The sequence below is a fragment of the Citrobacter sp. BDA59-3 genome (assembly GCF_015167655.1).
GTDB classification, from domain to species: Bacteria; Pseudomonadota; Gammaproteobacteria; order Enterobacterales; family Enterobacteriaceae; genus Phytobacter; species Phytobacter diazotrophicus.
This window is the reverse complement of record NZ_CP063427.1, coordinates 690,753-1,613,498: the sequence shown is the minus strand read 5'-3', so window position 1 is coordinate 1,613,498 and position 922,746 is coordinate 690,753. Positions and strand designations below refer to the sequence as shown.

The window sequence follows — 922,746 nt, the reverse complement described above, 5'->3', positions numbered from 1 at the left end:
TGCATCGCCCGCTGACTGGCGAACAAAACCAGCATCCCCCGGTGAGCGTTGCTCTCAACCTGTTCGCGAAAATAAGCCGCCATCTCGGCAAGATGTTCCGCCTCGTTCTCTACCAGCGGGGCATAGCGCATTTGTGGAATGACGATTTTGCCCTGCTCAACATGATTGAACGGCGAATCCAGACTCACGAAGCGATCACCTGCTTTCTCTTTCAGCCCGCTCATCTCCTGCAGCCGCGAAAAACTGTTCAACGAGCGCAGGGTCGCAGAGGTCACAACAATATGCGGCACGCTGCGCCAGAGCAGTTTTTCCAGCTGATCGCTGACGCGAATGCCAACACAATGGAAGTACATATGCAGTTGCCCGTCGCGCACTTCACGGGTTGCCCATTTCGTGACCGGCGCGCCAGAGGCCTGCGCCATTGCCGCCAGCCGCCATAACTTGCTTTGCGCCTCAAACATTCCCAGCGCCCGGTTCATCTGCAACAGAACCCGGTGCAGACGCACAATGTCGTGGCTGCCGGTTTTCTCGCTCAGGTCGTTGAGAAACAGTTCAGCCAGCCCGCGCAGCATATCGGTGAGTTTGGCCAGCCGCTGACAAATAGCCATCACTTCGTCGGGCAACTCCCCCATCGCAAACCGGTGTTCGGCCTCCTGGGCGGCGGGCATATATAAATTGAGGATGTTGTTAAGCGAAGCAATCAGTTCGTAGAGTTCTTCGCAGTGGGCATTCAGGCGCTCGGGCGTCGCCAGCGGCGGCGTGGTTTTCGGGCGAAATTGCTCAAGGCAGGTCGCCACCAGCTTGCAGAAAAGGTCAAGTTGCAGACGAAACCAGGGGGCAGTGATCTCGGCACTCATCTCCAGCGCATCACGCGCTACATCCGGCAGATGATGGCCTTCATCCAGCACCAGCAGCAGGTTTTTCGGCTCCGGCAGCACCGCCTCGCTTTCCATCGCCGCCATCACCAGCGCATGGTTAGCCACCACCACTTCGGCTTCCTGGATCTCACGCCGGGCGACAAAAAACGGGCATTCACGGTAGTAGTGACAATTACGATTGAGACAACTGGCTTTGTCGGTGCTGAGCCGCCGCCAGAGATCGTCTTCGATAGCCTGATCCGTATGATCGCGTAAGCCGTCCCACTTGTAGCTGTCGAGATCGGCTTTCAACTTCGCGCAACGCTTCTGCTCTTCCTGATTATTAGGGGTTAATTCGTCATCCAGAAAGGCCAGCAGATCTTGCGGCGAAGGCTCGGTGCTCGCCAGCGCGGTCAGGTTACGCGGGCAGACGTAGCGCCCACGCCCAAAGGCAGCGGTAAAGCGTAAATCGGGGATAATTTTACGCAGCAGCGGCAAATCTTTGCTGTAGATCTGATCCTGCAAGGCGACGTTGGCGGTACTGACCACCAGCGTTTTTTGTTCTTCACGGGCGATGGCAATGCCGGGAATGAGGTACGACAGGGTCTTACCGACGCCTGTCGGCGCTTCAATGGCCAGATGCCGCCCCTCTTCCCCGGCGAGCGTTTTCGCCACATCGGCGATCATCTGCCGCTGCGGTGCACGAGGAATAAAGTCCGGAATCTGTTGTTGCAACGCCTTATACCAGGCGGCAATTTGCGCTTTTAGCGCGGCGGTGAGGGCCATCGATAAACCTGAAACACTGTATAAACAGCCACTATTGTGGCATTTTTCACGTTTCAGGGGTAACGCTTTTTCGTATTACGGAAAGCCGCTCGCAAAAATGACTCTCGGCAAACCGCCACCCGACATCGTGAGGAATCCCCACAAAAATGCGAGTACGAACGGTCCCCTCTCCTCTGGGGAGAGGGCCTGGGTGAGGGGGAAAATGCGGCTCTGATGGTCATTCCGTTCACCTTATGTTCCTTGCTTTTCTGTCGCGACAGAACCCGTGAACGTGCCAGGGTGGCTCACCGCCCCCCCCTGGCGACCCGGGCTCCCGGCCTTCCCCGGATAAAACCGTTCTTCGCAATCACCTGGTTAAGCCGGCTAAGGGTTCCGGGTTGCGAACTGACAGACATTTTCCGTCGCCGCGCCCGTTTTCGCAGACCGGATCACAATTTGGCATACGAATTTACGCAACGCCTTTTGTCACATTGAATATTTTTTTTCGCGGTGCTAGGTTTTAACTGCATTACGCTTGTTACCGACTATCGGGCAAAACCTAAATGCAGACTGAGGGGCCAATCCGCCCATATCTGTATTTATGTCTTGCCCGTTTTTGTTTTCAGGAGTTGGCGATGCTGGTCAAACAAATATTAAATAATAATGTTGTCAGCGCAGTGGATGAGGATGGTCTGGAGGTTATTTTAACCGGCCGGGGGCTGGGGTTTAATACCCACAACGGTGCCAGCATCGACCGTGACGCCATCGATAAAATATTCCGTCTGGAAGATTCGCAAATTTCTGCTCGTTTTAAAGACCTGGTCAGCGAAGTGCCGGTGGATATTTTGCAGTTAACCGCCGATATCATCACTCACGCCCGCAGCGTACTGACGCACAAGCTCAGCGATGGGCTCTATGTGAGCCTCGCAGACCACCTGCATTTTGCGCTGCAACGCCAACAAAACAATGAAGTTTTACCTAATCCGCTGGAGTGGGAAGTTCGCCATTTCTACACCGCGGAATACGCCATTGGCCGCCAGGCGCTGGGGATGGTTGTCGCCCGCACCGGAACATTATTACCCGACAGCGAGGCGTGTAGTATCGCTCTGCATATTGTGAATGCCGGGCTCAATGACACCATGGGAAAAACCGCACAAATTACACGGCTTATTTATCAGTTACAAAACATTGTGAAGTATTTTTTTAATATCCCGCTTGATGAGCATAGTCTGAATTACCAGCGATTTATTACTCATCTAAAGTTCTTTGCCCAACGGGTGATTGATGGGGTGGTGTTAAATAATGACGACGAAGAGTTCTTCGAACTGGTCCAGCGCCGTTATCAAACTACGCTGAAATGTGTCGAAGCAATGAATGAGTTCGTCAGCAAGAATTATCACCACCCCATGAGCAACTCGGAAAAGCTCTACCTTGCGGTGCATATTGAGAATATTGTGCAGCGGACGGTGCCCGACGCAGGGAAAATTTAACGCGTCAGGAAGTCTGAAACATATCGTTATTCCATCCAGGCTTGTTACTGTTCATCCCCTAAATAGACGGGTAGTTCAGGCAAACCCCAGAGGAAACAAGGTCCCGGCAAACGCCGGTCATTGTGGATGAAGTCGGCTTTTGACTTCAGTCTGGAGGAATTTTTATGAATTATCAGGACACGGCTTGCCAAATCATCGACAGGATTGGCGGCAAAGAGAACGTACTCTCACTGTTTCACTGCATTACCCGCCTGCGTTTTCTGCTTAAGGATAACGACAAGGCTGACCGCGCCGCCCTCGAAGCTCTTGATGGCGTCATGGGTGTGAATATTTCCGGCGACCAGTTCCAGCTTATTATTGGTAACGACGTCGAACCCTTATGCAAAGCCCTACTCGCGAAGCTCCCCGATCTCGACAATGCCGCTCGCCCCACCAAACGGCGTAACCCGGTTTCGGTGGTACTGGAAGGCCTGTCGAGTATTTTTTCGCCGATTATTCCGGCCATTGCCGGGGCCGGTATTCTGAAAGGTATGCTGGCGTTGATGGTGGCCATGCAATGGGTGGAAACCACTAACCAGACCTATCAAATCCTGCTGGCGATCAGTGACGGCGTTTTTTACTTCATGCCGTTAGCGCTCTCCTTTAGCGCAGCGAAGAAATTCGGTGCTAACCCTTACGTTGCGGTCGCACTTGCCGCCGTTCTCTTTCATCCGGCTATCCAGACATTGTTTAAAGCCGGCGCGCCGGTGAATTTTATCGGCTTACCGGTTCCCACCGTGAATTACGCCTCAACGGTGATCCCGATTCTGCTTGCCGTGTGGTTGCTCAGTCGTGTTGAGCGCCTCATTGACCGCTTTATGCCCGGCCCGCTGAAAACCATGTTTGTGCCACTGCTGTGCCTGCTGATTGTCACGCCCATTACCCTTATCGCCATCGGCCCGGTGGGGATTTATACCGGCAATGCCCTCTCTGGCGGCATTATCTGGCTGGTGGAGAATATGGGGATCGTGGCAGGCGTCGTGGTCGGCGGCACGCTGTCGCTTATCATCATTACCGGCATGCACTATGTGATCGTGCCGATCATGATCAATAACATCAGCACCATGGGCTTCGACCCTATCAAGATCCTTTTTTACATTGCCAACCTCGGGCAGGCCGGTGCCGCCTTCGGCGTCTTCTTGCGTGCTCGCGATAAAAAGCTCAAATCACTGGCGTTGACCACCAGCTTTAGCGCCATGATGGGGATTACCGAACCGGCGATGTACGGGGTCAACATCCGCTACAAACGGCCTTTTGCCGCAGCGTTAGCAGGCGGAGCCTGTGGCGGTGCCTTCGCCATGGCGATGGGAGTGAAAACCTACGCCTTCGCTTTAAGCGGCCTGCCTGGTCTTCCGGCGCTGGTGGGCCCAACCTTTTTGTGGGCGCTGGTCAGTATCGCCATCTCCTTTGTCTGTGCCGCCACTCTCACAGTGATTCTGGGGTTTGAAGAGGCAGCACAGCCGGTGGTCGCAGGCGTAAGCCCGATGCCCATCGCCCGCTCAGAAGAGAAGCTGTTTGCGCCAGTAAGCGGTGAGCTGAAAGCGCTTAACACCCTGAGCGACCCGGTCTTTGCCGACGAGATTTTCGGCAAAGGACTGGCAATTTATCCCACCACCGGTGAGTTACGTTCCCCTGTTAACGGCAAGGTGGCATCGGTCTTTGAAACTCACCACGCGCTGGCGCTGCAAAGCGATACCGGGGCGGAAATCCTCATTCATATCGGTATCGACACCGTCAAACTCGGCGGCAGGCACTTCACCAGCCATATCGAGGCCGGACAGTTTATCGAAGTGGGCGACCTGCTGGTCACCTTTGATCTTGACGCCTTACGGGCCGAAGGCATTGATCCGAGCGTCATCCTGGTGGTGACCAACAGTGAATGCTATGGCGATATCAGCCCGGTTAAAGCGAACGGCAATGTTGCCAGCCGCGACGAATTTCTGACACTGACCGCATCAGCGGCATGAGGAGCAAGCGCATGACATTTTCTAAATCATTTCCGGAAGGGTTTTTATGGGGTGGCGCGACGGCGGCAAACCAGCTCGAAGGGGCGTGGAACGTCGACGGCAAGGGGCTGTCCGTGTCCGATGTCTATACCTTTGACATCAATACGCCCAAAGAGCGCTGGCTCGATCAATGGCTGGGAATGACCCACGCGCAGGTGCGTGAAGCGCAGGATCCGAACAGCACCAAATATTACCCGAAGCGCAAGGGCAATGACTTTTACCACCACTTCAAAGAGGATATCGCTCTCTTCGCCGGGATGGGCTTTAAATGCTTCCGCATGTCGATCGCCTGGACGCGTCTCTTCCCGCGTGGTGACGAAAGCGAGCCTAACGAAGCCGGGCTTAAGTTCTACGACGAGGTGTTTGACACCCTGCACTCTCACGGTATCGAACCGATTGTTTCCCTCTCCCATTACGAAATGCCGCTGGCGCTGGTGACCGATTACGGCGGCTGGCCGAACCGTCAGTTAGTGGATTTCTATGTGCGTTTCGCCACGACCTGCTTTACCCGGTATCGCAAAAAAGTGAAGTACTGGATGACCTTCAACGAGATTAACTGCGTGAAGCACCACCCGTACGTCAGCGTCGGGGTGATTGAAGAGGATAACCCGCACCTGGAGCAGGATAAATACCAGGGGGCGCATCACCAGTTCGTCGCCAGCGCCCTGGCGACTAAAGCCTGCCATGCGATCATTCCCGACTCGAAAGTCGGCTGCATGATCAGCTACCAGATGCTCTACCCCCACACCTGTCACCCGGACGATTTGCAGGCCTGTGAAGAGATGCAGCGCGTGTCGCTGTTCTTTAGCGATGTGCAGGCGCACGGCTACTACCCGGCTTATACCGACCGTATGTTGGCAGAGAAAGGCGTCACGCTGCAAAAAGTGGTGGGTGACGATGAGATCCTGCGTCAGCACCCGGTGGATTTCGTCTCGTTCAGTTATTACATGTCCAGCACCGTCAGCGCCCACCCGGAAAAACTGGAAGGGGCCGAGGGCAACCTGATCACCGGCGGTGTTCGTAACCCGCATCTGCCCACCAGCCAGTGGGGCTGGCAGATTGATCCAAAAGGGCTGCGCCTGGCGCTAAATCAGTTATATGACCGCTATCAGAAGCCGCTGTTTATTGCCGAAAACGGCCTTGGCGCAGTGGACACGGTGAATCCGGATGGCTCTATCGACGACGATTACCGCATTGAGTATCTGCGTCTGCATATCGAACAGATGCGCGAGGCGCTGGCCGACGGCGTGGATCTGTTTGGTTACACCTGGTGGGGGCCAATCGACGTGGTGAGCGCGGGCACCGCGCAAATTTCCAAACGCTACGGGTTTATCTATGTCGATCAGGATGACATGGGTAACGGCACCCAGAAGCGTTCCCTGAAAAAGAGCTACCACTGGTACAAAAAAGTGATCGCCTCCAATGGCGAAGATTTGGCGGATTAAGGAGTGGATATGTCTGTTTTCCCGAACGATTTTTTATGGGGCGGCGCCATTGCCGCCAACCAGGCAGAAGGGGCATGGAATGTGGACGGCAAAGGGCCGTCTATCTCCGATGTGGTACGCGGCGGTATCGCCTCCGGCAAACATGATGCGGTTATCGACCCGCATAAATATTACGCCAGCCATGAAGCCATCGACTTCTATCACCATTACAAAGAAGACGTGGCGCTGTTCGCTGAGATGGGCTTTACCTGTTTTCGCACCTCTATCGCCTGGACGCGCATCTTCCCGCGCGGCGATGAAACCTCGCCTAACGAGGCCGGGCTGAAATTTTATGATGACCTGTTTGATGAGCTGCTGAAATACGGTATTCAGCCGGTGATTACGCTCTCCCACTACGAAACACCGCTGGCGCTGTATCAGGAGTATGGCGGCTGGAAGAACCGCAAACTGGTGAATTTCTTCACCCGCTACTGTGAGGTGGTGTTCAGGCGTTATCGCGAGAAGGTCAAATACTGGATGACCTTTAACGAACTGAACAATATGAACCGGATGCCCTTTGCGACAGGCGCGGTTGACCCCAACTCCACGGCGCAGGAGCTATATCAGGCAAACCATCATCAGTTTGTCGCCAACGCGCTGGCCAACAAGCTATGTCATGAGATTATCCCGGACGCGAAGATAGGTTGCATGCTGTCGCTGAGCACCGTCTACCCGGCCACCTGCAACCCGGAAGATATTTTCTCGACCATGCAGTTGCGCCGCCGTTCACTCTTCTACTCTGATGTGATGATGCTGGGTGAATATCCGGCCTGGACACCACGCCTGTTTCGCGAGCAAAACATTGAGCTGGTCATGGAGGATGGCGATCTCGAGCTTATCGCCCGTTACCCGTCCGATTACCTGGGCTTTAGTTATTATCGCAGCGTGCTGCATCAGGCAGGCGGTGAGTTTCGCGTCGACACCGGCGGTACCGTCGGTCAGGACAATCCGTATCTCGAAAAAACCGCCTGGGGCTGGCCGATTGACGCCAAAGGTTTCCGTATCGTCTGCAATGAACTGGCGGACCGCTATCGTAAGCCGCTGTTTGTCGTCGAAAACGGCTACGGCGGGGTGGATGAGCCAGATGAAAACGGTGTCATCAACGATACCGCGCGTATTGATTATGGCCGCCAGCATATCCGTGAGATGGGCGAGGCCATTGCCGATGGCTGCGACATCATGGGTTACACCTGGTGGGGACCGATTGATATCGTCAGCGCCGGGACCGGCGAGATGAAAAAACGCTACGGTTTTATCTATGTCGATAAGGACAACGACGGCAACGGTACGCTAAAACGCAGCAAAAAGCGCAGCTTTGACTGGTATAAGCAGGTTATCGCCAGCAACGGCGAAACACTGTAAGGTAATGACGGAGCGGGAGATTTCCCGCTCTGCAAATATTACCGAGACAGACAAGGCTACATGATGAACACATGGAATTTGGTCGATCCTGAATTACGCCCGGCACTGGCGGATAGCCGCCCCCTCTCCCTGACACAAGACGCTCTCGTTGCCCTTCGCCAACAACGCCAGCAGGCAGCGCTGGCTAACGTGCAATGTTTCCGGGACACCGGGTTATCGGTGGAAGAACATCTTATCTCCTCACCCGCACATCCTGCCGTCAGAGTCTGTGTTATTACCCCCGCAACGCCGGGGCAGAACCGAATGGGTATTTTGCATATTCACGGCGGCGGTCATCTTTTCGGTAGCCCGGAACAGTCACTGTCGCTGACCAGCGCCACCGCATTGCAACACGACTGCGTGATCGTCTCTGTCGATTATCGTCTGGCACCCGAAACGGTCTTTCCGGGATCGCTGGAGGATTGTTACGCCGCGCTGGTGTGGATGAGCGAGCAGGCCACCGCACTCGGTATCCATTCTGACCATATTGGGCTGATGGGCGACAGCGCAGGGGCCGGACTTGCGGCCTCGCTGGCGCTGCTGGCCCGCGATCGCAATGGCCCACGTATTGCCTTTCAGAACCTGATGTTTCCGATGCTCGATGATCGTACGGTAACGGAAGAAAACCCGAATCCGGTGACCGGTGAGTTTGTCTGGACGCGTGAATATAACCGTTTTGGCTGGCGATCGCTGTTGGGCTGCGAGCCAGGCTCGGAGGGGGTGTCGGCTTATGCTGCGCCGGGACGAGCAACGGACCTGACTAATTTGCCACCCACCTGGCTCGGCGTGGGTACGCTGGATCTGTTTCTTGATGAAAATCTTCGCTTTGCGCAGGCGTTAATCCGTGCGGGCGTGGCGGTGGAAATGAATGTGTGGCCTGGGGCGTATCACGGCTTTAACTCTGATCCGCAGGCGCGCGTGGCCCAGCGGGCGCGGGAACAACGTCAGGCATGGATTGCACAATTCAGGCCGACAGCGGTATAAGCTTTTCCCCTTCACCCCGCCCCTCTCCCACGGGGCTGAGGCATCCCCAGCAATCTTACGTTTTACAGCGATAACGCCGCTTAAAAAGAATAAAACAGTGACAGCGATGACAGGGTCCGGCTGAAAATCGATGAGGCGTTGGCGGCTGACCGGGGCCGCCCGCAGGGAAGCGGGCGGAGGGGATAGCCTGCAAGGACGCAGGCTGGTCCCCGACCCGAAAGTCAGCCGACATAAGCGTCATGGACCGCGCCAGCGGCGATTTTCCTGGCCGGGAGCCCGGGTCGCCAGGGTGGTGGCGGTGAGCCACCCTGGCACGTTCACGGGTTCTGTCGCGACAGAAAAGCAAGGAACATAAGGTGAACGGAATGACCATCAGAGCCGCATTTTCCCCCTCACCCCCAAAAACAAAAAGCCCTGCACGCTGGCAGGGCTTCTTAATCACATCAGGCGTCAGGCGCTCGCCGCGGGTTTACGCGGGCGACGACGGCGCGGTTTCTCACCCGCCGGTTTACTTCCTTCCTGGGTACGTGGCGCTTTCGCTTTCGGCGCGCCACCGTCGTTACGGCGTGGCTGCTGTTGTCCGCGACCACCGCCACCGCCCTGACCACGACCACCACGGCCCTGGCTCTGACGACCATTCACAATCGGCTCGGCCTTGATAGACGGATCGGGCTCGTAACCCGGCAGAGCGATACGTGGGATCTCTTTTTTCAGCAGGCGTTCGATGTCACGCAGCAGTTTATGTTCATCGACGCAGACCAGCGACAGCGCTTCACCGGTTGCCGCAGCACGACCGGTGCGGCCAATACGGTGTACATAATCTTCCGGCACGTTCGGCAACTCGTAGTTCACTACGTGCGGCAGCTCTTCGATATCCAGACCACGGGCCGCAATGTCGGTTGCGACCAGTACGCGGATATCACCCGATTTAAAGTCTGCCAGCGCACGGGTACGCGCGCCCTGACTTTTGTTACCGTGGATAGCCGCGCTGCGAATACCGTCTTTATTCAGTTGTTCAGCCAGATGGTTGGCACCGTGTTTGGTGCGGGTGAAGACCAGCACCTGCTGCCAGTTGCCTTCGCCAATCATCTGGGAGAGCAGCTCGCGCTTACGTTTTTTGTCGACCATGTGAACGTGCTGCGTTACCTGCTCAGAGGCGGTATTGCGGCGCGCCACTTCGATTTCCAGCGGGTTGCGCAGCAGCTTTTCGGCCAGGCCTTTGATGTCATCCGAGAAGGTCGCGGAAAACAGCAGATTCTGACGACGCGCAGGCAGTTTAGCCAGCACGCGGCGGATATCGTGGATAAAGCCCATGTCCAGCATGCGGTCTGCTTCGTCCAGCACCAGGATCTCCACGCTGTCCAGTTTGACGGCGTTCTGGTGTTCCAGATCCAGCAGACGACCCGGTGTGGCGACGAGGATATCGACACCGCTACGCAGCTTCATCATTTGCGGGTTAATGCTCACGCCGCCGAAAACCACCAGCGAGCGCAGGTTCAGATATTTGCTGTAATCACGTACGTTTTCGCCGATTTGCGCGGCAAGTTCGCGCGTTGGCGTCAGGATCAGCGCACGCACCGGGCGACGGCCTTTCGCGTGCGGCTCTTTTTGTACCAGACGTTGCAGCAGCGGCAGCGTAAAGCCCGCGGTTTTGCCAGTACCCGTCTGGGCGCTCGCCATCAGGTCGCGGCCTTCCAGCACCGCTGGGATCGCCTGTTGCTGAATAGGGGTTGGCTCACGGTAGCCCTGCTCGTCAACAGCACGCAGAATTTCCGGGTTCAGGCCAAGGGAATCAAAAGACATAACAACTCCGCACCGCCCCGACCATAACAGGTGTAGTTTTCGAGGAGATAATAATATGACAGATGACAAAAACCACAATGTCATGAAGGGGCGGAGTGTAACAGCTTTTGTGACACAGCGCATAAAATATCGCTCTGCTAATCATTGAAGAAATATTTCTCCGATTTTCCCAACCCGTATGGCCCGGGGCCTGGGGAACGGCACGCTATTTTTAGCGGTAAGAGAGTGATAACACCCGACTGGACACGGTGAAAAAATAGCCATAAAGTTAATCAATCGATTGATTAACTTTATTCCACCGATGAATATGAACTCGACGACCAGTAAAGGTGAGCAGGCCAGAAACCAGTTGATTGCCGCTGCCCTCGCGCAGTTTGGCGAATACGGATTGCATGCCACCACGCGCGATATCGCTGCGCTGGCCGGGCAGAATATTGCCGCGATCCCCTACTACTTCGGTTCAAAAGAGGATCTGTATCTCGCCTGCGCCCAGTGGATCGCCGATTTTATTGGCGCAAATTTTCGCCCCCACGCCGAAGCCGCCGAAATCCTGTTTACCCAGGCGGAACCCGATAAAGAGGCGATACGTGAACTGATTCATCGGGCCTGCAAGAACATGATTATGCTGCTCACCCACGATGACACGCTGAATCTGAGTAAATTTATCTCGCGCGAACAGCTCTCCCCTACCCGCGCCTACCAGTTAGTTCATGACCAGGTGATCGCCCCGTTGCACAGCCATCTTACCCGGCTGATTGCGGCTTACACCGGCAGAGAAGCCAATGATACGCAAACCATTTTGCACACCCATGCGCTGATCGGCGAGATCCTCGCCTTCCGCCTCGGTCGGGAAACCATTTTGCTGCGCACCGGATGGGCGCAATTCGACGATGAGAAAGCCGACCTGATTTGCCAGGTCATCACGTGCCATATCGATCTTATCCTTCAGGGATTAACAAGGAGTTCCGGGTTATGAAAAAGCCTGTCGTCATCGTGTTGATTGTCGTTATCGTACTCGCCGCGCTTGGCGGGGGCTGGATGTGGTATCAAAGCCGACAGGCAGCCACCCTCACGCTCTACGGGAATGTGGATATTCGCACCGTGAACCTCAGTTTCCGGGTCGGCGGACGTCTCGCTTCACTTGCGGTGGATGAAGGGGATGCGATAACCGCCGGGCAGAAGCTTGGCGAAATCGACAAAGCCCCTTACGAGAATGCCCTTATGCAGGCACAAGCCAATGTCTCGACGGCGAAGGCAAAATACGATCTGGTCACCGCGGGCTATCGCGATGAAGAGATTGCCCAGGCGGCGGCGGCGGTCAATCAGGCGCAGGCGGCCTATGATTACGCGCAAAACTTTTATCAGCGCCAGCAGGGGCTGTGGAAAAGCCGGACCATTTCCGCCAACGACCTGGAAAATGCGCGTTCCTCTCGCGACCAGGCGCAAGCCACACTGAAATCGGCGAAGGATAAACTCAGCCAGTACCGTACCGGTAATCGCCCGCAGGAGATAGCCCAGGCCAAAGCCAGCCTTGAGCAGGCACAGGCGCAACTGGCGCAATCACAACTGGATTTGCAGGATACCCAACTGGTGTCGCCTTCTAATGGCACTCTGCTCACCCGCGCCGTGGAGCCGGGTAGCATGTTAAATGCCGGGAGTACCGTTCTGACGCTCTCCCTGACCCGCCCGGTTTGGGTTCGCGCCTACATCAGCGAAGTCAATTTGCATCAGGCCCAGCCCGGTCAGACGGTATTGTTGTACGTTGATGGACGCCCCAATAAGCCTTACCACGGCAAAATTGGCTTTGTTTCACCGACGGCTGAATTCACCCCAAAAACCGTGGAAACGCCGGACTTGCGTACCGATTTAGTCTATCGGCTGCGCATTATCGTCACCGACGCCGATGACGCTCTGCGCCAGGGGATGCCGGTTACCGTGAGCTTCGATAATGGAGCACGGAATGAGTGAGGCAACCATCCGTCTGAACGGCCTGGTCAAGCGCTTCGCCGGGATGGAGAAACCCGCCGTCGCCCGTCTGGACTGCACCGTGAAAGCCGGATACGTCACGGGGCTGGTTGGCCCGGATGGCGCGGGGAAAACCACGCTGATGCGCATGCTCGCCGGACTGATGAAACCCGATGAAGGCAGCGCGGAGGTTATTGGCCTGGATCCCATCGCCAACAACAGCGAACTGCATGCCTCGCTCGGTTACATGCCGCAAAAATTTGGCCTGTATGAAGATCTCACGGTGATAGAAAACCTCAACCTGTACGCCGATCTGCGCAGCGTCACCGGGGAACAGCGGCAGGAGACCTTTGCCCGACTGCTTGAATTCACCGCCCTCGCCCCCTTTACCGGACGGCTGGCGGGCAAGTTGTCCGGCGGCATGAAACAGAAACTGGGGCTTGCCTGCACCCTGGTCGGGCAACCGAAAGTGCTGTTGCTGGACGAACCCGGTGTCGGCGTGGACCCGATATCACGCCGTGAACTGTGGCAGATGGTGCACACCCTCGCCGGGGACGGCATGCTGATTTTATGGAGCACCTCTTATCTGGACGAGGCCGAGCAGTGCCGCGATGTGCTGCTGATGAACGAAGGTGAATTGCTTTATCAGGGCGAACCGCGCGCGCTGACGCAAACCATGGCCGGGCGCAGTTTTCTCGCCAGCAGCCCGCAGGAAAACAACCGCCAGCTATTGCAACGCCTGCTGAAACTGCCGCAGGTCAGCGACGGGATGATTCAGGGACGTTCGGTGCGGGTGATTCTGGCGAAAGAATCAACGGTGGACGCCCTGCGCAGCGCATCGTCACTGACCCGGTTAGACATCGAAGAGACCGCGCCGCGCTTTGAAGACGCGTTTATCGACCTGCTGGGCGGTGCCGCGTTCACCCAGTCGCCGCTGGGGGCCATTCTGCATACCGTGGAAGGCACCCCGGATGAGACAGTGATCGAAGCCCGGCAACTGACGAAAAAATTTGGCGATTTCGCCGCCACCGACCACGTCGATTTTGCCGTCAAGCGCGGCGAGATTTTCGGCCTGCTCGGGCCAAATGGCGCGGGGAAATCCACCACCTTCAAGATGATGTGCGGGTTACTGGTCCCCACCTCCGGCAAAGCGCTGGTGCTGAATATGGATTTAAAAACCAGCTCCGGCCAGGCACGCCAGCATCTTGGCTATATGGCGCAAAAATTCTCCCTTTACGGCAACCTGACGGTGGCGCAAAACCTGCGCTTTTTTTCCGGCGTCTACGGCCTGCGGGGGCGGGCGCAGCAGGATAAAATCACACGGATGGTGGACGCGTTTGGCCTTAAGGCGATAGCCAATCAGGCAACCGACGCCCTGCCTCTGGGCTTTAAGCAACGCCTGGCGCTGGCCTGCGCGCTGATGCATGAGCCGGACATTCTGTTCCTCGATGAGCCGACATCCGGCGTCGACCCGCTGACCCGCCGCGAGTTCTGGCTGCACATTAACAGCATGGTGGAGAAAGGGGTAACGGTCATGGTCACTACCCACTTTATGGACGAAGCCGAATATTGTGACCGTATCGGGCTGGTCTATCGCGGTAAACTTATCGCCAGCGGCACGCCGGATGCCCTGAAAGCGCAAACGGCCGATGCGGAGCACACCGACCCGACGATGGAGCATGCCTTTATCACGCTGATCCATAACTGGGATAAGGAGCATCACGATGCATAGCCCTCTCTCCCTGCGCCGCGTGCGCGCACTCTGCGTCAAAGAGACGCGCCAGATTGTGCGCGATCCCAGTAGCTGGCTGATTGCAGTGGTGATCCCGTTAATGCTGCTGTTTATTTTCGGCTACGGCATAAACCTGGACTCCAGCAAGCTGCGCGTGGGCATTTTACTGGAGCAGCACAGCGAAGAGGCGCTGGACTTCGCCCATACGATGACCGGCTCTCCGTGGTTTGACGCGACGGTCAGCGATAATCGCCAGCAACTCATTCAGATGATGCAGGCCGGGCGCATTCGCGGGCTGGTGGTCATTCCGGTGAATTTTGCCGAACAGATGGCGCGCCCCGGTGAAGATGCCCCGCTACAAGTGATCACCGATGGCAGCGAACCCAATACCGCCAACTTCGTTCAGGGCTATGTACAGGGGATCTGGCAGGTCTGGCAACAGCAGCGGGCCGACGATCGCGGCGAAAGTTTCGAACCGCTGATTGACGTACAGATGCGCTACTGGTTTAACCCCGCCGCCATCAGCCAGCATTTTATTATCCCCGGCGCGGTCACCATCATCATGACAGTGATCGGCGCGATCCTCACCTCGCTGGTGGTGGCGCGCGAATGGGAGCGCGGCACCATGGAGGCGCTGCTCTCTACCGAAGTTACCCGTACCGAACTCCTGCTCTGCAAGCTTATCCCCTACTACTTCCTCGGAATGCTGGCGATGTTGCTGTGTATGCTGGTGTCGGTATTTATTCTCGGGGTGCCGTATCGCGGTTCGCTGGTGATCCTGTTTTTCATCACCAGCCTGTTTCTGCTCAGCACTTTGGGGATGGGGTTACTGATTTCGACCATTACGCGCAATCAGTTCAATGCCGCGCAGGTGGCGCTTAACGCCGCCTTTTTGCCGTCGATCATGTTGTCCGGGTTTATCTTCCAGATTGACAGTATGCCTGCGGTGATCCGGGCGGTAACCTACATTATTCCGGCGCGCTACTTCGTTAGTACCCTGCAAAGCCTGTTTCTGGCAGGCAATATCCCGGTGGTACTGGTCATCAACGTGCTGTTTCTGTTGGCTTCGGCAATCATGTTTATTGGCCTGACGTGGGTGAAAACCAAACGGCGGCTGGATTAGGGAGGCGCCATGTTTCATCGCTTATGGACACTGATTCGCAAAGAGTTGCAGTCGCTGCTGCGCGAACCGCAGACCCGCGCCATTTTGATTCTGCCGGTTGTCATCCAGGTGTTGCTGTTCCCGTTTGCCGCGACGCTGGAGGTCACTAACGCCACCATTGCCGTCTATAACGAAGATAACGGCAAACATGCGGTAGAGCTGACCCAGCGCTTTGCCAGGGCAAAAGCCTTCACCCATGTGCTGATGCTGAAAAGCCCGCAGGAGATTCGCCCGACAATCGACGAGCAAAAAGCGCTGCTACTGGTGCGTTTTCCGGCTGACTTTTCCCGCAAGCTGGATACCTTCACCCAGGCACCGCTACAGCTTATTCTCGACGGACGAAACTCTAACAGCGCGCAGATTGCCGCCAATTACCTGCAAGAGATCGTCAAAGAGTATCAGCAGGAGCTGATAGAGGGGAAAACGAAGCCGAACAACAGCGAACTGGTGATCCGCAACTGGTACAACCCAAACCTCGATTATAAATGGTTCGTGGTGCCATCGCTTATCGCCATGATCACTACGATTGGCGTGATGATCGTCACCTCACTCTCGGTTGCCCGTGAACGGGAGCAGGGCACGCTGGATCAACTGCTGGTCTCACCGCTGGCGACCTGGCAAATTTTTGTCGGCAAAGCGGTACCTGCGCTGGTGGTGGCGACGTTCCAGGCCACCATTGTGCTGCTCGCCGGGATCCTTGCCTATAACATCCCCTTTGCCGGATCGCTACTGCTGTTCTATTTCACGATGCTGATTTACGGCTTGTCGTTGGTAGGGTTTGGCCTGCTGATCTCGTCCCTGTGCTCAACACAGCAGCAGGCGTTTATTGGGGTGTTTGTCTTTATGATGCCCGCTATTCTGCTTTCGGGATATGTGTCGCCGGTCGAGAATATGCCGGTCTGGCTGCAGGATCTGACATGGATTAACCCTATCCGCCATTTTACGGACATTACCAAGCAGATCTATTTGAAGGATGCGAGCTTCGCGATTGTCTGGCAAAGCGTGTGGCCGCTACTGGTGATAACGGCCACCACGGGTTCAGCGGCCTATGCGATGTTCCGCCGTAAGGTGATGTAACCTTACGCCTCTCGCATCTTAAACTTTGAAGGATTTGGACGGGATACGCTTCTCTTTTGCCAGCAGGGAGACCACCGCCGGGCCTGCGAGGATAACCAGCCCGGCCAAGGCCAGCAGCAGGTTGTTTTGCATGACGCGTGACAGCAGCCACAGCACGATCATTGCGACCCCGAAATACCAGGTGGTGGTCAACTCTTCCAGAACATCGCCAATGCCGCGCCAGCGCTCTTCGTGGTGGCGCTGCAAAAACAGCATCAACAGCACCGTTACGCTATAAAGGACGCACAGACCCAGGCCGACCCGCACCAGCGCGCCGCTCATCCAGGCTGTTACTAACACCGCCACAACCAGCATATGCAACATAATCTGCCAGCAACTCAGACCGGTTGCGACACGAACACGTTGTTGCCACTTCATGGCATCTCTCCTGACGAATTTTTCTCTTAACAAAGAGTACTGATATTTACAGAAAATTCCGTAACCCCGCATCTTTTTGTGACAGAGACTACAATTTATTTTCATCAGGATAGTGAGGCTGGCAGGAGAATTATGACCCAACAAACTCGTCAATTTTCATTGAAAGTACTCACCATAAATACCCATAAAGGCTTTACTGCCTTTAACCGGCGTTTCATTTTGCCGGAACTTCGCGACGCGGTGCGCACCGTCAGCGCCGATATTGTTTGCCTGCAAGAAGTGATGGGCGCGCATGAGGTTCATCCGCTGCATGTGGAGAACTGGCCGGATACCACCCACTACGAATTTCTTGCTGACGCTATGTGGAGCGATTACGCCTACGGGCGTAATGCTGTCTACCCTGAAGGCCACCACGGTAACGCCGTGCTTTCCCGTTTTCCTATCGAACACTATGAGAACCGCGACGTGTCCGTGGACGGCAGTGAAAAACGCGGCCTGCTCTATTGTCGTATCGTGCCGCCTGATATTGAGCGGCCGGTGCATGTGATTTGTGTGCATCTGGGCTTACGTGAAGCCCATCGCCAGGCACAGCTCACGATGCTGGCGGAATGGGTAAATTCGCTGCCGGAAAATGAACCGGTGGTGGTGGCTGGCGACTTTAACGACTGGCGGCAGCGGGCGAACCATCCGTTAAAAGTCCAGGCCGGGCTGGAAGAGATCTTTACCCGCGCCCATGGCCGCCCTGCCCGCACCTTTCCGGTCAGCCTGCCGCTGTTACGTCTGGACCGTATCTATGTCAAAAATGCTGGTGTCAGCTCGCCCACAGCACTGCCGCTGCGCAACTGGCGTCATTTATCCGACCATGCCCCTCTGAGTGCGGAGATCCACCTATGAAATGCACATGGAAAGAGGGTAATCGTATTGAGCTTCTCGAAAATGGCGAAAACTTTTATCCGGCGGTGTATGCCGCTATTGAGCAGGCACAGCAGAAAGTTATCCTCGAAACCTTTATCTGGTTTGAAGATGAAGTAGGACGTGAGTTGCATGCTGTTTTACTCAAAGCGGCCCGTCGCGGCGTGAATATCGAAGTGTTGCTCGACGGCTATGGCTCCCCCGACCTCAGCGATGAGTTCGTCAATACGCTCACCTCTGCTGGTGTCGTCTTCCGCTACTACGATCCCCGTCCACGTCTGTTCGGTTTGCGGACCAACGTCTTTCGCCGCATGCACCGTAAAATCGTGGTGATCGATAACACGGTGGCATTTGTCGGCGGCATTAATTATTCCGCTGAACATGTCACCAGCTACGGCCCCGAAGCCAAGCAGGACTATGCCGTGCGGGTTGAAGGCCCGGTGGTGGCTGACATTTTGCAATTTGAAGTGGAAAATCTGCCTGAAAACGCGCCGGTCAGACGCTGGTGGCAACGACGTCGCCACCAGGCGGAGGATAACCGCACGCCCGGTGAAGCTCAGGCGCTGTTTGTCTGGCGCGACAATGACGATCACCGTGATGACATTGAACGCCACTACCTGAAAATGCTCGCCAATGCGAAGCGCGAAGTGATTATCGCCAATGCCTATTTCTTTCCCGGCTACCGCCTGCTGCATGCAATGAAAAACGCGGCCCGCCGGGGCGTACGAGTGAAGCTCATCGTACAAGGCGAGCCGGATATGCCAATCGTCAAAGTCGGCGCCGAGCTGCTCTATAACTATCTTTTGAAAGGGGGCGTTCAGGTCTACGAATATCGCCGTCGCCCACTGCATGGCAAGGTGGCGTTAATGGACGATCACTGGGCAACCGTCGGGTCGAGCAACCTTGACCCGTTAAGTCTGTCGCTAAATCTTGAAGCCAATCTGATCATTCACGATCGGGAATTCAACCAGACGCTGCGCGACAACCTCAACGCGATTATCGCCAAAGACTGCCTACGAGTGGACGAATCGATGGCACCTAAGCGGACCTGGTGGAATCTCGCCAAGAGCGTGGTGGTGTTCCACTTCCTGCGCCATTTTCCTGCACTCGTTGGCTGGCTGCCCGCACATACGCCAAGGCTGGCCCAGGTGAAGCCCCCCATCCAGCCGGAAATAGAGACTCAGGATCGCGTCGCTTCTGAAAATTCCGGGGGGAAATCCTGATGGCGAAATCACATCCACGCTGGCGGCTGGCAAAAAAAGTTCTCACCTGGCTCTTTTTTATCGCCGTTGCCGTCCTGTTAGTGCTGTATGCCCAGAAGGTCAACTGGGATGATGTCTGGAAGGTTATTCATGACTATAACCGCATCGTGCTGTTGGGTGCCGCCGCGCTGGTCGTGGTCAGTTATTTGATTTATGGCTGCTACGACCTGCTGGGTCGTGCCTATTGCGGACATAAACTGGCTAAACGTCAGGTAATGCTGGTATCGTTTATCTGTTATGCCTTTAACCTGACGCTCAGCACCTGGGTGGGCGGGATCGGCATGCGTTATCGTCTCTATTCCCGCCTGGGATTACCCAGCAGCACCATCACGCGGATTTTCTCGCTCAGCATCACCACCAACTGGCTGGGTTATATTTTACTCGGCGGCATCATCTTCACCTTCGGCGTGGTGGATATCCCGGCGCACTGGTACATCTCCGACACGACACTGCGCGTTATTGGCGTGGTGTTGCTGCTCTTTATCGCCTTCTATCTGTGGGCCTGCGGTTTTGCGAAACGTCGCCATTTCACGATTAGAGGACAGAAGTTAGTGATTCCCTCGTGGAAATTTGCCCTTGCCCAGATGGCCATTTCCAGCGCCAACTGGATAGCTATGGGGGTGATTATCTGGCTGCTGATGGGGCACCAGGCCAACTTCTTCTTTGTGCTGGGCGTGTTGCTGGTCAGCAGTATCGCCGGCGTGATTGTCCATATCCCGGCGGGGATTGGCGTGCTGGAAGCCGTCTTTCTGGCACTGCTGGCCGGGGAACATATGTCACAAGGGGTTATCATCGCGGCCCTGCTGGCCTACCGCGTACTCTATTATTTTATCCCGCTACTGCTGGCGCTGATTGCCTATCTGATACTGGAAAGTCGGGCGAAGAAACTGCGTGCGAAAAATGAAAAGGCGATGGCAAAAGGTTGATTAGCGGGAGCGTATGCCATCAATCACATAGCTTGCCAGACGTAGCAGTTCAAACACGAGACTGGCAATATTCAGCCAGATCCGCAATGCGCCATGGATGGCGCAGGCCTGTACCGTGGTAAATTGTTTCATATAGAGTTCGCGGGCGGATATCTGAATCCGTGAACTGCTGCCCGCCGTCGTTAATCCAAACAGCAATACCATCACCAGGCAGCCAATCCATTCCAATGGGCCATTGTGCAGCCCGATATTAACCAGCGCCGTCAGGCTAAGTCCCACCAGCAACATCAACAAATAATAGCCACCGCCGCTGATATTGCTGCCCGCATAATGGGCGATAACCGCGCTGATGGCGAACATCGCGCCAGTTACGCCCAGCGCTAAGGCGATTCCCGCCCAGGAGAAGATGCAGGCGAAAAGTAGCCCGGTCAGCAGGTTCATCAAGATGAGCCAGAACAGCGCCAGCGGCGTACTAAAGCGCTCAAAGAGGCAGTAAAGGAGAAGACCGCTGATAAATAAGGCGGCAATCATCACAAGGATGGCAGGGCCGGGAATAAACCACGCCCGAATAACGGGAAGATGCAGCGCAAGCCAGGCAACACCGATACCCAGCACCATGCCCGCAGCCAGCCACAGGCAGATATTAACGATAAGTTCCGTAGGCTTAATATGCGGCGGCGAAAGCCAACCAAAAGGTTTCATCTCTTCTCCCTGAGGTGAACAAGCCGCACCCGGTTATGTCCGGGTGCGCTTATGCTTTTCACTGGCTATCTGACGTACCCCGGCCGGGATAACATTAACGACGGTTGCCGAAGATACGCAACAGCATCAGGAACAGGTTGATAAAGTCGAGATAGAGCGTTAGCGCCCCTAAAATCGAATATTTCCGCAGATGCGCTTTATCATTCACATCAAGCTGCGTGCCGATGTCTTTGAGTTTCTGAGTGTCATACGCGGTCAACCCGACAAAAATAACCACCCCGATATAGGTCACCGCCCACATCAGCGTTTCACTTTTCAGCCAGAAGTTAACGAGGGAAGCCAGAAGGATACCGATTAGCCCCATAAACAGCATACTGCCAAGACCGCTCAGGTCGCGTTTGGTGGTATAGCCGTAGAGGCTCATCGCGCCGAACATCCCGGCGGTAACGACAAAGGTCGCCGCAATAGACTCCGCGGTGTAGGCATACAGGATGCCCGAAAGCGTCAGCCCGGTCAGGGCGGAATAGAGCATAAACAGCGTGGTCGCCATGCCCGCGCTGAGTTTGTGGATCAGGCCGGAGAGCACAAAAACCAGCGCCAGTTGCGCAATAATCAGCCCGAAGAAGACCACCCGGCTGGAGTAGATAGCCATTAATACGGCTTCATTAAATACCGTATACCAGGCGATAAAAGCCGTCAGCAGTAGCCCACAGGTCATCCAACCATAGACCTGCGCCATATAGGTTTGCAAACCGGCACGGGCGGGTGAAACGATAGAATCGGAACGCGGGAATCTGTCCATAATGACTCCTCAAAAAGTGGATACCCACCTTCAAGATTAACACAATCCCGCCAAAGCGTTACCAGCGTTGCGCCGCCTGTTTATCGCTATCGCGCGCCTCTACCCAGCGCTCGCCCTGCGCCGTGGCTTCGCGCTTCCAGAACGGCGCACGCGTCTTAAGGTAATCCATAATGAACTGCCCTGCCTCAAAGGCGCTGCTGCGGTGTGCGCTGGTCACGCCGACGAAGACGATGTCGTCGCCAGGCCAGAGTTCGCCCACGCGATGAATCACCGTGACGTTACCAAGTGGCCAGCGCTCACGCGCATCATCAACAATCCCGGCCAGCGTCTTTTCAGTCATCCCCGGATAGTGTTCAAGCGTCAGAGCGCTGACATTATCGCCAAGGTTATGGTTACGCACTTTGCCGGTAAAGGTCACGACCGCGCCGTCTTCATCCCGCTCATTCAGCCATTGATACTCTTCGCCGACGTTAAACGGCGCGTGGCCAACCACGATACGTGTCTGCGCCATCTCAGCCTCCGGTCACCGGCGGAAAAAACGCCACTTCGTCGCCATCGGTAAGGGGAGTGTCAAAGCTCACCAACGTCTGGTTTACCGCCGCCAGCAGTTTGCCCTCTTCCAGCGCCAGCGCCCAACGATCGTTACGCGCGGCAAGGTGTTGGCGTAACGCTTCCACAGACGGAAACATCTCGTCCAGCGTCAGCCGGTCACACCCGATCAGTTCACGCACCTGCGCGAAAAAAAGTACATTAATCATTTGCTTCTACCTTGAAATCACCGGACTTACCGCCGCTTTTCGCCAGCAGACGTACCGGGCCAATGACCATATCCTTCTGCACGGCTTTGCACATATCGTAAATCGTCAATGCGGCTACCGACGCCGCCGTCAGCGCTTCCATTTCCACGCCCGTTTTGCCCGTCAGACGGCATAGCGACTCAATGCGAACCCGGTTATGTTCCGGCTGTGCCTGTAATTGCACTTCCACTTTGCTAAGCAACAGCGGGTGACACAGCGGAATCAAATCCCAGGTGCGTTTTGCCGCCTGGATGCCCGCAATGCGCGCCGTGGCAAAGACATCACCTTTGTGATGGCTGCCATCAATAATCATCGCCAGCGTTTGTGGCTGCATGGTGACAAACGCTTCGGCGCGCGCTTCCCGCACGGTTTCTGCTTTGGCGGAGACATCCACCATATGCGCTTCGCCGTCGGCGTTAATATGGGTCAGTTGTGACATAAATTAAGGCTTAATATGGGAGTGAAAATTACACGGACGCGTGCGCGCATCGAGTTGCGGCGCGATGATATTGTCCCATGCGGTGCGACAGGCTTTGGTGGAACCCGGCATCGCGAAAATCAGCGTTTTGTTGGCGATACCCGCCAGCGCGCGTGATTGCAGCGTAGAGGTGCCGATCTCTTCGAAAGAGAGCATCCGGAACAGCTCACCAAACCCTTCTACTTCACGGTCAAACAGCGGCAATAAGGCCTCCGGCGCCTGGTCGCCCTCGGTAAAACCGGTGCCGCCATTAATCAGCACCACCTGGACGTCATCACTGGCAATCCACACTGAAACCTGCGCCCGAATGGCATAGCGATTCTCTTTGACAATGGCTTTCGCCACCACTTTATGTCCCGCCTCCAGCGCTGAGTCGCGCAGGAAATGGCCTGAGGTGTCGTCCTCTTCGCCACGACGGCTGGAAACCGTAAGAATCGCGATACGGGTAGGGATAAATTCAGTACTAACCTGACTCATTGCTTTTTCTCCTTGCGGCCGTTATCCGCCAATGTAAGACAGATTTTGCGTAATGCCGGTGTTGCCCTGATGCAGAAAATGGGTCTGTTTTTTATGCGCAAGGGACGTGGCAATGCGCGCTTCCAGCGCGGCCTGCTGATGGTCATCCTGCAGCAGATCGCGCAGGTCTACGCCCCCGTCGCCAAACAGGCATAAATGCAGCTTGCCGACGGAAGAGACCCGCAGCCGGTTACAACTGGCGCAAAAGTCTTTTTCATAGGGCATGATGAGACCAATCTCTCCGGCATAGTCCGGGTGGCAGAAAACCTGTGCCGGACCGTCACTGCGGCTGCGCAGCTTCTGGATCCAGCCGCGTTTAAGAAGCTCGACGCGCAGCACATCGCCGGAGATATGGTGTTTTCGAAAGAGATCGCTGCCTTCGCCGGTTTCCATGAGTTCAATAAAACGCAGTTGAATGGGGCGAGGTTTGATCCAGGAAAGAAAGGTATCGAGCTGGTAGTGATTGACGTCGCGCATCAGCACGGTATTGACTTTGACTTTCTCAAAGCCTGCCGCAAAAGCAGCATCAATGCCGTCCATCACCTGCTTAAACTTATCCTGACCGGTAATCGCGAAAAACTGGCGCGCGTCGAGACTGTCGACGCTGACGTTGATCGCCGTCAGCCCGGCATCACGCCAGTGCGCCACATCGCGCGCCAGCCGATAGCCGTTCGTGGTGACGGCAACCTGGCTGATGGCGTGGTTTTCCCGCACGGCAGCAATAATGTCGGTAAAGTCGCGACGCAGCGAAGGTTCGCCACCGGTCAGACGGACTTTCTCTGTCCCCATAGCAGAAAACGCACGCGTAACGCGACGAATTTCCTCGAGGCTGAGAAAACCTTTATTTGTGACACCACCTGGCTTGTAGCCGTTAGGCAGGCAGTAAGTGCAACGGAAGTTGCATACATCAGTGATCGACAAACGCAAGTAAAAGAACTTACGCGCGAACGTGTCAGTCAGTTGTGTGGCCATGTACACCTTTCCAAATACGGGAGATGCAGTCATTTCTTCCTGCACCCTGGCGGCTGATACCGGTGGTATCGCCACGGCCAAAGCACCATATCGTCAGACGTAGGTACAGAGGCTAGAGTGTATGTTGTGCGTAACGAGATAAATTCGTTATGGCGATAGTAGCGCGAAGCGTTTTGTTTCGCCAACATCATTATCGCTATATAAATATGTATATAGCGACATGATCGCACATTTTCATAACAGAGTACGTGAAAATCCCTTTTTTGCTTTGATATACGTCATTTTCCACCCTGCGCGGCATCGTCATTAGGTGGTATTTAGGTTAACGTAGCGCGGTAATCATTTATAAGGAAGGTTTATGCGTAATCGCACTCTTGCGGATCTGGATCGCGTCGTTGCGCTTGGCGGTGGGCACGGTCTGGGCCGCGTGATGTCAGCTTTATCATCGTTAGGTTCACGACTCACCGGTATTGTGACGACCACCGATAACGGCGGTTCTACCGGGCGGATTCGCCGCTCTGAGGGAGGGATCGCCTGGGGCGATATGCGCAACTGTTTAAACCAGCTTATTACCGAACCCAGCGTCGCTTCGGCGATGTTTGAGTACCGTTTTAGCGGTAATGGCGAACTTTCCGGCCATAACCTCGGAAACTTGATGTTAAAGGCGTTAGATCACCTCAGCGTGCGGCCTCTGGAGGCGATCAATCTCATTCGCAACCTGCTCAAGGTCGATGCGTTTCTTATTCCGATGTCTGAACAACCCGTTGATTTAATGGCAACAGACAACGAAGGCCATATGGTCTATGGCGAAGTGAATATCGACCTGCTGGAATCCCCGGTACAGGAATTGATGCTGTTTCCCAAAGTACACGCCACGCGGGAAGCCGTTCAGGCGATTGCCGAGGCGGATCTGATTTTAATTGGTCCGGGGAGTTTTTATACCAGCCTGCTGCCTTTACTGCTGCTGGAAGACCTTTCTCAGGCGTTGCGCCGCACCCCCGCGCCCGTGGTCTATATCGGTAATCTCGGCAGAGAATTGAGCGTGGCCGCCGCCAACCTGACGCTTAAAGATAAGCTGACGATCATGGAGCAGTATGTGGGTAAACCGATCATAGATGCCGTTATCGTTGGTCCGAAAGTGGATGTCTCTGCGGTTTCCGACCGGGTTGTTATTCAGGGGGTTCTGGAGGCCAGCGATATCCCCTATCGTCATGACAGGCATTTGTTGCGTGAAGCGCTGGAAAAAGCGGTTCAGGCGCTGGGTTAATCGCGCAGCGAGCACGATTTGTGCTCGCGCCATCACGTTTCCTTAATTTCTTAAGGTTGTCTTAAAGATCTTTGTCCAGAATAGTCATCCTGTCTTTGTCAGGATCGTTGTCATGCCTACTTTTCGTCTTCGCCGGCCTAGCTTAAGCCGCCTGAGCTTTCTGATTTTGTTCGCGCTTTATATTGCACTGATTTTAAACATCGCGTTTTATCGCCAGGCATTTAGATTATTGCCGGTAGACTCATTGCATAACGCTCTGGTATTTGCCTCCATGCCCGTCGTGGCCTTTAGTGTTATCAATATTGCGCTCACTCTGACTTCATTTTTACGCCTGGACCGTCTGACGATCAGCCTCTTTATCCTGGTCAGCGCGGCGGCGCAATATTTCATCATGAGCTTTGGCATTATTATCGACCGCTCAATGGTGACCAATATTCTCGATACCACCCCGGCAGAGAGTTTCGCCCTGCTATCGCCACGTATGGTTGTGGTGTTGCTGTTCTCAGGCGCGTTAATGGTGCTTATCGCCTGGTGGATTAAAATCAAAACCCCGGTCCCGGCCTGGCGCAGTATTATCAGTCGTCTCGTGAGCATTGCGGTTTCTGCATTACTGATCGTTTTCGTCGCGCTGCTGTTCTATAAAGATTACGCCTCACTGTTTCGCAATAATAAAGAACTGGTTAAATCCCTCAGCCCGTCAAACAGCATCACCGCCGGTTTATCCTGGTATAGCCATCATCGCATGGATAATTTACCGCTGGTGCGTATCGGCGAAGATGCACAACAACGTGCGCAGATGCAAAACGGCCCGCGTAAGAATCTGACCATCTTGATCGTGGGTGAAACCTCGCGTGCCGCCAACTTTTCCCTGGGTGGATATGCTCATGATACCAACCCGCGTTTAAAACAGGATAATGTGGTCTATTTCCCGAACACCACCTCCTGCGGGACGGCAACGGCCATTTCCGTGCCCTGCATGTTCTCTAATATGCCGCGTCAGAGTTACGACGAAGAACTGGCCCATCATCAGGAAGGATTGCTGGATATTATTCAGCGCGCGGGTATTCAGGTGTTGTGGAATGAAAACGACGGCGGTTGCAAAGGTGCCTGCGATCGCGTTCCTCATCAGGATGTGACTGCGCTGAATCTGCCGGGGTTATGTATTGACGGTGAATGTCAGGATGAAGCGTTATTTCATCAGCTCGAAGACTATATCAATAATCTGCAACATGACGGTGTCATTGTATTGCACACCATTGGTAGCCACGGGCCAACCTACTATAACCGCTACCCGGCGGCATTTCGTAAATTTACCCCGACCTGCGATACCAGCCAGATTCAGACCTGCACGCAGGAACAACTGGTGAACACTTACGACAACACCATTTTGTACATTGATTATATTGTCGACAAAGCCATTAAATTACTGCAATCGAAACAGGATAAATTCACCACCAGCCTGGTTTACCTTTCCGACCATGGTGAATCGCTGGGTGAAGACGGTGTCTATTTACACGGTTTGCCTTATTCCATCGCCCCGGAAACGCAAAAACATATTCCGATGCTTATTTGGCTGTCTGAGGATTATCAAAAGCGTTACGGCGTAGATAATCAGTGCCTGCAAAAAGAGGCACAGCAAAAGAACTTTTCGCAGGATAATCTCTTCTCGACCATGTTGGGTATGGCAGGGGTCAGTACGAAGGAATACCGTGCGCAAGATGATATTTTGACGGCCTGTCGTGGAGAGCCGAAATGAAAATTCTGGTTGTTGAAGATGATGCGCTGTTATTACAGGGATTGATTCTGGCCATGCAAAGTGAAGGATACGCCTGCGATGGCGTATCCACCGCGCATGAAGCGGGCCTGAGTCTGGCAACCGGACACTACAGTCTGATGGTGCTTGACCTTGGTCTTCCTGACGAAGATGGCCTCCATTTCCTGGAGCGTGTTCGCCGCGAGAAATTCACGCTGCCGGTATTAATTTTGACCGCCAGGGACACACTCTCCGATCGTATTTCCGGGCTGGACACCGGTGCGGATGATTATCTGGTTAAGCCTTTCGCACTCGAAGAGCTTAACGCACGTATTCGTGCCCTGCTGCGTCGTCACAATAATCAGGCGGACAGCGAATTAACAAACGGTAATTTGCGGCTGAATTTGACCCGCCGTCAGGTATGGCTCAGCGAAGAGTTGCTGGAGCTTACGCCAAAAGAGTATGCGTTGCTGTCACGCCTGCTGATGAAAGTGGGTACGCCGGTACACCGTGAAATTCTCTATAACGACATTTACAACTGGGACAACGAACCGGCGACTAATACGCTGGAAGTGCATATCCATAACCTGCGCGATAAAATCGGCAAATCGCGTATTCGTACCGTGCGCGGCTATGGGTATATGTTGATCCACGCCGATAAACAGGAATAAGCATGGCGATCTTTCAGTTCAGGAACTGGTCAATGCGAAGCCGTTTGCTGCTCACCATCGGGGCCATTCTGGTGGTGTGTCAACTGGTCAGCGTGTTCTGGCTATGGCATGAGAGCAAAGAGCAAGTCCAGCTATTGGTGGAAAGCGCGATTCACAGCCATAACAACCACAAACAGGTGGAGCATGAAGTGCACGAGGCAGTCGCCAGTCTGCTGGTGCCAAGCCTGCTGATCATTGGTCTCGCCCTGCTGCTCTGCTTTAAAGCGTTGAAAACCATTACCCGCCCTCTTTCAGCATTACAGCGCGAGCTGGATGCGCGTGCGCCGGGCAACCTTGAACCCATCGTTCTGGAAAACCCGGTCCGTGAAGTGGAAGCCGTTGCCTCTGCCATCAATCAACTGGTTTCACGCCTTACCGTCACACTGGATCGCGAACGTCTGTTTACCGCCGACGTAGCCCATGAGTTACGTACGCCGCTGGCAGGTCTGCGTCTGCACCTGGAGTTGATGGCCAAAAGCCATGCTCTGGATGTCGCCCCCCTGCTCCAGCGGCTGGACCAGATGACCGAAAATATTGCCCAGTTGCTACAACTCGCCCGCGTCGGGCAATCTTTTTCCGCTGGCAGCTATCAGCAGGTGATGTTGATGGAAGATGTGGTCATGCCGGTCCACAGTGAGCTGGAGAGAATGCTGAACACCCGTCAGCAGCACTTACAGTTGCCGGAAATGACAGAAGATATCGCCGTGGCAGGCGATGCCACACTCCTGCAAGTGCTGCTGCGAAATTTGGTGGAAAACGCCCACCGGTACAGCCCGCCCGGCACCACCATTACCATGAGCCTTATCGGTGGCTCAACGCCGGTTCTGTCGGTGGAAGATGAGGGGTCAGGCGTCGATGAATCCCGCAGCGGAGAGTTAAGCAAAGCTTTTGTGCGAATGGATAGTCGCTACGGTGGTTCAGGGCTTGGATTGAGTATCGTTTCACGTATCGCGCAGCTCCATGACGCGCAATTCTTCTTACACAACCGTCAGCCAGGCCCTGGTGTTCGCGCATGGGTGAAACTCAACCCCATTGCACGTTAAGGGGAGTTCAGTAAGTCAGCACCCAGAGATGGGTAAAGCCGATGATAATGGCGAGGGACAGGGCAACGGCCAGATACTGAGCCAGATTTTCTTTGCGCATAGATACTCTCCTGATTTTTCACAGGAGAGTAATCGGCTTTCATTAAGTAAACATTAAGATGCACAGGTCAATTTCGTGAGCGGCATCATGTTACGAGGCGGCAATAAACAATTCCCGCAATTGATGCAGTTGATCGCGGCATTTCGCCGCCTCTTCGAATTCGAGATTCTGCGCATGCTGCATCATCTGCCCTTCCAGCTCGTGAATTTTCTGCTGCAGCGCTTTCGGGGTTAACGCCAGTTCGGCAGCTTCCACCTGAGCCGGCGTGCGCGATTTACCGCGACCTTTGCCTTTGGTCTTCGCCAGGCTTTCGCCGAGGCTCAGAATATCCACCACTTTTTTGTTCAACCCCTGCGGCGTGATGCCGTGTTCTTCGTTGTACTGCTGCTGTTTCTCGCGACGACGCCCGGTTTCCCCCATCGCCTTCGCCATGGATGGGGTAATCTTGTCGCCATAGAGAATAGCCTTCCCGTTGACGTTACGCGCCGCACGACCTATGGTCTGAATCAGCGAACGCTCCGAACGCAGGAACCCTTCTTTATCCGCATCCAGAATCGCCACCAGCGACACTTCCGGCATATCCAGCCCCTCACGCAACAAGTTAATGCCCACCAGCACATCAAACTCGCCAAGGCGTAAATCGCGGATAATCTCCATACGTTCGACCGTATCGATGTCGGAGTGCAGGTAACGCACCCGCTCACCATGTTCTTCCAGATATTCGGTCAGATCTTCCGCCATGCGTTTGGTCAGTGTCGTGACCAGCACGCGCTCGTTAATGGCGGCGCGTATGCGGATCTCAGAGAGCAGATCGTCCACCTGGGTTGCCACCGGTCGCACTTCGATAATCGGATCGAGCAACCCGGTCGGGCGCACAACCTGGTCAATCACATCGCCACCGGATTTTTCCAGCTCATAGTTGCCCGGCGTCGCCGATACATAAATGGTTTGCGGTGCCAGCGCTTCGAACTCTTCGAATTTCAGTGGGCGGTTATCCAGCGCTGACGGCAGACGGAAACCGTACTCCACCAGCGTCTCTTTACGCGCGCGGTCGCCGCGGAACATACCGCCAATTTGCGGAATGGTGACGTGGGATTCATCAATCACCAGCAGGCCATCCGCCGGAAGGTAATCAAACAGCGTCGGCGGCGGCTCGCCCGGGCCGCGCCCGGAAAGGTAGCGCGAATAGTTTTCGATGCCGGAGCAATAGCCCAACTCATTCATCATTTCCAGATCAAACTGGGTGCGCTGGGTCAGCCGCTGTTCTTCCAGCAGCTTATTATTCTCCAGCAGCACTTTGCGCCGGTCGGCCAGCTCGACCTTGATCTCTTCCATCGCCTGAACGATGCGCTCACGCGGTGTGACGTAGTGAGTTTTGGGATAAACCGTAAAACGCTGGATGGTCGACTCAACGTGCCCGGTCAGCGGATCAAACAGCGAAAGACGCTCAACTTCTTCATCAAACAGCTCAACGCGCAGGGCAATATCGTCCGATTCCGCCGGGAAGATATCGATCACCTCGCCGCGCACGCGAAAGGTGCCGCGCTGAAACGCCTGATCATTGCGGGTGTACTGCAGCTCCGCCAGCCGACGCAGTATGGAGCGCTGATCGATGATCATCCCTTTTGTCAGGTGCAGCATCATCTTCAGGTACAGGTCCGGATCGCCCAGACCGTAAATCGCGGAGACCGATGCCACCACAATGACATCCCGACGTTCAAGCAGCGCTTTAGTGGCCGACAGACGCATCTGCTCAATGTGTTCGTTCACCGAGGCATCTTTCTCAATAAACGTGTCCGAACTCGGCACATAGGCTTCCGGCTGATAGTAGTCGTAGTAAGAGACGAAATATTCCACCGCGTTATCCGGGAAGAACTCTTTCATTTCGCCATACAACTGTGCCGCAAGGGTCTTGTTCGGTGCCAGCACCATCGTCGGACGCTGTAAATCGGCAATGACATTCGCCACGGTGAACGTTTTCCCTGAACCGGTCACGCCCAGCAAAGTCTGATGAGCCAGACCGTCTTCGAGCCCTTCTTCCAGGCGACGAATAGCTTCTGGCTGATCGCCGGAGGGACGAAAAGCGGAATTCAGTTTGAATGGTTTACTCATGGACGGCTACCTGATGAAGGAATGAGCGGGCAGGAAAGTAATTTTACTCACCACAGCGAGATTTGCCAATAAAAAATACTGGATGTAAAAACAGTGGCATAATCAGGAATCTCTTCTACTCACTGGCCCGGCACGATGAGCGCACCTCGAAAATCACGCTGGACGGTACAAAACACCAGCAAAAGCGGGTTATCCCCAGAACATTTCCTTTTTTAACACTTGTCAAGACAGGTAATGAAAGTTTTGTGGCAGTGGGTGACAGATTTCTTACAAGGATTGCTTTTATTTAACTAATTAAAAAATAAAGGAATATCTCAAAAGACGCCTTTCGCAGCAATTCAGGCGCAAGCCGCGTATTTACTCGCTTCTCGCACTTTTTCTAACTCTAATGCACAAGGTTATCCACAGGAATAGTGGATAACTGCTTCCAGCCCATATGCCTCGCCTGTCGCCAAAAACCACCTGGCAGCCTCTTTGAGGTCAATAAAAAAATTTTCTCGCTTATTTTCGCAGAATATCTGCTAACGAATCGGTGAATTATCATGCGATCCTGCTCACATTTCACCAATTGACTGCACCATTTCCCACCATCCCTGGCACTGTCAAAGAGCATATATTTTCGCCTGCCAGCCGCAAAAAGCACTTTTACTCTCTTATTCATCAGCGGGTTCCGAAAAAAATCTCGTATTTAGGTTCTGGCAAGGCTTTTGCACAGACTTTTACAACATCTTCTCTGTCACCCGATCAGAGATAAGGAGCGAACCGTGTTGAGCTTACGTGCAGTCAATCAGTATTACGGCAATCAACATACGCTGTGGAATGTCGACCTCGACCTCTCCCCCGGCGTATGCACCTCTGTCATTGGCCTCCCTGGGATGGGCAAGACGACGCTTATCAATTGCATTACCGGTTATCTGCCCGTGGAGAGCGGTAGCATGGTCTGGCAAGAAGCGGGGGCGCCGCCCAGGGATTTACTCAACCTGCAGGCGGAGCATCGCAGCGCAATGGGCATAGGCTATGTTCCTCAGGACAGGCGGATATTTTCACAAATGACCGTTGAGGAGAACCTGCATATCGCTATGCTGGCCGCTGGTGAACCGCGCAGTACCGTCAATCGTGAGATCTATGACCTGTTTCCCGAACTCTACGGGTTACGTCAGGTGAAAGGCGCAGGGCTGTCTGAGGATAATCAGCACCAACTGGCGATGGCGCGCGCGCTCGTCAATCGCCCGCGGCTGTTGATTCTGGACGAACCCACACGCGGGCTTGGACAGGCGTTTATCCATAAACTCGGCAATTTACTTGTCCGGCTCAACCAGGATTTCGGTATGACTATCCTGCTGGCCGAACAACATCTGTCGTTTATACGCCGGGTTGCTGACCGTTTCTGCCTGTTACATCGTGGTCGCAACGTCGCCGAAGGGGATGTCAGACAGCTTGACGATCAGCTTCTGTCGCACTGGATGTCGCCTGATTCAGCACGTTGAGATCGAGATAATGACCGTTTTGTGTAGCGAACGGCGCGTGGGCAAGCCAGGGAATTTCTCCCATAAAAGGTGCCTTTAACACGCGCCGTAGCGTCGCAAGATACTCGGCATGCCGTTTACCTGGCGGCAGAACATCATTGGCAATCCAGCCTGCAAAGCGCAATCCCGCCTGCTCTATCGCCTGTGCGGTCAACATTGCATGATTAATACACCCAAGCTTAACGCCCACCACCAGAATCACCGGCAATCGCTCGGCCACCACCCAATCGGCAAAAGTGAATGTCTCTGAAAGCGGCGTAAACCACCCACCAGCCCCTTCTGTCAGTATCCAGTCGGCCTTCGCTTCCAGTGCCCGCAGCCCGGCAGACATCCCCTCAAGCGTAATGGGCGTATCGGACTCTGCGCTGACAATGTGCGGCGATGTCGGCTCAGCAAAAGTCCAGGGGTTTACCTGGTCGTAATCGAGCATCACGCTGCTGCTGTGCTGCAAAGCCAGCGCGTCACTGTTGCGCAGCCCCTGTACGGTCATGTCGCTGCCCGAGGCCACCGGTTTGTAACCTGCACTTCGCAGCCCCCGAAGATTTGCCGCTTGCAAAAGCGCGCAGCTCGCCACCGTTTTTCCGACCTCGGTGTCCGTGCCGGTGACAAAATAGCGTTCAGTCACGCGTGATAACTCCCCAGAAAAGTTGATAGGTTAGCGGGAATGCTCCCTGCTGTTGCGGCCAGGCCAGTTGCAAGCGTTGTAGCCCCCCTCGCGTAAGCCCTTGCCTGCGTCCGGCATGCAGATGGGTCGCCCCAACCCCTTTAAGCGATCGCATGGCCTCCAGTGCCCCCGCAAAATAGAGCGTGATGGGCTCAATGCCCGCCTGATAGCGCCAGCCGGATAGCGCATCGTGGAGTTGCGTAGCGGCCAGAAAGCGATTGGCATGAGGCTGGTCATCAATCGCGCGCCATGCCTCATTCAATTCAGGTAACGAGCCGCTCACAAGGGTGGTAAACGCAATATGTCCACCGGGGCGCACCACGCGGTATAATTCCGCCAGCGCCTGACGCACATCCTCACACCACTGCACCGCCAGGTTACTCCAGGCAAGACAAAATTCAGCGTGGGCAAAAGGCATGGCTTCGATATCCGCCAGCACATAGCGTTCTGCCGCCTGCCTGCGCCGGGCCTCCTCCAGCATGGACGCAGAGATATCCAGCGCCGTCACCCGCGCCCCCTGCTCTCGCCAGTAGCGACTCAGCAACCCCGGCCCGCAGCCGGCATCCAGCACCTGTTCAACAGGGGCAGAAGGGAGACGGGAAAGCAGTAATTCTGCGCTTTGTTGCTGCAATGCGTTGTGTTGGTCGTAGCGGTGGGCGGCGCGACCGAAGGTATCGGCAATGGCTTGTTTATCAACGCGCGTCATGCAATATCTCCAGCAACTGCGTAATGTCTTCCGGCTCATGGGCGGCAGTGAGCGTTAAGCGCAACCGGGCGGTACCTGGCGGGACGGTTGGCGGGCGAATCGCGGTTACCCAAAAACCGTTCGCCCGTAACTGCGCGGCCAGGTGCAGCGCACGGCTGTTTTCGCCCACAATCAGCGGCTGAATGGCACTGTCAGATGCTGTTACCTGGAGTTTCTGCGCCTGTGCGCCCGCACGGAATTGCGCAATCAGCGCATTCAGTTTATGGCGGCGTTGTGTGCCTTCTTCGGATCGAACAACAGCAAGTGAGGCGCTGATTGCCGCGGCCTGGGCGGGCGGCATACTGGTGCTGTAAATCAGATGGCGGGCGAACTGTGTCAGATAATCGGCCAGCGATTCGCTGCACAGCACCGCCGCACCGCTCACGCCAACCCCTTTGCCGAACGTGACAATCAGGATATCCGGCGTGACCTGGCGGGCGTGGCAGCTACCGCGCCCCTCGTCACCGCATACGCCTATGCCGTGCGCATCGTCGACCATCAGCCAGCAATTTGCCTGTCGGGTCGCCAGGGCGATGTCAGCCAGCGGCGCGCTGTCACCGTCCATACTGAACACCCCTTCGGTAACAACCAGTTGTTCGCCACCGATCGGTTTTGCCAACAGAGCCGCAAGATGCGTGGCGTCGTTATGGGCAAAGCGGCGTAGTTCTGCCGGGCTGAGGCTGGCCGCTTCCAGCAACGAGGCGTGGCTTAGCCTGTCGGCAACAATACGGTCTTCTTTCTTACCCAGCGCGGCAATCACCGCCTGATTAGCAGCGAATCCCGAGATAAACAGTAGCGCGCACGGATACCCCAGCCAGTCGGCAAGACTGGCCTCAAGCTGTTGATGTGCCAGGGTGTAGCCGCTCACGTGACCAGAACCGCCGCTGCCAACCCCGTATTTATCTGCCCCCTGCTGCCAGGCGCGAACAACCGCCGGATGCTGGCTTAAGCCCAGATAATCGTTACTGGAGAAGTTGCGATAGCGCTGCCCGTCGCGAACCAGCCAGCGCCCGGCCCCCTGCGCCACGCACTGGCGCGTTCGCAAGGTATCGGCCTGCCGACGGTCCGCTAACGCCTCATCGATGCGCTGTTGCCAGCTCATAGCGCAGCCGCGTTGTAATACTGATCGGTATCCGCATGCACGAGCTGCTGTTCCAGTTGTTCCTGCTGCGCTCTGTCGCCGTTGAGCACCCCGGTCTGCTGCGGATTCAGCCCCAGCTTACGGAACAGTTGCAGGTCTTTGTCCTCTTCCGGGTTGGGGGTGGTCAGCAACTTACAGCCGTAGAAAATGGAGTTTGCCCCGGCCATAAAGCACATGGCCTGAGTCTGTTCGTTCATCTGCTCGCGACCTGCGGACAGACGCACATACGAGGTGGGCATCATGATACGGGCAACGGCGATGGTACGGATAAAATCAAAAGCGTCGACATCCTCATTTTCCGCCAGCGGCGTGCCTTTCACTTTCACCAGCATGTTGATGGGTACGCTTTCCGGCGGTGTGGGCAAGTTTGCCAGTTGCAGCAGTAACCCGGCGCGATCGGTGACCGTTTCGCCCAGCCCCACAATGCCGCCAGAGCAGACTTTGATTCCCGCATCACGCACTTTATCCAGCGTATCCAGGCGCTCCTGATAGGTTCGGGTGGTGATGATGTTGCCGTAGAATTCCGGCGAGGTGTCCAGGTTGTGGTTGTAGTAATCCAGCCCGGCATGCGCCAGACGCTGCGCCTGACTGTCAGTGAGTGTACCAAGCGTCATGCAGGCTTCCAGGCCCATTGCCTTAACCCCTTCGACCATCTGTTCCAGATATGGCATATCGCGATCGTTCGGGTTCTTCCAGGCCGCGCCCATACAAAAGCGCGTTGAACCGGCGTTTTTCGCCTTACGGGCCGAGTCCAGTACCTGCTCCACCTCCATCAACCTTTCAGCATCCAGCCCGGTTTTATAACGGGCGCTTTGCGGACAATATTTGCAATCTTCCGGGCAGGCCCCGGTCTTGATCGAAAGTAGCGTGCTGACCTGCACCTGGCGGGGATCAAAATGCTGGCGGTGAACCTGTTGCGCTTCAAACAGCAGTTCCAGCAGCGGTTTTTCAAACAGGGAGGTGACTTGCGACATTGTCCAGCGTGTCTGGTGAGCCATTGGGCTTCTCCAAAGGGTGTTGTTAAATCTCGATTCGGGCTATACTTGTAAACCTAAATGTTTTTAATTTGGTTTACAAGTCGATTATGACAACGGACGATCTTGCCTTTGACCAGCGCCATATCTGGCACCCGTACACTTCCATGACCTCTCCGCTGCCGGTTTATCCGGTGCAATCCGCACAAGGATGCGAACTGACGCTGGCCGGCGGCGAGCGACTGGTAGACGGGATGTCTTCCTGGTGGGCCGCCATTCACGGCTACAATCACCCGGTACTGAACGCGGCGATGAAAGCGCAAATTGATGCCATGTCGCACGTGATGTTTGGCGGCATCACCCACCAACCCGCCATCGCCCTGTGCCGTAAGCTGGTGGCGATGACACCGGACAACCTGGAGTGTGTTTTCCTCGCTGATTCTGGCTCGGTGGCCGTGGAAGTGGCGATGAAAATGGCCCTGCAATACTGGCAGGCGAAAGGCGAGCCCCGGCAGCGGTTTCTCACCTTCCGTAACGGCTACCACGGCGACACCTTTGGCGCGATGTCGGTGTGCGACCCGGACAACTCCATGCACAGCCTGTGGCAGGGCTACCTGCCGGAAAACCTCTTCGCCCCCGCGCCGCAAAGCCGTTTCGACGGTGGATGGGACGAGCGCGATATGGTGGGTTTTGCCCGCCTGATGGCGGCGCATCGCCATGAAATTGCCGCGGTGATCCTTGAGCCCATCGTGCAAGGCGCCGGAGGGATGCGCATGTACCACCCTGAGTGGCTTAAGCGGATCCGTAAAATGTGCGACCGGGAAGGGATATTGCTGATTGCCGATGAGATAGCCACCGGCTTTGGTCGCACCGGCAAGCTGTTTGCCTGCGAACACGCCGGAGTTGCTCCGGATATTCTCTGTCTTGGCAAGGCTTTAACCGGCGGCACAATGACGCTTTCCGCCACGCTTACGACGCGCCATGTGGCCGAGACTATTAGCAACGGCGAAGCGGGCTGCTTTATGCACGGCCCGACGTTTATGGGCAATCCGCTGGCCTGCGCGGCGGCAACGGCCAGTCTCGGCCTGCTGGAAAGCGGTGAATGGCAATCCCAGGTGGCCGCGATTGAACGCCAGTTACGCGACGAGCTCGCAGCGGCGAGCGATAGCGCCAACGTGGCTGACGTTCGCATACTGGGGGCAATCGGCGTGGTGGAGACCAGGCGCCCTGTGAACATGGCGGCGCTACAACGTTTCTTTGTCGGGCAAGGCGTGTGGATCCGCCCGTTTGGCCGCCTCATTTACCTGATGCCGCCTTATGCGATAAGCCGCGAACAGTTGACGCGCTTAACCCAGGCCGTGAATGCCGCCGTCGCCATGGACGAGATGTTCATTGTCTGATTTAACGCCCGCCGGATAACGGGATGCTACACTCTGGAGGGTTAACTCATCCCGGAATCAGGAGGAATAATGGCGATTTTAATGATACTGACCTCGCATGACACCCTCGGCGACACCGGGCAAAAGACCGGTTTCTGGCTGGAAGAATTTGCCGCACCGTATTATGTTTTTCGCGATGCAGGGCTGGAGGTTGCGCTTGCCACACCCAAAGGCGGACAGCCGCCACTGGATCCGAAAAGTGATGCGCCCGATGCTCAAACCCAGGACACCGAGCGCTTTCGCAAAGACAAAGCCGCACAGATCGCCCTGGCAAACACCCACAAACTGAGTGATATCGCTGCAGGGGATTATGAAGCTGTGTTTTACCCCGGCGGGCACGGTCCGCTGTGGGATCTGGCAGAACATCCTGTATCTATCGCGCTTATCGAAAAATATTGGGCCGAAGGCAAGCCGGTAGGAACCGTGTGCCACGCGCCGGGCGTGCTACGCCATGCCCATAAGCCAGATGGCAGCCCACTGGTCCAGGGCAAACGCGTGACGGGTTTTAGCAATAGCGAAGAAGAAGCCGTCGGCCTGACACAGGTTGTGCCATTCCTGGTTGAAGAGGCGTTAAAACAGGCCGGAGGCTTGTACGAGCGCGGTGAAGACTGGGGCGTGTATGCAATCACCGACGGTCACCTGGTTACCGGGCAGAACCCGGCGTCATCGGCCGCTGCCGCACAGGAAATCGTCAAATTATTGCATCGCTGACAGGAGGTGAAATGAAACTGATCAGTCATGATTTACAGGACGGGGGCAAACTGCCCCACCGCCACGTTTTCAATGGCATGGGCTACGACGGCGACAATATTTCGCCGCATCTGGCCTGGGATGATGTTCCCGCCACAACCAAAAGTTTTGTGGTTACCTGCTACGACCCGGATGCCCCCACGGGGTCCGGCTGGTGGCACTGGGTCGTCGCGAACTTGCCCGCCGATACCCGCGTATTGCAACAAGGAGCCGGTTCAGGGATAAGCGCGCTGCCGGATGGCGCTATCCAGACACGAACCGACTTTGGCAAAGCCGGTTATGGCGGCGCGGCGCCGCCGAAAGGTGAAACCCACCGCTATATTTTCACGGTCTATGCGTTGGATGTTCCGGCTATAGAGGTCGATGCCGAGGCCAGCGGTGCGATGGTCGGCTTTAATGTGCATTTCCATTCTCTCGCCAGCGCCTCCATCACCGCCCTTTTTAGCTAAAAAACCATTCATTTGAGGCCGATTTGCACAATCGGCTTCCCGTTTCGCTCAACTTAGTATAAAAAAGCAGGCTTCTGACGAAATCATTTAAACTTGCACAGCCTGGAGTACCCCTTGAACACATTCTCGGTTTCTCGTCTGACGCTGGCACTGGCTTTTGGCGTGACACTGACCGCCTGTAGCTCAACGCCGCCGGATCAACAGCCTTCTCAACAAACTGCGCCGGGCACGGCATCGCGCCCTGTTCTGACGGCGGGCGAAGCGAAAAACTTCGTTGCGGATAACTACTTCGCCTCCCTGACGCCGAACGCAGCCGCGTGGAAGCCTTACGCTATCCGTCTGCCTGCACAGGCAAACTTCGTGGTTGGTCCCGCGGGCACGCCTGGCGTAACGCACAACACCATTCAGGCAGCGGTTGACGCAGCCATCAACAAACACTCCAGCGATCGTCAGTATATTGCCGTGATGCCGGGTGATTACGAAGGCACGGTGTATGTTCCTGCGGCGTCTGGCAGCGTGACCATTTACGGTACCGGCGAAAAACCGCTGGACGTGAAAATCGGGCTGGCTATTGACTCTGAAATGGACAGCACGACCTGGCGTAAACTGGTCAATCCATCAGGCAAATACATGCCGGGTAAACCCGCCTGGTATATGTTTGATAAATGCCAGAGCAACCGTAACGCCACCGTTGGCGTGATGTGCTCCGCTGTTTTCTGGTCACAGAACAATGGTCTGCAACTGCAGAACCTCACCATCCAGAATAGCCTTGGCGACAGCGTTGACGCCGGTAACCATCAGGCGGTTGCGTTCCGCAGCGACGGCGACAAAGTTCAGTTGAATAACGTCAATATCCTGGGTCGCCAGAACACCTTCTTCGTGACCAATAGCGGTGTCGATAACACCCTGCGTAACGATCGCCAGACCCGTACGCTGGTCACCAACAGCTATGTAGAAGGGGATGTGGATATCGTTGCAGGCCGCGGCGCGGTTGTGTTTGATAACACCGATTTCCGCGTTGTGAACTCCCGTACCCAACAAGAAGGCTACGTGTTCGCACCGGCAACCCTGTCCAGCGTTAATTTCGGTTTCCTGGCGACCAACAGCCGCTTTACCGCGACCGGTAATGGCGTAGCGCAACTGGGCCGCTCACTGGACGTGGATGCCAATACCAACGGTCAGGTTGTGATTCGCGATAGCGTGATCAACGAAGGCTTCAACGTGGCGAAACCGTGGGCAGCCGCTGCGGCTTCAGGTCGCGCGTTTGCCGGTAATACGGGCGCGGTGGATGATAAAGGTAATATCCAGCGTCAGTTGAACGATGCGCGCTTCAACCGCATGTGGGAATTCAACAACCGTGGCGTAGGCAGCCAGGTTGTTGCTGAACCGAAAAAGTAAGCATTCTGAAACGAAAAAACCTCGCCGCGGCGAGGTTTTTTTATGCCTGAAAATCAGTACGCGTTAACCACGACCCACATCGGCCCCTGGCCCACCGCATAACGGGATTTCTCGGTCAGCAGCCCCTGCTCGCCGGTAATTTCATACAACGCGATATGGTGGGATTTCTGCCCTGCCGCAATCAGGAATTTACCGCTGTGATCGACATTAAAGCCACGCGGCTGCGTTTCTGTCGGCTGGAAGCCCTCGATAGCCAGTACGCTGCCATCTTCTGACACGCTGAACACAGTGATCAGGCTGGCGGTACGGTCACAGGCATACAGGTGACGGCCATCCGGCGTAATATGAATATCCGCCGCCCAGCGGGTATCGGAGAAGTCAGCCGGCATCATATCCAGCGTCTGCACGCATTCAATTTTGCCGTGCGCATCATTGAGTTGCCATACATCGACAGAGCTGTTCAGCTCATTCACACAGTAGGCAAAGCGTTTGTTCGGATGGAAGGCAATATGGCGCGGGCCAGCCCCTTCAACGGTGGTCACTTCCGCCGGGTCCTGCGGTTGCAGATTGCCATCTTCGGACAGCGTAAACAGACAAATACGATCTTGTTTCAGCGCCGGAACCCACAGGGTGCGATTGTCAGGCGAAATATTGGCAGAATGACAACCTTCCAGCCCTTCTACCACGTCCAGGGTCTCGGTCGGGACGCCATCGTCGAGACGGGTTACGCTGACACAACCCGCGTTATAGGAACCGCTGAACAGGAAACGACCACTGTGATCGGTTGAGATGTGCGTCGGGCTACCTGGCAGCGACGCTTCTGCGGTATAGGTCAGCGCACCATCGTCTGGCGCAATACGGTAAGCAATAACGCGGAATTCCGGGCGTACGCCCACGTAGAGGTAACGTTTATCAGGGCTTATGACCATCGGCTGAACCTGGCCGGGAACATCCACCACCTGCACAAGCGTCAGGGTGCCTTCGGGATTCAAACGCCAGACATGAATCTGCTGACTTTCCGGGCTGGCGGTATAAACGGTTTGTTTCATGAATACTCCTTTCCTTGATACTGCGTTAATTTACCAGGATAGCCTTTTTTCGTGGTTAATGCTGAATTTCACGCGCAAATTTTGCCCATGGCGCGACTCGGTGTACCATCCCGAAAAAGCCAAATTCAACATTGACCACGGAAAACGACATGACCTCGCGTGTATTAGCACTGGATTTAGACGGTACCTTACTGACGCCTAAAAAAACGCTGCTCCCCTCTTCTATCGAGGCGCTTGCCCGGGCAAAAGCAGCCGGCTATCAGTTAATTATTGTTACCGGGCGGCATCACGTTGCCATCCATCCTTTTTATCAGGCACTGGCGCTTGATACACCTGCAATTTGCTGTAATGGCACTTATTTGTATGATTATCAGGCAAAAAAAGTGTTAACAGCCGATCCTCTGCCAGTTTCGCAAGCCGTTAAACTGATTGAAATGCTCGAATCCCACGATGTCCACGGTCTGATGTATGTCGATAATGCCATGCTCTATGAAAAGCCAACCGGTCATGTCATTCGCACCAATAACTGGGCACAAACTCTGCCGCCGGAACAGCGCCCGGTCTTCACCCAGGTGGACTCGCTGCGCGCTGCCGCCAGTGACGTTGACGCTATCTGGAAATTCGCCCTGACCGACGAAGACACCAATAAACTTAAGCAGTTTGCCCACACGGTTGAGCAAACATTGGGACTGGAGTGCGAGTGGTCATGGCATGATCAGGTTGATATCGCGCGCAAGGGCAATAGCAAAGGCAAACGCCTGACCGAGTGGGTCACCTCACAGGGCTTGTCGATGAAAGAGGTGGTGGCGTTTGGTGACAACTACAACGACATCAGCATGCTGGAGGCGGCGGGCCTTGGGGTCGCGATGGGAAATGCCGATGACGCGGTCAAAGCCCGCGCCAACGTTGTGATTGGCGATAATACCACCGACAGCATTGCCAGCTTTATCTATAGCCATCTGCTCTGATCAGGCGGTGATCGATACACTCTTAATTTGTGCATAGAGCCACAGGCCAGGTTTGATATTGAGCTCATCCCTGGCCCACGGGCTAATTCGCGCCCACAGCGTCCTTCCGCTTACATCCAACTGAACTTCTACCTGCCCGTCCAGATCGTAGTTTTGCACCACTTTCGCCCGCAGAGTATTACGAATACTGGTATTGCCGGAAGGTTGCAGCACCAGCGACACATCCGTTGCCTGAATTCGAATACGCACAGCAGCCTGAAGCGGCTTATCCAGTCTGTTCACCCAAATATGCTGGTCGCCCAGCGCCAGCGCCGTCATGGCGTAATGCGGATGCTGCTCCAGCACGCTGACTTTCAGAATACTGCTTTGCTGCTCCTGGGGTAGCCAAGGATTCATCACGCTGCTCCCCCAGACATCTTCGAGGTTACCAAAGGCTTTCACCGCCCCCGCTTCCAGCACCATCACTTTATCGGCAAGGTGCAGGATCTCATCCAGCGAGTGGCTGACATACAGCACAGGAATATTGATTTCCCGCGCCAGGCGTTGCAGATACGGCAACAGCTCACGTTTACGCGGAATATCCAGCGATGCCAGCGGCTCATCCAGCAACAACAGTTCCGGCGCGGTTAACAGGGCGCGACCAATCGCCACGCGTTGTTTTTCCCCACCCGACAGCCCGCCTGGCAGGCGCTCTAAAAGCTGTTCGATCCCCAGAAGCGCCACCAGTTTGTCAAACTGCCCGACCATGGATTTCGCCATGCCGTAGCGCAAATTGCCCAACACGTTGTAATGCGGGAACAGGCGCGCATCCTGGAAGACATAACCGACCCGGCGCTTTTCCGGCGGCAGGCAGATTTTTTTCTCAGCGTCATACAGCACGCGATCATTGAGCACGATACGCCCCTGCTCCGGGCGCGTTAAGCCGCTAATCGCATTGATAAGAGAGGTTTTCCCCGCTCCCGATACGCCAAATACCGCCGTGATACCGCTGGCTGGCAGGTTTTCGGCAACCTGCAGACGGTGCGTTCCCAGCGTCTGACTAAAATTCAGCTCCAGCATCGTTATCTCCCGGTCCGTTCACGGCTAACGCGCGCCAGCCATTCCGAAATGAGCAGCGAGACAAGCGCCAGAATAATGGAGATCACACACAAACGGGCCGCCGCCATTTCGCCGCCGGGCGTCTGAATAAGGGTGTACATTGCCGAAGGAATGGTGCGCGTTTCGCCAGGGATGTTTGAGACAAAGGTGATGGTCGCCCCAAACTCACCCAGCGAACGGGCAAAGGCCAGCACGGTGCCGACAATAATTCCCGGCAATGTTAAGGGCAGCGTAATCGTCATAAACACGCGCCAGCGCCCGGCACCTAAGGTACGGGCTGCCTGTTCGAGTTTGGTGTCAACGCCTTCCAGTGCCAGACGAATGGCACGCACCATCAGCGGAAAGGACATCACCGCCGCCGCAAGCACCGCGCCTCGCCAGCTAAAAGCGAAGGTTATCCCGAACCAGTCAAAGAGCCACTGGCCGATAAATCCACGTCTTCCCATGGCAATAAGTAGTAAATACCCCACGACAACCGGAGGCAGAACCAGGGGAAGATGCAGGAGGCTGTCAAGTAGGGCTTTGCCTGGAAAGGTACAGCGCACCAGTAACCAGGCAAAGAAAATCCCAAAGGGCAAGCTAATAACAACTGCGAGGGATGAAACTTTCAGGCTAAGTATCACTGCCTGCCATTCGGGATCCGTTAATATCATTCGTGTGTCGTAAATCCGTAACGTTTAAACACGGCGGAAGCTTCCGGGGTTTTCAGGTAGTCATAGAACGCGCTAACCGTTGCGTTTTTATGACCTTCGGTAATCGCCATCGGATATTCCACCTTCTGGTGAGAGTTTTCCGGGAAAGTCCCGACCACTTTCACGCCCTTACTGGCCACGGCGTCAGAACCATAGACGATACCCAGCGGGGCTTCGCTACGTTCAACCAGTGCCAGAGCGCCACGTACATCTTCTGCTGGCGCCAGGCTCGGAGACAATTTATCCCACGCCCCCAGCTTTTGCAGCGCTTCTTTCGCATAGATGCCTGCCGGGACATGCTCCGGATCGCCAACCGCCAGGCGGCCGCCTTTCAACAAGCTTGCCCAGTCAGTGGCCGCGTCAACGGTAATGTCGCCCTGCGCACTGCTCTTCGGCGCCACAACAACCAGGCTATTACCCAGCAAGGTTACGCGCGTGCCGGTATCGATACTCTTTTTATCAACCGCGTAATCCATCCATTTCTGGTCAGCAGAAATGAACAGGTCCGCAGGCGCGCCCGCTTCGATTTGACGTGCCAGCGTGGAAGACGAAGCAAACGACGAGACCACCTCGACGTTTTTCTCTTTCTTATACGCAGCGGCAATGTCCTGCATTGCATTGGTCAGCGACGCTGCCGCAAAAACGGTAATTTTCCCTTCATCAGCCAGCGCATGTCCGGCAACGGAAAGCGATAAAGTCGCCCCGGCAAAAAGGCGTAACCATGTACGTGTCATCTGTAACTCCTGTGAGTTTCGTTATATAACTGGAAACATAACGATACTACCAGAGATTCACCGGGTGAGGTCATACTCATCAAGAATTACTGAGATTTATGAGATATCGGCAAGCTTATGCCGAACTTGAATAGCAAAACGCCCGCGATTGCGGGCGTTTTTTAAATTCAGCGGCGTTGCGCGGGGCGGTCGCGATGACCAACATTTGAAAAAAGGTTGAATACCTCACCCAGGCCATAAATCAACCCCAGGATGATAGCCATCACCACAGGGACCATGATTACGGCAAAAACTAAGCTTTTCAATAACTCAAACATGGTCAACTCCATTTAGTGTTAAGGGGGCATTCTAACCGCATCTGGCAGAAAAACACTCGCCTTTTGTGCCATCGTCGGCCACCTTTTACAAGGGTTGACGACTCAGTACAAACGTATCCGCGCTGCGGATATTCCATGGCCGGGCAATATTCGAATGTTGAATGCTATCGACTCGTATTTTATCAAATGGAATGCATTTAACTTCTTTGCTTGAATCCCAGGTGGCCAGCCCCTCGTCCGTCACTTTCGAAATGACTGTCCAGTGGCTATATTCCTGCTCACCATCATTATAATCGTAAGCCTGAATAATCACGCGTCCTTCTTTATGGTTCGCCAGACTTAACGTATCGAGGATATCCCGGCGATCGCGGGGTTTATCGTTATGCCAGTAGGGCATGCTGAAGGTGAACTGCCATTGTTCGCGGTTTTTTGGGTCGTAAAATTCATACTCAGCGTTCAACAGCGCCATTGTCCGACTCAGGGTATTTTTAAGCGAACCGCGAGCAATGCCGTTAACAAATCCCATCGGATCGCCATCAAAAACGTATTGCTGCAAAATAATCGGGAAGATTTCCGGGAGCGCCAGTTCAGGCTCCAGTAAATGTATGCCGTTCGCGATGGCGTAAAAACCACAGGCTCCGTCCAATTCGCCTTGCAGGGCCGGGCGTTTTTTAACTGCCATATTCTGTTCCTTCAGTGGAGTGTCTCTTTCCCCTATCGACAATTGTGACATTATCTTTAGAAAAACAATGCGTGCAGGTGAAGACTAGGCTCCAGGTCGATTTTCCTTCACACTATTCTTTTTACATCAGGACACTACGCTATGCAGGCTGAAATTCTTCTTACCCTTAAGCTCCAGGAACGGCTGTTCGCTGACCCGCGCCGGATTAATTTACTCAAACAAATAGAACAGACGGGTTCCATAAGCCAGGGGGCGAAGAATGCAAACATCAGCTATAAAAGTGCCTGGGATGCCATTAATGAAATGAATCAGCTCAGCGAACAGACGCTGGTGGAACGCGCGACCGGGGGAAAAGGCGGCGGCGGCGCGGTTATCACCCGCTACGGTCAGCGTCTTATTCAACTCTATGATTTACTGGGTCAGATTCAGCAAAAAGCGTTTGATGTGTTAAGCGACGACGATGCCCTGCCGCTGAAGAGCCTGCTGGCGGCCATTTCCCGTTTTTCGCTGCAAACCAGCGCCCGTAATCAGTGGTTTGGTACCATTACCGCCCTCGACCACCAGCAGGTACAGCAACATGTCGATGTGCTTCTGGCGGATGGTACGACATCACTCAAAGTCGCCATTACTGCGCAAAGCGCGCTGCGCCTGGATTTGACGCAAGGCAAAGAGGTGCTGGTGCTGCTGAAAGCACCGTGGGTAGGCATTACAACCGACCGTGCCACTGCGCAGCAGGCTGATAATCAGCTCCGTGGGCGAATCAGCCATATTGAGCGTGGCGAACTGCAGTACGAAGTTCTGATGGCGCTACCCGACGGCCAGCAGTTATGTGCGACCGTGCCCGCACAGCAGGCGCAAGATCTAAAGGAAGCGGCTGAGGTCACAGCATATTTTAATGCTGACAAGGTCATTCTCGCCACGTTGTGCTAAGTAGATTGACAAGTTGCCTGCCAGCACGTATCCCTGTCTGTATCGCTGCAAAAAATGGGATAAATAATGTCATCATTGCAAATTTCGCAAGGCACGTTTCGTCCTGGCGACACCCGGACGCTGTCGATTGATCACTTAACGCTGCAGTCGGGTGAAAGCTGGGCGTTTGTCGGTGCAAACGGTAGCGGGAAATCGGCGCTGGCTAAAGCACTGGCTGGCGAATTGACGCTCCTTAAAGGGGATCGCCAGAGTAGCTTCTCACGCATTGCCCGTCTGTCATTCGAACAGTTGCAAAAACTGGTCAGTGAGGAGTGGCAACGTAATAACACCGATATGCTAAGCCCCGGTGAAGATGACACCGGACGCACCACCGCAGAAATCATCCAGGATGAGGTCAAAGACGCCGCGCGCTGCCAGCAGTTGGCCGAACGTTTTGGTATCACTTCCCTGCTCTCACGCCGCTTTAAATACCTTTCCACAGGAGAGACGCGCAAAACACTTCTCTGCCAGGCGCTGATGTCGCAACCTGATTTACTGATTCTGGACGAGCCTTTTGACGGGCTGGACGTTCATTCACGGCAAAATCTCGCTCTCCTCCTCGCCGAGCTTAATGCAGAAGGTTACACCCTGGTGCTGGTCCTGAACCGCTTCGATGAGATCCCGGATTTTGTGCACAATGCGGGCGTACTGGCTGACTGCGCGCTAACGGAAATCGGCGAAAAATCGGCATTGTTACAGCAGGCGCTCATCGCACAACTGGCGCATAGCGAGAATCTGGCGGGAATGGCGCTGCCGGAGCCAGATGCGACGCCAGCGCGCGATCAACTGACCGCCGGAGAGCCGCTGATTGTGCTGAAAGAGGGTGTCGTCTCCTATAACGATCGTCCGATTATCAATCATCTCAACTGGACCGTTCGACCGGGGGAACACTGGCAAATTAGCGGGCCGAATGGCGCGGGAAAGTCGACGCTGCTCAGCCTGGTAACGGGCGATCATGCGCAAGGCTACAGCAACGATTTAACCCTTTTTGGTCGCCGTCGCGGCAGCGGCGAAACCATCTGGGATATTAAGAAGCACATCGGTTACGTCAGCAGCAGCCTGCATCTGGACTATCGCGTCAGCACGACCGTGCGCAATGTCATTCTTTCCGGCTATTTTGACTCTATTGGTATTTATCAGGCTGTTTCGGATAAACAGCGTAAACTGGCGCAACAGTGGCTGGACATCGCCGGGTTTAATGCGAAAACCGCCGATGCGCCGTTCCATAGCCTGTCATGGGGTCAACAGCGTCTGGCGCTGATTGTCCGTGCGCTGGTCAAACATCCGACCTTACTGATCCTCGATGAGCCACTGCAAGGGCTGGATCCGCTGAATCGTCAGTTGATTCGCCGCTTTGTTGATGTGCTGATTGGCGAAGGCGAAACGCAATTATTGTTTGTCTCCCACCATGCCAGTGATGCCCCTTCTTGTATCACGCATCGTTTACAGTTTGTCCCGGACGGCGACAACTGGCGCTACCAGTTTGAGTGAGTTTTCACAGGCGGGGCATACCCCCGCCTCTGTTTCAGAACATTTTCAGAATTTATGCATCATTGCATCATTATTTATCTGATTTATAATAGATTGGACAGGCAGATAATACATAACACATCGCAGTGTAAACGATTCCACTAATTAATCACATATCACAGTTTTGCCATCTCTGTTATGCTAACGTTAATTCATAACATACGCTTGATGGAGTGATATATGAAAGTTCTGGTTACGGGTGGTAGCGGTTACATTGGAAGTCATACCTGTGTGCAACTGCTGCAAAATGGCCACGACGTCATCATCCTCGACAACCTGTGTAACAGCAAACGCAGTGTCGTGCCGGTGCTTGAACGCCTGGGGGGCAAATCCGCCCTGTTTATCCAGGGTGACATTCGTGATGAAGCACTGCTGGCTGAAATCCTGCATGATCATGCAATCGAAGCGGTTATCCACTTCGCGGGATTAAAAGCCGTTGGCGAGTCAGTAGCCAAACCGCTGGAGTACTACGACAACAACGTCAATGGCACGCTTCGCCTGGTGAATGCCATGCGTGCGGCCAATGTCAAAAACCTCATTTTTAGCTCCTCCGCAACGGTCTATGGCGATCAGCCGCAAATCCCTTATGTCGAAAGTTTCCCGACGGGCACCCCGCAAAGCCCCTACGGCAAAAGCAAGCTGATGGTCGAGCAGATCCTGACCGACCTGCAAAAAGCCCAGCCGGACTGGAGCATTGCGCTGCTGCGTTATTTCAACCCGGTGGGCGCCCATCCGTCAGGTGATATGGGTGAAGACCCGCAGGGTATCCCGAACAACCTGATGCCTTACATTGCCCAGGTGGCCGTGGGTCGTCGCGACTCTCTGGCGGTATTTGGTAATGACTACCCGACGCCTGATGGCACCGGCGTGCGCGATTACATCCATGTGATGGATTTAGCCGACGGGCACGTTGTGGCGATGGAAAAACTGGCGGGCAAGCAAGGGGTCCATATTTATAACCTCGGCGCAGGCGTTGGCAGCAGTGTGCTGGACGTGGTTAACGCATTCAGTAAAGCGTGCGGTAAGCCGGTGGCGTACCACTTTGCTCCCCGCCGCGATGGCGATCTGCCTGCCTACTGGGCAGATGCAAGCAAAGCGGATAATGAACTGGGCTGGCGTGTGACCCGTACGCTCGATGAAATGGCACAAGATACCTGGCGCTGGCAGTCCCGCCACCCGCAGGGTTACAGTGATTAAGGGAAGGGTCATGACGCAGCAATTTAATCCGGTCGATCATCCGCATCGCCGTTACAACCCGCTGGCCGATCAGTGGGTTCTGGTGTCGCCGCACCGCGCCAAACGCCCCTGGCAGGGGGCTCAGGAAACCCCGGCGAAACAGACCCTGCCGGCCCACGATCCCGACTGCTTTCTGTGTCCGGGGAACACGCGCGTCACCGGCGATAAAAACCCCGATTACCCCGGCACCTATGTCTTCACCAATGACTTTGCGGCACTGATGACCGACACGCCGGATGCGCCGCAAAGCAGCGATCCGCTGATGCGCAGCCAGAGCGCGCGCGGCACCAGCCGCGTTATCTGCTTCTCGCCGGATCACAGCAAAACGCTGCCGGAACTGAGCCTGAGCGCGCTGGAAGCGGTGGTGAAAACCTGGCAGGAACAGACCGCCGATCTGGGCCGCACTTACCCGTGGGTTCAGGTTTTTGAGAACAAAGGCGCGGCCATGGGCTGCTCGAACCCGCACCCGCATGGCCAGGTGTGGGCCAACAGCTTTCTGCCCAATGAAGCCGAACGCGAAGACCGTCTGCAGAACGCCTATTTCCGCCAGTACGGCTCCCCCATGCTGGTGGATTACGCTGAACGCGAGCGCCAGGACGGCAGCCGCACCGTCGTTGAGACCGAACACTGGCTGGCCGTGGTGCCCTACTGGGCGGCCTGGCCGTTTGAAACGCTGCTGTTACCCAAAGCGCATATCCTGCGGATCACCGACTTAACCGACGCGCAGCGTGGCGACCTGGCGCTGGCCCTTAAGCAACTGACCAGCCGCTACGATAACCTGTTTCAGTGCTCCTTCCCCTACTCGATGGGCTGGCACGGGGCCCCCTTCACCCAGCAGGATCAGAGCCACTGGCAGTTGCATGCGCATTTTTACCCGCCGTTATTACGCTCCGCCACGGTACGTAAGTTTATGGTCGGTTATGAAATGCTGGCTGAGACGCAGCGTGACCTGACGGCAGAACAGGCGGCCGAACGTCTGCGCGCGGTCAGCGATATTCATTTCCGCGAATCCGGAGTTTAACCATGAGTCTGAAAGAAAAAACACAGTCCCTGTTTGCTGAAAAATTTGGCTACCCTGCCACCCATACCATCCAGGCGCCGGGACGCGTAAACCTGATCGGCGAACATACCGATTATAACGACGGGTTTGTGCTGCCCTGTGCCATCGATTACCAGACCGTGATCAGTTGTTCACCGCGTCAGGATCGTACCGTGCGCGTTATCGCCGCCGATTACGACGACCAGCAGGATGAATTCTCACTCGACGCCCCCATTGTGACCCACCCTTCACAGCAGTGGTCAGACTATGTGCGTGGCGTGGTGAAACATCTGCAAAAGCGTGACAACAGCTTTGGCGGCGCGGATCTGGTGATCAGCGGTAACGTGCCGCAGGGCGCGGGCCTGAGCTCGTCCGCCTCGCTGGAAGTGGCGGTCGGCACCGTGTTCCAGCAGTTGTACCACCTGCCGCTGGACGGCACGCAAATCGCCCTGAACGGCCAGGAAGCGGAAAACCAGTTTGTCGGCTGTAACTGCGGCATTATGGACCAGCTTATCTCGGCGCTGGGTAAAAAAGGCAGCGCGCTGCTGATCGACTGCCGCTCGCTGGGCAGCAGGGCGGTCTCCATGCCGGAGGGCGTCTCCATCGTCATCATTAACAGTAATTTTAAACGCACCCTGGTGGGCAGCGAGTACAACACCCGTCGCGAGCAGTGCGAAACGGGCGCGCGTTTCTTCCAGCAAAAAGCGCTGCGTGACGTGAATATCGATCAGTTCAACGCCGTCGCGCATGAACTGGACCCGGTGGTTGCCCGCCGCGTCCGCCATGTGCTGACCGAGAATGCGCGTACCGTGGAAGCCGCCAGCGCGCTGGAAAAAGGCGACCTGCAGCGTATGGGCGTCCTGATGGCGGAATCCCATGCCTCCATGCGTGATGATTTCGAAATCACCGTACCGCACATCGACACTCTGGTGGAGATCGTGAAAAACACCATCGGCGATAAAGGCGGCGTGCGCATGACCGGCGGCGGATTTGGCGGCTGCGTGGTCGCGCTGGTGCCGGAAGCGCTGGTGCCTGCGGTGAAAGAGGCCGTTGCGGCACAGTACGAAGCTAAAACCGGCATTAAAGAAACCTTTTACGTATGCAAACCTTCACAGGGAGCGGGACAGTGCTAAATGAATCTTCCGGGGCAGCGCCAGATGGACTGCCCTTCCGTCTGATTACCCTGCGCAACAGCGCAGGGATGGTGGTCACCGTCATGGACTGGGGCGCAACGTTGCTGTCAGCACGGGTCCCGCTTTCCGATGGTTCAGTGCGTGAAGCGCTGCTCGGTTGTGCCACCCCTGAACACTATATCCACCAGAACGCCTTTCTGGGCGCCTCGGTGGGGCGTTACGCGAACCGTATCGCCAAAAGCCAGTTTGTCCTCGACGGGGAAACTTACACGCTCGTGCCAAGCCAGGGTGAAAACCAGCTGCACGGCGGCCCGGAAGGGTTTGATAAGCGCCGCTGGCGGATTGAGCGACAAAACGACAGTGAAGCGCTGCTCTCATTAACCTCGCCTGATGGCGATCAGGGTTTTCCTGGTAAAGTGAACGCCAGCGTGCTTTATCGCCTTGGTGAAGATAACCGCCTCGCTATCGAGTATCGCGCGACCACGGATAAGCCTTGCCCGGTGAATCTGACCAACCACGCCTACTTCAACCTCAACGGCGATCAGAGCGACGTGCGCAACCACAGGCTGCAATTGCTGGCGGATGCTTATCTGCCGGTCGACAGCATGGGCATCCCGGTGGGCGACCTGAAAAACGTGGCGCAGACCAGCTTTGATTTCCGTCAGCCGAAAACGCTGGCACAGGATTTTTTAAGCGATGACGATCAGCGCGTGGTAAAAGGTTACGATCATGCGTTTTTGCTGCAGGCCAAAGGCGATGCCAGCCAGCCTGCCGCACACGTCTGGTCGGCGGACAATAAGCTGCAAATGTCTGTTTATACCTCAGCCCCGGCGCTCCAGTTTTACTCCGGGAATTTCCTTGAAGGGACACCCGCACGCGGCAATACGGCCTACAGTGCGTGGCAGGGTCTGGCGCTGGAAAGCGAGTTTTTACCCGACAGCCCGAACCGCCCGGACTATCCTCACGATAGCTGCATTCTGCAACCCGGCGATGAATATGTCAGCCTGACGGAATATCACTTTATTCCCGCCTGATAACCAACCCTCCACGCGGAGGGTTTTTTTTGCCCATTTCGCTGAAATATCGGCCAATCATCGACAAAATGGTAACCACTAATTCACAAGCACCTTACACTGGGCCACTATTTTCGCTATGGTTAAGGGTAATCGTTGCTGCTGGTCATTACAGGGCAATATAATGAGAATTGTTATCATTCAATCAGGCTTATGAAGGAGTAAGTGTATGGCTGTTACTAAACTGGTTCTGGTTCGTCACGGCGAAAGCCAGTGGAACAATGAAAACCGCTTCACCGGTTGGTACGACGTTGATCTGTCCGAGAAAGGCGTTAGCGAAGCCAAAGCAGCAGGTAAACTGCTAAAGGATGAAGGCTTCAGCTTCGACTTTGCGTATACCTCTGTGCTGAAACGTGCCATCCACACCCTGTGGAATGTGCTGGACGAACTGGATCAGGCCTGGCTGCCGGTAGAGAAATCCTGGAAACTGAATGAGCGTCACTATGGTGCGCTGCAGGGTCTGAACAAAGCAGAAACCGCTGAGAAATACGGTGACGAGCAGGTGAAACAGTGGCGCCGCGGCTTTGCTGTTACGCCACCGGAGCTGACGAAAGATGACGAGCGTTTCCCAGGCCACGATCCGCGTTATGCAAAACTGACCGAGAAAGAGCTGCCGACCACCGAGAGCCTGGCGCTGACTATCGAACGCGTTGTGCCTTACTGGAACGAAACCATTCTGCCGCGCCTGAAAAGCGGTGAGCGCGTCATCATCGCCGCACACGGCAACTCCCTGCGCGCACTGGTGAAATACCTGGATAACATGGGTGAAGACGAAATCCTCGAACTGAACATCCCGACTGGCGTGCCGCTGGTTTACGAGTTCGACGAAAACTTCAAGCCTATCAAACACTATTACCTGGGGAACGCCGACGAGATCGCTGCAAAAGCGGCTGCCGTAGCCAACCAGGGTAAAGCGAAATAATTTTCGCAAAGCGTAAAAAAAGCGTGGAGCAATCCACGCTTTTTTCTTTGTGGCGCCAATACACAAAATCATTGGAGGCTATGTCGGGGCGGCAAAGAAAGAAATCCCCGAGAGCATAGATAACTCTGTGACCGGGGTTTCTGAGTGCAGCCAATAAAGAGACAGGCCAAAAGATGAAGTGTAGTTACTGGCGACGCGCTTTTACTGCTGCCGCTAGTTGACGCAGGACCGTGTCGGTATCTTCCCAGCCAATGCAGGCATCGGTCACGCTCTTGCCATAGACCAGCGGCTCGCCGCTTTCGAGACTCTGATTGCCTTCCACCAGGTGGCTTTCAATCATCACGCCGATAATTGCTTTCTCACCGCCAGCAATCTGCTGACAGACATCTGCCCCCACTTCCATCTGCTTTTTGAACTGCTTGCTGGAGTTCGCATGGCTGAAATCAATCATCACCTGTGCAGGCAGACCGGCTTTTTCCAGCCCCACTTTCACTTCTGCTACATGTTTTGCACTGTAGTTCGGCTCTTTACCACCGCGCAGAATGATATGGCAGTCGCCATTCCCGCTGGTGTTAACAATTGCAGAGTGACCCCATTTGGTCACGGAGAGGAAGCAGTGTGGCGCTCCCGCCGCATTGATCGCGTCAATGGCGACTTTGATGGTGCCGTCAGTGCCGTTTTTGAATCCCACCGGGCAAGAAAGACCAGAGGCCAGCTCACGGTGAACCTGGGATTCAGTGGTACGTGCGCCAATAGCGCCCCAGCTCATCAGGTCGGCAACGTACTGCGGGGTGATCATGTCAAGGAATTCACCGGCAGCCGGTAATCCGCTGTCATTGATATCCAGCAATAACTTACGCGCTATGCGCAGACCATCGTTGATTTGGAAGCTGTTATCCATGTGCGGATCGTTGATGAGCCCTTTCCAGCCGACGGTGGTGCGCGGTTTTTCAAAGTAAACGCGCATCACAATCTCCAGCTCACCCTGGAGCTCTTCACGCAGCGTCAGCAGACGCGCTGCGTACTCCTTGGCCGCAGCCGGATCGTGAATAGAGCACGGGCCAATCACCACCAGCAGGCGATCGTCATTGCCTTTCAAAATTTTGTGAATCGCTTTGCGAGCATGAGAGACCGTTTTGGCCGCAGTTTCGGTAGCAGGAAACTTCTCAAGAAGCGCGACAGGAGGTAATAACTCGTTGATCTCTTTAATGCGTAAATCGTCGTTCTGATAATTCATGATCGTTCCAGCGTTGCCATACTTATTTTAATGAATGCAATCTCTCCAATCTAACTTGTCAGTCAGGTAGTGTAAACGCGAATTTACAGTACGGGCAGAAAATTCCTGGAATTCCCCTAAAAACCGTCAGAAAGTAGCGAATAGCGATAACGACGCTACACTTTTTAAGTGTTAATACTTAGTTTGATTTATTTTTCAAGATTATATTCTGCCTTAGTCGGCGATATATAACATGTTTCACTACTGAGCGTGATAGTTCGTTCGCGCATGTCAGGCCGATGATTCGTATCGGTAAACAATGACCAGAACAGGAGCATCATGATGAAAATGAATAAATTAGCGACACTTTTCTTGACGACAACTCTGACCCTGGCAAGCGGTGCGGCATTCGCTGCGGATTCTACCTCTCAAAACAATAATGGTCAGGCAAACGCCGCCGCCAGTGCGGGACAGACAGCGCCGGATGCGAAAGAGAACCTTGCGCCAAATACCTCGACAAATGGCTCTGATTCTTCAGGCATGAAACTGAACACTGAGAAACACACCAACTCTCATGTCGGTACTAAGCACATGACAAAAGATGAGATCCATAAAAACTCTCAGTGTAAAGACGGTAAGTGTCCGGATATGAATAAGAAAGTTCAGACCGGTAACGGTATTAACAATGACACAGATACCAAAACCGACGGCACAACGCAGTAAAAATAGTCTGCGGCCAAAATGGGGAGAGCTTCGGCTCTCCTCAATTTTTTCTGCTGATTAGCAAAAGATCTGCAATGATGTAAGACGCTGCTAACGCCAATTACACGGGACGGCTCATTATGGCGCATTCACACTCTCACTCTCATCTCCCTGCTGACGCTAATGCGCGGCGATTACTTCTGGCCTTTAGCGTCACAGCATTGTTCATGTTGGTCGAGGTGGTGGGGGGACTGGTTTCAGGCTCACTGGCGTTACTGGCTGATGCCGGGCATATGCTGACGGATGCTGCTGCACTCTTTTTTGCCCTGCTGGCAGTGCATTTTGCCCACCGCCCCTCAGGACCCCGACGCACTTTTGGCTGGCTTCGTCTGACCACGCTGGCTGCCTTTGTTAATGCAATTGCGCTTGTATTTATTACTTTTTTTATCGTCTGGGAAGCCATTCAGCGCTTCTACCATCCTCAACCCGTGGCAGGCATGACAATGATGGTGATTGCCGTCATGGGATTGCTGGCGAATATCCTGGCATTCTGGCTGCTGCATCGTGGTAATGAAGAGAGGAATTTGAATGTCCGGGCGGCAGCCCTGCATGTTCTTGGCGATCTGCTGGGCTCAGTGGGCGCCATTGCCGCTGCGCTGATAATTATGTTTACCGGCTGGACACCCGCCGACCCGATACTTTCCATACTGGTCTCGGTGCTGGTATTACGCAGCGCGTGGGCTCTATTGCGTGAAAGCGTCAATGAATTGCTGGAGGGAGCGCCCACTTCACTGGATATCAACGCCCTGAAACGGCATCTGCGGCGGGCCATTAGCGAAGTGCGCGATGTACATCATGTACATGTCTGGCTGGTGGGAGAGAAAGCGCTGATGACGTTACATGTCCAGGTTATTCCACCACACGATCACGACGGACTACTGCGGCAAATTGAACATTTTCTGATGCATCACTATCAGATTGAGCATGTCACCATTCAGATGGAGTACCAGCCCTGTAGCGGGCCTGACTGCCATCTCAGCGAGACGCAGCCAGACCACAGCCATTCACACCATCATTAGCTCGAGAACGCGTGAGAGCCGCGCTCACGGGCGCTATTAATCCACATCCGGCTACCGTTGAGTGCGATAAAGGTCAGAATCATATATTCCAGCGACATGGCCCAGACGCCTTGCAGGGCAAAAATCACCACGCTGATTACATTGATAATGACCCACAGCAGCCAGTTCTCGACATATTTCCGCGTCATCAAAACCATGGCGACGATGGAAAGTACCATCATGCAGGAATCCCAGAACGGAAACGCGTCTGGCTGCAGTTCAGGCATCGCCACATTCAGCCCCACCATCTGCATCATCAAGACCGCCACGCGAGTGAGCACCGCAAAGACCGGATCGATAAAGAAGGTCATAAGACCGATAGCAAGCGCGCAGACGACCAGCCAGGCTAAAGCCTTGGGTAAAGGCAACCAGCGGATTTGCAGAACTGCCTCATTAGCGGTTGTTTGCCGCGACCAGGCGTACCAGCCGTAGATATTGGCGGCAAAGAAAAACAGCTGTAGCAACAGGCTGGCATAGAGCTGGATCTGGAAGAAGATAATGGCAAACAGCGTTACGTTGATTAAGCCAAATACGTAATTACTGATTTTTTCCAGGCTGGCGAGCCAGATGCATAACAGACCCGCCACCGTCCCTACTGCTTCAATCCATGAAAGATCGTAGCCTCCGGCGCCGATCGGGATATGTACCAAAATATTCTGTGTGCTAAAAAAATCCATCTTTTCCCCAGAGCGTATTCCTACGCATTTTTCCTCATTAAGAACGTAGTGTAGCCGCAAAATCCAACATACGGTTCAGTGGCAACAACGCGCCTTCACGCAGCGCGGCGTCGACATGAATCTCGTGCTCCGCTCCACCGTTCTCCAGCCCTTCGGCAATGGCTTTCAGACCATTCATTGCCATCCACGGGCAGTGAGCACAGCTACGGCAGGTTGCTCCCTCCCCGGCGGTCGGCGCCTCAAGTAACTCTTTCTCTGGCACCGCCTGCTGCATTTTATAAAAGATACCGCGGTCAGTGGCGACAATCAGTTGCTTATGTGGAAGTGTTTTTGCGGCATTGATCAACTGGCTGGTGGAACCGACCGCGTCGGCCAGTTTGACCACAGAGTCCGGAGATTCCGGGTGCACCAGGATGGCGGCATCCGGATAAAGCGCCTTCATGCGAATCAGCGCCTGTGTTTTAAATTCGTCATGTACGATGCAGGCCCCTTGCCAGCACAGTACATCCGCACCCGTTTGTTTCTGTACGTAGCTGCCGAGATGGCGGTCAGGCGCCCAGATGACCTTCTCGCCGAGGCTATCCAGATGTTCAATCAACTCAACGGCAATACTGGATGTCACGACCCAGTCAGCACGGGCTTTCACTGCCGCCGAGGTGTTGGCGTACACCACAACGGTACGGTCCGGATGCGCATCGCAAAAAGCGCTAAACTCCTCAATCGGACAGCCCAAATCCAGCGAACACTCGGCGTTAAGTGTCGGCATAAGGATGGTTTTTTCGGGACTGAGGATTTTGGCGGTTTCACCCATAAAGCGCACGCCAGCTACCAGCAGCGTTGAGGCCGGATGTTTGGCTCCAAAGCGCGCCATCTCAAGTGAGTCAGAAATACAGCCGCCCGTCTCTTCCGCCAGTTGCTGAATTTCCGGGTCCGTGTAGTAGTGCGCAACCATCACGGCATCACGCTCTTTTAACAGGCGTTTGATTTTTTCCCGATAAAATTCTTTTTCATCACGGTTCAGCGGGAGAGGCTTAGGGGGAAAAGGATAGATTGCGGCTTGCGGATCGAACATTACGCTCATCATGCTTACTCGTTTTACTGGCTTAACAAAATGCCTTTCTTTTACGCCAGCGCGGCAAAGGTAAGGCGAATGTGTTTTATATACTAAACAAGATAGCGGATTAAGGGGAAAAAGTCACAAGAAATGAACGGATGGGTGATCGAATGCAAGGGAAAGCGATGAATGGGCGAATTGCAGATAGTAAAGCAGATAGCAAAAAAGCGCCGCCAGCGCCATTTTTACATTGGTGGGTCGTGCAGGATGACTCGGCTTCGCCTCGCCCTCCGGGTCGTCGCCGCAAGCGGCTCCGTTGTCTCACTTCGTTCGACTCGAACCTGCTGCAGGTTCGAATCTTTTATATTGTAGATAGCAAAAAAGCGCCTTTAGGGCGCTTTTTTACATTGGTGGGTCGTGCAGGATTCGAACCTGCGACCAATTGATTAAAAGTCAACTGCTCTACCAACTGAGCTAACGACCCCTTGCGGGATTTTACTGCTTTAATCATTCAGAGTGGTGGGCCGTACAGGATGACTCGGCTTCGCCTCGCCCTACGGGCCGTTGCTGACGCAACGTTATCCTTCACGTTCTCTACCAGTGACCACCTTGGAATTGGTGGGTCGTGCAGGATTCGAACCTGCGACCAATTGATTAAAAGTCAACTGCTCTACCAACTGAGCTAACGACCCATACGGGTGTCATCTGAAAGATTTTTACTCGAAACCACATAAAGCTGTGGATCGTGCAGGATGACTCGGCTTCGCATCGCCATTCAGGCCGTTGCTAACACAACGATATCCTTCACGTTTAACACTGGAGTAAAGCGTTAAATTGGTGGGTCGTGCAGGATTCGAACCTGCGACCAATTGATTAAAAGTCAACTGCTCTACCAACTGAGCTAACGACCCGAGTGGTGGGTGATGACGGGATCGAACCGCCGACCCCCTCCTTGTAAGGGAGGTGCTCTCCCAGCTGAGCTAATCACCCGATACTACGCTGGATACTGACTTAGTGGTGGGTCGTGCAGGATGACTCGGCTTTGCCTTGCCCTACGGGCCGTTGCTGACGCAACGTTATCCTTCGCGTTTAACTACCGCTTTCCACCAGAAAGATTGGTGGGTCGTGCAGGATTCGAACCTGCGACCAATTGATTAAAAGTCAACTGCTCTACCAACTGAGCTAACGACCCACTTTTGCGTTGCTTTTGGTTTGTTTGATATCCCGTGGCAACGGCGGCATATATTACTGATTTAAGAACGCAGCGCAACAAGAATTTCGAGGAAGATCACCTGACTGCTTATGATTCATGCGACAAGACCAGAAAAAAAGCGATTTCTGGTCATGTGCTATTCATCACATAGAACCGAGACGTTTCTGTGCCTGTTTTGCACCTTCGGTACCCGGATACTTCGCGACCACCTGCTGGTAAACGGCTTTCGCCTTCGCCGTGTCACCTTTGTCTTGCATGATCACGCCGACTTTAAACATCGCATCTGGCGCTTTCGGTGATTTTGGGTAATTTTTCACCACGGAGGCAAAATAGAACGCCGCATCATCCTTTTTACCCTTGTTGTAATTCAACTGCCCAAGCCAATAGTTGGCATTTGGAACATAGGTTGAATCCGGGTATTTTTTAACAAAGTTCTGGAATGCGGCAATTGCGTCATCCTGGCGAGATTTATCCTGTACCAGGGCAATCGCTGCATTGTAATCGGTATTGGCATCACCGCTTTGTACCGGTGCGCCAGAGGTTGCCGCTTCGTCAGGCGCTGCCTGTGCCGCTGCCCCACCCTGATCGCCCGAAGCCTGCTGCGTTTGGCCTGCCGCACCGCCATTACTCAGGCTACCGATCTGCTGCTGAATTTGCTGCTGACGTTCAACAACCTGATTAAGCTGGTACTGACTTTCCTGAATTTGGCCACGCAGGGTGTCAATATCCGCCTGGTTATCAGCGAGTTGTTGCTGGAGTTGAGTTAAAAGCTGGCTGTGAGCATTAGAAATACGCTCGAGTTGAGTGACACGGTCTTCGACCGAGCCTGAGCCGACACTACTGATTGGCGCTTGAGCATTAGCGGCCCAGGGGGCCGCTATGCCAACCAGTAACGACAGACTCAATAGATGATGTCTGAGGTTACTGCTCATGCAATTCTCTTAGTAAACCAGTACGGCACGACGGTTTTTAGCGTAAGCCGCTTCGTCATGACCCAGTACTGCAGGTTTTTCTTTACCGTAAGAAACGATGGAGATCTGGTCAGCGGTAACACCTTTACCCTGCAGGTACATTTTAACGGCGTTAGCACGACGTTCGCCCAGGGAGATGTTGTATTCCGGAGTACCACGTTCGTCGGCGTGACCTTCTACGGTGACTTTGTAAGACGGGTTGCTACGCAGGAAGTTAGCGTGCGCGTCCAGCATCGCAGCGAAATCAGAACGGATGTCATACTTGTCCAGATCGAAGTAGACGATGTTGTTCTGCTGCAGCTGCTGCATCTGCAGACGAGCTTGCTCTTCAGAAGACATGTTACCGTTGCCGTTCATACCAGTGCCCGCACCCAGCATACCTTCGCCATTCTGGTCGTTGGTTGCTTTTTTAGAAGAACAGGCCGCGATTGCCATGATCGGCAGAACCAGCATCAGGCCTTTCAGCACTTTGTTCAGTTGCATTTCGTTAATTCCTTTAATTACCAATTATTATTTAGACAGATACGGCGACCAGGCAGGGGATTTTACCTGTCCATCAGACGCCGGAATACGCGCTTTGAAACGCCCATCTGTAGAAACCAGATTCAGCACGGATCCCATCCCCTGAGAAGAGCTGTAGATTACCATCGTGCCGTTAGGTGCCAGACTCGGCGATTCATCCAGGAACGTTGACGATAAAACCTGCACGCCACCCGCTACCAGATCCTGCTTGGCAATGTGTTGCTGACCACCATCGGAGCTCACCATTACCATAAACTTACCGTCAGAACTTACGTCAGCATCCTGGTTTTGTGAACCCTGCCAGGTGATACGCTGCGCAGCGCCGCCGTTAACGTTAATTTTATAAACCTGAGGACGACCTGCCTGGTCGGAAGTAAACGCCAGATTCTGGCTATCCGGGAACCAGGTAGGTTCAGTATTGTTGCTGCGACCATCGGTGACCTGACGGATTTGACCAGACCCCAGATCCATCACATAAATGTTCAGGCTACCGGTTTTTGACAGCGCAAAGGCAATCTTAGAACCATCCGGAGAGAATGCCGGCGCACCGTTGTGACGCGGGAAAGACGCAACCTGACGAATCGCAGTGCTGGACAGATCCTGAATCACCAGCGCAGAACGACCACTTTCGAAGGTCACATACGCCAGTTTAGAGGCATCTGGCGACCACGCCGGAGACATCAGCGGCTGCGAAGAGCGGTGAACGACGGCAGTGTTGAAACCATCGTAGTCAGAGACGCGCAGTTCGTACGGGAACTGGCCGCCATTGCTTTGCACGACATACGCGATGCGGGTGCGGAATGCACCTTTAATGCCGGTCAGTTTCTGGAATACATCGTCACTGGCAGTATGCGCGCCATAGCGCAGCCACTGTTTACTGACGTTGAAGGAGTTCTGTGCCAGTACGGTACCCGGCGCACCACCGGTATCGACCAACTGGTAAGCCACTTTATAGGTGCCATCTGGGTTCGGGCTGACCTGGCCCACAACGACAGCATCAATACCCAGCGCAGACCATGCTGCGGGCTGAACTTCCTGGGCCGTCGCAGGCTGCTGAGGCAGACGAGAACGATCCAGAGGATTGAATTTACCGCTGTTACGCAGATCCGACGCCACAATATTGCCGATATCCTCTGGCGCGCCGCCAGGGCCTGCCCACTGGAAGGGCACAACACCGATTGGGCGTGCCGAGTCCACCCCCTGGGTGATCTCGATACGTACTTCTGCGTGCAGCACCGCTGCCCACAGCATCAGAAAACCAAACGCTACACGTAATGCCTGCTTCATCTCATCTCCCTTATCCGGGCGGAAAACCCGCGATAATTTAGCAGAATGTTAACAAACTCAAATAGACAAAACTACTTCACACACTGGTACAACTTAGCTCGTATTTTCTCTTTTACATGAGAAAAACGTTACTAAGGTTTAAAGTCCAGTGGCGCATTTTTAAACACTTCGTAAACCGCCTGGCTTGGTGGCTTAGGAATTTTTGCCTGGCGTGCCGCTACCAGTGCAGCCTGACAAAGTGCAGGATCCCCACCTTCAGACTGAATGTCTTTCAGTGTACCATCCGGGCCAAGTTTTATACGTAACGTACAAACCTTGCCAGTAAAGGACGGATCCATATAAAACTTGCTCTCAATGGCCGATTTGATCATACCCGCATAGTTGCTGATATCAGCCCCGGACGCACCATTATTTTTCGTGTTACCACTACCGGCGGCGGCGGCATTAGCCCCTTTTGCACCACCACCAGTTTTCGGCGCATTCTTACCGGAACTCAGGTCGCCCAGCAGATCGTCAACGCCTGACGCGGCAGCCGCTTTCTCTGCAGCCGCTTTCTTGGCTGCAGCAGCTTTCTCGGCAGCGGCTTTCTTGTCGGCAGCCGCCTTCTCAGCAGCGGCTTTCTTATCTGCAGCGGCCTTCTCAGCAGCAGCGGCTTTTTCAGCGGCGGCTTTCTCTGCCGCTGCCTTCTCGGCAGCCGCGGCTTTTTCAGCGGCGGCCTTCTCTGCTGCGGCTTTTTTCGCAGCGTCCGCAGCCGCTTTCTTCTCAGCATCCTGCTGAGCTTTCTTCGCGGCTTCGGCTTCGGCTTTCTTCTGAGCATCGGCTGCAGCTTTGGCCGCTTCAGCTTCGGCTTTTTTCTTCGCATCAGCCGCCGCTTTAGCTGCATCAGCTTCTGCTTTTTTCTGTGCATCTGCCGCCGCTTTCTTCGCGGCTTCCGCGGCTTCTTTTGCCTGTGCATCCGCTTTCGCTTTTGCATCAGCAGCGGCTTTTGCCGCAGCTTCTTCCGCCTGTTTCTGCGCTTCCTGCGCTTTCTTCGCGGCGTCTTCTGCTTTTTTCTGTTCAGCGGCCTGCTCACGAGCAGCTTCTTGCGCCTGCAAACGTTCCTGCTCAAGCTGTTTTAAGCGCTCCTGCTCGGCAGCCTGTTTTTCACGCAGTTCTTCTGCCTGCTGCTGGGCCTGCTTGTCACGTTGCTCTTGCGCACGCTTTGCGCTGGCCTGTTGCTGCTGCTGACGGTTGTAATTCTGGACAACGGCACCGGGATCGACCATTACCGCATCAATAGAAGAACCGCCGCCGCCACCCGCAGAAGCATCAATATTTTCATCAAACGAACTCCAGATCAGCAGTGCAACCAGAATCACATGCAACACCGCCGAAATGATTATCGCTCGTTTAAGTTTGTCGTTTTGTTCGGTTGCCTTTGACACTCTCGGTTCCCAAAAACTGCCGCCTGTTAAGCCGGTGATCAGATAGGCTGCGTCATCAAGCCAACCGATTTAACACCCGCGCTGTGTAACAGGTTTAGCGCTTTAATGATTTCATCGTAAGGCACTTCTTTTGCGCCACCGATCAAGAAAACGGTTTTCGGATTTGATTGCAGGCGACGCTGCGCTTCTGCAATCACTTGCTCTGGCGGTAGCTGATCCATGCGATCTTTTTCCACCACCACGCTGTATTGTCCGACACCGGAAACCTCAATAATGACCGGAGGATCGTCATTGGTGCTGACGGTTTTCGACTCTGTCGCATCCGGCAGGTCAACCTCCACGCTCTGGGTGATGATCGGTGCGGTTGCCATAAAGATCAGCAACAGCACCAGCAGCACGTCCAGCAGCGGAACAATATTGATTTCGGATTTGAGGCCACGACTGTTACGGCTGCCCCGTCCACGCGTTCTGGCCATGGTTTACCCCTTGTTGCTCTCGGTGCTGGTAAACGCCTGACGATGCAGAATAGCCGTGAACTCTTCCATAAAGTTGTCGTAGTTCAGCTCCAGTTTGTTCACGCGCTGGTTCAGGCGGTTGTAGGCCATTACCGCCGGAATCGCTGCGAACAGGCCGATTGCGGTGGCGATCAACGCTTCGGCGATACCTGGCGCAACCATCTGTAAGGTTGCCTGCTTCACCGCACCCAGTGCGATAAAGGCGTGCATGATCCCCCACACCGTACCAAACAGACCAATATACGGGCTGATGGAGCCGACGGTACCGAGGAAAGGAATATGCGTTTCCAGGTTTTCCAGCTCGCGGTTCATCGAAATGCGCATCGCCCTGGATGCCCCTTCGACAATCGCTTCCGGCGCATGGCTGTTGGCACGGTGTAAACGCGCAAACTCTTTGAACCCGCTGTAGAAGATTTGTTCCGAACCCGTCAGGTTATCACGACGCCCCTGGCTTTCCTGGTACAGACGCGACAGTTCAATGCCCGACCAGAACTTGTCTTCAAAGGCTTCCGCTTCACGACCGGCTGCGTTGAGAATGCGCGTTCGCTGGATAATGATGGCCCAGGATGCGATTGAAAAACCAATCAAAATCAACATGATAAGTTTGACCAGAAGGCTAGCCTTCAGGAACAAATCAAGGATGTTCATGTCAGTCACTGCTTAAACTCCGCGACAATAGACTTGGGAAGCGCACGAGGCTTCATTAAGAGTGGATCAACACAGACAATCAGTACCTCAGCTTCGTTCAGAACTGTGTTCTCTGCGTTGACGATCCGCTGCGTGAAGACCAGAGAGGTCCCGCGCATTGATGTAATTTCCGTTTGGACTTCGAGCATATCGTCGAGTCTGGCGGGCGCAAAATACTCCAGCGTGAGCTTGCGTACCACGAATGCGACACGCTCGGCCAGCAAGACTTGCTGGCTAAAGTGATGGTGGCGCAGCATCTCAGTGCGTGCTCGTTCATAAAAAGCCACGTAGCTGGCGTGGTAAACCACACCACCGGCGTCGGTATCTTCGTAATAGACACGAACCGGCCATCGAAACAGCGTTGTATTCACTTTACATCCCGGTAATGCAATTAAATTGTGTCCTGTCATGGTTCGCGAATGGCGCTGATGAACAATGGCAGGACTCAACCTCAAGTTAGAGCTTTTAAACTTCGCTACTATACGCGCGGGGAAGATGGTTTGGAATGGGTAGAAGTAAACGGAGAGTAAAAATATATGGGCTTTTGCAAGCCCATATCATAAGCGGAGATTTCTTATTCAAAAGAAGAAGAAAATCAAACCTGCCAGCATTACGAGGTCTGCGATCAGCGGGCAAAAAATGCCTTGCCAGTGTATCGCGCGGGGACGGAATCCTACCCCATGAATCACACCAGCGCAGACGGCCCACATCAGCAGAAAGCCATGCCAGATTTCCAGGTCGCTGGTCTTTGCCGCGAAGCGCGAGGGATCCCAAAAGATACAGCCTGCCAGCACTAATGCCATAATTAAGGAAAGCGCCCTTAACGGGCGCTTATCCATTACCGCATAAAGTTTCGCGATAATCTCGTTCATCAATGCTCTTCTTGCTTACCGGCTTTCAGCGCTTCCACGTGTTCAAATGCCAGCGCCGTAATCACTCCAAAAGCACAGGCAAGAAGCGTTCCTAAAATCCATGCGAAATACCACATTATCAGCTCCTTACTTAGTACAGAGAGTGGGTGTTGCTTTCGATGTCTTCTTTCGTAATACGACCGAACATTTTCCAGTAACACCAGGCGGTGTAAATCAGGATGATCGGTACGAAGACCAGCGCCACAAAGGTCATCAGGTTCAGGGTCATCTGACTGGAGGTAGCATCCCACATGGTCAGACTAGCGTTCATCATAATGCTTGACGGCATGATGAACGGGAACATCGCGATACCCGCAGTCAGGATAATGCAGGCCAGCGTCAGTGAAGAGAACACGAACGCAAGTGCGCCTTTTTCCGCACGCGAAGTCAGCACCGTCAGCAGCGGCAACACCACACCAAGTGCAGGAATCGCCCACAATGATGGGATGTTATTGAAGTTTGCCAACCAGGCACCGGCCTGACGCGCCACTTCTTTATTCAGCGGGTTGGAAGCAGCATGGTGATCCATGGCGGAAGTCACAACATAACCATCAATACCGTAGACCACCCACACCCCTGCCAGCACGAAGCAGATCGTAGTAACCAGTGCAGCAACCTGCGAAGTAGTACGTGCACGCAGATGCAGTTCACCCACCGTACGCATTTGCAGATAGGTTGCGCCCTGGGTGATGATCATCGCCACGCTTACCACACCGGCCAGCAGACCAAACGGATTGAGCAACTGGAAGAAGTTCCCGGTGTAGGTCAGACGCAGATATTCATCGACGCTGAACGGTACGCCCTGCAGCAGGTTGCCAAAGGCAACACCAATGACCAGCGGCGGCACAAAGCTACCGATGAAAATGCCCCAGTCCCACATGTTGCGCCAGCGGCTCTCTTCGATCTTAGAGCGATAGTCAAAACCTACCGGACGGAAGAACAGAGAGGCCAGCACAAGGATCATCGCCACATAGAAACCGGAGAACGCGGCGGCATAGACCATTGGCCAGGCAGCGAACAATGCACCACCCGCGGTGATCAGCCATACCTGGTTACCGTCCCAGTGTGGTGCGATGGAGTTGATCATCACACGGCGTTCGGTATCGCTACGACCCAGGAAACGGGTGAGCATGCCCACCCCCATGTCGAAGCCGTCGGTGACGGCGAAACCGATCAGCAGAATGCCAACCAGCAGCCACCAGATAAAACGTAATACTTCATAATCGATCATTTGACGACTCCTGTCTTAGCGTGCCGGCTGAGAAGCCACAGTGGACTGCTCGTAATGATAGCGGCCAGTTTTCAGGCTGCTTGGGCCCAGGCGTGCGAACTTGAACATCAAGAACATTTCAGCCACCAGGAACAGGGTATACAGACCGCAAATCAGGATCATCGAGAACAGCAGGTCGCCTGCGGTCAGGGTCGAGTTCGCCACAGCGGTCGGCAGCATTTCACCGATAGCCCACGGTTGACGACCGTACTCCGCCACAAACCAGCCGGATTCGATAGCAATCCACGGCAGCGGGATGCCATACAGCGCAGCACGCAGCAGCCATTTTTTCTCGCCGATGCGGTTACGGCAAACGGTCCAGAACGACACGGCGATGATGAACAGCATCAGCACGCCACACGCCACCATAATACGGAAGGCGAAGTACAGCGGCGCCACACGTGGAATGGAGTCCTGCGTTGCCTGTTTAATCTGCGCTTCGGTCGCATCCGCCACATTCGGCGTATAGCGTTTGAGCAGCAAGCCGTAACCCAGGTCTTTCTTCACGTTGTTGAACTCATCGCGTACGGACGGGTCTTTCGAACCGGAACGCAGTTGCTCAAGCAGGTGATACGCTTTCATACCGTTACGGATACGCTCTTCATGCTGCACCATCAGGTCTTTCAGGCCGATAACCGGCGTGTCGACAGAACGGGTAGCGATGATGCCCAGCGCGTAAGGGATCTGGATGGACATATGGTTTTTCTGCGCATCCTGGTCCGGAATACCAAACAGGGTAAACGCAGCCGGTGCAGGTTGGGTTTCCCACTCTGCTTCGATGGCCGCCAGTTTGGTTTTCTGCACGTCACCCATTTCGTAACCAGATTCATCACCCAGTACGATAACGGACAGTACAGCAGCCATACCGAAGCTCGCCGCGATAGCAAAGGAGCGTTTCGCGAACGCGATGTCACGACCGCGCAGCAGATAGTAAGAGCTGATACCGAGGATGAAGATAGCACCACAGGTATAGCCAGAGGCCACGGTATGGACAAATTTCACCTGAGCAACCGGGTTGAGTACCAGTTCGGCGAAGCTGACCATTTCCATACGCATGGTTTCGAAGTTGAAATCTGCAGCAACCGGGTTTTGCATCCAGCCGTTTGCCACAAGGATCCACAACGCGGACAAGTTGGAGCCCAGCGCGACCAGCCAGGTCACTGCCATATGCTGTACTTTGCCCAGACGATCCCAACCGAAGAAAAACAGACCTACAAAAGTGGACTCGAGGAAGAAGGCCATCAAACCTTCAATGGCCAGTGGCGCACCGAAGATGTCCCCAACGTAGTGAGAATAGTAGGACCAGTTAGTCCCGAACTGGAACTCCATGGTCAAACCAGTGGCCACGCCCAGTGCAAAGTTGATACCAAACAACTTGCCCCAGAACTTGGTCATATCTTTATAAATCTGTTTGCCGGAGAGGACGTAGACCGTTTCCATAATGGCCAGTAAGAACGCCATACCGAGCGTCAGTGGCACAAAAAGGAAGTGGTACATCGCGGTCAAGGCAAACTGCAAACGTGACAGTTCGACTATATCTAACATCATGACTCCTTGCTCATCGCATGAAGACTCCGAGAGTAAACCTCGTCAGCGAAGGTTTACGCGCATGCCCCAATACAAAAGTTGTTGCACTTTTAAATCATCATCAGCAATAACGTTGATGCTGATTCAAAAAAGTTACAACTACGTTAATAAAAAACCCAAATTGATCTCTCGAATATATTACTCCGCAAACCCCTTACAATAAAAAGGTTTTTATTGTGTTTGTTTTACGTTTTTCGACAGTGATCAATTTATACTGAATTTAGCAGTTTTAAGCCAATTTGATCGGCGACAATTTAACTATTTTTGATGCCTTTTCCAAGCTTTTAAATATTGATTTAAATCAATTTCATCAGTTTCTGTTAATTTTGTAGACACGACATCCTTTTAGTAAAAAAGGTGTTAACAATATGTATATCTTAACGCAAATAACCGTTATCAAACGGTCGCGAAAGAGAAATAATTACCCGCTTATTTAACGTTTAATCCTGGGTGTGCATTGCGGCTTGCAAAAAGGTCCGATCGCTCAGGTAAAAAGAGGCGATTTTATTCCCCTCATTTATTTCACAATAATTTCACTTTCAGGAAAAAATATTTAACACCACAAGGTTACTATTCAATAAAAAAGGCCGCGCAGTGTTACGCAGCCTTAAGTAAAAATCTAACAGGAACGGCTTATTAACATTCCTCAAGGTTATGATTGTTGGCTTTCCGCGTTAATTTGTCTCAACAATTCCAGAAGCGCATCCACATCCTGCCGCTGTGTGCGCCAGGATGAAACACTGATACGTAGCGCTGGTCTTCCCTGCCAGCGGGTAGTGCCAAACCAGGTTTTACCCGAGGCTTGTGCCGCAACCAGTACGGCCTCCGTTTGCGCGTCACTTCCACAACGAAACAGCACCTGATTAATCACCACACGGTTTAGCACCTCAAACCCAAGCTGTTTCACCCCCTCGCTGATGACACGCGCCAGCATACAGTGTCTGTCGACCATCTCGCGTACCCCCTCACGACCCAGCACGCGCAGCGCCGCCCAGACCGGGATTCCTCGTGGGCGACGAGAAAACTCCAGCGTCAGATTCTTCTGCGCATCGGCACTGGCGCTCATGTAGACCGCATCGCTGTTCATCGCCCCGGCCAGAACCTGAGGATCGCGACAAATGACCATCGCGCAATCATAAGGCGTGTTGAGCCACTTATGGGCATCGGTGGTCCAACTGTCAGCCAGTTCAATGCCCTGTGTCAGCGCCGCCTGTGATGACGCGCGAGCCCAGAGGCCAAAGGCGCCGTCAACATGGACCCATGCCCCTGCCGCGTGGGCCCGTGGGATAATCTGCGCGAAAGGATCAAACTCACCTGTATTCACCTCCCCTGCCTGCAGGCAAAGTATAGTGCGGGCATCAAGCGGCGGCAGTTGCTGCACGTCAACCCGCCCGAAAGCGTCTACTGGCGCAATAATCAATCGCGACATACCGAATCCCAGAATACGCAGCGCCTTTTTCACCGTGATGTGAACCAGTTCGGAGACCACCACTTTGATTTCCGGCGCGCCGGACAACCCGTCGTTGTCGATATCCCAGCCTTCACGTGCCAGCAACTCACGGCGCGCTGCCGCCAGAGCGGCTAAGGTACATGCCGTTGCGCTGGTGCCAAAACCAACGGCGCTTTCACGCGGCAAGTCCAGCGCTTCCAGCACCCAGCGGCCCGCAACACGTTCCACCGTGTCGGCAACCGGTGAGTTCAGAAACGACGACGCGCACTGATCCCAGGCGACCATTAACCGCTCAGCCGCTGAGGCGGAAGGCAATGTCGCCCCCACCACGAAACCAAAATAACCCGGCCCGTTCGATGCTGTAGTCGCAGGTGAACCGATATCATCCAGCAGAGCCAGCGTCTGCTCAGCCGATTCCCCTGCCTGCGGTAGCGGTTCATCAAACGCGCTTAGCGCGGCGATAGCATCAGCATCAGGAAAAACGCGTCGCGTGCTGTTCCCCTCCAGATAACGTAAGCCGCGCGCATCAGCCTCAGCCAGTAGTTCCCGTTCGTTCATCTCATTACCCCTGTTGTCTTAATTCTCATCTGGCATCAGATGCCGCGTTAACGCCCATATCATCAGCGCCAGTAGACTTACCGTCGCCCCTAATAAACAGACCCCCTGCCAGCCATAGTGAGCAAATACCGCAGTGGTCGCGATAGCCCCTACCCCACTTCCTGTGGCGTAGAACAGCATATAGAGGGCAATCAGCCGCCCGTGTGCCGCTGACGTGCGCAAAATCATGCTCTGATTGGTAACATGCAGCGCCTGCCCACCCAAATCCAGCAGCACAATCCCTGCCAATAACAGTGCCAGGGAATGCTCAAGCTGTGACAAGGGCCACCATGCCAGCAATAGCAGCACCAGCGCATAAAAACTGGTGCGCTGCCCATGACCGCGATCGGCATCGCGCCCGGCTCGGGTCGCGGCAAGGGCTCCCGCCACACCGGCAAGCGCAAACAGCCCAATCACTGTATGTGAAAAACCATAGGGAGGCGCACTTAGCGGGAGCACCATCGCACTCCAGAAAATCGTAAAGGCGGCAAACATTAACAACGCCAGCACGCCGCGAATTTGCAATACGCGATCGGTACAGAGTAATGTCAGCATCGAGAACAGAAGTTGTCTCGCACTGACGGATTCGGGATGCACACCAAAGCGCGGCAGTTGTCGCCAGAGCAGCGGCAGCAGTACCAGCATCATTAACGCAGAAGCGCCATATACTGCGCGCCATCCCGCCAGATCGCTCACCACGCCGGCAAAGACACGCGCCAGCAGCAAACCGATAAAAACACCGCTCTGGGCCGCGCCGACCACCCGCCCACGCTCCTGAACATCGGCAGCACTGGCCGCACAGGCGATAAGCCCCTGCGTCATCGCCGTACCGAGCAACCCCGTCGCCAGCATGCCCACCAGCAAAACCCAGGCAGATTGCGCCATCACAACGATACCAAGCGCAGCAATCAGCGCCAGCAGTTGCAACAACATCAGGCGCCGTCGCTCCACAATATCCCCCAACGGCACCAGCAGCAGTAATGCCAGCGCACAGCCCACCTGCGTTGCGGTAACCACACCGCCCACCGCAGCCTGACTGATGGCGAAGTCCCCTGCCAGCATGTCGAGCAGCGGTTGCGCGTAATAAACATTTGCCACACTCAGCCCACTGGCGATGGCAAACAGCAACACCAGGCTACGCGGCATCGCTGTCGGTTTCATGGTTTCACTGCATAGGGGTGCAGCAGGCATACTGCATATCTTTTCTTTCATAGCTCAGCCTGGTTGCAAAAGAAAACTAGTTGAAGCGTAAATAAACCAGTTTTAAAATGCAACTTGAAAGTTTTTCACGAGGCCAGGCTATGACATCTGAACGCTCCCCCGCTTACCAGCCCTGCCCGGTCGCCCGGTCAGTCGATATCATTGGCGATCGCTGGGCGCTGCTTATCGTGCGCGACGCGTTCGACGGCGTGCGGCGTTTTGGCGATTTTCAGCGTGGCCTGGGGATGGCGCGCAATATTCTCACCGACCGTCTGCGTAAGCTGGTCGAGGCGGGGATTTTCGCCACCCAGCCTGCGTCTGACGGCACGGCGTATCAGGAGTATGTGCTGACGCCAAGAGGGCAATCGCTCTTTCCGGTTATCGTCGCATTACGCCAGTGGGGCGAAGGCAATCTGTTTGCCCCGGGCGAACCGCATTCGTTACTGGTGGATACACGCACCGGTGAGGCCATCCCTGCGATGGCCCCGGTCGCGCCTGACGGCCAAACATTGACCGGTGAAAACACCCGCGTGCGTAAAATCGGCGCATAAAAAAAGGCCGCTCTTTTCGGAGCGGCCAACCATGTCGAACATATTACAGCCCCTTTCAACGAGGGGCATTGAGTCTTATTTGATAATCGCTTTCAGCGCTTCGCCGATATCGGCCAGGCTGCGGACTGTTTTCACGCCAGCGGCTTCCAGAGCGGCGAATTTCTCATCAGCAGTACCTTTACCGCCAGCGATGATGGCGCCCGCATGGCCCATACGCTTGCCTTTCGGCGCGGTCACGCCCGCGATGTAGCCGACAACCGGCTTGGTCACGTGCTCTTTGATGTAGGCAGCCGCTTCTTCTTCCGCGCTGCCGCCGATCTCACCGATCATGACGATCGCTTCGGTCTGCGGGTCTTCCTGGAACAGCTTCAGGATATCGATGAAGTTAGAGCCCGGGATCGGGTCGCCGCCGATACCGACACAGGTAGACTGGCCGAAGCCGTAGTCGGTGGTCTGCTTAACCGCTTCATAGGTCAGGGTACCGGAACGGGAAACGATGCCCACTTTACCCGGTTTGTGAATGTGACCCGGCATGATGCCGATTTTGCATTCGCCCGGGGTGATCACGCCTGGGCAGTTCGGGCCGATCATGCGCACGCCCGCTTCGTCCAGTTTCACTTTCACAGTCAGCATATCCAGGGTCGGGATACCTTCGGTGATGGTGATGATAAGCTTAATGCCCGCGTCAATCGCTTCCAGAATGGAATCTTTGCAGAACGGCGCCGGAACGTAGATCACGGTCGCGGTAGCGCCGGTCGCTTCAACGGCTTCGCGCACGGTGTTGAACACCGGCAGGCCCAGGTGCGTGGTGCCGCCTTTGCCTGGCGTCACGCCGCCAACCATTTGCGTACCGTAAGCAATCGCTTGTTCGGAGTGGAAAGTACCCTGGCTTCCGGTGAAACCCTGGCAGATAACTTTGGTGTTTTTATCAATTAAAACGGACATTATTTCCCCTCCACTGCGGCAACGACCTGCTGCGCTGCATCCGTCAGACTTTTCGCTGCAATAATATTCAGGCCGCTGTCAGCCAGACGCTTCGCACCCAGCTCCGCGTTGTTACCTTCCAGACGAACGACAACCGGTACGTTAACACCCACTTCTTCTACCGCGCCGATGATACCGTCGGCAATCAGGTCACAGCGAACGATACCGCCGAAGATATTAACCAGAACGGCTTTCACGTTTTCGTCAGAGAGGATGATTTTGAACGCTTCGGTGACGCGCTCTTTGGTGGCGCCGCCGCCCACGTCGAGGAAGTTAGCCGGTTCGCCGCCGTGCAGTTTAACGATGTCCATGGTACCCATCGCCAGGCCCGCGCCGTTAACCATGCAACCAATGTTGCCGTCCAGCGCGACGTAGTTCAGTTCCCACTGCGCCGCCTGCGCTTCACGCGGATCTTCCTGAGACTGGTCGCGCATTTCGCGCAGATCCGGCTGGCGGAACAGTGCGTTGCCGTCAGCGCCCAGTTTGCCGTCCAGGCAGATCAGGTCGCCCTGCTTGGTGATCACCAGCGGGTTAATTTCGATCAGCGCGAGGTCGCGCTCCAGGAAAATGGTCGCCAGGCCCATGAAAATCTTAGTGAACTGCTGAACCTGCTTACCTTCCAGGCCCAGTTTGAACGCCAGCTCGCGCCCCTGGTACGGCATTGGGCCGGCCAGCGGGTCAAGGGCGACTTTGTGGATAAGGTGCGGAGTTTCTTCCGCCACTTTTTCGATTTCTACGCCGCCTTCGGTAGACGCCATGAACACAACGCGACGGGAGCTACGATCAACAACAGCGCCCAGATAAAGCTCTTTGCCGATGTCAGTGGCTGCTTCAACCAGAATCTGGTTGACCGGCTGGCCATTGGCGTCTGTTTGATAGGTCACCAGACGTTTGCCAAGCCAGTTTTCCGCGAACGCGCGAATATCTTCTTTGCTGTTAACAACTTTTACACCGCCCGCTTTACCACGGCCACCTGCGTGTACCTGGCACTTCACTACCCACGGACCCGCGCCGATTTTGGACGCAGCCTCTTCCGCTTCACGCGGCGTCGTGCACGCATAGCCTACAGGAGCAGGCAAACCGTAACGGGCAAAAAGCTGTTTTGCCTGATATTCATGTAAGTTCATGTGTTCTATCCATCCTTCATTAGACTTGTTACGCCGGACGGCGCTGCGCGTATCCGGCTTACAATGCAGGTGTTCGTTTTTGTAACCCGGCAGCATTACGCCGCCGGGCAAAGGACACTACACGTCCAGCAGCAGACGTGTCGGATCTTCCAGCAGCTCTTTAATCGCCACCAGGAAGCCAACGGATTCGCGACCGTCAATCAGGCGGTGATCATAAGAGAGCGCCAGATACATCATGGGCAGAATTTCAACTTTGCCATCCACTGCCATTGGGCGGTCTTTAATGGCATGCATACCCAGAATTGCGCTCTGCGGTGGGTTGATGATTGGCGTAGACATCAGCGAACCAAACACACCGCCATTGGTAATGGTGAAGTTACCACCGGTCAGGTCTTCAACAGTCAGCTTGCCGTCGCGCCCTTTCACCGCCAGATCTTTAATGCGTTTTTCAATGTCGGCCATGCCCAGGGTATCCACATCGCGCAGAACCGGGGTCACCAGGCCACGCGGCGTAGAGACCGCCATGCTGACATCGAAATAGTTGTGGTACACCACATCGTCACCGTCGATAGAGGCGTTCACTTCCGGGTAGCGCTTCAGCGCTTCCACCACCGCTTTTACGTAGAAGGACATAAAGCCAAGGCGGATGCCATGACGTTTTTCAAAGGCATCGCCGTACTGCTTACGCAGATCCATAATCGGCTTCATGTTCACTTCGTTAAAAGTCGTGAGCATGGCGGTGGAGTTCTTCGCTTCCAGCAGACGCTCTGCCACACGTTTACGCAGACGGGTCATCGGCACGCGTTTTTCAGAGCGGCCCGCCAGTTGCGGTGCAGCAGGTGCTGCAGCCGGCGCGGCAGGTTTACTTTCTTCTTTTTTCGCCGGTGCTTTCGCCAGATGTTTTTCAATATCTTCGCGAGTCAGACGGCCACCGACGCCGGTGCCTTTAATGGCGCTGGCTTCAAGATTATGCTCGGCCAGCAGGCGACGGATAGCCGGGCTGAGCGCGTCGTTGTTTTGCTCTTCGAGAGACGCCTGCTGGCGCTGAGCCGGGGTAGACTCTTTGGCGTCAGATTTTGCGCTGCTCTCTTTGCCTGCGCTGTTACCTTCGCGCAGGCGGCCCAGAATCTGGCGTGACGTTACGGTAGTGCCTTCATCTTCCAGCACTGCGTCCAGAATGCCGTCTGTCGATGCCGGTACTTCCAGTACCACTTTGTCAGTTTCGATTTCTACCAACACTTCATCGCGTTGGACGGTATCGCCCGGTTTTTTGTGCCAGGTCGCAACGGTCGCGTCAGCAACGGACTCAGGCAGGTCGGGTACAAGAATATCTACGCTACTCATTATTTATCCTTTAATTAATCGACGTTCAGCGCGTCATTGACCAGAGCTTGTTGCTGTTTCTGGTGAACGGACAGATATCCTACCGCTGGCGAAGCGGAGGCCGGGCGACCTGCATATTGCAGGGCTGCCCCAAACGGAATCACTTCTCGCAGATGATGCTGGCTGCAGTACCATGCGCCCTGGTTGAGCGGCTCTTCCTGGCACCAGACAAAATCCTGTACATGCGCATACGGTTTCAGCGCTTCCTGCACCGACTGGTGCGGGAACGGATACAACTGCTCAATCCTGACAATGGCGACGTCTTTCTGATCATTCTTACGACGCTGTTCAAGCAGGTCATAATAAACCTTACCAGAACACAGAACGACGCGCTTAACCCCTTTCGGATCAAGGGCGTCTATCTCACCGATCGCGGGCATAAAGGTGCCATTCGCCAGTTCATCGAGACTGGAGACCGCCAGCGGGTGGCGCAGCAGCGATTTCGGCGACATGACAACCAGCGGACGGCGCATACCGCGCAGCGCCTGACGACGCAGCATGTGGTAAACCTGTGCCGGGGTTGACGGTACACAGACCTGCATGTTTTGTTCAGCGCACAACTGCAGATAACGCTCCAGACGCGCGGAGGAGTGCTCCGGCCCCTGGCCTTCGTAACCGTGCGGCAGCAGCATCACCAGACCACACATACGGCCCCATTTCTGCTCGCCGGAACTGATGAACTGGTCGATAACCACCTGAGCGCCGTTGGCAAAGTCACCGAACTGCGCTTCCCAAATGGTCAGGGTACGCGGCTCTGCGGTGGCGTAACCGTACTCAAACGCCAGAACCGCTTCCTCAGAGAGAACGGAGTCCCAGACTTTGAACGGCCCCTGGCTATTGTGGACGTGATGCAGCGGCGTATAGGTTGAACCGTTGGCCTGGTTATGGATGACCGCGTGACGATGGAAGAACGTGCCGCGACCAGAATCTTCACCGGACAGACGGACGGAGATACCTTCGTCAACCAGTGTCGCATAGGCCAGGTTTTCCGCGCCGCCCCAGTCGAACAGTTTCTCGCCCGACGCCATCGCCTGACGGTCGTTGTAAATTTTTGCAACGCGGGCCTGCATTTCGATGGATTCCGGCACCGTACTGATGCGTTTGGCCAGTTCCTGCAGGCGCTTCATTTCGACCTTGTTCGGGTAGCTCTCATCCCATTCGTGGTTGAGGTACGGCGACCAGGTAAAAGAGTGCATATTCATCGGACGCCACTCTTTCACGACACACTCACCGGCATCCAGTGCGTCACGGTAGAGGTTCACCAGTTCGGTCGCGTCTTCCAGCGTCGCAACACCGTCATGCTCCAGCTTGTCAGCATAAATTTTGCGCGGGGTCGGATGCTTTTTGATTTTCTGGTACATCAGCGGCTGAGTTGCGCTCGGCTCGTCGGCTTCGTTATGGCCATGACGGCGATAGCAGACCAGGTCGATGAACACATCGCGTTTGAAGGTATTGCGGAAGTCCAGCGCCACACGGGTAACGAAAGCGACGGCTTCCGGGTCATCCGCGTTAACGTGGAAAATCGGTGCCTGCACCATTTTACCGATATCGGTACAATATGGCGTGGAGCGCGCATCAAGCGGGTTAGAGGTGGTGAAGCCCACCTGGTTGTTGATGACGATACGCACGGTACCGCCCACTTCATAACCGCGCGCTTTGGACATGTTCAGGGTTTCCTGAACCACGCCCTGACCTGTAACGGCCGCATCACCGTGAATCGTGATTGGCAGAACTTTGTTGCTGCTCGGCTCATCCAGGCGGTCAAGACGTGCACGCACGGACCCCATTACTACCGGGCTGACGATTTCAAGGTGCGACGGGTTAAACGCCAGCGCCAGGTGCACAAGCCCACCCTCGGTTTCAATATCGGATGAGAAACCCATATGGTATTTCACGTCACCCGTACCGAGGTGCTCTTTATGTTTACCCGCAAATTCGTCAAACAGATCCTGCGGTTTTTTACCCAGCACGTTAATGAGCACGTTCAGACGACCGCGGTGCGCCATACCCAGCACCACTTCGCGCGTGCCGCTTTTACCGGCATGGCGAATCATCTCTTTGAGCATCGGCACCAGCGCATCGCCGCCTTCCAGCGAAAAGCGTTTCGCGCCGGGGAATTTCGCGCCCAGATAACGCTCCATCCCTTCTGCCGCCGTCAGTTCGCTGAGGAAGCGTTTTTTCTCATCAGCGGTAAAGGAGGCTTTGCCAGCAACGGATTCGATACGCTGTTGGATCCAGCGTTTTTCTTCGGTGCTGGTAATGTGCATATATTCAGCACCGATGGAGCCGCAGTAGGTTTGTTTCAGGGCTGCGATCAAATCGCCAAGCTGCATCGTGTCTTTGCCGATGGCAAAAGAACCTACGTTGAACGTCTCCTGGAAGTCTGCCTCGGTCAGGTCATGGAATGACGGGTCGAGGTCTGCAACGCGCTCTTGTTGCCACAGTCCCAGCGGATCGAGATTGGCCTGCTGGTGACCGCGGAAACGATAGGCGTTAATGAGCTGCAGGACTTTTACCTGCTTCGCATTGGTGTCAGGGTCAGAAATGGAGGAAGAGTAACGTGAGGCATCCTTCGCCAGACGACGAAAATAATCACGTGTTTTGGAATGGAATTGATCCGGTTTCACTCCGGTGCCCGGTAACTCTTCAAACATGGAACGCCATGTCGCATCTACCGAGTCAGGATCGGTTAAGAAGTCTTCATAGAGCTGTTCTATCCAGCTCTGGTTCGAACCAGAGAGGTAAGAAGAGTCCAGCCAGGCTTTCAAAGCGCTGTTCTGCATCGTGATCCCTTAAGCATTGTTATGCTTACTTCGCCGTGGATAACTACAACGCGCGCGGCAGGGCGCACACGTCCCGGGGTTCACTTGCGAGCTCTTCTCTTTGTTGGCCCGCGAAGGAACCTTTAAAAACTGTCTGAATATTTTCCCTCACCCCTGCCCTCTCCCGGAGGGAGAGGGGGAAGAACGTGCGGCAGTTTTTAAAGGTCTCCTGCAATCTATTCCCTCTCCCCTTGGGGGAGAGGGTTAGGGTGAGGGGAAAAGCGCCCCTCTGACTTATGCGCTACGTTGCAACAACATCGACTTGATATGGCCGATGGCGCGCGTCGGGTTCAGTCCCTTCGGACAGACACTGACGCAGTTCATAATGCTATGGCAGCGGAATACGCTGAAAGCATCACTCAGCCCTTCCAGGCGGTTATCGGTCTCGGTATCACGACTGTCAATCAGGAAGCGATACGCGGCCAGCAGACCGGCTGGACCGATAAACTTATCCGGATTCCACCAGAACGACGGACAGGACGTGGAGCAGCATGCACAAAGGATACATTCGTACAGCCCATCGAGTTTTTCACGCTGTTCGGGCATCTGCAGATGCTCACGCGCAGGTGGATTTTGCCCATTATTCAATAAGTAAGGCTTAATCTTCTCATATTGGGCATAGAATTGCCCCATGTCCACAACCAAATCACGGATTACCGGCAGCCCCGGCAGTGGGCGAATCACAATCTTCTGCTTACCGTTGCCCAGCGCCGACAGCGGCGTAATACACGCCAGACCGTTTTTCCCGTTCATGTTGAGGCCGTCTGAACCGCATACCCCTTCGCGACAGGAGCGACGGAAAGAGAGACTCGGGTCTTTTTCTTTTAGCTGCATCAACGCATCGAGCAGCATCATGTCACGCCCTTCTTCCCCTTCCAGGGTGTAATCCTGCATGCGCGGAGCGTCGTCAACATCCGGGTTATAGCGATAAATTGAAAACTCGAATTTCATATTCCTGTCTCCGCATTAGTAAGTACGAATCTTCGGCGGGAAAGCCGGACGCAGTTTCGGTTCCATGTTGACGCTACGGCGCGTCATGGATTCCGTCTCTGGCAGATACAGGGAATGGCACAGCCAGTTTTCATCATCACGTTCCGGGAAGTCGAAGCGGCTATGCGCGCCACGGCTCTCGGTACGGAAGTTGGCAGATACCGCCGTTGCGTACGCGGTTTCCATCAGGTTATCCAGCTCCAGACATTCAACACGCTGGGTGTTAAATTCACTCGAGGTGTCATCCAGACGGGCATTTTTCAGGCGTTCGCGAATGACTTTCAGTTGCTCAAGACCTTTCGCCATCGCGTCGCCTTCACGGAAGACCGAGAAGTTATGCTGCATACATTCCTGCAACGCTTTACGAATGGTCACCGGATCTTCACCTGAACGGTTGTTGTTCCAACGGTTGAGACGCTCCAGCGAACCTTCAATGTCAGATTCACTCGCATCGCGCAGTACGCCCTGCTCAGCGATAGACTCTTGCAGATGCAGACCTGCCGCACGACCAAAGACCACAAGGTCAAGCAGGGAGTTGCCTCCCAGACGGTTGGCACCGTGCACCGATACGCAGGCAATTTCGCCCACTGCGAACAGGCCTGGGATCACCACATCTTCGCCCTGCGCGTTCACCGTCAGCGCCTGACCGGTCACTTTGGTCGGGATCCCGCCCATCATATAGTGGCAGGTCGGGATCACCGGGATCGGCTCTTTTACAGGATCGACGTGCGCAAAAGTACGGGACAGCTCCAGAATGCCAGGCAAACGCGACTCCAGCACCTCTTTACCGAGGTGGTCGAGTTTCAGTTTGGCGTGTGGCCCCCACGGACCGTCACAGCCACGACCTTCACGGATTTCAATCATGATGGAACGTGCCACCACATCACGACCCGCCAGGTCTTTTGCGTTCGGCGCATAGCGCTCCATGAAACGCTCACCATGTTTGTTTAAGAGATAGCCGCCTTCACCGCGGCAACCTTCGGTGACCAGCACCCCCGCCCCGGCGATACCGGTCGGGTGGAACTGCCACATTTCCATATCCTGCACCGGCACACCGGCACGCAGCGCCATACCAACGCCGTCGCCGGTATTGATGTGCGCGTTGGTGGTGGACTGGTAAATACGACCTGCGCCGCCCGTTGCCAGTACGGTCGCACGGGCTTTGAAGTAAACCACTTCACCGGTTTCAATGCACAGCGCGGTACAACCGACGACTGCACCATCCTGGTTTTTCACCAGATCCAGCGCGTACCACTCGGAAAAAATAGTAGTGTGGTTTTTAAGGTTTTGCTGATAAAGCGTATGCAATAACGCGTGACCGGTACGGTCAGCCGCCGCTGCGGTACGTGCAGCCTGCTCGCCACCGAAATTTTTCGACTGGCCGCCGAACGGACGCTGGTAGATGCGACCGTCATCGAGACGCGAAAATGGCAGGCCCATATGTTCCAGTTCCAGAATGGCTTCCGGACCGGTTTTACACATATATTCAATGGCATCCTGGTCGCCGATGTAATCGGAACCTTTTACCGTATCGTACATGTGCCATTCCCAGTTATCTTCGTGGGTATTGCCCAGCGCTACCGTAATGCCGCCCTGAGCGGATACAGTGTGAGAACGGGTTGGAAAAACTTTAGAAAGCAGCGCACAGGTCTGGCCGCTTTGGGAAATTTGTAACGCCGCGCGCATACCTGCGCCGCCTGCGCCAATAACGACAGCATCAAATTCTCTGACTGGCAGTTTCATCACACACCCCACACCACAACGAATCCATAAATAACGTAAGCCGCGAGTGCAACGACAATAGCCAGTTGCAGAATCAGACGCACAGCCAGCGGTTTAACGTAGTCGGTCAACACCTGCCACATGCCAATCCAGGCATGAATCAAAATGGAGAACAGTGCCAGCAGGGTGAAGACTTTCGTGAAGGCGGATGAGAAGAAGCCTGTCCAGACTTGCCAGGTAATATCGCCAGTGATAGCGAAAAAACCGACCATATAGATGATATAGAGCGTCAGGACGATTGCGGTAGCACGGACCAGAATGAAGTCATGTACGCCGTTGCGTCCTAATGCGGAGGCGTTGCTTACCATACGAGGACTCCTGCGAGAAGTGAAAGCACGACAGTAATTGCAAATGACACGTTGGCGGAACGTTTTCCTGCCTCAAAAGTTTCTTCCAGCCAGCCAAAATCCATCAGCATGTGGCGAATACCGCCAACCGCATGGTAAGCCAGTGCAGTCAGAATGCCCCACAAAATGAATTTAACAAAAAAACCACTCATAATAGCGGAGGCAGACTGGAAGCCTTCTTCGGATGACAGCGACAGGCCCAGTAACCACAGCAGGATACCGACCGCCACAAAGGTGATGACGCCGGAAACGCGGTGAAGAATGGACGCTATTGCCGTAACAGGAAACCGGATCGTTGCGAGATCCAGATTAACAGGTCTTTGTTTTTTCACATTTTTTATCATGAATAACGCCCACATGCTGTTCTTATAGTTTCCTTCCTCCGGTCTGCTTGCGGGTCAGACAGCGTCCTTTTCTATAACTGCGCGTAATGCAAAATTTCAGCTTCCAGATGCGAAACGACAGGTTACAACGCTGGGTGGCTCGGGATTGCAGGGTATTCCGGAGACCTGGCGGCAGTATAGGTCGTTCACAAAATCATTACAATTATCCTACATATAGTTTGTCGGGTTTTATGCTGAACAGTGATCAGGGTCACGATAACAACATTATTTTAAAATTTAATCATCTGATTTGACAAAAGTTAAACATTCTTGTTACAAACTTCATCAGAAGAGAGATATAATTCGCAAAAGTTATGGGGTCTATCTTTCACCTGCAAATAAGTTATGCAACAGTGTGATGAAGTTGACCGAATTAATCAGGACAGTTATTAGTGATAGCAGGTTTGACAAAATCCGACTGCTAAGAACCTGATTTGTTGCTGTTTTGACTGTACTTTCAATGTGTACCTGCTAGCGCCCATCGCTCTGTACCCTGGTTTTTCCTCTCATCAGAGCAGCGAGCCAAATAATAATCTGGTAGCGTTAAAAGGCAGTTTGAATGCAAATCCGGTAACAGGTAGTCTTAAGCAATAAGGCGCTAAGGAGACCGTAAATGGCTGATAAAAAAGCAAACATCACCTATAATGGTGACGCTGCTATTGAACTGGATGTGCTAAAGGGCACGCTCGGTCAGGATGTTATTGATATCCGTAGTCTCGGTTCAAAAGGTGTATTCACTTTTGACCCAGGTTTCACCTCTACCGCATCATGCGAATCCAAAATCACCTTCATTGATGGCGACGAAGGTATCCTGTTGCATCGTGGTTTCCCGATTGACCAACTGGCCACCGATTCCAACTATCTCGAAGTCTGCTATATCCTGCTGTACGGCGAAAAACCGACGCAGGAGCAATACGATGAGTTCAAACTCACCGTCACTCGCCACACAATGATTCACGAGCAGATTACCCGTCTGTTCCATGGCTTCCGTCGTGACTCTCATCCGATGGCGGTTCTGTGCGGCGTCACCGGCGCGCTGGCGGCGTTCTACCATGACTCTCTGGATGTGAACAATCCGCGTCACCGTGAGATTGCAGCCTTCCGCCTGCTGTCTAAAATGCCGACCGTGGCAGCGATGTGTTACAAATATTCTATCGGTCAACCTTTCGTTTATCCGCGTAACGACCTCTCCTACGCCGGTAACTTCCTGCATATGATGTTCGCCACTCCGTGCGAAAGCTACGAAGTGAACCCGGTGCTGGAACGCGCAATGGACCGTATTCTGATCCTGCACGCTGACCATGAGCAGAACGCCTCGACTTCCACCGTCCGTACCGCAGGCTCCTCTGGCGCCAACCCGTTTGCCTGTATCGCTGCGGGTATTGCCTCCCTGTGGGGACCGGCGCACGGCGGCGCGAACGAAGCCGCACTGAAAATGCTCGAAGAGATCAGCACCGTTAAACACATTCCGGAATTCCTGCGTCGCGCCAAAGACAAGAACGATTCGTTCCGTCTGATGGGCTTCGGTCACCGTGTCTACAAGAACTATGACCCGCGCGCGACCGTTATGCGTGAAACCTGCCACGAAGTATTGCGTGAGCTGGGTACCAAAGACGATCTGCTGGAAGTGGCAATGGAACTTGAGCATATCGCGCTCAACGACCCGTACTTCATCGAGCGTAAGCTGTACCCGAACGTGGACTTCTACTCCGGTATCATCCTTAAAGCGATGGGCATTCCGTCTTCCATGTTTACCGTTATCTTCGCGATGGCGCGTACCGTGGGCTGGATTGCGCACTGGAACGAAATGCACGACGACGGCATTAAAATTGCCCGTCCGCGTCAGTTGTACACCGGTTATGAAAAACGCGATTTCAAAACCGATCTCGAAAAGCACTAAGCTGCTGTTAGTAAAAAACCCGCTGCGGCGGGTTTTTTATTGGCTGCCGTCTGGCGGCAAGAATTCACGCCAAAACCAGTGGCCCGGCTAAGCAGAATTACTTCTGACACCCCGGACACCCATAAAACGGACGCGAAGAGAGCGTCGATTTTTCGATTATCCCCCCGCAGCGCTCGCAGACCTGCCCGGCCCGGTGAAAAACGTTAAAGCGAAATAGCGCCCCGTGATGGTGGTTTTCATCCACCCTGCCGCGCGTCTGGTAGGAAAGGCGCGGAATGTCGAGCAGCGCCTGGGCCAGCGTGTCGAGCTGGGCCTCATTAAGATCAATCGCTTTATGCTGCGGCGCAAGGGCGGCATGCCACAGGATTTCCACGCGCAAGTAGTTCCCCAGTCCGGCGAGAAACGCCTGATCAAGCAGCAAACCGGAAAACTGGCGACGACAAAACCGGGGAGATAATAACCGCGATTTGACCTGTTCGACGGTCAGTGACATATCCAGCACATCCGGTCCTACGCGCTGTAAGAAAGGGTGAACGGCCAGCTCGTCGGCGGTCAGTATCTCAATATCAGAGGCGCTATAGAGCAAAATGGCTTTGTCTTTCGCCGCCAGCCGTACACGCAGCACACGGTTGGTTTCTGTCACCTCTCCCGCTTCAACCACCCGCCAGACGCCATACAACTGGTTGTGGCTGTACATCGTCATGCCATTGGAAAAGTGGGTCAGCAACGCTTTACCCCGGGTTTCAATGCGTTCAACGCACTCACCAACCAGCGTCGGCGCGAAAGAGTGAAGATGGGGAAAGGCAAACCAGACATCCGTGAGCGGTTTACCTTTGATGGCCGCTTCAAGACTATCTGCAGCACGGCGAATTTCAGGACCTTCTGGCATCACAACATCCTTTTAATTTTCTGCACTCACAACAACATCATACTGCTCGAAAGCTTCACGCAGGCGATGGGCAAATGCCAGCGCATGTTCACCGTCGCCATGCAGGCAGACGGTTTGCGCACGCAGCTCAACATCACGCCCGTTGATGCTTTTTACCTTGCCGGATAAGACCATCCCCAGCGTTTGCGTCAGCGCGGTCTCGTCATCGGTAATCAGTGCCCCCGGCTGTGAACGTGGCACCAGCGTGCCATCGTCCTGATAACCGCGATCGGCAAACACTTCCTCGCGCGTGGTAAGTTGAAGGTGTTTTGCGGCGCGAATAAGCTCACTACCCGCAAGACCGACCAGAATCAACGCCGGGTCACAGTCGCGCACCGCGCGGGCGATAGCTTCCGCCAGCATGGGATCGACGGCGGCCTGGTTATACAGCATGCCGTGCGGTTTGACATGAACCATGCGTCCCCCTTCGGCACGCACAATCGCCGCCAGCGCGCCGCACTGGTAAAGCGTCTGCGCGTAGACGGTCTGTGGGGGTAACTGCATCGCCGTGCGGCCAAAATTCTCCCGGTCAGGAAAGCTCGGGTGTGCCCCCACCGCCACGCCATTTTTCAACGCCTCCTGCACACATTCGCGCATGGTTTGCGCATCGCCCGCATGAAAGCCACAGGCGATATTCGCTGAGGAGACCAGTTTCAGGAGCGCGGCATCATTGCCGCCCCCTTCCCCCAGATCGGCGTTTAAATCAATTTTCATTACGCAGCCGCCACGACAGTTGTTCCAGGTAACGTTGCTGATCCTGGCGCGCCGCCAGCGCCTCTTCCAGCGTACAAGGGATAAAATGGATAGGATGCCCAAGAGGGATCTGCGCCAGATGGTACATGTCGGCCTCGATAATGCAGGCGATCCGCGGGTAACCGCCCGTTGTCTGAGCATCATTCATTAACACGATGGGTTGCCCATTCGGCGGCACCTGTACCACGCCAGGTAAAAGCCCGTGCGACACCAGCTCGCGATCGGTGGCACGTATTAACTTATGGCCCTGCAAACGGTATCCCATACGGTTACTTTGCGGATCGAGATGCCATGGCACGCGCCAGAAGGCCTCCTGCGAGTGCTGATCAAACTCCCGATACTCCGGCCCTGGCAGTGCGCGAATGCGGTTACCCCAAAGCAACTGCTTCACCCCTTGTGGCCCCTTAAAGTTCTGCGTAACAGCCCGCAACGGGATTTCGTCGCCATCACGCAGCAAGCGGCCTTCCAGCCCACCTAGCCCGGTTTTTAAATCCGTACTGCAGGAGCCCAGGACTTCCGGCACGTTCAGTCCACCGGCCACGGCCAGATAACTGCGCATGCCGTGCTGCGGCCGTTTCAGTACCAGCTTTTGCCCAGCCAGGACCGGGTAGCGCCAGCCCGTCCAGACAGCTTTGCCGTCAAGTTTGGCTTCACACCCCGCGCCCGTCAGCGCAAACCACGTCGCTTCGTTAAACTGCACTTCACACTGACCGAGCGTTATCTCAAGGCCTGGGGCATCGCCGTCGTTACCGACCAGCGCGTTGGCGATGTGCAGCGCCGGGCCATCCAGCGCGCCACAATAGCTGACGCCGGATTGCCGCAGCCCCACGCGTTTACCTGCCTGGATTGTGGTGTAGATACCCGCACGAAGAATTTTCAGCATATGCCCTCCTTACGCGGGATAAACCGCAGCGTGTCACCGGGGCGAAGCAATACAGGTTCTGAAAGCGACGGATTAAACAGCGGCAGTTCGGTGCGGCCAATCAGGTTCCAGCCCCCCGGCGTTTCGAGCGGATAGATCCCCGTTTGCGCCCCGCCAATGGCAACAGAACCGGCAGGCACACGCACGCGAGGTTCGGCGCGACGCGGCGTGGCGAGGTTTTCCGGCAGACCGCCCAGATACGGGAAGCCCGGCTGGAATCCTAAAAACCACACCACATAATCAATGGAAGAGTGCAACTCAACGACCTGTTTCTGCGTCAGCCCGGTATGGCGCGCCACATCAGGCAGATCCGGCCCGGCTTCGCCGCCATAAATGACCGGGATATCGATTGTGCGCGATTCAGGCTCCAGCGCTTCGCTCTCTTCCCACCAGCGCTGTAAACGCTCAATGGCATCCAGCGCCAGGGTTTGCGGATCGCGCAATACCACGGTGATGTTATTCATTCCAGGAATAGCTTCAACCACATCGGGCACATCCGCCAGACGCTGCGTTAAGCGCCAGATACGTTTTTGCGTCGCCAATGTGACGGGAGGCTCCAGCTCCAGCACCACCGCCGTTTCACCTAACAGATAACAACGTGCTCTCTGCACTGTCCCGCTCCTTATGCCGGATTCGGAATATCAATAAATGTCACGTCCAGATCGGTATTCTCCGTCAGCCATTCGCTCAGTGCACGAATACCGCCGCGCTCGGTGGCATGATGACCTGCCGCGTAAAAATGCAGGTTCTGCTCACGCGCCGAGTGAATGGTTTGCTCAGAGACTTCTCCGGTAATAAACGCGTCAACGCCAAAACGGGCAGCGTTATCGATAAAGCCTTGACCACCGCCGGTGCACCAGGCGACGCGCTTAATCAGCTCGGGCCCGGTATCACCGCTCCACAGTGGCCTGCGCCCAAGACGCGCTTCAATCCAGGATGCCAGTTCCAGCCCCGGTACCGGCATTGCCAGTTCGCCCCACGGCAGCAGCGCATCACCGTCAACGGTGCCCATCACCGTGATCCCCAGCAGCGAGGCCAACTGGACGTTATTGCCCAGCTCCGGGTGCGCATCCAGCGGCAGATGCCAGCCGTAGAGGTTGATATCATTCGCCAGCAGCGTTTTCAGGCGATTGCGCTTCATGCCACGAATGATCGCCGGTTCGTTTTTCCAGAAATAACCATGGTGCACAATCACCGCGTCGGCTTCCTGGCGTACCGCTTCATCAAGCAATGCCTGGCTTGCCGTCACACCGGTGATGATTTTTTTGACGGTTTCGCGTCCCTCAACCTGTAGGCCATTCGGACCGTAATCGCTGAACGCCGCACTGTTGAGTTTTTCGTTGATCAGTTTTTCCAGTTCGGTATTTTTCATCGTCACTCTCTTTACGGTTTACGGGCGGCTTCATAGGCCGCAAGCGTCGCAGCCCGTGCCTGTTTGTGTTCCACTATCGGGCGCGGATAATTCAGAGAAATGCCTCTTTTATCCGCCCATGTCCAGGGGTCGTGAATAGCCTTACCCGGGACAGCAGCCAGTTCAGGGATCCACCGCCGAATAAATTCGCCATCGCTATCAAACCGTTCCCCCTGAGTCGTAGGGTTAAAAATACGGAAATAGGGTGCGGCATCGGTTCCCGTCGACGCCGCCCATTGCCAGCCGCCGTTATTCGCAGCCAGGTCGCCATCGACAAGTTGCGTCATAAAATAACGCTCGCCCAAACGCCAGTCGAGCAAGAGATCTTTGACCAGAAAGCTGGCAACGATCATCCGCAAGCGGTTATGCATCCAGCCAGTGCTCTTCAACTGGCGCATGGCCGCATCCACAATCGGATAACCCGTTCTCCCCTCCTCCCAGGCGCGAAGCTGCTCCGGATGGTCTTTCCATTGCACCTTATCCGTCCACGAAATGAAAGGACGATGCTTACATAAATCAGGATGATAAGTCATCAAATGGCGATAAAACTCCCGCCAGATCAGCTCGTTTAACCATACGGATCCAGCGCCGCCGTTCAAGGCATCGGGCTGCTCGGCCAGCAGACGATGCAAACATTGTCGCGGCGAAAGAACCCCTAACGCCAGGCAGGCAGAAAGGCGGCTGGTGCCTTCAATTGCAGGAAAATCCCGCTGTTGCTCGTAAGCGGCGGCGTGCTGCTGGCAAAAAGCGCGCAGGCGTTGAATTGCCGTTTTTTCATCCACCGCAAACAGGGTTGAATCAAATTCTTCTTGCGGATAATCGAACGTCAATGTCGCAAGCGGCCCGTCTAATGCGCCCCCCGTCCGAATATCTGGTGCGCCAACGCATGCGGGTAGCTCATCTTTCAGTCGCCGCAAAAAGGCGTTTTTATAGGGTGTAAAGACTTTGTACATTTCATGATTGCCGGTCACAACGCTGCCTGGCGCCAGCATTACGCTGTCATCAAATCCCTGGCAGGCGACATCGACAAGCGCCTTTTCCACCGCCGCGTCACGCTGGCGTTCGTTCACTTCGTACTGGTAGTTATAGAAAAGATGGCTGACCTTTTCTTCAGCGCACACCGCCGTCACGGTATCAACGCTGGCGGCAAAATCGTCTACTTCCCGGTAAATTAACGGAATGCCTCTCTCCGCCAGTGCCTGCTGGAGTGCGTTGAGGTGAGTGGCGAGAAATGCAGCCTGCCGTGGGGCCATCGCATGTTTTTTCCACTGTCCCGGCGTGGCAATAAACAGGGCTTTGACACTGGCGTCGCGATCATTGCAGGCGGCAGCGAGGGCATAATTATCATGTACGCGCAAATCCGCGCGAAACCAGACCAGATGGGTGGTCATAACTCTCCAGGTAACAGATATCCGTCAGAAAATGTCGATAGTGTGTTAAAGGAAGGTTGCGAGTGCAAGCAGAGCTTACGCCTCAAAACAACAGCGTGGGTTAAGTGTAGCGGGTGAATGTAACGCGCCGCAGGATGACGCACATAATCTGACGAATGAACATGCATCGCCCTGCACAGGATTCGCGACTTTCACCGATGAGTTGCGGCTCCTGAAAGGTAAAAAAAACCGCTACGTCAAAAACGTAGCGGTTTTTTTATTGCTGAGTGTAATCAATTGATCAATAAAAATCGCAGGTCACTTTTTCGGCCTGAGCCATCCAAACCGGTTTATCGCTGGTTTTAGCCCAGACGCGATGCAGATAGCTGTAAAAACGTGCGCGGTCTTTCCAGAACATCATTACCGGCAATGCCAGTACGCCAGCCAGCACGGCGAAAATGCGACGCATCAGGACGATATGAACTGGAAATGTTTTATATACGGTCATAATTCTCTCCCCTTTGTTGGCCGGTAACATTCACCGGAAAAATGTTCCCCCATGACAGAGATCATTGATGGATCCTGTGGGGCGCATCTGAATCTGGTTAAAATAGTACCGTTTTGTTTGTAATTTTACTACTCATCCGACCACTTTTTTTTGCCATTTCTGGCGTTATTTACATTCACGCCGTAATTAAGTTACATAAAAGTTAAATTAATACTAACCATTAGTTAAAATGTGGTTTTATTCATTTTTATATTTTTTTTACACCCGCCCGGCTGATTTTTGCGAAATATTTGCACGCAAAATCCTACCCTCACTGCAATCCCTAAAACACCTGGAGGTGGATTGTGAGTGCAGGCGTCGTAACCGGCATCGTGCTGGTTTTCCTGTTGTTGGGCTATCTGGTCTATGCCCTGATTAACGCGGAGGCTTTCTGATGGCAGCCCAGGCGTTTTTACTGATTGCCAGCTTTTTACTGGTCCTGTTTATTCTTGCTCGCCCGCTCGGGACGTTACTGGCGAAGATGATCGTCGGCGCTTCCCTTCCTGGCGTATCCACTCTGGAAACCGGGCTATGGCGGATGATGGGGATTGATTCCCGCGAAATGGGCTGGTTCCAGTATCTGATGGCGATATTGTGGCTCAATATTTTCGGGCTGGTACTGCTGTTCGTCATGCTGATGTTGCAGGGCATCCTGCCTTTTAACCCGCAACAGTTCCCTGGCTTGTCATGGCATCTGGCGCTGAACACCGCCGTGAGTTTCGTGACGAACACCAACTGGCAATCCTATTCGGGTGAAACCACTCTGAGCTATTTTAGCCAGATGGTAGGACTCACGGTACAAAACTTCCTCTCCGCCGCTACCGGTATTGCGGTCATTTTCGCCCTGATCCGCGCATTTTCTCGCCATAGTGTGACGACGCTCGGAAATGCCTGGGTCGATTTAACCCGCATTACCCTGTGGGTGCTGCTGCCACTGTCGCTGATCCTTGCGCTGATCTTTATTCAACAAGGCGCTTTGCAAAACGTCCTGCCCTATCAGCCTTTTACCTCCATTGAAGGGGCAAAACAGCTATTACCGATGGGGCCGGTTGCCTCGCAGGAAGCCATTAAAATGCTGGGAACCAACGGCGGCGGCTTCTTTAATGCCAACTCCTCGCACCCGTTTGAAAACCCTACGGCGTTAACCAACTTCCTGCAGATGCTGGCAATCTTTTTAATCCCGGCGGCGCTGTGCTTCGCCTTTGGTGATGCTGTCAGCGATCGCCGTCAGGGACACGCCATTTTGTGGGCGATGTCGATAATCTTCGTCATTTGCGTTGCCGTGGTCATGTGGGCCGAATGGCAGGGTAATCCGCACTTCCTGACATTAGGCGGTGACAGCGCCATCAATATGGAAGGAAAAGAGAGCCGCTTCGGCATTCTTGCCAGTAGCCTTTTTGCGGTCATCACCACATCAGCTTCCTGCGGTGCCGTTAACGCCATGCATGACTCCTTTACCGCGCTGGGCGGGATGGTGCCCATGTGGCTGATGCAAATCGGCGAGGTGGTATTTGGCGGCGTGGGCTCCGGCTTATACGGCATGTTGCTGTTTGTATTGCTGGCGGTGTTTATTGCCGGGCTGATGATTGGCCGTACCCCGGAATACCTCGGCAAAAAGATCGATGTGCGCGAAATGAAAATGACCGCGCTGGCGATCCTCGTCACCCCTGCCCTTGTGTTGATTGGCACCGCGCTGGCAATGATGACCGAGGCGGGACGCAGCGGCATGCTCAACCCGGGTATCCACGGTTTTAGCGAAGTGCTGTATGCCGTCTCCTCTGCTGCGAATAACAACGGCAGCGCCTTTGCTGGCCTGAGCGCGAATACGCCGTTCTGGAACTGTCTGCTGGCGTTCTGCATGTTCATTGGTCGCTTCGGCATCATTGTGCCGGTCATGGCGATTGCCGGGTCGCTGGTCAACAAGAAAATCCAGCCCGCCAGTACCGGGACGCTTCCGACGCACGGCGCGCTGTTTATCGGCCTGCTGATCGGTACCGTACTGCTGGTTGGTGCCCTGACCTTTATTCCTGCACTGGCCCTGGGTCCGGTGGCGGAATACCTCTCTTTACGCTGATTTGCGGAGTATTTGTCATGAGTCGCAAACAAATGGCCCTGCTCGAACCGACGCTGGTGCGTCAGGCGCTGATTGATTCCATTACCAAACTGAGTCCGCATATCCAGTGGCGCAATCCGGTTATGTTTATCGTCTGGATTGGCAGCGTGCTGACTACGCTGCTGGCGATTGCGATGGCGAGCGGGTATCTCGACGGCAGCGCCTGGTTTACCGGCGCGGTCAGTCTGTGGCTGTGGTTTACCGTACTGTTCGCCAACTTCGCAGAAGCGCTGGCGGAAGGTCGCAGTAAAGCGCAGGCCAACAGCCTGAAAGGAGTGAAGAAAACGGCCTTCGCCCGCAAATTACGCGCACCGCAGCATGATGCACAAATCGACCACATTCCCGCTGCTGATTTGCGTAAAGGTGACGTGGTGCTGGTGGAAGCGGGCGACATTATTCCCTGCGACGGGGAAGTCATTGAGGGCGGCGCGTCGGTGGATGAAAGCGCCATTACCGGCGAGTCCGCGCCGGTTATCCGCGAGTCCGGCGGCGATTTCGCCTCCGTGACCGGCGGTACGCGCATTCTCTCCGACTGGCTGGTGATTCAGTGTAGCGTGAACCCTGGCGAAACCTTCCTTGACCGGATGATTGCCATGGTGGAAGGTGCCCAGCGCCGTAAGACGCCCAATGAGATCGCGCTGACCATTCTGCTGGTGGCACTGACCATTGTCTTCCTGCTGGCAACCGCCACCCTGTGGCCATTCTCGGTCTACGGCGGCACGCCGGTCAGCGTCACCGTTCTTGTGGCCCTGCTGGTCTGCCTGATCCCGACCACCATCGGCGGTTTGCTGTCGGCCATCGGCGTCGCCGGGATGAGCCGTATGCTCGGCGCCAATGTGATTGCCACCAGCGGGCGCGCCGTAGAAGCCGCAGGTGATGTCGACGTACTGCTGCTGGATAAAACCGGCACCATCACACTCGGTAACCGCCAGGCCTCCGAGTTCCTGCCTGCAAACGGCGTAGATGAAAAAACCCTGGCCGACGCTGCACAACTCTCTTCGCTGGCGGATGAAACGCCGGAAGGCCGCAGCATTGTGATACTGGCAAAGCAGCGCTTTAACCTGCGTGAGAGGGATGTACAAAGTCTGCAGGCGACGTTTGTCCCCTTTACCGCGCAGACCCGTATGAGTGGTATTAACGTGCAAGGGCGCATGATCCGCAAAGGCTCAGTGGATGCCATTCGTCGTCATATTGAGGCTAACAACGGTCAGTTCCCGGCCGATGTCGAGCAGCGTGTGGAACAGGTGGCGCGTCTCGGGGCCACACCACTGGTGGTGGCGGAAGGGGCTCGTGTCCTGGGGGTGATTTCACTCAAAGATATCGTCAAAGGCGGCATCAAAGAGCGTTTCGCCCAACTGCGGAAAATGGGCATCAAGACGGTCATGATCACCGGGGATAACCGTCTTACTGCCGCCGCTATCGCCGCCGAAGCCGGGGTGGATGATTTCCTGGCCGAAGCAACCCCGGAAGCAAAACTGGCGCTGATTCGCCAGTATCAGTCAGAAGGCCGTCTGGTGGCGATGACCGGGGATGGCACTAACGACGCCCCGGCACTGGCGCAGGCGGATGTTGCGGTTGCCATGAATTCCGGGACCCAGGCCGCAAAAGAGGCTGGCAACATGGTGGATCTGGACTCTAACCCCACCAAGCTGATTGAGGTGGTGCATATTGGCAAGCAGATGCTGATGACCCGTGGTTCGTTGACCACATTCAGTATCGCCAACGACGTGGCGAAATATTTTGCCATCATCCCCGCAGCCTTTGCCGCCACCTACCCGCAGCTCAATGCGCTGAATGTGATGCATCTGCACTCCCCGGCATCGGCCATTCTGAGTGCGGTTATTTTCAATGCCCTGATCATTGTCTTTTTGATCCCGCTGGCGTTGAAAGGGGTGAGCTACAAACCGTTGACCGCCTCCGCCATGCTGCGCCGCAACCTGTGGGTTTATGGATTGGGCGGACTGGTGGTGCCATTTATCGGCATCAAAATTATTGACCTGTTGCTGACCCTGTTCGGCCTGGTGTAAGAGGGATAAAAAAATGGCTTTGATTCGTCCGGCATTTGTACTCTTAATTGTACTGACGTTGATTACCGGCGGGCTTTACCCGCTGGTTACTACGGCGCTGGGGCAGTGGTTATTTCAGACACAGGCCAACGGTTCGCTTATTCGTGAGGGAGACGATGTGGTTCGCGGCTCCCGCCTGATTGGGCAGAATTTCACCGCAGCGGGATATTTTCATGGCCGCCCTTCCGCCACCGCCGATGCGCCTTATAATCCGATGGCGTCCGGTGGGAGTAATCTGGCAGCCAGTAACCCGGAGCTGGATAAAGAAGTGGCTGCGCGCGTTGCCCAGTTGCGTCAGGAAAACCCCCAGGCTGATACCCGTGTGCCGGTGGAACTGATAACAACATCGGCCAGCGGTCTGGACAACAATCTGACGCCACAGGCTGTGGAATGGCAAATCCCGCGTGTTGCTCAGGCTCGCAATCTGCCCGCACAGACCGTTGCCCGGTTAGTAGAACAAAACACCACTCACCCGCTTTTCGATTTTATTGGCCAGCCGGTGGTGAATATCGTTGAACTGAATCTGGCGCTGGATGCGCTCAAGGATAAATAAGTCATGACAGACGAGCCTTTGCGCCCGGACCCCGACAGACTGCTGGAACATGCGGCGACGGATCATCGTGGCAAACTGAAAATCTTCTTCGGTGCCTGTGCTGGCGTAGGGAAGACGTTTGCCATGTTGCAGGAAGCACAGCGGCTACGGGCGCAGGGGCTGGATATTCTGGTGGGCGTGGTGGAAACCCACGGGCGCAAGGAGACCGCCGCCCTGCTCAATGGGCTGGCGGTGCTGCCGCCAAGGCGTATTGCCCATCGCGCTCGCCTGATTCAGGAGTTTGACCTTGACGCCGCCCTTGCGCGGCGTCCGGCATTGATACTGATGGACGAGCTGGCGCACAGCAACGCGCCTGGCTCCCGTCATCCGAAACGCTGGCAGGATGTGGAAGAGCTGCTGGAAGCGGGCATTGATGTGCTGACCACCGTGAATGTGCAACATCTGGAAAGTCTGAATGATGTGGTCAGTGGCGTCACCGGCGTACAGGTGCGCGAAACGGTACCCGACCCCTTCTTTGACGCTGCGGACGAAATTGTGCTGGTCGACCTTCCGCCAGACGATTTACGCCAGCGCCTGCACGAAGGCAAAGTCTATATTGGCGGTCAGGCCGAACGCGCTATCGAGCATTTCTTTCGCAAAGGCAACCTCATCGCCTTGCGTGAACTGGCCCTGCGCCGTACAGCCGACCGTGTTGACGACCAGATGCGCGCCTGGCGCGACCGTCTTGGGGATGAAAAAGTCTGGCACACGCGCGACGCGATCCTGCTCTGCGTCGGTCACGGTTCTGGTAATGAGAAACTGATCCGCACCGCTGCCCGTCTGGCGGCAAAACTGGGCAGCGTCTGGCACGCGGTGTATGTGGAAACCCCGGCCCTGCACCGTTTGCCCGAACAACAGCGTCGGGCGATCCTCGCCTCATTGCACCTGGCGCAGGAGCTGGGCGCGGAGACCGCAACCCTCTCCGATCCGGCAGAAGATAAAGCCATATTGCGCTACGCCCGTGAGCATAACCTCGGCAAAATCCTTATCGGCAGACGTAATAAACGACGCTGGTTTGGCGCGGAATCTTTTGCTGACCGGCTGGCGCGCCGCGCGCCGGATCTCGATCTGGTGATCATTGCGCCAGATGACGCCCCCGTAGCGCTGCCGTCCCGCCCCGGCGACAGCCGTCCATTTATGGAAAAATGGCGCGTCCAGTTAAAAGGGTGTCTGGTGGCCGTTGCTCTGTGCGCTGCTATTACACTGATTGCGATGCAGTGGCTAATAGCCTTTGACGCCGCCAACCTCGTGATGGTCTATCTGCTTGGCGTGGTGGTGGTCGCGCTGCTGTATGGCCGCTGGCCGTCAGCATTTGCCACAGTGATCAATGTCGTCAGCTTTGATCTCTTTTTTATTGCGCCGCGCGGTACGCTGGCCGTTTCTGATGTGCAATATCTGCTGACGTTTGGCGTGATGCTGACGGTTGGCCTGGTGATTGGCAACCTTACCGCCGGTGTGCGCTATCAGGCGCGCGTCGCCCGCTACCGTGAACAGCGTACGCGCCACCTGTATGAGATGTCGAAAGCGCTGGCCACCGGGCGCAGTGAAGCCGATATCGCCACAACCAGCGAGGCGTTTATTCGCTCAACATTTGATGCCCGCAGCCAGGTCTTGCTGCCCGATCATTCGGGAAAACTGGTCGCCGTTACCCAGACACAGGGCATCAGCCCGTGGGATGATGCTATCGCTCGCTGGAGTTTTGATAAGGGACAGCCAGCGGGTGCCGGTACCGACACCCTCCCCGGCGTGCCCTATCAGATTTTGCCATTAAAAAGCGCACAGAAAACACACGGTTTACTGATTGTGGAACCGGCAAACTTGCGCCTGCTGATGATCCCCGAACAGCAGCGCCTGCTGGAAACCTTTACCTTGCTGGTCGCCAGCGCGCTGGAGCGCCAGGCGCTCGCCACCAGCGAAGAGCAGGCACGCCTTGCCAGTGAACGGGAAAGCATACGTAACTCCTTGCTGGCGGCACTCTCTCATGATCTGCGCACGCCGCTTACCGTGCTGTTTGGCCAGGCTGAAATCCTGACCCTGGACCTTGCCAGCGAAGGGTCAAAACACGCGCCTCAGGCCAGCGAAATTCGTCAGCATGTGCTCAATACCACCCGGCTTGTGAACAATCTGCTGGATATGGCGCGCATTCAGTCCGGCGGTTTTAATCTTAAAAAAGAGTGGCTGACGCTGGAAGAAGTGGTGGGAAGCGCGCTGAAAACCCTCGAACCCGGTCTTGGCGAGCGCCATATTGCGCTGAACCTCCCCGACCCGCTGATGCTGGTACACGTCGATGGGCCGTTGTTTGAACGCGTACTGATTAATTTGCTGGAAAATGCCGTTAAATACGCCGGGCATAATGCGAATATCGGTATCGATGCCCGACATGATGATTCGCGGCTGACACTTGAAGTGTGGGATAACGGGCCGGGTATTCCCGCCGGGCAGGAAGAGGCGATTTTTGCTAAATTTGCACGCGGCAGCAAAGAGTCGGCTATTCCCGGCGTAGGCTTAGGGCTGGCCATCTGCGAGGCGATTGTCGAGGTGCATGGCGGCACGATTTCTGCCGCCAACCGCCCGGAAGGCGGCGCCAGTTTTTATGTTACACTGCCGCTGGAACCGCCACCGCAACTGGATGAATTAGCCGAGGATTTGTGATTAACGTTCTCATCGTTGAAGATGAACAGGCCATACGTCGTTTTCTGCGTGCTGCGCTGGAAGCCGAGGGGTTGCGCGCCTGGGAAGCCGAAACACTGCAGCGTGGCCTTATCGAAGCCGCAACGCGCAAACCGGACCTTGTGATCCTCGATTTAGGCCTGCCGGACGGTGATGGCATTGATTTCATCCGCGATCTGCGTCAGTGGAGCCAGATTCCGGTTATCGTGCTATCCGCGCGAACCGAAGAGAGCGACAAGATTGCCGCGCTGGATGCCGGGGCTGACGATTATCTGAGTAAACCCTTTGGTATCGGGGAATTGCAGGCGCGCCTGCGCGTAGCGCTTCGCCGCAATGCAGGTATGCAACAAAGCGATCCCCTGGTGAGCTTTTCAGATATTCAGGTTGATCTCGCCAACCGCCGTATTATGCGGGCGGGTGAAGAGCTGCATCTTACCCCTATCGAGTTTCGTCTGCTGGCCGTGTTACTCAATAACCACGGTAAGGTGTTGACCCAACGCCAGTTGTTAAGCCAGGTCTGGGGACCAAACGCCGTTGAGCATAGTCACTATTTACGCATCTATATGGGCCATCTTCGTCAGAAGCTGGAAGCCGATCCTGCACGTCCCCGCCATTTATTGACAGAAACCGGCATTGGCTATCGATTTATGCTGTAGAAAAGAATCAGGCCCTGAACAGGGCCTGATGAGGATTACGCGTTTTTCAGCACTTCACTGACAATTTCTACCGCTTCTTTCTCAATCAGCTTACGGTGTTCTTCACCGAGGAAGCTTTCGCAGTAAATTTTGTAGGCGTCTTCTGTACCTGACGGACGGGCAGCGAACCAGCCGTTGTCGGTCATCACTTTCAAACCACCGATAGACGCGCCGTTACCCGGAGCGGCCGTCAGACGTGCGGTGATGGGATCCCCCGCCAGCGTGCTGGCACTGACCATTTCCGGAGAAAGTTTGGACAATGCCGCTTTCTGTGCGGAGGTTGCGCTGGCACCCAGACGGTTGTAGCTCGGCGCGCCGAAACGTGCGGCCAGCTCATCGTAATGTTGCTGCGGGTTTTTACCCGTAACCGCAGTGATTTCCGCCGCCAGCAGGCACATGATGATACCGTCTTTATCGGTAGACCACGGCGTGCCGTCGAAACGCAGGAAGGAGGCCCCTGCGCTCTCTTCGCCGCCGAAGCCGAAACTGCCGTCAAACAGACCGTCAACAAACCATTTAAAGCCGACCGGCACTTCCACCAGCTTACGACCCAGGTCATTCACCACGCGGTCAATCATGGCAGAAGAGACCAGGGTTTTACCCACGGCGACATCTTTGCCCCACTGCGGACGATGCTGGAACAGGTAGTTAATCGCGACCGCCAGGTAGTGGTTCGGATTCATCAGCCCGGCTGGCGTCACGATACCGTGACGGTCATAGTCAGGGTCGTTGGCAAAGGCCAGGTCGAACTTGTCACGCAGCGCCAGCAAACCGGCCATAGCACACTCAGAGGAGCAGTCCATGCGGATCACGCCGTCTTTATCGAGGTGCATAAAGCGGAAGGTTTGATCAACCTGATCGTTAACGATAGTCAGGTCAAGCTTGTAGAACGCCGCAATACGTTTCCAGTATTCGATACCGGAACCGCCCAGCGGATCAACGCCCAGTTTCAGGCCCGCTTTTTGGATAGCCGCCATATCGACGATATCGGCCAGCCCTTCGATAAACGGCTGTACCAGATCCTGCTCTTTCACGTGGCCGGACGCCAGTGCGGCATCCAGCGTAATGCGTTTCACACCTTTCAGGCCATCAGCCAGCAGCGCGTTCGCGCGATCTTCAACCACTTTGGTCACGTTGGTATCAGCCGGGCCACCGTTTGGCGGATTGTATTTGATACCGCCATCTTCCGGTGGGTTATGTGACGGGGTAATGACGATACCGTCAGCCTGCGCGCCACCTTTTTTATTGTGCACCAGAATAGCGTTGGACACCGCAGGGGTCGGCGTGAAGCCATTATTTTCCTGCACGATCACATCAACGCCGTTCGCCGCCAGCACTTCCAGCACAGAGATAAAGGCAGGTTCAGACAGGGCGTGCGTGTCTTTACCGACATAGCACGGACCGGTGATATCGTTTTTGGCGCGCTCTTCGGCGATAGCCTGAGCAATTGCCAGAATGTGTTGTTCGTTAAAACTGTGACGCCCCGCGCTGCCGCGGTGACCTGACGTACCAAATTTTACCGCGTGCTCAGCATTGCCGATTTCTGGTTTCAGCACATAGTACTGCGCAGTAAGCTGGGCGACGTTAATCAAATCGCTCTGTTGCGCAGGTTGCCCCGCACGTTCGTGGTTAGCCATTGCCTGGTCCTTTTTATGCAAGGATTAAATTGTGCCGCAAACCTTTTCAATCAATTCCGCCGGGAATTGCATTGATTGCATGATGTGCTCCACCATGCTGCATTTACGACCCGTATTCGTGTTAGTGATAACCCAGTACGGGGTATCAGGCACCTGTTTTGGCTTCGTCTGATTGCCGTTTTGCAACAGGGTATGTTCATCCGCCGCGAAGTATACGCGGGTGCGCCCATGCAGAGACTCAGTGGATTCTGCAAAAGCTTTTTTATCTAATGAGTAAAGTGTAGACAGCACCAGCATAAAGCGATTAACGGCCTTTTTCTGCTCTGCATACTCGTCAGAGAGCAGCAGTTCACGCACCGCGCGGACTTTATCTTTTGCCGTATTAGTCGGTTTCGCTTCTTCAACCGTAACAGGCGCAGGGGTTTCTTTCGCGAGTTGAACAGCGGCAGCTGGCTGCGAAGCGGCGGAAAACTTCAACATGCGCCGTAAAATGTCGGATGCGCTCTCGCCAATGTGCTTTGTATGGCTGGCAATATAACTGTAGAGCTCATCATCAACTTCGATCGTTTTCATCTTAATCCAGTGCAGTGTCTATTCTGAATACAAGTTATTGAGATTATAAAGTCAAATCCCAACAGCGGATAGCGTCAAACCAGGATGGCGGCAAAGTCAGAGTGTGTCAAAACCTTGCAGCCGGACGGCAGAATGTTCAACATAATACCTTAATCCGAAAGAGCGAAAAAAAGAACTTTGCCATGAAATTGAATACCCGAGCGCAATCTGCACAACAATCGCACAACAATTCCCCCATAGTGCTGGTTCACGGTTTATTTGGTAGCCTGGACAACCTTGGCGTGCTTGCCCGCGACCTCGTCAATGACCATGATATTATTCAGGTTGATATGCGCAATCATGGCCTTTCCGAACGCTCACCGGAGATGAATTATCCGGCGATGGCACAGGACTTACTGGATACCCTTGATGCTCACGGTATTGGGCGCGCGACTTTCGTTGGTCACTCCATGGGGGGGAAAGCGGTGATGGCCTTTACCGCACTGGCGCCTGAACGCATCGACAAGCTCATCGCTATCGATATTGCCCCGGTCAATTACCATGTACGCCGTCACGATGAGATCTTTGCCGCCATCAATGCGGTGACCGATGCCGGCGTCACGACGCGCCAGCAGGCCGCCGCCGTCATGCGTGAGCATATAAATGAAGAAGGGGTGATACAGTTTCTGCTCAAGTCGTTTGTCGATGGCAAGTGGCGCTTCAATGTGCCCGCGTTGTGGGATCAGTACCCCCATATAGTGGGCTGGGAAACTGTGCCTGCCTGGAACCACCCTGCTCTCTTTATCCCTGGCGGCAACTCGCCCTATGTTACCGAACAGTATCGTGACGAACTGCTGCAACAGTTCCCGCAGGCACGTGCGCATGTCATTGCCGGTGCCGGGCACTGGGTACATGCAGAAAAGCCAGAAGCGGTTCTGCGCGCCATCCGCCGTTATCTCGCTGAAAAGACAAACTGATTAAAAACCCGGCGACCGGTTGCCTGAAAGCGCCCGGCCGTTGGCGTGTCCGCATCGCTGATGTATGATGGCGCGCTAATCAGCCCGGGCAATGACCCGATTGCTTGTACTTCCCGTAGTATTCTTAAATCATGGCTAAAGAACAAACGGACCGCACGACATTAGATCTGTTCGCGAATGAACGTCGCCCGGGACGTCCTAAAACCAATCCGCTCTCTCGCGACGAGCAATTGCGCATCAATAAGCGCAATCAGCTTAAACGCGACAAGGTTCGTGGGCTTAAACGCGTCGAATTAAAACTCAACGCCGAGGCTGTCGACGCGCTAAACGCGCTGGCGGATGCGCGGGAAATGAGCCGGAGCGAATTGATTGAAGAGATGTTACTGGCTCAGCTTAACGCGCTGAACGACCAGGAAATCCTCTGAATTATCGCAAAAATTCACTTTCATGTTGCACAGAGTGCAGTCTTGCATGATTGCAGTTTCCGCGTGCTTCTCTGATCTGCTATGATTGCCCTTATCCGTGGGCCAATCGCCACCACCATATCATTAAGTTTCAAGAGGTTATTTTACTCATGGCAATCACAGGCATTTTTTTCGGCAGCGATACCGGTAATACCGAAAACATCGCAAAGATGATCCAGGCTCAACTTGGTAAAGATGTTGCCGATGTGCATGACATTGCTAAAAGTAGCAAAGAGGATCTGGAAGGTTACGACATCCTGCTGCTTGGCATTCCGACCTGGTATTATGGTGAAGCACAGTGTGACTGGGATGACTTTTTCCCGACGCTGGAAGAAATCGATTTTAACGGCAAACTGGTTGCCCTGTTTGGCTGTGGCGATCAGGAAGACTATGCAGAGTACTTCTGTGACGCGCTGGGCACCATTCGCGACATCATTGAACCGCGTGGCGCCACTATTGTAGGCCACTGGCCGACCGAAGGTTACCATTTTGAAGCGTCAAAAGGTCTGGTAGACGACAACCATTTCGTTGGCCTTGCCATTGACGAAGACCGTCAGCCTGAACTGACCGCTGGCCGCGTCGACAAATGGGTCAAACAAATTTCTGAAGAACTTCATCTGAACGACATTCTCAATGCCTGATGATGTTTGGCGCAACCTGCTGGTTGCGCCAGATTAATAGATAAAAGCGATGGAAATAATTGCTACAATTTTTTAACTTTTTTCTCCAGCGCTGTACAATGGCCCCTGATTAAAACGGGTAGCCCAAAGGACTTTGTAGACGTTACCACGTTTTATAAGCTTACTTTACTTGAGGACTTGCAGTTTTCATTCAGGCATGGCAGTTCTATAATGAGACGCATTATCCCAGGTGCATTCCTTGTAGCTTCCCAACGGGAAGTGAATCGTTTAGCAACAGGACAGATTCCGCATGACTGACAACAATACCGCATTAAAGAAGGCCGGCCTGAAAGTCACGCTTCCTCGGTTAAAAATCCTGGAAGTGCTTCAGGAGCCGGAGAACCATCATGTCAGTGCGGAAGATCTATATAAGCGCCTGATCGACATGGGCGAAGAGATTGGGCTGGCCACGGTGTACCGTGTACTTAACCAGTTCGACGATGCCGGGATTGTGACCCGCCATAATTTTGAAGGCGGTAAATCCGTCTTTGAACTGACGCAGCAGCATCACCACGACCACTTAATTTGCCTGGATTGCGGCAAAGTGATCGAGTTCAGCGATGACTCTATTGAAGCGCGTCAGCGTGAAATCGCATCTAAGCATGGTATTCGTCTGACGAACCACAGCCTCTACCTGTATGGCCACTGCGCTGAAGGTGACTGCCGTACTGACGAAAACGCGCACGAAGCGGCTGATAAATAATTACCCGCATCGTTATAAAGCCAACCTCCGGGTTGGCTTTTTTATTTTCTGCTTTCACCACACGACAAAGCCCGCCGAAGCGGGCCCTTTCAGACGGTTAATTTACCGTGTTATGGTGGCGTATCTCCTGCCAGATCTGGTCACAGCGGGATTTTACCACCTGCCCGTTTCCGGTATGCGTCGCTTCAAGGCACTGCTGATAATCCAGGGTGCGCACGCTCTCCTCCTGCGCAAATTGCTGGTGCGCTTTCTCTTTGCGCAGGACATCCAGCACACTTCTGCACGCCGCCGTTTTCTCCGGAGAACCTTCTGCCGTAGTAATACAGGCGCTATAAGCCTCTTTTAATCGTGCATCTTCCTTTGGTGCCTGCGGCTGTTGCACACAGGCGGCAAGCCCCAGCGTCATCAGGGCAAGCAATATCGGTTTCGTCATCATGGCATTCCCTCGCATTAGAAAATATTCAGGGGCGCAATGACGATAAACTTCACGTCACGTTCGTCCTGGAAGATGTTGTTATATCCACCACCCCAACTCGGGATATTGGAATGGTTATCATATTGGGTGAAATGCAGCTTGAATAAGGTGCCTTTTGCCATCCCTTCTTGCACCGTGTAAAGCAGATCAAGGCTGTACGCCGACTCTTTGATGGAATTTCCCGCGTCGTAATATTTGTCGCCGGAGGAGACATTAGACGGTTTGGCATCCCAGCCATATACATACGATGCACCGACCGCCCAGCCCGGCAGATTCCAGCCTTTCAGGTCATACATAGCGCCAGCAAAGACGGATTTCTCATTATGGGCGTTAAAGTCGGAGCGGTTATCCCACCAGATATCCAGGCGACCGTTGGAAGATCCATACCGCGGCGTCATACGTGAGTTGAAATAGCCCTGGCGGCCATCCGCTTTGACCCAGGTCCCTTCCAGGCGCAAATCCACCGGGCCGACCGTATAGCCAAAAGTGAGCGCCTGTAGCCACGCGGTGCCGTCATAAATATCATTAATCGTGTTGTTATCGGCCTTGTCGCGTGAGCCATAGAACTGATAACTGGTGGAAAGCGGGTTACCCGCGACGTCAAACTTATAGCTGGCTTTGGCAAAATATTGATCAACATAACCCTGTGCCTGGCCAAACGCGGCTTCGAGGATCAGAGCGTTTTTAAAGTCGTACGATGCGCCCAGAGAGTGGACATAATCAATTTTGCTCACGCCATCGTTCTGGTAAAAGTTATCCGTTTCGTTATACCACGGTGCTTTGTATTCATTGGCCCACATGTATGAGAAGCTCAGCGCGCCGCGATCATCGAAATCCAGTTTTGCACCGGCTTCTGCACCCTGATAGGTGCCCGGCATAAAGCTCCAGTTTGAGGCCAGCAGCGTTTGCCCCGTCGGCTGGATGTACCCTGCCCTCGCCCACACCGGGCCATATTTAAATTTCGCGGCAGCTTTATAGAGGCTTGCGCCGCTGCGATCGCCAGACCAGTCTTCGTCATACACCTTGTGGCTATTGGAAAATGCGATTTCATTCGGGTGTCCGCTTTCCGAGGATTCAGCCATCTCAATCGCCGCAAAGACCGCGACATCAATACCGAACATATCGGCAGCGTAACCTGACTGGAAATCGAGATTGGTATTCCAGGTGGAGTGCGACAGGTTAGTTTTGTATTTATCGCCATCGGTGACATCTTTACGGTCACGCTGGCGCTGCCAGTAGTAAATCCCGCCGGTGAGCGTGGCATCATCAACAAAACCAGTGGCGCTGGCGGAAGGAGCGAAAGTTAATCCAGGTAATGCGGTGGCGCAGGCAATAGCCAACGCTAACGCCTTACGTTTAGCGTTAAACGCGTTCATGAGTGTTCCTCTTTGACGAAAAATAAAAAGTGCTGCGCAAAGGCAAACAGCAACAAAGTAAAAAAATGAAATATTACTGACAGTTATAGAAAATGTTTCTATCTCTGTCGTTTGTAAGCATATTTTTCGCGACGCGAATTATCAAGTATTTACAGGAAGGGAATACGGGGATTATGACGCACCACACAGATTTGTTGCTTATCGGCTGACAGCTTGCACAGCAAGGCTTTCAGGGCGACAGAGTCTTCGTTATCAATGAATAACTGAAAAGAGGATCGGATAAAATTAAAACAATATTTTAGAAAAAAAGAAGGAGTACCGTAACTTATTTTCAGATGAGAAATAAAAAACGCTGCACGAGGCAGCGTTTTTAGCATCCTGGCAAGACGGGATTACTCGCCGATTTTCGCCCAGGTATCGCGAAGACCCACAGTGCGATTGAAGACCAGTTTGTCCGCCGTAGCATGGCGACTGTCGAGGCAGAAGTAACCTTCGCGCTCAAACTGATACGCTTTCGCAACCTCAGCGGCCTTAAGGCTCGGCTCAGCAAAGCCCTGCTTAATGACCAGCGACTCCGGGTTAATGACTGTCAGGAAGTCTTCCGCTGCACCCGGATTTGGCACGCTGAACAGGCGGTCATACAGACGAATTTCAACCGGCAGTGCGTGTGCCGCACTAACCCAGTGAATAACGCCCTTCACTTTACGACCATCTGCCGGATCTTTGCTCAGCGTATCGGCATCAAAGGTACAGAAAATCGTGGTGATATTGCCTTCCGCGTCTTTCTCAACACGCTCCGCTTTGATTACATACGCGTTACGCAGGCGCACTTCTTTGCCCAGCACTAGTCGTTTGTACTGCTTGTTGGCTTCCTCACGGAAATCGGCACGATCGATCCAGATTTCACCGCTGAATGGGACATCACGGCTGCCCATTTCCGGTTTGTTCGGATGGTTCGGCATCGAAACCATTTCACTGGCACCCTGCGGATAGTTCTCGATAACCAGCTTAACCGGATCGATAACAGCCATCGCGCGCGGTGCGTTTTCATTGAGATCTTCACGGATGCAGGACTCCAGTGACGCCATCTCAATGGTGTTGTCCTGTTTGGTGATACCAATACGTTTACAGAACTCACGGATGGAGGCGGATGTGTAACCACGACGACGGAGACCAGAGATGGTCGGCATACGCGGGTCGTCCCAGCCTTCAACATGCTTGTCAGTCACCAGCAGGTTCAGCTTACGCTTGGACATGACGGTGTATTCCAGGTTCAGTCGGGAGAACTCGTACTGACGCGGGTGAACCGGAATAGTGATGTTGTCCAGCACCCAGTCATACAGACGACGGTTATCCTGGAACTCCAGCGTACACAGAGAGTGAGTGATCCCCTCCAGCGCATCACTGATGCAGTGGGTAAAGTCATACATCGGGTAGATGCACCACTTGTTGCCCGTCTGATGGTGTTCAGCAAATTTAATACGGTACAGCACCGGATCGCGCATCACGATGAATGGCGACGCCATATCAATCTTCGCACGCAGGCACGCCTTACCTTCTTCGAAACCACCCGCGCGCATTTTTTCAAACAGAGCGAGGTTCTCTTCAACCGTACGATCGCGATACGGGCTATTTTTACCCGGCGCTGTCAGCGTGCCGCGATATTCACGGATTTCGTCAGCGGACAGTTCGTCAACATAGGCCAGACCTTTGCTGATTAACTCTACGGCATAGTTGTGCAGTTGATCGAAATAATCAGAGGAATAGCGCACATCGCCTGACCAGTGGAAACCTAACCACTGCACGTCATTCTTGATGGACTCAACGTACTCGATATCTTCTTTTACCGGGTTGGTGTCATCAAAACGCAGGTTGCATTGCCCTTGATAATCTTGCGCGATACCAAAGTTCAGGCAGATGGATTTCGCATGACCGATATGCAGATAGCCATTCGGCTCAGGCGGAAAACGGGTGCAAATAGTAGAGTGCTTTCCAGTAGCCAGATCTTCATCAATGATCTGACGAATAAAGTTAGTCGGGCGGGCTTCAGCCTCACTCATCATAGATTCCTCAAGGCGTAAACAACATATAACGGCACATGATCTTATAAGCCGCCGTCTGAGACAACCTTTAGTTACGGAAAATAGATACAAAACGGAATACTTTAATTCACGCAAAAAAAAGCGGCAGAGGAAGATCCCCTGCCGCTTATGGCTATTTCTGGTTCAGATTACATCATTAGCCTTTGATGTCGTACAGCGGCGTTTGCCCTGCCACAACAGAACCTTGTGCTTTGATAACCAGACCAGAGAAATCATCAATATTGCTACATACCACCGGGCTAACCATAGAACGGGCATTGGCGTTCAGATATTCCAGATCCATTTCCAGGATTGGCTGACCCGCCGTAACGGTTGCCCCCTCTTCAACCAGACGCGTGAAGCCCTGGCCACCCAGCGCAACAGTGTCGATGCCCATATGAACAACGATTTCCGCGCCTTTTTCAGTTTCCAGGCAGAACGCGTGGTTGGTATTGAAGATTTTCACGATGGTACCCGCTGCCGGTGCAACAACCGTTTTCTCTGTCGGTTTTACCGCTACGCCATCGCCAACGGCTTTGCTGGCAAACGCTTCATCCGGCACTTCATCCAGAGAAACGACCTGCCCGGTCACCGGAGAGACCAGTTCCGCAATCACCGCCGCGCTAACGTTCGGCACTGCCTGCGGTTTAGGCGCGCTGGCGGTTGCCGGGGCAGGAGCCGCTGCGCCTGCCGCCGGAACGTCGCCCGCCGTTTTCATCGCATTAGCAATTTTTTCGGCCGCAAAACCCACAATCACCTGTACGCCGGTTTTATTCAAACGAATAACTCCGCTCGCACCCAGACGTTTAGCCAGCGCTTCGTTAACCAGGGAAGAGTCTTTCACGCTCAGACGCAGACGTGTGATGCAGGCATCGATACCGGTCAGGTTCGCGGAACCCCCGACAGCGGCAATATACTGACGCGCCAGACCGGTCACATCCTGCTCGGAAGCCGTGCTAACATTCACATCCTGGCCATCCGCTTCGTCACCGGCAACCGCCAGTTCACGACCCGGGGTCAACAGGTTGAATTTCAGGATAGTGAAACGGAACACCACGTAGTAGATAACAAAGAACACCAGGCCTTGCAGAATCAGCATGTACCAGTGTACGGCCAGCGGGTTACGGGACGAGAGCACCATATCCACCAGACCGGCACTAAAGCCGAAGCCGGCAATCCACTGCATAGTCGCGGCGATAAAGACAGAAATCCCGGTCAGCACAGCGTGAATGAAGTACAGCACCGGTGCCACGAACATGAAGGAGAATTCCAGCGGTTCAGTGATACCTGTAAAGAAGGCAGCAAAGGCGCCTGCCATCATAATACCAAGGACTTTGGCTTTATTTTCCGGACGCGCGCAGTGGTAAATCGCCAGCGCGGCACCTGGCAGACCAAACATCATGATCGGGAAGAAGCCCGCCTGGTAACGACCCGTAACCCCAACAACCGCTTTGCCCGCTTCAATAGACTGCGCGCCGCCCAGGAAGTTAGGAATATCGTTAATACCGGCAACGTCAAACCAGAATACGGAGTTCAGCGCATGGTGCAGCCCTACCGGAATCAACAGACGGTTGAAGAAGGCGTAGACGCCCGCACCGACAGAGCCCAGTTTCTGAATGTGCTCACCGAAGCCAACCAGACCACTGAAGACTACCGGCCAGATAAACATCATGATGAACGCGACAGCGATCATGACAAAAGAGGTCAGGATCGGCACCAGACGACGGCCGCTAAAGAAGGAGAGCGCCTTCGGCAGCTCGACGCTGCTAAAGCGGTTATACAGTTCCGCAGCAATGATACCGACCATGATCCCAACGAACTGGTTTTTGATCTTGCCAAACGCGGCAGGAACTTGATCGGCTGGGATTTTCTGGATCATAGCGACAGCGGCTGGCGAGCACAGCGTCGTCAATACAAGGAAACCCACAAAGCCGGCCAGTGCAGCAGCACCGTCTTTGTCTTTGGACATACCATAAGCAACACCCACGGCGAACAGCACGCCCATGTTATCGATAATGGCAGAACCAGATTGAATGAAGAACGCCGCCAGCGCGTTAGATCCACCCCAGCCTACCGGGTCGATCCAGTAACCGACCCCCATCAGAATCGCTGCGGCAGGCAGCGTGGCGACCGGCACCATGAGCGCGCGGCCAACCTTTTGCAAGTAACCTAAAAGATTCACGTTATTCCCCCTTTGAACCCCACCGGAGCCCTTAGAAACAGTCTTTTTATTGTCTGACTAACCCTGAAAACACGGCCATTTTTCATTACATTGAGAGTGTGTTGAAAATTAATTCGTCTCGCAAATTAAAAGCACCTTTTTTGTGATTTTAATCACCAAATATCGTTATTTGACCTCCTCTTTGCTGGCTAACCAGCAAAACTTATTTTATCATTCAAAAAATCAAGGCGGATTGCCCCCATAGGGAGCGAAACTGAGTTACGCTTTACACTGCACTGGAACGCAATCCGCTAACTTTAATCAACTTAGAGGTGAACAATGAGACTGATTCCTCTGGCAACAGCTGAACAAGTCGGTAAATGGGCGGCCCGCCATATCGTCAATCGCATCAATGCATTTAAACCTACAGCGGATCGTCCGTTCCTGCTTGGCCTGCCAACCGGTGGCACGCCTCTTACCGCCTACAAAGCATTAGTTGAAATGCACAAAGCGGGCCAGGTTAGTTTTAAACATGTTGTCACGTTCAATATGGACGAATATGTCGGCCTGCCGAAGGAGCACCCGGAAAGCTATCACAGCTTTATGCACCGTAACTTTTTCGATCACGTTGATATTCCGGCGGAAAATATTAACCTCCTGGATGGCAATGCGCCGGATATTGACGCAGAATGCCGCCAATACGAAGAAAAAATCCGTTCCTATGGCAAAATTCACCTGTTTATGGGCGGCGTTGGCAACGATGGTCACATCGCCTTCAACGAGCCCGCATCTTCGCTGGCTTCTCGTACCCGTATTAAAACGCTGACCCATGACACCCGCGTGGCCAATTCCCGTTTCTTCGACGGCGACGTTAATCAGGTGCCGAAATACGCACTGACCGTGGGCGTAGGTACGCTGCTTGATGCAGAAGAAGTGATGATTCTGGTATTGGGAAGCCAGAAAGCGCAGGCTTTGCAGGCGGCCGTAGAAGGTAACGTGAACCATATGTGGACCATTAGCTGTCTGCAACTGCACCCGAAAGCCGTGATGGTGTGCGACGAGCCGTCTACGATGGAACTGAAAGTTAAAACATTGAAATATTTCAATGAATTAGAAGCGGAAAATATTAAAGGTCTGTAATTGTGTTTCGTTCCGCAAATCCAGCGGGACGACACCCATTTGTTAACCGGGGGTCGTTATGTATGCTTTAACCCATTGCCGGATTTTCACCGGACATGAAATTTTGGATGACCACGCGCTGATTGTCGCCGATGGCCTGATTGATCGTCTCTGCCCTGTGGCTGAGCTGCCGCCCACTATCGAGCAGCGTGATCTCAATGGCGCAACGCTGGCCCCCGGTTTTCTTGACGTACAACTGAATGGTTGCGGTGGCGTGCAGTTCAACGACACCCCCGAAGCCGTAAGCATTGAAACGCTGGAAATCATGCAGCGCGCCAATCAAAAATCAGGCTGCACAAGTTTTCTGCCGACGCTTATCACCACCAGCGATGACCTGATGAAACAAGGCATTCAGGTGATGCGTGATTATCTGGCGAAACATGCACATCAGGCGCTTGGTTTGCACCTCGAAGGGCCGTGGCTCAATATCGTAAAAAAAGGCACCCATAACCCGAAATTTGTCCGCAAACCGGATGCCGAACTGGTGGATTATCTCTGCGCCAATGCTGACGTCATAACTAAAGTGACGCTGGCGCCGGAAATGGCCGGTACTGAGGTTATCAGTAAGCTGGCTGCGGCCGGTATTGTGGTGTCAGCAGGCCACTCGAACGCGACATTAAAAGAAGCGAAAGCGGGTTTCCGTGCAGGCATCACGTTTGCGACGCATTTATACAATGCGATGCCGTACATCACCGGACGTGAACCGGGTCTGGCGGGCGCGGTACTGGATGATGCCGATGTTTATTGCGGGATCATTGCAGATGGGCTGCATGTCGATTACGTTAATGTCCGTAATGCGAAACGCCTGAAAGGCGACAAACTCTGTTTAGTTACAGATGCAACGGCGCCTGCAGGGGCAGATATTGACCAGTTCATTTTTGCTGGTAAAACAATATACTACCGTAATGGACTGTGTGTGGATGAAAACGGTACGCTGAGCGGCTCCTCCCTGACAATGATTGAAGGGGTTCGGAACCTGGTCGAGCATGTGGGTATTGCGCTGGATGAAGTACTGCGCATGGCAACCTTGTACCCGGCTCGCGCGATAGGCGTCGACGGGCAGCTCGGCAGCATTGCCCCGGGTAAGGTTGCGAACCTGACCGCCTTCACACACGATTATAAAATAATCAAGACTATCGTTAATGGTAACGAGGTCGTCATCGAGTAAATAAAAGGTATGACAGCAGGCGGACAAGCTCAGATTGGTAACGTTGATCTCGTTAAACAACTTAACAGTGCGGCGGTTTACCGCCTGATTGATCAACTAGGCCCTATTTCGCGTATTCAAATTGCCGAGCAGAGCCAGCTTGCGCCCGCCAGTGTGACAAAAATCACGCGTCAGCTTATTGAACGCGGCCTGATCAAAGAAGTTGATCAGCAGGCCTCCACCGGGGGCCGCCGCGCTATCTCTATCATTACCGAAACCCGCAATTTTCAGGCTATTGGTGTGCGTCTTGGACGTTCCGATACCACCCTCACCCTTTATGATCTGAGCAGCAAAGTGCTGGCGGAAGAGCATTATCCTCTGCCAGAGCGGACGCAGGAAACGCTGGAGCACGCGTTGCTGAACACCATCAGCGCCTTTATCGAAAGCAATCAGCGTAAGATCCGCGAACTGATCGCCATCTCGGTCATTTTACCAGGCCTTGTCGACCCGGAAAGCGGCGTCATTCGCTATATGCCGCATATTCAGGTTGAGAACTGGGGACTGGTGGACGCACTGGAAAAACGTTTCAAATTAACCTGTTTCGTCGGTCACGATATCCGCAGTCTGGCCCTTGCAGAGCACTATTTTGGGGCAAGTCAGGACTGTGAAGATTCCATTCTGGTGCGTGTTCATCGCGGAACCGGGGCAGGAATCATCTCTAACGGGCGCATTTTTATCGGTCGCAACGGTAATGTGGGTGAAATTGGTCACATCCAGGTGGAGCCTCTCGGCGAGCGATGTCATTGCGGTAACTTTGGCTGTCTGGAAACCATCGCCGCCAATGCCGCCATTGAACAACGCGTAAGGCATCTGCTGGAACAGGGCTACCAAAGCCGCGTAACGCTGGATGACTGCACGATAAAAAATATCTGTAAAGCCGCAAATAAAGGCGACGCGCTGGCGTGTGAAGTGATTGAGTACGTTGGTCGCCATCTGGGTAAAACAATCGCCATTGCCATTAACCTCTTCAATCCGCAAAAAGTGGTCATCGCCGGGGAGATTGTTGAAGCGGAGAAAGTGTTGCTGCCTGCTATTGAAGGCTGCATTAACACACAGTCGCTCAAAGCATTCCGTAAAAATCTTCCCGTGGTGCGATCCACCCTTGACCATCGCTCGGCGATAGGCGCTTTCGCTCTGGTGAAACGCGCCATGCTGAACGGCATGCTGCTGCAACGCTTGCTGGAAAACTGACAGGGTTTAGAGACCCTAAATAATTCGAGCTGCATAAAGGCGGTAAGCGCATAAATGCTCAGGAGCTTACTGAGATAAGTGACCGGGCCGCGCAAACATCACCAACGCATAGGCAAGTTGAAGTATGACGGTTATAGTTATTGCTTCTCTTTTTTTACCGGGTAGTCCATGACCATTCAGAACGTAATCTGTGATATTGACGGCGTCTTGATGCACGATAATGTCGCCGTGCCGGGCGCAGCGGAGTTTATTCATCGAATCCTGGAAAAAGGGATGCCGCTGGTGCTGCTCACCAACTACCCTTCCCAGACGGGGCAGGATTTGGCTAACCGCTTTGCCTCTGCTGGCATAGATGCACCAGCCAGCGTCTTTTACACCTCTGCGATGGCGACAGCTGACTTCCTTAAGCGTCAGGAAGGGAAAAAAGCTTACGTAGTCGGTGAAGGCGCATTGATTCACGAACTCTATAAAGCCGGGTTTACCATTACGGATATCAACCCGGATTTCGTTATCGTGGGCGAAACGCGTTCCTACAACTGGGAAATGATGCATAAGGCGGCCTTTTTCGTCGCCAACGGTGCGCGCTTTATTGCCACCAACCCGGACACCCACGGACGTGGCTACTATCCTGGCTGCGGCGCGCTGTGCGCCGGTATTGAAAAAATCTCCGGCCGCGAGCCTTTCTACGTCGGCAAGCCGAGTCCGTGGATTATCCGCGCCGCACTCAATACTATGCAGGCGCATTCAGAGCAGACGGTGATTGTCGGTGATAATTTGCGTACCGATATTCTTGCGGGCTTCCAGGCGGGTCTGGAGACTATCCTGGTGCTCTCTGGCGTATCAACGCTGGATGATATCGACAGCATGCCGTTCCGTCCTTCATGGATTTACCCTTCGGTTGCTGAAATCGACATTTTTTAAACGAAACCACGTCTCCGGACGTGGTTTTTCATTTTCAGCACCAATAAAAAAAGACCGTTTAATAAAATGCGCTGAAAACTGATAATTCATCAATAGCTCAGCTCAATTCATGTTCTTTTTTCAGCATTCAGCAATCGTCATTGCGCTTTTTACTTTCAAGGCTGTAAAACGCTTGCGCACGTCACACCTTTGCGGCATTTTCTTAAACAAGCAATAAGACAACGCGATGACGCGGCGTCTGCACTCACACAACACTGCATTGCCTTAAAGTAACGGAGAAGTCTATGTGTTCTATTTTTGGCGTACTGGATATTAAAACCGACGCGGTTGAGCTGCGTAAAAAAGCGCTCGAATTATCCCGCCTGATGCGCCATCGCGGCCCGGACTGGTCTGGCGTTTATGCCAGCGATAAAGCGATTCTTGCCCATGAGCGTCTGTCTATTGTCGACGTCAATGCGGGTGCCCAGCCGCTGTACAACGAGAAAAAAACACATGCGCTGGCCGTTAACGGTGAAATCTACAACCATCAGGCTCTGCGTGCGGAATATGGCGATCGCTATCAGTTCCAGACCGGTTCTGACTGTGAAGTTATCCTCGCGCTGTATCAGGAAAAAGGCCCTGAGTTTCTGGACGATCTGCAAGGTATGTTCGCTTTCGCCCTGTATGACAGCGAAAAAGACGCTTATCTGATTGGTCGTGACCACATCGGCATTATCCCGCTGTATATGGGCCATGATGAGCACGGTAACTTTTATGTTGCTTCCGAAATGAAAGCGCTGGTCCCTGTGTGCCGTACCATCAAAGAGTTCCCGGCGGGCAGCTACCTGTGGAGCAAAGACGGTGAAATCCGTTCTTACTATCAGCGTGACTGGTTCGACTATGAGGCAGTGAAAGATAACGTCACTGACAAAAACGAACTGCGTCAGGCGCTTGAAGAGTCTGTGAAAAGTCACCTGATGTCAGATGTGCCGTATGGCGTTCTGCTCTCGGGCGGTCTGGACTCTTCTGTCATTTCCGCTATTACCAAAAAATTCGCCGCGCGCCGTGTGGAAGATCAGGAACGCTCTGAGGCCTGGTGGCCGCAGTTGCACTCCTTTGCTGTGGGCCTGAAAGGGGCTCCGGATCTGAAAGCTGCGCAGGAAGTGGCAAACCATCTGGGTACGGTTCACCACGAAATCCACTTTACCGTACAGGAAGGTCTGGACGCGATTCGCGACGTGATTTATCACATCGAAACCTACGATGTAACCACCATTCGCGCCTCTACGCCGATGTATCTGATGTCCCGTAAAATCAAAGCAATGGGCATCAAAATGGTACTGTCTGGCGAAGGTTCTGACGAAGTGTTCGGCGGTTACCTCTATTTCCATAAAGCGCCGAATGCCAAAGAGCTGCATGAAGAGACCGTACGTAAGCTGCAGGCGCTGCACATGTTCGACTGCGCGCGTGCTAACAAAGCGATGTCCGCCTGGGGCGTAGAAGCGCGTGTGCCGTTCCTGGATAAAAAATTCCTCGATGTAGCGATGCGCATCAACCCGCAGGATAAAATGTGCGGCAACGGCAAAATGGAAAAACACGTCCTGCGCGAATGTTTCGAATCCTATCTGCCGGCGAGCGTTGCATGGCGTCAGAAAGAGCAGTTCTCTGACGGCGTAGGTTACAGTTGGATCGATACACTCAAAGAAGTAGCGGCACAGCAGGTTAGCGATCAGCAACTGGCGACAGCCAGCTACCGTTTCCCGTACAACACGCCGGGCTCGAAAGAAGCGTATCTGTACCGTGAAATCTTTGAAGAGCTGTTCCCGGTACCCAGCGCTGCTGAATGTGTGCCTGGCGGCCCGTCTGTGGCGTGCTCATCTGCAAAAGCAATCGAGTGGGATGAGTCATTCAAATCCATGAACGATCCATCAGGTCGTGCGGTTGGCGTACATCAGTCCGCTTACAAATAAGCGATTGTTATCGTTAAAGGCCCTGCGGGGCCTTTTTTTATTTCTGCATATGTTTTGCTATACAAAATCGATAAATAACCAATAATTGCCGAATTATGCGTCACGCTGTTCGCAACCTAACCAAACAGTCACATTCCGGCAATTTTCGATGAAAAAGGTATTGACGCTGTCAGGCCCAATACGCATAATGCGCCCCGCAACGCCGATAAGGTAACGCGAAAAAAAGATGGCTACTTAGCTCAGCTGGTTAGAGCACAGCACTCATAATGCTGGGGTCACAGGTTCGATTCCCGTAGTAGCCACCATCTTTTTTTGCGGGAGTGGCGAAATTGGTAGACGCACCAGATTTAGGTTCTGGCGCCGCAAGGTGTGCGAGTTCAAGTCTCGCCTCCCGCACCATTCACCAATAAGCGTTGCACGGATGGGGTATCGCCAAGCGGTAAGGCACCGGTTTTTGATACCGGCATTCCCTGGTTCGAATCCAGGTACCCCAGCCATATTTTTGATGTTTGCGGTTCACCGCGACGGTATTGGGGTATCGCCAAGCGGTAAGGCACCGGTTTTTGATACCGGCATTCCCTGGTTCGAATCCAGGTACCCCAGCCAGTCGGTGACTGGTTTGCAGTAAAATTTGGCTACTTAGCTCAGCTGGTTAGAGCACAGCACTCATAATGCTGGGGTCACAGGTTCGATTCCCGTAGTAGCCACCATATTCAAAGGCTGATGTTCATAAAAACATTAACCTGAGTAAAAAATTGTTGGGGTATCGCCAAGCGGTAAGGCAGTGGATTCTGATTCCACCATTCCGAGGTTCGAATCCTCGTACCCCAGCCAATTTCAAAAAGTCGTTTGCTTTCGGGTAGACGCAAAGGTTGAAGTTTTATCGTTAACGCGTAAAATTTCACGCCTATTGGGGTATCGCCAAGCGGTAAGGCAGCGGATTCTGATTCCGCCATCCGAGGTTCGAATCCTTGTACCCCAGCCACATAAAAAGCAAAAAGCTCGCTTCGGCGGGCTTTTTGCTTTTCCGGCTACTGCTGAAATAGAAAACGGCGGTTTCCCGCCGTCCTTTTACAGTCCTAACGCATATTTCAGCGCCTGCCGTTTGAGTACACCAGCCCGTTCCGCCGCCATCAAACCGATATTACGCAGCACGCGTACCGGGCCCAGATCGTTACTGAACCCGGCATGGAACAAGTCCATGCCACTTTGCATAATAAAATTATCCGCCATACGGCGTGTCTGATAGCGTTTGAGCACCGAAAGGCTTGCCCAGTCTTCCCCGTGGCTGCACGCCCTTGTCAGCACGTCTAACAGGCAGTCTACATCGCGATAGCCGAGGTTTACTCCCTGCCCCGCCAGCGGATGGATGGTATGCGCTGCATCCCCCACCAGCGCGAGCCCTGGACGAACATATTGCAGTGCGTGGCGGCGCGCGAGCGGGAACGCTCCAGCAGCGACGGGCATAACATGTCCCAGTCGGGATGGAAAATGTGCCGCGATCTCTTTCTGTAATTGCACCATGTTTAACGATTGCAACTGACGAATACGGGCAGGTGTGTCGTACCAGACCAGCGATGCCCAGTAGTCAAATAACGGCAGGAAAGCATGCGGACCGTTGGGGGTAAAGTGCTGCCAGGTACTCTCCCCGGGCGCGCGCTCACACTCTACGGTGATCAGCATGCAGGATTGCTGATATTGCCAGGCGTGAATGCCAATACCGGCACACTGGCGCACCCGGGAATTCCCCCCATCAGCGCCAATCACCAGCTTCGCCGAAAGCGTTTCGCCATCTTCAAATGTCAGTTCGTGATACTCATCGTTCTGTCGCATCGTACTGAGCGCCGCAGGTACGCGCAGCGTTACCAGTGGGTGGCGCTCCAGCGCTTCCCACAGCGCGCGCTGTAAGACATTGTTTTCGACCATATAGCCAAGCAACGGCAGTTTTAACTCACGCGCGTCGAAGACGACATGCGCGTTTTCCCACTCCCAGGTCTCCAGCCGCTCCCATGGATGGCAACGCATCGCCTGAACCGCATCCCAAACGCCCAGCGTCTGGAGCAGCGTTACGGAGGAGGCGCTTATCGCCGAAATACGCACATCCGGTTGTGCCGTCGCGTCAAAGGCAGGCGGCGCATGTTGTTCAATGACCGTGACACTAAAACCCTGCTGCGCTAAACCCAACGCCAGCGCCCCGCCGACCATTCCGCCGCCGACAACCGCGACCTCAGTAGATTGATTTATCATGGTCCATTATCCTTAAACGAGAATCTCCTAAGTTTACCGGATTTTTTACATCTTGAGTCTGACAAGCGTCATACTGGTCAGCACGCGACCAAAGCATTACAATACGCGCCCTGCATTGGGCCATTAAACAAAGCATGAGCAAGTCGATGACAAAAAAACTCCACATCAAAACCTGGGGCTGTCAGATGAACGAGTACGATTCATCGAAGATGGCCGATCTGCTGGATGCCACTCACGGGTATCAACTCACCGAAGTGGCCGAAGAAGCAGATGTGCTGCTGCTTAATACCTGCTCAATCCGCGAGAAGGCGCAAGAGAAAGTCTTCCACCAGTTGGGGCGCTGGAAATTATTAAAGGAAAAAAATCCAGACCTGATCATTGGTGTCGGCGGTTGCGTCGCATCTCAGGAAGGCGACCATATTCGCCAGCGTGCCCACTATGTTGACATTATTTTTGGACCGCAAACGCTGCACCGTCTGCCAGAAATGATCAACTCCGTGCGCGGCAATCGCAGCCCGGTGGTCGATATCAGCTTCCCGGAAATCGAAAAGTTCGACCGCCTGCCGGAACCGAAAGCCGAAGGTCCGACCGCCTTTGTCTCCATCATGGAAGGCTGCAATAAGTACTGCACTTACTGTGTCGTGCCCTACACCCGTGGCGAAGAGGTGAGCCGTCCGTGTGACGATATCCTTTTTGAAATCGCGCAACTGGCGGCACAAGGCGTACGTGAAGTTAACCTGCTGGGCCAAAACGTCAACGCCTGGCGCGGTGAGAATTACGACGGAAGCACCGGCTCCTTCGCCGATCTGCTGCGTCTGGTGGCGGCGATTGACGGTATTGACCGTATTCGTTTTACCACCAGCCACCCGATCGAATTCACCGACGATATTATTGATGTCTACCGCGATACGCCGGAGCTGGTAAGTTTCCTGCATCTGCCGGTTCAAAGTGGTTCTGACCGCGTACTGAACCTGATGGGCCGTACCCATACCGCGCTGGAATACAAAGCGATCATCCGCAAACTGCGTGCCGCACGTCCGGACATTCAAATCAGCTCTGACTTTATCGTTGGCTTCCCTGGCGAAACGACCCAGGACTTCGAGCAGACCATGAAGCTGATTGCCGATGTGAATTTCGATATGAGTTACAGCTTTATTTTCTCCGCCCGTCCGGGAACGCCTGCGGCCGATATGGTTGATGACGTACCGGAAGAGGATAAAAAGCAGCGCCTGTATATTCTGCAGGAACGTATCAACCAGCAGGCAATGGCCTGGAGCCGCCGGATGATCGGCACGACTCAGCGCATCCTGGTGGAAGGGACGTCCCGTAAGAGCATCATGGAGCTGTCAGGCCGTACCGAAAATAACCGCGTGGTGAACTTCGAAGGCAGACCGGAGATGATCGGGAAATTCGTTGACGTGGAAATCACCGACGTCTGGACAAACTCCCTGCGCGGTAAAGTGGTGCGTACCGAAGACGAAATGGGCCTGCGCATAGCGCAGTCGCCAGAATCGGTCATCGCCCGTACCCGTAAAGAGAATGATATCGGCGTTGGTCTCTACCAGCCTTAATCTTCACGGTTCTGGCTGCTCAACGTTGCAGAAAGACAGCAGGCAAGTGCCCGGTCGCAGAGATGATGATGCGACCGGAGCGCGTGCAAAACCACGAATCTGCGGCTGAGTGTGACTGAGCAGCCCTTGCATTTCCCCTTCCCGCCCTTATATCCATCGCAATGCTTGCGCCTTTATTCCATGGCGTGAATAATTCTCTATAAGGCTGACGGCCTCAGGCTGTGTTAGCCAGGCTCCATTCGGCACTATCTGAATAAGAGGAACAGTTTGAACATAGATACCCGTGAAATTACCCTGACACCCGCTGACAATGCTCGCCTGCTGAGCCTGTGCGGACCGTTTGATGATAATATCAAACAGTTGGAACGGCGACTGGGCATCGAGATTAACCGTCGCGATAATCACTTCAAACTCACCGGACGTACCCTTTGCGTGAACGCTGCTGCAGATATTTTGCTCAGCCTCTATGTCGATACGGCCCCCATGCGTGGGCAAACTCAGGATATCGAACCGGAACAGATCCATCTGGCTATCAAAGAAGCCCGCGTGCTTGAACAGAGCGCGGAGAGCGTGCCGGAGTATGGAAAAGCGGTCAATATCAAAACTAAACGCGGCGTGATTAAACCCCGTACGCCAAATCAGGCGCAGTACATCGCCAATATTCTTGATCATGACATCACTTTTGGCGTGGGGCCGGCGGGTACAGGTAAAACGTATCTGGCGGTTGCCGCGGCGGTGGATGCGCTGGAACGTCAGGACGTTCGCCGTATTCTGCTGACCCGTCCAGCCGTGGAAGCCGGGGAAAAACTGGGCTTCCTGCCGGGTGATTTAAGCCAGAAAGTGGACCCCTACCTGCGACCGCTCTACGACGCGCTGTTCGAGATGCTCGGCTTTGAGAAAGTTGAGAAGCTGATTGAGCGTAATGTCATTGAAGTTGCGCCGCTGGCCTATATGCGTGGTCGCACGCTGAATGACGCTTTTATCATTCTTGATGAAAGCCAGAACACCACCATCGAGCAGATGAAGATGTTCCTGACCCGTATTGGCTTTAACTCCAAAGCGGTCATCACTGGTGATGTGACGCAGATTGACCTGCCACGCAATGTTAAATCCGGCTTGCGCCACGCCATTGAAGTACTGGCGGAAGTCGAAGAAATCAGTTTTAACTTTTTCCATAGCGAAGACGTTGTCCGTCATCCTGTTGTCGCACGCATCGTGAATGCTTACGAAGCCTGGGAAGAGGCGGATCAAAAACGCCGGGCGGAACAGGCAGCCGAGCGCAAACGCGAAGCCCAGGAGCAGGAGCAAAAATGAGTCAGGTGATCCTCGATTTACAACTGGCATGTGAAGAGGCCGGCGGTTTGCCGGAAGAAGCACAGTTTCAGCGGTGGCTGGACGCGGTCATTCCGCAATTCCAGGAAGAAGCGGAAGTAACCATCCGTCTGGTGGATGAGGCGGAAAGTCATGAGTTAAACCTGACTTACCGTGGGAAAGACAAGCCGACAAATGTGCTCTCTTTCCCGTTTGAAGCGCCGCCGGGCATCGAAATGCCGCTGCTGGGCGATCTGATCATTTGCCGCCAGGTGGTTGAGCAGGAAGCCAAAGAACAGGATAAACCGCTTGATGCGCACTGGGCGCATATGGTGATTCACGGTAGCCTGCATCTGCTGGGCTACGACCATATTGAAGATGACGAAGCCGAAGAGATGGAAGGACTCGAAACAGAGATAATGCTTGCTCTGGGATATGAGGATCCGTACATTTCCGAGAAGGAGTAGTCTGTGCGGCAACCCATTGCCGTGCTGACAGAAAATGCTGCCAGGCGCTGAGTTTGCGCGTCCTGGCGACAGAACCACTAACATGAGAACCCAAACGACGCCATGAGCGACGACAATTCACACAGTAGCGACATTAACAACAAGAAGGGATTCTTCTCCCTTTTACTCAGCCAACTGTTTCACGGCGAACCCAAAAACCGTGATGAGTTACTGGAGCTGATCCGTGATTCCGGGCAGAACGAGCTTATCGATCAGGATACGCGCGAAATGCTCGAAGGGGTAATGGACATCGCCGACCAGCGCGTTCGCGACATCATGATCCCCCGCTCGCAAATGATTACCCTGAAACGCAACCAAAGCCTTGATGAATGTCTCGACGTTATCATTGAGTCTGCACACTCGCGTTTTCCGGTGATCAGCGAAGATAAGGATCACATTGAAGGGATTTTGATGGCCAAAGACTTGCTGCCGTTTATGCGCAGCGATGCCGAAGCCTTCAGCATGGAAAAAGTGTTACGTCAGGCCGTGGTGGTGCCGGAAAGCAAACGGGTTGACCGGATGCTCAAAGAGTTTCGCTCCCAGCGTTACCACATGGCTATTGTGATTGACGAGTTCGGCGGCGTCTCGGGCCTTGTCACTATCGAAGATATTCTCGAACTTATCGTCGGCGAAATCGAAGACGAATATGACGACGAAGAAGATATCGATTTCCGCCAGCTCAGCCGCCATACCTGGACCGTGCGCGCCCTTGCGTCTATCGAAGATTTCAACGAAACCTTCGGCACCCACTTTAGCGATGACGAAGTCGATACTATTGGTGGTCTGGTTATGCAGGCCTTCGGGCATCTGCCTGCGCGTGGGGAATCCATTGATATTGATGGTTACCAATTTAAAGTCGCCATGGCGGACAGTCGACGTATTATTCAGGTTCATGTAAGAATGCCGGACGATTCCCCCGTTCCGAAATTGGATGAGTAATGTAAATGGCATTTGCCCCACTGTTTGAACGCCAGCGCGTACGTTTGCTGCTGGCGCTACTCTTCGGAGCCAGCGGAACGCTGGCTTTTTCTCCTTATGATATCTGGCCTGCCGCAATTGTTTCCCTTATAGGGTTGCAAGCGCTCACGCTTAACCGGCGTCCGGCGCAAGCCGCCTGGGTAGGTTATTTCTGGGGACTCGGTCTGTTTGGCTCCGGTATTCACTGGGTTTATGTCAGCATCGCACAATTCGGTGGGATGCCCGGGCCGGTGAACGTCTTTCTGGTGGTTCTGCTTGCCGCCTACCTTTCGCTCTATACCGGGCTGTTCGCAGGCGTGCTTTCCCGGTTGTGGCCCAAAACAACCTGGCTGCGCGTCGCGGTAGCGGCGCCGGTCATCTGGCAACTGAGTGAGTTTTTACGCGGCTGGGTGCTGACGGGCTTTCCCTGGCTGCAGTTTGGCTACAGCCAGATTGACGGGCCACTGAAAGGGCTGGCGCCGATATTAGGCGTTGATGCCATTACCTTCCTGTTGATGTCGGTAAGCGGTTTACTGGTCCTCGCGGCGGCGACACGCTGCTGGCGTCCTTTCATCGTGGCGCTGGTGCTCTTTGCTTTGCCCTTCCCGCTGCGCTATATCCAGTGGTATCAGTTGCTGCCGGAAAGAACGACGCAGGTATCGCTGGTACAAGGCAATATCCCGCAGGCGCTCAAGTGGGATGAAGGTCAGTTGCTGGATACGCTGAAAATCTACCTCAATGCCAGCCAGCCGGAATTGGGCAAATCACAGCTCATCATCTGGCCGGAATCTGCCATTTCTGATCTCGAAATCAACCAACAGCGCTTCCTGGGCATGATGGATGATTTGATGCGCAAGAATGACAGTTCGCTTATCACCGGAATTGTGGACGCGCGTCTTAATCAGCAGAACCGTTACGACACCTACAACACCGTCATCACTCTTGGAAAAGACAGCGCCTATAGCTACAGCTCTACCGACCGCTATAACAAAAATCACCTGGTGCCTTTTGGTGAGTTTGTCCCGCTGGAATCTATCCTGCGCCCGTTGGCTCCGTTTTTTGATCTACCCATGTCATCATTCAGTCGCGGGCCATACATTCAGCCTCCGCTGTCTGCCCACGGTTATAAGCTGACGCCGGCCATCTGCTACGAAATTATCCTCGGTGAGCAGGTGCGAGATAATTTCCGCCCGGATACTGATTTCCTGCTGACCATCTCGAATGATGCCTGGTTTGGTAAATCGATCGGCCCGTGGCAACACTTCCAGATGGCGCGGATGCGCTCGCTGGAACTGGCGCGTCCGTTGCTGCGCAGCACGAATAACGGCATTACGGCAGTGATTGGGCCAACCGGTGAGATCCAGGCGATGCTCCCGCAGTTCACCCGGCAGGTCCTGACCACCAAAGTCACTCCGACATCCGGCCTGACCCCTTATGCCCGCATGGGTAACTGGCCTCTGTGGGTCCTGACTGCGCTCCTCGGTTTTGGCGCGCTGATCATGAGCCTGCGGCAACGCCGCAAGTAATTACCCCTTCCGCGCCCTCTTTCTGACCAGAGAGGGCGCTTTCACCCTCTTTTCTTCAAATGCCATTTCTGGCACATCAATTGCAAAATAAATCCATGTAACGGCGATTTTCCCCGATGTGCGGACAGCACGCACTATGACGGATCGCATACAGCACTAAAGTGGTGCAACGGGAGATTTTTGCCTTCAAACGGTGCGGTACACTTCGCAAAAACAAACAATACCGCAGCAAAATCTTTACATTAAGCCAAACTAAATGCTAACAAACGCATACAACACTGCACGCTTTTGCAGCAGGATATAACAAACACAACACTCACAATGGGTATCAATGCGTCTCTGGCGCGACGATAAAGGAGTTGGATATGCAATTACGTAAACTGGCCACAGCAATGCTGGTTATGGGAATGTCTGCGGGTCTGGCGCATGCCGCCGATGAGGCGAAACCTGCAGACGCAGCAGCCGCCCCGGCTGAGGCGCAACAGCCCACGCTGGAAAAAATTGCCAAAAACGGCGTGATCGTGGTCGGACACCGTGAATCTTCCGTACCGTTCTCCTATTACGACAACGAACAAAAAGTTGTGGGTTACTCTCAGGACTACTCCAACGCTATCGTTGAAGCAGTGAAGAAAAAGCTCAACAAGCCTGACCTGCAAGTTAAATTGATTCCAATTACCTCACAAAACCGTATTCCGCTGCTGCAAAACGGCACCTTCGATTTCGAATGCGGTTCGACCACCAACAACCTGGAACGTCAGAAGCAGGCCGCATTCTCTGACACTATCTTTGTGGTCGGTACTCGTCTTCTGGTCAAAAAAGGCGGCGACATTAAAGACTTCCCGGATCTGAAAGGCAAAGCGGTGGTTGTGACCTCCGGTACAACGTCTGAGATCCTGCTGCACAAGCTGAATGACGAACAGAAAATGGACATGCGCATTATCAGCGCCAAAGACCATGGTGACTCTTTCCGTACTCTGGAAAGCGGTCGTGCAGTGGCCTTTATGATGGATGACGCCCTGCTGGCGGGTGAACGTGCGAAAGCGAAGAAAGCGGATAACTGGGATATCGTGGGCAAACCGCAATCACAGGAAGCTTACGGCTGCATGCTGCGTAAAGGCGATACTGAGTTCAAAAAGCTGATGGATGACACCATCGCTAAGGCGCAAACCTCCGGTGAAGCGGAAAAATGGTTTGATAAATGGTTCAAAAACCCGATTCCGCCAAAAAACCTGAACCTCAATTTCGCACTCTCTGACGAGATGAAAGCACTGTTCAAAGAACCGAATGATAAGGCTCTGAACTAATTAACAAAAAGAATACACACATTTGCTGATGCTGTATCCGGGCTGCGATTGAACGGATCCCCAAAGGCCCCCAAATAGCATGGTCGGGGTAGGTCAAAGCAGCCCGTACAAAGCGGCATCGTGGATGAAGTGTAGTCAGGGGCGGGATAACCAGCCCTCTCGATTGTTGAAGTAGCACGGACAGACTATACGTTGAATGGTCGTTCCCCATTCGACGCGAACACAAGCTCTTCGCACAATCTTCGAGGGTAGCGCTGCTACCCTTTTTTTTCTGGAGTAGATTTATGTCCATAGACTGGAACTGGGGAATTTTCCTGCAACAAGCCCCGTTCGGCAACACAACCTATCTCGGCTGGCTGTGGAGCGGTTTTCAGGTCACGATCGCGCTGTCGATCACTGCCTGGATCATCGCGTTCCTGGTGGGCTCTCTGTTTGGTATTCTGCGAACCGTTCCCAATCGTATCCTGTCCGGTATCGGGACTTGCTATGTGGAGCTGTTCCGTAACGTCCCGCTGATCGTGCAATTCTTTACCTGGTATCTGGTGGTACCGGAACTGCTGCCTGAAAACATTGGCATGTGGTTCAAATCCGAACTGGATCCCAACATTCAGTTCTTTGTCTCTTCGATGGTCTGCCTTGGCTTGTTCACCGCTGCACGCGTCTGCGAGCAGGTCCGTGCGGCGATTCAGTCGTTACCACGCGGGCAAAAAAACGCGGGTCTCGCCATGGGGCTGACGCTGCCGCAAACGTACCGCTATGTCCTGCTGCCGAATGCCTATCGCGTCATCGTCCCACCGATGACCTCGGAGATGATGAACCTCGTAAAAAACTCGGCCATCGCATCCACTATCGGGCTGGTGGATATGGCGGCACAGGCCGGTAAGCTGCTGGATTATTCCGCACACGCCTGGGAGTCTTTCACCGCGATTACCGTCGCGTATGTATTAATTAACGCCTTCATTATGTTGGTGATGAATCTGGTAGAACGCAAAATTCGCCTGCCGGGCAATATGGGGGGCAAATAATGTACGAATTTGACTGGAGTTCAATCATCCCGTCCATCCCTTATCTGCTGGCGGGACTGGTGATTACCTTAAAAATTACCGTGACGGCCATTATCGTCGGGATTGTCTGGGGGACTCTGCTGGCGGTAATGCGCCTGTCCAGTTTTGCCCCCATCGCCTGGTTTGCGAAGGCCTATGTGAATGTCTTCCGCTCCATTCCACTGGTTATGGTGCTGCTGTGGTTCTATCTGATTGTGCCGGGACTGCTGCAAAACGTGCTGGGTCTGTCGCCAAAATCGGATATCCGCCTGATATCAGCAATGGTGGCATTCTCCATGTTCGAGGCCGCCTACTATTCTGAGATCATTCGTGCCGGTATTCAGAGTATCTCTCGCGGGCAGTCAAGTGCAGCGCTGGCGCTGGGCATGACCCACTGGCAGTCGATGAAATTGATCATCCTGCCGCAGGCATTCCGGGCGATGGTCCCACTGCTTCTGACCCAGGGGATTGTCCTGTTCCAGGATACCTCGCTGGTCTACATATTGAGCCTCGCGGACTTCTTCCGTACCGCGTCCACCATTGGCGAACGCGACGGGACACAAGTTGAAATGATCCTGTTCGCCGGTGCCGTCTATTTTGCTATTAGCTTGAGTGCATCGTTGTTGGTCAGCTATTTGAAGAAAAGGACAGTTTAATGATTACCCTGAAAAATGTTTCTAAATGGTATGGTCACTTTCAGGTGCTGACCGACTGCTCGACGGAAGTGAAAAAAGGCGAAGTGGTGGTCGTTTGCGGTCCATCCGGTTCGGGCAAATCGACTTTGATCAAAACGGTGAACGGCCTTGAGCCCGTGCAGAAAGGGGAAATTATCGTCAACGGCACCACCGTGAACGATAAAAAAACCAACCTGGCCAAACTACGTTCTCATGTCGGAATGGTGTTCCAGCATTTCGAGCTGTTCCCGCATCTGTCGATCATTGAGAACCTGACGCTGGCACAGGTCAAAGTGCTTAAACGCGATAAAACCGCTGCGCGCGAGAAAGGACTGAAACTGTTAGAGCGCGTTGGCTTGTCTGCCCATGCCAACAAATTTCCGGCGCAGCTTTCCGGTGGTCAGCAGCAGCGCGTGGCGATTGCCCGCGCGCTGTGTATGGATCCGGTCGCGATGCTGTTTGATGAACCTACATCTGCCCTTGACCCGGAAATGATCAACGAGGTGCTGGACGTTATGGTTGAGCTGGCCAATGAGGGGATGACCATGATGGTGGTCACTCACGAAATGGGTTTTGCCCGCAAGGTGGCGCACCGGGTTATCTTTATGGATGAAGGGAAAATCGTTGAAGATTCGGCGAAAGAAGAGTTCTTCGCCAATCCGAAATCTGAACGCGCGAAAGACTTCCTCGCCAAAATCCTGCATTAATCGTTCCGACGCGCATTCATCAGAATGCGCGTCTCATCACGCTTTACTGTTTCACTTCTCGTCTGATTTACAGCAACGTTTTAACCTTGTCGCACACTAATGCTAACAAGGAGTTGCTATGGTTCAGCCCATCATTCTTGATTGCGATCCTGGTCATGATGACGCAATCGCAATTGTTATTGCTCTCGCCTCACCCGAACTCGACGTAAAAGCCATCACCTCCTCTGCGGGAAACCAGACACCGGAGAAGACTCTGCGTAATGTGCTGCGCATGCTCACCCTGCTCAATCGTAGCGATATCCCGGTGGCGGGTGGCGCCATTAAGCCCCTGATGCGTGAACTTATTATCGCGGACAACGTGCATGGCGAAAGCGGTCTGGATGGCCCGGCCCTGCCGGAGCCCTCTTTTGCACCCCAGTCGTGTACCGCCGTAGAACTGATGGCAACCGTACTACGTGACAGCCCTGTTCCGGTCACTATTGTCTCCACCGGCCCACAAACCAACGTAGCCCTGCTGCTAAACAGTCATCCGGAACTGCACAGCAAAATCAATCGTATTGTGATCATGGGTGGCGCGATGTCGCCTGGGAACTGGACCCCTGCGGCGGAATTTAATATCTATGTCGACCCGGAAGCCGCCGAAATTGTCTTCCAGTCGGGCATTCCGGTGGTGATGGCAGGTCTTGATGTCACGCATCGGGCGCAAATCCACGCGGATGACATTGCGCATTTCCGTGCCATCGGCAACCCTATCTCTACCATTGTGGCCGAATTGCTCGACTTTTTTATGGAGTACCACAAACAGGAAAAATGGGGATTTGTTGGCGCGCCATTGCATGATCCCTGTACTATCGCCTGGCTGCTGAAACCGGACCTCTTCACCACTGTGGAACGCTGGGTGGGGGTAGAAACGCAGGGCAAATATACCCAGGGGATGACGGTAGTGGATTACTATTTCCTGACGGGAAATAAACCGAATGCCACCGTGATGGTCGATGTCGACCGCGAAGGGTTTGTGGATTTACTGGCAGAACGTCTGACATTCTACAGTGCGGCCTGATGCCCTCCCCCCAACCCTCTCCGACCGGGAGAGGGTGCAAACATTAAAACGTTGTGCATTTACTTAGGGCTCAAAGGGTCTTCTCTGGAACTGGTCATGTCCGCATTTCGGACACAGTGGCAGCACATCCGGCGTATAAATAGCCAGATGGAAGTGACATTTCTCGCACACCAGATTGCCAAGCCCCACGACTTCGCCGCTGTGGTAAACCCCATGATGATTAAGGTCCTGGAAAACTTCACGCCACTCCAGTTGCGTTTTATCGGTGATATCCGCCAGTTCCTGCCATAAGCTCTCTTTGATAACCCGCATAAACACGCTATCGGTGACATCGTCGTGGCTTTCCTCATAACTGCGAGCGAACTCTTCCAGGTCGCGGCGCACCGCGCGCGTTAACTCTTCGATTTCAGTACGCGTTAGCTCCCCGGTCTGGCTTACTCGTTGACGCGCCTGGGCTACCAGCGCATCAACATCCCTTTCGCCATTGCGTAGCCGCTCGGTCAATGATGCAACCAGTTCGCGATAATATTGAGCAACCTTGTTCATTGTTTTCCTCTCCCGGGCAGTTAACCTGTTCTAATAATAGACGTTATTTACCGTTGGCTTTGTCAATTACCCCACAGAGTGCGTAAATTCTCGTCGAGGGCTTTTCGCAGGCTAAATGTGCGAAAGGCTGTTGTGACGAAGTCGTTTGGGCTATGCTATGCGGATCTGAAAAACCACGTAAAACGCTACATTTGTAGCTGTATCGCAAATACAGGACCACTGGCTGCCATGCAAGAGCAATACCGCCCGGAAGAGATAGAATCCAAAGTCCAGCTTCACTGGGAAGAGAAGCGTACCTTCGAAGTAACTGAAGACGAGAGCAAAGAAAAATATTACTGCCTGTCGATGCTTCCCTATCCTTCTGGCCGACTACACATGGGCCACGTGCGTAACTACACCATCGGTGATGTGATTTCCCGCTATCAGCGCATGCTGGGCAAGAACGTGCTGCAGCCGATTGGCTGGGATGCGTTCGGTCTGCCTGCCGAAGGCGCGGCGGTGAAAAACAACACGGCCCCGGCACCGTGGACGTACGACAATATCGCGTACATGAAAAACCAGCTCAAAATGCTGGGCTTCGGCTATGACTGGAGCCGCGAGCTGGCCACCTGTACCCCGGAATACTATCGCTGGGAACAGAAGTTCTTCACTGAACTGTATAAAAAAGGCCTGGTGTATAAGAAAACGTCCGCAGTGAACTGGTGCCCGAATGACCAGACCGTGCTGGCGAACGAACAGGTTATCGACGGCTGCTGCTGGCGCTGCGACACCAAAGTTGAGCGTAAAGAGATCCCGCAGTGGTTTATCAAAATCACTGCCTATGCCGAAGAACTGCTCAACGACCTGGATCATATGGATCAGTGGCCTGACACGGTGAAAACCATGCAGCGCAACTGGATTGGCCGTTCCGAAGGTGTGGAAATCACCTTTAACGTTAACGGCTATGACAAAACGCTGACCGTTTACACAACCCGCCCGGACACCTTTATGGGCGCCACTTATCTGGCGGTGGCTGCGGGTCACCCGCTGGCGCAGAAAGCGGCGGCAACCAATGCTCAACTGGCAGCCTTTATCGACGAATGCCGTACTACCAAAGTGGCCGAAGCAGATATGGCGACCATGGAGAAAAAAGGCGTCGATACCGGCTTTAAAGCCGTTCATCCATTAACCGGCGAAGAGATTCCGGTTTGGGCGGCAAACTTCGTGCTGATGGAGTACGGTACTGGTGCCGTGATGGCCGTTCCGGGTCATGACCAGCGCGACTATGAATTTGCCAGCAAATACAATCTGCCGATCAAAGCGGTCATTCTGGCAGCTGACGGTTCTGAACCCGATCTGTCTGAACAAGCGCTGACCGAAAAAGGCACTCTCTTCAACTCCGGCGAATTCAGCGGCCTGAGCTTTGAAGAAGGTTTCAATGCCATTGCCGACAAACTGGCGGCCAAAGGCGTTGGCGAGCGCAAAATCAACTATCGTCTGCGTGACTGGGGCGTTTCCCGTCAGCGTTACTGGGGCGCACCGATTCCGATGGTGACGCTGGAAGACGGTACGGTGATCCCAACGCCAGAAGATCAGATCCCGGTGATTCTGCCAGAAGATGTGGTCATGGACGGCATCACCAGCCCGATCAAAGCCGATCCTGAGTGGGCGAAAACCACCGTCAACGGCCAGCCCGCGCTGCGTGAAACCGATACTTTCGACACCTTTATGGAGTCCTCCTGGTACTACGCGCGTTACACCTGCCCGCAGTACAAAGAAGGTATGCTGGACCCGAAAGCGGCTAACTACTGGCTGCCGGTTGATATCTACATTGGCGGTATCGAACACGCCATTATGCACCTGCTCTACTTCCGCTTTTTCCATAAGCTGATGCGCGACGCAGGTATGGTGAACTCTGACGAGCCTGCAAAACAGTTGCTGTGTCAGGGCATGGTGCTGGCAGACGCGTTCTACTACGTTGGCGAAAACGGCGAGCGTAACTGGGTTTCACCGAAAGAAGCCATCGTTGAGCGCGACGAAAAAGGCCGTATTATTAAGGCGAAAGACGCGGCGGGCCATGAACTGGTGTATACCGGTATGAGCAAGATGTCCAAGTCGAAAAATAACGGTATCGACCCGCAGGAAATGGTTGAGCGCTATGGCGCGGACACCGTGCGTCTGTTTATGATGTTCGCCTCTCCGGCAGATATGACGCTGGAATGGCAGGAGTCCGGTGTGGAAGGGGCAAACCGCTTCCTGAAACGCGTCTGGAAACTGGCTTATGAACATAAAGCGCTCGGCCCGGTTGTGGCGCTGGATGCCAGCGCGCTGAACGAAGACCAGCAGGCGCTGCGCCGCGACGTTCACAAAACTATCGCTAAAGTCACGGATGATATTGGTCGTCGTCAGACCTTCAACACCGCGATTGCGGCGATTATGGAGCTGATGAACAAACTGGCGAAAGCATCGACCGAAGGCGCGCAAGATCGTGCTCTGCTGCAGGAAGCGCTGCTGGCGGTTGTCCGTATGCTTAACCCGTTCACGCCACATGCAAGCTTTACCCTGTGGAAAGAACTGGGCGGCGAAGGCGATATCGACAACGCGCCGTGGCCGGTTGCAGACGACGCGGCGATGGTTGAAAACACCACGCTGGTTGTCGTGCAGGTTAACGGTAAAGTGCGCGGTAAAATCACCGTTGCCGTTGACGCGACCGAAGAACAGGTCCGTGAACGTGCAGGTCAGGAACCGCTGGTCGCAAAATATCTTGATGGCGTTACCGTACGTAAAGTGATTTACGTACCGGGTAAACTGCTTAATCTGGTCGTTGGCTAAGCGCGGGAGGAAGCGTGCGATATCTGGCAACATGGTTGTTATCTCTGGCGGTGCTTCTCACCGCCGGATGCGGCTGGCACTTGCGTAATACGACGCAGGTGCCGGGCAATATGAACACGATAATCTTTGATTCAGCAGATCCGAATGGTCCTCTTAGCCGTGCTGTACGTAATCAGTTGCGGCTGAATGGCGTGGAACTGGTGGAGAAAGGTTCATTGCGTAAAGATGTACCTTCCCTTCGCCTTGGTGTCATGTCTCTCGCACGTGATACCGCGTCTATTTTCCAGGACGGACGCACTGCGGAGTATCAGTTGGTGATGACAGTTGACGCCAGCGTGCTGATTCCGGGCCATGATATCTACCCGATCAACACCAAAGTGTATCGTTCGTTCTTTGATAACCCACAGACTGCGCTGGCGAAAGATGCTGAACAGGACATCATCCTTCAGGAAATGTACGACAAGGCGGCAGAACAGCTGATTCGTAAGCTGGCTAGCGTACAAGCGGCAGATAACGAGAAAAACCCGTCGTCCGCGCGTCCTGCGGCGAAACCGGGTAGCTAATGCTTAAGTTGTATCCGGAACAACTCCGCGCGCAGCTCAATGAAGGGCTGCGCGCGGCGTATTTACTGCTCGGTAATGACCCTCTTTTATTGCAGGAAAGCCATGACGCTGTACGTCAGGCGGCCTTCGCCCAAGGCTTCACCGAACATCACGCCTTCACCATTGATGCCAGCACAGACTGGGATGCTATCTATGCGATCTGCCAGGCACTCAGCCTGTTTTCCAGCCGTCAGATACTCTCATTACAGTTGCCGGAAAATGGCCCTAACGCCGCGCTTAATGAACGCCTCGCCATGCTGGTGGGCCTGCTTCATGATGATCTGATATTGATTGTGCGTGGCAATAAGCTGACGAAGGCCCAGGAAAATGCCGCCTGGTATACTGCTCTGGCCAATCGCAGCGTTTCGGTCAGTTGTCAGACCCCAGAGCAGACCAATCTCCCCCGTTGGGTTGCCGCACGTGCGAAGCAGAACAACCTGCAACTGGACGATGCCGCGAATCAACTGCTTTGCTATTGCTACGAAGGTAATCTATTGGCCGCAGCGCAGGCGCTGGAAAGGCTGGCGCTGCTCTTCCCGGACGGTAAGCTGACGCTACCGCGCGTGGAACAGGCCGTTAACGATGCCGCTCACTTTACGCCATTTCACTGGGTAGACGCCCTGCTGGCAGGGAAAAGTAAACGCGCGCTTCATATACTGCATCAGCTTAAACTCGAAGCCAGCGAACCGGTTATCCTGCTGCGTACTATCCAGCGTGAGCTGACGTTACTGGTGACGCTAAAACGGCAGTCTGCCCATACGCCGCTGCGTTCGCTGTTTGATAAACACCGGGTCTGGCAAAATCGGCGCGGCCTTATCGGTGAAGCGCTACAACGTCTGAGCAATGCGCAACTGCGCCAGGCTGTGCATCTGCTTACGCGTATTGAATTGATGGTGAAACAGGATTTTGGTCAGTCGGTGTGGGCAGAGCTGGAAGGACTTTCTCTGCTACTCTGTCATAAGGCACTGGCAGACGTTTTTATTGATGGTTGATATGAATCAGTTGCAGGCACTTTTTGGCGGTACATTTGATCCTATTCACTACGGGCATCTGAAACCAGTCGAAGCACTGGCAAACCAGATTGGGCTGTCACGCGTCATTATCATGCCCAATAACGTCCCTCCCCATCGCCCGCAGCCTGAGGCGACAAGCGTACAGCGTAAAGCAATGGTGGAACTGGCTATCAGCGACAAACCGCTTTTTGCCCTTGATGAGCGCGAACTACGGCGTGATAGCCCTTCGTACACGGCGCAAACCGTGCAGGCGTGGCGAGAAGAACAAGGGCCGAAGCGCTCACTGGCCTTCATTGTTGGTCAGGACTCGCTGCTAACGTTTCCGACATGGCATCACTATGAAACTATTCTGAACAACAGCCATTTGATTGTCTGCCGCCGCCCTGCCTATCCATTAGCCATGGAGAATGCGGCCGATCAGCAGTGGCTGGAAGACCATCTGACACAAAACGCGGATGATTTGCATACCCTGCCTGCCGGGAAAATCTATTTAGCGGAAACACCGTGGTTCAACATTTCCGCCACGCTCATCCGTGAAAGGCTGGAAAGAGGCGAGAATTGCGACGACCTGCTTCCCGCCACGGTACTCGATTATATCAATCAGCACGGCCTCTATCGCTGAGGACGCTATCCAGCACCTCAATCAACCGATCGTTTTCTGACGCGCTGCGTACCGCAACACGGTAGTAACGCGCGTCGAGCCCCGGATAATTGGCGCAACTGCGAATCAAAATGTGCTGGAGTAGCAACGCCTGCTGTAGGTCAATGCCTGCATCACAGCGCAAGAAGAGATAATTCGCCACGCCCGGCCAAACGAATAACCCAGGCAAATTTTCCAGCGCCTGACGCAAGCGCGGTCGTTCCGTGTTGAGCCATTGCCATGTTTCTTTTTGATACGCGCTATCGTTTAAAACCACTTCTCCCGCCATCGCCGCAAACGCGTTAATAGACCAGGGCATCTGCTGCTGGCGCATACGGGCGACAAGATGTGTATTACTGCTGAGCAAATACCCCAGGCGTAGCCCCGGCATAGCGTAAAACTTGGTCAGGGAACGCAGCACCCAAATATGCGGATTTTCCGTCAGATGGGGAATAAATCCGTCGCGATCGCTAAGGAAATCCATAAAGGCTTCATCCAGCACCAGTGTAATACCGAGCTGCTTACAGCGTGCGGCAATATCATGCATCAGTGAAGCATCTGGCAACAGGCCGGTGGGATTATTGGGAGTGCAGAGGAACAGGCAGTCAACGCCACCGGTGAGTGCGTCAAGAATCGCCCCGGTAATCTGCCAGCCATCCTCTTCGCGCAACGCATAATCGACGATATCACACCCGGAAAATTGCAAGGCGCGGCGATATTCGGCAAACCCCGGCGTGACGAGCATCACCCGACGCGGGAGAAGGCCTTTCACCAACGTAAATATTGATTCGGTTTCACCGTTGCCCGCGAGGATCCAGTCGGCGGGAACCTGATGATGTGCGGCAAGCGCCTGATGTAATTGCTGATACTCGGGATCCGGGTAGCGCTCAGCCACGGCAAAATTATTCAGTAAAGCGTGTTTCAATGACGCGGGCATTCCTGCCGGATTGATATTCGCACTGAAATCCAATAAATCCTCGGCTGAAACACCCACCATAGCAGCGGCCTCGCGGATATTTCCGCCGTGCGCGCTGTGAAATAAAGCCATCTTCTGCTCCGGGCAAAAGCGTTATTTTAAACGAAAAGCCACCAGGAATAAGGGTGTAATGATAAACTTCGTGCAGAAAACCGCACGGGAGAAAACAATGCGACTCTGGTTGATTCGACATGGCGAAACCGAAGCAAACGTTGCAGGACTCTACAGTGGCCACTCACCTACCCCGCTAACCGCAAAGGGGATTTCACAGGCGCAAACGCTACATCACCTGCTGCGCGAAGTACCTTTTGACCGGGTGATTTGCAGCGAACTCGAACGTGCGCAGCACACGGCAAGGCTGGTCCTGAACGATCGCAATATCGTTCAACACTCAACGCCGTTGCTCAATGAGATGTTTTTTGGCGACTGGGAGATGCGCCACCACCGGGACCTTATCCGGGAAGATCCGCAGAGCTATGCCGCGTGGTGCGCCGACTGGCAGAACGCCATTCCGACCAACGGAGAGGGTTTTCAGGCGTTCTCCGCACGTGTACAAGATTTTATCAGCCAGCTCCCCAACTGGGGCCCGGCGGAAAATCTGCTGATCGTCAGCCATCAGGGCGTATTGAGTCTGCTCATCGCCAGTTTACTTAAGATGCCAGCGGCGTCGTTATGGCATTTTCGCGTAGACCAGGGCACCTGGAGCGCAATGGACATCCATGATGATTTCTCCATGTTACGCGTTCTCAACAGCCGCGCGGTGTGGCAAGCGGAGGATTAACGGCCGTTTTTTCACCCGGCGCGCCTCTCCCGCGAGTCAGGTCATTGACACACACGGACAGGCTGCTATCCTCCGCACCGCTATCTGCGGCCTTACAGAAATTGTTTTACAAAAATGGCGATGCAATCTCACTCATGGGGTGGGATGATAGCCCACTTTTTAAAAGCCAGGGTCGGACATTTGTCCCGACAATAGTCGCAGTTCAGGTATAATGTCAGGCCATTTATTTACACCGTTTTCATGTACACCCCAGGGGGAACACTTGCAGGGTAAAGCACTCCAGGATTTTGTAATCGACAAAATTGATGACCTGAAAGGTCAGGACATCGTCGCACTCGACGTTCACGGCAAATCCAGTATCACCGACTGTATGATTATCTGCACCGGCACTTCCACACGCCACGTCATGTCCATCGCGGATCATGTGGTTCAGGAATCTCGTGCTGCGGGTATGCTTCCTCTGGGAGTGGAAGGTGAAAATGTCGCTGACTGGATCGTCGTAGACCTGGGTGATGTCATCGTCCATGTGATGCAGGAAGAGAGTCGTCGCCTGTATGAGCTGGAAAAACTCTGGGGTTAATGCGTGAAGCTGCAACTGGTAGCCGTCGGCACAAAAATGCCGGACTGGGTACAAACCGGGTTTACTGAATATTTGCGTCGTTTTCCGAAAGATATGCCTTTTGAGCTGGTGGAAATCCCGGCGGGCAAGCGCGGCAAAAACGCAGATATCAAGCGTATTCTCGACAAAGAGGGTGAACTGATGCTTGCTGCGACAGGTAAAAATCGGATCGTCACCCTCGATATCCCCGGTAAACCCTGGGATACGCCGCAACTGGCAAATGAACTGGAACGCTGGAAACAGGATGGACGTGACGTCAGCCTGCTTATCGGCGGGCCGGAAGGGTTATCCCCCGCCTGTAAAGCTGCGGCAGAACAAAGCTGGTCACTCTCTGCGCTGACGCTTCCTCACCCGCTGGTGCGTGTGCTGGTGGCGGAAAGCTTGTATCGCGCATGGAGCATCACGACCAACCATCCTTATCATCGTGAGTAATGACCACCAGGTAAACTAAGCAGCGGATGAAATTACAGAATTCTTTTCGCGACTATTCGGCTGAGTCTGCGCTGTTTGTGCGCCGGGCCCTTGTCGCTTTTGCAGGGATTTTGCTGCTCACCGGCGTGCTTATCGCCAACCTTTATAATCTGCAAATTGTCCGTCATGCTGACTACCAGACGCGTTCTAACGAGAACCGTATCAAACTGGTTCCTATTCCGCCAAGTCGCGGCATTATCTACGATCGCAACGGCACGCCGCTGGCGCTGAACCGCACGATCTATCAGATTGAGATGATGCCGGAAAAGGTCGACAACGTTGAGCAAACACTCAATGCGTTGCGTGACGTGGTGGACCTGACCGATGAGGACATTGCTAACTTCAAAAAGGAGCGCTCCCGCTCCCATCGCTTTACCTCGATTCCGGTCAAAGCCAACCTCAACGAAGTTCAGGTGGCGCGCTTCGCGGTCAATCAATATCGATTCCCTGGCGTGGAAGTAAAAGGCTATAAACGCCGTTACTATCCGTTCGGCTCAGCGCTGACGCACGTGATTGGCTACGTATCCAAAATAAACGATAAAGACGTCGAACGGTTGGATAAAGAAGGCAAGCTGGCGAACTACGCCGCCACGCATGACATAGGCAAGCTCGGCATCGAACGTTATTACGAAGATGTGCTGCACGGACAGACCGGTTACGAAGAGGTCGAAGTTAACAACCGCGGGCGCGTGATTCGCCAGTTAAAAGAAGTGCCACCGCAAGCCGGGCATGACATCTACCTGACGCTGGATTTAAAACTGCAGCAATATATCGAAACCCTGTTGCAGGGTAGCCGTGCGGCGGTCGTGGTGACCGACCCGCGCAATGGTGCCATTCTCGCGCTGGTATCTACACCGAGCTATGATCCGAACCTGTTTGTCGATGGCATCTCCAGCAAGGATTACACCGCGCTGCTCAACGATCCGAACACACCGTTGGTGAACCGCGCCACGCAAGGGGTTTACCCGCCTGCATCGACGGTGAAACCCTATGTTGCCGTCTCTGCCCTGAGCGCCGGGGTGATTACTCGTAACACCACCCTTTTCGATCCGGGCTGGTGGCAACTGCCCGGCTCTGAAAAACGCTATCGTGACTGGAAAAAGTGGGGGCATGGCCGCCTGAATGTCACCAAATCACTGGAAGAGTCAGCGGACACCTTCTTCTATCAGGTCGCCTACGACATGGGCATCGACCGCCTTGCCGAGTGGCTGACCAAGTTTGGTTACGGTCAATATACCGGTATCGATCTGGCCGAAGAGCGCTCGGGTAATATGCCAACGCGCGAATGGAAGCTTAAACGCTTTAAGAAACCCTGGTACCAGGGGGACACGATCCCCGTCGGGATTGGCCAGGGTTACTGGACCGCAACGCCAGTACAAATGAACAAAGCGATGATGACGCTGATTAACGACGGCATTGTCAAAGTACCGCACTTGTTAATGAGTACGACGGAAGACGGTAAACAGGTTCCATGGCAACAGCCGCCGCAAAAACAGGTTGGCGATGTGCACTCCGGCTTCTGGGAAATCGCCAAAGATGGAATGTACGGCGTGGCAAACCGCCCGAACGGTACCGGGCATAAATATTTTGCCGGTTCACCGTACAAAGTCGCGGCGAAATCCGGTACAGCCCAGGTCTTCGGGCTGAAAGCTAACGAAACCTATAACGCACACCGCATCGCCGAACGTCTGCGTGACCATAAGCTGATGACGGCGTTCGCGCCCTATGATAATCCCCAGGTTGCGGTTGCAATGATCCTGGAAAACGGCGGCGCCGGCCCTGCGGTCGGTACGATTATGCGCCAAATCCTTGACCATATAATGCTTGGCGACAACAACACTGAATTGCCGTCGGAAAACCCGGCATCAACAGCGGCAGAGGACCAATAATCATGACGGATAATCCGAACAAAAAATCGTTCTGGGATAAAATCCATATCGATCCCGCCTTCTTGCTGATTGTGCTGGCTCTGCTGTTCTATAGCGCGATGGTTATCTGGAGCGCCAGCGGGCAGGATATCGGCATGACGGAGCGTAAAGTCGGCCAGATAGCCATGGGCCTTATCGCGATGGTTGTACTGGCGCAGGTCCCACCACGCGTCTATGAAGGCTGGGCACCCTATCTGTATGTTTTTTGCGTCATCCTGCTGGTCGCCGTTGATGCTTTCGGGGCGATATCCAAAGGCGCTCAGCGCTGGCTTGATTTAGGCATCGTGCGTTTCCAGCCCTCGGAAATTGCGAAAATTGCCGTACCGCTCATGGTGGCGCGTTTTATTAACCGCGATGTCTGTCCGCCATCGTTGAAAAACACCGCGATTGCGCTGGTGCTGATATTTATGCCAACGCTGCTGGTGGCCGCCCAGCCCGACCTCGGTACCGCCATTCTTATCGCTATGTCCGGTCTTTTCGTGCTTTTTTTATCCGGCCTGAGCTGGCGCCTCATCCTGGTGGCCGTTCTGCTGATAGCGGCATTTATACCCATATTGTGGTTCTTCCTGATGCACGATTATCAACGCCAGCGCGTGATGATGTTGCTCGATCCGGAAACCGATCCGCTCGGCGCAGGCTATCATATTATTCAGTCGAAAATCGCCATCGGCTCCGGTGGGTTGCAGGGGAAAGGCTGGCTGCACGGTACGCAGTCGCAGCTGGAGTTTTTACCTGAACGCCACACCGACTTTATCTTTGCCGTCCTTGCAGAGGAACTGGGGCTAATTGGTATTTTGATCCTGCTCGGGCTTTATGTACTGCTGATCATGCGTGGATTATGGATTGCCGCGCGCGCGCAAACCACCTTTGGCCGGGTCATGGCGGGCGGTTTGATGTTGATTTTATTCGTTTATGTATTCGTAAATATTGGTATGGTGAGTGGTATCTTGCCGGTGGTGGGCGTACCGTTGCCGCTGGTAAGTTACGGGGGCTCGGCCCTGATTGTACTGATGGCGGGGTTTGGTATCGTGATGTCGATTCATACCCACAGGAAGATGTTATCAAAAAGCGTATAAGGGGTGCGCAATGCGTAAGCAATGGCCAGGTGTCTGTATAGCAGCAGTATTGCTGGCGTCATGTTCAAGTGATGATGGTCAGCAAAAGACGATGGTCGCGCCGCCTACTCCGGTGTGCAGCGGTCCGGTCGTTGAAATCAGCGGCGCGGAGCCTCGTTTTGAGACGCCGAATCCTTCGGCAAACCAGGATTACGAGCGCGACGGCAAAAGCTACAAAATTGTGCAGAACCCTTCTCAGTTCAGCCAGGCCGGGTTCGCCGCTATCTACGATGCGGAGCCAGGCAGCAATTTAACCGCGACGGGAGAAGCGTTCGATCCGTTACAACTGACCGCCGCGCATCCGACGCTGCCCGTTCCGAGTTATGCCCGTATTACCAACCTGGCCAATGGCCGCATGGTGGTGGTACGTATCAACGATCGCGGCCCTTATGGTAACGATCGCGTGATCTCATTGTCACGTGCGGCAGCGGATCGCCTGAATACGTCGAACAATACCAAAGTGCGCATCGACCCGATCATTGTGGCGCAGGACGGTTCCATGTCCGGTCCGGGTACGGTTTGTACCACTATCGCGAAGCAAACCTATGCCCTGCCGGCACTTCCGGATTTAAGCGGTAATGGCGCGTCACAACCGCAGCCTGCTCCTGACAATGTGCGTATGATCAGCAATTCAACGCTGAAAGGGGACGAAAACACAAAGCCTGTAAGTAGCGGCGGTTTCCTGGGTGCGCCGACGCCGCTACATGCTGGCGTGCTTGAGGGCAGCGAACCCGCAGCGCCTGCGGTGACGACGCAGACCACGCCCCCCGTTGCCGCTGCGCCAGGGGTAGCGGCACCGGTAACACGCACCGCACCTGTGACGGCGCCGGTCACCGCGCCAGGTTCAGTACAGGGCCACGTTGCGACATCAGCCGCGCCGGTTGCGGCCAGCGGAAGCTATATGGTGCAGGTTGGCGCAGTCAGCGATCAAACTCGCGCGCAGCAGTACCAGCAGCGCCTGGCCCAACAATTTTCTGTGCCGGGGCGAGTGGTACAAAACGGTGCTGTGTGGCGTATTCAGCTTGGTCCATTTACCAATAAGTCGGACGCCAGTGCATTACAACAGCGTCTGCAAAATGAAGCGCAGTTACAGTCTTTTGTGACCAACGCGCAATAACAGATTTGGCATCTGACTTTGTCAGCCAGTGTAAACAGCATTAACAAAGTCATGCGGAAAGTCGGATGCCTGTCAGAATAGCTTTTGCTATAGTAGGGCACTTTTTTTAACTCCATCACGGATGTCGTTGTTCAGACCATGAAGACCACTCTCTCCGTTCGTTTCGTACAGCGCCTGGCGCTCACCACGGCACTTACTGCCGCAACCCTCGGCGCAGCCCATGCCGATGATCTCAACATCAAGACCATGATTCCTGGCGCCCCACAGATTGATGCCGAATCCTGGATCCTCATCGATTACAACTCCGGCAAGGTGTTGACCGAACAGAACGCCGATTCACGCCGCGATCCGGCCAGCCTGACGAAAATGATGACCAGCTACGTCATCGGCCAGGCAATGAAAGCGGGTAAATTTAAAGACAGCGATCTGGTCACTATCGGCAATGACGCATGGGCGACCGGCAACCCGGTGTTCCGTGGCTCTTCTCTGATGTTCCTGAAACCGGGTATGCAAGTTCCGGTTTCCCAGCTCATCCGTGGTATCAACCTGCAGTCTGGTAACGACGCCTGTGTGGCGATGGCCGATTATGTTGCCGGTAGCCAGGACGCCTTTGTCGGTCTGATGAATAACTACGTTAAAGCGCTTGGCCTGCAGAACTCCCATTTCCAGACGGTTCATGGTCTGGATGCTGAGGGGCAATACAGCTCAGCGCGTGACATGGCTCTGATTGGCCAGGCATTGATTCGTGATGTGCCAAACGAATACTCCATCTACAAAGAGAAAGAGTTCACCTTTAACGGTATCCGCCAGACCAACCGTAACGGCCTGCTGTGGGATAACAGCCTGAATGTCGACGGTATTAAAACGGGTCACACAGACAAAGCGGGTTACAACCTGGTGGCTTCTGCAACCGAAGGCCAGATGCGTCTGATCTCCGCAGTCATGGGTGGCAGAACATTCAAAGGGCGTGAGGCCGAAAGTAAAAAACTGCTGACATGGGGTTTCCGTTTCTTCGAAACCGTAAGCCCGCTGAAAGCAGGCAAAGAGTTCGCCTCTGAGCCAGCCTGGTTCGGTGATAACGATCGCGCTTCGTTGGGTGTTGATAAAGACGTATACCTGACAATCCCACGTGGTCGCATGAAAGACCTGAAAGCAAGTTATGTTTTAAGCACCAGCGAACTGCACGCACCGTTGCAGAAAAATCAGGTGGTTGGCACGATTAACTTCCAGTTGGACGGCAAAACCATCGAACAACGCCCTCTGGTCGTGCTGCAGGAAATTCAGGAAGGGAATTTCTTCGGCAAAATCATCGACTATATCAAGCTGATGTTCCACCACTGGTTCGGCTAAAAAACGAACACTTGAAAGTGTGATTTCCGTCCCCATATACTAAGCATCTCAATAAACTCCTGCCCTTTCGGCAGGAGTTATTATTTTTACGCCGGAGCTGACATGAAAACCAATCTCAAAGAACTGCTTGAATTCCCGACTCCCTTTACATACAAAGTGATGGGACTGGCGAAACCAGAGCTGGTTGATCTGGTGGTTGAAGTGGTACAGCGCCATGCGCCCGGTGATTACTCTCCGCAGGTAAAACCGAGCAGCAAAGGCAATTACCACTCGGTATCCATCACCATCACCGCCACCCATATTGAGCAAGTTGAGACACTGTACGAAGAACTGGGCAATATTGAAATTGTTCGTATGGTGCTGTAATGAAGCCAGGTGTTACCGGGCCGCTGGTCGGGTAACACCCTCTCTGTGATATACTCCCCTCACCTTTTCTTCTCCCGGAGATGCTGTTTTGTCTCAGGATACAATCCTAATCCGTAACCTTGGCCTGCAGCCCTACGACCCTGTGTCGGAGGCAATGCATGAATTCACGGAAACCCGCACCGAGAGCACACCTGACGAAATCTGGCTGGTTGAACACAACCCGGTATTCACCCAGGGCCAGGCAGGTAAAGCTGAGCATGTGCTCTCTCCGGGTGATATTCCGGTAATACAAAGCGATCGTGGAGGTCAGGTTACTTATCATGGTCCCGGTCAGCAGGTCATGTACATATTAATAAACCTCAAGCGTCGCAAACTTGGCGTCCGCGAACTCGTCACCGTGATGGAACAAACTGTCATCGATACGCTGGCGGAATTGGGTATTGAGGCGCGTGCGCGCGCCGATGCTCCGGGTGTTTATGTGCAGGATAAAAAGATCTGTTCGCTGGGGTTGCGCATCCGTAAAGGTTGCTCATTTCATGGCCTGGCGTTAAATATTGCAATGGATCTAACCCCTTTTTTACGCATCAATCCTTGTGGGTATGCGGGAATGGAAATGACACAGGTAAAACATTTCGCGCCTGATGCCAATATGGACAAAATAAGACCTGTGCTTATTAGCCATCTTTTAGCACAGCTAAACAATCCGCCACATATATATACCAGTACTTAATATATGATGTATAGCGGCTTGCTTTTTAAGCAAGTCGTTATATATTTCCCCCAGTTATACTTTACAACCGCAGCGCTCTTCTCTATTTTCAAAATACCTGCCTGATCAGGTTAATTCGCAACGCGTGGCACATTTGCTGCTACGTCGAATTGCGCGTAGCCGGATTAAATTTAAGCTTAATGTCCTGCATCATGCTGAAAACCATCCATAATGATGATATGTGAAGAAAAAAACAGCTTAAATTACACATCACCATAAATAATAAATTCAACTATCATTCATATTGTGAATGATTACGGAGCACAAGCGTGGATTATAATAACTTGCCGGAACAGAGAATAGCCGAGCGACCCGAAGATGATAAACCGCAAATCTTCCGAACGTTACGCAATATAGACCTCAATTTATTGACCATCTTTGAGGCAGTATATGTACACAAAGGGATTGTGAATGCCGCGCGAGTGCTTAACCTGACGCCGTCCGCAATTAGTCAATCCATTCAAAAATTACGAACAATATTTCCCGATCCGCTTTTTATTCGTAAAGGCCAGGGCGTGACGCCAACAGCCTATGCGTCGCATTTACATGAGTATATCAGCCAGGGTCTGGAATCGATTCTCGGTGCGCTGGATCTCACCGGGAGTTATGATAAACAGCGAACCATCACCATAGGCACGCCGCCTTCGCTGGGCGCGATTGTGATTCCCGTCATCTGGCAGGCGATCAAAGAGAGCGCACCACATCTGGTAATGCGCAATATCCCTATCCATGATGCCGAAAATCAGCTCAGTCAGTTCCAGACCGATCTCATCATCGATACCAATATCCCGTCAGCACGCACTCTCAGCCATCATGCGCTCTATACAGACAGGCTGATGCTGGTGTGCCGCGAAGGGCATCCATGCCTGCGCTCGACGATCAACGAAGATGTCCTGCAACACTATGAACATACCTTATTGATGCTAGAGGGACAAAACCTGAGTGCGTTGCGTCAGCGTGTTCAGGATCTGTTCCCTGAACGTCACGTCAGCTTTAGCAGTTACAATATGTTCACTATCGCAGCACTGATTGGCAACAGCGATATGTTGGGGCTGATGCCGACTCGTCTGTTCAAGCTTTTTAGCGCGTGCTGGCCTCTGGTGGAAATTGATTTTCCGCCAGTCAGTAACGAAAGACTGGATGTTTCTTTGTATTACAATAAGTTAAGCCTTCGTGATCCCGTGCTTGAAAACGTTATCAACGTTATTCGCCGCGCATTCTGAAGTCCATATCAGCCTGGCAAAAAGGACAATGACCATCGGGCAAAGGGTACAAAACAACAACTATTTTACATTTTGCCGAGTTGCCAGGCTGCTTTCTGTCCTCTATCAGTGCTATACTGCACGTCATTAATTCAAAAATAGTTGATAAATACAACATTCCCTTGAATTGAAACACTTACTTCGTTATCCGCAACTGGAACACGCACGCTATGAGTAAACCCATTGTGATGGAACGCGGTGTTAAGTACCGCGATGCCGATAAAATGGCCCTTATCCCGGTTAAAAACGTGGCAACAGAGCGCGAAGCCCTGTTAAGAAAACCGGAATGGATGAAAATCAAACTTCCGGCTGACTCGTCCCGTATTCAGGGCATCAAGGCGGCCATGCGTAAGAATGGGCTGCACTCGGTTTGCGAAGAAGCGTCCTGCCCGAACCTGGCAGAGTGTTTCAATCACGGCACGGCAACCTTTATGATCCTCGGCGCTATCTGTACGCGTCGTTGTCCGTTCTGCGATGTGGCGCACGGTCGCCCTGTTGCGCCGGATGCCAATGAGCCGAAAAAACTGGCACAAACTATCTCTGATATGGCGTTGCGTTACGTCGTGATTACCTCCGTAGACCGTGACGATCTGCGCGATGGTGGTGCCCAGCATTTCGCTGACTGTATCAGTGCGATTCGCGAGAAAAACCCCGCAATCAAGATTGAGACACTGGTTCCAGACTTCCGTGGTCGTATGGACCGTGCACTGGATATTTTGACGGCGACCCCTCCGGATGTGTTTAACCACAATCTGGAGAACGTACCGCGCGTTTACCGCCAGGTCCGTCCGGGTGCAGACTATAACTGGTCGCTGAAACTGCTGGAACGCTTTAAAGAAGCGCATCCGGAGATCCCAACCAAGTCTGGTCTGATGGTGGGACTTGGCGAAACCAATGCGGAAATCGTCGAGGTTATGCGTGATCTGCGCCGTCACGGCGTCACCATGCTGACGTTGGGCCAGTATCTGCAGCCAAGCCGTCACCACCTGCCTGTACAGCGTTATGTAAGCCCGGAAGAGTTTGACGAAATGAAAGCGGAAGCGTTGGCGATGGGCTTCACCCATGCCGCATGCGGTCCATTCGTGCGTTCGTCCTACCACGCTGACCTACAAGCTAAAGGTATTGAAGTCAAATAATGCGGTAATATCTGATTACACTTGCCATAAAAAAACCGGCCATTGCGCCGGTTTTTTTATGCTGCACGAACAGGCTTACTCTTTATGAGAAAGCTTTTCGACAGGAACGTCGTCTTCCGCAGTTTTCTTCGCCGTGGTGTCATCGTCGTTCATGGCTTTTTTAAAGCCCTTGATCGCTGTGCCCAGATCACCGCCCAGCGTACGAAGTTTTTTGGTACCAAACAGCAGAATGACCAGTGCGGCCACGACCAGCAATTTGGTAATACTAATCTCACCCATAGATACCTTCTTTCATAAATCGGACTGCGTAAAGCACCATTATAACCTGATGTCATTAACGGTCATTCGACGCGCGCACACAATAGCAATCTGTAACGAGATGAATCAAGCGTTGTTTAAAAAAACATCACATCAGTTGCGGTGGAGCGAAACGGCGGTTTCGCAGTACCGGTAGTTTTTCCCGCGTCTGCGATAAGCGCTGCTGCGTAATCTCCGCCATGATGAGCTGCGGGGCTTCCCCCGCTGCGGCAATAACCACCCCTTGAGGGTCGACCACCTGACTCAGGCCAATATTCTTATTGCCACATTCACCTGACGCAACGATATAACAGGTCGTGTCCAGTGCTCGTGCAGCCAGCAACGTCGCCCAGTGACGCTCTTTGAGCGGGCCCCGAACCCAGGCAGCAGGAAGCGCCAGAATGTCTGCCCCCTGTAGCGCCAACGACAATGCCAGCTCGGGGAAGCGCAGATCATAGCAGGTCATTAACCCAACCTTCATCCCGTCTACGTCAATTAATGGTGCGATTTCATGCCCCGCATCCACGCGAGCTGACTCTTGCATGTTAAATGCATCGTACAGATGAAGCTTTCCATAATGGGCAATGATGTGCCCTTCGCGCAGCGCCACCAGCGTATTGACCGCCCTGCCTGGCGTAGAAGGCACATGGAGGGTCAGTATGGTTGTCAGCTTATTGCGATGGCTCTCTTCCAGCAACAGGCTTAAAAAACCGCCATCCAGCGTCTGAGCCGATTTCACAGACATATGGGGGTCATTGTCATCTCGCGCCAGTAACGCCTCTGGAAGTACCAACAGCGACGCCTGCTGGCGTGCCGCTTGCGCCATCAAGGTTACACACGTCCGGGCATTCGTTTGCCAGTCCGGGGTAACCACAAATTGCCCTGCTGCAACAATCATCGTTTTCTCCTGATTCTGTCGCCATAGCCAGCCTTGCGCTTCGGCGCTACACTCACCACTCTAACAAATCAAATAGCAGGATTTTCCCGTGTTACAACTTCTTTTAGCTGTCTTTATTGGTGGTGGTACTGGCAGCGTGGCGCGTTGGGCGCTCAGCATGAAATTTAACCCCGCCCATCACGCTATTCCGCTGGGGACTCTGACCGCGAACTTAGCCGGCGCGTTTATCATTGGCATGGGGCTGGCCTGGTTTAACCGCATGACCCATATCGACCCGATGTGGAAGGTGTTGCTGACCACTGGTTTTTGCGGCGGTCTGACGACCTTTTCAACATTTTCGGCCGAAGTGGTGTTTTTACTGCAGGAAGGACGCTTTAGCTGGGCTTTGCTCAACGTGGCCGTTAATCTGCTCGGATCATTTGCGATGACGGCGCTCGCGTTCTGGTTGTTTTCCAGCGTGAATGCAAATTAAGGGTAAAAAAAACCCGCCTTAGAGGCGGGTTTTGAAATTCTGTCTTATTGCTAACTTAGATAGCCATTACGTTAGCAGCAGAAGGACCTTTGGCACCGTTAGTGATTTCGAACTCTACACGCTGACCTTCAGCCAGAGTTTTGAAACCATTGCTCTGGATTGCAGAGAAGTGTACGAACACGTCTTTGCTGCCATCTTCCGGAGTAATGAAACCGAATCCTTTGGATTCATTAAACCACTTAACGTTACCTTTAATCTTAGACATCAATATTACCTTTACATGAAAAACGACACAAATGCTGTGTCGAGTTACAGTACAACAATTGTGAAGACTTTTGTCCAGTCGTTATTCATCAAAAAGTGATAAATGTCGCTAAGTTTTTTCAAAGCTACCGTTTATTTGGGATCCGCATCAATGGTTAAGAATTAACCACCCCAAAAATGCTACGTCCCGGAAACGAGACGCGGCATTGTAACGCTGAATTAGCGACGACGATGAAGCAATTGATACACCGCCGGGATCACAAACATCGACAATAACGGCGCGGTGACCATGCCGCCGATCATGGGCGCGGCAATACGACTCATCACCTCTGAACCGCTTCCCCCGCCCCACATTATCGGCAACAGGCCTGCCATAATGGTGGCAACAGTCATGACTTTTGGCCGCACGCGCAGCACCGCCCCTTCATGAATGGCCCGCCTTAACATCGACTGACCGCCATCCGGATCGCGTTGGCGATATTTCTCCAGCGCATGATTGAGGTACAGCACCATTATCACGCCGAATTCTGCCGCCACTCCCGCCAGCGCAATAAAGCCGACAGCGCCCGCAACGGACAAATTGTATCCCAATAGCCACAACAACCAGACGCCGCCAATCAGCGAAAACGGCAACGTTCCCATGATTAATAACGCGTCGGAAATGCGCTTAAAGGTGATAAACAGCAGGACAAAAATAATCATCAGCGTGACGGGTAAAACGACTTTTAATTTCGCCGTCGCCCGCTCCAGATACTCAAACTGACCGGACCAGGAGAGCGTAACCCCCTGCGGCAATGTCACCTGTTCAGCAACCCGTTGCTGCATATCGTCCACGGCTGATTTAAGGTCGCGACCACGTAAATCGACATAGATCCAGTTCGACAGGCGCGCATTCTCACTTTTCAGCATCGGTGGACCCTCTTTCACCACAATATCCGCCAGTTCGCCCAGCGCGATCTGACTGCCGTTTTCAGTGATCACTGGCAGCGCACGAAGATCGTCGACGTTGTCGCGGATTTCACGCGGATAGCGAATATTGATCGGGAAACGCTCACGCCCCTGCAAAACCTCGCCGACGTTTTCCCCGCCCACCAGAGTTGAGACCAGCGATTGCAACTCTTTGACCGAAACGCCGTAGCGTGCGGCCTGTTGACGGTTGATATTGATATCCACATAGCGCCCGCCCGCCAGCCGCTCTGCCAGCGCCGACGTCACGCCAGGCACGGTTTTCACGACCTGCTCGATGTGTTGAGCCACTCGCTCGATATCGGCAATGTTATTACCGTTCACCTTTATCCCCACGGGGCTTTTGATCCCGGTCGCCAGCATATCCAGTCGGTTACGAATCGGCGGCACCCAGACATTGGCAATCCCCGGCAGGTTAACCGTTTTATCGAGTTCCTCGACCAGTTTTTCCGGCGTCATGCCTGGACGCCACTGTTCGCGAGGTTTAAAGCGAATGGTGCTCTCAATCATGGTTAAGGGTGCCGGGTCCGTTGCGCTCTCTGCCCGGCCCGCTTTACCGAAGACGCTTTCCACTTCCGGGACCGTTTTGATCAGTCTGTCCGTCTGCTGTAACAGTCTCGCCGCTTCCCGAGCGGAAATCCCCGGCAGTGTCGACGGCATATAGAGCAGATCCCCCTCATTCAACGGTGGCATAAATTCGCTACCCAGGCGACTGAGCGGCCAGAGCGTGGCAAGCAGTAACAGCAAAGCAACACCAATGGTCGCTTTCGGCCAGTTCAGTACCCTATCCAGCAGCGGCTCATAGAGACGAATAAGAAAACGGTTGATGGGGTTCGCTTTTTCATCCGGGATTTTCCCACGAATGAAGAGAGCCATCAGCACCGGCACCAGAGTGATACCCAGGCCAGCCGCCACGGCCATTGACCAGGTTTTTGTAAACGCCAGCGGCGAGAACATTCGCCCTTCCTGCGCCTCCAGCGAAAACACCGGAATAAACGACAGGGTGATGATAAGCAGGCTGCAAAATAGCGCGGGACCGACTTCCACCGCAGACTGTTCCGACAAACGCCAGTAATCCGCCGCCACCAGTTTGCGTCCGGGGTTATCGTGCCGCCACTGCTCCATCACTTTGTGCATGTTTTCAATCATGACTATCGCGGCATCCACCATCGCGCCAATGGCGATGGCAATCCCGCCCAGTGACATGATATTGGCGTTAATGCCTTGATAATGCATAACAATAAACGCGCCAAGGATGCCAAGCGGCAAGGATACAATCGCCACCAGCGCCGAGCGGAAATGAAACAGGAAGAGCGTACAAACCAGCGCCACCACAATAAACTCTTCAATAAGTTTATGGGTCAGGGTCTCTACCGCATGCTCAATCAGGGTAGAGCGATCATATACAGGAACGATTTCCACCCCGGCAGGCAGGATCTTCTGCACCGCCTGTAACTTTGCTTTTACCGCATGAATGGTTTCCAGCGCATTTTTGCCATAGCGCATCACAATGATGCCGCCCGCCACCTCCCCTTCACCGTTATACTCCGCAACCCCACGGCGCAGCTCCGGTCCAAGCCGCACGCTGGCTACATCTGAGAGCATAACCGGCACGCCCTCGCGGCTGGTAATGACGATATGGCGGAAATCCTCCAGCGTCTGCAGATAACCGGTGGTGCGCACCATAAATTCGGCCTCGCCCATCTCCAGCAGCGCACCGCTACTCTCCTGGTTCGCCGACTGAACGGCGGTGATTAACTGCGCATGGGTGATATTCAACGCCCGCATACGAGCCGGATCCGGTACGATTTGGTACTGGCGAACCATCCCGCCGACGCTGGCCACCTCCGCCACGTTGGGTACGGTTTTCAGCTCAAATTTCAGCGTCCAGTCCTGCAATGCGCGCAGATCGGCAAGGTTATGTTTCCCTGTGCGATCAACCAGCGCGTACTCGTAGATCCACCCCACCCCGGTGGCATCCGGTCCCAGCGCCACGTTAACCCCGGCAGGCAGTGACGTCTGGATCTGGCTTAAATTCTCCAGCACCCGCGAACGTGCCCAGTACAGATCGGTATCATCATCAAACAGTACGTAAACGTAGGCGTCGCCAAACATCGAGTAACCGCGTACCGTTTTGGCACCCGGCACGGATAGCATTGCCGTTGTGAGCGGCCAGGTAACCTGGTTTTCGATGATCTGTGGTGCTTTGCCCGGATAGCTGGCACGAATAATCACCTGCACATCCGATAGATCCGGTAAGGCATCAAGCGGCGCACGCTGCACCGACCATATGCCCCACCCCATCAATACCAGCGCGGCAAGCAGGATCAGCAGTCGGTTACGCAAAGAGGCGCGAATAATGGCGGCTATCATTTCATCGCCTCCGTCGCAGGCATCAGGTGGGTGATCACCGCGCCGTTTTCATCATCAAGGGTAAAACTGAACATCACGCGGTCGCCGGGTTTGAGGGTGGAAACCGGCGTTTTGAGTGTGAAATCCATCGTCATCGCCCCCCAGTTCAGCGCTGGAATGGGTTGATGCGCCAGCGTGATGCTGCCCGCATCAATGGCTTTGATCACCCCGGTGGTTTCGTACTCTTGCGCCTGTTTCTGGTCGGGAACCGCACTCTGCGCCGTGTCTCCCGGTAAGGCGCTGCGTAAGCTGGCTTCGGAGTCAATCAGGAACTGCCCGGAAGTGACCACGCTGTCCCCCTCTTTAAGACCGGAGAGTACCTCCGTCCAGCCTTGCGATGTTCTGCCTGTCGTCACCTTCACCGCCTGGAAGTGCCCCTCGCCAGAGGCGAGCAAGACCCTGGTTGCCACCCCGGTTTCAATCAACGCCTCTTCCGGGATCGCCAGTACCGCAGGCTGCTGCGACGTTTCCGGCTGCGTCACCGTCAGGAACATGCCGGGTTTCAGTTTTTGCTGTGGGTTATCCAGCACGATGCGCGCTTTTAATGTGCGCGTGGTGGTTTCCAGTTGTGGCAGTAGCTCGCTCACCCGGCCATGAAATTGCTCACCCGGCCAGCTTGAGGAGCGCGCGATGATCTCGCTGCCTGCACTCAGGGTTTGTGCCTGACTTTGTGGGTAATCCACCACCAGCCAGACGGGGTCGAGGCTGGCAAGTTCAAATAGCGTTTGTGCCTGAGCAACCTGCGCCCCTTCCCGTGAATCCAGTTTCACGACATAACCCGCGCGATCGGCGCGCAGCGTCAGGCGAGTTTGCGGTTTGCCGCTGCGCTCTACCGCCAGAATTGTCGCTTCTGGCATAAACTGCAACGCCAGTCGGTCACGCGCCGCACGTGTCAACGCACCGTCACCTAGCTGACGTACTGCCAGATACTCCTGCTGCGCCGTCGTCCATTGCGGGATCCATAATTGCGCCAGCGGCTCGCCTTTTTTCACCCACTGCTGAGGCGCACGAACAAACAGTTTTTCTACTACGCCATTGGCGGGAGCAGAGATCGTCTGGATGCTGCGCTCATCGGTTGTCACCGTCGCAAAAGCAGAAAAAGCGGGAGCCAGTACGCGCTTCTCAACACCCGCAGTGGTCATCCCAAGGTTTTGCTGCTGACGCGCACTCACGCTGACACCATTGTCGGTCGGCCCTTCATCCGCATAACGCGGCACCAGCGGCATATCCATAAAAGGCGATTTCCCCGGTTTATCGAAGCGCTGCCCCGGCACCATGGGGTCGTACCAGTAGAGGACTTTTCGTTCCGCGTTAGCGCTGGCGTGATCGTGGTTGTCTGCTGTCAGCGCGACCTGTTGTCGGCCTGCGACATAGCCCGCCGCCGCTGCCACGCAGGCGGCAATCAGAATCGCTAAAACTGTTTTTTTCATTGCGCCAGCTCCTGAGGAATCAACCAATGGATGGCGGCCCATGTCCGTGCCATCTCTTTTTCCGCCTGATAAACCGCCAGTTCGCTGTCAAGAACCGTGCGGCGCGCATCCAGCAATTCAGGCAACTGTGTCTGCCCGGCGCGGTACTGCGCCGCCATCAGCGAGGCGCGTTTGCGTACCAGCGGTAAGACATCGTCGCGCTGACGCATCCACAGCGCCTGGGCGGCGTTGTACTCAGCAATCAAGGTGCGAACCTGCGCCACATGTTCGCGTTCGGTCTGTGCCAGTTGATCGTTGGCCTGCATTGAGCGGGAGATATCCGCCGCATGGTCTTTGTCCTGACGCTGTGATTTGAAAAGGGGAAGGTCGACGGTAAACATCACCCCGGCCATGTCTTCATACCCTTCGGCGCGACGGCCATACCAGACTTCCACTTCCACATCCGGGATGGCGGCAACAGCGGACTCGGCAGAGCGCGCCTTCGCACTGTTAGCTTCGCTGGCGGCGGCAATCATTTCCGGATGCAGTGCGACGCCCTGTTCCAGTGTTTGCTCGTCGGCAGGCAGGCGTTCATAGCGAGGTAAGTCACCAGCGATAGTGGTAACGGGCTGTCCGGTTAGTTGGGTCAGGCGAGTCCGGGCCACCTGCACGTCACGTTCCGCAAGGGTGACTTTGTCGCGCATCGCACTCAGGCCAATCTGGAAAGCAAGCACGCTATCAGGTGCCGCGTTACCCGCACTGACGCTGGCTTTTTGCGCCCCCTGCTGTGCGGTCGTTTCCGCCAGCAATTTGCGCGCGGTTTGCAGAGCACGCGTGGAGAGCGCGAGATCCAGCCACGCCTGCGCCGCATCGCGTTGCAAATTCGCACGCGCCACCGAGGATTTCGCGTTCACGCTTTGCGCCTGTGCCAGCAGCGTGTCAGCTTTGCGATCGCGTTTTTCAGCACTGACGTATTGCTGCATCACGCCGATGCGCTGCATGGTCATGCCTTCACGGGTAAAACGGCGTGCGTTACTGCCCTGTACAGGCAGGTTATCAATACCGAATTTCAGCTTCGGGTCGGGAAGTTGACGGGCCGAATCTGCCATTGCATCCAGCGCCCGCGCTTCATTGCGATTAGCGGATAATTCGGCAGAGTAGCGTTCTGCAGCGGCGAGGGTCTGCGTGAGCGTCAGTGGCTCCGCCGAAGCGGCGGAGCACACCAGGCCCAGCAACACCCCGCCGAGCACCAGGCTCAGGGAGTATCGTTTCATCCTGCCCCCGTTATTCTTGCGGCGTCAGAGAAACGATCTGGTAACCGTTCGCGTTCTGCACAAACGCGAAGTCAACCTTTTCGCCCACAGCCAACTGCGATGGCGCAGCTTCCGACAGATCAAACTGCATGGTCATCGGCGGCCAGTTGAGATCTGGGATGGCTTTATGAGCGATAGAAACGGACTGCGGCGTGATTTTTTTGATAACGCCCTGGGCGTGGTAAACATGCGCCTGCATGGCGGTGTGCTGCGCCATGTCGTGATTCATGTCGTGGTTCATGGCGTGCGCTTGCACGGCGGAAAAAGAGAGTACAGCCAGCACACCTGTCAGCGCGCGAAAAATAGAAGAACGCATCGTAAAACTCCTGTTAATCGAAAATTAATTAAAATTCAACGAATTAACAGTTTTCTACTCGCGAAACCGGCAAAAACGGATGGTTGCCGGCGGCCCTGCTGCGGGAGGTGTGAGCGACCAGCCCTCACGGACGGTATCAACACAAAGGGGTTTGGCGACGACCAGTGTCATGCTGACAGGTAGCGCGACTGGCGTCTGATGACCGCTGTCTTTTTGCGCCACATCCGGTACGCAATGCTTGTCGCACAGAGGCGCTTTCATTTGATGGGCAGGCGGCTGCATCGCATTATCGGTCATCATATGATCGTAATGCTGTGTCATTACCGTTTCGCCCTGCACATCCAGGTCGCAATCATGCGAGGCTATGGCCACCTGACTCTGGATCAATAGCCAGCCGAACGCGATCAGCAGCATCGTCAGATGCCGCCTCATTACGCGTAAACGACTAATCCAGCCAGTGTACATAATAACCTTTCAATCAATACGGGAACCGGGAGCGAGTATAGGCGCCGATATTTTTCTTTTTAAAGCTTTTTTTGATTAATTTACGTGGCTTATTTATTCGCAACCAAAAAAACTAATTCCATTAACTTTTTATTTTCTTTTTAGATCCCATTACGCCCATTGTTTTTTGCGAACTTCCGCAACGGTATTTTTGTCATTTTGCGGAAAATAAGCAAAAATGCGCGATAATATACGCAAAACGAATCTTCCTTGATTTTAATCATCTACTCATTAGCGGTTATTCGGCACATTGCGTTTCTTCCTTTTCCGGTAGTCATTTTTCATGTTCTTTACGCTGGGATCCAGAACATTATGTTAACGTTTATTGAACTTCTGATTGGCGTCGTGGTAATCGTGGGTGTGGCACGCTATATCATCAAAGGTTATTCTGCCACCGGCGTGCTGTTTGTCGGCGGGCTGGCGTTATTAATCGTCAGTGCGCTGATGGGGCATAAAGTCCTGCCGGGCAGTGCTACCAGCACGGGTTACACCGCAACAGACATCGTTGAATACATCAAAATCTTGCTGATGAGCCGCGGTGGCGACCTGGGCATGATGATCATGATGCTGTGTGGGTTTGCCGCCTATATGACCCATATCGGTGCCAACGATATGGTCGTGAAGCTCGCCTCCCGCCCACTGCGTTTTATTAACTCGCCTTATTTATTAATGATTGCCGCCTATTTCGTCGCTTGCCTGATGTCCCTGGCGGTCTCCTCGGCCACTGGCCTTGGCGTGTTATTAATGGCAACGCTTTTCCCCGTGATGGTGAACGTGGGGATAAGCCGCGGGGCTGCCGCTGCTATTTGTGCCTCTCCGGCCGCGATTATTTTATCTCCAACCTCCGGGGATGTCGTTTTAGCCGCGAAAGCCGCTGAAATGCCGCTCATCGACTTCGCGTTTAAAACGACGCTGCCGATCTCCATCGCTGCCATTATCTTTATGGCCATCGCCCACTATTTCTGGCAGCGCTATCTGGATAAAAAAGAGAACATCACCGCAGAGATGCTGGATGTGAAAGACATCACCACCACCGCCCCATCTTTCTATGCCATTCTGCCGTTTACGCCGATCATCGGCGTGCTGATTTTCGACGGTAAATGGGGGCCGGAACTGCATATCATCACTATCCTGGTGATCTGCATGCTGCTCGCCGCAGTGCTGGAATTTTTCCGCGGTTTCAATACACAAAACGTCTTTTCCGGTCTGGAAGTAGCCTATCGCGGCATGGCAGATGCGTTTGCTGGCGTGGTAATGCTGTTAGTTGCCGCCGGTGTTTTCGCGCAGGGTCTCAGCACGATTGGCTTTATCCAGAGTCTTATCTCCATTGCCACCTCGTTTGGTTCCGCAAGTATCATTCTGATGCTGGTACTGGTCATTCTCACCATGCTGGCGGCGATGACGACGGGCTCTGGTAACGCGCCGTTCTACGCGTTTGTCGAGATGATCCCGAAACTGGCACATGAGTCAGGCATCAACCCGGCGTACCTTTCTATTCCGATGCTGCAGGCCTCTAACCTTGGCCGCACCATTTCACCAGTATCCGGCGTGGTGGTTGCTGTAGCAGGTATGGCCAATATCTCTCCGTTTGAAGTGGTTAAACGGACATCCGTACCGGTCATTGTGGGTCTGATTGTGGTGATCGTGGCAACAGAGATCCTGGTTCCCGGCGCTGCCGTGCACTAACGGTCTGTCCTGCCATAACGCAAAAAGCGCCCCTCCGGCGCTTTTTGTGCTTTAATAACCTACGGAAATTATTTAAACACAATCATCAGGATCAGAAATGTTCAGAAAGGGACTCGTCGCCAGTCTGGGTGTCGCCATGGCGATGCTGTCGCTCGCCCCCGCTCACGCTGCCCCACTCGAGCCCAAACAGTACGGTGACTTTGACCGCTACGTGCTGGCACTTTCGTGGCAAACCGGTTTTTGCCAGAGTCAGCATGACCGTGGAGGGCGCGAGCCGCAGGAATGCCGACTGCAAAAAGAGCTACCGCAAAAAATCGATTTTCTAACCGTTCACGGCCTGTGGCCCGGCCTGCCGAAATCTATTGCCGCCCGCGGCGTGGATGAAAAGCGCTGGATGCGATATGGCTGCGCCACGCGACCTGTTCCCAATATGCCAGAGGCGAAAATCAGCCAGAAATGTTCTGCTGCCGAAACCGGGATGTCACTTGAAATGGCCAATAAGCTCAACACGGTAATGCCCGGCGCAGGCGGCGCATCTTGTCTCGAACGTTACGAATACGCTAAACACGGCGTTTGTTTCGGCTTCGACCCGGACGCTTTATTCGGGACGATGGTACGTCTGAATCAGGAAGTGAAACGCAGTGCTTTGGGGCTTTTCCTGGCGAACAATTACGGTAAACACGTCAGCCGTAGCGATTTTGACGCCGCCGTTGCTAAGGCATGGGGCGATAACAGTGTTAAAGCGGTAAAACTGACCTGTAACGGTAATCCGGCGTATCTTACCGAAATGCAAATCGCCATTGATGCGCAGGGGATCAACGAGCCACTTTCCGCGAAATCCCTGCTGGCGCAACCGCATCCGGGTAACTGCGGGAACGACTTTATTATCGACAGCGTCGGTTATTAATCCTCCCCCTTCGGGTTAAACACATAAACCCGGCAAATGTGAGCTAAGTCACTTCAAAGTTGCGTGCAGTCTCAGTATCATCCGAAGAGTTAAACCCTCGCTGCCAGACGGCGAGGGTTTTTCTTTGGATTAATCTGGCGGGATTTCGCCTCATGACATGGAGTAATAGATGTCCAGACCTGCAATTATCATCAATGAACTTGACGCTGAGCGCATTGACCGTCTGCTGGAGCAACCCGCTCATGCCAGTCTGCCGGTCGCGAAGGTGCTGAATGACGAACTGGATCGCGCGCAGATGTGCGCCCCCGAAGCGATGCCAGCCAACGTGGTCACCATGAATAGCACGGTAAAATTCCGTGAGCTTAAAAGTGGCGATATCCGTACACGTACTCTTGTATATCCGGCGCAAATGATCGATAGCGCGACGCAACTGTCCGTGATGGCTCCGGTCGGTGCGGCATTACTGGGCTTACGCGTCGGCGATAGTATCCACTGGGAACTGCCCGGCGGTGCGACGACCGATCTTGAAGTGCTGGAGTTAATCTACCAGCCGGAAGCTGCTGGCGAATATCTGCGCTAAGCACGCCACACGCTGTTAAGAGGATGCATGCTGCATCCTCTTTCCCTTCCCCGCTCACCCGAATGTCGCATTTCGTTGTCCCGCTCAGGCTTCTATTGTGGTAAGAGATTCTTGCCCTGGGTTCGCATATGAGCGAAACATGGATTATCGCCCTTATCTTTTTGATCGTGGCGGCGATTATCGTCGCGGCCGTGCTTTATCTCGAACGACACTGGTAACGCCCGGTTTACCGGAAAATCCTCATTTCTACAAAAACTCCAGCTCGAATAAATAATTGCCAGCGACGTACCAGAATCATTCTGTCATTCCTGCTGAAATACCAGTGACATAATCTACAGGGAGACACGCTTATGTATCAGACAATCATTATGCCGGTAGATGTTTTCGAAATGGAGTTAAGCGACAAAGCCGTGCGCCACGCCGAGTTCCTTGCTCAGGACTCGGGCGTCATCCATTTACTGCACGTTCTGCCTGCTTCTTCCAGCCTCAGCCTGCACCGATTCGCTGCCGATATTCGCCGTTTTGAAGAACACTTGCAGCATGAAGCGCAAACCCGCCTGAACACGATGATAGGCCACTTTTCAATCAGCCCTGAACGTATCCACACCCACGTTCGTCTGGGAAGCGTACGCGATGTGGTTAATGAAATGGCCGAAGAGTTACATGCGGATATGGTGGTGATTGGTTCACGTAACCCCTCTATCACTACCCATTTGCTGGGGTCGAACGCCTCAAGCGTAGTACGTCATGCACATATTCCGGTGCTGGTAGTACGGTAAAAAAAAGAGGCCGCCTCAGGCAGCCTCTTGATTATTGCAGGTATTGTCCCTTCGTTCTTCGGGTTGCCTGCGCGTTAGCGTTATGCAACTCGAATGCGTTGGGATGTCTTACTTTCTTCTTATGCACGCTTAGTGCGGATCAGGTAGTCGAATGCGCTCAGAGAGGCTTTCGCACCTTCGCCTGTGGCGATAATAATTTGCTTGTACGGCACCGTGGTGCAGTCACCCGCCGCGAACACACCTTTGACGCTGGTTTCACATTTCGCATCAATGATAATTTCGCCCATACGGTTGCGCTCAATGGCACCTTCCAGCCAGGTAGTATTCGGCAGTAAACCAATCTGCACGAAGATACCGGCGAGCGCGATATGATGCACATCGCCGCTCACGCGATCGCGGTACTCCAGCCCCGTCAGTTTGCTGCCATCGCCTTTCACTTCGGTAGTTTGCGCATTCAAAATGATGTCGACATTACCGAGGCTACGCACTTTATCCTGCAGCACCTGGTCAGCTTTCATTTCGGGCGCAAACTCCAGCAGGGTGACATGTTCTACAATGCCCGCCAGATCGATGGCGGCTTCCACACCTGAGTTACCGCCGCCGATGACCGCCACACGTTTACCTTTAAACAGCGGACCATCACAGTGCGGGCAGTAGGTGACACCTTTAGTACGATACTGTTCTTCGCCCGGCACGTTCATGTTGCGCCATTTTGCCCCGGTCGCAATGATGATACTGCGTGCTTTCAGTACGGCACCGGATGCGGTTTCAATCTGATGCAAACCACCTTCCACGGCAGCCGGGGTCAGTTTGGTCGCACTTTGCGAATCAATCACATCAACGTCGTATTCCGACACGTGGGCTTTCAGCGCACCCGCCAGTTTTTGACCTTCGGTCTTCGGCACGGAGATGTAGTTTTCGATGTCCACGGTGTCCAGCACCTGACCACCAAAACGCTCACCCATCAGCCCGGTACGGATACCCTTACGTGCGGAGTAAACTGCTGCCGCCGCACCAGACGGGCCGGAACCGACAATCAGCACATCATACGCGTCACGCTTGTTCAGCTCTTCTGCGGCACGTTTTTCCGCGCCGGTATCAATTTTGGCCACGATTTCAGCAAGCGTCATACGCCCCTGACCAAACTCTTTACCATTGACGAAGACAGCCGGAACGCCCATCACATTACGGTCAGTGATTTCATTCTGGTAGGTGCCGCCATCAATCGCCGTATGTTTAATGCGCGGGTTCAGCACTGCCATCAGGTTAAGCGCCTGTACGACATCCGGGCAGTTATGGCAGGTCAGTGAGTAATAGGTTTCAAATTCAAAATCACCGTCGATATCGCGAATCTGTTCGAGCAGAGACTGCGCTTCTTTCGACGGGTGACCACCGGTCCACAACAGTGCCAGAACCAGTGAGGTAAATTCGTGACCCAGCGGCGAGCCTGCAAAGCGCGGCCCCTGGTTTGAACCTGGGTTGGTAATAAGGAACGACGGTTTGCGCACTGCCAGCGTGTTGTCTTCTTTGAAAGAAACTTTATCTGACAGTTCAGCAATTTCAGCCAACAGTTCCTTGATCTCTGCCGATCTGGCGCTGTCATCCAGCGTGGCAATCAGCTCAACAGGTTTAGTCAGTTTCTCAAGGTAAGCCTTGAGCTGCGTTTTCATGTTTGTGTCGAGCATTTTTAATCTCCTGGGCTTAAAACATCATCATGCAAGCTGCCTTATTACAACGGCGCCAATGCAACTTGAATCATGATGCGCGGGATAAAAATCGGGTGCAAAACTGCACCCGATTTCAGACGTAAATTTCCGAACATTTCGCGTCAGAGCAAGGCGACTAGCCTGCGAGTCCCCGGGAGCTTACAAAAGTAAGTGACCGGGGCGAGCAGGTGACGCCAACGCCGCTATGGCGCGAAAGACGACGGAAATCTCAATTCACAAGGCTTTCGTGTTACAGAAAGGCGGCAAGCTTATGAATCCCCGGGAGCTTACAAAAGTAAGTGACCGGGGTGATTAAGCGCAGCCAACGCATCTGTAGTGCGAAAGACGCCGTGAATTTTAGATTTTACCAACCAGATCCAGGGAAGGAGCCAGCGTCGCGTCACCTTCTTTCCACTTAGCCGGGCATACTTCGCCTGGGTGGGAAGCAACATACTGTGCTGCTTTGATTTTACGCAGCAGGTCAGATGCGTCGCGGCCGATACCTTCAGCGGTAACTTCGATAGCCTGGATGATACCCTGCGGGTCAACGATGAAGGTACCACGGTCAGCCAGACCTTCGTCTTCACGCATGATTTCAAAGTTACGGGTCAGGGCGCCAGTCGGGTCGCCGATCATCGCATATTTGATTTTAGCGATGGTGTCAGAGCTGCTGTGCCATGCTTTGTGCGTGAAGTGGGTGTCGGTAGAAACAGAGTAAACGTCTACGCCCAGTTTCTGCAGTTCTTCATAATGGTCAGCAACGTCACCCAGTTCCGTCGGGCATACGAAAGTGAAGTCAGCCGGGTAGAAGAAGAAGACGCTCCAGCGGCCTTCGGTATCTTTCTCAGTAACTTCTACGAACTCACCGTTTTTGAACGCCTGGTTTTTAAAAGGTTTGATTTTGGTGTTAATTAAAGACATCTATACTTCCTCCGTGTTTTCGTTGAGGTGTAAGTTAACGATTTTTTTCCGATTCGGCTAATGCGTTTGCATTATCAAATCAATAAGCGTTAGCTAACAACCCGCACAAAACTGCTTAATGTACCGAACATGAACGTGCATAAGGTCGACGGGGATCCCATCGGTAAAAACAAAAAAGCCACCTCACGGGTGGCTTTAGACCTGAAATACCCGTGGGTGCTTCAGCGCCAGTCATACTGGCATCGCGTTGCGCGACAAGATAAAAGTTATCGCACAGACAGTGGGGATTACAACACTCTCGCTGTCACATAACAATGCACGGGCTCCAGATACTACCTATGGTTGTAATAGGTTTTACCGTCGTCAAATTCATCTCATTGTTACTTAAGGTTTTTATGCTTAAACGTCTACTCGCCCTTTCTCTTTTGCCTTTCTATGTTCAGGCAGAAGAGCTGCCTGCGCCCGTACAAGCCATTGAAAAACAAGGTATCACTATCATTAAATCCTTCGATGCGCCGGGCGGTATGAAAGGCTATCTGGGGAAATATCAGGATATGGGCGTCACCATTTATGTTACGCCAGACGGCAAACAGGCGATTTCTGGCTATATGTATGACACCGCTGGCACCAATCTGAGTGAAAAAATGATTCAGGATGAGATCTACTCGCCGGCAGGTCGGGCGCTTTGGCAGCAGATGGAAAAATCAACCTGGATCCTTGATGGCAAAAAGGACGCACCGCGTGTGATCTACGTTTTTGCCGATCCTTTCTGCCCATACTGCAGCCGCTTCTGGCAACAGTCACGCCCCTGGGTTAAGGCCGGTAAAGTACAAATCCGCACATTATTGGTTGGGGTCATCAAACCCGAAAGTCCGGCGGCGGCGGCAGCCATTTTGGGCGATAGCGACCCGGCCAAAAAATGGCATGACTATGAGCAATCTCTCGGGAAAATGACGCTGGATTTACCCAAAACCATTCCCCCGACAATCATGAATGTACTAAAAAGTAATCAAACATTAATGGACGAATTGGGGGCAAATGCCACCCCGGCCATTTACTACATGAATAAAGAGAATGTGCTGCAGCAGGAAGTTGGACTCCCTGATGAAGAAAAATTGAAGCTGATTTTTGGCGAGTAAGAGCAAAAAAAACAGAATAATGGCAAAATGTGAGCCGGAGAAAAATATCAGCGAAAGTTATGATTATTTCTCCGGAGCTCTTTTTTTGTTACCAATAATAAACACCTGTAGCAAAACAGCGAACAAATAAACAAAATCACAAACGTAATGAATATAAATACCTCAAAACATTTAAAACAATTATATCATTGAAATCTATAGAAAATTAAAGATTAACTCTTTGTTTAATTTCATTATCATTCCCAGCCTAAGTAGGTAATCGCCTGGGATTAATTGACGGTGAAAATTGACAAACAAATTCTGGAACAGGATGTTCTGGACGCCAGCATGGAAAGAATTAAATGGACACTGAAAAACTTTCAGAGAGTATGTGTCTCTTTTTCGGGTGGAAAAGATTCCAGTATCATGCTCAATCTGACGGCGCAACTGGCACGTCAGCTAAAAAAGAAAATCAACATCTTATTTATCGACTGGGAGGCTCAGTTTAGCTATACCATCGAGTATGTTGAGCGTATGCGTGCTGAATACAGCGATATTACAGAGCGCTTCTTCTGGATTGCCTTGCCACTGACTACACAAAATGGCTTATCGCAATTTTCCCCCACCTGGCAATGCTGGCAACCCGGCGTTGAATGGGTACGGCAACCTCCTGAACATGCGATAACGGATCCTGCCGAGCTGCCTTTTTATCAACACGGCATGACCTTTGAATCGTTTGTCAGTGAGTTTGCCGACTGGTTTGCCAATCATCGCCCGGCAGCCATGATGATTGGTATTCGCGCTGACGAATCTTACAACCGCTTTATGGCTATCGCGTCGGCACGCAAAATGCGTTTCGCCGATGATAAGCCCTGGACTACCGCTGCCCCACGCGGGCATGCCTGGTACATTTACCCAATTTATGACTGGAAAATAGCCGATATCTGGACCTGGTTTGGTAAGACCCAAACGCCTTATAACCCATTATATGATTTGATGTATCAGGCAGGCGTGCCCACGCGCTATATGCGTATTTGTGAACCTTTCGGCCCTGAGCAACGCCAGGGACTGTGGCTCTATCACGTTATTGAACCTGAGCGCTGGGCACTCATGTGCGAACGGGTCAGCGGCGTCAGCAGCGGCGGGATTTATGCCGGTCAGGACAATCTTTTCTATGGTCACCGAAAACTCACTAAGCCTGCGCATTTGAGCTGGCGGGAATATGTCCTTTTCTTGCTCGACAGCATGCCGGAGCAATCTGCGGAGCATTATCGCAACAAAATTGCCGTTTATTTGCGTTGGTTTGAAAAACAGGGCCTGACACACATTCCCGATAGCCAGCCCGGGGATGTTGGCGCAAAAGATATACCTTCCTGGCGCCGCATCTGCAAAGTGCTGCTCAATAACGATTACTGGTGCAGGGCACTCTCTTTTAGCCCCACCAAAACAAGCAATTACAAGCGGTATCACGAACGAATCAAAAACAAACGCAAGGAGTGGGGAATTTTATGCAACAGCGATTAATCAGCGAGATTGAGGCATTTCTCGGCGCATTACCTGAGGAAGAACGGATTGAAGCTATCAATGATTTTCGTCGTACTCTCCATGCGTTAAGCCCGTTTCGCGACCAGCCTGTCGATTGTGTTTTATGGGTGAAGAACGACCACATTTCCCCAAATGACTACAACCCTAACAATGTTGCACCGCCGGAGAAACGGTTGTTACTGAAATCGCTGGAGGCCGATGGTTTCACCCAGCCCATTGTGGTGCAGGAAGACAAACCTCATCACTTTGAAATTGTCGATGGTTTTCACCGCCACGAACTGGGCAAAAGTCGGGCGGCGCTAAAAAGTAAACTTAAAGGCTATCTCCCGATTACTTGCCTGAACAGCGACAGAGCCAGCAAGTCCGATCGTATGGCGGCCACCATCCGGCATAACCGGGCACGTGGCCGCCATCAAATCAATGAGATGGCGGAAATTGTTCGTGAACTCTCACGGATAGGCTGGACAGAAGAGCAGATTGGCCAGGAGCTGGGAATGGACAGCGATGAAGTGCTGCGCCTGAAACAGATTAACGGCCTGACAGAACTCTTTGCAGGCCGTCGATTCTCGCGCGCGTGGACGGTTAAATAGCGTCGGTTATAGCTTGCATAACCGTTCAGCGGCTGCCAGCAGCGTCGATTCCTGCTTTGCAAAACACAGGCGAATCAGCTTATGGGGGAAGGGGTCGGCGCAGAAAACCGACAGCGGAATAGCCGCCACCCCAACTTCTTTTGTCAGCCACTGGCAAAAATTCACATCATCAAGATCGGAAATGGCGCTGTAATCGGCAAGCAAAAAGTAAGTGCCTTCGCACGGCAGGATCTCCAGCCGACTGCTGCTGAGCGCATTGACCAGCACATCGCGACGAGCCTGATAAAACGCAGGCAACTGGCGATAATGTTCCGGCTCGCTTCGCAGCATATCCGCCAGTGCCAGTTGCGCAGGCGTATTGACCGAGAAGGTCAGGTATTGATGCACCTTACGCAGCTCGGCGCTAATGGCAGCCGGCGCCACACAGTATCCCACCTTCCAGCCGGTCATATGGAAGGTTTTACCAAACGAAGAAACGGCAATCGCCCGCTGACGCAGTTGCGGGTGCGCCAGCACGCTGGCATGTCCCGCTTCGGCAAAACAGATGTGCTCGTAAACTTCATCGCTCAGCACATAGATTTCTTTCTCGCCAATCGCCTGCCATAATGCCGCGAAATCCTCTTTGCGCCACACCGTCGCAGACGGGTTATGCGGCGTATTAAGGATAACCAAACGGGTTTTATCGCTCAGCAGTGCAGCGAATGCCTGCCAGTCCACGCGAAAATGCGGCGGTTGCAGGGCAATACGTTTTAGCACACCACCAGACAACTCCACCGCCGGGGCGTAGCTGTCATAACTGGGATCAAAGCAGATGACTTCATCACCTTTACGTACCAGCGCGGTGATCGCTGCATACAGGGCCTCGGTCGCCCCCGCCGTTACTGTGATATCGCTGCCCGCGTCCGGTTTGTAGCCATACAGTTCTTCGGTTTTATCGGCAATGGCCTCGCGCAACGCCTGCACCCCGGTCATTGGCGCATACTGATTCGCCCCTTGTGCCACGTGGTAAGCCAGCCGCTCTTGCAAGTAGCGTGGACCATCAAAATCCGGGAATCCCTGGGACAGGTTGATGGCCTTATACTGCTGCGCCAGCGCACTCATTTGCGTGAAAATAGTGGTGCCTAAAGCGGGAAGTTTACTTTGGGGAATCAGTGCGTTATCGCTCATGGTTGCGTGCCTGCTTGTAATACTGATGTTGCTGCCACTATAACACGATGTTAGTATTTGGCAATCAAGACGCTTAGACGTCTAAACCATAAGATTATTCCTGCCGACGCGCAACCCAGGAAGACTATGACAAACAACCTGCAACTCCATGAGCTCGTTAACGCCTGTCACTGGATAGGCCAGAAAGGCTGGTCCCCTGCCACCGGTGGCAATATGTCGGTGCGTGAAGATGCACAATGGTGCTGGCTGAGCGAATCCGGCAAAGACAAAGGCAGCCTGACGACAGCGGACTTCCTGCAAGTGTCGATCGCCGATAACCATGCGCCGTCGGGGCGTAAGCCGTCAGCGGAAACGGGCCTGCACACGCTGATTTACCGTCTGTTCCCGGATGCGAATGCGGTGCTACATGTCCATACGGTGAATGCCACCGTACTGTCACGCGTTGAGCGTGCCCCTGAATTGCTCATCAGCGGCTTCGAAATGCAAAAATCTCTGCGCGGGCAAACCACCCATCTTGATACCGTGCCGATTGCAATTTTCGATAACGCCCAGGATATTGATGCCCTCGCCCGCCATATTGAACATTACGCGCAAGAACGCCCCTTGAACTATGGCTTTTTGCTGCGTGGTCACGGTCTGACCTGCTGGGGGCGCGATGTGGCTGAAGCGCGTCGCCATCTGGAAGGGCTGGAATTTTTATTTGAATGCGAAATGCAGCGCCGTCTGCTGGAGAAATAATGATCCGCGCGATAGTTACCGACATAGAAGGTACCACCAGCGATATTCGCTTTGTGCACAACGTATTATTTCCCTATGCCCGCGAACGTCTGCCGGCTTTTCTGAACGCGCAGCAGTATATCGAGCCGGTAAAAACCATCCTCGATAACCTGCGTGAAGAGATAGCCCAGCCGGAGGCAACCACCGCCGATCTGCTTGATACGCTTGTGCAGTTTATGGATGAGGACCGTAAATCCACGCCACTGAAAGCGCTACAGGGCATTATCTGGCGTGATGGCTACGTCAATGGCGACTTCACCGGTCATCTTTACCCGGACGTGTTGCCCGCGCTGGAAAAATGGAAAGCCAAAGGTATTGATCTATATGTTTATTCCTCTGGCTCAGTGGCAGCGCAAAAACTGTTATTTGGCTACAGCGACGAAGGTGATATTACTCATCTGTTCAGCGGCTACTTCGACACCCTGGTAGGGGCGAAGCGCGAGGTTCAGTCCTATCGCAATATCGCTGAACAACTGGGCGTGCCGCCGGGGCAGATCCTGTTCCTCTCTGATATCCATCAGGAGCTGGACGCCGCAGCGCAGGCCGGTTTACGAACCATACAACTGATTCGCGGCGACCATGACGCGGCGAGCCAACATCACCAGGTTCCCTCTTTCGACCACATTAAGCCGGAGCAGATCCCCTCATGAGCGCACTGACGATTTATTCTGACAAAGACGCCAGCAAGCCTGTCTGGCAAAGTACCGACGCCGCCGGGATTCAGCAGAAGCTGAACGCCAAAGGCGTCCGTTTTGAACGTTGGGAAGCCGACCGTGACCTGGGCGCAGATCCATCACCGGAGACGGTGATCGTCGCCTACCAGCACGCGATCGACAAACTCGTTGCCGAGAAGGGCTACCAGAGCTGGGATGTGATCAGCCTGCGTGCCGATAATCCGCAAAAAGAGGCGCTACGCGCCAAATTCCTCAACGAACACACCCACGGCGAAGACGAAGTGCGTTTTTTCGTGGAAGGTGCCGGGCTGTTCTGCCTGCATATTGATGACGAGGTGTACCAGGTATTGTGCGAGAAGAACGACCTGATCTCCGTGCCCGCCGGTACCCCGCACTGGTTTGATATGGGTTCCGAGCCGAACTTCACCGCCATTCGCATCTTCGACAACCCGGAAGGCTGGATCGCACAGTTCACCGGCGATGCGATTGCGGAAAACTATCCGCGGCTGGCGTGAGTTCCCGCCCCCTTGTTGTGGCCCTGCATTCACGCGGGGCTTTTTTTGGCCCCTACCCATTCCTGTAGCCTGTCTTTTCTCCTGCTAAACCCGGCCTATACTTGCTCTTTTTGCGAATGCGATTCACAGGGAAGGAAGAATGAAGAAAATCATACTGATGCTCCTGGCGATGGTGCTGAGCGGTTGCGCAACCACAGTGCCAATGCCGAAAGAGGACACTCTCGACTACCTGCGGGTGACGGAAAATAATATTACGGTCATGTCAGACAAGTACGGCTATGTCTTTAAACGTGATAAGACCCGTGATGTTTATAACGACTACAAAGCCTTTTATGACGAGTTCGGGGATAAAAGCCCCGGTGTGGCGGTCTACTTTGTGGTGAAAGATAAAGATGTCACGGCGGAATATCGCGCGATTGTCGATGCGACTCAGTTAACACCCGCCCAGAAGGACAGGCTCAAATATCATTATAACGCGCATGTGATGGAGTCCGGGAAAACGATGGTCGCCGTGTTTAAAGCCAAAGGCACTTATGATGGGAGCCTGCATTACTCTACCGCTGACGCGACCAGACTGGATCCCCCTGTGACGGTGGCGATCACCGACAAAACCGAACAGAATGTGAGTTATATGGCGCCGTTGATGATCCCCATTTTCCCGCTGGTGATGATGTACGGTTGCGCGAAGGGACCCTGTGTTTAAGGGATGCAGCGATACCTGCCCCCGGATGGCGGCGTAACCGCCCTATCCGGGCCACCGCTCGCTGAATCGGGGTTGCTCGTAGCCCGGCTAAGCGCAGCGCCAGCCGGGAAACGCCAGGCGCATCATTTCCGCGCCAGGATCCTCGCTCTCGCCTGGGTAAAGAACACAGGCACCAGCACTTCAAGCATAAACAATACCAGGCTTATCTTTTGGTTATCCTCACCCGGACGCCAGTTCCCGAGGATGGCAGAGAGCACAAAAAATACCACGCCCGCTGTCAGCATCGCGATGCCATACAGACGATTGGCCCGATACCACAGCTCGTCATCATTGCGCGTTCGCGCGGTTCTTATCCCATACCAGCGGTTCGGTTTCACCTTCTGCAAAAGCAGCGGAATGGCAATAGCCATTAATATCAGACTGGTGATACTCAGCCAGATAAAATTCATATCCATCAGCGACTCTCCCTTTAAACGCCTGTATCCCCGAAAAAGGGATATTCACTGTCATGATGGATGGTAGAGGAAAATTAACGGACGAATAAGAGTAACGTCATATTTTGATTAACTTTAGAGGGAGATGTAACAGCTTGCTGCTGGTCATGCCACGGCCCGACACCGTAGGATTCCGCTCCTGACCTTACGGCCTCGAGAATGGATGCGTGAAATATCCCCTGTTTTTATTATTACTGACCTTACCGGCACTGGCGGCACGTGCGGATGACGCCGTCAAACTTAACTGCCCGCCCCGTGGGGCCATCACCGTCTCCTTTTTTGATTACTATCTCATCACCATGAAATGGGGCGATCACTTTCAGGTCGCCTCAGGCAAATTGCAAAGCCACACCAAAGCCGGAGTGCCCTTCTGGACCACCACCTTTGGCAATGGCGACGATCTGGCCTATTTCCCCAACTCCCATCAGTACTATCTGTTTTATGCGGGTTCGCGCGATCCTGTGCGATGTTCGGAACAGGAAAGCTACGTCTATCCGGTCATCACTCCGCCGCGTTATGAAAACAATATCGTTAGCAGCAAAAAAAATGCGCCGCAGACGCCAAACAGTGAAATTGATAATTCTCAGGTGATTTTGCCGGGATCTGGCGCACAGGGATAACCCCTCTCCGGACAGAGAGGGGCAGCTTGCTGATTAACGGAGTTGTTTTTGCGTGTGCCACAGCGCGGCAACGCTCAGGAACACGGTAACCATCAGGTAGAAGCCCGGTGCGAAGTGGCTGCCGGTTGCGCTGATAAGCAGCGTACAGATGAATGGCGCAAACCCACCGAATACCGTGACGGCGATGTTGTAACTGATGGACATCCCACTGGCCCGGGTCGATACCGGGAAAATATCCGCCATCACCGACGGAATGGTCGAGAAGTAGATGGATTTCAACAACGCCATCCATCCCACCAGCAGTGAAAGCGACAGGGGCGTGACGTTCAGGCTCATCAGCCAGAACGCGGGCAGCAGCGTAAACGCCAGCAGGCCCAACGCGGTCCACAACAGACGCTCACGCCCGACACGCTCCGCCAACAGTCCACCTATCGGCGTCACCACGGTAAGAATCACCCCGGCCAGCAACGTCGCGCTGTAGGCGGATGACGCGGGCAGGCCAAGGCTTTTGGTCGCCCAGGTCGGCACATAGTTCAGCATGTAGTTAATTGCCGTGGAGACCACCATCAGACCAATCGCCAGCGCCAACAGGCGTTTTTGCGAACCCAACAGTTGCTTCACCGGATGACGCGGCTTCTCGATCTCAACATACGCCTCAGGCTCGTGCACATGGCGACGGATCCACAGCCCAACCGGGCCAATCAGCAGACCAAAGGCGAACGGCACGCGCCATCCCCAGTCCAGCAACTGCTCCGGCGTCAGCCAGTGTGCCAGCCCCAGACCAAAGGCGGATGCCATCAGCGTACTGGCCCCCTGAGTGGCAAACTGCCAACTGGCGATAAATGTTTTACGCTCCGGGAAGTGTTCCACCAGAAACGCCGTCGAACTACCAAACTCACCGCCTGCGGAGAAGCCCTGAATCAGGCGCGCCAGCAAAATCAGCAGTGGCGCGGCCAAACCGAGGGTGGCATAACCGGGCATAAAGGTGATCATCGCCCCGCCCAGCATCATCAGGTTGATAGAGAGCAGCAGCGAGGCCTTACGACCGTGTTTATCGGCATAAGCGCCAAGCACCACCGCCCCCAGCGGGCGAATCAAAAAGGCGATACCAAAGCTACCGAAAGCGAGCAGCAGAGAGACCGTTGGATTAGTCGTCGGGAAAAAGACCTGGGCAATATAGCTGGCAAAGAAGCCGTACACCGCAATATCAAACCACTCCAGGGCATTACCAATACAGGTGGCAAAAAGCGTTTTCGCCAGGTTCGGGCGCACGCTGCCCTGCTCTGTCTCACGGGCGAGAGTTGTCATTTTGCACCTCCATTCTGATGCGCCTGATGGCTGGCAAGCAGTGCCGCTCCCCGCTCGCCCAAATCCCAGAACAGGCGGGTCATGATCGCCAGCCCCTCGCGGGCAATGGCAATCGGCAGGTGCTCGTCCGGCGCATGCTGGCCGCAGGCCGGGTACGAATGCGGCACCCACAGCGTTGGCAGGCCCAAAATCCCGGCAAACACATCATTAGGCAGCGAGCCGCCGAGGTTCGGCAACAGGGCCGGTTTCTTGCCGGTCGTCTCCGCCATCGCCTCAAGCGTCCAGTTCACCAGCGGATCGGTCGGGTCAAAGCGCGTTGCAGGGGTGCCGCGCACTTCGCTGATGGTCACCATAGAAAAGCCGTGCGCATCCAGATGCGCACGAACCGCCTGCTCCAGATGTTCCCAGTCGGTCCCCACCACAAAGCGCAACTGGCAGACCGCTGTCGCCTGCCCCGGGATCGCGTTCATGGGCTGTGCCGGATTCCCTGTCAGGAAAGAGAGCACTTCCAGGGTATTCCAGCCAAACAGTTTTTCTGCCGCCGACAATCCGGGCTCGCCCCAGTTCGGGTCGGTGATGGGATCGTTTCCGCCACGTGCCGGGGTGATATCTGCCAGAATGGCTTTCAGTTCAGGCGTTAAGGCAGGCGGCTTCAGCGCCGCAATCTGGATTTCGCCTTTACCATCCACCAGGCTCGCGATGGCGTTTGCCAGTTGCGTACCGGGGTTGCTCAGCAGCCCGCCCCAGTTGCCAGAGTGATAATCTTTGGCGCGCGCATTGATGGTCAGACGGAAGTTGGCGCAGCCACGTGAACCGAGGAATAGCGTCGGGCGCTCTGCACTCAGGCGCGGTCCATCAGAGGCGATAAACAGGTCTGCATTGATGCGTGCTTTAAGTTGTTCGCAGATGGCGGCCAGCCCTGGCGAACTCACCTCTTCGCCCATTTCACACAGCCAGACGCAGTTAAACCCCAGCCGACCGTTACGCGCGTGATAAACCTGCTCCAGTGCGGCGAGGTTAACCGAATGTTGACCTTTGTTGTCAGCCGTACCGCGTCCGTACCAGTTGCCATCACGCTCGACCAGCGTCCACGGCGAAAGCCCTTCGGCCCAGCGCGCATCGTCACCGAAGACCACATCGCCATGTCCGTAGCACATCACGGTGGGCAGCGTCGGGTCTTCTTCGCGGCTGGCGAGTAAAAATGGTCGGGCGGCATTGACCGGGTTAGCAATCACCTCGGTCGTAAAGCCCAATTCCTGAAACGCGGGAATGAATACGTCGTTGTAATAGCGTGTGAGCGCGCCATCCCTGTCATTACGCTGGCTTTCGCTGGGGATTGCCACCCGGCTGGCAAGGATGCTTTTAAAATGGCCGCTGTCGAACCACGCCAGCGCCTGGTCGACGATCTGTTGTGTTGTCATGTTGTTTGCCCTGTCTGTCCCGTCAAATGTCGAGCCGCAGTTGCGTGGCTGCAACGCGAATTTTTCAGGGTTCATTTGCTGCCGATGGCGCAATGAGATGTTGTTGTCTTTTTGTTCTAAACCAGAACAGAGCATTGCCACAATAATAATAATTGTAATTTGGCGTTGCTTTTTTGATAAGGGTACACTGCACAATCTCAGGGCATCGCAGAGGATTCATCTATGTTGAGCAATGAACTACGCTACTTTTTTGCGGTGGCCACCACCGGCTCTCTCAGCACCGCCAGCGAGCAGCTTTACGTGGCGGGTTCCGCCATCAGCCGACAAATCCACAAGCTGGAGACCCGGCTGGGCGTCACGCTCTTTGAACGGCATTCGCGCGGTATGGTTTTAACCGATGCCGGGCAGATTCTGGCTAACCATGTGCGCAAAAACATGCGCGATATGGAATTTGCGATGGCCGAAATTCAGGGGCTGAAAGCGGTGCGCAAAGCCCTGGTACGTATTGCCTGTACCGAGGGCATGGCGTTTGACTTGTTGCCAGGGGTACTGGCGCGTTTTCGTCAGCAACACCCTGCGGTGAGTTTTGATTTGCAGGTCGGCACGGCGATGCAGGTGGCGGAGTGGGTCCGGCGCAATGATTGTGATGTCGCGTTTCAGTTCAGCCTCGCGCCTGAACGGGACGTGGAAATTATTGCCGCCTGGCCCGCGCCGGTACTGTTGCTGTTGGCGGATGAACATCCATTGGTCTCGCAGCCGGGTGTGGCGATGGAAGATTTGCACCACTATCCGCTGGTTCTCCCGGAGGCTGGCACCACGCTGCGCCAGCTTTTTGATCTCTCCTGTCGCATGGCGGGCACCTTTCTGGAACCAGCGTTCAGCAGCAATAATTTTGCCGCCCTGTACGGTTTTACCCGTCATACACCGGATGCCCTGACCGTGTGCAGCCATTTCAGCGTATTGTGGCGCGCAAAGCAGGATGGCATGACGCTTAAAGCAATCAATAACTCGTCGCTAAGCCAGCGCACTTTGCAGATTCAGGTGCCGGGAAGCAAACACCGACCGACTGCGGTCAATGCTTTCCTCGAACTCACCGCCCGGGAGCTGGACAGAGAACATAAGCAGTGGATGGCGGAACTGACCCAGGCTTAAGCGGCGAGATGCTGCTTAATCGCATCGAGAAACAGGCCGAGCGCCGCATGCTGATGATCGCGGGATTGATATAACCCATAAATGCCCAGCGGCTGCGGCTCCAGTTGCGGCAGTACGCTGACCAGTCGACCGCTCTGAATCCCCATGCGCGCCTCAATTTCCGGCACCAGCGCCAGCCCTACATCCGCCATCGCCATATCGCACAGCAAAGACGATATCCCGGCGCTGAAATTACCATTAACCGCAACAGCGACAGTGCCCTTTTCCGGATCGTGAAATGTCCATGATTGTCCTGAAAAGCGGCTGTAATGCAGACAATTGTGCTGAGCGAGATCGTCAAGGGTTTCAGGCTGCCCGGCTCTCGCAAGGTAGGCCGGGGAGGCACACAATACCGAACGGCATTCCCCGAGCGTGCGGGCAATCACCCCAGGTTCCGGGGAATTGGTTATCCGTATCGCAAGGTCGATGCGCTCACCCACCAGGCTGACCGGCTGATTATTGATATCCACTTCGATGCGCAGCGCCGGGTAGCGCGCCAGAAACGCCGGGATCACCGGCCCCAGCAGGTGGGTCGCCGTAAAGTGGGCGCAGGCAATACGCAGCGTGCCCGAAGGCGTCAGACGCGTGGCATCACCTTCAATGTCTTGCGACAGAGAAGCCAGTTGCCGCGTTTTCTCAAGGATTTTCTCACCGGCGGGGGTTAACGTTAGCCGCCGCGTCGAGCGATGAATCAAGCGCGCCCCGGCCCATTTTTCCATTTCATCCAGATAGCGGCTCACCATCGGGCGTGAGATGCCCAGCGAACGTGCCGCCGCGCTCAGGCTGCCCAGTTCGCAAATCCGGTTGTAGGTCATTGCCGCCATGATCCTGTCCATTGCTACTCCATTTGATCGTTTTACGAAACACAGCATGAATTGTTTCAGGAATAGTAGCAGAAGCTGCAATCCGTAGAATGGCGATCACTGACTCTCTGGAGAACTGCATGATGGGATTTCAACCCGGCCTTTACTGGATAATCGATCCGCTTTGCGGCTGGAGCTATGGCGCATTGCCCTTGCTCAACCGTGTGGCGCAGGATTTTACGCAACAGCATATTTTACCGGGGGGATTATTCATCGGCACCCGGCGCAGAAAGCTCGACGCCGGGTGGCTCTCGCATGTTCATGAACATGATGCGCGTATCGCTGCTTTAACCGGCATGACTTTCGGCAGCGATTACCGCACGCAGTTGCTGGCGAACAGCGAGATTGTGCTGGATTCCCTCCCCGCCAGCCGTGGGCTTCTGGCTGCACAACGCTTTGCGACTCCCGGTAGCGACATTCAGTTTCTGAATACTGTACAGCGCGCCTGGTACGAACAGGGGCAGGACATTACCCGCTCCGATGTGGTCAATGAAGTACTGAGTCGATCCGTTGGGCCAGACATCATGCTGGGGCAAATTCCGGAAAATGAAGCGCTGGATGCCATTCAATATGGACGAATGCTGATGGCACAAACGGGCGGCCAGGGCTTCCCCACCGCGGTATTCATCAATAAAGACGGGCAGTACACGCTCTTACCTGTCTCGCGTTATTACGGGCAGCCAGAGGCATTTTTCACACTGGTTAATCCCCTTCTCTCTTCACTTAGCGATTAAGGAATGTCATGAACGCAAAATCCGCCACCCTGTTACTGTCGCTGGCCGCCGCACCGGTGTTTGCCGCTCCGCTGCAACTGGATGTGTATAACCCGCAGGAAAAAGGCATTTTCCCGGTCTCTTCAACGCTGGTCTCCGGGCCGAAAGAAGCCGTGCTGTTTGATGCGCAGTTCAGCGTTAAAGATGGCGAGGAACTGGTGAAGCTCATCAAAGCGCGTGGCAAAACGCTAAAAGAGATTGTGATCACCTCTGGCGACCCGGATTTTTATTTTGGTCTCGAACCGCTGGTAAAAGCCTTCCCACAGGCAAAAGTGGTGGCGTCCAAAGCGGTGGTTGACCATATCAAGGCAACGAAAGAGGCCAAATTGGCCTTCTGGGGGCCGCAGATGAAAGATGGCGCGCCAACGACACTTATCGTTCCACAGGCAACCACCGCCACGCGTTTTACCGTCGACGGGGAAACGCTGGAGCTAAAACACGCAGGTGATTATGCCGCCTATGTCTGGATCCCGGCGAACAAGGCCATTTTAGGCGGCACCGGTATTGCGTCAGGAATTCATGTCTGGACGGCAGATACCCAGACCCCGGCCATTCGCCATGGATGGATGAACGTATTACGCGAAATGCAGGCACTGAAACCCCAACAGGTTATTCCGGGTCACTACCTGGGTGAACGCCCGGCAGGCGATGGGGCGATTACTTTCACCCATGATTATTTGAAAACATTCGAACAGACACTGAACCATCAGAAGGGCTCAGTAGCCGTGATCGAGGCGATGAAAGCCGCGTATCCTGGGCTTGCGGATGAGAGCTCGCTGGAGTTGAGCGCAAAGGTGAACACCGGCGAGATGAAGTGGTAACGGCAAACATCCCGGCTGGCGCTGCGCTTAGCCGGGCTACGTTTTCGGGCGGTAGCCCGGATCAGGCATTTACGCCACCATCCGGGAGAAAACGGATGAGGGTCAAAGACCGCCTCAGCGGGCAAAAAAACCGCCACTCACCTGCTCAGGTGTGACCACGCCGCTGTCGAGCACCCAGCCGCTGATAAGTGCGGCGGGCGTGACGTCAAAAGCCGGGTTATAGACCTGCGCATTTTCCGGCGCCCACTGCACGGCGCCAAAGCTCCCGGCAACACCCGTCACTTCACTCGCGGCGCGCTGCTCGATAGGAATCGCCTCCCCGTTCGGGCAGTTCGGATCCAGCGTGGTTTGCGGTGCGGCAACATAAAACGGAATGCCGTGGAATTTCGCTAATACCGCCAGGGAGTAGGTGCCGATTTTGTTGGCGACATCGCCGTTAGCGGCAATCCTGTCTGCCCCCACCCAAATCGCATCCACCTGTCCTTTGCCCATCAGGCTGGCGGCCATCGAGTCGGTAATTAACTGATAGGGCACCCCAAGTTCGCCTAACTCCCAGGCCGTTAAACGCCCGCCCTGCAACAACGGACGCGTCTCATCCACCCAGACATTCGCCACCTTGCCCTGCTGATGGGCCAGCGCAATAACACCCAGCGCCGTACCGACGCCAGCGGTCGCCAGCCCCCCGGTGTTGCAATGCGTTAACAAGCGGCTGCCCGGTTTCACAAGCTCGCTGCCTGCCTGCGCGATGCTGTCGCACAGGGCTTTATCTTCTGCAATCAAGCGCAGCGCCTCTGCCACCAGCGCCGGAACGAAATCTTCGTTTGCCAGCGCCTGTTTCATTCGGTCGAGATTGTTCATCAGGTTGACCGCCGTCGGGCGCGAAGCTCGCAGGGTCTCCAGCGACTGGGCCAGCACGTCACGGTTCGCCCCGTTTTCCGCCAATAGCGCCAACAGCAGACTGGCGGAGAGGCCAATCAACGGCGCGCCGCGCACGCGTAACGCATGAATATGTTCCACCAGCAAAGCCACCGAATCCGCTGGCAGCCAGCGTTTTTCCTGCGGCAGCGCCTGCTGGTCAAGAATAAAGAGTTGGTTATCAACAACCCGCAGGCTGGTGGTCTGTAATGTCTGCATAGCGTTAAATCCCTGTTGCGTTGTTGTATCGTATTGTGCCAGGATGAAATCCAGATGTATAGACGTCTGAATGGCTTTATTAGCATAAGAACATGAGGAACTGGCAATGTCGCAATACCGTACCTTCAACGCCCAGGATGCTGTGGCGTATGCACAACAATTTGGTGGTCTGGACACGCCGTCCGAACTGGTTGAAGCGCAGGAGGTCGGCGACGGTAACCTGAACCTGGTATTTAAGATTTTTGATAGTCAGGGCGTAAGCCGCATTATCGTTAAACAGGCGCTGCCCTATGTGCGCTGCGTTGGCGAGTCCTGGCCGCTAACCCTTGATCGCGCACGTCTGGAAGCGCAAACGCTGGTCGAGCACTATAAACACGCCCCGCAGCACACGGTCAATATTCTGCATTACGACCCGGAGCTGGCGGTGATGGTTATGGAAGATCTCTCTGACCATCGCATCTGGCGCAGCGAGCTGATTAAAAACGTTTACTACCCGCAGGCTGCACGCCAGTTAGGTGAATATCTGGCGCAAACGCTGTTCCATACCAGCGATTTTTACCTGCATCCGCATGTGAAAAAAGCCCAGGTCGCGCAGTTTATTAATCCGGAAATGTGCGAGATCACCGAAGACCTGTTCTTTAACGATCCCTATCAGGTCCATGAACGTAATAACTACCCGGCAGCCCTGGAGGCCGACGTCGATGCCCTGCGTCAGGACACACAGCTAAAGCTGGCGGTCGCCTCCCTCAAGCACAGCTTCTTCTCGCATGCCGAAGCGCTGTTGCACGGCGATATTCACAGCGGCTCCATTTTCGTTGCCGAAGGCAGCCTGAAAGCCATTGACGCCGAGTTCGGCTATTTTGGTCCAATCGGCTTTGATATCGGTACGGCAATCGGGAATTTGCTGCTTAACTACTGCGGCCTGCCGGGCCACCTGGGCATTCGGGATGCGGCAGCGGCGCGTGAGCAGCGTCTGAAAGATATTCAGGAACTCTGGTCAACATTCGCCGAGCGTTTCCAGGCGCTGGCACGCGAGAAAACGCAAGATGCCGCCCTGAGCGTACCGGGCTATGCGTCTGAGTTTCTCAAAAAAGTGTGGACGGACGCGGTCGGCTTCTGCGGCACCGAGCTGATTCGCCGCAGCGTGGGCCTCTCGCATGTTGCGGATATCGACACCATCGCCGATGAAGAGATGCGCCACGAATGCCTGCGCCATGCTATTGCGCTCGGGAAGGTGCTGATTGTGATCGCCCCGCGCATTGACAGCGTGGATGAACTGATTGCCCGGGTGCGTCAGTATAGCTAAATGCGCGCTGGTGCCCTCACCCCGGCCCTCTCCCACGGGGAGAGGGAGAAAAGCGGGTGCAGAGCGATCCCCTCTCCCTCAGGGCTGAGGAATCCCCACAAAAATGCGAGCACGAACGGTCCCCTCTCCTCTTTGGTGAGAGGGCCTGGGTGAGGGGGAAAATGCGGCTCTGATGGTCATTCCGTTCACCTTATGTTCGTTGCTTTTCTGTCGCGACAGAACCCGTGAACGTGCCAGGGGGGCTCACCGCCACCCCCCTGGCGACCCGGGCTCCCGGCCAGGAAAATCGCCGCTGGCGCGGTCCATGATGCTTATGTCGGCTGACTTTCGGGGCGGGGACCAGCCTGCGTCCTTGCAGGCTATCCCCTCCGCCCGCTTCCCTGCGGGCGGCCCCGGTCAGCCGCCAACGCCTCATCGATTTTCAGCCGGACCCTGTCATCGCGGTCACTGTTTTATTCTTATTACGCGGCGTTATCGCTGTAAAACGTAAGATGACTGGGGATTCCTCTCCCACAGGGAGAGGGAGAAAAACGAGTGCAGAGCGATCCCCTCTCCCACAGGGAGAGGGAGAAAAGCGAGTGCAGAGCGATCCCCTCTCCCTCAGGGCGAGGGTTAGGGTGAGGGTTGTGTCACCCCAGATACTCAATCACCGACAAACCGCCGTTGTAATCCGTGCTGTAAATCACCCCCTGCGCATCCACAAACACATCACAGGACTGAATCACCTGCGGGCGGCCTGGACGCGTATCCATCATTTTCGCCGGAGCGGCAGGCACCAGCGCACCGGTTTCCACCGGACGATAGGGATTGGAAATATCATAGGCACGCACACCGGCGTTCTGATAAGTGGCAAAAATCAGCGTTGAGCTGATAAAGCTCCCCGGACGGTTTTCGTGCAGGTTATGCGGCCCGAAGTGCGCCCCTTTCGCCACGTAGTCAATCTCATCCGGCTGCGGGAAAGTGGAGATACTGACCGGGTTTGACGGTTCGCGAATATCAAACAGCCAGATCAGCTTCTCACCGTCTTCCTGGTTATCCAACACTGCTTCATCGAGCACCACCAGCAGGTCACGATCCGGCAATGGCAGCGCGGTATGGGTGCCACCGCCAAACGGCGGGCTCCAGTTGCGGTGACTAATGAGCGTCGGTTGAGTGCGGTCTTTCACATCCAGCAGCGTCAGGCCGCCGTCGCGCCAGCTCCCGTAGGCGGTATCGCCCGCGATAATCGCATGGTGCAGCGCATAGCGTTTCCCCGCCTCCCAGTCCGGCGTTTCGCCAGCCGCCTGGTTCATCCCCGGCAGCCACCAGCGCCCCGCCACTTCAGGTTTACGCGGATCGGCCAGATCGATAGTCAGGAAAATATAATCGGTAAAGCCATTAATCAGCGCAGAGACATAGGCCCAGCGTCCGCCTACGTACCAGATGCGGTGAATACCGATGCCACTAAGTGACAGGAAGCTGATTTCACGCGGTTTATCCGGCGTGGAGATATCAAATATGCGCAGCCCGGCGCTCCAGCCTTTGTCCTGTACGTCACTAACCGTCTCACCCACCGGGCGGGTGTAATAGACTTTTTCATCGGCAAAGCGGGCGTCAGCAAAGAGGTCGCGGGCGTTGATCACCAGCAGAAGATCGTCATGCGCCTGCAAGTGCACGTTCCAGGTGCCGGGAGGGGCCGGAACATAGCCTGCAGGTTTGGGATTTTTGGGGTCGCGCACGTCGACAATAGAAAAGCCCTGCGAAACCATGTGGCCGATGTAGGCATAGCCGCGATGCACCATCAGTTGTACGCCGTCCGGGCGTCCGCCCTGGTCGCTATGACCAATCAGCCGCATATTACGGCTGTATTCCGGGCGTGGGAGTTCAGTTGCCATTGTTGTTCCTTTTAAGCCGGGGTGCGACCTGTCGCCCTCACCCCAACCCTCTCCCACGGGAGAGGGAGAAAAGCAAACTGCCTTCCCCCTGAGGACAGGAAGAAGATCAGGCCGCCCTCCCGGTGAGGGAGGGGGAAAGCATCCGTTACTTCGCTTTTGCTTCCAGGGTAGCGAACCACGGCGCGATAAAGTCTTCGGTCTGGCCCCAGCCTGGGATGATTTTCGCCAGTGATGCTACGTTCACCGCACCCGGCTGCGCCGCCAGCAGCGCCTGTGGAATGGCGGCGGCTTTAAAGTCGTAGGTCGCAGGGGTCTGTTCGCCGGCAATCTTGTTGGCAACCAGACGTACGTTGGTCGCGCCAATCAGCTTTGGATCCACCGCCACGCTCACTTTCCACGGGCTGTTGGACTCGCGCATCAGTTGCAGATCCTGGTTAGACACGTCGATACTGTAGAGTTTGATCTCGGTACGGCCATTCTCTTTCAGCGCTTTATAGGCCCCCTGGCTAAAGGCGTCCCAGGTACCCCAGATAGCATCAATCTGCCCTTTCGGGTATTTCGCCAGCACCGCGCCCACTTTGTTGGCGGTATCGCCCTGCACGTCGGAAGAGACCGCGCCAATAGATTCCAGCTCTTTAATGCCCGGATACTCTTTCAGCAATTCAGCATAGGCGGCCTGACGGCGCTCCATTGGCGGGAAACCGGCGACCCACAGCTTGATGATGTTGGCTTTGCCGTTGAAGTCTTTAGCCAGCGCGCCGAAGGAGAGTTTGGTCAGGGAGGCGTCATCCTGCTGGGTAACGGTCACGCCAGGGATTTCACCGTTCACTGCGGTATCGAAGACAGAGACTTTGATCCCGGCATCGACCGCTTTTTTAATCAGCGCAGTGGAGTACGGATCACGGCCCTGCGAGAGGATAATGCCATCATATTTCTGGGTAATGGCCTGGTTCACAAAGTCCTGGAACTTAGCATCATCGCCGTTGCTCAGGAAGGTGCTGATTTTAAACCCAAGTTTTTTGCCTTCCTGCAGCGCGCCGGACACAAACTGGGTGGTGTTGTCATCGGAACCGAGGTTACGGATCAGCGCAATGCGAATCGGGCCGCTATGGTTAGCAATGGCGTCCGGAACCGGGGCAGGCGTCGCCGCATAACCCGGCAGCGCGCTCAGTAATCCCAGCGTCAGTAAAGAGAGTGCTATCTTTTTCATCTGTTATCCCCTGAATAATTAACGACGCTGGAAGTAAGTCAACGCAAGGGCACCGGCCAGCACCAGCCCCTTAATAATGTCCATGGCGTAATACGGAACGGAGAGCATCACCAGTCCGTTAGAGAGCACGCCGAGAATCACTGCCCCCACCAGCGTGCCGAGCGCATTCGGCTTGCCGGAACCGGCCAGCGAAAAGCCAATCCACGCCGCCGCAACCGCATCCATCAGGTAGCCGCCACCGGCGTTCACCTGAGAAGAACCAATGCGCGAAGCCAGCAGAATGCCGCCTAAGCCCGCCAGCAGTGAGGCAATCACATAGGCCGCCACTTTGTAACGGGTGGTGCGAATACCGGATAAACGCGCCGCTTCCGGGTTACCGCCAATGGCATACATACGGCGCCCGTGGGTGGTCAGCGACAGGCCAAGCTGCGCCACAATGGTCACCGCCAGCATGATGATGACAATGGTCGGCACCTGACCGAGCAAACTAAATGCCGCCGGGATCGCCCCTTCTGCCATGTCGCCGCTCGGTAGCACCATGTTTTCGGTGATCGAACCGCCATAGCTGTAGGTCATCGCCACGCCCTGAATCACAAACAGGCTGCCGAGCGTCGCCAGCATGTCGGGAATACGCAGCACCACAATTAAAAACGCGTTAAACAGGCCTACCAGCGTACAGAGCGCCAGCGTCACCAGAATCGCTTCGGTGGTACCAAAGCCATGCCAGACGAAGAGTGAAATCACCAGCGCGTTTGCCAGTGAAGCAGTTGAACCGACGGACAGGTCGAAACCGCCGATAGTCAGCGAAATGGAGACCCCCACCCCAATTACCGTGACGATGGCGATGGAGCGTAAGATGTTGATGATGTTGAACGGGTCGAGGAAGTTATCCGATGCCAGACCGAAGATGACGACCAGCGCGACCACCGTCAGCAGCATGCCCCATTTATAAAGAAAATCGAAAAACTGCTGACGGGATGACACCGCAGCCTTAACTGAAAGGGCTTTGCTCACGCTGCCGTTCCTCCGGTGGAAAAATAAAGTAAGGTCTCTTCGCGGGCCTCCTCGCCCTTCACTTCTGCGACAATGCGCCCATCCCAGAGCACACAAATGCGGTCGCACAGGCCCACCAGTTCGGAAAACTCCCCGGAGGCATAAATCACGCCTTTTCCTTCCCGCGCCAGTCCGTCAATCAACTGGAACAGGTCGGTTTTGGCTTTCACATCGACCCCTTTGGTCGGCTCGTCAAAAATCACCACGTTGGCGTTGCCGCGCAGCCATTTGCCAATCGCCACTTTTTGCTGGTTACCGCCGGACAGGCGACGCAAGGTCTGCCCCGGCCCGGTAGTGCGCACGCCGACGCGGGCTATCACTTCTTGCGCCCAACGCCAGGACTTACGATGGCCGAACAGGCTCCAGCGGGAAAAAGAGTTGTCCGCGCTCACCGAAAGGTTCATGGCAATAGGCTCTTCAATGAAGATGCCCTCTTTGCGCCGCTCTTCCGGCACCAGCGCCATACCGCGTAATACGGAATCCGCCGGGTCGCGTGGTCGCCACGGCTGACTATTAAGCTCGCCACGCGTGACTTTACTTTTGCTCGCACCAAACAGCGCCTTGCACAGCTCGGTTTTACCCGCGCCAGCCAGCCCGGCAATGCCCAGAATCTCCCCTTTGCGCAGGCGCAAAGAGATGTCTTTTAGCAGTTTCTCGTCATGCAGGCCGTCAATACTCAAGAGCACTTCATCGCTGTGCGGCGGGCGCTTGGGCGGGTAGATATCACTCAGTTCATGGCCGAGCATCTTCTCAACGATTTGCTCGCCGCTCAGTTCCGCCATCGGGCCAGACTCAATCAGCTTGCCGTCACGCAGCACGGTCAGGGTGTCGCAAATCGCTTTCAGTTCATGGATGCGGTGGGAGATAAACACCACGCCGATGCCCTGCTGTTGCAGACGTCGCACCACAGTGAACAGGCGCTCGCTCTCGTGTTGATCGAGAGGCGCGGTAGGTTCATCCAGAATCAAAAAGCGGCAACGATGAGACAACGCGCGCGCCAGCAGGATTTGCTGCTTCTCCGCCAGGGTGCAGGTATCGATAGAGCGACGCACATCCAGCGACACATCCAGTTGTGCCAGGGCAACCTGTGCGAGTTTACGCACTTCGCCCCAGTGCCAGGCGTGCCCCGGTTCCGCCAGTCTGTCGAGCATGATGTTTTCAGCAATCGACAGGCCGGGGATGAGCGCCACGTCCACTTCCTGCTGCACCAGATGAATACCTAGCTGTTTCGCGTCACGCGGGGTGCGAATAGAAACCGGCTGGTTATTGATGGCGATCTCGCCCTCGTAGTGGTCATGCGTGCCACACAGCACCGCCATCAGGGTCGATTTTCCTGCACCGTTCGCGCCCGTGAGTGCATGAACGGAACCGCCTCGCAGGGTGAAATCGACATGCGACAATGCGCTGAACCCGCCAAACGCGAGGCTGATAGTGCGCATTTCGAGGTGGTTAGTGCTCATCCGACGCGAGTTCCTGATAAATAAGTTTATTTGACGAATTTTTCATAGGCCGCCTTGACTGGCAACGACAGAAAAGGCATAAGATAAAGCAAAATAATATTAGCCATCCGGATGTCCAGACATAACATCAGGTTAGCGATAGTACACAAGGACACAACAAATGAGCAACACCAATATTCGCGTCGTCACCGGCCCGGCTAACTATTTCTCACACGCGGGAAGTCTTGCGCATCTCCATGATTTTTATACGGCTGAGCAACTTTCCCGTGCGGTATGGATTTACGGCGAGCGCGCCATTGAAGGGGCGCGTCCGTTCCTGCCGGAGGGCTTTAACGCACCGGGCGCGAAGCATCTGTTGTTCAAAGGTCATTGCAGCGAGCATGACGTGGCGGAGCTGGCGCAGTTGTCCGGTAACGATCGCGCGGTCGTGATAGGCGTAGGAGGCGGCGCCCTGCTGGATACAGCCAAAGCGGTGGCGCGTCGTTTAGGTTTGCCCGTGGTGGCAATTCCGACCATTGCGGCAACCTGCGCAGCCTGGACGCCGCTCTCCGTCTGGTACAACGACGCTGGTCAGGCGCTACAGTTCGAGATTTTCGATGACGCCAATTTCCTGGTGCTGGTCGAACCGCAGATCATCCTTAATGCCCCTGCGGAATATCTGCTGGCGGGGATCGGCGATACACTCGCGAAATGGTATGAAGCGGTGGTGCTGGCACCTGCGCCGGAAAAGCTGCCGCTGACGGTACGTCTGGGAATTAATAACGCGCTGGCGATTCGCGATGTGCTACTCGCCAGTAGCGAAGAAGCGCTGGCGGATCAGGCGCGTGGCGACGTGACGCAGGCGTTTCGTGACGTGGTGGATGCGATTATCGCCGGTGGCGGTATGGTGGGCGGGCTCGGCGAGCGCTATACCCGTGTTGCCGCGGCGCACGCCGTTCACAACGGTCTGACAGTATTGCCCCAAACAGAGAAATTCCTGCACGGCACCAAAGTAGCCTACGGTATTCTGGTGCAAAGCGCCCTGCTCGGTCAGGATGATGTGCTGGCGCAGCTCGTGAACGCCTATAAGCGTTTTAACCTGCCCACCACGCTGGCGGACCTGGAGGTGGACATCAACAATCATGACGAGCTGGATCGGGTGATTGCCCATACCCTGCGCCCGGTCGAATCCATTCACTATCTGCCGGGCGAGCTTACTCCCGCCGCGCTGCGCGCAGCGTTTGAAAAAGTCGAACATTTTACCCGCTGATTCAGGCAGGCCATAAGGCCATGGCGGAGCGGGCAATGCTCAGCAAGATTTCACGGCTCGCGCCATCGCGCGCCTGAATCGACATCCCCTGCTGAATACTGACATAGAGGCGCGTCAGCGCCTCGACATCAACCGAACCGGGCAAATCACCCTGTTTTTGCGCCTGCTCCAGCCGCGTTTTTAACAGGGAAAACCCCGCAGCACGCATGCGACGCACCAGGTCGCCCAGCCTGTCATTACCTTCGCTGCCTACCGCCGAGAGTGTGACCATACAACCGTGCGGCATATCGGTCTGCGTCAGCATGTCGGCAGAACGCTCCAGCCACAGCCACACCGCCTGACGCGGCGACGGTTCGCTGGTCATATGCCCCCAGATAACCGGCGCAACGGACTGCTCGTAGTGCAGCAATACCTCTTCGTATAAATCCTCTTTACTGCCAAACGCCGCATACAGACTGGGAGATTTAATACCCATCGCCTCGTATAAATCGTTCATGGACGTGGCGGTATAGCCCTTCTGCCAGAAGATTTTCATCGCCTGGTTCAGCGCTTCTGTACGGTCAAACTCGCGTGGTCTTCCACGGCTCATGGTGGCCTCCAAAATTTTGTGCTGATCGATATATTAATACCATTGACGGCCACAGGGAAGTGCGTTTACTGTAATTATGTATCGATCAACACATAATTAATTCAGGAGTCACCATGTCATCTTCACTTTCCGGTAAACGCGCGCTGGTTACAGGCGCAAGTCGTGGTTTAGGTAAAGCCATCGCCCTGTCATTAGCCCGCGCAGGGGCAGATGTGGCGATAACGTTTGAAAAGTCAGTCGAAAAAGCACAGGCCGTGGCCGATGACATTCGCGCGCTCGGGCGCAATGGTGTCGCCATTCAGGCCGACAGCGCAAATCCGCAGGCCATTCGTGCAGCGGTCGCTCAGTCGGTTGAGAAACTGGGCGGGCTGGATATTCTGGTGAATAACGCGGGGATAGCGCGCGGCGGGCCGCTGGAAGCGATGTCCGATGAGGATATCGATGCGTTAATCAATGTGAATATTCGCGGCGTGGTCATTGCTACCCAGGCGGCGATTGCTCATCTGCCGGACGGCGGGCGCATTATCAACATCGGCAGTTGCCTCGCCAACCACGTCCCGCTGCAAGGAATTGCCGTTTACTCGATGACCAAATCCGCTCTCAACTCGTTAACCCGTGGGCTGGCGCGCGATCTGGGCCCGCGTGGCATTACCGTCAATCTGGTGCACCCTGGCCCCACTGACAGCGACATGAACCCGGCGGATGGCGAAGGCGCTGAAACCCAGCGTCAGCTGATTGCGCTTGGACATTACGGTAAAGCAGAAGATATCGCCGATGCGGTAACTTTCCTGGCAAGCCCGGCGGCAAAACACATCACCGGAACCGGGATTGATGTGGATGGCGGCCTCAACGCCTGAGGATCAGGCCGACCTCTGCCACCCGGCAGAGGTAATGCAATATCAAAAGCGGCCCGTGAAGAACGGGCCGGCGTTTATGACAGTAAGCAGGAACAGGGGGAGGGTTAACAGCACTTCGCCCCGCCTTTGCCGCCGTAACGTGCCTCTTGCCGCTCGCGGAAAAACTCTTCATAGGTCATTGGCGTCTGATCAGGATGGGTGATACGCATATGCTCAACGTAGTTGTCATAGTCCGGGACGCCTATCATCATTTTGGCGGCCTGGCCTAAGTATTTGCCTGCTTTAGAAAGGGTGTCGAACATATTTCATCTCTCGTTACCCCTCACCCTAACCCTCTCCCACAGGGAGAGGGAACGTTGACACCCTCTCCTTGTGGGAGAGGGCCGGGGTGAGGGCAAAGGTTAATGTGCGCTTTTTGCCTGAGTCACAATCTCATCAAGATTTTCCGGCATGGGCTCATATGGACGCTCTTGTGACGTTGGCTTGTCGATTTTCAGCGACGCCAGCGCCGTTTTCACCGAGTAGAACGCCAGCACCACAACCACCACCATAAAGAAAATGGTCAGCCCGGCATCCAGACGGTTGTTAAACACCAACTGGGAAAGTTGTGACTGGGTGTACTGTGCCGGAATAGTACCACTGTCGATCATCGCCTGGAACTTATTAGCAATCGCCAGGAAGCCGACTTTATTGTCCGGGCTGAACGCTTTCTGCCAGCCGGCGGTGAGGGTACAAATCAGCAGCCAGGCCGTGGGCAACAGGGCCACCCATGCGTAACGCTGACGTTTCATCTTGAACAGTACAACCGCGCAGAGCATCAACGCCATGCCCGCCAGCATCTGGTTAGCAATACCGAACAGCGGCCAGAGTGTGTTGATGCCGCCCAACGGATCGACCACCCCCTGATGGAGGAAATAACCCCATGCCAGTACGCAGAGCGCGGTTGCAATCAGGTTTGCCGGTAACGAGTCGGTGCGTTTCAGGTTCGGTGAAATCACTCCCAGCAAGTCCTGTAGCATAAAGCGTGCGGCACGGGTACCGGCATCCACCGCCGTCAGAATAAACAGCGCTTCAAACAGAATCGCGAAGTGATACCAGAACGACACATCCATCATGCCGCCCAGCGCGCCGTGCAGGATATAGGCCATCCCCACCGCCAGCGTTGGCGCACCGCCCGCACGGGAGATAATCGACTGCTCGCCCACCTCCGTGGCAATCTGTTTCAGCGTGTCCGGGGTAATGCTAAAGCCCCAGCCGCTGACCACCTGTGCGGCAGAGGCCACCACATCGGTCGTCCCGGCAGGTGCCAGTACCGCCATCGGGCTGTTCATCGCAAAGTAGACACCCGGGTCGATGATACAGGCCGACACCAGCGCCATAATGGCCACGAACGACTCCATCAGCATGCCGCCGTAACCGATAAAGCAGGCCTGCCCTTCGTTCGCCAACATTTTCGGCGTGGTGCCAGAGGAGATCAGCGCATGGAAGCCCGACACCGCGCCGCACGCGATGGTGATAAACAGGAACGGGAACAGGTTGCCGGTCCAGACCGGGCCGGTGCCATCAACGAATTTCGTCAGTGCAGGCATGGTCAGGGTCGGGCGCATGATCAGAATGCCGATCGCCAGGCCGATGATGGTGCCAATTTTCAGGAAGGTGGAAAGGTAGTCACGCGGCGCCAGCAGCAGCCAGACCGGCAGTACGGCGGCCACAAAGCCGTAGCCCACCAGCATCCAGGTCAACTGTACCCCGGTGAAATCAAAGAACGGGGCCCAGGTCGGGCTTTCCGCCACCCATCCACCGGAGATAATCGCGAAAATCAGGAAAAACAGGCCAATGACGGAGACTTCACCAATGCGTCCAGGGCGCAGGTAGCGGATGTAGATCCCCATGAAAATCGCCAGTGGAATGGTAAAGGCAACGGTGTAGGTCCCCCACGGACTGTGGGTCAGTGCTTTCACCACGATCATCGCCAGCACCGCCAGGATGATTACCATGATCATAAAGGTCGCCACCAGTGCGATAACCCCAGCCGTTGGCCCCATCTCCTCTTTGACCAACTCACCCAATGAACGTCCATCACGGCGAGTCGAGACGAACAGCACCATAAAGTCCTGTACCGCCCCGGCAAGCACCACCCCGGCCAGGATCCAGATCATCCCGGGCAGATAGCCCATCTGGGCTGCCAGCACCGGACCCACCAGCGGCCCTGCCCCGGCGATTGCCGCAAAGTGGTGACCAAACAGCACTTTTTTATCCGTCGGGACGTAATCGAGCCCGTCGTTGTATTTCACGGCGGGCGTTATGCGACCCGGATCGACGGCCAGCACGTTTTTGGCGATATATAAACCATAAAAACGGTAGGCAATCAGATAGATACAAACTGCGGCAACGACTATCCACAAGGCGTTGATCTGCTCACCGCGATTAAGCGCGATGTAGCCAAGAGCAAACGCCCCGACAACGGAGAGCAATGCCCAAATAAGGTATTTCCCTGAGTTATTCATAGCGATTATCCGTTTGCGAAAGAGGAGAATGTTACATTTTGTTTCTAGATCAAAATGCGAAATTTAACAACTTTGAAACGTTGGAAATTCGTTATGAAACCGGGCATTTACATAACAGTGCTACGGGGATCACTTAAGCAGGAAATATGAAAGAAAAAGGGGATGCAGAATGAGATGGCAGAGGGTTGTGACAGGGAGCCGTTCGGTGCTTCCCGGGTGGCGGCATAAACGCCTTACCCGGGCTACACGGTGGGAAAAGACTTACCCCATCACCGCCGTACTCAACCGGCAGGTGCAGCAGCGCCGTCCCTGCTCGTCAAACACCACAATCTCCCAGCTTTGATTTTGACGGCCCAGATGCAGCGGCTGGCAGACGGCACGTACTTTACCCTGCGACACCGCCCGGTGATGGGTGGCATTAAGCTCCGTCCCCACCACACACTGACCATCGACAGTCATCATATAGCCGGCCATCGACCCCAGCGTTTCCGCCAGCGCGGCGGAAGCCCCACCGTGCAGCAAACCAAAAGGTTGATATGTGCGGGCATCCACGGGCATTTCGGCTTCCAGCACATCATCGCCCACACGGGTATAGACAATCCCTAAATGGCCGACCAGCGTACGGACACTTGTGGCATTGAGTTCATCAAGCGTTAAACGGCGCTTCCAGATCATTTATGCCCCCAGCGTCGAGCCGCCATCCACCACGATATCCTGTAGCGTGATGTGGCTGGCATAGTCAGACGCCAGAAACAGAATGGTACTGGCGACTTCTTCCGGGCGGGCAATCTTCCCCAGCGGGATACCCAGCTTGAACTGTTCGCCAAAGCCGGCGATACGCTTTTGTTCCGCATCGTTGCTGGTCCATAAAGTGCGCTGCATATCGGTATCGGTAGAGCCAGGTGAGACCAGATTCGCCCGCACGCCGCTGGCGGCCAGCTCCAGCCCCACCGTCAGCGCCAGACTTTTCAGCGCCGCTTTCGATGCGCCGTAAGCGCTCATGCCAATGCGCGGTGTGTGCGCTGCATCGGAGGCCACGGTGACAATCGCCCCGCCCCGCTGCTGGCGAAACTGCGCCATGGTCGCCTGAAACAGGTTAAACGCCCCGCCAACGTTGACGGCAAAAGTCTGCTGCCACGCCTCCTGCGAAAGCGCATCCGTTGCCCCCATACGCAAAATGCCCGCCGCGTTGACCAGCACATCCAGCCGCGCATTCCTCGCCAGCACACGAGAGCAGACCCGCGAGACCTGTTCTGCATCGGCAATGTCCAGTATCTCGGTGGTAAAAGGGTAGTGCTCACCGTCAAAAGCCCGGTCAAACCCCGTTACCTGCGCGCCCGCGTCAGTAAACGCCAGCGCCGTGGCATAACCGATGCCTTTTCCGGCCCCGGTCACCCAGACGGTTTTTCCTGAAAAGTCCATCAGTTGACCTCGCGGGAGAGCAGCGCCCACCAGGCATCGATGGTCGGGTTTTTCGCCAGCATCACAAAATCGATATCGCCATGCACTTTGCGCCAGCGCGCCGCCAGCGCCATCATGCGTACGGAATCCAGCCCATAATCAATCAGATTTTCATCATCGTAAGGCTCGTCAGATTCATCCAGCAGCGGCAGGATCAGTGCGCGCAGCGCCGCTTTGCTGGCGGGCACCGGAAGTAACGCCTCGGTCATCACCACGCGCCCGGAGCGGCCCGCCACGTATTTCAGCGACATCATATGCTCCTCGCGGCTGAAATCCGCCAGCGCATCGGCCACCATAAAGGGCTTGATATCGCGCATAAAGGCATCAGTGGCAGTCGTCATGCAACCGATATGGGCATACACGCCCGTTATGATGAGCTGATTGCGCCCGGTCTCTTTCAGCATCTGCTCCAGCGGCGAACGGTGAAAGGCGCTGTAACGCCACTTCACCAGCACCGTATCGGCTTCGTCAGGGGCAAGCGCCGCCACAATCCGTTGCTGCTCTGGCGAGCGGGTCAACCCCGGCCCCCACATATCGTTGAGCAGCGCGCGATCGTCATCACTCTGCTCTTTTGGCTGAGCGGTGTAATAAACCGGGATATTGTGCTGCTTACAGAACTGGCGTAGCGCGGCGATATTGGCAACCACCTTTTCCATCATCGGGCAATTATCGCCCCAGAAATTGAGGAAATACTCCTGCATATCATGAATCAGCAAGGCGGCGCGGTCAGGTTCAAAGGCCCACTGCACTTTGTTATCCGGGATATCATTCGCGGTTGGCAGTGCGTAACCGGTCAGTTTGGGAATGGCCATCTTTTCTCCTCGTTACGCCTGGGCGCGTTCTGCCAGCGTCTGGCGTAATTGTTTCTTATCCACTTTGCCTACCGGGGTCAGCGGCAGCGCCGCCAGGCATTCAACGCGGTCCGGTAGTTTAAAATCCGCCACACCCTGTTCACGCAGGAAACGACGGATCTCCACCGCCCGTACCGGATGTTTGACCACCAGATATGCGCAGCTTTTTTCCCCCAGCAGGCTGTCTTCCATGCTGACCAGCGCGGCGTGGATCACCGCCTCGTGGCGCAGCAGTAAATTCTCAATCTCTTCGGCGGCAATCTTCTCGCCACCCCGGTTGATCTGATCTTTCTCGCGCCCCTGCACAGTGATGTAACCCGCGTCATCAATAGAAATCAGGTCGCCGGAGCAGTAGAAGCCATTGGCATCAAAGGCGCTGGCATTATGTTCCGGGCTATTGAAGTAGCCCCGAAAGGTATACGGCCCGCGCGTCATCAGGCGCCCCACTTCACCACGCGGCAGTGGATGACCGTTTTCATCGGCCACCCAGACTTCATCGTCCGGGCACATCGGGCGGCCCTGGGTGTTAAAAATGCGTTCCGGGGTGTCGTCCAGCGCGGTGTAATTCACCAACCCTTCCGCCATGCCGAAGACCTGCTGTAACTGGCAGCCCATCTCCTCGGGAATGCGTGCCGCCAGCGTGGCAGACAGACGCGCGCCCCCCACCTGTAGCAGCCTGAGCGAAGCCAGTTGCCCCTTGTCGGCCCCGTCGGCAATCGCCTGTAACCACAGGCTGACCGCAGGCGGTACCAGCGACGTAACGTTGACGCGGTGTTTTTCGATGAGCGGGAAGCAGAGCGTGGCGCTGGGATCATTCGCCAGTACTACGCAGCCGCCCGCCAACAGCACCCCCAGCGAGCCTGGGGAGCTCAGCGCATAGTTGTGGGCGGCGGGCAGTGCGTTGAGGTAACGGGTATCTGCGGTAATCCCGCAGATTTCATTGCTACGGCGGATGCTGTAGTAATAGTCATTATGGGTACGAGGGATCAGCTTCGGCGTGCCGGTACTGCCGCCAGAAAGCTGGAAGAAGGCCACTTCATCGGCCGGCGTCGGCGTGGCGATAAAGGTCTCTGCCGGGCACTTAATCGCCGCCGTCAGCGACTTCTCACCGCTGTCATTAAGAAATAACGACACGCGCACCGACGCATGTTCAGCGGTGAAATCCTGCCAGAACTGATCGGTCGCAAAGAGCGCATGCGCACGGTCGGCAATCAGCAATGCTGGTTTGATCTGCACGGCATAGGCGTTAAGCTCCGTGCGTTGGTGGCTGAACAGCGCATTCACCGGGGCAACGCCGATTTTGAGCAGCGCAAAGAAGGTGATGTAAAACTCAGCCACATTGCCAAGCTGTACCAGCGCCGTTTCGCCGCGCTGAATACCCTGCGCCTGCAACATGCTTGCCAGATTGTCAGAAGCCTGATGAAGCTGCCGGTAGTTAAAACTGCGCTCACCCTCTATCACGGCCACCGCGTCACTTTGCGCATGGCGGGTCAGTATGTCGGTCATCGGCACATCCAGCCAGTAACCTTTTTCACGGTAGCGCGTGGCGAATTCATCCGGCCAGGGAGTAAAGGGAATGGTCATCATCGCTCCTTAATGCAGGCCAAAAACGTTCAGCATGGTGGACAACTTGACGCCGGTTTCGCGCCACTCCGCCGCCGGTGACGACGCGGGGACAATGCCCGCACCGGCAAATAACCGAACGCGGTTTTCGTGAATGCGCGCGCAGCGGATAGTCACGACCCACTCGCCGTTACCTTCGGCGTCGCACCAGCCGACAATGCCGCCAAACAGTTCGCGCTCAAAGGGTTCTAACCCGGCAATCAGCGTTTTCGCCACCTGATGCGGAAAACCGCTCAGTGCAGGCGTGGGATGTAACAAACAGGCGAGCGTCAGGGCGTTTTCACCCGGTAGCGCGGTTCCCTCAATCGGCGTCGCCAGATGCCATAGCGTCGGGGTGGTAACCAGTTGCGGGGAATCCGGCAGACTCAAGGCGCGGCTGCGCGGCGCCAGCAAGGCTTTCATCGCCTGAGTGACCAGTTCATGTTCATGACGGTCTTTTTCCGAGGCCAGTAGTCTGTTGCCCGCTTCGCGATCCAGCATGTCATCCGGTTGACGCCGCGCCGACCCGGCCAGCGGCAGAGAGCTAAATTGGTCACCCTCTTTACGCAGCAACAGTTCCGGGCTTGCGCCCAGTAACACATCTCCTTGCGCCAGCGGAACATGGAAGTTAAAGCTCGCCGGGTTTTGGGCTATCAGGCGCTCCAGCAGGATGCCGCTGTCGAGGTGCGCATCGGTGGCAATATCAATCAGCCGCGAGAGGACTATTTTGTCCACCTCCGGTGTGGCGGTCAGCGCGGCCCCACGGGCAACCATATCCATAAAGACATCCTGCGGCGGAATTTCCGTACGTCTGGTGACGTCAGGCATGTCGTGCCCGGAGAAATAGCGGGAGGAGCGCTGCTTAAACGGGCGCGAAAAGGTCTGCCAGGAAGCGGGAATAAACAGTTCAGACGGCTGGGTAGTATCAAAAGGGATGGCCCCCACAACCACCGGATTGGCAATGCCCCGCGTTTTAGCATCGGCAAAAGCCTGCGCCAGTTTCCGTTGAAACGCGCTGTCCGGGCTATCCCCTTCCACCGCCGGTTCACTGATACGGGCAAAACAACCCGATGTCATAAAACTGCGAAACGGCGACATAAAAAAGAACTGGTCCGACGCCAGGGTTTTCGCAGCCTGTTGTACATCCTCAGCCAATGACGTATCCATATCATCCTCCAAAAATGATAAATATATTACGAATGATTATCATTTGAATTTTGGTTCGGTAAGCTAAAGGTAATAACCCGACATGTCAACTGGTGCGCCCAACTCCCTTGCGACTAACGCTTGCATCCATCACGCGCAATGATGAAAATGAGAAGCATTAACTTCAACAAAAACAGGATGTGACTTCGTGAGATTCCCTTTCTTTTGCCGCAAGGCCCTTATCATGTTGGGTATTTTTGTTTTCGGACTTTCCGCAGCGATCGCCGCCGACTGGCCGCGTCAGGTGACGGATAGCAAAGGCAGCCATACACTCGATCACAAACCTCTGCGTATTGTCTCCACCAGCGTCACGCTAACGGGTTCTCTGCTGGCTATCGATGCCCCGGTTATCGCCAGCGGCGCTACAGCACCGAATAACAGATTCGCCGACGATCAGGGCTTTTTACGCCAGTGGGGCGAAGTGGCGAAATCGCGTAACGTCGCGCGTATTTATATTGGCGAACCGAATGCCGAAGCCGTTGCCGCACAGATGCCGGATCTGATTCTGATCAGCGCCACCGGCGGCGACTCTGCGTTATCGCTTTACGATCAGCTCTCGACCATTGCGCCGACCCTGGTCATCAATTACGACGATAAAAGCTGGCAGGCCCTGCTTAGCCAACTGGGTGAAATCACCGGCCAGGAAAAACAGGCCGCTGCCCGTATTGCTGAGTTCGATAAGCAAATGGCCGACGTTAAAGCGCGCATAAAATTGCCGCCGCAGCCGGTTAATGCGCTGGTTTATACGCCGGCGGCGCACAGCGCGAATCTGTGGACCACGGAGTCCGCCCAGGGCAAGCTTCTGCAACAACTGGGTTTTGCGCTCGCACCGCTGCCGGAAGGATTGCAGACGCTGCAAAGCCAGGGTAAACGCCATGACATCGTGCAACTGGGCGGTGAAAATCTGGCGGCCGGTCTGAACGGCGAAGCGCTGTTCCTGTTCGCCAGCGATCAAAAAGATGCTGACGCGCTGAATGCCAACCCGCTGCTTGCCCATCTGAACGCGGTTCAGAACAAGCGTGTTTATGCGCTGGGCGCCGAAACGTTCCGTCTCGATTACTACAGTGCAACGCGGGTATTAGCGCGGCTGTCCGCGCTGTTTGGCTAATACGCCCTCCCGGCTGGCGCTTCGCTTAGCCGGGCTACGTTCACGGCAGAATCGTTTTCCAGGCGCGTAGCCCGGATCAGGTGCCTGCGCCGCCATCGGGGGAAGCCAGCGGAATCTGGCGAAACCGACGCAATTCGCACAACGTCAGCACCAGCATCACACCCACCATCGCCAGCACAAAACCACTGCTACTCGCCGAGGCCGCTGGCGTCATCACAACCCCAAGCCCGCCCAGGACTGCCGCGCCAATCGCATCGCCCGTGACGTTTTGCGCCGTCCACAGACCGTTGATACGCCCCAGCATCGCTTCCGGCGTTTGCGTTTGAATCAACGTGTATTGCAACAGTGAACTGATCGCACTCAGCCAGCCAAACAGGGCCAGAAACGCCGCGCCCAGCACCCAGTAAGGCATCAGGCTGAATAACCCAATAGCAACAAACGCCCCCACGCTACTGCCCAACATCAACAGGCCCGGACGCGGATGTTGCGCCAGCCGCCCACTGGTTAACGCGCCTGTCGCCGCGCCAAGCGGGATTGCCGCATACAGCACGCCAATTTGCGCCGCCGGGATGCGCCACTCAACGGCCAGTGCGGGATACAGCACGCGCACGGCGCTGGCCATGGTCAACAAACCCCCCAGCATCGCGATACCGCCAATCAGCGGGCTGTTGAACAAAAAACGAATACCCGCCACCAGCGAAGACAGCGGGTGTTCACGCGGCTGTGGCGGAGGCGGCAACACAGGCAAATTCAGTAATGGCAACAGGGTGATAAAGGTCCCTGCCGCCGCCAGCCCGTAATTCCAGGCCACCCCACCCGTTGCCAGCAACAGGCCGCCGCACATCGGGGAAATCACCGAGCCCAGGCGCACCGTCAGCATGGTGATCGCCCCGGCCTGCATTAAATTCTCACGCCCGACCAGCGCCGGGGTTGCCGCCAGCAGCGCGGTCACGCCGAGGGATGCGAAAAAACCGTCCCATAAACCGAGCAAATAAATCGCCAGCAGGGACGGTTCCGGCAACTGCGTGTTAAGCCACAGGCCGATAAAACCCATGCCGCAGGTGCCTCGCGCCAGCAGAATCAATTTTTTGCGTTCATAACGGTCGGCCAGAACGCCGCCCGTCATCAATCCAACGAACATCGCGCCGCCGGTCAGGGTAACGGACAGGCCCACCTGCCAGCTTGAACCGGTCATCGCCTGAATCTGTACCGGGACGGCAACGCCCAACAAACCCAGCGATAAGATTGAGATGAAACGGGCAAGAAACACGGCACGAAAGGCCGGATGCGTCTTCAAAAGGCTTACATTCAGCAGCCGGGATTGTTGGTTCATTACAACGCCTTAAGGCAATCTTTTTTTATCCATTCCAGGGCGTGCATGGTAACATAAGCAAACAAGATCGATAACGATAATTACTATCATTATCAAGTCAGGAATGTTTTATGTCGCTTCCTCGTTCCTCGAGGCGTGCTCTCACGCTTTTCGGGCTATTGATACTGCTTATTATGGCAATGGCGCTCAGTATGCTGGTCGGTGCTAAAACGGTGCCCACCAGCGTGATTGTTGATGCGCTGACAGGTACCTGCCAGAGCGCAGACTGCATCATTATTCGCGACGCACGCTTGCCACGCACCCTGGCCGGCTTACTCGCGGGCGGCGCACTGGGCCTGGCGGGCGCGCTGATGCAAACCCTCACCCGCAACCCACTGGCCGATCCGGGCCTGCTGGGCGTAAATGCCGGGGCCAGTTTCGCCATTGTCCTGGGTGCGGCCTTGTTTGGCGCCGCCTCCCCCGTTGAACAACTGGCGCTGGCCTTTGGTGGCGCACTGGTGGCTTCACTGATCGTAGCCTTTACTGGCAGCCAGGGCGGAGGGCAACTGAGCCCGGTGCGCCTGACGCTGGCGGGTGTGGCGCTGGCCGCCGTGCTCGAAGGGCTTTCCAGCGGCATTTCGCTACTCAACGCCGATGTCTACGATCAATTACGCTTCTGGCAGGCCGGGTCACTGGATATTCGCACCCTGCAAACAGTAAAAATTGTGCTTCTGCCAGTGCTATTGGCTGCAAGTATTGCGCTCATGTCCAGCCGGGCGCTGAACAGTCTCAATCTGGGCAGCGATACCGCGACTGCGCTCGGCAGCAAAGTGGCGCGCACGCAGCTTTCCGGTCTGCTGGCCATCACCGTACTTTGCGGTAGCGCGACCGCAGTAGTCGGCCCCATCGCCTTTATCGGGCTGATGATGCCGCACCTTTCGCGCTGGCTGGTGGGGGCCGATCACCGCTGGTCGCTGCCGGTGACCCTCATCGCCACCCCTGCCCTGTTGCTGTTTGCCGATATTATTGGCCGTCTGCTGGTGCCGGGTGAGCTGCGCGTGTCAATTGTTAGCGCTTTTATTGGCGCACCGGTTCTGATTATCCTGGTTCGCCGCGCGCGCGGAGGTGGCCTGTGACCGCCCCGTCCCGTCGTCTGATCATCAGTTGTCTGCTGATGCTGCTGGCAAGCCTGGCCTTTGCCCTCTGGGGTCTGCGCAGCGGTGCGGTGATGCTCGATAGCAGCCAGGTCATTAATGCGCTCACCGGGAGCGCGCCGCGCGCCATGCAGCTTGTGGTCATCGAATGGCGGCTGCCCCGCGTTCTGATGGCGCTGCTGATCGGTGCCGCGCTGGGTGTCAGCGGCGCTATCTTTCAGTCGCTGATGCGAAACCCGTTAGGCAGCCCGGATGTGATGGGCTTTAACACCGGGGCATGGAGTGGCGTGCTGGTGGCAATGGTGTTTTTTGGTCAGCATCTGACGGCGATTACGCTCGCCGCTATGGCGGGCGGCATTCTGACCTCGTTCATCGTCTGGTCGCTGGCGTGGCGCAACGGCATTGAAACCTTCCGCCTGATTATTGTCGGCATCGGCGTACGGGCGATGTTGATGGCTTTTAACACCTGGCTGATTTTACAGGCCTCGCTGGAAACCTCGCTTACTGCCGGGCTGTGGAATGCGGGGTCGCTTAATGGTTTGACCTGGGCCAAAACTTTCCCCTCTGTGCCGTTTATTCTGCTGATGTTTATCGGCGCAGCGTTGCTTTCCCGCCGTATGCGACTGCTGGAGATGGGGGATGACAGCGCCTGCGCCCTTGGCGTGAGCGTGGAGCGTTCGCGCCTGCTGCTGATGCTGGTGGCCGTTGTGCTGACCGCCTCCGCCACGGCACTTGCCGGGCCTATCTCATTTATCGCGCTCGTCGCGCCGCATATTGCCCGGCGTATCAGCGCCACCACACGCTGGGGCCTTGCACAGTCGGCCCTCTGTGGCGCCCTTCTGCTGCTGGCCGCGGACATTTGCGCACAACGGCTGTTTATCCCTTATCAGTTGCCGGTGGGCGTCGTCACCGTCAGCATTGGCGGTATCTACCTTATCGCCTTGTTAATTCAGGAGTCCCGCAAGAAATGATCGATACTCAGGCCCGTTTGCATGGCGAACAGCTAACCCTGGGCTACGGTAAAAAAGTTGTCGCAAGAGACCTGAGCGTCTCGATTCCCGATGGTCACTTCACGGCGATTATTGGGCCGAACGGCTGCGGGAAATCGACGCTGCTGCGCACCCTGAGCCGCCTGATGACGCCAGAGAAAGGCCATGTTTATCTGGACGGCGAGCAGATCCAGCGTTTTGCCAGCAAAGAGGTGGCGCGACGTGTCGGGCTGCTGGCGCAAAATGCCACTACGCCTGGTGATATCACCGTTCAGGAGCTGGTCGCCCGTGGCCGTTATCCGCACCAGCCGCTGTTTACCCGCTGGCGTCAGGAGGATGAGCAGGCGGTCACCCGCGCCATGCGCGCCACCGGGGTGGACACGCTGGCGTTGCAGAGTGTGGACACGCTCTCCGGCGGACAGCGACAGCGCGCGTGGATAGCAATGGTACTGGCACAAGAGACCTCGATCATGCTGCTTGATGAGCCGACCACCTGGCTTGATATCAGCTATCAGATCGATCTGCTGGAGTTGCTCAGTGAGTTAAACCGCGAGCAGGGGTACACGCTGGCGGCGGTGCTGCATGATTTGAATCAGGCCTGTCGCTACGCTACCCATTTGATTGCCCTGCGAGACGGCAAGATTGTGGCGCAAGGCGCGCCGAAAGAGATTGTGACCGCAGAACTTATCGAAGCGGTGTACGGTTTGCGCTGTATGATTATTGAAGATCCGATCGCCGGTACGCCGCTGGTGGTGCCGCTGGGACGACGTTCGCTCTGATGCAGTCCCGGATGGCGGCTTCGCCTTATCCGGGCGACCATCGTAGCCCCGGTAAGCGTCGGCGCCACCGGGGACATTTCCCTTATAACTACCCCAACAACTCCCGCACAACCGGGCCAATCGCTTCAAACGCCTGCGGGGAAATGATATCCACATGGGCGCAATCCTGACGATAAACCTCCAGTTCACTCACCCACGGCGACCAGGCCTTTTGTGGATCCATCCCCGGTGTCAGCGTGCGTTCGGCGACAAAGAGCGTCGCTTTACCGTCAAATTTCGCGCTGTGGGCCGTGGTCAACAGACGTACCGCATCGCCATAGTTACCTTCAATCGCGGCAAACAGTTCCGTCGAGGCCTGCCCTTTTTGCGCCGCCAGAAACGCCTGTCGCTCGCGCTCGATTTCCGCCAGCACGGCAGGATCCAGCCCGTTGGCCTCTTTCTCCGCCCAGTTCTGCGTCTCCGGCGGCCAGGTATCCAGCAGCCCTAAAAATGCGACCGTTTCCCCGCGCGCCCGCAGCCGGGCGGCAATCCCCTGCGCCAGGGTACCGCCCAGCGAATAACCAAACAGGTGATAAGGCCCATGTGGCTGCTGCGCAAGCAGTGTCGCAAGATGGTGTTCGCACACCTCATCCAGTGTGGCGGCCTGCTGCATCGGCCCATCAGGACGCGGAGACTGGATGCCCATAATCGCCCAGCGCGGCGAGAGATAGCGCGTCAGCACGCTGAACTGCCAGGCAAAACCAGAAGCCGGATGGAAACAGAACAACACCGGCCCGTCGCCATCGCGCAAGGGCAGAAGGGTTTGCAAACCAAGCTGGCTATCGACCTGCGTCTGCGTCAGCAAGACCGCCAGTTTCTCGACCGTTGAGGCCACCATAACCTGCCCCGGCGTCACCGGGCGCGCAAACGTCTGGCTCAGTTGTGCAGCCAGGCGCATCGCCAGCAAAGAGTGGCCGCCGAGGGCAAAGAAATCGGCCTGCGCGTGCTGAACCTCGCAGCCGAGCAGCGCGGAAAAAGCCTGTGCGATCTGCGTTTCCACGCCCGGATTCAGCACCCGACCGACCTGCTCACGCGCGGGTTCAGGCAGAGGCAGCGCTTTTCTGTCGAGCTTGCCATTGGCACTCAGCGGAAGCTCGCTGAGTTGCAGCAGCACCACCGGCACCATATGCGGCGGTAGCTGCGTACTTAATTGCTCGCGCAGCGCGGTGAGATCCAGCGGCAGCCCGCTCTCTGAGACCACATAGCCCACCAACTGGCGCGCATCGCCATTGCCTGCCGCCGCCTGGTTCAATACGCAGGCATGGGCGACGCCCTGCGCGACATCTCTGAGTGTCTGTATCGCCTTGTCTATCTCGCCCAGCTCAATACGCTGGCCGCGAATTTTTAGCTGGTCATCGCTGCGGCCCAGATATTCCACCGCGCCATTCTCCAGCCATTGCGCCACATCACCGGTGCGATACATACGCTCGCCAGGCGCAAAGGGGTCAGCGATAAAGCGGCTGGCGGTAAGATCCGGCCGCCCCAGATAGCCTTGCGCCAGTTGAATACCGGTCAGGTACAAATCTCCCGCCACACCCGGCGGCACCGGCTGCATCATGCTGTCCAGAATACGCAGCCCCGTATTCCACACCGGGTAGCCAATCGGTACGCTGTTGCCCTTCACCGCCGCCAGCGCATCGCCAAACGCCGGATACCAGCTCACATCAACGGCGGCCTCTGTAGGCCCGTAAAGATTATGCAAAGGCACGCCAGTCAGTTGTTGCCACTCGCGGCACAGGGCCGCCGGAAGCGCTTCGCCGCTGCAAAATACCTTGTTCAATGTGCGGCAATTTGCGTGCGCCGTTTCTGGCGTCAGCGATGTAACAAACGCAGCCAGCATGGACGGGACGAAGTGCGTGGTGGTCACGCCAAAACGGGCGAAGAAGCGTTGCAACGCCTGTGGATCGCGGTGTGCCTCCGGTTCCGCCATCACCAGTTGCGCGCCGGCAATAAACGGCCACCAGAACTCCCACACGGAGACATCAAAGCTGCACGGCGTCTTTTGCGCCACGACGTCCTGCGCGTTCAGCGGATAGTGGTTTTGCATCCACAACAGACGGTTGACGATAGCGGTCTGCCCAACCATCACCCCCTTCGGTCGCCCGGTAGACCCCGAGGTAAAGATAATATAGGCGGTGTGTTGCGGGCGGGACAGCACCAGGGGTTCGCCGCCCGTCACCGCCAGCGGTGCGCTGTAGCAAAGGTGAGTCAGGCCAGGCAGACCACGAAAACGTGAAAGCTGGTCATCAGAGGTGATAAGCAGACGCGGTCTGGCATCTTCCAGCATCATGTGCAGTCGTTCATCCGGGTAACCCGTATCGAGCGGCAGCCAGGCAGCCCCGGCTTCGACAATGCCGTGCAGCGCCAGCGTCAAAAACACAGAGCGCGGTAACGCGACGGCAACGCTGTCGCCGGGTTTAACGCCACGCTCACGCAGAAGTTGCGCCAGCGCCACCACCTGCTCACGCATCTCCCGATAGGTTAATTGCCAGCACGCATCGGCCAGCGCCGGAGCATCCGGCGTTCTTGCCGCCTGTTCGGCCACCAGTTGGCTCAGCGTTGTGGCTGGCAACATCATGCCGGTATCGTTAATTTTTTCGATGCTCTGCCACTCATCAATGGAGATCAACTGCGCCTCACCGCAGCGCAGCGCCGGGTTCGCGGCAAACTGGTTCAACAGGCTGTGCAAGCGGGACACGTGGTGATTGAGCACGCGTTCATCGTAGCGGCTGCGGTTAGCCAGCACGTCCAGCGTCATGCCGCCCTCTTCGTCCGGAAAGAGCGCAATCTCCAGATCGTTGACCGGGCCTGTCGCCAGTGTATGGGTTTGCCCGGCAATCCCGTCAATATCCAGCAGGTAATCGAACATTTTGACGTTAAACACCGGGCCAAAGAGCGGCTCATCCCCGGCAGCGCGTCCGGCATCACGCTGGATTTGCTCGGCATCGTAACGCTGATGGCGGCGCATCTTTTTCAGTTGCCCGGCAAGGGCACTGGCCAGTTCCGCCAGGGTTTGCGTCTCGTCAATGTGTACGCCCAGCGGCAGTACATTGAGCACTGGCCCGGTTGCGGTCAGCGCCGCCGAACCCATCCGGCGCATAAAAATAAACCCGGCGGCATAATCCAGCCGCCCACAGAGCCGGCCTAACCACAACGCCACCAGCGCTAACGCCAGATCGGCTGACTGGCACTGGTTCGCCGTCTGGGCCAGGCGACGGAATGCGGCGGTATCCAGGCGACATGACAAACGCAGAATATCGGTCGTCGCCGCACGGCCCGGCAGTGGCGCAGCTGACAGGGAAACCGGTGCGGGTAAGGTGCGTTTTTGTTCCGCCCAGAAAGCTTTGTCACGCTGCCAGGCGTCGCTTTCCCGGTAGCGTTGATATTCATCCACCACTTCGGCAAAGGGGGTAAAGGGTGTCGGGGGAATGGCGTTACCCGCACGCAACGCACGGTAAATGGCGGCAATCTGACGGGTAATGGCGGGGAAACTAAAGCCATCTACCAGCAAATGGTGATAACGCTGATACCAGAACCAGCGGTGGTTATCGACCTGAATAAGCACATGGCAAAAAAGCGGTTTACCGCTGTCAACGCGAAGCTCCTGCGCGAGATCGGTCTGCATTAATGCCAGCGCCGCCGCATGCGGGTCGGCATGATGGCGAACATCAATAATCTGCGGCAAGGCAAACACGCAATCATCGTCCAGTTGCTGCCAGACCTCGCCGTTGTCTTCTGTAAAGCGCATCCGCAAAGTATCGACCTGGGCCAGGCCTTCTGTGATGGCCTTCGCCAGCAGCGGTGCGTCCAGTTCGCCATCCAGATCGACATAGTGGGCCACGCTCCAGGCATTGGGCAGCGTGGAGAGTTTTTCTGCCATCCAGATCCCAGGCTGCGCGGCCACGAGGGGTAAACGTGTGGTCATTCGCGTCTCCTTAGCAGGCGTGATGCGCCGGGGTTAAACTCTGCCAGTTAGCGTTGAGCCAGGCGTTACACACCTCCTGCGAGGCGGGCTGGCATACCACGCGCCATCCTTGCGGAAGCGCGCACTGCTGTGGCCACAGGCTGAACTGCTGCTGCGCGTTTTGCAGAATAAAAAATTGCCCCTGCTGATTATCGAAGGGGTTACTGAATTCCATACCAGGCTCCTGTCGTAATTGCGCTTATTGCGCCGCGCGTGTCAGAGGTTGCCAGAGGGTCATCAGCCCTGCGGTCAGCCCGCCGCGCCAGCAAAGCGCATCATGTCCGCCGTCAACCTGACGCCAGAAAACCGTCTGTTGTGTGTGCTGTAATTGGGCATAAAGGGCCTGATTGGCCCGGAAAATAATCGGTTCGCGCACCCCGGCTTCCAGCACAATACGCAGCCCCTGCGCGGATACCTCGCCGCGTTTGAGTTGTTCGATAAGCAGGCCATCCTGCTGGCTGTCGCGCGTTGGCCACCAAAAGGAGCCCGACTGACTCAGCACGCAGCCAAAACGCTGCGGCCAGTACAAGGCGGCATAGAGCGCTGACAAACCGCCAAAACTCTGCCCGGCCACCACCGTGCGGCCAGCGTCATCGCTAAAGGGAGTTATCGCCTGCACTTGCGGTAATAACTCCTGCTGAATCGCCAGCCAGAAATTGGGATTACAGGGCAACTCCTGGCTGCGGTGGGTGGTATCGATCACATCGATAAGCAGATAGACGGCAGGCGGCAGTAACCCCTGTTCGGTAAGGGCTGCCAGCGCGGGCCAGACAGGCATGCTTTCGGCCCAGAACTGACCGTCGAGCAGTATCGCCAGCGGGCGCTCTGCGCTCGGGTCATCACCAGTGGCGTAGACCCACACGCGGCGATGGTTATTCAGGCGTTGGCTATGCCAGCTCATCACCGTCGCCGGGGTGTATACGGCATCGGGCCGATCCCAGCCCGGCTGATGCGGGGCGCCGGGCATCGCCAACGGCGATACGGGATGGCCTCGCCCGCCACGCCAGCAATGCGGGTTAAGCGGATCGGCAATCGCGCGTGGCAGCAGTTTGCGCCAGCCTTCGCGCAGTGCCATACGATCCGGCGGCAATTGGGCAAACACCTGCGGCGAGAAGTCGTCAGCGCCATCGGAGGGGATCAGGCAATAACTTCCGCGCCACCCTGCTTCCAGTTGCGTTTGCCAGCACCAGACATCCGTTCCGGGAATGCGCGCCAGCGATTGCGGCGTCGCCTGCTGATGGTGGTCAGTGACGCCAGTGATATAGATCCAGACATGGGTAGTGCTGGAGGTGGTTTCGGTACCCGCCGGGTCACGCCACCAGAAGGTAACCTGATAATTTCCATCACTTTCCAGACACCACTCCGGCCCCGTTTTCGCCTTCCACCAGGCCTCGCTTCCCGCTATCAATGCCAACGCCATAACCTCACACTCACTGTGGAAATTTTTGCTTGCAGATTAACAATTATTGATAATATTATTGATAACTATTTTCATTTGCAATAGCGTATTGTCGCGCTTTGGCGAGCGCGTCTTTCATAATCACAATGCCGTCTTTTGCGGATTTTCTCAGGATGAGCCCCCTTCGCATTTGAATGGCAATGGCGTGCCGTGTTTCTTACCCGTCTGGGGATGGATCGCGCGGGAATACGGCAAGAAAAGCAGGAAAAACAATGAAAAACAAAATGCGTTCCCTGACCTTGTTGGTCAATCTGGGAATTTACGGCGTGGCTTTACCCGCATTCGCGGCAGAGACGACGACCAACGACACAGCCAGTAATGATGACACCATTGTGGTTACCGCCGCGCAGCAAAATCTGCAGGCGCCAGGGGTATCCACCATCACCGCTGATGAGATCCGCAAAAACCCACCCGCACGTGACGTTTCCGAAATCATCCGCACCATGCCCGGCGTTAACCTGACGGGTAACTCTACCAGCGGTCAACGTGGTAACAACCGCCAGATTGATATCCGTGGGATGGGGCCGGAAAACACCCTTATCCTGGTCGACGGAAAACCGGTCACCAGCCGTAACTCTGTTCGTCAGGGCTGGCGCGGCGAGCGTGATACCCGTGGCGATACCAGTTGGGTACCGGCCGATATGATTGAACGTATTGAGGTTCTTCGTGGCCCGGCCGCTGCGCGTTATGGTAACGGCGCCGCGGGGGGTGTGGTGAATATCATCACCAAAAAATCCACCGATCAGGCATGGCATGGTTCGTGGAACAGTTACTTCAACGCGCCTGAGCACAAAGATGAAGGCGCGACTAAACGTACCGACTTTAGTCTGAGCGGCCCGCTGGGCGGCGATTTCAGCTTCCGTCTGTACGGTAACCTGAATAAAACGCAGGCCGATGCCTGGGACATTAACCAGGATCACCAGTCTGAACGTACCGGTATCTACTCCAACACTATGGCCGCAGGGCGTGAAGGGGTGGAGAACAAAGATATTAACGGCGTCGTGCGTTGGGATTTCGCGCCGCGACAAGCACTGGAGTTCCAGGCAGGTTACAGCCGCCAGGGGAACCTCTACGCGGGCGACACCCAGAACACCAACAACGACAGCAGCACCAACAACTACGTGAAGGAAAACTACGGCAAGGAGACCAACCGCCTCTATCGCCAGAACTATTCCATCAACTGGACGGGCGGCTGGGATAACGGTGTGACCACCAATAACTGGGCACAGTATGAGCACACCCGCAACTCACGTCTCGGCGAAGGGCTGGCGGGCGGGCTGGAAGGTCTGTTCAACAGCAACCATTTCTCAGATATCGATCTGGCAGACGTGATGCTGCACAGCGAAGTGAGTGTGCCGTTTGACCTGCTGATCAACCAGAACCTGACCGTCGGTACCGAATGGAACCAGCAGCGGATGAAGGATATGGCGTCCAACACCCAAGCGCTGCAGGGCGGCCCGATTTCCGGTTTCGCCAGCACGGGCCGCAGCCCTTACTCCAGCGCGGAAATCTTCTCTGTCTTCGCCGAAGATAATATGGAAGTGACCGACACCACCATGCTGACGCCAGGCCTGCGTTTCGATCACCATACAGTGGTCGGCAACAACTGGAGCCCGTCGCTGAACCTGTCTCAAGGTCTGGGTGATGACTTTACCCTGAAAATGGGGATCGCCCGCGCGTATAAAGCGCCGAGCCTGTACCAGACCAACCCGAACTACATCCTGTACAGTAAGGGTCAGGGCTGTTATGCCAGCGGCACCGGCGTGGGCTGCTACATGATGGGTAACGACGACCTGAAAGCGGAAACCAGTATCAACAAAGAGATTGGTCTGGAGTTCAAACATGAAGGCTGGCTGGCGGGCGTGACCTGGTTCCGCAACGACTACCGCAACAAGATTGAAGCGGGCTATTCACCGTTAAGCCAGACCAAAGTCGGCAGCACCAAAACCGATATCTATCAGTGGGAAAACGTACCTAAGGCGGTCGTTGAAGGCCTGGAAGGGACGCTGAACATTCCGGTCACCGACGCGGTAACCCTGAGCAACAACGTCACTTACATGCTGCAAAGTAAGAACAAAACCACCGGTGAACGTCTGTCGATCATCCCTGAATATACCCTCAACTCAACGCTGAGCTGGCAGGTTGTGCAGGATGTTTCCGTGCAGTCCACCTTCACCTGGTACGGCAAACAACAGCCGAAGAAATATGACTACCAGGGTAACCCGGTGACCGGTTCTGCTAAGGACGAAGTCAGCCCGTACAGCATCGTTGGTCTGAGCGGTACCTGGGATGTGAACAAATACGTGAGCCTGACCGCTGGTGTCGACAACGTCTTTGATAAACGTCACTGGCGTATGGGTAACGCGCAGAGCACCGGCGGCACTACCGGCTGGATGTACGGCGCAGGTGCCAATACCTACAACGAGTCCGGTCGCACCTGGTATATGGGTATCAATACCCACTTTTAAGCACTAACCTTCCCTCTCCCTGCGGGGAGAGGGCGGGCGTAAGGCGAAATATGGATATCCTTCACTCCACGCTTACCCTTCATTCCCACCCGGTCCATTTCATCACCTTCGACCCCGCAACCTTTGCAGAGCGCGACCTGTTGTGGCTGCCCCACTATGACCGCCTGGCAAACGCCGGACGCAAGCGTAAAAGCGAACATCTGGCCGGGCGGATTGCCGCCGTGCATGCCCTGCGAAATTATGGTCATCAGGCCGTGCCGGGTATCGGTGCTGGCGGCGAACCGCTCTGGCCCGCCGGACTTTACGGTAGCATCAGCCATGCCGGGCAGACCGCTGTCGCCGTTGTCTCACCTGCCTGTGTCGGCGTGGATATTGAGAGCGTATTCTCTCCTCAGCTGAGTAAAGAGATCGCCGAAAGCATCGTGAATGCCGAAGAAAACGCGTTATTACAGCGTGCCTCGCTTCCCTTTGAACAGGGGTTATCGCTTGCTTTTTCCGCAAAAGAGAGTCTTTTCAAAGCCTTTTCCACCCTTGCCTTTCCCTTTCCCGGCTTCCATAGCGCGCAGCTCATTGCCCTGAATGACGAGTCACTCACCCTGCGCACCAATGCGCAATTCAGCCGCCATCACGCAGGGATGTGCGTCGATATTGCATGGATTTCTCATGCAGAACAGATCCTGACTCTGGTGAGCGGTATTCCTACAGGATCGTGATCGTTTTCTCCTTTTAAGAAATTTGCTGCACAAACCATAGACAGTTCAGCATTGCCGTTTTATCGTTAACTTGAATAATAAATCATTATTGAATAAATATTCAATGTGGAGAAAAAGATGAAAACGACCCTACTGAAATCTGCTGTACTGGCTTCCCTGATCGCCGCTTCCGGCTCGCTGTTTGCCGCGGATAACGGACTGATCGCCATTATCACCCCCTCACACGACAACCCATTCTTTAAAGCGGAAGCAGACGGCGCGGCGGCAAAAGCCAAAGAACTGGGCTACACCACCCTCGTGGCTTCCCATGATGATGACGTGAACAAACAAAACCAACTGATCGAAACGGCGATTGCCCGTAAAGCGAAAGCGATCATCCTTGATAACGCCGGCGCAGACGCCACCGTCGGCCCGCTGGAAAAAGCCAAAGCTGCTGGCGTACCGGCCTTCCTGATTGACCGTGAAATCAACAAAACCGGCGTTGCTGTCGCGCAAATCGTCTCTAACAACTATCAGGGCGCACAGTTGGGCGCACAAAAATTCGCCAAATTGCTGGACGGTAAAGGCAAATATGTCGAACTGTTAGGGCGTCAGTCTGATACCAACGCCAGCGTCCGTTCGCAGGGCTACCACGATGTGCTGGATGATTTTCCGGATATGAAAATGGTGGCGCAACAGACCGCGAACTGGAGCCAGACCGAAGCCTTCACCCGTATGGAAGCTATCTTGCAAACCAACCCGGACATCGTGGGTGTTATCTCCGGTAACGACACCATGGCGCTCGGCGCAGAAGCGGCGCTGAAAGCCGCCGGGAAAACCAACGTCATTGTGGTTGGCTTTGACGGCAGCGATTACGTCCGTGACTCCATCGTCAACAAAGGCAACATCAAAGCCACCGTTCTGCAACCAGGCTGGCAACAGGCGCAAATGGCAGTCGAACAGGCCGATTACTTCCTGAAAAACGGCAAAGCCCAGAAAGAAGAGAAACAGCTTATGGACTGCATGCTGATCGACGAAAGCAACGCCAGCAAACTGAAAATGTTCAACCTGAGCAAGTAAGAGCGGAGATGTTATGTCGTTAAAACAATGGGGTGCTGCATTCGTAGGGTGCACCACCCTGTTGCTGACGGCCTGCACAGTGGTGGATCTGGATGCAAACGGCAAGCCGATAATGCCTGCCGATCCGAATGCGAAAGCCAGCTTCGATAACATGACCCCACAGCAGATCGCGCAACAAACATGGCAAGAACGCGTCATCGACGCCGCCCACAAGCATGCGTTGGACGCCACCGCACTCACCACACAACTGAAGGCGACAAGCGACAAACCACAAAGCGTGTTTGTTCACCTGACAAGCAAAGTCGAACGCGTCGATGTCAGTAATGAACGTGAACAAAAGCTGATCATTACGTTCAACGGCCAGCCGCTGGAAGTGCAGACCGGGCCGGTTATCCAGGGCAACGCCATTCGCGATGCCACAGGCTTTAAATTTGAAGACTTTACCAACCAGGTTCAATTTGCGCAGTTATCACGGGCTTACAACCGCGAAACCATCAAGCACTTACCCAAAGTGGATGAGAGTTGGGTGGGTAAACAGGCGACTGTGCTGATGGCCATCACGATTAAGAGCGGTAAGGCAACAGATGCCGCGGCACTGGAGTTGAAACAGGAGACACAGTAATGAGCGATGTACCTGTGGATGACATTATTCTGCGCACGCGCGGTATCTCGATGCTCTTTCCCGGCACCATCGCGCTGGACAACGTGGACTACAACGTCTGGCGCGGCAAGGTGAATGTGATCATCGGCGAGAATGGCGCAGGGAAATCCACCCTGATGAAAATCCTCGCGGGTGTACAGCAACCGAGCCTGGGTGAAATCGAACTCAACGGCAAACCGGTGCAGATTTCCAGTACCCGCGCCGCTGCCGCACTGGGTATCGGCATGGTGCACCAGGAGCTGAACCTGTTTGAAAACCTCAACGTCGCCGAGAACATTTTTCTGGGACGCGAGTTGCAAAAAGGGATTGCGCCTATCAACGAAGCGGAACAGGAAAAACGGACCGCCGAGCTGTTAAAACGTCTCGACCAGCCTATTTCACCGAAAGAGCTGGTGGGCAACCTGAAAGTAGGCCAGCAGCAGTTAGTGGAAATCGCCAGGGCGCTGGCGGAAGACGCGGACATCCTGATCCTCGACGAACCCACGTCGGCGCTGAGTAAAACGGAAGTGGAGATCCTCTTTCGCGTGATCCGTGAGCTGACCCGCCAGGGGGTGTCGATTATCTATATTTCGCACCGTCTGGAAGAGTTAATGGCCATTGGCGATGTCATCACCATTCTGCGCGACGGCAAGTTTCAGGCCGAAGCGAAAGTGTGCGACATCGACGTCCCGTGGATCGTTCGCGAAATGCTGGGCAGCGATCCGGTGAGCAACTTCCTGGCACCGGGCCGTACCTTTGGCGCGCCGGTGCTGGAAGCGGAGCACATCACCTGCGTTAACAGCGCGGGCAATGCGGTGGTGGACGATGTGACCTTTAAGGTTCACAGCGGGGAAATTGTCGGTATTTACGGCCTGATGGGCGCGGGGCGCACAGAGCTGTTTGAATGCATGCTCGGTACCGAACGCAACTACCTGGGCAAACTGTGGCTCGACAGCAAACCTGTGCCGCAGCGGCTGGCAACGGCGGATCGTATCCGCATGGGGATGAGCCTGGTACCGGAAGACCGCAAACGTACCGGTATCTTCCCGATATCGTCGGTGGCAACCAATTTGACCATCGCCAGCCTGTGGCGGCGGTTGCAGCGCGGGATCACCATTTCGCAAAAAGATGAGCAGGCGGTGGTGGCCAGCACGATTGGCAATCTGTCGATTAAGGTCTCAACGCCGGATGTGGAGATCCAGGCGCTGAGCGGCGGTAATCAGCAAAAAGTGGTCATTGGTCGCTCGCTGTTAACCAACCCGAAAGTTCTGTTTCTGGACGAACCGACGCGCGGGATTGACGTAGGGGCGAAAGCCGACGTCTTCCGCATGATGGTGCAGCTCTCCGAACAGGGGATCGCAGTGGTCTTTTCCACCTCCGATCTGAAAGAAATCATGGCGGTATCTGACCGCATTCTGGTGATGTCCGGCGGCAAACTTACTGCCGATATCGTGCGCGATCGGGCCGAAGAATCGGCGCTGGTAACGGCAAGTGCTCAGGGGTTCTGATATGAAAACAACACAGTCTGTGGCAGTGGCACCGCGCGCAAGCGCATCGCTGTCACGCGAAAGCATTCTGCTTCTCTTGTTAAAGCTGCGTACCTTTATCGCGCTGTTCCTGATTGTTGGCTTCTTTACCGCCACGGTGCCCGGCTTCCTCTCAACGGGCAGCCTGGTCATCATGATTAAACATATCGCTATTAACGCCTTCCTGGCGCTGGGCATTACGTTTGTCATCATCACCGCCGGGATCGATTTGTCCATCGGCGCAACGCTGGGCCTGTGCGGGATGATCGCCGGCTGGATGATCACTAAAGGCATCGTTCTGCCGATGTTTGGCATCGCCATCTTCCCCAGCGTCTGGGTGATTGTGCCGCTGGTGTTGCTGATTGGCGGCTTAATTGGCGCTGTGAATGGCTGGATAATCACCCGCTATAATGTCGCGCCGTTTATCTGCACGCTCGGTACGATGTATGTCCTGCGTGGTGCCGCGATGCTCACCTCCGACGGGCAAACCTTCCCGGGGCTTTCCGGCAATCCTTTGCTGGGCAATACCGGCTTTGATGAGATTGGCGCCGGTACGCTGTTTGGCATTCCGTGGGCTATCTGGCTGATGATCGTGCTGGCGGTGGTGATTGCCTATGTCGCGCGTCGCCTGCCCTTTGGCCGCCACGTTTATGCCATCGGCGATAACGAGCGTGCGGCAGAGCTTTCCGGCGTGAAAGTGAAGCAGGTAAAAATCTGGGTCTATACCATTTCCGGGTTCTGCGCGGCGCTGGCCGGGATTGTGGTCTCAGCACAGTTGCTGGCGAGCCACCCGGCGAACGGTACAGCCTTTGAAATGAACGCCATCGCTGCGGTGGTGCTTGGCGGAACCTCGCTGGCAGGCGGGCGCGGCACCGTGCTGGGGACACTGATCGGTGCCTTCGTTATCGGCTTCCTTGCCGATGGGCTGGTGATGATGGGCGTGAGTGAATTCTGGCAGATGGTGATTAAAGGTATCGTGATTATCGTTGCGGTCATCATCGATCAGATGCAGAACCGTATGCAGCAAAAAGCGGCGGTGATTGCGCAAAAAGCAGTGATAGAAAGTAAGTAGTTTTGTCGGTTTGGCCTGGGTTTCTCAGGCCTCAGATACCGACAAAAGGTCGCCCGGGTGGTGGCGGTGAACCCTCCTGGCACGTTCGCGTGTTCTGTCGCGACAGAAAAGCAAGGAACATAAGATGAACGTAACCCACCTCCCGTGCCGCATTTTCCCCCTCACCCCGGCCCTCTCCCTCAAGGGAGAGGGGACCGTTCGTGCTCGCATTTTTGTGGGGATGCCTCACCCCCGGGGGCGACGTACCCCAGGTCAGCCGTGGCTTACCAGACTACGCGCGGTGGCGTAATCCGTGATCAGGACATCAATATAATTTCCCTGCAACGCGCCGCGAATGGCATTGTGCTTTTCCGGCCCGCCCGCAAGCGCGATAACCTGCTGGCAGGCGCGTATTTGCTCCAGCTCCATGCCAATGACCGGGTCCTCCTCCTGGGTAAGGACGGGTTTGCCCGACGCATCGTAGTAATGCAGGCAGATATCCCCTACCGCGCCACGTTCGGAGAGCAAATGCAGCATATCTTCGTTGTAGTAGTTGCCGGAATTTTTCAACAATTGTGACGGCTCCAGCTCTCCAATCCCGACAATCGCCACATCGACCTCGGCAAATTTCGCCACCACCGCCGCCACATCCGGGCTATTTACCAGCCGTGCGCGCTCTTCAACCGAGTGCTCAATACTTTGCGAAGGCAGCAGCCAGGCCGGGCAGCCTAAATGTTCCGCCAGTTGTTGAGTCAGAATGGTCGCCTGCACGTTGCCGTTCGGCCCCACCCCGCCAAGAAGCTGAATAACCCCCTGGGCGCGGATATTTTGCGGGTGCATTTCATCGACCATGCAGCGAATGGTACTACTCCAGGCAGAGATCCCCACCAGGTCTTCCGGGCGGACGCGCGTTTCCACATAATGTGCCGCCGCGCTGCCGATGGCATGTTTTATCTGCGCATTGCTGGCATTTTCCCCCACATCCACCACAATTGCCTGACGGATGCCATACTGTTGCTCAATGGCCTTTTCCAGCGACACAAAAATATTGGTGGGCTGCACCACGGTAATTTTCACCAGCCCTTCTTTTTGACAGCGCGTCAGTGCGCGTGAGACAAATGACTGCGACAAGTTCAACAGCGAGGCAATCTCTGACTGCTTTTTGTTCTCGTTGTAATAAAGCGTGGCGATCTTCACCAGCAAACGCTGCTCATCCTGCTTTGACATTGGTTTCCCCTTCAATTCTCTCCTGTCATTTTTATTCATACCCGAATAGATAACAAGCTGCGCAATACCGGGCGTGAGGATCCAAATGTGATCCTATTCTCCTTTCTTCCAAATTTGCTTTCACAAGGCGTAGACAAACCTCCGGACAAAGCATATCTTTATTCATGAATAATAAATCAGTAGTGAATATATATTCAAAGCAATCACAACCTGACGTTTAATCTTGTGGGATCGACCGCAAAAGGGTGCGCAGGTGTGCTTTTTCACCCTGATTGAATATTTATTCAAGTTAGATTATAAATTCAAGAGGTGGACTATGAATCCGTTTTCGCTCTCTGTTGAGGAGCTTGAAAAAAAAGCACGCGCCGTGCGCCGTCGCATCATCGTGCTGAATGCCGAAAGTCCGGCAGGTGGGCACACGGGCGCAGACCTATCCCAGGTTGAGCTGCTGACAGCGCTTTACTTCCGCATTCTGAACTGTTCGCCAGAACTGAAAGAGAGCGATGAACGCGACATTTACATCCAGTCAAAAGGTCATGCGGTGGGCGGTTATTACTGCATTCTGGCGGAAGCCGGATTTATCCCTGTCGACTGGCTGGCAACCTATCAGCATCCCGATTCGCATCTGCCGGGCCATCCGGTAAAACATAAAACACCGGGCATCGAACTCAATACCGGCGCACTGGGCCACGGCCTGCCCGTTGCGGTCGGTATCGCGCTGGCGGCCAAGCGCAGCAACAGCAAACGCCGGGTGTTTGTCGTCACTGGTGATGGTGAACTGGCTGAGGGCAGTAACTGGGAAGCCGCGCTGGTCGCCGCCCATTACCAGCTCGATAACCTGATCATTATTAACGATAAAAACAGCCTTCAACTGGCCGGCCCAACCAAAGAGATCATGAACACCGATCCGCTGGATGAAAAATGGCGCGCCTTTGGCATGCAGGTTACCGAGTGTAAAGGTAACGATATGGCCGACGTGGTGGCGACGCTGGAAGGATTGCAGCCTGCGGGGAAACCGCACGTCGTGATTGCTTACACCACCAAAGGCGCTGGCATCTCCTTTATTCAGGGACGCCCGGAATGGCACCACCGGGTGCCGAAAGGTGAAGAAGTTGAACTGGCGCTGGAGGAACTGAAAGATGAGTAATAGCGAACATCTCGCAACGGTGATGGTGAATGCGTTTATCGACGCGGTTGACCGCGGGATAGACCTGGTGCCGGTGGTGGCAGACTCCACCTCCACGGCCAAGATCTCACCGTTTATGAAGAAATTCCCAGGCCGCCTGGTGAATGTCGGTATCGCCGAGCAAACGCTGGTGGGAGCCGCCGCAGGGCTTGCCATTGGCGGCAAAGTTGCGGTGACCTGTAATGCCGCGCCATTTTTGATCTCGCGTGCTAACGAACAGATCAAAGTAGATATTTGCTACAACAACACCAACGTGAAGCTGTTTGGCCTGAATGCCGGTGCCAGCTATGGCCCGCTGGCCAGTACGCACCATAGCATCGATGATATTTCCGTGTTGCGTGGTTTTGGCAATATCGAAATTTACGCCCCTTCCTGCCCTGTTGAATGCCGTCAAATAATTGACTATGCACTGGACCACGTCGGCCCGGTCTATATCCGCCTCGACGGTAAAGCGTTGCCGGAGCTGCATGATGAAGGTTATCAGTTCAAACCGGGTGATATTGATGTGCTGCGCGAAGGGAAAGACATTGCGCTGGTGGCGATGGGATCGACGGTCCACGAAATTGTCGCCGCCGCCACACAACTGGCAGAAGGCGGTATTGAGGCCTGTGTTATCAGTGTACCGTCTATTCGTCCGTGTAATACCTCGCAATTACTGGCCGCACTGAAAACCTGTAAAGCGGTCGTCAGCGTTGAAGAGCACAACGTCAACGGCGGCGTGGGCAGCCTGGTCGCCGAAGTACTGGCAGAAGCCGGACACGGCATCCCGCTGCGCCGCCTCGGTATCCCTGATGGTCAATATGCGATCGCCGCCGATCGGGCCTCCACCCGCGCACGCCATGAGATTGATGCCGCAGGTGTGGTGAAAAACGCCCATGAACTGCTGACACAGCAATAAGAATAATAAAGAACAACTTACTGGAGAGAGAGCAATGTCCCGAATTCCTCAACAACTGACTATGGCGGTGATTATTGGTAACCGCGGATTTTTCCCAAGCTACCTGGTGGCAGAAGCCCGTGAACAGGCGGTCGCCCTGTTTGGCCGTCTTGGCATTAAAACCATTATGCTTGATGAGACCCAGACCGAGCTCGGCGGTGTTGAAACTCGCCAGGATGCCAAAATCTGTGCCGAACTGTTCCGCGCCCACCGTGATGAAATTCACGGCGTGGTTGTGCTTCTGCCAAACTTCGGCGATGAAAAAGCGGTGGCGGAAACCCTGCGCCTGTCCGGTTTAAACGTCCCTGTTCTGGTACAGGCGGAAGAGGACAATCTGGATAAGATGGGGCTGGCGACGCGCCGCGATAGCTTCTGCGGCAAGATCTCCCTGTGCAACAACCTGCGCCAGTACGGCATCCCGTTCACCCTGACAACACAGCACGTTTGCGCCCTGAGCGGCGAGGTTTTCGAGCAGGATCTGAAACGTTTTGAACAAATTTGCCGCGTGGTGAGCAGCATGCGTGGCGTTCGCGTGGGGGCCATCGGCGCACGTCCGGCCGGTTTCAACACCGTACGTTACAGCGAAAAACTGCTCGAACGCCTGGGCATTGCAGTGGAAACCCTGGATCTGTCCGAAGTTTTTACCCGCATCAAATTGCTGCGTGATGATGATATCCGCGTTGATGAGAAGCGCCGTCTGCTGATGGATAACGCCGATGCCAGCGGTATCGCCGCGGACAAACTGGTCACCATGGCGAAGCTGTTTGTGGTGATCAGCGAATGGGTTATCGCCAACGATATCGACACCACGGCCATTCAGTGCTGGACCTCGTTGCAGGAAAACCTGGGCATTAACGTCTGCTCCATCATGAGCGTGATGTCCGGTCAACTGATGCCGTCAGCCTGTGAAGTCGACGTGATGGGCGCGCTTTCTATGTACGCACTGGCAAGCGCCAATATGAGCCCGGCCTCGATTGCCGACTGGAACAACAACTTTGGCGACGATCGCGACAAATGCGTGCTGTTTCACTGCGGTAACTTCGCCGCCGCCAGCCTGGAAACCCCGCATATGGGCACCGCGGACATCATCGGTACGACCGTGGGTAAAGAGAACACCTGTGGCGCGGTGCATGGCCGCCTGAAATCCGGCCCCCTCACCTATTTCCGTCTAAGTACTGACGATTTAACCGGTGAAATCAAAGCCTACGTGGGCGAAGGCAAATCCGTTGACGATCCGCTGGATACTGTCGGTTGTCGCGCAGTCATTCAGGTTCCGCATCTGGAAGAGTTACTCACCTATATTTGCCGTAACGGTTTTGAGCACCACGTGGCGATGAACCATGCGGCCAGTGGCGCCATCCTGCATGAAGCCTTTACGCGCTATCTCGGCGTTGATACTTACCTGCACCAGTAATGCAGTGCGCATGGGCCTGATGGAGAAATACCATGTCGAAAGATATTGTCATCGCGCTTGATGAGGGGACAACGAACGCCAAAGCCGTCGCGCTGGATGCTCAGGGCAATGTGGTGGCGAAAAGCGCGCGCCCGTTGACCATCCAGACACCCCGCGAGGGCTGGGTAGAGCAGTCTGGGGAAGCGCTATTGCAGGCGTCACTGGCGGTAATAAGCGAGGTGATTGCGCAGGTTGGCCCCGAGCGAGTAGCGGCGCTGGCGATCAGCAATCAGCGGGAAACGGCCATTGGTTGGTATCGCGCAAGCGGGTTGCCGTTAGGTCCGGCCATAACCTGGCAATGTTCACGTACGGCAGATTTTTGCCATGCTCTGCGCGAGCAAGGTCAGGACGCTAAAATTAAAGCGGTAACAGGGCTGCCCGTTGCCCCATTGTTTTCCGCATCCAAAATGCGCTGGCTGTTAAATTCGCTGCCCAATGGTCGGGGGCTGGCGGAACAAGGTGAAATTTGTCTTGGCACAATAGATAGCTGGCTGCTCTGGCACCTGACGGCGGGCGAGTCATTTTGCTGCGACTACTCGAATGCCTCGCGCACACAGTTACTGAATCTTAATACCGCCGACTGGGACGCGGAGATGCTCACACTCTTCCAGATCCCCCGTCAGGCGCTACCGGAAATTCGCCCCTCCAGTGGATTGTTTGGCTACACCAAAGGGCTGGACGCCATCCCGGAGGGTATCCCGGTGCTGGCGATGATCGGCGATTCGCACGCCGCGTTGTTCGCCCACGGCCTTGGCGCCGCCGGGTGTGTGAAAGCGACCTACGGCACGGGGTCATCGGTGATGGCTCCGGTGGTCTCCGCGCAGTGTGACGTGAAATCACTGGCGACCACCGTAGCGTGGCATGATGGCGAACGGCTGGTGTACGGGCTGGAAGGCAACATTCCTCATACCGGCGATGCAGTGGCATGGATGGCGGAAAGCACAGGATTAAGCGAGCTGCCGGAAGCGGAACTGGCGCAAGCGCTGAATACGCTACCGGCCTCAGTGGAATCAACACTCGGCGTCTATTTTGTTCCGGCGCTGACGGGCCTTGGCGCCCCCTGGTGGGACGAAGATGCGCGTGGTCTGATTCATGGCCTGAGCCGTGGCGTCAAGCGCGCGCATCTGGTTCGCGCAGCGCTGGAGTCGATCACCTACCAGATTGCCGACGTGGTGGTTACCATGCGCCAGCACGGCGATTTCGCCTTAAAAGCGCTGATGGTCGATGGCGGTCCTACCAGGAACGACTGGCTGATGCAATATCAGGCCGACCTGCTGGGTTGCCCGGTGATGCGCAGCGACGTCCCGGAGCTATCAGCTATGGGAGCGGCACTGCTGGCACGAAAGGCGCTGTTGCAGGTCGATACCGAACAGCTTAGCCAGTATCTTCCCGAACATGCGACGTTCACACCGGATGAACAGCGTCACGACAGATTGCAAAAACGCTGGCATGACTGGCAAAGCGCAGTACAGCTTGCCCGCATACAAAAAACACAGCCAGGCTAAAGAGTTTGGGTGCGTGAGGATCCCACCTGACAAGATGATTTGCGGGGATTGCTCCCCGCAATTCAGGTTAGCTACTTCTTCGGTTCGTAAGCGAGAACAGCTTTAAACTCAATACCACGTTGCCTGTAGCTCATCTCGCAAAGCGAGTCGCGTACTAACAGCGTGAAACCCAGTGCAGTCATACACAGCACCACGATCGCCACCAGGGCGTACTTCGTTAGCATGTCGTTGCCTCCGTGCAAAAAAGAGACTAACATCCAACTTGTCGAGGGTTGGATGATAAGCCTCAGGTTGATAACACTATCTCCTGGGGCTTTCACCTTTCTGAACCCTGCAAATGCCTGACTCAGAAAGCCTCAGGCACCCACGAGAATGCTACCCGCTTACTTCCCTCTGTACGAATAAAACTGTATTTATATCCAGTTAAACTCAATTTTTCAGAAAACATAAAAACGCTAAAAATCCCACCGCTTTTTCATCTTTGTTTGGCTCCATTTTCATAGCCAAATAATCTGGCTTATGCCTTAAGCGCATAAATAAAGACGAATTTAAACTTTAAGAAAAATCGGAAGCAGCCTACTTTAGCGATACAAAATAATGACACTAAATTAACTTTACAGGGATCTCATATGACCAAAAAACTGCTGCCTCTCGTCATCATGACGCTGCTCTCTGCCACCAGCTATGCGGCAACGCCGCCAGATACCCTGGTTGTTGCACAAGGTCTGGACGATATTGTCAGCCTGGATCCGGCAGAGGCCAATGAGCTTTCCAGTATCCAGACCGTTCCAAGCCTTTACGAGCGCCTGGTCCAGCCGGATCGTGAGAACCCTGAAAAGATTAACCCGGTGTTGGCAGAAAGCTGGCAGCCCGATGCGGCCGCCAAAACCCTGACCATAAAACTGAAAAGTGACGCGAAGTTTGCCTCCGGTAACCCGCTGCGCCCTGAGGATGTGATTTTCTCCTATACCCGCGCGGTCACCATGAACAAATCCCCGGCCTTTATTCTTAACGTCCTGGGCTGGGAACCGGACAATATCGCCAGCCAGTTAAAGAAAATCGACGATCATACGATCCAGTTGCACTGGACGGCGGATGTCAGCCCGGCAGTGGCACTGAATATTCTCTCCACGCCTATCGCCTCAATCATAGATGAGAAACTGGTCAGCGCGAACGTCAAAGACAATGATTTTGGTAACGCCTGGCTAAAACTGCACTCTGCGGGCAGCGGCGCGTACAAAATGCGCGTTTATCAACCGCATCAGGCTATCGTACTGGACGCCAATCCCACTTCACCTGGCGGCGCGCCCAAACTAAAAAATATCATTATTAAAAACGTGCCGGACCCGGCTTCCCGTCGTCTGTTAATTCAACAGGGCGATGCAGATGTGGCGCGCGATCTTGGTGCCGATCAGATTAGCGCGCTGACAGATAAGAAAGGCATTAAGGTGCTGAGTATTCCGTCTGCTGAGCAGAACTATCTGGTGTTTAACGCCGGTAACAGCGCGAACCCGTTGCTGAACAATCCCGCATTCTGGGAGGCGGCACGCTGGCTGGTCGATTACGACGGCATCACCAAAGATCTGCTGAAAGGGCAATATTTTGTCCACCAGAGTTTCCTGCCAGTCGGCCTGCCAGGCGCGCTGGAAGATAACCCGTTTAAATTCGACCCGGCAAAAGCAAAAGAGATCCTCGCCAAAGCGGGCATTAAGGATGCGCACTTCACCCTGGACGTCGAAAACAAACCGCCGTTCATTACCATCGCCCAGTCTATGCAAGCCAGTTTTGCTCAGGGCGGCGTGAAGGTAGATCTGTTACCCGCTGCGGGTAGCCAGGTCTATGCCCGCGTGCGTGCCAAACAGCATCAGGCGGCGATTCGTCTGTGGATCCCCGATTATTTTGACGCCCACTCCAACGCCAGCGCCTTCGCCTATAATGACGGGAAATCCAGTACGGTTGCCGGATTGAATGGCTGGCAGATCCCTGAATTAAGCAAAGCCACGCTCGCGGCCGTTGCCGAGCCGGATGCCGCCAAACGTCTGGAGCTCTACAAAAAAATGCAGCAAGAGTTGCAGCATAAATCCCCTTATATCTTTGTTGATCAAGGGAAAACGCAAATCGTGGTGCGTGATAATGTGAAAGGCTACCAGCAAGGGTTAAATGCCGATATGGTGTGGTATGACCGCGTAACCAAGTAAGTTAGCGATTGCGCCGTTGACCCTTTCTCATTACGTGAAAGGGTCATCATTAAAGAACGATGCCATTAAGAGTTAGTCATGTCCCACATCTCACCCAGGCTGTTACGGGTTATCCAGACCCTGATAACCCTCGCCCTGACGTTATTTGGTCTGTTACTGGTTACCTTTTCACTCTCAGCACTCTCGCCCGTTGACCGTGTGCTGCAAATCGTCGGTGACCATGCCAGCCAGTCGACCTATGACCAGGTCCGCCACCAACTCGGGCTGGATCAACCGCTGCCCGTGCAGTTCTGGCACTATTTACTCAATCTGTCTCACGGTGATTTAGGCACCGCCAGCGCCACCGGACAGCCCGTCTTGCAGGATCTGCTCTCCGCCTTTCCTGCCACGCTGGAGCTGGCTACCCTGGCATTGGTTATCGGTACCGCGTTGGGTATTCTCGCGGGCGTATTATGTGCCCGTTTTGCCGGTTCCCCGCTGGATCTGGCCGTGCGCACTTTTACCCTGCTCGGTAACTCTGTCCCTATCTTCTGGCTCGGTCTGTTAATGCTGGCGCTGTTCTACGCGAACCTGCAATGGAGCGCAGGCCCCGGCAGGCTGGATGATATTTATCAGTACACTGTCACCCCGCAGACCGGCTTTGTGCTTATCGATACCTGGCTTTCCGGTGACAGTCAGGCATTCAGAAATGCCCTTAGCCATATGGTACTTCCGGTCACCCTGCTTGCTTACTATTCTCTGGCCAGCATTACGCGACTAACCCGCTCGGCCTGCCTTGGCGAAATGAATAAAGAGTATATCTTGCTGGCACGCGCAAAGGGGGCTGGCGAGATGACAATCATGCTGCGCCATGTCCTGCCAAATATTCGCGGCACGCTCCTGACCGTGATTGCGCTGTCCTATACCAGCATGCTGGAAGGCGCAGTGCTGACAGAGACCGTCTTTTCCTGGCCGGGTATTGGCCGCTATCTCACGACCGCGCTGTTTGCCGGTGACACCACGGCGATTATGGGCGGCACACTGGTTATCGGTGTCTGCTTTGTCCTGATAAATAACCTCGCCGATATGCTGGTACGGCTCACTGACCCGAGGATTCGCTAATGCCGACGACTCTCTTTTTACGCCGTCTGCGCCATTCGCCTGCGGGTTTTAGCGGATTGATTATTGTGGTGTTACTCCTGCTGGTTGCCATCCTGGCGCCGTGGCTGGCACCGCAAGACCCCAACTGGCAGGATGCCGCATCGCGCTTACAGCCGCCCTCGGCTGCACACTGGTTGGGAACCGACAGCTATGGCCGTGATTTGCTGTCACGGCTCATTTATGGCACGCGTCCGGCGCTGGGGCTGGTGGCCCTGGTCACCCTCATTACGCTGCCTGCCGGTCTGCTGGTCGGTATTTTGTCTGGCTATTACGGTGGCTGGCTGGAACGCGTTCTGATGCGCTTTACCGATGTGGTCATGTCCATGCCGCGTCTCATCCTCGCGTTTGCGTTTGTCGCCATGCTTGGCCCGGGCCTCGTCAATGGCGCACTCGCCCTCGCGCTGACTACCTGGCCTGCCTATGCGCGTCAGGCACGTAGCGAGATCCAGCGACTTCGTCACAGCGATTACCTGGCTGCGGCTGAGATGATGGGAATTCGCGGCTGGCGGCTGTTACTGGGGCATATTCTGCCACTCTGCCTGCCATCCGCGATTGTGCGTCTGGCTCTGGAACTGGCGGGCATTATCCTTGCCGCCGCCGGACTGGGTTTTCTGGGCCTGGGGGCTCGCCCACCGATGGCGGAATGGGGCGCCATGATCGCCGATGGTATGCAAGTTATCTTCGATCAATGGTGGATTGCCGCAGCCCCTGGCGCGGTCATCTTACTGGCGAGTCTTGCGTTTAACCTGCTGGGCGATGGCCTGCGTGATGTACTGGAGCTACAACATGACTGAAAAACGAATTATCGTATCGGGTCTTAATGTTGATTATCCCGGCGCCCGCGTGGTCAATAACCTGAGTTTCACCTTGGGCAATGAACGCCTTGCGCTGGTGGGGGAATCTGGTTCCGGTAAATCAATGACCGCCCGTGCCCTGATGGGGCTGGTACGTAAACCTGGCAAGGTCAGCGCCAGTGAGCTGAGCGTATCCGGGCATGATTTACTGACCATGGAGAATAAAGCGTGGCGCGCCCTGCGTGGCAATGGCATTGCGATGGTACTGCAAGACCCGCGCTATGCGCTTAATCCAGTCCAAACTGTGCATGCACAACTGGACGAAGCCCTGACGCTTCATCAGCGCCTGAACCGCAAACAGCGGCTGGAAAAAATAAACGAGGCATTGCGCGCCGTGGAACTGGAACCTGCGGTGTTGCAACGCTACCCCGGAGAGCTTTCCGGTGGTATGGGCCAGCGCGTGATGATCGCCATCGCGCTGGTTAACGACCCGCAGGTGCTAATAGCGGATGAACCGACCTCAGCGCTAGACGCGCGCCTGCGCAATCAAATCCTTGAACTGCTGGTGGAGCAGTGTGAGCAGCGGCAAATGGCCATGCTGCTTATCAGTCACGATTTACCGCTGGTCGCGCAGCACTGTCATCGCGTGCTGGTGATGTATCAGGGGCAAAAGGTGGATGAAATGACCGCCAGCGAACTTCCCAATGCCACGCATCCTTACACGCGCACGCTGTGGACCTGTCGACCACAGGCGCAGACCTATGGACAAATGCTCCCGACACTTGATCGCAGCCAAATCTTTACGGAGTCAGACCATGGTCATCGCTGAAATTCGCCATCTGGAAGTAAGCTTCGGGGAAAAAACCGTCGTCCGTGATGCCAGTTTTAGCCTCGAACAGGGTGAGACATTTAGCCTGATTGGCGCATCAGGCTGCGGTAAATCCACCCTGATGCGCGTACTGGCAGGGCTGCAGCGTGACTGGCGTGGTGAAATCTCACTCTTCGGCTCAGAGATAAAAGCGGGCACGCGTTACCTGGGGGCATTGCGACGCAACGTACAAATGGTCTTTCAGGATCCGTACGCTTCACTGCATCCCAACCATACGCTGTATCGTACTCTCGCAGAACCGCTACAGATTCACCGTGAGAAAGCGGTAGACCAGCGCGTCAGCACGGCGCTGGAAGAGGTGGGGCTGCCTGCGGATGCCGCCAGACGCTATCCACATCAACTCTCAGGTGGTCAGCGTCAGCGTGTGGCGATCGCCCGGGCATTGCTCTTGCGACCACAGATTCTTCTGCTTGATGAGCCAACCTCAGCGCTGGATATGTCGATCCAGGCAGAAATCCTCAACTTACTGAACCGTCTGAAAGACCAGCACAATATGAGTTATCTGTTGGTTAGCCACGATGCCGATGTCATTGCGCATATGTCAGACCGGGCCGCCTTTATGGCGAACGGTAAAATCGAGCGCTTTTTTGACCGGGATGCGCTGGCACGTGGCGAACACCGTATGGGGTAAGTGAAAAGGGTTTGGGTGCGTGAGGATCCCACCTGACAAGATGATTTGCGGGGATGGCTCCCCGCAATTCAGCTACTTCTTCGATTGTTCGCGAGACTCGCCTTAAATCAAAACATCAGGCTATCTTCTTTGCCAGTTTTGACCAGGGCAGTGCTCACAATCCTCACGTACTTCGTGTACGCTCCGGTTGTTGCGCGCTGTCCGTGTCAAAACTGGCTGCAGCGAAAACGCCTGATGTTCCGATTTCGAACTTTCAAAAAATGGTCAGAGTCCCTCTACAAGAGGCACCGCACCACGATCGCCACCAGGGCGTACTTCATTAGCATGTCGTTGCCTCCGTGCAAAAAAGAGACTAACATCCAACTTGTTGAGGGTTGGGATGTAAGCCTCAGGTGGATAACACTATCTCCTGGGGCTTTCACCTTTCTGAACCCTGCAAATGCCTGGCTCAGAAAGCCTCAGGCACCCGCGAGCATCCTAACCTTTTCATTCCCTTCGCACGAAAGAAAAGCTGTATTTATATCCAGTTAAATTCACTTTTCAGAATATGTTCAGACGTGACGCTATGACTTCGCCAGGCTGCCAAACTGCCCAAGCACGGCATCAAAAATCGCTAACCCTTTTTGCACTTCGGCGGCACTCATAGTGCAAGGCGGCACCACGTGAATGCGGTTTTCAGCGACAAAAGGCAAAATCCCGGCGTTGAGCAACGCGCCTTTGATCGCCGCCATATCGGCTGCGGCTACTGGCGTTTTCGCCACGCGGTCGGTGACCAGCTCCAGCGCCTGGAACATACCACGACCACGCACATCACCGATCAACGCATGTTTTTGCGCCAGCGACGTCAGGCCAGCGCGCAACACGCCGTCCCCCACCGTTGCCGCGTTTTCTACCACTTTTTCATCTTTCATCGCATCGAGCGTGGCGACAATGGCCGACATCGCCAGCGGATGGCCGGAATAGGTCAGGCCGCCTGCAAAGAAGTGGTCGTCAAAGTAATGTGAGATTTTTTCGGAAATAATGACGCCGCCCGCCGGTACGTAACCCGCATTAACACCTTTTGCGAAGGTGATGAGATCGGGAACAATGCCATCCTGCTCGAACGCAAACCAGCTACCTGTGCGACCGAAACCGGCCATCACTTCATCGACAATCAGCACAATGCCGAACTCATCTGCCAGTGCGCGCACCCCCTGCATATAGCCTTTTGGCGGCACCAGAATCCCGGCTGTACCCGGTACGGATTCCAGCAAAATAGCGGCAACAGAATTCGGCCCTTCACACTCAATCATCCGGCGCAGATGCGCCAGCGCGCGCTGACACTCTTCTTCTTCGGTCGTGGCGTTAAACTCGCTGCGATACAGGTACGGGTTAAAGAAGTGAACGTGTCCACGGGCATATTCATTCGGAATACGGCGGGGATCGCCCGTGGCCACTATGGCGCTACCGGTATTCCCGTGGTAAGAACGGTAGGCAGAAAAAATCTTGTCACGCCCGGTATACATACGCGCCATACGCATGGCGTTTTCGTTGGCGTCGGCCCCGGCGTTCGTAAAGAACACTTTGCTAAAGCCTTCGGGCGCCAGATCAACAATCCGTTTTGCCGCTTCGCCGCGTGCGAGGTTTGCCGTCGCCGGCGCAATAGTGGTCAATGATTCCAGTTGTGCCTTCATCGCCGCCAGAACACGCGGATGCTGATAACCGATATTGACGTTTACCAGTTGGCTACTGAAATCCAGATACGTATTGCCATCGTAATCCCACAATTCGCACCCTTGTGCACCGGCGATCACCAGCGGATTGAGGTTGCCTTGCATCGACCATGAATGGAACACATACGAACGGTCCAGCTGACGTACATCATCGTTGGTTATCGCCATCTCGCTCTGAAGTGCCAGTTTCATACCCTGCTCCTTTCATACCGTTGTTGTTGATTCCATCATGCGGCGCACCTGGCGCAGTCAGGTAGAGCCAGTCTTGTTAGCGGCATGTGACACACGTGTCACATATTTACTCACCAACTGGCTCTGTCTCTCCTGCGCGCGCGTTTTTTATAGTGGCGGAAGAAACCAGCACAGGAGAGAGAGATGACAACAGCAAAGAAAGTGGTCTTTATTACCGGCGCGACATCCGGGTTCGGCGAAGCCGCCGCGCGGGTCTTTGCCAAAGCAGGTTGGTCGCTGGTACTGAGTGGACGCCGTCTGTCACGCCTTGAGGCGTTGCAGGATTCGCTGGCGGCAGAAGTACCCGTTCACATTATTGAGCTGGATGTACGCGATAAAGATGCCGTGAAGCAGGCCGTTGCCGCGCTCCCACCCGCGTTCGCCGATATCACCACGCTTATCAATAACGCCGGGCTGGCGCTTTCACCGCAACCCGCACAAAACGTTGATCTGGAAGACTGGCAGACCATGATTGATACCAACGTCACCGGGCTGGTCAATGTGACTCACGCGCTGCTGCCCACGTTGATTCAGCATGGCGCAGGGGCGAGTATCATCAATATTGGTTCGATTGCCGGACAATGGCCCTATCCGGGTAGCCACGTTTATGGCGCAACCAAAGCGTTTGTGAAACAGTTTAGCTATAACCTGCGCTGCGATTTGCTGGGTACAGGTGTGCGGGTGACCGATCTGGCGCCGGGTATTGCGGAAACCGAATTCACGCTGGTTCGCACCAAAGGCGATCAGGCGGCATCCGATAACTTATACCGTGGCACCACGCCGCTCAGCGCACAGGATATCGCCGAACAGATGTTCTACATCGCCACGCTGCCAGACCATATGAATATTAACCGGGTGGAAGTCATGCCGGTGCGTCAGGCCTGGCAGCCGTTTGCCATTGACCGGGATTAATATGTCTGCGGTAGCCCGGATAAGGCGCTTGCGCCGCATCCGGGATATTCCCCGGTGGCGCTGACGCTAACCCTGGCCCGGGTTAGCGAAGCGACATCCGGGATTTGTGTTCCCCGGTAACTCGATGATTACCGGGTCTACCCTTGAGAAGGGACATTAGCGGCTGGACTGCAAAAACTTACGTACCCGGTCCGAATCCGGATTGGTAAAGAACTTCTCTGGCGATGCCTTCTCGATCAGCAACCCTTTCTCCAAAAACACCACCTCGTCCGACACCTGACGGGCAAAATCCATCTCGTGCGTTACCACCACCATCGTGTATCCTTCGGCGGCGAGGTTTTTCATCACCCCCAACACCTCATTAACCAGTTCAGGATCCAGCGCCGATGTCGGTTCATCGAACAAGATCACCTCTGGCGACATCGCCAACGAACGGGCAATCGCCACACGCTGTTTCTGTCCGCCGGAAAGGGTAATCGGATACACATCCGTTTTATGGCTCATCCCAACCTTATCTAACTGACGACGACCAATCTCGTCAGCCGCGTCCCGCTTCATGCCCTTCACGTGGATCAGCGCTTCGGTGACGTTTTGTAACACCGTCAGATGCGGCCACAAATTAAAGCTCTGGAATACCATTCCCACGCGTTCGCGGATTTTGGACAACGCTTTATGTGACATGGCCTTGCCTGAGGCGTCATCAATACCCAGCCGCTGACCGCTAATGCGCACTTCGCCGCGATCCGGCTGCTCCAGCCAGTTCATACAGCGCAACAATGTCGATTTTCCGGAACCGGAAGAACCGAGGATACTCACCACCGTGCCCTTCTCCACCGTCAGGTTGATATCACGCAATACTTCAACGTTATCAAACTGCTTGGACAGATTCTTAACGCTAACCGCACTTTGTTCAGGCATGGGTCATTCCTCGCTTGTTTCCATATTGGCTTAGTCGTTTAATCAGCAATTCAAGTAAAATGCTGATGCCCCAGTACAGCGCAATGGCGACGATAAAGGCGTTAAACGGAATAAAATACGTCGACTGCACGCTATTCGCGGCGGCGGTGATCTCCTGTACGGTAATAATGCACAGGAAAGCCGTGTCTTTCAGACAGATAATTAACTGGTTACCCATCAGCGGCAGCGCAGAAGAGAAAATATTAGGCAGGACGATACGCTGAAAGATTTTATAGCGAGAAAACCCCTGCGACACAGCGGCTTCAATATAACCCGAGGAAAATATACGACGCTGGCTGCGTAATATCTCGAAGAAATAGGCACCATGATAAATCACCAGCGCCAACAGACCGGCAGTCCAGGCTTCCATACTAATACCCAACTGCGGCAGACCGTAATAAAGCAAATAGGCCAGAATCAAAAAGGGAACAGCACGCATCAGGCTGACGAAAGCAATTATTACTCTGTCAATAACGCGATTTTGGTATTCCATAATGTAGCACAGCAAAATGCCGATAAATAAACCGACAACGGCTGCAATAATAAACAGCTCAAGCGTTGAAAGCAGGCCATTAAAAAAACTCTCGCGTGCTGACCAGACAATACTCCACTGACTCATATACCCTCCTGCTTTTATCGCGCCAGGCGCTTCGCTTTACGTTCCGCCATGCCCTGCAATTTCAGCAACAAGCCGATAATGATGACGTAGAGCAATCCCGCCGCCAGAATGGGCGACAGAGGTTCATAGGTCACCGAAGAGATGCGATTGGTGACGCGGGTCAGGTCTACCACGCCGATTATCGCTATCGCCGGGCTGCCTTTAATCAGGAAAGACATCTCATTGACCAGCGCAGGCAGGCTTTCAATCCACATCTGCGGCAGCATGATGTAACGGAAATAGGTCCAGCGCCGCATACCGACAGATTCGGCAGCTTCCCGCTGTTCGCGAGGGAAGTTACGAAATGCGTTACGCCAGATTTCGGCATTAAAGGCGGACGTATTCAACGTCAGCGCCACAATCGCCGCCGCCGTTTTATCCAGGTTTATCCCAAGCGTCGGCAGTGATAAGAACAGAAACAGAACCAGCGTCACCAGCGGTGTGGCGCGCGCCAGACTGATATAGACCACCAGCACCTGGTCGACGACCGGGATTTTCATCATTCGAATAAAGGCGATCACCAGACCGATGACCACCCCGAACGCGATAGCCACACCCGAAATCCAGAGGGTCGTCCATGCGCCTTCAATTAATAACTGCCATGCCATTGAATCCATGGTGCCCCCTTTTCTAACTGGCGGCGGTTACCCGCCGCATTGAACTTATAAACCCGCTAACTTATGAAACTGATCGGCGCTGGTGATCGGCTCTTTCGGCAGATCGTAGGTTTCGCCAAACCATTTTTTCTGCAACTCAGCCAGCTTGCCGGTTTCGGTCATGTGATTCATAAATTTGGTCATGAACGCCAGTAATTCCGGGGAGCTTTTAGAGATTGGCCATGCCATGTAGCCTGGGCCAGAGACCGGCAGCCCTTTGGCAAACACTTTCGGCTTCGCTTTCACCAGGTCGTTGACGGAGATAACCACGTTAATCACGTAATCGACGCGTTTATTGGCAAGATCGGCATAGGCTTCCGGGTAAGATTGATATTCCACAACCGGGCCCAGTTTACCGCCCACTTTCTCCAGCATCGCTTTCAGTTCCGGCAGACGCGCCAGTAATGCGCTACCCGCCTGGACGCCCACTTTTTTACCGCTCAAATCGGCGATGGTATTTAATGTTTTATCATCTGCGCGTTTCACAAAATAATGCTGGGCAGATGCCCATGGCGGGGTGAAATTAAATACATTGAGACGTTCATCAGTAATCACTGCACCGGTTAACGCCATATCGTATTGTCCGGTAGAGACGGCGGCGAGCAGCCCCGTCCAGGGTAAAATACTTTGGTTGATATTGAATTTTGCGTATTTACGCAACTCGTCGAGCATATCCTTGTTAAACCCTTCCGATTTACCATCCTTCATAAAGTTAAAGGGCGCATAGTCATCTTCGGTCGCCACTTTCAACGTGCCAGATTTTTCGATTTCGGGTAAATCTGCTGCGACTGCGTGTAAAGAAAAAGCCAAAGTGAACATGGCTGCAAGACAATATTTGCCGAATACTTTTTTCATTTCTCTACCCTTAATTAAATATGCCAGAAAGGTTCATCCCAGACATGCTGGAACTATTGCAATAAATATGCCGACTGCGTTTCTTGACCGCGCTTTTGTGACTGCGTTTTTACAATAGGGAGCCTTTTTGCTTTCTGAATAGAGCCAGTTTCGGCAAATGAATGTGTCAGTTAACGGGAAGCTGGTATGGAATTTGCTCAAATATATCCATGTCTTTTCCAGCGGAGTGCGTCATGATTCGTCACCTTTTGCATGTCAATTTTGATGGTCAGCGTGGGTTACAGGAACAGGTGCGTGAATCACTGATAAACGCCATCCTGAGCGGCATTTTTCCGGCCGATACGCCGCTTCCCTCATGTCGCCAACTGGCTGGTCAGCTTAATGTTTCTCGCAATACCACGGCGCTGGTGTTTGAAAGCCTGGTCAACGAAGGGTATCTGGTCAGCCGCCCACGCAGCGGGTATTACCTGCACCCGGATTACTACCACGCCGGCCAAAACGTGTCGCAAACTGCACCTGAATGCGAAAGCGCTGCACCACGATGGGGCAACCGCCTGCAAATCACGCCCAGCCAGCAGGAATCTATCCTTAAACCGGCTGGCTGGATGCACTATCGCTACCCGTTTATTTACGGCCAGCCGGACACACAACAGTTCCCCCTCGCCTTCTGGCGCGCTGCGGCAAACTGGCTGCACGGCGGCGTGCGAGACCCCTCCTGGGTTATCGATCATATCGATCAGGATGTGCCCATGCTGGTTGAGCAGATCCGCACCCGGGTGCTGCCAAAGCGCGGTATCGTGGCCGCTCCGGACGAAATCCTCATCACGCTGGGGTCACAGAACGCCCTCTATTTGTTGACCCGCCTGTTGATGTCCCGGCAGACGCGTGTGGCGGTCGAAAATCCGGGATTTCGTGAAGCGATCAACACCTTTCTGCTTAACGATACCCATATCGTTCCGCATCCGGTTGATGAAGAAGGCATTGTGCTGGGCGAAACGCCCTGTGATTACTACTACGTGACGCCGGGACATCAGGTGCCGACGGGCATCACCATGAGTAAAGCGCGCCGGGTCCAGTTGCTCGAATACGCTACCCGGCATGACGCGGTGATCATTGAAGATGACTACGACTCGGAAAGTAACTTTACGCAAAATCCGTTACCGGCGCTGAAAGCCAGTGACCGCAGCGGCCGCGTTATCTATGTCAGCAGTCTGTCAAAAGCCCTTTCGCCAGGTCTGCGGCTCGGTTTTATGGTGGCTGCCCCGGAAATCATCGACGAAGCCCGTGCGTTGCGCCGCCTGGTGTATCGCCATCCACCAACCAACATTCAATATCAGATGGCCCATTTTCTGGCTCAGGGCCATTACGAGACGCACCTGCGCCGCTACCACGAAGACTCCGCGCGCCGTTGGGATACCTTACATAACGCGCTGCAAACTTTTTTGCCCGAATGCAAAACCTTCGGCGGCAGCGAACATGCTAACGCCTTCTGGCTGAGTACGCCAAAGCATATCAGTACCCAACAACTCACCTGGCGCGCAGCCCATGCGGGGGTATTAATTGAACCGGGGGCGCGGCATTTTCTTGACGACGCCCCCCCGGATAACTATTTCCGGATGGGGTTTCACGCCATCAATCCGGATGCCATCGTGCCCGGCGTGGAAGTGCTGCGTGGGCAACTGGAGCAAATCGGATAGTTCGCATAAAGGCGGGTTTAGAGGGCATGCCTATACTTAATCCCAACCTCACAAGGAAAGGATAAGAAAATATGCCTCTACCCGACTTTCACGTTTCCACTCCTTTTACCCTGGGCATTGAACTTGAGTTGCAGGTCGTTAACCCACCGGGATACGACCTTAGTCAGGACTCCTCGCGGCTGATCGATGCGGTAAAAGCGCAGGTCAAAGCCGGTGAGGTCAAGCACGACATCACGGAAAGTATGTTGGAAATTGCGACAGGGGTCTGTCGCGACATCAACCAGGCGGCACATCAGTTTTCTGCTATGCAGCAGATTATTTTGCAGGCGGCAAACGAGCATCACGTACAGATTTGCGGCGGCGGCACGCACCCGTTTCAAAAATGGCAGCGTCAGGAGATCAGCAACGATGAACGCTATCACCGGACGCTGGAAATGTTTGGCTACCTGATGCAGCAGGCGACCGTTTTCGGCCAGCATGTGCATGTGGGTTGTCAGAGTGGCGATGACGCCATCTATCTTCTTCATGGCTTATCACGTTTTGTGCCGCATTTTATCGCGCTTGGCGCCGCTTCCCCATACGTGCAGCGCACCGATACCCGTTTCGCCTCATCGCGACTGAATATTTTTTCCTCTTTTCCGGATAATGGCCCCATGCCCTGGGTCAGTAACTGGCAAGAGTTTGAAGGGTTATTTCGTCGCCTGAGCTACACCAGCATGATTGAAAGCATTAAAGATTTGCACTGGGATATTCGTCCGAGCCCCCATTTTGGCACCGTCGAGGTGCGGGTAATGGATACGCCATTGACCCTATCGCATGCCATTAATGTCACTGGATTTATTCAGGCTATCGCCCATTGGCTGCTGGCAGAGCGTCCGTTCAAACATCAGGAGCGCGATTACCTGCTCTACAAATTCAACCGTTTTCAGGCCTGCCGTTTTGGTCTGGAGGGGATCATTACCGATGTCCACACTGGCGAGCAGCGTAAAATAGCCGACGATATCGAACGAATGCTGGAAAAAGTTGCGCCATGGGCAGATAAGCTCAACGCAGGCAGCGCTATCTCCGAGCTGATGAATTTCGTCAAACGAGGGAAGAGCGAATCGCAAATGATGCGCGATTTTGTCGCCGACGGCGGCTCGCTGATCGGCCTGGTGCAAAAACACACCGAGATTTGGGCGGCGGGCTAGAACGGTGCAGGGAGATTGCACCCTTACGCACTTTCCCGGACAATGTCGTTTTTAACAAGCGATTAACTGTCATGAAGCACCCACTGGAAACATTAACCACCGCAGCAGGTATTCTGCTGATGGCTTTCATCTCGGTATTGCTGCTACCCGCCCCTTCTCTGGGGCTGGTACTGGCGCAAAAACTAATGGATACCTTCCATTTTCAGGACCTGAATCAGCTCTATACCGTGTTGTTTTGCCTGTGGTTTCTACTATTGGGTGCGATAGAGTTCTACGTAGTGCGCTTTATCTGGCGCCGTTGGTTTTCGCTGGCATAAGGGTTCGTAGCCCGAATCAGGCGCTTGCGCCGCCATCCGGGATGTTTTTCCCCTTACCCCAAAGAGAGAAGCGGCACACCGGGCGGTGTCATCCAGGCCAAAAAAAACCCGGTTGACCTTAGGCCACCGGGCTTATGCGTCAATGCGCGCGCGGATGGTTCTCTTTGCGCCAGGCGCCCGGCGGCTGATTGAACGTGCGGGTAAAGATCCGCGTAAAGGTCTGCTGCGAATCAAAGCCATATTTCAGGCAAATATCGTAGACCTTATCATTGGTATTGAGTAAATCCCGCGCCGCCAGTGACAGTTTACGTTCGCGAATATAGCGCCCAAGACTCTCACCTTTGTAATGCAAAAACAGCCGTTGCAGATGCCACTTTGAATACCCGGCGTGGCGCGCAATATCATCAATACGCAATGGTTGGTGTAAATTGTCGTCGATCCACTCGACGATAGTGTCGATAACCTGAGCGGAAATAGTCATACAGCGCTCCCCCTCTCTGCTCTTCGAAATAAACCGTTATTCCCACCAGGCGCGGAATTGCTGGGCGTTATCGGCCGCATGCACCGCTTCGCCGAGGGTGGGCGTTAACAATCGATACCCTTTGCCGAGGCTTGCCGCCGCCAGACGTTTATAAGGATCGTCCCAGGTATGTTTTGCCAGCACGAATCGTCCGGCGTGGCCCGGCAGTACCGCCCGCGCATTTAACTCCTCCGCTGCTTGCGCCGTTTCCTCCGGCATCATGTGGATGTACTTCCAGTCCTGGTCGTACTGACCGTTTTCAAGAATCGCCAGATCCACCGAACCAAATTGTTCGCCGATGGCTTTAAAGTGCGGCCCGTAACCGGTATCGCCGCTGTAATAGAGCTTGCGATCCGGGGTGACGAACATAAAGCTCGCCCACAACGTCTGATTACGTTTCAGACCGCGCCCTGAAAAGTGCCGTGCAGGCAGCACATGCACCTCCAGATCATTGCTAAACGTGATTTTTTGTTGCCAGTCCGCTTCCTGGATGATGTCCGGGTTCATACCCCAGTAACGCAGGTGTGATCCCACACCCAGCGGGACTATCACCCGTTTGATTTTTGGCATCAGCGCCCTGATGGTGGCGTAATCCAGGTGGTCATAATGGTCATGGGATATGATCAGCAGGTCGATCTCCGGCATGGCCTCTGCCGTCCACGGATAGTCACCGTCGAAGGCTTTATTCAGAAACGAGAACGGCGCGGCGTAATTGCTCAGCACCGGATCGATAAGAATGCGTTTCCCGGCCAGTTGCAGATACCAGGATGAATGGCCCAGCCATACGACCGTATCCTGCTCCAGCGGCAGGCTTGCCAGATCGGTCTTCACCATCGGCAATGGCCGCTGCGGGCGCGCATTTTCCCGACGGGTGGTTAAAAACTCCCACATTGCCGCCACCATGCTTTTTTGCCCCGTGTAGCTGGGCGTAGACAACTGGTTATGAAATTCACCGTCCCGGTAGTGCGGGGACTGCTCAACTCTGGTCAGTTGCTCACCCTGCGGGCGCTGACCAAATCCGGCGTTCAAAACAAAAGGCAAACTGGCGGCAGATACAACGAGCATAATAAGAACCACGCTAAGTAAGAGACGATGCATACCCTGATCCGAGAAAATGTCCCTTCCGCTGGCACATTGAAATAGACTGGACTTGATTATGAGTGAGTAAGCACTCATTATAGAAATGAATAGAAAGTCGTCAAGATGATTTTCAATCTTTGATGTTCAGCGTTGCAGCGTCACAGTGGGCATGGTTCAATCGTGGTTTTTCAAAATGTATGAGGAAAAGTGTAGTGGCTCGTCCGAAGAGTGAAGATAAGAAATTAGCATTACTGGATGCGGCGGCTGTCGCTATCGCGCAAACCGGTATTGCCGCCTCGACCGCGGTGATTGCCCGTAACGCGGGCGTGGCTGAAGGCACCCTGTTTCGTTATTTTGCCACCAAAGACGATCTGCTCAATGCGCTTTACCTGCATTTAAAATCTGACCTTTGCCAGACCATGATCGACAGCCTCGACAGGTCGCACAGCAATTCCAAAATACATACCCAATCCATCTGGAACAGCTATATCGACTGGGGCATCCGTCACCCGTCGGCACATAACGCGATTCGCCAGATTTCGGTGAGCGAAAAAATCACCCCGGAAACGCGCCAGCAGGTTATCGATATGTTCCCTGAGCTACATGAAATCTGCCACCGCTCGGTGAGGCCTGAATTTCTTTCCGAAGCGCTCTCACCTTTTGGCGACGCCATTTTTCTGACGCTGGCAGAAACCACGATGGATTTCGCCAATCGCGACCCGCAAAAAGCAAAAGAGACCAAACGGCTGGGCTTTGAAGCCATGTGGCGCGCGCTCACCGTGGATAACTGCGATGGACAGTAAAACCCTGCAAGAGACAGCACGTCACATTGCGCTGGAACTACCGTTCACTGAACCGTGCTGGCCATTTGGCCCGGAACACGACATTTTCAAAGTCGGCGGCAAGATTTTCATGATGATCACCACCGCTCATGGTCGGCCTATGGTGACCATGAAATCAGATCCGCAAAAATCCCTGCTCAATCAACAGGTTTATCGCAGCATTGAGCCGTGATATCACATGAATAAAAAGCACTGGATCTCCATCTTTGCTGGCGATGATATCACCGACGATCTGCTCGTCGATCTAATCAACGACTCACGGGATCTCGTGGTCGACACGCTGGCGAAAAAAGATCAGCAACGTCTGCGTCCGCGCTAACTATTCGGAAAAGCGAAAACGCGTTACCGTAGCGTTTTGTTTTCCGACAGGAGCACGCGCAGTGGAACTTGAGATTTACCAGGTTGATGCTTTCAGCACACGCCCTTTTTCCGGCAATCCGGCGGGCGTATGCATCACGCCCCAGGCGCTTGAAACGGCCACCATGCAGCAGATCGCGGCAGAGATGGCCGTCTCTGAGACCGCATTTCTGGCACGCGATGATTACCGTTTGCGCTGGTTTACTCCTCAGGCTGAGGTCGATTTATGCGGCCACGGCACGCTCGCCACGGCCCATATTTTGCGCCAGACCGGGCAGTTTGCTGTTGGAGAAAGCGTTGTCTTCACCACCCTTTCCGGCCCGCTTAAAGCCACCGCCCGCCCTGACACTATCGAACTGGATTTCCCGCTCTTAGTACCGGATATGCATTATGCGCCGGATAACGCTTTACTGGACGCCCTGGGTCTCAACGCCAGTGACGTCTCTGCCAGCGGGACATTTGGCCCGAAAGCGATGATTGTGGTAGAAGACGCGCAGATCATTGAGCAGCTCAAACCCAACTTCCAGGCACTTGGCGCACTGCCCGGACGCGGCGTGGCCATTACGGCACCCGGTAATGGCAAATATGATTTTATCTCTCGCTACTTCGCGCCGTGGGTGGGGGTAAATGAAGATCCGGTGACCGGTTCCGCGCACTGCGCGCTGGCGGCCTACTGGGGTTCGCGTCTGGATAAGCGCACCCTCAGTGCCTGGCAGGCCTCACCGCGCGGCGGCGAATTGCAGATTGCGCTCACCGCAGAAGGCCGGGTAGCGCTGGCAGGCCAGTCGCATACGGTCCTGGCCGGAAAACTCTATCTTTGAGAAGCGGCTAAGCATGCTCTGCCAGCCATGCCAGCGCCTGCTCGCCCCGCTCATCTATCGGTAAATAGACCAGCAGCCGCGAGCCGTTACGCGGCGCTGAAAACCAGTACATTTGTTGCAAAGAAAATTCGCCTAATTCAGGGTGGGTAAAGGTTTTCAGTTGATTTTCAACGCCTCGCACGTCGTAGCGCTTATGCCACAGCGAGGCAAACTCTTCCGATACTGCGCAAAAGCGCGCCAGCTTCGCTTCCCACTGCGGGTCGCCCCGGTGTTCCGCCATCGCCGCCCGGAAATAGGCAACAAAGGTCGGCAGCACACTCTCCTTACGCCCAATACGGCTACGCCAGGTCGGGTTGGTCAGATAGAGATAAATACAATTGCGCTCATCTTCTGGTATTTGGTGAAAATCAACGCCCATCATCCGCGAAAAAGCGTCATTCCACGCCACAATATCAAAATTGGATTTTTGGATGCTGGCCGGTTGGGGTAACAGGCTATCGAGCATTTTACGCGTCCCGATGCTGATGCCTTCACACTGCGGCACCACAGGCGTTTCCGCAGGCGTCAGCCCCGCCAGTAAAAACAGATGGCGGGTTTCAGTTGCCGAACACTCCAGCGCATTGGCGATTGCCTGCATCACGCTGGCCGACGGGTTCACATCCCTGCCCTGCTCAAGCCAGGTATACCAGGTCACGCCAACGTCTGCGAGCAAGGCCACCTCTTCACGCCTTAAGCCTGGCGTACGCCGCCGTCCACTGCGCGGCAGACCGAGACGCTGCGGGTCAAGGCTTTCCCGGCGGGAGCGTAAAAACGCGCCGAGCTGTTTGCGGTTCTCATCCTGGACGCTCAACAGAGGGGATCGTTCCGACATCAGGCTCATAAAACCTCCAGCATGGTATTGCCAGTACCAGTATAAGCAAGAACTGGTACCCGTTTTTCGTATCAGCGATGCTACGTCTATCCGATGAATGACGCAATGGAGTTACCATGAATACGTCTGCTGTTTCACCCGGTCGTGCGGGCTTGTTATTACTGTTGACCGGACAAATGCTGCCGCTGATCGATACTTCGATCACCAACGTCGCTCTTGATTCCATCACGCTGTCGCTGCACACCAATACCACGCAACTCTCTCTGATTGTTGCGCTGTACGGCGTCGCGTTTGCCGTCTGCCTGGCGATGGGGAGTAAACTGGGTGATAACTTTGGCCGCCGCAAAATGTTCTTATGGGGCGTGGCGCTGTTCGGGATCGCCTCGCTGCTGTGCGGTATCGCCAACTCCATCACCGCCCTGCTCGCGGCGCGTACCCTGCAAGGGATGAGCGCGGCGCTGATCATGCCGCAAATTCTCGCAACGCTGCACGTGACCCTCAAAGGTACGGCCCATGCCCGCGCTATCAGCCTGTATGGGGGGATTGGCGGCGTGGCGTTTATCATCGGGCAGATGGGTGGCGGCTGGCTGGTGTCGGCAGATATCGCCGGGCTCGGCTGGCGAAACGCCTTTTTTATTAACGTGCCGATAAGCCTGTTGGTGCTGGCATTGAGCCATCGCTATATCCCGGAAACCCGCAATGAAACCCCAACGCGCATTGACTGGCAGGGCACCTTCGCGCTGGCGCTGATCTTATGCTGCCTGCTCTTCCCGCTCTCCCTCAGCCCGGATTTAGGCTGGCCATGGCAAAGCCAGGCGGCATTACTGGCGATAATTCCGCTAACACTGTGGATGCGTGCCGGCGCGCTGCGTCAGGAACAGCAAGGGCTGCATCCGCTGATGCCGCCACGTTTACTCAAATTACCCAGCATCCGTTTCGGCCTGTTAATTGCGTTGCTGTTTTTCAGCGCCTGGTCCGGCTTTATGTTCTGTATGGCGCTGACATTACAGGCAGGCGTAGGCATGGCGCCGTGGCAGTCCGGTAACAGTTTTGTTGTGCTTGGGGTGACCTATTTTGCCTCGGCGTGGTATGCGCCGAAACTGATTGCCCGCCACAACGTACGTACCATTCTGCTGAGTGGCATCGCGATTCAAGTAAGCGGCCTGTTGGCGCTGTTCGCCACGCTCTGGTTGACCCATGGGCACCTCAACGCCCTAAATCTTGCGCCCTCTACCGCGCTGATTGGCTACGGCCAGGCGCTGATTGTGAACAGTTTTTACCGTATCGGGATGCGTGACATTGCCACTCAGGACGCAGGGTCGGGCAGCGCCATTCTCAGTACGCTGCAACAGGCCACGCTGGGCCTGGGCCCGGCAGTGCTTGGCGGATTGTTTTTGCATCTGCTCAACCTCACCCAGGGCAACTATAACGAAGCGCTGGACGGATTTTTAGTGGCAGAGATCGTGATGATGCTGATGCTTGCCGTCGCCGCGATTGGCGCGCGCCAGCAGCTCGCCCCCCGCTGCCCGGCAAACTGAGGGGATTAGATCTTAGACGGCAGGCGTGCCACCAGCCGCCAGCGAAACCAGATCTGTGCAACCAGAATCAGCACGCCGCCGATAATTTTTTGCAGCGGCAGACGCTCGCTGTACCAGAGGGCGGCAACGATCACCGTCAGCAACGGTTCGAGCACCATGATGATGGCAGCGCTGGCGACAGCGGCATATTTCTGCCCCTGCAATTGCAGGCCAAAGCGCAGACTGGTGGCAATCAGAATACTGGCGACCAGCCACAGTGCAGTGGTGCCCGTAAACGGCTGCGTCCAGTGTTCAAATAAAAGTGAGATCAACACGCCCGCAACCCCCGTCACCGCCAGTTGCACCGTGGTGAGCGGGAGTAGCGGGACATCACGGGCAATGCGGCTGGTGTAGCAAAACGAAATGGATTGCACAAAAGCGGTCAACAAAAACCAGCCCTGGCTGGGATGAAAGACAATCGGCGTATGCAGGCTTAACAGCGCCAGGCCAATAAAGGCGAGCGGCAGGCATTCCCAGTAGGCGCGGGCCGGACGCACGCCCATCATGGCCCAGGCCACCAGCGGCACAAACAGCATAGAGAGGCTCATGATAAATGCCCCCTCGCCCAGCGACGGCGTGGTCGACACCGACCAAATCCACAGGCACAACGTGAGTGCCATCCACAACGCGCTGATAAAGACCTGGCGCAATTTTGCCAGCGCAACACGCTGCCCGCGACAAAATGGCAGCAATACCAGCGCCGCGCCTAAAAAGCGCAGCCCCAGAAAGGCAAATACGGGCATCCCGGAGATGGCCTCGCGGGAAAAGATCCAGCCGCAGGCGGCAATGATGGTGGTGATGACCAGAAACAGTTCTGCTTGTCGTTGCCGGTTCATGGCAAAGCTCCCAGGGTATAAAAAAGCCAGCGAAAGGCTGGCAAAAAAATCACATCAATATTATCAGGCGCTGGCGCGGGAAATATACTGCCAGTCCATCATGATCCTCTCCGCCGGGGCCTCGGGGTTATCGATTTTATTGAGCAGCAGCCCCACGGCTTTGCGACCAATCTCTTTTGACGGTTGATAAACGGTCGTCAGCGGCGGTGTCACCATTTCCGCCAGTTCTGTGCCATCAAACCCAACCACCGCAATATCCTGCGGCATTTTCAGGCCAGCTTCGTGAATGGCCAGCACGGCCCCCGCCGCAAGGGTATCCGACACCGCAAAGACCGCATCGGGGCGTTCAGTGTGGCGTAGCAGCGCCTGCATGGCCGCTTTCCCGGCGCTAAAACTCAGGTCGCTGGCATACTCAACAAACGCATATTCGCACTGGTGCGCCTTAAGTCCGCTGTGGTAGCCCTCTTCCCGCGAGCGGGCATATTTATAGCTGAGATCGTGGTTAATCAGCGCGATACGCTGACAGCCGCGCGCCAGTAATCGATCAATCACGCATTGCGCGGCGCCAACATCATTGATGCCCACGCAGGAGACATCGCCGTCATCGGCATATTCCGCGCACTGCACCCAGGGGGCGTTACCGATAAGCGTCGCCAGTTCCGGCAAGCGCGAGGAGGCGTCCATGGTGATAATGCCGTCGACAATTTTCCCGGAAAGCAGGTTCAGCGCCGAGCGGGAGCGCGCCATGTCCGAACTGGTATTGCACAGCAGGATACGAAAGCCGTTTTTTTCCGCTTCCTCTTCAATCCCTTTTACCACCTCGGCGCAAAACGGGTTGGCGATATTGGAAACCAGCACCAGAATCATTGAGCTGCGGGCGGTACGAAGCTGGCGCGCCAGCAGGTTCGGCTGATAGTTGCTTTCGGCAATGGCTTTGAGCACGCGCTCGCGGTTTTTTTCTTTAACAGACTCGCTGTTATTGAGCACGCGCGAAACGGTCGCGACGGAAACGCCAGCCAGCCTGGCGATTTTCTGAATGGACATAACGTCGATATTTCCTGCGGTTAGCGTCTGGCTAGCAGGCTACCACAACGTCGGATGGCATGCACGATGCACACCTGGTGCCGCATCCGGATAGCATGGCAGGCGTAAGCGCCGCCAGGGTTGTCCCGGATGCGGCCAGGCCTTATCCGGGACAACCCACCCAGGGCGACCGACCTCAACAGGCCACTGTCACCCACTTTTGCTGCTGGTGACTTTGCAGGATGGCATCGATAATAAACATCACGCTGGCCCCATCGTAGAACGAGGCAAACCGCGCCTCATCGCGGGCTGGCATTTTCCCGTCCTGCACCGCGCGATAGAAATTCAGCATCATATTCTTAAACGCATCCGGCCAGCCTTCGATATGCCCGCCGGGGAAATGGGCGCTGGCGGCGACATCCGGCGACATCAGCCCTGGGTCATCGGTCAGTATCTGGTTAGGCTGCTGGCGGTGGCCAATCCAAAGCTGTTGTGGCACTTCCTGGTCCCAACCCAGTGAGCACTCACTACCGTTTACTTCGAAACTGAGGCGATTTTTCCGCCCCGCACTCACCTGCGACACGCTAAAACAGCCCTTACTGCCATCATCAAAACGGACCAGCACCGACCCGGCATCCTCGGTAGTCACGGTTTTGTCCTCCACCTCTGCGGCCTGCTGCGTAGAAGTGAAGGTTGCGGCCCCGCGACTGGCTTTGCGTGTAGGCCAGACAATAGAGAGATCCGCCATCACCTGGGTTATGCGCCGTCCGGTGACAAACTGCAATGTATCGCACCAGTGCGAACCGATATCGGCCACCGCCCGCGATGGCCCGCCGGTTGCCGCGTCGACGCGCCAGTTATAGTCCGTTTCCAGCAGCATCCAGTCTTGCAGATAACTGCCGTAGACGGAAAACAGCCTGCCCAGCCGCCTGGAGCGACGCAAACTCGCCGCCTGCTGAACCATCGCAAACTGGCGATAGACAAAACTGACGCCATGCACCACCCTTGCCTGTTCGGCAAGCGCCACCAGTTCACGCGCCTCTTCGGCGGTCATGCACAGCGGTTTTTCCGAAAACAGATGCTTTCCGGCCCGCAGGACCTGGCGGTTAATTTCTGCATGCAGATGATTCGGCGTACAGTTATGAACCACCTGTAACCCCGGATGCGCCAGCAGTGCCTCCACGCTGGCATACGCATGCGGCACGCCAAGCTGCCGCGCTTTTTGCTGCGCGTCCGCCAGATTCGCATCGCACAGCGCCACCACCTCAACAAAGCCCAGCCGCCGGATAGCTTCAATATGCGCCGGGCCAATAAACCCGGTGCCGATAATCCCGACCTGAATCATTCCATACTCCCCAGTCCTAACATGTTGCGCACACTACCCCGGTCTTCTTGCCCGGCGGCAAAATCATCAAACGCGTATGCCGACACAGGGATGATGTGACGGCGAATAAACTCGCTCCCTTCCCGCGCGCCGCTATCCCCCGCTTTCAGGCAACATTCCCACTCCAGCACCGCCCAGCCGTCATAGCCGTACTGGGTGAGCTTGCTGAACACCGCGCCAAAATCGATTTGCCCATCGCCCGGCGAACGAAAACGGCCGGGCCTGTCGACCCAGTTCTGATAGCCGCCATACACGCCACTGCGGCCCTCCTTCCGGTACTCCGCGTCCTTCACATGAAAAGCTTTGATGCGTTCATGATAGATATCGATAAACGCCAGATAATCAAGCTGTTGCAGGTGAAGATGGCTCGGGTCGTACAGGATATTGCAGCGCGGGTGGTTGCCTACGCCGTCAAGAAAACGCTCAAAGGTGACGCCGTCATGCAGGTCTTCACCGGGGTGAATTTCATAGCACAGGTCCACCCCCTGTTCATCAAAGCGGTCCAGCACCGGTCGCCAGCGGCGGGCTAATTCAGCAAATGCTTCTTTAAATAACAGGGCGTTATGGGGCGGCCACGGGTAGAGATAAGGCCAGGCCAGCGCGCCGGAGAAGGTCGCATGGGCGCGTAACCCAAGGTTGTTTGAGGCACGCGCTGCCTGAAACAGTTTTTCTATAGCCCAGGCCTGACGCGCCGCCGGGTTTCCCCGCAGCGCCGCGGGTGCAAAGCCGTCAAACGCCGCGTCATAAGCCGGGTGTACCGCAATCAGTTGCCCTTCAAGGTGGGTGGAAAGCTCGCTAATCACCAGACCGCGTTCCGCCAGCACGCCGCGCACATCATCACAATAACTCTGGCTTTGCGCCGCCTGTTCGACATCAAAAATCGCCGGATGGTTACAGGGGATTTGCAGCGCCTTGTACCCCAACCCTGCCGCCCAACCGGCCAGCCCTTCAAGCGTATTAAACGGCGGTTTCTCACCAATGAATTGAGCCAGAAAAATCCCCGGCCCCTGAATGGTTTTCATAGCACCTCCCACAGCTTATGCGTGCTCTTGGTCGTTGTATTTAAAAGAAAGAAGGAAAATCAGCGCGATAACGGCCGCGGCAATTGCCGGGATCCACCAAAAGGTCACCCACGCCTGCGGCAGTGTCTGCCCGGCGACAAGGCGGTTGTACAGCGCGCCGGAAATTTGTGAGCCCAGCAGCATGCCAATGCCATAGGTAAACATCACAATCATGCTTTGCGCCTGGCCTTTTACCTTTTCGCCCGCCACGCGGTCGGTGTAGATAAAGCCGACGACGAAGAAAAAGTCGTAACAGACACCGTGCAGCAAAATGCCGAGATAGAGCAGGAAGCGCCCTTCCTCACTGACGCCGAGGGCAAAAAAGGCGTAACGCACAAACCAGGCGCACATGCCGATAAGCAGCATGTACTTCACGCCAAGACGGCGAAACAGCAGCGGGATCACCAGCATAAAGAAGATTTCAGACATCTGGCCGAATGACATGGCGGTACTCACATCCGCCACACCGGCATCCGCCAGATACGAGGCGGTATAGGCGTAATAGGTGCCGAGTGGGACGGAAATCAGCGTCGCGCAGAGCGAGAAAACAAAGAAGTGACGGGTTTTGAGTAAGGCAAATGCATCGGCACAGAACAGATCGCGCATAGCGACAGGTAGCCCTTTAGCGGGTGCCGGCGTATGCGGCAACGTCAGGCTATAAAGCGCCAGCGCTACGGAGCAGATTGCCGCCACCTGGAAAATGGTCACGCTGGAGGAAATGCCCGTTACGCCGATAAAGATCCCCGCCACAATCCAGCCAATGGTGCCGAACACGCGTACCACCGGGAAAGTTTTATCGATATTGCTCAGGCTGTGGAAGGCAATATTGTTCGTCAGCGCAAGTGTAGGCATATAGCACAGCGTATAGCCAAACAGCAGCGCAATCAGCATGGCGCCGTTTTCCGCCACCAGGGCCTGCGGCACAAACATCAAAATCGCGGCCCCCGCCAGGTGCATCACCGCCATCACTTTCTGCGAGGCGAAGAACCGGTCCACCAGCATGCCGAGCACGAACGGCGACAGAATAGACGCAATCGGCCCGGCGGAAAATGCGTCGCCAATCAGCAGCGACATGTTGTGCTGCGTCATCACCAGACCGAGCGTGACAGACCAGCTCCCCCAGATAAAAAACTGTAAAAACATCATCAGCGACAGCCGTGGTACCAGCAGTCGATGCTGGACCAGATTTCCACTACTTTCGGTTGTTGACACCATTTTTTTGCCTCACCTTTAAAAAGTAATCGATTACAAAACGCATCAACAAGAAAAGTAATCGATTACAATTTATTTATCCTGCGCGCTGACGCAATTGTGGGAGATCAATCACGATAAATTTACCAGGGAGAAAATGCCCCGCCGGATCCGGCGAGGCAGCGATCATTACGCGCGTTTTGCAGAACGGCGTGACAGGCGGAAAGCAGCAAACAGGAAGAGGATCCACACCGGCAGCAGAATAGCAGACAGGCGCATGCCGTCCATGGTGCACATCAGGATGAGGATCATCAGCATAAAGGCGATGCACAGATAATTGCCGAAGGGATAGAGCAGCGCCTTAAACTGGGGATCGCGCCCTTTGCGGCGCATCGCGGCGCGGAATTTCAGGTGCGCCAGCGAAATCATGATCCAGTTCAATAGCAGCGTCGCCACCACCAGCGCCATCAACAGTCCAAACGCCTCTTTTGGCAGGATATAGTTAACCAGCACCACCAGCGACGTGATCGCCCCGGAGAGGAACAGTGAGTTCACCGGTACGCCGCGACGGCTGACGCGGGTCAGGAACGCCGGCGCATTTCCCTGTACCGACAAACCAAACAGCATACGGCTGTTAGAATACACACCGCTGTTATAGACCGACAGTGAGGCCACCAGGATGACAAAATTCAGCGCCGATGCCACGAGGTTGCTGTTCAGGTTATGGAAGATCATCACAAACGGGCTGCTATCCGCTTTAATATCAACCCACGGATAAAGCGCCAGCAGAACCACCAGGGAACCGATATAAAAGAGCAGGATGCGATAGACCACCTGGTTGACCGCTTTCGGGATAGTGGTATGCGGCTCGCTGGCTTCTGCCGCCGTGATCCCAATCAGTTCCAGGCCGCCAAAAGAGAACATAATTACCGCAAGGGAGAGGATCAGGCCGTTCCAGCCGGTAGCGAAGAAGCCGCCGTGAGACCAAAGATTGTCAAAGCTGGCTTTTTCTCCGCCGTGGCCGCCGAATAGCATCCACAGGCCAAAGCCGATCATGCCAATGATCGCCAGCACTTTGATCAGGGCAAACCAGAACTCGGTTTCGCCATACAGACGCACGTTAACCAGGTTGACCGCATTAATAATGATGAAAAAGGCGGCAGCCCAGATCCAGGTGGGGACATCGGGAAACCAGTACTGCATATAGATGCCGGCGGCGGTCAGTTCCGCCATGCCTACCAGCACAAACATCGCCCAGTAGTTCCAGCCGGATAAGAAGCCTGCAAAAGGTCCCCAGTATTTAAAGGCAAAATGGGCAAATGAACCTGATACCGGCTCCTCAACCACCATCTCACCAAGCTGGCGCATAATTAAGAAAGCAATGATGCCCGCGACGCCATAGCCCAGCAGCACGGCAGGCCCCGCCATCTGAATTGCCGGACCGATACCCAGAAACAGCCCGGTACCGATAGCGCCCCCCAGGGCGATTAATTGAATATGGCGGTTTTTTAGTCCTCGTTGCAGCGTCGGCCCCGATTCCGATGCGGTATCTGCTGAATGCTCAGATACCCTTGACGCGTTTTTCACGTCTTTCCCCTTTTCGTGTTTTCGTAAAGCCGCACCTTTTAACATTTACGGCACGGCGTAGCAAGAAAGTCAGGGCCGCCAAAAAGGCGTCGTGAGCAGGCACGCAATATCGCCTGCCATGGAGACGCGCGGGATAATAACCCGGTCTGCGTAGATGGCCTGAGAAGCCCCGGCAAAAACCGTGTATTTGCGGCAGAAGAAAACCGAGAAAAACGCATCACGCGTTATGCTTGAATATCGGGACATCAGAGAGCAAAGTGGGTCGGCAAGCGCCGTGTCATGCCGCTGTCAGGTTACTGTCGGGTGCATGTCGTGTCGCTATTTTCGTTTTTGGGCGACGCTGTCATCCTGCTTACCACGGAGACATTCTGATGAGTACCAATCGAGTGAAAGAGTTTCGCCTTGCCCGTGCCTGGTCACAGGAACAACTGGCGGAAATGGCTGCATTAAGCGTGCGCACCATACAGCGCATTGAAAACCAGGAGCAACCAAGCCTGGAAACACTCAGCGCCCTGGCTGCCGTTTTTGAAGTGAGCGTTAGCGAACTGTCCGGCAGCACACAAAACGAAGGCGATGAAGCGCTGGATCAGCGTATTACGGAAGCCAGAAAGCAACTGGAAGAAGAGAGCCGCCTGTACCGCTCGATATTAACCGCGGTGGTGGTCTGCGTTTTACTCTATATTCTCAATCGCACCACCTCGCCAGAGAGCGTCTGGTCGCTCTGGGTCGCTGCCATCTGGGGCGCGTTACTGGTGGTGCGTGGGCTGCGTGTTTTTGTCTTTGGCAATCTGATTAGCGGATGGCAGAAAAAACGGCTGCAAAAGCTGCTGCGCAAGTAATGAGATAAGCGCGCTACTGCCAGTGCGTAGCGCCTTGCCCGGACCCTACAGGCGCTTGATAAAACAGATCGCCTCAGCCCTGCCGATATAGACACCGTAATTGTCGGTAGCGGTGTAGCCATGCTTTTCATAAAACGCCACGGCCTTATGGTTGACACGCCGCGTTTCGAGGGTGATTTCGCGATAGCCAAGCGTCCTTGCCGCCTCTTCCAGGAAGCGCAGTATTGCGCTACCCACCCCCGCTTCGCTCCCCGTGGAATACATCCTTTTCAGTTCCGCCGTTTCCTGGGTTAACGGGCGAATAGCGCCACAGCCTATCGCAACACCCTGCGCGTTTCGGGCCAGCGCCCATAATGAACGCGCGGATTGCAGGTCATCAATGTTAAAAGATCGCTTGCCGCTGCTGCCGGTGATGCGCGCAAGCACGGCAGAGAGTTTTTCGATAAGCGCCTGCGAGTCTGCCGATAGCGGATCGGCTCTTTCTACCTGGATCATTCTTCCCTCTTACGGCTGATACAGAGCGCGCGATCGGCCCCTCGCCCTGTAGAGAAGAAGAGAAAACGCTAACGCTGCATTCCCCAGCGCTTAATCGTCACCTTCTCCAGAGTGGCAAATACCACCCCCTCCACCAGCAGGCCAATCGCAATCACCGTCACCAGCCCGGCGAATACCCTGTCAGTAAACAATTCATTGCGGTTCTGGAAGATATACCACCCCAGCCCGCCCTGGCCGCTTGAGGCGCCAAACACCAGCTCAGCGGCGATCAGTGTACGCCAGGCAAACGCCCAGCCGATCTTTAACCCGGCGAGGATCGACGGTAGCGATGCCGGGATCAAAATGGTTAAAACATAACGTGGCCCACTCAGCCCATAATTGCGCCCGGCCATGCGCAGCGTTTCCGGCACGCCACTGAACCCTGACCAGGTATTAAGCGCAATCGGCCACATCACCGAATGTACCAGCACAAACACCAGGCTGACATTCCCCAGCCCGAACCACAACAGCGCCAGCGGCAGCAGCGCAATAGCGGGTAATGGGTTAAGCATCGCCGTTAGCGTGCTCAGCAGGTCACGGCCAAACTGCGTGGTCACTGCCAGCGCGCTCGCCAACAGGGCCAGCACGCTGCCAATCAAATAGCCCTTTAGTAATGTGCTAAACGAGTTGACGATCTTCTCCGGCAACTCGCCGTTACGCATATCCTCTGCCAGAGCATGCATTGTCTGCACCACGCCTGGCAACATCAAATCGTTTTGCGCCACCCGCGCGGCCAGCTCCCATAACGCCAGTACCAAAAACAGAATCAACGATTTACGCAGCCATGTCTGATTCCATAAGCGCTGACCCAACGGTAGCGGCGTCTCAACCGGGAGATCGCGCAGCGGCGCAAGCTCACGCTCAAACTCAGGACGAATGTAAGGTGGCTGCGACATAGGCACGCTCCTGTTTCTGTTCGGGCCGCGGGTCGTTCGCCGTGGTCGGGAATAACAAATCGTGAATATGACGGGCGGCATGTTGAAACGCTTCGCTACCGAAGTCATTCAGGGAATATTGATGGCAATTGAGTTCAGCACGTACCCGGCCAGGGTGCGGCGACAGCACCAGAATTCGGCTTCCCACCACCAGCGCTTCCTCAATAGAGTGCGTCACAAACAGCAACGTAAAGCGTTCTTCCTCCCACAGGGCGAGCAACTCCTCTTGCATCGTGCGACGCGTCAGGGCATCCAGTGCGGCAAAGGGTTCATCCATCAGCAGAATACGCGGTTTCATTGCCAGCGCCCGGGCAATCGCCACCCGCTGCTTCATGCCCCCCGAGAGCATATGCGGCATCACATCAGCAAAGTCCGCCAGCCCCACCTTGCTCAGGAAATGCAGCGCCGTGTCACGGGCTTCCGGGCGAGTAGCCTTGCGACTTGCCAGCAACGGAAACATCACGTTCTCCAGCACCGTCTTCCAGGGCGGCAACTGGTCAAACTCCTGGAAAACCATCATCTGCTCCGGACCAGGGGCGCGAATACGTTCTCCTTCCAGCAACATTTCCCCGCCGCGCGGCGCAAGAAAACCCCCTGCCACTTTTAGCAGGCTGGATTTTCCGCACCCGGATGGTCCGAGCAAAATAAAGCGATCGCCTGGCCAGACATCAAAGCTGACATCATGGGTAGCCCGCACCTGGCGTTCACGGGTGCGGTATTCAATATCCACATTTCTGACCTGCAGCAGTGGTCCGTCGGATGTTGTCTGTGCCATCGTTGCCTCCGCCATGCGGCTTAACTGCCTGGGTTTTCCCACGCTTCGTTGAAGAAATAGTCTTTCCAGGAGTCGGCTTTGTTTTTCAACACGCCCAGCTCATGAAGTTTTTCGGCGTATACACCCGTACGTTCAGGCGAGACGGTAAAGCTGATTTCCGGGTCATTAACAATTTTTTGTACCAGCGCCAGCGGCAGGCGAGATTTCTCTACCCGAATATAGGTTTCTGCGGCTGCATTTTTATCGGCATTAATAATTTTTGCCGCTTCGACCAGCGCACGATAAAACGCTTTATAGGTTTTTGGATTCTCATCATGGAATTTTTGCGTGGTGTACAACACGTTAAATGTCGCCTGTCCGCCAAGCACATCATAAGAGCTGAGAATTTTATGTACGTTGCTGTGTTCCAGCGCCTGATACTGGAATGGCGGGCTGGAGAAATGAGTTGTAATTTCCGAGCCACCGGCAATTAATGCGGCACTGGCATCCGGGTGTGGCAAGCTGACGCTTATATTATCGAAACGTTTGAAATCGGCGTTGCCATATAATTTGGCGGTTTCAATTTGCAAGGTTCGCGACTGGAATCCCACCCCTGCTGCGGGTACTGCGATACGGTCTTTATCGCTAAGATCTTTTATCGTTTTCACCGCCGGATTATTGCTGAGCAGGTAGTTAGGCATCGATCCTAATGAGGCAATCGCCTTCACATTTTGTTTGTCTTTGGTGCGATCCCACAGGGTCAGAAGCGGTGGAACCCCGGCAGATGCCACATCCAGCGCGCCGGAAAGTAGCGCTTCATTCATGCCTGTCGCCCCGGAAATGGTGCGCCAGTCAACCTCAATATCGAGCCCCTCTTTTTTCCCCTCTTTTTCGATAAGCTCTTGGTCACGCACCACATCAAGAATCAAATAACCAATACCAAACTGCTGTGCAATGCTGATTTTTCCTTCTGCCAGCGCCGATGCGCTAATACCGCTCAGCGCGACGGTCAACATTGCGCTGGCGATCATTTTCATTTTATTCATGTCCTTTCCCCGGAGGTTTCATAAGTCATATCCGGAAAATGATTGGCTGGCGGGGCATTAAAAAGGAAATGATTTTATTCGCAATGCTTAGCTAAAAATTCACAATAGAGATTTGCGGTGATTTATGGAGATGAATAGTTAAAAAGTGGCAAAGCTAAGTTATTTTTGATGGTTATGTAAAAAAAGCATCCTCGCTATAGTCAAAATACACTCAATAACCCTGCTTGCGGTAAGATTAATTATGCCCGTATTAACCCACCAGCAATTGCGCACACTGCTGGAACAGCATCTCGTGCGTGTAAATACCCCACCAGACATTGCCCGCCAGGTCGCTGACAACCTCGTCGACGCTTCGCTAAAAGGTCACGATTCACACGGCGTTACCCTGCTTCCACGCTATATCAGCGCCATTCTGGCGGGGGATTTGCAACCGTCGGCGCAGTTGCGGCTGATTAGCGATGCTGGCCCCCTTCTCTCTTTTCATGGCGGCTACGGTTTTGGCCAGGTTCTCGGCAGGCAGGCAATGACGGCGGGCATTGAACGCGCGCAGCAATATGGCGTCGCGCTGGTAAGCCTTGCGGATTCACACCATCTGGGGCGTATCGGCGCCTGGGCCGAACAGGTCGCCGCGGAGGGGCTGGTGTCGATCCATTTTGCGAATGTCGCCGCGCCGTCTGCGGTATTACCGTTTGAGGGACGCAACCCGCGCCTTGGCACCAATCCCTTCTGCGTGGGCGTGCCGGTCAGCGGGCGAGCGCCGGTGATTCTGGACTTCGCCACCAGCGCCATCGCCGGGAATAAAGCACGCATTGCCTGGAATGAGGGGCGCGCCATTCCGCCAGGCTGTGCGGTGGATGCAGACGGTAATCCCACCACCGATCCGCGCTGGCTAATGGAGGAGCCATATGGCGCGCTTCTGGCCTTCGGCGGGCATAAAGGCGCAGGGTTGTCGCTGATTTGCAGCCTGTTGGGGGCCGCGCTAACCGGCGGCGAGACCGAGAGCCATCAGATCCCGCCGCGCAAGGGCATCATCAATAATATGCTTTCTATTATTTTCGATCCTGCCCGGCTGGGCGCGGGTGAGAATTATGTTAAGGAGGTGATGGCTCAACTGGACTGGATGAAGCACGACCAGCAGGGGCACGATGTTCTGCTTCCCGGCGAACCGGAAGCCCGCGCCAGGCAACAGCGGCTGGAGAACGGAATCTACGTTGACGAGGTGAGCTGGAAACAGTTTGAGGCGCTGGGGCTGTAGATTTTCCCGCAAAGTGACCTTTTCCCCTCACCCTAACCCTCTCCCCAGGTGCGAGGAAACCGCTTTTACCCCTCTCCCTTGAGGGCTGAGAGATCCCCAGTAATTTTACGTCTTACAGCGATAACGCCGCTTAATAAGAATAAAACAGTGACAGCGATGACAGGGTCCGGCTGAAAATCGATGAGGCGTTGGCGGCTGACCGGGGCCGCCCGCAGGGAAGCGGGCGGAGGGGATAGCCTGCAAGGACGCAGGCTGGTCCCCGACCCGAAAGTCAGCCGACATAAGCATCATGGACCGCGCCAGCGGCGATTTTCCTGGCCGGGAGCCCGGGTCGCCAGGGTGGTGGCGGTGAGCCACCCTGGCACGTTCACGGGTTCTGTCGCGACAGAAAAGCAAGGAACATAAGGTGAACGGAATGACCATCAGAGCCGCATTTCCCCCTCACCCTAACCCTCTCCCCAAAGAGGAGAGGGAACCGATCGTGCTCGCATTTTTTGTGGGGATTCCTCACCCCTTGAGGGAGAGGGAACAGCCGCACAACCCTCCCCGCCACTTTTTTGAAAGTTGCACAAAATTTGGGGTTGATAACCAAGATGATAAAGATTATCTTTCTCATCACCGAGTAGTTGAGTAAATCACTCAGGTATTCGGTACGACATTGCTCACATTGCTTCCAGTATTATTTGCCCGCGCGTCACGTGCGGGCTTTTTTTTGCCTCTGGCAAAGTGGCTGTGATTTGCCTTTAGGAACAATAATCTACCGTAATAATCATCTGTAATCCGCTGCAATGAAACCGTCACAATCAGGCTTTATCCTCAGATTATTCTTATCAAGGAAAACAGCAGGATCATGGATATACCTCTTTCATCGCGGCAGCTTACTGCGGGCGTGTTACGTATTGCCGTTCCGCACGTAACCCCCGAAGCAAATAATGTGCAGGTTATGTCGATGTTCTCCGAACATAAGTCACTGATTGGCTTACCCGTTCTTGAACAGAATCGCCCTATTGGCATGATTAACCGCCACATTTTTCTTTCGCAGATGAGCCGTCCGTTTTTCCATGAACTGTATGACCAGAAAAGCTGCATCGCGTTTATGGATAAAACGCCGCTCATTGTCGAGGCTGACGCAGGCCTGGATTACCTGGCCGAGCGCGTCATCGAAACGGGTGATAAAGCGATTACCGAGGGGTTTATCCTGACCGAAGATAACCAATACATCGGTATTGGCCTCGGTCTTGATCTGATTCGCACGGTATCGGATTTGCAGGCGAAACAGCATAGGCAAATCATGCAAAGCATTGAATATGCGCGCATCATTCAGGAGTCCATGCTCAGCCGCTCACGGCAAAACATTGAGCAAACGCTCAATGACTGGTGTCTGTACTGGCACCCGCGTGATTGTGTCGGCGGCGATATTTACGCCTTTCAGCGCTGCGAAAACGGCTGGCTTCTGGTGCTGGCCGACTGTACCGGGCACGGCGTTCCCGGTGCGTTTATGACCTTTATTTTTTCGTCTGCGCTCGAAAAAGCGCTGACTCAGGCGCAGGCCCACGAGCCAGATCGCCTGCTCGCGTCAATCAACCATTATATAAAACAGACGTTGAGCCAGAGTCATCCCACCGCAGATATGGGCCAGTCCAACGACGGTTGTGACGCCATCGCCGTGTTTGTCGATACGCAAAATGAGCAACTCATTTGGTCTAACGCGCGTATGCATGCCTTTATGCTCGGCGCGGACGACGAAGAGGTCGTCAATCTTGACGGCGACCGCAAAGGTATCGGCTATTCAGATACGGCCACAGATTATCAGTGGCGTCGTCATCAGCGTCCGTTACGTCGCGGCGATCAGTTGTTGATCGTAACCGATGGCGTAACCGACCAGATTGGCGGTCCGCGGGAAATAATGTTTGGTAAAAAGCGTATTCAGTCATTGTTATTGCAGCAACGTGCGCTGCCGATGTCATCCATTTCCGAGGCGCTACTCCTGGCGCTGACGAGCTGGCAGGGCAAGCAATCCGCGCGTGATGACATGACCTGGTTTGGTTTCCGTTGGTGATAAATTAAATGAAAATAAGCGACCTGCAGGTCAAAGAAGCGGTTTTGCTCCCCCTTTTCACTCTTCAGCGGCAAAGCGCTGTCGAGCTTTTTTACACGGGCTATTTTTCCCAACAGCACATTGTGTCGATGGGTGACGTGATGCGCACGTGGCTGGATAAACATGAAGCCTCCTCAGCGACGCGTCGCAAATTATTCTCCGTCTTTATCGAGATGGGGCAAAACATCGTTCGCTATTCATCGGATGAACGCTTTCTGTGCACGGGCCAGGATGAATTGCGCTATGGTTCACTGTGTTTTCACACCGACCAGGCAAATTATTACCTCGAAACCGCAAATCTGGTTGGCCCGGAAGAATCCTCTTTGCTAAAAACAAACCTCGAAGTCCTGCGCACAATGACCCAGGCGGAAATCCGCAATGCCTGGAAACAGGGATTACGCAGTGAAGCGCCTGCCACAAGCAAGGGCGCGAACATTGGTTTGTTGACCATGGCGCGGGATACCAGTGAGCCACTGGAGTATCGCATTCATCCACTGGCGGCCAGTCCGTTGTCCGCCTTTCACCTAAAGGCAACGTTTTGCCATGACTGATATGACATTAACCTCTTCCATTGAGCAGCCCGCAACCCAGGCCACACCGGAAGTGAATTTTGATTTTTCAGCACATCGTCTGGTGCTTAAAGGTGAAGCCTATCCTGAAAATGCCGCGGCGTTCTTTCGCCCGCTTTTGCAGGCCATTGAGAACTGGCTGCAAGACAAACCGGCCACCGATGAACCGGTTCGTCTGCATGTCGCGCTGAGCTATTTCAATAGCTCCAGCACCAAGCTGTTATTTGAACTGTTCGAGTGTCTGAACGGCTTTGCGAAAAGCGGTATCGCCTGCGAGCTGCACTGGTACTATGACGAAGAAGACGATATTTCCGAAGAGTTCGGTCAGGAGTTACGTATCGACTTCCCTTCCCTGGCGGTCTTTCTTATCCCGGATCTTGACGCATGCTAGATATTAATGAGCTTTTCAAGGAGGAATATTCCGTACTCGAAGAGGCTCGCCTGGCAGCGGCAGACGCCACGCTGCCCGCAGACGCCTGTCGTGAAAAACTGTGGAGCGTGGCGAAGCATTATCAACGCCTGATCCGCGAATCCTACCGCGTGATCAGCCGCAGCGACCGTGCGGAACGTGAACTGAACCGTATGAATGAGCAACTGCAAAAACTGGCGGCGCAGCTTGAGTATGAGGCCACGCACGACCCGCTCACCGCCGTCTTTAACCGCAGCGCCATCATCAACCACATCAATAAATCCCTGACGCAGGCAAACGTCGCCCTGATCCTGCTGGATATTGATCACTTCAAACGCATCAATGATGAATATGGTCACCCCACGGGTGACAGGGTGATTTGCGCGCTGGTATCGCGCATTCGCCGCGCGCTGCCGGAAAGTGCGTCCATTGGTCGCGTCGGCGGTGAAGAGTTTACGATTTTACTGCCGGAAGCCCGCATTGAAGATGCGATGATCATTGCCAGTTACATTCACTCTTCCCTGAATGCATCACCGCTGGATGTCTTACCGCAACAACTGGTGACCGCCAGTTTCGGTGTCAGCCTTGGCATGAAAAACAGTGATTTTGAAAACCTGTACAGCGCCGCCGACGCCGCGCTTTATACGGCGAAAAAGCGCGGGCGTAACCAGGTTGCGCTGCATGAGGATTTTTTTCGCCAGGCCCCCCCGGTCCAGGCGAACATCGCACTCGTCCGTTAGGGTAGCAGGGCATCCTGATATGCCGGTCGTCAGTCGCGTTATTCGATGACGACCAGCGGCTCGTCAAACTCAACCGGCTGACCACTTTCCGTCAGAATCGCCTTCACTACTCCTGCTTTGTCCGCTTCGATCTGGTTCATCATTTTCATTGCTTCAACGATACACAGGGTATCGCCCACATTCACTTTCTGGCCGACTTCACAGAACGCTTTGGCATCCGGGCTCGGCGTGCGATAGAAGGTCCCGACCATCGGAGAACGCACGATGTGACCACTGATTTGTGCGGCAGCAGACTCTGCCGCCACTGTGGTTACGACTGGCGCAACCGCGTTTGACTGTGCTGGCTGCGACATAACGGGGAGGGTATACGTATGCTGTGTCGCAGGGGTAGCGACCGCGCGACTGATACGCACCGACCCTTCGCCTTCGGAAATTTCCAGTTCGGAGATGCCTGACGCTTCGACCAGTTTGATCAGTTGCTTGATTTTCTCAATATCCATAGGGGTTCTCAGTGGTTCAGTGCCGGATGTCGCGCAAGTGTAACGACGTGAATATGCAGTGTATAGAAGAGGTTATTGCAAAGCGCAACGATAAACAGAATTTCCGGCGATCGAAGGGGAATAACGGAATGCGCAGGGTGAAGAAAAACAGCGGCGCTAAAAACGATTAAGCCCTGGCAGATGCCAGGGCCTGGTGTTTTAAATCGAGCAAATACTTCAAGTTTATTTACCCTCCCGGCGCTTATCTCCGGCACTCACTATCTATTGTGGCGTTAGCTCTGTCTGGGGGTGAAGCCATAGTAGTCTATCGGAAAATTCCTGGCAATAAGCAGATCATACCAGCTTTTCAGAATTATGACGGCGATCATAATTTCCTAAAGGTTCCAAAAAACCCACTAAATGGCCTAAAAAAAAGCCAGCTCTCACGAGCTGGCCGCAACATGTCCAAAACCTTTTATCCAACAATGTCTTTCAATAGAGAAGACCATCATTACATACACAGAGAGCTTTGCATTCCTAATGCGCTTTAAGCGTAGACCGCAAATTTAGCCCCGCCATAAAACAAGAAAATTCCTGGTAACGCGATTAAAGCCATTCCTCTAAAAGCAATCCCTGCGCGCCAAAAACCGGGTCGCTATGAGGAAATGTCGCACTGGCAATCGCGGCTAACCTTCGCGCATCGGCTGCATCACGGCAGAGATCGAAATCCTGCCCTGGCGGATACGCGCCAACGACGGAAAAATCCGCGCTACTGCCGAGATTACAGTGCCCCGTCCCGGCAGGTAATACCACCACATCGCCCGCCCGCACGGTCAATTCTTTACCGCCCGGGCCGCCCAACATCAATCTGGCTTCACCGCCGACAAAACCCAGCACCTCATGCGCCGTGCTGTGGTAGTGGTGGTAATCAAACACCCCGTCCACCCATTGCGGCGGCCAGCCATTTTTCGCAAACAACTGCTGCGCGTCCTGGGCTGTTGCCCGCCCCGGAATCACCTGACGATACAGCAACACGGGCAACACAGGATTATTGGGTACCCACTCTTTTGGCGAAAGCAAGAACGCCCCGGTAACGGGAGCCGAAGCTGCCGCGGACTGCCCCTTTTCAGCCGCCTCAAGCAACCAGGGGGTCGTCAGCGCAGCGCCAGAGAGCATCTTCATAAAACAGCGACGATTCATATCAGCCATAGCACCTCCTGCATGTTGGTCCATCTCCTTAGCGTAGATGAAATCCCACCATCCCTTCGCCCTCTTGCGATATCTGTCGCTGCGGATCCCGGCGGCGATCATTTTTCTGCCAATGAAATTCCTGTAATTTCATCATGATTACAAATAGGTTATCGATCGCCAGGGATCCGGCCATTAAAGGTAGGTCGTTGTGCAAGAAAATAAGAAGATGTCCGCGTCGCCTGACGCGAAACCCACATTGGGGCAGCTCTGGCTGGCCTGTTTTATGTTAGGAGTGACCGGGTTTGGCGGGGTGTTGCCGCTTATGCACCGGGCGCTGGTGGAAAAAAAGCGCTGGCTATCAGAACAACGCTTTGCCGAACTGCTGGGGCTGTGTCAGTTTCTGCCTGGCGGAAATGCCGTGAATTTGTGCGTCGCCACCGGGGTGGAATTCCATGGCATAAAAGGGGGGTTTATCGCGCTGGTGGGGTTACTGACCGCACCGCTGCTGGTTATCGTCTGTCTTGGCAATATCTGGCTGCTCTGGCATGACAACCCGCTGGTCGCCTCGGTCTTTGCCGGTATATCCGCCGCTGCCGCGGGGCTTATCATTGCTACTGGCCTGAAAATCCTGCGCTCAATGCCGCGTGCGCTGACATCGTGGCTTATTCTTGGCGGGATCATTGTTGCGATTGCCCTTTTCCGCCTGCCGCTGCTGCCAGTCTTACTGGTCGCCGTGCCGCTGAGTATTATGCTGAGCTACCGGAAACACACATCATGACAACGCTGTTTTCCCTCGCCTTCATTTTTTTACAGCTCTCGTTTTTAGCCCTGGGCGGCGGTAATGCCATTATCCCTGAGTTGCAACGCCAGGTGGTCGACGTGCACCACTGGATGACCTCACGGGAGTTCAGCGAACTGTTCGCTCTCGCCCAGGCCGCGCCTGGCCCCAATATGATGATTACCTCACTGGTCGGCTGGCGTGTTGCGGGCATCGCCGGACTGATGGTGTCGACCGTTTGCCAGTTCGTCCCCTCCTCACTGATCGTGGTGGCGTGCGTAACCTTATGGAATAAGAACACCGACGAGAAAATGAAACGCGTATTAAACCATGCGTTAATCCCGCTGACGGTCGGGCTGGTTATCTCCGGCGGGGCGCTGGTCGCCGGAGCGGTGATCCATAATTATCTGCAACTCGCCACGATTGCGGTCTGTATTGTCCTGTTTTTGAAAACCCGCCTTTCGCCGCTGATTTTACTGGCCGCAGGCGGAATAGTCGGACTGATAGCCGCCTTATACGGGCTATAACCTCATCTGCCACACCGCCACATCCAGACTGTCACTCCCCCTTTGCGAAGGGGGCGTGTAACCTGCACACTACCGCTTCTTTTTTCACCGAATTCGCCCTGACTTCCCCACACCGCCTTGCCCCACGACCACGCACCATTGTCGACATTTGCACCAATTTAGCCATCAAAAAACCTTATCTTGCCGCCAAAAAGCGCGAAAAACCGCCTTTTAACGCCTGGCACAAAAATGGCATAGAGAAACAAACTTAACCAGTTAGTCAAAAAACAGGGGAGGCCTGGAATGAGCCAGTTGATTTATGCAGAGGAATCTGCGGTCGTACCGTTAAAACCGGCAACCGCCACCGCACGGCCTGCCATCAGGGTAAACCAGGCCAACGTGATTTATCCGGCAGCCGACCAGCCGGTACATGCGCTCAAAGACATTAACCTGACCATTCGCCAGGGGGAGTTTGTCTCGTTTATCGGCCCTTCCGGCTGTGGCAAAACCACGTTATTGCGTGCCATTGCAGACCTCGAACCCATCACCTCCGGCGAAGTGCTGGTTAACGATATGTCGCCTTCGGAGGCACGCCAGGCGGGGGCCTACGGCTATGTCTTCCAGGCCCCGGTCCTCTTGCCATGGCGCACCGTGCTGGCCAACGTCAAACTGCCGCTGCAAATCCAGGGCGTGCCGCCGGAGCGCTGCGACGAAATCGCCCGCGAGCAGTTGGCACGCGTCGGGCTAAAAGGCTTTGAGAAAAAATATCCGTGGCAGCTTTCCGGCGGCATGCAACAGCGCGTCTCCATTGCCCGTGCGTTAGGTTTTGAACCCAAAATTCTGATGATGGACGAGCCTTTTGGCGCGCTGGATGAACTGACGCGCGACAACCTCAACCAGCAGTTACAACAACTGTGGTTTAACGAACAGCGCACGATGGTCTTTGTGACCCACTCCATTTCCGAGGCCGTCTACCTGTCGACCAAAATTGTGGTGATGTCGCCGCGTCCGGGCAGGATTGTGAAGGTAATTGACTCCCCGCTTCCCGCCGGGCGCTCCCTTGCCATTCGCGATACCCCGGCGTTTTTACAGCTCGCCGCCGACGTGCGCGAAGCACTGGTGGAGGGGCATCATGACCATTAGTCAGCGTCTGCATCTGCACGTTCTGCCCGTCGGCAGCGTATTGCTGGTGGCGTTGATCCTCTGGTACGTGCTGGCCTTCGCCCTGAATGCTTCAGGGGTGATCGACCGTGTGCTGACCCCGCGCGGCCCCTGGACAAGCACAGACCTGATTGCCGCCTCCCTTAATGCCACCCGTCCGCTGCTGCCTGCGCCGCATCAGTTGGTTATTGATATCTGGAACAGCATCACCCAGTGGCCGCTCACTTCGCCGCGCAACCTATTACTGCATACCTGGGTGACCGCCAGCGCCGCGCTGACCGGTTTCGCCATGGGCGTGGTGTTAGGCGTACTGCTGGCGGTGTGCATTGTCCATTCACGGACGCTCGATAAAGCGCTGATGCCGTGGATTGTCGCCTCGCAAACCATTCCGGTACTGGCGATTGCCCCCATCGTGCTGATTATTCTCGGCAGTCTGGGGGTTACGGGTATGCTCCCCAAAGCAACCATCGCCATGTACCTGTGCTTTTTCCCGGTCACCATCGCCACCGTGCAGGGGCTGCGTTCGCCGCAAAAAATGGAGATGGAACTGGTGCATACCTATGCCGCCAGACGTGTCGATATCTTCTGGATGGTGCGTCTGCCCTCCTCTTTGCCCTATCTCTTTCCGGCTTTTCGCGTCGCCATTGCCAGTGGTCTGGTCGGCACGATGGTGGCGGAGCTGCCCACCGGCGCACAGGCCGGGCTGGGGGCAAGGCTGCTCACCGGCTCCTATTACGGCAACACCATTCAGATCTGGTCTGCGTTGGTGATGGCCTCCCTGCTGGGCCTGGCATTAACCGGGCTGGTAACCCTGACCGAACGGCTGGTGATGCGCCAGCGTAAGGGGGCATGATGAAAAAAAATACAACGCCAGGCACCCTGCTGTTAGTCAGCGCCTTCATTGTTGCCATTCTGTCGCTGATTCAGTTAAGCGGAGACAGCGATGCCGCTTATGGGCTTCGTTTCCATGCGCTGCTGCTTGTTGTCTGTTCGCTGCTGGCCTGTTCACAGACGGCTTTGCGTAGCGTGCTGTTCGCCGCGGCGCTCGCAGGCAGCGCACTTTGGCTTGCGCTGTTGCCGTTTAATGGCCTGAGCACCCTCGCCCTGGCGCTGCTTGCCGCCGTCAGCGTACAGCGACTGGCGAGCGCCCCGGTCCCGCCAGCCGCCGTCGCCGCGCTGCTCGGCATCTGGCTGCTGTGGTTCTGGCAGATTCTGGTCACCGGCTTTGCCGTTCCGCAGGTCATCCTGCCTGCGCCACTGGATATTCTCACGGCGTTAGTCGACGGCGTCTCGCTACTGGCGGGTGACCTGGTACAAACGGTCCTCAAATCGGTGCTGGTGGGATATCTGCTGGGTTGTGGTTTAGGCATTGGCGTGGCGCTGCTTATCGACCGATTACCCTTCCTGCAACGCGGGCTGCTGCCGGTCGCCAGCCTGACCAGCACCGTACCGCTGGTTGGCGTCGCGCCTATCGCGGTGATGTGGTTTGGTTTCGACTGGCCGTCAAAAGCTGCCGTGGTCATTCTGGTGACCTTTTTCCCGGCGCTGGTCAGCACGCTTGCCGGGCTGAAAGCGAGCGGCAAGCTTGAGCAAGAGCTGATGTATTGCTACGCCGCGACGCCCCACCAGCAGTTGCGCATGCTGCGCCTGCCCGCCGCACTGCCTTTTATTTTTAGCGCTCTGAAAGTGAACGCCACCCTGGCGCTGATTACCGCCATCGTCGCCGAATATTTTGGCTCACCGACCGCCGGGCTTGGCTTTCGTATCTCCACAGAATCGGCACGCATGCATATGCCCATTGTGTGGTCAGCGATTGTGGTGTCATCGCTGGCCGGTTCGCTGATTTACACCTTGCTGGTCCGGCTCGATCGCCGCGTAAATTTCTGGCATCCCTCGATTCGCGGGATGGCAACGGAAAAGTAAAACAACATAAAAACATGATGATGCACACTAACCCGAGGAGTTATCCCATGATGAAACGTTCCGCTTTTCGCCGGGGGTTGTTGCTGGCGGCAATGTCTGTGGCTTTTACCTTTTCAGCACACGCGGCAGAGAAAATCACGCTGCAGTTGAAATGGGTACCGCAGGCGCAATTCGCTGGCTACTACGTGGCGCAGGAAAAAGGGTTCTATAAAGAGGAAGGACTGGATGTCACGATCAAACCCGGCGGTACGGATATCTCCCCGGTTCAGGTAATTGCTGGCAAATCGGCGGATGTCATCGTCAACTGGCTGCCGGATGCGCTGGCCTCACGCGAGGCGGGCGTGCCGCTGGTGAACATTGCCCAGGTTTACGATCGTTCCGGGATGATGCTGACCTGTAAAAAATCGAGCGGTATTAAAACGCCTGCCGACTTCAAAGGTAAAACGCTGGGCGTCTGGTACGGCGGCAATGAGTACCCCTTCTTCAACTGGATGAGCAAACTGAACCTGAAACCGGGCAAAGACATTACCATCCTCAAACAGGGCTTTAACGTCGATCCACTGTTGCAGGATCAGGCAGCCTGTATCTCCACCATGAATTACAACGAATACTGGCAGTTGATCGACGCAGGATTGAAAGAAGCGGATCTGATCACCTTCCCGTATGAGGATCAGGGCGTTTCCACTCTCGAAGATGGCCTGTATGTGCTGGATTCCAGCCTGAAAGATCCGGCGTTCGTCGCCAAAATGGCGAAGTTCCTCAAAGCCTCGTTCAAAGGCTGGGATTATGCGGTGAAACACCCGCAAGAGGCGGCGAAAATCGTAGTTGCTGAAGATGCGTCCGGCGCCGCCACCGAAGAGGTACAGACTCGCCAGATGGAGAACGTGGCGAAGCTCATCACTAACGCCAACACACCGAAAATCGGCTATCTCGACCCGGCGGCATACCGTCGCACCATTGATGTTTTACTGCACAGCGGTGGCGATACCCCGGTAATCAAAAAAGATCCGGGTGACAGCGCGATGACCCATACCGTCTGGGATGCCGCGGCGAAGCTGAAATAACCCCTCCCCCGCCAGGGAGGGCGGATTTCACTGGAGCCTGTCATGAACGAAAGCCTGCTGAGCGGCATTGCGGTCTCGCTGGAGAAAGGGCGTATTCGCCAGGATAACGAGGCGATCATTATGCCCGCAGCCGAACGGGTCTTCGCCCGTTATGGATTTCGCGGCACCACTATGCAACAGATTGCCGATGCCGCCGACCTGCCCAAAGCCAATCTGCACTACTATTTTGGCAATAAACAAACCCTTTATTTGCGCGTGCTGGAGTGCATTCTGCACGACTGGCTGGCGCCGCTGGAGGGGATCTCTGCCAGCGCCGATCCCAAAACCGCGCTGGAAGAGTATGTCCGTAAAAAGATCGGCTTTAGTTTTGCCCGCCCGGAAGCCTCCCGCCTGTTCGCCAATGAGATCCTGCAAGGCGCGCAGGTGGTTCACCCACTGCTAAAAACTCAACTTCGACAACTGGTAGCGGAAAAGGCCCGCATCCTGGATGGCTGGATTGCGCTCGGCAAGCTCTCTGCGATGGACACCACCCATTTCTTTTTTACCGTCTGGTCGATGACCCAAACCTATGCGGATTTTGATATCCAGATTGCCGCCGTGCTGGGAGAGGACTCACACAGCAAGACGGCACAGCAACGGGCGACAGAACATGTTTTGCGTTGCGTCTGGCGGATCTGCGGCCTTGAATGAATCTTGCAGCAAAATGCAGCAAACAGCGTCAAATAAGGTGCGAGATGCACCAAAAAACAGCAATAAAAGTCCGGTTATTTTATTCATGTTTCTCTGGGTCCCTGAATTTACGCGTCATGCAGCAAATTTGTCGCAAATGGCACGTAATTAGCATGGTTATTACGCGAAAACTTAACCATATGGTCAGGATTTTAACGCGGGGAGAGATAACCCCACTGACAATTCAGGAGAAGCATGATGAGCAACGATTCAGGTAGCCACGCCCAGGGGATCCAGGCCGCACGGCTTGCTCCCGACGCGTATACCCGCGAGTTTGCGGACTGCGCGCCCCCGTTAACGGCCACCCAGGCGGTGATTGAAGCAGAACGCTGTTACTACTGCTTTGACGCCCCCTGCTCCCGGGCCTGCCCGGCGGATATTGATGTGCCGAGCTTTATCCAGCGCATCGCCCAGAGCAACGATCGCGGTGCGGCAGAGGTCATTTTACGCGCCAATGTGTTAGGCGGGATCTGCAGCCGCGTCTGCCCTACCGAAACCTTGTGTGAACAGGCCTGCGTACGTAACGCTCAGGATGGTCGCCCACTTAATATCGGCCTGCTTCAGCGCCACGCCACCGATCATTTTTTTGCTAACCCCGGTAAACCGCTGTTCGTTCGCGGGCCTGAAACTGGCAGGCGTATTGCCGTGGTCGGCGCCGGTCCTGCCGGGCTTACCGTCGCTCATCATCTGGCGATAGCAGGCCACAGCGTGGATCTCTTTGATGCCCGCAGCAAAGCAGGCGGCCTGAATGAATACGGCCTTGCCAGCTACAAAGTGACCGACGATTTCGCCGCTCGCGAAGTGGCCTGGTTGCTCTCCATCGGCGGTATTACGCTGCACACGGGTCAAACGCTGGGCGAAGATTTCAGCCTCGCGCAGTTACGGGCCAGCCACGACGCGGTATTTCTCGGCCTTGGGTTGGCGGGTGTTAACCAACTGGAAACCGACGACGCAGAACCTGAAGGCGTTTGTGAAGCGGTAGATTTTATTGCCAGGTTGCGCCAGTGCGCGGATCTCAGCGAGCTCCCCGTTGGCCGCAAAGTGGTGGTGATTGGTGGCGGAATGACCGCCGTCGATGCCGCCGTTCAGGCGAAAAAGCTTGGTGCTCAGGAGGTCACGCTGGTCTATCGCCGTGGCGAAGCACAGATGAAAGCTTCAGAAAAAGAGCGCCAGTGGGCACAGCTTAATGGTGTAACGATACGCCTTTGGGCCGCCCCTCTGCGCTTCGAGCAGCACAATCACCAACTGACCGGCGTGACGTTCAGCGTAGTGCGGCAAGGGGAAGTCAGCGATGAGACCTTCACGCTGGAAGCCGACATGGTGCTTAAAGCCATAGGTCAGACCTTCGACAGCGCCCCTGTCGGACAAGCCATCCAACTTAAACACGGGCGTATTGCCACCGACGAGTGCGGTCGCACCTCGCTGGCGGATGTCTGGGCCGGAGGTGACTGCTGTGCGGGCGGCCTTGACCTGACGGTCGATGCCGTACGCCAGGGCAAACTCGCCGCCCGCTCTATCGCGCTGGCCCTCACTATCTCCGACGCCGCTAACGCCATCTCATTTCAGGAGCACTCGCATGGCTAGTCTGCATACCGATTTTCTGGGCATCAAAAGTCCCAATCCGTTCTGGCTGGCGTCTGCGCCGCCCACCGACAAAGAGTACAACGTGGAACGCGCCTTTCAGGCGGGCTGGGGCGGCGTGGTGTGGAAAACGCTGGGGCTGGATCCGCATGTGGTGAATGTCAGTGGGCCGCGCTACGGCACGCTACTCGGGACCGATCGGCGCGTTCTGGGGCTGAATAATATCGAGCTCATCACTGACCGTACGCTGGCCATCAACCTTGAAGAGATTACCCGCGTCAAAAAACGCTGGCCCGACCGGGCGGTAGTGGTGTCGATCATGGTGCCCTGCGAAGAAGAAGCGTGGAAAACCATTCTGCCGCAGGTAGAAGCCACGGGGGCAGACGGTATCGAGCTTAACTTCGGTTGCCCGCATGGCATGAGCGAGCGCGGGATGGGCGCGGCGGTCGGCCAGGTACCGGAATATATAGAAATGGTCACCCGCTGGTGCAAACAATATTGCAGCCTGCCGGTGATCGTCAAACTGACGCCGAATATCACCGACATTCGTTACCCGGCGAGAGCCGCGAAAGCGGGCGGCGCGGATGCCGTGTCGCTTATCAACACCATTAATTCAGTGATTGGCGTCGATCTCGATCAGATGTTGATGTCGCCGCATACCGGCAGCCAGGGTTCACACGGCGGCTATTGTGGCCCGGCGGTGAAGCCGATTGCGCTGAATATGGTCTCGGAAATTGGCCGCGACGCGCAAACCCGTGGTCTGCCGATTTCCGGCATTGGCGGCATCTCCACCTGGCGCGATGCGGCGGAGTTTATCGCGCTGGGGTGCGCAACGGTGCAGGTCTGTACCGCCGCGATGGTTCATGGCTTCCAGATTGTGCGCGACATGATAAGCGGCCTTGAGAACTACATGGATCAGAAAGGATTCCAGACCCTCGAAGACTTTCGCGGCATGGCGCTGCCAAGCGTTACCGACTGGCGCTATCTCAATCTCAATCACGTAGATAAAGCGGTGATCGACCAGGCGTCGTGCATTAAGTGCGGGCGCTGCCATCTGGTGTGTGAGGACACGTCGCACCAGGCGATTTCCGCCACTACCGGTGACGAACGGCGTTTCGAAGTGCGCGAAGAGGATTGTGTCGGCTGCAACCTGTGTGCCTCGATTTGCCCGGTGGAGAACTGCATTTCACTGCGCAGTCTGCAACCCGGCGAAGTGGATAAGCGTACCGGCAAGGTGGTGACGGACCAGTATGCCAACTGGACGACGCACCCGAATAACCCGATGGCGCAATCAGCGTAGTTGAGGGGGTGCGGCCTGCTCCCCCTCACCCCAGCCCTCTCCCTCAAGGGAGAGGGGAAAAGGCCAGCCCCGGCGCGATCGTCCCCTCGTCCCCTTCGGGGAGAGGGTCAGTGTGAGGGGAAAAGAACATCACTAACCAAAGCACTACAGGAGAAAACGAATGCGTAACCTGTTGATCAAAGGCGGAACCGTCGTCAACGCCGACCATCAGCGTCGTGCCGATGTGCTCTGTGTCGACGGCGTCATTGCGACCGTCGGCGATGCATCCCAATGGGACATCCCCGCCGGAACCGAAACCGTAGACGCGGGCGGGCTGTATGTCATGCCCGGCGGCATCGACCCGCACACTCATATGAATTTCCCGTTTATGGGCACCACCACGGTCGATGACTTCTACAGCGGCACAGCTGCCGCACTGGCGGGCGGCACAACCACTATCATCGATTTCGTCATCCCTAACCCACAACAACCGCTGATGGACGCTTATCAACAATGGCGCGGCTGGGCGGAAAAAGCGGCGTCCGATTACAGCTTCCACGTCGCCATAACCTGGTGGGACGAAAGCGTACGCCAGGACATGGGCACACTGGTCCAACAGGAAGGCGTCAACAGCTTCAAACACTTTATGGCCTACAAAAACGCCATCATGTGCGATGACGAAACCCTGATGAACAGCTTCCGCCGCTGCCTTGAACTGGGGGCGATGCCGACAGTGCACGCGGAAAACGGCGAGATGGTTTACCTGCTGCAACAAGAGATGCTCAAGCAAGGCATCACCGGGCCGGAAGCCCACCCCCTCTCCCGCCCGCCAGAAGTTGAAGGCGAAGCCGCCAACCGCGCCATCACGGTCGCCAGCATTATGGGGGTGCCAATTTACGTGGTACATGTCTCCTGCCGCGAATCCGCTGAAGCCATCGCGCGCGCGCGCGGTCGCGGGCAGCGCGTCTATGGCGAAGTTCTCGCCGGGCATTTAGTCATTGACGACAGCGTCTACCGCCATCCGGACTTTGGCTTTGCCGCCGCTCACGTCATGAGCCCGCCGTTTCGCGATAAATCCCACCAGTCAGCGCTGTGGCACGGCCTGCAATCCGGTCAGCTCCACACCACCGCCACCGACCACTGCACGTTTTGCGCCAGTCAGAAAGCGGCGGGCCGCGATAATTTCACAAAAATTCCCAACGGCTGCGGCGGCGTGGAAGAACGCATGGCGGTCATCTGGGATGCGGGAGTCAACAGCGGACGCCTGACACCGAGCGAGTTTGTGGCGATTACCTCCGCCAATACCGCGCGCCTCTTCAATATTTATCCGCGTAAAGGCTGTGTGGCGCAGGGCGCCGATGCAGACCTGGTGCTCTGGGACCCGGCGGGTAGCAAAACGCTCTCCGCCAGCACTCATCATTCGCGCAACGATTTTAATATTTTCGAAGGCCGTACGGTAACCGGCGTACCGGCCTTCACCATCAGCCAGGGCCAGTTGGTATGGGCTGATGGCGACCTGCGCGCCCGCGAAGGCGCGGGGCGCTATATCAAACGTCCGGCGTTCGGCCCGGATTTCAGCGCAGCGGCTGCATGGGAGCGCCAGCGCGCCCCACAGGCCGTCGCCCGCTAATCACCCGACATTGAGGAAAGAATCATGAGCAGTGAAGTCATTTCACCAGATACGAACAGCATCGATATCAGTGACCTGCGGGTTGATGGCGAGCGTCTGTGGCAATCGTTAATGGACCTCGCGCAAATTGGCGCCACACCCAAAGGCGGAGTCTGCCGCTTAACGCTGACCGACCTTGACCGTCAGGGCCGAGATTTGGTCGTCAGCTGGGGCAAAGCGGCCGGGTTGACGGTCGAAATAGATCAGATCGGCAATGTCTTCATGCGCCGCCCAGGCCGCAACAATGCTCTAAAACCGATTGTCGCCGGTAGCCATATCGACACCCAGCCAACCGGAGGCAAGTTCGATGGCAACTTTGGCGTGCTCTCGGCGCTGGAGGTTATTCGAACCCTGAACGATCGCGGTATTGAAACCGAAGCGCCGGTAGAGATGGTTTTCTGGACTAACGAAGAAGGCTCACGCTTTGTGCCGGTCATGATGGGCTCCGGCGTCTTCGCGGGCATCTTCCCGCTGGAGACAGCCTATGCCGCAACCGACACCGAAGGAAAATCGGTGAAAGATGAGCTGTTCAAAATTGGTTATACGGGCGACGTTGTACCGGGCGACCACCCTATCGGCGCCTATTTTGAAGCCCATATCGAGCAAGGCCCCATCCTTGAAGATCAGGACATCATCATCGGCGTGGTGCAGGCAGTGCTCGGTATTCGCTGGTATGACTGTACCGTCACGGGGATGGAGTCCCACGCCGGACCAACGCCCATGGCGATGCGCAAAGACGCCCTGCAAGTTGCCACATATATCATGCAGGAAGTAGTCAATATTGCCGGGCAATTTGCGCCTCACGGACGCGGGACCGTAGGTATGGTGCAGGTGCATCCCAACAGCCGCAACGTGGTGCCAGGCAGTGTGAAATTCTCCATCGACTTTCGCAATATGACCGACGCCGAGGTGGACAAAATGGATGCGGCGCTGAAGGCGTACATTGCGCAGACCGTTGAAAAAACCGGGCTGAGCATAACGCTGCAACAGGTTTCACATTATCCTGCCGCGCCATTCCATCCGGAATGTAAAGAGGCGGTACGGCATGCAGCGCAAAAACTAGGCTACTCTTCTATGGATATCGTTTCAGGCGCCGGACATGACGCAGTTTATATGAGCATGCTCGCACCTACCGGAATGATTTTTATTCCCTGCAAAGATGGCATCAGTCACAATGAGATAGAATATTCAGCACCAGAACAGGTCACGGCCGGGGCAAATGTCTTGTTACACGCTATGCTGGAAAAAGCCGGAGTTGTCTCCCGGTCATAACCGGGTTCCCCTCATTAAAAACCCGGTTGCAGGCAATCGGGTTATTTTTTTAGCGAACTGAACATTTTTTCAGAAAACCGGCTTAATAATGCCCTGTAAACGTAGATGGGATTTGACTTAAGTCCCTAAGAAGTTTACAAAAGATACTGCCTTCTGTAAGACCCACATGCGTCTTTGCCATTTTCGTCCAGGCTTCCCTTTCATCGGTAAGAGAAAATGCTGGGGGATTAACCGGTTACATACCTGTTTAACCGGGTTTTGATATCTACAGGCATCTGTATGGAGTATCCAATGTTTTCTTTTGTCGCCCGCCAGGCGATTTTTGACGAAAATATGAACACAGTCGGTTATGAGCTGTTGTTCAGAGACAGCATGACGAACCGGTTTCCCGATGTTACTCCGGAATATGCCACTGCCCAAATTATCGTAGAACAATTTCTTGGTGCGCCGCTGGGTCGCCTCAAGGAATACAGCGCGATCTTCGTTAACTTCCCCTATGAACTGTTAATACAGGGCATGGCGGAGACCTTGCCCAAAGATCGTGTGATTGTGGAAATACTCGAAACGGCTGAACCCACGCCACGTCTGCTTAAGACCGTAAAACAGCTTTATCAGCACGGTTTTCGTATCGCCCTGGACGATTTTGAACTCGGCGATACATGGAACGATTTTCTACCCTATGTCAGCATCATCAAATTTGATGTGCGCATGAGCACGCCGGAAGAGATCAAAGAGTACATAGAAAGCAAAGCTGAGCTGCTCAAGGGCACAGTCTTTCTGGCCGAAAAGGTTGAAACGCAGGAAGAGTATGAGTGCTACCGCAACCTCGGCTGCACTCTCTTTCAAGGGCACTTTTTCAGCAAGCCAGTCATTCACGCTAACAACAAGCTTATCCAGAATCAGTCCGTAACCTTAAAGCTGATGAAGGAAGTGAACACTGACTCACCGGACTTCGCCAGAATCGAAGCGCTGCTAAAACAGGACCTTGCGCTCTCTTTCAAGCTGATGCGTTATGCGCAGAACATCGTCTTCAACGCGCGCGGCATTAAAAACTTTCGCAGTCAGTCGCTCAAAGACATCATCTTTTATCTTGGCGCCAATGAGCTACGCCGGTTCGTGCTGGTGGCTTGCCTGACGTCGGTGAATGTCGGCAAGACCGATGAAATCTACCACCGCTGCCTGATTCGCGGAAAGTTCTGCGAGCTGGCTGCCGCCCGTTCCATCAGCCGTCATTCATCGGACGATGCCTTTATTGTGGGCCTGTTCTCGCAACTGGACGATATTTTCGAAATGCCGATGGCGGATTTGATTGGCCAGATTGACGTCTCAAGCAATGTAATGATGGCGCTTAAAGAGAAACGTGGCCCGCTCTATCCTTATCTGCACCTGGCGCAACTGTATGAAAACCATAAATGGGAAGATGTCAGCGCGCTGGGTCATCGGCTCGGCTTTAACCGCAGCGTGGTTGCTGAATTGATTACCACGGCGACACAGTGGGCAGATGATATCCCTACTGGCATTACCAGCTAAATCCTGCCGGGTTTGTAAATGGCGCGCATTAAGACACGTTCTACAAACCCGCCTCTTCTCTCACAAGGCGCGCATTTATTTTACTTAGGAATAAATCTACTTGTACCATTCACGAAGATGGTTGAAAAATACTATTCGCTCCGTTTTCACTTCCTAATTATTACGGAAATCGCTAATCTTTCCTGACCACTGAAATATATTTAGCGCGTAAATGCATTTTATTAATGCCATAACCAAGACTTATTTTTACCATATAATCCTTAACACAAAAAACACAATCGAGATTAAAAACCATTAATTAGACAAAAAACAGGATAAATATTTTAGTATAAAAAGATGAAGATTTTGTGAGCCAGGACTTAATTCAAACCAGCTTAACCATGTAAAGACTCACCAGTTACAAAATAAATAAAATTTTACACTAACAATAATCGATAGCTTAGCATTTTGCTTTGATTCTATGGTTTAATGAAATAAAGTTGATTAACGAACAAAAAAATCAATAATATCCCCCCCATCAGCAACACAGTGAAGAATTATGATTAAGCAGGCAGGATCGCCAGTCAGTCTTAATTACCCCTTCCAGGAAGAGAAGGAAGACTAGGGACAATGGTCAAATTAACAGTATATGGATATCGTCTTGGCGAACACAACGAAGTTGAGTTCCTGCCGTTCAAAAGATGCCTCCTGCTTCCCGAAACACCGGGAAAAGCGGTTGAATACCTCAGGCCGACCATGGCAAACCTGCTGGAATACCTGTTGGCGCATGCTGTTGGTGAAATTGTCCCGGATAAAATGCTGCAAATACAGGTATGGGAAAAAAACGGACTGAGTTGCTCCAGCCAGCGTTTGTGGCAGGTAATGCATAATCTAAAAAACAAACTGGCGCTAGTCGGCTTGCCCGACAACTTTATTATGCGTATTACTGGCAAAGGTTACATGATTGCTAATGAGATGGTTATGGAGTTGTATTGTAAACGCAAACAATTTTCTGAAAATGGCGCGGAGTATCCACTGCAGCGCACAAAAACATTTAAATCATCCATCAACGTGATGCTTGAATAAAAAATATCAGCAACACGAATAATATTCACCCCATGACAGGTGAGAACAAAATAATTCTAACAAACAATATTTCTGGGACTGAATATCACTGACCACAGCATTCAGGAAAGCAGTAACCATAAGAGGGTTACAATTGGGAAAATAAACCCCTGAATATCCATAAGGAAACAGGAAATCATTAGCGCTTGTGGAACAGGTTGCTAATTATCAACAACGACGTTGTTTAGTTCATATCAAAGGGAATACTTATGAAAAAAGTACTTTTAGCAGCATCTATTGCATCTGCGCTGTCATTGTTTAACGTGGCTCAGGCTGCAAGCTCCGGCACCATCGATTTTAATGGTGAAATTACTGACGCCACCTGTGATGTCGTCCTGAATGGCGGCACCAGTGCCAGCGGTACAGTAACATTGCCGACTATCTCTAAAAGTTTGCTTTCTGCAGCAGCTGGTACAACCAAAACCGCGGGTCAAACCAGGTTTACGCTTGATGCAAAAAACTGTGTCTTAGGCACCTCGGGTAAAACGAAAGTTCAGGCTTTCTTTAAGTCCTCGGCTGCGAATGTAGATACCACTAGCGGCTATCTGCTTAACAAAACAGGTACAGCAAAAGATGTTCAATTGCGTTTAAGTTACTTCACTACGGGTAACATTATTGACGTAAACAGCAACGCGTTGGCATCAGGTAGCGCAGAGTTTGTCACGATTACAAGCGGCAATACTGCAACCATGCCATTTAGCGTTGAATATATCACCAATAACAATGGCACAGGTGCTAATGCACTGACCTCTGGTACCGTTAAAGGTCAGGTTGAGTACGAACTGCAATACGATTAATCACTGCATTCGGGGAGCGATTTTCGCTCCCTCCTTTTTCTTAAGGAACTGGGTATGTCTTATTACGCCAAAACAGTAATGGTTGCCATAGGGGCAATAATTTTCTCCGGATTCAGTACCATTGCCTGGGGAAGCGTGGTCGTTAACAGTACTCGCGTAATTTACCAGGCCAATAAAAAAGAAGTTACCGTTACTTTAACTAACCAGAACACAACCCCGGTATTAATTCAGAACTGGATTGAAACAGACAGTGAGAATAGAGAGTCAGCAACTAAAAATGTACCATTTGTCTTAACACCACCAATCAACCGAGTGGATGCAGGCAAAGGACAAACATTACGCATTAGCTATCTTGGCAGTCCAGCCTTACCGCAGGACCGGGAATCTGTATTCTGGTTAAATATTCTGGAAGTCCCAGCTAAAGCTAAAGACGTTAATGAAGAACAAAGCAAACTGAATATTGCCTTTCGTACACGAATAAAATTATTTTATCGGCCAAATGGTCTCCCTGGCACAGCAACACAGGCAATGGAGAATCTACATTGGGCCATTAAAGGCAATGGTGTCAATGTAACGAACCCTTCAAAATATTATGTTTCGCTTTTTGACGTCACTTATAAATCTGGTGGTAAAAAATTCGATACCAAAGGGTTTATGCTTGCCCCAGGTGCAACGGGATTTTATCAGTTCAAAGGTATTAGCGTAACCAATATAAATGACCTGAGTTATACTGCCGTTAATGATTATGGTGCCAACGTGCAATATAAAGCCAAACCTTAAGGCTAAATAACCCCATTAAATAATAAAAGCCATTCATACGACAACAATTACGGCTTTTGCTTTTCAGGGAAAGATACCGCTTTTCAGGAGTTATTATGGAAAGATCGACAACTCATCATCAATTTGTGGGGCCTAAAAGCCGATTATCGCCACTCGCGTTGATGGTGATGATGGCATTTCCAGTCATAGCCGCGGAAGAAACTGACGATAAATCGCGTGCATACGCACGAAATGTTGTGGAATTTGAATCTGACTTATTACGTCTGGATAATGGTAGTAAAGTTGACCTTAGCCGGTTCAGCTACGGCTCCAGCGCCTCTCCAGGTATCTACCGGGTCAATATCTCTGTCAACGGCGAAGAAGTTGCCCAGGAAGAGGTGGAATTCAAGGCGGGTGACAATCGCCAGGTTTACCCGTGCCTAACGCCACGTCTGATTCAATTAATCAACTTCAACGAGGATAAACTCCCTTCCGAGGTGAAACAGGCATTAAGCTCGCCCGCCACCTGTAGCAACCTGGTGTCGGTTATTCCGGAAGCCAAATTCGAGTTCGACAGCGGTGACCAGCAGCTCAATATCGAAGTACCGCAAATCTATGTGCACCGTACCGCGCGTGGTGCGGTAAACCCGGAACTGTGGGACAGTGGAGTACCGGCATTAATGCTTGGTTATTACGTTAATGGTTATGACTCACAGTACAGCAGCGGAGGGGATTCTCGCTCACTGTATGCGTCATTGAATGCCGGGCTCAATATCGGTGCCTGGTATTTCCGTCATAACGGCTCCTATAACTGGCAAAAAGATATTGGTGGGGAATACAACACCACCAACACCTATGTACAGCGTGATATTGCCCCCATTCTGGGGCGGATAATCCTCGGTGAATACAATACATCGGGGCAGATGTTTAACTCGGTACCGTTTATCGGGGCGCAGGTTTCCAGCGACGATCGCATGTTGCCCGAATCACAACGTGGCTATGCGCCAGACATTCGCGGCATTGCAAAAACAAACGCTAAAGTGACGGTCAAACAGCTTGGCAACATCATTTATGAAACCACGGTTCCGCCTGGCGCTTTTCTGATTAACGATCTCTACCCCGCAGGATATGGGGGCGATCTGGAGGTCACTATTCAGGAGGCAGATGGGACAACACAGCAATATACCATCGCTTATGCATCCGTTGCCCAGTTACTGCGTCCGGGTACTCAGCGCTATAGCATGACCGCAGGCAAGATACGTAATACCGGCATTTCCGATGAGCCGATGATTTATGAAGCCACTTATATGCGCGGTATAAGTAATATTTTTACCGGCTACGGCGGCGTGCAGGTTAGCGAAAATTACCAGGCCTACCAGTTAGGTCTCGCGACCGGTAGCAGGCTTGGTGCGATTGCCATTGATGCAACCCAGTCGACAAGCAAGCTGGGTAACAAAGCTGGCGGGACCAAATCCGGCCAGAGTTACCGTATCACTTACAGTAAACTTATTGATGAAACCAACAGTAACATTACCCTCGCGGCGTACCGCTATTCGACTGCGGGTTATATGGATCTGTTGACCGCATTACAAACCCGAGATGCCGCTCAAAACGGCTATGATCCCAACAATATCTGGCGTTCGAAAAATCGCTTTACCGTTAGCGTCAACCAGGGATTACCAGAACCCTGGGGGAATATTTACCTCAGTGCCACACTGGAAAATTACTGGAACAGCGGACAGGGCTATAACAAGCAATATCAGATGGGCTACTCCAATAACTGGAAGCGAGTGAATTACAGTGTCAACGTTAGTCGCAGCCAGTCCTCGAATGGCAATGAACAAACTAACTGGTACCTGAACTTATCATTTCCGTTATGGGACGCATGGGAATCTCATACACCTTATATGAGTCTGCGCTATAACCAGGATAATAACGGCGGGAAAAGTGAGCAGGCAATGATCTCCGGAACACTGGGCGATCAAAACCAGTATAACTATAACCTGAGCGGTAGCCACGATTCCCAAAGTGGTACCTCTGCGAATATCGGTGGGGGCTGGACCAGTAGCATCGCGACAATCAATGGCGGCTATAGCACAGGTAAAAATTACCATAGCACGTCGTTGGGTTTAAGCGGAGCGCTGGTTGCCCACTCCGGTGGCGTCACGCTCACCCCTTATAACAGCGATACCTACGCGCTGATTGAGGCAAAAGACGCCAAAGGAGCAAAAATTTCTGGCTATGCGGGAACATCTGTCGACCGCTTTGGTTATGCACTTTTCCCATCGTTGTCACCTTATCAGATGAACAGTGTATCCATTGATCCGGAAGGGTCTTCATTGGACGTGGAGTTTGAAAACACCGCTCAGAAAATTGCACCGCGTTCCGGCGCGATTGTAAAAGTGAAGTTCAATACTAACAAAGGCTCACCGGTACTGATTGCCTCTTCATTTGCGGGAGAAAATCTGCCGTTTGGCGCCGATGTTCTGGATGAAAGCAACGCATCAGTGGGCATTGTCAACCAGGCCGGGGCCATTTACGCCCGCGTGAGAGAAGACAAAGGAACGTTGCTGGTTAAATGGGGTAATGACATCGGTTCCAGCTGTAAAGTGAGCTATATGCTGGCCCCAACGACGGGTGATAGCCAGGCCAGCCACATCCAGCAATTTACAAGCCCATGTACGCCAGTTCAGGGACCAGTCAGCAGTGGTCCACGCACCGAAATGGCCAGTACGCACTAACTGAAAACCTGAATCTGCTTTTTGAAATGCATCCACCACGTTGAGTGATGGATGCATTTTTTATTTATAAACAACGAGTTATTTATGACCTTAACGTTACTTCAATTTATATAACCTTAAGCTATATAAACAGGTAAAATTTTACTGCAATTTTTATAGCAATCTCATTTGTAAAGACGGCCTTCCCTGTCTAATTTTATCTGGCAAAACAAAACACTCCCCGACACTCTCGGGAAGTAATCAGCCTCTTTTTCACAGGTCATTTGTTGATGAGCGTTCATGAAATGGATATCGATACCGAATCTCCCGCAGTCCCCCATCTGGACGCTAAAACCAGCGAGCAGCAGGTTATCGCCGGGATCCGCACAACGCTGTCGGCCCGTAAATCCATGGTAACGAATAAGGACATCATTCTGGAGTTGCTGGTAAAACTGGAAACTGAAAAGGACATTGCAAAACTGGACATGTACAGAAGTGCACTTGAACGTGTAGTTCATGCCACGCCGGATGATATCTAATCTCTGCGTCTCGTTTCCTCCGCTTACGGGTGGAGGTTTTTTCTCCTTGCCGTCTTCGCCACTCCCTTTTAGCCCACCTGAGATAAAAAACCTCAATATTTATAAGCTTTTTCTCCTCTCATTCACTATCCATGAAAAATATTTATATATATGGCTTTTATAATCACGCTATTTATTTTTAAAAGGCTTTTGTAACGAATGGCCATATGGTCTCCCCTTCTGAAGCCAAGGATTTATCTTCAGAAGGGGTATTTTTTGAACCGTCGGTCAGTATCGACTCACCCGGCATGTGTGTCCGCAGCAACAACCCGATTACGTCCCTGCTTTTTCGCCGCATACAGCGCAGTATCGGCTTTACCGATCAGCGCGCTGGCAATCATATGTTGCGGCTTGTCCTCAGAAAAGATGCTCTCACAATCGAGCGTTGCCACACCAATGCTGATCGTTAAGAAACCCATCGGGCTTGCGGCATGCGGCAATTTCAGCGCGTTGATTTGCTTACGCAGACGCTCGGCAATGGATAATGCAGCCGATTTATTGGTATCCGGTAATATCACCAGAAACTCTTCGCCACCATAGCGGCTGACATTAGCATCCGGATGAACCAGAGAAGTGACCAGCGCCTTCGCGACGATTTGCAGGCACTCATCTCCCGCCTGATGTCCCTGGCTGTCGTTATAGAGTTTAAAAAAGTCGATATCCACCAGACAGATCGAGAGCGGAAAGTGGCCGTGATAAGAACGTGTGACTTCCGTCAGCAGGCACTCATCCATATACCGGCGATTAAACAAGCCGGTCAGGTGATCGTGCTGAGCATGCCGCTGTAACACCAGATTCGCGCCCGCCAATTTTTGTTCAGCCTGACGACGCGCGGTGATATCCACCCAGGTAATCGACAGCCCCACAACATTACTGCTCGCATCTGTCACAGCAATAGACTGCGCATCGTAGCAGCGGTCATGCCAGATCATTTCGCGACGGGGAATGACCTCGCCCATGTCTGCCAGCGCAAAATCTTCCTCAAAAAGATGCCAGAACTCGGGCATATGCTCGGAAAGATAGCTCTCCGCAAGCTCATGCCCGTCATTGTGCAGCAGATGATTCATCGCTTTATTCGACATCACCAGGCGACCATGACGGTCTATCATGCACAGCGCCACGGGGGTGGTATCGTAGATAGTTTCCAGTTGCAACACGCGCTCGCCCAGGGTCGAGATATTACGATCCACACCCCGATAGCCGCGTAATTCACCGTTTTCATCAAAAAGGGGAACGCCGCTGGTTTCCAGCACCACAATGCGCCCATCGGCACGCTGGTTACGATTCACCAGGCCTGAAAAAGCTCTTTTCTCTTGCACGATCTCCATAAAAGCGCGTCCGACGCGTTCGGCCTCGCCGGGGGGCATAAAATCGAACGGGGTCTTACCAATAACTTCACTCGGCGGATAGCCGAGCAAGCTGGTGACCACATCGGAGGCCCAGGTATAACGTCCTTGCGCATCCACTTCCCATACCCAATCCGAATTTTGATTCAATAAATCATACAGATGCTGTACGTCCACATCCTGGAGAGGCGACGGCTTTTTTTTATCGTTCATGAATGTTATCCGCATGTCCAAAAACCGCCCGGACAGCAAGGGCAAAGTGGTGTTGACGCCAGACTACACGTTTCAGCGAAGCGCTAAACTCACTATCATTGATACAGTAAATGTTAACGTTTTACTAATTCACTGTAACGATAACAACGCAGAAAAAGCTGAAACGGGCCCGGTTGCCAGCGAGACCTGTGAAGCACGCGGTAAAGATTTTTCACTCACGATCAATGGATGCGCCTGCGAGGGGCTGCTCTCTCCTTTCTTTATTTCTTCGGTTTCTGCGAAACATTTCGCCCCGCCCCGGCTTCAAGGCGTGTCATGTCATACAGCCCAACCGCCGTGATAAGCGCTATCATCACAAACCCCAGCTTAAAGGCCATCCCCTGAATATCGCCATACCCCATATTGTCGCTGATGATCGCGCCTGCGCGAATACTCAGCGCCCCCAGCGTTACCCCCAGGCCGTTAGCCAGTTGCAGCGAGGTACTAAAAAGGGTGTTAGCGGAGCTCATCTCTGCCGCCGGTACCTCGGCAAATGCCAGCGAACTGATGCCGGTAAACTGCATTGAGCGGCTCAGCCCACCGATAAACAACAGCGCGAGAGTAAGCATTTGCGGTGAGTCCGGTGCTAAAAAAGCGCAGAAAAACAGCGACAACACGCAGACAACCCCGTTGCCAATCAAAAGCTTTTTAAAACCGAAACGACGAATCAGCGGCGTCGTGGCAGGCTTCATCGCCAGGTTACCGGCAAAGACCGCCAGCACCAGCGACCCGGCCTCAAACGCGCTCATCCCGAAGCCCACCTGAAACATCAGGGGCAACATAAAGGGCGCGGAACTGATAGTGGCGCGGAGAATAAACCCGCCGCGCATCGTAACGCGAAAAGAGTGTACCGACAGCGAACTCAGGCCAATCAGCGGCGCAGGCGCGCGACGCAAGTGATGAATACTCCACACCAGCGCCAGCAGACCAACGGCGAGCGTAGCCCCGGCGCTAACCATACTCACATGCTGCTGGCTCAACATCTCAAGCCCCGCCACCAGGCACAGCATGGTCAGCCCTGTGGCGATAAAACCCACCACATCGAACGGACGTTTTTCATCAGCCGACAGTCCCGGCATCATTTTCAAGGCCAGAACGATAGCCACCAGCCCCAGCGGCACATTGAGGAAAAAGATCCAGTGCCAGCTCGCATAGGTAGTAATAAAGCCCCCCAGCGGCGGACCAATAATCGGCGCGACCAGCGCAGGCCAGGTCAAAGTGGCGATGGCTTTAATCAACTGCTCTTTCGGCGTGGTACGCAAAACAACGAGACGCCCTACCGGCACCATCATTGCGCCCCCCACCCCTTGCAGGATGCGCATCAGCACAAAGCCGGTGACGTTATTTGTCAGGCCGCAAAGCAAAGACGCCACGGTAAAAATCAGCAGCGCCAGACTAAAAACCGTCCGTGCGCCAAAGCGTTCCGCCACCCAGCCGCTGGCCGGAATCAGCATCGCCAGCGTCAACAAATAGGCACTAATACCGATATTCAAATCGATAGCGGAAACACCAAAGGCTTTCGCCATGTCCGGCAGGGCAGTCGCAATCACCGTGCCATCAAGAAACTCCATAAAAAACGCGCTGGCGACCAGCAATGCCACCCCGGAAATCCGCCCGGAACGGGTCACTTTTTCCCGTGGCGTTTGCGTCTGGGTTGTCTCAGACGAGGCCATAACGTGTCCTCAACATGGATAACCTCTACTACCTGGCAGAGGTCTGACAAGAATAGAAAGTTGTTATACCAAAAATGCAAGCCGCCCGATAACCCAATTTCTTGTTGAGTGTCCGCAGATTGATATTTTGCAATTTATCGATCTCCGTCTTCGTCGATTTCCTCTGGCGCAAGCTGACACAAATGTCAGTAAAATGTCAGCCAGGTGTTGGCAATAACGCGATAAAATCCCCTGTATCATCACATTTGTCCTTTGCGACAAAGGAAGAGCACAATGCGACTTTTGCTGGTCGAAGACGAGGAAAAAACCTCGTCCTATATTTATCGTGCGCTCAGCGAACTGGGTTTTACCGTTGACGTCGCCGCCAGCGGTACAGAAGGTTTGCACCTGGCGGTTGAATTTGACTATGAGGCCATCATTCTCGACGTCATGCTGCCAGGTCTTGACGGTTACAGCGTGTTAAAAGGGCTACGTGCCAGTAAAAACACACCGGTGCTGATGCTTTCTGCCCGCGGCTCCGTCGATGAACGGGTTAAAGGGCTGCGTCAGGGGGCAGACGATTATCTTCCCAAACCGTTTTCCCTGATTGAACTTGTCGCCCGTATTCAGGCCTTGTTGCGCCGCCGATCCAGTGATGGTGCTGACACCACGCAGTTGCAGATCCATGATTTACATCTCGACCTGCTCGCCCGTCGCGTCTCACGCGCCGGAGACCGTCTTGAGTTGACAGCCAAAGAGTTTGCCCTGTTGAGCCTGCTCGCCCGCCATAAAGGTGAAATCCTCTCCAAAATGATGATTGCGGAACAGGTATGGGATATGAATTTTGACAGCGATGCCAACGTTGTGGAGGTGGCGATTAAACGCCTGCGGGCCAAAGTGGACGCCCCCTACCCCGTAAAACTGCTGCATACCGTCCGGGGCATGGGATATGTCCTTGAAACACGGCCCGAGAGCCCCGCTAAATAGAGTCTGTCTATGCTCAAACGTTCGATTTCAGGACGCCTTGCATTAATGTTTGCCCTCGCCTCCGTGCTTATCGTCTCGGCGATCGGTTTTCTGCTGCGCAGCACCCTGCATGAATCCTTACAAAAACAGATGCACAACGAGCTGCTTTTCAGGGAATCGCTAATGGAGCCGTGGCTGCTATCGCGCACCACGCTGCACAGTTGGCAAATGCTCGCCACTAAGCTCGCCGATATGACCACGGCGGAAGGCGGACGCGTACAGTACTGGGTTCTCAGCGATGATCCCCGCTTTCAGGTGGGCGGCGAGCCACCGCAAGGGGTCAACTGGACGACACTCGCCGACGGATTTAGCGAAGCGCCGGGGGCCACGAAAGAGTCCTGTTCGCTCTTTATTCTGGTCAAATTAATTCCGGCGCGGGGTGAACGCCCGGCGATCCGCTATGTGATAGCTATCGATTCCACGCCTTATATGGGCACGCTGGAAGAGTTTACCCGCACGCTGCTGCTGATCACCGCCCTCGGGGTGATACTGGTTGCCGTGTTAGGTTTTATGATTGCACGATTTGGCATGCGCCCGGTGAATACAATGAGCGAGCAGGCGCACAAACTTGCCCCCGGCGATCACGGACAGCGCCTCGACACCACAACCCTGCCGGATGAACTGCAAACGCTGGCGGAAGCATTCAACGGTGTGCTGGAACGCCAGGAAGTGGCCTGGCGGCAACTGGAAAGTTTCAACGCTGACGTCGCCCACGAGCTGCGCACACCGCTGACTAACCTGATAGGCCAGACACAACTGGGATTATCCCGCGAACGTTCCGTCAGTGAACTGGAAGATTTACTGGAATCCAATCTGGAAGAACTGGCGCGAATGACCTCGATTGTCAATGACATGCTCTTTCTCTCACATGCCCAGGCCGGGGAACATGCCACGCAACTTACCGAGGTATCGCTGCGCGAGGAGGCATGGAAGACGGCGGAATATGTCGAACCCTCCTTCGCTGAGAAGAACCTCACTATCAACGTGGAAGGCGATATCATTGCCTGTATCGACCGTCGGCTGTTCCATCGTTCGCTGGCAAACCTGCTGGAAAATGGGGCTCGCCATGCAAAACCGAATACCACGGTGACCGTTTCCATTCGCCAGCGGCATGAGCATGCGATCATAGCTGTCGCCAACGTGGGCGAGCCGATCGCCGCAGAACACCTGGAGCGTCTGTTTGAGCGTTTTTATCGTATCGACTCGTCCCGCACGCGCAGCGATACGCATCATGGTCTGGGATTATCCATTGTTCGTGCGGTCGCACTGATGCACCGTGGCGATGTGTTTGTTCGTAGTGAAAACGGCATCAATACTTTTGGTCTGTCACTGGCAATCGGTAAAACAGATACTGTTGCGCCAGGTGACAAACCGGCGCTTGATGAGCAGACACAGCTTAAAAACGCCTGAACAGAAAAGCAAACAGGAGGCTAAGCCTCCTGTTTTTCGACTTATTTGTAGATAACCGCCACGCCGTGCATCTGGTTTTCGCCCCCGGCCGCCACGATGCGATACGAACCTGCTCCCGCCGCTTCGGCTTTTTGTGCCAGCTCCTCATGCAAACCAGACAGCGTTGTCGCGCCCGATGCCGACACCGAACCCATTTTTTGCAGACCGCTACCAGACTCTACAGGGACCGCCGCCAGCGCACCGGCGGAAAACAGGCCAACTATCATTGCGCTCATAATGCCTTTCGTCATCTTCATGTTTCCACCTCGCAAAGAGAATAGTCAGGAATATCCGCTGACATGAATGATTTTAGAAAGGCTGGCTGTCAGTTCACTGACGCCAAAATAACAGATACGTCAGATAACAAAAATATACATTTATTTTAATTTATCCTTTAAATATTCTTATTATCAGAATTTGTTTGCTCCTCTGAAATACGACAAATATAAAAATAACTCGCCAGTATTTTCAGCATTTATTCATCGATCACCCGCCAGGGCTTGCCACCCGCCGCGTTGTTCACAAACCTGACAGGAATGTCATTTTCACGTCACGCTAACGACAGCCACGCTGATTTAAACTCAGCTTCCTGGGTAATACGTCGGGCAATTATGTTGCGCTTTTTCTTGCTGTTAAAAGAGACGACGCGCATTCATATTTAGCAAAGAGGGCATATATTATGGCCATGCAAAAATCGGTTATCCTCGATATTCAGACATGGATTGATAATAATATTGACAAACCTTTACGGATTAATGATGTTGCCCACCGGGCAGGTTATTCCAAATGGCATTTACAGCGCCTCTTTCATCAGATTATTGATATTCCGTTAGGTGTGTATATTCGCAACAAAAAGCTGGAAGGCGCCGCCCACGACCTGAGCGTGACAAAGGAGTCGATCATCACCATCTCCACCCGCTACGGCTTCGACTCCCAGCAAACTTTTACCCGGGTTTTTACCCGCAAATACAGTATGCCGCCGGGCGCATGGCGTCGCTATCATCAATCGGGTGAGGAGTAGGTCCCTCACCCGCTATCGCGCCCGGATAAGGCGTTTATGCCACTATCCGGGACAACCCCCGTATGGCCGAAGCTACACGGCTACGGTACGGAACACGCTCATCAGCGTGACCAGATGCTGCGCCTGATCGCGCAGATCTTCCGCCGCCGTATTTGACGCCCCCACCAGCGCCGCGTTTTGCTGCGTCACTTTATCCAGTTGGGTAATCGCTTCATTCACCTGTCCGACACCTGATTCCTGCTCACGCGTCGTCACGCCAATCTCGTCGATCATCCCCGCCACATGGTGCGACTGCCGCACCAGTTCGCCAATGGTCGCGCCCGCGTGATTCACCAGCGCCGTGCCATTATCCACACGCTCGATGCTATCCATAATCAGGGCCTTTATCTCTTTTGCCGCAGACGCCGACCGCTGGGCCAGCGAACGCACCTCGCCCGCCACCACCGCGAAACCCCGGCCCTGTTCCCCAGCCCGCGCCGCCTCTACCGCGGCGTTCAGGGCGAGGATATTGGTCTGGAAGGTAATGCTGTCAATTACCGAAATGATCTCACTGATTTTGCGGGAACTTTGGCTGATCTCATCCATCGTACGCACGATATTCTCAATCGCCTCGCCCCCTTTTGCGGCAATTTCGCTGGCCGTTGCCGCCTGCTGATTGGTGGCCCGCACCGTATCGGCATTCTGGCGAATCGCCTGGCCGATTTGTTCCATGGATGCGGCCGTCTGCTGCAAACTGGCCGCCTGCTGTTCGGTACGCTGGCTCAGGTCAGTACTGCCCTCCGCCACACCATTTGCCCCCGCCGAGATCGACTCACTGCTTTCCCGCACCTGGTTGACGATACCGCTCAGGCTTTGTCGCATCTCATCCATCCCTGCCAGCAAACTGGTGCTGTCATCCGGGGCAAGCGTAATCCGGGTGGCCAGATTTCCCTGCGCAATTTCATGGACGACCTGCAGTGCATAAGCGGGTTCTCCCCCCAGTTGTCGCTTGATGTAGCGCGTGGAAAGCCAGGCAATGGCGATCCCCAGTAACGCCGCCACCACAGCAATCATCAGCAGGGCGTCGCCAGCGGATCGGGCGCTTGCGGTGGAGGCAGCCGCCGCTGAAGTCGTGCTGGCCTGCTGGGTCTGGATCATGGCGGAAATCTCTTCAAACAGGCGAATCTGTAACGGCTGCATCTTCTCGACCGCCAGCGACTGGGCATCCAGCATCTGGCCATTCTTCGCCAGCCCCACGGTCTGGCGCACAACATTCACGTACTCCACCTGTGTGGCTTTAAAATTGTTCAGCATGTTCTGTGCGTCAGTATCCTGCACATTCGCCTGCAACTGCGCCACCAGTTCGTCGTTGCGTTTAATCGACAGTTCGGTCAGCTTTTCCTCTTCCATCTGGCTCTTTTCATCATCCTGAAACACCATGATGAATGTCGCCTTAGTGGCATTATTGAGGTTGTCCTTTAATGCCTGCATCGACAGCAGATTGGTCAAATGGTACTTCTCGTAGAATTCAATATGTTTACTGGTGTTATTCAATTCAGCCCGACCAAAAATCGCCACCAACAAACCGATCGCAATAATCGCGGCAAAACCGGTGCCCAGCAGCGCCCCCAGAGAGAAATGTCTTTTTACTCGCATATATCCCTCGATAAATGAATTCCGAAACCCCTTAACGGCGAAAACACACGCGTATCAGCCCCGCAGAAGGCAACTGCAAGCGCACGAATGCGTAATAGCGAACAGGGTTAATATACGTAGCGTAAAAAACCGGGGAAAATATGAAATAGCGATGGTTTGACCAGGTGGACAGGTTGCGCCACAACAGACATGGTGGCACATTGTCCTGAGCAAAAAAGGGGGAACAGTCAGTATATTAAAAACTTATTTTTCATAAAGTTACAAAAATTCAACTAAACGGTAACATCAGCAAACTAATAACGCCATTGCTCGCTCATCCCTGAGCCCTTTTGCACGGCCTGTTTGGAGATTTCTCAATAACCCATTAATCAACCAACTCCTCCATACGATCGATGGCAAATTTTAATATTTTCTCTGCGTCAATGGCGGCGTACGGATAGCCAGCAATAACCTCAATATGCTGGCCTTCTTTAATCGCTTTTTTCAGTTCTTCTTTTTTATATTGAATATGCGGTGCCACCAGAAAACAATCAAAGGCAGGCGCCACACTGGCAAATGCCTCAGCCCCTATTCCGCTAATTTGAATCTGATACCGATTTGCATCTGCAACATCCTGCATTTTTTTGGCCAGCGTTACCGCCGTGTTACCAAACAGGCAACATATTAATAACCTTTTCATGGTAGTGCCCTCCTGGAAGTTACCGATACGCTATGCCTGCCCTGGCTTAAAAAATGCGCCCTACATCATGTTTACGAATATATTTGATTAATATTTAATCAACCTGAGCAAATTCTCCGCATAAACACCTCTCCTCCTCCAGGTCGATCAGCGGTAACATCTGAGATGAGAATAAGATACACTTCCGATTTATAAACCGTATGATGGCCGTTTTTATACGCGCGTAGCGTCATCCCGGGGTCAGGCGGGGGAAGCCCGCAGCATAGAATGTGGGCAAGGCTCTCGCCGTAGCAGCGAAATAATGCATCTGGTTAGCAGCCGTCGCCAGATGGATATTCATCATTACCTGCGGGCTGCACAGAACAATAAGGAGATTGACATGCTGGAGAAATTGCGTACCCGTGAGGGTAAAAAATTCCTTATCGCCGTCGCGATTGTTTTTATGGTCGCCGTGTCGGTTATCTCAGAAGCCGCCTTCCAGGGCGTGGTGGATCAGTACGATTTGCCGATGGACGAGTGGTCGGTGTCGATGTTTGTGATTCAGGGCGCGTGGGTGTTTATTTACAGCCTGATGTTTACCATCATCGGTTCGCTGCCCTTCGCGTTTTGGTTCCTTGGACCAAAGGATGATCGCGGTTAGGTTCGGTGCTGGTTTCCCCGGATGGCGGCGTAAACGCCTTATCCGGGCTACCAAGCGTTCAGGCCGCACGAAACAGCCCCTCTCCCCTGGGGCTGAGGAATCCCCACAAAAATGCGAGCACGATCGGTTCCCTCTCCCTGAGGGAGAGGGCCGGGGTGAGGGCATCAGACCGCACAACAACCCGCCCTACCTCACTTCACCCGCCGATATCCACCCCGCTCAACGCACAGAGCAGCGCATCCACCTTTGGCAATAGCTGCTTACGGCGCGGCCATACCAGCGTCAACGCCAGCCCGTCGGGCTGAACATGCGGCAAAATTATCTCCAGTTCCCCGCGCGCAAGGGCATCGCGAATTAGCCATGTCGGCATCTGGGCAACGCCTAACCCGCTACGCACCGCCTGTAACTGGGCATCCACATCCCCCAGCGCCATATGGTAGGGCACGGTACGCCAGTCCGGATACCCATCCTCGGTGATAAGCTGCCACGGCTTACTGCTGCCATCGACGCGCTCGTACAAAATGGCCCTATGCTGCAACAGCGCCTCGACGCTTTCCGGGTGCCCCTCGCGCGCCAGATACGCGGGTGAAGCGCAAAACACCATCTTCTCTCGCCCCAGTTGCCGATATCCCAGCGACGCAGGCATCTCCGCCGTTTTGCCAATCCGCACCGCAACATCAATCCCTTCATCAAACAGATCCACGAAACGGTCAGAAAACGTCATGCTGATATCAATCTCCGGATGCTGCTGGCAAAACGTAATCAATAACGGCATTACGCACAGCCTGCCATAGGTATTCGGCACGGCCAGCCGCAGCCGCCCGGACGGAATACTGCGTTGCGCCGCCAGTACCGATTCCGCCTCCGCCAGCTCTTCCATAATGCGAATACAGGTCTGGTAATACGCGTGCCCGGCGTCGGTCAATTTCAGGCGTCGGGTTGTCCGCTCCAGCAACGTTGAGCCCAGCCGCGCCTCCAGCCGACTCACGCTTTTACTGATGGCAGAGCCGGTCACATGCAAGCGCTCCGCCGCCGCGGCAAAGCTCCCCCCTTCTATACTGGCAACAAAGGGGACAATGTCCTTCAGTCGTTGATCGTGCATCGATTCGTGAACTCAGGTTAGGAATGATGTGAATTAATGCCAGAAATAAGAACAAAATTCTCGATTAGTCTACTCATAACGTTTACGCATGAGGAGAGTGAAATGCAAAAAGAGGCACTGATTGTCGGCATCAGCGGGGTGATTGGCCGCGCGCTGGCGCAAAAGCTGATGCAGGAAGGCTGGAAGGTCTCTGGTCTGTCACGCGGGCGCGGCGCGGTGCCGGAAGGCTGCACCCGTCTGACCGCCGATTTGACGGACCCGCAAGCAGTGAATACGGCGCTGGCGGGTATAAAGCCCGACGCACTGTTTTTCAGCGTCTGGTCGCGTCAGGCAAATGAAAAAGAGAACATCCGCGTCAACGGCGCGATGGTCAAAAACGTGATTGAGGCACTGGGTGACCGCCTGAACGGCGCGCATGTCGCACTGGTTACCGGGCTAAAACACTACCTTGGTCCGTTCGAGGCCTATGGCAAAGGCGCCGTACCGGTTACGCCTTTCCGTGAAGAACAGGGGCGCCAGCCCGTGGATAATTTCTATTATGCTCAGGAAGATGAAATCTTTGCCGGCGCGGAAAAATACGGTTATCGCTGGAGTGTGCACCGTCCGCACACCATCATCGGTTATGCGGTTGGTAACGCAATGAACATGGGTCTGACTCTGGCAGTCTACGCCACCCTGTGCCGGGAAAAAGGCTGGCCGTTTATTTTCCCGGGCTCGCCGGAACAATGGCATGGCGTCTCCGACGTCACAGATGCAAACCTGCTGGCCGAGCAGCTCGCCTGGGCGGCACAAAGCCCGGATGCGGCAAACGAAGATTTTAATGCGGTTAACGGCGACGTGTTCCGCTGGAACTGGCTGTGGCCGCGCCTGGCCGCCTATTTTGGCATCGAGTCTGGCGGAAATCCGCAGACCATGATGCCGCTGGAAGGACGGATGCAGGAAGCTGCCGCCGCATGGCGCGAGATTGCCGCCCGCTACTCGCTTGTCGAGCACGATATCAGCCGCCTGGCCTCCTGGTGGCACACTGATGCGGACCTCGGTCGCCCAATGGAAGCCTTCACCGACATGAGCAAAAGCCGCAAGGCCGGGTTTACCGGCTACCGGGCCACACTGGATTCGTTTACCCACCTGTTTGATACGTTGAAGGCGGAAAAAATTATTCCGGATCGCTAATTTCTTGATGATGAGGCCAGGGGCGAATATCTTCGTCCCTGATTTTTATAATCTGTCGGTCGTGTTGCGCCGTGTGTTGAAAAGTGTTTCTCTCACGATAACAGCCTTTCCCCCCACCATATTGCCTTCTTGAAAATGATAATCGAAAGCATGAATCACAATGTACATATTTTCACTGTGGGTTTACCAAATTTGTTTTTAAATTATCTTAACGTCTTCTTAAACAAGACAATACCACCCTCATTTTTGCACATTCAACATGAAAGGCACGAAGAAGATAAACTCATCTCTTACTAATTGAGGCTAACCGTTTGCAATTCAACATTATTATTTGATGGCACCAAAGCAGTCTCATCATGAAAACATCAAAGCAATAAAAACAATAAAATCAAAAAGTTAAAAACACCAAAAAATAACCACCACCAACCGATGCATTAAATTCCTTAACCTTAAGGTTATCTTAATATTAAAAACGACATTTCTATTCTTCCTGCCAAAAAAAATGATGTGCATCACAAAGTTAACCGTCTCTACCGATATACGGATTTTTACTTAAAGTTTAATTATCTGGTGCCGTTAATACAGATGACTATAAAAACATATTTTGCTTATTAAAACGCTTAGAAAAGGTGAAGTATGAACATTTTCGACGACCAGTACGCGCCGGCTCCTGCTCCTGATACGCATCGCATCATGAAGCAGACGGTGACGCTGGTACTGATGCTTATGGGCTTCATTTTTCTAACGACAATATTTGCGCTCATTCAGACAGAAAATGATCTGGCGCGTAACACCCGCCACCAAACCCGACAACTGCTAATGAAAGCGCTCGACAATCGTCAGGAAAACCTTCGTTTGCATCTTGCCGATAACGCCGCGTGGAACGAGGCCTGGGATAATCTCCATCGCAAGATAGACATAAACTGGGCGTGGGACGAACAAAACCTGGGTAAATCACTGTATTCGAAATTCGGTTACGAAGGCGTGTTTGTTCTCTCCCCTAAAGAAGAAACACGCTACAGCGTCATTGATGGCACTCTTAACCTGGTCCCTTTTGAGGATTGGCTGGGGAAAAACCTTAATACAGAATTAAGCACTGCACTAAAAGTGAACAACGGTACAGCCGTTTCGCGCGTCGTTTTTGCCAATAATGAGTTAATCCTGATTTCAGCAGCCTGGATTACCACTGAGGATAGGGCTGTTCTTGCAAAAGCGCCTGCGGATCATTCTATGATGATCTTTGTTGATAAACTGACGCCTAAAAAACTCGCCGCTATGGGTGAGGAATATGCCATTAAGGATTTGCATCTCCTTGCGTCAAAACCCATACGCCGTCCAGCACATACTGCGGGTTTGTTATGGCCAGTAACAGGGGGTGAAATCTATTTTGAATGGAACAATAAAAATCCCAGTGACACGCTGCTCACATGGGTACTCCCTCTTCTTGTTCTGCTGATGCTCACATCGGTCCTTCTGGCGCTCTCTCTTGTGCGCAAAGGGCTTCTAAAAGCACGACTGAATGACGAAAAAACATTCCTGCTGGAACAAAGCCGCCGGGCGTTCGCCATTAGCGAGCGCCGTTTTCGTGACGTGGTGGAAACAACGACAGACTGGATCTGGGAAGCCGATGAGCTCTTACAACTCACCTGGATATCTGTGCGCTTTCCGGTCATTACCGGTCACCGTATTGATGACTGGATAGGCCGTTCACTGCGGGCATTTCTATCACAAGACAACCCGGCCCTGACCAAATGGCTGGATCTTCCTTATGCAGGTAACTTCCTCACCCTTAACCATTGCAGCTATTTTTCCGCCCAGGGAAACCAACGCTACTGTAATTTGACCCTCAAACGCGTCACCCTGATTGATGGCTCATTGGGGTTTCGTGGTACCGCAACAGATGTCACTCTGGAAGTGGAGGCCAGCGAACGCATTCAGTATTTGTCACACCATGACGAATTAACCGGCCTGCCTAATCGCGTCAGAATGAAAGAGTTCCTTGAAGGCAGACTGCAATCAAAAAATGAATCGAAAAATGCGCTGGCAATGATCAGTGTCGATCTGAACGATTTTAAAACCATTAATGACGTCTACGGTCATACGGTGGGCGATAAGGTACTCAGTGAAGCCTCTAACCGCCTGCGCCACTGCATGCGCAGCATTGATTTAGTTACACGCCAGGGCGGGGACGAATTTATTATTATTGCCGCCGATCTAAACCAGCATGAAGATATTGAACGTTTTTGCTCGCGGATTGTGGAGGAACTGAATCATCCCTTTAATATCTGTGGAAATGAGATTGTCATTGGCGTCAGTATGGGCATTGCCCTGGCCCCACAAGATGCACTCACCGCAAGCGATCTTCTGCGCTATTCTGATATCGCCCTCTACAAAGCGAAAAATGATCCTAATGCGCATTGGGTTTTTTATGAACCTGATATGGCGGAACAAATTGTTCAACGCCGAGAACTGGAGCAAGAACTCCGTGAGGCAATAAAACAGGATCAGTTATTTCTTTTATATCAGCCTCGCTACGATATAAGTCAGCAGAAGATAACGTCACTTGAAGCACTTGTACGCTGGCGGCATCCTACGCATGGGCTTTTTATGCCTGACCAATTTATTCCTCTGGCTGAGGAGACCGGAATAATTATCGCGCTAACAGATTGGGTTCTGACAACAGCGTGTCGCGAGGTGAGAGCTAAATCGGCAGATCTCTCCCTGTCAGTGAATATATCGCCAGTGGAATTTAAGGCCAGCGACATTGTTCTTCGCGTCAAAGCAATACTGGCTAAAACGGGTTTTGACGCTTCGCGTCTCGAACTTGAAGTTACTGAAAACGCTACCCTGAGCAAGCCAGAAAATGCTTTAAAAATCATGCAACAATTAAAAAGTCTCGGTGTCAGACTCTTGATGGATGACTTTGGCACTGGCTATGCTTCACTTAATTATCTACGGAGTTTTCCTTTTGATGGCATCAAACTCGATAAGTCTTTTATTATGGCGATGGGCGACTCTGAGAGTGCAAAAAATATTGTCGAGAAGATTATCGGACTGGGTAAAGATTTTAACCTTGAGGTCACTGCCGAGGGGGTAGAGACATCCTCTCAGTTACAGCAACTTGAAGAGTTCGAATGCGATATTGCACAGGGGTATTTTATTAGCCGCCCAACGACTCTTGATAAAATTGAACTTAACCAAAATTTTAAAAAGAAAAAACCAGCCATAACCGAAGAGGAATTTTAAATCATAGATTTGTGATCGCACGCCAGGATGCAATAACGACTTTAGCGTATATAAATTTTATGTTACCATCATTAACCTTACCAAAACATTATTTACAAGCACAAAACAGAATCTCATCAATGATGTTTTACGCGTGTCGTAAACATCCGTTCGAAGGATAACAATTAGTCTGCGAAATTTAATTTTATGCCTTATTGCATAAAAACTTTAACACCAGGCCTGTTCGATTGGGCTGCTCGTCTGAAAATATATTTTATATTCGGTTACCGGGGGTAGCTATGCAAATCTTACGCGATATTACCATCAGGAAAATGATATTACTGATACTGGTTGTTTTCAGTATTATTTGGGGAATGGCTACCCTGCTTACTTTTTATAATTTTTCCACTATTGATCAGTTACTCACACAAAACGCATCACAGAAGAATGCCTATGCCATGCTGGTTAAAGGCAATGACCAATATTTTCGCACCATGACGCGTATGTTACGGGCAATGGATTATCGTCAGACTGGCGATGAAGAAAACTCAACAAAAACAATGGAATCGGCCGGAAAAGCGCTGGCAATCAGCCAGAATATGCTTGCACAATTTCGCGATGCGCAGCATCCTGGCGTGAGCGATGACGTCATAAAAGCGATGATAAATGACTGGGACGCGTTGCTGACTAACGCCATTGTGCCCATGTACGATGCGGCAAAAAATAATCAGCCGGATAAATTCCGCGAGTTATTTCGTAAAACCTACCCGCCATTAAGCGTGCAGTTTGGTGCAACCGCTGAAAAATATACTCAGGCGATTCAATCTGATGCCATTCTGGTGAAAACCAAAGACCAGATGTCCTATAACAAAATAGTGCTCATCTGCGCATTACTGGCAGGTCTGGTGACGCTCTTATTGACCGATCGCTATTTAGTAAATTACCTGGTTAAACCGCTTGGGATGTTAAAAAATCATCTTGAGTTGCTGACCGCAGGAAAATTAAGTAGCCAGCTTGAGACGTTTGGCCGTAACTGCGCCGGACAGTTGATTCCCTATGTACAAAAAATGCAGGAAAGCCTGCATACAACGGTAAAAACCATCCAGGATAGTTCCGCCAGCATTTTTGCCAACACCAGTGAAATCCGCGGTGGTAATGAAGAATTGTCGAGCCGTACTGAGCAGCAGGCCGCCGCCCTGCAACAAACGGCCGCCAGTATGGAAGAGTTAACCTCTACCGTTAAAAACAACGCCCAGAATGTGCGTGAAGCTCTCAAACTGACTGAGGAAGCACAAAGAACGGCGAAAAGAGGCGGTGACATCACCTCAACGGTGGTGCAAACCATGCACGGGATCACCGACAGTTCGCAAAAAATTTCCGATATCACCAGTGTGATCAACAGTATTTCATTCCAGACCAACCTGCTGGCGCTGAACGCCGCTGTGGAAGCGGCTCGCGCTGGCGAGCAAGGGCGTGGCTTTGCGGTGGTCGCCAGCGAAGTACGCCTGCTGGCGCAGCGTAGTGCGCAGGCGGCAAAAGAGATCGAAGCGTTGATCAGCGAATCAGTCAACCGAGTCAAAACCGGTGCTGAGCAGGTACAGGAGGCTGGCGACGCCATGTCCGTGATCATCCAGTCTGTCGCCCAGGTAAACAGCCTGATGGGTGAAATCTCCGTTGCCTCGGATGAACAAAGCCGTGGTATTGAACAAATCGGGCTGGCGATGACCGAGATGGATGGCGTGACACAACAAAACGCCACGCTGGTACAGGAAGCCACCGCCAATGCGGTCTCTCTTGAGTCCGAAGCGGAAAGATTGAACAAGACCGTCGATCGCTTTGATCTGGGCAACGGTGTGGTTTCCGCCACACGCAGTGCGAAGAAAACCAGCGTGAAGACACATCGCGTACCTTTATCCACCCCAAGTAACGATAACTGGCAGACCTTCTAAGCACGGGTCACTTTCAGAGAAAATGGCCGGGTACACACACCGGCCATTTTTATTTTAAGCTCCTCTCCCCTTCTTCTTTTCCCATCATTCTGCGTTTGCTTGTCATTTCGTATAACTTTGATCGGCTAAAATAACTCTTACAGGCGCGCGTAACCGATACCTGCACAGGCACGCACGCCATTGCCACAACTCCATGCACTCCTGAGGTTTTTGCTATGCAAAATGAAGAACAACGGCTTATTGAGGGGCTTTTCCAGCGTCTGAAACAGGCGGAACAGCAAAGCGGCGCACGGGATAGCCAGGCCGATCATATGATCGCTGAGTTTGTGCGCCAGCAGCCCTCTGCGCCTTACTATATGGCCCAGTCGATGCTGATTCAGGAAGCTGCGCTGAAACGCCTTCATGCACAGATTCAGGATCTCCAGAATGAAGTGGCCTCCCTGAAAAACAGCCAGCAAAGCGGCGGCGGCAGTTTCCTGAGTAGCCTGTTTGGCGGTGGAAAAAGCCAGCCACAGCAGCCAGCCAACAACTGGAACAGCGCGCCGCAACAACAGCCGCCCCAGCAACAGGCGGCGCCCACATATGCGCAACCGGCAGCCCGCTCCGGTGGTTTTATGGCCGGTGCGCTGCAAACCGCAGCTGGGGTGGCCGGTGGGGTCGTGCTGGCCGATATGCTGACCAGTATGTTCCACCACTCCCAGCCACAAGAGATCGTGAACATTATTGAGCAGCCTGTCGAACAGGTCTCAGATGTCGCCGATGATCGGAATTTCACTAACGATTTTCAGGATCAGGACAGCTTCACCAATGCCTCCGACCGCAGCTTCTTTGACCAGGGCAACGACGACAATAGCCGTTTCCTCGATCAGGATGATGACTACGATTTCGGCGGCAATAACGACGACGACAGCTTTATTTGATTAATCGCAATGATGATAATCCCCGCCACATCAGCCCGGTGCGGCGGGGATTTTTTGTCGGTATTTGACTAGGGCAGCATGATGTCGTGATAGAGCGCGGAAAGTCGCTCTCGCAGATAGCGTACCGCTTTGTGCTTACGCGACAGCAAGGTCTGTACGGGCAGCCCCGTCTCAGCGGAAAGGGCTTTGAAGCTGTAATTTTCCAGTTCGGTTTTTTCGAATACCTCGCGTTGGGCCGCAGGAAGCGCCGCCAGCGCGCTTTCCAGTTCATCCCAGAAAATCTCTCTTAAGCGTGCCTCTTCGGGTGTCTGCACATCGCCAAAAAGCACATCATAGAGTTGATCATCAGCCTCCTCGTCGTCCGAAAATAACCACTCCCGCTTTTTGCGTCCGCGGTCGATCATTTCATTGCGCGCCGCGCGAAACAGCCAGGCGGAGACGTTCTCAACCGGTTGTTCGACGTTGATCAATTGCAGCGTCACATCCTGCAAAATATCGTCCACGTCTTCTCGTTGCGGAATACGGCGGCGGATAAAGGCTCTCAGCGTTGTCCGGCACGCTGAGAGCGCATCAAGGAGCCGCACAGTTCGGGCGTTGTCGGCCTTATCCATTATGCTCACGCATTGTCCGACGGCTTCGGTGATTCATTCTCTGTTGGCATGTCAGGGCCACAACGCCAGCCATCGCGTCCCCCCCAACGGTGGCGTTTCTGGAAAAAGGCCTGTCTCTCTTCTTCGCTCATGTTCATCCACCGTTCATGCAATTGACGATGATCGCGCGCCATTCGGAACATCATCGGCCCCATGCCCATGCCGCCAAACAGTACCCGGCATAGCACCAGCAGTCCAAGCGCGGTCCAGAAGCCGATGGTTTTCAGACCAAACAGACCCGGAATAATGGCGTTCCACAGAGTCATCACCACCAGCGTCATCACGACGGCAAAAACAATAAACATCACACCAAACTTACCGGGATGGCGTCGGTGGCTGCCAAATCTTCTCATGTTGTCTCTCCTTCATAGTGTTGTAATCGGGTAGACGAATGAGTGAGAAAAATATTGCTAAAAACTTATGATTTTTTTCAGGCGTCGGGAAAATGGAAACCAATAACCATTGTAATTAAATGATTTGAAATGATTTTTTGTTGAAATGTTAGTTGTTAGATCGTAACCGCGCAAAAACAGCTATTTTTGTGATCCACATCACCTTAATGACGATTTGTTACAGCACTAAAAGCCAAATCTGACTATTCTCGTTTTTAAAGTAGCTCCATGTTTTCATTATTAACGCTCCCTAAATTTAGTGACAGCATAATGACAAAAGGATGACTATAAATATAAATTAAACAAAATTGAGATAGCGACAAAAAAATCTTTACGGTTGCTCAAGCCGCCGTTAAGTTATTTTACCCCTCTCGTGCCAAAATAAACATAAGGCCATGATAAACATAATAAAAATAACAAAAACATCGCCTGCTAATATTTATTTCCTCAACGCCAGTTAAACAGAAACGATCTTAAGTGAACGTTAATGACAATATGCAATCTCTTAAGGTTGAGTTAATAAATACGCCTTAGCCTAGGCAAGTACTATGTACTCTCAACGAAATGAGTCTGCTGCTTCCCTGGTTACAGTGCGAATTCATTGCCAGCAACGGTAAGGAAAAGTAATGCGTGAATTTTTACCCTTCTCACGTCCTTCTATGGGCGACGAAGAATTAACGGCGATTCAGGGCGTTCTGAAGTCGGGTTGGATTACGACAGGTCCCAAAAACCAACAGTTGGAAGAAGCATTTTGCCAGTTGACGGGCAACCAGCATGCCATTGCCCTGAGTTCGGCAACAGCCGGTATGCATGTCACGTTAATGGCGATGGGCATTGGTGCCGGTGATGAGGTGATTACCCCCTCCATGACCTGGGTCTCCACCCTCAATATGATTGTGCTGCTCGGCGCAACCCCGGTCATGATCGACGTTGACCGTGACACGCTGATGGTGACCCCGCAGAGCATTGAGGCCGCGATTACATCAAAAACAAAGGCCATTATTCCCGTTCATTACGCTGGCGCGCCTGCTGATATCGATGCAATTCGCGCGTTGGGCGAAAAGTACAATATTCCCGTGATTGAAGATGCCGCGCATGCCGCCGGAACCTATTACAAAGGTCACCATGTCGGCTGTCGCGGTACGGCGATTTTCTCCTTCCATGCCATTAAAAATATGACCTGTGCCGAAGGCGGTCTGGTGGTGACGGATGATGAGCAACTGGCCCAGCGTATTCGCAGCCTGAAATTCCACGGTCTTGGCGTCGATGCCTACGATCGCCAGACACACGGTCGCGCACCGCAGGCGGAAGTGATCTCTCCTGGCTACAAATACAACCTGGCGGATATCAATGCCGCGCTGGCACTGGTGCAGCTCGGCAAGCTTCACGAAGCTAACCAGCGTCGTACCGAGATAGCCCAGCGCTATTTACGCGAGCTGGCTGATACGCCATTCCAGCCACTGACGGTTCCGGCCTGGCCGCACGTTCACGCCTGGCATCTGTTTATTATTCGCGTTGATGAAACACGCTGCGGCCTGACCCGTGACGCGCTGATGGAAGCCCTGAAAGCACAGGGCATCGGTACGGGCCTGCACTTCCGCGCCGCCCATACGCAGAAATACTACCGCGAGAATTTCCCTGACGTTTCATTACCCAATACGGAGTGGAATAGCGCGCGTATCTGCTCGCTGCCGCTGTTCCCGGATATGATCGATGACGACACCAGCCGTGTTATCGCCGCACTTCATCAGTTGGCAGGGCAATAACGATGTTTGAAACCAGCCCCATTAATAAAGTATCCGTTGTGATCCCTGTGTTTAACGAACAGGACAGCCTGCCAGAACTGATTCGTCGTACGACCGCCGCCTGCGATCTGCTGGGTAAGGATTACGAAGTTCTGCTGGTTGATGACGGCAGTAGCGATGACTCCGCAAAAATGCTGATCGAGGCCGCACAGGCCGACGGCAGCCATATCGTGGCCGTGCTGCTTAACCGCAACTATGGGCAGCACTCCGCAATCATGGCCGGTTTTAGCCATGTTACCGGCGATCTGATCATCACTCTGGATGCGGATTTACAGAACCCACCCGAAGAGATCCCTCGCCTGGTGGCAACCGCAGAACAAGGTTATGACGTGGTGGGTACGGTTCGTCAGAACCGTCAGGACAGCCTGTTTCGCAAAACGGCATCACGCATGATCAACCACCTGATTCAGCGCACCACCGGTAAAGCGATGGGCGATTACGGCTGCATGTTGCGCGCCTATCGTCGTCATATTGTCGATGCGATGTTGCACTGCCACGAGCGCAGCACCTTTATTCCCATCCTCGCCAATATGTTCGCCCGCCGGGCCACAGAAATTCCCGTGCATCACGCGGAGCGCGAGTACGGTGATTCGAAATACAGCTTTATGCGTTTGATTAACCTGATGTATGACCTGGTGACCTGCCTGACCACCACGCCGCTGCGCATGCTGAGCGTGTTTGGCAGCGTTATCGCGCTGGTGGGTTTTGCGCTCTCCGTCGTTTTAGTCGTCATGCGTCTTGCGCTTGGGCCGCAGTGGGCTGCCGAAGGTGTGTTCACCCTTTTCGCCGTCCTGTTCACCTTTATCGGCGCGCAGTTCGTTGGCATGGGCTTACTCGGCGAGTACGTTGGCCGCATCTATAACGATGTCCGTGCCCGCCCCCGTTACTTTATTCAGAGTGTTATCCGTCAGGAAACCCCAAATTCTATTGAGGAAATTGAGTCATGAAAACCGTCGTCTTTGCGTATCACGATATGGGGTGCACGGGCATACAGGCACTGCTGGAAGCAGGCTTTGAGATTGCCGCCATTTTTACTCACGCCGACAATGCGGGCGAAAACCACTTTTTTAAATCCGTGGCGCGCCTCGCGGCTGAGCAGGAAATTCCGGTATATGCCCCGGATGATGTAAACCACCCTCTGTGGGTTGATCGCATTCGCGCGCTCGCGCCAGAAGTCATTTTCTCCTTCTACTACCGCAACCTGCTGTGCAACGACATTCTGAGCCTGCCGACGAAAGGCGCATTCAACCTGCACGGTTCGCTGCTGCCGAAATACCGTGGACGCGCGCCGCTGAACTGGGTGCTGGTCAACGGTGAGAAAGAGACCGGCGTCACCCTGCACCGCATGACCCAACGCGCCGATGCAGGCGATATTGTGGCGCAACAGAGTGTGGCGATTAGCGACACTGACGTGGCGCTCTCCCTGCATCAAAAACTGTGTGCAGCCTCACAAAGCCTGCTGGGTGACGTACTGCCGAAAATCCGCAGCGGCCAGACTCAGGAACGCGCGCAGGATGAGTCTCAGGCCACCTACGTTGGCCGTCGTACCCCGGAAGATGGTCGTTTGACCTGGGAAAAACCAGCGCAGGAGTTGCATAACCTGGTACGCGCGGTCAGCGATCCGTGGCCTGGCGCGTTTGGCTATGTGGGCACCAACAAATTTATCGTCTGGAAATCCCGTGTGCGCACCGATCTCGCAGCAGCGAAACCGGGCACCGTACTGTCCGTCGCTCCGCTGGTGGTAGCCTGTGGCGAAGGCGCGCTGGAAATCGTTACCGGTCAGAGCGCAAACGGCGTTTACATGCAGGGTACCCAGCTTGCGCCCGCGATGGGTCTGGTGCCAGGAGCCCTTCTCACCAGCCGTCCGTTTGTCGCCGTGAAACGCCGTACTCGCGTGCTTATTCTGGGGGTAAACGGTTTTATCGGTAATCATCTGACCGAACGTCTATTGCAGGATGATAATTACGAGATTTACGGTCTGGATATTGGTTCCGATGCGATCAGCCGTTTCCTTGACTGCCCGCGTTTCCACTTTGTGGAGGGCGACATCAGCATTCACTCCGAATGGATCGAATACCACATTAAGAAATGTGATGTCGTACTGCCGCTGGTGGCCATTGCGACCCCAATCGAGTACACCCGTAACCCGCTGCGCGTGTTCGAGCTGGACTTCGAAGAGAACCTGAAAATCATTCGTGACTGTGTGAAGTACAACAAACGCATCATCTTCCCGTCCACGTCAGAAGTGTACGGCATGTGCACCGACGCGAACTTTGACGAAGACACCTCCAATCTGGTGGTGGGTCCGATTAATAAGCAACGCTGGATCTACTCGGTATCCAAACAGTTGCTGGACCGCGTGATTTGGGCCTACGGCGACAAAACCGGCCTCAAATTCACCCTCTTCCGTCCGTTTAACTGGATGGGGCCGCGTCTGGATAACCTGAACGCCGCACGTATCGGCAGCTCCCGCGCCATCACCCAATTGATCCTCAACCTGGTCGAAGGTTCGCCGATTAAGCTGATCGAAGGCGGTAAACAGAAACGCTGCTTTACCGATATCAGCGATGGTATTGAAGCCCTGTTCCGCATCATCGAAAATAAAGATGGCCGCTGTGACGGGCAGATCATCAACATCGGTAACCCGGACAACGAAGCGAGCATCAAAGAGCTGGCGGAAATGCTGCTCGACTGCTTCGAACGTCATCCGCTGCGCGACCGTTTCCCGCCGTTTGCTGGCTTCCGCGAAGTAGAAAGCAGCGACTACTACGGCAAAGGTTACCAGGACGTTGAGCACCGTAAGCCAAGCATTCGCAACGCTAAACGCTGCCTTGACTGGCAGCCGACGGTAGAAATGCACCAGACCGTTGAAGAGACGCTGGACTTCTTTTTACGCACCGTTGAGGTCACGGAACAGAAGCCATGAGAAAAGTCGGCCTGCGCATAGACGTCGATACCTTCCGCGGCACCCGTAAGGGGGTGCCGTCGCTGCTGGACATGCTCAATCGCTACGGCGTTCGCGCAAGCTTCTTCTTTAGTGTGGGGCCGGACAATATGGGACGGCATCTTTGGCGGCTGGTTAAGCCGAAGTTTTTACTAAAGATGCTGCGCTCAAAAGCGGCCTCGCTGTATGGCTGGGATATTTTACTGGCGGGCACCGCGTGGCCCGGCAGGAACATCGGGCGCGCCAACGCGGATATTATCCGCAGCGCCGCCGCCAGCCACGAAGTGGGGCTGCATGCGTGGGATCATCACGCCTGGCAGACCTGGTGCGGCGTATGGGACAGCGATGAGTTGCTCCACCAAATCGCACTGGGTAAAGAAGAGCTGGAATCGATAATCGGCACGGATATTACCTGTTCAGCAGTGGCTGGCTGGCGTGCCGATCAACGGGTGATTAAGGCGAAAGAAGCCTTTGATTTTCGCTATAACAGCGACTGTCGTGGCAGCGCGCCCTTTTTACCGATAACGGGTGTCGGCCAGACGGGCACGGTGCAAATTCCGGTGACGCTGCCGACCTGGGATGAGGTTGTCGGGGGTGAGGTAAGCGCCAGCGGGTTCAACGATTTTATCCTGACCCGCATGCTCGATGATCCCGGCGTACCCGTTTATACCATTCACGCCGAGGTCGAAGGGATCGCCCATCGCCTTGAGTTTGAAGATTTACTCCAGCGCGCCGCCGAGGCGAATATTCAGTTCTGCCCGCTGGGTGAACTGTTACCTGCCAATTTACGCACCTTGCCTACGGGCAAAGTGGTTCGAGGTGAAATTGCCGGCCGGGAAGGATGGCTGGGTTGTCAGCAAATGGAGAGAACGGAATGACGAAGTCGTCACGCTACGGTCTGGTTGTACTTGCCCTGTTTGTCCTCTATTACCTGATTCCTGTCGAATGGCGTTTACTCTGGCAGCCTGACGAAACGCGTTACGCAGAGATCAGCCGTGAAATGCTCAGCAGCGGAAACTGGACCGTGCCGCATTTTCTCGGCCTGCGTTATTTTGAAAAACCGATCGCCGGTTACTGGGTGAACTCCATATTCCAGTGGCTGTTCGGCGAAACCAACTTTGCCGTTCGCGCCGGGGTTATCTTTTCAACCGCGCTGGTTGCCGGGATGGTGTCATGGTTTGCCTGGCAGCTTTGGCGCGATAAACGCGTGGCGATGATGGCCGCCATCATTTTCATCACCATGCTGGAAGTTTACGGCATCGGCACCTATGCGGTGCTCGACCCGATGATTGCCCTGTGGCTGGTTGCCGGGATGTGCACGTTCTGGATTGCCGTTCAGGCCAAAACCACCTCCGTGAAAGCAGGGGGCTATGTGCTGCTGGGCCTGACCTGCGGCATGGGCGTCATGACCAAAGGATTCCTGGCGCTGGCCGTGCCGGTTCTGAGCGTTTTACCCTGGGCAATAGCGCAGAAAAAATGGAAAGAGGTGCTGATTTGGGGCTGGCTCTCCATCGCCAGTTGCGTGCTGGTTGTCCTGCCGTGGGGGCTGGCGATTGCCCAACACGAGCCGGATTTCTGGCACTACTTCTTCTGGGTGGAACATATTCAGCGTTTTGCCATGGCGGATGCGCAGCACAAAGCCCCGTTCTGGTACTACCTGCCATTTGTCTTACTGGGAAGCCTGCCCTGGCTGGGGCTGCTGCCCGGTTCCCTTCGTCTGGCATGGTTCACTCGTGAGAATAACCGCGCGACGCTCTACCTGCTGTGCTGGGTAGTGATGCCATTTCTGTTTTTCAGTGTCGCGAAAGGCAAACTGGTGACCTATATCCTGCCCTGCTTCGCACCGCTGGCGATTTTGATGGCTGGTTATTCGGTGCAGGCCGCAGAGAGAGGCTACCGTGCTTTGCGCGTTAATGCCTGGCTCAACATTGGCTTTGGTCTGTTTGGCCTGGTTGCCGCATTTATTGCCTCCCCCTGGGGACCACTGAAAAACCCGGTATGGACGACACTCGAAAGCTATAAAGTGTTTTGTGCCGCCATGGCCTTTTTTGTCTGGGCACTGGTGGGCTGGTACACTCTGCGCAATACCGAAAAAAGCTGGATGCTCTCGGCATTGTGTCCGGTCGGGCTTGCGTTGCTGGTTGGTTTCGCCATCCCTAACCGGGTGATGGAATCAAAACAGCCGCAATTCGCGATCGGCATGGCAAAAGAGTCACTGGCATCCAGCCGCTATATACTCAGTGATAATGTCGGCATCGCCGCAGGCCTGGCGTGGGAACTCAAACGCAGCGATATTATTATGTTTGGCCAGACCGGTGAGCTGCAATATGGCCTCAGCTACCCGGATGCAAAAGACAGATTTATTGCTGAGAAAGATTTCAACGACTGGCTGGAACAACATCGTCAGGATGGCAAAGTCACGCTGGTGGTGCTGCTTTCACGTGGTGAAAGTGTGAATAGCCTGCCGATTCCTCCCCCGTCAAATGTGTTTGTTCAGGGGCGAATCGCACTTATTGAATATGCGCCACAACCATGATCTGGTTTCTGCTTATGCTGGCAAGCCTGCTGAGCTTTGCCGGACAGTTGTGCCAAAAGCAAGCGACGCGGCCTGCCCTCAGGGTGGGCCGCCGTCGTCATATCTTAACCTGGCTCGGGATGGCGCTGGCCTGCCTCGGCCTGGGCATGATTTTTTGGCTGCTGGTCTTACAGAGCGTCCCCGTTGGCATCGCCTATCCGATGTTAAGCCTCAATTTTGTGTGGGTGACGCTGGCTGCCTGGGGGATCTGGCGTGAACCGGTTAACCTGCGCCACTGGCTTGGCGTGGGGTTAATTATTGTGGGCATTGTGGTTCTGGGTGGTGCAGCATGAAAGGTATTGTTCTGGCACTGGTCAGCGTGTTGTTAACCAGTGCGGCGCAGCTTGCAATGGGCTATGCCATGGCAGCCCTTCCGCCGGTATCGCAGTTTTATGCCTTTATCGGCGCGCTGTGGCCCGTTCATCTGGAAACGACGCTGCTGCTGGCCGGGCTTGCGGGTTATCTTGCCTCGATGTTTTTCTGGTATCTGGCTTTGCACCATCTGGCATTGAGCAAAGCCTATGCCCTGCTGAGTCTCAGCTATATTATGGTGTGGTCGGCGTCCCTTATTTTGCCCGGTATGCGTGGCATTTTTTCCGTTCAGTCGCTAACGGGCGTGCTGATTATTATTGCGGGCGTCCTGGTTATTTTTCTGCCCGCACATAAAAAGCCCGGCTGATTATCGCCGCAGCGCCAGTAGTAATACGCCTGCGGTAATCAGCAGCAGTCCCCCCGCTTCACGCAGCCCTGGCCGTTCGCCGAGAAAAATAAAAGCGAAAATCGCCACCATCACCACGCTCATTTTATCGACCGGGACAACTTTAAACGCTTCGCCGATCTTTAACGCCCGGAAATAACACACCCATGATGCTCCCGTCGCCAGACCCGATAAGATCAGAAAAAGCCAGGTGCGTTTGCCAATCAGCAAGGGGTTCTGCCACTTACCGGTAAAGTAAATAAAAGCCGCCAGAATAACGATAATAATCCCGGTGCGGATTAAGGTCGCAAAATCGGAATCTACATTTTGAATCCCGACTTTAGCGAAAATGGCGGTCAGCGCGGCAAAAAAGGCGGACAGCAGCGCCCAGATAAACCAGTTGCTGAGTGAAAACATGCTCTCTCCCATTCATTATTACCATCAATATAGGCTCCTGCGGATAAAAGAGATTATGCCGCAAATCGGCGGGCTATTTTATGCCGCAAACACCCGCGCATGGCCTGTAATTTTGAGCGCAACCGTAGTGCCTGGCAATAATAATTGTGGGGTGACGGTATTAAGGGTGAGCGTTTGCGCACGATCCGGAAATCCCAGCGTCAGCGTCGAAAGATAACCGCCAAAATCGATATCCAGCACCGTCGCCTGCAACGCAGTTTCACCCGCTGACGCCGGGGTAATCATCAGTTGCTCCGGGCGCAGCATGATGCGCCGCACCCCCTGCGCCCTGTTATCATCCACCGGCACATCGCCGACCAGACATCTGGCTTTGCCGTTGGCGACCTCCGCCGTCAGGATTAACGCATCCCCTAAAAAGAGCGCCGTCTCTTCATCGACCGGCTGCGAATAGACCGCCTGCGGCGTCCCCACCTGGGCAAACCGCCCGTGGCGAATGACGGCAATCTGCTCGGCAAAAGAGAGCGCTTCGTTCTGGTCGTGGGTGACCAGCACGGCAGCAACGCCCGCCTCAGAGAGAAGATCGGCGGTCGCTTTACGGGTTGTGGCGCGCAGCCCGGTGTCCAGCGCCGAGAATGGTTCGTCCAGCAACATCAGCGCCGGTTGCTGCGCCAGCGCACGCGCCAGTGCCACGCGCTGCTGCTGGCCACCGGAGATTTCATGCGGCCAGTGGCGCGCCAGTTGCCTGTCCAGTGAGACGCGGTCCATCAGGGCTTCAACCTGCTTACGCCGTTCCTGGCGCGAGGCGCGGATCCCCCAGCCAATGTTTTCTTCAACCGTCAGATGCGGAAAAAGCGCCCCTTCCTGCGGGACAAAACCAATTTTTCGCTGATGCGCCGGAACCGATACTGTCGGGCTAAACAGCGGCGTGCCGCGCATCGTTATCTGGCCGCTATCGGGCATCTCAAAGCCGGCAATCAGGCGTAATAGGGTAGTTTTACCAGAGCCTGACGGCCCCACTATCGCGGTGCGGCTGCCGGGTGACAGTGAAAGCGTGATGTTATCCAGCACCTGAGTGTGGCCAAATTTTTTCGACACATTAATAAGCTCGAACATCTTAACGACCCGATAGTTTTTGTGATTGCTTGTAAAGCAGGCCCGTCAGGGGAAGAGAAATCAGGATCATGCACAGGGCATACGGGGCCGCAGCAACGTAGTCAATCTCACTGGTCAGCGCCCAGAAACCGGTGGCAAGCGTGCGTGTTCCCAGCGGAGAGAGCAGCAGTGTCGCTGTCAGTTCGTTGCTCACCCCCAGAAAGACCAGTGCCGCGGCAGCCGCCGCACCGGGCGCCGCCAGGCGCATTGTCACGCGACACAGCGCCCATCCTGGCGACACGCCGAGACTCTGCGCGACATGTTCAAGTTCGACAGGCGCCTGAGCGATACCGGCGCGTAAGTTGATCAGCGCCCGGGGGATAAACATCAGCATATACGCCAGAAAGAGCGTCACTTCGGTCTGATAAATCGGCCGCGCGTAATGAATGGTGACCGTCACCAGCGCCAGCGCCGTCACGATCCCCGGCAGTGAACTGGCCACATAATTCATGCTTTCCAGCAGCCGGAACAGGCGACGCGGATGGCGAACCGCCAGCCACGCGCACGGAATAGCAAAGCCAGTGGTAATAAGTGCCCCGGCCGATGCCAGGACTACCGTTTGATGCAGGGATAACCACAAGTCACCGTTCTGCCAGACCGCCAGGCCGCCCGCCCACAGCCAGCGCCCCAGCACCGCGATGGGCGTTCCCAGCGCCAGCACGACCACGCAGGCCAGAAGGAGTTGTCCCAGCAGATGACCTGCCATTGCGGATGCATGGATATTCTGACGGCGAGCGGAACCTCCCCCCACGCGGGCATAGCGAGCTTTGCCGCGGGTTGTCCCTTCCAGCAGCAAAAGCGCCAGGCAGCACAGCGCGAGCACCCCTGCCAGCATATTGGCCGCCGGGCCGCTAAAGGTGGACTGGAACTGATCGTAAATAGCGGTAGTGAAGGTATCGAAGCGGATCATCACGTACAGGCCATACTCTGCCAGCAGGTGCAGGCCCACCAGCAGCGCGCCGCCCCAGATAGCCAGTTTCAGTTGCGGCAATACCACACGAAAGAAAACCTGCCACGGAGCAATGCCTAAGGATGCGGCAACGTCTTCAAGGTTCGGATCCAGTCGCCGCAGAACGGCGGCAACCGGCATATAAATAAACGGGTAATAAGCCAGCACGGAGATAAACACGGCGGCCACCAGCCCATGTAAAGACGGGATAACGCTCACCCACGCGTAGCTCTGCACAAAAGCCGGGATCGCCAGCGGCGCAACCACCAACAACGACCAGACGCGACGCCCCCGCAGTGCGGTTCTCTCCGTCAGCCAGGCCAGCGCTACGCCAAGACAAACACAAATAGGGAGTGAAAAAAGTATCAGCAGCAGCGTGTTCGCCAGTAACTCCGCGACACGCGGGCGAAAAACGAGCGCCTTAACGCTCTCCCATCCCGTATCAATACCTGTCGCAATCACAAACCCAACGGGCAGTAACGCCAACAGGGAAACCAGCATGGCTAATATCACCAACATTCGCGCGGGGCGATGCTGATGCGTTTGGCGTTGCTGTTTTCCAGCCAACGGAATGCTCAAACCAGACATAAGGCGCTCACTGTTATTATTTTAAAGAATACCCGCCTGGGTCATCAGCTCGGTGACTTTTTTACTGTTGAGGGTAGACGGTTCAACTTTCGGCGCTTCAAGTTTATTCAGCGGTACCAGTTTTTCGTTTGAGGCAGCGTTCACGCCCACCGCATATTCAAATGCGTTGTTGGTGCGCAGAATATCCTGCCCGGTTTTGCCGGTGATCCATTTAATAAAGGCCTGGGCCTGCGCTTTATGTTTGCTGGACGCTAACACACCGCCACCGGAAATACTGACAAAGGCACCCGGATCCTGATGTTTGAAATAGTGAAGTTGCGTGTTTTTGCTGTTCTCACCGGTTTTCGCCTGATCGACAAAATAGTAGTAATGGTAAATAACGCCACTATCAATCTGCCCGGCGTTCACCGCTTTTAAGACAGTACTGTTACCTTTATAAGCAACAAAATTGGTTTTCATCGCTTTCAGCCAGTCGAGGGTCGCCGGTTCGCCTTTTAACGCCAGCATAGCGCTGACAATCGCCTGGAAATCGGCACCCGACGGAGAGGCCGCCCAGCGCCCTTTCCATTCCGGCTTCGCTAAATCCATGAGAGATGTCGGCACCTGGGCCGGGCTGATTTTGCTCGGGTTATAAACGAACACGGTGCTACGCGCGGCAATCCCAATCCAGCGGCCATGGGCCGGACGATAAGCGGCAGGCACCTGTTTTAGAGTATCGGCATCCAGCGGAGTGAACAGGTTTGCGTTGTCGACCAGGGTCATGGCCGGAGAGTTTTCAGTCAGGAAAACATCGGCAGGCGAAACACTTCCTTCCTGGACAAGCTGATTACCCAGCTCGGTATCGCCGCCATTACGCAGGGTCACTTTAATCCCGGTCTCTTTCGTGAAACCATCAACCCACGACTGAACCAGATTTTCATGCTGGGCATTATAAATGACAATGCCGTCATCATTGTCGGCCGCAAAAGCAGAAGAACCCGCGAAAACAGAAGAGATGACCAAAGCTATCGAACACATGGCAGAAAAGCGATTTCTCATATTTATTCCTTATAAAAGGTGTGTCTAAACGAAGCGTTTGCAAGCTGGCTGGAGTTTAAACGCACAGATATCGGAATGAGAATCGAAATAATTCTCAACATTTGAGTTCGCTATTTAATACTGCCGAATTTTAAATATTTTAATAAACATATCGTTTTGAATTTCGAGAACATCCAAAGATTAAGAAAACCTTAACCTGTCTGAAATTTATCAACTTTTTCCAGCTTCCATTTTTTGGTAACGTCCTTTCTTTTCCGGGTTTATAAAATTAATATCATTCTATCCCTGATGCCAGCAGGGACACTATAATTAATAATAAAAGGCACGCTGACACATCATGAACGGTAAAAAAATAGATACCATCGCAAAAATTGCCATGCGCAGTCGTGGCATTACGGTAAAGGAAAAAAGAGTTCGCTTTCAGGGCGTCACTGTTCTTTTTCGCTACAATGAAGGCCGTTATGATGTCTTCTCTGATAACGAAAAGGTCGACTCTATCGAAACCAATAACATTAATCAGGCTATTGCTGAATACAAGAAGAAAAAGCAAAGCTAACGCCTCCTGCCCCGTTCTTCCCCTGACAACTCAACCGCGTTAGACGCCAGACGGCTACACTCATCACATCCTCTTTTGTCGCTATGGAGATTGTTATGTCAGAAAAGCTTCACGCGCAGTGCCACTGCGGTGCCGTCGCATTTACCGTTGAACTCACTGATGGGTTCAATACTATCCGCCGCTGTAATTGCACCTTCTGCCGAATGCGCGGTGCGGTAGCCGTCTCTGCCCAGCTATCCGGGTTGGAAGTGACGCGGGGCAAGGAGAAACTCACCGAGTACCGTTTTAATACTCAGGCAGCGGCTCACTATTTTTGCTCCGTCTGCGGGATTTATACCTTTCACCAGCGCCGCTCCAACCCGGAGCAATTTGGCGTCAACGTCGCCTGCATTGAAGGGGTTTCCCCTTTCGATTTTCCGGTCGTTCCGGTCATGGATGGCGTGCATCATCCCAAAGATGGCCCAAGCGATGGCATCATGGGCTATCTGACATTCAACCTGAAATAATCACTGCCATGGCTGACTTCATGCCAGGGGTTCTCTACATTTACCTCGTCATTTTGCGCATTTGCCCCTTTTACTCACCATTGAAAGATACTAGTATGGTAGTCACAGAAACATGACTGAATAAAAGGACAACTGTGATGCAAATGACAATGCGCTGGTTTGGGCCAGACGAGGATAAAATTCCGCTTGAGCATATCCGCCAGGTACCGGGGGTTGAAGGTGTGGTCGGCGCGCTTTACGACGTCGCTGTCGGTGACGTCTGGCCTGTCGATAAAATTAAACACCTGGTTGGTCTCGCCCATCAGGCAGGCCTCAAGATGGAAGTTATTGAGAGCGTTAACATCCATGACGACATTAAGATTGGCCTGCCCAGCCGCGATCGGTACATTGAAAATTACCAGCAGACCATCCGTAACCTCGCCCGTTTTGGCGTGAAAGTGATCTGCTATAACTTCATGCCGGTATTCGACTGGATGAAGACCGAGATGAATTACGTCCTGCCGGATGGCTCGCTGACCATGGCCTTTGAGAAAAAAGGAATCGACAAGAGCCTTGAGCAAGTGGTGCGCGAGGTGCTGGATAATTCTAACGGCTTCGCCCTGCCCGGCTGGGAACCTGAACGTCTGGCCGGCGTGCAGGAACTGTTCGCGAAATACAAAGACGTGGACGATAAGACGCTGCGTACCAATCTGGTCTACTTCCTTGAGCGTGTCATTCCGGTGTGTGAAGAGGTTGGCGTGAAAATGGCTATTCACCCGGACGATCCGCCGTATTCGATCTTCGGCCTGCCGCGCGTGGTAAAAAACCGCGACGACCTTGACTGGATCTGTAACGCCGTCGACTCCCCGGCTAATGGCATTACGCTGTGCACAGGCTCCATCGGTGAAGACCCGGAAAACAATGTCTACGACATCCTGGCGGAGTTCACACGTCGTAAACGCATCCATTTTGCGCATGTACGCAATATTAAGCTCATCAAAGACAAAGATTTCTACGAGTGCGCTCATCCCTCTCCGTACGGTTCGCTGGACATGTACAAGGTGATGCAGGCGCTGCATGACAATGGCTTCGAGGGTTACATCCGCCCGGACCATGGCCGCTTTATCTGGGGGGAAACCGGTCGTCCGGGCTACGGCTTATATGACCGTGCTCTGGGTGTGACCTATCTTGTCGGCCTCTGGGAAGCGCTGCAGAAGAAGCAGCATTAACCTGTTTACCGCCTGCGCATAGTTGGGCAGGCGGTTATCCCATATTTCACTTCTTCCTCTCCTCGCCATCACCGCACCGGGTAATTCCCCTCTTGTCATTCAATAAATCCCCCCTGGATTTTTGCATTTTTTAGCGTTTCGATTACGCTTATGGATCAACTTGCCTGCCGCATGGCGTTCGCCAAATCTTTGGCTAAAGATCGTGACTGAATGAGGTCGTCGTGAAGGGTATCCGTGACAGCGATAATGGTGCCATTAAGTGCTCTTTAACACAGATGCGCTCGTGTGAAGAGAGGTTGGGCGCGCTTTTGATAGAGATGTTGCACGCTAAGCAAACCATCAGCAAACGCACCATCTGCCTTAAAATTGCTGCCCGCATCGCGACTGAGACGGACGCGGCAACCGAAGCGCAACTTAACGCCTTAATGGCGCTGATCTTTACCAAAGGTCAGAAGTGAAAGCGCGGCCATCTTTTAAATAAGATCAGCAAAAAGAGGCAGGTTTGGCCTGAGTGTGCATAATATTTTGGGCTTGTGTAAAACAGTGTCGTAAATTTTGAGAGGCGAAATGAGTAAAAATGATAAGGACAAACTTGTAGATACTGTCATGGGAGAAGCGATTCTTACGCTTCTGGAATCAGCGGATGATATTTCTTTCGATGCCTTAATTGTGCAATTGCAGGAAAACCTAAGTAGTGAAACCGACAGTGAAAGGCAGGAAGCCTGGCGAAGCGCAATCAGTGGTGTGCACCATTTCCGTACGCAGCCCGAGCACAGCAAGAAAAGCGCCTGGTCTTTGCAAACGACCCAGCGCAAAAGTCGACTCCGTGACGACACTCTGTTAAGTATCAGCAAAGCAATCAAACACTAAGCATACACGCCCTGTTTAACCTGTATGGTTAACAGGTTTGCGATTCCACCTGTACCCTTCTAATCAGACTTGCGTCAGCATGTTCCGACATAATGCTCATTGTGAATTTGATCTGGCCTCACGGCTTTAGAAGACGTTCATCATCTCAGCAACGGGAAAGTAATTGAACGAAAATGAGCAAGTTCAACCAGAGGAAATCCATGAGGCGATTGGCCTGGCCGCCACTTATCTTATGAATTCGCGCCTGCCCATAAAGGCAGATAACCTCGTCATGGTGCTTCGCGCGCAGGAAGTCATGGCAACATGTTCCCGCCAGAGAAGCGTTCTGGAAGCCACCCGACACTATCTGATGCAGCGGCGCAAAAAGCCGCTGTAATGGCTACCCGGCATTATCCTGGCGTGACGGAGACAAATACGATTGATGGCTGCCTTCGATTTCATCGCGAAGGCAGCATATTTTCAGGCAGGGAATCAGAAAATTTGAATTAAACGTCGTCGGGGGTTTTCTGAACAACCATTTCAAGCGCGTTGCGATAGATATCCAGTTTGATGACATCTTTTTCAATTTCAAGCAGTTGAATGAGCGCAAAGATAAGGTCTTTATTGCTTACATCAGCCTTGTGAGCATGGAGGCTCTGCGTGATTTCTGCGATAAGCTGTTCTTCCGCCTCGAAAGCATGAGGATCGCGACCAAAAAAGGCGTTTAGTTGTTCCTCAGTTGTCGTGCTCTGCATATTCATTCCTGTAAAAAAGTAAACCACGGCTCTCTGCAAGGTGTCAGAAGAACCAAACCAAGAATAAAATTAGACAGCAATCTCATTACCCGCAATGTCACTGATGAAATTTTTTGACCGTCTGGTCCAGACGCGCTTTGCCGCTTGCCTGACATCAATCATTCCGGCTTTTTGTACAGTAAAATACTGGCGTATGACCATAGACAAAATAGTAACTTGCCGCATTCGCTCGCACGATATCGATACTGATACCACGATCGCGAAGATGGTAAAAATCAGGCATCTGGTCCAGCAAAGGTTCCGTCCGTTTTGGCAGTTCATTGGTGTCGTTCGATACCATAATCATTTTCCCATTCTCATACCAATAATTAAAAGAGACGTTATTACTGGTAGACAGCGCCGGCTGAGTCCCTTTTATATATTTCCCCGATGATTCATAACTGCCACTACCGCCATCGAATGAATAATTGGTAATGATATCCATTATGGCATCCTCATCGACAATAATGGCATGTGCATCACAGGTAAAATGGTTACGCTGATAGCTGAGATACCCGGCGCAAAGTAGCGGCGTCACAATGGCGATTAAGATAGCTCCCCAGAGCAGAAAAAGTTTATTGGTTTTCATGATATTTCTGCCGATAAAAAAGGGTCCTGCAATGTGCATTAGCACTATCAGGTGTTTTATCACATATGAAGATTGATATTCCCTGTTGCAGGCGATTGACAGTCATATAGGCACTGTCCCCTGGCTTACAGATGATCGGATAACGCGCCGATAACGCATTAAACTGACTGCGACTGTGCTCCACATCGTACCAGGAAGAAAAAACCTCACAGTTGCCGATTTTTCCAACCTGCTGATAATCCGCAAACACGGCTTTATCATCATTAAGTGAGCCGTAGAGCACAGCACATGAGAGGCAAAACAGCAGGCCTGCCATAAAAAAGGCAACAGGTGAATGTAATAGCGCATCCCATCTTGAGTCTTGCTTGTTGATGATTATATTGTCATTCGCAACGGGCATATGCCCGGCCTCAACAGGCTCAGGGATAACCGTTCTCTGTGGCAGAAAATCGGCCACTTCCCCCGCGTAAATTTGCGCGACAGATTTAAACCCTGCCTTGGGAATTGTTTTAATCACATCATCGGCCAGTCCTGCAGACTTCAACGCTTTTCTGACTGACGCAATAGCCTGATATAAAGCGTTGGTTGTAACAACAGCCCCCTGCTTTCCCCATACCGCATCAAATAAAAAACGCTGCGAAAGCACCTCTCCGTTATGTAAAAGAAGCTGCAACAAGCATTCGTTTACCGGGCCGTGGAGGATAATGCATTGGGCAGGGTAGTTTTGTATCGCGCAAAGACGTCGCTCATCGGGTTCAAACAGGACAACATCGTTAATCAACCATGCAGTCTTCATAGCGTGATCATCAGAGATATACGCACACTGACTCCCCTTGAAACCACCGTGCGCACAAAAATCTGATTCAGATTTTTATTGTTAATTTTCAGCATGTTATTATCATTTTCTCAAACACTAAACCTACGTATTCCTGCCTGCGGATCGCTTTCCATTCAGTATAAATCATATAACGTCACTCCACTTTTTTTCCACGTTCCCTAGAGTAGCTGACATCCGGCACGTTGATTGAGCCAAAAGTAGGTTCTCCGTCAGACAGGGCTCCGTCTGGCTTAGAGGCCAAAATGTGGAACTGATATCAGCATGTATAACTAGTTTTACGCAAAAAAACGGATGCAAATCTTGATGATTGAGTGAAGCATCTTTTACAGCAAAAAAAGGAAGAACACTGTTATTTATCCAGGATAAAAAACTTAAAATTTATTTTATAAAGGATTTAATGATTAAGGCATAAATTAACATCCGCCCCCAAATAGCGCAGCGGATCGGAGATTGGAAAGCCTCAGTATCAACCATATAATCACACTATAAATGTATGGTTTATCGAGAAGCACTCTGTGTCGCGGCATCAGGCCGATCTATTTTAATGCGAGCATGACAGAATGGGCTATCGCTTATATGGATTTATGATTGGTAAAGAAATACATTTCGACATTAACAGTCGCCGATTGTACAGGTTACCAACCAGCCAATCTGATAACAATTTGATATTCGCCTCTGTCGTTTTTAACGATACGATGATGAATCTTTTTCTTTATTTATTGAAATATGGTCGACATAACAACATCAGTAAAGAAGAATTATTTCATAACATTTGGGAAGTGAGCAACTTAAGTCCTTCCTCGCAACGGCTATGGCAGGTTTTAAATAACTTAAGTAAAAAGCTTACTCTTATCGGTCTGCCCCGTGACTTTATCATTAATAAGAAAGGCCGGGGCTATACCGTAAATTATGAGGATGTTACCCCAATTTATTATCGAGTGAGTGAACTCCCGACTCACTCTATTAAAAAAGAGGAGAAGCCAGATACCCTGAGAGAGTGATGTCAGCCAGGGATTTGCCCTGCGCACCCCCGTGCAAAGGGCTTTTTTTTCTATTGTAATCCGATCGCGGGACGTAATCTGCCCCCTTTAATACTGATGCAATGAAACCGTCCAATGACGGTAATGCCGATACTGGAAGAATAAATGAATCTGATACAACCTTTTTTAAACCTGAAAGTTGGCAGAAAATTACTGTTAGGTTTCTCGATCGTATTGTTTGTTACAATCGCGGTTCTGACCTCCGGTATTTTTGGCTTAAACAATATTCAGGATAAAGTTACCAAAAATGAGCTTACAACCGACCTATTTAATTCACTATCAAGTGTAAGGCTTGGCCGAACGAATTTTCAGTACACGCTTGATCAAAAATATTTAGACCAAACAAATACCTCCGTACGTCGTATGCAGGATATTATCAACCAGCTTAATACATTTAGTTGGTCGGTTGAGGGTAAAAGCGCCCTGGACAAAACGGCAAGTGCCGTTAACGACTATGTCGAAACGCTAAATCTGTTCACCAAAGCGCTGAACGCGAAGAAGCTGAGCGAGAAAAAACTGGATACGCAGGAACTCAACGACGACTCCGCGCTGGCAGATAAAACCAGTAAAAACAGTTCACTCACTCAAAGCCAGGCACTTCTGGCCGAGCAAGTGGCTTTCCTGATGAGTGATATTGACTCACAGGTCACGGTCTATAAAAGCCACCCGACGGAACAGTTGCAAAAGGAGATTGTTGTTCGCCTGACCGCCTGTAAAACAGCAACGGAACAGCTTCTTCTGCAATTGCCGGATGACCAGAAAACCTGGCTTGCCGATGATGTGCCTTATTTCCAGAATATTGCTGCGGAACTCGAGCACTATCGCAATGTGTGGACGGAACAGTCCACCCTGTCATCTCAGCTAACAGACCGGGCCGTGATATTAACTAATGCCATTCAGGCGCTGTTTGACCTCCAGCAGCAAATTGTCGCCACGGTCGTCAGCAATGTGCAATGGCAAATGAGTACGGTAGCGCTGATTGGTATCCTGGCCGGTATCGCTTTAGCGTTCTGGATCACCCGCGCCATTACCCGCCCGCTTAATGAAACCCTGTATGTGGCGGAACAAATTGCGAAAGGCGATCTGACCAGTACGCTGACCAGCAACCGTAGTGATGAGCCGGGCCTGTTAATGCAGGCAGTTGCCACCATGAATGAGAATTTGAAAAACATCATTTATGACGTGCGTAATGGTGTAGAGAGTGTGGCGCGGTCATCCTCGGAAATTGCCGCAGGCAATATGGACTTATCATCTCGTACTGAACAGCAGTCCGCCGCCGTCGTGGAAACAGCCGCCAGTATGGAGCAGCTAACCTCCACCGTGGCACTCAATGCCGAAAATGCCAGCCATGCCCGTCTGCTTTCAGAAGAGGCATCGCAAAATGCCAGCCAGGGTAGCCAGATCTCGCAGCAGGTTATCGACACCATGAAGAACGTGCGTAGCAGCTCGCATCGCATTTCGGAAATTACCACGGTTATCAATAGCATTGCCTTCCAGACCAATATCCTGGCGCTCAATGCGGCGGTTGAAGCCGCGCGTGCTGGCGATCAGGGGAAAGGCTTTGCGGTGGTCGCTGCCGAAGTTCGTAACCTCGCCCAGCGCAGCGCGCAATCGGCAAAAGAGATTGAAAACCTGATTCAGGAGTCCGTGGTGTATGTCGACAGTGGCTTCACGCTGGTCGAAAGCGCGGGTGAAGCCATGTCCAAAATCGAGACGTCGGTAGCCCAGGTACGCGACATCATGGGCGAGATTGCCGCGGCAACCGATGAACAAAGCCGGGGTATTTCGCAAATTGCCCAGGCGATGGCAGAGATGGACACCACCACGCAGCAAAATGCCGCGCTGGTTGAAGAGTCCTCTGCCGCTGCCAGCTCGCTGGAAGATCAGGCGGTACAGCTCGAAAAAGTGGTTTCTATTTTCCGGGTCGCCAAAGAGACCGCCATTCAGAGTGAAAAACGGATGCTGTCGCGCAGTAATCTGCCAGTACTACCGACGAAAAAAGCCAGCAACCATGACAATGGCGACTGGGTTAAGTTCTGAGTGTCCGTTTTCTAAATCTCGTCAGGCAATCGTAATTGCTGATTGCCTGACGACACAACCACCGATTGCCACCCTTTTGACTCTGTTTTATGACAACGACACCGGACTATGCCAAACCTGATTAAAGCAGCAACGCTGTTTTCACAACTGCAACAGAAAACCTATTTTGGTTTCGTCGTGATGACAGGCACGGTGAAATTAATAGCCGCTGTATTTTTATCACTGGTCTTGCTGGCATCAGGGCTTAGTTTGATAGCGATGCATCAGCTACATTCAGAACGGGAAAATGCCCGCGTCGCGGCACAAAGCATCCTCACCTATACCGAGGAGTTGCTGGGCGAAGCCAGCGATGCCGCTAAAAGTAGCCTGCAGGCGCAACAGGTCATATGCAGTGGCAGCCTCTCTCGTGAACAGGCGTTTTTGCTGAACCACTTCCCCCATATTCAGGCAATAAGTTTTGTGCAAGGGGATACGATTGGTTGCTCCTCATTAACCGCGGCCCAAAGGAAAATAATTCCACAACGGCTGTTTTCACATATCGGCACAACAGAAGCTCCCGTTGAAACATTATTGTTTGATATGCCAACCCTTTATTATCTGGCCAATATTCAAAACAATACGTTACTGGTCAATATCAGCGCCTCTTTTATTAACAATGCCTTTAACCTTGATGGTGTACAGGGAAATATGTATCTGCAAATTGGCGGCGCACAGGTCTGGAGTGACGGCAGTATTATTTATGCCTCCGGAGACAACGACCACTTTATGCATCTGAGGTCGGCGACCTTCCCGGTTTCGGTCGCCTGGCAATACCCCGTGGCGATACCCTTGTATCGTTTTATTGCGGAAAACACGTCGATACTCGCGTTTGCCCTGCTGGTTTCAACAATGTGCGGCTATCTCTTCTGGCGACTGATGGGCTATTTCACATCGCCTTTCCAGACGTTACAGCAGGCGATTACGCAACGGCAGATTCATCCGTTTTATCAGCCATTCTTTAAAGGTGATACGGGTAAGATCGCCGGGTTTGAGGTACTCGCCAGATGGAAACACCCCACGTATGGCTATGTTTCACCTGATATATTTATTCCGCTGGCCGAACAGCATCATCTGATTGGCCCATTAACCCGGCTGCTGATGCAGCAAATCACCGCCGATTTTCAGAAGGCTATCCATCATTTTCCCGATGGACTCTATATTTGCATTAATGTCAGTGCGCAAAATTGCCTTGATCCCCATTTTGAAATTGATATCAGCGACATGATGCACAACCTGGAGGCGAAAAAACGCCATATCGTGGTTGAAGTGACCGAACGACATCCGCTGCATGTCACGCCACAACTGAACGAATGGCTTGCCACCCTGCGTCGCGCCAACATATCCGTGGCGCTCGATGATTTCGGCACCGGTTATTCAAACCTCGCCTATATTTGCGCACTGCAGCCTGAATTTCTCAAAATCGACAAAATGTTTGTCAGCCAGATAGACCACAATACCGATACTCGCCTGGTGGAAAGCGTCATTGACCTGGCGAAAAAAATGCGGCTCAAGGTGATTGCCGAAGGGGTAGAAACCCAGGCGCAGGTAGATTACCTGCGCGCAAAAAATGTCGATTTCATGCAAGGTTACTATTTCTGCCGTCCACTGCCTGCAGAAGACTTTATTAAGCGGATGAGGCTTGAGGTTAGCGCTGCGTCGTCGCCAGCTTAAGGGCTGGCCCTAAAAAAACCACCCCGGGCAGGAAAGCAAAAACCGTGTCAATGGGCACAGTGGAAGCCTTCAGCACCGTAAGGAATAAAACGAGGTTAACACTGAATGTGCAGGCGTAAAACGCCCTGTATTGTCCGGGAGGCTATAACTGCGTTACACCCAGCGCCGCCGACTCATCGCGCCAGGCGAGCAGCGGGGAATAAGCCTCGCGCGCAACCGGGCTAAACCCCGTTATCAACAATGCGTCGCAGACCGCCTGGTAACGCGCATCGTTGACCAGCTCAAATAGTGCCTCCTGCAGGAGTAAAAGGCTCTGTGCCGATGTCTGTTTTGCGGTGATAAGTGGAAGCCCGGGCGCCAGCGGGCTTGAGCCAATCACCACCAGTCCGGCCAGCAGTTCAGGTTCATGACGCGCTAATAACGCCCAGCTCACGCAGTCAATGGCCGCGATATCCGCCCTTCGCTGCCCAATCGCCACCAGTGATTGTCGGTGGCTACCGCTCAATACCACGGATGAGAAAAACGCCCCGCCCTCTGCCAGCGGTGCCACCATTTTGCGTAATGCGTTGTAGCCCGACTGGGAGTCCATACTATTGCAGGCCGCCACGCGGCCACGGAAATCCGCCAGCGTTGGCCGGGTGTTTTCCTCGCGCGTCACCAGCAGACTGCGGTAGTAAAAGCCGTCACAGCCGGGGGCAGAATAATGAAAGCAGCCGACCGTTTGCACGTCGGGCAACTGCGTGACCAGCGGAAAACCACAGGTCTGGCTGAGTAACAGGGCGTCACTTCGCCAGTGGGAAAGCAGCGCCTCTTGCGGCCAGACCGCGTTGACGGTAATCCCCTTCGCCGCCAGCCGTTCACTCACGGCGTGAATCAGCGCCAGGGTGTCCGGGCGGTGCAGATCGTACATCGGAAAAGCAATTTCATGGCGCATGATTGTTATTGCTCGCGGTAAACCCCGGATGCGCGTTCACATCGACAGCGCGGAACAGAAAACGCCGCAGCCATACGCCATACCCACGCACCACAAATCCCCCGTTGCGTGCCTGATAACCGGCGCGATCGTATAAGTAGACCGTGCGCAATCCGTACCAGGGCACGCCCGGTAAGTCATGATGCACAGAATGATAGTTCAGGTTAAGGAATAACACGCGCCAGGGCCACGCGGCTTCGTTAATCACCGAGCGGGCCAGCGGGTCCTCCTCTGCCCGGTGCTCCAGGAACGAGCGCACTTTGGTGAGCGCCAGCGCCGGATAACTGACCGCCAACAGAAACCAGATGAGTGAAAAGCCGCAGTGGGCAATCCACGCAAAGGTCACAACCAGTAACAGCCCGTGAACCAGCCACATCGCGATAGCATCACGCTGGCGGGTGCGAAATGCCGTGATCATCCCCGCAACCATTTGCACGATGTCGAATAGCGGGCCCAGCAGCAAACGCCCCGGAAAGGTATTACGTAACTGGATAATGCGGCGCTGCCAGCGGGGTAAACGCTGCCAGCGATGCGCGGAAAAGTAGTAGGATTCCGGATCGTCATCCGGCAACGTCAGCAGGTGGGCGCGGTGGTGCGCAAGGTGAGAATCGCGGTACAACCCATATGGATACCAGACGGCCAGCGGCATCAGCCCCAGCAGTTGATTAACCCACGGGTAGCGCGTGGGGTGGCCATGAATAAGCTCATGCTGCAATGACATATACCAGGCGGAAAACCAGATAAGCAATAACGTGGCGGGCAATAAACCCAGCGTTTCATGGAAGGCCAGCGTAGCAAACCAGCCACCATAAATAACGACTATCAATGCCCATGTCGGAAATTCACTGCGCCACAGCCAGGAACCGGACAGCCGCCGGATAAGCGCGCGCTGCTGCTCGTGTAGGTAAACCGCCTTACTTTTTGCCATCCACTCAATGCCCTTTTTCAGCCTTTCTCTGTGCCGACGATGGGAGAAAAAGCCGGAAATAACAAAGTATTTAAATGGATGAGCTATTGCGAAAAAGCGCTATACGCAGCTATCAAATAAACAGACGAATGGCGCTGTAAAGAAGCAGACAGGCCAGCAATGCATTCACCGCGCGAGCATGGCGACGCAGTAACGCCTGAAACAAGTGCCCTGCTACCGCCCAGCAAAAATTTCCCGCCGCGCCGATAAGGGCAAGGCTTACACTCATCACCGCAACAACGGCGATATTATGGGTATAGGGCAAAACAAAAGCAGAGAGCGCCGTAATGCCATAAAGGATGATTTTGACGTTGGCAAACTGCAGTGCAAAGCTGGTCCAGAAGCTCAGTAACAATGACGTTCCCTGCGCTGTCGCCGGATCGCTGCGTACAATTTTCAGTGCCAGCCACACAATATAGAGTGCGCCAGGAATGTTGAGCCAACCAGTGACGGCGGGCAATACATGGGTGAGCGTAATGGTGAAAACTGCACATAACAGCATAATCACCAGAAAACCACAGGTCATTCCCGCCAGCACGCGCACGCTGCGCCTGAGCCCATGAGCACTCACCGAACTGAGCGCCAGGATATTATTAGGGCCGGGGGTGATGGCAGAGATAACCGTATAGGTCAGAAAAGCAGTGATAACGGCAGTATTCACAAGGATCCCTCAGATAATTTTTGTTTAAACTACCCTGCGCAAATACTTAAAAAAATCGAAATATTTGTTATTCTGACTTCGACATTTTCGATGAATTTAAGAGGGAAGGAATGGATCTGCGTCGTCTGATGACACTGAAAACCGTGGTCGAAGAGGGATCTTTTGCCCGAGCAGCCAATAAACTCTGCTGCACACAGTCCACCATCACTTTTCAGATCCAGCAACTGGAACAAGAACTGTCGCTCCGGCTGTTTGAAAAAATCGGTCGTCGGATGATCCTGACCGAGTCCGGACGTAATATTTTGCCGCATGTCTATGAACTGATGCGGGTGATGGACGGGCTACGCCAGGCCGCGCTGGACAAAGACGAGCCAGCGGGCGAACTGCGTATCGCCGCCGGGGAAACGCTGCTATCGTATAAAATTCCCGCTGTACTCCAGAAGTTTAAGCAACGCGCGCCTGGCGTTCGCCTCTCATTGCAGTCACTCAACTGCTACGCTATCCGTGATGCACTGCTGGCAGATAAGGTGGACCTTGGCATCTTTTACCGTGTGGGCAACGATTCAGCCCTGACCATGCAAAGCTATGGCAAACAGCCCTTAGTTCTGGTCGCCTCACCACAACTTAACGGCGTCGATTTCACCCGCTCAGGCCAGCATATCCCCGCCAGCTTTATCATCAACGAACCGCAATGCATCTTTCGCCAAATTTTTGAAAGCACTTTGCGTCAGCGCCAGATCACTCTCGATAACACCATCGAGTTATGGAGTATTGAGAGTATTAAACAATGTGTTGCAGGTAATCTTGGGATCTCATTTTTACCGCGCTTTACCGTTGAAAATGAACTGGCAAGCGGGTCGCTGGTTGAACTGCCCTTTTCGCTCCCGGCACTTACGATCGAGGCATTGTGCGCGTACCATGCGGGGAAATTTGTCAGCCCGGCGATGCGGGTGTTTATGGAATGTATGCAGGAAACACTGACGGCACCTCAGGCCAACACCGCACTAATCGGATAAATAGTGGCGCGGCATCCAGGCATTAATCTTTAACCCGCCAGCGCACATCCCGCTGTTTTTCTGAGCGCTTTGCCGTCAACGATACTCCCTCGACCGAGGTCAGGGTGACGGTAATCGACGCCATTCCATCAAGCGGGAGCATCATTAAACGAGAGTCCATCATCAATACCGTTTCCAGCGTCTCCTCACCGAGAAGCGCTGAAACGGCATTTAACTGGTTAAAACGTTCATTCTTGTTCATCAGCAGACCTTACTTGAGATAACCCACCAGCGTTGTACCGTGTTTGTAATACGCTTTTTGTTGAGGAAAATAGTGAATCACCGTCTTATCGCCTGACTGGTAAACCGTTGCCCCGGGTTCGCGTTCGATAATGTCGGCGCGTTGGCCGTCAATAAACGCCAATATAATCACACTAGAAATCTTACGCACCTTACTGATATTCCTTTCTTTTAATATTGCATACCCGGTTTTGAATGTGTTTTGTAAGTCGTTTAGATTCATGGGGTCTGAACATGATTCGGTTGTAATGCCAGCCAGAAGAGTCGCGATAAACAGGATTGGCACAGACGTCTATTTCAGCGGCGAATATCCTGTTTGAAGTGCCCGCTTCCGGGCGCTGGAGACTGTTTTCGCATGGCGTGGGGGCGACGTGTTGTACGCTTTCGTCTTCCTCAAACCACCCGCTATAGTCCACGACCTCGTCGCTCTCCGTTGCAAACATCAGCGCATGCTTAAAGGCCTGCATACTATTTAAAAACAGCGAGTGCGAATCACTCGCCTCCCAGCCCGAATCGCTTAAATTATCTGAGACGAAAAACAACTGATAAGCCTGCGTCACGCAGAGCGCCAGGAGGGCGCCCGTCACGATGTTCATGCGTGTTGGTAACTTCATTAAACGTCTCTCTCCATTTACGCGTTACCCTAACGCTTATCGTGACTGCGCCCGTCTTACTCAGCATCGGCGTGGGGTGATTACCAGGAGCCCGATAAACCGACAGAGCCGCCTGTCGCATTACCGTCGTACGAGACCTGCACGCTTACCGAGGTCTTCGCCGTCAGACCAAAGTTCAGGCCGCCTGCAACGGCAGTTTCATTGTCATATTCACCCACCGCCACCGCATACCCGGACTGGTGGCCGGCATAATGCAGGTTACTGGTCGCTTGCGACATCGCTCCCACCTGGTTGATCGTTTTACGGTTTTCATGGATATCTTTGCTGTTCTGATCGATACGCTGTTTGTTGGCAGCAATCGCGGAACGGTTCGCAGAGATAGCGCTACGGTTCTGGTAAATGTTGGTGGTGTTGTTGTAAATGGCGGTATTGTTGCGGCTAATCCGGGTTCGCGCTGCCGTATCGACCGTCCAGGCATTGACCGTTAAGGTCGTCGCACTGTTCTTACTGTTCTTACTGTTCTTACCATTCGTACCATTCGTACCATTCGTACCATTCGTACCATTCGTACCGTTGGTGCCATTTTTACCCGGCTGCCCCACAACATTAATCACCTGAATATTCCCGGCAGATTGCGGCGTCCCGGAAGGTTGACTATTGATGGTGGTCACTTTCGTCCCGGTGATAACAGTCTGTACAGGCATTGTCGTTACAGTGGTCTGCGGATAGGTTTTCAGCGGTACTGTCACTGATGCATGTGGAATCTGTGCTGAAACAGTGTTCGGCTGCGGCGTCTGCTGCTGTACGGTCGGTACTGCCTGCGCTGTCAGGGTCGGCGCTTTCATCGGCTGCGGCGTCTGTTGCTGTACGGTCGGAATCGCCTGCGCTGTCAGCGTCGGCGCTTTCATCGGCTGCGGGATCTGCTGCTGCACCGTCGGAACCGCCTGCGCTGTCAGGGTCGGCGCTTTCATCGGCTGCGGGATCTGCTGCTGCACGGTCGGAACCGCCTGCGCTGTCAGGGTCGGCGCTTTCATCGACTGCGGGATCTGCTGCTGCACGGTCGGAATCGCCTGCGCTGTCAGGGTCGGCGCTTTCATCGGCTGCGGGGTTTGCTGCTGCACGGTCGGAATCGCCTGCGCTGTCAGGGTCGGCGCTTTCATCGGCTGCGGCGTCTGCTGCTGCACCGTCGGAATCGCCTGCGCTGTCAGGGTCGGCGCTTTCATCGGCTGCGGGGTTTGCTGCTGCACCGTCGGAACCGCCTGCGCTGTCAGGGTCGGCGCTTTCATCGGCTGCGGGATCTGCTGCTGCACGGTCGGAATCGCCTGCGCTGTCAGAGTCGGCGCTTTCATCGGCTGTGGTGTCTGCTGCTGCACCGTCGGAATCGCCTGCGCTGTCAGGGTCGGCGCTTTCATCGGCTGCGGGGTTTGCTGCTGCATGGTCGGAACCACCTGCGGCACCAGAGCAGGCGTAAACCCTGTGACCGCCTGCAAGTCAGCCATATGTCTGGACGCGATATTCATCGTCTGCCCTGCGTTAGACCACTCTTTGATCTCCGCGTCTGTCAGCATCGCTATCTGATTATGGGTGTTTTTATATCTGCGATTCACATCTGCAGCCTGGTTGAGGTCATGCCGTGTGGCCTGAATATCGGCAACGTATTGTTCAATAGTGCCAGGGTAGATCGTTGCGTTCACAGAACAAATCGAACCCACCAGCACGGCAAGGGTCGTCAGTCTGACAACCGTATTACGTTTCATTATGCGCTTACCATCATTCGTTAAATTGAAAATGAGGCACAGACAATGTCGCTAGCCCCAGAGTTAATCAAGACTTCAATGTCACGAAGATTACAGACATGAAAGAGACTTATCAAACGTTTCTTTATTAGATACGCATGGATTTTTTAGATGACTTTGAAAAGACTAATGTTTTTGTCTTAAAATATTTAATAGCTTTAAAAAGCTTTAGAAAAGTCATCAAATAGTCACGTGAGTGATAAATAACAGGCCAGAAAAATAACTGATAACTCTTTTCAACAAGATGGTAAAAAACAAGATAACCCCATTAAAAACAATAAATAAAAGATAAAAACCAGCATAAGAAGATAACAAAACTGCACAAAGATAAGCGTTAATCTGTAAAACGACTGGTTTTCGGCAGTATTGGGAAAAAGGTAAGATGGAAGAGTGTCAGAAAGAGCGAAAAGACAAAAAAGACGTAGTTTCACATCACCAAAGACCAGGCACGAATCAACTAAGTAAAAAAAAATACATAACAAAGACTACAAAAAGCCATTAAAAGAAAATGACACTCATCCCCAAACCTGAGGAATTCCCAGTAATCTTACGTTTTACAGCGACAACGCCGCTTAATACGAATAAAACAGTGACAGCGATGACAGGGTCCGGCTGAAAATCGATGAGGCGTTGGCGGCTGACCGGGGCCGCCCGCAGGGAAGCGGGCGGAGGGGATAGCCTGCAAGGACGCAGGCTGGTCCCCGACCCGAAAGTCAGCCGACATAAGCATCATGGACCGCGCCAGCGGCGATTTTCCTGGCCGGGAGCCCGGGTCGCCAGGGTGGTGGCGGTGAGCCACCCTGGCACGTTCACGGGTTCTGTCGCGACAGAAAAGCAAGGAACATAAGGTGAACGGAATGACCATCAGAGCCGCATTTCCCCCTCACCCTAACCCTCTCCCCAAAGAGGAGAGGGGACCGATCGTGCTCGCATTTTTGTGGGGGATTCCTCAGCCCCCAAACCGTACTCAACGCGCACGGCTGTGGCTCTATTTCACTTGATGACGCTTTTTACTTTGCTGGAGGGAAGATCCGCACGCTAAGAAAATCGATCAGTACACGTAACTTTGGCGAGGGATGTTTACTGGCAGGCCACAGAAGATGTACCACGCCGGTGTGGCTGGCGTAATCGGACAGGACTTCCCGCAGCGCCCCCTCTTCCAACGCTTCACGAATGGCGAAGTCAGGTAACCAGGCAATACCCAGCCCACGTAGCGCGAAGCAGACACGGGTTTCAATGTTATTACACACCATGGTCGCCGGAAGCGCGAGTTCGTTTTCCGCCTCGTTGCCACGCATCACCCAGCGCTCCAGTTTGCCGCTTGAGGGAAAGCGGTATTGCAGGCAGGCATGGCGTGTAAGATCCGCAGGGGTTTGCGGTTCACCACAGCGGGCCAGATACTCCGGCGATGCCACGACCACGGTACGAAAGTGGCCCAACTTGCGGGCAGAAAGGCGCGAATCCGCTGGCGGCCCGATGCGCAGCACGGCGTCATAGCCTTCGGCAATCACATCCACCATGCGGTCGGTAAATTCCAGATCCAACTGGATCTGCGGGTACTGGCGCATAAAATCACCCAGTACGGGTAGTACCAGCGAGCCCACCAGCGGCAAGCTGAGTCGCAAACGTCCGACCGGGTGCTCCGCCGCCTGGGTGAGTTCCTGCTGTGCGGCCTCAATTTCTGCGAGGATGCGTCGGCTGCGTTCCAGCAGTAAATGCCCTTCTGCCGTCAGCGTGATACTGCGCGTGCTGCGGTGAAACAGACGAACACCGAGCTTATCTTCCAGACGGGCGATGCTCTTGCCGACCGCCGAGGCCGACACGCCAAGGTTACGCCCGGCGGCCACAAAGCTGCGCATCTCCGCCACCTGCACAAACACCACAAATCCGTTAAGACTTTCCATACGCCCCCGCTATTGCGGACATTTATCTCCGCAGTGTCATGAAATATACCCCTCTTTTTCCGCAATCGCGAAGCTTCTACTGTGGAAACGTTGAACACTGAGGAGAGAACATATGCACGATTTCATTCAACGCGTTGTCCGTCAGGCTCTGCATGAGCGCCGCCTGGTGGGCGTGGAAGTCATGGTCGCCCACCATGGGCAAACACGTTATCACCAGGCGGCAGGCTACGCCGACCGGGAAACGCAGCGCCCGATGACGCTGAATACCCGTTTCCGCCTTGCATCGGTCAGTAAACCTATCGTGACCACCGCCGCGATGGTGCTGGTGCAGCAGGGGAAATTGCATCTTGATGAGGCCATCACCCGCTACCTGCCTGACTTTACCCCGCGCTTGCCGAATGGCGGCCAGGCTACCATCACGCTGCGCCAGTTAATGAGCCACAGCGCCGGTCTGGGTTACCGCTTCCTTGAAAAGGATGCGAACGGCCCCTACGCCCGCGCAGGGGTTTCTGATGGGATGGATGCTTCCGGGGTAACGCTTAACGAAAACGTCCGTCGTATCGCCACGGTCCCTCTGCTATATGCGCCGGGAACCGCGTGGTGTTATTCGCTGGCCATCGATGTGCTGGGAGCGGTGATTGAGCAGGTACAGGGACAACCGTTGGATGTGGCGATAAAAACGCTGGTTACCGGGCCGCTGGCCATGCACAACACCGCCTTCGCGCTCGCCCCACAACAAGAGGTCGCTACCGCCTATGTGAATGACCAGCCGGAGCCGCACCGCCTGCAAGAGGGGGAGTTTGCAGCCCCTTTTGAGAACACTGTGGGTATCTGCTACAGCCCGTCACGGGTCTACAGCAGCCAGGCGTACCCGTCGGGCGGGGCGGGAATGGTCGGCACCGTGGGCGATATGATGCGCCTGCTTGAAACGTTGCGCAGCGGTGGCGGTTCCCTGCTGGCCCCCGAATGGGTGGCGGAAATGGGCCGCGATCAGATTGCGCCACATGAACTCCCGGACGCCCCCGGCGTGGGCTTTGGACTGGGCTTTTCCGTTCTTCGCGATCCACAACTCGCCGCCTCGCCGGAATCCCCCGGCACCTGGCGCTGGGGTGGCGCCTACGGCCACGCCTGGTTTGTCGACCAGAAGCAGGCACTCAGCGTAGTGGCCTTTAGCAATACGCTGTATGAAGGCATGTCGGGACAGTTTGTAAATGATCTGCGCGATGCGGTCTACCACGGCCTGCGGGAGGCATCATGACAGGTGCGAAACGACTGCCCATTTTGCCGCTGCTGGCGCTGGGGATGGCGGCATTTGTCACTATTGTCACCGAAACGCTGCCTGCCGGGTTGCTGACGCTCATGGCAGACGATCTCTCCATCACGCCCGCGGCGGCCGGGCAAAGCGTGACGGTCTATGCCATCGGCTCGTTTATCGCCGCCATCCCGCTGATGTCGTTACTGCAGGGGTGGCGACGCCGCCGCCTGCTGTTGCTGACGCTCGCCGGGTTCACACTGGCAAATACCGTCACCGCGTTTGCCACCGATTATTGGCTGCTGCTCGCTGCGCGCGGTATCGCTGGCATCGCAGCCGGTATTCTGTGGGCGCTGCTGGCGGGGTTCGCCGCCTCGATGGCCCCCGTCCATAAAAGGGGAAAAGCAATCGCCATTGCCATGGCAGGCACACCGCTGGCGCTCTCCATTGGCGTGCCCATCGGCACTTTCGTGGGTAACCTGATTGGCTGGCGACTCTGTTTTGCGATGCTTAGCGTAATGTCGTTGCTGTTGATCATCGTTCTGCGTCTGAGCGCCCCGGATCATGGCGCGGCAGCGGTACAACAGCGCTTATCGCTACGCCGCGTCGCACAACTGCCCGGCGTGGGCGGCGTCCTGCTGCTGGTGCTCTGTTTCGTGCTGGCGCATAACCTGCTCTACACCTATATTTCGCCGTTTCTGGCCCCCGCAGGGTTAACGGCAAGAACGGATGCTGTCCTGTTACTGTTTGGTCTGTGTTCACTGGCGAGTATCGCGGTAACGGGGGTGTTGATTGACCGCTACCTGCACCGACTCACCGTGCTGAGCGTTGGTCTGTTTATGCTGGCCGCCCTGCTTCTGCAACTGAATGCGAGCAGTGCCTCCACGGTCTGGGTCGCGGTGACGCTGTGGGGGCTGGCCTTTGGTGGGGCCGCCACGCTGTTTCAGACCGCGATGGTGATCCGCGCCAAAGCGGCGACAGATATCGCGCAGTCGATGCTGGTAACGGTGTGGAACCTGGCGATTGCTGGCGGCGGCGTGCTGGGTGGCATGGTGTTACAACACACTGGAACAGGCGGTTTTACCCCGCTGTTGCTCTTACTGCTGGCCGTGGCGATGGGGGTGGCATGGGTAACAGGCCAAAAAACCTGCGCGGGTGAGCAACAGTCATTCATCGAACAGTAAGGCAACGAGCACATCGGCACGCAGCGTGATATGTTGTGCGTATTGTGAATAATTTTGCGAAATGCGCAAAGATGATAACGCCCAATTTTGCCGAGTATCTCTCTGTCTTCGCCGATGTCGTGCGCAGCGGCAGCTTTTCCGCTGCTGCGCGTAAGCGTGCACAAACCCCGTCTGCCGTGGTGCGGCAAATTGATGCGCTGGAACATGAGCTGGGTGTCGCGTTGTTTATTCGCTCAACGCGATCACTGACCCTGACAGATTCGGGGCAGAAGCTGTACCAGCGTGCGCTGCGTCTGCTTGATGAGCTGGCTGATGTTCACGCGGAGGTCTCAGCATTTGATATTTCCGTGTCCGGCACCCTGCGCATCGCGTGCCTGCCCTCTTTCGGCAAGCGGTACGTTCTGCCGGTCATCGCTGCGCTGGAAGCGGAACACCCGGCGCTGCGCGTTGAACTCGATCTCACCGAGAGGCTTTATAATCCGGTCACAGAGCGGCTGGACGTGATGATTCGCATGGGCGACCTGCCGGACAGCACGCTTATCGCCATGACGCTCGCGCCGCTGACACGCCTGCTGGTGGCAAGCCCCGCTTACCTTGCGCGTGCAGGCCAGCCGGTCAATGCCAGCGAACTGGTCACGCACCGCCTGCTCGATAAACTGCACGGCACCGATCTGCTGGGATGGAAGGAGATCCCCGGTTTTTCGCACAGCGAAGCGCAACGTGCCGGGGTGTTCTTTCGCTGCGATGATTTTGAAGCCTTACGCAGCGCGGCACTGGCGGGCATGGGCATCGCCTTTCTGCCCACCTGGATTGTCGGCCAGGATGTAAAAGCGGGCGCACTCACGCGTCTTTCGCTCGACGGCGAGCCCTGGAATGCCGCCCCGTCGCGCATTCATCTGCTGCGCGCGCTGCCACAGCCCGGAGCCAAAGTCCGCGCCTTTAATGCGGCACTTTGCCAGGCCATCGGCACACCGCCTGTCTGGGAACCCTGAACTGCATCTTTGCATAATGCGCAAAGATGTTGCGTCTGAAACGGCGTTATCATCCTGCATCGTGCCGTATAGAGTGGTGGCAACTCTTGATACGGGATTGATGCCACCATGGTTACCTCTTCTTCGTCGTCAGCGCCGCTCTCAGCCACCACCGTTTTTCTGATGGCTCTGGCCTGCGCCTTTGCAGTTTCAACGCTTTATTACAACCAGCCGCTACTCGACAGCATGGGGGCAACCTTCGGGCGCTCCGATGCGCAGGCGGGCCAGATTGCGATGCTGACGCAACTTGGTTACGCCAGCGGCCTGTTTCTGCTGGTTCCACTCGGCGATCGGGTCGATCGTAAACGACTCATCATCGCACTGCTGGCATGCAATATGGTCAGCCTGCTGGCGGTGGGCGTCGCACCCAATTTTAACCTGTTAAAGCTTGCCAGCTTCGCCGTCGGCGCCAGTGCCGTGAGCGCACAAATTATTATCCCCACCATGTCGGGTCTGGTCGATCCGACCCTACGTGGACGGGTTGTAGGCACGCTGTTGAGCGGCCTCTCGGCAGGTTTACTGTTTGCCCGCACCTTAAGTGGTTTTGTCGGTGCCAGTGAGGGCTGGCGTATGATGTTTTTGCTGGCCGTCGCCATCGATGTACTGGTGATGGTGGTGATTATCCTCCGCTTCCCGTCAACCGCGCAGGCTACATCACTCCCCTATACCGCCTTGCTGTCATCACTGTGGGCACTGTTTAAAGATGAACCCACCGTTCGCGCCGCCTGCGCTACGGGATTTCTGATGTTTGCCGCCTTCTCCGCATTATGGTCTACGCTCGCTATGTTGATGGCGCGCCCGCCGTATGAATTTGGCCCGGACGCCGTGGGGGCATTTGGTTTCGTCGGAATCGCCGGTCTGCTGGCTTCCCCGGCGATTGGCCGCGCGGTCGACCGCGTGGGTTCCGGCAAGATGCTTTTCGCTGGCGCACTGCTGTTGGTGGCGGCTTTTGCGCTGGTAGGCGTCGGCGCTTCACATCTGTGGTTACTCATCGTGGCAATGGCGATGATTGATATCGGTAACCGTGCGGGCCTGGTGGCGAATCAAAGTCGTATTACCGCGCTTTCGGCCACCGCGCGTAGCCGTCTTAATACCCTGTTTATGACCAGCTATTTTCTTGGCGGCGCAACGGGAACGGCGGTTGCGGCCACCACATCAGCTTCACTCGGCTGGCACGGGCTGGCGCTGACCGGGGCACTCTTTGCCGTTACAGCGCTGTGCGCCCATCTTTTAATCAGTACATCAACGCCGTCGCATCGCTAAAAGGCACGGACTGAGGAGATAATATGTCTGAACAAACGAACGTGATCCCCGACACTATGACTGCCATCGAAATTACAAAGCCCGGTGGTCCGGAGGTGCTGAAACCAACAACGCGCCCGGTACCGCGCCCTAAAGAGAATGAAGTGCTGATTCAGATTGCCGCGGCGGGCGTCAACGGTCCTGACGTGATGCAACGCAAAGGGCAATATGCGCCACCGCCTGGCGCATCAGATATCCCCGGTCTGGAGGTTTCCGGTGTGGTCGTGGCCATCGGTAGCAAAGTACACCGTGTTAAGCCGGGCGATCATGTGGCCGCGCTGATCCCAGGCGGTGGCTATGCGCAATACTGCGTGGCGGATGAAATCAATATCCTGCCCTTACCGCCTGAACTTAGCCTGACCGAAGCTGCCGCGTTACCCGAAACGTTTATGACGGTCTGGCTCAATATGTTCCAGCGCGGCCAGTTTAAAGCTGGCGATATTATCCTGATTCATGGCGGCGCATCCGGTATTGGTACGACGGCAACCATGCTGGCAAAAGCCTTTTGCGCCGGGAAAATCATCACCACGGTCGGCTCAGAAGCGCATCGCCAGGCCAGCCTGAAACTGGGGGCGGATACCGCCATCCTCTATAAAGAGGAAGATTTCGTGGATACCGTTCATCGTGAGACCGACGGGCATGGCGCGGATATTATTCTCGACATTGTGGCCGGGGATTACGTTGCCCGTAATTATGCCGCCGCTGCGATGAACGGTCGCATTGTGCAGATTGGCGTGATTGGCGGCGTGGCTAAAGAGGTTGATTTGTTCCCGATGCTCAGCAAACGGCTCACGCATCTGGGCTCCACACTGCGTTCACGTACCCCAGCGGAAAAAGCTGAGCTGATAGATGCCCTCACCGAAAACGTGTTGCCGTTAATTGAAACCGGGTCGGTGAAGCCGCAAGTTTTTAAAACCTTTCCACTGACCCACGCATGCGAAGCACACCGGATGCTGGATGCCAGTGCGCATATCGGGAAAGTGGTGTTGGTGACAGAGCAGTAAACGCACCGGCGATGTCTGGCCCAGGACAGGCATCGCCAGCAGAGAAGCGAGAGGAGGCCGATCGCCTCCGTCACCACAGTAACGCCTATCGTTGAGCAAGGAATAAACGATTAAAGTTTGGGCGTTTTGCATATTCCTATAAAAAACAACGGTCATTTTGCACCACGGTTATCGGATGCAAAATGTATATAGTTTCTTATCAAAATTATTTCTCTCTCCCCTGTATTTATTTATCAGCACTCCTGTTAGACTTCATTTAAATCGCGCACTATCAAATACCGAGCGATTTACATTGCGTGCCGTTTACGCTTTATGCCACCTCTCTAAAACAGAGCGCGACTATGAACTCATTAAAAAACTTCACCATCCGCCGCGTTGTCCTGTGCATCCTGCTCACGGCATTTGCACTTATCGCCGCCACAGGCGGTTATGCCGCTTACACAGCTCACAACATGAATAAATACGCCGACCAGAGCGCGGCGCAGACACAACAGGCCCTTTTCCTCGCCCACGCCACGCTGGTTTTACAACATGGCACAGACGCTGAAAAACTGGCGCTTAAGAATGAAATCCCGGCGGGCCCGGAATGGGCGACGCTGTCCCAGGCGTTATCGGACACCTCCGCTAACTGGCAAACAGAAGCCACGGCGCGTATTAAAGACCTGACACAGCATGCCGTTTTCGACAGTGCGCTGAATTCATCTGACGGTAAGCGACTGAATATGGTGTTGCTCATCGCGCTGTTTGCGCTCGGCGGGCTGGTTCTGTTCTGCGACTGTTATCTGGTCATCCATCTGGTCAAACCGGTTGGCGATATTCGTTCATACTTCCAGGTTATTGCGCAGGGTGACCTTACCCGTGAGCCGAAAGATATTGGACGTAACTGCGTCGGCCAGATGATCCCCCTGGTGCGGGAAATGCAGCACAGCCTCCTTAAGACGGTCACCGCGATAAGCGAAAACAGTGACGCGCTTCATCGCGAAGCAAGTGAAATCGCGGCGGGCAATAGCGACCTGGCAAACCGCACCACGCGGCAGGCGGCCTCTCTGGAACAGGCGGCGACGAGTATGGAAGAGTTAACCTCAACGGTAAGCCATAACGCGGATAACGCCCGCCAGGTTCGCGATCTGTCAGTGACGACCGCAGAAACGACGGAAAAAGCCAGCGAACTGGTTGAGAATCTTGCCAGCACAATGAATCGTATCGCGGACGGCTCTGAGCAGATACGCCAGTTCACCTCAACCATCAATAGCATTGCTTTCCAGACCAATATCCTTGCGCTCAACGCAGCAGTAGAAGCGGCGCGAGCCGGTGAGCAGGGGCGCGGTTTTGCTGTGGTGGCGACGGAAGTGCGTTCCCTTGCCCAGCGTAGCGCAACGGCCGCACGGGAAATCGAGTCCCTGATAAAATCAGCCATCGTTTCGGTGCATGAGGGCAAAGAGATTACGGATGCTGCGGGCGCGGCAATGACAGAGGTGAAAGGAAACGTCGCCAGCGTGAATACGCTTATCGGCGAGATTGCACTGGCCTCCGATGAACAAAGTAAGGGGATTTCACAGCTCAACCATGCGGTTGCGGAGCTGGACAGAGTGACACAGCAAAATGCCGGACTTGTCCAACAGGTTACGACGTCTGCCAATAATCTCAACGCCAGAACCGAAATCCTTAATGAGGTGGTCAGTCACTTCACGCTTCCTGGCACCACGGTCCGGCGAGAAAACACCCGCGCAGATTTTGCCAGGAAGCTTATCCCCGCCAGAGCACAGTGAGTCAGACCGGGCATAAGAACGACCATCTATAACGTCACGGACACCGCAGTGTTTTACAACATGAAGGTGTCCGTGACGCGTAAAAGCAGCACCGCATCGCTGCTCTTCGCAAACCCCCGTTTCTGACACTCCCATGCCCGGCAGCCGCTCCCCTTGCGCTTAATGACTGAATTTACCAATCCAGGGGCTGGTTTTATCCTGCGACCATAACTTCATCAACATCTCGCGAAATTTCTCGGCCGCCGGGCTCAATGAATCCCCTCTTCTTAACACTAAGCCAAGCGTTCTTCGGATAACGGGTTCGATAAGAGGACGGCTAACCAGCACATGATGCTCATCGGTAGGCATTGCCAGGCTGGGGACAACCGCAACCCCCAGCCCCGCTTCCACCATCCCGAGAGATGTAGAGAGATGCCTGACTTCATAAAACCAGTTCGGCTGCCAGTCGAACCCTTCGAGCGCCTGGTCGATCAGGAGCCGGTTGCCGCTCGATTTGCGGACTCCGATAAGCCGGAGCCCGGCAAGATCTTCCCACATCACCAGCGATTTTTTGGCGAGTTCATGATCGCGTTTACAGGCCAGAACAAAGGGTTCATTCACCAGAGGGGTGAACTCTATATTGGGATGTGTGATGTTTATCATATTTATGCCGAAATCTGCGTCGCCATTAAGCACGGCTTCGAGGCAGTCACTGGCACTATGCTCAAGAATGCGGATGCGAATATTCGGGTAATGTTCATTGTAATCACGAATAACGGAGGGCAAGAAATAGAACGCGGCGGTAGGTAAACAGGAGAGCGTAATAACCCCCGTTTGATGCGTTGCCATCTCTTTAATGCTGAGAATAGAGCTTTCATAAAAATCGATGAGATTCTTTGCCTTAGGCAGAAAATCTCGCCCGACGGCGGTCAGTTTTACTCGTCTGGTCGACCGTTCAAATAACGTTGTGCCCAAACTCTCCTCAAGCTTTTTTATTCGCCTTGTTAAGGCAGGCTGGGAGATGTGTAAAAATTGTGACGCCCTTGTGAAACAGCCAATTTCCGCAATCTTAACAAACGCTTGAATGCCCTGTAATTCATGCTGCATGTTTATCCCCCCACGTTTACCCCGCTATTAAACCATCGTAACCGACAGCTTATTAATGTGTAAAACGCATTAATCCTTCGTTTTTTGACATTAGAGTTATTTATTCGCATATGGGACGCTTACTGCATCATTTAATGTGTGGAAAGAGAAAACCTATGTTCAACATACCTTGCGTACTGATGCGCGGCGGTACTTCTAAGGGACCCGTTATTCTGGCAAGCGATTTGCCCACCGATGTTCAGGAACGTGATGCGGTTCTGCTGGCGCTGATGGGTGCCGGCCATGAGCTGGAAATTGATGGCATCGGTGGCGGCAGCCCGCAAACCAGTAAAGTGGCGATTGTGAGCCGTTCAGAAAGCCCGGATGCGGATATTGACTATCTGTTTGCCCAGGTCATGGTGAAAGAGCGCCGCGTTGATACCACGCCCAACTGCGGAAATATGTTATGTGCGGTTGGCCCTTTTGCGATTGAAAAAGGGCTGGTTGCGGCAAAAAACCCTGTCACCACGGTTCGCATCCGCAATCTCAACACCGGAACATTTGTTGACGCCGAAGTGCAAACCCCTGACTTCAAGGTGTGCTATGAAGGCGACACGCAAATTGATGGCGTGCCTGGCGCCGCAGCGCCGGTCGGTTTAACGTTCCTCAATTCCGCAGGCTGTAAAACCGGTAAATTACTCCCGACCGGTAACACAACGGATGTTTTTGACGGAGTGGAAGTCACCTGCATTGATATGGCGATGCCGATGATCTTAATCGATGCACAGCAGATGGATAAAACCGGTGGTGAATCACCTGCGGAACTGGAAGCCGATCTGGCGTTTATGCAACGGCTTGAAAAAATCCGTCGCAAAGCTGGCGAGGCCATGGGTTTTGGTGATGTCAGCGACAAAGTGATTCCCAAACCTGTGCTTCTGAGCAAACCTACGGCGGGCGGCACGATTAAGGTTCGCTATTTCATGCCGCATAATTGCCATAAATCGCTGGCCATTACCGGCTCTATTGGTATTTCAACAGCAACCATTATTGATGGCTCTGTTGCCCAGAAAATCATTAGTGACCAACCGAAAGATGCATTTACCAATATTGTTAATATTGAACACCCAAGCGGAAAAATTACAGTCTCATTATTAAAAGACGGAAATAAAATCGAAAACACCCGTGCTGCTGTAATCAGAACGACCCGTAAATTGTTTGAGGGTAGTGTTTATGTTCCGGAAATCGCTTTAGCGGAAGTTATCTGAACATCAGCCAGCCTTTTAGAAGTTTTACCGATTAATACCTTTAGCCTGTAACGGCTAAGAAGCTCTGTACCAGAAAAATAATGTCGAGGATATTATGGCTATAACGAACGTTAAAAATATTTCAGGTGGTTCCGGCGATGTAACAGCGAGTCAATACATCCGTGTCATCTTCGCTTTAGCCCTGTCAGGTTTGGCTGAATTAGCGTCTTTGTTTTTCATTCAACCGTTGTTACCTGTTCTCGCGGTTGAATATGATGTCCCGGTCAGTCAGGTCAGTATCATTCTTTCCGCAGAAACCGCCCTGCTTGCCATTGGTCTGTTGTTCACGGGTACACTTTCCGATCATTATGGCCGTAAACGCCTGATTATTGTCTCCTTGTTACTGGGTGGGTTACTCACCATTCTGTGCCCGCTGGTCCAGTCATGGGCGATGCTGGTGGCGTTACGTGCCGTTATTGGCCTGGCGCTGAGCGGCATTGCCGCTGCGGCAACGGCTTATATTAGCGAAGAAGTGGCCCCGGTCGTTGCGGGCGTAGTCACCGGTTACTTTGTGTTTGGCAACTCAATGGGTGGAATGTCGGGCCGTATCGTGGCCAGCCAGTTGATTGAACACATTTCCATAAACACGATTTTCTACGGTTTTGCGGCAAGCCTGATTGTTGTTGCGCTACTGGTTTACTTTATTCTGCCCGCCTCCAAAAACTTCAAACCGACGGAAACCCTGAATGTATTCCGTGTCGTGAAGGGCGCCGCGTCGCATTTCCAAAATAAAAAACTCGCTCTGGCATTTGTTATTAGCTTTATCATTTTTGGTACCTTCACCTCTCTCTACAACTATCTGGCCTTCTTCCTTAAGGGCGAGCCGTTCCATATTTCCCCTGCCAACGCCGGGCTGCTCTCTTTCAGTTTTGCGTTAAGCTTTTTCACGGCGCCACAGGCCGGGCGGTTCTCTGCGAAATATGGCAGCATGAATGTGCTTCGCGTGTTGTTCGCCATCATGTCTTTGGGGATGTTGCTGACGCTAACCTCTAACGTCATCACCTTTATCATGGGTGCCGTCATCTTCACGGCATGCTTCTTCGGTTGCCATTCCATCGGTCTGAGCTGGGTAAGTAAGAACGCCACTCATGCTCGCGGGCAGGCCGTCGCCCTCTATTTATTCTTCTACTACATGGGTGGCTCTGTTATTGGTTTCCTGAACGGTTTCGTCTTCCACTCAACCGGCTGGGCAGGCATGACCGCATTTATTATTGCTCTGCTGGTGCTGGGTATGATTGTCGCGACACATCTTGCCTCCGGCGCGAAAGCGAATCTGGTGCCTGCAGAAACGTCAAAATAACCGCAATCGATATACCACTCACGCCATCAACTGGCGTGAGTAAATAAAGTTTAAAAGCCAGAATTAGGTGTCATTATGAAACTTGCAAGTTACATTCATCACGGTCATAAAAGCTACGGTATTTATACCGAAGCAGGTATTATCGACCTTGGTCAAAAAATTGGTCAGCAATATCCAACATTAAAAGATCTCCTGCAATGGGATGCTCTCGATGTCGCACAGCAATATGTTGACTACCCGGCGGATATTACAGATAAAGATATTACGTTCTTACCGGTTATTGAGGAGCCTGGAAAAATTTTTTGCGTGGGAATGAACTATGCAGAAAAAAGAAAGGAGTTCTCCGAAACCAACAACGCGCCAACATTATTTATCCGCTTCCCGGATTCGCAGACGGGCCACGCACGGCCGGTCATCAAACCGAATCTTACTGAGGAATTTGATTACGAAGGCGAACTGGCCGTCATCATCGGAAAAGCGGGCGAGAATATTAATCGTAGCGATGCGTTAAGCCATGTGGCGGGCTATAGCTGTTATATGGACGGTTCGGTTCGCGACTGGCAGCACGCATGGTTTACTGCCGGTAAAAACTGGCGTCAGACTGGCGCATTCGGGCCCTACATGACAACCGTTGATGAAATCCCCGATCCGCACGCATTATCCATTCAGACGTATTTGAATGGCATGCTGGTGCAGAATGATTCAACAGCCAGCATGATCCACAAAGTCGCCGATCTCATTGCTTATATCAGCACCTTCACGATGCTCAGCCCTGGCGATGTCATTATTACGGGGTCACCGGGTGGTGTTGGTAAAAAACGCAATCCGCCTTTATTCATGCATGAAGGTGATTGTGTCGAAGTCGCTATCGAGAAATTAGGCCGGCTGACCAATACCATTGTCGAGTCGACGTCGCCATCCAATGCATTTGCCCTTTAATTCGCTCGTCATAACACATGCGTCATTCAGTATCGATGAACACCAGGTCAGGAGAAATTTAGATGTATGCCGAAAAAACGCTAGAATTCGATACGGTTGAAACTAGCAACGGTGTTCTCAAAGACGAGATTATCGCATTTCTGAAAAGTAATGGATTAGGAATAGATGATGATGTCGGGCAATTCGTCATTGCGCGCGCTGGCAAAGAATTAATTGCCTGTGCGGGCCTGGCGGGCAATACATTAAAATGTATCGCTGTGCATATTGAATGGCGCGGAACATCGCTGGGATTACAGTTGATTCGCGAAGCGGAAAATCTGGCAAACCAGAACGGCGATCATCATCTGTTCCTTTTAACCTGCCCTGATAACGTTAAATCTTTCCGTGGTTGCGGCTTCTTTCCTTTAGCCACTCTTGATGGCAAGGCCGCGTTAATGGAAAACACCCCGGTTGGCATTCACCGTTACTGTAAGAAACTGCGCGCAGAATTTTTCGTCCCGGCGGCCAATATTGGCGGTATCGTTATGAATGCGAACCCCTTCACGTTAGGGCACCAGTTCCTTATCGAGCAGGCCGCCCGTGCGTGCGACTGGCTGCATGTGTTTGTTGTGGAAGAAAACTTATCTCAGTTCTCCTTTACTGAACGCATTGCAATGGTACGTGACGGGGTAAAACATCTCACTAACGTAACGGTACATCCCGGTTCCAGATACATTATTTCTCGCGGCACTTTCCCCAGCTATTTTTTAAAAGAAAAACAGGTGGTGAATGATGTCTATTCCGCGATCGATTTAATTATGTTCCGACGTTATATTGCGCCCGCACTGGGTATTACACATCGTTTCGTTGGCACTGAGCCATATTGTAAAGTTACAGCCCAGTATAACCAGGCTATGCACCACTGGCTTGAAGACGAATTGGTCATTCCCTCCACCGCCATTAAAGTGCATGAAATCGACAGAAAAACCGATGAAAATAATTATCCAATCTCAGCATCGGCTGTTCGCGCTCTCTTGAATAAGAACAAACTGTCAGTCGCAAGAAATATGGTGCCCGAAAGCACCATGCCTTACTTATATAACTGGCTAAAAGCAAATCACCCTGACTTGCCGGAACAACATCTGGCAGGGAATCTTATGAGCATTAGCGTAGGACTCTAACATGAAAATTATACAGGCAGCTCTGGCAGGCACGCTGGAATCGAGCGACCTCATGGTTAAAGTTAGCCCTTCTGACAGCGGGCTGGATATAGTTATTAATAGCGAAGTGATGAAGCAATTTGGCGAACAAATCACTCAGGTCGTCAAAGAAACGCTGGCTGCATTCAATGTCACCCACGGGCAAATCATTGTTGATGACAAAGGCGCACTGGATTGTGTTATTCGCTCCCGGATGCAAGTCGCCATCATGCGAGGAACCTGTAGCGATGAAATTAACTGGGAGAAATTACAATGAAAAAATTACGCCGCAGTATGCTTTTCTTACCGGGCTCAAGCGCTTCCATGTTATCGACCGCATTTATTTATAAACCAGATTCAATCATGTTTGACCTTGAAGATGCGGTTTCGTTAAGGGAGAAAGACAGCGCTCGTATATTGGTTTTTAACGCCCTCCAGCATCCCATGTATAAAGATATTGAAACGGTGGTGCGCATTAATCCATTAAACACCCCATTCGGTTTAAAAGATCTTGAGGCGGCTGTCCGCGCCGGGGTCGATGTTATTCGCTTGCCGAAAACAGATACGCCAGAAGATATTCATGAGCTTGAACGTGAAATTGTGCGCATTGAAGAAAGCTGTGGCCGTGAGGTTGGCTCCACACAGGTGATGGCGGCTATCGAATCTGCAATTGGCGTTATCAATGCTGTTGCCATTGCCCGCTCCTCAGAGCGACTGATGGGCATTGCGTTAGCCGCATTTGATTATGTGATGGATATGCAGACAGAACGCGGAGACGGTACTGAACTGTTTTATGCGCGTTGTGCGGTTCTCCATGCGGCGCGTGCCGCGGGTATCGATGCGTTTGACGTTGTTTATGGCGATGTGAACGACGAAGAAGGCTTCTTAAAAGAAGTGGATTTAATTCGTCGCATGGGCTTCAACGGTAAATCTTTAATTAATCCACGGCAGATTGAGTTGCTGCATAACGCCTATGCGCCAACCCAGGAAGAGGTTGATTATGCAGAACGCGTCATCGCTGCCGCCGAAGAAGGTGAACGTAGCGGGCTGGGTGTCATTTCTCTGAATGGCAAAATGATCGATGCGCCAATCATCAATCACGCCAGGGTCGTTCTTGAGAGAAGAAAAGCATCAGGCATTCGCCACTAATCGACGGGATAATAAAGATGAAATTAATCGAAGCTTTACAAGAACAGGTCGGGCAATCAAAAAAATATGTGGCATTTACCCATGCCAACGCGACCACACCTTATCTGGCAGATGTCGGGCAAAAGCACCAGCGTAAACTTTGTGACAGTCTGGACGAGATGATAGACCGCTGCGAATTACGTGATGGGATGACAATTTCATTTCATCATGCCTTTCGTGAAGGCGATAAAGTTATCAATCTTGTCGTCGATAAACTCGCTGCATTGGGTCTGAAAAATATTACCCTGGCATCCAGTTCATTAATGACCTGTAATGCCCCCTTAATTCAGCATATTCGTAACGGTGTTATTTCTAAAATTTACACCTCCGGCATGCGCGGGGAATTAGCCGATGCGATTTCGCATGGCCTGATGGCGCAACCGGTAGAGATTCACTCGCACGGCGGTCGCGTTAATCTCATCCAGAAAGGTGAAATTAATATTGATGTCGCCTTCCTCGCTGTCTCATGTGCTGATGAATATGGCAATGCGAGTGGGAGCGGCGGTAAATCACGCTGTGGCTCGCTCGGCTATGCGATGGTCGATGCACAGTACGCTAAACGCGTAGTACTGCTGACCGAATCCATCGAGCCCTTCCCTTATATGCCCGCAAGCATTGTTCAGGACCAGGTCGATTACATCGTAAAAATTGACAGCGTTGGCGACCCGGCAAAAATCAGCGTCGGTGCGGCCCGCGTAACCAGCAATCCTCGTGAGCTGATGATTGCGCGCTCGGCGGCGGATGTGGTCGAGCACTCCGGTTATTTCGAACAGGGTTTCTCCATTCAGACCGGTTCTGGCGCGGCATCAACGGCCTGTACGCGCTTTTTAGAATCGCGCATGAAAAATAAAAACATCACGGCGAGTTTTGCCTTAGGCGGTATCACCGGCAGCATTGTGGATCTTCATGAAAAGGGGCTGATCGCCAAATTGCTGGATACCCAGAGTTTTGACGGCGCCGCCGCCGCTTCTTTAGCCAGAAACCCAAACCATGTTGAAATTTCCACCAACGTTTACGCGAATCCGTCATCCAAAGCGGCATGCTGCGACCAGGTCGACATCGTGATTTTAAGCGCCCTTGAAATTGATACTGATTTCAACGTTAACGTGCTGACGGGCTCTGATGGCGTGATGCGCGGTGCCTCCGGCGGTCACTGTGATGTGGCTGCCGCCGCAAACCTGACGGTGGTGGTTGCTCCGCTTATCCGTAGCCGAATTCCAACGGTGGTGAAGCAGGTAACCACCTGCGTGACGCCGGGCGAAAGCATTGATGTTTTGGTTACCGATCATGGTATTGCCGTAAACCCTTCACGTCCTGAAATTCATCAGCGGTTAGTGGCTGCAGGCTTGCCCGTACTGAGTATTGAGGCGTTGCATCAGCGCGCTCTGGAAATCTGCGGTCACCCAAAAGCCATCGAGTTTACCGACAAAATCGTGGGCATTGTTCGTTACCGTGATGGAAGCGTCATTGATGTCGTCCGGCAGGTAAAAGAGTAATGAACGCGATGGCAGACGCAGCGTGCTTACCTGTCTCATTAGCGCAGCTATTAGCCTCCAGAGACGCCCGCGCAGAGCAACAGCAGCGCTGGTTAACGCAGTGGGGACAGACGCTCATTTCGACGACCCTGGTCTGGCCGGGCGAGGTCAAAGACACGCCGGTCTCCAGGGCTGTAATGGCGGTGGCGAATGAGGCTCTTTCGGGGCTTATTCTCGCTAATGGCTGGGAGATCGTCCGGCACGACGCTCGCCTGCTTATCACCGGACCGGAGTCATTCTGGTCCGTTAATGCACCCGCATCGCAGGTCAAAAAGGTCACCATTCTTCTTGAGGAGAGCCATCCTCTGGGCAGGTTGTGGGATATCGATGTGTTTTGCCCGGAGAACGGCTTATTGAGCCGTAAATCCGTAGGTGAAAACAAAAGACGTTGCTTCATCTGTGATGAACCCGCACATGTCTGTTCACGCATGCGGCGCCATTCGCTTCATTCCCTGCAAACTGTCATGGAGGCCAGGATCAATGACTATTTCTGCCATCAGAAGTGAACCGTTGGTTGAGGGGTTTAACGTTGCTGAGCTCGCCGCAGAGGCGATGTACCGCGAAGTGATTTTGACCCCCAAACCGGGGCTGGTAGACCGCCATAACAATGGTTCGCATACGGATATGAATATTAAGCTCTTTATGTCCAGTATCGCGGCCATTGCCCCGTGGTTTGCGTTGTTTGTCTCCAAAGGGATGCAGACGGCCAGACAGGAGCCCGGCCAGACACTTCGGGCTATCCGCCCTATCGGGCTTGCCTGTGAGCAGGCCATGTTTCGCGCGACGGGGGGCATCAACACCCATAAAGGGGGGATCTTTTCGCTTGGTCTGCTTTGTTCTGCCGCCGGGCGTCTGCAAGGCAAAGGCGAAGCGATCGATCGCAGCGCGCTCTGCCGCGAAATGAGTCTGATCTGCGCCGGTATGGTGAGCCGAGAGTTGAAACAACATGGCGATGCGAAGACCAAAGGTGAGCAACTGTTTCGGGATCATGGCTTCACGGGCGCCCGTGGTGAAGCGGAAAGCGGATTTGTGACGGTCAGGCACTACGGCTTACCCGCATGGGAAAAAGCCATAACGTCGGGTTATTCACCAGAGGAGTCTTTGCTGCGGGTTTTGCTTTCCTTAATTGCCCATAATCCTGACACCAATATCCTCTCGCGAGGCGGCGTTGATGGATTGCGCTATGCCAGGCGGTATGCGGCCCGACTTCTGCGTATTAAACATCTTACCGGCAACAGGTTCAGGCAGGCTCTTTTTAATATGGACAAGGCGTTTATCGCCCGAAATTTAAGTCCGGGAGGAAGCGCCGATCTGCTGGCCGTAACCTGGCTCCTTTCCCGTTTTCCAGCCTGAGGGCGAAAACGAAAGATTGACGGAATTTACCATGACAATATCGCGCCTGTTAGCACTGGATGATGTTTTTACCACTATTCTGGTTCCGGGATTGAGGGATAGCGACGAGTACCACTGGCAAACCTGTTGGGCACGCCAGTTACCTCGCTGGAAAAGAATAAGCCAACGAAACTGGATCCAACCGGATATTGAAAACTGGTGTGCCGCGATCCGCAGGGAATTAACCACGTGCAAATTACCCGTTATTTTAATTGGGCATAGCTTTGGTGCCCTTGCCTCCTGGTATCAGGCTCAGCGTCAGGCGTCAAATATTGCCGGAATTGTCATGGTCGCACCGGCGGAACCTTCCTGGTTCGAACTTGAAGAGATCGTCACCGCGTCAAAGCTGAACGTGCCGGGCCTTGTTTTTGCCAGTCGTAATGACCCGCTGATGTCCTTCAACCGCGCGCTATTCTGGTCCGACTACTGGGGATGTGAGCTTATCGACATGGGTGACGCTGGTCATATTAATTCGGAATCAGGTTTTGGTGAGTGGAAATATGGCCTTGAAAGAATATCTGAATTTGGAGAAGGGCTATTAAAAATAGCAACATGATTATTTGATGTAAAAACACCATAGCACATTTTTTAATTTCCTTATGATAAGGTCAGGATATTTTATGTTTGAAGAATATAAGAAGCATGTCGCTGAGCGCGCAGAAAATGGAATACCCGCTAAACCCTTAACCGCGCAACAGGTCAGAGAATTAATTGCCCTCCTCGAAAATAAACGGTGCGAGGATCGAGAGGCGTTAATTAGCCTGTTAATTAACCAGGTTTCTCCCGGCGTTGATGCTGCTGCAAAAGTGAAAGCAGAATTTCTTGATAAAATTATCAAAGCAAAAACAAGTGAATTCGGTATCACGCCACAGGATGCTATTACTATTCTTGGAACCATGCAGGGGGGCTACAACATTCAGCCGCTCATTGATTCGCTGGACGATAGTGAACTGGCTCAGTTAGCGGCGAATAAACTCAGCCATACTATTCTTATCTTTGAAAAATTTAACGATATTGAGCAAAAAGCCCGTAACGGGAATGTGCATGCTAAAGCGGTTATTACATCATGGGCGAATGCCGAGTGGTTTAACGAACGCACGAAGCTTGAGGAAAAAGTCACGCTGACAGTCTTTAAAGTGCCCGGCGAAACCAATACCGATGACCTTTCGCCAGCCCCTGAGGCGTGGTCACGTCCGGACATTCCCCTGCATGCGCTCTCCATGCTGAGTTCCCCCCGTGAAGGTGTGAACCCGGACCAACCGGGGCAATACGGGCCAATCGCCCAGATCCGGGAACTAAAAGCCCGGCAGTATCCTCTTGCTTACGTTGGCGATGTGGTAGGCACCGGCTCTTCACGAAAATCCGCAACAAACTCCATCCTCTGGCATATCGGGAAGGATATTCCCTTTGTCCCCAATAAACGCAGCGGGGGCGTTGTCTTAGGCGGAAAAATTGCGCCGATCTTTTTCAATACCCTGGAGGACTCCGGCGCATTACCCATTGAAGTGGATGTCTCCGGTTTATCGACAGGTATGGTGATTGATCTTTATCCGTACAAGGGCGAGATTCGCCACCATCACGATCAGACGCTTATTGCCTCATTTAGCCTGAAAACAGACGTCTTGCTGGATGAAGTCCAGGCGGGCGGTCGCATCCCGTTGATCATTGGCCGCAGCTTAACGGCAAGAGCCAGGGCCTCTTTAGGCCTGCCGGCAACGTCCATTTTTAGGAAAGCCAAAGCGCCTGCGCCATCCTCAGCCGGGTTTACGCTGGCGCAGAAGATGGTGGGCAGAGCGTGCGGCGTGGAAGGTATTCGTCCTGGGCAATATTGTGAACCTAAAATCACCACCGTGGGATCGCAGGATACCACCGGCGGGATGACACGTGATGAACTGACGGACCTTGCATGCTTAGGGTTTTCTGCCGATCTGGTGATGCAGTCTTTTTGCCATACGTCAGCCTATCCCAAACCCGTCGATGTTAATTTGCATGAGACGCTGCCGCAGTTCATTACCAGCAGAAAAGGCGTTGCGCTGAAACCCGGCGATGGGATTATCCACTCATGGCTGAACCGTATGCTGATCCCGGACACCGTCGGTACGGGCGCGGATTCACATACGCGCTTTCCCTTAGGGATCTCGTTTCCGGGCGGTTCCGGGCTGGTTGCTTTTGCCGCCGCCACCGGAATTATGCCGCTCGATATGCCGGAATCTGTGCTGGTCCGCTTTAAGGGTGAAATGCAAAAAGGGATCACCCTGCGCGATTTGGTTCACGCGATCCCTTACTACGCCATTAAACAAGGGTTGCTGACCACTGAGAAGAAAAACAAACGCAATATATTTTCCGGTCGTATTCTGGAAATCGAAGGTTTACACATGTTGAAGGCTGAGCAGGCCTTTGAACTGGCGGACGCCTCCGCTGAGCGCTCAGCGGCTGCCTGTGTGCTACGCCTGGAAGAAGAGAACGTTGCCGAATATTTGCGTTCCAATGCCACATTACTGCGCTGGATGATTAGCCAGGGTTATCAGCACGCGCCGACCCTTGAAAAGCGTATTGCAGAGATCGAAGCATGGCTGGCCAATCCGTCATTACTCAGCGCTGATGAAAATGCCGAGTACGCCGCAATTATTGACATCGACCTGACTGAAATTACGGAGCCGATCGTTTGTGCGCCCAATGACCCGGATGACGCCCGTTTACTGTCTGAGGTTGCGCGCACACCGGTACAAGAAGTGTTTATTGGCTCCTGCATGACAAACATTGGTCACTTCCGGGCCGCCGGGAAGCTGCTGGCGGATGCAAAAGAGATCCCTGGCCGCCTGTGGATTGCCCCGCCAACCAAAATGGATGCCCAACAGCTTTCAAGCGAGGGTTATTTTAATAAGTTCATCCGTTCCGGCGCACGCATCGAACCAGCGGGTTGTTCTCTCTGCATGGGTAACCAGGCCAGGGTCAAGGAAGGGAGCAGCGTTGTTTCAACATCTACCCGCAACTTCCCGCACCGCCTTGGTACCGATGCAAATGTTTTCCTGGCGTCGGCTGAGCTCAGTGCTATCGCGGCCATGCTTGGAAAAATGCCGACGGTTGAGCAGTATCACTGGCATATGGACAAAATCAATGACACCCGTGAAGAGACCTATCGTTACTTAAATTTCCATACGCTGGCAGAGTATCAAGTAGCGGAAAAGCAGCGAATTGACGTGGTAACTATGTAATCGTCTCAAAAACATGCCCGGTAATATTCCCGGGCATGTTTTTCGCCTTCTCATTACCTGTTTTTTTGAATCGGCAGAGGTCTCATTTTTAAATGCGACCTCTGATATTGTCAAAGGAATGGATTAATTAAAGTGAGCGCTAAATTATTATTCCTCGCTTTCATTATCAGCCTTTCATTAATGACATCGGCGCCTGACGGTCTTTCAAAAGAGGCATGGGTACTGGCCAGTATTTAGCTTGCGGCTATCATTGGTCTGGTGAGCAAACCCTATCCTGAAAATTCGTTATTTATTTGCATCCGGTGGCTGCATTACCCATTATGGCGGCGCGTCAGGGCCCATTATTTTTGTGGCTGGCTATAACGATATAAAATCCTGGTGGATAACGGGTACGGTTGTCGCATAATTAACGTTTGTTATTCATATTACCGTCGGGTTCCCGTGGTGGGCGTATTTGAAAGCGAGTGGCTTACTCTAATGATAAGAGCGTGCTGGCCTTGCTTTCGTCGTGTTGATGTTTTATCGCTCAGACGCGTCGGATGACGCAGGGTGTTCTCTGTCGCCGCCCTGTACCTGTGAAATAGTACAGAACAGATACGCCCGCTCCTCTCCCGGAGCGGGCAATAGTGTGTATCGCCTCAATCAAAATCGCATCGCCGACGGCTGCAGTTAAGTATAACTGCGCTTTTATCGTTGTTGATTACCACTCGCAGTAACAAGGGAAATGTCAGTCACGGCAAGCCCTTATCTTCATGGATGCAGCGCTTATTATTAACACGCTAACGCTGTACATACCGTTACACAGCAATGCTCATCTTTTCAGATGTACCTGGTATAGAATGTCAAAGAAGATAGATTGGAATAAAGTCCAAATACCCATTGTCCCAATTGTTGTCTATTTGTTGTAACGCTAAGAAACAACAAATTTTAAACAAGTTAATGTCATGTAGTCTTACTTTTTTATAATGATAATGAAAATCAAAAATACTCTCTGCCTACATATCCTGATGGCTCTCCTCGCCATCCTGGTTCTGAGCGTTCACCCGGTGGTGACGAGCTTTGATCCGCCGCTTAAATTCCAGCCGATGATTAAATCGATGGAAGGCACACCAAAAGAGCAAGCAGAAAAAATAGCCACCATTTCCCATGCATTACAAGGGAATGCGATTTTTTTTATCGGGGCATCAGAAGTTTCTACTTCCGAAAATGAACATTACGCTGCCTATAATTACTTCAATAAGCAATTGCACAGACCTTTAGTGGCATATGGCGATAGTTATGTCGACGACGTCACACAATTTTTACTGTTCTCCCGTTTTAAAGACAGCCTTAACGCAAACAGTAAAGTGGTGTTGCTCCTGGCACCGGATAGCTTTTATTCAAATGGGCTTCCTCCGGCGATCTTTGCGGATAATTTCCCGGGTTCGATTTTCGATCCATTAATGAAAGACAAGCAGGCTCGTCCTTTGCTGGTCAATTACTTAAAACATATTGAAGCGGACGATATCAGCCATTTGAGTTTTGGTGAAATGGCCATTTATGGCTGGCATCCGGACCTGATCTGGGAAGAGGTGAGCTATCAGTTTGCCAACTTCTGCACCATGATAAAAAACGACTGGCTGGACCTGCTCAATATTGAGCCACAGCCTGCCGCGCAACCCTGGCCCGCACAGCCTGGCAACATAACGATGCCCGACTGGGATCAAGAGCTGGCGAATGCCCGTGAACTCAACAAAGTACGCAAGCAAAGTGCAGCCACAATGTGGATGGACAAGGCGGTTTATGAGGCCGGGGATACCCCTGAGCAGTGGGATGACACGCCTGTCGTGCCGAAGCAAATCGAGGTTTTCCGCGCCACCATCAAGCTCCTGAAAGAGCGCCATGTACAGGTGATTGCGATTGTCGACCCGATTAACCCATGGGCGCTGACCAATACCAATACGTTCCAGCCGGTTGATAAACAAATTCAGGCAATCCTGACGGAAAACCAGGTGCCTTATTTAGATATGTATGCGATGCCGTATCAAAACGGCTGGAACTGGGATCGTCTGCACCCATCGGAAACGGCATGGGTTCCTATGGTTCGCTTTATCGCGGAGAACTTTAAATGATGAAAACCGCCATTCGCCTGTTTTTACTTTATCTCCTGCTGGCGATAACCATTGTCGCGTGGACCTCCGTGGATGACAGCATGAGTTTGCAATTGCATTTTGAATATCAAAAGTTCTGAGGACGAATAATGTACAGCTCAGGCATGTTTTTCTTCTATTTGTTCTCATCAGCGCTGGTGTTTGCGCTGGTTAACCGCGTATTGCGTCACCGACTGACATATATATCCGCTTTTTCCGTGCTGGCGGCTTTAGGCTGGGGGTATATCTTCGAAGGCGACTATATTGTCCCGGTGGCAGTATTTTTCAGTTTTTATATTCTTGTCACATTAAAAGAGAAAGGTTGGTTAAAAACCTGGCAGGCGGTCACATTAACGCTGCTGCCGCTGTTTCTGGTGAAATTACATCTGAACAACCACTGGGGCATGATCGGGCTCTCTTTTATGACTTTCCGCGCCATCGATGTGCTGCTGTACCGCAGTAAAAAGGATGGCCAGAATTTTCTGCACTATTTCTGCTACCTGTTTATGCCGTTTATTATCCTGGCCGGCCCGATGTATCGCTGGCGGACCTGGATGACGGATATCAATAAACCGGTTTTCACGCTGACTCGTGAGCAGTTTTTAGTGGCTTTAGAGCAAATTATTACCGGGATTATCCAGAAATTCTTGTTCGCCATGCTGGTCGATACTCTGGTCGTTCAGCCGTGGAGCCATGAAGCGTTTACCCTGAAAGTGGGCGTGGTGATGTCGATTGCCTACAGCGCCTATCTCTACTTTGATTTTGCGGGTTACAGCAACATGGCTATCGGGGCGGGCCGCTTATTTGGCCTGAACATTCCGGCAAACTTCAATATGCCGATTCTGGCGAAAACCCCGCAGGATTTCTGGCGCCGCTTCCATATCAGCCTCTCTGAATGGCTGAGGGACGTGGTCTTTATGCCGATTTATATGAATCTGATGAAGCACAACTTTTTCCGCCAGAACAAAACGCTGGCGCAAAATATTGGCATCTTCTGCACCCTGTTTTGTATGGGGGCATGGAATGGACTCGAACGACACTACGTCATTAGCGGCGCGCTGTTTGGCGCCATTTCCGTTGTTCACAACATGCTGCAATGGTTTGCCAAACGCCATCCGGCTTTGAGCAACGGACTTCAACATCCGGTTTCTGTGTTTGTGGGACGAATTTTGACGCTGGGAAGCGCCGCGGCCTCCCTTTACATCTTTAGTGGAATGTCTCCCTTATGAAAAATGACTCCGAACTTCTGGAACTACAAGACTTCTTGCGTGCGGCATTACGCGATCCCGCGTCCCCTCAGCAACTGGCGATCAGCGGTAGCGATGAAGCCATCACCTGGCAACAGCTCTCCGTCGCGGTTACTGACTGGGCGCAACGTTACCAACAATGCAACCAACCTGCCGGTACGCCGGTGGTGTTGTACGGGCATCAGCAGGCGGAATTTGCCGTCGCGCTCTATAGCTGCCTGTTACACAATATTCCGTACATTCCGGTGGACTGCATCTATCCGCAGGAGCGTCTCAAAGAGATTTGCCAGCTCGCCAATGCCCCCTTCTATTATGATGTGACCACGAAAAAATTTATCGCGACCGGCATAACCGGCCAGGTACTGGCCGAGCCAGATCTCGCCTACATCATGTTCACCTCCGGCAGCACCGGAAAACCGAAAGGGGTGCAGATCGGACGTGAAAGCGTATGGCATTTCATGAAGTGGGTAAGTCAGGACTTTTCCTTGCCGGAAAAACCGGTGCTGATGAACCACGCGGTGTTCAGCTTCGATCTCTCGCTGATCCCCCTGCTGGCGAATCTGGCCACTGGTGGGCACATTGTGCTGAACGCGAAAGAAGATATCACGGCGGAAAACTGGCTGGATCGCCTGAAAGCGAACGATGTTTCCGTCTGGGTTTCCACCCCCTCTTTTGCCTATCAGCGCCTGCTGTCGCCCCAGTTTAATAGCGACTATCTGCCTGAACTGAATGTCTTTATTTTCATTGGCGAAGTATTAAATAAAGCGCTGGTAAAACAGTTACGCCGCCGTTTCCCGCAGGCCAAAATCCTTAACTCCTACGGCCCAACGGAAGCGACTATCGCCACCACGGTGGTTGAAATCACCGATGAAATTCTCAATAACGACAACCCGCTGCTGCCCGTTGGCGTGATGATGCCGGATACCCACATGGAAATTACCGCCGATGGCGAGTTGATCATCTGGGGTAAAAATGTGATGCGCGGTTATCTCGGCCTGCCGCAAGAGAACGCGGCAAAATTGCTGCGACGCGAAAGTGAAGAATATCGCGGTTACAGAACCGGCGATCTGGGTTACGAAGACGGTCTTATCTACTGCCAGGGTCGCAACGATAGCCAGATCAAACTGAACGGCTACCGTATTGAAATCAACGAGATTGAAAATCGCCTGCTGGCGATGTCCGGCATCAGTGAAGCGGTTGTGCTGCCGCTGATGAAATCATGCGGAAGCGTTCTGCGAATTGCGGCATTCTGCGTGACGGATCTGGCACCGGAGGTGATCAAAACATCCCTTTCGAAAGTGATCCCCCATTACATGGTGCCGTCACAAATTATTATTAAAGATGCATTGCCGCTTAATCCGAACGGCAAAATCGATCGTAAATTGCTGGACACCCATGCCCGCACCAATTAATTAGCCAGGAAACTATTATGGAACAAGAAATTCTCGCCCTGTTTGAAAAAGTGTTATCCCGCAAAGTGGGCTTTCATGATGAACTGATTGAGTCTGACATTCTCGACTCAATTCTGGCGGTCGATCTGGTGCTGGAAGTGCAGGACGTTTACGGCTGCATGATCCCGCCGACCGAAGTCGCCACCGTGCTGAAAACCCCTGCGGATTTGGCGCGCTACATTGAAGAAAACCGTTAATCGTTTGTGAGGTTAATGGCTTTTGTGAAAACCCTGAATGATTTGATTCGGGGTTTTTTTATACCATTTCATCTCCCCTGACATCCCCTATTTCGCTTGTTATTAAATAACTTTAATCCCACTAAAAATATTAGTGTGATCGCCCTCATATTTATCTTCATGACATAAAAATCGTCAACCGCGTTACTAATATTAACTCTTTATTTACCAAGCAGTTAATTTCTTTATAACAAAAAAGGAACATATTGAATATTTATATCGATTTTATCGATTAATTTCTTTTCTTTAATTCCCGATAAAAGATATAGCGCGGTCTGATACCAGGGTTGCCGACGCTAAACCAACCATATAAAACAACAACAGGTTAGCATGCTATGAAATTATCCTTTGCCCAGAAACTGTGGATCCCACTCATCGTCGCGCTGTTATGTCTTGCCGGAACGTTATTTTTCGGCTCTGTAAAAATTAAAGAGAACCAGCTCACATTGCGAGAACGGGAGTTAATGCATGTATCGCAGTTAGCCCTTAACGTTGTAAAAACGCAGGCTGCACTTGCCGACAAAGGATTGATTTCACAAGAGGAGGCACAGCAACGGGCCCTTCAGACTATTAAAGATTTGCGTTATGGTGAAACCGGTTATTTTACCATTCTGAATAATCAGGCGCAGGTCATCATGCACCCGATAAATGCCGCGCTCATTGGCAAAGGACCGGATATTTCCGATGCAAATGGGGTTTATATTTTTCGGGATATGGTGGCGGTAACCAAAAACGATAACGCCGGTTTCACGCAGTATATTTTCCCGCGCCCCGGCGAAACAGAGCCACAACCTAAAGTTGCCTACAGTATTCCGTGGACACCCTGGGGCTGGATAATCACTACCGGGTTGTATGTCGATGATATTCAGCAAGCGTTTATGAGTTCGCTTTACCAGAATATGATTGAATTCGTTGTCATCAGCCTTGTACTTTCGATTCTTGTCTATTCCATTAATCGCAGCACGCTGAAAACGCTCGGTGGTGAACCGCGTTATGCCGCAGAAGTCGTCTCGCGGATCGCCTCCGGGGACCTGTCGCAGGCGGTGAACAAGAAAGCCAACGATAACGAAAGTCTGGTACATGAAATGGGAGTCATGCGTGAGCAGTTGACCTCGGTTATCGCGGAGATCAGGGGCGTCGCGGAAGTCATTAACACTAGCACCCATGAGATCGTCGCCGGAAACCAGGAGATCGCTGAACATTCCGAACAGCAGGCCGTGTCGCTGGAAAAAACGTCGTCCAGCATGGAAGAGATTACCGCTGCCGTAAAACAAAATGCGGAAAATGCCGGACAGGCGCGCGAACTGGCGCGAGGCGCGGTGGATATCGCTTCGCGTAGCGGTGTGATGATGCAGAATGTGAATAGCACCATGAGTGGCATTTCTGAAAGCGCCGGTAAAATCGCCAACATTATTGAGGTGGTCAATAGCATTGCCTTTCAGACCAACATTCTTGCGCTGAACGCAGCCGTTGAGGCAGCGCGCGCCGGTGAGCAAGGGAAAGGATTTGCTGTGGTGGCCAGTGAAGTGCGAAATCTGTCCCTGCGCAGCTCTCAAGCCGCACAGGAGATCAAAGTGCTGGTCGAAGAGTCGGTAGCGCGAGTCAACAGCGGTTCTACCCAGATCAAAACCGCCGGAAGCCATATCGACGAGATGATTGAAGCCGTGCAGCGCGTTTCAGACATCATGTCGCAAATCTCGGTGGCGACCGATGAACAGAGTATCGGGATAAGTCAGGTGAATGAATCGATCGTACAAATCGACTCGGTGACGCATCAGAACTCCCAACTGGTTCAGCATGCCGTTGCCGCCGCCAGCGCCCTGGAAGCACAGACCCGGCGGCTGACCCAAACCGTGGCCTTCTTTAATACGGGCCGCTAATCGATCCGTAACACACCGGGAACCCGTGCACGAGGGTTCCCGGTAATTAACATCGTCATTCCAGGCCCCCTTCGCCCAGAAAGCCATTCCCTGTCAGATAAAGCGCAAGGCAGATTACAGTAACAGAATTATCTGCTATTCCGACGGATATCGCCTCTCAGTATTATGACTACCCGTGACGTTATCCTTTAAATTTCTGCACCAGAATTTGTATGAGCAATAATGATTTTTCTGACTGTAAACCCATGGAATCTTCCCCGACCTGGGGGCTTGATAGATGTATTTATCTGGAAAGTCGTTTCCGATAAGTTTGCGGAGGTATCGGATATATTCAGAGATTTAAAGATGCCTGGGTCATTCATAATAAAAACGCCATCAGAACCGTAGCTGAGCGTTATCATTTACCGGTGGAATTGCTGGCCGGTGTATGCTGGATCGAGGTGGGCGGCGATCCGAATTTCATTGACAAAGTCGCGTTTGAAGTCAGGGCATTTGACTGGAGCGGCCCCGCTTTTGTCGATCGTAATTTCACTATCACTAATCCGCCGGAAAAAACGTCTTTTGGCTTTGTCAGCATGCAGTTACGCACAGCGGCCAGGACACCGGGCCTGGATGTGTCAAAGATGGATATGAACCAGTTGCGAACGCTGGCAAATTGCCTGGAAAAAGATGTCTATAACATCAACCTGGTTGCTCAGCACCTGAGGCAACTGGCCGATTATGACAAACTGCCCGCAACGTTAAGCATGGAGGATGTCCGGATTATCGGCGCACGTTACAACAGGGGGCTTATCCCGACGCTGGAAGAAATTAAGAGAAATACGTCGTATGGCGATTTTATCGTCAATCACTGGCAGCGATTCAGCAAACTGATTTGGGGATAACATGAATAACATAGTAAGGATTGTTTTACTGTTAACGTACTGCCTGGGTCTTATACTTTTATGCCTGATCTCCGTCGATAAATATTCATGGATGAGTGAAATGGATCCCGCACTATCTGCGGGTTCAATCATCGCAGATACCAGCAACAGCAACCTGACCTCGCTTTTAATCTTTATCGGCATCATCGTTATCCAGCTTATTGCCGTCATTTTCGAGAAAACGCGTAAAATGAAAGGCCTTGCAGTTGTCCTGGCTCTTATCGCCGCCGCCGTTTTTGTCGCCAGAACACACTATTTCTAAGCGGCGGAGACTTGTCTCCCCCCGTTTTTGCCGATCGCGCGCCGCTTACTGGCTGGCCGACCACTGTGTTAACAGAGCATGCAGCGTTGCAGGTTCCAGCGGCTTGCGCAGCACCAGATACCCCTCCTCTTCTGCGTCGCGCAGTACCGGAGAGTTGAACTCGCCGCTGACCATCGCCCCGCTGACCTTTGGCAGGCGTTCAAGCAGCGCCTTGAGGATTTCAAAACCGCTTTCACCCGAGCGCAATCGCTGATCGCACAGCACGACGCTTGGGGTAAATCCCCCGTCGACAATAGCAAAAGCCTCTTCGGCGGAGGCGGCGCAGCGCACAACGATCCCCCAACTGCTCATCAAACTTTCCCAGGCGGAGGTGACCAGCGGATCGTCATCAACCACAAGACAGCTTCCCCGTAGCGATGCGCGGCGGGTAACCGGTACGACGGCGTCGATGGCAGGGGTGGGATCGAGCGCTTTACTCTCTCCCTGATGCTGCTGAAAGCGCATCCAGAAGCGGGAACCTTTCTCCTCAATAGACTGCATACCGTAAGTGACGTTCATCAGTTTCGCACAGCGCGCCACCACGGCAAGCCCGAGACCGTGCCCGGCACTGTCGATTTTCCACGCCAGTTCGGGGCGGTAATATGGAGAGAAGATTTTGTTTTTTTCGTCATCGGCAATGCCCACCCCGGTGTCCCACACTTCAAGGAGACACGCTTCACCGCGCGGGCGAATCGCCACCAGCACGCCCCCTCGCGGCGTGTAGCGCAGGGCATTCTGGATCAGATTGATCAGCGACTGGCGCACCAGCAGCGGGTCGCCCATCACGTAGATGCGCCGACCGGGCCGCCAGGTACGGAGCTTCAGTCCCCGGCTTTTCGCCTCCTCGCGAAACAGCGTGATAACTGAATCCAGCAGCGCACCGATGTCCACATGGGTTGTGGTGGTCATCATATTGCCCGATTCAATCTTGCTCAGATCAAGTAACGAATTGAACATCAACTGAACGGAGCGCACGCTTTGCTGCAAGTCCAGCAACTGCGGCATCAGCGCGTCATTGCTGTTTTTATGAATAATCGCCTCAATAAGAAAACCCATGGCGTGCACGGGCTGGCGCAGATCGTGGCTGGCGGTGGTCAGAAACTGATTTTTATCGCGCAGCGCCTGCTCAGCCTCCTCTTTTGCCTGGCGAAATTGTTCTGCCAGACGCGCACTCTCCTCTTCCAGCCTGGCCTGCTGAATAAAAAAGGCATGCGACGTTAACGCGTGACGGTAGATCGCAAAACCGTACAGCAGGTTCAACATCAGAACGATCAACATCACGTCGTCCATACGCCAGATGATGCCGAGATTTAAGAATCCCCAGGAAGAGAAAAAAAACCGTTTAAAGGTACTGATGACCGGTGTTAAATGCGTCGCGTTGGCGGCGACAATCGCAGCGATACTGATATTCAGCAGCAGGAAAAAATCAAAGCTTTGGTTCTGCGGGGTAATCAGGTAAAGAGAAGAAATACCCATGCCGTGAGCGAAGGCGACCTTATTAAGATTCGGCAGCCAGCGGCGCAGAACATCATCTGCATTATTTTCTTTGATTTCCCGCAGATAGCGTCGGTGCCATATTCTGATTAACCCTGCGCAGAGCAGGTAAATAACAATCCAGACAAGGGTTGGCCCGGTGTTTCCCCCCAACCAATATATCCAGATTGCAAATGGAATGCCGACAAAAGGCACAGCGGTAAAGCTGAACACCAGGCGGATAAAGGTATTATTGAGCAGGCGGATCTGCGCACGCGATGAAATGGCACTATTATCCACATCGGCTATCCATTTCATGATGATTCATCCCGCTGGCCGTGAAGAAGTGTAATGACTTCCACACGGGTATTAACGCCCAGTTTTTTTAAAATATTGCTGATATGCTCTTTAACCGTAGGCTCTGATATTGAAAGTTGCGAAGCGATCCTTTTATTGGGCAATCCACGCATCATCATCTGTAAAACCTCTCCCTGACGTGGCGTTAAGTTAAATTTTTGCAATATAGCACTGTCTTTTCCATTTATCTCAGCATGAGGCTCCGGAAACCATGTCTGATTATTCATAAGCGCTTGAACTGCCTCACCAAATAATTCCGGCGCCTCGTTTTTCAGCACAAAACCATGCCCCCCGGCATTCTGCACTTTCATCCGGATATCATTATTTTCGTCGCCGCTTACCACTAGCAAACGCACTTTAGGAAAGTTGTTCTTAATTTCTTTTAGTAATTTCAGTGCGGTAGAAGATGAAAGCCAGAAATCAATGATCAGCAGGTCTGGCGGGCCATTGTCGCGGATATGTCGATAACAACTCTCCTCATCCGCCACCACCATGACTGATCTGAACCCTAAATGGGACGCCAGAAAATTAGCAATTCCGCTGCCGACCAAAGGGTGGTCATCAATAACCAACGCATAATATTTTCCCAAAGGTATCTCCTTTTGGTGAGTGGAAAGGGCGATATTCTGCCAATTTCCACATCAACAACACTCCCTACTTTAGGAGGGTTTTGTATTCCAGAAAAGAGAAATATCTTATTTCAGTTCTTAAAAAAGAGAAATGTTTTGCCATAGCGCAATCGATACGGACTGATTACAAGGATAATTTATGAAAAAGCCACTCATCGCACTCGCCGTTACAATTATGGTCGCGGGTTGTTCAACGTTGAAAACCGATCAGGCTATTCCGCTCCTTCAGGCGGAAACAGCAAAAATGCTGGGGCTGGGATCATCCGATGAAATTACCGTTAGCCAGGTGAATGGTGCTCAGCCTGATGCGCTGGGCGGGCAAAAACTTACCTATCGCGCGACCACAGAAAAAGGCCGTATTTTTGATTGCTCATCCATGATGATGCCGGGAATTTTAGGTTCTGCGCCGACCCTGAGCGCACCAACCTGTACGCCGGTTGTTACCCATAAATAATCTGTCGCAGAGAACGTTATTGCCGTTCTCTATATTCACCCGCCGCAGCGTAATAACCAGGGAGTTATAGGTTTTCGCTTCGCCGGATAATTTACCTGCACGCCTGAATTCGCGAAATAAAGCGTCATACAAGTCAGTGAATTTAATCTCTATAAAACAATGACCTTCGCGACATCACGTTAATCAATCTGGAGATAGCACGTGAATGACAATTTCTCGCACCAATTAAAAGTGAAAACTTCACTTTCTAAACTTTACCTCGCTCTGTTCTCTGCCCCACTGATGTTATTGATGCCCGAGGATACCCGGGCTGCCGATGTGATTTTTGATGGCGATACCCAGGTCACGCAGTCGTTAGTCTATACCGATGATGTCTATGTGGGCCGCACGCAGAGCGGCAACTTGCTCATCAATAACGGGAAAATAACGGCTTACAACGTCAATATCGGCAGGCTCTATAACGGTCAGATTTTCAACAGCGCGGTGACGGTCAGCGGACCGGATGCTGAGTTGAACGCCCTGAACGATCAGTTCGTTCTGCACGGCAGTATGGACCTTGGCCTCGGCACGCTACGGGTCGAAAATGGTGCGCTGGCCAGCGCGAAAGAGATTGTGGTGGGCACCACCCGGGGCTATGACAGCCACCTTATCGCCACTGGCGCGAACTCCCGCGTCACCAGCAACTATCTGAGCGTTGGCACCACCGCGGGTTCACGCTCTACCGTTTCAATCGAGGATGGTGCGCTCCTTACCACCAACCTCCAGGCACGCATCGGCGATGGCTACGATCCGGATGAAACGGACAAGCTGAACCCGAAAGCCACAGTGACGGGTGAAAACTCCCGTTGGAACGTCACCCAGTTACTGACACTTAACGGCGATCTCGACGTGCTCAACGGCGGCGCAGTTAACGTCGGCAGCATTGAGGTCGAGGGTGTTTCCGGTACGCGTAAAACCGCCGAGTTGTACGTCGCGGGCAATAATTCCCGCTTCATCAGCGGTGGCAATATCCTCGTGGGCGATTACGGTAACGGCGTCGTGTCAGCGGTGGATGGGGCGGTGATCTCCGCAGGCAGTAACGCGATCGTACTGGGCGATACCGGATCGGGTTCCAACCGCGGAGCGCTGGTTATCGGTAGCCGCGGCAATATAGATACCGGTACCGGCCTTACTGAGCCAACGTTAGGCGCAGCAGGTGGCGCGGGCACCATTGATGCCCGGACGGCAGTTGTCTTGCGCGGTGGGCTGTTCGGCAGCTACGTCTACTTCAATCACACCGATGATAATTATCTGTTCGCCAACACCATGAGTGGCGAAGGTGATGTCATCAACGCCTCGGGGCAGACGACACTCAACGGCGACCTGACCGGACTCAAAGCGAATGTCCTCGCCCGTGGCGGCAAAATCATTATTGCCAGTGATATCAACACGCTGCCTGAAACCAATATTTTTGATATCCAGACCCTGAGCGCGGAAAACGGCGGGACGTTAATCCTCAACGCCACCGCCGGGAGTGACGTCAGCAACGGCCCTGGCTACAGTAGCGCCGCGTCGATTAAAGCGGGCGGTACCCTTGGCGGCAACGGCACCCTCGGGCAAACGGAGATCCTCTCCGGCGGTCATATTTCTCCGGGTGATGGCGGCATCGGCACCCTGACGCTGAAACGCTACCTGAACTTTATCGGCGAGTCGTTCTATGACGTCGATATTACCGGTGACGGGCGCAGCGATCTGCTGAATGTGGAAGGTAAAACCACCATCAGCAATCAGGCTACCGTGCAGGTCACCGCACTCGATCCGCAGACCAGCTACCAGAGCGGCCAGGTCTATCGCATTCTCAACTCGGCAGGCGGTATTGATGGTCAGTTCGCCTCTGCGGTCTCTAAATCTGCCTTCCTGGATGTGGCATTGAATCAGAGCGCAAATGCCGTAGACCTGAGCATCACGCAGAAAGAGAACGGTGAGAATCCGGGCAATCCGGGTGGCGAGAATCCGGGTAATCCCGGCGGCGAGAATCCGGGCAATCCGGGCGGTGAGAATCCGGGTAATCCCGGCGGCGAGAATCCGGGTAATCCGGGTGCGGGCAACCCCGGCAGCGGCAAACCGGGCATCTTCCAGACTGTGGCACAAACGAGCAACCAGTGGAATACCGCAGGCGCACTCTCGACCCTCACACAAAGCGGCCCATCGCTGGCACTCTATAACTCGCTGCTGATGTTAAGCGCACCGGAAGCTCGCGACGCGTTCAACCAGCTCTCGGGCGAGGCTTACCCTTCCGTTCAGTCCACGCTTATTGCGGGCAGCACTCAGTTGTTTAACGTGTTGAATCAGCGCATGGCGAGTTCATTCGACAATGACACGTTGCCGATCCCGCCGCTGGCCATGTCATTTGCTCAGTCCGCCCCTGTGCAGAACAACGGTGTGTGGGGACAGACATTCGGCTCCTGGGTGAAAACCGACGGCGACGGTAATACCGGTAAGCTGGACGGTAACACCGCAGGCTTCCTGCTGGGTGCCGATCGTAAGCTGGACAGTCATAACGTAAGAGTGGGTGGCTTCTTCGGTTACAGCCGTGGAAATTACGATGTCGACAGCCGTCGCTCCTCAATGGATATCGATAATTACCATCTCGGCCTGTATGCAGCGGCGCGTCAGGACGCGTTCTCCCTGCGTGGCTCACTGGGTTACACCTGGCATAAAATTGACGCCGAACGTAAGGTTGATTTCAGCGGCTACTCGGATCGCCTGAGTGCCAATTACGATGCCAACTCACTGCAGGCCTTCACCGAAGCAGGCTACCGCTTCGGCCAGCCGGAGCAAAATATCGAGCCATTCGTTAACCTGAGCTATATCCGTCTGAACACGGATGACTTCAAAGAGGACGGCGGTGCTGCAGCCCTGAGCGTGCATAACGACACGTTAGACACCTTCTTCTCGACGCTCGGCGCACGCGCGGTGACTGAACTGCCGAAAAACGTCAGCCTTTACGGCTCGTTAGGCTGGCAGCACGCCTACGGTGACCGAAAAGCCTCCTCGCGTATGGCATTTGCTGGCAGCGACGGCTTCACGAGCGAAGGTAACCCGGTTGACAAGGATATGCTGGTAGGCGACGTGGGCGTCAGCTTTACACTGCCGCACTCGGCGACGCTGAATGTCGGTTATAAAGGACAAATCGGTTCCGACACCCGTGTCAACGCCGTGAACGCCAATTTCCGCTGGTCATTCTAAGTGATATAGCGTGTTACCAGGCCGCCCCGATGGGCGGCTTTTTCGTTAACAGGGCGAAAGGATAGTCAAGAGTTTTACTCGTCAGTAACCGCGCTACGAAAAGAAAATAGGTAAATGACATAACTCGCGCCCACACAGATTTTAATTCTGGCTGCTTCCCTCAGTTTAATGGTTCCATAATCTGGCAATCTGGCTCCCCACCCGGCCATATAAAAATCATATAACTCTATAAATACATTAAGTTAACCACCAAAAGCGTCCATGGCCCCCCCTGAGAAAATCGAACCTCCTGGTAACCTTGCGCATGAAGGTGTAATAGTCAGAAAAGTGGATTCCCTTATCGTTGAGGTGGTTTTATGCGAGCAACAGAACAGAGTAAAGAGGAGATGGCGAAAGCTATCGGTTACGCTGTGATGGAGTTAGAAAATACAGGATGTGCTATCACGGCAGAAGCCATCAACGCGCGGCTGGAATTACGCAAGGGCTCCGAAAAGGCGTATGCACAAAGAGCAGCGGAACAGCCATACCAAATCAGGTTTAACGAATCGTTGTGTGGATGAAAAATGTCCCTACAGGATTCGAACCGGTGAGCTACGGCTTAGCCGTTCCTGGAACTACTTAAGTTAACAGTAAGTTACCGCGTCATTTCTGCGTTCACATGTACCATAATGCGAATACATGCAAAGACTTGCAAAGCTTGCGTGTCTCAAATCTGCTCATATTAGCTACGTCTATCTTCCAGATAAATCAGTGGTTGCGAAACGCTCACTCGCTACACCAGTGGATCTGGCAAGCTACCAACCATGTTTATGTCATGGTAGAATCGCGCCACCGCTGATATCAAAAGAAAGCTGTCATGAAGATTGGTAAAATAATTAAAAATATATCCTTTACTTTTTCAAAAACATTTTCTGTTCTTGCGCCATCTGCAATTGATAATCACATGAAACAGAAAAATGGAAAAAAAAGAAGGATAAAAATTAATATTTTATTTCAGACACTGAAAAACGTGATGATAATTATAACACCCCCCCAAAATCTGGCAACATACCGTCCTGCCACAAAATGGAAATGTAATAATGGAGAGGAATTTTTAAGATGAAAATCAAATCATTTTTTGTTTTTGGATTAAGTTGCCTATTCATATCAGGGCCAGGTTATTCACAAGATGATAAAGGTAACGAAAAATTAAATGAGGTTACTGTAAGGGGAAACCACCCAAGAGCAAATGGTATTTGGACACAATACGAAGGACTTAACACAGCCCTCCGTGGTCATGAAATCATAACGGATGTCATTGAGCCTAATTCCCAGTTCTATAACTGGAAGGGTGAGCCAGTAAAAGCTCATGATTTAACAAATCAAGATACTGATAATTATGATAGCCTTAACAATCGCTATCAAAATTTCCTGAGTGAAGTATGGAACTTTAAGCCTAACACTAATGCCGTTTCTATTTGGGGCGATTCCGCTGCAATAGCTAAAGATTCACAAGCATGGGGTGCATTGTTTAGTGCAAGGTCTGACTTTAAAGCCTTTGCAAAAGACGGTAAGTATCATGATCTGGCACCTGCTGGCTCTGATTTCACGTTCAACCCGGACGATTATGACAACCAACTTGTTGGTGTTGAAATTGACGTGCTTAACGGCGGAAAGCCAGGCGTATTTCCTAACAAATCAAAAGTTGGTTTGCAGGTAGTTGGCTTCGGTAATCCTAATTCTATGGCTATGGAAGTACGCAGTGAAGATACCGATAAGGACGTTCCTGCCGAAAAGAGACGCGGTGTATGGGAAAGTGGAATTTATTTCAAAAACTCCATAGCTGACTACGGAAGACTTATCGTTGCTGACTTTGATAAAGCCAAAATGGGCTTTGATTTCAGGAAATCTCTGTTCAGAGAAGGTATCATGCAGGCCCGCTCAGAAGGTGTTGGCACTGGTATCATCCTGAACGAAGGTAAATCAGGCGAAATTTATGGTGGCCTGAGATGGAACGAATCAGATGATAAGAGAAACTGGATTTCCATAAGAAATGGACAGGGTGGCACTCGCATAGTTTCGAATGATAACACTAAAGAAATATTTGCTGTTGATAATGACGGCGGCGTTTACATTAATGGCGATATTTATATAAATGGCAAAAAAATAAACGACCTGCTAGCTCTTGATGAGAGAGTTTCAAAATTAGAAAAACAATTGAGCGAAATGAAGAAATAAAACACTGGGGTGATGTATATCACCCCTTAAATTTATTTACTTTACAATCCCCCAATGCTTGAAATTGCATCTTGTAGTGCCTATATAATTGGAGAAATGAACTAGTCATATCGCAATCCAAGAGAGTCAACTTCGCCTTCGAATTAATCACCAAAATAACCAGTTTCAAGCATGTCTGGCGATGCTTTAACTTTCTGTGCTATACATCCATAATGAGTACGCTTACTTTCAACAGACCTTACAAAGTATTTTTCTTTGGAACTTTGACAGTTTCCATTTTTGGAACCTTGCTTTCTCAAGGAAATTACCGTTTTCATCAAATACACTTATTGACCCAAATATCGGATTATCAACTTCATCCTAAACTTATTTACGAACAATTTTGACTGAACCGCCAACCAACGCTCGTTCGTTTATTTCTTCTTTTTTTAACAAATTATATCCTTAGGCTTAAGCTGAATGGTGTCACGAAACGCGACAAAACATCGTTTCTGCAGGGCTTAGCCACCGACCGAAATCCTGTTTATAAAAACAGTATTCTTGAATACCATTTTTAGTCAGCTGCTACGGTGGAGATTTTCGAATCTATGGCGAAGAGGATGCAATCGTGAGATGGCAAGGCACCAATCAGTTCTCTGAGCATCCTCTCAGCACGGTATGGCATATTAGCTAGATAAATCAACAATCTTAAGTTGATTTAAAAAACTTAACTCCAAAGCAACAGTTGTTGAACTATCATAATCTTTCTATTTCCTTCAAATCAATAACACCAAAGAGACATATGGATGAGCAGCACAATTTTTAGCCCTTCAGAAGTCGAAGAAACTGGAAAAAAGAGCGCCAGCTTAACAACGGATAAATCACGTCATAATTATTTGGATTTTTCAAAAGGTCTGGCCATCTTCCTTGTTATAGAGACCCACGCAAGAGAAATGGCAGGAACTAACTTTTATGGGTTTATTTTAAAAACCGCATTCTACTCAATAGACCGAAATGGCGTGCTGTTATTTTTTCTTTGCTCAGGAGCATTGCTCTTATCAAAGGACACATTTGATACAGCCAAACTTTTTAAGAGATGCCTCAGGTTAACAATCATCCTGTCAATATATTCCATAGCGACAAATAGCGTATTCTACATAGCTGATGGTAAGAATGCGCTGCTTGAAATAAAAGACGCATTATTGTTTAATAACATGTTAACATCATTTAATTATGACAAGGCAATACACTTATGGTTTTTGTGCGCTTACATACCTTTACTGTTAGCATCACCATTAATTGGACTTGCTGTTAGATCAATGTCTAGCAAGGCTCTTACGTTTTTTATTTCATTATTGATTTTATGTGGCCCACTGTCAAAGGTAATGACAACTATAGATGCTCAGGGTTTTGAATTATTTGATGCAGGTGACAAAGCAACATTTCTGATGTACATGGTTATTGGTTACGCTATTCATAACGACAGACTAAAAATTTGCAAAACCAAGCCTTATTTAGCACTATTAGCAGCCGTCATTAGCGCCATTACTAGCGTCATTTGTCAAAATTTTATGTTCACTTCTGATTTTTTTAATGAGAATGACTGGCGGGTGCTTAGCAACTACTCTTCATCTATATTCCTACTCCCATCTGCAGTTTTTTTATTTATATTCCTGAGAAACACAAAAATAAAATCAAACATTATAGAAAGAATTGGAAAATGTTCATTTGGAATTTACTTGACTCATTATATGATTATGAAATGTATGTTCATGGCAATTCCTATATTCTCCTCGTTGCTCGAGAAATATGTGATGTCTATGATAATGACGCTGGTTGCGTTGTCCCTTAGCATGATTGCCTCAGAGCTATTGACGCGATTAAGACTTTCTTACTTAGTAAGATAGTCTAGAGTTGCTTCTCTTCTGGCGCAAAAAAGGCATAGCCATCTGCGCCAGAAAAGCCTGCCTTGAGGGAAGTCCCCCGGTAACACTACGGCGCAACAAATGGTTAAAATCATGGCCGAGGCTGGTGGGAGACAGAAAATTATTGATTATCTGCACAACGACTGACCTGCCCTTTATATCAGATACAACGGCAGGTTAATAATATCGGCTTGTTTACTGACTTGCCCTTTGTTGATTAGTACCTTACTACGTTACAAAATCTCTTTCTGCTGCAGAACTAAAGTAAACGTCCGCTATTCGCTCATAGCGGACTTTCAGCTCTGTTTGCTAGTCCGCCTCGTGCCAGGAGCAGACATTACTATCGATAATATGTAATTTTCACCGATGAGCAGAACATATCCCGTTGACACCATGCAATGAATGATCTGATACATAGGCGAAAAAATGATAAGGTATTTTCAGTAAAAGTAACAAATCCTGTTTCTGCTTTGGAAAGTTGAAACGATAATGATTAAAAAGATATTGATAGCATAAAACCTCACGGCATCCGGGTTCCTGTGAGCGACCTACATTCACAAAGGCTAATATGAAACAAATTACGTTCAGTGATCTACAAGAACAAAGCGAACAGGCTGAAAATTCCCCTCGCTTACGTGCTCATCGTAATCTCCACTCTGAATTGAGCGATCCTGTTCAGCGCCTGGCTATCGCTATGGAACCGGGTACCTATGTTCGCCCTCACCGCCACCCGCACACGTTTGAGCTGCTGACATCCCTCATCGGACGCTTTTTGGTATTGAATTTTGATGACGAAGGCAACGTAACCCACCGCGTTGTGTTAGGTGAAGACTGCAAGCTGCTGGAAATGGATGCTGGGACCTGGCATGCAGTGTTGTCGATGGATAAAGGAGGCGTTATTTTTGAGGTAAAACACGGAGGTTACCAGCCAGTAGCTGAGCAAGATATGGCCCCATGGGCACCCGCCGAAAACGAGCCAGGAACAGCTGAGTTGATGAAATGGTATGCACAGGCGCAAGTGGGTGATGGTGGTTTTACCCTGTAATTTCTGCTTTGAGCGGGGTGCTTTTACATGACTTTTTCAAAGAACACCACTGTGTGGCCGAAAATACAGAGGCACTGGTGATCTTCAGACGCTGATTCTCATTTTTATTTATCAGATACATGGCATCACTGACGGGGTAAAGAATATCGCCTGGCTGTATGAGGAATTTGGAGGTGACCTCAGACATCATTTTTAATGTTCCGGCATGAAGAATGAGCATATAGCGACTCGCTTTACCCAGATAAATATGCAACGCCGGGTTGCGTGGACAAATCCTGAGGACAGCAAATCAAACAGGGCTATTGGCGTAGCGCTGAATGATACAGCATGCCGTGTACTCAGGGAGCAGATAGGTAAGCACCATAAATGGGTGTTCGTTCACACTAAAGCCTGGCATCGACCAGATGGAACGTTAACGCCACAAGTCAGGAAGATGCGCGTCGATGACAGCAGGGCATGGAATGCAGCATGTCGCCGAGCGGGGATAACTGATTTCCGGTTTCACGACCTGAGACACACATGGGCAAGCTGGTTAATACAATCAGGCGTCCCATTATCCGTTTTACAGGAGATGGGCGGATGGGAGTCAATAGAAACGGTGCGTCGGTATGCCCACCTTGCACCTAACCATTTTACTGAACATGCACGCCAGATTGATGCGATTTTTAACGATGATGTCCCAAATATGTCCCACCATGAAAATATGGAGGTGAAGATAAACTGGTAACTCATTGATTTGAAATGGTACGCCCTACAGGGTTCGAACCTGTGACCTACGGCTTAGAAGGCCGTTGCTCTATCCAGCTGAGCTAAGGGCGCACTGATATCCCTTACGGGAGAGTTGCGGATCGGGATTATACGGTCAACACCTGTCGAGTCAATGACTTTGCTCTCAGATGCTCGCGAAGTGAGCACCATTGCGCACTTTCTCCGCCCTGCCTTTACGCACGAAACATAAACGGTAACTGACAGCGCCGCCCACTTCTGACAAAATATACACATCCCCACTTCTTTTTAGTTACAGATGGAATCTTCTCTCTGATGGCAGCAAAGATTATAGATGGTAAAACGATTGCGCAGCAGGTGCGCTCTGAGGTTGCTGAAAAGGTGAAAGCCCGCCTGGCAGCCGGAAAACGCGCCCCTGGTCTGGCCGTTATCCTCGTCGGTAGCAACCCTGCGTCGCAGATTTATGTCGGCAGCAAACGCAAAGCGTGTGAAGAGGTGGGTTTCATCTCCCGCTCCTACGATTTGCCGGAAACCACCACCGAAGCCGAACTGCTGACGCTTATCGACAAGCTCAATGCCGATAACGAAATCGACGGTATTCTGGTTCAGTTACCGCTGCCTGCCGGTATCGATTATGTCAAAGTGCTGGAACATATTTCGCCGGATAAAGACGTCGACGGTTTCCACCCGTATAACGTTGGCCGCCTGTGCCAGCGTGCGCCGCGTCTGCGCCCGTGCACCCCGCGCGGTATCGTGACGCTGCTTGAGCGTTACAACATTGATACCTACGGCCTGAACGCCGTGGTCATCGGCGCATCTAACATCGTCGGTCGCCCGATGAGCATGGAGCTGCTGCTGGCCGGTTGCACCACCACCGTGACCCACCGCTTCACCAAAAACCTGCGCCACCACGTGGAGAACGCCGATCTTCTGGTCGTTGCGGTCGGCAAACCGGGCTTTATTCCGGGTGAGTGGATCAAAGAAGGCGCCATCGTGATTGATGTTGGCATCAACCGTCTGGAAAGCGGCAAAGTGGTTGGCGATGTGGTTTACGAAGACGCCGCGGCGCGCGCCTCATACATCACACCGGTGCCGGGCGGTGTAGGCCCGATGACCGTCGCAACCCTGATTCAGAACACACTACAGGCGTGCGAAGAGTACCACGACGTGGAGAAAGCATAAGATGGCAACATTCTCACTGGGCAAGCATCCGCACGTTGAACTGTGCGATCTGCTGAAACTGGAAGGCTGGAGCGAAAGCGGCGCGCAGGCGAAGATCGCTATTGATGACGGTCTGGTCAAGGTCGACGGCAAGGTCGAAACCCGTAAGCGTTGCAAGATCGTTGCCGGGCAAACCGTTGTATTTCAGGGACAAAGCGTCACCGTAGTCGCCTGATATCCCTTCTACAGGCCCGTTCACCGGGCCTGTTTCCCTCTCCATTTCCCTTACTATCAGCACGGTCAATAATTGATCGCCTTCAAATAATCACATTTTGCTATGGCCGAAAGTGAAATTTCAGTTGCGGAGAAGAATCGCTTCTAACACGATAAGTAGAACGTTTTACTAGAACGTTCTACTGACAATAAATGTGCGTGTTTAGCGCAACAAAAAGCCTGGATTCGGGGGAATCACACGATGAATGTGTTATCAGGGTTTATTAAATCACTCTCAAAGTTGTCCATGATTGGGCGTGCATTAATGCTGCCCATCTCATTACTGCCTGCCGCCGGTCTGCTGCTGGCGTTTGGCGATAAGTTTCATTTACCGCTGATGATGAATGCCGGTGGGGTTATTTTCGATAACCTGCCGCTGCTGTTCGCCATCGGCTCTGCGGTTGGTCTGGCCTCTGAATCCGGGATTGCCGCCCTTTCTGCGGCCGTGTCGGTGTTTGTCACCAACATTACCATCAGCACCGTACTGTCGATTACGCCGGAAATGGCGTCACAGGGCGGAAAATATGCGATGGTGGTCGGTATCCCGTCGCTGCAAATGGGGGTGTTTGGCGGCTTAATCTGCGGCATCCTCGCAGCCTGGTGCTACAACCGCTTCCACACCATGCAGTTGCCTGAGTTTTTGGGCTTCTTCTCCGGTAAGCGTTTTGTTGCCATCGCCACTGCGTTTATGTCGTTTATTCTCGGCCTGCTGCTGCCCTACGTCTGGCAACATATCCAGGCGGGCATAGACGCGCTCTCCGTTATCGTTAACGGCGATAATCAGGCGGCCTCAACCTTTATCTTTGGCCTGACAGAACGTGCGTTAATCCCACTCGGCCTGCACCATATCTGGTATCCGTCGTTCTGGTACTCCTTCGGTGACTACACCACTCAGGCAGGCCAGGTTATCCACGGCGACCAGACAATCTGGTTCAAAATGCTGGAGGAAGGCACCAAGTCGTTCAGTAGCGACACCTATCAGAACGCCGGTAAATTCATGCAGGGCGAGTTCCCGCTGATGCTGTTCGCACTGCCTGCCGCCTGTCTGGCGATGTACCACGAAGCGCATACCAAAAACAAAAAAATCGCTGCGGGTATTCTCTTCTCCGCCGCGCTGACCTGCTTCTTAACGGGCATCACTGAGCCGGTCGAATTTACCTTTATCTTCGTCGCGCCGATTCTGTATGTGTTCAATGCGATCATGGCGGGCCTGGCCTACATGTCCATGTACCTGATGCATGCGCATATCGCAAAGTCGTTCTCAGCCGGTCTTATCGACTACATTTCGTTTGGTATTCTGCCGTCGTTTAATGGCTATGAGACAAACTACCTGAATGCGGTGATCATTGGCGTGCCGATGGCGCTGATCTACTACTTTACTTTCCGCTTTGTTATCCGTCGGTTTGATATCAAAACACCGGGCCGTACCGAAGTGTCTGCGGACGCGAAAGACAAAACGGACGAGGAGCTGGTTACCGAGATTGTGGACCTGCTGGGCGGGGCGAAAAACATTGATTCCGTTGGTTCCTGTATTACCCGCCTGCGTATTGAAGTGCTGGACGGCAGCCAGGTTAATAAAGAAGGACTTAACGGTGTGGGTGCACGCGGCGTGGTCTTTGTCGGGGATAAAGGCGTGCAGGTGATCTTCGGCGCCAGAGCCCAGTTTATTGCTCAGGCTATGGCGACATCGCTTGGCAAATAACCTTGTGCTGGTAAGGTGAAATAAGTCTCCTGTATTTATGCAGGAGGCTTTACTATTTCTGACTGATTATTCTGTACTTTCAGGGAGCACGATTGAAAAAGGTCAGCATCATTGATGTCGCTAAACTGGCGGGCGTTTCGGTTTCAACCGTCTCTCTGGTGTTGCGCCAAAAGGGAAAAATCTCCGATGCCACCATCGAGAGAGTTCAGTCGGCTATCAATGAACTGGGATATGTGCACAATGTCGCTGCCGCTAATCTGCGCGCCAATACTTCGAACCTGATTGGCCTGATCTTACGTGATTTCAGCGACAGTTTTTCCATCAAGGTGATGGCGAGCATTGTCCAGGAGCTGGAGCGTAAGGGCTATATGGTCTTCCTGGGACAGCCGCTGGATGATCATGAGCACCTGGAACGCTGTCTGCTCTCTTTTAAGCAACAGGGCGTGGCGGGCGTGATATATCTCTCGTCGGATCCCCTTAATCCGCATTTACCGGAAAAAATCAGCCAGTGTCCGCTGCCGATGGTGGTGGTGTCCCAGTCCATGCCCGCCGAGAGCTGCAATCTGGTGATGCGCGATAGCCGCCAGGCCGCAAGCCTTGCCACGCGCTACCTTATCGAACGCGGGCATCGCAGCATCGCCTATATCGGCGGTCTGGAAAAAGACCTGGTACGTCACCAACGTTTGTTGGGCGTACACAGCGCCCTCAAGCAATACGGTATGGTGCTGCGCGATGAGTATGCTCCCGCCTGCAGTGAATCGACCGAATCAGCCAGCCTGGCAACGCGTCATTTGCTGGAAAAAAACAACACCATCACCGCCCTGCTATGCCATTCGCCGAACGCGGTGATTGGCTCTATCAGCGGTATTCATCAGGTGGGGCGCACCATCGGTAAAGATGTCTTTCTGACGCAACAGGTGGCGCTGATAGGCTTCGAGGATATGCTCCACGTGAATCTCACCTCCCCCTCTTTTACCTATGTCTCGTCGGCCAGTGAAGAGGCGGGCCGTCAGGCTGCGGGGCTGATTATACGTAAGCTGAAAGAGCCAGATTTGCTGACGCAGACGATTACCCTTTCCGGGCAACTGGTGGTGCGGGAATCCGCATAATAAAGCGAGTATTGGCCCGCGTTTTTAATGGATGCTGCACTGAGTCATTCGCGTTTCATTACGACGGCAGCATTCGCCACATCCCCCATTTTTTCAGGTGTCATGGCGCACTCTGCCGGATAAGTCACCATGCGCATCAGAGCGGGTATTTCGGTTTTTGTATAACATCACCCTGTTTATACGGCAGACCAACTATCAGAAAACGCTGATGTTAATTTCCTGCCGCATCGCAAAAATAATTTTTTCTTTATATCCTGACTTATCAGAAAGCACACATCCGGCGATATAAGCCGTCTCGTTTATACTCTTTTCTTTTGTTCAAGGACTGACAATGCCAACCATTATTACTCACGCCGCCGTACCACTTTGCCTGGGGTTGGGACTCGGCAACAAGGTGATCCCCAGGGGATTATTGCTGGCAGGCGTTGCCCTTGCGATGTTGCCGGATGCCGATGTGCTGGCATTCAAATTTGGCGTGGCGTACGGCAATGTGTTTGGTCATCGAGGCTTCACCCATTCGCTGTTATTCGCCTTTGTAGTGCCGATTCTGGTGACATGGCTGGGGCGACGCTGGTTTAAAGCGAGCCTGATGCGCTGCTGGGCTTTTTTGACCGTCTCATTGCTGTCGCACAGTTTGCTGGATTCGATTACCACCGGCGGCAAAGGAGTTGGCTGGCTTTGGCCATGGTCAGATGAACGCTTTTTTGCGCCCTGGCAGGTGATTAAGGTCGCGCCTTTTGCCCTGTCGCGGTATATGACGCCTTACGGGCATCAGGTGATCATTTCGGAATTGCTGTGGGTGTGGGTGCCGGGACTCATTCTGATGGGTGTGCTGTGGCACTGGCGGTCCCGATAATTCAGGCTGCGTAGCCGCCTTATCCGGGCTACGACCGGTTTTCTCCCTCTCCCCTGGGGCTGAGGAATCCCCACAAAGATGCGAGCACGAACGGTCCCCTCTCCCTGAGGGAGAGGGCCAGGGTGAGGGGAAAAATGCGGCTCTGATGGTCATTCCGTTCACCTTATGTTCGTTGCTTTTCTGTCGCGACAGAACCCGTGAACGTGCCAGGGGGGTTCACCGCCACCCCCCTGGCGACCCGGGTTCCCGGCCAGGAAAATCGCCGCTGGCGCGGTCCATGATGCTTATGTCGTCTGACTTTCGGGTCGGGGACCAGCCTGCGTCCTTGCAGGCTATCCCCTCCGCCCGCTTCCCTGCGGGCGGCCCCGGTCAGCCGCCGACGCCTCATCGATTTTCAGCCGGACCCTGTCATCGCTGTCACTGTTTTATTCTTATTAAGCGGCGTTATCGCTGTAAAACGTAAGATTACTGGGGATTCCTCAGCCCCTGGGGAGAGGGTTGGGGTGAGGGGAATATGCGGCTCAGGTGGAGGGTTCCGTTCACCGTATGTTCATGGCGAAATGTCACCCTCGAACACATGAACGGGGAAAGGGGAAAGGGGAACATCGCGTTCCCCTCAGTAGCAGTAATTACTTACGGCGCCAGGTCGTACCCTGTGGGCCATCTTCCAGCACAATGCCCATCTCATTAAGACGGTCGCGCGCCGCATCTGCTGCTGCCCAGTCTTTCGCTTTACGCGCATCCAGACGCTGTTGAATCAACGCTTCAATCTCAGCCACTTCGCTATCGTCTGCCTGCGCACCGCTTTGCAGGAACGCATCGGGATCCTGTTCCAGCAGCCCCAGCACAGAAGAGAGCTTACGCAGATGCGAGGCCAGCGCATTCGCCGCCGCCATATCTTCTGATTTCAGGCGATTCACTTCACGCGCCATATCAAACAGCACCGAATAGGCTTCCGGCGTGTTGAAGTCATCGTTCATGACCTCAACAAAGTGCGCTTCAAACGCCTCGCCACCGGCCGCCGCAACAGACCTGTCGGTACCGCGCAGCGCGGTATACAGACGTTCCAGCGCTGAACGCGCCTGCTTGAGATTCTCTTCGCTGTAGTTTAACTGGCTGCGATAGTGGCCGGACATCAGGAAGTAGCGAATAGTCTCGGCGTCGTAATATTTGAGCACATCACGGACGGTAAAGAAGTTACCCAGCGATTTGGACATCTTCTCGCGATCGACCATCACCATGCCGGAGTGCATCCAGTAGTTCACATACTCGCCGTCATGGGCGCAGGTTGACTGGGCAATTTCGTTTTCATGGTGCGGGAACATCAGATCAGAACCGCCGCCGTGAATATCGAAATGGTTGCCCAGTTGTTTGCAGTTCATCGCGGAACATTCAATGTGCCAGCCCGGACGCCCTTCGCCCCACGGCGAGGTCCAGCTCGGCTCGCCCGGCTTGGACATCTTCCACAGCACGAAGTCCATCGGGTTACGCTTCACGTCAACGACGTCTACGCGCGCCCCCGCCTGCAGCTGGTCGAGATCCTGGCGCGACAACTGACCGTAGTTCGGGTCCGTCGGCACAGAGAACATCACGTCGCCATTGTCAGCAACATAGGCGTGACCACGAGCGATCAACTGTTCAGTGATTTCGATGATCTCATGGATATGGTGCGTCGCACGCGGTTCCATGTCCGGGCGCAGAATATTGAGGGCATCAAAATCTTTGTGCATTTCCGCGATCATTCGGTCGACCAGCGCCACAAAGCTTTCGCCGTTTTCATTGGCGCGTTTGATAATTTTGTCGTCAATATCGGTAATATTGCGCACGTATTTCAGCTTATAGCCGATAAAACGCAGGTAGCGAGCGACCACATCAAACGCCACGAAAGTACGGCCATGACCAATATGACAGAGATCGTAAACAGTGATACCACACACGTACATGCCGACTTCCCCGGCATGGATAGGTTTGAATTCCTCTTTTTGGCGCGTCAGTGTATTGAAGATTTTTAACATCGAAGATTCCATGTAGACGTGTGTGGAACGGAAAAACGCATATATTACCTGTAATTCAATCCCGAAGCAGCACACTTTGCAAGGTGATCCAACCTCCCGGTTATGCTATAACAAGCGACTATCACTGACCCACAGTCGGGTCTGCGCACTACTCTACCGGAACAGGATGCAAAAATGGTTACTTTCCACACTAATCACGGCGACATCGTAATCAAAACTTTTGATGATAAAGCGCCTGAAACAGTTAAAAACTTCCTGGACTACTGCCGTGAAGGTTTTTACAACAACACCATTTTCCACCGTGTCATTAATGGCTTTATGATCCAGGGCGGCGGCTTCGAGCCGGGCATGCATCAGAAAGCAACCAAAGACCAGATCAAAAACGAAGCTAACAACGGCCTGAAAAACACCCGTGGCACGCTGGCAATGGCGCGTACTCAGGCTCCGCACTCTGCAACTGCACAGTTCTTTATCAACGTCGTGGATAACGACTTCCTGAACTTCTCTGGCGAAAGCCTGCAGGGTTGGGGCTACTGTGTGTTTGCCGAGGTGGTTGAAGGCATGGACGTGGTAGACAAAATTAAAGCCGTTCCTACCGGCCGCAGCGGTATGCATCAGGACGTGCCGAAAGAAGATGTCGTGATTGAAAGCGTGACCGTCAGCGAGTAATCGTGGCGACACTTTTTATCGCAGACCTTCATCTGCAAACAGAAGAACCGGCGATCACCGCCGGTTTTCTGCGTTTTTTGACAGGCTCAGCACGTCAGGCTGACGCGCTCTATATTTTGGGTGACCTGTTCGAAGCCTGGATTGGCGACGATGACCCCACACCCCTGCACCGTGACATTGCCGCCGCCATTAAGGCGCTGGTCGACAGTGGCGTGCCCTGTTACTTCATCCATGGCAATCGCGACTTCCTGCTCGGCAAACGCTTTGCGCGCGAAAGCGGCATGCAGCTTCTGCCGGAAGAGAAAGTGCTCGACCTCTATGGCCGCAAGGTACTGATTATGCACGGCGACACGCTCTGTACGGACGACGCAGGCTACCAGGCGTTTCGCGCCAAAGTCCACAAGCCCTGGTTACAGAGGCTGTTTCTTGCCCTGCCGCTGTTTGTTCGCCAACGTATCGCAGCCAGAATGCGCGCGGGAAGCAAAGCCGCCAACAGTAGCAAATCGCTGGCCATCATGGACGTTAATCCGCAGGCAGTGGTTGCCGCGATGGAAAGACACCGGGTTCAGTGCCTGATTCACGGTCATACTCATCGCCCGGACGTGCACGAGCTTATCGCAAACGGTAAACCCGCCATGCGCGTTGTCCTCGGCGCCTGGCACACCCAGGGCTCTATGGTGAAAGTGACCGCCGCCGACGTCGAGCTGATCCCTTTTCCGTTCTAAGAATTTGAACCGCTGATGCGCATGCTCCGCAACAGCGGATTGCAGCATCCATCGCCACGCAACCGTTTTCCTTGCCCGTTTTCCGTGCTATTCTTTGTGCCCTCAAAAGCTGTCCGTAGTCACACCCACAGGAGTTTTCTTAACGCATGTCTTCTGTTAACCAACCGGCGCGTATCGCCATTGTCATGGGATCGAAAAGCGATTGGGCGACCATGCAGTTCGCCACCGAAATTCTCGATATCCTGAATGTCCCGCACCACGTTGAAGTCGTCTCCGCTCACCGCACCCCCGATAAACTGTTCAGCTTTGCCGAAAGCGCCGAAGAGAACGGTTTTCAGGTGATCATTGCGGGTGCAGGCGGCGCGGCGCACTTGCCGGGGATGATTGCAGCGAAAACATTAGTGCCGGTGCTGGGTGTGCCAGTACAGAGCGCCGCGCTGAGCGGTGTGGATAGCCTCTACTCTATCGTCCAGATGCCGCGCGGTATTCCGGTCGGTACGCTGGCCATTGGCAAAGCCGGGGCCGCGAATGCCGCCCTGCTGGCCGCGCAAATTCTGGCCCAGCACGACGCCGAACTGCATCAGCGCCTGGCCGAGTTCCGCCGCGCCCAGACCGACGAAGTGCTGGAAAACCCGGATCCACGGGGTGCGGCATGAAACAGGTTTGCATCTTAGGTAACGGTCAGCTTGGCCGCATGCTGCGCCAGGCGGGTGAACCGCTGAGTATCGCCGTCTGGCCCGTGGGGCTTGATGCAGACCCGGAAGCGGTGCCGTTCGCCCAGAGCGTGATTACCGCAGAGATCGAACGCTGGCCGGAAACCGCGCTGACCCGCGAGCTGGCGCGTCATCCGGCGTTTGTGAATCGCGATGTGTTCCCGATTATTGCCGACCGCCTGACGCAAAAGCAGTTGTTCGACAAACTTAAGCTTGCCACCGCACCGTGGCAGTTGCTAGCAGACAAAAGCGAATGGCCTGCGGTCTTCAATACGCTGGGCGAGCTGGCGATTGTCAAACGCCGCGTGGGCGGGTACGACGGTCGCGGTCAGTGGCGTCTGCGTGCAGACGAGACGGAACAATTGCCGGATGACTGCTACGGCGAATGCATCGTTGAGCAGGGCATCAATTTTTCCGGTGAGGTATCGCTGGTGGGCGCACGCGGCCATGACGGCAGCACGGTGTTCTATCCGCTGACTCACAATCTGCATCAGGACGGTATTCTGCGCACCAGCGTGGTCTTTCCGCAGGCCGACATGCGCCAGCAACAGCAAGCGGAAAGTATGCTTTCTGCCATTATGCACGAGCTGAATTATGTGGGCGTGATGGCGATGGAGTGCTTTGTGACCCCGGCGGGCTTGCTAATCAATGAGCTGGCGCCACGTGTGCACAACAGCGGCCACTGGACGCAAAACGGCGCGTCTATCAGTCAGTTTGAGCTGCATCTGCGCGCGGTGGTGGATTTACCGCTGCCGCCACCGGTGGTTAACAGCCCGTCGGTGATGGTGAACCTGATCGGCAGCGATTTGAATTATGACTGGTTAAAACTGCCGCTGGTGCATCTGCACTGGTACGACAAAGAGGTGCGTCCGGGCCGTAAGGTGGGGCACCTTAACCTGAATGACAGCGACACCGGCCGCCTGAGCGCGACGCTGGAAGCGCTGGTGCCGCTGCTACCGCCAGAGTATGCCAGCGGCATCGCCTGGGCACAGGCAAAACTTGCCTGACTGGCTCCCCGGCGGCGCTGCGCTTGCCGGGGCTACGGTTCAGCTCGTAGCCCGGATCAGGCGGTCACGCCGCCATCCGGGAACATTTCAATGCCTGTCGCGCTTGTCCGCCCTTTGTGCCAGCCAGTCACCCAGCATCTGCACGACCTGCACCAGTACAATCAGCGCGACCACGGTGACAATCATCACCTGGGTTTCGTAGCGGTAGTAACCGTAACGGATAGCCAGGTCACCGACGCCGCCGCCGCCCACGATCCCCGCCATCGCCGAGTAACCGATCAGGCTCACCAGCGTAATGGTTAACCCACGCAGCAGGCCCGCGCTGGCTTCCGGCAACAGCACCGTACAGATGATGCGCATAGGGCTGGCGCCAAAGGCTTCCGCCGCTTCAATAATGCCTTTGTCCACTTCACGCAACGCGCCGTCCACCAGACGGGCATAGAAGGCAATCGCCGCCACGGACAGCGGCACCGATGCGGCAATCGGCCCGATGGTGTTGCCGAGCAAAAACTGGGTTAACGGCAGCAGCAGAACCAGCAGGATGACAAAAGGCACGGAGCGGATGATGTTCACCAGCACGGAGCTAATGAGATAGACCGCGCGGTTTTGCCAGAAGAGGTTTCGGTCGGTCACGAAGATCAGAAACCCCAGCGGCAGGCCACCGATGATCGCCAGCACCGTTGAGATGCTCAGCATCTGGAAGGTTTCACCAAACGCGAGGCTCAAATCAGCCAGTAAATTATCCACGGATCACCTCCACCTGAGCGGTACGGTTACGAATGTAGTCTACCGCCTGTTCGACAACAGCCGGGTCTTCTGCGGTAAGTTGCACCACCAGAATGCCGAGCGCGCGCTCACCGATATACTCAATTTTCCCGTGCAGAATATTAACCGCCACACCAAAGTTGATGGCCGCATCAGAGAGAACCGGCTGCTCAGCAGAATCGCCAATAAACAGGATTTTCAACAATTGTCCCGGCAGGTGCTCCCGCAGACGGTCCGGCAGCGTCAAATTCAACGTGCGTGAAACCAGTTGTTGAGTAAAGGCATGCTGCGGATGGGCGAAAATATCAAACACATCGCCGATTTCTACCACCTTGCCGCCGGACATGACCGCCACGCGATCGCAGATGGATTTGATCACGTTCATCTCATGGGTGATCAGCACGATCGTGATACCGAGCTGTGCGTTGATCTGCTTGAGCAGTTCGAGAATAGTGGCCGAGGTTTCCAGATCCAGCGCCGAAGTCGGCTCATCGCACAGCAACACGTCCGGGTGGTTAGCGATAGCGCGAGCGATACCGACACGCTGCTTCTGCCCGCCGCTCAGTTGTACCGGGTAGCGGTTTGCTTTGTCGCCCAGCCCCACCAGTTCAAGGATTTCCGTGACGCGCGGGGCGATTTTGTTGCGATCCCACCCCGCCGCTTTCAGGCTGAACGCCACGTTTTGCGCGACGGTGCGGGTATGCATCAAGTTGAAGTGCTGAAAGATCATGCCGATACGCTGACGGGCTTTACGCAGCGTCAGGCCTTCCATTTTTGAAATCGCCACGCCGTTCACTTTGACGCAGCCTTCACTCGGGCGCTGCAGGGCATTCAACGTACGCAACAGGGTGCTTTTCCCCGCGCCGCTGGTGCCGACAATGCCAAAAATCTCACCGGGCGCAATACGCAAGCTGACGTTGTCCACGGCACGCATGGGTTTCGCTCCCCGCACGGCGGGAAAATCCACGCACACCTTATCTATCTCAATCATGTGTCCCTCAAATAGCAAAAGGCAGGCCGCAGCCTGCCTGTTAACCCAGCGCTGCCCTTACTTCTTATCAGCGGCAGTCATCCACTCCGGTTTCTGGAAGGCACCGTAAACATTTTTCGGATCGTCAATCACCGCACGGTAAGCCGGAGATTTCACGACCTCAACAATGTCTTTGGCGAAGGGTTTATCCGCATCTTCACTGCGTACCGCAATGATGTTTTTGAGATTCTCATCCAGATGTTCTTGCTTGATCGCAGTAGAAAGATCCAGACCAGCGGCAATAGCGAAGTTACCGTTGACCAGGGCTGCAGTGGCGCTATCCAGCGTACGTGGCAACTGCGCGGCTTCCAGCGGCTTAAACACCAGCCCTTTCGGGTTGCTGGCAATATCGCGTTCAGAGGCTTTGGTCGGATCGATATTGTCTTTAATAGTGATCAGATCCAGCGATTTCAGGAAACGCAGGCCACGGGCCAGGTTAGTCGGATCGTTGGACAGCGTAACGATGTCGCCTTTTTTCAGCTCATCGAGGCTTTTAATTTTGTGGGAATAGAAGCCCATGCCCGCCGTCGGTACGGTGATCAATTTGGTCAGCTTCAGCCCTTTATCCGCGGTGAATTTATCGAAATAGAGCGAGTGCTGGAACAGGTTGGCATCAATACTGCCATTCGACAGCGCCATATTCGGCTGCACGTAGTCGCTGAATTCGCGCACCACGACTTTGTAGCCTTTCTCTTTCAGTGACGGCTCAATGGCCTGTTTGACCATGTCGCCATATGGCCCCGGCGCAACGCCGAAGACAATGGTGTGCGGATCGCTATTGGCCTGCGCGGAAGATAAACCGCATGCCAGAAGTAGCGCCCCAACGGTGGCGCGTAAACCGAGACGACGTCCCATACATTCTCCCTAACGAAGTGTGTCTGCTGTGTGGCGCACCGTCGACGCGGCGCGCTCCATATTCATTACAGGGATAAGATGGCATAAACATAACGTAGCGGTAATTGAAATAAATTCATGTTGTTGTGAAGTATGTCACTGAATGATGGGAGATTTTGCAAAGCTAAGGCGATGAAGCATAAAGAAAAGCGAAATTCAGTCGCCTTCCTTTATGCTTTTTTTAGATAAGCAAAGTGAGATCTTTGCTAAGCAGAAGTGCAGGACGCTAATTCCGGGGTCAGTGGGCGTTATCGGCGCAGACAGGTTGAACACAGACAGCGCGCAGAAACCGGAACGGACACGCAGTACGTGGGGTTTCGAGCGCTGCCGGATTCAAACTGGCAAGTCAGATAGCCAAATGCCTGGAATTTTAGAAGTCGTAGCGCAGACGCACCAGGTTCATATCGCCCAGATCGTCGGTGCTGGAGGTAAACACGTGTTCGTAATCCACGCGGAAACCATAATCCAGTTGGAAGCTAATACCTACGCCATTATCGATACGCTGATAGTTGCGTCCATTCACGTATTCGATGCGATCGCCCATAAAGTACGGCTGGACAGATTTCACAGCGTACTGATTAACCGGGATCTTATAACCGGCAAAATATTCAACGCCCCACGCATCACCCGCGAAGTAATTGTGAACCGTGTTTTTCTTGCTCAGCAGGAAGTTCTGATACCAGCCGCCGCCAGCGGAGAAGGTCCAGTTATCCGGTGTCCAACTCAGCGCAGTACCGAGAATATTCTGGTCATACGTTTTGCTGTCGTCATTGCCCGGATTGCGCATTTCAGCACGGGTATAGTTCCAGGCCGCGCCCCATGTCAGGGTGTTAGTCAGATGGTAATCCAGGCCCAGCGAGCCACCACCTTTACGTTTGTAACGCAAACCGTTACCCGGCAGATATTCGTTGTCATCGAACAGATATGAGGCGTAAACATCCGCATCCCCGAACGTATTCTTATATTTCAGCATATTGCGTGAGCGATAAGAGCCATCATAGTCGCCGTTGATACCGTTACCCGGCGCCTGACCGATCATGTCGTAATCCCAGATATCGGTTTTCGCCCCTACCACATCATAGTAAATGCTGTTTTGCTGACCGTAGGTTAATGTCCCCCAGGTTTTGCTTTTCAGTCCGGTATAGAGCATACGGCGCGTGGTGTCGTGGGCACCTTTTGCATAGTGATTATCCCAGTCAAACACCGCCGGAATATTGACGCCCAGCTCGTAGTAGTTAATCCAACTGATGTCATCAAACAGGTAGTAATCACTGGCGAAGCGGAAACGGGTACCGCCGTCGAAGCCGTTACGTTTGTAAGAGCCTTTATCGCCATCTCCCGTCATCATGTTGAACTGCGGACGAATACTGCCGCCCACGGTGAAATTCAGACGGCTTAACGGATCGCCCGCCTGCGGATCTTGTTTCAACAGCGTGATCTCTGCTTGCGTTGCAAATGAGGTCATCGCCAGTGCCGCGCCGATCGTTATCGCCAGCGCTTTTATTTTATGTGCCATGCTGTTTCCTTGGTTAATAAGCAGCCAAATAGTTGCCAGCTGAATATTAACGCCGATTAAGCACGCTATGTTGTCGAGTTTTTCGTACTTTGTGCGCTTAAAAATCAGGTAGTTAGCAATTTGTGCACTTAAAAAAATACACGCCGATTATTTAACCGACGTGTAATCAAAATGACATGATTTTACTGGTTAAACTGACGGAACAGCGCTTTCCCTTTAAGTAGCCGTGTACCCAGCCAGCCACCGCATGCGGATAACAAAACGGCGCCGCACAGCGGTAAGGTTAACCACAACCGCCAGTCCGGCTCCCACGGGAAATCAAAGACTTTTGTTTGCAGCACCGCCAGCGCCGTTTCCGCACCGATCGCCGCCACCAGCCCGGAGACAAGCCCGAGCAGGGCAAATTCACACCACAGCGTGGTGCGTAACAGTCGCTTGCCGGCACCGAGCGTACGATACACCACCAGTTCCTGATGACGCTGGCGCATCCCCACCTGCACCTGGGCCAGCAACAGCAGCACGCCGCACAGGGTGACCAACACAACCATCACTTCCAGCACCCGACTCACCTGCTCCAGCACCTGGCCAACCTGTTTTAAGATAGCGCCAATATCCAGCAGGCTGATGGTGGGAAACTCGCGGTTAAGCTGGGTCAGCATACCGTTGCCATTCTGCCAGCGGAAACTGGTTAGCCAGCTTTGCGGCTGTCCGTCCAGCGCCCCCTGCGGGAAAATAAAGAAGAAGTTAGGACGCAGGCTTTCCCAGTCCACTTTGCGCAGGCTGGTGACTTTAGCGCTGAAATCCTGGGTATCACCCATAAAGGTCACGCTGTCGCCGAGCTTAAGTTTGAGACGTTTTGCCAGTTCTTCTTCGACCGAGACCTCACCGGGTTTTGGTGGCCAGGAGCCTGCGATAACCGGGTTGTGGTTTGCTTCCGCCCCCTGCCAGGTCAGATTCAATTCTCGGTTCAGCGCTTCATCCGGGTTCCCTTCCGTACTTTGACCGTTAATCTGCGTCAGTCGGGCACGCACGATGGGCCAGAACGCCTGGGTTATCACCTGGTGCTCAGAGAGAAACGCTTTCACCGGTTCGACCTGCTCCGGGGCAATATTAATGAGGAAATAGTTCGGGCTTTCCGGTGGAAGCTGTTGCTGCCAGTGGTCGAGCAGATCGCCACGCAGCATCAGCAACATTGCCAGCAGCATGAATGACAGCGAGAAAGCCGATAACTGACTCAGCGTCGACCATGGCTGGCGCAGCAGACGATTGACCGCCAGACGCAGCGGCAATGTTTTGAGGGTAAGCTTTTTCATTACCCGCAGCAGCAGCCAGCCGACTACGCCGCACAGCAATGCCAGGACCACCGCCCCCGCCAGCACCGACCACAGCAGCATGCTGGCCCCCATCAGCCAGGCCAGCAGCAACACAGACACGATACTGATAACGGGAATATAAAATTTCAGCGGCCAGACATCGGCGACAGCGTCACGCCGCAATACCCGCAAAGGCTGCGTTGCCAGCAGCAAGCGCCAGGGCCGTACCCCCACCAGCAACGAAATCACCAGCATGGCGCCAATCGACCAGAGCCACGGCCAGCCGCTGGCGGCAGGGAGTGCCACCGGCAGAACCGGCTTGAGCAAGATCAGCAGGATTTTTTCAAACAACAGCCCCATCGCGCCACCGGTGATGGACGCCAGCGCGATCACCATCAGCCACTGCCCGATGATCAATTTGCGTAACTGCGCCCTGCTCGCCCCCAACGTTTTGAGAATGGCCACCAGGTCGTAACGACTGCGACAATAGTGCCCCATCGCGACAGCCACCGCCGCGACTGACAACAGCAGGGTTAACAACGCCGACAGCAGCAAGAATTGCTGGGAGCGCTGTAATGACTTGCCGAGCGCGCCGTCATCCTGCTCAAGGCCATACCAACGATGTTCCGGCTTAAGCTTCGGCAGTAACCATTTTTCGTAGGCTTCCAGTTGTGCGGGTGTCCCGGCAAATTTTACCCGCCAGGTGACGCGGCTTCCTGGCTGTACCGCTCCTGTTTTCGCCACATCCGCCGTATTCATTAATAATCGGGGCGCCATTTCGAACGGGTTAAAACCGGAATCTGGCTCCTGCACCACCTCCCCGGCGATACGCAGCGTGGCATCCCCCACATCAATCGAGTCGCCGGTTTTCAGGTTTAGCAGCGCCATCAGCCGTGGGGCCAGTAGCACCGTTCCGGCCAGCGGTTTGACCGCAGGCGGCGTGGTTTGCAGGTCGCCGTAGAGTGGATAACTGTCATCCACCGCTTTCACGTTTGCCAGTTGTGGTGTGTCACCGGCGAAGGTCATCGTGGCAAATGAGATTTGCTCGCTAACTTTAAGCCCCTCTTTTCGCGCCTCTTCCAGCCACGCCTGCGGAATTTCACGTGAACTGCGCAACGCCCTGTCGCCAGCCATAAACTCGCGGCTCTGCTGGCTTAATCCTTTTTCCATCCGGTCGCTGATATTGCCCAGCGCCAGCACACAGGCCACCGCCAGGCTTAGCGCCAGCCAGACAATGAGCAATGAGGGAGAGCGCCATTCGCGCCAGAACCAGCGGGCGATCATGCTTCCTCCCGCAGTTCGCCGTTCACCAGACGTAATCGTCTGTCGCAACGCGCCGCCAGTTGAGGATCGTGCGTGACCAGAATCAGGGTGGTGCCATATTGCTGGTTCATCGAGAAGAGCAAATCAGCAATCTTTTCGCCGGTCTGCCTGTCGAGGTTGCCGGTGGGTTCGTCGGCAAACAGCAGCGCCGGGCGACCATTAAACGCACGGGCCAGCGCCACACGCTGTTGCTCGCCGCCGGAAAGCTGCGCGGGAAGGTGATCGAGACGTTTCCCCAGCCCCAACTCTTCCAGTAACCCTTTAGCACTGGCACGACTCTGCGCGCTGTTTTCTCCCCGTAACAGTGCCGGAAGCTCGACGTTTTCCAGCGCATTCAGGGTGGGGATCAGCATAAAAGACTGGAAAACAAAACCGACGTGCGCGGCACGCAGCTTTGCCCGCGCCTCTTCATCCATCGCGTGAAGCGGCTGGCCCAGCAGGTTCACTTCGCCGCTACTGCCATCATCAAGCCCGGCAAGAATCGCCAGCAATGTTGACTTACCCGAGCCTGATTCACCAATCAGGGCGATGGTTTGCGCCCGTTTGACAACAAGCTCAACTCCGGTGAGGATGGAAAGTTCATGCTCCCCCTGACCGACGGACTTCTTAAGATGATGAACTTCAACAATGTTTTCCGCTGGCATTTGGCCTTCCTGTTTTTGCTTCTGTTTAGCCTGCGTGCCGCCGCTGCGGACACGTTACTGATTCTGGGAGACAGCCTGAGCGCGGGCTATCGCATGGCGGCCAATACCGCCTGGCCTGCGTTGCTCAACGAGAAGTGGCAACAAAAACCTCCCGTCATCAACGCCAGCATTAGCGGCGACACTTCGCAACAGGGGCTGGCACGTTTACCCGCGCTGCTTAAAGAGCATCAGCCTCGCTGGGTGTTGATTGAGCTGGGAGGTAACGATGGTCTGCGCGGCTTTGCGCCTCAACAAACAGAACAAACGCTGCGTACCATTTTGCAGGCGGTAAAAGCCGCAAACGCCGAACCCTTGCTGATGCAAATACGGCTGCCCGCCAACTATGGACGCCGTTATACTGAGTCATTCAGCGCCATCTATCCTAAGCTCGCCAAAGAGTTTGATATTCCTCTGTTGCCGTTTTTCATGGAAGAGGTCTATCTCAAACCCCAATGGATGCAGGATGATGGGATCCACCCGAACCGTGACGCTCAGCCTTTTATTGCCGACTGGATGGCGACCCGGTTGGCTCCATTAGTTAATCACGACTCCTGATTTATCAGGGACGCTTTCAGGTAAAGTTATGCAAAAAACGATCTTAATAACAGGATGTTCCAGCGGTATCGGTCTGGAAAGCGCCCATGAACTTAAGCGTCAGGGCTTTCGCATCCTGGCGGCCTGCCGCAAAAGTGAGGATGTTGCACGTATGAATCAGGCCGGATTTACCGGCGTACTGTTGGATCTCGACCTCCCCGAAAGCGTAGAACGTGCCGCTGACGAGATCATTGCCCTGACGGAAAACCGTCTGTATGGCATTTTTAATAACGCGGGCTTTGGCCTGTACGGCCCGCTGTCTACCATCAGCCGCGAGCAAATGGAAAAACAGTTTTCCGCCAACTTTTTTGGCGCACACCAGCTCACCATGCGCCTGTTACCCGCCATGCTCCCGCACGGCGAAGGCCGCATTGTGATGACTTCCTCGGTAATGGGGCTGATTTCGACCCCCGGCCGTGGCGCTTATGCGGCCAGTAAGTACGCCCTGGAAGCCTGGTCCGATGCGCTGCGTATGGAACTGCGCCACAGCGGCATCAAGGTCAGCCTGATTGAGCCAGGCCCTATCCACACCCGCTTTACGGAGAACGTCAACCAGACGCAGAGTGACAAACCGGTGGAAAACCCCGGTATTGCCGCACGTTTTACCCTCGGCCCGGAGGCGGTCGTCGCTAAAGTGCGCCATGCTTTTGAAAGTCCGAAACCCAAACTGCGTTATCCGGTCACGGTCGTCACCTGGGTGGTAAGCCTGCTGAAACGCATACTGCCGGGACGCGCAATGGATAAAATTTTACACGGGTGAGTTGAAGGCACAGCGCCTGTCCCCATGTATTAATAAACACTTAAACAGAGAATGACTCATGTCTGTACAGAACATCGTCAACATTAACGAAGCAAACCTTCACCCGACGCTTGAACAGTCAATGACCACACCGGTGCTGTTCTATTTCTGGTCCGAGCGTAGCCAGCACTGCCAGCAGTTGACCCCGGTGCTGGAAAGCCTGGCGGCGCAATATAACGGGCAATTTATTCTGGCGAAGGTGGACTGCGATGCTGAGCAGATGCTTGCGTCACAGTTTGGTTTACGTGCGATCCCAACGGTTTACCTGTTCCAGAACGGCCAGCCGGTCGACGGTTTCCAGGGGCCGCAACCAGAAGAGGCCATACGCGCACTGCTGGATAAAGTCCTGCCGCGCGAAGAAGAGTTAAAAGCGCAACAGGCCATGCAACTGATGGAAGAAGGCAAACATGCCGAAGCGCTACCGCTGTTGAAAGAGGCCTGGCAGTTATCGCAGCAGAACAGTGAAATCGGCCTGCTGCTGGCGGAGACGCAAATTGCGCTCAATCGCTCTGATGATGCCGAAGCGGTGCTGAAAACGATTCCGCTTCAGGATCAGGACACCCGCTATCAAGGGCTGGTGGCGCAAATCGAGCTGCTGAAAAAAGCCGCGGACACCCCGGAAATTCAGCATTTGCAAGAACAGGTCGAGAAGAACCCGGCGGATGCGCAACTGGCAACGCAACTGGCGCTGCAACTGCATCAGGTTGGCCGCAATGAAGAGGCGCTGGAGCTGCTGTTCAGTCATCTGCGTAAAGATTTAGGCGCAGCAGACGGTGAGGCGCGCAAAATGTTGCAGGAGATCCTGGCCGCGCTGGGTACCGGCGATGCACTGGCCTCGAAATACCGTCGCCAGCTCTACTCCCTGCTTTACTAGTCCCGCCCGCTAAATTTGGGGGTCGCGCTGTTAAGATCCCCAAATTTGGTTAGAATAACATCAAATTAAACAGGAGGTTTATTTGATGCTCATCGTCATCCCCGTTCTTATCTTCGTCGCGCTGGTCATTGTAGGCGCGGGTGTCAAAATCGTTCCGCAAGGATATCAGTGGACGGTAGAACGCTTCGGTCGTTATACCCGCTCGCTCCAGCCGGGTCTGAGCCTTGTGGTACCGTTTATGGACCGTATTGGTCGTAAGATCAATATGATGGAGCAAGTTCTCGATATCCCTTCCCAGGAAGTCATTTCCAAAGATAACGCCAACGTCACCATCGACGCGGTGTGTTTTATTCAGGTTATTGACGCCCCGAAAGCCGCCTATGAGGTGAGCAATCTGGAACTGGCGATCATTAACCTCACCATGACCAACATCCGTACTGTGCTCGGCTCGATGGAGCTCGACGAAATGCTCTCTCAGCGCGATAGTATCAACACTCGCCTGCTGCATATCGTGGACGAAGCCACCAATCCGTGGGGCATCAAAGTCACCCGTATCGAAATCCGCGATGTTCGCCCACCGGCGGAGCTGGTCTCTTCCATGAACGCCCAGATGAAGGCCGAACGTACCAAGCGTGCTTACATCCTGGAAGCCGAAGGGATTCGCCAGGCGGAAATCGTCAAAGCAGAAGGTGAAAAGCAGGCCAAAATCCTCAAAGCCGAAGGTGAACGGCAGTCGGCGTTCCTTGAAGCTGAGGCCCGTGAACGTTCGGCAGAAGCAGAAGCACGGGCGACCAAAATGGTCTCTGAGGCGATTGCGGCGGGCGACGTGCAGGCAATAAATTACTTTGTGGCGCAAAAATACACCGAAGCGCTGCAACAAATTGGCTCTGCTAATAACAGTAAAGTCGTGATGATGCCGCTGGATGCCAGCAGCCTGATGGGCTCGATTGCCGGGATCGCGGAGCTGGTAAAAGACAGCACCAGTGAACGGAAAAAATCATGATAGCCGTGCTCTTTGAACATGCCTACATTTTCTGGTTGAGTCTTGGCGGCCTGCTTCTGGCCGCTGAGATGCTCGGCGGCAACGGCTATTTGCTGTGGAGCGGCGTGGCGGCAGTGGTCACCGGCCTGCTGGTCTGGCTGGTTCCGTTCGGCTGGGAATTACAGGGGGCGATCTTCGCGGTACTTACGCTTATCGCCGCCTGGCTATGGTGGCTATGGCTCTCCAGACGGGTACGTGACCAGAAACCGGCAGATGCGTCGCTTAATCAGCGCGGACAGCAACTGGTGGGCCGCCGTTTTATCCTCGATAATGCGCTGGTCAACGGGCGCGGGCATATGCGGGTGGGAGACAGCTCCTGGCCGGTGAGTGCCGGGTCAGATTTACCGGCAGGAAGCAAAGTCGAAGTTATCGCCGTCGAAGGCATTACGCTGCACATCAAAGCTGCGGTCGAATAATCGTAATAATACGCAAGGAAAGATGGTGAAAAAAAGCCACCTCACGCTGGGCCTGTGCCTCTCATTTGCCACCAGCAGCGCTGCGCTGGCGTCTATGGATATGGATTCTTGTGCCTGGGCGAGCCCGGGCTGTTTTCTGGTTAGCCCGCCGGTCCTTGGCGTGGCGAACGATACCCGCGATAACCTGCTGCGACTGCTGGATGAGCAAAAAGGCTTTTCATCCCTGCGCCAGCCTGTCCCGACGGATATTACCCGCAGTCGGGATTTCTATTTCGGCATGCATATGCTGGATTACGATCCCCCGGTGGATGATGACTCGGACACGACGTCTGGCGAGGATCCCCTCAGCCAACAAATCGCGACCCTGGGCCTCGACGCCGAGGCAATCACTCACCTGACGGCGTTGCAGGACGAGAACGAAAACCGCTTTGTGTCGCTCAACAGCGATACGCTATCGGATTTTTTCGCCGCGCTGCTGGCCGATACAACACTACCCCCCGAGCTACGGCAGACGTTGGCAAAAACACGCCTGCTCGTCGATGGCAGCAGCAATGCTCAGGATGAACTCAACAAACTCACCGTACCGGAAGGCTCTGCCGCTGCGTTTCGTGACTATTTGCAGGCCGCAAACCAGTTTTACGCAGGGAATTACACCGCAGCCAGGCAGAGCTTTACCGCCCTTAGCACGAACCCGCAGCCGTGGATCGCCGAAACCGCCAGCTACATGCTGATGCGTAACGCGCTCAACGCCAGCAGTGAAAATGCTAACGGCGAATACGGTGATTTTGACGTCAGCAAAGTGGATAAAACCCTGGCGCAACAGGCGCGGGACAGCGCGGATACCTACCTCAAAAAATGGCCGCACGGAAAATACGCCGACTCAACACAGGGGCTGCTGCGCCGTATCAACTGGTATCTGCAGGACTGGAATACGCTGGCAACACTCTATGAACACATTCTGCCGCAGGCTGCCGACAGCGATGCGCTGAGCGCCCTGATTAACGAAAGCGACAATAAGTTGCTCAGCAAAGACCTGACCTGGGGAGACAGCTATTTTCTAAGTGCGCCCGATGCGTCGTTGCTGACCTTTATCCAGACGCTCAGGCTGATGCGCGATAATCAGTGCGAAAATCACGCCCACTGTGTCGATCAGGCGTATCTTGATGGCCTTAAAGCCGATTTCGAAAAAAACAAACGCGCCGATCTGTGGAACTATTTGCGCCTGATGCTCGCTTACAACAAGCAGGATTACGCGACGGTGGTGAAGGATATTACTCCGGCGCAGAGCCTGCCCGAGCACAATATCCTCGCATTTAGCGAACAGGCGCTCTACGGCGATGCGCTGATGGGTCAGCAGCAATGGGATGCCGCACGCGATCACTGGCTGCACCTGCTGGATCTCAGCAAAGATGTTGAGCAACAACAGTTACTGCAGGCGAAGCTGGCGGCCACGCTGGTCAACAGCAATGCGCTGGAGAAGATTTTCGCTCCCGATAGCCGCGTAACGAATCTGCGCTATCGCTCGCTGGTGCTGAAAACCAAAGCCACTCCTGAGCTGTTACGCCAGCAGGCGGGCAAGGGGCCAAACAACGAAGAGCGCACCATTGCCCTGCATACCTTGCTGACACAGGATCTGGCACAGGGCCACTATGCCGACTGGTTGCAGGATAAATCCCTGCTCACGGCCATCACCGCCGCCATTCCCGGCGAAGCGTTTGACGATGTGGATGTCAGCGTCTTTAAATGGACAGGCACAGACCCGGAAAAAGCCTATGCCTGCGCATCGTTGAATGACACCGTTGGCGTGCTGAGCAAGAATCCGCAGGATGGCCACGCCCTTAACTGCCTGGGTGAGTTTTTCCGCACCACGCAAACCGAAGTCAGCCTGGCGAAAGACCGTGGCGGCAACGATGCGCTGGATGTCGCCACACGTCAGGACGATTTTTCCGGAAAACCACATCGTCTGGCGTGGTACCAGCAGGTGATTAACGACACGAAGGCCGAACCGGAAGACAAGAGCTATGCGCTTTACCGCGCGGTGATGTGCTATGCGCCATCGGGCTACAATGATTGCGGTGGCGAAGATGTCGATAAAGCCGTGCGTAAAGCCTGGTTCCTGCAACTCAAGCGCGATTATCCAGGAAGCGTATGGGCGAAAAGCCTCAAGTATTACTGGTAATCGCCTTTATCAGTTCCCTGTTTATGTCTGTGGCGAATGCCGCAGACGGGCAGGATTTTTGGCTATGGTCGGGCGTTAAGACAGGTGACGCACTGCGCGACGCCCGCACCGTCTATCTGCATCAGGGCGATGTGATTGCCCTCTCAGGCACCGCCGTATTTGAACGCAAAGGATTACCGGTTAGCCGCCTGACGTTTCCTCATATCTGGCTGACAGTGCGCCTGACGACGCTGGATGTTTCTGATGAGATGCTGGCACGCCTGAACCGTCTGTTACTGCGCTGGCAGGCCGCCGGTAACAACGTGACGGGTCTGCAGATTGATTTTGATGCCGCCACGCACCGCCTCGATCATTACGCGCAGTTTCTGCACCGGTTGCGGGAAATCCTCTCGCCGCAGTTCGCGCTGGGGGTGACGGGGCTGCTGGACTGGGCGAAAACCGGCAGCGTGAAAACGCTGAACGCCCTGCCGGTGGATGAACTGGTGGTACAAAGCTATCAGGGGCGCAACACCGTCGAGGATTATACCGCCTACCTCCCTGCGCTGGCCGGGTTACGCATTCCGTTTAAAGTCGGACGCGTGCAAAACGGCGTCTGGGATCCGCAAGAGGAACAGCGCCTTGCCGCCTCGCCATGGTATCGCGGCACGGTGATCTTTATGCTGAACCCTTAGCGTGTGCCTTGTGATGGCAGCAGCCGGAGAGATTATCGATAATCGGGCAGTCGGCGCTGTCATCGCCGGGGCAGGATTCCGCCAGCGACATAAGCTGCTTGCGCATCGCTTCAAGTTCGACAATATGACGCTCAATTTCCGCCACTTTTTGCAATGTGCGGGCTTTGACATCCGCGCTGTGACGGGCCGGATCGTTAAACAGATTCACCAGTTCGCCACACTCTTCGAGGTTAAACCCCACCTGGCGCGCCTGGCGTAGCAGCGTCAATTCATTGATGTGTTGCTGCGTGTAGCTGCGGTAACCGTTTTCCCCGCGCAGCGGCGGCGTCACCAGCCCTTTATCTTCATAAAAGCGAATCGCTTTGCTGGTTAAGCCGGTCTTTTTCGCCACAATACTGATATTCACCTTTCCCCCTTGACCTTCCCCTTGATGGTGGGATTTCAAGCGGCGTAGTGCCTTAACACACTACGCCAAGTCAACATCTTAGATGCTCAACATACCTTAGAACCCCCCGAATTACCTCCATTGTGTGGACACAATGTGGACAAATCACTAAGTGGATTGTAGCTCACTGCGTCCTGCAAATAATCGGATGCAAAGTGCGCATATATCATGGTTTGCGAAAATTAGGCTTTATCAGCTTCATTAACCGCGGAACCTGAAATAGCTCACACGGAACAGTTTGCCGGACTTACGGCCAATGACAATTTTCACGATATCGTCAGAAATCGGGACAACCCGCCTTTCCCCGCTATTTGTGAGCGTGAAACGACCTTATTGCCAATAATGTTCTCAGCTTTCAACTAATGAGCTTCCCCCCCATCTAGCACCGGTAGCTAGCAATAAAACTGCGATGCGGTAGTAATCACCTTTGGTCATGGAAAGCAGATTATCGACCTCAGACTGAGTGAGATATGACATCTCTGTTTTCAGATCTTTCAGGACAGCTATCGTTGATACAGGGTTTTCTCCATGAAACTCATCTATCTATGCCATTGATTTAAAAACACCACTCAATGCCGACAGGTCATGGTTTATCGTTTAAGCCTTAATCCCCTGCTCCATTCTGTACGCGCGATAATCAATAAGGCGTCGCGCATCGATCTGATAAATCATCGGATCCCCCATATCTTTGCAAATGTAATTTACAGCGCTTGGACGCCGGTTTGCATAGCTCTTATTCCGCCCTATCAGCAGCCACTATAGCGAAATAAACTCACTGAGCCGCCTCTTGTCCGCTGGCCGGTTCAGATAATCATAGTTCTGGTACTTCGCAATTATGATAACGAACCCGGCACGCAGGAAAACAGGTTTAAAGCTGTTCCAATTGAACAGGAGCACGGCAGCGCAACAGGTTATATCGCGAAGTACATGAGCAAAATATCGACGGGTACGCACTGGATGATAAGAAGGACGACGAAACCGGCGAACCTTTGAAAGATATGGCCCGGCGTGTTAACGCCTGCCATATCGATGGGCTATCAGGCAGCTTCAGCATATAGGAGCCGCACCAGTGACAGTCTACCGCTAGCTTCGCCGGCTGCGCGATCGTGAACTGGTATTACACCCCGAAATAGCCGAAGCGCACATCGCCGCTGATGAGGGGAATTGGGTCACGTACATTACGGCGCAAGGTGGCCCACTCGTTGTGTAAGCACACCCGTTTTAGTTCCACGCACTTTTTGAGATTTCCGGTTTTTCAGCCATCAGCCGGTACTCTTCCGACGTCAGGTTATTCAGGGATTCATGAGGCCGCTCACTGTTATATTCCGTCAGCCAGCATTCTGTTATTTCCCGTGCTTCATTCAGTGTCCTGAACAGGTAAAAATCCAGTATTTCTGTCCGCCAGGTCCGGTTAAAACGTTCGATAAACGCATTCTGTGTTGGCTTGCCTGGTTTAATAAATTCCAGTGCCACACCATGCTCTTCTGCCCATTGCACCAGCGTCAGCGAGATGAGTTCCGGGCAGTTGTCCATCCGCAGTTTCAGCGGATAACCCCGGTTTGCCACGATCCTGTCCAGCACCCGGACCACCCGTTGTGCCGGAATATTCAGATCGATTTCTATTGCGAGGGCCTCGCGGTTAAAGTCATCAACCACATTGAAGGTCCGGAACCGTCTGCCGCAGACCAAAGCATCATGCATAAAGTCTGTCGACCAGCTCTGGTTAAGTGCTTCCGACGTTGCCAGTGGTGACGGGTTACGTACCGGCAAACGCTGCTTTCCTTTACGGCGAAAATTCAGTTTCAGCAGGCAATAAATCCGGTGGACTCTTTTATGGTTCCAGGAATTGCCTTGTCTGCGGAGTATCTGAAAAAGTTTATTAAATCCATACCGTGGATAGCGCTCAGCCGCTACAGTCAGCGCTACAATCACTGGCTCATCACGCCGTGTATCCGGCTGGTAAAGAAATACCGTCCTGCTCATCGCAAACTGAGTGGTCAGATAGCTGACGAGCTCACGTTTTATCGCTGGTTTTAAAGCTTTTTTTCGATGACGTCTTTTAACGCACGATTTTCCAGACTCACATCAGCAAACATTTGTTTCAGCCGGCGGTTTTCGTCCTCAATATCCTTCATCTTTTTGATATCAGAGGCTTCCATACCGCCATACTTCGCTTTCCAGTTGTAATAGCTGGCCTCGGAAATACCGGCTTCACGGCAGACATCCTTGACGGTGCGTCCGGCTTCGACAGACTTTAGAAGGGCAATGATCTGGTGTTCGGTGAATCGGGCTTTACGCATGGCGATCTTCTCAGGAAGACATAATCAGTATGTCGGAAGATCTCTAAAGTGAATGGGCCGGTTTACAGGGATGCATACAATCCCACTGCCCCATCGCCCCGGCCCGTGTTTCCTTTCATAGTAGGCCATCTTTTTGTGCTTCCGTAAGAGATATTCGGTGGTGTTCATGCCAAACACTTCCCCCAAACTATTAATCACCCGGTACAGTGGGCATGCATTATGCCGGGTATCAGCCACACGTCCCACTCGCTTCCTTTCGCACGAAATATTGATGCCCGCCAGGTGAGCAAAACACCCTCCCTTTGATAATAATGATTAGTTAAGGGGGTTTAAGCTGTTTTAGGCCGTTTTGATCGCAAGAGTTCTACCTATGCACGATAGTGCATAGCCATGCATTTCGTTAAAATTCATCAGGTGCGTTTCCGGTAGTTTTCGGGGGTTTAAGGTCGCTCTTTTACTCTAAAAACACCGGAAACGACGCCAACTCCTTACCATTAGGGCGTAAAATGACGGGTTATGGCAAATCGGCCTGGTATTCCTCTTTGATGCTTTTCAGAAAGAGGTGGCCAGATTCTGATACGCGGTAGTAATCCATTCCGGATGGGTTTCCGCTTGGAACGGTATCTACCAGTCCGGCTTTACAAAGATTATCGACAAGCCTCGCAACGTTACCAACGCCCTCCATTTTTCTGCTGGTCATCGCCCGGTCCAGATTGTACCAGGTCCAGTTAACGTCCTCTCTGGAGGCCAAAAGTTTCAGGATATTCAGTTCTGTTTTATTTACCATAGTGGTGCATCCGGATGATAGAGGTCTTCTACCTCACCTTTTAACTTGTAATCTTCAAGAGTAGCGGTGTGGGTATTGTTCCACAACTCATGGGCTTCGAGATTGTCTGCAGGAGCGCCGGTTTCCCATCCTAAATTACAATAACGCTGATATTCACGACATTCATGAGTATAGTAATTTAAATCTACTTGTTCATGGGGGATTTCCCCATCGGCTATCTTTTTTAGCCTGTTAATCATGAACTCATTTCCTGGGTCTTCACCAAATCGTGACGTGTGTTTCTCAACAATTGCTATACCTTCGTGGGTGATATTCACGCCATCCGTCGTCAGGTCTTCAATCGGGCCGCCTGCTTTATCAGGATCGAATGGCCTGCCTGATACTGTGCCTCTGGCACCGAATTGTTCAAGCTCTTCCAGCTCAGGAAAACGCATCCTCCCCATCGTCAGTCCGGTCGCTACAGACGCGGCGGTAATAAATAAGCCTTTGTTATCCATGATCTGAGCATAACCTGCAGGCGCATCACCACCAAGCTGCTCTGCGGTCTTTTTGAACCCATCGATATTGCCGTTATAAACACCACCCGCAGCGAGAAGCCGACCGGCGGATTTACTGTTAATGGTTTTTGCTGCCTGCGCATGTTGCACCGGCACCGCAGGACGAACGGAATAGACCTGGCGTTTTAGTTGTTGACTAATGATGTAGTGGAGACGCGCATAAAGGGGAAGTGGAAGGCCATCCTGGATATTTCCTGAAGATGTCAGCACACCGGTGATAGGGATAGCTGTTATGTTTTTCCTCAGCAGAACGACTTTCCCGGTTTTGATATCGGCCAGCGCATCGCTGTATGCCATCCATGGATGCTGATAGTGAAACGCATTGTACTGGTTAACAAAGGCATTGTAGCCCTGGGGTAAATCCCACACCGCGATATTCCGGTTTGGCAGGGCTGTGTCAGCCAGGTAACGCGCTGCCGTCTCCGGATGAATAATGTGGATGATATCCTCCAGATAGATGTCATCCACTGACCTTGCCTGACAGTGATGAAGCATGATGTCCCTTTTTTCTCAGAAGTAATCCGTTCCATTATTGCGCAAGCGGTAAAATTGACAATTCTCCCGCATCCAGTCAGGTAACAACTTTAGGCAGACAGGAGCGCGAGCTGTGCGCAGCGCGACCCTGAATGCGCCACAGGCACATGCCGGCGGAAATCAGGCTGAATGTAGCACTGATCTGGAATCCGCCGGAGGAACCGGCGAAACCGGCTTCACGATAGATAATCGCTATTAACCCCTCCGCCCTTGTATGTAATAGGTACATGGTGGTTAGCTCCTGCCATATGAAGCGAAGTGAGCCAGTCCTCCTCCCGAAGGTAATACCTTGCTTTGCAGCTTATGGCCCTTCGCTTCACCTTTCACGCCAGCAACAATCTTGAACGGTTACCAGGAGCTCGACTCTGAATGAACAAGGCGAACGGCGTGATGGACATGTAAGCATCCCTGAAAACAGTGCCAGAATTTCGAATGTAGTATCACTTTTACCACGCTAAATAGCGTAGAAAAACTGGTAACAAAGCGCGGCCCGCGCGAGAGATTACAGGATGACTTTATCCCCCGCGATGCATTTCCTGCATCGCATTACGGAAGCTAACAACTCACACTCGCCGTATAAAAACAGCCCCTAAAAGGGGCTGATAGTTCATCATTTGGGTGGCAAATCTCTGCCACCATATGGAGGTTTACATCGCTTGATCCGAGATATTGCTAACTTCCAGCCCCGGATAAAACCATGTCTGCGCAAACAAGAGATGGCATAGGATGAACAAGAGGGGCTGTACCTGCATCGCTGCCTGATTGAGCCAGGCGCTATTGCCCGGTAAATAAAAATAATGCGAATGCTTAACCATGCAAGCATTTACACCTCTTGGCGAAATGTAATTACATAGTAATTGACCGGACCGATCTGTTTGCCTCCAAATAAACTGCCACACCCTGGCTGCTCTTGTACGCCAATGCTGTCAATACGTTGAAATTCCCATCCCTTTTGAGCCATTTCATTAACTACATTTTCGAGGTATACGGCCGCCGCACTGTCCTTGCTCATCTTCTTTGCATTAACGATTATATTCGGCGGGATTTGGACCATTTTATACTTATACATACAGACTCCATTCAAATGCCAATTTAGTGATAGTGAAAACACTAGAACCAGAACGTTCCGATTGAAAAGAATACCCTTATTAGGGAAAGGGTGTTACTTGATGAATGGCTATTTTGTTCAAAATTAAAGCCACGGTTTACCGTGACTATTTGTCGATGTGGTCACTACATGAACACTGATTTTTAAAATCCATTTCAATCAGTAATTTAAAAGCTTGACCTTCCCCTTGATGGAAGGTTTAACCTGTTACACAGTTAGTACATGTAATTAATCAGGTCAATCTTTATACGATCCATCATACAGGAAATTAATTATGTCTCACATTACAGAGCTGGAGCTGGACGGACTATCCTGCGGCCACTGCGTTAAACGTGTTAAAGAGAGTCTGGAACAACGTGCTGACGTTGAGCAGGCGGACGTTACCCTTACCCATGCGCAGATTACCGGCAGCGCCGACGCTTCGGCGCTTATCGATACCATTAAACAAGCCGGGTACGGAGCGAGCATTAGCCACCCAAAGGCTAAACCGCTGGCAGAGTCATCAACCCCGTCGGAAGCACTGACAGCGGCCACTCCTGAGCTTCCGGCAACGGATGACCTTGATGATAGCAAGCAACTATTAATCAATGGCATGAGTTGCGCCAGTTGCGTCTCCCGCGTCCAGAAAGCCCTCCAGGCGGTTCCGGGCGTCACGCAGGCACGGGTCAATCTGGCGGAGCGCACTGCGCTGGTGATGGGTAGCGCCTCCGCACAGGATTTAGTGAGCGCCGTCGAAGGTGTCGGTTACGGTGCGGAAGCCATAGAAGACGACATAAAACGCCGCGAACGTCAGCAGGAAACGGCCAACGCGACCATGAAGCGTTTTCGCTGGCAGGCCATTGTCGCCCTGCTGGTCGGCGTACCGGTGATGGTCTGGGGGATGGTGGGTGACAACATGATGGTCACCGACGCCAACCGCTCTCTGTGGCTGTTTATTGGCCTGGTGACGCTGGGCGTGATGATTGTCGCGGGCGGCCATTTTTATCGTAGTGCGTGGAAAAGCCTGACCAACGGCACCGCCACCATGGACACCCTTGTGGCGCTCGGTACTGGTGCAGCCTGGCTTTACTCGATGAGCGTAAACATCTGGCCGCAGTGGTTCCCGATGGAAGCACGCCATCTCTATTATGAAGCCAGTGCGATGATCATTGGTTTGATCAACCTCGGCCATATGCTGGAAGCGCGTGCGCGCCAGCGGTCCTCAAAAGCGCTGGAAAAATTACTCGATCTAACGCCCCCCACCGCCCGTGTGGTAACCGAAGAGGGCGAGAAAATGCTCCCTCTCGCCGATGTTCACCCCGGCATGACGCTGCGTTTAACCACCGGCGATCGGGTGCCTGTCGATGGAGAAATAAGCCAGGGCGATGCCTGGTTTGATGAAGCCATGCTCACAGGCGAGCCGATTCCCCAGGAGAAAAGCATTGGCGATGCCGTGCACGCCGGAACGGTGGTACAGGACGGTAGCGTGCTGTTTACCGCCAGCGCGGTAGGCAGCCAGACAACGCTGTCGCGCATTATTCGCATGGTTCGGCAGGCGCAAAGTAGTAAACCGGAAATCGGGCAACTGGCCGATAAAATTTCGGCGGTGTTTGTGCCCGTCGTGGTAGCGATAGCCCTGCTCAGCGGCGCTATCTGGTATCTCTTCGGCCCGGCGCCGCAAATCGTCTATACGCTGGTCATTACCACCACGGTTCTGATTATCGCCTGTCCTTGTGCATTAGGGCTGGCAACGCCGATGTCGATCATTTCGGGCGTGGGTCGCGCGGCGGAGTTTGGCGTGCTGGTGCGCGATGCCGATGCGCTGCAAAGAGCGAGCACTCTCGACACGCTGGTGTTTGATAAAACCGGCACCCTGACCCGCGGCAAACCGCAAGTGGTGGCCATCAAAACAGCGAATGGCTTTACCGAACACCAGGCGCTGCGCTTTGCCGCCGCGCTGGAACAAGGCTCCAGCCACCCGCTGGCGCACGCCATCCTCGAAAAAGCGGGCGCAGAGGCATTGCCGACGGTGCAGAGCTTCCGCACGTTGCGCGGCCTTGGCGTGAGCGGCGAAGCAGAAGGCAGCCGCTTACTGCTCGGCAACCAGGCGCTGCTGTCGCAACAGCAGATCACCATACGCGAACTGGAAGACGAGATGGCCTCCCAGGCCGCGCAAGGGGCCACTCCGGTACTGCTGGCAGTTGATGGCAAAATTGCCGCCCTGCTCGCCATTCGCGATCCGCTGCGCGAAGACAGCGTCAAAGCCCTGCAACGCCTGCATCTTGCTGGCTATCGCCTGGTGATGCTGACCGGAGATAACCCCACTACGGCTAAAGCCATTGCGAAAGAAGCAGGGATCGATGAAGTGATTGCCGGGGTTTTACCGGATGGTAAAGCCGAGGCCATTGCCAAATTACAGCGCGAAGGTCGCCGTGTGGCGATGGTCGGCGACGGCATCAACGATGCCCCGGCGCTGGCTCAGGCCGACGTTGGTATCGCCATGGGCGGCGGGAGTGATGTCGCGATTGAAACTGCCGCCATCACCCTGATGCGCCATAGCCTGACGGGCGTTGCGGACGCGCTGGCAATTTCGAAGGCAACGCTGCGCAACATGAAACAGAACCTGCTTGGCGCGTTTGTCTATAACTCGCTTGGTATTCCCATTGCCGCCGGGATCTTATGGCCGCTGACGGGAACCCTGCTTAACCCGGTGGTGGCGGGGGCCGCGATGGCGCTCTCCTCCATTACCGTGGTCAGCAATGCTAACCGCCTGCTACGCTTTACGCCAAAAGACTGACCGCGGCCGCCCCGCCATCCGGCGGGGCAATTGCACCTTTCTTCCCTACGCGCTAGCATGGCCTTTTCATTTCAGGAAGCGCGTATGGGCCTGTTTGACTGGTTAAAAAGCTTTTTTCGCACGCGCCGTTACCCATGGCCCGCGGTGGATATTACGCTGTCGGGCAATCGCCATCTGCATCTGATTGGCAGCATCCATATGGGTACCCAGGGGATGTCTCCCCTGCCCGCCCAACTGCTGCAAAAACTGCGCAAAGCCGATGCGCTGATTGTCGAAGCCGATGTCGCCAGCAGCGGTTCACCCTTTGCCGATATCCCCGATAGCCCGCCCCTGGCCGAACGCCTGAGCCCTGCTCTTCTCACCCAGTTGAGAGAAACCATCGAAGGTCTTGATCTGTCGCAGGATGAGTTTGATACACGTCCCGCCTGGCATATTGCACTGGTGTTACAGGCCATGCAGGCACAGCGGCTGGGCCTTCGCCCCGACTACGGCATCGATTATCAGTTGCTACAGGCGGCGCGTCAGTTCTCAACGCCGGTGATTGAACTGGAAGGGACGGACAACCAGGTCGCAATTTTGCGTCAACTGGCGGATGGCGGTCTTGAACTGTTACAGGATACGCTGACCCACTGGCGTGAAAATGCGCGGCTGCTGCAGGTGATGATGAGCTGGTGGCTGGACTCGCCCCCCACCAGTGAGCCGCTGTCGCTACCGTCGACGTTCAGTCAGTCGCTGCATGACGTGCTGATGCATCAGCGTAACCGCGCCTGGTGTGAAAGGCTGCTGGCGTTACCGCCGGGACGTTATGTGGTCGCCGCAGGTGCGCTGCATCTGTATGGTGAAGGGAATTTGCCGTCGCTGTTAGCGCAAAAAAATGGCCAATAAGATTATTGGCCCGTCAAAGAGGAATTTCAGTTTTTATAGTTATACCGAAGCTCGTGCTTCGGACTAGCGGATTGTCGCTCAAACTTTTCGTCACTGCCAATACTATTGCGCAAGATAGTACTATTTTTGCGTGATAAATCGGGCGTAAGCTGGCTGCGTGAAATTACTGTGGTTTGAAGGATTGCTATGACTCCCGCCGTTAAGTTATTAGAAAAAAACAAGGTTCCTTTCCAGATACACACCTATGACCACGATCCGAACGAGACAAACTTTGGAGACGAGGTGGTCCGCAAGCTCGGTCTGAATGCCGATCAGGTGTACAAAACGCTGCTGGTTGCGGTCAATGGCGATATGAAGCATTTGGCCGTTGCAGTGACGCCGGTTGCCGGGCAACTGGATCTGAAAAAGGTCGCGAAAGCATTGGGCGCGAAGAAAGTGGATATGGCCGACCCGATGGTGGCACAGCGCACAACCGGTTATCTGGTGGGTGGTATCAGCCCACTGGGGCAAAAGAAACGTTTGCCCACGCTGATTGACGCCCCTTCACAGACATTCGCCACTATTTTTGTCTCCGGCGGCAAACGCGGGCTGGATATTGAACTGGCGGCGAGCGATCTGGCAAAAATGCTGGACGCGAAGTTTGCCGATATCGCCCGCCGGGATTAACCGCTCAGCGCAGGTTTTCCCCTCACCCTGGCCCTCTCCCCAAAGAGGAGAGGGGACAGGACAAGAGGATCTACTTGAGTGTTACTGCCAGCTCACCTCACCCTTCGGCTCGTAAGCATTCGCATCCAGCGGCGAGTTCTGCTCAATAAATTGCTTAAGCACCTCGGCATCAATAAAGCCGGTATTGACATAACCCGGTTTATTATCAATGCGCGGATAACCGTCACCACCGGTAGCGTTAAAGCTTAACGTTGCCAGACGGTAGGTTTTCGCCGGGTCGATAGCCTCACCTTTAATTTTCAGGTCGCTCAGTACGCCGTTCTTCGCCACGAACCCGACATTGGCAAACTGCGGATAAGCACCGGAGTCCGGCTTCATTTTCGCCACCGCAGTGAGATAGTCCGTCAGTTCTTTACCGCTCATGTCCGCATAGACCAGGGTGTTGCCAAAAGGCTGTACTTTCAGCACATCTTTATAGGTAATAGCACCCTCTTCAATGGAATCACGCACACCGCCGCCGCTCATTACTGCCAGGTCGGCGTTGGTACGCGCCATCTGCCCGGCCAGAATCAGACGCGCCAGATTGGTCTGTACAAAGCGGACTTTACTGCGGTCGCCTTCGAGGTGGCCGTTGGTATTGCCGATTTTAACCTCGAGCTGCGCTTTACCTTTATTCTGGAACGGCGTCAGCAGGGAGAGCATTTGCTGGTTTTCCTGAATCTCCGGGGTAAAGAGTACGCGCTCACTTTTGCCGTTATCGTAGGTGACTTTCTTCTTGAGGTTCACCGGAATCAGTTGATAATTCACCAACTTCATTTCGCCATTACGAAACTCAAAGTCCGCACGTCCTACATACTTGCCCCATTCGTGGGCCTGAACAATCCAGATACCATTTTGCTTATCCGGCGCACAGGGCGTACCCGGTACGTAATTCACCTGCTTTTTGTTTTCCGACGCCATGCACACCGGGTCTTGTGAGTGACCACCCACAATCATCGCCAGCGACCCGGCAGGCAGACTGCGCGCCATTTCCACATCGCCCGGCGCATTGGAACCGTGCTCACCATTGTCATAGTGCCCCATGTGGGTGGTGGCAAGGATCACATCCGGCTTCTGGGTTTGTTGCAGCTCTTCAATCACCAGCTTTGCTTCGTCCGCCGGTTTGCGGAACTCGATATCGGTAAAATACTCGGGATTACCGATTTTTGCCGTGTCATCGGTGGTTAAACCGATCACGGCGATTTTCAGCCCTTGCCTGTCAAAAATCATCCACGGTTTAAAAAGACGCTCACCGGTGCTTTTCTGATAGATATTGGCGGAAAGGAACGGGAATTTGGCCCACTTTTCCTGCTGGCGCAGCACGCTCATCGGGTTATCAAACTCGTGATTGCCCACCGCCATTGCGTCGTAGCCAATAAGATTCATGCCGCGAAAGTCAGGTTCTGCGTCCTGCAGATCGGATTCCGGCACGCCGGTATTGATGTCGCCGCCAGAGAGCAACAGGACGCTGCCACCTTCAGCCGCCACCTCTTTGCGGATCCCGTCCACCAGTGTTTTTTGTGCTGAGAGGCCGTACTCGCCATAATCGTTGCGCCAGAAGTGACCGTGATGATCGTTGGTATGGAGGATGGTTATCTTATAGGTTTTGTCCTGCTCATAAGCCTGAGCCGAACCACTTGCCAGACTAAAGGCGGCCAGCAGCGCCAGCACCATGCTCTTTTTTAACAATTTCATGCTTCTCTCCCTGATCCATTAACAAACGCAAAAGTACTGTGCTCTGAAAGAATAGACAAATAAGTTTTCAGAATTGCGACTTCCTTCAAACCTTATCCGCAGGTATGTTAGCCAGATAACTATTTCAGTTCTGACAATTCTTACATCGCTCAACCTGACAGAGTATTTATGGCAATCAGTGAAACTCCTCAGCCACTGCCCCCGTCTTCCGGGGCAGTCCCTAAGGCGCGCACCGCCTTTGGCATCCTTGGTGCGATTAGCGTTTCCCATCTGCTTAACGACATGATCCAGTCGCTGATTCTGGCGATTTACCCGCTGCTACAAAATGAGTTTTCTCTCTCATTTTTACAGATTGGGATGATAACCCTGACTTTTCAGCTTTCGTCATCATTGCTACAGCCGGTTGTCGGTTACTGGACGGATAAGCATCCGATGCCCTGGTCGCTCCCTGTCGGCATGTGCTTTACCCTCAGCGGCCTGGTTCTGCTGGCGCTGTCAGGCAGTTTTGAAACGGTGCTGATTGCCGCCGCACTTGTGGGCACGGGATCGTCGGTGTTCCATCCGGAATCCTCTCGCGTGGCGCGTATGGCCTCTGGCGGACGCCACGGGCTGGCACAATCTATCTTTCAGGTAGGCGGGAATTTCGGTAGCTCGCTTGGCCCTCTGCTGGCGGCCATTATCATTGCCCCTTACGGCAAAGGTAACGTCGCCTGGTTCGTGCTCGCGGCGCTGCTGGCTATCGTGGTACTGGCGCAGGTGAGCCGCTGGTATGCCGCGCAGCACCGGGTCAACAAAGGGAAAAAAGCGGCGACGATAATCAATCCACTACCGCGCAATAAAGTGGTTCTGGCAGTGTGCATCCTGTTAGTGCTGATTTTCTCGAAATACTTCTATATGGCGAGCATCAGCAGCTATTTCACCTTTTATCTGATGCATAAGTTCGATTTATCCGTCCAGAATGCGCAGATTCACCTGTTTATCTTCTTGTTCGCCGTTGCGGCGGGCACGGTGATTGGCGGGCCTGTCGGCGATAAGATCGGGCGAAAATATGTGATTTGGGGCTCTATCCTTGGCGTTGCGCCTTTTACCCTGCTTTTACCCTACGCAACCTTGTTCTGGACGGGTGTATTGACGGTGATCATTGGTTTTGTGCTGGCATCCGCGTTTTCCGCCATCCTGGTGTACGCTCAGGAGCTGCTTCCAGGGCGTATCGGTATGGTTTCCGGGCTGTTTTTTGGTTTTGCCTTCGGTATGGGTGGGCTTGGAGCGGCAGTACTTGGGGTCGTTGCCGACCATACCAGTATCGATCTGGTCTATAAAATCTGTGCTTACCTGCCCTTATTGGGGATATTGACCATATTCCTGCCCGATAATCGCCATAAAGCGTGATTTCCCTCCGGCCAAAGCCTGGCTTTGGCCTCATACTTCTCAGGCAAACATGCACTTACAACGGGATCTCTGCTCTCTATGGCCGGGTTGCCGTTTAATTTCGCCCAACGTGCCATTTTATTCAGAATTCAACAATTATTCATGAACACGATGCTTAAAATTGTCATAAACTGTAACCTGGGTTTTGGTTAATAAACCAAAATGGATCCACGCATCAACGAAAGGAGACGGAATGCATCACGCCACACCGCTTATCACCACCATTGTCGGCGGGCTTGTTCTCGCTTTTATCCTCGGCATGCTTGCCAATAAACTTCGAATTTCTCCTCTGGTGGGTTATCTGTTAGCGGGTGTGCTGGCCGGACCTTTTACGCCAGGTTTTGTCGCCGATACCAAGCTGGCGCCGGAACTGGCGGAGCTGGGCGTGATCCTGCTGATGTTTGGCGTGGGGCTGCATTTCTCTTTAAAGGATCTGATGGCGGTAAAGTCCATCGCCATTCCCGGAGCGATAGCGCAAATTGCCGTCGCCACGCTCCTGGGTATGGCGCTCTCCGCAACATTAGGCTGGTCGCTGATGACCGGCATAGTGTTTGGGCTGTGTCTTTCCACCGCCAGTACCGTGGTGCTGCTACGTGCGCTTGAAGAACGACAGTTAATTGATAGCCAGCGCGGACAAATCGCCATCGGCTGGCTGATTGTCGAAGACCTGGTGATGGTCCTGACGCTGGTTCTGTTACCCGCCGTTGCCGGAATGGTGGAAAAAGGCAATGTGGGGCTGGCGGCGCTCGCCGTCGATATGGGAATAACCATCGGTAAAGTGGTCGCCTTTATCGCCATTATGATGCTGGTGGGCCGCCGCCTGGTGCCGTGGATTATGGCGCGCAGCGCGGCAACGGGTTCTCGCGAACTTTTTACCCTTTCGGTTCTGGCACTGGCGCTCGGTATCGCTTTCGGGGCTGTCGAGCTTTTTGATGTCTCCTTCGCGCTGGGTGCATTTTTCGCCGGGATGGTATTGAATGAATCCGAACTGAGCCACCGCGCCGCACACGATACCCTGCCGCTGCGTGATGCCTTCGCAGTGCTCTTCTTTGTTTCCGTGGGCATGCTGTTCGACCCCATGGTACTGATTAATCAACCACTGGCGGTGCTGGCCACGCTGGCAATTATCATTTTCGGTAAATCGGTTGCCGCTTTTTTCCTTGTTCGCCTGTTCGGTCACTCGCCGCGTACGGCCCTGACTATCGCCGCCAGTCTGGCGCAAATTGGTGAATTTGCTTTTATCCTCGCCGGGCTGGGTATGGCGCTGGATTTACTGCCGCAGGCAGGGCAAAACCTGGTGCTGGCAGGGGCAATCCTCTCCATTATGCTGAACCCGGTGCTGTTCACGCTGCTGGAAAAATACCTCGATAAAACCGAAACGCTGGAAGAGCAAACCCTCGAAGAAGCCATTGAGGACGAGAAGCAGATCCCGGTGGATATTTGCAATCACGCGCTACTGGTGGGTTTTGGTCGTGTCGGCAGCCTGTTAGGCGAGAAGCTGATGGCTCAGGGGATCCCGCTGGTGGTCATTGAGACATCGCGCACCCGCGTGGATGAACTGCGCGAGCGTGGCATTCGTGCCGTGCTGGGGAATGCAGCCAACGAGGAGATCATGAATCTCGCGCATCTGGATTGCGCCCGCTGGTTGCTGCTGACGATTCCGAACGGCTATGAAGCGGGCGAGATTGTCGCAACGGCGCGCGAGAAGTGTCCGAACATTGAGATTATCGCCCGCGCCCATTATGACGACGAGGTGGAATACATTGTCGAACGTGGCGCAAACCAGGTGGTGATGGGCGAGCGAGAGATTGCGAACACCATGCTGACGTTGATTGAGAAGCCCCCCGTTGTTGAAGCGATGACCGGGTAAAGGCCTGGCCGCCTGATGCCCTCACCCCGCCCTCTCCCCGTGGGGTGAGGAATCCCCAGTAATCTTACGTTTTACAGCGATAACGCCGCGTAATAAGAATAAAACAGTGACAGCGATGACAGGGTCCGGCTGAAAATCGATGAGGCGTTGGCGGCTGACCGGGGCCGCCCGCAGGGAAGCGGGCGGAGGGGATAGCCTGCAAGGACGCAGGCTGGTCCCCGACCCGAAAGTCAGACGACATAAGCATCATGGACCGCGCCAGCGGCGATTTTCCTGGCCGGGAGCCCGGGTCGCCAGGGTGGTGGCGGTGAGCCACCCTGGCACGTTCACGGGTTCTGTCGCGACGGAAAAGCAAGGAACATAAGGTGAACGGAATGACCATCAGAGCCGCATTTTCCCCCTCACCCTGGCCCTCTCCCACGGGGAGAGGGCGAAAACCGTAGCCCGCACGCACCTCCGAATGGTAACCCGGACAAGCGCCAGCGCCATCCGGGAAGCCATTAAAAGGCTTCGCACAGAACTACCGTGACCAGTACGACTCTTCCAGGCTGTCTTCACGCTCCGGCAGCCCGCGGGACAAACGCGGCGCATGCTGGTTCAATACCTGATAGCTCACACGGTTGGCATATTTACAGACCTGCGCCAGCGACGAGTAAGTCAGCCAGGTAAACTGGTGCTTGCTGGAATTTGGCACATTGATACGGTGGTAATTGTTGGCGGTGATATCATGCAACAATGCCGCCAGCGCGCCATCTCCCGCCCCGTTGGTATTCATGATTTTTTCCGGGCCGCCCATGTACGGGGCAATATGCGAGTAAATGCGCAGCGGCTGCTGGCAATCTTTATGGCGCATCGCGCGGCTAAATTCGTATTGATTAAACTCAGCAATCGCCCCGGGCAATAAAGGATGCTGCGTCTTGCGTTTCGCTTCATCTTCGGTAAAGCCGGCCATATACAGCCCCACCGGACCTGCGGTGCAAAGCACCAGATCGACCCAATCCAGCGCCTTATCCGAGGCCAGCAGCGGATCGCTTTCTCCGGTCAACGCCTGCGCCTCTTCTTCATTCATCGCCAGAATGGAGACGTGCTCTTTCAGGAAGTTTTGCCACCACTGAGGGTTATCAGCAATCACATATTTCGTGCCGAGCGTCAGCACCACCGGCACGTTATGCTTTTTGGCGTAAGCCACGGCCTGCATGGTAGCTTCCGGCATCGGTTCACCCGGATTACACCGCACCAGGTAAGAGGTCAGTACCAGGGCGGAGGCACCGGCGATGACCGATTCAGGAATACTTTCCGGACGCAATTGATTCATATGACCGGGGCTAATAGCGAACGTACGCTCGCCCGACTCGCTGATCAGGGTAAAACAGCGGCCTATTGCACCGTCTACGCCTTGCAGATAGTTCAGGTCGGTACGGCTTGAGGTATTGCACAGGTAACGATAGGCGTAGCTGCCAATCTCAATATTGCTGCACATCACCCCCAGTAAGACCGAACGGTCATCCGCCAGTACCGAGTAGTTGTGCATGGTATTGCCAATGGTGCCGCCCGCAAACTGGTGGGTAATCAGGTTTTCGCGCACCAGTTCCTGATATAGCGCCTCGGCCACATCGTCTGCAATGACCAGAGAGTGACCCGCGCTCAGACCGTAACGGGCGATAAACGCGTCATCCACTTTCGCTTCGATATCCACCAGCGTCTGGTCAATACCCACCACCCAGGAGGCGCTGACTTCATTCTCTGGCTGAATTTGCTGCAATAACGGATCGCGGGCGTTAACGGGAAAATAGTGTTTGGATTTACGTTTACCGGGAAATTTCATGGTCATCGTTACGGGTGAGGATTGGGCGAAGAATGGTAGCACATTCCCCGCGCCTGGCGATCGGCATTACACCGTATACATGTTCAATATCGGCTACGCAGATCCCGGTTCAGGTCACCTTGCCCCTTACAATGAAGGATTATTTACCGGAGGACACCATGGATAAAGGGAATAAAATACGCGTCCTTGAGCGTATCTCTGCTGAAATGCAGCAAGTATTACACTTTCAACAGGAAAACCCACAGCCCGAACCAGACGGCAATGATTATCCCACCCAGCGCCGGGCCTATAACGAAGAACGGCGCTACTGGAACGCCGGAGGGCCAGACATACCGACTACAGACGTTGACGTACCCACGCGCTATGGCACCGTTCGTACGCGCATTTACGCTTCGCCAAAACCAGAGAGTCAGGCGACGCTCTTTTATCTTCACGGTGGGGGTTTTGTGCTGGGAAACCTCGACACGCACGATCGTATCATGCGACTGCTGGCGCACTATACACAGTGTACGGTGGTCGGGATCGATTACACGCTTTCACCTGAGGCGCGATTTCCACAAGCCATAGAGGAAGCCGTTGCGGTATGCCAGTTTTATGCGCAACACGCTCACACCTTTAACCTGAATATGCAGCGTTTCGGTCTCGCAGGAGACTCTGCTGGCGCCATGCTGGCGATGGCAGCCGCATTGTGGATACGTGATCACAACATTGACTGCGGGCAAATGACAGCGCTGCTGCTCTATTACGGCCTCTATGGTTTACAGGATTCACGTAGCCGCCGGCTCTATGGCGGCACCTGGGATGGTTTAACCCGGAAAGATTTGCAAAGTTACGATCAGGCTTATCTGCGCGATGAACAGGATCGCGAATCACCTTACTACTGCATCTTTAACAACGACCTGACGCAGGCTGTCCCTCCCTGTTTTATCGCCAGTGCCGAATATGATCCCTTAATAGATGACAGCAAAACCCTCTACGCGATCATTCGGGAACATAACGCGCATTGTCATTATCAAATGTATCCGGGAACGCTGCACGCGTTTCTGCATTACTCACGAATGATGGAGACCGCAGATCGTGCGCTACGCGATGGCGCACGATTTTTCTGCGAAAACAACCGTTAGCGATATTTCTCCGTGAGAATGACCATCATCTCGATATGATCCGGGGAATCATTAAGTGCAGGAATATATTCATATTTCTCGCCGCCCGCTTCGAGGAAAAACTCACGGTTCTGCACGGCGATCTCTTCGAGTGTCTCAAGGCAATCGGCGGCAAAACCCGGGCTCATAACCTGAATATGTTTTACGCCCTTCTCACCGAGCATTTTCATGGTCTCATCGGTGTAGGGCGTTAGCCAGGGCTCGCGACCAAAGCGCGACTGGAAGGTCATCATCACTTTTTCTGGCGGCAGTTCCAGGGCTGAAACCAGCTCACGTGTGGTATCCCGGCAGCGCTGCGGGTAATCGTCACCTTGATCCGCATAACGTTGCGGAATGCCGTGATAAGAGAGCAGCAGCAAGTCGGGTTCGCCATGGCGAGCAAATGAGGCACGCACGCTATTTGCCAGCGCGTTGATATAAGCGGGATCATCCGCATAGTCGCGAATAAACGAGATACCAGGAATATGGCGTTTTGGGGCAAGGATACGCGCGAGTTCGTCCCATACCGCCGCCACCGTTGAACAGGAGTATTGCGGATAGAGTGGCAGCACGACGATATGTTCAACGCCTTGTGACTGTAGTTCCTCCACCGCGCTCGCCAGTGACGGCGAACCGTAACTCATGCCCAGCGCAACGGGAACATCAGGGAGACGGGCTGCCAGCGCGGCCTGCTGTCTGCGGCTGTAGACCATCAGCGGCGAGCCCTCTTCCATCCACACGGATTGATAGAGCTTTGCGACGCGCGGAGAGCGAATAGGCAGAATGACGCCACGCAGCAAAGGCCACCACAATAAACGGGACGTATCGACGACGCGCTGGTCGCTTAAGAATTGCCGCAGATAGCGCTTAACGGCCTCGGGAGTGGGTGCTTCGGGGGTACCAAGATTGGCCAGCAGAATACCTGCTTTCGTCTGACTCATTCGCGCCTCTTAACCATTGAACTGGCTAATGATTGTAACTGAAAAGCGCGTAAACGAAACCAATCACAGCGATTGGAAGATTATCCCCGGCGAACACCGGGGATAGAGGCGATTAGCCGAGGATTTTTTCCAGCTCTGCGCGCACGTCAGCCACGGCTTTGGTGCCGTCAACTTTCGCGTATTTGGTGTTACCCGCCTGCGCTTCTTTGGAGTAGTAACCGATCAACGGCGCAGTCATCTGATGGTATTCCACCAGACGCTTACGGACGGTTTCTTCCTGGTCATCTTTACGGGTGGTCAGCTCTTCGCCGGTCACGTCGTCTTTGCCTTCCACTTTCGGCGGATTGAATTTAACGTGGTAAACACGGCCAGAAGCGGCGTGTACGCGACGACCTACGATACGGTCAACGATCAGCTCGTCCGGTACGTCAAACTCCAGGACGTAATCGACTTTGATACCGGCTTCTTTCATTGCATCAGCCTGCGGGATGGTGCGTGGGAAGCCATCAAGCAGGAAACCATTGCGGCAGTCTTCCTGTGCAATACGCTCTTTCACCAGGGCGATAACCAGTTCGTCAGTCACCAGTTTACCGGCATCCATGATGTCTTTTGCTTGCTTGCCCAGTTCGCTGCCAGATTTCACAGCGGCGCGGAGCATATCGCCCGTGGAGATTTGCGGAATACCGTATTTCTCCATAATGAACTGTGCCTGAGTTCCTTTACCCGCGCCTGGAGCGCCAAGCAGAATAATACGCATTGCGGAAATCCCCTCAAATGTCGATTCAATTTTTCAAAAAAGCGCTAAACGATACCACCAGAATGAGTATGGCTCAAGGAAGGCTACGGGGCTGAAACGGTTAGTGGGAAAGAATGTTTAAAAAATGCGGCAATCCTCCCCACGCCAGCCCTCTTCCGGGGGAACGAAGGAGAAAAAAGTGCGCGGTGCCATATCCTCTCCCCTGCGGGGAGAGGATAGCGGTGAATTTACGACATTAACAAGGTATTCAAACGCTTAATAAACAGGTTGGGATCTTCCAGCGTGCCGCGTTCCGCGAACAGCGCCTGATCCAACAGCAGTTCGACCCATTCGCCAAACTTCGTCTCGTCCTGAGTATCGGCGGTGCGTTTCACCAGCGGATGATCCGGGTTCAGTTCAAAGATGTACTTCACTTCCGGCACGCTCTGGCCCGCAGCGGCAAACAATTTCGCCATCTGCGTGCTCATTTCGTCGTTATCGGTGGTGACAATCGCCGGGGTATCGGTCAGACGATGCGTCAGACGGACCTCTTTCACGCGGTCGCCCAGCAGGGTTTTGACGCGCTCAACAAACGGCTCCAGCGCTTTCTCTGCTTCTTTGGTGGTTTCGTCCACTTCATCAGCCAGTTTATCCAGCGACTCGTCAGCTTTAGAGACCGACTGGAACGGCTTACCGCTGAACTCGGTCAAATAGCTCATCATCCACTCGTCGATACGATCGGAGAGCAGCAGAACTTCGATACCTTTCTTACGCAGCAGTTCCAGATGCGGGCTGCTCTTCGCCGCCGCGTAGCTGTCGGCAGTGATAAAGTAGATTTTCTCCTGCCCTTCTTTCATGCGCGAGAGGTAATCCTCCAGCGATACGGTCTGTTCGGAAGAGTCCGTGTGGGTAGAAGCAAAACGCAGCAGTTTGGCAATCGCTTCCTGGTTGGCATTGTCTTCTGCCGGGCCTTCTTTCAGCGCCAGGCCAAACTGTTTCCAGAAGCTCTGGTATTTTTCCGCGTCATCTTTGGCCAGCTTATCGAGCATCTGCAGGGCACGTTTGGTCAGCGCATTACGCAGATTACGGGTAACGGTGCTGTCCTGCAGAATTTCGCGGGAAACGTTCAGCGGCAGATCGTTGGAATCTATCAGGCCGCGCACGAAGCGCAGGTAGTTCGGCATAAACTGTTCGGCGTCGTCCATGATAAAGACGCGCTGTACGTACAGTTTCAGGCCATGCTTATGGTCGCGGTTCCACATATCCCATGGCGCCTGCGAAGGGATAAACAGCAGGCTGGTATACTCTTGCTTGCCTTCCACGCGGTTATGGCTCCAGGCCAGCGGGTCGGTAAAGTCATGAGCGATATGTTTGTAGAACTCTTTATATTCGTCGTCGCTGATTTCCGACTTACTGCGGGTCCACAGCGCCTGTGCTTTGTTGATTTTTTCCCAGGAGACCACGGTTTCGCCGTCGACCTCTTCCTGCTTCTCAATTTCCACCGGCAGCGCAATATGATCGGAATATTTGCTGATGATCGAGCGCACACGCCAGTCGTTCAGGAAGTCATCTTCGCCTTCGCGCAGATGCAGCGTGATTTCAGTACCACGCTCCGGTTTATTGATGTCGGCAACGGTATATTCACCTTCGCCAGCAGATTCCCAGAACACGCCATTATCAGCACTTTCGCCCGCAGCACGGGTGCGCACGGTGACTTTATCGGCAACGATGAACGCAGAGTAGAAGCCCACCCCGAATTGACCAATCAACTGGCTGTCTTTCGCCTGATCGGAGCCCATCGATTCCAGAAATGCTTTGGTGCCAGACTTGGCAATCGTACCGAGGTTCTCAATGACCTCGTCGCGGCTCATCCCGATACCGTTATCGGCAATGGTCAGTGTGCGGTTGTCTTTATTAAACGAGACGCGCACACGCAGTTCGCCATCGCCTTCGTACAGATCCGGTTTGGACAACGCGCGAAAACGCAGTTTATCCGCCGCATCCGAGGCGTTGGAGATAAGCTCACGCAGGAAGATTTCTTTATTGGAATACAGGGAATGGATCATCAGGTGCAGAAGCTGTTTTACTTCTGACTGGAAACCGCGGGTTTCTTGTCCTTTCATGTAAGTCGACCTCAACAATGCCATTAAAAAGTAATAGCCGCCATTCTTCGCGCCGCGAATGTACAGGCTATTGAAATGATGAGGCTGAGATGGGGGTTGAGAAGGATTTTTTCAAGCGGAGGCCACGTGTCGCAGCCTCCGTTTGGTCAGAATTTAATCTTGTGGCGACCCGCAAGCGAATGGGACAGCGTGGTACCGTCAACCATTTCCAGCTCACCGCCAACGGGAACGCCGTGAGCAATACGACTGGCTTCCACCCCATATTGCGCGCAAAGCTCGGCAATATAGTTGGCGGTTGCCTCACCTTCTACCGTCGGGTTGGTGGCGAGAATCACCTCTTGCATCGATTCCGCCTGCAGACGCTGCTCCAGTCGATCGAGGCCAATATCGTCCGGTCCGATACCATCGAGCGGCGACAGGTGGCCCATCAACACGAAATAGCGTCCGGAAAACTGGCCGGTCTGCTCAATGGCGTAGATATCCGCAGGACTCTCCACCACACAGATTTGACCATTTTCCTGACGGCGCGGATTGCTGCAAATATTGCAGATCTCCTGCTCGGTAAAGGTGCGGCAATCGGCGCAATGGCCGATTTCCGACATGGCGCGGGTCAATGCCTGCGCCAGGCGCATTCCACCGCTGCGGTCACGTTGCAATAGCGTAAACGCCATGCGCTGCGCCGATTTCGGGCCAACGCCCGGCAGGCAGCGCAACGCTTCCATAAGCTGCGTTAACAGCGGACTGGTCTGCATCAGAACGGCATCTTGAAGCCCGGCGGCAGTTGCATACCGGAGGAAACAGAAGCCATTTTCTCTTTCTGGGTTTCTTCAATGCGGCGCGCAGCATCGTTGAACGCCGCGGCCACCAGATCTTCCAGCATGTCTTTATCGTCTTCCAGCAGGCTCGGATCGATCTCTACGCGGCGGCAGTTATGCGCACCGTTAATAGTCACTTTCACCAGGCCAGCACCAGACTCACCGGTCACTTCCAGCTTTGCGATTTCTTCCTGCATCTGCTGCATTTTTTCTTGCATCTGCTGGGCCTGTTTCATCAGGTTACCCAGACCGCCTTTTCCACCAAACATAGGCTCTTCTCTCAGTAAGTCATAGTTAAGGTTGACAGCAAGCCAGCTTACCATCAAATGGGACGAATACTCTCTTCATCCAGATCCGCATCGAAGAAGCGTTGCAGTGTCTGAATGTTGTTATCCGTAATAATCGCCTCGCGCGCCTGCGCAAGTTTCTCTTCATATATGGCCTGACGCCATTCCAGTGGCGTGCGCACCGCCGGATTATCATCTTCAATGATAGTCAATTCAACCGTGACGCCATGTAATGCCGAAAGCGCGTCCGCCAGCGTTTTTTGCGCAGACGGCGAATTCAGGTGCCGCTGAGCAGAACGTAAATGCAGGCAAATTCGGCTCTCATCCTGCTCTTTCCAGGCGTTGAGCGCCACCTGTTCAACCAGTTTTGGCAGGGTGAGTCGGCTGATTTCCGCCGCCCAGGCATCACGCTCAAGCGACTCTTCGGCCAGTTTCTTCGACAACTCCGGCGTTTTTTCGTGCTCAAGCGCTTTTTTTAGCGCCTTCGGCGTGGCTACCGTCTCTTTCACCTCTTCGGCGACGGTTGTCGCTTTCCAGCGGTAGGCCTCTTTTTTTACCGCAGCCTCGTCATGCGCAGAAGGCGCCGGGCGCGACTGCACGCGCTCGGTGACTGACGCCAGTCTCTCCAGCGCGCTATTGTTCACCGGCCGCGCGCGGGCTGCGGCTGCCGGTTCACTCTTTTTTGTTTTGTCCGCTCCCTGAGCGCGCTGCAATTGGCGACGGGCCGCCAGCACCTGGCTGGTGGCATCGGGCAGAGCGACATCATGTTGCGGCTGCTGTTGCGGCTGCGATGGCGCCGCCTGTACCGGAACCTGCGCCGAATTCAACACCGCAGCAGGCGCGGCTGGCGCGAAAGAAGCCTGGGGCGCATCCGGCACCGTTAAAGGCTCACGCGGATGAAACGCCAGCGCACGCAGCAGGGTCATCTCCATACCCATGCGTCTGTCCGGCGCATACGGCATCTCTTTGCGGCCAATGAGCAGCGTCTGATAATAGAGCTGCACATCGCCCGGTGGCACTATGCGCGCCAGTTCCCGCATGCGTTGTTCAATGGGTGCCATATCGCTGCCGAGCGCCGCCGGGCTGAGCTGAACCATGGCGATGCGGTGCATCAGCGTTTGCATCTCCACCAGCAGGGCTTCCCATTCTACACCACGGGAGGCAGCCTCATTTACCAGCGCCATCGTCCGTTCGCCGTCGGCAGCCACAAGCGCTTCAATCAGCGCCAGCGCCTGGTCGTCATTGAGCGTCCCGAGCATCGTGCTGACAACTTGCGCACTCAGTTGCCCATCACCGCTGGCAATTGCCTGATCGGTAAGGCTCAGCGCATCACGCAGGCTGCCGTCTGCGGCGCGGGCCAGCAACTGGAGCGCACGCAGTTCGTGGGGAATACTTTCGGCATCAAGAATGTGTTCAAGCTGCTGACGGATTTGATCAACGTCCAGCGCTTTAAGATGAAACTGCAGACAACGCGACAGAATCGTCACCGGCAATTTTTGCGGATCGGTCGTCGCCAGCAAGAATTTGACGTGCTCAGGCGGCTCTTCAAGCGTCTTCAACAGCGCGTTAAAGCTGTGGCGCGAGAGCATGTGCACTTCGTCAATAAGGTAGACCTTGAAACGGCCACGCGCGGGGGCGTACTGCACGTTATCCAGCAGGTCACGGGTATCTTCGACCTTGGTGCGGGATGCCGCATCAATTTCGATTAAGTCAACAAAGCGCCCCTGTTCGATTTCCCGACAGCTGTCGCACACGCCGCAAGGCGTCGCCGTGACACCTGTTTCGCAATTCAGCCCTTTTGCCAGCAGTCGGGCAATAGAGGTTTTACCGACGCCACGCGTACCGGAAAACAGGTAGGCATGATGGATGCGTCCTGAGGATAAGCCGTTCGCCAGTGCGGTCAGCACATGCTCCTGGCCGACGACGTCAGCAAAAGTTTGGGGTCGCCATTTACGGGCTAAGACCTGATAACTCATTGGCAGGCTCTGAAACGCTGGAGGTGGATTAATAGGGGGGAATGCTATCACAACCTCACTTAATCAGCGAGGTTGTCTCTTAGTGACGGACAGCGCACTGTAACCGGAACGTACACGGAGTACGTGAGGATTACGAGCACTGCCCGGCGCTAAAATGACAAATAAAGCAGTCTGATAATTAATGCCCCGGGAATGGCACCAGACTAAAGCAGGTCAGCCCCTGTTTTTCCAGACGTTGTTCACCACCCAGATCGAACAGGTTAATGATGAATGCTGCATCGGTCACTTCGCCACCCAAACGGCGGATCAGTTTTACGGTTGCTTCGATGGTGCCGCCGGTCGCCAGCAGATCGTCAACCACAAGGACTTTATCGCCAGCCTGGATCGCATCGATGTGGATCTCCAGCTGATCGGTACCGTATTCCAGTTCGTAGCTTTCCGCGATCGTTTCACGCGGCAGTTTACGCGGTTTACGTACCGGTACAAAGCCAACACCCAGGCCTAACGCAACCGGTGCGCCGAACAGGAAGCCACGCGCTTCTGTACCTACTACTTTCGTGATCCCGGCGTCTTTGTAGCGTTCAACCAGCAGTTCAATGCTGAGAGCGTACGCTTTCGGGTCTTCCAGCAAACTGGTGACATCACGGAACAGGATGCCCGGCTTCGGATAATCCTGAATGCTTTTGATGCTGTTTTTGAGAAATTCAAGCTGCTGCGCAGTCGCTGTCATGGATTTTTGCCTGATAGAAACGGTGTTACTCACGGCGCACACTGAGGTTTCGCATGTAACCTGCGGTTAACATTTAACCAGTCGCGCCTGTGCTCGAAAACGCTCGAATTTACTGGCAGAACGCGACAATTGCAACTTCCATCGGTGAGCTTTATGGTTTTTGTTGCTTTGCGTCAATCACGGGCAGTCGCCACATAAAAATCAGCAGGCAAGACAAAATGGCCAGCAGCAGCAATCGCACCCACATAATCTTCACCAGCCACAGCGAAATGGCGAAAGTGACCAGTATCACGGCGATGGCCCGGGGTTTGGCGCCAGGCGGCATCGCTTTATAGGTTTGCCAGTGACGCAAATAGCCACCAAACCAGGAGCGGTACAATAACCACTGATGAAAACGGGGCGACGAGCGCGCAAAGCACCAGGCGGCCAGCAGAATAAACGGCGTGGTCGGCAGCAATGGCAAAACGACGCCGAGAGTACCCAGCACTACCGCCAGCCAGCCAATGATGATTAAAATAGTCCGTTGCATAGTGCGAATCATTATCATTGATAAGCGGCTAATGTAGCATAGTCGGCGTCATTTACAGGGGAGATAATCGTGAGAAGCGCGTTGCTTTTACAGGCTCTGGAACAAAAGCTGGACGAGCTGGCGCGGCAAATCGCTCCTCAGGCAAAGCACGCTACGGTGAGCCCACGTTTTGATCGTCATCTGTTCCGCACACGTAGCACCACAATGGATGCCTGCCTGCAAGAAGCCCGGCACAGTCTGAGCGCGCTTCGCCATGCCGTCGACGCACAGCAAATCGAGCAGGTGGCATGGCTTGCAGAGCACCTTGGGGCGCAGATTGCCGCCCTGAGTCGCGAATCGGCCTCATGGTCGCTGCGTGAGTGGGATAATTCCGCGCCCGGCATTCAAAAATGGCAGCGTAAGCGACTACAACATCAGGAATTCGAACAACGTCTGATGGCGATGAAACGTGAGCGGGAAGCGCGTCTGGCAACTGTCGAAACTTTCGCCGAACAGCAGCAATTACATAAAGAAATCGCCGCATTTGAAGGCAGGCTGTGCCGCTGTCGCGAGGCGCTGGATAATATTGAGCGGGTGCTGGCGCGCCTGACACGTTAACCCGAGGAGAGAGTATGTCGCTGGAAGATGCACCGGATGAGGTCAAGCTGGCGGTCGATCTGATTATGCTGCTGGAAGAGCATGCTATTGCGCCGGAAACCGTGCTCAAAGCGCTGGAAATTGTGCAGCGGGATTTTGAACGCAAAGTGAGGGAGAGTGAGGGTTAAGCCTGGCGCCGCCTGATGCCCTCACCCCACGGGGAGAGAGAGAAAACCGTAGCCCGGAACAGGCGGTCACGCCGCCATACGGGAATAATCCCCGGTGGCGCCAGCGCTTACCGGGGCTACGACAGGAGAGATATCTGAATCAACTCTGCGCAGGCGTCGGATCGTCGCCTTTCAGCTCGCGCTTCACTTCTGTATGCTCGTCACCGCTCGCATTGCGTAAATGCACTTCCAACTGGTTAAAGGCGATATTGATGTTATTTTCACGACACAGTCTGTCGATCGTGCGGTTTAGCTCATCCACCGTATAGCTACGATCGCGCAGTTCACGTACATACAGACGCAGTTCATGATCCAGCGTACTCGCGCCAAAGGTGGTAAAGAACACCGACGGCTCCGGATCGTGCATCACCTTCGGATGCTCCATCGCCGCTTTTAACAATACCTCTTTCACCTTATCCAGATCGGAACCGTACGCCACGCCCAGACGGATGACCACGCGGGTAATGGTGTCTGACAGCGACCAGTTGATCAGACGTTCAGTCACAAACGCCTTGTTGGGAATAATGACCTCTTTGCGGTCAAAATCGGTGATCGTGGTGGCACGAATACGGATCTTGCTTACCGACCCGGAGAAGGTGCCGATGGTGACGGTATCGCCAATACGCACCGGACGCTCGAACAGGATAATCAGGCCGGAGACAAAGTTACCGAAAATCTCTTGTAAGCCAAAACCCAGACCAACCGAGAGAGCTGCCGCCAGCCATTGTAGTTTGTCCCATGAGACACCCAACGACCCGAACACCGTCATCGCACCAACGGCGATGATGACATAGTTCAGAATGGTGGTAATGGCGTAGGACGCCCCCTGACGCATGTTCAAGCGCGAAAGAACGATAACTTCCAGCAAACCCGGTAAGTTACGAATTAGCGCCCAGGCTACCACCGTGGCAATCAAGGCAAACAGCATGCTCCCCATGGTCACGCTTTTCACGGCGGCGACGCCCGCTTCCGTGCCGTTGTAATGCCACAGGACAACGCTGTCCAGGTAAGCGAAAACGGTGATCAAATCAGACCAAATCGCCCAGAACACGACGCCAAAGAGAGCGATCATCAGCAACATGGTAATACGTAATGTCTGCTGGTTGACCTGCTCCAGGGCTATACCCGGCTCTTCCTGCGGCTCAGCGCCTTCGGCCCCTTCTTTTATCAGGTTCTGGCGGCGGGCCAGCGCACGACGGTAAGCAATACGACGCGCAGCAACGCTCAGGCCACGCAACACAGTCTGGTAAAGCAGGTTCCAGAGGATGACCAGATAGACAGTTTCAATCCAGCGTCCGGACAGGCGCAGCGTTGTATAGAAATAGCCAGTTGCCGTCAGCACCATCAATGCTATCGGAACAATCGCCAGAACGGTGATGGTGATAAGACGAATGCTATGAGACTCTTTATCCCGCCAGCTTTCCCGGAACATCGGCCATACCAGCCCGGTGATGACCAGCAAGTTAAGCAGAATCACCGTTTGTCCAAGCACGTCATCCATCAAGTGCAGTGGCGAAAGCTCAGAGACCACGGACCAAAAATGGAGTGGCAGCAGCGCAAGGCTGATGCGCACAATCTGCCGACGCCAGTGGCTGGTCAGTTGTTCCGGCATGTTGAAATGGTTTACCGCCACGCCGTCTTTTTCCAGCACCTTCCAGCACAGGCCAAATACCAGCCAGAATACGGTCAGTTTTTTACTGAACGCCCACAGCAATTCACTGATATTGAGCTGCATCGTCAGTAAAATGAGGCCGATAGCCAGAATGATCAGACAGACAGGCAGCGCGCGAATGAGGTCGATAAGAATCGCTTTCGGCGTATGTAACTGACTGTCATTGCGTAACTGGCCTACCTGGGTCGCAAGACGCGCCTGATAGCTGCGCAACCAGCCAAGACGCCAGCGAATTAAGCCAGCAATCAATAACAGGGGTAGGCCTGTGAGGAAAGCAATGGCCACCGCAGGCCAGGCTTTTTCCCAGTTACCGGTGATTTTCATTTTGCTTATCTGGTCTTTCAGCGCCTGTGGGAAAGATTTAACCCAGTCCCCGTCCATTGGCTTGTTGCTGTTTACCCAGAAAATTTGCTGCGTCAGGATCTCCTGAAGGCTTTTCGACACGCTCATCAGTTGCTGCTGATTAACCTGCAGGTTAATCGCCATCATCAGCTGATTACCAAGCTGCTTATTCAGTTGATCGAGCAGTTCACGACGCATATCCACGACTTGTAACAGCGCGTCATGCACTTCGTCGTTAACCTCACTCGAATGCCCCTCTTCCAGTTTTGCCACGAATGCATCGCTCTGGAAAAGGGCATCGCGCTGTTGGTTGACTTCAAACTGCTCCAGACGCAGGTCCGCAATGCGGTTGGTCATGTCTTCAAGCTCATCAGCGGAAGGGAGCGTTTGTTGTTGCTGATAAAGGATACGCGACAGCAGCAAGCTGCCTTTAAGTACTGAAATCTGCTCTTTCACGTTACGCTCAGATTGCAGCGCGCGGTCAAGCCAGTTTTTTACTTTGATGTTTTGCTGCACCAGCGAGTTACCGTTTTCTGTCGCAGTAATAAGCTTCTGGCTAAGCTGGTGGTTAACGTCCAGTTCCTGCTTCACTAACGGCATCGCCTGGATACGCGCGGTTTCATCCGGCGTTACGGCTTCCTGGGCGGTTTTTTCTGTCAGCGTCAGCCGCTTGTTATTGACGGCTTCCTGCAACAGTTGCAGTTGATGTTCAAGGCGATTGCTGTTCGCAGTAGTGTAATCACGCTGTTTCTGCAGCGTGTCCTGCAACGTAGTATTACCTTCGAGACTCTTACGCAACTGTTCGATTTGCGCATTCAGCAATGCCTGTTGAGCAAGTAAAAGTGTCTGCTGCGTCGGACGCAGAGCCCCCTCACCTGCCGCCGTGCCATTAAGACGATTGCGGATTTGCTGTAACTGTTGCGAAGCGGTGTACATGGAACTTTGCACACGCTCCGGCTGCGTCTGTAACGAGACTAACTGGCTGTTATAATTCGACAAATCGTTCTGAGCCGTTTGTAAGTCATCCAGTAACTGTGCCACGCGCGACTCAAGCTGGCGCAGAGAAAGCGTTGCCAGCGTTTTGCGCGTTTCATCGTCGTTATCTTTATCACTGAGCGCATTGAGGGCATCAGTCGCCTGACGCAGTTTGTCCGGCGCCTGGGTGATTTTCTGTTTTAAGAGAACAGTTTCCTGCTTAACCCGTTCTATTTTGTCCAGAACATCCAGGGTTTCCGTTAAATCCTGAATAACCAGTTTATCCGTAGCGGTGGGATCTTTTTGCTTATTCAGAGCGTCGAGCTGACTCTGGACATCGGAGCGAGCGGGTAAGTCGTTGTTTGTCGGGGCCGCGAAGGCACTGCCTGTAATAAAGGCAAGGACAAAAAACAGCGCGGCAGCCAAAACCGGGAGCGCACTTTTTGAGCGTGTGGATTGCAGCATCATTTGCGTGATTAATCTGTGAACAGGAAAGATGGCCGAAGCTAGCCACGCGCGAAGAATATCACGCCGTGAAGTTACAACCTAGTAACGTAATGTTAGCAGTCGCTTTTTCCGCTCATTCTGACTCAGGCTGAAAGGCCTGACGCTTTATTATGCAGCGTTGGACAAAACTGGCACATCTCCAGTAATATCGCGACATAGTCTCGGGCTTCTTTCTTTAAATCAAAAGATTGGGGCGAGAAAAGCCAATTCTCCATCACACCGGAAATATAGGCACGCATCAGTACTGCCGTCCGGCGGGTGAGTAAGCTCTCAGGAAGCAATTTGGCTTTAATGCACTCATTAAGTGTATGTTCGATGCGGTCGTAACTCTCCAGGCACAAATTACGCTGCGCCTCTTGCAAGACCGCCATTTCGCCAACAAACTCACATTTGTGAAAAATGATTTCCATCATGAGTCGGCGACGCTCTTCGACTACGGTTGCTTCAAGGATATAGACCAAAATTTCCCTTAAAACTGACAGTGGATCGTCAGGGAATTTTGCCCGATACTCAGTTTCGAGATCGCTGATGCTGGATTCTGACAGCGCCCAGATTTCACTGAATAAATCCGACTTATTTTTGAAGTGCCAGTAAATCGCACCACGGGTCACCCCCGCTGCCTGTGCAATATCTGCCAGTGAGGTCGCTGATACGCCCTGCCGGGAGAACAAACGCAAGGCCACATCAAGGATGTGCTGGCGTGTCTCTTGTGCCTGCTGTTTGGTTTTTCGTGCCATATGTTGGTGAATTGACAGGAGTCAGATTTACATACATTTATGAATGTTTGTACCATAGCATGACGATAATATAAACGCAGCAATGGGTTTGGGACATTTGATCCATTGATCAATTTGAAATCGGACACTCGAGGTTTACATATGAACAAAAACAGAGGGTTAACGCCTCTGGCGGTCGTTCTGATGCTTTCAGGCAGCTTAGCGCTTACAGGATGTGATGAAAAACCCGCTCAGCAGGGTGCTGCGGGTCAGGCGCCAGAAGTCGGCGTCGTCACGCTAAAAACAGAACCTCTGCAGATCACAACCGAACTTCCAGGTAGAACCAGCGCGTTTCGCGTTGCGGAAGTCCGTCCTCAGGTCAGTGGCATTATTTTAAAACGCAACTTCACAGAAGGCAGTGATGTAGAAGCGGGTGTCTCGCTTTATCAGATTGATCCGGCCACTTATCAGGCTTCTTATGAAAGCGCGAAAGGCGATCTGGCAAAAGCGCAGGCTGCGGCAAATATCGCACGCATGACTGCTGCGCGTTATCAGAAATTGTTGGGTACCAAGTACATCAGCCAACAAGATTATGATACGGCTCAGGCTGACGCACAGCAGGCCGATGCGGCTGTCGTTGCGGCAAAAGCCGCGGTTGAAACCGCGCGTATCAACCTTGCTTACACCAAAGTCACCTCTCCGATCAGCGGCCGTATTGGTAAATCGTCCGTGACCGAAGGTGCGCTGGTGCAGACCGGGCAGACAACCGCGCTGGCAACCGTTCAGCAACTCGACCCGATCTACGTTGATGTTACACAGTCGAGCAATGACTACCTGCGGCTGAAACAGGAACTGGCGAACGGCACGCTGAAACAGGAAAACGGTAAAGCGAAAGTCGAGCTGGTGACCAATGACGGCACGAAATACCCGCAGAGCGGTACACTGGAGTTTTCTGACGTCACTGTTGATCAAACTACCGGTTCTATCACACTGCGCGCCATTTTCCCGAACCCGGATATGACGCTGCTGCCAGGTCTGTTCGTACGCGCGAAACTCGAAGAAGGCACTAATCCTAATGCACTGCTGGTTCCACAGCAGGGTGTGACTCGTACCCCGCGTGGTGATGCTACCGCGATGGTCGTGGGTGAAGGCGATAAAGTCGAAATCCGTAAACTCACCGCGACTCAGGCCATTGGCGATAAATGGCTGGTGACAGATGGCCTGAAAGCAGGCGATCGCGTGATTGTGACAGGCCTTCAAAAAGTAAGACCCGGTGCGCAGGTAAAAGCACAGGAAGTGACCGCTGAGAATAAAGAGCAAGCCCAGGCCGGCGCGCAGTCACAGCAGTCTAAGTCTTAACTTAAACAGGAGCCGTTAAGACATGCCAAATTTCTTTATTGATCGCCCCATATTTGCCTGGGTGATCGCCATAATCATCATGCTTGCGGGGGGACTGGCGATCCTGAAGCTGCCTGTCGCGCAATATCCAACAATTGCACCACCGGCAATTCAGATCAGCGCGTCCTACCCAGGTGCTGATGCAAAAACGGTGCAGGATACCGTTACACAGGTTATCGAACAGAACATGAACGGTATCGATGGCCTGCTGTATATGTCCTCCACCAGTGACTCCTCTGGTACGGTACAGATCACCATCACCTTTGACTCTGGTACCGACGCGGATATCGCACAGGTACAGGTGCAGAACAAACTGCAACTGGCAATGCCATTACTGCCGCAGGAAGTTCAGCAGCAGGGTGTGAGCGTTGAGAAGTCGTCCAGTAGCTTCCTGATGGTTCTCGGTATGATCAGTACCGATGGTTCCATGACGCAGGAAGATATTGCCGACTACGTGGGCGCCACCGTGAAGGACCCGGTCAGCCGTACCAAAGGTGTGGGTGACGTACAGCTGTTCGGTGCGCAGTATGCAATGCGTATCTGGATGGACCCGAACAAACTGAATAACTTCCAGTTGACTCCTGTTGATGTCATTACGGCTATTAAAGCGCAGAACGCCCAGGTCGCAGCAGGTCAGTTAGGTGGGACGCCGCCGGTGAAAGGCCAGCAGTTGAACGCCTCTATCATCGCGCAGACACGTCTGACCTCCACGGAAGAGTTCGGTAAGATCCTGCTGAAAGTTAACCAGGATGGTTCACAGGTTCGTCTGCGTGACGTGGCAAAAATTGAGCTGGGCGGCGAAAACTACGACGTTATCGCCCGCTACAACGGTCAACCCGCATCCGGTCTTGGTATCAAGCTGGCAACCGGCGCGAACGCACTGGATACCGCAAACGCGGTGCGAGCCACTATCGCCAAACTGGAACCGTTCTTCCCGCACGGGCTGAAAGTGGTTTATCCGTACGATACCACCCCATTCGTTAAGATCTCGATTAACGAAGTGGTGAAAACGCTGGTTGAAGCGATCGTACTGGTATTCCTGGTTATGTACCTGTTCCTGCAGAACTTCCGCGCAACGCTGATTCCAACCATCGCGGTGCCAGTCGTCCTGTTGGGTACCTTCGCCATACTGTCAGCATTTGGTTACTCGATAAACACCCTCACCATGTTTGGTATGGTGCTGGCGATAGGCTTGCTGGTGGATGACGCCATCGTCGTCGTAGAGAACGTTGAGCGTGTCATGTCCGAAGAGGGCTTGCCGCCAAAAGAAGCCACGCGTAAGTCCATGGGTCAGATTCAGGGCGCACTGGTCGGTATCGCGATGGTTCTGTCAGCGGTATTTATCCCGATGGCTTTCTTCGGTGGTTCAACCGGTGCGATTTACCGTCAGTTCTCTATCACCATTGTTTCAGCAATGGCACTCTCTGTGCTGGTAGCGTTAATCCTGACGCCAGCGCTCTGTGCGACCATGCTTAAACCGATTGCCAAAGGCGATCACGGTGAAGGCAAGAAAGGTTTCTTTGGCTGGTTTAACCGCGTATTTGATAAGAGCACGCACCACTACACCGACAGCGTAGGTAACATTCTGCGCAGTACGGGGCGTTACCTGCTGCTCTACGTTCTTATCGTGGTTGGCATGGCCATTCTGTTCGTTCGTCTGCCAAGTTCGTTCCTGCCAGATGAAGACCAGGGTGTGTTCCTGACCATGGCGCAGCTTCCGGCGGGCGCGACGCAAGAGCGTACGCAGAAAGTGCTGGATGAAGTGTCGAAATACTACCTGGAAAACGAAAAAGATAACGTGAACTCTGTGTTTACCGTTAACGGCTTCGGCTTCTCCGGGCGTGGTCAGAACACCGGTCTGGCGTTCGTGTCGCTGAAAGGCTGGGATGAACGTCCGGGTGAGAAGAACAAAGTACCGGCGATTGCAGGTCGTGCAAGTGCGCATTTCTCGCAAATTAAAGATGCGATGGTCTTCGCCTTTAACCTGCCAGCGATCGTTGAACTGGGTACGGCGACCGGCTTTGACTTCCAATTGATTGACCAGGCGAACCTGGGGCATGACAAGCTGATGCAGGCGCGTAACCAGTTGTTCGGTGAGATTGCACAGCATCCGGATCTGCTGGTGGGTGTGCGTCCGAACGGCCTGGAAGATACGCCGCAGTTCAAAATCAATATCGACCAGGAAAAAGCACAGGCGTTGGGTGTCTCCTTAAGTGACATCAATACTACGCTTGGCGCGGCATGGGGCGGTAGCTACGTCAACGACTTCATCGACCGTGGTCGTGTGAAGAAAGTGTACGTTATGTCTGACGCGAAATACCGTATGCTGCCGAGCGATATCGGTAACTGGTATGTCCGTGGGGCAAGCGGCTCGATGGTGCCTTTCTCTGCCTTTGCGACGTCGCACTGGGAGTACGGCTCTCCGCGTCTGGAACGCTATAACGGTTTGCCATCCATGGAAATCCTCGGCCAGGCTGCTCCGGGTAAAAGTACCGGTGAAGCAATGGCGATGATGGAACAACTGGCCGGTAAACTGCCGACGGGTATTGGCTATGACTGGACAGGTATGTCTTATCAGGAACGCTTGTCAGGTAACCAGGCGCCTGCGCTGTACGCCATTTCCTTGATCGTGGTGTTCCTGTGTCTGGCGGCCCTGTACGAGAGTTGGTCAATTCCGTTCTCCGTTATGCTGGTAGTTCCGCTCGGGGTTGTTGGTGCGCTGCTGGCCGCGACCTTACGCGGTCTGACTAACGACGTTTACTTCCAGGTGGGCCTGCTGACAACCATTGGCTTGTCGGCGAAGAACGCGATACTTATCGTCGAATTCGCCAAAGATCTGATGGATAAAGAGGGCAAAGGGCTTATTGAAGCGACCCTGGAAGCGGTACGTATGCGTCTGCGTCCAATCCTGATGACCTCGCTGGCGTTTATCCTTGGGGTTCTGCCGCTGGTTATCAGTACGGGTGCAGGCTCCGGTGCGCAGAACGCCGTAGGTACCGGTGTAATGGGCGGTATGATTACCGCGACGGTACTGGCAATATTCTTCGTTCCTGTGTTCTTTGTGGTGGTGCGCCGCCGCTTTAGCCGCAGAAGCGACGATGTTGAGCACAGCCATAAGGTTGAGCAACACTGATAGTCATGAATGAAAAAGGCCGCGAAAGCGGCCTTTTTCTTATTCGCTGTTCTGATCATAAAAAGTACGTATTGTCTCTTTGTTTATTTTGTGCAGTCGTAATAGCGCACAGAATTAATACTTCATTAGGAGAGCGTCTTATATACTTAGGTAAAATTCTTAATTATCTGGTACAATCAGTTTAAGTAAGAATATTCCTGGTAATTAGTGATTCTGGAATATTAAAATAACCTTAAATATTCAACACCATTCACTAACCTGATGAAGAGTAAGGAAAGTTTTGATTTCGATGCCGGAAATTCTCACATAAAACATGATAATAAACTGCGCGATCCCTCCATTTTCGGAGAGCAAAACGCGATAATTGTAATTTTTCGTAATAGCACAATGAAATCTTTTTAAGACTGGCTTATAGTTAAATCAATGAGGAAAAGCAGCATATGCTGCTGGTCAGATCAGACGTTTCCACCCCGGAGCAGTGTTCAGTGAGTAAAAAAAGCGACTCAGAAGGGGATGTGTTATGGACGAATACTCGCCAAAAAGGCATGATATCGCGCAGCTTAAATTTCTCTGTGAAACGTTGTACCATGATTGTCTCCTGAATCTTGAAGAAAGCCATCATGGATGGGTTAACGATCCTACTTCGGCAATCAATTTGCAGTTAAATGAGTTGATTGAACATATAGCAACCTTCGCACTTAATTATAAAATTAAGTATAATGAAGATAATAAACTGATTGAGCAGATAGACGAATACCTTGATGATACGTTTATGCTGTTCAGTAGCTACGGTATCAACACACAAGACTTGCAGAAATGGCGTAAATCGGGAAATCGATTGTTCCGCTGTTTCGTCAATGTGAGCAAGGCTAACCCTGTTAGTCACTCCTGTTAAATATTTCAACCAGTAAAGGTAAAATCATGTCTGATAAGCCATTAACCAAAATTGATTATTTGATGCGATTACGACGTTGTCAGACAATTGACACGCTCGAACGCGTTATTGAAAAAAATAAATACGAACTGCCTGACCATGAACTGACGGTGTTTTATTCAGCAGCCGATCATCGTCTGGCTGAGCTAACCATGAATAAACTGTATGACAAAATCCCTCCTTCTGTGTGGAAATTTGTACGCTAAGTCTTCCCGACGTTTATTTACGGTTTTAATTTTTTATCCAGCGGCATTAGCAGGCGCACGTTATCTTCATGAGCGAAGAAAAACTTAAAATGATTTCCGGCTTACCGTATCGACCAGCGGACGATACGCTGCGAGCTGACCGCATGCATGCCAGAGAGCTGCTTCATCGTTATAACCATTCGGCCCCTGACGAAAAAGCGGAACGCAATGCGATTCTTGCTACATTACTCGGCCAAAGTTCAGGTGCTTATATCGAACCAAACTTTCGCTGTGATTATGGCTACAATATTTTCCTGGGTAAGGAATTTTACGCCAATTTCGATTGTGTCATGTTGGATGTCTGCCCCATCCATATTGGCGACAATTGCATGTTAGCGCCAGGTGTACATATCTATACGGCAACACATCCGCTGGAGGCCAATGCGCGCAACAGCGGTCTCGAATATGGCAAACCGGTTCGCATTGGCGATAACGTCTGGATTGGTGGACGTGCGGTAATCAATCCAGGCGTGACCATTGGCGATAATGCGGTTATCGCCTCCGGTGCGGTAGTCGTAAAAGACGTTCCGCCGAATGTGGTCGTCGGTGGCAACCCCGCCCGAGTTATTAAAGCCATTCCGGGTGAAGCAAGTTAACTGTTATCTTTTTTTGTCGATAAACTGTTACTTTTTTCACACAAAATGGCAACTTAAAATACGCTCTAATCGGTATATCCCCAAAGACGAAGGCGTGAGATGACAGAGATCCAGCGGCTGCTCAGCGAAACAATCGACGACATTAACCAGCGCGAAAAGCGAGACAACCGTCCGCGCTTTAGCATCAGCTTTATTCGCAAACATCCGGGCCTGTTTGTCGGCATGTATATAGCCTGGCTCGCCACGCTTGCCGTTATGTTGCAATCAGAAACGCTGGTGGACTCCGTGTGGCTGCTGGTGGTGCTATTCGTCTTATTGAATGGCTTCTTTTTCTTTGATGTCTACCCGCGCTATCGCTACGAAGATATTGATGTGCTCGATTTTCGCGTCTGTTATAACGGCGAATGGTACAACACGCGTTATGTGCCGCAAGAGCTTATCAGCGCCATCCTTACTTCGCCTGCGGTCGATACTACGCGTAAAACACAGCTCCAGCAGATGTTATCCCGCAAGGGGGAACTCTCTTTCTACGACGTATTTACCCTTACCCGCCCCGAGACTGCGTAATCAGCCGCGCCAGCGTACGAACACCGCCGGGAAACAGGCTGGCAGAGGTATTACCGTAGCCGAGAACCAGCCCACTTGATGCCGGTGATGGCTGTAAATAAAAACGGCTTAATGCATGAGGCGCAAGGCCAAACCCGCGCGCCTCACGCACAACATTCATGTCATTGATTCCCGGTACTGAAAGCGTCAAATGCAGCCCGCCCTCGCCTCCCAACACCCGATGCTCCAGGTCAAAACCGTTCTGTAACGCCTCACGCAGTTGTGCCTGTCGTTTACGGTACAATCGGCGCATCGCCGCCAGATGGCGCGCGTAGTGGCCATCCTCAATAAAATGCGCCAGAGCCAGTTGCTCGCTACGATGTCCACCGCGCAACAGACTATTGATAACCGGTGCCGCTGCGTTCGCCAACGCAGGCGGCATCACCATAAAACCAATACGTAACGACGGAAACAGCGTCTTGCTGAATGTTCCCAGATAGACCACCGGTGGATTGGAGATCATTCCCAGCATGGCAGGTACCGGATCGCCGTGATAGCGAAACTCACTGTCGTAGTCATCTTCGATGATCCAACTTCCGGTCCGCGTGGCCGCCTCCAGCAACTGCAAACGTCGGGCAGCACTCATCACATAGCCCAGCGGATATTGATGTGAAGGCGAAGTATAGATAATGCGCGGCGGCGTTATCGTCTCCGCCAGCGTCATTCCTTCTTCATCCACCGGTATCCCTTTCACTTGCAACCCGGCTGCCAGCAAAGCGCTTTTTGCACCGTTATAGCCCGGCTCTTCTACCCAGGCACTGTTTCCCGGATCGCAGAGAAGATGAATACATAACATCAGCGCATCCTGGGCGCCTTCGGTAATTACAATCTGCTCGACGTCACAATGAATGCCTCTGGCCAGCGCAAGATGTCGGGCGATAGCCGCGCGCAGTCGCCGCTCTCCGCCAGACTCGCCATACCCCAGCAGCGCACTGCCCTCGTCACGCCAGACGCGCTCACTCAGCCTTCGCCAGATTGCCGTGGGGAAATAGTTCACCGCCGGTAGACCGGGGGTGAAAGCAAGTGCGGGGGAATTTCGCCTCACCCCTTGCGGCAGGGTCCGGACACGTTGTGCGAGGGATATCACAGGCATGTTACGTATAACGGGCGCACTGGCCAACATCAATACCCGTGTTCCCTGCCGTTCACGCTGAACGAAGCCCTCAATTGCGAGCTGTTCGAGCGCGGCGTTTACCGTATTTCGGGAAACGGCGAGTTTTTTTGCCAGCACGCGTGAGCCCGGTAGCAACGAATGCGCTTTTAACGTTCCACCACGGATAGCATCCCGCAGTGCCATATATAACGCCCGCTGCCGCGTTAATCCGGCACGTTCAGCCAGCGCCGGGCGCAGTAGTGCCTGTAAAGCGTCATCGGGAATATTCATCGCGCCGCTCCTTAGTGGACCCATGAAAATATAGTTTAATGGCACTTCTTATAGAACCAGTGAAATTCTACGCTAGGTGAATCGCAAAGAGGAGCCACTATGAGCCAACTGAATCAATACGGACAACCCGTGGGCGATGCCCTTCCCGACTGGCAGCCCCGCCCTTTTCCTGAACGCGTGACGCTTGAAGGCCAGTATTGCCGCCTGGAGCCGCTGAGGGTCGAACACGCACCGGCACTGTTTGCCGCCCATCGTCTGGCCGGAGATGACCGAAGCTGGACCTGGCTGCTGCGTGAACCGGAAACCGATCCCGACGCCTTCACCGCATGGGTAACAAGCGTCTGTGAATTAAAGGATCCTATTCATTTCACGGTTATCGATAACCGCACGCAGTCGCCTGTCGGTACACTTTCGCTCATGCGTATTGACGCCGCCAATGGCGTCATTGAGGTGGGCAGCGTGCATTTCTCTCCTCTGCTTATGCGTACCCGCGCCTCTACGGAAGCGCAGTGGCTACTGATGCGATATGCCCTGGAGACGCTGGGGTATCGCCGCTACGAATGGAAATGTAATAGCCTGAACGAACCGTCCCGTCGTGCCGCACTTCGGTTGGGCTTTCAGTATGAAGGGCGATTTCGTCAGGCGCTGGTTCAGAAAGGACACAATCGGGATACCGACTGGTTTTCTGTTATTGACAGCGAATGGCCACGCCTGGATAAGGCGTTTCGACAGTGGCTTGCCGCCGGAAATTTCACTGCCGACGGCAAACAGTTGCAATCCCTTGAGAGCCTGCGTGATTAACGCTTTTTCTTTCTTCCCTGCACAGCTTTAAAACGCGGATTGGATTTGCAAATCACATACAAACGCCCCTTGCGCTTGACTATCTGGCAGTCAGGGTGGCGTTGTTTCGCACTGCGTAACGAGTTCAGTACCTGCATGCGTTAGCCTCTTTTTGTGCCAATAAAACGCCCATAGCGCTGCTGGAAACGCGCCGCGCTTCCCTCATTACCCACCACTTTCTGTTTACCGGTGTAATACGGATGGGAAACAGAAGAGACGTCAATAGTCACGTAAGGGTATGTCACCCCTTCCAGTTCAATCTCGCGATCGGTTTTGATCGTCGAACCGACTTTGAAATATTCGTTCGCGCTGGTGTCATGAAACACTACCGTACGGTAGTGCGGATGGATATCAGGTTTCATTTTGCTCTCTCACGTATTGTTATAACATAACAAAAGTCTAGCGAAATTCTTTTCCCTAAGCAACTCCTGCGCTAAATGCATTTTTCGCAAAAGCAACGAACCCTGCACAGTCATAAATTAGAAAAGAATGTTATTGGTTGATTTTTTTGCCTTAAGGCAAGCTGAGCCTAAATCACTTGTGAGGAAAGCATCATGATGCGCTGCTGTTGTGCCCAACCCCGGACTCTAAAAATGATCACCTGCGAACGACTATTCGGAGAACACAATGAACGCGACAACATTACCCATCCTCGATCTGGCCCGCTACTTCAACCCCGCTGAACGTGATGCCTTTCTCGATCAGCTGCGCACCAGCGCACGCGACATCGGCTTTTTTTATCTTATTAATCACGGTGTGAATGACGAGCTGCAGCGCGCCGTTCAACATGAAGCCCGCCGCTTTTTTGCCCTCAGCGATGAGCAAAAACAGCAGGTGGCGATGATTCACTCCCCCCATTTTCGCGGCTACAACCGTGCGGCATCGGAAATCACCCGTGGTAAACCGGACTGGCGAGAACAGTTCGATATCGGCGCGGAACGCCCGGAACTGCTGTTGAGCGACAGCGACCCGCGCTGGCGGCGCTTGCAGGGGCCGAACCTGTGGCCAGCGGAACAGCCAGAGCTGAAAACCACGCTGCTCGACTGGCAAAAGTCGATGACCGAGATGGCCATCGTGTTGCTGCGTGCCTTTGCCGAAGCGCTACGTCTGCCTGCTAATGCCTTCGACGCACTGTATGGCGACAAACCCAATGAACATATCAAGCTGATTCGCTATCCCGGCCAGGATAACACCCAGAGTAATCAGGGTGTCGGCGCGCACAAAGATTCCGGGTTTCTGAGTTTCCTGCTTCAGGACGAGCAAAAAGGATTGCAGGTCGAAGTCTCCCCCGATCACTGGATCGATGCCGTACCGCTGCCGGGTAGTTTTGTGGTCAATATCGGTGAGTTGCTGGAGCTGGCGACCAATGGCTATTTACGCGCCACGGTCCACCGTGTGGTATCGCCGCCCGCCGGACAAGATCGGCTGTCGATTGCCTTTTTCCTTGGCGCACAACTGGACGCCGTAGTTCCCGTTTACGCCCTGCCGGAAGCGCTGGCGCGTGAGGCGCAAGGGCCGGAAAGCGATCCACAAAACCCACTTTTACGCGATGTCGGCTGGAACTACCTGAAAGGGCGTTTACGTTCGCACCCGGATGTCGCCGAACGTTATTACCGCGATGTACTGCGTGAGCGCAGTGAACAATTGATCGTATAAACCATAACAACACAGGAAAAACATCATGAAATATGCCGCTTTTAAACTGGCAGGGGTAGCGTTGTCTCTTTCTCTGGCATGGGGTACTGCACAGGCAGAAGCACTGCGTATTGCAGCGGACCCGGTTCCACACGCGGAGATCCTGAACTATGTCAAAAAACTGGATCCGAAACTGGATATCAAAATCGTTGAGCTGACCAGTGGCGCAAATGCCAATGAATTGCTGGCGAGTGGTGATGTGGATGCCAACTATTTCCAGCATGTGCCTTACCTGAAAAGCCAGGAAAAAGCGCTGGGTAAAACCTTTGCCGTCGCCGCCACGGTACATATCGAACCACTGGGCATCTATTCGCACAAATACAAAGATTTTAAATCGGTACCGGATGGCGCCACCGTCGCGGTCCCGAACAATGTCACCAACCTGAGCCGTGCGCTGTTCCTGCTGCAAAGCCAGGGGTTAATCAAACTGGATGCGAAATTTACCGATCCGGCAAGCACGCTGGCCACACCAAAAGATATCGTTGAGAACCCGAAACACTTAAAGATCCTCGAAGTGGAATCCCCACAGATCCCGCGCTCGCTGGATGACGTCGCCCTGGCGGTGATCAACGGCAACTACGCGCTGGAAGCAGGTTTATCGCCCGCCAAAGATGCGCTGGGACTGGAGAGTGCGGAGCATAACCCGTACGCCAATATTCTGGTAACCAACCCGTCGCTGGCAAACGACCCACGCATCAAAGAACTGGCCAAAGATCTCACCTCCCCTCAAGTGGCAGAGTTCATTCGTAAAACCTACAACGGCTCGGTGATCCCGGTTGCCCCGCAGTCATGATTGATATTGAAGGGCTGAGTAAAACCTATGCCGGAACAGGCCGACCGGCGCTGAACAACGTGTCGCTGCATGTCCCCAAAGGGGCTATTTACGGCATCCTGGGCCGCAGCGGCGCGGGGAAAAGCACCTTAATCCGTTGCCTGAATCTGCTGGAGCGGCCCACTTCGGGCCGCATCATCATCAACGGCAGCGACATTACGCAGTTGGATAAAGCCGGTTTGCGCGAGCATCGGCTGCGCACCGGGATGATTTTCCAGCACTTCAATTTGCTGCACGCACGTACGGTGGCGGATAACGTCGCCGTTCCGCTGGAAATCGCCGGCGTGCCGAAACCGCTGCGCCATGCACGTGTGGAAGAGCTACTGCATCTGGTGGGCCTGAGCGATAAAGCCAATGCTTTTCCTTCGCAACTTTCTGGTGGGCAAAAGCAGCGTGTCGGTATCGCCCGGGCGCTGGCGGCAAGGCCGGATGTGCTGTTGTGCGATGAAGCCACCAGCGCGCTGGATCCGGAAACCACCGCGTCTGTCCTGGCGCTGCTGGCAGACATCAACCAGAAGCTGAATTTGACCATCGTGCTGATCACCCACGAACTGGATGTCGTAAAAACTCTGTGCGATCACGCGGCACTGCTGGAAAACGGCGAAGTACGAGAGAGTGGCAAAATCGCCGATCTGCTGGTTGCGCCCTGGTCCAAATTGCGCCATGCGCTATTGCACGATCCACAAGCTGAGCAGGATTTCCTTGCCCGCCACGGTTTTAACGGGAGGCCTTTATGCGGGGTAGCATGAGTTGGGAAGACCTCTGGCCGCTGCTGCTCAACGGCACGCTGGAGACGTTATACATGGTTGCTTTGGCGTCGCTGTTTACCGTGCTGATCGGCCTGCCGCTGGGCGTTATTCTGTTTCTTTCGCGCCGTGATGGCCTGTTCCCCTTACCACGTGTCAATGCGCTGCTGGGGGCCGTCGTCAATTTTGGTCGTTCGCTGCCATTCATCGTGTTGTTGATAGCGCTTATCCCCTTCACGCGCCTGCTAATCGGTACCACTCTTGGCAGCACCGCCGCGATAGTGCCTATCACCATTGGCGCGTTTCCCTTCTTCGCACGGCTGACGGAAAGCGCGCTGGATGAGGTGGATTACGGACGCATCGAAGCCATTTTGTCGATGGGGGGTAACGTCTGGCATGTGATTGCGAAAGCCCTGTTGCCCGAGGCACTGCCAACGCTGCTTGCGGGCATTACGCTCACCGTTGTGATGCTGATTGGCTTCTCATCTATGGCGGGCGTTATTGGCGGCGGTGGGCTGGGCGATCTCGCTATTCGTTATGGCTATCAGCGCTTTAACGATCAGGTGATGGTGGGTACCGTGGTGATTTTACTGGCAATGGTACAGGGGGTGCAGATGGCAGGCGATCGCCTGGTGCGCCGACTGGCGCACCGACGGTAAGTTATTCCACCGCGTCTTTGCCAACCAGCACGGTGGTCAGCAGGAAGGAGAGCACCAGCGCCATCGCCACCCCGGAGAGCGCAAAGACGAAGTACGGGCCGATATACGCCGGCAGGCTAAAAATGCTCGATAAAATATAACCATACAACCGCACGCCAAAGAAGGCGATAAACGCAGAGGCCAGGGAACTGGCCACCGTGGCGGCAATAAACGCTTTTTTGTAACGCGTCAGGACACCAAAGAGCGCGGGTTCCGTAATCCCCAACAACGCGGAGATCGCCGCTGACAAAGTCACCGTTCTCTCCTGACGGTTTTTACTTATCCGCCAGATGGAGAACGTCGAACCAGCAATCGCCATATTCGCCATAAACATCATTGGCATCAGCATGTCATAGCCATGCTCACTAAAGTTTTGCAGGGCGATGGGCGTCATGGCGTGATGCATGCCGGTGAGAATGGCTACCGGGCGAATGGCCCCCACAACCAGCCCGGCAAAACTGGCTGAAATACCAAAAAGTCCCTGAATAAAGAAAGCCAGCGCTTTCCCCAACCAGATCCCAATCGGCCCGATAATCACCAGCGCCGCCAGCGCCCCCAGGAACAAAGTCAGCGTAGGAGTAAAAACCGTTTTTAGTACGTCCGGCATTATCCTGTCCACCCAGCGATGGATATAGCTAAGCGCCAGAATAGAGAAAATGACCGGAATGACGCTTGAGGCGTAGTTAAACACTGAAACCGGTAGCGCGTTGAGCAGCCAGAAGGCACTCACCGCCCCTTCCTGATGCGCCGCCAGGGCTTTTGCGGCATCGATCAGCGACGGATACATCAGACAGGCTGCGACTGCCGCTGCCAGGTATTCATTGGTCTTGAAAATTTTTGCCGCCGAGACCGCCAGGAAAAACGGCAGGAAATAAAAGACACCGCTGGCGATCAAATCAATCACCACCACGGTGTCGCTTTTCGCCGACACCACTTTCAGGGCTATCAGCCCGGCCAGCAGACCTTTAATCATCCCGGCACCGGCAATCGCAGGCACGATAGGGCCAAAAACACCGGATACCGTATCCATAAACATCGAGACCAGGCTTTTACGCCCTTTGATATGCGTCTCGCCTTGCGGGGCTTTTCCCAGGACCGTCAGCATTTGCTCATACCAGCTATTAACCTTCGGCCCGATAACAATCTGGAACTGGTCGCTTTGCAGTTGTGCGCCCAGAACCCCCGGCAATGCCTTGATGGCGCCTTGATCAACTTTATTATCATCAACCAGATCAAAGCGTAAGCGTGTCATGCAGTGCCAGACATTGTTGATATTATCCTGCCCACCGACCAGACGGATAATATTGTTGATGGCTTCTTGCGTCCCCATAAATGCTCCTGCAGGAATATTGTCGTTTTAATATCTGTATCCAAGGGTAGAGAAAGAGAGAAAACTAAACAAACCAATAAAATTTGATGAGCATCACAAATTACCACTGCATAACAATTAAAAAGACATAAAAGCCATAATTGGTATGGTTTTTAATTAAAATCAAAAGGAATAACTGACCAAAAAATTTATATAAAAAACGGTTTACCTCAACGCAAAATTAAGGGGATGATAATACCTATTCCGGCCTATCACGTCGTTGTAAAGGAGTTTCCCAGTGACGCCAACCGTAATTAATAATATCGAATGTTTTATCACTCGCCCCGACAGACATAATCTGATTACCGTGCGGGTAATGACCGATAAAGGCATCACAGGCCACGGCTGCGCCACCTTTCAGCAACGTCCGCTGGCGGTCAAAACCATGGTCGATGAGTATCTAAAGCCTCTTCTGATCGGCCGTGACGCCAACCACATTGAAGACCTCTGGCAAATGATGAACGTCAATGCATACTGGCGAAACGGTCCGGTGATGAATAACGCGATTTCCGGCGTCGATATGGCGCTATGGGATATCAAAGGCCAGCTAGCCAGTATGCCGCTTTATCAACTGCTTGGCGGGCAATCCCGGGATGCCATCGCCGCTTACAGCCATGCCAGCGGTGAAACACTGGAGGAACTCTTTGCCAGCGTAGACCGCCTGCGCGAACAGGGTTATCGCCATATTCGCTGCCAGTTGGGTTTCTACGGCGGCACGCCAGCGCAGTTACATACGCCGGAAAACCCAACGCCCGGCGCCTGGTTCGATCAGCAAGAATACATGGACAACACCGTCGCCATGTTCAGGGCGCTGCGGGAAAAATACGGTTTTAGCCTGCATATTCTGCATGATGTGCACGAACGTCTTTTCCCCCAGCAGGCGATACAACTGGCAAAGCAGCTTGAGCCGTATCAGCCCTATTTCATTGAAGATATTTTACCGCCGCAGCAGAGCGCCTGGCTTGAACAGGTACGCCAGCATAGCTGCGTGCCGCTGGCGATGGGGGAGCTCTTTAATAATCCGGCCGAGTGGCACGATGTAATAGTGAACCGGCGCATAGACTTTATTCGCTGCCATATTTCGCAAATCGGCGGCATCACCCCGGCGTTAAAACTGGCCATACTGTGTCAGGCCTTTGGCGTACGCCTCGCCTGGCATGGTCCGGGCGATATGTCACCCATTGGCGTTGCGGTGAATACGCACCTCAATATTCATCTGCATAACGCGGCCATACAGGAGTACATTCCACGCTCCGTACAAACCGACAATGTCTTCCCCGGCGCTCCGGTGGTGAAAGACGGTTTTGTCTATGCCCCGCAAACGCCGGGTATTGGCGTGACCTTTAATGAAGAGGAAGGTCTGCGTTACCCGGTGGTGTACCGCCCGCATGAATGGACGCAAAGTCGCCTGCCGGATGGCGCAATCCACACACCCTAAATCAGGTGTCGCCTTTACGGAAGGCAAGGTTCGCCCGGTTATGCGGGATCACATAGGTGCAGGTGTAGTTGATGTCGATAATATCGCTAATTTCATACACCCTGCCGCCGTCCAGGATCCCGCGATTACTGATATGCATCGCCGGGCTGCCTTTCTTGCAACCCAGCAGCGCCGCCTGTTCACGACTCACATTAACCGCACGGTAGGTCGTCAGCATATGGGAGATTTGATACCCCTTGCCTAAAACATACTGTTGCAGTGAGCTCTCAATGATCTGTTGATTCAGATCGGCAAAATCAGCAGCAGGCATACGGGAGATTTCAATTTGTACGGCCTCTTCATCCACAAAGCGCAGTCGACAAAATTGCCAGATAAAGCTCTCATCCGTCAGCCCAAAGATCTGCTGCTCATCGCGATCGGGACGTTTCTTATGCAAACTAATCAGCCGAAAACGGATCTGATCGAAACGCTTTTCAGTGATGGAGTTGTAGACCAGTGGGTTATTACGCGCCTGCTCGTTAATCCAGATCCCGGAACCTTGTACGATCCGCACGACGCCAATACTTGCCAGCTTTTCGACCGCCTGGCGGATGGTAAAACGTGAGACGCCATACTCTTCGGCTAGCTGCCTTTCAGGGGGAAGTTTGCGTGGGCCGGCGTCGTTATTTTGATAAATTTTACTTAAGAGATCCTGCGTCACAAATTCTTTTTTCTTCATCCCTGCAATTCCTGAAAGAAATCACTCGTTGACGCGTGTTATAACACTTGCTGGTCTTAAATACGCTTGTTTCTCAGTATCAAACAGGGATTTTTGGTCATGACAAACCGACGATTAGTTAGCCTTATAACAGGCGTACTGCTGTTCGCCGTTCTCTTGCCGGTGGCTTTAAGCGTCTGGCTGGCGCATCGCCAGGCTGAAGAGTCGTTTATGAACGAACTCAATACTTTCTCCGCATTGGTAAAAATGCGTGCTGACCGCGTGGTTAGCCAGGGGAAAACGGCCTTGCGTCAACTGGAAACTTACGATGGTATTTCGTGTAGTCAGGATCATCTGCTGGCCATGCGACGTATCTCTTATACATTTCGTTATGTCCAGGAGGTCATCTACCTCGAAGGCACAATCCCGCTTTGTTCTTCACTGGAGAGAAACAGCAGCAGCGCTCCCTTTCCTGCGCCGCAAAGGGTAACTAAAGATGGTTTTCGTGCCTGGCTGACCAGCCATAACGATTTGGGACTGACACGTGCAATGGTCGGCCTTGGCACTCGTCGCTACATTGTTATTACCGATCCACTCTCCTTTATTGATGTGCTTTCATATGGCCCGTGGCCTATCAATACTGCGCTGGTCGGGACGAACAGCGGACGGGTGATAGCCAGCAACCGCACGCTGGATCCAGAGATGCTAAAGCAGATTGACCTCAATACCCCCACCCAAAGGCTTATCGGCGGCGAAGCGTGGAATACGTTACAGGTGCCCGAACTGGGGGTGACCATCATCACCTGGGCATCGCTGACGCCGCTTAAAGAGAGCTGGCATCGGTTATTGGTAATTTGGGTGCCTGTTGGCCTGCTGCTGAGCCTGGTGCTGGCCTTCTTTTTATTGCGCATGCTGCGTCGCCTGCAATCACCGCAACACCGTATGCAGGACGCCATTCGCGCACGGGAAATTGAGATGTTCTACCAGCCAATTGTGACGCTGGCAGACGGGAAGATTGTCGGTGCGGAAGCGCTGGCCCGCTGGCGACAGTCGGATGGCAGTTACCTCGCGCCGGACACCTTTATTCCGCTGGCGGAACAAACGGGGCTGATGCCACAACTGACAAAAGTGATTATCGAAAAAGTGTTTGAGGACATGGGGCCCTGGCTACAGAAGAATCCGGATCTGCATGTCTCCATTAACCTTGAGCCCTCCGATCTCTTAACCCTGACGCTTCCGGCACAGTTACAGCAACGGGTTAATGACTGGCAAATTTCGCCGTCACAAATCGCGCTGGAAGTGACCGAACATGGTTTTGCCGATCCCACAACCTGCATGCCCACTATCACAGCATTACGTGCGGCCGGACACGCCATCTATATAGACGATTTTGGTACGGGTTACTCCAGCCTCAGTTATCTGCAAAATCTGGATGTTGACATTATCAAAATCGACAAATCCTTTGTGGATGCGCTGGAATACAAAAACATGACCACCCATATCATCGAAATGGCCAAAGCGCTAAAGCTGGCGATGGTGGCCGAAGGTATCGAGACCGAAGGCCAGCTCAAATGGCTTAGCGAACATGGCGTGCAGTATGGCCAGGGCTGGCTATACAGCAAAGCGCTGCCGAAAGACGCGTTTCTGTGCTGGGCAGAAAGCAATCGGAGTATCTCCTGAGTTTGTTACCTGTTAAAACGGGTTTACTCGTGGAGATAGCGCAATGAAAAGCCATTCTTACCGCTGCATGATGTGCGCCACTGGCTGAAATACAGTCCGGTGGTGCGCATCCGCAGCGCGGAAAGAGCATCATGACACTGGGCTGGCAAAGTACAGGGTCTCAGACGCCTTCAGCCGATATACCACAAGCCCTGCATTACGCCAGAGGGGACGGTTAGAGAAGTGTCCTGAGGATCATTCGTCCAGCAATGGGACAAAGCCGCCATAAATCATACGTTTGCTATCGAAAGGCGTTTGGTCTCCCAGCTCACGCATGCGGGGATCGGCCATCATTTTTTGATTGGCGGCATCACGCACCTCTTTAGAGGGATATTCAATCCAGCTAAAAACCACCTCTTCATGATCTTCTGCTTTTACCGCCCGACGAAAGTCGGTGAAATTTCCAGCCGGAACGTCGTCGGCCCAACACTCCACAATCCGCGTTGCGCCAAACGCTTTAAACAGCGGGGCGGCCCTGGCCGCGAGTTGCAAATAAGCGTCTTTCTTATCTGCCGGAACCGCCACCACGAACCCATCGACATACTTCATGAGTGAGCCTCCGAAGTGAACCGCGCAGCGGGACGATTCCCGCTGCGTCTGGCTGACTAAGTTTAGCCCTGAGACCAGCAGAAGGTGTAGCGCACGACATCGTCGCTGAGGATAAATTCCGGGGACACACTCGGACTCCAGGAGTCGTCGCCACCGAGCCCCATGTGAAAGGCATCCAGTTGCAGCCAGCATCCGGCCTCTTCGCGCAGCAAATGGCGGTGAGAGGTTTCCCTTAATTGCTGCTGGCTGTAGCGACTCAGGGAAAAGTGGAACTGCCCGTTCAGACGATGCGCACCATAATTCACCTCGCGCGTGTCGCAACGCAGGCCATTTTCGGTCGGGAAAATATAGTCCGTATGCAATTGCGCGAGCGGTAATCTCCAACGTCCCTGCCGCGCGGCCAGCTTGCGATCCGGGTAGTTTTCATGCGGCCCAAGTCCCCGCCAACTGACCTGCTCTGCAACCTCAGCAAGCTGACACTGCAAGCCGATACGCGCAGGCGGCGGCACTTCCAGATTGCGTTGCACCTGAACATCGCCATGCAGAACGCCATCGCCAGCCACTCGCCAGGTTTTTTCACTGATAAACAGCGTCTGCCCGTTGTACTGCCAGGCATGGCGCGTGGCGATGACCACATCGGTGGCATTTTCCAGCGCCTCGCACTGCAACAATACTGGCGTCAGGTCATACATTCCTGCCGCTTTCCAGCGCTCCACCCACGCATTGGGATCGATACGCGTGGCCTCGCTGACGCCGATATCGTTGTCCAGCGGAGCGCGGGTAAAGTTATCAAGTACTGGCGCAAGGAGCGTCGGTTGACCATCACGCCACCACTGCGTCAGATGGCCGCTCGTCCGGCTGAACTGCCAGCGATGCCCGCCCTGCTCAATCACGAAATGTGCAGTGTCAGTCTGTAACGCGGGCCGCGGTTGTGCGGCTTTTTCTCTTGGTAATGCGAGCGCTGTCGGCAGTTGCCACTGATCCCAGGCGCAGCGGTGCTGCGCGGGTGACCAGCTTGTCGCATCACGCTGATAGATATCCACATTCAGCCAGACGTCCCCCGGTTGCGCGGCCAAAGGCGGGCAGTTAAGTTCAATACGCTGGGTTTCCTGCGGGGCAATCGACAGCACCACCTCCCCTTGCGCCAGCACCTCGCCATCACGGGTAACAGACCATCGCAGAACTTCGTTATCCGTCGAACGGAATAAATACTCGCTCGTTACCTCGATTGCCAGCGGTGAGGTACTGACCCGTTGGAACTGGAAAAACTGCTGGGCGCGTTGCGCTTCATAGAGCGCCGGGTGCGGGGTTCTGTCCGGGAAGACCAGCCCGTTCATGCAGAACTGTCGGTCGTTCGGCGTATCGCCGAAATCACCGCCATAGGCCCAGAATGGCTCACCGTTTTCATCGAGTCTGGTCAGCGCCTGGTCAACCCAGTCCCAGACAAACCCGCCCTGCAGGCGGGGATAAGCACGGAAAGCCTGCCAGTATTTGGCAAACCCGCCAAAGCTGTTGCCCATGGCATGCGCATATTCACAAAGGATCAGCGGACGGGTTTCATCCGGCATTCCGACCCATTTTTTTATCGACCATTTCGGCACCGCCGGGAACGGTTGATCCTGATCGACGCGGGCATACATCGGGCAGACGATATCTGTTGCCGCAGTATTGGCACCACCGCCTTCGTACTGTACCGGACGTGTTGGATCGGTGGTTTTCACCCAACGATAGAGCGCGTCATGCGACGCGCCATGACCGGATTCATTTCCCAGCGACCAGATAATGATCGACGGATGGTTACGATCGCGCTGCACCATGCGGGTAACACGCTCGCTCATCGCCGGTAGCCATTGCGGATCATCCGCCAGACGGCTCATCGGTACCATGCCGTGCGTTTCAATGTTTGCTTCATCTACCACATAGAGCCCGTACTGATCGCACAGGCGATACCACAGCGGGTGGTTGGGGTAATGTGAACAGCGTACGGCATTGAAATTGTGCTGCTTCATCAGTTCGATATCGCGGCGCATCGTGGCTTCATCGATCGCCTGACCGTTTTCCGGATGGTGTTCATGGCGGTTGACGCCACGGATCAGCAGCGGCTGCCCGTTCAGTTTCAGCAACCCTTCGCTGATCTCAACATGGCGGAAGCCCACATCGCACGCTTCCACTTCCAGCAGATGGTTTTCACCGTCATACAGCGCCATCGTCAAACGATACAACTCAGGCGTTTCCGCGCTCCACAGTAGTGGTCGCTCAACGGGCATCGTCACGCTTATGCGCTCGGCCCAGGCTCCGCGCTCATCCACCACTGCGCTACCCGGTCTCTGGCTGGCCTCAGCGATTTTCTCATCCCCTCGCCACAAGGCGACGACCACCTGGCAGCCCGCAAACTCCCCGGCGAGCGTTATCTCCGTTTGCAATTGCGCGTGGGTAAATTCCGCATTCAGTTGGATGGTGTAGTGATAATTGGCAATGCGGGTATGGGGTTTATGTTGCAGGGAGACATCACGGAAAATGCCGCTCATGCGCCACATATCCTGGTCTTCAAGGTAACTGCCATCGCACCAGCGCAGCACCATAACCGCCAGACGGTTTTCCCCGGCCACCAGCACGTTGCTGAGATCAAATTCCGCAGGCAGGCGGCTATCCTGGGAATAGCCGACCCACTGGCCATTACACCAGAGATAAAACGCGGAGTTGACCCCATCAAAAACAACATGCGTTTGCCCGTTCGCCAGCCACTGTTCTTCGACATCAAATGTGAGCGAGTAACAACCGGTCGGATTGTCCTGTGGTACAAACGGTGGATTCACCGCGATGGGATAGGTCACGTTGGTGTAAATGGGGGTATCAAAGCCCTGCATCTGCCAGTTCGACGGCACCGGCATCCGCACCGCATCGGTGAGATCGGCCGTGATCCAGCTTTCCGGTACAGATTCGGGTGATGAAAAGAAATTAAACTGCCAGTCGCCGTTAAGTAAACGACGGGTTGACGGCACTTCATCACGAAGCGCTTCGCCCACATCCCGCCAGCTTGACATTGGCGCGTGCGCCGGTAAACGGTGCCAGTGCGTGATGACCGGGTTTTCCCAGTCCCGACGAGCGAATAACGAACTTAACGCGGAAACAGACATATTGACCTCATTTTGCGAAGCGCTCACAATTTTATGCACAATGCACCGAATCAGCGCTAACGTAAAGGGTTTACGAGCAGCAAAGCGAAAAGGATCACAAAAGCGTTAACGCCGATCGAGCTGCGCAGCGAGTTGTGCCAGCTCATTCAGTCGTCTGGCCAGCGTTTCGCCACTGACGTTAATCGATGTTACCGGTGAGGTCGAGGCGCGCTCCACCAGCGTTACCGGCAGCCGCGTCTGGCCAATTCCAGTATCGTCCCCGGAGAGGCGTGCAAGGAGCCATTCCACGCTACGCTCGCCCGCGATTTTGAACGCCTGGCGGATGGTCGTGAGCGGCGGTGAGTACCAGGCGCTGTCGGCGGTATCATCATAACCGACCACTGAAATCTGGCCCGGTACGGTTAAGCCCCGCTCCGCGCAGACACGTATCACACCGAGGGCCATCTGATCGTTGGCGACCAGGATAGCCTGCGGCGGCGTATCTGCCGCCAGAAGCAGATGCCCTTTTTCGTAGCCGGATGCCGCGCTCCAGTCGCCGTATTCACAGCCACAGGGCGATAGCCCCGACTCCGCCAGTGCCGCCAGCCATCCTGACATTCTTGCCCTTGCAGAGACCGATGATTGCGGCCCCCCCAGCAACGCAATACGCTGATGCCCCTGCTCCAGCAAGTGCGCAGCGCCAAGCCGTGCCCCCTGGTCTGCATCAAAAATCAGGCTGTTGACGGCCGCCGTTTCACTGACATCAAGGAAGAGGACCGGCACCAGGCCTGCCAGTGCCGATAAGGCCTCTGCCTGTTCATCATCCAGCGGAACGTTAACCAGCAATCCATCGACCCGTTGGGCCAGTAGATCCTGCAACGCAGCAGTACATCCCCGGGTGTCCTGCACTTCCGGCATGGAAATGATCACATTCACGCCGGATTGTGTGGCGCGGGATTTCACCGCCGAGGCAATTTGAGAGGGAGCATGCAGGGCCAGGTCGGAAGTCAGTAGCCCCAGCGTTTTGGTCCGTTTCCCCGCCAGTTGCTGCGCCCCGCGATTGGGGATGTAGTGCAATTCCGCCATCGCCGCCAGCACTTTCTCCCGCGTCCGGGCAGACACATGTTCGCCCTGATTGATAACGCGCGAAACGGTTTGGTAAGAGACCCCGGCAAGGCGGGCGACATCATAGAGCGTAATGGTTTTCATGGCACTCATCTGGCGACGGATTTCGCGTCAGTGTACCCGATTACGTCAGCAACTGTTATGCAGGTGTAAGAAATGCCAGCAAAGCTATACGCGTGAGGCAAACAAAGCGGGGATAAGAAATGTCGACGAGCCAGGCTGGCCCGTCGTAAACATCGTCCGTGATGATGAGATGGTTACAACTGAATTATATTTTGTATCATCATCACAAAACTGAGTGCAATTTAAATGACAGTTTCATGACAATACAATTACTGCTGACGCGGAATAGGAAACCCTTTAATAGAAATAACGAAACTATCGCCTTCTTTTTTTATTTTTGCGCCAGCATCACACCAGTCGGTAGCGATGCGAAAGAACTCATCGCTACCAATATTCCAGTTCAGACGGACATGTTTAACAAAACCTGATCGTAACAGGTCACAGGCCTCGCAATAATTGCTGGCCGTTGAGAGCAGTTGTTGGTTCATTTTTTCTTCTTCAGAAGTTTACGTAATGCCTTGATCTCTTTTGGATTTAATGGAGCAGTACTTTCTTCTTCAAGGTGTTGGTTATCGATATCCTCTTCCGATACTCCGCCCTGTTCAACTGACTGAAACGCCAACAGCAGCAGTTTTTCAGTCGCCGTACTGAGGTTCTCATTATTTTCTTCTGCGTAATGACGGAGCTTTTCTTTTAACGTCTGATCAATTTTGACGTTCAATACCGCACTGGTCATGATTATCCCTTCCCGTGTGAAGTTAGCAAAGTATTAATACACGAAGTTAACATACTGATCCAGAGTTATATTAAAAGCTTATGACAAATTAAAAATATCCACAAATATTTTAACCTTGTTTTATGACATTTAAGTGAAAGTAATATTTCAAATATATGACAATGCATTATTAATGGTTGGCAATGGATAACGGCAGCGACGGAAAGGGGTGACAGTGGCATGTTTTTTTCGAGGCGGTATTGGTGTAACGAGTCAGCAAATTGCTTTACTTGCCCTTCGCCAGCACTAGCATAACGCGCTAATGCGACTAAGAAGAACCTTAACCGCTAATTATCACTTAGCAAAAAGAGATGCAGGATATGGATCTCTACCCTACTAAAACGGCGTTGATTTACTCCGCAGGCAACACCATGGAAATTCAAAAATCGCGCAGCACCGTTACCGGAGACAACCGCTGAGTTAGCGTTGTAAATCCCGCCACGCCTCGCGGGTGATTTCCCAAAGTTCGGAATCCAGTTCACCCGCCACATAGTGTGCTTTTTCGCGACGGACCAGACGCATACCGCTACGCTGCGAAAAATTAACTGACCGTGTGTTCACCGCCGCCTTTGGCGCACGTAGCACCTCTTTATCTAATTCCTCAAACCAGTAGCGCGTCACCGCATCACTGGCTTCTGACATCAGACCCTGCCCCTGCCACTCTGGCGCCAGCCAGAATCCGCGATTGTTATCGGGCAGGTCCATCAGACATATAACGCCAATAAGTTGCATTGGCTCGGCTTTACGCCGAATCGTCCAGTACCAGCCTTTTCCCGCGTCTGCCGCTGGCAAAGCGACATGATTAACATACTGGGCAGCGCCATCGTCCGGATAAGGCCAGGGGATCGTACCAATCAGGTAACGCACAATCTCCCAACGAGGGAAAACACGTTGAATTTGTTCCGCATCGGCGGAAACCAGCGGCTGAAGGAGTAATCGTTCGGTGGTGAGTTGCGGTGTGGTCACAGGCATTCTTTCTGCATAAACGGCGGTAAATTGACCATAAAACAGAAAGCGCACAAAGGGCAAGCTAAAAGAAGGTACCAGAAATGGGTGGGGGCCCTGCCAGCTACATCCCGGCACACACGTCCTTTGCCTTGGCTGCTTCCTTCCGGACCTGACCTGGTAAACAAAGTAGCGTTGCGGGAGAACCAACAGAGCCCCCATTGAGAGCGTTGTTAACCAACGCGCTGGCGCATTATCCATGTCCCATGCCGCAATTGCAAGCCGCACCCTGACGGATGCCGATTTCTTGCGCAATCTCCCCTTCACAGTCACGACCAGGCTGTTTATGCTGACCTTTCGTCAGTCAGGAAGGCAGTATGGATAATCACGATTCTTTTCCACAGCGGGTATGGCAAATCGTCGCCTCGATTCCAGAGGGCTATGTCACAACCTATGGTGATGTCGCCAGGCTGGCGGGGTCGCCACGTGCAGCCAGACAGGTCGGTGGCGTGCTAAAGCGTTTACCGGAGGGCAGTACTTTACCCTGGCATCGGGTGGTTAATCGCCACGGCTCAATTTCATTAAGCGGACCGGATTTACAGCGTCAGCGACAGGCATTATTGGAAGAGGGTGTAGCGGTATCCGGCAGTGGACAGATTGATATGCAACGCTATCGCTGGATTTACTGAAACCTCCTCTCCCGCAGGAGAGGAGGTACGCACATTACATCTGTGTCGGTGCAGGCGTTGCCGTAGAAGGGCTTACCTGGGTTGGGGATGTTGAAGGCACGGTAGTTGTCGCGCCACCGCCTGACTGCAACGGAATAGCGGTCTGCTGGACCGGAACCAGTGTCAGGTCAGCTTTTGTACCGCCCTGGTTAATGATCGGTTTAACCGTGTCGGTTACGAAGACCATTTTGTCATCAATGGTAATAGCCGCACTCAGCAGCAGACGCGCGTTAGGCTGGATGTCTGCCGGGTTAAACGGCAAGACAAAGCTAAACGGTGCCTGTTTACCTTCGGTGCGAACCGCTTTTTGGGCAATCACTTTAGACGGCGCATCGGCCATGGAGGCGTCAGAGACAGTGACGGTCAGGACCGCATTCGGCGGTAACGCCACTTTCTGGCGGATCCATACCGTACCAGAAACGTTAGGTTGGGTTATCGCCGCCGTACTCGCCGCAGGTGCCTGCGGGTTTGGTGCAGGCGTTGGAATGTCTGCGGCTTTTTTTGCGCAGGCAGTCAGCGCTACAGCGACTGCTAAACCACTTAACATGTGCACGAGTTTCATGAGTTCTCCTTATCTTCTATGCACCAGCAAGAATGTTTTCTGCCAGAATGTGTGGTTGGACCATCGTAACGTGTTCAAGTGTGGCACATGTCACTGATTTTTGCCTGCAAACCCCCATCTATTCAGATTATTGCACCCATCGGACCACTTTTATTTCCAGGTTATACTGATCAAGGAATCCGTTGCGTCGGTTTTATTTTTATTGAGGACACCTATGAGTCAGGCGCTTACAAATCTGCTGTCATTGTTGAATCTGGAAAAAATAGAGGAAGGTCTGTTTCGAGGGCAGAGCGAAGACTTAGGTCTGCGCCAGGTGTTCGGTGGTCAGGTGGTTGGGCAAGCGCTATACGCGGCGAAAGAAACCGTACCGGCAGACAGGCTGGTGCACTCGTTTCACAGCTATTTTCTGCGTCCGGGCGATAGCCAGAAACCCATTATTTATGACGTCGAAGTGTTACGTGACGGTAATAGTTTTAGCGCTCGTCGCGTGGCGGCCATTCAAAACGGGAAACCGATTTTTTATATGACGGCGTCATTCCAGGCACCGGAACCGGGCTATGAGCATCAAAAGGCGATGCCTTATGCGCCAGCACCGGAGTCGTTGAAATCCGAAACGGAAATTGCCCGCGAGCTTTCTGCGTTTTTACCGCCGCTGGTAAAAGAGAAATTTCTCGGCGACAAACCGATTGAAATCCGCCCCGTGGAATTTCACAACCCGTTAAAAGGACACGTCGCCGAGCCAACCCGTCAGGTCTGGATGCGCGCCAATGGCACGTTGCCGCAGGATTTACGCGTCCAGCAATATCTGCTCGGCTACGCGTCGGACTTTCACTTCCTGCTGGTTGCGCTCCAGCCACATGGCGTAGGTTTTCTCGAAAAAGGCATGCAGGTGGCAACCATCGACCACTCCATGTGGTTCCATCGCCCTTTCGATTTAAACGACTGGCTGCTTTACAGTGTGGAAAGTACCTCGGCATCAAGCGCACGCGGTTTTGTCCGCGGCGAGTTTTACAACCGGGATGGCGTCCTGGTCGCCTCTACCGTCCAGGAAGGGGTGATGCGTAACCGCGATGCGGCGGTCTGACCGCAGTACAATAACAAAAGCCTCCCAATGGGGAGGCTTATGTTGCTCAGGAGATAACTCAGTTCGATCAGGCGTTGTAGGCGTTCTCGCCGTGGCTGTTGACGTCCAGCCCTTCGCGTTCCTGATCTTCCGGAACACGCAGACCCACTGTCATATCAGCCAGTTTGTAACCGATAAAGGCGACGATACCAGACCATACGATAGTAATGGCGATACTTTCCAGCTGTACCAGAACCTGATGGCCCATGGTCACGCCTTCGGCATAACCCACGCCGCCCAGTGAAGTGGCTGCGAAGATACCTGTCATGATACAACCTACGATACCGCACACGCCGTGAACACCGAAGACATCACACGGGTCGTCAACACGCAGCCAGCGTTTCAGCGCGGTAACGCCCCACAGCCCCGCCAGACCTGCAACGATGCCCACGATCAGCGCGCCACCTACACCAACGTAACCACACGCCGGGGTGATACCCACGAGGCCAGCAATCGCACCAGAACAGGCACCCAACAGAGACGGTTTGCCGCGCAGCGCCCACTCACCGAAGACCCAGGAGAGGATCGCACCCGCTGTTGCCACGACGGTGTTAACGAAAGCCAGACCCGCAATTTCGTTCGCCGCACTCGCAGAACCGGCGTTGAAGCCGAACCAGCCAAAATAAAGGATTGCCGTACCGGTAAACACCATCGGCAGGTTGTGCGGTTTAAACGCTTCTTTACCGAAACCGACGCGTTTGCCAATCAGGTAAGCACCCACCAGGCCTGCAACGGCTGCGTTGATGTGAACGACTGTACCGCCCGCAAAATCCATGGCGCCATGGGTTGCCAGCAGACCGCCACCCCAGACCATGTGTGCGATCGGCACGTAGGACAGCGTCAGCCATACCACGACGAAAATCAGTACTGCGGAGAAACGGATACGTTCTGCCAGCGCACCGACAATCAGGCCGACGGTGATACAAGCAAACGAGCCCTGGAACGCCACGTGAATGTACTGATAGATGGTGCCCATCAGCGCTTTCAGCTCAATATTTTTCAGCATCACCCAGTCGAAGCTACCGAAGAAGCTGCCGCCAGTGCCAAAGGCCAGAGAGTAGCCGTAAACCACCCACAGTACGCACACCAGTGCGAACGTAACCGCTACCTGCGTCAGCATAGAAAGGACGTTTTTACCGCGGATTAAACCACCATAGAACAGGGCGATGCCCGGAATTGACATAAACAGCACCAGCGCGGTGCAAATCATCATAAAGGCATTGTCGGCTTTATCGACGACAACCGGATCGGCTGCCATAGCCAGACACGGCAGTAATGCCAGCGAGGCCAGACCCGCTTTTAATAGTGCTTTCTTCATTTTACCCATCCCCTCACTGTGTGCCAGGTATTACAGTGCCGCTTCGTCGGCTTCGCCGGTACGAATACGAATGACGCGTTGCAGCTCGGCAACGAAAATTTTGCCGTCGCCAATTTTTCCGGTGTAGGCCGCTTTGCTAATGACATCAATAACTTCATCGAGCTGATCGTCAGCAATCGCCACATCAATCTTCACTTTTGGCAGGAAGTTAACGCTGTACTCCGCACCACGGTACAACTCAGCGTGTCCTTTCTGACGTCCGAAACCTTTCACTTCGGTTACGGTTAACCCTTGAATACCAATTGAAGACAGCGCTTCACGAACGTCTTCCAGTTTGAATGGCTTAATTACCACGGTAACCAGCTTCATAGATCCCCCTCCAGTCGAAAATCGATAATGGCCGCAGCTAATACGCATGAGATATTGCAAGCGGTGTGCCAAAAATGAAAAATGGGAAAATTTCAGGCTGTTAAGCCGTCTAAGAAGGATGTCATAGCGCAGCGATGAAAATGGGAATGGTTCAGATTGTTCCTGGAAAAGAAAAACGCACCACGACAGTGCGTGGTGCGTTACTTTTTTGCACCAACAGCGGATCCTGTTAGTAGCATGCTTAATTTTGGTGCATCAGGCGATTAGCGATTCTTCTCGAACACTGGCGGCAAGCTCCTCCCCTGCCAGTTGTAGTTGATACATCTGCCAGTAGCGCCCTTTTGCCTCAAGCAGTTGCTGATGCGTGCCACGTTCAACGGCCTGGCCGCGATTAAGGACAAGAATGGTTTCCGCCTCGACAATCGTCGACAACCGGTGTGCAATCACGACCAGCGTCGTGTGCTGCCGGACCGCCGCCAGCGCCTGCTGAATGGCTTTTTCGGTGCCTGAATCGATATTCGCCGTTGCTTCGTCCAGAATCAGGATTTGCGGCGTATCAACCAGTACACGCGCCAGCGCCAGCAGTTGCTTCTGCCCGACGGAGAGATTATTCCCCTGCTCGCCAAGGCGGGTATAAATCCCCTCCGGCATTTCGCGCGCCAGCCCGGCCAATTGCACCACCTCCAGCGCATGCCAGACCTGCTCTTCGGAAATATCACGCCCCAGCGTGACGTTGGCAAAGAAGGTATCCGCCATCACCACCGGGTCTTGTTGCACCATCGCTATCCCTTTACGCAATGTGCTATGGCTCAGCGCGGAGAGTGGTCGACCATCCAGGCGGATTTCTCCTTTGGTCAGCGGGTAGTAGCCCATGAGCAGGCTTGCCAGCGTACTTTTACCGCTACCGGTGTGCCCCACCAGGGCCACAAAACTGCGGGCAGGTACATTCAGGCTAATGTCCTGCAGCACCAGACGGTCATCACGATAGGCAAACGAGACATCGTTGATATCAATAGATCCGCTTTTTAGCGGCTCATCGTCGTAGCCATAGGTCTGGCGTGGACAGTCCATCAGCTCAAAGACACGCTCCCCGGCCACTACCGCCTGCTGGAGCATCGACTGCTGGGTCGTCAGCTCAATCAACGGTTCATTCAGGCGACCAAGATAACTGATAAAGGCATACAGCACCCCAACCTCCATCGTGCCAGCCGAGCTAAAGCCAAACAGCATTAACAGGCCGCACAGCACCAGCGCGGAAAAGAGGCTCAGTAAAGGGCGCAGCAGGAAGCCATCGAGACGTAACGTCTGCATTCGCGCCAGGTAATGGGAGCGGCTTGCTGAACCCATGCGCTCACCAAAACGCGCCTGCTGGCGAAACTGCTGGATCACGCTCATCCCATTGATGACTTCGTTAAAGCCATCGTTGATATCCGCCAGGTAAGCCCTCATACGGCGCACAATTGGCGTGCTGTAACGCTGATAAATCAACATCACGATGATAACCGCCGGGAAGATGCAGATAGCGACAAGCGCCATACGCCAGTCGAGGCTGAACATCGCCACCAGCATCGCGCCAATCAGCGCCGCACTGCGCAATACTGTCGCCACCACCGTCACATAGAGATCGCGGATCACTTCAGTATCGTTGGTCACGCGCGAAATGATCTGCCCGACCGGCTGGGTGTCGAACGCGCTCAGCGGCTGTCGCAGAGCAGCATCCATCACATCAGTACGCAACCGCTGTACCACGCCGACGGCGGCCTGGTTAAACAGTAGCGCCTGGGCATAATGCAGCCCGGCCGCCAGCACCTGCAAGCCGACATAGACAACGACCATCCCCGCCACCAACCCAACGGGCAGGTAACTTTTCGCCACCATATTATCGATAAAATAGCTGATCAGCGCCGGACCGGATACTTCCGCCGCCGCCGCAACCCACAGCATCACGACGGCTTTGGTCAGCGGTTTGCGCCAGGGAGAACCGTAGACCAGCAAACGTTTCAGGGTAGGCCACTGTTGCACTAACTTACGCATCAACCGCCTCCTCTGGCGTGTCATCCAGCGCCGCTTCCAGTTGTTGATAGCGATACATATCACGATACCAGCCGGGCTGGCGCGCAAGCTGTTCATGTTGCCCGCGCTGCCCGATATGTCCATGCTGCATCACTAAAATCTCACTGGCTTCCGTCAGCGCCGACAGGCGGTGGGCGCTGATAATCACCGTACGCCCTTCTCCCCACTGACGCAGGTTATGTAGAATCTGGTGCTCGGTGCGGCCATCTACGGCAGAGAGCGCATCGTCCAATAGCAGAATCTCTGCGTTAAGCAGCAGCGCGCGGGCAATTGAGATACGCTGCTTTTGCCCGCCGGAGAGCATCACGCCGCGCTCACCGACTTCGGTATCATAGCCCTGCGGCAGGCGCAGGATATCCTCATGCACGCTGGCAAGCCGCGCCACATGTTCAATCTCGTCTTGCGTCGCCCCCGGTTTACCCAGCGCGATATTATTGGCGACAGTGTCAGAGAACAGGAACGGCGTCTGATTCACCACCGCCAGGCGGCTGCGCCAGTCATCCAGTTTTAGTTGCGTCAGCGGCACCCCATGAAAACGAATGTCCCCCTGCTCAACATCGAAATGGCGCTGAATCAGAGAGAGCAAGGTGGATTTACCCGCCCCGGTTGGCCCGCAAATCCCTAACATCTGGCCAGGTAACAGGGAGACATTCACATTATTCAAAATCGGCTGCACCGTTTGCGGATACGTAAATTCGCGAATCGCAATCTGCAGGCTACCGCGCCCTTCCGGAACCGATTCGGTACCGTCGGTCACCACCGGCGCTTCCGCCAGCATGTCGCGAATACGGCTATAGGCGGCGCTGCCGCGCTCAACGATGTTAAACATCCAGGCCAGCGCCAGCATCGGCCAAATCATTAAGCCAAGATACATGGTGAAGCTGGTGAGTTGCCCCAGCGTGAGCGAGCCCTGAATCACCATCCAGCTCCCGCCGCCAATCGCCAGCAGGTTTGCCATGCCGATAGCAATATAAATGGTCGGATCAAAACGGGCATCGACGCGGGCGACACGCATGTTTTTCGCCCCGGTATCGGCGGCCTCCGCGGCAAACAGCGCCGACTGCCTGTCTTCCAGACCAAACGCCTTGATCATGCGAATGCTGGTCATGCTCTCCTGAGTACGATCGTTAAGCGAGGAGAACGCCGCCTGCGCCAGCTTGAAGCGCTGGTGCAACTGGTCGCCGTAACGTTTAATAAAAATGGCCATAATCGGCATTGGCAACAGCGACAACAGCGTCAGTTGCCAGCTAATCTGCGTGGACATCACCACCAGCACCACGCAGCCCATCACCAGTGAATCCACCAGCGTGAGCACGCCTTCCCCGGCGGCGAACACCACCCGGTCAACGTCATTCGTAGCGCGCGCCATTAGGTCGCCCGTACGGTGGCGCAGATAAAATTCCGGATGCTGGCGGCTGAGCTGGCGGTAAAAATCTTCGCGTAGCTCGACGGCGAGCTGATAGGACGCGCCAAACAGCCAGACGCGCCAGACATAGCGCAGCAGGTAGATGACGATAGCAATCAACACCAGTGTCCCTACCCACATCATGATCTGCGATGCGGTAAAGTGCTGGCGGGTAACGCCATCGACAATGATCCCCACCACCTTAGGCGGGACGAGTTGTAGAATCGCAATAATGATAAGCAGGCCTACAGCACCGAGATAGCGTCGCCACTCCCGGCGAAAGTACCAGCTTAACTGAGCAAATAATCGCACGCGGTTACATCCTGAACGTGAGTTTTCCGGCTACCGCCGGGAGGGTTATTCAATGGGCAAAGCCGTGGTGTATTTTATCTGTTCCATCGCAAAACTGGATGTCACATCGGACAAGCCAGGTACACTATTGACCAGTTTTTTGTAGAAGTCGTCATAACGTTTCATGTCCGCAACCTGAACGCGTAACAGGTAATCATACTCCCCCGCCATACGCCAGAATCCAAGCACTTCCGGCATTTCCGAGACCACGGCGGTGAAGCGACAGTACCACTCGCTGCTGTGATGCTGAGTTTTGATCAGCACAAATGCGGTCAGGCTCAGGCCAAGTTTCTCCGCATCCAGCACGGCTACCCGTCCGAGCAGGATACCCTCCTCCTCAAGCCGCTTTAGTCGTTTCCAGCATGGCGTGCTGGTCAGATTAACGGCATCCGCCAACGCCTGCAAAGAGAGCGTGCAGTCCTGCTGGAGCAAAGAAAGCAACTTACGATCTATTTTATCTAGCATTACGCCTTCCCGGAGAAAATTTTTCTCTTAACAGTCTATTTCAAAGTTTAAATGGCAACAATTTTTCCTGCGTTTTCCGCTAATCTGGGCACAAAATGATAAATGGAAACGATGTATGAACAGTGACTGGGTTAAGCATGCCATTAACGAAATCAATGCCGATTATCAGCGATCTGCGGACACGCACCTGATCCGTCTCGCGCTGCCAGCTTTCCCCGGCATCAGGCTCTATCTGAAAGATGAAAGTACGCATCCAACCGGAAGCCTCAAACATCGTCTGGCGCGTTCACTCTTTCTCTATGGCCTGTGTAATGGCTGGATTAAAGAAGGCACCACCATCATTGAAGCGTCATCCGGTTCAACGGCGGTATCAGAAGCATATTTTGCCCGTCTGCTGGGATTACCGTTTATTGCCGTTATGCCTTATTGCACGGCAAAACGAAAAGTCGAGCAGATTGAATTTTACGGTGGTCGCTGTCACTTCGTGGAGAGCGCCTGCGAGATTTACGCGGCCTCAGAAACCCTGGCGCGTGAACTGAACGGCCATTATATGGATCAGTTTACCTATGCCGAACGTGCCACCGACTGGCGCGGTAATAACAACATTGCGGATAGCATTTTTCGCCAGATGAAAAACGAGCCGCATCCGGTGCCGGACTATATCGTCATGAGCGCAGGTACGGGCGGCACATCGGCCACTATCGGGCGTTACATTCGCTGTCAGGGCTACAGCACCGAACTGATGGTCGTGGATCCGGAAAACTCGGTGTTTCTCGATTTCTGGCAAACCCGTGACGCCAGGCTGCGTTCCTCGGTGGGTAGCAAAATTGAAGGCATTGGCCGACCACGCGTCGAACCGTCATTTATTCCTGACGTGGTGGACGAGATGTTGCGAGTGCCGGATGCCGCCAGTGTGGCAACGGCGCAATGGCTGGAGACACAATTGGGGCGTCGGGTTGGCGCATCGACCGGCACCAATATGTGGGGAGCCTTACATCTGGCGGCGCGTATGCGCGACGAGGGGCGGAGTGGCTCTATCGTGACCCTGTTGTGCGACAGCGGCGAACGTTATCTTGATACCTACTACAACCCGCAGTGGGTTGAAGCCAATATCGGCGATATTCGCCCGTGGCGGGAAGAAATTAACTCGCTGATAAAATAAAAAAGCCAGGTATTCACACCTGGCCGCTGGAAAAGATCTCATCATTCGGGGGAATAAGGAAGATTAGGTGTATCCAGCCAATGCGTTAAGAAGTGCGACACGGCCTGATCGCGGCAGTGTCCGATAACCGGTAAGTGTGGAAGCGCGGCGCGCAATTGTGGCATGGCATTTCCCATGATCATGCCGCGCCCTACGCTTGCCAGCATCTCTCTGTCATTCATGGCGTCGCCGAACGCCATGCAATCCTGCATCGGCACGCCCAGCAGCGAGCTGAGCATGGTCAATGCCGAACCTTTGTTGCAGCCGAGCGGTAATACCTCCAGACAGTAAGAGGCGGAAAAGCATAAATTGGCGCGTCCGCCTAACACTTCATTCATCTGGATCCGCAGACGGCACAGGTCGTCATGTTCACCTACAAAACAGATTTTGGTCACGTCATGGGCAGGCAGTCGCTTGAGATCCACCAACTGGTAAGTGAATCCACTGTAGATATGCTCGTCCAACGCCTCCGGGACAGGTTTATCCGTCATCCAGCCGTTATCGTTAAACGCATGGATGCTGGCCTGCGTATCCCATTTGCTGTGCAGTACAAGTTCAGCCACTTCGGGATCAAGGTCCTGGCGATGTAAAAGTTCCCCCTCCAGAGAGTGGACGCGCGTGCCGTTACCGGTTATCAAAAAAGCGTCCAGCGCGAGGATGTCGATGAGCTTGCGCATCTCCAGCGCATGCCTGCCGGTCGCAAAAGTGAGGGTAATGTCGCGTTCACGCAGACGGCGTAGCGTTGCTACAGTTTGCTCACCAAGGCGGTGATCGGGCATCAACAAAGTACCGTCCATATCAAAAGCAGCCAGCCGGGCCATATTTCATCTCCAGATGTGATCGCCGTGTATTGCGCAGAAGTATTGCCTGATATATACGGAAGTAATAGTGAGCAGATACAGAGAATTGTTCCGGGTTTATGCGACTCCTTAACAGACTCAATCAATACCAGCGTCTCTGGCAGGTCTCATCAGGAGAAACGCAACAGGTCAGCGTGGCAGAACTTGCCGCACGCTGTTTTTGCAGCGACCGCCATATGCGTACGCTGTTACGTCAGATGCAGGAAGCCGGCTGGCTGAACTGGGATTCCCGCTCCGGGCGGGGTAAGCGTGCAGCGTTGCAGTTTTTGCGGACGCCGGAATCCCTGCGTCAGGAGATGATGGAGCAGGCGCTGAATGAGGGCCAGCAGCAAAACGCGCTGGCGCTGGCGCAGCTCGCGCCGGAAGATTTGCGCATTTTACTGAACCCCTTCCTTGGCGGGCTCTGGCAAAACGATACCCCGACGTTACGCATTCCTTACTACCGCCCTCTGGAGCCGCTACGGCAGGGTTTTTTACCTGGCCGGGCGGAACAGCATCTTGCCGGGCAAATCTTCTCTGGCCTGACGCGTTTCGTTGACGATAGCTTTTTACCGCAGGGGGATTTAGCGCATCACTGGGATATTAGCGAGGATAAGCTGACCTGGCGGTTTCATATCCGCACGACGTTGCACTGGCATAACGGCGATGTCGTGAATGTTCGCCAGTTACAAACACGTTTCATGCTACTCCTTGAACTGCCCGCCTTACGGACGCTGTTCGCCAGCGTCAAAAGCGTGGAGGCTACCCATTCCCACTGTCTGACATTTACGTTGCACCATCCGGATTTCTGGCTGGCGCACCGGCTTGCCAGCTATGCCACCACGCTGGCGCATCCGCAAATGCCACTAATCGGTACCGGGCCGTTCCGTCTGGCCTCATTCAGTAAGGAACTGGTCAGACTGGAAAGTCATGAGCAGTACCACCTCACTCATCCATTATTGAAAGCGGTGGAGTTCTGGATTACACCGCAGCTTTTTGAGCAGAATCTCGGGACCAGTTGTCGCCACCCGGTGCAGATTGCGATTGGCGAGCCTGATGAACTCGTGCATTTGCAGCAAGTGAGTAACAGTGTCAGTCTTGGGTTTTGTTATCTGACACAGCGTATTGGCGCGAATCTCACCCCGGCACAGTCACGACGCCTTGTGCAAATCATCCATCAGACGTCGCTGCTGGAGACACTGCCGCTGGATGAAAACCTCATTACCCCCAGTAAAGAACTTCTCCCTGGCTGGACGATTCCGCAGTGGCCACCGAAAGAGAGCGTTGAGTTACCGCCCACGCTAACCCTGCTTTACCATCTGCCGGTGGAATTACACACTATGGCGCAACAGTTCAAACGTTATCTGGCCGAACTGGGCTGCGATGTCACGCTGATTTTTCATGATGCGAAAACCTGGGATGGGTGCAGTACGCTGGCGCAGGCGGACTTACTGATGGGCGACAGGCTGATTGGCGAAGCCCCGGAATATGCGCTGGAACAGTGGTTGCGCTGCGACCCGGTCTGGCCCAATGTACTCAGCCGTGCGCAATTCTCCCATTTGCAGGCTACGCTCGATGCCGTGCAAAGCGTGGCGGACGAAACTGCGCGTAGCGAGGCGTTGCAGGCGGTATTCAGCCACCTGATGGATGAGGCCATACTGACACCGCTGTTTAATTATCAGTATCGGATTAGCGCGCCGCCAGGCGTAGAGGGCATTCGCCTGAACACCCGTGGCTGGTTTGATTTTACCCAGGCCTGGCTACCGGCACCGGCGCGGTGAAGAAGCTGGTCGGGACAATCCGCACGCGCTACCATATCGCCTTTATGAATGAATACCGGGAATAATTATGAAACGTGCCGTAGTCGTGTTTAGTGGCGGGCAGGATTCCACAACCTGTCTGGTTCAGGCGTTGCAACAATACGATGAAGTGCATTGTGTCACCTTCGATTATGGTCAGCGTCATCGTGCGGAAATCGATGTGGCGCGTGAACTGGCATTACAGTTAGGCGCACGTGCGCACAAAGTGCTGGACGTAACGTTACTGAATGAACTGGCCGTCAGCAGCCTGACGCGCGACAGCATCCCGGTACCGGATTATCAGCCTGATGCCAGTGGTATCCCGAATACGTTCGTACCCGGGCGCAATATTCTGTTTTTGACCCTGGCGGCCATTTACGCATATCAGGTACAGGCCGAAGCGGTGATCACCGGCGTTTGCGAAACCGATTTTTCCGGTTATCCGGACTGCCGCGATGAGTTTGTCAAAGCCCTGAACCATGCGGTTACTCTGGGCATGGCGAAAGATATTCGCTTTGAAACGCCATTGATGTGGATAGACAAAGCCGAAACCTGGGCGCTGGCAGATTACTGGGGCAAGATGGAACTGGTGCGCAATGAGACGTTGACCTGCTATAACGGCATCAAAGGCGATGGCTGCGGACAGTGCGCCGCCTGTAACCTGCGGACGAATGGCCTGAGCCATTACCTGGCCGATAAGGCCGGGGTGATGGCAGCCATGAAAAAGAAAACCGGGTTGAAGTAACGCACCCTTCTGGGTTCTGGGTTCCCGGGTGCGCTGCGGTATGAACCGGGAACATGGCTTCCCCGGGCTACAATTTGTATCCACTGCCATAATCGCGTAGCCCGGATAAGGCGCTTGCGCCGCATCCGGGAGATTTTTGCGACTGTCACGCCTCTTCGCGGATCATCTCTTCCAGCCTTTCACGTAACTCCCCTTCCAGCGCCAGCGCCTTTTGCGTTTTAAGATCGATACACACAAAGGTCACTAACGCATCGGTCACCACTTCACCTCCCGGTTCCAGCGTCACGACCTGGCTGAGCACGCCGCTTCGTCCGTTAATCTGTTTAACGTGGCTGGTCACCGTCAGGCGGTCGCCCAGCACGGCAGGACGGCGGTAATTGATATTGATGTTGACGACCACGAACGCGATGTTATTCGTCGTCATCCATTTAAAGTTTTCATTGTTTTCCAGCCCATCCCAACGCGCTTCTTCCAGGAATTCCAGATAACGGGCATTGTTCACATGCTGATAGACATCGAGGTGATAACCACGAACTTTGATCTGAGTCTGCATAGCGCTTTAACCTTTACTTTTGTTATAGGAACAGAGGCCATAACTGGTATGACCTCTTTAGTCTGGCAAAATTTCGCCACTACGCAAGCATCATCTTTTATAGGGTCAGATTTCCGAGGTTGCGTTCAACAAGCGCACTCCCCATACCAGGCACCTGCTTGAGATCGTCCAGGGTCTTAAAGGGGCCGTACTCTTGCCGGTAGCTCACAATCGCCTGCGCTTTTTTCATGCCCACACCATTCATCACCCGCGCCAGATCCTCAGCGCTGGCGGTATTAATGCTAACCCTTGTACCGTCATCATCAGTGCTTTTTGCCGTGTCGGGGGTTTTAGCACTCGACGTCGCGCCGTTATCGGCTTTGGTTTGTACCGCTGGCGCTTTCGCACCACCGTCATTGGGGGCTGCCAGCGTACTATGGCTGATGCCAGCACAGGCAAAAGAAAGGGTCAGTAAAAGTACTTTGATTCCATGTTTCATGCTGTTTCTCCTTGGTGTTTAACAACGAGGCTACGATAAACAACCGGGAAAAACGGGACAAATGGTGAAGCGCAAATGTGGAAAAGGCCGCGAAAGCGGCCTTTTGAATTGCAAAACGTTGCAATATTTGTGGAAAGCGTCTCGCTATTCCTGCTGTTCCATAATCGCGCCAAGTTTGATTTTGGCTTCTTTACGCAGGTTGGTCATCAGCGCCTCGAAAGCGATCTGTGCATTGTTCTGGGTAATACCCTGAACCATCGCTTTCTTCTGGTCGTCCGGCATGGTGCCAGCTTTCACTTCATCTAACGCCAGAATCGCGACATTGCCCTGGGCATCGTTCGCTACGCCATAACCCGGTTTGTCTTTTTCAGGCAGCGGCAGGCTAAAGGCCGCCTGGCTAATCGGATCCTGACCGGTACGAGTCAAGGTTTTCGCTGCGCCAAAACTTAACCCTGCGGCTTTCAGCGCATCGTCGCCTTTACCCGCTTTCAGTTCAGCGATCAGCTTGTCAGCATCCAGCTTGGCCTGCTGCTCTGCTTTGTTATGCTTAACGATATCACTGACCTGAGCTTTAACCTCTTCCAGTGGCTTAATAGCTTCTGCTTTATGCTCACTCACACGCAGCACGAAAGCGCGGTCGCCATCGACAGTAATAATGTCAGAGTTACTGCCCGGCGCACCGTTCACACCCACCAGACCACCGTCAAAAATAGCATTGGCAACAGGTTTAAAATTAAGCTCTTGCGGCAGGCTGTCACGGCTAAACCAGCCCGTTTCAACGGCTTTTGTCCCGGCGACTTGCTCAGCACCCGCCAGAGATTCATTATCGTTGCTTGCGGCTTCGCTCACCTTCTGTTGCAGGGCATACCAGGCATCCAGTGCCTTATCCTGCTTCACTTTCGCGGCGATCTCGTCATGAACATCGCTCAGCGGTTTAGCTTTTGCAGGCTGAATGTCATCAAGACGAACAACCAGGAAGCCAACAGAAGATTTGATCACGCCTGACAGTTGGCCTTTGTCTTTCAGACCTGAATTTTTCAGTTCATCAGGTGTGGTGGCCGGCTCCAGCCACCCCATATCACCGCCGTTACGGGCAGAGATAATGTCAGTGGATTTTTCTTTCGCCAGTGCGGCAAAATCTGCCCCTTTGCTCAGTGCGTCCAGCACGGCTTTAGCGTCATCTTCTGTTTTGGTCTGAATAACGCTATAGCGATTACGTTGCGGCTGCGTGAACTGATCCATGTGCTGATCATAGTAAGACTGAATATCCGCGTCGCTGACGTCCTGCTGCATATTGGCTGCATCCAGCTTGATATAGCTGACACGGAACTGCTCCGGGGAGACAAAGCGGGTTTTATTCTGCTCATAGAAGCCGGCGATCTCCTGATCGCTTACGGTCTGTTTTGCCGCCAGCGCATTCACGTCGATCAGCGCCTGACGCACAACGCGCTGCTGGGAAACCAGCGCCGCCAGTTCATCCGTCTCACCTTTGAGCATGAAGTCAGTACCCGCAATCGCGTTGATCAGTTGCTGAGAGGTCAGTTGGTTGCGCAGCGCCTGTGCATACTGATCTGCATTCATCCCCATCTGGTTGACGATGCCGTTGAAACGGTCGTTATCGAATTTACCGTTGGTCTGGAAAGCCTGGGTGGAGAAAATCGCTTTCTTAACCTGCTCATCGCTGATGCCCAGGTGCAGGTTATGCGCGTACTGGTCCAGCAGTGCTTCGTCGATAAGGCGGTTCAGTACCTGCTGACGCATGGATTTGATATAGTTTTCATTCGCGGCCAGCTCTGAGAACTGGTCACCCAGCTGCTGCTGCATACGATTACGTTCACTGGCAACCGCATTTTCGAATTGTGCGCGACCAATCTCCTGGTCATTTACCTTTGCGGCATAATTATTGTTACCGCCAATAAGGTAGCTACTGACGCCGGTCAAAATGAACGACACGATAATGACGCCGAAAATGATCTTGAGCACGATGCTGTTTGCTGCCGTGCGTAAATTGTCCATCATGGTGTAACAACACTCCGCTGTAGGTGACTGTAGACCTCTCGCAGTCACTCAGTTTCCCGACGCTGCGTATAGGGTCGTATTTTGACAAGAAAAGGGGGCAATTGTCAGCCCACAACTCGCAGAAACTCAGATAAGAGTGACTGAATAAATAAAAAAGGCACATCTCTCGATGCGCCCTTGTACTTTTCACCTCCCACAGGGAAGCGATCAGTTAACCGCGTCTTTCAGTGCCTTGCCAGCGCGGAAGCCCGGAACCTTAGCTGCGGCGATAGTGATTTCTTTGCCGGTCTGAGGATTGCGACCTGTACGCGCAGCACGCTCTTTAACAGCAAAAGTACCAAAACCTACCAGCGCTACATCGTCCCCTTCTTTCAGAGATTCAGTAACAGAAGCAATTAAAGCATCTAACGCACGTCCAGCAGCCGCTTTAGAGATATCAGCCCCCGCGGCAATCTTGTCTATCAGTTGAGATTTATTCACTCTTCTCTTCCTCTCTTTATAATTTATATCGCGCCTGAGTCCTTCACAGCGCGACCGCGCAGCAGTTATATCAGGCCTGTCATGCCCTTACAACACCAGTTGATGATGACACACCCAACCAGCAATCTAAATTAGCTATACAAAAAAAGACTGGCAAGTCCGAAATGCCTTACCAGCCTTGTTTTTATCAACGCTCTTTGCGCGCGGTCACTATTTTGCGGTCGCGACCTGCATACCAAACGGTTCGTTTTGCAATGCCAGGGCCAGAACCTCGTCAATGCGCTTAACCGGATGGATGTCCAGGTCGGCAATGACGTTTTCCGGAATTTCCTCAAGATCGCGTTTGTTCTCGTAAGGAATTAGCACGGTTTTGATCCCGCCACGGTGCGCCGCCAGCAGTTTTTCTTTCAGGCCGCCAATCGGCAGAACCTGGCCACGCAGAGTAATTTCACCCGTCATCGCCACATCAGCACGTACCGGGTTGCCTGTCAGGCAAGAAACCAGCGCGGTACACATCGCGATACCGGCGCTCGGGCCATCTTTCGGCGTAGCCCCTTCCGGTACGTGAACGTGAATATCGCGTTTTTCGTAGAAATCCCCGTTAATACCGAGTTTTTCCGCCCGTGCACGCACCACGGTCAGCGCAGCCTGGATAGATTCCTGCATAACTTCACCGAGCGAACCGGTATAAGTCAACTTGCCTTTGCCCGGTACGCACGCGGTTTCGATGGTCAGCAGGTCGCCGCCGACTTCGGTCCACGCCAACCCGGTTACCTGACCTACACGGTTTTCGTCATCCGCGCGGCCATAGTCAAAGCGCTGAACGCCCAGGTAATCATGCAGATTGTCCCCGTTAATCTCGATGTGTTTCAGTGTCGGATCCATCAGCAGCTGTTTCACCGCTTTACGGCACAGTTTCGAGATTTCACGCTCAAGGCTACGCACGCCTGCTTCACGGGTGTAATAACGGATGATGCCGACAATGGCGCTGTCATCCACGGTCAGTTCCGTCGGTTTGAGCGCATTACGTTCGATCTGTTTCGTCAGCAGATGCTGTTTAGCAATATTCAGCTTCTCATCTTCCGTGTAACCGGAAAGACGGATGACTTCCATACGATCGAGCAGCGGTGCCGGAATGTTCATGGAGTTAGATGTCGCGACAAACATGACATCGCTGAGATCGTAATCCACTTCCAGATAGTGATCGCTAAATGCAACGTTCTGTTCCGGATCAAGCACTTCCAGCAGAGCAGATGCTGGATCGCCACGCATGTCTGAAGACATTTTGTCGATCTCATCGAGCAGGAACAGCGGGTTTTTCACGCCCACTTTGGCCATTTTCTGGATCAGTTTGCCTGGCATGGAGCCAATATAGGTACGACGGTGACCGCGAATTTCCGCTTCGTCACGCACGCCGCCCAGCGCCATACGGATGTACTTACGTCCTGTCGCTTTGGCGATGGACTGACCCAGAGAGGTTTTACCCACCCCCGGCGGTCCAACCAGACACAGGATTGGGCCTTTGAGTTTGTTCATACGGCTTTGTACAGCGAGATACTCAAGGATGCGGTCTTTGACACGCTCAAGGCCATAGTGGTCGGTATCGAGCACTTCCTGCGCCTGACGCAGGTCTTTTTTCACTTTGCTGCGCGCATACCACGGAACCTGAATCATCCACTCGATATAACCGCGGACCACGGTAGCTTCCGCAGACATCGGGGACATCATTTTCAGTTTCTGCAGTTCGGCTTCGGCCTTCTCTTTTGCCTCTTTTGGCATTTTGGCCGCGTCGATTTTGCGTTTCAGCGCTTCGTTTTCATCCGGCGCGTCATCCATCTCGCCGAGTTCTTTCTGAATGGCCTTCATCTGCTCGTTCAGATAGTACTCGCGTTGAGATTTCTCCATCTGTTTTTTGACGCGATTACGAATGCGCTTCTCGACCTGCAGCAGGTCGATTTCCGATTCCATCATCGCCATCAGATATTCCAGACGTTCATTAACGTCGGACATCTCCAGAACGGACTGTTTGTCGGCCAGTTTCAATGGCATATGCGCGGCAATGGTATCGGCCAGACGCGCAGGGTCGTCAATGCTGTTCAGCGAAGTCAGCACTTCCGGTGGGATTTTTTTGTTGAGCTTGATATAGCCTTCAAACTGGCTGATGGCAGTGCGTACCAGCACTTCCTGCTCGCGCTCATCAATGGCCGGGGAATCGAGATATTCCGCTTTAGCCGTGAAATGTTCGCCATTATCCGACAGCGTGGTAATGCGCGCGCGCTGCAGACCTTCCACCAGCACTTTGACAGTGCCGTCAGGCAGTTTCAGCATCTGCAGAATAGAGGCCACGGTCCCGACGGTGAAAAGATCGTTTACACCCGGCTCATCCGTTGAGGCTTCTTTCTGTGCAACCAACATGATTTTTTTATCATGGTCCATGGCCGCTTCAAGACAACGGATAGATTTTTCCCGCCCTACAAACAGGGGTATGACCATGTGCGGATAAACCACCACATCGCGCAACGGCAATACGGGGATTTCAATGCGTTCAGAACGCTCAGGATTCATAGAGCTCTCTCTTAGTTTAATGTCCGCCAGGTAATCCGGTGACGTGACTGTGCAACACGCACCATTAACATGTAAAGCAGTATATGGGGATGTTTCCCACACATTCAACGGCGAGAATCAGGAAAAATAAAAGGGGAGATAAAATCCCCCCTTTTTCATTAACTGTATGTATGGATTGGTGAATTATTCACCAGATGCCTGTTGCGCTTCGTGCTTACCGTAGATCAACAGCGGCTTGCTTTGCCCGGCAATCACGGACTCATCAATAACCACTTTGTCGACCTCTTCCAGAGACGGCAGATCATACATGGTGTCCAGTAACGCCGCTTCGACGATGGAACGCAGACCACGCGCCCCCGTTTTACGCACCATCGCTTTCTTCGCGATAGCGGTCAATGCTTCGTCACGGAACTCCAGATCCACACCTTCCAGATTGAACAGCGCCTGATACTGTTTGGTCAGGGCGTTTTTCGGCTCTTTCAGGATCTGAATCAGCGCTTCTTCGCTCAGCTCGTTGAGGGTTGCCACCACCGGCAGACGACCAATAAATTCCGGGATCAGACCAAATTTGATCAGATCTTCCGGCTCAACCTGGGCCAGCAGTTCGCCTTCATTCGCTTTTTCGGATTTCGCTTTTACCGTCGCGCCAAAGCCGATACCAGAACCGGTTTCAACACGATGGGAAATCACTTTATCCAGACCGGCGAATGCGCCACCACAAATGAACAGGATCTTGGAGGTATCAACCTGTAAGAATTCCTGTTGCGGGTGTTTACGACCACCCTGCGGCGGCACGGCTGCCACGGTACCTTCGATCAGTTTCAGCAATGCCTGCTGTACGCCTTCACCGGATACGTCACGGGTGATAGACGGATTATCAGACTTACGCGAGATCTTATCGATCTCATCAATGTAGACGATGCCGCGCTGCGCTTTTTGTACGTCGTAATCGCACTTCTGCAACAGTTTCTGGATGATGTTTTCAACGTCTTCACCCACATAACCCGCTTCGGTCAGTGTGGTGGCATCCGCCATGGTAAACGGAACATCCAGCAGGCGCGCCAGTGTTTCAGCCAGCAGCGTTTTACCGGAACCGGTTGGCCCGATCAGCAGAATGTTACTTTTGCCCAGCTCAACACCATTGCTGGTGTCGCCGTTGCGCAGACGTTTGTAGTGGTTGTATACCGCGACGGCCAACACTTTTTTCGCCTGTTCCTGACCGATGACATAATCGTCAAGGTGATGGCGAATCTCGTGCGGGGTCGGCAGTGCACTGCGCTCGCGATGCGGCGCAACTTCTTTAATCTCTTCGCGAATAATGTCGTTACACAGATCAACACATTCGTCGCAGATATACACGGACGGCCCGGCAATGAGCTTGCGCACTTCATGCTGGCTTTTGCCGCAAAAAGAGCAGTACAACAGTTTGCCCGAACCATCTTTGCGTTTATCTGTCATGAGTCAAAACCTCTTTTCTGTTCTTTGTGCCGCACATGACGACGCAAATGCCATTCCAGGCGCAAAACGCTTGCCAGCGTAGTGCCGCTCGATATTCATTATAGCGGCACTACTCCGGCCTGAGCATTAATTACGATGGGTCAAAATTGAATCAACCAGACCGTATTCGACGGCTTCGTTCGCAGAGAGGAAACGGTCACGTTCTGTATCTCGTTCAATTTGCTCTAAAGATTGACCCGTATGGTGCGCCATGAGTTCGTTCATACGCCCTTTCACTTTCAGGATTTCACGGGCGTGGATCTCAATATCCGTCGCCTGCCCCTGGTAACCACCCAGCGGCTGGTGAATCATCACGCGTGAGTTTGGCAGGCAGAAACGCTTGCCTTTTGCTCCCGCCGTCAGCAGGAATGCGCCCATGGACGCGGCCTGGCCCATACAAATGGTGCTGACGTCAGGCTTAATAAATTGCATGGTGTCGTAAATTGACATTCCGGCGGTGATAACGCCACCCGGAGAGTTAATATACAGGTAAATATCTTTTTCCGGATTCTCCGCTTCCAGGAACAACATCTGCGCCACGATCAGGTTTGCCATGTGGTCTTCAACCTGACCCGTCATGAAAATGACACGTTCCTTAAGAAGACGGGAGTAGATATCAAAAGAGCGCTCACCGCGTGAGGTCTGTTCAATAACCATTGGCACCAGGGCCATATGGGGTGCAAAGGTATCTCGTTCGCCGCTGTATGACATGTCCGTCTCCTGGATCTAAAAATAAATAACCTGCTGTACTGATTGTACTTGAGTGAGCCAGGTCTGACTACGACCCCTCACGGACGGATTATCAGCCAGAGTGTTCACAGTCGATAGTCCCTTAATGGGGATGACCACACCTTATTTCAAGCATAACAACCTTTTGCTGTTACGCTAACACTGAAACGCCCTTTTAGCACACTTCTGATAACATCAATGCGATAAAAAAAGCCCGTCACCAGAAGGTGACGGGCTTATTGTTTACTCTTTATACCGGATGAGTAAATTAAGCCTGCTGGTTCATCAGTTCCTGGAAGCTGGTTGCTTTCTCAGTCACTTTTGCTTTTGCCAGTACAGCTTCAACAGCCTGTTCTTCCAGAGCGACGTTACGCATGTTATCGGTCAGCTCTTTGTTTTTGCTGTAGAATTCGATAACTTCGGTCGGATCTTCGTAAGCAGAAGCCATCTCTTCGATCAGGCCTTTTACGCGTTCTTCGTCAGCTTTCAGCTCGTTGGTGCGAATCACTTCGCCCAGCAGCAGACCGACGATCACGCGGCGTTTAGCCTGCTCTTCAAACAGCTCACGCGGCAGTTCCAGCGCTTGTTTCTCGTTACCACCGAAGCGCTGCGCAGCCTGACGACGCAGAACGTCGATTTCGCTGTCGATCAGGGCAGACGGGATTTCGATCTCGTTCGCTTTTACCAGACCTTCGATTGCCTGAGACTTGATGCGGTTACGCACTGCGCCTTTCAGCTCACGGTCCATGTTCTTACGTACTTCTGCACGCAGACCAGCAACAGAACCATCTTCAACGCCGAAACGTTTGATGAACTCTTCGGTCAGTTCCGGCAGCTCACGTTCTTCAACTTTTTTCAGGTTTATAACGAATTTCGCCGCTTTACCTTTCAGGTTTTCAGCGTGGTAGTCTTCCGGGAAGGTCACGTCGATGGTGAACTCGTCACCCGCTTTGTGGCCTTTGATGCCGTCTTCAAAACCTGGGATCATACGACCCTGGCCCATCGCCAGCACGAAATCAGTGGCTTTGCCGCCTTCGAACTCTTCACCGTCTACAGAGCCAGTGAAATCAACAGTCACACGGTCTTCCGCGTCAACAGCACCATCTTTATCTTTCCAGGTTGCTTGTTGTTTACGCAGGGTGTCCAGCATAGTGTCAACGTCAGCGTCGGTCACTTCTACAACCGGTTTTTCAACTTCGATAGTTTCCAGGCCTTTCAGCTCAACTTCCGGATAAACTTCGAATTCTACGGAGTAGGTAAAGTCTTCGCCCAGTTTGTATTCGCCCGGAACATAGTTCGGTGCGCCAGCCGGGTTGATTTTTTCCTGAATGATCGCGTCAATAAAGTTGCGGCTCATCAATTCGCCCAGTACGTCCTGACGTACGGAAGCGCCATAACGCTGAGCAACGACATTCATCGGTACTTTGCCTTTACGGAAGCCGTCAATACGTACTTTCTTCGCTACGTTAACCAGCTCGCTCTTCACAGCGGTCTCGATGCTGTCAGCAGCGATAGTAATCGTTACACGGCGCCCAAGGCCCTGAGTGGTTTCAACTGAAACTTGCATCTTGTTACCTCAAAAAATCACAGTGCTCGGTCAACTCTACTCTGGAAGCTGTCATAGGGCTTCGCAGAACCGGGATGCTCTCTCAAATCAGATATACATTCCCTGTCACCAGAATCATCCCGAAGACGTTCATATATAAAGACGCGGCATTATAGCGGCATCACTTTAGTGAGTCGAGAACGGGAACGCCGCATTGTTGCGCCATTTTTCACAATTCCGAGGTAATTTTGACCTAAAAATTGCGCTTCTCGCTCAAAACTCAGACAAAACAAAACGGCCCGCAGGCCGTTTTTACTTAAACTGTACGCAACATACTGGAAAAGCTCAGGCAGTTGCAAATGCGTTTTACGCGATGCTGCCTGCTCCCCTGCATGGCGGCGAGGCGAAAACGGTGTCCTGCAGACCTTCCCACTCCTTAATCGTGTAGGTATGCAGAGCCAGTGCATGAACGGTGGACGAGAGTTCCGCCGCAAGGGTGCCGTAGATCATACGGTGACGGTTGAGGAAACGCTCCCCGGAAAAGCGGTCACTGACCAGCACAACTTTGAAATGGCTTTCGGAACCGGCCGGTACATTGTGACGATAGCTTTCATCAACAACTTCGAGGAACACGGGTTCAAACGCTGCCCTTAATTTATCTTCTATCTGCTCACGTATCATCATGAAAGGACTCCTCCGACAACGCTGAGATGCGACCCATCCCTTTAAATGTTAGCCGCTTTTATCGTGTTCATAACAAGAAAACAACAAAAATTTAGCTTTCGTCCTATTTTCTCATTCAAAGGTATGAACTCTACTGAAAAGGTCAAAAATGACGTCATGTTCTACAGAGCAAATCGTTCGTGCGGTTAAAAAAAGCACAAGGCGATGAATTTACATGCATTGAGGACTTCCCCTTGTTGACGGCGATGTTATGATGGCAAGAATTTTCCCTATCTAAGCTTAAGATCCACTGAGAGCCTGAACATGTTAAAAAAACTTCTCTTCCCATTGGTCGCTTTATTTATGCTGGCCGGGTGCGCCACCCCGCCAACCACTCTTGAAGTGTCACCGAAGATTACGCTGCCACAGCAGGATCCTAGCCTGATGGGCGTTACAGTGAGCATCACTGGCGCAGACCAGCGTCCTGACCAGGCACTGGCAAAAGTCACTCGCGATAACCAACTGGTTACCCTAACGGCATCCCGCGACCTGCGCTTCTTGCTACAAGAAGTGTTGGAAAAACAAATGACTGCACGCGGTTATATGATCGGCCCAAGCGGTGCGGCTAACCTGCAAATCATTGTTAACCAGCTGTATGCCGATGTTTCTCAGGGCAACCTGCGTTACAGCATTGCCACGAAAGCGGATATTGCGATCATCGCAACCGCAGCTAATGGCAATAAAATGACGAAAAACTACCGCGCCAGCTATAACGTTGAAGGCGCACTCCAGGCGACTAACGACAAGATCACGAATGCCGTTAACAGCGTGTTGACCGACACCATCGCGGATATGTCTCAGGACACCACAATTCATCAGTTCATCAAGCAGAACACGCGTTAAGTTCCGCACGCTGGCCCGGTTCGCCGGGCCAGTACTCAACCATGTCCAGTCATTACCTTCGTATATTTCAGCAACCCAAATCAGCCATTCTGCTGATGCTGGGCTTCGCCTCAGGTTTACCACTGGCGCTGACATCCGGTACGCTCCAGGCGTGGATGACAGTAGCTAACGTCGATCTGAAAACCATCGGTTTCTTCTCGCTTGTCGGCCAGGCCTATGTTTTTAAATTTCTCTGGTCGCCAATGATGGACCGCTATACCCCGCCCTTCCTTGGCCGACGCCGCGGTTGGCTACTCCTGACACAACTGGGTTTACTTGTCGCGGTCGCTGCGATGGGCTTTCTTGAGCCAGGCAGTCATTTGCGATGGATGGCAGGTCTGGCCGTCGTTATCGCTTTTTGTTCTGCTTCACAGGACATTGTTTTCGATGCGTGGAAAACGGATGTGCTACCGGCAGAGGAGCGCGGAACCGGAGCGGCAATCAGCGTACTGGGTTATCGCTTAGGCATGTTAGTGTCTGGCGGTCTGGCGCTGTGGCTGGCGGACCGCTGGCTCGGCTGGCAAGGCATGTACTGGCTGATGGCCGGACTGTTGATCCCGTGCATTATCGCAACGTTGCTGGCCCCTGAACCGACCGACGCTATCCCGGCACCGCGTTCACTGGAGCAAGCCGTTGTCGAACCGCTGCGTGATTTCTTCGGTCGCAATAATGCCTGGCTTATCTTGCTATTGATTGTCCTTTATAAGCTTGGTGACGCGTTCGCGATGAGCCTGACCACCACCTTTCTGATTCGCGGCGTCGGGTTTGATGCCGGTGAAGTGGGCGTAGTCAACAAAACCCTTGGGCTTATCGCCACTATTATTGGCGCACTCTGGGGCGGTGTATTAATGCAACGCTTGTCGCTGTTTCGCGCGTTGCTGATTTTCGGTCTGCTGCAAGGCATTTCGAATGCGGGATACTGGCTGCTTGCCGTGACGCCGAAAGATATGATCAGCATGGCGTCAGCGGTTTTTCTGGAAAACCTCTGCGGCGGTATGGGCACGTCTGCCTTCGTTGCGCTGCTGATGACACTGTGCAACAAGTCCTTTTCTGCCACCCAGTTTGCCCTGCTTTCCGCGTTATCTGCTGTTGGTCGGGTTTACGTTGGGCCGCTGGCAGGCTGGTTTGTTGAAGCCCATGGCTGGTCGATGTTTTACCTGTTCTCTATCGCGGCTGCCCTGCCAGGTCTGTTGATGCTGCTGCTCTGTAAAGAGACGCTTGAATTCACGCAGCGCACAGAACGTTTTATGCCACGCACTGAGTTTGCCAAAGCCTACCGCCTGGCATTACGCCTGCTTTCTACTGGCTGTCTGTTACTGGGTTTCTGGCTGGTCATCCTGATAGTGAACGCCAGCGGATGGGTCCATATCGACATTGGCAGTACGTTGCTGGAATTCGGCGCATTACTGGCGCTGGTGGGTATTGTCTATGGCGGATTATTAGATTTTCTGGCGCTACGCAAAACACGTGTTGTCTGAAAGCGCCAGCATCGCTGGCGCTCGCACAGTGATTAATTGAAAAAATAGAGCCACTTAATCACGTAACTGTATAACGGTGGCAGGATGATAAGCCCGACGACATTGACCATCGGCGGCAACTGCTTGAGAAACAAGATAGGCAACATGATCAGTTTCACGACGCCATTAAAGGGTATTGCGTACCACTGATGTAGATTACTGCGCACCAGCCACCAGACAGGGTAAGCAATCACCGCAGTAAACATACAGACCCGCGCAACGCCCGCACTCGCTGGCGGATAGTGATACAGTAGCGCGTAGATGTGGAACAACGGGACCGCCATAATGACCCATGAAAGTAGCCAGAAGAAAATATGGCTTATGCGTGCGAGAAGTGCCTTACGTTCGTAGCACGCCAGCAACACAGGCGCCCCCCATAAGTACAGGATCACAATCCCCACCATGGTTACCGCCTGCCAGACCAAATGTTCATCAGCCCGCACCTGGATATAAAGAGCGAATCCCCAGAACCAGATAGCGATCAGCGCCCCCCAGGAGACGGCTGGAGTGGGAGTCGAAAGGAGCCGGAGCAGCGCCGGGTTAACCCGTTCCAGCAACTGTGGATAAGCATTTTTGATCTCAGCCACCTGATTCAACAGCCCCTGAACAAAATCCGGAATGAGTCGCGCCCACCAGGGTAAATGCGCTATTTCGCCACTAAGGATTCGCCAGGCCAGACGGCTCTGTCGATCCAGGCTAGCCTGTCGGCGCAAATAGTCCCAATGATGGTCCGCAGCAGTCGCCTCAATTTGCGTTTCCAGGGCGTGAACGATCCAATAAGGCAGTTGGGAATCGCGATACCCACCCAGATCCCATCCCATAATGTCCGACACATTGTTCACCAGACTCCGGGAAATGCCCGGTCGTTGACTCAACGCCTGGGCCAGCTCAAGGCTAAACACCCGTCGGGCTTCCAGAGCATCGGGCAGGCGATGATCAAGATAGAATCGCAGCGCATTGAGCGCGTCACTTTCATCAGCAAGTAACTGAACGGAAAAGCGCTCGGCATCCTCCTCAAGGGTTTCTCGCTGCCAGTCAGGCTGCGGTGGGAGCGCTGGCTGCACGGACTCTTGTGATTCAGCTTGCGGTAACTCAGACAACGCCCGGTCCAGATTGATGACCGCTTTCACATTGTCATCGTCCAGCCAGATTATCTCGCCTTTTGCGAATGCTTTCGCCGCATCGAACGCTTCACGCAGTAGCTGGTAGCCTTGCGGATCCTGATCGGGACGATGCATCTTAAGCTCTCGCGCGTATGCCCGGCGAATGGTGGATTCATCGGTTGTTGGTTCGATGCCCAGTGTTTCCCACATTGTCGACATCACTTACATCCCATCATCAAATTGGTTGAGCACCTGACGCAATTCATCCCGCGCATCGGCAATCATACGTACATCCTGGCGATCAAGTGACTGTTCAAACAGGCTGGTATAGTGATCGATAATTTGTCGCCGCTCCCCAAGATGCCGTTCGTAACAACGAGAAGCCTCTGCCAGTAAATGACGATTTTCTGGCACATCACGGGGATGCATTTTCAGGCCATCAAGCTGGCGAAGACGTTCACGTATCTCCTCTTCGCTGAGCTGGCCGGGCACTTTTTCAATGACCAGGGTTGATGCGGTCTCTTCACCCTGAACTTTACATTCAACCTCAAGAATGCCGTCCAGCGTATAGGTAAAGCGGATGTCAGCGCTCACATCACCAGCTTTACGACGCGGAACATTAATCTTCATTTTGTCCAGCAACAGATTGTCGCTGACCCGACGGGCTTCCCCCTGGTAAACTTCTATCTCCAGATACTGTTGATTATCAAACAGTGTGCTCACGGTTTTCATCACGCTCACCGGTACAAAGGCGTTGCGTTCAATAATCGGCAGGAAATGGCCGGTATCGATTTTGTCGCCAGTTCTGCGTGAAACCTCGATCCCCAGGGAATAAGGCATGACATCGGTCAGGACAATATCATCCAGCGCGCATGCCTGGGCAATCAGTCCGGCCTGAACACCGGCACCCAAGGCCACCACTTCATCGGGGTTTAATTCGCTACGCGGGAAGCGCCCGAACATGCGGGTCGCCATCTGACGAACAATCGGCATCCGGGTGGCGCCCCCCACCAGAATGACATGGTCGAGGTGTTCGGGGTCGAAATGCGCATCCTGCAAAGCCTGTACAACCGGTTTTTTTAGCCGCGTGAGAAGTGAGGCGGCACAACCAGCAAAGGTCTCAGCCGTTAATGTCCAACAGTACTCTTCACCGTTATAACTGAGCGTTGCGCTGGTCTCATCCTGCTGGCTCAGTGCGCATTTGAACGCTTCGGCAATCCGGGTTAACTCCGCCGCACACTCTGTATTCGAATGAGCTAGCGCAGGGTAACGCTCCTGCATCCATTGACGAATAGCCTGGGTAAAATCATCGCCACCAAGCCAGGCATCGCCGCTGCTGGCGCGAACTTCAATCACCCCTTCAAACATATCGACGATGGAGACATCGAAGGTGCCGCCGCCGAGATCGAAAATCAGGAATTTTTGCTCGCGATTATCCGCAAGCCCATATGCCAACGATGCCGCGGTGGGTTCATTCAGCAAGCGCTCAACCTCAAGCCCGGCCAGTCTTCCAGCCGCTTTAACCGCTTTACGCTGAACGTCATTAAAATAAGCCGGTACGGTGATGACGGCGCGAGAAACAGTGCCACCCAGCGCAACTTCCGCGTCAGTCTTCAGTTTACGTAGCACCAATGCCGACAGCTCTTCTGCCCGGAACCGGCGTGCCCCCAGACTCCACGTCTTATCTGTTCCCATGTAGCGTTTGAAACTGGCAATGGTCAGGTGAGGATGACTGACCAGTCGCGCTTTCGCCGCTTCACCCACCAGCAGACTACCGTCATCGTCCAGTCCAACCACTGAGGGGGTCAATCGTTCGCCCAGCGCGCCCGTGAGCAACTGTGGGTTTTCACCGTCAAACCACGCGACTGCACTGTTCGATGTTCCCAGATCTATCCCAATAATTGGCGAGTCGTTTCCTGTTATGGCCATTTCCATCCCTTAGTCACTGATAAAAAAGCAAAAACGAATCGCAATATAATAATCAGCAAGTTATGCGGATTCGCTTTAGATATTACCTTTCAGTTATTATTTCGTTCAATAAACAAACAACCTAAAAATATCCAACGTACGAATATTTATCGAAAGGGGAAGAAAATTTCTTTAATTATTTTGTGCGGTATTAATTAAGGGTTACTCTTGAACGATTCAGCACGGTTATTAATTATATGTTTCCAGTAATGTTCAATAAATGCTGAAATATTGTTAAGCAATTGTTTATGATTTTGATTGGTTATACCAATTTACCCGCCCCCTTATTGTATTCCTGGGATTTCGTTATAACCTTAATGGCAGGCTGTGCGAACACCCGATTTTACAGGTTGTTGCATTTCGTGTGACATAATCGGCAGAACCCAGTAACACCATACTGACACTACGCCATTCATGTTTACAGTAATGTAACCTTCCCGTAAAATGCCCGCACACTTTAAACGCCACCAGATCCCCGTGGAATTGAGGTCGGTAAATGAGACTCAGGAAATACAATAAAAGTTTGGGATGGTTGTCATTATTTGCAGGCACGATTTTACTCAGTGGCTGTGATTCTGCACTACTTGACCCCAAAGGACAGATTGGACTGGAGCAACGTTCGCTGATACTGACGGCATTTGGCCTGATGTTGATTGTCGTTATTCCCGCCATCTTGATGGCCGTTGGTTTCGCCTGGAAGTACCGTGCAAGCAATAAAGATGCGAAGTATAGCCCTAACTGGTCACACTCCAACAAAGTTGAAGCTGTGGTCTGGACGGTGCCGATTCTGATCATCCTGTTCCTTGCTGTACTCACCTGGAAAACTACCCACTCGCTCGAACCGAGCAAACCGCTGGCGCATGACGAAACACCTGTCACCATTGAAGTTGTCGCCATGGACTGGAAATGGTTCTTCATCTACCCGGAACAAGGCATTGCTACCGTGAATGAAATCGCCTTCCCGGCGAACACTCCGGTGGAATTCAAGGTGACCTCCAACTCCGTGATGAACTCGTTCTTTATCCCGCGTCTGGGCAGCCAGATCTACGCGATGGCGGGTATGCAGACCAAACTGCATCTTATCGCCAATGAAGCCGGTACCTACGACGGTATCTCCGCCAGCTATAGCGGACCAGGCTTCTCCGGTATGAAGTTCAAAGCTATCGCCACGCAGGACCGCGCAGCGTTCGACCAATGGGTCGCTAAAGTGAAACAATCTCAGAACACCATGGCTGACATGGATGCTTACGAGAAAGTTGCCGCACCAAGCGAATACAATAAGGTTGAATACTTCTCCAGCGTGAAACCCGATTTGTTTAAAGACGTTATCAACAAATTTATGGGCCACGGCAAGAGCATGGACATGACCCAGCCAGAAGGTGAGCACGCCTCGCATGAAGGTATGGAAGGCATGGACATGAGCCACGCGGAAGCCTCTCACTAAAGGGGTCGAGGAAGAATACGATGTTCGGAAAACTTACACTGGATGCAGTGCCGTACCATGAACCCATTATCATGGTCACGATTGCTGCGATTATCGTCGGGGGACTGGCGGTAGTCGGTCTGCTCACTTACTTCAAAAAGTGGGCATGGCTGTGGAATGAATGGTTTACCTCTGTAGACCACAAACGTCTTGGCATTATGTATGTTGCGGTTGCAGTCGTTATGCTGCTGCGTGGCTTTGCAGACGCCGTGATGATGCGTAGTCAGCAGGCGCTGGCTTCTGCCGGGGAAGCAGGTTTCCTGCCACCTCACCACTACGATCAGATTTTCACCGCTCACGGTGTGATCATGATCTTCTTCGTGGCGATGCCATTCGTTATCGGTCTGATGAACCTCGTGGTTCCGCTACAGATCGGCGCGCGTGACGTGGCGTTCCCGTTCCTGAACAACCTGAGCTTCTGGTTCACGGTTGTCGGTGTGATTCTGGTTAACATCTCTCTGGGCGTCGGTGAGTTCGCGCAGACGGGTTGGCTGGCTTATCCGCCGCTGTCGGGAATTGAATACAGCCCTGGTGTCGGGGTCGATTACTGGATCTGGGCACTCCAGCTCTCTGGTATCGGTACGACGCTGACCGGTATCAACTTCTTCGTAACGATTCTGAAGATGCGTGCGCCGGGCATGGGTATGTTCAAGATGCCAGTCTTTACCTGGGCATCTCTGTGCGCCAACGTCCTGATTATCGTCTCGTTCCCCATTCTGACCGTGACCATCGCGCTGTTGACCCTCGACCGTTATATCGGTACCCATTTCTTTACCAACGATATGGGCGGCAACATGATGATGTACATCAACCTGATTTGGGCCTGGGGCCATCCGGAAGTGTACATCCTGGTTCTGCCGGTATTCGGGGTATTCTCCGAAATCGCAGCGACCTTCTCGCGTAAACGTCTGTTTGGTTACACTTCGCTGGTATGGGCGACCATCTGTATTACCATCCTGTCGTTCATCGTCTGGCTGCACCACTTCTTTACGATGGGTGCAGGCGCGAACGTAAACGCCTTCTTTGGTATTACGACGATGATCATCGCTATCCCGACCGGGGTGAAGATCTTCAACTGGCTGTTCACCATGTACCAGGGTCGCATCGTGTTCCACTCTGCGATGCTGTGGACCATCGGCTTTATCGTCACCTTCTCGGTGGGCGGTATGACCGGCGTTCTGCTGGCGGTGCCGGGTGCGGACTTCGTCCTGCACAACAGTCTGTTCCTGATTGCCCACTTCCATAACGTGATTATCGGCGGTGTGGTGTTCGGTTGCTTCGCAGGCCTGACCTACTGGTGGCCGAAGGCATTTGGCTTCACGCTGAATGAAACCTGGGGCAAACGCGCATTCTGGTTCTGGATCATTGGCTTCTTCGTGGCATTTATGCCGCTGTATGTGCTGGGCTTTATGGGTATGACCCGTCGCCTGAGCCAGCAGATTGATCCGCAGTTCCACTCGATGCTGGTGATTGCAGCCTGCGGTGCGGCACTGATTGCTATCGGTATCCTCTGCCTGCTGATTCAGATTTACGTGTCTATTCGCGACCGCGACCAGAACCGTGACCTGACCGGTGACCCGTGGGGTGGCCGTACGCTGGAATGGGCGACTTCTTCTCCGCCGCCGTTCTATAACTTCGCTGTGGTTCCTGAGATTCACGAACGTGATTCCTTCTGGGAAATGAAAGAAAAAGGCGAAGCGTACAAGCAACCGGCGCATTATGAAGAAATTCATATGCCGAAAAACAGCGGTGCGGGCGTTGTGATTGCCGCCTTCGCAACGGTGTTTGGTTTCGCGATGATCTGGCACATCTGGTGGATGGCGATTGTTGGCTTCGCCGGCATGATCATTACCTGGATTGTGAAAAGCTTCGACGAGGACGTGGATTACTACGTACCGGTTGCAGAAATCGAAAAACTGGAAAAACAGCATTTCGATGAGATTTCTAAGGCAGGGCTGAAAAATGGCAACTGATACTTTAACGCATGCGAATGCCCACGCGCACGAACATGGGCACCATGATGCAGGCCCGACTAAGGTATTTGGGTTCTGGATCTACCTGATGAGCGACTGCATTTTGTTCTCATGCCTGTTTGCTACCTATGCCGTTCTGGTGAACGGCACGGCGGGTGGCCCGACTGGCAAGGACATCTTCGAGCTGCCGTTCGTCCTGGTAGAAACCGCACTGCTGTTATTCAGCTCCATCACCTACGGCATGGCGGCGATCGCCATGTACAAAAACAACAAAAGCCAGGTTATTTCCTGGCTGGCACTGACCTTCTTGTTCGGTGCCGGGTTCGTAGGCATGGAGATTTATGAATTCCATCACCTGATCGCAGAAGGTATGGGTCCGGACCGCAGTGGCTTCCTATCCGCGTTCTTCGCGCTGGTCGGCACCCACGGTCTGCACGTAACCTCGGGTCTGGTATGGATGGCAGTGCTGATGTTCCAGGTTTCGCGTCGCGGCCTGACCAGCACTAACCGTACCCGTATCATGTGCCTGAGCCTGTTCTGGCACTTCCTGGACGTGGTGTGGATCTGTGTGTTCTCTGTAGTCTATCTGATGGGGGCGATGTAATGAGTCATTCAACGGAACATGGCGCTTCCCACGGTAGCGTAAAAACCTACATGACAGGTTTTATCCTGTCGGTCATCCTGACGGTTATTCCGTTCTGGATGGTGATGAGCGGCACGGCATCTCATGCTGCGATTCTGGGCACCGTACTGGTTACCGCGGTTGTGCAGATTCTGGTGCATCTGGTTTGCTTCCTGCACATGAACACGAAGTCCGATGAAGGCTGGAATATGACAGCTTTCGTCTTTACCGTGATTATCATCGCAATCCTGGTAGTCGGCTCCATCTGGATCATGTGGAACCTCAACTACAACATGATGGTTCACTAAGAGCGGCGAGTATGTTGAAGCAATACCTGCAAGTAACGAAACCTGGCATTATTTTTGGCAACCTGATCTCGGTGATCGGTGGGTTCCTGCTGGCCTCTAAAGGCCATATTGATTACCCGCTGTTCGTCTACACGCTGGTTGGCGTGTCTCTGGTTGTCGCCTCCGGTTGTGTATTTAACAACTACATTGACCGTGACATCGATAAGAAGATGGAGCGGACGAAAAACCGCGTGCTGGTCCGGGGCCTGATTTCGCCGAAAGTCTCGCTGGTTTACGCTGCCTTGTTGGGTATTGCTGGCTTCATGCTGCTGTGGTTTGGCGCGAATCCTCTGGCCTGCTGGCTGGGGGTGATGGGCTTTGTGGTGTATGTGGGCGTCTATAGCCTGTATATGAAACGCCACTCGGTCTACGGCACGCTGATCGGCTCGCTTTCCGGCGCAGCGCCTCCGGTGATTGGCTACTGTGCCGTCACCGGCGGGTTTGACAGCGGTGCGGCTATTCTGCTGGCGATTTTCAGCCTCTGGCAAATGCCTCATTCGTACGCCATCGCCATTTTCCGCTTTAAAGATTACCAGGCGGCAAACATCCCGGTACTGCCGGTGGTGAAAGGCATTTCGGTCGCCAAAAACCATATCACGCTCTATATCATCGCTTTTGCGGTCGCAACACTGATGCTCTCCCTTGGCGGTTACGCCGGGTATAAATATCTGGTGGTTGCCGCGGCCGTAAGCGTATGGTGGTTGGGTATGGCGCTGCGTGGCTACAAGGTGGAAGATGACAAAGTCTGGGCGCGTAAGCTGTTCGGCTTTTCCATCATCGCGATTACCGCGTTAAGCGTGATGATGTCAGTGGATTTTATGGTCCCTGACTCTCACAATCTGCTCGCGGCTGTCTGGTAACGGATAACACCTTTTAAAAGCCGGGGATAACCCGGCTTTTCTATGTCTGTCAGTTGGCTACAGCGTTCCACCTCCCCATAGCCCCCTCCCCTCGTCTCTTTACCGCGATATGGCCTTTATAATTCTTTCGCGGCACGTTTCCAGAGTCGGTCCGTTTCGGCTGGGTAGTTAATGTGTGCTGGCAGCGAAATAAATACCGTTCACAGCCTCGTAATATCTATTAAACAATCACCTATTTACCGCGCCAGGCGCCCCGCCTAAACTATGGCCTGTTTTTCGATTGAGGTGGTAATGAACGATTATAAAATGACGCCAGGTGAGTTGCGCGCAACCTGGGGTTTAGGGACTGTTTTTTCCCTGCGCATGCTTGGCATGTTTATGGTCCTGCCCGTTCTGACCACGTATGGCATGGCATTACAGGGTGCCAGCGAGGCGCTGATTGGTCTGGCGATTGGCATTTACGGCCTGGCACAGGCGGTGTTTCAAATTCCCTTTGGTCTGCTTTCAGACCGCGTTGGTCGCAAACCGCTTATCGTCGGTGGCCTCGCCATCTTTGTGATCGGCAGCATTATTGCGGCCCTCTCAGATTCCATCTGGGGCATTATTCTTGGGCGCGCGCTCCAGGGCTCCGGCGCCATTGCCGCCGCGGTGATGGCTCTGCTCTCTGATTTAACCCGTGAACAAAATCGCACGAAAGCCATGGCGTTTATTGGCGTCAGTTTCGGCGTGACCTTTGCTATCGCGATGGTGCTTGGCCCGATCATCACCCACACACTGGGTCTGCACGCTCTCTTCTGGCTGATTGCCGCGCTGGCGACCCTGGGTATCGCGTTAACATTGTGGGTGGTGCCAAAGAGCCACAACCACGTGCTTAACCGGGACTCCGGGATGGTAAAAGGCTGCTTTAGTCAGGTCATCGCCAGCCCAAAATTGCTGAAACTGAACTTCGGCATCATGTGTCTGCATATCCTGCTAATGTCCACCTTCGTCGCCCTGCCGGGCATGCTCGAAGCCGCCGGATTTGCCGCCCGCGATCACTGGAAAATCTACCTCGTTACGATGCTGGTGTCGTTTGTTTCCGTGGTGCCTTTTATTATTTATGCCGAAGTGAAGCGCCGCATGAAGCGGGTGTTTGTATTTTGCGTCGCGCTGCTGCTTATTGCGGAGATCGTGCTCTGGGGTGCGGGTCCCCATTTCTGGGAACTGGTGCTGGGGGTTCAGATTTTCTTCCTCGCCTTTAATCTGATGGAAGCCCTGCTGCCGTCGCTTATTAGCAAAGAAGCCCCTGCCGGATATAAAGGCACAGCGATGGGGATTTACTCCACCAGCCAGTTCCTTGGGGTGGCGATTGGCGGCGCGCTCGGTGGTTGGGTTGACGGCCTGTTCGACTCACAGACGGTCTTTCTGGCAGGCGCGCTGCTGTCCATGATCTGGCTGCTGGTCGCCGGAAGTATGCAGGAACCGCCCTATGTCAGTAGCCTGCGTATTGCCATACCGGAAGATGTCACGCCAGATGCCTCACTGCAGGCGCGGCTGCTGGCAACTAGCGGGGTAAGCGAAGTGCTGGTCGTCGCGGAGGAACGCAGCGCCTACGTCAAAATAGACAGCAAAGTCACCAACCGTTTCGAGGTTGAGCAAGCCATCAAAGGGGTATAAAAAAAGCGGGGAAATCCCGCTTTTTTATTAATCGCGGAAGTTTTTGAACTGGAAAGGCTGTCCCAGATTACCGCCGCGTACCAGCGCCATTGTCGACTGCAGATCGTCGCGGGATTTCCCGGTGACACGAATCTCTTCGCCCTGAATTTGCGTCTGTACTTTCAGTTTGCTGTCTTTAATCAGCTTAACGATTTTTTTGGCAACGGCGCTCTCAATGCCCTGCTTAAGTTTGGTTTCAACGAACCAGGTTTTGCCGCTGTGGACAAACTCTTCCGGAACATCAATTGATGTGCCTTCGATACCGCGTTTTAACAGCTTCGCACGCAGGATATCCAGCAATTGATTGACCTGAAAATCGGACTCACTGAGAACTTTGATCGTCTTATTCTGTTCATTCAGCTCAAAAGTGGCTTCAACGTTACGAAAATCGAAGCGTGTTTCGACTTCACGGATCGCATTTTCAACAGCGTTGCGGACTTCCTGAAGATCAACCTCAGAAACAATATCGAAAGATGGCATCTTTTCTTCTCCCTCAGTGTTTATTGCGATGCATAATACCCGCAACCAAGCATAACTCAACTTGTAATAGCTGAATGCAGTGCTGACGGCGCTATACTGTAAGCAGTGACACCTGGCGCAGTTGCAGGTGAGGAGGAATAATGAAAATTACCGTACTCGGATGCGGTGCTTTAGGGCAATTGTGGTTAACTGCTCTGTGCAAGCATGGACACGAAGTACAGGGTTGGTTGCGCGTACCGCAACCCTTTTGCAGTGTGAACCTGGTTGATGAAGACGGCTCCATTTTTAACGAATCCCTGACCGCGAACGATCCCGAATTTCTGGCGAGCAGCGACTTATTGTTGGTCACGCTTAAAGCGTGGCAGGTTTTTGACGCGGTAAGAGGTTTAGCGGCGATGTTGCCAGCCACCACACCCATTTTGCTGATTCATAACGGCATGGGCACGGTAGAAGAGCTGAAATCACTGTCGCAGCCCTTACTGATTGGCACCACGACGCACGCGGCGCGGCGCGACGGCAATGTCATTGTGCATGTTGCCAGCGGCACAACGCATATTGGCCCGGCGAGGCAGCAGGACGGCGACTTTAGCTATCTGGCGGATAGCTTGCAGGAGGTGCTTCCGGACGTGGCCTGGCACAACAACATTCGCCCGGCCCTCTGGCGCAAACTGGCGGTTAATTGCGTGGTGAATCCGCTGAGCGCGCTGGAAAATTGCCGAAACGGCGATTTACGTAACTTTCCCGATGAAATCAAAAAAATCACCCACGAGGTCGCTGCCGTTATCGAACGCGAAGGCCACCATATCTCGGCAGATGAGTTACTCAGCTATGTCTACCAGGTGATTGATAACACGGCGGATAATATTTCCTCAATGCTGCAGGACATTCGCGCCATGCGTCATACCGAGTGCGATTACATCACAGGCTACCTGCTCAAACGCGCCCGTGCCCATGGTATCGCGGTGCCGGAAAACGCCCGCCTGTATGACTTAGTGAAACGTAAGGAGAGTGAGTATGAGCGCATCAGCTCTGGTATGTCTCGCCCCTGGTAGTGAAGAGACCGAAGCGGTCACCACTATCGACCTGCTTGTTCGTGGCGGCATCAGCGTGACCACCGCCAGCGTTGCCAGTGACGGTAATCTTGCGATCACCTGCTCGCGTGGGGTCAAGCTGCTGGCAGATGCGCCGCTGGTCTCTGTGGCAGACGGTGATTACGACATTATCGTCTTACCGGGCGGAATTAAGGGGGCAGAATGTTTCCGCGACAGCCCACTGCTGGTAGAGACCGTACGGCAATTCCATGCCTCCGGACGTATCGTCGCGGCCATATGCGCAACGCCTGCGACCGTATTGGTGCCGCACAACCTGTTCCCGCTAGGCAATATGACCGGCTTCCCGGCGCTGAAAGAGAAAATACCGGCGGAGCAGTGGCAGGACAAACGCGTTGTCTGGGATCCACGCGTAAAACTGCTCACCAGTCAGGGGCCTGGCACGAGCATTGATTTTGGCTTAAAGATTATTGATCTGCTGGTCAGTGGGGAGAAGGCCCATGAAGTAGCGTCGCAGTTGGTCATTCCAGCCGGAATTTATAACTTTTACGGCGCTTAATTTGCCTGCTTAGCCCGCCAGGATTTCCCTGGCGGTGTCAGACATGCCGGGCTGCCTGTAGCCCGGACAAATCGCACAGTAATGCTTACGGTCGGTACACCTTCACATTCTCAAAGCCCTGCTCACGCAGATAGAGCGCCTGCAGGCGGCTCATCACCCCACGCTCACACCACAGTAACCAGGTTTTGCTCTGATCGAGGTCGCCGAATTTGGTGCTCAGCTTATAGAACGGCAGCGACACCACGTCGATACCTTCCACCGCCAGCGGTTTATCGTCCTGTTCGTCAATAGAACGGATATCGAGAATCACATCGTTCGGGCCAAATCCGCTGACCGTTTCGACCTCAACAACCGTTTCGCTGGTCTGCGCGGCGATATCACGAATATCGATATTGGAGGCTTCCGCAACCACACGATCCAGGATCTCGAAATCGAAATGTGCTTCTTCCGCTTCGATTTTGGCCTTCACGGCTTTCACCGTCGGGCTTTTCGAAATAACACCGCAATATTCCGGCATCGTACGGGCAAAATCTTCGGTACCGATTTCACGCGCCAGATCGATGATGTGCTCTTTATCGTAAGAGATCAGAGGACGCAGGATCAGGGTATCGGAGACATTATCAATCAGGCGCAGGTTGGTCAGCGTCTGGCTGGAGACCTGACCGAGCGCTTCACCCGTTACCAGCGCCTGCACACCATAGCGCTCGGCAACTTTGGATGCCGCACGCACCATCATGCGTTTGAGCACTACGCCCATCTGGCCGTCATCAACTTTTTCGAGGATCTCGCCAACCACTGGTTCAAAATTGATCGCCACAAAACGTACCCGGTGGGAGCTGCCAAAGCGGTTCCAAAGGTAATGCGCAACCTGACGCACGCCAATCTCATGCGCCGCGCCGCCAAGGTTAAAGAAGCAATAATGTACGCGACAGCCACGACGCATCAGCATGTAGCTGGAGACGCCGGAGTCGAAACCGCCGGAAATCAGCGACAGAACATCTTCCTGCGTACCAATCGGGAAACCACCGATGCCTTCGTAACGGCCTTTTACCAGCAGCAGGCGATCATCTTCGATCTCAAGATTCACGGTGACATCCGGGTGCGTCAGCTTCACGCGGGCGGACTCTACGTGCTGATTCAAACCGCCGCCGACGTAGCGTTCCACTTCAATAGAACTAAACTCGTGCTTGCCGCGACGTTTTACACGCACGCAGAACGTTTTGCCTTCGATCTGGTCGCGGTATTGCACCAGCGCTTTTTCGAAAATATCGTGCAAAGAGGTGAACGGGACATCTTCCACCTCCAGAATATGGTGAATACCCGGGATACGGGTCAGCGCGTCACGAATCACCAGACGTTGGTTTTCATCTTTGGCGCGCACTTCGATATTATCCCAGTGACGGACAACGGCGAGGGTCTCATCATACTGCTTAAGAACGTTACGAATGTTCCCGGTGAGAATTTTAATAAAGCGCAAACGCACAGATTGGCTTTTGATGGTGATTTCCGGGAACAATTTAATGATAAACTTCATGGCGGCAATGGTTCGTTGGTAAGCCCGACGGGGCTAGAAATGGAAAATAGTACAGCAGCCCTTATACACAAAATCATTCAAAATGCTTCGCGGCGGCAACTGAGTGAACCCAGAAGCTTACTCATGTAAGTGACTGGGGTGAACAAAGGCAGCCAACAAAGAAGCAGTTTGAAGGATGAAGTGTATACCGCGGCTGCCATCCAGGCGCGGAAGTATACCACCATCGCGAAGCTCCTGCGCATTTTGCATGACCATTGCGCGTTATTTGCTAAGCCTCACGACTTCGCTACCATATCGTAGTCGGTATCAATAAGAGTCAGACATTCACTATGCCAAAGAAAAACGACGCACCCGCCACATTTGAAACGGCGTTGAGCGAGCTGGAACAGATTGTTACCCGTCTTGAAAGCGGCGATCTTCCGCTGGAAGAGGCCCTTAATGAATTCGAACGCGGCGTACAGCTTGCCCGTCAGGGGCAAGTGAAACTCCAGCAGGCGGAACAGCGCGTACAGATTTTGCTGTCCGACAATGAAGAGGCACCTCTCACGCCGTTCACACCGGATAACGAGTAAATGGACTTTAGCCAACAATTACAGGCCTGTGTCGAACATGCCAACGATGCACTGCGGCGGTTTATTGCCCCTCTTCCCTTTCAGAACACTCCTCTGGTTGAGGCCATGCAGTATGGCGCATTATTAGGCGGTAAGCGCCTGCGTCCGTTCCTGGTCTATGCGACCGGCGGTATGTTCGGCGTCAGCCGGGAAACCCTGGATGCCCCTGCTGCAGCGGTTGAGTGTATTCACGCCTATTCGCTGATTCACGATGACTTGCCTGCCATGGACAACGATGATTTACGTCGTGGCCTGCCCACCTGCCACATCAAATTCGGCGAAGCCAATGCGATACTGGCCGGAGACGCGCTGCAAACGCTGGCGTTTACTATCCTCAGTGATGCGCCCATGCCAGAAGTGGCAACGCAGGACCGCCTTGCCATGGTACGCGAACTGGCGATTGCCAGCGGTGCTGCCGGTATGTGCGGAGGCCAGGCTCTGGATCTCGCCGCAGAAGGTCAGCAGGTCGATTTAGCCGCGCTGGAGCGCATTCATCGCCATAAAACGGGCGCATTGATTCGCGCGGCGGTAAGAATGGGTGCACTCAGTGCGGGTAATTCAGGACATCAATGGCTGCCGGTGCTGGATAAGTACGCCGAAAGCATCGGTCTGGCCTTCCAGGTTCAGGATGACATCCTGGATGTTGTCGGCGATACTGCGACACTTGGTAAACGCCAGGGTGCCGATCAGCAGCTCGGCAAAAGCACCTATCCTGCGTTACTGGGCCTTGAGCAAGCCCGGATTAAAGCCCGCGATCTGATTGCCGACGCTCGCCAGTCTCTGGATCTCCTGGCGGCGCAATCACTGGATACAACGGCACTGGAAGCACTGGCGAATTACATAATCCAGCGTGATAAATAAACAATACGCTCCGAATCGTCCGGGTTGCCGAAAGGCAAAAACATCGCCCAATGGATGACGAGCAACACGATGAGTCTCTGATGAGTTTTGATATAGCCAAATACCCGACCCTGGCACTTGTCGATTCCACTGCGGAATTGCGTTCGCTGCCAAAAGAGAGCCTGCCGAAGCTGTGCGATGAACTGCGTCGCTACCTGCTCGACAGCGTGAGCCGCTCCAGCGGACACTTCGCCTCCGGGCTTGGCACGGTTGAACTGACCGTGGCGCTGCATTATGTCTATAACACGCCATTTGATCAGTTAATCTGGGACGTTGGCCACCAGGCTTATCCGCACAAAATTCTTACAGGCCGACGCGATCGCATCGGTACTATCCGGCAGAAAGACGGCCTGCACCCTTTCCCGTGGCGCGGTGAGAGCGAATACGATGTGTTAAGCGTCGGTCACTCCTCCACATCCATCAGCGCGGGCATTGGTGTTGCCGTTGCCGCCGCGAAAGAGGGCAAACAGCGCCGCACCGTCTGCGTGATTGGCGATGGCGCGATTACAGCCGGGATGGCATTCGAAGCCATGAACCATGCGGGCGATATCCGCCCGGATATGCTGGTTGTGCTGAATGACAATGAGATGTCGATTTCTGAAAATGTCGGCGCGCTGAATAACCATCTGGCGCAGTTACTCTCCGGTAAGCTCTATTCCACGCTGCGCGAAGGCGGCAAAAAGGTGCTTTCCGGCGTGCCGCCAATCAAAGAGCTCATCAAGCGTACCGAAGAACACATCAAAGGCATGGTAGTGCCCGGCACCCTGTTTGAAGAGTTGGGCTTTAACTACATTGGCCCGGTTGACGGCCATGATGTTATGGGGCTTATCAATACGCTTAAGAATATGCGTGGTCTGAAAGGCCCGCAGTTCCTGCATATCATGACCAAGAAAGGCCGTGGCTATGAGCCCGCCGAGAAAGACCCGATCACTTTCCATGCGGTGCCGAAATTCGACCCGAGCAGCGGTACCCTGCCGAAAAGCAGTGGCGGCATGCCGAGCTATTCGAAGATTTTCGGTGACTGGCTGTGTGAAATGGCGGCAAAAGACAGCAAGTTGATGGCGATTACCCCCGCGATGCGTGAAGGTTCAGGCATGGTGGACTTTTCCCGCAAATTCCCGGATCGCTATTTCGATGTTGCGATTGCTGAACAGCACGCGGTGACCTTTGCCGCCGGGCTGGCGATTGGCGGTTATAAGCCAGTGGTCGCCATCTACTCCACCTTCCTGCAGCGCGCCTATGATCAGGTTATCCACGACGTCGCTATCCAGAAACTGCCGGTGCTGTTCGCCATTGATCGTGCAGGGATCGTCGGTGCTGATGGCCAGACTCACCAGGGGGCGTTTGATATTTCCTATCTGCGCTGTATCCCGGACATGATTATCATGACGCCAAGCGACGAGAACGAATGCCGCCAGATGCTGTTTACCGGATATCACCACAACGCAGGCCCGAGCGCCGTGCGTTACCCGCGTGGTAATGCGGTTGGTGTGACGCTCGAACCACTGGAAAAACTGCCGTTAGGTAAAGGCGTAGTGAAGCGCGAAGGTGAGAAAATCGCCATCCTTAACTTCGGCACCTTATTGCCGGAAGCCGCAAAAGCCGCGGAAGCACTCAACGCCACACTGGTCGATATGCGTTTCGTTAAACCGCTTGATAACGCGCTGATTCTGGAGATGGCGGCACGGCATGAGGCGTTGGTTACGCTGGAAGAAAACGCCATCATCGGTGGCGCAGGCAGCGGCGTGAACGAGCTATTAATGTCGCAGCGTAAGCCGATTCCTGTCCTGAACCTCGGCCTGCCGGACTTCTTCATTCCGCAGGGAACCCAGGATGAAGCGCGTGCCGAACTGGGGCTGGATGCTGCGGGTATTCAAGCACGTATCACAAGCTGGCTCGCATAACCTCCCCTGTCGCTCCTGCTATGCTTAACGGTAATGTTTGTAATCCTACTCTAAATAGTTCGGGTTGCAGGAAGGCGGCAGGTCAGTAAATCCCCGGGAGCATAGACACCTATGTGACTGGGGCGCGCTGACGCAGGCAACGCACCTGTCACTCGAAATATAACGAGTATAAGCAGGAGTGGACCCATGCAATACAACACGTTAGGAAAAACAGATCTTAAAGTTTCCCGCCTTTGTCTTGGCTGCATGACCTTTGGCGAGCCAGATCGCGGCAACCACGCCTGGACGCTGCCGGAAGAGAGCAGCCGTCTGATTATCCAGCACGCCCTGAATGGCGGCATTAACTTCTTCGATACCGCAAACAGCTATTCCGATGGCAGCAGTGAAGAGATCGTGGGCCGTGCGCTACGTGACTTCGCCCGCCGTGAAGACGTGGTGGTAGCCACCAAGGTCTATCATGCATCCGGCACGCTCAAAGAAGGCCTCTCACGTGCGCAAATTCTGCGCTCCATTGATGACAGCCTGCAACGCCTGGGGATGGACTATGTCGATTTACTGCAAATCCACCGCTGGGACTACAACACGCCGATTGAAGAGACGCTGGAAGCGCTCAATGATGTCGTAAAAGCCGGGAAAGCGCGTTACATCGGCGCGTCTTCCATGCACGCTCACCAGTTCGCACAGGCGCTGGAATTGCAAAAACAGCACGGCTGGGCGCCCTTTGTCACCATGCAGGATCACTACAACCTCATCTATCGTGAAGAAGAGCGTGAAATGCTGCCGCTCTGCTATAAAGAGGGGGTGGCGGTGATCCCGTGGAGTCCGCTGGCGCGCGGTCGCCTGACTCGTCCCTGGGGTGAAACCACTGCGCGAATCGTATCAGACGAAGTGGGGAAAAAACTCTACAACGAAAACGATGAGAACGACGCGCAGATTGCTGAGCGTCTGGGCTCCATTGCCGAAGAAACGGGCGCTACGCGCGCGCAGGTCGCGCTGGCATGGCTGCTGAGCAAACCCGGTATCGCCGCCCCGATTATCGGCGCATCACGCGAAGAGCAACTCGAAGAGCTATTACAGGCGGTAGATTTAACGCTAAAACCAGAACAGATCGCCGAAATGGAAACACCGTACAAACAGCATCCGGTGGTCGGGTTTAAGTGATTCGTTAGTGGTTTTTTGAACGATCTGAAATGTTCCGGATGCGGCGTTAAACGCCTCATCCGGGCTACCTCTGATAAAAGCGTCGGCTAGAGAATACCAATCGGCCAGTAGTGACCCACCGCATACAAAATACCTGCGGAGATAATCCCGGCCACGATATCGTCAACCATGATCCCCATGCCCCCATGCACATTCCGATCAAACCAGCGAATCGGCCACGGTTTCCACATGTCGAAAATACGGAAGATCACAAAACCGGCGGTAACCCACTGCCAGTCATTCGTCGGGAGTGCCATCAGGGTGATCCACATCCCGATAAATTCATCCCAGACGATGCTGCCATGATCGTGCACACCCATATCTTTCGCCGTACGATGGCAGAGATAAACGCCCACACTAATCCCCAGCATCACCAGCAACGAATAGAGCTGCCACGGCAGAAAGGTCATCAGATACCAGAACGGGATAGAGGCCAAAGAGCCCATTGTGCCTGGCACGACAGGGCTTAATCCGCTGCCAAAACCCGTAGCCAGCAAATGCCACGGGTTGCTCATTTTCAAACGGCTTTTGGCAATGTCTTTAAAGCGCGGCAAAATGGTCATATCCTTTCCAGTCAAGCGTCACAGTTTTACCTTCACGGGTAAAATTCAGGCCTTCCACATCCGCGCTCATCTGCCCAATACAGGTCACTGGCACGCCCAGATGGCCCACGGCTACCTCCAGCGCGCCCCGGTTAATTTCCGGTACGGTAAAGCACAACTCGTAATCTTCACCGCCTGACAACGCCCAGCGCAGAGCCTGTTCCGCATCCACATGACGCAACATCGCCTGCGAATAAGGTAACGCATTGAGATCGACCCGCGCACCGCAACCGCTGGCCTTGAGAATATGTCCAAGATCCGAGATCAGCCCATCGGAGAGATCGATAGCCGAGCTTGCCAGATTGCGCATCGCCTGCCCGTGCAAAACGCGTGGTACAGGGCGCAGGTGGCGCTGCAACAGATATTTGGCATCTTGTACGTCGGCGACCTGCAACTGCTTTTGCAAAATAGCCAGCCCGGCGGCGCTATCGCCCGGTGTGCCTGTGACATAAATCCAGTCACCAGGCTTAGCGCCGCTACGTTTTAAAGCGCGCCCGGCGGGAACATAGCCATGAATACCCAACGTCATCGACAACGGGCCACGGGTTGTGTCACCGCCAATGAGTTGCATATCGTAGTAATTGAGTTGCTCGAACAGACTATCGCTAAACGCTTTAAGCCAGTCTTCATCGACATTCGGCAGGGTCAGCGCCAGCGTTAGCCATGCCGGATCAGCCCCCATGGCAGCCAGATCGCTAATGTTCACCGCCAGGGCTTTATATGCCAGGTCAGCCGGTTCGATATCAGGAAGAAAATGGATGCCTGACACCAGCGTGTCAGTGCTGATTGCCAGCGTCTGCTTTTCGGGTACGTTGAGCAGTGCACAGTCGTCGCCAATGCCGGTATCGACGTCACGGCGCGAGCTTGTTACACGGTCAAAATAACGGGCAATCAGGGAAAATTCGCCGCATGCCATACGTTATGCCTCAGCAAAGAAAAGAAAAAGCCGGATCGGGCGTGTCAAAACAACGCCCGGCTCCGGCTTACGGATCATTTTTTGTGGGGACGGATCGCGGGGGCTGCTTTGTCGAGCACGCCATTTACAAATTTGTGGCTGTCTTCTGCGCCGAAGGTTTTCGCCAGTTCAATAGCTTCGTTAATCGCAACTTTGTACGGGACATCATCACGTTTAGACAGCTCGAACAAAGCAATGCGCAGCACCGCTTTTTCAACCTGGCCCAGCTCTTCGAGCAGACGGGAAAGGTACGGCTTCATCAGGCCGTCGAGATACGCGCTGTTAGTCGCCACCCCGGTCAACAGTTCACGGAAGTACAGAACGTCCACATCTTTTACGTCCTGTTCCGCCAGGAACTGGTATTCAACATCAGCGATGTCGTTTTGGGACAACTGCCAGGAGTAGAGCGCCTGGACAGCACACTCACGGGCGCGGCGACGAGCAGCAGGTTTCACGGAATTCCCCTTACAAAATTCAGGCCTTGATGGCTTTCAATACGTTAATCATTTCAAGCGCGGTCAGTGCAGCTTCTGCACCTTTGTTACCGGCTTTGGTACCAGCGCGTTCGATGGCTTGTTCAATACTTTCAGTGGTCAGAACACCGAAGGCTACCGGGATCCCACTGTCCTGAGCGACATGCGCCAGACCATTGCTTGCACCGCCAGCCACATATTCAAAGTGCGCGGTGCCGCCACGGATAACGGTACCCAGCGCAATCACCGCGTCATATTTACCGGTTTTCGCCAGCGCGTCAGCCGCCAGTGGCAGTTCATACGCGCCTGGCACCCAAACAACGGTAATGTTGTCATCTTTTACCTGACCAATGCGTTTCAGGGCGTCAATCGCACCTTCCAGCAGGCTGTCATTGATAAAGTTGTTGAAACGCGCAATGGTGATGGCGACGCGAGCGTCCGGGGTAGCAACGTTAGCTTCAATAATGTTCATACTCTTCCTTCACAGGTTCAGTTCAGACCCCGCAGGGGGGCGGATTTTATCATAATATTTCACGCGCTGCCTCCCTTTTACAGCAGAGGCTACGCGTGGGTAAGATGCAGGCAGACGTCTGGCCCAACCTGACGTATCTCATTGAATTTAAAAGAGGGTGCATCGGCCAGCGCTTCCAGACCAGGCAGCACGCACAGCCCCCGTGCATCCGCGCCCAACAGTTTCGGCGCAAGATAGACAATCAGTTCATCGACCAGCCCCGCCTGCAGCAACGCGCCCGCAAGGTTAGCCCCCGCTTCTACCCAAATGCTGTTGATCTGCTGTTTGCCCAGCAGCATCATCAGCGTGACCAGGTCTGCATGACCACGGTGTTCCGGCACGAGGATCTCACGAACTGATTCAGGCCAGGCACGGCTATCGTGACGTGTCCGCGCAAACCAGGTCTCTCCCGGTTGCTGGACGATGGCATGTTCAGGCGTCACACGATGCTGGCTATCCACGACAATACGCACCGGCTGGCGCAGATTTTCCTGCGGATAAAGCCCTTGCACGTCAGGGCTCAGTTCGTCCCAGCGGACGGTCAGTTTGGGGTCATCCGCCAGTACTGTCGCGCTACTGGTTAAAATCGCGTGGCTCTGAGCGCGTAAACGCTGTACGTCGCGTCGCGCCTGCGGCGACGTGATCCACTGGCTCTCGCCGCTGGCCATCGCTGTACGGCCATCAAGGGATGCGCCAAGTTTAAGCTGGATCCAGGGGAAACCGGTACGCATGCGTTTTAAAAAACCTTTATTCAGCGCTTCGGCTTCTGACATCATCAGACCATGACTGACCTCGATGCCCTCCTGCTGCAGGCGGTACAACCCCCGCCCCGCAACCTGCGGATTCGGGTCCTGCATGGCCGCTACAACGCGAGCGACACCAGCGGCAATAAGTGCTTCACAGCACGGCGGTGTACGCCCATGATGGCTGCACGGCTCAAGCGTCACATACGCGGTAGCGCCCCGTGCGCGCTCACCCGCCATACGCAATGCATGTACCTCAGCGTGCGGTTCACCCGCACGATAGTGGAAGCCTTCGCCGACGATTTCGCCGTTATTCACAATCACACAGCCGACATTCGGGTTCGGATGAGTGGTGAAACGCCCGCGTTGCGCGAGCTTAAGCGCGCGCGCCATGTACATTTCGTCGTGCATGATCAGTCCTGTAAACGGGCGATCTCTTCGCCGAACTCTTTGATATCCTCGAAACTGCGATATACCGACGCAAAACGGATATAGGCAACTTTATCGAGCTTTTTCAATTGTTCCATGACCAGATTGCCGATCATTTTGCTGGGAATTTCTCGCTCACCGGTAGCACGTAATTGTGACTTGATGTGATTTAACGCCATCTCAACGTCATCAGAGCTCACCGGGCGTTTTTCCAGCGCTTTTAACATGCCGCTGCGTAGCTTATCTTCGTTGAACGGTTCGCGAACTTCATTGCTTTTTACAACGCGCGGCATGACAAGCTCAGCCACTTCGAACGTGGTGAAACGTTCATTACATACCAGACACTGGCGGCGGCGGCGAACAGAGGAACCTTCACCGACAAGGCGAGAATCAATTACTTTGGTATCCACGGCGAAACAGAATGGGCAATGCATACGACGTCCTGGCGAGTGAGTTAACTGAAATCTATTTTACCCTGAACTGGCATGACAACAAAGACGAGCCGATTTTGAGACAATGGATCGATGGCAACGCAGCCGTTGCGATCTACCATAAAGAACATCCTCATCTTCAAGGAAACAGACAGAATGACAAGACGTTACCTAAGATCCCTGTTGCTGGGAAGCGTTTTCGCCCTTAGCGCCTGTGCACAGCAAAGCGAGGTCCGCCAATTGCATCAGGATGTCAGCACCCTGAACAATGAAATGGCCAAATTGAACAAAGAGACGGTGAAAATCACCCAGCAAAACGCGCTGAATGCTAAATCCACCAATGGTGTCTACCTGCTACCCGGCTCCAACACCCCTGCCCGGCTGAACAGTCAGATCGGTATGCTGCGTATGACGTTGAAAGACATCACGCCAAATGCGAACGGCACGCGGGCCACGCTGCGAATTCAGGGGGAGTCTAACGATCCACTTCCGGCATTCAGCGGCACCGTTGAGTGGGGACAAATTCAGGGCACCACGCAGAACTTCCAGGAAGTTAACGTGCAAAACCAGCTCATTAGTGCTCCGGCCAGCACGCTCGCGCCGGGTGATGTTGACGTCGCGCTACAACTCAATGGCATCACGCCGGATCAGTTAGGTTTCGTTCGCATCCACGATATTCAGCCCGCCACTCCGCAATAATTTTCCCCGGCGACGCCGTCGCTCTTATTCACACTTTGTTACGTCTGAACACCCGCCGGATGAGAATCTGGTGGGTGTCATTTATTGGCAACAATGATGATCATCAGTACAATCCCCGCTGCTTAATACGCGCAAACGCGAACGCAATCGATTACGTGTGTTTCATTAATGTGAAACAACACATATTTTTGTGAGCAAGGATACTTATAATAAGCCCGCAGAAACATGAAATATTTAGAAACGCAATGCGTGCATTCTTTCATTCCCGTAAGGGATCTCTTATCAGTGGCATAATTATGAAGAAAACATTACTCGCAGCCGGCGCTGCACTGGCTTTTACGACCTCTTTCTCCGTGAATGCAGCGGATAACAGCAAACCGGAATACGTGTCTGACTGGTGGCACCAGAGCGTTAACGTGGTAGGCAGCTATCACACCCGCTTCGGACCGCAGATTCGTAACGATACCTATCTGGAATATGAAGCATTTGCTAAAAAAGACTGGTTCGATTTTTATGGCTATGCCGATGCCCCCGTCTTCTTCGGTGGTAACACCGACGCAAAAGGTATCTGGAACCACGGCTCTCCGTTGTTCATGGAAATCGAACCGCGCTTCTCGATTGATAAGCTGACCGGTACCGACCTGAGCTTTGGCCCGTTCAAAGAGTGGTACTTCGCGAATAACTACATCTACGACATGGGTCGCAACGCATCCGGCCGCCAGAGCACCTGGTACATGGGTCTGGGTACTGACATCGATACCGGTCTGCCAATGAGCCTGTCTCTGAACGTGTACGCGAAATACCAGTGGCAGAACTACGGTGCAGAAAACCAGAACGACTGGGACGGCTACCGTTTTAAAGTGAAATACTTTGTGCCGATCACCTCCCTGTGGGGCGGCAACCTGAGCTATATCGGTTTCACCAACTTTGACTGGGGTTCAGATCTGGGCGATAAGAGCGCGTATGCTGAAAACGGCATCAAGCAGCGCACCAACAACTCCATCGCATCCAGCCACATCCTGTCTCTGAGCTACGATCACTGGCACTACTCTGCTGTTGCGCGTTACTGGCACAATGGTGGTCAGTGGAATAATGATGCCGACCTGGTCTGGATGAAAGAGAACGTACGCTCTACGGGTTGGGGTGGGTACCTGGTTGTGGGTTACAACTTCTAAGCGCTTTTGGGCTTAAAATCAGGCACCGAGCGCAATTTGCGTCGGTGCCTTTTTTATTTTCAAACAGTAAACGGGCTCAGCCAGTAACCGAGCGCCAACAAAAGCGCCACGCACAGGCAGCGCCGGGGAAAGGTAGCGAACATTACCAAATCTCCTGAATGTAAGGTGGGTGCTGCTGTTCCTGACGCAATTTTTCAAGCCGCCTGCGCAGGCGCAGCCAGTCGCTGACCCGAGATGAGCATAAGCGTGTCAGTTGAATAGCAAGGTCGCTTCCCCCAAGCAGTGCGCCGCAGAGGATGCAGAGGACGGAAAACATATTTTTCAGCGCCCCGCAAACTGCATGCCAGCGCCATACGTCGCCCGCGCTCAATGCAAAGCCCGCGCTAAAAAGCATCATCAGCGCCATCATGCATGGGGCAAAGATAAACAACATCCCCCGATAAAATGCCGCCATGCTTTGGTCACTGCGATACCAGTTGCCGTTGGCGATGTAGCAGCCGCCATCGGTAAAGTTATAGACGCCAATCGCTTTATTTGAATGGTGGTTGAAAATGGTCAGAACATGATCGCCCTGACTGATAAAAGGCGCGTGGGTCCGGTAGAAAAAAGGCAAAATTTTATCGATCTGGCTGCGCAACGCCGGATCCCCCATCCGCCATGATAGCGATAACCCTCGCCCCTGACATACATATACCAGCGCCGCACCGGAACTATCGGCAACATACGATTTCCACTCCCCGCTTCTGACAGCCGAGACCGTCTGTTTTATTTCACTCAACGTTGGGCCAAAGTCAGAAAAGCCTTCCGGCATGGAATCGGGATACGGCGGGTTTAACAACGCCCAACCAATATCTTCGCAAAAGGAGGTATCACCCCGCTTTGCCTGCTCAAGCTTTGCCAGAAGGTCACGAACCCGTGGGGAAAAGCGCAAACAGACCGCATGAAGGTCCGCCAGTCCCCAGGTTAGCAGCATCATCGTGACGGCCAGAAACAGCAGCGGCATAAGAAAAGCAAATCCCCAGCTAAACATCATTGAGCCAGAGATAAAAAAAGCCGGAATTCCTGTTAGCAGGCGGCTAAGCGGGAAAAGTAACGCGGGACGTGCGTGAGCGATCTCAAGCGACGTCGTGCCATCCGTTATCCAGTCAATCCAGTAGCTGCCATCTTTTAAACGGTGGGTTCCAAGGTAGATTCTACTGTCTGGCTGAAGCTGGTCAAAGCCTGAATCATCCTTGAAAAAGCGCTTATCGGTATAAAAAGTGTGATGGCGGGTAATGAGGCGCAGATAGCCGCTTTCGGGATCGTTACCCACGGCAAAACCGCGAAAGCGGAATGTAAAATAGTGAGGTTTACTCATAGCAGACATCCTTGTTCGTCAGAAAACCATCCGTGGTTTTCACTTTTGTTTTATTTTTTCTTGTTCAGCATCGCTTTCAGGTCGGCGAACGGATTATAGGTCGCCTCACCAATATCCTTTTGCGCATCCTCTCCCGCGACTACCGTCGAACCGTACTGATCCGCTTCGGTGTATTTCGAATGCTCATGATCGTGGCAGAACAGGCAAAGCAATTCCCAGTTACTGCCGTCTTCGGGGTTATTGGTATGATCGTGATCGATATGGTGAACGGTGAGTTCACGCAGGTTCGAATAAACAAACTCCCGCGAACAACGCCCGCATACCCATGGAAACAGTTTTAATGCTTTTTCACGGTAGCCGCTTTCCAGCCGCGTATAGTTTTTAGGGATAATCGCCATATGTGTCAGTACCTGGATAAATATTGGATAAGCGTCAGTTTCGCGCGCACCAGCGTTTTTATCAATATTCCCGCAACTGGACGCAGAAAGTCCTCGTCGACGTCACGCAGTCACATCAGCCATAAAAAAACCGCAGTTTGCGGCTGCGGTTTTCTAAAGCGGAGAGCCGGATTACGGCAGAATTGACGGCTGATCCGCCCCTTCTTTTTCCACTTTCTGCTGAATCAGATGCTCGCGTTTCATGCCCAGTTTCAACGCCAGCGCGGAGGCCACGTAAATTGAGGACGCCGTACCGATGGTGACACCAATAAGCATGGTCAGGGAGAAGCCCGCCAGAATCGGACCCCCAAACAGATACAGCATCAGGATCACGACTAAGGTTGTTCCGGAGGTGATCAACGTACGATGCAGCGTCTGGGTCAGCGACACGTTAAAGATTTCGTAAGAGGTTCCGCGACGGATCTTGCGGAAGTTTTCACGAATACGGTCAGACACTACGATACTGTCGTTGAGCGAGTAACCGATAACGGACATCAGCGATGCCACGATAGTCAGGTCAACCTCGATATGGAACAGCGACAGCACCCCCATGGTAATCACCACGTCGTGCGCCAGCGCGATAACCACCCCTGCCGCCAGACGCCACTCAAAGCGGAATCCGACGTAAACAAGGATACAAATCAGCGCCACCATCAGCGCCATTGCACCGGTTTGCGCAAGGTCTGCACCCACGCTCGGGCCAACAAACTCAATACGTTTAACCGTTGCATTCTGGCTGCTGGTTTCGTTAATGACTTTAACGACTTTGCTGCCCAGCTCCTGACCACCGGTTTCCCCGTGTACAGGCGGCATACGTACCATGATGTCGCGGCTACTGCCGAAGTTTTGCAGCAGCGGCTCTTCAAAGCCCGACTTCTGCAGTGCTTCACGCATCTGGTCCATATCCACTGGTTTTTCCAGCGTGATTTCGATAACCGTACCGCCGGTAAAATCCAGACCCCAGTTAAACCCGCGCACGCCAATGATAGCGATAGAGATGATTAACAACAGACCTGAGATGCCGAACGCCCAGTAATCCCAGCGCATAAAGTCCCAGACTTTACGGCCGTAGTTCAATTGTTCAACAGTATATTCCTGTGCCACAACGCACTCCTCAGATAGACAGCTTTTTAACGCGCTTGCCGCCGTACAGCAGGTTCACGATGGCACGGGTGCCGACAATGGCAGTAAACATCGACGTTGCCACACCGATACCGGTTGTAATAGCAAAGCCTTTGATGGCGCCCGTACCCACCGCGTATAGGATCAGGACTTTAATCAGCGTGGTGACGTTCGCATCGAAGATGGAACTGAACGCGCCTTTATAACCTTCATCAATGGCTTGCTGCACCGAACGACCGTTACTCAACTCTTCTTTGATACGTTCGTTTATCAGTACGTTAGCATCGACCGCGACCGCAAGGGTTAACACGATACCCGCAATACCCGGCATGGTGAGCGTCGCCCCTGGCAGCAAGGACATAATGCCGACAATCAGTACCAGGTTGGCAATCAGTGCGCTCGTCGCGATCAAACCAAACTTCTTATAGAAGAAGATCATGAAGATGATGGAGACCACCAGACCTGCCAGACAGGCTTCCAGCCCCTGAGTGATGTTCTGCATCCCCAGTGTTGGACCAATGGTACGTTCTTCAACAATCTGAATCGGCGCGATCAGCGCACCGGCTCGCAGCAGCAGAGAGAGCTGACGCGCTTCGGTCGGGTTACTGATACCAGTGATACGGAAGCTGTTACCCAGACGAGACTGGATATTGGCGATGTTAATCACCTCTTCCTCTTTCACCAGAATAGCGCGGCCATTCGCGTCTTTCTTACCGCTGTCTTTGTACTCCACGAACAGGGTCGCCATCGGTTTGCCGATGTTGTCCTTCGTGAAGTTAGACATGATGTTACCGCCAGCGCTATCCAGGGAAATATTCACCTGTGGCTGGTTGTACTCATCCTGGCTGGACGTAGAGTCCGTGATATGGTCACCGGTCAGAATCACCCGTTTGTACAACACAACCGGGTTGCCTTCACGGGTCTGCTTCACTTCGGAATCGCCCGGAACGCGGCCCGCGGCAGCGGCAGCCTGATCAACATTGCTGTTTACCAGACGGAATTCCAGCGTCGCAGTCGCACCCAGAATCTCTTTTGCACGCGCCGTATCCTGAATACCCGGCAACTCAACCACAATACGGTCTGAACCCTGACGCTGTACCAGCGGCTCAGCGACGCCGAGTTGGTTCACACGGTTACGCAGGATATTAATGTTTTGCTGCACCGCGTATTCGCGGGCTTCGCTCAGACGCGCGTCGGACATCACCGCACGCAGCGCATTGTCGCCCTGGCTGGTGATAACAAGATCACGGTGACGTTGGGTCAGATAAGTGACCGCCTGGTCACGTGCGCTGGCATCGCGGAAGAGAATGCTCAGGCCATAGTTATCTTCCTTACGCACAGTGGTGTAAGGAATGCCTTTATCGCGCAGATCGCTACGCAGGCTGTCGATATTCTGTTCCTGGAGTTTGCCAAGCGCGGTATCCATATCCACTTCCATCAGGAAGTGCACGCCGCCACGCAGGTCGAGACCCAGTTTCATGGGTTCGGCATTGACTGCGCTCAGCCAGCGCGGGGTGGCCGGAGCAAGGTTAAGCGCCACGACAAACTGGTCACCCAGCTCAGACACCAGCGCTTCACGCGCGCGTAACTGAACGTCAGTGCTGTCAAAGCGAGCGAGAATAGCGCCGTTTTCCAGTGCCACAGACTTCGCGTCGATTTTTTCTTCTTGTAGAGTTTTCTGGACCTGGATCAGCGTTTGCTCACTGGCGGCGACACCGCGCGCACCAGTGATCTGAACAGCCGGATCCTCACCATACAGGTTGGGAAGTGCGTAGAGCAGGCCGACGGCAATGACGACGACCAGCATAATGTACTTCCACAAAGGATAACGGTTTAACACGGCAGTTCCCTTTGGGAAAACAAGAAATTACAGCGCCTTCATGGTGCCTTTCGGCAGAACGGCAGCTACGAAGTCACGTTTGATAACCACTTCGGTGGTATCGTTCAGCGCGATAGCAATGTAGCCAGTTTCCGCTACTTTGGTTACGCGACCAACCAGACCACCGTTGGTCAGCACTTCATCACCTTTCGCGATGGAGTTCATCAGATTTTTATGTTCTTTGGTGCGTTTCTGCTGTGGGCGAAGGATCATGAAGTAAAAAATCAGACCAAACACCGCCAACATCAGGATCAGAGACATCGGGCTCTGGCTGCCACCTGCCGCGCCGCCTGTTGCTGCTACCGCATCAGAAATAAAAAAGCTCATTCAAATTCCCTCATTATTAAAATTAAGCAACATTCAAAGGCGGAACATCTCGCCCCTGACGTTGGTAAAAATCGGTCACGAAGCTCTCTAATTTACCCTCTTCAATAGCCTTACGTAAACCCGCCATCAAGCGCTGGTAGTAACGCAGGTTATGAATGGTATTGAGTCGCGCGCCCAATATTTCGTTGCAACGATCGAGATGATGCAAGTAAGCGAGGGAATAATTGCGACAGGTGTAGCAATCACACTCAGGGTCGAGTGAACCCGTATCGCTCTTATATTTCGCGTTACGGATTTTCACCACGCCGTTGGTCACAAACAGATGACCATTGCGGGCATTACGTGTTGGCATAACACAGTCAAACATATCGATGCCGCGACGAACGCCTTCTACCAAATCTTCTGGTTTACCCACGCCCATCAGATAACGTGGTTTATCCGCCGGTATTTGCGGGCAAACATGTTCCAGAATACGGTGCATGTCCGCTTTTGGTTCACCCACAGCGAGACCGCCGACAGCGTAGCCATCAAAGCCAATCTCTACCAGACCTTTCACAGAGATATCGCGTAAATCTTCGTAAACGCTCCCCTGAATGATGCCAAACAGCGCATTCGGGTTTTCCAGCGAGTCGAAACGGTCACGGCTGCGTTTTGCCCAGCGCAGCGACATCTCCATTGAACGTTTAGCGTAGTCCCAGTCTGCCGGGTACGGCGTACATTCATCGAAAATCATGACGATATCGGAGCCGAGATCGTACTGAATTTCCATGGATTTTTCAGGATCGAGGAAGATCGGATCGCCGTTAATTGGGTTACGGAAGTGCACGCCTTTCTCGGTGATCTTACGAATGTCACCCAGGCTAAAGACCTGGAAGCCGCCGGAATCGGTCAGGATCGGCCCTTTCCACTGCATAAAGTCATGCAGGTCGCCGTGCAATTTCATAATTTCCTGACCCGGACGCAACCACAGGTGAAAGGTATTGCCGAGGATAATCTGCGCGCCAGTGGCTTCCACTTCTTCCGGCGTCATCCCCTTAACGGTGCCGTAGGTGCCAACAGGCATAAAAGCAGGCGTTTCCACTACGCCACGATCAAACACCAGACGGCCACGGCGTGCGCGACCATCGGTGGTATCCAGCTCAAATTTCACTTCATTTCTCCTGCATCAGAGAGACAGTCTGATGGTTAAAAATTCACCCCGGCATCACGCCAGGGTGCTAATAGTACCCCCGGCTGGCGCTATCGCTTAGCCGGGCTACGACAGTCAGGGGAGCTCACTCACCCGGACGTTCATTAATTGCCTGCGGATTGTACGTGATAAACATCGCATCACCGTAACTAAAAAAGCGATATTTGTGCGCAACCGCTTCCTGGTAGGCGTACATGGTGTGCTTATAACCAGCGAAAGCTGAAACGAGCATAATCAGGGTCGATTCCGGCAGGTGGAAATTGGTCACCAGCGCATCGATAACCTGATACTGATAGCCCGGAAAAATAAAGATTTGCGTATCGCCAAAGAAGGGCTCGATCAATGCATTTTTCGCCGCCTGCGCCGCGCTCTCCAGCGAACGCACAGAGGTGGTCCCTACGGCGATAACACGATTGCCGCGCGCTTTGGCCGCCAGCACCGCATCGACAACCTCCTGCGGCACTTCGGCGTACTCAGAGTGCATAATATGGTCTTCGATGCTGTCCACACGCACCGGCTGGAAGGTTCCCGCCCCGACGTGCAGCGTGACGAATGCCATCTCAATCCCCTTCTCGCGCAAACGCGCCAGCAGCGGTTCATCAAAATGCAGACCGGCGGTAGGCGCCGCAACCGCACCCGGCTTCTGGCTATAGACCGTCTGATAAAGCTCACGGTCGGCGTCTTCATCAGGACGGTCAATATAAGGCGGCAGCGGCATATGGCCGATGGCGTTAAGAATATCAAGCACCGGACGTTCGTCGTTAAATTCCACTTCGAAAAGCGCATCATGACGGGCCACCATGGTGGCATGGATGCTCTCGTCATCGCCCAGCAACAGTTCCGCGCCCGGTTTCGGTGCTTTAGAGGCACGAATATGCGCCAGAATGCGCTTATCGTCGAGCATACGCTCAACCAGCACTTCAATCTTACCGCCGCTGGCTTTGCGCCCGAACAGACGCGCCGGGATCACGCGGGTATTATTGAAGACCAACAGGTCGCCAGGATTCAGTTTGTCGAGTAAATCCGTGAACGTACCGTGCGCAAGCGCGCCTGTCGGCCCGTCCAGCGACAGCAAGCGGCAACTGCTGCGCTCAGGCTGCGGATAATGGGCAATCAGGGATTCAGGTAATTCAAAGGAAAAATCGGCAACGCGCATGACACTAACTCGAGACGTAAATAAGAGGCGGGTAGTCTAGTGCCGGGGCGTTCTCCCTGCAACCTTTACCCCTCCGGAGAGTTCATATACTCTAAATAATTCGCATTACAAATGGCGGCAGCACAGGAAATTCCCAATCATCGCTGGTGGATGGCATACGCCGCTACGATATGCGACCTGAACAAAAACGAGTATAACGATGAATTTTCTCGCACACCTGCACCTGGCTCACCTCGCCAATAGCTCGCTTTCCGGTAATTTGCTGGCGGATTTTGTTCGCGGCAACCCGGATGAACTCTACGCGCCCGACGTGGTTTCCGGCATCCATATGCATCGCCGTATCGACGTACTGACCGACAACCTGCCGGAAGTCAAAGAAGCGCGCGGCTGGTTTCGTCCTGAAACACGCCGTGTCGCGCCAATCACGCTTGATGTGATGTGGGATCATTTCGTCTCGCGCCACTGGGAGCAGATCTCGCCGTCAATGCCGCTTAGCGAATTTGTCGGCTACGCGCATGCACAAGTCAGTGTGATCCTGCCGGAGGCGCCGCCACGTTTCGTCAATTTAAATGACTATTTATGGTCGGAGCGCTGGCTGGAGCGCTACCGGGAGATGGATTTTATCCAGCGGGTGCTAAACGGCATGGCCAGCCGCCGACCGCGACTCGATGCTCTGCGTGACTCGTGGCAGGACCTGGATAACCACTACGAGGCGCTGGAAGAGAAGTTCTGGCAATTCTACCCACGCATGATGGCGCAGGCAGAAGCCAGAACGCTGTAATTACGCCTTCTCTTTCACCTCGCGCCAGATGCGCAGCGCCATCCATGCCAGTGCCAGTACGCCCAGTACCAGCGCGGCCCAGACCAGGCCGGTGAGCCACTGACTACGCTGCTCAATCGGTGAGGTGGCGTTCAGACGCGCTTCGCCGCCCAGTTTTACCTCGTCGCCGACCCACGCCTCTGGCAGGCTTTCCGGCGCATGCTTCTGGCGTAAAGCCGCAGGAATCAACGCATCGAGATCCGTTGCCACGCTTTGCGCCGCTTTATTCCCCCACGCCAGAATGTACGGGCCGCTCCCCTGGGCATTAAAGATAAGCGTCTGGCCCGGTCGTAGCCCTGTCAATTCCGGAACGACTTTCGGCAGGTGAGCGTTGACCGTTGTCACCTGAATCTCCTGCACGTTACCCACCGTGACGGGGATTGGCTCTGATATCTGGTTATTTAAATTCCACAGTACTGTTTTCGTAAGCGGTCGCCACGCCTCATCGGCGCCGGAGCGCCAGGCGATCTCTACCGGCAGCGTACCCTCCTCTTCCAGACTCAGGGAAATGGAGGTCACAGGCTGCGGGCTGGCCCAATGGTAAAGCGCCTTATCCTGCGAGAGCGCACGCCCGGCGGCGGGCAGGGCCACGTTCGTTATCTCCGTCGATTGCGGGTTTTCTATCACCACTGCGCGGGTAAGCGTGACAGGCAACTGCGGCTTATCAAACACCAGCAGTAAATAGCGCGGGGTATTGATAACCATCGAAAGAGTAATGTTGATGGTATTCAGCGTCAGGCGATCGCTGCCGCTCGCAACGTCCATCAGCGGCGCATCCGCCTGCATTAAATCCCACTCTTTCATATCACTGCTGTAGTAGAGCGACGCTTTCCCCTGCCAGTTCACGGCCGGTTTATCCCAGCTAAGCTGGAGCTGTGTGACGTTCTGCCTTTGCACGTTATCCGGCAACGCCAGCAGATAGCTCTCGCCCATCGTGTTAATGCGTTCCCCTTCAAGTTTGATTTCATAACCCTCCGGGGAGCGCAGCCAGACCCGTTCCCCGGAATCTGACAGCTTTTCAACAGGTGAAGCCGCAAGAGGGAAAAGGCGTAAAGCCTGCTCCTTCGGCGCGGGCTGCGCTTCCTGCTGCACCTGGAGCGTAAAGGGCACACGCTCACCCTGATGGTTAAATACCCGAACATCGCGCAGATCGGGCCAGACGCTTTGCTGGTAGACATCGTCGGGTAACGCAACCCGATACCAGGGCGATGAGGCCGTTGTCGTAAGCGACCTGCCCCAGGCATAATCCTGCGGCGACTCCGGGGCGGTTTCCCGGGCAAGCCCCGGTAACGCCGCGCACCATAACGCGCCGGTAAAAATCGCTATCTTCCATTTCATGATTTTTCTTCCTCGCTGAACGCCTTCGCCCCTTTAGGCGGTAAGGGAGAGAAATATCCCACGATTAACACCAGCACCGCCACGCCAATAAAGGCGATAGCCCGCGCCAGGCCACCACCGCCCGCGCTGTCTACCAGCATTAATTTCACGATGACAACACCCAGCAACGCCGCGCCGCCGAGCCACAGGTGCCGTGACCCACGCCGGGTAGCCAGCAGCATCACCACCAGCGCACCCAACATCCAGAACAGCGCGAAACTGGTCTGAATCAGACGCGAATTCCACAGGCTTTCGCTATCCCAGTCCACACCGCCATAGTGCGCCAGCAGGCGCAGCAATAGTCCGTTAATCCACCAGAAAGCCAGCGCCAGCAGCGCAGGTGCAACCAATGGCGTAAAGGTCGCAGGCAAGCGCGGCCGCGCATAACGACACCAGAACCACACGCCGAGCATCGCGAAGGCTGCCCCCTCTTCCAGCGGGTTAACCAGCGGTAGATACAGGGAGTGAATAACGCGCCCGTCATGCATATTGCCAGCCACCAGCAAAACAACTAACAGCGGGATAAGCGGCAGCGGCCCCAACTGACCATAGAGTGCAGGCCAGACGCGTAGCGGCCAAATATTGCGATGAATGCCGCTGTGAAGCAGCAGAATAACAATGCCGCCAGCCGCCATCGGCAAGCCGATACGCCAGGCGTCCATTCCCCAGGGCAGTGCATCAACAAACCAGAAAAGCTCGGTTCCCGCCGCCAGTAATATCATCCACAACAGCGAAATATGAAGCCCTTGCGACAACCGGGCCGGAACTCTGCGCTCCCGCGATAACAGTAAATACGCCGAGGGCAGCGCCACGCACCAGGCGAGGTTTTGCCAGCCCGCCCCCAACAATTGCCGCTCGATAGTCAGTTGCCAGAGCAAAACCACCAGCATCACGGGCCAAAGCAGCCATACAGCATAGTGTAACGCCCGCCAGTGAAGCCGCCGTGCCATATAGCGCCAGCCCCAAACCGACAGCGCCAGCAGTCCGAGTACCGCCGCCGGAATGCCTTTATTGAGTATCCAGTCAGACGCGCCCCAAAGCGCCACCAGCCAGAAAGCAATACCGCCCGCCAACAGCACCAGGCTGCCTGGTGCCGGCAGGCGACGCCACAATCTGGCGGCGACCAGCCAGGTCGTGCTCAATACCGCAAAAATCACCATCACCGAGAACGCCGTTGTGCCGTCGGTCATCGCCCATAGCGCACTGCCGAGCGCCAGTACCAACAAACCCGTACCGCTATAGCTCATGCGACGCTGCCCTTGCATCACGCCAAGCCACAGTACGCCCAACCCTTCCAGTGCCCAGGCCATCGCAGTCCAGCGGGCTGAAAGCGCCAGCGGAATAGCAAGCGTGGTGAATGCGCCGCCGAGTGCCAGCGCCGCGAGAACAAGCGGTTTTCCCGCCGCCGGAAAGCGTTTTACGGCGCCCCAGGCCAGCAGCATATAAAACGCGCCGTAACCCAGCGCACTGAGTGCCGGGCCATATGTCAGGTGCTGTGTGATGGCATATTGCATACCAAACCCTATCAGCGGCGGGGCAAAGAGCAGCACGCCATCGATAATGCGCTTACCTTTCTTTTGCGCACGCAGTGACAGCGCCACGCTCAATACGCCGAAGATCAACAGATTAGCAATCAGGAAGAGCTGGCAGCTCAGATAGTACTGAGGCCGGTAGTCGGCGATACCCCACACTCCCCCCACCCCGAAGGTGAAGAACATCCCCAACAGGTTGAGTTCGCGCCAGTGCTGCCAGACGCTGATGGCCAGGATGCCGACAGACAGTAATAAATAGAAAGAGAATAACGTGACATGACTGCCGCCGCCCGAAGACAGCAGCAGCGGTGCGGCGTAACCGCCAAGACTCGCCAGCATGGCCAGACTCAACGCGCGCTGCAGCACCGCCAGCCCGACGCTGGCCGCGCAAATTAGCAATAACAGCGCAAACGCCAGCGACATGGGGAGCATCTGCCACAGTCGAAACGCGCCAAAGACCGTTAAATAGAGCGCGCCTGTTGCACCGCCTTGTAGAATTAAGGCAAAAACAGGCTGCTTGTGTCGTAAACGCCAGCCGAGGAATAACAGCGCCATCGCACCCAGCGCGGCAACGGCCAGGCGCAGCTCCAACGGGAAGAGCGAGCGTTCAACACTATAACGAAAGAGAAAAGCCAGCCCGAGAAATAGCAGGATGATACCCAGCTTTGCCAGCGGGTTTCCTTGCATAAACCAGCGCAACAGCGCGGTGACCATACCGCCAGCCTGACTGCCAGACGCGGGCTCCTCGCGTTCCGGTAGGGGAACGGAACCTCTGGCAGGCACGGTTGCCGCCGTCGTCCCTCGCGCCCAGACATTCACCGGAGCCGGTTCGATCGGAACCGGTTCGGGTTCAGGCATTGGCTGCGGTTCCGGGACTGAAACCTCAGGTACGATAACCTCAGGCGAGTCAACAGGAGAAGTGGTCTCCAGCGCTGCAGGCGCATGTCCTGGCGCATAACCACTCATCTGCTGTTCAAGCAGAGCCACGCGCTGGCGCAGGCGCGACAGCTCATCTCTGGCCGCATTACTACGCCGGTAAGCCAGAATCGACATTACCGGGATAACCACCAGCAATAGAAACAACACAGTACAGGCTATCAGTACCAGTCCATCCATGATTTCACCTTCATTCCGGAGCGTGCATATACTTTGGCACAAAGTATCGGAATTGCGCTATTCCCGCTGCGCTTTCTGGTAGGTGTTAGTTCCCCTGCCACACAGAGGCAGAGATTGCCGGTAACGACAGTACCCCATCCAGTAATGTGCCCTTGCCCTCTTTACCGTGCCAGACTTTGACATCCAGTAACGGCGATTCCGGCAGGACAACTTCGCAGGGCTCGCCACGGTTAATCGCCACCAGCACCCTTTCTTGCTGATACAAACGCAAAAAGATCACTACGTTCCCTTCGGCGTAGATAACCTGACAGCCGCCGTAACAGAGCGCCTGGCTACGTTTGCGCAGACGAGCCAGCCGCTGATAGAGCGCCAGCAGTTCCGTGTCCTGTTTCGCTTTGTCCCACGGGAAGGGTTTGCGGCAGAAGGGATCGTTGGCACCGTCCAGCCCAACCTCATCACCATAGTAGATGCAGGGCACCCCGGGCCAGGTAAACAGCCAAACCACCGCCAGCGGCAACCGGGCCACATCTTTTCCCAACACCGTTTTAAAACGCGGTGTATCGTGGCTATCCAGTTGGTTGAACATACGTAACTGTTGCTGATGCGAAAGTCCGGCGCGGTAGTTATCCATCCATACCATGCAGGTTTGCGCATCAATACGCTGGGGATCCATCGAAATATCGGTATTCGCCAGAAACGCCCATACCGGAAAGGTAAAACCACGGTAATTCATGGCGGCGTCTTCCACGTCCGCCTGTAGCCACTGGCGCGCATCGCCGAAATGCTCGCCGACGATATAGGCCTCAGGCAGCGTCTCTTTGGCGGCTTTGGTTATTCCGCCGACATGTTGCAGGTTATTGCGCGCACCGCCCCCCTCCCCCAGCATGTGCACTACATCCAGCCGCCAGCCATCCATATTCCAGGGCGCTTTCAGCCAGTGACGTACCACGCTGTCTTCGCCCTGGTACATCTCGTCCACCAGAGTTTGCGCCTGGTAATCCAGCTTTGGCAGGCTGGAATAGCCCAGCCAGTCACGCGCGCGGCCATCCTCATCAAAACTGTACCATTCACGCCATTCGGAAGCGGGGTTATGACAGGCGCCGGTAGTGCCGCGGTTGTGCCGGTCAAACCAGGCATGTGAATCACCGCTGTGATTAAAGACTCCGTCCAGTACCAGACGGATCCCCAGACGATGGGTACTCCGACGCAGGCGAAGCAATGCCTGATCGCCGCCGAAACGTGCGTCCACGTGACGGTAATCTTCCGTATCGTATTTATGCACGCTAGGGGCGACAAAGATCGGGTTCAGATAAAGCGCAGTCACGCCCAGTTCATGCAGATAGGGCAGCTTTTCACTGATACCGTCCAGCGTGCCGCCGTAAAAGGTCGAGCCACCGGCCTCGCTGCTCAACGGTTCATTCCAGTCGCGCAGCACTATCTCCTGGCCTGCGGCGTGGTGATAGTAAACGTTGTTCTGTTGATCTTGATGTTGTTCACCGCGGGCAAAACGATCGGGGAAGATCTGATAAAACACCTGTTCTGCTACCCACTGCGGCCCGCTGTCAGGGGAATCGACGGCGAATTGCTCCAGCCGTGCAGGGGGAAACGGGCTGAACCCCTGCGGGGTAAACCAGAGCTGGCGGTCGTCCCACAGCAGCTTAAAGCTGTAACGACGCCGCGGCTGGCCACTTTGCAGTGAGATGGCTGCACGCCAGGCCGTCACGCCAGGTTTTGGCGCCAGGCGGACCCGCCGCATCGGTATCGAGGTTTCTTCGTTATCTATCTCGGCCCGTAACGTGACGCGAGACGGAGGCTTACTTCCGGTTAGCCAGAGTGTCATCACCAGTTGGTCTTTATTCTGTTTTACAAATGGCGCGACAGGCAGATGCCAGGCTTGCAACATCGACTTTCCCCTATGTCAAAAATGACCTCACTCTTGCACAAATCTCGTCTCGACAGCTCATCTTTTCTGCGTTTTTATGGGGTTGAGAACCAGGGCGCAGAAAACTCGCTGCGCATATTTTTCGCAAAGCTAAATATGATCTGCCGGGTTTTGCATCGGATACAGGCCCGGTAAGGTGGAAGATGATGGGAGAGTGGTAACGCAGTGTTTGCCCGGTAATCTGACATTACCGGGCATCAGAGAAATTATGCTTTCTGGCGTTTAAACATCCAGCCAGTCAGTAGCAGAACAATCCACGCGAAACCCACATACAGCGAAATGCGCGTGTCCGGGTGCCAGCCAATCAGGGCGATAATAAAGACCAGAAACACCAGGCCAGCCACGGTGGTGGCAACGCCGCCCGGCACTTTAAATTTCAGGGCATTCACTTCCTGCGGAGACAAACGACGACGGAAGGCAATTTGCGACAGCAGGATCATGATCCATACCCACACGGTGGCGAAAGTCGCCAGCGAAGCAATCATCAGGAAGACGTTTTCCGGCATGATGTAATTGAGGTAAACCGCAAACAGCAGCGCGATGGTCATCACCATTACCGTGACCCACGGAATGCCGCGACGGGACGTTTTGGCAAACACTTTGGGCGCACTGCCCTGCTCCGCCATACCGTGCAGCATACGTCCCACGCCAAACACATCGGAGTTAATCGCCGACAATGAAGCGGTCAGTACGACGAAGTTAAGAATGCTGGCCGCGAAAGTGATCCCCATATGCTGGAAGGTCAGCACGAAGGGGCTGCCGTCGGTCCCCACCTGGTTCCACGGGTAGATAGACATGATGACAAACAGCGTGCCCACGTAAAACACCAGGATACGCATCGGCACGGAGTTAATCGCACGCGGAATAGATTTCTCAGGGTCTTTCGCTTCCCCGGCGGTGATGCCGATGATTTCAATACCGCCGTAGGCGAACATCACCATTTGCAGCGACATCACCATCCCCAACCAGCCGTTACTAAAGAAACCGCCGTTGGTCCACAGGTTACTGATACCGGTAGGCTGGCCGCCGTTGCCAATCCCCCAGATGATGATGCCAAAACCGGCGACGATCATGATGATGATGGTAGCGACTTTGAAGAAGGAGAACCAAAACTCCAGCTCACCAAAGACTTTCACGCTCATCAGGTTGATGGCGCAGATGATCAGCACCACGCTGAGCACCCAGATCCAGTGCGGTACGGCGGGAAACCAGACCCCCATATAAATGCCAAAGGCGGTCACATCGGCAATCGCCACAATCAGGATTTCGAAACAATAGGTCCAGCCGGTGATATAACCGGCCAATGGCCCGAGGTTTTCCTGCGCGTAGCGGGAAAATGAACTGGCGGACGGGTTATGTACTGACATCTCGCCCAGCGCGCGCATGATGATATACGCCGCCACACCACCGATGATATAGGCCAGCAATACGCTTGGCCCGGCCATTTTGATGGCATCGGCTGAACCGTAAAACAGCCCGGTGCCAATCGCCGACCCCAGGGCCATAAAGCGAATGTGCCGGGTACTAAGACCTCGCTTTAGTTTGTTCGTACTTTCCATGGTTTCCTGTTCCAGGATCTAAAAAAAACAAAAAACCACGGGACTTTACGTCCCGTGGTTAGTAAACCTTATTGCGCAATTAATGGGCGCTGGATGTCACCTGACGCCCGGCGGCACGATCCCAGCACACAGCCAGAGCCACCATCACCACTGTTGGCATCAACCAGGCCAGCCCCTGCTCTGCCAGCGGCAGACGCTGAGTCCAGGCCGGAAGCATATCGCTAAATGCAGATGCTTTGATACCGTCCAGTACGCCAAACGCCAGACTGATGAACATCGCCGGTGCAATTACGCGGGTCGAATTATGCCACCAGGAGCGCGTAAAGCTTAACACCACAAGTGCGATACACGGCGGATAAATCATTGTCAGCACCGGAATAGAGATTTGAATCAGATGGCTCAGCCCCAGATTCGACACCGCCATGGAGAAGATCCCCAGGATAAACACCAGCGCACGATAAGAGAGCGGCAGATATTGCGAGAAGAACTCCGCGCAGGCGCAGGTCAGCCCCACAGCCGTAACCAGGCAGGCGATAAAAATCAGCGCAGCCAACAGGAGGCTGCCAGCGCCACCAAAGGTATGGGCAACATATGCATGCAAAATCGCAGCACCATTGGCAGACTGATCCACCAGCGTCGAGCTATCAGAACCCAGACGGAACAGCGCCAGATAGAGCAGCGTCAGACCGACCCCGGCCATCAGGCCAGCCCAGACGGTATAGCGGGTCAGCAAGCGGGCTTCTGTTACGCCACGTGAACGTGCCGCATTAACGATAACAATACCGAACACCATCGCGCCCAGCGTATCCATGGTGAGATAGCCATTCACAAAACCGTTCGAGAACGCCGCATGCTGGTAGGCATCCATCGCATGGCTAATCGGACCGGCTGGCCAGATGATAGCGGCAACAGAGAGAACGATCAGCGCGATAATTTTCAGCGGCGCGAGAAAATTCCCGACGGTATCCAGCAATTTGCCCGGATAGAGCGACACCAGAATGACCAGCGCAAAGTAGATAATGCTGTAAATCAGCAGCGGCAGTGAGCCTTCACCGGTCAGCGGCGCAATCCCCACCTCAAACGATACCGTCGCGGTACGTGGCGTGGCAAACAGCGGCCCCACGGCCAGATAGCAGACGGTGGCCAGCAGTACGCCGGCAACTTTACCAATCGGCGTGCTGAGGCTATCCACCCCTCCGCCCACTTTCGCCAGCGCGACGACCGTCAGCACCGGCAGGCCCACAGCGGTAATCAGAAAGCCAATTGAGGCAGTCCAGACGTGCTCGCCCGCCTGCAAACCAACCATCGGAGGGAAGATGATATTTCCGGCGCCGACGAACAGCGCGAAAGTCATAAAGCCCAGAGCAACAATGTCTCGTGGTTTTAAATGATGGGTCATAAACGTTTACTGCCTGTGGATGTGATGTTGTAAGTGTTGAAATTTTCGCCTTATTTCAGCGGAACATTACGGCGGAAATAACCTTTAAACGTAGCGGGAAACACTTCCCGCGCTGCGTGACGGAGAATAGTTTTTCGATTTACCACGCAAATACAGTCGGTCTGACGACATACGGGGCGCAATTTAAACGCTTATAACGTTTAAAGGCAATAAGGGATCGCAAAACCAGATGGTTATACCAACTCTACAATAAATGCCAGATGAAGATACTGTATATAAGAAAAACGGATGGCTAATCATGCGAACAAAAAATAGTCAGAGACATAATATGTTTTAAGATTCGGGAAAAACGAAGTGTGAAAAGCGGGTCTATGACAGAAGTGGAAAGAAAAACTGACACCTCAGGTGTCAGCTTGCGTTCTTCACGACGAGACGTGCGGGCAATGTAAAACTGAAACGGGTGCCTTTACCCGGCGTACTGTCGATTTCGAGCTTACTTTCGTGATGGTTAAGGGCGTGTTTTACGATAGCCAGCCCCAAACCGCTACCACCAGTTTGCCGGGAGCGGGCTTTATCAACGCGGTAAAAGCGCTCTGTCAGGCGAGGAATATGTTCAGGCCCAATCCCCGGCCCATTATCTTCAACGATAAACTGTGCGCCAGAGATCGCACGCTGCCAGCGCACGGTAATGTGTGTTCCCGCTGGCGTATGGTTCACGGCGTTATAGACCAGATTGGAAATCGCGCTGCGTAGCTGATCCTCATTCCCCAGCACTTTCAGGTCGTTGTCGACCACGAATTCAAGCTCATGCTTCTTTTGGCTTAACGTCTGCGCCTCGCGCTCCACAACACGCAGCATCATCGGCACATCAATAGTTTCATTCGGCGGTAACGTCGGCGCCGCTTCTATTTTGGATAATGTCAGTAACTGTTTGACCAGACCTTCCATTCGCGATGTCTGCTCACGCATGGTGTGCAGCGCCTTGTCACGCGGCGGCCCTTCCAGCGTCTGCTCCTGCATCATTTCCAGATAGCCCTGCAATACCGTCAGCGGTGTGCGTAGCTCATGGCTGACGTTGGCAAAAAAGTTACGCCGGGCCCCTTCAAGCTGATGCATTTGCGTGACGTCACGCGCCACCATCAATAACTGCTGCTCGCTGTAGGGCATCACGCGGATCTCCAGATGGCGACCATTGTTAAGCACCAGATTAAGCGGGCGGGTGAAATCTTTCGTTTTAAGGTAGCGGGTAAATTCCGGATAACGCAGCAGGTTGAGGATGTTTTGTCCGTTATCGTCCGGCCAGCGTAGATTCAGCAATTGCTGTGCCAGGCCATTACACCAAAACATCGTCCCCTCTTCGGTGATCATCACTAACGCATCAGGTAGCGACTCCGCGCCGCTACGAAAGCGTTTGATCAGATTACCCAGCTCGCGACGGCGTTTTTTATTACGCATCTGCATCTGGTGCAGACCATAAAGCAGGGGTTCCCAGCTTCCCGTGCCCGGCGGCGGCGTCATACTTTTATCGACCCACAACCACCAGGAAAGACGCATTAAATTCCAGAAATGCCAGGCCAGTAACCCGGTGACTGCCACCAGTAAAAACCAGGGCAGATAACCAAAGAAAGCGCCGAGCAGTGCAGCGGGTAGACAACAAAGGATGAGTTCGAGTACCAGCCTTTTCCATGACAGCCGTTCCAGCACGCGTCACACTCCTTTCAGATTTTAGAAACGGGTCGAGAAACGATAACCCGTGCCGCGAACGGTTTGAACCATACGATCGTGGCCGCTGTGTTCCAGCGCTTTACGCAACCGGCGAATATGAACATCCACCGTGCGGTCTTCAACATACACATTCGTTCCCCAGACATGGTTCAGCAGCTGTTCGCGGCTATAAACACGCTCAGGATGCGTCATGAAGAAATGCAGTAGCTTAAACTCCGTCGGCCCCATGTCCAGAGGATTTTCACCGGTCATTACACGGTGAGAGCTCGGATCAAGGCTCAGGCCCTGCATTTCGATAACTTCTTCTACCGCCATCGGCGAGATACGACGCATGACAGCCTTAATACGTGCCACCAGTTCCTTGGGCGAAAACGGCTTAGTAATGTAATCGTCCGCGCCCGTCTCAAGTCCGCGCACGCGGTCTTCTTCTTCACCACGGGCGGTCAACATCATCACCGGGATATCACGGGTCATCGCTTCACGCTTGAGATGTTTAATGAACTGAATACCTGAGCCACCTGGCAGCATCCAGTCGAGCAAAATCAGATCGGGCCAGGGTTCATTAAGTTGGTTCACCGCGCTGTCATAATCTTCCGCTTCGACAGGTTGAAAGCCGTTTTGTTCGAGCACGAAACACACCATTTCACGGATTGGCGCTTCGTCTTCTACGACCAGAATGCGTCTTGCCATAATTTGCCCTGTTTAAATTAAGTCATCAGCTAAGTGCGGCGCCATTATGCGTCACTTTTGTGACAGATTTATGAAACAAATGACCAACAGGTGACCCAAGCCTTTGTTTTATGACAGTGGGAAATTCTTTCACTGGCGGCTCGTGTGCCCCTGAATGTTATAATCGCGTTTACGCTTTTTTGCCACGGAACCGCTATGCGCATCCTTCATACTTCGGACTGGCACCTGGGTCAGAACTTCTACAGTAAAAGCCGCGCCGCCGAACACGACGCTTTCCTCACCTGGCTGCTGGCCACCGCTGAGGAGCACCAGGTCGACGCCATTATTGTCGCGGGCGACATCTTTGATACCGGCTCCCCACCCAGCTATGCGCGCGAGCTGTATAACCGTTTTGTGGTGAAATTACAGCAGACGGGTTGTCATCTGGTTGTGCTGGCAGGTAATCATGATTCAGTAGCCACCCTTAATGAATCGAAAGATATTCTTGCGTGGCTGAAGACAACCGTTGTTGCCAGCGCAGGCAGCGCGCCTTTTTATTTACCGTTGCGTGACGGTTCGCCCGGTGCGGTTTTCTGCCCGGTGCCTTTTTTGCGTCCACGCGACATCATGACCAGCCAGGCGGAACTCTCCGGGCAAGAAAAACAGCTACATTTGCTGCAAGCCATCACCGATTACTACCAGCAACAGTATCAGGCCGCTTGCGAATTACGCGGCGACAACGTGCTGCCGATAATCGCCAGCGGCCATCTGACCACCGTCGGTGCCAGTAAGAGTGACGCCGTACGTGACATCTATATCGGTACGCTGGATGCCTTCCCCGCGCAAAACTTTCCGCCTGCGGATTACATCGCGCTTGGGCATATTCACCGCCCGCAAAAGCCGGGTGGGCAAGAGCATATCCGCTACTGCGGCTCGCCTATCGCTTTGAGCTTTGACGAAACCGGTAACAGCAAGTATGTCAATCTGGTGACATTTTCAGCAGGAAAACTGGCGGATGTGACAGCGCTGGAAGTCCCTGTTACACAGCAACTGGCGGTCATCAAGGGTGACCTTGAGTCGATTCGTCAGCAACTTGAGCAGTGGCGTGGCAGCCCAACTGACGCTCCCGTGTGGCTGGATATCGAGATCGCGACCGAGGATTATCTGAGCAACATGCAGCGAAAAATTCAGGCTCTCACCGCCGATCTGCCGGTCGAGGTGTTATTGGTTCGCCGCAGCCGCGAACAGCGGGAGCGCATCCTCGCGGGTGAGCGCCGCGAAACCTTAAGCGAGTTAAAAGTGGAAGAGGTTTTCGCGCGTCGCCTGGCGCAGGAGGAGCTCGATGACATTCAGATTGCCCGCCTGCAGTCGCTCTTTTCCGAAACGCTCCACTCGCTCAATCAGGAGCATGACGCATGAAAATCCTCAGCCTACGCCTGAAAAACCTTAACTCATTAAAAGGCGAATGGAAGATTGATTTCACCGCCGAGCCGTTTGCCAGTAATGGCCTGTTTGCCATCACCGGGCCAACCGGCGCCGGGAAAACGACCCTGCTGGATGCCATCTGCCTGGCGCTCTATCACGAGACACCGCGTCTGAATACCGTTTCACAGTCGCAGAATGATCTGATGACCCGTGACACCGCCGACTGCCTGGCAGAGGTCGAATTTGAAGTTAAAGAGGTCGCTTATCGCGCATTCTGGAGCCAGAGCCGTGCGCGTAATCAGCCGGACGGTAATTTACAGGTTCCGCGTGTAGAGCTGGCCCGCTGTGCAGACGGCAAGATCCTCGCCGACAAAGTAAAAGACAAACTGGAGCTAACCGCTGCCTTAACCGGGCTCGATTATGGCCGTTTCACCCGCTCCATGCTGCTCTCCCAGGGGCAATTCGCCGCGTTTCTCAACGCCAAACCGAAAGAGCGCGCAGAACTGCTCGAAGAACTGACCGGCACCGAAATCTACGGGCAGATTTCTGCCGACGTGTTTGAAAAACATAAAGTTGCCAAAATAGAGCTGGAGAAACTGCAGGCGCAGGCCGAAGGCGTGGTTCTGCTTACCGATGAGCAGCGGGAATCCCTGAATGCAAGTGTGCAGGCACTCACTGACGAAGAACAGCGTCTGTTAGACGGGCAGCGGAGTGTGCAGGCACAACTGAACTGGCTTATTCGCAGCGCTGAATTGCAAGCCGCCTGCGACCAGGCACACAAAACCCGGCAGCAGGCACAACAGGCACGCACTGCCGCCGAACCTCAGTTAGCGCGGCTTGCGCGGGTTCAACCGGCCCTGTTACTGCGCCCCGTCTGGGAACGGTTACTGGAGCAGCGAAAAGCACAGGACAGCAGTCGTCGCCAGAATGAAGAAGTAAATACTCGCTTACAGGCGAGCCTCGCGCTGCGGGCCCAGATCCGCGCCAGCGCCGCACGCCAGCATCAGGAGTTGATGGCGTCGCAAAAAACGCTGTCGCTCTGGCTTGAAGACAACAAACGCTTCCAGCGCTGGCAGACCGAGTTAACCGGCTGGCGGGCGATGCTAAGCCAGCAGGAAGATGACAAAAAGCCGTGGCATGCCCTGCAGGAACGCATTCAGCAAAACGAGTACAAATTACGTAATCTGATGACCGTCTCGCTGGAGATGACCACCGATGAGGTTAACGCAGCGATGACGCTCTGTGCGCAGAACCGCCCGCTGCGTCAACGCCTGACCGCCCTGCATGCACGTTTTGCTCCGTTACAAAAACATCTCGCCCAACGGCAGCAAAGCCTGACCGAATTGAAAGCTGAGCAGGAAAAACTGACGGCCGAGCTGGCGCGTAAGCGTGAGCTTTATAAAGAAAAAAACCAGTTGCTGACGGATGTTCGCACCCTTTGCGAGCTGGAAGACCGCATCCACAGCCTGGAAAGCGAACGCGCCCGTCTGCAACCGGGTCATCCCTGCCCGCTTTGTGGCTCGACATCGCACCCTGCGATTGTTGAATATCAGGCCATCGTCCCCGGCGTGAATCATGCCCGCCGCGATGCGCTGGATCTCGAAGTCCGTCAGGTAAAAGAGGATGGCGTGGCACTCAGCGAGCGTCTGAAGGGGATAAGTGAGCGCATTGAAAAAGACGACCGCGAAGCGAAATCACTTCGCGAGCAGGAGCAAACGCTTACCAACGAGTGGCAGGAATTGTGCCTGACGTTGAATGTCACCCTGCGGCCGCAGCAAGACATCTCCAGTTGGCTGAGCGCGCAGGATGCCTACGAACATCAGCTCTATCAGTTGAGCCAGCGTTTGACATTACAAAGCCAGATCAACGAGTTGCGCCTGCAGGTTCAGCAATACCAGCAGGCGGCAGAGGCGCGCCGGGCCAGTCTGGCCGCGATGCTGGAGCCACTGGGGCTGACACTGCCGCCAGAAGGTGAAGAGGCACAATGGCTTGCAGCACGTACCTCGGAAGCGGAACTCTGGCAGGAAAAACAGAGCGCATTTAGCGCATTGCACGAGCAGATTGCACAACTAACACCGCTTCTCGACACGCTGCCGGAAGAGGCAGTACCGGACGCGATAAAAACCGTTGCCCTGGACAACTGGCGGCAGGTACATAACGATTGCGTGTCGCTGCACAGTCAGTGGCAAACGCTGCAACAGCAACTGCGACATGAGACGGAGCGCCTGGCTGAACTGGAGAAACAGTTTGCCGATGCGCTGGCAAACAGTGAGTTTGCCGATCGGGAAGAGTTTCTTGCTGCGCTGTTGAGCGATGACGAACGCGCGCGCCTGGAGCAGCTTCGTCAGCGTCTCGACCGTGACGAACAACAGGCACAGGTACTGGTCGCCAACGCTGAACAGGCTCTCGCGGCGCATAGCGCGCAGCCTCCTGCCGCCCTGACTGACGATACGGACGCCGAAAAATCCCGTGAAGCGCTGGAGTTGCTGGCCCGCCAGTTGCGTGAAAACACCACCCGCCAGGGGGAATGCCGACAGCAACTTAAACAGGATGCAGACAATCGCCAGCGCCAGCATGCGCTGATGCTGGATATTGAACGCGCGGCGCTGCGCTGTGACGACTGGGGACATCTCAACGCGCTGATTGGTTCAAAAGAAGGGGATAAATTCCGTAAATTCGCCCAGGGGCTAACTCTCGATAACCTGGTGTGGCTGGCCAACAATCAGTTGAACCGCCTGCACGGGCGCTATCTGCTTAAACGCAAAGTCAGCGAAGCGCTGGAGTTGGAGGTCGTCGATACCTGGCAGGCGGATGCGATACGTGATACCCGCACCCTTTCCGGCGGCGAAAGTTTTCTTGTGAGCCTTGCGCTGGCACTGGCGCTGTCGGACCTGGTGAGTCATAAAACCCGCATCGACTCACTCTTCCTGGATGAAGGTTTCGGCACGCTGGACAGCGAAACACTGGATACCGCCCTGGATGCGCTCGACGCACTGAATGCCAGTGGAAAAACCATTGGCGTTATCAGTCACGTTGAGGCGATGAAGGAGCGTATTCCGGTGCAGATTAAAGTCAGGAAAATTAACGGGCTGGGGTACAGCAAGCTGGATAGCGCATTTTCGGTGCCACACACGTAACCTGTGAATACCCGGATGCGGTACAAACACCTTATCCGGGCTAGCGAACGTTTCGTTTTTGAGAGTAACCAGACCACAATTTAGTCGCCCCGGCTGACACAGCGCCGCCGGGGCGTCGTTAATTTACGCCTGCGGCCACAGCCATGCCGCACCACGCACACCACTGGAATCACCATGCAGCGCTTTACGGATCGGGGTTTCACACTCACCGCCGAAAACCCAGTTTTTCACCAGATTTGGCACGGTTTTATACAACCGTTCGACATTGCTCATCCCGCCGCCAAGCACAATGACATCCGGGTCGAGAATATTCACCACGTGGGCCAGCGACTTCGCCAGACGCAGCTCATAACGGCTTAACGCCAGCTCGGCAAGCGGATCCTGCGCGTCCACCAGGCGGATGATTTCATTGCCTTTAAGCGTATGTCCACTTAAGCGCTGATAATCGGTACCAAACCCTGTGCCAGAAATAAAGGTTTCGATGCACCCTTGCTTGCCGCAATAGCACGGCACCTCTTCCCGATAGCGCAATTCATCTTCATCCATCCACGGCAGCGGATTATGTCCCCACTCGCCCGCCGTCCCGTTACCGCCGATATGCGAGCGGCCATTAAACGCCAGACCCGCTCCACAGCCTGTACCGATAATCACCGCAAACACGGTCTGCGCACCGGCCGCTGCGCCATCCACCGCCTCAGAAACGGCCAGGCAGTTAGCATCATTCGCCAGACGAACGTCCCGGTTTAAACGTTGGCTTAAATCTTTATCGAAGGGCTTACCGTTGAGCCAGGTTGAGTTGGCATTTTTTACCACACCTGTATAGGGGGAAATAGAACCGGGGATCCCCATACCGACGGTGCCCGTTTGCCCGGTTTCTTTCTCAGTCAACGCCACCAGAGAGACCAGCAGATCAAGGGTTTGATGGTAATCACGCGGTGTCGGCTGACGATGGCGAAACAGCTCGTCGCCGCTATCGCTGAGCGCAATGATTTCCGTCTTTGTGCCGCCTAAATCGATACCAATACGCACATAATGCTCCTCATAGTTGGACAACGCATTCACATGCAAGCGCGGCGACAATTGGTTATCATGCCCGCTGCAATTAACGACTAGACCGTGGAAAATATCATGCTGTGGTTCAAAAATTTAATGGTATACCGTCTCAGCCGCGATGTAGCGCTGCGGGCGGAAGAGATGGAAAAACAGCTTGCCCCACTATCGTTTACCCCGTGCGGTAGTCAGGATATGGCGAAAACCGGCTGGGTTCCACCGATGGGTTCACACAGTGATGCGCTGACCCACACTGCGAACGGTCAGATTATTATCTGCGCGCGCAAAGAAGAGAAAATCCTGCCTGCGCCGGTGATCAAACAGGCGCTGGAAGCCAAAATTTCCCGTCTTGAGGCCGACCAGGGCCGCAAGCTGAAAAAAACCGAAAAAGATTCCCTGAAAGACGAAGTGCTGCACTCATTGCTGCCGCGCGCCTTCAGTCGTTTTAGCCAGACCATGATGTGGATTGATACCGTTAATGGTCTCATTATGGTGGACTGCGCCAGCGCGAAAAAAGCGGAAGACACCCTGGCGCTGCTGCGTAAAAGCCTGGGTTCTCTGCCCGTTGTCCCGCTGACGCTGGAAACCCCTATTGAACTGACGCTGACGGAATGGGTGCGTTCCGGTACGGTGGCACAAGGCTTCCAGCTTCTCGACGAGGCCGAACTGAAAGCTATTCTGGAAGATGGCGGCGTGATTCGCTGTAAAAAACAGGAACTGGTCAGCGATGAAATCGCCGTGCATATCGAAGCGGGTAAAGTGGTAACCAAGCTGGCGCTCGACTGGCAGCAACGCGTTCAGTTTGTGGTGTGTGATGATGGCTCGATTAAACGCCTGAAATTTAGTGATGAGCTACGCGATCAGAACGAAGATATCGACCGCGATGATGTCGCCCAGCGCTTTGATGCCGATTTTATTCTGATGACCGGTGAACTGGCGACGCTGATCCACAGCCTGGTAGAGGGGCTCGGTGGCGAAGCTCAGCGCTAAGAAAAAAATCAGACGCTAAAAAAGCAGAACGCCCGGCTAAGCCGGGCGTTTTTTTACAGATAACGGCAGAGATAAGAGGTCGGCTCGGCTACCTGCAGATGAAATTCACTTTGGCCGGCAACATTGAACACTTCACCCGCAGAGAAAGTCTTCCACTCGGTTTCACCAGGCAGCAGAACATGAAGCGCACCGCTAATGACCGTCATCTCTTCCGGCTGCGCGGTACCAAAGGTGTACTCACCTTCCACCATCACGCCCACACTGGCGCGGCCAGTACTGCTGCTGGTAAAACCAATGGATTTCACTTTACCGGAAAAGTATTCGTTACTTTGAAGCATGAACTGGCCCTTATAAAGAAAATGTCTGGAAAAACACTATAGAGGCCAGACTTCGCTTCTGTCACGCGAAATTGCAGGGTAACATGGCTTATACCAGCAGTTCCGAGGCGAGCCGCGCCACCAGAACATTAGAAAGTAATACTGGCACATCCAATGATTTTTGAAGTAAATCTCTGTGCCATTGATGAAAACCGAGGCAATCAAGCATTAATACGTCCGCACCCTGCTCAATAAGCTCTTTTCCCGCCGAAACCAGTTGATACTCAGTCGCCTCATACGGATGTGCCAGCGTGTAAAATGGCGTCTTTTCCAGCACGCTCCATTTACGCTGCTGCGGTTCCATCAGTTCAGGGATCGGCACAATCACCCCTACCTGATGACCATCAACAATCGAGGCAACAAGGGGCGGAATAATACGCTGTGGTTCGATCAAAATGGCATTACGCGCATTCAGCCCACGGATATCTGCCGTACTCATCAGCAAAATAACGTCGTAGCCCTGGTTGTCCATCACTTCGATAACGCTTTGCAGATCACGCTCCACTTTCTCGCGCGAGACCATCGCAATACTGCCATCGCACAGACGCGTAGGCAGCGGCGTTTCGCCCGGATCAACTTTGTAATCTGTCAGGACGTCCTGGGGATCCATTTTACCCAGCAGGCTGAAATGGGTTATCTGCTGTTCAGAAATATGCTCGGTCAGCAACGGTAATATCGTTTGAACAGGCACCACCCCCACGGTGAGGATCGCCATCGTTGAACTCATCTTGTTCATCCACCTTGCAACACTGCTTTTTCGTTAATGCTTTGACGCAGCCTAAATGCACAGGCAACTTCCAGGTTCTTAAAGATTCCCAAATACGCCAGTAATGTCTGATTATTGACGGTCCTCATCCATCTTGCCAGAGTGAAAAATGTGATGAGGCCCCGCTTATTTCATGTTTCAGAACTTTTTCAAGGCAATCAGTTTTTATCTGGATCCTCATACCGCTTTTTAGCATCCAGGGCTTCTTGCTCAGTGGGGTGCTCACTGATTAAAGAGTCAGGTTTAGGATGGTCGGCACGTAATTCGTACCAGGTGACGGTCTGCCCGGCTGTGCCTTTTTCGACAGCAACAACACGGGCTTCACGAGGATAAGGTGGTTTACCAGGCATGACGTTACCTCAGTTACGGGGTCAGGCCTTAAGTATAGACAATCGTTTCGCTAGCTGGCGCGCGCCAGACGCAGAGCAGTCTGAATTTCAGCGATCACCAAATCAAGATCTTGCGCGGCATTCACAACATGATGTGCAGCTTCACGGTAGAGGGCATCACGGACCGCAAGAATTTCGCCCACCTCTTCGCGAACAGGCTTACCGGTCAGGGTCGGACGCTGGCTCTCTTTCGGGTACGCTTCCAGACGATCAACCAGCACCGGGACAGGTGCAGAGAGATAAATCACCACCCCCTGCTCGCGCATAAATTTGCGATTGTACTCGCTCAGAATGATACCGCCGCCAGTGGCAACAACACGCGCAGGCGCGGTAACAGCTTCCAGAGCTTCGGTTTCACGCGCACGAAAACCATGCCAGCCTTCTTTGCTTACGAGCTGGGCAACGGTCATCTGCGCCTGCTCCTGCAACCAGTGGTCTGTATCGACAAACTGACAAAGGTGTAACTGTGATAACGCATGACCAACGGTAGTCTTACCGCAACCACGTGCGCCAACTAAAAAAATGGGTAACGTCATGAACGGGTGTTCCCTCTGATATCGCAAGGTGAAAAAAAGAAAAATAAGATAATGGTAAATCACCCTGCCGGGCGTTGAGTGATCGTAAACAAATCGTTACGCTTCAAAAACAACTTGCATCCTTCCTCATTAAAACCCAGAGACGACGCCACATTTGAGTGTAAAGATTTTAATGCAACCTATGTAGCGATAACCTTACTTTAAAAGATTGTCTGTTGACAAGCCCACAGGCTCGTTTAGCGTAACATATTCACATAACCGTTGATGATACTACTCATCAGCTTTGCGGCGCTGGCGCTCGAGCAGCCATTTATCCAGTTGAGCGGCAAATTGCTGGCGGTCACGCTGTGACAGGCTATCCGGACCACCGGTCTGAATCCCGCTGGCGCGCAGCGTATCCATAAAATCTCGCATCGTCAGACGTTCGCGAATCGTCGCTTCGGTGTAGCGCTCACCGCGCGGGTTAACGGCTGCCGCGCCTTTGGCTAAGACTTCCGCCGCCAATGGGATGTCTGCCGTGATCACCAGATCGCCCGCCTCACACAGACGCACAATTTCGTTATCGGCGACATCAAACCCCGCGGCAACGCGCACAGAACGGATAAAGCGCGAGGGGGGCACACGGATATTTTGGTTCGCCACCAGCGTCACTGGCGTTTGTGTGCGCTCGGCTGCACGAAACAGAATCTCTTTAATCACATTCGGACAGGCGTCCGCATCAACCCAAATCGCCATCATCGCTCCTCACTCTCATTTCGGGCATTGTCGCGTTAAATGCCCCGCTTCGCAAAGCATGACGTTAAGCTTTCGCCCTGTAAGCCTTTCCACGTTAAGCTATACCTCACAACACGTAACAGCAGAGAGACAGACGTAATGGAGAAAAAAATCGGTTTTATCGGCTGCGGTAACATGGGCAAAGCCATTCTCGGCGGTCTGATCGCCAGCGGTCAGGTACAGCCTGGGCAGGTCTGGGTCTATACCCCATCGCCAGAAAAAGTCGCCGCACTGCATGACCAGTACGGCATTAACGCCGCGCAGAGCGCGCAGGAAGTCGCCCAGATAGCCGACATTGTCTTTGGCGCCGTAAAACCGAATATTATGGTCAAGGTTCTTAGCGACGTCGCATCCAGCCTGAATAAAGAGTCGCTGGTCGTGTCGATTGCCGCAGGCGTCACCCTCGATCAACTGGCGCGGGCGTTGGGCCACGATCGGAAAATCGTCCGCACCATGCCTAACACACCGTCGCTGGTAAATGCCGGTATGACCTCCATCACGCCGAACGCCCTGGTGACACAGGAAGATATCGCCGACGTACTTAACATCTTCCGCTGCTTTGGTGCCGCTGAGGTTATTGCCGAACCGATGATTCACCCGGTGGTGGGCGTCAGTGGTTCCGCCCCGGCGTATGTGTTTATGTTTATCGAAGCCATGGCCGATGCCGCCGTGCTGGGCGGAATGCCACGCGCGCAGGCTTACAAGTTTGCCGCGCAGGCGGTGATGGGATCGGCGAAAATGATGCTGGAAACCGGCAAACATCCGGGCGAGCTGAAAGACATGGTTTGCTCCCCTGGCGGTACGACCATCGAAGCGGTCAAGGTACTGGAAGAGAAAGGCTTCCGCGCGGCCGTTATCGACGCCATTCAGGCCTGTATGGCGAAATCCGAACAGATGAGTAAATAAAACCGTGACTGCGCCGCCGGGCCACCCGCGGCGCAGTCATGTGCTACGCCAGCATCTCACTGGCCTGACGCAGAGGCATCGGCTGCTGCATTTTCACCAACAGTTCTGCCGTTGCAGTATTTTCACCGCAGCTTAGCACCGCTTTCAGCATCCCCTCTTCGCCATAAAGCACCGCAAAACGCTTATCCTCAAACGAACCAAGCATTTTTACACTGTCCCATTCCCGCGCATAACCCAGGTATTCGAAGCGCGTACCGAAATGGGTGGTCCAGAAAAACGGTACCCGATCAAATGCATGGTGCTCACCCAGCATATTTTTTGCCGCCAGTCGCCCCTGCTGCTGCGCCACGCGCCAGTGTTCAATTCGCCGTCTGCCTTCCGGCGCCGGATAACTGGCGATATCGCCCACCGCCCATACTCCCGGCGCGGCACATAAGGTTTCATCCACCGTCAGGCTGCCGTCTTCTTCATGGTGAAGATCATGGGCCAGATCGGTAAACGGACGAACCCCGGTGGCAAACACCACCACATGTGCAGGCAGCGTCAGGCCATTTTTCAGGCGTACCCCCTGCACATGCCCGTCGCCCTCCAGTGCCGCCGGCTCACCATGCACAAATTTCACGCCATTCTGCTTATGCATATTGAGAAAGTGTTGGCCCATCTCTTCACCAAACTGCGGAACAAAAGGCAATTCGTGGCGCGACACCACCGTCACGTCAATATCCTGGTTGCGTAAGGCCGCCGCCAGCTCCATGGCAATAAAGCTGTTGCCGATGATCACCAGTTGATGCTCCTGTTCCACATCGTTGAGCAACTGCTGTGCCTGATGGAGTTCCCGCAGGACATGAACGCCTTGCAGGTGGTTACCTTCAATATCAGGACACAGCGGCTGCCCACCGGTCGCCAGCAACAGTTTGTCAAAATGGAGCCTTTGCCCGCTGGTCAGGGTAAGAAAGCGCTCGCGGCTGTTGAGGTCGGTCACCTCTTCTCGCAGGCTTTCAACGCCCGGCTGCTGGTAAAACGCATCATCAAGCACATGCGGCACTTCACTGATTTTCATTTTGCCTGCGGGGACAAATTTGCTCAGTGCCGTACGGTCATAAGGGGCATCGTTCTCTTTATCGATAAGCACTAAACGCCCGGAGTAACCCGAGTCGCGCAGCGTTATGGCGGCGGAACTCCCCGCGGCCCCGGTACCCAAAATAATCGTGGTCTGTTCCTGTTCACCGCGGATCAGCGGCCTGCTGGCAGGGGACATCGGACGTGGGTTGACCAGAACGCGATTTTCTTCCAGCAGTACCGGATATTGTTTAAGGCTGGTCAGCGCAAGCGGCTCAAGCCACTGTCCATTCTTAATGTCGAATTCAGCTTTGTGCCACGGACAAACCAGCCGCCCTTCGCAGACAGCTCCCTTCTCAAGGGGAGCTCCCGCATGGGGGCATTTGCTCTGGAATGCGCGCACCTGCGTTAAGGTGCGAATGAGGATCATGGCGGTACCCGCCACTTCGACTTTTACCGGCTTGTTTTCCGGTAGTGAATTGATATCTAAGACGTATTGGTAGCTCATAACATTGCTCTCGTGTCAGTGTTGGAGATACGGACGTAACGCCAGACAGCGCACACCACGAGGAAATAAAAAGCACTCAATCTGTAATGATGACCTGTTAAGCCTGGCAGAGAATAGGCCTATAGCAACCAGGCGAGGAGTCAGGCGGCCACTTCGGTGCGATTGCGCCCGGCTTTTTTCGCTTTGTATAACGCCAGGTCGGCAGATTTTAGCCACTCCCGGTAGTGGGTCATTTCATCGGTCAGAGGGGCAACACCGACGCTGATTTGCAGCGCCAGTTGCGGAGCAGAAGGCAGGCGGAAGGCGGTGAGGCGGTCATGAACACGCTCCATGGCTGCAATCGCGTTTTCAGGCGGCGTGCCGCACATGATGACGGCGAATTCATCACCACCGAAACGCCCAATCAGATCGCTACCGCGCAAAGTGAGTTGCAGGTGACGGGTGATGGCAATGATCGCCTCATCCCCCACGTCATGTCCCCAGGTATCGTTAATGGTTTTGAAATGATCGACATCGATCAGCAACAGCGTCGCGATCCGTTGATGACGGCGACAATCATCAAATTCATCACGCAACAGACTCTCCCAATGGCGACGATTGTAAACGCCAGTCATACCGTCACGGATACTCATCACCTGCAGGCGGCGTTTATGTTCCTCAAGCCTCGCGGCGTTACGGAAAGTCATCCAGGAAAAGAGGAGTGGATACAGCAGAAGTACCGGCACCGTCAGGCAGATAATCAGTGACGGGCTGTCGGGGGCAATGGCAATACCCGTAAGCTGGAGGGTAACCAGGCAGGCAACCACCATCAAAATAACCCCGGCAAGGCACAGTCGCGGCCCGCCTGCCCCCATCGTGGTGATAAAAACCACCATTGCCATGGCGATAGAGGGGAGCAGGTTCACACCGATGAGCCCCATCCACATTCCGGCCAGCAGGGCATCTGCCTTCAAATTATGGGTTTCACTGGCGTAGGGATCGCTTGAGCGGGCCGCCAGTTGCCAGGCGAGATGCGGCCAGACGAAAGTCCATAAAACCAATAAAATCCACCAGCCTCCCGCAACCGGCTGTAAAACCAGTACCCCAGCGAGCGGCATAAACAGGCAAGCCAGCCCTACCGCCCGTGGCAGCCGTTCCCGCTGCGCGAACTGGAGCCCCATTGAATGGGGATCGTCATCGTGCAGAGCACTACGTCTCTCCTTGCCGCTCTCTGTTGCATAAAAGTTATTATCATTCATCATTATTGGGAACATTCTGAAACATTTTCCCAAATTATAGAGAGGGGTCATGCGGGGAAAGTATGAAATTTCGGGTGAGTCGCGTGGCGACCTCACCCGTTTGGATTAGCCTGTTTTTTTCAGGCAGCCGCTCATAAATTTGCTGCGATCTTCGCCTTTAAGCGACTGCTGCGTCGCCTGTGCGTTGCATTCGCGCATTTTTTGCTGTTGGGGACTCAGACTTTTTTGTCCGGGCTCGGTTTTGGTATTTTTCAGGCAATCGCTCATATACCGCTTGCGGGCATCACCGGAAAGGGTCTGCGCCGTAGCCTGCTGATTGCAGAGGGTCATACGTTGTTGTTGAGGGGTAAGAGTCTTCTCAGCGGCACTCAGTGCAGTAACAAACACCAGGCCGAACAGGAGCGTAACAAGTAATGTTATTTTCATAGCACCATCCTTCTGTAAGCCTTGCCCCTTAAGGATGGTCTGTCATGGAGAAAAAACCACCCGGCAGGAGAAATTTCCCACCGGGCAGCAACTTATTTCAGCCCAAGCGCGTTTTTCATGGTGAAGAACAGGTCGGTCTGATCGGTCAGGCCCACAACGTTAGCCGCGTGTGGGCCATAGGCTGCCAGACGAACCTGTGTGCCGGTATGCTCCATCGACTCTTCCTCAGAGTTACCGTAGGTTATCGCCATCACCGCACCGTCTTTGGTGTTCAGCAACTGGCTCAAGCCAGGCGCTTTGGTGTCAGGCGGGATAATCTGGCTGGCGTGAGCATGATCAGCGGTAACAATGACCAGCGTATTGCCATCTTTTTTGGCGAAGGCCAGCGCTTTTTGCACGGCTTCGTCGAGGTCGACAGTTTCACCAATCTGGCCGCACGGGTTGGCAGCATGATCTTGTTTATCGATCGATGCGCCTTCCACCTGCAGGAAGAAACCTTTCTCGTTTTTGCTCAGCAGGTCGATCGCTTTTTCGGTCATCTGCGCCAGCGTCGGTACGCTATCGGTACGTTTAGCATTTGGCGTACAGGTCACCGCGGGTTTATCGAGATTACCGTGCAATGTGGCTTTCGGGCCTTCCCAACGAACCGGCATGTTGCCATCGGAGAACAGCCCCAGTAGCGGTTTATCCTGATTCGCTTCGGTGATAGCCGCCAGCGTCGAGGCGTCCCCCACTAACTGGTAGCCACGCGCCTGTGCCTGCTCACGCAACGTTTTGCCTTTCCACTCCCCGGCGGTTGCCGTTTCACTGAAGGTCTTCGCACCGCCGCCAAGGGTGACATCGGCACGCGCATTCAACAACTGCTCAGTGATGGAACCTTTGCCGCCTTTTTCCAGCGCATTGCTGGCACATTTTTCACTGGTAACGCTCGGGCCGTAGCATTTACGCGACGTCACATGGGAAACAAGCGCGGCAGGCGTAGCGTCCTGCAATTCAGCGGTAGAGACGTTACCGGTAGCAAGACCCGCGGCCTTTGCCATCTCCAGGATCGTCATATGATCTTTTTCGTGGATATCGACACCCAAGGCGCCGTTATAGGTCTTCACGCCGGTAGACCATGCCGTGGCGGATGCCGCAGAGTCGGTCACGTAATCGGGTTTGCCCGTTTTCTTATCCAGCGCATAATGCGTGTACTGACCCGTCAGTGGTAACGCATCGATACCTTTAAAATAACCGCCCGCCCCTTCGGCATAATTTCGCGCAGCGGTAATTTCTGAATCGCCCATGCCATCACCGATCAGCAGAATAATATTTTTAGCCGGTTTGTCATTGAGCGAGGAACGTATTGCGTCAGTTTGATCGGCAGTTAAACGGCGGGCGCCGCCTTGCGTCGTAATATCCCCCTGTGCGGCACGATTCTCAAGCACAGTGGTGGCGGAAGTGGTATCTGCATAAATAACAGGGGTAAACAGCATAGGGAATAAGGCGACGAATAATGCGCTCTGTTTCACTTTATTTTCTCCGTGTATAAATACTTAAAAAGAAATAAAACAGAGCGACTATAGGCACCGCGTATGACAGTGAGATGACAGCGTGACTTATCTCAAAGTCTCAGTTGCGCGGGTGCCTTAAAAGCTTTTTTATATACTGTTGCAGCAACTCCGTATCATGATCGGAAACGTCCGTTCCCGGATGAACATCATCCATCGCGCCTTCAATACTCTGGATAAGCGCCTGTTGCTCAGGCAGCGCCATCTGACGCAAAAGTGCAGTGACAACGATCTCCAGCGCTTCCACCTGCGCAACCAGTTCTTTGGATTCCTCTTCCTTTTCCGCGAGTTTTACCAACAGCTCTGCAATGAGATTTTTCATAGCGCTATTTCCTTATGTGATATTCGATGACGTTAGCACTCTGTTCTGTAGTTGCAAAGTGGATGCATCTATTATTTTTCGCTAAATTTGCGCTATGTAGAACCGTAAAACAGGAAAGCCAGTAACGAAACGTTTCTCTGACATAGACGTAAATTTATTCCTGTGTCAAAGCGAGGCGGGAGATAAAAGAATATATTTTTTCTATAAAGAAAATTTATATCCAGAGCGGAGCCAGAAGCTTCCGATCTGGATATCCGTTCAACGTCGCGCTTTACGTAATGCCAGCGCCAGTTGCCAAATATTGCATAAAACCACCAGCGCCGTGGCGACAAATACCCAGCGGAATCCAGCCATCGCCGAGACAGACGCCCCCATCAGCGGCCCGACCACGTTACCCAGATACATAAACGACTGGTTATAACCAAAAATACGTCCGGTCACCTGGTCGCTGGAATATTTAAGCAGCAGCGTTTGAACGGCAGGCAGCATCGCCCCATCGGCGAAGCCAAGCATAAAACGCAAAATGCCCAGTTGTAGCGGCGAGGTGACAAACGACATGGCGAAAAATAGCACCACGGCGCAGACTAACGTTGCCATCAGAATGCGCGCCGTACCAATTCGATCGCCCAGTTTTCCCAGACGCGGCGCCGAGATAAGCGCGGAAACACCCGGTACAGCGGCAATCATCCCGCTGAGGAAGGCGATATTGCTGCTGTCGGGCGTCATAGACTGGATAAACAGCGCCAGGATAGGCCCGATAGAGCCATTGCATAACTGGATAACCAGCGTCGTCAGAAAAAGACTGATCACCAGGCCCGGATAAGGTAGCGAGGAAAAGACGGCCTTACCGCTCAGCCGTTGCGCCTTGCTGACCTTAGGACGCGCCCCCTCTTTAATCAGAAACAGTGTGACCAGAAAACTGACGATCAGCAGCGTTGCGGTGATTAAGAAAACGGTTCGTAAACCAAAGTGGTCCGCCAGAAAACCGCCCATTAACGGCCCGCCAATCACCCCACTGATTTGCGCCGTCGAGAGTGTGCTTAGCGCCCAACCGCTACGCTCACGGGGAGCCTGAGAGGCGACCAGCGCCATCGCATTGGGAATGTAACCAGACGTGAGCCCCATGACGCCGCGTAAGATGAGCAACTGCCAGACATTTGTTGCAAAAGCCTGCAGTAAAATGGCGATTGCCATCCCCAGTGAGGCGCGCAACAACATTAACTTGCGCCCTTTTCTGTCAGCAAGGCTGCCCCATAGCGGTGAAACTATCGCGGAAACCATAAACGTGACGCTAAAGGTCAACCCGGACCACATCGACAACGCTTCGTGAGAAGAGACCCCCAGTTGGGAGACATATAAGGGCAAGAACGGTAAGATTTGACTGATGGCAAGACCGGTGAAAAAACAGCCGAACCATACGGAAATAAGGTTAATTCTCCAGGATTCCATAAACAGCAATTATTATTCAGTTTTTGGCAAATTAGACACAGGTTAACAAGAACAGTAATAAGAATACGCACCAGAGGTGCGATTAGCTTTTTTTTGGTGTTTTATCTTCTCTATTCTGCCACAGGCCACAGCCCTGAATATCAACCACACTTATCACGGTAGTTTATGCTTTAGCGGCAGAGCCCAAATCCACGCATCCCAAGATGAAAATGGTTGGCGTGCGCCGCGTTGTACTCCGGCCCAAGGCCATTGCCATAATACCCACAACTCGCGCTTAACATCGCCTGTAGCCAGGGACGCGTATCATCGCGCGTCCAGCCTCGCAATACCGTTACCTGTTGACCGTTTGCCAGATGAAAACCACTAATATCCAGCGCTTCAGCAGTGGCGTGTTCGCTAAGACGGGCATCGGGTCGATTATAGATATTACGGCAGGCGTAACTTCCCAGATGGTCGATGCGTATGAGCGGGCTGCCCATAAATTGCTGCGTTAGCGGCCGGGCCTGTTGTTCAACAAAAAGCGCTGAACTGAGTGCCAGCGGGCAACTGGCAAGAAAACTGCTGCTAAGTTTGACCGGGCCAAAATCGCGCACCCTTACCACATTGTTCAGCGGACAGTCACCCTGGGTATCGGCGACAGATGTTGAGGAAATGAGTTGCTGCTGGTTTGCCTGTTGCAGCAACTCAACGCACTGCCCCGGATCGAGCCGGCGTAACTTAAACTGGGTAATGCGGCCTGGCGGATCATTAAGTTGTAATGGTGCGAAGGGGTTGTAGTAGGCAGGCAAATAGCGCCAACCCGCCGCCAGTCCGCCGAGCAAAATAAACAAACCGATGAAGCCTTTCCCTTTCACGCATCCCCTCCATTAATCACTGCAAAACAGTATGGCAGAAGTGATATGGTATGTGCTTTCTGATTCATGTGAGTGAAAGTTGAGATGGCAAAACTGCGGGTAGGGGTCGTGTTCGGCGGCAAGTCGGCTGAACACGAAGTGTCGCTGCAATCGGCAAAAAATATCGTCGATGCAATGGATAAATCGCGTTTCGATGTTGTATTGCTGGGGATCGATAAGCAGGGTCAGTGGCATATCAACGACGCGAATAATTATCTGCAAAATGCCAGCGATCCGGCGCGAATTGCACTTAATCCCTCTGAAAGCAGCGTTGCGCTGGTGCCGGGACAACCGTCACAGCAACTAATGAATGCCACGGATGCCAAACCCTTCCCACAAGTGGATGTGATTTTCCCGATTGTCCATGGTACGCAGGGTGAAGACGGTACGCTACAGGGCCTGCTGCGCATGGCAAACCTGCCGTTTGTCGGCTCAGATGTGCTGGGTTCCGCCGCCTGCATGGACAAAGACGTGACCAAACGCCTGCTCCGTGATGCGGGTCTCGCTATTGCGCCGTTTGTCACCTTAACCCGCAGTAACCGCGATCGTATGACGTTCTCTGAGATACAGGCGAAACTTGGGCTGCCGCTGTTTGTAAAACCAGCCAACCAGGGCTCTTCCGTTGGCGTCAGTAAAGTCACCAACGAAGCGCAGTACCATACCGCCGTCAGCCTGGCGTTCGAATTTGACCATAAAGTGGTGGTCGAAACTGGCATCACCGGTCGCGAGATCGAATGTGCGGTGCTGGGTAATGACGATCCGCAAGCCAGCACCTGTGGCGAAATCGTGCTTAACAGTGAGTTTTACGCTTACGATACCAAATACATTGACGATAACGGTGCGCAAGTGGTTGTACCGGCGGCGATCTCCCCCGAAGTGAATGATCATATTCGCGCTATCGCCGTACAGGCGTATCAGACTCTGGGCTGTGCGGGTATGGCACGCGTCGACGTATTCCTGACACCGGACAACAAAGTGATTATTAATGAGATCAATACATTGCCTGGTTTCACCAATATCAGCATGTACCCGAAACTGTGGCAGGCAAGCGGTCTCGGCTACACCGATTTGATCACGCGCCTGATTGAACTGGCTTTGGCGCGCCATCAGGCTGATAGCGCGCTGAAAAGTTCGATGAACGGTTAATCCTGCGTTTTTTCTTCCTCATTCGCCGCGTCTTCGTTTTCTTCGGGGCGGCGGCGAATGATAAATCCGGCAAGCCAGAAACTGATGACCCAGGTCACCAGCCCGACGGCATAGTTTTGCCAGCCTTTCGTTTCAAAACCCAGCAAACCCACAACGCCATTCAGAATAAAGATCAAACCAATCGCAAACGCATAGTAGTGCCAGTCACGGCGTATTTTTGAAGGCAGCTTCATGACAACTCCGGCAATAAAAACGCCATCCTCGCATATTTGTCATGGCACGTCTGTGGCGCATACGGAAATTCTGAAATGTTAATTCGATGGTCGAAATGTTACAGAAATGTGAGCGCGTACAAAATTTACACATCCGGAATCATTCCCGCTGCGAAATTATCACCATTCCGATGTTGACAATTTAATCGAACTGTCAAAATTACACCGATTCACTGGCTCTGAGCCAACGTAATTAAACGTAGCGGAGGTCTATATGGCTGACTTTACCCTGTCGAAACCCTTTTCGGGTAAAAAAACTCGCGACGCCTCTACGCCCGGTAATATCGCTTATGCCGTGTTTGTGCTGCTCTGCTTCTGGGCAGGCGCGCAACTTCTGAACCTGTTGGTGCACGCGCCCGGGGTCTTTGAACATTTGATGCAAATGCAGGACACCAACCGACCACACGTTGAGATGGGGTTAGGTGTTGGCACCATTTTTGGTCTGGTGCCTTTCCTGATTGGCAGCGCATTTCTGGGCGTGATTGCCCTGGTATTGCGCTGGCGACGCCATCATTAGTTTTTCATCATACATTGTGCCCGGCGGTCATCGACACGCTTAGCAAACCAGGCAGTTGTAAGGTTGCGTGTGATCTTCGGGCTTTCCAGTTGGATCCCCGGCAGCATTTCTCGCGGTAACGTTTTCCCGGTTTTCTGTTCTGCCAGACGATAAACGTTCTGGTATAACGCTGTTTTCTCTAAGGCAATACTGTCGCCGGTTTGTAACTGACGGCGGATATCCCTGTCGCTCATCCCCAGTTTCGCCCCCAGTTTTCTGGCTACCAGCTCCGTTGCACCTGCATCGTTGCTGCCGTACTGAATCAGATCGCCGTCCAGCGCCAGTTTAGCGCCGGTTGCTTTGCTTAGTGCATTCTGGAATGCCGCGTTACGGCTGGCGTAATGTCCGGCATTAAAATCAGCAAAGCGATAAAGGGGGGCCGTGTAATTTGCCGGATAATTGAGCAGGTGGTATGTGCCAAACCACAGGCCACCGCGACGGGTAAAGACCTCTTGTCGCACCGTGCCTTCCATTTTCCACGGGTAGCCGTCGGTGTGTTTCTCGGCAAACGCAACGCTAATTTGCATAGGCCCACCGGTATGCACCGGGTTATAAGAACCAAAAAGCGTCTGTCCCATCGGCACGACGCTGATAAAATCGTCGAAAATTTCACTCAACTGTTTTTCGGTGCGAACCTTGTCCAGACGTTCGCTATAACTTTTGCCATTGGGCGATTCAATTTTCAGCGCGGTGTGTACCAGGGCAAGCGGAATATGTAAACGTGCCGCACGGCGGTCAATCTCTTTCCAGGCGATTTTATTCAGCCCCGGCACCTGCGGATCGGCCTGATAGTTAGACTCCTGCTGCGCAACCGCCAGCACCGAACAGATATTTTCCAGCGTCGGTGCAATCGACTGGCTGCTAAAGGCGGTGGCAATATCTTGCGCCCACGCATCCCGGTCTTTCACACTCGCGGGCATTTTTTCTCGGACCACGCTCGCCACATCGCGGGGCTTCTCCGCTTCGGCCTCCTTCGTCTCTTCTGCGCGGGTTGTGTTTTTCGGTGTCGTACAACCGGCGAGAATCATTCCCGTCAGCAGTGTCATTGTGGTCGCGATAAGACGCGGCGCGCAAACAGGCATATCGTTCCTTGTTTAACTAAAAGTGTTGGTCATTTGCGATGCTGGCGGTGCATTCAACTCGCTTTCAAAGCTGCGCAAACGTTTATAGATGGACATCAGTTCCACCAGCGTGGTCCAGGAGGCTATCAGATACTGGAATGAACTGCGCACCTGTTCAAATACGTTTGTGATTTGGCGCATCAGACCAAAAGTAATCGCCCCGGCGGCGATGGTCGGGAAAAGGACAACCAGACCGAACACCACATCAACCTGCAGATACAAAATACGGGCAATGTTGAAATACATATAGTGGAAATAAAGACGGAAATAGTTACGGCGGACGGCAGAAAAAAGCTCTTTCACTGTATGAGGTTTCGCGCGGTTGACGTCATCTTCGCCATACACCAGTTCTTTACGATATGCGGCTTCTACGCGCTGATTTTTGAACTCCAGCCCCGGCAGTTTAATCCCGACAAACGCCAGTAAAAAGGTGCCGGAGAGCGCCCAGGCGATGGACGCAATCACCAGACCATACGGCAGATGCCCCACCAGCGGCAACTCCTGTACGTGTGGCGACAGTGCCACCAGAACCGGTAAAAAAGCAATCAACGTCATGACCGCATTGATAAAGCTAACACCCATGTCTTCAAGCGTAGAAGCAAAACGCATGGTGTCTTCCTGAACACGCTGCGCCGCCCCTTCGATATGGCGCAACTGGTCCCAGTGCTCCATATAAAATTCGTTCATTGCCGTACGCCAGCGAAAGACATAGTGGCTCACGAAGAAGTTGTTTAGCACCGCAACGGTTACCGCAATCAGCGCGATCCACAAAAAGACGCCGATTTCGCTATAAAGCTGACCAATACTGACTTTATTCGGCGCACTCAGCGCTTTTTGAATAAGATCGTAAAATGGCGCGTACCACGCGTTAATCGCGACGTTGATTTCCACCAGAAACCAGGTCACGAAAATGATTAAGGCCGTTCCCAGAATTGACCAGCGCTGCCAGCGATGCGGTGCGTAGAAAAACCAGAATAGCGCAAAGAGGCCAACGCATAATGCGTAGTAGGCATAAAACAGCAGGAAGTTCAGGGACCAGAAGCGCGCCGCGCTGATGGGAACATCCTCAGAAGCGCCAACCAGCCGCATTATCCAGACCTGCCCACCGGCCTGCCAGAAAACGACTGCGATCAGTGCCCAAATAAAGGCCGAAAGAAAGAACAGCTTCGGCTTTGGGAAAAAAGACTTAAACATAATACTCTCCTGCTCACTTCTTATTTTTGTGCATTACTCATACGGCGCACAACACACCTCCGCCACAGGAGCTTCCTGCGGTGGGGGAGCGTTGTGAGAACTGTAGAATCAGACCTGAGCGTAACGCCTTAGTTCGTTTGCCACTCGTGAAGAATTGTTTCGACGGGTTTCACAAAAACGGGGTTATCCGGCACCGTAAGTGTGCGCCAGACTTCATTATAATGGGCGATGAGTGTTTCAGCCGGGGCTGCTGGTCGGTTGGCTGTCGTATGGGCGTCTTCAGCTACGGTAATTGAATATCCACGGCTGGCACCATTTTTCAGCGTGGTATCGAAACAATAATCTGTCGCACAGCCGCACATGACGAATGCAGAGATATCGTGCTCGCGTAAAACATCCGCCAGCCGGGTACGGTAAAAGCTGTCACAGGCGGTTTTGGTGACATACAAAGCGTTATCAGGCTGGTAAAGATCGGGCAGTAACTGGAACCCTTCGCTCCCCTCTTCCAGTCCACCACTTTCGATGTGCTGGATGAAAATTACCGTATCCGCCGCCCGTGTGAGCTGATTTATCTGTGCCACACACGCTTCGCGTCGAAAACGTGGCGTCGCAAAAACCCCGTTTTGCATATCCACTACCATCACCACTCGCTTACCTGACATTGCTCGCCTCCAGAAATTCGCTGCGGAAAGAAAAAGGGTATCACAACGAAGCGGCTATTTTGTGGTCCGGAAAAAAGTTCATGTTTACCCCTCGTTACGTTATTTCGCGAAATAATGCGCTTTTCGGTGCTTTGAAATATGCCGCCTGGTAGTATAAATACGCATTATCCACTTCTTTCATTTACGGATGCTTTCGTTGAAACGTTGTTTGTTTTTCTCTGCGACGCTCTACGCGTTAACACTGACTTGCGCGCATGCAGCACAACAGTCGCCTGATGCTGAATTTGCGTCTGATATTGTTGATCGTTACGCCAACCATATTTTTTATGGCAGTGGCGCAACAGGGATGGCGATGGTGGCGATTGATGGTAACCAGCGGGTATTCAGAAGCTTTGGTGAAACGCGTCCTGGTTCGAATGTGCGCCCGCAGCTTGATTCGGTTATTCGTATTGCCTCGCTCTCCAAGCTTATGACCAGCGAAATGTTGGTGAAGCTCCTCGATCAAGGCGTAGTGAAACTCAACGATCCGTTAAGCAAATATGCGCCACCGGGTGCGCGTGTGCCGACCTATCAGGGTGCGCCGATTACGCTGGTTAACCTGGCGACACATACCAGCGCACTGCCGCGTGAACAACCGGGTGGTGCGGCAAAGCGTACCGTATTTACCTGGCCGACCCGTACAGAGCGCTGGAACTGGCTCTCTACGGCGACCTTAAAATCGGCACCGGGAACCCAGGCGGCGTATTCCAACCTGGCATTTGATCTGTTGGCCGACGCTCTGGCAAATGCGGCGGGGAAACCCTACTCTCAGCTTTTTGAAGAGCAAATTACGCGTCCGCTGGGGATGAAAGACACCACGTTTACGCCATCACCTGACCAGTGTCGTCGTCTGATGGTGGCGGAAAAAGGCGCGAGTCCGTGCGATAACACCCTGGCAGCTATTGGTAGCGGTGGTGTTTATTCAACGCCAGGCGATATGATGCGCTGGATGCAGCAATTCCTCTCTTCTGATTTCTACAGCCGTAACAGTCAGGCGGATCGTATGCAGACGCTGATCTATCAGCGCAATCAGCTTACACGCGTGATCGGAATGGATGTGCCGGGTAAAGCCGACGCGTTAGGCCTGGGCTGGGTGTATATGGCACCGAAAGACGGGCATCCTGGAATTATTCAGAAAACGGGTGGTGGTGGCGGTTTCATTACTTATATGGCGATGATCCCGCAAAGTAATGTCGGTGTGTTCGTGGTGATCACGCGTTCGCCATTAACGCGTTTCGTGAATATGAGCGATGGTGTAAACGATCTGGTTAGTGAATTGAGCAACAATAAACCGGTGGCTGCGCCTTCGTCCTGATTTGGCCGGGCTGTTGGTCAATACTCATAAGGCAAGCGGTTGATTTTCAGCAGCTTGCCTTTATGCATTTCGATATAGTTTCCTTTACGCAGTGCGGACAGGACTTCGGCAATCACAGAGCGAGAAACCCCGGTGCGCCGCTGAATGTACTGAATAACCCCAACGCGCGCTCTAAGCTGTTCGTCCCAGTCAGACATGGTTAACAGTGATGCCCGAATTTGGTCGTAGGTACTGCTGCCAATAAGCTGACAATCCCGGGTTTCAGCAATGCGGTGCCACCATGTCAGCCACGTAAACGCTTCGCGCCACAGTTGGTTTTTATCTATGAGTGTCATCGCTAAATCAGAAGCCAAGTAATATCCCGAGCATTCGTTTTGCGCGGTGTATATATATTCGGATGGGCGCTGAATAAGACCTGTACTTAGTCCTTTTATAAACGGTGCCCTGGCAATACCTAATAACACATCGTTGTATTTTCGACTAATGGCTATTTCACCCTGCAGAAGGACAAGGGTAACGTTATTCGGGTCGATTTTATTGAAAGTCAGAATGGCGTCATTGGCTAACTCAAAGGGAATTCCATGAGCGGAAAAGCATTCATCTAGTAAATATAACTCCGCAAGCGGCTTGCTTAATGAAATCATTCAGGTCCCTTATAAAATAAAATTCCCGCCAATCCGTGGCGGGAATTTGGATACTGATAAAATAGCAGGAAAAATATATTCCCTGCCAGATTTATTACCAGGTGTATTTCACGCCAACTTTTGCGCCCCAATCCTGTTCAACGTCGCCGCCGCCCAGATAGTTCACATCAGTGTATGCGCTGAAGTTTTTGGTGAAGCTGAACTGCGTACCCAGACCAACACGAACCGCAGAACCTTCAACACCGTTGTCGATAGAATCGCCATTCACTTTCGCAGTGTTGTTGGAATCATCGTAAACGTAAGCCAGGTTGAAGTACGGCGTCAGAGCCTGATCGCTGCCATAGGTGAAGGTATAACCGGTGTTCACACCCAGTTCATAACGCAGGCTATCGTAGTCCTGATCGCCCGCTTTCATGTTGTTGCTCAGGCGGAAGTTATCACCAGACTGGAACAGACCAGAAATACTGGCATACGGAGTAACATAACCTTTTTCGTTAACTTTCCAGTCGTAACCCAGTTTCAGACCGAAGCCCCATGCATCCGTTGAGGAGTCGCCGTCAACATACTGGCCGTTGGACATGCTGGCAGACAGATCGTTATCGAAACGGCTGTAGCTCAGGTTACCATCCAGGAAAATGTTGTTAGTAAAGCGCGCAGAAGAGTAGATGTACGCGGACTGGCTATCCTGATCAACTTTACCAGAACGATCGCTTACATCACCTTTCGCAAAGCCTGCTGCCGCACCGACGATCCATTTCGCGTTATTACCATCAACGAAGGTATCAACACCGACCATGATGCCGCTAACGTCCTGATCGTAGTTGATCACGCCGTTGTCGCCATTCAGGCTGCCGCCGAAGTAGCTTACCCATGCGCCACCGTTGTCAGCAAGGCCATGACGACCATTGGTCAGACGGGTAGACAGAGTATCCTGTTGCAGATTCCAGATGTTGGTGTTTGCAGAAGGAATGCTCAGCGCCATGTTCGCGTAGTCGGTCAGCTCCATCTGGCGCATAACGACGGTGTTACCTTTCTGTTCAGCCTGATAGGTATACGCACCAAGGTCAGCTTTGTTTGCTGCGCTAAAGGTTGCAGTGGTGTTTTTATCGTTGACGTAGATAAGTTCTTTACCTTTGTAGTCAGCGATACGGCCAGCGCCTGTTGAGTTATCGATACGGACTTTGTAGTTACCTGATGCAGCAACGACATTGTCATTCGCATCGTAAACGCTGAACTCCTGGTCGACATTGTTGATGTTACCGTTACCATTGACAGTCAAGTGACCATCAGAGTTCATGGCGATAATACCGTAACCATACGTTGAGTCAGACTTGTTTCTGGTGTTGGTATGGGCGTTGACCAGGTCGGCATCTAACACATAGTCACTGCTATTGATGTCAAATACACCAGCATTCGTCAGTTCCACAGTGTTAGCACCAAATGCGCCAGCTTCATAAGCGCCTGCGCCAATGCTGAATTCACCGCCGTTAGACACGGTGACAGTGTTGGCGTACAGATAGGTGGTTTCGTTGTTGAGATCGACGGTACTGTAACTGTCAACGGTCAGATGGTCGGTTGCAACCTGACCACCAGAGCTCAGATTCATGGCTGAACCATTGGTCAGCTTGATGCTATCTGCTAACAGGCTGGAACCGTTTGCCACATCAACATGTGAACCGTTATTCACAGTCAGGGTATCGATGTTTGAAGCGTTAACGGTATTCCAGTGAGAACCATTATTCAGTGCAACATTGAATAAGCCGCTCTGGAAGGATTGGTTGTCAACGACATTGCCCCATTTGTCATAAGTAGACGTCGGCTCCAGGCTATTAACCGCAACATCGTACATCGTTGCCGGGCCAATCGCATCGTAGCTAAAGATTGCCGCGCCAGTCCATTTACTGCCGTTATCCAGCGTAATGTTCAGTTCATCAACGTTCAGGCTATCGTCAGCCCAACCACCGTTAGTGTTAATAACGTCACTGTTGTTGGTATACGTACCGTTCGGGTAGAAATTCGCGTTCCAGGTACTATTGAATACAACATCGCCTCTCAGTGTTGAATTGCTAAGAGAGACGTTGTTTTTCATTGCATAGTTGGACGCGGAATTATCAACGAAAGAAAGCGCCACATCATTGGAACCAGCGCTACCGGTGTAATCACTCGGTTCAGCAGAGTTACCATAGAAGCCATTATTTTCCAGCGGAGTATAGGAGCCGGAAGTGACAGTAGAGTCAGTTACAACAATGTTGTTATCCCAGGTATGGGAGTCAGTGGTGTAATTCGCATTAGAGGTGTCACCCTGAGACAGAGCAATACCTGCAACACGAGAATTAGCACTGATATTGATATTGCTTTCTACATCCAGTGTTACCGCAGTGCCTAAATAAGCATAATCTGCCGTACGGTAGTCTTTTGATACTGTTTTACCGTCAGCATCCAGATAGCTGTCAGTAAAGTAGAAATACTCGTAATCATCATCAATGGTTGAGTTTTCAATATTCAGTGTGAATACATCACCATCGTGCCATACATAATCAACGCCAGTACCGTTCGTCCAGCCATAACCATCGTGATCATAAACTTTCTGAGACGTAATCATACCGTGAATTGTTGAATTCTTAACGGTCAGCGTATTTGCTGTACCATCTGTATAATCATGGTTCAGGTAATAAGTGGAGAGAATACCGTTGACTACATCACCGCTAAAGGTCTGGTCATAAGCGCCATCAGCCGCATTATTATAGATATAACCATAATAAGAGATGTAATTGAGCTTATCGGCGTTTGTCCAGTCATCCCAGCTAAACGCAGTAGTAGTGTCGTCATGATACCCAAAGGTATTGTACGTCGTCGCCTGCGCCTGAGAAGCGATTGCCAAAGTGCAGGCTAATGCTAATTGAGATACTACAAGTTTCTTTTTCCACGAGTGCATTTGTCATCCCTCCTCAGGGACATTATCGTTGGTCCATCAATTATTAATGCATCAAATGCAATAAAATTATTTGCGGGGAAATTATGCCGTAGAAAAAGAAAATGGTTCAATTAAAGTTCACGTAAAGTCCGGATTCGGACTTAATGAGTAACAAATAAAAAATCAGAATATGACAAGATAGCAAACACATCCAAATCAACAAGATATAAAAAAGCACTCTCTAGCTATCAATTAAAAAATCATTTGCATGCTTTATAGGAAAATAGAATTAACCGCAACAAAAGATATAACATCACAGCAAACAATAAACATCGCCAATTAAAATAGAATTGCTGAATAATTCAATCCTCACCAATATCATTGCGCCCCCTCTATATCCCACTATGTTAACGCCGATTTTGGTGAAACATGCTGGTCACTTTTCGGATACAATGAGCCCTCTGTTCCTAAGACATCAGGCAAATCATGACCGACTTAATCACCCGTCCGCGCCGCCTGCGCAAATCTGCCTCGCTCCGCGCTATGTTCGAAGAGACAACACTCAGCCTGAACGATCTGGTGCTGCCTATCTTCGTTGAAGAAGAGATCGACGACTACAAAGCCATCAGCGCCATGCCTGGCGTGATGCGTATTCCGGAGAAATACCTCGCTCGCGAAATCGAGCGCATTGCCAAAGCAGGCATTCGTTCCGTGATGACCTTTGGTATTTCTCATCACACGGATGCAACCGGTAGCGATGCCTGGCAGGAAAACGGTCTGGTGGCACGTATGTCACGCATTGCCAAAGACGCAGTGCCGGAAATGATCGTCATGTCGGACACCTGTTTCTGTGAATACACCTCCCATGGCCATTGCGGCGTGCTTTGCGACCACGGTGTCGATAACGACGCAACCCTGATTAACCTCGGGAAACAGGCGGTTGTTGCTGCCGCGGCTGGTGCTGACTTTATCGCTCCCTCTGCCGCAATGGACGGCCAGGTGCAGGCGATTCGCCAGGCGCTGGACGCCGCTGGCTTTACTGACACTGCCATCATGTCCTATTCCACCAAGTTCGCGTCATCATTCTACGGCCCGTTCCGTGAAGCGGCAGGTACAGCGCTGAAAGGCGATCGTAAAACCTACCAGATGAGCCCGATGAACCGTCGTGAAGCGATTCGCGAATCGCTGCTGGATGAAGCCCAGGGCGCCGACTGTCTGATGGTCAAACCGGCAGGTCCGTACCTCGATATCCTGCGTGATATCCGCGAGCGCACCACGCTGCCGCTGGGCGCATATCAGGTGAGCGGTGAATACGCAATGATCAAATTCGCCGCGCAGGCGGGAGCCATTGACGAAGAGAAAGTCGTGCTGGAAAGTCTGGGCGCCATCAAACGCGCCGGTGCCGATTTGATCTTTAGCTACTTCGCACTCGACCTGGCTGAACGTAAGATTTTGTAAGCCCTCAGGCCCGGCGCGGCTGCCGGGCCTGTTCTCTTAGCCTCCCCCGCATTACCATTTATTCATAAAGCTGAAATGCAACTGTCATCCCGTACTTCTACTGTCATCGCAAGACGGCAGGAGGAGCCACCATGTTTAGTCTCGACAATGTACTCGACGACCTCTGGCCACAGGCCAAACCCGCGCCCTGGCAAAAGAATCTACTCAGGCGTTTATTATACGAACAAGAGTTTCAGCAGTTCGCTGCAAACCATCCCCATCTGAAAGGGCTGGATATGGTTGAGCAGGTCCTGGAGCATCTACAAATTCGCTGCACCATCCCCGCATACGATCTTGAACAAATCCCCGAACAAGGCCCCCTGGTGATTATCGCCAACCACCCGACAGGCACGCTGGACGGTCTGGCGCTGATGTATGCGGTTTCCCGTGTGCGTCGCGATGTAAAAGTCGTGACCAACCGTATGCTGAGCCATCTGGAACCGCTCAGCTCACTGTTTATCCCGGTGGATAATATGGGGGGCGGTCGCACCCGCAAGGCCTCGCTGCAGCAGATGGAAACCCAGTTGCAGAACGGCGGCGTGCTGATTTTCTTCCCGGCTGGTGAAGTTTCACGCCTGACCCGCAAAGGGATTCGCGACGGCAAATGGCACCCCGGTTTTATTAAACTGGCCGCCAAATTCCGCACTCCGCTCTTGCCGGTGTGGATCAATGCCCGAAACAGCCCCCTCTTTTATGGCTGCGCCTTGCTTTCCGATACGCTGCCAATGCTGCTCCTTATGCAGCAGATGTTCCGTCGTCGTGGTACCCAACTGCCCATCACCATCGGTCAGCGTATTCCCTGGGATAGCTGGCATTCAACCTCACTGGTTCCACGTGATCTGGCGGATAAATGCCGTAAACACGTGCGACGTTTAGGCAAAAAAGCGCCCGGCGTCTTTAAAACCGAGTGTGCGATCGCCCGCCCGGAAGACCGGGCTACGCTGCGCCGCGAACTTAGCCGGGCGGAGTGTCTGGGACGCACCGCTGACGGCAAAATCATTTACCTCTGGCAGCGTCAGGGGCAAGAAGATGCGCCGTTGCTGCGTGAGTTAGGCCGCCTGCGCGAAATTGCTTTCCGTGCCGTTGGTGAAGGTAGCGGCAAGCGTCGTGACACGGATCGTTATGATGATGACTACCTGCATCTGATCTTATGGGATGAAACCGATCTAGAGATTGTCGGCGCGTACCGCTTTACGCCCACGGCACGTCAGGTGGAAGCGCATGGCCCGGACGGGTTGTACAGCTATAGTCTGTTCCATTACGACGAGCGGATGTCAGAGGTGTTAGAGCACGGCATTGAACTGGGACGCAGCTTTATTCAGCCGCGTTACTGGGGACGCCGTGGCCTCGACTATCTATGGTCCGGTATTGGCGCCTATCTGGCACGCTACCCCCAATATCGCTATCTGTTCGGCCCGGTCTCAATTTCCGGCGGCTTACCGCCCGCGGCACGGGATTTACTGATTGCCTTCTATCGGTTGTGGTTTCCGGCAAGATGGCCGCTGGCAGAATCTCGCCGCCCCTGGCCTGCGACACTACCTGATGTGCTGGCACAGTTTACGGGCGAAGATTATACCGAAGATTTGACGCGTCTTAAGTCGTTGCTGGGCAACCTGGGCTGCGGTATTCCGCCGCTTTACAAGCAATACTCTGAGCTGTGCGACCCCGGCGGCGTGCAGTTTATCGATTTTGGCTGTGACCCGGATTTTAATAATTGCGTTGATGGTCTGGTTTTAGTTGATTTAACACGGTTGAAAGCCAACCGATACGAGCGTTATATTAAAGCCCATCAGTGATATGGCCCCTGGCGAAAATATTCCGCCAGGGGAATTTTCGCTTTTGTTTTATTTTTATAAAGCAAAATCCCATTCTGGATGGATCCAGAATCTTTTTGAACAGGTGTTCATGGATGAGCCGACCTACCTTTATAATGATCATTCTTGCAGCACTGCTGTTTTCTCCGCAGGTAAAATTGCAGGCCAGTGTTTCTATTGAGAATACTCGTATTATTTACTCCGCTAATGCGAAGGAAACGACGATTCGTCTGACAAATTACAGCCAAAAGCCCGTACTGGTACAAAGCTGGATTGACGATGGCGATGCCAACGCATCGCCGGTCACTGCGTCAACCCCTTTTATTTTGACGCCCCCTATTTGCCGAATCGATGGCGAACATGGGCAGACATTGCGTATTCAAATACTCAACCCAACAGCATTACCCACCGACCGTGAAACCGTTTACTGGGTAAATATATTAGATATCCCGTTAAAACCACCCACTATCCGTAACGAAGATCTTATGACGGTTGCGCTTCGTTCACGGATAAAACTTTTTTACCGACCAAATGGCCTGAAAGGCAGCCCTGAGCAGGCCGTTCATCAATTACGCTGGCACAACACGGGGGAAAACATTATCGCCATCAATAATTCGCAGTGGCATATTTCTCTTACCTCTATTATTACTCCCAACGGTATCATTCCGGCAAATATGATTGCGCCTTTAAGCAGTCATACGTTTCACCAAAAAATAGCGACAGGCACACCCTTCCAGTTTACCTGGATCAATGATTATGGCGCGTTAAAAAAAATCATGCAGTGTGTGAGTAGTAAACGTAAAGTCAATATTGCAATACAAAATATAAAAGAAAAATTATGAAACGCACAATTATTCATTTTGTCTTTTTATACCTCACGGGATTGACGATAACGCTGACCAGTCTCTCTATCAAAGCCGCCTGTGTATTAATACCACGTTCAGGTAATGATATTCCCCCAGGTACGATTGTGACGACCTCACTCTCGTCTGGTACCAGTGCAATTCAAATGCCGCAAGATATTGCCGTTGGCACTGAGTTATTCCGTGTGACAGCACGACAATCCAGCTATGCCAGCTACCAAACCAACTGCAATAACAATACCATGAAAAAGAATTACTACACGTTAGGCCGTTTTACAAATTCGCCCCCCGCTGTCGCATTGACATCAACACCATACGGCGTTGCTTACGAAACGGGTATTCCCGGTATCGGCCTGGTGATCCAGACGGGGGCGGGAAACCGTCTTCTGGGTGAAAAAACCTATTACACCGATTTTTGCTATAGCAATACCAGTAGCTGCGGCACAAATGGCCAGGATGCGAACATTACTTATATTCTGGTGAAAACCGGTAATATTACCAATGGCAGCATCGATCTTGCTTCCTTACCACTGCTGGAATCTGTCACCGGGGGTAATAACTCACCAGGCAGTGATATTGTTATTTTTCGCTCAATGCTGAGTGGAATAATAAACTTTACTCAGGCTACCTGTGCGCTTGCCGAAAAAAGCAAAACAGTCAAATTGGGTGAGCATACACATACCACGCTGATGGATTCGACGCCCTATACACCCTGGACTGATGCCTCAATTGATCTGATTAACTGTAACTATGGCGGGGCGCAGTATTATGGCATTCAGCAGATCGGCTATAGCAATACCAGTACGATCACCGATCTCGGCGCCGTAAATATCGCCAATGCGCAATGGAGCCTTACGCTTACCCCCCTCACTATCATCGATAATAACAACGGTATCATGGCGCTGGCTCCGCAGTCAGACAGCGCCACAGGAGTGGGTATTCAGTTGTCTACAACAAATACCGCCACCCCCAATTTAGTGAAATTCAGCCAACACGTGAATGGCCCGATGATCGCGGGAATGAATCAGACAATGCGCATTCCATTATACGCTCGCTATATCAGAACCAGCCCGATAGTGACCGGCGGCAAGGCCGACGGTAAGGTCACCTATACGGTTGAGTACAAGTAGTGATACATCTGTTGAACTCTTTATATTGCAATTTTGTTACACCGCTTACATATCATTGACCAGAGCATTGCCACGCGAAAACCAGACGGCATCATAAAGCTTTAGGCTTATGAGAGTGCGTTATGATTCGTGTGGTTCTGGTGGATGATCATGTGGTGGTGCGTTCAGGATTCGCCCAACTTCTTGGCCTTGAAGACGATCTCAGCATCACCGGGCAATACAGTACTGCCGCCGAAGCCTGGCCCGCGCTATTAAAAAGTGATGTGGATGTCGCGGTCCTTGATGTCGCCATGCCGGATGAAAATGGTCTGAGTCTGCTGAAACGCCTGCGGGCGCACCGCCCTGATTTTCGCGCCATCATTCTAAGCATCTACGATACCCCTGCCTTTGTGCAAAGCGCACTGGATGCGGGAGCCAGCGGCTATCTGACCAAGCGATGCGGCCCGGAAGAACTGGTGCGCGCGGTGCGTTCCGTCGGTCCTGGCGGCCATTATCTTTGTGCCGATGCGCTAAAGGCGCTGCGCGGCGGGATCGAACCGAACAAAGTCCTGGCGTCTCTGACACCACGCGAGCGGGAAGTGTTTGATTTACTGGTGAAAGGCGATAGCGTCAAAGAAGTCGCGTTCAAACTCGATCTCAGCCATAAAACGGTGCATGTTCACCGTGCCAATGTGCTCGGTAAACTGAACTGCGCCACCACCATTGAGCTGGTCCATTTTGCGCTTAACCATAATCTGCTGGCTAATCACTGATGTCGCGTTCACTACGCCACGGGATCATCTCGCTGTTTATTGTGTTGGCCTGGGGGCCAGGCTGGCTAATGCTGTGGACGCTCAGTTTCTACCTCACCCATAACGGCCAGCAGGCAGTGCTCTTTCTACCGCATGGCGTCTATCTGGCACTGCTGATTTTGCTCTCGCGTCGTTTCTGGCCAGCCTTATTGCTCCCCCAGTTGGCGATGGTTTTGTGGCTGCACAGCGAGCAGCTCCTTAGTGGCTATACGATGCTGGCCGCGCCCATCATCAGCCTGCTTCCGGCGCTGATGACGCAACATTTCTGGCACCGCTTTCCGCTCTACTGGCAGCGATTATCCCTGTTGTTAACTGCCGTTACCGCCAGCGCATTACTACATACCTTGCTCCTCGCCCCTTTTTTGCAAAGCACCATGCTGCTGGCGGGCCTGGCTTCGTTCACCGGAGGGGTGCTACTGACACCCTTTGTCTATCTCATTTTTGAATTCTTACGTCAGCAACATCGCCATCATCTGCTTGGCCTTGACACGATCGCGCCACCGTTACGTACCTCGCTTATCATCTGGTGCAGCCTCTTTTTTATTATCGGGATAGGCACGCAGATGGTGCTCTCACCGCAAATTGAACGCCTGTTACTCATCGTGGTGTTTTTACCCAACGTGGTGATGGCGTGGAAGTTCGGCTGGCAGGGCGGCGTGCTGTCTGGCCTGCTCGGCAGTATGTTGATCACCATCGCCCGTCAGATTGGGGTGGGGTTTAGCGACCTGCTGGAACTGGAGATCTTCCTTGCGACGCAAGCGCTGCTGGGGATTGGCCTGGGTATCGCCATCAGTCGCCAGCAGCATCTGGCGCAAAATCTTCACCACTACCGCAAACGGCTGGAGGCGGAATTACAGGCCCGCCGGGTGTTGACCGAGAAACTTATCCATACGGAAGAAGACACCCGCAAAAGTCTCGCCCGCGAGCTGCATGACGAAATTGGCCAGAATATTACCGCCATCCAAATCCAGTCACAGTTGGTGAAGCGGGCGGGCGAAACAGATCGGGCGCTGGAAGCCGCGAATCAAATCAACGAACTCGCCAGGCGCATCCACCACTCCACCCGGCAACTGTTGCGCCAGCTTCGCCCACCGGTGCTGGATGAGCTCTCGCTGCAAGAAGCCCTGCACCATCTGGTTAACGAATTTGCCTTTGCCGAGCGCGGTATTGCCTGCCATTTCGATTATCGGCTAAGTGCTCCTCCAGACAGCGAAACCCTGGTTTTCACGCTCTATCGCCTGCTGCAAGAGTTACTCAATAACGTCTGCAAACACGCCTGCGCCAGTGAAGTGCGCATCGCCCTCAGCGAGCAAAACGGTCGTCTGTGTCTCGAAGTGCATGATAACGGCCTCGGTATAGCCGCTGAGAAGATGCCGGGCTTTGGTATCCAGGGAATGCGCGAGCGTGTCCATGCCCTGGGGGGTGAGCTAACGCTTGAGTCGCGTCAGGGCACGCACGTAACTGTTAACCTGCCCACAATTTTGCAACAAAACCCGCTCTGACCAGGAAAAAGTCTTAGTCACCTGGGGAGTTTCTCTCATCCGCTTTTGTTTGCGCTTACCTATAGTCAGCGCAACTGGAGACCGCTATGCACGCCATCTCATCTGCTGAAGTTGAACAACGTTACCGGGCTTTTCGCCCACGGTTACTGCTGTGCATGGTGGTGGGCTATGCGGCGTTTTACCTGACGCGTAAAAGCGTCAATTACGTGCTTCCTGCGCTACAAAGCGATCTGGAGTTAGACAAAGGTGACATCGGGCTGATGGGCTCACTGTTTTACCTCAGCTATGGCCTGTCAAAGTTTGCCGCCGGGCTATGGCACGACAGCCACGGGCAGTGCGCCTTTATGGGCTGTGGGCTGTTCGCCACGGGTTTACTGAACGTGCTGTTCGCTTTTGGTGACTCACTGCCGCTGCTGTTAGTGGTCTGGACGTTAAACGGTTTTTTTCAGGGCTGGGGCTGGCCCCCCTGTGCTCGCCTGCTCACCCACTGGTATTCCCGCAATGAACGCGGCTTCTGGTGGGGATGCTGGAACATGTCCATCAATATTGGCGGTGCCGTGATTCCGCTGATATGTGCCTTTGCCGCCCACTGGTGGGGTTGGCAGGCTGCGATGCTGACACCAGGGATAATCAGCATGGCGCTCGGCGTCTGGCTGACAATGCAACTGCGGGGTACACCGCAGGAAGAAGGATTACCGAGCGTGGGCGAATGGCGGCATGACCCGCTGGAGCTCCGTCAGGAACAACAAAGCCCCCCAATGGGCTTATGGCAGATGTTACGTATCACCATGCTGCGTAACCCGATGATCTGGCTGCTGGGTGTGTCCTATGTGCTGGTCTACCTGATCCGCATTGCGCTCAATGACTGGGGCAACATCTGGCTGGCAGAAAGCCACGGCGTCAATTTATTGAGCGCGAATGCCACGGTGATGCTGTTTGAAGTCGGCGGTCTGTTAGGTGCGCTGTTCGCCGGTTGGGGATCGGATTTGCTGTTTAGCGGGCAGAGAGCGCCGATGATTTTGCTCTTCACGCTGGGGCTGATTGTTTCGGTCGCGGCACTGTGGCTGGCGCCGGTACATCATTACGCGTTGCTGGCGATGTGCTTTTTTACCGTGGGATTTTTTGTTTTTGGCCCACAAATGCTCATCGGCCTGGCCGCCGTCGAATGCGGGCATAAGGCCGCGGCAGGATCGATAACCGGTTTTCTCGGCGTCTTTGCCTATGCGGGCGCAGCGCTGGCGGGCTGGCCGCTGTCACAGGTGATTGAACGCTATGGCTGGTCGGGGATGTTCAGCTTGCTCTCCGTCGCCGCCGTATTAATGGGTTTACTTCTGATGCCCTTGTTGATGGCGGGCATCATGACGTCTCGCAGTCCTACAACCTCACAGGAAGGATAAAACAATGAAAGTTACCCTGCTCTCTACCCTGGTGGCGACCGGTTTGGCGCTGGCGGCATTCAGCAGCGCGGCCAAAGCAGAAGGTCGTCTGGTGGTCTACTGCAGCGCGACCAACGAAATGTGTGAAACCGAAACACAGGCCTTCGGCGAGAAATACAATGTGAAAACCTCCTTCATCCGCAACGGCTCAGGCAGCACGCTGGCGAAAGTTGATGCGGAGAAGAAAAACCCGCAGGCGGATGTCTGGTACGGCGGCACGTTGGATCCACAGTCGCAGGCCGGGGAGATGGGACTGTTGCAGCCCTATAAATCAGCCAATCTGGGCGAAATCATGGAGAAATTCCGCGATCCGGCCAAAGTGAAAGGCAATCTCTCTTCCGCCGTTTACGTGGGCATTCTCGGTTTTGGCGTTAACACCCAACGCCTGAAAGAGAAAAATCTGCCCATTCCGAAGTGCTGGAAAGATCTGACGAAGCCGGAATACAAAAGCGAAATTCAAATCGCCGACCCGCAGAGTTCCGGCACCGCCTATACCGCGCTGGCAACCTTCGTTCAACTTTGGGGCGAAGACCAGGCTTTCGATTACTTAAAACAGCTCAATAGCAATATCTCTCAATACACCAAATCGGGTATCGCCCCGGCACGTAACGCCGCGCGTGGCGAAACCGCCATCGGCATTGGCTTCCTGCATGACTACTCGCTGGAAAAAGAGCAAGGCGCGCCGCTGGAACTGATTTCACCCTGTGAAGGCACCGGCTACGAAATTGGCGGTATCAGCATCCTGAAAGGGGCGCGTAACCTGGATAACGCGAAGCTGTTTGTTGACTGGGCGCTGTCAAAAGAAGCACAGGAGCTGGCATGGAAAAAGGGCAAGTCTTATCAGATCCTGACCAACACCACCGCCGAAACCTCCCCGAACTCGCTCAAACTCGACGACCTGAAACTTATCAATTACGACATGGATAAATACGGTTCCACGGACGTACGTAAAGCGCTCATTAACAAATGGGTTAGCGACGTGAAGATGGGCCAGTAAACGCGCATTGGCGATCATATTGCCGGGTAGCGGCTTAACGGCTTTACCCGGCCTACAACACCGGAATGCTTATGTCACACACACTCACACTCCATCCCGCCCCCAAGCGGGATGCGATATTCCTTTGGGTTCTGCTTGGCGGGCTGGCCTTTGCGCTGCTGCCAAGCTGGAGCCTGGATTATGGCCTGCTGGAGTCTACGCGCGATGAAATTATCGACGCCTACGGCTGGTCGCACGTTAACGTCAGTTGGTTGTGGTATCTGCTGCCCGCCGTATTATTGCTTCGCCCACTGAGTGAAGCGAAGCGCGAGCAGCGAGGCCGCCACTACTTTGACGCCGGCTGGGCCTTACTGTGCATGGCGTTTGTGGCTGTCAGCGCCACCGTAGAAGGACGTGGTCTCGGTTATGCGGTGATTGTGCTGTTTGTCGCCCTTGCAGCCATCATGACTCTGGCGCTCACCCGCCTGGAGTGGCTCGGCGGCGACCGTTTTGTTATTGGTTCGCTGATTGTCATCGTGGCGCTGATCGGCGTCTTTATCGTCTGGCCAAGTATTGCCATCTTTATTCCTATGTTCACCACCGCCAGCGGTGAATTTGCCCCGCTGGCGTTTATGAATGTGCTCGCCCAGGCGCACATTATTCAGGTGATTTTGAATTCCATCTGGCTCTCTATTGCCGTGGGCGTCGGCTGTACCTTCTTCGGTCTGGTGCTGGCGATTTACACAACCCGCATTGCGCAGCGCAGCGCGATTATTGGCCGCATTTTCTCGATTCTGCCGATCGTCACCCCGCCGTTTGTCGTCGGCCTCGGCGTTACCCTGATGATGGGACGTTCCGGCTATATCACCGAATTAATGGTCGACTGGTTCGGGCTCACCAATACCAACTGGCTGTATGGCTTCACCGGTATCTGGCTGGCGCAGGTGCTGGCGTTTACCCCCATGGCCTTTATGATCCTCGACGGGGCGATTAAGACTATTCATCCGTCACTGGAAGAGGCCTCGTACACCCTGCGCGCCAGCCGCTGGCAGACCTTTAACGGGGTATTTATCCCGCTGCTGAAACCGGCGCTGGCTAATGCGTTTCTGATTGTGGTCGTGCAGTCGCTGGCCGATTTTAGTAACCCGCTGGTGCTTGGCGGCAACTTCGACGTGCTGGCAACGCAAATCTACTTCTATATCACCGGTTCGCAGCTTGATTATCAGGCAGCCAGTACGCTTGGTGCGTTCCTGCTGCTCTTCTCGCTGCTGGTGTTCTGCGTACAGTACATGTGGATCGGCAAACGCTCTTACGTCACCGTTTCCGGCAAATCCTATCGCGGCGATGTGCAGCCTCTGCCGGTCACGCTGGTATGGAGCGTAGTGGCACTGCTGGCAATCTGGGTGGCCTTCAACGCCCTGCTCTATGGCAGCATTTTCTACGGCAGTTTCACGGTGAACTGGGGCGTGGATTACACCCTGACGCTGGATAACTTTATTAAGCTGTTTGGCCAGGGAATGAGCGATGGCGCGTGGCCTTCTCTGCTCGATACCCTGCTTTACGCCGGGATTGCCGCCCCGATTACCGCCATTTTCGGCCTGCTGATTGCCTGGATTGTGGTGCGCCAGCAATTCAAAGGGAAAAAGACCATCGAGTTCACCACCATGCTGTGCTTTGCGGTTCCGGGCACCGTGGCGGGCGTCTCTTATATTCTCGCCTTTAACAGCGCCCCCGTTTACATCACTGGCACCGCCGCCATTGTTATTATTTCGATGGTGATGCGTAACGTGCCGGTGGGTATTCGCGCCGGGATCGCAGGCTTAGGCCAGATTGATAAATCGCTGGATGAGGCCTCACTTAGCCTGCGCGCCGGGTCGTTGCGTACCATTACGCAGATTCTACTGCCCCTGCTGCGCCCGGCGATTTTGTCCGCGCTGATTTACAGCTTTGTTCGCGCCATCACTACTGTCAGCGCCATTGTCTTTTTGGTAACGCCGGATACGCGTGTGGCGACCGCCTACATCCTGAACCGCGTGGAAGACGGCGAATACGGCGTGGCCATAGCCTATGGCTCAATCCTTATTGTGGTGATGCTCGCCATCATCTTCATCTTTGACTGGCTGATCGGTGAGGCGCGTATCTCCCGTTCCAAAGCTAAAAACCAGGCGTAACGGAGCGCGACCATGACACAAAAACATTTCGTTGAACTGCGCAATGTCACCAAGCGATTTGGTAACAACACGGTTATCGACAACATTAATCTTGCCATCCCTCAGGGGGAGATGGTGACGTTACTTGGCCCATCAGGCTGTGGGAAAACCACGGTGCTGCGTCTGGTGGCAGGGCTGGAAAAGCCCTCAGAGGGGCACATTTTTATTGATGGTGAGGATGTCACGCATCGCTCCATTCAGCAGCGCGATATCTGCATGGTGTTCCAGTCCTACGCCCTCTTCCCCCATATGTCGCTGGGAGAAAACGTGGGTTACGGTCTCAAGATGCTGGGGGTTTCACGCGCGGAGGTGAAAACGCGGGTGAAAGAAGCGCTGGCGATGGTGGATCTGGAAGGCTTTGAAGACCGCTACGTGGATCAGATTTCCGGTGGGCAGCAACAGCGCGTGGCGCTGGCACGCGCGCTGATCCTCAAACCCAAGGTGCTGTTGTTTGATGAGCCGTTGAGTAACCTCGACGCCAACCTGCGTCGCAGCATGCGCGATAAAATTCGCGAGCTGCAAAAGCAGTTCAACATCACGTCGCTGTATGTGACGCACGATCAGAGCGAGGCATTTGCCGTCTCCGATACTGTGCTGGTGATGAACAAGGGTCACATCATGCAGATGGGCTCGCCGCAGAATCTGTATCGCCAGCCTGCGTCACGCTTTATGGCGAGTTTTATGGGGGATGCCAACCTGTTCCCGGCAACGTTCCACCCGCAATTCGTTGATATCTATGGATACCGTTTGCCTGTGCCGGCACATTTCTCGGCCCAGGGAAGCGGCACGGTGGGTGTCCGTCCGGAGGCCATCACGCTGGGTGAACAGGGTGATGACAGCCAGCGTTGCGTGATCGTGCATGTGGCCTATATGGGGCCGCAGTACGAGGTGATTGTGGAATGGCACGGCCAGCGCATTTTGTTGCAGGTTAACGCCACCCGCCTGCAACCGGATGTCGGTGAGCAGTATTACCTGCAAATCCACCCCTACGGTATGTTCGAACTGGCCGAAACCGCGTGAGTTTATCCCGGATGCGGCTGCGCCTTATCCGGGCTACCACCACCATCGTAGCCCCGGTAAGCGTTCGCGCCACCGGGGTTATTCCCGGATGCGGCTTCGCCTTATCAGGGTTACCGCCACCATCGTAGCCCCGGTAAGCGTCAGCGCCACCGGGGTTATTCCCGGATGCGGCTGCGCCTTATCCGGGCTACCGCCACCATCGTAGCCCCGGTAAGCGTCAGCGCCACCGGGGATGTTTTAACGACGTTCGCCTGCCGCAATATCTGTTGTTCCGCCTCCCCAATCTTTCGGGTAGATCCCACGCCTTACATCACGATGAAATGATGAAAATGGCCAATCCCTCACCTGTTCTACCCAACCGTGTTTGACAGGGTTGTTGTAGACATAATCAAGATGGCGGCGGTAATCCGCTTCATTACGAATTGCATGCTCCCAGAAACGAGGCTGCCAGATATTCCGCTGCTGTAATGCACGGGTAAATTGTTTTTTGATATCGCGCCACCGCCCCGAATAATCTGTATCGTCCGCGGGCAATGTCCATACGCAATGAATGTGTTCAGGAAGAACAACCCAGGCATCAATATAAAAGGGCTTTCGCTGCCTTACGGTATTCACCGCCAGGCGCAAAACCTCAATATGAGTCGTGAGAAGAAAACTTCTGCGGTTTTTAAGGTTTACCGTGAAGAACCAGGTACCGCCGTTCACGTAATACCGCCGATAATTAACCAGGGGCCACTCCTTGTGCCAGAATTCCTCGGATATTCAACATAATCCAAAGAGCAGGTACGGAACAGAGAGTTGGCTATATTATGGAAAACGTCTCGCAAGTCATCCCGGATGCGGCTTCGCCTTATCCGGGCTACCGCCACCATCGTAGATACGGTGAACGTCTTCAACCTTTTTAGCCATGGCTGACTCGTTTTCCCGCATGACCACCACAGCGACATCTTTGTCCCCCCCTGGCGCAGAGCGTGCGGCGAGGGGGTTGAGTCCCCGCTGCAATCGGTGAGACGAAGACCCGATGACAAGGGCAGGCCGCCAGGGATGGGGCGAGTAATGCGAGTCAAACCGACCGCAGGCAGCGGGGCGGGAGGCGACATTTCGCCATGAACATACGGGGAACGGAACCTACCTCCCGAGCCGCATTTTCCCCCTAACCCCACAGGAGAGGGTCAATTCGTAGCCCCGGTAAGCGTCAGCGCCACCGGGGATTATTCCCGGATGCGGCTTCGCCACCGGAATACCTTATCTTCCTGACCAGGAGCCTCACTATGGATGGTTTGCGACCACACGCAGCCGCGCTCGCCTGCTGCTCAGCCGTGGGTTAGTCGTAAAAATGACATATAAAATCGGTCGCCAGGCCATATGCCCCACCTTAGTTAAATATAATCCTGGATTTGCCTGAAAAATTTTTCTCTCAAACTAAAGTGCGAAACAATTCAGGTCAACTCATTCTCAATGATTAAATTTAACATCAGGTAATTACCTGAAAACATTGTGATACAACCTACAAAACAATGTCATAAAGTAATGAAATCTAAAATGTAAAAACTATGTGAAATAAAAACAGTAAATATCGTCAATAATTAATAATAGTAAAGCGTCGCAGGGATAAAAAGGGTGTAAGAATTGTCGGATTTATTCCCTACCTGCTCCCTATAATATTTTGTTTTTTCCTGAACCATAAAACATTCAAACTACTATGCCTAATAAAATTTCACTCAAGGCATTATTTTTACGCTTCGCTTTCAGTAAGTTCCTCCTGTGATTAACATCAAAAGCCTTTTACCCTACTGCAAATTTCACCATTGCGGGGCAGCATGCACCAGAATTACCCGTCAGGCGCTACATCGGTGCCGCGTTTTTTTCGCGCCATTCCTCGCGCCATCCATAACCCAATGAATTTATTTGTTTTTTAAGCTTGGCACTGCCTTTGCTACTGACATTGCACTGTGTTTAATGGCGAGGCAGTAAATGATGACCACAGAATCAACCACATTAAAAAGAACACTCGGCAGCTTCCGCTTATGGGGCATAGCCGTCGGCCTGGTCATTTCAGGCGAATATTTTGGCTGGAGTTATGGCTGGTCCCAGGCCGGAACAATGGGATTTTTGATTGTCGCGCTGGCGATTGCCGCCATGTATTGCGCATTCATATTCAGTTTCACTGAGCTGACAACAGCGATCCCACACGCGGGCGGCCCTTTTGCTTACGCGTATCGGGCTTTCGGCCCCACCGGCGGATTTATTGCCGGTTTCGCCACGCTCATTGAATTTGTGTTTGCGCCACCGGCTATTGCAATGGCCATTGGGGCCTACCTGAACGTGCAATTTCCGTCCCTCGATCCGAAATGGATCGCCTGTGGCGCCTATATCATCTTTATGGCGTTAAATATTCTCGGTGTCGGCATTGCCGCTACATTTGAATTGATCGTCACCCTGCTGGCGATATTTGAATTGCTGGTCTTTATGGGTGTTGTTGCGCCAGGCTTCTCCTGGGACAACTTCACGGCTAACGGCTGGGCAGGCGCAGAAAGCTTTAGCGCCCCGGCATTGTCGGGAATGTTTGCCGCTATCCCCTTTGCTATCTGGTTCTTCCTGGCAATTGAAGGCGCATCGATGGCCGCCGAAGAAGCCAAAGACCCGCAACGCACCATTCCTCGCGCGCTGGGCGGCGGTATCCTGACGCTGACCGTATTGGCGGTTGGCGTAATGATATTTGCCGGCGGCGTGGGTGACTGGCGCGCCCTGTCGAACATTAATGACCCCTTACCGCAGGCAATGAAAGTCGTGGTGGGCAACAGTAGCGGCTGGCTGCATATGCTGGTCTGGCTGGGTCTGTTTGGCCTGGTGGCCTCTTTCCACGGCATCATCATGGGTTACTCCCGTCAGATCTACTCACTGGCGCGTGCGGGCTATCTGCCTGCCAGCCTGGCGAACCTGAACCGTAAAACGCGCACACCGCACCTGGCGATTCTGGCCGGCGGCGTGGTGGGGATCGCGGCCATTTTCTCCGATTCGCTGGTAACCATTAGCGGCATGCCGCTGACCGCCTGCATTGTGACGATGTCAGTATTCGGCGCTATTGTTATGTATATCATCTCAATGGCCGCGCTGTTCAAACTGCGCCGTAGCGAGCCGAACCTGGTGCGTCCGTTTAAAGCGCCCCTGTTCCCGATAGCGCCCGCGTTTGCGCTGGGTATGGCGGTACTCTGTCTGGTCGCGATGGTCTGGTACAACACCCTGCTGGCGCTCATTTTCGCGCTGATGATGCTGGGGGGTTACATGTGGTTCCGTAAAACAGCGTCAGCCCGTGAGCGTGCGGCGATGGATCCGCAACTACGCGCGCTCTCCTGAGGAGGCGAAATGTATAAAACGACCCTGGCGCACCGGACATACCGGTTCGCCAGTCTTAAAGAAGTCATGGCAAAAGCGTCCCCGGCCCGTTCCGGGGATGTGCTGGCGGGTGTCGCAGCAGATTCAGCGGAAGAGCGCATGGCGGCGAAAATCGCCCTTGCCGATATTCCGCTGCGTGACCTTCTGGACAATCCGATCATTCCTTACGAAAGCGATGAAGTTACCCGCCTGATCGTTGATACCCACAATGCCGATGCCTTTTCGCTTATCCGCCACCTGACCGTCGGCGATTTCCGTGACTGGTTGCTGGCCGATACCACCGATGCCGCCACGCTGACACACATCGCCCCGGCCGTCACGCCGGAGATGGCAGCCGCGGTAAGCAAGCTGATGCGTAACCAGGATTTGATTCTGGTGGCCAGCAAATGCAGCGTGATTACCCGTTTTCGCAACACCATCGGCCTGCCAGGCCATTTAAGCGTTCGCCTGCAGCCGAATCATCCCACCGATGATTTAAAAGGCATCGCCGCCAGCATGCTCGATGGCCTGCTCTACGGTGCGGGTGATGCGGTGGTGGGTATTAACCCGGCCAGCGACAGCCTGCCGGTCCTCGAACGGCTCAATCATATGATGGATGACATCATCAGCCGTTTTGCCATCCCCACCCAATCCTGCGTGCTGACGCACGTCACCAACACGCTGCAACTGATTGAACGTGGCGCACCGGTGGATCTGGTCTTTCAGTCCGTGGCGGGAACCGAAGCTGCCAACAGCGGCTTTGGCATTAATCTGTCGATGCTTAAAGAGGCGCAGGATGCAGCCCTGAGCCTGCAACGCGGCACGCTCGGCAACAACGTGATGTATTTTGAAACCGGCCAGGGGAGCTGCCTGTCGGCAAATGCGCATCACGGCGTTGACCAGCAAACCTGCGAAGCACGAGCCTATGCCGTGGCGCGCCACTTCAACCCGCTACTGGTCAACACCGTGGTCGGATTTATCGGACCGGAGTATCTCTATGACGGCAAGCAGATCATTCGTGCCGGTTTAGAAGATCACTTCTGCGGCAAGCTGATGGGGCTGCCTATCGGCTGCGACGTCTGTTACACCAACCACGCCGAAGCGGATCAGGATGATATGGACACGTTGCTGACGCTGCTGTGTAACGCCGGGCTGACGTTCCTGATTGGCGTACCGGGCGCGGATGACATTATGCTCAATTATCAGAGCACGTCGTTCCACGACGCCCTCTATGCCCGCCGTCTGCTGGGGCTGAAACATGCGCCCGAGTTTGCCGACTGGCTCACCCGTATGCAAATTATCGATACCCACGGACAGTTGCGTTTAACCGGGGCGAACCACCCGCTGCTGACCGCATTACCACAAGGAGTGAGCGCATGAATCCACCCGATGCCTGGACATTACTGCGCGAATTTACCGATGCCCGCATCGCGCTTGGGCGCAGCGGCGCCAGTCTGCCCACGCGTGAGGTGCTGAACTTTGGCCTGGCCCATGCTCAGGCCCGCGATGCTATCCACCAGCCGTTCGACAGTGAAAGTCTGGCGACACAGTTACACGAGCTGGGGCTGCAAACGCTGAATGCGCACAGCGCGGCGACAGACAGGCACATCTATCTGAATCGACCGGATTTGGGGCGCATGCTCAGCGAAGAGAGCCGCGATGCCTTAAAAGCGAGTCGGACGCCCGCCCACGACCTGCTGCTGGTGATTGGCGATGGCCTCTCTTCACATGCGGTGCAACGCCAGTCCGTCGGCCTGATTAAAGCGCTGCTGCCCTATCTGGAGACGCTGGGGATCTCAATGGGACCGGTGGTACTGGCGCATCAGTCACGGGTTGCGCTGGGGGATGACATTGGCGAAACGCTCAACAGCAAAGCGGTCGCGATCCTGATTGGTGAACGCCCCGGCCTCTCCTCCCCGGACAGCCTGGGTGTCTATCTGACATGGAACCCCGAGCGCAAACGGCTGGAGTCGGAGCGCAACTGCATTTCGAACATTCGCCCCGAGGGGCTGAACTATGACGCCGCCGCCTTTAAGCTCGCCTGGCTGTTGGAACAGGCGTTCCTGCGCAGGCTTACCGGCGTGAAGTTAAAAGACGAAAGCGATAACCCTGCCCTGCACGGACGCGTCACCCCACGCGTTCGCTAGCCTCCCGCGCGCTTTATCGCCCCAAGGGTAAAGCGCGACGCGTAACGCAAATTTTGTTCCATACTCTGTTAACCCTGTGTGCATTCTACGTTTGTGGAGACTCCAAGGTGAAAGAGACCGCACCTGCTCCCCAGAATCATCCTGTAAGAGAGAACCCGCGCTGGCTGAGATTCGAATCCCGGGTACAGCAGTATGGCGCTTATCTGCTTTTCTTGATTGTCATCAGTGCCCTTGCAGGCCTGTTTTCCCACGGATTTTTAAGCGACAGAACGCAGGAAACTGGCGATAAACAACTGCAGGTGCATTACGAGCGATTCGGGCGTTTACAAAGCGATATGGCGCTGGCCGTTACCGTCAGGGCGCCAAAGCATGAGCAGCTCGTCATCACGCTGGGCGGCGATTTTATGCAGCAATATGAGATACGCACGCTACAGCCGCAGCCAGACCAGGTCTCCAGTCGAAACGGAGTGTTGCGTCTGGAATATTCCCACGCGCATCCGGGAGACGCCTTTGATCTTTGGCTGGGGCTGACCCCACAGCTTCCGGGCAGCGCAACGTCGCAAATTGGTGTGGAAGGCGCATCCAGCACCAGCATCTGGCAATTTATTTACCCCTGAGGGCGAGACGATGGAAATGGTATTGCGGGCAATCGCCATCTATCTGGTGTTAATGGTGGTTTTTAAAATCGCCGGACGCCGGGCTTTGTTACAAATGACCTCTTTTGATCTTATCTTGCTGCTGATCATCAGCGAGGCCACACAACAGGCGTTACTGGGGAATGATTTTTCCGTCACCGGTGCGGCGCTAACCATCATTACCCTGGTGACGGTGGATATTCTGTTCGGCTATCTCAAAAAATATATCAATAACGCGGAAGACATGATCGACGGTGCTCCGGTCATCCTGGTGGAACATGGCCAGATGTTACGCGGCAAAATGAAAGAGGCTGATATCACCTATGATGACATCATGGTCTCTGCACGTAATAATCAGGGCATTGATAAACTTGACGATATTAAGTACGCCATTCTTGAGCGCAATGGTCATATCTCGATTATTGCGAAGTCGCCATAAAACCCGATTTACACTGTGGCTGTCTGCAATTATGCCGCAGGCAGTACACAGTGCGCTGCCTTCTGTCCGTCCCTTTAATTTCATTATCTTTCCATAAAATCCGCAACAGTGACTTTTAAAAATTCCATTTCTTATAATTACGATCAAGATCACATCCCTATAAAAACATAAAAAACAGCAAGTTACACTCATTAAAAAATAAATGAGAGGCACATCAACATAATTACTCCGCAGGTTGATTGACTCTTATGCACACGTGTGCATAAATAAATACAGTATGTTTAAAAAGCTAAATTCGGGACGGTAAGCATTTATCAAGGCATATTCTTTTCGCCATGATAGATACCCTTTTTCTGTAAATAATTAACGTCGTTGCGTCACGGCTAATTCAGTCGCAGGGGAACGTTTGTCTGCTGCTTTTTACTCATCAGAAACAGTTACGTAAATACATCAATTACGGGTGATGAATGGAAACGTGTTTCAAAGATCTGTCGATAGATCAGGATGCAATACGTGATGTATTGCAAACGATGGGCCTCCTCGAAGCAGAAGAGGCCCTGCACGTCAGCCCACTCACGGGCGGCGTCTCTTCCAACATTTTAAAAGTCAGCACCGGGGAACGGCAGTTTTGCCTGAAACAGGCACTGCCAAAATTGAAAGTCGCCAAAGAGTGGCATGCACCGCTTGAACGTGTCTTTGCCGAAATAGACTGGATGCAAACCGTCGCCGGTATTGCGCCGCACTCGGTTCCCCATATCACAGGCATCGACCGTAACGCGCTCTGTTTTGTGATGGATTATCTGCCCGCAGAGCAATTTCATAACTGGAAATCACAACTGTTAAGCGGGGAAATCGATATCGGTTTTGCCGCGCAGACAGGCAGCATATTAGGTGAAATTCATCAGAACACGGCGAAAAGCGAAGCGCTGGCAAAAATCTTCGCCTATGACGACAACTTCTTTTCGCTGCGTCTGGATCCCTATCTTGGGGAAATCGCCCGCATTCACCCGCACTATGCTGATTTTATTTTGACGGTATTACACAGAACACAATCCACCAGACTGGCACTGGTGCACGGTGATATTAGCCCGAAAAACATCTTACGCGGCCCACATGGCCCGGTCATTCTCGATGCGGAATGCGCATGGTATGGCGACCCGGCATTCGATTTAGCATTTTGCTTAAATCATTTCTTGCTGAAAACGGTGATTGCCGGGTCGCAGGAGACACAGCAAAAACTCATGCTCGCCTTTGATGCAATGTCCCAAAGCTATTTTCACCACATCACCTGGGAACCTGTCGGGGAATACGAAGCCCGTGTCGCAACACTGCTGCCCTGTTTAATTCTGGCCCGCGTCGACGGCAAATCACCGGCGGAATATCTCCAGGGCAGGCATGCGAATAACGTACGTCGCGCAAGTTGCGCATTACTGGAACGTCAATTTACGCAGTTGAAAGACATTACATCATTCTGGCGCAAGGAGAACGGGTTATGAGTCGTATTAAAAATGTGATTGGCCGTCGCGTGTGGGATTCCCGGGGCTGGCCGACAGTTGAGGTTGAAGTGCATCTGGAAAATGGTCTTTTTGGTCGCGGCATGGCACCCGCCGGGGCCTCATGCGGGATGCACGAAGCGGTGGAACTGCGCGATGGCGGCAGTGTTCTTTCCGGCAAAGATGTGCAAAAAGCGCTGCATAACATTCAACATGAAATTGCCCCGGCGCTTATCGGCACGGATATCAACGATCAGAAACTTATCGACAGCATTCTGATTGAACTGGACGGCACGGGCACGTTCTCCCGTCTGGGGGGCAATGCCTCGGTCGCCTGCTCCATGGCGGCTATCTATGCGGCGGCTAACAATGCCCACCTGCCGCTGTGGAAGTATCTGGCAGGCGATCGGAAAGTGGCGATGCCGCTGCCGCAAATTCAGATTTTCGGCGGCGGTGCGCACGCCGGGCGGCGTATCGATATTCAGGATTTGATGGTTATCGCTAACGGGGCGAAATCTTTTGAAGAAGCGCTGGTGATGACCGCTGAGGTGTATCACAGCGCGGGGCGCATCATGAAACAGCGCGGCCATTTAAGCGGCGTGGCGGATGAAGGCGGCTGGTGGCCAGAGTTCAGCAGCAATGAACAGGCGCTGGACACGCTGGTAAAAGCGATTGAAAGCGCAGGCTATGTACCGGGCCAGGATGTCTCTATCGCACTGGATATCGCCTCGTCTGAGTTTGGCAAAGAGGGCCGTTACCGCCTGGCGCTGGAAGCCACGGAATATGACTCAGACGGCATGTGTGAATTATTGCTCGGCTGGTTGGATCGGTATCCGATTCTCTCTATTGAAGACCCGCTGGCAGAAGATGATGAACAAGGCCTTATCGCCTTTACGAACGCCGCAGGTTCTCGGGTGCAAATTGTCGGTGATGATTATTTCGTGACAAATGGCGAGCGCGTAAAAGCAGCGGCGGAAATAGGAGCCTGTAACGCCGTATTATTAAAAGCCAACCAGGCTGGCACCATTACCCAATTACGTCATGCATTTTCCGAAGCGCAAAAAGCAGGATACGGCTCGATTGTTTCAGCGCGCTCAGGTGAAACCGAAGACAATATTATTGTCCACCTCGCATTAGGTTTGAATGCCGGGCAATTAAAAGTGGGCTCAATGACCCGCTCAGAGCGTACATCAAAATGGAATGAAGCCATTCGGCTGGAAGAGGCCAATGCTCTGGGATTTTTCGGCATCGCCGCATTAGATCATAAATAATTTTTTAATTTTATTCCGATTAGCTGAACAGGCGTTATCTCCGGGCCCTACGCATTGACCTGAATTTTCGATGTCTGTTCTGGTTGTATGAGTTTTTCCAAATTGTCGATATATAATTTCAGGAGATTCAAATGACCGATTACAGCGGCGAGGCATTGCCTGCAGCCAAAAAGAAAATGCAGATCAAACCCATTGTTCAGGTGGGTGCCGGAAACGCCCTCGAAATATATGACTTTATGGTCTATGGCTATTATGCGCGTTATATTTCGCAGGCTTATTTTCCGTCTGATAATGAATACGTGTCATTAATGCTCACCCTGATGACATTCGCTTTAGGCTTCTTCGCCCGTCCGTTCGGGGCCATTATTCTGGGGGCTTACACCGATCGTCATGGCCGTCGAAAAGGGTTAATTATGGCCCTGACCCTGATGTCCATCGGTATTTTGTGCGTCGCCATGACACCGACCTATGCCGCCATTGGTATCGCCGCACCGATCATCGTCATTCTTGGTCGCTTGCTACAAGGTTTCTCGGCCGGCGCGGAACTGGGTGGCGTGGTTGTGTATCTGGCAGAGATATCGCCGCCGAACCGGCGTGCGTTCTATACCTGCTGGCAGGTGGGCTCTCAGCAGTTTGCGGTCATGGCAGCGTCTATTATCGGCCTGGTGCTGCTCTACAACATGTCCACCGAAGATCTGCACGACTGGGGCTGGCGCGTTCCGTTGTTGATTGGCTGCGCGGTTATCCCGCTGATGTTCTGGCTGCGTTCAAATCTGCAAGAGACGGAAGTTTTCGCGAAGAAGAAAACCACACCGACCGTAAAAGAGATTTGCACAAGCCTGGTGACCGGCTGGCGCACCATTGTGGTCTGCATGGGGATGGTGGCGATGGCAACCGTCACCGCGCAAACAGTCACCACTTATGCCCCCACCTTTATCAAAAGCCTGAACCTCGGTGAGAACGTTGGCTTTATCACGCTGTTCTTTGTTGGCCTGTCGATCCTGTTCTGGCTGCCGATCACGGCGATGATCGCTGACCGGGTCAACAGAAAAACGATGCTTATCGTGGTGACGCTAACCGGTGCGCTCACCGCATGGCCGATGCTCTCCTGGCTGGCAGCCGACCCGACGGTGTTTAAATTTGTCGTTTTTGAACTGTGGTTCTCTTTTATGTATGCCTGCTACAGCTCCGTTCAGGTTGCCGCGATGGTCGAACTGGTACCGGCACATGCCCGTACGGCGGGTTACTCTTTTGCTCAGGCGGTTGCCGCCGCCGTACTGGGTGGCCTGACGCCGGCAATTTGTACCTGGCTTAACCACACCTTTAACAGTAATGCGATGGTGGGTGTCTGGCTTGGATTTAACGCCGTATTAAGTTTGCTGGCCGTATTAACCCTCGACCATAAACAAACAGCCATTAATCAGACCAAAGAATTACATTAATTAATTGCTGACCAAACAGCAGTACATCGATTAAGTTGGTGTACTGCTGAAAATAAACTGGAAAAGGTAACGTATGAAAATTGTTATTTTAGATGGTGGCGTACTTAATCCTGGCGATCTGTCGTGGGATGCGCTTTCGCAACTGGGAGAAATATCCGTTTATGACAACTCGGCCCCGGAAGAAGTGGTGGAACGAATTGGCGATGCGGAAATAGCGATTATCAACAAAGTCGTATTAAGCGAAAAAGAATTTAGCCAGTGTCCTAAGCTGAAATTTATTGGCGTTACGGCGACCGGTTATAACGTTATTGACCTCGCAGCGGCAAAAGCCCACGGCGTGACGGTCTCCAATGTCCCGTCATACGGCACCTCTACCGTCGCACAATTTACAACTGCGCTGATGCTGGAACTCTGTAACCAGGTTGGTCTGCACGACAGCGATGTCCACGCCGGTGGTTGGGGGAAAAAACCGGATTTCTGCTACTGGCTGAAACCGATGCTCGAAGTGGCGGGCAAAAACGTGGGTATTATCGGCTATGGCCGTATTGGTCAGGCGTTCGGCGCCGTGGCGCAGGCGCTGGGTATGAATGTACTGGCTTATGACGAATACCAGAACAAAGCGCTGGAAAACGACCGCGTCCGCTATGTCGATCTCGATACCCTTTACGCCGAAGCCGATGTGATTAGCCTGCACTGCTTACTGACGCCCAAAACACAGGGCATGATCAACGCACAATCCCTGCGCAAAATGAAGAGATCCGCCCTGCTGCTTAACGCCTCGCGCGGCGATCTGGTTAACGAAGCTGACCTTGCCGATGCGCTCAATAACGGCGTGATTGCCGGTGCCGCTGTCGATGTCCTCTCCAAAGAACCGCCGGTGCCTGAAAACCCAATGTTAACGGCGAAGAATTGCATTATTACCCCACACATTGCCTGGGCCTCGGTTGAAGCGCGCGGACGCATTCTGGCGACCACCGTTGATAACGTCAAAGCGTATCTGGCCGGACAACCGCAAAACCGCGTTGGTGACTGATATCACCCTACAAATCAAAGAGATAACTAGAGCAAGAACAATGGAAAACAACATTATCAAAGCGGCAGACTTGCTGCGCCAGGCCTGGGATAACAACGAAGCGGGCGATCCGATTCGCGAGCTGGTCGACAGTGAAAACCTGACGACTGCGTACATGATTCAGGATTACAACGACAAAATCTGGCAGGCGCAGGGCCGCCGTCTGGTCGGGCGTAAACTGGGTTTAACCAACAAAGCCGTGCAGAAGCAGTTCGGTATTTCAGACCCCTGTTACGGCAATATCTACGCCGACATGGTGCTGATCGACGGTGCGGAAATCACTAAACCGGTCGTCAGCGATCTGCGCGTGGAAACCGAGATTGCCGTCGTCCTGAAAAAAGACCTGACGCAAACCGAACACACCATTCTCGACATCATCGACGCCGTCGATTACCTCCTTCCGGCGTTTGAAATCTGCGACAGCCGCGTCACCGGCTGGAACGTGAAGTCCTGTGATTTTATTGCAGACAACGCCGCCGCATGTCTGGTGGTACTGGGTACCAGGCCGGTCTCCCTCTCCGACTGCGACATCACACGCAGCGAAATGGTCACCAGGCGCGCGGGTGAAGTGGTCTCACAGGGCAAAGCGACCGCCATTCTCGGCCACCCGCTACATGCGCTGAAATGGCTGGCGGATGACCTGGTGCGTATCGGTAAACCGCTGCGCGCCGGGGAGTTTGTTATCACCGGCGCTATCGGTCCGGCGGTATCCGCCAGACCGGGGGATGCGTTTGATGCAGAAATCACTGGCGTGGGGCTCATCAGCACCCGCTTTGCCGACTAAGGAAGTCTTGCAGGCTTAAAGGAGCCGTTATGGAACTGCAAAAAAATCATTTCAAGCATGCCATTAAAAACAACAGCGTACAGCTCGGTCTCTGGACTCAACTGGGCAGTTATATCGCCGCTGAGATCCTCTCCGGCTGCGGTTATGACTTTATTGGACTGGATGCGGAACATGGCCCGAGTGAATACATCGAAATTTACTCGCAGTTGCAGGCCTGCGCGGCTGGCGGACCGACTCAGCCCATCGTACGCATCCCCAACCACGATATTTCGCTGATTAAGCGTTATCTGGATGCGGGGGTAAATACCCTGATGGTGCCGCAGGTAGATACCGTCGAACAGGCAAAAGCGCTGGTCTCCGCCGTGCGTTATCCACCTCATGGCGTGCGCGGCTACTGTGGCGCGCCGCGTGCCTCCGGCTTTGGGCGGATAAAAAACTACGCCACCACCTGCGAGGAAGAAATTTGTCTCATCGTGATGCCGGAAACCACCCTCGCGCTGGAAAATATCGAGGCGATGGCGGCCATTGATGGCGTTGACGCCTTCTTTATCGGCCCCGGCGATCTCGCGGCCAGCCTCGGCTACATTGGTCAGCCGATGCACCCTGAGGTCATTAAAGTGATTGAAGAGACCGGCCGACGTATCAAAGCGGCTGGAAAAGCCGTCGGCATTCTCTGTACGGATGAAGCGCAAACCCGCCGTTATATCGAGCTGGGTTTCCAGATGATTGCCATTGGTTCTGACCAGGGGCTGTTGACCAAAGGCGCGGAGCAACTGCTGGCGAAATTCAGATAGTTTCCCGAAGTACTTGTTTTGGTGTTTCTTTTCCGGATGCGCGCGGCAGCCTCATCCGGTTTTTTCTTTTAGCGACGGGGGCGAATCACTTTTGTGGAGTCGCCGGTCACCAGTTGCGGGGTAAAGATCTGGCTATCGGTGGAAGCGTAAAAGGCCTCCGGAGCAAGCGTCTGCTCCTGATTCATCAGGCGATCAATGATGGCAACACAGGCGTCAGCAATCTGTTTTTCCGGCAGCGAAATATAGGTCAGTTTCATCTCCAGCAGGCTGGCCCAGGAGACATCGCCATAAGCCACCAGCGAAAGGTCGTCCGGGATACGGATATTTTTCTCTTTCGCGGCCAGTAAGATGCTCATGGCATAACGTGGGCTACCGAGCACCAGGGCGGTAGGCGGCACCTCTGCGGCCATCACGCGCCTGAAAGCCTCACCGCCAAACTCGGCCTGCGGCGGACCGACATGAATAAGCGCCTGGAGCGCCGTCTGTTCTGCCGGGGTGAAACATTGCAGAAAGCCCTGTAAACGTTCATAGCCAGTGCTCAACTCTTCGGAGGAACCAATATAACCGATACGCTGGTGGCCCAGTTCTCGCAGATGTTTTACCGCCAGCGAAATGCCGTGGCGATCGTCTATGGCGATAACCGGCGCCTGCAGGCTGCGATGTTTGCGCAGTAGCTGGACGGCATTCGTACGGGTAATCAGCTCTTGCGTTTCTGCAAGGGGGTTGGCGGTTGGGGCGAAAATAATGCCGTCCACACGGGCGGTCATTAAGCGCAACAGCGCGGCATGTTCCATCTCCGGCTTGTCGCTGGTAATGCCCAGCATCATCTGCCAGGAGCGCTCGGCGGCGACATGCGCGATGGCATTGGTGACGGTAATAAAAAAATCGTTCTGAATATCCGGGATCACCAGACCAAATGCGCCGGTACTGGCATTACGCAGCGCGCGCGCGGCGCTATTGGGAATATAACCATACTCTCTGGCAGCCTGTAGCACACTGTCTTTGGTGGCCTGGCTAATGGCGGGATGATCGTTTAAAGCACGTGATACCGTGGTATGAGATAAGCCCAATATTGCAGCCAATTTTTTTATTGTCACTGCATCACCTTAATGTCGTCCTGGCGCGGATTTCCCGTCATCAATTCAGAAAGCCGGAGATTAAATTATAATCCCTACAGTTTTTCGCTGTGAAAATGCATCAAGAATATTGTGCATAAGCCATAATAACAGATTCTTATATCTGGCACTATCGTTTTACCATACTAACATCTGCCTGAATTAATTAGACATAGTGCAAACTTATAAATATTTTAACTTGCCTTAAGAATCGTTTTCTTATTAAGAAAAAATTAAGGATTATTATTATTGATAATGAAAAATGATATTTAATCCCCCGAAACGCCCCCTTCCCTGTGCGCCTCTCCTGCCCGTCGTACCGATCTTTTACAAGAACAAACGAGACATTCCTCACACTTTTAGATGACAGGCTATGCTGTTAGGGAGGACAAATTTCATTCTAAGGAGACGCCAATGACCAACCGGCAACCGCTTTTCCCACGCCGCCAGACGCATCCCGTTGCAGACGAGCACGCTGTTTTAAACTGGGCGCAAAACGCCACGCTGGCACAGGAACGCGCGGTTATCACGCCAGAAACCGAAGCGCAGTTGCAGCAGGCGATTGCCAGTTGTCAGGGGCGGGTACGCATCATGGGCAGTCGCATGTCTCCGGGCAGGATGCTCGCGATAACCCAGCCGCAGGATATCCTGATTGATCTCTCCCGTCTGCGAGGCCTGCTGGCGGTGAGCGACGATAGCGTCACCTTTGCCGGTGGTACTCCGCTGCATGAGGTTTATGAAGTGCTGACCGCCATGAACCGTATGCTCCACGCCTCGCCGGGGGTGATTGCCTCGCAGACGCTGGCGGGCGCGATCTCGACCGGCACGCACGGTCAGGGTATGCAGCAAAGCTCGCTGGCGGATGAGGCGCTTGCTATCCGGCTTATTGATGCAGCGGGCCAGATTCATACGCTGTATGACCAGCATCCCTGGTTTGCGGCGGCACAGTTGGGGCTGGGAACGCTGGGCGCCATCAGCGCCGTTACGCTACGCACGCGTCCTTACACGCAGTTTACCTGTTTTAAAAGCGCGCATAGTGCCGATACGCTCGAAGAAGATCTGGTGGCCTGGAATCAGCAATGGACATTCAGCAAGGCCTGGTGGTTTGTAGATGAAAACAAAGTCCACGCCTGGAATGCCCGTGAAGCGCATGACGATGAGCGTCAGGCCTGGCGGGATAACCATGGTGACCTGCTGACGCTGGAAGAGACCAGTGATCAGATGAATGTCGCGGTGGAAAACACCCTGCAAAATATGCGCAACGACACCCGTATCGTGGATGAAAACGGTAAGCCGTTTCGTACTGTGACGCGCTTTAAAGATTTCTCCGACGTGATTGGCGATGTCTATCAGGTCTTCTGTCGCGGCATCGCCACGCCGCAGATCAATATTGAGATTGGCGTACCGATGGACCGCGCCCCCGCGCTTATCACGCGGATCCGCGAGTGGCACACCCGTGAACAACCTCATATGCACTACCCGATCATTTTGCGCTGTACCGGGCCATCGGGTGCCTGGATGAGCCCATCCTGGCAGCAGCCCACCTGTTTCTTCGGTTTTGTGGTCTATTACGCCGAGGATGGTTCACTCTCCGAAGAGGGGCTGGCCTTTTTGCGCGCGGTGGAGACGCTTTTGGCAAGCGAGGGTGGGAAGCCCCACTGGGGGAAATATTTCGATGCCAGCCTGTATGACTGGCCCGCGCTTTACCCACAGTTACCTGCTTTCAAGGAGGTGCGCCAGGCGCTCGATCCGCAGGGTAAATTCCTCAATGACTTTATGGCGGAGCTGTTCTCATGAGCGCCGCATTCGCCTGGGTGACGTTGCTCACTCAGCCCGGCTACGTACCGGGCGTGGAGGCATTGCGCCACTCGCTGCAAAAAAGCGGTTCACCGTGGCCGCTGGTGGTGATGGTGACGCCTGGTATTGAGGCCGCGACACGCAGGTCGTTGAGCGATGCCGGATGTGTGGTTCGGGAGGTGCCGATTCTTGGCCCCGATCCCGCGCTGGCACACCGCTACGCTAATGCCCGTTTTGCCGAGGTGTGGAGCAAACTGGCGGTATGGACACTTGAGGAGTATCAGCGCGTGGCGTTTCTCGACGCCGATATGCTGGTGGTACAGAACATGGATGAAGTGTTCGAGTTACCGCTACAGGCGGGCTTTATTGCCGCCTGCCACGCGTGCCGCTGTAATCCCAACCGTATCGCCAGCTACCCGGAAAGCTGGCAGCCTGAAAACTGCTATTACAGTTGGTGTGAAGATCCGCAGATGACGGCGCATCCACCGGCGACTCTGGATAACTATCTTAATGGCGGTTTTCTGCTGTTGACGCCGGATAAAGATGTGTACGACAGGATGGTGACGCAACTGGCCGCCATGGCGGATATCTCCGATTACGTGTTTGCCGAGCAGGATTTTCTCAACGATGTTTTCCGCGATCGCTGGGTGCCGCTGCACTATGGTTATAACGCGTTAAAGACGCTGGCGTTGCAGCACCCGAAGATGTGGGATTTCAGCCGGGTGAAGAATGTGCATTACATCATTGATAAACCCTGGGAGAAGTTCCCCGAGCCGGACGATAAGTGGTACGCGTTGCACCGCCTGTGGTGGGAGTTTTATCCGCATTAGGGGGGGTGTGTGGTCTGCTCCCCTCACCAGAGCACATTCAGGAAAAATCCCCGGTGGCGCTGCGCTTACCGGGGCTACAAATCGTAGCCCGGATAAGGCGTTTGCGCCGCATCCGGGAAAACGTTACCCCACCATCTCGAGGTAAATGCTGCGCAACAGCTTCGTTATCTCGCCAGGCTTACCGTCGCCGATTTGTTGGCCGTCCACACTCACCACCGACCAGACAAAGGTGGTGGCGGAACTGATAAACACTTCGCTCGCCTGGCGTGCCTCTTGCGGCGTAAATAACCGCTCTTCAAAGGTGATGCCGTGCTCCTCACCCAGACGGAACAACGCCTTACGGGTAATGCCGTGCAAAATATTATTGCTCAACGGCCGCGTAACGATGGTTTTATCCGCCGTCACGATATAACAGTTACAAGAGCTGCCTTCGGTAATAAAGCCATCTTCCACCAAAAACGCATCATCCGCGCCGTTGGCCTCGGCCCAGGCTTTTGCCAGACACGGCGCCAGCAACTGCACGGTTTTAATATCCCGCCGCTGCCAGCGAATATCCGGGCAGGTCACCACACGGATGCCCTTACTGGCAGCAGGATGGTCCACAACCGCACGCGCCTGGGTAAACAACACCAGCGTGGTCGGCGTCTGCGCCGATGGAAAATGAAAATCGCGATCGCCACTGTTACCGCGCGTCAGTTGCAGATAGATCCCTCCTTCCGTGAGCCCATTCTCTGCGATCAGGCGTTGATGAATCTCGCGCAGATCGTCTTGCGAAAGCGTCAGAGGTAAGCCCAGCTCACGACAAGATCGCGCGAGCCGCGCAACATGGCCGGCAAAGTCCACCAGCTTGCCGTTCACCACCGCCGTAACTTCATACACTGCGTCGGCAAATAAAAAACCACGATCAAAAACGGAAATTTTGGCCTCTTCTTCCGGCACATACTCCCCGTTGAGGTACACCGTGCGTGACATGTCCATCTCCTTACATCATTACGCCACTAACCCCATAACGCCGGGGTCGGGGGAAAAAGTTCACTGCCGTCGTAACGCAACCCGTCTTCACGATCTTCGGCGAGCAATAGCGGCCCGTCGAGATCGACCACGCTCGCCTGCTGCGCCACCACCACAGCGGGCGCCATCGATAACGATGTGCTGACCATGCAACCCACCATGATCTGCAGGCCAAGGCGCATGGCCTCTTCCCGCACGCGTAGCGCCTCGGTTAATCCGCCGGTTTTATCCAGCTTGATATTCACCATCTCGTAGCACCCGGCAATAGCGCCAAGCGAGCCAAGATCGTGGCAGGATTCATCGGCACACAGCGGCACCGGATGCGGCAACTGAGCCAGCACCGCATCTTTGCCTGCCGGGAGCGGCTGCTCAATAAGCGTGACGCCAAGGCGCGCCAGTTCGGGAGCCTGACGCAGATAGATCGTCTCATCCCAGCCTTCGTTGGCATCCACAATCAGTCTGGCCTGCGGCGCCCCTTCCCGCACGGCGCTGACCCGGGCAATGTCCTCATCATCGGCAAGCTTGAGTTTAAGCAGCGGACGCCAGGCGTTTTCCTGCGCCATCTGCTGCATGCGCGCCGGGGTATCAAGGGATAAGGTGTACGCGGTATGCAAACTGTGTGGTGCGGGCAATGCGGCCCGCTGCCAGACACTCTGCCCGGACGACTTACACTCCAGATCCCAGAACGCGCAGTCCAGCGCATTACGCGCCGCCCCCGCAGGCAGCGCGCTTTGCAACTGCATACGCGTCATACCCGCCGCCAGCGCGGGGCGCAGACGCTCGATTTGTGCCATGACGCTCTCAACCGATTCGCCATAACGCGCATAAGGCAGACATTCGCCGCGTCCGGTAAATCCCTGCAACTGGAGGGTGACACTCACCACATCGGCCACGGTTCGACTCCCCCTGGCGATGGTGAACGCATGGCGCAATGGCCAGCGTTCATGGGCGATGGTCAGTTCCATTACAGTGCCGCCAGCGTATCAACAATCGCGCCAACGCCCTGACGGAACGGATCCACAACCGGCAGTCCGTGACGTGCTTCCAGTTCAGCCATCAGCGCCCGCGCATCAGCATCGCTCAGGGCGGAAGTATTCAAAGAGATCCCCACGAAACGGGCATCCGGGTTGGTCAGTTGCGCCATTTTCAGGTTCAGCGCCATACAGTCAGCGATGTCCGGAATCGGATAATCCACGCCGCGCATATGGGTGCGGGTCGGTTCGTGACACAACACCAGCGCATCCGGCTGCGCGCCATGAATCAGGCCAGTCGTCACGCCCGCGAAAGAGGGATGAAACAGTGACCCCTGCCCTTCAATAATATCCCAGTGATCGGCCTCGTTCGCCGGGGCGAGCGTTTCCACCGCGCCGGAGACAAAATCGGAGACCACCGCGTCAACGCTCACGCCCGCCCCGCTAATCAGAATGCCGGTTTGCCCGGTGGCGCGAAATGTGGCTTTGCCGCCGCGCGCCAGGATCTCTTTTTCAATAGCCAGCGCGGTATACATTTTGCCGCAAGAGCAGTCAGTGCCCACCGGCAGTACGCGTTTACCGCTGCGTTTGCGCCCGCTGGCAACCGGGTATTGCTGCGTCGGATGGCGAACATCAAACAGATTGCGACCCAGCCGGTCGGCCAGCGCTTTTAACTCAGGAACATCGGCCAGTTTATTATGCAGGCCTGCCGCTAAATCCATTCCCTTTTCCAGCGCCGCGCTCAGTACTGAAATCCACTCTTTTGAAATAATACCGCCACGGTTAGCCACACCCACCACCAGTGTTTTTGCCCCCGCCTTAACCGCAGCATCAATATCCATATCCGTTAATTGGCAATCGGCATGGCAATTCGCCATACGGTACTGACCCACGCAATATTCCGGGTGCCATTGTTTAATCCCATCGGCAACTTTTGCTGCCAGTTGGTCATGCGCATCACCAAGAAAAAGCAGATAGGGCTTTTGGATATTCATTATTTATCCCCCTCAGGATAAGACTGAAAAATAAATTAACGCAGAAATAACATTTCTAAAAAAAATTAAATAAAGGCTGACTATTTATGCAGAATAACAAGGGTTTTATTATTGTCAACTGTCGCCATTGCAGGCTTTATTTACCATGTTTATTGCAAATAAGCAGTGTTTTATTCTGATAAAAGAAATCCAGAAAACACTTGTGAAAATATTAATCTTTAAATCCCCCCCCTCCCATCAGCCAGGCAATAAAAATATTTATCATAATGTGATCTCATCACTATTCACGCACCAATAAAGCGCAATGCACTATTTTAGCGATCCAAAACAGTGCTATTACGCACGATAAATCTATAAGAAGAATGGATGAGAAAAATCCAATTAATGGATGTAAGGTGAATCCGTTATTGATGGAAATTGTCGCCAGAAATATCTCTGGAAAATCAAAATGCCTGGCCATTAATTAATATTCCTTTCTTCCGGCTTTCGTTTCTAACGGAAATATCAGGCTCGCGCTTACGGAAGAAGTCAGTACGACATGCAGCGCATTCCAGACGACGCGACCGCGTGGTGCCAGGCGCATCAGTATTCAGTGTTACGCGGTATTTGATGCTTCAACATTCACAATTAACTGACGGACGGTGAGGTAACAATGAAGAGTTTTTGTGGGAAAGTCTCTTTAATGGCAGTACTGATTTCCGGCCTGGCTGGGGCGCACAGCGCACTGGCGGCAGAGATTAAAATCGGTGTGGTATTACCCCTGAGCGGGCCGCTCAGCGGATATGGTCAACCTTCACAGAAAGGCCTGGAACTGATTCAGAGCATCACCCCGACCCTGAAAAACGGCGACACCGTCAAGCTTATCGTCATTGACGATAAAAGTGACAAAGTTGAAGCCGCGAACGCCATGCAGCGCCTGGTCTCCAGCGACAAAGTCGACGCGGTGATCGGTGAAGTCACCTCCGGTAACACGCTGGCAATGGTCAAAATTGCCGACGACAGCAAAACTCCGCTGGTCTCCTCTACCGCAACCAACGACCGCGTCACCCGTAACCACCCGTATGTCAGCCGCGTCTGTTTCTCCGACAGCTTCCAGGGCGTAGTGGGTGCCAATCTGGCCTCACGCGATCTGAATGCGAAAACGGCGGCTATCGTCTTTGACAGCAGCAACGACTACTCCGTTGGCCTGGCCAAAGCCTTCCGCGCCCAGTTCCTGAAAAATGGCGGCACCATTCCTATTGAAGTCCAGGCACCTGCGGGCAGCAAAGACTTTAAAGCGCAGCTTTCCAGCGTGAAAGCCAAAAACGTCGACATGATCTACATGCCGATCTACTACACCGAAGGCGCACTGATTGCCGTGCAGGCAAAACAGTTAGGCTTAAACAAACCGGTTGTTGGCGGCGATGGTCTGGCGGCGGATCCGGTGTTCTTTGATGTGGGCAAAGATGCGGTGAACGGGTACATGACCACCGACTACTACTCACCGAACGCCAAAGAGCAGACTCCGGCAGGCGAAACCTTTATTAAAGGCTGGGAAGAGAAATTCAAATCGCCAACCCATACCTGGGGCGCAATGGCAGCCGATGCCTATAACGTGATCGTCAACGCGATGAACCAGTGTAGCGATCCGCACGATCGCGTCTGCGTTAACGAGAAAATCCGCGCGACCAAAGACTTCCAGGGTGTAACCGGTACGTTGACTCTGAAAGACGGCGACGCCATTCGTAGCGCGGTGATTAACGAAGTGAAAGATGGTCAACTGGCATTCAAAACTGTGGTGAATCCGTAAGCAGTAATAAGAGGTTATTAAACGAGATGGATGGCACCATTTTTCTCCAGCAGGTCGTCAATGGCATGAGTCTGGGCGGCATGTACGCCCTGATCGCCATTGGCTATACCATGGTGTATGGGGTCCTGCGCCTGATCAACTTCGCGCATGCGGATGTCATGATGGTCGGCGCATTTGCGACCCTGTTTCTTTTTTCTTCCATTGGGCTGCCCTTCTGGGTAGCCATTTTACTGACACTCGGGCTTTGCGGCCTGTTGGGAATGTTTATCGACCGGGTGGCTTATCGCCCCCTGCGCCAGGCATCAAAAATCTCCATGCTGATCACCGCCATTGGCGTCAGCTTCTTCCTGGAAAACTTGTTTAACGTCCTCTTCGGCGGCAGCTCGCGTTTCTTTTCTGCGCCGGACTGGTTCAACAACACCCTGACTTTTGGTCACATCATCATCACTAACGTGGCGTGGGTCGTGCCGCTGATCACCGTGCTTCTGCTGCTGGCGATCCTCTGGCTGCTCTACCGCACCCGCTACGGGATGGCGATCCGCGCGGTGGCGTTTGACGTCAATACCGTGCGCCTGATGGGTATTGATGCGAACCGCATTATCTCGCTGGTGTTCGCCCTGGGCAGCAGTCTCGCCGCGCTGGGCGGTGTCTTTTACTCCATCAGCTACCCGACTATCGATCCGTTGATGGGTGTACTGATTGGCCTGAAAGCGTTTGCCGCCGCCGTGCTCGGTGGCATTGGTAGCGTCACCGGCGCGGTGCTGGGCGGGTTTATTCTTGGCTTCACCGAAGTGGTCGCTGTCGCGCTGTACCCCGAACTGGGGGGTTACAAAGACGCCTTCGCCTTTATGTTTTTGATTCTGGTCTTGTTGTTCCGCCCGGTGGGCATTATGGGTGACGAACGTCTGGAAAGGAGCCGCTTCTAATGTTTAACGCTTCAACCACTCTCGGCGCTCAGGGGCGTAACCTGGTCATTATTGTTCTCGCCATTGCGCTGCTGGCCGGGATGAATCTGGTTTTCAACGATTACATTATTCGGGTAGTCAGCACCGTATTTGTCTTTATGATCCTGGCGGTGAGCTACAACCTGATTAACGGCGTCACCGGACAGTTGTCACTGGAGCCCAACGGATTTGTCGCCGTGGGTGCCTATGTTACCGCGCTGTTTATTCTCTCTGGCGAGAGCAAAATCGAGATGTTCGAGATGGCCGCGCCCAGCCCGTTTATCCTGATGTTACACACCAGTTTCTTACCGGCGCTGTTGATAAGCGGACTATGCGCCGCTTTCCTGGCGGTCTGCCTGGCGTTCCCTGTGTTTCGCGTACGCGGCGACTATCTGGCGATTGTGACCCTGGGTTTTGGCTTTATTATCAAGATTCTCGCTATTAATAACCCGCAGATCACCAACGGCGCCATTGGGCTTAATGATATTCCTCAGCAGCCCCATCTGCTGTTCTGGTGCGGGCTGTTCGCCCTGGCGGCATCGGGGATGATCCTGCAACTGGTGTGGTCGAAGTATGGCCGCATGATGAAGGCGATCCGCGATGACGAAGACGCCGCCATCGCCATGGGGGTGAATACCTTTCGTATCAAAACCTGTGCCTTTGCCACCAGCGCCTTTTTCGAAGGCATTGGCGGTGGGTTGCTGGCCTCGCTGCTGACCACCATCGCGCCGGGATTGTTCGACTTTATGCTGACCTTCCAGTTGTTGATCATTATCGTGCTCGGCGGTCTGGGCAGCACCACGGGCGCACTGCTCGGCACCATCGTGGTTGTGGGCAGCGGCGAATGGCTGCGTTTCCTCGACCAGCCGCTGTCGCTGTTCGGCCACGATCTGGGCTCTTATCCGGGGCTGCGTATGGTGGTGTTCTCACTGCTGCTGCTGATCATTATGTTATTCGCCCGTGAAGGTCTGTTGGGCAAAAAAGAAGTGTGGCAAGTCCGCTTCGGGAGACGCCGTCATGATGTCAAATAACGCGATTCTCGAAGTGCAGGAGGTCGTCATGCAGTTCGGCGGCCTGCGGGCGATTGATAATGTCAGTTTTCACGTTGATGAAGCCGAAATCTTTGGCCTGATTGGCCCCAACGGCGCCGGGAAAACTACCCTGTTTAACGTCATCACGGCCAACTACAAGCCGACCAGCGGCAACGTGCTACTGGCGGGCAAATCGGTCAAGGGCTTAAAACCAAACAAGGTGGTGAACGCAGGGATTGCCCGCACCTTCCAGAACATCCGTCTGTTTAACTCGATGACCGTACTGGAAAATGTGATGGTCGGGCTGGATCACAGCAGCCACTATTCACTGCTGGAAGCCGCGCTGCACATTGGCCGCTATTTCCCTGCCGAACGTGCCGCCCGGGCAAAGGCGATGGCGCTACTGGACTATATCGGTATCGCCGAATACGCCAACATGCAGGCCACCAATCTGAGCTATGGCAACCAGCGCAAAGTGGAGATTGCCCGCGCGCTGGCGACCGGGCCAAAACTGCTGTTGCTGGATGAGCCCGCCGCCGGGATGAACCCCAAAGAGACAGAAGATCTGGCAAGCCTGATTTTCCGTATGCGTAAGGATTACCAGCTCAGCGTGTTGTTAATTGAGCATGATATGCCGTTCGTGAACGCCCTGTGTGAACGCGTCATGGTGCTGGAATATGGCAAACCGTTATTCAGCGGACTGATGGCCGACGCAATTCAACATCCGGAGGTGATCTCCGCCTACCTGGGGGACGTAAATTATGCTTAGCGCCCGTGAACTGAAAGTGTTTTATGGCGTTATTCAGGGGCTGAAAGGCATTGATATTGAGATTAACGACCGGGAAATTGTGACCCTGATTGGCAGCAACGGCGCGGGGAAAACCTCGACGCTAAACGGTATCGTCAATATGGTGCGCTCCAGCGGAACGGTCAATTTTCTCAATGAGGATATCTCCCGCAGTCAGACGCACCACATCGTCCGTAAAGGGCTGGCGCTGGTACCGGAAGGGCGAAAAATTTTCACCAACCTGACCATCGAAGAGAACCTTCGCATGGGGGCGTATAACAATCTGGCGAATTTCACCCGTCTGCGCGACAGAATGTACAGCCTCTTTCCGCGCCTGAAAGAGCGCCGTAAACAGATGGCAGGCACGATGAGCGGCGGTGAGCAGCAGATGCTCGCCATCGCCCGCGCCTTGATGAGCGAGCCGGTGTTATTGATGCTTGATGAGCCGAGCCTGGGCCTTGCGCCAAAAGTGGTGGGTGAGTTATTTGCCACCATTCGCCAGTTGCGTGAGGAGAACATCACCATCTTGTTGGTGGAGCAAAACGCCACGGCGGCCCTGCGGATTGCCGACCGGGCCTATGTGCTGGAAAACGGCAAGATTGTGCTTTCCGGCGAGGCAAAGGACGTGCTCGCAAACCCGGAAGTGAAAAAGATGTATCTGGGGGGATAAACCTGGTGCCCGGATGATGGCGCAACGCCTTGTCCGGGCTACCTCGCCACGATCACGGGTCTATATAACCTTACCTTTCAGCGGTGATTGCTGCGGCCATCCCGCGCAAAAAACCCTCAGTTTTCCGCATGATGAGTCGAAATATTAGTAGTTTTCCCTCCGGGAAATAGAACGTATATTGACGCAAATTCATTCATCTTGTTGTCGATACTATGCCCGTTCAATTTTCATCTTTACCCGTGACCTTAGGCGTCACCGGACACCGCGATGTGCAGGATACAGAGCAGCTTCTCACCCTGCTGGAGAGTGAAATCAGCGCGATTCAGGCCCGCTATCCTCATTCACCGGTCATGGCGCTCTCTTCGCTGGCTGAAGGGGCGGACCGCCTGTTTGCCCGTGTGATCATGGAAAAAAGATTACCGCTGCATGTGGTGTTGCCTTTTGCCAAAGAAGAGTACGAGCGTGACTTCACCGACACGGTGACGGAATTTCGCGAACTCTACGATTACGCGCAAAAGACCGGCGGTATCTACTGCATCGACACGGTGATCCCCGGTTCTGAATCGATGATTTCCCTGGATCAAAACCCGCAGGGCTCTCTCTACCGCGACCTGCAATATGCCAGAGCGGGTATGTACCTGGCGCAGCGTTGTCATATTCTTTTCGCGCTGTGGGATGGCGAAAAAGCCAGGGGCTTAGGGGGCACCGCGCAGGTGGTTAACTTCCGCCGCGAAGGGCGCATTCAGGAGCACGACCTGGCCGCGCTGAATGCCAGACTGCCCGGCATCAAGCGCTATCTGGGTCAATCCAACCTGCTGGACGTACCGGACACCGGCCTGGTGTGCCATATTCACGTGCGCCGTAAAGCGGGAACCTATGCTAACGGCGCCACCTCCCCTTCTGTCTCCTGGTATCCGCCGCTGCCGCTCAAAGGCCAGCCGGAGACGCCATCGATCCACGGCGAAGAGTCCTGGTATCGCAGCCTTGAGCGCCTCGATACGCTGAATGCGCGTATCACCAAAGAAGATGAGGCGAACGCCAGCCTCGGCGCATCGCATCTCTGTCACGCCGCTTTCGCCCATATCGACAGACTGGCGAATAAACAGATGAAAGATATGCGTAAGGTATACAACGTTATCTTTGGGTTGGCGGCCATCATGGCCCTGGTGGGCAACCGGGTGCCGGGTGATGGCGAGCACTGGGTTATCACCTCGCTGAGCCTGTCGCTGCTCCTGCTGGTACTGCTTTCCGTCGCGCTCAGCCGCGTCCACAGTTCTCGCGCCAACCGCAATGCCACCGAACTGCGTGCGCTGGCGGAGGGGCTGCGTGTGCAGAACGTCTGGCGTCAGGCCGGGATTGCGCGCGCCGTTTCGCTGCATTATCTGCGCCGCAGCCACGACAATATCGCCTGGGTGCGCCGGGCAATGCTGGCTGCGAGTATTTACCCGCAAAGCGAAGCCAGTACGCTGAAAACGGCGATTAACGCAGTGAAAGAGAGCTGGGTGCGCGATCAGAAAAATTACTTCGAAAAAAACGTCCATAAAAAAGAGCGCAAGCACCACCTCGCAAAACGCATGGCTTTCGGGCTGTTTATCTGCGGTATCGCCATCACATCTGTGGTGCTGGCCTCCAGCCTGTGGGGGCTTACCGATGAGCACCTGGCGCATACACTCCATTTCTGGAATATGGTGGGCGAGCACCTGGCGGAGTTTTTGATCGCCTGCGCCGCACTCTGCGCCGCTTACGCGAAATTTCTTGGCTATGAAGAGGATATCGCCGACTACGAACGGTCTGCGGTGCTGTTCTCTACTGCGCTGGCGAAAATGGAAGCCCATTCGCCGACGCCGGATACCGAAGACTTGCAGGAAATCTTGTATGCGCTCGGTATCGAAACCCTACAGGAAAATGCACGCTGGGTGGCGCGCACCACCGGACGTGATGTGGAAATTATTGGCGGCTAACACATTTTAGGCGAAGGAATGGCACGATGACTCAGGCAACCACGCAGCGCGAAATCCGGGTATTTCTCTCCTCCACGTTTCGGGATATGGACGCCGAACGCCACTATCTGGTGACCCGCGTCTTCCCGGAGATCCGCCAGATCTGCTATCAGCGGATGATCAATTTCAGCGAAATCGATCTGCGCTGGGGAATCACCGAAGAGGCGGCCCACAATGGCCGCACGGTGCAAATCTGTCTTGAAGAGATTGAACGCTGCCGGTCGCTTGGCATTCCTCCTTTCTTTATCGGTTTCCTTGGCGAGCGCTACGGCTGGGTGCCGCAGGCTGACGATCTGGCCGCCTACTGGCAGCAATCACCGGACCAGCGCTACGCCGGGCTGATCCGGGACGCACTGAAAAAAAATATCAGCGTCACGGAGCTGGAAATTCGCTTTGCGTTTCTGGCGCCCCCGCCGGATGTCGCCCCCCTCTCTTCTGCCAGCACGCCACGTGTGCAGATGTTTTTACGCGATCCGGCCCTCACTGCCACCATGGCAAGCGCTAACGCACCGCAGGATGTCTGGTTTGATCGTCTGCCTGATGGCACGCCGGACAGCACGCGCACAGCACAACTGGCTTCCCTGAAACAACGGCTGCGTCAGCATTTTCCGCAGACTATCGCTATCGACGGCTATGACAGCGTGGAACAATTCGGCGAGGCGGTAAGGGCTTACCTGCTCAGCGCCATCGATACGCTGTATCCGGCGGAAAAGATGCCCAATCGCTGGCAACAGCGCACCCATGAACACGCGCAGTTCGCCGCCGTGCGTCGCCGGGCCTATGTGCCGCTTACGGCATTTCGCCAGCAGATAATCAGCGAGCTTAACCAGGGCTGGATGGCCATTTCCCCGGAACCCTGGCTGATTACCGCCCCGTCGGGGATGGGTAAAAGCGCCTTTTTAGCCGACCTGGAAAGCACGCTGCGGGAGAAAAACCGGCAGGCGCCGATGCCGTGGGACGACGATTATGTGCCGCTTGAAATTAGCGAGCTCCTGAGCCAGGACGATAACTATCGTGTATTCAGCCACTATATTGGCGCGGATGGCGACACGACGCTCGACAACTGGCGTAACCGGCTGTTCTGGTTTTTGGCCGAAGAGGGAGATAGCACAGAGCCCGCCTCCGATGACCATCACGCCTGGCAGCAGGTGATGGAAAGAGTTCAACGCTTCCGTCAGCGCGAGAATGCGACGCTGGTTCTGATTCTGGATGCCATCAATCAGTTTGATAAACCTGAGCTTGCGATTCACCGCCTGCAACAGCTTGAATGGCCTTCACGCGTGCTGCTGGTCTTTTCCGCCACGCCCGAGGTGCAGTCATTCCTTGAGCAGCAAAAAATCACCTGGAAATGCCGATCGCTCCCGGCGCTGACGCAGGAAGAGCGCGAAGCGCTTTGCCAGGCAAGCCTGAGCCTGGTCAGCAAGTCCTTGTCCGGGGAGCTGACCGGGCAGCTTATCAGCGCGCCCGTCTGCGACAATCCGCTGTTTATGCGCCTGGTATTAGAAGAGCTTTGCCTGCATGCCCGACACGAAGCGCTGCCGGAGAGACTGAGTGCGCTGCTGGCCTGTGCCGGGCCTGGCGCGTTGTTTACCTCCGTATTAGCGGCGTCTGACCGTGATTTTTCCCCGAAACTGGCGACCCGCGCCGCCTGCGCCATTGCGGCCTCTCGTCGCGGGCTGACCCATGGCGAACTGTCCCGCATTCTGGCGATTTACCCCTCGCTGAAAGTCCCGGATAGCGAGTTAGTGCCGCTGCTGGCACGGCTTGCCCCATATTGCCAGAACAGTGATGGTCGCCTGCGGTTACTGCATAACACGCTCTATCAGGCGCTACAGGACAATGATGAAATGGAAAGCTGCCGGGAACGTATTCTCGGGCAGACCCAGGACAGCAGCGGCTTTGCGCTGGCGGAACGCACCTGGCAGTGGCTGTCGCTGGGTGAGATCGATCCGGTCATACGCGAACTCTCTGAGGTGATGGCGGTGATCCGTTTGCACGAGGTGGATCCGGCCCTGTTACACACCGTCTGGCAGTTTAGTGGTATTTACGATGGGCGGCGTCTTGACCCCCGGTTTGAACAGACATTTGCGTGGACCGCCCCGGACCCGGCGGTGCTGCAAAACCACCTGCCTGTCGCGCTCTCCATCTTCACCTGGTTACGTCAGAGCCGGGCGGAAAAGGCGGCGACACGGTGGGCAGAGATGATTAAACCTGCCGTAGAGGACGATAAAACGCCGCCGGGGCTGAAAGCGCACTTTTACAATACGCTCGCGGTACTGGCGCAAAAAACCGCTAACCCGGCACTGGCAAAAGAGGCCATGGATCAGGTGCTGGAAAATCTGTTTAACCCCGGTGAAGCCGGCATGAAAATGCTGGCCGTAACCATGTCTAACATGGCGCAGCAACTCAATGCGGCGGGTAAGAGTGAACAGGCGCTGGAACTTTACCAGAAGGCAAAAGTCGCGGCCCTGCAACCGCCGCGGGCCCCTGCCGTTCTGGCCAACATTATTATGCAAATCGCGCAGATTAAGGCCCAAAGCGGCAACACCGCCGGGACGGAACAGCATCTGCAGGAAGCGGTTGCACTCATCGAACAGATGCCGCCAACACCGCAGCGGCAAATTATGCTGTCATCGTTTTATCAGGAACTCGCCACCGTTTATCTGGTGGAAAAAAACTTTGCCCGCGCCGTCGGGCTCTATGACCGCGCCATTGCCGCGGTAGAAACAATTTACAGCAGCGACGCAACCGAGATACGCAAACTCGAGGAAAGTCGCGATCTGTTTTACCGCCTGGCCGGCGAGCACGGCCAGACAGAGTAAGCCCGCTTAGTGAACAAGCTTATTCCAGGCACTGCGTAGCTTTTCGCCCACGCTACGCTTTGCCTCTGTTTGCGCGCTCGCAGGTTCCGCCGGAGATTCATCTGTCATGGATACCGGCTCCGCTGGTGTTCCAGGTTGTGCCGCTGTTGACCATGTTGAGACGTCGACTTTTAGGGATGTCTGCCATGACGCGGTCGCCATACTGACAGGTGTCTGCCCCCATTGTTCCTTGCGCCCCGTTTTGTCCAGCACGCCTCTTGCCACCAGCCATTGAAACAGCGCATTTTTTTCCGGGGATGCTTCAAGCCACCGCGGCTCCACCATGGTAAAGAGCGTGCGGTACAAGGTTTCCGCAGCCGCATACTCGGCCAGAAAATAATGCATTTCTGCTGCCTCCGCCACGGACTGCACCTTAAGCTCAACGTCACCATGGTCATGCTCAACACGAAGCGACATAATTTGCAGCAGCAATGCTTTCGCTTCCTGATATTTCTGCTGTGCTTTGTAAGTACAGGCCAGATTACGCATAACCTTGAGCCTGCCAGCATTCTCCGGTGCGAGCTTCCCCTCCTGTACAGCGAGCCATTTCGCCCAGCAGGCGGCCGCCTCATCCAGACGATCCTGGCCCAGGTAGAGCATGCCGAGGTCATCAAGTAACCGTAACATCACCGGGCTATCAGGCCGACTCAGTTCAGACTGCGTGGTCAGCATCGCTTCATACAGCGGGATCGCCTTTTCATGGCGATCGTCTTCCATATAGAGGTTTGCCAGCGATTGTCGGGCAAATAGCAGCTCCGCCTGATTATCCGGCAGATGCTCAAGCAAAGGGATGGCTTCGCGCAGTTGCGATGCGGCGTCTTCAAGGCGCCCCATGGAATGGTATAACTCCGCCATATAGAACAGCCCGGCAACGAAGTCAGGATGGCCCGGCGATAACGATTTACGCCGGATGTCCATCATCTGCGTAAACAGCGGTTCGGCGTTATCGGCGTCGCCCTGGCGATAATAGAGTTCTCCCAAATCGTTCAGGCTTGTGGCGATATCGGGATGTTCCGGCGGCAAAACCGCCTTACGCAAGGCCAGCACTTCAAGCAAAACAGGTTCGGCTTCGTCGTAACGCATAAGCTCCATATAGAGCCCGCCAAGGCTGCGCTTTAAGCCAATGAGATGGGGATTGTCGCGGGCCTGCAGACGCGTTCTCACCGCCAGCGATTTACGCAGTAAAGACTCCGCCTGCTCATATTCTTCCAGTTGTTGATAACACTCCCCCAGACTCTGAGCGAGGTTGGCAAAATGGATGCTGTTTTCGTTGCTCACGGCTTGCAGTGCTTCGCGCAACAGCGGCTCTGCTTTTTCCGGCTGGCCCAGTGCGCCGTAAATTCCGGCCAGGTTATTCAGCACAACGCCAATATCCGGGTGCCCTGCGGGCAACATCTTGCGCATCATTGCCAGCGCATCATGCAGCAGCGGTTCCGCTTTGTCATACTGCCCAAGCAGGCGATAGAAAAGCGCCAGGCTATTGATCGTCCCCATGGTGTTGATCACGTTAACGGGCGTTGCTTTGCGTACCAGAACAGCCGCCAGTTCACTCCAGCGCACACCAATCTGCCAGAATCCGCGTTGCAAAAACCAGGCGCTTACCGCGTTCATTGTGGGCGTAAACACCACCTCAGGGCGCCAGACATTCCAGTTTTCCACCAGCGCATGTAATAACAGCGAAAGGGAGCTTCGCCCGGCGCCAAGTGAGAGCATCGCCTGCGAGGCCAGCTCCGGGTAGCTTTGCTGTAACGCGCAAAAGGCGTCGACATGCCCGAGGGTCTCCACCAGTTGCTCATAATTTTCCAGCGCCATCCACTGGTATGTGCGTTCGGCCACCGAAAACGCATCCCGTTGATTAAACCGGGCCACCAGCGCCCGCCGGGACGGGGACATTAACGGCGACAGCGCGGTCAGCGTTTGGGTAAAGATGGTATGGGTGATACGCAACCTGCCGTCTTCGTTCAGGCAAAACGGCGCGATACGCGCCAGCAAGCGCAGCAAGGTCTGGTCGGCCATTTTCAGGCCTGACTGGTGTAAATGCGGTGCCAGCAGGACGGCTAAATCACTGTGTGATACCCCTGCGCGGGAAGCGGCAATCAGCGTCGTCGCATGGCTGGCAAGGGAGTATCCCTCAGCGCGAAAATCCCGGTCGGTTTCATTTAACAGCGCCAGGAACAGTTGCCCCGCATCATCATAAGTGAGCAATGCGCTCACCCGTGCCGCCAGGGAGTCGTGATCCGCATGCAGTCGTAACTCTTCCATCACCAGACGCAAAAACAGCGCGTTACCGCAGGCGGGCGCGGCAACCAGTTGCCCGACTAACGTCTCCGACAGCTTTTTACTGTACTGGCGCAAAAACAACGTTATGGCCTCGCGGCGATGCGCTTCGGTCAGTTCCGGGAAAGCCAATGTCTGCCACGTGTCCGGTAGCGGTTCCGTTGAGGTCACCACCAGCAATGTGCCCGGTAAGAAGCGCAGGCCATTGAGGCGGCGCATCCCCGCCTCCTGAGGGGAGAACTGGTTAATGGCATCCAGCAGCAGAATGATGGGCTTGCCCATCTGCACCTGGGCGGCGCTCACGAGTTCCGCAAACGCCGCCCAGCGCGCGTCATCTTCGGTGGGAACGTCAAGCGTGGCGGGCAGATAAGGGGTAAGCACCTGTAGCACCCGCTCACGCCAGCTTTCCGGCGTGTTATCGCCGTCCGCGCCAACGAAATGGGCGATTACCAACGCCGTGTTAAAGGTTTCAGAGGCCACCAGGTCGGCCATAAACGCACTTTTCCCCCGCCCGGAATCGCCGACCAGCGCCAGACGGTTCAGGGGATCGCGCGCCTGGTCTCCATCCGGGAGCATGGCAGCAAGCCGGTCCTGTGCCCATGTCTCAATCTGCTGTTTAAAAGCGGGCAACGGCACATAGTTCTCGCGCCGGGAAAGCGCATAGCATTGTTGCGCATGTAACCTGAGTTGCCGCTCATTCGGCACCTCATCAAGGGGAAAGTGGGTATTCAGTTCGGCAGTTAAGAAATCGAGGATCTGCTGACCAAACTCGCTGATCGCCTGGTAGCCATCAACACCGATGCACTCCGCGTGCGTCTCTCTGATTGCCCTTTTCAGGGCCGCAAGCTTGTCGCGGGCAGCTTCTGTGCTTTCATAGAACGTGACCGACTCTTTCCCGGCAAGAGAAGCCGTTAAATCCGGATGGCGAAAATAGAGCTGGACCCGCTGCCTGCTGACCCCCTGCGCATCGTCCATAAACCCAAAGCGCATCTCCAGCTCGGTAACGCTGATACCTTCCGCCAGCGCCGCTTCGATACGTCGGGCATAGGGGTTTTCATCCTGCGCCGCCTGGTGCCAGTAATTTTCCAGCTCGTGACGCTGTGGTACCCAACCGTAACGTTCGCCGATAAAACCAATAAAAAACGGCGAAATACCCAGCGCGCGGCAGCGGGCAATCTCTTCGAGGCAGATTTGCACCGTCTGGCCGTTGTGCGCATCCTCTTCGGTAATCCCCCAGCGCAGGTCAATCTCGCTAAATACCACCTGGCGTTCAAGGCACTGCTGTCGAAACAGGGGAAAAACGCGGGTCAGTAATTCATGACGCTCGTTTTCCATATCCCGAAAGGTGGAAGACAAAAACAGGCGAATCTGGCGAGGCTGACTGGCTGACGTTGGCATTAGCGCTGTTCCAAGTGGTTGGTCGGTAAACATGTTTATCCGTAACGACGAATAAGGTTCCGGGCCTGAAGTTTCACCGAATCATCAACCCGTTCGGATGCCAGAATTTTCGCCAGCGTGGAGATGCCCAAACCCCGATACATATTGGCCACCCGCCACCGCGTCTCATCACCCACCGGATGATTTTGGGTACGCAGAACACCACGCGCATGTAAAAGGGAGCGTATTTTTGAATGCAGAGACAATAAAGCGATAGCGCTTAACGAGGATAAATCCTCTTCTGTGCAATCTGGCTTATCCATGTATTTCTCTGGCCCCTAATGTCATCGCTGTAAGAGGGGCTGTCAGCCTGGCATTTTGCCCTTTCTGACCGGGTTCGTCATCCCCCCAGAACTGGTCGAAACGCGTCTTCCTGAAAACAGGGATTGTTACCCGCACGCTGTTATCTGACAATGACAAAATATAAAGGCAGCCGCGCAGGGACAGCCGCAGATGAAAAAGTATTCTTACCCGTATTTGTTGACCCTCGCCATTGCCGTTGTGGCGGCGATTTTTGGCTTTTTCGCCTGGCGAAACATGATTTATCGCCCCACCTTCCTGTCCCATGCGGCGTTTCGATATATGGTGATGACCGCGCTTGCGATGACGGTGGTCCTCTGTTTTGCCCTACGAAAACGCTTTGCCGCCAATATCAGCACACGAACGGAATATCTCAAAGCCTGGTGCGGTGTGGCCCTGGGGATGGTGTTTGTTTTTTCCGCGCTCTTCACCACGCTTACCTGGCTGCTACCCGGCGTAGAATCGACCTATACTGCCCCTTATCGCTACAGCTCTGGCGGCTCACGAAGCTGCTCCGGGGCCAGCGTCTATGACAGCGATCTTGATGAAGAGATCCGCATCTGCGAGCCCTCCGGTAATCTCTTTTCAGATAGCACTCTGCGGGTAATAAAGCGGACCAACGCATTGGGCATGGTGGTGACAGACGCCACTACACTGCCCTGAGGCTCCGTCTGTCGGCCTGAGAAAGCATCAGACATATTTACCGTTAGTGACAAAATGGCAATGGGTAATGAAATATTGCGGGTTTCGGCGGAGCGCGACTGCGCGTAGCATTATGGCCTTCTCTGTGCCCCATGTCGGTGGCAGGGAAGCACGCAGGCTCGCCCTATTTTTCGACAACGTTATTCGATGTTACAGCGCAGGGAATGGAAGGATGTCACGTCTTTACCCCCCTGATAAAATCTCTCTCTGACACGTGGGAAAAACACAATGAAAAGCTGGCTTGTAGCGTTACTTAGCGCGGCACTGCTCTCTCCCCTGGCCGCATCGGCTGACAGCACTTACGTCTTCTTTCGTCACGGCGAGAAACCGGACAATAACAGCGGGCAACTCACCTGCAAAGGGTTAAACCGGGCGCTGAGTCTCCCCTCGGTGCTGCTCAAGCGCTACGGTACCCCGGACGCGCTGTATGCCTCAGCGCCGAAAGAGAAAAAAACCGGCAGCTCGCTGCGCCCGCTGACCACCATCACGCCACTGGCAATTCAGGTATCCAAACCGGTGGTGCTACGTTTCCATGCTGATAACACCAGCGAACTGGTTTCCGCACTGCTGGCTCAGCAAAACCAGCCGCTAACATTTATTTCCTGGGAGCACAAAAATCTGGTCACCGCCGCGAAAACGCTGATTACCCAGACGGGTGGCGATGCGTCGCAGGTGCCTTCATGGCCGTCGGCGGACTTTGATTCGATTTATGTGGTTCAGCTTGATGCACAGCAGCATTTTAAATCGTTTACCAGGGATACCGAAGGGCTGGATGGTGTCTCCAGCCAGTGTTCTGCCCCGGCGCAATAATCAGTGTGAAAGGAAATAGCGAGGAAAAGGATAACCTCGTTATTCCTTTTTAAAATGCTAATGTTTCTTTTATAGGAACAATAAAGTGCGATAAAAACGCGCGAAAGCAGAAGAGTAGTGCTATTAATAATTCTATTTAAAAACAAGAAGACAATTCGGGATACAACAGCGCATTATCTTTAAATCAGCGCATAAAAATGGCTCGTCTCCCGTACCGAATATCAAAACGTTTATAAGCATGATTTAGCTTAAGGCAATGTAAATTTCGTGAGGAAAAATAGCGACCGAAATATACACCCGGAATATATCGAAAAATAAAGCAAAAACAGAAAATCCCTTTTGCGATTTTAGCGCTGAGTCTTATCTGTATTCATAATGTAACCAGTAAAGACAGGGTGGTTAATTAATGCACAGAGCAATGCATAAATATATCGATACTTTCACTGATACCCTGCGCCTTTTCTTTTTTGGGTTTCTCTTTTTTTTCTGCCGCCCGGTACTGGCAGATGAGCCACACATTGCATTAAGCGAATATTTTATTGAAACCTGGTCGACAAAAGACGGCCTGCCACACAATAGCATCAACGCCATCGCACAGACCCGGGAAGGTTATTTATGGTTCGGCACCTGGGAAGGATTCGCCCGCTACAACGGCAAAACCTTCCAGGTCTTCGAACGCGGCGGCGAAAGCGCCATGCCCGACTCCGGAACGCTGGCGTTTGTCGCCGGGCCAGACGGCAGCCTGCTGGTTGCAGGCGCGCGCGGTGGTCTCTCATCCTGGAAAGATGGCATCTGGACGCCCTATGCTGCGGCACCGACCATGATTGGTTCCGCCATGCGTGACAGTAAAGGCAATCTGTGGGTGACCATGCCCGGAAAAGGCCTGTTAATGCGCCCCGCCAATGAAACCGGCGCAACGCGGGATGTGCATATTCTCGATAACGTCACCGCCAACAAAAGCGTGGAAGACGCGGACGGCACTATCTGGGCCGCAACCGACAACGGTCTGTATCAGGTGATCGACAATAAAGCGACCCCGGTGCCGCCAGCCAGCGGTTTACCGCAAGTCCGCGCCTTTAGTTTGCTGGTAACAGACGATAACACCTTACTGGTGGGTACCGAAGCCGGCGTCTGGAAGCGCGTCGGTGAAGATTTTCAGCCGCTGCACCCGGAACTTACCAACGAAGTGGTCTCCACCATGATGCAGGATAAGCGTGGAGATATCTGGTTCGGCACCATTAACCACGGCATATTCCGCCTCAGTCCACAAGGGCTGGAACACCTGAATATTGATAATGGTATCGTTCATAACCGCGTACAAAGCATCCTGGAAGATCGGGAACAAAGTATCTGGATTGGTACTAACTCGGGGTTGATTCGCCTGCGTCGCGCGCCGTTTATCACCGTGAGCACCCGCCAGGGCCTGAACGGCGATTATGTTCGTACCGTGATGACGCACTCGGACGGCAGTATCCTGGTGGGCACCAGTACCGGGCTAAACCGCATTCGGAATGGGCGCGTCGAACAAATTAACTGGAATCAACACACGCAGCCATCGGTACTAAGCCTCGGCGAGGCCACGGATGGCAGCGTATGGGTGGGCACCTATACCGATGGCCTGCTGCACTGGAAAAATGGCCAATTAACCCCGGTATTACAGCAATCTAATGGCCTGCCCGGTAACGAGGTACGCGCCATCTTCACCGATCACCAGCAGAACCTGTGGATTGGCACCGCCTCCGGTTTGAGCGTCTTACGCGCCGATGGCACGCTCCATACCTACTCGGCAGATGACGGTCTTCCTGCCAGCTTTATTATGGCGCTGCAGGAAGATGAACAGCAGCGCATTTGGGTGGGTACTGGCGTGGGGGTCTCCGTTTTTCATAACGGAAAATTTGAGCACATCGATATTTCCGCCATGGAGAATGCTGAATATGCCTTCGGCTTTTACAGCGAACCTGGCTATATGTGGATGACAACTGACCGGGGTTTGCTCCGCTATCGGAGCAGCGATGGCGCAATCGGTATGGTGGGGCGTAAAAACGGTCTGCCCATCGACAAGCTGTTCCAGGTGATACCCGACAATATGGGGTATCTGTGGCTTAGCTCGAACCGCGGCATGATTCGGATAAGTAAAGCCGAAGCCGTGGATGTTATTGAGGGGCGTAAGCGGCAGATTGCCGTAACCACGTTCGGTGAAAGTGACGGAATGATCAGCGCGCAGGCCAATGGCGGCTCAATGCCTGCCGCCACGCGCGCCGGTGATGGCGGTATCTGGGTGGCGACCGCGCGCGGTGCGGTGATGGTTCACCCTGAACGATTAGGGGAATTTAGCAAGACACGGTTAGCTGCGGTGGTGGAGTCGGTTGAGAGTAACACCACGCCGCTCGACAATGACTATACCTTTCCTGCCGGAACAACACGCATCCGGATAAACTATTCCGGGCTGGGCTATGTTCTGCCGGAGCGTATTCGTTATCGTACCCGTCTGGAGGGCTTTGACCCGCAGTGGATCGATCGCGAAAACAATACGACAGCGGAATACACCAACCTGCCGCCGGGGAACTACCGCTTCAACGTTTCCGCCAGTTACCCCAACGGCGAGTGGAATGGCACGGACACGGTTATCAACCTGCGCATTAACCCGTTTTTCTGGCAGCGGCCCCTTTTTCAGGTGCTGTTAGTGCTGCTGTTTCTGTTGGCGCTGTTTATGGTCTTTCGCTGGCGTCTGAGGCAGGCACGCCGTAACGAAGAGCGCCTGCGCACGCTGATTGCCGCCAAGACGCTGGCCTTACAGGAGCAGGCTGAGGAGTTTGAACGACAGGCCAAAGAGGATCAGTTGACCGGGCTGGCAAACCGCCGGGTCTTTGATAAACAACTGATGCTCGGCTTCGACGATGCCCGTGCGCATGATTATCCGCTGACGCTGGCAATCTTCGATATTGATCACTTTAAGCAGATTAATGACCGTTGGTCGCATGTGGTGGGCGATAAGGTGCTGCAAAGTATCGGGGACCTGCTGCGTAATACACTGCAGGACGCCAGGCTGAGCGCCCGTTGGGGCGGTGAAGAGTTCACTCTGCTGTTTCCGCATATGCCAATAGCGCAGGCTACGGCGATTTGCGAATCACTACGGGTTACCTTATCGCAGACGGATTATCGGCATATCGCCGAAGGGCTGCAGGTGACGGCGAGCTTCGGCCTGGCGGAGTCGTCCTCTGCCAGTGACAGCAACGCGTTAATTAAGCAGGCCGACCACGCGCTCTATATCGCCAAACAGACTGGTCGCAACAAAGTGGTTTGCTGGTCCGGCGAAGAGGAGAGCGCATCTGGTCATTTTCAGATTTAGGGTTTGATGTAATCAACGCAAAATGAAAACCCGGCAGCGTTATTTCCATTTTGGAAATAACGCTGTGCGAAAACACAATGGCAAAAGACTATTCGCAAGAAGCATAAAATTGATTTTGATTATTCCCAAACCATGCCGAACATTTCTTTGCTGTATCCGGTATTTTTAATTCCACTGTTTTTTTCGTCCCCTTATAACGGCAAACAAGATAGAGCGGCAAATTCATTTCCCTGCCATAATCCTGATAATCTTGCAGCGTCCACACCATATCATTCAGCGTGTCAGGCATTAACTCACCCAACTTGTCCGGTGTCCCCTGAAAAAGGCTGACGTCATCCATCCTGTAAGAGGTATTCTTCATTGTCAGCAAATCAGGACATTGGATTTTTTCAGCGCTTGCAAAACCTGAAAACAGTAGCGCTACGCTTAACACTATCCCTTTACGTCTGGACATAATAACGACTTCCATTTTTCAGCAGAAATGCACATTGATAGCGGGTTTCTGAACAAAAACTGCGAATCCATACCTGTGCAGAGAGACGTTATTCGCAAGCTGCTATAAGTTTACGGTTCTTATCATAGGCAACGGAACATTTTTTGGCCGTGGCCGGAACAATCAACTCGACGCTCTGCTTCGTGTTCTTATAGTGGCATATAAAATAGAGCGACGTTTTATGCTCTTTCGCCTCATCCTGATAATCAGGCAGCGTCCATACCGTCTCCCGATCGTTATCCGGCATCAGTTCGACTAAATCCTTAGGCGGCCCCACGAACAAACTGGCATCGTTTAAGGTGTGTGTTTTATCTTGCTGCATTGGATATTGCGGACAAACCGTTGTTGCCTGAGCCGCGCCAACAGATAACGATAATATTATTCCTGACATAAAGAACTTACACCATGGCATAGCTGTAGACTCCTTGAAAGATCGCAGATCCCCTGAACACAACCGCGCACTTTAGCATACTCGCCACAGTGTTTTTCCCGTATACGCCCAAGATCACTCACAGGTCGCTAATACAGCGTCTTTCTTGCCATAGTGGGCTGAGCATTTTTTTGCATCGGCAGGGACTTTAATTGTTACGGTTTTATCTGTCCCTTTATAACGGCAGACCAGGAATAAAGACGTATTATGTTCTTTCACATAGTCCTGATAATCTTTTAATGTCCATACCCACGCATCAAGCGTGTCTGGCATTAAATCCGCTTTCTCTTCGGGAGGCCCCATAAAGAGACTAACGTAATTCATTGAGTATGTCTTATTATTTTCCTTTAACGTCTCAGGGCAGTTTATTTTTTCGGCGTGGGCAATACCTGAAAACAAAAACATGCTGGTGCTTAATAATAATGCATTACTCCACGACATAATAGTTATCTCCATTGTTTTCAATGCGCGGCGTTTTTAAAAATTTAATGGTGCGTTCGCTGACTGGTTTGGGAGCAACAACCAGACGTCCCTGGCTATCGCGATTTCGCCCCACCCACTGATCCAGTACCTGTATGCCCGACGCATCCTGCCCAAGATAAATAGCGGCGTGGGAACGACCATCAGTATGGTTGCCATAGCGACCATCCGCATCAAACGTGGCAATCGCCGTACCGGGCGCAATGGTCATATTGCCTTTAACTAATTCGCCCCGTTTCCATGCTACCGTGCGCGGCATATTGGCCGCTTTTTGTGTGTACGCCACACACTGACCATTACCTACAGACTGACCGACATACGCTAACGGTGTTTTTGCGATATATGCCATGGAGTTAACACCCGTAGAAGTTGAGTGATGACATTCTGCATCTAATGTAAAGATATGCAAACAGAGGACAAGGGCGGATTTTAAATTAAGAAAATTCCTGGCTAGCTGGGGTATGTATTATATATTTATCAACCGATTATATGAAAAGCGCGCCGTGATTATTGCCGCTGGAAATGAAGACTCTGAGCCTGCCCTCCCCTGATAAAGAGCTATTAATGGCAGGCTCAGCATCCCATGACGGGATTACAGATTAGATTTTTTATCCGCTTTCGCGGGCGCGTTCTGTTTTGTCGGCGCGCCTAACGTGTGCTTAAACCAGCCGACAACATGGTCAATCACCTGCGGCTGATACCAGTGAATATCGCCATGCTCCGCCCCCTCAACCAGGACATACTCGGCGGTCTCTTTTTTCGCTTTCAACGCCTGATATAACTGCGCGCTTTGCTGAGGAGAAACCAGCGTATCCGCACTGCCGTGCATAATCAAAAACGGCGGTTCATGGCCGGTAATATGGCCCATCGGACTTGCGGCAAGCGCTTTTTTCGGGTCGCTGTCGATGGTTGCCCCGGCAAAGGTGCGAAATGCCGCGCCGTGGACCAGTAACGCTTCGGTCACCGCCGCTGAGCGATGCACCTGCTGCATCTGTTCCGGGAAACCTTCACCTATATTGAGCAAATTCGAGATGCCATAAATCGTGGCCACACCCTGAACGTCAGATGACTGCTCGGGGTAATCCCCCTTGTCATACTCTTTTTCGCCGTTGGTCGTTCCCAGCATTTGCGCCAGCCATCCCCCGGCGGAATCACCCAACACGGCAATGCGGGCAGGATCGATGTTGTACTCTTTGGCGTGCGCTCTGAGGTAACGTACCGCCGTTTTCCCGTCGACCAATGGCGCGGGGAATTTATCCGGAATTACGCGGTATTCCGCGGCGGCAACCACATAACCTGCGTTCGCCAGCGCCATACGCATCGCGATGTATTTATCGTGATTGGCCGTCATAAAACCGCCGCCTGGGAAGTAGACAATGGCCGGTTTCAGGTCATTATTGCGCGGGACCAACAGCGACATCCTGAGCTGCCTGAGCGCCACGCCATCTTTGACCTGCGAGTAAATCACGTTGCTGAATAAATCGGTCTGATCCTGTGACGGCGTGAATTTCATTATCTGTGCGCCCTTGGTTGATCCGGGTAAGGTGTCGGCAGCGGCAACCGCCTGCGAAATAGCGGACGACAACAGCATACAGCCCGCCAGAATAAGGGATGTTGATTTCATAATGTCCTTCTTGTGTAGGGGGATTTTTCCCGATCCTGACGCAGGATATCATTCGAATTAACCGATGAATAACGCAAGAAGTCGATGTAATTGATGCAGTAATCCGATGATTTGCGCCACAAAATCTCTGCCGCGGGTGATGTCATCGGCAAGCGCTTAGCATACTGAACCAAACTCCATACTTTCGGGCTCAATGACGTCCAGGAAAGCGTCACAGATCGGCTGACCCTGCCAGGAGGCACAAATAGCCTTCGCACTTGCCTGACTGTCAGCAAAGACGAGATCGACAAAGACCCCATCCCCCAGGCTTACCAGATGCTGACTTTGCCACCCCGGTTGCAGCGCAAGGTAACTGTCGACCATCTGGCGATAAGCGTTGCGCATTGCATGCTCATCGACACCTGGCTTTAACCGGAATCGGCCAATTTCGATGCCATTCCCGGCGCTTAACGATGAGGCCTGTGCTTCTCGTGCGATGAAATGTCCCATGCTGTGCAGTAAACTGACAGAGGCCCTGAAAGCGGCAAACTCGGGCTGGCTGCCAACAGCCTTTGCCGCCGCCTGAGCTTCTTCTGCGCTATGCCAGGTAACGAGGTCCACGCGTTCGGCGGGGTTATCGCTACCGGAAAGTGCCAACCAGCCAATAAACCCAGGAAAATGTTGTAACAGTTGCCGGGCCGTTACTCTTGCGGCATCCGCCTCTTGTGGGTTTTCTACCTTGTAGATGACGAGTTCGTAACAGGGTGTGGTCATGCCGGGCTCCGTAATGATGATGTGAGGCCTGCATCGTATGCTCTCCCCCTGACAGTTCTTGTCAGGGTCATGTAATATCTCCCCATGAAAACAATCCGACTCTTCACCTTGCTTGACCATCTGCGTGGTCGCATACATCCGGTCTCCGCCGAGGCGCTGGCCCAGGCGCTGGATGTTTCGGTAAGAACGATCTATCGGGATATGGCAACGTTGCAGGCCATCGGCGCGCCTGTGCGCGGCGAGTCCGGGTTGGGCTATGTGCTTGAAAAAGATTATTTTCTCCCCCCGCTGACTTTTGATCCCGATGAGCTGGACGCCATCATGCTGGGCATGCGATTGATTGGCGCGCGGGGTGACGAAGAATTGTCAGCGGCCGCGAGCAGAGTGTCCGCGAAGATCAGTGCGGTGATTGATGTCAAAAATACGGACAGCTACAAACAACGCCCTCTTCGTGCCGCCACCCGGCGCAGCGAGGAAAGCGAAAAGGCGGTAAAACACCTGGCGTTTCTCCGTCTTGCCACGCGTCAGCGACTCCAGCTCAATATTCATTATGTTGATTTAAAAGGAAGGGAAAGCCACCGCATTGCCCGCCCGCTTGGCCTCACCATATTTGATACGGTTTGGATACTGACGGTCTGGTGCGAGAACCGCGCAGATTTTCGTAATCTCAGGATCGATAACATTCTGGCGGTCGAGAGTACGGGGGAAAAATTTCGCCATGAGCGTGGCAAGTTATTTGAGGACTACCTTAAGACCCTCTAACTGATATGATCAGCAGGAAAATTCTCCCGCCCCAAAAAGACCGGAGGGAATGACTATGTCGTGGAGTAAGGAAACAATTTTAGGTTGCACGGTTTTTCTCTTTTCCAGCGCTGTTTTTGCCGAAAAAATCAACTGCCCGCCTGTTTTACAGGACGGCAATAAAACATACCGAATAAATGTAGTAGATGTTTTCGTCGGGCCGCCAGAAGAAAGGGCGTCATTATTACCGGATACAGACGAAGAAATGGTATGGATACAGCAAAGATGAGTTTTACGCCTCTTGAGAATAAACCTGCGCATTGCCAGATATCGCCCGCTTAGCGGAACTGGCGATACGCCATAAACCGTCAATAAGAGGTGAACAGTAAATTGTTCACACTCCGCAGTGTTTCATCGCAAACAGAACGTTTACCACTCAACATTTAATCAGCGTTTAAATAAACGGTAGCCCCATAGCACCAGAGCAGCAATCACAGCAGCCAGACCAGTCTTGATAAGCAACAGCGTAAAGGCGTAATTGTTCATTGCCTCTTCGCCGTCACCCGTAACAGAAATATGACGCATAAAAATATCGTTAACCCAACGATCAGGGATCAGCAGGAGCGCAGCAATCAGCACAACAATAAACAGGATAATTTTCATCTCACACCACCGAAAGGGGGAAAGGGGATTATGCGCCGCGGGATCATAACACAAGCAAAACGCGTGACTTGCTCGCAGCATTGTATTCGGAAAATGCGCTGATGTGCGTGATAATGGTGGTGCGGATAAGCCAATACGTGGCAAATATATGCAGATTGCAATGAAGTGCTTGATGCTGGCAACGGGTACAAAATCGTGTAGACCTCATTGTGTGAATAAGAGAAATATCTCTTTTGTACCAAAGCCACGTCCTGAAAAATACAGGAGGGTATTAGATGTTGTTGAGTAACACTCCTATGTTTCTCGTTTGTCAGTTTAAAGGGACAAATAAGACGGTTACCTTAAAAATCCCAGCCAACGCAAAAAATGCTCAGTATGGTTAGAAGATAGTGCAGAACATACACATATTGTTTGCCAATAAGCCCATCTGATTGCCAGACACCTTCTGGTTTGACAGTGAAGGTAAGGTCAACACCGAAGGTAACTGACAGAGCGGGAATAAGGCCGTTATTTTTACCTGCTCACACCAGGCTTAAAGCGTAAGGCTATCGCAATCAACAGGATGACGCCTGCACTCATGATGAGCCACGCGTTTGTCAGTGACGCACCGCTGTCGCGCACGATACCGGCGATTAATGGCATCAGCGCGGCAATCAGGTATCCGCCACCCTGCACTCGTGACAACAGTTTCCCTGCCTCGGCCGGCGTTCGGGCATGATCAAATGTCACGATAAGCGATAACGGGAACAGCGCGCCGATACCGCTACCAAGCAGCAATGTTGACACCACTGGCGTGGTTCCGGGAGAAAAGACAAGACACATCAAACCTGCCAGCAACATCAACAGCACAATGAGCAGCGGAACACGGCGGTCAGGAAAGCGTGTTATCAGCGCTGAAACGGCAAAGCCCGCTACAACTTCGGTTAACGTAAGCCAGGCCAGCATATAGCCGCTGCTCCGTGCGCTCCAGCCCGCCTGGATATAGAGAGGGGGAAGCCACGCCAGTACCAGGGTATAGGCACCTGTCCCGATGCCAAAAAATAGCAATAACAGCCATGTCCTGGATGACGATAATGTCACCTCTGCGAACACCGTTTTTTCTACCTGGTGGTGTCTGGCCCATGACAGCCAAAATATCAGGGCAAGAAGCGCTAACAAACCGGCTATTGCCAGCGTAGGCTTTAGATCAAGCCGGGTAAACAACGGCTCGGCCGTGGCGGCAGCCAACGCCGCACCGGCCATAATTCCGGTGCTGAACAGGGACATAAACGTGCTGGCCGATTGCGCGTATTCTTTTTTTATCAGCGCTGGCATTAAGGCCTGGATCATGCCGATACTCGCGCCACCCGCTAAAGCTGTACACATAAGCCCCGTGAGTGATGTGCTAAAGCCCCGGAATAAACAGGCGAAAAGCAGGATGGAAAGCCCTACTGTAATGCCCCGGACTGCACCGGTTCTGGTTAAAAGCCATGGTCCACTCAGCGCAACCAGCCCCATCATGGCGACAGGCAAGGTGGTGAGCAAACTGAATTCCGTGGCGGATAGCCCTGCTTCACGCTGTAAAACCGGAAATAGCGGTCCGATGGAAGCCAGGATGGGGCGAAGATTCAACCCGATCAAAAAAGCGATAAATGCGAACATAAAGGGCGAAGATGCTATGCGTTTCAAAACGTAATCCTTTTAGGCATGTGATTGCTCCAGCAAAAAATGCGTAAGCATTTATCTTAACATTAAGATAAATGTGTTCCTTGTGTAAGATGGACCGCACAACTCGATAAATAACCCTATTTAAGGTACGAAAATGCATGACCATATCGACTTCGTTGTCAGCCAGTGGGACAGCGCAATGCCTGAGCTGGACGCCTCTTCAATGAAAGTGTTTGGCCGAATGTTGAGGGTGATGAAGCATTTGGGGAAGATGCGCGCCCAGGCGCTGGAACCGTTCGGCTTTCGCGACGGGGAATTTGACGTCCTTGCCACTTTGCGCCGAGCTGGCGCGCCTTATTGTCTTTCTCCAACACAGCTATATAAATCGCTACTGGTCACGTCCGGGGCGATGACAAATCGCCTTAACCATCTTGAAGAGCAAGGACTGATTGAGCGAATTCATGATCCCGATGACAAACGTAGCACACTGGTCAGCCTGACAACTTATGGGCGAGAGCGTATCGAACAAGCGCTTCTCGTCCACACTGAAACGCAAAACGCGATACTGGCCAACCTCTCCCAGGCTAAACGGGAGCAGCTTGAATCATTATTAAGGGAGTTGCTGCTGACATTTCCGGGCTGAGATTGCGGCCCTCGCTCATATCGACAATGGCCGGTTAATTAAAGACCCTCTCATAGGCATCTCTCTTTAAGCCATCGTTAAATGGCTCTGAGGTGTCTGTTGAATTCGAGGCGATTCAAGCGTCCAGTAAATTTCCATTTCTCAGGCTTTCTTTAAACGGTTCGCGAAATCCACCATATCCGAATGACTCACCACTCGCCCCGCATCTACACTAGCAAGACCCGCCAGTACACTTGATGCCTCCGCTCTCTTTCTGCCAGCATGGAGAGCAACTCTTCCTCTATGATCCAGCTTTTTGAACGATCCAGCCCTATCGCCAGGTTTTCGACAGCAGCGGCCAACTCGACAGGGATCTGAGCACTGATAGTTTGCTTAGCGGAAGAACCCATAGGGATTACCTCGTTTAAAAACTTCTATTAATAACAGTGTCGATAAAAGCATCACTTCTTATTTCGCAGGTAACGCTCCCGAATAGTGCTTTGCTACGATATCGTTCAGATCTCTATGTTTGAACGTGAGTCCAGTTGATAACAGGAGATAAGATACGTGCCAGAAACCGCAGTATACGGACTTTGAACTGGTTTCAGGAAACCTGGGAAGAGTTTGAAGTGGTGCCGATAATAGGAGTCGAACCTACGACCTTCGCATTACGAATGCGCTGCTCTACCAACTGAGCTATATCGGCCCTGAAAGGACGGGATTCACGTCGGTGAACCACGGGGCAAAAGGTTAGATCTAACGAGGTGATGCGTCAATGCCCTTTGGAATCAAACGGCTACTTTTGCATCACCCCGCTGTTATTTACGCACGAATCGTATCGTCACCGAAACCGATCCACTTGTAGGTGGTAAGAGCTTCAAGGCCCATCGGTCCACGCGCATGCAGTTTTTGCGTGCTCACCGCCACTTCCGCGCCAAGGCCAAACTGACCGCCGTCGGTGAAACGCGTGGAGGCATTCACATACACAGCAGAAGAATCTACCTCGTTGACAAAACGGTTCGCATTGCTGAGCGTACGCGTCAGGATAGCATCGGAGTGCTGTGTGCCATGCTCGCGGATATGGGCGATAGCATCGTCCAGGTCAGCAACGATTTTCACGTTCAGATCCCGCGACAAAAACTCATTGTCATACTCTTCTGCTTTAACCGGTACAACCGCCGCCGGGCCCGATTGCAGCGCCGCCAGCGATTGCGCATCCGCATGCAAGGTAACGCCGCTTTCCGCCATCTGCTTGCTCAACGCAGGCAGGAAAGTGCCCGCAATATCCTGATGAACCAGCAGCGTTTCGACGGTGTTACAGGTACTCGGACGCTGGGTTTTCGCATTCACGATAATGTTCAGCGCCGGGGCAATCTCTGCGGTGTCATCAACAAAAATATGGCAAACGCCGATGCCACCGGTAATCACCGGAATGGTGGACTGTTCACGACACAACTTATGCAGGCCAGCGCCACCGCGCGGGATCAGCATGTCGATGTATTTATCCATCTTAAGCATTTCATTGACCAGCGCGCGATCCGGGCTTTCAATCGCCTGTACCGCGCCGGCGGGTAAACCGCACTCTTCCAGCGCCTGCTGAATCACTTTTACCGTTGCCGCATTGGTGCGCCAGGTCTCTTTACCGCCACGCAGAATCGCCGCATTACCGGTTTTCAGACACAGGGAAGCCACGTCCACGGTGACATTCGGACGTGCTTCGTAAATTACGCCAATCACGCCGAGCGGCACACGGCGACGCTCAATGCGCAGGCCGCTGTCCAGCAGACCACCATCGATCACCTGCCCTACCGGGTCAGCCAGCTTGCACACCTGGCGAACATCGTCTGCAATCGCTTTCAAACGCGCTGTCGTCAACGCAAGACGATCAAGCAGCGCTTCGCTCAGCCCATTACGGCGAGCCTCCAGAACGTCCTGCTCGTTAGCGAGAATAATCTCGTCAGACTGTGCTTCCAGGTAATCGGCTATTTTTTCCAGCACGCGATTTTTTTCACGGCTGGAGAGCAATGCCAGCTTGTACGACGCTGCTTTAGCAGCGATGCCCATCTGTTCCAGCATACATCTGCTCCTTAACGGATAATCATATCATCGCGATGCACGGCGACCGGGCCATATTCATAGCCGAGAATGGAATCAATTTGCTGCGAATGATGACCGGCAACGCGACGCAGCGCGTCACTGTTATAGCGGGTAACGCCATGTGCAATATCGCGACCTTCGAGGTTACGGATGCGGATCACTTCACCACGGGAAAAGTTGCCTGTCACGCTTTTAATCCCTTTTGGCAACAAGGAGCTGCCGCGTTCCAGGATAGCGGCTGTCGCACCTTCATCAACGGTGATTTCACCTGCCGGAGGCGCGCCAAAAATCCAGCGTTTACGGTTTTCCAGCGGTGAAGCCTGCGCATGGAAAAGCGTCCCGACCTGAACCCCTTCCATCACATCGCCGATCACCCCCGGCCTGCTGCCTGCGGCAATAATAGTATCAATACCTGCACGACAGGCGACATCCGCCGCCTGCAATTTGGTGCCCATCCCGCCAGTACCCAGGCCCGATACGCTGTCACCCGCAATCGCGCGCAATGCGTCATCAATACCGTAGACATCCTTGATCAATTCAGCGTCCGGGTTGTTACGCGGGTCAGCGGTAAAGAGACCTTGCTGATCGGTCAGAAGCAGGAGTTTGTCTGCGCCCGCCAGAATCGCGGCCAGCGCCGATAAATTGTCATTGTCGCCGACTTTGATCTCTGCCGTCGCAACGGCGTCATTCTCGTTGATGACCGGCACAATGTTGTTGTCAAGGAGCGCACGCAGAGTGTCACGCGCATTCAGGAAACGCTCACGGTCTTCCATATCGGCGCGGGTTAATAGCATTTGCCCAACGTGGATGCCATAAATCGAGAACAACTGTTCCCACAGTTGAATCAGGCGGCTTTGCCCGACAGCGGCAAGGAGTTGTTTCGAGGCGATGGTGGCAGGCAATTCCGGGTAACCCAGGTGCTCACGCCCGGCGGCGATAGCGCCAGAAGTCACAATAACAATACGATGCCCTGCTGCATGTAGCTGTGCGCACTGGCGCACGAGTTCAACAATGTGGGCGCGGTTCAGGCGGCGGGATCCGCCCGTTAAAACACTGGTGCCGAGTTTCACTACCAGCGTCTGGCTGTCGCTCATGATTTCTGCCGTTCAACGTAGAAGAAAAAAAGTAAACAGTCTTTGTAGCAGGATCAGAGCCAACTTCCAACTGGCAGTTTTAACAACTTAAGAAAATCCTTGAAGGCAATCAGAAAACCTACTTACAAAACTTGACGCTTTTATGACACTACCTGTAAAACCTACTTTGTAAAAAAATAAATAAGAATTGTCATAAAACTTTAATTCGCAGACGTTAAAACCTACGTGAAATTTTCACTTGAGCGGCGACGTTCAGCGATCTAAAGCGCGTTAATTACAATTAATCAGGAAACATAATGAAAAAAACTACTTTGGCATTAATGATGATCGGCCTTGGTGTTGTTTCTGCTTCTTCCAACGCTGCGGAAATCTACAACAAAAATGGTAACAAACTGGATCTGTACGGCAAAATCAAAGCCATGCACTACTTCAGCGATGATACCACTCAGGATGGCGATAAAACTTACGTGCGTCTGGGCTTCAAAGGCGAAACGCAGATCAACGATCAACTGACCGGTTTCGGTCGTTGGGAATCTGAATTCGCTGGCAACACCGACGAAAGCAGCTCTACTCAGAAAACGCGTCTGGCGTTCGCTGGCCTGAAAGCAAAAACCTACGGTTCTATCGACTACGGTCGTAACCTGGGTATCCTGTACGATGCAGCGTCTGTAACCGATATGTTCCCGGAATTCGGCGGTGACTCTCTGACCCGTACCGATAACTTCATGACCAAACGTACCACTGGCGTGGCTACCTACCGTAACACCGACTTCTTCGGTGCGGTTGACGGTCTGAACCTGGGCCTGCAGTACCAGGGTAAAAACGAAGCTGGCCGTACTGCTTCTAAACAGAATGGCGACGGCTTCGGTACCTCCCTGTCCTACAACTTTGGCGGCAGCCCGGTTACTCTGATTGCTGCGTACGCCAAATCGGACCGTACCGATCTGCAGAACTCTCAGGCACTGGGTAAAGGCGCTAACGCGGAAGCGTGGATTTCTGGCGTGAAATACGACGCTAACAACATCTACCTGGCGGCTATGTACAGCATCGCGCAGAACATGACGCCAATCGGCAGCCGTGGTTTTGCTAACAAATCTGAAAACTTCGAAGCCGTTGCTCAGTACCAGTTCGACTTCGGTCTGCGTCCGTCCATTGGTTACGTACAGACTAAAGGTAAAGACCTGGAAAACGGTTGGGGCGATCAGGACCTGGTTAAATATGTTGACGTAGGCGCGACCTACTACTTCAACAAAAACTTCTCTGCGATGGTTGATTACAAAATCAACCAACTGGACAAAGGTGATTTCGCAACTTACGTCGGTTCAAGCTACGTTACCGACGACATCGTTGCTGTTGGCGTGACTTACCAGTTCTAAGTCTTATCGCATAAACGCACTTCACTGAAGAACATAAAGCACCGAACGATAACCTCGTCGGTGCTTTCTTTTTTCCGCCAGTATATGCAACAAAAAGCAAGAAAGGGGCTATCGAAAAACCGTGGTGAAACAGCGTACGACAGCGCGCCGTTATGCACACATGCCTGACTCAGAATGCCGTTTCCAGTGAATCGGTGACGCAATAGTCATCATCCACCAGTGGCAAATAGCGCCACTTATCAAACGCGGTACAAGGATGTGAAATGCCACAACCTATCCAGTCGCCGGGCTTTAAGGCATCCTCTTGCGGCAACAACAAATAGGCATGTTGATCGTTCACCTCGCTGATGCGCATGCCAGAAGCGGCGCGAGGAGCACTACCCTCCACATTTCGCACCCACAGCGGATTCGGCAAGTCCTGGTCAAAGGGCACATCGCGGCGTCCGAAATCAACAAACGCCAGGCCTGGCTCAGGACGCGATAATACCCTCCCCCAGATCTCCAGCGCGGGTTCAAAATGATGACGGGCGCCCGGTTGGGCAAACGGCGCGATGCGGGCATATAACCCGTTATCGTGGGCCATATAGGCACCCGAACGAATCAGCGGTGTGATCGGTAGTGATAGCCTCGCCCCGCTAAAACACGCGCTGACCACATCAAACCAGGCGCCGCCTCCGGCGCTGAGAATAATAGTGTCGCTGCTGAACAGTTGTTCCCCGGCCAACAGCGCAGCCGTCGCGATCAGCATCTGGCAATAATCGCGCACCCTGGCGATACCCGCGGCATCACGCCCCGCACCCAGCGCGCCTTCATAGCCCGCCACGCCCACCAGTTGCAGGACCGGGCTTGCCGCTATCGCGGCGGCAATCTCCCGTGCTTGCGCGGATGAGCGACACCCCGTGCGCCCGCCACTGACCGACATCTCCAGCAGAACCGCAATACGACTGTCGCCGAGATGCTGTTCCAGCAAACGCACTCCCTCCAGCGAATCAACATAGCAAAGGAAGCCATGGTCAGGATGCTGCTTTTGCCACTCACCTATCCAGCGAATACCGGCAGGGTCGACCAGTTGATTGGCGAGAAAAACATTACGGATGCCAAACTGGCGCAGCGCGCGAACCTGCGCAGGCGTTGCCGCACTCAATCCCCAGGCGCCGCCTTCGGTGACGGCTCGACGCAAGATGGCGGGCGACATTGACGTCTTGCCGTGCGCTGCCAGCATCACACCCTGTTCGCGACAAAAATCGGCCAACTGACGCAGATTATTCTCCAGCGCCGATTGCTTCATTAGCATCAGTGGAGAAAACACGCTATCGCTGGCCAGTACCGGCGTCCCCACAGGTAACGGCGCATCGCCACGGCCTGCAACAGATTTAAAGCGTGGCGCAGGTTGCAGCGCATCCAGCAGACCGTCTGCCACCAACGGAAAATGAATCGACATAACGCCTCCGATCAATGCTCAAGAACACGCGATAAAAACTGCTGGGTGCGCGGATTTTGTGGATTAACGAATATCTGCTCTGGCGATCCTTGTTCAGCAATCACCCCCTGATCCATAAACACCACGCGGTCTGCGGTTTTGCGCGCAAAGCCCATCTCATGGGTGACCACCACCATGGTCATCCCTTCACGCGCCAGGCTACGCATCACTTCCATGACTTCGCCCACCAGTTCGGGATCGAGCGCGGAGGTAGCTTCATCAAAAAACATAATTTTCGGCTCTACTGCCAGCGCCCTGGCGATCGCCACACGTTGCTGCTGACCGCCGGAGAGTTGCGCCGGATAATAATGCGCGCGCTCAGCCAGCCCGACGCGCGTCAGGGCCGCCATGCCGCGTTTATTGGCCTCAGCCTCAGACAGCTTTTGCGCTTTTATCAGCGCCAGCGTCACATTACCGAGCGCGGTTTTGTGGGGAAACAGGTTGAACTGCTGGAACACCATTCCGACATGACCACAAATTTCCCGGCTGCGTTTATGGTCGTGCAGCGGCACATTGTTAACCCAGATTTCGCCCCCATCGGCCGTTTCCAGCCCGCTCATGATGCGTAACACGGTACTTTTGCCGGAACCTGATGCGCCAATCAGCACCAGCACTTCGCCAGGCGAAACATCAAGGCTGATCTCTTTCAGCACCTGGGTGCTACCAAAAGATTTGGTAATACGGCTCAGCGTAATGGCGGAATTGCTCATGAGAACTGGCTCCTGGTTTGATGATGTTGAACCCAACGGGAAAGCGGAAAGCAGACAACGAAGTACAGCACGGCCACCAGCGCATAAATCACTACCGGCTGACCGATACGATCAACGATCGCCTGGCCCTGGTGCATCAGTTCCGACATGCCAATCATGCTGACGATAGAGGTATCCTTAATCAGGGAAAGATACTGCCCCACCAGTGGTGGCAGTACGATGCCGCGTGTCTGTGGCAGGATCACGCTAAGAAAGGTCTGGCGTTTTGACAGCCCAAGGATCCACGACACTTCCCACTGTCCTTTGGGTACCGCTTCGATGCCGGCGCGAAAGACTTCGGCGATATAAGCCCCCTGGTAAATACTCAAACCGAGGATACCGGCGGCAAACAAATTGATTTCATAGCCAAAATAGGCCACGCCAAAGTAGATAAACATCAGGGTGATCAACACTGGCGTGCCGCGAAATAACTCCGTGTAAAGCACGGCAATGTGGCTGGCGACCGGGACACGGCTGGTACGCAACACGGCGGCGAGCAGGCCAAGCAGCGTGCTGCCAATGATGGCCGCGACCGAAAGCAGCAGGGTGATCCACAACCCCTCCAGTAGCAACGGCAACGAGGTCATTACCATATCGCTCATAGCGCATTCTCCCGTTTCAGTGGGTTAGTCAGCCATTTTTTTGCCCACCACCGGGCGGACTTTTTTACCGGCGTGACCAGTTGCGGATGAAACAAGCGCCTTCCCACCAGGTTACCGAGCCAGGAAAAGAGATTACTCAGCAGCAGATAGACCAGCGCCACCACGCTGAACGTCTGGATATAAAGCAAGGTGCGGGCGTTTATCACGGTGGCGGTGCCGGTTAATTCCGGCAGCGCAATGGCTGACAATAGCGACGTGCCGAGCAATAACTGGATAAGGTTGTTAATAATGGCCGGCCATACGGCGCGCGCGGCCTGGGGCAACACCACACTCAGAAAGACCTGGCGGCGTGAAATACCTAAAATCCACGCGGCTTCCAGTTGCCCTTTCGGCACCGACTGTATTCCGGCGCGAAAGGTCTCCGACAGGTAAGCACCGACGTTAATGCCCAAAGCCAGCACGCCCGCGGTAAAGGCGCTCATGGTGATGCCGAGGGAGGGCAGACCAAAAAAGATGATGAAAATTTGCAGCAACACCGGCGTGTTACGGATAAATTCCACATAGCAGTGGCTCAGCCAGCGTAGCGGCGCTACAGCCGAGGCTTTCGCCAGCGCTGCCAGCAAGCCGAGTGCGACGGCCAGCACAAACGCGAGAAGAGTAACCTGCAACGTCAGCCAGGCGGCGGCCAGGAAGGTCTCGCCGTAACTCCACAGGGTTAGCCATTGATAACTCATGCATGGACTCCTTCCTGCGGTGTAGCTGACCAAAGGGCGCTACACCGCAGGCAATCAGAATTGCGGATTCAGGGGGTAACGCGGCTTATCACCAAACCATTTTTGATAGAGCGTGGCGTTCTCACCGGAAGCGTTGATCTCAAAAAGGAATTCATTGAGGTAGTTCAGCCATACCTGGTCGCCCTGCTTCACACCAAAGGCGTTATATTCCAGCGGCACCAGCGCTTCGTTGGTGACCGTCAGGGTCGGATCAAGCCTGGCCTGATAAGCGAGGAAGTTGTTATCCTCAATCATTGCATCAGCCTGCCCCTGCTTCACCGCCAGTATGGCCGCCTGGGAAGAGTCGTATTCCTGAATTTTGACCTCAATGCCCATACTGCGCACTTCGTCTCCGTTGGTTGACCCTTTCACCGTAGCGATGGTCTTACCGGTCATGTCATGCGCCGATTTGATGCCGCTCTCTTTACGGACCAACATCGCTTCGCTCGCCACGACATACGGGTGGGTGAAACCGATCTCTTTGGCGCGTTCCAGGTTGCGCGTGAAGTTACAGAACACCACGTCCACTTTGTTGGTTTGCAGGTTAGGGATGCGGTTGGCGCTGGTGGTGTTCACCATTTCCAGTTTCACGCCCATCTCTTTCGCCAGCGCTTTCGCCAAATCGACGTCGTAACCATCCGGTTTGCCGTCTTTATCGTAAAAACCGAAGGGAGCGAAACTCAGGCAATCACCCACACGTAACGTGCCGCGTTGCAATACGGTTTGCAGCGTCGATTGGGGAGCCGCACCCGCCACTTGCTTCTCTTCCGTGGGGGTACAACCGGCAACGGCCAGCAGAGCCAGCGTTCCGGCGATGATTTTTAACGAAGTTGCATTCATTGTTTTGCTCGCTTATTAAATGGAGACGACATAAAAAGCATCAGTTATTAACGGGCAGCCCTGGTGTGGGCGAATAAATAAAAATCTCAGTGTGTTATCAGATAAATAATATTATTTTCGGTCGGCGCGAAAGCATTTCATATCTACTTCCACTTTGCAGTCGACGACTAAATCCTGCACGCTACAAATACGTGCTGGTGGGTTTCCGGTAAATATCTCGCTGAAAACTTTATTAAAGGAACTGAAATAACGTGCGTCGGTTAATACTGCCGTGACGTGTACCACATCCTCCACCCTGTACCCCGCCTCGCGCATAATGGACAGGCAGTTATCAAACGCCAGGCGGGTCTGCTCAATGATCCCGCCTTCCACCACTTCGCCTTCGCGCATCGGCGTCTGACCTGAGATATACAGCCAGCCATCAGCCTCAACGGCGCGTGCGAACGGCAGTTTTTGCCCGCCCGTACCAGTACCGCCTTCAATGCCATAACGCTTAATCGTCATGCAATGCTGCTCCTTTTTGTTCTGAGAATCGCCATGAATACCGCATCACAACTGTCTGGTATATCGGACTGTTATCTGCAATATCGGATAGAGCAAGATTTGCACAGGTTTTTTATTTTTGCAATATATCCCGATGAATTTAATTTTTTGTGGTGATGTGGCGATCGCAAAATAAAAAATGAATGGGGGAAATGGCAGAATGAAAATGTTACCGGGGTCGTAATTTTAAAAAAATAATTTGTGCGCCATGCGCTAAAATGAGGCCCCAAAATAGAACAAAGAAATATAAACATCGACAGTAAAATTTTAATTACCGGGGATGGGTTAACGACGACGCTGGGTGTATCATGCTTTTCTTTTTTATTGTCTTTACTGTCTGGCGCGACCGCCCGACTGCATCAGGAGAATTTGCTTATGCCGGACGAGAAGCCATCGCGTGCGCGCGGTGTTGACCGGGTTATCGACATTTTTCACCAGTTGCATATCGCTCGTCAGCCGATGGCGATGCGCGATTTGATCGAGGCCACCGGCGCGCCGCGCTCCAGTGTATATGAACTTGTCAGTCTGCTCAGCGAGGCCGGGCTACTGGAAGTGGATGCCGACGGCGCGGTGTTCTTTGGCCGTGAAATGCACTATTACGGTGCAGATTATATGGCACATAACGATCTTATCCGCCGCTCACATCAGTTAATGGTTGAACTGGTCGCCCGTCATGGCGAGACGGTGCAGCTCTGTATGCTGGAAGGGAATAAGTACACCGTCGTGCTGTCGGAAAGTAATGCCCACCCGTTCAAAATCACCTCGGATATCGGCGTGCGGGTACCGATCACCTGGACAGCGACTGGCCGTCTGTTACTCAGTAATTGGTCGGATAGCGCTATTCTCAACCTTATCCCCGAAGAAGATTACCGTCTGGCGAACGGGCAAGTGCTCGATAAACAAGCCTTCCTGGAAGATATTCATCGTGCCGGACAGCAGGGCTATTGTCTGACTGAGGGGTTGTCGGAGAGTTTTACCTGCTGTATGGCGGCGCCGATTCGTTCTCGTAGCGGGCAGGCGGTCGCGGCGATCTGTTTTATGGTAAGTCGCGATACACCGGAGGAGCGCCGTCAGATGTTGCTCAAAGAGTTGATCGTTTCCGGCCAAAAACTGTCGGATTTCACTTGAGTCCGGCATGTTTTCTCTGCTCCGGCAGGCGGAAGCGCAGCCATCAACAACGACATCGCCAGTTGCATTGAGACGTAAAAAATCCGGAATCAGCGGGCTGAATCCGGATTGTCTCTTGTCGGGGAATCTTTTTACTGCGCTTACACCGTCAGGTTAATCTCGTCAGAGAAATTTTCCGCAGGCTCCAGTTTCAGCTCCAGCGCCGCAAGGACCTCGCGGGCGCGACCATGAAACTCACGAAGCGTATGCTCCAGCCGGTCAGTCACTTCTGAATCTTTTATCTCGGTTGCTTTCCAGTTCCCGTCTTTATCGTACAGCCCAAAATGGTAGCTATAGGTAAAACGGTCTTGCTGCGCTTCCATTTCCATCCACCAGCCCCAAAATTCACGCTTCTCCGGCGCGGGCTTTACATTGACGCATACGGCCAGGCAATCAAAAAAGAAGCGATTATCGGCACACTGTTCTTCCCGAATATACGGGCCTAGCGCGGTAAACCTTTTAATGAGTTTGCTCTTGGGATGTCCACTCGGTAACGTCATTGCGATCTCCTTATGTGATGCAACTGTTTTACCAAATCAATTAAAATTAGCAATCCATTAACGCAATCTATCATTGATCCAGTCGGTAATGTCCCGCAGCGCCTTATCAAAATTGCGATAAACCGGATTAAACGGGATTTCGAGTGATTTACCATCCGCAGATGACGACGTGATTAAACGCGACTCATCTTCCGGGCTGAACGGATCGTTTTTCCAGAAGCCAGACAGCATCGGCGTCGGGCAGCGCCGCCCCAGTAACCCCTGCGTTTTTAGCGAATAGCGATTCAGCTCGACATACAGTGACTCATCCGACGCATTGTGCATGCCAAGCCGACTGGCGAGCACGTCCATATACATCTCCGGCACACGCCCCAGTTGCTGGGGGTTAGTCAGCAGCGCGTGCACAACTGGCCCCAGACAGGCCACGGCTTTCAGGCGCGGAGACTCCAGATAACCAAGGCGGACCGCCACGTTGGCGCCAAAGCGAAAACCAAACGCTGCCACGCGAGTATGGTCAACCCACGGAATGTTCGGCAGCGCTTTCAGCACGTGTTGATGCAGCAGGCTCGAATCCTGGGTGAGCTTCCATTTTGAGGAGAACCCCACAGAAGGCATATCCAGCGTCAGCATAGCTATGCCTTTCGGCGCAAAATAGCGTTCATACAGGTTGTAGTAATCGCTTTGCAGGCCATCCAGCCCGCCGCACATCAGTACGGTGGGAAAAGGCCCCTCCCCTTTGGGCATATGCAAGAAGCCAATCACCGGCGAACCGCCGGGAATCGCAAACTCCATCTCTTTCATGGTACCCGGCAGACGCTGCGCTGCTTCTTCATAGGCGCGATTCGCCAGCGCCTGAGCCTGCTCCGCCAGCACATCCCCTTTAATATGCGGATAAGCGGCGATGCTATAGAGGTTTGACGCATGCAGCCAGTGCTGGCCGCTGAGGGTGGTATCCTGCTCCTGGCTGGCTTTTTGCTGCCACTGCATAGCCTGAGTGGACCATTCGTAGATCCAGTTGCCGCCGCGATACCCGACCACCGTATCGTAAAGTTCAGGATCGGTATGTTCCGCCGTGCTCATGGCGATCCGCGCCTGTACGTCCAGGATCTCTTTCGGATCAACGCCACGCCAGATCCACATCAGTCGGTTGATCATCCGATACCAGTGGGGCGCATTGTTACCGTCAAGGGTGGATTCTACAGGCGACTGTTTGCTATGGGTAAGACGACGCACCAGCGTTGAGGTTTCCGGGTGCTTGAAGCGGGGTTTGAACAGGGTTTCGCTGAGGTTAGCTTGTGGCATTACGCGCAGCCTCCATGAATACGTCGATGACGGTATTGTAACCTGGTGGATGCGAAAAAAAACAACGCCCGGCGATGCCAGGCGTTGTAAATAATCATAAAGAGAGGATTAACGACCAGAGATAGGCGGAACGAAGACCACGCCCATATCCCACGGCTGTTCAATCCAGGTATCCTGCGGGATGTCAATCACGTAATCGTCAACCAGCGGACGCCCGGCCGGTTTAGCGAAAATAGTGACGAAGTGCGCTTTTGGGTACATTTCGCGGATAGCCACCGCGGTGCCGCCGGTATCGACCAGATCATCAATAACGATGAAACCTTCACCATCACCCTCTGCGCGTTTGATAATTTTCATTTCGCGCTGGTTGTCGTGGTCATAACTGGAAATGCAAACGGTATCGACATGGCGAATACCCAGTTCACGTGCCAGTAATGCGCCCGGAACCAGACCACCACGGCTAACGGCAATAATGCCTTTCCACTGTTCAGAAGGCATCAGGCGGTTTGCCAGTTTGCGTGCATGAATCTGCAACATGTCCCAGGTGACGACGTATTTTTCGCTCATGTGAAGTGTCCCAGCCTGTGTATATACGGCTTAAAAAGTGTTCTACGGGGAAATAGGTTGCGCGAGATTATAGAGATCTGTCGCGCTAAAAACCAGTGTTACCGGGCCGGGCTGGCGCTTTTTACGCGACGCGTACTAACAGAGAGACAATAAAGTGGTATTCTCAAGTCCATCTCGCAATCCGGCCTTGTGATTGTTCTGTAGTTTAACCCTCGGACCTGCAAAATATGCTGGCAGGCCTTTTAAAGGAGACTCATCGTGTCTGAATTGTCTCAACTATCGCCACAACCGCTGTGGGATATTTTTGCCAAAATCTGTTCTATTCCTCATCCGTCTTACCATGAAGAAGAACTCGCCGCGCACATCATGGGCTGGGCGAAAGAAAAAGGCTTGCATGCGGAACGCGATCAGGTTGGCAATATTCTGCTGCGCAAACCGGCAACAGCAGGTATGGAAAACCGCAAACCGGTTGTGCTGCAGGCGCACCTGGATATGGTGCCGCAGAAAAACAACGACACCGTACATGACTTCACTAAAGATCCGATTCAGCCTTACATCGATGGCGAGTGGGTGAAAGCGCGCGGCACTACGCTTGGCGCCGATAACGGTATCGGCATGGCATCCGCCCTGGCGGTGCTGGCGGATGACCGCGTTGAGCATGGTCCGCTGGAAGTGCTGCTGACCATGACCGAAGAGTCCGGCATGGATGGCGCGTTTGGTTTGCAGCCCGGCTGGTTGCAGGCTGATATTCTGATCAACACTGACTCAGAAGAAGAAGGCGAAATCTACATGGGTTGCGCCGGCGGTATTGATTTCATCACCACCCTGCCGCTCTCCCGCGAAGCGGTACCTGCGGGCTACCAGACGTTCAAACTGACCCTGAAAGGGCTTAAAGGCGGCCACTCCGGCGGCGATATTCATCTGGGTCTTGGCAACGCCAACAAATTGCTGGCGCGCTTCCTGGCAGGCCACGCGGCCGAGCTGGACCTGCGTCTGGCCGATTTCAACGGCGGTACCCTGCGTAACGCTATCCCGCGTGAAGCCTTCGCCACGTTTGCCGTTCCGGCCGATAAAGCTGAACAATTGAAAACACTGGCAGCAACTTATCAGGACATCCTGAAAAACGAGCTGGCGATGAAAGAGAAAAACCTGGTGGTATTGCTGGATAGCGTTTCCAGCGACAAACAGGCGCTGACCTCTGCTTCCCGCGATAGCTTCATTCAATTGCTGAACGCCACGCCAAACGGTGTGATCCGTAACTCCGACGTTGCCAAAGGCGTGGTCGAGACCTCCCTGAACGTTGGCGTGGTCACCATGCAGGACGACAGCGTGGAAATCATCTGTCTGATCCGCTCCCTGATCGATAGCGGCAAAGATTATGTGGTGAGCATGCTGGAATCGCTGGGCAAACTGGCTGGTGCAAAAACCGCACCGAAAGGCGGCTACCCTGGCTGGCAGCCGGATGCGAACTCACCGGTGATGCATCTGGTGCGTGAGACCTATCAGCGTCTGTTCAACAAGACGCCGAATATTCAGATCATTCACGCCGGTCTGGAATGTGGTCTGTTCAAAAAACCGTACCCGGATATGGATATGGTTTCTATTGGGCCAACCATCACCGGTCCGCACTCCCCGGATGAGCAGGTACATATCGAAAGCGTGGGCCATTACTGGACGCTGCTGACCGAGCTGCTGAAAGCTATTCCGGCGAAATAAGTCGTACTGTCCGCACCTTTTACTGGTGCGGACGCTTTCCCTTTTCTCTTCCTGTTACCTTCTTATTTTCACGCTTATCACAGCCCCAGCACCAGTTGACGCTCTAATTGCGGATCGAGCAGCGTCACATGCAAACCCACTAAACGCACGCCGCGCCCGCTGCGCCGCTCATTCCAGGTTTTCCGCGCCGTCGCCAGCAAATCGTCTTTATTTAAGCGTGGCCAGACGTGTTCCTGAGTGGTGAGCTGGAAATCGGCAAACTTGAGTTTGACTCCCTGCCGGGCAATCAGCAGATCGGGCTTTATCTTTGCCAGCCGCCGTTCCAGTTCCGGATAAAGGTGTTGGTTGATAATGGCTTCACACTCTTCCCATTCATGAATGTCTTCTATCAGCGTACGCTCCACGCCAACCGATTTGCGCAGCCTGTCGCTACTGATATGTCGCTCATCAATCCCCTGACTGCGCTCCCACAACACGCGGCCAAATTTACCGAAGCGTTTTAGCAACATCGCCAGGTCACTGTTCTGCACATCTTCGCAGGTACGCAACCCAAGCGTTTCCAGTTTTGCCGCCGACACCTTGCCAACGCCCGGAATTTTACTGAGTGGCAGCGTACGTAAAAACGCCGGTACATCCGCAGGAGCAATGACATATTGCCCGTCAGGTTTATTCAGATCGGAGGCGATTTTCGCCAGGAACTTCACCGGAGCAATCCCGGCCGATGCGGTGAGTTGGGTTTCGCGGAATATGGTCCGGCGAATCTCTTCTGCCATTAACGTTGCCGAACCGTGGCAATGGGGGCTGTCGGTCACATCCAGATACGCTTCATCCAGCGACAGGGGCTCAATCAGGCTTGTATAACGGGAAAAGATTTCGCGGATCTGGTGAGAGGCTTCCCGGTAGGCTTCAAAGCGCCCCGGTAATAAGGTGAGATGCGGGCAGAGCTTTAACGCCATTGCCGTGGGCATGGCGCTGCGCACGCCATATTTACGCGCCGGATAATTAGCCGTGCTGATAACGCCGCGCTGAACCCGGCTGCCGCCGATAGCGATAGGGATATCCCGCAGAGCCGGGTTATCACGCATCTCCACCGCCGCAAAAAAGCAGTCCATATCGACATGTATGATTTTGCGCATACGCTCACCTTATCAGATACTGGATAAGTATACAGCATTATTATCCAGAATGAGAAGAGTGAGGAAAAAAGAGGGTTCGCAGTGAAAAAAACGCCCAATGGCGCTGTTATTTCTGGGGTTTTCATCAGACAATATTTAACAGGGGGACCGCTGCAAAAAACTAATTTGTAAACTCAGCGATCCGGGCTTGCGAAAAACTACCGTGATGCTACTGTGGGCGCACCCAATCCAGATTAATCTGAATTTATGGGATTCTTTTGCCGTCCTGGCAATGTGGTAACCGTTTTATCAAGGAAACAAGCAGTATGCGCAAAATCGCATTTTTTCTTGCGATGCTTCTGATGCCGTGCGTCTCGTTTGCCAGCTTATTAAGCAGCAATGGTTCAACAACGCCGATCAGCAAAGAATATAAGCAGCAGTTGATGGGGTCGCCGGTATACATCCAGATCTTCAAAGAAGAGCGTACCCTTGATCTCTACGTCAAAATGGGTGAGCAGTATCAGCTCCTCAATAGTTACAAAATTTGTAACTACTCCGGCGGCCTGGGTCCGAAACAGCGTCAGGGCGATTTCAAAAGCCCGGAAGGGTTCTATTCCATTCAGCGCAGCCAGCTAAAACCGGATAGCCGTTTTTATAAAGCCATCAATATTGGTTTTCCTAACGCCTATGACCGTGCCCACGGTTATGAAGGGAAATACCTGATGATCCACGGCGCGTGCGTGTCGATTGGCTGCTACGCCATGACCGATTCGCAAATCGACGAGATTTTCCAGTTCGTCACCGCCGCGCTGGTGTTTGGTCAGGAAAGCGTGCAACTGAGTATCTACCCGTTCCGTATGACGGACGCGAATATGCAGCGTCACAAATATTCGACCTATGCGAAATTCTGGGAACAGTTAAAACCGGGTTATGACTTCTTCCAGCAAACGCAGAAACCGCCTGTGGTCTCTGTTGTTGACGGGAACTACGTGGTCAGCAAACCGCTGAGCCACGAAGTTATTCACCCGCAGTTGGCGTCAAACTATACGCTCCCCGAGACAAAATAATGCCCATTCGCCTGGCATAATCTTTTGCCAGGTTTCATTGCCCGTTAGCGGCTGGGTAGCAATCACGGTAACCACATCGTTAGGTGTGGTTTCCCGCTGAAAATCAATTTCCACATCCTGATCCAGCAGTTTCGCCACGCCAAACGGTGCCCGACGGGTAATGCAGAACAGATTGGTCGAGCAGAACGCCATGACATAACGCCCATCCGACAGCAGCATATTAAAAACACCCTTCCCACGCAGTTCAGTCGCCAGCGTCGCGATGTATTTAAATACCGCTTCCATATTGCCCGGAGTACGCGGATAGCGCGTGGTGAGTTTGTGCAGCAGCCAGCAGAAAGCTTTTTCGCTGTCGGTTTCACCGACAGGACGAAAGTTGCCGGTCTCCAGCGATTTATACCCGGTTAACTGCCCGTTATGAGCGTAGGTCCAGTTGCGTCCCCAGAGTTCACGGGTAAAGGGGTGCGTGTTTTCCAGCGCCACTTCACCACGGTTCGCCTGGCGAATATGGGCCACCACCGAGCAGGACTTTATCGGGTACTCCTGCACCAGACGGGCAATCGGAGAGTTAAAGCTGGGTTGCGGGTCTTTAAACGTACGACAGCCTTTGCCTTCGTAAAAGGTGATACCCCAGCCATCTTTATGCGGCCCGGTTCCCCCACCGCGCTGAACAAGCCCGGTGAAACTAAAGCAAATATCGGTTGGCACATTGGCGCTCATCCCGAGCAGTTCGCACATTCAACACCCCCAAACGCCCAAATATGGAGAAGGCGTAATTATTGCAGCCAGTTTGAACACGGACAGCGCGTAAGAACCGGAGCGTACACCGGGTACGAGAGGATTCTGAACACAGCCCTGGTTCAAACTGGCGAATAAAATAGCCTTCTTACGCTTTTACCATCTCTTTTTCGATCAGCATAATCAGGATATGGATCACTTTGATGTGGATTTCCTGAATGCGGTCGGCGTAACCAAAGTGCGGTACACGGATTTCAACGTCGGCAGTACCTGCCATTTTGCCGCCATCTTTACCGGTCAGCGTGATGACTTTCATGCCCTGCGCGCGCGCCGCGTCAATCGCTTTAATGACATTACCAGAATTACCGGAAGTAGAAATACCTAACAGTACATCCCCTGCCCGGCCAACGGCTTCAACATAGCGAGAGAAAACATGGTCGTAACCAAAGTCATTACTGACGCAGGAGAGATGGCTCACGTCAGAAATCGCAATCCCCGGATAACCCGGACGGTTTTCACGATAGCGTCCCGTTAACTCTTCGGCAAAGTGCATCGCATCACAGTGGGAACCACCATTGCCGCAGGACAATACCTTACCGCCGGCTTTGAAGCTGTCAGCCAGCAGAACCGCTGCACGCTGAATGGCGTGAATATTGGCATCGTCTTTTAAAAAGTTTGCCAGCGTTTCCGCTGCTTCGTTCAGTTCGTTACGAATCAGATCCTGGTACATGAGGATATCCTTCAGTATGAAAGCAGTATGAATATAAATTCTCGCGCGCAGTTTACCGGATAGCATGGCAAGCGAGAAGCTAAAGCCATGGTGATCGTCGGGGGTTTTCGTTTTTCGTGCCACATTCCTCCCCAACAATGTGAACCAGGTTGTAATTATTTTGTAAACACATTGCTAAAAGAAATAACATCCACTACAACCATATCATCACAAGTGGTCAGACCTCCTACAAGCAAGGGAGCTTTTCTCTATGATGATTTTGAGTCTTCTCGCAACTGTTGTCCTACTCGGCGTGTTGTTCTATCACCGGGTGAGTCTGCTGCTCAGCAGCGTAATCCTCCTGGCATGGACTGCCGCGCTAGGCGCTTCAGGTCTGTGGTCCATCTGGGTATTGGTGCCGTTGGCCATTATCCTTGTGCCCTTCAACTTTGTGCCGATGCGTAAATCGCTGATCTCTGCGCCAGTCTTCCGCGGCTTTCGTAAAGTGATGCCGCCGATGTCCCGTACGGAAAAAGAAGCTATCGATGCCGGCACAACCTGGTGGGAAGGCGATCTGTTCCGCGGTAATCCTGACTGGAAAAAACTGCACAATTACCCGCAGCCGCGCCTGACCGCCGAAGAACAGGCCTTTATTGATGGCCCGGTGGAAGAAGCCTGCCGTATGGCTAACGACTTTCAGATTACCCATGAAATGGCCGATTTACCGCCAGAACTGTGGGCATATCTGAAAGAACATCGCTTCTTCGCGATGATCATTAAAAAAGAGTACGGCGGCCTGGAATTCTCCGCTTACGCCCAGTCCCGCGTATTGCAAAAACTCTCCGGGGTTTCCGGTATCCTGGCGATCACCGTCGGCGTACCTAACTCTTTAGGGCCGGGCGAACTGCTGCAACATTACGGCACCGAAGAGCAGAAAAATCATTACTTACCCCGTCTGGCGCGTGGACAGGAAATTCCGTGCTTCGCACTGACCAGCCCGGAAGCCGGTTCTGATGCGGGCGCCATCCCGGACACCGGCGTCGTCTGCATGGGCGACTGGCAGGGTGAACAGGTCCTCGGTATGCGCCTGACCTGGAACAAACGCTATATCACGCTGGCGCCTATCGCGACCGTACTGGGCCTGGCGTTTAAACTCTCTGACCCGGAAAAACTGCTGGGTGGCGAAGAAGATCTCGGTATTACCTGTGCGCTGATCCCCACCAACACCCCGGGCGTTGAAATTGGTCGTCGTCACTTCCCGCTGAACGTCCCGTTCCAGAACGGTCCGACGCGTGGTCAGGATATCTTCGTACCGATTGATTACATCATCGGCGGTCCGAAAATGGCCGGACAGGGCTGGCGTATGCTGGTGGAATGTCTGTCCGTGGGCCGTGGTATCACGCTGCCATCCAACTCCACGGGCGGCCTGAAATCAGTGGCGCTGGGTATCGGCGCCTATGCCCATATCCGTCGTCAGTTCAAAGTTGCTATCGGTAAGATGGAAGGGATCGAAGAACCACTGGCACGTATCGCGGGTAACGCCTATGTAATGGATGCCGCTGCCACGTTGATTACGTACGGCATTATGCTCGGTGAGAAACCGGCGGTGCTCTCCGCCATTGTGAAGTATCACTGTACTCACCGTGGCCAGCAGTCAATCATTGACGCAATGGATATCGCTGGCGGTAAAGGCATTATGCTCGGCGAAGGCAACTTCCTGGCTCGCGCCTATCAGGGCGCACCGATTGCCATCACCGTTGAGGGGGCCAATATTCTGACCCGCAGCATGATGATCTTCGGTCAGGGCGCGATTCGTTGCCATCCGTACGTGCTGGATGAAATGGCCGCCGCGCAAAACAACGACGTGGATGCGTTCGATAAACTGCTGTTTAAACATATCGGGCATGTGGGTAGCAATAAGATGCGTAGCTTCTGGCTGGGGCTGACGCGCGGGTTGACCAGTTCGGCCCCGACCAGCGATTCAACCAAACGCTATTATCAGCATATCAATCGCTTAAGCGCCAACCTCGCGCTGCTGTCGGATGTGTCGATGGCGGTACTGGGCGGTAGCCTGAAACGTCGTGAACGTATCTCGGCACGTCTCGGGGATATCTTAAGTCAGGTGTTCCTCGCCTCTGCAGTGCTGAAACGCTATGACGATGAAGGCCGCCATGAGATGGATCTGCCGCTGGTGCACTGGGGCGTACAGGACGCGCTGTATCAGGCTGAACAGGCGATGGACGATCTGCTGACCAACTTCCCGAACCGTGTGGTCGCAGGTCTGCTGCGGGTAGTGATTTTCCCGACTGGTCGTCACTATCTGGCGCCGTCCGATAAGCTGGATCATCAGGTCGCTAAGATTCTGCAAACGCCGTGCGCCACCCGTTCGCGTATTGGCCGTGGTCAGTACCTGACGCCGAGCGAACATAACCCGGTCGGTCTGCTGGAAGAGGCGCTGCTTGACGTGATCGCCGCCGACCCGATTCATCAGCGCATTTGTAAAGAGCTGGGTAAAAACCTGCCGTTCACACGTCTGGACGTGCTGGCAAGAGAGGCGCTGGCCGGCGGGCTTATCAATCAGGATGAAGCTGAGATCCTGACAAAAGCCGAAACCAGCCGTCTGCGTAGTATCAATGTCGACGATTTCGAACCGGAAGAGCTGGCAACGCAGCCGGTAAAAACGCCGGAAAAGGTGCGTAAGCCTCAGGCTGCATAACGCCCCCCTCTGGAGACCCTGACCCCGCTTCGCGCGGGGTTTTTTATTACCACAAATTCCCTTTTTCTCGTGCTAAAGTGTAAAAATGCTGTTTAAGGGGAGCTTAAATCGTGCCTGGTTTAAAAATTACGCTGTTGCAACAACCTTTAGTCTGGATGGATGGTCCGGCCAATTTGCGCCATTTCGACCGTCAGCTTGAAGATATCACCGGGCGTGATGTGATAGTCCTGCCGGAAATGTTCACCACCGGTTTTGCGATGGAAGCGGCGAAGCAGTCGATGCCGCAAGAAGACGTTGTGGCGTGGATGCAGGCCAAAGCGCTCCAGACGAACGCGCTGGTCGCGGGTAGTGCCGCGCTGCAAACAGAGCGCGGCCCGGTTAACCGTTTCCTGCTGGTCGAGCCGCAAGGGGCTGTTCATTTCTATGATAAGCGCCATCTGTTCCGTATGGCCGATGAACATCACCATTACGAAGCCGGTAACGAGCGCGTGGTGTTTGAGTGGCGCGGCTGGCGTATTTTACCGCTGGTCTGTTACGACCTGCGCTTCCCGGTCTGGTCGCGCAATCGCGATGATTACGATCTGGCGCTGTATGTCGCCAACTGGCCTGCGCCGCGTTCGCTGCACTGGCAATCGCTATTGGTGGCACGCGCTATTGAAAACCTGGCGTATGTCGCGGGCTGCAACCGTGTGGGTACCGATGGCAACGGGCATCATTATCGTGGCGACAGCCGGGTCATTAACCCGCAGGGCGAGGTTATCGCCACCGCCGAGCCGCACCAGGCTATCCGCATTGATGCCGAGTTGTCGATGGCCGCATTAAAAGAGTACCGCGAGAAGTTTCCCGCCTGGCAGGACGCCGATCCGTTTACGCTTGGGTGATATGACGTTCCCCTTTACCCGTTCACGTGTCCGAAGTTGACATGTCGCCATGAACATAAGGTGAACGGAATGACCATCAGAGCCGCATTTTCCCCTCACCCTAACCCTCTCCCCAAAGAGGAGAGGGGATCGTTCGTGCTCGCATTTATGTGGGGATTCCTCTGAGAGGGAGAAAACCGGTCGTAGCCCGGATCAGGCGCTTGTGCCGCCATCCGGGAATTGTCCCCGGTGGCGCTTTGCTTACCAGGGCTACGGTTAGTAGCCCGGATAAGGCGCTTGTGCCGTCATCCGGGAAGTGCCCCCGGTGGCGCCGCGCTTACCAGGGCTACGGTGAGTAGCCCGGATAAGGCGTTTGCGCCGCCATCCGGGAAGTGCCCCCGGTGGCGCTTCGCTTACCAGGGCTACGGTGAGTAGCCCGGATAAGGTGCTTGCGCCGCCATCCGGGAAATGTCCCCGGTGGCGCTTTGCTTACCAGGGCTACGGTTAGTAGCCCGGATAAGGCGTTTGCGCCGCCATCCGGGAAGTGCCCCCGGTGGCGCCGCGCTTACCAGGGCTACGGTGAGTAGCCCGGATAAGGCGCTTGTGCCGCCATCCGGGAATGGTCCCCGGTGGCGCTTCGCTTACCAGGGCTACGGATTGTAGCCCGGATAAGGCGTTTGCGCCGTCATCCGGGAAGTGCCCCCGGTGGCGCCGCGCTTACCAGGGCTACCGGTTAGTAGCCCGGATCAGGCGCTTGCGCCGCCATCCGGGAATTGTCCCCGGTGGCGCTGACGCTTACCGGGGCTTCAAGATAATTTCCCCCTCTTTCAGGGAAACATTGAATTACATTAACGCTCTCACCGCTTCACTGTATGCCCGCAACGCGTGCGCCACATCCTGCTGCTGCACGTTCTCGGCCGGATGATGGCTGATCCCTCTGTCACAACGCACAAATAACATGGCAGATGGCCAGCGTTCCGCAATCGCGATGGCATCATGCCCGGCGCCGCTTGGCAGCAACAGCACGCGCCCCTGCGCCGCCTCAACGGCACCAGCCAGCACATTACGCAGATGCGTATCACAAGGTGTTGCCGCAATGGAGTAAAAAATATCGTAGCTAAAACCAACGCCACGTGCCTGCCCAATGCGCACGGCCTCATCCAGCAGGGCGTTTAACAGCGTCTCCCGCAGATCATCGTTCGGGCTGCGGATATCCAGCGTCAACGTCACCGCTCCCGGGATCACGTTCACCGCACCGGGCTCACACTGCAGCGTACCGACCGTTGCCACCAGCTCCGGGCCAGACTCCCGCGTTTTTTGTTCAACAAACCCGATCCACTGGGCGGCGGCGGTCAATGCATCGTGACGATGGCTCATCGGCACGGTGCCCGCATGCCCCGCTTCTCCGCTAAACCGACAGGTCAACCTGCGCGCACCGTTGATCGCGGTGACCACGCCGAGCGGCAGATCTTCTTGCTCAAGTACCGGCCCCTGCTCGATGTGCAGCTCCAGATACGCGGAAAAATCCTCACGGGCACGTTCCGCCGTGGCGATACGCGTGGGATCCAGACCGGCATTGACCATCGCCTGCGCCACGCTTACCCCCTGCGCATCTTCGCAATCCAGCCAGCCCTGCGGCCAGGTGCCGGTCAGCCCCCGGCTTCCTAACAGCGTGATGTTAAAGCGCGTGCCCTCTTCATCAGCAAACCCGACGATCTCAATGGCCTGTGAACCACGCAAACCCTGACGGTGCAGCCAGTCCACCACTTCGATGGCAGTCAGCACGCCGAGCATGCCGTCGTAGCGTCCGGCGTCACGAACGGTGTCCAGGTGCGACCCAAGCAACACCGCCTGTGCACCGTCGCTTGCCGCTTCGTAGCGTCCGCAAATATTGCCTACCGCATCCTGCCAGGTGAGCATTCCCGCATCCTGCATCCACTGCGCCACCTGCGCGTTTGCCCGCAAATGTTCGCTAGAGAGGTAAACCCGGGTGAGTTGACCCGGCGTTTCACTGATCTCTGCCAGCGCATCGCAACGCGTCATTACCCGGTGCGCAGCGCGGTCAGCCTCATCGGCAGTCATCATCATGCCACCCCTTCGTAGACATCCCAGGCGGCCTGCATTCCCGCGCCCTGAACCGTGCGCAGGCCCAGACGGTTAAGCACTGCTTCCAGAGCTGTGAGGGTTTGCAGCACACAATCTTTGCGCGCGTTATACCCCATAGTGCCAATACGCCAGATTTTTCCCTGTAGCGGACCAAACGAGGTGCCGATTTCAATGTGGAAATCATCCAGCAGGCGCTTACGCACCTCTTCACCATGCACAACTGATGGGATCATCACCCCGAGTACGTTATTCATCTTGTGATGAATATCGCCAAACACCTCCAGCCCCATTCCCTGGATCCCCGCCAGCATGGCGCGGCCATGTAATTCGTGGCGGGCAATCAGCGCGTCCATCCCCTCTTCCAGCATGATGCGTGCGCACTCACGGGCGGCGAACAGCATGCTGGTGGCTTCGGTATGGTGGTTCAGGCGTTCCGGCCCCCAGTAGTCCATCACCATGCCGAGATCGAAATAGTTGGAGTAGATCATCTCGTCATCGCCGTCCTGGTGCGTATCGGTACGGATCCCCTGCTCCACACATTTGCGTGCGCGAATGGCCTCTTCCATTTGTGGGCTCAGGGTGATGGGCGAACTGCCCGACGGACCGCCCAGGCATTTCTGCAAACCCGCGGAGACCGCATCCAGCCCCCAGGCATCGGTCTCCAGCGCGTTACCGCCGAGCGATGCGGTGGCATCGGTATAAAACAACACGCCATGACGGCGGCAAATCTCACCCAGCTTTTCCAGCGGCTGCAGCATCGTGGTAGAGGTATCGCCCTGCACCGTCAGTAACAGGCGAGGCTTAACACGCTTGATGGCATCTTCAATCTGATCGGGCGTAAAAACGTCACCCCAGGGCACCTCAATGGTGTGTACTTCCGCACGGCAGCGACGGGCGATTTCACATAACAGATGCCCGAAACGGCCAAAGACCGGTACCAGCACCTTGTCACCTGGACGGATCGCAGAGACGAGGATCGCTTCGATCCCGGCGCGCGAGGTGCCATCTACCAGCATGGTCCAGCGGTTTTGCGTGCGGAATACCTCGCGGTAGAGGGCCATTACCTCATTCATATAGCCGGTCATAACCGGGTCATACTGCCCCACCAGTTGGCTCGCCATGGCACGTAAAACGCGCGGGTCGGCGTTGATAGGTCCCGGCCCCATCAGTAAACGGTGGGGTGGGTTAATTTGTGCAGAGTGCTGAGAGTCGAACATGGACACATCCTTTGGTATACAAAAGTGATCGTCATGAAACAAAAGATTCTTGCTGTTATTTCCTGCAACTAATGTGCCACAGAGAAAATGAAGACACCAGCCTGCTATTGCGCTGATTTCGTGCTTTTTCAGCGCGGATTAACGTTATCAGCCCGCACCATAACGATCCCCAGAACGGGTGCAAAAGCACCAATACAGTGCATCATCGTTGCTCCAGTTCGTCGAGTTCTGTATACAGCGATGCGATGTTATGGATACGTTGGCGTCCCTCCGTCAGGGCGCTGTGCAGTAACGCATTCGCCAGTAAATTCACCAGACTCATGGCACTGCTGTAGCTATCGAACGCCGATACGCTGTCGAGCGGCAGGCCGAAGTGCCAGCGGGCAAGCGTGGTAATGCCCGCCGCCTGCGGTTCGCTGATGGCAACGGTCGGCACGCCCTGTTTGTGCAGCGTTTCCAGTACCGGGCGGATGACCCGTGGACGACGGCGAAAAGCGACCACCACCACCACATCCTGCGGGGTGATATCCACTAACTCTTCTGCCAGTGTCTGCCCCGGCTGAGGCATCAGACTGACCTGACCACGGATTTGCATCAGTTGTTGGCGCAGATGCAAGGCCACCGGCGCGCTGTTACGCAGACCAAGAATAAAGACGCGCTGCGCTGCGCCCAACGCCTGTACCACATCGGCAAACTGCACGGCATTCAGCGCATTCACCCACTGGGTCAGGTTCGCCATCTCCTGCTTGTAGTGTCGCGCCAGCAAGGTGTTGCCCTGTACGGCATCGCGGTTTTCCGTCAGCGGCATGCCGCTTTGGCGCAGCGTACGCACCTCGTCGCGCATCTCTTTGAAACGATCATAGCCAAGCCGTTTAAACAGGCGGCTGACAGTGGCTTTCGACACGCCGCTCAGACGGGCCAGTTCGGCGCTGTTATAGCTCATCAGGTCATCAAAATGATCCATGATAAATGAGGCAACTCGCTGTTCTTGCGGGGATAATTCGTTGTAGCACTCACGTAAGCGCGTATCTAACTGCTGCATAGACCCTCCTGCAACTTTCGTTTCACATTAAGCTGACACAGTGAAACGCTTGCCGTCAATCTGGAACAGCTCTTGCTTAGCTCCCTGACTTACCCGAACAAAGAGAGCATGATGATGCAAAGTAATGTTGCCCCTTCCGGTATGGCGGTAACGCCCCACCACCTTGCCAGCGAATCGGCACTATCGGTGTTGCGCCACGGCGGCGATGCGATTGAGGCGATGATCGCCGCAGCCGCCACCATTGCGGTGGTCTATCCCCATATGAATGGCATCGGCGGCGATGGTTTCTGGCTGATAGTGCCACCCGAAGGCGCGCCCCTCGCCATTGACGCCAGCGGCGCCGCCGGGCAACTGGCGACACGTGATTTCTATCGCGGGCATAGCCATATTCCCCATCGTGGCCCGCTGGCGGCGCTCACGGTTCCCGGCACGCTGAGCGGCTGGGACGAGGCGCTGAACGTATCAGCGTCACTGGGCGGCGGGCAATTGCCGCTCTCCCGCCTGCTGGCCGACGCCATCCGTTACGCCAGCGAAGGGATCCCGGTAACACAGTCGCAGGCCAGCGCCACGCAAAGTAAATACCCGGAACTGGTGGATGTGCCGGGCTTTAGCGAGACTTTTCTAATTCAGGGCGAAGTCCCACAGGCGGGCAGCCGTTTCTGCCAGCCGCGCCTCGCCCGCACATTAACCCGTCTCGCCACCGACGGACTGGACAGTTTTTATCGCGGAGCGCTTGCCGATCAGATGGCGGCGGAAATGAGCGCGCTCGGCCTGCCACTGACCGCCCAGGATCTGGCGGCTCATCGCGCCCACCGCCGGGTACCGCTTCGCCTGAGCCACAGCCGGGGCGACATCTTCAATATGACGCCGCCAACGCAAGGGCTGGTGTCGCTGGCCATCCTCGGCATTACCGACCATCTGGATATGGCGCAGGCCAGCGAAGTACAGACCATTCACCGCATCGTCGAAGCAACCAAACAGGCCTTTGGCCTGCGTGATCGCTACATCACCGATCCACGCCACGTCACGCTGCCGGTACAAAGCCTGCTGGAGCAGGCACCACTGCAACGGCTGGCCGCCAGCATCGATGACAAGCGGGCCGCCCCCTGGGGCAAGGGCAAAGGACCGGGGGATACCGTCTGGATGGGTGTGGTGGATAAAAACGGGCTGGCGGTGTCGTTTATTCAGAGCATTTATCACGAGTTCGGTAGCGGCGTGGTGCTGCCAGAGAGCGGCGTGCTGTTACAAAACCGGGGCGCGGCATTCAGTCTCGACCCGGAGCATTTGCTGGCGCTGGTGCCCGGTAAACAACCTTTCCACACCCTCAACCCGGCGGCGGCACGGCTGAAAGATGGCCGCACCATGGTCTACGGCACGATGGGGGGCGACGGGCAACCGCAAACGCAGGCCGCCATATTTACCCGCCACGTGATGCAAAACATGCCTTTGCAGGAAGCAGTATGCGCCCCCCGCTGGTTGCTGGGCCGCACCTGGGGACAAACGTCCGATAGCCTGAAGCTGGAGGGGCGATTCAGCGAGGCCACGTATCAGGCGCTGCGTGACCTGGGCCATGACGTTGAATGGTTGCCTGGGCTGAGCGAAGCCACCGGGCACGCCGGGGCGATTGTGCGTCATCCCAACGGGATGCTCGAAGGGGCATTTGATCCACGCAGTAACGGCAGCGCGGCCGGTTTTTAAGGAGTCATTATGAGCGATAACACATTCGACTGGCCGACATACATCCGGTTGATGGAACAACTCCTGGCGGTACCGCTGGACGATGAACGCCGGGCTGAACTCGAAGTTCAGCTCACCCGCATCGCGGCCATGGCGCAGCCGCTGATGGCTTTCCCACTGCCGCACCGCCAGGAAGGCGCAGGAGAATATCGGCTATGAGCTTATCCATTCGGGACATTCAGCAAGGACTGCGTAGCAAAACCTTTAGCGCGCGCGAACTGGCGCAGCAATCACTGGCGTTGATTGAACAGGCAAACCCCGGCATCAACGCCTTCACCGGCGTAACGGCGACGCGCATGCTCACCGAAGCCGCGCACATCGACGCCCGGCGTGCTGCGGGCGAAACCTTGCCTGCGCTGGCAGGCGTACCCTATGCGGTGAAAAACCTGTTCGATGTGGAGGGGGTTACCACGCTGGCGGGGGCAAAGCTGTTCAGCACTCAGCCCCCCGCAACAAAAGATGCATTCGCCATTCGACAGCTTACGAATGCGGGTGCAACGCTGGCCGGCACGCTCAACATGGATGCCTATGCCTATGGCTTCACTACCGAAAACAGCCACTATGGTGCGACGCGTAACCCGCGAGACCTCACCCGGGTGGCGGGTGGTTCATCGGGCGGCTCAGCGGCGGCCGTTGCTGCCGGGATGGTCAATTTTGCGCTGGGCACCGACACCAACGGTTCTATTCGCGTTCCCGCCTCGCTGTGCGGCGTACCGGGGCTAAAGCCCACCTTTGGACGCTTATCACGCAGCGGTAGCCATCCGTTTGTCGCCAGTCTGGATCACATCGGCCCGCTGGCACGTAACGTGGAGGATTTGGCCTGTGTCTATGACGCGCTCCAGGGACATGACGTGGAAGACAACTGGCAATCACCACACGAACCTGCCGCCACGCTGCCCACGTTATCCAATGCGGGGGCGCTACGCTGTGCCGTGCTGGAGGGCTATTTCACCACCTGGTGTAATGCTGATGCCCGCGCCGCCGTCAACGCGGTGGCACAAGCTCTGGGCGCTAACCAGACGCGGGTATTGCCGGAAGCGGAGCTGGCGCGTTCAGCCGCGTTTTTGCTTTCTGCGGCAGAGGGGGGTAACCATTATCTTCCTGCGCTACGAACAGATGCCGATACGTTTGAGCTTAACTCCCGCGAGCGCTTGCTGGCAGGCGCAATGACCCCCTCGGCCTGGTATACCCAGGCACAGCGTTTTCGCGCCTGGTTTCGCGATAAAACGCTACCGCTGTTTAACGATGTCGATCTGCTTCTGGCCCCGGCGACGCCGTGCAGCGCAACGCCAATTGGCGAGAACACCATGCGCATTAACCATACCGATTTACCGATCAAAGCCAGTATGGGGATGCTGACGCAGCCCATCTCGTTTTTAGGCCTGCCGGTGGTGACCGTGCCCGTAAAAACCGCCGCGGGCTTACCGATTGGCGTACAGATTATTGCCGCACCCTGGCAGGAGTCACGCTGTCTGCAGGCGGCGTGGAGACTGGAGCAGGCGGGCATTCTTTACCCACAGGAAGCATGATGAACAGAGACAATATCGACCGTCCGACAGTATTAAATGAGGTTACCGCTGCGTTTTATCGTTATGAGCAGGCGCTTATCAGTAATGATGTGGCAGTGCTGGATGAGCTTTTCTGGGCGGATCCGCGCACGGTGCGCTACGGCGCAACAGAGAATTTGTACGGCATTGAGGCGATCCGCGAGTTTCGTAATGCACGCCCTTCAGCGGGGCTGGACAGGTTGCTGCGTAATACCACAATCACCACCTACGGTGAGGATATGGCAGTCGCGAGCACGGAGTTTACGCGCGAGAACAGTGTACGGGTGGGCCGCCAGATGCAGACCTGGGTGAAGTTCCCCTATGGCTGGCGGATTGTGGCGGCGCATGTCAGTTTGATGGGGTAAAAGGGAAAGATGGGTGCGGCTGGATGCCCTCACCCCTGCCCTCTCCCACAGGGCTGAGGAATCCCCACAAAAATGCGAGCACGATCGGTCCCCTATCCTCTTTGGGGAGAGGGTCAGGGAGAGGGAGAAAACCCCTCTCTGCTCGCATGGAAAACGTTGCCCGCATCAGGTGCCTGCGCCGCCATCCGGGAATTATCCCCGGTGGCGCTGCGCTTACCGGGGCTACAGTGTGCCCCCTCTCCCTTTTAGGGAGAGAGAGCGGGGGTATAAACTCACGCCGGAGTATACGGATGCGTCTTCACCCAGTGCTCGGCGATATCCTGACGGCGGCAAATCCACACACCTTCGTGACTCTGCACATAATCCAGGAAACGCTGCAATGCACGGAAACGGCCGGGGCGGCCCAGTAACCGACAGTGCATGCCAATCGACATCATCTTCGGCGCCGTTTCCCCCTCTTCATACAGCACATCGAAACTGTCTTTCAGGTAGGTATAAAACTGCTCGGCGGTATTAAAGCCCTGCGCGGTGGCAAAGCGCATATCGTTCGCATCCAGCGTATAGGGCACAATCAGGTGGGGTTTCTGATCGACCGTTGTCCAGAACGGCAGGTCGTCGCCATAGTAATCACTGTCATAGAGCAGACTACCCTGCTCCACCACCAGCTTGCGGGTGTTCGGGCTATCGCGCCCGGTATACCAGCCGAGCGGCGCTTTGCCAAACAGTGCGGTGAGGATCTCCAGCGCCTGCTGCATATGCTGGCGCTCGGTCTGGATATCCATATTTTGATAGTGGATCCAACGCCAGCCGTGGCTCACCACATCATAATCCGCCGCTTTGATCGCCGCGACGATCTCCGGGTTACGCGCCAGCGCCATCGCGATACCAAACACAGTCAACGGCAGGCCGCGTTTCTGAAATTCATTGTGGATGCGCCAGAAACCAGCGCGGGAACCGTATTCATACAGCGAGTCCATGGACATATGTATTGCCGGGTAACTCGCCGCGCCAATAATATCTGACAAAAACTGTTCGGAACCGGCGTCGCCATGCAGGACGTGGTTCTCGCCGCCTTCTTCGAAATTCAGGACAAACTGCACGGCAATGCGCGCCCCTCCGGGCCATTGCGCATGAGGGGGTTTTCCGGCATACCCGGCCATATCGCGCGGGTAGTTATCGGTAAAGTGCCAGACAGGCTTGTCCGTATCTGAATGCATGCTGATTTGACCTCATTTTGGGGCCGCTTTCAGCTCAACATTTCAAAGCATCCTGAAAGCGGCTTTTTATTGGGATACGCCAGATCGCCGTACTTGCTGGTACCAAGCCCCAGTGCCAGGAGGGATTCCACCATTTTCACCGCTGCCGTGACGCCATCGATCACCGGAATACCCAGCTCCTGCGTCAGCTCACTGGCAAGGTTCGCCATCCCGCCACAGCCAAGAACAATAGCGCCGCTATTATCTTCCCGTTTGGCTTGTATACAACGCTCGCGTACTTTCTGCTGAGCAAGACCCGTGCCATCTTCTAACGCCAGTACCGGTAAATCGATCGCATGCAGTGCGGCGCAGTGATGCCCAAAGCCATATTGCTGCAGTAAATGACGGGCGATGATCAGCGTGCGCGGCAAGGTGGTGACGATGGAAAAACGCGTCGCGACCAGCGTGGCGACATGCATCGCCGCTTCGGCAATTCCCACGACCGGCCCACTTGCCAGCTCGCGGGCGGCCAGCAGCCCCGGATCGCCAAAGCAGGCGATGACATGGCCTTGCGCCCCCTGTGCCATGCCTTTTTTTATCTGTTCCAGCACGCCAATGGCGGCAATCGCCTCATCAAAATGCCCTTCAATCGACTCCACGCCCTGGCTCGGACAACTGGCGAGGATCGTCGTACCCGGTGCGGCGACACTGCGGGCAGCGCTGGCAATGGTGTGCGTCATTTCCGGGCTGGTATTGGGGTTGATCACCTGTATACAGAATTGTGTCATGCCTGTTCTCCTGGCGCGCCAAACAGGCGGGCAAAATCGGGGAGGATGTCGCCGCCGCGCTCAAAGCTGAGGCTTGAGACAATATGATCGAAGTGGTGGGCCATAGCATGGCTCAGCGCCGCGCCATCTTTCTTACGCAGCAGTTCGATGAGCCTGTCGTGGTCGTCGCAGCGGCACCCACGCTGCCAGGGGGCGCCCCAGGCGGCAATCACCAGCGACGAACGTTGCGCGAGCGTGGTCACAATATCGGTCACTACGGCATTGCCAGAGATAGCCTGCAACTGGATATGAAATGCCGCGGAATAACGAATCGCCGCCGCGCCATCGTGGTTCTGATGCGCCTCTTCTTCCTGCGCGATGATTTTCTCGAGCCCAGCAATATGTGGCGGCTGTAGATGCTCAAGCACTTGCGGGAGGTTGGCACACTCGATCATTTTGCGGGTAGAGAAGATCGCTTTCGATTCATCGATATCCGGTTTGGCAACAAATGCACCACGTCTGGGCGTCATCGTGACCATTTGCACCGTCGCAAGGCGCGTCAGAACCTTGCGGATCCCCGTGCGGCTAACGCCAAACACTTCGGCCAGGGCTTCTTCGGGTAATTTGCTGCCGGGCGGTAATTGATGTTCGACAATGGCGGTCATCAGCGACTGCCAGATGAAATTTTCTTTATCTTCCAGATCTGCTGGGGTCTGTAGCCCCGTTGGCTGCTTCATTGGGAAATTCCTTTGTTACCTGGTTCTTATCTTTTTGTATACATCATTAAAATATTTTGTATACATAAAATTAAAACCTGGCCTGGTTCATGCAATACAGGATGGCAGACATAACGTCACAATCTGTATTCAGAGGAGCAGATTCCATGCCAAACCTTGAACCAAATTACAAAGACAGTTACAGCCCACGACTCACTAACAACGATTTGGCCCCGACGCGCGACCAGAGCTGGACGTGGTACAACATCTTCTCTTTCTGGATGTCCGACGTTCATAGCATGGGTGGATACGTAGTCGCGGCCAGCTTCTTTGCGCTCGGCCTTGCCAGTTGGCAGGTATTACTGTGCCTGTTGCTGGGCATCTGTATTGTGCAGTTGTGCGCAAACCTTGTTGCCAAACCAAGCCAAATGGCTGGCGTGCCCTATGCGGTTATCTGTCGCCAGGCATTTGGCGTGTTCGGCGCCAATATTCCGGCCGTCATCCGTGGTCTTATCGCCTTTGCCTGGTACGGTATACAAACCTATCTGGCCGCTAACGCGTTAATGCTGGTGATGTTGAAATTCTGGCCTTCTCTGGCCCCGATGACCGAAGGGCATTTCCTTGGTCTGTCGCATTTGGGCTGGGTCTGCTTCGGCATTATGTGGGTATTGCAGGCACTGGTGTTCTGGCACGGGATGAGCGCGATTAAACGCTTTATCGATATCGCAGGCCCGGCTGTCTACGTGGTGATGCTGGCGCTGGCGGTGTGGATCCTGTCGCAAACCGGCTTTAGCGGTATCTCGTTTACCCTTGCCAGCAAAGAGCTGACCGCGGGCGAGCAAACCTGGCAGATGATTACCGCAACGGCGCTGGTGGTTTCTTACTTCTCCGGCCCACTGCTGAACTTTGGCGACTTCTCTCGTTACGGCAAAAGCATGCAGGAAATTCGTCGCGGCAACCGCTGGGGCCTGCCGTTTAACTTCCTGCTGTTCTCCATCGTGACCGTGGTGATCGTGTCGGGTACACAGTCGCTGTTCGGCAAAATGATCACTGATCCTATCGAGACCGTCAGCCACGTGGGCAACAGCCTGGCCATGGCAATTGGTTTGCTGACCATGATTATCGCCACCATTGGGATCAATATTGTGGCTAACTTCGTCTCCCCGGCGTTCGATTTCTCAAACTGCTCGCCGCAGAAGATCAGCTTCCGCACCGGCGGGATGATCGCCGCCGTTGGCTCCGTGTTGCTGACGCCGTGGAACCTGTTCCAGTCACCGGAACTGATCCACTACACGCTGGATGTGCTGGGCTCCTTTATCGGGCCACTGTTCGGTATTCTCCTGGCGGACTTCTACCTGATTAAACGCGGGAAAGTGTTTGTCGATGATCTGTTTACCGTCTCCCCGAATGGGCGCTACTGGTACAAAAACGGCATCAACCCGAAAGCGGTTGCCGCACTGGTGCCGTCGGTCGCCGTGTGCCTCATCATCAGCTTTATTCCGTCACTGCACGAAGTGGCGAACTTTAGCTGGTTTATCGGTGTGTTCCTGGGCGCAGGCAGCTACCGCTGGATTGCACGCCACGATCGTGAAGGGGTTAGCGAAGGATTTGCTCCGCGTCGCGCAACGGCGAAAGAGTAAAAGCATCAGGCCCGGACTGGGGTGGTCCGGGCCTGATGCGTCTGTTGCTTACTTCATTTTATAAGTATGTGAAATAATAAAACAAATAAAACCCTCTGCAAACTCGTTCAAATGTTTTATTAAAAACCGGCGTTACATATTCATTTAATAAATAGGGAAAGCGAATTTCTTTATAAGAATTTCCATATAGATTTACTTCCGGGCGTTCCCTTTCCCCCATCCTGCAAAGAATGAAAACGCCATCACCTTAGCATTTCAGAGAAAGAGAAAACATCCTCCCTTGAATTTACCCTCTGACTTTCTGTAAACTCCCTTAAAACAATCTTATTGAAGTGCCAATTGTCATGTCACATTAATCTCAACGTGTATATCACGCCAGATATATAACTAACACCAATACATCTAAACATTATCCAGCGGGAATCACATTCTTAATATGAATGATTTCAAATTAAATCTTACCCATACAAGGGGGGACGTTAACAATGAGGGTAGTATTCCGTGCATTATGCACAGTCTTAATATTTTTAAATTCGGTGTCGATTGCGGGTATTCAGCCCGCCGGCACCCGAGTGATTTATCCGGCTGCTAAGCGGGAAGTGACGTTTAAGCTCACCAATAATGCCACCACGCCACGGCTCATTCAGGCGTGGATTGATCGAGGTGATGCCACAGTCCCGGACCACGCCAGTGACGCCCCCTTTGTCGTGATGCCGCCCATTTTTCGCATCGACCCGGACAAGGCTCAGACACTGCGGATAATGTTCCCTGGCGGTGATGTGCCGCAAGACCGGGAGTCAGTCTTCTGGCTCAATATCCTTGAACTACAGCCTACACCGGCAGGGAAAAAAACCGGGGAAGAGAATGTGGTGCAGTTTTCCATTCGTACCCGCTTAAAGCTGTTTTATCGCCCGGAAAATTTACCGGGGAAACCGGAGGAGGCGGTCAGTCAGTTACGCTGGCGCGTTGTGCAGGCAGGTAAAGAGCAATATCTGGAGTGTGGGAACCCGTCGGCGTTCAGCGTCTCATTTCATGATGTTCAGTTTAAGAGCAGCACCAATAACAATGCAGAACCACTACACGGCATGTGCCCGGCAAAAGATACGGCACAGTTTCCATTGTCGAATTCAAATCTGCCAGAAGTCGGGAAAATAAAGATTACGGCAATTAATGATTTTGGCGGTTTTGACGAACACGACGCGCAATACGGACAATAAACTGCACAGAACTAATATAAGGACATATAATTATGAACAATCGTACTCTATTTATTCAGTTAGTAAAAATTGCTGGTTTATTAATAATTAGCCCAAAAGGCTATGTGGCTGCAGGTTGTGTAATGGCGTCAGGTTATTCTGTGCAAAACTACTCTGTGCCAATTTCAACGTCTATCTCAGTGCCGCGCAATGCCGCTACAGGGCCAATTGGTAGTGAAATCAAGGTGAGCAGTGGCGGGCCCGCAACAAAGTCAGATTGTACGTACACAACAAGCAGATATCGTTACATGCTGGATAAGGTACTTTCACCTGGGGGCACTACAAGCATAGATGGCGTTTATCAAACTAATGTCAGCGGAATTGGTGTCAGAATTCGCGCTACGGCTCCTTTCTTTACAACCCCACTCACAATTTACTCTACAGCAACAGAATTAGGTTCCCTGTCAAGCGCTAGCAATCTCAACGACGAAAAAATAGGGGCAGTCTATGTGCAATTTTATGTTATTGGTCCGGTAAGTCCGGGTAACGTGATCTTAAGCGCCCCTACTCTTGCAGGCATGGTCGGCACAGACAGAAGCGAAACGAGTGCGGTAACATTCAGCAACCTCACCATCACAGGCTCCGTGCCCGTTACCGTGCTGGCCTGCGAAACACCGGATATCCGCGTCGATTTAAAAAAACATGAAAGCGCAGAATTCCCTACCGTGGGTTCGACAAGCTCTGCAACGAATTTCAATTTCGTCATCAAGAATTGCCCGTCGAAATTGAACTCGGTTAATTACACCTTTAAACCCGCCTCCGGAATCACCCTGAAAGGCAGCGGCACAGGACAGTACCTGACTCTTGACAGCGGTTCCACCGCCAAAGGCGTAGGGGTTCAGGTTCTCTATGGAAATGGTACTAACGTCCCGTTCAATACCAAGACCAAATACACAGGTTACAGTACGTCTACGGGCGGCAGTTATACCATCCCAATGAAAGCACGCTATATCCGCACCGGCACCATCAGTCCAGGCACCGCGAACTCGGCGGTAGAGTTTGATATGAGCTATGAGTGATATATTCAGTGCAAAAAGACCCGGACTGGGGTGGTCCGGGACCGATGCTGAAAGTGGATTAACAGGGCGTCTACGGCGTCTTATCCTCCCCTGAGTTGTTCGCACGAGGGTTGCTTAACAGGGCATAGCGGTTGAGCAACTGTTGAAATCGGGTCTCGATTTGTACGATCAGCGCAGGCGTCACCTCCCCCGATCGCGTCTGTTCATCCAGTTGCCGAAGCAGTTCTTCCAGCGGTGGCGTTTGCAGGGATTGGCGAATCGCGAAAACGGCTGATTTCAGTTCCGATGCGGTTAAATATTTCCCTTTACGTTCATCAAGGGCATCCAGTTGCTGAGAAAGACGCTGCAACTGCTTCTGTGCCTGCGCGTAATGAGACAGCTCAGAAACCTGTAGCGCATTGCGCTCTCGTTCCCGTAAATCAGGTTGATTCAGGAATGCCCATCCCCCAACCCCGATACCGCTCAAACACACTGCGGTCATCATTCCGGCAAAAAACATCGGCCATGAACGTCGGGATGGCGTGACCGTTGTCTGCCGCGCTGGCGGTGCGACACGTGGCGCAATCTCTTCTGGTTCGGAGGGCGCTATGGCGCTTGCGGTTATCGGTGTTACGCCTGCTTCTGTCTCCTGCGGCGTGAGCCGCTCCAGTCGCAGCGCAACATTACGCAACTGACCGGCAACGATATCCATTCGGGTCAGATGCCAGAGTTCGCACTGACGCAGTACTTTTTCAAGTTCAGCCAGGTATTGCTCACAGCGATAGACCTGCGCCAACGCTTGATACTGAACCTCCATTATCCGTAGCGACTGCTGTATCTTTTCCGCCAGCCAACTGAGCAGAGTGACTCTTGAATGTACCTGCGCGGGCCAGAAATCGCCCCAGTGGCGCGTCATCAGTGTCTGCAACGCCTCCAGCCCTTCGGTCATACCCACCAGCCCCTGCTGCTTTGTTCTGGCCAGGATGTAACAGACCAGTGTTTGCAGCTCCACGCCATTTTGTCTGAACAACGCCAGACACAACGATTCGACCCGACGCCAGTCCACGTCCGGGCGCGCCGGATGGGTGAGTTTACCCATTTCGGCCTGTAATTCGCCCGCTTCGCGAAAAGTACAGGGATCGCCACCCACACGAAACTGGCTGATAAATAACGAATGGTCCGTCATAGGTTATGCACGCTCCTGTTGCTTAAGATGACGCAGGACTATCCGCCCTTCCGGCGAGAAGACCCCGTCGAAACGGATCCATCCCCTGGCGGGAAGTTCGGCATGAATCAGGTAATTCAGATGTCCGGGACGCGGTTGCGGCAGTAGCTCCACGCGGAGCTGACTCAGGCGAGGTTCATAACGGCGCAGCGTCTCCTCAATCTGGCGTATTAACCCGTGAATACCCGCCGTCATTCCCTGATGTATCACGCTAAGATCCGGTAACCCGTAATCCGGCAGGTGCGCCAGCGTACCCGCCCGACAATTAATAATGCGCTGCATGTTATCCATCACGGAAAGGATAAGCTGGTCCCGCTCGCCGACCTGTTCCAGCGGTAATTCGCCACTGAAGCCAGACATCAACATTTCGTATAAAGAAGGAGTCGGCATGGATTAATTGTCCTGCACAGGAAGCAGCGTTAACTGGCTGCGCAAAAGCTCGATAGTGCGGGGTTTATCCGCATCCAACTCGTCCCGTTTCAGGATCAACCGCCAGCTATTACGCGTTTCATCCGGCTGATAAAACTGCCCGGCAATGGCAATAAACTGCGTCTCTTTATCGAGCGGCACATCCAGCGAAACCGCACCCTCGGGTTTAATCCAGACTGTATGTTCCGCCAGAACATCGCCGTTGAGTGCCGACTCTTCCTGCATGAGCAAGGTGTCGTAATCTGCTTTATCAAAGCGGGCGCGCGATTTGAGTTGCCAGACATGCACCATGGTGGAAAGCGGCGTGTTTTGCGCGTCCGTGTTGAGCGCGCCACGCGAGATGAAATCCAGATGCAAGATATGGATCTGTTTATAGAAGATAGCGCTCGCCATACTTTTCGAGCCCTCGATCACCTTTTGCCCCAGCCCGCAGCCTGTCAGGAAAACTGACAACGCCATCGCGCAGGCCAACGCCCGGCGCTTACAGTGGATAATGAACATGCGTAATTCTCTCCCTGTCCCATCGTAATGAACCGGGCATGAGCCCCTGATAGCGGCCAAGTTTCACCGTTACAGTCCCGGTGTCTGGCGCGGAACCTGAGGCGCGTAAAATGCCGGTTAGGCCAATCTGAACGCGCTGTTTCCCTAGCTGTGCCGCCGGCAGAAGGCTGACCGGAAGCGTGAGCTGTAACCGCGCCTGGCTACGCCAGCCAAGATATACACGCAGCAGCACCAGAAGATCGGTATGCAACTGCCCTCCCGGCAGCCATCCGCGCACTTCGTCAGCCGCTTCGGTATAGAGTTGCAGTAACAGTTGACTGTTAACGTCCGTGCCGGTTCGCCCCAACAGAGCGCGCGTTGTCAGGTCAATGCGGGTCGTTCGGGACAGGCAGGCCCGCGTTTGCAGTACAACAGACTGCGGATCGTGTGGTGTCACCGTTGCCTGGGTCTTTGGCGCAAGCAGTGCCACTAACGCTGTCACGCCTTCCGCTGTACGCGTTGGCAGGCGCATCACGCTCAACAATGCCAGAAAACGCGAAACGGGCGTGGCGATATGGTTTTCGCTACCTGGAATGCCCAAACCAATGAGCCCCAGCAGGCAACGTGAAATCGCATCCCTTGCCCCCGGTTCAAACGACGCCGGGTAGTTGTATTTGCGCCAGATGCGGTAGTACTGCGTGGTAAAACGGTGGTTGAAGATATCCAGAAACGCCATCACCGCTTCATGCCCGTCCTTTCCCTGTGCGATGTCGTCCAGGTAAGCCGTCGGCAGAGGGGAATCGACGCCATAAAGCCCCAAAAAGGTGGTGCGAACTGTCACTGGCGCGTCAGGCTGCTGCGAATGGTGCTCGACCGCTTTAAGTTCGCTGACAGGGAATCCCATCCCCGGATGAGGGCGAAAGCGCACGGGATCATCAGCAGGGTTCGCGCTACTGCCTAACGGCGGGGCGTGTGGCGCAGCTTGTTCCAGATACTGGCAAAAACGGTAAAAATTAATCCGCGAAATGTGCGGCGTCAGTCGATGTATCAGCCCGGTACGCGCTGGCTGTGGTGTTCGGTCCATTGCAGGCACTTCCCTGTGGGTTGCAATATTACGGTGAGTTGTGTGAAAAGATGGATATCGGCATAGAGCGCGAAGAAGCGATGAAGGAGTTCACCAAACAGGGTGATATCCCCCTCCCCGGCGAAACCTTTGCTGTCGAGGGTGACCTGAATATCCACTCCGCGCAGCAGAAAGCCTTTTTCGAAACGCTGAATGAGATGGTGCTGAACATCAACAATCGCCTCAAGACGACGGCGATTCATCTCGCTCTCCGTCCAGTCATAGAGCGCCAGCGTGCCGCGCAGGATCTCCGCGTTATCCATCATCGACAGAAAGTTTGAGCCAAGATGACTGAGTACCCGCCAGTGGAAACGGTCACGCGAAGGGGGATAACAAGGCTGCGTCGGCGCGCAGAGATTACGGACCCGCAGATTGTTTTGCGCCGCATGGAGGGGGGTGTCCAGAAGCGTGCTTTGCAACGCCTTGCGCGGAAGCTGGCCGTTGGTGCCCGTCAGGCTCAGTGACAAGGTTTCATCTTCCAGAAGCCTGTCCGCGTCAAACGCATCGCCCCCCAAAATCAACCAACTGTCATGCAGCCCCGAGGGGCCACGCTTCACCCGCGTGTGGTAATAGCGTTCGGGGGCATCGTGACGCAACATGCCGCCCCGATGGCGAAAACTGGAAAACGGGACATATGCCTGATTGCCGGTGTGGCGTGAGGAGACGATTCGATCAACAGAATAGATTTCTGTATGCCCATCCTGGATACGCATGGGGCGCAGGAGATATTCGTTTTCCAGCGGTGAGAGATGCAGCGGATCAGCCTCCAGTGAGAACAGGTTGATAACCGGAACACAATGCAGGCGGATAGTGTCGGCATTGAAGGGCAAATCGTGGGACCAACTTTCCACCAGCACAACATCCAGCTCAAAACCCTTTATTCCTTCCGGCCAGGCGATGTTTTCCAACCCATGAAGCGCTACAAACATAAATTTTTCACGGAAAGTGAAATATTCAAGTAAGAGCTGATAGCCGCTAAATGCGGATTCTCCTTTGGGCCACAGTCTGTCATCGTCCCCCAATCCCTGCGCAGAAAAATGGCCCTCCAGCACACGCCGCTCATGCCCCGGCAAACGCAGCCAGATCTGTTCCGTTCCCAGCGTGAGCGCCCGGTGTAAGGCACAGGCTATCGGGCTGTCGGCATTCAGATACAACGGTAGTCGTGATAAATCAATTTGCGACCAGTCGCCGACCAGCGGGCTGCATTCGAAACGCAGGCGAATGACAGAACGTCCGTCCGGCTCGTACTGCAGTGATACGTCGGGCAAAGCCAGCGGATAGAGCGTGACATCGCGCGTGGCGGTGTAGCGACAGCGGGTTTTACGCTCACCAATCGGGCGTGACAGCACCTGAAAATGACTGAGCGTTTCGCTCTGCTTCATCAGCCGATAATCGGTTGCCAGCTCAATAATAGACAGTGAGGGAATGGTGCGCAGATAGTGCGGCCAGAGCAGACTGACCAGCCCTTCGGTGAGTTCCGGCAAATCGTCATCCAGTTTTTCACGCAGCCGCCCCATTAAGAATGCGAACCCCTCAAACAGACGCTCCACATACGGATCGCGAGCACCAGGTTTGTCGAGGTTCAACATTGCCGCACGGTCGGGGTATGCCTGCGCGAATTCTTTACCGGCTTCGCGCAGGTAGCGCATTTCAGCTTCGTAGTAGCGTTGGGTTAAATCGTCCATGAAAATCCTGTGGTAAATAGGTAATGATTAAAGTGGAGTGAGTTGTTAAGAGCAGGCTTGGGGATTATTGATAATATTGCCGGTAGTCCATTTTAAAATATATGCTTGACTAATAACCTTATAAAATCAACCGGAGAGATCTAATAATAAAAAATTCAGATCTTAATGTTCTTCGAACCGCCCATCCTTTAAAATAAACACACGCTTCTTATGGTAATCTTCGAATTTTACAAAAATATTATTATCTTTCATTCCAAAATTATAAGTACTACCCGGTAATCCATGAAAAACTTCCGATTGCCACTCCTTAGTTTTACATGAAATCTGAATATAATCTTTATAACATTCCGACCCACAATACCGCTCAGATATAAAGCATATATTTTTTGAGCGAAATTCATTATAAATGTAAAACTGCTGGGCCAAAAGAAAAATAAATAGAAAATTAAAAATTACAACGCAGTAGATTACTGAGGCAGACCTGGAAACACTCACAAAAAATGAATAATAAAAAAGTGATATACCTAAAACGCCAATAAGTAACACTTCAATATTACCCCATAACAAATCAAAGAAATTAAATAAGACTTGAATCACAATACCTAATAATATATAAACCCATCGATATCCATAATGTGGCTTAGATAAAAAAAATGGTATAAAAGGGAGGATTCCGGGTGCCATAACCAATGAAATATATGCCATATTATAACCATGAAACATGAATAATACATTGAATATTATGCTAGCTACAAACCAAGAAACCACACCAGATACAATTCGAAAGACAAACATAATATTACTCTTTAATTGTCATTCATTATCATTAAAAATAAAAAAACCTAAAAAATAGCAAAATATCATTAATCATATTATTGCTAATAGAATAAAATTATGATGTTTTCTGCGTTACGCTAAAATCTTTAATTTTCACACCAATAGCATCGGATATTTTTTTCCTCTGAAAACAAGTCCTGCAGCCTTCCCCAGGTTTTATCCTGGCTTCCGGGTTATTTTTAAGTGATGTTGATATAAATTTTCTACGATATTTGTCCCCTTGTTTAAAATATGTCACTAAAATGGCTTCCTGCTTTCTTTGAGGTAAATCAATTATGTAACTATTCATAATATCTTTCGCTTTTTTGATCATCAAGGCAGCAAAGTGAACCGTTCCTTCATCTGTAACCAAATATCTTAATATATCTAACTTTGACATATTTGGAAATGAATCCAGTTTGTCATCATACATATCATAGGCTGTGCGTAATGATATTCTTCGGTTAATGGTTTGGGCTGTTTTACTTCTATTATTCCGTCCTTCACATCCGTCTCATAAACATCATTCATCATCGACGCGATAAATCGTGACTGACATGGGCAGGAGCTTTTACTGTCCAGAGTTCCTGCCATCAGCCGGCCGTGAATATCTGTCTGCGGAACGCCTCCTACGATAATAAACATTCCTGGATATCTGCCACAGGTCACTCTATCCATATCGCGTGCCTGAGGTATGCCCATAATGGCATGGTCATCCGCGCCTTCAATGATCCTGCCGCCACAGGTGGTTATATCACCTCTGACCAGAAAATAGCCTCGTCCCATCGTCTTCAATCCTTATGTTGCGAATCGCACAATACGGCAGCACGTGCGGGATCTATCGCCACCAGCGTGCCGAGCAGGGTTTCCATTTTTCGCGCCAGCAGCGCTTTATCCGCATAGCGATGTGCCCTTAAACGCAGCAGCTTCAACTGCCGGGCTTTGATCTCGAAGATCAGCTCGGGTTCCCATTGGGCCAGCGTCAGCCCCTGCGAACTCCCGTCCAGTTCATCTAACAGCAACAGCGCCATCTCTGTTTTGCCGTATTGCTCCGCGATCCGGGCCATGAGTAAACGCAATTGCAGATGCTGTCGCGCGGTAACAATCCCCGGACGTGACTGGAGCCAGCCCAGCGCGGCGTCGACCCCTTCACTGTCGGCACGCTCCTGCGCTTCAGGTTCCAGCGCCAAAAGATCATCGTGGGAGGATTCGCCAGAGAGAGCCGCCCCGCCTGCCAGCCATGCCCCGTCATCCTGCGGTATAACCTGCTGTGCAATCCAGCTTCGCGTTACGTCATCCGCAAACGGGCTACCGTCACTCCATGCAAGCTGCTCCAGCCCAGGCAACCGTTCCAGCAACAACGCCAGATCCTGACGGACAACAGATGTCCACCTGTCCCACGGCGGCCCTGCCTTGCCTAACGCCTGGTGCAGATACCACTGAATATCCAGCCAGAAGTGACATACACCTTCGCCGAACATCCGGTCGGCTTGTTCCAGGAGTTCTGTCCAGTTCTGCTGTGTATACAATCGCTTAAGTTGATTACGCGATTCCGTGCGCGGTGGAGACAGCCGCGTTTTGCCGTCGACATCGGGCGGAAGCTCATGAACGGTGTCCCAACGCATGGTTTTCATCAGGCGATGTGCCGCCAGCCAGCCCCGGGGCTGTTCATTGAGGTAACGGGACAGCGTTTTGGCCTGATCCAGCAAATCGCGTCCGGAATGAATAACCTGCAACGATGGCGAGTCGATAAGGGAAGAAGCGACAGGCGGCGAGAGGGCCGCGCTATTTTGAGGTACAACGGCATTCATCCCGCCCGATTGTGCCAGACGTGACTCGAGCGCGTGAATAAGCGGCATCAGCGAAGGCGGCTGTTGGTCTTCTGTCCATGCCGCAAATGATACTGATAGCAAATTCAGCGCGGCGACGATCCTGGAAAAATCCGCCTTTGCCACTTCCGGAAATCGCGCCAGACTATCAAGAATTTTGTCTCCGGCCACCCACTCAAGCACCAGTTTTCGGCTCGACGGGCGGGAGGGTAGTAGCGCGGTACCAAAGCGTTCAACCAGCCCGGCCAGCAACGCCAGCCCCTCAGCTAAGCCACGCTCGCCGTCGCGATGTAGCCGTGCCCAGATGTAATAGGTCACGATACGCAGATCTTTTGCCTGTGTCAGAATGAGGGATTCCGCCAGCGTACAAATCAATGCGGTGTCTGCGCCCGACAGCTTGTTCATCTCATCACGCATAAGCAGAAAATCGTCGTGATAGCCCGGGTCTTCGCCAACGGGTGCGTCTTCTTTTACTGGCAATAACCATTTCTGCCATAACGCGGTCTGCTCGCGCGCGGCCTGCAGGACATCGCCATCGCTAAAACAGCTACGGGTTAACTGCTGTAGCAACTCACTCATCCTCGTGCTCTCCCTGTTCTTGCGACTCTGCCATGACGTTCCCGGTCAGGAAGATCTGCTGTGGCAGGCGAAAATTTCTCAGTGCCAGCAGTGCCATCGGCCCTTTTCCCTGCTCAACGCGCATCAGGTAATGCAACGGGAGGCCGTCCGGGGCGCGCCACAGCACCTTATAGCTGCTGCTGTCCAGTTGTGTAACTTCCGCTTGTTCCAGTAAGCGGATGAGGCTCCAGCTTCCCCGGTAATCTGCCAGAATACGCTCGCTGTTCTGCGTGCTGGTCCAACTCAGCGACGCACCGGGGTGCCACTGCTCACCAGGCCAGCTAAAGCGCTGCCAGCGCTCCTTCTGGTTGAAATATTCCAGTGTTTGCCCGTCAACCGTCAGCTGCGTTTTCATCACATCACGCGCGGGTTTGGCGCGCAGATCAAAATGTATTCCGGCATCTCCGCTGGCAAAGGCGGCATCCGTGATATCGCCAAGCTGATTCAGGGAACGCAAAAACGCCGGATTTACTACCAAACCCAGTGTATTCGTGGCATCGGTCACCCAGTCTCGCCCTTCGCGTCTCAGCACGCCACCAAGGTGCGTGGCAAGATATTGATGGATACGGCCACCGTCGCGCAGGTACTGCGCCAGCAAAGGCAACGAGGCATCATTCTGCGTGGCACTAAAGGGATAGCGCCCCGCGAAATCCTGTTCCCACTGGCTGACAATGGCACGCTGCCACTGCCGATTGAGACTGTCTGCCGCGGGTGTCAGCACCTGTCGCCATGCCTGCTCAACCGGGCGAACAAACAGCGCCTGACCAAAGCCGCTCCATGCCTCTCCGAGACTGGCGGCAACCAGACGGCCATAGTCGCGGGTATCAGTAAGATCGACGGTTTTACCCTGAAACACCGTCTGCGCCAGTTGTTGCGTCATTTCCCGCGGATCCGGGGCGTTGATGACCTGTTGCAGTTTGAGCCGCACACGGCTAACGCGCGTCAGATAAGTCTGCAGACTCAGCGTCGCGTCTCCGCTACCGGCAGCGCGTTCCCCCGTCAGCCGCAGCAGCGGGGCAAAGGTTTTATCCAGCGGGCCGGGAGGCGTTTCATCCTGACGGCCTTGATCTTCGCCGTTAAAGAGCGCCTTTGCCGATGTCGTCAATGAATCTGACAATCCACGGTTCGGTCGCCCCGTTGCCGCCTGCCACGCCAGCGTATCCATCAGGGCAATGAGCGGCGACTGGTGAGCATCAGCCATGAGTGTCAGTTGATCGAGTACACCGGACAGCGTGCCTTCCTTTTTCCAGCGAAGGCTGTTAAGAAAAGAGAGCCAGCTTCCGGCAAAGTCGGTGAAGTAACGCTCAGTGAGTCGGGCGCGTAGCGTCTCCGGCGATACATCGGATGACGCGCCCTTCTCGCGATCACTGAGCACCCAGTCAATTTCTTCGCGTCGGGCCGCCACAACTTGCTCTATCGCCTCTTTTACCTGCCCTTCCCACGCCTGGCGGGTGAACATCCCCGGTACGATCTGTTCAGTACTAAAAAGCGCATCGGCCTGGGTGTCGCTGGTCATATCCGCCAGCGTCATATCTGCATAGTTTCGGGAAACCTGTTTCAGCACATTCTGGTAGAGCGTGTTTTCCGCATTGCGTACGCCAATCTGGCGCAGCAGGATTTTTCGCACGGTGGCGGTCAGTTCCGGTTGCAACGCCGCCTTCCATTGCGGATGTTCAGCCAGATTCGTGGCCCAGAAGGCAAGTAGCGAAGGGACGATACTCTGCGAGAGACCTTCCGCCACCCCTGGATAGCGCAGACCATCGCCCATCAACGTGGCGCTGAAAAAAGCCGCATCCGCTTTTTCCGGACGGGACATCATCAGCAGCGCTTTAAGCTGTTTATATCGCTGCTCACTTGTTGCCGTCCGCTGAGGGCTGTCAGGAGGCAGGGCGACAAAGGCGTTTAGCTGCTGTTGCAGGTGTAAGAGCGCCACATCGCGCACCAGGCGGCTGGCAGCCTGCGCATAACCGGGAAATGCCGCATCAAGCAATTGCGTGTTACGCTCCAGTCCGAAACGCTGATACCACGGCGCACCGTGGCGAACGCGGTATTGCAGGCGCTCCAGCTCGTTCTGTAATGTATGCAGTGCTATCAGTTGTTCTGAAAGCGGCAGGCGAGTGTTCAGTGCGTGCGCTGTCTGCGAGGCGGTATCCTGAATCAACATGCGGTTGGTCAGAAAAGACGTCAGAAGCCCGGTTCCCCACACCATCACCATTATGCCCAGCATTGCCATCATTGCATGTGCCCACGGGAATCCCACCTTACGACCCCGGACCTTATCATCCGTAATACCCGCCCATACCGGAGAGGGGAGCCAGGCATGAGACGCGGTATCTGCTCCGGCCACATGCTTCGGACTGAACATCAGGCCACGTAATGAGAGGGAATATGCTCCGCCCGACAACAGAGGTTTCAATGTGTTTTGCCAGTGAGCAACGCCCTCTTTTTGCAGGGAATGTGCCAGGCGCAACAGGAAATCGTGGCGATTATCGCGCAGTAACTGCTGCATCCCCTGCTCTGTCAGTTGAGGGGTTTGCGCTTCCAGCATGGAAGCCAGGTGTTCTGCCGTGCAATGTTCAGGCAGCAGGCATCCCACCGCCTGTATAGTGCGTTCGGTCTGATAACCGCCATCGTCGCAGATCTGCCATAAATAGAGCGGGGCCTGAAACCCGAGTCGTTTTCCGCTGTCGGTCAGCCCGCGCCAGGCCTTATCCATTTGCGCACTCTGCTGGCTCTGTTTCGCCGTCAGCGGCCAGACAACCCCATCCAGTGGGCGGTGGCGGCGCAGCTTTCGCAATGACGCCAACAGTTCGGCATCCGGTTCGGCTAACGCTCTGCCGCCATGGTTCAGTACGATACCGTCGCCTTCAAGCCAGTGCTGTTCTGTTAAACCCGGTGCGATGGATTCCACTTCGGTGGGCTCACCGATAATCAGGAGCAGACGGATTTTATAGCGCCAGAAGAAGCCGTAGCGGGTGCGTACGAAAGAAGCCATTTCCCCCCATACCGGATTACAATTATCTACTTTTTTCTCCGTCACAGGCCGATAGTCATCCCCGGCAGCAAGCTGTCTGCGAATTTCAAAATCTTGTATAGCCGAGTGGCGGTTTAACAAATTGTAAGCGCCCATAATGATGAGAAAAATCAGGCCGCCCGCAATCACACCCGCCATCCAGTATGTCTGCTGTAGGCTGCCCGGCGCGACTCCCACGAGCATAGGTTTACGGTAAATTAACGTACATAACGCAATGACTACCGTAACGGTGAAAAACATTATCGGCCGAGAGAACGAACGAGGCCGAAGACGGTTTAATTCCGTAACCACTATGATGCCTCCTGAGCTAAAGCATGCGGTGATACCACCGCCGCCCACAAAGAATCCCCGCCCTGTTCGCCACTAAGCGCCAACTGGGGTTGGTGTAAATGCATGGCTGCCAGTGTGGCAGCTGCGATTGATAACCACGGTGCAGCCATGTCTGAACGCCCCAGAAAAGCGTCAAGTTCATAGAGCGAAGCTTCCTGAATAAATGGCTCGTTAAGTGACAGCAAGGCAACCCGCTGTTCCGCATTCAACGTCGCAGTCCACGTACCCGACAGGGCATCAGGTTTTACAGGCATCCAGTCAAGCGCCTGTTTAATCCCTTCGACCATGGCGGTTGTGTCAATAAGTCGCTCAGGGCGATGCAACAGTGCCAGTGGTGTAATTGCCTGTTGAGTTAACCTGTTAGCCATCAACAAAGCGCAGGCAGACTCAGCAGTGAGTTCTGGTTGCTCTGGTTCCAAATGTAAGGAAATAACCAGCAAAACAGCTTTTTTGTGAATGTCGTTATCAAGCCAGTCGTCTATGACAGCTAATCCCCTCGCAGAATTTGAAAATAAACATGTTCTGGAAAATCCGGCTTTTTGCCACTCGTCCTTGCAGATATCTATAACAATTGGCACGGATAGTGATGTATTAATCTCAAAAAAAACGTTGATGTGAAAATCATCGGGTAATCGACATAGTTGGGGTTTGATGTCACTGAAAAGACGGGAAATAATTTCCGGTAAACGACTGGTTATGGGTTGATCCGTTAACACTGGAATTACACTACGGCGAACCATATTTTCACCACGCAGCACAGAATAAGTACTTAACCGCGACTGGCGGGTCAAAAAGTTCATCGTGGTTTCAACTAAAGAATCACCGTTCATTGCCGTGTGCAAAGAAAGGTTTAATATTTGCAACGCACGTCGCCCCCGTTGAGTTTCCCGTAAAATCACTTCTTCACGACGCTTATTCCACGCATCCACTCGGATACATTGTGTTATAAAAACCAACCAATAGACTGATACGGCGAGTGACCATATAAAAATGAAAATACCGGAAACCTCCCCCCAAAAGCACCAACCACTTATTGCAAATTCATTTCTAAATGGAAGAAACACTGACACTAAAACTGTAGGTGGCAGCAACAGAGAAACCATTATCCATTTAACACAACCAGTTTTTTTGGGGTAATCCTTTGCATCAGGAATAGTATTAAGACGAACCGACATAATAATATCCATTTTTATTTCAAATAATCATAAAAAAACAAAAAAAACATATCAACCACATACAATACCCATTAAAATAAAAATCACACCTACTTATTACTATGTAAATTTCACCTACTTCTTATATAAAAACCACTATGATTATCTTCAATCAAAAAAAATCTGATAAACATACTCTCCCACCAAACCTCTTTGCATCACCATAAATAACACCCTTTCCTTTTCATGACCCTGCGCTATATAATTTCGTCATTAAAAAAACAATAGAAAAAAAGACAATGAAAACTATAAAAAATTACCCTTGCCAAATACAGCCCTATAATAATTAAAACAGTCATAATTATCTTTCATAAATCATAAGACGAAGAATATCTTTTTTAGACAGACCTTCACTCTCTATTATATAATTTGTACTATCAACAACCATCCCTTTCTGGTCATATTTAGAAAACCATTTAATATTGAACCCCAATGAATTCCATGAAAAAGAGCTATAATCACTTTCACTATTTCCCGCTCCAGATTCCAAACTATCCATTGAAAAGCTTTCCTTACAACTGCTGATCAAAACCTGGTCAATAAAAGTACTGGTTTTTTCATCTACTTTATAAAGATTCAGCCAAATTTCATTACCAGATCCACAGAACCCCTCAGGTGTGCCAACGTTACTCGGTTTTTTTTCAAAAAAGACAAAATAGCGTATTCCATTGACAGTGCCGATCTTTTTATAGAAAAAAATATCTCTTGTATTAACCAAAAATAAATTATTTTCTAATGAAAAAAAATTCAGTACAGGATCAACATCAGATAATACCTGCAGAGAATGGGCATTTCTTGAATATGCCATTTGAGTATTTATAAAAAAAAACACAATGTTAATCAACGACATGATCCGCATAGCAAATCCCAGAATATCGCCACGGATGCTCATCATCCTGTCCCGTACCTCCCATACTGTACTGCTCATGATCCCGATCATGTAATTCTTCTTCTGTTCTATCTTGATTTGATGGATTTGTAGTATCCCATCCTATATTTCCTGTTTGAGAATCACACAAAATGTTACTCTTCCTTTGCCATTGTTGCTCACTTTCATTCCATTCATGGTATGCGCCACCATTCCAACGGCTAATTGTTTCATGTTGCAATTGCTCTTCTGTATAAGTTCTCCCATCCTTACCGAGATAATTTTGATCATTTTTCCTTTTTTGTATATATAGGTCAGAGCCTCCATCTATGTTTTTCTTCCAATTCCACACCTGCTCATATGTAGGGATAGGATTAGTGATCTCATCTTCCGTACTGGTGATCTCTATCGATTTTTTCGCCAGTAATTCCATCAGGTCGTTCTGCGCCTGTAGTGAGATCGCACCTTTATTGGCAAACAGCTTAATCCCCCGCTTTGCGTACAAATACACTCAGAGCCTGCCCCACACCGATAAATATATTCCTACAACACCGATATCGATGTTATTCCCCGCGTTTATCTGGAGGTTTTTTACTGCCGCCAGTTGCATATGTTCACCACTTGCCAGCGCAACACCTTTTGGCGCGTGCATCAGGATGACTGATGCCGTCAGCTCGCTTATCCGGTTAGCGATTAACGCAACCTGCGCGGCCATATCTGCCGACTCCGCACTGGCAGTCACCGCGTCATCAGACAGTTTCTTGATTTTGTCGCTCAGGCTGTTCAGCTCACTGATAATGGCCGCCATCTCCCGCACCTGCCCCTGCGCCCGCTCCTGACCGTCGGCGCTGATGAATATCCCCTTTTTCGCCCGGATGGCACCCCACATGTCCGTGCGCAGCTCAAAACCTTCCCCGCGCTGCTGTTTTCCCGCGTCCACCAGATGGCCGAGATTGAGCTGGCTCTTGCCGCCGTACTCCGTACTGACCTTGATATGCTCTTTGCCGCGCTCGTCATCGAGGCGCAGCTTGTTGTTTGCCGGGGTGCGCAGCACGTTGCGTTTATAGTTCTGAATCGTCACATGGTCTGTGTGGGCGGAATCATGCTTCACCCCGGCGATATAGGGCCGGTCCGGGTTGCCTCCCTCAAACGCGATGCTGACCTCCGTGCCCGCCAGCAGCGGCAGATGCAGGCCGTACGTATCACCTGCATAAGGGCGGGACTGCCGTACCCACAGGCTCTCGTAACCCGGCTTCCAGGCCTCGCGGTCAAAATCGAGGTTCACCCGGTAGCGCCCGTCTTTATCGATATGGGCGTAGATGTCGTTTGCCGTTGTGCTGGTCACCCGCGCGGGCAGCGTTCCGGCCATCACCGGTTTCGCGATGCGCACCGGGCGAAAGCTGTAACGTTCCGAATACGGGATGGCGGTAAACGTCAGTTCATAACTGCGGTCTCGCGCCGCGCTGGCGGTCAGCCCGGTTATCAATGCGCCCCTGCGGAACACCGCCGGAGCGTCCTCATCCGGTACCTTTATCTCCAGCCCCGGCATCAGCAGGGCGCTGGTGCTCAGCCCCTGCATAATGGCCCGGCCATTAAGGTAACGTTCGTGGCGGATACGCGCGTAAAACGCCCCGCTTTCCGGTGTGTCCGGGTCGCCTGCCGTCAGGAAGTTGTCCGCGTAATGACAGGCTTCGCCACAGGTGGTGCTGTCCCCGCCCGTCGCATCAAACGCCGACGTCATATCGGCGGTCGCGTCACGGTAGTTGTAGTCCCGCGTGGTGACGCTTTTTTCCACCACATGATATGCCGTGTTCAGCCCCCAGACAGATTCCGTGCCGCTGTCGCTCAACCCAGAAGGGTGGCGCAGTGGCAGCATCAGGCCGCGTTCATAGCCGCTCTGGTCGTCATAAAACTCAATGACTTCGATTTTCAGCCGCACGTCGGTACTGAACCGGAACCAGATCCCCACCTCCGACAGCAGCCGGGAGATAAACGTCAGGTCGTCCTCGCCGAACTGCATCACCTGTTCGCGCGACGGATATTCCCCCGTCAGGGTGAATACGAAGTCCTGGCCGAGCATCCCGTGGCGCTCACGCAGGATTTTTTCCACAATCTGCGGCACGCTCTGGTTCTGGTAAATGGCGTTCTGATGGCTGCGGGCGAGCAGCGCCAGCCGGGGCTCAAGGCGCACTTCATAGCGTGTTTCATCGCGCGAGGTGGAAAGCTGTTTAAAGCCGGTGATGACGCCATACAGGGTGCGCAGCGGCACCTGTACCGGCATCCCCTGAACCGGCGGGGCGCAGAGGCTGAGCGCGCCGTCCTGCATCAGCACCGCTTCCGGCTCCAGGGTTTTATCACGGCTGGTGAACTGAATGTCGTAACAGAACGGCTGGCTCAGATGCTCGCGGCCTTCAAAGGAGAGCACATCAGGCGGGCTGCTCAGGCCTCGAATTTTTAATTTGTGGTGGGCGTGGTCAAAACTGAGCGCGTTCATGCGGTGCCTCCTGCGTCCAGGTCAAACTCAAGGGAAATACCCTCATCGTCATTCCAGCCCAGTCTCAAATGTACAGGTTTCTGCTGCGCGGCCTGATGTGCCAGCAACTGCTGGCTCAGTACGGGTAAAATTTGTTGATTGAGCAGGCTATCGATATTGCGCGCGCCGCTTTCAGACAGCAAACATACACTGGTGAGCTGGTCATAGAGGTCTTCACTCACCTCGGTTTCCATGCCGTAGTGTTCACGCAGGCGACGAATAACCTGTTCCAGCTTCATCATCACAATGATACGCATCGCGGCAGGGCCGAGTGGGCGATAAATGATCGTCTGGAAACGCGCCTGCAATGCGGGCTGGAAATGGTCGCGCAAGAGAGGATGGAGCAATGCCTGCATCTCGCTTTCCGTGGCATCAGGCTGCTCTTCCAGCAACTGCATCACATGCTCGCTGCCGAGATTGGCGGTCATCAGAATGACCGTATTGCGAAAATCAATTTCACGCCCTTCACCGTCGCGCATAAATCCCCGGTCAAAAACCTGATAGAACAGGTTCATTACATCGCGGTGCGCTTTTTCTACTTCGTCCAACAACACCACACTGTAGGGACGCTTTCTGACAGCCTCGGTCAGTACACCGCCTTGCCCATACCCCACATAACCGGGGGGAGAACCTTTAAGCTGAGAGACGGTGTGGGGTTCCTGATATTCGGAAAGATTGATAGTTATGAGCGATTTCTCGCCGCCGAAGAGGGTGTCGGCAAGGGCAAGCGCGGTTTCCGTTTTACCTGTACCACTTGGCCCCGTCAGCAGGAAGACGCCCTGAGGACCGTTTTCTGGCGTAAGACCGGTTTTCGCGGCACGTAATCGCCGGGCAATAGCACCCAGCGCGGCATCCTGGCCCACGACCCGTGTTGCGAGATTCTCTTCCAGGCTTAACAGCGCCGTCTGCTCATCTTTCAGCAATGACGAGAGCGGAACCCCTGTCCAGTCGGCAATCACTGTGGCAACGGTTCGGGCATCAACGTCCAGCCCCAGCAGCGGCCTGGAATGTTGCACAAGGTGAAGCTGTGACTGTAAAGCGACAATATCCGCCTGACGCGAGAGGTCGCTGCGACAGGCCAGCAGTTGTCGGTTAAGGTCTTGCTCTTGTTGATACTGGGTTTCAAGGGTATCGAGTTGCACGATCAAGGCGTTCTCTTCCCGCTCGATAGCCGCAAGCCGTTCACCACAAGAATAGTCCCCCACCGTGCTATCATCCTGTAACGCCTGTTTTTCCAGGGCCAGCGCGGTGAGTGAAGCACGAATATGCGTTAAGGGTTCCGGTAATGTATCGAGGCTCATACGCACGCGGGCGGAAGCCGTATCCAGCAGATCGACAGCTTTGTCCGGCAACTGGCGTCCAGTGAGATAACGTCGGGAAAGTGTTACCGCCGCACGAACCGCGTCGTCCGTGATGTGCACACCATGATGTTGCGCATAGCGCGCTTTCAGGCCACGGAGCATGAGACTGGCTGTAGCGTCGTCCGGTTCGTCCACCTTCACCATCTGGAAACGACGCTCCAGTGCGGCGTCGCGTTCAAAGTACTGCTTGTATTCACTCCAGGTTGTAGCCGCAATGGTACGCAGCTCGCCCCGGGCTAATGCAGGTTTCAACAGGTTCGCCGCATCTGCGCCGCCCGCCTGATTCCCCGCGCCAATGAGGGTATGCGCTTCGTCGATAAACAGCAGCACGGGTTCCGGTGATTTTTGTACCTCATTAATAACGTTTTTTAGCCGCTGTTCAAATTCACCTTTGACGCCAGCTCCTGCCTGCAACAGACCCAGATCCAAAGTATGGATGTGGACCTTTCTCAGACTCTCCGGCACATTGCCTTCTGCAATACGCAGCGCAAGTCCCTCCACTAGCGCCGTTTTGCCCACGCCGGGTTCGCCAACCAGGATAGGGTTGTTCTTGCGGCGTCGGGAGAGAATATCGACCATCTGGCGGATCTCCGTGTCGCGGCCAAATACCGGGTCGATGCGACCATCACGCGCTTTCTGCGTGAGATTCTCCGTAAAGCGATCCAGAACGACGCGGTGTTGATCGTCGTGTTTAGCACTGCTTCCATTTTCGGTTAAACCTGGCTCATTTGCAGCAATGCCGGGTAAATCAGCCATAAGCGGTTCACTGACCTGACGTTGCCGCCCCGGGTTTTCTTCCGATTGCGCATCAAGCAAGGGACGTAGCCGTTCCAGTTGCATACGCCCGAGGCTGAGCAGGATCCACAGATCATTGGCCGCCAGTAACGCAGGTTTTTCTGTCAGCGCCATCAGCAGGTGCTGGCTGCGGATTTGCGGAGCATCAACCTCAAGAGAGGCAATTAGCCATGCCTGAGTCAGCAGTGTGATGAGTTGATCAGATAAGTGTGGACGAGTATGAACAGAGCGTGGAAGGGTTGCCAGATGCGTCAGTAGAGACTGCCAGACACTGTCCAGGTCCCATTCATAACGCCGGGAGATAACGGTGAGATCACCTTCCCCTTGCTCCAGGAGTTTCAGCAGTAAGTGCTCAATGGTGATCTCTACGTGCGCACGGGTCTGGCAGAGTGATGCGGCCGCTTCCAGCGCATGTGCGCAAAAAGGGTTAAGACGGCGCAGCAGCGCCGCGGGGTGGTTTACGGTCATAGATGTCCCTTCTTGACGTATTCATGTTCAATTCCTGCAGCCGCCGTTTCCCCATGCTACCGCCCGTAGCCATCACCACAGGCCCATCTGGTTTCATCAGCGGATTGACAGAGTTTGCTCAGTGCCGACTCCATCCGGCATTCAGCAAACGTAGTAAGAAGGCAGACAGTTTCCTGTCTGCCGCAGTTATCAGGCGGAGGGGCGCTCATTCCAGGAATCAGAATGAATGATGTTGCCGTCTTTGTAGGTCCAGGTGATTTTTTCGTAGCGCAATTCAATGCGTTCCAGGTGGTTGTGCTTCTCTTTCGCCGGATCTTTGATGTCGTGCATCAGTGGAGCGACTTTCACCAGTTTGACGTTCTCAAGCGTGGTATTGAAATACTCCACTTCCTGACCCGCATCATTGATGCGATACCATTTGAACTCAGCGGTTTTCAGGGTCTGACCGGTGGTAACGGCCTTGTACAGATAGGGGCTGGACGAATCGATCTCTTTGGTGAAAAGAAACGGGGTATGAATACGGGTGCCCGTCAGTTTGCCTGTGTTGTTATCGGTTGGGATGTAGAGCGTATGTTCTTGCGCAACGACTTCGATGCTGCCTTCACGCCCCTGAACATCGACGGACCCTTTGATATCCGCACCACCGTCATCTTTCAGCCAGAGATAAACTGGAATAGCCATGAGAATTACTCTCCTTGTTGATTGAATTGAGACACCGCCAACTCCGGCGGTATTTGCTGTTTCGCGTCCTGACAGGCGTCTGAACGCGGAACCAGACTGATTTCGACACGCCGGTTGGTTGCCCTGCCTTCTGGCGTATCGTTCGTCGCCGCAGGCTGGCTTTCGCCCAGCCCCTGCACGGCAAAACAGGTGAACGGGATATCGCTGGTTTGCAACATCCAGTCACGCACCGCTTCGGCACGCCGCAACGACAACTGTTGGTTGGATTTTTCATCGCCGGTGGAATCGGTATAACCAGCCACCAGGATCAACCATCCGGGCTTCGCTTTGATATTGACCAGCGCCTCAACCAGTACTTTTGTCGAGCCGATTTTTAACCTCGACTGCCCCACATCAAACAGCGCCATACTGTCCAGGCGCACAGTCTGCACCGCTCCGCCAGATACAATTTCTCCCTTTGGTTCCGGCGGGCGGTAGCCACGTATCGCCTGCAGCACTGGCTGGCGTAGACGTTCGCCAGGGTAAAGCCCAAAGCCAAGACGCAGCGGTTCTCCTTCGCGGTAATAGTCATCCAGCCGCTGTGCGTCTTCTTTTAGCACTAACAAATAACGGCTTTTGACCACCGAGTCGGACATCGGGGTAATGGTGTATTTGTGCAGATCATCGCTGACCTGCCGCAGAAAATTGCGGTTTGACATTGCCGACAGGCAAAGCGCGATAAGCCCGGCGACGGTAGTCATTGCCAGCCAGGCCGTCCATACTCGCCGCACGGACCCTGGCCCCGACTGACGTGGCAGTAACGGCAACATCGCGTCCGGAAAGCGCAACGCGTCTCTGGCACCGGTTTGTTGCGATATGTCTGGCGCCAGGCACGTTTTGTCAGTTATCCATTGCTGCCATAGATTGCCGTCCTTTTCCGGTAGAGAAGGCGCAAAGCCTGCCCCCACAGCCAGCGGTAAACCTGCGCTCTCCTGCCTGTTTAGCGCTGGCATCACAATTTGTTTCATCCAGAGCAGCAGATTCTCAGCCCGAAGTACCTGGCCCAGCCGTTGACTGCCTGTCGCTATACTGCCCTGAGCAATCCACTCAGACGGCGCGTTCTCATGGTCCGATGTCATGACCAGGGCATCACGTCCGGTACAGATCAACCATGGCGAAGATTCCTCTATTGCAGGTTCGATCTGATAACTCCAGAGGATCAGTGGCACCTTCGCGCCCACCCTGCGCCGTAATTGCACCAGAGTTCGGGAAAAACGCTGCAGTTGCCCGGCAAGGACGGCGATGTCCTGATGCTGAGCTGGTATCACCGTGCGGGCCACGCAGATCTGTGAACTCCATGCCGGGCGACGGGACAACAGGGATTCCGTTAATGAAACAAGCTGTTCTTCATCAGCGATATGCAGATAGAGCCCGACAGGAACCTGCCGCAGCGGGCTGTCAGCGAAAAGTTGCCTCGCCCCGTCACCACAGACCAGCACGACGGGCTGTTGGTAACCCTCCGCTGGCAGACAGGCCAACCACTTATCATCGGCCCCTTTTTGTGGCGTTTTCTGCCGCCAGAAGAACCAGACGATAGCAGCACCGATGACAACCACGGCCACCAGACTGTATTTCACTGCCGTTGAAACGGAAGAAAAAACGGTCCACAGTGCGAGAAGCAGCAACAATCCCCATAGCAGAGCAGCCTGTTTGTGCATGTTTTTCACTCGGCACTCCCTCAACGCTGCCTGGGCGGCAAAAGTTCATCCACCAGCATGTCAAGCCAGCTATCAAGCCCCCACCACACACCAACAAGAACAATCACAGCCGTGCTTAACCAGAACAGAGGCGAGTACCACACGCGTGATTTTCGCGTGGGTCGTGCCGCATTGAGTAACGCGGTCTCCGGCGAAACTCGAAACGGGGTGACGCGTTCACTCAGCATCGCAATCAGTTTTTCACGATCCGTCGATACCGGATCCTGATAACGTCCACGAAACCCCAGCAGCAATACCCGATGAAAACAGGTCAACACGGCAGGAACAGGAGCAGGCTCATGCAGAACCTGCCGTATGCGCTCATACAGCAACTCGCCCGCCTGAAGGGTGTTGAAGAAATGCGCCTGAAGAGGGGTTTCCAGCCAGACCTTTTGCCCGTCGTCCGGCGTCTCCCGGCTTAGTACTGTTTCATCCAACAGCGCACACTGGGCATAGGTAATATGTTCTGCGTCCTGCTGGCTGAACCCTGCATTGAGCAACGTCTGACGAACCCACTCAACCTGTTGCTGACAGTGGTGATATAACGCCACGCCCCGTCGGGCAGGTGTCCCCTGTCGTAGCTCAACAACCGTTAGCCAGGTATCACGGAGCACTACGTCTATGTTGATTTCCATATCGTTTTTCATGCGCGCAACACCGCAAAAAGTTCGGGTTTTAAATCACCCATGGTGCCAGGCACGTAAATCATGCAGCACCCGGACTCCAGCATGGCTTTCGCAGGTGCACAGTGCATATCCAGAGCGAAATAGTGATTTTCCAGCCGCAACGGGAGTGCAGCAGGCACTTGGGTCAGGGGCACAATCGGGACGCCGTTCAGCGCCACATTGATAAGATGGGTGACATCATCCGGCGCGCCAATTTTGCACACCCGTGGTAGCTGATTTATCACCAGATGCGCGGCCAGCGAAGAACGTACCGACAGGTAGAAATCAGCCTCTTCACGCAAGCGCGGATCGTGTAGATCGGCCTTCCAACGGTTGCCGGGTAGCGCGTCCAGTTCCAGTGCGATCACGCGCGACGGAAGACTGGCTTCAAGTAAGGTGTTAAGCAAGGTAAACAAAGGTGGAAACGTCTGCGATGGTGAATCATGGATGTAAGCAGGTATCGCGCTGACTGAGTGATCCAGTGAAAAGGTTAATAACGATCCGGCAAGGCGTGCCAGTTCACGCCATACAAGCTCAGGATGAACGGCGGGGTAGCGCAGGAAATCAGCCAGGATTGGTTCGACGGAGTTCAGCGCATTTAATAACCAGAACAGGGACACATCCGCTACGGCAAAATCCGCCATGCGCTGGTTGCTCTCCCGGCGCATCGCCATCAGGCGACGGCTTTTGGCCTGTAATTGCAGTTGCAGCATTTCCAGACATTGCATCCCGGCCTGGTGCGCGTTAAACGTCAGTAACGGCGGGACATAGCTGTCATCAAGCGCCCAGTTGCCCTGACTATCCCGAATCAGGCGTGCCAGCGGACAGGTGACATAATCGGCATTGTTGTCATGTGCAAAACGCAATGACAGCGCATAGCGTTCAACGGCGATGTCTTCGCTGTCGCTGCCATAGATATCCTGTACAGTTTGCCATTCCTGACGATAGCGAAGCGGCCTGTCCGTTAACGCATCCTGCCCCAGATTGCCGCCATTGCTATGCTCCAGCGGTAATGCCAGCAATACCGTAAGCGCATTTATTCCGGCAACGTTGGTCAAATCGCAGGCAGGTGGCAGCACATCCGATACGGCGGTATCCACCAGCACGCCATCAGGAAAACGGACACGCAAGGATTGCGCTTTGAGTTTTCCCAGGGCTAAGGCACTTTCGTCAAATTTAACGCAAGCAACGCCCCATGGATGGCGAGCACCAATATGCGCAATGCTGTAATTACTGAATGTTTCCCAGCGGGCCTGCTGTTGAAACTGCTGAGAGGACAGGAATGTCCCCTCAGCCCATAGTGGACGATAAATCTTCATAAATCATACCACCGGTAGATCAGGCTTTTGCTTTCGGCATCTGGGAAACCAGCGACAGGTTGATGTCCATCCCTTCAATCTGAAAGTGCGGCACCGCATAAAGTCTGATACGGAAGAAACCGGGGTTATCTTCGATATCCTCTACCACCACTTTTCCATCACGCAGCGGATGGGAAGCCTGCAACTCGTCGCCAGGATCGGTCATTTCCGTTACCAGATTGCGGATCCAGGTGTTTAATTCCAGTTCCAGTAAACGACGATCTTTGGTTGTACCGATGTTTTCTCTCTGAATAATTTTGAGGTAGTGGGCAATGCGCGACAGCAAGAAAACATAAGGCAGACGGGCGTTGATACGGCTATTGGCTGTGGCATCCGCAGTATCGTAAAGCGCAGGTTTTTGGGTGGAGTTTGCGGAGAAGAAACAGGCATAATCGCGATTCTTATAGTAAGAAAGCGGGATAAAGCCCAGGTTCGCAAATTCAAACTCGCGTGTTTCTGGAATCATCACTTCGGTCGGGATTTTGACCTGATTACCCGTGCCCAAATCATACAGATGGATTGGTAAATCAGTGACGGCACCACCAGCCTGAGGCCCGCGAATTTGCACACACCAGCCGTTGTTAATGAAGCTTTTTGCCATGTTAGTGGCAAACGCAAATGCAGCGCTGGTCCACAGATATTTATCGTGATCCGGCCCTTTGACTGCCTCAACATAGTTAAAGCTACGAACAGGCACTGTATCTGGCCCATAAGGCAGACGACCCAGCACATTCGGCATGGTCAGGCCGATATAACGCGCGTCATCAGTATCGCGGAATGCCTTCCATTTGATATATTCGGCACGATCAAAATAGTTGCCGATGTCCTTAATCGCGGCAACCTCTTCCATTGAGTTTTTGAGGAAAAATGCCGGCCCGACGGCCCCGATAAACGGCATGTGAGATGCCGCGGCTACACGGGAAATATTGCGCAGTAAGGCAATATCTTGTGGGCTATTGTCAAACTCGTAGCTCGAAATGACAGACGCGATGGGTTCGCCGCCTGGCGTGTCATATTCTTCAATGTAGGTGTGCCGATAAAACCCGCTCTGAATGATTTCTGGCGCATCGTCAAAATCTTCGCGCAGATGCTGTTTACTGACATCTAGCAATTCAACTTTGACGTTTTTACGAAAATCGATACCGCTAACCATCGACCACGTCCCGCGCCACAGGGATTCAACCTTTTTAAATTCAGGATGATGCATGACAGCATCGAGCTGCGCGCTAATTTTTCGGTCAAGCTCACTGATATGAAAATCCAGCAGTGATTTATCCAACTTCTCTATATTTTTCCCGGATGAGGCAACGCAAGAAAGTAGAACCTGAATAGCCGCTGAGACACGTTCATCGGTGCTGGCTTCAGCCATCGCTTCATTACTTTGCCATTCCCCAATTTCTTTTAACGATGTGACGGGCGTTAAGTGAATTTTTTCAAACAACGACTGATAGATATTCTCTTTTGTGACGGTTTGCGTTGATGCGCCCGGTGAAGCGGTTTCCTGTACAGACATTAACATTCCCTTCTTAAAGTCCTTATTTATTGTCCTTTCTGAATACGACTGAATAGACGTATTACTCAGGCACCAGTGCCGTCAGCTCTGCCCGAAGCTCATTACTCAGCTCAGTATCTTTGAGGATTTTCTCCAGCTCGTGGCGGAATTCCGTGTTATCCAGAAGGTTGGATTTGAGATCGCGTAATAAATTGCGCATGGCAATCAACGCGCGAAGTTGAGGGATATTGCGGGCGACCTGCTCAGGCTCGAAATCTTTGATATCAGAGAAACTAAGCCTGATTCGCTCCTCGCTTCCCTCTGGGGCTATCGTATTTTCAACGGTAAAACTTACTTCTGGTGCCAATTCAGCCATGACGCCATTGAAGTTGTTTTTATCAATGTTGATTCGGCTTCTTTCTGAGAGCGGGCGTTGCTCTTTGCCATTACTGTAATCACCAACGGCGAGCAACTTGAGCGGTAGTTCAACTTTCTTTTTTGTATTTCCGGTATGAAGATCAAGCTTAATATTGACGCGAGCGGGTGGAACTTCATTTTGAAAACTGTCTGCCATTTTCTCTCTCCCTGGGTTAATACTTCCCTTAAATTAATCACATGATGTAGCGTAGTAATCATTTTTAAAGCTATCACTCTCAACCGTTAAAACGCAAGGTACGGAAAAATACAAAAAACAGCCGGATAACAACAATAACAATCATAAAGATACGCCCCTGTAAGGCTTAGTCGCTATTACGGGTTGACGTTAACGCTGTCATTAAAAAATCCAAAAATTTAATGAGACTCACAGAATAAAGACTTTAGGATAAAGACGTCACAACTTTCAAAGTCACCCATGTAAATAAGTTATATTTAAGTTATGGTTAAAAAATAACTATAATAATTTTATATCTACACGAAATATTCTTATTGACTGCTGATAAACGTCAGCATTTAACGTATCAGGCATATTTCATAGATCGATAAAACAGAATAGATTGAGCTAATCGTCGCGGGTTTTTATGACACAAAGCAATATGAATATTATTCAAACAGATTATATAAAATTCTCAGTCTGGTTCAGGAGGGAGGATATCAAAGGACGAAAAAAAACCGCATCCGTTTTGCAACGTTGCGGTTTTCTTACTTATCAGATGTCATAAACACCTGAACTGAATGTTGGCGGAACGGACGGGACTCGAACCCGCGACCCCCTGCGTGACAGGCAGGTATTCTAACCGACTGAACTACCGCTCCGCGATGTTCCCGTTGGGGAACGAGGCGCATATTACGGATTGTGCTTAGAGCCGTCAACGCTTTTTCTGATGATTTGTATCGTTTGCTGCAAAAATCACCCAAAGAGCCATTTTATCATCAAAAGTTAAGGGGTTACGCGCGCCAGAGGCAGCTTCCGCCCTTCTTTTGCACCAGATCCAGACGTGACTCATGCTCCGCCAGCTCTGCATCACTGGCTAAAACAACCCGTAACTTGCTTGCCTGACGGACAACCCGCTGAATACCGGCCTCGCCTTGTTGCTGTTGCCCCTCGCCTTCCATCGAAAAGGCCATGGACGTCTGGCCACCAGTCATCAGCAGATACACATCGGCCAGAATCTGGGAATCGAGTAATGCTCCGTGCAGCGTACGTTTGCTGTTATCTATCTCGTAACGTGAACAAAGGGCATCGAGGCTATTACGCTTACCGGGGAACATCCGTCGCGCCAGCGCCAGGCTGTCCGTGATCTTGCAGAACGTCTCGGTCTTCGGAATGCCGCGATTTAGTTTGCTGAATTCGTAATCAAGAAAGCCGATATCGAACGATGCGTTATGGATGACAAGCTCAGCACCGCGCACATATTCAATAAACTCATCGGCGATATCGCCAAACGTGGGCTTATCGAGCAAAAATTCATCAGCAATACCGTGGACGCCAAAAGCTTCCGGGTCCACCAGACGATCGGGCTTAAGATAGATGTGGAAGTTATTCCCCGTCAGACGACGATTAATCACTTCCACGGCACCGATCTCAATAATTTTGTGCCCTTCATAGTGTGCGCCGATCTGGTTCATACCGGTGGTTTCGGTATCAAGGACGATCTGTCGAGTAATTGCAGTGCTCATAGCGGTCATTTATGTCAGACTTGTCGTTTTACAGTTCGATTTCAATTACAGGAAGTCTACCAGAGATGCTTAAGCAGGTAGAAATTTTCACCGATGGCTCTTGCCTGGGTAACCCAGGGCCCGGCGGCTATGGCGCGATTTTACGTTTTCGCGGCCGCGAAAAAACATTCAGCGAAGGCTATCGTCTTACCACCAACAACCGGATGGAGCTGATGGCCGCTATTGTCGCGCTGGAAGCCCTCAAAGAACATTGCGAAGTGATTCTTAGCACCGACAGCCAGTACGTTCGTCAGGGGATCACCCAGTGGATCCACAACTGGAAAAAGCATGGCTGGAAAACGGCAGAAAAAAAACCGGTGAAAAATGTCGATCTCTGGCAACGTCTGGATGCCGCCCTCGGCGAGCATAAAATCCGCTGGGAATGGGTAAAAGGCCACGCCGGGCATCCGGAAAACGAACGCTGCGATGAACTCGCACGCGCTGCGGCATCGAAGCCAACGCAGGAGGATATCGGCTATCTGGCCGATCAGGGCTGACGTGTCTGGCGGGTTGCGCTGACGGTTTGCCGTACGCTGGGTTTTGCCCGGCGCATCTTCATCGGATTGAGCGTTAACGGGATCGTGCGTTTACGCGCCACAATCAATTGCATGCAACCCAATGCGGGCAGGTGGGTGTTTAACAGTTTCCCCCCCTGCTTCGTCCAGGGAATGACCCGAAAACGGCTATAATGAAGCACCTCAAAATTCAGCAGCGATAGCCAGTCAAGCTGGCGCATCAGGGTAAACATACGGCTGCTGATTGCAGGCGAACGGCGTAAAAACGGAATAGCTTTGCCTATTCCCAGCAGGCTGACTGGATTAAAACCGCTGATCACCAGCCAGCCATCATCGATCAGCACGCGATCGACTTCCTGCAACAGACGATGCGGATCCGGGCACCAGGGTAGCGTGTGGCCCAGCAGACAGGCATCGACAGATTTTGCCGCAAAGGGAAGATGCAACGGATCTGCGCGAACGTGAACAGGGTCGCCGGTGAGTGAAACATTAACCTGATGTGAAATAGCGCAACTTTCGGCATTGATTTCTGCACTGAGATTGCCAATCTTAAGCAGATGAAATCCATACATTTTTGCAAACCACGGCTTGAGCTCCTGCTCCAGTGCTTCGCGGTAATACTCGCCCTTAGGCAACTCAGCCCAATGCGTCGGTGCTATGTACTTACGGGGAGTCCTTGCCGGTTTCATCACAACCTTCCATTACGCTTTGAGAGGTAACTATGAATCTTACCAGTATTCCCGCATTTCAGGACAATTACATCTGGGTGTTAAGTGAAGATGACGGCCGCTGCCTGATCGTCGATCCCGGCGAGGCTGCCCCCGTTTTAAACGCTATTGAAGAGAATAACTGGCAGCCGACTGCGATCCTGCTTACTCATCACCATAATGATCACGTTGGCGGCGTGCAGGAGCTGAGCCAGAAATATCCGAATGTTGTGGTTTACGGACCGGCAGAGACACAACATAAGGGAGCGACAAAAATCGTCGGTGAAGGGGATCGGTTGCAGATTCTGGGTCATGAATTCAGCGTATTTCACACGCCAGGTCACACTTTAGGACATATCTGTTACTTTAGCGCACCTTATCTTTTTTGTGGCGATACGATGTTTTCTGGCGGCTGCGGAAGACTCTTCGAAGGCACTGCAGATCAGATGTTTGACTCTTTTTGTAAGATTGATGCGCTTCCCGAAGATACGCTGATTTGTTGCGCACATGAGTATACTTTAGGAAATATTAAGTTTGCCCTTAGCCTTTTACCCAAGGACCCTGACCTTAACGAATATTATCGTAAAGTTAATGAGTTACGTGCAAAAAACCCAAAAACACTCCCCACAACTCTGAAAAATGAGCGTCGCATTAATGTTTTTTTACGCACGCAAGATTCTGATTTAATTGAAGTAATAAATAAAGAAACAACGTTGCAACAAGCTAGTGCGCGTTTTGCCTGGTTAAGGTCAAAGAAAGATAACTTCTGACAATTGCGGGTTGCCTTTTTAAAACTTCGCCGTTATGATCGCTCGTCTTTTAAGCAACTATTGACACACACATGAAGGCAAAAGCGATATTATTCGCCTCTGTCCTGCTTGTGGGGTGCCAGGCGTCTAAGCACGACGGCACCGTACAACAGCACGCACAGAGCCTTTCTGCAGCTGGTCAAGGGGAAGCAGGGAAGTTTACAAGTCAGGCGCGGTGGATGGACGATGGAACATTCTCCGGGCAGGAACAAGACTTGTGGGCTTCCATAAGCGACGAGCTAAAGATGGGAATTCCGGAAAATACCCGGATTCGCGAACAGAAACTAAAGTATTTAAGCAATAAGAGCTATCTCCACGATGTAACTTTACGGGCAGAGCCGTATATGTACTGGATAGCAGGGCAAGTTAAAAAACGTAACATGCCCATGGAACTGGTACTACTACCCATAGTGGAGAGCGCTTTTGACCCACATGCAACGTCTGGTCGCAATGCCGCAGGCATTTGGCAGATCATTCCAAGCACGGGTCGTAACTATGGTTTAAAACAGACTCGCAGCTACGATGCGCGTCGTGACGTGGTTGCATCCACAACGGCTGCCCTCGATATGATGCAGCGTCTGAACCGTATGTTTGACGGTGACTGGTTATTAACCGTTGCCGCCTATAACAGCGGTGAAGGGCGAGTACTGAAGGCAATGAAAGTGAATAAGGCGCGGGGTAAACCCACGGACTTCTGGTCACTTTCACTGCCACAGGAAACCAAAATTTACGTGCCTAAAATGCTGGCATTGAGTGACATACTCAAGAACAGCAAGCGGTACGGCGTCAGTCTGCCAACGTCAGACGAAAGCCGTGCGCTGGCGCGTGTCAGGTTGAGCAATCCGGTAGAACTGGATCAGCTGGCGGACATGGCGGGTATTTCGGTTAGCAAACTTAAGACCTTCAACGCAGGCGTTAAAGGTTCAACCTTAGGTGAAAGCGGGCCGCAATATGTCATGGTGCCTCAGAAACACGCCGACCAACTGCGTGAGTCTCTGGCATCAGGTGAAATCGCTGCCGTTCAGCCAACGCTGGTTGCGGACACAACGCCGCTTGCCAGTCGCAGCTACAAAGTGCGCTCAGGTGATACTATTTCAGGCATTGCGTCGCGTCTTGGCGTGACGACAAAAGATCTCCAGCAGTGGAATAACCTGCGCGGAGCTAACCTGAAAGTGGGTCAGAACTTGACGGTTGGAGCAGGTAGCAGTGCATCGCGCCTTGCGAATAATAGCGATAGCATTACCTATCGCGTACGCAAAGGCGATTCACTCTCCAGCATCGCTAAACGCCACGGCGTTAATATCCGTGACGTCATGCGCTGGAACAGTGATACCGACAATCTGAAGCCTGGCGATCAGCTAACGTTGTTTGTGAAAAACAGCGCGTCGCCAGACTCCTGACAGCAAGAAATATAAAAAGGCACCGTTTCCCCCGGTGCCTTTTTTGTTATGAGCTTTTCTGCGCTTCTGCCATGATAGTGTCGCTGGTAAAAGAGCCATCCTCTGTCAATTCGAAGTAGCGCTTCACCTCCTGCGATGCACTTTGCTGATACAGCCTGATGGCTTCGCTCAGCGTCTGCGGCGTACGCATACGGGCAATCCACGAACTGTATTCTAATGGCAAGCGATCGGTGATCAGATTGCGCGTCGTCAGGCCAGCGTCATTAAACAGAGAGAGCCACTCACCGCTGGAATAATTACGTACGTGTGACGTATCGCGTAACGCTTCAACCGTCTGCAGCCAGATATCCCGCACCGGATGACCCGGAGACATCACGTCCATAATAATGACCGTTCCACCGGGCTTAAGCACACGCTTTACTTCTCGCAGCGCCTGCCCAACATCATGCCAGTGGTGAGCAGAGTAACGGCTGATCACCACATCAAACGCGCTGTCATCAAAAGGCAGAATCTCAGCATACCCCTGACGCGTCGTCACATTGCTCAGGCCGCGTTCTTTTGCTGCTTTGGCCACGACATCCAACATCTGGCTGGAAAGATCATATGCCGTGACCTGTGCAACCTGGCCTGCGGCCACAAAACTGGCATGCCCTGCTCCACAGCCTAAATCCAGCACATGGGCTTCTGGAAATGCGCTAAGCCGTTCCGCCAGCCGTTGTAAATCACGGCCAGAAGCATGTACTGCGCTGGTTAAATAGGCACTGGCTTGTGCGCCAAACTGCTTTTCGACGTTGTCATGATGGGAACCTGTGGTCATTGTGTTGTCCTTAATTAAGTTGAAATAAAGGGCAGCACCTCGGATCAGGCCTGCCCCACGGCAGACCTGACACAACCATTATTGATCAGGTTTGCCGGGACTGAATTCTACTAGTAGCGGGTTGTGGTCGGACGCGCGCGTAACCAGCACGGAGGCTTCCTGCACGTTCAGACCACGATAGAAGACGAAATCAAGAGGACGACCAAACGCCCGGCGGCGATTGTCATCGGTAAAACGTACCTGGCGCAGCGACATCTCACGCGAGAAGCGATAAAGCGCATTCATGCGTGGACGACTCCAGGCGTTGAAATCACCGGCCATGATAACAGGGCCATTGTGGCGCATGATCTGATCACCAATGGGCAGAAGCTGTTTACTGTAAACATCGACACCCAGGCTGAAATTCACCGCATGCACATTCACCACCATCAGGTTTCGCATGTCCGGCAGCGGATAGACCGTCACCAGCGCTGATTTGGCAAGGCGCAGGATCGGTTCCCGTTCTCGCAACGGGCAGCAATAGACCGGATGCGCAGAAGAGAGCGTCATCACACCAGATGGATGCTGAGGCAAAACAAACGCGGGAACCTGATCGGCGGCGAGATAGTTAGTGGTCGCAAACCTGACCAGCTCTGGCGTGGTTTGCGCTTCCTGCAATAAGACCAAATGCGCGTCTTTGCCAAAACTCTGCAAAACGGAGAGCCACTCAGCGCGCTGCTGTTTGAAGATATTCCATACCAGAACCCGGATTTTGTCATCACTACTCAGGGGGATACCGGCTGGTAATGCCTTACCAATACTCGCGAAGGACCCCGGCGGCATAATGCGTTCCGCAGGCTGTCCGGCAACATATCGCATGGCATAGGTATTTTTGGGCACTTTCGGTTTTAAACCTCTTCGTTTTAAGCCCCGGAACAACAAAAGGGGTCATTCAGTTATAGGGATTTTAGCGCAGAGTTTCAACGGCAATTGGCAGAAAAGCCTCAAGTAAAAGTTAGTAAGCGCTCAATAACCAATAATGAGTAAAGAGAGTATGGCAGGGAAGCTGGCGGGATGATTAAATAGCCAAACGCTCATAATCGATACCAACTATTGCTACAGGCGCAAGAATGAAAGCCACCTCAGAAGAAATGATGATATTTGTCGCCGTCGTGGAAAGCGGCAGCTTTAGCCGTGCCGCAGAGCGCCTGGGTCAGGCTAATTCAGCCATCAGCCGGGCGATAAAAAAACTGGAGAGTAAACTGGGGGTTAACCTGCTTAATCGCACAACTCGCCAGTTGAGTCTTACGGAAGAAGGTGAGCGCTATTTTCGTCGCATTCAGGGCGTGCTGCAGGAGATGGCCGCTGCAGAGACTGAGGTAATGGAGGCCAAACTGACACCTCGCGGCGTTTTACGTATCGATGCCGCAACGCCTGTGATGCTACATTTTGTGATGCCGATGATTAAGCCTTTTCGCGAACGCTACCCGGAAATTACATTGTCGCTGGTTTCCAGTGAAACCTTTATCAATTTAATTGAGCGTAAAGTGGATGTCGCGATCCGCGTGGGTAAGCTGACCGATTCCAGCCTACGGGCCAGGCCAATTTTTACCAGCTACCGCAAACTGATTGCATCACCAGATTATCTCGCCCGCTGCGGTGCACCCGAAACCGCAGAAGATCTCAAAAATCATACCTGTCTCGGTTTTACCGAGCCGGTCTCGCTCAATACCTGGCCCGTCGCCGCCCAGGATGGCCAGCTCTATGAAATCGACTGCGATATTTCTTCTAACAGCGGTGAGACGCTTAAACATCTCTGCCTGAACGGCAACGGTATCGCCAGCCTGTCTGATTTTATGATCGCAAAAGAGCTGGAAAGCGGTGAACTGGTGGAAGTCCTGGCAAGCAAGCGTCTACCGGTTGAAACGCCATTCAGCGCGGTTTATTACAGTGACAGAGCCGTTAGTACGCGTATACGTGCGTTTATTGATTTCATTAGCGAATATCTCTCCTGATCTCCTCCGGTACGCCTTGTGCGTACTTTCAAACGCTCTACCTCGTTCCTCTTTGTCAGAATAAATCGGCTCAATCGTAGTAACTTGCATTTTGATAGTTACTATGCGAATCTGCTTTTCAGATAAATTCTGGAGAGAAAAAAGTGAAAAACGAACCGCTGTGCGAAGCTCCTTGCCCCATCGCCAGAAGCCTTGGCCGCATTGGTGATAGCTGGAGCATAATAATTCTGCGCGATGCTTTCGCAGGGTTTACCCGTTTCGATGAATTTCAAAAAAGCGCAAACGTGGCGCCCAATATTCTTTCACGACGCCTGAAAGAGTTGGTGGATGACGGTTTACTGGAGAAAGTCTGTTACAGCAGTACGCCCCCCCGCTATGAGTACCATTTAACTGAGCGTGGACGTGATTTCCGCCCGGTGATCATCGCGCTTGCCGAATGGGGTAATCGTCATTTTGCAACTGAAGGCCGTCAGATTCAGTTGGTCGAGAAAGAGACTCAGCGCCTGGTTCACGCCATGATGGTTGATGCCGAAACCGGCCATCCCCTGACGCCCGAGAAATACGCTTTGGTTCCCGGCCCTGCCGCCTCCCCCATGATTCGTTATCGCCACGACTATCTGCAACGTAAGCGTGCGGGTGACAACACGCAAAAATTTGCGCCGCAATTACATCTGGATCAGCATCATGAATCTCAAGAGTAAAAAACGCCCCCTTACCTTATTGTTATCCGGTATCGCTGTATTAGGTGCCGTAGGTTATGGTGCCTGGTGGTATACAAATGCGCGTTTTTTGCAATCGACGGACGATGCCTACGTCGGCGGGGATATCAGCGCCATTTCGGCGAAAGTCTCTGGCTATATCCAGGAGATCGCCATAAAAGACAATATGCCCGTGAAAAAAGGTGAGCTACTTGTTCGCCTTGATGCAAGGGACTATCAGGCGGCGCTGGCAAAAGCGGAAGGTGAAGTTGCCGCTCAACAAGCGGCGATGGCTGACCTTATTGCCACCCGACAATTACAACTGGCGACCATCGAAGGCTCGGCGGCCAGCCTCGGAGCCGCACAGGCTACCACGCTAAAAACGGCGGGCGACAGTCGCCGCTATAATGCGCTGGCGCAGACGGTCGCTATTTCGGCACAGGTGCGAGAAAACGCTGAGGCAGACTACCATCGAGCCAGGGCAGAAGAAGGCAAAGCCCGGGCAGATAAAGCGGTTGCCGAACGCCAGTTACTGGTGCTTGATGCGCGGGAAAAACAAATCCGCGCGGCTCTCGTTCAGGCGCAGGCAGGGCTGGATATGGCCCGTCTCAATCTTAGTTATACAGAGATCCGCGCCCCTTTCGATGGCGTTGTTGGCAACCGGCGCGCATGGTCTGGCTCATTCGTTAGTAGCGGTACGCAATTGCTTTCTCTGGTCCCCAGTCACGATTTGTGGGTAGACGCCAACTTCAAAGAAAACCAGTTGGCGAATATGCGCCCCGGTCAGGCAGCAACAGTGGTTGCGGATGTTATGCCAGGGCGCACCTTTACCGGGCATGTCATGAGCCTCTCCCCGGCAACCGGTTCACGCTTCAGTCTTCTCCCTGCTGAAAACGCGACCGGTAACTTCACCAAAATTGTTCAACGCATCCCGGTTCGCATCGCTCTGGATGGCGAAGCGTCAACATTAGGACTTTTGCGCCCCGGTTTGTCTGTCGCTGTCACCGTGGATGAAAAGAGTCGCCAATGAGTAGCGCAACAGCCCCAGCGCAGCTACAGAGTACGGCGCTGCCGATGAACCAAAAGCTCTTTGCTTTCGCCACAATGTGCCTGGGAATGTTCATTGCACTGCTGGATATTCAGATCGTATCGGCATCGCTACGTGATATCGGCGGGGGCCTTTCTGCTGGTGATGATGAAACGGTCTGGGTGCAAACCAGCTATCTGATCGCGGAAATCATTATCATTCCCCTGTCGGGATGGCTTGCCAGGGTGATGTCGACCCGCTGGCTTTTCGCCGCGTCGGCTGCCGGTTTTACGCTGATGAGTCTGCTGTGTGGATGGGCGTGGAATATTCAGAGCATGATTGCTTTTCGCGCATTGCAAGGGTTAGCCGGGGGCTCAATGATCCCGCTGGTGTTCACGACTGCATTTGCCTTTTTTCAGGGTAAACAGCGCGTTATCGCCGCGGCTACTATTGGTGGTCTTGCTTCGCTGGCACCGACGCTGGGTCCTACGGTAGGGGGCTGGATCACGGAAAATTTTAGCTGGCACTGGCTGTTTTTTATCAATATCTTGCCAGGCATTTATATTGCGGTAACGGTACCTTTGCTGGTCAATATCGATGCGCCCAGCCCAGGGTTATTGCGCGGCGCGGACTACCTTAGCATCGTGCTTTTGGCTATATCGCTCGGTTGCCTGGAATATACACTTGAGGAAGGACCGCGTTGGGGCTGGTTTGATGATGGCACGCTGACCATCACGGGGTGGCTGGCTTTACTGTGTGGGATAGCGTTTGTCATACGGACATTGCGCCATTCCCAGCCGGTCATGGATCTACGCGCGCTTTCCGATCGTACATTTACTCTGGGCTGTTACTTTTCATTTATGGCCGGGGTCGGGATCTTCTCAACTATCTATCTGACGCCCCTTTTTCTGGGTACGGTCCGCGGTTTTAGCGCACTGGATATCGGCCTTGCTATCTTCTCCACTGGCCTGTTTCAGGTGCTTTCGATCCCTTTTTACTCCTGGCTTGCCAACAAAGTGGACTTGCGTTGGTTGCTCATGGTCGGGCTGCTGGGATTCGCCTTCTCGATGTATAGTTTTATTCCGCTCACCCACGACTGGGGAGCGAAAGAACTCCTTTTACCGCAGGCGTTTCGCGGTCTCGCACAGCAATTCGCCGTTGCCCCGACTGTCACGCTTACGCTTGGCAGTTTGCCGCCCGCACGTCTAAAACTAGCATCAGGACTGTTTAATTTGATGCGTAATTTGGGGGGTGCCATCGGTATCGCGCTTTGCGGCACCGTTATCAATGATCGTACAAATCTTCATTACAGCCGCCTTGCCGATCATCTTAATGGTACAAACCTCAATTTAAGCGATTTTGTTCAGACCCGCGCCGCAACATTAGTGGCTCAGGGGATGGACGCCAGTTCGGCACAGACAGCCGGCCTGAAAAATCTGGCCGCATTAGCACTAAGAGAAGCAAGGACGCAGGCATTCGCCGACGCGTTCTATTTGATCATGATCGGATTCTTAATTGCCGCTGCGCTGGTTCCTTTTATGAAGAAACCGCAGGCATAGCATGACAACATCAGGAGAGTTTTATGAGCAGTCTACAAAGACGCATTGTCGTAACAGGGATGGGCATTGTCAGCCCGCTGGGTTGCGGCGTCCAACATGTCTGGCAATCGTTACTGGCAGGAAAGTCGGGTATCCGGTCGCTGCCTGAATCGATTGTCGAAGATATCGCCTGCAAAGTGGCGGGGCAGGTTCCAGGAATTGAAGAGGATCCCCAACACGGTTTTGATCCACTATCCGTCATTCCGGCAAAAGAGCGCAAGAAGATGGATCGTTTCATTGAATTTGCGCTGGTAGCGGCACAGGAAGCGCTTCATCAGGCAAAATGGTTTCCGCAAGAGCAGGCGTTAAAAGATCGTACTGCAACCATCATTGCGACAGGCATTGGTGGCTTTAATCAAATCGCCGAGGCAGTCCAGACAACCGAGCACCGCGGTCCACGCAAGTTATCCCCCTTCACGATCCCTTCTTTTCTGGCAAACCTGGCGGCAGGCCATGTTTCTATCGCGCATGGTTTTCGCGGCCCCATTGGCGCGCCGGTGACCGCCTGTGCTGCCGGAGCGCAGGCTATCGGGGATGCGGCAAGGTTAATCCGGGCCGGTGAAGCAGACATTGCACTGTGTGGAGGCAGTGAAGCCGCAATCCATCGCGTCAGTCTGGCTGGTTTTGCTGCGGCCAGAGCGCTTTCGAGTGGTTTTAACGAGGATCCAACGGAGGCATCACGACCATTTGACCAGGACAGAGATGGTTTCGTAATGGGAGAAGGGGCTGGTCTTCTGGTGATTGAATCGCTTGAACATGCGCTGGCCCGTGGAGCGACGCCGCTGGCTGAACTGGTAGGCTATGGCACCAGTGCAGATGCTTACCACCTTACGGCAGGACCGGAAGATGGCAATGGCGCACGACGCGCAATGGAAGCCGCATTACAACAGGCCGGGATTTCACCAGAGCAAGTGCAGCATATCAATGCACACGCCACTTCAACTCAGGTTGGAGATAAAGGCGAGCTGGCGGCAATACGCGCACTGTTTGCTGAACATCCGGTTGCCATCACCTCAACAAAATCTGCCACCGGACATTTGCTGGGTGCGGCAGGCGGTATTGAAGCAATCTTCACCATTCAGGCGTTACGAGATCAAATAGCCCCACCTACCCTGAACCTGCATAATCCGGATATTGCTGCAGCGGGTATGCGCCTTGTAACGCTCACTGCGCAGCCGCTAACGATGGAATACGCGCTTTCAAACGGGTTTGGTTTTGGCGGCGTGAATGCCAGCCTGCTGCTAAAACGATGGGAAGACGTACAGTAATAATGAAATAAAGGGCTGTGTGCCCTTTGTTTTGCCTTCTTTAGTGATAAATAGCAGACAAAAAAAACCGCATCTCGTTTGAGATGCGGCTCTTAATGAGTGGCGGAACGGACGGGACTCGAACCCGCGACCCCCTGCGTGACAGGCAGGTATTCTAACCGACTGAACTACCGCTCCACCGAATACTGCTTTAACCACCGGATTAATGCACCGGCTTACTTCTTAATTTGATGCCTGGCAGTTCCCTACTCTCACATGGGGAGACCCCACACTACCATCGGCGCTACGGCGTTTCACTTCTGAGTTCGGCATGGGGTCAGGTGGGACCACCGCGCTAAAGCCGCCAGGCAAATTCTTTGTGCTCAGTACGCAATCTTTCATTGCGTACTCAACTCTGAATCTAAGCTGAAAATCTTCTCAAATCCGCCAAAACATCTTCGGCGTTGTAAGGTTAAGCCTCACGGTTCATTAGTACCGGTTAGCTCAACGCATCGCTGCGCTTACACACCCGGCCTATCAACGTCGTCGTCTTCAACGTTCCTTTAGTGTCCTTAAAGGACAAGGGAAGACTCATCTCGGGGCAAGTTTCGTGCTTAGATGCTTTCAGCACTTATCTCTTCCGCATGTAGCTACCGGGCAGTGCCATTGGCATGACAACCCGAACACCAGTGATGCGTCCACTCCGGTCCTCTCGTACTAGGAGCAGCCCCCCTCAATCTTCCAGCGCCCACGGCAGATAGGGACCGAACTGTCTCACGACGTTCTAAACCCAGCTCGCGTACCACTTTAAATGGCGAACAGCCATACCCTTGGGACCTACTTCAGCCCCAGGATGTGATGAGCCGACATCGAGGTGCCAAACACCGCCGTCGATATGAACTCTTGGGCGGTATCAGCCTGTTATCCCCGGAGTACCTTTTATCCGTTGAGCGATGGCCCTTCCATTCAGAACCACCGGATCACTATGACCTGCTTTCGCACCTGCTCGCGCCGTCACGCTCGCAGTCAAGCTGGCTTATGCCATTGCACTAACCTCCTGATGTCCGACCAGGATTAGCCAACCTTCGTGCTCCTCCGTTACTCTTTGGGAGGAGACCGCCCCAGTCAAACTACCCACCAGACACTGTCCGCAACCCGGGTAACGGGTCCACGTTAGAACATCAAACATTAAAGGGTGGTATTTCAAGGTTGGCTCCATGCAGACTGGCGTCCACACTTCAAAGCCTCCCACCTATCCTACACATCAAGGCTCAATGTTCAGTGTCAAGCTATAGTAAAGGTTCACGGGGTCTTTCCGTCTTGCCGCGGGTACACTGCATCTTCACAGCGAGTTCAATTTCACTGAGTCTCGGGTGGAGACAGCCTGGCCATCATTACGCCATTCGTGCAGGTCGGAACTTACCCGACAAGGAATTTCGCTACCTTAGGACCGTTATAGTTACGGCCGCCGTTTACCGGGGCTTCGATCAAGAGCTTCTCCTTACGGATAACCCCATCAATTAACCTTCCGGCACCGGGCAGGCGTCACACCGTATACGTCCACTTTCGTGTTTGCACAGTGCTGTGTTTTTAATAAACAGTTGCAGCCAGCTGGTATCTTCGACTGATTTCAGCTCCACCCGCAGGGGCTTCACCTACATATCAGCGTGCCTTCTCCCGAAGTTACGGCACCATTTTGCCTAGTTCCTTCACCCGAGTTCTCTCAAGCGCCTTGGTATTCTCTACCTGACCACCTGTGTCGGTTTGGGGTACGATTTCGTGTTACCTGATGCTTAGAGGCTTTTCCTGGAAGCAGGGCATTTGTTACTTCATCACCGTAGTGACTCGTCATCACACCTCAGCCTTGGTTATCCGGATTTGCCTGGATAACCAGCATACATGCTTAAACCGGGACAACCGTCGCCCGGCTAACATAGCCTTCTCCGTCCCCCCTTCGCAGTAACACCAAGTACAGGAATATTAACCTGTTTCCCATCGACTACGCCTTTCGGCCTCGCCTTAGGGGTCGACTCACCCTGCCCCGATTAACGTTGGACAGGAACCCTTGGTCTTCCGGCGAGCGGGCTTTTCACCCGCTTTATCGTTACTTATGTCAGCATTCGCACTTCTGATACCTCCAGCATGCCTCACAGCACACCTTCGCAGGCTTACAGAACGCTCCCCTACCCAACAACACATAGTGTCGCTGCCGCAGCTTCGGTGCATGGTTTAGCCCCGTTACATCTTCCGCGCAGGCCGACTCGACCAGTGAGCTATTACGCTTTCTTTAAATGATGGCTGCTTCTAAGCCAACATCCTGGCTGTCTGTGCCTTCCCACATCGTTTCCCACTTAACCATGACTTTGGGACCTTAGCTGGCGGTCTGGGTTGTTTCCCTCTTCACGACGGACGTTAGCACCCGCCGTGTGTCTCCCGTGATAACATTCTCCGGTATTCGTAGTTTGCATCGGGTTGGTAAGCCGGGATGGCCCCCTAGCCGAAACAGTGCTCTACCCCCGGAGATGAGTTCACGAGGCGCTACCTAAATAGCTTTCGGGGAGAACCAGCTATCTCCCGGTTTGATTGGCCTTTCACCCCCAGCCACAAGTCATCCGCTAATTTTTCAACATTAGTCGGTTCGGTCCTCCAGTTAGTGTTACCCAACCTTCAACCTGCCCATGGCTAGATCACCGGGTTTCGGGTCTATACCCTGCAACTTAACGCCCAGTTAAGACTCGGTTTCCCTTCGGCTCCCCTATTCGGTTAACCTTGCTACAGAATATAAGTCGCTGACCCATTATACAAAAGGTACGCAGTCACACCACGAAGGTGCTCCCACTGCTTGTACGTACACGGTTTCAGGTTCTTTTTCACTCCCCTCGCCGGGGTTCTTTTCGCCTTTCCCTCACGGTACTGGTTCACTATCGGTCAGTCAGGAGTATTTAGCCTTGGAGGATGGTCCCCCCATATTCAGACAGGATACCACGTGTCCCGCCCTACTCATCGAGCTCACAGCCTGTGTGCTTTCGTGTACGGGGCTGTCACCCTGTATCGCCGGACTTTCCAGACCGTTCCACTAACACACAAGCTGATTCAGGCTCTGGGCTGCTCCCCGTTCGCTCGCCGCTACTGGGGGAATCTCGGTTGATTTCTTTTCCTCGGGGTACTTAGATGTTTCAGTTCCCCCGGTTCGCCTCGTTTGACTATGTATTCATCAAACGATAGTGCAACGAATTGCACTGGGTTTCCCCATTCGGACATCGCCGGGTCAAAGGTTCATATCACCTCGCCGGCGCTTTTCGCAGATTAGCACGTCCTTCATCGCCTCTGACTGCCAGGGCATCCACCGTGTACGCTTAGTCGCTTAACCTCACAACCCGAAGATGTTTCGTAAAACATCATCGTGTCGCGAAAATTTGAGAGACTCGAACACACTTTCGTGTGTCGTTTCAATTTTCAGCTTGATCCAGATTTTTAAAGAGCAAAACTTCGCAGTGCACCTTTTCAGGTTCACTCTGAAGTTTTCTTGTGTTCGCAGTAAAAGATGGTGGAGCTATGCGGGATCGAACCGCAGACCTCCTGCGTGCAAAGCAGGCGCTCTCCCAGCTGAGCTATAGCCCCATCGTAGTTAAATCTCACCAACCTTAATTACTGTTGAGGCAAGGCGTGGTGACACGAAGCATACTTGAAGTATGTGAGTGTCGCCGCAACGCAGCATCAGCAGGAATTTGGTAGGCCTGAGTGGACTTGAACCACCGACCTCACCCTTATCAGGGGTGCGCTCTAACCACCTGAGCTACAAGCCTGCAGAGATTTTTTACTGCTCTATTTCATCAGACAATCTGTGTGGACACTACAAAGGCAGGTTCTTTAAGGTAAGGAGGTGATCCAACCGCAGGTTCCCCTACGGTTACCTTGTTACGACTTCACCCCAGTCATGAATCACAAAGTGGTAAGCGCCCTCCCGAAGGTTAAGCTACCTACTTCTTTTGCAACCCACTCCCATGGTGTGACGGGCGGTGTGTACAAGGCCCGGGAACGTATTCACCGTGGCATTCTGATCCACGATTACTAGCGATTCCGACTTCATGGAGTCGAGTTGCAGACTCCAATCCGGACTACGACATACTTTATGAGGTCCGCTTGCTCTCGCGAGGTCGCTTCTCTTTGTATATGCCATTGTAGCACGTGTGTAGCCCTGGTCGTAAGGGCCATGATGACTTGACGTCATCCCCACCTTCCTCCAGTTTATCACTGGCAGTCTCCTTTGAGTTCCCGGCCGGACCGCTGGCAACAAAGGATAAGGGTTGCGCTCGTTGCGGGACTTAACCCAACATTTCACAACACGAGCTGACGACAGCCATGCAGCACCTGTCTCACGGTTCCCGAAGGCACTAAGGCATCTCTGCCAAATTCCGTGGATGTCAAGACCAGGTAAGGTTCTTCGCGTTGCATCGAATTAAACCACATGCTCCACCGCTTGTGCGGGCCCCCGTCAATTCATTTGAGTTTTAACCTTGCGGCCGTACTCCCCAGGCGGTCGACTTAACGCGTTAGCTCCGGAAGCCACGCCTCAAGGGCACAACCTCCAAGTCGACATCGTTTACGGCGTGGACTACCAGGGTATCTAATCCTGTTTGCTCCCCACGCTTTCGCACCTGAGCGTCAGTCTTTGTCCAGGGGGCCGCCTTCGCCACCGGTATTCCTCCAGATCTCTACGCATTTCACCGCTACACCTGGAATTCTACCCCCCTCTACAAGACTCAAGCCTGCCAGTTTCGAATGCAGTTCCCAGGTTGAGCCCGGGGATTTCACATCCGACTTGACAAACCGCCTGCGTGCGCTTTACGCCCAGTAATTCCGATTAACGCTTGCACCCTCCGTATTACCGCGGCTGCTGGCACGGAGTTAGCCGGTGCTTCTTCTGCGGGTAACGTCAATCGCTGTGGTTATTAACCACAACGCCTTCCTCCCCGCTGAAAGTACTTTACAACCCGAAGGCCTTCTTCATACACGCGGCATGGCTGCATCAGGCTTGCGCCCATTGTGCAATATTCCCCACTGCTGCCTCCCGTAGGAGTCTGGACCGTGTCTCAGTTCCAGTGTGGCTGGTCATCCTCTCAGACCAGCTAGGGATCGTCGCCTTGGTGAGCCATTACCTCACCAACAAGCTAATCCCATCTGGGCACATCCGATGGCAAGAGGCCCGAAGGTCCCCCTCTTTGGTCTTGCGACATTATGCGGTATTAGCTACCGTTTCCAGTAGTTATCCCCCTCCATCGGGCAGTTTCCCAGACATTACTCACCCGTCCGCCACTCGTCACCCGAGAGCAAGCTCTCTGTGCTACCGTTCGACTTGCATGTGTTAGGCCTGCCGCCAGCGTTCAATCTGAGCCATGATCAAACTCTTCAATTTAAAAGTTTGATGCTCGTAGAATTAAACTTCGTAATGAATTACGTGTTCACTCTGTGAGACTTGGTATTCATTTATCGTCCGAGGACGTTAAGAATCCATGTCACTTTGAGTGCCCACACAGATTGTCTGATAAATTGTTAAAGAGCAGTGCAACGCGGCTTTCGCTCACCGTTGCGAGGTGGCGTATATTACGCTTTCCTCTTTCAGAGTCAACCCGTTATTTCAGGATTTTTCTCTTCAACCGACCCGGCTATTTGTGTGAAGTGATTCACATCCGCCGTGTCGATGGAGGCGCATTATAGGCAGCCCACGATGAATGACAAGCGAAAAAATGCATTTTTATTTCAACCGCTCATCTTTTCATCATAACGGTTACTTTTGTTGCTTTTTAATAGCCGCAGGCAGGTCCGCAAGGCTATTAATCACCCAATCTGCCGCATTTTCCGCCTCTGGCGTGACAGGCTTGCCGGTACGCACCAGTACTTTCGTTCCCACATCAGCTGCGGCAGCGGCCTGCATATCTTCGAGTTTGTCACCCACCATATAAGAAGCAGACATATCAATGTGCAGATAGTCTCGAGCAGAAATAAGCATGCCCGGATGTGGTTTACGGCAGTCACACACCTGGCGGAACTCTTCTACCGTCCCCTGAGGGTGGTGCGGGCAATAGTAGATACCATCCAGCTCGACATCGCGATCGGCCAGCGACCAGTCCATCCATTCGGTGAGCGTTTCAAATTGCGCTTCGGTGAATTTACCGCGCGCGATACCGGACTGATTGGTCACAACCACCAGCGCGAAACCCATAGTTTTCAGTTCGCGCATGGCGTCAATGACACCGTCTATAAATTCGAAGTTATCAATTTCGTGCACATAACCGTGGTCGACATTAATAGTGCCATCACGGTCGAGGAAAATTGCGGGTACTGATTTTGCCACCGGGTTGCTCCTGAAAAAGGCATGTGGGCCTAGTATCTCATGTTTCACCGCACAGGAAAGTGCTCATCGCGCAGGGTTCGATTGATTTAGACGTCTGGATGCCTTAACATCCGCCTTGTTTACGGTCATCACCCGTAACAGGCAGAACAAAATGCCACGGCTAACTCTCATACGATAAAAATAATCTGATGATTAAACTTTCCAATATAACCAAAGTATTCCAGCAGGGAACTCGCACCATTCAGGCGTTGAACAATGTCAGCCTGCATGTTCCTGCCGGGCAAATTTATGGCGTCATTGGTGCCTCTGGCGCCGGTAAAAGTACGCTTATTCGCTGCGTTAACCTGCTTGAGCGCCCGTCCCAGGGTAGCGTCCAGGTTGACGGCCAGGAGCTGACAGCCCTTTCAGAAGCACAACTCACTAAAGCTCGCCGCCAGATTGGCATGATCTTCCAGCACTTTAATTTACTCTCTTCCCGCACCGTGTTTGGTAATGTTGCATTGCCACTTGAACTGGATAACACGCCGCGCGAAGAGATTAACCGTCGCGTCAAAGAATTGCTGGACCTGGTTGGACTGGGCGACAAGCACGACAGCTATCCGGCGAATCTGTCCGGTGGTCAAAAACAGCGTGTGGCCATTGCCCGCGCACTGGCGAGCAACCCGAAAGTACTGCTTTGTGATGAAGCCACCAGCGCGCTGGATCCGGCAACCACGCGTTCCATTCTGGAGTTGTTGAAAGACATCAACCGTCGCCTGGGCCTGACGATTCTGCTCATTACCCACGAAATGGATGTCGTAAAACGCATTTGCGACTGCGTTGCCGTCATCAGTAATGGTGAACTGATTGAACAGGACACAGTAAGTGAAGTGTTCTCTCATCCCAAAACGCCGCTGGCACAGCAGTTTATTCAGTCAACGTTGCACCTGGATATCCCTGAGGATTACCAGCAGCGCCTGAAAGATCAGCCACTGGCAGGCAGCGTGCCGATGTTACGCATGGAATTCACCGGTCAATCGGTCGATGCCCCACTGCTTTCGGAGACCGCACGCCGCTATAACGTGAACAACAATATTATCAGTGCGCAGATGGATTACGCCGGTGGCGTGAAATTCGGCATTATGCTGACAGAAATGCACGGCGAGCCGCAGGATACGCAAGCCGCTATTGCCTGGCTTAAGGAACACCATGTGAAAGTAGAGGTGCTGGGTTATGTCTGAGGCAATGATGTGGCTACTGGCGCGTGGCGTCTGGGAAACGCTGGCAATGACCTTCGTATCCGGTTTCTTCGGTTTTGTGCTGGGTCTTCCGGTTGGCGTGCTGCTCTATGTCTCGCGTCCTGGACAAATTTCGGAGAATGCAAAACTCTACCGTACCATTTCGGCGCTGGTGAATATTTTCCGTTCGATCCCGTTCATTATTTTACTGGTCTGGATGATCCCATTCACCCGTATTATCGTGGGAACGTCCATCGGTCTGCAGGCAGCGATTGTGCCTCTGACCGTCGGTGCAGCACCTTTTATTGCCCGTATGGTGGAAAACGCCCTGTTGGAAATCCCGACCGGCCTGATTGAAGCCTCCCGCGCAATGGGCGCAACCCCGATGCAGATCATCCGTAAGGTGCTACTGCCGGAAGCACTGCCGGGTCTGGTCAATGCAGCAACCATTACCCTGATTACCCTGGTGGGTTATTCCGCAATGGGTGGTGCCGTGGGCGCTGGCGGTCTGGGGCAGATTGGCTACCAGTACGGTTATATTGGCTATAACGCCATTGTGATGAATACCGTCCTGGCGCTGCTGGTGATTCTGGTTTACTTAATTCAGTTTGCAGGCGATCGTATCGTTCGCTCTGTTACGCATAAATAACGTTGCTCACAACACAACGACTCTGAAAGAAAGGAAAAAACACATGGCTTTTAAATTCAAGACCTTTGCGGCAGTGGGTGCCCTGATTGGTTCTCTGGCTCTGGTAGGTTGTGGTCAGGACGAAAAGAATCCGAACCACATTAAAGTCGGCGTCATCGTCGGTGCTGAACAGCAGGTTGCCGAAGTTGCACAGAAAGTCGCGAAAGAGAAATACGGTCTGGACGTTGAGCTGGTAACCTTTAATGACTACGTTCTGCCGAACGAAGCGCTGAGCAAAGGCGACATCGATGCGAACGCCTTCCAGCACAAACCGTACCTGGATCAGCAGATCAAAGATCGTGGCTATAAACTGGTTGCTGTTGGCAATACCTTTGTTTACCCGATCGCAGGCTACTCCAAAAAAATTAAATCTATCGATGAATTGCAGGAAGGCGCTCAGGTCGCTGTACCGAACGATCCGACTAACCTTGGCCGCTCCCTGCTGCTGTTGCAGAAACAGGGTCTGATCAAACTGAAAGATGGTGTTGGCCTGCTGCCGACCGCTCTGGATATTACAGAGAACCCGAAAAACCTGAAAATTGTTGAGCTGGAAGCCCCGCAACTGCCGCGCTCACTGGACGATGCACAAATCGCGCTGGCCGTTATTAACACCACCTACGCCAGCCAGATCAATCTGACGCCAGCAAAAGATGGTATCTTTGTCGAAGATAAAGACTCTCCGTACGTTAACCTGATCGTTACCCGCGAAGACAACAAAGACGCAGAAAACGTGAAGAAATTCGTTCAGGCCTATCAGTCTGACGAAGTCTACGAAGCAGCGAACAAAGTCTTCAATGGCGGTGCGGTGAAAGGCTGGTAATCCGGCCCGTCAGCAATATCCTTCAGGACGGGCTCATGCCCGTCTTGTCATTTGTGCAAGCTCCTGATTCAATAAGCGGCGTTAAGATCATTTTTTGAGGATATATTATGCGTGCTTTACCGATCTGTTTTTTAGCACTCATGCTGAGCGGCTGTTCAATGCTAAGCAGATCTCCTGTCGAACCTGTTCAAAGCACAGCAACCCCGCCTAAAACAGAACCAGCAAAACCGAAACCGCCGCGTCCGACTCCGGTTCGAATCATTACCAATGCTGAAGATTTGGTGGGTAAACCGTTCCGTGATTTAGGTGAAGTGACCGGTGACTCTTGCCAGGCAACCAATCAGGATTCCCCACCGAACATCCCGACCGCCCGTAAACGCATGCAAATCAACGCATCAAAAATGAAAGCGAATGCGGTTCTGCTCCACAGCTGTGAAATCACCAGCGGCACGCCGGGTTGCTACCGTCAGGCTGTATGCGTAGGTTCAGCGCTGAACGTCACGGCGAAATGACCACATTTGCCATCGAGCAGATAGGCGTCATCCGCTCCCCCTATAAAGAAAAGTTTGCCGTTCCCCGCCAGCCAGGTCTGGTTAAACACGGAGGCGGCGAACTTCATCTGCTGCCTCCCTATAATCAGGCCGAAGCCGTACGCGGGCTTGAGGCGTTCAGCCATCTCTGGATTGTGTTCATTTTCCACCAGACGATGGCTGGCGGCTGGCGTCCTACGGTACGCCCTCCCCGGCTAGGGGGGAATGCGCGGATGGGGGTTTTTGCCACGCGCTCAACCTTCCGTCCTAATCCGATTGGCATGTCTTTGGTGGAGCTTAAAGGCATTCACTGCGAGAAAGAGCGTGTCATTTTGCAACTGGGCAGTCTTGATCTTATCGACGGCACGCCCGTCGTGGATATCAAACCCTATTTACCCTTTGCTGAGGCTCTGCCGCATGCCAGCGCCAGTTATGCGCAGCAGGCCCCCGTCGCGGAGATGGCGGTGTACTTCACGCCGGAGCTCGAAGCGGCATTTCCACAGTTAGAAAAGCGTTACCCGCAGCTAAGATCGTTTATTATTGACGTCCTGGCGCAGGACCCGCGCCCGGCATACCGAAAAGATGAGGAAATGGGGAAAACGTACGCGGTCTTGTTGCTGGATTTCAACGTGCGCTGGCGCGTGACCACTGCAGGTTTTGAAGTGTTTGCGCTGGAAGGCCGTTAATTTATCCTCCCTCTACTTTTGGCATCTCTTTCTCGCTGGTAAACTGAATCACTTTTTTTGAATCAGGCTCCTTTTGAGTCTGTTCCAATCGTCCAAATGGAACCGTAACAACATGCGTACTAGCCAATACCTGCTCTCCACTCTGAAGGAGACACCTGCCGACGCCGAAGTCATCAGCCATCAGTTGATGTTGCGCGCCGGGATGATTCGCAAGCTGGCCTCCGGGTTGTATACCTGGCTGCCGACCGGCGTGCGCGTCCTGAAAAAAGTCGAAAACATCGTGCGTGAAGAGATGAACAACGCCGGTGCGATTGAGGTGTTAATGCCGGTCGTTCAGCCTTCTGAACTGTGGCAAGAGAGTGGTCGTTGGGAGCAGTACGGCCCGGAACTGCTGCGTATTTCTGACCGTGGCGAGCGTCCGTTCGTACTCGGCCCGACTCACGAAGAAGTGATCACCGATCTGATTCGTAACGAGCTCAGCTCATACAAACAGCTGCCGCTGAACTTCTTCCAGATCCAGACCAAGTTCCGTGACGAAGTACGTCCGCGTTTCGGCGTGATGCGTTCCCGTGAATTCCTGATGAAAGATGCCTACTCTTTCCATACTTCTCAGGAATCGCTGCAGGAAACCTACGACGCGATGTATGCCGCCTACAGCAAAATCTTTACCCGCATCGGGCTGGAGTTCCGCCCGGTTCAGGCAGATACCGGCTCTATCGGTGGTAGCGCGTCTCATGAGTTCCAGGTACTGGCGCAAAGCGGTGAAGATGACATCGTTTTCTCTGATACCTCTGACTATGCCGCCAACATCGAACTGGCAGAAGCTGTGGCGCCGAAGGCACCGCGTGCGGCGGCAACTCAGGAGATGACGCTGGCTGATACGCCGAACGCGAAAACCATCGCCGAGCTGGTTGAACAGTTCAACCTGCCGATTGAAAAAACCGTCAAGACACTACTGGTCAAAGCCGTTGAAGGCAGCAACTACCCGCTGGTCGCCCTGCTGGTACGTGGCGATCACGAACTGAACGAAGTAAAAGCCGAAAAACTGGCGCAGGTTGCCAGCCCGCTGACTTTCGCGACCGAAGCTGAAATTCGCGCCGTGGTAAATGCGGGTCCGGGTTCGCTGGGGCCGGTAAACATGCCGATTCCGGTCGTTATCGACCGTACCGTTGCGGCAATGAGCGATTTTGCCGCTGGCGCTAACATTGATGGTAAACACTACTTCGGTATCAACTGGGACCGCGATGTAGCCACGCCGGAAATTGCCGATATCCGTAACGTGGTTGCCGGCGACCCAAGCCCGGACGGTCAGGGGACGCTTCTGATCAAACGCGGTATCGAAGTGGGTCACATCTTCCAGTTAGGTACCAAATACTCTGAAGCGCTGAAGGCGTCCGTTCAGGGTGAAGATGGTCGTAACCAGATCCTGACCATGGGCTGCTACGGTATCGGGGTAACGCGTGTTGTGGCTGCGGCGATTGAACAGAACTTCGATGACCGCGGTATTGTATGGCCAGAAGCGATTGCACCGTTCCAGGTGGCCATTCTGCCCATGAACATGCACAAATCTTACCGTGTTCAGGAACTGGCAGAGAAGCTCTATAATGAACTTCGCGCACAGGGTATCGACGTGCTGATGGACGACCGTAAAGAGCGTCCGGGTGTGATGTTCGCTGATATGGAGCTGATCGGTATTCCGCACACCATCGTGCTGGGCGACCGTAACCTCGACAACGACGATATCGAATACAAATATCGTCGCACTGGCGAAAAACAGATGATCAAGACGGGTGATATCCTGAATTACCTTGTCAGCGCCATCAAGGGCTAACAGTAAAAAGCCTCGCAAATGCGAGGCTTTTTTTATTGGTGATTACAATCTTTGCCCGCTATAAATTTCGCGTTTTTATCCGCCACCAGCGTCTTCTCCATCGCACCGTTATCCGTTTTCGGCTGTAGCGCGAAATGTCCTTCCACCTCCAGCAATACCGGCTGCGAAGCCTGACCTGCCGCTGCTTTATATTGCTGTTCGAGCCGCACATCATTGCTGACCGCAATCCGTTTGCCCGTCATACAATCAGCGAACTCCGCCACACCAGCAGTACGCGAATACATGCCACGCATCGCCATCGGCGTTGTCGGTAAGGTCGCCGTGACAGGCTGCAAGACATAATTTAGCTGTGAGCGAATCGGGTTCCCTTCACGATCCAGCATTTCCAGCGCACTGCCTTTCGCACGGAAGTAAAGTTTCTCGCCACTTGCATCTGTCAGCACCAGCTTGTCCGCAGTGCGTGCCCATCGCCCGTAGGAGGCAAAATTTGATGGCGCTTTGCCACCCTGATAGCCCTGATTCATCACCCAGGTGCCATCTTTTTCAAGGAACAGTGAGGTTTCGATGCCTTCACAATCTGCGCACGGCAGAATACCGCGCCAGCTCTGTTGCATTGGCTTGAGCTTTTCAGCCCGCACGGGGGAGACTGATTCCACCTCTCCCCGATTGTTGCACCCCATCAGCGCAAAGAGTGTCATTGCCACAGCCAAAGATACAATCGCTTTATTCACTCTTTCTTCCTTATGAACAGTTCTTATCTCGTCCGTCACTCCTGTGGGCGACGAACCTTCCCTCGTAGCGCTTTTACAGAAGATTTCTGCGCTTTTCCTGCCAGACGCCGCTCTTTCGATGCCCGTGTTGGACGGGTGGCCCGACGGCTTTTTTGCACCACCGTCAGTTCCCTGATTAACGCCACCAGCCGGGCAATCGCCGCTTCGCGATTCATATCCTGGCTGCGGTACTCCTGCGCCTTGATGATAACGACCCCGTCGGCCGTTAAGAGATGATGTGTCGCTGCCAGCAGCTTCTCTTTATAAAACTCGGGCAAACTAGACGCACGAATATCAAAACGCAGATGGATCGCCGTAGAGGCCTTATTTACATGCTGCCCGCCCGCCCCTTGCGCGCGAATCGCCGTAATCTCCAATTCTTCATCAGGAATGCTGACCTGGCGGGATATCTCAATCATGCGTGCTGTTGCCAGGTTGCCAGGTGGATTTCCAGATTGGTTTGAGTGTCGCTCAGCCAGATAGTTCCTTCCTGGAGAGTAGCTTGCAGTGACATTGTCCGCTCCGCCAGTCCACTCAGCATTGCCAGTTGCTCATCATCCAGGTACCAGATACTCAGATTTTTAAACCCAGCGAGTTTGCTCTGGTTCTGCTGCCACCAGATTTGTGCCGCACGCGAGTTATAGGTGAATAGCGCCACCTCTTTCGACTGCGAACAGGCCTTCTTGATGCGCCGTTCGTCCGGCAATCCGAGTTCGATCCACAGATCGATACCCAGATGATCGTTGCGCAGCCACACTTCGGGCTCGTCATCCGCACACAGCCCACGTGTGAACTGTAGCCGTTCATCGGCGAATTTAATCCATGCCAACAGGCGCAGCATCATGCGCTCCTGCGTCTCGGAAGGATGACGGGCAAGAGTCAATGTGGCATCGAGAAATTGATTCCGGTCTAAATCCGCCACATTCACAGTAGCTTTATAAATGGTTGCTTTGAGCGCCATACCGCCTCCTTTGCATAACAGCGGCTATTGTAGCGAATAAAGCTATAACGTGCTGTTATCTCTTAATCTGCGGTTAATTCATCACTCTGATAATGACCCGTCGGGTATGGTATAGTCACCTTGCTAAACAGAGTTAATCTTCGTAGGCTTAATGGTATCTCACAGTAAAGCCAGGGTGCTGACAGGAGGACGTGTGGGAAATTATTGTGAGTTAATACGCCAGCGGTATGCGGAAATTGCCAGCGGAGACTTAGGGTATATCCCGGATGCGTTGGGGTGCGTATTGAAAGTTTTGAATGAAGTGGCTTCGGACGATGCCGTTTCAGAGTCGGTCAGGGAAAAGGCGGCGTATGCTGCCGCGAACTTACTGGTGAGCGATTATGTCAATGAATGATACCTATCAACCCATCAATTGCGACGACTATGACAACCTGGAACTCGCCTGTCAGCATCATCTCCTACTGACGCTCGAGCTCAAAGATGGCGAAACTTTGCAGGCAAAGGCCAGCGATTTAGTATCTCGCAAAAATGTGGAATATTTGGTTGTTGAAATTGCAGGAACAACGCGCGAACTGCGTCTCGACAAAATTGCCAGCTTTAGTCATCCGGAAATCGGCACCGTCGTGGTGAGCGAATCCTGACAGCACTTTCGGGCAGCGCTGACTGCCCGTTACTTCTGCCACATTATCCGTACGCCAGGCTGCCCATTTTCTGCTTTCCCCTCCTGCGTGACAAACACGCCTGCCGCAGCAATCAGCGATTCACCGTAAAACAGTAGTGGTGTTGTATCACGACGCCAGGGTGCCACGCCCAACTCCTGCCAGATCTTTTTAAGTTTACGACCACCGTTACGCCCCTGGATGTGCAAAGTTCCCGTCGCCTGAAAGCGTACCGATACCACTTCGTCAGCGCCCGGTGGACGCAGCTCCTCGCCCGGCACAAGCCGCAGAACGCCAAGCCTATCCGGCAATGTCAGCGGCAAAAAAGGATCCGTCCATTGCAGAACTTTTTCGCGTTGACCCGCAAGCACTTTAACCCACCACAAATAACCCTGATAACGGCGGATATCATGATCGCCAAGGCGCAAGCATGGCGCTGCATCCTCTCTGGCTAACGCCACCTCTTGCCAGACCCGTAGCAACATTTCCCGGGAAGGCATCGGCGCCTGCTGCGCGGAAAGCCAACGCCGTAAGATAGCGGCACGCCGTGCCGCACTTAACGTTTCCAGCGCCGCAATCGACAGCCCACCGTCACGGTGCGTCGCCGCCGCAAGCTCATCTGCCAGCAGTTCATCCAGCAATTGCTCCTGCTCGCCGCACAAGGCCGCGCTCCGGGCGACCGCATCGGCAAAATGCGGCCAGCGGGCATTCAATGCAGGCAGAACGCGTAAACGCAGGAAGTTGCGGTCATAGGCATCATCAGCATTACTCTCGTCTTCAATCCATGACAAGCCATGCTGCTGAGCCCAGCGAAGAAGGGCTTCGCGTGTTTCGTTCAACAACGGTCTGAGGAGCATAGTATCGGCAAACGGCAGCGTTTCCGGCATACCCGCAAGACCGGCCGGACCACTCCCCCGTTTAAGCGCCAGTAAAAACGTCTCGCACTGGTCATCAAGATGCTGGGCGGTGAGCAGCAATTCTCCGGGGACTAACGCCTGAGTAAAGGCGGCATAGCGGGCTTTTCTCGCCTGCGCTTCAATTCCATTGCCTTCATCCACCAGTTGTACCCGATGAACAACAAGCGGCACCTGCCAGCCATCGCAGACCTGCTGACAATGAGCAGCCCAGGCATCCGCATTGGGGCTTAATCCGTGGTGAATATGAATCGCGCGCAGGGAAATGTCCAGCTGCTGATGACGCCACTGCACCAGACGGTGCAACAGTACTGTCGAATCGAGCCCGCCGCTAAACGCCACCAAAAACTGGCGTTGATGGTCAGGCAAGCGAGAAAGTAAGGGCATGATCATGGCATTAACCGAAACGGAAATCATGCCCGGCACGTTACCGGGCATTCCTGTGACTGGCAAGGCTTACTGCTGATAGAGTTCCAGCGGAAGGTTGTCAGGATCTTTAAAAAAGGTAAAGCGCTTACCGGTGTAAGGGTCAACACGAATCGCTTCGCACGAAACATTGTGCGCTTGCAGGTGAGCAACCGCCTGATCGATATCCACAACGCTAAAGGCCAGATGACGCAATCCGCAGGCTTCCGGACCACTCGGACGAGCTGGCGGAAAGGGAAACGAAAACAACTCAATGACATACTGGCCATTCAGCGCCAGGTCTCCTTTCCAGGAGTCACGCTCTTCACGATAAACTTCGCTTTGCAGCGTAAAACCCAGGATATCGCAATAGAATGCTTTACTCTTTACATAATCCGTTGCGATGATGGCGATGTGATGTACCTGTTTTAAACCCAGCATAATGTCTCCTTTTGTCTTTGCGCACGTTACCGTTGTGACAGGTAACCCGCAAGAGGCTACGGTCTTTTTAAGACACGTACCCAATAGACGCCATCTTCTCCCCGCTTCGCGCCATGGATATCCGTTTCAAACCCCGGATAGTGCCGCCCTATCGCACAGAGCATTAACAGGAAATCCAAAACCGAGCGGCTTGCCTCGGTGATCATCTCCCCTGGCATCAATAACGGCACGCCCGGCGGGTAAGGTAAGATCATATTGGCGGAGATACGTCCGGTAAGCCTTTCCAGTTCAATAGTTTCAACATCTCCACGGATTTGCTGCTGCCACGCCTGATGCGGCGTCAGCTTCATTTCCGGCAACACATCAAACGCCCGCAGCATCAGTTGCGGCAGATCGTGCTGGCGGATCAATTTATGGATGCCCTGCGCAAGATCCTGGATCCGCATATTGCGGTAGAAGTCGGGATCTTCGGCATACAGATCCGGCAGCATGTTCTTCACGCGTAAATTGAGATCGTAGGCACGCTTGAACTCCATTAACCCACGCAGCAGGCCCATGGCACGGGTTTTGTCGATCCCGATACTGAACAGGAACAACAGATTGTAAGGACCCGTTTTTTCAACTACCACGCCGCGCTCATCAAGAAACTTCGCCACCAGCGCCGCCGGGATCCCCTCTTCACTCATATTGCCTTGTTCATCCATACCCGGCGTCAGAATAGTCACTTTGACCGGGTCGAGGAACATGTGGTCTTCGTCAGCATCGCGGAAGCCGTGCCAGCTTTCTCCCGGCGCTACCGGCCAGCAATCGGCCTCATTGATCTCCTCGGGCTGCCAGATATCAAAGAACCAGCCATCGGCTTCATCTTTTAACCGCTGCACCTCTTTGCGGAAATGCAAAGCGCGCTCAACCGAACGGTTAATCAGCCGTTTACCGGGGTTACCGCGCAACATAGCCGCCGCGGTCTCAATGGAAGCCACCAGCGGATAGCTTGGCGAGGTGGAGGTGTGCATCATAAAGGCTTCGTTGAAAGTATCTTCGTCATACTCACCTTTCACATGGATAAGCGAGGCCTGCGAAAACGCCGCCAGCATTTTGTGCGTCGATTGCGTTTCGAAAATCACTTTCCCCGGTACCCGCTCACCGCTCATGCCGCTCTTCCCGGCATAAATCGGATGAAAGTTGGTGTACGGCACCCAGGCTGAATCGAAATGAATAGAAGGCACATCCAGCGTTTTTTTTATCCAGTCAGTGTTGTATAGCAGCCCATCGTAAGTGGAATTGGTGATAACCGCATGCACCGGCCAGGTTGCACCTGCGGTTGCAGCAATCTTTTGTTCAATGCTGGCATGGGTGAATTCCCGACGCGGAATACCGCCCAGGATCCCCAGCGCGTTACGTCCCGGCTTTAACCACAGCGGCGTAACGTCGCTCATCATTAACAGATGGGCCAGTGACTTGTGGCAATTGCGATCAATCAGCAGCGTACTGCCCACCGGTGCGGCGTACATACCCACAATTTTATTGGAGGTGGAGGTGCCGTTGGTGACCATATAACTTTGCTCAGCGCCAAAGGTGCGGGCGATATACTCCTCAGCTTCCAGATGCGGCCCGCTATGGTCCAGAAGCGAGCCCAGTTCAGTGACCGAGATAGACACATCCGCTTTTAGCGTGTTGCCGCCGAAGAAATCATAAAACAGGCAGCCAACCGGGCTTTTCAGGTAGGCCGTACCCGCCATGTGGCCTGGCGTGCAGAAGGTGTATTTTCCTTCTTTCACATAGGTAAAGAGCGCTTTGGTAAAGGGCGGCGTGATGTTATCGAGATACTCTTTTGTGTACTGCCCGATACGTGTTGCAATGTCATCGGCCATCCCCAGGGCATATTCAAAAAACCACAGCGCCATCCGCATATCTTGTGCGCTGACATCCAGCGTCGAATGGGTGTTAATAAAGGCATAAAGGGGAAGATATTCGTTAAGCTGGTTGATATCGCTGCATAAATCGAGCGTGTACTCGTCCCAGTCGAAAATGACGCCGCAGATACGCGGATTGTGTTCGATAAATTTCAGCAGGTCGCTGCTGTTTTGTGGCCAGATTATCTGAAACCCTTGCGCCAGGAGCGCCTTCTCAAGCTCCTTGATCGGCTCATCTTTATAAAAGACGCCGTGCGGCCCCATGATGGCAATAATGTTCACGGTTACCTCCTGAAAAAAACCTAAGTTAATCATAGCTGAGGTAAACAGAGGGTATAAAAAAAGCCACAACACTGTGTGGCTTTTCAGAATGATCGTTCAATACTTATCAGGCGTAACCGTAGCTCATCAGACGCTGATAACGGCGATTACGCAGATCGTCTTTGCTCAGCACGTCCAGATCCGCCAGATCCGCAATCAACTGCGCTTTCAGAGAGGCCGCGATGGCTTCCGGGTTACGGTGTGCGCCGCCTAACGGTTCCGGAATGATCGAGTCGATCAGTTTCAACTCTTTCAGACGCGGTGCAATGATACCCATTGCGTCGGCAGCCAATGGTGCTTTGTCTGCGCTTTTCCACAGAATGGACGCACAGCCTTCCGGCGAGATAACGGAATAGGTGCTGTATTGCAGCATATTCACTTTGTCACCCACGCCAATGGCCAGCGCACCGCCAGAACCACCTTCGCCGATAACGGTACAAATGACCGGTACGCTCAGACGGGACATTTCACGCAGATTACGCGCGATCGCCTCAGATTGACCACGCTCTTCCGCGCCCACGCCAGGGTATGCGCCTGGGGTGTCGATAAAGGTAATGATCGGCATATTGAAACGTTCAGCCATTTCCATCAGGCGCAGCGCTTTGCGATACCCTTCCGGTGCCGGCATACCAAAATTGCGGCGAATTTTTTCTTTGGTTTCACGTCCTTTCTGGTGGCCGATAATCATCACCGGGCGACCGTCAAGGCGAGCGATACCACCGACGATGGCTTTGTCGTCCGCATAAGCGCGGTCGCCAGCCAGCTCGTCGAATTCATCAAATGCGAGGCGGACATAATCCAGGGTGTATGGACGCAGCGGATGGCGTGCCAACTGAGCGACTTGCCATGCACCAAGATCGGCAAAGATTTTGCGCGTCAGCTCTACGCTTTTTTCACGCAGACGATGCACTTCTTCATCGATGTTAATATCCAGTTTTTCATCCTGACGACTTACTGACGTCAGAGAATCGATTTTCGCTTCCAGCTCGGCAATCGGCTGTTCGAAATCAAGGAAATTCAGACTCATAGTATTCCTGTATTAGTCAAACTCCAGTTCCACCTGCTCCGAACCAATGAGGCCACGGAGATCGTTTAATAAACGATCGCTCGGAGAGACACGCCACGTTGCGCCGAAACGTAATCGTGCACGTGCATCCGCCCTCTGATAGTAGAGATGTACTGGAATGGTCCCCGAGCGATGGGGTTCCAGAGACTGACGGAGTCGGTTCAAAAGCTGGTCATCAATTTGCCTGTCCGTCAGCGAGATAGCAAGCCCGCGCGCATATTTTTCACGAGCTTCGTCAATGTCCATCACTTCGCGGGCGGTCATTTTAAGCCCCCCGCTGAAGTCATCAAAGCTGACCTGTCCGCTGACGATCAGTATGCGGTCTTTTTCCAGCAGTTGCTGATATTTGTCCAGGGCGTCCGTGAACAACATCACTTCCAGGCGCCCGGAACGGTCATCCAAAGTACAGATGCCAATACGATTGCCGCGCTTGGTGACCATAACCCGCGCAGCAATCACCAGCCCCGCCGCCGTGGTGACCTTGCCACGTTCGGTCGGGTGCATGTCTTTTAGTCGGTAGCCACCGACGTAACGATCGATCTCTTTCAAATACTGGGTGATCGGATGCCCGGTCAGGTACAGCCCCAGGGTTTCACGTTCACCGTCCAGCACCACTTGCTCTGGCCACGGCTGGCAACTGGCGTAAGACTGTTCCACCTGTTCGGGTTCTTCTGCCAGGACACCGAACATATCCGCCTGACCAATCGCTTCCGCTTTCGCATGCTGATCGGCGGCTTTCAACGCGTCGGCCAGTGAGTTCATCAGCGCGGCACGATGCGGCCCAAGGCGGTCAAACGCCCCGGACATTATCAGTTTTTCCAGCACCCGGCGATTGAGTTTTTTGGTGTCGGTACGAGCGCAGAGATCAAACAGTTCCCGGAAATAACCGCCGTTATTACGAGCCTCGAGGATCGCTTCAATCGGGCCTTCACCCACGCCCTTGATAGCCCCAATGCCGTAAACAATTTCACCGTCGTCATTCACGTGAAAATGGTACAGACCAGAGTTGATATCCGGCGGCAGGATCTTGAGCCCCATGCGCCAGCATTCGTCCACCAGGCCGACCACCTTCTCAGTGTTGTCCATATCGGCGGTCATTACCGCCGCCATAAACTCTGCCGGATAGTGCGCTTTCAGCCACAGCGTCTGGTATGAGACTAAAGCATAGGCAGCAGAGTGCGATTTGTTAAATCCGTACCCGGCGAATTTCTCCACCAGGTCGAAGATTTTCATCGCCAGCTCGCCGTCAACGCCGTTTTTCTTCGCCCCTTCTTCGAAGGTCCCGCGCTGTTTGGCCATCTCCTCCGGCTTTTTCTTACCCATCGCACGACGCAGCATGTCCGCGCCGCCGAGGGTATAGCCAGAAAGCACCTGGGCTATCTGCATCACCTGTTCCTGATACAAGATGATGCCATAGGTCGGCTCCAGTACTGGTTTCAGACTCTCATGCTGCCACTGCACGTCCGGGTAGGAAATCTCTTCGCGCCCGTGCTTACGGTCGATAAAGTTATCCACCATTCCCGATTGCAGTGGGCCCGGACGGAACAAGGCCACCAGGGCTATCATATCTTCGAAACAGTCAGGCTGCAGACGCTTGATCAAGTCTTTCATGCCGCGGGATTCAAGCTGGAATACCGCTGTGGTTTCCGAGCGCTGCAGCATGTCGAAGCTTTTCTTGTCATCGAGCGGGATAGCGGCGATATCAAGCGGTGGTTCGCCGTTCTTCTCACGACGAGCGTTGATCATCTCCAGCGCCCAGTTGATGATGGTGAGCGTACGCAGCCCCAGGAAGTCGAACTTCACGAGACCCGCGTATTCCACGTCGTTCTTATCAAACTGGGTGACCGGATGTTGCCCCGCCTCATCACAATAGAGCGGTGCAAAATCGGTGATTTTGGTCGGCGCGATAACCACACCACCAGCGTGTTTACCGGCGTTACGCGTGACGCCTTCCAGCTTACGCGCCATATCAATTAGCGCCCTGACTTCCTCGTCAGCCTCGTAGATTTCTGGCAGTTGCGGTTCCGCTTCAAAGGCTTTCGCCAACGTCATACCAGGATCGGGTGGAATCAGCTTAGAAATACGATCCACAAAGCCGTACGGGTGCCCCAGCACGCGGCCTACGTCGCGAATAACCGCTTTTGCCGCCATCGTACCGAAGGTGATGATCTGCGATACCGCTTCACGCCCGTACATATCTGCTACGTGCTCGATAACCTGATCGCGTTTTTCCATACAGAAGTCGACGTCAAAGTCGGGCATGGAGACACGTTCCGGGTTAAGGAAACGTTCGAACAGCAGGTCGAATTCCAGTGGGTCGAGGTCGGTAATTTTCAGCGCATAGGCTACCAGCGAACCCGCACCGGAGCCTCGCCCCGGACCTACCGGCACACCGTTATCTTTCGACCACTGGATAAATTCCATAACGATAAGGAAGTAGCCCGGGAACCCCATCTGGTTAATAACCTGAAGTTCAATATCCAGACGTTCATCATACTCAGGGCGTTTCTCTTTACGGACCGCCTCATCCGGGAAAAGGAATGCCAGACGCTCTTCCAGACCCTCTTTCGACTTCGCGACAAGAAAATCTTCGGTGGTCATATCCCCGGTCGGAAACTGGGGCAGGAAGTACTCGCCCAGACGCACCGTGACGTTACAACGTTTGGCGATTTCTACCGTGTTTTCGAGCGCTTCCGGGATATCAGAGAAAAGCTCACACATCTCGTCTTCGCTGCGCATATATTGCTGCGCAGAGTAATTACGCGGACGCTTGGGGTCATCAAGGGTAAAGCCGTCGTGAATTGCGACACGGATTTCATGGGCATCAAAGTCGCCCGCATCGATAAAACGCACGTCATTGGTCGCCACAACAGGCAGACCGCGTTCTTCGGCGAGCCGTACCGCCGCATGCAAATAGTTCTCTTCGTCCGCGCGACCGGTACGAATCAGTTCGAGATAATAGTTGTCGGGGAAATGCTCTTCGTAAAACGCCACGCACTGCTCGACCAGCGCGCTATTACCGCGCATCAGGCTTTTACCTACATCCCCCATCCGGGCACCAGACAACAGGATCAGCCCGTCTTTCAGCTCAACCAGCCACTCGCGGTCAATCCATGGCCCCGCCGCCCCGTATCCACGCTGATAGGCACGAGAAATTAGCAGCGTCAGGTTTTGATAGCCGACGTTGTTTGCTGCCAGTACAGTGAGCTGCGTCAGTTCGTCCGCGAGTAGTTCGCTCTGAACATGAAAATCGGCCCCCACAATCGGTTTTAACCCCGCGCCATGGGCCGTTCCGTAGAACTTCACCAGGCCACACAGGTTGGTAAAATCGGTGATCGCCAGCGCTGGCATGCCGAGCGCGGCCGCCTTTTTCACCAGCGGCCCGGTTTTCGCCAGCCCGTCTATCATGGAGTAGTCGCTATGCACCCGCAGGTGTACGAAACGTGGTTCAGCCATTTTCAGATCTCTTCACGTCACAGAATCAGGACACAAGGCCCAGCACGCGTTTGACGGGCGCAAAGCTGCGCCGATGATGTTCCGTTGCGCCATGCTCAGCCAGTTTTTCCAGATGGAAAGCGGTTGGATAGCCTTTATGCTGCGCGAAACCGTATTGAGGAAAAGTCAGATCGAGCGTGGCCATTTCTGCATCGCGGGTGACCTTCGCCAGAATGGAGGCGGCGCTGATTTCAGGCACCCGACTGTCACCTTTTACAACCGCCAGCGAAGGCATCGGCAGTTTGGGGCAACGGTTGCCATCAATGAGAACATACTCCGGAATAATACCCAAACCAGCGACCGCACGCTGCATTGCCAGCATCGTGGCATGCAGAATATTTAACTCGTCGATTTCGTGCGGCTCTGCACGGCCCAGACTCCAGGCCAGCGCCTTCTCTTTGATCTCGTCAAACAATGCCAGACGGCGTTTCTCAGATAATTTTTTCGAGTCATTAAGACCGATAATAGGACGCGCCGGATCGAGGATGACTGCAGCAGTCACCACTGCGCCAACCAACGGGCCGCGTCCAACTTCATCCACACCGGCAACCAGGTGTGTATGGGGGTAAATAAATTCCATCATTGTGCCAACTCCAGTACGGCATCTGCGGCCTGCTCATCGGCATTACAGCGGATCTGCAGATGCAGCTCCCGGAAAATATCGTGCATCGCATGGCTGGTTTTGCCCTTTGCCAACAGGGGAAGTAACGCATCAGCCAGCGCCTGAGGCTGACATTCATCCTGCAGCAGCTCTTTAACAAGCTCACGGCCCGCCAGTAAATTGGGCAGCGAAACGTAATCGGTTTTAACCAAACGCTTCGCCAGCCAGAAGGTAAACGGCTTCATCCGATAACCCACCACCATCGGGCATTTCGCCAGCATGCACTCCAGCGCGGCTGTGCCGGATGCCAGCAATGCAGCATCACTGGCAATCATCGCTTCCCGCGCCTGGCCATCCAGCATATGCACGCGCAAATCAGGGGCAACATCCGCTTTGATGCGTTCAAACTGCTCGCGACGCTTTGCATTCACTAACGGCACAACAACTTCCAGGTCCGGATAATGCTTACGCAACAGTTGCGCCGTACGCAAAAAGTCAGCGCTCAGCATCTCAACCTCTGCGCCACGGCTGCCCGGAAGTAATGCAAGGCAGTGCGCGTCATGGGGAATGCCTAATGTGTCCCGCGCCGCATTTTTATCCGGATCCAGCGGCATCGCATCCGCCATGGTATGACCGATAAAACGGCAGGGAACATTGAATCTGTCGTAAAACGCTTTTTCGAAAGGCAGAAATGCGAGCACCAGGTCGGTGGCTCTGCCTATTTTGAAAACGCGTTTTTGGCGCCAGGCCCATACCGAAGGGCTGACATAATGAATGGTCCTGATGCCCTTATTTTTCAGGTTCCCCTCAAGGGTAATATTGAAATCGGGTGCATCAATGCCGACAAAGACATCGGGTTTAAGCTCGCTAAAGCGACGCGTGAGGTCGGCACGGATATGCAGCAGACGTCGCAGACGACCAAGCACCTCGACAATCCCCATCACCGCCAGCTCTTCCATTTCGTACCAGGCCTCGCAGCCTTCGGCCTGCATACGCGGCCCGGCAACACCGACGAAGCGCGCATCAGGCATACGCGCTCTCAGTGCGCGGATGAGACCCGCACCAAGAATATCGCCGGAGGTTTCTCCGGCGACGAGGGCAATCGTTAACGGACGACGTTCGACCATTACCGAATTAAACCACGCGTAGAACGTTCAAAAAACGCCATGAACGTTTTCACTTCCGGATGCTGTTCTGCCAGCTCGGCAATTTCAGGTTTCGCTTCATCCAACGTTTTGCCGCTGCGGTACAGCAGTTTATACGCGTTACGGATTGCGGTGATCGCCTCACGGCTAAAGCCACGGCGCTTAAGACCTTCTATATTCACACCAAACGGAGTGGCGTGGTTACCCTGAGCAATCACGAACGGTGGAACGTCCTGTGCGACGCCAGAACAGCCGCCAACCATAACGTGCGCACCGATAATGCAGAACTGGTGCACCGCGGTCATACCGCCGATGATCGCGAAATCATCAACGGAAACGTGGCCTGCCAGTGTGGCGTTATTCGCCAGAATGCAGCGGCTGCCAACGGTGCAATCATGCGCAACGTGCGCATTGACCATCAGCAGGTTGTCGCTGCCCACCTTCGTCAACCCACCGCCTTGTACCGTGCCACGGTGAATGGTGACGCTTTCGCGGATGCGGTTGCGATCGCCAATTTCCACGCGGGTCGGTTCACCAGCATATTTCAGATCCTGGTTAACCTCGCCGATGGAAGCGAACTGATAAATCTCGTTATCGCGACCAATTTTGGTATGGCCATTAATAACAACATGAGACTTCAGTACGGTGCCTTCGCCGATTTCGACGTTAGCGCCAACAATACAAAACGGACCAATGTGAGCGTTAGCACCAATAACGGCACCGTCTTCAACAATGGCAGAAGGATGAATAAAGGCGGTTTTATCAATCACGTATCAGGCCTCCCGGCTACGTGCACACATCATAGTAGCTTCACAAACAACTTTACCGTCTACCAGCGCGACACCCTTGAAGCGAGTCAGGCCACGGCGCGTTTTTTCGAAAGTTACTTCCATGATCATTTGATCGCCTGGCACAACCGGACGCTTAAAGCGCGCTTCATCGATACCTGCGAAGTAGTAGAGCTCGCCTGGTTCCAGTTTACCGACGCTTTTGAACGCCAGAATACCGGTTGCCTGCGCCATCGCTTCCAGAATCAACACGCCAGGTAAAATCGGTTTGCCTGGGAAATGCCCCTGGAAAAAAGGCTCATTTACCGAAACATTTTTAACTGCGCGCAGAAAACGACCTTCTTCAAAGTCCAGCACACGGTCTACCAGCAAAAACGGGTAACGGTGCGGCAGAAGCTCCAGAATCTCTTCAATGTGCAGAGTATGAGTGTCAGTAGTCAAAATACTCTTCCTGTCTAAATATACTAAAAGGCCATAATAACACGGCCCGCGGCAATCGTAAGAATGCCGACAGGCCGGGAAGTTTAAACGTAGCGAGCGAGCTATTAGTCTTCTTTATTGACTTTACGCTCAATAGCTTTGAGGCGCTTGCTCATGTCATCAATGTTCATCACCAGGGCTGCGGTTTTACGCCACACCTTGTTCGGCTGTAGCGGGATGCCGGAGGAATAAATTCCTGGCTCGGTGATAGGACGCATCACCATCCCCATTCCCGTCACGGTGACTTTATCGCAGATTTCCATATGCCCGTTGATAACGCTGGCACCGCCAATCATGCAATAACGGCCAATTTTCAAACTACCCGCCATGATGACGCCACCAGCAACCGCGGTATTGTCACCAATCACGACGTTATGTGCAATCTGGCACTGGTTATCAATGATGACACCGTTACCAATGCGGGTATCATCCAGCGCACCGCGATCGATAGTGGTACATGCACCAATTTCAACACGATCGCCGATGATGACACGCCCAAGCTGCGGGATCTTAACCCAGGCGCCGCGATCGTTAGCATAACCAAAACCATCAGAACCGATCACGGTGCCCGATTGAATCAGGCAATTCTCACCGATCTCGATTTCATGGTAAATGGTCACATTGGCCCATAAACGGGAGCCCGCACCAATTTTCGTATTTTTCCCAACGAAGCAGCCGGGGCCAATGACAACATTGTCGCCAAGCGTCACGCCGGATTCGATGACCGCGTTTGCGCCAATCGCCACGTTGTTTCCCAGCGTCGCATCGGGATCGATCACCGCCCCTGGGGCGATGTTCTGGGCCGGTTGCGGCGTGGTATCAAGAATTTGGGCCATGCGTGCGTATGTCAGGTAGGGGTTTTTCACTACCAGTGCCGCACTCGTGGCAAAAGGAAGATCGTCCTGCGTCATGACGACAGCAGACGCCTGACAGTCGGCTAAGCTTTCACGGTATTTTGGATTTACCATGAAGGTGATTTGCCCTGCTTTAGCGGATTGCATGGACGCAACGCCGGTGATGACGAGATCGCCATCACCGTGTAACTCTGCATCCAACTGTTGAGCTAAATCAGACAGTCGAATTGAAGGCATTACTTATTTAACCTGTTTCAGTACATCAGCAGTGATGTCTTTAACGTCATTGCTGTTGTAGATAGCGGCGTTAGAAGGAATAACCAGATCCACGCCCTGATCGGAAGCAACTTTCTTCACAGCAGCCTGGATTTTGGTCATCAGCTTGCCACGTTCTTCGTTAGAACGACGAGCCTGATCCTGCTCGAAAGCCTGACCTTTCTGTGCCAGATCCTGACGCTGAGCCTGGATATCTTTTTCCAGCTTAGTACGATCGGCCGCTTTCATTGTGGAACCGTCACGCTGATAGCGCTGCATTTTAGTCTGCAGGTCAGATTCCATACGCTGCAGTTCGCTGGCACGGCCACTGAATTCGTTTTTCATTGTCTGAGAAACACCAGAAGTCTGCGCAACCTGTTGGAACAGGCTGTTCATGTCTACGACCGCAATTTTATCGGCCGCCTGAGCAGACGTTGCCATTGCCAAACCTACACCTGCAGCTAATAACCACTTTTTCACAATTAACTCCTCACCATCCCGTTTGTACCCGGAGGTACCATTCTTTGCGTTGGCAGGCAGTACGAAGCGCACTGCCTCACCATCACGACACTACTTATGCATTCCTTCGCTGTGGCAAGTTACCAGGTTTTACCAATGTTAAACTGGAACTGTTCTGCCTTGTCTCCATCGTATTTCTTAAACGGCTGGGCGTAGGAGAAAACCAACGGCCCCAATGGGGACATCCATTGTAAGGCGATACCCGCGGACATACGGATATTGCTCGGGTCACTGTAATCCGGTATGCCTAACGCTTTCATATCAGCAGTGTTTTGCCAGTTGGTATCCCAAACGGTACCTGCATCCCAGAAGAACGATGTGCGCACAGAATTCGCATACTTATCGCTGATAAATGGCGTCGGCGTGATGAACTCTACGCTTGCCACGCCCATTGCGTTACCGCCCACGGCGTCATTAGAACGACAATAGCCGCCATTCTGATTACAGTTATCAAGACCAGCGTGACCGTAGTAAACGGCTTTCGGACCAATGTTATTGGACTGGAAGCCACGAACGCTGCTTGAACCACCGGCATAGAAGTTCTCATAGAACGGCAGTTCTTTACCACCTAATCCGTCACCGTAACCCCAACGCGTACGTCCCAGAACAACCCATTTATGATCGTCATCGATCGGGAAGTAGGAAGCCGTATCAATCGTAACTTTGTAGAACTCGTTATCGGAACCTGGAATCGTCACCTTACCGTTCAGGTTGACACGTGAGCCCTTGGTCGGGAAGTAACCCCGGTCAAGGTTGTTGTATGTCCAACCATAGTTGAAGGTGAAGTCGTTTGCCGCGAAACCGTTATTATCGTCGGTTTTACTGGCGCTTTGACCAATGGAATCCAGATAACGCCACATCGCCACCTGCGGTTCCATCTTCGACAGATCGTTATGGACATAGCCTAAGCCCACACGCAGGGTATTGTATTCGTTAACCGGGAAACCTAACGTGCCATCCAGACCATAACTTTTGTTGGTGTAGGAAGACAGATCAGCATCGTCAGCTTTAAAGTCATTGTAGAAGATACGCCCGCCGAGACTCACACCATCCACCGTAAAGTACGGGTTGGTCACCGAGAATTCAGAATAGGTCTGGTAGTCGTTCTTCGTACCGTTGATACCCACGGAGTAGCCCGTACCCAGCCAGTTGTCCTGCTGGACACCCACCTGGAAGCTCACACCGCTCTCTGTACCGTAGCCGACACCGAAGTTGAAGCTACCAGTGTTACGCTCTTTAACTTTGTACACGACGTCAACCTGGTCCGGGCTGCCCGGCACACGCTGCGTATCGGTATCTACCGTTTCGAAGTAACCCAGACGGTTCAGACGCTCTTTACCCTGATCTACAAGGTCGCTGCCCAGCCAGGCACCTTCCATCTGACGCATCTCGCGGCGCAGAACGGCATCTTTCGAAGTATCGTTACCTTCGAAGCGAATTTTACGCACGTAATAACGGTTACCCGCATCGACGTTCACGTGCAGCTTAACGGTTTTATCCGTATCGTTGATTTCAGGCTGCGACTGAACGCGCGGGTAGGCATAACCATAGCGACCAAGAAGCTTTTTAATGTCATCTTCCATTTTGGTCACTTTGGTACCGTTATACAGCTCGCCCGGCTGGATTTTGGTCAGACTTTCAATTTCCGCAGAGTGACCCGCCAGATTGCCGCTGACTTCAACACCAGAGAGTTTGTACTGATCCCCTTCGGTCACATTGACGGTGATGTAGATACCTTTTTTATCCGGCGTCAGACTCACCTGCGTGGAATCAATATTAAAACGCGCATAACCGCGATCCAGATAGTAACTACGCAGGGTTTCAAGGTCGCCCGCCAGCTTCTGTTTCTGGTACTTGCGATCGCCCACCACGTTCCACCATGGCACTTCATCACGCAACTGGAAGGTGGAGATCAGCTCTTCGGTCGTAAACGCATGGTTCCCGACGATGTTGATCTGTTGGATCTGGGCTGATACGCCTTCCTGGAAGACCAGTTTAAGGTCAACACGGTTACGTGGCAGAGGCGTAACGACCGCCTTCACGCTGGCACTGTATTTACCGACGCTGTAATAGAAATCTTCCAGACCTTTTTCGATATCAGACAGTGTGGTGCGATCCAGAGATTCACCAACACGTACGCCTGAAGCTTCAAGGTTCTGCTTGAGCATGTCATCTTTCACCGACTTGTTGCCGGAGAAAGTGATACTGGCGATTGTCGGACGTTCTTTTACCTGAACGAGGAGGGTATCACCGTCGCGGAGTACGCGAACATCCTCGAAGTTACCAGTGGCAAACAGGGCGCGGATGGTGTTACTGATGTCTTCATCATTCACCGTGTCGCCTGGGCGAACCGGCATACTGAGGAGGGCCGCACCAACGGCGACACGCTGCAGGCCTTCGAAATGAATGTCCTTCACTACGAACCCGTCAGCACCGTATACGGTGGCGCTGCTAAACAGCAGCGACGCTATGAGCAACTTTTTCATCGCCATCGTTATTATGCGTTCTTCCTAACAAACTCTCTTACAACCGAGAGAAATCATTGAAAAGTGCAAGCCCCATTAACAACACCAGCAAAATCGAGCCAATGCGATAACTAAAGTCTTGAACCCGCTCGGATACCGGTCCGCCTTTCAGCTTCTCAATCGCTAAAAACAGCAGATGCCCCCCGTCAAGGACAGGTAATGGGAACAGATTGATGATACCTAAGTTCACGCTTATCAACGCGAGGAACATCAGGTAGTAAATCAACCCGAACTCTGCTGACATCCCAGCCCCCTGAGCGATCGAGATCGGCCCACTGAGGTTGTTCAGTTTTACGTCACCGGTTATCAATTTCCCCAACATACTGACCGTCAGCTTCATCAATTGCCACGTTTTGTCCGTAGCTTCAGCGATGGCGCTAAATGGCCCGTATTGGCGTACTGTCTTATATTCATCCGGCAGCGGGATAATTTTCGGCACAACGCCGGCAAAACCCTCCGCCTTGTTACCGGGTTTCGCATCCGGTATTAGCGTTAAAGACAAGGGACTCCCATGCCTTTCAATGTCCAGTGCTAACGGTGTGCCCGGATTATCGCGCACCAGGGTGACAAACGTCATCCACTGCGTTAGTTGCTGACCATCGACTTTAACGATCCTGTCGCCAGCTTGCAAACCTGCTTTGCTTGCAGCCGAGCCTAATTGTACCTCAGCTAATACCGGTTCAATCTGCGCACCGCGTGGACGAATCCCTAATGACGCTACCGGGTCGTCTTTATCAGGTGCAAAATTCCACTGTTGTAAATCGAGAACTTTGTCCTGCCGGTTATTGCTCCCAAACGGAGCCACGCTGAGTGTGGTTTGCTTGTCGCCAATTTTGGCGATCAGTTGCAAACGCACTGCGTCCCAATCAGGCGTTTCGATGCCATCAATCGCTTTAAGTTCCGTTCCTGGCGTAATTTGCGCATTTGCCGCGATGGAATTGGGCGCAATTTCACCAATAACCGGGCGAACACCCGGTACACCGATGATAAACACCAGCCAGTAAGCCACGATAGCAAAGAGGAAATTGGCGATCGGTCCCGCCGCGATAACCGCGGCACGCTGACCAACGGTTTTATTGTTGAAGGCGTAATGGCGCATTTCCGGCGTCACCGGTTCAACACGCTCATCCAGCATTTTGACGTAACCACCAAGCGGAATGACGGCAATAACGAATTCCGTACCTTGCTTGTCCTTGCGACGCCAGAGCGCTTTGCCGAAACCAATGGAAAAACGCTCGACTCTCACGCCGCAACGGCGAGCAACCCAGAAATGGCCAAATTCATGCACGGTGATAAGAACACCAAGCGCAACAATGAACGACGCCAAATCCCAGAGAAAGCTCAGCATAAAACCGTCCGTTAAATCGTCCTGAAAACCAGTAACAGCAGACAGGCAAATACAGGAACCGCCGCCGTCAGGCTGTCGATGCGGTCAAGTATACCACCGTGACCGGGGATTAAATGACCACTGTCTTTAATACCGGCTTCACGCTTAAACATGCTTTCCGTCAGATCGCCCAGCACCGAGGCCAGCGCCGCGATCACAGAACAGAGTAATAATATTGATGGCGCAACCTCGAGATTTGCCCACGCACCATATCCCCAGGAAATAATTCCTGCGGTAAACAAGCCGCCAATAAAGCCCTGCCAGGTTTTTCCCGGTGACACCTTCGGTGCCAGCTTATGTTTGCCAAACAGTTTGCCAAACATGTACGCACCGGAATCTGCGCCCCATACAAGGATCATGATATACAGCAACCATAACGCCCCGCTGTAGTGATTATCAGCGTAATGCCATGACCGCAGCGCCAGCATACCCCAGAAAAAAGGAATAATTGTGAGAATGCCGAAAATCAACCGTATAGGTTTCGAATTACGCCAAATTGCTGCAGATGCAGGATAACCCAGCACCAGCACCAGAGCGATAACCCACCAGACAAGCGAAGCCCAAAGCGAAACCTCGACGACTGGCTGATGAATATTATGATGGTACTCCGGCAGCATAAACAACATCAGTGCCAACACCAGCCCGCATAATACCGCCAGCCAGACACGCTGTGTCCGTGACGTAAAACCGCTCAGTTGCCCCCATTCCCATGCTGCCAGCATGCAAACGGCAAGCGTAACAATCGCAAAACCCACAGGCGGCAATAAGAACAATGCAGCAATGACAATGGGTATTAATACAAACGCAGAAATCAGGCGATACTTCAGCAAAAGCTACCCCCATCAGGCTTTGTCGCCACCTGGCTCGGTGCCGCCGAAACGACGCTCTCGATTGGCAAAGGCATGCAGCGCACCTTCAAAGTCTTGTTCATCAAAATCGGGCCAAAGAACATCCGTAAAGTAAAGTTCGGCATAGGCAATCTGCCAAAGTAAAAAGTTACTTATGCGATGTTCCCCACCCGTCCTAATCACTAAATCTACAGGTGCCAGTTCATGCATACAGATTTGCTGACTCAGCAAATCTTCATCAATTTGGTCAGGATGCAGTACCCCTTCCTGAACCTGAACGGCCAATTGCCGTACTCCCTGTACGATATCCCAGCGTCCACCATAATTCGCCGCGATATTTAGCGTCAGCCCCGTATTCTGGGCAGTCAACGCTTCCGCTTTACGAATACGCTCTTGCAGACGCGCGTTGAAACGGCTGGTATCACCAATAATCCGCAAACGCACATTATGTCGGTGCAGGCTCTTAACTTCACTGTCCAGCGCCCAGACAAATAATTCCATTAGCGCACTGACTTCTTGCGCTGGACGATTCCAGTTCTCACTACTGAACGCGTAAAGCGTTAACGCATCAATCCCGCTGTTGGCAGCAAAAGAAACGGCACGGCGGACTGATTTCGCACCCGCTCTGTGTCCAAATGCCCGTATCTTTCCTTGTCTTTTCGCCCAGCGACCATTGCCGTCCATAATGATTGCTACATGGCGACAGCCATGTGCTGGCAAATTTTCGCTCATTGGTTGATTCGCAGACAACATAACGCGTTTTAGTCCCTGAAAAGGATTTAGCGGTACTCAGGAATACAAAAGCCTTTACGCAAAAAAGCCGTGTCAACCACGGCTTCCCCTGACAGCCCGACATTAAACAGGCTGATGGATGGCGCAGACTATATCACCGAAGCCCAACGCTAACAAATAGCATGACTGTTAGTGGCTGGATTATCACCAGCTTGCGAAGCGCGTCACTTGTTTTTGCGCTACGTCACGTGCAAGCCGATCTACAGCCAATACATCATCAATACTTTGTGGTTCGCTTAATACCATCTGTTCCAGAACAGACAGATTCAGCGCAGCAATATCCGTAAAACGGATAGCGGAAGCCAGAAATGCTGACACCGTTACCTCATTAGCCGCATTCAGCGCCGTCGTCGCTGCCTGCCCCTGTGCAAACGCATCTATCGCCAGTTTCAGGCAAGGGTAGCGGTCATAATCAGGTGCGGCGAAACTCAACGCGCTCAATTTACAAAAATCGAGGGCATTGGCGCCGGAGGGCACACGTTCAGGCCAGGCCATAGTATGTGCAATCGGTGTACGCATATCCGGTTCACCAAGCTGCGCTAAAACACTGCCGTCCTGATAACGCACCATGGAGTGGATCACCGATTGCGGGTGAATAAGCACTTCCATCTGGCGGGCAGAAGCGTTGAATAACCAGCGCGCTTCAATGTATTCCAGACCTTTGTTCATCATGGTGGCGGAATCAACGGAGATCTTTCTCCCCATCGACCAGTTCGGATGACGACATGCCTGATCCGGCGTCATTGAGGCCAGTTCGGACATAGGCGTTTCACGGAACGGGCCACCAGACCCGGTAAGCAGAATAGACGAAACGCCATTCTGCTCTAAATCAGCGTACCCCAGGTTTTGTTGGATTGTTTCCGGTAAACTCTGAAAAATAGCGTTATGTTCGCTATCCACCGGGAGGAGCTGCGCCCCGCTCTCTTTCACTGCGTCCATAAAAAGACGTCCGCAGGTCACCAGCGACTCTTTATTGGCAAGCAGCACGGTTTTACCCGCGCGGATAGCCGCAAGCGTAGGCACAAGGCCAGCAGCGCCAACAATCGCCGCCATCACCTGGTCGACCTCATCGAGCGCAGCCATCTCACAGGCCGCCTGCTGACCACTCATGACCTGCGTCGGGCAGCCCTGTTGCTGTAATTCAGCTTTTAGCTGACGCGCACTGGCTTCATCGTCCATCACCGCAAAACGCGGGGTGAACTCCAGGCATTGTTCCACCATACGGGTAACATTTTTACCCGCAACCAGGGCAGTAATGGAAAAGCGATCGGGATTGTGGCGAACCACATCGAGCGTGCTGCAACCAATAGAACCTGTTGAGCCCAGAAGGGTTAAATGCTTCATGAAACGCTCACAATATTGTGCAGATTAAAAGCAAAACGCCGCCAGCAAAGCCCCCTTGGCGGCTCTCTGTACGGCGTTTTTCGTCGGTTTTCGAATCAGAACTGCATCAGTTCTGCTTCTTTATCCGCCAGCGCCGCATCGACTTTTTTGATTGCAGCGTCAGTCAGTTTCTGCACGTCTTCCTGAGAACGACGGTCATCATCTTCACTGATTTCTTTATCTTTCAGCAGCGCTTTGACTTTATCGTTCGCATCACGACGTACGTTACGAACAGCAACGCGCGCTTGTTCAGCTTCGCCACGAACAATTTTGGTCAGGTCTTTACGACGTTCTTCAGTCAGCGGCGGCAGCGGAACACGAATGTCGGTCCCGGCGGAGCTTGGGTTCAGACCGAGGTCGGACGCCATAATGGCTTTCTCAACGGCCGGGCCCATAGAACGATCGAACACGTTGATTTTCAGCGTACGGGAGTCTTCTACCGTTACGTTCGCCAGCTGGCGCAGCGGCGTCGGAGTACCGTAATACTCAACGACGATACCATCCAGAAGGCTCGGGGAAGCACGGCCAGTGCGCACTTTGCTGATTTGGGTTTTGAATGATTCTACGCATTTTTCCATGCGCACTTCAGCATCTTTTCTGATATCGCTAATCACGTTACGAATCCTTGAAATCTTGTCTCAGGCAAACCATACACCACTTGAGTGGTTAGTATAGTCTCGTTCAGTACAAGGCACCGTGAAGATGCCCGACAGAACTGCTAAATAAATTAAGGCGGAATCTTACCCTTATTTGTTGCTTACGGGAATTATTCCGTAATCAAAGTGCCTTCATTTTCGCCCATTACCACACGACGCAACGCGCCCGGCTTGTTCATGTTGAACACGCGGATAGGTAATTTATGGTCGCGGGCCAGGGTAAAGGCGGCAAGATCCATTACTTTCAGTTCTTTATCAAGAACTTCGGTATAACTGAGCTGATCGTACATGGTCGCAGCCGGATCTTTTGCCGGATCGGCAGTAAACACGCCATCAACCTTGGTGGCTTTCAGTACGACATCCGCTTCTATCTCAATGCCGCGCAGGCAGGCAGCGGAATCAGTCGTAAAGAACGGGTTACCCGTACCGGCACTAAAGATCACAACACGATTGTTACGCAGCAGACTGATCGCCTCAGCCCAGCTGTAATTGTCACACACACCGTTCAGCGGAAATGCGGACATCAGGCGGGCATTCACATAGGCGCGATGCAGCGCGTCGCGCATTGCCAGGCCATTCATGACCGTAGCCAGCATGCCCATGTGGTCACCCACCACGCGGTTCATACCCGCTTTCGCCAGGCCAGCCCCACGGAACAAGTTACCGCCACCAATTACCACCCCAACCTGAACACCCAGTTCAACAAGTTCTTTGATTTCTTGCGCCATGCGGTCAAGGATGCTTGCATCAATACCGAAACCTTCGGAACCCTGCAGGGCTTCGCCGCTCAGCTTAAGCAGAATGCGTTTATAGACGGGTTTTGCATTGGTAGCCATGTTTCTTTCCTGAGACTGTCAACAATTAGACGGGTTTAAATCCGGCGATATGATACGTCGCCTGTCAGCGCAAACACTATAGCGATTGGCTGATTTTACTCTGACGGGAACAAAAAGAAGCCGCCCTCAGGCGGCTGCTTTAATAATTAAGACTGCTTGGACATTGCAGCAACTTCTGCTGCGAAGTCAGTCTCAACTTTCTCGATACCTTCGCCCACTTCGAAGCGGATGAAGTTAGTCACATCAGCGCCCTGCTCTTTCAGCAGTTGGCCAACGGTTTTGCTCGGATCCATAACGAAAGGCTGACCCGTCAGAGAAACTTCGCCGGTGAATTTCTTCATGCGGCCTTCAACCATTTTCTCAGCGATTTCCTTCGGTTTGCCAGACTGCATGGCGATGTCCAACTGAACCTGGTACTCTTTTTCTACCACTTCAGCAGACACATCTTCCGGCTTAACGAATTCTGGTTTGCTTGCAGCGATGTGCATAGCCAGCTGTTTAACCAGCTCTTCGTCTGCGCCTTTAGCCGCAACCAGAACACCGATACGTGCGCCGTGCAGGTAAGAACCCAGCACTTCGCCTTCCAGGGAAGCAACACGACGGATGTTGATGTTCTCACCGATTTTAGCAACCAGCGCTACACGTTCTTCTTCGAACTGTGCTTTCAGAACTTCAACGTCAGTGATTTTGCCTGCAACAGCTGCGTCCAGAACTTTGTTAGCAAATGCCTGGAAACCACCGTCTTTCGCAACGAAGTCAGTCTGGCAGTTAACTTCCAGAATGATACCGTAGGTGCCGTCGATCTTGGTGATGATCACGCCGTCAGCAGCAACGTTGCCTGCTTTTTTCGCAGCTTTGATTGCACCAGATTTACGCATGTTTTCGATTGCCAGCTCGATGTCGCCGTTAGCTTCAGTCAGTGCTTTTTTGCAATCCATCATGCCTGCGCCAGTACGTTCACGCAGCTCTTTTACCAGGGATGCGGTAATTTCAGCCATTCTTTATTCCTCGGGAGAATTTGACCTGCCCGGTTCGAAGAACCGCACAGATATGAAAGTAAAAAAGGGGCCTGAGACAGGCCCCCTAACCAAACTTGTAACTACCTGGTTAATAAGGGCTCTAAAAGAGCAAACCTTATTATTCAGCTTCTACGAAGCTTTCTTCCGCTTGGGTAGCCAGATCCTGAGAACGGCCTTCACGGACGGTCGCAGCAACAGCATTCAGGTACAGGGTCACAGCACGGATTGCATCGTCGTTACCCGGGATAACGAAATCAACGCCATCTGGATCAGAGTTGGTATCAACGATAGAGAATACCGGGATACCCAGGTTGTTCGCTTCTTTGATAGCAATGTGCTCATGGTCAGCATCGATAACGAACAGTGCGTCCGGCAGGCCGCCCATGTCTTTGATACCGCCCAGGCTGTTTTCCAGTTTCTCAAGCTCACGAGTACGCATCAGCGCTTCTTTCTTGGTCAGCTTGTCGAAAGTACCGTCCTGAGACTGAGTTTCCAGGTCTTTCAGACGTTTGATGGACTGACGAACGGTTTTCCAGTTAGTCAGCATGCCGCCCAACCAGCGATGGTTCACGAAGAACTGATCGCAGCTGTTTGCAGCTTCTTTTACCGCTTCGCTTGCAGCGCGTTTAGTACCAACGAAAAGGATTTTACCTTTACGAGAAGAGATCTTGTTCAGTTCAGCCAGAGCTTCGTTGAACATCGGTACAGTTTTCTCAAGGTTGATGATGTGAACTTTGTTACGCGCGCCGAAGATGAAAGGCTTCATTTTCGGGTTCCAGTAACGGGTCTGGTGACCGAAGTGAACACCAGCCTTGAGCATGTCGCGCATGGAAACAGTTGCCATGGTAAAAACCTCTATAGATAAAGTTGGGGTTAAGCCTCCACGTATCCCATATTACCGACCCCGAAGGGCACCCCGGAATATGTGCCGATACGTGTGTGTTATTACACAAAGTGAGATTTGGTCGCCTCAGTTCCGAAGAGGAACGGAAGTCCGGCGCGCTTTATACCATAAACAGGCGTCAGACTCCAATAATTGTTGGCGTTACGCACGGTACTGAACGATGAATTTCCTGTTACAGGAGGCATTGCAGTACACGGGCGGCACGAAAGACGAAGTTCAGAATGATTCTCAATTTGGCACAGGACTCGTCAGACTGTTACCATTGACAGTACTTAGACTAGTATTGTCGAAAAATTCGACGCTGATGGACAGAATTCATGGCTATCTCAATAAAGACTCCAGAAGAAATTGAAAAAATGCGCATCGCCGGCCGTCTCGCCGCCGAAGTGCTGGAAATGATCGAGCCGTACATTAAGCCCGGCGTAAGCACCGGTGAGCTGGATCGTATCTGTAATGACTATATCGTTAACGAACAGCACGCCATCTCCGCCTGCCTTGGCTATCACGGCTTCCCGAAATCCGTTTGCATCTCTATTAATGAAGTGGTTTGTCACGGCATTCCGGACGACGAAAAACAGCTCAAAGATGGCGATATCGTCAACATCGACGTGACGGTGATTAAAGATGAGTACCATGGCGATACGTCGAAAATGTTTATCGTCGGCAAACCCACTATTTTGGGCGAGCGTCTGTGCCGTATCACTCAGGAGAGCCTCTATCTGGCGCTGAGAATGGTGAAACCTGGCATCCGTCTGCGTACCCTCGGTGCTGCCATTCAGAAATTCGTGGAAGCGGAAGGTTTCTCTGTCGTCCGTGAATATTGCGGCCACGGTATTGGTCGCGTTTTCCACGAAGAGCCGCAGGTGCTGCACTACGATGCGGATGACGGTGGCGTAGTGCTGCAGGCCGGTATGACCTTCACCATTGAACCGATGGTGAACGCAGGCGATTACCGTATTCGTACCATGAAAGATGGCTGGACGGTAAAAACCAAAGACCGCAGCCTTTCCGCACAATACGAGCACACGATTGTGGTTACCGACACAGGGTGCGAAATTCTCACCCTGCGTAAAGATGACACTATCGACGCTGTGTTAACCGCCGCTTGATAGTATTTAACGGTCCGCGTCGCGGGCCGTTGTTTTCTCCCCCCGCCCCGCTCTACGTCATAGATATAAACGACTTTTCATTTCTCGTTATCTCTTCTAATTTGTCGCATATGTCTTCGCATCCCGAACGCTCTCTGGTTCGGCTATGTCGCGTCCTGCCTTCAACTTATGGGTGGCCTGTTAATGAGCAATACATTTTCTGAACAATTCATCAGTACGGTGAAACCCACCCTTCCGGGCCAACCGGACTATCCCGGGAACTGGCCACAGGACGAACTGAATTGCGCCGCCATCAAGGCGCATATCGATACATTTCAGCAATGGCTGGGGCATGTTTTTGACGCCGGCCTTTCTGCCGAACAACTGATAGAAGCCCGCACTGAATTTATCGATCAGCTCCTGCAACGCCTGTGGCTGGAGTATGGTTTCGGCGACATCGGCGATACCGCGCTGGTTGCCGTGGGGGGCTACGGTCGCGGTGAACTGCACCCGCTGTCGGATATCGACCTCCTTATTTTGAGCCGCACGAAATTGCCTGACGAGCAGGCACAAAAAATCGGTGAACTGCTCACGCTCTTATGGGATGTGAAGCTGGAAGTCGGCCACAGCGTGCGTACGCTAAGCGAGTGTCTACAGGAAGGGCTTTCCGATTTAACGGTCGCCACCAACCTGATTGAATCCCGCCTGTTAATTGGCGATGTTGCCCTGTTTCTTGAACTGCAAAAGCATATTTTCAGCGAAGATTTCTGGCCATCGGAAAAATTCTTCCCGGCAAAAGTGGCCGAACAAAATGAGCGCCACCAGCGTTATCACGGCACCAGCTACAATCTGGAGCCCGATATCAAAAGCAGCCCTGGCGGCCTGCGCGATATCCACACCCTGCAATGGGTCGCACGTCGCCACTTTGGCGCAACGTCCCTGGATGAGATGGTTGGGTTTGGCTTTTTAACCGAAGCCGAACGCAACGAACTTAACGAGTGTTTGCACCTGCTCTGGCGTATTCGCTTCGCCCTGCACCTTGAACTCAACCGCTATGACAACCGTCTGCTATTTGACCGCCAGCTCAGCGTTGCTCAACGCCTGAATTACGTCGGTGAGGGGAATCAACCGGTCGAGCATATGATGAAGGATTTCTTCCGCGTCACTCGTCGCGTGACCGAACTGAACCATATGCTGTTACAGCTCTTTGATGAAGCGATTTTGGCGCTCACAGAAGATGAAAAGCCGCGCGCCATTGATGATGAATTCCAACTACGCGGCACGCTGATTGACCTGCGCGATGACAATCTGTTTATCCGCGAGCCGCAGGCCATCCTGCGTATGTTCTACATCATGGTGCGTAACAGCAGTATCACCGGTATCTATTCGACCACCTTGCGCCATCTGCGCCATGCGCGACGCCACCTGACGCAGCCGCTGTGCTATATCCCCGAAGCGCGGTCAATATTTCTCAGCATGCTCCGCCATCCCGGAGCCGTGAAGCGTGGCCTGCTGCCAATGCATCGCCATAGCGTTTTATGGGCCTATATGCCGCAGTGGTCGCACATTGTCGGGCAAATGCAGTTCGACCTGTTCCATGCCTATACCGTAGACGAGCACACCATCCGGGTAATGCTGAAACTGGAAAGTTTCGCCAGTGAAGAGACGCGTCAGCGCCATCCGCTTTGCGTGGAACTGTGGCCGCGCCTGACGCATCCCGAGCTTATCCTGATCGCGGCGTTGTTCCACGATATCGCCAAAGGACGCGGGGGCGACCACTCCGTGCTTGGCGCACAGGATGTGCTGAAATTCGCCGAATTACACGGCCTCAACTCCAGGGAAACACAACTGGTTGCCTGGCTGGTGCGCCACCACTTGCTGATGTCTGTCACCGCACAGCGCCGTGATATCCAGGATCCGGAGGTGATCAAACAGTTCGCCGAAGAAGTGCAAACAGAAAACCGTCTGCGCTTCCTGGTGTGTCTGACAGTGGCTGATATTTGCGCCACCAATGAAACCCTGTGGAATAGCTGGAAGCAAAGCCTGCTACGCGAACTCTATTTCGCCACGGAAAAACAATTGCGTCGCGGTATGCAAAACACGCCGGATATGCGCGAACGCGTACGGCACCATCAGCTCCAGGCGCTGGCGCTGCTGCGTATGGACAATATAAATGAAGAGCAACTGCATCAGATTTGGGGACGCTGTCGCGCCAACTACTTCGTCCGCCACAGTCCAAACCAGCTTGCCTGGCACGCGCGGCATCTGTTGCAACACGACCTGAGTAAGCCATTGATCCTGCTCAGCCCGCAGGCCACGCGCGGCGGTACCGAGATTTTTATCTGGAGTCCGGACAGGCCTTATTTGTTTGCCGCCGTCTGCGCCGAGCTGGACCGGCGCAACCTGAGCGTGCACGACGCACAGATTTTCACAACCCGTGATGGCATGGCGATGGATACATTTATCGTCCTGGAACCAGACGGTAGCCCGCTGTCGCCGGATCGTCATGACGCCATCGGCTTTGGCCTGGAACAGGCGATAACACAGCCCAGTTGGCAGGCACCGCAGCCGCGTCGTCAACCGGCCAAGTTGCGCCACTTTACCGTCGATACGGAAGTGAATTTCCTGCCGACGCATACAGACCGAAAAAGTTTCCTGGAGCTCATCGCGCTGGATCAGCCAGGGCTGCTGGCCCGCGTGGGCAAAGTGTTTGCGGACCTTGGTATTTCGCTGCACGGGGCGAGAATTACGACAATTGGTGAGCGAGTAGAAGATTTATTTATAATCGCGACTGCCGACCGGCGTGGCCTTAATAATGAGCTGCAAAAGGAGGTACAACAACGGTTGACAGAGGCCCTCAATCCAAACGATAAAGGGTGACGTGTTTTTTTATATGGAAAGAGTTTAACAATGCAGCAGTTACAGAACGTTATTGAAGCCGCTTTCGAGCGTCGCGCAGAGATCACTCCGGCAAACGCAGATACCGTTACCCGTGAAGCGGTTAACCAGGTTATTGCCCTGTTAGATTCCGGCGCGCTGCGCGTCGCAGAGAAAATTGATGGTCAGTGGGTCACTCACCAATGGCTGAAGAAAGCCGTACTGCTCTCTTTCCGCATTAACGATAATAAAGTTATCGAAGGTGCGGAAAGCCGCTACTTCGATAAGGTACCGATGAAGTTCGCCGACTACGACGAAGCGCGTTTCCAGAAAGAAGGCTTCCGCGTCGTGCCACCCGCGGCGGTGCGTCAGGGTGCGTTCATTGCCCGTAACACCGTGCTGATGCCGTCTTATGTGAATATCGGCGCTTACGTCGACGAAGGCACCATGGTCGATACATGGGCGACTGTCGGTTCATGCGCGCAGATCGGTAAAAACGTTCACCTCTCTGGCGGTGTCGGGATTGGTGGTGTTCTGGAGCCATTACAGGCGAATCCGACCATTATCGAAGATAATTGCTTTATCGGCGCACGTTCCGAGGTAGTAGAAGGTGTTATCGTTGAAGAAGGTTCCGTGATCTCCATGGGCGTGTACATTGGACAGAGTACACGTATTTATGACCGCGAAACGGGCGAAGTTCACTATGGCCGCGTACCAGCGGGTTCCGTTGTTGTTTCAGGCAACCTGCAGTCTAAAGACGGTAAATACAGCCTGTACTGCGCTGTCATCGTGAAAAAAGTCGATGCCAAAACGCGTGGTAAAGTCGGCATCAACGAACTGCTGCGCACCATCGACTAAGTCATACCCTCTCCTGATTCGGGAGAGGGTGACATATCCCGCCTTTTTTGCATTTCCAGGTGGCGAAAATAGATTTTTTCGTTAATTATTCATAGGTTATGTTGAGCTTAAGGGTACCGCTATGTACGATAATCTGAAAAGTTTAGGCATCACCAATCCTGATGAAATCGATCGCTACAGCCTTCGTCAGGAAGCAAACAACGACATTCTGAAAATCTATTTCCACAAGGACAAAGGCGAGTTTTTTGCGAAAAGCGTAAAGTTTAAATATCCTCGTCAGCGCAAAACGGTGGTCGCGGATGGTATCGGTCAGGGATACAAAGAGGTGCAGGAGATCAGTCCAAACCTGCGCTACGTGATCGACGAGTTAGATCAAATCTGTCAGCGTGATCGGACAGATGTGGATCTGAAACGGAAGATCCTGGACGATCTCCGCCATCTGGAAAGCGTTGTCGCGAATAAGATCAGCGAAATTGAATCCGATCTGGAAAAACTGACGCGCAATAAATAATGAGGGAATGACGCATTCTGATGCCCTCACCCCGTCCCTCTCCTGGCTGGAAAGGGCGCAAACACTAAAAAGGCAACCCAGGTTGCCTTTTTGCTTTCATTTACCGCTGTTCATCCAGTTGCAGCGCCACATAGAGCAGCAACCTGTCGTCAAAGTTCCCCAGATCCAACCCGGTGAGTTCAGAAATACGGTTCAGACGATATTCCAGCGTATTGCGATGAATAAATAACGCCTTTGACGTCGCCAGCGGCTGAACATTGTGGCGGAACCATGCGGAAAGCGTACGGCGCAAAAGACCATTATTATCCATCGCTTTAAGACGCTGCAGCGGGCGGGAAAGCTCATTCGCCTGCCAGCCGCCGCGTAAACTGTCAAGCAGCACTGGCAGCATCAAATCCTGATAGAAGTAACTACGGCTTTCCGGCATGCGCTGTTTCCCCACCATCATAGTGGTGCGCGCAGTACGGTAGGAACGAGCGATACTGCCCGGCCCGGTAAAGTAGTTACCCAGCGCAACGCGAAAACGCAACTGACCGTTCTCTTTCATGCGCTGAATCAGTTGTTCAACGCGCTTACGATGATCTTCGGCATCCCAGCGACCAAACTGATTCAGTGCCGGTTTAAGCACCACCATTTCGGTCAACGAGACAATCGCAATAAGGTTGTTACGCTCAGGCGTGGTCAGGGCATTTTGCAATTGTTGGAGTTCCGCCATCGCGCTGTCCACCCCCAACTGCCCGCTATCGACCTCCACCACGGCAACCACACGCGGCTGATTTAAATCGATACCCAGACGCTGTGCCCACTCGGTAAGTGCTGGGGTATGCTCTTCTGCCTGAATCAGGTTCATTACCAGCTCTTCACGCAGACGACTGTCCTGAGCCAGCAGGTGCATCAGCCGGGATTGTTCCAGCATCATTTCGGCGGTCATACACACCAGCTCGCCATATTTGCGCAACGACTCAGGCTCACCCGTCAGGCCAATAACGCCGACGATTTCCCCTTCCAGACGCAACGGCAAGTTGATGCCCTGACGGACCCCATGAAGGTGACGGGCCACCGCATCATCGATATCCACCACGCGCCCTTGCGCCAGCACAAGCAACGCGCCTTCGTGCAATTCCCCAATTCGCTCGCGATCGCCGCTACCAATAATGCGGCCACGAGCATCCATCACGTTAATGTTTGTATCTATGATGCGCATAGTGCGCGCCACGATATCCTGCGCCATTTTAGTATCAAGATGCCAGCCAGCCATGTAACCCTCCCGTGAGCAGAGCACAAGCATATGGGAGATAATTACGGTGCGCACTGTGCAAATGCACAAAGCAGGCGGTGGAAGTATGGAGTTGTGGAAGGCCTCACAAAATCTGAGGAGAGCGCCCTCTTCTCCGCGATGGAAGAAGAGGGCTTAAGCGGGTTACTGCATCAGCAGATAGATTGAAGTATCACCACGCTGAATATTCAAAGCAAGGACCGAAGGCTTGCTGTCGATGATTTTGCGCAACTCGCCAAGGTTTTTCACCGGTTGCTGGTTAGCCCCCACGATGATATCCCCTTTCTTAAGACCAATGCGCGCAGCAGGCGTGTTGGCTTTCACCACGTTCACGACAACGCCCTCATCTTTACCATTGTTGCTCATTTCAGCGCCTTCAATGCCGCTGAAAATATTGCCGGACTCGACCTGATTCTGGCTGCTCTGCTGCAGTTCAAGGCTCACATTCACCGGTTTACCGTCGCGAACCAGACCCAGTTGCACTTTGCTGCCGATAGGCATAGAACCCACTTCCGCACGCAGGGCGGCGAAGCTGCTGATCGGTTTGCCATTCAGCGAAGTAATCACATCACCGGCTTTCACACCTGCTTTCGCAGCCGCAGAATTTGGCATGACCTGGCTGACAAAGGCACCGCGCTGAGCATCGACTTTCATCGCTTTCGCCAGCTCAGAGTTCAGTTCAGTACCCATGATTCCCAGCTCGCCACGACGTACCTGGCCATACTGCACCATCTGCGCCGTCAGGTTTTTCACCATATTACTTGGGATAGCAAAGCCGATACCGATGTTGCCGCCATCCGGAGCGAGGATGGCGGTATTGATACCGATCAGTTCACCATTCAGGTTAACCAGCGCACCGCCGGAGTTACCCCGGTTGATCGCCGCATCGGTCTGGATAAAGTTTTCATAGTTTTCCGCATTCAGGCCGCTGCGACCCAGCGCAGAGACAATACCTGAGGTCACGGTTTCACCCAGGCCAAACGGGTTACCGATAGCCACGGTATAATCACCGACGCGCAGAGCGTCAGAGTCAGCCAGCTTAATAGCCGTCAGGTTTTTCGGATCCTGAATTTGCACCAGTGCGATATCGGAACGCGGGTCTTTACCAACGATTTTGGCATCGAATTTACGTCCATCGCTCAACTGAACTTTAATAGAGGTCGCATTATCCACCACGTGGTTGTTTGTCACGACATAGCCTTTAGCCGCGTCAATGATGACACCGGAACCCAGGGCCATAAATTTCTGTTGCTGAGTGCCATCACCCCCGGGGCCACCTTGTCCGCCCGGAGCACCACCGCCCTGACAGAAAGGCGAACTCTGGAAGGGAGAACCGTCCTGGCAGAACGGGGAATTATCACCGAAGAACTGCTGGAAATTACGCGGCATACGCGGCGTATTAACCGTGGTGCTGCCTTCTACGTTAATACTTACAACGGATGGCATGACCTGTTCCAGCATGGGCGCCAGGCTTGGCATCTGCTGCGAAGTCGACACCGATGAGGCGGTTTCAGCAGCCATCACGGAAACAGGGGACAGCGCCAGGCTTAACGCCAACGCCAGTGCACTCATTGCTAAAGTCGTTTTTTTCATGTCTCTCAATCTCTTTACTGGTAACGCAAACGGCTGTGTATGTATCACTCAGAGTCGCTTTATAGCGTGAAGTTCCGGGATTAAGTTTTTGGAAAAAGTAAAAATTTATTGTCCGTCTTTACAATTCCCAACCGATTATTCCACCGCCATCAAGCGGCGGTATTCATCCCATGCATATAAATCTGTCATTCCGCTGATATAGTCCTGGATGAGCCGACAACGGTGATAATATTCCATTATCGCGAAGTCGCTCCCTTCCGGGGATAATTTGCTCACGGCTTCAACGTAAGCCAGTCGATGGCGCGTTGATAACTTCTGGAACAAGCGTGATTCAATCGGCAAACGTCGCACGCGATCTTTTTCCACAAGCTCTGAAAAATCCGCCAGCGATAATTGCAATAGCGGACGATAAATCTCCAGAAGCCCACTGATTACGCGATATCCCTGTAACTCCAGTTGTTCAACATCGGGATGACTAAACACCTCTTTAATGGCGACATTTTTATAAAGTTCAAGGAGCTGGCTATAATCGCTGTCATCTTCCAGCAGGGCGTGATTGAATTCTCCGCTGAATATTTGCGGTAGGTTTTCAATAAATCGCTGCGCGGCATAAGGCACAAGTTTATTTAAGGTATTTACACGTAAATACATAAAGAACTGATCTTCGGCGCTGCGGCTTAATGAATTTGCGCGGGATTTCTCCCAGGCGTTCTCCACTACCTGAGAGAACAACGAACCTTTACTGTGTTCACCCCAGGCGTCATAGAGATGCTGATAGAGTTGCTCTGCGGTAAAAATGCGCTTTTCCACCGCATCTTCAAGGTCAGCTACGCAATAGGAAATATCATCAGCGGCTTCCATTATCCAGGTCAGAGGGAAACGACTGTAAGTATCGAGCTCAAGTTCTTTACGCAGCCGGGCGACATACGTCTCTTCGGAAAAATAAAAACCCGGCTTTTTCATTAAATAACTGTGGGTGGATGGCGGTGGACCACTCCACCAGGCAGGCCGGGTATATTTTAAAATACAGCCCACCTGTGCCCAGGTCAGATTCATGCGCATCAGGGTGTGAACCAGACGAATACCCTGCGCATTTCCTTCAAAATGGCTGAGATCCTGGCGCACCTTACGGCGTAGCGCATTGAGAGCGTCTTCCCCCTCCCGCAGACGCAGCGCCACCACTTCGCAGCGATCGTCCGTCAGTGGCTGGCTGGCAGCATCCTCTGGCGCCAGGCGCTGACGAAACCAGTCATTGATTGCCGCCTCGCCAAAATGACCAAATGGCGGATTACCAATGTCGTGCATCAGGCACGCCATCTCAACAATGCTTTCAAAAGGCCCGGTAAGTTCATCCAGGCCATAGGTTTCAAGCAGACGAAGCTCTTTCAGGCGGCTTAACACCTCTTTGGCGATGTAACGCCCAACCTGCTGCACTTCCAGCGAATGGGTCAACCGCGTGCGCACCGCCGCGTTACGTTCCAGGGGGAAGACCTGCGTTTTTTGCTGCAGACGGCGAATCGCCGCCGAGTTGATTATCCGCCCGCGATCGCTTTCAAAAATGCGCAGGATTTCGCGCTCAGTTTTCACGCCTTGTGGCGAACGGTAGCGACGATGCCAGTTTATTTTTTTGCGAAAATCGATCTCAGCCATTTCCTCTCCTGTCAGCGAGGCGTCACGGGGTATCATGCAATTGTGTATGCCATGATAGACTATGCCCTGTAAACGTATCCCTGTCTTATCACATTAGCGAGTATCTCCATGAAAATTGGCATTATTGGTGCAATGGAAGAAGAAGTTACGCTGTTGCGTGACAAAATCGAAAATCGTCAGACGCTGACCATTGGCGGCTGTGAAATTTACACCGGTACGCTGAATGGTACAGAAGTCGCCCTGCTGAAATCTGGCATCGGCAAAGTGGCCGCCGCAATGGGCGCAACACTGCTGCTGGAACGCTGCAAGCCGGATGTGATTATCAATACAGGTTCCGCTGGTGGTCTGGCGCCAACCCTGAAAGTCGGCGATATCGTGGTCTCTGACGAAGCACGCTATCACGACGCAGACGTCACAGCATTTGGCTACGAGTTCGGCCAGTTGCCCGGTTGCCCGGCTGGCTTTAAAGCAGATGAAAAACTGGTTACTGCGGCAGAAAGCTGCATTAAACAGCTCAATCTGAACGCGGTTCGCGGTCTGATTGTCAGCGGTGATGCCTTTATTAACGGCTCCGTGGGTCTGGCCAAAATTCGCCATAACTTCCCGCAAGCCGTAGCCGTTGAAATGGAAGCAACCGCCATTGCGCATGTCTGCCATAACTTTGGTGTACCCTTTGTGGTGGTGCGCGCCATCTCCGACGTGGCCGACCAGCAATCCCACCTGAGCTTTGATGAGTTCCTCGTGGTTGCCGCAAAACAGTCCAGCCTGATGGTTGAGACACTGGTGCAGAACCTGGCACGTGGCTAAACATCTGTTCAGGGCGCTGGCCGCCCTGCTTATTTTTGCTTCGGCGTGGCTTAGCGCCGCGCCGCGCGTGATCTCCCTCTCTCCTGCGAATACGGAAATGGCCTTTGCCGCTGGCATCACGCCTGTGGGCGTCAGCAGCTATTCAGACTTTCCTCCTGAGGCGAAAAAAATCGAGCAGGTTGCCACCTGGCAAGGGCTGAACATCGAGCGGATTGTGGCGTTAAAACCCGACGTCGTCCTCGCCTGGCGCGGCGGCAATGCGGAACGTCAGGTCGATCAACTGGAACGGTTGGGTATCAAGGTGCTGTGGCTGGATTCGGTAACCATCGAACAAGTCGCAGAATCTTTAGCCGGGCTCGCACAATACAGCCCACACCCCAAACAAGCACAGCAGGCATCAACTGAGCTGCTGGCCCAGTATCAGGCGCTGAAAAAACAGTATGCCGGGCAGACGAAAAAACGGGTGTTTCTGCAGTTTGGCGGAGAACCGCTTTTCACCAGCGGTAAAGGCTCGCTGCAAAACGAAGTGCTGGAACTGTGCGGGGGCGAGAATATCTTTGCCGCCAGCCGGGTTCCCTGGCCCCAGGTGAGTCGTGAGCAAGTGCTGGCGCGCGAGCCCCATGCGATCGTGGTAGCAGGAAATGTGAGCGAAATTCCTAAAATCGAACAATTCTGGCACAAACAGCTCGATATTCCGGTCATTCCGCTAACCAGCGACTGGTTTGAGCGCGCCGGTCCGCGTATTATCCTCGCCGCTCAACAACTCTGCCCTGCCCTGGCGCAGGTGAAATAACCGGGGATTAAACCATGCTCGTCTACTGGCTGGATATTGTCGGTACCGCTGTTTTTGCCATCTCAGGTGTGCTGCTTGCCGGAAAACTCCGGATGGATCCTTTTGGTGTGCTGGTATTAGGCGTGGTAACCGCCGTCGGTGGCGGCACGATCCGCGATATGGCGCTCGCCCATGGCCCTGTATTCTGGGTGAAAGATCCGACCGACCTGGTGGTGGCAATGGTCACCTGTATGCTGACGATTTTGCTGGTTCGCCAGCCAAGGCGTCTGCCGAAGTGGGTGCTGCCAGTGCTTGATGCCGTCGGGCTGGCCGTGTTTGTCGGTATTGGAGTAAACAAAGCGTTTATGGCTGGCACCGGGCCGCTGGTCGCAACGGGTATGGGGGTGCTGACCGGTGTTGGCGGTGGGATTATTCGAGATGTGCTGGCACGCGAAGTACCGATGATCCTGCGAACGGAAATCTACGCCACTGCTTGTATCATTGGCGGTATTGTCCATTCAACAGCGGCTTACTCTTTTGATGTGCCGCTGGAAAACGCCGCGATGCTTGGAATGGTGGTCACATTGGGCATTCGGCTTGCCGCCATACGCTGGCATCTCAAGCTGCCGACATTCGCGCTGGATGAGAATGGCAGATAGCAAAAAGCCGTGTCACTGACACGGCTTTTTTGTGTCATCCGAACAGGGGTCAGATGCTGAATGAGGATCCGCAACCGCAGGTGCTTGTTGCGTTCGGGTTGGTTACCACAAAACGGGAACCTTCCAGACCTTCGGTATAATCAACCGAACCACCCACCAGATATTGCAGGCTCATAGGGTCAACAACAAGGCCTACGCCCTGTTTCTCAATGGTCATGTCGCCATCGTTGATCTGGTCGTCAAACGTGAAGCCATACTGGAAGCCACTGCAACCGCCGCCCGTAATGTAGACACGCAGTTTCAGGTTCGGATTGTCTTCATCCGCAATCAGGTTTTTCACTTTACTGGCTGCTGCGTCGGTAAACTGCAGCGGCAGCGCTACATCGTCACTCATTTTTCGCTCCCATTCATACTGCGATCTGGGCAAATAATAACCCGATCATTTTGGCTATTATCTATTACCCTGGTTATTCGTTCAAGTATTCTCCCTCTGGGGTGGCTATCCTTTCCGTGCGCAATACTTTTATCCTCCTCCAGGAATCCCTTAGAATAAGCCACATTGTTTTTAACAAACCAGGAACGATTTCATGAGTAAGTCAGAAAACCTCTACAGCGCCGCACGCGAACTTATCCCCGGCGGCGTTAACTCGCCGGTACGCGCCTTCACCGGCGTAGGAGGCACGCCGCTGTTTATTGAGCGCGCTGACGGCGCTTACCTCTATGACGCCGATGGCAAAGCTTACATTGATTACGTCGGCTCCTGGGGTCCGATGGTGCTGGGTCACAACCATCCGGCTATTCGCAATGCGGTAATTGAAGCCACCCAGCGCGGTCTGAGTTTTGGCGCGCCGACCGAGATGGAAGTGAAAATGGCCGAACTGGTGACTCAACTGGTACCGACCATGGATATGGTGCGTATGGTGAACTCGGGTACCGAAGCCACCATGAGTGCGATTCGTCTGGCTCGCGGTTTTACCGGTCGCGACAAAATCATCAAATTTGAAGGCTGCTACCACGGTCACGCAGACTGCCTGCTGGTCAAAGCTGGCTCGGGCGCATTGACGCTGGGTCAGCCAAACTCTCCGGGCGTGCCGGCGGACTTCGCCAAACATACCCTGACCTGCACCTATAACGATCTGTCGAGCGTCCGCGACGCTTTCGAGCAATATCCGCAGGATATCGCCTGTATCATCGTTGAGCCGGTCGCGGGTAACATGAACTGTATTCCGCCGAAAGATGACTTCCTGCCGGGCCTGCGCGCGCTCTGTGATGAGTTCGGCGCGCTGCTGATTATCGACGAAGTGATGACCGGTTTCCGCGTCGCGCTCGCGGGTGCGCAATCTTACTATGATGTCACGCCGGACCTGACTTGCCTGGGTAAAATCATCGGCGGCGGAATGCCGGTGGGTGCATTTGGTGGCCGCCGCGACATTATGGAAGCCCTGGCACCGACCGGCCCGGTCTATCAGGCCGGTACACTTTCCGGCAACCCCATTGCCATGGCCGCTGGTTATGCCTGCCTGACCGAAGTGTCGCAGGTGGGCGTGCATGAAACTCTCAATGATCTGACGGCATTGCTGGCAGATGGCCTGATTGATGCGGCGCGCGGCCAGGGTATTCCACTGGTGGTCAACCACGTAGGCGGCATGTTCGGTCTGTTCTTTACCGATGCGCCGGAAGTGACCTGTTATCAGGATGTGGTGGCCTGCGATGTGGAACGCTTTAAGCGCTTCTTCCATCTGATGCTTGAAGAGGGTGTCTATTTTGCGCCATCAGCTTTCGAAGCAGGTTTTATGTCCATCGCGCATAGCGAAGAAGATATCCGCAATACGGTTGATGCAGCACGCCGCGTGTTTGCGAAGCTGTAATTTCTGACGAGACAGGTGCCGCCTTGCGTGGCACCTGTTCAGTCAGAATCGTATCCCGGATAAGGCGATTGCGCTTCATCCGGGACACGCCCTGGTGGCGCAACGCTTACCGTGGCTACAAATCAGGGCCGTACCGGCGATCCTCGGATTATCAGCTCTGCTTTCTCAGCAAATAGATAAAATACGGCGCGCCGATAAAGGTCGACAGCAGTCCTGCCGGGACCTGGTAGGGAAACATCATCATCCGCCCGCACCAGTCGGCAAACACTAACAGAAGCCCCCCCGTCAGCGCAGACATAACGATATGCGGCATGGTACGGCGAAAACCCATCATACGCGCGATATGCGGTGCCATCAGGCCAATAAAACTCAGCGGGCCAATGGTCATCGTTGCGGTTGCCGTTAACGCCGCCGCCAGCAGCAATAGCCCAATACGTGATGTGGTCAACGCCATGCCCACCGAACGCGCCGTATCACCGCCCAGCGGCAATACCGTCAGCCAGCGACGACATAACGGCACCAGCGCCAGGAGCACGACCATCATCAGGCCCGTACGCATCACCTGCTCAAAGGTCGCGTGATAGGTCGAACCGGAAATCCACGTCAGGATCTTCGCCATACGCGGATCGCCGCTTGCCTGCAACATCATCAACAGCATGGTGAACGCGGTACTGAGCGCCATCCCTGCCAGTAGCATACGGTGCGGCGAAAAGCCCCCGCGACCGGCGGCAATCAGAATGATCAGCAGCGTAATGGCCGCACCGAGACTGCCGGCTGGCATCAGCCAGCCAAACGCATTCCCCGGCACGAAGAACAGCATGACCACAACACCGAAGGCCGCTCCGGAGCTGATCCCCAGCACTTCCGGGCTTGCCATCGGGTTCCCCGTCAGGCGCTGAATAATACACCCGGCTACCGCCAGCATGATCCCGGCCGTCAGCGCGGCGATAATCCGCGGCAAACGCCACTGCATTAGATCGTCGAGCATCGTACCGCTAATCCAGCGCCAGCCTTCCGCGTCGCGTCCGAACGAAAGAGCCACCAGTACGCCCAGTAGCAATACAACCAGCCCGACTAGCGCAAACCATTGCACGTTTTGCCGTTCCATGGGGACATTGTCCCCGACATCCATCGAAGGCGCGCTCATGCTACGCAAACGCGGCAGCAGCCACAGTAACAGCGGCGCGCCAATCAGCGCCGTCATAGATCCTGTGGAGACCTCTCTCCATACGCGGGCAAGCCACAGGATAAGCTGGTCAGATAGCCAAAGAATCAGGGCGCCAATCAGGGGTGCGAGCATCAGACGCGCCAGCAGACGCCGCGCACCGAGCATTTTCGCCAACAAAGGTGCAAACAGGCCGATAAAGCCGATAATCCCGACCGCATTCACCAGCAATGCGCTGAGTACGATCGCAAGCGTAAGCGCGGCCAGACGTGCCATTGATAACGCGAGACCAAGATTGCGGGCAACGCCATCATCCAGCCCCATCAACGTTAATGGTCGCAGCAACAGCAGGGTGAGCACCACGCCGCCGATCAGCTGCGGCCACAGGCGCTGCACGCCGCTCCAGTCGGTCTGGGTAAGCGTACCGGTGCTCCACAGGAACATGCTTTGCAGCGCATCGTGGTGGAAAATCACCAACAACTGGTTGACCGCCCCGCAGTAGAGGCTCACTACCAGCCCTGCCAGAATAAGCGTCACCGGAGAAAGCCGTTTGCCCCAGGCAACCCCAAACACCAGCGCGCCAACCACACAGGCGCCGGCCAGCGCGGCAAACTGCGTGGTCAACGCGCCCGGAAGCGCCCAGAGCGTGACGATGGTGATGCCCAGTTGTGCGCCGGTAGAGACCCCGAGCGTTGTAGGTTCAGCCAGCGGGTTACGTAAGACCTGCTGGAACAGTACCCCCACCAGCCCCAGGCCAGCCCCGACTAACAGCGAAATCACCAGTCGTGGCAGCAGGCTGTAATGGAACAGCATCTGTTCAATCACATCAACGTTGGGCGAAAAAAGCGCCTGCCCCCACTCTGTACGGGGAAGTGCGGCATTCAAATTCAGCCAGGTTAGCCAGGCGCCAGCCATGAATAACACCGCCAGTAGCAAGCCCGGCAGTAACGCAAACGGTCTTCTCATGCTTTGCCCCCGAGTGCGTTATCCAGAACACGCACAAAGTGCATGGCAGAGAGCGTCGCGCCATAGAACCAGACGGCAGGTACGCGCTGGAATCGGCCCGCGCGAACAAATGGCATCGCCTGCCACAGCGGGGTCGCCATCAACTTACGCATATCAGCATCATTACCGTGGTCAAAACAGAGAACATCGACGTCTTTATACATCGCCAGGCGATCAATCCCCACGGCGGTGCTTCCCCAGAACGAGGTTTCCCCCTGCCAGGCGTTTTGAATACCAAACTCATCCAGGATTTCCTGGAACAGGCAGTTGCGGGTAAAGACCAGCATGTGGCGTGCATCCAGCAGCGTCATCATCAGCAACGGGCGTTCGCCACGCGGTCTGAAGTGCGGTTTTCTGTCGGCAATAAAGCTATCGAAGGTATCCAGATGCGCTTTTGCCGCCGCTTCCATATGGAATAGCTGTGCCATCTCGTTGAGGGATTTTCTTGCCGTCGCCAGCGGTTTCTTACCGTCGCTAAAATTGAACCCCTGCCCCGGCGCGATTCTCGCCAGTACATCGGCAGAGGGGCCATAGCCGGCAGACCAGACCAGGAAAGAAGGTTTCATCTGCGTAAGCAGTTCCAGATTGGGCTCCGTGCGCAGCCCAACGTCAATCACCCCGGCGGGGAGCGCAGGCTCATTCACCCACAGATTGTAATTGGGAATATCGGCAATGCCGTAAGGTTTAATCCCCAGCGCCAGCAGCAGTTCGACCGGCAGCCACTCCAGACCGACAATCCGCTGCGTGTCGATTTCCTCGGCCTGCGCGCTGCGCATCTGCCACAGCAAAGGAGAGAGCGCCATCATCGTCAACAGGCGACGACGGCTAATCAGGTTCAGGCCATCCATCAATAGACAAAGCTCACCGGGGCAGCACCTGACGGGTGAGGAAGAATCCCCATCGGGATACCGTAAATTTGTTCGAGAGTCTCCGCGCGCATGAGTGTATCCGGGGTCCCCTGGGCAATCATTTCACCGGCGCGTAATGCGACAAGGTAATCGCAATAGCGCGCCGCCATATTGATATCGTGTAACACGGCAATTACCGTCAGCCCGCGCTGCTGGCTTAAACGATGCACCAGCGCCAGCACGTCCACCTGATGAGCGATATCCAGCGCCGAGGTCGGTTCATCCAAAAGCAGACAACGGCTATCCTGTGCCACCAGCATGGCAATCCATGCACGCTGACGTTCGCCGCCGGACAGGCTATCAACCAGACGATGCGCCAGTGGTTTGAGTCCAACCAGCGCTATCGCCTCTTCCACTTTCTCTCTGTCAGCCACGCCAAAACGGCCCAGCGCGCCATGCCACGGATACCGACCAATCGCCACCAGTTCACGTACCGTCATCCCTTCTGCCTGCGGCAACTGCTGCGGCAGATAGGCCACCTTACGGGCAAAGGATTTACTGCTCCAACTTGCCAGCGGCTGTCCGTCGAGCAGAACATCTCCCTGCGAAGGCGGTTGATGACGCCCCAGCATTTTCAGCAGTGTGGATTTCCCTGAACCGTTATGCCCGATAAGGCCAGTGACTTTGCCAACCGGAAAGGTCAGAGAAAGGGGATGCAGCAGCGTGCGGCCAGGCACACTGAATGTGACGTCGGTGAGTTGAAATGTGGTATCGGGAAGCGCGTTGTTTTCCTGCATGAGTGCCAACTTTTAAAAGGGCACGGCGAACCGTGCCCGAAGAGAGATTAGAAGCGGAAGGTTGCTGTCGCCACCACCTGGCGCTCAGCCCCCCAGAAGCAACCATAGGTATTAAAGCAGCTTGCGACATACTCGCGATCGAACAGGTTGTTCACGTGTAACGCCACATTAGAGCCCGCCAGGCCTACACGCGCCAGATCGTAACGCACCAGTGCGTCAACTAACGTGTAGCTCCCCACTTTGAAAGAGTTCGCCGGATCGCCCTGGCTGGAACCGGTAAAGCGAGCGCCGGTACCCAGCGTCAGACCAGAGAGCGCGCCATCAAAGATGGTGTAATCGCCCCACAGGGATGCCATGTGTTTTGGCACCTGGGCAGGCGTGTTGCCTTTGTATTTGGTATCGGTAGTGTACTCAGCGTCGGTATAGGTATAAGAACCAACCACATTGACGCTGGCAGAAAGCGCCGCTTTCGCTTCAAGCTCAACACCGCGCGCACGGATTTCGCCGCCTTGAATGGACCAGTTTGAACCCGGAGTCGGATCGGGCATCAGGTTGTTGGTTTTGGTCAGTTGGTATAGCGCACCGGTCAGGACAATCGGACGATCTTTCGGTACGTATTTCACGCCCGCTTCGTACTGCTTGCCTTTAGACGGAGCAAAGATAGCACCATCTGCACCCGTCGTGGATGCCGGTTCGAAGGATTCGCTATAGCTAAAGTATGGTGTTACACCATTGTCGAACAGGTAGTTAACGCCACCGCGCCAGGTGAATTGGTTATCGTCGCGCTCGGGATGAGTGCCATAGTCACGGTTCAGGGAATCCTGCTTCGCCCAGTCATAGCGGCCACCCAGGGTCACTAATACCTTATCCCACTGCGCCTGATCCTGAGCATAAACACCGGTCTGTTTCTGTTTGAGCAGTACACGGTAAGGGCCAGACGGTCCATCATGCGCACCGAAATCAAAATCGCTCCGGTCAAGATTGTAGATATCAGACGGGGTGACAGAACCGGCGTAGCCAAAATAAGAGTCAATATCGTTGCGCATACGCATAAAATCGACACCCGTCAGCAGGGTATGATCAATAGCACCGGTAGCAAATTTGCTCTGCAGTTGGGTATCGACAGTGAAGGTCTGCAGTTTTTCGCGGTCAATCACATACTGACGGGTCAAAGCATGACCCCATTCAGATTGTGGGATTTTCGCACAAGGGCTTGCCTTAAGCGCATCTGAATCTTTGGTATATAGCGGATCAGAACACATACCGTAACCATAGACGCTATTCTGCGCGACTTTGTTTTCCGCGTAACGCAGGTTCTGGCGCAGCGTGAAGGTATCGTTGAAGCCATGTTCGAAGCTGTAACCCACCATTTTCTCATTACGGGAATAGGTGTTGTTCTTCGCGCCTTCGTTGAAGTCGGTCGGCAGACGGGAGCCATTTGGCAGCGGCTGAACGGTTCCCTCTTTGGGTAACCAGCCGTAGTAACCGGTATCCGGTTCGTTCTGGAAATAAGAGAGGAATGTGAAGTTCGTTTTGTCATCAGGACGCCAACTGAAAGACGGCGCAATGGTGTAGCGCTGCTCTTTTGCCCCTTCCTGTTGGGCGCTAGCGGAGCGCGCCAGACCGGTCAAACGATAAGAATAAACGCCGTCGTCATCCAGCGCGTCGCTAAAATCAAAACCTGTCTGGTACAGGTTATCGGTGCCCATCTTGAACTGCACTTCGTACAGCGGCGTCGTTGTCGGACGTTTGCTGACCATGTTCAGTAACCCACCCGGGCTGCTCTTACCGTACAACACAGAAGCCGGACCGCGCAGGATTTCAGCACGTTCGAGCATGTAAGGATCAATCACCGCGTCGTTATAGAAGTTGCCCTGCATCTTCATACCGTCGAGGTAGTTATTCTGGCTCTGACCATCTGCGGCAAAACCACGAATAACAAGATAGTCATAGGTGTTGGATGCGCCACGCGTCCCCACGGCGACACCCGGCGTGTAACTCAGCGCTTCCTTCACGGACTTAGGCTGATGCAGGGCCATCTCTTCGCTGGTTACCACGGAGATCGACTGCGGGGTTTTCTCAATCGGGGTGTCGGTTTTGGTCCCCGTCGCAGAGTGGCGCGCGGCAATCGTTGCCGCCGGGCCCCAGGCATTTTCCTGCCCCGCCGTGCTGCTGGAGGTTACGGTAACGGTTTCTTCAGGTTGGGTCGTTGCAGCCTGTGCATAGACAGACATGCCGCTAACCGCTGTGGCTACAACTACTGCGAGTTTACGCAGTGAGGTGTTGACTGGCTGAGCAGTTTTTAGACGCGCCATTGTTTGTTCTCTGACAATGAGTGAATGATAACGTAAACGATAATTATTATTATGACGGCAGCATAATATGCGAAGCGCCGACCGCATAGCAAGCGCTAAGCGGCCCTGCGCGGTGTGAGGGATTAATAAACAACCAGGTAAAAAGGATGGCGTTAAGAAGGAATTAAAAAGGATTTAAAACGAGGTTAAAGAGATGTTCCAGCCATGCCAAAATCAAAAACCCCCAGCCGGGCGACTGGGGGTTTGAGCATTAGTTACTACCGAACATATCTTTAATCCAGCCTGCGACACCGTCGCTCTTCTCTTGCTGCTGCGGTGGCTGTTGCTGAGGCTGCTGCTGTTGCGGCGGCGGAGTTGACTGATCGAACGGATTACCCTGCTGCGGCTGCTGCATCATCGGATTTTGCTGGCACAGCGTTTCCGGGCTGGTCGTCCAGACCGGCAGTGAACGCACACCGCCACCGCCGCAAATGAAGTTGCCCATGTCATCCACGCTCATGGTGGTGATATCTTCCGGCGGCGTCAGATCCAGCGGAATTGGCGACTGGTTTGCCAGATAGCGCTGATAGATAGCCATCGCCCCGCTCGCACCATACAGCTTAGTCGGCTGGTTATTATCACGCCCAACCCAGGTAATCGTCACTTCACGCCCGTCAATCCCGGCAAACCAGGTATCGACGTTGTTGTTGGTGGTACCGGTTTTCCCTGCCAAATGCAGCCCCGGATATTTCGCGCCGAGCTGGCGCCCGGTACCGCGCTGAATAACCTGTTGCATAGTCCACAGGGTCAAATAGGCCGCTTGTGCAGGCACCGCACGCTCAGACTGCGGATAACTCTGGTACAGCACCGTACCATCTTCTGCAATGACTGAACGCAGCGCAGACAACGTTGCGCGATTACCGCCGCTGGCGATGGTCTGGAACGCTTGCGCAACTTCAATCGGCGTCAGGTTGAGCGCCCCCAACAGCATGGACGGGTTAGCCGTTAACTGATCTTTAGGCGCACCTAATTTCAACCAGGTATCGGTCACCGCAGGCAGCCCCATTGCCATCCCGAGGTTAACTGTCGGCACGTTCATGGAGCGCGTTAACGCATCCACCAGCATCACCTGACCGCTAAACCGGTGGTCGTCGTTTTGCGGTGCCCAGACCTGACCATTGGACAGACGCAGTGAAATCGGCGCATCGGCAATGGAGGTGTTCAGACGGAATTTATCCGGCTGGCTTAGCGCTGTCAGGTAGGTCGCCGGTTTTGCCAACGAGCCGATAGAGCGGCGCGCCTGCATTGCACGGTTATAGCCCGCAAATTGCGGCGTCGCCCCGCCGACCATTGCACGGACTTCGCCACTGAAGCGATCCACAACCACCATCGCAGTTTCCAGATCGTCCAGTTTACGCTGCTTGATCAAGGCCGGAATACCTTCCACCGCCGCTTTTTCTGCCGCGTCCTGCGCAACAGAATCAAAGGTGGTGAAAATCTTCACGCCCGACAAGTCCTTCACTTTGTCATCGCCGAGTTTAGCCTGAAGCTCCTGACGGACCATCTGCATAAACGCAGGCTGCGGCGAAATCACGCCACCGCGCGGCTGCACGCCAAGCGGACGGGCGCTGAGCATGTCGTAAAGCTCCTGGTCAATCACCTTCTGCTCTTGCATCAGGCGCAGGACAAGGTTACGTCGCTCCAGGGCCAGTTTTGGGTTACGCCACGGGTTGTAGATTGACGCCCCTTTCACCATCCCGACCAACATCGCCTGCTGGTCGAGACTCAGTTCTTCCACCGGACGGCCAAAGTAGTAAAGGCTTGCCAACGGGAAACCACGGATTTCGTTATCACCGCTCTGCCCGAGGTACACTTCGTTCATGTACAGTTCAAGGATACGATCCTTGCTGTAACGGGCATCGACGATCAGCGCCATATAAGCTTCGTTAGCCTTACGCCAGTAGGAGCGCTCGCTGCTCAGGAACAGGTTTTTTACCAGTTGCTGGGTCAGCGTACTCGCCCCCTGCACCGTACGTCCGGCGGTCAGGTTCGCCAGCACCGCACGGCCAATCGAGTAAAAACTGATACCGTCATGCTCGTAGAAATGGCGGTCTTCGGTCGCCAGCAGCGTATCCACCAGCAGATCCGGGAAGCCACTGCGCGGGACAAACAGACGCTGTTCGCCGTTAGGCGAGGAAAGCATGGTGATCAAACGCGGATCGAGACGGAAGAAACCGAACTGACGGTTGCTGTCCATGTTCTCAATGCTATCGAGTCGGTCGCCATCAAATGTCAGACGAGCCCGGACCTGCCCTTCTTTGCTGTCAGGGAAGTCAAACGGGCGGCGGATCATCTCAATGCTTTTCGCCTGCACGGTAAACTCGCCAGGACGCGTCATCTTCGTCACCTGACGGTACTGTGTGGCTTCCAGCAGTTTGACCATCTCGTTTTTGCTGATGGGCATATCCGGCTCAAGGTTGACCATACGGCCATAGACGGCAGCCGGCAGTTGCCACACTTTGCCATCGATACGGCTGCGGATCTTCTGATCCAGGTACACGCCATAAATGGCCAGCAGCACCGCACCCACGATACAAATTTTCAACAGCAGCCAGAACCAACGGCGCTTACCGCGAGGTTTACCGCCTTTACCTTTCCCTTTGCGCGGCGCTGAGTCCTGCTCATCGCCATCATCATCTTCGTAATCGTCGTATTCCTCTTCTCTGACTCGACGACGACTTACTTTCTCTTTTGCCGGACGTGAAGGTCTGCTCTTACGTCCAATTGGCTCGCGGTCATTCCCCGCCATGCTCTCTCTCCGCAACATTCAGGCGCAAGGGCCTGATTCTCAGTTCTTCCGCCTCCAGGCAGAAGAAGAAATCTCTCAAAATAAACAGCAGATTTTCTCAACGAGAAAATCTTAGTGTCTGCACCCTCTCCCTGTGGGAGAGGGCCGGGGTGAGGGCATCAACCTGCTCCGCCCATAACTACGAATACTTTTTCGTGCGCCGCGTCGGTGCGGCATTTGCCGGATCGTCTGGCCAGACATGTTTCGGGTAACGCCCTTTCATCTCTTTTTGCACTTCACGGTAGGCGCCCTGCCAGAACGCCGCTAAATCGCGCGTAATTTGCAGCGGACGCTGAGCCGGGGAAAGCAGTTCCAGTACCAGCGCAATGCGCCCCTGAGCGATAACAGGCGTTGTGGCCTCACCAAACATCTCCTGCATACGCACCGCCAGAGCAGGCGGATTATCCTCATGATAACGAATGGCAATCCGACTTCCCGTCGGCACAGTGTAATGCCCAGGCAGTTCACTATCCAGACGTTGACGCAAAGGCCAGGGTAAGAAAGCTTTTAATGCTTCGCCCACATCCAGCGCTTTCAACGCGCGAAGCGAATGTACGCCCCCCATTTGCGGTAACAGCCAGCTTTCCAGAGAAGCCAGCAGCGAAGCGTCATCCACCGCAGGCCATGCCTCTTCCGGCAGCCATTTCGCCGCGCAATGTAAACGCAGACGAAGCTGTTTCGCCTCCGGCGTCCAGTTAAGGACATCCAGCCCTTTATCACGAATGCCGTTGAGCATCGCCTGGTGTAGTTCTTCTTCCGGAAGCTTCGCCAGCGGCTGAACCTTCACCGTCAATTGACCAATCCGGCTACGGCGAAATGCCTTTAAGGTTCCCAGCGCTTCATCCCATTCCACAGAGTCAGACGGCTCAACAATGTGCGGACAGGCTGCCATTAACCGATCAATGTCCAGCGGCAGCGCCAGCAAAATGCGGGCATCCGGCGACTGGCTCCCTTGTAACAGCAGTGGCGCGAGCAGCCATTCATGGCGATTAAGCGAGTTATCCGCGTCAAGCATTGCGCCCATTCCGTTTGCCAGTTGATAACGCCCGTCCTGGCCACGCCTGCGCGCAATACGGTCGGCAAAAGCACTGGCAAGCAACGGCGCCAACAGATCGCTATCCGGCTCCCCTTCCGCACTTTTCAACCGCCGGATCAACTGTCGGGCACGCTGCTGCCACTGGGGCTGATTGCGAGAAAAGGCAACGCTCAAATCGGTATCACCGCCGCGCGGCGGCTCTTCAAGAATGGCAGCCAGCTTCGCCGCCGTTGCCACCTCATCCGCACCGCTGGCGCTCGCTAACATCGCGGCCAGGCGCGGATCGTTACCCAGCGATGCCATTTTTTTTCCGAACGCAGAGAGGCGCTCGCCTTCCAGCGCCCGCAGTTGCGTCAACAACCGCTTCGCTGCGGCAAGGTTAGTCGCTGGCGGTAAATCCAGCCAGGTAAGCTGCACGGGATCCTGGCATCCCCACTGTAACAACTCCATCAACAGGCCAGACAAATCGCTTTGCAAAATCTCTGGCTCGCTCTGTGCCGCCGCCCTTTCAGCCTGTTCTTTGCCGATCAAATGCAAACAGATACCTGGTTCAAGGCGCCCGGCACGTCCGGCACGCTGTGTCATCGATGCCTGGCTCACGCGCTGAGTGACAAGCCGTGTTAACCCTGTTCGCGAATCGAAACGGGCCACCCGCTCCTGGGCGCTGTCCACTACCAGGCGAATGCCTTCGATGGTCAGGCTGGTCTCGGCGATATTGGTCGCCAGCACCACCTTTCGTTGCCCGACAGGCGGCGGAAGAATGGCTTTGCGTTGTTCATTGAGCGACAACGCCCCATACAGCGGACAGAGCAATACATCGTCAGCGACCCGGCTGGCCAGTTGTTCCTGCACACGCTGGATCTCCCCGACTCCCGGCAAAAACAGTAACAACGACCCCGATTGCGAACGCAGCAAATCGGCTGTTGCCACCGCGACCGCTTCGTCAAAGCGCTGATGGCTGTTTAAGGCCTGATAGCGCCGCTCGACCGGGTGCATACGCCCCTCGGAAACAATCAGCGGCGCATCCGGCAACAGGGTCTGCAGGCGGCTGTTATCAAGGGTGGCTGACATGACCAGCAGTTTCAGGTCCTCACGCAGTCCCTGCTGGACATCCAGCAATAGCGCCAGCGCCAGATCGGCCTGCAGGCTACGTTCGTGGAATTCATCAAGGATCACCAGACCAACGCCGTTCAGCTCGGGATCGTGCTGGATCATTCGCGTCAGGATCCCCTCAGTCACTACTTCCAGACGCGTATTCGGCCCAACACAGGCTTGGGCTCTCATCCGGTAGCCGACCGTGTCACCAGGCTGCTCATTAAGCAGCTCCGCCAGCCGTTGCGCCACGTTACGGGCAGCCAGCCTGCGCGGTTCAAGCAGTAAAATACGCCCGTCAATACCGCCCTGCTGCAACAATTGCAGCGGCAGCCAGGTTGACTTCCCCGCGCCAGTTGGGGCAGTTAGCAGTACCTGGGGAGCGTGTTGAAACGCATTGAGAAGGTCGGGCAATACGGCAGCAACCGGCAGTGAGGACACTCAAGGCTCCAGAGGATTCACATTGATAAGGACGGGGGCCAATTGTACATGAACTACGGCGCTTTGGAGCGCCGAAGCATTTGCGAGCATCCTCCTGCCATTGTAGCATCGCGACAAATCCTAACTGAGTGCCTGCCATGTCTGAATCGAAAAGGCTGTTTTTTGCCATCGAATTGCCCGACGCCACCCGACAGGAGGTGGTGCGCTGGCGGGCGGAACATTTCCCGCAGGATGCCGGGCGACCGGTTGCGGCAGCAAACTTACATCTGACACTGGCGTTTTTGGGGGAAGTGAGCGCGGAAAAACAACGGGCGCTGGAAACGCTGGCCGGTCGCATTCGTCAGCCAGGCTTTACGTTACAACTCGATGATGCCGGGCAATGGTTGCGTTCGCGCGTCGTCTGGCTTGGCTGTCGCCAGTCGCCACGCGGGCTGTTGCAACTGGCGGATATGCTGCGCGCTCAGGCTGCACGCAGCGGATGCTGGCAAAGTCCAACGCCTTTTCATCCTCATATCACCCTGCTACGCGATGCCAGTCATGCGGTCACGATACCGCCGCCGGGTTTTCACTGGACTTTTCCTGTAACAGAATTTGTCTTATATGAATCGCAGTTTGCCGGAGGACGTCTGCGCTACACGGCGTTAAACCGCTGGACGCTAAAAACATAAAAAGGATATGTCATGGAATTTTCTCCGCCCCTTAGATCCGCCACGCTTATTCAGCGCTATAAGCGGTTTCTTGCCGATGTGATCACGCCAGAAGGCGAAACATTGACAATCCATTGTCCCAATACCGGCGCAATGACCGGTTGCGCCACGCCTGGCGACACGGTTTGGTATTCCACATCAGAAAATACTAAACGCAAATATCCGCATACCTGGGAATTAACGCAAACCCAACAGGGCGCTTTTATTTGCGTTAATACGCTTCGCGCTAATACGTTAACGAAAGAAGCAATACAGCAAAACCGTTTGCCAGGACTGTCGGGTTACAGTGCACTGAAAAATGAAGTGAAATATGGTGCCGAAGGCAGCAGAATTGATTTTCTGTTACAGGCGGATGGCCGACGCAACTGCTATATTGAAGTGAAATCAGTAACGCTCGCCGAGCGGGAATGCGGTTTTTTCCCTGATGCAGTTACGCTACGCGGACAAAAGCATCTGCGTGAGTTAATGAGCGTAGCGGCCAGCGGCGACCGCGCGGTTATTCTGTTTGCCGTGCTGCATTCAGCCGTTGAACATTTTTCTCCAGCGCGCCATATTGATGAGAAATACGCACGATTGTTAAAGGAAGCACAAGGTCAGGGAGTAGAAATTCTGGCGGTAAAAGCGGAACTTTCTGCTACAAATATGACTCTGAGATTGCCGCTGCCTTTCACGATATAGGGCAGCGATTGACTAAATTGACTAATAAGTGTTCTGGTCGCGTGCGCAAATACGCTTTTCCTCACAGGCTTGTCAAGTGTTACGTTTAGATATTTGCCATCCGGAAAAGCATCTGCTATTTATAGCGGCCTGATTTTCCCCCAACACGGGGATCGATAGTGCGTGTTAAGGAGAAGCAACATGCAAGAAGGGCAAAACCGTAAAACATCGTCCCTGAGTATTCTCGCCATCGCTGGGGTGGAGCCGTATCAAGAGAAACCGGGCGAAGAGTATATGAATGAAGCCCAGCTGGCGCACTTCAGGCGTATTCTTGAAGCGTGGCGTAATCAACTCAGGGATGAAGTCGATCGCACCGTCACCCATATGCAGGATGAAGCAGCTAACTTCCCGGACCCGGTAGACCGTGCCGCACAGGAAGAAGAGTTCAGCCTCGAACTGCGTAACCGTGACCGCGAGCGTAAACTGATCAAAAAGATCGAGAAAACGCTGAAAAAAGTTGAAGACGAAGATTTCGGCTACTGCGAATCCTGCGGTGTTGAAATCGGCATTCGCCGCCTGGAAGCGCGTCCGACCGCTGACCTGTGCATCGATTGCAAAACACTGGCGGAAATTCGCGAAAAACAGATGGCGGGTTAATTCGCCTCTGACCGACAGCCGGTCAACCCCTCAGACGGCGCAGCGCTGATTCCAGCCTGCGCCTTCAAATCAGGCTGTGCTATAGTCGGGGAAAATTTCCCGTATTGTCGGCGTTTCCTGTCTTTATGTCTGACTCTCACTATATTGGGCGCTTTGCGCCGTCACCGTCCGGTGAACTCCATTTTGGCTCGCTCATTGCTGCACTTGGCAGCTACCTGCAGGCGCGCGCGCAGCAGGGTACCTGGCGAGTGCGTATCGAAGACATTGATCCCCCGCGTGAAGTTCCCGGTGCCGCAGACACCATCTTGCGCCAGCTTGAGCATTACGGCCTGCACTGGGATGGCGATGTACTCTGGCAATCGCAACGTCATGAGGCCTACCGCGACGCGCTGGCCTGGCTTCATACCCGTGGGCTGAGTTACTACTGTACCTGTACGCGGGCGCGCATTCAGAGCGTGGGCGGCACCTATGACGGCCACTGCCGTAGCGCTAATAATGGCCCGGAAAATGCGGCTGTACGTCTGGTGCATCAACATCCGGTGCTCCATTTTCACGACAGGCTACGCGGCGAACTCTATGCGGATGAAAAACTGGCGCGCGAGGATTTTATTATCCACCGCCGGGATGGCCTGTTTGCCTATAACCTCGCCGTCGTGGTTGACGACCATTTTCAGGGCATCACGGAAATTGTGCGCGGCGCAGATTTAATTGAACCTACGGTCAGGCAAATTTCGCTCTACCGACAATTTGGCTGGCCAGTGCCACAGTATGTCCATCTGCCGCTGGCGCTCAATGCGCAAGGGAATAAACTCTCCAAGCAAAACCATGCGCCAGCCTTGCCCGGTGGCGATCCGCGCCCCATAATAATCAGGGCGTTACAATTCTTAAACCAGAGCGCAACAAATGAGTGGCAGGATCTCAGCGTCGACGATTTGTTGAAAAATGCGGTGGCAAACTGGACGCTCGCTAACGTGCCCATTGCAGTGGATGTGAATACGGCATTCTCAAACGCCTCGCGCTGAGCTATGATTAGCCGCTATTTTTTTGTCCTTATTTTTTTGTCCTGACGTTTGACACTACCGAGGTGCACTATTTTTACCCGAGTCGCTAATTTTTGCCGTAAGGTGCTAAGTCGCGAAGAGAGCATGGTCGTTGAGGCTAGCGTACAACCTCAGATGACGGTTATCCCGCGTGAACAGCACGCTATTTCTCGCAAAGATATCAGTGAAAATGCGCTCAAAGTCCTCTACCGCCTGAACAAAGCCGGTTACGAGGCTTATCTCGTCGGTGGTGGCGTGCGTGATTTATTGCTGGGCAAAAAACCAAAAGATTTCGACGTCACGACGAACGCCACGCCGGACCAGGTGCGTAAATTATTTCGCAACTGCCGCCTGGTGGGTCGCCGTTTCCGCCTGGCCCACGTCATGTTCGGGCCGGAAATCATTGAAGTCGCCACCTTTCGCGGTCATCACGAAGATACCGAAGCCGACCGCACCACGTCTCAGCGTGGCCAGAATGGCATGTTGCTGCGCGACAATATTTTCGGTTCTATCGAAGAAGATGCTCAGCGTCGCGATTTCACCATTAACAGCCTTTATTACAGCGTTGCTGACTTCACCGTGCGTGATTATGTCGGCGGCATGCGCGATCTGGATGAGGGCGTCATTCGCCTGATTGGCAACCCGGAAACCCGCTATCGCGAAGACCCGGTACGTATGCTGCGCGCGGTGCGTTTCGCCGCCAAGCTGGGTATGAACATCAGCGCTGAAACGGCCGAACCGATTCCTCGTCTGGCCGCCCTGATTAATGACGTCCCCCCTGCGCGCCTGTTTGAAGAGTCGCTGAAATTATTGCAAGCGGGCTATGGTTTCGATACCTACATGCTGCTGCGCGAATACAACCTCTTCCAGCCTCTCTTCCCTACCATCAGTCGCTTCTTCACCGAAAACGGTGACAGCCCGATGGAACGCATCATTGCGCAGGTGCTGAAAAACACCGATACCCGCCTTCACAACGATATGCGGGTTAACCCGGCGTTTTTGTTTGCAGCTATGTTCTGGTATCCGCTGCTGGAAACCGCGCAGCGCATTACTCAGGAAGGCGGTCTGGCATATTACGACGCCTTTGCGCTTGCCATGAACGATGTGCTGGATGAAGCCTGCCGTTCACTGGCCATCCCGAAACGCATCACCTCGCTGATTCGCGATATCTGGCAGCTACAACTGCGTATGTCCCGTCGTCAGGGTAAACGCGCGTGGAAACTGATGGAGCATCCGAAATTCCGCGCAGCCTACGATCTGCTGGCCCTGCGTGCCGAGGTTGAAAACAACGGCGAACTGCAGCGGCTGGTGAAATGGTGGGGAGAATTTCAGGTTTCCGCACCGCCGGAGCAGAAAGATATGCTTGACGACCTGGGCGATGAACCCGCCGTTCGCCGTCGCCATCGCCGCCCGCGCAAACGCGCGCCGCGCCGTGAAGGCAGCGCATAATGTTATCCCTTTCAGGCCTGCCACGCGCAGGCCTGATGCTATAGAGAATGAAAAACGCAGGAGCCTGTATGTCCCCGACCCTTTGCTATATCGCCATCGGCAGTAATCTCGCATCGCCTCTGGAGCAGGTAAAGGCAGCGCTGGACGCCATTGGAGAGATCCCGCAAAGCCGCGTGGTCGCCGTCTCCTCGTTCTACCGCACGCCTCCGCTTGGCCCGCAGGATCAGCCTGACTATCTCAATGCCGCCGTCGCGCTGGAAACGACCCTTGAGGCCGAAGCGCTGCTTGACCACACCCAGCGCATTGAACTGCAGCAGGGGCGCGTGCGTAAAGCCGAGCGCTGGGGGCCACGCACGCTGGACCTGGATATCATGCTGTTTGGCGCTCAGGTTATTCAGACGCCGCGTCTCACCGTTCCACATTACGACATGAAAAATCGCGGCTTTATGCTGTGGCCGTTATTTGAAATTGCCCCTGCCCTGCGATTCCCTGATGGTATGACGCTGAGCGCCGCCCTCACAGAATGCGCAGCGGACAAACCTGCCTTGTGGTAAAACGCTTTTCTGGCGCTTCTGATGTGATCGGTGTTAAACGATTGCCTAAAATCATTGTTCACCTGAATGTTGCTGTTAGAATGCGCCAGAATTCGTTTTTAGCCATCAGGAAACGTTATGAAACCCACCACCATCTCCTGGCTGCTTAAGTGCAAACAGGAAAAAAAACGCTTCGCTACCATCACAGCCTACGATTACAGCTTCGCTAAACTGTTCGCCGAAGAAGGCATCAACGTGATGTTGGTTGGCGACTCGTTAGGGATGACGGTACAAGGTCATGATTCCACCCTGCCCGTGACGGTAGACGACATTGCCTATCACACGCGCGCGGTGCGCCGTGGCGCCCCTCATTGTTTGCTACTGGCCGACCTGCCGTTTATGGCGTATTCCACACCGGAGCAGGCCTTTGAAAACGCCGCCGCCGTGATGCGCGCCGGGGCCAATATGGTAAAAATCGAAGGCGGTCGCTGGCTGAGTGATACGGTGAAAATGCTCACCGAACGTGCTGTACCGGTGTGCGGACACCTGGGGTTAACGCCGCAGTCCGTAAATATCTTCGGTGGCTACAAAGTTCAGGGGCGCGGCGATGCCGGACAAACGCTGCTGGACGACGCGCTGGCGCTGGAAGCCGCTGGTGCGCAGTTGCTGGTGCTGGAGTGTGTGCCGGTTGAGCTGGCAAAGCGTGTCACGGACGCGCTGACCATTCCGGTCATTGGTATCGGCGCAGGTAACGTCACAGACGGCCAGATTCTGGTGATGCACGACGCGTTCGGCATTACCGGTGGTCATATCCCCAAATTTGCAAAAAACTTTCTGAGCGAGGCAGGCGACATGCGCGCTGCCGTGCGCCAGTATGTTGCCGACGTTGAGTCCGGGGTCTATCCGGGCGAAGAACACAGTTTCCATTAAGGAGTGCCGTTGTGTTGATTATCGAAACCCTGCCTTTACTGCGCCAGCATATTCGAAGAGCGCGTCAGGAAGGCAAACGCATTGCGCTGGTGCCAACGATGGGCAACCTGCACGATGGTCATATGACGCTGGTTGAGGAAGCCAAAGCCCGCGCGGATGTGGTCGTGGTGAGCATTTTCGTCAACCCCATGCAGTTTGACCGCGCCGACGATCTGGCTCGCTACCCGCGCACCCTGCAGGAAGATTGCGAAAAGCTCAATAAACGGAAAGTGGATTTTGTTTTCGCCCCTGCGCCAAATGATATTTATCCGCAGGGCACGGACACGCAAACCTATGTGGATGTGCCAGGTATCTCCACCATGCTTGAAGGCGCAAGCCGCCCGGGGCATTTCCGTGGTGTTTCCACCATTGTCAGCAAGCTCTTTAACCTGGTCCAGCCGGATATCGCCTGCTTCGGCGAAAAGGACTACCAGCAGTTGCAGCTCATTCGCAAAATGGTTGCCGATATGGGCTATGACATTGAGATTGTCGGGGTTCCGACCGTGCGTGCTAAAGACGGTCTGGCGCTCAGTTCCCGTAACGGCTATCTCACCGCCGATCAACGCAAAATCGCACCGGCCCTGAGCAAGACCATGAACGCGATGGCCGCAAAACTGAGCGCAGGCGATCGCAATCTCGAAGAGATCATTGCCCTGGCGGAACAGGAACTTAACGACGGCGGCTTTCGCGCAGATGACATCCAGATCCGCGATGCAGACACGCTTCTGGAGCTTGCGCAGACCAGCAAACGCGCGGTGATTTTGATGGCAGCCTGGCTGGGTCAGGCGCGTCTCATCGACAATAAAGTGGTTGATCTCCCCCTGTAGACAGGGGTTAAAAAACGGGCAATACTGGCCTGTTATCGGCCTGGTCTGGCGCTGTCGCCGGGCCGGGAAAGTCTGGCCGGGCAGCCAAATGCCACCCGGCGATATACCTGTATTTCGTTACGCCATTAAAGGTAGAAGTTATGATTCGCACGATGCTGCAAGGCAAGCTCCACCGCGTCAAAGTGACACAGGCCGACCTGCACTATGAAGGTTCCTGCGCGATTGACCAGGATTTCCTTGAGGCGGCTGGTATCCTGGAATACGAAGCCATCGATATTTACAACGTCACCAACGGTAAACGCTTTTCCACCTATGCCATTGCCGGTGAACGTGGCTCCCGCATCATTTCAGTTAACGGTGCGGCGGCGCACTGTGCTGACGTTGGCGACATCCTGATTATCGCAAGCTACGTCACCATGCCGGATGAGCAGGCGCGTAGCTGGCAGCCGAAAGTCGCCTATTTTGACGGCGACAACGAGATGAAACGCACGGCAAAAGCGGTTCCGGTACAAGTTGCCTGAATGGCATAGCCGACTCATTAATCAGGCATAATGGGCGTTATTGATGCAGACAGTTTGAACACGGACGGCGCGCAGTCACCGGAGCGTACGCGAGGATGACGAGCACTGCCCTGGTTCAAAAATGGCAAATAAAATAGCCCATTTTGCCTGATTTATCCCTGAGGTTGATTGCTTATTAACCTCGACATATCCTCCAGCGAATCCGTCTTTAAGATATACAACCGTTTCAGTAAGTACGGATTATCCCCAGGCTTTACCTTCCCTCGCACCGTGGTCAACGCAAGATGGAAACCGGCATCTTTCGCCGCAGCCAACGCTTTGTCGTCATAGCCGCCGAACGGATAGGCCAGATACCAGATGTGCTGGTTGAACTGCGAAAGCGCGCGGCGTGAATGCTTAAAATCCATCAGGATATTGTCATAACTCCGACTTAGCAGTATCGGATGGCCCACGTCATCGGTGCGATGCAGGAAATGAGTATGTGACTGAAAATCAAAGACATGAGAAATTTGCTCCAGTTCAGAGATGCTCATGAACTGCAGGGATTTGGGATCCCAGAGCTGCGGTTTGCGCTTAATACGCGACGAAATAATAAAAGCGGTCGCCCTGAAACCATTCTGCTTTAACACCGGATACGCATAACGACTGACCGATTTCAGTCCGTCATCAAAGGTGATCACCACTGAACGGGCAGGAAGGTTCATCGCGTTACGTATATAACCTTCCAGTTGATACATGCTTAACGTGGTATAGCCCTGGTCATGCAGCCAGCTCATCTGGTTGGTGAAAGCGCGAAGAGAGGTGGTCGTCGAGGTATGACGAAACCGCGTGTTCTCCTCGTCTTCCAGAATATGATGGTAGGTGAGCACCGGAATACCGTTATCTTCCTGCGCATCCAGGCTACTGATCCACGCCAGACGTTCGCCAATGCGAATCTGATACCAGGTCTGGTTGAGTCTGTCTTTCAGCTTGCTGATGATGGGGTAGCGCAGATTCCCGGCCAGAATACCCAATTGTTCACTGGTATTGTCCGCCTCGTTATACATCGGTGTATCACGCCAGGTGATCAAATTGTGATTACTCAGGGGCTTATTGAGGTCGCCAAGGCTATCCTGAACCTTCTCACTGCCACGAACCGTTCCCAGATGCCCTTTATCTATCCACGCTTTACCGAAGCCGAAGCGAAATTCGTAATAGTCTTCCGCCCCTGGCACAACCGCCAGAATTTGTCCGGCGCGGATATTGCCAACAGTCATAACATTGTTGCCAATCTGCGCCCATATGTCGGCATCTTCCGTAATTTGCATATAGCGAGCAGGATCGGGATTTTGACTAACGAGACGTGCAGAAACGCTACATGACACCAGCAAGAAAAGAATGAGGAGAAAACGAGGCATGCACCTAACCAGGCTAAAAATAATTTAGGTTATTGTAGGAAAAAGAAAAATGAATACCAACGTTTATTTTTCATACAAATCATGTAACAACACAAACGGCGGATTTTTCTGTTGCTGATGCCAGAGACTGCTGACCACCGGCGCGCCAGCGCCCACAATCTGCTCACGAAAATCGGCACTGCTACATACTTCACGCAGCGGATACATTGCTTCCAGCAACTCAGCATCAACGCCGGATATCACTTCACAATGCTCATGCTTGTGGCTCATGAGCGAGGCGGCACGGTAAGGCGCGGCCCCGGAAATATCGGTCAAAAAAACCACGCCATCACCGGAATCCGTTTCATGCAACGCATCACAAATCATGCGGCTGAGCATATTGGTGCTAAGCCCGTGGCGAAAGTTGACCGCTCTACATTGTTTAAGCGGACCAAACCGGCTCTCCAGACTGTCCAGCATCTCCTGCGCCAGTTCACCATGGCACGTAATGACCCATCCCAGCATACCTATCTCCTTAGCAGACTTGCAGTTTAGCCAGGTGACCATCAGCCGTCGGTGACAGATATCATAGATTAAAAGGGCAATGAGAACCCGGCGACGAACGCCGCCGGGTAAGTGGCGATTAACTGCGCAGACCGCGTCCGCGCTGAATTAAATACCAGCACAATATATAAAAAGCGATGATAAACACCGCCAAAACCGCCACAGTGGTGAAAAGCGGCACATCGGTAATACCGAGGAAACCAAAGCGGAAACCGCTAATCATGTAAACAATGGGGTTGAGATGAGACAGCGCCTGCCAGAAAGGCGGTAGCAACGTCAGCGAATAGAACACCCCACCGAGATAGGTCAGCGGTGTCAGGACAAATGTTGGGATCAGGCTGATGTCATCAAAGGTTGTCGCAAAAACGGCATTCAGCAGACCCGCCAGCGAGAACAATACCGCGGTCAACAGCAGCGTTAACGCAACAAAAACCCACGAGTGGACCTGAAAAGGCACGAAAAACAGCGACACGGCCGTCACCAGCACCCCGACACATAAACCGCGCGCCACGCCGCCACCCACATACCCTGCGATAATCACATGCGTGGGCACCGGGGCGACCAGCAGCTCTTCAATATTGCGTTGAAACTTGGCGCTGAAAAATGATGACGCCACGTTTGCATAGGCGTTAGTGATCACCGCCATCATGATCAGGCCTGGCACGATGAATTGCATATAGGTAAAGCCGTGCATTTCACCGATACGTGAGCCAATCAAATTACCAAAGATAATAAAATAGAGGGTCATGGTAATCACCGGCGGCACCAGCGTCTGTACCCAAATACGCATAAACCGTTGAATTTCTTTATGCCAGATACTTTTCAATGCCACCCAATAAAGCTGCATCATGCGTGCTCTCCTTTTTTCTCATGCACCAGCGTGACGAACAGCTCTTCCAGACGGTTAGCCTTGTTGCGCATACTCAAGACCTGTACGCCCTGCGCGCTAAGCTGGCTGAACACGCTATTTATCCCCTGCTCACGCAACACTTCGACCTCCAGGGTCGACGTATCCACCAGCCGATACTGGTAACCTTCCAGCTTCGGTAATGGGCTTTTCGTTGCCAGATCGAGGATAAAGGTTTCCGATTTTAGCTTCGCCAACAATGACTTCATGGAGGTGTTTTCAATCAGCTCGCCGCTCTGAATAATGCCGATGTTGCGACACAGCATCTCGGCCTCTTCCAGATAATGGGTAGTCAGAATGATGGTGGTGCCTTTGTCGTTGAGATCTTTCAGAAAGCCCCACATAGAACGACGCAGTTCGATATCCACCCCGGCCGTAGGTTCATCAAGGATCAGCAGCTTCGGCTCATGCATCAGGGCGCGAGCAATCATCAAACGACGCTTCATCCCGCCCGATAACATACGCGCTCGTTCGTTGCGTTTTTCCCACAGATCGAGCTGGTTCAGGTATTTTTCGCTACGCTCCAGCGCCTCTTTACGCTCAACGCCGTAGTAACCTGCCTGGTTAACCACAATCTGCTGTACGGTTTCAAACGGGTTAAAATTGAACTCCTGCGGCACAAGACCGAGCTGCCGTTTGGCGTTAACGATATCTTTTTGCAGGTCGTAGCCGAAGACACTCACGCGTCCGGACGTTTTATTTACCAGAGAACTGATGATACCTATGGTGGTCGATTTTCCTGCGCCGTTTGGTCCCAGTAACGCGTAAAAATCCCCAGCTTCTACTTTAAGATCAATACCACGTAGCGCATGAACGCCGCCCGGGTAGGTTTTTTTAAGCTGCTCAAGCTCCAGTGCAATGGTCATGAATTTTCACTTACCTTATTCTTACACTCGATGTGTGGTTTAAAAAACGTGGGAGTTGACCTATATTAGCGCAACGCACTTATTTGGTTACAGGTCGTTAACTTCCATGAAAGACATAGATACACTCATCAGCAACAATGCACTATGGTCAAAAATGCTGGTGGAAGAGGATCCCGGCTTTTTCGAAAAACTGGCGCAAGCGCAGAAACCGCGTTTTCTATGGATTGGATGTTCTGACAGTCGCGTTCCCGCAGAACGCCTTACCGGCCTTGAGCCAGGCGAACTGTTTGTTCACCGTAACGTTGCCAACCTGGTTATTCATACCGACCTGAACTGCCTTTCTGTGGTTCAGTACGCGGTCGATGTACTGGAAGTTGAGCATATCATCATCTGCGGCCACTACGGCTGTGGTGGTGTGCAGGCGGCGGTGGAAAACCCGGAACTGGGGCTGATTAACAACTGGCTGCTGCACATTCGCGATATCTGGTTCAAGCATAGTTCGTTGCTTGGCGAGATGCCGCAGGAGCGCCGCCTTGATACCCTTTGCGAGCTGAACGTGATGGAGCAGGTGTATAACCTGGGTCACTCCACCATTATGCAATCTGCCTGGAAACGTGGACAAAAAGTCACGATTCACGGTTGGGCGTATGGCATCCACGATGGTTTACTGCGTGACCTGGAAGTCACCGCAACGAACCGCGAAAGCCTGGAACAGCGCTACCGTCAGGGCGTCTCGAACCTCAGCAAGAAACACATCAACCACAGATAATCTTGCCTTCCCGGCAGCATGATGCCAGCCGGGATAACGCATCAGGCCGGGCTAAAGCCCGGCTTTTTTTATGCTTACTCGTCCAGCATCACCACTTTGCCGACATACGGCAGGTGGCGATAACGTTGCGCATAATCGATACCGTAGCCCACCACGAATTCATCAGGGATCGAGAAGCCGACAAATTCCACATCAACCGGCACTTCTCGGCGCGACGGTTTATCGAGCAGGGTGCAAATAGAGAGAGACTTCGGCTCGCGCAGACTGAGAATTTCGCGCACTTTAGAGAGTGTATTGCCAGAATCGATAATGTCTTCAACGATCAGAACGTCTTTACCGCGAATATCTTCATCCAGATCTTTGAGGATTTTAACATCGCGGGTCGAAGACATGCCGCTGCCATAGCTGGAGGCGGTCATAAAATCGACTTCGTGCGGTACCTGCACTTCACGGCAAAGGTCTGCCATGAACATAAATGAGCCGCGCAGCAGGCCCACCAGCACCATTTCACTGCCACTGTCCTGATAACGTTCTGTGATTTGACGACCCAATTCGGCGATACGCGCTTTGATCTCCGCTTCCGGGATCATCACTTCAACAATATGTTTCATTTTAAATAACCATATGATTTAAATACTAAATCACTCAATAACCCGCGTTTTGCTTTGGTTATTGAAGCGCAAGGCGTGCAGTATACCAGCAAACGCATTTCCGATGCTTATCTGTCGATAAAGCTCATTTTGTGATGACGATCACACTTGTTAAATCCTATAATTAGTTGCTACTAAAACATTAATGAATTTGATGAGTGTCTTTTTATGGCTGAAACAAAAACGCAACGCTCAGGTATCCTTGTGATACTGACCGCGCTGTTCGCAGCATTCTGCGGACTGTACTTACTGATCGGCGGAGTATGGCTGGTCTCTCTTGGTGGTTCCTGGTACTACCCTATTGCCGGGGTGGTAATGCTTGGCGTCACTGCACTGCTCTGGCGGCGTAAGCAGTCAGCATTATGGCTGTATGCCGCGTTGCTGCTGGCGACCATGATCTGGGGCGTGTGGGAAGTGGGCTTCGACTTTTGGGCGCTCACGCCTCGCAGCGATATCCTGGTCTTCTTCGGTATCTGGCTTATTCTGCCTTTCGTCTGGCGCAGACTGATTTTCCCTTCCGGTGGTGCGGTTGCCGCACTGGTGGTTGCGCTGCTGATTAGCGGCGGCATTCTCACCTGGGCGGGCTTTAATGACCCGCAAGAAGTGAACGGTACGCTGAATGCGGATGCCACGCCGGCTGCCCCGATTTCTCAGGTTGCTGACGGCGACTGGCCAGCTTATGGCCGCAACCAGGAAGGTCAACGTTTTTCACCGCTCAAGCAGATCAATGCGGATAACGTTAAGAACCTGAAAGAAGCCTGGGTGTTTCGTACCGGAGACCTGAAACTGCCAACAGACCCGGGTGAACTGACCAACGAAGTGACGCCGATTAAAGTGGGCGACACGCTTTATCTGTGTACTGCTCACCAGCGCCTGTTCGCTCTGGACGCCTCGACCGGTAAAGAGAAATGGCACTTTGACCCGCAGTTAAACGCCAACCAGTCCTTCCAGCATGTCACTTGTCGCGGCGTCTCTTATCATGAAGCACGTGCAGAAAACGCCAGCCCGGATGTTGTCGCGGATTGCCCGCGTCGCATTATGCTGCCGGTTAACGATGGCCGCCTGTTTGCCATCAACGCCGACAACGGCAAACTGTGCGAAACCTTTGCCAACAAAGGTATTCTGAATCTGCAGACCAATATGCCGGACACCACGCCAGGTCTGTATGAACCTACCTCACCGCCGATCATCACCGATAAGGTGATTGTGATTGCCGGTTCGGTAACGGACAACTTCTCTACCCGTGAAACCTCCGGTGTTATTCGTGGTTTTGACGTGAATACCGGCAAGTTGCTCTGGGCTTTTGATCCAGGCGCGAAAGATCCCAACGCTATTCCGTCTGACCAACACAGCTTTACGTTCAACTCGCCCAACTCGTGGGCGCCAGCCGCCTATGATGCGAAGCTGGACCTGGTCTATCTGCCAATGGGTGTGACTACCCCGGATATCTGGGGCGGCTACCGCACGCCGGAGCAGGAACGCTATGCCAGCTCTATCGTGGCGCTGAACGCCACTACCGGTAAACTGGCGTGGAGTTACCAGACCGTTCACCACGATCTGTGGGATATGGATATGCCGTCCCAGCCGACGCTGGCAGACATCACGGTTAACGGCAAAACAGTTCCGGTGATTTACGCCCCGGCGAAAACCGGCAACATCTTCGTGCTGGATCGCAGCAACGGTAAGCTGGTTGTCCCGGCACCGGAAAAACCGGTTCCGCAGGGTGCGGCCAAAGGCGATTACGTCACCAAAACTCAGCCGTTCTCAGATCTGAGCTTCCGTCCGAAGAAAGATCTCAGCGGGGCGGATATGTGGGGCGCGACCATGTTCGACCAACTGGTCTGCCGCGTGATGTTCCATCAGTTGCGCTATGAAGGCATCTTCACTCCGCCATCTGAGCAAGGCACACTGGTGTTCCCGGGTAACCTGGGGATGTTCGAATGGGGGGGTATCTCCGTTGATCCGAACCGCCAGGTCGCGATCGCCAACCCGATGGCCCTGCCGTTTGTCTCTAAACTGATCCCACGCGGTCCGGGCAACCCGATGGAGCAGCCGAAAGATGCGAAAGGTAGCGGTACAGAGGCGGGGATTCAGCCGCAGTATGGCGTGCCGTTCGGCGTAACCCTGAATCCGTTCCTCTCTCCGTTTGGCCTGCCGTGTAAGCAGCCAGCATGGGGTTATATTTCCGCGCTGGATTTGAAAACCAACCAGGTAGTGTGGAAAAAACGTATTGGTACGCCGCAGGACAGCATGCCGTTCCCGATGCCCGTTCCGGTGCCGTTCAATATGGGGATGCCGATGTTAGGCGGCCCAATCTCTACTGCCGGTAATGTGCTGTTCATTGCTGCAACCGCAGATAATTACCTGCGCGCGTACAATATGAGCAACGGCGAGAAACTGTGGCAGGGCCGTTTGCCAGCAGGTGGCCAGGCAACGCCGATGACCTATGAAGTGAATGGCAAGCAGTACGTTGTCATCTCTGCGGGTGGTCACGGTTCGTTTGGTACGAAGATGGGTGACTATATTGTTGCCTACGCCCTGCCGGACGAGAAGTAAGGCACCGTCCCCTCAGACTGCACAAGGTAAAAGCAAAAAGGCAACGCGAGTTGCCTTTTTTAATGTCTGCTCCCGGTATGAACCGGGAACATGGGTAACACTTTTTACCGTAAACCTACACCGTAAATCCAAGCATCATGCCCGTATCTTCATGCTCAAGCAGATGGCAGTGTGCCATATAGGCATACTCCTTCGGCGCATCATGCGCAAAGCGGACCAACACTTCGCTTTTCGCCCCTTCAACGCTGACAATATCTTTCCAGCCTGCGCGATGCGCAGCAGGCGGCTTACCGTTTTCTGACAGAATGCGGAACTGTGTGCCGTGAATATGGAACGGATGCAGCATCATGTCGCCTTCTCCAGAAATGACCCAGCGCTCCCAGGTATCTTTCTGCGCGGCAAACGCAGGCACTTGCATATCGAACGCCTTGCCGTTGATTCGATTGGCGCTATGGAATGCCATCCCGCCATCGCCGTGATTCATCTGCCCCATGTCACCATGATTCATCTGCATCTGACCATGGTTCATATTGCCATGTTGCATCCCCATCCCCGCCATTGCGGCATCGCCGTATTTTTGCTGCAGAGCCTGCATCCCCATCATGTCCAGCATGGGATCCATGGAGAGCTGCAAAGTCCGCTGTGTTAATCCATCCAGCGCTGGCAGTCCGGGCAGCGTCGCCAGTGTATCGGGTAAAATACCAGATGCCGTTACCACCACAGGTTGAATACGCAACAGCGGATAGGGCTTATCAAAAGGCGCCACCGTCATGCCCATTTGCTGTACGGGCAACGTGACCAGATCGAAGACTTTATTATCCCGGGTCTCCACCAGCACCTCAAAGCGCTCACCCGGCAACATTGCCAGCTCGCTGACTTTCACTGGCGCATTCAACAAGCCACCGTCGCTGGCAATAACGTACAACGGGCGATTATCGCTGGCGGCAACGTTCAGCGAGCGAGCGTTACAACCATTGAGTAAGCGTAAACGCAGCCAGCCACGGGGGGCCGCGTGCTGTGGGTAAACCGCACCGTTCGTCAGTAACGTATCGCCAAACCACCCTACCGCTGCGCTCATCACATCCAGTTGATAGTCAATCTGTCCGTCAGCGGTAAAACGTTTGTCCTGCATGATGACCGGAATATCATCAATGCCCCACTGTTGCGGCAGGCGTAGCTTACGGCTGTTATCATCTTCAATCAGTAACAGCCCGGCCAGCCCCATCGCCACCTGATGGCCGGTTTTTCCATGTTGATGGGGGTGAAACCAGCAGGTTGATGCAGGCTGATCCGGGGTAAACGAGACCGTACGGCTATCGCCGGGCTTAATCACGCCCTGCGGCCCGCCGTCAACGTCGCCCGGTACTTCCAGACCGTGCCAGTGTACGGTTGTCTCTTCCGCCAGCGCATTGCGAATGGATACGTTAACGGTTTTCCCCTGACGCATTTGAATCGCGGGCCCCAGCAGGCTGCCGTTATAACCCCAGGTTGTCGCCTGTTTGCCCGCAAACGTTGATGCTCCAGCCTGAACCGTAAGTTGAATATGGTTTTGTGCATCGGCGCTCAGTAACGGGGGAATCGGTAGCACAGGCCTTTCCGCCGCCAGCAAAGAACGACTCCAGAGCGGCAGTGCACTCGCCACGCTCAGCGCAGCAGAGTATTTCAAAAAATCACGACGTTGCATGTCCCTTTCCTTACGGTTATCAGCCTGGAATTTGAGCATAAACCCTCCCCTTGCCGGAAGGTCAAGAAAAGTGGCAGTAATCGGACAATAATAAATATCGTCGCCTCGCCAACAGTGTGCTAACGTTTAATTTCCGTTATGCCGTGGTAGAAATAATGAAGACGCTTTTCAGAACAATTTTATTCGGCAGCCTGCTGGCTGTCTCCGCTAATAGCTACGCCCTGAATGAATCCGAAGCGGAAGATATGGCTGACCTTACGGCTGTGTTTGTTTTTCTGAAAAATGACTGCGGTTATAATAATTTACCTAATGGTCAGATTCGCCGGGCGCTGGTTTTCTTCGCACAGCAGAACAAGTGGGATCTGAGCAATTACGACGCCTGGGACATGAAATCGCTCGGTGAAGCAAGCTACCGCGACCTGAGTGGCATCCGCATTCCTACCGCCAAAAAATGCAAAGCGCTGGCGCGTGACTCGCTCAGCCTGCTCGCTTACGTGAAATAAGTTATTTCCAGTGGGGGACGCTGACCGTGCATCCACGGTCAGAGTTAGCTATGATGTTGCGCCTGTTTTGAGCAGGTGTTAACAAAGGAGCAACCTATGGCCGATAACACGTTGTGGCACGAAACGCTGCACGATCAGTTTGGGCAATACTTTGCCGTTGATAAGGTGCTGTACCACGAGAAAACCGGGCACCAGGACCTTATCATTTTCGAAAACGCCGCTTTTGGCCGCGTAATGGCACTCGATGGCGTGGTGCAAACCACCGAACGCGACGAATTTATCTATCATGAAATGATGACCCACGTTCCGCTGCTCGCCCATGGCCGCGCGAAACAGGTGTTGATTATCGGCGGTGGTGATGGCGCTATGCTGCGTGAAGTCAGCCGCCATAAAAACATCGAGACCATTACCATGGTCGAAATTGATGCCGGCGTCGTCTCTTTCTGCCGCCAGTACCTGCCAAAACACAACGCTGGCGCTTACGATGATCCCCGTTTCCAGTTGGTTATCGATGATGGCGTAAACTTTGTAACGCAGACCACACAAACGTTTGACGTGATCATTTCCGACTGTACCGATCCGGTCGGTCCCGGCGAAAGTCTGTTTACCTCCGCGTTTTACGAAGGCTGCAAACGTTGCCTGAATCCCGGCGGTATCTTTGTGGCACAGAATGGCGTCTGCTTCCTGCAACAGGATGAAGCGCTGGACAGCCATCGTAAGCTCGGTCATTACTTTGCCGATGTCGGTTTTTACCAGGCAGCCATTCCCACCTATTACGGTGGCATTATGACCTTTGCCTGGGCGACGGATAATGAAGCGCTACGTCACCTTTCCAGCGAAATTATTCAGGCGCGTTTCCACAATGCAGGCCTGACGTGCCGTTATTACAATCCGGCCATTCATACGGCGGCATTTGCTCTGCCACAATATCTGCAAGACGCACTCTCTTCACAGTCGTCCTAAGGAGAGATACGAAATTGAAAAAACTCAAACTGCATGGCTTTAACAACCTGACCAAGAGCCTGAGTTTTTGTATTTACGATATCTGCTATGCCAAGACAGAAGCAGAGCGTGACGGGTATATCGCTTATATCGATGAACTCTATAACGCTAATCGTCTGACAGAAATCCTGACGGAAACCTGCAATATCATTGGCGCCAATATTCTTAATATCGCCCGTCAGGATTATGAGCCGCAGGGTGCGAGCGTGACTATTCTGGTCAGCGAAGAACCGGTCGACCCGCAGCTCATAGATAAAACCGAGCACCCCGGCCCGCTGCCGGAAGCCGTGGTCGCCCATCTCGATAAGAGCCATATCTGTGTGCATACCTATCCGGAAAGCCACCCGGAAGGCGGGCTGTGTACTTTTCGCGCGGATATAGAAGTGTCGACCTGCGGGGTGATTTCGCCGCTGAAAGCGCTGAATTATCTGATTCACCAGCTTGAATCGGACATTGTGACGATCGATTATCGCGTGCGTGGCTTTACCCGTGACGTGAACGGCATGAAGCACTTTATCGATCACGAGATCAATTCCATTCAGAATTTTATGTCAGAGGATATGAAGTCGCTGTATGACATGGTGGATGTGAATGTTTACCAGGAAAACATTTTCCACACCAAGATGTTGCTTAAAGAATTCGACCTTAAGCACTACATGTTCCATACCAGGCCAGAAGAGCTGACCGCGCAGGAACGCAAAGAGATTACAGAAGCCTTATGGAAAGAGATGCGTGAGATTTACTACGGTCGCAACATTCCGGCCGTGTGATCTACAACGGAGCAGGGATGCTCCGGTCTGTTTGCCAGAACGCATCGCTCATTCCAGTAGGTTTCGCGGGTCGCGCGATGTTCAGCGTGTTGTTTGGTCATGGAACCACTCCACGTCCACGTTGGCGACATCAACACCGTACAGGCTGGCAACGGCGAGCAGCGATTCCATCATTCGTCTGCTGTTATGTTCCGCATCATGGCGTTGCGCGCGCGCTGAACCGCGCAAAAAATAACGGGAAATAAACGCTTTCATCTCAGTCTCCGTAAGGTGTCCGGAAGACCATTCCAGCGTAAAAATTCGACAAAGGGAAATATGAAAAACAGCTGAGGTTTTTCACTACGCGCATTTGTAAGGACAGAGCGCCGGTTCCCGGCAATGCGGAAGACCGGCCCCGGTGAAACAAGGGGGAAAATTAACGCTGTTTAAGAAATTCGCGATATGCCGCTACCACATTGAGAAAGTCTTCCACGCCGCACATCGACAGACTCTCTTCATCGTAATAGCTCATCCCTTCTTCCATCTCATCACCTGAGAATTCCAGTTGGTTGGCGCGTACCATGACCTCTTCGCCATCCATCCACAGCGTATATTCATGCCCGGCGCGCTGCCAGGAACGCTCGCTGCCTTTCACGGTATGCGCCGCCTGTTCCACTTCATCAAGCAGGGCCAGGTTATCTTTCACTTCTTCATTAAACCAGTGCCCGACAGCTTCATGGCCCATCGACATGCGTACCTTTACCCCACCGGTAATATCACGCAAAAATTCGTAATCCATAATTTCTTCCTCATGCAGGCTTATCGTCAGCCCATAAGGTAATTATCGCAGCACAACGGAAGAAAAAAAGCGTAACGGCGGGAAGGAAGCAATAAAAAAGCGGAGAAGATCTCCGCTTTGGAATATGGTGCGGTCTGATTCCCTCACCCCCAGCCCTCTCCCACAGGGAAAGTATGGTCTGGACAGTCCCCCTCGCCCCTCGGGGAGAGGGGAACCCTTACACCGCTGTCTGGAAAATGACGCCGTCAGCTTTGTCCGTATACTGGTTCAACTGGTCGAAGTTCAGATAACGGTAGGTATCCACCGCCGTCTTATCAACCTGAGCAATATAGGTCTGGTACTCTTCCGGCGTCGGCAGTTTGCCGAGCAGAGAAGCCACCGCCGCCAGTTCAGCAGACGCCAGATAAACATTTGCACCGGTACCTAAACGGTTCGGGAAGTTACGGGTCGAGGTGGAGACCACCGTCGCACCGTCCGCTACGCGCGCCTGGTTGCCCATACACAGGGAGCAACCCGGGATCTCAATACGCGCACCGCTCTTACCAAACACGCTGTAGTAGCCCTCTTCGGTCAACTGCGCGGCATCCATACGGGTCGGCGGCGCAACCCACAGGCGGGTCGGCAACTGGCCTTTATGGGCATCCAGCAGTTTACCGGCAGCACGGAAGTGACCGATGTTGGTCATGCAGGAACCGATGAAGACTTCATCGATCTGCGCGCCCTGAACATCAGAAAGCAGACGTGCGTCATCCGGATCGTTCGGCGCACAGAGAATCGGCTCTTTGATTTCTGCCAGATCGATGTCGATCACGGCCGCGTACTCTGCATCCGCATCCGCTTCGAGCAGTTGCGGATCCGCCAGCCATTTTTCCATACCCTGAATGCGACGCTCCAGCGTACGACGATCGCCGTAGCCTTCTGCGATCATCCACTTGAGCAGAACGATGTTGGAGTTCAGGTACTCGATGATCGGGTCTTTGTTCAGCTTGATGGTACAGCCCGCAGCGGAACGTTCAGCAGAGGCATCGGTCAGCTCAAAAGCCTGCTCAACTTTCAGATCCGGCAGACCTTCAATCTCCAGGATGCGGCCAGAGAAGATGTTTTTCTTGCCTTTCTTCTCAACGGTCAGCAGGCCCTGTTTGATGGCGTACAGCGGAATCGCATGCACGAGGTCACGCAGGGTGATGCCCGGCTGCATTTTGCCTTTAAAGCGCACCAGAACAGATTCCGGCATGTCGAGCGGCATCACGCCGGTCGCCGCGGCAAACGCCACCAGACCGGAACCCGCCGGGAAGGAGATGCCAATCGGGAAGCGGGTGTGGGAGTCACCACCGGTACCAACGGTATCCGGCAGCAACATGCGGTTCAGCCAGGAGTGAATAACGCCGTCGCCAGGACGCAGCGATACACCGCCACGGTTCATAATGAAGTCCGGCAGCGTATGGTGCGTGGTCACGTCAACCGGCTTCGGATAGGCCGCCGTGTGGCAGAAGGACTGCATAACCAGGTCGGCAGAGAAGCCGAGGCACGCCAGGTCTTTCAGTTCATCACGGGTCATCGGACCGGTGGTATCCTGAGAACCTACAGAGGTCATCTTCGGCTCGCAGTAAGCACCCGGACGGATACCCGCAACGCCACAGGCGCGACCGACCATTTTCTGTGCCAGTGAATAACCACGGCTGCTTTCCGCCACGTCTTTCGCCTGACGGAAGACATCGCTGTGCGGCAGCCCCAGCGCTTCACGCGCTTTGGTCGTCAAACCACGACCGATAATCAGCGGAATACGGCCACCGGCGCGCACTTCATCGATCAGCACGTCGGTTTTCAGTTCGAAAGTGGCCAGCAGTTCGTTGGTGTCGTGGTTGCGTACTTCACCTTTGAACGGGTAAACGTCGATCACGTCGCCCATATTCAGGTTATTCACGTCCACTTCAATCGGCAGTGCGCCCGCATCTTCCATCGTGTTGAAGAAGATCGGCGCAATTTTACCGCCCAGCACCAGGCCACCACCGCGTTTGTTCGGTACGTGAGGAATGTCATCCCCCATAAACCACAGCACGGAGTTGGTGGCGGACTTACGGGAAGAACCGGTACCCACAACGTCACCGACGTAGGCCAGCGGGAAACCTTTCTGTTGCAAGGCCTCGATCTGTTTGATCGGACCAACAGCGCCTGGCTGATCCGGCTCGATACCTTCACGGGCGTTTTTCAGCATCGCCAGTGCATGCAGCGGGATATCCGGGCGCGACCAGGCATCCGGAGCCGGAGACAGGTCATCGGTGTTGGTTTCACCGGTCACTTTAAAGACGGTAACGGTAATTTTTTCCGCCAGCGCCGGACGGCTCAGGAACCACTCAGCATCGGCCCAGGATTTCAGTACCTGCTGCGCGTATGCATTGCCCGCCTTCGCTTTTTCTTCTACGTCGTAGAAATTATCGAACATCAGCAGGGTGTGGGAGAGCGCTTTCGCAGCACCGGGCGCCAGTTTGTCGTTATCCAGCGCGTCAATCAGTGGATGAATGTTGTAACCACCCTGCATGGTACCCAGCAATTCGATGGCTTTTTCCGGGGTAACCAGCGGAGAAGTGGCTTCACCTTTGGTAATCGCAGCAAGGAAACCCGCTTTTACATAGGCAGCTTCATCAACGCCCGGCGGGACACGGTTGGTCAGGAGGTCTAACAGGAAATCTTCTTCGCCAGCAGGCGGGTTTTTCAGCAGCTCAACAAGTGCTGCCATCTGGGTTGCATCTAGCGGTTTTGGCGCAATTCCCTCAGCGGCACGTTCGGCTACGTGCTTACGGTATTCTACTAGCACGACGGTTCTCCTCGCTCTCATTGTCATAATGCGGCAGGCGATTCTCTTCACGCTCCTGTGAGACAGCAGTTTGTAGGGTAAATCCGCAATACCGCAACGGGCAGGATAGCAGGATTTTCAGGGGGTGTTAATCTGTTTACAAAAAAGCAACATTAAAAATTGGCTGAATCGTTAAGGGCAGGATAAAGCAGAGGAAATCGTCTTTTAAAGACAGAGAAAAAACGGTAGAAACCACGCAATACGGCCCCGCAGGACCGTATCAGAAGAAACGTTACTTGTCTTTTGACATAGAGAGTAAGTTGTTGCGCTCATACTTTTCTGGGGTGATGGTTTTGTCCACCAGCTCGCCCAAAACATACTTACGCACCGTTTCGACATTATTCACCTGCGTATGGTTACCAATACTGGTGAGGAGGCCTTTCGCATTGTAATTGAAGGTGGTGGCGTTGGTTTCTTCATTATCCACAGTATGGTACAGATAATTCTGTGAATTTTTGCTCGAGTTAAGCGAAAGCGGCGTAGCCGGATCCAGCGCCTGATACCAGGACGCGGTCAGATGCGTATGCAGCGTCTGCTTAACGCTTAGCGAACCATCATGCGACGTACTCTCTTGTGTCGATTGCGATGCCTGGTACGCGAAGCTCTCTTTCTCATCCATACGATACGGGTTGATGGCTTTCTCCGTTTCTGTCAGCGACAGGGAGAAATCACTCAGACCACGGACCTGTACCTTGCCGTCACCGCCCATCTGGATAGCGCTCGGTGAGCTCGCCTTGCTGCTCTCTTTTGGCTGCGTCTTATTCAGCGCATGGAACGCAGTCTTAAGCATCGCCATTTGATCGCTATCGCCATGACCATCACGACGCGCTTTATCAAACTTGCTATCCCAGGCGTTTAATGCAGCCTGTTGTTCAGCCGCAGTGCCCACCAGAGACGGATTAGACGTATCGCTGGTCATTTTCAGCGAGAAATTATTATCCTGATAGCCAATCCAGCGTTCTTTATCGTCAGCATGGAAGTTCAGGGATTGCTGCGACAGATCGCCACGGCTGAGGTCAGTTTTCAGATCGACGGATTTGATGAGTGAACTGTCAAACTGCGTCAGGCCGGAAACGTCCATTCTCGGAGGCTTCTCGCTCAGACCGTTAAGCGCAGACTGGAAGGCATTTCCCAATTTTGCGATTTCTGCCGCTTCGTCATCGCTGGCTTTGCCGCCTTCGGTCGTGAGCTCTACCGCAATACCATCACTCTGACGCGTCAGATTCAGATGTACAACAGAACCCGATTGCGTCGTGATATTCAGCGACACGGCAGATTTGGTTGGGAAGCTCGTGTTGGTGTCCAGCCCGAGGCTGGTCAGCGCCTGACTCACATCGCCCTGATTATCGGCGTAGTTACTGAGGAGTAATCCCCCCAGCCCGCTTAGCGAGGATACGCCTTCACTGCTCAACCCAAGTTGCATCAGGCCCGAAAGCGCACTATCCGCTTGCGTTGATGCTTTCGCAGCATCGCTGATTTTGGTTGGCGACATGGAGTACACGGCGGCAATTTCTGCCGTCTGACTGCCAAAAATCACCTTCGCAGAGGCAGATGCCGCAGCGGGCAGCGCCGTGCCGTTGGATTTTACTGTCGGTGAGGAGTTCCCGACAGAGGAAGCCAGATGCGACAGCGTGGTCAGAAACGTCTTGTTGTTGATGCCAGTGATCATGACGATGAAACTCCCTCTCCCATCGATAAGGTGTGGATTATATACATCGGCAGATCGCGCGCATTATTTATACCAAAATGGAGAAATTATGAATTTATTCCCGAAGGACAGGCAAAAAAAACGCCTCCGAAGAGGCGCTTAGTATGAAGCGAAATTATTTTTTCTTCGCTTTCGGGTTCGGCAGGTCGGTGATACTACCTTCGAACACTTCGGCTGCCAGACCAACAGACTCGTGCAACGTCGGGTGCGCGTGGATAGTCAGCGCGATGTCTTCAGCGTCACAACCCATTTCGATAGCCAGACCGATTTCACCCAGCAGCTCGCCGCCGTTGGTACCGACAATCGCACCACCGATTACGCGGTGAGTCTCTTTGTCGAAAATCAGTTTGGTCATACCGTCTGCGCAGTCAGAAGCAATAGCACGACCAGAAGCAGCCCACGGGAAGGTGGCGGTTTCGTAGCTGATGCCTTTCTCTTTCGCTTCTTTCTCAGTCAGACCAACCCATGCAACCTCTGGCTCGGTGTACGCGATAGACGGGATAACTTTCGGATCGAAGTAGTGTTTTTTGCCAGCGATAACTTCGGCAGCGACGTGACCTTCGTGAACACCTTTGTGCGCCAGCATCGGCTGACCGACGATATCGCCGATAGCATAGATGTGCGGTACGTTGGTGCGCAGCTGCTTGTCAACGCGGATAAAGCCACGCTCGTCAACTTCAACACCCGCCTGGCCTGCGTCCAGCAGTTTGCCGTTCGGTACACGACCGATAGCGACCAGCACTGCATCATAACGTTGTGGTTCTGCAGGGGCTTTTTTGCCTTCCATGGAAACGTAAATACCGTCTTCTTTCGCTTCAACGGCAGTCACTTTGGTTTCCAGCATCAGGTTGAATTTCTGGCTGATGCGTTTGGTGAAGACTTTCACGATGTCTTTATCGGCAGCCGGGATAACCTGGTCGAACATTTCAACCACGTCAATCTGTGAACCCAGCGCATGGTAAACGGTACCCATTTCCAGGCCGATGATACCGCCGCCCATAACCAGCAGACGCTTAGGAACGGTTTTCAGCTCCAGTGCATCGGTGGAGTCCCATACGCGCGGATCTTCATGCGGAATAAACGGCAGTTCGATCGGACGGGAACCCGCTGCGATGATGGCGTTGTCGAAATTGATCACGGTTTTGCCGTTTTCGCCTTCCACTTCCAGGGTGTTCGCACCGGTGAATTTACCCAGGCCGTTGACCACTTTAACTTTACGGCCTTTCGCCATGCCTGCCAGGCCGCCGGTCAGTTGAGTGATAACTTTCTCTTTCCAGGTACGGATTTTATCGATATCAGTCTGCGGCTCACCAAATACGATACCGTGAGTCGCCAGCGCTTTAGCTTCTTCAATAACTTTCGCTACGTGCAGCAGCGCTTTCGAAGGGATACAACCGACGTTCAGACAAACACCGCCGAGGGTGTTGTAACGTTCTACGATAACGGTTTCCAGACCTAAATCAGCGCAACGGAAGGCAGCAGAGTAACCTGCCGGGCCTGCCCCAAGTACCACGACCTGAGTTTTGATTTCAGTACTCATCATGACCTCTTATTGATTTCCGGCAGTCAGGTACTTGTCGCCCTTTATCCACCGGGACGTTCTATCCGCCCGCAGTTTACAAAAATGTTAACAATTTTGAAACAACAAACGGCTCACGAATTCTCGTTTCGCTAATAACCTCACAGACATTATGAGGTTAAAAGGAAAAAGCCGGCCGTCAGGCCGGCTTTTCGATTACATCACCAGACGACGGATGTCTGACAGCATATTGTTGATGATGGTAATGAAGCGAGCACCATCAGCACCGTCAATCACGCGGTGGTCGAAGGACAGAGAGATCGGCATCATCAGACGCGGAACGAACTCTTTACCGTTCCAGACCGGCTCCATCGCAGACTTGGAGACACCCAGAATAGCCACTTCCGGCGCGTTAACAATCGGGGCGAAGTGGGTTGTGCCCAGGCCACCGATGCTGGAGATGGTGAAGCAACCGCCCTGCATTTCGCCAGCAGTCAGCTTGCCATCACGCGCTTTTTTGGAGATCACGGTCAGCTCACGAGACAACTCAGTGATGCTCTTCTTGTTCACGTCTTTAAAGACCGGAACAACCAGACCGTTCGGAGTATCAACTGCAACACCGATGTTGATGTATTTTTTCAGGGTCAGACGCTGACCGTCTTCGGACAGAGAACTGTTGAAGCGCGGCATCTGTTCCAGCGCAGCAGCAACGGCTTTCATGATGAAGACCACCGGAGTGAATTTCACGTCCAGTTTACGCTTCTCAGCTTCGGCGTTCTGCTGTTTACGGAACGCTTCCAGATCGGTGATATCGGTTTTGTCGAAGTGCGTAACGTGCGGGATCATCACCCAGTTACGGCTCAGGTTAGCACCAGAGATTTTCTGGATACGACCCAGTTCCACTTCTTCGATTTCACCAAACTTGCTGAAATCAACTTTCGGCCACGGCAGCATGCCAGGCAGACCGCCACCGGTCGCAGCAGCAGGAGCAGCTTCTGCGCGCTTGATAGCCTCTTTCACGTAAGTCTGAACGTCTTCGCGCAGGATACGACCTTTACGGCCAGTCCCCTTCACTTTCGCCAGGTTCACACCGAATTCGCGCGCCAGGCGGCGGATCAGCGGAGTCGCGTGAATATAAGCGTCGTTTTCAGCAAACTCAGATTTGCCTTCTGCTTTCGCCGCAGGAGCAGCAGCAGGTTTAGCAGCCTGAGCGGCCGGAGCCGGGGCAGCGGCGGCTGGTGCAGCAGCCGGAGCCGGAGCCGCCGCAGGCGCAGCGCCTTCCACTTCGAAGACCATGATCAGGGAGCCGGTAGACACTTTGTCGCCAGTGCTGATTTTGATCTCTTTAACGGTACCTGCGAACGGCGCCGGCACTTCCATGGAAGCCTTGTCGCCTTCAACGGTGATCAGTGACTGCTCAGCGGCAACTTTATCACCCACTTTCACCATCACTTCGGTGACTTCAACTTCGTCACCGCCGATGTCCGGTACGTTAACGTCTTTCACGCCGCCGGCAGCAGCAGGGGCCGCGGCCTGAGCCGGAGCCGCCGCCTGTGCAGGCGCGGCGGCAGGTGCAGCACCCGCCACTTCGAAGACCATGATAAGCGACCCGGTAGACACTTTGTCGCCGGTGTTGATCTTGATCTCTTTAACGGTACCCGCGAACGGCGCTGGCACTTCCATAGAGGCTTTGTCGCCTTCTACGGTGATCAGAGACTGTTCAGCCGCAACGGTATCGCCGACTTTCACCAGGATCTCAGTGACTTCAACTTCGTCACCGCCGATGTCTGGCACGTTCACTTCTTTCGCTGCTGCGGCAGCTGCGGGTGCAGCGGCGGCAGGTGCAGCTTCTTTCTTCTCTTCTGCCTTGGCAGGTGCAGCGGCTGCTGCACCGTCGGCGGAATCGAAAATCATAATCAGTTTGCCGGTCTCGGTTTTGTCGCCAACAGAAACTTTAATTTCTTTAACGACGCCAGCCTGCGGAGACGGGACTTCCATAGAAGCTTTATCGCCTTCTACGGTGATCAGCGACTGTTCTGCTTCAACTTTGTCGCCCACTTTGACCAGAATCTCGGTGATTTCAACTTCATCAGCCCCGATGTCCGGTACGTTGATTTCGATAGCCATTATCTCTTTACCTCTTACGCCAGACGCGGGTTAACTTTTTCTGCATCGATGTTGAATTTGGTAATTGCTTCCGCAACCACTTTCTTATCGATTTCGCCACGTTTAGCCAGTTCGCCCAGTGCTGCTACAACCACATAAGAAGCATCAACTTCGAAGTGGTGACGCAGGTTTTCACGGCTGTCAGAGCGGCCGAAGCCGTCGGTACCCAGTACACGGTAATCATCAGCCGGTACATAAGTACGAACCTGCTCTGCGAACAGTTTCATATAGTCAGTAGATGCCACAGCCGGCGCATCGTTCATCACCTGAGCGATGTACGGAACGCGCGGGGTTTCCAGCGGGTGCAGCATGTTCCAGCGCTCACAATCCTGGCCATCACGAGCCAGTTCAGTGAAGGAAGTGACGCTATAAACGTCAGAACCAACGCCGTAGTCTTTCGCCAGGATCTGTGCCGCTTCACGCACGTGACGCAGGATAGAACCGGAGCCCAGCAGCTGAACTTTACCTTTGCTGCCTTCCAGGGTTTCGAGTTTGTAGATACCTTTACGGATACCTTCCTCGGCACCTGCTGGCATTGCCGGCATATGGTAGTTTTCGTTCAGCGTGGTGATGTAGTAGTACACGTTCTCTTGCGCTTCACCGTACATACGGGTCAGACCATCATGCATGATGACCGCCACTTCGTACGCGTAAGCCGGGTCGTAAGAGATACAGTTCGGGATAGTCAGAGACTGAATGTGGCTGTGACCATCTTCATGCTGCAGACCTTCGCCGTTCAGGGTCGTACGACCGGAAGTACCACCTACCAGGAAGCCGCGCGCCTGTTGGTCGCCAGCCTGCCAGCACAGGTCACCGATACGCTGGAACCCGAACATGGAGTAATAGATGTAGAACGGGATCATCGGCAGGTTGTTGGTGCTGTAAGAGGTCGCAGCAGCCAGCCAGGATGCGCCAGCGCCCAGCTCGTTAATACCTTCCTGCAGAATCTGGCCTTTCTCGTCTTCTTTGTAGTAGGCAACCTGCTCACGGTCCTGCGGGGTGTACTGCTGACCGTTCGGGCTGTAAATACCAATCTGACGGAACAGACCTTCCATACCAAAGGTACGTGCTTCGTCAGCGATGATTGGAACCAGACGATCTTTGATCGACTTGTTCTTGAGCATCACGTTCAGGGCACGAACGAAGGCGATAGTGGTAGAAATCTCTTTATTCTGCTCTTCCAGCAGTTGGGAGAAATCTGAAAGCAGAGGCAGTTCCAGCTTCTCGGTGAATTTAGGCTGACGAGCAGGCAGGTAGCCTTTCAGCGCCTGACGACGTTCGTGCAGGTACTTATACTCTTCAGAACCTTCCGGGAAGGTCAGGTAAGAGAGGTTTTCAACCTGCTCATCGGTTACTGGAACGTTGAAACGGTCGCGGATATAACGCACGCCGTCCATGTTCATTTTCTTAACCTGGTGCGCGATGTTTTTACCTTCTGCGGTATCACCCATGCCGTAACCTTTGATGGTATGGGCCAGGATTACAGTCGCTTTACCTTTGGTTTCACGCGCTTTTTTCAGTGCAGCGTAGACTTTCTTCGGATCGTGACCACCACGGTTCAGGGCCCAGATCTGCTCGTCAGTCCAGTCTGCAACCAGTGCTGCGGTTTCAGGGTATTTGCCGAAGAAGTGCTCGCGAACGTAGGCGCCGTCTTTGGATTTGAAGGTCTGGTAGTCACCGTCAACGGTTTCGTTCATCAACTGGATCAGTTTACCGCTGGTGTCTTTACGCAGCAGCTCATCCCAACGACCGCCCCACATCACTTTGATCACGTTCCAGCCAGCACCTGCGAAGATGCCTTCCAGTTCGTTGATGATCTTGCCGTTACCGGTTACCGGGCCATCAAGACGCTGCAGGTTACAGTTGATGATGAAGCACAGGTTGTCCAGCTTCTCACGGGTAGCGATGGTGATCGCGCCTTTAGATTCCGGCTCGTCCATTTCACCGTCGCCCAGGAAGGCGTAAACAGTCTGCTCAGAGGTATCTTTCAGGCCACGATGTTCCAGATATTTCAGGAATTTTGCCTGATAGATCGCACCGATAGGGCCCAGACCCATGGATACGGTCGGGAACTGCCAGAATTCCGGCATCAGTTTCGGGTGCGGATAAGAAGACAGGCCTTTGCCATGAACTTCCTGACGGAAGTTGTTCATCTGCTCTTCAGTCAGACGGCCTTCCAGGAAGGCACGTGCATAGATGCCCGGAGAGATGTGGCCCTGGAAGTACACCAGATCGCCGCCGTCTTTCTCGTTGGCTGCACGGAAGAAATGGTTAAAGCACACTTCGTAGACAGTTGCGGAAGACTGGAAGGACGCCATGTGGCCGCCCAGTTCGAGGTCTTTCTTGGAAGCGCGCAGAACCGTCATGATAGCGTTCCAGCGAATTGCCGAGCGAATACGACGTTCCAGCTCCAGATTACCCGGGTATTCCGGTTCGTCTTCAACGGCAATAGTGTTGACATAGTTGCTAGCTCCGGTACCAGCGGCAACTTTCACGCCGCCTTTGCGGGCTTCGGAAAGCAGCTGGTCAATCAGATACTGAGCACGCTCAACACCTTCTTCACGGATTACCGATTCGATCGCCTGTAGCCAGTCGCGAGTTTCAATCGGATCCACGTCATTTTGGAAACGTTCTGACATGGGGGGTATTCCTTATCTATCTAATACGTTGAGTTATCTGGAACCTGTCCCATTGCCCTCTTTGTTCTTCATACCTCAGGTTGTCTCGTTGTTGGCTGCGCGTCCTCGCACCAGCCACATAATTCACTATGCTGCTGGCGCCTCGCGCATTTGCCGCCGCGATACAACCCGAATTATTTTGAACAACTAAAAGAGCAATAAGACAGGTTCTGCGTTTAGTTGCCGCGCTCTAAATTTTTGGCGCTCTGGTTACAACTCTTCCGGCACAAACTCCACCAGAAAATGCTAATTCTTTCTCTGTTCCAGCCGACGGAGCGAGCGTTCACGACGGCTCTGCTCACGGCTGCGGTCCAGCAGGATCTCTTCGATAAAGGCCAGGTGGCGATGAGAGGCTTCACGCGCTTCTTCAGGTTCGCCCGCCATAATGGCTGCAAAGATACTGCTGCGATGCTTGCTCACCAGCGGCAGCATCTCGCGGCGCGCGTAGAGCAATTCGAAATTCTCACGAACATTCTGTGCCAACATAGGTTCCATGCAACGAAGCAGATGTAAAAGCACAACATTATGTGCCGCTTCGGTTACAGCGATTTGATATTGCACGACAGCGTTCGATTCCGCGTCGAGGTCGCCGGACTGCTGCGCCAGTTCAATCGCCTGATGCAGTTCGCCAATGCGTACCTTGTCTTCGTCCGTGCTGCGTAATGCGGCGTAATAAGCGGCAATGCCTTCCAGTGCGTGACGCGTCTCGAGCAAATCAAATTGGGATTCGGGATGGTCGGAGAGCAACTCAACGAGCGGATCGCTGAAGCTCTGCCAGAGGCTGCTTTGAACAAACGTACCGCCACCCTGGCGACGCAGCAGAAGCCCTTTCGCTTCGAGGCGCTGGATGGCCTCACGCAGTGAAGGACGTGAAACATCGAACTGTTTGGCCAGTTCGCGTTCTGGAGGCAATTTTTCACCGGGGCGCAAGGTCCCCTCAAGAATCAAAAACTCCAGTTGCTGCTCAATCACATCGGATAGTTTTGGCTGGCGGATTTTGCTGTAGGCCATTGTTCCCTGTCTCTACCATTCGCCCGGAGTAAATTGGTCTTACCAATTTCATATTCGTGACGCTAAAGTAACAAAGTATTCACCTTATGTCCATACAGGTTTTGATTGAAATCAGTAAACACTGCACATTTTAACAACGTTACAGAAATAACGTTTCAAACATGTAACCTTGCACAAATGACTCGTTTACTCCCAAAGAGGCAATTTTAACTTTATTGAAACGCGCTCATTTAAATTTGAACCGATTCAGTGTGAATAGATTTGCATACCAAAACCAAATAAATGCATAAATAGTCGATTGAGCAAAAAACAGACTGAACCGAGGCGATTTACAAATGGTTTCTTTTTATGCAAGTCGTCATATCCCCTTCACAAAGCAGGTGCAAACGCCAGCGCTTACCACTATTCTGAGCTTCACGAAAGGGATGAGTGCAAATTCACGTCAGCATTTCGTAAATAAAAAAATACAATAAATGGAATTTCTCCCTTACACGCAGACAACAGCGTAGACATAATAACCACACACGAGGTTTCATGATGGAAGGTCAACAGCACGGCGATCAGCTTAAGCGCGGCCTTAAGAACCGCCATATTCAGCTTATCGCGCTGGGCGGCGCTATCGGGACTGGCCTGTTTCTGGGCAGCGCGTCAGTCATTAATTCTGCAGGGCCAGGGATTATCCTGGGTTATGCCATTGCGGGTTTCATTGCTTTTCTGATTATGCGCCAGTTGGGCGAGATGGTCGTTGAGGAGCCGGTTGCAGGCTCATTCAGCCACTTCGCGTACAAATACTGGGGTAATTTCGCGGGTTTTGCCTCCGGCTGGAACTACTGGGTGCTGTATGTGCTGGTTGCGATGGCGGAACTCACCGCCGTTGGTAAATATATCCAGTTCTGGTGGCCAGAAATCCCAACCTGGGTCTCCGCAGCGGCCTTCTTTGTTATTATCAACGCCATTAACCTCACCAACGTTAAAGTGTTTGGTGAAATGGAGTTCTGGTTCGCCATTATTAAAGTGGTCGCTGTAGTGGCCATGATCCTGTTCGGCGGCTGGTTACTGTTCAGCGGCAGCGCAGGTCCACAGGCGACAGTACGCAACCTGTGGGAGCAAGGCGGTTTCTTACCACACGGTATCTCAGGCCTGGTAATGATGATGGCTATCATCATGTTCTCCTTTGGTGGCCTTGAGCTGGTAGGGATTACGGCTGCAGAAGCGGACAATCCGGAGCAGAGCATTCCAAAAGCGACCAACCAGGTTATCTACCGCATCCTGATCTTCTATGTGGGTTCACTGGCTGTCCTGCTGTCTCTGCTGCCGTGGACGCGCGTCACCGCGGATACCAGCCCGTTTGTACTGATTTTCCATGAGTTGGGTGACACCTTCGTGGCGAATGCATTGAACATCGTCGTGCTGACTGCCGCGCTGTCGGTTTACAACAGTTGCGTATACTGTAACAGCCGTATGCTGTTCGGCCTCGCACAGCAGGGGAACGCGCCAAAAGCGCTGCTCTCCGTCGACAAACGTGGTGTTCCGGTTAATACCATTCTGGTTTCCGCTGTGGTCACTGCGCTGTGCGTACTGATCAACTATATGGCGCCTGAATCGGCATTTGGCCTGCTGATGGCACTGGTGGTTTCTGCCCTGGTCATCAACTGGGCGATGATTAGCCTGGCTCATATGAAGTTCCGTAAAGCCAAACAGCAGCAGGGCGTGACGCCGCGTTTCCCGGCGCTGTTGTACCCGTTAGGTAACTGGATTTGCCTGCTGTTTATGGCAGCCGTACTGGTCATTATGCTGATGACTGACGGCATGGCTATCTCCGTCTACCTGATCCCGGTATGGCTGGTCATCCTTGGCGTCGGCTATATGTTTAAAGAGAAAAGTGCAAAAGCGGTGAAAGCGCACTGATTTTGCCTGCTCCCCTCTCCCGCCCGGGAGAGGGTTGTTATTCAATTGTTACCAACCTCACACTTTCCCCTATGTAGCTGTTTTGTCCATGTTCCCGCCAACATCCTGTAACGCAAATTATGTTTAGCGGGCGAATAATTATTCCCACAACTCACTGGGAGTATCGTCGATGGACAACAGTAAACTCTCTGTTAAAGAGAAAATCGGCTACGGGATGGGCGATGCCGGATGCAACATCATCTTTGGCGCCATCATGCTGTTTGTTAATTACTTTTACACGGATATTTTCGGTCTGGCACCTGCACTGGTAGGCGTCTTATTGCTTTCAATTCGCGTGATAGATGCCATCACCGACCCGATCATGGGGGCGATAGCCGACCGCACCCAAAGCAAGTACGGACGTTTTCGTCCATGGCTTTTGTGGATAGCCTTGCCCTATGCCGTGTTCAGCGTGCTGATGTTTACCACACCGGACTGGACCTACCATAGCAAAGTTATCTATGCCTTTATTACCTACTTCCTGCTTTCACTCACCTACACCGCGATCAATATCCCCTACTGCTCGTTAGGCGGCGTGATTACCAACGATCCAAAAGAGCGTGTGGCCTGCCAGTCTTATCGTTTTGTGATGGTAGGGATTGCCACCCTGCTGCTGTCGCTGACGTTACTCCCTATGGCCGAATGGTTTGGTGGCGAAGACAAAGCCAAAGGCTATCAAATGGCGATGACGGTTCTGGCGTTTATCGGCATGTGTATGTTCTTGTTCTGCTTCGCTACAGTTCGCGAGCGTGTGCGCCCGGCGGTCCCAACCCATGACGATATGAAAAAGGACATGAAGGATGTCTGGAAAAACGACCAGTGGGTGCGGATTTTGCTGCTCACGCTGTGTAACGTCTGCCCGGGCTTTATCCGCATGGCCGCCACCATGTACTACGTGACCTGGGTCATGGGGCAAAGCACTCACTTCGCCACTCTCTTTATCAGCCTGGGCGTTGTCGGCATGATGATCGGCAGTATGCTGGCAAAAGTCCTGACCGACCGCTGGTGCAAGCTGAAAGTCTTCTTCTGGACTAACATCGCGCTGGCGATTTTCTCCTGCGCCTTCTACTTCTTCGATCCGAAAGCCACGGTCATGATTGTGGTGCTCTACTTCCTGTTGAATATTCTCCATCAGATCCCTTCCCCGCTGCACTGGTCGCTGATGGCGGATGTGGACGATTATGGCGAGTGGAAAACAGGCAAACGTATCACCGGGATCAGCTTCTCTGGCAACCTGTTTTTCCTGAAAGTGGGGCTGGCGGTTGCTGGTGCGATGGTGGGCTTCTTACTCTCCTGGTACGGTTATGATGCAGGTGCCAAAGCGCAGAGTGCCAGCGCTATCAATGGCATCCTGCTGCTGTTTACCGTTATTCCGGGCGTGGGCTATCTGATTACCGCAGGAGTCGTACGCCTGCTGAAAGTGGATCGGGAACTGATGAAAACCATTCAGGCCGATCTGGAAAAACGCCGCGTCAATTATCATGAACTGAGCGAGAACCAGGGCGTTCCCGTTGGTGAACAGGTAAGGAAAGCATAATGAACTGGCCGAATCCCTTTATTGAGCAGCGTGCCGACCCGTATATTTTGCGTCATGATGGCAACTATTATTTTGTGGCCTCAGTCCCGGAATATGACCGGCTGGAAATCCGCCGCGCCAGTACTTTGGAGGGGCTGCGCGAAGCGCAAGGCGTGACCGTCTGGCGTAAACCGGCTACCGGCCCAATGAGCGAACTCATCTGGGCGCCTGAGCTCCATTATATCGACGGTAAATGGTATCTCTACTTTGCCGCCACCTGGACGAAGGCGCTGGATGTGCTGAACATGTTCCAGCACCGTATGTTTGTGCTGGAGTGCGCCGATGCCGATCCCCTTAGCGGGGTCTGGCTCGAAAAAGGCCAGGTGAAAACCCCGTTCGACACCTTTGCATTGGATGCCACGACCTTTGTTCATCAGGGTAAACGCTGGTACCTGTGGGCACAGAAATCACCGGAGATTTCCGGTAATTCAAACCTCTATATTGCGGAGATGGAAAACCCCTGGACGTTAAAAGGTGAACCTCTCTTACTGAGCAAGCCGGAATACGACTGGGAATGCAGAGGTTTTCTGGTAAACGAAGGCCCGGCGGTGCTGTTTCACGGCGACAGGCTGTTTATCAGTTACTCTGCCAGCGCCACGGACGAGAATTACTGCATGGGACTGTTGTGGATTGATGTAAACGCTGACCCGCTAGTAGCGGCCAACTGGCATAAATCGCCGCAACCGGTATTCCGTACCAGTTACGAGAACCGGCAATATGGCCCCGGTCATAACAGCTTTACCCAAACCGCAGACGGTAAAGATGTGCTGGTTTATCATGCGCGAAACTATACGGAGATTGAAGGCGACCCGCTTTACGATCCAAACCGCCACACCCGCCTGAAGCTGATTCGCTGGCAAGAAAACGGAATGCCAGACTTCGGCATCCCGCCTGCGGATACGCAATAAATTTATACTCTGAATCATTCTGGTTGCAGGAAGGCGGCAAGTCAGTAAGTCCCCAGGAGCATAGATAACTATGTGACTGGGGTGCGCTGACGAAGTCAGCGCACATACAGCCTGAAGTATGACGAGTATAACGGCACGTGGTTACATCAGCGTGCCGTAAATCGTCAACAGCGCCACCACCACCACCATTACGAACGAGGTTTTTTTGGCCATTGAGACGGCGGCTTTTGGTGTCTCGACTTTATCCATATGCGGCTCGCGGGCCAGCGAGAACTGCGCAAGACGCGTTAATACATGATATTGCGAAGAATGTCGGTCGGTCAGCGAGGCAAACCATGCTGGCAGCGCCTTTTCACCATGGCCGATCAACGCATAAACCACGCCCGCCAGACGCACCGGGATCCAATCCAGCACGTGTAAAATCGCGTCGATTCCGGACTGCTGGCGTTCATTCGGCGTCTGATAGCGAGCCAGCCAGGATTGCCATGCACGCAAAAAGCCGTAGCCAACCAGCGTCACAGGCCCCCATATTCCGCCAACGATAAACCAGAACAGCGGTGCCAGATAATAACGAAAGTTGATCCACAAAAGCGCATTTTGCAGTTCGCACAGGTACTCCCGTTCATTGCAGCCCGGCGGTATACCATGAATCAACGTGAGCTCATTCGCCATGGCATTATGGGCGTGGCTGTCATTGCGCGCGGCCGCTTTTAGGTAAGCATGGTAATGCAGACGCACTTTTCCAGCACCGATACACAAAAGCCCCAGCAGGATCCATACCATGAGCAGTGGCACATTGAAAAAGAGCCCCTCCAGCGCCTGCAAAATGAGGAAGGTCACCAGCATGGCGACCACCGCCATCAGGAGCGTTCTCAGCATAGAGTAGCGTTTGACCCGGCGGAACAACACTTCCAGGCGATGATCCAGTTGCCAGTGTTCTCCGAGTTTAAAAAGCCGCTCGGCAATAAGAACCAGCAGCATGGTAAACAGTGTCATGACACCTCCTTATCTGATTCTCCCGCCACCAGCCCGCGAAATCGTGGCCAGTCAAACGCCGGACCGGGATCGGTTTTGCGCTCAGGGGCGATATCGCTGTGCCCGGTCATGTTGCTGGCAATCGAGGGATAAAGCGAAATCAAAGCGTGGGTAACGTTCGCCAGTTGCTGATATTGGGCGTCGGTATAGGGCTGATTGTCTGTGCCTTCCAGCTCAATGCCGATGGAAAAATCATTGCAGCGTTCCCGCCCCTGATAACGCGACACTCCCGCATGCCAGGCTCGCTTATCAAAAGGCACATATTGAACGACTTCACCGTCACGACGAATCAGGCAATGAGCGGAGACGCGCAGATGAACGATCTCAGCAAAAAAAGGATGAGCGTCAGGATCCAACGTACCGGTAAACAGCGCATCGATCCACGGTCCGCCAAATTCACCGGGAGGCAGGCTGATATTGTGGACCACGAGCAACGAAGGGGTTTCACCGTCCGGGCGGCAATCAAAATGCGGAGAAGGTACGCGACGCGCATCCGCCAGCCAGCCCTCATTTAACTGCATGCAGGATCTCCTTAATTATGGTGCTCAAACACGCTCTAGAGTAGCATGTTCAGACGCTGTCCGGTCATTGTATGTTGACGAAACGTGCAATGACAGGACACAGTCTAACTTTCTGATTCGTTACCCTTTTTGGAGTTTTATCATGCCGCCTCGCCGTTACAACCCCGATCTTCGACGTGACGCGCTTTTGCAACGCATTGAACTGGACATCCCCGCTGCCGTCGCGCAGGCTCTGCGCGAAGATTTGGGTGGAGAAGTGGATGCGAACAACGATATTACCGCGCAATTATTGCCGCCGGATAACCGCTCTCATGCGGTGATCATTACCCGAGAAAAAGGCGTGTTCTGCGGTAAGCGTTGGGTCGAAGAGGTCTTTATTCAGCTAGCTGGCGACGATGTTCGTGTCACATGGCATGTCGCCGATGGCGATGCGGTGACGCCAAACCAACCGTTGTTTGAACTGGAAGGCCCCTCACGCGTTCTGCTCACTGGTGAACGCACGGCGCTTAACTTCGTGCAAACACTGTCGGGTGTTGCCAGTGAAGTAAGCCGCTATGTCGCCTTGCTGGACGGAACCAAAACACAGTTGCTGGATACGCGTAAAACCCTGCCGGGCCTTCGTACGGCGCTGAAATATGCAGTTCTGTGCGGTGGCGGCGCGAATCATCGTCTGGGGCTCTCCGACGCGTTCCTGATCAAAGAAAACCACATTATCGCTGCTGGCTCCGTTCGCCAGGCCGTCGAGAAAGCCTTCTGGCTGCATCCTGACGTTCCGGTTGAAGTGGAAGTGGAAACGCTGGAAGAGCTGGATGATGCCCTGAAAGCCGGTGCCGATATCATCATGCTGGACAACTTCGATACTCCGATGATGCGCGAAGCGGTAAAACGCACCAATGGCCAGGCGCGTCTTGAAGTTTCCGGCAACGTCACGTTCGAGACTATCCGTGAATTTGCCGAAACAGGCGTCGATTTTATCTCTGTCGGTGCATTAACCAAGCATGTCCACGCGCTGGACCTGTCGATGCGTTTTCGCTGATCCCCCATAGCCCGATGGCGTCTCTCTGTCGGGCTTATCCTTCTCTTTTTCCCCTGCAAGGTAAAGCCCTTACGCCACGTAATGACTCGTTTTTCGTAAAGCCTCGCAAACCTGTTGTTCAATGCTGCAATCTGCTCAATAACGGCTGAAGCTCCGTTCCTGTTTCGTTTTTCGACCCTCGCAGGCCATCCCTTATGTTTGCCAAAGTAGCGCCACCTAACTCAAGGAGCGAACAATGGACAAGCAACGAGGCTTCACCCTTATCGAATTGATGGTGGTCATTGGCATTATTGCTATTTTGAGCGCGATCGGTATTCCGGCGTATCAGAACTATCTGCGCAAAGCCGCACTCACCGACATGCTACAAACCTTTATCCCCTATCGTACGGCCGTTGAGCTATGCGCATTGGACCGTGGCGGCGTCACAGGTTGCGAGGGTGGCACTAACGGTATCCCTGCCCCCACCACCACCCGCTATGTTTCAGCCATGACCATCAGCAAAGGAGTGATTACCCTCACCGGCCAGGAGAGCCTGACGGGGCTGAGCGTAATCATGACACCGCAGTGGAATGCGGGCAACGGTATGTCGGGCTGGGCACGTAGCTGCACGGTGGCCGATAACGGCGCACTGAAACAGGCCTGTGAAGATGTTTTCCGTGGAAACAGTAATTAAGGACAGCCCATGCGCCAGGATAAACTCACCACGCTGTGCAAACGCCACCATGCCTGCCTGCTTAATTGTGATGAAAAGATACTGACCATTGCCGTCGTGGGCGATCCCTCATCGGAGTTACTGGAAGCATTACGTTTCGCGACACAAAAACGCATTGATATCGAATGCTGGACGCAGGAGCAGATGGACAGTCATCATCAACAGTCTGTAGAAGCGCAATCTCTCGTCCCCGTAGAGGATTCAGGTTCAGCAGTCGAATTACTTGACCAGACGCTGCAACAGGCGCTTAGCCAGAGGGCATCCGATATCCATTTTGAACCCGCGGAACATACCTATCGCATCCGGCTGCGCGTTGATGGCGTACTGCATGCGCTGCCTCTGATTCCCGGCGCGCTCGCCAACACGCTGACCGCGCGACTGAAAGTATTAGGTAATCTGGATATTGCCGAACGCAGGCTGCCGCAAGACGGTCAGTTCAGCACCACGCTTAACGGACAGAATGTCTCGTTTCGCATTGCCACCCTGCCGTGCCGACACGGTGAAAAAGTGGTACTGAGGTTGTTACATCAGGTAAGTCAGGCACTCGACCTTCATCAGCTAGGAATGACTCACTTCCAACTGGCGCAATTCCAGCAGGCGTTGAACAAACCACAGGGATTGCTACTGGTCACCGGCCCCACGGGCAGTGGAAAAACCGTCACCCTTTACAGTGCGTTGCAGGCTCGCAATAAGCCTGAGATCAATCTCTGCAGCGTGGAAGATCCGATTGAGATCCCGCTTACTGGCCTAAATCAGACACAGATTAACCCGCGTGCCGGGTTGACCTTCCAGAGCGTGTTACGAGCACTTTTGCGCCAGGATCCGGATGTCATTATGGTCGGTGAGATCCGCGATGGTGAAACGGCTGAAATCGCCATCAAGGCCGCGCAAACCGGGCATCTGGTCCTCTCAACACTTCACACCAACTCAACAGCCGAAACACTGGTACGCATCCAGCAAATGGGGGTTGCCCGCTGGATGATCTCCTCCGCGCTCTCGTTGGTTGTCGCACAGCGGCTGGTGCGAAAGTTGTGCCCCCACTGCCACAGCCGGGAGCACGAGAATATTAACCTGCCGACATCACTCTGGCCGCGCCCATTACCGCGCTGGGTATCAAAGGGCTGTGAGCGTTGTTATCACGGATTTTATGGGCGAGTCGCGCTTTTTGAGGTTCTGGAAGTAGACGGGGAACTGCGTCAGGCTATTGCCAGTGGGCTCCCTGCCAGCGACATTGAAAAGCAATCACGTTCGGCGGGCATGATGACGCTGTTCCAGAATGGCTGTATGGCGGTAGAAAACGGGATCACTACTTTTGAAGAGCTGGTTCGCGTACTGGGTATGCCCGATGGCGACTAAACAACTCTGGCAGTGGGCCGGGCTGGACGATAACGGTGAGCGGCACGAAGGCGCTTACTGGGCAGAACAGCGCAGCGATGCACTGTTCGCTTTGCAACAGCAATGTCTTCACCCCCTCTCTCTACGCCGTCGCCCTGTACGCCAGGCACAGTGGCGCGGTGAACACAGTAGCGACGTCATCCACCAGCTTGCCACATTGCTGCAGGCAGGTCTGACGCTACCGGATGGCCTGCAGTTGCTGGCCAAACAGCAGCCTTCTGTTCAGTGGCGGGCGCTATTACAGACACTGGCCGAAAACCTGGCACAGGGCGAGACATTCTCTGGTGCGCTGTCGCGCTGGCCGGAGGTCTTTCCGCCTCTTTACCAGGCAATGATACGAACGGGTGAGCTTACGGGGAAGCTCGATGAGTGCTGCTTTAAACTCGCTGCGCAGCAAAAAACACAGCTTGTCCTGGCGCGGAAAGTGAAAAAAGCGCTGCGTTATCCGCTTATTGTGCTGACATTGGCCTTCATCGTAGTGCTGGCGATGATCTATTTCGTACTCCCGGAATTTGCCACCATTTACCAGACATTTAACACACCGTTGCCTGCCCTCACGCGTGGGGTGCTTGCGTGTGCGGATATCCTGCAGCAAGCCAGCCTTCCGTTAGCCATTGCTAGCCTGCTGCTGGCAATTCTGCTGGGGCGTTTACAGAAACAGTCAGGCTGGCTGCGTTATCAGCAGCGTATTCTGCTGGCGTGTCCGCTGATAGGGCAACTTGTTCTTGGACAGAAACTCAGTCATATCTTTACCGTGCTATCACTGACGCAGCGTGCTGGCATCGCCTTCTTACAAGGTATGGAAAGCGTCAAAGAAACGCTCACATGCCCATGGTGGCGAGATATTGTTGATGCCATACATCAGGACATTACACAGGGTCAGTCGATTTCAGCGGCATTCAGCGCCAGAGGGGTTTTTACGCCGCTTTGCATTCAACTGGTCAGTACGGGGGAAGCCTCAGGCGCACTGGACGCAATGTTATTTAATCTGGCGAGGCATCATAGTGAACAGACGCAACATCAGGCCGACGGGCTGGCCTCCATGCTGGAGCCATTACTGCTTATTGTGACAGGAATTATTGTCGGCACACTGATCGTGGCCATGTATCTGCCGATTTTTCATCTGGGAGATGCGATGAGTGGAATGGGATGAGACAGGCGCAGCAAACTGCGCCTGTAAGCCGATTAAAGGCTATTGAAAACGCGGTTTTCTTGCTCCTGAACGCGGATAAAGGTGGTGCGTTTGGTCAGCTCTTTCAGGCGAGATGCGCCCACATAAGTACAGGCGGAACGCAAGCCACCAAGGATATCGCGCGCGGTATTCTCGACCGGGCCGCGCAGCTTCAACTTAACGGTTTTACCTTCTGCCGCACGGTACTGAGCAACCCCACCAACGTGACGGGTCATCGCCGACTCAGAACTCATGCCATAGAACAGCATGAATTTTTCACCGTTTTCGTCAACCACGGTACCGCCGCTTTCTTCGTGTCCTGCTAACATTCCACCGAGCATGACAAAATCAGCGCCGCCGCCAAAGGCTTTCGCCACATCGCCAGGCACGGTACAGCCGCCATCGCTAACGATTTGACCGCCCAAGCCATGTGCTGCATCGGCACACTCAATCACAGCGGAAAGCTGAGGATAACCGACACCGGTTTTCACACGTGTAGTGCAAACAGACCCCGGACCGATACCGACTTTGACAATATCCGCACCGGAGAGAATCAGCTCTTCACACATTTCGCCTGTTACTACGTTACCTGCGCAGATCGTTTTGCTCGGCCAGGCTTCACGCGCTTTCGACACAAATTGTACGAAGTGCTCGGAATAACCATTCGCGACATCAATGCAGACGAAATTCAACTGGGAGTGCAGCGACAGAATTTGTTTGGTTTTTTCAAAGTCAGCATCTGAGGTACCTGTTGATACCATTACATGACGCAATACATCGTCAGATTCGCGCTGAACAAATGCTTTCCAGTCTTCGACAGAATAATGTTTATGTACTGCGGTCAGAATATCGAACGAAGCCAGCGCTTTCGCCATAGCAAAGGTGCCAACGGTATCCATATTGGCTGCAATTACCGGTACGCCAGACCAGTTCTGTCCTGAATGCTTAAAGGTAAACTCGCGTTCCAGCTCAACATCGGAACGGCTTTTGAGGGTAGAGCGTTTAGGGCGGATAAGAACGTCTTTAAAGCCTAATTTCAGATCTTCTTCAATACGCATGTGCGGATTCCTGGGGTTAATGGCGAACAACGCAGACTTGCAAACACACAACTCCAGTGACGCTATCATACGCACTAATCAGGACTCCGCAAGACTGCGAAATTCTCTTTTTTTACGCTACAATCCTATAAATTTACCTGGTGAAAGGGCAAGATTAGCCGCATTTGCGAAAGTTCATCTTGCTCAAATTATAACCTACTGATTCACATGATAAATGCATTATTATTTTTCCGCGTTTCGCTTACTGACGACCTTCGTAAAGCAAACTGGCAAAGTTGAAAATGTGTGGGTTATGATTTTTTTTACCGACTATTTTGAGATCAGGCGCTATGGGGTATACGGTCGCGTTAACCGGAGGTATTGGTAGCGGCAAAAGCACGGTCGCTGATGCCTTCGCCCGTTTGGGTGTTGATATTGTCGATGCAGATATTATTGCCCGCCAGGTTGTTGAACCGGGCTCTGTTGCATTACAAGCCATCGCCGAACATTTTGGTTCAGACATCCTCACCCCCGAGGGTTTACTGAACCGTCGCTTATTACGCGAACGCATATTTGCTTCTCCAGCCGAGAAAAACTGGCTCAATGGTTTGCTGCACCCATTAATACATCAGCAAACCCAGCGACAAATTGCCGGGGCTACCTCACCCTATGTATTGTGGGTTGTTCCTTTGTTGGTTGAAAACCACTTACAGAGCAAAGCTGACCGGGTATTGGTTATCGACGTCTCCCCAGAGACGCAAATTTTGCGAACGATGCAGCGTGACGGCGTAAGCCGTGAAAATGCTGAGCATATTCTGGCGGCGCAAGCGACACGTGAAGCACGCCTTGCCGTTGCGGATGATATTATTGACAATAATGGCGCACCAGATGCAATTGCATCGGATGTTGCCCGCCTGCATGCGGCTTATCTGAGCTATGCATCGCAGGCAGTTTCACAGGAAAACCCTTAATGCAGACCCACGTCCTATTTGAACACCCGCTCAATGAAAAGATGCGCACCTGGCTGCGTATCGAATTCCTGCTCCAGCAACTCACCGCCCGCCTTCCTCTTGCCGATCATGCAGATGCGCTGCATTTCTTCCGCAATGCCGGTGAGCTACTGGATATTTTCGAGCGTGGTGATACGCGTACAGAATTGCTTAAAGAGCTGGAACGCCAGCAACGTAAATTGAAAGCCTGGGCCGAAGTGCCTGGTGTTGATCAGGGACGTATCGATGCCATTCGCCAGCAGTTAAAAGAGACCAGCACCATGCTGATGGCAGCTCCCCGGATTGGGCAGTTGCTGCGTGAAGACCGTCTCATCGGCCTGGTCCGCCAGCGTCTGAGTATACCGGGCGGCTGTTGCAGCTTTGATTTGCCCACCCTGCATGTCTGGCTGCATTTGCCGCAGGTTCAGCGTGACGAGCAGGTGAATATCTGGCTGTCCAGCCTGACGCCACTCAATCATACGTTGTCACTGATTCTGGATTTGATCCGCAACTCAGCTCCGTTCCGTAAGCAAACCAGTCTGAACGGCTTTTACCAGGATAATGGTGAAGATGCCGATCTGCTTCGCCTGCACCTGGATTTAGACAGCCAGTTATTCCCCCAGATTTCGGGGCATAAAAGTCGTTTCGCCATTCGTTTCCTGCCGCTCGATAGTGAAAATGGCATCATCCCGGAACGCCTGGATTTCGAACTGGCTTGTTGTTAAGGAGAAATGATGTCAGACGCAACGCGTGTTAATTGCCCGACCTGCGGCAAAAGCGTGGTATGGAGCGAAACCAGCCCGTTTCGCCCGTTCTGTTCAAAACGCTGCCAGTTAATAGACTTGGGTGAATGGGCTGCGGAAGAAAAGCGCATCCCAAGTGCAGGGGATCTTTCCGACAGTGACGACTGGAGTGAAGAACAGCAGTAAATGGCAAGGTGGCGGGAAGCCCCGCCACACTCTGCGCCATCAGGCGTTTGCCAGTTTTGAAATGACAGGTTCATTAGCGGGTGGGAACTCATCCGCCAGCAGTTGAGTCTGATGGACCCAACGCCCAGGCTGTCCTTCTTTTCCCCACGGTTCCCCTTCCCACTGCTCAACAAGATAAAACCAGAGCGTAATGTGGCGGTCCGGGAAGCGATATTCCAGTTTATCGAACAGGCTGGCCGCACCAGCTTTGATACCCACTTCTTCGTGCAGCTCACGGATAACCGCTTGTTCAGGCGTTTCACCTTCTTCGATCTTGCCACCAGGAAATTCCCATTTATTCGCCATATGCGCATCGGCTGCGCGCTGGGTAATAAAGATCTCTCCCTTTGAATTGCGAATAATTCCGACGGCGATTTGCAGTATTTTCATTGTCGTTACTCCATAAAAAAGGCGCAGATATCTGCGCCTTTCTTTATTTATTCATGCCTTAGCTCAGACGGCCATGGCACTGTTTGTATTTTTTACCTGACCCGCAAGGACAAGGGTCGTTGCGACCGACTTTACGATCGCCAGTCTGCGCTGCCAGTGCTGCTGCCGCCTCAGATTCATCATCACGGTGGCTAAGTTGCTGCATCTGCGCCAGACGCTCTGCTTCTTCGCGGCGCTGCTGCTCCATTGCTTCAACTTCTTCCGGCATACGTACCTGAACTTTACTCAGGGTGCTGATCACTTCATATTTCAGCGACTCCAGCATCGCGGCGAACATAGAGAAAGATTCGCGCTTGTACTCCTGCTTCGGATCTTTTTGCGCATAGCCACGTAAATGGATCCCCTGACGCAGATAGTCCATCGCCGCCAGGTGCTCTTTCCACAGTGAGTCCAGCGTTTGCAGCATGACGCCTTTTTCGAAGTGGCGCATCATCTCCGCGCCAACAACCTCTTCTTTGCGAGCGTAGACTTCAACTGCCTGAGCAAGGATACGCTCACGCAGGGTCTCTTCATGCAATTCCGGCTCTTTATCCAGCCACTCAGCAATCGGCAAATCGAGGTCGAAATCATTTTTCAGGCGTTCCTGCAAACCAGGAATATCCCACATTTCTTCCAGCGACTGCGGTGGGATGTGAGCGTCGATAGTCGCTTTGAACACATCCTCACGAATGCTGTTAATGGTCTCGCTCACATCAGAGACATCCAACAGTTCGTTACGCTGGGTGTAGATTGCGCGACGCTGATCATTCGCCACGTCATCATATTCCAGCAGCTGTTTACGGATATCGAAGTTGCGGCTTTCCACTTTACGTTGCGCGTTGGCAATCGCCTTGGTCACCCATGGGTGTTCAATCGCTTCGCCCGGTTTCATACCCAGTTTACGCATCATGCTCGAAACACGATCGGAGGCAAAAATACGCATCAGCGCATCTTCCATCGACAGGTAGAAGCGGGATGAGCCCGGGTCACCCTGACGACCAGAACGGCCACGCAACTGGTTATCAATACGGCGTGATTCGTGACGCTCGGTACCAATGATATGCAGGCCGCCCGCAGCCAGAACGGCATCATGACGCACCTGCCAGTCCGCTTTGATCTTCGCGATCTGCTCCGGCGTCGGGTCGGTCAGCTCGGCGACTTCTGCCTGCCAGCTACCACCCAACACAATATCGGTACCACGACCAGCCATGTTAGTTGCGATCGTTACCGCTGCGGTATAACCCGCCTGAGCAACGATATCCGCCTCTTTGGCGTGGAACTTCGCGTTCAGTACGTTGTGTTTGATACCCGCTTTCGTCAGCTCATTTGAAACCACTTCGGATTTCTCAATGGAGATCGTACCCACCAGCACCGGCTGGCCTGCGGCGGTACGCTCACGAATATCTTCGATAATCGCCTGAATTTTTTCCGCCTCGGTCATGTAGACCAGATCCGGCATATCTTTACGGATCATCGGACGGTTGGTCGGCACCACCACGGTGTCGAGTTTATAAATAGAACTGAACTCGAATGCTTCGGTATCCGCAGTACCGGTCATCCCCGCCAGTTTCTCGTACAGACGGAAGTAGTTCTGGAAGGTAATAGAAGCCAGCGTCTGGTTTTCGTTCTGAATATCCACACCTTCTTTGGCTTCCACAGCCTGGTGCAGGCCATCGGACCAGCGGCGGCCCTGCATGGTACGACCGGTGTGTTCGTCGACGATAATAACTTCGCCGTCTTTAACAATGTAATCCACGTCACGGGTGAACAAAGCGTGCGCGCGCAGCGCTGCGGTAACATGGTGCATCAGCATAATGTTACCCGGCGAGTACAGTGACTCACCCTCATCCATGATGCCTTCTTTAACCAGCAGTTCTTCAACCAGCACCAGACCACGTTCGGTCAGGTTAACCTGACGCGCCTTCTCATCAACGGAGAAGTGGCCTTCGCCCTGGAAAGTATCGGAATCCTCCTTCTCCTGACGGATCAGATGCGGAATGATTTTGTTCACTTTTTTGTACATTTCCGAGCTGTCTTCAGCCGGGCCGGAAATGATCAGCGGTGTACGTGCTTCATCAATGAGGATGGAGTCCACCTCATCCACCAGCGCATAGTGCAGTTTGCGCTGTACGCGTTCTTCAGGGCTGAACGCCATGTTGTCGCGCAGGTAGTCAAAACCGTATTCGTTGTTAGTACCGTAGGTGATATCTGCGGCATACGCTTCACGCTTCGCCACAGACGGCATCCCCGGCAGGTTGATACCGACGGTCATGCCCAGGAATTCGAACAACGGACGGTTATTTTCGGCGTCACGTTGCGCCAGATAGTCGTTCACGGTGACCACGTGGACACCTTTGCCGCTAAGCGCGTTCACATAAGCAGGCAGCGTCGCGGTCAGCGTTTTACCTTCACCGGTACGCATCTCTGCGATGCAGCGTTCATTCAATACCATGCCGCCGAGTAACTGGACGTCGAAGTGGCGCATACCGAAGACACGTTTACTGGCTTCGCGCACGACGGCAAACGCTTCCGGGATCAGGCTTTCAACCGTTTCGCCTTTTTCCAGACGGCCACGGAATTCCGCTGTTTTTGCTTTCAGTTCGTCGTCTGACAGCTTTTCCATTTCCGGCTCCATCGCATTGATGATGCCGACTGCTTTGCGCATACGACGCAGTGTACGATCGTTACGACTACCGAATACTTTTGTTAATAATTTGATAAGCATAATAAAATCTCAAACGCCCCGCTCTGCGGAGTCACAAAATTAGTTGAAGGATAAATTTTTCAGCTAAGGCGTTGAGGTCCCGCACGGATGCCCTGTACCTGGCTAATCCAGGCCCGGACGCTAAACGCGGAATGGGTGGAGAAATCATTATCAAATGTCTGGCTAACACTTGCTGCCGGCCTCTGCTCCTGGGTCAGCAGTGCACTGAGCGTATCCAGCAGAGCGAGATGATGCGCCTGCAAAGGCAGCGGTTCTTCAACGACGGGTAACGCCTGCGGCGCCATCGCAAAAGAGAGATGTCGAATAACGGTACGGATAGCATGCTGATGCCAGTAATCAACAGTGAAGCTTGGACGGCGAGTCCCTTCAAGCAACGCGAGGTTGGTGAAGTTGACGCTGCCAGCGCCTTCATGATTACGCGTCGTCGCTTTGGCCGGTTCAGTGTGGTTGCTGTTGCTGAGCGCAGGCATGCCAAAGCTTGCCGCGACCATCCCTAATAAGAGATGCGGCCAGAAATAACGTCTGCCAAATTGTCGCCAGCGCGTCAGAATTCCGCTCACTCAGTCCACCAAAAAAATCACTGTTGCCCGCTTTTTACTTCGGTACGCGTTATTTTGCGCAAAGATATTACCATTAATGCAGCGGGAGGACAGCGATTATAAGGCGCTCTGAGGGATAAAAACGGCCAGGAAAGCAGCGATCGCGCTCATTGAATGGTAAAAACAATCTTCATGAACCAAAGCGAGGCAAAAGTACAGATTTTAAAATAAAAAACGACTGGCACTCCTGGCAGGAGAGAGTGTGCCAGGTGGACCAGTCGAATTCAGGTCTTACTTATTGTCTGGTATTACGCCAGAACCATCGTCGGTGCTTTGAACGCCAATGGCAGTTCCGCATCGTCTTCGAAAGTCACAAATTCCCAGGCTTCCTGTTTCGCCAGGACCGCCTGCAACAGTTTGTTGTTCAGCGCGTGACCAGATTTATATGCGGTAAACGCACCGATAATATTGTGACCACACATGAACAAGTCACCAATCGCGTCGAGCATTTTGTGACGAACGAATTCGTCTTCAAAACGCAGGCCGTCTTCGTTCAGTACGCGATAATCGTCAACAACGATGGCACAATCGAAGCTACCGCCCAGGCACAAACCACGGGACTGCAGATATTCGATATCACGCATGAAACCGAAGGTACGCGCGCGGCTAATCTGGCGCATAAACGCGTCGGCAGAAAAGTTCATCGCGTAACGCTGGGTGCTGGCATCAATGGCCGGGTGGTTAAAGTCGATGGTGAAATCGAGAGAAAAACCGTTAAACGGTTTAAATTCTGCCCATTTATCACCGTCTTCAACGCGGACCGTCTCTTTGATTCGCACGAATTTCTTCGCGCTGCGCAGCTCTTCGATGCCTGCATCCAGCAGAAGATAAACGAACGGTGCAGCACTACCATCCATAATCGGGATTTCCGGCGCATCGACTTCAACAATAATGTTGTCGATACCCAGACCGGCCAGAGCAGCATTAAGGTGCTCTACGGTTGAAATCCGCACGTCATGCTCGTTCACCAGACACGTACAGAGCATTGTATCACGCACAGATTTAGCATCAGCCGGGAAATCTACCGGTGGATTCAAGTCAGTGCGACGATAGATGACCCCGGTGTTGGCCGGCGCAGGGCGCAACGTCAGTGTGACTTTCTTGCCGGTATGTAAACCGACACCAGTCGCCTGAACGATACGTTTAAGTGTCCTTTGTTTGATCATCGTATAATCTCGCCTAATTAACTATCCAACCGAAGTGTACTACACAATCGGTGGGGCAGTTTAGCACAAAGAGCGAAGATGCCCAACTTCCAGCGTATTCTTAATCAGCTTGCTTACGCAAAAACGCTGGAATATCCAGGTAATCCGGTTCTTTAGTCGTCTGCGGCGTATTGTCGTTAACCACTTTAGACTGAGGTTTCTGCTCCTGCTGCATCGTTGACATGCCATGCTGCTGGTAGCGGTCCATCACCGGTTGCTGCTGCTGTTTGTTGGTCACCAGAGTAATTTCCGGACGTTTGTCCATACCAATACCGGTTGCAACAACAGTCACACGCAGCTCATCATTCATATCCGGATCCAACGATGTACCAATAACAACAGTAGCATTGTCAGAAGCGAATGCACGAATAGTGTTACCCACCGTTTCGAACTCATCGAGACGCAGGTCGAAGCCCGCGGTGATGTTAACCAGTACGCCGCGCGCACCTGACAGATCGATATCTTCCAGCAGCGGAGAGGAGATCGCCATTTCCGCAGCTTCTTCCGCGCGGTCTTCGCCTCTCGCAACACCAGAGCCCATCATGGCATAGCCCATTTCGGACATCACGGTACGCACGTCAGCAAAGTCGACGTTCATCAGACCCGGACGGGTAATCAGTTCGGCGATACCCTGCACCGCGCCTTTCAGTACGTCGTTAGCCGCACCGAATGCATCCAGCAGAGAGATACCACGACCGAGAACTTTCAGCAGTTTATCGTTCGGGATTGTAATCAGCGAGTCCACATGTTTGGACAGCTCGGCGATACCCTGTTCAGCAAATGCCATACGCTTCTTGCCTTCAAAATTGAAAGGCTTGGTCACGACAGCAACCGTCAGGATACCCAAATCTTTAGCCACTTCTGCAACGACCGGTGCCGCACCCGTGCCGGTGCCGCCGCCCATACCCGCTGCGATAAAGACCATGTCTGCACCATCAAGCGCAGCGCGCAATGCTTCACGGTCTTCTTCAGCCGCATTACGACCGACTTCCGGGTTAGCCCCAGCGCCCAGACCTTTAGTGATACCACCACCGATCTGAATGGTCTGACCCACCGCAGTCTTACGCAACGCTTGCGCGTCGGTATTCACTGCGAAGAATTCAACACCCTCAATGCGCTCGCGCACCATGTGTTCAACGGCATTACCGCCGCCGCCACCGACGCCGATGACTTTAATCACCGCGTCGTTGGTCAGTTCCATAGGTTCAAACATAATTTCTCTCCGTTTTGTGCCTGTCGCCTGAGACCGCTAATGTTTTCGGTCTCTGAAAATTAAAATTCTTTACGCAGCCAGCTGTTGATTCGTTTAAACCACGAGCCGACTGATGCACGTTTTTCCACTTCTGCTTCACCACTGAGATGGGTTTCTTTCCCGTAGTGCAGCAATCCCACCGCCGTTGAGTAGTACGGCTCCTGGGCGTAATCCGTTAAACCTGTAATATTGAGCGGCGCACCAATACGCACCTGCGTATGGAATACGCGCTGAGCACAGGCCGCAAGACCTTCAATTTGCGCTGCTCCGCCCGTTAACACAATCCCCGCCGCCAGATGATGTTTCACCCCTTGCTGACGAAGCTGCTCTTGTAACTGCAAAATCTCATCATTCACCAGATTGAGCAACTCGGTATAACGCGGCTCAATCACATCGGCCAGCGTCTGGCGCTGCAAACTGCGTGGTGGACGCCCACCTACACTCGGTACTTCGACGCTTTCGTCTTTACCTACAATGGAGCCCAGTGCGCAACCATGGCGAACTTTAATGGCTTCTGCATCGCTGGGTGGCGTACCGAACGCATAAGCGATATCGCTGGTCACGACATTCCCCGCATACGGGATCACTTTCGTATGGCGCAGCGCTCCGCCTGTATAAACGGCCATGTCCATTGTACCACCACCGATGTCTACAACGCAGACACCCAGCTCACGTTCATCTTCCGTCAATACGGAATAACTGGACGCCAGTCCGGCGAAAATAAGTTGGTCAACTTTCAGACCACAACGTTCCACGGCTTTAACAATGTTTTTCGCCATATCGTTATGGCAAGTAATCAGATGTACTTTCGCCTGCATACGCACACCCGAAAGACCTACCGGGTTTTTGATACCTTCCTGGTAATCAATGGCATATTCCTGAGGAATGACATGCAGAACGCGGTGTTCATCACGCACACGCACCGATTTCGCCGTGTGCACCACATTTTCTACATCTTCCTGCGTCACTTCCTCTTCTGAAATCGGCACCATACCAATTTCATTCTGGCAGCTAATATGTTTACCCGATAACGCCAGATACACAGAGGAAATCTGGCAATCGGCCATCAATTCGGCCTGATCGATGGCGCGCTGAACGCATTTCACCACAGATTCCAGGTCGTTAACGCCACCTTTATCCATACCACGGGACGGGCAGCTTCCCACTCCGATGATATTGATCATACCGTCGGGCAGAACTTCCCCTACCAAAGCGGCTACCTTCGCGGTACCAATCTCCAGTCCTACTACCAGTTTTCTGTCCGTCGCCTTGATCATTATTGTTCTGCCTGTGCCTGATTCTGTTGCTGATTAGGGTCCTGAACTGGGGCCGGCTTCCAACCTACCGCCGCGCCAGAGTCATAGCGTAAATCCACGTAACTGATTTCTTTGTGATCCGCCTGCGCCTGCTGTTGCAGAACCGGATACAGTTCGACAAAGCGCGCCAGGCGTTTCATCGTATCGCCACGGCCGAGGTTGAGCTTAATATCGTTATTTAGCGTCACCTGCCACGACCGCCGGGCAGTCATCGCCGCCTCTTTCAACGTGAATTTATCCTTCGCCAGCACCTGCCCCATGTCATGGAAGCCCTGTAAAACTTCGCTCTCACTCCCTTCCGGGCCATACAGCATGGGTAAAACCTGCTTGCTGGTTCGATCCGCAGGAACGCTGAACGAATTACCGTCCATGTCCACCATATGCTGATCATTCCAACGTGCTATGGGCACATATTCAACCAGATGAATCTTCAATTCATCAGGCCATTGCTTTCTGACACTCGCCTGCTTTATCCAGGGCAGACGTTCAATCTGGCTCTGGATAATATTGACATCCTGCGTCATAAACGTACCGGGTGCGCCAAGCGCCAGAATTGACTGGCGAATGTCATCGTTGCGGGTGTAATGACGATCGCCTGTCAGCACCAGCTTCGACAACGGTAAACGTTGCGCATCTTCCATCCAGCCCAGGACTACCCAGCCGCTAGCCAACACGGTACACAACACCGTCAGCAGGAACAGTATTCCTGCAAGACGCGTTCCATTATTACGACGGGAGGAAGGCATTTCCTCGACATCGCGATTTCTCGTGTTCAGCGCAGCCTGAGACATATCACTCCGCCAGTTCCAGAATTCGCACGACCAACTGCGAGAAGGTTAACCCCGCCTGTCGCGCTGCCATCGGGACCAGGCTATGACTCGTCATACCCGGCGCGGTATTGGCTTCCAGCAGATAAAACTGCCCATCACTGTCTAACATAGCGTCAATTCTTCCCCAGCCCCGACATCCCAGCGCACGCCAGGCTTTCAGTACCAGGTTTTGTAAATTGGCCTCATCTTCTGCTTCCAGACCTGAAGGACAGAAATATTTTGTCTCATCAGAGAGATACTTCGCCTCATAATCATAGAAGGTTCCAGCGGGCTGAATGCGAATTGACGGTAAAATTTCTTTTCCGAGCATGGCAACTGTAAATTCGGGTCCACTTAGCCATTTTTCGATAAGAACTTCATCATCATGTTGAAAGGCAAGCGCTAACGCAGCCGTTAACGCACCAGATTCTTCAACTTTTGACATTCCGACACTTGAGCCTTCACGGCTCGGTTTAACGATAACCGGTAAACCTAACGCATCAATGCGCTGAATAACGTCGTTATTGAGTCCCGATTCAAATTCGCTGCGTGTTAATGCAACCCACGGGGCGACCGGTAACCCTGCACCTTGCCAGAGCAATTTACTGCGCAATTTATCCATTGAGATTGCCGACGCCATAACACCGCTGCCGGTATAGGGCACCCCTGTTATCTCCAGCAATCCTTGCAGCGTACCGTCTTCACCGCCACGCCCGTGCAGCGCAATGAATGCCTTATCGAAGCCCATCGCTTTCAGGCGAGTGACATCCACATCACGCGGGTCAATCGGGTGGGCATCAACGCCCCCCTCACGTAAACCCGCAAGCACCGCAGCGCCGGAGTTTAATGACACCTCACGCTCAGCAGAAACCCCGCCCAGCAGGACCGCGACTTTATCAGCCATTGCGCTCGTCCTCCTGTTGCGGCTTGAGTTTCACTTCCGCCAGTTGACGCGCAATCTTACCGACATTGCCTGCGCCCTGAATCAGAATCAAATCATTACCGGTCAGAACCGGAGCCAGCATTGCCGCGGTTTGAGCCGGATCGGACACCAGAATCGGGTCGATTTTTCCACGACCGCGAATGGTACGGCACAGGGAACGGCTGTCCGCTCCCGGAATCGGCGTTTCGCCCGCAGAGTAAACATCCAGCATCAGCAGCGAATCGACCTGGGTCAGAACATTGGCAAAATCGTCATACAGATCGCGCGTACGGGTAAAGCGATGCGGCTGGAAGACCATCACCAGATTTTTATCCGGCCAGCCCGCGCGTGCCGCTTTAATGGTGGCATCCACTTCCGTCGGGTGATGACCGTAATCATCCACCAGCATGGCAGTCCCTGGTTTACCGTTAACGGGTTCCAGCGGAAACTCACCCAGGAAATCAAAACGACGACCGGTGCCCTGGAAGCTCTCCAGCGCGCTCAGAATATCTTCGTCATCGATGCCTTCCTCAGTCGCCACCGCGACCGCAGCCGCTGCATTAAGCGCGTTATGGCGGCCCGGCGCATTGAGCGTGACATGCAGTTCCGGCTTATCCTGGCGAATCAGGGTGAAATGCCCTTGCGCGCCTTTCTGTTGATAGTTTTCAATGCGTACATCCGCATCCTGGCTAAAGCCGTAGGTAGTGAGCTGACGACCCACTCGCGGTAATAATTCGCGAATAACCGGATCGTCCACGCACATCACCGCGCGACCATAGAACGGCAGGTTGTGCAAGAAGTTGATAAACGTCGTTTTTAAATTCTCGAAGTCACCCTGGTAGGTGTCCATATGGTCAGCTTCGATATTGGTGACAATCGCCACCATCGGTTGCAGATGGAGGAATGACGCATCACTCTCGTCTGCTTCCGCAATCAGATAACGGCTATTGCCCAGACGCGCATGTACGCCTGCCGCTTTCACCAGACCGCCATTCACGAAGGTAGGATCAAGCCCGCCTTCGGCGTAAATGCTGGCAACCATAGCCGTGGTTGTCGTTTTGCCATGCGTACCAGCGATAGCGATACCGTGGCGAAAGCGCATCAACTCTGCCAGCATTTCGGCACGGCGAATCACCGGGATGCGCGCTTCATTCGCGGCTACGATTTCCGGGTTATCCGCTGCAATCGCGCTGGACACAACGACAACACTCGCATCGCTAACGTTCTCCGGGCGATGGTTGAAATAGATTGTCGCGCCAAGCGACGCCAACTGCTGCGTTACCGGATTCGGCGCCAAATCAGAACCGCTGATTTGATAGCCTTCGTTAGCCAAAACTTCGGCAATACCGCCCATGCCAGCACCGCCAATGCCGACAAAGTGAATGTGCCGGACGCGACGCATCTCGGGCACGATTGAACGCAGTTTCGCCAGTTGTTGTGTATTCATTCTCTAAACGCCATCTACCACTTCAAATTCGCGCGACGCAAAAGGCGTCGCCAGTATTAAGCCTGTGCTGCAAGACTCACTTCTTTTGCCACTCGTTCAGTGGCATCGGGAATGGCGGCGGCGCGTGCGCGCTCGGCCATTTCCAGTAATGCTTCCCGGTTCCAGCCTGCAAGTGTCTCTGCCACGGCATCGACCGTAAATTGCGGCTGCTCCAGAATCTTCGCCGCACCCGCTTTTTCCAGCGGCAGCGCATTCCAGTACTGCTGTCTATCCTTATGCTGGAATGGAACAAATAACGCAGGCAGGCCTGCGGCAGCGATCTCACTGACCGTCAGTGCGCCAGAGCGGCATACCACAACATCTGCCCAGGCATAGGCCTGCGCCATATCATCAATAAATTCGGTCACTTTATGCTGAGGCTGACCAGCATCGGCGTAGGCCTGCTCAACGGTTTGCTGAGCCCCCTTTCCACTCTGATGCCAGATAGTCACCGCGCTGCCCAGTTTTGCCGCGACCTGCGGCATCGTCTGATTCAGTACGCGCGCCCCCTGCGAACCACCCACCACAAGAACCCGCACCGGCCCTTCACGGCCCGGCAATCGTTCTTGCGGCAATGGCAGCGCCAGTACATCCACACGGACCGGGTTACCTACCACCTCGGCTTTCGGGAATGCGCCCGGGAAGGCCTGCATGACTTTGGTGGCGATCTTCGCCAGCCATTTGTTGGTCAGCCCTGCGATACCGTTTTGCTCATGCAGCACGACGGGAATACCTAGCGACCATGCGGCTAGCCCGCCTGGGCCAGAGACATAACCGCCCATGCCCAGCACTACGTCTGGCTTGAAGCGCTGCATAATGGCGCGCGCCTGACGCCAGGCTTTAAAAATTCTCAACGGCGCAAGCAGCAGGGCTTTCACCCCTTTGCCGCGAAGGCCGGAGATACGGATGAAGTCAATCTCGATACCGTGTTTCGGTACCAGGTCGGCTTCCATGCGATCGGCGGTTCCGAGCCAGCGCACTTGCCAGCCCTGATCCATTAAATGGTGCGCAACCGCAAGCCCGGGGAACACATGCCCGCCGGTACCGCCTGCCATCACCATTAACCGCTTCGCTTGACCGCTCATCGTGAACCTCGTGTAAACGCCTGGGCTTTTTCCAGACGCGTTTCATAATCAATACGTAACAACAGCATGATGGCCGTCGACATAATCAATAAACTGGAGCCGCCATAACTGATGAGCGGCAAAGTCAGCCCTTTAGTCGGCAGCATACCTGCGGCTGCGCCAACGTTTACTAATGCCTGGAAGCTGAACCAAATGCCGATCGAACAGGCCAGGAAACCCGAAAACCGCTGATCGATTTCCAGCGCCTTGCGTCCGATGGACATGGCGCGGAAAGCGACGAAGAATACCATTAAAAGTGCCAGTACCACACCGATATAACCCAGTTCTTCGCCGATAATGGCGAAGATGAAGTCAGTATGTGCTTCGGGCAGATATTCCAGCTTTTGTACCGAGTTCCCAAGCCCCTGCCCCCACAGCTCACCGCGACCAAATGCCATCAGCGACTGCGTTAGCTGGTAGCCGCTACCAAACGGATCGTCCCAGGGATTCCAGAACGATGTCACACGACGAATACGGTATGGCTCAGCCAAAATCAGCAAAATCACCGCTGCAATACCAGAGCCGATAATGGCGATGAACTGCCACAGTTTTGCCCCCGCCAGGAATAACATCGCCAGCGTGGTAATAAAGAGCACAACCACGGTCCCGAGGTCAGGCTGTGCCAGCAGCAGCACGGCGAGCACCATAATGACGCCCATCGGTTTAAGGAAGCCGCGCAAGTTATTGCGCACCTCATCAACCTTACGCACCAGGTAGTTCGCCAGATAACAAAACAGCGACAGCTTGGTAAATTCCGCAGGCTGGAAACGCATTACCCCAAGGTCAATCCAGCGCGATGCCCCGTTGATTGAGCTACCCACAACCAGAACTACCAGCAGCATGACAATGGCGGCCACCAGCATTACCGAGCTCCAGCGCTGCCAGAACTCCATCGGCAATCGCAGCGTTACCAGCCCCAGACAAAACGCCAGAAACAGATACAGCGCATGGCGTTTGGCAAAGAAAAACGGGTCCGCCGTCAGTCGCTGCCCTACCGGCATCGATGCCGAAGTCACCATGATGAATCCGATCGCCGCCAGACCCAGCGTCAGCCAGAACAGCGTGCGGTCGTACATGACCAGGCTGTCATTGTCCTTCTGGCGTGAGCCCATCACCCAACCTTTTAATGCCCCAAATAACCAGCTCAGGATCCTAAATCCTGGCAGGTGCGGCATTCTCGGGCGGGGGAGACTTAAACGCATCAACCTAACTCCTGCGCCAGGCGGGTAAAGACATCGCCACGCTGTTCAAAATTCTTAAATTGATCAAGGCTGGCGCAGGCGGGTGATAACAACACCATATCGCCCGGTTGCACACGCGTCGCAATCAGGCGCATCGCCTGTTCCATATCCTGTGTTTGATCGGTAATTTCCGGACGCAACGTAGCCAGTTCTGCGCCGTCACGGCCAAAGCAATACAAGCGAACATTACTGCCTTGGAGATAACGTTTGAGCGGAGAGAAATCCGCCGATTTACCGTCGCCACCGAGCAGCAGGTGCAGAGTGCCATCTACATGCAGGCCGTTCAGTGCCGCCTCAGTACTGCCGACATTGGTCGCTTTGGAATCGTTAATCCAGCGCACGCCGTTGTGCTCCAGCGCCAACTGGAAGCGGTGCGCCAGACCAGTAAACGTGGTCAACGCTTTCAGGCTGCTGGCGCGCGGTAACCCCACGGCATCGGCCAGAGCCAGCGCCGCCAGCGCGTTCGTATAATTGTGCTGGCCGCTAAGCTTCATTTCTTTAACGTTCAGCACCTTCTCACCTTTCACGCGCAGCCAGGTTTCCCCCTGCTGGCGATTGAGATGGTAATCACCGACATCCATGCCAAAGCTGACGCAGCGCTCATCCGCACCACGCACTGGCATGGTCAGCGCGTCATCTGCATTCACCACGCAAACCTTCGCATTTTCATAAACACGCAGTTTCGCCGCACGGTACTGCTGGAGACCAAACGGATACCTGTCCATATGATCTTCGGTAACGTTGAGGATGGTCGCCGCCGCCGCATGCAGGCTGGATGTGGTTTCAAGCTGGAAGCTCGAAAGTTCCAACACGTAAAGATCGCAGGCAGATTCCAACAGCATCAGCGCGGGCAGGCCAATATTGCCGCCAACGCCGACGTTCTTGCCGGCGGATTTCGCCATTTCGCCAACCAGCGTGGTGACTGTGCTTTTGCCATTCGACCCGGTGATCGCCACGATCGGCGCCTGCGCTTCACGGCAAAAAAGCTCAATATCGCCAACGATCTCTACGCCCGCATCTGCCGCTGCGCTCAGCGACGGATGCGCCAGTGCGATCCCAGGGCTCGCGACGATCAGATCGGCCGCCAGCAGCCAGTCATCATTCAGACCACCAAGATAGCGCTCCACCTCTTCCGGGAGCTTATCCAACCCCGGAGGCGAAACGCGGGTATCCATCACTTTCGGCGTTACGCCGCGCGCGCGGAAAAATTCCACGCACGAGAGTCCCGTCAGACCAAGACCAATAATGACGACTTTTTTACCCTGGTAATCTGCCATGATTAACGTACCTTGAGCGTTGCCAGGCCAATCAGGACCAGCATCAGCGAAATAATCCAGAAGCGCACAATAACGCGCGGCTCCGGCCAGCCTTTCAGTTCATAGTGATGGTGAATCGGCGCCATACGGAAAATACGCTGACCACGCAATTTGAACGACCCAACCTGCAAAATGACAGACAGGGTTTCGACGACGAAGACGCCGCCCATAATGACCAACAGGAATTCCTGACGCAGCAGCACGGCGATAATGCCCAGTGCGCCGCCTAACGCCAGCGAGCCCACATCCCCCATAAAGACCTGAGCCGGATAGGTGTTAAACCACAGAAATCCCAGCCCCGCGCCGACAATTGCCGTACAGACGATAACCAGTTCGCCCGCATGACGCAGATACGGAATGTGCAGATAACTGGCAAAGTTCATGTTACCTGTCGCCCAGGCCACTAACGCAAAACCCGCCGCCACAAACACGGTGGGCATAATCGCCAGACCATCCAGGCCGTCAGTCAGGTTGACCGCGTTACCTGTTCCCACAATCACGAAATAAGCCAGCAGGATGTAGAAAATGCCCAATTGCGGCATAACATCTTTAAAGAACGGCACCACCAGTTGCGTAGCGGGGGTATCGTTGCCTGCAAGGTACAATGCAAAGGCGACGCCCAGAGCAATCACCGACATCCAGAAATATTTCCAGCGCGCAATCAGGCCTTTCGTGTCTTTGCGCACCACTTTGCGGTAGTCATCGACAAAACCAATAATGCCGTAGCCAACCAGGACAACCAGAACGCACCAGACGTATGGATTGGACGGGTAAGCCCACAGCAGCACAGAAACCACGATCGCTGTCAGAATCATGATGCCGCCCATGGTCGGCGTACCGCGTTTACTGAAATGCGACTCAGGGCCATCGTTACGCACGACCTGGCCAAAAGAGAGTTTTTGCAGACGGGCAATCATGCGCGGCCCCATCCATAAAGAGATGAAGAGCGCAGTCAGCAGGCTGACGATGGCGCGAAACGTCAAATAGGAGAAGACGTTAAAGCCAGAATAATATTTGACCAAATGTTCGGCCAGCCAAACTAACATGCCCTTTTCTCCTGTAATGCGCGTGCGACCTCTTCCATGGCGGCACTACGTGAACCTTTCACCAAAATGGTAATAATTTGCTTCTCGGCAATCAGCGCCTCTAAACGCGCAATCATTGCCGCCTTATCATCAAAATGCTCGCCAACACCACTGGCATCACTGATAGCTTTACTGAGCTTGCCGACGCTTAACACACGGTCGATACCAACAGCTTTTGCCGTGTCACCCACCTGAATGTGACACGCCTCGCTTTCATCACCCAATTCCGCCATGTCGCCGACCACCATGACCCGATAGCCTGGCATTTCAGCTAACACATGCGCTGCCGCCGTCATCGACCCCACGTTCGCGTTGTAGCTGTCGTCCAGCAGTAATTGGTTTTCACCAAGTTGCACCGGGAAAAGACGCCCCGGAACAGCTTTCAGATTTGCCAGACCTTTTTTCACTGCGTCATGCGGTGCCCCTACCGCCATCGCCAGCGCGGTTGCGGCCAGCGCATTCGCGATATTGTGGCGCCCAGGTAATGGCAACGTGACATCAATACCGCCCGTTGGGGTTTGCAGCGTAAATTCAGTACCGTGGGAGGTCACATGAATATTGGTCGCGGTAAAATCGCTGTTGGCGGCATTTGGCGAGAAACGCCAGACTTTGCGATCGCCAATGATGTTTTGCCAGTTCAGCCAGTCATTGTTATCGGCATTCATAATGGCGATGCCGTTGGCAGGCAGGCCGGTATAAATCTCGCCTTTAGCCTTTGCCACCCCGGCCAGAGAACCAAACCCTTCAAGATGCGCTGCCGCAAGATTGTTAACCAGCGCCGCTTCCGGGCGGGTCAGCGACACAGTCCAGGCGATTTCTCCCTGGTGATTAGCGCCAAGTTCAATCACTGCATACTGATGTTCATGTGTCAGGCGCAGCAGGGTCATCGGCACACCGATGTCATTGTTCAGGTTCCCGGCGGTATAGAGCGTATTGCCACATTCGCTGAGAATGGCGGCCGTCATCTCTTTCACCGAGGTTTTGCCAGACGAGCCGGTCAGCGCCACAACGCGAGCAGGAACCTGCTGGCGAACCCAGGCTGCCAGTTCGCCAAAGGCGAGACGGGTATCCTTCACCACCAGTTGCGGCAGGTCGATATCCAGTTTGCGATTGACTAACAGCGCGCCAGCACCGCCCTCTTTTGCTTTATCAGCGAAATCGTGGGCATCGAAACGTTCGCCTTTCAGCGCCACAAACAGGCAACCAGAGGTCAGCTTGCGGGTGTCCGTAGTGACCGCCTCAATGGTTGCGTCTGCACCATGCAGTTCGCCATGCAAAATGCCGCTGAGCTGGCTAAGCGTTACGCTAATCATGCGAGGACTCCCAACAGACGCGCCGCGGTTACACGGTCTGAATAATCGAGACGGTGGCTACCGACAATCTGATAATCTTCGTGTCCTTTACCTGCGAGCAGGACAACGTCATTTTCTTTCGCTTGCATGATGGTGTTGGTAACCGCTTCTGCGCGGCCTTCCATCACATGTGCGCGGCCCGGATCGAGCATGCCCGCCAGAATATCGTCGATGATGGCGCGCGGCTCTTCGGTACGCGGATTGTCATCCGTCACGACCGGAATATCAGCGAACTGTTCGGCAATTGCGCCCATCAGCGGACGTTTGCCTTTATCACGATCGCCACCGCAGCCAAATACACACCACAGATTTCCGGTGCAGTGCAGTCGTGCTGCCTGCAGCGCTTTTTCCAGCGCATCCGGCGTGTGGGCATAATCCACCACCACGGTCGGTTTACCCGGCGCGCTGAACACTTCCATACGCCCGCATACCGGCTGCAGACGTGCGCCAGTATTGATTAAATCGGTCAGCGGATAGCCCAGCGCCAGCAGTGTCGAGAGCGCGAGCAGCAGGTTGCTGACGTTAAAGGCGCCCATCAGACGGCTTTCAATCTCGCCCTCGCCCCAGGAGGAGGCAAAGCGGATAGTCGCGCCGCTGTCGTGGTACACCACCTCGGTTGCTTTCAGCCAGCGGCCATAGCAATTCGGGTTAATATGGTCTTCCATCGACACGGCGACCGCATCAGGCAGTTTTGCTAACCAACGGCGTCCGACTTCATCATCCGCATTGACGATGGCCTGGCCGAAATGGTGAGCAGAAAACAGCAGCCATTTAGCCGCTTCGTAATTGGCCATATCACCGTGATAGTCCAGATGATCGCGGCTAAGGTTCGTGAAGACAGACGCGGCGAATTTCAACGCCGCCACGCGGTGTTGAACCAGACCGTGAGAGGAGACTTCCATCGCGGCGAAAGTTGCGCCTTGCTGAGCAAGGCTTGCAATCACATGCTGTACGTCAACGGCGGAACCGGTGGTATTTTCCGATGGGATAACTTTGCCCAACAGGCCATTCCCCACAGTGCCCATTACCGCGCTGGTTTCGCCAAGCAATTGGCTCCATTGCGCCAGCAATTGCGTAGTCGTGGTTTTACCGTTAGTGCCGGTCACACCAATCAGACGCAGTTGCTCAGAAGGCTCGTTATAAAAACGCCCCGCCAGAGCAGAAAGACGCTCATTTAACTGGCTCAGATAGATAACCGGAACGCCGTGCATCTCGCGAATTTCGCCGTCAGTAGCCTCATCTTTCGCCTCGGCAATAATGGCAGCCACACCTTGCGCAATCGCCTGCGGGATATATCGACGCCCGTCCGCCTGATGACCCACTACTGCCACAAAAAGATCACCCGACGCCGCTACCCGGCTGTCGAGTGTCATTTCTCGCAGTGCTCGCTCCGGCGCACCTGGCACCCACGGAGCAAGAAGGTCGCGCAAATTACGATCTGCCACCTGTCCCCTCGCCTTGATTAATTACGAATTCATTCTTATCGCCCGTTGTCAGTGCATCCGGCTCGATGTTCATGGTGCGTAAAACACCGCCCATGATGGCACCAAACACCGGCGCAGAAACGGCGCCGCCGTAGTATTTACCTGCTTGTGGATCGTTAATAACGACCACCAGCGCAAAGCGTGGATTACTGGCGGGCGCAACACCCGCGGTATAAGCAATGTATTTGTTGATGTAGCGGCCATCCGGCCCCACCTTCTTCGCCGTACCGGTCTTAATTGCGATGCGGTAGCCTTTAATCGCCGCTTTCACACCGCCGCCGCCCGGCAGGGCCACGCTCTCCATCATATGTACGACATTGCGTACGATAGACTCATTGAAGATGCGTTCGCCCGGAACAGGTGGATCAACTTTGGTTATCGACAGCGGACGGTACACACCGTAGCTGCCGATGGTTGCATAGACTCGCGCTAACTGTAACGGCGTTACCATTAGCCCGTAGCCGAAAGAGAAGGTGGCCCTCTCTATGTCAGACCACCGTTGTTTTTGAGGAAATAAGCCACTGCGTTCTCCGACCAACCCCAAATTGGTCGCCTTTCCCAGTCCAAAACGTGAGTAAGTATCTACTAACGCTGAGGACGGCATCGCTAACGCCAGTTTAGAAACACCAACGTTACTCGACTTCTGTAGTACCCCGGTCAGGGTCAATTCGCTGTAGCGCGCCACGTCTTTGATTTCGTGGCCGTTAATTCGATAAGGAATAGTGTTCAACACGGTGTTGGGTGTCACGACGCCGCGCTGGAGCGCAGTCATCACTACCATGGGTTTAACCGTCGAGCCCGGTTCGAAGACGTCGGTAATCGCGCGGTTACGCATGGCGTCTTTCGCGGTACCGGTAAAATTGTTCGGGTTGTAAGATGGACTATTCGCCATCGCCAGTACTTCGCCGGTGCTCACATCCACCAGCACAGCACTGCCCGATTCCGCTTTGTTAAATGCCACCGCATTATTCAGTTCGCGGTAGACCAGTGCCTGGAGACGTTCGTCAATGCTCAGCGCAAGGTTATGCGCCGCCTGGCTGTCAGTGGAGGAGATATCCTCAATCACGCGGCCATAACGGTCTTTACGTACAATACGTTCACCCGGTTGACCGGTCAGCCACTTATCAAAGCTTTTCTCAACCCCTTCGATGCCTTCACTGTCGACGTTAGTAAAGCCGATAAGGTGAGCAGTTACTTCGCCCGAAGGGTAATAACGGCGCGACTCTTCGCGAAGGTGAATGCCCGGCAGCTTAAGCTTTTTAATGTACTCGCCAAGGTCGGGGTTCACCTGACGTGCAAGGTAGATAAAGCGCCCTTTCGGGTTCGCATTAATGCGCGAGGAAAGCTGATCGAGCGGGATGGTCAAGGCGTCTGACAGGGCTTTCCAGCGATTATCGAGCGTTACGCCGCCAGCATCCTGCACCTCTTTCGGGTCGGCCCAAATAGCTTTGACCGGCACACTCACTGCCAGCGGACGTCCGGAACGATCGGTAATCATGCCGCGCGAGGTCGCGACTTCCTGAACGCGCAGCGAGCGCATATCCCCTTCACGCACCAGCATATCGGGGTTTACAATTTGCAAATACGCGACGCGGCCCAGCAAAAAGCCCAGCGCCAGCAAAATGCAGCCGCAAAGCAAGGCAAAACGCCAGCTCACAAAGCTGGCCTGTTCTTCCTGGCGTTTCGGTTTTGGCGTTTTAACCGCTGCGGCTTTCATGCGTCGCGTGGTTCCTTATTTCTGTACAACAATGTTTTCCTGGGACGGATCGACATGCTGCATTTGCAGCTTCTCGGTCGCGATCCGCTCAACCCGGCTATGATCGCCGAGCGCATTCTCTTCAAGGATCAAGTTGCGCCATTCGATATCCAGCGCATCGCGCTCCAGCACGAGTTGTTCACGCTGGGCCGTCAACAGACGGGTATGATGCGAAGTGGTGACAACCGTCACCGCCGTCATGATGATGCAAATGAACAGGCAGAGTGGCAGTTTCCCAAATCGCAAAAGGTCGTCGCCGATCACGCCAGGCAAGGCATGGCGCTCGTTGCTTCCTAACGACACTTTAACTTTGCTAAGGGTCTCTGACACTCTGCCGATCATGCGTTCGTCCTCTCTGCAATACGCAGAACTGAACTACGGGCACGTGGATTCTCAGCCACTTCTTCTTCGCCCGGCATCAACTTGCCTAGTGCTCGTAACTGACGTCCACCCAGTTTCCCGAGTTGCTCTTCCGTCATCGGTAACCCTGCCGGAACCTGCGGACCGCGGCTTTGTTCACGCATAAAACGTTTTACAATGCGGTCTTCCAGCGAGTGGAAACTGATGATCGAGAGCCGCCCTCCCGGGGCCAATACGTCGATCGAGCTTTTTAGCGCCAGCTCTATCTCCTCCAGTTCACTGTTTACCCAGATGCGCACCGCCTGGAAGGTACGGGTCGCAGGATGTTTAAATTTATCTTTCACCGGTGTCGCTGCCGCCACCACCGCAGCCAGCTCTTTGGTGCGGGTCATCGGTTCTTCACGGTTACGTTCAACGATGGCGCGCGCGATGCGTTTACCAAAGCGCTCTTCACCAAAGGTTTTTATCACCCATGCGATATCGGCTTCATCGGCCGTTCGTAACCACTCCGCAGCAGATTGACCGCGCGTGGGGTCCATACGCATGTCAAGCGGACCGTCACGCATAAAGGAAAAACCGCGTTCAGCATCATCGAGTTGCGGAGAAGAGACCCCAAGATCGAGCAGAATTCCGTCGATCTTACCGGTGAGGCCACGCTCGCTGACATACTCAGCCAGCGCGGAAAAAGGACCATGTACGATGGAAAAGCGGGGATCATCAATGGTTTTTGCGACGGCAATCGCTTCTGGATCACGGTCAATAGCCAACAAACGTCCTTCCGCTCCCAGTTGGGAGAGGATCAGGCGTGAGTGACCACCGCGGCCAAAAGTGCCATCAATGTAAATGCCATCCGGACGAATGTTCAGGCCATTAACGGCCTCATCCAGTAGCACCGTTGTGTGTTTAAAATTTTCCATCATCATTACAGAGACAAATCCTGCAACCGGTCTGAAAGTATCTCAGTACCCGTTTGCTCAGCGTCGATATCTTCCTTGACCTGTTGATACCAGGTCGTTTCGTCCCACAGCTCAAACTTATTGAACTGTCCGACCAGCATCACTTCTTTCGTCAGCCCGGCGTGTTGCCGCAAAACGGGCGCGATTAATAAGCGCCCTGCGTTATCCATCTGACATTCGCTGGCATGCCCCAACAAGAGACGTTGTACCCGGCGCTCTTGCGGATCCATGCTCGACAGACGCGACAATTTTTGCTCAATAATTTCCCATTCGGGTAAGGGGTAAAGCAGCAGGCAGGTGTGACGGATGTCAATGGTACAAACCATTTGACCGGAAGCTTTCTCCAGCAGCAAATCCCGATAACGGGTCGGCACGGCTAACCGGCCTTTGCTGTCGAGATTGACTAATGTAGCTCCACGGAACATACCAGCCCCACCCCTGAGTGACCTATTTCACCACTTTATCCCACAAATCCCCACCGAAGGAGTTTACGGAGCGGAGGAAAAGCTTGTCAAGCCAGTGCAAAGGCTAACCAGAATAAAAGATCCCTTATTCGCGGTTACATTCCACTTTGGTGAAATACCGCTCAACTAATGAGGCAAATTAACGTCATGAATATTTGTAAGAAAAAAACTGAATATGCATTGGGGCGTTAAAAACCAGTTATTTCATGCGTGCCAAATATAAAGTGTCAGTTTGCGACGCGGGCGGCATTTTAAGACATATTGCAGGCAGATAACAGTGCCAGATAGCGCTTGCGCGCCGCGGAAGCGATAAGAAAAACCGTAGTGTTAAAGCCCATAATCAAAAAGCGGTTGTTATTTCAACGATTACAGTGGGAAATGTAACAAAGTAATACAGAGGACACGTTCAGTTACGTCTTAATTACTTTAAAATGTGTCACAGGCGAAATAAGGCAAATTAATTAAATTAACGGCCTTAAAAATAAGGATTTATCTGAATTGGCTATAAAATTAATTATCGCCTTTCATTCGCAACAAAAAGGCAGCAATGACTGCCTTTATTGGATTACTAAACGCGGCTTAATACACCACGACGGTAGAGGTTGCGACGAATACGGCTCAAACCCGCTTTAGGTTTACGCGGCTCGTCCAGACTTGCCAGTACAATCTCCAGCACGCGCTCAGCAACATCACGATGACGCTGTGCCACCGCCAGAACCGGGCATTGCAGGAAGTCCAGCAGTTCATGATCACCAAAAGTAGCAATGGCCAGATCAGACGGTAGCTTACCATCGCGGCGTAGCGTAACGTCCAGCACACCTTGTAGCAGTGCAAAAGAGGTAGTAAACAGCGCCTGCGGCATGCTGTGCGTTTCCAGCCACTTTTCAAATAACTGTGCAGCGGCTTCACGCTCATAGCTATTGGCATAGAGATAATCCACTTCGCGCGGATCGTCCTTCCAGGCCGTACGGAAGCCCTGTTCACGCAGAAAGCTGACAGAAAGCTCAGGTAACGCGCCCAGGTACAGTACTTTTTCCGCCGGGAATTTACGTAATTCCGCCGCCAGCATTTCCGAGTCGTCCTGATCGGCGCCGACAACGCTGGTGAAGTGTTCACGATCCAGCGCACGGTCAAGTGCGACTATTGGAAACGCGTCATTGGCCCAACGCTGATAGAAAGGATGCTCCGGCGGCAACGATGTTGAAACGATTATGGCGTCGACCTGGCGCTGAAGCAGATGCTCAATACAACGCATTTCGTTATCTGGCTGATCTTCCGAGCAGGCGATAAGTAGTTGATAACCGCGTTGACGCGCCTGACGTTCCAGATAATTCGCAATCCGCGTATAACTGGTGTTCTCCAAATCCGGAATAACCAGCCCAATGGAGCGAGTACGTCCCGCTCGCAACCCAGCCGCCACCGCATTCGGGTGGTAATTATGCTCACGTACGACCGCCATAACTTTCTCGACGGTTTTATCGCTGACACGATATTGCTTTGCCTTTCCATTAATGACATAGCTTGCCGTGGTACGTGAGACGCCGGCTAGCCGGGCGATTTCATCCAGTTTCACAATTGCCCCTCAAAAAATAAAAGATACTCCATAACCTTTTTAGGGATATAGGTTAAATTCCATAACATCTAAGCGCAGAATAGACACTGCGGCAACCGCTTTTGTGTTTGCTTCCGGCGGATTTCGCAAAAAAAAAGCCCAGCGGATAGCGCCGGGCCAGGAAAATGACGTATGCGTAACACTAACGCATGATTTTGTCGCCGCGAGATAAACCGACTACGCCAGACCTCGCCACCTCAACAATTTTCGCCACATCGCGAATGGTCGCCAGAAAAGCATCAAGCTTATCACTGGTGCCGGCGAGCTGAACCGTATAAATAGAAGGCGTAACATCAATGATCTGCCCACGGAAGATTTCCGCGTTGCGTTTGACCTCTTCGCGGCCATATCCGCTGGCCTGGATTTTCACCAGCATGATCTCGCGCTCAACGTAAGCGCCCTGCCCAAGCTCATTCACACGTAACACATCCACCAGCTTGTGCAGTTGCTTTTCAATTTGCTCCAGCACTTTGGCATCCCCGACTGTCTGAATCGTCATCCGCGAAAGCGTAGGATCATCTGTCGGTGCCACTGTCAGACTTTCAATGTTATAGCCACGCTGGGCAAAAAGACCGATCACGCGCGATAACGCGCCCGATTCATTTTCCAGTAAAACAGACAATATCCGGCGCATAATCAGGTCCTCTCCGTTTTGCTCAACCACATTTCATCCATGCCACCGCCACGGATCTGCATCGGATAAACATGTTCACTACCGTCGACGGTCACGTCAACAAAGACCAGGCGGTTATTTTTAACCTGCTCAAGCGCCTCAATCAGCTTCGCTTCAAGTTCTTCCGGACGGGTTATATTGATCCCTACATGACCGTAAGCTTCGGCTACGCGTGCAAAATCGGGTAACGACTGCATATACGATTGTGAATGACGACCCGAATAGATCATATCCTGCCACTGCTTCACCATCCCCAGATAACGGTTGTTCAGGTTCAATACCAGCACCGGAAGCTCATATTGCATTGCGGTAGACAACTCCTGAATATTCATCTGGATACTGCCGTCGCCCGTAACGCAGATAACCGTTTCATCCGGGAGCGCCATTTTCACACCCAGCGCGGCTGGCAGACCAAAGCCCATCGTGCCCAGACCGCCGGAGTTTATCCAGCGACGCGGTTTATCAAAACGGTAATAGAGCGCCGCAAACATCTGATGCTGGCCAACATCCGAAGTGACGTAGGCGTCACCCTTCGTTAAGCGCCAGATCGTTTCGATCACCGCCTGCGGTTTGATCTTCTCACTTTGCGTGTCGTATTTCAGGCACTGGCGGGCACGCCATTGCTCAATCTGCAACCACCAATCGCGAATATCGTCCAGGGGCTGCTGAAACTCTTCTTGCCCCAATAACTCCAGCATCTGCTCAAGTACCAGTCGGGCATCTCCAACAATCGGCACATCTGCCTGAACGGTTTTCGAAATCGATGTCGGGTCAATATCAATATGCAGAATCGTGGCATTCGGGCAGTACTTCGCCAGATTGTTGGTTGTACGGTCATCAAAGCGCACCCCAACGGCAAAGATCACATCCGAGTGATGCATTGTCATGTTGGCTTCGTAGGTACCGTGCATACCCAACATACCCAACGCCTGACGATGCGATGCCGGAAACGCTCCCAGCCCCATGAGCGACGAGACCACAGGAAGATTCAATTTCTCTGCGAGCGTACGCAGTTGCGGTTCGCAAGCAGACGTGATCGCACCACCGCCCACATAGACAACGGGATGTTTCGCCGCTACCAGCGTTTGCAAAGCGCGTTTGATTTGCCCTTTATGTCCGTGGGTTGTCGGGTTATATGAGCGCATACTCACCGAATCCGGCCATACATAAGGAAGTTTATTCGCAGGATTGAGAATATCTTTCGGTAAATCGACGACGACCGGACCTGGACGACCACTGGAAGCAAGCCAGAACGCTTTTTTCAGCACGCCAGGAATGTCTTCGGTCTGTTTTACCAGGAAACTATGTTTTACCACCGGGCGGGATATCCCCACCATGTCACATTCCTGGAAAGCATCATAGCCGATGAGTGAGGTCGCAACCTGCCCTGAAAGAACAACTAACGGAATCGAGTCCATATAGGCTGTTGCAATCCCGGTGATGGCATTCGTGGCTCCCGGCCCGGAGGTGACGAGCACAACGCCCACTTCACCGGTCGCTCTTGCCAGACCATCAGCCATATGCACAGCAGCCTGCTCATGGCGCACCAGGACATGATCAATTCCACCGACTGTATGTAGCGCATCGTAAATATCGAGGACCGCGCCTCCAGGATAACCGAATACTTGCTTCACGCCCTGATCGATAAGCGAGCGGACGACCATCTCGGCTCCAGACAACATCTCCATGGTTTGCCTCCAGGCTTGGGTTTGGCGACTGACGACAGAACGCATTTCCGTCTTGTCGCTCTGTTCAGTACAGGAAGTCCCTGCATTCTGATTATGAATGGCAGTTACCATAACCGCTGAAAATCTGGCAGGCAATTAGCAAACGATTCACCTCACCTTGCCCCAAAAGAGGAAAAATAAGGTTAACAGGCGGGAATTGGTGAAATTGTCTGTAATAAGCAAAGACGATGACAATTCGTCATTCGAATCACTTCCTGCTCAGTAATTCATGCATTTTTACGGCGCGATTTAATGCGCCAGAAAAATTTCTCAGCATAAAATTTCGCGCCGGGATGGACAAACAGAAGAAAGCAGCCATCGGCGCATTCAACGCATTGGATGCCTTTTAACGGCGACAAACCGAGACCAGTAACTCTTCCATCCACTGGTGGCCTTTATCCCGTCCCGCCGCTTCATGCCATGAAAGATAACAGGTACGGCTATTCAGTTTTAACGGTAAAGGTAAAACCTGGAGTTCTAATTTTCCGGCAAACTCTTCGGCTAACCAACGCGGGGCAATCGCCACAAGTTGCGTTTGAGAAACCACATTGAGCACACTCGTCAATGCCATTCCCTGATAAGCAACACAGGTTTGTTTATCGGTCGTGTCATACCATGGCTGGCTAAAAGATGCATAACGATCCAGCGCAACGACTGCGTGCTGTTCACAATAAATATCACTTTCACGAAGTGGCCCATTAATACGTGGATGTTGTTTACTGGCTACCAGAACCATCTCATCTTTAAACAACGGCACGCATGAGAATTCTGGTCGACGAAATTCATCGTAGCCAATGACAAATTCTATTTCTTGGTAACGAAGTTGGTGCTCTGTATTTTGATTTAATGATGATTTAAAAGCCAGATGAATATTCGGTGCAACCTCATTCACTCTATTGTAGATGACAGAAGTGAGGAGATTATCAAGCGGACTGCACACGCAAAGATTAAAAACGCGCTCGCTGGTCACGGGTTCAAAGCCCGATCCCGGCAGCTCATTTTGCACGAGTTGTAACGCCTGCCTGACCGAACCAAACAATTGGAAGGCGCGTGCCGTAGGCTGTATTCCTCGACCATAGCGCACAAAGAGCTCGTCGTTAAACATGACCTTAAGCCTGGCCAGGGCATTGCTCACCGCCGGTTGCGACATCCCCAAAGAATGAGCCGCCCGCGTGATATTTTGTTCCTGCATTACCGCATCAAAAATAGTTAACAAATTAAGATCAACTTTACGCAGTTGCGGTTTCGTTACCTCACTAATATGAGTGCTTTCAACTTTTTCTTCTGACATGTCCTTCTCCGATATCATGCTAAATTCCATTTATCCCGGCAGTAATAACCTTAAGAAATATGATTTATCACGCATATAAGATAAGGAAAAGAGGAATCCAGCAAAATAGGAATATATAAAGATAATTTAATGCCGGGATTTTTCACTCTCCCTAAAAAGCATCAAATCATATTTTTCCGCACAAATGAAACGGCAGACCAGAATCAAAACATAAATAGCGTGAATGTACAATACAACCTCAGTAAGCAATAAATGCTATCCGCCAGAGATATTTCAATATCGCCAACAATATAATTTAACTTAATTTTATCATTTCTTCGCATTGATTAAGAAAAACAATAACCCCAACAAATTAATCATGACTAATCATCAGGATAGCAAACCCCTATAAAAAATGTAAAAATATAACCAACTGCAAAGAAATGTTCATGAAAGGCACAAACAACGTCAAGTATGAAATAGCACTAATACCTTATTTTGCGTTTTCATTGAATTACAGCACGATTAACTAAAATAAAATCCGCTGACAAATCCGTTTTCACCCCCTTTTACGGGGCCGGGTGTTGACTTTGATTTCTGGATCCAGTACCACTAATGGCATATCGCATTTAATCGCATTCATCTGGAGCATGGTTAATGATTCGCAATGTTCGCTTCCTCGGTCTACTACTACTAAACGCATCCCATGTGCGCGGTAGACCGGTGGGCGACACTCAGCGTTGAGTCATCCTCCAGTTACACTAAGAACCCGCGCCTTGGCGCGGGTTTTTTTATGCTCGTAGCAAGGCGACCGAAGAGAGATAAGGACCAAACCATGAGCCAGCAAGTCGTTATTTTTGATACAACCTTACGTGATGGTGAACAGGCATTACAGGCAAGCCTGAGCGTGAAAGAGAAGCTGCAGATCGCTCTGGCGCTGGAACGTATGGGTGTTGACGTCATGGAGGTCGGCTTTCCGGTCTCTTCTCCGGGTGATTTCGAATCCGTACAGACTATCGCCCGTCAGGTTAAAAACAGCCGTGTTTGTGCACTGGCACGCTGTGTCGAGAAGGATATTGATGTAGCGGCTGAGTCACTGAAAGTTGCCGAAGCATTCCGTATCCATACTTTTATTGCCACCTCCCCCATGCATATCGCCACTAAACTGCGCAGTACGCTGGATGAAGTGATTGAACGCGCCATTTATATGATTAAGCGCGCCCGTAACTACACCGACGACGTTGAATTCTCTTGCGAAGACGCAGGCCGTACTCCGATTGCTGACCTGGCGCGTGTGGTTGAAGCCGCCATCAACGCGGGTGCGAAAACCATTAATATTCCTGACACCGTTGGCTACACCATGCCGTTCGAATTCGCCAATATCATCACCGGCCTGTATGAACACGTGCCAAATATCGATAAAGCCATTATCTCCGTCCATACCCACGATGATTTAGGTCTGGCTGTCGGCAACGCCATTGCCGCTGTCCATGCTGGCGCACGCCAGGTTGAAGGGGCGATGAACGGCATCGGTGAGCGCGCAGGAAACTGTTCGCTGGAAGAGGTCATCATGGCCATCAAAGTGCGCAAAGACATCATGAATGTGCACACCGGCATTAATCATCACGAAATCTGGCGTACCAGCCAGACAGTTAGCCAGATTTGCAACATGCCAATCCCGGCGAACAAAGCCATTGTCGGCACCGGCGCCTTTGCTCACTCCTCCGGTATCCATCAGGATGGCGTGCTGAAAAACCGTGAAAACTACGAAATCATGACCCCGGAATCCATCGGTCTGAACCAGGTACAACTGAACCTGACGTCCCGTTCTGGCCGCGCGGCGGTGAAACACCGTATGGAAGAGATGGGCTACAAAGATACCGACTACAACATGGATCACCTGTACGACGCATTCCTGAAACTGGCAGACAAAAAAGGCCAGGTCTTCGATTACGATCTGGAAGCGCTGGCGTTCATCAATAAACAGCAGGAAGAGCCGGAACATTTCCGTCTGGATTATTTTAGCGTGCAGTCCGGCTCCAGCGATATCGCTACCGCCTCCGTGAAGCTGGCCTGTGGCGAAGAAACGAAAGCCGAAGCCGCCAACGGCAACGGCCCGGTAGACGCTGTTTATCAGGCGATTAACCGCATCACCGGTTATGACATTGAGCTGGTTAAATATGATCTCAATGCTAAAGGTCAGGGTAAAGACGCGCTGGGTCAGGTGGATATCGTCGTCACTTACAACGGGCGTCGTTTCCATGGTGTGGGTCTGGCAACTGATATCGTGGAATCCTCTGCCAAAGCGATGGTACACGTGCTGAACAACATCTGGCGCGCCGCAGAAGTCGAAAAAGAATTGCAACGCAAAGCTCAAAATAAAGAAAACAACAAGGAAACCGTGTGATGTCGAAGAATTATCATATTGCCGTGTTGCCGGGTGACGGCATTGGCCCCGAAGTCATGGCGCAAGCCTTAAAAGTACTGGACGCCGTTCGTAGCCGTTTCGAAATGCGTATTACCACCAGCCACTATGATGTGGGCGGCATCGCAATTGACCGCCATGGCAATCCGCTGCCGCAGGCAACCGTGGAAGGTTGCGAGCAGGCAGACGCTATCCTGTTTGGCTCCGTAGGCGGTCCGAAATGGGAAAACCTGCCGCCAGCACAGCAACCGGAGCGTGGTGCTCTGTTGCCGCTGCGCAAACATTTCAAATTATTCAGCAACCTGCGTCCGGCTAAACTGTACCAGGGGCTGGAGGAGTTCTGCCCGCTGCGTGCCGATATTTCCGCTAACGGCTTTGACATTCTCTGCGTGCGCGAGCTGACGGGCGGTATTTACTTCGGTCAGCCAAAAGGCCGTGAAGGCAGCGGGCAGCACGAGAAAGCGTTTGATACCGAGGTCTATCACCGTTTTGAGATTGAACGTATTGCGCGTATCGCGTTTGAATCTGCGCGCAAACGCCGTAAAAAAGTGCATTCTATTGATAAAGCGAACGTGCTGCAGACCTCTCTGCTGTGGCGTGAAATCGTCAACGAAGTGGCACAGGAATACCCGGACGTTGAGCTGGCGCATATGTATATCGACAACGCCACCATGCAGTTGATTAAAGACCCGTCCCAGTTTGACGTGTTGTTGTGTTCCAACCTGTTCGGCGACATCCTCTCTGATGAGTGTGCGATGATCACGGGTTCCATGGGCATGCTGCCGTCTGCCAGCCTGAACGAACAAGGTTTTGGTCTGTACGAACCGGCTGGCGGCTCTGCGCCGGATATCGCGGGCAAAAATATTGCGAACCCGATAGCCCAAATTCTTTCTCTCGCACTGCTGTTGCGTTACAGCCTGGATGCCGACGATGCGGCAACTGCCATTGAAAGCGCCATCAACCGCGCATTAGAAGAAGGTGTGCGTACCGGTGATTTAGCCCGTGGCGCCGCAGCTGTTAGTACCGATGAGATGGGTGACATCATCGCCCGTTATATCGCAGAAGGGGTGTAATCATGGCCAGGACGTTGTACGAAAAATTGTTTGATGCGCACGTTGTGTACGAAGCGCCAAACGAAACCCCATTGTTGTATATCGACCGCCATCTGGTGCACGAAGTCACTTCGCCACAGGCGTTTGACGGCCTGCGCGCGCATAATCGCCCGGTGCGTCAGCCGGGCAAGACCTTTGCGACCATGGATCATAACGTTTCCACGCAGACCAAAGACATCAATGCCTCCGGCGAGATGGCGCGTATCCAGATGCAGGAACTGATCAAGAACTGCAAAGAGTTCGGCGTTGAATTGTATGACCTGAACCACCCGTATCAGGGTATCGTGCACGTGATGGGGCCTGAACAGGGTGTCACCCTGCCAGGCATGACCATCGTCTGCGGCGACTCTCACACCGCCACTCACGGCGCGTTTGGTGCTCTGGCGTTCGGTATCGGGACCTCCGAAGTGGAGCACGTGCTGGCGACGCAGACCCTGAAACAGGGTCGCGCAAAGACCATGAAAATTGAAGTGAAAGGCAAAGCGTCGGCAGGTATTACTGCTAAAGATATTGTACTGGCGATTATCGGCAAAACCGGCAGCGCCGGCGGTACCGGGCACGTAGTCGAATTCTGTGGCGAGGCGATTCAGGCACTGAGCATGGAAGGTCGTATGACCCTGTGCAATATGGCTATCGAAATGGGTGCCAAAGCGGGCCTGGTCGCGCCGGATGAAACCACCTTCAATTATGTGAAAGGTCGTTTGCATGCGCCGAAAGGCAAAGACTATGACGATGCGGTGGAGTACTGGAAGACGCTGAAAACCGACGACGGCGCGGCCTTCGATACAGTTGTGACGCTGCAAGCCGAAGAGATTGCCCCGCAGGTCACCTGGGGGACTAACCCGGGTCAGGTCATCTCCGTTAATGACATCATTCCGGACCCGGCCTCCTTCGCCGATCCGGTTGAGCGCGCCTCAGCAGAGAAAGCGCTGGCCTATATGGGCCTGCAGCCAGGTGTACCTCTGACCTCCGTCGCCATTGATAAAGTCTTTATCGGCTCCTGCACCAACTCACGTATTGAAGATTTACGCGCCGCCGCAGAGGTTGCCAAAGGGCGCAAAGTTGCACCGGGCGTACAGGCGCTGGTGGTTCCAGGCTCTGGCCCGGTGAAAGCGCAGGCCGAAGCCGAAGGGCTGGACAAGATCTTTATTGAAGCCGGTTTCGAATGGCGTTTACCTGGCTGCTCTATGTGCCTGGCAATGAACAATGACCGTCTGAACCCGGGCGAACGTTGCGCATCCACCAGTAACCGTAACTTTGAAGGTCGTCAGGGGCGCGGTGGTCGTACGCACCTGGTCAGTCCGGCAATGGCAGCCGCGGCTGCGGTAACCGGTCATTTCGCTGATATTCGCAGCTTGTAAAGGAGATAATCATGGCAGAGAAATATACACAGCACACAGGCCTGGTTGTCCCACTGGATGCCGCCAATGTCGATACCGACGCCATCATTCCAAAACAGTTTTTGCAGAAGGTCACGCGTACCGGCTTTGGCGCACATCTGTTTAATGACTGGCGGTTCCTGGATGATAAAGGGGAAGTTCCGAACCCGGAATTCGTCCTGAACTTCCCGGAATATAAAGGCGCCTCTATTTTGCTGGCGCGTGAAAACTTCGGTTGCGGCTCATCACGCGAACATGCGCCCTGGGCATTAACCGACTACGGCTTTAGAACCGTTATCGCCCCAAGCTTCGCAGATATTTTCTACGGCAACAGCTTCAATAATCAGTTGCTGCCTGTGAAACTGAGCGATGAAGAAGTGGACGAACTGTTCAAACTGGTCCAGGCCAATCCGGGCATCTCGTTCGAGGTGGACCTCGAGGCGCAGGTAGTGAAAGCCGGGGGGAAATCGTACCCGTTTGTTATTGATGCGTTCCGCCGCCACTGCATGCTGAACGGTCTCGACAGTATTGGTCTGACTCTGCAGCATGAAGATGCCATCTCCAGCTACGAAAACAAGCAGCCCGCGTTTATGAATTAAACCTGTCTGCTGCTCTGGTGCCCGGTTTTTCACCGGGCCTTTCACGTTTTATTTTGTGATTATCATCACAAAAACCATCACTTCTTTCTATCATATGCACAGATATTTGAACTTTTAAAATTTAATTGTCTACTGTATCGCTCTTATTCTGGGCATTTCTTCTCTCTTTTTGTATAAACCCGGCAACACAAGTAAAAATACAGCTCAATTATTTAATATAAGAATACAAGCATGTGAAAAAACGGTTAATTGCATAGAAAGACACTATGGTTTCATGCAAAAAAAAGCATTATTTTTCCTCTCCCCCCCTCGTTATCTTTCCCACAGAAACATTTTAACTTTGGATATATCAGGGCCTCCGCATGTCGGCCTCCTGGATTTCCCGTGGAGAGAGCAAATGAGCCACTACCAACACCTTTTCACCCCGCTAACCATTAACGGGATGACGATAAAAAACCGGATCATCATGCCACCAATGGGCACCAACCTGGCGAGCCTGAACGGTGAAGTCTCTCAGGAACAGTTGGAGTACTATGAACTGCGGGCAAAAGGGGGCACAGGCTTAATTACGATTGAGAATATTTGTATCGACTTCCCGTTCGCCTCAAATGGCACAACGCAGCTGCGTATCGATAACGATCAATATATTCCTGGGTTATTCAAATTAACTGAGACGCTGCATAAACACGGAGCCTGTGTCTCTATTCAGCTAAATCATGCGGGTGCTTCTGCTTATGCTTATCGCCTGAATGGCGAACAACCGCTCTCCTCTTCGAATATACCGTCGAAAAAGAACGGTAATATTCCTCGCCCCATGACACATGACGAAATATATCATGCGGTTAATAAATTTGGTGAAGCGGCAGAGCGTGTAAAACGTGCGGGTTTTGATAGTGTGGAAATTCATGCAGGCCACTCTTATTTAATAAGCCAGTTCTTATCGCCTCTGTTTAATAAACGTACCGATGAATTTGGCGGCTCCCCGGAAAACCGCGCCAGAATATTAACGCTGGTGGTTGATAAAGTGCGCGCCAGCGTCGGTCCTCGCTTCCCGATTAGCCTGCGTTTCAGTGCCGATGATTTCCTTAAGGGCGGCAACACGCTGGAGGATACGCTACGTATGCTGGCACTTTGCCAGGATAAGGTCGACATTCTCAATGTTTCCGCCGCGCAAAACGACAACCTGAATCTGCAAATTGATCAGATGTCACTGGAAGATGGCTGGAAGCGTTATCTCTCCCGCGCCGTACGCGATAAGTTTAATAAACCGACTGTTATTGCTGGCAATATTCGCTCACCGAAAGTGGCCGAAGACATTATCGCAACGGGCGATGCAGACCTGATTGCTATCGGCCGTGGCCTGATTGCCGAACCGGAATGGGTGCAAAAGGTCCAGAGCGGCAATGAACGCCTGATGCGCAAATGCATCTCCTGCAATATCGGCTGCGCCGACCACCGTATCGCGCGCTCTCGTCCGCTGCGTTGTTCCATCAATCCGGACATTATCCATGGCGATGCTTATAAACTGCGCAGGGTAAATCGCGACACCCGTGTCGTGGTTATCGGTGCGGGAACCGCAGGTATGGAAGCCGCATGCACCGCCGCAGAAGTCGGTTGCCATACCTGGTTGTTGGAAAAGAAAAACAGCCTTGGCGGGCTGGCTTCTGAAATCTCGCGCCTGCCGGAGAAAAAGCGTATCGCCGACTTCCCGCAATTTATGAAAAACCGGATGGCCGGTTTAGACAATTTAATGCTGCAAGTTGGTCAGAAGGCTACTGTTGAGCACATTGCCGGGCTACGGCCGAACCTGATTGTCAACGCCACGGGCTCAACACCGCTGCTGCCGCCGATTAACGGACTGAAAGAGTGCATTGACGTTGAGGGCGGCCGCGTCTTCTCCATTATCGGCATGATTCAGCACCTGGAGCAATTTGCGAATGTTGAAGGAAAACGCATCGCCGTTGTCGGCGGCGGTGCTGTTGGCCTGGATGTTATCGAATATTTCTCTGCACGCGGTGCTACTACCGTGCTGATTGAGATGCAAGAAGGTCCAGGACGCGATCTGGATATCATTACCAAAAATGCCATGTTGACCATGCTGGATGAGCACCACGTGGAACAGCACATGCAGACACAACTCGTCGCCGTTCACCCCACACACTTTAGCGTCAAGAAAGCCGATCACGCTTGCGACATTCCTTTTGACTACGGCTTTGTGTGCCTGGGAATGCGCGCCAACACCAGCGGTCTCAATGAAATTGAGCAATGGGCCAGAGCCAATAACGTAAAAATAATGAACATCGGCGACAGCCTGATGGCCCGGCGAATCATTGATGGCGTGCGCGAAGGGCGCAACGTGCTGGACACCCTGGAGGATATGGGTGCTCTGGGCAACCGCGAATCAACCAAAATTCCACTTCTAACATATTAAGGACTTTATCATGGCTGAACGTATTACGGGTCACACTGAGCTGATTGGACTGATTGCAACGCCGATTCGCCATAGCATGTCGCCGACAATGCATAACGAAGCCTTTGCGCATCTGGGTCTGGATTATGTCTACCTGGCATTTGAAGTAGACAACCAGGAGTTGAAAGATGTTGTACAGGGTTTCCGGGCGCTTAAACTGCGCGGGTTTAACGTCTCCATGCCGAATAAAACCGCTATTTGCCAATACCTGGACAAACTTTCCCCGGCGGCAGAGCTGGTCGGTGCGGTGAATACCGTGGTTAATGACAATGGCGTACTGACGGGTCATATCACCGACGGTACCGGTTATATGCGCGCACTGGCTGAAGAAGGTATTGATATCATCGGCAAGAAAATGACGGTCCTGGGTGCGGGTGGCGCGGCAACGGCGCTCTGCGTTCAGGCGGCACTGGATGGCGTAAAAGCGATCTCCATTTTCAACCAGAAAGATAAATTTTTCGCCAATGCGGAGCAAACTGTCGCCAAGATCCGCAATAACACCAACTGTGAAATTCATCTGTACGATCTGGCCGATCACGACAAACTGCGTCAGGAAATCGATAGCAGTGTGATCCTCACCAACGCTACCGGTGTGGGTATGAAACCGTTTGAAGGCCAGATGCTGCTGCCGAACGACAGCTTCCTGCGACCAGATCTGATCGTCTCTGACGTGATTTATAACCCGCGCAAAACCCACCTGTTGCAAGTGGCTGAGAAGAAAGGCTGCCGCACACTCAACGGCCTGGGAATGATGCTCTGGCAAGGGGCGAAAGCCTTTGAAATCTGGACAGGTAAAGAGATGCCGGTCGATTACGTCAAAAATATCCTTTTTTAAGGGTAAACATGATGAAAAATAAATATGTCCCAACTGCGGCCGGGCTGTACCTCAATTACCTGATCCATGGCATGGGGGTACTATTAATTACCCTCAACATGGCGAATTTACAGGAACAGTGGGGAACAGACAGAGCCGGCGTTTCGATTGTTATTTCGTCTTTAGGTATCGGCAAACTCGCCACCATCGTGACGGGTTTTCTGTCCGATCGCTACGGACGTAAGCCTTTTATCTATCTCGGTATTCTGAGCTATTTGCTGTTTTTCATAGGTATTTTGCTGACCAAAAACATCTATGTTGCCTATTTCTTTGGCATCCTGGCTGGTCTGGCGAACAGCTTCCTCGACTCCGGGACCTACCCGGCGCTGATGGAATCTTTCCCGAACTCAGCAAGCCGTGCGAACGTGTTAATCAAGGCCTTTGTCTCGGCCGGGCAATTCCTGCTGCCCTTCATTATTAGCCTGTTGATTTGGGCGAACCTGTGGTTTGGCTGGTCATTTATCATTGCGGCTGTATTGATGGTTCTTAGCGCCATCTATTTGCTCAAAATGCCCTTCCCTGACAACGGGGCCAAGAAAGAGACCGCAGAGAAACCGACCGCAGCCGCAACACAACAGTCAGATGCCTGTACCATGGATATGCTGGTGTTCACGCTGTATGGCTATATTGGTATGGCGACTTTTTACCTGGTCAGTCAGTGGCTGGCACAGTACGGTCAGTTCGTTGCGGGTATTCCCTACGAATCAGCAATCAAGTTACTGAGTATCTACACGGCGGGCTCGCTGACCTGTGTATTTGTCACCGCGACCTTTGTGAAAAATGTCATTAACTCTGCCGTTGCGATGATTCTCTACACCGGCATCTCGATGATTTCGTTGTTGATTGTTTGCATGTTCCCGACGCCGATGATTGTCACCGGTTTTGCTTTCGTGATCGGTTTTTCAGCCGCTGGCGGGGTATTGCAGTTGGGCGCGACCATCATGGCAATGAGTTTCCCGCAAGGGAAAGGTAAAGCCACCGGGATCTTCTACACCGCCGGCAGTATTGCCAGCTTCACGATCCCGTTGATCACGGCGAAACTGTCCAAAATCAGCATCGCCAGCATTATGTGGTTTGATTTGATTATCGCCATAATCGGCTTTGTGATTGCGCTGTACATCGGTTATCGTCAGTTTCAGGCTCGCGCTGCCCAAAAAACGGTCCGCGCAACCGCCACAGCCTGACAGTTCGGCGAGAATATTATGGATACCAACATGACTAAAGCAGTAACGGTTAAAAACATCACCTTTCAGGAAGGGAGCACGCTTATCTGTGTGCCGCTGATCGGCAAAACGCTCGACGAACTGAAAGCAAATGCACGGACTCTGGCCACCGCAGGTGCCGATCTTATCGAATGGCGTGTCGACCACTTTACACAAGTCCGCGAGCCGCAGCTTGTGCAACAGGCGCTGAGCGACATTCGTCAGATTCTGGCTGATATTCCGCTGTTGTTTACCTTCCGCAGCAAAAAAGAAGGCGGCGAAACAGAAATCAGCGATGAGGCCTATTTCGAGCTTAATCGTCAGGCAGCCATCAGTGGTCTGGCCGATCTTATTGATATTGAGCTGTTCAACGATGAAGCGCATATTCGTGCAGTAATCGATGCGGCCCATGGCGCCGGTGTCAAAGTCATCATGAGTAATCATGATTTCCACAAAACACCCGCCCAGGAAGATATCATCTATCGTCTTCGCCGCATGCAGGAGCTGGGCGCAGATCTGCCGAAGATCGCGGTTATGCCGCAAACGCCGCAGGATGTGCTGACACTGCTCTCCGCCACGCTGACCATGAAAGAGAAATATGCGATACGCCCCATTATTACCATGTCGATGGCAAAAATGGGTGGCGTCAGCCGTGTAACGGGTCGCCTGTTTGGTTCAGCGATGACGTTCGGTACCGTAGGCCAGGCCTCGGCACCAGGGCAGATCGCCATCAAAGAACTGCGTGAAATGATGGATATTCTGTACTAAAACAAGAAAACCCGGAGCCTGTCTCCGGGTTCTTGCTAGCGCTTTTGCTGGCTGTCATCAATAATAAAGTTTCTAAAGGATTGAATCGCTGGTGAAAGCACGCGATCTTTCATAGTCGCCAGATAGATATAACGCGGCGGGATCTTATTTTTAATCGCCAGAATATGGACGTTATAATACGAGAGTGCGGAAATTCTTGGCATGATCGCAATACCGTAATCAATACTGACCAACCCCGCCATCGCCGTATCCTCATCAACATAACAGGCGATATCAGGCACCAGTTTTTGCTGCATAAAGACGTTATCAATAAACGGCCGTAAGCCGCTGTTCTCCGAAAAGTAGATATACGGGTAATGGATTGTCTCCACAAGATCCACTTCATTTTGATACAAGCGCGCCAGTGGATGATCCTTCGCGGTGACGACGACCAATTCCTGTTGAATAATAGGGATAAAATCAATATCCGGTTCATCCGGGATATATGAGCAAATCGTTAAGTCGCTCTTGCCAGCTTTCAGCTCCTGCAATAAAGTCAGTGACGTCCCCTGAGTAAAGGAGAAGGTCACATTATGTCGGGCAGGAAGTGTAGAATATTTGTGAATTAGCTGCGGGACAACATATTCACCCATTGTATATATAAAGGCAATGCGAATATTCTCCTTATTTTCCAGCCCATTTTTCTGCAAAGTCATGCGGCCATTTTCCAGCGACGTTAGCGCATCTTCGACATAGGGAAGAAAGCGTTTTCCGTTTTGCGTAATTTCGACATTTCGACCTTTTCTGGCAAACAAGGAGACGCCCAATTCCTTCTCTAACTCAGAGATAGCGTGGCTCAGGGAGGGTTGTGTGATGAAGAGACTGGAGGCTGCCTCAGTGTAGTGCTCCGTTTCCGATAAACGCTTAAAATAATAAAGTTGCTTTAGGTTCATTATTTTTGACCGTATAATATAAAATTGATATTGCATTGAATATAGCACAGCGCAGGTCGTCCTCTGTGGGTAAAACATGAATTCTTGGGCAATATCAAATATTCATATGATGCGGTGAATAATATGTTAAGCGTTAGTTTATAGCGTGAAAATAAAGAGCAGAAAGATAAAGTATTTCTGCATATTAAGGAATATGCAAAAATATTTTAAATATTAAAGGAAACTACTATGAGGACAAGCATCAGCCAGGAAAGTGCTGTGCCTTTAACAGGCCAACAAAAGCGAACCAAAGCGCGAATTGTAATTTTATTGTTATTATCTATCGGTACGATGATCAATTATTTGGATCGGACTATCTTAGGTATTGTCGCTCCGGCACTCAGCAATGAGATCCATATCGATCCCGCCATGATGGGTATTGTATTCTCGGCCTTTGCCTGGACCTATGCGCTGGCGCAAATCCCCGGAGGTATGTTTTTAGATCGCTTCGGAAACAAAATAACCTACGCTCTTTCTATCTTTTTCTGGTCAGCTTTTACCTTACTGCAAAGTTTTTCAGTGGGCTTAAAATCTCTACTGCTATTTCGTTTAGGCCTGGGGATCAGTGAAGCCCCCTGTTTCCCGGTTAACAGTCGCGTCGTAGGAACATGGTTTCCACAGCATGAACGCGCCCGCGCAACGGCAACATATACCGTTGGGGAATATATTGGCCTGGCCGCTTTCTCGCCGATTTTATTTTTAATCCTTGAACACCACGGCTGGAGAACATTATTTTTCATCACCGGCGCACTCGGCATCGCCTTTACGTTTGTATGGTGGAAATTTTATAAAGAGCCCCACGAATCAACAACAGCAAATAAAGAAGAGCTGGAATACATTGGCGTCGGTAATAAAGAAAAAGGTAGTGAAAACATCCCTTTTAACTGGCCGGATGCCAAAAAACTGCTGTGCTGCCGACAGGTCATTGGCGCCAGCTTAGGGCAATTTGCAGGTAACACCACGCTGGTGTTCTTTCTGACATGGTTTCCCACGTATCTTGCCCACGAGCGGCATCTCCCGTGGCTGCACGTCGGTTTTTTTGCGACCTGGCCGTTTCTCTCGGCGGCAGTAGGCATCATTTTTGGCGGATGGATTTCAGATAAATTATTGAAGAAAACCGCATCGGTAAATATCAGCAGGAAGCTGCCGATCATCTCAGGCCTGCTGCTCTCCAGTTGTATTATCACAGCGAACTGGGTATCGAATAACACGCTGGTGATTGTGATTATGTCGATTGCCTTTTTCGGCCAGGGCATGGTCGGACTAGGCTGGACGTTAATTTCCGATATTGCGCCGAAAAATATGGCGGGGCTGACAGGTGGGATCTTTAACTTCTGCGCTAATATGGCGTCCATTATTACGCCGCTGATCATAGGGTTTATTATTTCCGGGACCGGAAATTTCTTCTACGCGCTTATCTATATTGGCCTGACGGCGCTGATTGGCGTTGTCGCTTATATTTTTATCATTGGCGATATCAAACGCATTGTACTGAAATAACCCACCGCTCCCGGCAACCGTCAGCCGGGAGCGTTTTTCGCCTCAAACGTCTTTGACCCGGCTGGTCAGAAAAAGCGTCACCAGCGAAAGCACCGCTATCACCCAGTACACCTTCGCATGGCCGAAGCTTTGTGCCAGCGCGCCCTGTATCACCCCAGCGAGGATCACCCCCGTAGAGATACTGTTAGTGAATAGCGTCGTTGCCGACCCGGCGCGGCCTGGCATCAAATCCTGGAACCATAGCATACCTATGCCGGCAATAATCCCAATAAAGATAGCGTTAAAGAGCTGCAGACCAAGCAGAACTTCACGGCTATGGAACATAATAAGCCCTACATAGAAGACCACGCCCGCCGCCACTGCGCTGACCATCATCCTGCGTTTACCAAAGCGCTTAACGTAGTAACCTGCCAGGATCATTGCCGGGATCTCAAGCCCCGCGGCCGTTCCCATTAACACGCCCGCCAGACTGTCCGGTAACCCCAGCTCGCTGCTTATCCACAGCGGCATATCAATGATGTACATCGTGTTGCAGGTCCACATCATCGTCGAGGCGATAAACAACATACGGACGTTCTTATTGCCCCAGCCACTGACTTCCGTGACGGCAATATCCGCAGGCTGTTCAATTCGCTTCACGGAGGGCAACCAGAGCGCCACCAGTACCAGGCTGATAACGAAGATACCTGCGGCAATCGAGTACATGGCGGTAAAGCCATAGTTGAGTGCCAGCATGAAGGCCATCGGCGGGCCAATAACCCATGCCACCGAAATTTGCGCACGCATGATCGAGCTGAACATCACCACTTCACGCGCCGAACTGTCTGCGTATTCCCGCGCCAGCGCGAAAAGCTGCGGCATAGCAGTACTGGCCAGCGACGCCAGCATCACGCCACAGGTGATTAAGGTCAGATAATGTCGATTAAAGGCAAACAGAAGGGCGTTACCCACCGCCATCAGGCAGCAAAACATAATCAGTTTTTTGCGATCGCCCTGTTGGTCAGAGCGTTTTGCCAGCCCCAGGCTGACCAGGATCCCGGCAATGGCGTTAACGGTATAAAACAGTCCAACCCAAAACGGTTGCGCCCCCACCTCGCGGCTCAGAAACAGGCTCAGCGTTGGGGCCTGCAAAGCACCAGCAACACCAATCATAAACGCGACGATCATAAAAGCGATGAAGACCCCATTCAGGCGACGTCCCATCGTGACTAACCAGAGCATAAAGATCCCTTGCATGCGAAAGAAACGAAAAAAGCCAGCAGATAATAACTGCTGGCGTGGTGATTAGCACCAATACTCAGTCACACATGATGGACGCGTTTCAGGGTTTCGAGACCGGGATAGTCACTTCCCACTGCATTAATTCTTCGAGCATTTTCAGCCGCCGATTCGTACTCAAACGAAAGAGCCTGGACGCGTTCTGCGTCGCACGAAAATACGCTAAGTAAAATTGCTGTGTAGACGATCTCTTCATAACCACCTCCTCGCTTCATCACGGAAGATTATTGGCTTAATATAGGGATAAATAAATTGCTGACTTTTCACCAGGAGTTCCCCTTTTATGCCATCAGGTCGCCTGCAACAACAGTTCATTCGTCTGTGGCAATGTTGCGACGGGAAATCTCAGGAGACAACGCTCAATGAGTTGGCCGATCTGCTGAGCTGTTCCCGTCGCCATATGCGGACCCTGCTCAATACCATGCAAGAGCGCGGCTGGCTGACGTGGGAGGCTGAAGCCGGTCGCGGCAAGCGTTCGCGCCTGACTTTTCTTTATACCGGCCTCGCTTTACAGCAACAGCGGGCAGAGGATTTGCTGGAGCAGGATCGTATCGAGCAACTGGTTCAACTGGTGGGTGATAAGAGCGCCGTCCGCCAGATGCTGATCTCGCATTTGGGCCGCAGCTTCCGCCAGGGGCGGCATATTCTGCGGGTTTTGTACTACCGTCCGCTGCGTAACCTGCTGCCAGGCACCGCCCTGCGGCGCTCTGAAACCCACATGGCGCGGCAAATTTTTAGCGCTCTGACTCGCATAAATGAGGAAAACGGGGAACTGGAAGCCGATATCGCGCATCACTGGAAAGCGATCACGCCACTCCACTGGCGTTTTTATTTGCGGCCCGGCATCCATTTTCACCATGGTCGTGAACTCGAAATGCGCGATGTCATTGCGTCCCTCGAACGGGTTTGCATGCTGCCGCTCTACTCGCATATCACCCAGGTTATCTCCCCAACGCCCTGGACGCTGGATATTCATCTGTCACAACCGGACAACTGGCTGCCCTGGCTGATGGGGCATGTCCCCGCCATGATCCTGCCGCAGGAGTGGAACTCGATGGCCAACTTCGCCAGCCATCCGGTCGGCACCGGGCCTTACGCTGTCACCCGCAATAACAATAACCAACTGAAAATCCATGCGTTTGATGATTACTTCGGGTATCGCGCCCTTATTGACGAAGTCAATGTCTGGGTACTGCCGGAAATTGGTGATGAGCCGAACGGCGGCCTGACCATCGACGGGCCAACCGACGGTGAAAAAGCAGTCGAAAGTCGCCTTGAAGAGGGCTGTTATTATTTACTCTTCGACGCACGCTCGCACCGGGGAGCAAACCAGGGGGTTCGCGACTGGATAAGCCAGGTGCTCTCCCCTACCCGGCTGCTCTATCACGCCGAAGAACATTATCAGCAGTATTGGTTCCCGGCGTACGGACTGCTGCCGCGCTGGCACCATGCGCGACCAGCCAGTGGTGAAAAACCGGCGGGGCTGGAATCGCTCACGCTGACCTTCTACCGCGATCACAACGAGCATAAAGCCATTGCCAACACCATGAGCAAGCTACTGGCGCAACATGATGTACGCCTGGAGATACAAGAGGTGGATTATGAAGAGTGGCACCGTGGCGATATCGTCAGTGATATCTGGCTTAATAGCGCCAACTTCACGCTACCGCTCGATTTTTCCCTCTTCACGCATTTGTATGAAGTTCCGCTGATTCAACACTGTGTTCCGCTGGACTGGCAGGCCGATGCTGAGCGTTGGCGCGCCGGGAAAATGAATCTGGCCGTCTGGTGCCAACAGTTACTGGAAAGCAAAGCCATGGTACCGCTGATTCACCACTGGCTGCGGATTCAGGGCCAGCGCAGTATGCGCGGTCTGCGTATGAACACCCTTGGCTGGTTTGACTTCAAATCCGCATGGTTCGCCCCGCCGGACCCGTAATCACTGAGATTCCGGCTCTTCCTGCTGAATGATGAAGGGGCGCTTTCAGAAAACTTACAAAATCATTACAATGGCGCGGTGCTCAACGGGGTGCTGCGCCAAAAGCGTGTGCTGAGAAAATACCCGTCGAACCTGATCCGGATAACGCCGGCGAAGGGATTTGAGGCTATCGCTTAAATCCTCTTTGCCACCCATTTTTGAGGTGCAAAGTGCTAAAAAAAGTTCTGCCATTCCTGCTGCTTGCCGCAGCGCCTGCTTTCGCGAAAACGACCCTGACCGTTTACACCTACGACTCCTTCTCTGCGGAATGGGGACCGGGGCCTGCGGTAAAAAAAGCCTTCGAAGCCGACTGCAACTGCGAACTGAAATTTGTCGCGCTGGAAGATGGCGTATCGCTGCTTAACCGCCTGCGCATGGAAGGTAAAAACAGCAAAGCGGACGTGGTGCTGGGGCTGGATAACAATCTGCTTGAAGCCGCCACGCAGACCAAACTGTTCGCCAAAAGCGGTATTTCACCCGACGCCGTTACCGTGCCTGGCGGCTGGAAAAACGACACCTTCGTTCCTTTCGATTACGGCTGGTTCGCGTTCGTTTATGACAAAAATAAACTGCAAAACCCGCCAAAAAGCCTGAAAGAACTGGTAGAAAGTTCGCAGAAATGGCGTGTGATTTATGAAGATCCGCGTACCAGCACACCAGGTCTCGGCCTGCTGCTGTGGATGCAGAAAGTGTACGGCGATAAAGCCCCGGAAGCCTGGCAAAAACTGGCGGCTAAAACCGTGACGGTCACCAAAGGCTGGAGCGAAGCGTACGGTCTGTTCCTGAAAGGGGAAGGCGACCTGGTGCTGAGCTATACTACCTCTCCGGCCTATCACATCATTGAAGAGAAGAAAGACAACTACGCAGCCGCAGCATTTACCGAAGGCCACTATCTGCAAGTTGAAGTCGCAGCCCGAACCGCCGCCAGCAAGCAGCCGGAACTGGCAGAGAAGTTCCTGAAATTTATGGTCTCTCCGGCATTCCAGAATGCCATCCCGACCGGCAACTGGATGTACCCGGTCAGCAATGTCTCGCTGCCCGCCGCATTCGACACATTGGTGAAACCGCAGACCTCGCTGGAATATAGCCCGCAAGACGTCGCAACCCAGCGCGGCGAATGGATTAACGCATGGCAACGCGCCGTCAGCCGCTAACCTTCGGCTGGCTGGTTCCCGGACTGGCCGCCGCCGCCCTGATGGTGGCGGTGGCCTTCTCCGCGTTTCTCGCGCTCTGGCAAAACGCTCCCGCGGCCGATCTGGCGGCACTCCTGCACGATAGTTATCTGTGGCACGTGGTGCGTTTCTCTTTCTGGCAGGCCTTTCTGTCGGCGCTGCTCTCCGTCGCACCGGCGATCTTTCTCGCCCGCGCGTTCTATCGGCGACGCTTCCCTGGCCGTCTTGCCCTGCTGCGTCTGTGCGCCATGACGCTGATCCTCCCGGTGCTGGTTGGGGTATTTGGTATTCTGAGTGTTTATGGCCGCCAGGGCTGGCTTGCCTCGGCGTTTCGCGCAGCAGGTCTGGAGTGGACATTTTCACCGTACGGATTACCCGGCATTCTGCTGGCGCACGTCTTTTTTAACCTGCCGATGGCGGCCCGTCTGCTACTCCAGACGCTGGAGCAGATCCCCGGCGAGCAGCGACAACTGGCCGCGCAGTTGGGTATGCGCGGCTGGTCTTTCTTCCGCTATGTCGAGTGGCCCTGGCTACGCCGCCAGATCTCGCCTGTCAGCGCCCTGATTTTCATGCTCTGCTTTGCAAGCTTTGCCACTGTGCTGTCGCTGGGCGGCGGCCCGCAAGCGACGACGATTGAACTGGCTATCTATCAGGCGTTGAGTTACGACTTCGACCCAGGCCGCGCAGCGCTGCTGGCGTTAATTCAGATGATCTGCTGCCTGGGGCTGGTTCTGCTTAGCCAGCGCCTTAGCAAAGCCATTTCCGTGGGCAGCCATCAGATTCAGGGCTGGCGCAACCCGGAAGAGCGTTTTTTCAGCCGTATCGCCGACTACACGCTCATCGCACTGGCGCTTCTTCTTCTGTTGCCCCCCCTGCTGGCGGTCATTATCGATGGCCTGAACCTCAGCCTTCTTCATGTGCTTGCTCAGCCCGTGCTCTGGCAGGCAATCTGGACCTCTGTGCGCATTGCCCTGGGAGCGGGGTTGCTGTGTGTCACGTTAACCATGATGCTGCTCTGGAGCAGCCGTGAGCTACGCGCCCGCCAGCATCAACTGGCCGGACAAGCGCTGGAGATGAGCGGCATGCTGATTCTGGCGATGCCTGGTATTGTGCTGGCGACCGGCTTTTTCCTGCTGCTCAATAACAGCGTCGGCCTGCCCTCGTCCGCCGATGGCATCGTGATTTTCACCAATGCGTTGATGGCTATTCCCTATGCCCTGAAAGTACTGGAGAACCCCATGCGGGATGTGACGGCACGCTACAGCCTGCTCTGTCAGTCTCTGGGTATTGAAGGTTTCAATCGGTTAAAGGTCATCGAACTGCGTGCCCTTAGAGCACCGCTGGCGCAGGCGCTGGCATTTGCCTGCGTGTTGTCGATTGGTGATTTTGGCGTTGTGGCGTTGTTTGGCAATGACGATTTCCGTACGTTGCCCTTCTATCTTTATCAGCAAATTGGCGCCTATCGCACGCAGGATGGTGCGGTTACCGCGCTGATTTTGCTGCTACTGTGCTTTTTACTGTTCACCCTTATCGAAAAACTTCCGGGCCGCCATGCTAAGACTGACTGATGTAACCTGGCTGTATCAGCATTTACCCATGCGTTTTACGCTGTCGATCCAACAGGGCGAACAGGTCGCCGTGCTTGGGCCTAGTGGGGCCGGGAAAAGTACGCTGCTCAATTTAATCGCCGGTTTTCTCTCCCCGGCCAGCGGCGTCATTATGATTGAGAATAGCGATCACACACGCACGCCTCCTTCGCGGCGCCCGGTGTCGATGCTGTTTCAGGAGAACAACCTCTTTACCCATCTCACGGTGCGGCAAAATATTGGTCTGGGGCTGAACCCTGGCCTAAAACTGTCTTCTGCGCAAAATACAAAACTTGAGGCCATTGCCAGCACTATGGGGCTGGATACGTTGCTTGGCCGCATGCCGGATCAGCTTTCTGGCGGCCAGCGGCAGCGTGTGGCACTTGCCCGTTGTCTGGTGCGTGAACAACCCGTGCTCTTGCTGGATGAACCCTTCTCCGCGCTCGATCCGGCCCTGCGCCAGGAGATGCTGGCACTGGTAAAAGAGGTTTGTCGTCGCCAGCAGTTAACGCTGTTGATGGTGTCGCACAATGTGGAAGATGCCGCCCGTATCGCGTCGCGCGTGTTGGTGATTGCCGATGGTCGTATCGCCTGGGACGGGCAAACAGACGAACTGCTCAGCGGCAACGCGCCTGTCTCCTCGCTGCTTGGGATCAGGTAACCACTTTTTGCAAAATAGACAGGTAGATGGGCATTAAAGGGTGGCGAACCAGAATGGTCACCGCAAACACGGCCCCCACCGTCAGCAGCGGCGCCAGCCAGAACAATCGGCGACGCGGCAGATATACCGTTAAACGATCCAGTCCGGCTTTACCACTACGCCACAGGCGCCAGCACATCCAGAACGCCAGCCAGAGCAGCACCGCTGCCAGCAGCAACAGCCATTTAAAGTTACCGCTCTGCTCCCCCGCCGGGATATCAATCGCCGCTCCCGCCAGAATGCCGGGCAAGAAATAGAAAGGCGGCCACAGCAGGCAGCCAAGGATGTTAGGCGGGATAAACTTCGTGACCGGCAGATCAAGCATGCCCGCGACCATCGGCACAACCGGACGCGTCGGCCCCACAAACCGCCCCACCAGAATGGTGAACATGCTGTGCTGATGCAGCGCATGCTCGGTTTTATTCAGCAGCGCTTTGTTCTTGCGAATGAATGACCAGCGGTGCAGCGGTTTTTTGAAACGCCAGCCGAGCCAGAATGAGATCCAGTCCCCCAGCAGACAGCCCACAATCCCCGCCATCCAGGCGTGCCAGAAATTCACTTCACCGCTGCCAATCAGCGCCCCGAGAGCCGCCATCATCACGGTGCCCGGTAGAATAAGCCCCACCAGCGCCAGCGACTCCAGAAAAGCCACGAGCGCAATCGCAATCAGCGTATAGGCCGTAGATTGGATAACAAAGTGTTCCAGCAGTGCTTGCATATGTTTTCCGGTCAAAAAATGAAGCTGGAATTCTCCAGGCGCATACCCTGAGGGTCAAGCTTCAATTATCTGAATATTTTGCCGGTTATGACAGGTTGCCGGGCCACTCCTTGCCTATCTTTACGCTCTATTCACATCCTGCACGAAATTCACTGGGGCTGGCGCCGGTACATTTTTTAAAAACGCGTGAGAAATAGAGCTGATCTTCAAAGCCGACATTGCGCCCCACGCTGGCGATTGGCATACGCGTAGTGCTCAACAGCAGCTTCGCCTGACTGATACGCTGATCCTCGCGCCAGCTCAGCACGCTTACCCCCAATTGCTGACGGAACAGGTGCGAGAGACGGGACGGCGACAGACACACATGCTGCGCGACGCTGGCGATATCAAAATGGTTGTCCGCCAGATGATCGCTGATGTACTGGCAGGCGTCGCGAACGCGGTTATCGAGCGGCGGATGCAGTGATTCATTGATGGCATCCATACGGCGCAATAACAGTTGTTCGAGCAGATTTATCGCCAGCAATTCTGCGTAACGCCCTCCGCTCTGCCCGGCATCGATAATCTGCCCAAAGAGCTCGCTAAACTGCGCCAGCCAGGGCTCTTCCGGGCGAAAAAAACCAGTCTGCGCGAAAATGGTCGGCCAGCTTAGCCACTCATGCCAGTAGGCGCGCGGACGGAAGTAGACCCATTGGTGATACCACTCTTTGGCATCCGGGTGGCGGCCATAGTGATGAATTTCTCCCGGCGGGAACAAAATCATGTCGCCGGGGCGGCAAACGTACTGTTTCCCGTGGTTATTAATGACCCCCTCACCGCGAATGGTGAAATTGAGAATGTACCCCTTCATTCCCAGCGGACGATCGATAAAGAAATCGAGATAGCCTTCGGACTCGATAGGGGTCAACCCCGCCACCAGATGGGCGTTAAACGAGTAACCAGGCAACAGAGGATCATTTTGTGACTCAGCCATAAACTCGATACTCCGGGCATCATGAAGGAAACCAATTGTCCATATTGATACGCTTTTCATTAATCAGGCGTTTTGACCAGGCACAAGGAAAACGCCGGCACTTTTAACCCCGCCAGATAAAAGCAATTACGCCATTTTTATGACGCAAAGGGGACAAAAAGGGTCAACCAAAGTGTCTATAAAGGCGATTAAAATGTCCACATGGAATTTTTGCACACGGTCACACTTTGCACTCCCATAGCATTTTCGTCCATAAGATTAGCGAATCCTGCCTGACGCTTTTTCCCGCCGATCACTATGTTTCTCCATAAGGTTATTCTTCATGGAGCAACACGATGGCAATCACAATTGGCCTCGATTTTGGCAGCGACTCCGTTCGCGCACTGGCGGTGGACTGTACCTCTGGGGCAGAAATCGCCACCAGCGTGGAGTGGTATCCTCGCTGGCAAGAAGGGCGTTACTGCGACGCGGCACATAATCAATTTCGCCACCATCCCCGGGACTATATCGAGTCGATGGAAATGGCGCTTAAAAGCGTGCTGGCAGAACTGACGCCTGAACAGCGTGCCCAGGTCAAAGGCATTGGCGTGGACAGCACCGGTTCAACGCCTGCTCCTGTCGACGCAGAAGGCCGGGTTCTGGCGCTGCGTCCGGAATTTGCAGACAACCCCAATGCGATGTTTGTGTTGTGGAAAGATCATACGGCGGTCGAAGAAGCCGAAGCGATCACCGCCTTATGCCACGCAACGGGTAAAGTCGACTATTCACGCTACATCGGCGGGATTTATTCCAGCGAATGGTTCTGGGCAAAAATCCTGCACGTGACCCGCGCCGACAGCAATGTCGCTCAGGCTGCCGCATCGTGGATTGAACTGTGCGACTGGGTGCCTGCCCTGCTCTCCGGTACCACCCGTCCGCAGGATATCCGCCGTGGTCGCTGCAGCGCCGGGCATAAATCCCTGTGGCATGAAAGCTGGGGCGGTTTACCCCCCGCCAGCTTCTTCGATGAACTGGATCCAATCCTCAACAAACACCTGCCCTGCCCACTCTTTACCGACACTTATACCGCCGATATTCCGGTTGGCACGCTGACGGCAGAATGGGCGCAACGCCTTGGCTTACCGGAAACGGTGGTTATTTCCGGCGGTGCGTTCGACTGCCATATGGGGGCAGTAGGCGCAGGCGCACAGCCCAACACGCTGGTCAAAGTCATTGGTACGTCGACTTGCGACATTCTTATCGCTGATAAGCCGAGCGTCGGCGACCGTGCCGTGAAAGGCATCTGTGGTCAGGTGGATGGCAGCGTGGTACCCGATTTTATTGGTCTGGAAGCAGGTCAATCGGCGTTCGGCGATATCTACGCCTGGTTTGGCCGCATCCTCGGCTGGCCGCTGGAGCAACTGGCGCTGCAGCATCCGGAACTGAAGACGCAAATAAAAGCCAGCCAGAAACAACTGCTGCCAGCCCTGACAGAGGCCTGGGCGCAAAACCCATCGCTGGAACACCTGCCGGTGGTCCTCGACTGGTTCAACGGCCGCCGTACGCCGAACGCGAACCAGCGCCTGAAAGGGGTGATCACCGACCTGAATCTTGCAACCGATGCCCCGGCGCTCTTTGGCGGGCTGATTGCCGCTACTGCCTTTGGCGCACGCGCCATTATGGAATGTTTCACCGAGCAAGGTATCGCGGTGGACAACGTCATGGCGCTGGGGGGTATCGCCCGTAAAAACCGCGTCATCATGCAGGCCTGCTGCGATGTGCTTAATCGCCCGCTGCAAATTGTCGCCTCGGATCAGTGCTGTGCACTCGGCGCGGCTATTTTTGCCGCCGTCGCCGCAGGCGTTCACACCGATATTCCTGCCGCACAACAGCAAATGGCCAGCCAGATCGAAAATACGCTGCAACCCGCACCTGCGCAGGCTCAACGCTTTGAACAACTCTACCGCCGCTACCAGCAATGGGCGAAAAGCGCCGAGCTTCACTATCTCCCTGTAGCTGCGCCAGCAACGCAGGCAGCGCTCACTCACTAAGGACACAATAATGACGATTTTTGATAATTATGAAGTTTGGTTTGTGATTGGCAGCCAACACCTTTACGGACCCGAAGCCCTGCGTCAGGTGACGCAGCATGGCGAGCAAGTGGTTAACGCGCTGAACGCTGAGGCCAAACTGCCCTGCAAACTGGTTCTTAAGCCGCTCGGCACCTCGCCGGATGAAATAACGAATATCTGCCGTGACGCCAACTATGACGACAAATGCGCCGGTATGGTGGTGTGGCTGCATACCTTCTCACCGGCAAAAATGTGGATTAACGGCCTGACAATCCTCAACAAACCGCTTCTGCAATTTCATACTCAGTTTAACGCTGCCCTGCCGTGGGACAGCATCGACATGGACTTTATGAACCTGAACCAGACCGCGCACGGCGGCCGTGAGTTCGGCTTTATCGGTGCCCGTATGCGCCAACAGCATGCGGTGGTGACCGGCCACTGGCAGGACAAAAAAGCGCACCAGCGTATTGGTGCCTGGATGCGCCAGGCCGTGTCCAAACAGGATACCCGTCATCTGAAAGTATGCCGTTTCGGCGACAACATGCGTGAAGTGGCGGTGACCGACGGCGATAAAGTAGCCGCACAAATCAAGTTCGGTTTCTCCGTCAACACCTGGGGTGTGGGCGATCTGGTTCAAGTAGTGAACAGCATCAGTGAAGGTGATGTTAACGCGCTGGTCGACGAGTATGAAAGCAGCTACCGCCTGACCGCAGCCGCACAGGTTAACGGCGACAAGCGTCAGAATGTGATTGATGCCGCACGCATTGAGCTGGGGATGAAACGCTTCCTGGAACAGGGTGGCTTCCATGCCTTTACCACCACGTTCGAAGATTTACACGGCCTGAAACAGCTTCCGGGCCTGGCCGTACAGCGCCTGATGCAACAGGGCTATGGCTTCGCTGGCGAAGGCGACTGGAAAACTGCCGCTCTGCTTCGCATCATGAAGGTGATGTCGACCGGTCTGCAGGGCGGCACCTCCTTTATGGAGGACTACACCTATCACTTCGAAGAGAACAACGATCTGGCACTCGGCTCGCACATGCTGGAAGTGTGCCCGTCTATCGCGCTGGATGAGAAACCGATCCTGGATGTTCAGTACCTCGGCATTGGCGGTAAAGCCGATCCGGCACGCCTGATCTTCTCTACCAAAACCGGCCCGGCCATTAACGCCAGCCTGATTGATCTGGGGGATCGCTTCCGCCTGCTGGTGAACTGCGTTGATGCCGTTAAGACGCCGCACGATCTGCCGAAACTGCCGGTTGCGAACGCATTGTGGAAAGCACAGCCTGATCTACAGACCGCCTCCGAAGCCTGGATCCTGGCGGGCGGCGCGCACCATACCGTGTTCAGCCACGCCCTGAATCTTGATGACATGCGCCAGTTCGCTGAGCTACACGGTATCGAAATTGTGACTATCGATAGCGAAACCCGCCTGCCTGCCTTTAAAGACGCTTTGCGCTGGAACGAAGTGTATTACGGCTCCAAACGTTAACAGGGGAACATTAGGCCTGCTCCGGCAGGCCGCTTTTTCCTGGAGGAAAGCATGTTAGAAGCATTGAAACAGCAAGTGCTGGAAGCCAATCTGGCGCTGCCAAAACACAACCTGGTGACCCTCACCTGGGGGAATGTCAGCGCCGTTGACCGCGAACGTGGCGTACTGATAATTAAACCGTCCGGCATCGATTACAGCGTCATGACCGCCGGGGATATGGTGGTGGTCAGTCTCGAAACCGGGGAAGTCGTGGAAGGGAAAAAGAAACCCTCTTCCGACACCCCAACGCATCGCCTGCTCTATCAGGCGTTCCCGACCATTGGCGGCATTGTGCATACCCATTCGCGCCACGCTACCATCTGGGCACAGTCCGGCCAGGCCATTCCGGCGACCGGAACAACCCACGCAGACTATTTCTACGGCACCATTCCCTGTACGCGCAAAATGACGGATGCCGAAATTAACGGTGAATACGAGTGGGAAACCGGCAACGTGATCGTTGAAACCTTCAGAAAGCAGGGTATCGATCCGGCGCAAATGCCCGGCGTACTGGTGCACTCACATGGGCCGTTCGCCTGGGGGAAAAACGCCGACGACGCGGTGCACAACGCCATCGTGCTGGAGGAAGTGGCCTATATGGGCATTTTCTGCCGCCAGCTCGCGCCAGAACTCCCGGCTATGCAACAGACACTGCTGGACAAACACTATTTGCGCAAACACGGCGCAAAAGCCTATTACGGACAGTAAGTTTTACCCTCTCCGACCCGTAGCCAGGCTACGGGTCGGTCATTTTTAACTTCCTAATTTTCCGCCTTATATCCAGCATGTCGTTGCCATTTCACGGCAAACTGGCAATGCTATGCGATACGGCAACCGGCGGGAGAAAAGCCAGTGAAAATAAAGGGAGCAGGAAAATGGATACTGCTGGGGCTCGTCACGGCGGCGTTCGTGATCATTTATAACGCCATCGCGATTTACCGCTTTAGCCAACAGGACCAGACACGCAAGGCAGATTGCGCGATTGTTGCCGGAGCCGGTATCAATAAAAAATCCCCCAGCCCGGTTTTTACCGCCAGACTAGACCACGCGATTTGGTTATATCAAGAAGGCAAAGTGAACTCGCTGATCCTGACAGGCGGTCTCAGTAATGGCGCAACCGAGTCCGATGCCGCCATCGCCCGAAATTATCTCTTAAATCGGGGTATCCCTGAGTCGGTCATTTTTATCGACGAGCAATCTACCGTTACCCGTGAAAATATCCATAACGCCAAAATAATCATGACACGCCAGAATATGCAGACCGCGCTACTGGTCAGCGATCCTTTGCATATGCTGCGCATGCGGCTTATCGCACACGATAACGATATTGTGAGTTGGTCCTCGCCCACCACCACAAGCCGATATCGTTCCTGGCAAACGCAACTGCCTTTTCTGCTCAGGGAATCGTTCTACTACACCGGTTATCGCATACTGCGATATCTCCCGCGTATTCCGATACAAAAAGTCGACCGCCAGCCCGGCTGAGTGCAGCGGCGGGCGGGCTTCCGCACACCTGTACAAAAAATCAGTATCTCCGGGCAAACCAGGCTATAATCTCGCCGATAATGAGGCGATGAGAGAATGGTGTGACGCAAGCGCGAGAAGGCTTTTTACTGACCCGACACTGGCGGGACACGCCACAGGGAACCGAGGTGGAATTCTGGCTGGCGACGGATAACGGGCCGCTACAGGTCTTTTTGCCGCCACAAGAATCGGTTGCGTTTATCCCCAGTGCGCAAGTCAGCCAGGCACAGCGTTTACTCGCCGGAGAAAACCAGTACCGCCTCACGCCGCTGCAACTTAAGGATTTCCACCGCCAGCCCGTTCACGGGCTATATTGTCGGGCGTACCGCCAGTTGATGCGCTATGAAAAACTGCTGCGCGACGGTGGCGTCACGGTTTATGAAGCCGATGTCCGCCCACCAGAACGCTTTTTGATGGAGCGCTTTATTACCGCGCCGGTATGGGTGGATGGCGAGCCGCGCGGCGAGCAACTGACCAACGCGCGCCTGAAACCCAATCCGCATTACCGCCCGCCCCTCAAATGGGTCTCGCTGGATATCGAAACCACCCGTAACGGCGAACTTTACTGTATCGGGCTGGAGGGGTGCGGCCAGCGCACAGTCTATATGCTCGGTCCGGAAAACGGTGATGCCAGCGGGCTGGATTTCACTCTTGAGTATGTCTCCAGTCGTCCGCAACTTTTGGAAAAGCTCAACGCCTGGTTTGCGCAGCACGATCCCGACGTGATTATCGGCTGGAACGTCGTGCAGTTCGACCTGCGCGTGCTGCAAAAAAGCGCGGAACGTTATCGCCTGCCTTTATTGCTCGGGCGCGGCAATCAACCGCTCGAATGGCGCGAGCACGGGTTTAAAAACGGCGTCTTCTTCGCCCAGGCAACCGGCCGGGTGATTATCGACGGGATTGAAGCGCTTAAATCCGCTTTCTGGAATTTCTCCTCTTTTTCGCTGGAAACGGTATCGCAGGAGTTACTGGGTGAAGGAAAAGCGATCGATAACCCATGGGATCGCATGGACGAAATCGATCGCCGTTTCGCCGAAAACAAGCCCGCCCTTGCCACCTATAACCTGAAAGATTGTGAACTGGTAACGCGTATCTTCCACAAAACGGACATCATGCCGTTCTTGCTGGAACGCGCTACGGTGAACGGCCTGGCGATTGACAGACATGGCGGTTCGGTGGCGGCGTTTAGCCACCTCTATTTTCCACGGATGCACCGCGCGGGGTATGTCGCGCCAAACCTTGGTGATGTGCCACCGCAGGCCAGTCCCGGCGGCTATGTGATGGACTCACGCCCGGGCCTGTACGATTCCGTGCTGGTGCTGGACTACAAAAGCCTGTATCCCTCGATCATCCGCACCTTCTTGATCGATCCCGTCGGTCTGGTGGAAGGGATGGCGCATCCGGCTCCTGAACACAGCACAAGCGGCTTTCTGGGCGCACGCTTTTCCCGGCAGACCCATTGCCTGCCCGGGATCGTCGGTCAAATCTGGCATGGCCGCGATGAAGCCAAACGAGTGGGAAACAAACCGCTGTCTCAGGCGCTTAAGATCATCATGAATGCGTTTTACGGCGTGCTGGGTACCAGCGCCTGCCGTTTTTTCGATCCGCGTCTTGCTTCATCGATCACCATGCGCGGCCACGAGATCATGCGCCAGACCAAAGCGCTGATTGAGTCTCAGGGCTATGACGTCATTTACGGCGATACGGATTCCACCTTTGTCTGGCTCAAAAAAGCACATAACGAGGCCGATGCGGCACGTATTGGTCAAGAACTGGTGGCCTATGTAAACAACTGGTGGGAGGCACATCTGTCCGCTGAGCACTTGACCAGTGCGCTGGAACTGGAATTCGAAACCCACTTTTGCCGTTTTTTGATGCCGACCATTCGCGGCACAGAACAGGGAAGTAAAAAGCGCTACGCCGGATTGATACAAGAAGGTGAAGAACAACGGATGGTGTTCAAAGGGCTGGAGACCGTACGAACCGACTGGACGCCGCTGGCGCAGCAATTTCAAAAGACACTTTATTTGCGTATCTTTCGCAATGAGCCCTATCAGGACTATGTGCGCGAAACGATTGATAAGCTGATGGCAGGCGAACTGGATGCGCTGCTGGTCTACCGCAAGCGTCTACGCCGCCCGTTGGCCGATTACGAGCGTAACGTGCCGCCTCATGTTCGCGCAGCACGACTCGCCGATGAACAGAACCTGAAACGCGGCCGCCCGCCCCAGTATCAAAATCGTGGCACCATCAAATATGTCTGGACGACACAGGGGCCGGAACCGGTGGATTATCAGCAATCCCCGCTGGATTACGACCACTATCTGACCAAACAACTTCAGCCGGTCGCTGATGGAATACTGCCCTTCACCGACGATGATTTTGCTACACTACTGACAGGGCAACTGGGACTGTTTTGACGTCGTATCAGGCTGGCACAGTAACAGAGGCCAGCCTTCGAGCCTCTGGATTGCGGGTTGCTTCACGGCCATTGTTGAGCTGGTTTTCAGCATACAGCGAACAAGGTGATCAACGTGCCAACAACGCGGTGACTTGCAAAACAACGGGCATAACGAGAGTGACGAAAGCATTGCCATCCAGTACCATAGCGCCCTTTCTATTCCTGGCCCCAAACTTAGCCGTCCGCCTGATTCTCAGGCGGTGACGAACTATTGCCTGCAATTTGAGATATAGAGTTCAATTTATGCCCTTTACACTTGGTCAACGCTGGATAAGCGACACGGAAAGCGAACTCGGACTGGGTACAGTCGTAGCGATGGATGCGCGAACCGTTACTCTGCTTTTTCCCGCGACGGGAGAAAATCGTCTGTATGCACGCAGCGATTCCCCCGTTACACGCGTCATGTTTAATCCTGGCGATACGGTAACCAGCCACGAAGGCTGGCAGCTGACTGTTGAAGACGTAAAAGAAGAAAACGGTCTGCTCGCCTATACCGGTACGCGCCTGGATACGCAGGAAACCAACGTCATGCTGCGCGAGGTCTTTCTCGACAGCAAACTGGTCTTTAGCAAACCGCAAGACCGCCTGTTCGCCGGGCAAATCGACCGTATGGACCGTTTCGCGCTGCGTTATCGCGCGCGTAAATATCAAAGTGAACAGTACCGTATGCCATGGAGCGGGCTACGCGGCCAGCGTACCAGCCTGATCCCTCACCAGTTGCATATCGCCCACGATGTTGGCCGTCGCCATGCGCCACGTGTCCTGCTGGCGGACGAAGTTGGCTTAGGTAAAACCATTGAAGCCGGGATGATCCTCCACCAGCAGTTATTGTCTGGCGCAGCAGAACGTGTGCTGATCATCGTGCCGGAAACGCTGCAGCACCAGTGGCTGGTCGAAATGCTGCGTCGCTTCAACCTGCGCTTTGCGCTGTTTGATGACGAACGCTATGCCGAAGCGCAGCACGATGCCGACAACCCATTTGAAACAGAACAACTGGTAATTTGCTCACTGGACTTCGTGCGCCGTAATAAACAGCGCCTGGAGCACCTGTGTGACGCCGAATGGGATTTAATGGTGGTGGATGAAGCTCATCACCTGGTGTGGAGCGAAGAGGCTCCAGGCCGCGAATACCAGGCCATTGAGCAGCTTGCTGAACGCGTGCCGGGCATTTTGCTGCTTACTGCGACACCGGAGCAACTGGGCCTTGAGAGCCACTTTGCGCGCCTGCGCTTGTTGGATCCAAACCGTTTCCACGATTTCGCTCAGTTCGTTGATGAACAACAGAACTATCGCCCGGTTGCTGATGCGGTTGCCTTGTTACTGGCAGGCAAACGCCTGAGTGATACCGAGCTCAATACACTTAGCGATCTGATTGGCGAACAAGACATTGAGCCGCTGCTGCAGGCCGCCAACAGTGACCGTGACGACGCTGAGGCAGCGCGTCAGGAGCTGATTTCGATGTTAATGGACCGCCACGGCACCAGCCGCGTACTGTTCCGTAACACCCGTAACGGCGTGAAAGGCTTCCCGAAACGCGAACTGCACACCATCAAGCTGCCGCTGCCGACCCAGTATCAGACGGCAATTAAGGTCTCCGGCATCATGGGCGCGCGTAAAAGTGCTGAAGACCGCGCCCGCGATATGCTCTACCCGGAACAGATCTATCAGGAATTCGAAGGCGACAGCGGTACCTGGTGGAACTTCGATCCTCGCGTCGAATGGCTGATGGGCTATCTGACCAGCCACCGTTCACAGAAGGTTCTGGTGATCTGCGCCAAAGCGGCCACCGCGCTGCAACTGGAGCAGGTGTTGCGCGAGCGTGAAGGTATCCGTGCCGCAGTGTTCCATGAAGGCATGTCGATTGTAGAACGTGACCGCGCGGCGGCCTGGTTTAGCGAAGAAGACAGCGGCGCGCAGGTGTTGCTGTGCTCTGAAATCGGTTCCGAAGGACGTAACTTCCAGTTTGCCAGCCATCTGGTCATGTTCGATCTGCCGTTCAACCCGGATCTGCTCGAACAGCGAATCGGTCGTCTGGATCGTATCGGCCAGGCGCATGACATTCAGATCCACGTGCCTTATCTGGAAAAAACGGCGCAATCCGTGCTGGTGCGTTGGTACCACGAAGGTCTGGACGCGTTCGAACACACCTGCCCGACAGGGCGGACGATTTACGACAAGGTCCACACCGATCTGATTAATTACCTTGCATCGCCGGAAAATACCGACGGCTTTGATGATCTTATCAAGACTTGCCGCGAGCAGCATGACGCGCTGAAAGCGCAGCTTGAGCAAGGTCGGGACCGTCTGCTGGAAATTCACTCCAACGGCGGTGAAAAAGCGCTGGCGCTGGCAGAAAGCATTGAAGAGCAGGATGATGATACCGGGCTTATCAATTTCGCCATGAACCTGTTCGATATCGTCGGTATCAACCAGGACGATCGCGGCGAGAACATGATTGTGCTGACGCCGTCCGACCATATGCTGGTACCGGATTTTCCGGGCCTGCCGGAAGATGGCTGTACCATCACCTTTGAGCGTGAGGTGGCACTGTCCCGCGAAGATGCGCAGTTTATTACCTGGGAACACCCGCTGATTCGCAACGGTTTGGATCTGATCCTCTCTGGCGATACCGGTAGCAGCACCATTTCATTGTTGAAAAATAAGGCGCTGCCTGTCGGTACACTGCTGCTGGAACTGATTTATGTCGTTGAGGCACAGGCGCCGAAACAATTGCAGCTTAACCGCTTCCTGCCGCCAACGCCGATTCGTCTGCTGGTGGATAAAAACGGCACTAACCTTGCCACACAGGTCGAGTTCGAGAGTTTCAACCGTCAGCTCAGCGCGGTTAACCGCCACACCGGCAGTAAACTGGTGAACGCCGTACAGCAGGATGTACACACCATTCTGCAAAAAGGTGAAGCGCAGGTCGAAAAAGCCGCACAGGCATTGATCGACGCCGCGAAGCGCGAAGCGGATGAAAAACTGTCAGCGGAACTGTCGCGCCTCGAAGCCCTCAAAGCCGTTAACCCGAATATTCGTGATGACGAGCTGAGCGCTATTGAGAGCAACCGCCTGCAGGTACTGGAAAGCCTTTCACAGGCAGGCTGGCGTCTTGACGCGCTGCGTCTTATCGTTGTGACGCATCAGTAACGGAGCAGGCTATGGTAATGGAGTCCTACAATCCGCCTCAGGATCCCTGGCTAACTATCCTCTATCAGGATGAGCACATTATGGTGGTCAACAAGCCGAGCGGCCTGTTGTCTGTGCCAGGGCGTCTTGAAGAGCATAAAGACAGCGTGATGACGCGTATTCAGCGCGATTTTCCGCAGGCGGAATCCGTGCATCGTCTGGACATGGCGACCAGCGGCGTGATTGTGGTGGCTCTGACCAAAGCGGCGGAGCGCGAACTCAAGCGCCAGTTCCGCGAGCGCGAACCGAAAAAGCAGTATGTGGCGCGCGTTTGGGGACACCTGGAGCACGAAGAGGGGCTTGTCGATCTGCCGCTGATTTGCGACTGGCCGAATCGCCCGAAGCAGAAAGTCTGCTACGAGACCGGTAAACCCGCGCAGACCGGGTATGAAGTGCTGGAGTTCGCCGCCGACAATACCACGCGCGTGCGGCTTAAGCCGATTACCGGTCGCTCGCACCAGCTGCGTGTGCATATGCTGGCGTTGGGGCATCCGATTCTGGGCGACAGGTTTTACGCGACGCCAGAGGCTCTTGTTCTGGCGCCACGCCTGTTACTGCATGCGGAAACGTTGACGATAACCCACCCGGCGTATGGCAACAGCATGACGTTCAGGGCGCCGGTGGATTTTTGACTTAACGCGGCTTACGGTCCCGGATGCGGCTGCGTCTTCTCCGGGCTACCATCAAAACCAGCAGGCGTTTTACGCCGACTCCCGGGGTTATGCGGAGCCTGGCGTTAAGCCATCGACGGCGGGCGAGCGGCGCAGACAGATTGTTCACGGCCTGCGCACAGCAACCGGAGCCTTCTCAAAGTACGTGAGGAGCGCGAGCACGGCACGGGGATAATCTGGCAAGTAAGCTAGCCCGCAACTTACTTAAAGCCTTTCTGCTCTTTAATGAGCTCATAAGCCTTCTGAATCTCCTGCGCTTTCTGCTTCGCCATTTCCATCATCTCCGGCGGCAGCCCTTTCGCCACCAGCTTATCCGGATGATGTTCGCCCATCAGCTTACGGTAGGCGCGCTTAATGGTGGTGGCATCATCCGTTGGCTTCACACCCAGCACATTGCAGGCATCTTCAAGCGTAGGGCCGCGTTGCGCCTGCTGCTGCCAGCCGCCGCCCGCTTGCTGCTGATAGCCACCGCCAAACTGCGCCCCACCCTGCATCATGCGCAAGAACTGATCGAACTGACCACGAGAGATCCCCAGTTCTTCAGCAATGACGTACAGCACTTCGCGCTCATTAGGATGCAGCGAGCCATCGGCGAATGCCGCCTGAATCTGGATTTCCAGGAACATTCTGATTAAATCAAAGCGTCCGAAGCAAACACTGCGAAACTGACGCATTTTTTCACGTAATGGGTAGTTATCCGCTTTGCCCACGCGAAACGCCTGCTGCGCCGCCGCACGTGAGTCACCGTGCAGGTTCATCCGGTCCATAAACAGACTGGCAACCTGAATATCGGCCTGCGTCACGCGACCTTTGGACTTTGTTAAATGGCCCATCACCTCGAAGGTGGTGGCAAAAAAGAGCGTCTGACGTTCCCGTTGATTGGCAAACCACGCCATTTTTCGACTGCGAGCCTTATCAAACATATGGCCGATTAACAGCCCGAGAACCGCGCCCCAAAAGCCTCCGCCCATGATCAGAGCGAAAACCACACCAACCACTTTTCCCCAATACTGCATATACTCCCCAAATCGTCATGCCGTCGGCTAAAATTTGCTTTATCATACCCGTCATTCTATGCCGTGCACAGGCACAGTCTTCTCTGACCTGGCTCGAAAACGGGCAGGATTAACTAGCGCTGCGAAGATGAGTACGTTAGTCTCTGACCGTTTGCCAGCGTAAAGCCACAGATGACGGAACAACAAATACAACGTATGAAAAAACGTATTCCCACCCTCCTGGCCACAATGATCGGCACAGCCCTTTATAGTCAACAAGGGATGACAGCCAGTCTCGCCTCGCAATGTATGCTTGGCGTTCCGAGCTATAACCGTCCATTGGTCACAGGCGATACTAATAATCTGCCTGTGACCATCAATGCCGATGACGCCAAAGGTAACTACCCTGACGACGCCAATTTTAAAGGCAATGTGGATATTAATCAGGGCAATAGCCGCCTGCGTGCTGATGAAGTTCAACTTCACCAGAAACAGGTGGAAGGCCAGGCTGACCCGGTGCGTACAGTGGATGCACTGGGTAATGTGCACTACGACGACAATCAGGTCATCCTGAAAGGTCCGAAAGCCTGGTCAAATTTAAATACGAAAGACACCAACGTCTGGCAAGGCGACTACCAGATGGTGGGGCGCCAGGGACGTGGTGATGCAGACCTGATGAAACAGCGTGGCGAAAACCGTTACACCATCCTTGAAAACGGTTCATTCACCTCCTGCTTACCGGGTTCAAATACCTGGAGCGTCGTGGGTAGCGAAGTCATCCATGACCGTGAAGAACAGGTCGCAGAGATCTGGAACGCGCGCTTTAAGCTTGGCCCGGTGCCGGTTTTCTACAGCCCGTATCTGCAATTGCCGGTGGGTGACAAGCGCCGTTCTGGTTTCCTGATTCCGAATGCCAAGTACGGCACAAACAACGGCTTTGAGTTTTATTTGCCGTACTACTGGAACATTGCCCCCAACTTTGATGCGACGATCACGCCGCATTACATTCAAAAACGTGGCAGTACTCAGTGGCAGAACGAATTCCGCTACCTGACGCAAGCGGGAGCAGGTCTCGTTGAATTCGACTATCTGCCATCGGATAACATCTATCAGGACGACCATCCTGCCGAGTCGAATCGCCATCGCTGGTTATTCTACTGGAGTCACTTTGGCGTGATGGACCAGGTTTGGCGTTTTAACGTCGATTACACCAAAGTCAGCGATCCATACTATTTTAACGATTTTTCATCGAAATACGGTACCAGTACTGACGGTTACGCTACCCAGAAATTCAGCATGGGTTATTGGCTGGAGAATTTTAACGCCACCGTATCGACCAAACAGTTCCAGGTATTTAACCGGCAGAACAGTGATTCCTACGCCGCCGAACCGCAGTTAGACGTGAATTATTACAAAAATGACCTTGGTCCATTTGATGCGCATGTCTATGGCCAGGCGGTACATTTTGTTAACACTAACTCGAATAATCCGGAATCCACGCGTGTTCACCTTGAACCTACGCTAACTCTGCCGCTGTCGAACAACTGGGGCAGCCTCAATACAGAGGCTAAGCTGATGGCGACTCACTATCAGCAAACCAATATCGATGCTTACAACGCGGTTAAAAAAACTGATTATAAAGATTCCGTTAGTCGTGTATTGCCACAGTTTAAAGTCGACGGGAAATTGATTTTTGAGCGTGATATGACTCTGGCAGAAGGATATACCCAGACGCTGGAGCCAAGGGCACAATATCTCTATGTGCCATATCGCAACCAGAGCACTATCCAAAACTACGACTCCTCATTACTGCAATCTGACTATAGCGGCCTGTTCCGCGACCGTACCTATGGCGGTCTGGATCGCATCGCATCGGCAAACCAGGTCACCACCGGCGTCACATCCCGTATTTATGATGATGCCGCTATTGAACGTTTTAACGTTTCTGTTGGTCAAATCTACTATTTCACACAGTCACGCACTGGCGATGACAACATAAACTGGGAGAAAGACAACAAAACGGGTTCACTGGTGTGGGCAGGAGATACCTACTGGCGCATTTCGGATCGCTGGGGCTTACGTGGCGGCGTGCAGTATGACACGCGTCTGGACAATATCGCCAACAGCACCGCGTCAGTTGAATATCGCCGCGATGAAGACCGTATGGTACAGCTCAGCTATCGCTACGCCAGTCCGGAATACATTCAAGCGACACTTCCAAGAGACAAAGATGATACAACATGGACCCTGCCGCAGTACAAAGACGGCATTTCGCAAGTTGGTGCTGCAGCAAGCTGGCCGATCGTCGACCGCTGGTCTGTCGTTGGGGCTTACTACTACGATACCCATACAAGCAAGCCTGCCGACCAGATGTTAGGTCTGCAGTATAACTCCTGCTGTTATGCGATTCGCGTTGGGTATGAACGCAAAATCAACGGCTGGGAAAACAACCAAAGCAAGTATGACAACGTCATCGGTTTCAACATTGAGTTGCGCGGTTTGAGCTCGAATTACGGCCTGGGTACGCAACAAATGTTGCGCTCGAACATTCTGCCGTACCGTAGCTCGTTATGATGTGGTTGATTTGCAAAGTTATCGGTTAATTGAAATGGAAAAAGTATGAAGAACTGGAAAACGCTGCTTCTCGGTATCGCTATGGTTGCGAATACCAGTTTCGCTGCACCGCAAGTTGTCGATAAAGTAGCTGCCGTCGTGAATAACGGCGTGGTGCTCGAAAGCGACGTTGATGGTTTGATGCAATCCGTGAAACTTAACGCGGGCCAGGCGGGTCAACAATTGCCTGATGACGCTACGCTGCGTCATCAGATTCTTGAACGTCTGATCATGGATCAAATCATTCTGCAAATGGCGACGAAAATGAACATCAAGGTGACCGATGATCAACTCGATCAGGCTATCGCCAATATCGCCAAACAAAACAATATCTCCATGGATCAGATGCGCAGCCGTCTGGCTTACGACGGTGTGAATTTCAACACCTACCGTAGCCAAATCCGCAAAGAGATGATCATTTCCGAAGTCCGCAACAACGAAGTTCGCCGCCGCATCACCGTGCTGCCGCAGGAAGTTGAAGCGCTCGCGAAACAAGTAGGCAACCAAAACGACGCCAGTACCGAACTGAACCTGAGCCACATTCTGGTTCCGTTACCGGAAAACCCAACCTCTGACCAGGTAAATGAAGCAGAAAGCCAGGCACGTTCTATCGTTGACGAAGCGCGTAAAGGCGGTGATTTCGGCAAACTGGCGATTACCTACTCTGCCGACCAGCAGGCGCTGAAAGGCGGCCAGATGGGTTGGGGGCGTATTCAGGAACTGCCGTCAATCTTCGCTCAGGCGCTTAGCACGGCGAAAAAAGGCGACATCATTGGCCCCATCCGTTCAGGCGTTGGCTTCCATATTCTGAAAGTGAACGACCTGCGCGGCCAAAGCCAGAGCATTTCCGTGACCGAAGTTCACGCTCGTCACATTCTGCTGAAACCGTCGCCAATCATGAGTGACGACCAGGCTCGCGTGAAACTGGAACAGATCGCGGCTGACATCAAGAGCGGTAAAACCACCTTTGCTGCAGCGGCAAAAGAGTTCTCTCAGGATCCTGGTTCTGCCAATCAGGGCGGCGATATGGGCTGGGCGGCAGCGGATATCTACGATCCGGCATTCCGTGATGCGTTGATGAAGCTTAGCCGTGGTCAGATGAGCGGCCCGGTACACTCCTCTTTTGGCTGGCATCTGATTGAGCTACTGGATACCCGTAACGTCGATAAAACCGATGCTGCGCAAAAAGATCGTGCTTACCGCATGCTGATGAACCGCAAATTCTCCGAAGAAGCGGCAACATGGATGCAGGAACAGCGCGCCAGTGCTTACGTTAAAATCCTGAGCAACTAATGAACGCACATCGTGTCGTTATCACTCCCGGCGAACCCGCCGGGATTGGTCCTGATTTAGTCGTACAACTCGCCCAGCGTGACTGGCCCGTAGAGTTAGTGGTGTGTGCAGATCCAACGCTGCTCACCGAGCGTGCGGCGCTGCTGAGTTTGCCCCTCGTCCTGCGCGAGTACCACGCCGGACAATCGGCCCGTGCACAACAGGCAGGAAGCCTCACCGTATTACCCGTTGCACTCAAAACGCCAGTTGTGCCAGGCGAGCTGGACGTCAGCAATGGACCATACGTGGTCGACACGCTGGCCCGTTCCTGCGATGGTTGCCTGAGCGGCGAGTTTGCTGCGCTGATCACCGGCCCCGTGCATAAAGGGGTGATCAACGACGCGGGAACGCCGTTTACCGGACACACCGAGTTCTTCGAAGAGCGTTCGCGCGTCAGCAAAGTCGTGATGATGCTGGCAACAGAGGAACTCCGCGTTGCGCTGGCCACGACCCATCTGCCCATCAAAGCGGTTGCCGAGGCCATCACGCCAGATTTGCTGCGCGACGTCATCACCATTTTGTATACCGATTTGCAGCAAAAGTTTGGTATCCGCCAGCCACATGTTCTGGTGTGCGGCCTGAACCCACACGCCGGGGAAGGCGGACATATGGGCACCGAAGAGATCGATACGATCATTCCAGTTCTTGATGAAATGCGCGCAAAAGGCATGAACCTTAGTGGTCCACTGCCTGCCGATACGCTTTTTCAGCCTAAATATCTTGATAATGCCGACGCCGTACTGGCGATGTACCACGATCAGGGCCTGCCCGTGCTAAAATACCAGGGCTTTGGCCGTGGCGTGAACATCACGCTCGGTTTACCTTTTATTCGTACATCTGTTGATCATGGCACCGCGCTGGAACTGGCGGGCCAGGGAAAAGCCGATGTCGGCAGTTTTATCACGGCGCTTAATCTCGCCATCACCATGATTGTTAATACTCAATGACTAATCGAGTCCATCAGGGCCACTTAGCCCGTAAACGCTTCGGGCAAAACTTCCTCAACGATCAGTTTGTGATCGACAGTATTGTTTCAGCTATCAATCCACAAAAAGGCCAGGCGATGGTCGAAATCGGCCCGGGCCTTGCCGCGCTGACCGAGCCGGTAGGTGAACGTCTGGATAAGCTCACCGTTATCGAGCTGGATCGCGATCTGGCTGCACGTCTGCAAACACACCCGTTTCTCGGGCCAAAGCTGACGATTTTTCAGCAAGATGCAATGACCATGAATTTTGGCGAGCTGTCGCAGACTATGGGTCAGCCGCTGCGCGTATTTGGCAACCTGCCTTATAACATCTCCACGCCACTAATGTTCCATCTGTTTAGCTATACTGATGCCATTGCCGACATGCACTTTATGTTGCAAAAAGAGGTCGTCAATCGTCTGGTTGCAGGGCCAAACAGTAAGGCGTATGGTCGTTTAAGCGTCATGGCGCAATACTATTGCCAGATTATTCCGGTGCTGGAAGTGCCGCCAACAGCCTTCACCCCACCGCCTAAGGTGGATTCCGCTGTCGTGCGCCTGGTACCACATCGCACGTTGCCACATCCGGTCAAAGAAGTCCGGGTGCTGAGTCGGATCACGACGGAAGCCTTTAACCAGCGCCGTAAAACGATCCGCAACAGCCTTGGCAACCTCTTCTCCGTTGAGGTATTGACGGAGCTGGGCGTTGATCCGGCGATGCGTGCGGAAAACATCTCTGTTGCGCAGTATTGCAAGATGGCGAACTATCTGACTGATAATGCGCCGCCGAAGGAGAGTTAAGTCATGATCAATTCGCCCCGAGTTTCTGTTCAGGTGCAAAGTGTCTATATTGAATCGCAATCTTCACCCGATGAAGAACGCTATGTTTTCGCTTACACCATCACTATTCGGAATCTGGGGCGAGCGCCGGTCCAGTTGCTTAAACGGTACTGGCTTATCACCAACGGGAATGGCCGTGAAACTGAGGTTCAGGGTGAAGGTGTGGTTGGCGTTCAGCCGCACATTGAACCCGGCGGAGAATATCAGTATACCAGCGGTGCGGTAATTGAAACGCCGTTTGGTACCATGGAAGGCCATTATGAAATGATCGATGCGCAAGGGAAGGCGTTCCGCATCGCTATCCCGGTCTTCCGACTTGCCGTTCAAACACTAATCCACTGAGACAATGTCTACATATCTTATTGGCGACGTTCATGGTTGCTATGATGAACTGCTCGCATTGTTAAATCAGGTGCAGTTTGTACCTGGGCAGGACACCTTATGGTTAACGGGTGATTTAGTCGCGCGCGGCCCCGGCTCGCTGGATGTATTGCGCTACGTTAAATCGCTGGGCGACAGCGTTCGCCTGGTCCTCGGCAACCACGATCTGCACCTGCTGGCGGTGTTTGCCGGCATCAGCCGCAATAAACCCAAAGACCGGCTTAATTTGCTTCTGGAAGCGTCCGATGCCGACGACCTCATCAACTGGCTGCGTCGTCAGCCGCTGTTGCAGGTCGACGAGGAGAAAAAGCTGGTGATGGCCCACGCGGGTATTACGCCGCAGTGGGATCTGGAGACGGCTCAGCAATGCGCACGCGACGTTGAAGCCATTCTCTCCAGCGACTCCTACCCGTTCTTCCTTGACGGGATGTATGGCGACTATCCGAACAGTTGGTCAACGGAACTGAGCGGAATGGCACGGCTGCGTTTTATCAGCAATGCCTTTACGCGGATGCGCTACTGTTTCCCGAACGGGGAACTGGATATGTATTGCAAAGATGTTCCGGAATACGCACCGGCACCGTTGAAGCCCTGGTTTACCATTCCCGGACCTGTCTCTCAGGCGTACAGCATCGTGTTTGGTCACTGGGCATCGCTGGAAGGGAAAGGCACGCCAGAAGGCTTTTATGCGCTGGATACCGGCTGTTGCTGGGGTGGCACACTGACCTGCCTGCGCTGGGAAGACCAGGCCTGGTTTGTACAACCGTCGAACCGTCAGATGGATTTAGGTGAAGACGAGGCGGTCGCCTCTTAAGAAGATATGCTGTCGCCCCGGCGCGCAACGCGCTACCGGGGCAGACAATTACCGACGTTCCAGAATCTCGAAGCAATAGCTGTGAGAATTCTGCTCATCCGCATCGTTAAACTCGCTAAATACCGACTCCCAGTCATCCGGATCGTAATCCGGGAAATGGGTATCCCCTTCGACTTCGGCATCAATGTGCGTCAGATAGAGCTTTTGTGCCTTCGGCAGGAACTGCTCATAAACACGGCCACCGCCGATCACCATGATCTCTTCCGCGTCACCGCACTCGGCAATCGCCGCGTCAACCGAGGTGACCCACTGTACGCGATCGTCAGTGCCTGGCTTGCTGCTGATGACAATGTTTTTACGACCTGGCAGCGGGCGTCCAATCGACTCCCATGTCAGGCGTCCCATAACCACTGGTTTGTTTAGCGTATTACGTTTGAACCAGGCGAGATCGGCAGGTAGGTTCCATGGCATGGCATTCTCCATGCCAATGACGCGATCCACCGCTAACGCCGCAATCAGACTGATCATTGATAATTTCCCGGATGCAAAAAATTGTCGCCACTATACGGAAAGCGCATTCTTTCGTCGACTGGCGACAGGGTAAAGAGACAGAAAATTTTCGTAATCTGTAAGCAAACCCGCGCTGCACGATCGTATACCTTGCTTTCCACTTTTTCGCGAAGCAAACCCTTAACCGTCAATCAGCCGTAACACGCGCTATGGCTGTGGTTTCGCCTCAGGTTCATCGGCGACATCCCCCGTGTGACGGCCTTCTTTGGTCCCCTGCCAGCCATGGCGCTGGACCACGGACAGATGCGCCCGGTCTTCGCTGATAATCTCCGTCAACATCGCACTGGTGCGTTTAAAGACGTCCGCTCTGGCCTGAGCGGTGTTATCCACTCCGGCCATCTCCTCAACCATCTGGGTGTTGAACTGGCGGAAAAGGTCGGCACGCTCACGCGCCTCATATGGCCCCAGACCTAACCCTTCGAGCGCCATTCTTCCGGCTTTCAACGCCGCTTCAAATGTTTCACGCTCCGGCTTCTCAACACCCGCCTGGCGCAGACGAATGTAATGATCGACGTCGCGGGCACGGGCAATAATACGCAGCGCCGGGAAATGGGTTTTCGCCAGCTCAGTAAGCTGGAGATTGGCCTGCGGATCGTCAATCGCGTTGATCAGCACTTCGGCTTTTCCGGCACCGGCTGATTCCAGCAGATCCACACGCGTCGCATCGCCATAAAAGACCTTCATGCCGAATTTGCGCAGCGTTTCAATGTGGTCCGGGTCGTGATCGAGGACAACCATTTTGACTCCACTAGAGAGTAGCAGACGCCCGGCAATTTGGCCGAAGCGGCCGAATCCGGCCACAATGACCCGCGGTTCATCTTCGTCAATCTCATCGGCTTCACGCGCTTGTCCGGTGCCAGCGCTTTCCAGACGCGTCAGCAGGACTAACAGCACAGGCGTCGCCGCCATGGACAACGCCACCGCCAGCGTCAAGGCTTTGACCCACTCCGGGTCGAGCACGCCTGCCATTTGTGCTGCACCAAAAACCACAAACGCGAACTCACTGCCCTGCCCCAGCAGTGCCGCAAACCAGCGCCGCTGTTTGCCAGGCACACTCAGCGGACGAGCAATCAGCCAGAGAACGAGGGTTTTAATCACCAGGAAACCGACCAGCAAAAGCAGGATACGCAGCGGATGAGTGATAAGGGTGCCAAAGTCTATCGACATACCGACACCGATAAAAAAGAGCCCCAGCAGCAGACCTTTAAAGGGTTCGATATCGCTTTCCAGCGCATGACGGTATTCCGAGCTTGCCAGCAGCACGCCAGCCAGAAACGCGCCCATCGCCATGGAAAGGCCAGCCTCTTCCAGCAGTAAACCGAAACCGAATACCAGAAACAGCGCCACGGCGCTGAACACTTCACGTAATCCGGAGCGGGCAACAAAACGCAGTGCCGGACGCGCGACATAGCGCCCCAGCACGACCACCAGCGCCAGCGCGCCAACCACTTTCAACGCCGACAGGGCAAACGCCCCCACCGTTGTGGATGCGCCACTGCTGGCCAGTAGCGGAATCATCGCCACCAGTGGAATGGCCGCGATATCCTGGAAGAGCAGCACGGAAAAGGCACTTCGCCCCATTTGCGAAACGGTCAGGTTACGCTCATTCATCGCCTGCATGGCAATCGCGGTTGAGGAGAGCGCCAGCGTCAGGCCGATAAGCAGCGCCACCGGCCAGTCGAGCCCCAGTACCATACAAAACGCCCCCAACAAAACGCCGCAGGAGGCCATTTGCAATGCGCCACCGCCAAAGACCGACACGCGCAACTTCCACAGCCTCTGGGGATCCAGCTCAAGGCCAATCACAAACAGCATCAACACCACGCCGATTTCAGCGAAGTGGAGAATAGATTCAGCGTCAGTGACCAGACGTAAGCCCCACGGACCAATAATACAACCGGCGATCAGATAACCCAGCACGGACCCCAGCCCCAGGCGTACCGCGATCGGTACGATGAGCGCGGCCGCCCCCAGGTAAATCAGCGCCTGAATAAGCGTATGACTATCCATGGTGGGTCTCCTGCCAGTCGAGCAACAATTGTTTGTAGCGACGGGCCTGCGCCTGCAGGGTTTCGTCGTCGCAAATGAAGGTGCAGTGAGTGGCAAACGGCGGCAACCAGTTCATCCCACAATAGAGCGCCGTGGCCTGTAATGGCTGTCCCAGAACATCAAAGCCGGGGTGTGAACCAATATCAAAGTGCTGATCCCCGCCGCCCGTGGTCACGGCCCATAACAGACTTTTCCCCTGCAACGCACGCGCGCCATGGCCATATGCCCAGCCGTGGGCCAGGACTTTATCAATCCATAATTTGAGGAGCGGCGGTACACTGTACCATTGCATGGGATGTTGCCAGACAACCAGGTCAGCGCGACTCAATGCCTCCTGCTCGGCGGCGATATCAATATTGAAATCGGGGTAGAGGTGATAAAGAGAGCGGATTTCCACCCCCTCCAGAGTCCCTGCATGCTCAATCATCCGCTTATTCGCATGGGAATACTGCGGATAGGGATGGGCATAAATTATCAGAATCATCGATTAACCTGTTTTCACTGCACACTTTTTTCTTTGAGTGTAGACAGTTAATCGTCGTGCTAACAGCGACAATCTGTGCGGGATTAGCAGGCACCAGCACAGCACCTGTCAGAATAGCGGCTAAAACAGCGAGAGGGGCTGGCGTTACCGGTCTGCCGCCACCGAGGGGTGAGACAAAAAAAGTCCCGCGCTAATGGCGGGACGCTTTCTGACATGGAGTGAAATTAATTGTCCAGTTCACTCATGTTCTTCACCTGGTCGCGGTTAATCTGCTCAGTTTTACCCGTTTCCGCATTTTTGTAAGAGACCAGGCCGGTGTCGCTATCGATTTCCGGTTTGCCATCAGTCACGATAGTTTTGCCATCGGTGGTTTTTACAGCCTGATTGGATGAACAACCGACAACGGTAAAGAGCGTGGCAGCCGTAAACAGTGATGTTAATAACAGTTTCGTTCGCATGGTGTTCTCCCCTGCTTTTCAGTCGTTTTCAGTTAAATACAGGGTAACTTTAGACTAACTGACTGACCTTAAAAGAAAATACAGAACACTCTGAAGGTTTGACTTAATTCAGGGACTTGCGTCGAATCGTCATACTCCCCGTCTGAGCAAGCGTCAAACCACGCGTCTCCGGTGCAAAAGCGATGGAGATGAGCAGGCCAACGAGCGAAATTCCCGCCCCCATCAGCATGACGTAACTGATCCCATATTTAGTGATAAAAATCGGCAGCGCCCAGGTTGAAAGAATGGTACCAATCCGGCTCAGGGACATGATGACGCCAACGGCAGAGGCGCGAATATCGGTCGGGAACAGCTCATTCGGGTAAAGCCACTGGAGATTTCCTGGCCCGCCGGAGAAAAAGGCATATACCGCGAATGCCGCAACCACCAGCCAGATACCCATTTCAGGGATCAATCCCAGCACGGCCAGCGCCAGTGTCATCATCATAAAGCTGCCGATCAGCAGCGGTCGCCTCCCCATGCTGTTCAGCCAGTACATCGGTGGAATGCAGCCCAGCATAAAGAACAAGCTGATCACCACATTGCCCAGCGCCGCGCTTTTCCCGACGCCCAGCCCCAGCAGGCCAACAATCTGCGGACCAAAGGTATAAATGGCGAACATCGGAATAACCTGGCACGTCCAGATAGCGGCGACAAATAAGACAAACGGGAAGTGACGACGATTAAACAGCTGTAAGAAGCGAGTTTCTTGTGGTGGTTCATCATCGAACGCTACCGGCTCGCCAAACAGTTTAATCATCATCTCCTCACACTCTTTTACCCGCCCTTTACGCAGGAGCCAGCGCGGAGATTCTGGAAGATCAAAACGCCCAATCAGGATCATGATACAGGGGATTGCCGCACTCCCCAGCATCCAGCGCCATCCGCCTTCCACATCGTACAACCAATAACCGACCAGATCGGCACAGGTCGCGCCGACATACCACATCGCAGCAATAAAACTGATTGAGAAAGCTCGTTGGCGGGTACTGGAAAATTCAGTGATCATGGAGGTTGCGATAGGATAATCCGCGCCAATCACCACGCCAATCAGCACTCGCATAATGAGCAATTCCATGGGCGAAGAGACAAACATCGTCGCCACCGATATCACCCCAATGGCGATGATATCAATGAGGAACATTTTCCGTCGCCCCACTTTGTCTGAGATGTAGCCAAACAACGAGGTACCGACAAACAGACCCGCCAGCGTTCCCGCCCCCAACAATCCCAGCCACTGTGCATCCAGCTTTAATGCTGGCGTGAGCTGCTCCAGAGCAACGCCAATCATGACAAGCACATACCCATCCAGGAAAGGTCCGCCGCTTCCCCACAACATGATTCGACGGTGAATAGATGAGAATTGGATATCATCAAAATTTCTGATCTGCTGCATGGTTATGTCCTGTCTCAACGGCAAAATACGAGGTTGGTCACCTCAAGTGCCGAATGGCCCGGCAAAAGCACCTTCTCCAGCCAATACTTCACGTAATGTTTATAGGCCGGATAAATCTCTGTTATCCGGCACCGGTTTTAGCCGTAGCGAAACTCCACACCAAACGTACCGCGTGGGTAGTCCCATTTTTCGAGGACCGTATCCAACCCCAAAATCCGACAGGTACCGCACTCCAGGCATCCGGCGTAATCAAAACGCACGCTGCCGTCATCCTGCTTTTTGTACAGCCCCGCAGGACAGGCTTTAACTAACACCTCCAGCACCTGCTTATCGGGGTCGGTTTTTAAAATGATGTGTGGGTTTTCTTCATCCACGTTGAATTTGTTAACACCCAGTTTGATATCCACATTGACGGGGGAAGTCATAGTACAGTCGCTCCTTTTAGACCATCCTTTATCAAATTGATAAAGCCGACCTTTTTGGCATGTCGAAGGATTTTCTTACGCATTGCTACCGGGGCGGTACCATCGACAGTAAACAGATCGCGTGCCACGCCAACCGCCATTTCTGGGTAACGGGTAAACATGCGCGGGTTATCGAGGAAGGCAGGTAAACGCTGATACATACGCATATCCCGCATCGGACCGTCATCAAGGAGCTGACGATAAGCCGAAAGCCCCTGACGGCTGAAATTGTTACTTTGCATCGCGGAAAGTACCGTTTTCGCGGCGGCTTCCCCTGCCGCCACCGCCAGGTCCATGCCACGAATGGTGAAACCAAGATTCATACACATGCCAGCGGCATCACCCGCGATCAGTACACCGTCGCCAACCAGTTCAGGCTGCATATTCATCCCGGATTCCGGAACAACATGAGCGGCGTATTCCACCATTTTTCCGCCGCTAATCAACGGCGCGACGGCAGGGTGCTGTTTAAAATCCTCCAGCATTTGCGGGACTGATTTTTTGGCCTCTTTGAGATGATGCAGACCGCATACTAACCCAAGCGAAACTGTCGTTTGATTGGTATAGAGGAACCCGCCCCCCATCAGGCCATCTGTCGGTGCGCCGGCAAACAGCCAGGCCGCGCCTTCGTTGCCCCGTAACTGAAAACGATCTTCAATGACCGTTTTTGGCAATTCGATAAGTTCTTTAACCCCAACCGCAACATTCGAAGCCGTAACACGTTTCGCCATGCCCAGTTGTTCGGCCAGTAAGGAATTCACACCGTCCGCCAGAATCACGACTTTCGCTTCCAGAATGTCGCCATCGGCTTCCACGCCAATCACTTTGCCATCACGTTGCACAACATTGTCAACGCGGATCCCGGTGATCAATTGTGCACCCGCCTCTTCTGCCTGCTCCATCAGCCAGGCATCAAATTTACTGCGTAAGACGGAATAAGAGGCTTGCTCAGGTTCACCGTGATCGCCGTTGAGGTAATCTACCGTCATTGCTCCCTTATCGGTCATAAACGAGAGCTTTTCATGTGTAATCAGGCGTTCGACGGGAGCATGCCCGGCAAAACCGGGAATAATACGTTCGAGACTATGGGCATAAATACGCCCGCCAGTTACATTTTTCGCTCCGGCGGAATTGCCCCTCTCAATCACCAGGACTTGCGCACCTTCCCTGGCAAGCACCAGCGCTGCCACCGAGCCCGCCACCCCCGCCCCCACGATGATGGCGTCAAAAATATCTTCTGACATAAAAACTCCAGAAATTACCTGTAATAACAGAGCGGCCACCGCTCTGCTTAAGGAATTAGCGCGCTAATGCGGCCGTGAGTGCGGGTAAAATTTTCAGCGCATCGCCGACGATACCGTAATCGGCATACTGGAAAATCGGCGCGTTTTTGTCTTTGTTAATGGCAAAAATCGTCTGTGCGCCGTTTGCGCCCACCATGTGCTGAATCTGACCGGAGATCCCTACAGCCAGGTACAATTCCGGTTTGAGCATCAGGTTAGAAATGCCGACATAGCGTTCGTGTTCCATCCATTTTTCGTTTTCAGCGACCGGACGCGAACAGGCCAACTCCGCGCCAATGGACTGGCACAACGCTGTTGCCAGCGAGATATTCTCCTTGCTACCGATACCGCGTCCGACGCTGACAACCCACCGCGCTTTATCAAGATTAACGTTACTGTTCTGGCGAGCCTGAGTTGCAGTGCGAATGACGGAGATTTCCGGCGACTGCCATGCGACAGTCTGCGCCATGCCGCTTCGCGAAGTGTCTGGCTGCGCCGGCTCAAATGTGCCGCTGCTGAGTGTAATCACGGCGAAAGAAGAACGTAGCGTTTCTTCGCCAATGGCAAGTCCGCCGTACACCATATGTTTTACCAAAGCGTTATCACCCGCGATGGCGACGGCATTGGCATCATTAGAGACAGCGGCCGTCAGGCGGAAACCCAATTTTGCCGCCAGTAATTTGCCCCGACGTGTATTGGGCAGCAGTACCAGCCCTTTCGAACCCTGCTGGCGAATGGTCGCCGCCATGGCGTCCGCATAATCTTCAATCATGCGGTCTTCCGGTTTACCGCTGAGATGCCAGACGCTATCGGCCCCCAGGTGGAATGCTGTGGCACTGTCGGTTTCACTGAGCACAAATACATTGATCTGTTCGCCCAACATGCGTGCGCCACCCACCAAATCAGCCAGCCGGGAAACGGTATCACTGAATACCCATACAGTGGAAAACTTGCTCATAACATCCCCTTTTAATTGATGATCTTGCGCAGATGGTCAGCAAATACGGCGATTTGTTCTTCGCCATCACCTTCAATAACGATGCGCTGGCGCTCACGTTGTCCCGGCGCAGCAATCTGTTGCACGGAGTTCGCTTCCCCGTGGGTAAAACCAATATCTGCTGTCGTCCAGACCTGAACCGGTTTTTTAGCCGCGCCCAGAATGGCTTTCATGGAAGGAATTTGCGGGGAGTTAATATCCGTAGAGACCGCAATGACCGCCGGAAGCGGTATGCTCAGGGTTTCGATCTCGTCTTCCAGAGCGCGCTCAACGGTCAGCGTGTTATCCACCAGCGATAAAATTTTACTGACGCCGTTGATTGCCGGGATGTGCAGCATTTCACCCAGCAGCAGACTGACCTGTTGGGCATAGAGATCGGAGGAACCGTCGCCACAAATAATCAGATCAAAACCGGATTTTTTCGCTGCCTGCGCTAACGCCACTGCGGTTTGTTGCGGCAGCGCATTCTCAAACGCATCATCAATCACAACAATCAGTTCGTCCGGGCCGCGCGAAAGCACATCTTTGCGTCCTTTCGCATTAGTCAGCGCCTTACCGCCAACACTCATGGCGATCACTTGCGCTTCTCCGGACTGCTGTTTTAACTGGCAGGCAGCTTCAATCGCATTCAAATCGTATTGGCTAATTTTGGCATCCGCTTTACTAATATCTAACGAACCATCCGCGTTATTGATCGCAATATCCTGTTCATCAGGTACGCACTTGTAACAAGTAATTATCTTCATTGCCTCTCCAGAAATCATGAAGGAATCGTCGTCCATATCGGCGATGGTAAATACAGATATCACACCATTTAATTACGGGATAAAACATTAATCACCAATATTGAAAATGTCACACCCTGTAAAATGGGACTTTCAATATTGTTAGCGACCTCACCAATATTGAAAAATCGGTTTCACCTTACAAATTTTCAATATTGTTTCCGGGATCACCAATATTGAACACCACAAGGATTAAAAAACAGAAAAACAACAAGCAAGCTTTTGTTTTTAAAGCAATAACTAATCACTGCCAACCAAATAAAAACCGACAAAAAAGTGTGACCAGAATAACAGAATACGCTGTAGCGAATACCCATCATGGAGCACTCGCCGAAGCTCCCTTGAGGTTAAAGAGTCATTAAATAAACACTCACAAAAATGAACATAAATATAACAAACGGGAACGAAATATAAATCAATTATGACACTGGAATTCGAACATGAAAAATGACAAGAGAAAGTCAGGTATAGAGCCAAAAGTTTTTTTCCCACCGCTAATAATCGTCGGAATACTTTGCTGGCTAACTGTTAGAGACCTTGATGCTGCCAATGTGGTTATTAATGCAGTATTTACTTATGTAACGAATGTCTGGGGATGGGCATTTGAGTGGTATATGGTCGTGATGCTCTTTGGCTGGTTCTGGCTGGTCTTTGGCCCTTACGCCAAAAAGAAACTGGGCGATGAGAAACCTGAATTCAGCACCGCGAGCTGGATTTTCATGATGTTCGCCTCCTGTACCTCCGCAGCCGTGTTGTTCTGGGGATCGATAGAGATTTATTACTATATCTCTACGCCACCGTTTGCATTAGCCCCCAACTCTACCGGCGCCAAAGAGCTCGGCCTCGCCTACAGTTTGTTCCACTGGGGACCGCTACCATGGGCCACCTATAGCTTCCTTTCCGTCGCTTTCGCCTACTTTTTCTTTGTTCGCAAAATGGATGTGATTCGCCCCAGCTCAACGCTCGTGCCTTTAGTGGGCGAGAAACATGTGAAAGGGTTATTCGGGACCATCGTCGATAACTTCTATCTTGTGGCACTGATCTTCGCGATGGGTACCAGCCTCGGTCTGGCTACGCCGCTGGTCACCGAATGTATGCAGTATCTCTTCGGCATTCCCCATACGCTGCAACTGGACGCGATCATCATTACCTGCTGGATCATTCTGAACGCAATCTGCGTGGCCTGCGGCCTGCAGAAAGGAGTGAAGATTGCCAGCGACGTGCGTAGCTACCTGAGCTTCCTGATGCTCGGCTGGGTATTCATCGTCAGCGGCGCCAGCTTCATCATGAACTACTTCACCGATTCCGTCGGTATGCTGTTGATGCATCTGCCACGTATGTTGTTCTACACCGATGCTATCGGCAAAGGCGGTTTCCCGCAGGGCTGGACCGTTTTCTACTGGGCCTGGTGGGTCATTTACGCCATCCAAATGAGTATTTTCCTCGCCCGTATATCGCGTGGCCGTACCGTTCGGGAACTGTGCTTCGGAATGGTGCTGGGCCTGACGGCTTCCACCTGGATCCTGTGGACCGTGCTGGGCAGTAACACGCTACTGCTGATGGATAAAAATATTCTCAATATTCCGCAGCTTATCGCAGAGCATGGCGTACCACGCGCCATTATCGAGACCTGGGCCGCCTTACCCCTGAGTACAGCAACAATGTGGGGATTCTTTATTCTCTGCTTTATTGCCACCGTCACACTCATCAACGCGTGTTCTTACACGCTGGCCATGTCGACCTGCCGTGAAATACGCGATGGTGAAGAGCCGCCTCTGCTGGTACGTATCGGCTGGTCCATTCTGGTCGGCATCATCGGTATTGTGCTGTTGGCTCTCGGCGGGTTGAAACCGATACAAACGGCGATCATCGCGGGCGGCTGCCCTCTCTTCTTCGTCAATATCATGGTCACGCTGTCCTTTATTAAGGACGCCAAAGCGCACTGGAAAGATAACTAAGATAAATCAACCATATCAAGAGGTTAAAAGATGGACTTTAACTTGAATGATGAACAGGAACTGTTCGTCGCCGGTATTCGTGAATTAATGGCCAGTGAAAATTGGGAGGCCTATTTCGCCGAATGCGATCGCGATAGCGTCTATCCTGAGCGTTTCGTAAAAGCACTGGCCGATATGGGCATTGACAGCCTCCTGCTCCCGGAAGATCGCGGTGGTCTGGATGCCGGTTTCGTTACCGTGGCAGCTGTATGGATGGAATTGGGTCGCCTGGGTGCACCAACCTACGTGCTCTATCAACTTCCTGGCGGCTTCAACACGGTGTTACGCGAAGGCACTCAGGAACAGATCGATAAGATCATGGCGTTTCAGGGTACCGGTAAACAGATGTGGAACTCGGCGATCACCGAACCGGGCGCCGGGTCTGACGTGGGCAGTTTAAAAACCACTTATACCCGCAAAAATGGTAAGGTTTATCTTAATGGCAGTAAGTGCTTCATCACCAGTAGCGCTTACACCCCTTATATCGTGGTAATGGCGCGTGACGGCGCGTCTGCGGATAAACCCATTTATACCGAATGGTTTGTCGATATGAGCAAACCTGGCATCAAAGTTAACAAGCTTGAGAAACTCGGCCTGCGCATGGATAGCTGCTGCGAAATTACCTTTGACGATGTTGAACTGGATGAAAAAGACATGTTCGGTCGTGAGGGTAATGGGTTTAACCGTGTTAAAGAAGAGTTTGACCACGAACGCTTCCTCGTTGCTCTGACGAACTACGGTACCGCAATGTGCGCCTTTGAAGATGCGGCGCGCTACGCCAATCAGCGAGTGCAGTTTGGCGAAACGATCGGTCGCTTCCAGCTCATTCAGGAGAAGTTTGCCCATATGGCAATCAAATTAAACTCCATGAAAAACATGCTGCTGGAAGCCGCCTGGAAAGCGGATAACGGCACCATTACCTCCGGCGATGCAGCCATGTGCAAATACTTCTGCGCCAATGCGGCATTTGAGGTCGTTGACAGTGCGATGCAAGTACTCGGTGGCGTTGGGATTGCAGGCAATCACCGTATTACCCGTTTCTGGCGCGATCTGCGCGTTGACCGGGTGTCCGGCGGTTCCGACGAAATGCAGATCCTGACTTTGGGTCGCGCAGTGCTCAAACAGTACCGTTAATCGGGTGATAACCCCATCACGCTGTGATGGGGTTCCAGGGATGCCACACAGGAGTATGTCATGAGTCATCGTTTACCAATGCCCGTGTTTGGACCACTTGCGGGTGTGCGGGTCGTTTTCTCCGGTATCGAAATTGCCGGGCCCTTCGCCGGACAAATGTTTGCCGAGTGGGGCGCAGAAGTTATCTGGATTGAAAATGTCGCCTGGGCCGACACAATTCGTGTCCAGCCCAATTATCCGCAACTCTCACGCCGCAATCTGCACGCGCTATCGCTGAATATCTTCAAAGATGAAGGCCGGGAAGCGTTCCTTAAGTTAATGGAAACCACCGACATTTTTATCGAGGCCAGTAAAGGTCCGGCATTTGCTCGCCGGGGAATTACCGATGAAGTGTTATGGGAACACAATCCGAAGCTGGTCATCGCCCACCTGTCTGGTTTTGGGCAGTTTGGGACAGAGGAGTACACCAACCTTCCTGCTTATAACACCATTGCGCAAGCCTTCAGTGGTTACCTGATTCAAAATGGCGACGTTGACCAGCCGATGCCCGCTTTTCCCTACACGGCAGACTATTTTTCCGGCCTGACGGCGACAACCGCAGCACTCGCGGCGCTACATAAAGTACGTGAAACAGGCAAAGGGGAAAGCATTGATATTGCGATGTATGAAGTGATGCTGCGCATGGGCCAGTACTTCATGATGGATTATTTCAATGGCGGCGAAATCTGTCCGCGTATGACCAAAGGCAAAGACCCCTATTACGCTGGCTGTGGTCTGTATAAATGCTCGGATGGCTACATCGTGATGGAACTGGTCGGTATCACGCAAATTACCGAGTGTTTTAACGATATCGGGCTGGCGCATATTCTCGGCACGCCAGAAGTTCCGGAAGGTACACAACTCATTCACCGCGTCGAGTGCCCGTACGGCCCACTGGTGGAAGAGAAACTGGATGCATGGCTGCTAACGCATACCATTGCCGAAGTACAAGCGCGCTTCGCCGAGCTGAATATTGCCTGTGCAAAAGTACTGACCATTCCAGAACTGGAGGGTAACCCGCAGTACATTGCCCGCGAATCAATCACCCAATGGCAAACCATGGATGGCCGTACCTGCAAGGGGCCAAACATTATGCCGAAATTCAAAAATAACCCTGGGAAAATCTGGCGCGGCATGCCGTCACACGGCATGGATACCTCCGCCATCTTGCAGAACATCGGTTACAGCGAAGCAGATATTAAGGAACTGGTAAGCAAGGGGCTGGCCAGGGTTGAGGATTAAATACATAGCGCTAACGGGATCGTGTAGCCATCCTGTTAGCGCTTATACCTAATTTCAGTGGATAAAAGTGCGATGGATGTTATTGGCGATCAAAACTTACGTCAGATGTGGGACGACCTGGCAGAGGTCTATGGCGATAAAACGGCGCTGATTTTTGAGTCATGTGAAGGTGAAGTGCAGCAATTCAGCTATACCTTCCTCAATGAGGAAATCAATCGCACAGCAAACCTGTTCAACGGGCTGGGGATCCAAAAAGGCGATAAAGTCGCGCTGCATCTGGATAACTGCCCTGAGTTTTTCTTTTGCTGGTTTGGGCTGGCAAAAATCGGTGCCATCATGGTGCCGATTAATGCCAGACTATTGCATGATGAAAGTCTGTGGATCCTGCAAAACTGCCGGGCTCGTTTGTTGGTAACCACTGAAAACTTCTATCCCCTTTACCGTCAGATTCTGCAGGAAGGTGAAACGCAGCTCAATCATATCTGCCTTATCGACCGACAGTTCTGTGTCTCAGATACCGCGGTGAGTGATTTTTATCAACTTAAGCGCGCCCAACCCACTACCCTGAACTCTACGCCGACGTTAAGCACCGACGATACCGCAGAAATTCTTTTCACCTCGGGCACGACCTCACGACCAAAAGGCGTGGTCATTACTCAATATAACTTACGCTTTGCGGGTTACTACTCCGCCTGGCAGTGTGCATTACGCGATGACGATATTTATCTGACCGCTATGCCCGCTTTTCATATCGATTGTCAGTGTACGGCGGCAATGGCCGCCTTTTCCAGCGGTGCCACCTTTGTGCTGCTTGAGAAATACAGTGCACGTGCGTTCTGGAGCCAGGTGCGAAAATACCGTGCCACGGTTACCGAATGCATTCCCATGATGATTAGAACCCTGATGGTGCAACCGCCAATGCCTGCGGATAATCAGCATTGCCTTCGTGAAGTGCTTTTCTACCTCAATCTTTCCGTGCAGGAAAAAGACGCTTTTGTTGAACGTTTCGGTGTCAGGTTGCTGACATCGTATGGCATGACGGAAACGATTGTCGGCATTATTGGTGACAGACCCGGTGATAAACGGCGCTGGCCGTCAATTGGCCGCGCGGGGTTTTGCTACGAAGCGGAAATTCGTAACGATCAAAATCAACCCCTTCCTCCCCATGAAATCGGTGAAATATGCATTAAAGGTATGCCGGGGAAAACGCTTTTTAAAGAGTATTACGAACAGCCGGACGCAACCGCCATGGCGCTGGATGCAAGCGGTTGGTTACATACCGGTGATTCGGGTTACTACGATGAAGAAGGCTTTTTTTATTTTGTCGACAGGCGTTGCAATATGATTAAGCGCGGTGGCGAGAATGTCTCCTGTGTAGAACTGGAGAATATCATTTCGACCCATCCAAAAATTCAGGATACGGTGGTTATCGGCGTTAAAGACACTATCAGGGATGAAGCTATAAAAGCCTTTATTGTTCTTCATGAAGGCGAAACATTAAGTGCTGATGAGTTTTTTTCTTTTTGCGCCAGTAATATGGCGAAATTTAAAGTACCGACGCTAGTTGAATTCAGGAGCGATCTGCCACGCAACTGTTCAGGGAAAGTCATCAAGAAAAATCTAACATAACGTATTTGGCTGAATTTATGTTCGCCGAAATAGAAATAACGTGAATACTTCATATCTTGCAGAGGCGGTATGCCTCTGCAAAGCATACGCATATTTAAAAGGAGCAAAATATGAGTGAATCATTACATCTGAACCGCCATGGGCATATTCTGGAAATTATTCTCGATCGCCCCGTTGCCAATGCCATTGATGCAAAAACCAGTTTTGCCATGGGCGAAGTATTCCTGAATTTCCGCGATGATCCTGAATTACGCGTGGCAATTATTACCGGTGCCGGTCAGAAATTCTTTTCCGCGGGCTGGGATTTAAAAGCAGCAGCAGAAGGTGAAGCTCCGGATGCAGATTTTGGGCCTGGCGGGTTTGCGGGATTGACCGAACTTTTTGATCTCGATAAACCGGTCATTGCCGCAGTAAACGGCTATGCCTTTGGCGGTGGTTTTGAACTGGCGTTGGCAGCAGATTTCATTATCTGCGCTGAAAATGCCAGCTTTGCCTTACCTGAAGCCAAACTCGGCATCGTGCCGGACAGCGGTGGGGTTTTACGTCTGCCTAAACGCTTACCGCCCGCTATCGTCAATGAAATGGTGATGACCGGGCGGCGCATGAATGCCGAAGAAGCACTACGCTGGGGTATCGCTAATTATGTTGTCAGTCAGGAAGCATTAATGGAGAAGGCGCGCGAACTGGCACAGCAACTGCTTCAAAGCGCACCACTGGCTATTGCCGCATTAAAAGAGATAACCAGAACAACCAGAGAAATGCCGGTAGAAGAAGGCTATCGTTATCTCCGTAGCGGTGCGCTGAAACACTATCCGGCAGTCCTGCATTCCGAAGATGCGATTGAAGGGCCGCAGGCCTTTGCCGAAAAACGCTCACCGGTATGGAAAGGACGTTAATAACTCATGAGCTATTACGCCTTTGAAGGCTTGATCCCGGTCGTCCATCCAGAGGCGTATATCCATCCGAGCGCGGTATTGATTGGCGACGTCGTTGTTGGGGCTGGTGTCTATGTCGGCCCTCACGCTTCGCTTCGCGGTGACTATGGCCGCCTGATTCTGGAACCAGGTTCGAATTTACAGGATGGCTGCATTATGCACGGTTACTGCGATACCGACACCGTCGTAGGTGAGAACGGACATATCGGACACGGTGCGATTTTACATGGCTGCGTGATTGGCCGGGATGCGCTGGTCGGTATGAACAGCGTGATTATGGACGGCGCGGTCATTGGCGAAGAGAGCATTGTTGCCGCCATGAGCTTTGTGAAAGCCGGATTTATCGGGGCAGCAAGACAGTTATTGCTAGGATCGCCAGCCCGTTTCATCCGTGATGTAACTGAAGAAGAGTTGCACTGGAAGCAACTTAATACCCGGGAGTATCAGGATCTGACTATCCGCTGTCGCTCATCATTATATGAAACGCAACCGCTGCGCCAGCCAGAAAAAAACCGACCGCGGCTTAAAGGTACAACGGGGGTTAAGCCGAAATCAGCGCAATGACTTTATCGAATGGCGCACTCGCGCCATTCGATATTCGCTCATTAACGACGCAAACTTTTTGACAACATCATTTGCCATTTCTGTTCCGTCTTAAGTCCTGCTGGCAGGACTACAGGCATATGGGATGTTTTCGTAGTACTGAGAATTTTTTCCTGCGCATTATTTTTCAGCCTGGTATAGATTTGATCGTCAATATTTTTTACACGCACCAGACGCTGACATTGACATCCTCTACCTTGCAGTTGGTTTGGAATTGTCCTTGTCTCACAGGTAATTTCTTCTACCTCAGAAAGAATATAAGAAACCGTATTGATCGCTTTACAGTGGTCCATGTCAAAATGCCTGGCAATTTCTTTAGCGCTCACCCAACGGTTTTCCGCCATTATCCAATCGGCAATTAACAAATAAAGGGGTTTTTCAACATATTCTTTACTCATAAGCACACCATTTTTACAAATTAAAGATCTTGTTATGGTCAGGTTTGCCAGAATATCGGTAAATCCATTAACCACATTAAATTTACGGTCAATAAGAAATAGTATGCAGGTTTGAGGCTCATTAGTGTGAGCAAAATCGTGCTAGTAGCATTAGAAAAATGCGTAACAATGATTTGCATGTTCAGCACGAATGGTATGTATAAAAAAAACGGTTCCTGAACAGGAACCGTTTATTTAATCGGTAATACTGTGCGCTGATCTGCGCAACAAGTTACGCTTTAATCTGCGCGTGCATTTCCTGAACGGAGGTCACCTTCTCGGTGGCATCGGCATTCAGCGCCATCGCGGTAGCAAAACCACCATTCAGCGTGGTGTCGTAATGCACTTTGTACTGCAGCGCGCTGCGGCGAATGACCCTGGAGTCTTCTATCGCCCGACGGCCTGCGGTGGTGTTGATGATGTAGGTGTATTCGCCATTCTTAATACGGTCCTGAATGTGCGGACGACCTTCATGCACCTTGTTCACCAGACGCGGGTTAATACCGGCTTCACCCAGGACAATCGCCGTACCGTGAGTGGCATCGAGCTCGAAACCGAACTTGAGCAGCTTCGCTGCCAGGTCAACCACACGCTCTTTATCCCCTTCACGTACAGAAAGCAGCGCACGACCCTGTTTCTTCATCGTGGAGTTGCTACCCAGCTGCGCTTTAGCAAACGCTTCGGCGAAGGTACGGCCCACACCCATCACTTCCCCGGTAGAGCGCATTTCTGGCCCTAATAGCGGGTCAACGCCCGGGAATTTATTGAATGGCAGCACCACTTCTTTCACTGAGTAGTACGGCGGGATAATTTCTTTGGTGACGCCCTGCTGTGCCAGCGTCTGACCGACCATCACACGCGCCGCCACTTTCGCCAGCGGTACGCCGGTGGCTTTGGAGACAAACGGTACGGTACGCGCCGCACGCGGGTTCACCTCAATCAGATACACTTCGTTATCTTTTACCGCAAACTGGACGTTCATCAGACCGCGAACCTGCAGTTCGAAGGCCAGTTTCTGCACCTGCTGGCGCATCACGTCCTGAATGTCCTGGCTCAGCGTGTAGGCTGGCAGGGAACAGGCGGAGTCGCCGGAGTGCACGCCGGCCTGCTCGATATGCTCCATGATGCCGCCAATCAGCACCATTTCGCCGTCACAGATAGCGTCAACATCCACTTCTACCGCATCGTCCAGGAAGCGATCCAGCAGGACTGGCGCATCGTTGGACACACTCACTGCGGTCTGGAAGTAACGACGCAAGTCGGCTTCGTCGTAGACGATTTCCATCGCACGGCCGCCCAGTACATAAGACGGACGCACCACCAGCGGGTAACCAATCTCTTTCGCCTTCTCAACCGCTTGCTCAATGGCGGTGACAGTGGCGTTCGCCGGTTGTTTCAGTTTCAGACGGTCAACCGCCTGCTGGAAACGTTCACGGTCTTCGGCACGGTCAATGGCATCCGGGCTGGTACCGATAACCGGTACCCCCGCCGCTTCCAGCGCGCGCGCCAGTTTCAGCGGAGTCTGGCCGCCGTACTGCACGATAACGCCTTTCGGCTTCTCGATACGCACGATTTCCAGCACATCTTCCAGCGTTACCGGCTCGAAGTAGAGACGGTCGGAGGTGTCATAGTCGGTGGAGACGGTTTCCGGGTTACAGTTGACCATGATGGTCTCGTAGCCGTCTTCGCGCAGCGCCAGCGAGGCGTGTACGCAGCAGTAGTCAAATTCAATCCCCTGACCGATACGGTTCGGGCCGCCACCCAGTACCATGATTTTATCGCGATCCTGGTTCGGATTCGCTTCGCACTCTTCTTCATACGTGGAGTACATGTAAGCGGTGTCGGTCGCGAATTCTGCCGCACAGGTGTCCACACGTTTGTAGACCGGGTGCAGGTTGTACTGATCGCGCAGCTTACGCACTTCCGTTTCGCGCACGCCTGCCAGTTTAGCCAGACGCGCATCGGCAAAGCCTTTACGCTTGAGCATACGCAGGAAATCCGCGTCGAGGCCGTTAATACCCACTTCGGCGACTTTCTCTTCCAGACGCACCAGTTCTTCAATCTGCACCAGGAACCAGCGGTCAATATTGGTCAGGTTGAAAACGCCGTCAACGGACAGGCCTGCACGGAAGGCATCGGCGATGTACCAGATACGCTCAGCGCCAGCGTCTTTCAGCTCGCGACGGATTTTGGTCAGCGCTTCCGGGTCATCCAGGCTCACTTTCGGGTCAAAGCCGGTGGCGCCGACTTCCAGGCCGCGCAGCGCTTTTTGCAGGGATTCCTGCTGCGTGCGGCCAATGGCCATCACTTCACCGACCGATTTCATCTGAGTGGTCAGGCGGTCGTTGGCGCCAACGAATTTTTCGAAGTTGAAGCGCGGGATCTTGGTCACAACGTAGTCGATAGACGGTTCGAAGGACGCCGGGGTACGGCCACCGGTGATATCGTTCATCAATTCGTCGAGGGTGTAACCGACCGCCAGTTTCGCCGCCACTTTGGCAATCGGGAAGCCGGTCGCTTTCGAGGCCAGCGCAGAGGAGCGGGAGACGCGCGGGTTCATTTCAATAACAATCAGACGGCCATTTTTCGGGTTAACCGAGAACTGGACGTTAGAACCGCCGGTTTCCACGCCGATTTCACGCAATACCGCCATCGAGGCGTTACGCATGATTTGATACTCTTTATCGGTCAGGGTCTGTGCAGGCGCAACGGTAATGGAGTCACCGGTGTGGATGCCCATGGCGTCGAAGTTTTCGATGGAGCAGACGATGATACAGTTGTCGTTTTTATCACGCACCACCTCCATCTCGTACTCTTTCCAGCCAATCAGCGACTCATCAATCAGCAGCTCTTTTGTCGGGGAAAGGTCCAGACCGCGTTCACAAATCTCTTCAAACTCTTCGCGGTTGTAGGCGATACCGCCGCCCGTTCCGCCCATGGTGAAGCTGGGTCGAATGATGCACGGATAGCCTACGTCAGCGGCAACGGCGAGCGCCTCTTCCATGTTATGCGCGATACCGGAACGCGCGGTTTCCAGGCCGATTTTCTTCATCGCCACGTCGAAACGGCGGCGGTCTTCTGCTTTATCAATCGCGTCAGCGGTAGCACCGATCATAGTGACGCCGAACTCGGCCAGTACGCCCTGGCGTTCCAGTTCCAGCGCACAGTTCAGCGCAGTCTGGCCGCCCATGGTCGGCAGTACCGCATCCGGACGCTCTTTTTCGATGATTTTGCGTACCACTTCCCAGTGGATCGGCTCGATATAGGTTGCATCCGCCATTTCCGGGTCGGTCATGATCGTCGCCGGATTGGAGTTCACCAGAATGACGCGATAACCCTCTTCACGCAGCGCTTTACACGCCTGCGCACCGGAGTAGTCGAACTCACACGCCTGACCGATAACAATCGGGCCGGCGCCAAGGATCAGGATGCTTTTTATGTCTGTACGTTTTGGCATGGCTCTTTTTCGCTCCTGATTATTTAGCAGACTGACGGTAAATCTCAATTAACTCGATAAAATGGTCGAACAGCGGCGCAGCGTCGTGCGGGCCCGGGCTTGCCTCAGGATGGCCCTGGAAGCTGAATGCCGGTTTATCCGTGCGATGAATCCCCTGCAGGGTGCCATCAAACAATGACTTATGCGTGACGCGCAGGTTTGCAGGCATGGAGGCTTCATCTACTGCAAAACCGTGGTTCTGTGCGGTAATCATCACGGTGTTGTTATCGATATCTTTTACCGGGTGGTTGCCGCCATGGTGACCGAACTTCATCTTCACGGTTTTCGCGCCGCTCGCCAGCGCCAGCAACTGGTGGCCAAGACAGATACCGAATACCGGAATGTCGGTCTCAAGGAATTTTTCGATTGCCTCGATAGCATAATCGCATGGTGCCGGGTCGCCAGGACCGTTAGAGAGGAAGATACCGTCCGGATTCATTTTCAGGACCTCTTCCGCCGACGTTTTCGCCGGAACGACCGTCAGACGGCAGCCTCTGTCCACCAGCATGCGCAGGATGTTACGTTTTGCGCCGAAGTCGTACGCCACGACATGCAGCGGCAGTTCATCTTCGCTTTTCGCTTCCGGCAGTTCGCCTTTCAGTGTCCAGCTCCCCTGCGTCCAGCTATATGGCTCGGCAGTCGTCACTTCTTTCGCCAAATCCATCCCGTTCAGCCCCGGGAAGCTTTTTGCTTTCTCCAGCGCCAGAGCGGCATCCAGATTGTCCCCGGCGATGATGCAGCCATTCTGTGCGCCTTTTTCACGCAGCAGACGCGTCAACTTACGGGTATCGATATCGGCAATCGCCACGATGTTATGGCGTTTCAGGTATGAAGAGAGGTCTTCGGTATTACGATAGTTGCTGGCAATCAGCGGCAGGTCGCGAATGACCAGGCCTTGCGCATGTACCTGAGAGGATTCTTCATCGGCGGCATTGGTGCCGACATTACCAATATGGGGATAAGTAAGGGTGACGATTTGGCGGGAGTAGGAAGGATCAGTGAGGATTTCTTGATAACCGGTCATTGAAGTATTGAAAACGACTTCCCCAACCGCCGAACCTGTTGCCCCTATGGCCCGACCGTAAAACTGGGTTCCGTCTTCCAGAACCAATAGCGCTGACTTAATCAAAACACCCTCCAGAGAATATTCACTCACTTTATTTGCATATTAATTCAATTATAAGCCCCGAATCAATGCAAATTTGCGTAACCGCGAATTTTTTGCAAACGGCGGCATTCTGGAGACATGAAGGGTAAAAGTCAACTCATAGCGCATCTTTTTCATGTCTTTTTGCGCCCCAGAAAAGAATAGCACGATTTAGAGGGCAAAAAGATCACATTACCGGAGGAAGGAAAACGCTTGCGTCGCCATAAAACTGGTTAAACGGGCTCAGCTCTAGTAGAAAGTGGACCAAACGGTCAAAATTTACATTTCAGCAACCATAATGAGGCAGAAGATAGGCATTAACAGGGGTTTAAAAGAGGAAACCACATAAAATTGGGAAAAATAAAAGGGCAATAAAATATTGCCCTATGCAATCAATGCATTACGACTGCAACAACCACATCACGATGGGTAATAAATTTTACAAATTGTTCAGATCCAGCACATCTCGCATGTCAAAAAGGCCGGCTTCTTTGTTTTTTAGCCATAAAGCAGAGCGAACAGCGCCATTGGCAAACGTCATTCGACTTGACGCTTTATGGCTAATTTCAATGCGTTCACCGATATCAGCGAACATCGCTGTATGTTCGCCGACAATGTCGCCCGCGCGAACGGTAGCAAAGCCAATTGTGCCCGGTACACGCTCGCCGGTATGGCCTTCACGTGCATAAACCGCACAATCTTTTAAATCTTTATTCAATGCCTGGGCAATAGACTCTCCCATAGCCAGGGCGGTTCCTGACGGCGCATCTACTTTATAGCGGTGATGTGCTTCGATGATTTCTATATCGGTGTAATCCCCCATCACCTTCGCCGCTTTTTCCAGCAGCTTAAGCATTACGTTCACGCCAACGCTGAAATTCGCCGCAAAAACAATAGCAATCTCTTGCGATGCCTCGCGAATTGCCGCTTTGCCTGCATCATCAAAACCGGTGGTACCGATAATCATCCCTTTGCGGTGCTGGCGACAAAACGCCAGATGAGCAAGGGTTCCCTCCGGACGGGTGAAATCGATCAGTACATCAAAATCGTCCTTTACCGCCTGCAGATCGCTGCTCACGGTAATGCCTGTTGTACCCACGCCAGCGAGCTCTCCTGCATCGCTGCCCAGCAGGGAAGAACCTTCGCGCTCCAGCGCTGCGCCAAGCGCGACGCCATCCATCTGCTGGGTTGCCTGAATTAACTGGCGGCCCATACGCCCGCCGGCCCCCGCGATGGCTACGCGGATTTGTGCATCATGCATAGTTGTACTCTTTTGTTAATGAAATGCTGAAAATCGTTCTCAGATTAACCAGCCCGCGTCGGGGCTACCAGCCGAAAACACCGATAATTAGAATTAAATGATAAACAGCGGGAAATATCAGTAAAAGACATGTGTTCGCATGTTGCGAATTGAATAGCAAAACCCACAGAAGACACTGATCATCGGTATGCTAAGAAGATTTTCCACTACAGCGATGCGTTACCACCTCGTCTTTTGCTGCATGACAACGCACCGCGCGTCAGCGAACGGTCAGCGTTCGTCCACTGTATAGCTGACCACGAGCTGACCTTTTTTCATTTTGACATTGGTAAGTGTGATATGCCCGATTTCACGCAGTGCGCTGACATGGGTACCACCGCAACCATAGGCGGGCAATTCGCCGAAGCGAACATGACGTTTTCCTTCGGAAAAGCCGATGTGTCGCGGCAGATTTTCCTCCATCCACGCACTGATTTTTGCCGTTAACATCTCCGCAGTGAGAGTCCCGTTACCACTAAAAGTAATGCGCCCCTCACCTGGCCAGTGATGGGCTTTTACAGGCTGCCAGCCGAATGTTTCACCTGCACAACCAATCAGATGACCGGCCGAATGCCAGCGTGCATGAAGATGACGTAATTCACCGTCGACACTGAGCGTGACCGGGCCTGGCGCGACCGGCGTGGCGGTGCGGTGCCATACCGTCTCACCGTCGGCGAAAACGCGTTGTACGGGCACGCCATCGATGGTTCCGCCATCAGAAGGCTGACCGCCTCCCTGTGGGTGAAAGAGCGTGGCATCCAGCTCAATCACATAACCGCCCTCCCCATCGGGAATACATTGCACAACGTTGGCCTGGCCCTGTGTCTCATCACAGGTATAGTAATTTCGTGTTGTCATCTTCTTCCTCCTGATTACATGACCAGTATATTATCTTCACTGACTTTTATAATCCGTTGCGCCCTCAACACACTTTTGCCTGGCAGACACAAATGAATACCACTCTACTTCCCGATCTCGCGACCTTTGTTCTGATTGTCGATCAGGGCAGCTTCTCTGCCGCCGCACGGGTTTCCGGCGCGACACCATCGGCAATGAGCCGCTGCGTTTCACGCCTTGAGCAGGCGCTGGGTAATAAATTACTGCACCGCACAACGCGCAAACTGCGGCTGAGTGAGTCCGGGCGTAGTGTGTACGAACATGCGCAAATGATGCTCGACGCCGCCAGACAGGCAATGAATGCTGGCAGCAGCGTGCAGGATATTGCGCAAGGCACCCTGACTATCAGCGTGCCCAAAGCCGTTGGACGATTTGTTATCCACCCCCTCATGCGCGAATTTCTGGTCCGTTATCCGCAGGTTGATGTACGGCTGCGTCTGGAAGATCGGTATATGGATTTAATTGATGACGGCGTCGACCTGGCGCTGCGCATTACCGACTCGCCTTCTCCCGGCCTGCACGGTAAGCCGTTAATACCGATTAAGCATCTGATTTGCGCCACGCCGGAATATCTTCGCCAGCACGGCACACCCGAGCAGCCGGAAGATTTACGCCAGCATAGCTGCATCAGTCTTGGCGAAACGCCAGCAGACTCACGCTGGAAATTTCGTAAGCGTGGCAAAAGCGAAACCATTCAGACCCACGGACGCTATGCCGCTAACCACACCGGCGTGCGTCTTGATGCGGTGCTGAACCATCTGGGGATAGGCAGCCTGCCGCTGTTTACCGCAAGTACAGCACTGGCGCGAGGCGAGATAGTTCAGGTGCTGCCAGACTGGGAATTTATTAGCGACTACTCCGGGCAGCTCTGGCTACTGTGGTCTTCAGGAAAGCATATGCCCGCCAGAATGCGGGCAATGATTGATTATTTAAGTGAAAAGATGCCGCAGGTCTCGCTTACGGCGCCTTACTGAGTACGTCTGCAACCCAGGCGCGGAATGCATCGATATCAATGCCCAGGGCCACCTGCGCATTCGCGGGTTTACCCAGACGGCCTTCAATGTCCACCACAGTCGTGCCCGCCGTGTACGTGCCCTGGGTTTCCACCGCCACAAAGCAGGATTTCAGGGTAAAAATGTCCGGGCGCACCAACCAGGCAATCGCGCAGAGATCGTGCATCCGTAGCCCGGTCGCCATACTGCCGCTGCGGTAGTAGCTAAACAGGGCATGTAGCATTTTCCCGGTTTGATTTCCCGATGGCAGCATGGACAGATAATCCGGGGTAAGCGTTGCATGGTTAGTCACATCCAGACCGCACATCACAATCTCCAGCCCGCTTTCAAAGACATGCGCGGCCGCCTCCGGGTCGATGGCGATATTAAATTCGGCGTTCGGCGTGAAGTTACCGCGTCCGGCAGAGCCACCCATTATCACCAGACGACGAATGTTGAACTGACATTCCGGGTAGTGGGATAACAGCAGGGCGATGTTGGTCAACGGGCCAATCGCTACCAGTGTAACCGGCTCCGGTGAGGCCATGAGCACATCGCGGATCGCCTGAAACGCTGGCTTTGCCAGCGGCTGGCGCTGATGTTCAACAAAGTTATAGCCTTCCATGCCAGATTCACCGTGGACACTTGCCGCATCGCGCAACGGGCGCAGCAACGGCGTCGCCGCACCTTTCGCAACCGGGATATTGGCATTCCAGAAGTGAAGCAATTGCAGGGCGTTACGGGTGGTTTTCTCCAGCGAGACATTACCTGCGACCGTGGTCATCAGTTTGAGATCAAGCTCAGGAGCAAAAAGCGCAGCGGCAATGGCAGCCGCGTCGTCAATACCAGGATCGGTGTCGAGAATAATCGGCAGGCGCATACATCCTCCATAAAAAATGCCAGGCGTCAGGCCTGGCATCTTCTCATAAACTCAAAGCGAAAAAGTTATTCGACTTCGCGAACATCGACCCGCAGCTCTTTCGGTACTTCGAAAACGATATTTTCTTCACGGCCTTCCAGCGGAATGGCTTCCCCACCGCCAAGCTCCTGCAGGCGGGAGATAACGTTTTGCACCAGAACGTCAGGCGCCGATGCCCCGGCCGTTACGCCAACGCAACTGATTTCGCGCACCCACTCTTCCTGAATATCAGAAGCATCATCAATCAGATAAGCGGATTTCCCCATACGCTGGGCCAGCTCCGCCAGACGGTTGGAGTTCGACGAGTTCTTCGAGCCGACAACCAGTACCACTTCCGCCTGTTCCGCCAGAGCGCGCACGGCTTCCTGACGGTTGGTCGTGGCGTAGCAGATATCATCTTTACGCGGCCCGACAATTTTCGGGAAGCGCTGACGCAGCGCATCAATCACGTCGGAAGTATCATCCACGGAGAGTGTCGTCTGCGTCATAAAAGAGAGCTTATTGATATCTTTAATATTGAGCGTTTCTACGTCTTCCGGCGACTCCACCAGGTACATTCCCCCTTTCGGGTTGCTGTACTGCCCCATGGTGCCTTCGACTTCCGGATGACCAGCATGGCCAATCAGGATGGCTTCTTCCCCACGACGACTGGCGCGAGCGACTTCCATATGTACTTTGGTTACCAGTGGGCAGGTGGCATCAAAGACGGTCAGATCGCGGCTTTTCGCTTCGTTACGTACCGCCTGTGAAACACCGTGAGCAGAGAAAATCAGGATCGCGCCGTCCGGCACTTCGCTGATTTGCTCGATAAAAATCGCCCCACGTTCACGCAGGCTGTCTACCACGTAACGGTTGTGGACCACTTCGTGACGGACATAAATGGGCGCGCCATAAATCGCCAGCGCGTTTTCAACAATACTAATCGCGCGGTCTACGCCCGCACAAAAACCACGTGGGTTAGCCAACAGGATCTGCATGCATCCCCTCCAGTGCCGGTTCCACTTCCAGCACGTCGACATCAAAATGAACGGTCTGCCCTGCCAGCGGATGGTTAAAATCAACGGTAATAGAATCACCGTTGATCTCACGGATCACGCCTGGCATTTCGCTGCCATCCATTGCGGTAAAGAGCATAATCGCGCCGATTTCCGGCTCACCCGCGTCCATAAAATCACGGCGCGAGAAATACTGAATCAGATCGGGAACCGGCGTGCCAAATGCCGCGTCCGGTTCCAGCGAAAACGCTTTTTTGTCGCCTGCTTTCAATCCCAGCAAGTGCTGCTCAAGCCCTTCGGATAGCGAACCATCCCCCAGACGAAACAGCGCAGGTTTACCATTGTTGCGGGTTGACTCAGCGGTGGAGCCATCTTCGAGTTTGAGCGTAAAGTGCACCAGCACCGCGCTATTACTCTGTACAGATTTTGACATGCAGGTACGCTCACTTGTTTTACCCGGTGACGATAACGCTTACCAGGCCTGAGGATAACCCAGGCCGGGCAAGCGTAACGCCGCCCGGCAGGTTTTGTTACGCCTGTTTCTTCGCAGCCGCGTTCGGCAGGAAGCCTTCCAGCACAATCAGCGCCGCGCCGACACAAATGAAGCTGTCGGCCAGGTTGAAGGTGGCGAAATGCCAGTCGCCGACATAAAAGTCAATCATATCAACGACAAAACCGTGCCACAGGCGGTCGAACAGATTGCCTAACGCACCGCCGATAATCATCGCGTAGGCGATATTGTTCAGCTTCTGCGAGGCTTTTGAACGGTACATCAGTACCGCCAGCACGACAGAAATACCGATAGCGATACCGGCAAAGAACCAGCGCTGCCAGCCACCGCTGTCCGCGAGGAAACTAAATGCCGCGCCATAGTTACGCGCGTAATGCAGATTAAGCGACGGAAACAGCGGCACCGTATCCCCCAGCGCAAAATGCTGGAGGATAAGGAACTTGCTGCCCAGATCGATAATCAGCACGACGACGACCAGCCACAACCAGCGTAGCCCTGTTGAAAAGATCGGTTTACTCATCAGGCAAACTTACGTTTTTCGCCGTCACCGGCGACGTTGCTGACACAGCGTCCGCAGATTTCTGCGTGTTCCGCTACCTTGCCGACATCCTGAGTGTAATGCCAGCAACGCGGGCATTTCTCACCTTCGGCTTTGCTTAACGCCACTTTCAGACCTTTGAGCAGCTCGCTCTGTTGGGCATCAGCACAAGCGTTGGCATAATCTTCAACTTTCGCACCGGAGGTCAACAGGACAAATCGTAATTCGTCACCCAGCGCCGTCAGTTTCGCAGACAGCTCAGGTTCAGCGAACAGGGTTACTGCCGCTTCCAGCGAACCACCCACTTTCTTGTCGGCACGCGCCTGTTCGATAACCTTGTTCACTTCACCACGCACTTTGAGCAGTTCTTCCCAGTAGGCGTCGTTCATGGCTTCGGTTTCCGCCAGACCAAACAGCCCCTGATACCATTCGCCGGTGAACACATATTTTTCGCGCTCGCCTGGCAGGTAGCCCCAGATTTCATCTGCGGTGAAGGACATGATCGGCGCCATCCAGCGCACCAGCGCTTCTGCGATATGGTACAGCGCAGTCTGGCAGCTACGACGGGCAACGCTGTCCGCCTTTGCGGTGTACTGACGATCTTTGATGATATCGAGGTAGAAAGAGCCCATCTCGATGGAGCAGAAACGCATCAGGCGTTGCACAACTTCATGGAAATCATAGGAGTCGTACGCGCTGATGATATCTTTCTGCGCTGCCTGCGCGCAGCCCACCGCCCAACGATCGAGTACCACCATCTCTTCCGGTTTCACCATGTCTTTTGCCGGATCGAAACCATTGAGGTTCGCCAGCAGGAAGCGCGCGGTGTTACGAATACGGCGATAGCTATCGGCGGCACGTTTGAGGATCTCATCGGAAACCGCCATTTCACCGGTATAGTCGGTTGATGCCACCCACAGACGCAGGATATCCGCGCCCAGTTTGTTCATCACATCCTGCGGCGACACGGTGTTGCCGATGGACTTGGACATCTTGCGGCCCTGACCATCGACGGTGAAGCCGTGAGTCAGTACCTGGCGGTAAGGTGCTTTGCCTTTCATCGCGACGCTGATCATCAGAGACGACATGAACCAGCCACGGTGTTGGTCAGAACCTTCCAGATACATATCCGCTGCGTGACCGCCAAATTCCGGACGCGCGTCAACCACAGAGTAGCTTGTTGAACCGGAGTCAAACCAGACGTCCAGGGTATCCGGCACTTTCACGTAGTTGTCAGCGTCATCGCCCAAAATTTCACGCGGATCGAGATCCCACCACGCCTGAATGCCGTCTTTCTCAACGTATTTAGCGACCGCTTCCATCAGTTCAGTGGTACGCGGATGCAGCTCTTCGGTGTCTTTATGCACGAACAGCGCCATCGGCACGCCCCAGGTACGCTGACGGGAGATACACCAGTCAGGACGGTTCGCGACCATCGATTCGATACGTGCTTTACCCCATGCCGGGATCCAGCCGCTCAGGTTCTCTTTCGCCAGACCTTCCTGCTCAATGCGATCGATCTCTTTGAGAGACTGAATGCGCAGGCCTTTCTGATCCATGCTGACGAACCACTGCGGGGTCGCACGGAAAATGATCGGCGACTTGTGGCGCCAGCAGCACGGATAGCTGTGTTGCAGTTTTTCGACATGCAGCAGTGAACCGTTGTCACGCAGCAGGTTGACGATAATATCGTTCGCTTTGAAGACGTTTACGCCATCCAGAATCGGATACGTACCCGGCAGATATGCCCCATCCGGGCCAACCGGGTTAGCGATTTCCAGACCGTATTTTTGGCTGATGGTATAGTCATCAGGGCCATGACCACCGGCGGTATGCACTGCACCGGTACCGGCTTCCAGCGTCACGTGATCGCCCAGGATCGCAGGCACATCAAAATCGAGGAACGGATGTTTAAAGCGCATCAGCTCCAGGTCAGAACCTTTCACCACGCCCAGCACGGTAAACTCACTGATACCAGCGCGTTTCATTACGCTTTCCAGCAGATCTTTCGCGAGGATCAGCGACTGCCCTTCAACCTGCACCAGCGCATAGTCAAATTCCGGGGACAGAGAGATCGCGCGGTTTGCCGGCAGCGTCCACGGGGTAGTGGTCCAGATAACCAGAGAGACAGGACCGTTAACGCTGGCAACGCCAAATTTCGCTTTTACCGCGTCGACATCGACGGCATGAAACGCCACGTCGATAGATGGAGAGGTTTTGTCGTAATACTCAACTTCCGCTTCCGCCAGCGCAGAACGGCAGTCGACGCACCAGTGCACCGGCTTGGCGCCTTTATGCAGGTGACCGTTACCGATGATTTTACCCAGCGCACGGATAATGTTGGCTTCGGTTTTGAAGTCCATGGTGCGATACGGATGTTCCCAGTCGCCCAGTACGCCAAGACGGATAAAGTCTTTGCGCTGGCCGTCGATCTGGGTCGCAGCGTATTCACGGCATTTTGCACGGAACTCCGCGGCGGTGAATTTCTCACCCGGTTTACCAAATTCCTGCTCTACTTTCAGCTCGATAGGCAGACCGTGGCAGTCCCAGCCCGGGACATACGGCGAGTCGTAACCCGCAAGGCCTTTGGACTTCACGATAATGTCTTTCAGAATCTTGTTAACAGAGTGACCAATATGAATGCTGCCATTCGCATAAGGAGGGCCATCATGCAGAATGAAGGTTTTTTTGCCTTTTTTGGCTGCACGAATGATGCCGTACAGGTCATCATCAGTCCAACGCGCCAGCATTCCCGGTTCGCGTTTGGCGAGGTCGCCACGCATCGGGAACCCTGTTTCCGGCAAATTCAGGGTTGATTTATAGTCACTCATCAGATTCTCGGTTCCGTATTTATCACACAGGCATTTAAGCCGGGTTTGATAGCCCAAAAAACTCGCGGGCGGTTAACTCATCACGCGCGATCTGCGCTTTAAGCTCATCCAGCGATGTAAATCGCTGCTCGTTGCGTATCTTTTTACGCAGTACTACATCTATATGGCGTCCATAGAGGTCCATTACAACATCCAGCAGATGGACTTCAAGCTGCTGGCGAACCCCGGCAACCGTCGGGCGCGTACCAATGTTGGCCACGCCGGGCAGTAAAGTATCGCCTAAGCCAGCCACTTCTACCGCATAGACACCTTTGACCGGGGAAACCTGGCGGCGCAGCGGTATGTTCGCCGTCGGAAAACCGATAGTACGCCCCAGCTCATCGCCATGAACCACACGCCCGGAGATACTGAACGGACGGCCCAGCAGTTGTTCAGCGAGCTCAAGGTTGTCATCAGCCAACGCCTGGCGAACCGCCGTACTGCTCACGCGCGCGCCACCAGAGCAGAAGGTTTGCGTGCTGGTAACATCAAAGCCGTATTTCAGACCGGCTTTCTGTAATAACAAGAAATCCCCCTGGCGACCAGCGCCAAAGCGGAAATCATCGCCCACGGCGAGGAATTTCACGCCAAGTTTGTCAACCAGCAGGTTGCTGACGAAGGTTTGCGCCGTCAACGCGGCAAAACGCCGGTCAAAACGTACGCACAGTACGTAATCGACGCCACATTCGGCCAGCAGGCGCAGTTTTTCCCGCAGTCGGGTCAGGCGCGCAGGCGCTTTATCGCTCGCGAAAAGTTCGAGAGGTTGCGGCTCGAATATCATCACCACCACGGGGAGAGCACGGGTACGACCTTCTTCGCTAAGCCCTTGTAAAAGCGCCTGATGGCCGCGATGCACGCCGTCGAAATTACCAATAGTCAGCACACACCCGTGCGGTGCCTGGCTGAGATTATGTATGCCGCGTATCAGCTTCATGTCTGGCTCAAAACAGTGAAAATCGTCAAAGTATACCTTGTACAACGTGCAACGTTAACCGACGATTGCCCGAACCCGCCAGAAAGGAGAAGGATTTCATCAGGCTGCCCTCTTACCGCATGAAAAACTGGACCGGAAAGCGATTTTTATAGTGGAAAGGCTGTATTCGATGACCACAAGCTGGTAGAATCCTGCGCCATCAATACGTAACGTAGCGTCGCACATTAACGGCGCTTATTTGCACAAATCCATTGACAAAAGAAGGCTAAAAGGGCATATTCCTCGGCCTTTGAATTGTCCATATAGATCATATTTGGGAGTTGGACCTTGGCTAATATCAAATCAGCTAAGAAGCGCGCCGTTCAGTCTGAAAAGGCTCGCAAACACAACGCAAGCCGTCGCTCTATGATGCGTACTTTCATCAAGAAAGTGTACGCTGCGATCGAAGCTGGCGACAAAGCTGCTGCACAGAAAGCATTTGACGAAATGCAACCGATCGTGGATCGCCAGGCCGCTAAGGGTCTGATCCACAAAAACAAAGCTGCGCGTCATAAAGCAAACCTGACTGCACAGATCAGCAAACTGGCTTAATCGCCCGCTTGTTGTACTTTGTGAAAGAACCCGCGTAAAGCGGGTTTTTTTATGCCTGCTACCCGACGTCGATGCCGAGTAATGTCTGTAATCCCTGCCGACCTTTCACAGTCAGCGCGACTTCACGAAACCCGGGCGTCCGCCGGATCCACCCCTTCGTTTCAAAATAAATAAGCAACACCGCTCCTGCATGCCCCCCCAGATGAAAGCGCCGCTCGCTCCAGTCAAGACAGGCACAGCTACGTTTACGCGTTGATTTATTTTCCAGCGGTAAACCCATCCGGATAAAAAATGCCAGCCCTGCTTCGGTAAGCGACGCACCATCCGTGGTCAGGTAATCTTTCGCCACCAGCGCGTCATAAATGTTTACCGCCAGCTCACCAGCCAGATGATCGTAACAGGTGCGCGCATGCCGCAGCGCCACGGGCGTGCGTGTGGTTAAAGGTTTATCCTGCCGCCAGGAAATGCCCATCATCATTTCAATCAACCGGGCAACCTCCTGGCCTGCCAGACGGTAGTAACGATGACGCCCCTGCGACAGGAAACAGAGCAGTTGGCTGTCAACCAGCTTACTCAGATGTGCGCTGGCGGTGGAGGCCGCAACGCCTGCCGCCACACTCAATTCCGTTGCCGTCCATGCCCGCCCATCCATCAGCGCACACAGCATTTTCACGCGTGATGGATCGGCCATCGCTGCGGCAACTGCCGCGACCGAAAGCTCAAGTGTGTCGTCATCAGAAAGATGTTCAGGATGAAGTTGCATAAACCGCCCAGGGTTCTGTCGCCTCGCTGGCAACGAGATCATTATCCGTCACCAGTATGAGCTGATTTGCGTGATCGCTATACTGCACGAGAATATTTACGCCATGGGATTCAAGCGTTGCCGTTATCTCGCCCAGCTCGCCGGGCCGCTCCTGTTTGAGCTTACGGATCACAGGCCTGCGCAGCTCGCGGACATCAAAACCGTGTTGCTCCAGTACCGCTTTCGCCCGTATGCCCTCTTCCACCAGAAAGTGGGCATGCCCTTCATTATTGTGGGTAAAGACACCACCACCCTCAAGGCCGATACCGTTACTGCCCAGCGTTTTGCCCAGTTTCGCCAGCTCACCCGGCAGGTTTTTGAGTACTACATAAATATCGTACATCACCTTACCTCCGGTTTTCCGATGAATATTCCCGTTCCAGACGGGCAATACGGATGCGATAAAACGAAAAAATTGCCTCGCGCCCCTCCGTCTGCGCCTCACGGTGAAAATGATTATTTTTCCATGTCTGAATGGCTTCCTCATCACGCCACCAGGATAACGAAAGTATCTTCCCCGGTGTGGTCAGGCTTAGAAAACGTTCAATCGCGATAAAGCCATCGATATCGGCAAGCAGCGGTTTCAGTTCCGCAGCCAGCTCAAGGTAGCGCTCTTGCTTTGCCGCAACCGCGTCGGCTTCGAAAAGTACAGCAATCATGATTTATCTCCTGTATGGGTAGGAGAGATAAATCTACCGTGCTGAAAAAGTCATGCTTCGGTGGTTAACGAAATATGGCGCGTATCATCAGAGGTCATGAAATAGCCGGGAGTAATCACGGTTACAAATACGCTGCACGGCGGGGTGCTGAATCATTCGTTCGGCAAAAATGGCGTGGTACTCTTCCATCACGTTATCCACTCGGCCAATTTCGACGATATTCTCATCAGCAAAATAGTCTTTTGCATAGAGCGTCGGAGCCACAAAAATGGCATTGTGCGCTGCGCCAAACGATTTCATCAACGCCGCATCATCAAACTCGCCCAGCACTTCAACGTTCAGCCCCTGCGAATTAAACCAGTTGAGTAACTTACGCCCAAGCATCGACCGGCGGCCAGGAATCAGCAAACGGCGTTCTTCAAGGCAGGCAGGAAAGGGCTTTTTAAGTGCCGGTTTCTGGCACCAGAAGCTGACGCTGCATTCGCCAATCTTCACCGAAAAGAGCCCTTCCTGATGGGTAGAATCTATCGGGCAATCCGAAATAATCATATCGAGCTTATGCTGGCTCAACTGTTCGAGCAGCATTTCATGGGTGGATTCAAAACAGCGTAAATGGATAGGCTCGCCTTCCTGAACCGCAGCCTCAAGAATACCGCTCACAAGTTGTTTGGATAGCGCATCAGCTACCCCGACATCAAACAACAAATGCGACTCTTTGCGATAATTAACGATATCCAGCATTTCCTGGCTTAGCGTAAACATCTTATCGGCGTAACGAAAAACCAGCTCACCAAGTTCCGTTGGTTCCAGCCCCCTTCCCCGGCGCTTAAAGAGCTTGCCCTGCAGGCGCTCTTCCAGCGCTTTTATTTGCCCGGTGATGGTTTGTGGCGTGAGGTATAACGCTTCCGCAGCACCGACAACGGACCCCGCGCGGTATACCTGCCAGAAGTAGTACAGATGGTTGTAATTGATGTTCGACATCGTGTCTTCGCTCCCTGAGTGACGTTTTCGGGAAGGCCATCGTTCGCCTTCCCATCCCGGGTTAGCGGACTATGCGCGAGCGCAGCAGACAGTATCCCACCACCGCCGCCAGGATTGAACCTGTAAGAATGCCTAATTTCGCCCAGGCAACCATATGTGTATCGACGTCACCAAACGCGAGGGTAGCGATGAAAATCGACATGGTAAAACCAATACCGCACAGCACGCCGACCGCCATTATTTGTTTAAACGCAGCCCCCTGCGGCAGTTTTGCCAGTTTGAGGCGAAGCGCCAGCCAACAAAAAATGGTTATGCCGACGGGTTTACCGATAAACAGACCGGCAATCACCCCCATTGGCAACAGCGACGTCAGCCCGGCAAAGGTGACCCCTTCAAGCGATACGCCCGCATTGGCAAAGGCAAACAGGGGCAAAATCAGCCAGCCAACCCAGGGGTGGATCGCATCAATCACCTGGCGGGCCGGAGAGACGCCATTCTCCTCTTTCAGAGGAATGAAGAAGCCCAGTACGACCCCGGCCAACGTGGCATGAATGCCCGATTTCAACACCGCCGTCCACAACACTATGCCCACCAGCATATAGATGCCGATCCGGCGAACATTAAGGGCATTCAGTACCGCCAACGCCACAATGGCCGCCGCCGCAACGCCCAGCGATACCAGCGAGAGATCGCTGGTGTAAAACAGCGCGATAATAATGATCGCACCCAGATCATCGATAATCGCCAGCGCCATCAGGAAGATTTTCAGCGCCGGGGGAATGCGATCGCCGAGCAGTGCCAGAACGCCAAGGGCAAAGGCGATATCCGTCGCCGCAGGAATCGCCCAGCCGTGACGCGCCAGCGGATCGTGCATGTTAAACGCCAGAAATATCAGCGCTGGTGCCACCATACCGCCCAGGGCGGCAATCACCGGAAAAATAGCCTGTTGGCGGCTGGCAAGCGAACCTTGCATCAGCTCATATTTCACTTCAAGGCCGACCATCAGGAAAAAGACCGCCATAAGCGCGTCATTTATCCATAACAGCATATTTTTATTGATTTCCAGCGCTGCAAACTTGAACGCAACCGGTGTATCAAGGAAAGCTTGATAACCTGCTTTGGTCACATCCAGATTGGCGCAGAACATCGCCAGTACGGCAGCAATGATGAGGACAATCCCGCCTGAGATATCACTGCTAAAAAAACGTTGTAGAAATTTCATGATGTTCTCTCGATTTACGACTCCCTGGGGCGCTTATAGTACCCCGCCAGAATCATCGATAAAATCAGATAAATTTTGGGGATAAACTCGGTTTTACCGAGTATTAAACAACAAAAATAAAAAACCCGACGTTAAGATCGGGTTTTATAGTAATTGAGCACCAGATTAACGCGTCAGGTCATCAAAGAACTTTTTGACACCGTCGAAGAAGCTTTTGGAGCGCGGGCTGTTGTGTTCACCTGTCGGTCCACCAAAGCTTTCCTGCAGATCCTTAAGCAGTTGTTTCTGCTTATCGTTCAGGCCAACCGGCGTTTCAACCACCACGCGACACAGCAGATCGCCCTGCGCGCCGCCGCGTACCGATTTCACGCCTTTACCGCGCATGCGGAATAGTTTGCCGGTCTGAGTTTCGCCAGGGATCTTCAGATTGACACGACCATCCAGCGTTGGAACCTCGATTTCTCCCCCCAACGCCGCCATAGCAAAGTTAATGGGGACTTCGCAGTACAGGTTGTTACCTTCACGCTCAAAGATAGCGTGCTGTTTCACCTGCACCTGAACGTACAGATCGCCTGCCGGTGCGCCGTGCTCACCCGCTTCACCCTCACCCGCCAGGCGGATGCGATCGCCCGTATCCACACCTGCCGGAATTTTAACGGACAGGGTTTTGGTTTTTTCTACGCGACCATGACCGTGACATTTGTTGCACGGATCTTTAATCAGCGTACCGCGCCCCTGACAGTGCGGACAGGTCTGCTGAACGGCGAAGAACCCCTGGCGCATCTGCACCTGGCCGGAACCATGACAGGTCGGACAGGTCTGCGGCTGGGTACCGGCTTTCGCGCCGCTGCCGTGGCAAACATCACACTCTTCCAGCGTCGGAATACGGATCTCTTTACTGACGCCGCGAACGGCTTCTTCCAGCGTCAATTCCATGTTGTAACGTAAATCGGCGCCACGCGCCGCACGCTGGCGACCACGGCCACCGCCAAAAATATCGCCGAAGACATCGCCAAAGATATCGCTAAAGTCAGCGCCGCCGCCAAAGCCGCCGCCGCCGAATCCACCACCGCCCATGCCGCCTTGTTCAAACGCCGCATGGCCATACTGGTCATACGCAGCACGCTTTTGCGCGTCGGTCAGAACTTCGTACGCTTCTTTGATCTCTTTAAATTTGGTTTCGGCCTCTTTATCACCCTGGTTACGGTCCGGGTGATATTTCATGGCCAGGCGCTTGTACGCCTTCTTGATTTCGCGCTCTTCCGCTGTTTTGGAAACGCCCAAAATCTCGTAGTAGTCTTGTTTCGCCATCTTTTTTTATCTACCCCTAACATGCGAGCACGGGCGTGGAGAAATCTCCTACGCCCGTGCCGATTAATTACCCTGCATCAGGGCGATTATTTTTTATCTTTTACTTCTTCGAACTCAGCGTCGACAACATCGTCGTCTTTCGCGTTGTTCGCAGAAGCGTCAGCGCCACCAGCCTGCTGCTGTGCGTGCTGCTGCTGTGCGATTTCCAACAGTTTCTGAGAAGCCTGAGCCAGAGCCTGCATTTTCGCTTCGATGTCCGCTTTGTCTTCGCCTTTGAGAGACGTTTCCAGCGCGGTCAGCGCAGCTTCGATAGCGGTTTTATCTTCCGCTGGCAGTTTGTCGCCTGCTTCTTCAACCTGTTTACGGGTGCTGTGCAGCAGGTGGTCACCCTGGTTACGGGTCTGAACCAGCTCTTCGAACTTGCGGTCAGATTCAGCGTTCGCTTCTGCTTCGCGAACCATTTTCTGAATTTCTTCCTCGTTCAGGCCAGAAGATGCCTTGATGGTGATCTTCTGCTCTTTACCGCTGTTTTTGTCTTTCGCAGATACGTGCAGAATACCGTCAGCATCGATATCGAAGGTCACTTCGATCTGCGGCATGCCGCGCGGTGCCGGGTTGATACCATCCAGGTTGAACTGACCCAGAGATTTGTTATCAGATGCACGTTTACGTTCACCCTGCAGCACATGGATGGTTACCGCAGACTGGTTGTCTTCCGCAGTAGAGAACACCTGGCTGTGCTTAGTCGGGATAGTGGTGTTCTTGTTGATCAGCGCAGTCATCACGCCGCCCATGGTTTCGATACCCAGCGACAGCGGGGTAACGTCGAGTAGCAGAACGTCTTTCACATCACCGGTCAACACACCACCCTGGACCGCAGCACCGATAGCAACAGCTTCGTCCGGGTTAACGTCTTTACGCGGCTCTTTACCAAAGAACTCAGCGACTTTCTTCTGCACCATCGGCATACGGGTCTGACCGCCGACCAGGATAACGTCCTGCACATCGGATACAGACAGGCCAGCGTCCTGCAGCGCAACTTTCAGCGGCTCGATGGAACGGTTCACCAGGTCTTCGACCAGGCTTTCCAGTTTCGCGCGAGTCACTTTGATGTTCATGTGTTTCGGACCAGTGGCGTCTGCAGTAATGTACGGCAGGTTCACGTCGGTCTGCTGAGCGGAAGAAAGCTCAATTTTCGCTTTTTCTGCTGCTTCTTTCAGACGCTGCATCGCCAGCGGGTCGTTACGCAGGTCAATGCCCTGATCTTTCTTGAATTCTTCAACCAGATAGTTGATCAGACGGCTGTCGAAGTCTTCACCACCCAGGTGGGTATCACCGTTGGTTGCCAGAACTTCGAAAGTTTTTTCGCCATCAACTTCGTCGATTTCGATAATAGAGATATCGAAGGTACCGCCACCGAGGTCGTAGACCGCGATAGTACGGTTGCCCACTTCTTTATCCAGACCGTAAGCCAGTGCAGCGGCAGTCGGTTCGTTGATAATACGTTTGACTTCCAGACCCGCGATACGGCCAGCATCTTTGGTTGCCTGACGCTGCGCATCGTTGAAGTATGCCGGTACGGTGATAACCGCTTCAGTTACTGGCTCACCCAGGTAATCTTCAGCCGTTTTCTTCATTTTTTTCAGCACTTCGGCAGAGATCTGCGGCGGTGCGGTTTTGGTGCCTTTCACATCAAGCCATGCGTCACCGTTGTCAGCAGCGATGATTTTGTACGGCATGATAGAAACGTCGCGCTGAACTTCTTCGTCCTGGAAGCGGCGGCCAATCAGGCGTTTAATCGCAAACAGGGTGTTTTGCGGGTTTGTCACTGCCTGACGTTTAGCCGGCTGACCAACCAGAGTTTCACCATCCTGGGTATAAGCAATGATAGAAGGCGTGGTGCGGTCGCCCTCGGCATTCTCCAGCACACGCGCGGTAGTGCCATCCATAATCGCTACACAAGAGTTGGTAGTACCCAGGTCGATACCAATAATTTTACCCATCTAAACGTCTCCACTAAAAATTCGGTCAACATGTGGTTGTGAACCTGTAATAAGGGCGAATCGTGCGGTTTCAACTACCCTCGTTCGTTTTTTTTCAGGTCCACACATTGCGGTTGACTACAAGATGGGGTCGCAACGAAGCTCATCAAGGGGTAAGGAATAAAAAAATTTTTAATTTCCACCTGTTCAGATCATAGACACAGCCAGTGACGCTATTTATGATGCCGCGCCCCGCCTCCTCTATATAGACGCGGGGAATACATTTCATCCTTCAATGTTGATTTATTTTGAGGAATTATGGGCAACATCAAGTTGGCTAACCCGGCTCCGCTGGGCCTTATGGGCTTCGGCATGACCACTATTCTGCTTAACCTGCACAATATTGGCATGTTCCCGCTGGATGGTATTATCCTGGCTATGGGTATTTTCTACGGTGGTATCGCGCAGATTTTTGCGGGGCTGCTGGAATATAAAAAAGGCAACACCTTCGGTTTAACCGCATTTACCTCTTACGGTTCTTTCTGGCTCACCCTGGTTGCGATTCTTCTGCTCCCTAAAATGGGTCTGACAGATGCAGCGAATGGCCATTTCCTGGGTGTCTATCTGGGTATCTGGGGTGTATTCACCCTGTTTATGTTCTTCGGCACGCTGAAAGGCGCACGTATGCTGCAGTTCGTTTTCCTGAGCCTGACCGTGCTGTTCGCTCTGCTGGCAGTAGGTCACCTGGCAGACAACGAAGGCATCGTTCATGTAGCCGGCTGGATTGGTCTGGTATGTGGCGCAAGCGCTATCTACCTGGCGATGGGTGAAGTCCTCAACGAGCAATATGGCCGTACCGTTCTGCCAATTGGCGAACAAGGGCAGCACTAATCCCTTCTTCGTGCCTGCATCGCGGGCACGAATTCCCCCGTTTTTGCCTTCCTGTTGATTACGCATTCATCCACTTTATGGGATGATGACGGCACTTCTTCGCAGACAGAATCTGACAATGACTACGCTTTTCCAGGGCCGTGCTTACTGGTTACAACGCTGGGTTGCGCTTCTTCTCACCGGGGTCATGGCCGGGCTTAGCGGTATGTTGCTTGCCATGTTGCTACATGAAATTCAGCACCTCGCGTATGGCTATAGCCAGAATGTATTGATAAGTCCACAGACCTTTCTGGAGGGCGTGAGCGACGCCAGTGCACAGCGGCGCTTTATCGTCCTGGTCGCCGCAGGCATCGTTGCCGGGGGAGGATGGTGGCTGCTTGCCCGTTATGGCAAAAAGCGTGTCAGCATCAGTACGGCGGTAAGCAATCCGGACAAACCGATGCCGCCATTCACCACACTTGTTCATATTCTGCTGCAAATCATCACCGTAGCGATGGGCTCACCGCTCGGGCGCGAAGTCGCTCCACGCGAAGCGGGCGCCCTGTTTGCCGGCGGCGCTGCGCGGAGATTGCGCCTTTCCCCTGCCGATATCCAACTGATGACCGCCTGCGGTGCGGGCGCAGGGCTGGCAGCGGTGTATAACGTGCCGCTGGCGGGTGCTATCTTTACGCTTGAAGTTTTGTTGGTGAGTTTTAGCTGGGATGCGGCTATCGCGGCGCTGGTCACATCGGCGCTGGCGGCCTGGGTCGCAACGCTGGGGCTGGGAGATGAACATCAGTATCACTTCACCACGGAGTTCGCTGCCCCATCATTGATTTTCTGGAGCGTGCTTTGTGGCCCATTGCTGGGCGCGGGCGCTTTTCTTTTTCGCCGCCTCACCCAATATGCGAGCAGCAAAGTGCGGGATAACTGGCAGATGCCTGCTGTCAGTCTGATTGCCTTTACGTTGCTGGGTACTTTTTCCGTCTGGTTCCCGCAGCTTCCGGGCAACGGTAAAGGTGCTGCGCAACTGGCGCTGAGTGGCGAAATGACGGCCTGGCTCGCGGTGGTTTTACTGGTACTGAAAGTATTGATTATCTGCGCCGTACTACGTGCAGGGGCGGCTGGCGGATTGTTGACACCGGGCCTTGCCGTCGGCGGCCTGCTGGGGTCATTACTGTTTATGCTTGTCGGGCCGCTTTTCCCCGGTAGCGATATGGAAAGTTTCGCCCTGTTGGGGGCTGCCGGGTTCCTGGCCGCCTCAGCGAATATGCCCGTCACCACACTCGCCTTAGTGATGGAGTCCACGCGAATGGACCACAGTTTCCTGGTGCCTGCCGCACTCTCCATCGCCGGGGCGTACGCCACCTCGCGCGCGCTGGGAACCTGGCAGAATGCGCGTTTTTCGACCAAAACCATAACCGAAGCTAAACGAGATAGTAATAAAAATCCTATTTAATTGATAAGCATTATCATTTCTAATATGGTCGCCGGGAGCATCCCGGATATTGGATATCATGCAACAGCCTGAACAGGAACGTTGGGGGATACATCGATTCTGTTGTGTTGCATAAGGTAAGCCAATGAGTTCCCCTCTTGTCGCCGGTATCAAGCCTGACGAATCCGCCGTGTCGTCACATTACAGAAAAGTCGTGCTGCGGCGTTTTGCGCTGGCAGGCGCGATACTGGCGTTTATTCTCTTTTCACTGATTCTCGATTTCACTATTGGTCCTTCCGGGCTCTCTCTTTCCGCACTCTGGCATGCGCTGGTTGATGCCGGGTCTGCCGATGCGGGCACCCGCGTTATTGTCTGGGAGTTACGCCTGCCCATTGCCTTAATGGCGATCGTGGTCGGAATGGCGCTCGGTCTGGCGGGGGCAGAGATGCAAACCATCCTCAATAACCCGCTCGCCAGCCCGTTTACCCTCGGGGTCTCCTCCGCCGCGTCATTTGGTGCCGCTCTGGCTATCATTCTTGGCCTGGGTATTCCGGGTATTCCCGATCAGTGGGTTATCTCGGTTAACGCCTTTGTTTTCGCCCTGCTGGCCTGCTTTATTCTTGATGGCATTAGCCGCTGGACACGGGTGGCGACCTCCGGCGTAGTGCTGTTTGGCATTGCGCTGGTATTTACCTTCAATGCGCTGATCTCCATTCTGCAATTTGTGGCCAGCGAAGATACATTGCAGGGGCTCGTCTTCTGGACCATGGGCAGTCTGGCCCGTGCCTCATGGGACAAGCTCGCAATTCTGAGCATCGCCCTGCTTCTCATCGTTCCGCTGTCGATGAAAAATGCCTGGAAGCTTACCGCCCTGCGTCTGGGGGAAGACCGGGCAGTCAGTTTTGGTATCAATGTGCGTCAACTGCGTATGGCGACGCTGCTGCGTATCAGCATCATCTCCGCGCTGACCGTGGCCTTTGTTGGGCCTGTTGGCTTTATTGGCCTGGTGGCGCCGCATATCTCGCGAATGCTGTTTGGTGAAGACCACCGCTTTTACCTGCCCGGCAGCATGTTGATTGGCGCACTGGTACTCTCACTGGCGTCCGTGTTATCGAAGAACATTGTCTCCGGCGTCATCATTCCCGTCGGTATTGTTACCTCCCTGGTCGGCGTCCCCTTCTTCCTGAGCATCATCATTCGCCATCGGGGGAATATATGACCGACGGACTGCGCATCCATGCCCTGCATACCGGCTATCGCAAAAAGAAAATTATCGACGGGCTAACCACCCCGATGCTGCCACGCGGGCAAATCACCGCCCTGCTGGGGCCGAATGGCTCCGGCAAGTCCACCCTGCTACGTGCGCTTGCCGATCTCAACCCGGCCCAGGGACAACTGTGGCTGAATGGCGAAGATTTAATGGCCCTCTCCCCGGCAAAGCGGGCGCAAAAGGTGGTTTATCTGCCGCAATCCTTGCCGCAGGGCGTGCATCTGCATGCGCTGGAGTCGATTATCGTCGCCCGACGCGCCAGCGGCTTCTATGGCGGCGATAACGTCGAACAGGAAGCCTACGACATTCTGCATAAGCTCGGCATTTCGCACCTGGCGATGAGCTTTTTAGACCAGCTTTCCGGCGGACAAAAACAGTTGATTGGCCTTGCCCAGTCACTGATTCGCAAACCGGACCTGCTGCTGTTAGATGAGCCGCTGAGCGCACTCGATCTGAACTACCAGTTCCACGTAATGGACATCGTCGCCCGCGAAACGCGCCTGCGTAACATCGTGACGGTGGTGGTGATCCATGACATCAATATTGCGCTGCGCCATGCCGAATATGCGGTGATGTTAAAAAACGGCGCGCTGGTTGCCAGCGGCATTCCAGGCGAGGTTGTCACGCCCGCGAACCTGGCGGCAGTCTACGGGGTAAAAGGCCGGGTCGAATATTGTTCGCAGGGATTACCACACGTGGTGGTCGATGGATTAACAACCTAAAACAGTCATAAGACGGGAAAGAGATGAATCTGAAAAAGACAATCATGGGGATCGCGCTGATCTTTGCCCCCCTGCTGGCGATGGCGCAAAACTGGCCGGTCACGGTGACGGATCTGGATAACCGCAGCGTCACAATCCCTAAGGAGCCGCAGCGCATCATCCTGCAGGATGGCCGCGATATCCTGGCACTGGCGCTGCTGGAGCGCGACAACCCCTTTGCCAAAGTGGTGGCGTGGAACAACCTGCCGAAAAAACAGGATACGGAAACCTGGAACGTCCTTAAGCGCAAATGGCCGGAAGCCGGGAAGATCCTGGACATGCAGTTTTCGGATCAAGGGAATGTCGATCTGGAGACCATCATCTCGCGCCATCCGGATCTGATGATTGCCCAGCTCCGCGCTAAACCGTCCCTGGTACAAAGCGGTGTGCTGGCAAAACTGGAGGCACTGCATGTACCGGTGGTGTTTGTCGATTACGAACTGCATCCGGTAGAAAACACCCTGCCAGGTATCGCGCTGCTCGGTAAAGTGCTCGGCCAAAATGAGCGCGCGCAACAGTACATCACTTTCTATCAGCAACGTCTGGATATGCTGCATCAGCGTCTGGCCAACACTCACAAAAAACCGCTGGTGTTTATCGAACCGATCGCGGGTGTCGCAGGGCTGGATAATGGTTGCTGCTTTACCCATGCCCATAATGGCTGGGGTGGTCTGGTCGAAGCGGCGGGCGGTGTGAACATTGGTTCACAACTGCTGCCAGGGGCAACCGGTAATGTGTCAGTGGAAAAAATCATCTCCATGAACCCGGACTACTACCTGATGACCGGTTCAAAACGCCCGGGCAAAGGAACGGCGATCATTCCGTTCGGCTACAACGTGAACGAAAAAGAAGTGGCTGCCGCCTTCAATGCCTTACTGGCACGCCAGGGGGTCAGCAGCATTCCTGCCGTTACTCAGGGTCATACCGGCGCGCTCTATCACCACTTCTACAATAATCCGTACAACATTATCGCGATTGAAACGTTAAGTAAGATCTTCTACCCGGAACTGTTTAAAGACATCGATCCGCTGGCGGATTATCACACTATCATCAAGGACTTCACCCAGCTCCCGGATGACAATATCGTCCTGAGCTACACGCCTTCGCACTAATCTTTCTCAGCGCCATCGTCCGATGGCGCTTTCTTTCCAAACGCGCGCTCAGCGCATGGATTTCGCCAACGCCGGGCTCTCGGTAGAGACCAGGTTCTGGCGCAGCCATAACCCCAATCCCAGACCAATCAGCGACAGCGCCAGTACATACCAGGCGGGCGCCATTGGCGAAACCCCCATCAGCATCGTCACCGCAATCGGCGTCAGCCCGCCAAAAATGGCATAAGAGACGTTATAGGAGAAGGAGATCCCGGTAAAACGCACTTCCGCCGGGAAAGCGCGAACCATCACATAGGGTACGGCTCCGACAACCCCAACGCAGAACCCGACCAGCCCATACAAGACAAAAAGCTGCTCCGGGTGGCTACCCGTCAGGTGATAGAAGAACCAGCTTGAGCAGGCCAGCATAATGCTGCCGACAATAAAGGTTTTGCTGGGACCGACACGATCCACCACCAGCCCGGCGGTCAAACAGCCGAAACAGAGCATAATGGTCGCGATACTGTTCGCCTGCAAGGTTAAGGCTGGCGCGAAGCCATACTGTTTTTGCAGCCAGGCGGGCGACATCAGAATCACCACTACGATCCCGGCCGACAGTAGCCAGGTCAGCAGCATTGAGATCACCACCGCTTTCTTATGCTTCATGACGACAGCTTTCACCGGTAGCTCTTGCGCCAGTGCTTTACGCTGCTGCATTTCGAGGAAAATCGGCGTCTCTTGCAACCAGCGACGCAGATACATCGCCACCAGGCCAAACGCACCACCCAGCAGGAAAGGTATACGCCATCCACCATCGTGAATCGCCTGCTGCGTCATGCTGGTATTGATTAGGGTAGCGACAACAGAGCCAAGCAGGATCCCCACCGTCAGCCCGGCGGTTAATGTTCCGCAGGCAATCCCGATACGGCGTTCCGGCACATGTTCCGCCACAAACACCCACGCGCCCGGCACTTCGCCGCCAATCGCCGCCCCCTGCAAGACACGCATCAATAGCAGCAACAACGGCGCAACGATGCCCATAGAAGCATACGTTGGCAGCAAGCCAATCGCCAGCGTAGGTACCGCCATCAGCAAGATGCTCAGGGTGAACATCTTCTTACGCCCCACCAGATCGCCAAAATGGGCCATCACGATACCGCCCAGCGGGCGCGCCAGATAACCTGCGGCAAAGATGCCGAACGTCTGCACCTGACGCAGCCACTCCGGGATATCCGCCGGGAAAAACAGCTCACCGACAACGGCGGCAAAGAAAACAAAAATGATGAAGTCATAGAACTCAAGCGCACCGCCTAAGGCGGCAAGCGTGAGGGTTTTGTAATCCTGCTTATTGAGGGGACGTGTGTAGTTTGACATAGCGGACCATTTGTAAAGAGGAAGTGTTGATTTCGTTTTTACGCAAACTGTAAATTAAAAATTACTATACCGTAAATAAATCAACACTCCAGTGCCCGCATGACTTAATTTAAAAAACCACTATTTTTAGGATATTGTCTCGCGTCTTGCACTTTTTGGGCGAAAAGCCGCTACGACTTTGGGCTCGGTCTCAATATAAGGCCCGTCAAGAAGCTGTACACAATACGGTACACTGGCAAAAATACCCGGCACGATTACCTGCCCGTCCGCCTGCTTCACCCCTTCAAGCGTCTCTTTGATGGATTTTGGCTGCCCCGGTAAATTGAGGATCAGCGCCTGCTTGCGAATCACCCCCACCTGGCGGGAGAGAATGGCGGTAGGTACAAAGTTGAGGCTGATTTGACGCATCTGTTCGCCAAACCCCGGCATTTCGCGGTCAGCAACGGCAAGTGTTGCATCAGGAGTGACATCACGGCGCGCAGGACCGGTGCCGCCCGTCGTCAGGACCAGATGGCAGCTCATCTCATCCACTAGCTCACACAGTGTCTGTTCAATGATGCTCTGTTCGTCCGGGATAAGCCGCTTTTCGATAGTAAAAGGGGTGGTCAGCGCCTGTGCCAGCCACTCTTCCAGTGCCGGGAGGCCTTTATCCTGGTAAACACCGCTGGAGGCGCGATCGGAAACAGAAACTAAGCCAATGCGTAATGTATCCATATTCATTCCGTTCAAGAAAATAATGACTAACGGAAATGATACACGCTGAGGGGAAATGCAGACAGAGGGGAAAGTGTGGCCGGGTCTCCGGCCACACCTGAATGATTACAGCAGATCGCCGATCATTTTTTCCAGTTTTTCCTGGTCAACAGCAAACTTACGGATACCATCCGCCAGTTTGTCTACTGCCATCGGATCCTGGTTGTGCTGCCAGAAGAATTGCGCTTCAGTAATACGTTCCGGGCGTGCTTTCACTTCGCCAGCATAGGACAGTTTACGTTCGATAGCGCCTTCGCTTTCCGCCAGTTCTTTCAGCAGGCCCGGAGCGATAGTCAGACGGTCACAGCCTGCCAGTTCCAGAATTTCGCCGACGTTACGGAAGCTTGCGCCCATCACGACGGTTTCATAGCCGTGCTGTTTGTAGTACTGGTAGATTTCGGTTACGGAAACCACACCCGGATCTTCTGCCGGTGCGTACTCTTTTTTATCCGTGTTGGCTTTGTACCAGTCGAGGATACGGCCCACAAACGGGGAAATCAGATAAACGCCAGCTTCTGCACAGGCACGTGCCTGGGCGAAGGAGAACAGCAGCGTCAGGTTACAGTTGATGCCTTCTTTTTCCAGCTGCTCAGCCGCGCGAATACCCTGCCAGGTAGAAGCCAGCTTGATCAGGATGCGATCGTTGCTGATACCCGCGTCGTTATACAGTTTGATCAGCCGTTTTGCTTTCGCGATGGACGCGTCGGTGTCATAGGACAGGCGTGCGTCAACTTCGGTAGAAATGCGACCAGGGATCAGTTTGAGAATTTCCAGACCGATATTCACCGCCAGTTTGTCCGTTGCGTCTACCACTTGCTGCGCGCGGTCGCTGCTCTGTTCTTTCGCCCAGGCAATAGCGTCATCAATCAGTTTGCGGTATTCAGGGATTTGGGCAGCGCCAAGAATCAGAGAAGGGTTGGTGGTAGCGTCCTGCGGCTGGTACAGCTTCATCGCCGCGATATCTCCGGTGTCAGCAACAACAGTTGTGTATTGACGCAGAGAAGTCAATTTATCCGTCATGATAGTGTTTCTCTTTGAACTTGTTAGGGGGATGTAACCGGTCTGCCCTGATGATAACACGACGCCCTGCCAGCGCAACCGCAGACATTGCGCACGCCCGGTATGGTAAACTAGATTTATTAATTGCCTGCAAAGTAGTGCTTTATTAATAATAGCGCTGCTTATTAACCTGCGAACCGGCATAGACAAGAGGGATGTTAATGCCTGAATTCTTTTCTTTTATCAGTGAAATACTTTGGGGTTCATTGATGCTCTACCTGCTGCTTGCGGCAGGTATCTGGTTTGCTTTTAAAAGCAAATTTGTACCGTTTCGCCTGATTGGTGACTTCTACCATAATCTCAAACATAGCCGCGCCCAGTCGGGTGGACTGACGTCGTATCAGGCGCTGTTTCTCAGCCTTGCCGGACGAATGGGGTCCGGTAATTTAGCCGGTGTGGCGTTAGCGATTACGGCAGGCGGCCCCGGCGCGATTTTCTGGATGTGGATATCGGCCTTGATTGGCATGGCAACGTGTTTCGCCGAAAGCACACTGGCGCAACTCTACAAAGAACGCGACGCCAACCAGCAATTTCGCGGCGGTCCTGCATGGTACATGGCGCGAGGCCTTGGCATGCGCTGGATGGGCGTGCTGTTTTCCGTATTCCTGCTGTTGGTTTACGGGCTGTTATTCAATACAATTCAGGCCAATTCGGTAGCGAATGCCGTCCATTTTGCCTGGCATTTTAATGAGATTTACACCGGTCTTATTTTTGCTGGAATGATTCTGCTATTGATCACGAAAAGCATGAAACAGATTGCTCGCATCATGCAGTGGGTGGTCCCGATCATGGCCCTGGCCTGGGTAATGACCAGTGTCGGTATTGGCATTGCGCACTTCACCGCACTGCCGGAGATGTTCGCCAATATTGTGAAAAGTGCCTTTGGCTGGCAGGAAGCGGCGGCAGGTACCATGGGTTATACGCTTAGCCAGGCGCTCACCAACGGTTTTCAACGCAGTATGTACTCCAACGAGGCAGGGATGGGCTCAACACCGAATGCCGCCGCAGCCGCGGCTTCATCTCCCCCTCATCCTGCCGCTCAGGGCTTCGTGCAGATGGTCGGCGTAATTGTCGACACGTTTTTGGTGTGCACCGCCAGCGCGTTTATTCTTCTCCTGGCAAAGGATACGCCAACAGATAACCCAATCATTGGCGTCCAGATAGTTCAGGAAGCGATGGTAGCCCTGACGGGTTCATGGGGAGCCAGCTTTGTCGCCGTCATCATCATTATGTTTGCGTTTAATTCCATTATCGCCAATTACGTTTACGCCGAAAATAATCTCATTTTCCTGCGTATGAACAGCAGACGTAATATTTGGCTGTTGCGTATCGGGATCTTACTGATGGTGTTGATCGGCTCTCAATTGCGCATCCCCTTACTCTGGCATGTGGCAGATGTAATGATGGCGTTTATGGCTATCACTAACATGACGGCGATTCTGCTACTGTCTCCCGTCGTCACCCTTATCGCCGCCGATTATCTACGCCAGCGCAAGATGGGAGTAATGCCAGTGTTCGATCCGAAGCGTTATCCGGATATTAACCAGCAGCTCGCGCCCGGCGCATGGGATGATAAAACGGGATCGTAAATGACAATCGCAACTATTGATCAATTGCAGGCCGTTTTTTGTTACAGTCAGCGGAAATTTTCCTGCAAGGACTGACTATGCTGATTCTCATCTCGCCCGCGAAAACGCTGGATTATCAAAGTGAGCTGGCCACTACGCGCTACACACAGCCTGAATTGCTGGATTATTCGCAGCAGTTGATTAAGGTTGCGCGTAAGCTTAGCGCGCAGCAAATCAAAGCCCTGATGGGTATCAGCGATAAGCTTGCCGACCTGAACGCCACCCGCTTTCACGACTGGCAGCCGGACTTTACGCCGAAAAACGCCCGCCAGGCCATTCTGGCCTTTAAAGGCGATGTCTATACCGGCCTGCAGGCAGAAACCTTCACCGAGGCTGATTTCGATTTTGCACAGCAGCATTTGCGTATGCTCTCTGGTTTGTACGGCGTTTTGCGTCCACTGGACCTGATGCAGCCTTACCGTCTGGAGATGGGGATCCGCCTGGAAAATGCGAAGGGGAAGGATCTTTATCAGTTCTGGGGGGAGGTCATCACCAACACGCTGAACGACGCCATTAAGGCGCAGGGCGATGACATCGTGGTAAATCTGGCATCCGATGAGTACTTTAAGTCGGTCAAAACGCAAAAACTGAACGCGCAAATTATCAAACCCGTCTTTCTGGACGAGAAAAATGGCAAGTTTAAGGTCATTAGTTTTTACGCCAAAAAAGCACGCGGCCTGATGAGTCGTTACATCATTGAAAACCGCCTGACAAAACCAGAGCAGTTAACCGCGTTTGATAGCGAAGGCTATTTCTTTGATGAAGAGCTGTCCGGCAAGGGCGAATTGGTCTTTAAGCGTCACGAACAGTAAGGCTGTTGCCCCCTCTTTGAGGAGGGGGCAGATTAAGCGAAGAGATTAATCGTGGCGCCAGTCCGGCCCCGGATGATGATCATCGTGGCGATCATCATGATAGTCGCCACGGAAGTCGCGATGGTCGTCACCGTGCGGGCGCCAGTGGTTTTCGCGCCATTCGTAGTGTCTGTGCCACCAGTCATGGTCGCGCCAGTGGCCGCCATCCCAGTAGTTGCCGTGACGATCCTGATCGCCGATTTGCAGTTTTACTGCTGGCACAAGGGTAATTTCAGCAGCCTGTGCCGCCAGCGGAGCCACCATCAACAACGAAAGCGCGAAGAATACAGGTTTCAACATGGGTTACTCCTTTGTTCATCTTGCCCGTAGTGGGCCGATGTAAGGAGCTTAAGCAAAGTGATGGCGGCTTGTTATTCTCTGCAATCCTAATCTCTAAGTACGCGCATTTTATGGGAATTTCTCCGTTTTCCCTGCCATATTCCTCCTTAATTTCTCCGTATTCAGGTGTAAAAAAACCGGGCAGCGATTACGCTCACCCGGTTCTGGTTTGAGACTAAGCGGATTACGCTTTGCTCATCATCAGTTTACGCAGTTCAGCGAAGTCAGCAGGCAGATGGTGCGACAGCAGTTCCAGATCTGCGCGCTCTGCCAGTTCTTTCGGCAATGGCAGTGTTTCGCCGAGAATCTCTTCGACGCTCTCTTTGAATTTCGCCGGATGCGCGGTCCCCAGGAACAGGCCGTACTCGCCCGGATGCAGTTGATCGCGCAGCGCACGGTAAGCAATGGCCGCATGCGGTTCAGAGAGATAGCCCTTGCCTTTCAGTTCACGCATCGTCTCTTTGGTCGTTTCGTCGTCCACTGCCGCATAGCCCAGTTCGTTCAGACGCCAGATTTTACGGCGGAACAGCTCTTCCACGCGCGGCCAGTTGTTCGGCTGGCTGACGTCCATCGCGTTCGACAGGGTTGCCTGTGTCGCTTTTGGCTTCCACTCACCGTCCTGCAGGAAGCGCGGTACGGTGTCATTCGCATTGGTCGCCGCGATAAAACGCTTAATGGGCAGCCCAAGCGATTTCGCCAGCAGGCCCGCCGTTAAGTCGCCAAAGTTGCCGCTTGGCACGGAAACAACCAGCTGATTACGCGCCTCTTGTGGCAGTTGCGCCACCGCTTCAAAGTAGTAGCAAATCTGCGCCAGCAGGCGGCTAATGTTGATGGAGTTCGCTGAGTTCAGGCCCAGCGCCACCTTCAGTTCTTCATCATCAAAAGCCTGTTTTACCAGTGCCTGACAGGCGTCGAAATCCGCATCAATGGCGACGGTTTCGATATTGCCACCCAGCGTACAGAACAGTTTTTCCTGTAGCGGACTGATTTTTCCGTTCGGGTAAAGGATCACGACACGAACGTTTTTCAGGCCGTAGAAGGCATGCGCCACTGCCGCCCCGGTATCACCGGAGGTCGCAGTCAGGATTGTCACCGGCTTTTCGCCGCTGATGGTGGTCAGCATTTGCGCCATAAAGCGCCCACCGAAGTCTTTAAACGCCAGCGTCGGGCCATGAAACAGCTCCAGGCAACCAACATCGCTCTCAACCGGCTGTACGGGCGCCGGGAACGCAAACGCATCCCGAACGCGCGCTTCCAGAATGTCCTGCGGAATTTCATCACCGATGAACGCCCCGAGGATTTTGGCGCTGCGCGCAACGAAATCCATGGTCAGCATGTCATCAATTTCAGTCAGGCTGAATTCCGGCAGGTCATGCGGGAAAAACAGCCCCTGGTTCTTGCCAAGCCCTTGCGTGACGGCCTGCGCGAAGCTGACCTGTTCGTTGTGATCTTTTAAGTTATAGAGTTTCATTGGTTATCCCACTACTCGTGCACCCGTCGTGTCCAGACGGCAAATATGAACAAAGCCTTCCTGATTTTGCAAATAGTGTTTGCTCAGCCAGTCTGCCACACGTTGCGCTGTTTCCGTTTTATCGCACAACGCAAAAAGCGTTGGGCCGGAACCAGAAATACCACAGGAGAGCGCCCCCATTTCGGCGACCGCCTGACGTGCCTCATTAAACCCAGGCAGTAATTTCATGCGATACGGCTCAGCAATAACATCTTTCATCAGCTTCGCCGCAAGCTGGGGCTGACGGGAATAGCAGGCGTGAATAAAGCCCGCCAGATGCCGACCATGAGCAATACAGTCCTGACGACGATACTGCGCAGGAAGGATAGCGCGGGCCTCCGCGGTAGAAACTTTGATGCCCGGATAGGCCAGCACCCACAGCCATTCATCAAAGCCTGGCACCTGCTGGCTGATAATGCCGTTTTCCTCGATCATCAATTGCATGCCGCCAAGGTAGCAAGGCGCCACGTTGTCGTAATGCACGCTGCCGGAAATGCGCCCTTCCAGCTCGCCCATCAGCGCCAGCATTCGGGTCTCATTTAACGGTTTGCCGCAATACTCGTTCATTGCCACCAGCGCCGCGACAACAGAACAGGCACTGGAGCCCAGCCCTGAGCCAATCGGCATGTTTTTTTCCAGCGTCATTGCCACAGGAACCGTTTTGCCAATCTCCTGGCAGAAACGCTCCCAGCACTGGTAGACAATATTTTCACGAGGCTCTGTCGGCAGTTTGCTGGCAAAACGCCCCAGATTTTTCAGGCTAAAACTGTCCGCCGCCTCAACTGAGACATTATCACCCAACAGCGTGCCATCTATCGGCGTCACCGCGGCGCCCAACACATCAAAACCCACGCTCATATTGGCGCTGGAGGCCGGAGCATATACTTTCACCATCTTAAACTCCCAACTTCCAGGACAGCGTACGCAGCAAGTCTGCAAACACCCCTGCCGCAGTAACATCATTGCCCGCACCATAACCACGCAGGACCAGCGGCAGCGGTTGGTAATAGTGGCTATAAAACGCAAGGGCGTTTTCGCCGTTTTTCACTTTAAACAGTGGATCGTTACCGTCCACTTCGGCAATTTTCACCCGACAGGTGCCATCTTCTTCGATGTTGCCAACGTAGCGCAGCACTTTGCCTTCATCGCGCGCTTTCGCCACACGATCGGCGAAGTGATCATCAAGCTGCGGCAGACGCGCCATAAAACTTTCAACGTCACCGCTGTCGTCGAATGTAGCTGGCAACACAGGCTCAATCACAATATCGGAAAGCTCCAGCTCACGCCCGGTTTCACGAGCCAGGATCAGGAGCTTACGCGCCACGTCCATACCGGAAAGATCGTCACGCGGATCAGGTTCGGTGTAACCCATTTCGCGTGCGATCTTAGTCGCATCTGACAGGCTCATCCCTTCATCGAGTTTACCGAAAATAAACGACAGCGAGCCAGAAAGAATGCCGGAGAAACGTTGTAACTCATCACCCGCATTGAGCAGGTTTTGCAGGTTTTCGATAACCGGCAAGCCCGCACCCACGTTGGTGTCATAGAGGAACTTACGGCGTGATTTCGCCGCCGCATGGCGCAACTGATGGTAGTAAGCCATCGACGAGGTGTTGGCCTTTTTGTTGGGCGTCACCACATGGAAACCTTCGCGCAGGAAGTCGGCATACTGATCGGCCACTGCCTGGTGTGACGTACAATCTACAATAACCGGGTTCAGCAGGTGGTATTCCTTCACCAGACGAATCAAACGGCCCAGGTTGAAAGGCTCTTTGGCCTCGGCAAGCTCAGACTGCCAGTTTTCCAGATTTAACCCGTGTACGTTGGTAAGCAACGCTTTCGAGTTTGCCACGCCGCAGACGCGCAAATCGATATGTTTACTTTTGAGCCATGCCTGCTGACGCTTAAGCTGTTCGAGCAGCGCACCACCAACACCGCCCACGCCAATCACAAACACTTCAATAACCTGGTCGGTATTGAACAGCATCTGGTGGGTGACGCGTACACCCGTAGTGGCATCATCGTTGCTCACCACGACAGAAATCGAACGCTCGGAAGATCCTTGCGCGATCGCCACGATGTTGATATTAGCGCGCGCCAGTGCAGCAAAGAATTTCGCGGAAATACCACGCAGAGTACGCATGCCGTCACCCACGACAGAGATGATAGCCAGACGCTCCATCACGGCCAGCGGCTCCAGCAATCCTTCTTTCAGTTCCAGATAAAATTCATCGCCCATTGCACGCTGCGCGCGGACGCAATCGGATTGCGGTACACAGAAGCTGATGCTGTATTCAGAGGAGGACTGGGTAATCAGCACGACAGAAATACCCGCACGCGACATCGCGGCAAACACGCGCGCCGCCATGCCAACCATGCCTTTCATCCCCGGACCTGAAACACTGAACATCGCCATGTTATTCAGATTGGAAATACCTTTGACCGGCAGGCCATCCTCATCAGAGGTGGCGCCAATCAGAGTACCAGGTGCCTGCGGGTTACCGGTATTTTTAATGAGGCAAGGGATCTGGAACTGAGCGATAGGGGTAATGGTACGCGGGTGAAGCACTTTCGCACCGAAGTAGGAGAGTTCCATCGCTTCCTGGTACGACATGGATTTCAGCAGACGGGCATCCGGCACCTGGCGTGGATCACAGGTGTAGACGCCGTCAACATCGGTCCAGATTTCGCAACAATCCGCACGCAGGCAGGCAGCCAGAACCGCAGCGGAGTAATCAGAACCATTACGCCCCAGAACAACCAGCTCACCTTTTTCGTTTCCGGCAGTGAACCCTGCCATCAACACCATATGGTCGGACGGGATACGGCTGGCGGCGATGCGGCGCGTTGACTCCGCAATATCCACCGTAGACTCAAGATAGTGCCCAATAGCCAGCAGTTTCTCGACCGGATCAATCACACTCACCTTATGACCGCGCGCTTCAAGCAACCCCGCCATAATGGCGATGGAGAGCTTTTCGCCACGGCAGATCAGCGCCGCATTGATGCTGTCAGGGCACTGCCCCAGCAGGCTTATCCCATGCAAGACGTGTTTGATCTGCGCAAATTCTTGTTCGACAAAGGTTTTTAACTGTGCGAGGGGAAAACCAGGCTGTGCATCCGCCAATCCTTGCAGTAGCTCAGAAAAAATACGTTCGGCATCGCTAATATTTGGTACGGCATCCTGACCTCCGATCGTTTTTTCGATCATGGCGACCAGGTGATTGGTGATTTTCGCCGGGGCAGATAACACAGTTGCCACCTGCCCCTGCCTGGCATTGCTCTCCAGGATGTCGGCAACACGCAGAAACCTTTCCGCATTTGCCACTGATGTACCGCCGAACTTCAACACTCGCATGGTATTACCCCTTGATCTTTGCTCGAAAAAAAAGCCCGCACTGTTCAGGTGCGGGCTTTTTTCTGTGTTTCCTGTACGCGTCAGCCCGCACCGTTACCTGTGGTAATGGTGGTGGTAATAATAATGGTGACGGTGCTGGTGCGTTTCATGGATGTTGTGTGCTCTGTAATTTTATTCTGTCTGTGCTCTGCCTATATTGGTTAAAGTATCTGCCGCCTTAAGTCAACGAATTTTTAGTTTTCAGCTATTTTGCGCAACCTTCCGCTACGCCCGCGACTTATTGACTTATCATAGGTAAAGACCATACAAACCGCACCATTGCAGTGACTTAATCCATAAAACATTCTTATGGCAGTGATTTACTCGGCGAGTTTTTTTTCAATGTCGTGGAGCAAACGGTGCAACATTGCGGTGTCTCGCTGCTCCAGCATCCCCACACGCTGATCCAGCCAGTCGGCCATTTTCATGTCATCCGCCACATCGAGTTTTTCGAGCAACGCGCGCGCCCGCAGACGTAAAGCACGAAGCTGGTTATCATCACGTTGCGTTACCACTTTGGGAGCATTTTGTATTAAAGATGCTAATTGATAACAATAAACCATGACGGCCTGCCCCAGATTGAGTGAAGGATAATCGGCCACCATCGGCACACCCGTCAAAATGTCTGCAAGCGCCAGTTCGTCATTTGTCAGGCCCGAATCTTCCCGGCCAAACACCAGTGCGGCGGCGGGGAGCCACGCGCTTTTTTCCGCCAGAAGCGGTACCAGTTCCGCAGGCGTTGCGTAGTAATGGAATTTCGCGCGACTTCGCGCCGTCGTGGCGACGGTGAATGAAATATCGTCCAGCGCATCGGATAATGCAGAATAAGTTTTAATATTATCAAGCACATCCCCGGCACCATGTGCGACACGGCGAGCGCCTTCCTGTAAATGGGCATCGCTGTCGACAATGCGCAGATCTGTGAAACCCATCGTTTTCATCGCGCGCGCGGCAGCGCCAACATTCTCCGCTCTGGCGGGAGAAACCAATACAATGGCCAGGTGCATTTTTACTCTCTTTTTTATCATACCGACGCGCGAGCGAAGGTTAATGTCAGCATATTTCGCGTCGAGAATTTACAATTTTGTAACAGCAATCACTGAATTTCGTCTTGCCAACGGTTAAAAAAAGCTAAACTGTTGACTGGCGGTATTAACCGCTGAAATGTTAACAGAAAGTGCTTATCCCTATGTTTCTTCATGGCATTTTAATTATGAATCTGAATCTCCTATTGGATTCAACTTATTTATCAATTAATATCCGCAACTAGTTGGTTTATTGAAAAATTGTGATAATCGCTAGCATTTAGATATCAAGATTTCACCAAACTGTTAACGTGCTACAATTGAACTTGATATATGTCAACGAAGCGTAGTTTTATTGGGTGTCCCTTGCGTCTTAGCCTGTTATGTTGCTGTTAAAATGGTTAGGATGACAGCCGTTTTTGACACTGTCGGGTTCAAAGGGAAAGTGCCCACGACCAAGCTAATGATGTTGTTGACGTTGATGGAAAGTGCATCAAGAACGCAATTACGTACTTTAGTCATGTTACGCCGTTCATGTTAATTTGCGACATGTACCAGGCTGGTCAGGGACTTTTGTACTTCCTGTTTCGATTTAGTTGGCAATTTAGGTAGCAAACATGCAGACCCCGCACATTCTTATCGTTGAAGACGAGTTGGTAACACGCAACACGTTGAAAAGCATCTTCGAAGCGGAAGGTTACGATGTCTTTGAAGCGACAGATGGCGCTGAAATGCATCAGATCCTCTCCGAAAATGATATCAACCTGGTGATTATGGATATCAATCTGCCAGGTAAAAATGGCCTTTTACTTGCCCGTGAATTACGCGAACAAGCGAATGTCGCACTGATGTTCCTGACCGGTCGTGACAACGAAGTAGACAAAATCCTGGGCCTCGAAATCGGTGCGGATGACTACATCACCAAACCGTTTAACCCGCGTGAACTGACTATCCGTGCGCGTAACCTGCTGTCCCGTACCATGAATTTGGGCACCATCAGCGAAGAGCGCCGCAGTGTCGACAGCTATAAGTTTAATGGCTGGGAACTGGATATTAACAGCCGCTCACTGATCAGCCCTAATGGCGAACAGTATAAGCTGCCGCGTAGCGAATTCCGTGCGATGCTGCATTTCTGCGAAAACCCGGGCAAGATCCAATCCCGCGCCGAATTGCTGAAAAAAATGACCGGGCGTGAGCTGAAACCACACGACCGTACGGTTGACGTCACCATCCGTCGCATCCGTAAGCATTTTGAATCCACGCCGGACACACCGGAAATCATCGCGACGATCCACGGTGAAGGTTACCGTTTCTGCGGTGATCTGCAGGAATAATCCTCCTTCAAAAAAAGCGGCGCCTGGCGCCGCTTTTTTTATTTCCATATCCGTAGTTCTTCATCGACAGGAACCTGGCTTTCTACGGGCTTTTTCACCGCCCGCGAAAGGGAGTACCAGTCGAAGCGCCGTGTCAGTATCATCACGGTACTCAGTGCCGCAAACAGTACGCCTGTTCCCAGTAACAACGCGCTGTCTTCGGAATTCAACAAACTCCACATTACGCCATAGAGCACCAATAGCGCACCGCTAAACGGCAGGCTGGCACGCCAGCTTTTCATCACGCCTTGCAAATAGATACCGTTGATCGTCGCCCCCAGTCCACTGGCAATAATCCACGCCCAGGTAAAGCCGACATGCTCTGACAACGCCAGCAGGACCAGATAGAACATCACCAGCGATAATCCCACCAGCAGATACTCCATGGGGTGCATTTGCCGCCCGGTAAGACTTTCAAAGACGAAAAACGCGGCGAAAATGAGGGCAATAAGCAAAATCGCATATTTTACCGCTCTGTCCGTCAGTTGGTACTGATCCGCAGGCGTGGCGATATTGACGCTGAATGCAGGCAGGCGCCACTCATTGTCGCTGCTCAGACTCAGGACATCACGGATTTTGCTATCCAGGTTATTGGCAAACCACGTACTTTGCCAGCGCGCCTGGTAACCCGCAGGGGTAACTTCGCGTTTCGCAGGCAGAAAGTCACCGGTGAAGCCGGGGTGAGGCCAGTCCCCCATCAGCGCCATTTCGCTGTTTCTGCCAAGTGGGACCACGGAAAATGCGCCGGTGCCATTAAGACTAAATGAAGCGTTTAGTTTGATATTTTTTTGCGTAATACCCGGCGCAGTCAGTGGAACGTGGATACCCTGTAAGTCGCTCATCAGCCCCGATCCCGGCTCTACGCTGAGCGATTCACCGTTCACCTTCATCGCCCGTATTTGCCCGATCCCTCGGGCATCACTCAGGGCAAACACGACAAACGGCTCGCCCAGTTGCCTGGTATCACTCGCCTCCAGCCCGGCACGTTTTGGGTCAAACTCTGCGTTTATACTGATATCCCCATGCCAGACTTGCCCTTCGTAGATACCCACCTGGCGGTTTTCGACTTGCTGTTTCCCCTCGACCATAAGCGACTCAGGTAGCCAGAAACGGATATAGCTTTTCGAACGGCGAACCTCCCTGGGCGGTTCATCTCCCGTCGACTCCAGCGAAGTCACAACATCCGTCACCGGAATCGCAATCAGCGGACCAATCAACTTTTGCGGCCCGGCGCTACTTTGCCGCAGCGTATCGGCGACCTCATTACGGTAGTCGCCTCTCTCTTTGATTAAATTGCCAACCATTATCAGTGGGATCAGCAACAGACAAATGCACCCTGCCAGGGTGGTAATTTTCCAGAATAACGGTGATTTCAACATAGCCCCTCCATTGTGTTGCGCGCAGAGTAACGGGGCTATAAGAGGAGAATTTGAAGTTATGTGAAGTGACGGTGAAGTGTCAGTCGCGCCTCTGCGCCACCCTGCGGCAGGTTACATACCTGAATAGTTCCCTGGTGCAAACGCGCTACCTCCTGCACCAGGGCCAGCCCAAGTCCACTGCTCTTTTGTCCATTCTCTCGGGGCAATGAGTAAAACCGTTCAAAGATCCGCTCAAGGGCGTAATCCGGAATACCCGGCCCGTTATCGCATACGGTGAAGACGACATGTTCAGCGTGTTCGTGAGCGCGCAGCGAAATATGCCCGTCGCGAGGGGTAAAATCGATCGCATTGTCGAGCAGATTGCCCAATGCCTGGCTAAGCAGCCCGGCATCCGCTTCGACGACAAGCTGCCCCGCATCGCATTCCAGGGTCAGATTTTTAGCGGACAGCACCACGTTACGTTCGTCCTCAAGCTGTCGGAACAGAGCGTCAACAGGGATGGATGTTGTTACTACTTCCTGACGATTTTCGAGCTTCGCTTGCTGTAGCAGCTTCTCAACCAGCATCTGCATCCGCGCATTTTGCGCCAGGATATTGTTAGTAAAACGGGTGGTGATATCCGGCGGCGGGTTCTCATGGAGAATTTCTGCCGCGCCGCGTATGGCCGCCAGCGGGCTTTTAAGTTCATGGGTAAGCGCGTAGACGTACTGCTCAATATAATTTTTTCCTTCGAGCTTAAGGCGCATACTCTCCAGCGCCTGCGCCAGCTTACGCAGCTCGCTACTTCCCAGGTCGGGAAGAGGTAAAGGATTTTTTTCGCTCACGGCATCCGCATAGCGTGTCAGCTTGCCGATGGAACGGTTAATCCACAGCGTCACCCCAAACCCAATCACCAGAGCAATCCCCAGTAAGGCCGCGCTGGCCCAGAGCATGCGCCGCTCACTGCGTTTGATGACCGGGGCAATCGCACTATTAGGTTTGCCCACGCTCAAAACGCCGATAATGCGCCCCTGGTCAGTAACGGGAGCCGCCACATACATCACCGTACTTTCCGGATCGTTAGGATCGGAAGGTGTACTGCGCGCGCCATATTTACCGCGCAGCGTCAGCCAGACATCGTTCCAGCGGGAATAATCCTGACCTACGGCCTGGCCCGCAGAATCAAAAACGACCTTACCCAGCGCATCCGTCATGTAGACATGGTATTCGTTACGTACTTTGCGAATGCCGCTGATATTGGCGTTAATGTTGCTTTGGTTGAGCGAAGTGAACGCCTCTGCCAGCTTGCCATTTTGCGCCTGTCCGGAGAGCAAATCATCGTGCGCTACCTCGGCCAGCAGCGTGGCGGTATCAATGAGCGTGCCTTCGGTTGCCCGCCTGACGCCCGGTTTGATCTCCTGGACAAAAATCGACAACACAAACCAGGCGGCAACCGCCACAAGGAGAAAGTAGCCCAGCAACAATCGCATCCCGATACGCATTAGCGGATGCCCAGGCTGTAACCCATACCGCGATGAGTATTAATCGGTGACAATTCGCTATTCACCGCACGCAATTTGGCGCGCAGCGTTTTGATATGGGTATCGACAGTGCGATCGAAGCTCTCTTCGGCATCGGTCCAGACGAGATCCATGAGTTGCTGGCGTGAGAAAACCCTGCCCGGCGCATGCAGCAGGGTTTTTAACAGCAGAAATTCATAGCGTGTAAGGGGGAGAATATCGCCACACCAGCGAACGATAGCCGCCTCTTCGTCCAGTTCGAATTGCCCGACACGAAGAAGAGAAGATTGCACCGTGGCTTTCTGGAAGCGGCGCAGCACGGTACGTACTCGGGCGCAAACTTCCCTTGGCGAAAACGGTTTGGCGATATAATCATCAGCCCCCATTTCCAGTCCCAGCAATTTGTCGATCTCGTCGCTACGCGCGGTCAGAAACAGCACCGGCAGCCCCGGCGCCCTGGCCAGCAAACGGCGGCACAGCTCAAAACCACTGATGTCCGGCAGCCCGACATCCAGGATCGCCAGGTCCGGCAACTGCCGCGCCGCCGCGTCAAGAACAGGCAGTCCCCGCTCAAATGACGTGACGGCGAACCCATCCTGCTGCAGCATATAAATCAGCGTCTCGGCAATACTTGCCTCATCTTCAACCAGCCAGATTCGCGGTTGTGGCATCTCCATTCCTTTTTATTTACTCCACGGCATAATCGGCACCGCACTCAGTGCGTTTTTCGGGGAACCTTCCACCACTTTATCGGAATAGGTCAGATAAACCAAAGAGTTACGTTTGCTGTCATAAAAGCGGACCACCTGAAGTTTCTTAAACACCAGCGAGGTACGTTTCTGGAAGACCACATCGCCCTGGGCTTTCCCATTTTTAATCTTATCACTGAGTTCGATTGGCCCTACCTGCTGGCAGGAAATCGCCGCATCGGATGTATCCTCCGCCAGGCCCAGCCCCCCTTTAATGCCGCCCGTTTTTGCCCGGCTAATGTAACAGGTCACATTTTGCACATCAGGATCGTCAAAGGCTTCCACCACAATTTTGTGATCCGGGCCGAACATTTTAAACACAGTGTCTACTGAGCCAATCTGTTCCGCCTGCGCAGAACCCCACAGCAACGCTAATGAGGAAAGTATTAAACGTGTGTATTTCATATTGTTACCATTTTTGAATATAACGTTGAGCGACTATTCTCGGGTTTAAGAGGAAAAGGTTTATAGATCACCAATTTACAAAAATTATCATGAAAATCAGACACAATGAGCACTAATGCACAAAAAAAACACTGAATGCTAAAACGCCAAACAGTGGTATTATCCATCCCCTGGTATCAGGCGTAAGCCGTTTTAAGGATGAGGATATTTTATGGATCAGGCTGGGATTATTCGTGATCTACTTACCTGGCTGGAAAGCCACCTGGATCAGCCATTGTCGTTAGATAATGTGGCGGCAAAAGCGGGTTATTCCAAGTGGCATCTGCAAAGGATGTTCAAAGACGTAACGGGCCATGCGATTGGCGCTTATATTCGCGCGCGCCGCCTGTCGAAGTCTGCTGTTGCTTTGCGTCTGACCTCGCGCCCCATTCTGGATATCGCCCTGCAGTACCGCTTTGACTCTCAGCAAACCTTTACCCGCGCGTTTAAAAAGCAGTTTAATCTGACGCCCGCGCTGTATCGCCGTTCACCTGACTGGAGCGCCTTCGGCATTCGTCCGCCGCTGCGCCTGGGTGAGTTTGCCATGCCGAGACATGAATTTATCACCCTTCCGGATATGCAGCTCATCGGTACAACGCAGAGCTATACCTGCTCGCTGGAAGAAATTTCCGATTTCCGCAACCAGATGCGTATCCAGTTCTGGCGTGACTTTTTAGGCAATTCACCCACTATCCCGGCTGAGATGTATGGCCTGCATGAACCGCGACCAAGCCTTGAGAAAGATGACGAGCAAGAGGTGTTTTACACCACCGCTTTAACGCCGGAGATGGCGAATGGCTACATGCATAATGCCCAGCCAGTGAAGCTTGAAGGCGGTGAGTATGTCATGTTCTTCTATGAAGGCCCGGGCACGGGCGTGCAGGAGTTTATCCTGACCGTCTACGGTACCTGCATGCCGATGCTGAATCTGACACGCCGTAAAGGTCAGGATATTGAGCGTTTCTACCCGCAGGAAGATGCGCGGGCGCAAGAGCCACCGCTTTACATCCGCTGCGAGTATCTGATTCCCGTCCGCCGTTAACGCTGCAGTTCATCCAGCGCAGGGGCGTCCAGATGTGAGACGTCTCCTGCCGTTTCCACTACCCATCCCGACGCCAGCCATGCGCTATCCTGATAATCGATACGGGAAATAGAGCAGTTACGCAAGCGCAGTCGGCGCTCAGCATACGCCGGAAGCCCCAGAATGGTGCTGACCAGACAGCCCAGGGCCATGCCGTGGCTGACGATCATCGGGCGGCTACCCTGCGGTAACTCCAGCGTGGTCGCAAGGGCAGCATGCATACGATCGGCAAGCTCCTGCATCGACTCGCCGCCGGGAATGCGCCCCCCTGCGGTGCCATTTACCAGTTGGCGACGCCAGCCTTCTTCTTCTTCGGTCAGGGTTTCAAGATTGCGCTGTTCGAGCACGCCCATATCGAGTTCACGCAGGCGCGAGTCGAGGGTGATATCGCAGCCACAGAGCTCTGCAATGATTTCAGCCGTGCGACGTGTACGTCCGAGATCGCTGGCAATAATATGGGTGATGCCCAGCGCTTTCGCGCGTTCAGCCACCTGCCATGCCTGCTGCTCGCCTTTTTCGGTTAACGGACTGTCTGAATGGCCTTGAATACGACGCTCGGCGTTCCACTGCGTTTCACCGTGGCGGACAAGGTATACCTGTAACATGCTTTTATATCCATTATACTGCGATGAAGTTTATTATATGAGGAAGGCCTTACCCGTCATGCAGACAGAACTGGTCTCATTACGGGCAGCCAGCTATTGATTATGCACCATGTTGTCGCTGCTACCACAAACCCCGCCAAAATTCGGGCTATTCTGCACGCTTTTAACGAGATTTTCGGTGAAGACGCCAGCCGCATCGATGCTATTGCTGTTGAAAGCGGTGTACCGGAACAGCCTATGGGCAGTAAAGAGACGCTTGAAGGCGCACGTAACCGTGTCGAAAATGCCCGCCACGCCTGTCCGAATGCGGACTTTTGGGTAGCTATCGAAGCCGGAATTGATGAAGGCAGCACGTTTAGCTGGGTCGTCATCGAAAGTCGCGACCAGCGCGGCGAAGCCCGCTCTGCCACCCTGCCCTTGCCTGAGGTGATTCTGCAAAAGATCCGTGCCGGGCAAGCGCTTGGTCCGGCGATGTCGGCATATACCGGTATTGATGAAATTGGGCGCAAAGATGGCGCAATTGGCGTGTTTACCGCCGGAAAATTGACGCGCGCCAGCGTCTATCATCAGGCCGTGATACTGGCATTAAGCCCCTTTCACAATGCGGTCTATCGCTGATCGTTAAGCAGCGTCTGCTCCAGCCATAAACGCAGGTCGGCTGGCGCCGCTTTCAGGCTGTTGGATCCCCGGGTGATCGTGGCAATACCCGCCCCGAGTTCACTTTTGAGTTCTCGTTGACTCATCTCTCCGCGCAACAACTCTTCGATAATACGTACGCGGGTACCCAGCGCTTCACGTTCATCGGGGGTGAGCATCAGGTTAAGTAACGGAAGATGTAGATCCTGTTCGTAAGACTGCCTGACGAGTTCAACAAAGCGAAGCCATTCCTGGTGACGCTGTTCGGCCATGGCCGCTGAATAAGGTGATTGCTGGGTCATAATATGCCGCCGTTATGCTATGTACTCGCTTGAGAGTACACAGCATAACACAAACCACAGAAATCAGTAACGACGCTGCCACTCCGCGTCCGTCAGCACAGGCCCTTTGTTGCCATTGATAAAGAAACGGTAATACGCGTCATAGGCCAGCACGTTTTTCACATAACTACGGGTTTCAGAAAAGGGGATGCTCTCAATAAAGGCCACCGCGTCAATGCGTCCACCGCTGTTGTTCAGCCAGGTGCGCACCCTGCCCGGCCCGGCGTTGTACGCCGCGGATGAGAAGATGCGGTTGTTACCAAACTGCTGATAGACATATTGCAGATAGCTGGTACCGATGTTGATATTCACTTCCGGTTCCAGCAATTGAGCCGCGTTACTGTAACCTGGAATGTTAAACATCTTCACCGTATGCGTTGCCGTGCCCGGCATGATCTGCATTAACCCACTAGCCCCAACCGGGGAGCGTGCTTTCGGGTTCCAGGCGCTCTCCTGACGAGAGATCGCCATTGCATAGCTTTGCGGAATATCTTTCCCGCTCGTATAGCGGGCATACAAGTCGCTGTAGGCCAGCGGGAATCGCTCTTCGAGTTGATCCCACAACTTACCGGCAATAGTCGCCTGTACGCTCAGATCCCACCAGTGCTGGTTAAAGGCATAGCGCGCCAGTTGCGCCTGCTCCTGCACACTGCGGCTGGTGATCAAATTGGCCCACTCGCTACGGGCAGTGTTGTCCTGATTCCAGTACATAAGCTCGCGCACACGGGACATTTCAGGTCCGTTTGCCAGCGCAGGATCGATGTTGCCCGGCGCTTTATCGATTTTCATGGTGTACTCTTCACCCAGCCGCTGGGCCGCCGCCATCGGGTAGAACCCACGTTGTTGCATGAGCGCATGCAGGATCTCTTTCGCCTCGGCGTCACGCCCACGTTCCAGCAGCAGGTCGGCCTGCCAGTAGCGCCACTCATCCTTCTCTTTTGCTTCCATCGGTAAGCGCGCAAGCCAGGTATTCAGCCCACGGCGGTCGCCGTTGCCGATAGCCATCCGCACCCGCCGTTCAACGATCGAAATGGACTGCGAACGCATGATGGCGTCATCGCGCCAGCGCGCCTGTTCGCTGGTCACGTCATTGCCCATCAAACGCCATGCGACAATGTCACGCAGCGCTTGCGTCTGATCTTCATTCAGTTGTTGCGCCTGCACCAGCGACGGGATCATCAACCGGGCATTTTCCACATCATCACGCGCGACGCTTTCGAACG

Annotated in this window: 835 protein-coding genes, 18 tRNA genes, 3 rRNA genes, 2 other RNA genes, 7 pseudogenes, 2 riboswitches and 2 other annotated features (2 of these 869 running past the window's edge); of the genes and pseudogenes, 425 read left to right on the top strand and 440 right to left on the bottom strand. The window is 53.6% G+C overall.

All coding sequences use genetic code 11. The features are described 5' to 3' along the window. Positions 1-1,643: the 5' portion of an ATP-dependent DNA helicase DinG gene (dinG, locus tag IP582_RS07555; RefSeq protein ID WP_193795546.1), read on the bottom strand. 499 nt of this gene lie to the left of the window's left edge; the window shows 1,643 of its 2,142 coding nt (coding positions 1-1,643); the start codon lies at positions 1,641-1,643; its stop codon lies beyond the left edge, outside the window. 614 nt (positions 1,644-2,257) lie between these two features. Here dinG and licT point away from each other — a divergent pair. The 6 genes from licT (at position 2,258) to IP582_RS07525 (ending at position 9,381) form a co-directional block, all read left to right on the top strand. Then, positions 2,258-3,112, top strand: coding sequence for a BglG family transcription antiterminator LicT (gene licT, locus IP582_RS07550; protein WP_193795545.1), 855 nt, complete (start codon positions 2,258-2,260; stop codon positions 3,110-3,112). 164 nt (positions 3,113-3,276) lie between these two features. After that, the gene (locus tag IP582_RS07545; protein ID WP_193795544.1) at positions 3,277-5,118 is read left to right on the top strand and encodes a beta-glucoside-specific PTS transporter subunit IIABC; all 1,842 of its coding nucleotides are present in this window, start codon (positions 3,277-3,279) and stop codon (positions 5,116-5,118) included. An 11-nt stretch (positions 5,119-5,129) separates the two neighbouring features. Then, positions 5,130-6,602, top strand: a complete 1,473-nt coding sequence (locus IP582_RS07540; protein ID WP_039077215.1) for a glycoside hydrolase family 1 protein — start codon at positions 5,130-5,132, stop codon at positions 6,600-6,602. Positions 6,603-6,611: 9 nt separating this feature from the next. Continuing rightward, the gene (locus tag IP582_RS07535) at positions 6,612-8,003 is read left to right on the top strand and encodes a glycoside hydrolase family 1 protein (RefSeq protein ID WP_107222931.1); all 1,392 of its coding nucleotides are present in this window, start codon (positions 6,612-6,614) and stop codon (positions 8,001-8,003) included. A gap of 63 nt (positions 8,004-8,066) precedes the next feature. Further along, complete coding sequence (locus IP582_RS07530; RefSeq protein ID WP_193796204.1) at positions 8,067-9,026, top strand: alpha/beta hydrolase; 960 nt, start codon at positions 8,067-8,069, stop codon at positions 9,024-9,026. A gap of 130 nt (positions 9,027-9,156) precedes the next feature. Continuing rightward, entirely contained in the window at positions 9,157-9,381 is a 225-nt protein-coding gene (locus tag IP582_RS07525) for a hypothetical protein (protein ID WP_193795543.1), read from the top strand. A gap of 95 nt (positions 9,382-9,476) precedes the next feature. Here the strand turns inward: IP582_RS07525 and rhlE are convergent, their stop codons facing one another. After that, positions 9,477-10,829: an ATP-dependent RNA helicase RhlE gene (gene rhlE / locus IP582_RS07520; RefSeq protein ID WP_039077218.1), complete on the bottom strand. Its 1,353-nt coding sequence runs from the start codon at positions 10,827-10,829 to the stop codon at positions 9,477-9,479. Between the two features lie 301 nt (positions 10,830-11,130). Here rhlE and cecR point away from each other — a divergent pair, with 301 nt between their 5' ends. Genes cecR through IP582_RS07495 form a run of 5 tightly spaced genes read left to right on the top strand, consistent with a single transcriptional unit; the run spans position 11,131 to position 16,765 of the window. Continuing rightward, the gene (gene cecR / locus IP582_RS07515) at positions 11,131-11,805 is read left to right on the top strand and encodes a transcriptional regulator CecR (RefSeq protein WP_039077219.1); all 675 of its coding nucleotides are present in this window, start codon (positions 11,131-11,133) and stop codon (positions 11,803-11,805) included. After that, complete coding sequence (gene hlyD, locus IP582_RS07510; protein ID WP_193795542.1) at positions 11,802-12,797, top strand: secretion protein HlyD; 996 nt, start codon at positions 11,802-11,804, stop codon at positions 12,795-12,797. Before cecR ends, hlyD begins: the two co-directional genes overlap by 4 nt. After that, a complete protein-coding gene (locus IP582_RS07505; RefSeq protein WP_108701782.1) occupies positions 12,790-14,526 on the top strand; it encodes an ATP-binding cassette domain-containing protein in 1,737 nt (578 codons plus the stop codon). The genes hlyD and IP582_RS07505 overlap by 8 nt, the downstream gene beginning before the upstream one ends. Continuing rightward, complete coding sequence (locus IP582_RS07500) at positions 14,519-15,649, top strand: ABC transporter permease (RefSeq protein WP_039077222.1); 1,131 nt, start codon at positions 14,519-14,521, stop codon at positions 15,647-15,649. Before IP582_RS07505 ends, IP582_RS07500 begins: the two co-directional genes overlap by 8 nt. Before the next feature lie 9 nt (positions 15,650-15,658). Further along, complete coding sequence (locus IP582_RS07495) at positions 15,659-16,765, top strand: ABC transporter permease (RefSeq protein WP_071195602.1); 1,107 nt, start codon at positions 15,659-15,661, stop codon at positions 16,763-16,765. 18 nt (positions 16,766-16,783) lie between these two features. Here the strand turns inward: IP582_RS07495 and IP582_RS07490 are convergent, their stop codons facing one another. After that, entirely contained in the window at positions 16,784-17,182 is a 399-nt protein-coding gene (locus IP582_RS07490) for a YbhQ family protein (RefSeq protein ID WP_193795541.1), read from the bottom strand. Positions 17,183-17,314: 132 nt separating this feature from the next. Between IP582_RS07490 and IP582_RS07485 the strand changes: the two genes are divergently transcribed. Genes IP582_RS07485 through IP582_RS07475 form a run of 3 tightly spaced genes read left to right on the top strand, consistent with a single transcriptional unit; the run spans position 17,315 to position 20,282 of the window. Further along, positions 17,315-18,076, top strand: coding sequence for an endonuclease/exonuclease/phosphatase family protein (locus tag IP582_RS07485; protein WP_039077225.1), 762 nt, complete (start codon positions 17,315-17,317; stop codon positions 18,074-18,076). Next, positions 18,073-19,317: a cardiolipin synthase ClsB gene (gene clsB / locus IP582_RS07480; protein ID WP_039077226.1), complete on the top strand. Its 1,245-nt coding sequence runs from the start codon at positions 18,073-18,075 to the stop codon at positions 19,315-19,317. Before IP582_RS07485 ends, clsB begins: the two co-directional genes overlap by 4 nt. After that, the gene (locus tag IP582_RS07475; protein WP_071195599.1) at positions 19,317-20,282 is read left to right on the top strand and encodes a YbhN family protein; all 966 of its coding nucleotides are present in this window, start codon (positions 19,317-19,319) and stop codon (positions 20,280-20,282) included. The genes clsB and IP582_RS07475 overlap by 1 nt, the downstream gene beginning before the upstream one ends. Here IP582_RS07475 and IP582_RS07470 read toward each other — a convergent pair whose 3' ends face one another. The 7 genes from IP582_RS07470 to moaA all read right to left on the bottom strand — a co-directional run bounded on the left by IP582_RS07470 (position 20,283) and on the right by moaA (position 24,549). Then, positions 20,283-20,984 (bottom strand): Bax inhibitor-1 family protein, encoded by a 702-nt coding sequence (locus IP582_RS07470; RefSeq protein ID WP_193795540.1) that lies wholly within the window; start codon positions 20,982-20,984, stop codon positions 20,283-20,285. Between the two features lie 94 nt (positions 20,985-21,078). Continuing rightward, positions 21,079-21,786, bottom strand: a complete 708-nt coding sequence (locus IP582_RS07465; protein ID WP_039077229.1) for a Bax inhibitor-1/YccA family protein — start codon at positions 21,784-21,786, stop codon at positions 21,079-21,081. Between the two features lie 58 nt (positions 21,787-21,844). Further along, complete coding sequence (gene moaE, locus IP582_RS07460; RefSeq protein ID WP_165158959.1) at positions 21,845-22,297, bottom strand: molybdopterin synthase catalytic subunit MoaE; 453 nt, start codon at positions 22,295-22,297, stop codon at positions 21,845-21,847. A 1-nt stretch (position 22,298) separates the two neighbouring features. After that, positions 22,299-22,544 (bottom strand): molybdopterin synthase sulfur carrier subunit, encoded by a 246-nt coding sequence (gene moaD / locus IP582_RS07455; RefSeq protein ID WP_193795539.1) that lies wholly within the window; start codon positions 22,542-22,544, stop codon positions 22,299-22,301. After that, positions 22,537-23,022, bottom strand: a complete 486-nt coding sequence (gene moaC / locus IP582_RS07450) for a cyclic pyranopterin monophosphate synthase MoaC (protein WP_107222938.1) — start codon at positions 23,020-23,022, stop codon at positions 22,537-22,539. Before moaC ends, moaD begins: the two co-directional genes overlap by 8 nt. Before the next feature lie 3 nt (positions 23,023-23,025). Continuing rightward, positions 23,026-23,538: a molybdenum cofactor biosynthesis protein B gene (gene moaB, locus IP582_RS07445; protein WP_039077233.1), complete on the bottom strand. Its 513-nt coding sequence runs from the start codon at positions 23,536-23,538 to the stop codon at positions 23,026-23,028. Positions 23,539-23,559: 21 nt separating this feature from the next. Further along, entirely contained in the window at positions 23,560-24,549 is a 990-nt protein-coding gene (moaA, locus tag IP582_RS07440; RefSeq protein WP_193795538.1) for a GTP 3',8-cyclase MoaA, read from the bottom strand. Then, positions 24,537-24,681: riboswitch (molybdenum cofactor riboswitch) on the bottom strand. It overlaps the preceding gene by 13 nt. Before the next feature lie 226 nt (positions 24,682-24,907). On the opposite strand from moaA, the gene yvcK reads away from it, so the two are divergent. The 4 genes from yvcK to pmrB all read left to right on the top strand — a co-directional run bounded on the left by yvcK (position 24,908) and on the right by pmrB (position 29,322). Continuing rightward, complete coding sequence (gene yvcK, locus IP582_RS07435; protein WP_079498591.1) at positions 24,908-25,816, top strand: uridine diphosphate-N-acetylglucosamine-binding protein YvcK; 909 nt, start codon at positions 24,908-24,910, stop codon at positions 25,814-25,816. A gap of 112 nt (positions 25,817-25,928) precedes the next feature. Beyond that, a complete protein-coding gene (eptA, locus tag IP582_RS07430) occupies positions 25,929-27,572 on the top strand; it encodes a phosphoethanolamine transferase EptA (RefSeq protein WP_193795537.1) in 1,644 nt (547 codons plus the stop codon). Beyond that, positions 27,569-28,240, top strand: coding sequence for a two-component system response regulator PmrA (gene pmrA, locus IP582_RS07425; RefSeq protein WP_039077237.1), 672 nt, complete (start codon positions 27,569-27,571; stop codon positions 28,238-28,240). Before eptA ends, pmrA begins: the two co-directional genes overlap by 4 nt. 2 nt (positions 28,241-28,242) lie before the next feature. Continuing rightward, positions 28,243-29,322, top strand: a complete 1,080-nt coding sequence (gene pmrB / locus IP582_RS07420; protein ID WP_193795536.1) for a two-component system sensor histidine kinase PmrB — start codon at positions 28,243-28,245, stop codon at positions 29,320-29,322. A 190-nt stretch (positions 29,323-29,512) separates the two neighbouring features. Here pmrB and uvrB read toward each other — a convergent pair whose 3' ends face one another. Further along, the gene (gene uvrB / locus IP582_RS07415; RefSeq protein WP_193795535.1) at positions 29,513-31,534 is read right to left on the bottom strand and encodes an excinuclease ABC subunit UvrB; all 2,022 of its coding nucleotides are present in this window, start codon (positions 31,532-31,534) and stop codon (positions 29,513-29,515) included. A gap of 764 nt (positions 31,535-32,298) precedes the next feature. On the opposite strand from uvrB, the gene IP582_RS07410 reads away from it, so the two are divergent. Beyond that, positions 32,299-33,021, top strand: coding sequence for an ABC transporter ATP-binding protein (locus IP582_RS07410; RefSeq protein ID WP_193795534.1), 723 nt, complete (start codon positions 32,299-32,301; stop codon positions 33,019-33,021). On the opposite strand, the gene bioD is transcribed toward IP582_RS07410, so the two are convergent. Genes bioD through bioB form a run of 4 tightly spaced genes read right to left on the bottom strand, consistent with a single transcriptional unit; the run spans position 32,963 to position 36,608 of the window. After that, the gene (bioD, locus tag IP582_RS07405; RefSeq protein ID WP_193795533.1) at positions 32,963-33,685 is read right to left on the bottom strand and encodes a dethiobiotin synthase; all 723 of its coding nucleotides are present in this window, start codon (positions 33,683-33,685) and stop codon (positions 32,963-32,965) included. The genes IP582_RS07410 and bioD overlap by 59 nt on opposite strands. Beyond that, entirely contained in the window at positions 33,678-34,430 is a 753-nt protein-coding gene (gene bioC / locus IP582_RS07400; protein WP_193795532.1) for a malonyl-ACP O-methyltransferase BioC, read from the bottom strand. Before bioC ends, bioD begins: the two co-directional genes overlap by 8 nt. Further along, entirely contained in the window at positions 34,417-35,571 is a 1,155-nt protein-coding gene (bioF, locus tag IP582_RS07395; protein ID WP_193795531.1) for an 8-amino-7-oxononanoate synthase, read from the bottom strand. The genes bioC and bioF overlap by 14 nt, the downstream gene beginning before the upstream one ends. Further along, on the bottom strand, positions 35,568-36,608 hold the full coding sequence (gene bioB, locus IP582_RS07390; protein ID WP_079498598.1) for a biotin synthase BioB: 1,041 nt from the start codon (positions 36,606-36,608) through the stop codon (positions 35,568-35,570). The genes bioF and bioB overlap by 4 nt, the downstream gene beginning before the upstream one ends. A gap of 86 nt (positions 36,609-36,694) precedes the next feature. Here bioB and bioA point away from each other — a divergent pair, with 86 nt between their 5' ends. The 4 genes from bioA (at position 36,695) to IP582_RS07370 (ending at position 40,620) form a co-directional block, all read left to right on the top strand. Further along, positions 36,695-37,984 carry an adenosylmethionine--8-amino-7-oxononanoate transaminase gene (gene bioA, locus IP582_RS07385; protein WP_193795530.1) on the top strand — a complete coding sequence of 430 codons (1,290 nt, stop codon included), beginning with the start codon at positions 36,695-36,697 and terminating at the stop codon, positions 37,982-37,984. Between the two features lie 69 nt (positions 37,985-38,053). Beyond that, positions 38,054-38,734, top strand: coding sequence for a type 1 glutamine amidotransferase domain-containing protein (locus IP582_RS07380; protein ID WP_193795529.1), 681 nt, complete (start codon positions 38,054-38,056; stop codon positions 38,732-38,734). 11 nt (positions 38,735-38,745) lie between these two features. Next, positions 38,746-39,222 carry a kinase inhibitor gene (locus tag IP582_RS07375; RefSeq protein WP_193795528.1) on the top strand — a complete coding sequence of 159 codons (477 nt, stop codon included), beginning with the start codon at positions 38,746-38,748 and terminating at the stop codon, positions 39,220-39,222. A 114-nt stretch (positions 39,223-39,336) separates the two neighbouring features. Continuing rightward, a complete protein-coding gene (locus tag IP582_RS07370) occupies positions 39,337-40,620 on the top strand; it encodes a putative acyl-CoA thioester hydrolase (RefSeq protein WP_039077249.1) in 1,284 nt (427 codons plus the stop codon). 53 nt (positions 40,621-40,673) lie between these two features. Here IP582_RS07370 and pgl read toward each other — a convergent pair whose 3' ends face one another. Continuing rightward, positions 40,674-41,669 (bottom strand): 6-phosphogluconolactonase, encoded by a 996-nt coding sequence (pgl, locus tag IP582_RS07365; RefSeq protein WP_039077250.1) that lies wholly within the window; start codon positions 41,667-41,669, stop codon positions 40,674-40,676. Between the two features lie 149 nt (positions 41,670-41,818). Here pgl and IP582_RS07360 point away from each other — a divergent pair, with 149 nt between their 5' ends. Then, positions 41,819-42,637: a pyridoxal phosphatase gene (locus IP582_RS07360; RefSeq protein ID WP_039077251.1), complete on the top strand. Its 819-nt coding sequence runs from the start codon at positions 41,819-41,821 to the stop codon at positions 42,635-42,637. Here IP582_RS07360 and modC read toward each other — a convergent pair whose 3' ends face one another. The 5 genes from modC to IP582_RS07335 form a co-directional block, all read right to left on the bottom strand. Continuing rightward, positions 42,638-43,696 (bottom strand): molybdenum ABC transporter ATP-binding protein ModC, encoded by a 1,059-nt coding sequence (modC, locus tag IP582_RS07355; RefSeq protein WP_193795527.1) that lies wholly within the window; start codon positions 43,694-43,696, stop codon positions 42,638-42,640. Between the two features lie 2 nt (positions 43,697-43,698). Next, positions 43,699-44,388 (bottom strand): molybdate ABC transporter permease subunit, encoded by a 690-nt coding sequence (modB, locus tag IP582_RS07350; RefSeq protein WP_039077253.1) that lies wholly within the window; start codon positions 44,386-44,388, stop codon positions 43,699-43,701. Continuing rightward, complete coding sequence (modA, locus tag IP582_RS07345; protein ID WP_110295703.1) at positions 44,385-45,161, bottom strand: molybdate ABC transporter substrate-binding protein; 777 nt, start codon at positions 45,159-45,161, stop codon at positions 44,385-44,387. The genes modB and modA overlap by 4 nt, the downstream gene beginning before the upstream one ends. A gap of 167 nt (positions 45,162-45,328) precedes the next feature. Further along, on the bottom strand, positions 45,329-45,478 hold the full coding sequence (locus IP582_RS07340) for an AcrZ family multidrug efflux pump-associated protein (protein ID WP_039077255.1): 150 nt from the start codon (positions 45,476-45,478) through the stop codon (positions 45,329-45,331). An 85-nt stretch (positions 45,479-45,563) separates the two neighbouring features. Beyond that, positions 45,564-46,160 carry a hypothetical protein gene (locus tag IP582_RS07335; protein ID WP_193795526.1) on the bottom strand — a complete coding sequence of 199 codons (597 nt, stop codon included), beginning with the start codon at positions 46,158-46,160 and terminating at the stop codon, positions 45,564-45,566. Positions 46,161-46,301: 141 nt separating this feature from the next. Here IP582_RS07335 and modE point away from each other — a divergent pair, with 141 nt between their 5' ends. The 7 genes from modE to gpmA all read left to right on the top strand — a co-directional run bounded on the left by modE (position 46,302) and on the right by gpmA (position 54,062). Further along, on the top strand, positions 46,302-47,090 hold the full coding sequence (gene modE / locus IP582_RS07330; RefSeq protein WP_193795525.1) for a molybdenum-dependent transcriptional regulator: 789 nt from the start codon (positions 46,302-46,304) through the stop codon (positions 47,088-47,090). A 66-nt stretch (positions 47,091-47,156) separates the two neighbouring features. Then, entirely contained in the window at positions 47,157-48,620 is a 1,464-nt protein-coding gene (gene modF / locus IP582_RS07325; protein ID WP_193795524.1) for a molybdate ABC transporter ATP-binding protein ModF, read from the top strand. Positions 48,621-48,839: 219 nt separating this feature from the next. Then, entirely contained in the window at positions 48,840-49,856 is a 1,017-nt protein-coding gene (gene galE, locus IP582_RS07320; RefSeq protein WP_071195580.1) for a UDP-glucose 4-epimerase GalE, read from the top strand. 10 nt (positions 49,857-49,866) lie between these two features. Further along, positions 49,867-50,916 (top strand): galactose-1-phosphate uridylyltransferase, encoded by a 1,050-nt coding sequence (galT, locus tag IP582_RS07315; RefSeq protein ID WP_193795523.1) that lies wholly within the window; start codon positions 49,867-49,869, stop codon positions 50,914-50,916. A gap of 2 nt (positions 50,917-50,918) precedes the next feature. Next, on the top strand, positions 50,919-52,067 hold the full coding sequence (gene galK, locus IP582_RS07310; RefSeq protein ID WP_193795522.1) for a galactokinase: 1,149 nt from the start codon (positions 50,919-50,921) through the stop codon (positions 52,065-52,067). Next, positions 52,061-53,101, top strand: coding sequence for a galactose-1-epimerase (gene galM, locus IP582_RS07305; RefSeq protein WP_193795521.1), 1,041 nt, complete (start codon positions 52,061-52,063; stop codon positions 53,099-53,101). The genes galK and galM overlap by 7 nt, the downstream gene beginning before the upstream one ends. A 208-nt stretch (positions 53,102-53,309) precedes the next feature. Next, entirely contained in the window at positions 53,310-54,062 is a 753-nt protein-coding gene (gene gpmA, locus IP582_RS07300; RefSeq protein ID WP_041852058.1) for a 2,3-diphosphoglycerate-dependent phosphoglycerate mutase, read from the top strand. A 184-nt stretch (positions 54,063-54,246) separates the two neighbouring features. On the opposite strand, the gene aroG is transcribed toward gpmA, so the two are convergent. After that, positions 54,247-55,299, bottom strand: coding sequence for a 3-deoxy-7-phosphoheptulonate synthase AroG (gene aroG, locus IP582_RS07295; RefSeq protein WP_041852059.1), 1,053 nt, complete (start codon positions 55,297-55,299; stop codon positions 54,247-54,249). Between the two features lie 321 nt (positions 55,300-55,620). Here aroG and IP582_RS07290 point away from each other — a divergent pair, with 321 nt between their 5' ends. After that, entirely contained in the window at positions 55,621-56,001 is a 381-nt protein-coding gene (locus IP582_RS07290) for a protein YbgS (protein WP_193796203.1), read from the top strand. A gap of 119 nt (positions 56,002-56,120) precedes the next feature. After that, the gene (gene zitB, locus IP582_RS07285) at positions 56,121-57,059 is read left to right on the top strand and encodes a CDF family zinc transporter ZitB (RefSeq protein ID WP_193795520.1); all 939 of its coding nucleotides are present in this window, start codon (positions 56,121-56,123) and stop codon (positions 57,057-57,059) included. Here the strand turns inward: zitB and pnuC are convergent. The 21 genes from pnuC to IP582_RS07180 all read right to left on the bottom strand — a co-directional run bounded on the left by pnuC (position 57,056) and on the right by IP582_RS07180 (position 72,424). After that, positions 57,056-57,775, bottom strand: coding sequence for a nicotinamide riboside transporter PnuC (gene pnuC, locus IP582_RS07280; protein ID WP_193795519.1), 720 nt, complete (start codon positions 57,773-57,775; stop codon positions 57,056-57,058). The genes zitB and pnuC overlap by 4 nt on opposite strands. Before the next feature lie 37 nt (positions 57,776-57,812). Next, the gene (nadA, locus tag IP582_RS07275; RefSeq protein ID WP_193796202.1) at positions 57,813-58,856 is read right to left on the bottom strand and encodes a quinolinate synthase NadA; all 1,044 of its coding nucleotides are present in this window, start codon (positions 58,854-58,856) and stop codon (positions 57,813-57,815) included. Positions 58,857-59,080: 224 nt separating this feature from the next. Next, a non-coding RNA gene (locus IP582_RS07270) (RtT sRNA) lies at positions 59,081-59,208 on the bottom strand. Between the two features lie 29 nt (positions 59,209-59,237). Beyond that, positions 59,238-59,313, bottom strand: a tRNA-Lys gene (locus IP582_RS07265). 132 nt (positions 59,314-59,445) lie between these two features. Beyond that, a tRNA-Lys gene (locus IP582_RS07260) sits at positions 59,446-59,521 on the bottom strand. 143 nt (positions 59,522-59,664) lie between these two features. After that, a tRNA-Lys gene (locus IP582_RS07255) sits at positions 59,665-59,740 on the bottom strand. Positions 59,741-59,743: 3 nt separating this feature from the next. Then, positions 59,744-59,819 (bottom strand) — tRNA-Val (locus IP582_RS07250). 126 nt (positions 59,820-59,945) lie between these two features. Continuing rightward, positions 59,946-60,021: transfer RNA gene (locus IP582_RS07245), tRNA-Lys, on the bottom strand. A gap of 164 nt (positions 60,022-60,185) precedes the next feature. Continuing rightward, positions 60,186-60,974: a cell division protein CpoB gene (cpoB, locus tag IP582_RS07240; protein ID WP_041852064.1), complete on the bottom strand. Its 789-nt coding sequence runs from the start codon at positions 60,972-60,974 to the stop codon at positions 60,186-60,188. A 9-nt stretch (positions 60,975-60,983) separates the two neighbouring features. Then, the gene (gene pal / locus IP582_RS07235; RefSeq protein WP_041852065.1) at positions 60,984-61,496 is read right to left on the bottom strand and encodes a peptidoglycan-associated lipoprotein Pal; all 513 of its coding nucleotides are present in this window, start codon (positions 61,494-61,496) and stop codon (positions 60,984-60,986) included. Positions 61,497-61,523: 27 nt separating this feature from the next. After that, positions 61,524-62,822 carry a Tol-Pal system beta propeller repeat protein TolB gene (gene tolB, locus IP582_RS07230; RefSeq protein WP_193795518.1) on the bottom strand — a complete coding sequence of 433 codons (1,299 nt, stop codon included), beginning with the start codon at positions 62,820-62,822 and terminating at the stop codon, positions 61,524-61,526. A gap of 131 nt (positions 62,823-62,953) precedes the next feature. Continuing rightward, entirely contained in the window at positions 62,954-64,246 is a 1,293-nt protein-coding gene (gene tolA, locus IP582_RS07225) for a cell envelope integrity protein TolA (protein ID WP_193795517.1), read from the bottom strand. Between the two features lie 38 nt (positions 64,247-64,284). Further along, positions 64,285-64,722, bottom strand: a complete 438-nt coding sequence (tolR, locus tag IP582_RS07220; RefSeq protein WP_041852068.1) for a colicin uptake protein TolR — start codon at positions 64,720-64,722, stop codon at positions 64,285-64,287. A gap of 3 nt (positions 64,723-64,725) precedes the next feature. Beyond that, positions 64,726-65,418, bottom strand: a complete 693-nt coding sequence (tolQ, locus tag IP582_RS07215; protein WP_090081892.1) for a Tol-Pal system protein TolQ — start codon at positions 65,416-65,418, stop codon at positions 64,726-64,728. After that, entirely contained in the window at positions 65,415-65,819 is a 405-nt protein-coding gene (ybgC, locus tag IP582_RS07210; RefSeq protein WP_041852070.1) for a tol-pal system-associated acyl-CoA thioesterase, read from the bottom strand. The genes tolQ and ybgC overlap by 4 nt, the downstream gene beginning before the upstream one ends. A 207-nt stretch (positions 65,820-66,026) precedes the next feature. After that, positions 66,027-66,320: a cyd operon protein YbgE gene (gene ybgE / locus IP582_RS07205; protein WP_041852071.1), complete on the bottom strand. Its 294-nt coding sequence runs from the start codon at positions 66,318-66,320 to the stop codon at positions 66,027-66,029. Beyond that, complete coding sequence (cydX, locus tag IP582_RS07200; RefSeq protein WP_064572420.1) at positions 66,320-66,436, bottom strand: cytochrome bd-I oxidase subunit CydX; 117 nt, start codon at positions 66,434-66,436, stop codon at positions 66,320-66,322. Before cydX ends, ybgE begins: the two co-directional genes overlap by 1 nt. Before the next feature lie 14 nt (positions 66,437-66,450). Then, positions 66,451-67,590, bottom strand: coding sequence for a cytochrome d ubiquinol oxidase subunit II (gene cydB / locus IP582_RS07195; RefSeq protein ID WP_041852072.1), 1,140 nt, complete (start codon positions 67,588-67,590; stop codon positions 66,451-66,453). 15 nt (positions 67,591-67,605) lie between these two features. After that, positions 67,606-69,174: a cytochrome ubiquinol oxidase subunit I gene (gene cydA, locus IP582_RS07190; RefSeq protein ID WP_041852073.1), complete on the bottom strand. Its 1,569-nt coding sequence runs from the start codon at positions 69,172-69,174 to the stop codon at positions 67,606-67,608. Positions 69,175-69,868: 694 nt separating this feature from the next. Further along, a complete protein-coding gene (locus tag IP582_RS07185; RefSeq protein WP_193795516.1) occupies positions 69,869-71,224 on the bottom strand; it encodes a pyridoxal-dependent decarboxylase in 1,356 nt (451 codons plus the stop codon). A gap of 18 nt (positions 71,225-71,242) precedes the next feature. Continuing rightward, positions 71,243-72,424, bottom strand: a complete 1,182-nt coding sequence (locus IP582_RS07180; protein ID WP_228007948.1) for an MFS transporter — start codon at positions 72,422-72,424, stop codon at positions 71,243-71,245. A 140-nt stretch (positions 72,425-72,564) separates the two neighbouring features. On the opposite strand from IP582_RS07180, the gene IP582_RS07175 reads away from it, so the two are divergent. Beyond that, the gene (locus IP582_RS07175; protein WP_193795514.1) at positions 72,565-73,014 is read left to right on the top strand and encodes a helix-turn-helix domain-containing protein; all 450 of its coding nucleotides are present in this window, start codon (positions 72,565-72,567) and stop codon (positions 73,012-73,014) included. A gap of 75 nt (positions 73,015-73,089) precedes the next feature. Here IP582_RS07175 and sucD read toward each other — a convergent pair whose 3' ends face one another. The 8 genes from sucD to sdhC form a co-directional block, all read right to left on the bottom strand. After that, positions 73,090-73,959, bottom strand: a complete 870-nt coding sequence (sucD, locus tag IP582_RS07170) for a succinate--CoA ligase subunit alpha (RefSeq protein WP_193795513.1) — start codon at positions 73,957-73,959, stop codon at positions 73,090-73,092. Next, entirely contained in the window at positions 73,959-75,125 is a 1,167-nt protein-coding gene (sucC, locus tag IP582_RS07165; RefSeq protein WP_193795512.1) for an ADP-forming succinate--CoA ligase subunit beta, read from the bottom strand. Before sucC ends, sucD begins: the two co-directional genes overlap by 1 nt. Positions 75,126-75,242: 117 nt before the next feature. Continuing rightward, on the bottom strand, positions 75,243-76,469 hold the full coding sequence (gene odhB / locus IP582_RS07160; protein WP_193795511.1) for a 2-oxoglutarate dehydrogenase complex dihydrolipoyllysine-residue succinyltransferase: 1,227 nt from the start codon (positions 76,467-76,469) through the stop codon (positions 75,243-75,245). Between the two features lie 14 nt (positions 76,470-76,483). Then, a complete protein-coding gene (gene sucA, locus IP582_RS07155) occupies positions 76,484-79,291 on the bottom strand; it encodes a 2-oxoglutarate dehydrogenase E1 component (RefSeq protein ID WP_041852079.1) in 2,808 nt (935 codons plus the stop codon). A gap of 273 nt (positions 79,292-79,564) precedes the next feature. Further along, positions 79,565-80,281 (bottom strand): succinate dehydrogenase iron-sulfur subunit SdhB, encoded by a 717-nt coding sequence (gene sdhB / locus IP582_RS07150; protein WP_041852080.1) that lies wholly within the window; start codon positions 80,279-80,281, stop codon positions 79,565-79,567. 15 nt (positions 80,282-80,296) lie between these two features. After that, positions 80,297-82,063, bottom strand: coding sequence for a succinate dehydrogenase flavoprotein subunit (gene sdhA / locus IP582_RS07145; protein WP_041852081.1), 1,767 nt, complete (start codon positions 82,061-82,063; stop codon positions 80,297-80,299). After that, positions 82,063-82,410, bottom strand: coding sequence for a succinate dehydrogenase membrane anchor subunit (sdhD, locus tag IP582_RS07140; protein ID WP_041852082.1), 348 nt, complete (start codon positions 82,408-82,410; stop codon positions 82,063-82,065). Before sdhD ends, sdhA begins: the two co-directional genes overlap by 1 nt. Next, positions 82,404-82,808, bottom strand: coding sequence for a succinate dehydrogenase cytochrome b556 subunit (gene sdhC, locus IP582_RS07135; RefSeq protein WP_047371241.1), 405 nt, complete (start codon positions 82,806-82,808; stop codon positions 82,404-82,406). Before sdhC ends, sdhD begins: the two co-directional genes overlap by 7 nt. A gap of 637 nt (positions 82,809-83,445) precedes the next feature. On the opposite strand from sdhC, the gene IP582_RS07130 reads away from it, so the two are divergent. Beyond that, on the top strand, positions 83,446-84,732 hold the full coding sequence (locus IP582_RS07130; RefSeq protein ID WP_041852084.1) for a citrate synthase: 1,287 nt from the start codon (positions 83,446-83,448) through the stop codon (positions 84,730-84,732). Between the two features lie 97 nt (positions 84,733-84,829). On the opposite strand, the gene nei is transcribed toward IP582_RS07130, so the two are convergent. From nei to IP582_RS07095, 7 genes are all read right to left on the bottom strand, one after another. After that, positions 84,830-85,621 carry an endonuclease VIII gene (gene nei, locus IP582_RS07125; protein WP_107223648.1) on the bottom strand — a complete coding sequence of 264 codons (792 nt, stop codon included), beginning with the start codon at positions 85,619-85,621 and terminating at the stop codon, positions 84,830-84,832. A gap of 12 nt (positions 85,622-85,633) precedes the next feature. After that, a complete protein-coding gene (gene pxpA / locus IP582_RS07120) occupies positions 85,634-86,374 on the bottom strand; it encodes a 5-oxoprolinase subunit PxpA (RefSeq protein WP_193795510.1) in 741 nt (246 codons plus the stop codon). Further along, the gene (gene pxpC / locus IP582_RS07115; RefSeq protein ID WP_193795509.1) at positions 86,364-87,296 is read right to left on the bottom strand and encodes a 5-oxoprolinase subunit PxpC; all 933 of its coding nucleotides are present in this window, start codon (positions 87,294-87,296) and stop codon (positions 86,364-86,366) included. The genes pxpA and pxpC overlap by 11 nt, the downstream gene beginning before the upstream one ends. Continuing rightward, positions 87,290-87,946 carry a 5-oxoprolinase subunit PxpB gene (gene pxpB / locus IP582_RS07110; RefSeq protein ID WP_193795508.1) on the bottom strand — a complete coding sequence of 219 codons (657 nt, stop codon included), beginning with the start codon at positions 87,944-87,946 and terminating at the stop codon, positions 87,290-87,292. Before pxpB ends, pxpC begins: the two co-directional genes overlap by 7 nt. An 11-nt stretch (positions 87,947-87,957) precedes the next feature. After that, positions 87,958-88,707 (bottom strand): type 2 GTP cyclohydrolase I, encoded by a 750-nt coding sequence (locus IP582_RS07105; protein ID WP_079498361.1) that lies wholly within the window; start codon positions 88,705-88,707, stop codon positions 87,958-87,960. An 11-nt stretch (positions 88,708-88,718) separates the two neighbouring features. Continuing rightward, entirely contained in the window at positions 88,719-90,137 is a 1,419-nt protein-coding gene (gene phrB, locus IP582_RS07100) for a deoxyribodipyrimidine photo-lyase (RefSeq protein WP_193795507.1), read from the bottom strand. Positions 90,138-90,417: 280 nt separating this feature from the next. Beyond that, positions 90,418-90,624 (bottom strand): YbfA family protein, encoded by a 207-nt coding sequence (locus IP582_RS07095; RefSeq protein ID WP_041852092.1) that lies wholly within the window; start codon positions 90,622-90,624, stop codon positions 90,418-90,420. 344 nt (positions 90,625-90,968) lie between these two features. On the opposite strand from IP582_RS07095, the gene kdpF reads away from it, so the two are divergent. The 6 genes from kdpF to kdpE are packed head-to-tail and all read left to right on the top strand — an operon-like array spanning position 90,969 to position 98,760. Next, positions 90,969-91,058 carry a K(+)-transporting ATPase subunit F gene (gene kdpF, locus IP582_RS07090; protein WP_041852093.1) on the top strand — a complete coding sequence of 30 codons (90 nt, stop codon included), beginning with the start codon at positions 90,969-90,971 and terminating at the stop codon, positions 91,056-91,058. Further along, positions 91,058-92,737 carry a potassium-transporting ATPase subunit KdpA gene (gene kdpA, locus IP582_RS07085; protein ID WP_041852094.1) on the top strand — a complete coding sequence of 560 codons (1,680 nt, stop codon included), beginning with the start codon at positions 91,058-91,060 and terminating at the stop codon, positions 92,735-92,737. Before kdpF ends, kdpA begins: the two co-directional genes overlap by 1 nt. Positions 92,738-92,754: 17 nt before the next feature. Further along, entirely contained in the window at positions 92,755-94,803 is a 2,049-nt protein-coding gene (gene kdpB, locus IP582_RS07080) for a potassium-transporting ATPase subunit KdpB (protein WP_041852095.1), read from the top strand. A gap of 13 nt (positions 94,804-94,816) precedes the next feature. Then, positions 94,817-95,395, top strand: coding sequence for a potassium-transporting ATPase subunit KdpC (gene kdpC / locus IP582_RS07075; protein ID WP_193795506.1), 579 nt, complete (start codon positions 94,817-94,819; stop codon positions 95,393-95,395). A 3-nt stretch (positions 95,396-95,398) separates the two neighbouring features. Continuing rightward, positions 95,399-98,086 carry a two-component system sensor histidine kinase KdpD gene (gene kdpD, locus IP582_RS07070; protein ID WP_193795505.1) on the top strand — a complete coding sequence of 896 codons (2,688 nt, stop codon included), beginning with the start codon at positions 95,399-95,401 and terminating at the stop codon, positions 98,084-98,086. Next, entirely contained in the window at positions 98,083-98,760 is a 678-nt protein-coding gene (kdpE, locus tag IP582_RS07065; RefSeq protein ID WP_041852098.1) for a two-component system response regulator KdpE, read from the top strand. Before kdpD ends, kdpE begins: the two co-directional genes overlap by 4 nt. A gap of 35 nt (positions 98,761-98,795) precedes the next feature. Here the strand turns inward: kdpE and pgm are convergent, their stop codons facing one another. Together pgm and seqA are read right to left on the bottom strand one after the other, a co-directional pair. After that, positions 98,796-100,436, bottom strand: a complete 1,641-nt coding sequence (pgm, locus tag IP582_RS07060; protein ID WP_193795504.1) for a phosphoglucomutase (alpha-D-glucose-1,6-bisphosphate-dependent) — start codon at positions 100,434-100,436, stop codon at positions 98,796-98,798. A 24-nt stretch (positions 100,437-100,460) separates the two neighbouring features. Continuing rightward, positions 100,461-101,009 (bottom strand): replication initiation negative regulator SeqA, encoded by a 549-nt coding sequence (seqA, locus tag IP582_RS07055; protein WP_193795503.1) that lies wholly within the window; start codon positions 101,007-101,009, stop codon positions 100,461-100,463. 182 nt (positions 101,010-101,191) lie between these two features. On the opposite strand from seqA, the gene ybfF reads away from it, so the two are divergent. From ybfF to fur, 4 genes are all read left to right on the top strand, one after another. After that, complete coding sequence (ybfF, locus tag IP582_RS07050; protein WP_193795502.1) at positions 101,192-101,965, top strand: esterase; 774 nt, start codon at positions 101,192-101,194, stop codon at positions 101,963-101,965. A 131-nt stretch (positions 101,966-102,096) separates the two neighbouring features. Continuing rightward, entirely contained in the window at positions 102,097-102,390 is a 294-nt protein-coding gene (ybfE, locus tag IP582_RS07045; RefSeq protein WP_041852102.1) for a LexA regulated protein, read from the top strand. 149 nt (positions 102,391-102,539) lie between these two features. Further along, complete coding sequence (fldA, locus tag IP582_RS07040; protein ID WP_193795501.1) at positions 102,540-103,070, top strand: flavodoxin FldA; 531 nt, start codon at positions 102,540-102,542, stop codon at positions 103,068-103,070. Positions 103,071-103,359: 289 nt separating this feature from the next. Continuing rightward, positions 103,360-103,812 carry a ferric iron uptake transcriptional regulator gene (gene fur / locus IP582_RS07035; protein WP_041852104.1) on the top strand — a complete coding sequence of 151 codons (453 nt, stop codon included), beginning with the start codon at positions 103,360-103,362 and terminating at the stop codon, positions 103,810-103,812. 97 nt (positions 103,813-103,909) lie between these two features. Here the strand turns inward: fur and chiQ are convergent, their stop codons facing one another. The 4 genes from chiQ to nagE all read right to left on the bottom strand — a co-directional run bounded on the left by chiQ (position 103,910) and on the right by nagE (position 109,926). Further along, positions 103,910-104,245, bottom strand: coding sequence for a ChiQ/YbfN family lipoprotein (gene chiQ / locus IP582_RS07030; protein WP_193796201.1), 336 nt, complete (start codon positions 104,243-104,245; stop codon positions 103,910-103,912). 17 nt (positions 104,246-104,262) lie between these two features. Further along, positions 104,263-105,663, bottom strand: coding sequence for an OprD family outer membrane porin (locus IP582_RS07025; protein ID WP_193795500.1), 1,401 nt, complete (start codon positions 105,661-105,663; stop codon positions 104,263-104,265). 392 nt (positions 105,664-106,055) lie between these two features. Beyond that, positions 106,056-107,723, bottom strand: a complete 1,668-nt coding sequence (glnS, locus tag IP582_RS07020; RefSeq protein ID WP_193796200.1) for a glutamine--tRNA ligase — start codon at positions 107,721-107,723, stop codon at positions 106,056-106,058. A gap of 178 nt (positions 107,724-107,901) precedes the next feature. Then, positions 107,902-109,926, bottom strand: a complete 2,025-nt coding sequence (gene nagE / locus IP582_RS07015) for an N-acetylglucosamine-specific PTS transporter subunit IIBC (protein WP_193795499.1) — start codon at positions 109,924-109,926, stop codon at positions 107,902-107,904. A 318-nt stretch (positions 109,927-110,244) separates the two neighbouring features. On the opposite strand from nagE, the gene nagB reads away from it, so the two are divergent. The 12 genes from nagB (at position 110,245) to IP582_RS06955 (ending at position 117,337) form a co-directional block, all read left to right on the top strand. Next, entirely contained in the window at positions 110,245-111,045 is an 801-nt protein-coding gene (gene nagB / locus IP582_RS07010) for a glucosamine-6-phosphate deaminase (RefSeq protein WP_041852108.1), read from the top strand. A gap of 58 nt (positions 111,046-111,103) precedes the next feature. Then, positions 111,104-112,252, top strand: a complete 1,149-nt coding sequence (gene nagA / locus IP582_RS07005) for an N-acetylglucosamine-6-phosphate deacetylase (protein ID WP_193795498.1) — start codon at positions 111,104-111,106, stop codon at positions 112,250-112,252. A 9-nt stretch (positions 112,253-112,261) separates the two neighbouring features. Continuing rightward, the gene (locus tag IP582_RS07000) at positions 112,262-113,482 is read left to right on the top strand and encodes an N-acetylglucosamine repressor (RefSeq protein WP_193795497.1); all 1,221 of its coding nucleotides are present in this window, start codon (positions 112,262-112,264) and stop codon (positions 113,480-113,482) included. Between the two features lie 168 nt (positions 113,483-113,650). Beyond that, entirely contained in the window at positions 113,651-114,403 is a 753-nt protein-coding gene (locus IP582_RS06995) for an HAD-IIA family hydrolase (protein ID WP_071193860.1), read from the top strand. Positions 114,404-114,687: 284 nt separating this feature from the next. Then, on the top strand, positions 114,688-116,352 hold the full coding sequence (asnB, locus tag IP582_RS06990) for an asparagine synthase B (protein WP_193795496.1): 1,665 nt from the start codon (positions 114,688-114,690) through the stop codon (positions 116,350-116,352). Between the two features lie 228 nt (positions 116,353-116,580). Continuing rightward, positions 116,581-116,657, top strand: a tRNA-Met gene (locus tag IP582_RS06985). A 9-nt stretch (positions 116,658-116,666) separates the two neighbouring features. Next, positions 116,667-116,751, top strand: a tRNA-Leu gene (locus tag IP582_RS06980). Between the two features lie 23 nt (positions 116,752-116,774). Then, positions 116,775-116,849 (top strand) — tRNA-Gln (locus tag IP582_RS06975). 34 nt (positions 116,850-116,883) lie between these two features. Continuing rightward, positions 116,884-116,958: transfer RNA gene (locus IP582_RS06970), tRNA-Gln, on the top strand. 27 nt (positions 116,959-116,985) lie between these two features. Continuing rightward, positions 116,986-117,062 (top strand) — tRNA-Met (locus IP582_RS06965). 49 nt (positions 117,063-117,111) lie between these two features. Further along, positions 117,112-117,186, top strand: a tRNA-Gln gene (locus IP582_RS06960). Positions 117,187-117,263: 77 nt separating this feature from the next. After that, positions 117,264-117,337 (top strand) — tRNA-Gln (locus IP582_RS06955). An 86-nt stretch (positions 117,338-117,423) separates the two neighbouring features. Here IP582_RS06955 and ubiF read toward each other — a convergent pair. Next, a complete protein-coding gene (ubiF, locus tag IP582_RS06950) occupies positions 117,424-118,599 on the bottom strand; it encodes a 3-demethoxyubiquinol 3-hydroxylase (protein ID WP_193795495.1) in 1,176 nt (391 codons plus the stop codon). Between the two features lie 146 nt (positions 118,600-118,745). Here ubiF and miaB point away from each other — a divergent pair, with 146 nt between their 5' ends. The 10 genes from miaB (at position 118,746) to rihA (ending at position 129,258) form a co-directional block, all read left to right on the top strand. Continuing rightward, positions 118,746-120,170 (top strand): tRNA (N6-isopentenyl adenosine(37)-C2)-methylthiotransferase MiaB, encoded by a 1,425-nt coding sequence (gene miaB / locus IP582_RS06945; protein WP_041852118.1) that lies wholly within the window; start codon positions 118,746-118,748, stop codon positions 120,168-120,170. Positions 120,171-120,437: 267 nt separating this feature from the next. Continuing rightward, positions 120,438-121,484, top strand: a complete 1,047-nt coding sequence (locus tag IP582_RS06940) for a PhoH family protein (RefSeq protein ID WP_041852119.1) — start codon at positions 120,438-120,440, stop codon at positions 121,482-121,484. Continuing rightward, positions 121,481-121,948 carry an rRNA maturation RNase YbeY gene (ybeY, locus tag IP582_RS06935; RefSeq protein WP_193795494.1) on the top strand — a complete coding sequence of 156 codons (468 nt, stop codon included), beginning with the start codon at positions 121,481-121,483 and terminating at the stop codon, positions 121,946-121,948. Before IP582_RS06940 ends, ybeY begins: the two co-directional genes overlap by 4 nt. Positions 121,949-122,050: 102 nt before the next feature. Further along, positions 122,051-122,926 carry a CNNM family magnesium/cobalt transport protein CorC gene (corC, locus tag IP582_RS06930; protein WP_041852121.1) on the top strand — a complete coding sequence of 292 codons (876 nt, stop codon included), beginning with the start codon at positions 122,051-122,053 and terminating at the stop codon, positions 122,924-122,926. A gap of 5 nt (positions 122,927-122,931) precedes the next feature. Further along, positions 122,932-124,470 carry an apolipoprotein N-acyltransferase gene (gene lnt, locus IP582_RS06925; RefSeq protein ID WP_193795493.1) on the top strand — a complete coding sequence of 513 codons (1,539 nt, stop codon included), beginning with the start codon at positions 122,932-122,934 and terminating at the stop codon, positions 124,468-124,470. Positions 124,471-124,835: 365 nt separating this feature from the next. Next, positions 124,836-125,774, top strand: a complete 939-nt coding sequence (locus IP582_RS06920; RefSeq protein WP_071193864.1) for an amino acid ABC transporter substrate-binding protein — start codon at positions 124,836-124,838, stop codon at positions 125,772-125,774. Between the two features lie 284 nt (positions 125,775-126,058). After that, positions 126,059-126,799, top strand: a complete 741-nt coding sequence (locus IP582_RS06915) for an amino acid ABC transporter permease (RefSeq protein WP_041852124.1) — start codon at positions 126,059-126,061, stop codon at positions 126,797-126,799. After that, positions 126,799-127,473 carry a glutamate/aspartate ABC transporter permease GltK gene (gene gltK, locus IP582_RS06910; protein WP_193795492.1) on the top strand — a complete coding sequence of 225 codons (675 nt, stop codon included), beginning with the start codon at positions 126,799-126,801 and terminating at the stop codon, positions 127,471-127,473. The genes IP582_RS06915 and gltK overlap by 1 nt, the downstream gene beginning before the upstream one ends. Next, positions 127,473-128,198 (top strand): amino acid ABC transporter ATP-binding protein, encoded by a 726-nt coding sequence (locus IP582_RS06905; protein WP_041852126.1) that lies wholly within the window; start codon positions 127,473-127,475, stop codon positions 128,196-128,198. The genes gltK and IP582_RS06905 overlap by 1 nt, the downstream gene beginning before the upstream one ends. A 118-nt stretch (positions 128,199-128,316) precedes the next feature. After that, complete coding sequence (rihA, locus tag IP582_RS06900) at positions 128,317-129,258, top strand: pyrimidine-specific ribonucleoside hydrolase RihA (protein ID WP_193795491.1); 942 nt, start codon at positions 128,317-128,319, stop codon at positions 129,256-129,258. A 63-nt stretch (positions 129,259-129,321) separates the two neighbouring features. Here the strand turns inward: rihA and IP582_RS06895 are convergent, their stop codons facing one another. Further along, a complete protein-coding gene (locus tag IP582_RS06895; RefSeq protein ID WP_193795490.1) occupies positions 129,322-129,804 on the bottom strand; it encodes a zinc ribbon-containing protein in 483 nt (160 codons plus the stop codon). Between the two features lie 228 nt (positions 129,805-130,032). Here IP582_RS06895 and leuS point away from each other — a divergent pair, with 228 nt between their 5' ends. The 4 genes from leuS to nadD are packed head-to-tail and all read left to right on the top strand — an operon-like array spanning position 130,033 to position 134,852. After that, positions 130,033-132,615: a leucine--tRNA ligase gene (gene leuS, locus IP582_RS06890; RefSeq protein ID WP_193795489.1), complete on the top strand. Its 2,583-nt coding sequence runs from the start codon at positions 130,033-130,035 to the stop codon at positions 132,613-132,615. Between the two features lie 14 nt (positions 132,616-132,629). Further along, the gene (gene lptE, locus IP582_RS06885) at positions 132,630-133,178 is read left to right on the top strand and encodes an LPS assembly lipoprotein LptE (RefSeq protein ID WP_193795488.1); all 549 of its coding nucleotides are present in this window, start codon (positions 132,630-132,632) and stop codon (positions 133,176-133,178) included. Then, positions 133,178-134,209, top strand: a complete 1,032-nt coding sequence (gene holA / locus IP582_RS06880; RefSeq protein WP_193795487.1) for a DNA polymerase III subunit delta — start codon at positions 133,178-133,180, stop codon at positions 134,207-134,209. The genes lptE and holA overlap by 1 nt, the downstream gene beginning before the upstream one ends. Before the next feature lies 1 nt (position 134,210). Then, positions 134,211-134,852 carry a nicotinate-nucleotide adenylyltransferase gene (gene nadD, locus IP582_RS06875; protein ID WP_193796199.1) on the top strand — a complete coding sequence of 214 codons (642 nt, stop codon included), beginning with the start codon at positions 134,211-134,213 and terminating at the stop codon, positions 134,850-134,852. Here nadD and cobD read toward each other — a convergent pair. Further along, positions 134,827-135,918 (bottom strand): threonine-phosphate decarboxylase CobD, encoded by a 1,092-nt coding sequence (gene cobD, locus IP582_RS06870; protein ID WP_193795486.1) that lies wholly within the window; start codon positions 135,916-135,918, stop codon positions 134,827-134,829. The genes nadD and cobD overlap by 26 nt on opposite strands. A gap of 97 nt (positions 135,919-136,015) precedes the next feature. Between cobD and IP582_RS06865 the strand changes: the two genes are divergently transcribed. The 11 genes from IP582_RS06865 to lipA all read left to right on the top strand — a co-directional run bounded on the left by IP582_RS06865 (position 136,016) and on the right by lipA (position 146,760). Further along, entirely contained in the window at positions 136,016-136,627 is a 612-nt protein-coding gene (locus IP582_RS06865; protein ID WP_193795485.1) for an adenosylcobalamin/alpha-ribazole phosphatase, read from the top strand. Positions 136,628-136,889: 262 nt separating this feature from the next. Then, on the top strand, positions 136,890-137,207 hold the full coding sequence (gene rsfS / locus IP582_RS06860) for a ribosome silencing factor (protein ID WP_041852134.1): 318 nt from the start codon (positions 136,890-136,892) through the stop codon (positions 137,205-137,207). 3 nt (positions 137,208-137,210) lie between these two features. Further along, complete coding sequence (gene rlmH / locus IP582_RS06855; protein ID WP_193795484.1) at positions 137,211-137,678, top strand: 23S rRNA (pseudouridine(1915)-N(3))-methyltransferase RlmH; 468 nt, start codon at positions 137,211-137,213, stop codon at positions 137,676-137,678. Between the two features lie 26 nt (positions 137,679-137,704). Next, positions 137,705-139,606, top strand: coding sequence for a peptidoglycan DD-transpeptidase MrdA (gene mrdA / locus IP582_RS06850; protein ID WP_041852136.1), 1,902 nt, complete (start codon positions 137,705-137,707; stop codon positions 139,604-139,606). A gap of 2 nt (positions 139,607-139,608) precedes the next feature. After that, on the top strand, positions 139,609-140,721 hold the full coding sequence (gene mrdB, locus IP582_RS06845; RefSeq protein ID WP_041852137.1) for a peptidoglycan glycosyltransferase MrdB: 1,113 nt from the start codon (positions 139,609-139,611) through the stop codon (positions 140,719-140,721). Between the two features lie 10 nt (positions 140,722-140,731). Next, a complete protein-coding gene (gene rlpA / locus IP582_RS06840; RefSeq protein WP_193795483.1) occupies positions 140,732-141,877 on the top strand; it encodes an endolytic peptidoglycan transglycosylase RlpA in 1,146 nt (381 codons plus the stop codon). 138 nt (positions 141,878-142,015) lie between these two features. Beyond that, positions 142,016-143,227, top strand: a complete 1,212-nt coding sequence (dacA, locus tag IP582_RS06835) for a D-alanyl-D-alanine carboxypeptidase DacA (RefSeq protein ID WP_041852139.1) — start codon at positions 142,016-142,018, stop codon at positions 143,225-143,227. Positions 143,228-143,329: 102 nt separating this feature from the next. Next, complete coding sequence (ybeD, locus tag IP582_RS06830) at positions 143,330-143,593, top strand: DUF493 family protein YbeD (protein ID WP_007373847.1); 264 nt, start codon at positions 143,330-143,332, stop codon at positions 143,591-143,593. A gap of 88 nt (positions 143,594-143,681) precedes the next feature. After that, a complete protein-coding gene (lipB, locus tag IP582_RS06825) occupies positions 143,682-144,323 on the top strand; it encodes a lipoyl(octanoyl) transferase LipB (protein WP_193795482.1) in 642 nt (213 codons plus the stop codon). Positions 144,324-144,631: 308 nt separating this feature from the next. Beyond that, entirely contained in the window at positions 144,632-145,585 is a 954-nt protein-coding gene (locus IP582_RS06820) for a YbeF family transcriptional regulator (RefSeq protein ID WP_041852141.1), read from the top strand. A 209-nt stretch (positions 145,586-145,794) separates the two neighbouring features. Continuing rightward, on the top strand, positions 145,795-146,760 hold the full coding sequence (gene lipA / locus IP582_RS06815; protein ID WP_079498387.1) for a lipoyl synthase: 966 nt from the start codon (positions 145,795-145,797) through the stop codon (positions 146,758-146,760). 75 nt (positions 146,761-146,835) lie between these two features. On the opposite strand, the gene tatE is transcribed toward lipA, so the two are convergent. Next, entirely contained in the window at positions 146,836-147,039 is a 204-nt protein-coding gene (gene tatE, locus IP582_RS06810; RefSeq protein ID WP_193795481.1) for a twin-arginine translocase subunit TatE, read from the bottom strand. Between the two features lie 127 nt (positions 147,040-147,166). Continuing rightward, complete coding sequence (locus IP582_RS06805) at positions 147,167-147,955, bottom strand: deaminated glutathione amidase (protein WP_193795480.1); 789 nt, start codon at positions 147,953-147,955, stop codon at positions 147,167-147,169. 88 nt (positions 147,956-148,043) lie between these two features. Between IP582_RS06805 and crcB the strand changes: the two genes are divergently transcribed. Continuing rightward, complete coding sequence (crcB, locus tag IP582_RS06800; RefSeq protein WP_041852145.1) at positions 148,044-148,427, top strand: fluoride efflux transporter CrcB; 384 nt, start codon at positions 148,044-148,046, stop codon at positions 148,425-148,427. Between the two features lie 55 nt (positions 148,428-148,482). Here crcB and cspE read toward each other — a convergent pair whose 3' ends face one another. From cspE to IP582_RS06770, 6 genes are all read right to left on the bottom strand, one after another. Next, the gene (gene cspE / locus IP582_RS06795) at positions 148,483-148,692 is read right to left on the bottom strand and encodes a transcription antiterminator/RNA stability regulator CspE (RefSeq protein ID WP_012542460.1); all 210 of its coding nucleotides are present in this window, start codon (positions 148,690-148,692) and stop codon (positions 148,483-148,485) included. Positions 148,693-148,910: 218 nt separating this feature from the next. Beyond that, on the bottom strand, positions 148,911-152,030 hold the full coding sequence (locus IP582_RS06790; RefSeq protein WP_193795479.1) for an efflux RND transporter permease subunit: 3,120 nt from the start codon (positions 152,028-152,030) through the stop codon (positions 148,911-148,913). Beyond that, complete coding sequence (locus IP582_RS06785) at positions 152,027-153,499, bottom strand: efflux RND transporter periplasmic adaptor subunit (RefSeq protein WP_193795478.1); 1,473 nt, start codon at positions 153,497-153,499, stop codon at positions 152,027-152,029. The genes IP582_RS06790 and IP582_RS06785 overlap by 4 nt, the downstream gene beginning before the upstream one ends. Continuing rightward, on the bottom strand, positions 153,496-154,752 hold the full coding sequence (locus IP582_RS06780; protein ID WP_193795477.1) for a TolC family protein: 1,257 nt from the start codon (positions 154,750-154,752) through the stop codon (positions 153,496-153,498). The genes IP582_RS06785 and IP582_RS06780 overlap by 4 nt, the downstream gene beginning before the upstream one ends. A 10-nt stretch (positions 154,753-154,762) precedes the next feature. Beyond that, positions 154,763-155,107 carry a copper-binding protein gene (locus IP582_RS06775; RefSeq protein WP_107223631.1) on the bottom strand — a complete coding sequence of 115 codons (345 nt, stop codon included), beginning with the start codon at positions 155,105-155,107 and terminating at the stop codon, positions 154,763-154,765. Positions 155,108-155,161: 54 nt separating this feature from the next. Continuing rightward, complete coding sequence (locus tag IP582_RS06770; RefSeq protein ID WP_193795476.1) at positions 155,162-155,572, bottom strand: DUF2946 domain-containing protein; 411 nt, start codon at positions 155,570-155,572, stop codon at positions 155,162-155,164. Positions 155,573-155,923: 351 nt separating this feature from the next. Here IP582_RS06770 and dcuC point away from each other — a divergent pair, with 351 nt between their 5' ends. From dcuC to uspG, 5 genes are all read left to right on the top strand, one after another. Further along, complete coding sequence (dcuC, locus tag IP582_RS06765) at positions 155,924-157,297, top strand: anaerobic C4-dicarboxylate transporter DcuC (RefSeq protein WP_041852151.1); 1,374 nt, start codon at positions 155,924-155,926, stop codon at positions 157,295-157,297. A 97-nt stretch (positions 157,298-157,394) separates the two neighbouring features. Next, positions 157,395-158,204 (top strand): ribonuclease I, encoded by an 810-nt coding sequence (gene rna, locus IP582_RS06760; RefSeq protein ID WP_193795475.1) that lies wholly within the window; start codon positions 157,395-157,397, stop codon positions 158,202-158,204. A 169-nt stretch (positions 158,205-158,373) separates the two neighbouring features. Then, the gene (rnk, locus tag IP582_RS06755) at positions 158,374-158,784 is read left to right on the top strand and encodes a nucleoside diphosphate kinase regulator (protein WP_193795474.1); all 411 of its coding nucleotides are present in this window, start codon (positions 158,374-158,376) and stop codon (positions 158,782-158,784) included. Between the two features lie 128 nt (positions 158,785-158,912). Further along, positions 158,913-159,002, top strand: a complete 90-nt coding sequence (yldA, locus tag IP582_RS25495) for a small membrane protein YldA (RefSeq protein WP_271851235.1) — start codon at positions 158,913-158,915, stop codon at positions 159,000-159,002. A 132-nt stretch (positions 159,003-159,134) separates the two neighbouring features. Beyond that, positions 159,135-159,563: a universal stress protein UspG gene (gene uspG, locus IP582_RS06750; RefSeq protein ID WP_193795473.1), complete on the top strand. Its 429-nt coding sequence runs from the start codon at positions 159,135-159,137 to the stop codon at positions 159,561-159,563. A 119-nt stretch (positions 159,564-159,682) separates the two neighbouring features. Here the strand turns inward: uspG and ahpF are convergent, their stop codons facing one another. Both ahpF and ahpC read right to left on the bottom strand, forming a co-directional pair. After that, entirely contained in the window at positions 159,683-161,248 is a 1,566-nt protein-coding gene (ahpF, locus tag IP582_RS06745; RefSeq protein WP_041852155.1) for an alkyl hydroperoxide reductase subunit F, read from the bottom strand. A 378-nt stretch (positions 161,249-161,626) separates the two neighbouring features. After that, positions 161,627-162,190 carry an alkyl hydroperoxide reductase subunit C gene (gene ahpC, locus IP582_RS06740; protein ID WP_041852156.1) on the bottom strand — a complete coding sequence of 188 codons (564 nt, stop codon included), beginning with the start codon at positions 162,188-162,190 and terminating at the stop codon, positions 161,627-161,629. 395 nt (positions 162,191-162,585) lie between these two features. Between ahpC and dsbG the strand changes: the two genes are divergently transcribed. The 3 genes from dsbG to IP582_RS06725 all read left to right on the top strand — a co-directional run bounded on the left by dsbG (position 162,586) and on the right by IP582_RS06725 (position 165,443). After that, on the top strand, positions 162,586-163,329 hold the full coding sequence (dsbG, locus tag IP582_RS06735) for a thiol:disulfide interchange protein DsbG (protein WP_193795472.1): 744 nt from the start codon (positions 162,586-162,588) through the stop codon (positions 163,327-163,329). 327 nt (positions 163,330-163,656) lie between these two features. Beyond that, on the top strand, positions 163,657-164,832 hold the full coding sequence (locus IP582_RS06730) for a phosphoadenosine phosphosulfate reductase (RefSeq protein WP_193795471.1): 1,176 nt from the start codon (positions 163,657-163,659) through the stop codon (positions 164,830-164,832). Then, positions 164,817-165,443 (top strand): ParB/RepB/Spo0J family partition protein, encoded by a 627-nt coding sequence (locus IP582_RS06725; protein WP_193795470.1) that lies wholly within the window; start codon positions 164,817-164,819, stop codon positions 165,441-165,443. The genes IP582_RS06730 and IP582_RS06725 overlap by 16 nt, the downstream gene beginning before the upstream one ends. A gap of 6 nt (positions 165,444-165,449) precedes the next feature. On the opposite strand, the gene IP582_RS06720 is transcribed toward IP582_RS06725, so the two are convergent. Then, complete coding sequence (locus tag IP582_RS06720) at positions 165,450-166,610, bottom strand: pyridoxal phosphate-dependent aminotransferase (protein ID WP_071193882.1); 1,161 nt, start codon at positions 166,608-166,610, stop codon at positions 165,450-165,452. Positions 166,611-166,736: 126 nt separating this feature from the next. On the opposite strand from IP582_RS06720, the gene IP582_RS06715 reads away from it, so the two are divergent. From IP582_RS06715 to IP582_RS06700, 4 genes are all read left to right on the top strand, one after another. Continuing rightward, entirely contained in the window at positions 166,737-167,348 is a 612-nt protein-coding gene (locus tag IP582_RS06715; protein ID WP_041852162.1) for a methylthioribulose 1-phosphate dehydratase, read from the top strand. Continuing rightward, positions 167,348-168,037: an acireductone synthase gene (gene mtnC / locus IP582_RS06710; RefSeq protein ID WP_193795469.1), complete on the top strand. Its 690-nt coding sequence runs from the start codon at positions 167,348-167,350 to the stop codon at positions 168,035-168,037. The genes IP582_RS06715 and mtnC overlap by 1 nt, the downstream gene beginning before the upstream one ends. Continuing rightward, positions 168,034-168,576: an acireductone dioxygenase gene (locus IP582_RS06705; RefSeq protein WP_041852164.1), complete on the top strand. Its 543-nt coding sequence runs from the start codon at positions 168,034-168,036 to the stop codon at positions 168,574-168,576. The genes mtnC and IP582_RS06705 overlap by 4 nt, the downstream gene beginning before the upstream one ends. A gap of 139 nt (positions 168,577-168,715) precedes the next feature. Next, positions 168,716-169,279, top strand: coding sequence for a hypothetical protein (locus tag IP582_RS06700; RefSeq protein WP_193795468.1), 564 nt, complete (start codon positions 168,716-168,718; stop codon positions 169,277-169,279). A 122-nt stretch (positions 169,280-169,401) separates the two neighbouring features. Here the strand turns inward: IP582_RS06700 and IP582_RS06695 are convergent, their stop codons facing one another. Continuing rightward, positions 169,402-169,734 carry an SdpI family protein gene (locus IP582_RS06695; RefSeq protein ID WP_110295805.1) on the bottom strand — a complete coding sequence of 111 codons (333 nt, stop codon included), beginning with the start codon at positions 169,732-169,734 and terminating at the stop codon, positions 169,402-169,404. Between the two features lie 206 nt (positions 169,735-169,940). On the opposite strand from IP582_RS06695, the gene IP582_RS06690 reads away from it, so the two are divergent. Next, complete coding sequence (locus tag IP582_RS06690; protein WP_193795467.1) at positions 169,941-170,393, top strand: hypothetical protein; 453 nt, start codon at positions 169,941-169,943, stop codon at positions 170,391-170,393. Positions 170,394-170,426: 33 nt separating this feature from the next. On the opposite strand, the gene IP582_RS06685 is transcribed toward IP582_RS06690, so the two are convergent. Together IP582_RS06685 and IP582_RS06680 are read right to left on the bottom strand one after the other, a co-directional pair. After that, on the bottom strand, positions 170,427-171,701 hold the full coding sequence (locus IP582_RS06685) for an MFS transporter (RefSeq protein ID WP_071193886.1): 1,275 nt from the start codon (positions 171,699-171,701) through the stop codon (positions 170,427-170,429). Further along, positions 171,698-173,122, bottom strand: coding sequence for a M20 family metallopeptidase (locus IP582_RS06680; protein ID WP_193795466.1), 1,425 nt, complete (start codon positions 173,120-173,122; stop codon positions 171,698-171,700). Before IP582_RS06680 ends, IP582_RS06685 begins: the two co-directional genes overlap by 4 nt. Before the next feature lie 222 nt (positions 173,123-173,344). Between IP582_RS06680 and IP582_RS06675 the strand changes: the two genes are divergently transcribed. Further along, complete coding sequence (locus IP582_RS06675; protein WP_193795465.1) at positions 173,345-174,274, top strand: LysR family transcriptional regulator; 930 nt, start codon at positions 173,345-173,347, stop codon at positions 174,272-174,274. Here IP582_RS06675 and IP582_RS06670 read toward each other — a convergent pair. After that, complete coding sequence (locus IP582_RS06670) at positions 174,271-175,149, bottom strand: LysR family transcriptional regulator (RefSeq protein ID WP_193795464.1); 879 nt, start codon at positions 175,147-175,149, stop codon at positions 174,271-174,273. The two genes, IP582_RS06675 and IP582_RS06670, sit on opposite strands and share 4 nt — an antisense overlap. Positions 175,150-175,256: 107 nt before the next feature. On the opposite strand from IP582_RS06670, the gene IP582_RS06665 reads away from it, so the two are divergent. Together IP582_RS06665 and IP582_RS06660 are read left to right on the top strand one after the other, a co-directional pair. Further along, positions 175,257-175,910, top strand: coding sequence for a DsbA family protein (locus IP582_RS06665; RefSeq protein WP_228007947.1), 654 nt, complete (start codon positions 175,257-175,259; stop codon positions 175,908-175,910). An 8-nt stretch (positions 175,911-175,918) separates the two neighbouring features. Beyond that, positions 175,919-176,770, top strand: coding sequence for a Vmh family MBL fold metallo-hydrolase (locus IP582_RS06660; protein WP_193795463.1), 852 nt, complete (start codon positions 175,919-175,921; stop codon positions 176,768-176,770). Between the two features lie 114 nt (positions 176,771-176,884). On the opposite strand, the gene mtnA is transcribed toward IP582_RS06660, so the two are convergent. Beyond that, a complete protein-coding gene (gene mtnA / locus IP582_RS06655; protein WP_193795462.1) occupies positions 176,885-177,904 on the bottom strand; it encodes an S-methyl-5-thioribose-1-phosphate isomerase in 1,020 nt (339 codons plus the stop codon). A 106-nt stretch (positions 177,905-178,010) separates the two neighbouring features. Here mtnA and mtnK point away from each other — a divergent pair, with 106 nt between their 5' ends. Then, positions 178,011-179,210 (top strand): S-methyl-5-thioribose kinase, encoded by a 1,200-nt coding sequence (gene mtnK / locus IP582_RS06650; RefSeq protein WP_041852173.1) that lies wholly within the window; start codon positions 178,011-178,013, stop codon positions 179,208-179,210. Between the two features lie 190 nt (positions 179,211-179,400). Here mtnK and IP582_RS06645 read toward each other — a convergent pair whose 3' ends face one another. The 5 genes from IP582_RS06645 to IP582_RS06625 form a co-directional block, all read right to left on the bottom strand. Continuing rightward, positions 179,401-179,625, bottom strand: a complete 225-nt coding sequence (locus tag IP582_RS06645) for a hypothetical protein (RefSeq protein ID WP_193795461.1) — start codon at positions 179,623-179,625, stop codon at positions 179,401-179,403. A gap of 214 nt (positions 179,626-179,839) precedes the next feature. Then, positions 179,840-181,084 (bottom strand): LVIVD repeat-containing protein, encoded by a 1,245-nt coding sequence (locus IP582_RS06640; RefSeq protein WP_193795460.1) that lies wholly within the window; start codon positions 181,082-181,084, stop codon positions 179,840-179,842. Between the two features lie 145 nt (positions 181,085-181,229). Further along, positions 181,230-182,294 (bottom strand): sugar ABC transporter substrate-binding protein, encoded by a 1,065-nt coding sequence (locus tag IP582_RS06635; protein ID WP_041852175.1) that lies wholly within the window; start codon positions 182,292-182,294, stop codon positions 181,230-181,232. Positions 182,295-182,312: 18 nt separating this feature from the next. Continuing rightward, positions 182,313-183,308 (bottom strand): ABC transporter permease, encoded by a 996-nt coding sequence (locus tag IP582_RS06630; protein ID WP_193795459.1) that lies wholly within the window; start codon positions 183,306-183,308, stop codon positions 182,313-182,315. Next, the gene (locus tag IP582_RS06625; RefSeq protein ID WP_193795458.1) at positions 183,305-184,807 is read right to left on the bottom strand and encodes a sugar ABC transporter ATP-binding protein; all 1,503 of its coding nucleotides are present in this window, start codon (positions 184,805-184,807) and stop codon (positions 183,305-183,307) included. The genes IP582_RS06630 and IP582_RS06625 overlap by 4 nt, the downstream gene beginning before the upstream one ends. Positions 184,808-184,967: 160 nt before the next feature. Here IP582_RS06625 and IP582_RS06620 point away from each other — a divergent pair, with 160 nt between their 5' ends. After that, a complete protein-coding gene (locus tag IP582_RS06620) occupies positions 184,968-186,056 on the top strand; it encodes an oxidoreductase (protein WP_193795457.1) in 1,089 nt (362 codons plus the stop codon). 1 nt (position 186,057) lies between these two features. Here IP582_RS06620 and IP582_RS06615 read toward each other — a convergent pair whose 3' ends face one another. Continuing rightward, positions 186,058-186,645 (bottom strand): TetR/AcrR family transcriptional regulator, encoded by a 588-nt coding sequence (locus IP582_RS06615; RefSeq protein WP_052249346.1) that lies wholly within the window; start codon positions 186,643-186,645, stop codon positions 186,058-186,060. Positions 186,646-186,758: 113 nt separating this feature from the next. On the opposite strand from IP582_RS06615, the gene IP582_RS06610 reads away from it, so the two are divergent. Further along, the gene (locus IP582_RS06610) at positions 186,759-187,502 is read left to right on the top strand and encodes an SDR family NAD(P)-dependent oxidoreductase (protein ID WP_193795456.1); all 744 of its coding nucleotides are present in this window, start codon (positions 186,759-186,761) and stop codon (positions 187,500-187,502) included. 104 nt (positions 187,503-187,606) lie between these two features. Here the strand turns inward: IP582_RS06610 and IP582_RS06605 are convergent, their stop codons facing one another. The 7 genes from IP582_RS06605 to entC form a co-directional block, all read right to left on the bottom strand. Continuing rightward, positions 187,607-187,804 (bottom strand): YbdD/YjiX family protein, encoded by a 198-nt coding sequence (locus tag IP582_RS06605; RefSeq protein WP_041852181.1) that lies wholly within the window; start codon positions 187,802-187,804, stop codon positions 187,607-187,609. Between the two features lie 99 nt (positions 187,805-187,903). Beyond that, complete coding sequence (gene cstA / locus IP582_RS06600; protein ID WP_079498414.1) at positions 187,904-190,009, bottom strand: pyruvate/proton symporter CstA; 2,106 nt, start codon at positions 190,007-190,009, stop codon at positions 187,904-187,906. Positions 190,010-190,270: 261 nt separating this feature from the next. Continuing rightward, positions 190,271-190,684 (bottom strand): proofreading thioesterase EntH, encoded by a 414-nt coding sequence (gene entH / locus IP582_RS06595; protein ID WP_193795455.1) that lies wholly within the window; start codon positions 190,682-190,684, stop codon positions 190,271-190,273. Continuing rightward, a complete protein-coding gene (gene entA / locus IP582_RS06590; protein ID WP_193795454.1) occupies positions 190,685-191,431 on the bottom strand; it encodes a 2,3-dihydro-2,3-dihydroxybenzoate dehydrogenase EntA in 747 nt (248 codons plus the stop codon). Beyond that, a complete protein-coding gene (locus IP582_RS06585) occupies positions 191,431-192,282 on the bottom strand; it encodes an isochorismatase (protein ID WP_041852185.1) in 852 nt (283 codons plus the stop codon). Before IP582_RS06585 ends, entA begins: the two co-directional genes overlap by 1 nt. A 12-nt stretch (positions 192,283-192,294) precedes the next feature. Further along, complete coding sequence (gene entE / locus IP582_RS06580) at positions 192,295-193,905, bottom strand: (2,3-dihydroxybenzoyl)adenylate synthase EntE (RefSeq protein ID WP_193796197.1); 1,611 nt, start codon at positions 193,903-193,905, stop codon at positions 192,295-192,297. Between the two features lie 9 nt (positions 193,906-193,914). Beyond that, positions 193,915-195,090: an isochorismate synthase EntC gene (gene entC, locus IP582_RS06575; protein ID WP_193795453.1), complete on the bottom strand. Its 1,176-nt coding sequence runs from the start codon at positions 195,088-195,090 to the stop codon at positions 193,915-193,917. Between the two features lie 187 nt (positions 195,091-195,277). Between entC and fepB the strand changes: the two genes are divergently transcribed. Further along, positions 195,278-196,237: a Fe2+-enterobactin ABC transporter substrate-binding protein gene (gene fepB / locus IP582_RS06570; RefSeq protein ID WP_193795452.1), complete on the top strand. Its 960-nt coding sequence runs from the start codon at positions 195,278-195,280 to the stop codon at positions 196,235-196,237. Positions 196,238-196,313: 76 nt separating this feature from the next. On the opposite strand, the gene entS is transcribed toward fepB, so the two are convergent. After that, on the bottom strand, positions 196,314-197,570 hold the full coding sequence (gene entS / locus IP582_RS06565) for an enterobactin transporter EntS (protein ID WP_193795451.1): 1,257 nt from the start codon (positions 197,568-197,570) through the stop codon (positions 196,314-196,316). A gap of 110 nt (positions 197,571-197,680) precedes the next feature. Between entS and fepD the strand changes: the two genes are divergently transcribed. From fepD to fepC, 3 genes are read left to right on the top strand one after another with little or no spacing between them, the layout of a single operon-like run. Next, positions 197,681-198,685 (top strand): Fe(3+)-siderophore ABC transporter permease, encoded by a 1,005-nt coding sequence (gene fepD / locus IP582_RS06560; RefSeq protein WP_193795450.1) that lies wholly within the window; start codon positions 197,681-197,683, stop codon positions 198,683-198,685. A 38-nt stretch (positions 198,686-198,723) separates the two neighbouring features. Beyond that, entirely contained in the window at positions 198,724-199,674 is a 951-nt protein-coding gene (fepG, locus tag IP582_RS06555) for an iron-enterobactin ABC transporter permease (RefSeq protein ID WP_255520048.1), read from the top strand. Continuing rightward, positions 199,671-200,471 carry an iron-enterobactin ABC transporter ATP-binding protein gene (gene fepC / locus IP582_RS06550; RefSeq protein ID WP_193795448.1) on the top strand — a complete coding sequence of 267 codons (801 nt, stop codon included), beginning with the start codon at positions 199,671-199,673 and terminating at the stop codon, positions 200,469-200,471. The genes fepG and fepC overlap by 4 nt, the downstream gene beginning before the upstream one ends. Before the next feature lie 88 nt (positions 200,472-200,559). Here the strand turns inward: fepC and entF are convergent, their stop codons facing one another. Genes entF through fes form a run of 3 tightly spaced genes read right to left on the bottom strand, consistent with a single transcriptional unit; the run spans position 200,560 to position 205,894 of the window. Continuing rightward, positions 200,560-204,435 (bottom strand): enterobactin non-ribosomal peptide synthetase EntF, encoded by a 3,876-nt coding sequence (entF, locus tag IP582_RS06545; protein ID WP_193795447.1) that lies wholly within the window; start codon positions 204,433-204,435, stop codon positions 200,560-200,562. A 10-nt stretch (positions 204,436-204,445) separates the two neighbouring features. Beyond that, entirely contained in the window at positions 204,446-204,649 is a 204-nt protein-coding gene (locus tag IP582_RS06540) for an MbtH family NRPS accessory protein (protein ID WP_193795446.1), read from the bottom strand. 24 nt (positions 204,650-204,673) lie between these two features. Beyond that, positions 204,674-205,894, bottom strand: a complete 1,221-nt coding sequence (gene fes / locus IP582_RS06535) for an enterochelin esterase (RefSeq protein ID WP_193795445.1) — start codon at positions 205,892-205,894, stop codon at positions 204,674-204,676. Positions 205,895-206,145: 251 nt separating this feature from the next. Here fes and IP582_RS06530 point away from each other — a divergent pair, with 251 nt between their 5' ends. The 6 genes from IP582_RS06530 (at position 206,146) to IP582_RS06505 (ending at position 213,411) form a co-directional block, all read left to right on the top strand. Continuing rightward, positions 206,146-208,401: a TonB-dependent siderophore receptor gene (locus tag IP582_RS06530; protein ID WP_193795444.1), complete on the top strand. Its 2,256-nt coding sequence runs from the start codon at positions 206,146-206,148 to the stop codon at positions 208,399-208,401. 50 nt (positions 208,402-208,451) lie between these two features. Further along, positions 208,452-209,114 (top strand): enterobactin synthase subunit EntD, encoded by a 663-nt coding sequence (entD, locus tag IP582_RS06525; RefSeq protein ID WP_193795443.1) that lies wholly within the window; start codon positions 208,452-208,454, stop codon positions 209,112-209,114. A gap of 117 nt (positions 209,115-209,231) precedes the next feature. Further along, positions 209,232-210,173 carry a D-ribose ABC transporter substrate-binding protein gene (locus IP582_RS06520; RefSeq protein ID WP_193795442.1) on the top strand — a complete coding sequence of 314 codons (942 nt, stop codon included), beginning with the start codon at positions 209,232-209,234 and terminating at the stop codon, positions 210,171-210,173. A gap of 13 nt (positions 210,174-210,186) precedes the next feature. Beyond that, on the top strand, positions 210,187-210,795 hold the full coding sequence (locus IP582_RS06515; protein WP_079497978.1) for a DUF2291 family protein: 609 nt from the start codon (positions 210,187-210,189) through the stop codon (positions 210,793-210,795). Continuing rightward, positions 210,795-212,321 (top strand): sugar ABC transporter ATP-binding protein, encoded by a 1,527-nt coding sequence (locus tag IP582_RS06510; protein ID WP_193795441.1) that lies wholly within the window; start codon positions 210,795-210,797, stop codon positions 212,319-212,321. Before IP582_RS06515 ends, IP582_RS06510 begins: the two co-directional genes overlap by 1 nt. Before the next feature lies 1 nt (position 212,322). Beyond that, complete coding sequence (locus tag IP582_RS06505) at positions 212,323-213,411, top strand: ABC transporter permease (protein WP_193795440.1); 1,089 nt, start codon at positions 212,323-212,325, stop codon at positions 213,409-213,411. A 252-nt stretch (positions 213,412-213,663) separates the two neighbouring features. Here IP582_RS06505 and IP582_RS06500 read toward each other — a convergent pair whose 3' ends face one another. Continuing rightward, complete coding sequence (locus IP582_RS06500; protein WP_041852201.1) at positions 213,664-214,617, bottom strand: sugar-binding transcriptional regulator; 954 nt, start codon at positions 214,615-214,617, stop codon at positions 213,664-213,666. 316 nt (positions 214,618-214,933) lie between these two features. Here IP582_RS06500 and IP582_RS06495 point away from each other — a divergent pair, with 316 nt between their 5' ends. Genes IP582_RS06495 through IP582_RS06480 form a run of 4 tightly spaced genes read left to right on the top strand, consistent with a single transcriptional unit; the run spans position 214,934 to position 219,698 of the window. Continuing rightward, positions 214,934-215,764: a transketolase gene (locus IP582_RS06495; RefSeq protein WP_041852202.1), complete on the top strand. Its 831-nt coding sequence runs from the start codon at positions 214,934-214,936 to the stop codon at positions 215,762-215,764. Next, positions 215,757-216,701 (top strand): transketolase family protein, encoded by a 945-nt coding sequence (locus IP582_RS06490; RefSeq protein ID WP_193795439.1) that lies wholly within the window; start codon positions 215,757-215,759, stop codon positions 216,699-216,701. The genes IP582_RS06495 and IP582_RS06490 overlap by 8 nt, the downstream gene beginning before the upstream one ends. A 34-nt stretch (positions 216,702-216,735) precedes the next feature. Next, on the top strand, positions 216,736-218,154 hold the full coding sequence (locus IP582_RS06485; protein ID WP_193795438.1) for an L-fucose/L-arabinose isomerase family protein: 1,419 nt from the start codon (positions 216,736-216,738) through the stop codon (positions 218,152-218,154). A 32-nt stretch (positions 218,155-218,186) separates the two neighbouring features. Beyond that, positions 218,187-219,698 (top strand): FGGY family carbohydrate kinase, encoded by a 1,512-nt coding sequence (locus IP582_RS06480; protein ID WP_193795437.1) that lies wholly within the window; start codon positions 218,187-218,189, stop codon positions 219,696-219,698. A 71-nt stretch (positions 219,699-219,769) separates the two neighbouring features. Here the strand turns inward: IP582_RS06480 and IP582_RS06475 are convergent, their stop codons facing one another. Next, positions 219,770-219,922, bottom strand: a complete 153-nt coding sequence (locus tag IP582_RS06475) for a Hok/Gef family protein (protein WP_071193916.1) — start codon at positions 219,920-219,922, stop codon at positions 219,770-219,772. 405 nt (positions 219,923-220,327) lie between these two features. On the opposite strand from IP582_RS06475, the gene IP582_RS06470 reads away from it, so the two are divergent. From IP582_RS06470 to IP582_RS06450, 5 genes are all read left to right on the top strand, one after another. Then, positions 220,328-221,896 carry an ABC transporter substrate-binding protein gene (locus IP582_RS06470; RefSeq protein WP_193795436.1) on the top strand — a complete coding sequence of 523 codons (1,569 nt, stop codon included), beginning with the start codon at positions 220,328-220,330 and terminating at the stop codon, positions 221,894-221,896. Positions 221,897-221,974: 78 nt separating this feature from the next. Beyond that, positions 221,975-222,997 (top strand): ABC transporter permease, encoded by a 1,023-nt coding sequence (locus tag IP582_RS06465; RefSeq protein ID WP_193795435.1) that lies wholly within the window; start codon positions 221,975-221,977, stop codon positions 222,995-222,997. Further along, positions 222,997-223,830, top strand: a complete 834-nt coding sequence (locus IP582_RS06460) for an ABC transporter permease (RefSeq protein ID WP_193795434.1) — start codon at positions 222,997-222,999, stop codon at positions 223,828-223,830. Before IP582_RS06465 ends, IP582_RS06460 begins: the two co-directional genes overlap by 1 nt. Continuing rightward, the gene (locus IP582_RS06455) at positions 223,823-224,659 is read left to right on the top strand and encodes an ABC transporter ATP-binding protein (RefSeq protein WP_193795433.1); all 837 of its coding nucleotides are present in this window, start codon (positions 223,823-223,825) and stop codon (positions 224,657-224,659) included. The genes IP582_RS06460 and IP582_RS06455 overlap by 8 nt, the downstream gene beginning before the upstream one ends. Then, entirely contained in the window at positions 224,646-225,350 is a 705-nt protein-coding gene (locus IP582_RS06450; protein ID WP_193795432.1) for an ABC transporter ATP-binding protein, read from the top strand. The genes IP582_RS06455 and IP582_RS06450 overlap by 14 nt, the downstream gene beginning before the upstream one ends. 563 nt (positions 225,351-225,913) lie before the next feature. On the opposite strand, the gene IP582_RS06445 is transcribed toward IP582_RS06450, so the two are convergent. Then, positions 225,914-227,254 carry an aspartate aminotransferase family protein gene (locus IP582_RS06445; protein WP_193795431.1) on the bottom strand — a complete coding sequence of 447 codons (1,341 nt, stop codon included), beginning with the start codon at positions 227,252-227,254 and terminating at the stop codon, positions 225,914-225,916. Between the two features lie 183 nt (positions 227,255-227,437). On the opposite strand from IP582_RS06445, the gene IP582_RS06440 reads away from it, so the two are divergent. Continuing rightward, positions 227,438-228,205 carry an SDR family NAD(P)-dependent oxidoreductase gene (locus tag IP582_RS06440; protein ID WP_193795430.1) on the top strand — a complete coding sequence of 256 codons (768 nt, stop codon included), beginning with the start codon at positions 227,438-227,440 and terminating at the stop codon, positions 228,203-228,205. Between the two features lie 156 nt (positions 228,206-228,361). On the opposite strand, the gene IP582_RS06435 is transcribed toward IP582_RS06440, so the two are convergent. From IP582_RS06435 to IP582_RS06420, 4 genes are read right to left on the bottom strand one after another with little or no spacing between them, the layout of a single operon-like run. Beyond that, positions 228,362-229,123, bottom strand: coding sequence for an amino acid ABC transporter ATP-binding protein (locus IP582_RS06435; protein ID WP_193795429.1), 762 nt, complete (start codon positions 229,121-229,123; stop codon positions 228,362-228,364). Beyond that, the gene (locus IP582_RS06430; RefSeq protein ID WP_193795428.1) at positions 229,116-229,781 is read right to left on the bottom strand and encodes an amino acid ABC transporter permease; all 666 of its coding nucleotides are present in this window, start codon (positions 229,779-229,781) and stop codon (positions 229,116-229,118) included. The genes IP582_RS06435 and IP582_RS06430 overlap by 8 nt, the downstream gene beginning before the upstream one ends. A 14-nt stretch (positions 229,782-229,795) precedes the next feature. Further along, a complete protein-coding gene (locus IP582_RS06425; protein WP_041852216.1) occupies positions 229,796-230,437 on the bottom strand; it encodes an amino acid ABC transporter permease in 642 nt (213 codons plus the stop codon). A gap of 45 nt (positions 230,438-230,482) precedes the next feature. Beyond that, positions 230,483-231,331: a transporter substrate-binding domain-containing protein gene (locus IP582_RS06420; protein WP_041852217.1), complete on the bottom strand. Its 849-nt coding sequence runs from the start codon at positions 231,329-231,331 to the stop codon at positions 230,483-230,485. A 233-nt stretch (positions 231,332-231,564) separates the two neighbouring features. Between IP582_RS06420 and IP582_RS06415 the strand changes: the two genes are divergently transcribed. The 3 genes from IP582_RS06415 to IP582_RS06405 all read left to right on the top strand — a co-directional run bounded on the left by IP582_RS06415 (position 231,565) and on the right by IP582_RS06405 (position 234,535). After that, positions 231,565-233,028, top strand: coding sequence for a PLP-dependent aminotransferase family protein (locus IP582_RS06415; protein WP_193795427.1), 1,464 nt, complete (start codon positions 231,565-231,567; stop codon positions 233,026-233,028). 71 nt (positions 233,029-233,099) lie between these two features. After that, positions 233,100-234,218: a YbdK family carboxylate-amine ligase gene (locus IP582_RS06410; RefSeq protein WP_193795426.1), complete on the top strand. Its 1,119-nt coding sequence runs from the start codon at positions 233,100-233,102 to the stop codon at positions 234,216-234,218. Positions 234,219-234,289: 71 nt separating this feature from the next. Continuing rightward, complete coding sequence (locus tag IP582_RS06405) at positions 234,290-234,535, top strand: DUF1158 domain-containing protein (protein ID WP_193795425.1); 246 nt, start codon at positions 234,290-234,292, stop codon at positions 234,533-234,535. A 139-nt stretch (positions 234,536-234,674) separates the two neighbouring features. Here IP582_RS06405 and IP582_RS06400 read toward each other — a convergent pair whose 3' ends face one another. Both IP582_RS06400 and IP582_RS06395 read right to left on the bottom strand, forming a co-directional pair. Then, positions 234,675-235,016, bottom strand: coding sequence for a RamA family antibiotic efflux transcriptional regulator (locus IP582_RS06400; protein ID WP_041852221.1), 342 nt, complete (start codon positions 235,014-235,016; stop codon positions 234,675-234,677). Between the two features lie 36 nt (positions 235,017-235,052). Further along, positions 235,053-236,153 carry an MBL fold metallo-hydrolase gene (locus IP582_RS06395; protein ID WP_107222516.1) on the bottom strand — a complete coding sequence of 367 codons (1,101 nt, stop codon included), beginning with the start codon at positions 236,151-236,153 and terminating at the stop codon, positions 235,053-235,055. A gap of 194 nt (positions 236,154-236,347) precedes the next feature. Between IP582_RS06395 and IP582_RS06390 the strand changes: the two genes are divergently transcribed. The 3 genes and pseudogenes from IP582_RS06390 to IP582_RS06380 all read left to right on the top strand — a co-directional run bounded on the left by IP582_RS06390 (position 236,348) and on the right by IP582_RS06380 (position 238,155). After that, a complete protein-coding gene (locus IP582_RS06390) occupies positions 236,348-236,938 on the top strand; it encodes a TetR/AcrR family transcriptional regulator (RefSeq protein WP_041852223.1) in 591 nt (196 codons plus the stop codon). Continuing rightward, positions 236,928-237,296, top strand: a pseudogene (locus IP582_RS06385) (MmcQ/YjbR family DNA-binding protein). The gene IP582_RS06390 and the pseudogene IP582_RS06385 overlap by 11 nt, the downstream one beginning before the upstream one ends. Positions 237,297-237,357: 61 nt before the next feature. After that, positions 237,358-238,155 (top strand): PhzF family phenazine biosynthesis protein, encoded by a 798-nt coding sequence (locus IP582_RS06380; protein ID WP_193795424.1) that lies wholly within the window; start codon positions 237,358-237,360, stop codon positions 238,153-238,155. Between the two features lie 7 nt (positions 238,156-238,162). Here the strand turns inward: IP582_RS06380 and IP582_RS06375 are convergent, their stop codons facing one another. Next, positions 238,163-239,035: a helix-turn-helix transcriptional regulator gene (locus IP582_RS06375; protein ID WP_041852226.1), complete on the bottom strand. Its 873-nt coding sequence runs from the start codon at positions 239,033-239,035 to the stop codon at positions 238,163-238,165. Positions 239,036-239,142: 107 nt separating this feature from the next. Between IP582_RS06375 and IP582_RS06370 the strand changes: the two genes are divergently transcribed. After that, positions 239,143-240,564 carry an MFS transporter gene (locus tag IP582_RS06370; RefSeq protein ID WP_193795423.1) on the top strand — a complete coding sequence of 474 codons (1,422 nt, stop codon included), beginning with the start codon at positions 239,143-239,145 and terminating at the stop codon, positions 240,562-240,564. Between the two features lie 5 nt (positions 240,565-240,569). Here the strand turns inward: IP582_RS06370 and IP582_RS06365 are convergent, their stop codons facing one another. The 6 genes from IP582_RS06365 to pheP form a co-directional block, all read right to left on the bottom strand. Continuing rightward, positions 240,570-241,439, bottom strand: coding sequence for a DMT family transporter (locus IP582_RS06365; protein ID WP_193795422.1), 870 nt, complete (start codon positions 241,437-241,439; stop codon positions 240,570-240,572). Positions 241,440-241,502: 63 nt separating this feature from the next. Further along, the gene (locus IP582_RS06360; protein ID WP_193795421.1) at positions 241,503-242,483 is read right to left on the bottom strand and encodes a LacI family DNA-binding transcriptional regulator; all 981 of its coding nucleotides are present in this window, start codon (positions 242,481-242,483) and stop codon (positions 241,503-241,505) included. Positions 242,484-242,658: 175 nt separating this feature from the next. Next, a complete protein-coding gene (locus IP582_RS06355) occupies positions 242,659-243,807 on the bottom strand; it encodes a Gfo/Idh/MocA family protein (RefSeq protein ID WP_193795420.1) in 1,149 nt (382 codons plus the stop codon). Continuing rightward, positions 243,804-244,868: a sugar phosphate isomerase/epimerase gene (locus IP582_RS06350; protein WP_193795419.1), complete on the bottom strand. Its 1,065-nt coding sequence runs from the start codon at positions 244,866-244,868 to the stop codon at positions 243,804-243,806. Before IP582_RS06350 ends, IP582_RS06355 begins: the two co-directional genes overlap by 4 nt. A 15-nt stretch (positions 244,869-244,883) precedes the next feature. Next, positions 244,884-246,122: an MFS transporter gene (locus IP582_RS06345; protein WP_041852232.1), complete on the bottom strand. Its 1,239-nt coding sequence runs from the start codon at positions 246,120-246,122 to the stop codon at positions 244,884-244,886. Between the two features lie 165 nt (positions 246,123-246,287). After that, complete coding sequence (gene pheP, locus IP582_RS06340; protein WP_041852233.1) at positions 246,288-247,685, bottom strand: phenylalanine transporter; 1,398 nt, start codon at positions 247,683-247,685, stop codon at positions 246,288-246,290. A gap of 371 nt (positions 247,686-248,056) precedes the next feature. Between pheP and IP582_RS06335 the strand changes: the two genes are divergently transcribed. Then, on the top strand, positions 248,057-248,524 hold the full coding sequence (locus tag IP582_RS06335) for a helix-turn-helix domain-containing protein (RefSeq protein ID WP_193795418.1): 468 nt from the start codon (positions 248,057-248,059) through the stop codon (positions 248,522-248,524). A gap of 45 nt (positions 248,525-248,569) precedes the next feature. On the opposite strand, the gene IP582_RS06330 is transcribed toward IP582_RS06335, so the two are convergent. The 4 genes from IP582_RS06330 to IP582_RS06315 form a co-directional block, all read right to left on the bottom strand. Beyond that, positions 248,570-249,019, bottom strand: a complete 450-nt coding sequence (locus tag IP582_RS06330) for a GNAT family N-acetyltransferase (protein ID WP_193795417.1) — start codon at positions 249,017-249,019, stop codon at positions 248,570-248,572. Positions 249,020-249,087: 68 nt separating this feature from the next. Continuing rightward, positions 249,088-249,954 (bottom strand): ABC transporter permease, encoded by an 867-nt coding sequence (locus IP582_RS06325; RefSeq protein ID WP_107222523.1) that lies wholly within the window; start codon positions 249,952-249,954, stop codon positions 249,088-249,090. After that, the gene (locus IP582_RS06320; protein WP_193795416.1) at positions 249,926-250,768 is read right to left on the bottom strand and encodes an ABC transporter ATP-binding protein; all 843 of its coding nucleotides are present in this window, start codon (positions 250,766-250,768) and stop codon (positions 249,926-249,928) included. Before IP582_RS06320 ends, IP582_RS06325 begins: the two co-directional genes overlap by 29 nt. Before the next feature lie 20 nt (positions 250,769-250,788). Continuing rightward, a complete protein-coding gene (locus IP582_RS06315; protein ID WP_193796196.1) occupies positions 250,789-251,778 on the bottom strand; it encodes an ABC transporter substrate-binding protein in 990 nt (329 codons plus the stop codon). Positions 251,779-252,034: 256 nt separating this feature from the next. On the opposite strand from IP582_RS06315, the gene IP582_RS06310 reads away from it, so the two are divergent. The 6 genes from IP582_RS06310 (at position 252,035) to IP582_RS06285 (ending at position 256,864) form a co-directional block, all read left to right on the top strand. Further along, positions 252,035-253,048: a malate/lactate/ureidoglycolate dehydrogenase gene (locus IP582_RS06310; protein ID WP_193795415.1), complete on the top strand. Its 1,014-nt coding sequence runs from the start codon at positions 252,035-252,037 to the stop codon at positions 253,046-253,048. A gap of 180 nt (positions 253,049-253,228) precedes the next feature. Further along, positions 253,229-253,453, top strand: a complete 225-nt coding sequence (locus IP582_RS06305; protein ID WP_193794817.1) for a hypothetical protein — start codon at positions 253,229-253,231, stop codon at positions 253,451-253,453. 445 nt (positions 253,454-253,898) lie between these two features. Continuing rightward, positions 253,899-255,107 carry a SpoIIE family protein phosphatase gene (locus IP582_RS06300; RefSeq protein WP_041852239.1) on the top strand — a complete coding sequence of 403 codons (1,209 nt, stop codon included), beginning with the start codon at positions 253,899-253,901 and terminating at the stop codon, positions 255,105-255,107. Between the two features lie 8 nt (positions 255,108-255,115). Further along, positions 255,116-255,697 carry a SiaB family protein kinase gene (locus tag IP582_RS06295; protein WP_041852240.1) on the top strand — a complete coding sequence of 194 codons (582 nt, stop codon included), beginning with the start codon at positions 255,116-255,118 and terminating at the stop codon, positions 255,695-255,697. Then, entirely contained in the window at positions 255,690-256,106 is a 417-nt protein-coding gene (locus IP582_RS06290; RefSeq protein ID WP_193795414.1) for a DUF1987 domain-containing protein, read from the top strand. The genes IP582_RS06295 and IP582_RS06290 overlap by 8 nt, the downstream gene beginning before the upstream one ends. Further along, complete coding sequence (locus IP582_RS06285) at positions 256,100-256,864, top strand: GGDEF domain-containing protein (protein ID WP_041852242.1); 765 nt, start codon at positions 256,100-256,102, stop codon at positions 256,862-256,864. Before IP582_RS06290 ends, IP582_RS06285 begins: the two co-directional genes overlap by 7 nt. Before the next feature lie 38 nt (positions 256,865-256,902). Here IP582_RS06285 and accB read toward each other — a convergent pair whose 3' ends face one another. Both accB and IP582_RS06275 read right to left on the bottom strand, forming a co-directional pair. Then, the gene (gene accB, locus IP582_RS06280) at positions 256,903-257,364 is read right to left on the bottom strand and encodes an acetyl-CoA carboxylase biotin carboxyl carrier protein (protein ID WP_193795413.1); all 462 of its coding nucleotides are present in this window, start codon (positions 257,362-257,364) and stop codon (positions 256,903-256,905) included. Between the two features lie 585 nt (positions 257,365-257,949). Continuing rightward, positions 257,950-258,552, bottom strand: a complete 603-nt coding sequence (locus tag IP582_RS06275; protein WP_228007946.1) for a cupin domain-containing protein — start codon at positions 258,550-258,552, stop codon at positions 257,950-257,952. A gap of 208 nt (positions 258,553-258,760) precedes the next feature. Between IP582_RS06275 and IP582_RS06270 the strand changes: the two genes are divergently transcribed. The 17 genes from IP582_RS06270 (at position 258,761) to IP582_RS06190 (ending at position 277,945) form a co-directional block, all read left to right on the top strand. Beyond that, a complete protein-coding gene (locus IP582_RS06270; protein ID WP_041852245.1) occupies positions 258,761-259,312 on the top strand; it encodes a chromate transporter in 552 nt (183 codons plus the stop codon). Next, positions 259,309-259,839 carry a chromate transporter gene (locus IP582_RS06265; protein WP_169039746.1) on the top strand — a complete coding sequence of 177 codons (531 nt, stop codon included), beginning with the start codon at positions 259,309-259,311 and terminating at the stop codon, positions 259,837-259,839. Before IP582_RS06270 ends, IP582_RS06265 begins: the two co-directional genes overlap by 4 nt. 282 nt (positions 259,840-260,121) lie before the next feature. Further along, a complete protein-coding gene (locus tag IP582_RS06260; protein WP_071193935.1) occupies positions 260,122-260,961 on the top strand; it encodes an ABC transporter ATP-binding protein in 840 nt (279 codons plus the stop codon). Continuing rightward, positions 260,951-261,832 carry an ABC transporter permease gene (locus tag IP582_RS06255; protein WP_041852248.1) on the top strand — a complete coding sequence of 294 codons (882 nt, stop codon included), beginning with the start codon at positions 260,951-260,953 and terminating at the stop codon, positions 261,830-261,832. Before IP582_RS06260 ends, IP582_RS06255 begins: the two co-directional genes overlap by 11 nt. Next, positions 261,829-262,902, top strand: coding sequence for an ABC transporter permease (locus tag IP582_RS06250; protein ID WP_228007945.1), 1,074 nt, complete (start codon positions 261,829-261,831; stop codon positions 262,900-262,902). The genes IP582_RS06255 and IP582_RS06250 overlap by 4 nt, the downstream gene beginning before the upstream one ends. 47 nt (positions 262,903-262,949) lie before the next feature. Beyond that, a complete protein-coding gene (locus IP582_RS06245; protein ID WP_178107413.1) occupies positions 262,950-263,966 on the top strand; it encodes an ABC transporter substrate-binding protein in 1,017 nt (338 codons plus the stop codon). Between the two features lie 42 nt (positions 263,967-264,008). Then, positions 264,009-264,656, top strand: a complete 648-nt coding sequence (locus tag IP582_RS06240; RefSeq protein WP_125125149.1) for a TetR family transcriptional regulator C-terminal domain-containing protein — start codon at positions 264,009-264,011, stop codon at positions 264,654-264,656. Between the two features lie 234 nt (positions 264,657-264,890). Further along, positions 264,891-266,279: an NAD(P)-dependent oxidoreductase gene (locus tag IP582_RS06235; protein ID WP_228007944.1), complete on the top strand. Its 1,389-nt coding sequence runs from the start codon at positions 264,891-264,893 to the stop codon at positions 266,277-266,279. Beyond that, positions 266,272-267,576: an NAD-dependent dihydropyrimidine dehydrogenase subunit PreA gene (preA, locus tag IP582_RS06230; RefSeq protein WP_193795412.1), complete on the top strand. Its 1,305-nt coding sequence runs from the start codon at positions 266,272-266,274 to the stop codon at positions 267,574-267,576. The genes IP582_RS06235 and preA overlap by 8 nt, the downstream gene beginning before the upstream one ends. A 160-nt stretch (positions 267,577-267,736) precedes the next feature. Beyond that, positions 267,737-269,185 carry a dihydropyrimidinase gene (gene hydA, locus IP582_RS06225; RefSeq protein ID WP_193795411.1) on the top strand — a complete coding sequence of 483 codons (1,449 nt, stop codon included), beginning with the start codon at positions 267,737-267,739 and terminating at the stop codon, positions 269,183-269,185. Positions 269,186-269,209: 24 nt separating this feature from the next. Further along, entirely contained in the window at positions 269,210-270,496 is a 1,287-nt protein-coding gene (locus IP582_RS06220; RefSeq protein WP_193795410.1) for a Zn-dependent hydrolase, read from the top strand. Between the two features lie 291 nt (positions 270,497-270,787). Continuing rightward, the gene (locus IP582_RS06215) at positions 270,788-272,026 is read left to right on the top strand and encodes an EAL and HDOD domain-containing protein (protein ID WP_041852254.1); all 1,239 of its coding nucleotides are present in this window, start codon (positions 270,788-270,790) and stop codon (positions 272,024-272,026) included. Between the two features lie 609 nt (positions 272,027-272,635). Continuing rightward, positions 272,636-273,091: a helix-turn-helix domain-containing protein gene (locus IP582_RS06210; RefSeq protein ID WP_193795409.1), complete on the top strand. Its 456-nt coding sequence runs from the start codon at positions 272,636-272,638 to the stop codon at positions 273,089-273,091. Between the two features lie 248 nt (positions 273,092-273,339). Beyond that, positions 273,340-273,927 carry a fimbrial protein gene (locus IP582_RS06205; protein WP_193795408.1) on the top strand — a complete coding sequence of 196 codons (588 nt, stop codon included), beginning with the start codon at positions 273,340-273,342 and terminating at the stop codon, positions 273,925-273,927. A 54-nt stretch (positions 273,928-273,981) separates the two neighbouring features. Next, a complete protein-coding gene (locus tag IP582_RS06200; protein ID WP_193795407.1) occupies positions 273,982-274,707 on the top strand; it encodes a fimbria/pilus periplasmic chaperone in 726 nt (241 codons plus the stop codon). 95 nt (positions 274,708-274,802) lie between these two features. Further along, positions 274,803-277,427 (top strand): fimbria/pilus outer membrane usher protein, encoded by a 2,625-nt coding sequence (locus tag IP582_RS06195; protein WP_193795406.1) that lies wholly within the window; start codon positions 274,803-274,805, stop codon positions 277,425-277,427. 269 nt (positions 277,428-277,696) lie between these two features. Beyond that, the gene (locus IP582_RS06190; protein WP_193795405.1) at positions 277,697-277,945 is read left to right on the top strand and encodes a biofilm development regulator YmgB/AriR family protein; all 249 of its coding nucleotides are present in this window, start codon (positions 277,697-277,699) and stop codon (positions 277,943-277,945) included. Between the two features lie 278 nt (positions 277,946-278,223). Here IP582_RS06190 and IP582_RS06185 read toward each other — a convergent pair whose 3' ends face one another. Together IP582_RS06185 and IP582_RS06180 are read right to left on the bottom strand one after the other, a co-directional pair. Further along, positions 278,224-279,543 (bottom strand): diguanylate cyclase, encoded by a 1,320-nt coding sequence (locus IP582_RS06185; protein ID WP_193795404.1) that lies wholly within the window; start codon positions 279,541-279,543, stop codon positions 278,224-278,226. A 260-nt stretch (positions 279,544-279,803) separates the two neighbouring features. Next, positions 279,804-281,255, bottom strand: coding sequence for an MFS transporter (locus tag IP582_RS06180; protein ID WP_193795403.1), 1,452 nt, complete (start codon positions 281,253-281,255; stop codon positions 279,804-279,806). Positions 281,256-281,528: 273 nt separating this feature from the next. Here IP582_RS06180 and IP582_RS06175 point away from each other — a divergent pair, with 273 nt between their 5' ends. Both IP582_RS06175 and IP582_RS06170 read left to right on the top strand, forming a co-directional pair. Further along, positions 281,529-282,221 (top strand): heavy metal response regulator transcription factor, encoded by a 693-nt coding sequence (locus tag IP582_RS06175; protein WP_193795402.1) that lies wholly within the window; start codon positions 281,529-281,531, stop codon positions 282,219-282,221. A gap of 9 nt (positions 282,222-282,230) precedes the next feature. Then, entirely contained in the window at positions 282,231-283,670 is a 1,440-nt protein-coding gene (locus IP582_RS06170; protein ID WP_193795401.1) for a heavy metal sensor histidine kinase, read from the top strand. A 41-nt stretch (positions 283,671-283,711) separates the two neighbouring features. On the opposite strand, the gene IP582_RS06165 is transcribed toward IP582_RS06170, so the two are convergent. Beyond that, entirely contained in the window at positions 283,712-283,966 is a 255-nt protein-coding gene (locus IP582_RS06165) for a DUF1471 domain-containing protein (protein WP_193795400.1), read from the bottom strand. 422 nt (positions 283,967-284,388) lie between these two features. Here IP582_RS06165 and IP582_RS06160 point away from each other — a divergent pair, with 422 nt between their 5' ends. After that, complete coding sequence (locus IP582_RS06160) at positions 284,389-284,730, top strand: helix-turn-helix domain-containing protein (RefSeq protein WP_041852265.1); 342 nt, start codon at positions 284,389-284,391, stop codon at positions 284,728-284,730. A 72-nt stretch (positions 284,731-284,802) separates the two neighbouring features. Here the strand turns inward: IP582_RS06160 and IP582_RS06155 are convergent, their stop codons facing one another. Continuing rightward, positions 284,803-286,365, bottom strand: a complete 1,563-nt coding sequence (locus IP582_RS06155; RefSeq protein ID WP_193795399.1) for a methyl-accepting chemotaxis protein — start codon at positions 286,363-286,365, stop codon at positions 284,803-284,805. 364 nt (positions 286,366-286,729) lie between these two features. Next, positions 286,730-287,044 carry a PTS sugar transporter subunit IIB gene (locus IP582_RS06150; protein WP_041852266.1) on the bottom strand — a complete coding sequence of 105 codons (315 nt, stop codon included), beginning with the start codon at positions 287,042-287,044 and terminating at the stop codon, positions 286,730-286,732. A gap of 379 nt (positions 287,045-287,423) precedes the next feature. Between IP582_RS06150 and IP582_RS06145 the strand changes: the two genes are divergently transcribed. Beyond that, complete coding sequence (locus IP582_RS06145) at positions 287,424-287,684, top strand: DUF2534 family protein (protein WP_193795398.1); 261 nt, start codon at positions 287,424-287,426, stop codon at positions 287,682-287,684. A 196-nt stretch (positions 287,685-287,880) separates the two neighbouring features. On the opposite strand, the gene IP582_RS06140 is transcribed toward IP582_RS06145, so the two are convergent. Further along, positions 287,881-288,786, bottom strand: a complete 906-nt coding sequence (locus IP582_RS06140; protein ID WP_193795397.1) for a LysR family transcriptional regulator — start codon at positions 288,784-288,786, stop codon at positions 287,881-287,883. 102 nt (positions 288,787-288,888) lie between these two features. Here IP582_RS06140 and IP582_RS06135 point away from each other — a divergent pair, with 102 nt between their 5' ends. The 4 genes from IP582_RS06135 to IP582_RS06120 all read left to right on the top strand — a co-directional run bounded on the left by IP582_RS06135 (position 288,889) and on the right by IP582_RS06120 (position 296,053). Further along, a complete protein-coding gene (locus tag IP582_RS06135; RefSeq protein ID WP_193795396.1) occupies positions 288,889-289,959 on the top strand; it encodes an SDR family oxidoreductase in 1,071 nt (356 codons plus the stop codon). A gap of 636 nt (positions 289,960-290,595) precedes the next feature. Further along, positions 290,596-293,205: an EAL domain-containing protein gene (locus IP582_RS06130; RefSeq protein ID WP_193795395.1), complete on the top strand. Its 2,610-nt coding sequence runs from the start codon at positions 290,596-290,598 to the stop codon at positions 293,203-293,205. Between the two features lie 278 nt (positions 293,206-293,483). After that, positions 293,484-295,133 carry a methyl-accepting chemotaxis protein gene (locus IP582_RS06125; RefSeq protein ID WP_193795394.1) on the top strand — a complete coding sequence of 550 codons (1,650 nt, stop codon included), beginning with the start codon at positions 293,484-293,486 and terminating at the stop codon, positions 295,131-295,133. 215 nt (positions 295,134-295,348) lie between these two features. Further along, positions 295,349-296,053 (top strand): DUF2076 domain-containing protein, encoded by a 705-nt coding sequence (locus tag IP582_RS06120; protein WP_193795393.1) that lies wholly within the window; start codon positions 295,349-295,351, stop codon positions 296,051-296,053. Between the two features lie 68 nt (positions 296,054-296,121). On the opposite strand, the gene IP582_RS06115 is transcribed toward IP582_RS06120, so the two are convergent. Both IP582_RS06115 and IP582_RS06110 read right to left on the bottom strand, forming a co-directional pair. After that, positions 296,122-296,664: an RNA polymerase sigma factor gene (locus IP582_RS06115; RefSeq protein WP_193795392.1), complete on the bottom strand. Its 543-nt coding sequence runs from the start codon at positions 296,662-296,664 to the stop codon at positions 296,122-296,124. 5 nt (positions 296,665-296,669) lie between these two features. Further along, positions 296,670-297,056: a hypothetical protein gene (locus IP582_RS06110; RefSeq protein ID WP_041852289.1), complete on the bottom strand. Its 387-nt coding sequence runs from the start codon at positions 297,054-297,056 to the stop codon at positions 296,670-296,672. Between the two features lie 665 nt (positions 297,057-297,721). On the opposite strand from IP582_RS06110, the gene arnB reads away from it, so the two are divergent. The 7 genes from arnB to arnF are packed head-to-tail and all read left to right on the top strand — an operon-like array spanning position 297,722 to position 305,098. Further along, on the top strand, positions 297,722-298,861 hold the full coding sequence (arnB, locus tag IP582_RS06105) for a UDP-4-amino-4-deoxy-L-arabinose aminotransferase (protein WP_193795391.1): 1,140 nt from the start codon (positions 297,722-297,724) through the stop codon (positions 298,859-298,861). 2 nt (positions 298,862-298,863) lie between these two features. Continuing rightward, positions 298,864-299,847, top strand: a complete 984-nt coding sequence (gene arnC, locus IP582_RS06100) for an undecaprenyl-phosphate 4-deoxy-4-formamido-L-arabinose transferase (protein ID WP_193795390.1) — start codon at positions 298,864-298,866, stop codon at positions 299,845-299,847. Next, positions 299,844-301,826: a bifunctional UDP-4-amino-4-deoxy-L-arabinose formyltransferase/UDP-glucuronic acid oxidase ArnA gene (gene arnA / locus IP582_RS06095; RefSeq protein WP_193795389.1), complete on the top strand. Its 1,983-nt coding sequence runs from the start codon at positions 299,844-299,846 to the stop codon at positions 301,824-301,826. Before arnC ends, arnA begins: the two co-directional genes overlap by 4 nt. Continuing rightward, a complete protein-coding gene (gene arnD, locus IP582_RS06090; RefSeq protein ID WP_193795388.1) occupies positions 301,823-302,722 on the top strand; it encodes a 4-deoxy-4-formamido-L-arabinose-phosphoundecaprenol deformylase in 900 nt (299 codons plus the stop codon). Before arnA ends, arnD begins: the two co-directional genes overlap by 4 nt. Next, on the top strand, positions 302,719-304,380 hold the full coding sequence (arnT, locus tag IP582_RS06085) for a lipid IV(A) 4-amino-4-deoxy-L-arabinosyltransferase (protein ID WP_193795387.1): 1,662 nt from the start codon (positions 302,719-302,721) through the stop codon (positions 304,378-304,380). The genes arnD and arnT overlap by 4 nt, the downstream gene beginning before the upstream one ends. Further along, positions 304,377-304,712: a 4-amino-4-deoxy-L-arabinose-phosphoundecaprenol flippase subunit ArnE gene (gene arnE, locus IP582_RS06080; RefSeq protein WP_193795386.1), complete on the top strand. Its 336-nt coding sequence runs from the start codon at positions 304,377-304,379 to the stop codon at positions 304,710-304,712. Before arnT ends, arnE begins: the two co-directional genes overlap by 4 nt. Further along, positions 304,709-305,098: a 4-amino-4-deoxy-L-arabinose-phosphoundecaprenol flippase subunit ArnF gene (gene arnF / locus IP582_RS06075; RefSeq protein ID WP_193795385.1), complete on the top strand. Its 390-nt coding sequence runs from the start codon at positions 304,709-304,711 to the stop codon at positions 305,096-305,098. Before arnE ends, arnF begins: the two co-directional genes overlap by 4 nt. Here arnF and IP582_RS06070 read toward each other — a convergent pair whose 3' ends face one another. The 4 genes from IP582_RS06070 to IP582_RS06055 form a co-directional block, all read right to left on the bottom strand. Beyond that, on the bottom strand, positions 305,099-305,533 hold the full coding sequence (locus IP582_RS06070) for an EamA family transporter (RefSeq protein WP_041852297.1): 435 nt from the start codon (positions 305,531-305,533) through the stop codon (positions 305,099-305,101). A 78-nt stretch (positions 305,534-305,611) separates the two neighbouring features. Next, positions 305,612-306,646 (bottom strand): ABC transporter ATP-binding protein, encoded by a 1,035-nt coding sequence (locus tag IP582_RS06065; protein WP_193795384.1) that lies wholly within the window; start codon positions 306,644-306,646, stop codon positions 305,612-305,614. A 1-nt stretch (position 306,647) separates the two neighbouring features. Then, positions 306,648-308,222: an iron ABC transporter permease gene (locus tag IP582_RS06060; protein ID WP_193795383.1), complete on the bottom strand. Its 1,575-nt coding sequence runs from the start codon at positions 308,220-308,222 to the stop codon at positions 306,648-306,650. Positions 308,223-308,243: 21 nt separating this feature from the next. Then, a complete protein-coding gene (locus IP582_RS06055) occupies positions 308,244-309,260 on the bottom strand; it encodes an iron ABC transporter substrate-binding protein (RefSeq protein WP_193795382.1) in 1,017 nt (338 codons plus the stop codon). 337 nt (positions 309,261-309,597) lie between these two features. On the opposite strand from IP582_RS06055, the gene IP582_RS06050 reads away from it, so the two are divergent. The 6 genes from IP582_RS06050 to IP582_RS06025 all read left to right on the top strand — a co-directional run bounded on the left by IP582_RS06050 (position 309,598) and on the right by IP582_RS06025 (position 312,776). Then, entirely contained in the window at positions 309,598-309,816 is a 219-nt protein-coding gene (locus IP582_RS06050) for a hypothetical protein (protein ID WP_041852301.1), read from the top strand. 95 nt (positions 309,817-309,911) lie between these two features. Further along, a complete protein-coding gene (locus IP582_RS06045) occupies positions 309,912-310,322 on the top strand; it encodes a GFA family protein (RefSeq protein ID WP_193795381.1) in 411 nt (136 codons plus the stop codon). Positions 310,323-310,459: 137 nt separating this feature from the next. Next, entirely contained in the window at positions 310,460-311,530 is a 1,071-nt protein-coding gene (gene uxuA / locus IP582_RS06040) for a mannonate dehydratase (protein WP_193795380.1), read from the top strand. 221 nt (positions 311,531-311,751) lie between these two features. Beyond that, entirely contained in the window at positions 311,752-311,988 is a 237-nt protein-coding gene (locus IP582_RS06035; RefSeq protein ID WP_193795379.1) for a hypothetical protein, read from the top strand. A gap of 109 nt (positions 311,989-312,097) precedes the next feature. After that, complete coding sequence (locus tag IP582_RS06030; RefSeq protein WP_041852305.1) at positions 312,098-312,400, top strand: hypothetical protein; 303 nt, start codon at positions 312,098-312,100, stop codon at positions 312,398-312,400. Positions 312,401-312,563: 163 nt separating this feature from the next. Then, entirely contained in the window at positions 312,564-312,776 is a 213-nt protein-coding gene (locus IP582_RS06025) for a hypothetical protein (protein ID WP_193795378.1), read from the top strand. A 109-nt stretch (positions 312,777-312,885) separates the two neighbouring features. Here IP582_RS06025 and IP582_RS06020 read toward each other — a convergent pair whose 3' ends face one another. The 3 genes from IP582_RS06020 to IP582_RS06010 form a co-directional block, all read right to left on the bottom strand. Further along, a complete protein-coding gene (locus tag IP582_RS06020) occupies positions 312,886-313,134 on the bottom strand; it encodes a biofilm development regulator YmgB/AriR family protein (protein WP_193795377.1) in 249 nt (82 codons plus the stop codon). A 154-nt stretch (positions 313,135-313,288) separates the two neighbouring features. After that, the gene (locus IP582_RS06015) at positions 313,289-313,762 is read right to left on the bottom strand and encodes a hypothetical protein (RefSeq protein WP_193795376.1); all 474 of its coding nucleotides are present in this window, start codon (positions 313,760-313,762) and stop codon (positions 313,289-313,291) included. Next, complete coding sequence (locus tag IP582_RS06010; protein WP_193795375.1) at positions 313,749-314,558, bottom strand: winged helix-turn-helix domain-containing protein; 810 nt, start codon at positions 314,556-314,558, stop codon at positions 313,749-313,751. Before IP582_RS06010 ends, IP582_RS06015 begins: the two co-directional genes overlap by 14 nt. A 626-nt stretch (positions 314,559-315,184) precedes the next feature. Here IP582_RS06010 and IP582_RS06005 point away from each other — a divergent pair. The 3 genes from IP582_RS06005 to IP582_RS05995 all read left to right on the top strand — a co-directional run bounded on the left by IP582_RS06005 (position 315,185) and on the right by IP582_RS05995 (position 319,390). After that, a complete protein-coding gene (locus IP582_RS06005) occupies positions 315,185-315,601 on the top strand; it encodes a helix-turn-helix domain-containing protein (RefSeq protein WP_223878730.1) in 417 nt (138 codons plus the stop codon). 402 nt (positions 315,602-316,003) lie between these two features. Then, positions 316,004-317,680, top strand: coding sequence for a methyl-accepting chemotaxis protein (locus tag IP582_RS25490; RefSeq protein WP_193795374.1), 1,677 nt, complete (start codon positions 316,004-316,006; stop codon positions 317,678-317,680). 108 nt (positions 317,681-317,788) lie between these two features. Continuing rightward, positions 317,789-319,390 carry an EAL domain-containing protein gene (locus tag IP582_RS05995; protein WP_193795373.1) on the top strand — a complete coding sequence of 534 codons (1,602 nt, stop codon included), beginning with the start codon at positions 317,789-317,791 and terminating at the stop codon, positions 319,388-319,390. 142 nt (positions 319,391-319,532) lie between these two features. Here IP582_RS05995 and IP582_RS05990 read toward each other — a convergent pair whose 3' ends face one another. The 3 genes from IP582_RS05990 to eamB form a co-directional block, all read right to left on the bottom strand. After that, positions 319,533-320,324 carry a phosphate/phosphite/phosphonate ABC transporter substrate-binding protein gene (locus IP582_RS05990; protein ID WP_193795372.1) on the bottom strand — a complete coding sequence of 264 codons (792 nt, stop codon included), beginning with the start codon at positions 320,322-320,324 and terminating at the stop codon, positions 319,533-319,535. Continuing rightward, a complete protein-coding gene (locus IP582_RS05985; protein ID WP_193795371.1) occupies positions 320,314-321,291 on the bottom strand; it encodes a fatty acid desaturase in 978 nt (325 codons plus the stop codon). Before IP582_RS05985 ends, IP582_RS05990 begins: the two co-directional genes overlap by 11 nt. Before the next feature lie 112 nt (positions 321,292-321,403). Then, positions 321,404-321,991, bottom strand: coding sequence for a cysteine/O-acetylserine transporter (eamB, locus tag IP582_RS05980; protein ID WP_193795370.1), 588 nt, complete (start codon positions 321,989-321,991; stop codon positions 321,404-321,406). Positions 321,992-322,101: 110 nt separating this feature from the next. On the opposite strand from eamB, the gene IP582_RS05975 reads away from it, so the two are divergent. After that, positions 322,102-323,007: a LysR family transcriptional regulator gene (locus IP582_RS05975; protein ID WP_193795369.1), complete on the top strand. Its 906-nt coding sequence runs from the start codon at positions 322,102-322,104 to the stop codon at positions 323,005-323,007. Positions 323,008-323,029: 22 nt separating this feature from the next. Here IP582_RS05975 and IP582_RS05970 read toward each other — a convergent pair whose 3' ends face one another. The 4 genes from IP582_RS05970 to IP582_RS05955 form a co-directional block, all read right to left on the bottom strand. Beyond that, a complete protein-coding gene (locus tag IP582_RS05970) occupies positions 323,030-323,248 on the bottom strand; it encodes a hypothetical protein (RefSeq protein WP_193795368.1) in 219 nt (72 codons plus the stop codon). A 9-nt stretch (positions 323,249-323,257) separates the two neighbouring features. Next, the gene (locus IP582_RS05965) at positions 323,258-323,437 is read right to left on the bottom strand and encodes a hypothetical protein (RefSeq protein ID WP_193795367.1); all 180 of its coding nucleotides are present in this window, start codon (positions 323,435-323,437) and stop codon (positions 323,258-323,260) included. A gap of 1 nt (position 323,438) precedes the next feature. Next, positions 323,439-323,900 carry a hypothetical protein gene (locus tag IP582_RS05960; RefSeq protein ID WP_193795366.1) on the bottom strand — a complete coding sequence of 154 codons (462 nt, stop codon included), beginning with the start codon at positions 323,898-323,900 and terminating at the stop codon, positions 323,439-323,441. An 80-nt stretch (positions 323,901-323,980) separates the two neighbouring features. Further along, positions 323,981-325,657, bottom strand: a complete 1,677-nt coding sequence (locus IP582_RS05955; protein WP_193795365.1) for a YadA C-terminal domain-containing protein — start codon at positions 325,655-325,657, stop codon at positions 323,981-323,983. Positions 325,658-326,318: 661 nt separating this feature from the next. Here IP582_RS05955 and IP582_RS05950 point away from each other — a divergent pair. After that, the gene (locus IP582_RS05950; protein WP_193794817.1) at positions 326,319-326,543 is read left to right on the top strand and encodes a hypothetical protein; all 225 of its coding nucleotides are present in this window, start codon (positions 326,319-326,321) and stop codon (positions 326,541-326,543) included. 163 nt (positions 326,544-326,706) lie between these two features. Here the strand turns inward: IP582_RS05950 and IP582_RS05945 are convergent, their stop codons facing one another. After that, complete coding sequence (locus IP582_RS05945; protein WP_193795364.1) at positions 326,707-327,600, bottom strand: LysR substrate-binding domain-containing protein; 894 nt, start codon at positions 327,598-327,600, stop codon at positions 326,707-326,709. A 112-nt stretch (positions 327,601-327,712) separates the two neighbouring features. On the opposite strand from IP582_RS05945, the gene IP582_RS05940 reads away from it, so the two are divergent. The 6 genes from IP582_RS05940 to IP582_RS05915 all read left to right on the top strand — a co-directional run bounded on the left by IP582_RS05940 (position 327,713) and on the right by IP582_RS05915 (position 335,142). Further along, positions 327,713-328,858 (top strand): serine hydrolase, encoded by a 1,146-nt coding sequence (locus IP582_RS05940; RefSeq protein ID WP_193795363.1) that lies wholly within the window; start codon positions 327,713-327,715, stop codon positions 328,856-328,858. Continuing rightward, positions 328,855-330,036: an MFS transporter gene (locus IP582_RS05935; RefSeq protein WP_193795362.1), complete on the top strand. Its 1,182-nt coding sequence runs from the start codon at positions 328,855-328,857 to the stop codon at positions 330,034-330,036. The genes IP582_RS05940 and IP582_RS05935 overlap by 4 nt, the downstream gene beginning before the upstream one ends. Before the next feature lie 71 nt (positions 330,037-330,107). Next, the gene (locus tag IP582_RS05930) at positions 330,108-331,028 is read left to right on the top strand and encodes a LysR family transcriptional regulator (RefSeq protein ID WP_110295978.1); all 921 of its coding nucleotides are present in this window, start codon (positions 330,108-330,110) and stop codon (positions 331,026-331,028) included. Positions 331,029-331,136: 108 nt separating this feature from the next. After that, positions 331,137-332,330: an MFS transporter gene (locus IP582_RS05925; protein WP_193795361.1), complete on the top strand. Its 1,194-nt coding sequence runs from the start codon at positions 331,137-331,139 to the stop codon at positions 332,328-332,330. Positions 332,331-332,353: 23 nt separating this feature from the next. Continuing rightward, on the top strand, positions 332,354-333,373 hold the full coding sequence (locus IP582_RS05920) for an NAD(P)H-quinone oxidoreductase (protein ID WP_193795360.1): 1,020 nt from the start codon (positions 332,354-332,356) through the stop codon (positions 333,371-333,373). 341 nt (positions 333,374-333,714) lie between these two features. Next, positions 333,715-335,142: a methyl-accepting chemotaxis protein gene (locus tag IP582_RS05915; protein WP_193795359.1), complete on the top strand. Its 1,428-nt coding sequence runs from the start codon at positions 333,715-333,717 to the stop codon at positions 335,140-335,142. A gap of 159 nt (positions 335,143-335,301) precedes the next feature. Here the strand turns inward: IP582_RS05915 and IP582_RS05910 are convergent, their stop codons facing one another. Next, positions 335,302-336,228 (bottom strand): LysR family transcriptional regulator, encoded by a 927-nt coding sequence (locus IP582_RS05910; protein ID WP_052249353.1) that lies wholly within the window; start codon positions 336,226-336,228, stop codon positions 335,302-335,304. A 155-nt stretch (positions 336,229-336,383) separates the two neighbouring features. On the opposite strand from IP582_RS05910, the gene IP582_RS05905 reads away from it, so the two are divergent. The 20 genes and pseudogenes from IP582_RS05905 to IP582_RS05815 all read left to right on the top strand — a co-directional run bounded on the left by IP582_RS05905 (position 336,384) and on the right by IP582_RS05815 (position 356,386). Beyond that, on the top strand, positions 336,384-337,472 hold the full coding sequence (locus tag IP582_RS05905; protein ID WP_132439410.1) for a 4-oxalomesaconate tautomerase: 1,089 nt from the start codon (positions 336,384-336,386) through the stop codon (positions 337,470-337,472). A gap of 94 nt (positions 337,473-337,566) precedes the next feature. After that, the gene (locus IP582_RS05900; RefSeq protein ID WP_193795358.1) at positions 337,567-338,811 is read left to right on the top strand and encodes an MFS transporter; all 1,245 of its coding nucleotides are present in this window, start codon (positions 337,567-337,569) and stop codon (positions 338,809-338,811) included. Between the two features lie 75 nt (positions 338,812-338,886). After that, positions 338,887-339,750, top strand: coding sequence for a fumarylacetoacetate hydrolase family protein (locus IP582_RS05895; RefSeq protein WP_193795357.1), 864 nt, complete (start codon positions 338,887-338,889; stop codon positions 339,748-339,750). A 62-nt stretch (positions 339,751-339,812) separates the two neighbouring features. Continuing rightward, a complete protein-coding gene (gene citC / locus IP582_RS05890) occupies positions 339,813-340,910 on the top strand; it encodes a [citrate (pro-3S)-lyase] ligase (RefSeq protein WP_041852326.1) in 1,098 nt (365 codons plus the stop codon). Position 340,911: 1 nt separating this feature from the next. Then, the gene (gene citD, locus IP582_RS05885; RefSeq protein ID WP_041852327.1) at positions 340,912-341,205 is read left to right on the top strand and encodes a citrate lyase acyl carrier protein; all 294 of its coding nucleotides are present in this window, start codon (positions 340,912-340,914) and stop codon (positions 341,203-341,205) included. Further along, positions 341,202-342,077, top strand: a complete 876-nt coding sequence (citE, locus tag IP582_RS05880) for a citrate (pro-3S)-lyase subunit beta (RefSeq protein ID WP_041852328.1) — start codon at positions 341,202-341,204, stop codon at positions 342,075-342,077. Before citD ends, citE begins: the two co-directional genes overlap by 4 nt. 17 nt (positions 342,078-342,094) lie before the next feature. Further along, positions 342,095-343,612 (top strand): citrate lyase subunit alpha, encoded by a 1,518-nt coding sequence (gene citF / locus IP582_RS05875; protein WP_110295959.1) that lies wholly within the window; start codon positions 342,095-342,097, stop codon positions 343,610-343,612. Next, the gene (gene citX / locus IP582_RS05870; RefSeq protein ID WP_228007943.1) at positions 343,612-344,157 is read left to right on the top strand and encodes a citrate lyase holo-[acyl-carrier protein] synthase; all 546 of its coding nucleotides are present in this window, start codon (positions 343,612-343,614) and stop codon (positions 344,155-344,157) included. The genes citF and citX overlap by 1 nt, the downstream gene beginning before the upstream one ends. After that, a complete protein-coding gene (gene citG / locus IP582_RS05865) occupies positions 344,132-345,004 on the top strand; it encodes a triphosphoribosyl-dephospho-CoA synthase CitG (protein WP_193795356.1) in 873 nt (290 codons plus the stop codon). Before citX ends, citG begins: the two co-directional genes overlap by 26 nt. A 31-nt stretch (positions 345,005-345,035) precedes the next feature. Next, on the top strand, positions 345,036-345,599 hold the full coding sequence (locus IP582_RS05860; protein ID WP_193795355.1) for an alpha/beta hydrolase: 564 nt from the start codon (positions 345,036-345,038) through the stop codon (positions 345,597-345,599). Positions 345,600-345,663: 64 nt separating this feature from the next. Next, positions 345,664-348,258, top strand: a complete 2,595-nt coding sequence (acnB, locus tag IP582_RS05855) for a bifunctional aconitate hydratase 2/2-methylisocitrate dehydratase (protein ID WP_193795354.1) — start codon at positions 345,664-345,666, stop codon at positions 348,256-348,258. A gap of 301 nt (positions 348,259-348,559) precedes the next feature. Next, a pseudogene (locus IP582_RS25530) lies at positions 348,560-348,736 on the top strand (anion permease); the annotation flags it as partial. A 493-nt stretch (positions 348,737-349,229) separates the two neighbouring features. Then, on the top strand, positions 349,230-350,369 hold the full coding sequence (locus IP582_RS05845) for a D-alanyl-lipoteichoic acid biosynthesis protein DltD (protein ID WP_071195764.1): 1,140 nt from the start codon (positions 349,230-349,232) through the stop codon (positions 350,367-350,369). Next, positions 350,366-350,488: a hypothetical protein gene (locus IP582_RS25455; RefSeq protein ID WP_255423173.1), complete on the top strand. Its 123-nt coding sequence runs from the start codon at positions 350,366-350,368 to the stop codon at positions 350,486-350,488. The genes IP582_RS05845 and IP582_RS25455 overlap by 4 nt, the downstream gene beginning before the upstream one ends. Before the next feature lie 9 nt (positions 350,489-350,497). Beyond that, positions 350,498-351,616: an MBOAT family O-acyltransferase gene (locus IP582_RS05840; protein WP_041852334.1), complete on the top strand. Its 1,119-nt coding sequence runs from the start codon at positions 350,498-350,500 to the stop codon at positions 351,614-351,616. Beyond that, positions 351,613-353,046 carry an AMP-binding protein gene (locus IP582_RS05835; RefSeq protein ID WP_193795353.1) on the top strand — a complete coding sequence of 478 codons (1,434 nt, stop codon included), beginning with the start codon at positions 351,613-351,615 and terminating at the stop codon, positions 353,044-353,046. The genes IP582_RS05840 and IP582_RS05835 overlap by 4 nt, the downstream gene beginning before the upstream one ends. Before the next feature lie 17 nt (positions 353,047-353,063). Next, positions 353,064-353,282 carry an acyl carrier protein gene (locus IP582_RS05830; RefSeq protein WP_041852336.1) on the top strand — a complete coding sequence of 73 codons (219 nt, stop codon included), beginning with the start codon at positions 353,064-353,066 and terminating at the stop codon, positions 353,280-353,282. A 374-nt stretch (positions 353,283-353,656) separates the two neighbouring features. Beyond that, complete coding sequence (locus tag IP582_RS05825; RefSeq protein WP_125125183.1) at positions 353,657-355,201, top strand: methyl-accepting chemotaxis protein; 1,545 nt, start codon at positions 353,657-353,659, stop codon at positions 355,199-355,201. 413 nt (positions 355,202-355,614) lie between these two features. Continuing rightward, positions 355,615-356,085, top strand: a complete 471-nt coding sequence (locus tag IP582_RS05820) for a hypothetical protein (protein ID WP_228007942.1) — start codon at positions 355,615-355,617, stop codon at positions 356,083-356,085. 100 nt (positions 356,086-356,185) lie between these two features. After that, complete coding sequence (locus IP582_RS05815; protein WP_193795352.1) at positions 356,186-356,386, top strand: hypothetical protein; 201 nt, start codon at positions 356,186-356,188, stop codon at positions 356,384-356,386. Positions 356,387-356,431: 45 nt separating this feature from the next. Here the strand turns inward: IP582_RS05815 and IP582_RS05810 are convergent, their stop codons facing one another. Next, complete coding sequence (locus tag IP582_RS05810; RefSeq protein WP_193795351.1) at positions 356,432-358,216, bottom strand: hybrid sensor histidine kinase/response regulator; 1,785 nt, start codon at positions 358,214-358,216, stop codon at positions 356,432-356,434. Further along, positions 358,213-358,845, bottom strand: a complete 633-nt coding sequence (locus IP582_RS05805) for a response regulator transcription factor (RefSeq protein ID WP_193795350.1) — start codon at positions 358,843-358,845, stop codon at positions 358,213-358,215. Before IP582_RS05805 ends, IP582_RS05810 begins: the two co-directional genes overlap by 4 nt. Positions 358,846-359,023: 178 nt before the next feature. On the opposite strand from IP582_RS05805, the gene IP582_RS05800 reads away from it, so the two are divergent. The 7 genes from IP582_RS05800 (at position 359,024) to IP582_RS05770 (ending at position 367,732) form a co-directional block, all read left to right on the top strand. Continuing rightward, on the top strand, positions 359,024-359,338 hold the full coding sequence (locus IP582_RS05800; protein WP_193795349.1) for a hypothetical protein: 315 nt from the start codon (positions 359,024-359,026) through the stop codon (positions 359,336-359,338). A 201-nt stretch (positions 359,339-359,539) separates the two neighbouring features. Further along, positions 359,540-362,566: an autotransporter domain-containing protein gene (locus tag IP582_RS05795; protein ID WP_193795348.1), complete on the top strand. Its 3,027-nt coding sequence runs from the start codon at positions 359,540-359,542 to the stop codon at positions 362,564-362,566. Positions 362,567-362,922: 356 nt separating this feature from the next. Continuing rightward, complete coding sequence (locus IP582_RS05790; RefSeq protein WP_193795347.1) at positions 362,923-363,126, top strand: hypothetical protein; 204 nt, start codon at positions 362,923-362,925, stop codon at positions 363,124-363,126. Between the two features lie 296 nt (positions 363,127-363,422). Next, the gene (locus IP582_RS05785) at positions 363,423-363,668 is read left to right on the top strand and encodes a hypothetical protein (RefSeq protein WP_193795346.1); all 246 of its coding nucleotides are present in this window, start codon (positions 363,423-363,425) and stop codon (positions 363,666-363,668) included. Next, positions 363,665-364,783 carry a hypothetical protein gene (locus IP582_RS05780; RefSeq protein ID WP_193795345.1) on the top strand — a complete coding sequence of 373 codons (1,119 nt, stop codon included), beginning with the start codon at positions 363,665-363,667 and terminating at the stop codon, positions 364,781-364,783. Before IP582_RS05785 ends, IP582_RS05780 begins: the two co-directional genes overlap by 4 nt. 785 nt (positions 364,784-365,568) lie before the next feature. Further along, positions 365,569-366,669, top strand: a complete 1,101-nt coding sequence (locus IP582_RS05775; protein ID WP_193795344.1) for an acyltransferase — start codon at positions 365,569-365,571, stop codon at positions 366,667-366,669. A 586-nt stretch (positions 366,670-367,255) separates the two neighbouring features. Next, positions 367,256-367,732, top strand: coding sequence for a WbuC family cupin fold metalloprotein (locus IP582_RS05770; RefSeq protein WP_193795343.1), 477 nt, complete (start codon positions 367,256-367,258; stop codon positions 367,730-367,732). Here IP582_RS05770 and IP582_RS05765 read toward each other — a convergent pair. Beyond that, positions 367,722-367,919, bottom strand: coding sequence for a hypothetical protein (locus IP582_RS05765; RefSeq protein ID WP_255520046.1), 198 nt, complete (start codon positions 367,917-367,919; stop codon positions 367,722-367,724). The two genes, IP582_RS05770 and IP582_RS05765, sit on opposite strands and share 11 nt — an antisense overlap. A 33-nt stretch (positions 367,920-367,952) precedes the next feature. On the opposite strand from IP582_RS05765, the gene IP582_RS05760 reads away from it, so the two are divergent. After that, the gene (locus IP582_RS05760; RefSeq protein WP_370551809.1) at positions 367,953-368,459 is read left to right on the top strand and encodes a tyrosine-type recombinase/integrase; all 507 of its coding nucleotides are present in this window, start codon (positions 367,953-367,955) and stop codon (positions 368,457-368,459) included. Between the two features lie 15 nt (positions 368,460-368,474). On the opposite strand, the gene IP582_RS05755 is transcribed toward IP582_RS05760, so the two are convergent. Then, a tRNA-Arg gene (locus tag IP582_RS05755) sits at positions 368,475-368,551 on the bottom strand. A 222-nt stretch (positions 368,552-368,773) separates the two neighbouring features. Between IP582_RS05755 and folD the strand changes: the two genes are divergently transcribed. The 5 genes from folD (at position 368,774) to IP582_RS05730 (ending at position 373,559) form a co-directional block, all read left to right on the top strand. Beyond that, entirely contained in the window at positions 368,774-369,640 is an 867-nt protein-coding gene (folD, locus tag IP582_RS05750; protein ID WP_041852424.1) for a bifunctional methylenetetrahydrofolate dehydrogenase/methenyltetrahydrofolate cyclohydrolase FolD, read from the top strand. Between the two features lies 1 nt (position 369,641). After that, a complete protein-coding gene (gene ybcJ / locus IP582_RS05745) occupies positions 369,642-369,854 on the top strand; it encodes a ribosome-associated protein YbcJ (protein ID WP_041852425.1) in 213 nt (70 codons plus the stop codon). A 240-nt stretch (positions 369,855-370,094) separates the two neighbouring features. Continuing rightward, on the top strand, positions 370,095-371,594 hold the full coding sequence (locus IP582_RS05740; protein ID WP_193795341.1) for a PTS transporter subunit EIIC: 1,500 nt from the start codon (positions 370,095-370,097) through the stop codon (positions 371,592-371,594). Between the two features lie 92 nt (positions 371,595-371,686). Then, positions 371,687-372,703, top strand: coding sequence for a Mal regulon transcriptional regulator MalI (gene malI / locus IP582_RS05735; RefSeq protein WP_071195796.1), 1,017 nt, complete (start codon positions 371,687-371,689; stop codon positions 372,701-372,703). A gap of 331 nt (positions 372,704-373,034) precedes the next feature. Beyond that, positions 373,035-373,559 (top strand): metal-dependent hydrolase, encoded by a 525-nt coding sequence (locus IP582_RS05730; protein WP_193795340.1) that lies wholly within the window; start codon positions 373,035-373,037, stop codon positions 373,557-373,559. A 163-nt stretch (positions 373,560-373,722) separates the two neighbouring features. Here the strand turns inward: IP582_RS05730 and IP582_RS05725 are convergent, their stop codons facing one another. Together IP582_RS05725 and cysS are read right to left on the bottom strand one after the other, a co-directional pair. After that, positions 373,723-373,947, bottom strand: a complete 225-nt coding sequence (locus tag IP582_RS05725) for a hypothetical protein (RefSeq protein ID WP_193795339.1) — start codon at positions 373,945-373,947, stop codon at positions 373,723-373,725. Positions 373,948-374,188: 241 nt separating this feature from the next. Then, entirely contained in the window at positions 374,189-375,574 is a 1,386-nt protein-coding gene (gene cysS / locus IP582_RS05720) for a cysteine--tRNA ligase (protein ID WP_193795338.1), read from the bottom strand. 174 nt (positions 375,575-375,748) lie between these two features. On the opposite strand from cysS, the gene ppiB reads away from it, so the two are divergent. The 4 genes from ppiB to purK all read left to right on the top strand — a co-directional run bounded on the left by ppiB (position 375,749) and on the right by purK (position 378,688). Then, positions 375,749-376,243: a peptidylprolyl isomerase B gene (ppiB, locus tag IP582_RS05715; protein ID WP_041852430.1), complete on the top strand. Its 495-nt coding sequence runs from the start codon at positions 375,749-375,751 to the stop codon at positions 376,241-376,243. Between the two features lie 2 nt (positions 376,244-376,245). Then, on the top strand, positions 376,246-376,968 hold the full coding sequence (gene lpxH, locus IP582_RS05710) for a UDP-2,3-diacylglucosamine diphosphatase (protein WP_193795337.1): 723 nt from the start codon (positions 376,246-376,248) through the stop codon (positions 376,966-376,968). Positions 376,969-377,114: 146 nt separating this feature from the next. Beyond that, complete coding sequence (gene purE / locus IP582_RS05705) at positions 377,115-377,624, top strand: 5-(carboxyamino)imidazole ribonucleotide mutase (RefSeq protein ID WP_193795336.1); 510 nt, start codon at positions 377,115-377,117, stop codon at positions 377,622-377,624. Continuing rightward, on the top strand, positions 377,621-378,688 hold the full coding sequence (gene purK / locus IP582_RS05700; protein WP_125125188.1) for a 5-(carboxyamino)imidazole ribonucleotide synthase: 1,068 nt from the start codon (positions 377,621-377,623) through the stop codon (positions 378,686-378,688). The genes purE and purK overlap by 4 nt, the downstream gene beginning before the upstream one ends. Before the next feature lie 87 nt (positions 378,689-378,775). Here purK and IP582_RS05695 read toward each other — a convergent pair whose 3' ends face one another. The 6 genes from IP582_RS05695 to ybbA all read right to left on the bottom strand — a co-directional run bounded on the left by IP582_RS05695 (position 378,776) and on the right by ybbA (position 386,173). Then, positions 378,776-379,435, bottom strand: a complete 660-nt coding sequence (locus tag IP582_RS05695; RefSeq protein WP_041852434.1) for a methionine ABC transporter permease — start codon at positions 379,433-379,435, stop codon at positions 378,776-378,778. Continuing rightward, positions 379,428-380,444 (bottom strand): virulence-associated ABC transporter ATP-binding protein SfbB, encoded by a 1,017-nt coding sequence (sfbB, locus tag IP582_RS05690; RefSeq protein ID WP_193795335.1) that lies wholly within the window; start codon positions 380,442-380,444, stop codon positions 379,428-379,430. Before sfbB ends, IP582_RS05695 begins: the two co-directional genes overlap by 8 nt. 57 nt (positions 380,445-380,501) lie before the next feature. Continuing rightward, the gene (locus tag IP582_RS05685; RefSeq protein ID WP_071195801.1) at positions 380,502-381,338 is read right to left on the bottom strand and encodes a MetQ/NlpA family ABC transporter substrate-binding protein; all 837 of its coding nucleotides are present in this window, start codon (positions 381,336-381,338) and stop codon (positions 380,502-380,504) included. A gap of 409 nt (positions 381,339-381,747) precedes the next feature. Continuing rightward, the gene (locus IP582_RS05680; RefSeq protein ID WP_193795334.1) at positions 381,748-382,893 is read right to left on the bottom strand and encodes a porin; all 1,146 of its coding nucleotides are present in this window, start codon (positions 382,891-382,893) and stop codon (positions 381,748-381,750) included. Positions 382,894-383,075: 182 nt separating this feature from the next. Beyond that, the gene (ybbP, locus tag IP582_RS05675) at positions 383,076-385,490 is read right to left on the bottom strand and encodes a putative ABC transporter permease subunit YbbP (RefSeq protein WP_193795333.1); all 2,415 of its coding nucleotides are present in this window, start codon (positions 385,488-385,490) and stop codon (positions 383,076-383,078) included. Then, entirely contained in the window at positions 385,487-386,173 is a 687-nt protein-coding gene (ybbA, locus tag IP582_RS05670; RefSeq protein WP_193795332.1) for a putative ABC transporter ATP-binding protein YbbA, read from the bottom strand. Before ybbA ends, ybbP begins: the two co-directional genes overlap by 4 nt. Between ybbA and tesA the strand changes: the two genes are divergently transcribed. The 7 genes from tesA to IP582_RS05635 all read left to right on the top strand — a co-directional run bounded on the left by tesA (position 386,141) and on the right by IP582_RS05635 (position 392,787). After that, the gene (gene tesA, locus IP582_RS05665; protein ID WP_193795331.1) at positions 386,141-386,767 is read left to right on the top strand and encodes a multifunctional acyl-CoA thioesterase I/protease I/lysophospholipase L1; all 627 of its coding nucleotides are present in this window, start codon (positions 386,141-386,143) and stop codon (positions 386,765-386,767) included. The two genes, ybbA and tesA, sit on opposite strands and share 33 nt — an antisense overlap. Positions 386,768-386,795: 28 nt before the next feature. Further along, positions 386,796-387,566, top strand: coding sequence for an SDR family oxidoreductase (locus IP582_RS05660; RefSeq protein WP_193795330.1), 771 nt, complete (start codon positions 386,796-386,798; stop codon positions 387,564-387,566). A gap of 58 nt (positions 387,567-387,624) precedes the next feature. After that, positions 387,625-388,479: a co-chaperone YbbN gene (locus IP582_RS05655; protein WP_041852440.1), complete on the top strand. Its 855-nt coding sequence runs from the start codon at positions 387,625-387,627 to the stop codon at positions 388,477-388,479. Positions 388,480-388,564: 85 nt separating this feature from the next. Next, positions 388,565-389,482 carry an SPFH domain-containing protein gene (locus tag IP582_RS05650; protein WP_041852441.1) on the top strand — a complete coding sequence of 306 codons (918 nt, stop codon included), beginning with the start codon at positions 388,565-388,567 and terminating at the stop codon, positions 389,480-389,482. Beyond that, a complete protein-coding gene (locus IP582_RS05645) occupies positions 389,479-389,937 on the top strand; it encodes an NfeD family protein (RefSeq protein ID WP_193795329.1) in 459 nt (152 codons plus the stop codon). Before IP582_RS05650 ends, IP582_RS05645 begins: the two co-directional genes overlap by 4 nt. Positions 389,938-389,959: 22 nt before the next feature. After that, the gene (locus tag IP582_RS05640) at positions 389,960-392,116 is read left to right on the top strand and encodes a hypothetical protein (protein WP_193795328.1); all 2,157 of its coding nucleotides are present in this window, start codon (positions 389,960-389,962) and stop codon (positions 392,114-392,116) included. Then, the gene (locus tag IP582_RS05635) at positions 392,086-392,787 is read left to right on the top strand and encodes a DUF3142 domain-containing protein (RefSeq protein ID WP_071195806.1); all 702 of its coding nucleotides are present in this window, start codon (positions 392,086-392,088) and stop codon (positions 392,785-392,787) included. Before IP582_RS05640 ends, IP582_RS05635 begins: the two co-directional genes overlap by 31 nt. Here IP582_RS05635 and cueR read toward each other — a convergent pair. Beyond that, positions 392,771-393,193, bottom strand: a complete 423-nt coding sequence (gene cueR / locus IP582_RS05630) for a Cu(I)-responsive transcriptional regulator (RefSeq protein WP_041852445.1) — start codon at positions 393,191-393,193, stop codon at positions 392,771-392,773. The two genes, IP582_RS05635 and cueR, sit on opposite strands and share 17 nt — an antisense overlap. A gap of 873 nt (positions 393,194-394,066) precedes the next feature. Here cueR and IP582_RS25280 point away from each other — a divergent pair. Further along, positions 394,067-394,436: pseudogene (locus IP582_RS25280) on the top strand (replication endonuclease); the annotation flags it as partial. A gap of 17 nt (positions 394,437-394,453) precedes the next feature. On the opposite strand, the gene IP582_RS05625 reads toward IP582_RS25280, so the two are convergent. The 3 genes from IP582_RS05625 to IP582_RS05615 form a co-directional block, all read right to left on the bottom strand. Then, positions 394,454-395,532 (bottom strand): IS3 family transposase gene (locus IP582_RS05625; protein WP_370551794.1). Its coding sequence is split into 2 segments (ribosomal slippage): positions 394,454-395,271 and positions 395,271-395,532, totalling 1,080 coding nucleotides; the frame shifts between segments, so codons are not numbered across the junction. 514 nt (positions 395,533-396,046) lie between these two features. Further along, positions 396,047-396,319, bottom strand: coding sequence for a hypothetical protein (locus tag IP582_RS05620; protein WP_193795326.1), 273 nt, complete (start codon positions 396,317-396,319; stop codon positions 396,047-396,049). Then, positions 396,313-397,371 (bottom strand): hypothetical protein, encoded by a 1,059-nt coding sequence (locus IP582_RS05615; RefSeq protein WP_193795325.1) that lies wholly within the window; start codon positions 397,369-397,371, stop codon positions 396,313-396,315. The genes IP582_RS05620 and IP582_RS05615 overlap by 7 nt, the downstream gene beginning before the upstream one ends. A 112-nt stretch (positions 397,372-397,483) precedes the next feature. Here IP582_RS05615 and IP582_RS25450 point away from each other — a divergent pair, with 112 nt between their 5' ends. Further along, positions 397,484-397,609: a hypothetical protein gene (locus IP582_RS25450; protein ID WP_255520040.1), complete on the top strand. Its 126-nt coding sequence runs from the start codon at positions 397,484-397,486 to the stop codon at positions 397,607-397,609. Between the two features lie 411 nt (positions 397,610-398,020). Here IP582_RS25450 and yidD read toward each other — a convergent pair whose 3' ends face one another. Then, positions 398,021-398,233 (bottom strand): membrane protein insertion efficiency factor YidD, encoded by a 213-nt coding sequence (yidD, locus tag IP582_RS25485; RefSeq protein ID WP_193795324.1) that lies wholly within the window; start codon positions 398,231-398,233, stop codon positions 398,021-398,023. Further along, complete coding sequence (locus IP582_RS05605; protein ID WP_193795323.1) at positions 398,234-398,479, bottom strand: DUF4177 domain-containing protein; 246 nt, start codon at positions 398,477-398,479, stop codon at positions 398,234-398,236. Between the two features lie 313 nt (positions 398,480-398,792). On the opposite strand from IP582_RS05605, the gene copA reads away from it, so the two are divergent. The 3 genes from copA to ybaK all read left to right on the top strand — a co-directional run bounded on the left by copA (position 398,793) and on the right by ybaK (position 402,845). Then, positions 398,793-401,294 carry a copper-exporting P-type ATPase CopA gene (gene copA / locus IP582_RS05600; RefSeq protein WP_193795322.1) on the top strand — a complete coding sequence of 834 codons (2,502 nt, stop codon included), beginning with the start codon at positions 398,793-398,795 and terminating at the stop codon, positions 401,292-401,294. A gap of 84 nt (positions 401,295-401,378) precedes the next feature. Beyond that, positions 401,379-402,179, top strand: a complete 801-nt coding sequence (locus tag IP582_RS05595) for a TraB/GumN family protein (protein WP_193795321.1) — start codon at positions 401,379-401,381, stop codon at positions 402,177-402,179. Between the two features lie 186 nt (positions 402,180-402,365). After that, complete coding sequence (ybaK, locus tag IP582_RS05590; protein ID WP_090082487.1) at positions 402,366-402,845, top strand: Cys-tRNA(Pro)/Cys-tRNA(Cys) deacylase YbaK; 480 nt, start codon at positions 402,366-402,368, stop codon at positions 402,843-402,845. Between the two features lie 81 nt (positions 402,846-402,926). On the opposite strand, the gene ushA is transcribed toward ybaK, so the two are convergent. Then, entirely contained in the window at positions 402,927-404,579 is a 1,653-nt protein-coding gene (gene ushA, locus IP582_RS05585) for a bifunctional UDP-sugar hydrolase/5'-nucleotidase UshA (RefSeq protein WP_193795320.1), read from the bottom strand. 168 nt (positions 404,580-404,747) lie between these two features. Between ushA and IP582_RS05580 the strand changes: the two genes are divergently transcribed. The 3 genes from IP582_RS05580 (at position 404,748) to IP582_RS05570 (ending at position 408,241) form a co-directional block, all read left to right on the top strand. Then, entirely contained in the window at positions 404,748-405,968 is a 1,221-nt protein-coding gene (locus tag IP582_RS05580; protein WP_193795319.1) for an MFS transporter, read from the top strand. 232 nt (positions 405,969-406,200) lie between these two features. Then, positions 406,201-407,877 (top strand): YbaL family putative K(+) efflux transporter, encoded by a 1,677-nt coding sequence (ybaL, locus tag IP582_RS05575; protein ID WP_193795318.1) that lies wholly within the window; start codon positions 406,201-406,203, stop codon positions 407,875-407,877. A 139-nt stretch (positions 407,878-408,016) separates the two neighbouring features. Beyond that, complete coding sequence (locus IP582_RS05570) at positions 408,017-408,241, top strand: hypothetical protein (RefSeq protein WP_193795317.1); 225 nt, start codon at positions 408,017-408,019, stop codon at positions 408,239-408,241. Between the two features lie 156 nt (positions 408,242-408,397). On the opposite strand, the gene IP582_RS05565 is transcribed toward IP582_RS05570, so the two are convergent. Further along, a complete protein-coding gene (locus IP582_RS05565; protein WP_041852681.1) occupies positions 408,398-409,702 on the bottom strand; it encodes an inosine/guanosine kinase in 1,305 nt (434 codons plus the stop codon). Positions 409,703-409,860: 158 nt separating this feature from the next. Between IP582_RS05565 and aes the strand changes: the two genes are divergently transcribed. After that, complete coding sequence (gene aes, locus IP582_RS05560; RefSeq protein WP_193795316.1) at positions 409,861-410,826, top strand: acetyl esterase; 966 nt, start codon at positions 409,861-409,863, stop codon at positions 410,824-410,826. Here the strand turns inward: aes and hemH are convergent. The 8 genes from hemH to IP582_RS05520 form a co-directional block, all read right to left on the bottom strand. Then, positions 410,823-411,785, bottom strand: a complete 963-nt coding sequence (hemH, locus tag IP582_RS05555) for a ferrochelatase (protein ID WP_193795315.1) — start codon at positions 411,783-411,785, stop codon at positions 410,823-410,825. The two genes, aes and hemH, sit on opposite strands and share 4 nt — an antisense overlap. Before the next feature lie 112 nt (positions 411,786-411,897). After that, positions 411,898-412,542: an adenylate kinase gene (gene adk, locus IP582_RS05550; RefSeq protein WP_041852454.1), complete on the bottom strand. Its 645-nt coding sequence runs from the start codon at positions 412,540-412,542 to the stop codon at positions 411,898-411,900. A gap of 227 nt (positions 412,543-412,769) precedes the next feature. Further along, the gene (gene htpG, locus IP582_RS05545; protein ID WP_041852455.1) at positions 412,770-414,644 is read right to left on the bottom strand and encodes a molecular chaperone HtpG; all 1,875 of its coding nucleotides are present in this window, start codon (positions 414,642-414,644) and stop codon (positions 412,770-412,772) included. A gap of 146 nt (positions 414,645-414,790) precedes the next feature. Next, positions 414,791-415,396, bottom strand: coding sequence for a recombination mediator RecR (gene recR, locus IP582_RS05540; protein ID WP_193795314.1), 606 nt, complete (start codon positions 415,394-415,396; stop codon positions 414,791-414,793). Next, the gene (locus IP582_RS05535; protein ID WP_041852682.1) at positions 415,396-415,728 is read right to left on the bottom strand and encodes a YbaB/EbfC family nucleoid-associated protein; all 333 of its coding nucleotides are present in this window, start codon (positions 415,726-415,728) and stop codon (positions 415,396-415,398) included. The genes recR and IP582_RS05535 overlap by 1 nt, the downstream gene beginning before the upstream one ends. 53 nt (positions 415,729-415,781) lie before the next feature. Next, complete coding sequence (gene dnaX / locus IP582_RS05530; RefSeq protein WP_193795313.1) at positions 415,782-417,722, bottom strand: DNA polymerase III subunit gamma/tau; 1,941 nt, start codon at positions 417,720-417,722, stop codon at positions 415,782-415,784. Next, positions 416,385-416,449, bottom strand: a sequence feature (DnaX frameshifting element). It overlaps the preceding gene by 65 nt. 178 nt (positions 417,723-417,900) lie before the next feature. After that, a complete protein-coding gene (gene apt, locus IP582_RS05525) occupies positions 417,901-418,452 on the bottom strand; it encodes an adenine phosphoribosyltransferase (protein ID WP_047371543.1) in 552 nt (183 codons plus the stop codon). Positions 418,453-418,603: 151 nt separating this feature from the next. Then, positions 418,604-418,981: a DUF454 family protein gene (locus tag IP582_RS05520; RefSeq protein WP_193795312.1), complete on the bottom strand. Its 378-nt coding sequence runs from the start codon at positions 418,979-418,981 to the stop codon at positions 418,604-418,606. A 69-nt stretch (positions 418,982-419,050) separates the two neighbouring features. On the opposite strand from IP582_RS05520, the gene priC reads away from it, so the two are divergent. Both priC and rsmS read left to right on the top strand, forming a co-directional pair. After that, the gene (gene priC / locus IP582_RS05515) at positions 419,051-419,578 is read left to right on the top strand and encodes a primosomal replication protein N'' (RefSeq protein WP_193795311.1); all 528 of its coding nucleotides are present in this window, start codon (positions 419,051-419,053) and stop codon (positions 419,576-419,578) included. A gap of 14 nt (positions 419,579-419,592) precedes the next feature. Further along, the gene (rsmS, locus tag IP582_RS05510) at positions 419,593-419,745 is read left to right on the top strand and encodes a pleiotropic regulatory protein RsmS (RefSeq protein ID WP_193795310.1); all 153 of its coding nucleotides are present in this window, start codon (positions 419,593-419,595) and stop codon (positions 419,743-419,745) included. A gap of 139 nt (positions 419,746-419,884) precedes the next feature. On the opposite strand, the gene mscK is transcribed toward rsmS, so the two are convergent. Continuing rightward, positions 419,885-423,238, bottom strand: coding sequence for a mechanosensitive channel MscK (gene mscK, locus IP582_RS05505; protein ID WP_079497642.1), 3,354 nt, complete (start codon positions 423,236-423,238; stop codon positions 419,885-419,887). A gap of 125 nt (positions 423,239-423,363) precedes the next feature. Continuing rightward, positions 423,364-424,017: a multidrug efflux transporter transcriptional repressor AcrR gene (gene acrR, locus IP582_RS05500; protein ID WP_193795309.1), complete on the bottom strand. Its 654-nt coding sequence runs from the start codon at positions 424,015-424,017 to the stop codon at positions 423,364-423,366. Between the two features lie 141 nt (positions 424,018-424,158). Here acrR and acrA point away from each other — a divergent pair, with 141 nt between their 5' ends. From acrA to IP582_RS05470, 6 genes are all read left to right on the top strand, one after another. Further along, the gene (gene acrA / locus IP582_RS05495) at positions 424,159-425,355 is read left to right on the top strand and encodes a multidrug efflux RND transporter periplasmic adaptor subunit AcrA (protein WP_193795308.1); all 1,197 of its coding nucleotides are present in this window, start codon (positions 424,159-424,161) and stop codon (positions 425,353-425,355) included. A 22-nt stretch (positions 425,356-425,377) separates the two neighbouring features. After that, positions 425,378-428,527, top strand: coding sequence for a multidrug efflux RND transporter permease subunit AcrB (acrB, locus tag IP582_RS05490; RefSeq protein WP_193795307.1), 3,150 nt, complete (start codon positions 425,378-425,380; stop codon positions 428,525-428,527). Between the two features lie 520 nt (positions 428,528-429,047). Further along, positions 429,048-429,422, top strand: a complete 375-nt coding sequence (tomB, locus tag IP582_RS05485; protein ID WP_041852464.1) for an Hha toxicity modulator TomB — start codon at positions 429,048-429,050, stop codon at positions 429,420-429,422. A 26-nt stretch (positions 429,423-429,448) separates the two neighbouring features. Continuing rightward, positions 429,449-429,667 (top strand): HHA domain-containing protein, encoded by a 219-nt coding sequence (locus tag IP582_RS05480; protein ID WP_041852465.1) that lies wholly within the window; start codon positions 429,449-429,451, stop codon positions 429,665-429,667. 68 nt (positions 429,668-429,735) lie between these two features. After that, on the top strand, positions 429,736-430,302 hold the full coding sequence (maa, locus tag IP582_RS05475) for a maltose O-acetyltransferase (protein ID WP_193795306.1): 567 nt from the start codon (positions 429,736-429,738) through the stop codon (positions 430,300-430,302). 99 nt (positions 430,303-430,401) lie between these two features. Beyond that, the gene (locus IP582_RS05470) at positions 430,402-430,869 is read left to right on the top strand and encodes a YlaC family protein (RefSeq protein ID WP_041852467.1); all 468 of its coding nucleotides are present in this window, start codon (positions 430,402-430,404) and stop codon (positions 430,867-430,869) included. On the opposite strand, the gene IP582_RS05465 is transcribed toward IP582_RS05470, so the two are convergent. Beyond that, positions 430,847-432,292: a PLP-dependent aminotransferase family protein gene (locus IP582_RS05465; RefSeq protein WP_193795305.1), complete on the bottom strand. Its 1,446-nt coding sequence runs from the start codon at positions 432,290-432,292 to the stop codon at positions 430,847-430,849. The two genes, IP582_RS05470 and IP582_RS05465, sit on opposite strands and share 23 nt — an antisense overlap. Before the next feature lie 99 nt (positions 432,293-432,391). On the opposite strand from IP582_RS05465, the gene IP582_RS05460 reads away from it, so the two are divergent. Beyond that, positions 432,392-433,093 carry a GNAT family N-acetyltransferase gene (locus IP582_RS05460; RefSeq protein WP_041852469.1) on the top strand — a complete coding sequence of 234 codons (702 nt, stop codon included), beginning with the start codon at positions 432,392-432,394 and terminating at the stop codon, positions 433,091-433,093. On the opposite strand, the gene ykgO is transcribed toward IP582_RS05460, so the two are convergent. Further along, on the bottom strand, positions 433,090-433,230 hold the full coding sequence (gene ykgO, locus IP582_RS05455; protein WP_006818844.1) for a type B 50S ribosomal protein L36: 141 nt from the start codon (positions 433,228-433,230) through the stop codon (positions 433,090-433,092). The genes IP582_RS05460 and ykgO overlap by 4 nt on opposite strands. Positions 433,231-433,233: 3 nt before the next feature. Continuing rightward, positions 433,234-433,494, bottom strand: a complete 261-nt coding sequence (locus IP582_RS05450) for a type B 50S ribosomal protein L31 (RefSeq protein ID WP_041852470.1) — start codon at positions 433,492-433,494, stop codon at positions 433,234-433,236. Between the two features lie 265 nt (positions 433,495-433,759). On the opposite strand from IP582_RS05450, the gene IP582_RS05445 reads away from it, so the two are divergent. From IP582_RS05445 to IP582_RS05430, 4 genes are read left to right on the top strand one after another with little or no spacing between them, the layout of a single operon-like run. Then, a complete protein-coding gene (locus tag IP582_RS05445; protein ID WP_071195819.1) occupies positions 433,760-434,788 on the top strand; it encodes an isopenicillin N synthase family oxygenase in 1,029 nt (342 codons plus the stop codon). 25 nt (positions 434,789-434,813) lie between these two features. After that, positions 434,814-435,620 carry a MetQ/NlpA family ABC transporter substrate-binding protein gene (locus IP582_RS05440; protein WP_041852472.1) on the top strand — a complete coding sequence of 269 codons (807 nt, stop codon included), beginning with the start codon at positions 434,814-434,816 and terminating at the stop codon, positions 435,618-435,620. Then, complete coding sequence (locus tag IP582_RS05435) at positions 435,617-436,408, top strand: methionine ABC transporter ATP-binding protein (RefSeq protein WP_193795304.1); 792 nt, start codon at positions 435,617-435,619, stop codon at positions 436,406-436,408. The genes IP582_RS05440 and IP582_RS05435 overlap by 4 nt, the downstream gene beginning before the upstream one ends. Then, entirely contained in the window at positions 436,405-437,064 is a 660-nt protein-coding gene (locus IP582_RS05430; RefSeq protein WP_162303311.1) for a methionine ABC transporter permease, read from the top strand. Before IP582_RS05435 ends, IP582_RS05430 begins: the two co-directional genes overlap by 4 nt. Before the next feature lies 1 nt (position 437,065). On the opposite strand, the gene IP582_RS05425 is transcribed toward IP582_RS05430, so the two are convergent. Then, positions 437,066-438,433, bottom strand: a complete 1,368-nt coding sequence (locus IP582_RS05425; RefSeq protein WP_193795303.1) for a PTS transporter subunit EIIC — start codon at positions 438,431-438,433, stop codon at positions 437,066-437,068. Between the two features lie 277 nt (positions 438,434-438,710). On the opposite strand from IP582_RS05425, the gene IP582_RS05420 reads away from it, so the two are divergent. Next, complete coding sequence (locus IP582_RS05420; protein WP_193795302.1) at positions 438,711-439,910, top strand: enolase C-terminal domain-like protein; 1,200 nt, start codon at positions 438,711-438,713, stop codon at positions 439,908-439,910. Between the two features lies 1 nt (position 439,911). Here IP582_RS05420 and IP582_RS05415 read toward each other — a convergent pair whose 3' ends face one another. Then, positions 439,912-440,628 carry a GntR family transcriptional regulator gene (locus IP582_RS05415; protein ID WP_193795301.1) on the bottom strand — a complete coding sequence of 239 codons (717 nt, stop codon included), beginning with the start codon at positions 440,626-440,628 and terminating at the stop codon, positions 439,912-439,914. Positions 440,629-440,727: 99 nt separating this feature from the next. Between IP582_RS05415 and IP582_RS05410 the strand changes: the two genes are divergently transcribed. Further along, positions 440,728-442,287, top strand: coding sequence for an EAL domain-containing protein (locus IP582_RS05410; RefSeq protein WP_193795300.1), 1,560 nt, complete (start codon positions 440,728-440,730; stop codon positions 442,285-442,287). A 234-nt stretch (positions 442,288-442,521) separates the two neighbouring features. On the opposite strand, the gene IP582_RS05405 is transcribed toward IP582_RS05410, so the two are convergent. From IP582_RS05405 to ffs, 7 genes are all read right to left on the bottom strand, one after another. Beyond that, a complete protein-coding gene (locus IP582_RS05405; protein ID WP_193795299.1) occupies positions 442,522-442,875 on the bottom strand; it encodes a DUF1428 domain-containing protein in 354 nt (117 codons plus the stop codon). A 62-nt stretch (positions 442,876-442,937) separates the two neighbouring features. Then, positions 442,938-446,012, bottom strand: a complete 3,075-nt coding sequence (locus tag IP582_RS05400; RefSeq protein ID WP_193795298.1) for a beta-galactosidase — start codon at positions 446,010-446,012, stop codon at positions 442,938-442,940. A gap of 105 nt (positions 446,013-446,117) precedes the next feature. Beyond that, positions 446,118-447,200 (bottom strand): LacI family DNA-binding transcriptional regulator, encoded by a 1,083-nt coding sequence (locus IP582_RS05395; RefSeq protein WP_193795297.1) that lies wholly within the window; start codon positions 447,198-447,200, stop codon positions 446,118-446,120. Between the two features lie 248 nt (positions 447,201-447,448). Further along, positions 447,449-447,667, bottom strand: a complete 219-nt coding sequence (locus tag IP582_RS05390; protein ID WP_041852481.1) for a hypothetical protein — start codon at positions 447,665-447,667, stop codon at positions 447,449-447,451. Continuing rightward, positions 447,664-447,915, bottom strand: a complete 252-nt coding sequence (locus IP582_RS05385) for a hypothetical protein (protein WP_041852482.1) — start codon at positions 447,913-447,915, stop codon at positions 447,664-447,666. The genes IP582_RS05390 and IP582_RS05385 overlap by 4 nt, the downstream gene beginning before the upstream one ends. A 459-nt stretch (positions 447,916-448,374) precedes the next feature. Beyond that, a complete protein-coding gene (locus IP582_RS05380) occupies positions 448,375-448,926 on the bottom strand; it encodes a GNAT family N-acetyltransferase (RefSeq protein WP_193795296.1) in 552 nt (183 codons plus the stop codon). Between the two features lie 88 nt (positions 448,927-449,014). Next, positions 449,015-449,111, bottom strand: an RNA gene (gene ffs / locus IP582_RS05375) — signal recognition particle sRNA small type. 165 nt (positions 449,112-449,276) lie between these two features. Here ffs and IP582_RS05370 point away from each other — a divergent pair. Beyond that, on the top strand, positions 449,277-449,588 hold the full coding sequence (locus tag IP582_RS05370; protein WP_193795295.1) for an MGMT family protein: 312 nt from the start codon (positions 449,277-449,279) through the stop codon (positions 449,586-449,588). Positions 449,589-449,622: 34 nt separating this feature from the next. On the opposite strand, the gene IP582_RS05365 is transcribed toward IP582_RS05370, so the two are convergent. Continuing rightward, a complete protein-coding gene (locus IP582_RS05365; RefSeq protein WP_071195825.1) occupies positions 449,623-450,189 on the bottom strand; it encodes a YbaY family lipoprotein in 567 nt (188 codons plus the stop codon). Positions 450,190-450,403: 214 nt separating this feature from the next. On the opposite strand from IP582_RS05365, the gene tesB reads away from it, so the two are divergent. After that, positions 450,404-451,273 carry an acyl-CoA thioesterase II gene (gene tesB / locus IP582_RS05360; RefSeq protein ID WP_041852486.1) on the top strand — a complete coding sequence of 290 codons (870 nt, stop codon included), beginning with the start codon at positions 450,404-450,406 and terminating at the stop codon, positions 451,271-451,273. A gap of 67 nt (positions 451,274-451,340) precedes the next feature. Here the strand turns inward: tesB and amtB are convergent, their stop codons facing one another. From amtB to IP582_RS05335, 5 genes are all read right to left on the bottom strand, one after another. Beyond that, the gene (gene amtB, locus IP582_RS05355; RefSeq protein ID WP_041852487.1) at positions 451,341-452,630 is read right to left on the bottom strand and encodes an ammonium transporter AmtB; all 1,290 of its coding nucleotides are present in this window, start codon (positions 452,628-452,630) and stop codon (positions 451,341-451,343) included. A 30-nt stretch (positions 452,631-452,660) separates the two neighbouring features. Further along, entirely contained in the window at positions 452,661-452,999 is a 339-nt protein-coding gene (gene glnK / locus IP582_RS05350; RefSeq protein ID WP_002891893.1) for a P-II family nitrogen regulator, read from the bottom strand. A gap of 255 nt (positions 453,000-453,254) precedes the next feature. Beyond that, positions 453,255-455,033: a SmdB family multidrug efflux ABC transporter permease/ATP-binding protein gene (locus tag IP582_RS05345; RefSeq protein ID WP_193795294.1), complete on the bottom strand. Its 1,779-nt coding sequence runs from the start codon at positions 455,031-455,033 to the stop codon at positions 453,255-453,257. Next, positions 455,026-456,789, bottom strand: a complete 1,764-nt coding sequence (locus tag IP582_RS05340) for a SmdA family multidrug ABC transporter permease/ATP-binding protein (RefSeq protein WP_193795293.1) — start codon at positions 456,787-456,789, stop codon at positions 455,026-455,028. The genes IP582_RS05345 and IP582_RS05340 overlap by 8 nt, the downstream gene beginning before the upstream one ends. Positions 456,790-456,834: 45 nt before the next feature. After that, positions 456,835-457,293 (bottom strand): Lrp/AsnC family transcriptional regulator, encoded by a 459-nt coding sequence (locus IP582_RS05335; RefSeq protein ID WP_193795292.1) that lies wholly within the window; start codon positions 457,291-457,293, stop codon positions 456,835-456,837. A gap of 115 nt (positions 457,294-457,408) precedes the next feature. Here IP582_RS05335 and IP582_RS05330 point away from each other — a divergent pair, with 115 nt between their 5' ends. Continuing rightward, a complete protein-coding gene (locus IP582_RS05330) occupies positions 457,409-458,455 on the top strand; it encodes a PLP-dependent cysteine synthase family protein (protein WP_193795291.1) in 1,047 nt (348 codons plus the stop codon). 41 nt (positions 458,456-458,496) lie between these two features. Here the strand turns inward: IP582_RS05330 and cof are convergent, their stop codons facing one another. Then, positions 458,497-459,315, bottom strand: coding sequence for an HMP-PP phosphatase (gene cof / locus IP582_RS05325; RefSeq protein WP_193795290.1), 819 nt, complete (start codon positions 459,313-459,315; stop codon positions 458,497-458,499). Positions 459,316-459,413: 98 nt separating this feature from the next. Between cof and IP582_RS05320 the strand changes: the two genes are divergently transcribed. Beyond that, entirely contained in the window at positions 459,414-461,114 is a 1,701-nt protein-coding gene (locus IP582_RS05320; RefSeq protein ID WP_193795289.1) for an SgrR family transcriptional regulator, read from the top strand. A gap of 67 nt (positions 461,115-461,181) precedes the next feature. Beyond that, positions 461,182-461,877, top strand: coding sequence for a 7-cyano-7-deazaguanine synthase QueC (gene queC / locus IP582_RS05315; RefSeq protein ID WP_193795288.1), 696 nt, complete (start codon positions 461,182-461,184; stop codon positions 461,875-461,877). 145 nt (positions 461,878-462,022) lie between these two features. Here queC and IP582_RS05310 read toward each other — a convergent pair whose 3' ends face one another. From IP582_RS05310 to bolA, 9 genes are all read right to left on the bottom strand, one after another. Continuing rightward, a complete protein-coding gene (locus tag IP582_RS05310) occupies positions 462,023-462,430 on the bottom strand; it encodes a YbgC/FadM family acyl-CoA thioesterase (RefSeq protein ID WP_193795287.1) in 408 nt (135 codons plus the stop codon). Between the two features lie 97 nt (positions 462,431-462,527). Then, positions 462,528-462,908: a helix-hairpin-helix domain-containing protein gene (locus IP582_RS05305; protein ID WP_193795286.1), complete on the bottom strand. Its 381-nt coding sequence runs from the start codon at positions 462,906-462,908 to the stop codon at positions 462,528-462,530. Positions 462,909-463,052: 144 nt separating this feature from the next. Further along, on the bottom strand, positions 463,053-464,927 hold the full coding sequence (gene ppiD, locus IP582_RS05300) for a peptidylprolyl isomerase (RefSeq protein ID WP_193795285.1): 1,875 nt from the start codon (positions 464,925-464,927) through the stop codon (positions 463,053-463,055). Between the two features lie 207 nt (positions 464,928-465,134). Then, entirely contained in the window at positions 465,135-465,407 is a 273-nt protein-coding gene (gene hupB, locus IP582_RS05295; protein ID WP_041852498.1) for a nucleoid-associated protein HU-beta, read from the bottom strand. A 210-nt stretch (positions 465,408-465,617) separates the two neighbouring features. Further along, positions 465,618-467,972, bottom strand: coding sequence for an endopeptidase La (lon, locus tag IP582_RS05290; RefSeq protein ID WP_079497563.1), 2,355 nt, complete (start codon positions 467,970-467,972; stop codon positions 465,618-465,620). A gap of 183 nt (positions 467,973-468,155) precedes the next feature. Further along, the gene (gene clpX, locus IP582_RS05285) at positions 468,156-469,430 is read right to left on the bottom strand and encodes an ATP-dependent protease ATP-binding subunit ClpX (RefSeq protein WP_041852500.1); all 1,275 of its coding nucleotides are present in this window, start codon (positions 469,428-469,430) and stop codon (positions 468,156-468,158) included. Positions 469,431-469,556: 126 nt separating this feature from the next. After that, a complete protein-coding gene (gene clpP / locus IP582_RS05280) occupies positions 469,557-470,180 on the bottom strand; it encodes an ATP-dependent Clp endopeptidase proteolytic subunit ClpP (RefSeq protein WP_041852501.1) in 624 nt (207 codons plus the stop codon). A gap of 286 nt (positions 470,181-470,466) precedes the next feature. Next, a complete protein-coding gene (gene tig, locus IP582_RS05275; protein ID WP_041852502.1) occupies positions 470,467-471,765 on the bottom strand; it encodes a trigger factor in 1,299 nt (432 codons plus the stop codon). Positions 471,766-472,110: 345 nt separating this feature from the next. Further along, a complete protein-coding gene (gene bolA / locus IP582_RS05270) occupies positions 472,111-472,428 on the bottom strand; it encodes a transcriptional regulator BolA (protein WP_041852503.1) in 318 nt (105 codons plus the stop codon). A gap of 303 nt (positions 472,429-472,731) precedes the next feature. Between bolA and IP582_RS05265 the strand changes: the two genes are divergently transcribed. Continuing rightward, positions 472,732-473,310, top strand: coding sequence for a lipoprotein (locus IP582_RS05265; protein ID WP_041852504.1), 579 nt, complete (start codon positions 472,732-472,734; stop codon positions 473,308-473,310). 41 nt (positions 473,311-473,351) lie between these two features. After that, the gene (gene ampG, locus IP582_RS05260) at positions 473,352-474,827 is read left to right on the top strand and encodes a muropeptide MFS transporter AmpG (RefSeq protein WP_071195834.1); all 1,476 of its coding nucleotides are present in this window, start codon (positions 473,352-473,354) and stop codon (positions 474,825-474,827) included. A gap of 32 nt (positions 474,828-474,859) precedes the next feature. Here ampG and IP582_RS05255 read toward each other — a convergent pair whose 3' ends face one another. Both IP582_RS05255 and IP582_RS05250 read right to left on the bottom strand, forming a co-directional pair. Then, complete coding sequence (locus IP582_RS05255) at positions 474,860-476,188, bottom strand: J domain-containing protein (protein ID WP_193795284.1); 1,329 nt, start codon at positions 476,186-476,188, stop codon at positions 474,860-474,862. A 3-nt stretch (positions 476,189-476,191) separates the two neighbouring features. Further along, complete coding sequence (locus IP582_RS05250; RefSeq protein ID WP_193795283.1) at positions 476,192-477,898, bottom strand: molecular chaperone HscC; 1,707 nt, start codon at positions 477,896-477,898, stop codon at positions 476,192-476,194. A gap of 535 nt (positions 477,899-478,433) precedes the next feature. On the opposite strand from IP582_RS05250, the gene cyoA reads away from it, so the two are divergent. From cyoA to IP582_RS05220, 6 genes are all read left to right on the top strand, one after another. Next, positions 478,434-479,381: a cytochrome o ubiquinol oxidase subunit II gene (gene cyoA, locus IP582_RS05245; protein WP_193795282.1), complete on the top strand. Its 948-nt coding sequence runs from the start codon at positions 478,434-478,436 to the stop codon at positions 479,379-479,381. A 20-nt stretch (positions 479,382-479,401) separates the two neighbouring features. Beyond that, positions 479,402-481,393 (top strand): cytochrome o ubiquinol oxidase subunit I, encoded by a 1,992-nt coding sequence (gene cyoB, locus IP582_RS05240; RefSeq protein WP_193795281.1) that lies wholly within the window; start codon positions 479,402-479,404, stop codon positions 481,391-481,393. Then, positions 481,383-481,997 carry a cytochrome o ubiquinol oxidase subunit III gene (locus IP582_RS05235; protein ID WP_041852510.1) on the top strand — a complete coding sequence of 205 codons (615 nt, stop codon included), beginning with the start codon at positions 481,383-481,385 and terminating at the stop codon, positions 481,995-481,997. The genes cyoB and IP582_RS05235 overlap by 11 nt, the downstream gene beginning before the upstream one ends. Beyond that, the gene (locus tag IP582_RS05230; RefSeq protein WP_041852511.1) at positions 481,997-482,323 is read left to right on the top strand and encodes a cytochrome o ubiquinol oxidase subunit IV; all 327 of its coding nucleotides are present in this window, start codon (positions 481,997-481,999) and stop codon (positions 482,321-482,323) included. Before IP582_RS05235 ends, IP582_RS05230 begins: the two co-directional genes overlap by 1 nt. Before the next feature lie 11 nt (positions 482,324-482,334). After that, on the top strand, positions 482,335-483,222 hold the full coding sequence (cyoE, locus tag IP582_RS05225) for a heme o synthase (RefSeq protein WP_071195839.1): 888 nt from the start codon (positions 482,335-482,337) through the stop codon (positions 483,220-483,222). A 291-nt stretch (positions 483,223-483,513) separates the two neighbouring features. Beyond that, positions 483,514-484,878 (top strand): MFS transporter, encoded by a 1,365-nt coding sequence (locus tag IP582_RS05220; RefSeq protein WP_193795280.1) that lies wholly within the window; start codon positions 483,514-483,516, stop codon positions 484,876-484,878. A gap of 27 nt (positions 484,879-484,905) precedes the next feature. Here the strand turns inward: IP582_RS05220 and IP582_RS05215 are convergent, their stop codons facing one another. Further along, complete coding sequence (locus IP582_RS05215; RefSeq protein WP_193795279.1) at positions 484,906-485,397, bottom strand: YajQ family cyclic di-GMP-binding protein; 492 nt, start codon at positions 485,395-485,397, stop codon at positions 484,906-484,908. A gap of 140 nt (positions 485,398-485,537) precedes the next feature. Between IP582_RS05215 and panE the strand changes: the two genes are divergently transcribed. Beyond that, positions 485,538-486,449 (top strand): 2-dehydropantoate 2-reductase, encoded by a 912-nt coding sequence (panE, locus tag IP582_RS05210; protein ID WP_193795278.1) that lies wholly within the window; start codon positions 485,538-485,540, stop codon positions 486,447-486,449. After that, positions 486,412-487,005, top strand: coding sequence for a protein deglycase YajL (gene yajL / locus IP582_RS05205; protein WP_193795277.1), 594 nt, complete (start codon positions 486,412-486,414; stop codon positions 487,003-487,005). The genes panE and yajL overlap by 38 nt, the downstream gene beginning before the upstream one ends. Before the next feature lie 85 nt (positions 487,006-487,090). Here yajL and thiI read toward each other — a convergent pair whose 3' ends face one another. Continuing rightward, positions 487,091-488,539: a tRNA uracil 4-sulfurtransferase ThiI gene (gene thiI, locus IP582_RS05200; RefSeq protein ID WP_041852517.1), complete on the bottom strand. Its 1,449-nt coding sequence runs from the start codon at positions 488,537-488,539 to the stop codon at positions 487,091-487,093. Between the two features lie 329 nt (positions 488,540-488,868). On the opposite strand from thiI, the gene xseB reads away from it, so the two are divergent. The 4 genes from xseB (at position 488,869) to IP582_RS05180 (ending at position 493,115) form a co-directional block, all read left to right on the top strand. After that, entirely contained in the window at positions 488,869-489,111 is a 243-nt protein-coding gene (gene xseB / locus IP582_RS05195; protein WP_041852518.1) for an exodeoxyribonuclease VII small subunit, read from the top strand. After that, positions 489,112-490,011 carry a (2E,6E)-farnesyl diphosphate synthase gene (gene ispA, locus IP582_RS05190; protein WP_193795276.1) on the top strand — a complete coding sequence of 300 codons (900 nt, stop codon included), beginning with the start codon at positions 489,112-489,114 and terminating at the stop codon, positions 490,009-490,011. Between the two features lie 80 nt (positions 490,012-490,091). Then, positions 490,092-491,954 carry a 1-deoxy-D-xylulose-5-phosphate synthase gene (dxs, locus tag IP582_RS05185; RefSeq protein WP_193795275.1) on the top strand — a complete coding sequence of 621 codons (1,863 nt, stop codon included), beginning with the start codon at positions 490,092-490,094 and terminating at the stop codon, positions 491,952-491,954. A 186-nt stretch (positions 491,955-492,140) separates the two neighbouring features. After that, on the top strand, positions 492,141-493,115 hold the full coding sequence (locus tag IP582_RS05180; protein WP_193795274.1) for an aldo/keto reductase: 975 nt from the start codon (positions 492,141-492,143) through the stop codon (positions 493,113-493,115). A gap of 86 nt (positions 493,116-493,201) precedes the next feature. Here IP582_RS05180 and pgpA read toward each other — a convergent pair whose 3' ends face one another. From pgpA to nrdR, 6 genes are all read right to left on the bottom strand, one after another. Next, positions 493,202-493,717 (bottom strand): phosphatidylglycerophosphatase A, encoded by a 516-nt coding sequence (gene pgpA / locus IP582_RS05175; protein WP_193795273.1) that lies wholly within the window; start codon positions 493,715-493,717, stop codon positions 493,202-493,204. Then, positions 493,695-494,672 carry a thiamine-phosphate kinase gene (gene thiL / locus IP582_RS05170; RefSeq protein WP_193795272.1) on the bottom strand — a complete coding sequence of 326 codons (978 nt, stop codon included), beginning with the start codon at positions 494,670-494,672 and terminating at the stop codon, positions 493,695-493,697. Before thiL ends, pgpA begins: the two co-directional genes overlap by 23 nt. A 74-nt stretch (positions 494,673-494,746) precedes the next feature. Continuing rightward, positions 494,747-495,166: a transcription antitermination factor NusB gene (nusB, locus tag IP582_RS05165; RefSeq protein WP_041852523.1), complete on the bottom strand. Its 420-nt coding sequence runs from the start codon at positions 495,164-495,166 to the stop codon at positions 494,747-494,749. Positions 495,167-495,185: 19 nt separating this feature from the next. Beyond that, complete coding sequence (ribE, locus tag IP582_RS05160) at positions 495,186-495,656, bottom strand: 6,7-dimethyl-8-ribityllumazine synthase (RefSeq protein WP_041852524.1); 471 nt, start codon at positions 495,654-495,656, stop codon at positions 495,186-495,188. Positions 495,657-495,745: 89 nt separating this feature from the next. After that, entirely contained in the window at positions 495,746-496,849 is a 1,104-nt protein-coding gene (gene ribD / locus IP582_RS05155) for a bifunctional diaminohydroxyphosphoribosylaminopyrimidine deaminase/5-amino-6-(5-phosphoribosylamino)uracil reductase RibD (protein WP_193795271.1), read from the bottom strand. Positions 496,850-496,851: 2 nt separating this feature from the next. After that, complete coding sequence (gene nrdR / locus IP582_RS05150; RefSeq protein WP_041852526.1) at positions 496,852-497,301, bottom strand: transcriptional regulator NrdR; 450 nt, start codon at positions 497,299-497,301, stop codon at positions 496,852-496,854. 153 nt (positions 497,302-497,454) lie between these two features. Between nrdR and IP582_RS05145 the strand changes: the two genes are divergently transcribed. Continuing rightward, the gene (locus IP582_RS05145; protein ID WP_193795270.1) at positions 497,455-497,997 is read left to right on the top strand and encodes a DUF3251 domain-containing protein; all 543 of its coding nucleotides are present in this window, start codon (positions 497,455-497,457) and stop codon (positions 497,995-497,997) included. A gap of 296 nt (positions 497,998-498,293) precedes the next feature. Beyond that, entirely contained in the window at positions 498,294-499,172 is an 879-nt protein-coding gene (locus IP582_RS05140; RefSeq protein ID WP_041852528.1) for a nucleoside-specific channel-forming protein Tsx, read from the top strand. A gap of 142 nt (positions 499,173-499,314) precedes the next feature. On the opposite strand, the gene IP582_RS05135 is transcribed toward IP582_RS05140, so the two are convergent. The 7 genes from IP582_RS05135 to queA all read right to left on the bottom strand — a co-directional run bounded on the left by IP582_RS05135 (position 499,315) and on the right by queA (position 506,639). Then, positions 499,315-500,529: a hypothetical protein gene (locus IP582_RS05135; RefSeq protein ID WP_193795269.1), complete on the bottom strand. Its 1,215-nt coding sequence runs from the start codon at positions 500,527-500,529 to the stop codon at positions 499,315-499,317. A gap of 50 nt (positions 500,530-500,579) precedes the next feature. Beyond that, a complete protein-coding gene (gene yajD / locus IP582_RS05130) occupies positions 500,580-500,927 on the bottom strand; it encodes an HNH nuclease YajD (protein WP_041852530.1) in 348 nt (115 codons plus the stop codon). Positions 500,928-501,098: 171 nt separating this feature from the next. Next, on the bottom strand, positions 501,099-502,070 hold the full coding sequence (gene secF, locus IP582_RS05125; protein WP_193795268.1) for a protein translocase subunit SecF: 972 nt from the start codon (positions 502,068-502,070) through the stop codon (positions 501,099-501,101). Positions 502,071-502,080: 10 nt separating this feature from the next. Next, on the bottom strand, positions 502,081-503,928 hold the full coding sequence (secD, locus tag IP582_RS05120; protein ID WP_072039800.1) for a protein translocase subunit SecD: 1,848 nt from the start codon (positions 503,926-503,928) through the stop codon (positions 502,081-502,083). Between the two features lie 27 nt (positions 503,929-503,955). Then, positions 503,956-504,294: a preprotein translocase subunit YajC gene (yajC, locus tag IP582_RS05115; protein WP_041852533.1), complete on the bottom strand. Its 339-nt coding sequence runs from the start codon at positions 504,292-504,294 to the stop codon at positions 503,956-503,958. A gap of 22 nt (positions 504,295-504,316) precedes the next feature. Continuing rightward, positions 504,317-505,444 carry a tRNA guanosine(34) transglycosylase Tgt gene (tgt, locus tag IP582_RS05110; protein WP_041852534.1) on the bottom strand — a complete coding sequence of 376 codons (1,128 nt, stop codon included), beginning with the start codon at positions 505,442-505,444 and terminating at the stop codon, positions 504,317-504,319. 124 nt (positions 505,445-505,568) lie between these two features. After that, the gene (gene queA, locus IP582_RS05105; RefSeq protein WP_193795267.1) at positions 505,569-506,639 is read right to left on the bottom strand and encodes a tRNA preQ1(34) S-adenosylmethionine ribosyltransferase-isomerase QueA; all 1,071 of its coding nucleotides are present in this window, start codon (positions 506,637-506,639) and stop codon (positions 505,569-505,571) included. Between the two features lie 199 nt (positions 506,640-506,838). On the opposite strand from queA, the gene acpH reads away from it, so the two are divergent. Beyond that, on the top strand, positions 506,839-507,420 hold the full coding sequence (acpH, locus tag IP582_RS05100; RefSeq protein WP_071195845.1) for an ACP phosphodiesterase: 582 nt from the start codon (positions 506,839-506,841) through the stop codon (positions 507,418-507,420). On the opposite strand, the gene IP582_RS05095 is transcribed toward acpH, so the two are convergent. The 7 genes from IP582_RS05095 to phoB form a co-directional block, all read right to left on the bottom strand. Continuing rightward, positions 507,421-508,797 carry a DUF3999 family protein gene (locus IP582_RS05095; protein WP_193795266.1) on the bottom strand — a complete coding sequence of 459 codons (1,377 nt, stop codon included), beginning with the start codon at positions 508,795-508,797 and terminating at the stop codon, positions 507,421-507,423. Continuing rightward, entirely contained in the window at positions 508,794-511,484 is a 2,691-nt protein-coding gene (locus tag IP582_RS05090) for a DUF2339 domain-containing protein (protein ID WP_193795265.1), read from the bottom strand. Before IP582_RS05090 ends, IP582_RS05095 begins: the two co-directional genes overlap by 4 nt. Before the next feature lie 85 nt (positions 511,485-511,569). Continuing rightward, on the bottom strand, positions 511,570-513,387 hold the full coding sequence (gene malZ, locus IP582_RS05085) for a maltodextrin glucosidase (protein WP_193795264.1): 1,818 nt from the start codon (positions 513,385-513,387) through the stop codon (positions 511,570-511,572). Positions 513,388-513,632: 245 nt separating this feature from the next. After that, positions 513,633-514,985, bottom strand: coding sequence for a proline-specific permease ProY (gene proY / locus IP582_RS05080; RefSeq protein WP_193795263.1), 1,353 nt, complete (start codon positions 514,983-514,985; stop codon positions 513,633-513,635). A 79-nt stretch (positions 514,986-515,064) separates the two neighbouring features. Next, positions 515,065-516,384: a branched-chain amino acid transporter carrier protein BrnQ gene (gene brnQ / locus IP582_RS05075; protein WP_041852543.1), complete on the bottom strand. Its 1,320-nt coding sequence runs from the start codon at positions 516,382-516,384 to the stop codon at positions 515,065-515,067. A gap of 408 nt (positions 516,385-516,792) precedes the next feature. Continuing rightward, the gene (gene phoR / locus IP582_RS05070) at positions 516,793-518,088 is read right to left on the bottom strand and encodes a phosphate regulon sensor histidine kinase PhoR (RefSeq protein ID WP_041852544.1); all 1,296 of its coding nucleotides are present in this window, start codon (positions 518,086-518,088) and stop codon (positions 516,793-516,795) included. 21 nt (positions 518,089-518,109) lie between these two features. Further along, complete coding sequence (phoB, locus tag IP582_RS05065) at positions 518,110-518,799, bottom strand: phosphate response regulator transcription factor PhoB (protein ID WP_041852545.1); 690 nt, start codon at positions 518,797-518,799, stop codon at positions 518,110-518,112. A gap of 195 nt (positions 518,800-518,994) precedes the next feature. Between phoB and sbcD the strand changes: the two genes are divergently transcribed. Together sbcD and sbcC are read left to right on the top strand one after the other, a co-directional pair. Next, the gene (gene sbcD / locus IP582_RS05060) at positions 518,995-520,197 is read left to right on the top strand and encodes an exonuclease subunit SbcD (protein ID WP_193795262.1); all 1,203 of its coding nucleotides are present in this window, start codon (positions 518,995-518,997) and stop codon (positions 520,195-520,197) included. Then, complete coding sequence (sbcC, locus tag IP582_RS05055) at positions 520,194-523,340, top strand: exonuclease subunit SbcC (protein WP_193795261.1); 3,147 nt, start codon at positions 520,194-520,196, stop codon at positions 523,338-523,340. The genes sbcD and sbcC overlap by 4 nt, the downstream gene beginning before the upstream one ends. Before the next feature lie 123 nt (positions 523,341-523,463). Here sbcC and mak read toward each other — a convergent pair whose 3' ends face one another. After that, positions 523,464-524,369: a fructokinase gene (gene mak, locus IP582_RS05050; protein ID WP_193795260.1), complete on the bottom strand. Its 906-nt coding sequence runs from the start codon at positions 524,367-524,369 to the stop codon at positions 523,464-523,466. A gap of 99 nt (positions 524,370-524,468) precedes the next feature. On the opposite strand from mak, the gene rdgC reads away from it, so the two are divergent. Next, a complete protein-coding gene (rdgC, locus tag IP582_RS05045) occupies positions 524,469-525,380 on the top strand; it encodes a recombination-associated protein RdgC (protein ID WP_193795259.1) in 912 nt (303 codons plus the stop codon). Positions 525,381-525,433: 53 nt separating this feature from the next. Here the strand turns inward: rdgC and ppnP are convergent, their stop codons facing one another. The 5 genes from ppnP to IP582_RS05020 all read right to left on the bottom strand — a co-directional run bounded on the left by ppnP (position 525,434) and on the right by IP582_RS05020 (position 528,183). Further along, positions 525,434-525,718: a pyrimidine/purine nucleoside phosphorylase gene (gene ppnP / locus IP582_RS05040; RefSeq protein ID WP_193795258.1), complete on the bottom strand. Its 285-nt coding sequence runs from the start codon at positions 525,716-525,718 to the stop codon at positions 525,434-525,436. Positions 525,719-525,806: 88 nt separating this feature from the next. Beyond that, the gene (locus IP582_RS05035; protein ID WP_041852551.1) at positions 525,807-526,484 is read right to left on the bottom strand and encodes an AroM family protein; all 678 of its coding nucleotides are present in this window, start codon (positions 526,482-526,484) and stop codon (positions 525,807-525,809) included. Positions 526,485-526,681: 197 nt separating this feature from the next. Next, entirely contained in the window at positions 526,682-526,873 is a 192-nt protein-coding gene (yaiA, locus tag IP582_RS05030) for a protein YaiA (RefSeq protein WP_041852552.1), read from the bottom strand. 50 nt (positions 526,874-526,923) lie between these two features. Further along, positions 526,924-527,448, bottom strand: coding sequence for a shikimate kinase AroL (gene aroL / locus IP582_RS05025; protein WP_041852553.1), 525 nt, complete (start codon positions 527,446-527,448; stop codon positions 526,924-526,926). Positions 527,449-527,718: 270 nt separating this feature from the next. Next, positions 527,719-528,183 carry a YaiI/YqxD family protein gene (locus tag IP582_RS05020; protein ID WP_041852554.1) on the bottom strand — a complete coding sequence of 155 codons (465 nt, stop codon included), beginning with the start codon at positions 528,181-528,183 and terminating at the stop codon, positions 527,719-527,721. Between the two features lie 138 nt (positions 528,184-528,321). On the opposite strand from IP582_RS05020, the gene proC reads away from it, so the two are divergent. Next, positions 528,322-529,128, top strand: a complete 807-nt coding sequence (gene proC, locus IP582_RS05015) for a pyrroline-5-carboxylate reductase (RefSeq protein ID WP_193795257.1) — start codon at positions 528,322-528,324, stop codon at positions 529,126-529,128. A gap of 43 nt (positions 529,129-529,171) precedes the next feature. On the opposite strand, the gene IP582_RS05010 is transcribed toward proC, so the two are convergent. From IP582_RS05010 to IP582_RS04980, 7 genes are all read right to left on the bottom strand, one after another. Further along, positions 529,172-530,695 (bottom strand): FAD-dependent oxidoreductase, encoded by a 1,524-nt coding sequence (locus IP582_RS05010; protein ID WP_193795256.1) that lies wholly within the window; start codon positions 530,693-530,695, stop codon positions 529,172-529,174. Between the two features lie 140 nt (positions 530,696-530,835). Beyond that, the gene (gene adrA / locus IP582_RS05005; RefSeq protein ID WP_193795255.1) at positions 530,836-531,948 is read right to left on the bottom strand and encodes a diguanylate cyclase AdrA; all 1,113 of its coding nucleotides are present in this window, start codon (positions 531,946-531,948) and stop codon (positions 530,836-530,838) included. Between the two features lie 90 nt (positions 531,949-532,038). Further along, positions 532,039-532,359, bottom strand: coding sequence for a phosphate starvation-inducible protein PsiF (psiF, locus tag IP582_RS05000; RefSeq protein WP_132439366.1), 321 nt, complete (start codon positions 532,357-532,359; stop codon positions 532,039-532,041). Positions 532,360-532,451: 92 nt separating this feature from the next. Beyond that, positions 532,452-533,870 (bottom strand): alkaline phosphatase, encoded by a 1,419-nt coding sequence (gene phoA, locus IP582_RS04995; RefSeq protein ID WP_193795254.1) that lies wholly within the window; start codon positions 533,868-533,870, stop codon positions 532,452-532,454. 100 nt (positions 533,871-533,970) lie between these two features. Further along, on the bottom strand, positions 533,971-534,231 hold the full coding sequence (gene iraP, locus IP582_RS04990) for an anti-adapter protein IraP (RefSeq protein WP_041852560.1): 261 nt from the start codon (positions 534,229-534,231) through the stop codon (positions 533,971-533,973). A 258-nt stretch (positions 534,232-534,489) separates the two neighbouring features. Beyond that, a complete protein-coding gene (locus IP582_RS04985) occupies positions 534,490-535,680 on the bottom strand; it encodes a multidrug efflux MFS transporter (protein ID WP_041852687.1) in 1,191 nt (396 codons plus the stop codon). Between the two features lie 170 nt (positions 535,681-535,850). Continuing rightward, positions 535,851-536,534 (bottom strand): extensin family protein, encoded by a 684-nt coding sequence (locus IP582_RS04980; protein ID WP_071195857.1) that lies wholly within the window; start codon positions 536,532-536,534, stop codon positions 535,851-535,853. 84 nt (positions 536,535-536,618) lie between these two features. Between IP582_RS04980 and ddlA the strand changes: the two genes are divergently transcribed. Next, complete coding sequence (gene ddlA / locus IP582_RS04975; protein ID WP_193795253.1) at positions 536,619-537,719, top strand: D-alanine--D-alanine ligase; 1,101 nt, start codon at positions 536,619-536,621, stop codon at positions 537,717-537,719. On the opposite strand, the gene IP582_RS04970 is transcribed toward ddlA, so the two are convergent. Then, on the bottom strand, positions 537,716-537,952 hold the full coding sequence (locus tag IP582_RS04970; RefSeq protein WP_193795252.1) for a DUF2754 family protein: 237 nt from the start codon (positions 537,950-537,952) through the stop codon (positions 537,716-537,718). The genes ddlA and IP582_RS04970 overlap by 4 nt on opposite strands. 253 nt (positions 537,953-538,205) lie before the next feature. Between IP582_RS04970 and IP582_RS04965 the strand changes: the two genes are divergently transcribed. Then, on the top strand, positions 538,206-538,508 hold the full coding sequence (locus IP582_RS04965; protein WP_041852564.1) for a YaiY family protein: 303 nt from the start codon (positions 538,206-538,208) through the stop codon (positions 538,506-538,508). Here IP582_RS04965 and IP582_RS04960 read toward each other — a convergent pair. From IP582_RS04960 to IP582_RS04950, 3 genes are all read right to left on the bottom strand, one after another. Next, complete coding sequence (locus tag IP582_RS04960) at positions 538,505-539,629, bottom strand: DUF1615 domain-containing protein (RefSeq protein WP_193795251.1); 1,125 nt, start codon at positions 539,627-539,629, stop codon at positions 538,505-538,507. The genes IP582_RS04965 and IP582_RS04960 overlap by 4 nt on opposite strands. A gap of 12 nt (positions 539,630-539,641) precedes the next feature. Next, on the bottom strand, positions 539,642-540,862 hold the full coding sequence (gene sbmA / locus IP582_RS04955) for a peptide antibiotic transporter SbmA (protein ID WP_041852566.1): 1,221 nt from the start codon (positions 540,860-540,862) through the stop codon (positions 539,642-539,644). A 128-nt stretch (positions 540,863-540,990) separates the two neighbouring features. Next, complete coding sequence (locus IP582_RS04950; RefSeq protein ID WP_193795250.1) at positions 540,991-541,524, bottom strand: isochorismatase family protein; 534 nt, start codon at positions 541,522-541,524, stop codon at positions 540,991-540,993. Positions 541,525-541,720: 196 nt separating this feature from the next. Between IP582_RS04950 and ampH the strand changes: the two genes are divergently transcribed. Then, positions 541,721-542,878, top strand: a complete 1,158-nt coding sequence (gene ampH, locus IP582_RS04945; RefSeq protein ID WP_193795249.1) for a D-alanyl-D-alanine-carboxypeptidase/endopeptidase AmpH — start codon at positions 541,721-541,723, stop codon at positions 542,876-542,878. A 17-nt stretch (positions 542,879-542,895) separates the two neighbouring features. On the opposite strand, the gene IP582_RS04940 is transcribed toward ampH, so the two are convergent. After that, positions 542,896-543,522: a helix-turn-helix domain-containing protein gene (locus IP582_RS04940; RefSeq protein WP_193795248.1), complete on the bottom strand. Its 627-nt coding sequence runs from the start codon at positions 543,520-543,522 to the stop codon at positions 542,896-542,898. Positions 543,523-543,616: 94 nt separating this feature from the next. Beyond that, positions 543,617-546,457: an autotransporter outer membrane beta-barrel domain-containing protein gene (locus IP582_RS04935; RefSeq protein ID WP_193795247.1), complete on the bottom strand. Its 2,841-nt coding sequence runs from the start codon at positions 546,455-546,457 to the stop codon at positions 543,617-543,619. Between the two features lie 465 nt (positions 546,458-546,922). On the opposite strand from IP582_RS04935, the gene hemB reads away from it, so the two are divergent. From hemB to IP582_RS04880, 11 genes are all read left to right on the top strand, one after another. Next, positions 546,923-547,894: a porphobilinogen synthase gene (hemB, locus tag IP582_RS04930; protein ID WP_193795246.1), complete on the top strand. Its 972-nt coding sequence runs from the start codon at positions 546,923-546,925 to the stop codon at positions 547,892-547,894. Positions 547,895-548,025: 131 nt separating this feature from the next. After that, positions 548,026-549,729, top strand: a complete 1,704-nt coding sequence (locus IP582_RS04925) for a lysophospholipid acyltransferase family protein (protein ID WP_193795245.1) — start codon at positions 548,026-548,028, stop codon at positions 549,727-549,729. A gap of 113 nt (positions 549,730-549,842) precedes the next feature. Beyond that, on the top strand, positions 549,843-550,589 hold the full coding sequence (locus tag IP582_RS04920) for a molecular chaperone (RefSeq protein WP_193795244.1): 747 nt from the start codon (positions 549,843-549,845) through the stop codon (positions 550,587-550,589). Next, positions 550,586-551,740 (top strand): fimbrial protein, encoded by a 1,155-nt coding sequence (locus IP582_RS04915; protein ID WP_193795243.1) that lies wholly within the window; start codon positions 550,586-550,588, stop codon positions 551,738-551,740. Before IP582_RS04920 ends, IP582_RS04915 begins: the two co-directional genes overlap by 4 nt. Before the next feature lie 122 nt (positions 551,741-551,862). Further along, positions 551,863-552,492, top strand: coding sequence for a response regulator transcription factor (locus IP582_RS04910; RefSeq protein ID WP_193795242.1), 630 nt, complete (start codon positions 551,863-551,865; stop codon positions 552,490-552,492). Beyond that, on the top strand, positions 552,492-554,033 hold the full coding sequence (locus IP582_RS04905; protein ID WP_193795241.1) for an MASE1 domain-containing protein: 1,542 nt from the start codon (positions 552,492-552,494) through the stop codon (positions 554,031-554,033). The genes IP582_RS04910 and IP582_RS04905 overlap by 1 nt, the downstream gene beginning before the upstream one ends. Before the next feature lie 86 nt (positions 554,034-554,119). Further along, positions 554,120-555,430, top strand: coding sequence for an MFS transporter family glucose-6-phosphate receptor UhpC (gene uhpC, locus IP582_RS04900; protein WP_193795240.1), 1,311 nt, complete (start codon positions 554,120-554,122; stop codon positions 555,428-555,430). A 4-nt stretch (positions 555,431-555,434) separates the two neighbouring features. Continuing rightward, positions 555,435-556,466, top strand: a complete 1,032-nt coding sequence (locus IP582_RS04895) for an ABC transporter substrate-binding protein (protein ID WP_041852576.1) — start codon at positions 555,435-555,437, stop codon at positions 556,464-556,466. A 71-nt stretch (positions 556,467-556,537) separates the two neighbouring features. Further along, the gene (locus IP582_RS04890; RefSeq protein ID WP_193795239.1) at positions 556,538-558,616 is read left to right on the top strand and encodes an iron ABC transporter permease; all 2,079 of its coding nucleotides are present in this window, start codon (positions 556,538-556,540) and stop codon (positions 558,614-558,616) included. A 12-nt stretch (positions 558,617-558,628) separates the two neighbouring features. Continuing rightward, the gene (gene fbpC, locus IP582_RS04885) at positions 558,629-559,675 is read left to right on the top strand and encodes a ferric ABC transporter ATP-binding protein (protein WP_041852578.1); all 1,047 of its coding nucleotides are present in this window, start codon (positions 558,629-558,631) and stop codon (positions 559,673-559,675) included. Further along, positions 559,614-559,880: a hypothetical protein gene (locus IP582_RS04880; RefSeq protein WP_193795238.1), complete on the top strand. Its 267-nt coding sequence runs from the start codon at positions 559,614-559,616 to the stop codon at positions 559,878-559,880. The genes fbpC and IP582_RS04880 overlap by 62 nt, the downstream gene beginning before the upstream one ends. A gap of 32 nt (positions 559,881-559,912) precedes the next feature. Here the strand turns inward: IP582_RS04880 and IP582_RS04875 are convergent, their stop codons facing one another. Continuing rightward, positions 559,913-560,404 (bottom strand): transposase, encoded by a 492-nt coding sequence (locus tag IP582_RS04875; protein ID WP_193796186.1) that lies wholly within the window; start codon positions 560,402-560,404, stop codon positions 559,913-559,915. A 1,248-nt stretch (positions 560,405-561,652) separates the two neighbouring features. Between IP582_RS04875 and eat the strand changes: the two genes are divergently transcribed. The 11 genes from eat to IP582_RS04820 all read left to right on the top strand — a co-directional run bounded on the left by eat (position 561,653) and on the right by IP582_RS04820 (position 573,127). Then, positions 561,653-563,032: an ethanolamine permease gene (gene eat, locus IP582_RS04870; RefSeq protein ID WP_041852579.1), complete on the top strand. Its 1,380-nt coding sequence runs from the start codon at positions 561,653-561,655 to the stop codon at positions 563,030-563,032. Positions 563,033-563,041: 9 nt separating this feature from the next. After that, the gene (locus tag IP582_RS04865; protein WP_193795237.1) at positions 563,042-564,430 is read left to right on the top strand and encodes an ethanolamine ammonia-lyase subunit EutB; all 1,389 of its coding nucleotides are present in this window, start codon (positions 563,042-563,044) and stop codon (positions 564,428-564,430) included. Next, positions 564,427-565,197 (top strand): ethanolamine ammonia-lyase subunit EutC, encoded by a 771-nt coding sequence (eutC, locus tag IP582_RS04860; protein WP_193795236.1) that lies wholly within the window; start codon positions 564,427-564,429, stop codon positions 565,195-565,197. Before IP582_RS04865 ends, eutC begins: the two co-directional genes overlap by 4 nt. Before the next feature lie 107 nt (positions 565,198-565,304). Beyond that, a complete protein-coding gene (locus tag IP582_RS04855; protein ID WP_193795235.1) occupies positions 565,305-565,814 on the top strand; it encodes a hypothetical protein in 510 nt (169 codons plus the stop codon). A gap of 10 nt (positions 565,815-565,824) precedes the next feature. Next, positions 565,825-566,271, top strand: coding sequence for a DUF421 domain-containing protein (locus IP582_RS04850; RefSeq protein WP_041852583.1), 447 nt, complete (start codon positions 565,825-565,827; stop codon positions 566,269-566,271). 467 nt (positions 566,272-566,738) lie between these two features. Continuing rightward, on the top strand, positions 566,739-567,767 hold the full coding sequence (locus IP582_RS04845; protein ID WP_193795234.1) for a phosphotransferase family protein: 1,029 nt from the start codon (positions 566,739-566,741) through the stop codon (positions 567,765-567,767). Next, on the top strand, positions 567,764-569,035 hold the full coding sequence (gene eno, locus IP582_RS04840) for a phosphopyruvate hydratase (protein WP_193795233.1): 1,272 nt from the start codon (positions 567,764-567,766) through the stop codon (positions 569,033-569,035). Before IP582_RS04845 ends, eno begins: the two co-directional genes overlap by 4 nt. 131 nt (positions 569,036-569,166) lie before the next feature. Then, positions 569,167-570,477 carry a tricarballylate/proton symporter TcuC gene (tcuC, locus tag IP582_RS04835; RefSeq protein WP_193795232.1) on the top strand — a complete coding sequence of 437 codons (1,311 nt, stop codon included), beginning with the start codon at positions 569,167-569,169 and terminating at the stop codon, positions 570,475-570,477. Between the two features lie 73 nt (positions 570,478-570,550). Next, on the top strand, positions 570,551-571,510 hold the full coding sequence (locus tag IP582_RS04830) for a D-2-hydroxyacid dehydrogenase (protein ID WP_193795231.1): 960 nt from the start codon (positions 570,551-570,553) through the stop codon (positions 571,508-571,510). Continuing rightward, positions 571,455-572,333, top strand: a complete 879-nt coding sequence (locus IP582_RS04825) for a 2-keto-4-pentenoate hydratase (protein WP_228007941.1) — start codon at positions 571,455-571,457, stop codon at positions 572,331-572,333. Before IP582_RS04830 ends, IP582_RS04825 begins: the two co-directional genes overlap by 56 nt. 29 nt (positions 572,334-572,362) lie before the next feature. Further along, the gene (locus IP582_RS04820) at positions 572,363-573,127 is read left to right on the top strand and encodes an HpcH/HpaI aldolase/citrate lyase family protein (RefSeq protein WP_041852588.1); all 765 of its coding nucleotides are present in this window, start codon (positions 572,363-572,365) and stop codon (positions 573,125-573,127) included. Between the two features lie 68 nt (positions 573,128-573,195). Here the strand turns inward: IP582_RS04820 and IP582_RS04815 are convergent, their stop codons facing one another. Continuing rightward, positions 573,196-574,224 (bottom strand): LacI family DNA-binding transcriptional regulator, encoded by a 1,029-nt coding sequence (locus tag IP582_RS04815; protein ID WP_193795230.1) that lies wholly within the window; start codon positions 574,222-574,224, stop codon positions 573,196-573,198. A 432-nt stretch (positions 574,225-574,656) separates the two neighbouring features. On the opposite strand from IP582_RS04815, the gene IP582_RS04810 reads away from it, so the two are divergent. Beyond that, positions 574,657-576,039 carry a D-arabinono-1,4-lactone oxidase gene (locus tag IP582_RS04810; protein ID WP_193795229.1) on the top strand — a complete coding sequence of 461 codons (1,383 nt, stop codon included), beginning with the start codon at positions 574,657-574,659 and terminating at the stop codon, positions 576,037-576,039. Then, positions 576,036-576,869, top strand: a complete 834-nt coding sequence (locus IP582_RS04805; protein ID WP_041852590.1) for a glycosyltransferase family 8 protein — start codon at positions 576,036-576,038, stop codon at positions 576,867-576,869. The genes IP582_RS04810 and IP582_RS04805 overlap by 4 nt, the downstream gene beginning before the upstream one ends. Positions 576,870-576,992: 123 nt before the next feature. Here the strand turns inward: IP582_RS04805 and IP582_RS04800 are convergent, their stop codons facing one another. The 3 genes from IP582_RS04800 to dgcN are packed head-to-tail and all read right to left on the bottom strand — an operon-like array spanning position 576,993 to position 579,846. Beyond that, complete coding sequence (locus IP582_RS04800) at positions 576,993-577,841, bottom strand: D-amino-acid transaminase (RefSeq protein ID WP_193795228.1); 849 nt, start codon at positions 577,839-577,841, stop codon at positions 576,993-576,995. 26 nt (positions 577,842-577,867) lie between these two features. Further along, a complete protein-coding gene (gene dgcA, locus IP582_RS04795; RefSeq protein WP_193795227.1) occupies positions 577,868-578,845 on the bottom strand; it encodes an N-acetyl-D-Glu racemase DgcA in 978 nt (325 codons plus the stop codon). After that, positions 578,845-579,846: an N-acetyltransferase DgcN gene (gene dgcN, locus IP582_RS04790; protein ID WP_071195882.1), complete on the bottom strand. Its 1,002-nt coding sequence runs from the start codon at positions 579,844-579,846 to the stop codon at positions 578,845-578,847. Before dgcN ends, dgcA begins: the two co-directional genes overlap by 1 nt. A gap of 652 nt (positions 579,847-580,498) precedes the next feature. Here dgcN and IP582_RS04785 point away from each other — a divergent pair. The 7 genes from IP582_RS04785 (at position 580,499) to IP582_RS04755 (ending at position 589,889) form a co-directional block, all read left to right on the top strand. Further along, positions 580,499-581,635 (top strand): ABC transporter substrate-binding protein, encoded by a 1,137-nt coding sequence (locus IP582_RS04785; protein ID WP_041852594.1) that lies wholly within the window; start codon positions 580,499-580,501, stop codon positions 581,633-581,635. 26 nt (positions 581,636-581,661) lie between these two features. Further along, the gene (locus IP582_RS04780; protein ID WP_041852595.1) at positions 581,662-582,561 is read left to right on the top strand and encodes a branched-chain amino acid ABC transporter permease; all 900 of its coding nucleotides are present in this window, start codon (positions 581,662-581,664) and stop codon (positions 582,559-582,561) included. Continuing rightward, positions 582,561-583,610: a branched-chain amino acid ABC transporter permease gene (locus IP582_RS04775; RefSeq protein WP_193795226.1), complete on the top strand. Its 1,050-nt coding sequence runs from the start codon at positions 582,561-582,563 to the stop codon at positions 583,608-583,610. The genes IP582_RS04780 and IP582_RS04775 overlap by 1 nt, the downstream gene beginning before the upstream one ends. Next, positions 583,597-584,379 carry an ABC transporter ATP-binding protein gene (locus tag IP582_RS04770; protein ID WP_193795225.1) on the top strand — a complete coding sequence of 261 codons (783 nt, stop codon included), beginning with the start codon at positions 583,597-583,599 and terminating at the stop codon, positions 584,377-584,379. The genes IP582_RS04775 and IP582_RS04770 overlap by 14 nt, the downstream gene beginning before the upstream one ends. Further along, positions 584,372-585,067, top strand: coding sequence for an ABC transporter ATP-binding protein (locus tag IP582_RS04765; RefSeq protein WP_041852598.1), 696 nt, complete (start codon positions 584,372-584,374; stop codon positions 585,065-585,067). Before IP582_RS04770 ends, IP582_RS04765 begins: the two co-directional genes overlap by 8 nt. Positions 585,068-585,279: 212 nt before the next feature. Continuing rightward, positions 585,280-587,028: a hypothetical protein gene (locus tag IP582_RS04760; protein WP_193795224.1), complete on the top strand. Its 1,749-nt coding sequence runs from the start codon at positions 585,280-585,282 to the stop codon at positions 587,026-587,028. Between the two features lie 26 nt (positions 587,029-587,054). Next, complete coding sequence (locus IP582_RS04755) at positions 587,055-589,889, top strand: DUF4062 domain-containing protein (protein WP_193795223.1); 2,835 nt, start codon at positions 587,055-587,057, stop codon at positions 589,887-589,889. A gap of 6 nt (positions 589,890-589,895) precedes the next feature. Here the strand turns inward: IP582_RS04755 and IP582_RS04750 are convergent, their stop codons facing one another. Together IP582_RS04750 and IP582_RS04745 are read right to left on the bottom strand one after the other, a co-directional pair. After that, positions 589,896-593,603, bottom strand: a complete 3,708-nt coding sequence (locus tag IP582_RS04750) for a tetratricopeptide repeat protein (RefSeq protein ID WP_193795222.1) — start codon at positions 593,601-593,603, stop codon at positions 589,896-589,898. 35 nt (positions 593,604-593,638) lie between these two features. Further along, positions 593,639-593,905: a hypothetical protein gene (locus IP582_RS04745; RefSeq protein WP_193795221.1), complete on the bottom strand. Its 267-nt coding sequence runs from the start codon at positions 593,903-593,905 to the stop codon at positions 593,639-593,641. Positions 593,906-594,095: 190 nt separating this feature from the next. On the opposite strand from IP582_RS04745, the gene IP582_RS04740 reads away from it, so the two are divergent. The 3 genes from IP582_RS04740 (at position 594,096) to IP582_RS04730 (ending at position 598,803) form a co-directional block, all read left to right on the top strand. Continuing rightward, positions 594,096-594,605, top strand: coding sequence for a hypothetical protein (locus tag IP582_RS04740; protein WP_193795220.1), 510 nt, complete (start codon positions 594,096-594,098; stop codon positions 594,603-594,605). Positions 594,606-594,872: 267 nt separating this feature from the next. Next, entirely contained in the window at positions 594,873-595,454 is a 582-nt protein-coding gene (locus IP582_RS04735) for a histidine phosphatase family protein (RefSeq protein WP_193795219.1), read from the top strand. A 418-nt stretch (positions 595,455-595,872) separates the two neighbouring features. Beyond that, positions 595,873-598,803, top strand: coding sequence for a ligand-binding sensor domain-containing diguanylate cyclase (locus IP582_RS04730; RefSeq protein WP_193795218.1), 2,931 nt, complete (start codon positions 595,873-595,875; stop codon positions 598,801-598,803). An 88-nt stretch (positions 598,804-598,891) separates the two neighbouring features. On the opposite strand, the gene IP582_RS04725 is transcribed toward IP582_RS04730, so the two are convergent. The 6 genes from IP582_RS04725 to IP582_RS04700 form a co-directional block, all read right to left on the bottom strand. Then, positions 598,892-599,257 (bottom strand): STY0301 family protein, encoded by a 366-nt coding sequence (locus IP582_RS04725; protein WP_193795217.1) that lies wholly within the window; start codon positions 599,255-599,257, stop codon positions 598,892-598,894. A gap of 88 nt (positions 599,258-599,345) precedes the next feature. Further along, on the bottom strand, positions 599,346-599,708 hold the full coding sequence (locus tag IP582_RS04720; protein WP_193795216.1) for an STY0301 family protein: 363 nt from the start codon (positions 599,706-599,708) through the stop codon (positions 599,346-599,348). Between the two features lie 93 nt (positions 599,709-599,801). Further along, positions 599,802-600,167 (bottom strand): STY0301 family protein, encoded by a 366-nt coding sequence (locus tag IP582_RS04715; RefSeq protein WP_193795215.1) that lies wholly within the window; start codon positions 600,165-600,167, stop codon positions 599,802-599,804. Further along, positions 600,154-600,555, bottom strand: a complete 402-nt coding sequence (locus IP582_RS04710; RefSeq protein WP_110295580.1) for a BPSL0067 family protein — start codon at positions 600,553-600,555, stop codon at positions 600,154-600,156. Before IP582_RS04710 ends, IP582_RS04715 begins: the two co-directional genes overlap by 14 nt. Before the next feature lie 243 nt (positions 600,556-600,798). Next, positions 600,799-601,830 carry an alpha/beta hydrolase gene (locus tag IP582_RS04705; protein ID WP_193795214.1) on the bottom strand — a complete coding sequence of 344 codons (1,032 nt, stop codon included), beginning with the start codon at positions 601,828-601,830 and terminating at the stop codon, positions 600,799-600,801. A gap of 156 nt (positions 601,831-601,986) precedes the next feature. Then, on the bottom strand, positions 601,987-602,583 hold the full coding sequence (locus IP582_RS04700; protein WP_193795213.1) for a hypothetical protein: 597 nt from the start codon (positions 602,581-602,583) through the stop codon (positions 601,987-601,989). An 84-nt stretch (positions 602,584-602,667) separates the two neighbouring features. Between IP582_RS04700 and IP582_RS04695 the strand changes: the two genes are divergently transcribed. Further along, entirely contained in the window at positions 602,668-603,345 is a 678-nt protein-coding gene (locus IP582_RS04695; protein WP_193795212.1) for a YafY family protein, read from the top strand. A gap of 55 nt (positions 603,346-603,400) precedes the next feature. Continuing rightward, on the top strand, positions 603,401-603,613 hold the full coding sequence (locus tag IP582_RS04690) for an STY0301 family protein (protein ID WP_193795211.1): 213 nt from the start codon (positions 603,401-603,403) through the stop codon (positions 603,611-603,613). Between the two features lie 158 nt (positions 603,614-603,771). Here IP582_RS04690 and IP582_RS04685 read toward each other — a convergent pair whose 3' ends face one another. Together IP582_RS04685 and IP582_RS04680 are read right to left on the bottom strand one after the other, a co-directional pair. Further along, positions 603,772-603,987: a hypothetical protein gene (locus tag IP582_RS04685; protein WP_193795210.1), complete on the bottom strand. Its 216-nt coding sequence runs from the start codon at positions 603,985-603,987 to the stop codon at positions 603,772-603,774. A 513-nt stretch (positions 603,988-604,500) separates the two neighbouring features. Further along, a complete protein-coding gene (locus IP582_RS04680) occupies positions 604,501-605,628 on the bottom strand; it encodes an MFS transporter (protein ID WP_193796185.1) in 1,128 nt (375 codons plus the stop codon). 160 nt (positions 605,629-605,788) lie between these two features. Between IP582_RS04680 and IP582_RS04675 the strand changes: the two genes are divergently transcribed. Beyond that, positions 605,789-606,277, top strand: a complete 489-nt coding sequence (locus tag IP582_RS04675) for a MarR family winged helix-turn-helix transcriptional regulator (RefSeq protein ID WP_193795209.1) — start codon at positions 605,789-605,791, stop codon at positions 606,275-606,277. A 141-nt stretch (positions 606,278-606,418) separates the two neighbouring features. Here the strand turns inward: IP582_RS04675 and IP582_RS04670 are convergent. The 4 genes and pseudogenes from IP582_RS04670 to proB form a co-directional block, all read right to left on the bottom strand. Further along, a pseudogene (locus IP582_RS04670) lies at positions 606,419-606,666 on the bottom strand (CopG family ribbon-helix-helix protein). 220 nt (positions 606,667-606,886) lie between these two features. Beyond that, positions 606,887-606,962: transfer RNA gene (locus IP582_RS04665), tRNA-Thr, on the bottom strand. A 116-nt stretch (positions 606,963-607,078) separates the two neighbouring features. Further along, a complete protein-coding gene (proA, locus tag IP582_RS04660) occupies positions 607,079-608,332 on the bottom strand; it encodes a glutamate-5-semialdehyde dehydrogenase (protein ID WP_193795208.1) in 1,254 nt (417 codons plus the stop codon). Positions 608,333-608,343: 11 nt separating this feature from the next. Then, the gene (proB, locus tag IP582_RS04655; protein WP_047371693.1) at positions 608,344-609,447 is read right to left on the bottom strand and encodes a glutamate 5-kinase; all 1,104 of its coding nucleotides are present in this window, start codon (positions 609,445-609,447) and stop codon (positions 608,344-608,346) included. A gap of 296 nt (positions 609,448-609,743) precedes the next feature. Between proB and IP582_RS04650 the strand changes: the two genes are divergently transcribed. Further along, positions 609,744-610,823 carry a porin gene (locus tag IP582_RS04650; RefSeq protein ID WP_193795207.1) on the top strand — a complete coding sequence of 360 codons (1,080 nt, stop codon included), beginning with the start codon at positions 609,744-609,746 and terminating at the stop codon, positions 610,821-610,823. A 169-nt stretch (positions 610,824-610,992) separates the two neighbouring features. On the opposite strand, the gene IP582_RS04645 is transcribed toward IP582_RS04650, so the two are convergent. From IP582_RS04645 to IP582_RS04620, 6 genes are all read right to left on the bottom strand, one after another. Next, a complete protein-coding gene (locus tag IP582_RS04645; protein ID WP_193795206.1) occupies positions 610,993-612,264 on the bottom strand; it encodes an alanine racemase in 1,272 nt (423 codons plus the stop codon). A gap of 11 nt (positions 612,265-612,275) precedes the next feature. After that, a complete protein-coding gene (locus IP582_RS04640) occupies positions 612,276-613,013 on the bottom strand; it encodes an amino acid ABC transporter ATP-binding protein (protein ID WP_079497616.1) in 738 nt (245 codons plus the stop codon). Continuing rightward, entirely contained in the window at positions 613,010-613,654 is a 645-nt protein-coding gene (locus IP582_RS04635; RefSeq protein ID WP_071195909.1) for an amino acid ABC transporter permease, read from the bottom strand. The genes IP582_RS04640 and IP582_RS04635 overlap by 4 nt, the downstream gene beginning before the upstream one ends. Continuing rightward, positions 613,651-614,388, bottom strand: coding sequence for an amino acid ABC transporter permease (locus IP582_RS04630; protein ID WP_193795205.1), 738 nt, complete (start codon positions 614,386-614,388; stop codon positions 613,651-613,653). The genes IP582_RS04635 and IP582_RS04630 overlap by 4 nt, the downstream gene beginning before the upstream one ends. Before the next feature lie 54 nt (positions 614,389-614,442). After that, entirely contained in the window at positions 614,443-615,267 is an 825-nt protein-coding gene (locus tag IP582_RS04625) for a transporter substrate-binding domain-containing protein (RefSeq protein ID WP_193795204.1), read from the bottom strand. Positions 615,268-615,378: 111 nt separating this feature from the next. After that, the gene (locus tag IP582_RS04620) at positions 615,379-615,771 is read right to left on the bottom strand and encodes a RidA family protein (protein WP_047371700.1); all 393 of its coding nucleotides are present in this window, start codon (positions 615,769-615,771) and stop codon (positions 615,379-615,381) included. A 414-nt stretch (positions 615,772-616,185) separates the two neighbouring features. Between IP582_RS04620 and IP582_RS04615 the strand changes: the two genes are divergently transcribed. Next, positions 616,186-616,938: an IclR family transcriptional regulator gene (locus IP582_RS04615; RefSeq protein ID WP_071195911.1), complete on the top strand. Its 753-nt coding sequence runs from the start codon at positions 616,186-616,188 to the stop codon at positions 616,936-616,938. 140 nt (positions 616,939-617,078) lie between these two features. Here IP582_RS04615 and crl read toward each other — a convergent pair whose 3' ends face one another. The 3 genes from crl to gpt form a co-directional block, all read right to left on the bottom strand. Continuing rightward, entirely contained in the window at positions 617,079-617,477 is a 399-nt protein-coding gene (gene crl, locus IP582_RS04610; protein WP_193795203.1) for a sigma factor-binding protein Crl, read from the bottom strand. 57 nt (positions 617,478-617,534) lie between these two features. Continuing rightward, a complete protein-coding gene (gene frsA, locus IP582_RS04605) occupies positions 617,535-618,779 on the bottom strand; it encodes an esterase FrsA (RefSeq protein WP_193795202.1) in 1,245 nt (414 codons plus the stop codon). A gap of 108 nt (positions 618,780-618,887) precedes the next feature. Continuing rightward, entirely contained in the window at positions 618,888-619,346 is a 459-nt protein-coding gene (gpt, locus tag IP582_RS04600; RefSeq protein ID WP_041852629.1) for a xanthine phosphoribosyltransferase, read from the bottom strand. A 258-nt stretch (positions 619,347-619,604) separates the two neighbouring features. Here gpt and pepD point away from each other — a divergent pair, with 258 nt between their 5' ends. Next, positions 619,605-621,062: a cytosol nonspecific dipeptidase gene (gene pepD / locus IP582_RS04595; protein ID WP_169039895.1), complete on the top strand. Its 1,458-nt coding sequence runs from the start codon at positions 619,605-619,607 to the stop codon at positions 621,060-621,062. Between the two features lie 77 nt (positions 621,063-621,139). Here pepD and dinB read toward each other — a convergent pair whose 3' ends face one another. After that, positions 621,140-622,198: a DNA polymerase IV gene (gene dinB / locus IP582_RS04590; RefSeq protein WP_041852631.1), complete on the bottom strand. Its 1,059-nt coding sequence runs from the start codon at positions 622,196-622,198 to the stop codon at positions 621,140-621,142. A gap of 305 nt (positions 622,199-622,503) precedes the next feature. Here dinB and dpaA point away from each other — a divergent pair, with 305 nt between their 5' ends. Then, a complete protein-coding gene (dpaA, locus tag IP582_RS04585; RefSeq protein ID WP_041852632.1) occupies positions 622,504-623,244 on the top strand; it encodes a peptidoglycan meso-diaminopimelic acid protein amidase in 741 nt (246 codons plus the stop codon). Here the strand turns inward: dpaA and IP582_RS04580 are convergent. Both IP582_RS04580 and lpcA read right to left on the bottom strand, forming a co-directional pair. Beyond that, positions 623,215-623,982, bottom strand: coding sequence for a class II glutamine amidotransferase (locus tag IP582_RS04580; protein WP_041852633.1), 768 nt, complete (start codon positions 623,980-623,982; stop codon positions 623,215-623,217). The two genes, dpaA and IP582_RS04580, sit on opposite strands and share 30 nt — an antisense overlap. Positions 623,983-624,130: 148 nt before the next feature. Continuing rightward, a complete protein-coding gene (gene lpcA, locus IP582_RS04575; RefSeq protein WP_041852634.1) occupies positions 624,131-624,712 on the bottom strand; it encodes a D-sedoheptulose 7-phosphate isomerase in 582 nt (193 codons plus the stop codon). A 250-nt stretch (positions 624,713-624,962) separates the two neighbouring features. Between lpcA and fadE the strand changes: the two genes are divergently transcribed. Together fadE and IP582_RS04565 are read left to right on the top strand one after the other, a co-directional pair. Then, on the top strand, positions 624,963-627,407 hold the full coding sequence (fadE, locus tag IP582_RS04570) for an acyl-CoA dehydrogenase FadE (RefSeq protein WP_193795201.1): 2,445 nt from the start codon (positions 624,963-624,965) through the stop codon (positions 627,405-627,407). 110 nt (positions 627,408-627,517) lie between these two features. Beyond that, positions 627,518-628,288 carry an amidohydrolase gene (locus IP582_RS04565; protein WP_193795200.1) on the top strand — a complete coding sequence of 257 codons (771 nt, stop codon included), beginning with the start codon at positions 627,518-627,520 and terminating at the stop codon, positions 628,286-628,288. Between the two features lie 822 nt (positions 628,289-629,110). Here the strand turns inward: IP582_RS04565 and hpxK are convergent. The 3 genes from hpxK to IP582_RS04550 all read right to left on the bottom strand — a co-directional run bounded on the left by hpxK (position 629,111) and on the right by IP582_RS04550 (position 632,632). Continuing rightward, positions 629,111-630,355 (bottom strand): allantoate amidohydrolase, encoded by a 1,245-nt coding sequence (gene hpxK, locus IP582_RS04560; RefSeq protein WP_193795199.1) that lies wholly within the window; start codon positions 630,353-630,355, stop codon positions 629,111-629,113. Further along, positions 630,352-631,590, bottom strand: coding sequence for an alanine--glyoxylate aminotransferase family protein (locus tag IP582_RS04555; RefSeq protein WP_193795198.1), 1,239 nt, complete (start codon positions 631,588-631,590; stop codon positions 630,352-630,354). The genes hpxK and IP582_RS04555 overlap by 4 nt, the downstream gene beginning before the upstream one ends. 202 nt (positions 631,591-631,792) lie before the next feature. Further along, positions 631,793-632,632 (bottom strand): MurR/RpiR family transcriptional regulator, encoded by an 840-nt coding sequence (locus IP582_RS04550; RefSeq protein ID WP_193795197.1) that lies wholly within the window; start codon positions 632,630-632,632, stop codon positions 631,793-631,795. A gap of 111 nt (positions 632,633-632,743) precedes the next feature. Here IP582_RS04550 and IP582_RS04545 point away from each other — a divergent pair, with 111 nt between their 5' ends. From IP582_RS04545 to hpxZ, 4 genes are read left to right on the top strand one after another with little or no spacing between them, the layout of a single operon-like run. Continuing rightward, positions 632,744-634,330, top strand: coding sequence for a gamma-glutamyltransferase family protein (locus IP582_RS04545; protein ID WP_193796184.1), 1,587 nt, complete (start codon positions 632,744-632,746; stop codon positions 634,328-634,330). Between the two features lie 9 nt (positions 634,331-634,339). Then, positions 634,340-634,528 carry an oxalurate catabolism protein HpxX gene (gene hpxX, locus IP582_RS04540; protein ID WP_193795196.1) on the top strand — a complete coding sequence of 63 codons (189 nt, stop codon included), beginning with the start codon at positions 634,340-634,342 and terminating at the stop codon, positions 634,526-634,528. Continuing rightward, on the top strand, positions 634,525-635,898 hold the full coding sequence (locus IP582_RS04535; protein ID WP_193795195.1) for an AtzE family amidohydrolase: 1,374 nt from the start codon (positions 634,525-634,527) through the stop codon (positions 635,896-635,898). Before hpxX ends, IP582_RS04535 begins: the two co-directional genes overlap by 4 nt. Then, the gene (hpxZ, locus tag IP582_RS04530) at positions 635,895-636,281 is read left to right on the top strand and encodes an oxalurate catabolism protein HpxZ (protein ID WP_228007939.1); all 387 of its coding nucleotides are present in this window, start codon (positions 635,895-635,897) and stop codon (positions 636,279-636,281) included. Before IP582_RS04535 ends, hpxZ begins: the two co-directional genes overlap by 4 nt. Positions 636,282-636,553: 272 nt before the next feature. On the opposite strand, the gene puuE is transcribed toward hpxZ, so the two are convergent. The 3 genes from puuE to IP582_RS04515 are packed head-to-tail and all read right to left on the bottom strand — an operon-like array spanning position 636,554 to position 638,981. Continuing rightward, positions 636,554-637,498 (bottom strand): allantoinase PuuE, encoded by a 945-nt coding sequence (gene puuE / locus IP582_RS04525; protein WP_193795194.1) that lies wholly within the window; start codon positions 637,496-637,498, stop codon positions 636,554-636,556. Between the two features lie 29 nt (positions 637,499-637,527). Then, positions 637,528-638,265, bottom strand: coding sequence for an aspartate/glutamate racemase family protein (locus IP582_RS04520; RefSeq protein WP_071195918.1), 738 nt, complete (start codon positions 638,263-638,265; stop codon positions 637,528-637,530). Continuing rightward, the gene (locus IP582_RS04515) at positions 638,262-638,981 is read right to left on the bottom strand and encodes a GntR family transcriptional regulator (RefSeq protein WP_041852645.1); all 720 of its coding nucleotides are present in this window, start codon (positions 638,979-638,981) and stop codon (positions 638,262-638,264) included. Before IP582_RS04515 ends, IP582_RS04520 begins: the two co-directional genes overlap by 4 nt. Positions 638,982-639,127: 146 nt before the next feature. Between IP582_RS04515 and IP582_RS04510 the strand changes: the two genes are divergently transcribed. The 3 genes from IP582_RS04510 to IP582_RS04500 all read left to right on the top strand — a co-directional run bounded on the left by IP582_RS04510 (position 639,128) and on the right by IP582_RS04500 (position 642,875). Next, positions 639,128-640,600: an NCS1 family nucleobase:cation symporter-1 gene (locus IP582_RS04510; protein WP_193795193.1), complete on the top strand. Its 1,473-nt coding sequence runs from the start codon at positions 639,128-639,130 to the stop codon at positions 640,598-640,600. Positions 640,601-641,172: 572 nt separating this feature from the next. After that, on the top strand, positions 641,173-641,817 hold the full coding sequence (locus IP582_RS04505) for a molecular chaperone (protein ID WP_193795192.1): 645 nt from the start codon (positions 641,173-641,175) through the stop codon (positions 641,815-641,817). 32 nt (positions 641,818-641,849) lie between these two features. After that, complete coding sequence (locus IP582_RS04500; protein WP_193795191.1) at positions 641,850-642,875, top strand: fimbrial protein; 1,026 nt, start codon at positions 641,850-641,852, stop codon at positions 642,873-642,875. Positions 642,876-642,945: 70 nt separating this feature from the next. On the opposite strand, the gene IP582_RS04495 is transcribed toward IP582_RS04500, so the two are convergent. The 22 genes and pseudogenes from IP582_RS04495 to dnaQ all read right to left on the bottom strand — a co-directional run bounded on the left by IP582_RS04495 (position 642,946) and on the right by dnaQ (position 669,712). After that, the gene (locus IP582_RS04495; protein WP_193795190.1) at positions 642,946-644,040 is read right to left on the bottom strand and encodes a VasL domain-containing protein; all 1,095 of its coding nucleotides are present in this window, start codon (positions 644,038-644,040) and stop codon (positions 642,946-642,948) included. A 3-nt stretch (positions 644,041-644,043) separates the two neighbouring features. Further along, complete coding sequence (tssE, locus tag IP582_RS04490) at positions 644,044-644,469, bottom strand: type VI secretion system baseplate subunit TssE (protein WP_041852648.1); 426 nt, start codon at positions 644,467-644,469, stop codon at positions 644,044-644,046. Positions 644,470-644,472: 3 nt separating this feature from the next. After that, positions 644,473-645,009 carry a type VI secretion system lipoprotein TssJ gene (gene tssJ / locus IP582_RS04485; protein WP_193795189.1) on the bottom strand — a complete coding sequence of 179 codons (537 nt, stop codon included), beginning with the start codon at positions 645,007-645,009 and terminating at the stop codon, positions 644,473-644,475. After that, on the bottom strand, positions 644,990-646,072 hold the full coding sequence (tssG, locus tag IP582_RS04480; protein ID WP_193795188.1) for a type VI secretion system baseplate subunit TssG: 1,083 nt from the start codon (positions 646,070-646,072) through the stop codon (positions 644,990-644,992). Before tssG ends, tssJ begins: the two co-directional genes overlap by 20 nt. Then, positions 646,036-647,796, bottom strand: coding sequence for a type VI secretion system baseplate subunit TssF (gene tssF / locus IP582_RS04475; protein WP_193795187.1), 1,761 nt, complete (start codon positions 647,794-647,796; stop codon positions 646,036-646,038). The genes tssG and tssF overlap by 37 nt, the downstream gene beginning before the upstream one ends. 162 nt (positions 647,797-647,958) lie before the next feature. Then, complete coding sequence (locus IP582_RS04470) at positions 647,959-648,591, bottom strand: hypothetical protein (RefSeq protein WP_193795186.1); 633 nt, start codon at positions 648,589-648,591, stop codon at positions 647,959-647,961. Positions 648,592-648,688: 97 nt separating this feature from the next. Then, the gene (locus IP582_RS04465) at positions 648,689-649,012 is read right to left on the bottom strand and encodes a hypothetical protein (protein WP_193795185.1); all 324 of its coding nucleotides are present in this window, start codon (positions 649,010-649,012) and stop codon (positions 648,689-648,691) included. 77 nt (positions 649,013-649,089) lie between these two features. Beyond that, positions 649,090-649,398: pseudogene (locus tag IP582_RS04460) on the bottom strand (PAAR domain-containing protein); the annotation flags it as partial. A 5-nt stretch (positions 649,399-649,403) separates the two neighbouring features. Then, positions 649,404-651,020 (bottom strand): type VI secretion system protein TssA, encoded by a 1,617-nt coding sequence (tssA, locus tag IP582_RS04455; protein ID WP_193795184.1) that lies wholly within the window; start codon positions 651,018-651,020, stop codon positions 649,404-649,406. Further along, positions 651,013-654,384 carry an ImcF-related family protein gene (locus tag IP582_RS04450; protein ID WP_193795183.1) on the bottom strand — a complete coding sequence of 1,124 codons (3,372 nt, stop codon included), beginning with the start codon at positions 654,382-654,384 and terminating at the stop codon, positions 651,013-651,015. Before IP582_RS04450 ends, tssA begins: the two co-directional genes overlap by 8 nt. After that, positions 654,384-655,598: a hypothetical protein gene (locus IP582_RS04445; protein WP_193795182.1), complete on the bottom strand. Its 1,215-nt coding sequence runs from the start codon at positions 655,596-655,598 to the stop codon at positions 654,384-654,386. Before IP582_RS04445 ends, IP582_RS04450 begins: the two co-directional genes overlap by 1 nt. A 340-nt stretch (positions 655,599-655,938) precedes the next feature. Next, positions 655,939-656,532, bottom strand: a complete 594-nt coding sequence (locus IP582_RS04440) for a hypothetical protein (protein WP_193795181.1) — start codon at positions 656,530-656,532, stop codon at positions 655,939-655,941. Between the two features lie 352 nt (positions 656,533-656,884). Beyond that, a pseudogene (locus tag IP582_RS25270) lies at positions 656,885-658,999 on the bottom strand (type VI secretion system Vgr family protein); the annotation flags it as partial. Next, positions 658,996-661,662, bottom strand: coding sequence for a type VI secretion system ATPase TssH (gene tssH, locus IP582_RS04425; RefSeq protein WP_193795180.1), 2,667 nt, complete (start codon positions 661,660-661,662; stop codon positions 658,996-658,998). The pseudogene IP582_RS25270 and the gene tssH, both read right to left, overlap by 4 nt. Positions 661,663-661,851: 189 nt before the next feature. After that, entirely contained in the window at positions 661,852-662,343 is a 492-nt protein-coding gene (locus IP582_RS04420) for an Hcp family type VI secretion system effector (RefSeq protein ID WP_039076799.1), read from the bottom strand. Positions 662,344-662,348: 5 nt separating this feature from the next. After that, positions 662,349-664,049, bottom strand: a complete 1,701-nt coding sequence (locus tag IP582_RS04415; protein WP_193795179.1) for an OmpA family protein — start codon at positions 664,047-664,049, stop codon at positions 662,349-662,351. An 11-nt stretch (positions 664,050-664,060) separates the two neighbouring features. Further along, entirely contained in the window at positions 664,061-664,726 is a 666-nt protein-coding gene (gene tssL, locus IP582_RS04410) for a type VI secretion system protein TssL, short form (protein ID WP_193795178.1), read from the bottom strand. Next, positions 664,723-666,063 (bottom strand): type VI secretion system baseplate subunit TssK, encoded by a 1,341-nt coding sequence (gene tssK / locus IP582_RS04405; RefSeq protein ID WP_193795177.1) that lies wholly within the window; start codon positions 666,061-666,063, stop codon positions 664,723-664,725. The genes tssL and tssK overlap by 4 nt, the downstream gene beginning before the upstream one ends. Positions 666,064-666,082: 19 nt before the next feature. Then, positions 666,083-667,615 (bottom strand): type VI secretion system contractile sheath large subunit, encoded by a 1,533-nt coding sequence (tssC, locus tag IP582_RS04400; protein ID WP_172600681.1) that lies wholly within the window; start codon positions 667,613-667,615, stop codon positions 666,083-666,085. Between the two features lie 61 nt (positions 667,616-667,676). Beyond that, positions 667,677-668,168 carry a type VI secretion system contractile sheath small subunit gene (tssB, locus tag IP582_RS04395; RefSeq protein WP_193795176.1) on the bottom strand — a complete coding sequence of 164 codons (492 nt, stop codon included), beginning with the start codon at positions 668,166-668,168 and terminating at the stop codon, positions 667,677-667,679. 603 nt (positions 668,169-668,771) lie between these two features. After that, positions 668,772-668,848 (bottom strand) — tRNA-Asp (locus tag IP582_RS04390). A 132-nt stretch (positions 668,849-668,980) separates the two neighbouring features. Next, on the bottom strand, positions 668,981-669,712 hold the full coding sequence (gene dnaQ, locus IP582_RS04385) for a DNA polymerase III subunit epsilon (RefSeq protein WP_039076793.1): 732 nt from the start codon (positions 669,710-669,712) through the stop codon (positions 668,981-668,983). A 65-nt stretch (positions 669,713-669,777) separates the two neighbouring features. Here dnaQ and rnhA point away from each other — a divergent pair, with 65 nt between their 5' ends. Continuing rightward, positions 669,778-670,248 carry a ribonuclease HI gene (rnhA, locus tag IP582_RS04380; protein WP_193795175.1) on the top strand — a complete coding sequence of 157 codons (471 nt, stop codon included), beginning with the start codon at positions 669,778-669,780 and terminating at the stop codon, positions 670,246-670,248. Here rnhA and IP582_RS04375 read toward each other — a convergent pair. Beyond that, positions 670,239-670,955, bottom strand: a complete 717-nt coding sequence (locus IP582_RS04375) for a class I SAM-dependent methyltransferase (protein ID WP_039076791.1) — start codon at positions 670,953-670,955, stop codon at positions 670,239-670,241. The genes rnhA and IP582_RS04375 overlap by 10 nt on opposite strands. 32 nt (positions 670,956-670,987) lie before the next feature. Here IP582_RS04375 and gloB point away from each other — a divergent pair, with 32 nt between their 5' ends. Together gloB and mltD are read left to right on the top strand one after the other, a co-directional pair. Continuing rightward, positions 670,988-671,743: a hydroxyacylglutathione hydrolase gene (gene gloB / locus IP582_RS04370; RefSeq protein WP_193795174.1), complete on the top strand. Its 756-nt coding sequence runs from the start codon at positions 670,988-670,990 to the stop codon at positions 671,741-671,743. A gap of 71 nt (positions 671,744-671,814) precedes the next feature. Further along, a complete protein-coding gene (gene mltD, locus IP582_RS04365) occupies positions 671,815-673,182 on the top strand; it encodes a murein transglycosylase D (RefSeq protein WP_071195939.1) in 1,368 nt (455 codons plus the stop codon). 46 nt (positions 673,183-673,228) lie between these two features. Here mltD and IP582_RS04360 read toward each other — a convergent pair whose 3' ends face one another. Both IP582_RS04360 and IP582_RS04355 read right to left on the bottom strand, forming a co-directional pair. Next, positions 673,229-673,999 carry a class I SAM-dependent methyltransferase gene (locus tag IP582_RS04360; protein WP_193795173.1) on the bottom strand — a complete coding sequence of 257 codons (771 nt, stop codon included), beginning with the start codon at positions 673,997-673,999 and terminating at the stop codon, positions 673,229-673,231. Positions 674,000-674,077: 78 nt separating this feature from the next. Continuing rightward, on the bottom strand, positions 674,078-674,878 hold the full coding sequence (locus IP582_RS04355) for an endonuclease/exonuclease/phosphatase family protein (protein ID WP_193795172.1): 801 nt from the start codon (positions 674,876-674,878) through the stop codon (positions 674,078-674,080). Between the two features lie 230 nt (positions 674,879-675,108). Here IP582_RS04355 and yafC point away from each other — a divergent pair, with 230 nt between their 5' ends. The 5 genes from yafC to fabF all read left to right on the top strand — a co-directional run bounded on the left by yafC (position 675,109) and on the right by fabF (position 680,584). Then, complete coding sequence (gene yafC / locus IP582_RS04350; RefSeq protein WP_193795171.1) at positions 675,109-675,993, top strand: DNA-binding transcriptional regulator YafC; 885 nt, start codon at positions 675,109-675,111, stop codon at positions 675,991-675,993. Between the two features lie 143 nt (positions 675,994-676,136). Next, positions 676,137-676,694: a helix-turn-helix domain-containing protein gene (locus IP582_RS04345; protein ID WP_039076785.1), complete on the top strand. Its 558-nt coding sequence runs from the start codon at positions 676,137-676,139 to the stop codon at positions 676,692-676,694. Further along, positions 676,678-677,721 carry an HlyD family secretion protein gene (locus IP582_RS04340; RefSeq protein ID WP_193795170.1) on the top strand — a complete coding sequence of 348 codons (1,044 nt, stop codon included), beginning with the start codon at positions 676,678-676,680 and terminating at the stop codon, positions 677,719-677,721. The genes IP582_RS04345 and IP582_RS04340 overlap by 17 nt, the downstream gene beginning before the upstream one ends. Further along, on the top strand, positions 677,718-679,277 hold the full coding sequence (locus tag IP582_RS04335) for a DHA2 family efflux MFS transporter permease subunit (protein ID WP_193795169.1): 1,560 nt from the start codon (positions 677,718-677,720) through the stop codon (positions 679,275-679,277). Before IP582_RS04340 ends, IP582_RS04335 begins: the two co-directional genes overlap by 4 nt. Positions 679,278-679,300: 23 nt before the next feature. Next, a complete protein-coding gene (gene fabF / locus IP582_RS04330) occupies positions 679,301-680,584 on the top strand; it encodes a beta-ketoacyl-ACP synthase II (RefSeq protein ID WP_193795168.1) in 1,284 nt (427 codons plus the stop codon). Between the two features lie 100 nt (positions 680,585-680,684). Here fabF and IP582_RS04325 read toward each other — a convergent pair. The 7 genes from IP582_RS04325 to gmhB all read right to left on the bottom strand — a co-directional run bounded on the left by IP582_RS04325 (position 680,685) and on the right by gmhB (position 686,918). Next, positions 680,685-680,761: transfer RNA gene (locus IP582_RS04325), tRNA-Asp, on the bottom strand. Positions 680,762-680,816: 55 nt separating this feature from the next. Next, a 5S ribosomal RNA gene (gene rrf / locus IP582_RS04320) occupies positions 680,817-680,932 on the bottom strand. A 99-nt stretch (positions 680,933-681,031) separates the two neighbouring features. After that, positions 681,032-683,933 (bottom strand): 23S ribosomal RNA (locus tag IP582_RS04315). A 175-nt stretch (positions 683,934-684,108) separates the two neighbouring features. Then, positions 684,109-684,184 (bottom strand) — tRNA-Ala (locus IP582_RS04310). A 108-nt stretch (positions 684,185-684,292) separates the two neighbouring features. Then, a tRNA-Ile gene (locus tag IP582_RS04305) sits at positions 684,293-684,369 on the bottom strand. A gap of 70 nt (positions 684,370-684,439) precedes the next feature. Continuing rightward, a 16S ribosomal RNA gene (locus IP582_RS04300) occupies positions 684,440-685,979 on the bottom strand. Together the 16S, 23S and 5S rRNA genes with 3 tRNA genes alongside form the textbook arrangement of a ribosomal RNA operon. Before the next feature lie 372 nt (positions 685,980-686,351). Beyond that, positions 686,352-686,918 carry a D-glycero-beta-D-manno-heptose 1,7-bisphosphate 7-phosphatase gene (gmhB, locus tag IP582_RS04295; protein WP_193795167.1) on the bottom strand — a complete coding sequence of 189 codons (567 nt, stop codon included), beginning with the start codon at positions 686,916-686,918 and terminating at the stop codon, positions 686,352-686,354. Positions 686,919-687,106: 188 nt separating this feature from the next. Between gmhB and metN the strand changes: the two genes are divergently transcribed. The 6 genes from metN to proS all read left to right on the top strand — a co-directional run bounded on the left by metN (position 687,107) and on the right by proS (position 692,690). Then, the gene (gene metN / locus IP582_RS04290; RefSeq protein ID WP_039078459.1) at positions 687,107-688,138 is read left to right on the top strand and encodes a methionine ABC transporter ATP-binding protein MetN; all 1,032 of its coding nucleotides are present in this window, start codon (positions 687,107-687,109) and stop codon (positions 688,136-688,138) included. Beyond that, positions 688,131-688,784 carry a methionine ABC transporter permease MetI gene (locus IP582_RS04285; protein ID WP_039078458.1) on the top strand — a complete coding sequence of 218 codons (654 nt, stop codon included), beginning with the start codon at positions 688,131-688,133 and terminating at the stop codon, positions 688,782-688,784. The genes metN and IP582_RS04285 overlap by 8 nt, the downstream gene beginning before the upstream one ends. 43 nt (positions 688,785-688,827) lie before the next feature. After that, on the top strand, positions 688,828-689,643 hold the full coding sequence (gene metQ, locus IP582_RS04280) for a methionine ABC transporter substrate-binding lipoprotein MetQ (protein WP_071193686.1): 816 nt from the start codon (positions 688,828-688,830) through the stop codon (positions 689,641-689,643). 107 nt (positions 689,644-689,750) lie between these two features. Then, positions 689,751-690,155 carry an Rcs stress response system protein RcsF gene (gene rcsF / locus IP582_RS04275; protein WP_039078456.1) on the top strand — a complete coding sequence of 135 codons (405 nt, stop codon included), beginning with the start codon at positions 689,751-689,753 and terminating at the stop codon, positions 690,153-690,155. Further along, positions 690,152-690,859 (top strand): tRNA (N6-threonylcarbamoyladenosine(37)-N6)-methyltransferase TrmO, encoded by a 708-nt coding sequence (gene tsaA, locus IP582_RS04270; protein WP_193796182.1) that lies wholly within the window; start codon positions 690,152-690,154, stop codon positions 690,857-690,859. Before rcsF ends, tsaA begins: the two co-directional genes overlap by 4 nt. Positions 690,860-690,971: 112 nt before the next feature. After that, positions 690,972-692,690 carry a proline--tRNA ligase gene (proS, locus tag IP582_RS04265; RefSeq protein ID WP_193795166.1) on the top strand — a complete coding sequence of 573 codons (1,719 nt, stop codon included), beginning with the start codon at positions 690,972-690,974 and terminating at the stop codon, positions 692,688-692,690. Between the two features lie 32 nt (positions 692,691-692,722). Here the strand turns inward: proS and nlpE are convergent, their stop codons facing one another. The 3 genes from nlpE to IP582_RS04250 are packed head-to-tail and all read right to left on the bottom strand — an operon-like array spanning position 692,723 to position 694,421. After that, a complete protein-coding gene (nlpE, locus tag IP582_RS04260; RefSeq protein WP_193795165.1) occupies positions 692,723-693,421 on the bottom strand; it encodes an envelope stress response activation lipoprotein NlpE in 699 nt (232 codons plus the stop codon). A 35-nt stretch (positions 693,422-693,456) separates the two neighbouring features. Then, entirely contained in the window at positions 693,457-693,879 is a 423-nt protein-coding gene (gene arfB / locus IP582_RS04255) for an alternative ribosome rescue aminoacyl-tRNA hydrolase ArfB (protein ID WP_039078452.1), read from the bottom strand. Next, positions 693,876-694,421 carry a YaeQ family protein gene (locus IP582_RS04250; RefSeq protein WP_079497214.1) on the bottom strand — a complete coding sequence of 182 codons (546 nt, stop codon included), beginning with the start codon at positions 694,419-694,421 and terminating at the stop codon, positions 693,876-693,878. The genes arfB and IP582_RS04250 overlap by 4 nt, the downstream gene beginning before the upstream one ends. Positions 694,422-694,614: 193 nt before the next feature. On the opposite strand from IP582_RS04250, the gene IP582_RS04245 reads away from it, so the two are divergent. Both IP582_RS04245 and rof read left to right on the top strand, forming a co-directional pair. Beyond that, a complete protein-coding gene (locus IP582_RS04245) occupies positions 694,615-694,815 on the top strand; it encodes a YaeP family protein (RefSeq protein ID WP_039078450.1) in 201 nt (66 codons plus the stop codon). After that, positions 694,802-695,062 (top strand): Rho-binding antiterminator, encoded by a 261-nt coding sequence (rof, locus tag IP582_RS04240; protein WP_039078449.1) that lies wholly within the window; start codon positions 694,802-694,804, stop codon positions 695,060-695,062. Before IP582_RS04245 ends, rof begins: the two co-directional genes overlap by 14 nt. A 29-nt stretch (positions 695,063-695,091) precedes the next feature. On the opposite strand, the gene tilS is transcribed toward rof, so the two are convergent. The 20 genes from tilS to rpsB all read right to left on the bottom strand — a co-directional run bounded on the left by tilS (position 695,092) and on the right by rpsB (position 718,567). Next, positions 695,092-696,381: a tRNA lysidine(34) synthetase TilS gene (tilS, locus tag IP582_RS04235; protein ID WP_228007982.1), complete on the bottom strand. Its 1,290-nt coding sequence runs from the start codon at positions 696,379-696,381 to the stop codon at positions 695,092-695,094. A 69-nt stretch (positions 696,382-696,450) separates the two neighbouring features. Continuing rightward, positions 696,451-696,840, bottom strand: a complete 390-nt coding sequence (locus IP582_RS04230) for a VOC family protein (RefSeq protein WP_039078448.1) — start codon at positions 696,838-696,840, stop codon at positions 696,451-696,453. A 56-nt stretch (positions 696,841-696,896) separates the two neighbouring features. Further along, entirely contained in the window at positions 696,897-699,035 is a 2,139-nt protein-coding gene (locus tag IP582_RS04225; protein WP_193795164.1) for a lysine decarboxylase LdcC, read from the bottom strand. A gap of 106 nt (positions 699,036-699,141) precedes the next feature. Beyond that, positions 699,142-700,101 (bottom strand): acetyl-CoA carboxylase carboxyl transferase subunit alpha, encoded by a 960-nt coding sequence (gene accA / locus IP582_RS04220; protein WP_039078446.1) that lies wholly within the window; start codon positions 700,099-700,101, stop codon positions 699,142-699,144. A gap of 12 nt (positions 700,102-700,113) precedes the next feature. Further along, positions 700,114-703,596 carry a DNA polymerase III subunit alpha gene (gene dnaE / locus IP582_RS04215; RefSeq protein WP_193795163.1) on the bottom strand — a complete coding sequence of 1,161 codons (3,483 nt, stop codon included), beginning with the start codon at positions 703,594-703,596 and terminating at the stop codon, positions 700,114-700,116. 25 nt (positions 703,597-703,621) lie between these two features. Beyond that, the gene (gene rnhB / locus IP582_RS04210; RefSeq protein ID WP_039078444.1) at positions 703,622-704,218 is read right to left on the bottom strand and encodes a ribonuclease HII; all 597 of its coding nucleotides are present in this window, start codon (positions 704,216-704,218) and stop codon (positions 703,622-703,624) included. Then, complete coding sequence (lpxB, locus tag IP582_RS04205) at positions 704,215-705,363, bottom strand: lipid-A-disaccharide synthase (RefSeq protein WP_193795162.1); 1,149 nt, start codon at positions 705,361-705,363, stop codon at positions 704,215-704,217. Before lpxB ends, rnhB begins: the two co-directional genes overlap by 4 nt. Next, positions 705,363-706,151, bottom strand: coding sequence for an acyl-ACP--UDP-N-acetylglucosamine O-acyltransferase (gene lpxA, locus IP582_RS04200; protein WP_039078442.1), 789 nt, complete (start codon positions 706,149-706,151; stop codon positions 705,363-705,365). Before lpxA ends, lpxB begins: the two co-directional genes overlap by 1 nt. A 3-nt stretch (positions 706,152-706,154) precedes the next feature. Continuing rightward, positions 706,155-706,610, bottom strand: a complete 456-nt coding sequence (gene fabZ, locus IP582_RS04195; protein WP_004145858.1) for a 3-hydroxyacyl-ACP dehydratase FabZ — start codon at positions 706,608-706,610, stop codon at positions 706,155-706,157. Between the two features lie 104 nt (positions 706,611-706,714). Then, entirely contained in the window at positions 706,715-707,740 is a 1,026-nt protein-coding gene (lpxD, locus tag IP582_RS04190; protein WP_193795161.1) for a UDP-3-O-(3-hydroxymyristoyl)glucosamine N-acyltransferase, read from the bottom strand. A gap of 3 nt (positions 707,741-707,743) precedes the next feature. Further along, positions 707,744-708,238 (bottom strand): molecular chaperone Skp, encoded by a 495-nt coding sequence (gene skp / locus IP582_RS04185; protein ID WP_039078473.1) that lies wholly within the window; start codon positions 708,236-708,238, stop codon positions 707,744-707,746. A gap of 119 nt (positions 708,239-708,357) precedes the next feature. After that, complete coding sequence (bamA, locus tag IP582_RS04180; protein ID WP_193795160.1) at positions 708,358-710,769, bottom strand: outer membrane protein assembly factor BamA; 2,412 nt, start codon at positions 710,767-710,769, stop codon at positions 708,358-708,360. Between the two features lie 31 nt (positions 710,770-710,800). Continuing rightward, positions 710,801-712,150 (bottom strand): sigma E protease regulator RseP, encoded by a 1,350-nt coding sequence (gene rseP, locus IP582_RS04175; RefSeq protein WP_039078439.1) that lies wholly within the window; start codon positions 712,148-712,150, stop codon positions 710,801-710,803. A gap of 11 nt (positions 712,151-712,161) precedes the next feature. Further along, positions 712,162-713,019, bottom strand: coding sequence for a phosphatidate cytidylyltransferase (gene cdsA, locus IP582_RS04170; RefSeq protein ID WP_193795159.1), 858 nt, complete (start codon positions 713,017-713,019; stop codon positions 712,162-712,164). A 12-nt stretch (positions 713,020-713,031) separates the two neighbouring features. Next, positions 713,032-713,790, bottom strand: coding sequence for a (2E,6E)-farnesyl-diphosphate-specific ditrans,polycis-undecaprenyl-diphosphate synthase (ispU, locus tag IP582_RS04165; RefSeq protein ID WP_039078437.1), 759 nt, complete (start codon positions 713,788-713,790; stop codon positions 713,032-713,034). Between the two features lie 183 nt (positions 713,791-713,973). After that, positions 713,974-715,173 carry a 1-deoxy-D-xylulose-5-phosphate reductoisomerase gene (ispC, locus tag IP582_RS04160; RefSeq protein WP_193795158.1) on the bottom strand — a complete coding sequence of 400 codons (1,200 nt, stop codon included), beginning with the start codon at positions 715,171-715,173 and terminating at the stop codon, positions 713,974-713,976. 95 nt (positions 715,174-715,268) lie between these two features. After that, positions 715,269-715,826, bottom strand: coding sequence for a ribosome recycling factor (gene frr / locus IP582_RS04155; RefSeq protein ID WP_039078435.1), 558 nt, complete (start codon positions 715,824-715,826; stop codon positions 715,269-715,271). A 152-nt stretch (positions 715,827-715,978) separates the two neighbouring features. Further along, complete coding sequence (gene pyrH / locus IP582_RS04150; protein ID WP_039078434.1) at positions 715,979-716,704, bottom strand: UMP kinase; 726 nt, start codon at positions 716,702-716,704, stop codon at positions 715,979-715,981. Positions 716,705-716,850: 146 nt separating this feature from the next. Next, positions 716,851-717,702 carry a translation elongation factor Ts gene (gene tsf / locus IP582_RS04145; RefSeq protein WP_039078433.1) on the bottom strand — a complete coding sequence of 284 codons (852 nt, stop codon included), beginning with the start codon at positions 717,700-717,702 and terminating at the stop codon, positions 716,851-716,853. A gap of 139 nt (positions 717,703-717,841) precedes the next feature. After that, positions 717,842-718,567 (bottom strand): 30S ribosomal protein S2, encoded by a 726-nt coding sequence (gene rpsB, locus IP582_RS04140; protein WP_039078432.1) that lies wholly within the window; start codon positions 718,565-718,567, stop codon positions 717,842-717,844. Between the two features lie 377 nt (positions 718,568-718,944). Here rpsB and map point away from each other — a divergent pair, with 377 nt between their 5' ends. From map to IP582_RS04120, 4 genes are all read left to right on the top strand, one after another. After that, a complete protein-coding gene (gene map, locus IP582_RS04135; protein ID WP_039078431.1) occupies positions 718,945-719,736 on the top strand; it encodes a type I methionyl aminopeptidase in 792 nt (263 codons plus the stop codon). Between the two features lie 183 nt (positions 719,737-719,919). Next, the gene (gene glnD / locus IP582_RS04130; RefSeq protein WP_039078430.1) at positions 719,920-722,595 is read left to right on the top strand and encodes a bifunctional uridylyltransferase/uridylyl-removing protein GlnD; all 2,676 of its coding nucleotides are present in this window, start codon (positions 719,920-719,922) and stop codon (positions 722,593-722,595) included. Between the two features lie 30 nt (positions 722,596-722,625). Beyond that, the gene (dapD, locus tag IP582_RS04125) at positions 722,626-723,450 is read left to right on the top strand and encodes a 2,3,4,5-tetrahydropyridine-2,6-dicarboxylate N-succinyltransferase (RefSeq protein WP_193795157.1); all 825 of its coding nucleotides are present in this window, start codon (positions 722,626-722,628) and stop codon (positions 723,448-723,450) included. Positions 723,451-723,571: 121 nt separating this feature from the next. Beyond that, entirely contained in the window at positions 723,572-723,961 is a 390-nt protein-coding gene (locus IP582_RS04120) for a DUF3461 family protein (protein ID WP_039078428.1), read from the top strand. A gap of 100 nt (positions 723,962-724,061) precedes the next feature. Here the strand turns inward: IP582_RS04120 and cdaR are convergent, their stop codons facing one another. From cdaR to dgt, 3 genes are all read right to left on the bottom strand, one after another. After that, entirely contained in the window at positions 724,062-725,219 is a 1,158-nt protein-coding gene (gene cdaR, locus IP582_RS04115) for a DNA-binding transcriptional regulator CdaR (RefSeq protein ID WP_039078427.1), read from the bottom strand. A 162-nt stretch (positions 725,220-725,381) separates the two neighbouring features. Further along, positions 725,382-726,830, bottom strand: coding sequence for a serine endoprotease DegP (degP, locus tag IP582_RS04110; RefSeq protein ID WP_193795156.1), 1,449 nt, complete (start codon positions 726,828-726,830; stop codon positions 725,382-725,384). A 135-nt stretch (positions 726,831-726,965) separates the two neighbouring features. After that, complete coding sequence (gene dgt / locus IP582_RS04105) at positions 726,966-728,480, bottom strand: dGTPase (RefSeq protein ID WP_193795155.1); 1,515 nt, start codon at positions 728,478-728,480, stop codon at positions 726,966-726,968. Positions 728,481-728,588: 108 nt separating this feature from the next. Here dgt and mtnN point away from each other — a divergent pair, with 108 nt between their 5' ends. The 3 genes from mtnN to IP582_RS04090 are packed head-to-tail and all read left to right on the top strand — an operon-like array spanning position 728,589 to position 730,718. After that, positions 728,589-729,287: a 5'-methylthioadenosine/S-adenosylhomocysteine nucleosidase gene (gene mtnN, locus IP582_RS04100; RefSeq protein WP_193795154.1), complete on the top strand. Its 699-nt coding sequence runs from the start codon at positions 728,589-728,591 to the stop codon at positions 729,285-729,287. After that, complete coding sequence (btuF, locus tag IP582_RS04095) at positions 729,280-730,080, top strand: vitamin B12 ABC transporter substrate-binding protein BtuF (RefSeq protein WP_193795153.1); 801 nt, start codon at positions 729,280-729,282, stop codon at positions 730,078-730,080. Before mtnN ends, btuF begins: the two co-directional genes overlap by 8 nt. A 14-nt stretch (positions 730,081-730,094) precedes the next feature. Continuing rightward, entirely contained in the window at positions 730,095-730,718 is a 624-nt protein-coding gene (locus tag IP582_RS04090; RefSeq protein ID WP_039078422.1) for a TRIC cation channel family protein, read from the top strand. Between the two features lie 49 nt (positions 730,719-730,767). Here the strand turns inward: IP582_RS04090 and erpA are convergent, their stop codons facing one another. Further along, the gene (erpA, locus tag IP582_RS04085; protein ID WP_039078421.1) at positions 730,768-731,112 is read right to left on the bottom strand and encodes an iron-sulfur cluster insertion protein ErpA; all 345 of its coding nucleotides are present in this window, start codon (positions 731,110-731,112) and stop codon (positions 730,768-730,770) included. Between the two features lie 193 nt (positions 731,113-731,305). Here erpA and hemL point away from each other — a divergent pair, with 193 nt between their 5' ends. Next, entirely contained in the window at positions 731,306-732,586 is a 1,281-nt protein-coding gene (gene hemL, locus IP582_RS04080) for a glutamate-1-semialdehyde 2,1-aminomutase (protein WP_193795152.1), read from the top strand. A 151-nt stretch (positions 732,587-732,737) separates the two neighbouring features. Here the strand turns inward: hemL and fhuB are convergent, their stop codons facing one another. From fhuB to hrpB, 6 genes are all read right to left on the bottom strand, one after another. After that, positions 732,738-734,717, bottom strand: coding sequence for a Fe(3+)-hydroxamate ABC transporter permease FhuB (fhuB, locus tag IP582_RS04075; protein WP_193795151.1), 1,980 nt, complete (start codon positions 734,715-734,717; stop codon positions 732,738-732,740). Next, entirely contained in the window at positions 734,714-735,604 is an 891-nt protein-coding gene (gene fhuD / locus IP582_RS04070) for a Fe(3+)-hydroxamate ABC transporter substrate-binding protein FhuD (protein ID WP_193795150.1), read from the bottom strand. Before fhuD ends, fhuB begins: the two co-directional genes overlap by 4 nt. Then, complete coding sequence (fhuC, locus tag IP582_RS04065; protein WP_125125298.1) at positions 735,604-736,401, bottom strand: Fe3+-hydroxamate ABC transporter ATP-binding protein FhuC; 798 nt, start codon at positions 736,399-736,401, stop codon at positions 735,604-735,606. Before fhuC ends, fhuD begins: the two co-directional genes overlap by 1 nt. A 47-nt stretch (positions 736,402-736,448) precedes the next feature. Continuing rightward, the gene (fhuA, locus tag IP582_RS04060; RefSeq protein WP_193795149.1) at positions 736,449-738,716 is read right to left on the bottom strand and encodes a ferrichrome porin FhuA; all 2,268 of its coding nucleotides are present in this window, start codon (positions 738,714-738,716) and stop codon (positions 736,449-736,451) included. A gap of 250 nt (positions 738,717-738,966) precedes the next feature. Further along, a complete protein-coding gene (gene mrcB, locus IP582_RS04055; protein WP_039078415.1) occupies positions 738,967-741,504 on the bottom strand; it encodes a bifunctional glycosyl transferase/transpeptidase in 2,538 nt (845 codons plus the stop codon). A gap of 178 nt (positions 741,505-741,682) precedes the next feature. After that, on the bottom strand, positions 741,683-744,112 hold the full coding sequence (hrpB, locus tag IP582_RS04050) for an ATP-dependent helicase HrpB (protein WP_193795148.1): 2,430 nt from the start codon (positions 744,110-744,112) through the stop codon (positions 741,683-741,685). Between the two features lie 137 nt (positions 744,113-744,249). On the opposite strand from hrpB, the gene thpR reads away from it, so the two are divergent. The 9 genes from thpR (at position 744,250) to panD (ending at position 751,472) form a co-directional block, all read left to right on the top strand. Continuing rightward, the gene (thpR, locus tag IP582_RS04045) at positions 744,250-744,780 is read left to right on the top strand and encodes an RNA 2',3'-cyclic phosphodiesterase (protein WP_039078413.1); all 531 of its coding nucleotides are present in this window, start codon (positions 744,250-744,252) and stop codon (positions 744,778-744,780) included. A 12-nt stretch (positions 744,781-744,792) separates the two neighbouring features. Further along, on the top strand, positions 744,793-745,497 hold the full coding sequence (gene sfsA / locus IP582_RS04040) for a DNA/RNA nuclease SfsA (RefSeq protein WP_193795147.1): 705 nt from the start codon (positions 744,793-744,795) through the stop codon (positions 745,495-745,497). A 180-nt stretch (positions 745,498-745,677) separates the two neighbouring features. Beyond that, positions 745,678-746,133 (top strand): RNA polymerase-binding protein DksA, encoded by a 456-nt coding sequence (gene dksA / locus IP582_RS04035; protein ID WP_001155227.1) that lies wholly within the window; start codon positions 745,678-745,680, stop codon positions 746,131-746,133. 125 nt (positions 746,134-746,258) lie between these two features. After that, positions 746,259-747,155, top strand: coding sequence for a tRNA glutamyl-Q(34) synthetase GluQRS (gluQRS, locus tag IP582_RS04030; RefSeq protein ID WP_193796180.1), 897 nt, complete (start codon positions 746,259-746,261; stop codon positions 747,153-747,155). 69 nt (positions 747,156-747,224) lie between these two features. Then, positions 747,225-748,622, top strand: coding sequence for a polynucleotide adenylyltransferase PcnB (gene pcnB, locus IP582_RS04025; protein ID WP_222557120.1), 1,398 nt, complete (start codon positions 747,225-747,227; stop codon positions 748,620-748,622). 68 nt (positions 748,623-748,690) lie between these two features. Further along, complete coding sequence (gene folK, locus IP582_RS04020) at positions 748,691-749,176, top strand: 2-amino-4-hydroxy-6-hydroxymethyldihydropteridine diphosphokinase (protein ID WP_193795146.1); 486 nt, start codon at positions 748,691-748,693, stop codon at positions 749,174-749,176. A gap of 117 nt (positions 749,177-749,293) precedes the next feature. Further along, positions 749,294-750,085, top strand: a complete 792-nt coding sequence (panB, locus tag IP582_RS04015; RefSeq protein ID WP_107224038.1) for a 3-methyl-2-oxobutanoate hydroxymethyltransferase — start codon at positions 749,294-749,296, stop codon at positions 750,083-750,085. Positions 750,086-750,096: 11 nt separating this feature from the next. Further along, positions 750,097-750,951 (top strand): pantoate--beta-alanine ligase, encoded by an 855-nt coding sequence (panC, locus tag IP582_RS04010; protein ID WP_193795145.1) that lies wholly within the window; start codon positions 750,097-750,099, stop codon positions 750,949-750,951. A gap of 140 nt (positions 750,952-751,091) precedes the next feature. After that, positions 751,092-751,472: an aspartate 1-decarboxylase gene (panD, locus tag IP582_RS04005; RefSeq protein WP_039078406.1), complete on the top strand. Its 381-nt coding sequence runs from the start codon at positions 751,092-751,094 to the stop codon at positions 751,470-751,472. Positions 751,473-751,624: 152 nt separating this feature from the next. Here the strand turns inward: panD and IP582_RS04000 are convergent, their stop codons facing one another. From IP582_RS04000 to IP582_RS03985, 4 genes are all read right to left on the bottom strand, one after another. Further along, on the bottom strand, positions 751,625-752,869 hold the full coding sequence (locus IP582_RS04000) for a polysaccharide deacetylase family protein (protein ID WP_193795144.1): 1,245 nt from the start codon (positions 752,867-752,869) through the stop codon (positions 751,625-751,627). A 63-nt stretch (positions 752,870-752,932) separates the two neighbouring features. Next, positions 752,933-753,373, bottom strand: coding sequence for a PTS sugar transporter subunit IIA (locus tag IP582_RS03995; RefSeq protein WP_039078404.1), 441 nt, complete (start codon positions 753,371-753,373; stop codon positions 752,933-752,935). Between the two features lie 118 nt (positions 753,374-753,491). Next, positions 753,492-754,262, bottom strand: coding sequence for an ABC transporter permease (locus tag IP582_RS03990; RefSeq protein WP_039078403.1), 771 nt, complete (start codon positions 754,260-754,262; stop codon positions 753,492-753,494). Beyond that, positions 754,259-755,185 (bottom strand): ABC transporter ATP-binding protein, encoded by a 927-nt coding sequence (locus tag IP582_RS03985; RefSeq protein WP_039078402.1) that lies wholly within the window; start codon positions 755,183-755,185, stop codon positions 754,259-754,261. Before IP582_RS03985 ends, IP582_RS03990 begins: the two co-directional genes overlap by 4 nt. 106 nt (positions 755,186-755,291) lie before the next feature. Here IP582_RS03985 and can point away from each other — a divergent pair, with 106 nt between their 5' ends. Beyond that, complete coding sequence (can, locus tag IP582_RS03980; RefSeq protein WP_039078401.1) at positions 755,292-755,954, top strand: carbonate dehydratase; 663 nt, start codon at positions 755,292-755,294, stop codon at positions 755,952-755,954. Between the two features lie 74 nt (positions 755,955-756,028). On the opposite strand, the gene hpt is transcribed toward can, so the two are convergent. After that, positions 756,029-756,565 carry a hypoxanthine phosphoribosyltransferase gene (hpt, locus tag IP582_RS03975; RefSeq protein ID WP_039078400.1) on the bottom strand — a complete coding sequence of 179 codons (537 nt, stop codon included), beginning with the start codon at positions 756,563-756,565 and terminating at the stop codon, positions 756,029-756,031. Positions 756,566-756,772: 207 nt separating this feature from the next. On the opposite strand from hpt, the gene IP582_RS03970 reads away from it, so the two are divergent. Beyond that, complete coding sequence (locus tag IP582_RS03970) at positions 756,773-759,160, top strand: glucose/quinate/shikimate family membrane-bound PQQ-dependent dehydrogenase (RefSeq protein WP_039078399.1); 2,388 nt, start codon at positions 756,773-756,775, stop codon at positions 759,158-759,160. 115 nt (positions 759,161-759,275) lie between these two features. Here the strand turns inward: IP582_RS03970 and cueO are convergent, their stop codons facing one another. After that, positions 759,276-760,844, bottom strand: a complete 1,569-nt coding sequence (gene cueO, locus IP582_RS03965; protein WP_193795143.1) for a multicopper oxidase CueO — start codon at positions 760,842-760,844, stop codon at positions 759,276-759,278. Positions 760,845-760,999: 155 nt separating this feature from the next. On the opposite strand from cueO, the gene IP582_RS03960 reads away from it, so the two are divergent. The 3 genes from IP582_RS03960 to speD all read left to right on the top strand — a co-directional run bounded on the left by IP582_RS03960 (position 761,000) and on the right by speD (position 763,119). After that, positions 761,000-761,347: a YacC family pilotin-like protein gene (locus IP582_RS03960; protein WP_193795142.1), complete on the top strand. Its 348-nt coding sequence runs from the start codon at positions 761,000-761,002 to the stop codon at positions 761,345-761,347. 96 nt (positions 761,348-761,443) lie between these two features. After that, positions 761,444-762,310 carry a polyamine aminopropyltransferase gene (gene speE / locus IP582_RS03955; protein WP_193795141.1) on the top strand — a complete coding sequence of 289 codons (867 nt, stop codon included), beginning with the start codon at positions 761,444-761,446 and terminating at the stop codon, positions 762,308-762,310. Positions 762,311-762,324: 14 nt separating this feature from the next. After that, entirely contained in the window at positions 762,325-763,119 is a 795-nt protein-coding gene (gene speD, locus IP582_RS03950) for an adenosylmethionine decarboxylase (RefSeq protein WP_125125322.1), read from the top strand. Positions 763,120-763,200: 81 nt separating this feature from the next. Here the strand turns inward: speD and IP582_RS03945 are convergent, their stop codons facing one another. From IP582_RS03945 to pdhR, 8 genes are all read right to left on the bottom strand, one after another. Then, positions 763,201-763,374 carry a hypothetical protein gene (locus tag IP582_RS03945; protein ID WP_193796348.1) on the bottom strand — a complete coding sequence of 58 codons (174 nt, stop codon included), beginning with the start codon at positions 763,372-763,374 and terminating at the stop codon, positions 763,201-763,203. A 160-nt stretch (positions 763,375-763,534) separates the two neighbouring features. Beyond that, positions 763,535-763,897 carry a protein YacL gene (yacL, locus tag IP582_RS03940; protein ID WP_039078394.1) on the bottom strand — a complete coding sequence of 121 codons (363 nt, stop codon included), beginning with the start codon at positions 763,895-763,897 and terminating at the stop codon, positions 763,535-763,537. 217 nt (positions 763,898-764,114) lie between these two features. Further along, positions 764,115-766,712, bottom strand: coding sequence for a bifunctional aconitate hydratase 2/2-methylisocitrate dehydratase (gene acnB, locus IP582_RS03935; protein WP_107224042.1), 2,598 nt, complete (start codon positions 766,710-766,712; stop codon positions 764,115-764,117). 271 nt (positions 766,713-766,983) lie between these two features. Further along, positions 766,984-768,420 (bottom strand): hypothetical protein, encoded by a 1,437-nt coding sequence (locus IP582_RS03930; RefSeq protein ID WP_228007937.1) that lies wholly within the window; start codon positions 768,418-768,420, stop codon positions 766,984-766,986. 154 nt (positions 768,421-768,574) lie between these two features. Then, the gene (lpdA, locus tag IP582_RS03925; protein ID WP_193796178.1) at positions 768,575-769,999 is read right to left on the bottom strand and encodes a dihydrolipoyl dehydrogenase; all 1,425 of its coding nucleotides are present in this window, start codon (positions 769,997-769,999) and stop codon (positions 768,575-768,577) included. A gap of 195 nt (positions 770,000-770,194) precedes the next feature. After that, positions 770,195-772,105, bottom strand: a complete 1,911-nt coding sequence (gene aceF / locus IP582_RS03920) for a pyruvate dehydrogenase complex dihydrolipoyllysine-residue acetyltransferase (protein ID WP_193795140.1) — start codon at positions 772,103-772,105, stop codon at positions 770,195-770,197. A 14-nt stretch (positions 772,106-772,119) separates the two neighbouring features. Beyond that, complete coding sequence (gene aceE / locus IP582_RS03915) at positions 772,120-774,783, bottom strand: pyruvate dehydrogenase (acetyl-transferring), homodimeric type (protein ID WP_193795139.1); 2,664 nt, start codon at positions 774,781-774,783, stop codon at positions 772,120-772,122. A gap of 285 nt (positions 774,784-775,068) precedes the next feature. Further along, positions 775,069-775,833, bottom strand: a complete 765-nt coding sequence (gene pdhR / locus IP582_RS03910; protein ID WP_039078390.1) for a pyruvate dehydrogenase complex transcriptional repressor PdhR — start codon at positions 775,831-775,833, stop codon at positions 775,069-775,071. Positions 775,834-776,367: 534 nt separating this feature from the next. On the opposite strand from pdhR, the gene aroP reads away from it, so the two are divergent. The 3 genes from aroP to IP582_RS03895 all read left to right on the top strand — a co-directional run bounded on the left by aroP (position 776,368) and on the right by IP582_RS03895 (position 780,264). Continuing rightward, complete coding sequence (gene aroP / locus IP582_RS03905) at positions 776,368-777,741, top strand: aromatic amino acid transporter AroP (RefSeq protein ID WP_107224044.1); 1,374 nt, start codon at positions 776,368-776,370, stop codon at positions 777,739-777,741. A 169-nt stretch (positions 777,742-777,910) separates the two neighbouring features. Continuing rightward, positions 777,911-779,317 (top strand): glycoside-pentoside-hexuronide (GPH):cation symporter, encoded by a 1,407-nt coding sequence (locus tag IP582_RS03900; protein ID WP_193795138.1) that lies wholly within the window; start codon positions 777,911-777,913, stop codon positions 779,315-779,317. Then, entirely contained in the window at positions 779,314-780,264 is a 951-nt protein-coding gene (locus IP582_RS03895) for a family 43 glycosylhydrolase (RefSeq protein ID WP_193796177.1), read from the top strand. Before IP582_RS03900 ends, IP582_RS03895 begins: the two co-directional genes overlap by 4 nt. A 141-nt stretch (positions 780,265-780,405) precedes the next feature. Here the strand turns inward: IP582_RS03895 and ampE are convergent, their stop codons facing one another. Beyond that, positions 780,406-781,260, bottom strand: coding sequence for a beta-lactamase regulator AmpE (ampE, locus tag IP582_RS03890; RefSeq protein WP_193795137.1), 855 nt, complete (start codon positions 781,258-781,260; stop codon positions 780,406-780,408). Next, positions 781,257-781,820, bottom strand: coding sequence for a 1,6-anhydro-N-acetylmuramyl-L-alanine amidase AmpD (gene ampD / locus IP582_RS03885; protein ID WP_193795136.1), 564 nt, complete (start codon positions 781,818-781,820; stop codon positions 781,257-781,259). The genes ampE and ampD overlap by 4 nt, the downstream gene beginning before the upstream one ends. A 142-nt stretch (positions 781,821-781,962) precedes the next feature. On the opposite strand from ampD, the gene nadC reads away from it, so the two are divergent. The 4 genes from nadC (at position 781,963) to hofC (ending at position 786,116) form a co-directional block, all read left to right on the top strand. Further along, entirely contained in the window at positions 781,963-782,856 is an 894-nt protein-coding gene (nadC, locus tag IP582_RS03880) for a carboxylating nicotinate-nucleotide diphosphorylase (RefSeq protein WP_039078384.1), read from the top strand. A 235-nt stretch (positions 782,857-783,091) separates the two neighbouring features. Then, complete coding sequence (ppdD, locus tag IP582_RS03875) at positions 783,092-783,529, top strand: prepilin peptidase-dependent pilin (protein ID WP_193795135.1); 438 nt, start codon at positions 783,092-783,094, stop codon at positions 783,527-783,529. Between the two features lie 9 nt (positions 783,530-783,538). Further along, positions 783,539-784,924, top strand: a complete 1,386-nt coding sequence (gspE, locus tag IP582_RS03870; protein WP_193795134.1) for a type II secretion system protein GspE — start codon at positions 783,539-783,541, stop codon at positions 784,922-784,924. Beyond that, positions 784,914-786,116, top strand: a complete 1,203-nt coding sequence (gene hofC, locus IP582_RS03865) for a protein transport protein HofC (RefSeq protein WP_193795133.1) — start codon at positions 784,914-784,916, stop codon at positions 786,114-786,116. The genes gspE and hofC overlap by 11 nt, the downstream gene beginning before the upstream one ends. A 32-nt stretch (positions 786,117-786,148) precedes the next feature. Here the strand turns inward: hofC and IP582_RS03860 are convergent, their stop codons facing one another. After that, positions 786,149-787,192, bottom strand: coding sequence for a GMP reductase (locus IP582_RS03860; RefSeq protein ID WP_193795132.1), 1,044 nt, complete (start codon positions 787,190-787,192; stop codon positions 786,149-786,151). A 329-nt stretch (positions 787,193-787,521) separates the two neighbouring features. Between IP582_RS03860 and coaE the strand changes: the two genes are divergently transcribed. The 3 genes from coaE to yacG are packed head-to-tail and all read left to right on the top strand — an operon-like array spanning position 787,522 to position 789,089. Then, positions 787,522-788,142, top strand: coding sequence for a dephospho-CoA kinase (coaE, locus tag IP582_RS03855; RefSeq protein WP_193795131.1), 621 nt, complete (start codon positions 787,522-787,524; stop codon positions 788,140-788,142). Continuing rightward, positions 788,142-788,885 carry a cell division protein ZapD gene (gene zapD, locus IP582_RS03850; protein WP_039078378.1) on the top strand — a complete coding sequence of 248 codons (744 nt, stop codon included), beginning with the start codon at positions 788,142-788,144 and terminating at the stop codon, positions 788,883-788,885. Before coaE ends, zapD begins: the two co-directional genes overlap by 1 nt. Before the next feature lie 9 nt (positions 788,886-788,894). Beyond that, positions 788,895-789,089, top strand: a complete 195-nt coding sequence (yacG, locus tag IP582_RS03845; protein ID WP_039078377.1) for a DNA gyrase inhibitor YacG — start codon at positions 788,895-788,897, stop codon at positions 789,087-789,089. 39 nt (positions 789,090-789,128) lie between these two features. Here yacG and mutT read toward each other — a convergent pair whose 3' ends face one another. The 23 genes from mutT to leuO all read right to left on the bottom strand — a co-directional run bounded on the left by mutT (position 789,129) and on the right by leuO (position 816,312). Continuing rightward, positions 789,129-789,518, bottom strand: a complete 390-nt coding sequence (gene mutT, locus IP582_RS03840) for an 8-oxo-dGTP diphosphatase MutT (protein WP_193795130.1) — start codon at positions 789,516-789,518, stop codon at positions 789,129-789,131. A gap of 58 nt (positions 789,519-789,576) precedes the next feature. After that, a complete protein-coding gene (gene secA / locus IP582_RS03835) occupies positions 789,577-792,282 on the bottom strand; it encodes a preprotein translocase subunit SecA (RefSeq protein WP_193795129.1) in 2,706 nt (901 codons plus the stop codon). 59 nt (positions 792,283-792,341) lie between these two features. Further along, positions 792,342-792,842 carry a secA translation cis-regulator SecM gene (gene secM, locus IP582_RS03830; RefSeq protein WP_193795128.1) on the bottom strand — a complete coding sequence of 167 codons (501 nt, stop codon included), beginning with the start codon at positions 792,840-792,842 and terminating at the stop codon, positions 792,342-792,344. 287 nt (positions 792,843-793,129) lie between these two features. Next, positions 793,130-794,047 carry a UDP-3-O-acyl-N-acetylglucosamine deacetylase gene (gene lpxC / locus IP582_RS03825; protein WP_039078373.1) on the bottom strand — a complete coding sequence of 306 codons (918 nt, stop codon included), beginning with the start codon at positions 794,045-794,047 and terminating at the stop codon, positions 793,130-793,132. A 100-nt stretch (positions 794,048-794,147) separates the two neighbouring features. After that, a complete protein-coding gene (ftsZ, locus tag IP582_RS03820; protein WP_039078372.1) occupies positions 794,148-795,299 on the bottom strand; it encodes a cell division protein FtsZ in 1,152 nt (383 codons plus the stop codon). Between the two features lie 59 nt (positions 795,300-795,358). Next, a complete protein-coding gene (gene ftsA / locus IP582_RS03815) occupies positions 795,359-796,615 on the bottom strand; it encodes a cell division protein FtsA (RefSeq protein ID WP_039078371.1) in 1,257 nt (418 codons plus the stop codon). Further along, positions 796,615-797,445, bottom strand: coding sequence for a cell division protein FtsQ (gene ftsQ, locus IP582_RS03810; RefSeq protein ID WP_039078370.1), 831 nt, complete (start codon positions 797,443-797,445; stop codon positions 796,615-796,617). Before ftsQ ends, ftsA begins: the two co-directional genes overlap by 1 nt. A 1-nt stretch (position 797,446) precedes the next feature. Then, positions 797,447-798,367 carry a D-alanine--D-alanine ligase gene (locus IP582_RS03805; protein WP_108702036.1) on the bottom strand — a complete coding sequence of 307 codons (921 nt, stop codon included), beginning with the start codon at positions 798,365-798,367 and terminating at the stop codon, positions 797,447-797,449. Next, entirely contained in the window at positions 798,360-799,832 is a 1,473-nt protein-coding gene (gene murC, locus IP582_RS03800) for a UDP-N-acetylmuramate--L-alanine ligase (RefSeq protein WP_039078368.1), read from the bottom strand. Before murC ends, IP582_RS03805 begins: the two co-directional genes overlap by 8 nt. A gap of 56 nt (positions 799,833-799,888) precedes the next feature. Further along, positions 799,889-800,956: an undecaprenyldiphospho-muramoylpentapeptide beta-N-acetylglucosaminyltransferase gene (murG, locus tag IP582_RS03795; RefSeq protein WP_193795127.1), complete on the bottom strand. Its 1,068-nt coding sequence runs from the start codon at positions 800,954-800,956 to the stop codon at positions 799,889-799,891. Then, entirely contained in the window at positions 800,953-802,197 is a 1,245-nt protein-coding gene (gene ftsW, locus IP582_RS03790) for a cell division protein FtsW (RefSeq protein WP_193795126.1), read from the bottom strand. The genes murG and ftsW overlap by 4 nt, the downstream gene beginning before the upstream one ends. Next, entirely contained in the window at positions 802,197-803,513 is a 1,317-nt protein-coding gene (gene murD / locus IP582_RS03785; protein WP_193795125.1) for a UDP-N-acetylmuramoyl-L-alanine--D-glutamate ligase, read from the bottom strand. Before murD ends, ftsW begins: the two co-directional genes overlap by 1 nt. 2 nt (positions 803,514-803,515) lie before the next feature. Further along, complete coding sequence (mraY, locus tag IP582_RS03780; protein WP_039078364.1) at positions 803,516-804,598, bottom strand: phospho-N-acetylmuramoyl-pentapeptide-transferase; 1,083 nt, start codon at positions 804,596-804,598, stop codon at positions 803,516-803,518. Continuing rightward, complete coding sequence (murF, locus tag IP582_RS03775; RefSeq protein WP_193795124.1) at positions 804,592-805,950, bottom strand: UDP-N-acetylmuramoyl-tripeptide--D-alanyl-D-alanine ligase; 1,359 nt, start codon at positions 805,948-805,950, stop codon at positions 804,592-804,594. The genes mraY and murF overlap by 7 nt, the downstream gene beginning before the upstream one ends. After that, positions 805,947-807,434: a UDP-N-acetylmuramoyl-L-alanyl-D-glutamate--2,6-diaminopimelate ligase gene (murE, locus tag IP582_RS03770; RefSeq protein ID WP_193795123.1), complete on the bottom strand. Its 1,488-nt coding sequence runs from the start codon at positions 807,432-807,434 to the stop codon at positions 805,947-805,949. Before murE ends, murF begins: the two co-directional genes overlap by 4 nt. After that, entirely contained in the window at positions 807,421-809,190 is a 1,770-nt protein-coding gene (locus IP582_RS03765) for a peptidoglycan glycosyltransferase FtsI (RefSeq protein WP_039078361.1), read from the bottom strand. The genes murE and IP582_RS03765 overlap by 14 nt, the downstream gene beginning before the upstream one ends. Positions 809,191-809,205: 15 nt before the next feature. Beyond that, positions 809,206-809,571, bottom strand: a complete 366-nt coding sequence (gene ftsL, locus IP582_RS03760; protein WP_039078360.1) for a cell division protein FtsL — start codon at positions 809,569-809,571, stop codon at positions 809,206-809,208. Then, positions 809,568-810,509, bottom strand: coding sequence for a 16S rRNA (cytosine(1402)-N(4))-methyltransferase RsmH (gene rsmH, locus IP582_RS03755; protein ID WP_193796176.1), 942 nt, complete (start codon positions 810,507-810,509; stop codon positions 809,568-809,570). Before rsmH ends, ftsL begins: the two co-directional genes overlap by 4 nt. Positions 810,510-810,511: 2 nt before the next feature. Beyond that, positions 810,512-810,970: a division/cell wall cluster transcriptional repressor MraZ gene (gene mraZ / locus IP582_RS03750; RefSeq protein WP_039078359.1), complete on the bottom strand. Its 459-nt coding sequence runs from the start codon at positions 810,968-810,970 to the stop codon at positions 810,512-810,514. Between the two features lie 607 nt (positions 810,971-811,577). After that, entirely contained in the window at positions 811,578-812,582 is a 1,005-nt protein-coding gene (gene cra, locus IP582_RS03745) for a catabolite repressor/activator (protein ID WP_039078358.1), read from the bottom strand. Between the two features lie 181 nt (positions 812,583-812,763). Beyond that, on the bottom strand, positions 812,764-813,255 hold the full coding sequence (gene ilvN / locus IP582_RS03740) for an acetolactate synthase small subunit (RefSeq protein WP_039078357.1): 492 nt from the start codon (positions 813,253-813,255) through the stop codon (positions 812,764-812,766). A 2-nt stretch (positions 813,256-813,257) separates the two neighbouring features. Next, entirely contained in the window at positions 813,258-814,982 is a 1,725-nt protein-coding gene (gene ilvI / locus IP582_RS03735) for an acetolactate synthase 3 large subunit (RefSeq protein WP_193795122.1), read from the bottom strand. A gap of 385 nt (positions 814,983-815,367) precedes the next feature. Beyond that, complete coding sequence (leuO, locus tag IP582_RS03730) at positions 815,368-816,312, bottom strand: transcriptional regulator LeuO (RefSeq protein ID WP_193795121.1); 945 nt, start codon at positions 816,310-816,312, stop codon at positions 815,368-815,370. Between the two features lie 636 nt (positions 816,313-816,948). Between leuO and leuL the strand changes: the two genes are divergently transcribed. The 9 genes from leuL to aroD all read left to right on the top strand — a co-directional run bounded on the left by leuL (position 816,949) and on the right by aroD (position 827,120). Then, positions 816,949-817,035, top strand: a complete 87-nt coding sequence (gene leuL / locus IP582_RS25525) for a leu operon leader peptide (protein WP_103244949.1) — start codon at positions 816,949-816,951, stop codon at positions 817,033-817,035. A 91-nt stretch (positions 817,036-817,126) separates the two neighbouring features. Continuing rightward, positions 817,127-818,698, top strand: coding sequence for a 2-isopropylmalate synthase (gene leuA, locus IP582_RS03720; RefSeq protein WP_071193643.1), 1,572 nt, complete (start codon positions 817,127-817,129; stop codon positions 818,696-818,698). After that, the gene (gene leuB / locus IP582_RS03715; protein ID WP_039078353.1) at positions 818,698-819,789 is read left to right on the top strand and encodes a 3-isopropylmalate dehydrogenase; all 1,092 of its coding nucleotides are present in this window, start codon (positions 818,698-818,700) and stop codon (positions 819,787-819,789) included. Before leuA ends, leuB begins: the two co-directional genes overlap by 1 nt. Positions 819,790-819,791: 2 nt before the next feature. Next, positions 819,792-821,189, top strand: a complete 1,398-nt coding sequence (gene leuC, locus IP582_RS03710; RefSeq protein ID WP_193795120.1) for a 3-isopropylmalate dehydratase large subunit — start codon at positions 819,792-819,794, stop codon at positions 821,187-821,189. Positions 821,190-821,200: 11 nt separating this feature from the next. Next, complete coding sequence (leuD, locus tag IP582_RS03705; RefSeq protein WP_039078351.1) at positions 821,201-821,806, top strand: 3-isopropylmalate dehydratase small subunit; 606 nt, start codon at positions 821,201-821,203, stop codon at positions 821,804-821,806. A 397-nt stretch (positions 821,807-822,203) separates the two neighbouring features. Further along, positions 822,204-824,237: an FAD-dependent oxidoreductase gene (locus IP582_RS03700; protein WP_193795119.1), complete on the top strand. Its 2,034-nt coding sequence runs from the start codon at positions 822,204-822,206 to the stop codon at positions 824,235-824,237. Between the two features lie 10 nt (positions 824,238-824,247). After that, complete coding sequence (locus IP582_RS03695) at positions 824,248-825,111, top strand: shikimate dehydrogenase (protein WP_039078349.1); 864 nt, start codon at positions 824,248-824,250, stop codon at positions 825,109-825,111. A gap of 11 nt (positions 825,112-825,122) precedes the next feature. Beyond that, positions 825,123-826,334 carry an MFS transporter gene (locus tag IP582_RS03690; protein ID WP_193796175.1) on the top strand — a complete coding sequence of 404 codons (1,212 nt, stop codon included), beginning with the start codon at positions 825,123-825,125 and terminating at the stop codon, positions 826,332-826,334. A gap of 30 nt (positions 826,335-826,364) precedes the next feature. Further along, entirely contained in the window at positions 826,365-827,120 is a 756-nt protein-coding gene (gene aroD, locus IP582_RS03685; RefSeq protein ID WP_193795118.1) for a type I 3-dehydroquinate dehydratase, read from the top strand. A gap of 35 nt (positions 827,121-827,155) precedes the next feature. On the opposite strand, the gene IP582_RS03680 is transcribed toward aroD, so the two are convergent. Further along, a complete protein-coding gene (locus tag IP582_RS03680; RefSeq protein ID WP_193795117.1) occupies positions 827,156-828,052 on the bottom strand; it encodes a LysR family transcriptional regulator in 897 nt (298 codons plus the stop codon). A gap of 228 nt (positions 828,053-828,280) precedes the next feature. On the opposite strand from IP582_RS03680, the gene IP582_RS03675 reads away from it, so the two are divergent. Then, the gene (locus tag IP582_RS03675; RefSeq protein ID WP_193795116.1) at positions 828,281-829,591 is read left to right on the top strand and encodes an MFS transporter; all 1,311 of its coding nucleotides are present in this window, start codon (positions 828,281-828,283) and stop codon (positions 829,589-829,591) included. A gap of 42 nt (positions 829,592-829,633) precedes the next feature. Here the strand turns inward: IP582_RS03675 and IP582_RS03670 are convergent, their stop codons facing one another. Both IP582_RS03670 and sgrT read right to left on the bottom strand, forming a co-directional pair. Next, positions 829,634-830,812 carry a sugar efflux transporter gene (locus IP582_RS03670; protein WP_193795115.1) on the bottom strand — a complete coding sequence of 393 codons (1,179 nt, stop codon included), beginning with the start codon at positions 830,810-830,812 and terminating at the stop codon, positions 829,634-829,636. A gap of 100 nt (positions 830,813-830,912) precedes the next feature. Further along, entirely contained in the window at positions 830,913-831,065 is a 153-nt protein-coding gene (sgrT, locus tag IP582_RS03665) for a glucose uptake inhibitor SgrT (protein WP_193795114.1), read from the bottom strand. An 87-nt stretch (positions 831,066-831,152) separates the two neighbouring features. On the opposite strand from sgrT, the gene sgrR reads away from it, so the two are divergent. The 4 genes from sgrR to thiQ all read left to right on the top strand — a co-directional run bounded on the left by sgrR (position 831,153) and on the right by thiQ (position 836,266). Then, the gene (gene sgrR / locus IP582_RS03660; RefSeq protein WP_193795113.1) at positions 831,153-832,808 is read left to right on the top strand and encodes an HTH-type transcriptional regulator SgrR; all 1,656 of its coding nucleotides are present in this window, start codon (positions 831,153-831,155) and stop codon (positions 832,806-832,808) included. 76 nt (positions 832,809-832,884) lie between these two features. Then, a riboswitch (TPP riboswitch) is annotated at positions 832,885-832,985 on the top strand. 32 nt (positions 832,986-833,017) lie between these two features. After that, entirely contained in the window at positions 833,018-834,001 is a 984-nt protein-coding gene (thiB, locus tag IP582_RS03655; RefSeq protein WP_193795112.1) for a thiamine ABC transporter substrate binding subunit, read from the top strand. Further along, positions 833,977-835,587 (top strand): thiamine/thiamine pyrophosphate ABC transporter permease ThiP, encoded by a 1,611-nt coding sequence (gene thiP, locus IP582_RS03650; RefSeq protein WP_193795111.1) that lies wholly within the window; start codon positions 833,977-833,979, stop codon positions 835,585-835,587. Before thiB ends, thiP begins: the two co-directional genes overlap by 25 nt. Then, the gene (thiQ, locus tag IP582_RS03645) at positions 835,571-836,266 is read left to right on the top strand and encodes a thiamine ABC transporter ATP-binding protein ThiQ (RefSeq protein WP_193795110.1); all 696 of its coding nucleotides are present in this window, start codon (positions 835,571-835,573) and stop codon (positions 836,264-836,266) included. Before thiP ends, thiQ begins: the two co-directional genes overlap by 17 nt. Here thiQ and IP582_RS03640 read toward each other — a convergent pair. Both IP582_RS03640 and araC read right to left on the bottom strand, forming a co-directional pair. Beyond that, a complete protein-coding gene (locus tag IP582_RS03640) occupies positions 836,259-837,023 on the bottom strand; it encodes a DedA family protein (RefSeq protein WP_193795109.1) in 765 nt (254 codons plus the stop codon). The two genes, thiQ and IP582_RS03640, sit on opposite strands and share 8 nt — an antisense overlap. A 127-nt stretch (positions 837,024-837,150) precedes the next feature. Further along, positions 837,151-837,996 carry an arabinose operon transcriptional regulator AraC gene (gene araC, locus IP582_RS03635; protein WP_039078339.1) on the bottom strand — a complete coding sequence of 282 codons (846 nt, stop codon included), beginning with the start codon at positions 837,994-837,996 and terminating at the stop codon, positions 837,151-837,153. Positions 837,997-838,331: 335 nt separating this feature from the next. Between araC and araB the strand changes: the two genes are divergently transcribed. From araB to rluA, 7 genes are all read left to right on the top strand, one after another. Beyond that, positions 838,332-840,026, top strand: coding sequence for a ribulokinase (gene araB, locus IP582_RS03630; RefSeq protein ID WP_039078338.1), 1,695 nt, complete (start codon positions 838,332-838,334; stop codon positions 840,024-840,026). A gap of 10 nt (positions 840,027-840,036) precedes the next feature. Then, entirely contained in the window at positions 840,037-841,539 is a 1,503-nt protein-coding gene (gene araA, locus IP582_RS03625) for an L-arabinose isomerase (RefSeq protein ID WP_193795108.1), read from the top strand. A gap of 51 nt (positions 841,540-841,590) precedes the next feature. Next, complete coding sequence (gene araD, locus IP582_RS03620; protein WP_193795107.1) at positions 841,591-842,286, top strand: L-ribulose-5-phosphate 4-epimerase; 696 nt, start codon at positions 841,591-841,593, stop codon at positions 842,284-842,286. Between the two features lie 144 nt (positions 842,287-842,430). After that, positions 842,431-843,063 carry a YdcF family protein gene (locus IP582_RS03615; protein WP_193795106.1) on the top strand — a complete coding sequence of 211 codons (633 nt, stop codon included), beginning with the start codon at positions 842,431-842,433 and terminating at the stop codon, positions 843,061-843,063. 101 nt (positions 843,064-843,164) lie between these two features. Continuing rightward, positions 843,165-845,522: a DNA polymerase II gene (gene polB / locus IP582_RS03610; RefSeq protein WP_193795105.1), complete on the top strand. Its 2,358-nt coding sequence runs from the start codon at positions 843,165-843,167 to the stop codon at positions 845,520-845,522. A 284-nt stretch (positions 845,523-845,806) separates the two neighbouring features. Next, a complete protein-coding gene (gene rapA / locus IP582_RS03605) occupies positions 845,807-848,713 on the top strand; it encodes an RNA polymerase-associated protein RapA (RefSeq protein ID WP_193795104.1) in 2,907 nt (968 codons plus the stop codon). Positions 848,714-848,724: 11 nt separating this feature from the next. Continuing rightward, positions 848,725-849,384: a bifunctional tRNA pseudouridine(32) synthase/23S rRNA pseudouridine(746) synthase RluA gene (gene rluA / locus IP582_RS03600; protein WP_193795103.1), complete on the top strand. Its 660-nt coding sequence runs from the start codon at positions 848,725-848,727 to the stop codon at positions 849,382-849,384. Positions 849,385-849,623: 239 nt separating this feature from the next. On the opposite strand, the gene djlA is transcribed toward rluA, so the two are convergent. Then, the gene (gene djlA, locus IP582_RS03595) at positions 849,624-850,439 is read right to left on the bottom strand and encodes a co-chaperone DjlA (RefSeq protein WP_039078331.1); all 816 of its coding nucleotides are present in this window, start codon (positions 850,437-850,439) and stop codon (positions 849,624-849,626) included. Between the two features lie 195 nt (positions 850,440-850,634). Between djlA and lptD the strand changes: the two genes are divergently transcribed. From lptD to apaH, 6 genes are read left to right on the top strand one after another with little or no spacing between them, the layout of a single operon-like run. Next, a complete protein-coding gene (lptD, locus tag IP582_RS03590; protein ID WP_193795102.1) occupies positions 850,635-852,992 on the top strand; it encodes an LPS assembly protein LptD in 2,358 nt (785 codons plus the stop codon). Positions 852,993-853,037: 45 nt separating this feature from the next. After that, on the top strand, positions 853,038-854,324 hold the full coding sequence (gene surA, locus IP582_RS03585; RefSeq protein WP_107224014.1) for a peptidylprolyl isomerase SurA: 1,287 nt from the start codon (positions 853,038-853,040) through the stop codon (positions 854,322-854,324). Beyond that, a complete protein-coding gene (pdxA, locus tag IP582_RS03580; protein ID WP_193795101.1) occupies positions 854,324-855,310 on the top strand; it encodes a 4-hydroxythreonine-4-phosphate dehydrogenase PdxA in 987 nt (328 codons plus the stop codon). Before surA ends, pdxA begins: the two co-directional genes overlap by 1 nt. Beyond that, the gene (rsmA, locus tag IP582_RS03575; RefSeq protein ID WP_039078327.1) at positions 855,307-856,128 is read left to right on the top strand and encodes a 16S rRNA (adenine(1518)-N(6)/adenine(1519)-N(6))-dimethyltransferase RsmA; all 822 of its coding nucleotides are present in this window, start codon (positions 855,307-855,309) and stop codon (positions 856,126-856,128) included. Before pdxA ends, rsmA begins: the two co-directional genes overlap by 4 nt. 3 nt (positions 856,129-856,131) lie before the next feature. Then, positions 856,132-856,509: a Co2+/Mg2+ efflux protein ApaG gene (gene apaG / locus IP582_RS03570; protein WP_039078326.1), complete on the top strand. Its 378-nt coding sequence runs from the start codon at positions 856,132-856,134 to the stop codon at positions 856,507-856,509. Positions 856,510-856,513: 4 nt separating this feature from the next. Further along, the gene (gene apaH, locus IP582_RS03565; RefSeq protein WP_193795100.1) at positions 856,514-857,362 is read left to right on the top strand and encodes a bis(5'-nucleosyl)-tetraphosphatase (symmetrical) ApaH; all 849 of its coding nucleotides are present in this window, start codon (positions 856,514-856,516) and stop codon (positions 857,360-857,362) included. 48 nt (positions 857,363-857,410) lie between these two features. Here apaH and folA read toward each other — a convergent pair whose 3' ends face one another. From folA to IP582_RS03520, 9 genes are all read right to left on the bottom strand, one after another. Then, complete coding sequence (gene folA, locus IP582_RS03560; protein WP_039078324.1) at positions 857,411-857,890, bottom strand: type 3 dihydrofolate reductase; 480 nt, start codon at positions 857,888-857,890, stop codon at positions 857,411-857,413. A 189-nt stretch (positions 857,891-858,079) separates the two neighbouring features. Then, the gene (gene kefC, locus IP582_RS03555) at positions 858,080-859,942 is read right to left on the bottom strand and encodes a glutathione-regulated potassium-efflux system protein KefC (RefSeq protein WP_193795099.1); all 1,863 of its coding nucleotides are present in this window, start codon (positions 859,940-859,942) and stop codon (positions 858,080-858,082) included. Beyond that, on the bottom strand, positions 859,935-860,465 hold the full coding sequence (gene kefF, locus IP582_RS03550) for a glutathione-regulated potassium-efflux system oxidoreductase KefF (protein ID WP_110295063.1): 531 nt from the start codon (positions 860,463-860,465) through the stop codon (positions 859,935-859,937). The genes kefC and kefF overlap by 8 nt, the downstream gene beginning before the upstream one ends. A gap of 224 nt (positions 860,466-860,689) precedes the next feature. Further along, positions 860,690-860,923 (bottom strand): YgdI/YgdR family lipoprotein, encoded by a 234-nt coding sequence (locus IP582_RS03545; RefSeq protein ID WP_193795098.1) that lies wholly within the window; start codon positions 860,921-860,923, stop codon positions 860,690-860,692. Positions 860,924-861,026: 103 nt separating this feature from the next. Further along, positions 861,027-862,358: an MFS transporter gene (locus tag IP582_RS03540; RefSeq protein ID WP_108702051.1), complete on the bottom strand. Its 1,332-nt coding sequence runs from the start codon at positions 862,356-862,358 to the stop codon at positions 861,027-861,029. A gap of 137 nt (positions 862,359-862,495) precedes the next feature. Then, positions 862,496-862,783 carry a ferredoxin-like protein FixX gene (gene fixX, locus IP582_RS03535; protein ID WP_039078319.1) on the bottom strand — a complete coding sequence of 96 codons (288 nt, stop codon included), beginning with the start codon at positions 862,781-862,783 and terminating at the stop codon, positions 862,496-862,498. Further along, entirely contained in the window at positions 862,780-864,066 is a 1,287-nt protein-coding gene (gene fixC / locus IP582_RS03530) for an FAD-dependent oxidoreductase FixC (RefSeq protein ID WP_193795097.1), read from the bottom strand. The genes fixX and fixC overlap by 4 nt, the downstream gene beginning before the upstream one ends. A 55-nt stretch (positions 864,067-864,121) precedes the next feature. After that, positions 864,122-865,063, bottom strand: a complete 942-nt coding sequence (locus tag IP582_RS03525; protein WP_193795096.1) for an electron transfer flavoprotein subunit alpha/FixB family protein — start codon at positions 865,061-865,063, stop codon at positions 864,122-864,124. Positions 865,064-865,074: 11 nt separating this feature from the next. Continuing rightward, the gene (locus IP582_RS03520) at positions 865,075-865,848 is read right to left on the bottom strand and encodes an electron transfer flavoprotein FixA (RefSeq protein ID WP_193795095.1); all 774 of its coding nucleotides are present in this window, start codon (positions 865,846-865,848) and stop codon (positions 865,075-865,077) included. A gap of 479 nt (positions 865,849-866,327) precedes the next feature. Between IP582_RS03520 and caiT the strand changes: the two genes are divergently transcribed. The 6 genes from caiT (at position 866,328) to caiE (ending at position 873,427) form a co-directional block, all read left to right on the top strand. Beyond that, entirely contained in the window at positions 866,328-867,845 is a 1,518-nt protein-coding gene (caiT, locus tag IP582_RS03515; protein WP_039078315.1) for an L-carnitine/gamma-butyrobetaine antiporter, read from the top strand. Positions 867,846-867,875: 30 nt separating this feature from the next. Further along, positions 867,876-869,018, top strand: coding sequence for a crotonobetainyl-CoA dehydrogenase (gene caiA / locus IP582_RS03510; protein WP_079497282.1), 1,143 nt, complete (start codon positions 867,876-867,878; stop codon positions 869,016-869,018). Between the two features lie 60 nt (positions 869,019-869,078). Further along, complete coding sequence (gene caiB / locus IP582_RS03505; RefSeq protein WP_193795094.1) at positions 869,079-870,299, top strand: L-carnitine CoA-transferase; 1,221 nt, start codon at positions 869,079-869,081, stop codon at positions 870,297-870,299. A 72-nt stretch (positions 870,300-870,371) separates the two neighbouring features. After that, positions 870,372-871,928, top strand: a complete 1,557-nt coding sequence (caiC, locus tag IP582_RS03500) for a crotonobetaine/carnitine-CoA ligase (RefSeq protein WP_193795093.1) — start codon at positions 870,372-870,374, stop codon at positions 871,926-871,928. A 110-nt stretch (positions 871,929-872,038) separates the two neighbouring features. Beyond that, complete coding sequence (gene caiD / locus IP582_RS03495; protein ID WP_039078311.1) at positions 872,039-872,824, top strand: crotonobetainyl-CoA hydratase; 786 nt, start codon at positions 872,039-872,041, stop codon at positions 872,822-872,824. Between the two features lie 6 nt (positions 872,825-872,830). Further along, entirely contained in the window at positions 872,831-873,427 is a 597-nt protein-coding gene (gene caiE, locus IP582_RS03490; protein WP_193795092.1) for a carnitine operon protein CaiE, read from the top strand. Between the two features lie 41 nt (positions 873,428-873,468). Here the strand turns inward: caiE and caiF are convergent, their stop codons facing one another. The 5 genes from caiF to IP582_RS03465 form a co-directional block, all read right to left on the bottom strand. Beyond that, the gene (gene caiF / locus IP582_RS03485; RefSeq protein WP_193795091.1) at positions 873,469-873,864 is read right to left on the bottom strand and encodes a carnitine metabolism transcriptional regulator CaiF; all 396 of its coding nucleotides are present in this window, start codon (positions 873,862-873,864) and stop codon (positions 873,469-873,471) included. Between the two features lie 271 nt (positions 873,865-874,135). Then, complete coding sequence (gene carB, locus IP582_RS03480; protein ID WP_039078308.1) at positions 874,136-877,360, bottom strand: carbamoyl-phosphate synthase large subunit; 3,225 nt, start codon at positions 877,358-877,360, stop codon at positions 874,136-874,138. Between the two features lie 19 nt (positions 877,361-877,379). After that, complete coding sequence (gene carA, locus IP582_RS03475) at positions 877,380-878,528, bottom strand: glutamine-hydrolyzing carbamoyl-phosphate synthase small subunit (RefSeq protein WP_193795090.1); 1,149 nt, start codon at positions 878,526-878,528, stop codon at positions 877,380-877,382. Between the two features lie 457 nt (positions 878,529-878,985). After that, complete coding sequence (gene dapB / locus IP582_RS03470) at positions 878,986-879,807, bottom strand: 4-hydroxy-tetrahydrodipicolinate reductase (protein ID WP_193795089.1); 822 nt, start codon at positions 879,805-879,807, stop codon at positions 878,986-878,988. A 270-nt stretch (positions 879,808-880,077) separates the two neighbouring features. Beyond that, entirely contained in the window at positions 880,078-880,704 is a 627-nt protein-coding gene (locus IP582_RS03465) for an alanyl-tRNA editing protein (RefSeq protein WP_193795088.1), read from the bottom strand. A 92-nt stretch (positions 880,705-880,796) separates the two neighbouring features. Between IP582_RS03465 and IP582_RS03460 the strand changes: the two genes are divergently transcribed. Beyond that, complete coding sequence (locus IP582_RS03460; RefSeq protein ID WP_193795087.1) at positions 880,797-881,717, top strand: LysR family transcriptional regulator; 921 nt, start codon at positions 880,797-880,799, stop codon at positions 881,715-881,717. Here the strand turns inward: IP582_RS03460 and rihC are convergent. The 7 genes and pseudogenes from rihC to IP582_RS25520 all read right to left on the bottom strand — a co-directional run bounded on the left by rihC (position 881,701) and on the right by IP582_RS25520 (position 888,727). After that, entirely contained in the window at positions 881,701-882,615 is a 915-nt protein-coding gene (gene rihC, locus IP582_RS03455) for a ribonucleoside hydrolase RihC (RefSeq protein ID WP_193795086.1), read from the bottom strand. The genes IP582_RS03460 and rihC overlap by 17 nt on opposite strands. A 65-nt stretch (positions 882,616-882,680) precedes the next feature. After that, the gene (gene ispH / locus IP582_RS03450) at positions 882,681-883,631 is read right to left on the bottom strand and encodes a 4-hydroxy-3-methylbut-2-enyl diphosphate reductase (RefSeq protein ID WP_039078302.1); all 951 of its coding nucleotides are present in this window, start codon (positions 883,629-883,631) and stop codon (positions 882,681-882,683) included. Beyond that, positions 883,612-884,082, bottom strand: a complete 471-nt coding sequence (gene fkpB / locus IP582_RS03445) for an FKBP-type peptidyl-prolyl cis-trans isomerase (protein WP_039078301.1) — start codon at positions 884,080-884,082, stop codon at positions 883,612-883,614. Before fkpB ends, ispH begins: the two co-directional genes overlap by 20 nt. 97 nt (positions 884,083-884,179) lie before the next feature. Beyond that, complete coding sequence (gene lspA / locus IP582_RS03440) at positions 884,180-884,680, bottom strand: signal peptidase II (RefSeq protein ID WP_071193614.1); 501 nt, start codon at positions 884,678-884,680, stop codon at positions 884,180-884,182. After that, positions 884,680-887,529 (bottom strand): isoleucine--tRNA ligase, encoded by a 2,850-nt coding sequence (gene ileS, locus IP582_RS03435; protein WP_193795085.1) that lies wholly within the window; start codon positions 887,527-887,529, stop codon positions 884,680-884,682. The genes lspA and ileS overlap by 1 nt, the downstream gene beginning before the upstream one ends. Positions 887,530-887,563: 34 nt before the next feature. Then, a complete protein-coding gene (gene ribF, locus IP582_RS03430; RefSeq protein WP_193795084.1) occupies positions 887,564-888,502 on the bottom strand; it encodes a bifunctional riboflavin kinase/FAD synthetase in 939 nt (312 codons plus the stop codon). A 25-nt stretch (positions 888,503-888,527) separates the two neighbouring features. Next, positions 888,528-888,727 (bottom strand): annotated as a pseudogene (locus tag IP582_RS25520) (DUF2575 domain-containing protein). Between the two features lie 102 nt (positions 888,728-888,829). Here IP582_RS25520 and rpsT point away from each other — a divergent pair. Further along, complete coding sequence (rpsT, locus tag IP582_RS03425; RefSeq protein WP_039078297.1) at positions 888,830-889,093, top strand: 30S ribosomal protein S20; 264 nt, start codon at positions 888,830-888,832, stop codon at positions 889,091-889,093. Between the two features lie 58 nt (positions 889,094-889,151). On the opposite strand, the gene IP582_RS03420 is transcribed toward rpsT, so the two are convergent. The 7 genes from IP582_RS03420 to dnaK all read right to left on the bottom strand — a co-directional run bounded on the left by IP582_RS03420 (position 889,152) and on the right by dnaK (position 896,071). Beyond that, a complete protein-coding gene (locus tag IP582_RS03420; RefSeq protein WP_193795083.1) occupies positions 889,152-889,856 on the bottom strand; it encodes a helix-turn-helix transcriptional regulator in 705 nt (234 codons plus the stop codon). Then, positions 889,840-890,238, bottom strand: a complete 399-nt coding sequence (locus tag IP582_RS03415; protein ID WP_193795082.1) for an amino acid-binding protein — start codon at positions 890,236-890,238, stop codon at positions 889,840-889,842. The genes IP582_RS03420 and IP582_RS03415 overlap by 17 nt, the downstream gene beginning before the upstream one ends. Before the next feature lie 4 nt (positions 890,239-890,242). Further along, positions 890,243-890,554 (bottom strand): antibiotic biosynthesis monooxygenase, encoded by a 312-nt coding sequence (locus IP582_RS03410; RefSeq protein WP_193795081.1) that lies wholly within the window; start codon positions 890,552-890,554, stop codon positions 890,243-890,245. Between the two features lie 87 nt (positions 890,555-890,641). Beyond that, complete coding sequence (gene nhaR, locus IP582_RS03405; protein ID WP_039078293.1) at positions 890,642-891,535, bottom strand: transcriptional activator NhaR; 894 nt, start codon at positions 891,533-891,535, stop codon at positions 890,642-890,644. 61 nt (positions 891,536-891,596) lie between these two features. Further along, positions 891,597-892,757, bottom strand: coding sequence for a Na+/H+ antiporter NhaA (gene nhaA / locus IP582_RS03400; protein ID WP_071193610.1), 1,161 nt, complete (start codon positions 892,755-892,757; stop codon positions 891,597-891,599). 165 nt (positions 892,758-892,922) lie between these two features. Then, positions 892,923-894,068, bottom strand: a complete 1,146-nt coding sequence (gene dnaJ / locus IP582_RS03395) for a molecular chaperone DnaJ (protein WP_193795080.1) — start codon at positions 894,066-894,068, stop codon at positions 892,923-892,925. A gap of 86 nt (positions 894,069-894,154) precedes the next feature. Continuing rightward, the gene (dnaK, locus tag IP582_RS03390) at positions 894,155-896,071 is read right to left on the bottom strand and encodes a molecular chaperone DnaK (RefSeq protein WP_039078286.1); all 1,917 of its coding nucleotides are present in this window, start codon (positions 896,069-896,071) and stop codon (positions 894,155-894,157) included. Positions 896,072-896,368: 297 nt separating this feature from the next. On the opposite strand from dnaK, the gene satP reads away from it, so the two are divergent. The 5 genes from satP (at position 896,369) to IP582_RS03365 (ending at position 901,501) form a co-directional block, all read left to right on the top strand. Then, a complete protein-coding gene (gene satP, locus IP582_RS03385) occupies positions 896,369-896,941 on the top strand; it encodes an acetate uptake transporter (protein ID WP_193795079.1) in 573 nt (190 codons plus the stop codon). Positions 896,942-897,059: 118 nt separating this feature from the next. Beyond that, complete coding sequence (locus IP582_RS03380) at positions 897,060-898,379, top strand: chloride channel protein (protein WP_193795078.1); 1,320 nt, start codon at positions 897,060-897,062, stop codon at positions 898,377-898,379. Positions 898,380-898,503: 124 nt separating this feature from the next. Then, positions 898,504-899,577, top strand: coding sequence for an iron ABC transporter permease (locus IP582_RS03375; protein WP_193795077.1), 1,074 nt, complete (start codon positions 898,504-898,506; stop codon positions 899,575-899,577). After that, positions 899,574-900,350, top strand: a complete 777-nt coding sequence (locus tag IP582_RS03370) for an ABC transporter ATP-binding protein (RefSeq protein ID WP_193795076.1) — start codon at positions 899,574-899,576, stop codon at positions 900,348-900,350. Before IP582_RS03375 ends, IP582_RS03370 begins: the two co-directional genes overlap by 4 nt. Before the next feature lie 23 nt (positions 900,351-900,373). Continuing rightward, complete coding sequence (locus tag IP582_RS03365; RefSeq protein ID WP_193795075.1) at positions 900,374-901,501, top strand: ABC transporter substrate-binding protein; 1,128 nt, start codon at positions 900,374-900,376, stop codon at positions 901,499-901,501. Between the two features lie 48 nt (positions 901,502-901,549). Here IP582_RS03365 and IP582_RS03360 read toward each other — a convergent pair whose 3' ends face one another. From IP582_RS03360 to tal, 3 genes are all read right to left on the bottom strand, one after another. Continuing rightward, on the bottom strand, positions 901,550-902,854 hold the full coding sequence (locus IP582_RS03360) for an MFS transporter (protein WP_193795074.1): 1,305 nt from the start codon (positions 902,852-902,854) through the stop codon (positions 901,550-901,552). 126 nt (positions 902,855-902,980) lie between these two features. Then, a complete protein-coding gene (gene mog, locus IP582_RS03355) occupies positions 902,981-903,568 on the bottom strand; it encodes a molybdopterin adenylyltransferase (RefSeq protein ID WP_193795073.1) in 588 nt (195 codons plus the stop codon). Positions 903,569-903,673: 105 nt separating this feature from the next. Further along, positions 903,674-904,627, bottom strand: a complete 954-nt coding sequence (gene tal / locus IP582_RS03350; protein WP_071193601.1) for a transaldolase — start codon at positions 904,625-904,627, stop codon at positions 903,674-903,676. A 200-nt stretch (positions 904,628-904,827) separates the two neighbouring features. Between tal and IP582_RS03345 the strand changes: the two genes are divergently transcribed. Together IP582_RS03345 and yaaA are read left to right on the top strand one after the other, a co-directional pair. Continuing rightward, positions 904,828-906,255: a sodium:alanine symporter family protein gene (locus tag IP582_RS03345; RefSeq protein WP_193795072.1), complete on the top strand. Its 1,428-nt coding sequence runs from the start codon at positions 904,828-904,830 to the stop codon at positions 906,253-906,255. 77 nt (positions 906,256-906,332) lie between these two features. Next, a complete protein-coding gene (yaaA, locus tag IP582_RS03340; protein WP_039078277.1) occupies positions 906,333-907,106 on the top strand; it encodes a peroxide stress protein YaaA in 774 nt (257 codons plus the stop codon). Positions 907,107-907,151: 45 nt separating this feature from the next. On the opposite strand, the gene IP582_RS03335 is transcribed toward yaaA, so the two are convergent. The 7 genes from IP582_RS03335 to yjjY form a co-directional block, all read right to left on the bottom strand. Beyond that, positions 907,152-907,445: a DUF2502 domain-containing protein gene (locus tag IP582_RS03335; RefSeq protein ID WP_193795071.1), complete on the bottom strand. Its 294-nt coding sequence runs from the start codon at positions 907,443-907,445 to the stop codon at positions 907,152-907,154. A 223-nt stretch (positions 907,446-907,668) separates the two neighbouring features. Continuing rightward, the gene (gene thrC / locus IP582_RS03330) at positions 907,669-908,955 is read right to left on the bottom strand and encodes a threonine synthase (RefSeq protein WP_193795070.1); all 1,287 of its coding nucleotides are present in this window, start codon (positions 908,953-908,955) and stop codon (positions 907,669-907,671) included. A 3-nt stretch (positions 908,956-908,958) separates the two neighbouring features. Beyond that, positions 908,959-909,888 carry a homoserine kinase gene (gene thrB / locus IP582_RS03325; protein WP_039078274.1) on the bottom strand — a complete coding sequence of 310 codons (930 nt, stop codon included), beginning with the start codon at positions 909,886-909,888 and terminating at the stop codon, positions 908,959-908,961. A 1-nt stretch (position 909,889) separates the two neighbouring features. Beyond that, positions 909,890-912,352, bottom strand: a complete 2,463-nt coding sequence (gene thrA / locus IP582_RS03320; protein WP_039078273.1) for a bifunctional aspartate kinase/homoserine dehydrogenase I — start codon at positions 912,350-912,352, stop codon at positions 909,890-909,892. A gap of 24 nt (positions 912,353-912,376) precedes the next feature. Beyond that, positions 912,377-912,494 (bottom strand) — a sequence feature (Thr leader region). Beyond that, entirely contained in the window at positions 912,433-912,501 is a 69-nt protein-coding gene (gene thrL, locus IP582_RS03315) for a thr operon leader peptide (RefSeq protein WP_071846003.1), read from the bottom strand. Its footprint overlaps the feature before it by 62 nt. Before the next feature lie 210 nt (positions 912,502-912,711). Beyond that, positions 912,712-913,398 carry a tRNA/rRNA methyltransferase gene (locus IP582_RS03310; RefSeq protein WP_193795069.1) on the bottom strand — a complete coding sequence of 229 codons (687 nt, stop codon included), beginning with the start codon at positions 913,396-913,398 and terminating at the stop codon, positions 912,712-912,714. 399 nt (positions 913,399-913,797) lie between these two features. Further along, the gene (gene yjjY / locus IP582_RS03305) at positions 913,798-913,938 is read right to left on the bottom strand and encodes a protein YjjY (RefSeq protein WP_086870418.1); all 141 of its coding nucleotides are present in this window, start codon (positions 913,936-913,938) and stop codon (positions 913,798-913,800) included. Positions 913,939-914,033: 95 nt separating this feature from the next. Here yjjY and arcA point away from each other — a divergent pair, with 95 nt between their 5' ends. Then, the gene (arcA, locus tag IP582_RS03300) at positions 914,034-914,750 is read left to right on the top strand and encodes a two-component system response regulator ArcA (protein WP_039078271.1); all 717 of its coding nucleotides are present in this window, start codon (positions 914,034-914,036) and stop codon (positions 914,748-914,750) included. A gap of 38 nt (positions 914,751-914,788) precedes the next feature. On the opposite strand, the gene creD is transcribed toward arcA, so the two are convergent. Genes creD through creA form a run of 4 tightly spaced genes read right to left on the bottom strand, consistent with a single transcriptional unit; the run spans position 914,789 to position 918,821 of the window. Further along, positions 914,789-916,168 carry a cell envelope integrity protein CreD gene (creD, locus tag IP582_RS03295; protein WP_193795068.1) on the bottom strand — a complete coding sequence of 460 codons (1,380 nt, stop codon included), beginning with the start codon at positions 916,166-916,168 and terminating at the stop codon, positions 914,789-914,791. A gap of 56 nt (positions 916,169-916,224) precedes the next feature. After that, positions 916,225-917,649: a two-component system sensor histidine kinase CreC gene (gene creC, locus IP582_RS03290; RefSeq protein WP_193795067.1), complete on the bottom strand. Its 1,425-nt coding sequence runs from the start codon at positions 917,647-917,649 to the stop codon at positions 916,225-916,227. Further along, on the bottom strand, positions 917,649-918,338 hold the full coding sequence (gene creB / locus IP582_RS03285; protein WP_039078268.1) for a two-component system response regulator CreB: 690 nt from the start codon (positions 918,336-918,338) through the stop codon (positions 917,649-917,651). Before creB ends, creC begins: the two co-directional genes overlap by 1 nt. Before the next feature lie 12 nt (positions 918,339-918,350). Continuing rightward, positions 918,351-918,821, bottom strand: coding sequence for a protein CreA (gene creA / locus IP582_RS03280; RefSeq protein WP_039078267.1), 471 nt, complete (start codon positions 918,819-918,821; stop codon positions 918,351-918,353). A 211-nt stretch (positions 918,822-919,032) separates the two neighbouring features. Here creA and robA point away from each other — a divergent pair, with 211 nt between their 5' ends. Continuing rightward, complete coding sequence (gene robA / locus IP582_RS03275) at positions 919,033-919,902, top strand: MDR efflux pump AcrAB transcriptional activator RobA (protein WP_039078266.1); 870 nt, start codon at positions 919,033-919,035, stop codon at positions 919,900-919,902. Here the strand turns inward: robA and gpmB are convergent. Continuing rightward, complete coding sequence (gpmB, locus tag IP582_RS03270) at positions 919,899-920,546, bottom strand: 2,3-diphosphoglycerate-dependent phosphoglycerate mutase GpmB (RefSeq protein ID WP_039078265.1); 648 nt, start codon at positions 920,544-920,546, stop codon at positions 919,899-919,901. The two genes, robA and gpmB, sit on opposite strands and share 4 nt — an antisense overlap. Positions 920,547-920,648: 102 nt before the next feature. Between gpmB and yjjX the strand changes: the two genes are divergently transcribed. Then, the gene (gene yjjX / locus IP582_RS03265; RefSeq protein WP_107223728.1) at positions 920,649-921,164 is read left to right on the top strand and encodes an inosine/xanthosine triphosphatase; all 516 of its coding nucleotides are present in this window, start codon (positions 920,649-920,651) and stop codon (positions 921,162-921,164) included. On the opposite strand, the gene trpR is transcribed toward yjjX, so the two are convergent. Both trpR and sltY read right to left on the bottom strand, forming a co-directional pair. Then, a complete protein-coding gene (trpR, locus tag IP582_RS03260; protein ID WP_039078263.1) occupies positions 921,155-921,484 on the bottom strand; it encodes a trp operon repressor in 330 nt (109 codons plus the stop codon). The genes yjjX and trpR overlap by 10 nt on opposite strands. 63 nt (positions 921,485-921,547) lie before the next feature. Next, positions 921,548-922,746 carry the 3' portion of a murein transglycosylase gene (sltY, locus tag IP582_RS03255; protein ID WP_039078262.1) on the bottom strand. It continues 742 nt past the right edge of the window, so the window shows 1,199 of its 1,941 coding nt (coding positions 743-1,941); its start codon lies off the right edge, out of view; the stop codon is at positions 921,548-921,550.

Excerpts from the sequence above, each read along its gene's own strand:
- ftsQ (WP_039078370.1), bottom strand. The coding sequence starts at position 797,445 with ATGTCTCAGGCTGCGCTGAACACGAGAAATCGCGATGTCGAGGAAATG.
- IP582_RS04335 (WP_193795169.1), top strand. The coding sequence starts at position 677,718 with ATGAGTAGCGCAACAGCCCCAGCGCAGCTACAGAGTACGGCGCTGCCG.
- yjjX (WP_107223728.1), top strand. The coding sequence starts at position 920,649 with ATGCACCATGTTGTCGCTGCTACCACAAACCCCGCCAAAATTCGGGCT.
- panE (WP_193795278.1), top strand. The coding sequence starts at position 485,538 with ATGAAAATTACCGTACTCGGATGCGGTGCTTTAGGGCAATTGTGGTTA.
- IP582_RS05900 (WP_193795358.1), top strand. The coding sequence starts at position 337,567 with ATGGCTATAACGAACGTTAAAAATATTTCAGGTGGTTCCGGCGATGTA.
- rsmA (WP_039078327.1), top strand. The coding sequence starts at position 855,307 with ATGACTAATCGAGTCCATCAGGGCCACTTAGCCCGTAAACGCTTCGGG.
- IP582_RS05730 (WP_193795340.1), top strand. The coding sequence starts at position 373,035 with ATGCCAACCATTATTACTCACGCCGCCGTACCACTTTGCCTGGGGTTG.
- IP582_RS03520 (WP_193795095.1), bottom strand. The coding sequence starts at position 865,848 with ATGAAGATAATTACTTGTTACAAGTGCGTACCTGATGAACAGGATATT.
- IP582_RS04360 (WP_193795173.1), bottom strand. The coding sequence starts at position 673,999 with ATGACCACAGGTTCCCATCATGACAACGTCGAAAAGCAGTTTGGCGCA.
- IP582_RS05215 (WP_193795279.1), bottom strand. The coding sequence starts at position 485,397 with ATGCCATCTTTCGATATTGTTTCTGAGGTTGATCTTCAGGAAGTCCGC.
- IP582_RS06410 (WP_193795426.1), top strand. The coding sequence starts at position 233,100 with ATGCCTCTACCCGACTTTCACGTTTCCACTCCTTTTACCCTGGGCATT.
- IP582_RS04650 (WP_193795207.1), top strand. The coding sequence starts at position 609,744 with ATGAAAAAAACTACTTTGGCATTAATGATGATCGGCCTTGGTGTTGTT.
- dapB (WP_193795089.1), bottom strand. The coding sequence starts at position 879,807 with ATGCATGATGCACAAATCCGCGTAGCCATCGCGGGGGCCGGCGGGCGT.
- caiE (WP_193795092.1), top strand. The coding sequence starts at position 872,831 with ATGAGCTATTACGCCTTTGAAGGCTTGATCCCGGTCGTCCATCCAGAG.
- IP582_RS07180 (WP_228007948.1), bottom strand. The coding sequence starts at position 72,424 with ATGAAACCGACAGCGATGCCGCGTAGCCTGGTGTTGCTGTTTGCCATC.
- cdaR (WP_039078427.1), bottom strand. The coding sequence starts at position 725,219 with ATGGCTGGCTGGCATCTTGATACTAAAATGGCGCAGGATATCGTGGCG.
- ushA (WP_193795320.1), bottom strand. The coding sequence starts at position 404,579 with ATGAAATTGTTAAAAAAGAGCATGGTGCTGGCGCTGCTGGCCGCCTTT.
- hemH (WP_193795315.1), bottom strand. The coding sequence starts at position 411,785 with ATGAGTCAGACGAAAGCAGGTATTCTGCTGGCCAATCTTGGTACCCCC.
- IP582_RS06355 (WP_193795420.1), bottom strand. The coding sequence starts at position 243,807 with ATGATTCAGGTCGGGATTATCGGCACCGGGTTTATTGGCCCGGCGCAT.
- cyoA (WP_193795282.1), top strand. The coding sequence starts at position 478,434 with ATGAGACTCAGGAAATACAATAAAAGTTTGGGATGGTTGTCATTATTT.
- IP582_RS04700 (WP_193795213.1), bottom strand. The coding sequence starts at position 602,583 with ATGACCACACCCTGTTACGAACTCGTCATCTACAAGGTAGAAAACCCA.
- hpt (WP_039078400.1), bottom strand. The coding sequence starts at position 756,565 with ATGAAACATATTGTTGAAGTGATGATCCCGGAAGCGGAGATCAAAGCG.
- IP582_RS06895 (WP_193795490.1), bottom strand. The coding sequence starts at position 129,804 with ATGAACAAGGTTGCTCAATATTATCGCGAACTGGTTGCATCATTGACC.
- IP582_RS04465 (WP_193795185.1), bottom strand. The coding sequence starts at position 649,012 with ATGTCAAAGTTAGATATATTAAGATATTTGGTTACAGATGAAGGAACG.
- thiL (WP_193795272.1), bottom strand. The coding sequence starts at position 494,672 with ATGGCATGCGGCGAATTTTCCCTGATTGCCCGTTATTTTGACCGTGTA.
- IP582_RS06175 (WP_193795402.1), top strand. The coding sequence starts at position 281,529 with ATGCGACTTTTGCTGGTCGAAGACGAGGAAAAAACCTCGTCCTATATT.
- IP582_RS06785 (WP_193795478.1), bottom strand. The coding sequence starts at position 153,499 with ATGAAAAAAACAGTTTTAGCGATTCTGATTGCCGCCTGCGTGGCAGCG.
- leuA (WP_071193643.1), top strand. The coding sequence starts at position 817,127 with ATGAGCCAGCAAGTCGTTATTTTTGATACAACCTTACGTGATGGTGAA.
- IP582_RS06270 (WP_041852245.1), top strand. The coding sequence starts at position 258,761 with ATGTCCGCGTCGCCTGACGCGAAACCCACATTGGGGCAGCTCTGGCTG.
- IP582_RS07535 (WP_107222931.1), top strand. The coding sequence starts at position 6,612 with ATGTCTGTTTTCCCGAACGATTTTTTATGGGGCGGCGCCATTGCCGCC.
- gpt (WP_041852629.1), bottom strand. The coding sequence starts at position 619,346 with ATGAGCGAAAAATACGTCGTCACCTGGGACATGTTGCAGATTCATGCA.
- IP582_RS05095 (WP_193795266.1), bottom strand. The coding sequence starts at position 508,797 with ATGAAATGGAAGATAGCGATTTTTACCGGCGCGTTATGGTGCGCGGCG.
- IP582_RS04725 (WP_193795217.1), bottom strand. The coding sequence starts at position 599,257 with ATGTCCAGACGTAAAGGGATAGTGTTAAGCGTAGCGCTACTGTTTTCA.
- IP582_RS05320 (WP_193795289.1), top strand. The coding sequence starts at position 459,414 with ATGCGACTCCTTAACAGACTCAATCAATACCAGCGTCTCTGGCAGGTC.
- entA (WP_193795454.1), bottom strand. The coding sequence starts at position 191,431 with ATGGACTTTTCAGGAAAAACCGTCTGGGTGACCGGGGCCGGAAAAGGC.
- secA (WP_193795129.1), bottom strand. The coding sequence starts at position 792,282 with ATGCTTATCAAATTATTAACAAAAGTATTCGGTAGTCGTAACGATCGT.
- ftsZ (WP_039078372.1), bottom strand. The coding sequence starts at position 795,299 with ATGTTTGAACCTATGGAACTGACCAACGACGCGGTGATTAAAGTCATC.
- aes (WP_193795316.1), top strand. The coding sequence starts at position 409,861 with ATGGATAAAGGGAATAAAATACGCGTCCTTGAGCGTATCTCTGCTGAA.
- IP582_RS06250 (WP_228007945.1), top strand. The coding sequence starts at position 261,829 with ATGATGAAAAAAAATACAACGCCAGGCACCCTGCTGTTAGTCAGCGCC.
- IP582_RS06140 (WP_193795397.1), bottom strand. The coding sequence starts at position 288,786 with ATGCACGATCAACGACTGAAGGACATTGTCCCCTTTGTTGCCAGTATA.
- IP582_RS06465 (WP_193795435.1), top strand. The coding sequence starts at position 221,975 with ATGTCCCACATCTCACCCAGGCTGTTACGGGTTATCCAGACCCTGATA.
- maa (WP_193795306.1), top strand. The coding sequence starts at position 429,736 with ATGAGCGAAGAAAAACTTAAAATGATTTCCGGCTTACCGTATCGACCA.
- IP582_RS07470 (WP_193795540.1), bottom strand. The coding sequence starts at position 20,984 with ATGAAACCTTTTGGTTGGCTTTCGCCGCCGCATATTAAGCCTACGGAA.
- nagA (WP_193795498.1), top strand. The coding sequence starts at position 111,104 with ATGTATGCTTTAACCCATTGCCGGATTTTCACCGGACATGAAATTTTG.
- ftsA (WP_039078371.1), bottom strand. The coding sequence starts at position 796,615 with ATGATCAAGGCGACGGACAGAAAACTGGTAGTAGGACTGGAGATTGGT.
- mraY (WP_039078364.1), bottom strand. The coding sequence starts at position 804,598 with ATGTTAGTTTGGCTGGCCGAACATTTGGTCAAATATTATTCTGGCTTT.
- IP582_RS07375 (WP_193795528.1), top strand. The coding sequence starts at position 38,746 with ATGAAACTGATCAGTCATGATTTACAGGACGGGGGCAAACTGCCCCAC.
- leuB (WP_039078353.1), top strand. The coding sequence starts at position 818,698 with ATGTCGAAGAATTATCATATTGCCGTGTTGCCGGGTGACGGCATTGGC.
- iraP (WP_041852560.1), bottom strand. The coding sequence starts at position 534,231 with ATGAAAAATCTCATTGCAGAGCTGTTGGTAAAACTCGCGGAAAAGGAA.
- IP582_RS04735 (WP_193795219.1), top strand. The coding sequence starts at position 594,873 with ATGAAAAGCTGGCTTGTAGCGTTACTTAGCGCGGCACTGCTCTCTCCC.
- IP582_RS06515 (WP_079497978.1), top strand. The coding sequence starts at position 210,187 with ATGTCGTTAAAACAATGGGGTGCTGCATTCGTAGGGTGCACCACCCTG.
- cof (WP_193795290.1), bottom strand. The coding sequence starts at position 459,315 with ATGGCCCGGCTGGCTGCTTTTGATATGGACGGTACTTTGTTGATGCCC.
- IP582_RS03990 (WP_039078403.1), bottom strand. The coding sequence starts at position 754,262 with ATGATGCAGCTTTATTGGGTGGCATTGAAAAGTATCTGGCATAAAGAA.
- IP582_RS05770 (WP_193795343.1), top strand. The coding sequence starts at position 367,256 with ATGAAACAAATTACGTTCAGTGATCTACAAGAACAAAGCGAACAGGCT.
- IP582_RS04500 (WP_193795191.1), top strand. The coding sequence starts at position 641,850 with ATGAACAATCGTACTCTATTTATTCAGTTAGTAAAAATTGCTGGTTTA.
- IP582_RS04830 (WP_193795231.1), top strand. The coding sequence starts at position 570,551 with ATGAAAATTGTTATTTTAGATGGTGGCGTACTTAATCCTGGCGATCTG.
- IP582_RS04630 (WP_193795205.1), bottom strand. The coding sequence starts at position 614,388 with ATGAGTTATCAATGGCTAACCCTGTGGAGTTACGGCGAGACCTTCCTG.
- IP582_RS03310 (WP_193795069.1), bottom strand. The coding sequence starts at position 913,398 with ATGCACCTGGCCATTGTATTGGTTTCTCCCGCCAGAGCGGAGAATGTT.
- bioC (WP_193795532.1), bottom strand. The coding sequence starts at position 34,430 with ATGACGCGCGTTGATAAACAAGCCATTGCCGATACCTTCGGTCGCGCC.
- dcuC (WP_041852151.1), top strand. The coding sequence starts at position 155,924 with ATGTTAACGTTTATTGAACTTCTGATTGGCGTCGTGGTAATCGTGGGT.
- IP582_RS05565 (WP_041852681.1), bottom strand. The coding sequence starts at position 409,702 with ATGAAATTTCCCGGTAAACGTAAATCCAAACACTATTTTCCCGTTAAC.
- IP582_RS03335 (WP_193795071.1), bottom strand. The coding sequence starts at position 907,445 with ATGTTGAAACCTGTATTCTTCGCGCTTTCGTTGTTGATGGTGGCTCCG.
- tatE (WP_193795481.1), bottom strand. The coding sequence starts at position 147,039 with ATGGGTGAGATTAGTATTACCAAATTGCTGGTCGTGGCCGCACTGGTC.
- IP582_RS04545 (WP_193796184.1), top strand. The coding sequence starts at position 632,744 with ATGATGCAAAGTAATGTTGCCCCTTCCGGTATGGCGGTAACGCCCCAC.
- IP582_RS06375 (WP_041852226.1), bottom strand. The coding sequence starts at position 239,035 with ATGAGCCTGATGTCGGAACGATCCCCTCTGTTGAGCGTCCAGGATGAG.
- lpxB (WP_193795162.1), bottom strand. The coding sequence starts at position 705,363 with ATGGTCGAACGTCGTCCGTTAACGATTGCCCTCGTCGCCGGAGAAACC.
- IP582_RS06995 (WP_071193860.1), top strand. The coding sequence starts at position 113,651 with ATGACCATTCAGAACGTAATCTGTGATATTGACGGCGTCTTGATGCAC.
- kdpC (WP_193795506.1), top strand. The coding sequence starts at position 94,817 with ATGGCTTTGATTCGTCCGGCATTTGTACTCTTAATTGTACTGACGTTG.
- araD (WP_193795107.1), top strand. The coding sequence starts at position 841,591 with ATGTTAGAAGCATTGAAACAGCAAGTGCTGGAAGCCAATCTGGCGCTG.
- rapA (WP_193795104.1), top strand. The coding sequence starts at position 845,807 with ATGCCCTTTACACTTGGTCAACGCTGGATAAGCGACACGGAAAGCGAA.
- IP582_RS05940 (WP_193795363.1), top strand. The coding sequence starts at position 327,713 with ATGCACGATTTCATTCAACGCGTTGTCCGTCAGGCTCTGCATGAGCGC.
- gpmA (WP_041852058.1), top strand. The coding sequence starts at position 53,310 with ATGGCTGTTACTAAACTGGTTCTGGTTCGTCACGGCGAAAGCCAGTGG.
- IP582_RS05915 (WP_193795359.1), top strand. The coding sequence starts at position 333,715 with ATGAACTCATTAAAAAACTTCACCATCCGCCGCGTTGTCCTGTGCATC.
- IP582_RS04470 (WP_193795186.1), bottom strand. The coding sequence starts at position 648,591 with ATGTTTGTCTTTCGAATTGTATCTGGTGTGGTTTCTTGGTTTGTAGCT.
- seqA (WP_193795503.1), bottom strand. The coding sequence starts at position 101,009 with ATGAAAACGATCGAAGTTGATGATGAGCTCTACAGTTATATTGCCAGC.
- chiQ (WP_193796201.1), bottom strand. The coding sequence starts at position 104,245 with ATGACGAAACCGATATTGCTTGCCCTGATGACGCTGGGGCTTGCCGCC.
- IP582_RS06160 (WP_041852265.1), top strand. The coding sequence starts at position 284,389 with ATGGCCATGCAAAAATCGGTTATCCTCGATATTCAGACATGGATTGAT.
- dnaQ (WP_039076793.1), bottom strand. The coding sequence starts at position 669,712 with ATGAGCACTGCAATTACTCGACAGATCGTCCTTGATACCGAAACCACC.
- arnD (WP_193795388.1), top strand. The coding sequence starts at position 301,823 with ATGAGAAAAGTCGGCCTGCGCATAGACGTCGATACCTTCCGCGGCACC.
- moaB (WP_039077233.1), bottom strand. The coding sequence starts at position 23,538 with ATGAGTCAGGTTAGTACTGAATTTATCCCTACCCGTATCGCGATTCTT.
- IP582_RS07495 (WP_071195602.1), top strand. The coding sequence starts at position 15,659 with ATGTTTCATCGCTTATGGACACTGATTCGCAAAGAGTTGCAGTCGCTG.
- cobD (WP_193795486.1), bottom strand. The coding sequence starts at position 135,918 with ATGGCTTTATTTCACAGCGCGCACGGCGGAAATATCCGCGAGGCCGCT.
- ppiD (WP_193795285.1), bottom strand. The coding sequence starts at position 464,927 with ATGATGGACAATTTACGCACGGCAGCAAACAGCATCGTGCTCAAGATC.
- IP582_RS06115 (WP_193795392.1), bottom strand. The coding sequence starts at position 296,664 with ATGGATAAGGCCGACAACGCCCGAACTGTGCGGCTCCTTGATGCGCTC.
- IP582_RS04515 (WP_041852645.1), bottom strand. The coding sequence starts at position 638,981 with ATGAAGCAGCCAACGGGGCTACAGACCCCAGCAGATCTGGAAGATAAA.
- purK (WP_125125188.1), top strand. The coding sequence starts at position 377,621 with ATGAAACAGGTTTGCATCTTAGGTAACGGTCAGCTTGGCCGCATGCTG.
- apaH (WP_193795100.1), top strand. The coding sequence starts at position 856,514 with ATGTCTACATATCTTATTGGCGACGTTCATGGTTGCTATGATGAACTG.
- zitB (WP_193795520.1), top strand. The coding sequence starts at position 56,121 with ATGGCGCATTCACACTCTCACTCTCATCTCCCTGCTGACGCTAATGCG.
- eptA (WP_193795537.1), top strand. The coding sequence starts at position 25,929 with ATGCCTACTTTTCGTCTTCGCCGGCCTAGCTTAAGCCGCCTGAGCTTT.
- IP582_RS05460 (WP_041852469.1), top strand. The coding sequence starts at position 432,392 with ATGAGCCAACTGAATCAATACGGACAACCCGTGGGCGATGCCCTTCCC.
- gspE (WP_193795134.1), top strand. The coding sequence starts at position 783,539 with ATGCGCCAGGATAAACTCACCACGCTGTGCAAACGCCACCATGCCTGC.
- pdhR (WP_039078390.1), bottom strand. The coding sequence starts at position 775,833 with ATGGCCTACAGCAAAATCCGCCAGCCAAAACTATCCGATGTGATTGAG.
- IP582_RS25455 (WP_255423173.1), top strand. The coding sequence starts at position 350,366 with ATGATGAAAACCGCCATTCGCCTGTTTTTACTTTATCTCCTGCTGGCG.
- fbpC (WP_041852578.1), top strand. The coding sequence starts at position 558,629 with ATGACACAAAAACATTTCGTTGAACTGCGCAATGTCACCAAGCGATTT.
- sgrT (WP_193795114.1), bottom strand. The coding sequence starts at position 831,065 with ATGAAGAGATCGTCTACACAGCAATTTTACTTAGCGTATTTTCGTGCG.
- yacL (WP_039078394.1), bottom strand. The coding sequence starts at position 763,897 with ATGGATTACGAATTTTTGCGTGATATTACCGGTGGGGTAAAGGTACGC.
- IP582_RS05845 (WP_071195764.1), top strand. The coding sequence starts at position 349,230 with ATGAAAATCAAAAATACTCTCTGCCTACATATCCTGATGGCTCTCCTC.
- IP582_RS04340 (WP_193795170.1), top strand. The coding sequence starts at position 676,678 with ATGAATCTCAAGAGTAAAAAACGCCCCCTTACCTTATTGTTATCCGGT.
- IP582_RS05765 (WP_255520046.1), bottom strand. The coding sequence starts at position 367,919 with ATGTCTGAGGTCACCTCCAAATTCCTCATACAGCCAGGCGATATTCTT.
- creB (WP_039078268.1), bottom strand. The coding sequence starts at position 918,338 with ATGCCACAACCGCGAATCTGGCTGGTTGAAGATGAGGCAAGTATTGCC.
- IP582_RS06790 (WP_193795479.1), bottom strand. The coding sequence starts at position 152,030 with ATGATAGCCGCCATTATTCGCGCCTCTTTGCGTAACCGACTGCTGATC.
- IP582_RS04805 (WP_041852590.1), top strand. The coding sequence starts at position 576,036 with ATGAGCGCCGCATTCGCCTGGGTGACGTTGCTCACTCAGCCCGGCTAC.
- nhaR (WP_039078293.1), bottom strand. The coding sequence starts at position 891,535 with ATGTCGAACATCAATTACAACCATCTGTACTACTTCTGGCAGGTATAC.
- sgrR (WP_193795113.1), top strand. The coding sequence starts at position 831,153 with ATGCCATCAGGTCGCCTGCAACAACAGTTCATTCGTCTGTGGCAATGT.
- IP582_RS03765 (WP_039078361.1), bottom strand. The coding sequence starts at position 809,190 with ATGAAAGCCGCAGCGGTTAAAACGCCAAAACCGAAACGCCAGGAAGAA.
- ybbA (WP_193795332.1), bottom strand. The coding sequence starts at position 386,173 with ATGCCAGCGGAAAACATTGTTGAAGTTCATCATCTTAAGAAGTCCGTC.
- leuL (WP_103244949.1), top strand. The coding sequence starts at position 816,949 with ATGATTCGCAATGTTCGCTTCCTCGGTCTACTACTACTAAACGCATCC.
- pxpA (WP_193795510.1), bottom strand. The coding sequence starts at position 86,374 with ATGAAAATTGATTTAAACGCCGATCTGGGGGAAGGGGGCGGCAATGAT.
- IP582_RS05390 (WP_041852481.1), bottom strand. The coding sequence starts at position 447,667 with ATGAACCAACAACTGCTCTCAACGGCCAGCAATTATTGCGAGGCCTGT.
- pmrB (WP_193795536.1), top strand. The coding sequence starts at position 28,243 with ATGGCGATCTTTCAGTTCAGGAACTGGTCAATGCGAAGCCGTTTGCTG.
- yaiA (WP_041852552.1), bottom strand. The coding sequence starts at position 526,873 with ATGCCTGGTAAACCACCTTATCCTCGTGAAGCCCGTGTTGTTGCTGTC.
- IP582_RS04580 (WP_041852633.1), bottom strand. The coding sequence starts at position 623,982 with ATGTGCGAACTGCTCGGGATGAGCGCCAATGTGCCAACCGATATTTGC.
- IP582_RS06360 (WP_193795421.1), bottom strand. The coding sequence starts at position 242,483 with ATGTCCATTCAGAAAATCGCCAGGCTGGCTGGCGTTTCCGTCGCGACC.
- clpP (WP_041852501.1), bottom strand. The coding sequence starts at position 470,180 with ATGTCATACAGCGGCGAACGAGATACCTTTGCACCCCATATGGCCCTG.
- IP582_RS06305 (WP_193794817.1), top strand. The coding sequence starts at position 253,229 with ATGAGGCGTTGGCGGCTGACCGGGGCCGCCCGCAGGGAAGCGGGCGGA.
- IP582_RS03675 (WP_193795116.1), top strand. The coding sequence starts at position 828,281 with ATGAGGACAAGCATCAGCCAGGAAAGTGCTGTGCCTTTAACAGGCCAA.
- fhuD (WP_193795150.1), bottom strand. The coding sequence starts at position 735,604 with ATGGATGGCCTGAACCTGATTAGCCGTCGTCGCCTGTTGACGATGATG.
- IP582_RS07175 (WP_193795514.1), top strand. The coding sequence starts at position 72,565 with ATGACATCTGAACGCTCCCCCGCTTACCAGCCCTGCCCGGTCGCCCGG.
- IP582_RS06290 (WP_193795414.1), top strand. The coding sequence starts at position 255,690 with ATGACTGATATGACATTAACCTCTTCCATTGAGCAGCCCGCAACCCAG.
- thrA (WP_039078273.1), bottom strand. The coding sequence starts at position 912,352 with ATGCGAGTGTTGAAGTTCGGCGGTACATCAGTGGCAAATGCGGAAAGG.
- IP582_RS04745 (WP_193795221.1), bottom strand. The coding sequence starts at position 593,905 with ATGGATAAGCCAGATTGCACAGAAGAGGATTTATCCTCGTTAAGCGCT.
- pgpA (WP_193795273.1), bottom strand. The coding sequence starts at position 493,717 with ATGACCATTTTGCCGCGCTTTAAAGACATTGCCAAAAGCCGTTTGAAA.
- creC (WP_193795067.1), bottom strand. The coding sequence starts at position 917,649 with ATGCGTATCGGGATGCGATTGTTGCTGGGCTACTTTCTCCTTGTGGCG.
- fepD (WP_193795450.1), top strand. The coding sequence starts at position 197,681 with ATGTCGCTTCCTCGTTCCTCGAGGCGTGCTCTCACGCTTTTCGGGCTA.
- IP582_RS06325 (WP_107222523.1), bottom strand. The coding sequence starts at position 249,954 with ATGTCGCAGCCACCTTACATTCGTCCTGAGTTTGAGCGTGAGCTTGCG.
- IP582_RS05580 (WP_193795319.1), top strand. The coding sequence starts at position 404,748 with ATGGCAATCAGTGAAACTCCTCAGCCACTGCCCCCGTCTTCCGGGGCA.
- IP582_RS05680 (WP_193795334.1), bottom strand. The coding sequence starts at position 382,893 with ATGGCACATAAAATAAAAGCGCTGGCGATAACGATCGGCGCGGCACTG.
- IP582_RS05620 (WP_193795326.1), bottom strand. The coding sequence starts at position 396,319 with ATGGTAAATAAAACAGAACTGAATATCCTGAAACTTTTGGCCTCCAGA.
- IP582_RS04640 (WP_079497616.1), bottom strand. The coding sequence starts at position 613,013 with ATGAGCAATTCCGCCATTACGCTGAGCCGTATTACCAAATCTTTTGGT.
- IP582_RS05995 (WP_193795373.1), top strand. The coding sequence starts at position 317,789 with ATGCCAAACCTGATTAAAGCAGCAACGCTGTTTTCACAACTGCAACAG.
- IP582_RS03970 (WP_039078399.1), top strand. The coding sequence starts at position 756,773 with ATGGCTGAAACAAAAACGCAACGCTCAGGTATCCTTGTGATACTGACC.
- IP582_RS04675 (WP_193795209.1), top strand. The coding sequence starts at position 605,789 with ATGCATGACCATATCGACTTCGTTGTCAGCCAGTGGGACAGCGCAATG.
- fepG (WP_255520048.1), top strand. The coding sequence starts at position 198,724 with ATGCTGCTGGCAAGCCTGGCCTTTGCCCTCTGGGGTCTGCGCAGCGGT.
- folD (WP_041852424.1), top strand. The coding sequence starts at position 368,774 with ATGGCAGCAAAGATTATAGATGGTAAAACGATTGCGCAGCAGGTGCGC.
- IP582_RS06245 (WP_178107413.1), top strand. The coding sequence starts at position 262,950 with ATGATGAAACGTTCCGCTTTTCGCCGGGGGTTGTTGCTGGCGGCAATG.
- IP582_RS04910 (WP_193795242.1), top strand. The coding sequence starts at position 551,863 with ATGATTCGTGTGGTTCTGGTGGATGATCATGTGGTGGTGCGTTCAGGA.
- IP582_RS05310 (WP_193795287.1), bottom strand. The coding sequence starts at position 462,430 with ATGCAGACTCAGATCAAAGTTCGTGGTTATCACCTCGATGTCTATCAG.
- miaB (WP_041852118.1), top strand. The coding sequence starts at position 118,746 with ATGACAAAAAAACTCCACATCAAAACCTGGGGCTGTCAGATGAACGAG.
- IP582_RS03985 (WP_039078402.1), bottom strand. The coding sequence starts at position 755,185 with ATGACCATTGCACTGGAGCTTGAGCAGCTTAAAAAAACCTACCCGGGC.
- IP582_RS05685 (WP_071195801.1), bottom strand. The coding sequence starts at position 381,338 with ATGGGACGTCGTCTCGGTTTACGCGCCACCGTTGGGGCGCTACTTCTG.
- eat (WP_041852579.1), top strand. The coding sequence starts at position 561,653 with ATGACCACAGAATCAACCACATTAAAAAGAACACTCGGCAGCTTCCGC.
- IP582_RS05810 (WP_193795351.1), bottom strand. The coding sequence starts at position 358,216 with ATGAAATGGATAGCCGATGTGGATAATAGTGCCATTTCATCGCGTGCG.
- holA (WP_193795487.1), top strand. The coding sequence starts at position 133,178 with ATGCTTAAGTTGTATCCGGAACAACTCCGCGCGCAGCTCAATGAAGGG.
- IP582_RS04985 (WP_041852687.1), bottom strand. The coding sequence starts at position 535,680 with ATGGAATCCTGGAGAATTAACCTTATTTCCGTATGGTTCGGCTGTTTT.
- kdpB (WP_041852095.1), top strand. The coding sequence starts at position 92,755 with ATGAGTCGCAAACAAATGGCCCTGCTCGAACCGACGCTGGTGCGTCAG.
- uspG (WP_193795473.1), top strand. The coding sequence starts at position 159,135 with ATGTATCAGACAATCATTATGCCGGTAGATGTTTTCGAAATGGAGTTA.
- IP582_RS05480 (WP_041852465.1), top strand. The coding sequence starts at position 429,449 with ATGTCTGATAAGCCATTAACCAAAATTGATTATTTGATGCGATTACGA.
- ppdD (WP_193795135.1), top strand. The coding sequence starts at position 783,092 with ATGGACAAGCAACGAGGCTTCACCCTTATCGAATTGATGGTGGTCATT.
- IP582_RS05725 (WP_193795339.1), bottom strand. The coding sequence starts at position 373,947 with ATGAGGCGTCGGCGGCTGACCGGGGCCGCCCGCAGGGAAGCGGGCGGA.
- IP582_RS04420 (WP_039076799.1), bottom strand. The coding sequence starts at position 662,343 with ATGGCTATTCCAGTTTATCTCTGGCTGAAAGATGACGGTGGTGCGGAT.
- IP582_RS06475 (WP_071193916.1), bottom strand. The coding sequence starts at position 219,922 with ATGCTAACGAAGTACGCCCTGGTGGCGATCGTGGTGCTGTGTATGACT.
- ftsW (WP_193795126.1), bottom strand. The coding sequence starts at position 802,197 with ATGCGTTTAAGTCTCCCCCGCCCGAGAATGCCGCACCTGCCAGGATTT.
- mtnK (WP_041852173.1), top strand. The coding sequence starts at position 178,011 with ATGTCGCAATACCGTACCTTCAACGCCCAGGATGCTGTGGCGTATGCA.
- IP582_RS06920 (WP_071193864.1), top strand. The coding sequence starts at position 124,836 with ATGCAATTACGTAAACTGGCCACAGCAATGCTGGTTATGGGAATGTCT.
- IP582_RS04970 (WP_193795252.1), bottom strand. The coding sequence starts at position 537,952 with ATGAAGCTGCCTTCAAAAATACGCCGTGACTGGCACTACTATGCGTTT.
- rnk (WP_193795474.1), top strand. The coding sequence starts at position 158,374 with ATGTCCAGACCTGCAATTATCATCAATGAACTTGACGCTGAGCGCATT.
- ybfE (WP_041852102.1), top strand. The coding sequence starts at position 102,097 with ATGGCTAAAGAACAAACGGACCGCACGACATTAGATCTGTTCGCGAAT.
- citC (WP_041852326.1), top strand. The coding sequence starts at position 339,813 with ATGTATGCCGAAAAAACGCTAGAATTCGATACGGTTGAAACTAGCAAC.
- mscK (WP_079497642.1), bottom strand. The coding sequence starts at position 423,238 with ATGCTGCAATCCACACGCTCAAAAAGTGCGCTCCCGGTTTTGGCTGCC.
- citX (WP_228007943.1), top strand. The coding sequence starts at position 343,612 with ATGAACGCGATGGCAGACGCAGCGTGCTTACCTGTCTCATTAGCGCAG.
- recR (WP_193795314.1), bottom strand. The coding sequence starts at position 415,396 with ATGCAGACCAGTCCGCTGTTAACGCAGCTTATGGAAGCGTTGCGCTGC.
- thiI (WP_041852517.1), bottom strand. The coding sequence starts at position 488,539 with ATGAAGTTTATCATTAAATTGTTCCCGGAAATCACCATCAAAAGCCAA.
- IP582_RS03995 (WP_039078404.1), bottom strand. The coding sequence starts at position 753,373 with ATGCTGGGATGGGTCATTACGTGCCATGGTGAACTGGCGCAGGAGATG.
- araC (WP_039078339.1), bottom strand. The coding sequence starts at position 837,996 with ATGGCTGAGTCACAAAATGATCCTCTGTTGCCTGGTTACTCGTTTAAC.
- IP582_RS06315 (WP_193796196.1), bottom strand. The coding sequence starts at position 251,778 with ATGATCGCCAGCGCAATGTTGACCGTCGCGCTGAGCGGTATTAGCGCA.
- ampG (WP_071195834.1), top strand. The coding sequence starts at position 473,352 with ATGTCCAGTCATTACCTTCGTATATTTCAGCAACCCAAATCAGCCATT.
- rdgC (WP_193795259.1), top strand. The coding sequence starts at position 524,469 with ATGCTGTGGTTCAAAAATTTAATGGTATACCGTCTCAGCCGCGATGTA.
- puuE (WP_193795194.1), bottom strand. The coding sequence starts at position 637,498 with ATGCATTCAGATACGGACAAGCCTGTCTGGCACTTTACCGATAACTAC.
- tssF (WP_193795187.1), bottom strand. The coding sequence starts at position 647,796 with ATGGACGATTTAACCCAACGCTACTACGAAGCTGAAATGCGCTACCTG.
- ampD (WP_193795136.1), bottom strand. The coding sequence starts at position 781,820 with ATGCAGTTAAATGAGGGCTGGCTGGCGGATGCGCGTCGCGTACCTTCT.
- ampE (WP_193795137.1), bottom strand. The coding sequence starts at position 781,260 with ATGACACTGTTTACCATGCTGCTGGTTCTTATTGCCGAGCGGCTTTTT.
- IP582_RS03420 (WP_193795083.1), bottom strand. The coding sequence starts at position 889,856 with ATGCAACTTCATCCTGAACATCTTTCTGATGACGACACACTTGAGCTT.
- IP582_RS06585 (WP_041852185.1), bottom strand. The coding sequence starts at position 192,282 with ATGGCCATTCCCAAACTGACCGGTTACGCACTGCCAACCGCGAATGAT.
- IP582_RS05220 (WP_193795280.1), top strand. The coding sequence starts at position 483,514 with ATGAACGATTATAAAATGACGCCAGGTGAGTTGCGCGCAACCTGGGGT.
- caiC (WP_193795093.1), top strand. The coding sequence starts at position 870,372 with ATGGATGTTATTGGCGATCAAAACTTACGTCAGATGTGGGACGACCTG.
- IP582_RS05135 (WP_193795269.1), bottom strand. The coding sequence starts at position 500,529 with ATGAGTAAACCTCACTATTTTACATTCCGCTTTCGCGGTTTTGCCGTG.
- IP582_RS05955 (WP_193795365.1), bottom strand. The coding sequence starts at position 325,657 with ATGAAACGTAATACGGTTGTCAGACTGACGACCCTTGCCGTGCTGGTG.
- IP582_RS04810 (WP_193795229.1), top strand. The coding sequence starts at position 574,657 with ATGACCAACCGGCAACCGCTTTTCCCACGCCGCCAGACGCATCCCGTT.
- IP582_RS05020 (WP_041852554.1), bottom strand. The coding sequence starts at position 528,183 with ATGGCGATTTGGGTTGATGCGGACGCCTGTCCGAATGTGATTAAAGAG.
- IP582_RS05605 (WP_193795323.1), bottom strand. The coding sequence starts at position 398,479 with ATGTATAAGTATAAAATGGTCCAAATCCCGCCGAATATAATCGTTAAT.
- tssA (WP_193795184.1), bottom strand. The coding sequence starts at position 651,020 with ATGAGTGAGTTGCTACAGCAGTTAACCCGTAGCTGTTTTAGCGATGGC.
- IP582_RS05180 (WP_193795274.1), top strand. The coding sequence starts at position 492,141 with ATGCAATACAACACGTTAGGAAAAACAGATCTTAAAGTTTCCCGCCTT.
- IP582_RS05305 (WP_193795286.1), bottom strand. The coding sequence starts at position 462,908 with ATGAAACATGGAATCAAAGTACTTTTACTGACCCTTTCTTTTGCCTGT.
- tolB (WP_193795518.1), bottom strand. The coding sequence starts at position 62,822 with ATGAAGCAGGCATTACGTGTAGCGTTTGGTTTTCTGATGCTGTGGGCA.
- IP582_RS04750 (WP_193795222.1), bottom strand. The coding sequence starts at position 593,603 with ATGCCAACGTCAGCCAGTCAGCCTCGCCAGATTCGCCTGTTTTTGTCT.
- IP582_RS06695 (WP_110295805.1), bottom strand. The coding sequence starts at position 169,734 with ATGGATATGAATTTTATCTGGCTGAGTATCACCAGTCTGATATTAATG.
- IP582_RS05595 (WP_193795321.1), top strand. The coding sequence starts at position 401,379 with ATGGGCCTGTTTGACTGGTTAAAAAGCTTTTTTCGCACGCGCCGTTAC.
- IP582_RS06220 (WP_193795410.1), top strand. The coding sequence starts at position 269,210 with ATGAGCAGTGAAGTCATTTCACCAGATACGAACAGCATCGATATCAGT.
- yjjY (WP_086870418.1), bottom strand. The coding sequence starts at position 913,938 with ATGACTAAAGTACGTAATTGCGTTCTTGATGCACTTTCCATCAACGTC.
- IP582_RS05470 (WP_041852467.1), top strand. The coding sequence starts at position 430,402 with ATGACAGAGATCCAGCGGCTGCTCAGCGAAACAATCGACGACATTAAC.
- ppiB (WP_041852430.1), top strand. The coding sequence starts at position 375,749 with ATGGTTACTTTCCACACTAATCACGGCGACATCGTAATCAAAACTTTT.
- murC (WP_039078368.1), bottom strand. The coding sequence starts at position 799,832 with ATGAATACACAACAACTGGCGAAACTGCGTTCAATCGTGCCCGAGATG.
- creA (WP_039078267.1), bottom strand. The coding sequence starts at position 918,821 with ATGAAATACACACGTTTAATACTTTCCTCATTAGCGTTGCTGTGGGGT.
- IP582_RS06345 (WP_041852232.1), bottom strand. The coding sequence starts at position 246,122 with ATGGTGTCAACAACCGAAAGTAGTGGAAATCTGGTCCAGCATCGACTG.
- tesA (WP_193795331.1), top strand. The coding sequence starts at position 386,141 with ATGATGAACTTCAACAATGTTTTCCGCTGGCATTTGGCCTTCCTGTTT.
- IP582_RS04850 (WP_041852583.1), top strand. The coding sequence starts at position 565,825 with ATGGAAATGGTATTGCGGGCAATCGCCATCTATCTGGTGTTAATGGTG.
- IP582_RS04710 (WP_110295580.1), bottom strand. The coding sequence starts at position 600,555 with ATGGCATATATCGCAAAAACACCGTTAGCGTATGTCGGTCAGTCTGTA.
- mrdB (WP_041852137.1), top strand. The coding sequence starts at position 139,609 with ATGACGGATAATCCGAACAAAAAATCGTTCTGGGATAAAATCCATATC.
- cysS (WP_193795338.1), bottom strand. The coding sequence starts at position 375,574 with ATGTTAAAAATCTTCAATACACTGACGCGCCAAAAAGAGGAATTCAAA.
- aroD (WP_193795118.1), top strand. The coding sequence starts at position 826,365 with ATGACTAAAGCAGTAACGGTTAAAAACATCACCTTTCAGGAAGGGAGC.
- sucA (WP_041852079.1), bottom strand. The coding sequence starts at position 79,291 with ATGCAGAACAGCGCTTTGAAAGCCTGGCTGGACTCTTCTTACCTCTCT.
- lpxD (WP_193795161.1), bottom strand. The coding sequence starts at position 707,740 with ATGCCTTCAATTCGACTGTCTGATTTAGCTCAACAGTTGGATGCAGAG.
- phrB (WP_193795507.1), bottom strand. The coding sequence starts at position 90,137 with ATGACCACCCATCTGGTCTGGTTTCGCGCGGATTTGCGCGTACATGAT.
- IP582_RS06665 (WP_228007947.1), top strand. The coding sequence starts at position 175,257 with ATGATGGGATTTCAACCCGGCCTTTACTGGATAATCGATCCGCTTTGC.
- thiP (WP_193795111.1), top strand. The coding sequence starts at position 833,977 with ATGGCAACGCGCCGTCAGCCGCTAACCTTCGGCTGGCTGGTTCCCGGA.
- IP582_RS04845 (WP_193795234.1), top strand. The coding sequence starts at position 566,739 with ATGGAAACGTGTTTCAAAGATCTGTCGATAGATCAGGATGCAATACGT.
- kdpD (WP_193795505.1), top strand. The coding sequence starts at position 95,399 with ATGACAGACGAGCCTTTGCGCCCGGACCCCGACAGACTGCTGGAACAT.
- IP582_RS05930 (WP_110295978.1), top strand. The coding sequence starts at position 330,108 with ATGATAACGCCCAATTTTGCCGAGTATCTCTCTGTCTTCGCCGATGTC.
- IP582_RS04785 (WP_041852594.1), top strand. The coding sequence starts at position 580,499 with ATGAAGAGTTTTTGTGGGAAAGTCTCTTTAATGGCAGTACTGATTTCC.
- IP582_RS06625 (WP_193795458.1), bottom strand. The coding sequence starts at position 184,807 with ATGAGCACTAACCACCTCGAAATGCGCACTATCAGCCTCGCGTTTGGC.
- IP582_RS06715 (WP_041852162.1), top strand. The coding sequence starts at position 166,737 with ATGACAAACAACCTGCAACTCCATGAGCTCGTTAACGCCTGTCACTGG.
- IP582_RS06265 (WP_169039746.1), top strand. The coding sequence starts at position 259,309 with ATGACAACGCTGTTTTCCCTCGCCTTCATTTTTTTACAGCTCTCGTTT.
- rnhA (WP_193795175.1), top strand. The coding sequence starts at position 669,778 with ATGCTTAAGCAGGTAGAAATTTTCACCGATGGCTCTTGCCTGGGTAAC.
- IP582_RS04770 (WP_193795225.1), top strand. The coding sequence starts at position 583,597 with ATGATGTCAAATAACGCGATTCTCGAAGTGCAGGAGGTCGTCATGCAG.
- IP582_RS04935 (WP_193795247.1), bottom strand. The coding sequence starts at position 546,457 with ATGCACTCGTGGAAAAAGAAACTTGTAGTATCTCAATTAGCATTAGCC.
- nrdR (WP_041852526.1), bottom strand. The coding sequence starts at position 497,301 with ATGCATTGCCCATTCTGTTTCGCCGTGGATACCAAAGTAATTGATTCT.
- bioF (WP_193795531.1), bottom strand. The coding sequence starts at position 35,571 with ATGAGCTGGCAACAGCGCATCGATGAGGCGTTAGCGGACCGTCGGCAG.
- IP582_RS05415 (WP_193795301.1), bottom strand. The coding sequence starts at position 440,628 with ATGAAGAAAAAAGAATTTGTGACGCAGGATCTCTTAAGTAAAATTTAT.
- entF (WP_193795447.1), bottom strand. The coding sequence starts at position 204,435 with ATGACCACACGTTTACCCCTCGTGGCCGCGCAGCCTGGGATCTGGATG.
- IP582_RS03465 (WP_193795088.1), bottom strand. The coding sequence starts at position 880,704 with ATGACAACACGAAATTACTATACCTGTGATGAGACACAGGGCCAGGCC.
- asnB (WP_193795496.1), top strand. The coding sequence starts at position 114,688 with ATGTGTTCTATTTTTGGCGTACTGGATATTAAAACCGACGCGGTTGAG.
- IP582_RS05465 (WP_193795305.1), bottom strand. The coding sequence starts at position 432,292 with ATGAATATTCCCGATGACGCTTTACAGGCACTACTGCGCCCGGCGCTG.
- pal (WP_041852065.1), bottom strand. The coding sequence starts at position 61,496 with ATGCAACTGAACAAAGTGCTGAAAGGCCTGATGCTGGTTCTGCCGATC.
- tssJ (WP_193795189.1), bottom strand. The coding sequence starts at position 645,009 with ATGTTCATTATCCACTGTAAGCGCCGGGCGTTGGCCTGCGCGATGGCG.
- IP582_RS03960 (WP_193795142.1), top strand. The coding sequence starts at position 761,000 with ATGAAGACGCTTTTCAGAACAATTTTATTCGGCAGCCTGCTGGCTGTC.
- rna (WP_193795475.1), top strand. The coding sequence starts at position 157,395 with ATGTTCAGAAAGGGACTCGTCGCCAGTCTGGGTGTCGCCATGGCGATG.
- amtB (WP_041852487.1), bottom strand. The coding sequence starts at position 452,630 with ATGAAGAAAGCACTATTAAAAGCGGGTCTGGCCTCGCTGGCATTACTG.
- speE (WP_193795141.1), top strand. The coding sequence starts at position 761,444 with ATGGCCGATAACACGTTGTGGCACGAAACGCTGCACGATCAGTTTGGG.
- IP582_RS06255 (WP_041852248.1), top strand. The coding sequence starts at position 260,951 with ATGACCATTAGTCAGCGTCTGCATCTGCACGTTCTGCCCGTCGGCAGC.
- IP582_RS07105 (WP_079498361.1), bottom strand. The coding sequence starts at position 88,707 with ATGAAAAATACCGAACTGGAAAAACTGATCAACGAAAAACTCAACAGT.
- citG (WP_193795356.1), top strand. The coding sequence starts at position 344,132 with ATGACTATTTCTGCCATCAGAAGTGAACCGTTGGTTGAGGGGTTTAAC.
- pmrA (WP_039077237.1), top strand. The coding sequence starts at position 27,569 with ATGAAAATTCTGGTTGTTGAAGATGATGCGCTGTTATTACAGGGATTG.
- IP582_RS03415 (WP_193795082.1), bottom strand. The coding sequence starts at position 890,238 with ATGTACGATATTTATGTAGTACTCAAAAACCTGCCGGGTGAGCTGGCG.
- IP582_RS05365 (WP_071195825.1), bottom strand. The coding sequence starts at position 450,189 with ATGAAACTCGTGCACATGTTAAGTGGTTTAGCAGTCGCTGTAGCGCTG.
- IP582_RS05330 (WP_193795291.1), top strand. The coding sequence starts at position 457,409 with ATGAACAGTGACTGGGTTAAGCATGCCATTAACGAAATCAATGCCGAT.
- IP582_RS06905 (WP_041852126.1), top strand. The coding sequence starts at position 127,473 with ATGATTACCCTGAAAAATGTTTCTAAATGGTATGGTCACTTTCAGGTG.
- tssG (WP_193795188.1), bottom strand. The coding sequence starts at position 646,072 with ATGGACCGAACACCACAGCCAGCGCGTACCGGGCTGATACATCGACTG.
- IP582_RS03380 (WP_193795078.1), top strand. The coding sequence starts at position 897,060 with ATGACTACGCTTTTCCAGGGCCGTGCTTACTGGTTACAACGCTGGGTT.
- pxpC (WP_193795509.1), bottom strand. The coding sequence starts at position 87,296 with ATGCTGAAAATTCTTCGTGCGGGTATCTACACCACAATCCAGGCAGGT.
- pnuC (WP_193795519.1), bottom strand. The coding sequence starts at position 57,775 with ATGGATTTTTTTAGCACACAGAATATTTTGGTACATATCCCGATCGGC.
- IP582_RS05430 (WP_162303311.1), top strand. The coding sequence starts at position 436,405 with ATGAGTTGGGAAGACCTCTGGCCGCTGCTGCTCAACGGCACGCTGGAG.
- caiF (WP_193795091.1), bottom strand. The coding sequence starts at position 873,864 with ATGAGTAAAGAATATGTTGAAAAACCCCTTTATTTGTTAATTGCCGAT.
- IP582_RS04680 (WP_193796185.1), bottom strand. The coding sequence starts at position 605,628 with ATGTTCGCATTTATCGCTTTTTTGATCGGGTTGAATCTTCGCCCCATC.
- nagB (WP_041852108.1), top strand. The coding sequence starts at position 110,245 with ATGAGACTGATTCCTCTGGCAACAGCTGAACAAGTCGGTAAATGGGCG.
- clpX (WP_041852500.1), bottom strand. The coding sequence starts at position 469,430 with ATGACAGATAAACGCAAAGATGGTTCGGGCAAACTGTTGTACTGCTCT.
- IP582_RS06425 (WP_041852216.1), bottom strand. The coding sequence starts at position 230,437 with ATGGATTCAATGGCATGGCAGTTATTAATTGAAGGCGCATGGACGACC.
- IP582_RS06370 (WP_193795423.1), top strand. The coding sequence starts at position 239,143 with ATGAATACGTCTGCTGTTTCACCCGGTCGTGCGGGCTTGTTATTACTG.
- IP582_RS03860 (WP_193795132.1), bottom strand. The coding sequence starts at position 787,192 with ATGCGTATTGAAGAAGATCTGAAATTAGGCTTTAAAGACGTTCTTATC.
- modC (WP_193795527.1), bottom strand. The coding sequence starts at position 43,696 with ATGCTGGAGCTGAATTTTAGTCAGACGCTGGGAACGCACCGTCTGCAG.
- mog (WP_193795073.1), bottom strand. The coding sequence starts at position 903,568 with ATGGATACATTACGCATTGGCTTAGTTTCTGTTTCCGATCGCGCCTCC.
- IP582_RS04755 (WP_193795223.1), top strand. The coding sequence starts at position 587,055 with ATGACTCAGGCAACCACGCAGCGCGAAATCCGGGTATTTCTCTCCTCC.
- yajC (WP_041852533.1), bottom strand. The coding sequence starts at position 504,294 with ATGAGCTTTTTTATTTCTGATGCGGTAGCAGCAACAGGCGGCGCGGCA.
- nadA (WP_193796202.1), bottom strand. The coding sequence starts at position 58,856 with ATGAGCGTAATGTTCGATCCGCAAGCCGCAATCTATCCTTTTCCCCCT.
- arcA (WP_039078271.1), top strand. The coding sequence starts at position 914,034 with ATGCAGACCCCGCACATTCTTATCGTTGAAGACGAGTTGGTAACACGC.
- bioA (WP_193795530.1), top strand. The coding sequence starts at position 36,695 with ATGACAACGGACGATCTTGCCTTTGACCAGCGCCATATCTGGCACCCG.
- cstA (WP_079498414.1), bottom strand. The coding sequence starts at position 190,009 with ATGAATAACTCAGGGAAATACCTTATTTGGGCATTGCTCTCCGTTGTC.
- IP582_RS03375 (WP_193795077.1), top strand. The coding sequence starts at position 898,504 with ATGAGTTCCCCTCTTGTCGCCGGTATCAAGCCTGACGAATCCGCCGTG.
- IP582_RS06300 (WP_041852239.1), top strand. The coding sequence starts at position 253,899 with ATGGATATACCTCTTTCATCGCGGCAGCTTACTGCGGGCGTGTTACGT.
- IP582_RS06520 (WP_193795442.1), top strand. The coding sequence starts at position 209,232 with ATGAAAACGACCCTACTGAAATCTGCTGTACTGGCTTCCCTGATCGCC.
- IP582_RS03345 (WP_193795072.1), top strand. The coding sequence starts at position 904,828 with ATGCCTGAATTCTTTTCTTTTATCAGTGAAATACTTTGGGGTTCATTG.
- IP582_RS07095 (WP_041852092.1), bottom strand. The coding sequence starts at position 90,624 with ATGACCGTATATAAAACATTTCCAGTTCATATCGTCCTGATGCGTCGC.
- aroL (WP_041852553.1), bottom strand. The coding sequence starts at position 527,448 with ATGACGTTACCCATTTTTTTAGTTGGCGCACGTGGTTGCGGTAAGACT.
- ribD (WP_193795271.1), bottom strand. The coding sequence starts at position 496,849 with ATGCACGACGAAATGTACATGGCGCGCGCGCTTAAGCTCGCGCAACGC.
- IP582_RS05790 (WP_193795347.1), top strand. The coding sequence starts at position 362,923 with ATGCGAGCAACAGAACAGAGTAAAGAGGAGATGGCGAAAGCTATCGGT.
- sbcD (WP_193795262.1), top strand. The coding sequence starts at position 518,995 with ATGCGCATCCTTCATACTTCGGACTGGCACCTGGGTCAGAACTTCTAC.
- arnA (WP_193795389.1), top strand. The coding sequence starts at position 299,844 with ATGAAAACCGTCGTCTTTGCGTATCACGATATGGGGTGCACGGGCATA.
- IP582_RS04685 (WP_193795210.1), bottom strand. The coding sequence starts at position 603,987 with ATGAAAATTATCCTGTTTATTGTTGTGCTGATTGCTGCGCTCCTGCTG.
- adk (WP_041852454.1), bottom strand. The coding sequence starts at position 412,542 with ATGCGTATTATTCTGCTTGGCGCTCCAGGCGCGGGTAAAGGAACTCAG.
- degP (WP_193795156.1), bottom strand. The coding sequence starts at position 726,830 with ATGAAAAAAACGACTTTAGCAATGAGTGCACTGGCGTTGGCGTTAAGC.
- proS (WP_193795166.1), top strand. The coding sequence starts at position 690,972 with ATGCGTACTAGCCAATACCTGCTCTCCACTCTGAAGGAGACACCTGCC.
- IP582_RS05925 (WP_193795361.1), top strand. The coding sequence starts at position 331,137 with ATGGTTACCTCTTCTTCGTCGTCAGCGCCGCTCTCAGCCACCACCGTT.
- eno (WP_193795233.1), top strand. The coding sequence starts at position 567,764 with ATGAGTCGTATTAAAAATGTGATTGGCCGTCGCGTGTGGGATTCCCGG.
- hlyD (WP_193795542.1), top strand. The coding sequence starts at position 11,802 with ATGAAAAAGCCTGTCGTCATCGTGTTGATTGTCGTTATCGTACTCGCC.
- IP582_RS03680 (WP_193795117.1), bottom strand. The coding sequence starts at position 828,052 with ATGAACCTAAAGCAACTTTATTATTTTAAGCGTTTATCGGAAACGGAG.
- ybaL (WP_193795318.1), top strand. The coding sequence starts at position 406,201 with ATGCATCACGCCACACCGCTTATCACCACCATTGTCGGCGGGCTTGTT.
- IP582_RS05835 (WP_193795353.1), top strand. The coding sequence starts at position 351,613 with ATGAAAAATGACTCCGAACTTCTGGAACTACAAGACTTCTTGCGTGCG.
- IP582_RS04960 (WP_193795251.1), bottom strand. The coding sequence starts at position 539,629 with ATGCCTGTTTGCGCGCCGCGTCTTATCGCGACCACAATGACACTGCTG.
- IP582_RS07505 (WP_108701782.1), top strand. The coding sequence starts at position 12,790 with ATGAGTGAGGCAACCATCCGTCTGAACGGCCTGGTCAAGCGCTTCGCC.
- IP582_RS05140 (WP_041852528.1), top strand. The coding sequence starts at position 498,294 with ATGAAGAAAACATTACTCGCAGCCGGCGCTGCACTGGCTTTTACGACC.
- IP582_RS07380 (WP_193795529.1), top strand. The coding sequence starts at position 38,054 with ATGGCGATTTTAATGATACTGACCTCGCATGACACCCTCGGCGACACC.
- dsbG (WP_193795472.1), top strand. The coding sequence starts at position 162,586 with ATGCTTAAACGTCTACTCGCCCTTTCTCTTTTGCCTTTCTATGTTCAG.
- bamA (WP_193795160.1), bottom strand. The coding sequence starts at position 710,769 with ATGGCGATGAAAAAGTTGCTCATAGCGTCGCTGCTGTTTAGCAGCGCC.
- IP582_RS03700 (WP_193795119.1), top strand. The coding sequence starts at position 822,204 with ATGAGCCACTACCAACACCTTTTCACCCCGCTAACCATTAACGGGATG.
- ykgO (WP_006818844.1), bottom strand. The coding sequence starts at position 433,230 with ATGCAGGTACTGAACTCGTTACGCAGTGCGAAACAACGCCACCCTGAC.
- tig (WP_041852502.1), bottom strand. The coding sequence starts at position 471,765 with ATGCAAGTTTCAGTTGAAACCACTCAGGGCCTTGGGCGCCGTGTAACG.
- IP582_RS06020 (WP_193795377.1), bottom strand. The coding sequence starts at position 313,134 with ATGCAGAGCACGACAACTGAGGAACAACTAAACGCCTTTTTTGGTCGC.
- IP582_RS06310 (WP_193795415.1), top strand. The coding sequence starts at position 252,035 with ATGCCCGTATTAACCCACCAGCAATTGCGCACACTGCTGGAACAGCAT.
- IP582_RS04730 (WP_193795218.1), top strand. The coding sequence starts at position 595,873 with ATGCATAAATATATCGATACTTTCACTGATACCCTGCGCCTTTTCTTT.
- IP582_RS04090 (WP_039078422.1), top strand. The coding sequence starts at position 730,095 with ATGCTCGTCTACTGGCTGGATATTGTCGGTACCGCTGTTTTTGCCATC.
- murD (WP_193795125.1), bottom strand. The coding sequence starts at position 803,513 with ATGGCAGATTACCAGGGTAAAAAAGTCGTCATTATTGGTCTTGGTCTG.
- IP582_RS06675 (WP_193795465.1), top strand. The coding sequence starts at position 173,345 with ATGTTGAGCAATGAACTACGCTACTTTTTTGCGGTGGCCACCACCGGC.
- ftsL (WP_039078360.1), bottom strand. The coding sequence starts at position 809,571 with ATGATCGGCAGAGTGTCAGAGACCCTTAGCAAAGTTAAAGTGTCGTTA.
- IP582_RS05740 (WP_193795341.1), top strand. The coding sequence starts at position 370,095 with ATGAATGTGTTATCAGGGTTTATTAAATCACTCTCAAAGTTGTCCATG.
- acpH (WP_071195845.1), top strand. The coding sequence starts at position 506,839 with ATGAATTTTCTCGCACACCTGCACCTGGCTCACCTCGCCAATAGCTCG.
- lnt (WP_193795493.1), top strand. The coding sequence starts at position 122,932 with ATGGCATTTGCCCCACTGTTTGAACGCCAGCGCGTACGTTTGCTGCTG.
- IP582_RS04120 (WP_039078428.1), top strand. The coding sequence starts at position 723,572 with ATGTACGATAATCTGAAAAGTTTAGGCATCACCAATCCTGATGAAATC.
- mutT (WP_193795130.1), bottom strand. The coding sequence starts at position 789,518 with ATGAAAATACTGCAAATCGCCGTCGGAATTATTCGCAATTCAAAGGGA.
- IP582_RS06540 (WP_193795446.1), bottom strand. The coding sequence starts at position 204,649 with ATGGAATTCAGTAACCCCTTCGATAATCAGCAGGGGCAATTTTTTATT.
- IP582_RS06155 (WP_193795399.1), bottom strand. The coding sequence starts at position 286,365 with ATGCGAGTAAAAAGACATTTCTCTCTGGGGGCGCTGCTGGGCACCGGT.
- rnhB (WP_039078444.1), bottom strand. The coding sequence starts at position 704,218 with ATGATGGAATTTATTTACCCCCATACACACCTGGTTGCCGGTGTGGAT.
- ybcJ (WP_041852425.1), top strand. The coding sequence starts at position 369,642 with ATGGCAACATTCTCACTGGGCAAGCATCCGCACGTTGAACTGTGCGAT.
- metQ (WP_071193686.1), top strand. The coding sequence starts at position 688,828 with ATGGCTTTTAAATTCAAGACCTTTGCGGCAGTGGGTGCCCTGATTGGT.
- modE (WP_193795525.1), top strand. The coding sequence starts at position 46,302 with ATGCAGGCTGAAATTCTTCTTACCCTTAAGCTCCAGGAACGGCTGTTC.
- IP582_RS05905 (WP_132439410.1), top strand. The coding sequence starts at position 336,384 with ATGTTCAACATACCTTGCGTACTGATGCGCGGCGGTACTTCTAAGGGA.
- mtnA (WP_193795462.1), bottom strand. The coding sequence starts at position 177,904 with ATGCAGACATTACAGACCACCAGCCTGCGGGTTGTTGATAACCAACTC.
- nhaA (WP_071193610.1), bottom strand. The coding sequence starts at position 892,757 with ATGAAATTTCTACAACGTTTTTTTAGCAGTGATATCTCAGGCGGGATT.
- IP582_RS04920 (WP_193795244.1), top strand. The coding sequence starts at position 549,843 with ATGAGCCGACCTACCTTTATAATGATCATTCTTGCAGCACTGCTGTTT.
- entD (WP_193795443.1), top strand. The coding sequence starts at position 208,452 with ATGGATATCCTTCACTCCACGCTTACCCTTCATTCCCACCCGGTCCAT.
- folA (WP_039078324.1), bottom strand. The coding sequence starts at position 857,890 with ATGATCAGTCTGATTGCGGCGTTAGCGGTGGATCGCGTCATTGGCATG.
- panD (WP_039078406.1), top strand. The coding sequence starts at position 751,092 with ATGATTCGCACGATGCTGCAAGGCAAGCTCCACCGCGTCAAAGTGACA.
- IP582_RS07130 (WP_041852084.1), top strand. The coding sequence starts at position 83,446 with ATGGCTGATAAAAAAGCAAACATCACCTATAATGGTGACGCTGCTATT.
- IP582_RS07485 (WP_039077225.1), top strand. The coding sequence starts at position 17,315 with ATGACCCAACAAACTCGTCAATTTTCATTGAAAGTACTCACCATAAAT.
- tomB (WP_041852464.1), top strand. The coding sequence starts at position 429,048 with ATGGACGAATACTCGCCAAAAAGGCATGATATCGCGCAGCTTAAATTT.
- aceE (WP_193795139.1), bottom strand. The coding sequence starts at position 774,783 with ATGTCAGAACGTTTCCAAAATGACGTGGATCCGATTGAAACTCGCGAC.
- ileS (WP_193795085.1), bottom strand. The coding sequence starts at position 887,529 with ATGAGTGACTATAAATCAACCCTGAATTTGCCGGAAACAGGGTTCCCG.
- IP582_RS06135 (WP_193795396.1), top strand. The coding sequence starts at position 288,889 with ATGCAAAAAGAGGCACTGATTGTCGGCATCAGCGGGGTGATTGGCCGC.
- IP582_RS07500 (WP_039077222.1), top strand. The coding sequence starts at position 14,519 with ATGCATAGCCCTCTCTCCCTGCGCCGCGTGCGCGCACTCTGCGTCAAA.
- tssE (WP_041852648.1), bottom strand. The coding sequence starts at position 644,469 with ATGCCGACTCCTTCTTTATACGAAATGTTGATGTCTGGCTTCAGTGGC.
- IP582_RS06495 (WP_041852202.1), top strand. The coding sequence starts at position 214,934 with ATGAATCCGTTTTCGCTCTCTGTTGAGGAGCTTGAAAAAAAAGCACGC.
- apaG (WP_039078326.1), top strand. The coding sequence starts at position 856,132 with ATGATCAATTCGCCCCGAGTTTCTGTTCAGGTGCAAAGTGTCTATATT.
- IP582_RS05230 (WP_041852511.1), top strand. The coding sequence starts at position 481,997 with ATGAGTCATTCAACGGAACATGGCGCTTCCCACGGTAGCGTAAAAACC.
- araB (WP_039078338.1), top strand. The coding sequence starts at position 838,332 with ATGGCAATCACAATTGGCCTCGATTTTGGCAGCGACTCCGTTCGCGCA.
- hpxZ (WP_228007939.1), top strand. The coding sequence starts at position 635,895 with ATGATGAACAGAGACAATATCGACCGTCCGACAGTATTAAATGAGGTT.
- dacA (WP_041852139.1), top strand. The coding sequence starts at position 142,016 with ATGAAGACCACTCTCTCCGTTCGTTTCGTACAGCGCCTGGCGCTCACC.
- gltK (WP_193795492.1), top strand. The coding sequence starts at position 126,799 with ATGTACGAATTTGACTGGAGTTCAATCATCCCGTCCATCCCTTATCTG.
- hemL (WP_193795152.1), top strand. The coding sequence starts at position 731,306 with ATGAGTAAGTCAGAAAACCTCTACAGCGCCGCACGCGAACTTATCCCC.
- preA (WP_193795412.1), top strand. The coding sequence starts at position 266,272 with ATGGCTAGTCTGCATACCGATTTTCTGGGCATCAAAAGTCCCAATCCG.
- IP582_RS06780 (WP_193795477.1), bottom strand. The coding sequence starts at position 154,752 with ATGAAACGATACTCCCTGAGCCTGGTGCTCGGCGGGGTGTTGCTGGGC.
- IP582_RS05985 (WP_193795371.1), bottom strand. The coding sequence starts at position 321,291 with ATGGCAAAAAGTAAGGCGGTTTACCTACACGAGCAGCAGCGCGCGCTT.
- IP582_RS03640 (WP_193795109.1), bottom strand. The coding sequence starts at position 837,023 with ATGCAAGCACTGCTGGAACACTTTGTTATCCAATCTACGGCCTATACG.
- IP582_RS04230 (WP_039078448.1), bottom strand. The coding sequence starts at position 696,840 with ATGCTGGGTTTAAAACAGGTACATCACATCGCCATCATCGCAACGGAT.
- yafC (WP_193795171.1), top strand. The coding sequence starts at position 675,109 with ATGAAAGCCACCTCAGAAGAAATGATGATATTTGTCGCCGTCGTGGAA.
- aceF (WP_193795140.1), bottom strand. The coding sequence starts at position 772,105 with ATGGCTATCGAAATCAACGTACCGGACATCGGGGCTGATGAAGTTGAA.
- IP582_RS06645 (WP_193795461.1), bottom strand. The coding sequence starts at position 179,625 with ATGAGGCGTTGGCGGCTGACCGGGGCCGCCCGCAGGGAAGCGGGCGGA.
- IP582_RS04695 (WP_193795212.1), top strand. The coding sequence starts at position 602,668 with ATGAAAACAATCCGACTCTTCACCTTGCTTGACCATCTGCGTGGTCGC.
- lon (WP_079497563.1), bottom strand. The coding sequence starts at position 467,972 with ATGAATCCTGAGCGTTCTGAACGCATTGAAATCCCCGTATTGCCGTTG.
- IP582_RS04915 (WP_193795243.1), top strand. The coding sequence starts at position 550,586 with ATGAAACGCACAATTATTCATTTTGTCTTTTTATACCTCACGGGATTG.
- IP582_RS06805 (WP_193795480.1), bottom strand. The coding sequence starts at position 147,955 with ATGATTGTTGCAGCAGGGCAATTTGTGGTTACCCCGGACTGGCAAACG.
- hemB (WP_193795246.1), top strand. The coding sequence starts at position 546,923 with ATGACCGACTTAATCACCCGTCCGCGCCGCCTGCGCAAATCTGCCTCG.
- tesB (WP_041852486.1), top strand. The coding sequence starts at position 450,404 with ATGAGTCAGGCGCTTACAAATCTGCTGTCATTGTTGAATCTGGAAAAA.
- IP582_RS05335 (WP_193795292.1), bottom strand. The coding sequence starts at position 457,293 with ATGCTAGATAAAATAGATCGTAAGTTGCTTTCTTTGCTCCAGCAGGAC.
- psiF (WP_132439366.1), bottom strand. The coding sequence starts at position 532,359 with ATGAAAATAACATTACTTGTTACGCTCCTGTTCGGCCTGGTGTTTGTT.
- IP582_RS05405 (WP_193795299.1), bottom strand. The coding sequence starts at position 442,875 with ATGAAGTATGTCGATGGGTTCGTGGTGGCGGTTCCGGCAGATAAGAAA.
- pgl (WP_039077250.1), bottom strand. The coding sequence starts at position 41,669 with ATGAAACAAACCGTTTATACCGCCAGCCCGGAAAGTCAGCAGATTCAT.
- IP582_RS04925 (WP_193795245.1), top strand. The coding sequence starts at position 548,026 with ATGTTTAGTCTCGACAATGTACTCGACGACCTCTGGCCACAGGCCAAA.
- IP582_RS05975 (WP_193795369.1), top strand. The coding sequence starts at position 322,102 with ATGGATCTGCGTCGTCTGATGACACTGAAAACCGTGGTCGAAGAGGGA.
- IP582_RS06420 (WP_041852217.1), bottom strand. The coding sequence starts at position 231,331 with ATGAAAAAAGTATTCGGCAAATATTGTCTTGCAGCCATGTTCACTTTG.
- IP582_RS04965 (WP_041852564.1), top strand. The coding sequence starts at position 538,206 with ATGGCTGACTTTACCCTGTCGAAACCCTTTTCGGGTAAAAAAACTCGC.
- IP582_RS06445 (WP_193795431.1), bottom strand. The coding sequence starts at position 227,254 with ATGAAACTGGCACTTCAGAGCGAGATGGCGATAACCAACGATGATGTA.
- IP582_RS06485 (WP_193795438.1), top strand. The coding sequence starts at position 216,736 with ATGTCCCGAATTCCTCAACAACTGACTATGGCGGTGATTATTGGTAAC.
- IP582_RS06260 (WP_071193935.1), top strand. The coding sequence starts at position 260,122 with ATGAGCCAGTTGATTTATGCAGAGGAATCTGCGGTCGTACCGTTAAAA.
- thrB (WP_039078274.1), bottom strand. The coding sequence starts at position 909,888 with ATGGTGAAAGTATATGCTCCGGCCTCCAGCGCCAATATGAGCGTGGGT.
- IP582_RS05650 (WP_041852441.1), top strand. The coding sequence starts at position 388,565 with ATGCTCATCGTCATCCCCGTTCTTATCTTCGTCGCGCTGGTCATTGTA.
- IP582_RS04780 (WP_041852595.1), top strand. The coding sequence starts at position 581,662 with ATGGATGGCACCATTTTTCTCCAGCAGGTCGTCAATGGCATGAGTCTG.
- IP582_RS06470 (WP_193795436.1), top strand. The coding sequence starts at position 220,328 with ATGACCAAAAAACTGCTGCCTCTCGTCATCATGACGCTGCTCTCTGCC.
- lptD (WP_193795102.1), top strand. The coding sequence starts at position 850,635 with ATGAAAAAACGTATTCCCACCCTCCTGGCCACAATGATCGGCACAGCC.
- robA (WP_039078266.1), top strand. The coding sequence starts at position 919,033 with ATGGATCAGGCTGGGATTATTCGTGATCTACTTACCTGGCTGGAAAGC.
- adrA (WP_193795255.1), bottom strand. The coding sequence starts at position 531,948 with ATGTTCCCAATAATGATGAATGATAATAACTTTTATGCAACAGAGAGC.
- lspA (WP_071193614.1), bottom strand. The coding sequence starts at position 884,680 with ATGAGTAAACCGATCTTTTCAACAGGGCTACGCTGGTTGTGGCTGGTC.
- purE (WP_193795336.1), top strand. The coding sequence starts at position 377,115 with ATGTCTTCTGTTAACCAACCGGCGCGTATCGCCATTGTCATGGGATCG.
- ilvN (WP_039078357.1), bottom strand. The coding sequence starts at position 813,255 with ATGCGCCGGATATTGTCTGTTTTACTGGAAAATGAATCGGGCGCGTTA.
- IP582_RS06660 (WP_193795463.1), top strand. The coding sequence starts at position 175,919 with ATGAACGCAAAATCCGCCACCCTGTTACTGTCGCTGGCCGCCGCACCG.
- queC (WP_193795288.1), top strand. The coding sequence starts at position 461,182 with ATGAAACGTGCCGTAGTCGTGTTTAGTGGCGGGCAGGATTCCACAACC.
- caiT (WP_039078315.1), top strand. The coding sequence starts at position 866,328 with ATGAAAAATGACAAGAGAAAGTCAGGTATAGAGCCAAAAGTTTTTTTC.
- IP582_RS05990 (WP_193795372.1), bottom strand. The coding sequence starts at position 320,324 with ATGCGCCATGAAATTGCTTTTCCGATGTACGATCTGCACCGCCCGGAC.
- IP582_RS06680 (WP_193795466.1), bottom strand. The coding sequence starts at position 173,122 with ATGACAACACAACAGATCGTCGACCAGGCGCTGGCGTGGTTCGACAGC.
- crl (WP_193795203.1), bottom strand. The coding sequence starts at position 617,477 with ATGACGTTACCGAGTGGACATCCCAAGAGCAAACTCATTAAAAGGTTT.
- caiD (WP_039078311.1), top strand. The coding sequence starts at position 872,039 with ATGAGTGAATCATTACATCTGAACCGCCATGGGCATATTCTGGAAATT.
- uxuA (WP_193795380.1), top strand. The coding sequence starts at position 310,460 with ATGCAAATGACAATGCGCTGGTTTGGGCCAGACGAGGATAAAATTCCG.
- IP582_RS03540 (WP_108702051.1), bottom strand. The coding sequence starts at position 862,358 with ATGCAGCAGATCAGAAATTTTGATGATATCCAATTCTCATCTATTCAC.
- IP582_RS06210 (WP_193795409.1), top strand. The coding sequence starts at position 272,636 with ATGGTCAAATTAACAGTATATGGATATCGTCTTGGCGAACACAACGAA.
- ybeD (WP_007373847.1), top strand. The coding sequence starts at position 143,330 with ATGAAAACCAATCTCAAAGAACTGCTTGAATTCCCGACTCCCTTTACA.
- IP582_RS04740 (WP_193795220.1), top strand. The coding sequence starts at position 594,096 with ATGAAAAAGTATTCTTACCCGTATTTGTTGACCCTCGCCATTGCCGTT.
- cydA (WP_041852073.1), bottom strand. The coding sequence starts at position 69,174 with ATGTTAGATATAGTCGAACTGTCACGTTTGCAGTTTGCCTTGACCGCG.
- IP582_RS05635 (WP_071195806.1), top strand. The coding sequence starts at position 392,086 with ATGGGCGAAAAGCCTCAAGTATTACTGGTAATCGCCTTTATCAGTTCC.
- IP582_RS05435 (WP_193795304.1), top strand. The coding sequence starts at position 435,617 with ATGATTGATATTGAAGGGCTGAGTAAAACCTATGCCGGAACAGGCCGA.
- fhuC (WP_125125298.1), bottom strand. The coding sequence starts at position 736,401 with ATGCAGGAAAACAACGCGCTTCCCGATACCACATTTCAACTCACCGAC.
- copA (WP_193795322.1), top strand. The coding sequence starts at position 398,793 with ATGTCTCACATTACAGAGCTGGAGCTGGACGGACTATCCTGCGGCCAC.
- lpxC (WP_039078373.1), bottom strand. The coding sequence starts at position 794,047 with ATGATCAAACAAAGGACACTTAAACGTATCGTTCAGGCGACTGGTGTC.
- kefC (WP_193795099.1), bottom strand. The coding sequence starts at position 859,942 with ATGGATAGTCATACGCTTATTCAGGCGCTGATTTACCTGGGGGCGGCC.
- modF (WP_193795524.1), top strand. The coding sequence starts at position 47,157 with ATGTCATCATTGCAAATTTCGCAAGGCACGTTTCGTCCTGGCGACACC.
- phoB (WP_041852545.1), bottom strand. The coding sequence starts at position 518,799 with ATGGCAAGACGCATTCTGGTCGTAGAAGACGAAGCGCCAATCCGTGAA.
- IP582_RS06670 (WP_193795464.1), bottom strand. The coding sequence starts at position 175,149 with ATGGACAGGATCATGGCGGCAATGACCTACAACCGGATTTGCGAACTG.
- dgcN (WP_071195882.1), bottom strand. The coding sequence starts at position 579,846 with ATGAATATCCAAAAGCCCTATCTGCTTTTTCTTGGTGATGCGCATGAC.
- IP582_RS04495 (WP_193795190.1), bottom strand. The coding sequence starts at position 644,040 with ATGACGGACCATTCGTTATTTATCAGCCAGTTTCGTGTGGGTGGCGAT.
- IP582_RS04000 (WP_193795144.1), bottom strand. The coding sequence starts at position 752,869 with ATGCCTCGTTTTCTCCTCATTCTTTTCTTGCTGGTGTCATGTAGCGTT.
- yvcK (WP_079498591.1), top strand. The coding sequence starts at position 24,908 with ATGCGTAATCGCACTCTTGCGGATCTGGATCGCGTCGTTGCGCTTGGC.
- IP582_RS07545 (WP_193795544.1), top strand. The coding sequence starts at position 3,277 with ATGAATTATCAGGACACGGCTTGCCAAATCATCGACAGGATTGGCGGC.
- IP582_RS04905 (WP_193795241.1), top strand. The coding sequence starts at position 552,492 with ATGTCGCGTTCACTACGCCACGGGATCATCTCGCTGTTTATTGTGTTG.
- IP582_RS03930 (WP_228007937.1), bottom strand. The coding sequence starts at position 768,420 with ATGATCACTGGCATCAACAACAAGACGTTTCTGACCACGCTGTCGCAT.
- licT (WP_193795545.1), top strand. The coding sequence starts at position 2,258 with ATGCTGGTCAAACAAATATTAAATAATAATGTTGTCAGCGCAGTGGAT.
- fixC (WP_193795097.1), bottom strand. The coding sequence starts at position 864,066 with ATGTCAGAAGATATTTTTGACGCCATCATCGTGGGGGCGGGGGTGGCG.
- mrdA (WP_041852136.1), top strand. The coding sequence starts at position 137,705 with ATGAAATTACAGAATTCTTTTCGCGACTATTCGGCTGAGTCTGCGCTG.
- aroP (WP_107224044.1), top strand. The coding sequence starts at position 776,368 with ATGATGGAAGGTCAACAGCACGGCGATCAGCTTAAGCGCGGCCTTAAG.
- IP582_RS05825 (WP_125125183.1), top strand. The coding sequence starts at position 353,657 with ATGAAATTATCCTTTGCCCAGAAACTGTGGATCCCACTCATCGTCGCG.
- leuD (WP_039078351.1), top strand. The coding sequence starts at position 821,201 with ATGGCAGAGAAATATACACAGCACACAGGCCTGGTTGTCCCACTGGAT.
- IP582_RS03695 (WP_039078349.1), top strand. The coding sequence starts at position 824,248 with ATGGCTGAACGTATTACGGGTCACACTGAGCTGATTGGACTGATTGCA.
- ispH (WP_039078302.1), bottom strand. The coding sequence starts at position 883,631 with ATGCAGATCCTGTTGGCTAACCCACGTGGTTTTTGTGCGGGCGTAGAC.
- mtnN (WP_193795154.1), top strand. The coding sequence starts at position 728,589 with ATGAAAATTGGCATTATTGGTGCAATGGAAGAAGAAGTTACGCTGTTG.
- ybeY (WP_193795494.1), top strand. The coding sequence starts at position 121,481 with ATGAGTCAGGTGATCCTCGATTTACAACTGGCATGTGAAGAGGCCGGC.
- IP582_RS05410 (WP_193795300.1), top strand. The coding sequence starts at position 440,728 with ATGACAAACCGACGATTAGTTAGCCTTATAACAGGCGTACTGCTGTTC.
- can (WP_039078401.1), top strand. The coding sequence starts at position 755,292 with ATGAAAGACATAGATACACTCATCAGCAACAATGCACTATGGTCAAAA.
- IP582_RS03525 (WP_193795096.1), bottom strand. The coding sequence starts at position 865,063 with ATGAGCAAGTTTTCCACTGTATGGGTATTCAGTGATACCGTTTCCCGG.
- IP582_RS06030 (WP_041852305.1), top strand. The coding sequence starts at position 312,098 with ATGAGTAAAAATGATAAGGACAAACTTGTAGATACTGTCATGGGAGAA.
- IP582_RS06490 (WP_193795439.1), top strand. The coding sequence starts at position 215,757 with ATGAGTAATAGCGAACATCTCGCAACGGTGATGGTGAATGCGTTTATC.
- acnB (WP_193795354.1), top strand. The coding sequence starts at position 345,664 with ATGTTTGAAGAATATAAGAAGCATGTCGCTGAGCGCGCAGAAAATGGA.
- tssC (WP_172600681.1), bottom strand. The coding sequence starts at position 667,615 with ATGTCTGTACAGGAAACCGCTTCACCGGGCGCATCAACGCAAACCGTC.
- IP582_RS03805 (WP_108702036.1), bottom strand. The coding sequence starts at position 798,367 with ATGGCTGATAAAGTCGCGGTCCTGCTGGGCGGGGTTTCTGCTGAGCGT.
- satP (WP_193795079.1), top strand. The coding sequence starts at position 896,369 with ATGGGCAACATCAAGTTGGCTAACCCGGCTCCGCTGGGCCTTATGGGC.
- IP582_RS06365 (WP_193795422.1), bottom strand. The coding sequence starts at position 241,439 with ATGAACCGGCAACGACAAGCAGAACTGTTTCTGGTCATCACCACCATC.
- IP582_RS03690 (WP_193796175.1), top strand. The coding sequence starts at position 825,123 with ATGAAAAATAAATATGTCCCAACTGCGGCCGGGCTGTACCTCAATTAC.
- kefF (WP_110295063.1), bottom strand. The coding sequence starts at position 860,465 with ATGATTCTGATAATTTATGCCCATCCCTATCCGCAGTATTCCCATGCG.
- IP582_RS04375 (WP_039076791.1), bottom strand. The coding sequence starts at position 670,955 with ATGAAACCGGCAAGGACTCCCCGTAAGTACATAGCACCGACGCATTGG.
- mtnC (WP_193795469.1), top strand. The coding sequence starts at position 167,348 with ATGATCCGCGCGATAGTTACCGACATAGAAGGTACCACCAGCGATATT.
- IP582_RS06450 (WP_193795432.1), top strand. The coding sequence starts at position 224,646 with ATGGTCATCGCTGAAATTCGCCATCTGGAAGTAAGCTTCGGGGAAAAA.
- erpA (WP_039078421.1), bottom strand. The coding sequence starts at position 731,112 with ATGAGTGACGATGTAGCGCTGCCGCTGCAGTTTACCGACGCAGCAGCC.
- rlpA (WP_193795483.1), top strand. The coding sequence starts at position 140,732 with ATGCGTAAGCAATGGCCAGGTGTCTGTATAGCAGCAGTATTGCTGGCG.
- IP582_RS03945 (WP_193796348.1), bottom strand. The coding sequence starts at position 763,374 with ATGAAAGCGTTTATTTCCCGTTATTTTTTGCGCGGTTCAGCGCGCGCG.
- IP582_RS05035 (WP_041852551.1), bottom strand. The coding sequence starts at position 526,484 with ATGAGTTCAACGATGGCGATCCTCACCGTGGGGGTGGTGCCTGTTCAA.
- tcuC (WP_193795232.1), top strand. The coding sequence starts at position 569,167 with ATGACCGATTACAGCGGCGAGGCATTGCCTGCAGCCAAAAAGAAAATG.
- IP582_RS06510 (WP_193795441.1), top strand. The coding sequence starts at position 210,795 with ATGAGCGATGTACCTGTGGATGACATTATTCTGCGCACGCGCGGTATC.
- IP582_RS06195 (WP_193795406.1), top strand. The coding sequence starts at position 274,803 with ATGGAAAGATCGACAACTCATCATCAATTTGTGGGGCCTAAAAGCCGA.
- rseP (WP_039078439.1), bottom strand. The coding sequence starts at position 712,150 with ATGCTGAGCTTTCTCTGGGATTTGGCGTCGTTCATTGTTGCGCTTGGT.
- IP582_RS05920 (WP_193795360.1), top strand. The coding sequence starts at position 332,354 with ATGTCTGAACAAACGAACGTGATCCCCGACACTATGACTGCCATCGAA.
- IP582_RS05950 (WP_193794817.1), top strand. The coding sequence starts at position 326,319 with ATGAGGCGTTGGCGGCTGACCGGGGCCGCCCGCAGGGAAGCGGGCGGA.
- IP582_RS05010 (WP_193795256.1), bottom strand. The coding sequence starts at position 530,695 with ATGAGCTACCAATACGTCTTAGATATCAATTCACTACCGGAAAACAAG.
- fes (WP_193795445.1), bottom strand. The coding sequence starts at position 205,894 with ATGGCGTTGGCATTGATAGCGGGAAGCGAGGCCTGGTGGAAGGCGAAA.
- rihA (WP_193795491.1), top strand. The coding sequence starts at position 128,317 with ATGGTTCAGCCCATCATTCTTGATTGCGATCCTGGTCATGATGACGCA.
- IP582_RS06125 (WP_193795394.1), top strand. The coding sequence starts at position 293,484 with ATGCAAATCTTACGCGATATTACCATCAGGAAAATGATATTACTGATA.
- IP582_RS06400 (WP_041852221.1), bottom strand. The coding sequence starts at position 235,016 with ATGACTATTTCCGCTCAGGTTATCGACACTATCGTCGAGTGGATCGAC.
- glnK (WP_002891893.1), bottom strand. The coding sequence starts at position 452,999 with ATGAAGCTGGTTACCGTGGTAATTAAGCCATTCAAACTGGAAGACGTT.
- moaC (WP_107222938.1), bottom strand. The coding sequence starts at position 23,022 with ATGTCACAACTGACCCATATTAACGCCGACGGCGAAGCGCATATGGTG.
- hpxK (WP_193795199.1), bottom strand. The coding sequence starts at position 630,355 with ATGATGATGACTGCCGATGAGGCTGACCGCGCTGCGCACCGGGTAATG.
- IP582_RS06320 (WP_193795416.1), bottom strand. The coding sequence starts at position 250,768 with ATGGCACAGACAACATCCGACGGACCACTGCTGCAGGTCAGAAATGTG.
- arnC (WP_193795390.1), top strand. The coding sequence starts at position 298,864 with ATGTTTGAAACCAGCCCCATTAATAAAGTATCCGTTGTGATCCCTGTG.
- moaE (WP_165158959.1), bottom strand. The coding sequence starts at position 22,297 with ATGGCGCAGACACGTATCGTGGTTGGCCACGCGCCGTTTAACGTCGGC.
- cyoB (WP_193795281.1), top strand. The coding sequence starts at position 479,402 with ATGTTCGGAAAACTTACACTGGATGCAGTGCCGTACCATGAACCCATT.
- lpcA (WP_041852634.1), bottom strand. The coding sequence starts at position 624,712 with ATGTACCAGGATCTGATTCGTAACGAACTGAACGAAGCAGCGGAAACG.
- nadC (WP_039078384.1), top strand. The coding sequence starts at position 781,963 with ATGCCGCCTCGCCGTTACAACCCCGATCTTCGACGTGACGCGCTTTTG.
- dpaA (WP_041852632.1), top strand. The coding sequence starts at position 622,504 with ATGCGCAAAATCGCATTTTTTCTTGCGATGCTTCTGATGCCGTGCGTC.
- IP582_RS05645 (WP_193795329.1), top strand. The coding sequence starts at position 389,479 with ATGATAGCCGTGCTCTTTGAACATGCCTACATTTTCTGGTTGAGTCTT.
- fkpB (WP_039078301.1), bottom strand. The coding sequence starts at position 884,082 with ATGTCAAAATCTGTACAGAGTAATAGCGCGGTGCTGGTGCACTTTACG.
- IP582_RS05655 (WP_041852440.1), top strand. The coding sequence starts at position 387,625 with ATGTCTGTACAGAACATCGTCAACATTAACGAAGCAAACCTTCACCCG.
- IP582_RS07290 (WP_193796203.1), top strand. The coding sequence starts at position 55,621 with ATGAAAATGAATAAATTAGCGACACTTTTCTTGACGACAACTCTGACC.
- proC (WP_193795257.1), top strand. The coding sequence starts at position 528,322 with ATGGAGAAAAAAATCGGTTTTATCGGCTGCGGTAACATGGGCAAAGCC.
- IP582_RS04555 (WP_193795198.1), bottom strand. The coding sequence starts at position 631,590 with ATGTTCGACTCTCAGCACTCTGCACAAATTAACCCACCCCACCGTTTA.
- citD (WP_041852327.1), top strand. The coding sequence starts at position 340,912 with ATGAAAATTATACAGGCAGCTCTGGCAGGCACGCTGGAATCGAGCGAC.
- pdxA (WP_193795101.1), top strand. The coding sequence starts at position 854,324 with ATGAACGCACATCGTGTCGTTATCACTCCCGGCGAACCCGCCGGGATT.
- IP582_RS06240 (WP_125125149.1), top strand. The coding sequence starts at position 264,009 with ATGAACGAAAGCCTGCTGAGCGGCATTGCGGTCTCGCTGGAGAAAGGG.
- IP582_RS06190 (WP_193795405.1), top strand. The coding sequence starts at position 277,697 with ATGAGCGTTCATGAAATGGATATCGATACCGAATCTCCCGCAGTCCCC.
- proB (WP_047371693.1), bottom strand. The coding sequence starts at position 609,447 with ATGAGCGACAGCCAGACGCTGGTAGTGAAACTCGGCACCAGTGTTTTA.
- IP582_RS06150 (WP_041852266.1), bottom strand. The coding sequence starts at position 287,044 with ATGAAAAGGTTATTAATATGTTGCCTGTTTGGTAACACGGCGGTAACG.
- proA (WP_193795208.1), bottom strand. The coding sequence starts at position 608,332 with ATGCTGGAACAGATGGGCATCGCTGCTAAAGCAGCGTCGTACAAGCTG.
- IP582_RS04940 (WP_193795248.1), bottom strand. The coding sequence starts at position 543,522 with ATGATTTCATTAAGCAAGCCGCTTGCGGAGTTATATTTACTAGATGAA.
- queA (WP_193795267.1), bottom strand. The coding sequence starts at position 506,639 with ATGCGCGTTGCCGATTTTTCCTTTGAATTACCTGAATCCCTGATTGCC.
- IP582_RS06435 (WP_193795429.1), bottom strand. The coding sequence starts at position 229,123 with ATGCCTGAACAAAGTGCGGTTAGCGTTAAGAATCTGTCCAAGCAGTTT.
- IP582_RS04895 (WP_041852576.1), top strand. The coding sequence starts at position 555,435 with ATGAAAGTTACCCTGCTCTCTACCCTGGTGGCGACCGGTTTGGCGCTG.
- IP582_RS04550 (WP_193795197.1), bottom strand. The coding sequence starts at position 632,632 with ATGCAGCAGTTAGATACGCGCTTACGTGAGTGCTACAACGAATTATCC.
- corC (WP_041852121.1), top strand. The coding sequence starts at position 122,051 with ATGAGCGACGACAATTCACACAGTAGCGACATTAACAACAAGAAGGGA.
- rsmS (WP_193795310.1), top strand. The coding sequence starts at position 419,593 with ATGTCGCTGGAAGATGCACCGGATGAGGTCAAGCTGGCGGTCGATCTG.
- citE (WP_041852328.1), top strand. The coding sequence starts at position 341,202 with ATGAAAAAATTACGCCGCAGTATGCTTTTCTTACCGGGCTCAAGCGCT.
- entE (WP_193796197.1), bottom strand. The coding sequence starts at position 193,905 with ATGACCATTCCCTTTACTCCCTGGCCGGATGAATTCGCCACGCGCTAC.
- moaD (WP_193795539.1), bottom strand. The coding sequence starts at position 22,544 with ATGATTAATGTACTTTTTTTCGCGCAGGTGCGTGAACTGATCGGGTGT.
- dxs (WP_193795275.1), top strand. The coding sequence starts at position 490,092 with ATGAGTTTTGATATAGCCAAATACCCGACCCTGGCACTTGTCGATTCC.
- bioB (WP_079498598.1), bottom strand. The coding sequence starts at position 36,608 with ATGGCTCACCAGACACGCTGGACAATGTCGCAAGTCACCTCCCTGTTT.
- IP582_RS05775 (WP_193795344.1), top strand. The coding sequence starts at position 365,569 with ATGAGCAGCACAATTTTTAGCCCTTCAGAAGTCGAAGAAACTGGAAAA.
- cydX (WP_064572420.1), bottom strand. The coding sequence starts at position 66,436 with ATGTGGTATTTCGCATGGATTTTAGGAACGCTTCTTGCCTGTGCTTTT.
- rihC (WP_193795086.1), bottom strand. The coding sequence starts at position 882,615 with ATGCGCCTGCCGATTATTCTCGACACCGATCCTGGTATTGACGACGCG.
- tilS (WP_228007982.1), bottom strand. The coding sequence starts at position 696,381 with ATGCCCTTACTTTCTCGCTTGCCTGACCATCAACGCCAGTTTTTGGTG.
- IP582_RS04510 (WP_193795193.1), top strand. The coding sequence starts at position 639,128 with ATGCCAAACCTTGAACCAAATTACAAAGACAGTTACAGCCCACGACTC.
- IP582_RS04800 (WP_193795228.1), bottom strand. The coding sequence starts at position 577,841 with ATGTCACGCACGGTGTACCTCAACGGGGAGTATGTGCCGGAAGAAGAG.
- IP582_RS07540 (WP_039077215.1), top strand. The coding sequence starts at position 5,130 with ATGACATTTTCTAAATCATTTCCGGAAGGGTTTTTATGGGGTGGCGCG.
- odhB (WP_193795511.1), bottom strand. The coding sequence starts at position 76,469 with ATGAGTAGCGTAGATATTCTTGTACCCGACCTGCCTGAGTCCGTTGCT.
- IP582_RS04865 (WP_193795237.1), top strand. The coding sequence starts at position 563,042 with ATGTATAAAACGACCCTGGCGCACCGGACATACCGGTTCGCCAGTCTT.
- IP582_RS05440 (WP_041852472.1), top strand. The coding sequence starts at position 434,814 with ATGAAATATGCCGCTTTTAAACTGGCAGGGGTAGCGTTGTCTCTTTCT.
- IP582_RS06070 (WP_041852297.1), bottom strand. The coding sequence starts at position 305,533 with ATGTTTTCACTCAGCAACTGGTTTATCTGGGCGCTGCTGTCCGCCTTT.
- IP582_RS05520 (WP_193795312.1), bottom strand. The coding sequence starts at position 418,981 with ATGCAACGGACTATTTTAATCATCATTGGCTGGCTGGCGGTAGTGCTG.
- acrA (WP_193795308.1), top strand. The coding sequence starts at position 424,159 with ATGAACAAAAACAGAGGGTTAACGCCTCTGGCGGTCGTTCTGATGCTT.
- IP582_RS06605 (WP_041852181.1), bottom strand. The coding sequence starts at position 187,804 with ATGTTCGACACCCTTTCTAAAGCAGGCAAATACTTAGGCCAGGCCGCC.
- arnE (WP_193795386.1), top strand. The coding sequence starts at position 304,377 with ATGATCTGGTTTCTGCTTATGCTGGCAAGCCTGCTGAGCTTTGCCGGA.
- IP582_RS05145 (WP_193795270.1), top strand. The coding sequence starts at position 497,455 with ATGACAAGACGTTACCTAAGATCCCTGTTGCTGGGAAGCGTTTTCGCC.
- frsA (WP_193795202.1), bottom strand. The coding sequence starts at position 618,779 with ATGCCACAAGCTAACCTCAGCGAAACCCTGTTCAAACCCCGCTTCAAG.
- rcsF (WP_039078456.1), top strand. The coding sequence starts at position 689,751 with ATGCGTGCTTTACCGATCTGTTTTTTAGCACTCATGCTGAGCGGCTGT.
- zapD (WP_039078378.1), top strand. The coding sequence starts at position 788,142 with ATGCAGACCCACGTCCTATTTGAACACCCGCTCAATGAAAAGATGCGC.
- IP582_RS05370 (WP_193795295.1), top strand. The coding sequence starts at position 449,277 with ATGGATAATCACGATTCTTTTCCACAGCGGGTATGGCAAATCGTCGCC.
- IP582_RS06395 (WP_107222516.1), bottom strand. The coding sequence starts at position 236,153 with ATGCATCGTCTCTTACTTAGCGTGGTTCTTATTATGCTCGTTGTATCT.
- IP582_RS06705 (WP_041852164.1), top strand. The coding sequence starts at position 168,034 with ATGAGCGCACTGACGATTTATTCTGACAAAGACGCCAGCAAGCCTGTC.
- entS (WP_193795451.1), bottom strand. The coding sequence starts at position 197,570 with ATGAACCAACAATCCCGGCTGCTGAATGTAAGCCTTTTGAAGACGCAT.
- IP582_RS04615 (WP_071195911.1), top strand. The coding sequence starts at position 616,186 with ATGCCGGACGAGAAGCCATCGCGTGCGCGCGGTGTTGACCGGGTTATC.
- IP582_RS05090 (WP_193795265.1), bottom strand. The coding sequence starts at position 511,484 with ATGGATGGACTGGTACTGATAGCCTGTACTGTGTTGTTTCTATTGCTG.
- caiB (WP_193795094.1), top strand. The coding sequence starts at position 869,079 with ATGAGTCATCGTTTACCAATGCCCGTGTTTGGACCACTTGCGGGTGTG.
- IP582_RS04250 (WP_079497214.1), bottom strand. The coding sequence starts at position 694,421 with ATGGCGCTCAAAGCAACCATTTATAAAGCTACTGTGAATGTGGCGGAT.
- murG (WP_193795127.1), bottom strand. The coding sequence starts at position 800,956 with ATGAGCGGTCAAGCGAAGCGGTTAATGGTGATGGCAGGCGGTACCGGC.
- leuO (WP_193795121.1), bottom strand. The coding sequence starts at position 816,312 with ATGTCAGAAGAAAAAGTTGAAAGCACTCATATTAGTGAGGTAACGAAA.
- rhlE (WP_039077218.1), bottom strand. The coding sequence starts at position 10,829 with ATGTCTTTTGATTCCCTTGGCCTGAACCCGGAAATTCTGCGTGCTGTT.
- yaaA (WP_039078277.1), top strand. The coding sequence starts at position 906,333 with ATGCTGATTCTCATCTCGCCCGCGAAAACGCTGGATTATCAAAGTGAG.
- rof (WP_039078449.1), top strand. The coding sequence starts at position 694,802 with ATGTCAATGAATGATACCTATCAACCCATCAATTGCGACGACTATGAC.
- IP582_RS06055 (WP_193795382.1), bottom strand. The coding sequence starts at position 309,260 with ATGAGAAATCGCTTTTCTGCCATGTGTTCGATAGCTTTGGTCATCTCT.
- IP582_RS06530 (WP_193795444.1), top strand. The coding sequence starts at position 206,146 with ATGAAAAACAAAATGCGTTCCCTGACCTTGTTGGTCAATCTGGGAATT.
- fixX (WP_039078319.1), bottom strand. The coding sequence starts at position 862,783 with ATGACTTCCCCCGTCAATGTGGATATCAAACTGGGTGTTAACAAATTC.
- IP582_RS04635 (WP_071195909.1), bottom strand. The coding sequence starts at position 613,654 with ATGAGCGATATGGTAATGACCTCGTTGCCGTTGCTACTGGAGGGGTTG.
- IP582_RS06730 (WP_193795471.1), top strand. The coding sequence starts at position 163,657 with ATGGAAAGAATTAAATGGACACTGAAAAACTTTCAGAGAGTATGTGTC.
- uhpC (WP_193795240.1), top strand. The coding sequence starts at position 554,120 with ATGCACGCCATCTCATCTGCTGAAGTTGAACAACGTTACCGGGCTTTT.
- sdhC (WP_047371241.1), bottom strand. The coding sequence starts at position 82,808 with ATGTGGGCGTTATTCATGATAAAAAATGTGAAAAAACAAAGACCTGTT.
- IP582_RS06725 (WP_193795470.1), top strand. The coding sequence starts at position 164,817 with ATGCAACAGCGATTAATCAGCGAGATTGAGGCATTTCTCGGCGCATTA.
- IP582_RS07490 (WP_193795541.1), bottom strand. The coding sequence starts at position 17,182 with ATGAAGTGGCAACAACGTGTTCGTGTCGCAACCGGTCTGAGTTGCTGG.
- proY (WP_193795263.1), bottom strand. The coding sequence starts at position 514,985 with ATGGAAAGTACGAACAAACTAAAGCGAGGTCTTAGTACCCGGCACATT.
- cpoB (WP_041852064.1), bottom strand. The coding sequence starts at position 60,974 with ATGAGCAGTAACCTCAGACATCATCTATTGAGTCTGTCGTTACTGGTT.
- IP582_RS05815 (WP_193795352.1), top strand. The coding sequence starts at position 356,186 with ATGGATCCCGCACTATCTGCGGGTTCAATCATCGCAGATACCAGCAAC.
- ybfF (WP_193795502.1), top strand. The coding sequence starts at position 101,192 with ATGAAATTGAATACCCGAGCGCAATCTGCACAACAATCGCACAACAAT.
- dapD (WP_193795157.1), top strand. The coding sequence starts at position 722,626 with ATGCAGCAGTTACAGAACGTTATTGAAGCCGCTTTCGAGCGTCGCGCA.
- IP582_RS05970 (WP_193795368.1), bottom strand. The coding sequence starts at position 323,248 with ATGAACAAGAATGAACGTTTTAACCAGTTAAATGCCGTTTCAGCGCTT.
- acrB (WP_193795307.1), top strand. The coding sequence starts at position 425,378 with ATGCCAAATTTCTTTATTGATCGCCCCATATTTGCCTGGGTGATCGCC.
- IP582_RS03365 (WP_193795075.1), top strand. The coding sequence starts at position 900,374 with ATGAATCTGAAAAAGACAATCATGGGGATCGCGCTGATCTTTGCCCCC.
- IP582_RS05345 (WP_193795294.1), bottom strand. The coding sequence starts at position 455,033 with ATGCGTAAGTTAGTGCAACAGTGGCCTACCCTGAAACGTTTGCTGGTC.
- hofC (WP_193795133.1), top strand. The coding sequence starts at position 784,914 with ATGGCGACTAAACAACTCTGGCAGTGGGCCGGGCTGGACGATAACGGT.
- IP582_RS07335 (WP_193795526.1), bottom strand. The coding sequence starts at position 46,160 with ATGGCAGTTAAAAAACGCCCGGCCCTGCAAGGCGAATTGGACGGAGCC.
- IP582_RS07000 (WP_193795497.1), top strand. The coding sequence starts at position 112,262 with ATGACAGCAGGCGGACAAGCTCAGATTGGTAACGTTGATCTCGTTAAA.
- sucC (WP_193795512.1), bottom strand. The coding sequence starts at position 75,125 with ATGAACTTACATGAATATCAGGCAAAACAGCTTTTTGCCCGTTACGGT.
- ahpF (WP_041852155.1), bottom strand. The coding sequence starts at position 161,248 with ATGCTCGACACAAACATGAAAACGCAGCTCAAGGCTTACCTTGAGAAA.
- IP582_RS06285 (WP_041852242.1), top strand. The coding sequence starts at position 256,100 with ATGCTAGATATTAATGAGCTTTTCAAGGAGGAATATTCCGTACTCGAA.
- IP582_RS05640 (WP_193795328.1), top strand. The coding sequence starts at position 389,960 with ATGGTGAAAAAAAGCCACCTCACGCTGGGCCTGTGCCTCTCATTTGCC.
- yajL (WP_193795277.1), top strand. The coding sequence starts at position 486,412 with ATGAGCGCATCAGCTCTGGTATGTCTCGCCCCTGGTAGTGAAGAGACC.
- leuS (WP_193795489.1), top strand. The coding sequence starts at position 130,033 with ATGCAAGAGCAATACCGCCCGGAAGAGATAGAATCCAAAGTCCAGCTT.
- ribE (WP_041852524.1), bottom strand. The coding sequence starts at position 495,656 with ATGAACATTATTGAAGCTAACGTTGCTACCCCGGACGCTCGCGTCGCC.
- fepC (WP_193795448.1), top strand. The coding sequence starts at position 199,671 with ATGATCGATACTCAGGCCCGTTTGCATGGCGAACAGCTAACCCTGGGC.
- sfbB (WP_193795335.1), bottom strand. The coding sequence starts at position 380,444 with ATGATTGAGATAGATAAGGTGTGCGTGGATTTTCCCGCCGTGCGGGGA.
- IP582_RS04820 (WP_041852588.1), top strand. The coding sequence starts at position 572,363 with ATGGAACTGCAAAAAAATCATTTCAAGCATGCCATTAAAAACAACAGC.
- IP582_RS06505 (WP_193795440.1), top strand. The coding sequence starts at position 212,323 with ATGAAAACAACACAGTCTGTGGCAGTGGCACCGCGCGCAAGCGCATCG.
- IP582_RS06235 (WP_228007944.1), top strand. The coding sequence starts at position 264,891 with ATGATGAGCAACGATTCAGGTAGCCACGCCCAGGGGATCCAGGCCGCA.
- IP582_RS03670 (WP_193795115.1), bottom strand. The coding sequence starts at position 830,812 with ATGCTCTGGTTAGTCACGATGGGACGTCGCCTGAATGGGGTCTTCATC.
- IP582_RS05535 (WP_041852682.1), bottom strand. The coding sequence starts at position 415,728 with ATGTTTGGTGGAAAAGGCGGTCTGGGTAACCTGATGAAACAGGCCCAG.
- IP582_RS03545 (WP_193795098.1), bottom strand. The coding sequence starts at position 860,923 with ATGCGAACGAAACTGTTATTAACATCACTGTTTACGGCTGCCACGCTC.
- htpG (WP_041852455.1), bottom strand. The coding sequence starts at position 414,644 with ATGAAAGGACAAGAAACCCGCGGTTTCCAGTCAGAAGTAAAACAGCTT.
- IP582_RS04645 (WP_193795206.1), bottom strand. The coding sequence starts at position 612,264 with ATGTCGATTCATTTTCCGTTGGTGGCAGACGGTCTGCTGGATGCGCTG.
- fabF (WP_193795168.1), top strand. The coding sequence starts at position 679,301 with ATGAGCAGTCTACAAAGACGCATTGTCGTAACAGGGATGGGCATTGTC.
- ilvI (WP_193795122.1), bottom strand. The coding sequence starts at position 814,982 with ATGGAGATGTTGTCTGGAGCCGAGATGGTCGTCCGCTCGCTTATCGAT.
- yidD (WP_193795324.1), bottom strand. The coding sequence starts at position 398,233 with ATGCTTGCATGGTTAAGCATTCGCATTATTTTTATTTACCGGGCAATA.
- IP582_RS04620 (WP_047371700.1), bottom strand. The coding sequence starts at position 615,771 with ATGACGATTAAGCGTTATGGCATTGAAGGCGGTACTGGTACGGGCGGG.
- IP582_RS06010 (WP_193795375.1), bottom strand. The coding sequence starts at position 314,558 with ATGAAGACTGCATGGTTGATTAACGATGTTGTCCTGTTTGAACCCGAT.
- IP582_RS06915 (WP_041852124.1), top strand. The coding sequence starts at position 126,059 with ATGTCCATAGACTGGAACTGGGGAATTTTCCTGCAACAAGCCCCGTTC.
- IP582_RS06295 (WP_041852240.1), top strand. The coding sequence starts at position 255,116 with ATGAAAATAAGCGACCTGCAGGTCAAAGAAGCGGTTTTGCTCCCCCTT.
- IP582_RS06205 (WP_193795408.1), top strand. The coding sequence starts at position 273,340 with ATGAAAAAAGTACTTTTAGCAGCATCTATTGCATCTGCGCTGTCATTG.
- IP582_RS05615 (WP_193795325.1), bottom strand. The coding sequence starts at position 397,371 with ATGCTTCATCACTGTCAGGCAAGGTCAGTGGATGACATCTATCTGGAG.
- apt (WP_047371543.1), bottom strand. The coding sequence starts at position 418,452 with ATGACAGCGACTGCGCAGCAGCTTGAATTTCTCAAAAACAGCATCAAA.
- cyoE (WP_071195839.1), top strand. The coding sequence starts at position 482,335 with ATGTTGAAGCAATACCTGCAAGTAACGAAACCTGGCATTATTTTTGGC.
- dnaX (WP_193795313.1), bottom strand. The coding sequence starts at position 417,722 with ATGAGTTATCAGGTCTTAGCCCGTAAATGGCGACCCCAAACTTTTGCT.
- ddlA (WP_193795253.1), top strand. The coding sequence starts at position 536,619 with ATGGCAAAACTGCGGGTAGGGGTCGTGTTCGGCGGCAAGTCGGCTGAA.
- yldA (WP_271851235.1), top strand. The coding sequence starts at position 158,913 with ATGAGCGAAACATGGATTATCGCCCTTATCTTTTTGATCGTGGCGGCG.
- clsB (WP_039077226.1), top strand. The coding sequence starts at position 18,073 with ATGAAATGCACATGGAAAGAGGGTAATCGTATTGAGCTTCTCGAAAAT.
- IP582_RS06720 (WP_071193882.1), bottom strand. The coding sequence starts at position 166,610 with ATGAGCGATAACGCACTGATTCCCCAAAGTAAACTTCCCGCTTTAGGC.
- pgm (WP_193795504.1), bottom strand. The coding sequence starts at position 100,436 with ATGGCTAACCACGAACGTGCGGGGCAACCTGCGCAACAGAGCGATTTG.
- IP582_RS05400 (WP_193795298.1), bottom strand. The coding sequence starts at position 446,012 with ATGTCTGTTTCCGCGTTAAGTTCGTTATTCGCTCGTCGGGACTGGGAA.
- IP582_RS06460 (WP_193795434.1), top strand. The coding sequence starts at position 222,997 with ATGCCGACGACTCTCTTTTTACGCCGTCTGCGCCATTCGCCTGCGGGT.
- fldA (WP_193795501.1), top strand. The coding sequence starts at position 102,540 with ATGGCAATCACAGGCATTTTTTTCGGCAGCGATACCGGTAATACCGAA.
- malZ (WP_193795264.1), bottom strand. The coding sequence starts at position 513,387 with ATGTTGCAAGCCTGGCATCTGCCTGTCGCGCCATTTGTAAAACAGAAT.
- IP582_RS05840 (WP_041852334.1), top strand. The coding sequence starts at position 350,498 with ATGTACAGCTCAGGCATGTTTTTCTTCTATTTGTTCTCATCAGCGCTG.
- thiQ (WP_193795110.1), top strand. The coding sequence starts at position 835,571 with ATGCTAAGACTGACTGATGTAACCTGGCTGTATCAGCATTTACCCATG.
- moaA (WP_193795538.1), bottom strand. The coding sequence starts at position 24,549 with ATGGCCACACAACTGACTGACACGTTCGCGCGTAAGTTCTTTTACTTG.
- metN (WP_039078459.1), top strand. The coding sequence starts at position 687,107 with ATGATTAAACTTTCCAATATAACCAAAGTATTCCAGCAGGGAACTCGC.
- dgt (WP_193795155.1), bottom strand. The coding sequence starts at position 728,480 with ATGGCTGAGATCGATTTTCGCAAAAAAATAAACTGGCATCGTCGCTAC.
- IP582_RS06640 (WP_193795460.1), bottom strand. The coding sequence starts at position 181,084 with ATGGCAACTGAACTCCCACGCCCGGAATACAGCCGTAATATGCGGCTG.
- IP582_RS04715 (WP_193795215.1), bottom strand. The coding sequence starts at position 600,167 with ATGTCGTGGAGTAATGCATTATTATTAAGCACCAGCATGTTTTTGTTT.
- IP582_RS06415 (WP_193795427.1), top strand. The coding sequence starts at position 231,565 with ATGATTCGTCACCTTTTGCATGTCAATTTTGATGGTCAGCGTGGGTTA.
- sdhD (WP_041852082.1), bottom strand. The coding sequence starts at position 82,410 with ATGGTAAGCAACGCCTCCGCATTAGGACGCAACGGCGTACATGACTTC.
- IP582_RS05255 (WP_193795284.1), bottom strand. The coding sequence starts at position 476,188 with ATGTCGACAATGTGGGAAACACTGGGCATCGAACCAACAACCGATGAA.
- ybaK (WP_090082487.1), top strand. The coding sequence starts at position 402,366 with ATGACTCCCGCCGTTAAGTTATTAGAAAAAAACAAGGTTCCTTTCCAG.
- IP582_RS04720 (WP_193795216.1), bottom strand. The coding sequence starts at position 599,708 with ATGCCATGGTGTAAGTTCTTTATGTCAGGAATAATATTATCGTTATCT.
- IP582_RS05910 (WP_052249353.1), bottom strand. The coding sequence starts at position 336,228 with ATGCAGCATGAATTACAGGGCATTCAAGCGTTTGTTAAGATTGCGGAA.
- cecR (WP_039077219.1), top strand. The coding sequence starts at position 11,131 with ATGAATATGAACTCGACGACCAGTAAAGGTGAGCAGGCCAGAAACCAG.
- IP582_RS05445 (WP_071195819.1), top strand. The coding sequence starts at position 433,760 with ATGAACGCGACAACATTACCCATCCTCGATCTGGCCCGCTACTTCAAC.
- IP582_RS06430 (WP_193795428.1), bottom strand. The coding sequence starts at position 229,781 with ATGAGTCAGTGGAGTATTGTCTGGTCAGCACGCGAGAGTTTTTTTAAT.
- galK (WP_193795522.1), top strand. The coding sequence starts at position 50,919 with ATGAGTCTGAAAGAAAAAACACAGTCCCTGTTTGCTGAAAAATTTGGC.
- accA (WP_039078446.1), bottom strand. The coding sequence starts at position 700,101 with ATGAGTCTGAATTTCCTTGATTTCGAACAGCCGATTGCCGAGCTGGAA.
- dksA (WP_001155227.1), top strand. The coding sequence starts at position 745,678 with ATGCAAGAAGGGCAAAACCGTAAAACATCGTCCCTGAGTATTCTCGCC.
- IP582_RS05250 (WP_193795283.1), bottom strand. The coding sequence starts at position 477,898 with ATGGCCATAACAGGAAACGACTCGCCAATTATTGGGATAGATCTGGGA.
- IP582_RS07025 (WP_193795500.1), bottom strand. The coding sequence starts at position 105,663 with ATGAACGCGTTTAACGCTAAACGTAAGGCGTTAGCGTTGGCTATTGCC.
- mltD (WP_071195939.1), top strand. The coding sequence starts at position 671,815 with ATGAAGGCAAAAGCGATATTATTCGCCTCTGTCCTGCTTGTGGGGTGC.
- IP582_RS04775 (WP_193795226.1), top strand. The coding sequence starts at position 582,561 with ATGTTTAACGCTTCAACCACTCTCGGCGCTCAGGGGCGTAACCTGGTC.
- fadE (WP_193795201.1), top strand. The coding sequence starts at position 624,963 with ATGATGATTTTGAGTCTTCTCGCAACTGTTGTCCTACTCGGCGTGTTG.
- IP582_RS06405 (WP_193795425.1), top strand. The coding sequence starts at position 234,290 with ATGAAGCACCCACTGGAAACATTAACCACCGCAGCAGGTATTCTGCTG.
- IP582_RS07340 (WP_039077255.1), bottom strand. The coding sequence starts at position 45,478 with ATGTTTGAGTTATTGAAAAGCTTAGTTTTTGCCGTAATCATGGTCCCT.
- entC (WP_193795453.1), bottom strand. The coding sequence starts at position 195,090 with ATGGATACGTCATTGGCTGAGGATGTACAACAGGCTGCGAAAACCCTG.
- pyrH (WP_039078434.1), bottom strand. The coding sequence starts at position 716,704 with ATGGCTACCAATGCAAAACCCGTCTATAAACGCATTCTGCTTAAGCTG.
- map (WP_039078431.1), top strand. The coding sequence starts at position 718,945 with ATGGCTATCTCAATAAAGACTCCAGAAGAAATTGAAAAAATGCGCATC.
- dnaK (WP_039078286.1), bottom strand. The coding sequence starts at position 896,071 with ATGGGTAAAATTATTGGTATCGACCTGGGTACTACCAACTCTTGTGTA.
- IP582_RS04890 (WP_193795239.1), top strand. The coding sequence starts at position 556,538 with ATGTCACACACACTCACACTCCATCCCGCCCCCAAGCGGGATGCGATA.
- IP582_RS06170 (WP_193795401.1), top strand. The coding sequence starts at position 282,231 with ATGCTCAAACGTTCGATTTCAGGACGCCTTGCATTAATGTTTGCCCTC.
- IP582_RS05830 (WP_041852336.1), top strand. The coding sequence starts at position 353,064 with ATGGAACAAGAAATTCTCGCCCTGTTTGAAAAAGTGTTATCCCGCAAA.
- IP582_RS04285 (WP_039078458.1), top strand. The coding sequence starts at position 688,131 with ATGTCTGAGGCAATGATGTGGCTACTGGCGCGTGGCGTCTGGGAAACG.
- ahpC (WP_041852156.1), bottom strand. The coding sequence starts at position 162,190 with ATGTCTTTAATTAACACCAAAATCAAACCTTTTAAAAACCAGGCGTTC.
- dgcA (WP_193795227.1), bottom strand. The coding sequence starts at position 578,845 with ATGGAACTGACCATCGCCCATGAACGCTGGCCATTGCGCCATGCGTTC.
- thrC (WP_193795070.1), bottom strand. The coding sequence starts at position 908,955 with ATGAAACTCTATAACTTAAAAGATCACAACGAACAGGTCAGCTTCGCG.
- gpmB (WP_039078265.1), bottom strand. The coding sequence starts at position 920,546 with ATGTTACAGGTATACCTTGTCCGCCACGGTGAAACGCAGTGGAACGCC.
- IP582_RS06060 (WP_193795383.1), bottom strand. The coding sequence starts at position 308,222 with ATGTCTGGTTTGAGCATTCCGTTGGCTGGAAAACAGCAACGCCAAACG.
- kdpA (WP_041852094.1), top strand. The coding sequence starts at position 91,058 with ATGGCAGCCCAGGCGTTTTTACTGATTGCCAGCTTTTTACTGGTCCTG.
- gloB (WP_193795174.1), top strand. The coding sequence starts at position 670,988 with ATGAATCTTACCAGTATTCCCGCATTTCAGGACAATTACATCTGGGTG.
- arnB (WP_193795391.1), top strand. The coding sequence starts at position 297,722 with ATGCGTGAATTTTTACCCTTCTCACGTCCTTCTATGGGCGACGAAGAA.
- IP582_RS07465 (WP_039077229.1), bottom strand. The coding sequence starts at position 21,786 with ATGGACAGATTCCCGCGTTCCGATTCTATCGTTTCACCCGCCCGTGCC.
- IP582_RS06620 (WP_193795457.1), top strand. The coding sequence starts at position 184,968 with ATGAGCAACACCAATATTCGCGTCGTCACCGGCCCGGCTAACTATTTC.
- IP582_RS04625 (WP_193795204.1), bottom strand. The coding sequence starts at position 615,267 with ATGAATGCAACTTCGTTAAAAATCATCGCCGGAACGCTGGCTCTGCTG.
- IP582_RS05780 (WP_193795345.1), top strand. The coding sequence starts at position 363,665 with ATGAAAATCAAATCATTTTTTGTTTTTGGATTAAGTTGCCTATTCATA.
- IP582_RS25490 (WP_193795374.1), top strand. The coding sequence starts at position 316,004 with ATGCAGGATATTATCAACCAGCTTAATACATTTAGTTGGTCGGTTGAG.
- IP582_RS05895 (WP_193795357.1), top strand. The coding sequence starts at position 338,887 with ATGAAACTTGCAAGTTACATTCATCACGGTCATAAAAGCTACGGTATT.
- IP582_RS06330 (WP_193795417.1), bottom strand. The coding sequence starts at position 249,019 with ATGATCCAGGTAGAAAGAGCCGATCCGCTATCGGCAGACTCGCAGGCG.
- araA (WP_193795108.1), top strand. The coding sequence starts at position 840,037 with ATGACGATTTTTGATAATTATGAAGTTTGGTTTGTGATTGGCAGCCAA.
- IP582_RS07185 (WP_193795516.1), bottom strand. The coding sequence starts at position 71,224 with ATGAACGAACGGGAACTACTGGCTGAGGCTGATGCGCGCGGCTTACGT.
- IP582_RS06700 (WP_193795468.1), top strand. The coding sequence starts at position 168,716 with ATGAAGAAAATCATACTGATGCTCCTGGCGATGGTGCTGAGCGGTTGC.
- caiA (WP_079497282.1), top strand. The coding sequence starts at position 867,876 with ATGGACTTTAACTTGAATGATGAACAGGAACTGTTCGTCGCCGGTATT.
- galT (WP_193795523.1), top strand. The coding sequence starts at position 49,867 with ATGACGCAGCAATTTAATCCGGTCGATCATCCGCATCGCCGTTACAAC.
- hydA (WP_193795411.1), top strand. The coding sequence starts at position 267,737 with ATGCGTAACCTGTTGATCAAAGGCGGAACCGTCGTCAACGCCGACCAT.
- IP582_RS06635 (WP_041852175.1), bottom strand. The coding sequence starts at position 182,294 with ATGAAAAAGATAGCACTCTCTTTACTGACGCTGGGATTACTGAGCGCG.
- ispC (WP_193795158.1), bottom strand. The coding sequence starts at position 715,173 with ATGAAGCATTTAACCCTTCTGGGCTCAACAGGTTCTATTGGTTGCAGC.
- fhuA (WP_193795149.1), bottom strand. The coding sequence starts at position 738,716 with ATGGCGCGTCTAAAAACTGCTCAGCCAGTCAACACCTCACTGCGTAAA.
- rsmH (WP_193796176.1), bottom strand. The coding sequence starts at position 810,509 with ATGATGGAAAATTTTAAACACACAACGGTGCTACTGGATGAGGCCGTT.
- ppnP (WP_193795258.1), bottom strand. The coding sequence starts at position 525,718 with ATGCTTCAAAGTAACGAATACTTTTCCGGTAAAGTGAAATCCATTGGT.
- IP582_RS05960 (WP_193795366.1), bottom strand. The coding sequence starts at position 323,900 with ATGAAGTTACCAACACGCATGAACATCGTGACGGGCGCCCTCCTGGCG.
- IP582_RS04765 (WP_041852598.1), top strand. The coding sequence starts at position 584,372 with ATGCTTAGCGCCCGTGAACTGAAAGTGTTTTATGGCGTTATTCAGGGG.
- IP582_RS03900 (WP_193795138.1), top strand. The coding sequence starts at position 777,911 with ATGGACAACAGTAAACTCTCTGTTAAAGAGAAAATCGGCTACGGGATG.
- IP582_RS06145 (WP_193795398.1), top strand. The coding sequence starts at position 287,424 with ATGCTGGAGAAATTGCGTACCCGTGAGGGTAAAAAATTCCTTATCGCC.
- IP582_RS07530 (WP_193796204.1), top strand. The coding sequence starts at position 8,067 with ATGAACACATGGAATTTGGTCGATCCTGAATTACGCCCGGCACTGGCG.
- tssB (WP_193795176.1), bottom strand. The coding sequence starts at position 668,168 with ATGGCAGACAGTTTTCAAAATGAAGTTCCACCCGCTCGCGTCAATATT.
- IP582_RS06500 (WP_041852201.1), bottom strand. The coding sequence starts at position 214,617 with ATGTCAAAGCAGGATGAGCAGCGTTTGCTGGTGAAGATCGCCACGCTT.
- eutC (WP_193795236.1), top strand. The coding sequence starts at position 564,427 with ATGAATCCACCCGATGCCTGGACATTACTGCGCGAATTTACCGATGCC.
- IP582_RS04440 (WP_193795181.1), bottom strand. The coding sequence starts at position 656,532 with ATGATGAGCATCCGTGGCGATATTCTGGGATTTGCTATGCGGATCATG.
- nei (WP_107223648.1), bottom strand. The coding sequence starts at position 85,621 with ATGCCAGAAGGTCCTGAAATTCGCCGTGCTGCAGATAGTCTTGAAGCG.
- djlA (WP_039078331.1), bottom strand. The coding sequence starts at position 850,439 with ATGCAGTATTGGGGAAAAGTGGTTGGTGTGGTTTTCGCTCTGATCATG.
- sfsA (WP_193795147.1), top strand. The coding sequence starts at position 744,793 with ATGGAATTTTCTCCGCCCCTTAGATCCGCCACGCTTATTCAGCGCTAT.
- hpxX (WP_193795196.1), top strand. The coding sequence starts at position 634,340 with ATGAGCGATAACACATTCGACTGGCCGACATACATCCGGTTGATGGAA.
- glnS (WP_193796200.1), bottom strand. The coding sequence starts at position 107,723 with ATGAGTGAGGCTGAAGCCCGCCCGACTAACTTTATTCGTCAGATCATT.
- IP582_RS05860 (WP_193795355.1), top strand. The coding sequence starts at position 345,036 with ATGACAATATCGCGCCTGTTAGCACTGGATGATGTTTTTACCACTATT.
- sbcC (WP_193795261.1), top strand. The coding sequence starts at position 520,194 with ATGAAAATCCTCAGCCTACGCCTGAAAAACCTTAACTCATTAAAAGGC.
- IP582_RS07525 (WP_193795543.1), top strand. The coding sequence starts at position 9,157 with ATGAGGCGTTGGCGGCTGACCGGGGCCGCCCGCAGGGAAGCGGGCGGA.
- bolA (WP_041852503.1), bottom strand. The coding sequence starts at position 472,428 with ATGATGATACGTGAGCAGATAGAAGATAAATTAAGGGCAGCGTTTGAA.
- rpsB (WP_039078432.1), bottom strand. The coding sequence starts at position 718,567 with ATGGCAACTGTTTCCATGCGCGACATGCTCAAGGCTGGTGTTCACTTC.
- IP582_RS04520 (WP_071195918.1), bottom strand. The coding sequence starts at position 638,265 with ATGACACAATTCTGTATACAGGTGATCAACCCCAATACCAGCCCGGAA.
- IP582_RS06350 (WP_193795419.1), bottom strand. The coding sequence starts at position 244,868 with ATGAAAACCATTCAGGGGCCGGGGATTTTTCTGGCTCAATTCATTGGT.
- cspE (WP_012542460.1), bottom strand. The coding sequence starts at position 148,692 with ATGTCTAAGATTAAAGGTAACGTTAAGTGGTTTAATGAATCCAAAGGA.
- IP582_RS06335 (WP_193795418.1), top strand. The coding sequence starts at position 248,057 with ATGAGTACCAATCGAGTGAAAGAGTTTCGCCTTGCCCGTGCCTGGTCA.
- ispA (WP_193795276.1), top strand. The coding sequence starts at position 489,112 with ATGGACTTTAGCCAACAATTACAGGCCTGTGTCGAACATGCCAACGAT.
- IP582_RS06185 (WP_193795404.1), bottom strand. The coding sequence starts at position 279,543 with ATGAACGATAAAAAAAAGCCGTCGCCTCTCCAGGATGTGGACGTACAG.
- IP582_RS06480 (WP_193795437.1), top strand. The coding sequence starts at position 218,187 with ATGTCGAAAGATATTGTCATCGCGCTTGATGAGGGGACAACGAACGCC.
- dinB (WP_041852631.1), bottom strand. The coding sequence starts at position 622,198 with ATGCGCAAAATCATACATGTCGATATGGACTGCTTTTTTGCGGCGGTG.
- IP582_RS04535 (WP_193795195.1), top strand. The coding sequence starts at position 634,525 with ATGAGCTTATCCATTCGGGACATTCAGCAAGGACTGCGTAGCAAAACC.
- IP582_RS03370 (WP_193795076.1), top strand. The coding sequence starts at position 899,574 with ATGACCGACGGACTGCGCATCCATGCCCTGCATACCGGCTATCGCAAA.
- tal (WP_071193601.1), bottom strand. The coding sequence starts at position 904,627 with ATGACGGATAAATTGACTTCTCTGCGTCAATACACAACTGTTGTTGCT.
- sbmA (WP_041852566.1), bottom strand. The coding sequence starts at position 540,862 with ATGTTTAAGTCTTTTTTCCCAAAGCCGAAGCTGTTCTTTCTTTCGGCC.
- rluA (WP_193795103.1), top strand. The coding sequence starts at position 848,725 with ATGGTAATGGAGTCCTACAATCCGCCTCAGGATCCCTGGCTAACTATC.
- IP582_RS06865 (WP_193795485.1), top strand. The coding sequence starts at position 136,016 with ATGCGACTCTGGTTGATTCGACATGGCGAAACCGAAGCAAACGTTGCA.
- tsaA (WP_193796182.1), top strand. The coding sequence starts at position 690,152 with ATGACCACATTTGCCATCGAGCAGATAGGCGTCATCCGCTCCCCCTAT.
- modB (WP_039077253.1), bottom strand. The coding sequence starts at position 44,388 with ATGATATTAACGGATCCCGAATGGCAGGCAGTGATACTTAGCCTGAAA.
- IP582_RS06130 (WP_193795395.1), top strand. The coding sequence starts at position 290,596 with ATGAACATTTTCGACGACCAGTACGCGCCGGCTCCTGCTCCTGATACG.
- IP582_RS04705 (WP_193795214.1), bottom strand. The coding sequence starts at position 601,830 with ATGAAATCAACATCCCTTATTCTGGCGGGCTGTATGCTGTTGTCGTCC.
- IP582_RS06610 (WP_193795456.1), top strand. The coding sequence starts at position 186,759 with ATGTCATCTTCACTTTCCGGTAAACGCGCGCTGGTTACAGGCGCAAGT.
- IP582_RS06065 (WP_193795384.1), bottom strand. The coding sequence starts at position 306,646 with ATGTTCGAGCTTATTAATGTGTCGAAAAAATTTGGCCACACTCAGGTG.
- accB (WP_193795413.1), bottom strand. The coding sequence starts at position 257,364 with ATGGATATTGAGAAAATCAAGCAACTGATCAAACTGGTCGAAGCGTCA.
- ribF (WP_193795084.1), bottom strand. The coding sequence starts at position 888,502 with ATGAAGCTGATACGCGGCATACATAATCTCAGCCAGGCACCGCACGGG.
- IP582_RS06120 (WP_193795393.1), top strand. The coding sequence starts at position 295,349 with ATGCAAAATGAAGAACAACGGCTTATTGAGGGGCTTTTCCAGCGTCTG.
- IP582_RS06685 (WP_071193886.1), bottom strand. The coding sequence starts at position 171,701 with ATGACAACTCTCGCCCGTGAGACAGAGCAGGGCAGCGTGCGCCCGAAC.
- IP582_RS05935 (WP_193795362.1), top strand. The coding sequence starts at position 328,855 with ATGACAGGTGCGAAACGACTGCCCATTTTGCCGCTGCTGGCGCTGGGG.
- tolR (WP_041852068.1), bottom strand. The coding sequence starts at position 64,722 with ATGGCCAGAACGCGTGGACGGGGCAGCCGTAACAGTCGTGGCCTCAAA.
- mraZ (WP_039078359.1), bottom strand. The coding sequence starts at position 810,970 with ATGTTCCGTGGAGCTACATTAGTCAATCTCGACAGCAAAGGCCGGTTA.
- yajD (WP_041852530.1), bottom strand. The coding sequence starts at position 500,927 with ATGGCGATTATCCCTAAAAACTATACGCGGCTGGAAAGCGGCTACCGT.
- entH (WP_193795455.1), bottom strand. The coding sequence starts at position 190,684 with ATGATCTGGAAGCGCCGTTTAACGCTTGATGAACTCAATGCCACAAGT.
- glnD (WP_039078430.1), top strand. The coding sequence starts at position 719,920 with ATGAGCAATACATTTTCTGAACAATTCATCAGTACGGTGAAACCCACC.
- arnT (WP_193795387.1), top strand. The coding sequence starts at position 302,719 with ATGACGAAGTCGTCACGCTACGGTCTGGTTGTACTTGCCCTGTTTGTC.
- IP582_RS03460 (WP_193795087.1), top strand. The coding sequence starts at position 880,797 with ATGAATACCACTCTACTTCCCGATCTCGCGACCTTTGTTCTGATTGTC.
- IP582_RS04445 (WP_193795182.1), bottom strand. The coding sequence starts at position 655,598 with ATGTCGGTTCGTCTTAATACTATTCCTGATGCAAAGGATTACCCCAAA.
- IP582_RS05380 (WP_193795296.1), bottom strand. The coding sequence starts at position 448,926 with ATGCCTGTGACCACACCGCAACTCACCACCGAACGATTACTCCTTCAG.
- IP582_RS05425 (WP_193795303.1), bottom strand. The coding sequence starts at position 438,433 with ATGGGGACGCAAGAAGCCATCAACAATATTATCCGTCTGGTCGGTGGG.
- lipA (WP_079498387.1), top strand. The coding sequence starts at position 145,795 with ATGAGTAAACCCATTGTGATGGAACGCGGTGTTAAGTACCGCGATGCC.
- dnaE (WP_193795163.1), bottom strand. The coding sequence starts at position 703,596 with ATGGCTGAACCACGTTTCGTACACCTGCGGGTGCATAGCGACTACTCC.
- acrR (WP_193795309.1), bottom strand. The coding sequence starts at position 424,017 with ATGGCACGAAAAACCAAACAGCAGGCACAAGAGACACGCCAGCACATC.
- folK (WP_193795146.1), top strand. The coding sequence starts at position 748,691 with ATGTCCCCGACCCTTTGCTATATCGCCATCGGCAGTAATCTCGCATCG.
- IP582_RS06775 (WP_107223631.1), bottom strand. The coding sequence starts at position 155,107 with ATGCGTTCTTCTATTTTTCGCGCGCTGACAGGTGTGCTGGCTGTACTC.
- IP582_RS05385 (WP_041852482.1), bottom strand. The coding sequence starts at position 447,915 with ATGACCAGTGCGGTATTGAACGTCAAAATTGATCAGACGTTAAAAGAA.
- cydB (WP_041852072.1), bottom strand. The coding sequence starts at position 67,590 with ATGATCGATTATGAAGTATTACGTTTTATCTGGTGGCTGCTGGTTGGC.
- IP582_RS06165 (WP_193795400.1), bottom strand. The coding sequence starts at position 283,966 with ATGAAGATGACGAAAGGCATTATGAGCGCAATGATAGTTGGCCTGTTT.
- IP582_RS07475 (WP_071195599.1), top strand. The coding sequence starts at position 19,317 with ATGGCGAAATCACATCCACGCTGGCGGCTGGCAAAAAAAGTTCTCACC.
- ybgE (WP_041852071.1), bottom strand. The coding sequence starts at position 66,320 with ATGAACGAGATTATCGCGAAACTTTATGCGGTAATGGATAAGCGCCCG.
- tssL (WP_193795178.1), bottom strand. The coding sequence starts at position 664,726 with ATGAAAAACGATATGGAAATCAACATAGACGTAGTGCTCCGTGATACC.
- IP582_RS05945 (WP_193795364.1), bottom strand. The coding sequence starts at position 327,600 with ATGGAAAGTCTTAACGGATTTGTGGTGTTTGTGCAGGTGGCGGAGATG.
- IP582_RS07360 (WP_039077251.1), top strand. The coding sequence starts at position 41,819 with ATGACCTCGCGTGTATTAGCACTGGATTTAGACGGTACCTTACTGACG.
- IP582_RS04690 (WP_193795211.1), top strand. The coding sequence starts at position 603,401 with ATGTCGTGGAGTAAGGAAACAATTTTAGGTTGCACGGTTTTTCTCTTT.
- mrcB (WP_039078415.1), bottom strand. The coding sequence starts at position 741,504 with ATGGCGGGGAATGACCGCGAGCCAATTGGACGTAAGAGCAGACCTTCA.
- arnF (WP_193795385.1), top strand. The coding sequence starts at position 304,709 with ATGAAAGGTATTGTTCTGGCACTGGTCAGCGTGTTGTTAACCAGTGCG.
- fur (WP_041852104.1), top strand. The coding sequence starts at position 103,360 with ATGACTGACAACAATACCGCATTAAAGAAGGCCGGCCTGAAAGTCACG.
- sdhA (WP_041852081.1), bottom strand. The coding sequence starts at position 82,063 with ATGAAACTGCCAGTCAGAGAATTTGATGCTGTCGTTATTGGCGCAGGC.
- uvrB (WP_193795535.1), bottom strand. The coding sequence starts at position 31,534 with ATGAGTAAACCATTCAAACTGAATTCCGCTTTTCGTCCCTCCGGCGAT.
- IP582_RS05660 (WP_193795330.1), top strand. The coding sequence starts at position 386,796 with ATGCAAAAAACGATCTTAATAACAGGATGTTCCAGCGGTATCGGTCTG.
- IP582_RS05570 (WP_193795317.1), top strand. The coding sequence starts at position 408,017 with ATGAGGCGTTGGCGGCTGACCGGGGCCGCCCGCAGGGAAGCGGGCGGA.
- xseB (WP_041852518.1), top strand. The coding sequence starts at position 488,869 with ATGCCAAAGAAAAACGACGCACCCGCCACATTTGAAACGGCGTTGAGC.
- IP582_RS06015 (WP_193795376.1), bottom strand. The coding sequence starts at position 313,762 with ATGAAAACCAATAAACTTTTTCTGCTCTGGGGAGCTATCTTAATCGCC.
- galE (WP_071195580.1), top strand. The coding sequence starts at position 48,840 with ATGAAAGTTCTGGTTACGGGTGGTAGCGGTTACATTGGAAGTCATACC.
- nadD (WP_193796199.1), top strand. The coding sequence starts at position 134,211 with ATGAATCAGTTGCAGGCACTTTTTGGCGGTACATTTGATCCTATTCAC.
- tssH (WP_193795180.1), bottom strand. The coding sequence starts at position 661,662 with ATGACCGTAAACCACCCCGCGGCGCTGCTGCGCCGTCTTAACCCTTTT.
- brnQ (WP_041852543.1), bottom strand. The coding sequence starts at position 516,384 with ATGACCCATCATTTAAAACCACGAGACATTGTTGCTCTGGGCTTTATG.
- cueO (WP_193795143.1), bottom strand. The coding sequence starts at position 760,844 with ATGCAACGTCGTGATTTTTTGAAATACTCTGCTGCGCTGAGCGTGGCG.
- IP582_RS06005 (WP_223878730.1), top strand. The coding sequence starts at position 315,185 with ATGATTGGTAAAGAAATACATTTCGACATTAACAGTCGCCGATTGTAC.
- IP582_RS06275 (WP_228007946.1), bottom strand. The coding sequence starts at position 258,552 with ATGGCTGATATGAATCGTCGCTGTTTTATGAAGATGCTCTCTGGCGCT.
- IP582_RS04760 (WP_193795224.1), top strand. The coding sequence starts at position 585,280 with ATGCCCGTTCAATTTTCATCTTTACCCGTGACCTTAGGCGTCACCGGA.
- lpdA (WP_193796178.1), bottom strand. The coding sequence starts at position 769,999 with ATGAGTACTGAAATCAAAACTCAGGTCGTGGTACTTGGGGCAGGCCCG.
- IP582_RS05395 (WP_193795297.1), bottom strand. The coding sequence starts at position 447,200 with ATGAAAACCATTACGCTCTATGATGTCGCCCGCCTTGCCGGGGTCTCT.
- IP582_RS05800 (WP_193795349.1), top strand. The coding sequence starts at position 359,024 with ATGAAAAAGCCACTCATCGCACTCGCCGTTACAATTATGGTCGCGGGT.
- gluQRS (WP_193796180.1), top strand. The coding sequence starts at position 746,259 with ATGTCTGACTCTCACTATATTGGGCGCTTTGCGCCGTCACCGTCCGGT.
- aroG (WP_041852059.1), bottom strand. The coding sequence starts at position 55,299 with ATGAATTATCAGAACGACGATTTACGCATTAAAGAGATCAACGAGTTA.
- sucD (WP_193795513.1), bottom strand. The coding sequence starts at position 73,959 with ATGTCCGTTTTAATTGATAAAAACACCAAAGTTATCTGCCAGGGTTTC.
- citF (WP_110295959.1), top strand. The coding sequence starts at position 342,095 with ATGAAATTAATCGAAGCTTTACAAGAACAGGTCGGGCAATCAAAAAAA.
- IP582_RS06770 (WP_193795476.1), bottom strand. The coding sequence starts at position 155,572 with ATGTACACTGGCTGGATTAGTCGTTTACGCGTAATGAGGCGGCATCTG.
- fhuB (WP_193795151.1), bottom strand. The coding sequence starts at position 734,717 with ATGAGAAGACCGTTTGCGTTACTGCCGGGCTTGCTACTGGCGGTGTTA.
- leuC (WP_193795120.1), top strand. The coding sequence starts at position 819,792 with ATGGCCAGGACGTTGTACGAAAAATTGTTTGATGCGCACGTTGTGTAC.
- ybbP (WP_193795333.1), bottom strand. The coding sequence starts at position 385,490 with ATGATCGCCCGCTGGTTCTGGCGCGAATGGCGCTCTCCCTCATTGCTC.
- IP582_RS05785 (WP_193795346.1), top strand. The coding sequence starts at position 363,423 with ATGAAGATTGGTAAAATAATTAAAAATATATCCTTTACTTTTTCAAAA.
- IP582_RS05265 (WP_041852504.1), top strand. The coding sequence starts at position 472,732 with ATGTTAAAAAAACTTCTCTTCCCATTGGTCGCTTTATTTATGCTGGCC.
- coaE (WP_193795131.1), top strand. The coding sequence starts at position 787,522 with ATGGGGTATACGGTCGCGTTAACCGGAGGTATTGGTAGCGGCAAAAGC.
- ispU (WP_039078437.1), bottom strand. The coding sequence starts at position 713,790 with ATGTTGTCTGCGAATCAACCAATGAGCGAAAATTTGCCAGCACATGGC.
- IP582_RS06440 (WP_193795430.1), top strand. The coding sequence starts at position 227,438 with ATGACAACAGCAAAGAAAGTGGTCTTTATTACCGGCGCGACATCCGGG.
- IP582_RS06615 (WP_052249346.1), bottom strand. The coding sequence starts at position 186,645 with ATGAGCCGTGGAAGACCACGCGAGTTTGACCGTACAGAAGCGCTGAAC.
- IP582_RS06110 (WP_041852289.1), bottom strand. The coding sequence starts at position 297,056 with ATGAGAAGATTTGGCAGCCACCGACGCCATCCCGGTAAGTTTGGTGTG.
- IP582_RS06455 (WP_193795433.1), top strand. The coding sequence starts at position 223,823 with ATGACTGAAAAACGAATTATCGTATCGGGTCTTAATGTTGATTATCCC.
- dnaJ (WP_193795080.1), bottom strand. The coding sequence starts at position 894,068 with ATGGCGAAACAAGACTACTACGAGATTTTGGGCGTTTCCAAAACAGCG.
- IP582_RS06200 (WP_193795407.1), top strand. The coding sequence starts at position 273,982 with ATGTCTTATTACGCCAAAACAGTAATGGTTGCCATAGGGGCAATAATT.
- sdhB (WP_041852080.1), bottom strand. The coding sequence starts at position 80,281 with ATGAAATTCGAGTTTTCAATTTATCGCTATAACCCGGATGTTGACGAC.
- creD (WP_193795068.1), bottom strand. The coding sequence starts at position 916,168 with ATGTTGAAATCACCGTTATTCTGGAAAATTACCACCCTGGCAGGGTGC.
- thpR (WP_039078413.1), top strand. The coding sequence starts at position 744,250 with ATGTCTGAATCGAAAAGGCTGTTTTTTGCCATCGAATTGCCCGACGCC.
- tsf (WP_039078433.1), bottom strand. The coding sequence starts at position 717,702 with ATGGCTGAAATTACCGCATCCCTGGTAAAAGAGCTGCGTGAACGTACT.
- IP582_RS03360 (WP_193795074.1), bottom strand. The coding sequence starts at position 902,854 with ATGTCAAACTACACACGTCCCCTCAATAAGCAGGATTACAAAACCCTC.
- surA (WP_107224014.1), top strand. The coding sequence starts at position 853,038 with ATGAAGAACTGGAAAACGCTGCTTCTCGGTATCGCTATGGTTGCGAAT.
- murF (WP_193795124.1), bottom strand. The coding sequence starts at position 805,950 with ATGATTAGCGTAACGCTTAGCCAGCTCAGCGGCATTTTGCATGGCGAA.
- panB (WP_107224038.1), top strand. The coding sequence starts at position 749,294 with ATGAAACCCACCACCATCTCCTGGCTGCTTAAGTGCAAACAGGAAAAA.
- IP582_RS06215 (WP_041852254.1), top strand. The coding sequence starts at position 270,788 with ATGTTTTCTTTTGTCGCCCGCCAGGCGATTTTTGACGAAAATATGAAC.
- IP582_RS06050 (WP_041852301.1), top strand. The coding sequence starts at position 309,598 with ATGAACGGTAAAAAAATAGATACCATCGCAAAAATTGCCATGCGCAGT.
- IP582_RS05450 (WP_041852470.1), bottom strand. The coding sequence starts at position 433,494 with ATGAAACCTGATATCCATCCGCACTACCGTACGGTAGTGTTTCATGAC.
- IP582_RS04950 (WP_193795250.1), bottom strand. The coding sequence starts at position 541,524 with ATGTCAGGTAAGCGAGTGGTGATGGTAGTGGATATGCAAAACGGGGTT.
- yacG (WP_039078377.1), top strand. The coding sequence starts at position 788,895 with ATGTCAGACGCAACGCGTGTTAATTGCCCGACCTGCGGCAAAAGCGTG.
- IP582_RS06180 (WP_193795403.1), bottom strand. The coding sequence starts at position 281,255 with ATGGCCTCGTCTGAGACAACCCAGACGCAAACGCCACGGGAAAAAGTG.
- tssK (WP_193795177.1), bottom strand. The coding sequence starts at position 666,063 with ATGAAGATTTATCGTCCACTATGGGCTGAGGGGACATTCCTGTCCTCT.
- ubiF (WP_193795495.1), bottom strand. The coding sequence starts at position 118,599 with ATGATAAATCAATCTACTGAGGTCGCGGTTGTCGGCGGCGGAATGGTC.
- modA (WP_110295703.1), bottom strand. The coding sequence starts at position 45,161 with ATGACACGTACATGGTTACGCCTTTTTGCCGGGGCGACTTTATCGCTT.
- IP582_RS06045 (WP_193795381.1), top strand. The coding sequence starts at position 309,912 with ATGTCAGAAAAGCTTCACGCGCAGTGCCACTGCGGTGCCGTCGCATTT.
- trpR (WP_039078263.1), bottom strand. The coding sequence starts at position 921,484 with ATGACCCAGCAATCACCTTATTCAGCGGCCATGGCCGAACAGCGTCAC.
- arfB (WP_039078452.1), bottom strand. The coding sequence starts at position 693,879 with ATGATTGAGATATCCCGCCAGGTCAGCATTCCTGATGAAGAATTGGAG.
- IP582_RS03410 (WP_193795081.1), bottom strand. The coding sequence starts at position 890,554 with ATGATTGCTGTACTTTTCGAAGCCGACGCGGTTGCGGCAAAGCAAGAG.
- carB (WP_039078308.1), bottom strand. The coding sequence starts at position 877,360 with ATGCCAAAACGTACAGACATAAAAAGCATCCTGATCCTTGGCGCCGGC.
- IP582_RS05235 (WP_041852510.1), top strand. The coding sequence starts at position 481,383 with ATGGCAACTGATACTTTAACGCATGCGAATGCCCACGCGCACGAACAT.